This is a genomic window from Flavobacterium sp. HSC-32F16, assembly GCF_024171645.1.
Lineage (GTDB): Bacteria > Bacteroidota > Bacteroidia > Flavobacteriales > Flavobacteriaceae > Flavobacterium.
This window is the reverse complement of sequence record NZ_JALKAC010000002.1, coordinates 1-922,746: the sequence shown is the minus strand read 5'-3', so window position 1 is coordinate 922,746 and position 922,746 is coordinate 1. Positions and strand designations below refer to the sequence as shown.

At 33.5% G+C, this 922,746-nt stretch carries 798 protein-coding genes, 9 tRNA genes, 4 pseudogenes and 4 riboswitches (1 of these 815 only partly in view); of the genes and pseudogenes, 425 read left to right on the top strand and 386 right to left on the bottom strand.

Annotation, left to right across the window (positions count from 1 at the left end):
- From L1276_RS10620 to L1276_RS10575, 10 genes are all read left to right on the top strand, one after another.
- A protein-coding gene (locus tag L1276_RS10620; RefSeq protein ID WP_253787555.1) for a DNA-3-methyladenine glycosylase I crosses the window boundary here: on the top strand, positions 1-129 show its 3' portion. 438 nt of this gene lie to the left of the window's left edge; the window shows 129 of its 567 coding nt (coding positions 439-567); its start codon lies off the left edge, out of view; its stop codon occupies positions 127-129.
- Between the two features lie 85 nt (positions 130-214).
- A riboswitch (TPP riboswitch) is annotated at positions 215-312 on the top strand.
- A gap of 65 nt (positions 313-377) precedes the next feature.
- The gene (gene thiS / locus L1276_RS10615) at positions 378-584 is read left to right on the top strand and encodes a sulfur carrier protein ThiS (RefSeq protein WP_253787553.1); all 207 of its coding nucleotides are present in this window, start codon (positions 378-380) and stop codon (positions 582-584) included.
- Between the two features lie 126 nt (positions 585-710).
- Positions 711-2,534, top strand: a complete 1,824-nt coding sequence (gene thiC, locus L1276_RS10610) for a phosphomethylpyrimidine synthase ThiC (RefSeq protein WP_253787551.1) — start codon at positions 711-713, stop codon at positions 2,532-2,534.
- 42 nt (positions 2,535-2,576) lie between these two features.
- Positions 2,577-3,191, top strand: a complete 615-nt coding sequence (locus L1276_RS10605) for a thiamine phosphate synthase (RefSeq protein WP_253787549.1) — start codon at positions 2,577-2,579, stop codon at positions 3,189-3,191.
- Entirely contained in the window at positions 3,158-3,910 is a 753-nt protein-coding gene (locus L1276_RS10600; protein ID WP_253787547.1) for a hydroxymethylpyrimidine/phosphomethylpyrimidine kinase, read from the top strand. Before L1276_RS10605 ends, L1276_RS10600 begins: the two co-directional genes overlap by 34 nt.
- Positions 3,903-4,541 carry a thiamine phosphate synthase gene (locus L1276_RS10595; protein ID WP_253787545.1) on the top strand — a complete coding sequence of 213 codons (639 nt, stop codon included), beginning with the start codon at positions 3,903-3,905 and terminating at the stop codon, positions 4,539-4,541. Before L1276_RS10600 ends, L1276_RS10595 begins: the two co-directional genes overlap by 8 nt.
- A complete protein-coding gene (locus L1276_RS10590) occupies positions 4,522-5,298 on the top strand; it encodes a thiazole synthase (protein WP_305881996.1) in 777 nt (258 codons plus the stop codon). The genes L1276_RS10595 and L1276_RS10590 overlap by 20 nt, the downstream gene beginning before the upstream one ends.
- A 145-nt stretch (positions 5,299-5,443) precedes the next feature.
- Positions 5,444-5,821 carry a GxxExxY protein gene (locus tag L1276_RS10585; RefSeq protein WP_253787544.1) on the top strand — a complete coding sequence of 126 codons (378 nt, stop codon included), beginning with the start codon at positions 5,444-5,446 and terminating at the stop codon, positions 5,819-5,821.
- Positions 5,822-5,904: 83 nt separating this feature from the next.
- A complete protein-coding gene (gene thiH, locus L1276_RS10580) occupies positions 5,905-7,017 on the top strand; it encodes a 2-iminoacetate synthase ThiH (protein WP_253787541.1) in 1,113 nt (370 codons plus the stop codon).
- A 103-nt stretch (positions 7,018-7,120) separates the two neighbouring features.
- The gene (locus tag L1276_RS10575) at positions 7,121-7,831 is read left to right on the top strand and encodes a HesA/MoeB/ThiF family protein (RefSeq protein WP_253787539.1); all 711 of its coding nucleotides are present in this window, start codon (positions 7,121-7,123) and stop codon (positions 7,829-7,831) included.
- On the opposite strand, the gene L1276_RS10570 is transcribed toward L1276_RS10575, so the two are convergent.
- The 4 genes from L1276_RS10570 to L1276_RS10555 all read right to left on the bottom strand — a co-directional run bounded on the left by L1276_RS10570 (position 7,828) and on the right by L1276_RS10555 (position 10,687).
- Positions 7,828-8,622 carry an MOSC domain-containing protein gene (locus L1276_RS10570; protein ID WP_253787537.1) on the bottom strand — a complete coding sequence of 265 codons (795 nt, stop codon included), beginning with the start codon at positions 8,620-8,622 and terminating at the stop codon, positions 7,828-7,830. The two genes, L1276_RS10575 and L1276_RS10570, sit on opposite strands and share 4 nt — an antisense overlap.
- A gap of 2 nt (positions 8,623-8,624) precedes the next feature.
- The gene (gene aat / locus L1276_RS10565) at positions 8,625-9,263 is read right to left on the bottom strand and encodes a leucyl/phenylalanyl-tRNA--protein transferase (protein ID WP_253787535.1); all 639 of its coding nucleotides are present in this window, start codon (positions 9,261-9,263) and stop codon (positions 8,625-8,627) included.
- Between the two features lie 145 nt (positions 9,264-9,408).
- Positions 9,409-9,780: a DUF3127 domain-containing protein gene (locus L1276_RS10560; protein ID WP_012023670.1), complete on the bottom strand. Its 372-nt coding sequence runs from the start codon at positions 9,778-9,780 to the stop codon at positions 9,409-9,411.
- Positions 9,781-9,811: 31 nt separating this feature from the next.
- Positions 9,812-10,687 (bottom strand): flavin reductase family protein, encoded by an 876-nt coding sequence (locus L1276_RS10555; RefSeq protein ID WP_253787534.1) that lies wholly within the window; start codon positions 10,685-10,687, stop codon positions 9,812-9,814.
- A gap of 163 nt (positions 10,688-10,850) precedes the next feature.
- On the opposite strand from L1276_RS10555, the gene L1276_RS10550 reads away from it, so the two are divergent.
- The gene (locus tag L1276_RS10550; protein WP_253787532.1) at positions 10,851-12,005 is read left to right on the top strand and encodes a PAS domain-containing sensor histidine kinase; all 1,155 of its coding nucleotides are present in this window, start codon (positions 10,851-10,853) and stop codon (positions 12,003-12,005) included.
- A gap of 64 nt (positions 12,006-12,069) precedes the next feature.
- On the opposite strand, the gene L1276_RS10545 is transcribed toward L1276_RS10550, so the two are convergent.
- Together L1276_RS10545 and greA are read right to left on the bottom strand one after the other, a co-directional pair.
- On the bottom strand, positions 12,070-12,459 hold the full coding sequence (locus tag L1276_RS10545; protein WP_253787530.1) for an HIT family protein: 390 nt from the start codon (positions 12,457-12,459) through the stop codon (positions 12,070-12,072).
- Positions 12,460-12,533: 74 nt separating this feature from the next.
- A complete protein-coding gene (gene greA, locus L1276_RS10540; protein WP_035685867.1) occupies positions 12,534-13,010 on the bottom strand; it encodes a transcription elongation factor GreA in 477 nt (158 codons plus the stop codon).
- A gap of 155 nt (positions 13,011-13,165) precedes the next feature.
- Here greA and L1276_RS10535 point away from each other — a divergent pair, with 155 nt between their 5' ends.
- A complete protein-coding gene (locus L1276_RS10535; protein ID WP_253787528.1) occupies positions 13,166-13,579 on the top strand; it encodes a hypothetical protein in 414 nt (137 codons plus the stop codon).
- Positions 13,580-13,623: 44 nt separating this feature from the next.
- On the opposite strand, the gene L1276_RS10530 is transcribed toward L1276_RS10535, so the two are convergent.
- The 5 genes from L1276_RS10530 to L1276_RS10510 all read right to left on the bottom strand — a co-directional run bounded on the left by L1276_RS10530 (position 13,624) and on the right by L1276_RS10510 (position 19,921).
- Positions 13,624-15,774, bottom strand: a complete 2,151-nt coding sequence (locus L1276_RS10530; RefSeq protein ID WP_253787526.1) for a TonB-dependent receptor — start codon at positions 15,772-15,774, stop codon at positions 13,624-13,626.
- A 287-nt stretch (positions 15,775-16,061) separates the two neighbouring features.
- Entirely contained in the window at positions 16,062-16,466 is a 405-nt protein-coding gene (arfB, locus tag L1276_RS10525) for an alternative ribosome rescue aminoacyl-tRNA hydrolase ArfB (RefSeq protein ID WP_253787524.1), read from the bottom strand.
- Positions 16,466-18,580 (bottom strand): DUF4301 family protein, encoded by a 2,115-nt coding sequence (locus L1276_RS10520; protein WP_253787522.1) that lies wholly within the window; start codon positions 18,578-18,580, stop codon positions 16,466-16,468. Before L1276_RS10520 ends, arfB begins: the two co-directional genes overlap by 1 nt.
- Complete coding sequence (gene pnuC, locus L1276_RS10515) at positions 18,541-19,164, bottom strand: nicotinamide riboside transporter PnuC (protein ID WP_253787520.1); 624 nt, start codon at positions 19,162-19,164, stop codon at positions 18,541-18,543. The genes L1276_RS10520 and pnuC overlap by 40 nt, the downstream gene beginning before the upstream one ends.
- A 25-nt stretch (positions 19,165-19,189) precedes the next feature.
- On the bottom strand, positions 19,190-19,921 hold the full coding sequence (locus tag L1276_RS10510; protein WP_253787518.1) for a geranylgeranylglyceryl/heptaprenylglyceryl phosphate synthase: 732 nt from the start codon (positions 19,919-19,921) through the stop codon (positions 19,190-19,192).
- A gap of 95 nt (positions 19,922-20,016) precedes the next feature.
- Here L1276_RS10510 and L1276_RS10505 point away from each other — a divergent pair, with 95 nt between their 5' ends.
- From L1276_RS10505 to L1276_RS10495, 3 genes are all read left to right on the top strand, one after another.
- A complete protein-coding gene (locus L1276_RS10505) occupies positions 20,017-20,613 on the top strand; it encodes a Crp/Fnr family transcriptional regulator (RefSeq protein WP_253787516.1) in 597 nt (198 codons plus the stop codon).
- An 81-nt stretch (positions 20,614-20,694) separates the two neighbouring features.
- Positions 20,695-20,982, top strand: a complete 288-nt coding sequence (locus L1276_RS10500) for a hypothetical protein (protein ID WP_253787514.1) — start codon at positions 20,695-20,697, stop codon at positions 20,980-20,982.
- Positions 20,979-21,377, top strand: a complete 399-nt coding sequence (locus L1276_RS10495) for a group III truncated hemoglobin (protein WP_253787512.1) — start codon at positions 20,979-20,981, stop codon at positions 21,375-21,377. The genes L1276_RS10500 and L1276_RS10495 overlap by 4 nt, the downstream gene beginning before the upstream one ends.
- A gap of 15 nt (positions 21,378-21,392) precedes the next feature.
- Here the strand turns inward: L1276_RS10495 and L1276_RS10490 are convergent, their stop codons facing one another.
- Positions 21,393-22,043 (bottom strand): 4'-phosphopantetheinyl transferase superfamily protein, encoded by a 651-nt coding sequence (locus L1276_RS10490; protein ID WP_253787510.1) that lies wholly within the window; start codon positions 22,041-22,043, stop codon positions 21,393-21,395.
- A gap of 184 nt (positions 22,044-22,227) precedes the next feature.
- On the opposite strand from L1276_RS10490, the gene L1276_RS10485 reads away from it, so the two are divergent.
- From L1276_RS10485 to ahcY, 3 genes are all read left to right on the top strand, one after another.
- Positions 22,228-23,079 (top strand): SDR family NAD(P)-dependent oxidoreductase, encoded by an 852-nt coding sequence (locus tag L1276_RS10485; RefSeq protein WP_253787508.1) that lies wholly within the window; start codon positions 22,228-22,230, stop codon positions 23,077-23,079.
- Positions 23,060-24,526, top strand: a complete 1,467-nt coding sequence (locus L1276_RS10480; protein WP_253787506.1) for a class I adenylate-forming enzyme family protein — start codon at positions 23,060-23,062, stop codon at positions 24,524-24,526. The genes L1276_RS10485 and L1276_RS10480 overlap by 20 nt, the downstream gene beginning before the upstream one ends.
- A 150-nt stretch (positions 24,527-24,676) precedes the next feature.
- On the top strand, positions 24,677-25,993 hold the full coding sequence (gene ahcY, locus L1276_RS10475; RefSeq protein WP_253787504.1) for an adenosylhomocysteinase: 1,317 nt from the start codon (positions 24,677-24,679) through the stop codon (positions 25,991-25,993).
- A 104-nt stretch (positions 25,994-26,097) separates the two neighbouring features.
- Here the strand turns inward: ahcY and L1276_RS10470 are convergent, their stop codons facing one another.
- A complete protein-coding gene (locus L1276_RS10470) occupies positions 26,098-27,936 on the bottom strand; it encodes a hypothetical protein (RefSeq protein ID WP_253787503.1) in 1,839 nt (612 codons plus the stop codon).
- 234 nt (positions 27,937-28,170) lie between these two features.
- Between L1276_RS10470 and L1276_RS10465 the strand changes: the two genes are divergently transcribed.
- From L1276_RS10465 to L1276_RS10430, 8 genes are all read left to right on the top strand, one after another.
- Entirely contained in the window at positions 28,171-28,455 is a 285-nt protein-coding gene (locus L1276_RS10465; protein ID WP_253787501.1) for a hypothetical protein, read from the top strand.
- A gap of 10 nt (positions 28,456-28,465) precedes the next feature.
- Positions 28,466-29,548: a hypothetical protein gene (locus L1276_RS10460; RefSeq protein ID WP_253787499.1), complete on the top strand. Its 1,083-nt coding sequence runs from the start codon at positions 28,466-28,468 to the stop codon at positions 29,546-29,548.
- A 48-nt stretch (positions 29,549-29,596) separates the two neighbouring features.
- Positions 29,597-29,929, top strand: coding sequence for a multidrug efflux SMR transporter (locus tag L1276_RS10455; RefSeq protein WP_253787497.1), 333 nt, complete (start codon positions 29,597-29,599; stop codon positions 29,927-29,929).
- A gap of 17 nt (positions 29,930-29,946) precedes the next feature.
- Entirely contained in the window at positions 29,947-30,408 is a 462-nt protein-coding gene (locus L1276_RS10450) for a GNAT family N-acetyltransferase (protein ID WP_253787495.1), read from the top strand.
- Positions 30,409-30,532: 124 nt separating this feature from the next.
- Positions 30,533-31,381 (top strand): methylated-DNA--[protein]-cysteine S-methyltransferase, encoded by an 849-nt coding sequence (locus L1276_RS10445; RefSeq protein ID WP_253787493.1) that lies wholly within the window; start codon positions 30,533-30,535, stop codon positions 31,379-31,381.
- A gap of 138 nt (positions 31,382-31,519) precedes the next feature.
- On the top strand, positions 31,520-32,233 hold the full coding sequence (locus L1276_RS10440) for a 2OG-Fe(II) oxygenase (RefSeq protein WP_253787491.1): 714 nt from the start codon (positions 31,520-31,522) through the stop codon (positions 32,231-32,233).
- Between the two features lie 398 nt (positions 32,234-32,631).
- The gene (locus L1276_RS10435) at positions 32,632-32,877 is read left to right on the top strand and encodes an Ada metal-binding domain-containing protein (protein ID WP_253787488.1); all 246 of its coding nucleotides are present in this window, start codon (positions 32,632-32,634) and stop codon (positions 32,875-32,877) included.
- Positions 32,864-33,472: an alpha-ketoglutarate-dependent dioxygenase AlkB gene (locus L1276_RS10430; RefSeq protein ID WP_253787487.1), complete on the top strand. Its 609-nt coding sequence runs from the start codon at positions 32,864-32,866 to the stop codon at positions 33,470-33,472. The genes L1276_RS10435 and L1276_RS10430 overlap by 14 nt, the downstream gene beginning before the upstream one ends.
- 1 nt (position 33,473) lies before the next feature.
- Here the strand turns inward: L1276_RS10430 and L1276_RS10425 are convergent, their stop codons facing one another.
- Both L1276_RS10425 and L1276_RS10420 read right to left on the bottom strand, forming a co-directional pair.
- On the bottom strand, positions 33,474-33,797 hold the full coding sequence (locus tag L1276_RS10425) for an MmcQ/YjbR family DNA-binding protein (RefSeq protein ID WP_253787485.1): 324 nt from the start codon (positions 33,795-33,797) through the stop codon (positions 33,474-33,476).
- Positions 33,798-33,826: 29 nt separating this feature from the next.
- Positions 33,827-34,582, bottom strand: coding sequence for an NUDIX domain-containing protein (locus tag L1276_RS10420; RefSeq protein WP_253787483.1), 756 nt, complete (start codon positions 34,580-34,582; stop codon positions 33,827-33,829).
- Between the two features lie 288 nt (positions 34,583-34,870).
- On the opposite strand from L1276_RS10420, the gene L1276_RS10415 reads away from it, so the two are divergent.
- Both L1276_RS10415 and L1276_RS10410 read left to right on the top strand, forming a co-directional pair.
- The gene (locus L1276_RS10415; protein ID WP_253787481.1) at positions 34,871-35,134 is read left to right on the top strand and encodes a hypothetical protein; all 264 of its coding nucleotides are present in this window, start codon (positions 34,871-34,873) and stop codon (positions 35,132-35,134) included.
- A 158-nt stretch (positions 35,135-35,292) separates the two neighbouring features.
- On the top strand, positions 35,293-37,314 hold the full coding sequence (locus tag L1276_RS10410; protein WP_253787480.1) for a DUF3857 domain-containing protein: 2,022 nt from the start codon (positions 35,293-35,295) through the stop codon (positions 37,312-37,314).
- A 57-nt stretch (positions 37,315-37,371) separates the two neighbouring features.
- On the opposite strand, the gene L1276_RS10405 is transcribed toward L1276_RS10410, so the two are convergent.
- The 9 genes from L1276_RS10405 to L1276_RS10365 form a co-directional block, all read right to left on the bottom strand.
- Positions 37,372-39,603, bottom strand: coding sequence for a glycoside hydrolase family 3 N-terminal domain-containing protein (locus tag L1276_RS10405; protein ID WP_253787478.1), 2,232 nt, complete (start codon positions 39,601-39,603; stop codon positions 37,372-37,374).
- A gap of 14 nt (positions 39,604-39,617) precedes the next feature.
- Positions 39,618-41,042, bottom strand: a complete 1,425-nt coding sequence (locus L1276_RS10400; protein ID WP_253787476.1) for a glycoside hydrolase family 30 beta sandwich domain-containing protein — start codon at positions 41,040-41,042, stop codon at positions 39,618-39,620.
- 2 nt (positions 41,043-41,044) lie between these two features.
- Positions 41,045-41,884 (bottom strand): endonuclease/exonuclease/phosphatase family protein, encoded by an 840-nt coding sequence (locus L1276_RS10395; RefSeq protein WP_253787474.1) that lies wholly within the window; start codon positions 41,882-41,884, stop codon positions 41,045-41,047.
- A 488-nt stretch (positions 41,885-42,372) separates the two neighbouring features.
- Entirely contained in the window at positions 42,373-43,842 is a 1,470-nt protein-coding gene (locus L1276_RS10390; protein WP_253787472.1) for a glycoside hydrolase family 30 beta sandwich domain-containing protein, read from the bottom strand.
- A 22-nt stretch (positions 43,843-43,864) separates the two neighbouring features.
- Positions 43,865-45,334, bottom strand: coding sequence for a glycoside hydrolase family 30 beta sandwich domain-containing protein (locus tag L1276_RS10385; RefSeq protein ID WP_253787860.1), 1,470 nt, complete (start codon positions 45,332-45,334; stop codon positions 43,865-43,867).
- 91 nt (positions 45,335-45,425) lie between these two features.
- On the bottom strand, positions 45,426-46,880 hold the full coding sequence (locus L1276_RS10380) for a glycoside hydrolase family 30 beta sandwich domain-containing protein (protein WP_253787470.1): 1,455 nt from the start codon (positions 46,878-46,880) through the stop codon (positions 45,426-45,428).
- A 133-nt stretch (positions 46,881-47,013) separates the two neighbouring features.
- Positions 47,014-47,892: a hypothetical protein gene (locus L1276_RS10375; RefSeq protein WP_253787468.1), complete on the bottom strand. Its 879-nt coding sequence runs from the start codon at positions 47,890-47,892 to the stop codon at positions 47,014-47,016.
- A 30-nt stretch (positions 47,893-47,922) separates the two neighbouring features.
- Complete coding sequence (locus tag L1276_RS10370) at positions 47,923-49,431, bottom strand: RagB/SusD family nutrient uptake outer membrane protein (protein ID WP_253787466.1); 1,509 nt, start codon at positions 49,429-49,431, stop codon at positions 47,923-47,925.
- A 14-nt stretch (positions 49,432-49,445) separates the two neighbouring features.
- Entirely contained in the window at positions 49,446-52,556 is a 3,111-nt protein-coding gene (locus L1276_RS10365; RefSeq protein ID WP_253787464.1) for a TonB-dependent receptor, read from the bottom strand.
- Positions 52,557-52,901: 345 nt separating this feature from the next.
- Here L1276_RS10365 and L1276_RS10360 point away from each other — a divergent pair, with 345 nt between their 5' ends.
- Positions 52,902-55,772 carry a triple tyrosine motif-containing protein gene (locus L1276_RS10360; protein WP_253787462.1) on the top strand — a complete coding sequence of 957 codons (2,871 nt, stop codon included), beginning with the start codon at positions 52,902-52,904 and terminating at the stop codon, positions 55,770-55,772.
- Positions 55,773-55,802: 30 nt separating this feature from the next.
- On the opposite strand, the gene murF is transcribed toward L1276_RS10360, so the two are convergent.
- Both murF and gldJ read right to left on the bottom strand, forming a co-directional pair.
- On the bottom strand, positions 55,803-57,089 hold the full coding sequence (gene murF, locus L1276_RS10355) for a UDP-N-acetylmuramoyl-tripeptide--D-alanyl-D-alanine ligase (protein ID WP_253787460.1): 1,287 nt from the start codon (positions 57,087-57,089) through the stop codon (positions 55,803-55,805).
- A gap of 113 nt (positions 57,090-57,202) precedes the next feature.
- Positions 57,203-58,888 carry a gliding motility lipoprotein GldJ gene (gene gldJ / locus L1276_RS10350; protein ID WP_253787858.1) on the bottom strand — a complete coding sequence of 562 codons (1,686 nt, stop codon included), beginning with the start codon at positions 58,886-58,888 and terminating at the stop codon, positions 57,203-57,205.
- Positions 58,889-59,101: 213 nt separating this feature from the next.
- Between gldJ and porU the strand changes: the two genes are divergently transcribed.
- From porU to L1276_RS10310, 8 genes are all read left to right on the top strand, one after another.
- Positions 59,102-62,938: a type IX secretion system sortase PorU gene (gene porU / locus L1276_RS10345; protein WP_253787458.1), complete on the top strand. Its 3,837-nt coding sequence runs from the start codon at positions 59,102-59,104 to the stop codon at positions 62,936-62,938.
- Positions 62,939-62,979: 41 nt separating this feature from the next.
- Positions 62,980-64,188, top strand: coding sequence for a type IX secretion system outer membrane channel protein PorV (gene porV / locus L1276_RS10340; RefSeq protein ID WP_253787456.1), 1,209 nt, complete (start codon positions 62,980-62,982; stop codon positions 64,186-64,188).
- 76 nt (positions 64,189-64,264) lie between these two features.
- On the top strand, positions 64,265-64,747 hold the full coding sequence (cdd, locus tag L1276_RS10335) for a cytidine deaminase (protein WP_253787454.1): 483 nt from the start codon (positions 64,265-64,267) through the stop codon (positions 64,745-64,747).
- A 157-nt stretch (positions 64,748-64,904) separates the two neighbouring features.
- Positions 64,905-65,903 carry a pyruvate dehydrogenase (acetyl-transferring) E1 component subunit alpha gene (gene pdhA, locus L1276_RS10330; protein ID WP_253787452.1) on the top strand — a complete coding sequence of 333 codons (999 nt, stop codon included), beginning with the start codon at positions 64,905-64,907 and terminating at the stop codon, positions 65,901-65,903.
- Positions 65,904-65,907: 4 nt separating this feature from the next.
- Positions 65,908-67,548, top strand: a complete 1,641-nt coding sequence (locus L1276_RS10325; protein WP_253787450.1) for a pyruvate dehydrogenase complex dihydrolipoamide acetyltransferase — start codon at positions 65,908-65,910, stop codon at positions 67,546-67,548.
- 90 nt (positions 67,549-67,638) lie between these two features.
- The gene (locus L1276_RS10320) at positions 67,639-69,486 is read left to right on the top strand and encodes a hydrolase/aminopeptidase (RefSeq protein WP_253787448.1); all 1,848 of its coding nucleotides are present in this window, start codon (positions 67,639-67,641) and stop codon (positions 69,484-69,486) included.
- A gap of 639 nt (positions 69,487-70,125) precedes the next feature.
- On the top strand, positions 70,126-70,665 hold the full coding sequence (locus L1276_RS10315) for a carboxymuconolactone decarboxylase family protein (protein ID WP_253787447.1): 540 nt from the start codon (positions 70,126-70,128) through the stop codon (positions 70,663-70,665).
- Between the two features lie 92 nt (positions 70,666-70,757).
- Positions 70,758-71,633, top strand: coding sequence for a helix-turn-helix domain-containing protein (locus tag L1276_RS10310; protein ID WP_253787445.1), 876 nt, complete (start codon positions 70,758-70,760; stop codon positions 71,631-71,633).
- 54 nt (positions 71,634-71,687) lie between these two features.
- On the opposite strand, the gene L1276_RS10305 is transcribed toward L1276_RS10310, so the two are convergent.
- Positions 71,688-72,929: a glycosyltransferase family 4 protein gene (locus L1276_RS10305; RefSeq protein ID WP_253787443.1), complete on the bottom strand. Its 1,242-nt coding sequence runs from the start codon at positions 72,927-72,929 to the stop codon at positions 71,688-71,690.
- 114 nt (positions 72,930-73,043) lie between these two features.
- Between L1276_RS10305 and L1276_RS10300 the strand changes: the two genes are divergently transcribed.
- From L1276_RS10300 to L1276_RS10290, 3 genes are all read left to right on the top strand, one after another.
- A complete protein-coding gene (locus L1276_RS10300) occupies positions 73,044-73,625 on the top strand; it encodes a tRNA-(ms[2]io[6]A)-hydroxylase (protein ID WP_053472563.1) in 582 nt (193 codons plus the stop codon).
- Between the two features lie 53 nt (positions 73,626-73,678).
- Positions 73,679-76,435: an AsmA-like C-terminal region-containing protein gene (locus L1276_RS10295; protein WP_253787442.1), complete on the top strand. Its 2,757-nt coding sequence runs from the start codon at positions 73,679-73,681 to the stop codon at positions 76,433-76,435.
- A gap of 82 nt (positions 76,436-76,517) precedes the next feature.
- Positions 76,518-77,054 carry a ClbS/DfsB family four-helix bundle protein gene (locus tag L1276_RS10290; RefSeq protein WP_305881995.1) on the top strand — a complete coding sequence of 179 codons (537 nt, stop codon included), beginning with the start codon at positions 76,518-76,520 and terminating at the stop codon, positions 77,052-77,054.
- Positions 77,055-77,060: 6 nt separating this feature from the next.
- On the opposite strand, the gene L1276_RS10285 is transcribed toward L1276_RS10290, so the two are convergent.
- From L1276_RS10285 to rplU, 3 genes are all read right to left on the bottom strand, one after another.
- Positions 77,061-78,350 (bottom strand): hypothetical protein, encoded by a 1,290-nt coding sequence (locus L1276_RS10285; RefSeq protein WP_253787440.1) that lies wholly within the window; start codon positions 78,348-78,350, stop codon positions 77,061-77,063.
- A 116-nt stretch (positions 78,351-78,466) separates the two neighbouring features.
- A complete protein-coding gene (rpmA, locus tag L1276_RS10280) occupies positions 78,467-78,727 on the bottom strand; it encodes a 50S ribosomal protein L27 (RefSeq protein WP_012023622.1) in 261 nt (86 codons plus the stop codon).
- Positions 78,728-78,751: 24 nt separating this feature from the next.
- Positions 78,752-79,189, bottom strand: a complete 438-nt coding sequence (rplU, locus tag L1276_RS10275) for a 50S ribosomal protein L21 (protein WP_068844917.1) — start codon at positions 79,187-79,189, stop codon at positions 78,752-78,754.
- 271 nt (positions 79,190-79,460) lie between these two features.
- Between rplU and L1276_RS10270 the strand changes: the two genes are divergently transcribed.
- The gene (locus L1276_RS10270) at positions 79,461-80,783 is read left to right on the top strand and encodes a pitrilysin family protein (RefSeq protein WP_253787438.1); all 1,323 of its coding nucleotides are present in this window, start codon (positions 79,461-79,463) and stop codon (positions 80,781-80,783) included.
- A gap of 12 nt (positions 80,784-80,795) precedes the next feature.
- Positions 80,796-82,844 carry a pitrilysin family protein gene (locus L1276_RS10265; protein ID WP_253787436.1) on the top strand — a complete coding sequence of 683 codons (2,049 nt, stop codon included), beginning with the start codon at positions 80,796-80,798 and terminating at the stop codon, positions 82,842-82,844.
- Between the two features lie 227 nt (positions 82,845-83,071).
- Here the strand turns inward: L1276_RS10265 and L1276_RS10260 are convergent, their stop codons facing one another.
- Positions 83,072-83,938, bottom strand: coding sequence for a DMT family transporter (locus L1276_RS10260; RefSeq protein ID WP_253787435.1), 867 nt, complete (start codon positions 83,936-83,938; stop codon positions 83,072-83,074).
- Positions 83,939-84,039: 101 nt separating this feature from the next.
- Between L1276_RS10260 and L1276_RS10255 the strand changes: the two genes are divergently transcribed.
- Positions 84,040-84,417, top strand: a complete 378-nt coding sequence (locus tag L1276_RS10255; protein WP_253787433.1) for a heavy-metal-associated domain-containing protein — start codon at positions 84,040-84,042, stop codon at positions 84,415-84,417.
- 65 nt (positions 84,418-84,482) lie between these two features.
- Here L1276_RS10255 and gldD read toward each other — a convergent pair whose 3' ends face one another.
- From gldD to L1276_RS10240, 3 genes are read right to left on the bottom strand one after another with little or no spacing between them, the layout of a single operon-like run.
- Positions 84,483-85,043, bottom strand: a complete 561-nt coding sequence (gene gldD, locus L1276_RS10250) for a gliding motility lipoprotein GldD (RefSeq protein ID WP_253787431.1) — start codon at positions 85,041-85,043, stop codon at positions 84,483-84,485.
- Positions 85,044-86,339 carry a gliding motility-associated protein GldE gene (locus L1276_RS10245; protein ID WP_253787429.1) on the bottom strand — a complete coding sequence of 432 codons (1,296 nt, stop codon included), beginning with the start codon at positions 86,337-86,339 and terminating at the stop codon, positions 85,044-85,046.
- A 23-nt stretch (positions 86,340-86,362) separates the two neighbouring features.
- Positions 86,363-86,803: a single-stranded DNA-binding protein gene (locus tag L1276_RS10240; RefSeq protein ID WP_253787854.1), complete on the bottom strand. Its 441-nt coding sequence runs from the start codon at positions 86,801-86,803 to the stop codon at positions 86,363-86,365.
- A gap of 205 nt (positions 86,804-87,008) precedes the next feature.
- Here L1276_RS10240 and L1276_RS10235 point away from each other — a divergent pair, with 205 nt between their 5' ends.
- Positions 87,009-87,299 (top strand): hypothetical protein, encoded by a 291-nt coding sequence (locus L1276_RS10235; RefSeq protein ID WP_253787427.1) that lies wholly within the window; start codon positions 87,009-87,011, stop codon positions 87,297-87,299.
- Between the two features lie 8 nt (positions 87,300-87,307).
- Here L1276_RS10235 and mutY read toward each other — a convergent pair whose 3' ends face one another.
- Positions 87,308-88,342 (bottom strand): A/G-specific adenine glycosylase, encoded by a 1,035-nt coding sequence (gene mutY, locus L1276_RS10230; RefSeq protein WP_253787425.1) that lies wholly within the window; start codon positions 88,340-88,342, stop codon positions 87,308-87,310.
- Between the two features lie 140 nt (positions 88,343-88,482).
- On the opposite strand from mutY, the gene L1276_RS10225 reads away from it, so the two are divergent.
- Together L1276_RS10225 and L1276_RS10220 are read left to right on the top strand one after the other, a co-directional pair.
- Positions 88,483-88,773, top strand: coding sequence for an HU family DNA-binding protein (locus L1276_RS10225; protein WP_007805026.1), 291 nt, complete (start codon positions 88,483-88,485; stop codon positions 88,771-88,773).
- A 388-nt stretch (positions 88,774-89,161) separates the two neighbouring features.
- Positions 89,162-90,706, top strand: coding sequence for a ribonuclease E/G (locus tag L1276_RS10220; RefSeq protein ID WP_109191684.1), 1,545 nt, complete (start codon positions 89,162-89,164; stop codon positions 90,704-90,706).
- A 235-nt stretch (positions 90,707-90,941) separates the two neighbouring features.
- Here the strand turns inward: L1276_RS10220 and pbpC are convergent, their stop codons facing one another.
- The 5 genes from pbpC to L1276_RS10195 all read right to left on the bottom strand — a co-directional run bounded on the left by pbpC (position 90,942) and on the right by L1276_RS10195 (position 101,263).
- Positions 90,942-93,317 carry a penicillin-binding protein 1C gene (gene pbpC, locus L1276_RS10215; protein ID WP_253787423.1) on the bottom strand — a complete coding sequence of 792 codons (2,376 nt, stop codon included), beginning with the start codon at positions 93,315-93,317 and terminating at the stop codon, positions 90,942-90,944.
- 151 nt (positions 93,318-93,468) lie between these two features.
- Positions 93,469-94,059, bottom strand: a complete 591-nt coding sequence (locus tag L1276_RS10210) for a transposase (RefSeq protein WP_253787421.1) — start codon at positions 94,057-94,059, stop codon at positions 93,469-93,471.
- Positions 94,060-94,189: 130 nt separating this feature from the next.
- On the bottom strand, positions 94,190-99,877 hold the full coding sequence (locus tag L1276_RS10205) for an MG2 domain-containing protein (RefSeq protein WP_253787419.1): 5,688 nt from the start codon (positions 99,875-99,877) through the stop codon (positions 94,190-94,192).
- Between the two features lie 300 nt (positions 99,878-100,177).
- The gene (locus tag L1276_RS10200) at positions 100,178-100,810 is read right to left on the bottom strand and encodes a hypothetical protein (protein ID WP_253787417.1); all 633 of its coding nucleotides are present in this window, start codon (positions 100,808-100,810) and stop codon (positions 100,178-100,180) included.
- A 9-nt stretch (positions 100,811-100,819) separates the two neighbouring features.
- A complete protein-coding gene (locus L1276_RS10195) occupies positions 100,820-101,263 on the bottom strand; it encodes a nucleoside deaminase (protein ID WP_253787415.1) in 444 nt (147 codons plus the stop codon).
- A gap of 192 nt (positions 101,264-101,455) precedes the next feature.
- Between L1276_RS10195 and L1276_RS10190 the strand changes: the two genes are divergently transcribed.
- From L1276_RS10190 to L1276_RS10165, 6 genes are all read left to right on the top strand, one after another.
- Entirely contained in the window at positions 101,456-102,007 is a 552-nt protein-coding gene (locus L1276_RS10190; protein ID WP_253787413.1) for an energy transducer TonB, read from the top strand.
- Positions 102,007-102,942 (top strand): energy transducer TonB, encoded by a 936-nt coding sequence (locus L1276_RS10185; RefSeq protein WP_253787411.1) that lies wholly within the window; start codon positions 102,007-102,009, stop codon positions 102,940-102,942. The genes L1276_RS10190 and L1276_RS10185 overlap by 1 nt, the downstream gene beginning before the upstream one ends.
- 14 nt (positions 102,943-102,956) lie before the next feature.
- Positions 102,957-103,874: an energy transducer TonB gene (locus L1276_RS10180; RefSeq protein ID WP_253787409.1), complete on the top strand. Its 918-nt coding sequence runs from the start codon at positions 102,957-102,959 to the stop codon at positions 103,872-103,874.
- A gap of 447 nt (positions 103,875-104,321) precedes the next feature.
- A complete protein-coding gene (locus L1276_RS10175; protein ID WP_253787407.1) occupies positions 104,322-104,960 on the top strand; it encodes a hypothetical protein in 639 nt (212 codons plus the stop codon).
- Positions 104,961-105,003: 43 nt separating this feature from the next.
- Positions 105,004-106,791, top strand: coding sequence for a 1-deoxy-D-xylulose-5-phosphate synthase (locus L1276_RS10170; RefSeq protein WP_253787405.1), 1,788 nt, complete (start codon positions 105,004-105,006; stop codon positions 106,789-106,791).
- A 33-nt stretch (positions 106,792-106,824) separates the two neighbouring features.
- On the top strand, positions 106,825-107,826 hold the full coding sequence (locus tag L1276_RS10165) for a DUF3078 domain-containing protein (protein ID WP_253787403.1): 1,002 nt from the start codon (positions 106,825-106,827) through the stop codon (positions 107,824-107,826).
- A gap of 75 nt (positions 107,827-107,901) precedes the next feature.
- Here L1276_RS10165 and L1276_RS10160 read toward each other — a convergent pair whose 3' ends face one another.
- The 3 genes from L1276_RS10160 to L1276_RS10150 form a co-directional block, all read right to left on the bottom strand.
- Positions 107,902-109,248, bottom strand: coding sequence for a deoxyguanosinetriphosphate triphosphohydrolase (locus tag L1276_RS10160; protein ID WP_253787401.1), 1,347 nt, complete (start codon positions 109,246-109,248; stop codon positions 107,902-107,904).
- Positions 109,249-109,407: 159 nt separating this feature from the next.
- A complete protein-coding gene (locus L1276_RS10155; RefSeq protein ID WP_253787400.1) occupies positions 109,408-109,776 on the bottom strand; it encodes a hypothetical protein in 369 nt (122 codons plus the stop codon).
- A gap of 8 nt (positions 109,777-109,784) precedes the next feature.
- On the bottom strand, positions 109,785-110,246 hold the full coding sequence (locus tag L1276_RS10150) for an Lrp/AsnC family transcriptional regulator (RefSeq protein ID WP_125722151.1): 462 nt from the start codon (positions 110,244-110,246) through the stop codon (positions 109,785-109,787).
- A 157-nt stretch (positions 110,247-110,403) separates the two neighbouring features.
- Between L1276_RS10150 and metE the strand changes: the two genes are divergently transcribed.
- On the top strand, positions 110,404-112,725 hold the full coding sequence (gene metE, locus L1276_RS10145) for a 5-methyltetrahydropteroyltriglutamate--homocysteine S-methyltransferase (protein ID WP_253787398.1): 2,322 nt from the start codon (positions 110,404-110,406) through the stop codon (positions 112,723-112,725).
- 149 nt (positions 112,726-112,874) lie between these two features.
- Here the strand turns inward: metE and L1276_RS10140 are convergent, their stop codons facing one another.
- Positions 112,875-113,465, bottom strand: coding sequence for an outer membrane beta-barrel protein (locus tag L1276_RS10140; protein WP_253787396.1), 591 nt, complete (start codon positions 113,463-113,465; stop codon positions 112,875-112,877).
- A 201-nt stretch (positions 113,466-113,666) separates the two neighbouring features.
- Positions 113,667-114,251 carry an outer membrane beta-barrel protein gene (locus L1276_RS10135; protein WP_253787394.1) on the bottom strand — a complete coding sequence of 195 codons (585 nt, stop codon included), beginning with the start codon at positions 114,249-114,251 and terminating at the stop codon, positions 113,667-113,669.
- Positions 114,252-114,397: 146 nt separating this feature from the next.
- Between L1276_RS10135 and gldA the strand changes: the two genes are divergently transcribed.
- Both gldA and L1276_RS10125 read left to right on the top strand, forming a co-directional pair.
- Positions 114,398-115,294 (top strand): gliding motility-associated ABC transporter ATP-binding subunit GldA, encoded by an 897-nt coding sequence (gene gldA, locus L1276_RS10130; RefSeq protein WP_253787392.1) that lies wholly within the window; start codon positions 114,398-114,400, stop codon positions 115,292-115,294.
- Positions 115,295-115,682: 388 nt separating this feature from the next.
- Entirely contained in the window at positions 115,683-117,800 is a 2,118-nt protein-coding gene (locus L1276_RS10125) for a TonB-dependent receptor domain-containing protein (RefSeq protein WP_253787390.1), read from the top strand.
- 84 nt (positions 117,801-117,884) lie between these two features.
- On the opposite strand, the gene L1276_RS10120 is transcribed toward L1276_RS10125, so the two are convergent.
- The 17 genes from L1276_RS10120 to L1276_RS10040 all read right to left on the bottom strand — a co-directional run bounded on the left by L1276_RS10120 (position 117,885) and on the right by L1276_RS10040 (position 137,864).
- Complete coding sequence (locus L1276_RS10120; protein ID WP_253787388.1) at positions 117,885-119,294, bottom strand: pyridoxal-dependent decarboxylase; 1,410 nt, start codon at positions 119,292-119,294, stop codon at positions 117,885-117,887.
- A 117-nt stretch (positions 119,295-119,411) separates the two neighbouring features.
- Entirely contained in the window at positions 119,412-120,635 is a 1,224-nt protein-coding gene (locus L1276_RS10115) for a dicarboxylate/amino acid:cation symporter (RefSeq protein WP_253787387.1), read from the bottom strand.
- A gap of 163 nt (positions 120,636-120,798) precedes the next feature.
- Positions 120,799-121,452, bottom strand: coding sequence for a class I SAM-dependent methyltransferase (locus tag L1276_RS10110; RefSeq protein ID WP_253787385.1), 654 nt, complete (start codon positions 121,450-121,452; stop codon positions 120,799-120,801).
- Between the two features lie 166 nt (positions 121,453-121,618).
- Positions 121,619-122,575 (bottom strand): methylenetetrahydrofolate reductase [NAD(P)H], encoded by a 957-nt coding sequence (metF, locus tag L1276_RS10105; protein ID WP_253787383.1) that lies wholly within the window; start codon positions 122,573-122,575, stop codon positions 121,619-121,621.
- Between the two features lie 69 nt (positions 122,576-122,644).
- On the bottom strand, positions 122,645-123,001 hold the full coding sequence (locus tag L1276_RS10100) for a four helix bundle protein (protein WP_253787380.1): 357 nt from the start codon (positions 122,999-123,001) through the stop codon (positions 122,645-122,647).
- Between the two features lie 78 nt (positions 123,002-123,079).
- Positions 123,080-125,755, bottom strand: coding sequence for a methionine synthase (gene metH, locus L1276_RS10095; RefSeq protein ID WP_253787378.1), 2,676 nt, complete (start codon positions 125,753-125,755; stop codon positions 123,080-123,082).
- Between the two features lie 235 nt (positions 125,756-125,990).
- On the bottom strand, positions 125,991-126,311 hold the full coding sequence (locus L1276_RS10090) for a YbbC/YhhH family protein (protein ID WP_253787376.1): 321 nt from the start codon (positions 126,309-126,311) through the stop codon (positions 125,991-125,993).
- Between the two features lie 24 nt (positions 126,312-126,335).
- Positions 126,336-127,340: a homocysteine S-methyltransferase family protein gene (locus L1276_RS10085; RefSeq protein ID WP_253787374.1), complete on the bottom strand. Its 1,005-nt coding sequence runs from the start codon at positions 127,338-127,340 to the stop codon at positions 126,336-126,338.
- A gap of 329 nt (positions 127,341-127,669) precedes the next feature.
- Positions 127,670-127,786: riboswitch (SAM riboswitch) on the bottom strand.
- Positions 127,787-128,399: 613 nt separating this feature from the next.
- Positions 128,400-128,627 carry a hypothetical protein gene (locus L1276_RS10080; protein WP_253787372.1) on the bottom strand — a complete coding sequence of 76 codons (228 nt, stop codon included), beginning with the start codon at positions 128,625-128,627 and terminating at the stop codon, positions 128,400-128,402.
- A 302-nt stretch (positions 128,628-128,929) separates the two neighbouring features.
- Positions 128,930-129,982, bottom strand: coding sequence for an NAD(P)/FAD-dependent oxidoreductase (locus L1276_RS10075; protein WP_035645583.1), 1,053 nt, complete (start codon positions 129,980-129,982; stop codon positions 128,930-128,932).
- Positions 129,983-130,079: 97 nt separating this feature from the next.
- Entirely contained in the window at positions 130,080-130,661 is a 582-nt protein-coding gene (locus L1276_RS10070; RefSeq protein ID WP_253787370.1) for a bifunctional precorrin-2 dehydrogenase/sirohydrochlorin ferrochelatase, read from the bottom strand.
- Between the two features lie 176 nt (positions 130,662-130,837).
- Complete coding sequence (gene cobA, locus L1276_RS10065; protein WP_253787369.1) at positions 130,838-131,611, bottom strand: uroporphyrinogen-III C-methyltransferase; 774 nt, start codon at positions 131,609-131,611, stop codon at positions 130,838-130,840.
- On the bottom strand, positions 131,604-133,694 hold the full coding sequence (locus tag L1276_RS10060) for a HEPN domain-containing protein (RefSeq protein WP_253787367.1): 2,091 nt from the start codon (positions 133,692-133,694) through the stop codon (positions 131,604-131,606). The genes cobA and L1276_RS10060 overlap by 8 nt, the downstream gene beginning before the upstream one ends.
- Before the next feature lie 85 nt (positions 133,695-133,779).
- Positions 133,780-135,024, bottom strand: a complete 1,245-nt coding sequence (locus tag L1276_RS10055) for a sulfate adenylyltransferase subunit 1 (RefSeq protein WP_253787365.1) — start codon at positions 135,022-135,024, stop codon at positions 133,780-133,782.
- Positions 135,025-135,164: 140 nt separating this feature from the next.
- The gene (gene cysD, locus L1276_RS10050) at positions 135,165-136,064 is read right to left on the bottom strand and encodes a sulfate adenylyltransferase subunit CysD (protein WP_035645595.1); all 900 of its coding nucleotides are present in this window, start codon (positions 136,062-136,064) and stop codon (positions 135,165-135,167) included.
- Between the two features lie 161 nt (positions 136,065-136,225).
- Entirely contained in the window at positions 136,226-136,936 is a 711-nt protein-coding gene (locus L1276_RS10045) for a phosphoadenylyl-sulfate reductase (RefSeq protein WP_253787363.1), read from the bottom strand.
- 25 nt (positions 136,937-136,961) lie between these two features.
- Positions 136,962-137,864 carry a sulfite exporter TauE/SafE family protein gene (locus L1276_RS10040; protein WP_253787361.1) on the bottom strand — a complete coding sequence of 301 codons (903 nt, stop codon included), beginning with the start codon at positions 137,862-137,864 and terminating at the stop codon, positions 136,962-136,964.
- A 306-nt stretch (positions 137,865-138,170) separates the two neighbouring features.
- Between L1276_RS10040 and L1276_RS10035 the strand changes: the two genes are divergently transcribed.
- Positions 138,171-138,953 carry a sulfite exporter TauE/SafE family protein gene (locus L1276_RS10035; protein ID WP_253787359.1) on the top strand — a complete coding sequence of 261 codons (783 nt, stop codon included), beginning with the start codon at positions 138,171-138,173 and terminating at the stop codon, positions 138,951-138,953.
- A 110-nt stretch (positions 138,954-139,063) separates the two neighbouring features.
- On the opposite strand, the gene L1276_RS10030 is transcribed toward L1276_RS10035, so the two are convergent.
- From L1276_RS10030 to L1276_RS09970, 13 genes are all read right to left on the bottom strand, one after another.
- A complete protein-coding gene (locus L1276_RS10030) occupies positions 139,064-139,474 on the bottom strand; it encodes an Rrf2 family transcriptional regulator (RefSeq protein ID WP_012023576.1) in 411 nt (136 codons plus the stop codon).
- 143 nt (positions 139,475-139,617) lie between these two features.
- Positions 139,618-140,121: an RDD family protein gene (locus L1276_RS10025; protein ID WP_253787356.1), complete on the bottom strand. Its 504-nt coding sequence runs from the start codon at positions 140,119-140,121 to the stop codon at positions 139,618-139,620.
- A gap of 103 nt (positions 140,122-140,224) precedes the next feature.
- Positions 140,225-140,755, bottom strand: a complete 531-nt coding sequence (locus L1276_RS10020) for an alpha/beta hydrolase (RefSeq protein WP_253787354.1) — start codon at positions 140,753-140,755, stop codon at positions 140,225-140,227.
- A gap of 89 nt (positions 140,756-140,844) precedes the next feature.
- Entirely contained in the window at positions 140,845-142,017 is a 1,173-nt protein-coding gene (locus L1276_RS10015) for a PLP-dependent aspartate aminotransferase family protein (RefSeq protein WP_253787353.1), read from the bottom strand.
- Positions 142,018-142,149: 132 nt separating this feature from the next.
- Complete coding sequence (locus L1276_RS10010) at positions 142,150-142,575, bottom strand: OsmC family protein (protein ID WP_253787351.1); 426 nt, start codon at positions 142,573-142,575, stop codon at positions 142,150-142,152.
- Positions 142,576-142,655: 80 nt separating this feature from the next.
- The gene (locus tag L1276_RS10005) at positions 142,656-143,213 is read right to left on the bottom strand and encodes a hypothetical protein (RefSeq protein WP_253787349.1); all 558 of its coding nucleotides are present in this window, start codon (positions 143,211-143,213) and stop codon (positions 142,656-142,658) included.
- A 69-nt stretch (positions 143,214-143,282) separates the two neighbouring features.
- Complete coding sequence (gene thrA / locus L1276_RS10000) at positions 143,283-145,697, bottom strand: bifunctional aspartate kinase/homoserine dehydrogenase I (RefSeq protein WP_253787347.1); 2,415 nt, start codon at positions 145,695-145,697, stop codon at positions 143,283-143,285.
- 1 nt (position 145,698) lies between these two features.
- The gene (locus L1276_RS09995; protein WP_253787345.1) at positions 145,699-146,682 is read right to left on the bottom strand and encodes an alpha/beta fold hydrolase; all 984 of its coding nucleotides are present in this window, start codon (positions 146,680-146,682) and stop codon (positions 145,699-145,701) included.
- Positions 146,683-146,760: 78 nt separating this feature from the next.
- Positions 146,761-146,869, bottom strand: a riboswitch (SAM riboswitch).
- 189 nt (positions 146,870-147,058) lie between these two features.
- Positions 147,059-147,250: a hypothetical protein gene (locus L1276_RS09990; protein ID WP_253787343.1), complete on the bottom strand. Its 192-nt coding sequence runs from the start codon at positions 147,248-147,250 to the stop codon at positions 147,059-147,061.
- 543 nt (positions 147,251-147,793) lie between these two features.
- Positions 147,794-148,882, bottom strand: a complete 1,089-nt coding sequence (locus L1276_RS09985) for an aspartate kinase (protein ID WP_253787341.1) — start codon at positions 148,880-148,882, stop codon at positions 147,794-147,796.
- A 271-nt stretch (positions 148,883-149,153) separates the two neighbouring features.
- On the bottom strand, positions 149,154-150,458 hold the full coding sequence (locus L1276_RS09980) for an O-acetylhomoserine aminocarboxypropyltransferase/cysteine synthase family protein (RefSeq protein ID WP_253787339.1): 1,305 nt from the start codon (positions 150,456-150,458) through the stop codon (positions 149,154-149,156).
- A gap of 72 nt (positions 150,459-150,530) precedes the next feature.
- Complete coding sequence (locus L1276_RS09975) at positions 150,531-150,719, bottom strand: hypothetical protein (protein ID WP_253787337.1); 189 nt, start codon at positions 150,717-150,719, stop codon at positions 150,531-150,533.
- Positions 150,720-151,289: 570 nt separating this feature from the next.
- Complete coding sequence (locus tag L1276_RS09970; protein WP_253787335.1) at positions 151,290-154,136, bottom strand: TonB-dependent siderophore receptor; 2,847 nt, start codon at positions 154,134-154,136, stop codon at positions 151,290-151,292.
- A gap of 529 nt (positions 154,137-154,665) precedes the next feature.
- On the opposite strand from L1276_RS09970, the gene metK reads away from it, so the two are divergent.
- On the top strand, positions 154,666-155,916 hold the full coding sequence (gene metK, locus L1276_RS09965) for a methionine adenosyltransferase (protein WP_253787333.1): 1,251 nt from the start codon (positions 154,666-154,668) through the stop codon (positions 155,914-155,916).
- Positions 155,917-156,052: 136 nt separating this feature from the next.
- Entirely contained in the window at positions 156,053-157,828 is a 1,776-nt protein-coding gene (locus L1276_RS09960; RefSeq protein ID WP_253787331.1) for a DUF4153 domain-containing protein, read from the top strand.
- Positions 157,829-157,881: 53 nt separating this feature from the next.
- Here L1276_RS09960 and L1276_RS09955 read toward each other — a convergent pair whose 3' ends face one another.
- The 4 genes from L1276_RS09955 to L1276_RS09940 form a co-directional block, all read right to left on the bottom strand.
- Complete coding sequence (locus L1276_RS09955) at positions 157,882-159,339, bottom strand: M28 family metallopeptidase (RefSeq protein ID WP_253787329.1); 1,458 nt, start codon at positions 159,337-159,339, stop codon at positions 157,882-157,884.
- Positions 159,340-159,501: 162 nt separating this feature from the next.
- Positions 159,502-161,757 (bottom strand): hypothetical protein, encoded by a 2,256-nt coding sequence (locus L1276_RS09950; RefSeq protein ID WP_253787327.1) that lies wholly within the window; start codon positions 161,755-161,757, stop codon positions 159,502-159,504.
- Between the two features lie 93 nt (positions 161,758-161,850).
- Positions 161,851-164,538 carry a carboxypeptidase-like regulatory domain-containing protein gene (locus L1276_RS09945; protein WP_253787325.1) on the bottom strand — a complete coding sequence of 896 codons (2,688 nt, stop codon included), beginning with the start codon at positions 164,536-164,538 and terminating at the stop codon, positions 161,851-161,853.
- 75 nt (positions 164,539-164,613) lie between these two features.
- Complete coding sequence (locus tag L1276_RS09940; protein WP_253787323.1) at positions 164,614-165,501, bottom strand: GLPGLI family protein; 888 nt, start codon at positions 165,499-165,501, stop codon at positions 164,614-164,616.
- Between the two features lie 233 nt (positions 165,502-165,734).
- On the opposite strand from L1276_RS09940, the gene L1276_RS09935 reads away from it, so the two are divergent.
- Complete coding sequence (locus tag L1276_RS09935) at positions 165,735-166,538, top strand: hypothetical protein (RefSeq protein WP_253787321.1); 804 nt, start codon at positions 165,735-165,737, stop codon at positions 166,536-166,538.
- Complete coding sequence (locus L1276_RS09930) at positions 166,538-167,152, top strand: deoxynucleoside kinase (protein WP_253787319.1); 615 nt, start codon at positions 166,538-166,540, stop codon at positions 167,150-167,152. The genes L1276_RS09935 and L1276_RS09930 overlap by 1 nt, the downstream gene beginning before the upstream one ends.
- A 107-nt stretch (positions 167,153-167,259) precedes the next feature.
- On the opposite strand, the gene L1276_RS09925 is transcribed toward L1276_RS09930, so the two are convergent.
- From L1276_RS09925 to L1276_RS09905, 5 genes are all read right to left on the bottom strand, one after another.
- The gene (locus L1276_RS09925) at positions 167,260-169,779 is read right to left on the bottom strand and encodes a sodium-translocating pyrophosphatase (protein WP_253787317.1); all 2,520 of its coding nucleotides are present in this window, start codon (positions 169,777-169,779) and stop codon (positions 167,260-167,262) included.
- 113 nt (positions 169,780-169,892) lie between these two features.
- Entirely contained in the window at positions 169,893-170,423 is a 531-nt protein-coding gene (locus L1276_RS09920) for an inorganic diphosphatase (RefSeq protein WP_253787309.1), read from the bottom strand.
- 132 nt (positions 170,424-170,555) lie between these two features.
- Positions 170,556-171,155, bottom strand: coding sequence for a DNA-3-methyladenine glycosylase (locus L1276_RS09915; protein ID WP_253787307.1), 600 nt, complete (start codon positions 171,153-171,155; stop codon positions 170,556-170,558).
- Positions 171,156-171,414: 259 nt separating this feature from the next.
- Positions 171,415-173,916: a DUF5686 and carboxypeptidase-like regulatory domain-containing protein gene (locus tag L1276_RS09910; protein ID WP_253787305.1), complete on the bottom strand. Its 2,502-nt coding sequence runs from the start codon at positions 173,914-173,916 to the stop codon at positions 171,415-171,417.
- Positions 173,917-173,987: 71 nt separating this feature from the next.
- Positions 173,988-174,965: a pyruvate dehydrogenase complex E1 component subunit beta gene (locus L1276_RS09905; RefSeq protein WP_071636151.1), complete on the bottom strand. Its 978-nt coding sequence runs from the start codon at positions 174,963-174,965 to the stop codon at positions 173,988-173,990.
- 501 nt (positions 174,966-175,466) lie between these two features.
- Between L1276_RS09905 and L1276_RS09900 the strand changes: the two genes are divergently transcribed.
- The 4 genes from L1276_RS09900 to L1276_RS09885 all read left to right on the top strand — a co-directional run bounded on the left by L1276_RS09900 (position 175,467) and on the right by L1276_RS09885 (position 178,973).
- Positions 175,467-176,213, top strand: coding sequence for an electron transfer flavoprotein subunit beta/FixA family protein (locus L1276_RS09900; RefSeq protein WP_253787303.1), 747 nt, complete (start codon positions 175,467-175,469; stop codon positions 176,211-176,213).
- A gap of 76 nt (positions 176,214-176,289) precedes the next feature.
- Positions 176,290-177,258 carry an electron transfer flavoprotein subunit alpha/FixB family protein gene (locus L1276_RS09895; RefSeq protein WP_253787301.1) on the top strand — a complete coding sequence of 323 codons (969 nt, stop codon included), beginning with the start codon at positions 176,290-176,292 and terminating at the stop codon, positions 177,256-177,258.
- Between the two features lie 162 nt (positions 177,259-177,420).
- Positions 177,421-178,044: a bifunctional nuclease family protein gene (locus tag L1276_RS09890; protein WP_253787299.1), complete on the top strand. Its 624-nt coding sequence runs from the start codon at positions 177,421-177,423 to the stop codon at positions 178,042-178,044.
- Positions 178,045-178,121: 77 nt separating this feature from the next.
- Positions 178,122-178,973 carry a thymidylate synthase gene (locus L1276_RS09885; RefSeq protein ID WP_253787297.1) on the top strand — a complete coding sequence of 284 codons (852 nt, stop codon included), beginning with the start codon at positions 178,122-178,124 and terminating at the stop codon, positions 178,971-178,973.
- A 39-nt stretch (positions 178,974-179,012) separates the two neighbouring features.
- On the opposite strand, the gene L1276_RS09880 is transcribed toward L1276_RS09885, so the two are convergent.
- Positions 179,013-179,309 (bottom strand): isoamylase early set domain-containing protein, encoded by a 297-nt coding sequence (locus L1276_RS09880; protein ID WP_253787295.1) that lies wholly within the window; start codon positions 179,307-179,309, stop codon positions 179,013-179,015.
- 238 nt (positions 179,310-179,547) lie between these two features.
- Between L1276_RS09880 and L1276_RS09875 the strand changes: the two genes are divergently transcribed.
- From L1276_RS09875 to L1276_RS09860, 4 genes are all read left to right on the top strand, one after another.
- Positions 179,548-179,892 (top strand): 2TM domain-containing protein, encoded by a 345-nt coding sequence (locus tag L1276_RS09875; RefSeq protein ID WP_253787293.1) that lies wholly within the window; start codon positions 179,548-179,550, stop codon positions 179,890-179,892.
- Between the two features lie 12 nt (positions 179,893-179,904).
- Positions 179,905-180,387, top strand: coding sequence for a dihydrofolate reductase (locus L1276_RS09870; protein WP_253787291.1), 483 nt, complete (start codon positions 179,905-179,907; stop codon positions 180,385-180,387).
- 578 nt (positions 180,388-180,965) lie between these two features.
- Positions 180,966-181,697, top strand: a complete 732-nt coding sequence (gene ubiE / locus L1276_RS09865) for a bifunctional demethylmenaquinone methyltransferase/2-methoxy-6-polyprenyl-1,4-benzoquinol methylase UbiE (RefSeq protein WP_253787290.1) — start codon at positions 180,966-180,968, stop codon at positions 181,695-181,697.
- A gap of 1 nt (position 181,698) precedes the next feature.
- Positions 181,699-182,412 carry a porin family protein gene (locus L1276_RS09860; protein ID WP_253787288.1) on the top strand — a complete coding sequence of 238 codons (714 nt, stop codon included), beginning with the start codon at positions 181,699-181,701 and terminating at the stop codon, positions 182,410-182,412.
- Positions 182,413-182,421: 9 nt separating this feature from the next.
- On the opposite strand, the gene L1276_RS09855 is transcribed toward L1276_RS09860, so the two are convergent.
- Positions 182,422-183,150, bottom strand: coding sequence for an RNA methyltransferase (locus L1276_RS09855; protein ID WP_253787286.1), 729 nt, complete (start codon positions 183,148-183,150; stop codon positions 182,422-182,424).
- A gap of 37 nt (positions 183,151-183,187) precedes the next feature.
- On the opposite strand from L1276_RS09855, the gene L1276_RS09850 reads away from it, so the two are divergent.
- The 5 genes from L1276_RS09850 to L1276_RS09830 all read left to right on the top strand — a co-directional run bounded on the left by L1276_RS09850 (position 183,188) and on the right by L1276_RS09830 (position 189,153).
- The gene (locus L1276_RS09850) at positions 183,188-185,743 is read left to right on the top strand and encodes a BamA/TamA family outer membrane protein (RefSeq protein ID WP_253787284.1); all 2,556 of its coding nucleotides are present in this window, start codon (positions 183,188-183,190) and stop codon (positions 185,741-185,743) included.
- A 60-nt stretch (positions 185,744-185,803) separates the two neighbouring features.
- Positions 185,804-186,871 (top strand): class II fructose-bisphosphate aldolase, encoded by a 1,068-nt coding sequence (fbaA, locus tag L1276_RS09845; RefSeq protein WP_110305799.1) that lies wholly within the window; start codon positions 185,804-185,806, stop codon positions 186,869-186,871.
- An 81-nt stretch (positions 186,872-186,952) separates the two neighbouring features.
- Positions 186,953-187,807: an acetyl-CoA carboxylase, carboxyltransferase subunit beta gene (accD, locus tag L1276_RS09840; protein ID WP_026728501.1), complete on the top strand. Its 855-nt coding sequence runs from the start codon at positions 186,953-186,955 to the stop codon at positions 187,805-187,807.
- 81 nt (positions 187,808-187,888) lie between these two features.
- Positions 187,889-188,482 carry a hypothetical protein gene (locus L1276_RS09835; RefSeq protein ID WP_253787282.1) on the top strand — a complete coding sequence of 198 codons (594 nt, stop codon included), beginning with the start codon at positions 187,889-187,891 and terminating at the stop codon, positions 188,480-188,482.
- Between the two features lie 269 nt (positions 188,483-188,751).
- On the top strand, positions 188,752-189,153 hold the full coding sequence (locus L1276_RS09830; protein ID WP_253787280.1) for a helix-turn-helix transcriptional regulator: 402 nt from the start codon (positions 188,752-188,754) through the stop codon (positions 189,151-189,153).
- Between the two features lie 276 nt (positions 189,154-189,429).
- On the opposite strand, the gene L1276_RS09825 is transcribed toward L1276_RS09830, so the two are convergent.
- A complete protein-coding gene (locus L1276_RS09825; protein ID WP_253787278.1) occupies positions 189,430-190,677 on the bottom strand; it encodes an ABC transporter permease in 1,248 nt (415 codons plus the stop codon).
- A gap of 164 nt (positions 190,678-190,841) precedes the next feature.
- On the opposite strand from L1276_RS09825, the gene purH reads away from it, so the two are divergent.
- The 6 genes from purH to rodA all read left to right on the top strand — a co-directional run bounded on the left by purH (position 190,842) and on the right by rodA (position 198,116).
- Entirely contained in the window at positions 190,842-192,368 is a 1,527-nt protein-coding gene (purH, locus tag L1276_RS09820) for a bifunctional phosphoribosylaminoimidazolecarboxamide formyltransferase/IMP cyclohydrolase (protein ID WP_253787276.1), read from the top strand.
- 57 nt (positions 192,369-192,425) lie between these two features.
- On the top strand, positions 192,426-193,454 hold the full coding sequence (locus tag L1276_RS09815; RefSeq protein WP_008466528.1) for a rod shape-determining protein: 1,029 nt from the start codon (positions 192,426-192,428) through the stop codon (positions 193,452-193,454).
- A 111-nt stretch (positions 193,455-193,565) separates the two neighbouring features.
- Positions 193,566-194,396, top strand: a complete 831-nt coding sequence (gene mreC / locus L1276_RS09810; RefSeq protein WP_253787274.1) for a rod shape-determining protein MreC — start codon at positions 193,566-193,568, stop codon at positions 194,394-194,396.
- Positions 194,389-194,895: a rod shape-determining protein MreD gene (locus L1276_RS09805; protein ID WP_253787272.1), complete on the top strand. Its 507-nt coding sequence runs from the start codon at positions 194,389-194,391 to the stop codon at positions 194,893-194,895. The genes mreC and L1276_RS09805 overlap by 8 nt, the downstream gene beginning before the upstream one ends.
- On the top strand, positions 194,892-196,865 hold the full coding sequence (gene mrdA / locus L1276_RS09800) for a penicillin-binding protein 2 (RefSeq protein ID WP_253787271.1): 1,974 nt from the start codon (positions 194,892-194,894) through the stop codon (positions 196,863-196,865). Before L1276_RS09805 ends, mrdA begins: the two co-directional genes overlap by 4 nt.
- Before the next feature lie 15 nt (positions 196,866-196,880).
- Entirely contained in the window at positions 196,881-198,116 is a 1,236-nt protein-coding gene (gene rodA / locus L1276_RS09795; protein ID WP_253787269.1) for a rod shape-determining protein RodA, read from the top strand.
- Positions 198,117-198,398: 282 nt separating this feature from the next.
- On the opposite strand, the gene L1276_RS09790 is transcribed toward rodA, so the two are convergent.
- The 6 genes from L1276_RS09790 to xrtF form a co-directional block, all read right to left on the bottom strand.
- The gene (locus L1276_RS09790) at positions 198,399-199,079 is read right to left on the bottom strand and encodes a DedA family protein (RefSeq protein ID WP_253787267.1); all 681 of its coding nucleotides are present in this window, start codon (positions 199,077-199,079) and stop codon (positions 198,399-198,401) included.
- A 129-nt stretch (positions 199,080-199,208) separates the two neighbouring features.
- Positions 199,209-199,553 carry a heavy-metal-associated domain-containing protein gene (locus L1276_RS09785; protein WP_253787265.1) on the bottom strand — a complete coding sequence of 115 codons (345 nt, stop codon included), beginning with the start codon at positions 199,551-199,553 and terminating at the stop codon, positions 199,209-199,211.
- A gap of 43 nt (positions 199,554-199,596) precedes the next feature.
- Positions 199,597-201,603: a TonB-dependent siderophore receptor gene (locus tag L1276_RS09780; RefSeq protein ID WP_253787263.1), complete on the bottom strand. Its 2,007-nt coding sequence runs from the start codon at positions 201,601-201,603 to the stop codon at positions 199,597-199,599.
- A 112-nt stretch (positions 201,604-201,715) separates the two neighbouring features.
- Complete coding sequence (locus L1276_RS09775) at positions 201,716-202,114, bottom strand: hypothetical protein (protein WP_253787260.1); 399 nt, start codon at positions 202,112-202,114, stop codon at positions 201,716-201,718.
- A gap of 47 nt (positions 202,115-202,161) precedes the next feature.
- A complete protein-coding gene (locus tag L1276_RS09770; RefSeq protein ID WP_253787259.1) occupies positions 202,162-202,608 on the bottom strand; it encodes an exosortase F system-associated protein in 447 nt (148 codons plus the stop codon).
- Complete coding sequence (xrtF, locus tag L1276_RS09765; protein ID WP_253787257.1) at positions 202,598-203,134, bottom strand: exosortase family protein XrtF; 537 nt, start codon at positions 203,132-203,134, stop codon at positions 202,598-202,600. Before xrtF ends, L1276_RS09770 begins: the two co-directional genes overlap by 11 nt.
- Before the next feature lie 71 nt (positions 203,135-203,205).
- Here xrtF and L1276_RS09760 point away from each other — a divergent pair, with 71 nt between their 5' ends.
- From L1276_RS09760 to L1276_RS09745, 4 genes are all read left to right on the top strand, one after another.
- The gene (locus L1276_RS09760; protein ID WP_253787255.1) at positions 203,206-203,661 is read left to right on the top strand and encodes a GAF domain-containing protein; all 456 of its coding nucleotides are present in this window, start codon (positions 203,206-203,208) and stop codon (positions 203,659-203,661) included.
- Positions 203,662-203,696: 35 nt separating this feature from the next.
- Entirely contained in the window at positions 203,697-204,392 is a 696-nt protein-coding gene (locus L1276_RS09755) for a hypothetical protein (protein ID WP_253787253.1), read from the top strand.
- A gap of 247 nt (positions 204,393-204,639) precedes the next feature.
- The gene (gene rpsO / locus L1276_RS09750; protein WP_253787251.1) at positions 204,640-204,906 is read left to right on the top strand and encodes a 30S ribosomal protein S15; all 267 of its coding nucleotides are present in this window, start codon (positions 204,640-204,642) and stop codon (positions 204,904-204,906) included.
- Positions 204,907-205,083: 177 nt separating this feature from the next.
- The gene (locus tag L1276_RS09745; RefSeq protein WP_253787249.1) at positions 205,084-207,219 is read left to right on the top strand and encodes a polyribonucleotide nucleotidyltransferase; all 2,136 of its coding nucleotides are present in this window, start codon (positions 205,084-205,086) and stop codon (positions 207,217-207,219) included.
- 71 nt (positions 207,220-207,290) lie between these two features.
- On the opposite strand, the gene L1276_RS09740 is transcribed toward L1276_RS09745, so the two are convergent.
- Together L1276_RS09740 and L1276_RS09735 are read right to left on the bottom strand one after the other, a co-directional pair.
- Positions 207,291-207,890 carry a CDP-alcohol phosphatidyltransferase family protein gene (locus L1276_RS09740; RefSeq protein WP_253787247.1) on the bottom strand — a complete coding sequence of 200 codons (600 nt, stop codon included), beginning with the start codon at positions 207,888-207,890 and terminating at the stop codon, positions 207,291-207,293.
- A 14-nt stretch (positions 207,891-207,904) separates the two neighbouring features.
- A complete protein-coding gene (locus tag L1276_RS09735) occupies positions 207,905-208,738 on the bottom strand; it encodes an LA_2272 family surface repeat-containing protein (protein ID WP_253787245.1) in 834 nt (277 codons plus the stop codon).
- A 103-nt stretch (positions 208,739-208,841) separates the two neighbouring features.
- Here L1276_RS09735 and L1276_RS09730 point away from each other — a divergent pair, with 103 nt between their 5' ends.
- The 15 genes from L1276_RS09730 (at position 208,842) to rpe (ending at position 225,920) form a co-directional block, all read left to right on the top strand.
- On the top strand, positions 208,842-209,801 hold the full coding sequence (locus L1276_RS09730; protein ID WP_253787243.1) for a hypothetical protein: 960 nt from the start codon (positions 208,842-208,844) through the stop codon (positions 209,799-209,801).
- Between the two features lie 204 nt (positions 209,802-210,005).
- Complete coding sequence (locus L1276_RS09725) at positions 210,006-210,398, top strand: hypothetical protein (protein ID WP_253787241.1); 393 nt, start codon at positions 210,006-210,008, stop codon at positions 210,396-210,398.
- 66 nt (positions 210,399-210,464) lie between these two features.
- Positions 210,465-212,195: a tetratricopeptide repeat-containing sensor histidine kinase gene (locus L1276_RS09720; RefSeq protein WP_253787239.1), complete on the top strand. Its 1,731-nt coding sequence runs from the start codon at positions 210,465-210,467 to the stop codon at positions 212,193-212,195.
- Positions 212,195-212,941, top strand: a complete 747-nt coding sequence (locus L1276_RS09715; RefSeq protein WP_253787237.1) for a LytTR family DNA-binding domain-containing protein — start codon at positions 212,195-212,197, stop codon at positions 212,939-212,941. Before L1276_RS09720 ends, L1276_RS09715 begins: the two co-directional genes overlap by 1 nt.
- Before the next feature lie 196 nt (positions 212,942-213,137).
- Positions 213,138-213,389 (top strand): hypothetical protein, encoded by a 252-nt coding sequence (locus tag L1276_RS09710; RefSeq protein ID WP_253787236.1) that lies wholly within the window; start codon positions 213,138-213,140, stop codon positions 213,387-213,389.
- A 186-nt stretch (positions 213,390-213,575) separates the two neighbouring features.
- A complete protein-coding gene (locus L1276_RS09705) occupies positions 213,576-214,301 on the top strand; it encodes a hypothetical protein (RefSeq protein ID WP_253787234.1) in 726 nt (241 codons plus the stop codon).
- Positions 214,302-214,325: 24 nt separating this feature from the next.
- On the top strand, positions 214,326-217,097 hold the full coding sequence (locus L1276_RS09700) for a TonB-dependent receptor domain-containing protein (protein WP_253787232.1): 2,772 nt from the start codon (positions 214,326-214,328) through the stop codon (positions 217,095-217,097).
- Complete coding sequence (locus L1276_RS09695) at positions 217,097-218,359, top strand: DUF4249 domain-containing protein (protein WP_253787230.1); 1,263 nt, start codon at positions 217,097-217,099, stop codon at positions 218,357-218,359. Before L1276_RS09700 ends, L1276_RS09695 begins: the two co-directional genes overlap by 1 nt.
- A 54-nt stretch (positions 218,360-218,413) precedes the next feature.
- Entirely contained in the window at positions 218,414-219,688 is a 1,275-nt protein-coding gene (locus L1276_RS09690) for a DUF4249 domain-containing protein (protein WP_253787228.1), read from the top strand.
- On the top strand, positions 219,676-221,427 hold the full coding sequence (locus tag L1276_RS09685; protein ID WP_253787226.1) for a hypothetical protein: 1,752 nt from the start codon (positions 219,676-219,678) through the stop codon (positions 221,425-221,427). The genes L1276_RS09690 and L1276_RS09685 overlap by 13 nt, the downstream gene beginning before the upstream one ends.
- A 129-nt stretch (positions 221,428-221,556) precedes the next feature.
- Entirely contained in the window at positions 221,557-221,988 is a 432-nt protein-coding gene (locus L1276_RS09680; protein ID WP_253787224.1) for a hypothetical protein, read from the top strand.
- A gap of 3 nt (positions 221,989-221,991) precedes the next feature.
- Positions 221,992-222,540: an RNA polymerase sigma factor gene (locus tag L1276_RS09675; RefSeq protein WP_253787222.1), complete on the top strand. Its 549-nt coding sequence runs from the start codon at positions 221,992-221,994 to the stop codon at positions 222,538-222,540.
- Positions 222,530-223,996, top strand: a complete 1,467-nt coding sequence (locus L1276_RS09670) for a porin family protein (protein ID WP_253787221.1) — start codon at positions 222,530-222,532, stop codon at positions 223,994-223,996. Before L1276_RS09675 ends, L1276_RS09670 begins: the two co-directional genes overlap by 11 nt.
- Positions 223,997-224,080: 84 nt before the next feature.
- Positions 224,081-224,944: an RNA polymerase sigma factor RpoD/SigA gene (locus tag L1276_RS09665; protein ID WP_007804760.1), complete on the top strand. Its 864-nt coding sequence runs from the start codon at positions 224,081-224,083 to the stop codon at positions 224,942-224,944.
- A gap of 313 nt (positions 224,945-225,257) precedes the next feature.
- Complete coding sequence (gene rpe, locus L1276_RS09660; RefSeq protein ID WP_253787219.1) at positions 225,258-225,920, top strand: ribulose-phosphate 3-epimerase; 663 nt, start codon at positions 225,258-225,260, stop codon at positions 225,918-225,920.
- A 69-nt stretch (positions 225,921-225,989) separates the two neighbouring features.
- On the opposite strand, the gene L1276_RS09655 is transcribed toward rpe, so the two are convergent.
- Positions 225,990-226,829 carry an AraC family transcriptional regulator gene (locus L1276_RS09655; RefSeq protein WP_253787217.1) on the bottom strand — a complete coding sequence of 280 codons (840 nt, stop codon included), beginning with the start codon at positions 226,827-226,829 and terminating at the stop codon, positions 225,990-225,992.
- Between the two features lie 84 nt (positions 226,830-226,913).
- Here L1276_RS09655 and L1276_RS09650 point away from each other — a divergent pair, with 84 nt between their 5' ends.
- A complete protein-coding gene (locus L1276_RS09650; protein WP_253787215.1) occupies positions 226,914-228,449 on the top strand; it encodes an MFS transporter in 1,536 nt (511 codons plus the stop codon).
- Positions 228,450-228,493: 44 nt separating this feature from the next.
- Here the strand turns inward: L1276_RS09650 and L1276_RS09645 are convergent, their stop codons facing one another.
- Both L1276_RS09645 and L1276_RS09640 read right to left on the bottom strand, forming a co-directional pair.
- Complete coding sequence (locus L1276_RS09645) at positions 228,494-229,273, bottom strand: DNA/RNA non-specific endonuclease (RefSeq protein WP_253787213.1); 780 nt, start codon at positions 229,271-229,273, stop codon at positions 228,494-228,496.
- Between the two features lie 81 nt (positions 229,274-229,354).
- The gene (locus L1276_RS09640) at positions 229,355-231,541 is read right to left on the bottom strand and encodes a carboxy terminal-processing peptidase (protein ID WP_253787211.1); all 2,187 of its coding nucleotides are present in this window, start codon (positions 231,539-231,541) and stop codon (positions 229,355-229,357) included.
- 212 nt (positions 231,542-231,753) lie between these two features.
- On the opposite strand from L1276_RS09640, the gene surE reads away from it, so the two are divergent.
- The 5 genes from surE to L1276_RS09615 are packed head-to-tail and all read left to right on the top strand — an operon-like array spanning position 231,754 to position 236,547.
- Positions 231,754-232,533, top strand: a complete 780-nt coding sequence (gene surE, locus L1276_RS09635) for a 5'/3'-nucleotidase SurE (RefSeq protein ID WP_253787209.1) — start codon at positions 231,754-231,756, stop codon at positions 232,531-232,533.
- Positions 232,526-232,798 carry a hypothetical protein gene (locus L1276_RS09630; RefSeq protein ID WP_253787207.1) on the top strand — a complete coding sequence of 91 codons (273 nt, stop codon included), beginning with the start codon at positions 232,526-232,528 and terminating at the stop codon, positions 232,796-232,798. The genes surE and L1276_RS09630 overlap by 8 nt, the downstream gene beginning before the upstream one ends.
- Positions 232,799-232,833: 35 nt before the next feature.
- Positions 232,834-233,949 carry a lipid-A-disaccharide synthase gene (lpxB, locus tag L1276_RS09625; RefSeq protein WP_253787206.1) on the top strand — a complete coding sequence of 372 codons (1,116 nt, stop codon included), beginning with the start codon at positions 232,834-232,836 and terminating at the stop codon, positions 233,947-233,949.
- A gap of 11 nt (positions 233,950-233,960) precedes the next feature.
- Positions 233,961-234,458: a C40 family peptidase gene (locus tag L1276_RS09620; RefSeq protein ID WP_253787204.1), complete on the top strand. Its 498-nt coding sequence runs from the start codon at positions 233,961-233,963 to the stop codon at positions 234,456-234,458.
- Between the two features lie 52 nt (positions 234,459-234,510).
- Entirely contained in the window at positions 234,511-236,547 is a 2,037-nt protein-coding gene (locus tag L1276_RS09615) for a ComEC/Rec2 family competence protein (protein WP_253787203.1), read from the top strand.
- Positions 236,548-236,553: 6 nt separating this feature from the next.
- Here the strand turns inward: L1276_RS09615 and L1276_RS09610 are convergent, their stop codons facing one another.
- The 6 genes from L1276_RS09610 to L1276_RS09585 all read right to left on the bottom strand — a co-directional run bounded on the left by L1276_RS09610 (position 236,554) and on the right by L1276_RS09585 (position 243,830).
- Entirely contained in the window at positions 236,554-237,003 is a 450-nt protein-coding gene (locus tag L1276_RS09610) for a thioredoxin family protein (RefSeq protein WP_253787202.1), read from the bottom strand.
- A 268-nt stretch (positions 237,004-237,271) separates the two neighbouring features.
- The gene (locus L1276_RS09605; protein ID WP_253787201.1) at positions 237,272-237,724 is read right to left on the bottom strand and encodes a thioredoxin family protein; all 453 of its coding nucleotides are present in this window, start codon (positions 237,722-237,724) and stop codon (positions 237,272-237,274) included.
- A 226-nt stretch (positions 237,725-237,950) separates the two neighbouring features.
- Entirely contained in the window at positions 237,951-238,418 is a 468-nt protein-coding gene (locus L1276_RS09600; RefSeq protein ID WP_253787200.1) for a thioredoxin family protein, read from the bottom strand.
- 41 nt (positions 238,419-238,459) lie between these two features.
- Entirely contained in the window at positions 238,460-239,944 is a 1,485-nt protein-coding gene (locus L1276_RS09595) for a peptide MFS transporter (RefSeq protein ID WP_253787199.1), read from the bottom strand.
- A gap of 1 nt (position 239,945) precedes the next feature.
- Entirely contained in the window at positions 239,946-241,622 is a 1,677-nt protein-coding gene (locus tag L1276_RS09590) for a peptide MFS transporter (protein WP_253787197.1), read from the bottom strand.
- Between the two features lie 36 nt (positions 241,623-241,658).
- The gene (locus L1276_RS09585; RefSeq protein ID WP_253787195.1) at positions 241,659-243,830 is read right to left on the bottom strand and encodes a S9 family peptidase; all 2,172 of its coding nucleotides are present in this window, start codon (positions 243,828-243,830) and stop codon (positions 241,659-241,661) included.
- 180 nt (positions 243,831-244,010) lie between these two features.
- On the opposite strand from L1276_RS09585, the gene L1276_RS09580 reads away from it, so the two are divergent.
- Positions 244,011-245,324 (top strand): hydroxymethylglutaryl-CoA reductase, degradative, encoded by a 1,314-nt coding sequence (locus L1276_RS09580; RefSeq protein WP_253787193.1) that lies wholly within the window; start codon positions 244,011-244,013, stop codon positions 245,322-245,324.
- A gap of 93 nt (positions 245,325-245,417) precedes the next feature.
- Entirely contained in the window at positions 245,418-246,332 is a 915-nt protein-coding gene (locus tag L1276_RS09575) for a GYDIA family GHMP kinase (protein WP_253787191.1), read from the top strand.
- A gap of 21 nt (positions 246,333-246,353) precedes the next feature.
- Here L1276_RS09575 and L1276_RS09570 read toward each other — a convergent pair whose 3' ends face one another.
- The 7 genes from L1276_RS09570 to L1276_RS09540 form a co-directional block, all read right to left on the bottom strand.
- Complete coding sequence (locus L1276_RS09570) at positions 246,354-246,761, bottom strand: hypothetical protein (protein ID WP_253787189.1); 408 nt, start codon at positions 246,759-246,761, stop codon at positions 246,354-246,356.
- 328 nt (positions 246,762-247,089) lie between these two features.
- Complete coding sequence (locus tag L1276_RS09565) at positions 247,090-249,189, bottom strand: peptidylprolyl isomerase (protein WP_253787187.1); 2,100 nt, start codon at positions 249,187-249,189, stop codon at positions 247,090-247,092.
- A gap of 108 nt (positions 249,190-249,297) precedes the next feature.
- Positions 249,298-250,557 (bottom strand): hemolysin family protein, encoded by a 1,260-nt coding sequence (locus tag L1276_RS09560; protein WP_253787185.1) that lies wholly within the window; start codon positions 250,555-250,557, stop codon positions 249,298-249,300.
- Between the two features lie 5 nt (positions 250,558-250,562).
- Entirely contained in the window at positions 250,563-250,754 is a 192-nt protein-coding gene (locus L1276_RS09555) for a hypothetical protein (protein ID WP_071636096.1), read from the bottom strand.
- 2 nt (positions 250,755-250,756) lie between these two features.
- Entirely contained in the window at positions 250,757-251,314 is a 558-nt protein-coding gene (gene lptC, locus L1276_RS09550) for an LPS export ABC transporter periplasmic protein LptC (protein ID WP_253787183.1), read from the bottom strand.
- 51 nt (positions 251,315-251,365) lie between these two features.
- Positions 251,366-252,565 (bottom strand): hypothetical protein, encoded by a 1,200-nt coding sequence (locus tag L1276_RS09545; RefSeq protein ID WP_371924158.1) that lies wholly within the window; start codon positions 252,563-252,565, stop codon positions 251,366-251,368.
- Positions 252,566-252,587: 22 nt separating this feature from the next.
- Positions 252,588-253,322 carry a type III pantothenate kinase gene (locus tag L1276_RS09540; protein ID WP_253787179.1) on the bottom strand — a complete coding sequence of 245 codons (735 nt, stop codon included), beginning with the start codon at positions 253,320-253,322 and terminating at the stop codon, positions 252,588-252,590.
- 103 nt (positions 253,323-253,425) lie between these two features.
- On the opposite strand from L1276_RS09540, the gene L1276_RS09535 reads away from it, so the two are divergent.
- Positions 253,426-253,501 (top strand) — tRNA-Phe (locus L1276_RS09535).
- Between the two features lie 161 nt (positions 253,502-253,662).
- Here the strand turns inward: L1276_RS09535 and L1276_RS09530 are convergent.
- Positions 253,663-254,982 carry a DUF5074 domain-containing protein gene (locus L1276_RS09530; RefSeq protein ID WP_253787178.1) on the bottom strand — a complete coding sequence of 440 codons (1,320 nt, stop codon included), beginning with the start codon at positions 254,980-254,982 and terminating at the stop codon, positions 253,663-253,665.
- Between the two features lie 330 nt (positions 254,983-255,312).
- Positions 255,313-255,504: riboswitch (cobalamin riboswitch) on the bottom strand.
- Positions 255,505-255,745: 241 nt separating this feature from the next.
- Between L1276_RS09530 and L1276_RS09525 the strand changes: the two genes are divergently transcribed.
- Positions 255,746-257,242: an MFS transporter gene (locus tag L1276_RS09525; RefSeq protein ID WP_253787176.1), complete on the top strand. Its 1,497-nt coding sequence runs from the start codon at positions 255,746-255,748 to the stop codon at positions 257,240-257,242.
- Between the two features lie 11 nt (positions 257,243-257,253).
- On the top strand, positions 257,254-257,481 hold the full coding sequence (locus tag L1276_RS09520; RefSeq protein ID WP_253787174.1) for a DUF6814 family protein: 228 nt from the start codon (positions 257,254-257,256) through the stop codon (positions 257,479-257,481).
- A gap of 114 nt (positions 257,482-257,595) precedes the next feature.
- On the opposite strand, the gene L1276_RS09515 is transcribed toward L1276_RS09520, so the two are convergent.
- The 4 genes from L1276_RS09515 to L1276_RS09500 form a co-directional block, all read right to left on the bottom strand.
- A complete protein-coding gene (locus tag L1276_RS09515) occupies positions 257,596-260,469 on the bottom strand; it encodes an alpha-amylase family glycosyl hydrolase (protein WP_253787172.1) in 2,874 nt (957 codons plus the stop codon).
- Between the two features lie 83 nt (positions 260,470-260,552).
- Positions 260,553-261,653 carry a SusE domain-containing protein gene (locus tag L1276_RS09510; protein ID WP_253787170.1) on the bottom strand — a complete coding sequence of 367 codons (1,101 nt, stop codon included), beginning with the start codon at positions 261,651-261,653 and terminating at the stop codon, positions 260,553-260,555.
- A gap of 18 nt (positions 261,654-261,671) precedes the next feature.
- Complete coding sequence (locus L1276_RS09505; RefSeq protein WP_253787169.1) at positions 261,672-263,537, bottom strand: RagB/SusD family nutrient uptake outer membrane protein; 1,866 nt, start codon at positions 263,535-263,537, stop codon at positions 261,672-261,674.
- A gap of 36 nt (positions 263,538-263,573) precedes the next feature.
- Positions 263,574-266,555, bottom strand: coding sequence for a TonB-dependent receptor (locus L1276_RS09500; RefSeq protein ID WP_253787167.1), 2,982 nt, complete (start codon positions 266,553-266,555; stop codon positions 263,574-263,576).
- A gap of 235 nt (positions 266,556-266,790) precedes the next feature.
- On the opposite strand from L1276_RS09500, the gene L1276_RS09495 reads away from it, so the two are divergent.
- The 13 genes from L1276_RS09495 to L1276_RS09435 all read left to right on the top strand — a co-directional run bounded on the left by L1276_RS09495 (position 266,791) and on the right by L1276_RS09435 (position 283,558).
- The gene (locus L1276_RS09495; RefSeq protein WP_253787165.1) at positions 266,791-267,822 is read left to right on the top strand and encodes a LacI family DNA-binding transcriptional regulator; all 1,032 of its coding nucleotides are present in this window, start codon (positions 266,791-266,793) and stop codon (positions 267,820-267,822) included.
- Between the two features lie 177 nt (positions 267,823-267,999).
- Complete coding sequence (locus tag L1276_RS09490; protein WP_253787163.1) at positions 268,000-269,355, top strand: MFS transporter; 1,356 nt, start codon at positions 268,000-268,002, stop codon at positions 269,353-269,355.
- 18 nt (positions 269,356-269,373) lie between these two features.
- The gene (pgmB, locus tag L1276_RS09485; RefSeq protein ID WP_253787161.1) at positions 269,374-270,027 is read left to right on the top strand and encodes a beta-phosphoglucomutase; all 654 of its coding nucleotides are present in this window, start codon (positions 269,374-269,376) and stop codon (positions 270,025-270,027) included.
- 141 nt (positions 270,028-270,168) lie between these two features.
- Entirely contained in the window at positions 270,169-272,472 is a 2,304-nt protein-coding gene (locus L1276_RS09480) for a glycoside hydrolase family 65 protein (RefSeq protein ID WP_253787159.1), read from the top strand.
- A 28-nt stretch (positions 272,473-272,500) separates the two neighbouring features.
- The gene (locus tag L1276_RS09475) at positions 272,501-274,615 is read left to right on the top strand and encodes a glycoside hydrolase family 97 protein (protein ID WP_253787157.1); all 2,115 of its coding nucleotides are present in this window, start codon (positions 272,501-272,503) and stop codon (positions 274,613-274,615) included.
- A gap of 104 nt (positions 274,616-274,719) precedes the next feature.
- Positions 274,720-276,582 (top strand): glycoside hydrolase family 13 protein, encoded by a 1,863-nt coding sequence (locus L1276_RS09470; protein ID WP_253787155.1) that lies wholly within the window; start codon positions 274,720-274,722, stop codon positions 276,580-276,582.
- A 250-nt stretch (positions 276,583-276,832) separates the two neighbouring features.
- Entirely contained in the window at positions 276,833-278,500 is a 1,668-nt protein-coding gene (locus L1276_RS09465; protein WP_253787153.1) for an alpha-amylase family glycosyl hydrolase, read from the top strand.
- Positions 278,501-278,757: 257 nt separating this feature from the next.
- Positions 278,758-279,435, top strand: a complete 678-nt coding sequence (locus tag L1276_RS09460) for a glycerophosphodiester phosphodiesterase family protein (protein WP_253787150.1) — start codon at positions 278,758-278,760, stop codon at positions 279,433-279,435.
- A gap of 167 nt (positions 279,436-279,602) precedes the next feature.
- Positions 279,603-280,811, top strand: coding sequence for an NAD(P)/FAD-dependent oxidoreductase (locus tag L1276_RS09455; protein ID WP_253787148.1), 1,209 nt, complete (start codon positions 279,603-279,605; stop codon positions 280,809-280,811).
- Positions 280,812-280,815: 4 nt separating this feature from the next.
- Positions 280,816-281,463 carry an HAD family hydrolase gene (locus L1276_RS09450; protein ID WP_253787146.1) on the top strand — a complete coding sequence of 216 codons (648 nt, stop codon included), beginning with the start codon at positions 280,816-280,818 and terminating at the stop codon, positions 281,461-281,463.
- 3 nt (positions 281,464-281,466) lie between these two features.
- Complete coding sequence (locus tag L1276_RS09445; RefSeq protein ID WP_253787144.1) at positions 281,467-282,039, top strand: Crp/Fnr family transcriptional regulator; 573 nt, start codon at positions 281,467-281,469, stop codon at positions 282,037-282,039.
- A gap of 60 nt (positions 282,040-282,099) precedes the next feature.
- Positions 282,100-282,777, top strand: coding sequence for an MBL fold metallo-hydrolase (locus L1276_RS09440; protein ID WP_253787142.1), 678 nt, complete (start codon positions 282,100-282,102; stop codon positions 282,775-282,777).
- A 73-nt stretch (positions 282,778-282,850) separates the two neighbouring features.
- Positions 282,851-283,558 (top strand): hypothetical protein, encoded by a 708-nt coding sequence (locus L1276_RS09435; RefSeq protein ID WP_253787140.1) that lies wholly within the window; start codon positions 282,851-282,853, stop codon positions 283,556-283,558.
- 19 nt (positions 283,559-283,577) lie between these two features.
- On the opposite strand, the gene L1276_RS09430 is transcribed toward L1276_RS09435, so the two are convergent.
- Positions 283,578-284,054: a TspO/MBR family protein gene (locus L1276_RS09430; RefSeq protein WP_253787139.1), complete on the bottom strand. Its 477-nt coding sequence runs from the start codon at positions 284,052-284,054 to the stop codon at positions 283,578-283,580.
- Between the two features lie 151 nt (positions 284,055-284,205).
- Between L1276_RS09430 and L1276_RS09425 the strand changes: the two genes are divergently transcribed.
- The 6 genes from L1276_RS09425 to L1276_RS09400 all read left to right on the top strand — a co-directional run bounded on the left by L1276_RS09425 (position 284,206) and on the right by L1276_RS09400 (position 289,482).
- Positions 284,206-285,288 carry a diphosphomevalonate/mevalonate 3,5-bisphosphate decarboxylase family protein gene (locus L1276_RS09425; RefSeq protein WP_253787137.1) on the top strand — a complete coding sequence of 361 codons (1,083 nt, stop codon included), beginning with the start codon at positions 284,206-284,208 and terminating at the stop codon, positions 285,286-285,288.
- A gap of 78 nt (positions 285,289-285,366) precedes the next feature.
- On the top strand, positions 285,367-285,516 hold the full coding sequence (locus L1276_RS09420) for a hypothetical protein (protein ID WP_253787135.1): 150 nt from the start codon (positions 285,367-285,369) through the stop codon (positions 285,514-285,516).
- Positions 285,517-285,624: 108 nt separating this feature from the next.
- A complete protein-coding gene (locus L1276_RS09415) occupies positions 285,625-286,563 on the top strand; it encodes a mevalonate kinase (protein WP_253787133.1) in 939 nt (312 codons plus the stop codon).
- 65 nt (positions 286,564-286,628) lie between these two features.
- The gene (locus L1276_RS09410) at positions 286,629-287,219 is read left to right on the top strand and encodes a DUF502 domain-containing protein (RefSeq protein WP_253787131.1); all 591 of its coding nucleotides are present in this window, start codon (positions 286,629-286,631) and stop codon (positions 287,217-287,219) included.
- Positions 287,220-287,281: 62 nt separating this feature from the next.
- Positions 287,282-288,238 (top strand): geranylgeranylglycerol-phosphate geranylgeranyltransferase, encoded by a 957-nt coding sequence (locus L1276_RS09405; protein WP_253787129.1) that lies wholly within the window; start codon positions 287,282-287,284, stop codon positions 288,236-288,238.
- A gap of 335 nt (positions 288,239-288,573) precedes the next feature.
- On the top strand, positions 288,574-289,482 hold the full coding sequence (locus tag L1276_RS09400) for a pseudouridine synthase (RefSeq protein ID WP_253787127.1): 909 nt from the start codon (positions 288,574-288,576) through the stop codon (positions 289,480-289,482).
- 65 nt (positions 289,483-289,547) lie between these two features.
- On the opposite strand, the gene L1276_RS09395 is transcribed toward L1276_RS09400, so the two are convergent.
- Both L1276_RS09395 and L1276_RS09390 read right to left on the bottom strand, forming a co-directional pair.
- Positions 289,548-290,150: a DUF937 domain-containing protein gene (locus L1276_RS09395; RefSeq protein ID WP_253787125.1), complete on the bottom strand. Its 603-nt coding sequence runs from the start codon at positions 290,148-290,150 to the stop codon at positions 289,548-289,550.
- Positions 290,151-290,433: 283 nt separating this feature from the next.
- A complete protein-coding gene (locus tag L1276_RS09390; protein ID WP_253787123.1) occupies positions 290,434-290,934 on the bottom strand; it encodes a DUF456 domain-containing protein in 501 nt (166 codons plus the stop codon).
- 195 nt (positions 290,935-291,129) lie between these two features.
- Between L1276_RS09390 and L1276_RS09385 the strand changes: the two genes are divergently transcribed.
- On the top strand, positions 291,130-291,609 hold the full coding sequence (locus L1276_RS09385; protein ID WP_253787121.1) for a hypothetical protein: 480 nt from the start codon (positions 291,130-291,132) through the stop codon (positions 291,607-291,609).
- 89 nt (positions 291,610-291,698) lie between these two features.
- Here the strand turns inward: L1276_RS09385 and L1276_RS09380 are convergent, their stop codons facing one another.
- Together L1276_RS09380 and L1276_RS09375 are read right to left on the bottom strand one after the other, a co-directional pair.
- The gene (locus L1276_RS09380) at positions 291,699-292,802 is read right to left on the bottom strand and encodes a glycosyltransferase (RefSeq protein ID WP_253787119.1); all 1,104 of its coding nucleotides are present in this window, start codon (positions 292,800-292,802) and stop codon (positions 291,699-291,701) included.
- On the bottom strand, positions 292,799-293,743 hold the full coding sequence (locus L1276_RS09375; protein WP_253787117.1) for a flippase-like domain-containing protein: 945 nt from the start codon (positions 293,741-293,743) through the stop codon (positions 292,799-292,801). The genes L1276_RS09380 and L1276_RS09375 overlap by 4 nt, the downstream gene beginning before the upstream one ends.
- A gap of 109 nt (positions 293,744-293,852) precedes the next feature.
- Between L1276_RS09375 and ruvC the strand changes: the two genes are divergently transcribed.
- The 8 genes from ruvC to L1276_RS09335 all read left to right on the top strand — a co-directional run bounded on the left by ruvC (position 293,853) and on the right by L1276_RS09335 (position 299,104).
- Positions 293,853-294,407 carry a crossover junction endodeoxyribonuclease RuvC gene (ruvC, locus tag L1276_RS09370; RefSeq protein ID WP_253787115.1) on the top strand — a complete coding sequence of 185 codons (555 nt, stop codon included), beginning with the start codon at positions 293,853-293,855 and terminating at the stop codon, positions 294,405-294,407.
- A 96-nt stretch (positions 294,408-294,503) separates the two neighbouring features.
- Positions 294,504-294,875: a four helix bundle protein gene (locus L1276_RS09365; protein WP_253787113.1), complete on the top strand. Its 372-nt coding sequence runs from the start codon at positions 294,504-294,506 to the stop codon at positions 294,873-294,875.
- Positions 294,876-294,994: 119 nt separating this feature from the next.
- On the top strand, positions 294,995-296,149 hold the full coding sequence (hemW, locus tag L1276_RS09360) for a radical SAM family heme chaperone HemW (RefSeq protein ID WP_253787111.1): 1,155 nt from the start codon (positions 294,995-294,997) through the stop codon (positions 296,147-296,149).
- 78 nt (positions 296,150-296,227) lie between these two features.
- Positions 296,228-296,995 carry a cyclase family protein gene (locus tag L1276_RS09355; RefSeq protein WP_253787108.1) on the top strand — a complete coding sequence of 256 codons (768 nt, stop codon included), beginning with the start codon at positions 296,228-296,230 and terminating at the stop codon, positions 296,993-296,995.
- A gap of 190 nt (positions 296,996-297,185) precedes the next feature.
- Positions 297,186-297,587 (top strand): GNAT family N-acetyltransferase, encoded by a 402-nt coding sequence (locus L1276_RS09350; protein ID WP_253787107.1) that lies wholly within the window; start codon positions 297,186-297,188, stop codon positions 297,585-297,587.
- Positions 297,584-297,934, top strand: a complete 351-nt coding sequence (locus tag L1276_RS09345) for a DUF4260 domain-containing protein (RefSeq protein ID WP_253787105.1) — start codon at positions 297,584-297,586, stop codon at positions 297,932-297,934. Before L1276_RS09350 ends, L1276_RS09345 begins: the two co-directional genes overlap by 4 nt.
- A gap of 6 nt (positions 297,935-297,940) precedes the next feature.
- Positions 297,941-298,312: an MmcQ/YjbR family DNA-binding protein gene (locus tag L1276_RS09340; protein ID WP_253787103.1), complete on the top strand. Its 372-nt coding sequence runs from the start codon at positions 297,941-297,943 to the stop codon at positions 298,310-298,312.
- Between the two features lie 84 nt (positions 298,313-298,396).
- Positions 298,397-299,104, top strand: coding sequence for a PH domain-containing protein (locus L1276_RS09335; RefSeq protein ID WP_253787101.1), 708 nt, complete (start codon positions 298,397-298,399; stop codon positions 299,102-299,104).
- A 134-nt stretch (positions 299,105-299,238) separates the two neighbouring features.
- On the opposite strand, the gene L1276_RS09330 is transcribed toward L1276_RS09335, so the two are convergent.
- Positions 299,239-300,339 (bottom strand): DUF4407 domain-containing protein, encoded by a 1,101-nt coding sequence (locus L1276_RS09330; RefSeq protein ID WP_253787100.1) that lies wholly within the window; start codon positions 300,337-300,339, stop codon positions 299,239-299,241.
- A gap of 234 nt (positions 300,340-300,573) precedes the next feature.
- Between L1276_RS09330 and L1276_RS09325 the strand changes: the two genes are divergently transcribed.
- Both L1276_RS09325 and L1276_RS09320 read left to right on the top strand, forming a co-directional pair.
- Positions 300,574-303,384: a TonB-dependent receptor gene (locus L1276_RS09325; RefSeq protein ID WP_253787098.1), complete on the top strand. Its 2,811-nt coding sequence runs from the start codon at positions 300,574-300,576 to the stop codon at positions 303,382-303,384.
- 74 nt (positions 303,385-303,458) lie between these two features.
- Positions 303,459-304,517 (top strand): phytase, encoded by a 1,059-nt coding sequence (locus L1276_RS09320; RefSeq protein ID WP_253787096.1) that lies wholly within the window; start codon positions 303,459-303,461, stop codon positions 304,515-304,517.
- Positions 304,518-304,665: 148 nt separating this feature from the next.
- Here L1276_RS09320 and pckA read toward each other — a convergent pair whose 3' ends face one another.
- Entirely contained in the window at positions 304,666-306,270 is a 1,605-nt protein-coding gene (gene pckA, locus L1276_RS09315) for a phosphoenolpyruvate carboxykinase (ATP) (RefSeq protein ID WP_253787094.1), read from the bottom strand.
- A gap of 204 nt (positions 306,271-306,474) precedes the next feature.
- A complete protein-coding gene (locus L1276_RS09310) occupies positions 306,475-306,861 on the bottom strand; it encodes a DUF423 domain-containing protein (protein WP_253787092.1) in 387 nt (128 codons plus the stop codon).
- A gap of 188 nt (positions 306,862-307,049) precedes the next feature.
- Between L1276_RS09310 and L1276_RS09305 the strand changes: the two genes are divergently transcribed.
- Complete coding sequence (locus L1276_RS09305) at positions 307,050-308,414, top strand: saccharopine dehydrogenase family protein (protein WP_253787090.1); 1,365 nt, start codon at positions 307,050-307,052, stop codon at positions 308,412-308,414.
- A gap of 87 nt (positions 308,415-308,501) precedes the next feature.
- On the opposite strand, the gene L1276_RS09300 is transcribed toward L1276_RS09305, so the two are convergent.
- The 6 genes from L1276_RS09300 to L1276_RS09275 all read right to left on the bottom strand — a co-directional run bounded on the left by L1276_RS09300 (position 308,502) and on the right by L1276_RS09275 (position 313,573).
- Positions 308,502-308,927: an energy transducer TonB gene (locus L1276_RS09300; protein ID WP_253787088.1), complete on the bottom strand. Its 426-nt coding sequence runs from the start codon at positions 308,925-308,927 to the stop codon at positions 308,502-308,504.
- A gap of 24 nt (positions 308,928-308,951) precedes the next feature.
- A complete protein-coding gene (locus L1276_RS09295; protein ID WP_253787087.1) occupies positions 308,952-310,178 on the bottom strand; it encodes a M56 family metallopeptidase in 1,227 nt (408 codons plus the stop codon).
- Entirely contained in the window at positions 310,175-310,549 is a 375-nt protein-coding gene (locus L1276_RS09290; RefSeq protein ID WP_253787085.1) for a BlaI/MecI/CopY family transcriptional regulator, read from the bottom strand. The genes L1276_RS09295 and L1276_RS09290 overlap by 4 nt, the downstream gene beginning before the upstream one ends.
- 3 nt (positions 310,550-310,552) lie before the next feature.
- The gene (locus L1276_RS09285) at positions 310,553-311,509 is read right to left on the bottom strand and encodes a DUF6624 domain-containing protein (protein WP_253787083.1); all 957 of its coding nucleotides are present in this window, start codon (positions 311,507-311,509) and stop codon (positions 310,553-310,555) included.
- Between the two features lie 15 nt (positions 311,510-311,524).
- A complete protein-coding gene (locus tag L1276_RS09280; RefSeq protein WP_253787081.1) occupies positions 311,525-311,953 on the bottom strand; it encodes a hypothetical protein in 429 nt (142 codons plus the stop codon).
- Positions 311,954-312,184: 231 nt separating this feature from the next.
- Positions 312,185-313,573 carry a dipeptidase gene (locus L1276_RS09275; RefSeq protein ID WP_253787079.1) on the bottom strand — a complete coding sequence of 463 codons (1,389 nt, stop codon included), beginning with the start codon at positions 313,571-313,573 and terminating at the stop codon, positions 312,185-312,187.
- A gap of 109 nt (positions 313,574-313,682) precedes the next feature.
- Between L1276_RS09275 and L1276_RS09270 the strand changes: the two genes are divergently transcribed.
- Positions 313,683-313,764 (top strand) — tRNA-Leu (locus L1276_RS09270).
- A 69-nt stretch (positions 313,765-313,833) separates the two neighbouring features.
- Here the strand turns inward: L1276_RS09270 and L1276_RS09265 are convergent.
- Positions 313,834-314,385, bottom strand: a complete 552-nt coding sequence (locus tag L1276_RS09265) for a DUF6714 family protein (RefSeq protein ID WP_253787077.1) — start codon at positions 314,383-314,385, stop codon at positions 313,834-313,836.
- A 342-nt stretch (positions 314,386-314,727) separates the two neighbouring features.
- Between L1276_RS09265 and L1276_RS09260 the strand changes: the two genes are divergently transcribed.
- Positions 314,728-315,039, top strand: a complete 312-nt coding sequence (locus L1276_RS09260) for a hypothetical protein (RefSeq protein WP_253787075.1) — start codon at positions 314,728-314,730, stop codon at positions 315,037-315,039.
- A 153-nt stretch (positions 315,040-315,192) separates the two neighbouring features.
- Here the strand turns inward: L1276_RS09260 and L1276_RS09255 are convergent, their stop codons facing one another.
- Positions 315,193-315,819 (bottom strand): hypothetical protein, encoded by a 627-nt coding sequence (locus L1276_RS09255; protein WP_253787074.1) that lies wholly within the window; start codon positions 315,817-315,819, stop codon positions 315,193-315,195.
- A gap of 213 nt (positions 315,820-316,032) precedes the next feature.
- Complete coding sequence (locus L1276_RS09250; protein WP_253787072.1) at positions 316,033-316,266, bottom strand: hypothetical protein; 234 nt, start codon at positions 316,264-316,266, stop codon at positions 316,033-316,035.
- A gap of 86 nt (positions 316,267-316,352) precedes the next feature.
- On the opposite strand from L1276_RS09250, the gene L1276_RS09245 reads away from it, so the two are divergent.
- The 3 genes from L1276_RS09245 to L1276_RS09235 all read left to right on the top strand — a co-directional run bounded on the left by L1276_RS09245 (position 316,353) and on the right by L1276_RS09235 (position 317,436).
- Complete coding sequence (locus L1276_RS09245; RefSeq protein WP_253787070.1) at positions 316,353-316,583, top strand: helix-turn-helix domain-containing protein; 231 nt, start codon at positions 316,353-316,355, stop codon at positions 316,581-316,583.
- A 13-nt stretch (positions 316,584-316,596) separates the two neighbouring features.
- Entirely contained in the window at positions 316,597-316,899 is a 303-nt protein-coding gene (locus L1276_RS09240) for a hypothetical protein (protein ID WP_253787069.1), read from the top strand.
- Positions 316,900-317,013: 114 nt separating this feature from the next.
- The gene (locus tag L1276_RS09235; RefSeq protein WP_253787067.1) at positions 317,014-317,436 is read left to right on the top strand and encodes a hypothetical protein; all 423 of its coding nucleotides are present in this window, start codon (positions 317,014-317,016) and stop codon (positions 317,434-317,436) included.
- Between the two features lie 331 nt (positions 317,437-317,767).
- Here L1276_RS09235 and L1276_RS09230 read toward each other — a convergent pair.
- From L1276_RS09230 to trxA, 11 genes and pseudogenes are all read right to left on the bottom strand, one after another.
- Positions 317,768-318,295 (bottom strand): annotated as a pseudogene (locus tag L1276_RS09230) (HAD family hydrolase); the annotation flags it as partial.
- Between the two features lie 311 nt (positions 318,296-318,606).
- Positions 318,607-320,190 carry an MFS transporter gene (locus tag L1276_RS09225; RefSeq protein WP_253787064.1) on the bottom strand — a complete coding sequence of 528 codons (1,584 nt, stop codon included), beginning with the start codon at positions 320,188-320,190 and terminating at the stop codon, positions 318,607-318,609.
- A gap of 1 nt (position 320,191) precedes the next feature.
- On the bottom strand, positions 320,192-321,241 hold the full coding sequence (locus tag L1276_RS09220) for an HlyD family secretion protein (RefSeq protein ID WP_253787063.1): 1,050 nt from the start codon (positions 321,239-321,241) through the stop codon (positions 320,192-320,194).
- 97 nt (positions 321,242-321,338) lie between these two features.
- Entirely contained in the window at positions 321,339-322,694 is a 1,356-nt protein-coding gene (locus L1276_RS09215; RefSeq protein ID WP_253787061.1) for a TolC family protein, read from the bottom strand.
- Between the two features lie 374 nt (positions 322,695-323,068).
- Positions 323,069-323,893 (bottom strand): AraC family transcriptional regulator, encoded by an 825-nt coding sequence (locus tag L1276_RS09210; protein WP_253787059.1) that lies wholly within the window; start codon positions 323,891-323,893, stop codon positions 323,069-323,071.
- Positions 323,894-324,226: 333 nt separating this feature from the next.
- Positions 324,227-324,472 (bottom strand): GIY-YIG nuclease family protein, encoded by a 246-nt coding sequence (locus L1276_RS09205; protein ID WP_253787057.1) that lies wholly within the window; start codon positions 324,470-324,472, stop codon positions 324,227-324,229.
- 64 nt (positions 324,473-324,536) lie between these two features.
- Positions 324,537-324,610, bottom strand: a tRNA-Asp gene (locus tag L1276_RS09200).
- A 701-nt stretch (positions 324,611-325,311) separates the two neighbouring features.
- A tRNA-Asp gene (locus tag L1276_RS09195) sits at positions 325,312-325,385 on the bottom strand.
- Between the two features lie 86 nt (positions 325,386-325,471).
- Positions 325,472-326,398, bottom strand: a complete 927-nt coding sequence (locus tag L1276_RS09190; protein ID WP_253787055.1) for a DUF58 domain-containing protein — start codon at positions 326,396-326,398, stop codon at positions 325,472-325,474.
- Entirely contained in the window at positions 326,395-328,962 is a 2,568-nt protein-coding gene (locus L1276_RS09185; protein ID WP_253787053.1) for a M1 family aminopeptidase, read from the bottom strand. The genes L1276_RS09190 and L1276_RS09185 overlap by 4 nt, the downstream gene beginning before the upstream one ends.
- 249 nt (positions 328,963-329,211) lie before the next feature.
- Positions 329,212-329,529 carry a thioredoxin gene (gene trxA, locus L1276_RS09180; RefSeq protein ID WP_012023423.1) on the bottom strand — a complete coding sequence of 106 codons (318 nt, stop codon included), beginning with the start codon at positions 329,527-329,529 and terminating at the stop codon, positions 329,212-329,214.
- 243 nt (positions 329,530-329,772) lie between these two features.
- Here trxA and L1276_RS09175 point away from each other — a divergent pair, with 243 nt between their 5' ends.
- The 4 genes from L1276_RS09175 to L1276_RS09160 all read left to right on the top strand — a co-directional run bounded on the left by L1276_RS09175 (position 329,773) and on the right by L1276_RS09160 (position 334,894).
- A complete protein-coding gene (locus L1276_RS09175) occupies positions 329,773-332,235 on the top strand; it encodes an AsmA-like C-terminal region-containing protein (RefSeq protein WP_253787051.1) in 2,463 nt (820 codons plus the stop codon).
- 9 nt (positions 332,236-332,244) lie between these two features.
- Positions 332,245-332,706, top strand: a complete 462-nt coding sequence (locus L1276_RS09170; protein ID WP_253787049.1) for a very short patch repair endonuclease — start codon at positions 332,245-332,247, stop codon at positions 332,704-332,706.
- Between the two features lie 106 nt (positions 332,707-332,812).
- Entirely contained in the window at positions 332,813-334,051 is a 1,239-nt protein-coding gene (gene dcm / locus L1276_RS09165) for a DNA (cytosine-5-)-methyltransferase (protein ID WP_253787853.1), read from the top strand.
- Positions 334,052-334,084: 33 nt separating this feature from the next.
- Positions 334,085-334,894: a TdeIII family type II restriction endonuclease gene (locus tag L1276_RS09160; protein ID WP_253787048.1), complete on the top strand. Its 810-nt coding sequence runs from the start codon at positions 334,085-334,087 to the stop codon at positions 334,892-334,894.
- Between the two features lie 170 nt (positions 334,895-335,064).
- Here L1276_RS09160 and L1276_RS09155 read toward each other — a convergent pair whose 3' ends face one another.
- The gene (locus L1276_RS09155; protein WP_371924156.1) at positions 335,065-335,424 is read right to left on the bottom strand and encodes a hypothetical protein; all 360 of its coding nucleotides are present in this window, start codon (positions 335,422-335,424) and stop codon (positions 335,065-335,067) included.
- Positions 335,425-335,645: 221 nt separating this feature from the next.
- On the opposite strand from L1276_RS09155, the gene L1276_RS09150 reads away from it, so the two are divergent.
- Both L1276_RS09150 and wrbA read left to right on the top strand, forming a co-directional pair.
- Positions 335,646-335,960, top strand: coding sequence for an HPF/RaiA family ribosome-associated protein (locus tag L1276_RS09150; protein ID WP_253787046.1), 315 nt, complete (start codon positions 335,646-335,648; stop codon positions 335,958-335,960).
- A gap of 215 nt (positions 335,961-336,175) precedes the next feature.
- The gene (gene wrbA, locus L1276_RS09145) at positions 336,176-337,336 is read left to right on the top strand and encodes an NAD(P)H:quinone oxidoreductase (protein WP_253787044.1); all 1,161 of its coding nucleotides are present in this window, start codon (positions 336,176-336,178) and stop codon (positions 337,334-337,336) included.
- Positions 337,337-337,392: 56 nt separating this feature from the next.
- Here wrbA and L1276_RS09140 read toward each other — a convergent pair whose 3' ends face one another.
- The gene (locus L1276_RS09140; RefSeq protein ID WP_253787041.1) at positions 337,393-338,064 is read right to left on the bottom strand and encodes a hypothetical protein; all 672 of its coding nucleotides are present in this window, start codon (positions 338,062-338,064) and stop codon (positions 337,393-337,395) included.
- Between the two features lie 344 nt (positions 338,065-338,408).
- Here L1276_RS09140 and L1276_RS09135 point away from each other — a divergent pair, with 344 nt between their 5' ends.
- The 5 genes from L1276_RS09135 to L1276_RS09115 all read left to right on the top strand — a co-directional run bounded on the left by L1276_RS09135 (position 338,409) and on the right by L1276_RS09115 (position 342,735).
- Complete coding sequence (locus L1276_RS09135; RefSeq protein WP_253787039.1) at positions 338,409-338,897, top strand: nuclear transport factor 2 family protein; 489 nt, start codon at positions 338,409-338,411, stop codon at positions 338,895-338,897.
- A 262-nt stretch (positions 338,898-339,159) separates the two neighbouring features.
- The gene (locus tag L1276_RS09130; protein WP_253787037.1) at positions 339,160-340,542 is read left to right on the top strand and encodes an ammonium transporter; all 1,383 of its coding nucleotides are present in this window, start codon (positions 339,160-339,162) and stop codon (positions 340,540-340,542) included.
- 375 nt (positions 340,543-340,917) lie between these two features.
- The gene (gene trmB / locus L1276_RS09125) at positions 340,918-341,595 is read left to right on the top strand and encodes a tRNA (guanosine(46)-N7)-methyltransferase TrmB (RefSeq protein ID WP_253787035.1); all 678 of its coding nucleotides are present in this window, start codon (positions 340,918-340,920) and stop codon (positions 341,593-341,595) included.
- Between the two features lie 38 nt (positions 341,596-341,633).
- Positions 341,634-342,272, top strand: a complete 639-nt coding sequence (locus tag L1276_RS09120) for a LysE family transporter (protein WP_253787033.1) — start codon at positions 341,634-341,636, stop codon at positions 342,270-342,272.
- 136 nt (positions 342,273-342,408) lie between these two features.
- Complete coding sequence (locus tag L1276_RS09115; protein WP_012023414.1) at positions 342,409-342,735, top strand: MGMT family protein; 327 nt, start codon at positions 342,409-342,411, stop codon at positions 342,733-342,735.
- Between the two features lie 139 nt (positions 342,736-342,874).
- Here the strand turns inward: L1276_RS09115 and L1276_RS09110 are convergent, their stop codons facing one another.
- Both L1276_RS09110 and L1276_RS09105 read right to left on the bottom strand, forming a co-directional pair.
- A complete protein-coding gene (locus L1276_RS09110; protein ID WP_253787031.1) occupies positions 342,875-344,200 on the bottom strand; it encodes a PAS domain-containing sensor histidine kinase in 1,326 nt (441 codons plus the stop codon).
- A 162-nt stretch (positions 344,201-344,362) separates the two neighbouring features.
- Positions 344,363-345,706, bottom strand: a complete 1,344-nt coding sequence (locus tag L1276_RS09105; protein ID WP_253787029.1) for a sigma-54 dependent transcriptional regulator — start codon at positions 345,704-345,706, stop codon at positions 344,363-344,365.
- Positions 345,707-345,863: 157 nt separating this feature from the next.
- Between L1276_RS09105 and L1276_RS09100 the strand changes: the two genes are divergently transcribed.
- From L1276_RS09100 to L1276_RS09090, 3 genes are all read left to right on the top strand, one after another.
- A complete protein-coding gene (locus tag L1276_RS09100) occupies positions 345,864-347,108 on the top strand; it encodes an efflux RND transporter periplasmic adaptor subunit (protein WP_253787027.1) in 1,245 nt (414 codons plus the stop codon).
- Positions 347,109-347,226: 118 nt separating this feature from the next.
- Positions 347,227-347,934, top strand: a complete 708-nt coding sequence (locus L1276_RS09095) for an ABC transporter ATP-binding protein (protein WP_253787025.1) — start codon at positions 347,227-347,229, stop codon at positions 347,932-347,934.
- A gap of 131 nt (positions 347,935-348,065) precedes the next feature.
- The gene (locus L1276_RS09090; protein ID WP_253787023.1) at positions 348,066-350,492 is read left to right on the top strand and encodes an ABC transporter permease; all 2,427 of its coding nucleotides are present in this window, start codon (positions 348,066-348,068) and stop codon (positions 350,490-350,492) included.
- 66 nt (positions 350,493-350,558) lie between these two features.
- Here L1276_RS09090 and L1276_RS09085 read toward each other — a convergent pair whose 3' ends face one another.
- On the bottom strand, positions 350,559-352,178 hold the full coding sequence (locus tag L1276_RS09085; RefSeq protein ID WP_253787021.1) for a murein L,D-transpeptidase: 1,620 nt from the start codon (positions 352,176-352,178) through the stop codon (positions 350,559-350,561).
- A gap of 406 nt (positions 352,179-352,584) precedes the next feature.
- Here L1276_RS09085 and L1276_RS09080 point away from each other — a divergent pair, with 406 nt between their 5' ends.
- The 4 genes from L1276_RS09080 to L1276_RS09065 all read left to right on the top strand — a co-directional run bounded on the left by L1276_RS09080 (position 352,585) and on the right by L1276_RS09065 (position 355,112).
- On the top strand, positions 352,585-353,715 hold the full coding sequence (locus L1276_RS09080; RefSeq protein ID WP_253787019.1) for an Mrp/NBP35 family ATP-binding protein: 1,131 nt from the start codon (positions 352,585-352,587) through the stop codon (positions 353,713-353,715).
- An 83-nt stretch (positions 353,716-353,798) separates the two neighbouring features.
- On the top strand, positions 353,799-354,038 hold the full coding sequence (locus L1276_RS09075) for a NifU family protein (protein ID WP_012023406.1): 240 nt from the start codon (positions 353,799-353,801) through the stop codon (positions 354,036-354,038).
- Between the two features lie 215 nt (positions 354,039-354,253).
- Positions 354,254-354,739, top strand: coding sequence for a hypothetical protein (locus L1276_RS09070; RefSeq protein ID WP_253787017.1), 486 nt, complete (start codon positions 354,254-354,256; stop codon positions 354,737-354,739).
- Between the two features lie 55 nt (positions 354,740-354,794).
- Complete coding sequence (locus L1276_RS09065; protein WP_253787015.1) at positions 354,795-355,112, top strand: 2Fe-2S iron-sulfur cluster-binding protein; 318 nt, start codon at positions 354,795-354,797, stop codon at positions 355,110-355,112.
- Between the two features lie 154 nt (positions 355,113-355,266).
- Here the strand turns inward: L1276_RS09065 and L1276_RS09060 are convergent, their stop codons facing one another.
- The 6 genes from L1276_RS09060 to L1276_RS09035 form a co-directional block, all read right to left on the bottom strand.
- Positions 355,267-355,590, bottom strand: a complete 324-nt coding sequence (locus L1276_RS09060; protein WP_253787013.1) for a hypothetical protein — start codon at positions 355,588-355,590, stop codon at positions 355,267-355,269.
- A gap of 103 nt (positions 355,591-355,693) precedes the next feature.
- Positions 355,694-356,242, bottom strand: a complete 549-nt coding sequence (locus tag L1276_RS09055; protein ID WP_253787011.1) for a YcxB family protein — start codon at positions 356,240-356,242, stop codon at positions 355,694-355,696.
- A 179-nt stretch (positions 356,243-356,421) separates the two neighbouring features.
- Entirely contained in the window at positions 356,422-356,931 is a 510-nt protein-coding gene (locus L1276_RS09050) for an SMI1/KNR4 family protein (RefSeq protein WP_253787009.1), read from the bottom strand.
- A 119-nt stretch (positions 356,932-357,050) separates the two neighbouring features.
- Entirely contained in the window at positions 357,051-358,040 is a 990-nt protein-coding gene (locus L1276_RS09045; RefSeq protein ID WP_253787007.1) for an aspartate-semialdehyde dehydrogenase, read from the bottom strand.
- 174 nt (positions 358,041-358,214) lie between these two features.
- A complete protein-coding gene (gene mscL, locus L1276_RS09040; RefSeq protein WP_253787004.1) occupies positions 358,215-358,595 on the bottom strand; it encodes a large conductance mechanosensitive channel protein MscL in 381 nt (126 codons plus the stop codon).
- Positions 358,596-358,663: 68 nt separating this feature from the next.
- Positions 358,664-361,132, bottom strand: coding sequence for a bifunctional UDP-N-acetylmuramoyl-tripeptide:D-alanyl-D-alanine ligase/alanine racemase (locus L1276_RS09035; RefSeq protein WP_253787002.1), 2,469 nt, complete (start codon positions 361,130-361,132; stop codon positions 358,664-358,666).
- Between the two features lie 324 nt (positions 361,133-361,456).
- Here L1276_RS09035 and L1276_RS09030 point away from each other — a divergent pair, with 324 nt between their 5' ends.
- Positions 361,457-362,062: a hypothetical protein gene (locus L1276_RS09030; protein ID WP_253787000.1), complete on the top strand. Its 606-nt coding sequence runs from the start codon at positions 361,457-361,459 to the stop codon at positions 362,060-362,062.
- Here the strand turns inward: L1276_RS09030 and L1276_RS09025 are convergent.
- Entirely contained in the window at positions 362,057-362,767 is a 711-nt protein-coding gene (locus tag L1276_RS09025) for a porin family protein (protein ID WP_253786997.1), read from the bottom strand. The two genes, L1276_RS09030 and L1276_RS09025, sit on opposite strands and share 6 nt — an antisense overlap.
- Before the next feature lie 223 nt (positions 362,768-362,990).
- Between L1276_RS09025 and L1276_RS09020 the strand changes: the two genes are divergently transcribed.
- The 4 genes from L1276_RS09020 to L1276_RS09005 all read left to right on the top strand — a co-directional run bounded on the left by L1276_RS09020 (position 362,991) and on the right by L1276_RS09005 (position 369,347).
- Positions 362,991-363,344, top strand: coding sequence for a hypothetical protein (locus L1276_RS09020; protein ID WP_253786995.1), 354 nt, complete (start codon positions 362,991-362,993; stop codon positions 363,342-363,344).
- 161 nt (positions 363,345-363,505) lie between these two features.
- Entirely contained in the window at positions 363,506-365,713 is a 2,208-nt protein-coding gene (locus L1276_RS09015; RefSeq protein WP_253786993.1) for a TonB-dependent receptor, read from the top strand.
- 234 nt (positions 365,714-365,947) lie between these two features.
- The gene (locus tag L1276_RS09010; RefSeq protein ID WP_253786991.1) at positions 365,948-368,050 is read left to right on the top strand and encodes a prolyl oligopeptidase family protein; all 2,103 of its coding nucleotides are present in this window, start codon (positions 365,948-365,950) and stop codon (positions 368,048-368,050) included.
- A gap of 301 nt (positions 368,051-368,351) precedes the next feature.
- Positions 368,352-369,347: a Gfo/Idh/MocA family protein gene (locus L1276_RS09005; RefSeq protein ID WP_253786989.1), complete on the top strand. Its 996-nt coding sequence runs from the start codon at positions 368,352-368,354 to the stop codon at positions 369,345-369,347.
- A gap of 250 nt (positions 369,348-369,597) precedes the next feature.
- Here L1276_RS09005 and L1276_RS09000 read toward each other — a convergent pair whose 3' ends face one another.
- Both L1276_RS09000 and dnaE read right to left on the bottom strand, forming a co-directional pair.
- Positions 369,598-370,530 carry an outer membrane beta-barrel protein gene (locus L1276_RS09000; RefSeq protein ID WP_253786987.1) on the bottom strand — a complete coding sequence of 311 codons (933 nt, stop codon included), beginning with the start codon at positions 370,528-370,530 and terminating at the stop codon, positions 369,598-369,600.
- A 178-nt stretch (positions 370,531-370,708) separates the two neighbouring features.
- Positions 370,709-375,247 (bottom strand): DNA polymerase III subunit alpha, encoded by a 4,539-nt coding sequence (gene dnaE, locus L1276_RS08995; protein WP_253786986.1) that lies wholly within the window; start codon positions 375,245-375,247, stop codon positions 370,709-370,711.
- 342 nt (positions 375,248-375,589) lie between these two features.
- Here dnaE and L1276_RS08990 point away from each other — a divergent pair, with 342 nt between their 5' ends.
- From L1276_RS08990 to leuB, 9 genes are all read left to right on the top strand, one after another.
- Complete coding sequence (locus L1276_RS08990) at positions 375,590-376,393, top strand: SDR family oxidoreductase (protein ID WP_253786984.1); 804 nt, start codon at positions 375,590-375,592, stop codon at positions 376,391-376,393.
- Positions 376,394-376,468: 75 nt separating this feature from the next.
- Positions 376,469-377,389 carry an AraC family transcriptional regulator gene (locus L1276_RS08985; RefSeq protein WP_253786982.1) on the top strand — a complete coding sequence of 307 codons (921 nt, stop codon included), beginning with the start codon at positions 376,469-376,471 and terminating at the stop codon, positions 377,387-377,389.
- A gap of 518 nt (positions 377,390-377,907) precedes the next feature.
- A complete protein-coding gene (gene leuC / locus L1276_RS08980) occupies positions 377,908-379,302 on the top strand; it encodes a 3-isopropylmalate dehydratase large subunit (protein ID WP_253786980.1) in 1,395 nt (464 codons plus the stop codon).
- Between the two features lie 24 nt (positions 379,303-379,326).
- A complete protein-coding gene (locus L1276_RS08975; RefSeq protein WP_253786978.1) occupies positions 379,327-380,163 on the top strand; it encodes a hypothetical protein in 837 nt (278 codons plus the stop codon).
- 11 nt (positions 380,164-380,174) lie between these two features.
- Complete coding sequence (leuD, locus tag L1276_RS08970) at positions 380,175-380,771, top strand: 3-isopropylmalate dehydratase small subunit (protein WP_253786976.1); 597 nt, start codon at positions 380,175-380,177, stop codon at positions 380,769-380,771.
- A gap of 258 nt (positions 380,772-381,029) precedes the next feature.
- The gene (locus tag L1276_RS08965; RefSeq protein ID WP_253786975.1) at positions 381,030-382,553 is read left to right on the top strand and encodes an alpha-isopropylmalate synthase regulatory domain-containing protein; all 1,524 of its coding nucleotides are present in this window, start codon (positions 381,030-381,032) and stop codon (positions 382,551-382,553) included.
- 91 nt (positions 382,554-382,644) lie between these two features.
- On the top strand, positions 382,645-383,937 hold the full coding sequence (locus tag L1276_RS08960) for a M48 family metalloprotease (RefSeq protein ID WP_253786973.1): 1,293 nt from the start codon (positions 382,645-382,647) through the stop codon (positions 383,935-383,937).
- A 44-nt stretch (positions 383,938-383,981) separates the two neighbouring features.
- Entirely contained in the window at positions 383,982-385,445 is a 1,464-nt protein-coding gene (locus L1276_RS08955) for a DUF6770 family protein (protein WP_253786971.1), read from the top strand.
- A gap of 68 nt (positions 385,446-385,513) precedes the next feature.
- The gene (gene leuB, locus L1276_RS08950; protein ID WP_253786969.1) at positions 385,514-386,575 is read left to right on the top strand and encodes a 3-isopropylmalate dehydrogenase; all 1,062 of its coding nucleotides are present in this window, start codon (positions 385,514-385,516) and stop codon (positions 386,573-386,575) included.
- An 88-nt stretch (positions 386,576-386,663) separates the two neighbouring features.
- Here leuB and L1276_RS08945 read toward each other — a convergent pair whose 3' ends face one another.
- Both L1276_RS08945 and L1276_RS08940 read right to left on the bottom strand, forming a co-directional pair.
- On the bottom strand, positions 386,664-387,011 hold the full coding sequence (locus tag L1276_RS08945; protein WP_184158308.1) for an RNA-binding protein: 348 nt from the start codon (positions 387,009-387,011) through the stop codon (positions 386,664-386,666).
- A gap of 127 nt (positions 387,012-387,138) precedes the next feature.
- Entirely contained in the window at positions 387,139-387,630 is a 492-nt protein-coding gene (locus L1276_RS08940) for a DUF6252 family protein (protein ID WP_253786967.1), read from the bottom strand.
- A gap of 186 nt (positions 387,631-387,816) precedes the next feature.
- Between L1276_RS08940 and L1276_RS08935 the strand changes: the two genes are divergently transcribed.
- The 3 genes from L1276_RS08935 to L1276_RS08925 all read left to right on the top strand — a co-directional run bounded on the left by L1276_RS08935 (position 387,817) and on the right by L1276_RS08925 (position 389,704).
- Positions 387,817-388,383 carry a 30S ribosomal protein S16 gene (locus L1276_RS08935; RefSeq protein ID WP_253786965.1) on the top strand — a complete coding sequence of 189 codons (567 nt, stop codon included), beginning with the start codon at positions 387,817-387,819 and terminating at the stop codon, positions 388,381-388,383.
- Between the two features lie 15 nt (positions 388,384-388,398).
- Entirely contained in the window at positions 388,399-388,923 is a 525-nt protein-coding gene (gene rimM, locus L1276_RS08930) for a ribosome maturation factor RimM (RefSeq protein WP_253786963.1), read from the top strand.
- Between the two features lie 73 nt (positions 388,924-388,996).
- Positions 388,997-389,704 carry a tRNA1(Val) (adenine(37)-N6)-methyltransferase gene (locus tag L1276_RS08925; protein ID WP_253786961.1) on the top strand — a complete coding sequence of 236 codons (708 nt, stop codon included), beginning with the start codon at positions 388,997-388,999 and terminating at the stop codon, positions 389,702-389,704.
- On the opposite strand, the gene L1276_RS08920 is transcribed toward L1276_RS08925, so the two are convergent.
- From L1276_RS08920 to L1276_RS08890, 7 genes are all read right to left on the bottom strand, one after another.
- The gene (locus L1276_RS08920; protein WP_253786959.1) at positions 389,701-390,996 is read right to left on the bottom strand and encodes an HlyD family secretion protein; all 1,296 of its coding nucleotides are present in this window, start codon (positions 390,994-390,996) and stop codon (positions 389,701-389,703) included. The genes L1276_RS08925 and L1276_RS08920 overlap by 4 nt on opposite strands.
- Before the next feature lie 2 nt (positions 390,997-390,998).
- Positions 390,999-393,191, bottom strand: a complete 2,193-nt coding sequence (locus L1276_RS08915) for a peptidase domain-containing ABC transporter (protein WP_253786957.1) — start codon at positions 393,189-393,191, stop codon at positions 390,999-391,001.
- A 217-nt stretch (positions 393,192-393,408) separates the two neighbouring features.
- Positions 393,409-393,600 carry a hypothetical protein gene (locus L1276_RS08910; RefSeq protein ID WP_253786948.1) on the bottom strand — a complete coding sequence of 64 codons (192 nt, stop codon included), beginning with the start codon at positions 393,598-393,600 and terminating at the stop codon, positions 393,409-393,411.
- Positions 393,601-393,633: 33 nt separating this feature from the next.
- Positions 393,634-393,798 carry a hypothetical protein gene (locus tag L1276_RS08905; protein WP_253786946.1) on the bottom strand — a complete coding sequence of 55 codons (165 nt, stop codon included), beginning with the start codon at positions 393,796-393,798 and terminating at the stop codon, positions 393,634-393,636.
- A 370-nt stretch (positions 393,799-394,168) separates the two neighbouring features.
- Entirely contained in the window at positions 394,169-394,360 is a 192-nt protein-coding gene (locus L1276_RS08900; RefSeq protein WP_253786944.1) for a hypothetical protein, read from the bottom strand.
- 81 nt (positions 394,361-394,441) lie between these two features.
- A complete protein-coding gene (locus L1276_RS08895; RefSeq protein ID WP_253786942.1) occupies positions 394,442-394,618 on the bottom strand; it encodes a hypothetical protein in 177 nt (58 codons plus the stop codon).
- 70 nt (positions 394,619-394,688) lie between these two features.
- Positions 394,689-396,251 carry a vitamin K epoxide reductase family protein gene (locus L1276_RS08890; protein WP_253786940.1) on the bottom strand — a complete coding sequence of 521 codons (1,563 nt, stop codon included), beginning with the start codon at positions 396,249-396,251 and terminating at the stop codon, positions 394,689-394,691.
- A gap of 269 nt (positions 396,252-396,520) precedes the next feature.
- Between L1276_RS08890 and L1276_RS08885 the strand changes: the two genes are divergently transcribed.
- A complete protein-coding gene (locus L1276_RS08885; RefSeq protein WP_253786938.1) occupies positions 396,521-396,652 on the top strand; it encodes an rSAM-modified peptide in 132 nt (43 codons plus the stop codon).
- 77 nt (positions 396,653-396,729) lie between these two features.
- Positions 396,730-396,891: a hypothetical protein gene (locus L1276_RS08880; RefSeq protein WP_253786936.1), complete on the top strand. Its 162-nt coding sequence runs from the start codon at positions 396,730-396,732 to the stop codon at positions 396,889-396,891.
- 114 nt (positions 396,892-397,005) lie between these two features.
- Here L1276_RS08880 and L1276_RS08875 read toward each other — a convergent pair whose 3' ends face one another.
- On the bottom strand, positions 397,006-398,766 hold the full coding sequence (locus L1276_RS08875) for a helix-turn-helix domain-containing protein (protein ID WP_253786934.1): 1,761 nt from the start codon (positions 398,764-398,766) through the stop codon (positions 397,006-397,008).
- A 170-nt stretch (positions 398,767-398,936) separates the two neighbouring features.
- Here L1276_RS08875 and L1276_RS08870 point away from each other — a divergent pair, with 170 nt between their 5' ends.
- The 6 genes from L1276_RS08870 to L1276_RS08845 all read left to right on the top strand — a co-directional run bounded on the left by L1276_RS08870 (position 398,937) and on the right by L1276_RS08845 (position 404,317).
- Complete coding sequence (locus L1276_RS08870; protein ID WP_253786932.1) at positions 398,937-400,118, top strand: acyl-CoA dehydrogenase family protein; 1,182 nt, start codon at positions 398,937-398,939, stop codon at positions 400,116-400,118.
- An 85-nt stretch (positions 400,119-400,203) separates the two neighbouring features.
- Entirely contained in the window at positions 400,204-400,986 is a 783-nt protein-coding gene (locus tag L1276_RS08865; protein WP_253786930.1) for a DUF3050 domain-containing protein, read from the top strand.
- 61 nt (positions 400,987-401,047) lie between these two features.
- Positions 401,048-401,794 (top strand): SGNH/GDSL hydrolase family protein, encoded by a 747-nt coding sequence (locus L1276_RS08860; protein WP_253786928.1) that lies wholly within the window; start codon positions 401,048-401,050, stop codon positions 401,792-401,794.
- A gap of 83 nt (positions 401,795-401,877) precedes the next feature.
- Positions 401,878-402,702, top strand: coding sequence for a helix-turn-helix domain-containing protein (locus tag L1276_RS08855; protein WP_253786926.1), 825 nt, complete (start codon positions 401,878-401,880; stop codon positions 402,700-402,702).
- A 69-nt stretch (positions 402,703-402,771) separates the two neighbouring features.
- Complete coding sequence (locus tag L1276_RS08850; protein WP_253786924.1) at positions 402,772-403,737, top strand: nitrilase family protein; 966 nt, start codon at positions 402,772-402,774, stop codon at positions 403,735-403,737.
- A gap of 73 nt (positions 403,738-403,810) precedes the next feature.
- Positions 403,811-404,317: a GNAT family N-acetyltransferase gene (locus L1276_RS08845; RefSeq protein WP_253786921.1), complete on the top strand. Its 507-nt coding sequence runs from the start codon at positions 403,811-403,813 to the stop codon at positions 404,315-404,317.
- Here L1276_RS08845 and L1276_RS08840 read toward each other — a convergent pair whose 3' ends face one another.
- Entirely contained in the window at positions 404,318-404,659 is a 342-nt protein-coding gene (locus L1276_RS08840; RefSeq protein ID WP_253786920.1) for a hypothetical protein, read from the bottom strand.
- Positions 404,659-405,240 (bottom strand): hypothetical protein, encoded by a 582-nt coding sequence (locus L1276_RS08835; protein WP_253786918.1) that lies wholly within the window; start codon positions 405,238-405,240, stop codon positions 404,659-404,661. The genes L1276_RS08840 and L1276_RS08835 overlap by 1 nt, the downstream gene beginning before the upstream one ends.
- Before the next feature lie 178 nt (positions 405,241-405,418).
- Between L1276_RS08835 and L1276_RS08830 the strand changes: the two genes are divergently transcribed.
- From L1276_RS08830 to L1276_RS08820, 3 genes are all read left to right on the top strand, one after another.
- A complete protein-coding gene (locus tag L1276_RS08830; RefSeq protein ID WP_253786916.1) occupies positions 405,419-406,132 on the top strand; it encodes a hypothetical protein in 714 nt (237 codons plus the stop codon).
- A gap of 82 nt (positions 406,133-406,214) precedes the next feature.
- Complete coding sequence (locus L1276_RS08825) at positions 406,215-406,613, top strand: helix-turn-helix domain-containing protein (protein WP_253786914.1); 399 nt, start codon at positions 406,215-406,217, stop codon at positions 406,611-406,613.
- 79 nt (positions 406,614-406,692) lie between these two features.
- Positions 406,693-407,007 carry a hypothetical protein gene (locus tag L1276_RS08820; RefSeq protein WP_253786912.1) on the top strand — a complete coding sequence of 105 codons (315 nt, stop codon included), beginning with the start codon at positions 406,693-406,695 and terminating at the stop codon, positions 407,005-407,007.
- 131 nt (positions 407,008-407,138) lie between these two features.
- Here L1276_RS08820 and L1276_RS08815 read toward each other — a convergent pair whose 3' ends face one another.
- From L1276_RS08815 to L1276_RS08805, 3 genes are all read right to left on the bottom strand, one after another.
- On the bottom strand, positions 407,139-408,137 hold the full coding sequence (locus tag L1276_RS08815) for a virulence RhuM family protein (RefSeq protein WP_253786910.1): 999 nt from the start codon (positions 408,135-408,137) through the stop codon (positions 407,139-407,141).
- A 127-nt stretch (positions 408,138-408,264) separates the two neighbouring features.
- Positions 408,265-408,351: transfer RNA gene (locus L1276_RS08810), tRNA-Ser, on the bottom strand.
- A 51-nt stretch (positions 408,352-408,402) separates the two neighbouring features.
- Entirely contained in the window at positions 408,403-409,284 is an 882-nt protein-coding gene (locus L1276_RS08805) for a LysR substrate-binding domain-containing protein (RefSeq protein WP_253786908.1), read from the bottom strand.
- Positions 409,285-409,375: 91 nt separating this feature from the next.
- Between L1276_RS08805 and L1276_RS08800 the strand changes: the two genes are divergently transcribed.
- Complete coding sequence (locus L1276_RS08800) at positions 409,376-410,617, top strand: MFS transporter (protein ID WP_253786906.1); 1,242 nt, start codon at positions 409,376-409,378, stop codon at positions 410,615-410,617.
- A gap of 274 nt (positions 410,618-410,891) precedes the next feature.
- Here the strand turns inward: L1276_RS08800 and L1276_RS08795 are convergent, their stop codons facing one another.
- The 7 genes from L1276_RS08795 to L1276_RS08765 all read right to left on the bottom strand — a co-directional run bounded on the left by L1276_RS08795 (position 410,892) and on the right by L1276_RS08765 (position 418,990).
- Positions 410,892-411,920, bottom strand: a complete 1,029-nt coding sequence (locus tag L1276_RS08795; protein WP_253786904.1) for an asparaginase — start codon at positions 411,918-411,920, stop codon at positions 410,892-410,894.
- Positions 411,910-413,046 carry a 1-acyl-sn-glycerol-3-phosphate acyltransferase gene (locus L1276_RS08790; RefSeq protein ID WP_253786902.1) on the bottom strand — a complete coding sequence of 379 codons (1,137 nt, stop codon included), beginning with the start codon at positions 413,044-413,046 and terminating at the stop codon, positions 411,910-411,912. Before L1276_RS08790 ends, L1276_RS08795 begins: the two co-directional genes overlap by 11 nt.
- 64 nt (positions 413,047-413,110) lie before the next feature.
- Positions 413,111-413,890, bottom strand: a complete 780-nt coding sequence (locus L1276_RS08785; protein ID WP_253786900.1) for a TatD family hydrolase — start codon at positions 413,888-413,890, stop codon at positions 413,111-413,113.
- Between the two features lie 322 nt (positions 413,891-414,212).
- A complete protein-coding gene (locus tag L1276_RS08780) occupies positions 414,213-415,853 on the bottom strand; it encodes a S41 family peptidase (protein WP_253786899.1) in 1,641 nt (546 codons plus the stop codon).
- Positions 415,854-415,893: 40 nt separating this feature from the next.
- Positions 415,894-417,549, bottom strand: a complete 1,656-nt coding sequence (locus tag L1276_RS08775) for a S41 family peptidase (RefSeq protein WP_253786897.1) — start codon at positions 417,547-417,549, stop codon at positions 415,894-415,896.
- Between the two features lie 131 nt (positions 417,550-417,680).
- A complete protein-coding gene (locus L1276_RS08770; protein WP_253786895.1) occupies positions 417,681-418,403 on the bottom strand; it encodes a tol-pal system YbgF family protein in 723 nt (240 codons plus the stop codon).
- Positions 418,404-418,405: 2 nt separating this feature from the next.
- Positions 418,406-418,990, bottom strand: a complete 585-nt coding sequence (locus L1276_RS08765) for an RNA polymerase sigma factor (protein WP_253786893.1) — start codon at positions 418,988-418,990, stop codon at positions 418,406-418,408.
- Between the two features lie 129 nt (positions 418,991-419,119).
- Between L1276_RS08765 and L1276_RS08760 the strand changes: the two genes are divergently transcribed.
- The 7 genes from L1276_RS08760 to L1276_RS08730 all read left to right on the top strand — a co-directional run bounded on the left by L1276_RS08760 (position 419,120) and on the right by L1276_RS08730 (position 432,841).
- Complete coding sequence (locus L1276_RS08760) at positions 419,120-419,419, top strand: hypothetical protein (protein WP_253786891.1); 300 nt, start codon at positions 419,120-419,122, stop codon at positions 419,417-419,419.
- 79 nt (positions 419,420-419,498) lie between these two features.
- The gene (locus L1276_RS08755; RefSeq protein ID WP_253786889.1) at positions 419,499-420,488 is read left to right on the top strand and encodes a hypothetical protein; all 990 of its coding nucleotides are present in this window, start codon (positions 419,499-419,501) and stop codon (positions 420,486-420,488) included.
- A 110-nt stretch (positions 420,489-420,598) separates the two neighbouring features.
- Positions 420,599-422,551: a PKD domain-containing protein gene (locus L1276_RS08750; protein ID WP_253786887.1), complete on the top strand. Its 1,953-nt coding sequence runs from the start codon at positions 420,599-420,601 to the stop codon at positions 422,549-422,551.
- 349 nt (positions 422,552-422,900) lie between these two features.
- A complete protein-coding gene (locus L1276_RS08745) occupies positions 422,901-425,564 on the top strand; it encodes a CHAT domain-containing protein (RefSeq protein ID WP_253786885.1) in 2,664 nt (887 codons plus the stop codon).
- Positions 425,516-425,953: a retropepsin-like aspartic protease gene (locus L1276_RS08740; protein ID WP_253786883.1), complete on the top strand. Its 438-nt coding sequence runs from the start codon at positions 425,516-425,518 to the stop codon at positions 425,951-425,953. The genes L1276_RS08745 and L1276_RS08740 overlap by 49 nt, the downstream gene beginning before the upstream one ends.
- Before the next feature lie 134 nt (positions 425,954-426,087).
- On the top strand, positions 426,088-429,942 hold the full coding sequence (locus L1276_RS08735; protein ID WP_253786881.1) for a T9SS type A sorting domain-containing protein: 3,855 nt from the start codon (positions 426,088-426,090) through the stop codon (positions 429,940-429,942).
- A gap of 283 nt (positions 429,943-430,225) precedes the next feature.
- Complete coding sequence (locus L1276_RS08730; protein ID WP_253786879.1) at positions 430,226-432,841, top strand: T9SS type A sorting domain-containing protein; 2,616 nt, start codon at positions 430,226-430,228, stop codon at positions 432,839-432,841.
- Positions 432,842-432,935: 94 nt separating this feature from the next.
- Here L1276_RS08730 and L1276_RS08725 read toward each other — a convergent pair whose 3' ends face one another.
- The 5 genes from L1276_RS08725 to L1276_RS08705 all read right to left on the bottom strand — a co-directional run bounded on the left by L1276_RS08725 (position 432,936) and on the right by L1276_RS08705 (position 439,916).
- The gene (locus L1276_RS08725; RefSeq protein WP_253786877.1) at positions 432,936-436,112 is read right to left on the bottom strand and encodes an efflux RND transporter permease subunit; all 3,177 of its coding nucleotides are present in this window, start codon (positions 436,110-436,112) and stop codon (positions 432,936-432,938) included.
- Between the two features lie 71 nt (positions 436,113-436,183).
- On the bottom strand, positions 436,184-437,251 hold the full coding sequence (locus L1276_RS08720) for an efflux RND transporter periplasmic adaptor subunit (protein ID WP_253786875.1): 1,068 nt from the start codon (positions 437,249-437,251) through the stop codon (positions 436,184-436,186).
- A gap of 9 nt (positions 437,252-437,260) precedes the next feature.
- A complete protein-coding gene (locus L1276_RS08715) occupies positions 437,261-438,595 on the bottom strand; it encodes a TolC family protein (protein WP_253786873.1) in 1,335 nt (444 codons plus the stop codon).
- Between the two features lie 91 nt (positions 438,596-438,686).
- Complete coding sequence (locus L1276_RS08710) at positions 438,687-439,286, bottom strand: TetR/AcrR family transcriptional regulator (RefSeq protein ID WP_253786871.1); 600 nt, start codon at positions 439,284-439,286, stop codon at positions 438,687-438,689.
- Positions 439,287-439,394: 108 nt separating this feature from the next.
- Positions 439,395-439,916 carry a YceI family protein gene (locus L1276_RS08705; protein WP_012023345.1) on the bottom strand — a complete coding sequence of 174 codons (522 nt, stop codon included), beginning with the start codon at positions 439,914-439,916 and terminating at the stop codon, positions 439,395-439,397.
- Between the two features lie 267 nt (positions 439,917-440,183).
- On the opposite strand from L1276_RS08705, the gene L1276_RS08700 reads away from it, so the two are divergent.
- Positions 440,184-441,158 (top strand): polyprenyl synthetase family protein, encoded by a 975-nt coding sequence (locus L1276_RS08700; RefSeq protein WP_253786869.1) that lies wholly within the window; start codon positions 440,184-440,186, stop codon positions 441,156-441,158.
- A 145-nt stretch (positions 441,159-441,303) separates the two neighbouring features.
- Here the strand turns inward: L1276_RS08700 and L1276_RS08695 are convergent, their stop codons facing one another.
- From L1276_RS08695 to L1276_RS08685, 3 genes are all read right to left on the bottom strand, one after another.
- Positions 441,304-443,169, bottom strand: coding sequence for an alpha,alpha-trehalase (locus L1276_RS08695; protein WP_253786867.1), 1,866 nt, complete (start codon positions 443,167-443,169; stop codon positions 441,304-441,306).
- Positions 443,159-444,379 carry a sugar MFS transporter gene (locus L1276_RS08690; RefSeq protein WP_253786865.1) on the bottom strand — a complete coding sequence of 407 codons (1,221 nt, stop codon included), beginning with the start codon at positions 444,377-444,379 and terminating at the stop codon, positions 443,159-443,161. The genes L1276_RS08695 and L1276_RS08690 overlap by 11 nt, the downstream gene beginning before the upstream one ends.
- A gap of 265 nt (positions 444,380-444,644) precedes the next feature.
- Positions 444,645-447,284, bottom strand: a complete 2,640-nt coding sequence (locus L1276_RS08685) for a TonB-dependent receptor (protein WP_253786863.1) — start codon at positions 447,282-447,284, stop codon at positions 444,645-444,647.
- Positions 447,285-447,448: 164 nt separating this feature from the next.
- Between L1276_RS08685 and L1276_RS08680 the strand changes: the two genes are divergently transcribed.
- Complete coding sequence (locus tag L1276_RS08680) at positions 447,449-448,474, top strand: LacI family DNA-binding transcriptional regulator (RefSeq protein WP_253786862.1); 1,026 nt, start codon at positions 447,449-447,451, stop codon at positions 448,472-448,474.
- Between the two features lie 41 nt (positions 448,475-448,515).
- A complete protein-coding gene (locus tag L1276_RS08675) occupies positions 448,516-448,869 on the top strand; it encodes a hypothetical protein (protein WP_253786860.1) in 354 nt (117 codons plus the stop codon).
- Positions 448,870-448,882: 13 nt separating this feature from the next.
- Here the strand turns inward: L1276_RS08675 and L1276_RS08670 are convergent, their stop codons facing one another.
- The gene (locus tag L1276_RS08670; protein ID WP_253786858.1) at positions 448,883-449,284 is read right to left on the bottom strand and encodes a hypothetical protein; all 402 of its coding nucleotides are present in this window, start codon (positions 449,282-449,284) and stop codon (positions 448,883-448,885) included.
- A gap of 51 nt (positions 449,285-449,335) precedes the next feature.
- Positions 449,336-449,887 carry a hypothetical protein gene (locus L1276_RS08665; RefSeq protein ID WP_253786856.1) on the bottom strand — a complete coding sequence of 184 codons (552 nt, stop codon included), beginning with the start codon at positions 449,885-449,887 and terminating at the stop codon, positions 449,336-449,338.
- Between the two features lie 116 nt (positions 449,888-450,003).
- Here L1276_RS08665 and L1276_RS08660 point away from each other — a divergent pair, with 116 nt between their 5' ends.
- The 6 genes from L1276_RS08660 to L1276_RS08635 all read left to right on the top strand — a co-directional run bounded on the left by L1276_RS08660 (position 450,004) and on the right by L1276_RS08635 (position 457,865).
- Entirely contained in the window at positions 450,004-452,778 is a 2,775-nt protein-coding gene (locus L1276_RS08660) for a 2-oxoglutarate dehydrogenase E1 component (protein ID WP_253786854.1), read from the top strand.
- Positions 452,779-452,849: 71 nt separating this feature from the next.
- On the top strand, positions 452,850-454,091 hold the full coding sequence (gene odhB / locus L1276_RS08655; RefSeq protein ID WP_253786852.1) for a 2-oxoglutarate dehydrogenase complex dihydrolipoyllysine-residue succinyltransferase: 1,242 nt from the start codon (positions 452,850-452,852) through the stop codon (positions 454,089-454,091).
- Positions 454,092-454,311: 220 nt separating this feature from the next.
- The gene (locus L1276_RS08650; protein ID WP_253786850.1) at positions 454,312-454,644 is read left to right on the top strand and encodes a hypothetical protein; all 333 of its coding nucleotides are present in this window, start codon (positions 454,312-454,314) and stop codon (positions 454,642-454,644) included.
- A gap of 14 nt (positions 454,645-454,658) precedes the next feature.
- Complete coding sequence (locus tag L1276_RS08645; RefSeq protein ID WP_253786848.1) at positions 454,659-454,958, top strand: hypothetical protein; 300 nt, start codon at positions 454,659-454,661, stop codon at positions 454,956-454,958.
- 5 nt (positions 454,959-454,963) lie between these two features.
- A complete protein-coding gene (locus L1276_RS08640; RefSeq protein ID WP_253786846.1) occupies positions 454,964-456,514 on the top strand; it encodes a PepSY domain-containing protein in 1,551 nt (516 codons plus the stop codon).
- A 241-nt stretch (positions 456,515-456,755) separates the two neighbouring features.
- Positions 456,756-457,865 (top strand): PepSY domain-containing protein, encoded by a 1,110-nt coding sequence (locus L1276_RS08635; protein WP_253786844.1) that lies wholly within the window; start codon positions 456,756-456,758, stop codon positions 457,863-457,865.
- A gap of 55 nt (positions 457,866-457,920) precedes the next feature.
- On the opposite strand, the gene L1276_RS08630 is transcribed toward L1276_RS08635, so the two are convergent.
- Both L1276_RS08630 and L1276_RS08625 read right to left on the bottom strand, forming a co-directional pair.
- The gene (locus tag L1276_RS08630; RefSeq protein ID WP_253786842.1) at positions 457,921-458,268 is read right to left on the bottom strand and encodes a toxin-antitoxin system YwqK family antitoxin; all 348 of its coding nucleotides are present in this window, start codon (positions 458,266-458,268) and stop codon (positions 457,921-457,923) included.
- A 210-nt stretch (positions 458,269-458,478) separates the two neighbouring features.
- The gene (locus tag L1276_RS08625; RefSeq protein ID WP_253786840.1) at positions 458,479-459,474 is read right to left on the bottom strand and encodes a TlpA disulfide reductase family protein; all 996 of its coding nucleotides are present in this window, start codon (positions 459,472-459,474) and stop codon (positions 458,479-458,481) included.
- Positions 459,475-459,630: 156 nt separating this feature from the next.
- Between L1276_RS08625 and aspS the strand changes: the two genes are divergently transcribed.
- The 18 genes from aspS to L1276_RS08535 all read left to right on the top strand — a co-directional run bounded on the left by aspS (position 459,631) and on the right by L1276_RS08535 (position 479,782).
- Positions 459,631-461,382 carry an aspartate--tRNA ligase gene (gene aspS / locus L1276_RS08620; protein WP_253786838.1) on the top strand — a complete coding sequence of 584 codons (1,752 nt, stop codon included), beginning with the start codon at positions 459,631-459,633 and terminating at the stop codon, positions 461,380-461,382.
- A gap of 307 nt (positions 461,383-461,689) precedes the next feature.
- Complete coding sequence (locus tag L1276_RS08615) at positions 461,690-461,884, top strand: cold-shock protein (RefSeq protein ID WP_007137066.1); 195 nt, start codon at positions 461,690-461,692, stop codon at positions 461,882-461,884.
- 243 nt (positions 461,885-462,127) lie between these two features.
- A complete protein-coding gene (locus L1276_RS08610) occupies positions 462,128-462,493 on the top strand; it encodes an NADH-quinone oxidoreductase subunit A (RefSeq protein ID WP_253786836.1) in 366 nt (121 codons plus the stop codon).
- Positions 462,494-462,650: 157 nt separating this feature from the next.
- The gene (locus tag L1276_RS08605; protein WP_057121621.1) at positions 462,651-463,199 is read left to right on the top strand and encodes an NADH-quinone oxidoreductase subunit B; all 549 of its coding nucleotides are present in this window, start codon (positions 462,651-462,653) and stop codon (positions 463,197-463,199) included.
- Position 463,200: 1 nt separating this feature from the next.
- Entirely contained in the window at positions 463,201-463,722 is a 522-nt protein-coding gene (locus L1276_RS08600; RefSeq protein ID WP_253786834.1) for an NADH-quinone oxidoreductase subunit C, read from the top strand.
- 25 nt (positions 463,723-463,747) lie between these two features.
- Positions 463,748-464,986 carry an NADH-quinone oxidoreductase subunit D gene (locus L1276_RS08595; protein ID WP_253786832.1) on the top strand — a complete coding sequence of 413 codons (1,239 nt, stop codon included), beginning with the start codon at positions 463,748-463,750 and terminating at the stop codon, positions 464,984-464,986.
- Positions 464,987-465,127: 141 nt separating this feature from the next.
- The gene (locus L1276_RS08590; protein WP_253786830.1) at positions 465,128-465,658 is read left to right on the top strand and encodes an NAD(P)H-dependent oxidoreductase subunit E; all 531 of its coding nucleotides are present in this window, start codon (positions 465,128-465,130) and stop codon (positions 465,656-465,658) included.
- A 1-nt stretch (position 465,659) separates the two neighbouring features.
- On the top strand, positions 465,660-467,030 hold the full coding sequence (gene nuoF / locus L1276_RS08585) for an NADH-quinone oxidoreductase subunit NuoF (protein WP_253786828.1): 1,371 nt from the start codon (positions 465,660-465,662) through the stop codon (positions 467,028-467,030).
- 172 nt (positions 467,031-467,202) lie between these two features.
- The gene (locus L1276_RS08580; RefSeq protein WP_253786826.1) at positions 467,203-468,234 is read left to right on the top strand and encodes a 2Fe-2S iron-sulfur cluster-binding protein; all 1,032 of its coding nucleotides are present in this window, start codon (positions 467,203-467,205) and stop codon (positions 468,232-468,234) included.
- A 3-nt stretch (positions 468,235-468,237) separates the two neighbouring features.
- A complete protein-coding gene (gene nuoH, locus L1276_RS08575) occupies positions 468,238-469,290 on the top strand; it encodes an NADH-quinone oxidoreductase subunit NuoH (protein WP_253786824.1) in 1,053 nt (350 codons plus the stop codon).
- Positions 469,291-469,374: 84 nt separating this feature from the next.
- Positions 469,375-469,920: an NADH-quinone oxidoreductase subunit I gene (locus tag L1276_RS08570; RefSeq protein WP_073483762.1), complete on the top strand. Its 546-nt coding sequence runs from the start codon at positions 469,375-469,377 to the stop codon at positions 469,918-469,920.
- Positions 469,920-470,459: an NADH-quinone oxidoreductase subunit J gene (locus tag L1276_RS08565; protein WP_253786822.1), complete on the top strand. Its 540-nt coding sequence runs from the start codon at positions 469,920-469,922 to the stop codon at positions 470,457-470,459. Before L1276_RS08570 ends, L1276_RS08565 begins: the two co-directional genes overlap by 1 nt.
- A complete protein-coding gene (gene nuoK, locus L1276_RS08560; protein ID WP_012023318.1) occupies positions 470,459-470,779 on the top strand; it encodes an NADH-quinone oxidoreductase subunit NuoK in 321 nt (106 codons plus the stop codon). The genes L1276_RS08565 and nuoK overlap by 1 nt, the downstream gene beginning before the upstream one ends.
- Positions 470,780-470,786: 7 nt before the next feature.
- Entirely contained in the window at positions 470,787-472,676 is a 1,890-nt protein-coding gene (gene nuoL / locus L1276_RS08555) for an NADH-quinone oxidoreductase subunit L (protein WP_253786820.1), read from the top strand.
- 10 nt (positions 472,677-472,686) lie between these two features.
- Complete coding sequence (locus L1276_RS08550) at positions 472,687-474,126, top strand: NuoM family protein (RefSeq protein WP_253786818.1); 1,440 nt, start codon at positions 472,687-472,689, stop codon at positions 474,124-474,126.
- Positions 474,127-474,260: 134 nt separating this feature from the next.
- Entirely contained in the window at positions 474,261-475,652 is a 1,392-nt protein-coding gene (locus tag L1276_RS08545) for an NADH-quinone oxidoreductase subunit N (protein ID WP_253786817.1), read from the top strand.
- 165 nt (positions 475,653-475,817) lie between these two features.
- Positions 475,818-476,585: a Bax inhibitor-1/YccA family protein gene (locus tag L1276_RS08540; protein WP_253786815.1), complete on the top strand. Its 768-nt coding sequence runs from the start codon at positions 475,818-475,820 to the stop codon at positions 476,583-476,585.
- A gap of 434 nt (positions 476,586-477,019) precedes the next feature.
- The gene (locus L1276_RS08535) at positions 477,020-479,782 is read left to right on the top strand and encodes a T9SS type A sorting domain-containing protein (protein WP_253786814.1); all 2,763 of its coding nucleotides are present in this window, start codon (positions 477,020-477,022) and stop codon (positions 479,780-479,782) included.
- Positions 479,783-479,844: 62 nt separating this feature from the next.
- Here L1276_RS08535 and L1276_RS08530 read toward each other — a convergent pair whose 3' ends face one another.
- The 7 genes from L1276_RS08530 to L1276_RS08500 form a co-directional block, all read right to left on the bottom strand.
- Entirely contained in the window at positions 479,845-480,246 is a 402-nt protein-coding gene (locus L1276_RS08530) for a hypothetical protein (RefSeq protein ID WP_253786812.1), read from the bottom strand.
- Entirely contained in the window at positions 480,230-480,793 is a 564-nt protein-coding gene (locus tag L1276_RS08525; RefSeq protein WP_253786810.1) for a LemA family protein, read from the bottom strand. The genes L1276_RS08530 and L1276_RS08525 overlap by 17 nt, the downstream gene beginning before the upstream one ends.
- Before the next feature lie 6 nt (positions 480,794-480,799).
- Entirely contained in the window at positions 480,800-481,843 is a 1,044-nt protein-coding gene (locus L1276_RS08520; protein WP_253786808.1) for a hypothetical protein, read from the bottom strand.
- Between the two features lie 38 nt (positions 481,844-481,881).
- Positions 481,882-482,694 (bottom strand): leucine-rich repeat domain-containing protein, encoded by an 813-nt coding sequence (locus tag L1276_RS08515; RefSeq protein ID WP_253786806.1) that lies wholly within the window; start codon positions 482,692-482,694, stop codon positions 481,882-481,884.
- 79 nt (positions 482,695-482,773) lie between these two features.
- Positions 482,774-483,793 (bottom strand): DUF2931 family protein, encoded by a 1,020-nt coding sequence (locus tag L1276_RS08510; protein ID WP_253786805.1) that lies wholly within the window; start codon positions 483,791-483,793, stop codon positions 482,774-482,776.
- Between the two features lie 336 nt (positions 483,794-484,129).
- Positions 484,130-484,876 (bottom strand): hypothetical protein, encoded by a 747-nt coding sequence (locus L1276_RS08505; RefSeq protein WP_253786803.1) that lies wholly within the window; start codon positions 484,874-484,876, stop codon positions 484,130-484,132.
- Between the two features lie 105 nt (positions 484,877-484,981).
- On the bottom strand, positions 484,982-486,535 hold the full coding sequence (locus L1276_RS08500) for an aldehyde dehydrogenase family protein (RefSeq protein ID WP_253786801.1): 1,554 nt from the start codon (positions 486,533-486,535) through the stop codon (positions 484,982-484,984).
- Between the two features lie 183 nt (positions 486,536-486,718).
- On the opposite strand from L1276_RS08500, the gene L1276_RS08495 reads away from it, so the two are divergent.
- Complete coding sequence (locus L1276_RS08495) at positions 486,719-487,678, top strand: MBL fold metallo-hydrolase (protein ID WP_253786799.1); 960 nt, start codon at positions 486,719-486,721, stop codon at positions 487,676-487,678.
- A gap of 227 nt (positions 487,679-487,905) precedes the next feature.
- Here L1276_RS08495 and L1276_RS08490 read toward each other — a convergent pair whose 3' ends face one another.
- The 3 genes from L1276_RS08490 to L1276_RS08480 all read right to left on the bottom strand — a co-directional run bounded on the left by L1276_RS08490 (position 487,906) and on the right by L1276_RS08480 (position 490,072).
- Positions 487,906-488,217 carry a hypothetical protein gene (locus L1276_RS08490; protein WP_253786797.1) on the bottom strand — a complete coding sequence of 104 codons (312 nt, stop codon included), beginning with the start codon at positions 488,215-488,217 and terminating at the stop codon, positions 487,906-487,908.
- Between the two features lie 137 nt (positions 488,218-488,354).
- Positions 488,355-488,894: a 3-hydroxyanthranilate 3,4-dioxygenase gene (locus L1276_RS08485; RefSeq protein ID WP_253786795.1), complete on the bottom strand. Its 540-nt coding sequence runs from the start codon at positions 488,892-488,894 to the stop codon at positions 488,355-488,357.
- An 86-nt stretch (positions 488,895-488,980) separates the two neighbouring features.
- Positions 488,981-490,072, bottom strand: coding sequence for an endonuclease/exonuclease/phosphatase family protein (locus tag L1276_RS08480; RefSeq protein ID WP_253786793.1), 1,092 nt, complete (start codon positions 490,070-490,072; stop codon positions 488,981-488,983).
- A 136-nt stretch (positions 490,073-490,208) separates the two neighbouring features.
- On the opposite strand from L1276_RS08480, the gene L1276_RS08475 reads away from it, so the two are divergent.
- From L1276_RS08475 to L1276_RS08420, 12 genes are all read left to right on the top strand, one after another.
- On the top strand, positions 490,209-491,285 hold the full coding sequence (locus L1276_RS08475; protein ID WP_253786791.1) for a serine hydrolase: 1,077 nt from the start codon (positions 490,209-490,211) through the stop codon (positions 491,283-491,285).
- A gap of 141 nt (positions 491,286-491,426) precedes the next feature.
- Complete coding sequence (locus L1276_RS08470) at positions 491,427-492,326, top strand: LD-carboxypeptidase (protein WP_253786789.1); 900 nt, start codon at positions 491,427-491,429, stop codon at positions 492,324-492,326.
- Between the two features lie 145 nt (positions 492,327-492,471).
- Positions 492,472-492,843: a YraN family protein gene (locus tag L1276_RS08465; protein WP_253786787.1), complete on the top strand. Its 372-nt coding sequence runs from the start codon at positions 492,472-492,474 to the stop codon at positions 492,841-492,843.
- A gap of 119 nt (positions 492,844-492,962) precedes the next feature.
- The gene (locus tag L1276_RS08460) at positions 492,963-493,619 is read left to right on the top strand and encodes a hypothetical protein (RefSeq protein WP_008466087.1); all 657 of its coding nucleotides are present in this window, start codon (positions 492,963-492,965) and stop codon (positions 493,617-493,619) included.
- A 385-nt stretch (positions 493,620-494,004) separates the two neighbouring features.
- Complete coding sequence (locus tag L1276_RS08455; RefSeq protein ID WP_253786785.1) at positions 494,005-494,568, top strand: RNA polymerase sigma factor; 564 nt, start codon at positions 494,005-494,007, stop codon at positions 494,566-494,568.
- Positions 494,569-495,061: 493 nt separating this feature from the next.
- Complete coding sequence (locus L1276_RS08450; RefSeq protein ID WP_253786783.1) at positions 495,062-496,240, top strand: FecR domain-containing protein; 1,179 nt, start codon at positions 495,062-495,064, stop codon at positions 496,238-496,240.
- A gap of 190 nt (positions 496,241-496,430) precedes the next feature.
- Positions 496,431-499,646, top strand: coding sequence for a TonB-dependent receptor (locus tag L1276_RS08445; protein ID WP_253786781.1), 3,216 nt, complete (start codon positions 496,431-496,433; stop codon positions 499,644-499,646).
- A gap of 8 nt (positions 499,647-499,654) precedes the next feature.
- Positions 499,655-501,169 (top strand): RagB/SusD family nutrient uptake outer membrane protein, encoded by a 1,515-nt coding sequence (locus tag L1276_RS08440; RefSeq protein WP_253786779.1) that lies wholly within the window; start codon positions 499,655-499,657, stop codon positions 501,167-501,169.
- A 10-nt stretch (positions 501,170-501,179) separates the two neighbouring features.
- On the top strand, positions 501,180-502,295 hold the full coding sequence (locus L1276_RS08435) for a SusE domain-containing protein (protein ID WP_253786777.1): 1,116 nt from the start codon (positions 501,180-501,182) through the stop codon (positions 502,293-502,295).
- 106 nt (positions 502,296-502,401) lie between these two features.
- Positions 502,402-503,784, top strand: coding sequence for an alpha-amylase family glycosyl hydrolase (locus L1276_RS08430; protein WP_253786775.1), 1,383 nt, complete (start codon positions 502,402-502,404; stop codon positions 503,782-503,784).
- Positions 503,785-503,865: 81 nt separating this feature from the next.
- Positions 503,866-506,013 carry a glycoside hydrolase family 97 protein gene (locus tag L1276_RS08425; protein ID WP_253787850.1) on the top strand — a complete coding sequence of 716 codons (2,148 nt, stop codon included), beginning with the start codon at positions 503,866-503,868 and terminating at the stop codon, positions 506,011-506,013.
- Between the two features lie 178 nt (positions 506,014-506,191).
- Entirely contained in the window at positions 506,192-507,499 is a 1,308-nt protein-coding gene (locus tag L1276_RS08420; protein WP_253786773.1) for an IPT/TIG domain-containing protein, read from the top strand.
- Positions 507,500-507,564: 65 nt separating this feature from the next.
- Here the strand turns inward: L1276_RS08420 and L1276_RS08415 are convergent, their stop codons facing one another.
- The 3 genes from L1276_RS08415 to L1276_RS08405 form a co-directional block, all read right to left on the bottom strand.
- Complete coding sequence (locus L1276_RS08415; RefSeq protein ID WP_253786770.1) at positions 507,565-508,119, bottom strand: DUF5683 domain-containing protein; 555 nt, start codon at positions 508,117-508,119, stop codon at positions 507,565-507,567.
- Between the two features lie 238 nt (positions 508,120-508,357).
- Complete coding sequence (mfd, locus tag L1276_RS08410; RefSeq protein ID WP_253786768.1) at positions 508,358-511,723, bottom strand: transcription-repair coupling factor; 3,366 nt, start codon at positions 511,721-511,723, stop codon at positions 508,358-508,360.
- The gene (locus tag L1276_RS08405; RefSeq protein WP_253786766.1) at positions 511,716-512,324 is read right to left on the bottom strand and encodes a hypothetical protein; all 609 of its coding nucleotides are present in this window, start codon (positions 512,322-512,324) and stop codon (positions 511,716-511,718) included. Before L1276_RS08405 ends, mfd begins: the two co-directional genes overlap by 8 nt.
- A 302-nt stretch (positions 512,325-512,626) precedes the next feature.
- On the opposite strand from L1276_RS08405, the gene L1276_RS08400 reads away from it, so the two are divergent.
- Positions 512,627-513,565, top strand: coding sequence for an L-threonine 3-dehydrogenase (locus tag L1276_RS08400; RefSeq protein WP_253786764.1), 939 nt, complete (start codon positions 512,627-512,629; stop codon positions 513,563-513,565).
- Positions 513,566-513,788: 223 nt separating this feature from the next.
- Here the strand turns inward: L1276_RS08400 and L1276_RS08395 are convergent, their stop codons facing one another.
- The gene (locus L1276_RS08395) at positions 513,789-515,669 is read right to left on the bottom strand and encodes a M1 family metallopeptidase (protein WP_253786762.1); all 1,881 of its coding nucleotides are present in this window, start codon (positions 515,667-515,669) and stop codon (positions 513,789-513,791) included.
- A gap of 64 nt (positions 515,670-515,733) precedes the next feature.
- On the bottom strand, positions 515,734-517,368 hold the full coding sequence (locus L1276_RS08390) for a S8 family peptidase (protein ID WP_253786760.1): 1,635 nt from the start codon (positions 517,366-517,368) through the stop codon (positions 515,734-515,736).
- 241 nt (positions 517,369-517,609) lie between these two features.
- Here L1276_RS08390 and L1276_RS08385 point away from each other — a divergent pair, with 241 nt between their 5' ends.
- On the top strand, positions 517,610-517,828 hold the full coding sequence (locus L1276_RS08385; RefSeq protein ID WP_253786759.1) for a T9SS type A sorting domain-containing protein: 219 nt from the start codon (positions 517,610-517,612) through the stop codon (positions 517,826-517,828).
- Positions 517,829-517,906: 78 nt separating this feature from the next.
- Here the strand turns inward: L1276_RS08385 and L1276_RS08380 are convergent, their stop codons facing one another.
- Both L1276_RS08380 and L1276_RS08375 read right to left on the bottom strand, forming a co-directional pair.
- Entirely contained in the window at positions 517,907-518,764 is an 858-nt protein-coding gene (locus tag L1276_RS08380) for an MBL fold metallo-hydrolase (protein ID WP_253786757.1), read from the bottom strand.
- An 84-nt stretch (positions 518,765-518,848) separates the two neighbouring features.
- Positions 518,849-519,769 carry a hypothetical protein gene (locus L1276_RS08375; RefSeq protein WP_253786756.1) on the bottom strand — a complete coding sequence of 307 codons (921 nt, stop codon included), beginning with the start codon at positions 519,767-519,769 and terminating at the stop codon, positions 518,849-518,851.
- A gap of 375 nt (positions 519,770-520,144) precedes the next feature.
- Here L1276_RS08375 and L1276_RS08370 point away from each other — a divergent pair, with 375 nt between their 5' ends.
- The 5 genes from L1276_RS08370 (at position 520,145) to sufD (ending at position 524,642) form a co-directional block, all read left to right on the top strand.
- Entirely contained in the window at positions 520,145-520,474 is a 330-nt protein-coding gene (locus tag L1276_RS08370; protein WP_068841559.1) for an iron-sulfur cluster assembly accessory protein, read from the top strand.
- Between the two features lie 80 nt (positions 520,475-520,554).
- Complete coding sequence (sufB, locus tag L1276_RS08365; RefSeq protein ID WP_253786754.1) at positions 520,555-522,003, top strand: Fe-S cluster assembly protein SufB; 1,449 nt, start codon at positions 520,555-520,557, stop codon at positions 522,001-522,003.
- Positions 522,004-522,010: 7 nt separating this feature from the next.
- A complete protein-coding gene (locus L1276_RS08360; protein WP_253786752.1) occupies positions 522,011-522,499 on the top strand; it encodes a flavodoxin family protein in 489 nt (162 codons plus the stop codon).
- A gap of 13 nt (positions 522,500-522,512) precedes the next feature.
- Positions 522,513-523,259 (top strand): Fe-S cluster assembly ATPase SufC, encoded by a 747-nt coding sequence (gene sufC, locus L1276_RS08355; RefSeq protein WP_029271512.1) that lies wholly within the window; start codon positions 522,513-522,515, stop codon positions 523,257-523,259.
- A 66-nt stretch (positions 523,260-523,325) separates the two neighbouring features.
- Positions 523,326-524,642: a Fe-S cluster assembly protein SufD gene (gene sufD, locus L1276_RS08350; RefSeq protein ID WP_253786751.1), complete on the top strand. Its 1,317-nt coding sequence runs from the start codon at positions 523,326-523,328 to the stop codon at positions 524,640-524,642.
- Between the two features lie 151 nt (positions 524,643-524,793).
- On the opposite strand, the gene L1276_RS08345 is transcribed toward sufD, so the two are convergent.
- Entirely contained in the window at positions 524,794-526,143 is a 1,350-nt protein-coding gene (locus L1276_RS08345; protein ID WP_253786749.1) for a serine hydrolase, read from the bottom strand.
- A gap of 221 nt (positions 526,144-526,364) precedes the next feature.
- On the opposite strand from L1276_RS08345, the gene L1276_RS08340 reads away from it, so the two are divergent.
- The 7 genes from L1276_RS08340 to L1276_RS08310 all read left to right on the top strand — a co-directional run bounded on the left by L1276_RS08340 (position 526,365) and on the right by L1276_RS08310 (position 531,059).
- Positions 526,365-527,579: an aminotransferase class V-fold PLP-dependent enzyme gene (locus L1276_RS08340; RefSeq protein ID WP_253786747.1), complete on the top strand. Its 1,215-nt coding sequence runs from the start codon at positions 526,365-526,367 to the stop codon at positions 527,577-527,579.
- 12 nt (positions 527,580-527,591) lie between these two features.
- A complete protein-coding gene (locus tag L1276_RS08335; RefSeq protein ID WP_253786745.1) occupies positions 527,592-528,017 on the top strand; it encodes a hypothetical protein in 426 nt (141 codons plus the stop codon).
- Between the two features lie 2 nt (positions 528,018-528,019).
- The gene (locus L1276_RS08330) at positions 528,020-528,445 is read left to right on the top strand and encodes a SufE family protein (RefSeq protein WP_253786744.1); all 426 of its coding nucleotides are present in this window, start codon (positions 528,020-528,022) and stop codon (positions 528,443-528,445) included.
- 130 nt (positions 528,446-528,575) lie between these two features.
- Positions 528,576-528,992, top strand: a complete 417-nt coding sequence (locus L1276_RS08325; RefSeq protein ID WP_253786742.1) for a GxxExxY protein — start codon at positions 528,576-528,578, stop codon at positions 528,990-528,992.
- A gap of 123 nt (positions 528,993-529,115) precedes the next feature.
- Positions 529,116-529,439 carry an SUF system Fe-S cluster assembly protein gene (locus tag L1276_RS08320; protein ID WP_071636312.1) on the top strand — a complete coding sequence of 108 codons (324 nt, stop codon included), beginning with the start codon at positions 529,116-529,118 and terminating at the stop codon, positions 529,437-529,439.
- Positions 529,440-529,521: 82 nt separating this feature from the next.
- A complete protein-coding gene (locus L1276_RS08315) occupies positions 529,522-530,031 on the top strand; it encodes a DUF2480 family protein (protein ID WP_253786740.1) in 510 nt (169 codons plus the stop codon).
- Positions 530,032-530,108: 77 nt separating this feature from the next.
- The gene (locus L1276_RS08310; RefSeq protein ID WP_253786738.1) at positions 530,109-531,059 is read left to right on the top strand and encodes a DUF3078 domain-containing protein; all 951 of its coding nucleotides are present in this window, start codon (positions 530,109-530,111) and stop codon (positions 531,057-531,059) included.
- A gap of 150 nt (positions 531,060-531,209) precedes the next feature.
- Here L1276_RS08310 and hflX read toward each other — a convergent pair whose 3' ends face one another.
- The 9 genes from hflX to L1276_RS08260 form a co-directional block, all read right to left on the bottom strand.
- Positions 531,210-532,451, bottom strand: a complete 1,242-nt coding sequence (gene hflX, locus L1276_RS08305) for a GTPase HflX (protein WP_253786736.1) — start codon at positions 532,449-532,451, stop codon at positions 531,210-531,212.
- Between the two features lie 152 nt (positions 532,452-532,603).
- Positions 532,604-533,461: a hypothetical protein gene (locus L1276_RS08300; protein ID WP_253786734.1), complete on the bottom strand. Its 858-nt coding sequence runs from the start codon at positions 533,459-533,461 to the stop codon at positions 532,604-532,606.
- A 126-nt stretch (positions 533,462-533,587) separates the two neighbouring features.
- A complete protein-coding gene (locus L1276_RS08295; protein ID WP_253786732.1) occupies positions 533,588-534,937 on the bottom strand; it encodes a DUF5689 domain-containing protein in 1,350 nt (449 codons plus the stop codon).
- Positions 534,938-534,955: 18 nt separating this feature from the next.
- Positions 534,956-537,775, bottom strand: a complete 2,820-nt coding sequence (locus L1276_RS08290; RefSeq protein WP_253786730.1) for a TonB-dependent receptor — start codon at positions 537,773-537,775, stop codon at positions 534,956-534,958.
- Positions 537,776-538,005: 230 nt separating this feature from the next.
- On the bottom strand, positions 538,006-539,223 hold the full coding sequence (locus L1276_RS08285; protein ID WP_253786728.1) for an MFS transporter: 1,218 nt from the start codon (positions 539,221-539,223) through the stop codon (positions 538,006-538,008).
- 313 nt (positions 539,224-539,536) lie between these two features.
- A complete protein-coding gene (locus tag L1276_RS08280; RefSeq protein ID WP_253786726.1) occupies positions 539,537-540,577 on the bottom strand; it encodes a Gfo/Idh/MocA family oxidoreductase in 1,041 nt (346 codons plus the stop codon).
- A gap of 187 nt (positions 540,578-540,764) precedes the next feature.
- Positions 540,765-541,835 (bottom strand): NADPH dehydrogenase NamA, encoded by a 1,071-nt coding sequence (gene namA / locus L1276_RS08275; RefSeq protein WP_253786724.1) that lies wholly within the window; start codon positions 541,833-541,835, stop codon positions 540,765-540,767.
- A 573-nt stretch (positions 541,836-542,408) separates the two neighbouring features.
- Positions 542,409-542,612, bottom strand: coding sequence for a hypothetical protein (locus L1276_RS08265; protein WP_253786722.1), 204 nt, complete (start codon positions 542,610-542,612; stop codon positions 542,409-542,411).
- Positions 542,613-542,863: 251 nt separating this feature from the next.
- Complete coding sequence (locus L1276_RS08260; RefSeq protein WP_253786720.1) at positions 542,864-542,956, bottom strand: bacteriocin; 93 nt, start codon at positions 542,954-542,956, stop codon at positions 542,864-542,866.
- Positions 542,957-543,441: 485 nt separating this feature from the next.
- On the opposite strand from L1276_RS08260, the gene rseP reads away from it, so the two are divergent.
- The 4 genes from rseP to L1276_RS08240 all read left to right on the top strand — a co-directional run bounded on the left by rseP (position 543,442) and on the right by L1276_RS08240 (position 545,992).
- Positions 543,442-544,785, top strand: coding sequence for an RIP metalloprotease RseP (rseP, locus tag L1276_RS08255; RefSeq protein ID WP_253786718.1), 1,344 nt, complete (start codon positions 543,442-543,444; stop codon positions 544,783-544,785).
- Between the two features lie 83 nt (positions 544,786-544,868).
- Positions 544,869-544,942, top strand: a tRNA-Asn gene (locus L1276_RS08250).
- Between the two features lie 38 nt (positions 544,943-544,980).
- A tRNA-Asn gene (locus tag L1276_RS08245) sits at positions 544,981-545,054 on the top strand.
- A 320-nt stretch (positions 545,055-545,374) separates the two neighbouring features.
- Entirely contained in the window at positions 545,375-545,992 is a 618-nt protein-coding gene (locus L1276_RS08240; RefSeq protein ID WP_253786716.1) for a hypothetical protein, read from the top strand.
- Between the two features lie 124 nt (positions 545,993-546,116).
- Here L1276_RS08240 and L1276_RS08235 read toward each other — a convergent pair whose 3' ends face one another.
- On the bottom strand, positions 546,117-546,815 hold the full coding sequence (locus L1276_RS08235) for a hypothetical protein (RefSeq protein ID WP_253786714.1): 699 nt from the start codon (positions 546,813-546,815) through the stop codon (positions 546,117-546,119).
- Positions 546,816-547,096: 281 nt separating this feature from the next.
- On the opposite strand from L1276_RS08235, the gene L1276_RS08230 reads away from it, so the two are divergent.
- Positions 547,097-547,486: a helix-turn-helix domain-containing protein gene (locus L1276_RS08230; protein WP_253786712.1), complete on the top strand. Its 390-nt coding sequence runs from the start codon at positions 547,097-547,099 to the stop codon at positions 547,484-547,486.
- Positions 547,487-547,567: 81 nt separating this feature from the next.
- On the opposite strand, the gene L1276_RS08225 is transcribed toward L1276_RS08230, so the two are convergent.
- Complete coding sequence (locus tag L1276_RS08225) at positions 547,568-551,992, bottom strand: AAA family ATPase (protein WP_253786710.1); 4,425 nt, start codon at positions 551,990-551,992, stop codon at positions 547,568-547,570.
- Positions 551,993-552,167: 175 nt separating this feature from the next.
- Positions 552,168-553,364: an aminopeptidase C gene (locus L1276_RS08220; RefSeq protein ID WP_253786708.1), complete on the bottom strand. Its 1,197-nt coding sequence runs from the start codon at positions 553,362-553,364 to the stop codon at positions 552,168-552,170.
- A gap of 244 nt (positions 553,365-553,608) precedes the next feature.
- Here L1276_RS08220 and L1276_RS08215 point away from each other — a divergent pair, with 244 nt between their 5' ends.
- On the top strand, positions 553,609-554,406 hold the full coding sequence (locus tag L1276_RS08215; RefSeq protein ID WP_253786706.1) for an AraC family transcriptional regulator: 798 nt from the start codon (positions 553,609-553,611) through the stop codon (positions 554,404-554,406).
- A 77-nt stretch (positions 554,407-554,483) separates the two neighbouring features.
- Positions 554,484-555,344, top strand: coding sequence for a CPBP family intramembrane glutamic endopeptidase (locus tag L1276_RS08210; protein ID WP_253786704.1), 861 nt, complete (start codon positions 554,484-554,486; stop codon positions 555,342-555,344).
- Positions 555,345-555,438: 94 nt separating this feature from the next.
- Here L1276_RS08210 and L1276_RS08205 read toward each other — a convergent pair whose 3' ends face one another.
- The 13 genes from L1276_RS08205 to L1276_RS08145 all read right to left on the bottom strand — a co-directional run bounded on the left by L1276_RS08205 (position 555,439) and on the right by L1276_RS08145 (position 570,081).
- Positions 555,439-556,626 (bottom strand): BamA/TamA family outer membrane protein, encoded by a 1,188-nt coding sequence (locus tag L1276_RS08205; RefSeq protein WP_253786702.1) that lies wholly within the window; start codon positions 556,624-556,626, stop codon positions 555,439-555,441.
- Between the two features lie 61 nt (positions 556,627-556,687).
- Entirely contained in the window at positions 556,688-557,662 is a 975-nt protein-coding gene (locus tag L1276_RS08200; RefSeq protein WP_253786701.1) for a transporter, read from the bottom strand.
- A 56-nt stretch (positions 557,663-557,718) separates the two neighbouring features.
- Positions 557,719-558,912 (bottom strand): AraC family transcriptional regulator, encoded by a 1,194-nt coding sequence (locus L1276_RS08195; RefSeq protein WP_253786699.1) that lies wholly within the window; start codon positions 558,910-558,912, stop codon positions 557,719-557,721.
- Positions 558,913-559,046: 134 nt separating this feature from the next.
- Complete coding sequence (locus L1276_RS08190; protein ID WP_253786697.1) at positions 559,047-559,625, bottom strand: DUF4136 domain-containing protein; 579 nt, start codon at positions 559,623-559,625, stop codon at positions 559,047-559,049.
- A 253-nt stretch (positions 559,626-559,878) separates the two neighbouring features.
- Positions 559,879-561,276, bottom strand: coding sequence for a DUF2252 domain-containing protein (locus tag L1276_RS08185; protein WP_253786695.1), 1,398 nt, complete (start codon positions 561,274-561,276; stop codon positions 559,879-559,881).
- A 97-nt stretch (positions 561,277-561,373) separates the two neighbouring features.
- Complete coding sequence (locus L1276_RS08180) at positions 561,374-562,204, bottom strand: hypothetical protein (RefSeq protein WP_253786693.1); 831 nt, start codon at positions 562,202-562,204, stop codon at positions 561,374-561,376.
- 100 nt (positions 562,205-562,304) lie between these two features.
- A complete protein-coding gene (locus tag L1276_RS08175) occupies positions 562,305-563,321 on the bottom strand; it encodes an HAD family phosphatase (protein ID WP_253786691.1) in 1,017 nt (338 codons plus the stop codon).
- Positions 563,322-563,385: 64 nt separating this feature from the next.
- The gene (locus L1276_RS08170; protein WP_253786689.1) at positions 563,386-565,023 is read right to left on the bottom strand and encodes an arylsulfatase; all 1,638 of its coding nucleotides are present in this window, start codon (positions 565,021-565,023) and stop codon (positions 563,386-563,388) included.
- A gap of 521 nt (positions 565,024-565,544) precedes the next feature.
- On the bottom strand, positions 565,545-566,978 hold the full coding sequence (gene pyk, locus L1276_RS08165) for a pyruvate kinase (RefSeq protein ID WP_253786687.1): 1,434 nt from the start codon (positions 566,976-566,978) through the stop codon (positions 565,545-565,547).
- Positions 566,979-566,983: 5 nt separating this feature from the next.
- Positions 566,984-567,472 carry an IPExxxVDY family protein gene (locus L1276_RS08160; RefSeq protein ID WP_012023224.1) on the bottom strand — a complete coding sequence of 163 codons (489 nt, stop codon included), beginning with the start codon at positions 567,470-567,472 and terminating at the stop codon, positions 566,984-566,986.
- A gap of 125 nt (positions 567,473-567,597) precedes the next feature.
- Complete coding sequence (rnc, locus tag L1276_RS08155) at positions 567,598-568,338, bottom strand: ribonuclease III (protein ID WP_253786685.1); 741 nt, start codon at positions 568,336-568,338, stop codon at positions 567,598-567,600.
- 9 nt (positions 568,339-568,347) lie between these two features.
- Entirely contained in the window at positions 568,348-569,601 is a 1,254-nt protein-coding gene (gene fabF / locus L1276_RS08150) for a beta-ketoacyl-ACP synthase II (protein WP_253786683.1), read from the bottom strand.
- A gap of 243 nt (positions 569,602-569,844) precedes the next feature.
- Positions 569,845-570,081, bottom strand: coding sequence for an acyl carrier protein (locus L1276_RS08145; RefSeq protein WP_007137004.1), 237 nt, complete (start codon positions 570,079-570,081; stop codon positions 569,845-569,847).
- Between the two features lie 175 nt (positions 570,082-570,256).
- Here L1276_RS08145 and purN point away from each other — a divergent pair, with 175 nt between their 5' ends.
- Positions 570,257-570,835, top strand: a complete 579-nt coding sequence (purN, locus tag L1276_RS08140; protein ID WP_253786681.1) for a phosphoribosylglycinamide formyltransferase — start codon at positions 570,257-570,259, stop codon at positions 570,833-570,835.
- A gap of 198 nt (positions 570,836-571,033) precedes the next feature.
- Positions 571,034-571,510: a ribonuclease HI gene (gene rnhA, locus L1276_RS08135; protein WP_127338180.1), complete on the top strand. Its 477-nt coding sequence runs from the start codon at positions 571,034-571,036 to the stop codon at positions 571,508-571,510.
- Positions 571,511-571,567: 57 nt separating this feature from the next.
- On the opposite strand, the gene L1276_RS08130 is transcribed toward rnhA, so the two are convergent.
- Entirely contained in the window at positions 571,568-571,915 is a 348-nt protein-coding gene (locus L1276_RS08130; protein ID WP_253786679.1) for a DUF6249 domain-containing protein, read from the bottom strand.
- Between the two features lie 270 nt (positions 571,916-572,185).
- On the opposite strand from L1276_RS08130, the gene L1276_RS08125 reads away from it, so the two are divergent.
- The 4 genes from L1276_RS08125 to L1276_RS08110 all read left to right on the top strand — a co-directional run bounded on the left by L1276_RS08125 (position 572,186) and on the right by L1276_RS08110 (position 576,284).
- Positions 572,186-572,773, top strand: coding sequence for an RNA polymerase sigma factor (locus tag L1276_RS08125; RefSeq protein ID WP_253786677.1), 588 nt, complete (start codon positions 572,186-572,188; stop codon positions 572,771-572,773).
- Positions 572,757-573,161: a hypothetical protein gene (locus L1276_RS08120; RefSeq protein ID WP_253786674.1), complete on the top strand. Its 405-nt coding sequence runs from the start codon at positions 572,757-572,759 to the stop codon at positions 573,159-573,161. Before L1276_RS08125 ends, L1276_RS08120 begins: the two co-directional genes overlap by 17 nt.
- Positions 573,162-573,381: 220 nt before the next feature.
- Positions 573,382-574,305 carry a PfkB family carbohydrate kinase gene (locus L1276_RS08115; RefSeq protein WP_253786672.1) on the top strand — a complete coding sequence of 308 codons (924 nt, stop codon included), beginning with the start codon at positions 573,382-573,384 and terminating at the stop codon, positions 574,303-574,305.
- Positions 574,306-574,385: 80 nt separating this feature from the next.
- Positions 574,386-576,284, top strand: coding sequence for an amidophosphoribosyltransferase (locus L1276_RS08110; protein ID WP_253786671.1), 1,899 nt, complete (start codon positions 574,386-574,388; stop codon positions 576,282-576,284).
- Positions 576,285-576,941: 657 nt separating this feature from the next.
- Here L1276_RS08110 and L1276_RS08105 read toward each other — a convergent pair.
- The 4 genes from L1276_RS08105 to L1276_RS08090 all read right to left on the bottom strand — a co-directional run bounded on the left by L1276_RS08105 (position 576,942) and on the right by L1276_RS08090 (position 580,502).
- Complete coding sequence (locus L1276_RS08105) at positions 576,942-577,553, bottom strand: superoxide dismutase (protein ID WP_253786669.1); 612 nt, start codon at positions 577,551-577,553, stop codon at positions 576,942-576,944.
- Between the two features lie 140 nt (positions 577,554-577,693).
- On the bottom strand, positions 577,694-578,320 hold the full coding sequence (gene pth / locus L1276_RS08100) for an aminoacyl-tRNA hydrolase (RefSeq protein WP_253786667.1): 627 nt from the start codon (positions 578,318-578,320) through the stop codon (positions 577,694-577,696).
- A 503-nt stretch (positions 578,321-578,823) separates the two neighbouring features.
- Positions 578,824-579,435 (bottom strand): 50S ribosomal protein L25/general stress protein Ctc, encoded by a 612-nt coding sequence (locus L1276_RS08095; RefSeq protein WP_253786665.1) that lies wholly within the window; start codon positions 579,433-579,435, stop codon positions 578,824-578,826.
- 125 nt (positions 579,436-579,560) lie between these two features.
- Positions 579,561-580,502, bottom strand: coding sequence for a ribose-phosphate pyrophosphokinase (locus L1276_RS08090; RefSeq protein WP_253786663.1), 942 nt, complete (start codon positions 580,500-580,502; stop codon positions 579,561-579,563).
- A 220-nt stretch (positions 580,503-580,722) separates the two neighbouring features.
- Here L1276_RS08090 and L1276_RS08085 point away from each other — a divergent pair.
- Positions 580,723-580,802: transfer RNA gene (locus L1276_RS08085), tRNA-Leu, on the top strand.
- 132 nt (positions 580,803-580,934) lie between these two features.
- Here the strand turns inward: L1276_RS08085 and L1276_RS08080 are convergent.
- From L1276_RS08080 to L1276_RS08050, 7 genes are all read right to left on the bottom strand, one after another.
- Positions 580,935-581,399, bottom strand: coding sequence for an OsmC family protein (locus L1276_RS08080; protein ID WP_253786661.1), 465 nt, complete (start codon positions 581,397-581,399; stop codon positions 580,935-580,937).
- 85 nt (positions 581,400-581,484) lie between these two features.
- Positions 581,485-582,084 (bottom strand): hypothetical protein, encoded by a 600-nt coding sequence (locus L1276_RS08075; RefSeq protein WP_253786660.1) that lies wholly within the window; start codon positions 582,082-582,084, stop codon positions 581,485-581,487.
- A gap of 125 nt (positions 582,085-582,209) precedes the next feature.
- The gene (locus L1276_RS08070) at positions 582,210-583,388 is read right to left on the bottom strand and encodes an aldose epimerase family protein (protein ID WP_253786658.1); all 1,179 of its coding nucleotides are present in this window, start codon (positions 583,386-583,388) and stop codon (positions 582,210-582,212) included.
- Between the two features lie 100 nt (positions 583,389-583,488).
- Positions 583,489-584,997 carry an L-arabinose isomerase gene (gene araA / locus L1276_RS08065; RefSeq protein WP_253786657.1) on the bottom strand — a complete coding sequence of 503 codons (1,509 nt, stop codon included), beginning with the start codon at positions 584,995-584,997 and terminating at the stop codon, positions 583,489-583,491.
- A gap of 157 nt (positions 584,998-585,154) precedes the next feature.
- Entirely contained in the window at positions 585,155-585,856 is a 702-nt protein-coding gene (locus L1276_RS08060; protein WP_253786656.1) for an L-ribulose-5-phosphate 4-epimerase, read from the bottom strand.
- A complete protein-coding gene (locus L1276_RS08055; RefSeq protein ID WP_253786654.1) occupies positions 585,840-587,531 on the bottom strand; it encodes a ribulokinase in 1,692 nt (563 codons plus the stop codon). Before L1276_RS08055 ends, L1276_RS08060 begins: the two co-directional genes overlap by 17 nt.
- 247 nt (positions 587,532-587,778) lie before the next feature.
- On the bottom strand, positions 587,779-589,323 hold the full coding sequence (locus L1276_RS08050; protein ID WP_253786652.1) for an alpha-N-arabinofuranosidase: 1,545 nt from the start codon (positions 589,321-589,323) through the stop codon (positions 587,779-587,781).
- A gap of 559 nt (positions 589,324-589,882) precedes the next feature.
- Here L1276_RS08050 and L1276_RS08045 point away from each other — a divergent pair.
- Entirely contained in the window at positions 589,883-590,572 is a 690-nt protein-coding gene (locus L1276_RS08045) for an NUDIX domain-containing protein (protein ID WP_253786650.1), read from the top strand.
- Positions 590,573-590,866: 294 nt separating this feature from the next.
- On the opposite strand, the gene L1276_RS08040 is transcribed toward L1276_RS08045, so the two are convergent.
- Positions 590,867-591,865: a GntR family transcriptional regulator gene (locus tag L1276_RS08040; protein WP_253786648.1), complete on the bottom strand. Its 999-nt coding sequence runs from the start codon at positions 591,863-591,865 to the stop codon at positions 590,867-590,869.
- A gap of 101 nt (positions 591,866-591,966) precedes the next feature.
- Between L1276_RS08040 and L1276_RS08035 the strand changes: the two genes are divergently transcribed.
- The 4 genes from L1276_RS08035 (at position 591,967) to L1276_RS08020 (ending at position 597,219) form a co-directional block, all read left to right on the top strand.
- A complete protein-coding gene (locus L1276_RS08035; protein ID WP_253786646.1) occupies positions 591,967-593,022 on the top strand; it encodes an aldose epimerase family protein in 1,056 nt (351 codons plus the stop codon).
- A 25-nt stretch (positions 593,023-593,047) separates the two neighbouring features.
- A complete protein-coding gene (galK, locus tag L1276_RS08030) occupies positions 593,048-594,208 on the top strand; it encodes a galactokinase (protein WP_253786644.1) in 1,161 nt (386 codons plus the stop codon).
- 15 nt (positions 594,209-594,223) lie between these two features.
- Positions 594,224-595,285: a UDP-glucose--hexose-1-phosphate uridylyltransferase gene (locus L1276_RS08025; RefSeq protein WP_253786642.1), complete on the top strand. Its 1,062-nt coding sequence runs from the start codon at positions 594,224-594,226 to the stop codon at positions 595,283-595,285.
- Positions 595,286-595,533: 248 nt separating this feature from the next.
- Complete coding sequence (locus L1276_RS08020) at positions 595,534-597,219, top strand: sodium/sugar symporter (RefSeq protein ID WP_253786640.1); 1,686 nt, start codon at positions 595,534-595,536, stop codon at positions 597,217-597,219.
- Positions 597,220-597,320: 101 nt separating this feature from the next.
- Here L1276_RS08020 and L1276_RS08015 read toward each other — a convergent pair whose 3' ends face one another.
- Positions 597,321-597,719 carry a helix-turn-helix domain-containing protein gene (locus L1276_RS08015; protein WP_253786638.1) on the bottom strand — a complete coding sequence of 133 codons (399 nt, stop codon included), beginning with the start codon at positions 597,717-597,719 and terminating at the stop codon, positions 597,321-597,323.
- 140 nt (positions 597,720-597,859) lie between these two features.
- Positions 597,860-599,110 carry an NAD(P)/FAD-dependent oxidoreductase gene (locus L1276_RS08010; RefSeq protein ID WP_253786636.1) on the bottom strand — a complete coding sequence of 417 codons (1,251 nt, stop codon included), beginning with the start codon at positions 599,108-599,110 and terminating at the stop codon, positions 597,860-597,862.
- A gap of 101 nt (positions 599,111-599,211) precedes the next feature.
- Between L1276_RS08010 and hutH the strand changes: the two genes are divergently transcribed.
- From hutH to dusB, 35 genes are all read left to right on the top strand, one after another.
- Entirely contained in the window at positions 599,212-600,732 is a 1,521-nt protein-coding gene (gene hutH / locus L1276_RS08005) for a histidine ammonia-lyase (protein WP_253786634.1), read from the top strand.
- A 65-nt stretch (positions 600,733-600,797) separates the two neighbouring features.
- The gene (locus tag L1276_RS08000; protein ID WP_253786632.1) at positions 600,798-602,027 is read left to right on the top strand and encodes a WG repeat-containing protein; all 1,230 of its coding nucleotides are present in this window, start codon (positions 600,798-600,800) and stop codon (positions 602,025-602,027) included.
- A gap of 9 nt (positions 602,028-602,036) precedes the next feature.
- Positions 602,037-602,768, top strand: coding sequence for a 3-oxoacyl-ACP reductase FabG (fabG, locus tag L1276_RS07995; RefSeq protein WP_253786630.1), 732 nt, complete (start codon positions 602,037-602,039; stop codon positions 602,766-602,768).
- A gap of 195 nt (positions 602,769-602,963) precedes the next feature.
- Positions 602,964-604,199, top strand: a complete 1,236-nt coding sequence (locus L1276_RS07990) for a beta-ketoacyl synthase (protein ID WP_253786628.1) — start codon at positions 602,964-602,966, stop codon at positions 604,197-604,199.
- Positions 604,192-604,446 carry an acyl carrier protein gene (locus L1276_RS07985; RefSeq protein WP_012023190.1) on the top strand — a complete coding sequence of 85 codons (255 nt, stop codon included), beginning with the start codon at positions 604,192-604,194 and terminating at the stop codon, positions 604,444-604,446. The genes L1276_RS07990 and L1276_RS07985 overlap by 8 nt, the downstream gene beginning before the upstream one ends.
- Entirely contained in the window at positions 604,446-605,324 is an 879-nt protein-coding gene (locus L1276_RS07980; protein ID WP_253786626.1) for a lipid A biosynthesis acyltransferase, read from the top strand. The genes L1276_RS07985 and L1276_RS07980 overlap by 1 nt, the downstream gene beginning before the upstream one ends.
- A 288-nt stretch (positions 605,325-605,612) precedes the next feature.
- The gene (locus L1276_RS07975) at positions 605,613-606,515 is read left to right on the top strand and encodes a dialkylrecorsinol condensing enzyme DarA (RefSeq protein WP_253786624.1); all 903 of its coding nucleotides are present in this window, start codon (positions 605,613-605,615) and stop codon (positions 606,513-606,515) included.
- Between the two features lie 17 nt (positions 606,516-606,532).
- A complete protein-coding gene (locus L1276_RS07970; RefSeq protein WP_253786622.1) occupies positions 606,533-607,666 on the top strand; it encodes a beta-ketoacyl-ACP synthase III in 1,134 nt (377 codons plus the stop codon).
- On the top strand, positions 607,666-608,097 hold the full coding sequence (locus L1276_RS07965; protein WP_253786621.1) for a hypothetical protein: 432 nt from the start codon (positions 607,666-607,668) through the stop codon (positions 608,095-608,097). Before L1276_RS07970 ends, L1276_RS07965 begins: the two co-directional genes overlap by 1 nt.
- A 62-nt stretch (positions 608,098-608,159) precedes the next feature.
- A complete protein-coding gene (locus tag L1276_RS07960) occupies positions 608,160-608,567 on the top strand; it encodes an ABC transporter permease (RefSeq protein ID WP_253787848.1) in 408 nt (135 codons plus the stop codon).
- 12 nt (positions 608,568-608,579) lie between these two features.
- Positions 608,580-609,473: a hypothetical protein gene (locus L1276_RS07955; RefSeq protein ID WP_253786619.1), complete on the top strand. Its 894-nt coding sequence runs from the start codon at positions 608,580-608,582 to the stop codon at positions 609,471-609,473.
- A gap of 5 nt (positions 609,474-609,478) precedes the next feature.
- Positions 609,479-609,883: a hypothetical protein gene (locus tag L1276_RS07950; protein WP_253786617.1), complete on the top strand. Its 405-nt coding sequence runs from the start codon at positions 609,479-609,481 to the stop codon at positions 609,881-609,883.
- Positions 609,883-610,881, top strand: coding sequence for a BtrH N-terminal domain-containing protein (locus tag L1276_RS07945; RefSeq protein ID WP_253786615.1), 999 nt, complete (start codon positions 609,883-609,885; stop codon positions 610,879-610,881). Before L1276_RS07950 ends, L1276_RS07945 begins: the two co-directional genes overlap by 1 nt.
- A gap of 6 nt (positions 610,882-610,887) precedes the next feature.
- Positions 610,888-611,640 (top strand): ABC transporter ATP-binding protein, encoded by a 753-nt coding sequence (locus L1276_RS07940; protein WP_253786613.1) that lies wholly within the window; start codon positions 610,888-610,890, stop codon positions 611,638-611,640.
- Positions 611,630-612,910, top strand: coding sequence for an ABC transporter permease (locus L1276_RS07935; protein WP_253786611.1), 1,281 nt, complete (start codon positions 611,630-611,632; stop codon positions 612,908-612,910). Before L1276_RS07940 ends, L1276_RS07935 begins: the two co-directional genes overlap by 11 nt.
- A complete protein-coding gene (locus tag L1276_RS07930) occupies positions 612,885-613,334 on the top strand; it encodes a thioesterase family protein (protein WP_253786609.1) in 450 nt (149 codons plus the stop codon). The genes L1276_RS07935 and L1276_RS07930 overlap by 26 nt, the downstream gene beginning before the upstream one ends.
- A 253-nt stretch (positions 613,335-613,587) precedes the next feature.
- Positions 613,588-614,727: a beta-ketoacyl synthase N-terminal-like domain-containing protein gene (locus tag L1276_RS07925; RefSeq protein ID WP_253787846.1), complete on the top strand. Its 1,140-nt coding sequence runs from the start codon at positions 613,588-613,590 to the stop codon at positions 614,725-614,727.
- A 1-nt stretch (position 614,728) separates the two neighbouring features.
- Positions 614,729-615,340 carry a hypothetical protein gene (locus L1276_RS07920; protein WP_253786607.1) on the top strand — a complete coding sequence of 204 codons (612 nt, stop codon included), beginning with the start codon at positions 614,729-614,731 and terminating at the stop codon, positions 615,338-615,340.
- 97 nt (positions 615,341-615,437) lie between these two features.
- Positions 615,438-616,055, top strand: a complete 618-nt coding sequence (locus L1276_RS07915) for a 3-oxoacyl-ACP synthase (protein WP_253786605.1) — start codon at positions 615,438-615,440, stop codon at positions 616,053-616,055.
- Between the two features lie 2 nt (positions 616,056-616,057).
- Entirely contained in the window at positions 616,058-616,315 is a 258-nt protein-coding gene (locus tag L1276_RS07910) for a phosphopantetheine-binding protein (RefSeq protein WP_012023174.1), read from the top strand.
- Positions 616,316-616,455: 140 nt separating this feature from the next.
- Entirely contained in the window at positions 616,456-617,655 is a 1,200-nt protein-coding gene (locus L1276_RS07905) for a beta-ketoacyl-[acyl-carrier-protein] synthase family protein (protein WP_253786603.1), read from the top strand.
- A gap of 1 nt (position 617,656) precedes the next feature.
- Positions 617,657-618,718 carry a beta-ketoacyl synthase N-terminal-like domain-containing protein gene (locus tag L1276_RS07900; protein ID WP_253786601.1) on the top strand — a complete coding sequence of 354 codons (1,062 nt, stop codon included), beginning with the start codon at positions 617,657-617,659 and terminating at the stop codon, positions 618,716-618,718.
- On the top strand, positions 618,715-619,491 hold the full coding sequence (locus L1276_RS07895; protein WP_253786599.1) for a polysaccharide deacetylase family protein: 777 nt from the start codon (positions 618,715-618,717) through the stop codon (positions 619,489-619,491). Before L1276_RS07900 ends, L1276_RS07895 begins: the two co-directional genes overlap by 4 nt.
- On the top strand, positions 619,481-620,113 hold the full coding sequence (locus L1276_RS07890; RefSeq protein WP_253786598.1) for an outer membrane lipoprotein carrier protein LolA: 633 nt from the start codon (positions 619,481-619,483) through the stop codon (positions 620,111-620,113). The genes L1276_RS07895 and L1276_RS07890 overlap by 11 nt, the downstream gene beginning before the upstream one ends.
- Entirely contained in the window at positions 620,079-620,714 is a 636-nt protein-coding gene (locus tag L1276_RS07885) for a hypothetical protein (RefSeq protein WP_253786596.1), read from the top strand. Before L1276_RS07890 ends, L1276_RS07885 begins: the two co-directional genes overlap by 35 nt.
- 37 nt (positions 620,715-620,751) lie before the next feature.
- The gene (locus L1276_RS07880; protein ID WP_253786595.1) at positions 620,752-621,354 is read left to right on the top strand and encodes a porin family protein; all 603 of its coding nucleotides are present in this window, start codon (positions 620,752-620,754) and stop codon (positions 621,352-621,354) included.
- Complete coding sequence (locus L1276_RS07875; RefSeq protein WP_253786593.1) at positions 621,354-621,971, top strand: outer membrane beta-barrel protein; 618 nt, start codon at positions 621,354-621,356, stop codon at positions 621,969-621,971. Before L1276_RS07880 ends, L1276_RS07875 begins: the two co-directional genes overlap by 1 nt.
- 12 nt (positions 621,972-621,983) lie before the next feature.
- A complete protein-coding gene (locus L1276_RS07870; protein WP_253786591.1) occupies positions 621,984-622,355 on the top strand; it encodes a 3-hydroxyacyl-ACP dehydratase in 372 nt (123 codons plus the stop codon).
- A gap of 2 nt (positions 622,356-622,357) precedes the next feature.
- Positions 622,358-622,843 carry a hypothetical protein gene (locus L1276_RS07865; RefSeq protein ID WP_253786589.1) on the top strand — a complete coding sequence of 162 codons (486 nt, stop codon included), beginning with the start codon at positions 622,358-622,360 and terminating at the stop codon, positions 622,841-622,843.
- 18 nt (positions 622,844-622,861) lie between these two features.
- Entirely contained in the window at positions 622,862-624,049 is a 1,188-nt protein-coding gene (locus tag L1276_RS07860; RefSeq protein WP_253786587.1) for a DUF2062 domain-containing protein, read from the top strand.
- A 153-nt stretch (positions 624,050-624,202) separates the two neighbouring features.
- Positions 624,203-627,883, top strand: coding sequence for a 1-acyl-sn-glycerol-3-phosphate acyltransferase (locus tag L1276_RS07855; protein WP_253786585.1), 3,681 nt, complete (start codon positions 624,203-624,205; stop codon positions 627,881-627,883).
- Entirely contained in the window at positions 627,884-629,401 is a 1,518-nt protein-coding gene (locus tag L1276_RS07850; protein ID WP_253786583.1) for an NAD(P)/FAD-dependent oxidoreductase, read from the top strand.
- Positions 629,402-629,407: 6 nt separating this feature from the next.
- The gene (locus tag L1276_RS07845; protein ID WP_253786581.1) at positions 629,408-631,075 is read left to right on the top strand and encodes a C45 family peptidase; all 1,668 of its coding nucleotides are present in this window, start codon (positions 629,408-629,410) and stop codon (positions 631,073-631,075) included.
- Positions 631,072-632,361 (top strand): phenylacetate--CoA ligase family protein, encoded by a 1,290-nt coding sequence (locus L1276_RS07840; RefSeq protein WP_253786579.1) that lies wholly within the window; start codon positions 631,072-631,074, stop codon positions 632,359-632,361. Before L1276_RS07845 ends, L1276_RS07840 begins: the two co-directional genes overlap by 4 nt.
- 288 nt (positions 632,362-632,649) lie before the next feature.
- Complete coding sequence (dusB, locus tag L1276_RS07835; RefSeq protein WP_253786577.1) at positions 632,650-633,642, top strand: tRNA dihydrouridine synthase DusB; 993 nt, start codon at positions 632,650-632,652, stop codon at positions 633,640-633,642.
- Positions 633,643-633,691: 49 nt separating this feature from the next.
- Here dusB and L1276_RS07830 read toward each other — a convergent pair whose 3' ends face one another.
- The 4 genes from L1276_RS07830 to rbfA form a co-directional block, all read right to left on the bottom strand.
- A complete protein-coding gene (locus tag L1276_RS07830; RefSeq protein ID WP_253786575.1) occupies positions 633,692-634,294 on the bottom strand; it encodes an N-acetylmuramoyl-L-alanine amidase in 603 nt (200 codons plus the stop codon).
- A gap of 58 nt (positions 634,295-634,352) precedes the next feature.
- Positions 634,353-635,780, bottom strand: a complete 1,428-nt coding sequence (locus L1276_RS07825; protein WP_253786573.1) for an MATE family efflux transporter — start codon at positions 635,778-635,780, stop codon at positions 634,353-634,355.
- 170 nt (positions 635,781-635,950) lie between these two features.
- On the bottom strand, positions 635,951-637,150 hold the full coding sequence (locus L1276_RS07820) for an FtsX-like permease family protein (protein ID WP_253786572.1): 1,200 nt from the start codon (positions 637,148-637,150) through the stop codon (positions 635,951-635,953).
- 1 nt (position 637,151) lies between these two features.
- Positions 637,152-637,544, bottom strand: a complete 393-nt coding sequence (rbfA, locus tag L1276_RS07815) for a 30S ribosome-binding factor RbfA (protein WP_253786570.1) — start codon at positions 637,542-637,544, stop codon at positions 637,152-637,154.
- Positions 637,545-637,717: 173 nt separating this feature from the next.
- Between rbfA and L1276_RS07810 the strand changes: the two genes are divergently transcribed.
- A complete protein-coding gene (locus L1276_RS07810) occupies positions 637,718-638,137 on the top strand; it encodes a CBS domain-containing protein (RefSeq protein ID WP_253786568.1) in 420 nt (139 codons plus the stop codon).
- Between the two features lie 32 nt (positions 638,138-638,169).
- Here the strand turns inward: L1276_RS07810 and L1276_RS07805 are convergent, their stop codons facing one another.
- From L1276_RS07805 to L1276_RS07720, 18 genes are all read right to left on the bottom strand, one after another.
- Positions 638,170-639,423, bottom strand: coding sequence for a murein hydrolase activator EnvC (locus tag L1276_RS07805; RefSeq protein ID WP_253786566.1), 1,254 nt, complete (start codon positions 639,421-639,423; stop codon positions 638,170-638,172).
- Between the two features lie 24 nt (positions 639,424-639,447).
- A complete protein-coding gene (locus tag L1276_RS07800; RefSeq protein ID WP_253786564.1) occupies positions 639,448-640,227 on the bottom strand; it encodes a DUF4292 domain-containing protein in 780 nt (259 codons plus the stop codon).
- Positions 640,228-640,239: 12 nt separating this feature from the next.
- Positions 640,240-641,589 (bottom strand): lipopolysaccharide assembly protein LapB, encoded by a 1,350-nt coding sequence (locus L1276_RS07795; protein WP_253786563.1) that lies wholly within the window; start codon positions 641,587-641,589, stop codon positions 640,240-640,242.
- 41 nt (positions 641,590-641,630) lie between these two features.
- A complete protein-coding gene (locus tag L1276_RS07790; RefSeq protein WP_253786561.1) occupies positions 641,631-642,647 on the bottom strand; it encodes a sugar phosphate nucleotidyltransferase in 1,017 nt (338 codons plus the stop codon).
- A gap of 138 nt (positions 642,648-642,785) precedes the next feature.
- Positions 642,786-643,220 (bottom strand): dUTP diphosphatase, encoded by a 435-nt coding sequence (gene dut / locus L1276_RS07785; RefSeq protein WP_253786559.1) that lies wholly within the window; start codon positions 643,218-643,220, stop codon positions 642,786-642,788.
- A 29-nt stretch (positions 643,221-643,249) separates the two neighbouring features.
- A complete protein-coding gene (locus tag L1276_RS07780) occupies positions 643,250-644,710 on the bottom strand; it encodes a lipopolysaccharide biosynthesis protein (RefSeq protein WP_253786557.1) in 1,461 nt (486 codons plus the stop codon).
- A 94-nt stretch (positions 644,711-644,804) separates the two neighbouring features.
- On the bottom strand, positions 644,805-645,251 hold the full coding sequence (locus L1276_RS07775) for a GNAT family N-acetyltransferase (RefSeq protein ID WP_253786555.1): 447 nt from the start codon (positions 645,249-645,251) through the stop codon (positions 644,805-644,807).
- Between the two features lie 1,255 nt (positions 645,252-646,506).
- Complete coding sequence (gene atpG, locus L1276_RS07770) at positions 646,507-647,367, bottom strand: ATP synthase F1 subunit gamma (protein ID WP_253786553.1); 861 nt, start codon at positions 647,365-647,367, stop codon at positions 646,507-646,509.
- A 90-nt stretch (positions 647,368-647,457) separates the two neighbouring features.
- On the bottom strand, positions 647,458-649,035 hold the full coding sequence (atpA, locus tag L1276_RS07765; protein WP_253786550.1) for a F0F1 ATP synthase subunit alpha: 1,578 nt from the start codon (positions 649,033-649,035) through the stop codon (positions 647,458-647,460).
- Positions 649,036-649,073: 38 nt separating this feature from the next.
- Positions 649,074-649,607 (bottom strand): ATP synthase F1 subunit delta, encoded by a 534-nt coding sequence (atpH, locus tag L1276_RS07760; protein WP_253786548.1) that lies wholly within the window; start codon positions 649,605-649,607, stop codon positions 649,074-649,076.
- A gap of 4 nt (positions 649,608-649,611) precedes the next feature.
- The gene (locus tag L1276_RS07755) at positions 649,612-650,112 is read right to left on the bottom strand and encodes a F0F1 ATP synthase subunit B (protein WP_026727280.1); all 501 of its coding nucleotides are present in this window, start codon (positions 650,110-650,112) and stop codon (positions 649,612-649,614) included.
- Between the two features lie 88 nt (positions 650,113-650,200).
- Positions 650,201-650,398 carry an ATP synthase F0 subunit C gene (atpE, locus tag L1276_RS07750; protein ID WP_008465835.1) on the bottom strand — a complete coding sequence of 66 codons (198 nt, stop codon included), beginning with the start codon at positions 650,396-650,398 and terminating at the stop codon, positions 650,201-650,203.
- A 33-nt stretch (positions 650,399-650,431) separates the two neighbouring features.
- Positions 650,432-651,607: a F0F1 ATP synthase subunit A gene (atpB, locus tag L1276_RS07745; protein WP_253786546.1), complete on the bottom strand. Its 1,176-nt coding sequence runs from the start codon at positions 651,605-651,607 to the stop codon at positions 650,432-650,434.
- A gap of 569 nt (positions 651,608-652,176) precedes the next feature.
- Positions 652,177-652,404, bottom strand: coding sequence for an AtpZ/AtpI family protein (locus tag L1276_RS07740; RefSeq protein ID WP_253786544.1), 228 nt, complete (start codon positions 652,402-652,404; stop codon positions 652,177-652,179).
- Positions 652,385-652,783 carry a polymer-forming cytoskeletal protein gene (locus L1276_RS07735; RefSeq protein ID WP_253786542.1) on the bottom strand — a complete coding sequence of 133 codons (399 nt, stop codon included), beginning with the start codon at positions 652,781-652,783 and terminating at the stop codon, positions 652,385-652,387. The genes L1276_RS07740 and L1276_RS07735 overlap by 20 nt, the downstream gene beginning before the upstream one ends.
- A 4-nt stretch (positions 652,784-652,787) precedes the next feature.
- The gene (locus tag L1276_RS07730; protein ID WP_253786540.1) at positions 652,788-655,403 is read right to left on the bottom strand and encodes a tetratricopeptide repeat protein; all 2,616 of its coding nucleotides are present in this window, start codon (positions 655,401-655,403) and stop codon (positions 652,788-652,790) included.
- Positions 655,404-655,490: 87 nt separating this feature from the next.
- Positions 655,491-656,186 carry an ABC transporter ATP-binding protein gene (locus L1276_RS07725; protein WP_253786538.1) on the bottom strand — a complete coding sequence of 232 codons (696 nt, stop codon included), beginning with the start codon at positions 656,184-656,186 and terminating at the stop codon, positions 655,491-655,493.
- Positions 656,187-656,268: 82 nt separating this feature from the next.
- Positions 656,269-657,738: a DUF5687 family protein gene (locus L1276_RS07720; RefSeq protein WP_253786536.1), complete on the bottom strand. Its 1,470-nt coding sequence runs from the start codon at positions 657,736-657,738 to the stop codon at positions 656,269-656,271.
- Positions 657,739-657,865: 127 nt separating this feature from the next.
- On the opposite strand from L1276_RS07720, the gene L1276_RS07715 reads away from it, so the two are divergent.
- From L1276_RS07715 to L1276_RS07705, 3 genes are all read left to right on the top strand, one after another.
- On the top strand, positions 657,866-658,918 hold the full coding sequence (locus L1276_RS07715) for a ferredoxin--NADP reductase (protein ID WP_253786534.1): 1,053 nt from the start codon (positions 657,866-657,868) through the stop codon (positions 658,916-658,918).
- A 163-nt stretch (positions 658,919-659,081) separates the two neighbouring features.
- On the top strand, positions 659,082-659,390 hold the full coding sequence (locus tag L1276_RS07710; protein WP_253786532.1) for a hypothetical protein: 309 nt from the start codon (positions 659,082-659,084) through the stop codon (positions 659,388-659,390).
- Between the two features lie 223 nt (positions 659,391-659,613).
- Positions 659,614-659,958 carry a hypothetical protein gene (locus tag L1276_RS07705; protein ID WP_253786530.1) on the top strand — a complete coding sequence of 115 codons (345 nt, stop codon included), beginning with the start codon at positions 659,614-659,616 and terminating at the stop codon, positions 659,956-659,958.
- Positions 659,959-660,166: 208 nt separating this feature from the next.
- On the opposite strand, the gene L1276_RS07700 is transcribed toward L1276_RS07705, so the two are convergent.
- Positions 660,167-661,174 (bottom strand): glycosyltransferase family 9 protein, encoded by a 1,008-nt coding sequence (locus L1276_RS07700; RefSeq protein WP_253786529.1) that lies wholly within the window; start codon positions 661,172-661,174, stop codon positions 660,167-660,169.
- A gap of 43 nt (positions 661,175-661,217) precedes the next feature.
- Positions 661,218-661,823, bottom strand: a complete 606-nt coding sequence (locus L1276_RS07695; protein WP_253786527.1) for a DUF4254 domain-containing protein — start codon at positions 661,821-661,823, stop codon at positions 661,218-661,220.
- 109 nt (positions 661,824-661,932) lie between these two features.
- Here L1276_RS07695 and upp point away from each other — a divergent pair, with 109 nt between their 5' ends.
- On the top strand, positions 661,933-662,586 hold the full coding sequence (upp, locus tag L1276_RS07690) for a uracil phosphoribosyltransferase (protein ID WP_253786525.1): 654 nt from the start codon (positions 661,933-661,935) through the stop codon (positions 662,584-662,586).
- Here upp and L1276_RS07685 read toward each other — a convergent pair.
- Entirely contained in the window at positions 662,581-663,510 is a 930-nt protein-coding gene (locus tag L1276_RS07685; protein ID WP_253786523.1) for a DUF6427 family protein, read from the bottom strand. The genes upp and L1276_RS07685 overlap by 6 nt on opposite strands.
- A 135-nt stretch (positions 663,511-663,645) precedes the next feature.
- Here L1276_RS07685 and L1276_RS07680 point away from each other — a divergent pair, with 135 nt between their 5' ends.
- On the top strand, positions 663,646-663,876 hold the full coding sequence (locus tag L1276_RS07680) for a hypothetical protein (RefSeq protein WP_042564884.1): 231 nt from the start codon (positions 663,646-663,648) through the stop codon (positions 663,874-663,876).
- Here L1276_RS07680 and purD read toward each other — a convergent pair.
- Complete coding sequence (gene purD / locus L1276_RS07675) at positions 663,868-665,142, bottom strand: phosphoribosylamine--glycine ligase (RefSeq protein ID WP_253786521.1); 1,275 nt, start codon at positions 665,140-665,142, stop codon at positions 663,868-663,870. The two genes, L1276_RS07680 and purD, sit on opposite strands and share 9 nt — an antisense overlap.
- A gap of 96 nt (positions 665,143-665,238) precedes the next feature.
- On the opposite strand from purD, the gene L1276_RS07670 reads away from it, so the two are divergent.
- The 4 genes from L1276_RS07670 to L1276_RS07655 are packed head-to-tail and all read left to right on the top strand — an operon-like array spanning position 665,239 to position 667,716.
- Positions 665,239-665,520 (top strand): type II toxin-antitoxin system RelE/ParE family toxin, encoded by a 282-nt coding sequence (locus tag L1276_RS07670; RefSeq protein WP_053473001.1) that lies wholly within the window; start codon positions 665,239-665,241, stop codon positions 665,518-665,520.
- A gap of 12 nt (positions 665,521-665,532) precedes the next feature.
- On the top strand, positions 665,533-665,835 hold the full coding sequence (locus L1276_RS07665; RefSeq protein WP_053473002.1) for a HigA family addiction module antitoxin: 303 nt from the start codon (positions 665,533-665,535) through the stop codon (positions 665,833-665,835).
- A complete protein-coding gene (locus L1276_RS07660; protein ID WP_253786519.1) occupies positions 665,835-667,145 on the top strand; it encodes a phenylacetate--CoA ligase family protein in 1,311 nt (436 codons plus the stop codon). Before L1276_RS07665 ends, L1276_RS07660 begins: the two co-directional genes overlap by 1 nt.
- 40 nt (positions 667,146-667,185) lie before the next feature.
- On the top strand, positions 667,186-667,716 hold the full coding sequence (locus tag L1276_RS07655) for an ORF6N domain-containing protein (protein ID WP_253786517.1): 531 nt from the start codon (positions 667,186-667,188) through the stop codon (positions 667,714-667,716).
- Between the two features lie 41 nt (positions 667,717-667,757).
- Here L1276_RS07655 and L1276_RS07650 read toward each other — a convergent pair whose 3' ends face one another.
- The 14 genes from L1276_RS07650 to L1276_RS07585 form a co-directional block, all read right to left on the bottom strand.
- Complete coding sequence (locus L1276_RS07650) at positions 667,758-668,525, bottom strand: glycosyltransferase (protein ID WP_253786515.1); 768 nt, start codon at positions 668,523-668,525, stop codon at positions 667,758-667,760.
- A gap of 30 nt (positions 668,526-668,555) precedes the next feature.
- Positions 668,556-669,539, bottom strand: coding sequence for a UDP-glucuronic acid decarboxylase family protein (locus L1276_RS07645; RefSeq protein ID WP_091490190.1), 984 nt, complete (start codon positions 669,537-669,539; stop codon positions 668,556-668,558).
- 64 nt (positions 669,540-669,603) lie between these two features.
- On the bottom strand, positions 669,604-670,728 hold the full coding sequence (locus L1276_RS07640; RefSeq protein WP_253786513.1) for a glycosyltransferase: 1,125 nt from the start codon (positions 670,726-670,728) through the stop codon (positions 669,604-669,606).
- On the bottom strand, positions 670,709-671,953 hold the full coding sequence (locus L1276_RS07635; protein WP_253786512.1) for an O-antigen ligase: 1,245 nt from the start codon (positions 671,951-671,953) through the stop codon (positions 670,709-670,711). The genes L1276_RS07640 and L1276_RS07635 overlap by 20 nt, the downstream gene beginning before the upstream one ends.
- Positions 671,940-673,085, bottom strand: a complete 1,146-nt coding sequence (locus tag L1276_RS07630; RefSeq protein ID WP_253786510.1) for a glycosyltransferase — start codon at positions 673,083-673,085, stop codon at positions 671,940-671,942. Before L1276_RS07630 ends, L1276_RS07635 begins: the two co-directional genes overlap by 14 nt.
- Complete coding sequence (locus L1276_RS07625) at positions 673,063-673,698, bottom strand: hypothetical protein (RefSeq protein ID WP_253786509.1); 636 nt, start codon at positions 673,696-673,698, stop codon at positions 673,063-673,065. The genes L1276_RS07630 and L1276_RS07625 overlap by 23 nt, the downstream gene beginning before the upstream one ends.
- Before the next feature lie 689 nt (positions 673,699-674,387).
- A complete protein-coding gene (locus L1276_RS07620) occupies positions 674,388-675,377 on the bottom strand; it encodes a glycosyltransferase family 2 protein (RefSeq protein WP_253786507.1) in 990 nt (329 codons plus the stop codon).
- Positions 675,370-676,617: a lipopolysaccharide biosynthesis protein gene (locus L1276_RS07615; protein WP_253786505.1), complete on the bottom strand. Its 1,248-nt coding sequence runs from the start codon at positions 676,615-676,617 to the stop codon at positions 675,370-675,372. The genes L1276_RS07620 and L1276_RS07615 overlap by 8 nt, the downstream gene beginning before the upstream one ends.
- A 59-nt stretch (positions 676,618-676,676) precedes the next feature.
- A complete protein-coding gene (locus tag L1276_RS07610) occupies positions 676,677-677,186 on the bottom strand; it encodes a hypothetical protein (protein ID WP_253786504.1) in 510 nt (169 codons plus the stop codon).
- 44 nt (positions 677,187-677,230) lie between these two features.
- On the bottom strand, positions 677,231-678,208 hold the full coding sequence (locus L1276_RS07605; RefSeq protein ID WP_253786502.1) for a hypothetical protein: 978 nt from the start codon (positions 678,206-678,208) through the stop codon (positions 677,231-677,233).
- Positions 678,209-678,216: 8 nt separating this feature from the next.
- Positions 678,217-679,896, bottom strand: a complete 1,680-nt coding sequence (locus tag L1276_RS07600) for a hypothetical protein (RefSeq protein ID WP_253786500.1) — start codon at positions 679,894-679,896, stop codon at positions 678,217-678,219.
- 120 nt (positions 679,897-680,016) lie between these two features.
- Positions 680,017-680,406 carry a hypothetical protein gene (locus tag L1276_RS07595; protein WP_253786498.1) on the bottom strand — a complete coding sequence of 130 codons (390 nt, stop codon included), beginning with the start codon at positions 680,404-680,406 and terminating at the stop codon, positions 680,017-680,019.
- Between the two features lie 151 nt (positions 680,407-680,557).
- Positions 680,558-682,042, bottom strand: coding sequence for a GH3 auxin-responsive promoter family protein (locus L1276_RS07590; protein WP_253786497.1), 1,485 nt, complete (start codon positions 682,040-682,042; stop codon positions 680,558-680,560).
- Between the two features lie 11 nt (positions 682,043-682,053).
- A complete protein-coding gene (locus L1276_RS07585; protein ID WP_253786496.1) occupies positions 682,054-682,557 on the bottom strand; it encodes a peptidase in 504 nt (167 codons plus the stop codon).
- A gap of 211 nt (positions 682,558-682,768) precedes the next feature.
- Between L1276_RS07585 and L1276_RS07580 the strand changes: the two genes are divergently transcribed.
- A complete protein-coding gene (locus L1276_RS07580; RefSeq protein WP_042564899.1) occupies positions 682,769-682,948 on the top strand; it encodes a twin-arginine translocase TatA/TatE family subunit in 180 nt (59 codons plus the stop codon).
- A gap of 115 nt (positions 682,949-683,063) precedes the next feature.
- Complete coding sequence (locus L1276_RS07575; RefSeq protein WP_253786495.1) at positions 683,064-684,461, top strand: glycosyl hydrolase family 8; 1,398 nt, start codon at positions 683,064-683,066, stop codon at positions 684,459-684,461.
- Between the two features lie 94 nt (positions 684,462-684,555).
- Here L1276_RS07575 and L1276_RS07570 read toward each other — a convergent pair whose 3' ends face one another.
- Positions 684,556-686,679 (bottom strand): Tex family protein, encoded by a 2,124-nt coding sequence (locus L1276_RS07570; protein WP_253786494.1) that lies wholly within the window; start codon positions 686,677-686,679, stop codon positions 684,556-684,558.
- Positions 686,680-686,794: 115 nt separating this feature from the next.
- Here L1276_RS07570 and L1276_RS07565 point away from each other — a divergent pair, with 115 nt between their 5' ends.
- Positions 686,795-687,064: a DUF1294 domain-containing protein gene (locus tag L1276_RS07565; protein WP_253786493.1), complete on the top strand. Its 270-nt coding sequence runs from the start codon at positions 686,795-686,797 to the stop codon at positions 687,062-687,064.
- Between the two features lie 156 nt (positions 687,065-687,220).
- Here L1276_RS07565 and rpiB read toward each other — a convergent pair whose 3' ends face one another.
- A complete protein-coding gene (gene rpiB, locus L1276_RS07560; protein ID WP_095952846.1) occupies positions 687,221-687,652 on the bottom strand; it encodes a ribose 5-phosphate isomerase B in 432 nt (143 codons plus the stop codon).
- A gap of 929 nt (positions 687,653-688,581) precedes the next feature.
- Here rpiB and L1276_RS07555 point away from each other — a divergent pair.
- Complete coding sequence (locus L1276_RS07555) at positions 688,582-690,063, top strand: T9SS type A sorting domain-containing protein (protein ID WP_253786492.1); 1,482 nt, start codon at positions 688,582-688,584, stop codon at positions 690,061-690,063.
- Between the two features lie 54 nt (positions 690,064-690,117).
- On the opposite strand, the gene L1276_RS07550 is transcribed toward L1276_RS07555, so the two are convergent.
- Entirely contained in the window at positions 690,118-690,351 is a 234-nt protein-coding gene (locus L1276_RS07550; RefSeq protein ID WP_253786491.1) for a putative signal transducing protein, read from the bottom strand.
- A gap of 110 nt (positions 690,352-690,461) precedes the next feature.
- Between L1276_RS07550 and rnr the strand changes: the two genes are divergently transcribed.
- Genes rnr through L1276_RS07535 form a run of 3 tightly spaced genes read left to right on the top strand, consistent with a single transcriptional unit; the run spans position 690,462 to position 694,029 of the window.
- On the top strand, positions 690,462-692,642 hold the full coding sequence (rnr, locus tag L1276_RS07545; RefSeq protein ID WP_253786490.1) for a ribonuclease R: 2,181 nt from the start codon (positions 690,462-690,464) through the stop codon (positions 692,640-692,642).
- Between the two features lie 23 nt (positions 692,643-692,665).
- Entirely contained in the window at positions 692,666-693,334 is a 669-nt protein-coding gene (locus L1276_RS07540; protein WP_253786489.1) for a head GIN domain-containing protein, read from the top strand.
- Positions 693,335-693,348: 14 nt separating this feature from the next.
- Positions 693,349-694,029, top strand: a complete 681-nt coding sequence (locus L1276_RS07535; RefSeq protein WP_253786488.1) for a LysE family translocator — start codon at positions 693,349-693,351, stop codon at positions 694,027-694,029.
- Positions 694,030-694,624: 595 nt separating this feature from the next.
- Here L1276_RS07535 and L1276_RS07530 read toward each other — a convergent pair.
- The 4 genes from L1276_RS07530 to L1276_RS07515 form a co-directional block, all read right to left on the bottom strand.
- Positions 694,625-694,695 (bottom strand) — tRNA-Cys (locus tag L1276_RS07530).
- A gap of 94 nt (positions 694,696-694,789) precedes the next feature.
- Complete coding sequence (gene folB, locus L1276_RS07525; protein WP_253786487.1) at positions 694,790-695,149, bottom strand: dihydroneopterin aldolase; 360 nt, start codon at positions 695,147-695,149, stop codon at positions 694,790-694,792.
- Positions 695,150-695,151: 2 nt separating this feature from the next.
- Positions 695,152-695,463: a hypothetical protein gene (locus L1276_RS07520; RefSeq protein ID WP_253786486.1), complete on the bottom strand. Its 312-nt coding sequence runs from the start codon at positions 695,461-695,463 to the stop codon at positions 695,152-695,154.
- The gene (locus tag L1276_RS07515; RefSeq protein WP_073484141.1) at positions 695,454-695,669 is read right to left on the bottom strand and encodes a hypothetical protein; all 216 of its coding nucleotides are present in this window, start codon (positions 695,667-695,669) and stop codon (positions 695,454-695,456) included. Before L1276_RS07515 ends, L1276_RS07520 begins: the two co-directional genes overlap by 10 nt.
- 142 nt (positions 695,670-695,811) lie before the next feature.
- Here L1276_RS07515 and L1276_RS07510 point away from each other — a divergent pair, with 142 nt between their 5' ends.
- The 5 genes from L1276_RS07510 (at position 695,812) to L1276_RS07490 (ending at position 700,595) form a co-directional block, all read left to right on the top strand.
- A complete protein-coding gene (locus L1276_RS07510; RefSeq protein ID WP_253786485.1) occupies positions 695,812-697,929 on the top strand; it encodes a glutamine--tRNA ligase/YqeY domain fusion protein in 2,118 nt (705 codons plus the stop codon).
- A gap of 1,093 nt (positions 697,930-699,022) precedes the next feature.
- Complete coding sequence (locus tag L1276_RS07505) at positions 699,023-699,502, top strand: hypothetical protein (RefSeq protein WP_253786484.1); 480 nt, start codon at positions 699,023-699,025, stop codon at positions 699,500-699,502.
- Positions 699,503-699,580: 78 nt separating this feature from the next.
- Positions 699,581-699,907 (top strand): YtxH domain-containing protein, encoded by a 327-nt coding sequence (locus L1276_RS07500; protein WP_253786483.1) that lies wholly within the window; start codon positions 699,581-699,583, stop codon positions 699,905-699,907.
- A gap of 77 nt (positions 699,908-699,984) precedes the next feature.
- Positions 699,985-700,335: a competence protein gene (locus L1276_RS07495; RefSeq protein ID WP_253786482.1), complete on the top strand. Its 351-nt coding sequence runs from the start codon at positions 699,985-699,987 to the stop codon at positions 700,333-700,335.
- 5 nt (positions 700,336-700,340) lie between these two features.
- Entirely contained in the window at positions 700,341-700,595 is a 255-nt protein-coding gene (locus L1276_RS07490) for a DUF6327 family protein (RefSeq protein WP_253786481.1), read from the top strand.
- Between the two features lie 20 nt (positions 700,596-700,615).
- Here the strand turns inward: L1276_RS07490 and L1276_RS07485 are convergent, their stop codons facing one another.
- Both L1276_RS07485 and gltX read right to left on the bottom strand, forming a co-directional pair.
- Entirely contained in the window at positions 700,616-701,599 is a 984-nt protein-coding gene (locus tag L1276_RS07485) for an SPFH domain-containing protein (protein ID WP_253786480.1), read from the bottom strand.
- Positions 701,600-701,732: 133 nt separating this feature from the next.
- The gene (gene gltX, locus L1276_RS07480; protein WP_253786479.1) at positions 701,733-703,238 is read right to left on the bottom strand and encodes a glutamate--tRNA ligase; all 1,506 of its coding nucleotides are present in this window, start codon (positions 703,236-703,238) and stop codon (positions 701,733-701,735) included.
- A gap of 164 nt (positions 703,239-703,402) precedes the next feature.
- Here gltX and L1276_RS07475 point away from each other — a divergent pair, with 164 nt between their 5' ends.
- The 7 genes from L1276_RS07475 to L1276_RS07445 all read left to right on the top strand — a co-directional run bounded on the left by L1276_RS07475 (position 703,403) and on the right by L1276_RS07445 (position 716,142).
- The gene (locus L1276_RS07475; protein ID WP_253786478.1) at positions 703,403-706,807 is read left to right on the top strand and encodes a DUF4175 family protein; all 3,405 of its coding nucleotides are present in this window, start codon (positions 703,403-703,405) and stop codon (positions 706,805-706,807) included.
- Positions 706,804-707,223: an rRNA maturation RNase YbeY gene (gene ybeY / locus L1276_RS07470; protein WP_253786477.1), complete on the top strand. Its 420-nt coding sequence runs from the start codon at positions 706,804-706,806 to the stop codon at positions 707,221-707,223. Before L1276_RS07475 ends, ybeY begins: the two co-directional genes overlap by 4 nt.
- Positions 707,224-707,924: 701 nt before the next feature.
- On the top strand, positions 707,925-709,796 hold the full coding sequence (gene mnmG, locus L1276_RS07465; RefSeq protein ID WP_253786476.1) for a tRNA uridine-5-carboxymethylaminomethyl(34) synthesis enzyme MnmG: 1,872 nt from the start codon (positions 707,925-707,927) through the stop codon (positions 709,794-709,796).
- Between the two features lie 876 nt (positions 709,797-710,672).
- Positions 710,673-711,521 carry a bifunctional 2-polyprenyl-6-hydroxyphenol methylase/3-demethylubiquinol 3-O-methyltransferase UbiG gene (locus L1276_RS07460; RefSeq protein ID WP_253786475.1) on the top strand — a complete coding sequence of 283 codons (849 nt, stop codon included), beginning with the start codon at positions 710,673-710,675 and terminating at the stop codon, positions 711,519-711,521.
- A 685-nt stretch (positions 711,522-712,206) separates the two neighbouring features.
- A complete protein-coding gene (locus L1276_RS07455; protein WP_253786474.1) occupies positions 712,207-712,785 on the top strand; it encodes an OmpH family outer membrane protein in 579 nt (192 codons plus the stop codon).
- A 107-nt stretch (positions 712,786-712,892) separates the two neighbouring features.
- The gene (locus tag L1276_RS07450) at positions 712,893-715,172 is read left to right on the top strand and encodes a helix-turn-helix domain-containing protein (protein WP_253786473.1); all 2,280 of its coding nucleotides are present in this window, start codon (positions 712,893-712,895) and stop codon (positions 715,170-715,172) included.
- Between the two features lie 211 nt (positions 715,173-715,383).
- The gene (locus L1276_RS07445) at positions 715,384-716,142 is read left to right on the top strand and encodes a hypothetical protein (RefSeq protein WP_253786472.1); all 759 of its coding nucleotides are present in this window, start codon (positions 715,384-715,386) and stop codon (positions 716,140-716,142) included.
- A 45-nt stretch (positions 716,143-716,187) separates the two neighbouring features.
- Here L1276_RS07445 and L1276_RS07440 read toward each other — a convergent pair whose 3' ends face one another.
- The gene (locus L1276_RS07440) at positions 716,188-716,634 is read right to left on the bottom strand and encodes a hypothetical protein (RefSeq protein WP_253786471.1); all 447 of its coding nucleotides are present in this window, start codon (positions 716,632-716,634) and stop codon (positions 716,188-716,190) included.
- Positions 716,635-716,761: 127 nt separating this feature from the next.
- Complete coding sequence (locus L1276_RS07435) at positions 716,762-717,718, bottom strand: SPOR domain-containing protein (RefSeq protein WP_253786470.1); 957 nt, start codon at positions 717,716-717,718, stop codon at positions 716,762-716,764.
- 238 nt (positions 717,719-717,956) lie between these two features.
- Here L1276_RS07435 and dprA point away from each other — a divergent pair, with 238 nt between their 5' ends.
- Positions 717,957-719,057: a DNA-processing protein DprA gene (gene dprA / locus L1276_RS07430; RefSeq protein WP_253786469.1), complete on the top strand. Its 1,101-nt coding sequence runs from the start codon at positions 717,957-717,959 to the stop codon at positions 719,055-719,057.
- 256 nt (positions 719,058-719,313) lie between these two features.
- On the opposite strand, the gene trpS is transcribed toward dprA, so the two are convergent.
- Positions 719,314-720,288 carry a tryptophan--tRNA ligase gene (gene trpS / locus L1276_RS07425; protein WP_253786468.1) on the bottom strand — a complete coding sequence of 325 codons (975 nt, stop codon included), beginning with the start codon at positions 720,286-720,288 and terminating at the stop codon, positions 719,314-719,316.
- 152 nt (positions 720,289-720,440) lie between these two features.
- On the opposite strand from trpS, the gene L1276_RS07420 reads away from it, so the two are divergent.
- Positions 720,441-721,196 carry a 1-acyl-sn-glycerol-3-phosphate acyltransferase gene (locus tag L1276_RS07420; protein ID WP_253786467.1) on the top strand — a complete coding sequence of 252 codons (756 nt, stop codon included), beginning with the start codon at positions 720,441-720,443 and terminating at the stop codon, positions 721,194-721,196.
- A gap of 556 nt (positions 721,197-721,752) precedes the next feature.
- On the opposite strand, the gene recA is transcribed toward L1276_RS07420, so the two are convergent.
- From recA to L1276_RS07400, 4 genes are all read right to left on the bottom strand, one after another.
- On the bottom strand, positions 721,753-722,760 hold the full coding sequence (gene recA, locus L1276_RS07415; protein ID WP_253786466.1) for a recombinase RecA: 1,008 nt from the start codon (positions 722,758-722,760) through the stop codon (positions 721,753-721,755).
- Positions 722,761-722,926: 166 nt separating this feature from the next.
- Positions 722,927-723,436: an acyl-CoA thioesterase gene (locus L1276_RS07410; protein WP_253786465.1), complete on the bottom strand. Its 510-nt coding sequence runs from the start codon at positions 723,434-723,436 to the stop codon at positions 722,927-722,929.
- Between the two features lie 96 nt (positions 723,437-723,532).
- Positions 723,533-723,916, bottom strand: a complete 384-nt coding sequence (locus L1276_RS07405; protein ID WP_253786464.1) for a DoxX family protein — start codon at positions 723,914-723,916, stop codon at positions 723,533-723,535.
- Between the two features lie 7 nt (positions 723,917-723,923).
- Entirely contained in the window at positions 723,924-725,072 is a 1,149-nt protein-coding gene (locus L1276_RS07400) for a DNA polymerase III subunit delta' (RefSeq protein WP_253786463.1), read from the bottom strand.
- Between the two features lie 436 nt (positions 725,073-725,508).
- Between L1276_RS07400 and L1276_RS07395 the strand changes: the two genes are divergently transcribed.
- The 11 genes and pseudogenes from L1276_RS07395 to L1276_RS07345 all read left to right on the top strand — a co-directional run.
- The gene (locus L1276_RS07395) at positions 725,509-725,961 is read left to right on the top strand and encodes a hypothetical protein (protein ID WP_253786462.1); all 453 of its coding nucleotides are present in this window, start codon (positions 725,509-725,511) and stop codon (positions 725,959-725,961) included.
- 190 nt (positions 725,962-726,151) lie between these two features.
- On the top strand, positions 726,152-727,444 hold the full coding sequence (locus tag L1276_RS07390; RefSeq protein WP_253786461.1) for a hypothetical protein: 1,293 nt from the start codon (positions 726,152-726,154) through the stop codon (positions 727,442-727,444).
- Between the two features lie 98 nt (positions 727,445-727,542).
- Positions 727,543-727,950, top strand: a complete 408-nt coding sequence (locus tag L1276_RS07385; RefSeq protein ID WP_253786460.1) for a hypothetical protein — start codon at positions 727,543-727,545, stop codon at positions 727,948-727,950.
- Entirely contained in the window at positions 727,947-729,386 is a 1,440-nt protein-coding gene (gene sprC / locus L1276_RS07380) for a gliding motility protein SprC (RefSeq protein WP_253786459.1), read from the top strand. Before L1276_RS07385 ends, sprC begins: the two co-directional genes overlap by 4 nt.
- Positions 729,386-734,458: a type IX secretion system membrane protein PorP/SprF gene (locus L1276_RS07375; RefSeq protein WP_253786458.1), complete on the top strand. Its 5,073-nt coding sequence runs from the start codon at positions 729,386-729,388 to the stop codon at positions 734,456-734,458. The genes sprC and L1276_RS07375 overlap by 1 nt, the downstream gene beginning before the upstream one ends.
- Positions 734,459-734,593: 135 nt before the next feature.
- Positions 734,594-752,221, top strand: a complete 17,628-nt coding sequence (locus L1276_RS07370; RefSeq protein ID WP_253786457.1) for a T9SS type B sorting domain-containing protein — start codon at positions 734,594-734,596, stop codon at positions 752,219-752,221.
- Positions 752,222-752,264: 43 nt separating this feature from the next.
- On the top strand, positions 752,265-753,239 hold the full coding sequence (locus L1276_RS07365; RefSeq protein ID WP_253786456.1) for a type IX secretion system membrane protein PorP/SprF: 975 nt from the start codon (positions 752,265-752,267) through the stop codon (positions 753,237-753,239).
- A gap of 216 nt (positions 753,240-753,455) precedes the next feature.
- On the top strand, positions 753,456-754,643 hold the full coding sequence (pgk, locus tag L1276_RS07360; RefSeq protein WP_253786454.1) for a phosphoglycerate kinase: 1,188 nt from the start codon (positions 753,456-753,458) through the stop codon (positions 754,641-754,643).
- 110 nt (positions 754,644-754,753) lie between these two features.
- The gene (locus L1276_RS07355; protein WP_253786453.1) at positions 754,754-756,586 is read left to right on the top strand and encodes a LysM peptidoglycan-binding domain-containing protein; all 1,833 of its coding nucleotides are present in this window, start codon (positions 754,754-754,756) and stop codon (positions 756,584-756,586) included.
- Positions 756,587-756,634: 48 nt separating this feature from the next.
- Positions 756,635-757,603, top strand: a complete 969-nt coding sequence (locus tag L1276_RS07350; RefSeq protein WP_253786452.1) for a DUF4837 family protein — start codon at positions 756,635-756,637, stop codon at positions 757,601-757,603.
- 21 nt (positions 757,604-757,624) lie between these two features.
- Positions 757,625-757,777: pseudogene (locus tag L1276_RS07345) on the top strand (GNAT family N-acetyltransferase); the annotation flags it as partial.
- A gap of 119 nt (positions 757,778-757,896) precedes the next feature.
- On the opposite strand, the gene L1276_RS07340 reads toward L1276_RS07345, so the two are convergent.
- From L1276_RS07340 to rnpA, 4 genes are all read right to left on the bottom strand, one after another.
- Complete coding sequence (locus L1276_RS07340; RefSeq protein WP_253786451.1) at positions 757,897-758,700, bottom strand: OmpA family protein; 804 nt, start codon at positions 758,698-758,700, stop codon at positions 757,897-757,899.
- 5 nt (positions 758,701-758,705) lie between these two features.
- Positions 758,706-760,343: a S41 family peptidase gene (locus L1276_RS07335; RefSeq protein WP_253786450.1), complete on the bottom strand. Its 1,638-nt coding sequence runs from the start codon at positions 760,341-760,343 to the stop codon at positions 758,706-758,708.
- 2 nt (positions 760,344-760,345) lie between these two features.
- Positions 760,346-761,179 (bottom strand): DUF4349 domain-containing protein, encoded by an 834-nt coding sequence (locus L1276_RS07330; RefSeq protein ID WP_253786449.1) that lies wholly within the window; start codon positions 761,177-761,179, stop codon positions 760,346-760,348.
- A gap of 70 nt (positions 761,180-761,249) precedes the next feature.
- Complete coding sequence (gene rnpA / locus L1276_RS07325) at positions 761,250-761,654, bottom strand: ribonuclease P protein component (RefSeq protein ID WP_253786448.1); 405 nt, start codon at positions 761,652-761,654, stop codon at positions 761,250-761,252.
- A gap of 126 nt (positions 761,655-761,780) precedes the next feature.
- Here rnpA and L1276_RS07320 point away from each other — a divergent pair, with 126 nt between their 5' ends.
- The 3 genes from L1276_RS07320 (at position 761,781) to L1276_RS07310 (ending at position 764,413) form a co-directional block, all read left to right on the top strand.
- Positions 761,781-762,527: a 1-acyl-sn-glycerol-3-phosphate acyltransferase gene (locus L1276_RS07320; protein ID WP_253786447.1), complete on the top strand. Its 747-nt coding sequence runs from the start codon at positions 761,781-761,783 to the stop codon at positions 762,525-762,527.
- A gap of 46 nt (positions 762,528-762,573) precedes the next feature.
- Positions 762,574-763,566: an acyl-ACP desaturase gene (locus L1276_RS07315; protein ID WP_253786446.1), complete on the top strand. Its 993-nt coding sequence runs from the start codon at positions 762,574-762,576 to the stop codon at positions 763,564-763,566.
- Positions 763,567-763,759: 193 nt separating this feature from the next.
- Positions 763,760-764,413 (top strand): HD domain-containing protein, encoded by a 654-nt coding sequence (locus L1276_RS07310; RefSeq protein ID WP_253786445.1) that lies wholly within the window; start codon positions 763,760-763,762, stop codon positions 764,411-764,413.
- A gap of 78 nt (positions 764,414-764,491) precedes the next feature.
- Here L1276_RS07310 and L1276_RS07305 read toward each other — a convergent pair whose 3' ends face one another.
- From L1276_RS07305 to L1276_RS07285, 5 genes are all read right to left on the bottom strand, one after another.
- Positions 764,492-765,373, bottom strand: coding sequence for a DUF4349 domain-containing protein (locus tag L1276_RS07305; protein ID WP_253786444.1), 882 nt, complete (start codon positions 765,371-765,373; stop codon positions 764,492-764,494).
- A gap of 432 nt (positions 765,374-765,805) precedes the next feature.
- Positions 765,806-765,928, bottom strand: coding sequence for a FeoB-associated Cys-rich membrane protein (locus L1276_RS07300; RefSeq protein ID WP_253786443.1), 123 nt, complete (start codon positions 765,926-765,928; stop codon positions 765,806-765,808).
- Positions 765,929-765,934: 6 nt separating this feature from the next.
- Entirely contained in the window at positions 765,935-768,034 is a 2,100-nt protein-coding gene (feoB, locus tag L1276_RS07295; RefSeq protein ID WP_253786442.1) for a ferrous iron transport protein B, read from the bottom strand.
- Positions 768,034-768,273, bottom strand: coding sequence for a FeoA family protein (locus tag L1276_RS07290; protein ID WP_253786441.1), 240 nt, complete (start codon positions 768,271-768,273; stop codon positions 768,034-768,036). The genes feoB and L1276_RS07290 overlap by 1 nt, the downstream gene beginning before the upstream one ends.
- A 104-nt stretch (positions 768,274-768,377) precedes the next feature.
- Positions 768,378-769,043: an SCO family protein gene (locus L1276_RS07285; protein ID WP_253786440.1), complete on the bottom strand. Its 666-nt coding sequence runs from the start codon at positions 769,041-769,043 to the stop codon at positions 768,378-768,380.
- Positions 769,044-769,322: 279 nt separating this feature from the next.
- Between L1276_RS07285 and L1276_RS07280 the strand changes: the two genes are divergently transcribed.
- Positions 769,323-771,386: a M13 family metallopeptidase gene (locus L1276_RS07280; RefSeq protein WP_253786439.1), complete on the top strand. Its 2,064-nt coding sequence runs from the start codon at positions 769,323-769,325 to the stop codon at positions 771,384-771,386.
- Between the two features lie 60 nt (positions 771,387-771,446).
- Here the strand turns inward: L1276_RS07280 and L1276_RS07275 are convergent, their stop codons facing one another.
- From L1276_RS07275 to hemB, 3 genes are read right to left on the bottom strand one after another with little or no spacing between them, the layout of a single operon-like run.
- Entirely contained in the window at positions 771,447-771,845 is a 399-nt protein-coding gene (locus tag L1276_RS07275) for a c-type cytochrome (protein ID WP_253786438.1), read from the bottom strand.
- An 11-nt stretch (positions 771,846-771,856) separates the two neighbouring features.
- A complete protein-coding gene (locus L1276_RS07270) occupies positions 771,857-772,780 on the bottom strand; it encodes a hypothetical protein (RefSeq protein ID WP_253786437.1) in 924 nt (307 codons plus the stop codon).
- A 41-nt stretch (positions 772,781-772,821) separates the two neighbouring features.
- The gene (gene hemB, locus L1276_RS07265) at positions 772,822-773,814 is read right to left on the bottom strand and encodes a porphobilinogen synthase (RefSeq protein WP_253786436.1); all 993 of its coding nucleotides are present in this window, start codon (positions 773,812-773,814) and stop codon (positions 772,822-772,824) included.
- 288 nt (positions 773,815-774,102) lie between these two features.
- On the opposite strand from hemB, the gene L1276_RS07260 reads away from it, so the two are divergent.
- The 3 genes from L1276_RS07260 (at position 774,103) to L1276_RS07250 (ending at position 777,209) form a co-directional block, all read left to right on the top strand.
- On the top strand, positions 774,103-774,624 hold the full coding sequence (locus L1276_RS07260) for a hypothetical protein (RefSeq protein ID WP_253786435.1): 522 nt from the start codon (positions 774,103-774,105) through the stop codon (positions 774,622-774,624).
- Between the two features lie 73 nt (positions 774,625-774,697).
- Entirely contained in the window at positions 774,698-775,327 is a 630-nt protein-coding gene (locus L1276_RS07255; RefSeq protein ID WP_253786434.1) for a hypothetical protein, read from the top strand.
- 10 nt (positions 775,328-775,337) lie between these two features.
- Positions 775,338-777,209 carry a hypothetical protein gene (locus L1276_RS07250; protein ID WP_253786433.1) on the top strand — a complete coding sequence of 624 codons (1,872 nt, stop codon included), beginning with the start codon at positions 775,338-775,340 and terminating at the stop codon, positions 777,207-777,209.
- Positions 777,210-777,278: 69 nt separating this feature from the next.
- On the opposite strand, the gene L1276_RS07245 is transcribed toward L1276_RS07250, so the two are convergent.
- The 11 genes from L1276_RS07245 to L1276_RS07195 form a co-directional block, all read right to left on the bottom strand.
- Positions 777,279-778,175, bottom strand: a complete 897-nt coding sequence (locus L1276_RS07245) for a fructose bisphosphate aldolase (RefSeq protein ID WP_253786432.1) — start codon at positions 778,173-778,175, stop codon at positions 777,279-777,281.
- 50 nt (positions 778,176-778,225) lie between these two features.
- Entirely contained in the window at positions 778,226-779,164 is a 939-nt protein-coding gene (locus L1276_RS07240; protein WP_253786431.1) for a DUF4421 family protein, read from the bottom strand.
- Between the two features lie 153 nt (positions 779,165-779,317).
- On the bottom strand, positions 779,318-780,220 hold the full coding sequence (gene hemF / locus L1276_RS07235; RefSeq protein ID WP_253786430.1) for an oxygen-dependent coproporphyrinogen oxidase: 903 nt from the start codon (positions 780,218-780,220) through the stop codon (positions 779,318-779,320).
- On the bottom strand, positions 780,210-780,761 hold the full coding sequence (locus L1276_RS07230) for a GNAT family N-acetyltransferase (RefSeq protein WP_253786429.1): 552 nt from the start codon (positions 780,759-780,761) through the stop codon (positions 780,210-780,212). Before L1276_RS07230 ends, hemF begins: the two co-directional genes overlap by 11 nt.
- Before the next feature lies 1 nt (position 780,762).
- Positions 780,763-781,140, bottom strand: coding sequence for a hypothetical protein (locus tag L1276_RS07225; RefSeq protein ID WP_253786428.1), 378 nt, complete (start codon positions 781,138-781,140; stop codon positions 780,763-780,765).
- A 145-nt stretch (positions 781,141-781,285) separates the two neighbouring features.
- The gene (gene hemE / locus L1276_RS07220; protein WP_253786427.1) at positions 781,286-782,311 is read right to left on the bottom strand and encodes a uroporphyrinogen decarboxylase; all 1,026 of its coding nucleotides are present in this window, start codon (positions 782,309-782,311) and stop codon (positions 781,286-781,288) included.
- A gap of 107 nt (positions 782,312-782,418) precedes the next feature.
- Entirely contained in the window at positions 782,419-783,096 is a 678-nt protein-coding gene (locus tag L1276_RS07215; RefSeq protein WP_253786426.1) for a uroporphyrinogen-III synthase, read from the bottom strand.
- On the bottom strand, positions 783,096-784,022 hold the full coding sequence (gene hemC / locus L1276_RS07210) for a hydroxymethylbilane synthase (protein ID WP_253786425.1): 927 nt from the start codon (positions 784,020-784,022) through the stop codon (positions 783,096-783,098). Before hemC ends, L1276_RS07215 begins: the two co-directional genes overlap by 1 nt.
- Positions 784,023-784,129: 107 nt before the next feature.
- Complete coding sequence (gene hemA, locus L1276_RS07205) at positions 784,130-785,380, bottom strand: glutamyl-tRNA reductase (RefSeq protein WP_253786424.1); 1,251 nt, start codon at positions 785,378-785,380, stop codon at positions 784,130-784,132.
- Between the two features lie 357 nt (positions 785,381-785,737).
- Positions 785,738-786,325 (bottom strand): hypothetical protein, encoded by a 588-nt coding sequence (locus L1276_RS07200; protein WP_229353720.1) that lies wholly within the window; start codon positions 786,323-786,325, stop codon positions 785,738-785,740.
- 17 nt (positions 786,326-786,342) lie between these two features.
- Entirely contained in the window at positions 786,343-786,777 is a 435-nt protein-coding gene (locus tag L1276_RS07195) for a hypothetical protein (RefSeq protein ID WP_253786423.1), read from the bottom strand.
- Between the two features lie 444 nt (positions 786,778-787,221).
- Here L1276_RS07195 and L1276_RS07190 point away from each other — a divergent pair, with 444 nt between their 5' ends.
- The 8 genes from L1276_RS07190 to L1276_RS07155 all read left to right on the top strand — a co-directional run bounded on the left by L1276_RS07190 (position 787,222) and on the right by L1276_RS07155 (position 793,873).
- Entirely contained in the window at positions 787,222-788,088 is an 867-nt protein-coding gene (locus tag L1276_RS07190) for an AraC family transcriptional regulator (protein WP_253786422.1), read from the top strand.
- 68 nt (positions 788,089-788,156) lie between these two features.
- The gene (locus tag L1276_RS07185; protein ID WP_253786421.1) at positions 788,157-788,624 is read left to right on the top strand and encodes a hypothetical protein; all 468 of its coding nucleotides are present in this window, start codon (positions 788,157-788,159) and stop codon (positions 788,622-788,624) included.
- A 161-nt stretch (positions 788,625-788,785) separates the two neighbouring features.
- Complete coding sequence (gene hemH, locus L1276_RS07180) at positions 788,786-789,799, top strand: ferrochelatase (protein ID WP_253786420.1); 1,014 nt, start codon at positions 788,786-788,788, stop codon at positions 789,797-789,799.
- Positions 789,800-789,832: 33 nt separating this feature from the next.
- Positions 789,833-790,381 carry a CopD family protein gene (locus L1276_RS07175; RefSeq protein ID WP_253786419.1) on the top strand — a complete coding sequence of 183 codons (549 nt, stop codon included), beginning with the start codon at positions 789,833-789,835 and terminating at the stop codon, positions 790,379-790,381.
- A 223-nt stretch (positions 790,382-790,604) separates the two neighbouring features.
- Positions 790,605-792,020, top strand: coding sequence for a HAMP domain-containing sensor histidine kinase (locus L1276_RS07170; RefSeq protein ID WP_253787845.1), 1,416 nt, complete (start codon positions 790,605-790,607; stop codon positions 792,018-792,020).
- A 10-nt stretch (positions 792,021-792,030) separates the two neighbouring features.
- Entirely contained in the window at positions 792,031-792,813 is a 783-nt protein-coding gene (locus L1276_RS07165) for an enoyl-CoA hydratase/isomerase family protein (RefSeq protein ID WP_253786418.1), read from the top strand.
- 166 nt (positions 792,814-792,979) lie between these two features.
- On the top strand, positions 792,980-793,378 hold the full coding sequence (locus L1276_RS07160; RefSeq protein ID WP_253786417.1) for a hypothetical protein: 399 nt from the start codon (positions 792,980-792,982) through the stop codon (positions 793,376-793,378).
- Between the two features lie 9 nt (positions 793,379-793,387).
- Positions 793,388-793,873 carry a DinB family protein gene (locus L1276_RS07155; RefSeq protein ID WP_253786416.1) on the top strand — a complete coding sequence of 162 codons (486 nt, stop codon included), beginning with the start codon at positions 793,388-793,390 and terminating at the stop codon, positions 793,871-793,873.
- Between the two features lie 177 nt (positions 793,874-794,050).
- On the opposite strand, the gene L1276_RS07150 is transcribed toward L1276_RS07155, so the two are convergent.
- From L1276_RS07150 to L1276_RS07140, 3 genes are all read right to left on the bottom strand, one after another.
- Complete coding sequence (locus L1276_RS07150; protein WP_253786415.1) at positions 794,051-794,704, bottom strand: metal-dependent transcriptional regulator; 654 nt, start codon at positions 794,702-794,704, stop codon at positions 794,051-794,053.
- 92 nt (positions 794,705-794,796) lie between these two features.
- Complete coding sequence (locus tag L1276_RS07145) at positions 794,797-796,665, bottom strand: Nramp family divalent metal transporter (RefSeq protein ID WP_253786414.1); 1,869 nt, start codon at positions 796,663-796,665, stop codon at positions 794,797-794,799.
- A 74-nt stretch (positions 796,666-796,739) separates the two neighbouring features.
- The gene (locus tag L1276_RS07140) at positions 796,740-797,132 is read right to left on the bottom strand and encodes a Fur family transcriptional regulator (RefSeq protein ID WP_253786413.1); all 393 of its coding nucleotides are present in this window, start codon (positions 797,130-797,132) and stop codon (positions 796,740-796,742) included.
- Between the two features lie 94 nt (positions 797,133-797,226).
- Here L1276_RS07140 and L1276_RS07135 point away from each other — a divergent pair, with 94 nt between their 5' ends.
- The 8 genes from L1276_RS07135 to L1276_RS07100 all read left to right on the top strand — a co-directional run bounded on the left by L1276_RS07135 (position 797,227) and on the right by L1276_RS07100 (position 805,568).
- Positions 797,227-797,580 (top strand): MerC domain-containing protein, encoded by a 354-nt coding sequence (locus tag L1276_RS07135; RefSeq protein ID WP_253786412.1) that lies wholly within the window; start codon positions 797,227-797,229, stop codon positions 797,578-797,580.
- Positions 797,577-798,782 carry a GTP-binding protein gene (locus tag L1276_RS07130; RefSeq protein ID WP_253786411.1) on the top strand — a complete coding sequence of 402 codons (1,206 nt, stop codon included), beginning with the start codon at positions 797,577-797,579 and terminating at the stop codon, positions 798,780-798,782. Before L1276_RS07135 ends, L1276_RS07130 begins: the two co-directional genes overlap by 4 nt.
- Before the next feature lie 11 nt (positions 798,783-798,793).
- Entirely contained in the window at positions 798,794-799,702 is a 909-nt protein-coding gene (locus L1276_RS07125; protein ID WP_253786410.1) for an NAD(P)/FAD-dependent oxidoreductase, read from the top strand.
- Between the two features lie 291 nt (positions 799,703-799,993).
- On the top strand, positions 799,994-802,255 hold the full coding sequence (locus tag L1276_RS07120) for a TonB-dependent receptor (protein WP_253786409.1): 2,262 nt from the start codon (positions 799,994-799,996) through the stop codon (positions 802,253-802,255).
- A 221-nt stretch (positions 802,256-802,476) separates the two neighbouring features.
- A complete protein-coding gene (locus L1276_RS07115; RefSeq protein WP_253786408.1) occupies positions 802,477-802,941 on the top strand; it encodes a thioredoxin family protein in 465 nt (154 codons plus the stop codon).
- 18 nt (positions 802,942-802,959) lie between these two features.
- The gene (locus L1276_RS07110; RefSeq protein WP_253786407.1) at positions 802,960-804,153 is read left to right on the top strand and encodes a lycopene cyclase family protein; all 1,194 of its coding nucleotides are present in this window, start codon (positions 802,960-802,962) and stop codon (positions 804,151-804,153) included.
- A gap of 17 nt (positions 804,154-804,170) precedes the next feature.
- A complete protein-coding gene (locus tag L1276_RS07105) occupies positions 804,171-804,968 on the top strand; it encodes a tetratricopeptide repeat protein (RefSeq protein ID WP_253786406.1) in 798 nt (265 codons plus the stop codon).
- Between the two features lie 189 nt (positions 804,969-805,157).
- Positions 805,158-805,568 carry a BrxA/BrxB family bacilliredoxin gene (locus tag L1276_RS07100; protein ID WP_253786405.1) on the top strand — a complete coding sequence of 137 codons (411 nt, stop codon included), beginning with the start codon at positions 805,158-805,160 and terminating at the stop codon, positions 805,566-805,568.
- A 177-nt stretch (positions 805,569-805,745) separates the two neighbouring features.
- Here L1276_RS07100 and L1276_RS07095 read toward each other — a convergent pair whose 3' ends face one another.
- Genes L1276_RS07095 through L1276_RS07085 form a run of 3 tightly spaced genes read right to left on the bottom strand, consistent with a single transcriptional unit; the run spans position 805,746 to position 811,414 of the window.
- Positions 805,746-807,113, bottom strand: coding sequence for an efflux transporter outer membrane subunit (locus L1276_RS07095; RefSeq protein ID WP_253786404.1), 1,368 nt, complete (start codon positions 807,111-807,113; stop codon positions 805,746-805,748).
- On the bottom strand, positions 807,110-810,256 hold the full coding sequence (locus L1276_RS07090; RefSeq protein WP_253786403.1) for an efflux RND transporter permease subunit: 3,147 nt from the start codon (positions 810,254-810,256) through the stop codon (positions 807,110-807,112). The genes L1276_RS07095 and L1276_RS07090 overlap by 4 nt, the downstream gene beginning before the upstream one ends.
- 3 nt (positions 810,257-810,259) lie before the next feature.
- Complete coding sequence (locus tag L1276_RS07085) at positions 810,260-811,414, bottom strand: efflux RND transporter periplasmic adaptor subunit (protein WP_253786402.1); 1,155 nt, start codon at positions 811,412-811,414, stop codon at positions 810,260-810,262.
- 280 nt (positions 811,415-811,694) lie between these two features.
- On the opposite strand from L1276_RS07085, the gene L1276_RS07080 reads away from it, so the two are divergent.
- From L1276_RS07080 to L1276_RS07065, 4 genes are all read left to right on the top strand, one after another.
- Positions 811,695-813,053, top strand: coding sequence for a rhodanese-related sulfurtransferase (locus tag L1276_RS07080; RefSeq protein WP_253786401.1), 1,359 nt, complete (start codon positions 811,695-811,697; stop codon positions 813,051-813,053).
- 24 nt (positions 813,054-813,077) lie between these two features.
- The gene (tnpA, locus tag L1276_RS07075; protein WP_253786400.1) at positions 813,078-813,512 is read left to right on the top strand and encodes an IS200/IS605 family transposase; all 435 of its coding nucleotides are present in this window, start codon (positions 813,078-813,080) and stop codon (positions 813,510-813,512) included.
- A gap of 497 nt (positions 813,513-814,009) precedes the next feature.
- Positions 814,010-815,251: a peptidase U32 family protein gene (locus L1276_RS07070; RefSeq protein WP_253786399.1), complete on the top strand. Its 1,242-nt coding sequence runs from the start codon at positions 814,010-814,012 to the stop codon at positions 815,249-815,251.
- Positions 815,251-815,481, top strand: a complete 231-nt coding sequence (locus L1276_RS07065) for a ferredoxin (RefSeq protein WP_253786398.1) — start codon at positions 815,251-815,253, stop codon at positions 815,479-815,481. The genes L1276_RS07070 and L1276_RS07065 overlap by 1 nt, the downstream gene beginning before the upstream one ends.
- A gap of 77 nt (positions 815,482-815,558) precedes the next feature.
- Here L1276_RS07065 and L1276_RS07060 read toward each other — a convergent pair whose 3' ends face one another.
- From L1276_RS07060 to L1276_RS07035, 6 genes are all read right to left on the bottom strand, one after another.
- Complete coding sequence (locus L1276_RS07060; RefSeq protein WP_253786397.1) at positions 815,559-816,605, bottom strand: hypothetical protein; 1,047 nt, start codon at positions 816,603-816,605, stop codon at positions 815,559-815,561.
- A gap of 14 nt (positions 816,606-816,619) precedes the next feature.
- Complete coding sequence (locus tag L1276_RS07055) at positions 816,620-817,369, bottom strand: hypothetical protein (protein ID WP_253786396.1); 750 nt, start codon at positions 817,367-817,369, stop codon at positions 816,620-816,622.
- A gap of 124 nt (positions 817,370-817,493) precedes the next feature.
- Positions 817,494-818,036: a hypothetical protein gene (locus tag L1276_RS07050; RefSeq protein WP_253786394.1), complete on the bottom strand. Its 543-nt coding sequence runs from the start codon at positions 818,034-818,036 to the stop codon at positions 817,494-817,496.
- A gap of 18 nt (positions 818,037-818,054) precedes the next feature.
- Entirely contained in the window at positions 818,055-818,876 is an 822-nt protein-coding gene (locus L1276_RS07045) for a DUF6585 family protein (RefSeq protein ID WP_253786393.1), read from the bottom strand.
- A gap of 131 nt (positions 818,877-819,007) precedes the next feature.
- Positions 819,008-820,351 carry an ankyrin repeat domain-containing protein gene (locus L1276_RS07040; protein ID WP_253786392.1) on the bottom strand — a complete coding sequence of 448 codons (1,344 nt, stop codon included), beginning with the start codon at positions 820,349-820,351 and terminating at the stop codon, positions 819,008-819,010.
- Positions 820,352-820,378: 27 nt separating this feature from the next.
- Positions 820,379-821,560: an ankyrin repeat domain-containing protein gene (locus L1276_RS07035; protein ID WP_253786391.1), complete on the bottom strand. Its 1,182-nt coding sequence runs from the start codon at positions 821,558-821,560 to the stop codon at positions 820,379-820,381.
- 588 nt (positions 821,561-822,148) lie between these two features.
- Between L1276_RS07035 and L1276_RS07030 the strand changes: the two genes are divergently transcribed.
- The 7 genes from L1276_RS07030 (at position 822,149) to L1276_RS07000 (ending at position 832,001) form a co-directional block, all read left to right on the top strand.
- Positions 822,149-823,516, top strand: coding sequence for a regulatory iron-sulfur-containing complex subunit RicT (locus L1276_RS07030; protein ID WP_253786390.1), 1,368 nt, complete (start codon positions 822,149-822,151; stop codon positions 823,514-823,516).
- On the top strand, positions 823,500-823,979 hold the full coding sequence (locus L1276_RS07025; protein WP_253786389.1) for a gliding motility lipoprotein GldH: 480 nt from the start codon (positions 823,500-823,502) through the stop codon (positions 823,977-823,979). Before L1276_RS07030 ends, L1276_RS07025 begins: the two co-directional genes overlap by 17 nt.
- A 10-nt stretch (positions 823,980-823,989) precedes the next feature.
- Positions 823,990-826,296 carry a penicillin-binding protein 1A gene (locus tag L1276_RS07020; protein ID WP_253786388.1) on the top strand — a complete coding sequence of 769 codons (2,307 nt, stop codon included), beginning with the start codon at positions 823,990-823,992 and terminating at the stop codon, positions 826,294-826,296.
- 189 nt (positions 826,297-826,485) lie between these two features.
- Positions 826,486-827,187: a CoA transferase subunit A gene (locus L1276_RS07015; RefSeq protein WP_253786387.1), complete on the top strand. Its 702-nt coding sequence runs from the start codon at positions 826,486-826,488 to the stop codon at positions 827,185-827,187.
- 48 nt (positions 827,188-827,235) lie between these two features.
- Entirely contained in the window at positions 827,236-828,129 is an 894-nt protein-coding gene (gene bla / locus L1276_RS07010) for a class A beta-lactamase, subclass A2 (RefSeq protein WP_253786386.1), read from the top strand.
- A gap of 88 nt (positions 828,130-828,217) precedes the next feature.
- On the top strand, positions 828,218-828,874 hold the full coding sequence (locus L1276_RS07005; protein WP_253786385.1) for a CoA transferase subunit B: 657 nt from the start codon (positions 828,218-828,220) through the stop codon (positions 828,872-828,874).
- Positions 828,875-829,226: 352 nt separating this feature from the next.
- Positions 829,227-832,001 (top strand): M4 family metallopeptidase, encoded by a 2,775-nt coding sequence (locus tag L1276_RS07000; protein ID WP_253786384.1) that lies wholly within the window; start codon positions 829,227-829,229, stop codon positions 831,999-832,001.
- 344 nt (positions 832,002-832,345) lie between these two features.
- Here L1276_RS07000 and L1276_RS06995 read toward each other — a convergent pair whose 3' ends face one another.
- Positions 832,346-835,000, bottom strand: a complete 2,655-nt coding sequence (locus tag L1276_RS06995; RefSeq protein ID WP_253786383.1) for a TonB-dependent receptor — start codon at positions 834,998-835,000, stop codon at positions 832,346-832,348.
- A 189-nt stretch (positions 835,001-835,189) separates the two neighbouring features.
- Here L1276_RS06995 and L1276_RS06990 point away from each other — a divergent pair, with 189 nt between their 5' ends.
- Both L1276_RS06990 and L1276_RS06985 read left to right on the top strand, forming a co-directional pair.
- Complete coding sequence (locus L1276_RS06990) at positions 835,190-836,077, top strand: S-adenosyl-l-methionine hydroxide adenosyltransferase family protein (protein WP_253786382.1); 888 nt, start codon at positions 835,190-835,192, stop codon at positions 836,075-836,077.
- Between the two features lie 292 nt (positions 836,078-836,369).
- A pseudogene (locus tag L1276_RS06985) lies at positions 836,370-836,572 on the top strand (IS3 family transposase); the annotation flags it as partial.
- A gap of 53 nt (positions 836,573-836,625) precedes the next feature.
- Here the strand turns inward: L1276_RS06985 and L1276_RS06980 are convergent.
- From L1276_RS06980 to L1276_RS06965, 4 genes are all read right to left on the bottom strand, one after another.
- A complete protein-coding gene (locus L1276_RS06980; protein WP_253786381.1) occupies positions 836,626-837,345 on the bottom strand; it encodes a hypothetical protein in 720 nt (239 codons plus the stop codon).
- A 78-nt stretch (positions 837,346-837,423) separates the two neighbouring features.
- Entirely contained in the window at positions 837,424-838,197 is a 774-nt protein-coding gene (locus L1276_RS06975) for a hypothetical protein (protein WP_253786380.1), read from the bottom strand.
- Between the two features lie 120 nt (positions 838,198-838,317).
- Positions 838,318-838,842, bottom strand: a complete 525-nt coding sequence (locus L1276_RS06970; protein WP_253786379.1) for a DUF6646 family protein — start codon at positions 838,840-838,842, stop codon at positions 838,318-838,320.
- A 47-nt stretch (positions 838,843-838,889) separates the two neighbouring features.
- Complete coding sequence (locus L1276_RS06965) at positions 838,890-839,624, bottom strand: metallophosphoesterase family protein (RefSeq protein ID WP_253786378.1); 735 nt, start codon at positions 839,622-839,624, stop codon at positions 838,890-838,892.
- A gap of 141 nt (positions 839,625-839,765) precedes the next feature.
- Here L1276_RS06965 and dinB point away from each other — a divergent pair, with 141 nt between their 5' ends.
- Together dinB and L1276_RS06955 are read left to right on the top strand one after the other, a co-directional pair.
- Positions 839,766-840,848, top strand: coding sequence for a DNA polymerase IV (gene dinB / locus L1276_RS06960; RefSeq protein ID WP_253786377.1), 1,083 nt, complete (start codon positions 839,766-839,768; stop codon positions 840,846-840,848).
- Between the two features lie 93 nt (positions 840,849-840,941).
- Entirely contained in the window at positions 840,942-841,442 is a 501-nt protein-coding gene (locus L1276_RS06955) for a PAS domain-containing protein (protein WP_253786376.1), read from the top strand.
- Between the two features lie 152 nt (positions 841,443-841,594).
- Here the strand turns inward: L1276_RS06955 and L1276_RS06950 are convergent, their stop codons facing one another.
- The 10 genes from L1276_RS06950 to L1276_RS06905 form a co-directional block, all read right to left on the bottom strand.
- Positions 841,595-843,199 carry a fumarate hydratase gene (locus L1276_RS06950; RefSeq protein ID WP_253786375.1) on the bottom strand — a complete coding sequence of 535 codons (1,605 nt, stop codon included), beginning with the start codon at positions 843,197-843,199 and terminating at the stop codon, positions 841,595-841,597.
- Positions 843,200-843,466: 267 nt separating this feature from the next.
- The gene (gene tnpA, locus L1276_RS06945; protein ID WP_371924164.1) at positions 843,467-843,928 is read right to left on the bottom strand and encodes an IS200/IS605 family transposase; all 462 of its coding nucleotides are present in this window, start codon (positions 843,926-843,928) and stop codon (positions 843,467-843,469) included.
- A gap of 180 nt (positions 843,929-844,108) precedes the next feature.
- Positions 844,109-844,852, bottom strand: a complete 744-nt coding sequence (locus tag L1276_RS06940) for a hypothetical protein (RefSeq protein ID WP_253786374.1) — start codon at positions 844,850-844,852, stop codon at positions 844,109-844,111.
- 206 nt (positions 844,853-845,058) lie between these two features.
- Positions 845,059-846,498: a nucleoside recognition domain-containing protein gene (locus L1276_RS06935; protein ID WP_253786373.1), complete on the bottom strand. Its 1,440-nt coding sequence runs from the start codon at positions 846,496-846,498 to the stop codon at positions 845,059-845,061.
- A 225-nt stretch (positions 846,499-846,723) separates the two neighbouring features.
- Positions 846,724-847,797, bottom strand: a complete 1,074-nt coding sequence (locus L1276_RS06930; RefSeq protein ID WP_253786372.1) for a winged helix DNA-binding domain-containing protein — start codon at positions 847,795-847,797, stop codon at positions 846,724-846,726.
- 92 nt (positions 847,798-847,889) lie between these two features.
- The gene (locus tag L1276_RS06925; RefSeq protein ID WP_253786371.1) at positions 847,890-848,603 is read right to left on the bottom strand and encodes a 3'-5' exonuclease; all 714 of its coding nucleotides are present in this window, start codon (positions 848,601-848,603) and stop codon (positions 847,890-847,892) included.
- A gap of 184 nt (positions 848,604-848,787) precedes the next feature.
- Positions 848,788-849,264 carry a methylated-DNA--[protein]-cysteine S-methyltransferase gene (locus tag L1276_RS06920; RefSeq protein WP_253786370.1) on the bottom strand — a complete coding sequence of 159 codons (477 nt, stop codon included), beginning with the start codon at positions 849,262-849,264 and terminating at the stop codon, positions 848,788-848,790.
- 29 nt (positions 849,265-849,293) lie between these two features.
- Complete coding sequence (locus L1276_RS06915; RefSeq protein WP_253786369.1) at positions 849,294-850,115, bottom strand: SDR family oxidoreductase; 822 nt, start codon at positions 850,113-850,115, stop codon at positions 849,294-849,296.
- Positions 850,116-850,198: 83 nt separating this feature from the next.
- Positions 850,199-850,648 carry a GNAT family N-acetyltransferase gene (locus L1276_RS06910; RefSeq protein WP_253786368.1) on the bottom strand — a complete coding sequence of 150 codons (450 nt, stop codon included), beginning with the start codon at positions 850,646-850,648 and terminating at the stop codon, positions 850,199-850,201.
- Complete coding sequence (locus L1276_RS06905; protein ID WP_253786367.1) at positions 850,633-851,535, bottom strand: LysR family transcriptional regulator; 903 nt, start codon at positions 851,533-851,535, stop codon at positions 850,633-850,635. The genes L1276_RS06910 and L1276_RS06905 overlap by 16 nt, the downstream gene beginning before the upstream one ends.
- Before the next feature lie 146 nt (positions 851,536-851,681).
- Here L1276_RS06905 and L1276_RS06900 point away from each other — a divergent pair, with 146 nt between their 5' ends.
- Positions 851,682-852,077 (top strand): rhodanese-like domain-containing protein, encoded by a 396-nt coding sequence (locus L1276_RS06900; protein WP_253786366.1) that lies wholly within the window; start codon positions 851,682-851,684, stop codon positions 852,075-852,077.
- Between the two features lie 56 nt (positions 852,078-852,133).
- On the opposite strand, the gene L1276_RS06895 is transcribed toward L1276_RS06900, so the two are convergent.
- The 3 genes from L1276_RS06895 to L1276_RS06885 are packed head-to-tail and all read right to left on the bottom strand — an operon-like array spanning position 852,134 to position 856,418.
- Positions 852,134-854,533, bottom strand: coding sequence for a M28 family peptidase (locus L1276_RS06895; protein WP_253786365.1), 2,400 nt, complete (start codon positions 854,531-854,533; stop codon positions 852,134-852,136).
- A gap of 11 nt (positions 854,534-854,544) precedes the next feature.
- Positions 854,545-854,892, bottom strand: a complete 348-nt coding sequence (locus tag L1276_RS06890) for a hypothetical protein (RefSeq protein WP_253786364.1) — start codon at positions 854,890-854,892, stop codon at positions 854,545-854,547.
- Entirely contained in the window at positions 854,892-856,418 is a 1,527-nt protein-coding gene (locus L1276_RS06885) for a bifunctional GNAT family N-acetyltransferase/carbon-nitrogen hydrolase family protein (RefSeq protein WP_253786363.1), read from the bottom strand. Before L1276_RS06885 ends, L1276_RS06890 begins: the two co-directional genes overlap by 1 nt.
- Before the next feature lie 176 nt (positions 856,419-856,594).
- Here L1276_RS06885 and L1276_RS06880 point away from each other — a divergent pair, with 176 nt between their 5' ends.
- Positions 856,595-856,921, top strand: coding sequence for a single-stranded DNA-binding protein (locus L1276_RS06880; protein ID WP_253786362.1), 327 nt, complete (start codon positions 856,595-856,597; stop codon positions 856,919-856,921).
- An 85-nt stretch (positions 856,922-857,006) separates the two neighbouring features.
- Here the strand turns inward: L1276_RS06880 and L1276_RS06875 are convergent, their stop codons facing one another.
- The 11 genes from L1276_RS06875 to metG form a co-directional block, all read right to left on the bottom strand.
- Complete coding sequence (locus tag L1276_RS06875) at positions 857,007-857,699, bottom strand: DUF2461 domain-containing protein (RefSeq protein WP_253786361.1); 693 nt, start codon at positions 857,697-857,699, stop codon at positions 857,007-857,009.
- Positions 857,700-857,787: 88 nt separating this feature from the next.
- The gene (locus tag L1276_RS06870) at positions 857,788-857,973 is read right to left on the bottom strand and encodes a hypothetical protein (protein WP_253786360.1); all 186 of its coding nucleotides are present in this window, start codon (positions 857,971-857,973) and stop codon (positions 857,788-857,790) included.
- An 82-nt stretch (positions 857,974-858,055) separates the two neighbouring features.
- Positions 858,056-858,574 carry a ferritin gene (locus L1276_RS06865; protein ID WP_253786359.1) on the bottom strand — a complete coding sequence of 173 codons (519 nt, stop codon included), beginning with the start codon at positions 858,572-858,574 and terminating at the stop codon, positions 858,056-858,058.
- Between the two features lie 94 nt (positions 858,575-858,668).
- Entirely contained in the window at positions 858,669-860,138 is a 1,470-nt protein-coding gene (locus tag L1276_RS06860) for a hypothetical protein (RefSeq protein ID WP_253786358.1), read from the bottom strand.
- 162 nt (positions 860,139-860,300) lie between these two features.
- Entirely contained in the window at positions 860,301-861,431 is a 1,131-nt protein-coding gene (locus L1276_RS06855; RefSeq protein WP_253786357.1) for an OmpA family protein, read from the bottom strand.
- A gap of 109 nt (positions 861,432-861,540) precedes the next feature.
- A complete protein-coding gene (locus tag L1276_RS06850) occupies positions 861,541-862,173 on the bottom strand; it encodes a chloramphenicol acetyltransferase (RefSeq protein WP_253786356.1) in 633 nt (210 codons plus the stop codon).
- Complete coding sequence (locus tag L1276_RS06845; RefSeq protein WP_253786355.1) at positions 862,173-862,880, bottom strand: HAD family hydrolase; 708 nt, start codon at positions 862,878-862,880, stop codon at positions 862,173-862,175. The genes L1276_RS06850 and L1276_RS06845 overlap by 1 nt, the downstream gene beginning before the upstream one ends.
- A 303-nt stretch (positions 862,881-863,183) precedes the next feature.
- A complete protein-coding gene (locus L1276_RS06840) occupies positions 863,184-864,068 on the bottom strand; it encodes a DMT family transporter (protein ID WP_253786354.1) in 885 nt (294 codons plus the stop codon).
- Between the two features lie 120 nt (positions 864,069-864,188).
- A complete protein-coding gene (locus tag L1276_RS06835; RefSeq protein ID WP_253786353.1) occupies positions 864,189-865,088 on the bottom strand; it encodes a hypothetical protein in 900 nt (299 codons plus the stop codon).
- A gap of 272 nt (positions 865,089-865,360) precedes the next feature.
- On the bottom strand, positions 865,361-865,636 hold the full coding sequence (locus L1276_RS06830; protein WP_253786352.1) for a hypothetical protein: 276 nt from the start codon (positions 865,634-865,636) through the stop codon (positions 865,361-865,363).
- Between the two features lie 354 nt (positions 865,637-865,990).
- Complete coding sequence (metG, locus tag L1276_RS06825; protein WP_253786351.1) at positions 865,991-868,126, bottom strand: methionine--tRNA ligase; 2,136 nt, start codon at positions 868,124-868,126, stop codon at positions 865,991-865,993.
- 367 nt (positions 868,127-868,493) lie between these two features.
- Between metG and L1276_RS06820 the strand changes: the two genes are divergently transcribed.
- Positions 868,494-868,721 carry a CDGSH iron-sulfur domain-containing protein gene (locus tag L1276_RS06820; RefSeq protein WP_041520338.1) on the top strand — a complete coding sequence of 76 codons (228 nt, stop codon included), beginning with the start codon at positions 868,494-868,496 and terminating at the stop codon, positions 868,719-868,721.
- 82 nt (positions 868,722-868,803) lie between these two features.
- On the opposite strand, the gene L1276_RS06815 is transcribed toward L1276_RS06820, so the two are convergent.
- The 6 genes from L1276_RS06815 to L1276_RS06790 all read right to left on the bottom strand — a co-directional run bounded on the left by L1276_RS06815 (position 868,804) and on the right by L1276_RS06790 (position 872,459).
- Positions 868,804-869,361: a hypothetical protein gene (locus L1276_RS06815; RefSeq protein ID WP_253786350.1), complete on the bottom strand. Its 558-nt coding sequence runs from the start codon at positions 869,359-869,361 to the stop codon at positions 868,804-868,806.
- 83 nt (positions 869,362-869,444) lie between these two features.
- Entirely contained in the window at positions 869,445-870,347 is a 903-nt protein-coding gene (locus L1276_RS06810; protein WP_253786349.1) for a PhzF family phenazine biosynthesis protein, read from the bottom strand.
- 65 nt (positions 870,348-870,412) lie between these two features.
- Positions 870,413-870,970, bottom strand: a complete 558-nt coding sequence (locus tag L1276_RS06805) for a YdeI family protein (protein WP_253786348.1) — start codon at positions 870,968-870,970, stop codon at positions 870,413-870,415.
- 13 nt (positions 870,971-870,983) lie between these two features.
- A complete protein-coding gene (locus L1276_RS06800; RefSeq protein WP_253786347.1) occupies positions 870,984-871,475 on the bottom strand; it encodes a hypothetical protein in 492 nt (163 codons plus the stop codon).
- Positions 871,462-871,893 carry a hypothetical protein gene (locus L1276_RS06795; RefSeq protein WP_253786346.1) on the bottom strand — a complete coding sequence of 144 codons (432 nt, stop codon included), beginning with the start codon at positions 871,891-871,893 and terminating at the stop codon, positions 871,462-871,464. Before L1276_RS06795 ends, L1276_RS06800 begins: the two co-directional genes overlap by 14 nt.
- Positions 871,894-872,012: 119 nt before the next feature.
- Positions 872,013-872,459, bottom strand: coding sequence for a protease complex subunit PrcB family protein (locus L1276_RS06790; protein WP_253786345.1), 447 nt, complete (start codon positions 872,457-872,459; stop codon positions 872,013-872,015).
- Positions 872,460-872,676: 217 nt separating this feature from the next.
- Between L1276_RS06790 and L1276_RS06785 the strand changes: the two genes are divergently transcribed.
- The 12 genes from L1276_RS06785 (at position 872,677) to proC (ending at position 885,710) form a co-directional block, all read left to right on the top strand.
- Positions 872,677-872,847, top strand: coding sequence for a hypothetical protein (locus L1276_RS06785; protein WP_253786344.1), 171 nt, complete (start codon positions 872,677-872,679; stop codon positions 872,845-872,847).
- Between the two features lie 71 nt (positions 872,848-872,918).
- Positions 872,919-873,461 carry a hypothetical protein gene (locus L1276_RS06780; RefSeq protein WP_253786343.1) on the top strand — a complete coding sequence of 181 codons (543 nt, stop codon included), beginning with the start codon at positions 872,919-872,921 and terminating at the stop codon, positions 873,459-873,461.
- A gap of 284 nt (positions 873,462-873,745) precedes the next feature.
- Positions 873,746-875,290 carry a patatin-like phospholipase family protein gene (locus tag L1276_RS06775; RefSeq protein WP_253786342.1) on the top strand — a complete coding sequence of 515 codons (1,545 nt, stop codon included), beginning with the start codon at positions 873,746-873,748 and terminating at the stop codon, positions 875,288-875,290.
- A 92-nt stretch (positions 875,291-875,382) separates the two neighbouring features.
- On the top strand, positions 875,383-876,279 hold the full coding sequence (locus tag L1276_RS06770) for a hypothetical protein (RefSeq protein ID WP_253786341.1): 897 nt from the start codon (positions 875,383-875,385) through the stop codon (positions 876,277-876,279).
- 24 nt (positions 876,280-876,303) lie between these two features.
- Positions 876,304-877,713, top strand: a complete 1,410-nt coding sequence (locus L1276_RS06765; protein WP_253786340.1) for a tetratricopeptide repeat protein — start codon at positions 876,304-876,306, stop codon at positions 877,711-877,713.
- A gap of 290 nt (positions 877,714-878,003) precedes the next feature.
- The gene (serS, locus tag L1276_RS06760) at positions 878,004-879,275 is read left to right on the top strand and encodes a serine--tRNA ligase (protein ID WP_253786339.1); all 1,272 of its coding nucleotides are present in this window, start codon (positions 878,004-878,006) and stop codon (positions 879,273-879,275) included.
- Between the two features lie 94 nt (positions 879,276-879,369).
- A complete protein-coding gene (gene lgt, locus L1276_RS06755; RefSeq protein WP_253786338.1) occupies positions 879,370-880,194 on the top strand; it encodes a prolipoprotein diacylglyceryl transferase in 825 nt (274 codons plus the stop codon).
- Between the two features lie 62 nt (positions 880,195-880,256).
- Positions 880,257-882,038 carry a tetratricopeptide repeat protein gene (locus tag L1276_RS06750; protein WP_253786337.1) on the top strand — a complete coding sequence of 594 codons (1,782 nt, stop codon included), beginning with the start codon at positions 880,257-880,259 and terminating at the stop codon, positions 882,036-882,038.
- A 107-nt stretch (positions 882,039-882,145) separates the two neighbouring features.
- On the top strand, positions 882,146-882,457 hold the full coding sequence (locus L1276_RS06745; protein WP_253786336.1) for a DUF4286 family protein: 312 nt from the start codon (positions 882,146-882,148) through the stop codon (positions 882,455-882,457).
- Positions 882,458-882,701: 244 nt separating this feature from the next.
- A complete protein-coding gene (gene rsmA, locus L1276_RS06740) occupies positions 882,702-883,487 on the top strand; it encodes a 16S rRNA (adenine(1518)-N(6)/adenine(1519)-N(6))-dimethyltransferase RsmA (protein ID WP_253786335.1) in 786 nt (261 codons plus the stop codon).
- Complete coding sequence (gene mgtE / locus L1276_RS06735) at positions 883,471-884,820, top strand: magnesium transporter (protein WP_253786334.1); 1,350 nt, start codon at positions 883,471-883,473, stop codon at positions 884,818-884,820. Before rsmA ends, mgtE begins: the two co-directional genes overlap by 17 nt.
- A gap of 113 nt (positions 884,821-884,933) precedes the next feature.
- Positions 884,934-885,710, top strand: coding sequence for a pyrroline-5-carboxylate reductase (gene proC, locus L1276_RS06730; protein WP_253786333.1), 777 nt, complete (start codon positions 884,934-884,936; stop codon positions 885,708-885,710).
- A gap of 239 nt (positions 885,711-885,949) precedes the next feature.
- Here proC and L1276_RS25355 read toward each other — a convergent pair.
- The 3 genes and pseudogenes from L1276_RS25355 to nhaA all read right to left on the bottom strand — a co-directional run.
- Positions 885,950-886,031 (bottom strand): annotated as a pseudogene (locus L1276_RS25355) (cytochrome c); the annotation flags it as partial.
- Between the two features lie 185 nt (positions 886,032-886,216).
- On the bottom strand, positions 886,217-886,750 hold the full coding sequence (locus L1276_RS06720; RefSeq protein ID WP_253786331.1) for a hypothetical protein: 534 nt from the start codon (positions 886,748-886,750) through the stop codon (positions 886,217-886,219).
- A 49-nt stretch (positions 886,751-886,799) separates the two neighbouring features.
- A complete protein-coding gene (nhaA, locus tag L1276_RS06715; RefSeq protein ID WP_253786330.1) occupies positions 886,800-887,945 on the bottom strand; it encodes a Na+/H+ antiporter NhaA in 1,146 nt (381 codons plus the stop codon).
- A 261-nt stretch (positions 887,946-888,206) separates the two neighbouring features.
- On the opposite strand from nhaA, the gene L1276_RS06710 reads away from it, so the two are divergent.
- The 5 genes from L1276_RS06710 to L1276_RS06690 all read left to right on the top strand — a co-directional run bounded on the left by L1276_RS06710 (position 888,207) and on the right by L1276_RS06690 (position 891,882).
- Entirely contained in the window at positions 888,207-889,151 is a 945-nt protein-coding gene (locus tag L1276_RS06710; protein ID WP_253786329.1) for a 2-hydroxyacid dehydrogenase, read from the top strand.
- 203 nt (positions 889,152-889,354) lie between these two features.
- The gene (locus tag L1276_RS06705; RefSeq protein ID WP_253786328.1) at positions 889,355-889,726 is read left to right on the top strand and encodes a DUF805 domain-containing protein; all 372 of its coding nucleotides are present in this window, start codon (positions 889,355-889,357) and stop codon (positions 889,724-889,726) included.
- A 19-nt stretch (positions 889,727-889,745) separates the two neighbouring features.
- Positions 889,746-890,021, top strand: coding sequence for a TM2 domain-containing protein (locus tag L1276_RS06700; protein WP_253786327.1), 276 nt, complete (start codon positions 889,746-889,748; stop codon positions 890,019-890,021).
- Between the two features lie 199 nt (positions 890,022-890,220).
- Positions 890,221-890,586 (top strand): DUF805 domain-containing protein, encoded by a 366-nt coding sequence (locus tag L1276_RS06695; RefSeq protein ID WP_253787841.1) that lies wholly within the window; start codon positions 890,221-890,223, stop codon positions 890,584-890,586.
- 195 nt (positions 890,587-890,781) lie between these two features.
- Positions 890,782-891,882, top strand: a complete 1,101-nt coding sequence (locus L1276_RS06690) for a suppressor of fused domain protein (protein ID WP_253786326.1) — start codon at positions 890,782-890,784, stop codon at positions 891,880-891,882.
- Positions 891,883-892,006: 124 nt separating this feature from the next.
- Here the strand turns inward: L1276_RS06690 and L1276_RS06685 are convergent, their stop codons facing one another.
- A complete protein-coding gene (locus L1276_RS06685; RefSeq protein WP_253786325.1) occupies positions 892,007-893,809 on the bottom strand; it encodes a lysophospholipid acyltransferase family protein in 1,803 nt (600 codons plus the stop codon).
- 120 nt (positions 893,810-893,929) lie between these two features.
- Between L1276_RS06685 and L1276_RS06680 the strand changes: the two genes are divergently transcribed.
- The 3 genes from L1276_RS06680 to L1276_RS06670 all read left to right on the top strand — a co-directional run bounded on the left by L1276_RS06680 (position 893,930) and on the right by L1276_RS06670 (position 897,079).
- The gene (locus L1276_RS06680; RefSeq protein ID WP_253786324.1) at positions 893,930-894,691 is read left to right on the top strand and encodes an exodeoxyribonuclease III; all 762 of its coding nucleotides are present in this window, start codon (positions 893,930-893,932) and stop codon (positions 894,689-894,691) included.
- A 157-nt stretch (positions 894,692-894,848) separates the two neighbouring features.
- Entirely contained in the window at positions 894,849-895,793 is a 945-nt protein-coding gene (locus tag L1276_RS06675) for an OmpA family protein (RefSeq protein ID WP_253786323.1), read from the top strand.
- Between the two features lie 248 nt (positions 895,794-896,041).
- Positions 896,042-897,079, top strand: coding sequence for an aldo/keto reductase (locus tag L1276_RS06670; protein ID WP_253786322.1), 1,038 nt, complete (start codon positions 896,042-896,044; stop codon positions 897,077-897,079).
- A 167-nt stretch (positions 897,080-897,246) separates the two neighbouring features.
- Here the strand turns inward: L1276_RS06670 and L1276_RS06665 are convergent, their stop codons facing one another.
- The 5 genes from L1276_RS06665 to panC form a co-directional block, all read right to left on the bottom strand.
- The gene (locus L1276_RS06665; RefSeq protein ID WP_253786321.1) at positions 897,247-899,214 is read right to left on the bottom strand and encodes a transglycosylase domain-containing protein; all 1,968 of its coding nucleotides are present in this window, start codon (positions 899,212-899,214) and stop codon (positions 897,247-897,249) included.
- Between the two features lie 20 nt (positions 899,215-899,234).
- Positions 899,235-900,596, bottom strand: a complete 1,362-nt coding sequence (gene radA / locus L1276_RS06660) for a DNA repair protein RadA (protein WP_253786320.1) — start codon at positions 900,594-900,596, stop codon at positions 899,235-899,237.
- Positions 900,596-901,750: an alpha/beta hydrolase gene (locus L1276_RS06655; RefSeq protein WP_253786319.1), complete on the bottom strand. Its 1,155-nt coding sequence runs from the start codon at positions 901,748-901,750 to the stop codon at positions 900,596-900,598. Before L1276_RS06655 ends, radA begins: the two co-directional genes overlap by 1 nt.
- Before the next feature lie 194 nt (positions 901,751-901,944).
- Positions 901,945-902,295 (bottom strand): aspartate 1-decarboxylase, encoded by a 351-nt coding sequence (gene panD, locus L1276_RS06650; protein ID WP_008465481.1) that lies wholly within the window; start codon positions 902,293-902,295, stop codon positions 901,945-901,947.
- Between the two features lie 14 nt (positions 902,296-902,309).
- Complete coding sequence (panC, locus tag L1276_RS06645; RefSeq protein WP_253786318.1) at positions 902,310-903,188, bottom strand: pantoate--beta-alanine ligase; 879 nt, start codon at positions 903,186-903,188, stop codon at positions 902,310-902,312.
- Positions 903,189-903,266: 78 nt separating this feature from the next.
- On the opposite strand from panC, the gene L1276_RS06640 reads away from it, so the two are divergent.
- The 15 genes from L1276_RS06640 to L1276_RS06570 all read left to right on the top strand — a co-directional run bounded on the left by L1276_RS06640 (position 903,267) and on the right by L1276_RS06570 (position 921,941).
- Complete coding sequence (locus L1276_RS06640) at positions 903,267-904,073, top strand: glycogen/starch synthase (RefSeq protein ID WP_253786317.1); 807 nt, start codon at positions 903,267-903,269, stop codon at positions 904,071-904,073.
- Positions 904,074-904,094: 21 nt separating this feature from the next.
- Positions 904,095-905,732 carry a DUF4270 domain-containing protein gene (locus L1276_RS06635; RefSeq protein WP_253786316.1) on the top strand — a complete coding sequence of 546 codons (1,638 nt, stop codon included), beginning with the start codon at positions 904,095-904,097 and terminating at the stop codon, positions 905,730-905,732.
- Positions 905,733-905,741: 9 nt separating this feature from the next.
- Positions 905,742-907,592: a glutamine--fructose-6-phosphate transaminase (isomerizing) gene (glmS, locus tag L1276_RS06630; RefSeq protein ID WP_253786315.1), complete on the top strand. Its 1,851-nt coding sequence runs from the start codon at positions 905,742-905,744 to the stop codon at positions 907,590-907,592.
- A gap of 321 nt (positions 907,593-907,913) precedes the next feature.
- Positions 907,914-910,706, top strand: a complete 2,793-nt coding sequence (locus tag L1276_RS06625; RefSeq protein WP_253786314.1) for a carboxypeptidase-like regulatory domain-containing protein — start codon at positions 907,914-907,916, stop codon at positions 910,704-910,706.
- 87 nt (positions 910,707-910,793) lie between these two features.
- Positions 910,794-912,365 (top strand): G-D-S-L family lipolytic protein, encoded by a 1,572-nt coding sequence (locus L1276_RS06620; protein ID WP_253786313.1) that lies wholly within the window; start codon positions 910,794-910,796, stop codon positions 912,363-912,365.
- Positions 912,366-912,597: 232 nt separating this feature from the next.
- The gene (atpD, locus tag L1276_RS06615) at positions 912,598-914,109 is read left to right on the top strand and encodes a F0F1 ATP synthase subunit beta (protein WP_047777068.1); all 1,512 of its coding nucleotides are present in this window, start codon (positions 912,598-912,600) and stop codon (positions 914,107-914,109) included.
- Between the two features lie 83 nt (positions 914,110-914,192).
- Positions 914,193-914,474, top strand: coding sequence for a F0F1 ATP synthase subunit epsilon (locus tag L1276_RS06610; protein WP_253786312.1), 282 nt, complete (start codon positions 914,193-914,195; stop codon positions 914,472-914,474).
- A gap of 232 nt (positions 914,475-914,706) precedes the next feature.
- Positions 914,707-914,991, top strand: coding sequence for a hypothetical protein (locus L1276_RS06605; protein WP_253786311.1), 285 nt, complete (start codon positions 914,707-914,709; stop codon positions 914,989-914,991).
- Positions 914,992-915,242: 251 nt separating this feature from the next.
- Positions 915,243-916,379 (top strand): pyridoxal phosphate-dependent aminotransferase family protein, encoded by a 1,137-nt coding sequence (locus L1276_RS06600; RefSeq protein WP_253786310.1) that lies wholly within the window; start codon positions 915,243-915,245, stop codon positions 916,377-916,379.
- Positions 916,380-916,582: 203 nt separating this feature from the next.
- The gene (locus L1276_RS06595; RefSeq protein WP_253786309.1) at positions 916,583-917,443 is read left to right on the top strand and encodes a TraB/GumN family protein; all 861 of its coding nucleotides are present in this window, start codon (positions 916,583-916,585) and stop codon (positions 917,441-917,443) included.
- A gap of 75 nt (positions 917,444-917,518) precedes the next feature.
- A complete protein-coding gene (locus tag L1276_RS06590; protein WP_371924152.1) occupies positions 917,519-917,950 on the top strand; it encodes an RNA polymerase sigma factor in 432 nt (143 codons plus the stop codon).
- Complete coding sequence (locus L1276_RS06585; RefSeq protein WP_253786307.1) at positions 917,940-918,554, top strand: hypothetical protein; 615 nt, start codon at positions 917,940-917,942, stop codon at positions 918,552-918,554. Before L1276_RS06590 ends, L1276_RS06585 begins: the two co-directional genes overlap by 11 nt.
- A gap of 164 nt (positions 918,555-918,718) precedes the next feature.
- Positions 918,719-919,351 (top strand): dethiobiotin synthase, encoded by a 633-nt coding sequence (gene bioD, locus L1276_RS06580; protein ID WP_253786306.1) that lies wholly within the window; start codon positions 918,719-918,721, stop codon positions 919,349-919,351.
- A gap of 26 nt (positions 919,352-919,377) precedes the next feature.
- Positions 919,378-920,649 (top strand): adenosylmethionine--8-amino-7-oxononanoate transaminase, encoded by a 1,272-nt coding sequence (gene bioA, locus L1276_RS06575; RefSeq protein ID WP_253786305.1) that lies wholly within the window; start codon positions 919,378-919,380, stop codon positions 920,647-920,649.
- Positions 920,650-920,771: 122 nt separating this feature from the next.
- A complete protein-coding gene (locus tag L1276_RS06570; RefSeq protein ID WP_253786304.1) occupies positions 920,772-921,941 on the top strand; it encodes a beta-ketoacyl synthase N-terminal-like domain-containing protein in 1,170 nt (389 codons plus the stop codon).
- 79 nt (positions 921,942-922,020) lie between these two features.
- Here L1276_RS06570 and L1276_RS06565 read toward each other — a convergent pair.
- Positions 922,021-922,746, bottom strand: a 726-nt coding sequence (locus tag L1276_RS06565) for a T9SS sorting signal type C domain-containing protein (RefSeq protein ID WP_253786303.1), incomplete at its 5' end; no start/stop codon positions are given.

Genomic DNA, 922,746 nt, shown 5'->3' with positions numbered 1-922,746 from the left:
GCAATCAGCAAAGATTTAAAAAAACGAGGCTTCAAATTCGTTGGTTCAACCGTTATCTACGCACACATGCAAGCAACCGGAATGGTTAATGATCATATAGAAGACTGCTTTACGCGAAAGGGAAAATAGTCGCAGTTTTCTGTCTCAGTTTTCAGTTTTTTTGAACCTGAAACTCGAAACATGAAACTTTTAAACAAAAATTACATATATTTGCTTCACACTTTAGGGGTGTCTACAAACTTGTAGGCTGAGATTTTACCCTCTGAACCTGATCTAGTTCATACTAGCGTAGGGAAAAGTAAGATGACTTCTGCGCGCATTTTTATGCGTTCTTGCAGCCATTCCTAAAGTATAACTCTATACTAATTCAAGAAGGAATGGAACTAAAAATCAATCAACAAACTAAACATTTCAATGCTGAATCGCTAAGCGTTCAATCATTGCTCGATCTCGAAATTCCGAACAAACAAAACGGAATCGCCGTTGCTATTAACAACACCGTTGTTCCAAAACTAAAATGGAACGAATTCCTCGTACAAGAAACTGACGAAATTTTAATTATTTCTGCTACACAAGGAGGTTAAGATTTAAAATTCCAAATTCCAATTATATACTGGCGTAGAAGCACTGCTGTGCGCCTCCACACAAAAACGTTGCAAATAAACGTAATCCTAATAACTTGAAACTTCAAACCTGAAACAAAAAACGCTATGACAACAGAAGAGCAAATATCCAGAACCCCATTTCCAAATTCTAAAAAAGTATATATAGATGGAGAAATTCATGCCATAAAAGTGGCGATGCGTGAGATTCATCTTAGCGACACGAAACTTTCAAACGGTGGAATCGAAAAAAATCCGCCCGTAACGGTTTATGACACTTCTGGCCCATATACAGATCCAAATATTGAAATTGATATTAGAAAAGGATTGCCACGCTTACGCGAAAGCTGGATTCTGGATCGAAATGATGTTGAAATTTTAAGCGAAATCACTTCAGATTACGGGCAAAGCCGATTGAAAGATGAAAGCCTCAATCATCTTCGTTTTGAATATTTACATCAGCCAAAACGTGCTAAAAAAGGCGCAAACGTTACGCAATTGTATTATGCCAAACAAGGAATTATTACTCCAGAAATGGAATACATCGCGATTCGCGAAAACCAGCGCATTGAACTTTTAAACGAGCAGACCAAAGCAATGCAATGCCAGCATGGCGGTCATAGTTTTGGAGCCAATACCCCAAAAAGCAAAATCACTCCTGAATTTGTCCGCGCAGAAATTGCCTGCGGAAGAGCCATAATTCCCAACAATATTAATCACCCTGAAAGCGAACCTATGATTGTGGGCCGTAATTTCTTAGTAAAAATAAATGCTAATATTGGGAACAGCGCTGTGACTTCGAGCATTGAAGAAGAAGTAGAAAAAGCCGTCTGGGCTTGCCGATGGGGCGCTGATACGATTATGGATTTATCTACAGGAAAAAACATTCACGAAACCAGAGAATGGATTATTCGTAATTCACCCGTTCCAATTGGTACCGTTCCAATTTATCAGGCTTTGGAAAAAGTAAAAGGAATTGCCGAAGATTTAACGTGGGAAGTTTTTAGAGATACTTTAATCGAACAGGCAGAACAAGGAGTTTCTTATTTTACTATTCATGCAGGTGTTTTACTTCGCTACATTCATTTAACTGCAAATCGTGTAACGGGAATCGTTTCGCGCGGTGGCTCAATTATGGCAAAATGGTGTTTATTTCATCATAAAGAAAACTTCTTGTACACTCATTTTGAAGAAATCTGCGAAATCATGAAACAATATGATGTTGCTTTTTCTTTAGGAGACGGTTTACGTCCGGGCTCCATTGCCGATGCTAACGATGCGGCTCAGTTTGCCGAATTAGAAACTTTAGGCGAATTGACTAAAATTGCATGGAAACATGATGTTCAGGTTTTCATTGAAGGCCCGGGACACGTACCAATGCACATGATTAAGGAAAACATGGACAAACAATTAGAACATTGTCATGAAGCGCCATTTTATACTTTAGGCCCTTTAACGACAGACATTGCACCGGGCTATGATCATATTACGTCTGCAATTGGTGCGGCAATGATTGGCTGGTATGGCTGCGCTATGTTGTGTTATGTAACACCAAAAGAACATCTTGGTTTACCAAACAAAAAAGATGTAAAAGATGGTGTGATCACTTATAAAATTTCGGCTCATGCTGCCGATTTGGCAAAAGGTCATCCGGGAGCGCAATATCGAGACAATGCTTTGAGTAAAGCCCGTTTTGAATTCCGTTGGGAAGACCAGTTTAATCTAGCTTTAGATCCAGATACAGCAAGAGAATTTCACGATGAAACACTTCCTGCAGATGGTGCAAAAGTGGCGCATTTCTGCTCTATGTGCGGTCCAAAATTCTGCTCTATGAAAATATCTCAGGAAATTAGAGATGTCGCTGCCGCAGAAAAAGGAATGCGGGAGAAATCAGAAGAGTTTATTGAGCAAGGGAAAGAGATTTATATTTAGAGTTTTAGAAAATAGAAGAAAGAATAAAGAAAGAATAAAGATATGATCGTAATCTCTAATCCTTTTGCTGTTGCAGATGAAATCAGGATAATTCATTCTTTATTTGAAGAAAGATTGCCTTTGCTTCATATTCGGAAACCTGATTTTTCTGAGTTGGAAATGGAGCAGTTTATTCATCAAATTAAGATCGAATTTAGAGATCGAATTGTCTTGCACAGTCATCATTTATTGGCAGAGGATTTTGGAATTAACCGAATTCATTTTTCTGAAAAAGAAAGAAAAGAGTCTTTTGATTTTCCTGCAAGGCTTCCAAAACCTTGTATGTATAAATACGAATCAATTTCCACATCAACACATTCGATAGAAGATTTTAATTCGTTAGAAAATGATTTTGATTACGCATTTCTAAGTCCTGTTTATAAAAGTATTTCAAAGGAAAATTATGAGCCGAAAAATGATCTTTTTGAAGCATTAAAATCCAGAACAAATTATAAAACAAAAGTGATTGCTTTAGGCGGAATTGATGCTGAAAACATTCAAAAAACAATGGCAAATGGTTTTGAGGATATCGCTCTTTTAGGAACAATATGGAATAATGAAAACCCGATAAAACAATTTAAAATATGTCAGCAAATCGTCCTTTCATACTTACAATAGCAGGCTTGGATCCCTCTGGCGGTGCAGGTATTTTGGCTGATATCAAAACATTTGAACAGCATAAAGTAACTGGTTTTGCAATTTCAACAGCAAATACCATTCAGACCGAAAATACATTTTATGAGATTCAATGGACAGATTTAAGTTTTGTTATTCGTTCTATTGAAACGTTCTTTTTAAATTATAAAATCAGTGTCGTTAAAATTGGGATTGTTTCTTCTTTATACGATTTAAACCGAATCGTTTCGACTATAAAAATGCTGTCGCCTTCAACTAAAATTGTTTGGGACCCAGTTATTAGATCTACAACAAAATTTGAATTTATGTCGATTAAAGATTATTCTGATTTACACAAAATATTATCTATAATTGACTTGATTACACCTAATTACAATGAAATTGAGATTTTATTTCCTGGGTTTATTTCAAAAATGCTTTGGAAAGAAATTAAGATTTCGGTAAATATTTTATTAAAAGGCGGACATAACGAAACTGAAATTGGAACTGATCGCTTATTTCTTAAAAATGAAATTTATCATTTGTTCTCAACAGAAAAAAAATGTTCTGAAAAGCATGGTTCCGGCTGCGTGCTTTCATCAGCAATTGCTTCTAATCTGGCATTTAATCAAACTACAAAAGAAGCCTGCAAAAATGCCAAAATTTATGTCGAAAAATACCTGAGCTCAACATCAACTTTAATTGGATATCATTATGTATAATAAACTGCAATACATTTCACAAGGAAATACAATCGAAGATCAACTGCGCAATATTCATCACGCATTAGATGCAGGATGCGATTGGATACAAATGCGGTTTAAAAATCAAACCGAAAAAAACTGTTTTCTTTTAGCAGAAGAAGTAAAGCTTTTATGCGAGGAATATCTCGCTAACTTCATTGTAAACGACAATCTTTACCTCGCACAGCAAATCGCCGCTGATGGTGTGCATCTTGGTTTATCGGATATGAAAATAGACGAAGCCCGAGCCATTTTAGGTTCAGAGAAAATTATTGGAGGAACAGCCAATACTTTTGAAGATATTGAGAATCATGCAAAAAATGGGTGCAATTATATTGGTTTAGGTCCTTTTAGATTTACAAATACTAAAGAAAAATTAAGTCCAATTTTAGGCTTATCCGGATATTTTGAAATTCTTCAAAAAATGAAGAAAAATAAAATTGAAGTCCCGATTTATGCTATTGGAGGAATTACTTTAAAAGATGTAAATCCTTTAATGGAAACAGGAATTCATGGAATTGCCGTTTCTGGAATCATCACAGAAAGTGACGAAAAGAAAATATTAATTCAACAATTAAACGAAAAATTATATGCAAACGTCATTGTTTAATATTGGAGATAAAAGTTTCAAATCTCGTTTGTTTTTAGGAACAGGGAAATTTGGTTCTAACAAACAAATGGAAGAAGCGATTTTAGCTTCGGAAAGTGAATTGGTTACCGTGGCTTTAAAACGCATTGATTTAGAAACTGAAACCGATGCCATTCTTTCGCATTTACAACATCCAAATATTAATTTACTGCCCAACACTTCTGGAGCCAGAAATGCAAAAGAAGCCGTTTTTGCTGCTCAATTGGCTCGTGAAGCTTTAGAAACCAATTGGATAAAACTGGAAATTCATCCTGATCCCAAATATTTAATGCCAGATCCTATTGAAACTTTAAAGGCAACAGAGGAATTGGCTAAACTTGGTTTTTTTGTTCTGCCTTATATTCACGCTGATCCTGTTTTATGTAAACATTTAGAAAGTGCCGGAACAACTGCCGTGATGCCTTTAGGTTCGCCAATTGGAAGCAATAAAGGTTTAAAAACCATTGATTTTTTAGAAATTATAATTGAGCAAAGCAGCGTTCCTGTTATTGTAGATGCAGGAATTGGCGCTCCCTCTGACGCTGCAAAAGCAATGGAAATTGGTGCCGATGCTGTTTTGGTGAACACTGCAATTGCTGTTGCGGGAAATCCAAAATTAATGGCCGAAGCTTTCAAAGAAGCCGTAATAGCAGGAAGAAAAGCTTTTGAAGCCAAAGTGGGCAATCAACAAAATTATGCTGCGGCTTCAAGTCCTTTGACTTCATTTCTTTATGAATAAAATTTTGTTTCACGCAGATTTTGCAGATTTAAGCAGATTTAATATAGATTAATTATTGTTTATCTGTAAAATTTTCTTGTAAATGATTTGTTAAAAAAAGAAAGAAAATTCTTTAATTTTGATTAAATTAAAAACTAAAGAATTAATGACTGAAAATGAAATATCATATCTTGTACGAGGAGCAATTTTTAAAGTATATAATAATTTAGGGCCTGGATTATTCGAGTCTGTTTATGAAAGTGCCTTGTTTTATGAGCTAGAAAAATTAGAACTAAAGGTTAAAAAGCAAGTAGAAATTATTATTAATTATGAAGAAATAATATTAGACGCCGCTTTTAGACTCGATTTGTTAGTCGAAGATAAAGTAATAATTGAATTAAAATCTGTCGAAGAATTAGCACCAATACATTACAAACAAATTGCAACCTATCTCCGACTAACTAATATAAAATTAGGCTTACTTGTAAACTTTAATACCCTTAACATCTTAAATGATATAAAAAGAGTTGCCAATAAAATATAAAAAAGAACAAAGAATATCAACAAATAAAAATCAATTTTAATCTGCTTAAATCTGCAAAATCTGCGTGAAATAAAAACAATCCAATGAGCACATTCAAATCCATTTTTGAGCAATATAATTGGGATATTATTCAATCGAAAATATACCAAACTACATCAAAAGATGTCGAACGAACTTTGGCTAAAACGAAACTTAATCTCGACGATTTTTTGATTCTAATCTCTCCTATTGCTCAAAATTATTTAGAAGAAATGGCGCAGAAATGCCATGAAATTACCAAGAAACGTTTCGGAAAAACGATTCAAATGTATGCACCATTATATTTGAGCAACGAATGCCAAAACATCTGTACCTATTGCGGATTTAGTTTAGACAATAAAATCAAACGAAAAACACTTTCTGACGCTGAAATTAAACTCGAAGTTGAAGCTCTGAAAAACACAGGATTTGATCATGTTTTATTGGTTACAGGCGAAGCAAATTATACTGTCAATATCAATTATTTTCTTAATGCAATTGCTTTAATTCGAGAAGAGTTTTCGATTATTTCTGTTGAAGTACAGCCGCTTTCTGCCGAAGATTATGAACGTTTACATGACGCTGGAGTATATTCGGTTTTGGTTTATCAGGAAACTTACCATCAGGAAGTTTACAAAAAGTATCATACAAAAGGTAAAAAATCAAATTTTGATTATAGGCTTGAAACTCCGGATAGAATTGGCACAGCAGGAATTCATAAAATTGGTTTGGGCGTTTTATTAGGTTTAGAAGACTGGAGAACCGACAGCTTTTTTAACGCTTTGCATTTAGATTATCTTCAAAAAAAATATTGGCAGACCAAATATTCTGTTTCGTTTCCGCGCCTCCGCCCTGCCGAAGGAATTATCGAACCTAATTTTATTATGGACGATAAAGATTTAACACAATTAATATGCGCTTATCGTTTGTGGAATGAAGATTTAGAAATTTCAATTTCAACCAGAGAAAACGAAAAATTCAGAAACAATATAATTCCAATTGGAGTAACCAGTATGAGTGCCGGATCTAAGACAAATCCAGGCGGGTATGTCGTTGATCCGCAATCTTTGGAACAATTCGAAATCAGTGATGAACGCTCTGCAGATGAAATTTCAAGAATTATAAAAAATGCAGGTTACGAACCGGTTTGGAAAGACTGGGACAAAGTATATAGTTGAAAGTCTAAAGTCATAAAGTCCAAAACTGTATTTTATAATTTAAATTTAACCATATTCAAAGCCTTTCGACCTTCGACTTTTCAACTTTAAGACTAAAATTAAAATGAGCATTATCAAAGAATTCCTCCGTTACAACAGACAAACCATACTTCCTGAAATTGGCGATGAAGGTCAGGAAAAACTAAAAAAAGCAAGAGTTTTAGTAATTGGTGCAGGTGGTTTGGGCTGTCCAATTTTACAATATATTGCAACTGCCGGAGTCGGTTTTATCGGAATCATGGATTTTGATACAATCGAAATTCATAATCTGCACAGACAGATTTTATATACTGAAAATGAAGTTGGACAATTTAAAGCAATTGCGGCTAAAAATGTAGTTTCAAAACTGAATCCGTTAATTCAAGTCGAGGCAATTCAGGAAAAACTAACTTTTCAAAATGCATCAAAAATGATTCAGCAATATGATGTTATTGTCGATGGTTCAGATAATTTTACAACGCGTTATTTGGTAAATGATACTTGTGTTGAATTAAATAAACCTTTAGTTTATGGAAGTATTTTAAAATTTGAAGGCCAAATTGCGGTTTTCAATCATAATGGGAGTAAAAATCTGCGAGATTTATTTCCAGAAATGCCTGATCCGAAAGATGTTCCGAATTGTGATTTAAATGGTGTTTTGGGAACTTTACCCGGAATTATTGGAAATATGATGGCGCACGAAACATTGAAATTGATTCTGGAATTACCAACTTTAAAAAATGAGTTAGTTCTTTTTAATACACTAAACTGGAATTTTACAAAACTGAATTTTTAGAAAACAAGTACGTCTCCAACCTTAATATTTCCAGAATTTAAACTCACGATATTGGTTCCGAATAAAACAGAATTATTTACATTTCTGTATTTGCTTAAGGTTTTTAAAGGCTCTTTTTTTAAACGTCCATTTTCTGGATCGTTGTTAACCATAATACATCTTCCGCAGGGTTTTATGTTTTTAAATTGAACTTCTCCAATATTAAAAGTGTTGTAATCATCTTCTTCATGAGGATTTTCGCTGCTGACTACAATATTGGGACGAAATCTTTTTATGGTGATTTTTTCATCCAATTTATCATTTAAAAAATCCAGACTTTTCGATCCGATTAATAAATACGGATAACCGTCGGCCAGACTTACATTGAAAGTTTGTTTCGCTTTGGAGCTTTCATGTTTACGATCTCCTATTTTTATGATTTTTACCAATTTACATTCAAATCCTAAATGCTGGCTGAACCATTTTGATGTTTCATGATTTACCTCAACAACTTCACTTTTGTCTTCCCAAACATTCACCTTCATAGCATTTTTCAAATGTTCACTTATAGAAAACTCATGCCTTTGGTCCTGAAAAGTAATACTGATTTTTCCATCTGAAATTTGTGGATAAAACTGACTCATTATACGATGTTCTCTTTGCGTTATCATTTGATTTTCAGCATCAATCAACATCCATCTGCGGTCATTTTCAAAACCCATTTCTTCGGCATGCGCAGACTGAAGGCTAATCCCTGCCAAGCTTTTTATTGGATAAATATAAATTTCTTTTACAACATGAACTGCACTCATTTTTATTTGTCTTTTAAAATGGACATAAACTCGTCGCGATCAATTTCACGACAACCTAAACTATCTAAATGCGGATTATAAACCTGACAATCCAATAGTTTGTAATTCTCTTTTTTTAAATGGTTTACCAAATGTATAAATCCAACTTTTGAAGCATTAGATACTTTAGAAAACATACTTTCGCCACAAAAAACATGGCCTAAATCTATTCCGTATAAACCGCCCACTAATACCTCATCCTGCCAAACCTCAATAGATTTAGCCATTCCTTCGGCATTTAGTTTACAATACGCTTCGATCATTTCATTTGAAATCCAAGTTCCGTTTTGACCGTCTCGTTTTATCTGCTGGCAATTTAAAATTACATCCTTAAAGGATTTATTAAAAGTAACTGTAAATTGATTTCGATTTAAAACATTACGCATACTTTTTGAAACGATTAATTCATCCAGAAACAAAACCATTCTAGGATCCGGCGCCCACCAAAGAATAGGTTCGCCTGGATTAAACCAAGGAAAAACGCCGCTTTTGTAAGCAAGTTTTAATCGTTCAGGATTTAAGTCGCCTCCAATTGCCAAAATACCTTCTTCATCGGCTTCTGAAACTGGAGGAAAAAATAAATCTTCAAATAAATAATACATCTTAAATTACAATATTTTAAATTTCAAAATCCAATTCTTGTCCTTTCGACTGAAAGGAGAAAACTCAGAATAAAATAAAATTCCAAATCCCAAATTCACATAAATGAATTGGAATTTGGAATTTAATAAACTGAATTTCAAACTCTTAGAACGGTAAATCGTCTGGTTCGTCTTCGTTTAAATTTGTCGCTGGAGCGAAAGCTTCTGCTGCAGGAACTGAAGGTGTTTGTGCAGGACCTTCTGGTGCCATTCTTTCGATTCTCCAACCTTGAATACTATTGAAATATCTAGTTTCTCCTTGCGGATTAACCCATTCTCTTCCTCTTAAATTGATAGAAACTTTTACTGCCTCACCTTGTTTATAGCTGCTTAATAAATCGCATTTATCTTGTGTAAATTCGATTAAAATGTGCTGCGGATACTGCTCATCTGTAGTAACTACTAACTCTCTTTTTTTGAATGAAGCACTAACTTGCTGCTCAGGATTAACCACTTTTACTTTTCCTATAACTTCCATCTTCGTCTATAATTAATTATTATTTCTTTTCTTATTTTTTAGCTAAAAGCACTTTCCAGGCTGATTCAACATCATCTTTATTGAGATATTTTTTGGCTTCTAAATGAACTTTTTCCTGATCATCTGAACTTAAAACTCCTTTTACAGAAAAATTTTCTTTCACAAATATACTAACTTCTTCTTTTGTGGGCAAGGTTTCTACGTTGCCTAATTTTCCGAGGTCATTCCCGTCAAATACAGGGCTTTCCCTAATAAAATTGGGAATAGCATCAACGCCAACACCTAAAGTTGTTAATGGTTTTGCGACTTCAAAAAGCCCTTGGTTGGATCTTGAATACCAATTTGCACCAAGTCTTGAAACCAAATCTATTTTATGCTGATCGATTGCGCCATTCTCATCCAAAATTGATTCGTGAATGTGAATTTTTACTACTTCACATAAAATCAGGTTTCCTGCCCCTCCTTCTGTTCCTAACGGAATAATCTGCGTAATCTTGCATTCAAACTGAACTGGAGATTCTTTTACACGATAAGGTTTTACAAAATCTGACGGAATTTGCGTTAAACCTGCTTTTATAAATTCGTTTACACCGTCTCCATATTCAGTACTTGCCAATGATGTTTGCTGTACAATATCGTAATTGACTACATTTATTACAACTTCTTTTGTAGCTTCTGCATTGATCAAAGTGTGCTTTACGGTATTATCGCGAACCCTTCTTGAAGGCGAAAAAACCAAAATGGGCGGATTAGCACTAAATACATTAAAGAAACTAAATGGCGACAAATTAGGAATTCCTTTTTCGCTTATAGTACTTGCAAAAGCAATGGGTCTGGGGCCAACTGCGCTTTGTAAATATCCCTGCAGCTGTGCTGTAGGTATTTCTTTTGGATTAATGCTTATCATAATTTTTTCTGTTTAACCAAAACTCATTTTTGGTCTTACAAAAGTATTGAAATCGTTCAATTGAAAGAAATAGTTTTTGAAGATTAAAACAAAAAATCTTTTAAGGCCCCGCAAAATATAAAATGTGTTTATTTCGTTATATTTATACCTCAAAATTTAGTTTATGCGCTTTTCTGAAAGTAGAAATACAACTCGTTGGGTTATAATTTTCATTTCCTTTTTAATCATTTCACTGATTCTCTGGAATACTTATACATTTTTCCAGATATTTAAGAATGAAGAACGTTTAAAAATGAAGCTTTTTGTGAATGCACAGATTACAATTGTAAATGCTGACGAAAATACTGATGTTGAACTTCCGCTTCAAATTTTCAGCAATAATACTTCAATTCCTGTTGTACTGATACTTTACGACAAAGTGGTAAGCGCCAAAAATGTTCCTGAAGAAATTCTTAATGATAAGAAAAAAAGAAAAGTTTTTTTAAATAAGCTGAAAAATGAAAATGAACCCATAACTTTTGAATATGCTCCCGGAAAGTATCAAACGTTATATTATGGAAATTCGGCATTACTTAACAAACTTAAATATTATCCTGTAGCCTTATTGCTGATTATCTTTTTGTGTGTTGCTTTGATTTATAATTTTTACAAAAGCACAAAAATGGCTACGCAAAATAAATTGCTGGCCGGAATGGCAAAAGAAACAGCACATCAAATTGGAACACCTTTATCCTCCTTAATTGGGTGGGTTGAGATTTTAAAAACAGAAGATATTGATCAATCTATAACAGTTGAAATTGAAAAAGATGTTGAACGTCTTCAAACCATAACAGATCGTTTTTCTAAAATTGGTTCGGTTCCTGTTCTAGAACCACATGATATTGTGGCAGAAACTTTAAATACGTACGAATATTTACAATCGCGCTTTTCTAAACAAGTTACTTTTTCTTATCAGGTTCCCGAAAAGCCAATTTTTGCTTTGATTAATCCAACGCTGCACAGCTGGACTATCGAAAATCTGGTTAAAAATGCTATTGATGCCATGAGAGGAAAAGGAACTTTGGATCTTTATATCGAAAAAGATCTGCATCATATAAAAATAAACGTGAAAGATTCGGGAAGCGGAATTTCAAAAAACCAATTCAAAACTATTTTTGAACCGGGTTTTACTACCAAGAAACGCGGCTGGGGACTGGGACTTTCTCTAACGAAAAGAATTGTTGAAGAATATCATAACGGAAATATTAAAGTTCTCAATTCTGAAATTGGAAAAGGAACTACTTTTCAAATCATTTATGAAACCACTAATCCTATTTAAAAAAAAGCAAAAAAAAAACACCAATTCTAAACTGAATTGGTGTTTTTTTTATTTTCTGCTAATCTTAAAGATTAGACTGAATGTCTTTTGCCAAAGCTTCAAATTCTTCTTTTGAAAGTGATACTTTATCTTGAAAACGCATTTCATCCATGTGGTTTAATGGAATCAAATGTACGTGTGCGTGAGGAACTTCCAGACCTACAACTGCAATACCAATTCTTTTACAAGCAATCGTTTTTTCTAATGCTGCCGCAACTTTTTTAGAAAACTTCATCAAGCCTAAGTACAACTCTTCATCCATATCAAAAATCTTGTCGATTTCTTGTTTTGGAATACAAAGTGTGTGACCTTTTGCGTTTGGATTTACATCTAAAAAAGCCAGATAATTATCATCTTCTGCAATTTTATAAGCTGGAATTTCTCCATTAACTATTTTAGTGAATATGCTGCTCATTGTTTATTCGGTTAATCGTTTAACGTTTATCCATTTAACCGATCAAAAGAATAACCGATTAAACAATAAAAACTTTAGTCTCTTGAAATTTCTAGAATTTCAAATTTCAAAATACCGTTTGGTACTGTAATCTCTGCTACTTCGCCAACAGATTTTCCTAATAAACCTTTTCCAATAGGAGAGGTTACAGAAATTTTTCCTGTTTTTAAATCGGCTTCACTTTCTGCAACAAGTGTATATTTCATTTCCATTCCGTTACTTTGGTTTTTAATTTTTACATTAGAAAGCACCAAAGCTTTCGAAACATCTAGTTGTGATTCGTCAATTAATCTTGCGTTAGAATATACTTCTTCTAATTTAGCAATTCTCATTTCTAATAAACCCTGCGCTTCTTTTGCAGCATCGTATTCAGCGTTTTCAGATAAATCGCCTTTGTCTCTTGCCTCTGCTATATCTTGAGATGCCTTAGGACGCATTACACTTTTTAAATGCTCTAATTCATCTTTTAATTTTTTTAACCCTTCTGCGGTATAATAAGATACTTTACTCATAACTTCATCGTTTACATAAATAGAAAAAATCCCATCGGGACGGGATTTTGTATTACAAATATACTATTATTTTTAATAGTACATAATTATATGTTAATCATATAAAAATCAAATCTAAATAAATTATTTTTGTTTCACTAATTCTTATTAAAATAATGAAAAAATTCTGGCTCATAATTCTTTTCGTTTCTGTACTTTTCTCATGCAGCGACAGCGAACGCAGTAACAAAAACCCGTATATACCGAGTTATTCTGTTAATTTATCTGTAGATATGAATCTGCCTTCGTATTCCAATCTTAAATATGTGAGTAATGCCGTTATTGTTCCTAATAATGGAGCAAAAGGAATTATCATTTTTAATGCAGGAAGCGGTTATAATGCTTTTGATGCTGCTTGTCCAAATCAGGAGATAAATTCATGCGTTGCCATGACTATTGATGGCATCAATGCTGTTTGCTCTTGCGATAAAACTTCTTACAGTTTATTTACAGGGCTTGGGGCAAAAGAATATCCATTAAAACAATATAAAGTTCAGGTAAGCGGAACAGTGATTCACGTTTACAATTAAAAATAAAAAAGCCTGAAAGTTTAAATTTTCAGGCTTTTTTATTTTTAGAATTTTAATGTTAGTCCAGCTAGAAAATTAATTCCTGCCTGCGGATAATAGGATGGATAAATGTCCCACATTGCTCCATTTGAAACATATTTTTTATCCAGAATATTATTTACCAAACCTGTTATTGTAATTGATTTGAAAATTGATTTTGGTTTTATTTCATAAGATACATTCAGGTCATTCACAAAATAATCTGCCAATTTTGCTTCAGGAAGCTCAATATTATTCATGTATTGCTCTCCAACATATTTTTGCAGTAATGAAACGTATAAGTTTTCAATTGGTTTATACACAATGATATTTCCGGCGATAACTTCGGGAGAATAAGCAATTTTTGTTGTTCCGTAATATTGCCCTTCAACTGCCAGATCAACATTTTTATTACTGCTTAAGGTAAAATTAGGTCTGATGATGAATTTTTCCGAAAGCGGGATTGTAGCATCAAATTCAAATCCTAAACGATAACTTTTTTCAGTATTAGCACGAATTGGCGCCCCAACATCATCTAATCTTCCCGTTAAAATCAATTGATCTTTATATCCCATATAATAGAAATTAGAATTCAACTGGAATTTCTCCGAATTAAATCTCCATCCTAATTCAAAATCATTTAGTTTCTCAGGTTTCACATTTCCGCCTTCATAATCGGTTCTGTTTGGCTCCCGATTAGCACGTGCATACGAAAAATAAAGATTATTTTTTTGATTGATCTCGTAGTTTAAACCCGCTTTTGGATTAAAGAAATTGAAAGTATCGTTTACTAAACCAGTTTCGGCACTATTAGCTTTATAATGTACATTTCTATATTGCAGATCTCCGTAAAAACTTAATTGTTCTGTAAACTGATAATTTGCTTTAGCGAATACATTCCCATCTGTTTTTGACGAAAAATCATCATAGTAATGATCTCCTAATTCTGAAGTTGAAGCATCTCGGGCCCAAATAACTTTTCCGTAATGATCACCTTCGTACTTATTCCATGCTCCGCCAAGAATAACATCAAGTTTTTCTTGTTTGTATTTTACAGAAAAAGTTGTTCCATAAAAATCATTATCTAACCATTTTTGACGGATCAAATCTGTTGTTGCAATATCATTCGCTGGCGCTAAACTATACTCAGACATTAAAGCATCTGGTTTATAATTTTCAAAATAGCCTTTTCCTTTAGTATAATGAAAGGCCAGATTTGTACTCCATTTATCTGAAATTGATTCGCTCCAATGCAGCTGATAATGGTCTTGGTTATAATTATCGGTTTCATTGTCATAATAGCGAGTATTTCCAAACTCATCTGTATATTCTCCAGCCGAATTGTATCTTCGGTGTGAGTTAAGCTTCTCAGCATCAATTCCGTTCCAAGCCTGATATGTTTTTTGTGTTCCTCCAAAAACTAAAGCTTTGATTAAAGTAGTTTTTCCAACATACGTTCCCTGAAGAAAATAAGATTTCAAATCAGAGCTTGCACGATCTACATAACCATCAGATTTAACTGTAGATAAGCGTCCGGCAAGTTCAAAATGATCATTTAATAAACCTGTACTAAATTTTACCGTATTTTTATTTGAATTAAAACTCCCAAAAGAGCTCGAAATTTCGCCAGTTGGTTTAGAGGCATAACTATCTGTAAGCATATTTAAACTCGCTCCAAAAGCAGATGAACCATTGGTAGAAGTTCCAACTCCACGCTGCAATTGCAAACTTTCTACAGAAGAAGCAAAATCAGGCATATTAACCCAAAAAGTTCCCTGACTTTCGGCATCGTTGTATGGAATTCCGTTTATGGTCACGTTTACTCTTGTTGCATCGCTTCCACGGACTCTGATTCCTGTATAACCAATTCCTCCTCCGGCATCGGTAGTTGTTACTACAGATGGCAGATAATTCATTAAAACGGGAATATCCTGACCAAGATTTCGGTGTTTTATTTCCTTTTTATCCATATTACTAAACGTAACTGGTGTTTTAGACGTGACACGAACTGCAGAAACCAGTACATTATCAAGCTGATTAACTTGGGTTGAATCTTGTTCCTGTCCGTAAGAGAATAGAGTAAAGAAAATAGAGAATAGAGTAAAGAAAATAGATTTTTGGCTCAACTTAGAACCTTTGTAACTTAGTACCTTAGTACCTTCAAAAATAGTTTTCATTCGTAAAAAATTACGAATAAAAGGGGGAATTATTCTTTGTTAAATTAATAAATGTGTTCCACGACAATATAAAGTGTTCACGCTTAAAATTGTCGTTTTTTCCCTTAGCAACATTACTCGCTCAGGTTCTTTGGGTATGATCTCAGCTCGTTATTTAGAGCACCCCTTTGAGACAATGCAAATGTAATGTTAAAAACTTAAACTCCAAAGAAAGAAATTCCAATAAAAAAAATCCAAATTCCAAAAGCTTATTTGAGTTGGAATTTGAAATTTTATATAATTTACACTTAATCTAAGTTTGGTCTTTTTCGGGACTGTTTTAAATCAGAAATATTCTTTTTGTCTTTAATTCTTTTCTTAATTACCGATTTTGGAATCCTTGTCGCCTTCCTAACCTTAGGTACAAACAAACCTTTTTTGATAATTTCTAAAAAACGTTTTATAACTATTTCCTTGTTTTTAAGCTGACTTCGATCTTCGTCGCAATTTAAGATTAAGATATTTTCAGAAGTTAAACGAGCTGATAAATTCTCTCTTAAAAGTGTTTTTTCATCATTAGATAAAACGTGAGAAGCTTCTAAATCAAAAGATAAAACAACTTTCGAAGAAACTTTATTTACATTCTGTCCGCCCGCACCACTGCTTCTAACGGCTTTGAAGTTTAATTCTGATATTATTTTCTCGTTATCCATTACTGTGGCTGATGTGCTGGTTTTAATAAATCATTTACGGTTTTTACCGGATTAAAAGTAATTAAAGGTACAGCAACAAAAACTGTTAACCAATTTGCCATCGATCCATTCCATAATCCAGGAAGTTCATAACTTTTTACCGCTTTTCCTTCGACACTTTTTTCCACTATAAATCCAGATTTCTGATCTACAAACTGCTTCAGATCAAATTTTTCTCCTTTATAATTTTTAATACCGCAAACCAAATCAACCGGATTAAAATGCGTTGCTTCTTCTAAAATTTCTAGTTGCTTTTTGTTCGCTAAGTCAACCTGAGATGTTTCAACAATCTGTAATGAAATCTCGCCTTTATCATTCATTACCCAAAAAGGTCCGCCGCCTGGTTCGCCTTCATTTCTAACCATTCCGCAAACTCTAATTGGACGATCTAACAGTTCTTTTATTTTAATGATCTTATTTTCAAAAGTAAACTTATTGAATTCTTTATTCATTTGAATGTTCAGCTTTTGCATTAAAACATCCACTATTTCTTTAAGATCACTTTCTTTCACTTCATTTTTTTCAATTGCATTTAAATATCCAAAGACTTTTTGCTGAACAGCAATTAAAATTCCTCCTAAAGCTTTTTTATACAATGCAATCTTATCAATATGATTTTGAATCACATTATCTATATTTTTGATAAAAATAATATCTGAATCAAGATCATTCAGGTTTTCAATTAAAGCTCCATGTCCGCCAGGTCTAAAAACCAAATTACCGTTTGAACTTCTTACAATTTTATTTTTTGAATCAACGTTGATTGAATCAGTACTTTTATTTTGATAAGAATACCCAATATTTATTTTTACTCCCGAAGGGTTTTCGATTTTTTCTTTTACGGCATCGACGGCAGCTTCAAACAACTCCTGATGTATTTCTGAAACCGTAAAATGCAAATTAGAAACATTTTTAGCTGTCGCATAATGTACACATTCGTTTAAATGCTCCTCTATGGGAGTTGCGATGTGTGTATCATATAAGTGAAAAGGCAAAACTGCTTTTGGTTTATTTGCTGAATTATAATAATCCTGAGACAATAGTAATTTTATGAAATAATAATTCTTATAATCTCTTTCTAAAGTTTCAAAATCAGGATAAATTTCTTTTAGTTTTTCATGAACAGTTTCAAAAAAAGGAAACTTTTCCATACCCACAATAAAAATTGCAAGTTCCTTGTCATTTTTTCTATTTATGTAAGCATTTATAGTTTCTTTTTGAATATCAAAATCATTCAAAAAAGCCGTTAAAAACTTGAACATTCTTGTTGCAGCACCTGAAGCCGGAACAAACTTTTTGATCTTTAAGCTTTCTTTCTGCTTGTCAAAAAATGCAGCTTTTTCTTCAAAATCAGCTTCAGACAAACTTAAAATTCCATTATTGATTGTTGCTGGGCTTATTAAGTTACTTTTTGCTATTCCGTTTTTAAATATGTCCAATTGCTCCAGGATATTTTCGAAAGGAATACCATGATTATAGATTTCGACAAAATCCTGAGATGACAATCCTTTTTCTTTTAAAGCTCCCAAAGCATCTACAATGAGAGTCGCTTTCTTTAAACGACTTTCTTTATCACCAGAAAGAGTAATAAAAGGTTTTTTATTATCGATTAAAGTTTGTTTGAAAACAGAAAATACAGTTTCTCTTCCTTCCGCAGTATCTCTTATATCGTCCTTTTCCCAAGGAACATCAATATCTGTAAGGAAAAACAAATCATAGTTATGCTTCAAAGCAGCTTCATTTAAAAGCGGATCACAAAATCCGTAATAAACTTCAGAAAAAACTTTAGTAACCATTAAATTAGTATCGCAGAATAAGTATTTTTCAGACTCTGCAAGTTTTTCATTTTCTAATACAGTCTGTCCATACGCAATAGGCATCATATCATCAACTGTGCAGATATGCTGATTTTCTTCCCACTTTTGCTGTAAATAATCGCGTGCAAATTCTGGAACCCATTCGGTTTCATAATAATCTGCAAGTTGTTTTGCTAATGTCGTCTTGCCTGTACTTTCAGGACCAAACAAAGCAATTTTTATGATTGTTGTTTTTTGCTGTCTAAGATTCTTCTCCATTCTAAATAAGCTGAAATAGCCAAAATTGTAAATATTAAATACTGAAGTGACAGCATCCCTAAGCCACGATAAGCATAAAGAGGCACTACAATAATATCACCGATAATCCAAAGTGTCCAGTTCTCAATTTTCTTCCTCGCCATATACCACATACCTGCGAAAAATATACCAGACGATATCATATCGACATAATTGTCATATTTGATTTCGTAATCAAAATATTTATAAATCCCGAAAACTACAAAAATGGTTACTACAAACAATGCAGCGCCAATTATTTTTTCATTAGAATTCGTCCTTGTAATTGGCAGATTATCTTCAACCGTTGCTCCTTTTGACCACATATACCAACCGTAGATGCTCATAACAGAGAAATAAGCATTAATAATCATATCTCCAATATAACCGGCAATATATAGAAGGTAAACTGAAATTACCGTTGCAATTAATCCCGTTGGATAAACCCAAATGTTCTCTTTTTTAGCAAACCATACGCTTAAGATACCAAAAACAAATACCAAAAATTCCAGAATGATATGCCATAATGGTGCATTTTTATAACTTTCGAGGAAAAAATCAATCATTTTACGGTATTTAAAGGGCTGTTAATTATGAATCGAAAAAATGACTGTCGTTTTCAAAAGCAGTTCCTATAACTACTAAATCGGCGCCAGCGTTGTATGCTTTTTTAATTCCGTGCAAATCTACAATTCCTCCTCCAACAATAACAGGAATTTCTATGTTTTGAGCAATGAGTGAAATCATTTCTAACGGCACTGGCTTTTTAGCACCGCTTCCGGCTTCTAAATAAATTAATTTATTGCCAAGCATTTCGCCCGCCTGTGCTGTTGCTAATGCCAAATCAAGGTTTTCACGATTAAGAGGTTCTGTTTTACTAACGCGGGCAACAGCAGTTTCATTGCCGCTTTCAATCAAAATATACCCTGTTGAAATAACTTCAAGATTGGTTTTCTTCAAGATTGGTGCTGCCTGGACCTGATATTCTATTAAATAATCAGGATTTCGGCCAGATAATAACGACAAAAACAAAATAGCATCTGCTTGCGGTGAAATCTGCGAAGGATCGCCTGGAAATATCACAACCGACAGGTTTGTTTTTTGTTTTAGCTGCCCTATCAAATCTTCTAAAATTGTACTTTGAACAATACTGCCGCCAACAAAAATATGGGTTGCTGGAGATTGATTTATTTTAAGTAATAAATGATCCAAATTTTCCCAAACAATTTTATCAGGATCCAGAAGTATGGCTAATAATTTTTGACCATTTCTTTTGGCTTCTAAAATTTGCTGATGGATTGTAATAAGTATTTTTTGCTCCATAATGGCTGTAAAAGTAAAAAGTTTTTAACGTAGAAGAACTATTATGAATGAATTATATTTGCAAAGTCTCTGTTAACAATCCAAGAAAACATTTTATGATACCAGCTGAATTATTAGAGAATTACGGTACATTAAAAAAGTCTTTCGGCAAAAATGATATTATTTTTGAAGAAGGAAATCTGCCAACTCATTATTATCAGATAATTTCGGGTGAAATTAAAATGAGTAATTACAATGATGACGGACGCGAATTTATTCAGGGAATATTCTACAGGGATCAATCTTTTGGCGAACCGCCTTTATTCTTAAATCAAAAATATCCAGCCAATTCGATTGCAGTTGAAGACAGCGAAATTTTTGCGCTTCCAAAACCAAATTTCATGAAACTGCTGGAAGAAAATCCTGCGATCAGTATCAAGATAATCGAAAATCTTGCACAAAGATTGTATTATAAATCGATTATGGCAGCCGAAATTTCGACACATGAACCAGAACACCGCGTTTTAAAACTAATTGATCACGGAATTGCTTACTTTAATTTTAAAAAGGAATTGAATGGTTACCTCATCAATTTTACCCGACAGCAAATTGGAGATTTAACCGGCTTGCGGGTAGAAACTGTTATTCGAGCAATTAAAGCTTTGGAAAAAAAAGGAGAATTGAAGATTGTAAACAGAAAAGTATACAGATAAAAAAGTTCTCGTTTTATGATTTTAATCATAAAACACAGTTGTATTGCGGCCGTATCTTTGTCATATAAAAATCTGAATATCATGACACTATATCAAACCACATTCGACATTTTCAATAAAAATTACATGGGTTCTGCTGCAATGGCAGTAATTGGGCAAAGCTGTTTAGGAGGTGCTGCTGCAATGTATGTTTTATCTAACGGAACTTCTATTCCTCAAATGATTCAGCTGGCAATTATCGTTTTAGCTTGTATCTTTGTAAATACTTCTATTTTGGCTCAAATGAAACACAAAGTGGTTTTTAACCTTTTAATTCTGAGTTCAATTTTAAGCGTTTTATTTATTGTTTTAAATACTCTTGTTCTGTGAAAAAACAAATAGAAAATAGAGATGACGTTGCTTTTTTAGTAAATCAGTTCTATGATAAAATAAGAGCCGATGCAGAAATCGGCTTTTATTTTAATGAAATGATTACCGATTGGGATGCTCATCTCGAAAAGCTGACTGATTTTTGGGAAACCAATTTATTTGCTGTAAAAAAGTACAAAGGAAATCCACACGCTGTTCACAATGAAGTTGATGCTCATTTTGACGAAAAAATAACGGCAAACGAATTTGGAATCTGGCTTAATCATTGGGCTCAGACATTAGATGAGCATTTTGAAGGCGAAAATGTAGAAACCTTAAAAAGACGTGCCCGTAAAATGAGCACTTTTTTGTATATGAGTATGTTTCAGCACAGACAAAAAGAAAGTGAAGTTTAAGGCTAAAGCTAAAAATTATTTCTCGAAAGCATAAACCAAAGTAAAAGTACCTTCAAAATTATCTGATTTGATTTCTTCGTAATGAACATCAAAATCTTTGATCAAATTATCAAAATGAAGACTTGCCTGCGTTTGGGTTTTCTCTAAAGAAAAGTCCCCAACTTTAATATGATCTTTAAAACTGATTCCTTTTTCATTTCTGATTTTAAAGATAGCCTCTTTGGCTCCCCAGATTACGGTAAGTTTTTTTATGTATTCTTCTGTAAATTCCGGTTTTAAATAACTGCATTCAAAATCGGTAAATTTATCAGCAATTCTCTGAATTTTTTCACGCTGCAATTCCATATCAATCCCCACGGTTTCGTGGCTGATAATTATTGCGGCAAAATGATAGGAATGCGTAATTGAGATAAAATTATGACAATCAAAATAAGGCTTTCCAAATTCGTCATAATGTAAATCTTTATCTGTAAATCCCATTTCCTGAATCAGCATTCGAACACTCAAAAAAGCCCGCTGATGCATTTGCGATTTCATGCCGTCAAATCTTTTTTGCGTTTTTTCTTTCAACACAACTTTACTCAATAATTCTTCAAGAGACTCTGTTATTTCCCAAATTAAGATTTGGGTTGAGGCATTATAGTTGATCGTTTTATAAAGTGGCATTGCTTTTTTATTTCAAAATTAGAATGTTCTTATTGCATATTTTTATGTGAGCCAAATAAAAAAATAATATCCTCGACATTTGTTTTATATCCGTCTTCAATTTGTAAATTTACAACTTTTACAAAATATTCAGCAGAATCAATCCCTGTAAAGACATTTTTTGCAGCTAATTAAAACATCTAAGGTGGCAAAAACTTTTATTGAGCAATTATTATTTCCAGATATGGCATTTGATAGTATAAAACTGCAAAAAACAATTTCAGGAAAGACTATCGTTATAACAGGTGCCAGTTATGGTATTGGCGAACAATTGACATTACTTTTTTCCAATTACGATGTTCACTTAATATTAATTGCGCGAACAGCCGAAAAATTAAATACAATTGCAGACATTGTAAGGAAAAATGGTTCGAAATGCAGTTTGATTACTGCCGATTTTTATCAGGAAACCGAAGTAGACAGGGCAGTTAACGAACTCAATGTTTTAACTGATACAATTGATGTTTTTGTTTCGAATGCCGGAAAATCGATTATGCGTTCGTTAGAAAACTCTTTAAGTAGATTTCACGATTTTACAAGAACAAATTCTATTAATTACCTTGCACCAATAAAAATAATCCTGGCAATAACGCCATTGCTTAAAGCCTCACACGGACACATAATAAACGTTTCTGCCATAAATGTATTACTTCTGCCAGCTCCAAAATGGGCTGCTTACCAGGCTTCTAAAACCGCTTTTGATCAATGGATTAGATGCAATACTGCCGAATGGAAGATTATGAAAATAAAGGCTAAAACAATTTATCTGCCTTTGGTCAAAACAAAAATGATTGCTCCAAATAAAAAGTACAAAAACTATCCGGCTATGCAGCCCGAACAAGCTGCTTTTAGAATTGCTAAACTCCTATATTCTTCAAAAACCCGCAGTAAGCCCTGGTGGCTTATATTTCCTCAATTAGGTAGTTTTTTCGGGGAAAAAATTTGGGAAAAAATTTCTTTTTTCAGCTTAAAAAAAGATGATGAAAGCAGTATCTAAATTACAAATCTTAGGATTTATGCAAATCTTAAGAATGGTAAAATCTATAAACAAACACGGATTTACCTTATTAACCCTGCTCGATTCAGTTAAAAAAACAGCTAAAGAAAATGCCTATATTCAAGACGAATACCAGCATTTGTCCTACAACGAATTGTACAAACAATCTGCTGCAATGGCTTTTTATTTAAATAAAGAATTCAATATACAATCAAATAGTAAAATTGTTATAGTTGGTGCAAATTCTGTGCAGTTTGTAAAATCTTTGTTTGCTGTTTCTGGTTTGGGCACTACTATTTTTTTACTGAATCCGAATCAAAAAAAGAGCTATTTTGATACTTTTTTAAGCACACATAAAATAGATTTAATCCTGGCTGAAAAGACTCTGTTTGCTGATTTTTCATCTTTTAAAACTCCTTTGTTTTGTTATGATGAAATTATCGATTTTGATTCAACTCCTAAAACAGAAAATATTTTAAAACGAAAAAAAGGAAAAATAGCCGTTTTATCAAGCGGCACAAAAGGAAAACCAAAAATTGAAAAAAGGAAAATTAAGATAAAAAATTTCCTTAATCCATTTTTTGATATTGTTCAAAAATTACATTTAAAAAAAAACAAATCTACCTTAATCTCAATACCTCTATTTCACGGGTATGGTCTTGCCTCCTTGTTTTTATCCATTTTTATGACCCAAAAAATTCGTCTTTTTAAAAAGTTTGATTCTGAAAAAACATTGTTTTTCTTAAACAAAGAAGAGACTGATTACTGGATAACGGTTCCTCTAATGATTCAAAAAGTATATCAGTTGACAGATGTAAACCCAAAAGTAAAAAACATTATTTCTGGAGGCGATATTTTACAGTCTAATGTCGTCAAAATAATTCACAAAACACCTTTCACAAAGTTGTATAATTTATACGGCACTTCAGAAACTGGCGTTTGCACAATTGCTACGCACGAGGATTTAATAAAATATCCGGACACAATTGGAAAAACCATAAAAGGAGTTGAGGTCAAAATAATAAATTCAAATCAAAATTTAGCTAAAAAAAATGAAGTAGGGCATTTAGTTATAAAATGTGAATGGTCATCAGACAACAAAAATAATACTGATATACCTACCAAAGATTTAGTTTTGAGAAATAATGAAGGATACCTTTTTATTAAAGGCCGACAAGATGACATGATGATTATTGGAGGTGAAAATGTATATCCTGTAGAAATAGAAAATATTATTTATAAAAACCCAAATATACAATGGGTAAAAATTAAAAATGTAATAGATGAAAATCAAATAAGCAAAATACATGCAGATTTGGTTATGAATCAAAATGCAGTTTTTTGTGAAGCAGAATTCATACACTGGATATCACAAGAAGTTCCAAATTATATGATTCCAAAGTTTTTCTGTGTACTCGAAAATATACCTGTCACAAAATTAATATAATTTATCCAAATTATTTCTTTCAAAAAACAGTTACTTAAAATTCTAAAGATTAAGAAATTAAAGATTTCACAAATCTTATAGAAATTAGTAAAATTAAAAAGGTATTACGTAAATTTGCAAAAATTTTACAATTATACAAATATAATATAAATGAGTACTACAACTACGCCTTTTGTGGCTTTCAAAGTAAAAGACATTTCTCTTGCAGCTTGGGGAAGAAAAGAAATTGAACTAGCTGAAGCTGAAATGCCAGGTTTAATGGCGCTTCGTGCTGAATATAAAGACGAACAACCTCTTAAAGGTGCACGTATTGCTGGATGTTTACACATGACGATTCAAACTGCGGTTTTAATCGAAACTTTAATTGCTCTTGGTGCAGAGGTTACTTGGTCTTCTTGTAACATTTTCTCTACTCAGGATCAGGCTGCTGCTGCTATTGCTGCTGCGGGAATTCAGGTTTATGCTTGGAAAGGTCTTGACGAAGAATCATTTGACTGGTGTATTGAGCAGACTTTATTCTTTGGTGAAGACAGAAAACCATTGAACATGATTCTTGATGATGGTGGAGATTTAACTAATATGGTTATTGACCGTTTCCCTGAATTGGTTCCTGGAATTAAAGGTCTTTCTGAAGAAACTACAACTGGTGTTCACAGACTTTACGAAAGAGTAAAAGCGGGAACTCTTCCAATGCCTGCAATCAACATTAACGACTCTGTTACTAAATCTAAATTTGATAACAAATACGGATGTAAAGAATCTGCTGTAGATGCTGTACGTCGTGCAACTGACTTAATGTTAGCTGGAAAAAGAGTAATCGTTTGTGGATACGGTGATGTTGGAAAAGGTACTGCTGCTTCTTTTAGAGGTGCTGGTTCTATCGTAACAGTTACTGAAATCGATCCAATTTGTGCTTTACAAGCTGCAATGGACGGTTATGAAGTTAAAAAATTAAACACTGTAATTGCTAATGCTGATATCATCATTACAACTACAGGAAACAAAGATATCGTTCTTGGAGAGCACTTCGAGCAAATGAAAGACAAAACTGTTGTTTGTAACATTGGTCACTTCGATAACGAAATTGATATGGCTTGGTTAAACAAAAACCACGGTGCATCTAAAATCGAAATCAAACCACAAGTTGACAAATACAACATCGCTGGAAAAGATATCATCATTCTTGCTGAAGGTCGTTTAGTAAACCTTGGTTGTGCTACAGGTCACCCAAGTTTTGTAATGAGTAACTCATTTACAAACCAGACTTTAGCTCAAATTGAATTATGGAACAACAGCGCAGCTTACAAAAATGAAGTTTACATGTTACCAAAACATTTAGATGAAAAAGTAGCTGCTTTACACTTAGCTAAATTAGGCGTTGAATTAGAAACTTTACGTGACGATCAAGCTGCTTATATTGGTGTTCCTGTTGAAGGTCCGTTCAAACCAGAATACTACAGATATTAATCTGTTTTAGATTTCTGATTTAGAATTTCTTTATAAAAAAACCGCTTTTACAAAGCGGTTTTTTTTATCTGTTTTATTTAAAATTAATCCCGTATTTAAATTTTCTATTCATATACAAATACTCGCTCTACAAAATCTGCACTTGGTTTTTTTGAATCTAATTTTCCTTCAACCAGCATTTCGGTCCAGTTTTTTTTATCATCATTTTTAAGATATTGCATTTTTGTATCTAATTTAATTTTACCGTCTCCCAGAGCCTGGAAATCTTGACTTGATGATTCAATTTTTCTATTATCGGAGTTGTACTTGCTAAAAATAATTAATTCATCACTATAACCCGAATCGCTTTTATTTAGTTTAAAATGTTCTTCTATAAGGTTTCCTCTTTCATCATATACTAAATCATCTTGAGACTCGGTTGCTTCTGCTTCTCCATTCAGATAGTCATAAGAAAAACTCGTTTTTATGATGCTGTTTTTAATGTATTGATACTTCACTACATTTCTTAAAGTATCACTATCAGAATAACTTTTCTCTTCTAATAATTTATTTCCCGATCCATAAATATAAATTGTTCTCCCAGTAACTTTTTCATCATCATCATACGTTATTGACTCGATCTTTTGTTTTAAACTATTATATTTATTCACTGGATAATCAGACTTTTTGGGAAAAAATTTATCTTCAACAAATTCGCCATTTGAGTTCTTTTTATAAGTTATATAATACTGCATTTTACCTTTTACATACTTACCATTCTTTTTTGATGTATTATAATAAGTCTCTGTGTATTCTTTAATATTTCCAAATAATTTCTCGTTCCAATTTGCAGATAACTGCGGAGCATTATAATCTTCTGCCAGAAGTTTTTTAGGCGCTGGTTTTTCCTGATTTGGAATCATCTCAAAAGTTCTGTCGATACCATAAACAGGTTCATAAAGAACAAAATCATTTTTAATTGGCGCGATGGTATTAATGAATATATACTTCTTTTTTTCATTTAGTATATCTTCTATCGTAAATGTTTTTCTATATTCCTCTAAAGTTATTGCTGGATTGGCTTTAAAAGCATCAAAAATAAACTTACTTATATTCCCTTTTATATCGCTGAAACCAGCTCTTTCCCCATTTATTTTTTTATTTTTCTTTTTTAACTGCTCCACTTCACTATCGCTGTAATTAACTAGAACATTCCCAGATTCATCATAATTAATTAAACGAATTTCATTATCTCTATTTTTAGGATCGACTGCTTCTATTAATATCACGTTGTTTATAATATCAACTAAATTATACTCAATGTTATTTAATTTAAATGTAGTTCCTATATTCTTTGAAGAAAGCTTTACCTGAGAGTAATCTGTAATAAATTTAATATTATAAGTCACACTCCCTTTAATTTCAGAGAGTTCATTATTATTTTTAAAGTCTACAGCATTGTTTATTTGATCCTGTTTATGCAATGTCGTAAAACTCACATTAGTAGTTTCTCCGTTTAAGTATTTAAACGATGATTCGCTTCCGAAAGAAGATGAACCGATGTTCTTGATTTCAATCAACTCTTTTTTCAAATTAAACAAATTACTCTTTACAGGTTGAAATCGCACAATATCTGTCTCATCATTCCCTTTATAATACGAGGGAAAGCGAGAATTATACAATAAGTTATATCCATATTCAGATTTCTCTAATTTCAAAACTCCTCGCGAAATAAGCGTATCAACAGATGAATTTATAACCTCGGTAGATTGAATTGTTTTCTTTTGAATTTCATCGACTTTTCTAGTCACTTTTTTAAACGGAAAATCAGGAACTTTAAAGATTGCTGCACCGGTGTTATAAGTAATTCCGTAAATCATTTCTTTTTCCTCTTTGCTGGGCTGCTTTTTTTGAGAAAAAACAGAAAGACTAAGGCTCATCAAAATCAATACAATTCGATTCATATTTTTTTTTTGAAAAGTACAATTTTAGCTTCAAACCCAAAAGAATATTTTAACATATTTAAAGTCAAACTATCGAATAATCAAACTATATAGATTGCTTTAAAATCTTAATTCTATCCCACACACATACGTAGACCAATAACATCAAATAGTCAGATATTATTTATGATTCCTGAGATTTTAAGTTTAAATTTGAAATTGAAGAACACTCCCAAAAATAAAATTCTTAAAAGTATGATCGAAAAAGTTTTATGTGAAATACATGGTTCAAAAGAAATGTCTTTCAGCTGTATTCACATTGCAATGGCAATAGACTCTAAAAAGCAAGTCGGTTTTTTCTATTCCGAAGCCAAAGAAGATCTTCCTCAAATTGCCTGGTGCGGAACATGCGAACAATATCTTTTAGATAATGGCGAAGAATGGACTGATGTTTTTCAAGCCCAAGCCGATTTTAAAATGTTATGTTCTGATTGTTTTGAAGAAGCAAAAAACAATGAATTAGAAACTCATCTCAGATAAGTAAATTTTTATGAAAAAGATTATTGCACTTTGCCTATTATTCTTTCTTAATTTCTCAGTTTTTGCTCAAAACGATGATATTTGGATTTCATTTTGGGATAAGGACACCACACACATAGGATTTAAAGATAAAAAAGGCATTATCAAAATCGAACCAAAATTTATGGGAATCACCATCGCCCATAAATTTGAAAACATAATTGCCGTTACTGAAGAAGAAAACAATAAATGGAAAAGCTATTATTTAACCAAAACCGGAAAAATAGCAGGCCGTGACAGTTTATATATTTTTGACAATGGACCAGATTGCGAAAACGAAGGTTTTATTAGGTTTAAAGATAACAAAACCGATAAAATGGGAATATTTAATGGTGAAGGAAAAATTGTAATTCCAGCAGAATACAGCAATATAACAAAAGTTAGAAACGGATTAATCATAGCCTTGAAAGATGCCGAAAAAAAACAAGATGGAGAGCATTTTTTCTGGACAGGCGGAAAAGAATTCTTAATTGATAGTAATAACAAAATTCTAATTGAAAAATTTGCCTATAACGACGATTTAAATTTTTATTCGTTAGAAAAATCTAAAGAGCCCAGCAAAGATCCAATTAGAGATAACTTTCTTGGAGTAGACGGACAATATTATTCTTTTATAAATTTTGACAAAGAATTTACAGAGTGGTTAAAAAACAATTTATTAAAAGATTTATCTAAAGCCAATTTAGAAAAACATTCTTTTGACAAAATCACATATTGGAAAGAACCTGAAGGCTGGATAAACTCACCAAAAGCTAAATTTGTCAATCAAAATTACACTTATTTAAAATTAAAACTTCAGGATCTCAAAAATCCAAAAACGGATTACTTTGTCACTTCTGACGGGTTAAATCAGTTTATTTTCGAATCAAGTGAATATGAAAATTATTTCAACAATTGTAATGAATCAAAAGAATGGATTTATCCTGTAAAAAGTATCATTATCAATCCAAAAAACAAAAACGATTTTGGACAAGATCATATTCAGTTTCTACGAACAGAAAATGGGTATAAGTTGATAAGCGTTTCTTCTAAAAAAGAAAATACTCTTAAATAATTCATTTCGGTTTTGTACAAAACTTAACTTTGTAAAAAAACGTAAACCATGAAAAATTTTTTGTTTTTATTTATTGCCATTATCTTCGAAATCATTGCTACAACAGCATTAAAAAAGTCTCAAGAATTTACCAAATTAATTCCGAGCATCATTACGGTTATTGGATATTGCGGGGCATTTTATTGTCTAAGTTTTGCCATCAGAACTATTCCTGTTGGATTTGCTTACGCTATTTGGTCTGGAGTCGGGATTGTTTTAATTACAGTTATTGGTGCTGTTTTCTTTAAAGAAATTCCTGATTTACCAGCTATAATTGGATTGAGTTTAATTATAATTGGGGTTGTAGTCATCAATGTTTTTTCTAAAACTACGGCACACTGATTTTTAAATTTCAAAAAATGATTTTCAAAAAAGCAACAAATTCAGATCTAAATGAAATGCAGCAATTATATATCGAAACGATACAATCTGTATGCAAAAACGATTACAATCCAGAACAAATTGAAGCTTGGATTTCTGGCGTAAAAAACACAGAACGATGGCTTGAAGTAATTGAAAAACAATACGTTTTATTAGCAGTAATTGAAAACAAAATTGCTGGTTTTGGAACTTTAAAAGATGGAAATTATATTGATTTCTTTTACATACATAAAGATTTTCAACGACAAGGAATTGCAGATAAACTTTTAAAAGCATTAGAACTTGAAGCCGTAAATCAACATTCAAAAATTATAAGTTCGGATATTAGTATTACTGCAAGACCTTTTTTTGAAAAGAAAGGATTTATTGCAAAAAAAGAACAAAAAAATATTCGTTTGTGCATTGAATTGATTAATTATAAAATGGAAAAGGAATTGTAATTTTAGGTTTCACTTTCCAAACAACTTGAAACCTAAAACGTGAAACAAAACAAAAACTTCCGCAAGTTTCGGATTTTATACCAGCAAAAACCAATCGATATTTGCTTTATAAAATTGAATGAAAATGAACACACAGGAAACCATCAATTATAATCGAATTGCAGATGCCATCGATTATATCCAAGCTAATTTTAAAGAGCAGCCCAATCTTGATGAGGTTGCAGAGAAAGTGCATTTGAGTCCGTTTCACTTTCAAAGGCTTTTTAGCGATTGGGCAGGAACAAGTCCAAAGAAATTTTTGCAATATACCAGTTTAGAACACGCTAAGAAATTACTCAAAGAAAATCAGTCCACTATTTCTGAAACCGCATACGAAACTGGACTTTCAGGAACCAGCCGACTTCATGATTTATTTGTAAATATTGAAGGAATGACGCCTGCCGAATATAAAAATGGCGGAAAAAATCTGGAAATAAACTACAGTTTTGCCGAAAGTCCGTTTGGGAATATCATTGTAGCTTCGACTCAAAAAGGCGTTTGTTTTATGGCTTTCGCTGAAGATGAAGCAATCGGATTTAATGATTTAAAAAATAAATTTCCGAATGCCGCTTTTACCAGAAAACTGGATTTAGCGCAGCAAAATGCACTTTTCATTTTCCAAAATGACTGGAGTAAATTATCTGAAATAAAACTGCATTTAAAAGGGACTGACTTTCAACTGAAAGTTTGGGAAACTTTATTAAAAATTCCGATGGGACAGCTTTCTACTTATGGAACTATTGCACATCAAATTCAAAAACCAAATGCTTCCCGCGCCGTTGGAACTGCAATTGGCAGTAATCCGGTTGCATTTTTAATTCCGTGTCACCGCGTCATTCAGTCTTCAGGAGTTTTTGGCGGTTATATGTGGGGAAATACCCGAAAAACTGCCATAATTGGCTGGGAAGGTGCGCAGGTAAATTCTCAATTATAATTTATAACAGCAGTGCGTCTAACGTTATGTATTCCGTCACGAATTGACTACGATCTTTGTCGACAATCTTTGTGTAGACGCACTGCTGTGCGTCTCTACGGATATGCTTTGTCAAAACCCATCTTTATTTAAACATTTATGCAAACTATACAATCTAAAATTGCTTCTCAAAATTGGGAAAGCATCACCGAATCTATGCATAAAAATGGCTTTGCCATTATTCCGAATGTACTCAATAACGAACAATGTGAAGACTTAAAATTCGATTATGATAATACAAATTTATATCGAAAAACGGTCGTTATGGAACGTTATCGATTTGGTTTGGGCGAATACAAATATTTCAATTATCCTCTGCCCGATTTAATTCAAAACATACGCTCTACGGTTTATCCTAAATTGGCTCCAATCGCAAATGCATGGATGAAAGCTTTGAATATCAATACCATTTTCCCAAATGAACACGAAGAATTATTAAAACAATGTCACGATAATAATCAATTGAAAGCAACTGTTTTAATTTTAAAATACGGAGAAAGCGGTTTCAATACTTTACATCAGGATTTATATGGCGATATTTATTTTCCCATTCAAATTGTACTTTTCCTTTCTGATCCTGATGAAGATTTTACTGGAGGCGAATTTGTATTGACAGAGCAAACGCCAAGAGCGCAGTCGAAAGCTATTGTTTTAAAACCAAAAAAGGGTGACGTTTTGGTTTTTACAACCAATTTTAGACCAGTAAAGGGCACAAAAGGTTATTATCGAGTGAATATGAAACATGGGGTAAGCGAAATTCATTCTGGCGAAAGATATACGCTGGGAATTATTTTTCATGATGCATTAAATTAAGGTTCAGAGGTTTCAAAATAACGCATATATGTAGAGACGCACAGCAGTGCGTCTACGCAACGTGAATCAAAAAAGAAAGATAATTTCTCCCGCAGATTTGGCAGATTTAAACAGATTTTTAATCATTATAATCCTTTAAATCTGTGGCAAAAAATTTATTTATATATCTGTAGAGACGCACAGCAGTGCGTCTATGCAATGTGAATCAAAAAAGAAAGATAATTTCTTCCGGAGATTTGGCAGATTTAAACAGATTTTTAATCATTATAATCCTTGTAAATCTGTGGCAAAAAATTTATTTATATATCTGTAAAGACTGTAACGTAAGTAATCTATGTCGACAATCTTTGCGTAGACGCACTGTTGTGCGTCTCTACAGAATAAAATATGGTAAAATTATGATTGAACATAATAAAATTTCAGATTCAAATCTTCGGAATAAAATTAAAAATGCGGAGATTTGTTTCGGTGGAAACCGGAAACTAAAAATTTACGGGACGCTGAAATGTTCTTCGGGAAAAAGAATGAAACGTGAAAACCGGGTTTTCTTTTTTTCTGCAGAAGAAGCAAAACAAAACGGTTTCAGACCTTGCGGACATTGTATGAAACCTGAATATTTAAATTGGAAAAATGGACTTATTTAATCCTGAAATAAACGAAACAACGAACTTACTTCCGAAAGACGGAACTGTAAATTATTACGGAAAATTATTTTCGAGAGAAGATTCTAATCGTTATTTGGATGTTTTATTGAATACAATTGAATGGAAAAATGATGAAGCCATAATCTTTGGAAAATTAATTTTAACCAAAAGAAAAGTGGCGTGGTACGGCGATCAGGAATTTGAATATACGTATTCGAATACTACTAAAAAAGCGCTTCCGTGGACGAAGGAATTATTGGAATTAAAGAAAATAATTGAGACTGAGACGGGAGAAACCTTCAATTCTTGCCTGCTAAACTTATATCATTCCGGCGAGGAAGGAATGGCCTGGCACAGCGATGCCGAAAAAGATTTGAAAAAAAATGGTGCAATTGGTTCTGTAAGTTTTGGTACTGAACGCAAATTTGCTTTCAAGCACAAAGAAACCAAAGAAACGGTTTCCTTAATTTTGCAGCATGGAAGTTTATTGGTTATGAAAGATGAAACGCAGACACATTGGTTACATCGTTTACCGCCAACAAAAACTACTCAAAAACCTAGAGTAAATTTGACTTTTAGAACAATTGTCAGATAGATTATTTCTTCTTTTTTGGAGCTACGTTTTGATAAGAAAGCTTTAAAGCATCTTCGAACATTTCTGGTCGAACTTTAGAAAGTTCAACAATTGTCCAGCCTTGTTTTCCCCATTTGTTGGGAATTGGATAAAAAATCATTTCGCTTGAAGCACAAAAAACGGACTGATCGATTTCGTTTAGTTTTAAAACGGCGCGATTGTTTTTTTCATCAAAAGCAGCGAATATCTTTTTGTTTACCCGAAAAGAGGTTTTCTCAAAATGTGGTTCTTCAACTGCATTTTCAAAGGATAAAGCTGCTTTTTTAAAATCTTCAAAAGAAACCATAATCGTAAATTTTAAAGTTAGACTTTGATTTACCAGCCTTGATTTAAACCATTTTTTAAAACTTCATCGTATTTTTCTTTATCAAAAGAATATAAGTTTGGGGCTTTGTGGGCCACATTATTTTTCTTTTCATCTAATTTATTCAAAATGCCAATATTGGTAATTTTTCGTAGAAAATTTCTTCTGTCTAATTTTTTATCCAAAATGGTTTCATACAATTTTTGAAGTTCCGGCATTGTAAATTTTTCAGGAAGCAAATTATAACCTATAGGCATTAAATTTAATTCTGTTCGCAGTGTATCCAAAGCTTTGTCCAGAATTTCTTTATGATCTAAAATGAGTTCAGGAACTTCTTTGTGATCTATCCACTCTATAAATTCCCCTGAGTTTATGCGCGTTGGAACAATTTTTAAAAAATCAACCAAGGCATAATAGCCTATTGTTACAAAACGCTGAGTAAGCCATTTTCCTTTTTCAGGATCGATATTTAAATATTCTAAAACTTCATTTCCAAAATGATTATCGTTCCGTTTTATTTTTCCGAAAGTGGCAAATTGTCTCAAAAAAACGCCTTCTACTCCGGTTCTTTCATTTAAAACGGTTACCGCTGCAGTATCAATATCCTGGTCTATTGGGATAAACCCTCCAGGCAGAGACCAGCGTTCATTGTGAGGAACTTTGATCAATAAAACTTTTATCTGATTGTCATGAAAACCAAAAATCACACAATCTATAGAAAGTCCCGGCTGGTATTTTTCATTATTTTCTATAATTGTTTTCAGCATTTTTATATGTGATTAATCTCGTTATGGGTTTGCAATGAAGCTTGCAATTTACTTTATTTTTTAAAAAAATGTAATCTTTAAAAAAAATGAGACTATAAAGTATTTATGCAACAACTAATTTAAAAGTGTACAAATAACAATTTTAGTTAAAATTACAAAACTAATTAAAAAAATAAGTACATTGCGTCATAATAACACATTACAAAAAAAATTGTTAAAATTCGTAAATCAGAAAGCAAAATACTGGACATCAAGTACATTTTTGATAAGGATTAAGAATTGAAGTTAATGCACAAGAACATGAACAATCCGTTAAAAAATATCAACAAAAAAATTAGAACAAAAATCTGGTCTTCTTTCGGATTTGTTTCTAAAACGTATCTGCTTGAAGCTTCTTTAAAATACAGCGAAGAACAGGAAAGGATTTTTAATCATGTAATTGAGACTGAAGTAAAAAATAAAAAAACAAAACGAGAAGCCCTGGATAAAGCATTAATTGAATCCTATAAAGGAATTGGCGCTATGGACTTTATAAATACAGTATTAAAATAAGACGCAATTCCCATTGCTATATTACTTTTAATCCCCGCAATAGCGGGGATTTTTATTTAAAAGTAATTGAAAATTATCCGTAAAAAATCTATATTTTTGTTTGTCTAAAAGTACGATTATACTTAAAATAATAGCCGCGAAAGATTAAAATAGAAAAAATGGAAAACACAGTCGATTTAGAAAAGTATAAAATTCAAAAGCCTGAAAACTGGGCATCAAATATTATAGACCAACAGCTTGTAGAATTCATAAAGGAATCTGATTTCTCAAATAAGCAAGTAGAGGAAGGAAGAGAATTTTGTTATTTACTTGATAAGATATATTATACAAGTGATACAGAAAACAGTGAATATGCTTGTGTTGCTTATACCTTAAATGAGCCTTCAAGTTTAGAAAATGCTTCGGTTATGGATATGGTTGTTGAAGAAAATGAAACATATATCATACACCGAATCAGTGTTTTGAGAGAAGGCGTTTTAGTTGATAAAATTCCTGATACCAAAATAAAAGTCCTTGACAGCGAAAATCAAAGCGAGGGAGGTATTTTGAGCAGTAATAAAAAAGTAAATATTACGATTAAAGATCTTCGCTTATATGATGTTTTAATATTAGAAGACTCGAGGGTAAAGGTATTTACTGAACGTGATTTTATGCGTAAAGAATTCCTTAAATACATTTGGATTAGTCCAAGTAATTATTGGGCATACGGTTCTTTTAAATTTACTTTTATCAATGAACGCGAAAAGACAATCGCGTACAAAAAAACATTTTTTAGAGATGAACAAGGAAATGTTTTAGAACCAGAAATAAATTACTTAAAAAAAGGAGAAAGATTTATTATTGACAAAGAAAACTATATCAATTTTGTTGATTCTAACAGGGAAATCGCTCCATTTATTGATTTTGCTACAGACAGCAATTGGACTGATTTGTCTAATTATATTTCACCATTATACGAAGAAATCTATAAGCAATCTTCGTTGAAAGAGTTTGCTCCAAAATTAGTGGAAAAGCTTGATGCAATTTCAGATAAAGAGGAACAGCTTCAGTTTGCTATAGATTATGTTCAAAACCATGTGTATTATGTATTTAATGCTGATGAAATGAATGGACATAAACCACAGGAACCTACTATTACTTACGAAAACAAACAAGGTGATTGTAAAGCAAAATCGGTTTTACTGAAAGTGGTTTTGGATTATATCAATATTGACTCGTCTGTTGTTTTAGTTAACTACAATTCAGATCATTATATTAAACATTATCTGCCGTCATTATTAACATTTAATCATGTAATTGTAAAAATCAATTATAAAGATGAGACGTATTTTATTGATGCTACAGCTAGAGATGAATTTGGTTTGATAGAAAATCGAGGTTATATCTATTTTATGCATTATTTAGAAGTGAAACCTAACCAACAGCTTCAGGTTAAAAAGCCGCATACTTTTTCTTATTATGGTATTAACGAAAGAGCAGATTTTACTGCTCAAAATCAAAAAGGAGAATTAAAACTTACGACAACTTACAAAGGAAATCGCGCCAATTATATGCGTAAGTATTTCAAAAACACTAATAAAAGAGAGATTATAGACAGCTGGAACAATTTCTTATTTTATACTTTGAATTATTCTAATGATCGCAATGGAACTGATATTAGAACCATTTTTAATGATGCTGCAATTGAAATTGTAAGCGACGACAAAAAACTAAACGAATTTACAATTCAGTATAATGCTTCTATTGATGATCCGTATTTTACAGATGCTCAAAAGAATCGCTTTTTAATGTATTTTGACCGAAATATTGTTAAGAACAATGCGCGCGATTTTATGCACAAAGACATTCCGTTCTGGCATAATTTTGATAATGAGAAATATGAAATAAATCTTAGCACAGATCAAAGAATAGATACAGAAGAGAAATTTACTATTCAGGAAAGTACGATTAATAATCCTTATTTTGATTTTACAAGCCGTAAAAAAGTGACTAAAAATGGCGCTTCAATATTTATTGATTTCAAACCTCTGGTAAACATAGAAATTGCGTCAGAAGATTTTGAGAAATTTAGAACAGATCATCATACGATTGCTGATAGTAATTTTGGAGTTGGAATTGATATTATCGAGCAAGGTTTGCTTAATTTATTGAAATATAATTTTAAGAAACGTCTTAAATAATTTCTATCATAAAAAAATGGGACTTTAAAAGTCCCATTTTTTTTCTACTTTAATTTACTAATTTGTAAGTAGTTCAAAATCTGATTTTAGTTTAATATCTGCTGACGAAGCTCCAATCATGACTTCAAAATTTCCGGGTTCAGCCGTCCATTCTAATTTATCGTTATAGAAAGAAAGCTTTTCTTTGTCGATTGTAAATTCGATTGTTTTCGATTCTCCTGCATTCAATTTTACTTTTTGGAAGTCTCTTAATTCTAAAACCGGACGCACTACAGATCCAAATTTATCTTTTAAATATAACTGAACCACTTCTTCTCCAGTCACTTTTCCAACATTTGACAATGTAAATGAAACTTTAATGGTTTCGCTGCTTTTGATTTTTAATGAAGAAAGTTTCAAACCTGAATAATCGAATTTTGTATAACTCAATCCGTAACCAAAAGGAAATTTAGGTGAGTTTTTTAAATCGATGTAAGCCGAAACATAATTGGTTTCGTTTTCATTTTTAGCTGGTCTTCCTGTGCTAAAATAATTGTAGTAAATAGGAATTTGCCCTACTTCTCTTGGGAAAGTCATAGGTAGTTTTCCTGATGGATTGTAATCTCCAAATAAAACATTTGCAATAGCGTTTCCAGCTTCAGTTCCTAACCACCAGGTATATACAACTGCTGGAACATTATCTGCTGTCCAGTTGAAAACCAAAGGTCTTCCTGCATTTATTAAAACCACAACTGGTTTTCCTGTCGCTTGAATTGCTTTCACCAAATCTTCCTGAACGCCAGGTAAATGAATGTCACTTCGGCTTTTTGCTTCACCGCTCATGTCGCGCTTTTCACCAATACTTAAGATTACAACATCGGCTTGTTTCGCAGTTTCTACTGCTTCGGCAAAACCATCTTTATTTGTGCCGTCAATATCACATCCTTTTGCATAAAGTAATTTAGTGTTTTTACCCACTTTGTTTTGTAAACCGTCCCATTGCGAAACGATCCATTTATTGTAATCAACTTCTGGAAGTTCTACAGACCAGAATCCCATATTTTCTTTATACTCTTTTACCATTGGTCCAATAAAAGCGATCGTTTTTACGCTTTTAGAAATGGGTAAGGTCTGGTTTTCGTTCTTTAATAAAACAATACTTTTTTGAGCTGCCTCAAGAGCTGCTTTTCTATGTTCCGGATTATTTAAAGCTTTTTCTGCTCTCTTCTCATCAGAATATCTGTAAGGATCATCAAACAAACCTAATTCATATTTTTTTCGAAGAATACGTTTTACAGCATCATCAATTAAATCAATAGAAACTCTGCCTTCTTTTACTAATTGTGCCAAATTATATCGATAGGCGTTACTTTCCATATCCATATCACTTCCGGCTGTAATTGCTGAATAGGCTGCTTCTTTAAGATCTTTTGAATATCCGTGTGCCACCATTTCGCCGATAGAGCCCCAGTCAGAAACTACGAATCCCTGAAAATTCCATTTTCCTTTTAATATATCGCGTTGCAAATGCACATTTCCTGTAGCAGGAATTCCGTTTATATCGTTAAATGAGTTCATAAATGTTGCTGCTCCGGCATCTAAAGCAGCTTTAAAGGGAGGCAGATAGGTTTCCCACAGCATTCTTTCGCTCATATCTACGGAGTTATAATCTCTCCCGCCAACTGCAGCGCCATAAGCGGCAAAGTGTTTTACACAAGCCATTACCGAATTTAAATCTCCTAATTTATTTCCCTGAAATCCTTTTACTCTTGCATAAGCAATTTTAGATCCTAGATAAGTATCTTCTCCTGCCCCTTCCATTACACGTCCCCAGCGAGGATCGCGGCTAATATCAACCATTGGTGCAAATGTCCAGTGTACACCACTTGCTGCAGCTTCTGTAGCAGCAACTCGGGCCGCCAATTCAATTGCTTGTAAATCCCAGCTTGCCGCTTCGGCTAATGGAAGCGGAAAGGTTGTTTTGTACCCGTGAATAACATCCTGACCAAATAATAACGGAATTTTTAAGCGTGACTGCATTGCCAGTTCCTGATATTGTCTGGTATATTTTGTTCCGATGATATTAAGCATAGATCCTATTAAACCAGCTTTTATTTCCGCTTGTTTGTTTGGATTAATGGTTATTGGTCCTGTTGCCTGATTATCTCCGGTGTATTGATTAAGCTGGCCGATTTTTTCTTCAATTGTCATTCTCTTCAATAGATCGTTTACTTTTTGATCTACTGTTTGTTGCTGTGCTGTCGCAAAAAGCGAAACTATCAGCAAGGCAAATGTGGTTATTTTTTTCATGAAATTAGTATTGGTTACCAAACGTAAGTGGCTACTGCACCTGCATTTAATGAAGTTGAAATTTGTTTTTGATTGTATTTTATATTGAATGTTTCTCCCGAAGTTCCGTCATTTTCTACGATCAAAACAATTTTTCCTTCTGGTGTTTTAAACGCAACATTATGCAGATTCCCGCTAACATTGCTTTCAATTCTAACAGAACCTTCCGGAACAAATTTAGAAGCATGAGCAATGATGTAATACCCTACTTCTCTTTTAATATTTTGATTTTGATCAATCATTAAAGCACCTTTGCAAGTTGAGCATCCTCCTGGCGTAAAAGGTTTGTAATACTCATCATTTGCCAATCCCCATGAAAGGGCATTTTTACTCCAGTTGCGCATTGAACCAATTACAACATTTTTTACACTCCATTTCAAATCGCTTTCAAAACTGCTTCCTGATCCGGTGTATTGTTCTGTAAAATACAAATCTTTATTAGGGAATGCATCGTGAACAGCTGTCAAAGCACTAATATCTCCTTCATATAAATGAAAAGCAGATCCGGCTACAAAAGGATTTGCTTTTGCATCTTTTAAAATTGTCAAAGGATATTCAGGTTTATTACAATTGTGGTCGTAAACAACAATTTTTGTTTTAATTCCTGCCGTTTTAAATGCAGGTCCTAAATGATTTCCAATAAAATCAGCTTGTTGTTCTGCCAGCATTAATAAACTCGGATTATTTCCTGGATGCAAAGGTTCGTTTTGTGGTGTAATGGCATCAATAACAATTCCGTGAGATTTCATTGCCTGAATGTATTTTACAAAATACTGCGCATAAACCTCGTAATATTTTGGCTGTAAGCTTCCTCCTTTAGAACTTCCGTTGTCTTTCATCCAAACCGGAGGCGACCATGGAGAACCCATTATTTTAATCTTAGGATTTATTTTTAAAATGTCCTGCAAAACCGGAATCACATCATTCAAATCCGGTCCCAGATTGAAATGTTCTAACTTTAAATCTGTTTGACCTTCCGGTACATCATCATACGAAAAAACTTTCTCGTTCAAATCAGATGCTCCAATACTAATTCGAAGATAACTTAAACCAATGGCATCCTTTTTTCTTGAAAACAATTCCTGAAGCAGTGCTTCTTTTCTTGTTTTATCCAGTTTCATGATTGCCTGAGCACTTCCTCCTGTTAAAGAAAATCCGAAACCTTCTATGGTTTGAAATTTTTGAGAAGGGTTAATCTCAATGGTTTGGTTTGAATTAGTTTCTGAATTAAAAACTAAACCGTCTTGTTTTTTTAGTTTTGAAGTTTCATCTGTTGTTGTAATCCATGATTCTGCTTTTCCAGAATTGGACACAACACTTTTTGAAGATCCGCATTTTATCTGTACCGCAATAAGCGGCAGTAAAAGCAGGATTTGAAGTTTTTTGTTGATGTTTTTCATTTTTAATCTATTTCTATTAAAACAGGTAAATGGTCCGAAGGATATTTTAAATCTTTAGAATCACTCAACACTGCATGTTTTTGAATTGTGAGTCCGCTGTTTTTTGAAACAAAAATGTAATCCAATAATAATGTTACCGGCTCATTGTGCTTGAAATCATTAAATGTCCCTGATGGACCAAAAGGTTTTTCTTTTGAAACATCTCGGGTATCATCCATTACTTTTTTAATTTCTGCAATTTGAGCTGTTTCTGGTTCTGAGTTAAAATCTCCCATTAAAAAAGCGGGATAATTTTTAGTATTTAATTCCTTCATTTTTGAAAGGGCTAACTGAACTCCTTTTACTCTGGCTACTTCGCCCATATGATCCAAATGCAGATTAAAAACATAGAATGTTTTTTTTGTTTTTAGATCTTTAAAAAGCCCATACGTACAAACTCGGTTACAGGCTGCATCCCATCCTCTTGAAACTACATTTGGAGTTTCTGACAGCCAAAATGTATTTGAATCCAGCAGCTTAAAACGATCTTTTTTATAATAAATCGTGCAAGCCTCGCCCAGTCCTCCTTCTTCTCTTCCAACTCCAAATTTGTTGTAACCAGAAAGAGCCGACGCAATATCAATAATCTGATTTGGTGTCGCTTCCTGAACTCCAAAAATATCGGGACTGTAAAATTGTATTTGAGAAGTAAAATAATCTTTTCGGTTTGGCCATGCATTTTCACCGTCAGAAGCAACATCTAAACGAATATTGTAGGTCATGATTTTTAAATTTTGACCATAAAATGCACTGCTTACAAAAAGTAAGAATACTACTAAAATAATTTTGTTTGTCTTTTTCATGTTTAAAAAATTTTAATCTGTAAAGCTAGTTTTTATAAAGCTTTAAAGAGAAAAACTCATTTAAAAATTATGTTAATTATATGTACCAAAATAATCAATATTAAATACACCACGGCAATTATCTTACAATTTATCACTTTAAAATTCTTACATAATTAATTATGCCTGAATTTTTCCTTTTTTTAAGTTTACTTTTTTATTATCAAAATAATTCAAATTGAAACCTCCTTTTTCAAACACCGCTTCAATCTTATTTTCTCCCGGTTTTCAATTCTGGATCTGATAACATAATCGTTTCTATTTTTCATTACCTCCAGTTTAAAGGCAGAATTATTATTTTTGATTTTGAACTGTTTTCTGTTTCTAAGTAAAGTTTTCCTTCTGCATTTTCACTAAATAACGAATCCAACAACGGTAATCGAAAATAAAAGCTGTACTGCTATAATTATTTTCCTCATATGAAAAACTATTTTATTTCTTGTTTTCCTTTATTTCCAAGTATAGGTTCCAACTGATCCGGCGGTTAGAGAGGTCTCTACCCATTTATCATTAAATTTAATATTGAAAACTTCTGTCGATGATCCGTCATTTTCTACAATTAAGACTTTAGATCCTGATGGTGTAATGAATGCTGCATTTTGAAGATTTCCACTTGAGTTGCTGCCAATTCTAATAGAACCTGCAGGAACGAATTTAGAGGCATGTGCAATAATATAATACGCTACATTTCGTGTAAAATCCTCACTTGAATTTATAGTCAATGCTCCTTTGCACATTGTACAGCCTCCATCTGTGTGAGGTCCGAATGACGAATTATTGGCAACATTCCATTCTAATGCATTTTTGCTGTAATTTCTCATAGAACCAATAATTACATTACGAACATGCCATTTTAAATCACCTCCAAAATCACCTGTAGAAGATGTCCATTGCTCTGTAAAATAAACATTTTTAGTTGGGTAAGAATTGTAAACATTGGTAAGTGCACTGATATCTCCTGCATATAAGTGAAATGCAGATCCGTCAACAAAAGGAAATGCAGCTGCATCAGCCAAAATTGCTTTTGGATAATTTGGATTATCACAGTTATGATCGTAAGCAATAATTTTTACATTAAGATTTGCTGCTTTAAATGCTGGTCCCAGATTGTTTTTTATAAAATTCGTTTGTTGTAAAGCAGACATATACATGCTTGGATTATTTCCATCATGTAATGGTTCGTTTTGCGGTGTTACAGCATCAATTGTAATTCCTTCAGCTTTCATCTGCTGAATGTATTTCACAAAATATCTGGCATACACATCATAGTATTGAGGTTGCAATTGTCCTCCAATAAAACTGTCTTTGTCTTTCATCCAAACCGGTGCTGACCAGGGTGTTGCGAGAATTAAGATTTTCGGATTAATTGCCAGAATTTGTTTTAGAAGGGCAATTACAGTTTTGTCTTTATCTAAATTAAATTTTGCAAGATCTAAATCTGTTTCTCCTGCTGCAAGATCATTATATGTAAAAGGAGAGGCGTTTAAATCTGATGCTCCAATACTTATTCGGATATAACTTACTCCAATTGAATTTTCTCCAGAACCAAACAATTCTTGTAAAAGCGCCGTTTTTTTAGCTGCTGATAACTGATTTATTACATCTACGCTTCCTCCTGTTAAAGTATATCCGAAACCATCTATTGTTTGATATTTTTGAGAAGCATTAACTTCGATATTTGTAAAGTTATTGCTGATTGTACCAAATCCTAAACTTCCGGTTTGTTTTGCCAATAATACACTTTGATCTCCTTTTGTAAGCCAGAAATCAACATCGTTTGTTACAGTTACGGGAGGCACTACAACTGGTGGTGTTACTACAGGATCGACAGCATCATTTGATGAAGAGCATTTTACCTGAGCGAATATTGCCGCTGCAAAGAACAATGCGTTTATGGTGTTTTTAAGATTTCGTTTCATTTTTATAGTTTTAGTATCACAGTTAGTATACAATTGTCTGCATAGCATGGGCCGGGATAGTTATAGTGTTTTTTGAGTTGTGGTTTATTAGGCTGTAAACAATCTCTTTGTCTGATTGGTTCATGACTATTGTGACTATTGTGTCATCAGAGTTTTTAAAAGAGGTGCTTATTAGTTTTTTATCGCTTATTGTCTGAATAATTCTTTTTGCATTTGGACGAATAAATTTTGAAAGGTGCCCAATGTAATAGTACATCGGTGTGTAGATTAATTCGTCTTTTGTGGTGTCTGCATGGATTGGTGCAAAGCAGAAATTTCCAACATGATTTGGGCCTCCATTTTGATCCAGAAGAATGTTCCAGTCTGTCCAGCCAACGGTTCCGTTATTGAAATCGTTGATCATATTAAGTCCGTATCGTTCTGCATTTCCCCAAAATTGAAATCTTGACGCATCAAATTTTTCGATACAGCCTTCTGTGAAAAGTAAATTTTTATTTGGAAAAGCTTCGTGGACTTCACCTACTGATTCAAATTTAGGTGTACCGCCGTTCCATGTTTCGTACCAATGAAATCCAATTCCCCATGCATATTTTGAAACTGCAGGATCTGAGAAAACAAGATTGGCCCTTTTGGTTAACATATCTCCGCGATTGTGATCCCAGATTATAACGTTTTTAGAACTCAGTCCTTCTTTTTCTAATGTTGGTCCAAGAAAGTTTTTAAGAAAATCTCTTTCTGCTTCTGGAGTATAAATACAAGATTCCCATCTTTGCTTTGCCATTGGCTCATTTTGAATGGTTAATCCCCAAACAGGGATTCCTTCCTTTTCGTAAGCTCTTATAAATTTAACATAATAATCTGCCCATGATTGTGCAAACTCCGGCAACAAAACGCCGCCGTGCAAAATATCATTATTGTCTTTCATGAAAGCTGGGGGACTCCATGGACTAACAAATAAGGTTAATTTCCCGCCGGCTGTTTCAATTGCACTTTTTATTAATGGAATTCTATATTTTCGATCGTGATCAATATTGAAGGTTTTTAAATCTTTATCACCTTCGGCAACATAGGTATAACTGTCACTGCTAAAATCGCAGCTATGAATATTTGTTCTGGCTAAAGTATATCCTATTCCTTTATTTTTATCGTAATAAGCAGTTAGGAATTCTTGTTGTTTTTTTGGAGATAGCTTTGCATAGACTTCAGCACTTGCATCTGTAATTGCACCGCCAATTCCTAAAAAAGTCTGATCTGTTTTATCGGCATCCAAAGAAATTGATACCGTGGATTTTGTTTGTTGTGCAGTAGATTTTGAAATTAAATTATCTGATAATGATAATCTCAAATTGGTGTTTTCGGCTGTAGTATAAACCGTAATTTTTTTATTTGTTTTGGATGCAGAAACAGCTGATCCGTTTGCAGTTTTTGATGTTGAACAACTTACTTGCAAGATTATTATTGAAACTAATAAGATTCTATTGATGGTCTTCATTGTTACTTCAAAAAGCATTTTATTTCAAGTTAAAAATTGAGGGCTGAGTTGGATGATTCAAATCAGCCCTCTTCTGTTAACTCAAAAAATATTAATAAACAAGCGTTTGTATAGCATGCGCAGGAATTTTAACTACTGATTTTTCTGCTGCTATTATCAAATTATATGTAATTTCTTTGTCTGTTTTGTTCATTACAATTGTTGCCATTGTTCCATCTGCATTTAAAAATGATGTACTTAACAAACCGCTTCTGCTAACTGCAGAACTCACTCTTTTTGCATTTAATCGAATGAATTTTGAAAAATGCCCTATGTAATAATAAGATGGCGTGTAAATTAATTCACCTGTTCTTGTGTCTGCGTGGATAGGTGCAAAACAGAAATTTCCAACATGATTAGGTCCTCCGTTTTGATCTAAAAGAATGTTCCAGTCTGTCCATCCAACGGTTCCGTTATTGAAATCGTTAATCATAGAAATCCCGTAACGTTCTCCATTACCCCAAAATTGATATTTTGCAGCATCGAATTTTTCAACACATCCTTCTGTAAACAAAAGTTTTTTGTCTGGATATGCCTCATTTACTTTTGCAACATTGTCAAACATTGAATCTCCTCCTGACCAGTTTTCATACCAGTGAAAACCCATTCCCCAAACATATTTTGATGCTTCCGGGTCAGAGTAAATTACGTTTGCTCTGTAATTCATCAGGTCACGATTGTGATCCCAAACTATAATTTTTTTATCTCCAAGTTTTTCTTTTTTCAAAGTTGGACCCAGAAAGTTTTTAATGAAATCTCTTTCAGCTTCTGCTGTGTAAATGCAAGATTCCCAAGTTTGAACGGCCATTGGCTCATTTTGAGTTGAAGTTCCCCAAATTGGAATTCCTTCTTTCTCATATGCTTTTATAAACTTGACATAAAAGTTTGCCCAGGTTTGATAATATTCTGGTAATAATGTTCCTCCTTTTAGTACGTTTCCGTTGCTTTTCATGAAAGCGTTTGGAGACCAAGGTGCAACATAAGTCAATAATTTTCCTCCGGCAGTCTGAATTGCCTGTTTGATTAACGGAATACGAAATTGTCTATCGTGATCAATAGTAAACGTTTTTAGATCCTTATCTCCTTCTGCGATATAAGAGTAGCTTCCACTGCTAAAATCAGAACTTTGGATTGTGGTTCTTAGCAAAGAATAGCCAATTCCTTTTTGTTTATCGTAATAGGCATTTAAAAATTCTGTTTGTTTTTCTTTTGAAAGTTTAGCAAAAATTTCGGCACTCGCATCAGTAATGGCACCTCCAATCCCCATAAAAGTCTGGAATTTTTTAGATGGTTCTACAAAAACACAAGTTTCTGTTTCCAGAGGTTGTTTTGATGCTGAAAAGGATAAATTATCAGTTGCTGTTAATCTTAAATTAGAACTTTCAGCAGTAGTATAAACTGCTACTTTTTTTCCATTGGTTGTGAACTCTTTTTTTGCTTTTGCTTGTTGCGCAGCAGCTGTTATAGAAAACAAAATGCACAGAAACTTTAAAGTATTTTTTTTCATTCTTTTCTTAATATTTTAATTCTAAATAAAAGTCCTTTTTTAAAGACCTTTCCTGATCGTCCAAGATTTAAAAATAGCCCATACTCATAATGATTATGGGCTATCTACAACCAAACTTAAACTTAACTTAAACTTATTTTGCTCGGAATTCGACTCTTCCTATTGTAATTCCATCTTTAGTAAAATTACTTCCACCCCCTCTTATTACAAGGTAAATTTTACCAGTAGTATCAAATTTTACAACATTAGATACTGACTTAGTTGCATCATTTTTGACACATCCTACAGTAGATAATCTTCCTAAGAATGGGTTTTTACCACAATCATCCCAAGTACTAATACCCATTACTTTATTGTCTTTATACTCCACACCTTCTACAGGCACCGTTTTACCAGCATAAACTTCAAACCATGTATCAACAGAACCACTAGCAGATGTTGCAAACATATCAATTGTATATTCTTTGTCTTTTACAACATCAATAGCTTGATAAATTGCTTCTTGCGCTCCTCCTCCGGGAGAATGAAGTGTTGCGCTTCCTTCTCCAAATGACCAAAATGCAGCACCAGTTGGGCTTAGTTTTAGTGATGTCCATTGAGCTGCATCTTCTGCATTGCTAAAGAAACCTCCTTTTACTAAATTTAGTTTTGCAGGATCAGAAGCAGCTACTGTAATATCATGGGAAACTTTTGATGTTACACCTCCAGCCGCTACAGCTATATGCGTTATAGTATAATGTCCCGCATCTGGCAATACAATTTCCTCGTTCATTTTTCCCATGTAAGGACCATATCCGATATCCCATTGAGATGATATAACACCGCTTATCTGTGCTGTCAAAAGATATGTATTAACTTTTCCGGCAACCGGAGTTATAGTAAATGAAGGATCAATATTTGAACCGCTTAATGTATTGCCTGTAGTCGATTCTTCGTTACAGCTATTAAGTGAGCCTAATGCCAAAAACAGCATTAGGTATATACTTTTTTTGAAATTTATATTTAAATTCATATTTTATGATTTAAGATTAATTAGTTATTACTATTGGTAATTAGGGTTTTGTTTCAGTTTAGTACCATTTAGCTCAGTATAAGGTATTGGAAAAATCTCATCTGTGCCTGCATCGAAACCTCTGTCAGATAATGCAGCAGCTGCATCTCCCCATCTTACTAAATCAAAAAATCTATGACCTTCTCCAGCTAACTCCATTCTTCTCTCATTTTTAATAGCCGCTAACGTAACAGGAACTGGTGTTAATCCAACTCTATTTCTAACTGCGTCAAGTAAAGCCTGTGCTCTAGGTCCAGATCCCAAAGCTTCAGCTTCCATTAAATAAGTATCAGCAAGTCTGATAATATAAGAATTTTGCTTGTAGTTCAACTCTGAATTACCTCCGCCTGTACTAACATCTGATTGTCTTGGAAGGTATTTGTTCAAGAAATAACCTGTATCCTGATAAGCCGGAATGTAGTCTGCTTGTCCTGCTGCTTTTAAAGCTTTTAGATCAAGAATTGTAGCTCCAAATCTTGGATCGTCTTTCATTGCATCATACAATTTTTGAGTTGGAACACTAAATGCCCATCCTGAAGGAAGATCTGGTGCAGTAGAATTTTTTGGTCTCGAATATCCTCTAGGTCCAACCATAATGTTTAAAGAGTTTCCTTCGTCTTTACCAGATCCCCAAAATGTCCAGTCAGAATTACCTGCATTAGAGTGAGATACTTCTAATATTGACTCTGTATTAAACTTATTTGAAGTCACCCATAAATCACTAAATTTATCCAGTAATTTATTTCCATACTGATTTGTTGCTCCTGGTGTACCATTTACCTCCGCTAAAACTGCTGCGGCATCACTATTTTTACCTTCAAACAAATACACTTTTCCCAATATTGCTTGAGCTGCACCTTTATTAAGTCTTCCAGACTCTGTAGCTGCATCGAGTTTATTAGGTAAATCTGGAATTGCTTCTAATAAATCTTTTTCGATTTGTGCATATATTTTATCTGGTGTAGACTGCTCTGGGCTATAAATAGTCTGAGTATCTAAAGGTTCCAGAATCAAAGGTATATTTTTAAATAATCTCACGAGATTAAAATAATAAAAGGCACGCATTGCTTTAGCTTCTGCAGTAAATCTGGCTCTTACCGCATTATCCATAGAAGCTGCAGGAATTTTTGTTATCAACATATTTGCTCTTGAAACACCTTGATAATGATCATTCCAGTAACTACCCGGAATACTTATTGAAGTAAGTGAGTGAGTAGAGAAATTTTGAATTCCATTTCCATCAGACGCGCTTCCCCCTCCAGAATAAAAATCATCAGATCCAGCATTTAGCATTGCCACAAGATTTTCAAAACCCCCTGTGTTTTTTCTAATCGGGTCATAAACTCCAATTAATGCTGCATAACATTGTTGTTCGTTAGAGAAGTAGGTACTTTGATCAAATTTTCCCTCCGGATTAATGGTGACAAAATCTTCAGAGCAAGATCCAAGGACAGCCATTGCTACAGCAATATATATGTATTTATATTTTATAGTTTTCATAATTCTTTAATTTTTTAAAATTGAACATTAGCGCCAAACAGAATAGATCTTGCTTGTGGATAAACTCCTTTATCTACTCCAAAAACCTGACCTCCAATTTCCGGATCATATCCAGTGTATTTGGTAAATGTGATTAAGTTCTCTCCTGTTAAGTAAAAACGAACTTTATCTGAACCTATTTTAGATGATAAGCTAGTTGGAAGTGTGTATCCAAGCTGCACAATTTTTAAACGTACGTAATTTCCATTTTCAAGATAAAAATCAGACATATTGCTGAAGTTTTTATTTGGATCATTATTAGTCAATCTCGGATAATCGTTAGAAGTTCCTTCTCCAACCCATCTATCCAAAGCTTTTGTCTGATAGTTTGCATTTAAAACATCAAGTCGTCTTAAACCTTGGAAAATTTTACTTCCTGCTGATCCTTGAGCAAATGCCATAAAATCAAAGTTTTTATAATCTAAGTTTAGAGTAAGACCAAAAGTATATTTAGGAATGTTAGTACCTAAAAACTGTTTGTCATCATCAGAAATAGCCCCATCACCATTTGTATCTACCCAACGGAAATCTCCTGGTTTAGCATTTGGCTGAATTATACCTCCTGAAGCATTCTTGTATGCCGCAACTTCTGCTTCATTTTGAAAAATACCTGCAGTTTTAAAACCGTAAAATTCGTTGAATGAGTGACCAACTTGGGTTCTTGTTACTGGCCCCATAGACTGGAAAGTAGCATCTCCAACAATGAAGTTTGTAGATGACCCTACATAAGTGATTTCATTTTTTAAGTAAGCGAAATTAGCATTAACACCTAAATTAAAATCTCCAAGTTTTTTCTTGTAGCCTAACTCAACTTCAAAACCACTGTTGTCCATATCAGCAATATTTGCAGAAGGCGGGTCAACAACTCCTACATATCCAGGAATAACAACATTTCTTAAAATTCCTGTAGTTCTCTTTTTATAATAATCTAAAGTAAGGCTAAAGTCATTAAAAAGTTTTGCATCAACTCCAAAAGTCATTTGTGAAGTCTCCTCCCATCCTAAATCTGCATTCGGCAGAGTCGAATTTCCGTAACCTGTTGTTATTGAACCTGCATTGCCTACAGAATAGTTATATCCTCCAACAACTAAACCTCTATATTTAAAATCATCGATATTATCATTACCCACAACTCCGTATCCTCCACGTAGTTTTAAGCTATTAACTACATCATTTTCTTTCCAGAATCCTTCTTTGGAAACCACCCATCCTAAAGAGAATGAAGGGAAAACTCCGAATTTTTTATTTTCACCAAAACGAGTTGATCCATCACGACGAATAATCCCAGTAAAAAGATATTTCTCTAAATAATCATAATTCGCACGCAAAAATAATGATGCCAATTTGTGTTCTACAAAATCACTCGCTCTGTTTACTCTGTCACTTTGAGGAATGTCAAAATTAAAAGACGCGTCTTTGTAACTAGTAACCGGCAGACCAAACATAGATACTCCAATAGAGCCGCCGATATTTTCAACATAAGCTCCTTGTCCAGCCAAAATATTTATATTGTGATCACCAAATTTATTAGAATAAGTCAAAATATTTTCAAGAGTCCAGGCAAATGATTTATTGTTATTTTGGCTGTAATTATTTCTATCGGCCTTGGCATTTGGGTTTAGGAAAAAAACCGGAGTAAATCCTTGATCTCCCCAATATGCCAATTTACCACCAAGTGTAGTTCTAAATTTTAAATGACTAGTAATGTTAGCTTCTAAATAAGCATTTCCAACGAAATCATCAGACCAGTTAAAACCTCCCAATCTTGTTTGAATATAACCTAGTGGATTGGTCATTTCTTGTTGTACTAAAGAAGAAATTCCGTAAGGATTTCCATTTGCATCTCTAACAGCATTTGGATTTGTATAAAACCCAGTATTAGCTACTGCAGGATCTGTAACAACCAATGGAGTAATAGGATCTAAATTAATTGCAGAACTTAAAGGTCCTCCAAACTCACTGTTTGTGTTTCCAAGACCTTTAGATTTTTGATGTGTGTAACCAAAAGTCTGTCCAAACGTAAAGTAATTCGAAATTTTGTGAGTTGAATTTAAACGGAAATTTTTCTTTGTATAGTTTGAAATTTCTGTTGCAACAATACCTTCTTGATCTTGTATTCCAAAAGAAGCATAGAAAGTAGATTTCTCTCCACCCCCGCTAATACTTAACTCATGAGTATATCTAAAAGCTGAATCGTTAAAAATTGCATCCTGCCAATCTGTACCTTTACCTAATGATGCCGGATTAGCATATTTAATACCACCGCCGTCTGCAAAAGATTTTTCATTCATGATAGAGGCATACTGTGCAGCATTTAACAAATCTAATCTTTTAGCTGGTCCAGATATACCTGCAAAACCATTATAATTTACAGAAATTTTTCCTGATTTTCCCTTTTTAGTAGTAACCAGGATAACTCCTGTTGCAGCACGAGTACCGTAGATTGCAGCAGAAGCGGCATCTTTAAGAACCTCGATAGATTCAATATCACTTTGATTAATAAAACCAATTGCATTTGCATCTACAGCAATACCATCAACTACCCATAATGGATCATTACCACCTTCTCTGAAAGTAGTAACACCTCTTACACGTACTTTTGAAGCAGAGCCTGGTTGTCCCGAAGTAGCAGCAACAGAAACACCGGCTGCACGACCTTGTAAAGATTGCTCAACACGTCCGTTTGGCACTTTTTCCAGATCAGCTGACTTTACGCTTGAGATTGCTCCAGTAACAACTGCTTTCTTTTGTGTTCCGTATCCAACAACAACAACCTCGTTTAGTGTTTGTGATTCTGGTTTTAATTGAATAGTAAGCTTCGTTCTTCCATTTACAGCTTCACTAACTGTAGAGTATCCTATAAAAGTAACTGTCAAAACTCCATTTGAAGGTACTTGTATTTGGAACTTCCCATCAAAATCTGATGCCGTAGACTTCGTTGTACCTTTTAATACAATAGTTGCGCCCGGAACCGGCATTCCACTTTCATCGTTTATTATTCCATTTACTGTGGTATCCTGAGCCACAGCTATAACCGAGAATAACAAAGACGAAACACAAAAAATAAGTAATTTTGTTAATTTCATTTTTCTAAAAATTTTGGTTAATTAATTAGTAATTTGATGCAATAATAAAGTTAATTTTTTACTATTATCAACTTAATTTCACTACAAAAACACATCAAATCAAAATAACATACACTACAAAAACACATCATATTTTTTTTAAAATACTGTATATTAATAAATTAAATTTAAAATATTAGATGTTATGAAAATGTTAATTGTAAAAATAAACACTACACTAATATAAGATTGCTTATTTTTATAAAAAAAACAACTCACTACATCGTGATAGTGCTCCAAAAAGAAAGATAAAAGCCTAAAAACAAATACATTAACAATAAAAAATTGGTAAAAATCTAAAAACCTATGAAATTGATAAAATCATATTTTTATAATACTTTTTTTATATTATTCACAATTTCAATTTTCGCACAAGTAAAAAATATAGGACTTCCTGATGTAAGAAATTACAAGCGTAATGAATATAAGGGAGGAACTCAAAACTGGAATATAGACCAAGATAAAAATGGAAATTTATATTTTGCCAATAACAGTGGTCTGTTACAATTTGATGGTTCATCGTGGAAAAAATTTCCTCTGCCAAATTTAACTTCAGTGCGTTGCTTAAAAGTTGATTCTTCGGGAAAAATATTTGTGGGAGGTTATAATGAGTTTGGCTATTTTCAGTCTGACACAAAAGGAAAGCTCAAGTATACCTCTCTCGCAAAAAAAGTAGACAAGAATAAAATCAAAATAATTGACTTTATCTGGAAAATCCATTCTATTGGTGATCAGGTTATTTTTCAATCATTTGCAAGAGTATATATTTTTAAAAATAATACTTTATCAATTTTAAAAGCCCCAAAACGATTCCAATTCTCATTTGTTGTAAACAATAAGCTTTATCTTCAAGATATAGAACAAGGAATATTAGAATACAAAAACGGAAAACTTTATTCTTTACCAAATACAAAAAGCTTAAACAATACCGAAATATGGGCCATGTACCCTATTGGCAAAGACAAAACATTAATTATAACTCTTGAAAAAGGCTTATTTATTTATGAAAAAAATGCTATAACACCTTGGAATACTGAAGCCAATAATTTTGTAAAAAAGAACAACTCTTTAGGAGGAACAATTATAGGCAATAAATTTATTGTTTTAAATTCTGTACTTGACGGAATTATTATTTGTGACTACAGCGGAAAAATTATTCAGCATATTAATAGAAAAAAAGGCCTTCAAAACAATACCGTATTAACCTCTTTTATCGATAATAAAAACAATTTATGGCTCGGATTAGATAATGGTATTGCTTATATAAACCAAAGTTCTCCATTTACTTATTTTGGTTTTAGCTATGACATCAGTACCGTTTATGCTTCTGTTATACACCAAGGAAATCTGTATGTTGCCACTAATCAAGGTGTTTTCTATCATTCCTGGAATAATAATTTTAAAGAAGATGTTTTTAAACTTGTTGAAGGAACTACAGCCCAGTCATGGAATGTACAGGTAATTGATAATGAGCTAATTTGTGCTAATAATAGAGGAGCATTAACTATAAATGGCGGCAAAGTAACACGCATAATTGATTCTAAAGGATATTTTGGTTTCAAGAAAATACCTAGTCATCCCGGATTTTTTATAGGTTCTAATTATGATGGTTTTGCCATTTTTGAAAAAACATCTAACGGACTTGTATATAAAAATCAAATTTCAGGATTCGACAAGTCATCCAATAGCTTTGAACTAGATCAAACTTATATGTGGCTTAAAAAAGATGAATCCATTTACCAAATGACTTTAAGCCAGGATTTATCACGTTTTTCCAGCATTAAAAAGATTGATCAATTAACATCTGCTTATAAAAATATTGGAAGCCTTCAACAAATCGGAGGGAAAGTCTATTTTCAAACCCATAATCATTTCTATAGATATTCTGCAGAACAAGAATTATTTTATGAAGACAAACATTTATCTGGTTTATTCAAAAACATTCCGGCAATAAACGCATTAAGTGAAGATACGCAATCTAATTTGTGGTATGCTTTTGATGAATCTATCGGCGTACTCATGAAAGAGAATAACAAATACAAAAATATCGTCTCTCCATTTTCAAATTTAACTGGAAATCTGGTTAGCAATTACCTGTCAGTAAACACTATAGATTCTAATAATATTTTCATCGGATTAACAGATGGGCTCGCTCATTATGATCCGGAATTGTTAAACAATTTCACTGCAAAACCAAAAGCTTACATTCGTAGTTTTTCATTCCCCGGAGACACAATCATACTTGGAAACAACCGCAACAAAGTCGAAAATATAAGAATTCCTTATTCATCGAATCATGTTCGATTTACATTTTCATCACCAACGTATGAGAATCTCGAAAACGTGCAGTTTTCTTATCAATTAGAGCCGTTCGATGAGAAATGGAGCAATTGGTCCACCATTTCAATTAAAGAGTATACAAACCTTAGAGAAGGTGATTACACTATGAAAGTAAAAGTTAGAAACAGCTACGGAATACAATCAGAGCCATCCACTATAACCTTTACAATTTCTCCGCCTTGGTACAGACACTTTCTCGCTTTCATGCTTTATTTTATATTTCTTATCATCATGATTTACTTTATTTCGGATAGGATTAAAATAAAAATCAGAAAAAATAAATATTATGAAACCATAGAACAGAGACGTTTATATCTCGAAAAAGAAGCCAGAATCAGACAAGAACAATATGATCTGGAAAAAGAAATTGAAAAATTAAAAAATGACAAATTACAGATTAAGATTCTAGCAAAAGACAAAGAATTGGTTAACAACTCCCTGCAGGTGGTAAAGAAAAATAAAATCCTGAATGGAATTATTCATAAACTAAAAGAAATTGACGTTGAAGCATTAGATGATTCAACTAAATTTCAGGTTAGCAAGCTTAATAAAAGTATCGTAAAAGAAGTTAACACAGACAAAAGCTGGAAAGATCTGGAAAAACACATCAAAAACGTACATTTTGATTTCCTAAAACGTCTAAAAGAGAAATACCCAACAATTTCCCCTCGCGAACTCGATTTGTCAACTTATTTATTAATGAATATGTCAACAAAGGAAATTGCCGAAATCATGAATATTTCTGGCGGCGGTGTAGAACTTGCACGCTACAGATTGAGAAAAAAACTGGGACTAAATAAGAAGGAAAACCTTATTGGTTTTTTAATGAGTATTTAAAAAAAAGATCCGACATAAGTCGGATCTTTTTTATGAGATATAATCTAAAGTACGTTCCAGTGCCATACCTCTCGATCCCTTTATTAAAATGGTATTGTCTTTAAATTGAATTGTTTTCAGGTAATCTGCAAAAGCATCAAATGTTTCATAAAAATGGATATTTTCACTCGCAATCTTATTTTCATAGAATGACTTTCCAATTAAATAACATTTAGATTTTTCCTGAACTGACAAAGACTCTACAATTGCTTTATGTTCGTCATGGCTTTCATTTCCTAGCTCAAACATATCGCCAAGGATCATAATTTTATTCTGATTTTCTAATTGCAAAAAATTAGTAATCGCAACTGCCATACTGCTTGGATTTGCATTATAAGCATCCAAAATAATTTGGTTAGAACCTTTATTTAATAATTGAGACCTATTATTTGCCGGAATATAATTTTCGATTGCCTCTTTTATCAAAACATCTTCAACTTTAAAATATTTTCCAATTGAAACCGCTGCGTTAATGTTATTAGCATTGTAAAGTCCAATTAAATGCGATTCTACTTTAAAGTCAGCATAATTAATAACCACAAAAGGATTTGCCTCTATACTTTTTATATCCAAGTCAGCCGATTCTTTGTTTACTCCAAAAGTAAAAGTTTTGATTCCTTTTGATTTTTCTATTTGAATAGGATCTTCCAGATTTACAAAAACGGTTTTATCGTTCTTCAGTAAATATTGATACATTTCACTTTTACCTTCAATAACTCCCTGCACTCCGCCGAAACCTTCCAAATGTGCTTTTCCAAAATTTGTTATATAACCATAATCAGGCTGTGCAATTTCGCACAAAAACTCAATTTCTTTTTTATGATTAGCTCCCATTTCTACAATTCCAATCTCAGTTTCTTTTGAGAAAGAAAGCAAAGTTAACGGAACACCTATATGATTATTTAAATTCCCCAGTGTCGCTTTTGTTTTAAACTTTTTAGACAAAACAACATTAATAAGCTCTTTTGTTGTTGTTTTACCATTACTGCCCGTTAGCGCAACGATTGGAAGCTTTAAATAATTACGATGAAATTTAGCCAGATCCTGAAGTGTTTCTAAGGTGTTATTAACCAATAAGGTTCTTTCATCAATAAAGTAAGATTCATTGTCGATAACAACAAATAATGCTCCTAAATCAAGCGCTTGTTTGGCAAACGTATTGGCATCAAAATTTTCGCCTTTTATAGCAAAAAACATAGAATCTTTTTCAATTTTCCTTGTGTCGATTGAAATAGACCTGCATTGTAAAAATAAATTATGAATTTCCTGAATATTCATTTAACATCTTTTTTATAGACCATAAAAGTAGAAAAAAGCAATAAAAAAATTCCAAATTCTGAACTGAAATATGCAGTTTAGAATTTGGAATTTTTTATGAAATTTTCTTTATCTTAATTTCTTGGTGATTTTCTTCTTTCAGTTTTAGCACCTACTCTAGACATTGCACATCTGAAACCAATATAATCAGTTGCCATATCTTGAGGAAAGTATCTTCTTTGAGCTGGATCTAACCAGTAAGCTCTGTCTCTCCAAGAACCTCCTTTGTAAACTCTTACTTTATCATCGATTAAAGTAGTACGTTTGCTAGAGTTATCATATTTTCTGATCATTTTACCTAAACTATCAGTAGTGATATTGTGCTTAGGCGAATTGTACATTGTTTGATCAGCTTTTGGTCCTGATTCAGAATCTCCAAAGTCAAAATATCTAGAAGATTGTTTATCACCATCTCTAAAGTTGATATTATCACTTGTACTGAAATTCGTTCTCAAATACGTTTCTTGCTCATCAACCGGAACCTGAGCAATTTCGCCCGGAAGGTTTCTTGCTACAACTTTACCATTACTTAAAGTATCGTATTTAATAGTTGAAGTCGAAACGATTTCAAGTTTACCGTCTTTACCTATTTTATTTTTACCATATTGATTTCCTCTGTAATAGTTGAAGTCATTTGCTTCATTATCAATAATAGGTCTGTAAACATCGGCAACCCATTCTGCAACGTTTCCTGCCATATCGTATAGTCCAAAATCATTTGCACCATAACTTTTTACAGCATTAGTAATATCAGCACCATCATCAGACCAACCTGCAATTCCACCGTAATCACCGTTTCCTTGTTTAAAGTTAGCCAATTGATCACCTCTGTTTTTACGTTTGTTAGAACGTGTATAATCTCCAGACCAAGGATATTTCTTTTGTCCTTTATAGATATTGTATTCTCTTTGTCCAACATCAGCTGCAGCTGCATACTCCCATTCTGCTTCAGTAGGAAGTCTGTACTCTGGTAAAATGATACCAGAAGAACGCTGAGCATAAACATTTTTCTCTTCAGGAACTACACCATCTTTACCTGCTTTTGGTCTTCTTCCATTAGGGTTTTTCTTTAATACTATTTCTTCATTTCCTCCATAAGTTGTAGATGGAGATGCAACGTAAGCTTCAGTATTAAATAAACTTTCTGCGCTTACATCATTTGTTTTAGCGCCTTTTTTAAGATAACCGTTTTTTTCAAGTACAGCTTCGTTTACACGGTCAGTTCTCCATTTACTAAATTCAACAGCTTGAATCCAGTTAACACCAACTACAGGATAGTTAGCATAAGATGGGTGTCTTAAATAGTTATTAGTCATCGTTTCGTTATATCCTAAACGATTTCTCCATACTAGAGTATCAGGAGATGCTCCTTCGTAAATATTCTTGTAATTTTCTTCTGTTGGAGGAAAAACTTTCTTTAACCACTCTAGGTATTCTAAGTACATACCATTAGTAACTTCGGTTTCATCCATGTAGAATGATTGAACGTGTTGTTGAGTTGGTGTGTTATTCCAATCGTGCATAACATCATCCTGTACTTTACCCATAGTAAACGTACCTCCTTCAACAAAAACTAAACCAGGTCCTGCCTGTTGTTTTTTCCCAGCATTTCTAGCAGCTGTTCCATTCTGACTATCTACATCCCAGCCAGTTGCTCTAGAAGCGTGACTCGAACTCGATTTTTTGCTACAACTAGCCGTGCCCAACATCAATACCATTGACATCATTAATTGCAAGACTACAATTTTGTTTACTTTCATACTCATTCTTAGGTGATAAATTTAGGTGCTGCAATATAATAATTAACATTTAATTAGCAACATCTGTTCTAATAATTTTATTTAGCTGTTTTTTACCAGAAAATAACCTATAGTTACGAACGCAAAAATATACTTTTTATTATTTACTGTAACATGAAATACTATATTTTTACTTACTAATTTTTTTTTGATTAAATTTCGTTTTTGAAACCAATGAAACAAGCCCTAATCTTATACTTCATACTACTGCCGATACTTTCATTTTCTCAGGTAAATGGGAGCTTCGCGATCGATTGGCAAAATAAAAAAGTGATAAATTACGGCGAGAGTAAAATCACAATTCCATACTTTTCCGGAGACGGTTTTCGCTTCGACATTACAAAAAAAAGCATAACATTAGTCCTTAATCTCAACCTGCCTGACATTTCAAATGGCAGTTTAGTCGAGCTGACCGCTATAAATTATGAATCTGTTTCAAGAACCGAATTAGGAGATTTAAGCTTAGAAAACGTCTCAGACAACCTTAATGAAACGTTAAAAGTTACAAATTCCAGAGACCTAAAGCAGGTTTTTCTTTTCCTTTCTCCAATAATTAAAGAAGGAAACAGCTTTAAAAGAGTTAAATCTTTTTCGTATTCAATTCAAAATTCTACAGCCAGAAACAGCAATTCTTCAACATTTCAAAAATCGGCTGCGATTTCAAATTCCGTTTTGGCTTCCGGCGATTGGTATCGCTTTTATGTAGAAAAATCAGGTGTTTATAAAATCTCGCGATCTTTTTTACAAAGCCTCGGATTTGATGCTGGCAAAGCTGACCCGAAAAGAATTAAAATTTACGGAAATGGCGGACGAATGCTTCCTTTAGCAAACAATGTATATTATCCCGAAGATTTAGAAGAAAATGCAATTCAGGTTATTGGCGAAAGTGATGGCGTTTTTAACAACGAAGATTACATTCTTTTTTATGCCGAAGGTGTTGAAAATTGGGACACAGAGAACCAAACCAATCTTAATTTATATGACACCAAGTCTTATTATTATATCACTGACGGAGGAAATGAAGGCAAAAGAATTTCCAGCTTAAATCAGCCGTCCGGAAACAGTACTTTAGAGTTAAACACGTTTGATGACTATCAATATCATGAAATCGACCAGACCAACATTGCTCATTTAGGACGTCAATGGCTTGGAGAATCCTTTGACATCAACCAAGAACAAGAATTCACCTTTAACTTTCCTAATCTTGACACAACCGTACCTGTAAAAATTGATTTAAACGCTGCTTCGGCCGCCTTTACCACAACTTCATTTGGAGTTTCGGCAAACGGACAAAGCATTGGAACTATTAATTTTGGAAGCATCACAGCCAATTCTGATGTTAAATACCTAACTGGAAATCTATCCTCAAATACTACTTTTACAGGCGCAGAAACCATAAAAATCAAACTTACCTATAATAACAATGGTGTTCCGGGCTCAAAAGGATACCTTGATTATATTAATCTTATTGCAAAAAGAAAACTTTTAGGAACTGGAAAGCAATTCAAATTTCAATATGATTTAGCAGGTTCAACAACCGGAATAGTAAATTACTCGATTACAAATGCAGCAGGAATTTCTCAAATTTGGGATATCACAGACCTATATAATGTATCAAAAATTGACAATGCAAATCAATCTTCTTTTAGTTTTAAAGCAGCTTTGGGAGAAATTAGAAAATACATCGCCGTTGATGCTTCTGATTTTTACACTCCTTTAAAAGAAAGCCAGCCTAAAATTGCCAATCAAAACTTAAAAGGAACTATTTTCAGAAACAGCCAAAACAACTTTCAGGATATTGATTATGTAATTGTAACTCCAAAATCACTAAACTCTCAGGCAGAAAGACTGGCAAATTTTCATCGTACCAATTCTAATTTAAATGTAAAAGTGATTTGGCTTGAAAATATCTATCAGGAATTTTCTTCGGGAAAACAAGACATTGCCGCTATTAGAAACTGCATTCGATACATATACAACAATGCTTCTTCTTCAGATAAAAGAATAAAATATTTAAACCTGTTTGGCGATGCCTCGTTTGATTATAAAAATCGAATCTCAAACAACAATAATATTGTACCTATATATCAATCTTTAAGAAGTAATACAATTGGCGAAGCTGCATTTGCTTCTGACGACTTCTTTGGTCTTATGGATGCTAACGAAGGAATTGTCGCCTCTCCTTTTGGCGGAATTGATATTGCTGTTGGAAGAATGTTAGTTTCAGATAATGCTCAAGCTCAGGAAATGGTTAATAAAGTTTTAGAATATCATGATACAAAATCATACGGAAACTGGAAGAACAATGTCGTTTTAATAAGCGATGATTCTGACATAGCTTCAGATGCAACTTTACAAACACGCCAAAATAATTTAGCTGATAAAATTTCAACCGAAAAACCATTTTTAAATGTTGACAAAATTCTTTTGGACTCTTACACTCAGGAAGCTTCTGCCGGAGGTGCGCGTTACCCAAAAGCCAGAACGGATTTTTTTAATGCATTTGAAAAAGGTGCTTTAATTTTTAATTATTTAGGTCATGGAGGCGAAGATGGACTGGCAAGCGAAAGAATCTGGGAAAAAGCAGACGGACAGAATCTGAACAACCAATATAAATATCCTTTATTTATTACCATTACCTGCGAGTTTTCAAGATTTGACGATCCTTCAAGACCTACAGCCGGAGAATATGTTTTCTGGAATCCAAAAGGAGGCGCTATTTCCATGCTCACAACTATTCGTGAAATTGGCCAGCCTAATGCTGAGAACTTTAATGATGTTTTAAATAAAAACCTGCTTTCATATGGTTCTAACCAATACAACAGCATTGCCGAATCGCTTCGAATATCTAAAAATGAAACCCCAAGCTCATCCAGCAACGTTGTGGTCTATATTGGAGATCCTGCTTTAATGCTGGCAATTCCAAAACCCCGAATTAATTTAACAAAAGTAAATGATATTGTGATTTCGCAGGCAATTCCTGACTTTAAGTCATTGGCAAAAATTAAAATTTCGGGTGAAATCACCGATGAAAACAATGCTCTTTTAAGCAATTATAACGGCGAATTGGCAACCGCTATTTTCGATAAAATGATCACATCTTCTACCTTAAATAATGATGGATATAGCCCTGCAATGTCATTTAAAACTTTAGGAGAAACCATATTTAGAGGAAATGCAACTGTAACCAATGGCCAATTTGAATTTAGTTTTGTAGTTCCAAGAGACATTCGCATACCGTTAGACAATGGCCGAATCAGCTTTTATTCGAAGAAAAATCAGGTTTTAGAAAATCAAACAGGCTATAATACCGTGATTAAAATAGGTGGAATAAATGAAAATGCACCACAGGACAATATAAATCCGAAAGTTAAGTTATATATGAACGATGAAACTTTTGTGTCTGGCGGCATTACGAATGCTTCACCTTTCCTTTTAGCCTTTTTAGAGGATGAAAATGGTATAAATACTGCCAGCGGAATTGGTCATGACATTTTAGCCGTATTAGATGGCGATACAAGTAATCCTTATATTTTGAATGATTATTATCAAACAAAATTAGACGATTACACTAACGGAAATTTACGTTTCCCTTTAAGAAATTTATCTGCCGGACTGCACACTATAACTTTTACAGCATGGGATGTTTACAATAATCCTGTAACAAGTGAAATTCAATTTATAGTTGCAGGAGATGAAGAATTAACATTATCACACGTTCTTAATTATCCAAATCCTTTTTCTACCTATACTCAGTTTTGGTTTTCACACAACAGACCTTATGAACCTTTAGATGTTCAGGTTCAGGTTATGACCATTACAGGAAAAATTGTTTGGACTAAAAATCAAATCATTACAACAGAAGGATTTCTATCAAGAGAAATTACGTGGGACGGAAGGGATGATTTTGGCGACCGAATTGGAAAAGGAGTTTATATTTATAAACTGACTGTTAAATCTAATTTAACAAATAAAAAAGCAGAAAAATACGAAAAACTTGTCATTCTATAATATTGTATATATTTGTAACATAAATACCATTAAGCCCACAAATGAAAAAAATATCGCTTCTATTAATTTGCTTATTAATTACCACATTCGCAAAAGCCCAAGATATTGAGCGCCCTATCACAACTGGAGTACCATTTTTATTAGTCGCTGCTGATGCGAGAGCAGCAGGTTTAGCAGACCAAGGTGTCGCTACCTCTTCAGATGTTTTTTCTCAACAATGGAATCCCGCCAAGTATGCTTTTGCAGAAGATGCGCAAGGACTTTCCATTAGTTACACTCCTTATTTAACAGATCTTGCCAATGATATTTCTCTTGGTCAGGTGACGTATTACAACAAAATTAATGACCGAAGCGCCTTTGCAGGTAGTTTTCGTTATTTTGGTTTTGGAGGAATTGAGCTAAGACAAACGGGAGATCCAAACGAACCTACAAGAGAAGTAAATCCAAATGAATTTGCCCTTGACGGATCTTATTCATTAAAATTAAGCGAAACATTTTCTATGGCTGTAGCCGCAAGATATATCCGCTCTAATTTAAAAGTAGCTACTGAAGACGTTGATGCATCGGCAGCAGGTTCATTCGCTGTAGATGTTGCAGGTTTCTATCAATCAGAAGAAATTGCTTATACCGATTTTAACGGAAGATGGAGAGCTGGATTCAATATTCAAAATCTTGGACCAAAAATTAGTTATGATAACGATGATATGAGTGCAAACTTTTTGCCTGCTAATTTAAGAGTTGGTGGTGGTTTTGACTTTATTTTTGATCCTTATAACAAACTTGGAGTAAGCGTTGAACTTACCAAACTTTTGGTGCCGACTCCTCCGGGACAAGGAACTCCTTTTGATGCAAACGGAGATGGTGATTTTACTGATGCAGGAGATATCACTCAAGCAGAAGCAGATCAAATAAGCTATAACAAATACAAAGATATTGGATGGGTATCTGGAATTTTTAAATCTTTTGGAGATGCTCCGGGCGGATTTAGCGAAGAAATGAAAGAGATCACTTATAGCGCGGCGGCAGAATATATGTATCAAGATGCTTTTGCAATGCGATTAGGATATTACCACGAAAGCCCAATGAAAGGTGCTAAACAGTTCTTCTCTTTAGGAGCTGGTTTTAAATACAGCATGATAAAAGTTGATGTTTCGTACTTATTCTCGGCATCAAAAGTTAAAAATCCTTTAGAAAACACACTTCGTTTCTCTTTAACTTTTAACTTTGGCGACAAATACGAAGTTTATTAAACTAAAAACATAAAAAATAATTACAATCCAAATTTCTAACTTTTTAGGAATTTGGATTTTTTTTCCTCAAAATACAATGAAAGAAATTAGCATTACATCGTCATTTACGATTTACGATAACATCAATGAGCTTTCTCAAGACATACAAGATTTAATGAATCAGGCCGTCGAAATTCGTAAAAAAGCGTATGCTCCCTACTCACAATTTAGAGTTGGTGCCGCCTTACTTCTCGATAATGGAAAAGTAATTGCAGGATCTAATCAGGAAAACGCCGCATATCCTTCAGGATTGTGTGCAGAAAGAACTGCGATTTTTTATGCCGGCAGCGCTTATCCCGAAGCCAAAATTTTAAAAATGGCAATTACTGCCGCTTCAGACACCAATCAAACTCAGGCTCCAATTCCTCCGTGCGGTTCTTGCCGTCAGTCGATTGCAGAATATGAAATCAAACAAGAGACCCCTATTGAAATTTATTTTATGGGCGAAATTGGCGAAGTTTACAAATCGGCGTCCCTAAAAAATCTGCTCCCTTTTATGTTTGATAAAAAGTTCTTATAAAAAAAAGCCAAAAAAGACCTTTTAAATTTTAGTTCTTAAACGGAATGTCTTATTTTTGCATCCCGACCTTTCGGGCGCAAATTTGTGGGAGGAAACTATTTTGCGTTACAGGCAACAATTGATAACACAAACAACTTTAGCAAAAGAAAGAATTCAGATGAAAGAAGTTACAAAAGAGGTATATTTAAAGTGGTATGAAGACATGCTGCTTTGGAGAAAGTTTGAAGACAAACTTGCAGCATTATACATTCAACAAAAGGTTAGAGGTTTTTTACACCTATATAATGGTCAGGAAGCCGTATTAGCAGGTGCTTTGCACGCTATGGATCTGACCAAAGATAAAATGATTACTGCTTACAGAAACCACGTTCAGCCTATTGGTATGGGAGTTGATCCCAGAAACGTAATGGCAGAACTTTTAGGAAAAGCTACAGGAACTTCTAAAGGTATGGGAGGTTCTATGCACATTTTCTCTAAAGAACACCGTTTTTACGGAGGTCACGGAATTGTGGGCGGACAAATACCTGTAGGAGCTGGTTTAGCTTTTGCTGATAAATATTTCAACACAGGTGGTGTTACCATGACCTATTTTGGTGACGGAGCTGCTAGACAAGGTTCTTTACACGAAGCATTTAACATGGCTATGTTATGGAAATTACCAGTTGTATTTATCGTTGAAAACAACGGATATGCAATGGGAACTTCTGTAGAAAGAACAGCAAACCACACTGATATCTGGAAATTAGGTTTAGGTTATGAAATGCCTTGTGGACCTGTTGACGGAATGAACCCAGTAAAAGTTGCTGAAGCTATGCACGAAGCTATCGAAAGAGCACGTCGCGGAGATGGCCCAACTTTCCTTGAAATGAAAACGTACCGTTACAGAGGACACTCTATGTCTGATGCACAATTATACCGTTCTAAAGAAGAAGTGGAAGAGTACAAAAAAATTGACCCAATTACACAAGTTCTTGATGTAATCTTGGATCAAAAATATGCTACACAAGAAGAAATTGAAGTAATTGACCAAAGAGTTAAAGACTTGGTTGAGGAATGTCAGAAATTTGCTGAAGAATCTCCATATCCAGATTTACAACAATTATACGATGTAGTATACGCACAAGAAGACTATCCATTTACACCTCATAAACTATAACATCATGGCGATTAAAGTAACAATGCCTCGTTTGAGCGATACTATGACGGAAGGAACGGTAGCGACTTGGTTAAAAAAAGTAGGCGACAAAATTAGCGAAGGAGATATCTTAGCTGAAATTGAAACAGATAAAGCAACAATGGAGTTCGAATCTTTTAACGAAGGAACTCTTTTACATATTGGAATTCAGGCTGGAGAAACTGCTCCGGTTGATTCATTATTAGCCATCATTGGCAAAGAAGGAGAAGATATTTCTGCTCTTTTAGCTGGTGGTGACGCTCCTGCTGCCGAAGCACCAAAAGCGGATGCTCCTGCTGCAGAAGCAAAAACTGAAACTGCTGCTCCTGCAAAAGCTGCAACAGAATTACCAAAAGGTGTTGTAGTAGTAACTATGCCGCGTTTAAGTGATACAATGACTGAAGGTACAGTAGCAACTTGGTTGAAAAAAGTGGGTGATGCTGTAGCTGAAGGTGATATTTTAGCTGAAATTGAAACAGACAAAGCTACTATGGAGTTTGAGTCTTTCAATGCCGGAACATTATTATACATCGGAATTCAAGAAGGAAGCACTGCTCCTGTTGACAGCTTATTAGCTATCATTGGACCTGCAGGAACTGACATTTCTGGAATTGCTGACAATTATACTGCCGGAGGTGCTGCAACTGCAAGTGCTCCTGCTGCAGAAGAAACAAAAACTGCACCTGCTGCTGAAAAAGCACCAGAGACAGTAAACAATACTTCAGATGGAAGAATTTTAGCTTCACCTTTAGCTAAAAAAATTGCTTCTGACAAAGGAATTCAATTAAATCAGGTTAAAGGATCAGGAGAAAATGGACGTATCGTAAAAAGCGATATAGAAAACTTTACTCCATCTGCACAAGGACAAACGGCCGCTGCCACACCAGCTGGTAAGCAAGAAGCTTCTGCTCCTGCCGCTCCAAAAGTATTTGTTCCTGCCGGAGAAGTTTACACAGAAGAGATCAAAAATTCTCAAATGCGTAAAATTATCGCTAAACGTTTGGCTGAATCTTTATTTACTGCTCCTCACTATAACTTAGTGATCGAAGTAAGCATGGACGAAGCAATGGGCGCAAGAGCAACTATTAATACTGTTCCAGATACAAAAGTATCTTTCAACGATATGGTAATTAAAGCTTGTGCTTTAGCATTGAAAAAACATCCAAAAATCAACTCTCAGTGGAAAGAAGATGCAATTATCATCAACCACCACGTAAATATTGGTGTAGCTGTAGCTGTTGAAGACGGGTTAGTAGTTCCTGTATTGAAATTTACAGATGCTATGAGTTTATCTCAAATAGGTGCTTCAGTAAGAGATCTTGCCGGAAGAGCTAAAAACAAAAAATTAGGACCACAAGAAATGGAAGGAAGTACTTTTACAGTATCTAACCTTGGAATGTTTGGTATTACTGAATTCAATTCAATTATCAATCAGCCAAACTCTGCCATCCTTTCTGTAGGTGCAATTGTTGAGAAACCAGTAGTTAAAAACGGTCAAATCGTAGTTGGAAACACAATGATGCTATCATTAGCTTGTGACCACAGAACAATTGACGGTGCAACTGGCGCTCAGTTTTTACAAACATTAAAACAATACATCGAAAGCCCCGTTACAATGCTGGCGTAATCTTTGTTATTTTATAATTAAATCCCGTTTTGTTTATTCAAAACGGGATTTTTTATTTAATTTTCATCTTCAAATTCAAAACCACATAAAATGAAGAAACTAATTCTTGTCACTTTATTTCTGACAGCCATAGCGTGCCAGAAAAAAGAGCAAACAGAAAAAACAACTGCTGTTAGAGACGAACACAGCTACTCCAAACCCGAACTTGCTGTAGTAAAACACCTTGATCTTGATATTAAAGTTGATTTTGATACACAGACAATTTCAGGAAAAGCATCGTGGACAATTGACAACATCAGCAAAGGAAATGAGATTATTTTCGACGAAAACACACTAAATATTACCAAAGTAACTTTAGGCGACGACGAAAAGGAAACTAAATTTGAACTTGGAAAAGACGTCGAATTTCACGGAAAACCGCTTCACATTACCATTGAACCAAGTACAACGAAAGTAAACATTTACTATAACACAACTAAAGACGCTGTTGCATTACAATGGCTTTTACCGGCACAAACTGCAGACAAAAAGAAACCTTTCCTTTTCTCTCAGGGAGAAAGTGTTTGGTCAAGAACATGGATTCCATGTCAGGACTCCCCTGGAATTCGTTTTACTTACAATGCAAAAGTTACTGTTCCTAAAGATTTATTAGCCGTAATGAGCGCTGTAAATCCGCAGAAGAAAAATGACACAGGAGTCTATACTTTTAAACAAGACAAAGCAATTCCATCTTATTTAATGGCAATTGCAGTTGGAGATATTGAATTTCAAGCAATCGACAACAGAACCGGAGTTTATGCCGAGCCATCAATGCTGAAAAAATCGGCTTGGGAATTTGCTGAACTTGGCAAAATGGTAAATGCAGCTGAAAAACTGTACGGACCTTACCGTTGGGGACGTTATGATGTTCTGGTTCTACCTCCAAGTTTTCCTTACGGAGGAATGGAAAATCCTAACCTAACATTTTTAACTCCGGGCGTTATTGCCGGGGATCGTTCGTTAACTAGTTTATTAGCACACGAATTAGGCCACAGCTGGAGCGGAAATTTAGTTACAAACGCAACTTGGGATGATATTTGGTTAAACGAAGGTTTTACAACTTATGTAGAACACCGCATAGGAGAAGCTATTTTCGGAAAGAAAGAATTTGAAATGCAAAATGTTATCACAAACAAGGAATTGGTTGATAATGTAGCAGAATATGGAGATACAAGCCCCGATACAAGACTAAAAGTTTCGCTGACAGGAAGAAACCCTGACGATGGAATCAGCCAAATTCCTTACGTTAAAGGATATGCCTTTTTAAGAGTTATTGAAAACGCTGTTGGACGTGACAAATTCGATCCGTTCATCAAGAATTATTTTGATTCACATGCTTTCAAATCTATTACGACAGAAGATTTTGTGAAATATTTAAACGAAAACCTTATCAAAGGTGACAAAGCATTAGCTGATAAAATCAAATTAGAAGACTGGATTTATAAACCGGGAATTCCATCAAATATTCTTCCGGTAAATTCTGTTGATTTTGAGGCTATCGATAAAATTCAAAAAAGCTGGAGAGAAACTGGTGTTGCAGGTTTAAGCAAAAAAATTACAACAACTGCAGAAAAACAGCACTTTATAGATCATCTTCCAGACGATATAACGGTAAAAGAAATGGAAGCAATTGACAATGAATTCAGCTTTACAAAAGGAGGTAATTTCATTATCAAACGTCAATGGTTTGTTCAGGCCATTCGCCATCAATACAAAACTGCTAATCCTGCAATTGAGCAATTTTTAATCGGAATCAGCAGAACTGGCTCTGTTATGATGCTTTATAAAGAAATGGCCAAAACTCCGGAAGGAAAAGCTTGGGCAAATCAAATTTTTGAAAAAGCAAAATCTGGTTATCACGCAACAACTATTCAGGCTGTTGAAGGTATTTTGAAATAAAATTCTAAAAACTACAATCTTAAAAAGAGGTTTTTCCTAGGAAAAGCCTCTTTTTTTATACACAATATTTGTCATTTCGACTGAAAGGAGAAATCGCACACGAAACTCGACAAAGATTGGAGGTTTTCTTTGCAGAGTTTCTAGTGTGATTTCTCGTTCCTCGAAATGACAAACTGGATGAAAGACACAGAACATTCCTAATCTTTGTCGAGCTTCTTACGAAGATTTCTTCTTCGTCGAAATGACAAGATTGTCGAAGAGCTTTATCACGAACTTTGTCAAAGTTTGAAACTTTGACAAAGTTTACTACATCTAAAACTTGTAATTCCTTTCGAAATAAACAAAACATTCTTATGAAAACGAGTGCCCTAGCCCAGATTGAAGTGGAAAGCCCGGAACTCCAAAGCCTGATTTTTCTTGCCAGAAAACAGCGACCAACGGAAGCTCGTTTTATGGCTTAGAAAAATCAGGCTTTGGAGTGAGGACTTGAAACGGAAAGCTGGATTAGCTCCTGAAAAAACAGCAAGGGAAAATTATCCATCACATAGCGTACATTCTCCATGTTCTAAAATCTGCAATCGTCGCACCTTTGTAATGTCAAAAGACAACAACTAATAAATAACATAAAAAATTTATAAAATGACACGATTAACAGCATTAAACCCAGAAGAAGTAACAGGAAAAACTAAAGATTTATTCAACGCAGTACAAGGAAAATTAGGCGTAGTTCCAAACATGATGAGAACAATGGGAAATTCACCAGCAGTTTTGGAAGGATATTTAAATTTTAGCGGCGCATTAAGCCACGGAAAATTAAGTGCAAAAACAGGAGAATTAATTGCCTTAGCAGTTTCAGAAAGCAATTCATGTGACTACTGTGTGGCAGCTCATACTTTTATTGGCGGAAAACTATTAAAAACAGATGCACAAGTTTTACACGATGCAAGAACAGGAAATTCTGCAGATGCTAAAACTGAAGCTATTTTACAATTGGCAAAAACCTTAATCAGCAAAAATGGTTTAGTAAATGATGAAGATGTAAACAAAGCTAAAAACGCAGGAGTTTCTGATGCTGAAATTGCAGAAACTGTAGCACACGTAGCATTGAATGTTCTAACAAACTATTTCAACAATACTGCCAATACACAAATCGATTTCCCAGAAGTTTCAAGCCTGTAATCTAAAAAGAATTCAAACAAAAAACAATTTATAAAGATAGTTGTGAATTCAATTCATGACTATCTTTATATTTACAAAAACCACAATAAATCATGAGTCAGAATGTTTTCACTTTAATTAATCCGCAAAATGGAAATCTAGCTTTTAAACTGCTGCCATTTGACGACAACAGCCATTTTGATCATTTACAGCGAAATAATTATTTCTCACTAATTTGGGTTACTAAAGGAAAAGGCAAAGTAAAAGCCGATTTTGCCGAACATCAATTTGAAGAAAACTCACTCCTTGCCTTCTCTCCTTATCAGCCTTTTATGCTTTGCGTAAACGAACCAATTGAAGGAATTACGATTCATTTTCATCCTGATTTTTACTGCATCCACATGCATCAAAAAGAAGTTTCCTGCAATGGCGTTTTATTCAACAACGTCTATCAGCCGCCTTACACAAAAATTACAGAACAAGCCGCACAGACTTTTAAAATGGTTTTAGACCAAATGAAAACTGAAATTCAAAATGCAGAACTGGCACAATACGAATTGCTTATTTCGTATCTAAAAATCTTTTTAATAACAGCTTCCCGTTTAAAAACGGAACAATTAGAAGAAATGAAATCAGTTCCGGATTCTAAAGAACCTGTGATTCTTCAAAATTTAAAAGATGCCATTGAACTCAACTTCAAAACCAAACATTCGGCCGGAAATTATGCTGATTTATTGAACATTTCACCTAAAGCATTGGCAAAATTATCCAAGAATTACTTCAACAAAACCCTAACCGATTTAATTGCCGAAAGAATTATTATTGAAGCTAAAAGAGAATTATACATGACCAATAAAACGGTAAAAGAAATCGCTTATGAATTGGGTTATGACGACGAGCATTATTTCAGCCGATTCTTTAAAACAAATGCCGATGTTTCCCCGCAGATTTATCGGGAAACAGTAGGCTTTGGAAAAATGGAAGCTTAGTTTAGAGTTACAGTTTTCAGTCTCAGTCTGCTGATTACTGTAAACTGTTACTGATTACTTATTCTTCGCTTCAATCCATTTTGACATATACATCGTGCTTTTATAAGCGTGATGCTGCAATAAATTCCCCATAAAATTGTGAAGACGATGACTTTTGGAATCCAGCAATAATGAATTCACCAAAGTCACTAATTCATCTGAATATTTATCCTTCTGATAACATTCATTAATAATGGCAATTCCGTTTTTTTGAGCTTTTTTCCAAAGATTTTCATCCTGATAAAGCGCAATTGCTTTTTTAGCAAATTCTTGCGCGTCATCTTCAACAAATCCGTTCCAGGGTAAATTAGCATGCATCGCTTCTGAACCAATTGAAGTCGTGACACTTGGCGTTCCGCATTGCATGGCTTCTAATAATTTTCCTTTTAAACCGGCTCCAAAACGAATTGGCGCGAGAACAACTTTGGCATTTTTCACCACTTCATTTGCATCTTCCGCCCTTCCCATAATAAAAAATCCATTTTTGGGCTGATGCAATTGCAATACTTTTTGTGACGGATAAGCACCATAAACTTCTAAAACGGCTTCTGGAAAATCTTTTTTTATGGAAGGCCAAATTGCTTCTTTTAAATACTGAACCGTGTTCCAATTGGGTTCATGAAGAAAATTTCCAATAAAAACAAAATTCTTTCGATCTTCAAATGATGATAATTCTAAAAGATCATTTTCAGATATTTTATCAACCAAAAATGGAAGATAAAAAAGTAAATCTTTATTTATTTTGAAAACATCTAGCAGGATATTCATCTCAAATTCAGAAATAATCAGAGATAAATCACACCTTAAAATACTGGCAATTTCTCGTTTTGCCACTTCTTCAGAAAACAAATCTACTATTTCAAAATTTCGATTTTCTTTAAAAGCTTTTTGACGTGCAGTTCGCAGACAATGCAAATCTTCTGTATCTAAAATTCTAATTGCATTTGGGCAGTTTTCTGTCACCCGCCATCCAAATTGTTCTTCAATCATAAATCGATCAAACAACACAACATTAGGATTTAATTCAGCTATAAAATCATCGAAACTGGCAGAATTGAGTTCGATACTTTTTTTTGCAACTCCAAATTCAGATAAATCTACCATAAAATCGCTGTCTAAAGCTGCGCTTACAAACGTGATTTCAAAACCATTTTTTTTGAAAATAGAAATCAACTGCATCATCCTTCCTCCTGCTGCAGAAGAATTTGGCTCAGGCCAGACGAATCCAATTATGAGAAGTTTTTTTATCTGATTCATTGTAATTTATTTCAACTTACAAAATAATACTTTTTTCAGCGCAATCGCACGACATTTACTGATTTTTAGTAATAAAAAACACTAATTTTGCAGGAACTAAAATGCCGGGAAATTATGTTGGGATTAAAATTAGCTACAGACCCCAGATGGGTAAATATTGTCGAGTCGAATATTGAAGAAATTTTGACAGATCATGCGTGGTGCGAACAAAAAGCCGCTTCAAATGCCATCAGCATTGTAACGTATAACTCTGAATTAGAAGAATTAGTAACCGAAATGCTGGTTATTGCACGAGAAGAACTGGAACATTTACAAATGGTTCATGATGTTATAAAAAAACGCGGTCTTACTTTAGGACGCGAACGTAAAGATCATTATGTAAATGAACTTTTTAAATTCATGAAGAAAGATGGAAGCCGACGTGATGCGCTTTGCGACCGTTTATTATTTTCGGCCATGATCGAAGCCCGAAGCTGTGAGCGTTTTAAAGTGCTTTCTGAAAATATAAAAGACGAAGAATTAGCTAAATTCTATCGCGATTTAATGATTTCTGAGGCTGGACATTACACAACTTTTCTAGGATTTGCCAGAAAATACCAAGACAATATCGACATCGACAAACGATGGAAAGAATGGATTGAATATGAAGGTTCTATAATTACCAATTATGGTAAATCAGAAACTGTTCACGGATAAATTACACTCTTTTTTTTGACACTATTTTTTATATTTAAACACCACAATTCGTTATGCAAAAAAGTAAATCCAAATCAATTGCAATAAAGATTGCGAAGTATTTCGGAATAACTTTCACTGTCCTTTTAGCACTATTATTTTTAACGCCTATCGTTTTTGAGGATCAGATTAAAGAACAAATCAAAAAAACCGCCAACGAAAGACTAAGCGCAGAATTGAATTATTCTGATGTTTCGGTTTCGTTTTTTCGTCATTTTCCGTCTTTGACTTTAACTTTAGACAATTTAAGTCTTAATGGTTCAGCACCGTACAAAAATGAAAAATTCATTACCGCAAAAGAAGTTTCTTTTGGAATAGATGTGGCGAGTTTAATTTTCAGTAAATCAGTAAAAATTGACCAGATTTATTTACAAGATTCTTTTATAAATGTAAAAGTTAATCCAAACGGAGAAGCTAATTATAATGTTTATAAATCGCAGGCTAAAGCTGCAGAAACAAAAGACAGCACAGATACTGCTTTAAAACTGGAACGAATAGAAATTTTAAATAGTAAAATTATTTATGACGATCAATCGACTAAAGTTCATTTTGACGCACTTGGTTTTAACTATTTAGGAAAAGGAGATTTAAACAAAGCTGTTTTCGATTTATATTCAAAAGCTAAAATTGAAAAATTAAATATAGTGTATGAAAACGAACCGTATTTAATGAACAAAAAAATAGATGCGGATTTAATTACCAAAGTAAACATCAACTCCTTATCTTTCTTCTTTCAGCAAAACAATTTAAAAATCAATCAGCTTTTGGTCGATTTTAAAGGAAAATTTGATATTTTGAAAGACGGGTATAATATGGATTTCGTTATAAAATCTGATAACAGTGATTTGTATGATGTATTTACCGCTTTTCCTCCAAAGTATATTACGTGGCTTTCTAAAACAGAATTAAAAGGAAATACCAATCTTCTTTTAACTTTAAAAGGAAATTATATTACATCACAAAACATCGCTCCGGATTTGAATTTAGACGTAAAAATCGACAATGGTTTTGTAAATTATGATAAAAGTGCGTTTCCTGTTTCTAATCTAAATTTAGATATCAAAACGAAAGTTCCATCTTTAAATCCTGAACTTTTAACGGTTGATGCCAAAAATCTATCTTTAAACATCAATAAGGATTTTTTAAAATCGAAATTCTTCGTAAAAGGTGTAAACACACCAGAAATAAAGGCTGATTTCAAGGCAAAAATTGATCTTGAAAAACTAACAAAAGCACTAGGAATTCCAGATGTAGAATTAAAAGGATCTTTGGCCGGAGACATACAGGCAAATGGAAAATTTGATCAAAAAAACAAGCTTTTTCCGGTTACTAAAGGAGTTTTTGATTTAGAAAATGGATATCTAAAAACAAAATATTATCCAAACCCAATTACCAATATTATCATTAAATCTAAAATCGACAATCAAAAAGGAACTTTTGAAGATTTAAAAATCAAATTAAAACCAGCTCAGTTTACTTTTGAAGGAAAGCCGGTTTTTGTAGAAGCTGATTTAAGTGATTTTAACGATTTAGCATATGATATTAAAGCAAAAGGAGAATTGGATGTAAACCGAATCTATAAAGTTTTCTCGCAAAAAGGACTTGACTTAGACGGTTTCATAAAAGCTGATTTAGTTTTAAAAGGAAAACAAAGCGATGCCGAAAAAGGAAATTACAGCAAATTGTACAACAAAGGAACGCTTGAGTTAAGAAACATTGGAGTTGCATCTGAATATCTGCCTAAAAAATTCATTATTAAAGAAGGTATTTTCAAAATCAATCAGGATAAAATGTCTTTCAATAATTTCCTGGCTGCGTACGGACAATCTGATTTTAAAATGAATGGTTATCTACAGAATGTTTTTAACTATGCAACCACAAATACAGGAATTTTAAAAGGCTCTTTTAAAGTTACGGCTCGATATATCAATGTAGACGAATTTATGTCGAATACATCTGCAAATACCTCGGTAACAAAAACCCCGTCCGCAAAAACGGAAACAAAAACAGAACCTGCACAAACAGGCGTTATCATTATTCCAACCAATTTGAATTTACAGTTATTCGCAAATGCTCAAAAAGTAAATTTCGATAAGCTGAATCTTCAAAATGCAACTGGAAACCTAACCATGAATAAAGGTAAATTAACGATGCAGAATACCGGCTTTAACTTAATTGGCTGTAAGGTTGCCATGAATGCCAATTATCAAGCTGTAACACCGCAAAAAGCAAACTTTGATTACGCTATAAAAGCATCTGATTTTGATATTAAAAGAGCCTACAACGAAATTGAGGTTTTTAGAAAAATGGCAAGTGCAGCCGAAAAAGCTCAGGGAATTGTTTCTTTGGATTATCAATTAAAAGGCCGCTTAAACGGAAATATGGAACCCGTTTACCCTTCGCTTGCTGGCGGCGGAACACTTTCTGTAAAAGACGTAAAAGTGCGAGGCTTGAAAATGTTTAATGCTGTAAGCAAAAAAACAAGCTCAGAATCAATGAAAAATCCTGATGTTTCAAAAGTAGACATCAAAAGTACAGTCAAGAATAATATTATAACGGTAGAACGTTTTAAATTTAAATTTGCGGGCTTCAGGCCAAGAATTGAAGGCACAACAAGTTTAGATGGAAAACTGAATTTAAAAATGCGTTTAGGACTTCCTCCGCTTGGTATATTTGGAATTCCTTTAACCGTTACAGGAACTCAGGATAACCCAAAAGTAAAAGTAGGACGTAAAACCGAAGATCTGGAAGAAACAAAAGATACAGAATAACTAAAGTTTAAAATTCCAAACTGAAAATACATAAGCCTTTGTCAAAGTTTAAAACCTGGACAAAGGTTTTTTTTATATAAATTTGATAAAGTTACATTCTCAAATTATGGCTGTTCCTGCAAATAAAGAAGAATTGCAAAATGCAATTAAAACCAACTACAATAAGTTAAAAAAAGAATTATCAGGCATTCCTATTGAGCTTACTACAACTCCAAATTTAGAAGGACATACAAAAGATACACTAATGAGTATCAATAATCTTGTTTCTTATCTGGTTGGATGGGGAGAATTAGTACTAAAATGGAACACCAAGAAAGACAACCTCGAAAAAGTAGATTTTCCAGAAACAGGATACAAATGGAACGAACTTGGAAAATTGGCACAAAAATTCTACAAGGATTATGAAAAAGACAATTTCAATATCCTATGTCATAAATTAGACGATACCATTAGCCAAATTCTTTCTTTAATCGAACAAAAATCCAACACTGAACTATACGAAACACCCTGGTATGAGAAATGGACTTTAGGCAGAATGATACAATTTAATACCGCCTCTCCTTACAACAATGCCAGAGGACGTATTCGTAAATGGAAAAAAGAAAATAATATTCTATAATTCTAACTACGAAAAAAGAAATGTAGAAACATACAAAATTCCTTTACCTAAAAGCCATAACAAACCAGACAAACCCATCAGCTTCCAAGCCCAGGATTTTCCCCTTTTCCAATCAGAGAAAAACGAAATGATTTCCAGATATTTTATTATAATGAATAGACTGGCTGCTATTAATGAAAACCAGATAATTTCGTTTAAATGAATTGAATAACTATATAGAAAAACCAGTACGATAAAGAGAATAGTCAAAAATTGCAAGTAATAATAGTTTTTATAACTGTATCTAAAATTCATTTTTGAGGACATTATCAGTAAAGACAACAATAATAAACTTATTAACGCCGCTATTACATTATAAAAAATGGAATTCCATTGAAACACAAGTATAATAGTAACAACAATGGCGAGTACCGTGCATCCTGCAAGTGAATTTATACTTCTGGCTCTGTAATCACTTTTGCAAGGCAGTAAAATAGGATACAAGTATTTCTCTAAAGAACGCCAAAACGGCAGCGCATAAACTGCGGCAATTCCAAACACAACAATTTCATAGTTATAAAAAATAGCAGCAGGAATTTTGTACAATACATATACAAGCGCCAGTGTAACTATAATAGCCGGAAGACATATTGTTTTAACCGTTTCCCACGGATCTGATCCCCAGAAATTATTTTCTATTTCATAAACGTATTTTTTTACCCAATATTCTCTGGTAAAAACAGCTGTCGATTGACTCCACAGTAAAAATAAACCTAAATGAATAATTACTGTTCGAAGCACAAACTCTTCAATTTCACATCCGTAAAACACACAGGCCGCTCCAATTAAAAGCAATTCATAAGTCAATAAAACCGGAGAAAACAAAATCCTTAATAAAGGTGCCAGACGATTAATTAAAAACTGAAGCAGCAAACTCCAATATCTTTTAAATAAAGCTATAAGAGCACAAATAGCAATAAACGCAGACAAATAAAACATCCAATTGGTAAGCAATTGTGTTTTCATCCAAAATTGAACTGCAGAATTTTTTGGCGGAGAATAAATTACATGAGAGTTTACAAAAACCTGTTTCGCTAATTCATCTCTTACATCTTCAGTTAATTGAGGGAATTGATTTTTATTTTTGAGCCAAAATGGAGCGGTATCAAAACCATTCTTTTTTAAAACTTCAAACTCATATAAAATACTTTTTTGTTTATCGTTTAATAAACGTATTTGATTTGCAATACTGTCAGATACTGTTTTTCCGTACACACTAAAACAGGACAACAGTATAAATAATACTAATTTTTTCAACTTTTTTAATTTAAAGAGACAAACCTTACTTAGCAAATGTAAGTTTTAAAAAGTATAAAAATAAAAAAACCCGATCTTTTCAGAACGGGTTTTTTATAAAAAGTAAATCTTGATTATTATGCCTCGAAAGGAATAATAGATACATAAGATTTGTTATCTCTTTTCTTTTGGAACTTAACAACTCCAGCTACTCTTGCGTGTAGTGTATGATCTTTACTAATGTAAACATTTTCACCTGGATTGTGTTTTGAACCTCTTTGTCTAACGATGATGTTCCCAGCAATAGCAGCTTGACCACCATAAATCTTAACGCCTAAACGTTTTGATTCTGATTCTCTACCATTCTTCGAACTACCGACACCTTTCTTGTGAGCCATGACGTATGAGTTTAAATATTGTTATTATTCTTTAGTAGCTTCTTTTTTTGCTTTTGGAGCTGCTTTTTTCGCTTTTGGAGCTTCTACTTCTTCAGTAGCTGCATCTTCTGCTACAACCGCTTTTTTAGCTGCTGCTTTTTTAGTTCCTCCTGCTGCAGTAATACCTTCAATTACAATTTGAGTAAGATATTGTCTGTGACCATTTCTTTTTTTGTATCCTTTTCTTCTTTTCTTTTTGAAAACGATAACTTTATCTCCTTTTAAGTGTTGTAACACTTTAGCTTCTACAGAAGCACCTTCTATAGCTGGGGCGCCTAAAGTTACATTTCCATTATCATCTAATAAAAGAACTTTGTCAAAAGAAACTTTTGAACCTTCTTCATTAGCTAAACGGTGAACATAAACCTTTAAGTCTTTGCTTACTTTAAATTGTTGCCCTGCTATCTCTACGATTGCATACATACCAAATTGATTTATTGATTTTTAAGGTTGCAAATATACAACTAATAATTTACTGTGCAATCCCTTCTTCTAAAAATATTTATTTCCTTTTAAAGTCTGTTTTTCAAGCACTTTTATAACAAAACAAACGCTTAAATATATGTAAATTACTGTTAAATTAAAATCGGTTTCCGTGAAACTTAGAAAACCTCCATAAAAAAGTTTACTTTTGATGTAACTATAAACAAATCTTTACTACCAATCTTTATAGGTATAAAATTTATTAATCTTTATGAAAAATTCAATAATGATGTTAAGTGCTGCACTAATGCTTGGCGGAGTGGCTCATGCTCAAAAAGTAGCTTTTGAAGAATACAATTTAGACAACGGTATGCATGTCATTCTACATAACGATCCATCGGCTCCTGTAGTTATTACTTCTGTAATGTATCACGTAGGATCAAAAGACGAACGCCCGGACCGAACTGGTTTTGCGCATTTTTTTGAGCATTTATTATTTGAAGGAACACAAAATATCAAACGCGGCGAATGGATGAAAATCGTTACCGCAAATGGAGGCGTTAACAACGCTAATACATCTGACGACAGAACCTATTATTATGAAGTTTTTCCGTCTAACAATTTAGAACTGGGTTTATGGATGGAATCTGAAAGATTAATGCATCCTATTATTAATAAAATTGGAGTTGAAACGCAGAATGAAGTGGTAAAAGAAGAAAAAAGAATGCGTTACGACAATCAGCCTTACGGGAATATTCTGCCGGAGGTTAAAAAAAATATATTCAAAAACCATCCTTACCGCTGGACTACAATTGGATCGATGAAAGATTTAGATGCTGCGACTCTTGAAGAATTTCAGGCATTCAACAAAAAATTCTATACTCCTAATAATGCCGTTTTAGTTGTTGCAGGAGATTTCGACAAAACGAAAGCTAAAGAATGGATTCAAAAATATTTTGGACCAATTCCAAAAGGCGAAGAAGTAAAAAAACAAACTTTTACAGAAGAACCAATAACACAGACCATTAAAGCAACTTACGAAGACCCCAACATTCAGATCCCAATGATTGTGGCTTCATACAGAACGCCGTCTATGAAAACGAGAGACGCAAGGGTTTTAGATTTGATTTCCTCTTATTTAAGCGATGGAAAAAGTTCTAAATTGTACAAAAAGATTGTTGATGACAAAAAAATGGCACTTCAAATTGGCGCTGTAGGTTTTAGTCAGGAAGATTACGGAACCTATATATTGTATGGTTTACCAATGGCTCCAAATACTTCTGCCGATATTTTAAAAGAAATAGATGAAGAAATCGTAAAAATCCAAACCGATTTGATTTCTGAAAAAGATTACGAGAAATTACAAAACAAATTCGATAACAATTTTGTGAATGCAAATGCAAGCGTAGAAGGAATTGCAGAAAATCTGGCTTCTTATTATTTACTTTATGGAGATGTAAATTTAATCAATACCGAAATTGATATTTACCATTCTATTACCAGAGAAGAAATTAGAGAAGTGGCTAAGAAATATCTAAACCCAAATCAACGCTTAATTTTAGATTACATTCCGTCCCCAAAATCTCAGAACTAAGAATATCGAATCATGAAAAATATACATACTTTTTTAATCCTTTTATTCCTAACTGGAATTATGCAAGCACAAGATCGTCCACAACCAAAACCAGGAAACCCGCCGGTAGTAAACATAAAAAAACCTCAAACCTTTGTATTAGCAAACGGCATGAAGGTATTAATTGTTGAAAACCATAAACTGCCTCGCGTAAGCTTTAACCTTACACTAGACAACGCGCCTTTTACAGAAGGAAACAAAAAAGGTGTTGACGAATTAACGACCAGTTTAATTGGTAACGGAACGAAAAAAACTTCGAAAGAAGCTTTTAATGAAGAAATTGATTTTTACGGAGCCAATATAAACTTTTCATCACAAGGCGCTTACGCTAGTTCACTTTCTAAATATTCAGGACGCGTTTTAGAACTTTTAGCTGAAGGAGCTTTACAACCTAATTTCACTCAGGCTGAATTTGACAAAGAAAAAGCAAAATTACTGGAAGGCCTTAAAGCCGATGAAAAAAGCGTTCCTGCAATTGCAAATCGCGTGGTTGATGTTTTGGCTTTTGGAAGAAATCATCCTTCAGGAGAGTATCTTTCAGAAGAAACAGTAAAGAACGTAACACTTGAAGATGTTCAAAAAAACTATGCTACCTATTTTGTTCCGGAAAATGCCTATTTAGTTATTATTGGCGATGTTAAGTTTAAAGAAACTAAAACTGCTGTAGAAAAACTTTTCAGCGGATGGAAAAAGCAAGCTGCACCAAAAAATACCTATCCAAATCCGGAAAACACTTCTAATCTTCAAATTGATTTTGTTGATGTTCCAAATGCAGTTCAGTCAGAGATTTCTTTGGTAAATACTGTCAATTTAAGAATGAGCGATCCTGATTTTTTTCCTGCTGTAATTGCCAATCAAATTTTAGGAGGTGATTTCAACAGCTATTTAAATATGAATTTACGTGAGCAGCACGCCTGGACGTACGGCGCAAGTTCAAGCATTGGAAGCGGGAAATATGTAACTAAATTCAAAGCTTCGTCTGCCGTTAGAAACACAGTTACTGACAGCGCAGTAGTTCAGTTTATAAAAGAAATTAAAAGAGTCCGCACCGAAAGAGTTGATCCAGAAGTATTAAGAAACGTAAAAGCAGGATATATCGGCCGTTTTGTAATGCAGGTCGAAAAACCACAGGCTGTTGCTCGTTATGCTTTAAACATTGAAACAGAAAAACTTCCGGCAGATTTCTACGAAAAATACATTCAAACTATAAACAATGTAACTGCCGATGATATTTACCGTGTAGCAAACAAGTATTTTTTACTTGACAATATGCGAATTGTTATTGTTGGAAAAGGTTCTGATGTAATCTCAGGTCTGGAAAAACTTCAAATTCCGATTCATTATTTTGACAAATATGGAAATCCGGTTGAAAAACCTGCCGTTAAAAAAGAAGCTCCAACAAACATTACAGCAAAAACAGTTTTCGAAAATTACATTAATGCAATTGGAGGAATAAAAGCCGTAACAGCTGTAAAAACGCTTAATATGAGTGGCACAACAAAGGTACCGCAAGCTCCGGGTCCGTTAACTTTTACTTCAAAATTAGATTCTAAAGGCAAAATGATGGTTTCACTTTCTATGGGAACTATGGATTTAATGAAACAAGTTGTAAACGATAAAGGCGCATATATCGAACAACAAGGAAAACGCAAAAATCTTGAAGGTGACGATCTAAAAGAAATGAAAGCAAACGCCGCTCCTTTTGAAGAATTACAATTAGTAAAAAGAACAGATTTGAAAGTAAATGGCATTGAACCCATTAACGGAAGCGATGCTTATGCAATAAAAGACGGCAACACGACTCATTATTATGATGTAAAATCTGGATTGAAAGTCGCAAAATCAAAAGTTCGTGAACAAGACGGAAAATCTGTCAGCCAAATAACCAATTTCAACGATTACAGAGAAGTAAAAGGCGTAAAAGTTCCTTTTAATTTAATTCAAAATGTAGGTTTTGAGTTAGATATTAAAATGACCGATATTAAGATCAACGAAGGAGTTGCTGATGCAGATTTTCTTTAAGAGACACTAAGAGACTAATGCACTAAGCTGCTAAGTTTTTTTTCATAGGCTTTGTCAAAGTTTAAAACTTTGACAAAGCTTTTTTTATTAAAGCAAAGCATATCATTTCGGCCAAAGGGAGAAATCGCATTAGAAATTCTACAAAGATTGGCGACATTCTATACAGAGCTTCTTATGTGATTTACACTTTTGGCCGAAATGACAACTTTATCAATCTTAGGAAAAATTTATTTTTTAGCCGATAAATAAACCCCAATTAGAATAATAAAAGCACCAAAAAACTGAATTGAAGTAAGCATTTCATTATCTAACAATCCCCAGAAAAAAGCAACAATAGGAATTAAATACGTTACTGATGTTGCAAAAACCGGAGAAGAAATCTGAATCAACTTAAAAAACAAAACATTCGCAATTCCGGTTCCTAAAATTCCCAGAATCATGACGAACAAAATAGAATGCTGCGCTGCCTGAATATGTATTCTTTGAGAAAAATCGGTTGTACTCAAAATAATCAAAGCCGGAATAAGCAGTACAGCAAAATTTCCTGTTGTAATGCTTAACGAATTCAAATCGGATAAATATTTCTTTATCAAATTAACGTTTATTGCATAACTAAGTGTGGCAATAACAACCAAAATAACATAATAGTAATTCTGTCCCGGATGCGCAGATACACCGCTTAAAACCAACAATAAACAACCAGCCAAACCAACAAAAACTCCAATAACTTGTCGTTTTTGAAATTGAATTCCGAAAATAAGAATTCCTAAAATTAAAGTATTTAAAGGTGTAAGAGAATTTAAAATCGCTACAATTGAACTATCAACTTCGGTTTCGGCAATTGCAAAAAGAAAAGCCGGAATAAATGTTCCAAAGAAAGACGTTATGGCAACAAATTTCCATTGACGGCGCGAAATCTTTTTTAAGCTTTTAAAGCCAACAATCAACAAAAAAAGAGCTGCAAAAATGATTCGGAACGAACCAACCTGAATTGCAGTTAAACCAACTAATCCTCTTTTGATCAAAATAAAAGAACTGCCCCAAATTAAGGCTAAGACTAATAAGTAAGCCCACTTTAATTGTTTTGCATCCATAAAAACTATTTTACTGCAAATTTGTACTATTTTTATGAACTGACCTCTCGTTTTTTATTAATTTTGCAGGAAACACAATTACTCAATTAAAATCATATATAATGAAATTTACAAAGATCATAGCTTCATTAGCAATTGCGGGTTTAGTATTCGTAAGCTGTAAAAAAGAAGAAGATAAAAATCTGGCTAATATAAAACCTTTAGAAACAACTTCTAAAGAGCACAAAGCAATTGCTGCGGAAAATGCACAAACTGCAAGTTTCGAAATTGAAGGAATGACTTGCGCAATGGGATGTGCCAAAACTATAGAAAAAGAATTATCAAATCTTGACGGTGTTGAAAAAGCAGCGGTTGATTTTGACAAAAAAACAGCAACAATTACATTTGACAAAACGGTTCAAAACCAAGAATCTTTAACTAAAATTGTTCAGGAAACCGGAGACGGAAAAACATATAAAGTTTCGAATTTTAAATCTTAAGATTTAACTTTCAAAAAAAGAAAACGGCACTCAATTGAATGCCGTTTTCTTTTTTGTTTTTTTTCTTATTTCCACTTTAAAGTTTCCATTAATCGCTGCATATCATTTTTGATGTAACTCGCGGCCGGCATTACAGAATCAAAATTAGGTTTTGCATAAAAATATACAGATCCTGTTATAAAGTGTTTTATACTGTCTGTAACGTAAAATTGAGAGTTTGTAGCCGCATTTCCATCCACTTGATAAAACATTCCGTAGACTTTCTTTTCTGGGTTTAAATATGGCTGCTCCAGAATATCATCAGCCTTAATAACGTGTTCGTAAGTCAGCTTTTGAGCATCTTTTAAAAGTCTCTCAATATTGCCGTTTACAGGTTTATAAGTCAAATATATAGTCGCTTTCATCTTTGGATAGTTTATCGCAAATCCGCAGTCTTTTTCACCTTTAATAATAGCGTCTTCATTCATTTGAAAAGCAAACGGACAATTGTTTTCAAAATTGACATATTTTGCTTCCGGATAATCTAATCTAAGGAAACTGGCAGGTTTTGGCAGCACGTCGTCTTTACAGCTTACAACTGTTAATGCCAGCAAAATTGCCGTTACCGATAGTATTCTTTTAAACATTTATTCTATTGTTACTTTTATTTGTTTTACACGCTTTTTATCTACCGTTTCTATTGTAAAAAGACAGTTTTCAAAAGCTACTTTTTGATCTTTCTTAGGAAAATTACCCAAAATTTCCAGAATAAATCCCGCTAACGTTTCGGCTTCACCTTTACGCGATTCAAATAAATCCTCGTCAACATCAATGATTCTGTAGAAATCCTTAAGGTTGATTTTTCCTTCAAAAAGAAAATTCTTTTCATCGATTTGAGAGAAATTCAGATTCTCATCATCAAATTCATCACTTATATCCCCTACTATTTCCTCAATTACATCTTCTAAAGAAACTAATCCGGAAGTTCCGCCATACTCATCAACCACAATGGCTAAGTGACTTTTTAGGCTCTGAAAATCTTTGAGCAGATTATCGAGTTTTTTATTCTCAGGAACAAAAAAAGGTTCTCGCATTAAAGATGCCCAGTCAAAATCGTCTTTATCAATATGAGGCAGTAAATCCTTAACAAACAAAACGCCTTCAATCTGGTCAATATTATCACGATAAACCGGAATTCTAGAAAATCCTTTTTCGATTATTTTTGGACAAATGGCAGAAAATGATTCTGATATTTCCAACGCAAATATATCAATCCTTGGACTCATAACCTGCTTTGTATCTGTATTTCCAAAAGAAACTATTCCTTCTAATATTTTTTGCTCTTCTGTTGATGTTCCTTCAGAATCTGTTAGTTCTAAAGCCTGAGAAAGCTGATTTATAGAAAAATTATTCTTTTGTTTTCCTAATTTATTATGCAAATATAAAGTAACCCTGCGCATAGGCAAGCTTATTGGCGAGAGTAATTTATCTAAAATTGAAATGGAATAAACGAAGCGTTTGGCAAATTTTATATTGTTTCGGGTGGCATAAACTTTAGGAAGCACTTCTCCAAACAATAAAATTAAGAAAGTAACGAGGATTACTTCTAAAATAAATTTCAAAACCGGAGAATCAACGCTAGAAAAAATATTTCTCCCTATGAAGGAAAATAAAATAACAACTCCAATATTTAGAAAATTGTTGGCTACTAATAAAGTTGCTAAAAGTTTTTTGGGTCTGTCTAAAAGATTAGAAATGATTTTTCCTTTCGAGTCATTTTCCTGAAGAGTATCATCTATATCTTTTTGAGATAAAGAAAAAAGTGCAACTTCGGCACCTGAAACAATTGCCGAGAGAAACAGCAAAATAAATATTCCGACAAAACCAATTATTAAGTTGGTGTCTAAAGTTGTAGTAAAAAATAAACTGGGCTCCGGGTCCAAATTACATAAGATTAGTTAAACAATCAAAAAGGCAGGTCGTTTATTGGCAAGCCTTCATTGGGTGCATCAAAGTTAGTGTTTTTTGCGGATTCCTGATCTTGATTCGGTTTATGATTTGAAGTTTCTTTTTTGGTAGTCAGAAATGTAAACTCCGTTACCTGAATTTCGGTTGTATATTTTGTTGTACCGTCTTCGGCCTGCCATTGTCTGGATTTGATGCGTCCTTCAACATATATTTTATCTCCTTTAGAAAGGTATTTTTCGCAAATTTCTGCGGCCTTATTGCGCACAACGAGATTATGCCATTCTGTAGAGGTTATTTTTTCATTGGTCGTTTTATTAATATAAACTTCATTTGTAGCCAGTTGAAAGCGCCCAATGCAGTTCCCTCCATCAAAATAATGCATTTTTACATCATCACCCAAATGCCCGATAAGCATGACTTTATTTAATGTTCCATTCATAATTAATAGTGGTATTTCTACCAAAGATACATTTTTTTAGCAATTTATTTCCTGCTTTTCTATAAAATTATAAATCGCAATGGGGAAAAGGAAAAGTTTGAGGCTTATAATGTTTATGCCATTTTTTGATTTGTTCCAAAACTAAGTCGTAAAAGAGCAAATCCTATAAAAATCTTAGAAATCTCTACATAAATTATTTCAGAATTTGAAAAAAGAAATTAATTTTGGAAATAAAAACTTACAAGTAAATCAAAAAATAATGTTTAGAAAAAACAACTATAATGACTCTAATTATGACTACTATAATTCTAGAAAAGGCATAAGCACTCTGTCGAAAATAATATGTTTTTTTCTACCTATTATAGGTTTTCTAGTATATGCCAGCAAAAGAAATAAAGAACCCGAAGCAGCAAAATCAGCTGGCGAAATGGCTATCGCCGGATTCTTTTTTGGTATTTTTTTAAGATTATTTTGGTATGCTTACACGATACGGTAAAAATAAATTCAAATTCGTTCTATAAAATTATAAATCACAATAGGAAAAGGAAAAGTTTTTAAAGTTTTTAGATCAATTCCATTTTCAAGAACATCTGTAATTTTTATTCTCCAGAATTGAATATGAAGATGTTGATGCGAAAGCTTATGAATTATGGCTGCGTCGCTGCATTCTTCTATACTTAATATAGTATAATTTAAAAACAGATTGTTTTTTACAGTTTCAGAAATATAATCAAAATCTACAATTGCACTGGTTTCCAAAAGCGGAAATTCATATAAATTATGCCAGATTCCTTTTGCGGTTCTCTTTTGTATAACCGTATTTCCTAAAACATCGTCAAAAATAAAATAATTAAAAAACCGGTTTGTAACTTTTACTTTTTTTAATTTCACAGGAAGTGTGCTGACTTTCTTTTTCTGCAAAGCCAAACAGCCGTCATTAAAAATACAAATCGAACAGTTAGGGCTTTTAGGCACACATTGAAGCGCACCAAATTCCATTATTGCCTGATTAAAGACAGCAGGATTGTCTTTTGGCATTAATTCATAAGCCAATTTGGTAAATTCTTTTTTTGTGGCCGGCAGTGCAATATCAGATTCAATATCAAAATAACGAGAAAGTACTCGAAACACATTGCCGTCTACTACAGGCACCGCTTCATTATAAGAAAAAGAAGCAATGGCTGCTGCGGTATATTCCCCAACTCCTTTTAAATTTAAGAGCTCGTTATAAGAAGGAGGAAAACTTCCATTTAAATCATTTGCGACATATTTTGCTGTTAGGTGTAAATTTCGGGCACGGGAATAATATCCAAGTCCCTGCCAAAGTTTTAAAACCTGTTCTTCTGATGCATTTGCAAGATCAAAAACTGTAGGAAATTCCTCTGTAAAAGCAAAAAAGTAAGGCGTTCCTTGCACAACTCTTGTTTGTTGCAGCATAATTTCTGAGAGCCAAATATGGTACGGATTGGCCGTTTTTCGCCACGGAAGATCGCGTTTATTTTGTAAATACCATTTTATCAGCTTGTTATAAAAATCCATCGTCAAATCCTTAAAATGCAAAAGTAAATGTTTATGTAATTAAAATTTAACGAATTAGCTTGATTAATTATTTTTTTAATTCCTATATTTGCAAACTCAAAAAAATAGTACACCATTTATAAAATAAAATAGGAAAGAAAATGACGAAAGCAGATATCGTAGCGAAAATTTCAGAGAAATTAGGTCTTGAAAAAGGAGATGTTCAAGCAACAGTAGAAACTTTTATGGAAGAAGTTAAAACTTCTTTAGAAACAGGAGACAACGTATACCTAAGAGGTTTTGGTAGTTTTATTGTAAAAACCAGAGCTGAAAAAACAGGTAGAAATATCTCTAAAAACACTACAATTAAAATTCCAGCACACAACATCCCTGCTTTTAAACCAGCAAAAGTATTTGTAGAAGGAGTAAAAACTAACAACGAAGCAAAATAATATTAATTAACATAAAATCTGACACGATATGCCAAGTGGTAAAAAAAGAAAGAGACATAAGGTAGCTACTCACAAACGTAAAAAAAGAGCGAGAGCTAACCGCCACAAAAAGAAAAAGTAGTTTTAAACTACTTTTTTCTTTTTAAACGTTCATTGAAATTGAAAAAAGATGAAAAAGAAAAGAAAATAGAATATAGACCACAAAAAGTCTATTCTCTTTGCTCTATTCTCCACTAATCTTCTTTCCCCGGGTTCAATACCTGTTAAAATATTGTTTAATCCATCTGTAGATAAGATTTTAGATTTTAGATTCCAGATTTTAGATTTTTAAATCTATGCTCTTCTCTCTATACTCTATTTTCTGAAAAAACAGATAAAAATTTACAGTGTGAATAAAGAATTAATCATTAGATCTAGTTCTGAAGCCGTAGATTTTGCCTTATTAAAAGATGGAAAACTAATTGAATTACACAAAGAAGAAGAGAAAAGCAACTTTCAGGTTGGTGATATTTTTATTGCCAAAATCAGAAAACCAGTTGCCGGACTTAATGCTGCTTTTGTAAATGTAGGCTTCGAAAAAGATGCCTTTTTACATTATCATGATTTAGGTCCAAACTTAGCTTCTCAGCTGAAATTCATAAAACTTGTAAGCGCAGGTAAATTAAAAGATTTCTCCCTAAAAACCTTTCAGTTTGAAAAAGAGATTGACAAAGATGGCATCATTACTGATATTTTAAGTGCCAATCAATCTGTTTTAGTTCAAGTGGTTAAAGAACCTATATCAACCAAAGGCCCAAGAATAAGTGCTGAGCTTTCATTGGCTGGAAGATTTATTGTTCTAGTTCCTTTTTCTGACCGTGTTTCTATTTCTCAAAAAATAGAAGACAAAAAAGAAAAGGATCGTCTAAAAAAACTTGTTCTATCGATCAAACCTAAAGGATTTGGTGTTATTGTTCGCACAGTAGCCGAAGGCAAAAACGTAGCCGAATTAGAAAAAGATTTGCAGAACCTGCTTGGCAGATGGTCTGCAATGTGTAAAAAATTACCAACTGCTCATCATCCATCAAAAGTATTAGGAGAGCTTAACAGAGCTTCTTCGATATTAAGAGATGTATTTAATGATACCTTCAGCGGTATTCAAATAGATGACGAAGAGTTGTACCATCAAACGAAGGAATATCTGCAAGAAATTGCACCTTCAAAACAATCGATTGTTAAGTTTTATCAATCAAATGACACTCCAATTTTCGAGAAATACAATATAGAGAGACAAATCAAAACTTCTTTTGGCAGAACCGTTTCTATGAGTAAAGGGGCTTACCTTATCATCGAACATACTGAAGCTCTTCACGTTATAGACGTTAACAGCGGAAACCGTTCGAATAAAGCAACCAACCAGGAAGACACAGCCATGGAAGTAAATATGATTGCCGCAGCAGAAATCGCAAGACAACTTCGTCTGAGAGATATGGGCGGAATTATAGTAGTTGATTTTATCGATATGTCTAATCCTGAAAACAGGAAAGTTTTGTTCGACTTCTTGCGAGAAGAAATGAGCGACGATAAAGCAAAGCATAAAATATTACCGCCAAGTAAATTTGGACTTGTTCAGATTACCAGACAGCGAGTAAGACCAGAAGTTAACATAAAAACCAGAGAAGAAGATCCAAATAAAGTTAATGGTGAAATTGAAGCACCAATATTAATAATTGACAAGATCACATCTGACTTAGAAAGACTTTTAAAAACCCACAATAAGGTTGTGCTTAACACACACCCGTTTGTGGCTGCATACCTCAGCAAAGGTTTTCCATCATTACGTTCAAAATGGTTTTTTGAACATAAGAAATGGGTGAAAATCATACCTCGTGACGCTTACACGTACTTAGAATACCATTTCTACGACAAAAAAGGAAATGTTATTTCAGAATAAAAAACAAACAACCGCCTTTCGTGAGACTGGCGGTTTTTTTGTGCTTTTTTTTCGCCACGAATTACACGAATTTGCACGAATTAATTTGTGTCAATTGGTGTAATTCGTGGCGGAAATTTATGTTCAAAAACTATATTTAAAAAGTAATTTGAATACTAATGTCACCCTGAGCGAAGTCGAAGTTCACTCCAATTGGTACGTGGGCTTCGACTTCGCTCAGCCTGACAATCGGTTATTATTCCCTCACAATTTCAATTCTGCGTCTTATTTCATTTCCTGATTCATCTACAACAGTAATATAATGTATTCCTGTAGTTGGTGTTATGGGCAGCTCATGAAAGGTCTTTGTAGTGGCTTTGTACACATCATCCACATACCAAAACAATTCTTTATCTCTTTCTGAATAGGCTACTTTTAAAATTACGGGCTGTACTTTACTGTTAAAATCTTTAGTCAAATAGATTTTACTGTTTGCTTTTGGATAAATAAAATCCATTGTAATCGTTTGTGTTCCCTCACATCCTTCCTTAAATGGCGGTAAAGGCAGATATTCAATATGCTGGCTTTTATAATACCACGCCATAACAGGAGGCAGAACAAACCAGTTTTTAGTTACAATATTTTCGACACTTTCGCAGCTGCTGTTTACCTGGAATTGTTCTGTTTTATCTAAATGAATCGTTTTATGATATGGGCAGACTTTTGTTGATTTCCCTTTTTTAGAAACCCATTGTTTAATTTTTGGGCAATTGTCTTTTGCCAAATAACCACTTAATCGACAAATTTCAACTTCGGCTAAATCATTATACGGCGTTTCAAACCATCTTTGTCTGGGCAGCAAATTAAAAATATCGAATAAGATTGGTGCAGCGCTCGTAACTCCGGTTAAAGTTGGTCTTCCTTCTCCAGTTGCATTTCCAACCCAAATTCCTACCACATATCTTGAATTTGTTCCAATGGCCCATGCATCTCGATTCCCGAAACTTGTTCCTGTTTTCCAAGCAATTTTCAACGAACTGTCATAAAACTTCCAGGCTTCGTCCCCTTCCGGCCTGTTCACTTCTTCCATTGCGTTATACGTTAACCAAATTGATCCAGCGCCCAGAATATTCTTCTGATTGGTTTCTGATCCAAAATCGGGCTTAAAATCATTTTTATAATTCAGATCTGTAAACTCATTCGTTCTGTATTGACTTTTATTTTTAGTATAATAATTTAATGTTGAAGATAAATTAGCATACGTTCTGCATAAATCCCATAGATTACTTTCGGCACCACCCAGAATAAGTGATAAACCATAGTGGTCTGGAGTTTTATTAATATTTTTCAATTTGAATTTTTGAAGTTCTTCGTAAAATTTATTTACCGTAAATTCCTGAAGCATTAAAACTGCGGGAATATTTAGCGAACGCGACAATGCACGATGTGCCGGAACAGCACCGTCAAATGTCAAATTGAAGTTTTGAGGCGTGTATCCTGAAATCTGTGTTGGAACATCGGCTACTAAAGTATTAGGTAATAATTCTCCGTCATCGAGCATGGCGCCGTACAAAAGTGGTTTTAAAATACTGCCGGTACTTCTTGGCGCATCAATAATATCAACATCTTTTTGATGATCTTTGTCTGTTGGAGAATTTCCAACATAACTCATTACATTTCTGTTTTGAACATCAATTACCAATATAGCCAGATTATGAACTTCATTCTGTTTGTATTGATTGTAATAATATCTTGCAATTTGATTTACTCTGTTTTGTAACGCATAATCAATCGTGGTTTTTACCCGTGTTCCTTCTTCACTTTTCGCTACTCTCTGCAATAAATGAGGTGCAATTTGAGGCAGATCATACGGTTTTTGAGGTAACGGTTCTTCTACAGACAGTTCATACGTCTGCTTGTCAATTATGCCTTCCTGATGCAGTTTTAATAAAAGTCGGTTTCGTTTGTTTAATAATTTTATCTGATTTTTTCCAGGATAAATCAAACTTGGTGCATTTGGCAAAACGGCTAAAACAGCATTTTCTGCCCAAGATAATTGATTGGACTGCACACCAAAATAACGCCATGAGGCCATTTCCAATCCTACAACATTTCCTCCAAATGGCGCATGCGCTGCATACATTTCGAGAATCTCATCTTTGGAATATCCTAACTCTAATCTAGTTGCGAGAATTATTTCAATCAGTTTTTCAAAATAGGTTCTGTTTTTTCCTTTTCGGGATAACCGAATAACTTGTTGTGTCAGGGTACTTCCTCCTCTAACTACTTTTCCTGCTTTTCTGTTTTGCTTGAAAGCATTTACCATTGCTCCCGGATTAAATCCCGGATGCTTATAAAAATATTCGTCTTCAAAATTAACGATGCACTTCTTGAATTTATCAGGAACACTGTCTTGTGCAGGGAAACGCCATTGTCCGTCACGGGCAATTTTAGCGCCGAGTAACTCTCCTTCTTTACTTTCAATTACGGTTGAATACGGTTCTTTGAATAAAGTTCGGGGTATCGAAAAATAGTAAATCAGCAAGAGCACAAATGCAATTGCTGATTTTATTTTGTTTCTCTTTATCCAGTTTATGATGCGTTGAAAAAACGCTTTTAATTTATTTTTCAAGATTACATTTTTGTTTCATATCCTAACATGTTTCCAAAACCTTTTAGGTATTACTTATTCATTTCTAAAAGGAAAAATAAAAATTTCTTCTCTATATCTATAAAACATCTAACATGTTTTGGAAACCTGTTAGGATAGTCGAATACAATTTTTATTGATCTAGTAAATTTACATCATTAAGCACTCCTTCATAAATTAGTCTTCTTTCGTCATGGCAAAATATAAAATTTTCTAAGTCGTTGAATAATTTTATAATAAAATCCCGATCAATATTACTAGGCTTGTTAGATAAATAGGAACGATATGATGAATGTCTATAAAGTTGAAAATCTTTACAAAATTTATGTTTGACGGGATTTAAATGAACATACAAGATTAATTGCTTCAAATACTCTTCATTTTCAATTCTATTTCTCTGTAAATGTTCCTGAAACAAGCTTCCTGTTCTATCGTAAGCCTTGTTTATGCTTTTAGAATAAGAGTTAAATAAATTAGAAAATGATAAATGGATTTTTTCTTTAAACTTCTCTGGAAGATCAATTTTATCTTTTATCCTTAGAACAATATGAAAATGATTTTTTAGCAAACAATAAGCATAGATATCTGCAATGGGTAAAATATATTTTTTAACCTTTCCTAAAAAGTAGTTGTAGTTTCTCTCCTCAATAAAAATATTCTCACTATTATTCCCTCGGTTATAAACATGATAATATTGTCCTGCCTCAAAAACGTCCTTCTCCACAATCTTATTCTTTTTAATATCCTAACAGGTTTCTAAAACCTGTTAGGTATGTTTTTCTTTTACTAAAAACTTAATGTAATACCTAACAGGTTTTGGAAACCTGTTAGGATACTTACATAAATTCATAAAACTACTTCACAACTTCAACCCAAAATCCTTTTGTTCTGGCTAAGAATGTATTATCATACATAGCATCACATTGTAATCCTGGTAAATAATAATTCCCTAAATACGATGCATTTAACAGAATTCTGAAAACTTTGGTTTCTCTGGCTTTCATTCCGAAATAGAAATTAGTTCTGTCGTCGCGAATGTCAATATAATCGGCAATGTTGTTTACTGCATCTCCGTAATCTGTGAAACGAGTATTTACAATTTCGAATCCTGAAGGCAGAATTTGTGATAACGCTACGTTTTGAACGCTTTCGCCTCTTTGGTTTTTAACTGTAACTTCAGCAATAAATTCTGTTCCCTGAGTAATTCTCGAAACATTTATTACGCCTCCTTTTCTGTTTTTGAAAACAATACTTGCCGAAACATCGCTTTGAACTGCATTTTCTTCTCCAATAGGCAGAATTCCAGAATTTAGAACACGAATATAAACCGTATTGTTTTTATTATTTTTCAACGTAATACTGTTTGTTCCGCTTGAAACAGACAAACTGCGATCAGCAATTGTTTTTGATGTGTTTATCGTTTCTCCTTTTCCATTTTTGTTAAACTGAATATTAATTCCTTTTGGACCGCTGCTAATCGCAAATTTCGACATTGAATACAAGCAGTAAGCTGTTGTCTGCGTACTCATCCATTGATTAGCCGACATTTCTTTAGCTAGTTTTGTCGCCATCGTGAATGCTTTCTGCGTTTGTCCTAAAAGCAGCATAGTTTCCAGAGCCATTGCTCTGTTTCTTTCGCTTGAGCCATAATAGTAATAACTATATCCGTCTGAATCACCATCAATACTTGTTTTCAGGAATAAACTTTGTCCCGCCGATTTTTGCCCTGCCAGCACATAAGCTGCTGCTAAACGAAGCATACTTTCATTCGAAATGCCTTTTGTTTCTCTAAGTCGGTTCATAGAAGATAAATCAGCATTTCCTGATAAAGCTAAAGTGTATAAACGATACGCTTGAGCTAAATCATTTCCATATTTCGGTTCAAAACGCCATTGTTTCGCTTCTTTCTGCTGATATGACAACCATTTTGATTTGAAATTAATTGGAAGTACATATCCTTTTTTCTCTGCTTCAATTAAAAAATGTCCCGCGTAAGAAGTTCCCCAATCGTCTGCAATTGCATTTCCCTGCCAGTAAGGCAATCCACCGTTTGATAATTGGAAATTTCCTAATCTGGCAATTCCGGCTGCTATATTTTTTTGAATAATATCTTTTCGTTTTACATCAATATCAGCAACATCGCTTAAGAATAATTGCGGGAAAACTGACGAAGTTGTCTGCTCTACACAACCATGCGGATACTGAATTAAAAATTGCATTCTTCCATTCAGATTCATTGACGGCATAGATGAAACTTCTAATCTTGCTTTATTGCTTCCGGCAATTCCAAATGTTTTCCATGAAAGTGTTTTAGTGCTGTTTGGTGTTAAAACTACATCAGTAAATGTACTCGTAACCGGATTTGGATTTGTCATATCAATTTCAACCTCATAAACTGATTTCTCACTTCCGGATGTTGCAATAACCTGAACTTTTGCAATTCCGGTTGCAGCACCTACAACTAAATTGAAATAGGCCATTTTTTCATCTGGTTGTGCAAAACTTAGTTTTTGAACGGCACTTCCCGCTACTTTTAATCCGTTACTTGTTTTTATCTGAACTGAAACATTTTTGATTTTGTTTTCTGTAGCAAAAACAGTCACAGGAATCGTTACTTTTTCTGATGGAGAAATTTTTCTAGGCAATGAAGCCAAAACCATTAACGGGCTCTTAACCTGAGTTGCTTTTTCTACACTTCCGTAGGCGCTTGTTGCAGCATCTCCGGCTACAACCATTGTTCTCACTGAACCTATATATTTTGGCAGCTTTAATTCATGTGATTTTGTTTCTCCTTTTCCTAATTTAAAAGGTCCGTAATATAAAACTACAGGTTTAAAACGGTTGGCTTTTTTAGCTTTTCCGCCGCCTAAATCCTGATCTCCTCCAATACTGAAAATCTGGTTTACTTTTCCGCCGTAAGCACCAATTACATCATCGTAAATATCCCAGGTTTTTACACCCAAAGCTTCACGAACATAGAAACTATCCCATGCATTTGGTGTTTTAAAACGGGTTAAATCCAGAAGTCCTTCATCAACAACGGCAATCGTATACGTCATTTCTTTACCTGTTTTTTCCCCTACTTTAACCGTAAATGGCTGTTCTGGTCTTAAAACATCCGGCATATTAATGGTTGGTGCCAAAATTGTGTTTTTGTCCACCACCTCAATAGGAACGATTCCATACATACGTATTGGCGAATCGTTTTTAGTTGTGGCATGAGGCTGTAATAATGTGATATTAAAATAAACGTTTGGTGCCATAGCTCCTGTAATAGGAACTTCGACTTTTGTTTCTCCTTTCTTAGTTTCAGCCCAAAGCGTCTGCACTACTCTCGATCCATTTTCAATTGAAATTAAAGCACGTCCGCCTTCACTTGAAGGGAAAGAAATTTGTGCTTTTTCTCCAACGGCATAATTCTTTTTATCTGTAGAAAAAACTAACATATTAGCTGTTGAGGCATCTCTGTTTCGTGTTTTTCCAGACCATATTGGCCAATCGATATTTACGGTTAAAGCAGTTGCGTGCCCTTCGTTTGTATCTTCAACGCGAATTAAATAACGCCCCCATTCTTCATCGGTTAAAGCAAATTGAAAACTTCCCCTTCCGTTAGAATCGGTATCAATTATAGTAGATTTATAAGCCGTTGTTGAGTTCGATGAATTATAATTCGATAAATTATCGCTTGAAGAATCCCACCACCATCTCCAGTCGACTTTATAAATTCTTACTTCAAGATTTCTAACTGCTCTTGGTCTTCCGTTTTCATCAACAGTAACTACTTCAAAACGATTATTAGCTCTGGTTTCAAGCATATTATACTTGTTCAATTCAGGCGATTTTATCCCTACATACGTTTTGTATGGCGAATAAGTTGTCGACATAACATCTGTACTAAAATCACCGCCTTCTTCGTACACTTTTGTGATGAATGAAGCACGCAGCATTCCTGGAGCCTGACCTTGTAATCTTGGCTGAATATTGACAGAAGCTTTTCCGTTTTCATTTAATTTTCCAGAGAAAATATTGATTTCTTCTGTGCTGAATTTACGAACGATATCATCAAAACTAAATTTCTCATACCCTTTGAATGTAGTCGTTTGCTGCGAAAATTTAGCCTGCATTTCTACATTCAGATTTTTCGCGATAGCACCGTGAAGCCATGTTACTTCTAGGTTGTCTGTATTTGGATAAGAAGCTGAAAGTGTTTTTCTGCTAAACGTGTTCTTGATTTTTAAACGATTGGGTTTAATCGTTTCTATTTTAATGCTTTTATAGAATTTAGCTCCGCCCACACTTACCATTGCTTCCCAATTTCCTGTTGGAGCATCCTGATTTGTTGGTACTGTAAAGGCATAATGATTTAAATCATTAGTTTTTTGAACGGTTTGATAAACTGTTTTTCCATTTGGATCGTTTAATCTGAATTTTATTGGATGTGATTTTGGAAGTTTATTTGCAGCATCATTCAATATGAAAGACAAATACAAATTATCACCAGGACGCCAAACGCCTCTTTCTCCATAAATAAAACCTTTCAGTCCTTTTTGCAAAGTCTCGCCGGCAACATCAAAATTACTTACTGATAACGAAAGCCCATCATCCAATTTCACATAAGTCGACTGGTCTCCCAAGGTAACAATAGCAAAATAAGCGAATTTGTCCAGTTGGAAAGAAGCAATCCCTTCACTGCTTGTTGCTTCAGATCCTATTTTTTGTTGTTGGAAATTGTATAAATCAACTCTTGCGTTTGAGATTGGCTCTGTCGTAACTATATTATTTACAGCAAATAAATACGATTTATTTTCTCCTCTTTTTGCAATAACTCCTAAATCTGAAGCTAAAATATTGGTTGCTATCTTGGCATTATAATAATACGAACCACTGCAAGGATCCTGACTTTCTCTCCAGTCATAATCATCATAGTAATAATCGTCATAAGAGTTGCCGCTGTAGTTTACATCATTTTCATCTACTTCTTCTTCCTCAGCTTCATCGTCATTTCCTTCTGATGTTTCACATTTATAAAGCGAATATTTCTTTTTGTATTCAAACTCTACTCTGTAGATCGCTCCCGGTTCCGGCTTGATAATTTTAGATAAATCTAAAGCATACGTATTCCATTTTGTGAGATTTACGAGCGTACTTTCTTTTAAATTAAGCGTCGTTTTTGCAATTGGCTGTGCTACTTTCTTAAGATTCTGCGCTCCGTTTAATTCATTGTATTGAAGAAACTGAAGAATATTATTTTTGTAAATTTTATATACTTTTACATCAACTGCGCTTAAATTTACGGCTTCGAAATTTAGTTTTAAATTATTCGAACTTGGTAAAATAGTTCCGTTTTTAACAAAACGAACATTTGGCTTTATCTGATCAAATGATATTTTCTCAGAATAATTGGCTTCCATTTTTTTACCATACTGGCTTTCAATTCCCTCAAAAACTTCAAGTAATAATTCTCCTGTAATAACTTGTTCAGGCTCTTCGTCTGGCACTACCTCTACAATATCTTCAACTGCTGTTGCTGCTGAATCGACAACAACTGCTGCTGAGTCTACGGCAACGGCAGCAGAATCTACTGTTGCATAAACTGGTTCTTCTTCTACAACAACCGGAACTGCTTTTTCTTTTTTAGAAGCCGCCTGATTAGTAAAATACACTTTCAATAAATTTCCTTGTGTAGAAAATTTCAAATTATTGGTATTTTGAATCGAAACCAATCCCGCGAAATCCTGACCTTTTTCTAATGGTTCAGAAAAATTAATTAAAACCTGCTGATTATTCCCGTCCGCAACTTCAACTCTTACAATTTTAAATTCGTTTATACTTGTTACAGGAAAATCGATTTGTCCTTTCTGGTCAATATCAAAATCATTTCCATCGTATAAAATCTCAACATTTGTGGCTTCAGAATGACGCTGAATGCTGTCGATAATAAAACGGAATTCCTTAGAAGGCCCGGATACTTTCTCAAATTTAATTTTAAGATCATTTCCTTCTTGCTTGGCTTCAACCAATTTTTGAGCGGTTTCAATATCAATATTATCTGCTGTTTTTAAAACGCAGTTTAAATATTGATATTCTTTGCTGTATGATTGAATATCACCTGTATTTATGGTAAAATCCTGTTTAACCGTTTTTACTGTGAAGTTAAATTTAGAAAGCGTCTCTTCTTTCTCTTTTGGTATTGCAGTCAGTTTATCCAGGTTTAAAGTAACCTGATATTCTGTTCCCGGTTTTAATTTTTTTTCTGGAATAAAAGCTAATGTATTGGTCGAAAGCGCAACGACTTTCCCGCTTACACTTGGCGAAATATCAAACAAATCATCGTCTAATTCCTGATTTGGTTTCCAATCGTTTTTATCGAAAGCCAAAACCACACGAATATCAGAATCCGAAGAAACGATTCCGCCCGTAAAACTGGTAATGTAGTCTTTAAATAACGAAAAATCCGAATTGAAATCGGCGGCCGATTTTCTACCGCAGGATTGAAAAATAAAAAACACAAAAAATACGAGAGACAGGCCTTTTGCTTTCACTTTTATTTAGAGTTAAATGGTTAACAATTTGAGAATTTAATACAATTTACCGTTAAAAGTTTTAACAGCAAAATACAAATTAAATCACGATAAAAGTAAAATATTTTTTGATTGTTTTAAGAAGAAATTTCTTTAATTTAAGTTATTTAACTTTTGTTGAAGTGTACAGACTATTGTAGACATGATTAGGAGCTTATTCTCCCTAAAATTCGTAATCCTGCTATATCTTTTCTGCTAAAGAGGTAATAAAAAGGATGCCTCTATCATCTGGACTAAAGCTTTTATTTTTCATACTATTTTTTATAGTTCTTCTCCTAATTTTGACAAGACCTCATCCAGTTCTATAAAATGCTTTTCTGAATTAGCTGCATAAAAAACCTGATTATTACTCATAATAATAATTACGTCATCATCATGGTTTCCATAAAACTTTACTCCTTCAAGCCATTCATTAAATGAAACCCCTTTGTTTGAAAAATTTTGGCTGATCAAATCCAATTCATGCTGTTGTACTTCATAAAATGCATTACTGGGAAATTCTAATGCAAAACCCGCTTGAAGAAAAGCCATTGCAGTAAAAAATTCGGATAAAGTTTCCGTTTCCAGATTCCACTCTTGTTCATCATAACTTATATAAACCGGCAGATTAGTATTTGACAAATTATCTTTATGAATTCCCCAAACGCACGCTTTTTGATTTTCTGAATAAAATACTAAATAATCATCATGCTGAAAATGCTGAAAACGCTCTGGAACAATTAACGAATCCTGAGTGTGATTTAAATTTTCTATTTTACCCAATTCGGCATAATAATCAATGAAAACTTTTGGAAGATATCCAAAAATATCTTTTACAATCTGAATTTCATTTTCGGTAAAACCATTCGGTTCAGTAATGTCAAAAAGCTTTTTTATTATAGAGAAATCCGTCATGCTTTAGTACTATTTACGTCTTTCAAGAAAAAAACGTTTCATAAGATCTGCCGCTTCATTGGCCATTACACCCGAAACAACAGTCGTTTTAGGATGCAGTTTTGTTCCCATATTTAGAAATCCGCGTTGTTCATCGCGTGCACCGAAAACAATTTTAGAAATCTGACTCCAATATAAAGCGCCGGCACACATTTGGCAAGGCTCTAATGTGACATAAAGCGTACAATCTTTTAAATATTTGCCACCCAGAAAATTTGCCGCTGCGGTTATCGACTGCATTTCTGCATGAGCTGTAACGTCATTTAGTAATTCTGTCAAATTATGACTTCTTGCAATTACTTTATCAGCCACGACAATTACAGCACCAACAGGTATTTCGCCTTTTTCATAGGCCATTTCAGCTTCCTGTAGAGCTTTTTTCATGAAATATTCGTCGGTGAAAGGATTTATCATAGTTGCAAAAATAAGATTTTGAAATGATTTCTTTTTAAACATCATTAAAATTAATTGCTTTATAAAAGGGCTTTTTTGAAGAAATTACTAAGAATAATTTCTACATTATTTTTTCTTTAGAAGATCCATAAATGACCTAAAATAAAAATTTGCAATACTTTTTTTCTTACATTTAAATTTAGATATTTGAACATGGAAAGAAATTATAAAATCAGTATTACTAAACCCTGCCATAAAGAATGGAACAAAATAATACCTGATGAAATTCAGCCTTTTTTTATTCAAAACCAATATTATAAAATTTTTTCACTGGTATGGTTTATCGCAATGGGAATTACTTTGTACAGCTGTCAGAATAAAGATGAAAAGAAAACAAAGATTGACAAAATAGAGGTTATTGACGAACCTAAAACTAAAAAACCTATTGATTATGATGCTGTTTTTGAACCCGCAAGTTTAGACATTATGCCTGCTCCAGAAGATGGACTGAAAAATCTCTATAACTTTATTTACAGTAATTATGTCGTTCCAGATGGAGCAGAAGAATATGCAGGAAAAGTTAAGATCTCATTTATTATAGAAAAAGACGGCAGTCTGAGTACTTTCAAAATAAAACGAGATTTTGGATTTGGCACTGGAATGGAAGCAGTTAGAGTATTAAAAAAGAGCCCAAAATGGATTCCCGGAAAACTTAATGGTAAAATTGTACGCACTTCTTATATTTTACCGATTACAATTAAATAATGGAAAGAAAATACAAAATAACGATTCCTGAACCCTGCCATGAAGACTGGAACAAAATGATACCTGATGAAAGAGGTCGTTTCTGTATAAGCTGTTCTAAAACCGTTGTTGATTTTACATCAATGCTTCCTGATGAAATTCAGTATTTTTTTATTCAAAACCAAAATAATAAAATTTGCGGCAGATTTAAAAAATCGCAGTTAAATACGATAACAATTCAAATTCCAAGTCGCATTATTTATTCGCAGACAAGTTATCATAGAATGTTTTTACTGGCTTTATTTATTGCAATGGGAACAACTTTATTTAGCTGTCAGGATAAAAATGGAAATAAACAAAAAATTGATCAAGTTGAAATTATTGAAGATTCTATAAAACAAAAAACTATTGTTAAAAACGTATTGCTAAAGGATAGTTTGAATAAAAAACCTCTTCAACCCCAAAAAAACAAACCATTTGCTCAAATAACATTAGATCTTCCTGAACCCGCCGGAATACAGGTTATAGAAAATAATTATAATGAAGATATCTACATATTAGGCGGAGCAGGTTTGCTTAGTTTTGTTCCAAGTTATCCGGGTGGAATTCAAAAATTTTATGAGGCTATACAAAATAGATTTCAGACACCTGCAAAAGCAAAAAAAAGTATTGGCACAATTGAAGCATCTTTTTCGATTGAAAAAGATGGATCCCTGAATAATATAAAAATCATCGATGATATTGGAGATGGAACTGGAGAAGAGCTTGTAAAAGTTTTAAAAACTACACCTAAATGGATGCCCGGAGAAGAAAATGGCAAAAAAACAACAAACTATTACAATTTATTAATTACGATGCAAAAAGACAGTCTTAATGATAAAAGAAGAAAACGAAAATTTTCAAAAATTACATCTGTCGAAGTCCATGAAGTAGAAAAATTAGATGAAATAAAGTAGTAGATTTACAAGCAATGAACCAAAAATTTAAAATAACGATTTCTACTCCCTGTCAAGAAGACTGGGATAAAATGACTCCTAATAAAAATGGTCGTTTTTGTATGAGCTGCTCTAAAACCGTTATCGATTTTTCGATAATGTCAAACGATGAAATACAACATTTTTTTGGTAAAAATCAGGATAAAAATATTTGTGGAAGATTTAAAAATGAGCAGTTAGATTCTCTGATTATCCAAATTCCGGGTCATATTTTATATACTCAAAATCAATATCATAAAATATTTTTGTTAGCATTATTCATTGTAATGGGTACGACTTTATTTAGCTGTCAGGATAAAGATGGAAACAAGACAAAGATTGACAAAATAGAAGTTGTGCATGACTCTATAAAAATGGCGGTTAATAAAGATACTTTTAAGACAAATACAGATAAAAAACCAATTTATCCCAAATATGAGGAAACGATATATGGGGAACCTGACCCGATTAGCGGGAACTATGTAGAAAATCCAATAAATTACACTGCAGGAGGAATTGGAGTTTATGAATTACCTCCAAAAAGCCTCGCTCACCCTGCTGATGGAGTTTTGGATTTTTATAACTGTATTAAAGATGAATTTGTAATGCCTAGAAAAGCAAGGAAAACTACGGGAGAAATTTTAGCCAGCTTTTCAATTGAAAAAGATGGCACTTTTGAAAATATTAAAATTTTAAGTGATATTGGAAATGAAACCGGAGATGAATTAACTCGTGTATTAGAAAATTCTCCAAAATGGGTTCCTGCTGATATTGATGGAGAAAAAATCACTGCTTACTATAAATTATCGGTTACCATACAAAAAGATAGTCTTAACGAGAAAAGAAGAAAAAGAAAATTCTCAAAAATAACTTCTTTTGAAATTCAGGAAATACAAAATCCAAACGAAATATAATAGATTTCAAAACAATGGAACAAAATTTTAAAATAACAATACCGAAACCCTGTAATGAAGACTAGAATCAGATGGTGCCAACTGAAAATGGCCGTTTCTGTATAATTTGTTCTAAAACTGTTGTTGATTTTACTTCGATGCTTCCTGATGAAATACAGCATTTTTTTATTCAAAATCAAAATAAGGGAATTTGCGGAAGGTTTAAAAATTAGAAATTAGAAACAATTACACTGTTCCAAAAACAGAAGAAGGCTTTAAAGGCAGATGTTTTATTATATTTGTTATCGAAAAAGATGGCAGTCTGAGTAATTACAATATCGTAAAAAATACGCCTGAAGAAATAGGGTAAGAAGCCATTAGAGTTTTAAAAACAGCTCCAAATTGGATTTCTGGAAAACTAAAAAACCAAGTTGTTAGGTCAACTTATCTTTTGCCGATTAAAATTAAATGAACAATAAAATCTTTTTAATTGTATTGTCTGTTTCTTTGGGAACAACTTTGTTCAGTTGTCAAAACAAAGATGAAAAAGAACAAAAAATTGAAGACACACAAGCTGTTTCAAATCCTGTTGTTATAAAGTCAGTTGTTGTAGACGAAACCCAAGAGAATAAAGATAGTTCCGTAAAAATTGTAACACCTCCAGTATCTTCACAAAAAGTTGATGTTGCTAAATTTTCAAAAACAAATGAAAACAACGAGCTAAAATCAAATACATTATTATCGACAAAAACAGAGAAAACAAACGCTTCTTCAAAAAAAGAAATTAAGGAAACTGCCTTAAATGCTCCAACTCAAATTAATGCAGAATTTCCCGGCGGTATTGACCAATTCTATACTTTTTTCGGGAAAGAGTTTAAAAAACCTGAAAGCGTTAATTATTGGAAACTCAATTTAAAATTGGCATTTGCAGTAGAAAAAAACGGTTCTGTATCGTTTCTTGAATGTTCTCCCGCGATAGAAGAGCCTCTGGAAAAAGAAATTATCAGAGTTTTAAATTCATGTCCGAAATGGCAGCCAGGCGAATCAAACGGAAAAAAAATAAGGATGCAGTATTCCCTGCCTATTTTCCTGCATAATACGCAGTAATAAAAATTAAATTTAAAACCGTAAATTTGCTTTTTACCTTACAATGAAAAGCAATTTACTTTCAAACATATACAATCCTTCTGATTTACGCCTCCTAAAAGAACAACAGCTTACTCAGGTTGCTCAGGAACTGCGTCAGTTTATTATTGATGTTGTTTCGGTTAAAGAAGGACATTTGGGCGCAAGTCTGGGTGTAATTGAATTGACAATTGCACTGCATTATGTTTTTAATACTCCCAAAGATTTATTGGTTTGGGATGTTGGACATCAGGCTTACGGTCATAAAATCTTAACTGAAAGAAGGGAAATTTTTCATACGAACAGACAAATTGAAGGAATTTCCGGTTTCCCGAAAAGAACCGAAAGTGTGTATGATACTTTTGGTGTGGGGCACTCTTCTACTTCTATTTCTGCGGTACTCGGAATGGCGATTGCTTCTAAACTAAAAGGCGATTTAGACAAACAACATATAGCCGTAATTGGCGATGCTTCTATTGCAAGCGGAATGGCTTTTGAAGGTTTAAACCACGCCGGAGTTACCGATGCTAATATTTTAGTTATTTTAAATGATAACGCTATTGGAATTGATCCAAGTGTTGGTGCATTAAAAAAATACCTAACAGCGGTTAAAAACGGAAAAAACCCGAAGCAGAATAACATTATAAAGTCTCTGAATTTTGATTATTCAGGACCAATCGACGGACATGATTTTCCAACTTTAATCAAAGAATTAAACCGATTAAAAAATATAAAAGGTCCAAAATTTCTGCATATTGTAACTACCAAAGGAAAAGGCCTGCAACAGGCTGAAGAAAATCAGGTAAAATATCATGCACCTGGAAAATTTGACGCTTCAACCGGAGAAATTCATTTAAAATCTGAAGAAAATCTTCCTCCCAAATATCAGGATGTTTTTGGCTTAACCATTTTAGATTTAGCCAGAAAAAACGAAAAAATAATCGGAATTACACCCGCAATGCCATCTGGAAGTTCATTAAAATTTATGATGGATGAATTCCCGGATCGTGCTTTTGATGTAGGAATCGCTGAACAACATGCCGTTACACTTGCTGCCGGAATGGCAACTCAGGGAATGGTGGTATTTTGCAATATTTATTCTACTTTTTTACAGCGTGCTTACGATCAGGTTATTCATGATGTGGCACTGCAGAATTTACCAGTCATTTTTTGTTTAGACAGAGCTGGTTTAGTGGGCGAAGACGGTGCAACGCATCACGGTGTTTTTGACATTTCGTATCTGCGTTCGATTCCAAACATGATTATTTATGCGCCGATTAATGAAATTGCACTCCAAAATATTTTATACACTGCTCAATTAGGTCTGAATAATCCTATCGCAATTCGATATCCAAGAGGGCGCGGTGTAGTGCCAAATTGGGAAGTAGAAAATTTCGGACATTATAAAAAAGTTAAAATTGGCGAAGGAAAGTGTCTAAAAAGCGGTACAACAACGGCTGTTTTATCTACCGGAACAATTGGAAACAATGTCATCCAGGCTTTAGCAGAATGCTCCAATCCAGATTCTATTGCCCATTATGACTTTCCATTCATTAAACCACTAGATACCAATTTATTAAACACTATCTTCTCTGTTTTTGAGAACATAATTACAATAGAAGATGGTGTAAAAAATGGTGGTTTTGGAAGCACTGTTTTAGAGTTTGCCGCTGCGAATAATTTCAAAAATAATATCAACATTTTAGGTATTCCTGATGTGTTTATTGAGCACGGAACCGTACTGCAACTACAACAATTGTGCAAAATTGACGTTAAAAGTTTAATAAATCTTTTTTCTAACGGCACAAAATAATTATTTTGCGGCACCTAAAAAAAACTAAAATCAATGAATCTATTACGTTTCACCTTCTTGCTTTTGTTGCTTTTGTGTACGTCAAAGAATTTTGCACAAATTATACAAACAACACTAGATCCTAATCAAGTACCTAAACTTCCTTCTAACTGGACTAAAAAAAATCAACTGGGTTTTGATATTTCCGAAATCGCATTTGTGAACTGGAGTGCCGGGGGTACAAGTTCTATTTCAGGTTTATTTAAAGGTGAATTTGGACGAACTTATATAAAGGGAAATCATAAATGGTTCAACGAGATGATTGTAAAATATGGTTTGAATAAACAAGATGGTACAGAACTTAGAAAAACAGATGATGCACTTTTAGTCAATTCAACTTACGGTTTTAGAAAAGATACTCTTTCAAACTGGTACTATTCGGCTAAATTTAACTTCAACACACAATTTACTGACGGTTACAATTATCCAAACCGAGATATTGCGATATCTAAACCTTTTGCTCCTGCGTATGTGTTTTTAGGAGCCGGAGCTGAAAATTCTAACAAAAAGAAAAACAGAACTTTTTACTTCTCGCCTATCACATTAAAGACTACGTTGGTTTTAGATCAAACTTTAGCAAATCAAGGATCTTTTGGGGTTAAAAAAGCTGTTTATGCTACAGATCCTTTAGATCCTAATACTAAAATATTGATTGAAGAAGGACAGAAAGTAAAGGCGGAATTTGGTATTCTGTTAACGGGGTATATGAAAAATGAAATCTACAAAAATGTTTTTTACGAAAACCGATTAACTTTATATACTGATTATTTAAATAAATTTGGTAACGTAGATATCGATTATGATACTCGTTTAGATCTTGTTGTTAATGCATATGTAAAAGCCAATATTGGTATTCATTTAGTATATGATGATGACATTAAAACTAAAAAAGATGTAGTTGACCCTGCAACAGGATCAACATCTCAGGTTAATGACGGACCAAGAATGCAGTTAAGACAAGTTTTAGGAGTTGGTTTAGTTTATGCTTTTCAATAATAAATAACTCTTGCTTTATAAATAAACAGCCGATAAGAAATTTATCTTATCGGCTGTTTATTTATAAGGAGAATATTAATTCTTTTTTCTTCCCTGAATCATTTCGTATAATTCTAAAGCATTTCCATCAGTTAAAAGTGAAACGTAATGACAAATATGAAGCAGACGTTCATATAAATTACCTTTCTCTAAATGATGTTTTTCCGGAAGCATTTTTAAAATCAATTTATCGTAATTTGAAGCTGTTCCTTCGTATTTGTTATTGAATGCCGTGATAAACTTATCCAGCAAAGTCTGAATGATTTGATATCCTACAATTTCTTTTTCTATAACTTCACGGCTTTGATAGATTTTTTCTACACTCAGTTTGATAATATCATCCATTTGTGCTTTGTACTTACTTTTTTCAGTTAAAGCAAAAGGGAAATTTCCGGCTAGAATTGCTTCTTCATTTTCAATAAAAACTTCTACCGCATCACTAATTAAAGCTCCAATTGCCAAGGCACGCAAATAACTAATTCGGTCTTCTTTGGTTTCCAGCAAATTGTATTTCTCAATTCCAATATTGTCTTTCACCAATTTAATTAAATATTCTAAAGCATAATCTTCAGAAACCAAACCAAGATTTATTCCGTCTTCAAAATCGATAATGGTGTAGCAAATATCATCTGCAGCTTCAACTAAATAAGCCAAAGGATGTCTTTCATAACCAATATCTCCTTCTTCTTTATTACCAATTAATCCCATATCATCGGCCACTTCTTCAAAGAATGCTTTATCCGTCTGGAAGAAACCGTATTTTTTATCTGCAATATTGTTGGTTGGCTTTTTTGGGAGACTTTCTTTTGGGTATTTCATAAAAGCACCTAAAGTAGCATACGAAATTCTAAGTCCGCCTTCAATTCCCGGACGGCTTGCCGTTAATACTGAAAATCCATTGGCGTTTCCTTCAAAATCAATTAAATCCTGCCATTGTTTTGCTGTAAGCTTATCTTTGTATTTCAATCCTTTTCCGCTCGAGAAATACTCTCCAATTGCTTTTTCGCCAGAATGTCCAAAAGGCGGATTTCCAATGTCGTGTGCCAAAGATGCAGCCGCTACAATTGCGCCAAAATCATTCATATGATATCCATGAACTTCTTTTAAATAAGGATATTTTTCGATGATTTTTTTACCAACCAAACGCCCTAAAGATCGTCCTACAACCGAAACTTCTAAACTATGCGTTAATCTGGTATGTACGAAATCTGTTTTTGAAAGTGGAATTACCTGGGTTTTATCTTGTAAAGAACGAAATGCAGCCGAAAATATAATTCGGTCATAATCAACCTCAAAACCTAATCGTGTATCATCTTGTTCTGCACGTAATCTTTTGATTGTATCTCCTTGACGTTTTAATGATAAAAGTTGTTCCCAGTTCATTTGTATTTTAGATTGTAGATTAACGATTTTAGATTGGTGATCTAAAAGTTCAAAAATACATTTTATTTTAGGATTTTATTCAAACAAAATAGACTAATCCCTGTATAATTAAAAGATAAAGCTTTGTGCAGTCCAATTATTATTTTAAAACACAATGTTTTATTTAAGGATTACATTTTTAAAATATTTACTAAAAACAGTAAATGCCTCTGCTTTACTTTCTGCTGTTGGCGCAGGAGTATCTTTAAGCAAATAATTCATTTTAAGCAATTCCCATTTTTGAGACCCAAGCGGATGAAAAGGAATTATTTCTATACGTTCAACTGTCTTATAATTGGCAAAATATTGTCCCCATTCTTCCAGATATTCAGGCTGATCTGTCCAGCCGGGAACTAAAACATAACGCAGCCACATTGGTTTTCCGGTAGATTCTCTATACGCTGCAACCTCTAAAGTATTTTTATTGGTTAATCCCGTTAATTGATGGTGCATTTCGTCGTTGATGTGTTTTACATCGATTAACCCCAAATTAAACGCTAAAACTCTAAGGCTGTGCTGTGTTTAATTTCTCCCATTACAAAAATACTATTTGTATTTCCGATGTTTTCAATGGTCGACAATTTGTTCATTACAAAATCCTGATACCGCTCCATATCCTGAACTAAAATCTTCAGCATAAAATCATAATCGCCTGCAATATTATAACATTCTATAATTTCCGGAAGCGCTACAATATCTTTTACAAAATTGCTCCCCACGTTTTTGGCGTGTTCTTTTAAACGCACATTACAAAAAACAGTCATGCCTCGATTCATTTTTTTCTTATCCAAAAGCGCTACATATTTTGTAATGTAACCGTCTCTTTCTAATCTTTTTATACGCTCATAAACAGGCGTTACAGTCAAAAATAATTTACTGGCAAGGTCTTTTGTGTTGATATTTGAGTTCTCCTGAAGGTGTTTCAGGATGAGTAAATCAGTTTTATCAAGATTTTCCATAGTTTTTTTTATGGTTAAAGGTTCATTTAAAATAATTTTACAGTAATAAAATCTTAAAAATAATAATTTAAAAACACATTTTACTGAAATAAACCCCAAATATAAGTTATAAAATCTAATACAATAAATTTGTTCAGTAAAAAAAACTGAAACAAAAATGAAAACAAATAATTTAGGTTATCCAAGAATCGGGAGCAACAGAGAATTAAAAAAAGCCTGTGAATTGTACTGGTCAGGAAAAATTTCTGCAGATGAACTTATTGATGCAGGAAAAGAAATCCGAATTAAAAACTGGCATTTACAATCTGAATCGGGAGTTGATTTAATTCCGTCTAATGATTTTTCTTTTTATGATCAGGTTTTGGATTTGACTTTGACTGTTGGAGCAATCCCGGAACGTTATCATGAATTAGCTAAAACAAATTCGTCTCTGGATTTGTATTTTGCCATGGCAAGAGGTGCGCAAAAAGACGGTCAGGATGTTGTAGCAATGGAAATGACAAAATGGTTCGACACGAACTATCATTATATTGTTCCTGAATTTACTAAGAACCAAAAATTTGAATTGTTTTCAGAAAAAGTAATCAATGAGTTTAAAGAAGCAAATGCATTAGGAGTTGCTACAAAACCAGTTTTAATTGGGCCAATCTCCTATTTGCTTTTAGGAAAAGAAAAAGAAGAAGGTTTTAACCGAATTGATCTTATTGATGCTTTACTTCCTGTTTACTTCGAAATTTTCGAAAAACTGCAAGCAGAAAACGCCGAATATATTCAGCTTGATGAACCTTTCCTTGCTTTAAATTTAACCGATAAAGAAAGAAAAACGTTTACACAAGTTTATAATGAAATCCACATTCGTTTTCCAAAACTTAAAATCATTCTGGCAAATTATTTTGATTGTTTTGGTGAAAATCTGGAAACGGCTTTGGCTTTACCGGTTGATACTTTCCATTTAGACTTAGTGCGTTGTCCGCTTCAGTTAGATGATATTTTAGAGTCTGGAAAACTAGCTTCAAACGTAAATCTTTCTCTTGGAGTTGTTGACGGAAGAAATATCTGGAAAAACGATTTCAAAAAATCTTTGGAATTAATCAAAAAAGCAGCTGATGTTATAGGAGAAAATAGAATTCTTGTTGCTCCTTCTTGTTCTTTAATTCACAGTCCGTGTGATTTAGATTTAGAAACAAACGACCAGACTTTAACTCCTGAAATTAAGCAATGGTTAGCTTTCGCAAAACAAAAAATTAACGAAATTGTATTATTAAAACAATTCGCTTCAAACGAAGTAGATGTTAAAAATTCTGTTGATTACGAAAGAAATGTAATTGCAAACGACAACCGAAAAACTTCAAAATTAATTCATAATAATGAAGTTAAAGCGCGTGTTGCCGGAATTACAGCTGCCGATGATAAACGTAAAAGTGCTTTTGCCACAAGAAGAAAAAGCCAGATTGAAGCTTTAAATCTGCCATTATTCCCAACCACTACAATTGGCTCTTTTCCGCAGACAGCCGAAGTAAGAAGCTGGAGAGCAAAATTCAAAAAAGGAGAATTAACCACAGAACAATACAACGATTTAATAGAAAAAGAAACCGAAGCTGCAATTCGTTTTCAAGAAGAAACCGGAATTGATGTTTTGGTTCACGGAGAATTCGAGCGCAACGATATGGTAGAATATTTTGGAGAACAATTAGCTGGATTTGCATTTACAAAAAATGGATGGGTTCAGAGTTATGGAAGCCGCTGCGTGAAACCTCCGGTTATTTATGGAGACGTTTCAAGACCAACTCCAATGACGGTAAAATGGTCAAAATATGCACAGTCTCTAACGCCAAAATGGGTAAAAGGAATGCTTACAGGCCCTGTAACAATCCTACAATGGTCGTTTGTACGTAACGATCAGCCTCGTTCTGAAACTTGTACACAAATCGCATTGGCAATTCGCGATGAAGTTGTGGATTTAGAAGAAGCTGGAATCAAAATCATCCAAATCGATGAACCAGCAATTCGTGAAGGTTTACCTTTAAGAAAAGAAGAATGGGCAAATTATTTAGACTGGGCTGTAAAAGCTTTCAGAATTTCGGCAAGCGGTGTAAATGACGATACACAAATTCACACCCATATGTGTTACAGTGAGTTCAACGACATTATTCAAAATATTGCCGATATGGATGCTGACGTTATCACGATTGAATGTTCTCGTTCGCAAATGGAGCTTTTAGATGCGTTTGCTAACTTTAAATATCCAAACGAGATTGGTCCTGGAGTTTACGATATTCACTCTCCGCGTGTACCTTCGAGTACAGAAATGGTTCGTTTATTAGAGAAAGCTTCGGCTGTAATTCCGGTTGACCAGCTTTGGGTAAATCCGGATTGCGGTCTAAAAACCCGTCATTGGGACGAAACTAAAAAAGCCTTAATTGAAATGGTTGCCGCAGCTCAGGAAATGAGAACGGCCGTAGAAAATCCTGTTACTTAATAGTTTTTACCTGGAATATATTTTTGTTTTTTATGCCAGCTAGTGAGACCGAATTTAGTTATGATTCGTTTCGGTTTCACTTTTGCCGGCATTGTTTTTAGAAGCAGAAGAATTTTGTTTTTTTATAAGATCTTAAATAAAATCTAAAATTAAAAGTTTTTAGAAATACCGACAGAAAATGCCTGTCCAAAATTAAATTCAAATGCTTTTGTTTTAAAACTACTGCCAGAAGCCGTATCATTATTTAAAACGCTATAATTTAATCCGCCGATATTAAAATTCAAACCAAAACCTTTTGAAATATCAATATACACCGCCGGTGTTAAACTTGTATAAAATCCATCGCTGTCATTATAATATTGACCTGTTGCAATTGTATTTGTTTCTTTTCTATTTCGATAACCAATACCAAGATCTGCATACGCAGAAAAAATAGTATTTAACGGTTTCGAGTAACGCAAAAATCCTCCAAATCCATATACTCTATCTTTGTATTGGCTTCCTTCAAAGGAGTTTTGCTTTATGTTTACCAAATTACCTTCAATACCTGCTGTCCAGTTTTCGTGAAACTGATACCCTATTTTTGGCTGTAAAGCAAAAACGTTATATTTATTTTCTAAATTCGAATCTGAATTCTTTTGAGAATTGTATGTAACACTTCCCATAACTAAAACAGAGCCTTTTTGGGCATTTGCATAACTACACAAAGCCACTGCAAGAATAAGTAACATTTTTTTCATAATTATTTCGTATTTAAATTTATCCTTGTTTCACAACAACGATGCCGCCATTTTTAGCCATTCTAAACAATTATTAATAACAAATTAATTATCAATAATTTAATAAAAATAATACAAAGAAAATTTAACATTAATTCCTACAAAACATAAAAAAAGCACCCCGATTGGAGTGCTTTCTGAAATTGAATATATAATTTAAGATTAGAAGTTTTTAGAAATTCCAATGTTAAATGTTTGTCCAAAGTTGAAGTAAAATTTGCTGTAATCAGCTCCATTGTTATCAAAACTTAGAGTTTCGTATCCTAAACCACCAATGCTGAAGTTTAAACCAAAACCTTTTTGCATGTTAATGAAAAGAGCTGGAGTAACACCTACATACATACCGTCTCCTTTGTATTTTGCGTAAGCATTTCCTGGACCGTAAACTTTGTCTTTTTGAGTTTGAAAACCTGCACCCATATCAGCAAAAACTGCAAAAGTTTGGCTTAATGGCACAGAATAACGAACAAATGCTCCTAATTTGAAGTTGTTGTTTTTTTCTTCGATACCACCTGTAGTTTCGTCGTTAGATGAACTTACTGCAAATTCTCCCCCTACTGTCCAGTTATCATGAAATTGGTAACCAACTTTTGGAGAAAAAGTAAATGTGCTTGTTTTGTCTTCGCTGAATCTATATTCAGATTTTTCAGAAGTATAACCGATGTTTCCACCAACTAAGATTGTTCCTTTTTGTGCATTTGCAAAGCTAAAAACAGCTAATGCAAGAATAAGTAGCATTTTTTTCATAATAGAATTTATTTTAATTTTAGCATTCCTTTAACAATAACGATGCCGTCAATACTGGGCTGCTTATTTTTTTTATAATTACTTTAAGAGACAAATTTTTAGCAATCGAAACTATTTCTGTTTACTTTTGTAACAAATAAAAAGTCATGTCGATAGAAGTAAACAGTATATCAAAAAGTTACGGAGAGCAAAAAGCTTTAAATGAAATTTCGTTTAAAATTGAGAAAGGAGAAATCGTAGGATTTCTTGGACCAAACGGAGCCGGAAAATCTACATTAATGAAAATTTTGACCACGTATTTACTTGCCGATAGTGGCTCAGCCCTTGTAAATAGCCACGATGTCATGACAAACGCAAAAGCAGTACAGCAATCTATTGGGTACTTACCAGAGCACAATCCGCTATATTTGGATTTGTATGTTCGTGAGTATTTGGCTTTTAATGCCGATGTTTATAAGGTGCCAAAGTCAAGAATTGAAGAGGTAATCCAACTGACAGGACTGACACCGGAGAGCCATAAAAAGATCGGTCAGCTCTCAAAAGGATACCGTCAGCGTGTGGGACTTGCCAATGCATTATTACACAATCCTGATGTTTTGATTTTGGATGAACCAACTACAGGTCTGGATCCGAATCAGTTAATGGAAATTCGAAACGTAATCAAAAATATTGGAAAAAATAAAACCATTTTTCTTTCAACACATATTATGCAGGAAGTCGAAGCAATATGCGACCGTGTCATAATTATTGACAAAGGACAAATTGTTGCCGATAACAAATTAAATCATTTAGTTGCTGCAAATAAAGAGCAAGTTATTGAAGTAGAGTTTGATTATCAGGTAGAAGAACAGCTTTTAGCAAAGCTTAAAAACATTTCTTCATACAAAAACACGCATGACATGACTTGGGAATTAACTTTTGTTACTGACAAAGACATGAGGCCAGCTATTTTTGACTTTGCTAATGAAAATGGATTAAAGACATTACAATTAAATCAGAAAAATAAAAACCTGGAAGCTGTATTTAGAGAAATTACTAAATAGTTTTTTTAGTTACGATTTCAGTTTACAGTTTTAGTTTACATAAACCAATTTATTCCCTGGAATAAATTGGTTTTCTTTTTTAAAATTCTTATTTCTCTTAATAATTCCCTTTTCTTTTCAAAACATTATTAATTCGTAATCAACGAATTGAGATTCTTTTAAGCTTTTTTAACTATTTTTATTTAGACTTGTTATAAATAGTGTTATATTTGCGAACACAAATCCAATAATACAAAGCAATGTTATCCTTAATCCATCATATAAAAATGTTCTTCTGCTCAATTTTAAATCAAACCGAGAACTTTCAAAAAAAGCTTTCTGATAAAATTGAACAAATCGTTTTACAATAAAATCAAGCCTGTTTACAAATTAAAAGCCCAAAAACGACATGAAGAATATTTTAACCTCAATTATGCTGGCATTTTCAGTATACTCCTATTCGCAGACAGAACAGGAAAATGACAGCATAGTTGAAACCTCAATTAATGTTTTAGATGAAATTGTAATTACAAAAAAGAAAGTTTTATATACTCAAAAATCGGATCGATTGGTTTTTAATGTTGAAAACAGTATAGTTTCTGAAGGCGGAACCGCATTAGACGTTTTATCGCGTGCGCCCGGCGTTGTGGTTTCTCAGGACGGTGATTTATCTATTCGAGGTCAGCAGGGAGTTGCCGTAATGATAAATGGTAAACTAACACAGCTTTCGCAGAAAGAATTAGCCAATTATTTAAAATCAACCACTTCTTCTAATATTAAACAAATAGAAGTAATTACCAATCCATCTTCTAAATATGATGCTGCCGGAAAAGCCGGTATCATCAACATTATTCTAAAAAAACCGAGTGATTCAGGATTAAAAGGAACGGTATTCAGCAGTTACGGAAGAGGTCGAAAAAACAGAACCAATTCTGGTGTTAACTTAAGTTACAACAAAAATAAACTGGGTCTTTTTGGGAATTACAGCTATACTTTCAGGGGCGAAGAAGAACGTAAAGAATTTAATCAGACGCAATATACGGACGCAACGCGCCAACAGATTTCAACTAAAAATCATCAGACTTCAATTACTGATGAACCTTTGACATCAAACAATTTTAAAGTTGGAGCGCAGTATGAAATTTCCCCAAAAACAAATATCGAAGCTTATGTCGATGCCAAAATTGGGCGTTACCAAAATATGGCCAATGGTACAAACAAGGTATTAAACACCATGAATCAGCCTCAATTCGATGCTTTAACATATAATGACAGTAAAGAAAAATGGTTCGATTATACGTATGCTTTTTCCGGACTTCATAAATTTAATACCGAAGGAAAAAATATGGCTTTTGATTTTGAATACGAAACTTCAAAATTCAGATCAAACCAGTTTCAAAGTGCAAATGACCTTTCAAACACGACTATTGTTAATGACAGAAGAGGTTATATTCCGTCACAATTAAGAGTTTTTACAGGAAAAGTCGATTTTACTAATCCTTTAAAAGAAAAACAATCTATTGAATGGGGTTTTAAAGCCAGCATAAAAAACAACGACAATCCATCGGTTTACGAATATTTAGATAATAGTCAATGGGTTATAGATGCCAATTCTACGAATCATTTTGAATACAAAGAACAAATTTATGCGGCTTACGCCAATTATAAATACCGCGTTGGCGATTTAAGCATTCAAGGCGGCTTACGATCTGAATATACAGCGATTGACATTTTACAAAAAACTTTAAACGAAGAACATCAAGACGATTATTTAAAATGGTTCCCAAGTCTTTCTTTAAAATATGAATTTACGAGTAATCATTCTGTTCATACCTCATACAGTAAAAGAATAAACAGACCAAGTCAGTTTGATTTGAATCCGTTCCGTTTTTATGACGACCCGTTTAACTATTCTCAGGGGAATCCAAATTTAGTTCCTGAAATTACGCACACGGCAGAAATTGGATATGCATGGAAAAGTGCTTTTATGGCGTCATTGTATTTTAACACCACAAAAGATGTTTTTACAGAAGTTTACAACTATAATACTGACACTAATATAACGGTAACAACTCAGATCAATTTATCGAAATCGTATAATTACGGTGTGAACATTACACACTCTGCCGAACTTACAAAATATTGGTCTGTAAATACGCTTTTTAATATTTTCGAAAATAGGTTTATGGGCAACGTTCTTAACTCTTCGACAATTGACCCAATTGTTACTTTTAATATGAGTGTTCAGAATTCGTTTACAATAACCGAAACCTTAAAAGCGGAAGCGAATGCTCAATATCAGTCAAAATCGAATTTGGGAGTTTACGAACGTGACGGCTTTTTTGATCTGAGCATTGGAGTTTCAAAACAGGTTTTAGCCGGTAAAGGAAGCTTTAAACTAAATTTTACAGATGTTGTTAATACAAATAACTTTTACATCAACTCAGCCGTTGGACAGACTGCAATCAATAAACGATACGATCTTGATAATCGTATTGCTACATTAGCCTTTACATACAGAATATAAATTCATCCCTTGAAACTTGTTTTTTTGTTTTTTATTTTTTTTTGAAAAAAGAGCCTGCCAATTTTAGCAGGCTCTTTGTTTAACTTATAAATTTAAATCTTCCAGAATAGTTTTCATCTCTTCGATAACAATTCTAACATCTTCTTCATTCGTTCTCCAGTTTACAAATGAAGCCCTGATTCCTTTTTTGTTTTGATAAACGGTCAGCGTCATGAATACTTTTCCGGCATCATTTAGTTTAGTTAAAAACTCGCCCACTTTATCCTGATTCTCTTCATCTTTCAAAGTAAAACATACATTATTTAGTCTAATTGGTGCTAAAAGTTCAAATCTTCCGTCATCAACAAGTGCATTGGCAAAATGAAGCGCCAGCAAAGTACTTTTTTCAATTATATCACAAAAACCTTCTTTTCCGTAGGCAATTAAAGAAAACCAAACTGGCAAAGCTCTTAATCGTCGTGAATTCTCAGGAACTACATTCAAATAATTAAAGTTTTCCAAAGGATTCCCTAAATAGGGAGCATTTGAATTCTGAAACGTTTCTATTTGAAGATTGATATGTTGTTTTTTAATTAAATAAAAAGCGCTTTCATAAGGCACATTCAGCCATTTATGACAGTCAATCGTAATACTGTCTGCTCCGTCCCAACCTTTTACAAAATGTTTGTGTTTTTCTGAAACCGCAGCAAATCCTCCGAAAGCGCCGTCAATATGCCACCAGAAGTTGTATTTTTCCTTTAGTTTAGAAATGGCTTCAAAATCATCAAAATCCGCTGTGTTTACGGTTCCGGCACTTGAAATTAAAATAAAAGGTTTTCCGTTTAAAGATTTTATTTTTTCTTCTAAATCAGCAATATCCAGAGCTTCACGATTACCTTCAATTGTTTTTACAACCGTATAATTCTGGCTTCCAATCCCTAACATCGATAATGATTTAATGGAAGAAGAATGCGGTGTAGCTGTTAAAATATTAATAGTTTCTGATATTCCATTTTTAGCAAAATCTTTTCCAAGCTGTTTTCCAAACCATTGCCTGGCAACTCCTAAAGTCGTAAAATTTGACATTGTTGCGCCCGTTACAAATCCGCCTAAAAAGGAATCCGGAAGTTCTAATAACTGAAGCAATAAGTTTATAGTTTCAAATTCTATTAATGCCGCATTTCCTCCCTGAGAATTAATCGATTGTGTATTTTGATCATAAACCGATGCCAGCCAATCACCCACAATAGAAGCCGGAGTTGATCCGCCGGTTACAAATCCCCAATAACGCGGACCTGGAGACGAAACTAATAAGGGTGCTAATCTTTCATTAAACTCTTTTAAAGCTCCTATGGAACCCAAACCCAATTCATTCAGATCGCGTTTTGGGTCAATTCTATTTTTGTTTGAAGTTGGAATATTCTCAAGATTATTAAGAAAATTGATTCCTTGTTGTTTTGCTTTTTCTAAGATATTTTCGAAATCGTTTAGATCGTGTTGCAGTATTGAATTCATATTTACATAAGTTATTTGATCAGCGTCATTGTCAGGCTGAGCGAAGTCGAAGCCTTTACATGCGAGATAAAGTTATTTTTAAGAATTATTTTTGAAAGGAAAATTTTTATACCGAAGCTACCACTTGGTTTTTTCGGAGAATCTCGAAACCATCATAGAACAGATGACATCGCCATTTGCATTTAGTAAAGTAGCGATTGGATCAACAAGAGTTCCTAAAATCATAGCAACTGGAAGCGCTTGTTCCATAGGAAAACCATAAACGGTAATCGCCAAAATTTCGCCAATATAACCTCCGTTTGGAATTCCTCCTTCGACTATTGAAACTATTACAGTAATTCCTAAAGCCAAAAGAATGGTCATAGGATCTGTAAAATCTTTACCAAACATGGCGAATAAAAAGGTTATTTTTAAAATGGATGACATACTCGAACCGTCTTTGTGCAAAGGCGCACCAAGCGGAATTACCAGATTTCGAACATGTGCCGGAATTCCCATTTTTTGTGCAGCATCAAGATTGGCAGGAATGGTCGCAATACTACTGCAAGTTCCCACTGCGGTTAAAGATGGTGTGATATTATTGCTCCAAAAAACTTTAAAAGCTCTTTTCCCGCCTGCTACAAGTGCATACAAACTAAAAAAGACAAAGAAATAAAAGACACAGGCTGCGTAATAAACTGCCATAGGTTTTGCGTAAACACCAAACAACTGCGGTCCGAAAATACCAACCTGATAAGCAAAATAAGCCCCTAAACCAATTGGTGCAAATTTCATTATAATGTTCAAAAGCTGTTTCATTACTTCATTCCCGGAATCAAGAAAACTCTTGAAAGCATTTCCTTTTTCTCCCGATTGTAATGTTGCAAAGCCAATTAAAAATGAGAAAATAATCAAAGCCAGCATACTTTTTCGCGATAACAATTCGAAGAAATCATTTGCCGTGACGAGTTTTGCAATTTGATCTCCAGCTGATCCTGATTCTACATTTTCAAACGGAACTTTTGCTATAGCAATATCCTCATGAATTGGAAAAAGATAAACAGCGCAAATCATGACAATTGCAGAAATCAGAATTGTAGCGAGAAAAACTAATAACATTATAACAAACAGTTTTCCTAGTTTCTCAGTTCTTTCCAAATTAGCAATCGAAGAACCAATTGTAAAAAAAATGAGTGGAATAATGGCTGTAAAAAGTAAATTCAGGAATATATCACCAAGAGGTTTTATGATCAAAACATCTTCTCCAAACACCAATCCAAAAATACTTCCCATTATAATGCCGCCAAGAAGCAAAAGTATACTGCTATAATTCTGTAAAAAATTGATTTTTTTAACTTCCATAAAATTTTAAGGATTATAATTCAGAAAGATTAAACAATAAAGTAATGAAAGTACTCAAAAAAGGATTGCAAAAATTGATTGGTTATTTTTTTTGCCACAGATTATATGGATTAAAATGATTTTCTAATCTGTGCTAATCTTTATAATCTGTGGCAAAAAACTTTTATTTTTCCAGAACAATCGTTGTAAAAGCTCTATCAACCAATTCTCCTGTTTTGCTTTTTACTTTTTCGGTCTGTGTTTCGGTATAAACAATTTTAAAATCCGATTTTTTGATTAATTCCTGCGCTTTTTCTGTACTGTACAATTCAAATTCGAATTGTGTAAAAGGCAGTTTTTTCATGAAATCTTCTTCGGCAAATGTTAAACAGAAATTACCATTTGGTTTTAAAACTCTGTAGATTTCTGAAAGTAAATCTTCGGGCTTCTGCCAGAAATAAATAGTATTTACTGTGAAAATTTTATCGAATAATTCCTCTTCAAACGGAATTGTATTTCCATCATAAAGCGAAAAGAAAGCTTGTTTTTGAGAAACAAAATTTCGATTGATCTGGCGTGCTTCCTGAAACATTAGTTCGGACATTTCCAGTCCGTAATATTTTAGTTTTTCAGCTTGTTCAAACAAAAATTCAACGTGACCTGCATTTCCATGGCCTAATTCCAGAATTCTGTTTTCGCTTGCTATATTTAGGTTTTGAATCGAATGACGTGTCATATTGATGTTCGTTTCGTTCATCATATTGCCCACTTCGATTCCTTTTTCTCCCGATGGATTTTTTAATTGAGAGGCTATGGCTTGTAGTTCTTCTTGTTTCATGATTGTAAAAATTAAATTCCAACATTTTAAATTCCAAATTCCAAGCTTCATTTGTCATTCCGAAGAACGTGGAATCACACTCGTATATCTACAAAGATTAGACGACATACTTTGCGGAATTTCTAGTGTGATTCCACGTTCTTCGGAATGACAAACTGCATGCAGATTAAAAAACCTGACTCGCGATCTGACGAATATTCTCAGATTTTCCCATTGAATAATAATGCAAAAACGGAACTCCCGCAGCTTTTAATTCTAATGACTGCTGAATTGCCCATTCGATTCCGACTTGTTTGATTTCAGCGTTATTCTTGCATTTGTCAACTGCATCGATTAAATCTTCAGGCAAATCGATTCTGAAAATCTGCGGTAAAACTTGTAAATGTCTTTGAACAGCAATTGGCTTAATTCCAGGAATAATCGGAATCGTAATGCCCATTTCTCTTGCTTTTGCTACAAAGGCAAAATATTTTGAGTTGTCAAAAAACATTTGTGTTACCACATAATCTGCTCCTGCATCCACTTTTTCTTTTAATCTTTTTAAATCTGATTGTAAAGATGGTGATTCTAAATGTTTTTCAGGATAACCTGCAACGCCAATACAAAAGTCCGCTTTATTGTCGATATCCATCACTTCATGCAGATATTTTCCGCAGTTTAGATCGTTGATTTGGCGAACTAAATCAATAGCATAATGATTACCGCCCGCTTTAGGCACAAAAGATTGTTCGTCTTTCATCGCATCGCCTCGAAGCGCCATAACATTGTTGATTCCTAAATACTGACAATCAACCAGCATATATTCTGTTTCTTCCTGAGTAAATCCGCCGCAAAGTAAATGCGGAACGGTATCTACATTGTATTTATGTTTTATAGAAGCACAAATTCCAAGCGTTCCAGGACGCATACGAGTCAGTTTTTTATCCAGAAGTCCGTTACTTCGTTCAATATAAATGTATTCTTCGCGAGAGGTTGTTACATCAATAAACGGTGGTTTAAACTCCATTAACGGATCGATATTATCGTACAATTCCTGAATGCTTTTCCCCTTTTGAGGCGGAATAATTTCAAATGAGAATAATGTTTTTCCTTTGGCGTTTTCTATATGCTCTGTTACTTTCATTCTTTTTTAGTTGATAGTTTTTGGTTGATGGTTGATGGTTCTTATTGAACTCAACAATTACAACTTCAACTACATTAATTTTTTATAATAGTTAATAAAACCGTTTAATAACTTTTTACAGGTTTGAATTTGTGCCAACACAATATTAAATATACTCTCATCAATATATTTTTGATCCAATGCTAAATAAAATTGTGTTTCTAATTCATATAATGATCCTCGTGAAATATGAAGAAAGTGTATTGTGTCTTTTGATGTTTGTCGTCCACAGCCCTCTGCAATATTTGATGGTATTGAAACTGCAGCTCTTCTCATTTGATTAGTCAATCCAAACAATTCTTCTTTTGGGAAGAGTTTAGAAGAATCATATAGCAAATTCACCAATTTTCTCGCTTCCATCCAAACTTCCAATTTACTGTATTCCATTTTTATTAGTTGTTTGTTGATGGTTGACAGTTGTTGGTTCTTCTATAGTAATCTATCAACCAAAAACCATCAACTATTCTAGTCTGCTATATTAGGATTCAACCATTTCATGGCGTAATCAGTTGGAACATTACGACGTTTGGCGTAATCTACTACCTGATCTTCTTTTATTTTTCCGAGTCCGAAATACCTACTTTTTGGATTTCCGAAATAATATCCTGAAACCGATGAAGCCGGCCACATCGCCATACTCTCTGTCAGGGTAACTCCAATTTCTTCAGCCACATTTAAAAGCTTCCAAATCGTTGGCTTTTCCAAGTGATCTGGACAAGCCGGATAACCTGGCGCCGGACGAATTCCTTTATAATTTTCTTTAATCAATTCTTCGTTGGTTAATGATTCTTCTGAATCGTAACCCCAGAAATCTTTACGTACTCTCTCGTGAAGATATTCGGCGAAAGCCTCAGCAAAACGATCGGCAAGCGCTTTCACCATAATCGAATTGTAGTCGTCTAAATTCTTTTCATATTCCGCTGCCCATTCGTCAACACCAAAACCTGTGGTTACACAGAAAGCTCCCATATAATCGGTTATTCCGCTTTCCTTTGGCAGAATAAAATCAGCTAAAGCAATATTTGGTGCTCCTTTTGTTTTTTGTGACTGCTGACGAAGTGTTAAGAATTTCTCTAATACTTTTCCGTTTTCATCACGCAATTCAATATCGTCATCATCAACCTGATTCGCAGGGAAAATTCCGAAAATACCTTTTGCTTTTAGTTTTTTCTCTTCTAAAATTACTTTCAGCATCGCCTGAGCATCAGCAAAAACAGAAGTTGCTTGTTCACCCACAACCTCATCCGTTAAAATTGCCGGATATTTTCCGTACAATTCCCACGTTTGAAAAAATGGTGTCCAGTCGATATACGGAACCAAAACATCCAGTTCTATTTCTATGGTTTGTGCGCCAATTACTTTTGGTTTAGTCGGAGTATATTCAGACCAATCCAATGGTAATTTATTTTTGCGGGCATCTTCAATTGTCAGGAAATTTTTATCTCTTGAACGATTTAAAAATGTTTCTCTAAAAGAATCATATTCTGCACGAATATCGCTTGCATATATTTTTCGGTTATGATCTAACAGATTTCCTGCAACGGTAACGGCTCTCGAGGCATCGTTTACATGAATTACAGTTTCTCTATATTGAGGCGCAATTTTCACGGCAGTATGCGCACGCGAAGTGGTTGCCCCGCCAATCATAATCGGGATTTTAATATTTTGCTTATCCAATTCTTTGGCCAAATACACCATTTCGTCAAGCGAAGGTGTGATCAATCCGCTTAGACCAATGATATCTACATTATGTTCAATCGCCGCCGCAATGATTTTCTCTGGAGGAACCATTACACCTAAGTCTACAATCTCGTAATTATTACAAGCCAAAACTACCGAAACGATGTTTTTACCAATATCATGAACGTCACCTTTTACAGTTGCCATTAAGATTTTTCCGTTTCCTTGTTTGTCTCCGGCTTGTTTGCTGGCTTCAATATAAGGCAATAAATAAGCAACCGCTTTTTTCATTACACGAGCCGATTTAACCACCTGAGGCAGGAACATTTTTCCGCTTCCAAATAAATCTCCAACCACATTCATTCCCGTCATCAAATTGATTTCGATAACCTCAATTGGTTTTGTTGCAGCTAAACGTGCTTCTTCAACATCTTCTTCAATAAAAGCGTCAATTCCTTTTACTAATGAATGCGTAATACGTTCCTGAACCGTTCCAAAACGCCATTCCTGAACGGCTTTTTCATCACTTTTTACTTCCCCTTTTACATTTTCAGCAAAGTCCAGAAGTCTTTCAGTAGCATCGTCGCGTCTGTTCAGAATTACATCTTCAACATGTTCTAATAAATCTTTCGGAATATCATCGTAAATCGTCAACATTTCTGGATTTACGATTCCCATCGTCATTCCGTCTTTGATTGCATGATATAAAAATACTGAGTGCATCGCTTCACGAACCGTATCGTTTCCTCTAAAAGAGAACGAAACGTTACTCACTCCACCGCTGATATGCGCGTGAGGTAAGTTTTCACGAACCCATTTTGTCCCTCTAAAAAAGTCCAAAGCATTCAAGCGATGTTCTTCCATTCCCGTTGCAACTGGGAAAATATTCAAATCGAAAATAATATCCTGCGGAGGAAAACCCACTTTGTTCACTAAAATATCATACGAACGCTGACAAATCTCCACTCTACGATCGTAATTATCGGCCTGACCAACTTCATCAAAAGCCATGATAATTGCCGCCGCTCCATAACGCTTAATTAATTTAGCATGATGAATAAAGGCTTCTTCTCCTTCTTTTAAAGAAATTGAGTTTACAACGCTTTTTCCTTGTACTACTTTTAGACCTGCTTCGATAATTTCCCATTTCGAACTGTCGATCATAATCGGCACTCTCGAAATGTCTGGTTCTGCAGCAATTAAGTTTAGAAATTTAGTCATGGCATTTACTCCATCCAGCATTCCTTCATCCATATTAATATCGATGATCTGTGCTCCACCTTCTACCTGCTGTCTTGCAATATCAAGCGCCTCGTCATATTTCTCTTCCTTGATTAATCTTAGGAATTTTCTTGAACCTGTTACATTCGTACGCTCGCCAACATTCACGAAAACACTTTCCGGCGTAATAATTAACGGTTCTAATCCTGATAATACAAGGTCTCTTCTTTTTTCTGTCATTTTCTTTTTCAGTTACTAAGATCCTGAGATTCTAAGGTTCTAAGTTTTTTATTCTTTTGCTTTCCTGCAAGGTTTTTAAAACCTTGTAGGTATATTCGTTTTCAATATTTTATTTTGGGCGTGTCCCTCCGGGCCGGGCTATCCACTTTTAGTCCTCGCTCTTCCTTCGTCAGGCTGTGGGCTAACCGCTTCTATCCCTCACGCAAACTTGGTTTCAAAACAACTTTATGATATTTTACTTTCCATGCATCATATAAAGGACTTTACCATTTTTGGCTGAAATTTTAATATCAAACACACCACCAAAACCAATACTATTAAAAGTACCTTCAATATGCCAAATAGAATCATTTTCTATTGTTACCTTGTAAGGTCTTTGATCTTCTATTTGATCTTTACCATATGATTCAAATAAAATTGGTTCTGCTATTCCAACTGCTGTTTCTTCTTTTGTAACTAAACAATCTTCACATTTAATACTTTTCTGAAAAACTGTATTAGTTGTATAATTACAACTTATAAACATCAAACTAATCAGAAACAAAATCTTCTTCATATTTATTGAAAAACTCATCATGAGTTATGCAATAACTGGCGCAACTCTCGGCTTATAATCCTTCGCAACCTCAGCCATTAATCGAATATGATCTGGTGTTGTTCCGCAACAACCGCCAATGATATTAATCAAATTATCGTCTAAATATTCTTTAATGAAAGCTTGAGTTTGTTCTGGTGTTTCATCATATTGTCCGAAAGCGTTTGGTAATCCTGCATTTGGATGTGCCGAAACATTAAATTGTGTGTGTTGCGCTAATGTTTTTAAATACGGTTTCAGCAAATCGGCTCCAAGGGCGCAATTGAATCCCACGCTTAATAACGGAATATGCGAAACTGAAATCAAAAACGCTTCAACTGTCTGCCCAGAAAGTGTTCTTCCTGAAGCATCTGTAATCGTTCCTGAAACCATAATCGGAATATCGATGTTGCGTTCTTCTTTTACTTCTTCGATTGCAAAAAGTGCGGCTTTTGCGTTTAATGTATCGAAGATTGTTTCTACTAAAAGTAAATCACAGCCACCGTCCATTAATGCTTCCGCTTGTTGTTTGTAAGCAATTCGTAAATCGTCAAATGTTACGGCTCTGTAACCTGGATCGTTTACGTCTGGTGACATACTTGCTGTACGGTTTGTTGGTCCAATTGAACCCGCTACAAAACGAGGTTTCTCTGGATTTTTTGCTGTAAACTCATCGGCTACTTGTCTTGCGATTTTTGCCGATTCATAGTTTAACTCGTAAACCAAATCTTCCATATGATAATCGGCCATACCGATTGTCGTTCCTGAGAAGGTATTGGTTTCTACGATGTCAGCACCAGCTTCATAATAAGCAGCATGAACATCTCGAATCGCTTGTGGTTGTGTTAGGGATAGTAAATCGTTGTTTCCTTTTAACGGATGTGGAAAATCTTTGAAACGCTCTCCTCTGAAATCTTCTTCGGAGAAATTATAGCGCTGCAACATTGTTCCCATTGCTCCGTCAAGGATTAGGATATTTTTTTTAATTGCTTCTTGAATTGTTATTGCCATCTTGTATTTGCCGCTAAGGCGCTAAGGCACAAAGCTTTTTTTATTTTTAATTTTGAAGGTTCTATTTAAACCCGACAGGTTTTTAAAACATGTCGGGTTTAACCTTCGATATTTTTTCACATTAATTCCAAAAGTGCACTATTACCGGCTCATTAGCCCCGATGGAAGCAAATATCCTTTTATTCTGGGGTTCAGAATAAAAGATATTTGTGTACAGCGGGAACTGTTGACTGCAAAAATGCGCCAATGATTCGCTCCTGATACAGAATATGTTTCAGTAAATATTGTATGTTGTCTGGAAAAGTTTTGAGAAATACGAGTATGTATTTGTGTTATCTATCTTTAATACTGGAAAATGTCGTATAAAGTAGAATTTAGCACCTTCTTTATGATAAAGGGTTGCTAAGGTTTCATCGGGTCTATCCCTCCGCCTTTCGTGATAACTGACAATAATTTTAAGAACAGTGCAAAGGTATGAAATAGGGTTTCGATTTGCAAATGTTTTTTTTCTAAGGTTCTGAGGTTCTAAGTCGCTAAGATTCTAAGGTTTTAAAATTGAATACTGTTTTTCAAATACAGCCCGTGGTTTCAACCACGGGAAACGTATTGTGATAATTCTTTTCGTATTGTAATCATTTATTGTGTATGGATTGCGTTCCAGTGGTTCAACCACTGTCTATATTTTAAATAAAAGGAGACTATTATTTGTTAAAATAAAAAAGCTCAAACTTTTAGTTTGAACTTTCTATAAAAATCTTAGAAACTTGATATTTCACTTAGTGCTTAGGTTTTTGTTTTGTTCCTCTAAAATTGATAATTGTAATTATATTGAATTCTTTGTCATTGCTGTAAACTAAATAATTGTTTTTGTCTACAATTGCTTTATACAATGACTTATTTTTTTCAGATTTTGGGAATTGATCTGGATTGAGATTGATTTGATTTATTACTTGTTGGATTTTATTTTCTAAATTTAAAATTTCTTTTGCTGTCCATTTGCCTCAAGATAATCAACAACTTTATTAAATCCCTTTACAGCTTGTTTGGTCCATATAAATTTTAATGCCATTTCGAAAATCTTTTCATAACATCTTCGTGGCTTTCAACTTCTCCTTTTTCAGCTTGGTCGAGTCCAATCTGAATTTCAGCTTTCTCTGATTCTGATAATTCATCAAACCAATCATTCTGATTTGCTTTCAAAACCAATTCGAGTTTTTCTAAAACACGCTCATCTTCTACCTTAACCAACTCTTGAATAAACTGATACTTTCTAGCCTCTAAATTCATGATAATCAAAATTTATAATTACAAAGATACGTTTTTTAAGGTTCTGAGATGCTAAGGTTCTAAGGGGCTACGTTTAAAGTTCGACTTTTGTTTTTCAAACATAGCCCGCGGTTTCAACCGCGGGAAACGCGTTTTGATAATTCGTTGTAAATTGCTTATGCGTTGTGTTCATGCATTACGTTCCAGTGGTTGAAACCACTGGCTATGTTTTATTATGTTTTCTAAAAAAGAAAGCCCAAACTAAAAGTTTGAGCTTTATATATAAAAATCTTAGAGTCTTAGTATCTCAGAATCTTAGCAACTTAGACTATCGCCTTCACAACCGCTTTTGGAGCCTCTTTACGTGTTCCGTCGAAACCGTCTACACCAGAAACTGTTGTATATTTCAATACGTATTTTTTACCTGGATTGATGATTCCGTATGCAGCTTGACACATTAAAGTTGCTTCGTGGAAACCACAAAGAATTAACTTTAATTTTCCTGGGTAAGTATTGATATCTCCAATAGCAAAGATTCCCGGAATGTTCGTTTGGTAATCTAATGCATTGTTTACTTTAATGGCATTTTTCTCGATTTCTAATCCCCAATCTCCGATTGGTCCTAATTTTGGTGTTAATCCGAAAAGTGGAATGAAATAGTCACATTCGATTTTACGGTGTGCTCCGTTTTCTTCGATATCTAAAGACTCAACGTGTTCAGCACCATTGATTCCGATAACTTCTGCTGGAGTAACTAATTTGATTTTTCCAGCTGATTTTAATTCCTGTACTTTTTCTACAGAATCTAAAGCGCCTCTAAATTCGTTTCTTCTGTGAATCAAAGTTACTTCTGAAGCTACGTTTGCTAAGAAAATTGACCAGTCTAAGGCTGAATCTCCTCCTCCTGCAATTACAACTCTTTTGTCTCTGAATTTCTCAGGATTTTTGATGAAGTATTTTACTCCTTTATCTTCATAAAACTCGATATCTTCGATAAGTGGTTTACGAGGCTCAAAACTTCCTAAACCACCTGCGATTGCAATAACTGGCGCGTGAAATTTAGTTCCTTTATTTGAAGTTACAATGAAAGATCCGTCTTCTTGTTTATCGATTGTTTCTGCACGTTCTCCCAAAGTAAAACCTGGCTCAAATTGTTTAATTTGCTCCATTAAACCATCAACTAAATCTCCAGCTAAAACTTCTGGAAAACCTGGAATATCATAAATTGGCTTTTTTGGATATAACTCTGATAGTTGTCCCCCTGGTTGTGGAAGTGCATCTAAAATGTGGCATTTTAATTTTAACAATCCTGCCTCGAAAACGGCAAATAAACCTGTTGGGCCTGCTCCAATTATAAGTATATCTGTTTTAATCATTATGTTGTTGTTTATAATCATTCTTAATAACGCAAAGAAACGAATAAATCCTTGTACTTTCAATGATTTTTATCATTTATTTCTTTCCGAAACTTTTTTACTCTTTATTTTTCAATGAATCGGTTATCTCATTCATTCGTTTAACCTTTTCTTCAAAATTGCCTTTAAGCGTTTTTCGATATTCATTCAGATTCTCAACCATTTGATTGATATCTTCTGGAATTACTTCTTCGAAAAACTCACGTAATCTCTTTGCTGTTGTTGGAGATTTTCCGTTTGTCGAAATGGCAATTTTTACATTTCCTTTTGTTACGATTCCGCCTAAATAATAATCACATAAATCTGGCGTATCAGCAATATTGCAAATTAGATAACGCTTTCGTGATAAATCATAAACCTTTTTATTCACTTTCAAATCGTCTGTACAGGCAATTACCATGTGACGTTTTTTGAGCATTTTCTTTTTGAACTTTTTCTCCATCAATTTAACTGAAGGATGTTTTTCGGCTAAAACTTTAATTTCCAAATGGAAATCCGGTGCTACAACCTCAACATTTGCATTCGGACTTGACTTGAGCAAGAAAGAAAGCTTTTCCAGACCTACATTTCCTCCGCCTACAATCAATACATTTAAATTGTGAAGCTTTAGAAATATTGGATATAATTCGTTTTGTTCCATTTTAATTTTTTGTTTCGTCGAAATTAATGAATTCTGACGTTACAATATTCATCAGATTAAAATCCGATTTTATATACCATGCGTTCCCAAGGTTGAAACCTTGGACTATGTTTTCCAATCTTTCGATTCCCTGGATTAAAATCCAGCGCTACAATATGAATCGTTCCTTCGGAACTTTATCTTGAAATTTCTTTTGATAGAAATTCTTCGTAAAATCCTTTTAACTTATTGCTTTCTCTTACAACTTCGCCCAGAACAATAATGGCTGGTGAACCTAATTCTTTTTCTTTTACAATATTTAGAATAGAATTTACTGTTCCAACTCCCACTTTTTCTTCTGCGGTTGTTCCGTTTTGAATGATCGCAACGGGTAAATTTCCTTTGTCTTCTTTTTGAAACAAATCGATGATTTGAGGCAATTTGTGCATTCCCATTAAGATTACTACTGTTGCAGAAGATTGTGCTGCCAAAGCTACGTCTGAAGATAATTTTCTATCAGAAGTTGTTCCTGTAATTGCCCAAAAGCTTTCTGAAACGCCACGTTTTGTAATTGATATTCCCTGACTTGCAGGAACGGCAACTACAGAAGAAATTCCGGGAACTACGATGGTTTCAATTCCGAAGCTTTCTGCAAATTCCACTTCTTCGCTTCCTCTTCCAAAAATAAATGGATCTCCACCTTTTAATCGCACTACGTGTCCGTAAGTTAAAGCATTATCGACAATCAATTGATTGATTTGATCTTGCGTGTAGGCATGATTTCCGATTCTTTTTCCAACAAAAATTCGAATGGCATTTTTTGGTGCGTAATCCAGAATTTCATCATTGGCCAAAGCGTCATATAAAACCACATTAGCTTCAGCCAATGCTTTTACAGCTTTCAGCGTAAGTAAATCAGGATCGCCCGGACCTGCACCGACTAAAGTTATTTTGGGTTTTATATTATGCATTTGCTAATTCCTGTGCTCTGAAAGTTTCGATTTTATCAAAGAAAACTACTGCCTGAGCAATGTAATCTTTAGCGAAAGCTTCTGATGGTTCATTTTTATTGATTTGGTAAACCAAGTCTTTAAAAGTTGAGTTTAATTCGATTTTATTGTTTTCAATAAAAACAGTATCAAATAAGTCAACAATTCCTGCGTGATGGTTTGTTTTTTGGTTTTCTGACAATAACAACGCTTTTGCTCCATTTACAAATCCTGCATAAGCATGATAAATCGCATCTGACCATTTTTGGTTGTCGAAAGATTCCTGAGCCAAGATCAATTTCTCTTTAGCTTCAAACAATAATGTTGCTACTAAATCGATCACAACTCCGGCACATTCTCCAACTCCCACTGCTTTTACATAATTGTCTGCGTTACCCCAATCCACAAAATCTGCTTCTGTTAAATTGGTTACATCTGCATAAGGTTTTAAGATTTCGTAGAAATATTTTTCTCCTTTTGTATCATAATAATCTAGGAATTTTTGTCCGCTTCCGTTAGCGTCAAAATCATTTAAGATGGTACGCAATGCATCAGGACCTCTACGACTAGGCACTTTGATTACTTTATCAGCAAAACGTCCTGCTCCGTTTCCTAATCTTCCTCCGCCCAATAAAACTTGTAAAGCTGGAGCAACCAGTTTTCCTGAGTTGATAGACATTCCCTGGAATCCAATTGCAGACATATTATGTTGTCCGCAGGCATTCATACAGCCTGAAATTTTAATTTCAATTTCGCGATTGTTTAAATACTGAGGATATTCTGCCGTTAAAACTCTTTCTAATTCTTCTGCAATACCGGTACTACTTGCAATCCCCAAATTACAAGTATCAGTACCCGGACATGCCGTAATATCTCCAACTGAATTATATCCTAATTGAACAAAATCTAATTTGGCTAATTCTTGATAAAAGAAAGGTAAATTCTCTTCTTTTATGTGACGTATTACAATATTTTGACGCAATGAAAAACGTAATTCATTTGCTCCGTAATTCTTAATTAAATTAGCTAATAATCGTGCTTTATCAGTATAAAAATCTCCTAATAAAACTTTGATTCCAATGGCATAATAACCGTCTTGTTTTTGTTTGATTACATTCGAATTTTTCCAAGCTTCATAAGCCTCTGTATCTTCAATTGTAACTTGCGGAACTTCTAATAATGGCTCTGGAATTGGACCGTCAAAAGCTGTTGTATCAATTTCGTATGTTTCAAAAGCAATGGCTTTTTTCTCTTGTTCAACCAAATCAAGGAAAACATCTCTTCCCATTTCTTTGATTAAGAATTTCATACGCGCTTTCATTCTTTTAGCACGTTCACCGTATCTATCAAAAATACGGATGATTCCTTCTGCTGTTGGAATGATTTCGTTAACTGGAACAAATTCTGAAAGCAATTCAGCGTGCGCTGGCTGAGATCCTAAACCTCCTCCGAACATGATTTTGAAACCTTTTTGTCCGTCTTTAATTTTAGGAATAAATCCTAAATCGTGTAAATAACTCAAAGCGGTATCTTCGTCTGAAGATGAGAACGAAATTTTGAATTTACGCCCCATTTCCTGACAAATTGGGTTTCTTAACAAATATTGAAAAAGTCCGTGTGCATAAGGCGAAACATCAAATGGTTCGTTTACGTCAACTCCAGCCAATTCACTTCCTGTAATATTTCTAACGGTGTTTCCACAAGCTTCACGAAGCGTGATATCGTCTTTAGCCAAATCTGCCCAAAGTTCTGGTGTTCGGTCTAAACTCACATAGTGAATCTGGATATCCTGACGTGTTGTAATGTGCAAACGCCCTGTAGAATATTCATCAGAAACTTGTGTGATACGCACTAATTGCTCGCTGGTCACTTTACCATAAGGCAATTTGATACGAATCATCTGAACGCCTTCCTGACGCTGCCCGTAGATTCCACGCGCTAAACGAAGACTACGAAAACGCTCATCATCAATTTTTCCTCCACGGAATAAATGAATCTTTTTTTCTAATTCGATAATCTCTCTCTGAACTACCGGATTTTCTATTTCTGTTCTAAAACTTTCCATTTCTCTTTTGAGTTTTTGGTTGTCGGTTGCTTGTTGTTGGTTGTTGGCTCTAAAAAACCATCAACTATCAACTAAAAACCATCAACTATCTGATGAATCCTACTCCTGCTGTTGTGTTTGTTGCTGTATCAATTAAGATAAAAGCTCCGTTTGATTTGTTTTCGTTGTAAGCGTCAAAATATAAAGGCTTGCTTAATTTAATGCTTACTTCTCCGATTTCGTTGATTGCCAATTGCGAAGCTTCTTTTGTTCCAGAATAGTCTGTTGAGATGGTATTTTTGATACTTTCTACTTTTGCTAAAACCGAATTTGTGTTGTGCTGTACAATGTATTTTGTTCCTGCAACCAGTTTTTTACTGTCCATCCAGCAAACTGTTGTGGTAATATCTTTTTCAATTTTTGGAAGCTCATCTGATTTTACAATCATATCGCCTCTCGTTACATTGATATCATTTTCTAATTCGATTGTGATTGAAGAACCAGCAACGGCTTCATCAAATGTTTTATCGAAAAAGTGAATTTTAGATACTTTTGATTCTGTTAAAGAAGGAAGAACCGTTACGGCATCTCCAACTTTTATTGTGTTTCCGTATAATTTTCCAGCGTAACCTCTAAAATCGTGGTATTCTTCGGTTTTTGGACGAATCACAGTCTGAACTGGGAAACGTGCTTTTCCTGCTTCAAAAACATCAGAAGCGTGTAATCCTTCTAAATGTTCTAATACAGTTTGTCCGTCATACCATGGCATGTTTTCAGATTTGTCAACCACGTTTCCACCGTTGATTGCACTTAACGGGATGTAACTTACGTTTTGCTCTTTGAATGTACTTTTTGCATTTAACGCTTGGAAATCGGCTTTGATTTTATTGAAAACTTCTTCCGAATAATCCACTAAATCCATTTTATTAATGGCAACAATTACCTCTTTTACTCTCAATAAATTATTGATGAAAAAGTGACGGTATGTTTGCTCAATTACTCCTTTTCTAGCATCAATTAAAATAATCGAAACCTGAGAAGTCGAAGCTCCCGTAACCATGTTTCTTGTATATTCTACGTGACCTGGAGTATCGGCAATAATGTAACTTTTCTTTGCAGTCGAAAAATAAATATGCGCAACATCAATCGTGATTCCTTGTTCTCTTTCTGCTACTAATCCGTCAGTTGCCAAAGAAAAATCAAGATAATCATAACCTTTTTGTTTACTGCTTTTTTCGATTGCTTCTATCTTATCAGTCGTCAATGATTTTGTATCGTACAATAATCTCCCGATCAAAGTACTTTTTCCGTCATCTACACTTCCTGCTGTTGCTATTTTTAAAACTTCCATTCTGTATTTTTTGTTTCAGGTTTAATTTTTTTTGTTTCAGGTTTCAAGTTTCACGTTGCTTGCCTTTGAACTAAAATTTAAATCTGTATGTTTTTTTGATTCTACTTTTTAATTATCAATTGTTAATTATTAATTATCAATTAAAAATAACCTTGTTGTTTTCTCTTTTCCATTGCAGCTTCAGAACGTTTGTCATCTATTCTGGCTCCTCTTTCAGAAATAGTTGATTCTCTGATTTCGCCTACAACTTCTTCGATTGTTGCTGCGTAAGATTCAACTGCTGCTGTACAACTCATATCTCCAACGGTTCTGAAGCGAACAATTCTTTCTTCGATTTGTTCGTCTTCTTCTTGGTACACAAAAGGAGAATGCGACCAGATTAAACCGTCTCTCAAAAAAACTTTTCTTTTATGTGAAAAATAGATTGATGGAATCTCGATGTGTTCTTTTTCGATATAACTCCAAACATCTAATTCTGTCCAGTTTGAAATTGGGAAAACACGAACGTTTTGTCCATTTTCAATTTTTCCATTCAAAATATCAAACAATTCTGGTCTCTGATTTTTTTCGTCCCATTGTCCGAAATCATCACGAACTGAGAAAATACGTTCTTTAGCTCTTGCTTTTTCTTCATCACGACGTGCGCCTCCAATACAAGCATCAAACTTAAATTCTTCAATTGCATCTAAAAGTGTTGTAGTCTGCAAGCTGTTTCTACTTGAGTATTTACCTGTTTCTTCAACTACTTTTCCTTCATCAATAGCATCCTGAACATTACGAACGATCAACTCTAAACCTAATTCTTCTACTAATTTATCTCTGAAAGCAATTGTTTCAGGGAAATTGTGTCCCGTATCAACGTGCAATAGAGGAAACGGAATCTTAGCAGGGAAAAATGCTTTTTGCGCCAAACGCACTAATGTAATAGAATCTTTTCCTCCTGAGAAAAGTAAAACCGGTTTGTCAAACTGTGAAATTACTTCTCTGAAAATGTATATCGCTTCACTCTCTAAAGCGTTTGTTTTTAATACTGAACTCATTGTTTTTTTGTTTGATATTTTGTTTGTGAAAATTTTGTTTCAGGTTTCATGTTTAAAGTTTCAAGTTGCCTGATCTAAAAATCTCCACTCTTTATTCTATAATCTATATTCTATTCTCTGCAGAAGTCTTGCCTCTTGCTTCTTTCTTCTAAAAAGTCTGTTTACTCTTTCTTAGCGCTATGTAACCCACACTCTTTATGACTAGATTCCCACCACCATCTTCCGGCTCTGATATCTTCGCCAGGAAAGATTGCTCTGGTACAAGGTGCGCAACCAATACTTACGAAACCTTGTTTGTGTAAAGCGTTTTGAGGAACATTGTTCTCTGATAAATACGTTTCAACTTCTTCTAAAGTCCATTTTAATAACGGATTAAATTTTGTGATTTCGAAATTTCCATCATATTCAAACAGATTTAAATCGTGTCTGTTTTCTGACTGTTCGGCTCTTAAGCCCGTAATCCAAACTGAATTTCCTGCCAAAGCTTTTCTTAACGGAACCACTTTTCGAATAAAACAGCATTCTTTTCTATTTTCAACTGAATCGTAAAAGCTGTTTGGCCCTTTTGCTTTTAGTAAATTTTCAACAGCAGTGGCTTCTGGAAAATAAACTTCAATAGGTCTTTTATACTTTTTTAATGTTTTGTGAAAAACGTCGTAAGTTTCCTGAAATAATCTTCCCGTGTCCAAAGTAAAAACGGTAATATCAGTATTACTTTTTGCAATAAAATCTGTAATTACCTGATCTTCCTGTCCAAAAGAAGTTGAAAAAATTACTTTCCCCGGAAACTCTTTTGCTAAAAGAACTAAGGTTTCGTCAAGCGAAAAATCTTTAGTTTTCTCTAATAATTCTTGTACAATAATCGCACTCATAATCTCTTTCTCCCTATCTAAAGAATTACAATAATTTAGATAATGTTTTTAAACTCAATAATATAATTAGTACTCCAACCGCAACCATCATTGGTTTTCTTTTGATTTTATTTACCAAATAAGCCGCTAATGGCGCTGAAATAACTCCTCCTAAAATCAATCCGATAATTACCTGCCAGCCAATAATTCCGCCAAAAAGCATAAAAGTGATACCGCTTGCAAATGAAATAGCAAACTCAGCTGCATTTACTGATCCAATTGTGTATCTCGGATTTCTTCCTCTTCCTAATAATGTAGAAGTCACAATTGGGCCCCAGCCTCCACCTCCAACAGAATCCATAAATCCGCCAAAAACTGCTAAAGCACCTAATTTTTTGGTTTTCTTTTTTACGATGCTTTTTCTTAATGCTTTCTTGATAATAACTACCGCCAAAATAATCATGTAAACCGCAATAAACGGTTTGATAATATTGCCGTCAATTACATCAGACAATAAATAAGCTCCTGTAATTGAACCTAAAACTCCAGGAATCAATAAATGTTTTACCAATTTTTTATTGATATTACCAAAGCGATGATGAGAAAGCGCCGATGCTCCTGTTGTAAACATTTCAGAAACGTGAACTGCTGTACTGCTCACAACCGGCGGCACTCCATAAGCCAATAAAAATGACGTCGAAGTGGCTCCGTAACCCATTCCTAATGTTCCGTCAACCAATTGAGCAAAAACACCAATCGCAAAAAATACTAAGAACTCTTCATTAAATCCTTCTACAAAACCACTCCACGAAAATTCAGCGTGGTGATTATATATTAATGTAGCTACCAAACCCAACAATAAAACAACAGGTATTAAAACCCATAAATTTTCCTTTGACAAAAAATTTGCCTTTATGTCTGTATTGTTTAATTTAAGTTCATTTTCCATATTTTAAGAATTTGTTTTTCTTAAAATCTATTACCCTATCGGCTTAGTAGATTACTTTGCAAAAGTACTATATATTTTGAAATATCAAAACAATATATTTACTTTTTTACAAAAGCTATTATACTAAAAAACAAGACAAAAGAATTTTAATAAAGGATTAATAATTTATTTAACAAATTATACACTGCTTCATCAGATTTTAACAGCGTACTTTAATTTTGTGATTTGTAAAAATACACATTTAATCTCTACCAAATCTATAGGATAATTATAAAATTGTTATTATTTTAGCGCCAAACTTTTTTTATGGATTTTCAGATTGGTCTTGTAGTTGCGGGGTTAGTAGTGGGTTTTATTGTTGGATTAACCGGTGTTGGAGGTGGCTCTTTAATGACTCCTATTTTACTGTATTTTAATATTCCACCCACAACCGCAGTAGGAACAGATTTACTTTATGCTGCTTTTACAAAAGCCGGCGGCGTATTTGTACATAATAAAAAAGGAAACATAAACTGGAAGATTACCGGCTGGCTCACATTAGGAAGCGTTCCTGCTGCCCTTGTGACTTTATGGATATTAAACAGCATTAAAACTGATATAGAAACTATAAATCATGTAATTAAGTACAGTTTAGGCTGGGCTTTATTATTTACCTCTATAGCTATTATATTCAAAAATAAAATTCTAAAATTTTCTCAAAAACATGCCGGCGATAAATTTCATAGCGAAAGCACTACTCAAAATATGCTGACAATTGGAATTGGAATATTGCTTGGCGCGACTGTAACTTTAACTTCTATTGGTGCCGGCGCTTTAGGAACGGTTACTTTATTTTTTCTTTATCCGCTTTTACCAACACCTCGTTTGGTAGGAACCGAAATCGCTCACGCTGTTCCTTTGACTTTAGTTGCAGGAATTGGCCACGCTTCTATGGGGAATTTAGATTTAGTACTGTTAGGCCAATTATTACTGGGATCACTTCCCGGAATTTATATCGGAAGCAGTTTAAGCGGAAAAGTACCTGACTTATTTTTAAGAAATGCAATAGCAGTAATGCTTTTTATGGCCGGTTATAAATTGATTTTCTAAAAAGATTATTTTTTCACCATATAAGTTCATTTTAGCAGAGACGCAAAGCAGTGCGTCTAAATTTAAACGATGATAATTAAATGAACTTATATAAATTATATGGTAAAAAATTAAAATGCAATATCTGCCAAAGAATTACTTTCTAATATTTTAAGTGTATTATCTCTAACTTCGGTCATTAAACGTCGTGCAGCACAGGTAGATTCATCATCGCAGTCATCACATTTTTCATAGAAATTATGACTTGCACAAGGCAGTAATGCAATTGGGCCTTCGAGAATACGATAGACTTTTGCCATACTGATATCTTTTGGATCTTTTATTAAATAATAACCACCGCCTTTTCCTTTCTTAGCACCAAGAAAACCGGAATTACGAAGTAATAATAAAATACTTTCCAGAAATTTAATCGAAATGTGTTCACTTTTGGCAATTTCGGCAATTTGTACAGGTTCGTTGTTTTCTCTCCTGGCTAAATATGTAAGGGCTTTAATTCCGTATTTTGTTTTCTTTGAAAGCATTTTTATATTTTAGATTGTAGACTGTAGGTTTTAGATTTTTTCTAGAACAAACAATAAGCATATTTTCTGCAACAAAAATAATCTTTTTAAATGAGAATATAACAGAATGAAACCTATATTCGACTAAATTAGTATAGTTTAAATTAATTTATATCGTTTGCCCCAATTAAATTGAATTCATGAAACGTTTTTTTATTCTCTTCTAATGCTTTTTTGCTCACAACATAGGTATTAGAAATTGAATCATGCCAACCTCTTGCACCTCCCAAAAAAGTGAAAGCATCAAAAGGAATTAAGCGGCAGAGACTTCTTTTAAAAGCAACACCCATAGTTGGTTTTTCTCCGTTTTCATCTACAACAACAGTTCCTGTAATAAACTTAGCTATTGATCTCCCAAATAAACCTTCCATCAAAGTATAATACGTTATAGACACTGATATGACAATAACATTCCAGCCCAAATCACCTAAATTATCAACCCATACGCCAAGTTCAGTCAATCCAAATAACGCTGTGACAATACCAATTAAAACTCCAATTGCAATTAAGATGATCACAAAAACAATCAAATCAATTATATAATTTATAAAACGTGCTCCAGCAGAAGCTAATAATGTATCATCTAAAACGTAAGTAGAATTGCTCATTTTGGTTTAGTTTAATTATCAATAGTTTTTAATTCGTTACTAAACAAAAATATATTTTTTACTGAAACAATAACAAAAAGGAAAGATATTTTTTTAACAGTAATTAATTTACAGTAACGTATTTTAAGATATCGTCACAAATTAGAGAAGCGGTATTTTGATTCATATACAGTTGATGACCTTGATTATTTAAGATTATATTTTCAAGATCCAAATCCAGAAACCATTTTGAACTCGGCTTGTTGAGATCGTTTTCTCCAAAATACAACTTTACAGCACAGTCTGGCGATTTTGTTTCATATCTTAAACGTGTTGATGAAACAGCAAATAAATAAGTGGTTCTCAACCCTGATAATGAAGCTTTCCAGGCAATAGTTCCTCCAATACTAAAACCCAAAATAACAACTTTTTCTTTTTCATAATTCAATAAATTATTTACTGCTTTTTCAATTCCTCCGTCTAAAAATCGATTATGGATTTCCGCTTCATTTTTCAACGAACCAATCTCAGCTATTTTTAAAACATCATAATACTTAACATCAAATTGAGGTGCTAATATTTTAATATAATATTTAATCCATTCAGGATTATCTCCAAACAAATCCGAAAGCAAAAGTAATTTTGGTTTTACCATACACGCCTTAATTTATTTATAAAACAATCTTCCAGATACAAGAAAGGGCTATTTAAAAAAATAGCCCTTCAAATTTATACTTTATATTATTAATCAAGTGCTTGCTTTAAATCAGCAATTACATCTGCTACTGTTTCTAAACCTACAGAAACACGAACCAAACCTTGCGTGATTCCTACTGCTAATTGATCTTCTTCAGATAATTTGCTGTGTGTTGTTGATGCAGGATGCGTTACAATCGTTTTTACGTCACCAATATTTGCCGAAAGAGAACATAATTTAATTTTGTCTAAAAATTTTCTTCCTGCTTCCAGACCGCCTTTAATTTCGATCGCAATAATGTTACCGCCTAAAAGCATTTGTTTTTTGGCAATTTCATATTTTGGATGTGATTTCAAAAATGGATATTTCACACTGTTTACATTAGGATGGCTTTCTAAAAATTCAGCCACTTTTAAAGCATTTTCACAATGTCTGTCTACACGAACAGCCAAAGTCTCTAAACTTTTTGACAAAACCCATGCATTAAATGGTGACATTGCTGGTCCCGTATTTCTTGAAAACAAATATATTTTACGAATTAGCTCTGCTTCTCCAACGGCAACTCCACCTAAAACACGGCCTTGACCGTCAATTAATTTTGTTGCTGAATGGATTACTATATGCGCACCATATTTAATAGGCTGTTGAATGTATGGAGTAGCGAAACAGTTGTCGATTATTAAAATCAAATTGTGCTTTTTTGCAATTTGACCTAATAATTCTAAATCAACTACATCTACGCCAGGATTTGTTGGCGTTTCTGCATATAGAATTTTAGTATTTGGTTTAATAAAACTTTCAATTGTTTCCGGTTTATTGATGTCAAAATAAGAAGTTTCAATTTTCCATTTTGGAAAATACGTCATGAACAACGCATGAGTTGATCCGAAAACACTTCCTGCAGAAACAATATGATCTCCTGATTCTAACAATGCAGCAAACGTAGAATATATTGCAGCCATTCCGGTTGCAAAAGCATAACCCGCTTCGGCGCCTTCCATAGCACAAACTTTATCTACAAATTCTGTTGTATTTGGATTACTGAAACGAGAGTAAATATTGCGGACTTTTTCTTCTGTAAAAGAAGCTCTCATATCCTCTGCATCTTCAAATATAAAACTTGAAGATAAGTACAAAGGTGTTGAATGTTCTTGAAATTGTGTTTTTTCTAAATGTGTTCTAATGGCTTGTGTTTCAAAACCAAATTCTTCTGTATTCATTGTGTTGTTTTTGTTTTTTGAGAAGTTATTTCGCAGAGTTTCACAAAGTGAACACAAAGTTTTAAGAAATAATCTTTTCTGTTTTCAGCTAATAGAGCATTATCTAATTCTCAAATTAACTCATTTTCTAATTTATAAAGCTTCGTTGTTTAAAACAACTTTGTAATTAATTGTTGCTGTTGGCTCTACCGTTTTAGCCACTGAGCAGTATTTTTCAAAAGAAAGCTGTGCGGCACGTTGTGCTTTTTCTGGATTGATGTCACCTTCTAAATAAAAAACCACATCGATTTCTTTAAAAGGTTTTGCTTCTTCAATCTGCACACGTGTTCCTTCAACCTCAGCGTTAAAAGAAGTGATTTCCTGACGCTGTTTTTTCAAAATCGAAATCATATCAATCGCACTGCATCCGGCAACGCCCATCAATACCAGCTCCATCGGACTTGCACCTAAATCGCTTCCTCCAAATTCAGCTCTGCTGTCAACGTCAACTATATGTCCGCGCTCATTTTTTACTTTAAAATGAAAAGCGTCATTTACTCTGTTTAAAGTTACTTTCATGGTATTCTATTCTTAGGTTATTTGTCTTTTTTACATGATATTATAAATACTAAACTTCTGTTTAAATAATTCATGTAAGACTACTTGTCTTTTTTATCTAATTTATTCCAATATTCTAAAATCTGCTTTTTAGATTCTGCATCAAGTGATTTAAAATTATCAGAGAATTTATCTGTTTTAAAATCATCCGAAACACTAGATTCTATCGTGTAAAATTGATCTTTTTGCGAAAAAATCAAATGAACTGACTGCTGTTTAAAAGCGGCGTCATAAAGTCCATAAATAAAAAGACCATCAATGCTTTTGTCTTTATTACAATCCCAAAAAGCTTTTCTGCTTCCCCATGCTGAAATAATTCCGTTATGATTTACTTCTAAAATAGATTTTACAACCCATTTATCATTGACTTTTGTAAATCTTTGAAAATACATTTTGTCGGGAATTGCATTTTTTTCAATCTTTGAAAAAATAAAAACATTATCCTCATTTCCAACAGAACTAACTTCGTCTATTTGAATAGCCCTAACTCCTTTATAAGGAAAAACTTCCTGTGTATAACTGTCTTTGTTTCGAACAACATTCGAAATTTGAGCTGCCAAAATATTTGAAAACAATAGCAAAATGAAAATCTTTTTCATACTTTATATTTAATTTTTAAAGTGTAAAGTTAAGATTTTTCTTCCTTCCTTTTTGCGCTAAAAAATCAATTATCCTTTATCAGACAGCCTCAAAATATCTCCAAAAACTCCTCTTGCCGTTACCGCAGAGCCTGCACCAGCTCCCTGGATAACAATTGGACGATCTCCGTAAGATTCTGTGTAAATTTCGAAGAAAGAATCTGAACCTTTCAATCCTCCTAAAGCAGTGTCTGAAGGAACAGAAACTAATTTTACTTCCAGATTTCCTTTGTCATTTTGTAAATCCCCAGACAATTCACCAATGTATCGTAATACATGATTTGGTTTTTGGTCGGCTTTTATTTTCTCGTAAATTGGGTCGAATTCTTTTAATTTTGTCAAGAAATCAGTAACATTTCCTTCACGTAAATGTTCCGGAATCAGGTTTTGAATGGAGATTTCTTCAAACTCATTTTGCAAATCTAATTCTCTTGCCAAAATCAATAATTTTCTTCCCACATCATTTCCGCATAAATCCTCACGCGGGTCTGGTTCTGTATATCCGTTATCAATGGCTTCTTTCAGAATTTCACTAAACGGAACATCTTTTGCAGAAAAATTATTGAATAAATAACTCAATGTTCCAGAGAAAACTCCTTTAATTTTTGTGATGTTTTCACCAGAAAGATGCAGTAATTTAATGGTATCAATTAATGGTAAACCTGCACCAACATTAGTTTCATATAAATAATTTTTTTGGTTTTCTGCCAAAGCTTTTCTCAATTCTTTATAAAAACCATACGTCAAAGTATTGGCCACTTTATTTGAAGAAATTAAGTCGAAACTGCTTTCTACAAGGGGAACATAATTTTCTACGAATGATGCACTTGCCGTATTATCAATCGCAATTAAGTTTTCTAAATGATACTCATTTGCATAAGCAATAATGTCTTTAATTGTATACGGTTCACCTTTAGTTTCAATGTCATTTTTCCAACTTGAGGTTACTCCTTTTTTATTTAAAAGCAGTTTTTTAGAATTTGCAATTGCAAAGACATTCAGCTTAACATCTTTACGTTTTTCAATTGAAGAAGCCGATTCTAAAATTTGATTAATCAAAGTTCCACCCACTAATCCGTGACCGAAAATAGCAATGTTGATTTTTTTAGAAACTCCAAAAATCTCTCCGTGAATTACGTTCAAGGCTTTATTTAGTTCTTCTTTCTTCACAACTAAACTCACGTTTTTACCCGTAACAGTGTTGTTGAATAAAATTGGAACTATTTTATTTTTGATTAATGCGGTGTATGGTTTGTGGAAAGTACTTAAATCCTGCCCGATAATCGAAATTACCGAAACATTATCAGTCACTGTAATCTGGTTTACATCTTTAGAATAAAAGTCGTTTTCGAACTCTTTTTCTAACTCAACCATTGCCAGTGTTGCCTTATCTTTTGCTACAACCAATCCAATTCCCCTTTCTGAAGAACCTTGCGAAATAATGCTTACGCTGATGTTGTGATCACCCATTACTTTAAAAATACGGGCATCAACTCCAGATTTTCCTAGTAATCCGCGTCCTTCAAGATTTACCAAAGACACATTTTCTAAAACAGAAAGCGTTTTAATTCCTTCTTTTTGAGAATTTGAAGTAATTAAAGTTCCGTGGTTTTCGTGATTGAATGTATTTAAAATACGAAGCGGAATATTTTTTTCCAACAATGGAATAATCGTTTTGGCGTGCAGAATTGTTGCTCCAAAATTAGCTAATTCATTTGCTTCATTAAACGATAAATATTCGATTTTTTTAGCATCGGCAACTAAATCAGGATTTGCCGTGTAAATTCCGTCAACGTGCGTAAAGTTCTGAAGTTCTTCGGCATCCAGATAATTAGCAATTAACGAAGCGGTATAATTACTTCCGTTTCTTCCTAAAGTTGTGGTGTCGTTGTTATTGTTTGAACCAATGAAACCTGTAACAATATTTACTGTTTCACCGTTATGTAATTTGAAATAATTGATAACGTTTTTCTTTGAAAGTTGTTCCAAAGGCTGAGCGTCACCAAATTTAGAATCGGTTTTTAACAATTCTCTTGTGTCAACGAAATTGGCAGGAATTCCTTTTTCAATTAAAATGGAAGTCAATAATTTAGCCGAAAGCAATTCACCTTTAGACAAAATCTGATCTTTGATTTTGTTGCTGTAATCACCAATTAAGCTTACTCCTTCGAATAATTTATCTAAAATATTAAATTCTTCAGATAAATCTACTTTTGGATAATCCGAAGTTTGGTATGCTTTAAAGCTTTCTAAAAGCGGTTTGTAATTTCCGTTTTTAGCGGCAATTCTTAAGATATCTTCTAATTCATCTGTCGCATTTCCACGGGCAGAAACTACTACGGCAATTTTTTCGCCTTGATTTACTTTATCAGTAATGATTGAAACTACTTTATTAAGTCCTTCTCCGTTTGATAATGATTTACCACCAAATTTTAATATTTTCATTTTATTTTGCTATTGTTTCTGCCTTAAAAATATCGGCAAGTAAATGATCTAATTGTTTGTACTCGATTAAAAAAGCGTCATGTCCGTGAACCGAATCAATTTCGCTGTAAAAAACATTGTTTTTAAATTTCTTTAATTCATTGTAAGTTTCCAGATTTTCTTTTGGTGTAAAAAACAAATCTGAATTAATGGCCACGATATGAATCGCAGCATTTGATTTGGATATTAAGGTTTCGAAATCGGCACTATTTCGGGTAATATCGATGGTTTTAAGCAACTGGTTCATCAATTTGTATGAGGCTAATTGATAACGCTGCTGTAGTTTTTTTCCGTGATGTGCCAGCCAGCTTTCGATATTAAAAATCAAAAGATCCTGATTGATGGTGCGCTTAAATTTTTCTTTGAATGATTCCGGCGAACGGTAACACAGCATGGCGTGTATTCTGGCATCTTCAATTGGTTTTGAAGAGTTGTTCAGAATTTGTTCTTGCAGAAAACAATTGGCAATCATCCAGTCTGTCGATTTCCAATCAGTTGCGATTGGAATTAAATGTTCTGTGATATTAGGTTCCAAAGCCAGAATTTCCCAGGCAACTCCACCACCAACTGAACCGCCTATTATAGCAAATACCTGTTCAATATTTAAAGCTTTCAATCCTTTGATGAAGATTCTGGCAATATCTCTGGTTGTAAAATCCTGATAGTTTTCGATTATAAACGAATCGGTTCCGTTTCCGGGAACATTAAATGCCAAAATGGTATATTGATTGGTATCGATGGTTTTTGCTTCGCCTATTAAATCGCTCCACCAGCCATTTTTTCCGGTAACCTCAGCGTTTCCGGTTAAGGCATGATTTACCAAAACAATTGGGGCAGTATACAGCGGTTTTCCGGAAAGTGTAAAACTTAACGGTAACGACGGAGACAGTGCACCACTTTCGGTGATGAAATCTTGAATTATAATGGGACTTGGTATATTTTCCAATTTCAAATCTTTTTACTTTTTGATTTGTATGTGGAAATATTAGAAAGAAAGTCTAGAGTGAAACTAGAAAAATTCTTGTTGTTATCTTTCCACGTTTGGTCGTGGTAGAATGCAGCACCTTCTTCGAATTAACGAAGGGTTGCTAAGGATTCATCGGGTCTAATCCCTCCTCCTTTCTTTATAACATTTCAATACGTTTTTGAACTTAACGGTGCAAATTAACTACTAATTTCTTAAACTAACAAATTTTATCGAAACTGATTGTTCAATTTCTTAAATATAATTCAATCAGAAACTATTGTACGCACAAAATTACCGAACGGTATGCCCAGTAATATCATGCAGGTTTCAGTCCTGTATTATGGCACTTTTCAACTTAGATGAAAAGCGTTTCATTTTCTTTAGAATACATCAAAAACAATAATGAATTTGGTGCTTTTTTCTCCGCTTTTTTATCTGTTTCAGTTACTCCGAAACTTGGGTGGATTAATTCATTTGTTGGCGGAGGATTGTTTCTTTCAGCTTTAGTATTTCTGAATTTTTTTCTTAAGTAGTTAATTGCGCTCATGATATTTAAGTTTATGTTAGTTATTTTTTAATCTTTATGTTTTCTTTAATTCTTTGTTATGCTGTTAAATGGAATAAAAAAACCCTTTTGGGTTTTTAATACCAAAAGGGTTTAAGTTTTATACAACTTATATATACTTTTAGTATCAACAGACGCATACACAAATACGTGCGACATTGAACATCTGGTTCATCTGTAGGGACTTATTCATTTGCGATTTGACTGTTATTTTAAAAAAATCTTGCATTTACTATTTTTTATAAACTTTTTTTGATGTGATTAAATCTAAAAAGTGTTTAGTATTTTAACAATTAATCCTGCTTTTTTAACAGATCTTAGTTGTCTTACAAATTTGCGAATATTTTTTTAATATTCCAAGTTACAAAAGCTTATTTTTTCTTAAAAAACGTTAAAAAACAGCTTTTTATCGTTAAAAAACATCTTACAAAATTTTAATTCAAACTAAAGAAGGTTAAATCTTACAAAAAAAACATCTAACTTCTTGTTTCATTCTATCAAAGAACTGCCTAATATTGAAATCCACTACAGCCAGACTGCTTCTTTATTTTTAATTTTTTCTGCAACTTTTAAAATATCGGTTATTAAACCTCTTGAAATCGCCTGTTTGCATGGAGATGCACTTTGTAGTACAATTGGAGTATTGGCATACGACTGCGTGTAAATTTCGAAAATAGAGTCTGATCCTTTTAACTGCCCAATGGCTGATGTTGCCGGTTCTGAAACTAATTTCACTTCCAGAGTATTTTTCTCTACATCAAATTCTCCTATATATCGTAAGACATGATTGTCTTTTTGGGTTATTTTGGCAATTTTAAATGATTTATCAATCGCCTCTTTATTCAGTATTCCATTTTTCTCTAAATGTTCTTCTCTTATAAGAGAATTGATTTTGATATCTGAGAATTCGAATTCTTTCCCTATTTCTCTTGTCAGGATCAATAGTTTTCTCGCTGTATCATTCCCTGATAAATCTTCTTTAAAGGTAGATCGCATTAATCCGAGAAGGCTGGCATCTTTTAAAACAGACGAAAAAGAGTTTTCTTCGGCAGAAAAACGATTAAAGACATAACTCAGGTTATCTGAAAATACGCCTCGTATTTTGGTTATTTTTTCTCCGGAGAAATATAAATCCCTTAAAGTCTGCAAAACAGGAAAACCCGTATCTACTGAGGTTTCATATAAAAACTCTTTGTCATACTTTTTAAGATTTTCTCTTAACTGTTTATAAAGGTCAATAGGCAGTGTATTTGCCTTTTTATTGACGGCAACAATATTAAATCCGTTTTCGATCAACGTATTATAATGACCAATCAATTCATCACTTGCAGTTGCATCAACTGCTATTAGATTTTCGAATTCATTTTCTTTTGCAAATTCGATAATGTCCTGCACTCTAAAAGGAACGGCCAATTCTCTAAAATTGGTTTCCCAGGCATATCCCACGCCTTCTTTCTCGAAAAAGGCAACGGTAGAGTTGGTAATTATTGGAAAATGAAAATCAACATTTTTGCTTTGAAGAAAAAACTCCTGACTTTCTATAATCTGATTGATTAAAGTGCTTCCTATATTTCCAATTCCAAAAAGGATAATATTTATTTTAAGCTTTGACATAATTTTAATTTTTTAAAACATATCTAATATTTAGTAAACCATATAAGTTATATAAGTTCATTTAATTTATCAACGTTTATTAATTTTAGACGCACTGTGTTTTCGAGTTAGACGCACTGCTGTGCGTCTCTACATTGATGCGTCTCTACTAAAATCAACTTATATTACTTATATGGTGAACTTTTATTTTTAATTTCTTTTTTTATAAAAAATCACCTCTAGCAGAACTCACGCTGCTAAAGGCAATTTTTCAAACAAAAAACAAAAAAACCTAATTCTTATTGATGCTGTACTGCGATTGCGTTACGCTTTCAAAAACCGATTGTAAGTCGGCAATTAAATCTTCAACATCTTCAATTCCAACAGAAAGTCGGACTAAATCTTTTGACACTCCTGTAGCTAATTGATCTTCTTCAGACAATTGCTGGTGTGTTGTACTGGCAGGGTGAATAATAAGTGATTTGGTATCCCCAATATTAGCCAGAAGCGAGAACAATTTCGTTCCGTCTACTACTTTCTTGGCAGCATCAAAACCTCCTTTTAATCCAAAAGTGATAATGCCGCTTTGACCTTCCGGAAGATATTCTTTGGCTAAGTCATAATATTTATTTGATTTCAAACCCGGATAATTTACCCAGACTACCTCATCTTGTTTCTCTAACCATTCGGCCAATATCAAAGCATTTTCACTGTGTTTTTTAATTCGGATAGGTAAGGTTTCCAATCCCTGAATAATCTGAAAAGCATTAAACGGACTTAAAGCGGCTCCAAAATCTCGTAATCCTTCGATTCTGGCTTTTGCAATAAAAGCCGCATTTCCTAACGCTTCGTGATATACTAATCCGTGATATCCGGCAGACGGTTCTGTAAATTCAGGGAATTTTCCATTAGACCAGTCAAAGTTTCCGGCATCGATAATCGCGCCTCCTAATGACGTTCCGTTTCCGGCTATGTATTTAGTTAAAGAGTGAATTACAATATCGGCACCATATTTAATTGGGTTTAATAAATAAGGTGTCGCAACAGTATTATCTACTATAAATGGCACTTTGAAGGCTTTGGCTTCTACCGAAATTCCTTTTAAGTCTAATACATCTAACTTTGGATTGCCTAAAGATTCCACAAAGAATGCTCTAGTATTTTCTTTAGATGCTTTAGTGAAGTTTTGAGGATCTGAAGGATCTACAAATGTCGTAGTAATTCCTAAACGAGGTAATGTTACGCTTAGTAAGTTGTAAGTTCCTCCGTATAAACTATTTGATGCTACGATATGATCACCGGCTCTTAACAAAGTCAATAAAGCAGTTGATATTGCCGATGCCCCAGATGCTGTAACTACAGCTCCAATTCCGCCTTCGAGAGCTGCCAATCGCTGCTCCAAAACATCATTTGTTGGGTTGTTTAATCTGGTGTAAATAAATCCGGCTTCGGCAAGACCAAATAAATTGGCCGCATGATCTGCATTATTAAATACGTATGATGATGTCTGGTAAATTGGCACTGCTCTTGTTCCTGAATTTTTAGTAACATCGTGTCCTGCATGTAATGCGTTTGTTGCAAATTTGTGTGTGCTCATGATTTCTTAGTTTTTTAGGTATTGTTAATACTATTATATATTGTTATATGATTGTCTTAAATTTTGAAGTGATTAAGCAAAAGGAAGTTCTCCTTCTATTTCAAGATCATACATTTGAAACAGTACTGATTTTTGAATTTTTCGATCCTGCTCTGCATTTATTCTTCTAACTTCTCTTGTTATCTCTTCAGATCTATTGTTGTCTTTTTGAGAATCGTTTCTCAATAAATATTCTACTGCTATTGAATTTAATGTTTTCATGATTTTTAATTTTAAAAGTGTTGAAATGAAAAAAGCCCTTTCGGATGGCGACCAAAAGGGCTTATAGTTTAACTATAACAAAGATTGTATCTTTTACTTTTGGCAACAGCAAGTTTGGATGCACATTTGCATCATACTACAACACATCATATTTTTTCTTGCTATTGTTTTCATTTCTATTTAAAATTTAATTTCTTTTTATTTAAACTCGACTAATTCAATAGAGTAAATGTAATATTTATTTATTTAACTCACAAATAAAATTTTGATATTTAACATTAAAATTTTATAAGTCACGTAAATACTAGCTTCCTTTTCAAAGATGGACGACTAATTTTACGGTTTAAACCGATTATTACGGGTTTTGTCTTTAATAAAACCTACGTATTATAAAAACGATTTACATGGGTTGAAAAATTTTAGCCGCAGATTAAAAGACTACATTGATTTTAAAATCAGTGCTAATTCATTTAATCCTTAAAATCTGCGGCCTGTTTTTTTTAGCATTACATTGATTCAAAAAATCAGTGTCAATCCGTTTAATCCGTAAAATAGGTGGTCCATTTTTTTTTAGAATTTAAAGCTCAAACGAGCAAAACCAAATCTTCCGTTTAATCCAAATTGCGATACAGCTCTCGAATAGGCAAACTGATTTGCATTTGTCAAGTCTGTACTTGGTGCGGGAGACAATGTTGGAGTTGTGTTTGTGAAAGCCGGAGTTGACGGATTATTTCTGTCCGGATAAACATCTCCTATATTATTAAATCCAACGGTTGCTCTAAAATGTTCATTTATTTGATATCCGAAAGATAAATCGGTTACTAATTTTGCAGAATATTCCGGATGTTCGTAAACCGAAGCAAATCCATCTAAATTAACATCTGTTGCTCCAGGATCTGTTACTTTTCCGAAATAATTGTTTCTTAAATATATATCCAGTTTTTTGATACTGAAAGTTGTAGTTAAGTTTGCTTTCAATTTCGGAATTGCTTTTTCTAAATAAATTCGGCTTGACTCAGGAAAAAATGAATATATATAAGGATCTCCTCCAGCATCAATAATTGACTGCGGTACATTTAAACTTCCTACTCTTTTTGTTTCATTAAAACTTAAAGCCAAATCATTTCTGATTATAAAATCCTGAATTACATCGTACTTTTGAGAAACTACTAAATCAATTCCTTTAGTTTCAGAGTCAATTCCGTTTGTCCAGAACGAAGCTCTTTCTACACCTTTTAAATCAAATGCCTGTTGAAACAAAGTTAAGGCATCTCTTTGTGTCTGCGATGCCGCACCACTTATCTGCGCATCTGTTGGTCTTGCATATTGTCCTGACAAAACAATTCTGTCGTTGATTCTTGTATAATAAGCATCGGTAGAAATGGTAAGATTTGCATCAGGAATTTTAAATGTAAATCCTGTACTGATGCTTTTTGATTTTTCTGGCTTTAAATTTTCTACACCAATACTTTTTGCTGCCTGAGAATCATTTGTAAAATATCCAACTTGATAGGGTGCGCCATTAATAAATTGTGTTGAACTTGCTTCGAAATATTTTTGCTGTAATGAAGGTGCTCTAAAACCTGTTTGTCCAGAAATTCTCCAATTGATATTATCTGTCAATTTTAAAAGAGAAGCCAATTTAAAGGTAACTGTACTTCCAAAATCTGAATAATTTTCATAACGCGCCGCTCCGTTTACCAGCCATTTTTCGGTTACGTTTAATTCTAAATCAATGTAAGCAGCACCGCTTTGCCTGTCTTTTTCTTTAGCATCAGAAGGCTGAAATCCTGAGAATCCCTGCGCTCCTGCCCCACGTTTATTACCAAAGAAATCAGTAACAATTAAAGGTGAAGTACTTGGCAGAATTCCGGTTACCAAACCTCCGTTTACATCATACAATCCGTATGAAGCTTCATCTCCTGCTTTAATTTGATAATTTTCATATCTAAATTCACCTCCAAAAGCAACGTTTAATCCAGATAGAAAATCAAATTTTCTGCTAAAATCTAAATTGGTGGTACTTTGTAAAAAAGAAACTTTACCAGCATCAAAACTAGAAGGAGAATTAGTTCCCAAAGTCGCATTGATTGTATTGTTTACATCATAATTAAATGAGTTTGTTCCAAGATTAGTGCTTAAGTCTGTATCGAAACCTAATACGTTGGTAGTAACTCCAAGTGCTGCCGAAGCATCTAATATAGACGATTCTATTTCTGGTAAAAATCCGTTTTCGTACACTTGTGTAAAAGTTCCGGAACCATTTGGTAATCTGTTAAAAGCATATGATTGACCATTTCTATACGATAATCCACCAAATGAATACAAGGAAGTCGTTTCGGTTAAAGGATATTTTGCATTATAATACGCTTGTCCCGAAGCTAATTCTGACTGACCAACACTCATGTTATAATCGGCTCTTTGCTGTCCTCTGTAATTTAATTCATTATTGGTAACATCAAAATTAAGCGCTGTCTGCATTTGAGCAATTGTTGTTGCCGATGCAATTGCATTTTGCTGCGCTGTTGTAAAATAACTTACCTGAGGCGCATATTGTTGCAGCGAACTGATAATTTGTGCCGAATTTGCAGTTGTATTAATATTACTAAATAATGAATTGATTTCAACTCCGTTTTGAGCTGCTCGGTTTTCTACTGCATTATAAGCATTAAAGATTCCGTTATTTCTAATTCCTGCTCTGCTTGTCGCTTGTCTTGTGACGGCAGTACCGGTAACATTTAAAAAACTTCCTGGTTTACCTAATGAAGTTCCGTAGTTTAAATCAACCTGCAAAGTTTGTCCATCGGCTCCTCCTTTAAAATTATTAGATCCAGATGATAAATTAGTTCCGTACTGAATTCCTCCTGTAAGGTAATTGGCATTCTTTTTCAGTACAATATTAATAACTCCGGCAATAGCATCAGAACCGTATTGTGCAGCTGCTCCGTCTCTTAAAACTTCAATTCTTTCAATTGCAAAAGATGGAATGGCATTTAAATCTGTTCCTACAGATCCTCTTCCCGGCGATCCGTTTATGTTTACCAGAGCGCTGGTATGTCTGCGTTTTCCGTTTACTAAAATTAAAACCTGATCTGGCCCTAAACCTCTTAATTGTGCCGGATCAACGTGGTCTGTTGCATCAGCAGTTGATGTTGCGTTACTTGTAAATGATGGCGCTACATAATTTAAAATTTGAGTTACGCTGGTTTGCGGTGCTCCTTTTGTAATATCGGCAATATTAAAAACGTCAACCGGAACCGGTACATCTGTCTTTACTCTGTTCTTGCTTCTTGATCCAATTATGGTTACTTCTGACAATTCATTGTTTTTCAAAGAATCCTGCTCAGTTTTATTATCCTGAGCATAAAGGCCTGAAAATGTCACAAGACCTAAAACGATTAGTACATTTTTCTTCATTTCTTTTTACTGATTAATTTGTTTTTGGCTTAAAAGGATTTACAGTTATTTTCGGTTTTAAACAAAAAAAACCTCTGCGATGGGCAGAGGTTTTATATATTGTTGAAAAAAATCTACAATAGAGTCTCTGCGGAGAATTCCGGCATCTTACAAGACATCATATTGCAAACTGTAAATTTCATTTTTGTTCTGTGATTTTAACGAGGCAAATGTGCGAACTATTTTTTAATCGACCAAACAAAAACCAAAATATTTTCTATTACCCTATCAAAATACTATACTTCTGTTAAATTTCTGCTATAAAAAATAAAAAAAGTTGAACTTTAATTTGCAAATCAAAATGGTTTTATACCTTTGCACGCGAATACAGAGGAAAAATTTGAACTGATTGCAACCTCTTCATAATGAAACGGTTCGTTATGAATGCCGAAACCAAGATTTCGGTAGTAAAAAATGCTAAAGCAGGAACTCTCCTTTAGCACTTTCAGCAATTACTTTTCCTCGCTTAATGTTAATTTAATAAATTATTATGGCTTATTTATTTACGTCAGAATCTGTTAGTGAAGGGCATCCAGACAAAGTTGCAGATCAAATTTCGGATGCTTTAATTGATAACTTTCTGGCATTTGACGCTGACTCAAAAGTAGCTTGTGAAACTTTGGTTACTACAGGTCAGGTTATTTTAGCAGGTGAAGTAAAATCAAATACTTATCTTGATGTACAACAAATTGCACGTGAGGTAATCCGTAAAATTGGATATACTAAAAGTGAATATATGTTTGAAGCGAATTCTTGTGGTATTCTTTCAGCAATTCACGAGCAGTCTGCAGACATTAACCAAGGTGTTGACAGGGCTAAGCCAGAAGAGCAAGGTGCTGGAGATCAGGGAATGATGTTTGGTTACGCTACAAACGAAACTGAAAACTACATGCCATTGGCATTAGATTTATCTCATAAATTATTACAAGAGTTAGCTATTTTAAGACGCGAAAACAAGGAAATCACTTATTTACGCCCAGATGCTAAATCTCAGGTAACTTTAGAATACAGCGACGATAACAAACCAACTCGTATTGATGCGATTGTTATCTCAACGCAGCATGATGATTTTGATGAAGAAGCTGCAATGCTTGCTAAAATCAAAAAAGATATTATCGAAATCCTGATTCCAAGAATTATCGCTAAAAACCCAGAGCACGCTCATTTATTTAACGATAAAATTAACTACCATATTAACCCAACAGGAAAATTCGTTATTGGAGGACCTCACGGAGATACTGGTTTAACAGGAAGAAAAATTATTGTTGATACCTACGGTGGAAAAGGTGCTCACGGTGGTGGTGCATTCTCTGGAAAAGATCCAAGTAAAGTAGATAGAAGTGCTGCTTATGCAACGCGTCATATCGCTAAAAACTTAGTTGCTGCCGGTGTTGCTGACGAAATCTTAGTTCAGGTATCTTACGCTATTGGAGTAGCACAGCCAATGGGAATTTTTATTGAAACTTACGGAACTTCTAAAGTAAACTTAACTAACGGTGAAATCGCTAAAAAAGTAGAAGCTATCTTCGATATGCGTCCTTACTTTATCGAACAACGTTTAAAATTAAGAAATCCTATTTACAGTGAAACTGCTGCTTACGGACACATGGGACGTAAACCAGAAACAGTTACTAAAACTTTCTCTGCTCCGGGTGGAAACGAAAAAACGGTTACTGTTGAATTGTTTACATGGGAAAAACTTGATTTTGTTGACCAGGTTAAAGCCGCATTTGGATTATAATTTTTAAGCTTTAAAGCTATTTTTTTTAGTCTTACTTATATATAAATCCCGAATTCTATTCCTTTAGAGTTCGGGATTTTTTATTTGTTTATTTGACAGCATTTTCTTTCCTTAGTACAAAATAACTGACTAAAAAATGAGCAGACTTCCTTCGCTACAGAATGTCCTAAATGCGACACAAAAAACCATTCTGAGATTTCCTTTAGAAACTATTACAGCAATTTGCGGAACTATTTTCGCTATTTTAAATATTAGACAGGATTATTCCAGCTATGAAAACTTTTATTTAAAAGGTGTAATGAGCTGTTCTTTATGTCTGGTTTGGTTTGTTTCGGCAAGTTTATTTTTTGCTGTCAAACAAAAAAACAGAATCATACGATTTATAGTTAGTCTGGTATTCTGTTTACCCTTAATAGCCCTGGTATTTAATTTTGGAGAAAAAATCTCAGATGCTGAGTCGCAGCAGTTTTTTGTTCTCAACCTTGCTTTGCATTTACTGGTTTCTTTTGCAGGTTTTATTCCAAGAGCATACAATCAGGAAGAATTTTGGGAATTTAATAAACAGCTTTTTTTACGAATTCTTACTTCGGGGTTGTATAGTATTGTTCTTTATACTGGTTTAGCTTTAGCCATTTTAGCAGTCGATCAATTGTTTAAAGTAGAATTTGAAAGCAAAATCTACGGATATTTATTTTTCCTCATCGCAGGAATTTTTAATACTATTTTCTTTTTAAGCGGCGTTCCTGACACCAATAATAAAGAATTTCCGCTCCACTTAAATTATCCGAAAGGACTTAAAAATTTCACACAGTTTGTGTTATTACCTCTTATCACTATTTATTTGGCAATATTAATTTGTTATGAAACCAAAATCCTGATTACACTTTCACTTCCTGTAGGCTGGGTTTCTTATCTGGTTTTAGCATTTGCTATCGTTGGAATACTTTCTTTTTTATTGGTTCATCCTATTGCAGATGAAAGCGGTAATTTATGGATGCGAACATTCAATCGATGGTTTTATTTCTTATTGATTCCGTTGTTAGTATTATTGTTTTGGGCCATTTTGTACCGAATTAATCTTTACGGTTTTACACACGAGCGTTATTATGTTTTATTATTATCTATTTGGCTGGCGGTTGTTGTAGCTTATTTTTTAATTTCAAAACATCCAAAAATAAAATTCATTCCTGTAAGTATGTGTCTTGCCGGATTGTTTTCGATTATTGGACCGCAAAGTGCCGATTCTGTTTCAAAATACAGCCAGCTATCACGATTCGAAGATTATCTGCAAAAAGCCGAAGGTAAAAAACTAACATTTGAGCAAGAGAAGGAATTAAGCAGTGTTGTTTATTTTTTAGACAGAAATTACACTTTTGAAATTATGGTACCGTATGCACCTAAAAAATTAGAACCATTATACAAAAAAGACAAGGATCCCGGATCAACCAAGATTATGGAAAGCTTAGGTTTTCAGTATCGATCTGAATATGAGCAAAAAACTAAAGAGAATGATTCTTTTAGTTATTATTACTATGAAAACGACAATAATGTTGTGACTAACATTCACGATTATGATTTCACATTTATTCTAAACCAGCATGGTGTATTTGAATGCAAAGAATGCATTACTTTAAACAATACAAAGTATTCAATTAAGTCTAAAACGACACATTACGGTCAGGAATTACAAATTAATAATGATATAATTCCGCTTAAAATAAACGATTTTATCAATACAAATTCTACCTTTAGAAATAGTTATAATTCAGATCAGAAAGCCCAACAAAAAATCGAAACTTCAAAATATATTATTTTACTAGATTATTTAAGTGCCAATGGTAAAATTGAAAATAATAAGAAATCTCCAAAAAACTATCAGATAAAAGTAATGGCAGGCATTAAAAACCAATAAAAAGAAACCCGACAAATTTAGTTTTGTCGGGTTTTGTTTTTTATGCTTGAATTCTATTTTTTCAACGTTTGAGGACGATTGGCATCATTTGATAAAATCCAGCCTGTTCGATACATCCATTCGGTCATTTTATGGAGTTTTGCGTAATCTATATTCTCTGCCTCATCCATTGGCGTGTGGTATTGACTATGCAGAACACTTGTAAAAAATACTGATGGAATTCCTATACGGGCATACGGCAAATGATCTGAGCGGAAATAAAAGTTCTCCGGATGTTCTGGTCTGTCCCAAAGTTTATCCAATTCAAATTTAGGTCCTTCATCATTCGCTTTTTTAGCAATATTTACCAAATCTGAAGAATTTTCATGTGGAGACGTAGAACCTAGCAAAGCCGCTTGATTTAGGTCATTTCTTCCAATCATATCTCCATTTAGCACGGCAACAATATCTTTTTCAGGAACGGTTGGATGTACGGCATACCAGCTTGAACCTAGTAAACCTCGCTCTTCTGAACCATGAAAAACAAATAATGCGGTTCTTTTTCCGGGTTGTTTTTTATAAGCTCTTGCAATGGCCAGCATTGCTACGCAGGTACTTGCATTGTCATCTGCTCCATTATAAATAGAATCCTGTCCGTATTTTTGCCTAACTCCATCATGATCCTGATGCCCGCTAAAAAGAACATATTCTGATTTTAATTTCGAATCTGTTCCTTCTACTTTTCCAACAACATTTACAGATGGATATTTATAGGTTTCAGAAACTACTTCGGCAGACACTAATTCTTTAGTAGTTTTTAAAAACTCTAACTGATCACTGTGAACCCAAAAAGCAGGCATTCTGGATGGAGTTGGGATTTTATCGCGGTATCCTTCAATTCCGTAAACACCTCTTGTCATTTGTGGTTCTACCTGCGACCAGCTCTTTTCCCCCAATTCATCTGCAACAATTATAAGCGCTGCTGCTCCTTTTTGTGCCAGATCTTCATAATATTTTTGTTTTACATAACCTGGATAACGTCTTTCAAAAAGAGAAATATCTTCTGGAATTCCTTCTTTTGAAGCTAATAAAACAACTGCTTTTCCTTTTACATCTGCTTTATTGATTTCTTCTCTCGATGCTGCTCCTAAATAAAGTAAAGGAGCTTCTACTTTAATATTGGCTGTTTCTGCAACTAAGACTTCATTCCACAATTTATATGATTTAGATCCAATTTTAAATTTTGTATTCGCAGTAACCTGATGTCGGTACAAATCAAAAAACTGAAAAAAAGTTCCGTCATCTCCGGCTGGTAACATTCCGGCCTGTTTTGCTTTTTCAGCAAGCCACATAGACACTTTTAATTCGTCTAAAGTCCCTGCTTCACGGCCATTAAAGTGATCTCCGGCCATTTGATACATATCTGTTTTTAAATCTTTAACTGTAATTGCTGAAACTAATGGTTTCTTAATTGTCTGCGAAAAAGCGATTCCGCCGCTAGCAATTAAAACCAACATCATTTTATTTTTCATACGTTTAAATTTGATATCTCAAACTTAATGATTTATAAAGAAAAATACTTTTCTATTTGAATCATTACCTAAAATAATTTAGTGGGAAACATTACAATTAAAAAAATCCCGACCTGTTTAAAAAAAACAGATCGGGATTATTAAAAATTAAGCCTCGGAATTTTAATACGTTCCGTTCTGCATTTTAGATAAAACTTCTTTTATATCTCCTGCCGTTTGTTCATCTACTGTAGGATCTAAATATTTTACTGCCAAAGTCTGAGTAGCAATAGCTTTTTCTTTTTGTTCGTCTTTGTAATATAACTGAGCCAGAGTGTCTAAATAATAAGGATTGTTTTTAGATATCACTAAACTATATTCAGACCATTTAATAGCATCTTTAATAAAATTAGAATTTTGAGGTTTCTGTACAACAGTCCAAGCTGCATTATTACAAATATCTGAATGGTAAAGTTTAAATGAACTCCATCCGTCATACGAATAACTTGAACTTGAATCCAATCCTGCAAAAATGGCATCTAATTTTTCAATTGCACTTGGCCCTGCTAATGTAGTATCAAAATAAGTACTAAACTCTTTTAAATAAGTTGTATTAGAACCGTCATTATCTTCAAGCTGCGCTAAATAATAGAAATAATTTCTGTAGGCATCAAAATTTCCTTTTCCAGATGCAATAATCTTTTTATAAACAGAATTAATTTTCTCTTTGTTCATTTCTCCTGTAACTCCATCCTGAGAGGCATATAAATTTTGCTGCAATGCATTCGAAACTTCAGAAACAGGATTTCCTATGTTATGGATTTCTGCTTCATTACTATTGAATGCTTCGCGATTGCTTTCAATTTCGTCAGAATGTTTTAATAGATAATCAATCGCCAGAAAATCTGTATCATTAAGGATTCTGTCTTCGTTAAAAAGTTGTTTTGTAAAGCCTTGATTTTTGATTTCTTTTATGATTGTTTCTACCAAACTCATAGCTGGTTTTTTATCTTTTTGATGCGTCTCAATCAATTTTTTCCAGGCTTGGGCTACTTCTTTTTTATCTAATGTTGTTTTCGAAATTATAAACTCACTAGGATCATCTACGGTATAATCTGAATCATAATCGTATGATGTTTCCAGTAAAGCCGCTTTATTAAAAGCCTGAACCAAATCAGCATCTGACGCTTTTTTATTTTTCAGGGTTTTATCAATAGAAAGAAAGGCATCTGCGCGCAACAGCTTACGATAAAAATCCCCGTAATAACTAAACTGATATTGCTTTGATGTTAAATCTGATTTTGCAGAGGCCAATATATCTCCGTTTCTATTCAAAACAAGTATACTTGGGTCATTGGTAATCTTATTATTTTTCAGCCACTTTTTATCATCGGATCCAGCCAGATAATAATTGTAAACGTCATACTGGGCATTGTATTTATCATACATATTATATCCAGTCTGTGTTTCCTGATCTTTTACAAAAGCATCAAAACTTTCTTTTGCTGTTTTATTACTGTTATAATAAACAACTAAAAACTTATTATTAGCGGTTCCTTTTGTTGCTGTTAATGCCTTGTTTAAACTGCTTTCAATTTTTAGTTTAAAATTGTACTGTGAGTAAAAACTCGCTGTGTCAACCGGATAATCTACTACGGATACTGCCACACTATCGATTGGCAAACTATTATATATACTGTCTGAAACTGCACCGCCATAATAAGAACTTTTACCAGGATAAGTCCAATTTGTCAGGGTTTGATTTTCAAGAGGAACAACTGTTGGAGCTTTTTCAGTAATCGGATTTTTTTCATTTACAAATACTAAAGGATCTTTTCCTGATTGTTCAGAAACTTTTAACTCGTTTGTTTTTCTATCATAAATACCTGTAAGATTTAAATCATTTAGAACCGCAAGATCGTAGTTAATTGTTATTTCCGAAACATCTTTAGGCAATGCATATTTACTTACATCACTTTTTCCATCATAATCTTCATAAACCAGATACAGAAAATCCGTTTTATCTATTTCAAAATCTAAATCTGTTGTATTCCAGTTTGGATCTATTTTCGTTTTAATATCTGAAACTCTCTGGTATTGAACCATTTCAGAACCTTTTTGAGTTCCTATGTAAAATGAATAATATGAAGGATTTAAAAATTTAATTTTAATCTTTTTGGCTTTTTTATCTTTACCAAAAGAAAGATCAAATCTATTTACAGCTTTCGTATTTTTTAAGAAGATAAGCGAATCGCCTTTAATATTGTAACCTCCCGAATAAAAAACCAATTCATATTTATTATCATCCAATAAATTTAATTTGATCTTTCCTCCCTTATTTGTAGATAAATAGGTTCCCTTTTCGATGCCATTTGTTTGAGCAAAAGAAACAGACATTCCGGCAAGAAGGAGTGACAAACTCCAAATAAAATTGCGCATGAGTACAGTTTTTGTTATTATTAATATAACACAAAGATATTTGATTCTTACCTAAACAAATCATAAAAAATCACAATATTTGCAATTAAAATACTACAAATTATATTTCATAGAAAATATGATATAACGCGGCTGTACAGTATATTGTGAAACTCTTGTAGAGAATTGTGAAAAGTTGTCGTCGTTAAGATATTTTGTATTTAATAAATTGGTTGCCGAGATTTTATATTCCCATTTGCTGTTTTTCTTTTGATAAATTAAACTGGCACTTAAAAAATCGTATTCGTTATCTACTGTTTTATTTCCATTATAATAATGGTAGAATTCATATTCTGAAACAAAAGAAAAACTATCCAAAAAATAATAGTCCAATCTGGCAAAAGGCTTATCTGTATAAAAGGTAGAACCGCTGTATTTATTAACCAAAAGATTATAACCAAACTCAATATTAGGCAGATTTTTATAATTTGTTGAAGCTCTAACAGTATAACTCTGTACAAAACTCTCTGTTGTCGCTAATTTATCGTTTTGAATGTTATTGAATTTTGACCAGTTTAAACTTGCGGCTGCTGATGATTTATAATTTTTCAGGAAAGAACGTCCGTACGTTCCCATTCCGCTGAAAGTTTCATCGGCCAAATTGGAATTGTATGGAGATGATGACTGATTAATTCCTTCAAAATCAGCTTTTGTTTTAATTGCATCTACTTTTTTAGTGTACACTGCATTGGCAAAAATGTTCTCGAAATTGAACATATTGTATTTGAAATAACGAAGTGTATGAACTTGCGATGTTGCATTTTCTAAAAAACGATTTCCGCGAAAAAGACTGCTGTAATCAGATAATACATATCCGGCTGCTAACTGATTAATATCTGTAAAATCATTCGTTAAAGAGAAATTATACGTCAGCGTTTCTGATTTTTTGATTTGATACAAAGCGAAAAAATCAGGTAAAACTTTCGTGAAATTTTGAGAATAATCTGTTCCCAGCTGTGTGTTTTTCATAGCGTAAGAATGTACGCTGACCCCCGGCGTGAAAGTGAATTTTCCGGTTAGAATTTTATAATGAAAGCCCATAAAAACATCATCAAAACTGTAATTCACATTGTTATTATTTTCAGGTGTTTCTAAATCATTTCTATCTCCATTATCCAAAATTTGGAATATATGAGAATTGAAATTTTGATACGAATACGTATTTCCAAAAGTAATATTGATGTTGCTTTTTGGAGTTACCATATAATAGTAATCCAATTTTGCATCGATTTTATTGGTTTTTACAAAGCGATTCTGGTTCAAATCATTTCTTTGCTGCCCCATTGTATAGTCAGACAAAACAAAAGGTTGTGTTCTCAGATTGGCATTATAAAACGGATTTTCATCCTGATATAAATGCTGCATTTCAAAGGCAAAAATATTTTTAGCGCTTTGTGTATAATACAAACTTAAATTTTGATTTATTGAAGTTGGATCTTGCTTTTTATCTGTTAAAATAGTTTCAACATCCGAAACATTGCTGACAATAGATTCACGAAGCAAATCTGTATTTTCTTCTTGTTTTGACAATTTAGTCAGGATATCATAATCAAACTGAAATTTATCATTTGGTTTATAAGTAGAACTTAATTTAAAAAGCCCTAAGTTATTTTTTTGATGCGTTAATTCATCTCTTTTCTGCTGGTCTCCAGAATCAAGAATCGTGGTTTGAGATTTGGTTTCTAAATCAGTTTTTGAAGTCGAAAGAATTCCAAAACCGCTTATATTCCATGTTTTTGTTGGAGAATAAGAGAAATTTGTCGCGCCAAATTTGGTTTCAATTTCTTTGGCTCTGTTGTTTCTTAAAACCGAAATTCCTAGATCATTTGAAGAAACATTAAAATTACTCCCGCCCTTTTTCATCATATTCTTAAAGCCGCCCGTAAACTTAAAATAATCCTGCGCTGTAAGAGGCAGTTCTCCAATATTATTAAAATTGGTAATTAAATTAATACTGTATTTTGGGCTGTAATAAAACAACTTCGGATTGATGATGTAACGGCTGTCTAATTCTGCCACTCCAATTCCGGCAGTAACGTCTCCAAACCAAAAGTTCTTTTTGCCTTCTTTCAGTTTAATATTCATGGCCACATTATCCTGATCGTTTTCGAGACCTTTTAATGCACTTATTTCGTTGTAATTTCTTAAAACCTGAATTTTATCAATCGCATCGGCAGGAATGTTTTTAACTCCGAGTTTGGTATCGCCGTCAAAAAAATCTTTTCCTTCAACCATTAATTTACTCACTTTTTTTCCTTCAACCTCAATTTCACCATCGGCGTTCACCTCAACGCCCGGAAGTTTTTTCAAAACATCTTCCAGCTTTTTTTCAGTACCCGATTTAAAAGAATCGGCATTGTAAATAATCGTGTCGCCTTTTATAGAAACCGGCATTTCGCGAACGATTTCAACTCCTTCAAGTTCAATTCCTGCACCGTCCATAATAATGTTTTGAACGATATTCTCTGTTTTGACCGAAACGGCAATTTCTTTCGATTTCATTCCCAAATAACTTACTTTAACCGTATAAGAAGTATTAGGTTTTAAAGTCAGCTGAAATTTTCCTTTATCATTGGTAATTCCGTACGAATCCATTGCTTTTGTAGTATTGTTAACCGCCATAATATTGGCCATTTCCAACGGATTTTTCTGCTCATCCTGAATAAAACCATCAAAACGAACACTTTGAGAAAAGCATATAGAAGTAAAAAGTAAGGCAAAAATAAAAAGTGTTTTATTCATTATGAAAATATTGAAATTTGGACCTGCGGAATCGCGAAGAGACGAAGCAATTTTAAACTTTAGTATTTTATAAATTTATCTTCCCATTGGCGGTGGTCCTCCGGCACGTCCGCGGTTCATTTCTCTAAACTCTTCCATTTTTTTAATTACCGTTGCATCATACTCTTTCTGAGAAATTACTTTTCCTTTTTTAGATGGTTTTATCTCAACTTTATCTTTAGCATTTAGAACGATTTTAGAACATAAAATTGTTGTTTTTCCGTCGTTAACTTCCAAAATCAAACCCGGAAGTCCCCAATAATTTTCCGGCCCCTGATTAACAGGAATCTCCGGCGTATACCAAGCCGTAACAACAATTTCTTTCGGAATTTCGAAATTGTCTTCAAAATTGGTTTTTGTATCTCCCGAAGTCTTTTTTACCTCATCTTTTTTATCGTCATTATTTTTAGGTCTGAAATTTCTAAAATCGGTTTTGCTGGCTTCTTTTACAGCTGTCGCCTTAAAACAATTGTACCCGCCGATTTGTTTGGTTTCCTGTTCCAGTTTCCAGTTTAATTTTGGCAGAGAATCTACAACCAGAAATTCTTTCCCCATAAATTCCTTATCAACTGTATACGATTTGGTTTTAACATCTTTATAAAAAGTGCCGCCGCCTCCCATCATGGAGTTCATCATCATTCGCATACCTCCGCCTTGTTGTCCCGGAGTATCTAATTTTTCTTCTTCTTTATAAATTGAAGCTGTTTTATCAAAATTTAAAACAAACGTTTTCTCCAGCATTTTTTTCATTCGCTCTTCCATCGTTTTTTGCATTTCGGGCGTTATATCACGATTTCCTGCCCTCATTCCTTCAAATTTAGGAGTCTGAGTTTTAGATTCGTAAACAGCCATTCCCTGAAAATCTTTTTGTGCCTGAACCTGACTAAAGACAAGTACTAAAAGCAAATATGTTAATTTTTTCATGTGTTGAATTTTAAAAGGATGTAAAGTCTGGTAAAACTTACATTCAAATTTATTATTAATTTTAAGATCCTGAAAGTTAAATATATTAATGCCAAAATGCTATCGACAAAACAGTATGTTTGTAAGACTATTAGAATTTGGAAAGGTTTAAATACAAATATGGCCTAAAACTCTAATTTAAAAGTCTTCTTTCCTGCAGTTTTTGTACTTTGGCTATTCGAAATTATTAATTTATGAGTAAAACGCTGCGTCAAATTTTAGTATTGCTGTTTATCGCATGCTCTTCCTCAATTGTTTTTGGGCAAAGCCAAAAAATAAATCCTGTTTTAATTTCAAAATTCAAAACTGACACTGATGAATTTATTGGTTATGATTCTTTTGGATATTCTTATCAGATAAAAAACAATATTTTCAGCAAAATAAAAGGAAGGGAAATTTTCGAATACAAAAATGTTTCTTTGGGAAATATTACAAAGGTCGACATTCAGAATCCGCTTAAAATAGTATTGTTCTATGAAGACTTTAACAGCGTTGTTCTTTTAGATAATCAACTGAATAAAATGACCGAGATTAATTTTTCGCAAAATGCAATTCCTATAGTGGTGAGCGCGATTGGAATGTCGACTCAAAATCAGCTTTGGATTTTTAACACCTTAAATCAGCAGATTGGACTTTTTGATTATTTAAAAAATGAGTACAAAACGGTTTCTATTCCGTTAACCGAAAGCATAAAATATTACCAAACCGACTTTAATACTTTCTTTTGGATTGATAAAAAAAACAATTGGTTTTCTTGTGATATTTTTGGGAAAATTTCAAGTTTAGGAAACCTTCCGGATTTTGATAAAATTGAAATAATTTCGTCTCAAAAATACATTTTCAACAAAGCTAACTCATTGTATTTGAGAGAAAATACCAACACAATTTCAGAAATTGAAATTTTAGAAAAAACGTTTGACAAATACTATTACAAAGACCAAATTTTATCTATTTTTACAATCAAAGAAATTGTAAATTATAAAATCGTAACACCGTAATGCACATAGCAATAGCAGGAAATATAGGCGCAGGAAAAACTACATTAACTAAATTATTAGCCAAACATTTTAAATGGGAGCCTCATTATGAAGATGTAGTTGATAATCCGTACTTAGACGATTTTTATCATCAAATGGAACGCTGGTCATTTAATTTACAGATTTATTTCCTGAACAGCCGTTTTCGTCAGGTACAGCAAATTCGCGAAAGCGGAAAAAAAATCATTCAGGACAGAACGATTTATGAAGATGCTTATATTTTTGCTCCCAATTTATATGCAATGGGATTAATGACAAGCCGTGATTTTGAAAATTACACGTCTTTATTCGAATTAATGGAGTCGTTGGTAAAAGCACCTGATTTATTGATTTATTTAAGAAGTTCTATTCCTAATTTGGTTGGACAAATTCACAAACGCGGCCGTGAATACGAAAACTCAATTTCTATTGATTATTTAAGCCGTCTGAACGAAAGATACGAAGCATGGATTCAGACTTATACAAAAGGAAAATTACTAATTATTGATGTTGACAACATTAATTTTGTAGATAATCCCGAAGATTTAGGAGACATCATTAATAGAATTGATGCGGAACTAAACGGATTGTTTTAAAACAGGAATTACACAAATTTAACGAAATAAAAAATGCCTCTAAATTATTTTAGAGGCATTTTCGGTTTTAAGAAACGTTGTTAAAGCTTAAAACTTTGACAAAGTTATTATTTTGCAGCTTCTACTTTAGCCAAAACTTCTTCTTCTGTTCCTTCGAAAACTTCTGTAGTTGTTTTACCATTTTCTGTTTTAGTAACAGTTCCAGTAGTTTTTCCATCTATATTTTTTACTTCAACACGAACTGATTCGCTTTTAGTATGAGAATGTTCTCCAGCTGCATCAAAATGAGCCAGGCATTTTGCTGTTTCTTCTGGTGAACAGCCTTTCTCTTTACACATTTTAATACATTCTTCTTTTGTCATTCCAGACATATCACCACATTTAGAAACTCCTGCATGCATTTCTGTTTTAGCACAGCAAGAAGCTTTAGAAGCAATATTTGATGAAGAATGTCCTGATCCTAAAATTGGTGCAATTACCAATCCTATTAAACACGTTAATTTAATTAAGATGTTCATTGAAGGTCCGGATGTATCTTTAAACGGATCTCCAACTGTATCTCCGGTTACGGCTGCTTTATGCGCATCAGAACCTTTGTATGTCATTTCGCCATTGATCATAACTCCGGCTTCAAAAGATTTTTTAGCATTGTCCCAAGCGCCTCCTGCATTGTTTTGAAAAACGGCCCAAAGAACTCCAGAAACCGTAACTCCAGCCATATATCCTCCTAACATTTCGGCAATTAACTGATTATTATCTGAGTAAACTAACTTTCCTAAAAGCACAATTACAATAGGAAAACCAATTGTTAGGATTCCCGGAAGCATCATTTCGCGCAAAGCGGCTTTTGTAGAAATCTCAACACATTTTCCATATTCAGGTTTTCCTGTTCCTTCCATAATTCCCGGAATTTCCTTGAACTGACGGCGCACTTCGTAAACCATATCCATCGCTGCTTTTCCAACAGAATTCATCGCTAAAGCAGAGAAAACTACCGGAATCATTCCGCCTACAAATAACATTGCTAAAACAGGTGCTTTAAAAATATTAATTCCGTCAATTCCTGTAAAGGTTACATATGCTGCAAATAAAGCTAATGAGGTCAAGGCTGCAGAAGCAATGGCAAATCCTTTTCCGGTTGCAGCAGTTGTGTTTCCAACTGAATCTAAAATATCGGTTCTGGTACGAACTTCTTTTGGCAATTCGCTCATTTCTGCGATCCCTCCTGCGTTATCAGAGATTGGTCCGAAAGCATCAATAGCTAATTGCATTGCTGTGGTTGCCATCATTGCCGAAGCCGCTAAAGCTACTCCGTAAAATCCTGCTAAAGCATAAGAAATCCAGATTGCCGCCGCAAACAATAATACGGTTGGAAAAGTCGAAATCATTCCCGTTGCTAAACCTGCAATTACGTTTGTTCCCGCTCCTGTTGATGATTTTTGAACGATAGCCATAACTGGTTTTGTTCCTAATCCGGTATAATATTCTGTTACTGATGAAATGGCACCGCCAACAATTAATCCTACTAATGTAGCGTAGAAAACACGCATTGATGAGATCGCCTTTGATCCTTCCCCAAAGAAACTCATCTGCATCGTTTCAGGAAGCATATACTGTACTAAGAAGAAGCAAGCCACAGCTGTTAAAACAATAGAAAACCAGTTTCCTATATTTAACGCTTTCTGTACCTGTGCTTCTTTTGCATTATCATCTGAAATTTTCACTAAAAGTGTTCCGATAATCGAAAATATAATTCCGAAACCGGCAATTGTCATTGGCAGTAAAATTGGACCAATACCGCCAAAAGCATCATTGATACTGCCACCCATGTCTTTAATAACATAATTCCCCAGCACCATTGCTGCTAAAACAGTTGCCACATACGAACCAAACAAATCTGCCCCCATGCCGGCAACGTCTCCTACATTATCTCCAACGTTATCTGCAATTGTTGCAGGATTACGAGGATCATCTTCCGGAATTCCTGCTTCTACTTTACCCACTAAATCGGCACCAACATCGGCTGCCTTAGTGTAAATTCCGCCTCCAACTCTGGCAAACAACGCAATTGATTCTGCACCAAGCGAAAATCCTGCTAATGTTTCTAAAACCACCGTCATTGTTTCAGTGTCCTTCCAGACTCCATCAGAGAATAAATTAAAGAAAATTATAAAAAAGGCTGTTAAACCTAACACTGCTAAACCTGCAACGCCTAAACCCATTACGGTACCGCCGCCAAAAGACACTTTTAAAGCCTGAGGTAAACTTGTACGTGCTGCCTGAGTGGTTCTTACGTTTGTTTTAGTTGCTATTTTCATTCCAATATTTCCGGCATAAGCAGAAAATAATGCCCCAAAAATAAATGCAATTACAATTAATAAATGGGTTTTTACTCCCGGAATAAATGTAATTCCTGCCAAAGCTAAGCTCGCAATAATTACAAAGATGGTTAATAGTTTATATTCGGCTTTTAGAAAGGCTAAGGCTCCTTCATAGATGTAATCTGAAATCTCTTTCATTTTACCATCTCCAGCGTCTTGTTTTAAAACCCAAGTCCTTTTTATTCCCATGAAAAGTAATCCTAAAACTGCCATAACAATTGGCAGATAAATCATAAATGCATTCATAATATTTTAATGGTTTTGGTTAATAGTCAACAATCTAACTGAAACGAATTTAAACAAAAAAGCAATACTCCTGACGGCAGTATTGCTTTTTTTATAATAGAATAAGGTTAAAATTATTTAATGCTAAATAATCCAGCTGGTTTATTTTCAATATCATCAAAACGCTTTGTACATTCAGCAATAATTGCGAACGCTTCGTTAACGTCTCCCCAACCTTCAACATCTACTTGTTTGTTTTCAAGATCTTTGTAAACCTGGAAGAAATGCTCGATTTCTTTCAATAAGTGTCCATTAATATCTGAAAGGTCATTTAATGAATTCCAGATTGGATCTGAAACTGGTACACAAATGATTTTTTCGTCTGGTCCTTTATCATCTGCCATATGGAAAACACCAATTGGTTTTACTTCCATAACACATCCAGGAAAAGTTGGTTCGTTTACTAAAACCAATACATCAAGAGGGTCACCGTCAAGAGCTAAAGTTTCTGGAATAAATCCGTAATCTGCAGGGTACATCATTGAAGAGAACAACATTCTGTCGAAACGCATTCTTTTGATTTCAAAATCGTACTCATATTTATTTCTGCTTCCTCTTGGTATTTCGATTAATACATCGAAAGTTGTTAGTTTGTCTGCGGTCATTTTCGTTTTTTATTATATCTATAATTTCGACTGCAAAAGTAACTAAACAATCCTTTTTTACAATGAAAAAAGTATATTAATCTGTGTATTTATACATTAATTAATATACTTTTCTTTTTATATAACAGACAGTTAATATGTAATTTTCCTATTTCGCTTATTTAAGTAATAATGCCAGAGCAAATATGCTGCATAAGATCGGTACGGACTCCATTGTTCTGCATGGATTTCCATTTCCTGTTTGTCATGAATATCCAGCAATTCTTTGATCGTATTTACAACTGCAATATCGCCCAGCGGAATCAAATCCGGCTCCTGAAGACAGAACATTAAATAGATATCAATTGTCCAGTTTCCGATTCCTTTTAATTTGATTAGCTCTTCGCGAACTTGTTTTGCCGATTTTGAAGCCAGACTTTCTACATCGAGTTCTTTGTTTAAAATGGCTTCTGCTAAAATCTTGATGTATTTTGTTTTTTGTCGGCTTACACCAAGACTTCTATATTCTTCGTCCGGCAAAATCGCCATACTTTCAGGGTTGCAGGTTGTATAGGCTTTTATTTTTAAGAATGTGGCTTTCGCCGAATCGATAGAAACTTGCTGCTCGAGAATTAACAACACCAGAGTTTCAAATCCCTGCGGACGCTTTGGTATTGGCGGAAGCCCGTATTTTTCGATTATTTCCCGAAATACTGGGTTTTTATTGATTAGAAAATCGATGGCTTCCTTCATAAGATATTTTTTAAGTCAATTTCAAAATTAAATAAAAAAGAATCTCACAAAGGCGCAGAGTCGCTAAGTTTTTTGCCCGCAGATTTTACTGATTAAAACAGGTTTAAGCAGATTTATTTTTTTTGTCTGAAATTATTAATCTGTGCTTATCAGCATAAATCCGTAAAATCTGTGGGCAAAAAAACATCAAACATAAAAAAATCGCAAAGATTTTAAACCTTTGCGACTTTGTAACTTTGAACCTTTGTACCTTATATAATTAGAAATAAAATCCGAAAGATCCTTTTATTGCAAATTTATGAGCATCGGGCATATCTAAATAATTTCCTCTCCACGAAAAATCAAGTCGGAAAACTTTAAAGATGTTTCCAATCCCGGCATTATATTCCCAATACACATTTTCTGGTGCATTATAAGGAAGCCCTGAAGCGTTTATTTCACGATTGGCTTTTGAAATAGTTCCATGAACGGCTCTAACTCCTATAAATTCTCTCCAATTTAATTTTCTCATGAATGGAACTCTGGCAAACAATCTTCCGCCAAAATCATGATTCCACTGCAAAGTAGTGTATTGATCTGTTACAAATTCGTAGAAATTTAGGTTACTAAACGTATTTTCGATTGTAAAATAAGTCTGGTTTCCCGGAATTACGCTCATTAATCCTAACGGAATTGTTCCGAATGTTTTTCCTGTTTCTAAAATAATATTAGATCTTCCTAAAGGCCCAATAATAATAGGCTGTTTGTAGAAAATCTGAATTTTTTCGTAAGCAAAATCGCTGTCTAAAACTCCTTTAAGACCATAACTGAAGTTTACAAAGAAATGACTAAAAGGGCTGTCAACTAAATCTCTTTCAACACCATAACCAATCGTTTTACGGTTTGGCATATATTCAAACTGAATATTCGCTTCTGACTGCTTTACATCGCTTTTTATAACCCCCATTGGATCTGTTGCTGTTGGTAAAGTCGTATAATAATCTAAACTAAATGTTTGCGACGCCGATTCTAATGTTCTGTAGGAGAAACCTGCCGAAACAATAAAATTCTTTTTCGGTTCCATTTCAACAGAAACATTGCTTAAATTAATATTCGTAAGCTTTCCGTTACTTCCAGTTGTAAACAAGGCAGACGATGCGAAACTTCGTCCTAAAATATCATTCGTAGTAGTTAAACTGGCTCCAATTTGTTCAATATCGCGCCTGTTTCCTCCAGAAATAATAACTCGGTTTTTTTTGTCAACCATCCATTTACCAGAAACTCCATATTTGAATTTACTATCATCAAAACCATAAGCCGTATACGCTTGAATACGCCATGGATCATTTGGTCCAAAATACGTTCTTCCTCCTGCTCTCAATCTCAATCCTTCGACTTCGTTGTATCCAAATGTAGAGAATATAGGTCCAAAATCGAAGTTCTTAAACTCGACATAACCGCTCCCTAAAATCGAGACGAGACTGTACAACTGCTTGAATCGCTTAACGGTTTGTAACGTATCGAGCATTTTATAAATACCCGCTTCATCTTTATTTAATTTCTCAAAACGATTTTCTTCCCAAAATTCAGGCGGTCGTTCATAGACCGCATTATCTATAAAATTGACTTCCTCTTTATAGAATTTCTCTGGTTTTTGAATGTTGAATTTATGATTACGGTACAAGGTCGTCCGTTTTCCATAAACTCCTTTTGATTTCTCCTTTTTATTTAAAGCAAAATCAGACATCATATAATCGCGGGTCAATAGAAAAACAGAATCATTTTCTACATCAAATTCCTGCTCAATATAAATATCCTTTACCCAGTTAATATTAGCGCTTTTAGTAACGCCCATATTAATCTTTTTGATGGCAAATGTGGTATCGTTTACCCAGAAATCTCCTTTAAAAGTCAACTCGTTTTTACGTCTTGGATAAAAAACAATATTATAACACCATTTTTTATCGACATAAGCACTGTCTTTCAGTACGTAATTGTAAACATCAATTCCGGTTCTTGAAAGCGGGCTGGTAAAACTTTTATCAAAAAATTTAAGGTGATTATCGTAAATATTATAATCTGAGTAAAGGTCTTTTACGAAAGCTAAAATTTGCTGATTCCCATTAAAACCAGACATTTTATTTCCGGTAAGATTTTCTTTTACCTTCTTTATTTTATTATCTCCGTAAACATCATAAACTGATTCGTTGATAAAAATTGGCAGATACGTTTTACCAGTAACATCTGAAGTATCAACATGATTAAAAACAAACTCCATTCCTTTAAAAAGTTTATTTTTCATGAAAGCACTGTCAATTGTGTTCATATCAAACTCAACCTTCTCATACTTTTGCATTTGATATTGGTTGAATTGGTAAAGTCCGTTTTTACGTTTTCTTTCCCATATTTTTCTCAAAATATCAATTGCCGGATTATTCTTTTTTGACGTTTTTCCAGTAAAAATCACAACTTCGCTTAAGGCTTCAGGTTCGCTTAAAACGATTTTAAAGTTATAATTTACCGCTTTTTCCAAAGGAACTTCTTTATCTGAAAATCCCGCAGAACTTATCAATAAAGCAGTATAAGTATTTGGCGATTCCAAATAAAAACGTCCGTCTTCATTAGAAACGATTCCCGTGTTTGAACCTTTAAAAACAACATTTGCAAAAGGTACCGGCTGATTCGATTTGTCCAAAACAATTCCACTCACTTTAGTTTGTGCAGTAGCAATAGCCGCAAACGCGAATACAAAAAACAGGCTGAGTAAAATTATTCTTTTCATTTGTCTGGGCAAAAAAAAACTTCATCAATTAACTATGAATGATGAAGTTTTGTGAGTATTTTAAATATGTATTATTTGTATAATACTTTTTTAACTGCTTTTACTACATCACCAGCATTTGGCAGCCAGTCTTTAAGTAATACTGGCGAATACGGTGCAGGAGTATCTGCTGTTGTAATACGTTGAATTGGCGCGTCAAGGAAGTCAAAAGCTTGCTCTTGAACGATATATGTAATTTCAGAAGAAATACTTGCAAATGGCCAGGCTTCTTCAAGAATTACTAAACGGTTTGTTTTTTTAACAGATTTAAGAATAGCATCTTTATCCATTGGACGAACAGTTCTTAAGTCGATAATTTCACAAGAAATTCCTTCTTTTGCTAATTCATCAGCAGCGATAAAAGCTTCTTTAATAATTTTTCCAAAAGAAACAATTGTAACATCTGTTCCTTCACGTTTAATATCAGCAACTCCTAATGGAATTGTATATTCTCCGTCCGGCACTTCACCTTTATCACCATACATTTGCTCAGATTCCATGAAAATTACCGGATCATTATCGCGAATTGCAGATTTTAAAAGTCCTTTAGCATCATATGGAGTTGAAGGCACAACAACTTTAAGACCCGGAGTATTTGCAAACCAGTTTTCTAAAGCTTGTGAGTGAGTAGCTCCTAATTGACCAGCAGAAGCTGTTGGTCCGCGGAAAACGATAGGCACATTAAATTGCCCTCCTGTCATTTGACGCATTTTAGCAGCATTATTTATAATTTGATCAATACCAACTAAACAAAAGTTGAAAGTCATATACTCAACAATTGGTCGGTTACCGTTCATTGCAGAACCTACTGCAATTCCTGTAAACCCAAGCTCAGCAATTGGAGTATCTATTACTCTCTTTTCGCCAAACTCAGCAAGCATTCCTTTTGAAGCTTTGTATGCTCCGTTATATTCTGCAACCTCTTCTCCCATTAAATATATGGATTCATCGTGACGCATTTCTTCGCTCATCGCTTCACAAATGGCCTCTCTAAATTGTATTGTTCTCATATTTTTTATTGTATGTTGAATTTTCTGAAGAGCAAAAATAAATATTTTAAATAACTTAAAAGCATAAATTGAATTTAAAATCGCATGAAGTTCTTACGTTCTTTTGCTTTTAACTTTTTAAAGTTAATTGTGATATTTACGAAAACGATATAATAACGTATAATCAACACTTAATAGCCCGAAATATTTTTTTAGACAAAGTTTTATCTATTTGTTTAATTCTTCTCTCTTCCAAATTCTCTGATCAAAACGTAAAAAGTAAAAAATTAGTATTTATCTCATAAAAAAATAATTAGCAGTAAGCCTTCAAACATTGCAAAATTACTAACAATCAGATAAAAAGAGTGATTTTTTATTTTTATATCCCAATGAAAATCATCGAAAACCACACAATCTTCGAAATCGTAATAGTTTTCAAAAATATTATGCATGCATAGTATAATTATTCCAAATTAAATTCTAAATTTGTAAAAGCATATTATAAATTCAAAATATATACTTATGAAAATACTAGTTTGCATCAGCCATGTGCCTGATACTACTTCAAAAATCAACTTCACCAACGGTGACTCAGAATTTGACACCAATGGCGTACAATATGTAATTAACCCTAACGACGAATTTGGCCTTACACGCGCAATTTGGTTCCAAGAACAACAAGGTGCAAATGTAACGGTTGTAAACGTTGGAGGCCCAGATACTGAACCAACATTGCGTAAAGCTTTAGCAATTGGTGCTAACGAAGCAATTCGTGTTAACGCAAATCCAACTGACGGTTTTTTTGTTGCTAAGCAACTAGCAGAAGTTATTAAAAACGGCGGTTACGATCTTGTAATTGCTGGAAAAGAGTCTTTAGATTATAATGGAGGAATGGTTCCTGGAATGATCGCCGGAATCACAGGTTCTAACTTCTTAAACTCTTGCACATCTTTAACAGTTGACGGAAATAACGTAAAAGCAGTTCGAGAAATCGACGGTGGAAAAGAAACAGTAAGCACTACTCTTCCATTAATTATTGGCGGTCAAAAAGGTCTTGTTGAAGAAAAAGATTTACGTATTCCGAACATGAGAGGAATTATGACAGCAAGAACTAAAGCTTTAACTATTCTTGAACCAGTTGATGCTCCAGCAAATACAAAAGCAGTAAAATTTGAAAAACCAGCTCCAAAATCAGCGGTGAAATTAGTTTCTGCAGATAATTTAGATGAGTTAATCAATTTATTACACAACGAAGCGAAAGTAATCTAGTAATCAGTTTTCAGTCGAAGTTTTCAGTTTTACAAAACTTGAAACCTGAAACTTTAAACCTCAAAACAAAAAAATCATGTCAATATTAATATATGCAGAATCTGCAGAAGGAAAATTTAAAAAAGTAGCTTTCGAATTGGCTTCTTATGCAAAAAAAGTAGCCGAAAGTTTAGGAACAACTGTTACAGCTTTAACTGTAAACATTAGCGACGTAAGCGAATTAGCAAAATACGGAGTTGATAAAGTTTTAAAAGTAAGCAACGATAAACTAGCTGGTTTTACTGCTAAGGCTTACGCCGATGTAATCAAACAAGCAGCTGAAAAAGAAGGCACAAAAGTAGTTTTACTTTCTTCTACAACAGACAGTATTTATCTTTCATCATTAGTTGCAGTAGCTTTAAATGCCGGTTTTGCATCAAATGTTGTTGGATTACCAGTTAGCACTTCTCCATTTCAAGTAAAAAGAAATGCATTCTCAAATAAAGCTTTTAATATCACAGAAATTTCTACAGATGTAAAAGTTCTTGGATTGGCTAAAAACTCTTACGGAATTTTCGAAAGTGCAGGATCTGCATCTGAAGAAGATTTTAATCCAACAATTGGAGACAATGACTTTGGAGTAAAAGTAGAATCTGTAGAAAAAGTGACTGGAAAAGTTTCTATCGCTGATGCTGATATCGTAGTTTCTGGCGGACGTGGATTAAAAGGTCCAGAAAACTGGGGATTAATCGAAGATCTTGCTGCTGTTTTAGGTGCTGCAACTGCATGTTCTAAACCAGTTTCAGATTTAGGATGGAGACCTCACAGCGAGCACGTTGGACAAACAGGAAAACCAGTTGCAACTAACTTATACATTGCTGTAGGTATTTCTGGAGCGATTCAGCACATTGCCGGTATCAACTCTTCAAAAGTAAAAGTAGTTATTAATAACGATCCTGAAGCACCTTTCTTTAAAGTAGCTGATTACGGTATTGTAGGTGACGCTTTTGAAATTGTACCACAATTAACAGAGAAATTAAAAGCTTTTAAAGCACAACATTCTTAATTCAAGAATTCTTTTCAAAATATAGCTGCCTAAAAACAAGATATTGTATCTTTGTTTATAGGCAGCTTTTTTGTTCCATATTTTTTGATTAAAATTGCACTTTCATTTTCCAATCAAAAAATCTTTAAAATGAGGCGCTAAGTGCCTTTTTTACAAACATATATGAGTCTAGTTAAATTATCCATAAAAGGAATTTCATACAGTCAAACTCAAAATGGCGCTTATGCCCTAATTTTGAATGAAGTTGATGGTGAAAGAAAATTACCTATCGTTATTGGGGCTTTTGAAGCCCAATCGATCGCTATTGCCTTAGAAAAAGAAATTAAACCACCGCGTCCGTTAACACACGATTTATTTAAAAACTTTGCAGAAAGATTTGATATAGTTGTAAAACAAGTTATCATTCACAAATTAGTTGACGGCGTTTTCTACTCTAGTTTAATCTGCGAAAGAGATAAAATTGAAGAAATTATCGATGCCCGAACTTCTGATGCAATCGCTTTGGCTTTACGTTTCAACGCACCGATTTTTACTTATAAAAACATTTTGGATAAAGCAGGAATTTATCTAAAATCAAACACTTCAGATTCTGATCAGGGTGCTCAGGAAATCGACGATGTGCTTTCTAATCCAGAAACTTTTGGACACGAAGAAGAAACCAATCAATCTGGCGAAGTGTATTCAAAACACAGTTTACAAGAGCTAAACGAGCTTTTAGATCAAGCCGTTTCTCAGGAAGATTACGAAAAAGCAGCAAAAATCAGAGACGAAATCTCTAGACGATAATTTTATGTTTAATCGTTCAACCGTTTATTCGCTCAGTCGATTAAACGATTATAACAATTAATCGAATAAACACACTAATGAAACAATACTTAGATTTAGTAAAACACGTTTTAGAAAACGGCAATCAAAAAGGAGATCGTACCGGAACCGGAACAAAAAGTGTTTTTGGTTATCAAATGCGTTTTGATTTAAGTGAAGGTTTCCCAATGGTTACAACCAAAAAGGTACACTTAAAATCGATCATATACGAATTACTTTGGTTTTTAAAAGGCGATACTAACATAAAATACCTTCAGGAAAACGGAGTAAAAATATGGGATGAATGGGCAGATTCCAATGGTGATTTAGGACCTGTTTACGGTCATCAATGGCGTAATTGGAATAGCGAAGAAATTGACCAGATTTCTGAATTAATTACTGAATTAAAAACGAATCCAAACAGCCGTAGAATGCTGGTTTCTGCATGGAATCCTTCGGTTCTGCCAGATACTAAAAAATCTTTTGAAGAAAATGTAGCTAATAATAAAGCGGCGCTGCCTCCTTGTCATGCCTTTTTTCAATTTTATGTAGCTGCTCCAGATTTAGAAAAAGGAGAAACTAAAGGAAAGTTATCTTGCCAATTGTACCAGCGAAGTGCCGATATCTTTTTGGGCGTTCCTTTTAATATTGCTTCTTACGCATTGTTAACCATGATGATTGCACAGGTTTGTGATCTGGAAGCAGGCGATTTTATTCACACTTTTGGTGATGCACATATTTACAACAATCATTTTGAACAATTGGAATTACAATTAACGCGGGACCCAAAACCATTACCAAAAATGGTTTTAAATCCAGAGATAAAAAACATTTTTGATTTTGATTTTAATGATTTTACGCTCGTAGATTACGATCCGCATCCTGCCATAAAAGGAAGTGTTGCTGTATAAATTATAAAAAAATCCGCTTAAATATTTAAGCGGATTTTTTTAAACGGCCACAACCCCATTTTCACTTCCGGCATAATCATTCCATTTGTAAAAATCAGCTTCTGGGTCATTAACATACGCTCCGTCGATTACATACTTAAATTCGTAAATCGCATCTTTCACCAAGTCATAAGTGGCTTTAAAAGTTCCGTTTTTCAACTTGCTTAAAACTCCTTCTGAAGCATCCCAGTTGTTAAAATCGCCAACGACTGCTGCCGAATCAGCATCTTTAGCGTCAATAGAAAATGTGACTTTAACAACAGGTTTCGTTTTGATAAATTGTTTCTTCAAAGACATAACTATTTAGTTTTTAGATTTATATCTCTAAAATTAAGTAAATTCCGTCAAACATAGAATAATAGACAATCGATTTACGATAATACCAAAAACAGCGTATGTTTTTAATTACATCCATAATTTAAGATACTTAAAATTTTGTATTTCAAATTGATAAGGCATTTTATAACAAATATTCTACACCCAAAATATTGTCTTTCAAAAATAAATTTTAACTTTATAATCTCATTTTTATCTTATGGAAAAAGAAGCGCACGAACAATATGAGTATGCCCGAAGACGATTAAGACAAAAAAAAGTCTTATATTTTCATTTTGTTCTTTTCCTTTTAGGGAGTTTATTTTTATTCATTGCCAATAGATTTTTTGGTTTTGGCGAAGGAACAACTCAAAACTGGTGCGTCTGGGGCATTACCATCTGGCTTTTTATTTTCATTTTACATTTCATAAAAGTGTATATCACAGATCGCTTTATGAACAAAAAATGGGAAAGAGAACAAATTGACAGACTTGTTGCTTTACAGCAAAAAAGAATTAGTCAATTAGAATCGAAAATAAACGAAGAAACTGAGAATAAAATTTAGTTACAGCATACCATGATTATAGTGATAGCGGCTGTTGCCGAAAACAATGCTCTTGGAAAAAACAATGAGTTAGTATGGCATCTGCCAAATGATTTTAAGAGATTTAAGTCGCTTACGACTAATCATCATATTATTATGGGAAGAAAAACTTTTGAAAGCTTCCCAAAACCTTTACCAAACAGAACACACATTGTTATAACACGCCAAACCGATTATAACCCGGAAGGGTGTATTGTGGTTGACAGTATTGAAAAAGCTATTGCAGCCTGTCCTGAAAACGAAGATTCGTATATTATTGGAGGCGGTGAAATCTACAATTTAGGTTTGCCTTTTGCCGATATAATTGAAATTACCAAAGTACACCATACTTTTGATGCAGATGCTTTTTTTCCAAAATTCAGCAAAAGTGAATGGCAGTTAGTAGAATCTGAAGAAAATTTTAAAGATGAAAAACATCTTTATGATTATACTTATGAAACTTACATTAGAAAATAAATAAAAAAACATCCTCTTTTGGAGGATGTTTTTTAGAAAACGATTGACTCTTGACTTGCTCAAGAAATAGTTTTTGTAAAAATCACAAATGTTAAAAAGAAACACTTGAAATAACTGAATAACATTTAATGTTAATTGAGATAAATCTCAAAAACGCCTTTAACAACAAATACCACTAAGATATTAAAGGCAAGAAAATTAAAATTTCCAAAAACAAATTTAATCCTAAGAACGTACTTCGCACTTTTAAAATAGTATTCCCCCAAGAACAACACTTTAAAAACTACTTACCTGAACAAATGATTACCAGTGCAAAAAAAGCAACCATCTGATTAAGTCAATTCAAACTATCAATCATTTAAAAACTTTTATCATTTTTACTTCAACAAAGTTGTGCATAAAATCAGCGCGGTACAATACCCACTTTTAGTGATTTTTTCAAAATACCCACTTTTGGTGATGCCTTAAAAAATAATGCAAAACTTGATTTGAGCTTTTGTTTTAAAACATTTAATTGACATTTTAAAAAACTCAATTACAGTTAAACTAGATTGTTTATATTTGCGTAAATTATAATAATGTCTGAAAAAATAACTCCATATAAAGACTCTTCTTTAGGTAAAAAAGAGCAGGTCGCTCAAATGTTTGATAACATTTCTGGGAACTACGATAATTTGAATCGCGTAATTTCATTTGGTATTGATACTAAATGGAGAAAAAAAGTATTGAAAATAGTTTCTGATTCTAAACCAAAAGTAATACTGGATATTGCTACAGGAACGGGTGACTTAGCCATTTTAATGGCACAGACTAAAGCCGAAAAAATTATTGGTCTTGATATTTCTGCCGGAATGCTTGAAGTTGGAAAAAAGAAAGTAGAAGAAAAGAAATTATCTAATGTTATTGATTTAGTTTTAGGCGATTCTGAAAATATTCCTTTTGAAGATAATTACTTTGACGCAATTACAGTAGGTTTTGGCGTACGTAATTTTGAAAACTTAGAAAAAGGTTTTGCCGAAATTTTACGAGTTTTAAAACCAAACGGGGTTTTTGTAATTCTGGAAACTTCTGTTCCTGATAAAACACCTTATAAACAAGGATATAAATTTTACAGCAAAAATATACTTCCACTTATTGGAAAATTGTTTTCGAAAGACAACTCAGCTTACGGATATTTATCTGAATCTGCAGCAGCGTTTCCTTACGGAGAAGCCTTAAACAATATTTTAAGAAAAACTGGGTTTATAGATGTTGTAGCAATGCCGCAAACTTTTGGTGTAGCAACCATTTATTCAGCATCTAAAAAATAGTATGAGAAAAATTGTAATCGTCATTTTATTGGTCTTAACGACAAAAGGATATTCTCAATTTGCTAAAAGCATGTTTAGCAAAGACCCGATCATTAACCTCGAAAACTGGCAGAAACAACGCCTGTATTTTGGTTATTATTTAGGATTTAACAGCTTTGACTTTAAAATCGATTACAAAAATCCTGTACAGGAAGATATTGAGGTAAAAAAAACAACTGGATTTAATGTGGGTGTTGTAGCAGATTTAAGACTTCAGGAATATATTAATTTACGTTTTGAACCTGGTTTGTATTATACAAAACGTGATTTAAATTATCCAGACTTTACCCTTCAAAAAGACTATTTACGTGAAGTAAACAGCACTTATATTCACTTTCCGTTATTATTAAAATTTTCGTCATTACGAACAGGAAACATACGTCCGTATTTACTTGGAGGAATGTCGACTACTTTAAATTTATCTAGTAATTCAAAATCTACAGATGATAACTTTGAGGGTAAATTTAGAGTAAAAAAATGGACTGCCGCTTATGAGTTAGGTTTTGGAATTGATTTCTTTACAGAATACTTCATCTTCTCTCCTTCTATAAGAGGAATGTTTGGTATTACCGATGAATTAATTCGCGATAAACCTATAAACGGTCCTAGTCCATGGACAGACAACATCGATTCAATGAAATCTAGAGCAATTTTAATAAATTTCACATTTCATTAAAACAAAATATTAACTATTTCGTTTAAATTCACTAAGAATAATTGCTGTTGCTGTAGCTACATTTAAACTTTCGGTTTTTTGCAGCTCTCCAAATCTTGGAATTGTGAGTCGGCTGGTTACTGTTTTTTCAATCTCTGCCGAAATACCGTTGGCTTCATTACCCATAATAATGATTCCGTTTTTCGGTAAAATCGATTGGTAAATATTGTCGCCGTCCATAAATGTTCCAAAAACAGGAAGTTTTGTCTGACTTATAAAGGTTTTAAGATCAACATAATTCACGTTTACTCTGGCGATAGATCCCATTGTGGCCTGCACTACTTTAGGATTATAAATATCGACTGTTTCTTTAGAACAAATGATTTGTCTTATCCCGAACCAGTCACAAAGACGCATTATTGTACCCAAATTTCCCGGGTCGCGAATATCGTCTAATGCCAAAATTAAACCTGAATTTATAATTTGATTTTCAACAGGCATTTTAAAAACCGCCAAACAAGAATTTGGAGTTGTCAAAGCACTTATTTTTTTTAGTTCTTGTTCATTAATAAGAGTACGTTTTGAAGATTGAACTGCTTCAAAATCATTTAACGTGGTGTATAAATGTTCTAATTCAAAATTGGATTGCAGCAATTCCTGAATTACTTTTACTCCTTCGGCAAAAAATAATTGATTGGCAAAACGCTGCTTTTTTTGATGTAAACTTGATATAAGCTTTATTTGGTTTTTACTAACCATAAAATAATGTACTTTTGAATTAAATATTAAAAAACACTTGAAAAATAATTCCACAAAAATAACAGCATTTATTCTAATAGCAATACTTATTTGCGCTTGTAATGCTGTAAAAAGAGTTCCGGATGGAAAAAACCTTCTTGTAAAAAATAATATTCTTGTAAACGGAAAGTCTACAAATGATGAAAATGCATCTAATCAAATGTATCAAAAACCCAATGGTACATTATTAGGGTACAAACTTCGATTGAATTTATACAATTTAGCTAATTTAAATCCTGACTCGACTTATCAGGCAAAATTTAAAAATAATCCCGGTTTATACGAGCGTCAGGCTAAAATATTATCTGCTAAACAAGTAGATAGACTCGGCCAGTCTTTTTTATACAAAGGAATTCATGAATTTTTAAAAAACACGGGAGAACCGCCTGTAATTATTGATACGGCAAAAACAAAAAAATCTTTATTACGTTTAAAATTCTACTATTTTAATAATGGCTATTTTAACGTATCAACAGATTATACAATAGACAGCATTGCCAGAAAAAAAGCCCAAATAAATTACAACATTACAACCGGACCTGCATATACGCTTGATACTATAAAAACCAAAATATTAACTCCGGCTCTGGATTCATTATATAAAACGAGCAATGAACCTTCATTTTTAAAATCAGGAAATCAATATAAAACTTCTGATTTTGAGGAAGAAAAAAACAGAATTACAACGTATTACAGAAATCATGGTGCTTATTTTTTTCAGCCTACTTATGTTACTTTTGACATTGACACAATTGGTAAAAAAAACAAAGCCGATGTAACTTTAATCATCAATAACAATAATATTCAGGAAAGAGATTCCAGTAGAACCGAGCCTTTTAAATTATACAAAATCAGTGATGTAAATATTTATACTGATTATTCTCCTGCTAATTCAAAAAGCCAGATTAATGACAGCACAACTTATAATAACTTTAATTTGTACAGTTATAAAAAGCTGAAATATAAGCCTCGTGCTATTACAGATGCTATTTTTATTACTAAAGGAAGCACCTTTTCGGACACAAGAACTACGCTTTCTTCCCGATATTTAAATAATCTTAAAATATTCAATTATCCTTCGATACAATATGAAGTCGACAAACGCGATTCTACAGCGCAGTCTTTGATTGCGAAGGTTTATTTAACTCCAAGAAAAAAATACAGTTTTGGCGCCACATTAGATCTTACGCATTCTAATATTCAGGATTTTGGTATTGGAGCCAGCATTTCAGAAACGATTCGTAATGTATTCAACAGGGCAGAAACATTAGAAATTTCGGCACGTGCTAATATTGGTTCATCAAAAGATATGGCGAATCCAAACGATAACTTTTTTAACGTTTCGGAATATGGATTGGATTTAAAACTAAATTTCCCAAGAATTCTGATGCCATTTGGAACAGAAAAAATTATTCCGAAAAGAATGATTCCTTCTACTTCAATTGCTGCAGGTTTCTCTAAACAGCAAAATATTGGTTTAGATAAGGAAAATTTTACCGGAGGAATCGCTTACAACTGGTCTCCTAAAAGACGTAATACTGTAAAGTTTGATTTATTGAATGCACAATATGTTCGAAACTTAAATCCGAATAATTATTTCAATGTTTACAAATCTTCTTACAATGAATTAAATGGTATTGCACAAAACTACAATACTATTGATTCGAATCTTGATGACAACGGAAACTTACGAATTCCAGATGGAACAACAAATTTTACAAATGAGGTTTTAACCAATCAAACTGCTTTAACACCGGGAATGTCTCAATATAAAGACGTAGAAAGTATTGAAGAAAGAAGGGTTCGTTTGACCGAAAATGACTTTATTCTTTCTACAAGTTATACGTTCACCAAAACCACTAAAACCGATTTAGCAGACAACACTTTTTATCAGTTTAAAACTAAATTAGAATCTGCGGGAACATTATTATCTGCGGTTTCAAGCATTGGAAAATTAACCAAAAATGCAAACGGGAATTACGAAATATTCAATTTAGAATATGCTGAATACATAAAAGGAGAATTTGATTATATCAAACACTGGGATTTTGGAAAAGAAAAAGTACTGGCTGTAAGAAGCTTTTTTGGAATTGCAATTCCGTTTGGCAACTCTAATTACATTCCGTTTTCACGAAGTTATTATTCTGGAGGTTCAAACGACAATAGAGCATGGCAGCCTTACTCACTTGGTCCCGGAAGCACAAATGCTTTAAACGATTTTAACGAGGCCAATATGAAGATTGCACTTAGTGCCGAATTTCGTTTTAAAATCTTTGGTGATGTTAAAGGAGCACTCTTTGCAGACGCCGGAAATATCTGGAATGTGCTCGATAATGTGATTGATGACAAGGCAAGATTTAACAACTTAAACGATTTAGATGAAATTGCTTTGGGTTCAGGATTTGGTTTACGATACGATTTAAGCTTTTTTGTTATTCGCTTAGATTTAGGCTTTAAGACCTATAATCCGGCGCATGACAAGGGAGACAGATGGTTTAAAGAATACAATTTTGGTCACTCGGTTTTAAATTTTGGAATAAATTATCCGTTCTAATGCTAATTAATTCTTATTTTTGCAACCTAAAAACTAAAAACAACTATAAAAAAAATTACAATGGCACACAACATTAAACCTGGAGTAGCTACAGGAGATCAAGTTCAGGAAATTTTTAATTATGCGAAAGAAAAAGGTTTTGCATTACCTGCAGTAAACGTTACTGGGTCTAGCACAATCAATGGAGTTCTTGAAACTGCAGCAAAACTAAATGCGCCAGTTATTATTCAATTTTCAAACGGAGGAGCACAATTTAACGCTGGAAAAGGTTTATCTAACGCAGGCGAAAAAGCAGCTATCGCTGGTGGAATCGCCGGAGCAAAACACATCCACACTTTAGCAGAGGCTTACGGTGCAACTGTAATTTTACATACTGACCACTGTGCAAAAAAATTATTGCCTTGGATCGATGGTTTATTAGATGCTTCTGAAAAACATTTTGCAGAAACAGGAAAACCATTATTTAGTTCTCACATGATCGATTTGTCTGAGGAGCCAATCGAAGAGAACATTGAAATCTGTAAAGAATATTTGGCTAGAATGAGCAAAATGGGAATGACATTAGAAATCGAGCTTGGTATTACAGGTGGTGAAGAAGATGGCGTTGACAACTCAGACGTAGACAGCTCAAAATTATACACTCAGCCAGAAGAAGTAGCTTATGCTTACGAAGAATTATCTAAAGTAAGTCCTAAGTTTACAATTGCTGCTGCTTTTGGAAACGTTCACGGTGTTTACAAACCAGGAAACGTAAAATTAACTCCAAAAATCTTAAAAAATTCTCAGGATTTCGTTCAAAACAAATTCAACACTGGACATAATCCAGTTGATTTCGTTTTCCACGGAGGTTCAGGTTCTACACTTGAAGAAATCAGAGAAGGAATTAGCTACGGAGTTATCAAAATGAACATCGATACTGATTTACAGTTTGCATACACTGAAGGAATTCGTGATTATATGGTTAAAAACATTGACTATTTAAAATCACAAATTGGTAACCCAGAAGGTGCTGATGCTCCAAACAAAAAATATTACGATCCAAGAAGATGGGTTCGTGAAAGCGAAGTAACATTCAACGCAAGACTTGAACAAGCTTTTGCTGACTTAAACAACGTGAATACACTATAATAAAAAGTTTCAAGTTTAACGTTTCAAGTTTCAGGTTTCGCAACTTGAGACTTGAAACCTCAAACAAAAAAAACATTCAATATGGCTTGGTTTAAAAGACAAGAAAAAGGGATTACGACCGCGACAGAAGATAAGATGGACGTTCCGAAAGGATTGTGGTACAAATCTCCAACAGGAAAAATTATTGATGCAGACGAATTAGCAAGAAACTTATTCGTAAGCCCTGAAGATGATTTTCACGTTCGAATTGGAAGCGCAACCTATTTTGAAATTTTATTCGACAACAACGAATTTGTTGAGTTAGATAAAAACATGACATCAAAAGATCCTCTGCATTTTGTGGATACAAAAAAATATGCAGAAAGATTGAAAGATGTAATGGAAAAAACTCATCTTAAAGACGCTGTACGTACGGGAGTAGGAAAATCTAAAGGAAGAGAACTTGTAATTTGCTGTATGGATTTTGCCTTTATTGGCGGGTCTATGGGAGCTGTTGTAGGGGAAAAAATTGCAAGAGGTATTGATCACGCGATCAAAAACAAACTGCCTTTTGTTATGATTTCTAAATCTGGTGGAGCTCGTATGATGGAAGCTGCTTATTCTTTAATGCAATTAGCAAAAACTTCTGTAAAACTAGCTCAATTAGCAGAAGCTAAGTTACCTTATATCTCTCTTTGTACAGATCCAACAACAGGAGGAACAACTGCATCTTACGCAATGTTAGGAGACATTAACATCTCTGAGCCGGGCGCTTTGATTGGTTTTGCTGGTCCACGTGTTGTACGTGATACTACAGGAAAAGATTTACCAGAAGGTTTCCAAACTGCTGAATTTCTTTTAGAGCACGGTTTCTTAGACTTTATCACGCCTAGAAAAGAATTGAAAGATAAGATCAACTTATATATCGATTTGATTCAAAATAATGATATTCGATAGTTTTCGAACTTCTAAAACATATAAATCCCATTCGCTTTGGCTGATGGGATTTTTTTATATCTTTATTTAAATCTTATTTCTATGGCGAGAGTTTTTATTGGTTTCATGGTTTGTTTTCTTCTTTTGAATTGCACTAAGCAAGAAGAAAAGATTGTAATCAAAAACAAACCTTATATTATTTCGTATGAAAATGAAAAATTCGATAAGTATGCTGACTCATTAAAGAAAAACAGCAATACAGTAGCACTACGACCTAAAGGATTTTATGGCGAAAGCCAGCTTATTATTGATAAACAAGGTGATTTTTATTATTATCAAAATAGATATATTGGAATTGGCTGTGGCACAGGTAGAGAAAATGATACACTACCGTATTTTTTGGATTTACAACCAAAAGATATTATAAAAGTACCTCAAACAAGTATAAGTGATTTTTTATCAGAAAACATTCTAAGCAAAGAGAAAAATAGGCGAATATTAATTGTTGCATCTCAAACTGACACTATAAAAAACACTTCATTTTTCAATTTTATAAATAAAAATAAACTGCAAGCTTATGCAATTAGAAGAACAACGCAAGAAGAAGATACTGTTTTGAAATACAAGAAAAATAATTACTCTTACTTTTCAGTCGAAATTAAATGGGACAAGTCAAAAATTAAACTTCCTAAATAAAATGTATCGTTCCTACGGAACTTCTGAATGCGGGATTTCTATTCTCCAACGGAATAAATTTCGTTGCTACCGACATTTCGTTTCTACGGAATATTTCCTGACTTGTAATTTCAATCTCAACTGATTAATACTTGTCTGAAAAATTGTATTTTTGTTATTGCAATAATAGTTTTATCCCAAGCGAACTATTAAAAAATGTATCTTACAGAAACGGACTTGTTTTTTACCAAAACCAATTTTTATTAAAGCATTATAAATATCTTTGAACTATGAGCACAGCAACAAAACCAAATCATATAGGACGAAAAATAAGCCGTATTCGTGAACTTAAAGATATGAAGCAGGAAGCTCTTGCGCAGGCTTTGGGTACAAATCAACAGTCGATTTCTGCTATGGAAAACAGCGAAACCATAGAAGATGCAAAACTTGCAGAAGTAGCAAAAGCACTTGGTGTTAGTGTTGAAGCAATAAAAAACTTTACCGAAGAAAATATGATAAATTATTTTAATAGTTTTTATGACAATAGCACTAGTACTGGAATAAATGGAATGTTCAATCCAACTCATTGTACATTCAATCCATTAGATAAAGTTATTGAACTTTATGAGCGTATGCTGCAGTCGGAAAAAGAAAAAGCTGAGTACTTGGAAAAATTATTAAAAGATAAATAAGGTTTTCAAAAACGTATTGAATTCTACAAAAAATCCCAAGAAATTGCTTCTTAGGACTTTTTTTATTTTGATTCTTCTGCATAAACATATTGATCTATATCAATTCCCAAATTCAATCTATTTATTCTAGAAATTATTTTATCATTGAGATGAATCCCATTGTTTCCATTAATGCATTGATATATACAAATAGAAATAATTGCATTTGCTTTTTTTTGTCAAGTTATATGACCCCCGTTAGTATCTTCCTCCAAGCTGGTCAAAAACAAACATTCTTTACATTCCCGTTCTAATCGCTTCAACCGGGTCTAAATTTGCAGCAGAAATTGCAGGCAGGATTCCGGATATCAACCCAATAAGAGCTGCTAAAGTTGTACCCAAGATTATATTTCCAAAACTTAGTACAAATTCAAAATCCAATGCTTTTGTTAAGATAACAGCAATTGCCCAAACCATCAATAAACCAATAATACCGCCAATTACAGAAAGAATTATAGCTTCAAATAAAAACTGAAACAATATAAATCTGTTTTTGGCTCCCAATGATTTTTGGATTCCAATTAAATTCGTTCTTTCTTTAACCGAAACGAACATAATATTGGCAATTCCGAAACCGCCTACCAAAAGAGAAAATCCACTGATAATCCATCCTACAACATTCATCTGTCCCAGAATTCCATCAATAAAATCAGTAAAACCAGAAAGCACGTTGATAAAGAAGTTATCCATTTCGCCGGCTTTCATACCGCGGATTGCTCTTAACTTTTGTGCTACTTCAGCTTTATAAGCTTCCATATCTACACCCTTTGTTGGTTTTAAAACAATTACCGGAGTCATGGCATCGCTGTCGCCATACATTCGGCGTAAAAAGTTTGCCGGCAAATAAACCGAAGTATCATTACTGTCTCCAAAAAAACCTGCTCCTTGTTTTGCAATTACTCCAATTACGGTAAAACGCTGTCCGTAAAGACGAATGTTTTTTCCAAGCGGATCCATATCTCCAAAAAGTCCCTGAGCAATTTCATACCCTAAAACAATAACGGCTGTTCCCGAGTTCGATTCGGATTCGTTGTAAAATCTTCCTTTATCAAAACTTAACCCATCGATATCGACCATTTCAAAAGAAGACGGAACGATGTTTACATCTGCAACCGTTTTCGAATCGTACTTTAAAGTTTCATGATTTACAAAAAGCTGGTAACCTACCTGATCTGTATTATTTATGGAATTTTTCAATCCTACGTATTCATCATATTTTACATTTGGAAACTGCTCTCTCTTCCATTGTGGAATTTCCGATGGTCCAAAGTTGAATTTCATTAAATAAATCGTATTTTTATCTAAGCTGCTCAAATCTTTAGAGATTTTTTTATCTAAAGAATCAACTGCAGCCAAGACGGCAATTATTGAAAAAATACCAATTGTAACGCCTAATAACGACAACAAAGTACGTAGTTTATTATTTCGCAAAGCGTTTATGGCAAAGCTTAGACTTTCTTTTAATAATCTTAGATAAAGAAGCATATAGTAGTATTTTTCAATCAAGTAAAATTCAATAATTTAAAAACAAAAACCTAATAAAAGTTAACTTACTCATCAGTAGATTTTTTTGCGAGATTGTTACACTAAATCTTTTAAAATAATATATAAAAAAACTACTTTTGCAGTCTGAAAATCATAACTACACAATGAGCACAACTAAAAAAATACAATCAGCGTTAATATCTGTTTTTTCGAAAGATGGATTAGAGCCAATCGTTAGAAAATTACACGAGCAAAACGTAACACTTTACTCAACTGGAGGAACAGAAGATTTCATTAAAAACCTTGGAATTCCGGTAGTTCCTGTAGAAGATATTACTTCTTTCCCTGAAATTCTTGGCGGAAGAGTAAAAACATTACACCCTAAAATTTTTGGCGGAATTTTAAATCGTCAGGATAATGAGAGTGATGTGCAGCAAATGAAAGAATTTGACATTCCTCAAATTGATTTAGTAATTGTTGATTTGTATCCTTTTGAAAAAACAGTTGCTTCTGGCGCAAGCGAACAAGATATTATTGAAAAAATTGATATTGGCGGGATTTCTTTAATTCGTGCGGGTGCAAAAAATTTCAAAGACACAGTAATTGTTGCTTCGGTTAATGAATATAGTTTACTTTTAGATTTGATTACAGAGCAAGATGGAGCAACAACTCTAGAAAACAGAAGATTGTTAGCAACTAAAGCGTTCCATGTTTCCTCTCATTATGATGGTGCTATTTTTAACTATTTCAATACAGATGAAACAATCTATAAAGAAAGTATTGCCGATGGACAGGTTTTAAGATATGGTGAAAACCCACATCAAAAAGGATTTTTCTTTGGAGATTTTGACGCTATGTTCAAAAAAGTTCATGGAAAAGAGTTGTCTTACAATAACTTATTAGACGTAGATGCAGCTGTAAACTTAATAAATGAATTTAAGACTGACGGACCAACATTTGCAATTTTAAAACATAATAATGCTTGCGGTTTAGCTTCAAGAAAAACCATAAGCGAAGCTTATTTAGCAGCTTTGGCTTGCGATCCTACATCGGCATTTGGAGGTGTTTTGATTGCAAATACTAAAATTGATTTAGCTACTGCACAGGAAATCAACAAATTATTCTGTGAAGTTGTAATTGCTCCAAGTTATGATGATGAAGCCATTACAGTTTTACAAGAAAAGAAAAACAGAATTATTTTAGTTCAAAACGAAGTTGAATTACCATCTCGTCAAGTAAGAACTTGTCTTAATGGTATGTTAATTCAGGACAGAAATAATATTACGGATAATAAAGAGCATTTAAAAACCGTTACAATTACAGAACCTACTGCTCAAGAGATCGAAGATTTGATCTTTGCTTCGAAAATTTGCAAGAATACAAAATCAAACACTATTGTATTTGCAAAAAACGGAACATTAATTTCTTCAGGTACAGGTCAGACTTCAAGAGTTGACGCTTTAGTTCAAGCAGTTGACAAAGCAAAAGCTTTTGGATTTGATTTAACAGGCGCTTCGATGGCGAGTGATGCATTTTTCCCATTTCCGGATTGTGTTGAATTAGCTAAAAAAGCAGGAATAACTGCTGTTATTCAGCCAGGAGGTTCAATAAAAGACGAATTAAGCATAAATTATTGCAATGAAAACAATCTTGCAATGGTATTTACAGGAACACGTCATTTTAAACATTAATTTGTTTAACTTTGTTCGATAAATAATTTTATAACATTTTAAACCCCTAAAAAACTTATGGGATTTTTTGATTTCATGACCGAGGATATTGCGATAGACCTTGGAACCGCAAACACTTTAATCATACATAATGATAAAGTTGTCATTGATAGTCCGTCTATCGTTGCACGTGATAGAGTATCAGGCAAAATCATTGCTGTTGGTAAGGAAGCCAACATGATGCAAGGTAAAACGCATGAAAACATCAAGACCATAAGGCCTTTGAAAGATGGTGTAATTGCCGATTTTGATGCTTCGGAAAAAATGATCAATATGTTCATTAAAAGTATTCCAGCATTGAAAAAAAGAATGTTTACTCCTGCATTACGCATGGTAGTTTGTATTCCTTCTGGTATTACTGAGGTAGAGATGAGAGCGGTAAAAGAATCTTGTGAAAGAGTAAACGGAAAAGAAGTTTATTTGATTCACGAGCCAATGGCAGCCGCAATTGGTATTGGTATCGATATCATGCAGCCAAAAGGAAACATGATTGTTGACATTGGAGGGGGTACAACTGAAATTGCGGTTATCGCATTAGGCGGAATTGTTTGCGACAAATCTGTAAAAATTGCAGGTGACGTTTTCACAAATGATATCGTGTATTATATGCGTACACAACACAACCTTTTTGTTGGAGAAAGTACTGCTGAAAAAATTAAAATTCAAATTGGGGCGGCTATCGAAGATTTAGACGGACCTCCAGAAGATATGTCAGTTCAGGGTAGAGATTTACTTACTGGTAAACCAAAACAAGTTGATGTTTCTTACCGTGAGATTGCAAAAGCATTAGACAAATCGATCCAGCGTATTGAGGATGCTGTAATGGAAACATTATCTCAGACTCCTCCTGAATTAGCTGCCGATATTTACAACACTGGTATTTATTTAGCTGGTGGCGGGTCTATGTTAAGAGGTCTTGACAAACGTATTTCTCAAAAAACAGATTTACCTGTTTACATTGCCGAAGATCCATTAAGAGCAGTTGTTCGCGGTACGGGAATGGCTCTTAAAAACATCGCGAAATTTAAAAGTATCTTAATCAAATAAGATTTAAAAATAACAATCAATATACTTTTATTAGAGTCAAATTTTTAATATTTGACTCTAATAAATTTGAAACCTTAAAGCATATCCTGAAACAAAATAACCAGACACGAAATGCAGCAAATTTTTAATTTCATTATAAGAAACAGTAATCGATTGCTGTTTTTGCTGCTTTTAGGTATTTCGTTGACTCTTACAATTCAATCGCATTCCTATCACAGAAGCAGAGTAATCAGTTCAGCTAATTTTTTAAGCGGAGGTGTTTATGAAAGAATCAATCGTGTAAACGAATATTTGAGTTTAAGAGCCGAAAATGACGAACTTGTACTTGAAAACGCAAGGTTAAAAAGTCTTTTATTTAATAAAGAAGACACTACAAAAGCACCACTGCCAGATAGTATAAAAGGAGTTAAACCTGCCGACATCATCGTTTCAAAAGTAATTCACAACTCTTATAATACACACGAAAACTATATCACTTTAAACTCTGGAAGAAATGAAGGTGTTAAACAAGATATGGGTGTTATTAATAGCTTAGGAATAATTGGAGTTGTAGACAATACTTCGCCAAATTACTCAACTGTGGTTAGTATTTTGAATATGAAATCGCAGATTAATGCTAAAATCAAAAAATCAAATCACTTTGGTTCTTTAACCTGGGATGGAAAAAGTACAGGATTTGTTCAGCTGGAAGATGTTCCTAGATTAGCTTCTATCAGAAAAGGTGACACTATTGTTACAGGAGGACAATCAGTAATTTTCCCTGAAGGAATAAACATTGGAACTGTAAATAAGATTTACATTAAAAAGAATACAAGTTACTATGTTATAGACGTTAAGCTATTTAATGATATGACAAACCTAGGACATGTATATATTATTAAGAGTAAGGACAGAGAAGAACTTATTAATTTAGAAAACAAAAGCAAAGGAAAAGATGAGTAGCGCTTTGTTAGTAAATATTTTTCGATTTATCATGTTGCTGGCAATTCAGGTTGTTATTTTTAATAACATGAATTTTTTAGGCTACATAAGTCCTTTTCCATATATTTTGTATATCATTTTATACCCAGTAAACAGTAACAGAGCCGGACTTATTATTTCCAGTTTTCTGCTGGGATTAGTCATGGATATGTTCTGTAATTCAGGCGGAATTCATGCTACAGCCTGCGTTATACTAGCGTATTACAGGCCCTATTTCTTTAAATTTTCATTTGGTTTAAGTTATGAATACCAAACTATTAAACTAAATGATTCCCTTACGCCCGAACGGTTCTCATTTATATTAGTATCTGTTTTATTACACCATATTGTACTTTTTACACTGGAAGCTTTTCAGTTTAAGTTCATAATAGATATTTTACTGCGAACGCTGTTTAGCACTATATTTACAATAATCACTTCAATTATAATAATTTATATTATAAAGCCCAATAAACGATGAGAAAAGTTCTGCTGCCCTCTTTAATTATTATTGCAGCATCTTTGCTAGTGATTCGGATATTTTATCTGCAGATTATTGACGATTCATTCAAACTGAAATCAGAAAATAATGCGATTAAAAAAGCCTATGATTATCCTGAGCGAGGTTACATTTACGACCGAAATGGTAAACTATTGGTTGCCAATCAGGCTTCATATGACATCATGGTTATCCCAAGAGAAATTGGAAAAGATATAAACATTACAGAGTTTTGCTCGTTATTAAATATCACTCGTGAAGAATATGATAAAAGAATCGCAAAGGCAAAAGTTTATAGTCCAAGACTTCCATCGGTTTTCTTATCACAATTAAATAAAAACGAATTTGCTGCTTTTCAGGAGAAAATCAGAAAATATGAAGGTTTTTATTTTCAAAAACGTTCCCTGCGTGATTACGAAGTAGATTATGGTGCCAACATTTTTGGTTTCATTACTCAGGTAAACGAAAATTTAATTGCCAAAAACCCATACTATAACAGTGGAGATTTAATTGGACAACAAGGTGTAGAGCAAAGCTACGAAGAAATTTTACGTGGCGTAAAAGGTGTAAAATACATTCAAAAAGATAAATACAACCGAGAAATCGGCCCATATAAAGAAGGGAAATACGACACGATTGCCGTTGCCGGAGAAGACATCAACCTAACCATTGACGCCGAACTTCAAAAATACGGTGAGGAGTTGATGATTAATAAACGAGGCGGAATTGTTGCCCTTGAACCTAAAACTGGTGAAATTCTGGCATTAGTAACTGCGCCATCTTATGATCCTGGTATCTTAGTGGGAAGACAAAAATCTAAAAACTACACACTTTTATATCACGATTCGATTGCAAAACCTTTATACGACAGAGGACTTTTAGCTGAGTACCCTCCAGGTTCTCCATTTAAAATTTTAACTGGTCTGGTTGCATTGCAAGAAGGAGTTGTTAATGAACAAACCTCTTTTATGTGCCATCACGGTTTTAGCTATGGAGGTGGTCGTTTCATGAAGTGCCACGGTTTTGGACCTCATCAATTGCATAACGGGATTTACAATTCTTGTAATACCTATTTCGGACAGGCATACATGCTGACTATCAACAAGTATAAAGATCCGGGACAAGCGGTTGATGTTTGGAGCAATCACGTAAAAAGTTTTGGTTTAGGTCAATTTATGGGATATGATTTACCAATTGGTAAAAAAGGAAATATTCCAACATCAAAAACATACAAAAGAATTTATCCTAACGGAGGATGGAGAAGCTCAACTATTGTATCAAACGCAATTGGACAGGGTGAAGTTTTAATGACTCCTATTCAGCTGGCTAATATGATGGCAACAGTTGCTAATCAAGGATATTATTACACGCCTCACATCATTAAGAAAATTGAGGGAGAAAAAATTGATCCTAAGTTCACAACAAAACACGTAACCACAATTGATCAAAAATATTTCCCTCCGGTTATCAGTGGTTTGTTTGATGTATACAACAAAGGTACAGCTTACTCTCTTAGAGTAAACGGAATTGATATTTGTGGAAAAACCGGTACTGCCGAGAACTTTGCTAAAATTAATGGAAAAAGAACACAGCTTAAAGACCACTCTATATTTGTTGCATTTGCACCAAAAGACAATCCAAAAATTGCTATTGCAGTCATGATTGAAAATGGAGGTTTTGGAGCAACAGTCGCTGGTCCGATTGCGAGTTTAATGATCGAAAAATACCTAAGACATAAGATTACCAGAACTGACCTGGAAGTAAGAGTATTAAACAAAAGTTTACTTTCAGAATATGCTAAGTTAGGCGGAATAAGTGAAGCTCTTAAAATTGAGTCTGTCCCTAAAGATTCTGTCTTGCAGGCAAAAATCGTAAAACCAAAAGCACCCGTTACAACGGCACCAAAAACTGAAGTTAAAAAAACAGCGGTAGACACTACTAAGAAAAATTAAGAAAGATTATTTCAAATGAAAAATCAGAGTGTAAAAAATAATATCGATTGGATAAGTGTCTTTATCTACATTGCGCTGGTAACTTTAGGTTGGCTGAATATCTATTCGTCTTCCTTATTATCAACTGATGGTACATATCAAAAACAGCTTATTTTTATCGGATGTACGATTCCGTTGATCTTTGTTGTGCTTTTTGTTGATGGTAAATTTTATGAAAAATATGCCAGTATTATTTTTGGTGTTGCACTGTTATCTTTGGCAGGATTGTTTTTATTTGGTAAAACTATTGCAGGTCAGCGATGTTGGTATGCAATTGGAAGTTTTACGATTCAGCCTTCTGAATTTGCAAAAGCCGCTACATCATTGGCATTAGCCAAATATTTAAGCGACACACAAATTAACCTTAAAGAAACTAACAGGCAATTACAAGCATTAGCAATTGTTTTCCTGCCTGTAATACTTATTTTACCTCAACCCGATCCTGGAAGTGCATTAATTTACAGTGTTTTCATTTTGGTATTGTTTAGAGAAGGATTACCATCATGGTATGTCTGGACTGGTTTTATCACTATTTTATTATTTGTCTTAACTCTGATCCTGGAACCTTATGTCGTAATTCTAATAGCGCTTGGCGTGCTTATTATTATACATTTTAAAGGCAGAGCAGTTGACAGAAACATTCTTCTAAGTGCGATTTTACTTGCTCTTATTTCGGGATTTGTTCTTTCTGTAGATTACGTTTTTGACAATGTTTTTAAACAGCACCACAGAGATCGTTTTAATATCCTTTTAGGAAAAACGGTTGACATGAAAGGTATTGGATATAATACAAATCAATCTGAAATTGCTATTGGATCTGGAGGATGGATTGGAAAAGGTTTTTTAGAAGGAACACAAACTAAAGGAGGATTCGTTCCTGAACAGCATACCGATTATATTTTTACAACAGTTGGTGAAGAATGGGGATTTGCAGGTTCTTTGGCTGTTATTTTACTTTTTACGGGTTTATTTTTAAGGGTAATTTATTTAGCCGAACGACAAAAAACAAAATTCAGCCGGGTTTATGGTTACTGCGTTGCCGGAATTTTATTTATACACTTTTTTGTAAATATTGCAATGGTCATTGGCATATTCCCTACAATTGGGGTTCCTCTGCCCTTCTTTTCTTATGGAGGTTCCGGACTTTGGGGATTCACTATTCTGCTGTTTATCTTCTTGAAAATGGATGCTAATAAAGTAAATGAATGGTAATAGGTAATATTTAAATACTCAAAGATTTAAATTCAATTTGCAGAAATAATTTTCTGAATAATAAATAATTTAAAGCTTCAACTCAGATTTTAAAATACTGAGTCGAAGCTTTTCTTTTTTATTGCGTACATTTCAAACTCAATTTATCGCATAAACATTGCCGGCAGTTTCCAACCGCTATATACATAAACATCTACATACCAAAGTTCAAACCTTGGCAATAGATAAAAAAAAGTCCGAAGTTTAGAACTTCGGACTTTTTAGTTTTTAGCTTTTATAGAATTATATTTTTTCAACAGGTTTCTTCTTCAAAAGTTTTAGAATAACCGGAAATGTTGATATAATAACAATTATAATAATGATATATTCTATGTGGTGTTTTAGATCTATACCTTGTTTTAAGAACACTCCATATAAATAATGTCCAGCAAAGATTAAAATGAATGACCACAAAAAAGAACTCAAAACATTATAAAACATAAACTTCTTTTTATCCATAGAAACTATTCCAGCAATAATAGGAGCAAAAGTTCTAAAGATTGGAAGGAAACGCGCATAAATAATTGCTTTTCCTCCATATTTTTCAAAGAAGTCTTTTGACTGCAAAAGATACTTTTTCTTAAACCAGAATGAGTCTTCTTTTTTAAATAAATAATAACCGCTTTTTGCACCAAACCAATATCCCGTCATATTACCTAAAACCCCCATAACGGCAACAGCCGTTGAAAGTAAAAATACATTAATGAAATCGCTTGGAATATGAACAACATTTTGCATTAAATCGCGGCTATAAATACCAGCTAAGAACAGCAAACTATCTCCTGGCAGAAAAAAACCTGCGAAAAGTCCTGTTTCTGCAAAAACAATAAACAGAACAATAAACAACCCAATTTGAAAACCTCCGATGCTTAAAGTGATATAAAATTCAGGGTTTATTAACTGGGTCCAATCAAAATTACTCATAAATGAATTTGGTTATATTTATAAGTTCGTGAAATTAACAATAATTTGCCTTAACCACAATTAAAAGCCATATTTTAAAGATAAATTAACTATTAAAAAAGCCCGAATTATAAACTCGGGCTTAAAAAATTATTTTTCTCTTTCGTACTTGCAGCAAGAATGCAAGTTATCATAATCGGCATCAGTTGCTTTAGCCTCTTTAGTATCGTGACCTGCCTTTGCAATTGCCAGATTTAAATCTTTTGGAGAAGATTTCTCTTCATTCAAAATTACGGCCAATTGATGCGAACTGACATCCCAAGATGCAGTCTTTACTCCCGGAACACCATACGCTGCTTTTTCGATACGTTTTTTACATTGTTCGCAGTTACCGTTTACTTCTGTCGTATATTTTAAATTTTTATTCTTTTTAGTTTGAGCCTGAGCCGAAAATCCTAAAAAAGTGATCATTGCGATTAAAATCAAATTTTTCATTTGTCTATTACTTAGTGTTATAAATTTATTATTGTTTGAGTTCTTATTTTATCTTAAATCGTAATCCTGCGTAATACATCTGCCCAAAAATTGGAGCGTATGCTACAGAGGCATCAAAATTTGGTCCGAAAGGATCATTTGCTCCTAAAATTGCTTTTTGCTGTTTGTAATTCCCAATGTTTTCTCCGCCTAGATATACTTCAAAAACAGACGAAAAAACTCTTGTTACCTGAGCATTCATTACTGCATAAGAAGGTGAAAAATCAGGAAACTGATCTTCAGCAGGGTTTGAAGCTGTGTAAGGCAATTGCTGCTTTCCTGACCAGTTAAAAGTATAATCAAACTTCCATTGTTTATCTTTGTTTAAAGTCGTTTCATACTCTAAATTACCAAGAAAACGATGTTTTGCCTGAAGTGGACGCTGAAAAGTTCCTCTCAAATAATCAGTTTGAATGTCATAATATTTATAAGCCGTTCTTAAGTTTAAGTTATGAATAAGCTCATAATTAAACTCAACCTGAAGGCTGTTTGCAAAAGAGTTTCCTTTTAAATTATAAAACAAAACATCCTGCGGACTCTGCATTATATCTACAATTGCCTGATTTTGAAAATCGGTTCTGTAGATATCAAATCCGGCATCGGCATTATTACCGAAAAGTTTAAATTTCTGAGAAAAACTAATTCCGTAATTCCAGGCAATTTCAGGATTTAAACCATATATTTTTCCATTTTTATCTAAAATCGAGAACGTTCTTGAACTTGCGAAAAGTTGTTGATTCTCTGCAAAAATATTAGCCGAACGTTTTCCTCTTCCTGCAGAAAAACGGAGTACTGCATCCTTCCATGGATTGTATCGCACATGCAGACGCGGTGTTGCGAAAAAACCCAATCGGTTATGATTATCAACTCTTCCGCCTAAAATGATGCTGAAATTATCTGTATTGTCATAAGTATATTCAAAGAATGCTCCAATCGAGTTATCGATTCGGCTGTAATCATTAGCATTCACAAATTCCTGATATTGATCGTACGTAAAATTTAAACCTGTTGTAAACTTGTGCATCGTATTGTTGATAATCGAATTGAAAATTAAATTCGAATAAAAGCTATTTTGTTTAATATCATATAGATTCAAACCAAAATACGAATCTTGTTTGTGAGTATTAAAGGCATTTTGAAAACCAATACTCTGATACGGCATATCTTTAAAAACGTAACCAATTTTTGTCGAAACATCAAAACGTTCTGTATTGATTTCAGATCCCCAAAGGTTTGTTGTGCCGCGATCACGATCTTTATCAAAATCAACTTCTCCGGTTTGTTTTTTATCATTCATATATCTAAAATTGATAAAACTTACCAAACCACTTTCCGGATCATAATATTGATAACGGTTTAAAACATTGATTTGCTTTCCTAGAGGATTGTCTAGAAATCCGTCATCATTCATGTCGTTTTTTGCCACACGAGCATTTCCGTGAACAAACAGACTTGTTGCCCATTTGTCAGATAATTTTTTATTGAAATGGGTATTCAGCTCAAATCTGGAATCGGTAGAGCCATAAGCATTTACGAAAAATGGAATATCGCTTAATGGTTTTAAAAGCTCAGTATTAATTTGTCCCGAAATACTTTCGTAGCCGTTAATAACACTTCCGGCACCTTTAGTAATCTGAACACTTTCGATCCAGGTACCTGGCGTAAAAGACAAACCATAAGCTTGTGAAGCACCACGTACCGAAGGAATATTTTCTTCGGTAATCATTAAATACGGACTTGTTAATCCAAGCATTTTTATTTGTTTAGTTCCTGTTAAAGCATCAGAAAAATTAACATCAATTGATGGATTTGTTTCGAAGCTTTCGGCCAGGTTACAACAAGCCGCTTTTAAAAGTTCTTTGCTGGTAATTAAAGTAGTATTTGAAGTGAGCGTATAAGATTTTTTAATTCCTTTTTGCTTCTTTGTGATTTTTACTTCCTCTAAATCTTCCTGTGAAAACACAGAAACAGAAAGCAAAAACACCACAAAAAGCATGATATTTTTTTGCATAAAAAAAGATTTTAATATTATTTAGAATTTATGTTTAAAGTTTCTTGAGTACGAAACATTCAAACAACACAATACAAGCCATACAGTGGAGGCTTGATTCTAAATATTAAAATCAGGAATAAAAAATGTATTGATTATATAATTTGAATAAGGGGGGCGCATTTGCATCTGAATAATACGAAATGACTTGATTGTTTTTGAAATTTGGAATTGACAAAAACGCAATGGGTTTGTATTCCTGAATTACTGCCGGAAATGCAAGCTGAAAAAAGAAAATCTTAAAAGTAGCATCATCTGATTTCTTTTCAAGATGAACCACTTTATCTTTACAACAAGATGATTTTCCTTCTTTATCTCCGCAGCATTTTTTTTCAGGAGATGCCGATGCAGAAGTGTTTAAAGAAACTGAAGCGATTTTTCCGCCGCAATAATGTACATCAAAAGCAAACCCTGTGTTGGAAACCAACAATAGGAACGCTAAAAACAATACTGTGCATTTCTTTAAACTCATACGGCAAAAGTACCAAAAATGGCTTGAATAAAATTCTAAATGAAATGTTATTTTTTAAAATTTTGAAACTGATAATAAAATGCAGGAATAAATAACAATACAAATATGGGCTGAATTATAAATCGACGTACATAAAAAAGAAGCCAGCTGTTTTCAGGAAAATATCCAACAATTATAAAAAATGCTCCAAAAAGCAGTATTCCAAAAAATAGATATAAAAATGTACTAAAACTTAAAATTCCTTTGTCATTAAAAAGTGCATAAATTAAAACGAGTGACAAAATTGTATTTAATGTAAAACGAAACAACAGGTTAAAAAAGAGCTTAAAGAAATCAAGATTGGGCAAAGGCACATTTTTAGAAGTAGTTTCGAAATAATCCAATAAGGGATCGTAAAACAATGTTTTTTCAAAAGCTCGAATTAATCCAAAACAGACGATAATAATTACTGAAACAGCAATTTTCTTTTTTTGCTCCAGTATTCTATTTAGCATATTTTGAAAATTTATTTACCCAAATTACCCATAATAAAAAAACAGATCCATAAATAGCTAATGGAAATAAAACACCATGGAGCAAATGTGACTGATCAGGAAAATGAAATAAAAGAACCGTTAACAATGCTATTCTAACAACGTTTAGGATATAAATAAAAATTATTCCAAACAAAATATAAAGCAGTGTAACTTTTAGTCTACCTGAAAAAGCAAGTACAAACGAGACAAATAAAATGATAACACTGACTGCATTACAACCTTCAACAATACGAATTTGATATTTAGTATTGAACCATACTTCTAACCACGGAGAAGCAAAACCCTGCTGTACTTTAATATCATAATTGAATGCCGAAAGCAATTGCTCCACATTATGCCCCACCCAGCTGGTAACTGCGTCTACTTCATCGGCTTTAAGACTGTTAAGGTAAAATTTATAGACAACAGTAAGTGCAATATAAGCCGCAAAAAAAGTTCCGATAAAAATTAAAAATGGCTTGAATTGAATTAGATATTTTCTCAACAGATTTTTTTTTCAAATTTATGTATTTTTTGAGTTTAGCTTTAAATACTTTTGTATAAAATTTTCAAATCATGACATTTCAAGAATTACAACCCAAAATAAGCATTATTATAGCTGATAATAACAAAGTTAGAGACGAAAAACTATTAGAAGTCTGCCAGCTTTTAAACGAAAATATAGAATATTACAATTGGGTAGGATTTTATTTTGCCAACCACGAAAACAAAACGCTTCATTTAGGCCCGTATGTTGGTGCAGAAACTGACCACACCGTTATCCCTTTCGGGAAAGGAATCTGCGGTCAGGTTGCCGAAAGTAATGCTAATTTTGTAGTGCCGGATGTTAAAGCGCAAGACAATTATATAGCCTGCAGTTTAACTGTTAAATCTGAAATCGTAGTACCTTTATTTGTAAACGGAATTAACATTGGTCAAATTGATATTGACAGCCATGTTATAGATCCTTTTACAGAAGCTGATGAAAGATTTCTGGAGTTTGTGAATCAAGAAGTTGCTCAATTATTCTAGAAGACCTATTTTTAATGTATAAAAAATAGATCTGAATGAAAAAAAGCATCTTCATAGTATTTCACCTTATAATTTCAGCTAATCTATTTGCACAAATTAATGTAGTCTCAAAGAAAATTTTTCTTGACTCTTTAAATCGTGAAGCCACACCCGAGAACTATATCTACACGAGAGTAATTACAAATTATTCGCAGAAAAGCGTTCGGTATGTGGTAACTGATTTTTACAAAAACGGAAGAAAGAAAATGACAGGCGCAACTTTAGACAGAGATAACCTGAAAAAAGACGGCGAGTTTATTTACTATTACAAAAACGGAACAAAAGAGTCTGTTGTAAATTATTCAGACGATCATAAGTCCGGCAAAGAAATTAACTGGTACGAAAACCAAAGCAAAAAGTCTGAGAAACAAAACTCATGGGATCCGAAAACTAAAAAATCTCAAACCTTAATTCTTAATTTTTGGGATGAAAATAAAAATCAAACTGTTGTTGACGGAAATGGCGAATATGAAGAAACAGATCAATTTGTAACACAAAAAGGAGTTGTCAAAAATGGTTTAAAACAAGATGTTTGGCAGGGAAATGATATGGTGCGCAAAATTACCTTTGTTGATAATTATGATAAAGGCATTTTGATTTCTGGAATAAGCATAGACGAAAACAACATAAAATTTTCTTATTCGTCTTTAAATGAAAAACAAACAGGCAAGAAGGTTCAGAAAACAAAGTAAATTTATAAGGTCAAATTCAACTTATTTTTAAAGAATATTCACTCCTGTTTTTTCATTTGATTTGACCATTATAAATAGATCATTTTTAAGCTAAAAACGGCCTTCAAATCATTATAAAAGAATTTGTTAGGGTCTTATTTTTAGATTCTTCTATTTTTTTTTGATTTTTCTGTTTTTTTAATCTAATTTTGCACCCGTCTTACAAAGGATGTACGACATACATAAAAATCATTAAATAAATATTGGAATGTATTTAAGTAAAGAAAAAAAAGAAGAAATCTTCGCACAACACGGTGATGCAAAAAACACTGGTAAAGCTGAAGCTCAAATCGCATTGTTCACTTACAGAATTTCTCACTTAACTGAACACTTGAAAAAAAATCGTCACGATTACAACACAGAACGTTCTCTTGTACTATTAGTAGGTAAAAGAAGATCTTTGTTGGATTACTTGAAAAAGAAAGAAATTAACAGATATCGTGAGATTATCAAAGTATTGAATATCAGAAAATAATCAATATAGAAAAGAGGTGCGAAAGTGCCTCTTTTTGTTTTTACAATTACAACTGCTTACAAGCATATTACAAGAAAAAAAGTTTGGTTTTTCATTGGGTTTTAGATTACAACAACTACACACAACAACACTACAACACAACTAAAACCCATTGTATAATCAATAAGGAAAAAATTTATGATTCCACAATTATTTGTAGAAAAAATCGATTTAGGTGATGGAAGAAGCATCACAATCGAGACAGGACGTTTAGCAAAACAAGCTGACGGTTCTGTAGTAGTAAGAATGGGCGACACTATGATTCTTGCAACAGCAGTTTCAGCTCGCACATCAAACCCAGGCGTTGATTTTTTACCATTGACGGTAGATTACCGCGAAAAATTTGCAGCAGCAGGTCGTTTCCCGGGAGGTTTCTTTAAAAGAGAAGCACGTCCAAGCGACAGCGAAGTATTAACAATGAGATTAGTTGACCGTGTATTGCGTCCGCTTTTCCCAGACGATTACCATGCTGAAACACAAGTTATGATTCAATTAATGTCTCATGACGAAACTGTTATGCCAGATGCTTTAGCTGGTTTAGCAGCATCTGCAGCATTAGCTGTTTCAGATATTCCATTTTACAACTTAATTTCTGAAGTACGTGTTGCACGTATCGACGGAAAATTAGTGATTAACCCAAGCAGAGAAGAATTAGAAAAATCTGATATCGATATGATGATTGGAGCTTCTATGGATTCTGTTGCCATGGTTGAAGGTGAGATGAAAGAAATCTCAGAAGCTGAAATGATCGAAGCTATTAAGTTTGCTCACGAAGCTATCAAAGTTCAAATTCAAGCACAATTACGTTTACAAGCTGCTTTTGGTAAAAAAGAAATTCGTACTTACGAAGGTGAGAAAGAAAACGAAGACATTTACAAAAAAGTAAAAGCTGCTGCATACGATAAAATTTATGCTATTGCAAAGGTTGGTTCAGCTAAACACGAAAGAGGCGCTGCATTTGCTGAAGTAAAAGAAGAAGTAAAAGCTTTATTTACTGAAGAAGAATTAGCTGCTGACGGCGATTTAGTTTCTAAATATTTCTACAAAACAAACAAAGAAGCTGTTCGTAATGTAGTATTAGAATTAGGTGTTCGTTTAGATGGTAGAAAAACTACAGATATCAGACCAATCTGGTGTGAAACTGATTATTTACCAAGAGTACACGGATCTTCTTTATTTACACGTGGAGAAACTCAGGCTTTGGCTACAGTAACTTTAGGAACTTCCAGAGAAGCTAACCAAATCGATTCTCCATCTGAACAAGGTGAAGAGAAATTCTACTTACACTATAACTTCCCTCCTTTCTCAACTGGTGAAGCAAAACCACTAAGAGGAACTTCAAGAAGAGAAGTTGGTCACGGTAACTTAGCTCAAAGAGCTTTAAAAAATATGATTCCTGCAGATTGTCCATATACAATTCGTGTTGTTTCTGAGGTTTTAGAATCTAATGGTTCTTCTTCTATGGCAACAGTTTGTGCCGGAACAATGGCTTTGATGGATGCTGGAGTTCAAATGGTAAAACCAGTTTCTGGTATAGCTATGGGATTGATCACTGACGGAGAGAAATTTGCTGTATTGTCTGATATTTTAGGTGACGAAGATCACTTAGGAGATATGGACTTTAAAGTAACCGGAACTGCTGATGGAATCACTGCTTGTCAAATGGACATCAAAATTGATGGTTTACGTTATGACATTATGGAACAGGCTTTAGCTCAGGCTCGTGATGGACGTTTACACATTTTAGGAAAATTAACTGAGACAATCGCTGCTCCAAGAGCTGATGTAAAAGCTCATGCACCAAAAATCATTACCAGAACTATTCCTGGAAACTTTATTGGAGCATTAATTGGACCTGGTGGAAAAGTAATTCAGGAATTACAAAAAGCTACCGGAACAACTATTGTAATCAACGAAGTTGACGAGCAAGGTGTTATCGAAATCTTAGGTACAGATCCAGCTGGAATTGAAGCAGTATTGGCTAAAATTAAGTCAATCACTTTCAAGCCGCAAATGGGAGAAGCTTACGAAGTTAAAGTAATTAAAATGTTAGATTTTGGAGCTGTAGTTGAATATACTGCTGCGCCAGGAAATGAAGTTTTATTACACGTTTCTGAACTAGCTTGGGAACGTACTGAAAATGTTGCTGACGTAGTTAAAATGGGAGATGTTTTCCAAGTAAAATACTTAGGAGTTGACCCTAAAACTAAAAAAGAAAAAGTGTCTAAAAAAGCACTTGTTCCAAGACCTCCACGCGAGGAGAAAAAAGAGTAATCAGATCTTAGTTTACTAAAGGTTTATTTATAGAAAACCCCAATTCATTAATTGAATTGGGGTTTTTAAGTTTAATTAAATAGTTTATTCTTTTTGAATGGAATTTTATTGCGAATTAAATAGGCATGATAACAACTGGGAACATCAAATGTCCATTTTGGAAGAATAAGTATAATAAGCAAAACATCTATATGGCCGACGATTCCAACAATAACTGCTAAAGAAAATGTAATTCCAGAATACCCAAAACCAATCATTCCAACAAAGGCAAGCAATAAAGTAATTCCCCATAATTTAGAAAGAAATGCATGCGTACAGGTTTCTTTACCAAATTTCATAAAGCTGAAAACATAAGTCAATGCTTCCATTACGAAAATCACAGCGATTGGATAGGCATTTTCTATTATTATTTCGGGATTTAATATCCACGAACACCAGGCAACACACAACCAAAAAACCAAATCTGTCTGACTATCCATTCTCCGAAGTTTTTCTGAAGAAGTCCCTGCTCGGCGGGCAATAATTCCGTCGAAAATATCAGAAAGTAATCCAAGAAAAATTAAAACAACTAGTTCTTTTCTAATTTCGGTTCCAAAATTATACGTTAGTGTTATTAAAATCGGGCCTAATAAAAGCCTGAAAGCGATAAGTAAAATAGGTATATTTTTCATTTCTTCTGTTTTTTTTATTTTTTAAACTGCCAGTTAATAAAAGGAAGTTGACGTTTTCCGTTTGTATTCCAAAGACCAAACTGCATTCCTCTTAATTCTTTAGAATTATTAAACAATCCAATCTGAATTCCGTTATGTCTTCTGGAAACATTTGACGATCCAATTTGAATCCCGTTTCCAGAATCAGACACATTTGCCAATCCCGAAATACTCACACCAGAAAAACTCTTCGTACTTAATATCCCTCCAACAGAGAGTCCGTTCATTTTATTCATCCCTGAAATTATCGAAATGTTTATACCTCTTAATTCTGCACCTCCCATAAATCCTCCTGAACTAATATTTAATCCATTGATCTTAATGTAAGTATCAGTACAATCATCAAAAAATGCCGCATTACTAATAACATTATCATTTATTCCAACCAAAAGAGATTCAAACGGAACATTAATTGAAACGGTGAACAAAGCTAACGACAACGGACTAGCTTCAACATTTAATCCATTAATAGTTTGAAGATTAATGTTTTTGTTTTCATAATGACCTACTCCCAATGCAAAACCATTTACTTTATTAACTTTTTTAGATATTGGCGATAAGCTAAAAATCTTGATGCTGTCATTTCTTAAATTATCATCTGATTTCCATTTGAAATAATGCAGATCAACATTTTCTAATTCAAATACTGTAAAAGAGTTTGCAGGAATGCTGCTGACCAAAGTATCTGCCATTTTCTTTTGATCATCCTGTCCAAAGCATAGTGAAGTAAACAACATTATTCCAACAAACTGAGCACTGTAAAAACGACTAAACGATTTGAGGTTTCTAACTTGATTTATCATTTTCATACTATTTCTTTTTTAAATTACAGGACAAACCTATTGCATTTATCGCATATCAATTTGCGTAAACCAATAAAAAAAATCTTTACATTTGTGATTATCGCAAATTATGAAATATCAGGAATCATTCTTAAAAGTCATTAGAAGCAAAATTTCGAAATCAGATTCGTTGATAGAAGAAATTGCCTCAATTCTGGAAATCAGTTATGATGCATCGCATCGAAGAATTTCCCAAAAAAGTAAATTCTCAATAGATGAAACCATCAAATTAGCGGATCATTTTAATATTTCGCTGGACAATTTATTTTCAAAAAGAGAAAAAGTTATTGTTGAAAAAACAATCGAGATTGAGAACTTAAAGGATATGCTTCAGTATTTTAAAGCATCTGCACAGCAAGTTGAAATATTGACAAAAAATCCCAAAACAAAACTATACTATTCGGCTAAAGACATTCCGTTGTTTTATTTTATGGATGGAACCATTTTATCAAAATTTAAGGCTTTTGTCTGGCTGAACCTTTTAAATACGAATCAGAAGAAAGTATCATTTGAAAATTTTGTAATCGAAGAATCATTTTCAGAATATATGCAAACCTTAAAAAAAGCATATGAAAACGCGCAGGTAAATGAAATTTGGAACGATACTACTATAAACAGCAGTTTACAACAAATTCTCTATTTTTATGAAGCTGGTCTTTTAAATCTAAAAAATGCGAATGCTCTTTGTAAAGACTTAAAAAGAATTATAAATTTTATACAGGAAAGATGTAATAGCGATACTAATTTTGCCCTTTACTACAACGAACTTATATTATTGAATAATAATATGCTTATAGAAACTGAAGAAAAACTAACCATGTTTGTTCCCTACACTCTACTTGGTTATTTTATTACAGATAATGAAGACAGCTGTAAAAACGTTCATCAGTTTTTTAAACAACAAATAACCAACTCAATACCTTTAGGTCAATCTGGAATTAGAGAACAAAATCTTTTTTTTAATAGAGCCATCCGGAAAATAGATTATTATCTGGAAAAGATTAATTCTCAGGTCGATTTATTTTTTTGAAAAAATATAGTCAAAAACCCTAATTCATCTATTTGAATTAGGGTTTTTAATTTTCTAAACCATATCGTAATCTTAATATTACACATTCTTTGGTGAAGAAAATGTAAAAATTATAAAAAAACAGGGCTTAACTTACATTTTTTTAAAGAAATGAAATATCTTTAGACCTCCAAAAATAAATTTATTAACCCTAAAAACCTTGTTATGAACTTTAACGTCATCCAAATCACAAGAATTAACACAAACGATTTTGCATTCGTAGACAAAACCAACCTAACTTTTCCTATTTCTCCTTTAGCTTCGGCAAAAATTTACAAAAATCAAGGGATAAGTACTTTAAAAATCTGTGCTACTTTATACATCAACTCTAAAGATTCACAAAATCCTGTCATTGGAAAACTAATAGAAAATGATACTACTGTTGAAATTTATTTTACTTATGACTGGGATGAAGAGACACCAGAAACTTATGATGTTTGGTATGTAGAAGTAGATTATACATCTGATACCGTGAAGAACATCACTAAAGTGATATCTTATTTAAGTGATATCGACCCAGAAACATCTAGAGGAACAACAACAGGTGTTGGGGAATAAATTCAATAAATAGATAAAAACATCATTTTTTTAAATGATGTTTTTTTGTACATCAATATATAAAGTATGGATAAAATTAATTTTTCTTTTTTTCTATTACTTATTTTTTTTCCAACTTGTTTTTTCTCTCAAAATCAAACGATTAATTCTGTACTGAATCTTGAAAGTAAAAAAAAAGCTCTCACTTTTAAAGAAGAAATTCATTTTTCTAAAGCACAATATTATTTTCATGCCAACAATTGGGATTCGACATTAGTTTATTCCATGAAACATTTAAGCATAAGCCGAAACAAAGAATTAAACGATTATTGTCATTATTTTAGAGGATTTAGTTTTAAGAAAAAAAAATTATTCAAGGAAGCTAATTCAGAATTAAGATTAATATCAAAAAAATTCGTTTTTTATCCACTTGTAAACAAAACATTAGGAGAAATTTTTTTAGAATTAAAAGAATTCAAAAAAGCTATCGATTTTTTTAAAGAAATTGAAAAGTATCCACTGGCAAACAAACAAGGTTTTAAAAAATCGATAGTTTATCAAAATATCGGAACTTGTTATTTACATCTGAATGAATTTGAAAAAGCCGAAGAATATCTATTTAAAAGTAAAGTTTTAGAAGAAAAAGATGGAAATGATTCTGAGTTGATTAATGTATATATGAATATTGCAAATTTGTACTATCTTCAATACAAAGACAATCTTGCTATTCCATATTTCGAAAAATCATATGGATTATCGAAAAAAGTAAATGATTTTAATAAAAAAAGAGGTGCTGCAATGAATATGGCAGTTATTGAAGAAAATAGAGGCAATTTTAAAAAAGCTCTAGTCTATAGAAAAGAATTTGAGCAATGGAAAGATTCTTTAAATAACCAAAATAAAGTTTGGGAGCTGGCAGATTATGAAAAAAAATTCGCAGTTGCCCAAAAACAAAAACAAATCAAGGTTCTTGAAGTAGAAAATAAACTAAAAGACACGCAGCGAAATGCTTTGTTTTTCTCAGCAATTGGTTTATTATTAATTCTAACCGGAGGTGTTTACTTATACGCACAAAAAGTAAAAAATGGCAAAACCATATTACGTCAAAAAAACAAACTTGACGAACTTAATACCACAAAAGATCAATTATTTTCAATTGTAAGTCATGATTTACGTTCGTCTGTAAATGCTTTAAAAACCAGTAACTCTAAATTATCTGCCACGCTGGAAACCAAAAATTATGATGAATTAAATCAATTAATTATTCAAAACAGCGGTATCGCAAATGGCGCTTACAGCCTTTTAGATAATTTATTACATTGGGCATTATTACAAACCAAACAGTTGTATTTTCATAAAGAATCGGTTCATCTGCATTCTGTTATACAACAAATAGAATATAATTACAAGCCTTTATTGTTAGACAAAGCGATTACATTTGAGAATTCGGTTTCAAAAAACATCTTTTTGTTTGTTGATCTTGATTCCTTAAAAATTGTATTTAGAAATTTATTAGACAATGCTATAAAATTTTCGAAAGAAAACGGACAAATAACCTTTTCTGCCAATGAAATTGATTCTGATTTCTGTCAGGTCATTATTCAGGACACAGGAATTGGAATGAGTATAAACACTATTGACGAACTGCTTCAGGAAGGAGAATTACTAGCCAAAAAAAGCAATTCAGAAATTATTGGAACCGGTTTGGGCTTACAGCTATGCAAGCAGATGATTAAGAAAAATAGCGGCACATTTGAAATAGAAAGCGAGCTCAATCAAGGAACTAAAATGATATTAACTTTTCCTAAAACGAAATAATGGATAATATTAATGTTTTAATTATAGAAGATACTCCTGAACAAAGTGATGCGCTTGTGAAAGTATTAATCGACAACAATTACAATATTGCAGGAGTTGCACGCAATTTTACAGATGCTTTAAAATTATTTTATGAAACTGCTGTTGACGTAATAATCATCGACGTTTTTCTTGACGGAAAGCCAGACGGAATAACTTTTGCTGAATCTATAAATATTATTCCTCAGGCATCAAAACCTTTTGTGTTTTTAACCAGTTCTCAGGATCGTCAGATTTTTGAAAGAGCTAAACTTACCAAGCCATTCAGTTTTTTAATGAAGCCTTTTAATGAGCTGGAAATTTTATACGCCATAGAAATGGCTGTTGAAAAATTCTATGAACAAACCAATGTATTTTTGAGCGAAGAACAAAACACTGTTATCAGTAACGATTCGCTATTTATTAAAAAGAAAAACTCATTAAAAAAAGTTGCCCTAGAAGATATTATCTATATCGAAGTTGAAGAACGTTACTGTAATATCATTACCGAGAAAGAAAAGTTTGTGATTTTAATTTCACTCACAAAAATCAGTGAACTGCTTGATAAAACCAAATTCATAAAAACACATCGCAATACTATTGTAAATTCATCCAAAATCGAAGAGATTTTCCTTACTGATAATCTTATTATCTTAAAAGGAAATCATCGAATAAACCTAAGCGATACCTACAAGGACTTCATAAAAAACATGAACATTCTGTCATAATTACAAAATTTAAAAAACATTTCCTTAAAACTAATCCTCTTTACACAAAGGGGATTTTTTATTTTTTGAAGGAAAAGCTTTAGAATGCTGAACGATTCGCATATTTCATGACACAAAAAATGGCTTTCGTGACATTTTCACAATAAAAAACTGGTTTCAAAATTACTTTTATCCTACCTAAATCAAAATATTATAGATGAAAACAGCAATAATAAAACAACCGGAAATGAAAATTTTACCTATTCTAAAAAAAATAAAAGATAATCCTTGGGTTGGTGTTGCAGTTTCGTTAGCTATTATTATTCCGAGTTTATATAAAATACTTGATGACGTTACTGTTTTAAGAATGGAATATCTTTTACTTATAATATTTTTTCCATTATACATAAAGTCATTAAAAAAAATATTTGATCAGATCCTGGACAGCACGGATGATTCTTATGATTAAAAAAAAATAAAACTCTTTTTGCCCAAAATTATTTAAATGAAAAACCCTGATTCATAATTTGAATTAGGGTTTCTCTTTTTAACAAAATAAATATTTTATTACATTTTAACACTTAATAGTAATATTCATAACATTTTTTTAATATTTTTGCTCGCAACCAGAACATATCAAATACCCAACAATCCTTTGAAAAATCTCAGAAAAAAGTCTATAGAAATACTTTTCTTTGCAATATTCTTTAATTTTTATAATTTACACAGCCAATCAAGCAACCAATCATCGGTTTACAATTGGTTTGACAATACTATAAAAAAAGAAAACCTGCCAATTAATAATGGTAAGCTCCATACCAATTTTGACAAACTTCTTGGCGCAGTCGATCGTTATTACATTTCTGACAAATTCTCCCCTGGAAATCTTGGTTATGAAAATCAGGGATATTTTGATGTCAGTCTTAAATATGACATCTACAAAGATGAACTTATATTAAAATCTCAAGAAGAAGGTTTGATTGAAATTAACCTTATCAAAGAAAATGTACAGTCTTTTAAACTGTATGATAAAAAATTTGTCAATTTAAATTTTGATAAACAACTGCCGTCAAACTTTCGCGGCGGTTATTATGAAGAAAATCAAACTGGCAAAAATTTCGTCTTTTACATTAAACACTATAAAGAGAAGAAAGATATAATAAAGGGTACGGAGACTTTTGTTGATTATTATTATAAAAACCAATTTTTATTATTTACTCAGGGGAAGTATAATTTAATAAATTCTAAAAATGAACTTATTAAATTATTTCCTAATGAAAAAGACAAGATTAATGACTTTTATCTCATGAACAGGAATCTAAAAAGTGAAAATGAAAGCAGATTCATGGAAAATTTAATGAGATACATCAACAGCATTTAAAAATACTACCCTAACAGCAAACTAATGAGGTCATTAATTACCACTATAATTTTCTTGATTTTTAGTCAGTTATCATTTTCACAAGACAAAAATTCAGCGATAAGTATCGAGTTTAGTAATATCAGCAGAACCGCAGCTTTACAAAAAATTGAAGCTAATTCTAAATACAAAATTTATTATCAGGAAGGCTGGTTTGAAAATAATGTATTGATATCTGGAAATTACGTTAACAAAACAATTTCTGAAATAGTATCAAAGATATTAGAGGATACTGATTTGAATTATTTTATTGACAATAATAAAATAGTACTTACTAAAAACAGTATTATTTATGATAGTTTTCCTGATTACGAAACTAATAAACCAGATATTGTAAATAAACCTTCAAAATCGGCAAATCCAGTGTTTTTTGGACAGTTTGATTCTGTAAAAAAATCAGGATCAAAAGGTGCGAACACTAATATTGTTTTGGTTGGTAAAGAATCTAGTGAATCAAATAATGGCTTATACACTTTATCCGGTTACTTAAAAGATATAAAAACTAACGAACCTCTTGCAGATATAAATGTTAAGATTAGAAATACTTCTATCAGCACGGTAACAAATGCTGAGGGTTATTATTTTCTAAAAGTTCCTACAGAAGTAAATATCATTGACATTGAATCTATAATCTATCAAAATATTACCCGAAAGATTATGGTTTACAGTGATGGAAAATTAGATTTATTCCTTACCGAAAAACTAAATCAACTTGATGAAGTTGTGGTAAACAGCAAAGCAACACAAAATATTAGAACTGCTATTACAGGAGTTACCACTATTGAAGCCGAAGGAATAAAAAATATTCCTGTAATTTTAGGTGAAAGAGATATTTTAAAAGTAGCGCTTACGATTCCGGGAGTAAAAACAGCTGGAGAAGGCTCTGCAGGATTTAATGTTCGAGGCGGAAAAGAAGATCAAAACTTAATACTTCTTGATAACGGTACGATTTACAATCCAAGTCACTTTTTTGGTTTTTTCTCGGCTATTAATCCCTATACTGTAAACAAAGTTGACATTTATAAAGGAGGAATTCCACCTGAATTTGGAGGCAGACTATCTTCTGTTTTCGACATAACCTCAAAAAACGGTAACGTTGATAAATTTGCAGGTGAAGGAGGAATTGGACCTGTAACGAGTAACTTAACTTTTTCAACACCAATTGTAAAAGGAAAATCAAGTTTATTAGTTGGAGGAAGAGCTACTTATTCTGATTGGATTTTAAAAACTTTAGATAACGAAAAACTTAAAAAAAGCCAGGCTTCTTTTTACGATTTGTTTGCCAGATACACGCACAAAATCAATGCAAAAAATTCTATAGAAGGAACTGTGTATTATAGTAAAGATGCGTACAGTATTACATCTGACTCATTATACAAATACAGCAACAGAATGGCTTCCTTAAAATGGAAACATGCATTTAATGAAAAACATAACGGAGAATTGAACGTTACCAACAGCGAATACAAATTCAACATTGATTATGATTCTAATAATTCAAATGCTTTTGATTTTGGATATAAAATTACTGAGACGCAAGCTGTATTAAAGTTCAATTATAACTTTAATGAAAAACATAAATTTATTTATGGAATTTCAACTAAGTTATACAATGTAAACCCTGGTGATTTGACCCCAAAAGATCCAAATTCTTTGCTTTTAGCAACTCATATTCAAAAAGAAAAAGGGTTAGAATCTGCCGCTTTTCTTTCGGATAATTTTAAAATCACAGATAAATTACTATTAGATTATGGTGCGCGTTTTTCTGTTTATTCTGCAATGGGCCCATCAACGCAAAAAATTTATGAAGAAGGAGTTCCTTTAAATCCTTCAACTGTTGTTGAGGAAAAAACGTATGGCAGTAATGAAACTATTAAAACTTATACTGGTTTTGAACCTAGAATAGGTGTTCGATATTTGTTTGATGAAACTTTTTCTATAAAAGCAGGTTACGACAAAACGTTTCAGTACATCCATTTATTATCTAATAACACAACACAATCGCCAACAGATACCTGGAAATTATCTGACTTAAATGTGAAACCTCAAAGCGGACAGCAGTTTTCTTTAGGATTGTTTAAAAAAACAGACTATAAAAACCTTGAATTGAGTATTGAAGGATATTACAAAAAATCTAATAATATTTTAGATTATAAAGTCGGTGCCAACTTATTGCTAAATGAAAACCTAGAAACTGAATTATTACAAGGAGAAGGAAAATCGTACGGTGTAGAATTTTTAATTAAAAAAACAGAAGGAAGATTAAACGGATGGATCGGATATACGTATTCCAGAGCATTTATAAAACTAGACAGTCAGTATAATGAAGAAAAGGTAAACAACGGAGATTTTTTCCCTACAAATTTTGACAAACCACATGATTTTAGTACCGTATTAAATTATAAACTTACACATCGTTATAGTTTTTCTACTAATTTTATTTACCAAACAGGTCGTCCAATAACCTATCCTATTGGCCAATATAATTATGGAGGTGCTCAATACACGCTTTACAGCGATCGAAATAAATTTAGAATTCCAGATTATTACAGATTAGACATCGGATTTAATATTGAAGGAAATCATAAAATAAAAAAATTAGCGCACAGTTTCTGGAATATTTCTATTTATAATGTTTTAGGAAGAAATAATCCATACTCTGTATTTTTTGTCACAAAAGAAGGAAAAGTTCAGGCGTACCAAACATCAATCTTTAGTGTTCCTGTACCAACAATCACCTATAACTTTAAATTCTAATGTTAAAAGAAATCACCACATATAAATTAGTTTTACTCGTATTGTTTGCAGCTGTTTCCAGCTGTACAACTCCATATCCTTATAAGACTAACTCTTTTGAAAATGCAATTGTAATTGAAGCAACAATTACAAATGAATTAAAAAAACAGGAGATAAAACTATCCCGAACTTATAAATTTGAAGATGAAGGGCCAGTATTTGAAAGCGGTGCTGTTGTAACCGTAACAGATGATCTGGGCGCTATTTATGGATTTGATGAAGAAAACGGAAGTTATTTTTCTGCAGCAGAATTTAAAGCTCTGCCTGGAAGAACATACCAGCTTCATATAAAAACTAAAGATGGAAAATCGTATAGTTCGAGTGTAGAAAAACTAACTACTGAAACCAGTTTGGAAGATATCGCTGCGAACGTAACAACTAAAGAAAATGTACTAGGTGTAGAGATTAGAGCAAAAAGTTACGATCCTGCGAACAGTTCAAAATATTATCGATACGAATATGCTGAAACTTACAAGGTGATAGCTCCAAAATGGACGCCATATGAAGCTATAGCAATTCCTAAAAGCAGCGGTCCGGCTCCAGGTGATCTTTTTATTCAAAACAGAACAAAAGAAGCCAGAATTTGTTATTCAACTAAAAAATCAGATGCTATTATTTTAACAAGTACGAATGACTTATCCGAAGACCGTGTAGATTTTCAGGTGCGCTTTATTCCAAGTACAGATTATATTATTGCCAATAGATACAGTATTCTTGTAAAGCAGTTTGTTCAAAATCTTAGTGCTTATACCTTTTATCAAACGTTAAGTAAAATATCAGGCTCAGAAAGTCTTTTGTCACAAAATCAACCAGGTTTTTTGGCAGGAAATATTAAATCAGATACTGACAGTTCTGAAAAAGTAATTGGCTTTTTTGATGTTTCGGCTTACAGCGAAAAAAGGATTTTCTTTAATTTTCCGGATTTATTTCCAACTGAAAAAACACCAGCTTATCCGTACGATTGCCCAATGGCACTAACAACGTCTACACAAATAAAAGAGCATAAGTTATTATATTGTTTTTCAGACAATGCTATTCCTGCGTGTTTTGGAAACACCGTTTATGCACGAATTTCTCAGGGCATTAGCGTTTATTATGGTGGTTACAATTTCCTTGGTACTATCCCAAATGACGGAACAATTACAGTAGAAATATACAATACGGAATGCGGAGACTGTACTTCATTTTCGTCAAATATTAGACCTTTATTTTGGGTAGACTAGATTGAGTTTACTCTTTAATAATTAAAATTAAGCAATAAGGATCAAAAATTGTTAATGAAAAAAAAATTGTCATATAAAATATTTCTACTAGCATTAATTGCACTAATTACTAGTTGCACAACACCATATAATTATACAACAAATGGTTTTGAAAATGCTATTGTAATAGAGGCAACAATTACAAACCAATTAAAAAAACAGGAAATAAAACTATCCAGAACTTATAAATTTGAAGATGAAGGGCCTGTTTTTGAAAATGGCGCAACTATAAGTATTACAGATGATCTAGGAACCGTATATGGGTTTGATGAAGAAAGCGGAATTTACCTTTCTGAGGCAGAATTTAAAGCCTCTGCAGACAGAACTTACCAGCTTCATGTAAAAACGAAAGATGGTAAATCGTATAGTTCAACTGCCGAAAAACTAACAAAAGAAACCAATATCGAAGATCTATACAAAAATGTAACAACTAAGGAAGGAATTTTAGGTGTTGAGATTAAAGCAAAAAGTTACGATCCTTCAAACAGCTCAAAATATTACCGTTACGAATATGATGAAACTTACAAAGTAGTAGCTCCAAAATGGTCCCCTTATGAAGCTATTGCAGTTCCCTATAGTGGTCCTAATAGCAGTCTTGCTCCTGGTGATCTTGTTATTCAAATGAGAACGAAAGAAGCCAAAACCTGTTATTCCAATAAAAAATCAGATGCCATCATTTTAACCAGCACAAATGATTTATCTGAAGATCGTGTTGATTTCCCAGTGCGTTTTATCGCTAGTACAGACTATAGTATCGCCAATAGATATTCTATTCTTGTTAAACAGTTTGTTCAAAATCTCAGTGCTTTTACTTTTTACCAAACCTTAAGTAAAATGTCGGGTTCAGAAAGTCTTTTATCACAAAATCAGCCTGGTTTTTTGGCAGGAAACATTAAATCGGATACTGATAGTTCAGAAAAAGTAATTGGCTTTTTTGATGTTTCTGCTTACAGCGAAAAAAGGATTTTCTTTAATTTTTCGGATGTATTTCCAAACGAAAAACTACCAGCTTACCCTTACGACTGCCCTCTGGCACTTTCAACACCTGCACTAGAAAAAGAACATATTTTTCCGTATTGTTTTGAAGTTAACGGCGGATGTGGCGGGCCTGTTGTCTACAGCAATATCAGCCTAGGCAATAGTGTTTATTTTTCAGGTTACAATTCTCTTGGTATTGTGCCATATCCTTCAAAAATACCAACCCCTCTTTTAATAGAAATTTACAATATTCAATGCGGAGACTGCACATCATTTTCATCAAACATAAAACCATTATTTTGGATAGACTAAAACTTTCTTTACTCGTAATAACAGCACTGTTTTTCCAGCAAAATAGTGAAGCTCAAAGCAAAAGCTCAGAAGTTGAGTTAATGGCGATTGACACAAAAATTAATGAATCTATTTTCATTACGCCAAACTCAAATTCTTATTTGACTGGCGAAACACTTCGTTATAATTTATTTTGTCTTAACAAATTAAATAATACCGTTTCGCCATATAGCAAAATCGCCTATGTTGAGTTGGTTGACAACAGCAAAAAAAGTGTTTTTAAACATAAATTATTCCTGGAAAAAGGTGTTGCAAATGGGGATTTCTTTATTCCAACAACATTAGAAACCGGAAATTACAAGCTTGTTGGCTACACTAGCTGGATGCTGAACAAATCAGATTCAAATTATTTCAATATTGATATTTATATTGTAAATCCTTATCAAACCAATAAAAATCCTAAACCTGAAAAATCATCAATTCCTCAAGATATAACAGCTTCATCAAGCGTTTCAACTTCTGGATTAGCATTATCATTAGCAAAAAAAATATTTGCAAACAGGGAACTTATTGACCTGAAGATAAAAACAGAATCTGAAGATTTTTCGAAAGGAAACTATACTGTTTCAGTTAGAAAAATTGATGCTCTGGTTTCTAAAAGCAAATTAAACTTTACAGAATATAATGCCTCAAACCCAAACCAAAGCAACAGCATTAAAACTGAAAATTTCGCAATCCCTGAATTGCGCGGCGAAATAATATCTGGTAAAATAATTGCAAAAACGGCAGGAAACAGCCTTGTCAATAAAAATATTGCAATCTCAATTCCGGAAAAGAATTTTGAATTTAAAATTTCCAAAACGGATCAAAACGGACAATTCTCGTTCATTTTAGACAAACCTTCCCCAAATTCAAATATTATTATACAACTTATTGATTCTGACAAAGAGAATTACGGCATTGAAATAGACAAACCAAAATCATTAAATCTTGAATCTCTAAAGTTTAATACTTTTGAATTGAGTTCAAATTTTAATGAAATTTTGAAAGAAAGAGCAATCGCAAGTCAAATTGAAAATGCGTATTATAATATCACAAAGGATAGTATTGCATTGGTAAAAGATTCGAAAAAGTTCTATGATCCAATATCTAAACAATATGTTTTAGATGATTTTAACCGATTCCCTACATTAAAAGAAACCATTATCGAGATTGTAAAAGAAATGTATTTCACGCAGACAAAAGGCAAGTATGAACTGCACTTACATGATTATGATGTGAATTACGAATTATCATCTCCTGCATTGGTACTTGTAGACGGTTTAATAGTACAAGATATCAATGAGCTTTTTGAATACAAAATGAGTAACGTTTACAAAATTAACATTGTTAATGGAGGTTATTTTTATGGAACAAAATTGTTTAATGGTTTGATTTCATTTACTACCAAAAACTTTGATTACGTTAGTAAATTAGATGGAAGCTTTATAATTAAACCCGAGATTTTAAGACCTTTGGGTAAAAAGAATTACTATCAGCCAGATTACAGCGATAAAACAAAAAACGCCAGAATTCCAGATTACAGACATCAATTATTATGGCTTCCGGATTTTAAATTAAAAACAACAGAAGAAAACATTTCATTCGCGGCATCTGACGTAAATGGTCCATTTGAAATTATTGTTGAAGGATTTTCTTCTTCTGGAAAACCCGTTTATACAAAAGAAATTATTGAGGTGAAAGATTCACAAATCAATTAATATTTAGAAAACATTCATCATTTAAAAAACTCTTCCTTCAAGAAAACTGAACGAAGAGTTTTTTTTTATTTTATTACGCAACCTTTTTTATTTTTTAATACTATCAATTATAACGATAATTATTTAATCATGAAAAAAGTAATTCCTATATCCATTATACTACTCTTTATATTTTCCTGCTGTAATGAATCTGAGAGTAAAGAAATTGAAAACGTTGACAATAAGGAAGAAACAGATATAATTTCAGAACATGATACTCCAGATAAATACTGGTACACAGGCGGTTGTGAAGATATAATTTCCGGAACTTGCTGCGTAGTAAACGGAAGTCTTTTTGTTCAAACAAATAGTACTTATACCTATTCTTACAGGGGTAACCAAAAGTCTTCTGACATTAAATGGGAAGTAGTTAGCGGCGATATAACATTAAAAAAAGGTCAGGGAACCCATCAGGCTATATTTTATATTGGTAAAAATTTTACAAATGGTGCCATTCAAGCCTATAACAAAGCCGGCTTATTGTGCAGCAACAAAATAGAAATTACAAAACTTGAAAAATAAGATTTGAATTTAGATCAACTCATAAAAGGCTGCATTAAACAGAATAGGCAGGCGCAAGAACAATTATACCAAGTGTATAAGAATGTTTTGTTTGTGCTATGTCTAAAATATTGTCAAAATCGGGATGAAGCCGAAGACAATCTGCATGATGCCTTTATTGAAATCTTTACAAATATTAAAAATTACAAAGGAAAAGGAAGTTTTGAAGGATGGATAAAGCGAATCACAATTAACAAAGCTATAAACAGATATAAAAAATCCTATTTCTTAACCCCAATTAAAGACGATCATCAGCAGGAAGAAATAATAATCGATAAAGAAATTGATCTTCCTCTCGATGAAATTCTAACCTTTATTCAGGATTTACCCAATCAATATCGACTCGTTTTTAATTTATATGAATTAGACGATTATTCGCATCAGGAGATTGCCTCTCTTTTAGGAATAAGCGAAAGCACCTCAAAATCTAATCTGCATAGAGCAAAGCATCTTTTGAAAGAAAAAATAAAATCTAAAAGTACATTTTACAATCAGACGAAAAATGGAAAATAAAACCGAAATAGGAAAAGCAATTAAAAACAAATTATTACACCTGGATCAAGCTCCAGGAGATTTTGTATGGTCTAGAATTGAAGAGGATTTAAATAAAAAACGTCGTCGAAGATTTTTAATCTGGCTTATCCCGAGTATACTATTAATGGGGCTTTTGTCAACTGTTGCAGTTTTAAACAACAAAAACCAAAACGAAATAAGCGGCACTCAAAAAACGCCTATTCATTTACTTCAAAATCAAACCGTACAACAAAGTACCGGTCCGAAAAAAAAGACAGAAAAAAAAGAACCCAATAATAATGATACCGTATTAATTAGAAAAAGCAAAAATGTTAAACTAATTAAACAGTCCAGCAAACTCGTTTCATCAACAAATGAATATGAAGAATATGAGGTTACCAAAAAATATAAAATCACAATAAAAAAGGAAAAAATACACATTAAAGATACTCCTAAAATAAATCCAACTAAAACGAATAAAGCGAGTAAATCGTTACCGGTTAAGAAAAAATATTATGGTACTACTGTATCATCAAAAACAAAACCAAAACCATTCAAAGGAAAAAAGAGTCCTTCAAAAATTACAAAGCAGAAAACCGAAACAGAATTACCTAAAACAAACGTCGTTCCTGTAATACCAGAAACTGTTGAACCAAAAATTACTGAAACGATTCCTGTTATAACAGAAGAAAAGAAAGACAGCATACCCGTAATTGACAGCGTTCCGGTCAAAAAGAAAAGGGTACCTAAAATTAAGGAAAACACTCCTGAAAAAATAGTCGTTAATAATCCGCCAGAACGCAGAGTACATATTTATTATGGTCCCGCTGTTTTTAGTTCACTAAACAATAAATCTCTAATTGATCCTAGTTTATCTAAACAGCCTACAAGCAAACCTGTAACCGCTTTTTATGGTGTTTATATTAAAATTATGTATAGAAAAACCGGATTTAGAGTAGGTTTTTCTCATCTAAGCTTAAAAACATCTACTCTATTAGATCAAAATGAATTAATACCATCCTACAGTAATATTGAATTAAAAACGAATCTTTCGCCAGCTATAATTAATAATACGTTTGCTAATTCAACTGATGTAGAGCTGACACAGACACTTTCTTATTACGAACTTCCAATCGAATTTAATTATGCTGTAAAAAAAGACAAAAGCAGATTTAATATTGAGGCTTTTGGAGGTTTAAGCACAATGCTTTTAAAAACTAATACTCTAGAAATGAGATCTGATGAAGTTCTATCACAAAATATTGGATCTTCCAGAAATATTTCAAAAGTTAATATTGCCTCAAATATTGGGTTAGGTTTTAGTTATGAATTGACAAAAAAACTACAATTAGAAATAAACCCTTTATTCAAATATTATTTCAATACATTTAAAGATGACAACGACGCTAAACCTTATAGTTTATCGCTTCAATCCGGGCTTTCATATAAATTTTAAAAATATTTTTTAAATAGTTGTAACTTTTTTGATACTTCATACGTATAATCACTTGTACACTTAAAAATTGAGGAGACAAATAACATGAGACAACTTAAAATCACCAAGCAGGTAACCAATCGTGAAACTGCATCGTTAGATAAATATCTACAAGAAATCGGAAAAGTTGACCTAATTACCGCTGATGAAGAGGTAGAATTAGCACAAAGAATAAAGGCGGGTGATCAAAGAGCATTAGAAAAATTAACAAAAGCCAACCTGCGTTTCGTTGTATCGGTTGCTAAACAATATCAAAATCAAGGATTAACTCTTCCTGATTTAATTAATGAAGGAAACTTAGGTCTTATTAAAGCAGCTCAGCGTTTTGATGAAACTCGTGGTTTCAAATTCATCTCTTACGCCGTATGGTGGATTCGTCAATCGATCCTTCAGGCTCTTGCAGAACAATCACGTATTGTTCGTTTACCACTAAACAAAATTGGTTCTATCAATAAAATCAACAAAATGTATGCGTTATTAGAGCAGTCTAACGAGCGTCCGCCTTCTGCTGAAGAAATTGCAAAAGAACTTGACATGACCGTAAATGACGTAAAAGAGTCTATGAAAAACTCTGGTCGTCACTTATCGATGGATGCACCTCTTGTTGAAGGTGAAGATTCTAACCTTTATGACGTATTACGTTCTGGAGAATCTCCAAACCCTGACAGAGAATTAATTCACGAATCATTACGTACTGAAATCGAGCGTTCGTTAGAAACATTAACTCCAAGAGAGGCAGATGTTGTTCGTTTGTATTTTGGTCTTGGCGATCAGCACCCAATGACTTTAGAAGAAATTGGAGAAACTTTCGACTTAACTCGTGAGCGTGTTCGTCAGATTAAAGAAAAAGCAATCCGTAGATTAAAACACACTTCCAGAAGTAAAATTCTTAAAACCTATTTAGGATAATAATATTTGTTTCAAGTTTAAAATTTCAGGTTATTTTGCGTAACTTGAAACATAAAACATGAAACCTTTGTAACGCAAACAACAGTTTGATTGACTGTTCGTTTTTTGATTGATGATTGAAACTCCGGCTGATTACCGGAGTTTTTTATTTTTATCTTTTTTTAAATTTAACCGAAAAGCACACAAAGCTTTGCGAACTTTGCGTTTTTTACAGAATCTTACAAGCCAAAAATCTTTGCGTGCTTTGCGGTTAAATTACAATGCACAGCATAAAAAATTTATCTTTGTAAAAAAAACAACACACAACTACACAATGAAAAATACTCTTATTGCTCCTTCAGTTCTTGCTGCCGATTTTGCGAATTTACAGCGTGATATCGAAATGATTAACAACAGTCAGGCCGATTGGTTTCATATTGACATTATGGATGGAGTTTTTGTTCCGAATATTTCTTTTGGAATGCCGGTTTTAGAAGCCATTTCAAAACATGCAAAAAAGACAATTGATGTACATTTAATGATTATCGATCCGGATCGTTACATTAAAACTTTTGCCGATTTAGGAGCCAATAATTTAACGGTACATTACGAAGCTTGTACACATTTACACAGAACACTTCAAGCAATTAAAGCCGAAGGAATGAAAGCTGGAGTTGCTGTTAATCCGCATACCAATATTGACTTATTAGAAGATGTTATAAACGACATTGACTTGGTTTGCATCATGAGTGTGAATCCTGGTTTTGGCGGACAATCTTTCATTGAAAATACGTATACAAAAGTTAAAAAACTAAAAGATTTAATTACTCGCAAAAAAGCATTGACTCTTATTGAAATTGACGGCGGTGTAACCAGTAAAAATGCAAAACAATTAGTAGAAGCCGGAGCTGATGTTTTGGTTGCCGGAAGCTTTGTGTTTAAAGCAGAAAACCCAACTCATACAATCGCTGATTTAAAAGCTTTGACTGCTTTTTAAATTTCTAAATAAAATTACAAGCCGAAGAAAATAATAATCTTCGGCTTTTTTTTATTCTAAAAAAACAGATCAAATCTGAAGAACTTTTGCCTTTCTATATCCCGTCAGGCTGATATTTCGGTGTTTTTTAAAAAATTTATTGAGATGACTTTCGTCAGAAAAACCAAATTCAGATACAATTTCATTAATCCTCATATCACTAAAACTTAATCGGTGTTCAATCAATCGGATTTTATAATTTGAAATAAAAGACTGAATCGTTTCTCCGCAATGATTTTTAAAATAACTTCCCAGATATGTATCTGATATATCAAATTGAGCTGCGATTACTGAAACTTTTATTTTTTGAGGAAAGAAAATATTAGCCTGAATGTAATTAATAATTTCTAAAATCCTTTTGTCTGCATTCTCTTTTACTCCAGACGGTTTTATCTTGGCAATATTTCTTGCGGCAATAACAATAAGAGCATTTACATAATGCGTTATTAAATCTTCATCATAAATATCTTTATTCTGTGCAGCATGAAGCAAGGAATCAGATATCATTTTTACCAGAAATTCATCTTCTTTTCGTTTTAAAATACAACCCGATAAATGAGTTGCATAATACAACAGACACTCAATGTGATCAATACTTTTTGATCTATACTCTTTTACATATTCACTATTAAGCTTTACAAGTAAAAACTCTGTTGTTGTACTAATTTCAAATGTATAATGATCATTTGGAGTAAGAAGCATTAAATTTCCTTGCTGATACGACATGGCATTTCCGTTAATATAAAGAAATCCTGTACCTGAAATAACATAAACCATCTGAAAAAAACTAAGATGTGATTTTACCAGTGGACATTGGTCTACTTTTTCATAAATCACTTCAACAGATTGATGCATATTTTCTTTTTTCATGTCACAAAAGTACTTTTTTATCCTGTTTTTGTACTGATAAAAATAATTAATTCAGTTTATTTTTGACAAAAAAAATTTCTAAAAATGAAACAAAATTTTTATACACTCAAAAACATATTAGTTTTAACAGCCATTTGTCTGGCCACATTAATGTTCTCTCTAGAGATTTCAAGCGTGCCGGTAATACTTCCAACACTTGAAAAAATACTAAAAGCAGATCTAAAAGATATGCAATGGATCATGAATATCTACACAATAGGCTGTACCAGCGTTTTAATGGCAACAGGAACTCTGGCTGATCGATATGGCCGAAAACGAATTTTAATTATTACCTTAATTTTATTTGCTGTTTCCTCTTTAATTTGTGGTATCGCACAAGATATATCCGTTTTAATTATCAGCCGTCTTTTTCAAGGTATAAGCGGAGGTGCAATGTTAATTTGTCAAATCGCCGCACTCTCTCATCAATTTCAGGAAGGAAAAGAACGAAGTAAAGCTTTTAGCATTTGGGGAGTTATACTCGGTATTGGACTTGGTTTTGGGCCAATTATAGGCGGAGCAATCATAGAATTTTTATCCTGGCAGTGGGTATTTTTGATTCATGTGCCAATAGCTGTTCTGGCTGTGATTCTTGTTTATGGATATGTAGACGAGTCTAAAGATTCTAATACGGTAAAATTAGACATATGGGGAATGATCACTTTATCTATCTCTATTTTTGGGCTAACTTATTTTATTACACAAGGTTCAGATCCTGGTTTTTTCAGCCCCATAACTTTGAGCAGTATAATAATTGCTGTAATAAGTTTTATTCTGTTTTTATGGATCGAAAAAAGAATTCCTTACCCAATGTTTGATTTTTCAATATTCAAAATACGTAATTTCTCAGGCGCCATTTTTGGGTCTATTGGTATGAATTTCAGCTTCTGGCCTTTTATCATTTACCTGCCTATATATTTTCAAAGTTATTTAGGATATGATGTTGTAACCGTTGGTCTTTCTTTATTGGCTTACACACTTCCTACTCTGGTTATTCCTCCTTTAGCCGAGTATCTTTCCGTTCGATATCGTTCAGGAATTGTAATTCCGTTAGGATTATTTGTAATAGGATTGGGATTTATTTTAATGAGATACGGCGCAATGGCAGAACATGCCAGCTGGCTGACAATGCTTCCGGGTTCTTTATTGGCCGGAATTGGATTAGGTTTAACCAATACACCTGTAACTAATACAACAACAGGTTCTGTCCCTGCCAGTCGCGCAGGAATTGCTTCTGGAATAGATATGAGCGCCAGATTAATTACTTTATCTATAAATATTGCATTAATGGGCTTTTTATTGGTTGAGGGAATTTCTTCTTATTTAAATACGGCTTTTTCCGGCACTGTAAACACAATAACACTGCACTCTGCTGCAGAAAAAATAGCAGCAGGAAATTTTTCATCTCTTAATCAGGAATTTTCTGAACTTGCTCAATTAGACTCATTCGGAAATATTGCACATAATGCCCTTTCTCACGGCTTTGAAATTGTACTTTTATATGGAGGAATCGGAGTCTGGATTTTGGCTCTCATCAGTTTTATAACATTCAATTTTAAAAGTAAGAGACAAAATTTATAACCTTTTTATCTAATTTTTTTTAAATTGAATTGAGAATTACTAGCTTAAAAATCTTTACTGCTTTTTAAATTTTTTAAATTCGGAAAGAAGTCGATTCCGGTCATTTTTTCCACAGTTTCAATAGGAACTACAAAATCATAAATAGGTTTATCACTGTCTTCATTTGGAACCAAAAATGCAATTGCTTTATGTTCCTTTCCTGATTTTGACAAAACAATTTTATAGAAATATTTAGGAACAGAAACTTTTTCTGTTCCTATTTTTTTATCAGAATCTTTTAAAATGCCACCCGTTACTACATAAATATCATTGTATTTATCAGCCCAATAACGCGTTTTCTGTTCTATTCTATTCCATATGCCGCTATTAAAATCATGTTTTTGCGGCGAAATATTCGAAGTATAAAAAGTATCATTATACGCTTCTTCACTAAACTCCATATCTCCGGCAGGGCAAAGATGTCCTTTATCATAACCCGATTTTTTATAGTTTCTCCAATCTGCAGAACCTGTGGTTACTTTTGGATCTTCTATAAAATACGGACGCTTAAAATTTCCATTTTTTAAATATTCTTTTTTTAATTCGTAAGCTACCCATTCTGCCTGCTCAAATTTTTCATTATAAGATAAGGTGTAATATTTATGTTTTACGATTTGATTTGTTGTTGAAGTTGGCTGATACGCAATTGAATAAAGTGAACCTGTAGTATTTTGATCCGAAACAAATGTATTTTGTTCCTGCACTATTTCTACACTCGATACATTTTCTTTTTTACAGGAAAAAGCCAGTAAACCAACTAAAAAGCAAACTAAAGTATTTTTCATAAACAATATTTAACTAAAAAACGCTCCCTAAATTACTATTTAAGAAGCGTTTTTCAATAACAAATTAAATTTTTCTAAAGATTAAGATTTTACTAATTTCTCCTTTTTCATTTTAGGCTGCTGAACATTAGCTTTTACATACGAAGCAGATTGTAAATCATCTAACACATTTAATGCTTCTTCGACATATACATCTTTAGATAAAGCCTGGTGCCAAGCTTCTCTTTTTTCTTTCAACGTAGCATCATTGTTCATTTCTTGTACTTCGTAAGGTAAAGATTTAAAAACCAAACTGTTTTTGTAATCTGAAATTGGTTTGTATTTTTTACCTTCATTTTCAACTTGTTCCTGAGTTTCTTTAAAACTCTTAATATTCAGGCTGTAAATGTTTTCTTTGTTTTTAACATCAATCCATTTAGCATTGTCTTCAATTAATCGAAATTGAGGATTTTGCGCAATTCTGGTTCTGCTTTTCTCAATCGCTTTGCTAAAATTCTGGTTAGAAGTCCATGTACTGTAATCAGCAGGATCAATTTTATCCCATGGCATTGCGTTATCAATATCACGTTCTCCCATTTTTAAATAAGCATAACGATCTGGCATTACAACATCACTATGAACTCCTTCTAATTGTGTAGAACCGCCATTGATTCTATAGAATTTTTGACCTGTAATTTTCAATGCTCCCAAATCTCCGTAATTGGCATTACGAACAAATTGGTTTAAATCTAGTACATTTTGCACAGTTCCTTTACCATAAGTTTGTTTACTACCAATGATAACCCCACGTTTGTAATCCTGAATAGCAGCCGCTAAAATTTCAGAAGCCGAAGCAGAGAAACTGTTAACCATAATTACTAATGGCCCGTCCCACTCTATTTTTTTGTCTTTATCGTATAAAACTTCTTTCTTTTTACCGGCAGATTTCACCTGAACAATTGGTCCTTGTTCAATAAATAATCCAGCAATGTCAACAACTGTAGAAAGAGATCCTCCACCGTCATCACGAACGTCAAGAACAATTCCGTTTATATTTTCTTTTTTCAGTCTTTCTACTTCAAGAGCAATATCTTTTCCAGCATCACGACCGTCTTTATTTTCAAAATCAATATAGAATTTAGGAAGATAAATAACACCGTATTTCAATCCGTCTTTTTCAACGATACTTGATTTTGCATACGTTTCTTCAATTTCAACAACATCTCTTATAATTGAAATTACTTTAATACTTCCGTCAACTTTTTTAACTGTCAATTTAACTTCAGTTCCTTTATGACCTTTAATTTTTTTCACAACATCATCAAGACGCATTCCAACAACATCAACAGGCTCTTCGTTACCTTGAGCTACTTTCAAAATTAAATCGCCGGCCTCAAGTTGTTTTCCTTTCCATGCTGGTCCGCCAGAAATCAATTCATCAATTTGAGTAAAGTCATTTTTCTTAGTTAATCTTGCACCAATTCCTTCTAGTTTACCGCTGATGTTTACATCAAAACGATCTTTTTCTTCTGGAGCAAAATAACTTGTATGTGGATCAAAACGAGTCATAATAGAATTCAAATACACTGAAAACCAGTAATCTTTATTCAAATCTTTAATAACACTAAAATTATCATCTAAAGATTTTAAAGAACTCTCACGCGTTTCTTTTTCTAAAGTTTCAAAAGATTTTTCTTTATATGCAAGATCTTTTTTCTTTTTCTCTTCTTCAATTTTTTGCTTTGTTACAAGCGAAGAAAGTGTAGACAACTTAATTTGTTTTCTCCATCTTTCATTAATTTCCGCCAAGTTTTTTGCATAAGGAAGAGTCTCATAATCTGCATTAAAAGTTTCATCTGCAGTATAATTGAAAGGCTGCGCTAAAATCGTTTTATAACGTTTTTTGCTCTCCTCCATTCTTTTCATTAACCTTGTATACGTTAAATTAAAGAATGTCAAATCTTTGTTCAAAAACTGATCATCAAGCATTAATTCATATTGCTTGAACTCGTCAATATCCGACTGCAGAAAGAACCTCTTTGAAGGGTCCAGCGCATCGATATAATCTTTAAAAATACCTTTTGAAAAATCGTCATTTATTTCTGCCGGACTATAGTGTCCTTTCTCAATAACAAAAGCCAGTAATTCTAAAAGTGTCTTGTCTCTATTTGGATCCGGATCATCATTCTTGTCAGCATTTATCTTAAAAGCAAACAGGGTTAAGGACAAGCATAATACGGCTATAAGTATTTTATAATTTCTTTTCATAAACTTAATAATAGCATTCATCAAATTTTTTAATCTAAGTTACGGTAAAAACTATCCTAACATGCCAAGATCAGTATAATTTTTTGTTAAAGATATAAAAATGTTTGTTGTTCAAAAGTCTTCCTGAATTTAGTTTACAATTTTTATTTATTTGTTAGTAATCTACCAAAATCTGTTACTACATTTGTTTTTACAAGCCTTAATTTTGAAAAATCAAAAATAGTAATCTCATCATGAAAGACGAAAAACCCCTTATATTAGTAACCAATGACGACGGAATTCTGGCTCCCGGAATTAGAGCTTTAATAAGCGTAATGGAAACTATTGGTGATGTTATTGTAGTCGCTCCAGACAAACCTCAGAGTGCAATGGGACATGCCATTACCATAAATAATACTTTGTTTTTGGATAAAATTTCTAAAGATGATGATCTGATTACAGAATACAGCTGTTCCGGAACGCCTGTAGATTGTGTAAAACTGGCTGTAAATGAAATCTTAAAAAGAAAACCAGACTTATGCGTTTCCGGAATTAACCACGGATCAAATTCATCGATTAATGTTATTTATTCAGGAACCATGAGTGCAGCTGTCGAAGCAGGAATTGAAGGAATTCAGGCTATAGGTTTTTCACTTTTGGATTTTGACTGGAATGCCGATTTTGAACCTGCTAAAGAATTTGTAAAAAAAATAGCTTTAGAAACACTCAAAAATAAACTTCCTCCAGGAGTTGTTTTAAATGTCAATTTTCCAAAATTAAGCGAAAAAGAAATTAAAGGAATAAAAATTTGTCGTCAGGCAAAAGCCTACTACGCGCAAAAATTTGATAAGAGACAAACACCTTTCGGAAAAGATTATTACTGGCTTACAGGCAAATTTACAAACGAAGACAACGGCGAAGATACAGATGAATGGGCACTTGAAAATGGATACATTTCTGTAGTTCCTGTTCAATTCGACTTAACCGCACATCATACTATGCAGCAACTTAATACATGGAAATTAAATGGATAAAAAAGACTTTTTGATTGGATTTATTGTTGGAATCTTTACAGCTCTTTTAGGGAGTTATTTATTTATTAAGTTCTTTACGAAATTTGATATTTCTACCGGAATTCAGACTATAAAAGAAATGGGATATTTGGGAAAAATAATTACAATTGGCACCACTTTAGACCTTGCCGTTTTCTTACTTCTGTTAAACAGAAATAAAGAAATGATGGCTCGGGGCGTAATTTTAGCCGTGATTGTTCTGGCAATTTCTACTATAATTATTTAAATCCTATCTTTGTGCTGCAATAAAAATTCGTTGATATGAAATACTACATAATAGCTGGTGAGGCTTCTGGAGATCTACACGGTTCAAACTTAATGAAAGCATTATATGAGGAAGATCCTCAGGCAGATATTAGATTTTGGGGTGGTGATTTAATGCAAAAAGCCGGCGGAACATTAGTAAAACACTATCGCGATTTAGCTTTTATGGGTTTTATTGAAGTCATTTTTAATTTAAAAACCATATTAAACAATATAAAAATCTGTAAAAAAGACATCTCTGATTTTAAACCGGATGTTATCATTTTTATTGATTATCCAGGCTTTAATATGCGTATTGCAAAATGGGCTAAAGAACTCAATTACAGAACACATTATTATATTTCTCCACAAATTTGGGCTTGGAAAGAAAATCGAATCAACGCTATAAAACAAGACGTTGACAGAATGTTTGTGATTTTACCTTTTGAAAAAAGCTTTTATGAAGACAAACATCATTTCCCTGTAGATTTTGTCGGGCATCCTCTTATTGATGCTATTCAAAATCAGCCTGCTTTTAATGAAGCTGCTTTTAGAGAAGAATATAAATTGGGAGAAAAACCAATTATTGCTGTTTTACCGGGAAGCCGTAAACAGGAAATAACCAAAATGCTGAGCGTAATGCTGAGTGTTGTTGATGATTTTCAGGAGTATGAATTTGTTATTGCCGGTGCGCCAAGTCAGGATTATGAATTTTATCAGCAATTTATAAAAAACAAAAATATCGCATTTGTTTCGAATAAAACGTATGATTTATTACGTTCTTCTACCGCGGCTTTAGTTACTTCAGGAACAGCAACTTTAGAAACGGCACTTTTTAAAGTTCCCGAAGTGGTTTGCTATAAAGGAAGTTCGATTTCCTATCAAATTGCAAAGCGAATTATAACGCTAAAATACATTTCGCTTGTAAATTTAATTATGGATCAGGAAGTTGTAACTGAATTGATTCAGGGCGAATGCAATACAAAACGTATCAAGGAAGAATTGAACAAACTCCTTGAACCTTCTCACCGCGAAAAACTGCTCAAAAACTATGATATTTTAGAACAAAAACTGGGTGGTATAGGCGCAAGTAAAAAAACGGCAAAACTTATAGTTGCTGATTTAAAATCTTAAATATTACTGTTTTGAAAAAAGTATTCGTTTTTCTTCTTTTATCTATCGCATTGGTTTCTTGCAAATCGACTTCAACTACTGTAAATAAAAGTACAGGTAAAAACGAATCGAAAAAAGAAAACAGATCTTTGGTTAAAAATTTAATCGACACTGCGACAGATAATATTGGCGTAAAATACAAAGCAGGAGGAACTACCAAAAGTGGTTTTGACTGCTCAGGATTGGTTTATACTACTTTTGAATCTGAAAATATAAAACTTCCACGAAGTTCTTTCGAACAGGCCAAAGTTGGAAAAGTAATTCCGCTTAATGATGCAAAAAAAGGAGATTTAATTTTCTTTAAAACCAACAAAAGCCGACAAATCAATCACGTTGGACTCATTACAGAAACAAATTCAGATGAAATAAAATTTGTGCATTCCTCTACTTCAAAAGGCGTCATAATTTCTTCTACAAAAGAACCTTATTATAAGAATTCGTTTGAGCAAGTAAACAGAGTAATCGAATAACTATAATTAAAAATATATTTATTTTCTTACAAATATTTAATACTTTTACACCATGAAAGTATTAGATTTTCCTTTAATTAAAATTACGATCAGCTTTCTTTTCGGAATTTTAATTTCATATTATTGTCAGCCTTCGCTTAACGTTTCTCTTGTATTTCTTGGGTTTTCAACAATCATATTTTGTATTTCTTTTTTTCTTTCAATTAAAAACAAAAAAGCGAATATCTTCTTTGGTATAAACAGCTATTTTATATCCTTTTCGGTTGGAGTATGTGTATTGCTTTTTCATACTGATACTTTTGACAAATCTAATTATACGCATTCGAAAATTGTTTTTGAAGAACCGCAGTTTATAACTTTTACATTGCGCGAAAAACTTAAAAGCAACGATTACAATGACCGATACATTGGACTTATAAACAACATTGATTACAAAGTATATTCAGGCAGAATTATCGTCAATATTCAAAGAGACAGTTTAAAAAATCCATTGATTATTGGAAATATCATTAAGGTTAAAACAAGTTTACAAAAAACGGTTTCAAATAAAAATCCAAATCAATTTGATTATTCAGAATATTTAGCAAACAAACAGATTTACGCACAATTGTATTGCAAAAAATCAGAAATAAAAATCAGCAGAACAATTACAAAGGATATTTGGTATTATTCGGGACGTCTGCATTTAACTATTCTAAAAAATCTCGAAAGCGCTCATTTCAATAAAGATGAAATGAATGTGGCGCTCGCCTTGATTTTAGGACAACAGCAGGAAATTTCAGCAGATATAATAAAAGATTATCAATATTCGGGAGCAACACACGTTCTTTCTGTTTCAGGGCTTCACGTTGGTTTTATAATGCTTTTTATAATGTTTATTTTAAAACCAATTCCAAATACCCGAAAAGGTTCTGCCATAAAATTAATTTCCATTTTAATTTCGCTGGCCGGATTTGCCGTTATCTCAGGTTTGTCGCCTTCTGTATTGCGCTCTGTTGTAATGTTTTCGTTTGTGGCAATTGGAAATCATTTGCGAAGAAGCGGCAACATTTATCATACGCTGTTAGTTTCAATTTTATTGATATTACTTTTTGAACCATACTTTCTATTCGACGTTGGATTTCAGCTGAGTTACTTAGCATTATTTTTTATTGTTTGGCTCCAGCCGGAATTGGATAAAATATGGAATCCAAAAAATAAATTCATCCTTTACATTTGGAATGCTTTAACAGTTTCGTTCGCTGCTCAAATTGGCACTTTACCTTTATGTCTTTATTATTTTCATCAATTTCCCGGATTATTTTTTGTTACCAATATTATAATCCTGCCTGTTTTATCTTTTATAATGATTGCTGGAATCATTGTTATGCTTTTTGCAATTTTCAAAAGTCCGCCCGAAATATTAATTTATATTTTTGAAAAGAGCATTTATATTTTAAACCTGCTTATTCATTATGTTGCTTCTTTTGAATCTTTTGTTATTCAAGGTATCAGTTTTAATTTCTACCACCTGATTACACTTTATTTAGTAATAATAAGCGCAGCAATGTGGTCAAAAAAACCGAGTTACAAAAAATTAATTATTGTATTTACCACTATAATTTTATTTCAGTCTGCTTTGATCTATACGAAAAGAGAAATATCCAATCAGAAGGAATTGATTGTTTATAATGTGAAGAAAAACAGTTTAATTTCTAAAAGAAACGGAAAAAACATTACGCTTTTTGCGAGCGATACAACTAGCGATAAAAGCACAAAAAGTAACATTTTCAATTCTTACCTGGTTGGTAATTTTGGTGTTTTGAATCAATCCCAACAACTCAAAAATGTTTTGTTTTTTAATGAGCATAAAATTTCGATAATTGACAGTACAGGAATTTATGAAAGCAGAATAAAGCCGGATATTTTAATTTTAACTCAATCACCAAAAATAAATCTTGACAGGATTTTGACTGAACTGGATCCAAAAATTATTATTGCAGATGGATCCAATTCTTATGCGCTTCAAAAAATATGGCAGATAAGCTGCGAGAAAAAAAATATCCCTTTTCACGCCACAGCCGAAAAGGGATTTTATAGATTAAACTAATCTTTTTTATTCTGGATTTAAAATTAAATCAGAATCTGTAATCCATGTCTTTACACCTCCAGAATTGTACGCAAGTTTGCCTAGTGTATTAAAGTTTGTTTTTCCTTTTCGAATGGTAGCACTTGCATAACAAACCTCTGGAAAATTTTCAATACCAAAAGCATTTTTCAATCTTAAGTTTTGTTCTCTAATTTCGCTGTCTATATTGGGATCAGATAAATCAAGTCTTACCAGAATTACATTCTTTTTAGACCATTTCTCAAAATCAGCAGTTTTAAACACTTCGTTTTGTAAAGTTTCCGGAGCTCCGGCCGCAGTAAATAAAATTAATAATGGTTTTCTTTGTTCATTGCTCACGTTAATCGCATCCGTCATGTCAGTCTTCCATTCCAGATTTTGCGACTCAGCTAAACAAACAGTTAAAAATAAAAGTAGGGTAAGTAATTTTCGGCTCATAAGTAATTGGTTTTGGTTTGGGTTAATGCGACTAAATTAACATAAAAGCAACACCAAACAATACTCTTTAAAACAAATAGTTACAAAAAAAATACATTAAAATGAAATTCTCTTTTTATAGTTCAATATTTAAAAAAAACGGAAAATAATTCCCGTTTTAGTATTAAATGTATAATTTACATTTAATATTTGTTTAAAAAATATCCCTTTTCAATATTTACTGAAAAGGGATTCTACAAATTAAACTAAGAAACTTAATTTAAATTTATTACTCGCTTGGATGCAGGATGTTATTTGATTCTGCAATCCACGATTTTGCTCCTCCTGGTTTATACGAAATTTTTCCAAGAGCACTAAAAGTCGTTTTATTTTTTCTCACTGAAGCGACCGCATAGCACACTTCAGGCAAATCCTGAACTCCAAAGGCATTTTTTAATCTGACATTTTGTTCTTTATCTCCATCAGATGCTGTTTCATCTGATAAATCTAATTTTACCAGCACCACGTTGTCACGAGACCACACGGCAAAGTCTGGGGTTTTAAAGATTTCATTTTGAAGATTTTCCGGTACACCTGAGGCAGTGAATAAGATTAACATTGGTTTTTTTTGTTCATTACTAATTGCAATTGCATCAGTCATATTAGTTCTCCATGCAAGAGTTTGTGCCTGAACGAAAAATGAACCTAAAAAAAACAGTAGGATAAGTAATTTTTTAGTCATATTATATTGGTTTTGGTTAGTATAGCATGACGAAATTAACACAATATTTTAATTATCCAAATTATATAGCATTAAAAAATATATTATATGTTTTTTTATAGATAAATAAATACATAAATAATAATTTCGGAAATCATATATGAACACTTTTTCTTACTAAACAAAAAAACTCCTTACATTACTGTAAGGAGTTTTATATATAACTTATAATTTTAAAGTTCTTTATTTAAGACTTTTTAGGATGAACAATACCTTCGGCCACTGTTAACCAAGCAGACGGACCACCGGCAACATATCCTGTTTTTCCAAGACCTGTAAAGTTAATTTTTCCATCTTTATTTTGGGCACTTGTAAAGAATACAGTTGGAAATCCTTGTATTCCAAAAGCTTGCTGCAATTCACTATTTTGACTTTTTAATTCCGGAGTCTGAGGGACACCTCTTGGATAATCCAACTCTACTAAAACAACATTATCCGAAGCCCATTTTTTGAATTCTGCTGTTTTCAAAACTTCATTCTGCAAACGAATACACCATCCGCACCAATCACTTCCTGTAAAGAACATTAACATTGGTTTTTGCTCTTTATTACTTATCGTGATTGCTTCTTTAACATCAGTATACCATTTTAGTTCCTGAGCCTGACCAGCAAATGCTCCAACTACAAAAAAGGCTATCAATAATATTCTTTTCATAATGTGTTATTTTTCGCAAATTTAAACAAAAAAGAGATTGGTTATTTTACTTCTTGCATTAGTTTTCTAATAATAGGCGAAATTGCAATTAGAACAACACCTGCTATAAGCGAATAAATCGCTAATTGATAATACCCTTCAGTATAAGACTGCAATTTGGAAACCAGCGTAGCTCCAGTATTTGATTTTGATATTTCGGCACCTAGTTTACCAGCAAATAACTGTCCAAAAGCAGACGCTAAAAACCACAATCCCATCATCATACCAAACAATCTTTTTGGAGATAATTTAGTAATAATGGACATTCCAATTGGTCCTAAACAAAGCTCTCCAATTGTTGTAATTAAATACGCAAAAGTAAACACATTTAGCGAAGCAATACCTTTTGAATCTGCGAAGAATTTAGTGAGATAGAAAATATAAAATGAAGCAGCAAGGAACAAAAATCCAACTCCAAATTTAATCAAAGTATTTGGCTCAATTTTTCGTTTGCCCATCCAAATCCACAGTAATCCAATAAGCGGACTTAAAACGACCACAAAGAGCGTATTTGAACTGTTATTTACAATATTTGGGTCAATTGTAAAAAACAACAATTTATCATCTAAATTGTCTTTTGCAAAAAGCGATAATGATCCACCACTCTGCTCATAAATTGCATTAAACAATAGATAAAAAAATACAAATAAAAATGCTGCAAAAAGCTTTTTTTGAAGTTTTACATCTCCTAATTTAATTAGTTCATAAGTGAAATAGAAAACAGCAACGATACCAATTGTATACATGAAATAATCTGTATAATCAGTATTTTTGACCATTATATAAATAAGCGGAATACTTAAAAGTGAAAGTGTGTAAACCAAAATCTCACGTATTTTCCTTTTTCCTGATTCCATTTCCAACAAAGGAGAATCTCCAATTGGTCCAAGATATTTTTTAGTTGCTAAAAACGTAATCAAACCTAGAAACATTACAATCGCTGCTGATAAGAAGCACAACTCCCAAGAATAATATTTCCCTAAATACACACATAAAGCACCTCCTAAAAGACCACCAACGTTTATGCCCGCATAAAACATTCCGTACCCGGCATCTCGCCTTCCATCATCCTCTTTATATAGCTCTCCAACCATTGACGAAACATTTGGCTTAAAAAAACCTGTTCCAATAATAGAGAAAGCAATACCGTAATAAAATAAATCGTGTGGCGCAACAGCAATCAAAAGGTTGCCAAGAATCATAACTATTGCCCCAAATAATAATGACTTTTTAAATCCTAAAATTTTATCAGCAAAAATTCCTCCAATAAAAGTAAATGCATAAACAAAGGCCTGAATGGCTCCGTATTGCAAATTGGCGTGATCTTCTTTCAAAAAAAGCTGATCTACCATAAAAATAGTTAATACCCCACGCATTCCGTAGAAACAAAAACGTTCCCACATTTCAACAAAAAACAAGTACCACAATTGCTTTGGGTACTTGCCTTTAAAATTTTGAATTTCTTCTAAAGTAATATTGTTTTCCATTCTATCTAACACCGTGCATTAATTTTTTTAATAGTGGTGTTAAAGCAAATAATAAAATAGCCGCAATACCAGTAAGGACAACAAATACCATAAAGAATTCATATAAGTTATGGATTTCAAATCCTGCAAAAATTGGGTTTTGAGCACTAATTTGATGTTGATCAAGCAAAGCGATCTGCTCTGCTGTGGGTGTTAATTTTTTATCTAAAACTGCCTGAAGATCGATTCCTAATTCTTTTGCTTTTGCAAATTTATCTCCGGTTGCAGGCAAGATAGAACCTAAAGTTCCTCCTAAAGCATAACCGGAAGCGTTAGACAAAAAGAATACTCCATATAATAATGATGCAAAACGTTTTGGAGATAATTTACCTACCAATGATAAACCAATTGGAGACAAACATAACTCAGCACATGTATTTAAGAAATATAATAAGATAAGCCATTTTACTAATAACAGTCCTGAAGTCCCAATGTAAGAAACCTGAGTAGCGATCATAAAGAAACTGATCGAAATCACGACTAAACCTACAGCTAATTTTACCGGAGAAATAGGCTCTTTATCCTTAGCTCTTAAAGTGTCCCAAAGAACACTAAAAGGCACTGCCAAAAGAACAACAAATAATCCGTTAAAAATTTGAACCATCGACGGAGGCATTAACCAACCAAAGAAATGTCTGTCTGTTTGATTATCAGCAATAAAAGTTAAAGATGAACCAGCCTGCTCAAACGCCGCCCAGAAGAAAATAATAAAGAACGAAACGATATAAATTACTATAATTCTATCTCTTTCGATTTTAGTTAACGAAGTATCAGAAATGATTAATCCTGCTAATGCTAATCCGCTGGAATAAATCAAAGTGTAAATTAAATTCTGCCCTACTGCATAGTGAAAAAAGAATCCTAAAACAATAAATGCAACTCCGGCCATAACCAAAGCTTTAGATGAAAAATTAGCTTTTTGCGCTTCTCCTTCTTCAAAATCTTCTGCAACATTTTTAGAAGGCAAACCTCCCAATGGTCTTCCTTCTGGAGAAACCACATATTTATTTTTCAAGAAGTAAAAAAGAATTGTTCCTAACAACATCGCAACAGAAGCAGCCATGAATCCCCATCTAAAAGCGTGAATATCTCTAATTCCGCCAGCATCTTTAACATCTCCTAATAAAGGACAAATAGACTGTCCTAAGAAAGCCCCAATGTTAATTCCCATGTAGAAAATAGTAAAAGCACTATCTAATTTTGTTTTTTCTTGTTTTGGATATAAACTTCCAACCATACTAGAAATATTTGGCTTGAAGAATCCGTTACCAAAAACAATTACTCCTAATGCAGAGTACATTATAATTTTTGCAAGGCTTAAATTAGATTCAAAAACACTTCCGCTGGTAAACAAAAGCATTTGCCCAATTGCCATTAACAATCCGCCTAATAAGATACAGTTTCTGTTTCCTAAAAAACGATCGGCGATGAAACCACCCAACATTGGTGTTAAATAACAAAGTCCAAGGAAACCTCCATAAATTAGAGACGCTTCTTCTTCCTTCATTAATAATGAATTCACAAGAAATAAAGTTAATAAAGCGCGCATTCCATAAAAATTAAATCGCTCCCACATCTCCGTTCCAAATAATACCCAAAGCCCTTTTGGATGCGCAGTTTTTACTTGAGTTTCTTTCATATTATTCACTATTTATTTGATTTTGATAAAGTTATATTATAAATTTTCTTTGATAAAATTAGTCATTTTATTATAAAGCTGAATTCTTGTTTTTCCGCCATAAATACCATGATCTTTATCTGGATAGATTTGAGAATCAAATTGTTTATTAGCCTGAATTAAAGCTTCCATCATCTGCATTGAGTTTTGAACATGAACATTGTCATCGCCAGAACCGTGAATCAACAAAAACTTACCTTTCAATTTATCAACGTGATTTATTGGAGAGTTTTGATCGTATCCGCTTGCGTTTTCCTGTGGAGTCTGCATATATCTTTCTGTGTAAACACTGTCATAAAACCTCCAGTTTGTAACCGGCGCAACAGCAATTGCCATTTTGAAAACATCATTTCCTTGAAAAATACAGTTAGAAGCCATAAAACCACCATAACTCCATCCAAAAATTCCGATTCTTGAAGCATCAACATACGGATATGCTCCAATTACTTTTGCAGCATCGATTTGATCTTCAACTTCATATTTTCCTAATTCTTTCTGAGTTACTTTTTTGAAATCAGCACCTTTATAACCTGTACCTCTTCCATCAACACAAACTACAATATATCCTTGCTGCGTCAATGAAAGAAACCAATAATCGTTAGAATTATTCCATTGATCTGCTACTTGCTGTGATCCTGGCCCAGAATACTGAAACATGAAAACCGGATATTTTTTTGAAGCATCAAAATCTTTTGGCTTTAAAATCCAGGTATTCAATTCGTTTCCTTTTGCTGTTTTTAAAACAAAGAATTCTTTCGAAGGAAGATTATACGCTTTCAATTTATCAGCAAGAGCCTGATTGTTCTCGATAACCTGAATTTCTTTTCCTGTTTTCGCCTCGTTTAAAGTATAAGTCGCAGGCACTAAATTACTTGAAAAAGTTGTAATGAAATATTGAAAATTAGGACTAAAGGTTGCTGCACTTGTACCTTTTTTTGAAGACAAACGCACTTTATTTTTTCCGTCTAAACTAATTCTGTAAAGATCTCTGTTGACAGAACCATTTTCTGTAGACTGATAGAAAATCGTTTTTGTTTTTTCGTCGAAACCGTAGTATGAAGTTACTTCCCAGTTTCCTTTTGTAACCTGATTTTTAAGTTTTCCTGTTTTATCATATACATAAATATGATTAAAACCGTCTTTTTCGCTTGTCCAGATAAAAGTATTATCTTTTAAGAAAGTCAAATTATCTGTAACATCCACATACGCTTTATCTTTTTCATTTAAAACTACTTTTGCTGCAGCCGTAGTTCCATCGATAAATAATAAATCCAGATTATCCTGATGACGGTTTAAAACCTGAGCAGATAATACATTATTATCATTTGTCCACTGCATTCTGGCAATGTAAAAATCATTGTAATTTCCTAAATCTACCTTTTTAGAAGTATTTCCTGCTGCATCATAAATATGTAATGAAACTACAGAATTCTTTTCTCCGGCTTTTGGATATTTAAAAGTTTCGATTGTTGGATACAAATCTTTATGAAACATAGACATAGAAAATTCCGGAACCTGACTTTCGTCAAAACGAATATAAGCTAATTTTTTACTGTCCTTGCTCCAGTCAAATGCACGTACAAAAGCAAATTCTTCTTCATAAACCCAGTCAGTTATACCATTAATAACGGCATTTTTCTTTCCGTCAGCAGTAACCGCCGTAGATTTTTTTGAAGCAGTATCGTATATATAAAGGTTGTTTTCTTTTGCGTAAGCGATTTTCGTTCCGTCAGGCGAGAATGTTGGTTCCTGAATCTGAAAATCAACAAGTTTAGTCAAGGTTTTTGCTGCAATATCATAAAGATAGTAATCAGCAGTAAAAGAGTGACGGAAGATTTTAGTAGAATTACAAGCAATTAAGATCTTTTTTTCAGAAGCATCAAAAGTATAGCTGTCAATTCCGTCGGCAAGTTCTTTGAAGTTTTTAGTATCAATAAGATTCGATACTTTTTTCAGCGTTGCAAAATCGTATAAATCAATCTGCATGCTTCTGCTCGCCTGATCAATATTTAAAACAGTATATTGATTTGTATTTTTCAGCGATTGAAGTTCATCCATTCCTTTTGCCCGGAAAGTACCGCTAAAAACATTTTCGACAGTTATTTTTTGCTGTCCAAAAACGACCGCAGTTAAAAATAAAAGTACTGCAGTAAATTTACTTGTATTCATTAGAATTATTTTAAATATAAAAAGAGCCCAATTTTAATAAAAAAAATAAACATAATACACATTTTAAGTGTTAAATGTTAAAAAAAATAACGATTGCGTATTTTCATGTTTGAAATACATTGCAAACGAAACTCTTAAAATAGTATCTTTGCAGCTACATTATTATTTAATATATTGAGAATGAACAACGCTGTTGCAGGATTTTCTAAATTATCCAAAAAAGAAAAAATTAACTGGATCGCTAATGAATATTTTTCGACTCCCGAAGAAGCATTAAATATTATAAGAAATTACTGGAATTCAGACGAAAAGCTCCAACAGCTGCATGATGAATTTATTGAGAATACGATTACCAATTTGTATATTCCGCTTGGAGTAGCTCCTAATTTTTTGATTAATGGAAAGTATAAAACCATTCCTATGGCCATTGAGGAAAGCTCAGTTGTGGCCGCAGCCTCAAAAGCAGCAAAATTTTGGGCTTCGCGCGGAGGCTTCAAAACTACTGTAATTGACACCGAAAAAATCGGTCAGGTTCATTTTAATTTTAATGGTGATGCCGAAAAATTACAATCTTTTTTTCAACAAATAAAACCAAAGTTTTTCTCTGATACGCAAAGTATTACTAAAAATATGCAGGAACGCGGTGGCGGTATACTTGATATTCAGCTAAAAGACAAACGTAATTTACTTGAGAATTACTATCAGCTTCATGCCACTTTTGAAACCAAAGACAGCATGGGGGCCAATTTTATTAATTCGTGCTTAGAGCAGTTTGCTTCGACTTTAAAAGAAGAGTTTCAGGATTCTGATTTATTTTCTGAAAAAGATACTCTGACTGTAATTATGAGTATTTTATCTAATTACGTTCCGAATTGTCTTGTTAGAGCCGAAGTTTCGTGTCCAATTGAAGATTTATCCGAAAAACACATTACCAATCCACAGGATTTTGCTGATCGTTTTGTTCAGGCGGTTCAAATTGCCGAAATTGAACCTTTTAGAGCGGTAACACACAATAAAGGAATCATGAATGGTGTCGATGCTGTGGTTTTGGCAACCGGAAATGATTTTAGAGCTGTAGAAGCGGGAGTTCATGCTTACGCATCAAAAAACGGCCAATACGCAAGTTTATCACACGCTAAAATCGAGAACGGAATTTTTACCTTCTGGCTTGAAATTCCTTTAGCATTAGGAACCGTTGGCGGATTGACTTCGTTACATCCATTGGTAAAATTATGCCTGGAAATGCTCGAAAAACCTTCTGCAAGAGAGTTAATGGAAATTACTGCTGTTGCCGGTTTAGCACAAAACTTTGCCGCTTTGCGCTCTTTAACCACAACAGGAATTCAGGAAGGACATATGAAAATGCACCTTAATAATATCATCAACCAATTTGAAGCAACTGAAGAAGAACGTCGTTTAATCAAATCTCATTTTAAAAAAAATACAGTTTCACACAGCGCTGTAGTTGAATTCATTGAAAGTTTAAGAAAATAATTAGAAGCTGCTCCCGCTATCCGTTGCAATCTTTTCCTTTTTCAAAGAAAAAAGCAAAAGGATTTCCACTTTTATCGGGGCTAAAAAATACGTATGTCAACAACCTTTTACAGTAACGGAAAACTATTCATTTCTGGAGAATATTTAGTTTTAGATGGCGCAGATGCCTTTGCACTGCCAACAAAATTTGGTCAGGATTTAATTGTTGAAGATGGAGAAAACCAAATAATCGAATGGAAAAGTTACGACTACGATAAACAGCTTTGGTTTGAAAATGTGATTTCATTTGATGAAATCATAAACAACATAAATTCTGAAATCGAAACTGTAAGAACAACTTTAATCAATATTCTGCATGAAGCCTATCTTTTAAATCCAGAGTTTATCGAGCAGTCAAAAGGATATAAAGTAACAACGAATCTTACTTTTCCAAGAAACTGGGGATTAGGAACGTCATCTACCTTGATTAATAACATTGCGCAGTGGACCAAGATTAATGCTTTTACACTGCTTAAAAACAGTTTTGGAGGCAGTGGTTATGATATTGCCTGTGCCCAAAATAATACTCCTATTTTATATAGAATAGAAAACAATTTTGTTGAACCGGTTATTTTCAATCCTGACTTTACAAAAAATATCTTCTTTGTATATCTTAACAAAAAACAGAATAGCAAAACTGCAATTCAAGCTTACAACAGACACAAAGATCAAAATTTAGCGAAAAGCGTTGCTGAAAACAACAAAATTACTAATACGATCCTGAATGCTAAAACCTTAAAAGAATTTGCTTATGCGGTCGAAAAGCATGAAATTCATTTAAGCAATATCATGGAAATAAAAACAATTAAAGAAATTGCTTTTCCAGATTTTAACGGTACAATTAAAAGTCTGGGCGCTTGGGGAGGAGATTTTGTAATGGTGGTTTCTAATGAAAATCCGAAGGATTATTTTTCATCAAAAGGATATAACATTATCCTGTCTTATGATGAAATGATTTTACAGGAATAATAATTAATCAATAAAGGAGAGTTAAAAATTTACTTTTTGATCATTTTCAACGGGTTCAGATTCCAAACGTCGCACTTTTTCATTTTCCTGTTCGTTTGATTCTATAAGTGTATTATGGAGACGCTCTGCCATTTTCTCTATACTGTTTGTGATAGAATCATACACCAACTCCATTCTGCGGTGTTTTTCTTCTTTCACGGCTCTTAAAACGTCTTCTACAAATACTTTATCGTACTTCTCAGCAACAGAGTCACGAGTATTCGTGAGTCTTATTACATAATCGTTGCTTAATATAGTAACCTTAAAATGCTGCTCTTCGTTACTTAAATAATATTTCCCCCCTAATTCATCAACATTGATGTCAGTACTGCTAACTTTTAAAAGTTCCGTAATTATTCCAAAAATGTGATTCTCTATTTTAGAATACACTTTAGGTTTTCTTCGTAAAAAACTAAACTTATAAAACATTAAATGGTTGATTATTAAAATATCTATTTATAATTATCTCAGAACTTCTATTAACAAATGTTTGTTAAATTCTCAATTTGTTACAACAAAAATTCCGACAAATTAACTGTAATATTTTTATAATCACAAATTTTTAAGGTTATATTTCCATAATTCCCATATAGTTAAGGAAATTGCATAAAACATTTACTACAAAATATTATTCCCTAATTATTAAATACAGAAAAACCCGAAACATTCAGTTGAACGTTTCGGGTTTTTCTTTTATTTATTTTACTAAAACTTTCGCTTAGTAGTTAAATTGCAATCTGTTATCTTCAATTTTAGCATTGTTTTTCAACGCTGGTAAAATTCTTCCTGCATCAGATGCAGTTTGAGCTTTTACTTTAGCAACATATTCAGCGTGATTTGTAAGAGCAGGAGCTTTTACAGTACTGATATTTTTTACTACATACACTCCAGTATTTCCTTCAATTGGCGCAGAAACTTTGTTAGCAGCTAAAGCAAATGCATTACCTACAACTTTTGGTTCTTGTCCTACTCCTCCAGGTAAAACTGGATTTTCTAAAGTAACATCAGCAGCTTGTTGTACAGCTACACCAGCACTTTTAGCGATAGCTTCAATAGTTGAACCTGTCATTTTAGCTTTTAAGATTTCAGCTTTTTTCTTGTTTTTCAAAATTGGCTCAACATATGGTCTAGCCATAGTAACAGAAACTAAACCAGATTTATTTTCGCTTTTGTATTGAGCAATTACGTGTCCGATATTAGCTAATTCAAAACGTTTTACGTCTCCTGCGTTTGTTTCTTTATCAAAAGCCCATCTAATGATGTTTCTTTGGTTTCCTAACGGTCCAAATTGCTCATCCATAGCTTTTGCAGATACCGGAGCAGCAACTTTTAAACCTAATTCTTTTGCAGTAGCAGCAAAATCTTTTTCTGCAGCTTCCATTTCGAATTTAGTAGCTAAAGTAAATACTTTATCAGAAGTAGCTTCAGAAGGCTCGATTTTTTGAGCAATTGTAGCTAAACGAATTCCGTCTTGTTTATCTGTAACTTTGATAATGTGGAAACCGAATGGAGTTTCTACTAAACCAACTTTTCCAATTCCGTTATTGAATACAAAATCATTGAATGGTTTTACCATTTGGCCTTGACCAAAATATCCTAAATCACCACCTTGCTGCGCAGATGAATCATCAGAGCTTGTAAAAGCCAACATCATGAAACTATTGGGATTTGCCTGAACCTGAGCCAGAATTTCTTCTGCTTTAGCTTTAGCCTCTTCTTTTGTTCTTTTTTCCTTTTGGTTTGGTGTTTGAGAACCTTCATAACCAATTAAAATATGGCTTGCTTTTGCGTTAACACCAGCTTTAAATCCTAATGATTTAGAAATTGCATAGTATCTTCCGTAAACATAAGGACCATAAATAGCTCCAGCTGGTAAGCTGAATAATTTATCAGCATCTACAGCTGGTAAAGCATTTTTAGGAACGTAAGTAGAATCATAAGGAACATCAGAATTTGCATTTACAAATTCAGCAATGTTTGTTGCGTTTCTAAATCCTGGTAACGAATCGTTTTTACCTGTTTTAGCATTGTAAACAACACTTCCAGATAATAAAGCAGTGATTTTAGCTTTAATATCAGCCTCATCTTCTTTAGAAGCTTTATCTTCAACTAAAACGTATTGAATTTCACGAGTTGCATCCGCTTTGAATTTTTTCTCGTTTTTCTTCATATAATCTACGATATCTGAATCAGAAATTTTTACTTCACTATCTTTAATAGAAGAGTATAATGCTCCAGCGTAAGCAAAGTTTACTTTGTTAGCTTCCATTTCATACTTTAACTTTCCTTCACTAGCAGTTGTGTAAAGTCCAGATTTTACCAAAGTATTGTAAATTTGAAATTTTGCATTTAATTCAGCATCTTTTTCTTTTTCAGAAATATATTGTGCTGCTTCAGGATTTGCTTTAAAGTAGTCTTTAAATTTTACTACATCAAACATTCCTGCTGCGTTTAAAAACATAGGGTTTTTTCCAATATTTGGATCTGATTTTAAAACTTCAAGTAAGTGTTTTTCACCCACTCTCAATCCTAATTTATCAAACTGAGCTGATAATAATGCGATTGAAACTTCTTGATCCCAAACTCTGTTTGCAGCTTCAGTGGAAGTAATTCCTTGACCACTTTTTTCAAGATTACTAACTTTAACTCTAAAGTCTTCAAATGAAATATCTTTTCCATCGATGCTTCCTACATCTTTTGAACTTTGACTAAATGTTCCTTTACCGATTAGATCTTGTATTATAAATGCAAATAATGCAAGTGCAATAACTCCTATCAATAAAGCGGAACGCTGTCTAATTTTTGCTAAAACTGCCATTTTTATTATCGTTAATTTTATATTCAGTTTGCGAAAATACAATTATCTAGTTAATAACAATACAACTAGCGTTTTATTTTACACAATTTTTTTTAATTATTTAAAAATTCACTCTTTTATTGTCATTTTGACCAATTCAATTTTCTTATTTGAGGCCTGTTCAATCTTAAAATGAAACCTGTCAATCACAATTTTATCGCCTTTTTGCGGGATTTCTTTGGTAGAATTTACAATAAAACCGCCTAATGTTCCGTATGAATCTTCTTCCGGGATCATCAATTTATAGGTTTCATTTAAATACTCCACATCTAAACGTGTCGAGAACAAATACTTACCTTCTCCCAGCTCCTGTTCAATCAATTCTTCGTCCAAATCATGTTCGTCTTCTATTTCTCCAAAAAGCTCTTCAACGATATCTTCTATCGTTACAATTCCCGAAGTTCCGCCATATTCATCTAAAACAACCGCAACATTTTTTCGCTTTTTTATCAGAATATTTAAAGCGTCTTTTATAAGAATAGTTTCCGGAACAAACTCAACAGTCATTAAAACCGATTTTATGGTTTTAGGTTTTTTAAACAGATCAAATGAATGCACATAACCTACAATATCATCGAGTGAGTTTTGACTTACTACAATTTTTGAATATCCGGTTTCTATAAAAAGCTCTTTTAGATCTGAAACACTGTCAAATAAATCTATTGCAACAAGCTCAGTGCGAGGCGTCATGATGTCGCGCGCTTTTACGCCTGAAAACTCTAACGCATTTTGAAAAATCTGAATTTCTGAATCTACTTCATCATCTTCTTCTACAGAACTCATTTGTTCTGTAATATAATTTCCTAATTCTACTTTACTAAAATACAACTGCACCTGATCTCCTTCTGTCTTAAAAAACTTTCTTAGAATAAAATCGGATATCCAGATAAAAAATGTGGAGATATAATAAAAGAGTCTATAAAAAAGATAAGCAGGAATTGCAAAAATCTTTATTAATGAATTGGCGTAAATTTGAAAAAAAACTTTCGGAAAAAATTCAGCAGTAACTAAAATGATAAAAGTCGAAATTACCGTTTGAACCAGAATAGTGGTTAGAGTTGAAAATTGAAATCCAAGATCAATTATCCACGCAATAACAAAATCCCCCATATAAAACCCATACACAACAAGGGCTAAATTGTTGCCAATAAGCATTGAAGCAATGAATTTTGAAGGATTCTCGGTAAGTTTACTTAGAATTTGAGACAGAAAATTATCTTGTTTTTTCTCAATTCCAAGATAAATTTTGTTTGAGGAAATAAAAGCTATTTCCATTCCTGAAAAAAAGGCTGATAGTATTAAACATAGTATTATAATACTAATTTCCATTTTTATTATTTTTTATTTCGGTCGTTATACTTATTAAGAAATCTTCTCCTGAAGAAAAACATAAAAATTGCCATTCCGGCAATAACAAAGCTTAAAGGATAACCTTCATTGTTCTCATTCAATTTAACTACTCCATCATAAATAAAGTAAACTGCAAATAAGATATAAACGTATTGTGTGTATTTTAAATAACCCATAATTATAATTCTTCTTCTGTTTCAAATTCACCGCTTATGCGCTGTGAATTAATCACTTTAAAATCTTTACTAAAATCAATTCCCTGACCGTAAGAGATACCTTTTGCATCTGTAAGTTTAAATTTTCTTTCAGTATAAAACCACTCATTTTTTTGATCAAAAAACATTTGTTCTGTTTCCAAAACCTGACCTGCTTCTGAGGTGATTTTAACTTTTCCCTGCAAGTCTATTATGCTTGTATTTTTATACGAAACCGCATAATTTGATCTTATAAAGGTACGTTTTTGTTTTTTGTCGTATAAAGTAACATCGATCCCTTTTGGAAACTCTGTAAAAGGAAAATCAAGATTTGAATAATCCAGCATCTTTGAACTTATCAAAACTCCGGTTATTTTTCCAGAATCTGTATATTTAATATTTACAGTATCTGCATCACTTGCCGGAACAAATTCTGAGAAGTTAATTTTCTGAACATCTTTAAAATTACTTTCGCATCCAAAAAACAGTGTCACAGCAATAACTGTGACAACGCTTATGATATATCTCTTTGGTAAATTCATTTGCCAAATGTAATAAATTGTAATGAGCTTATAAAAACATAAATTTATGTTTTAATTGAATTTACTCTTCACAAACCATTTATCATTAAAAGAGAATCCTACACTAAAGTTTACATAGTTTTCCTGAACTAAGTCGGAAGAAACAGTTCCTCTTTTACCAAATTCAATTCCGAAGTTTACATTTGAAAAATAACCCGGAATTGGGATTCCTGCTCCTAGTGTCATTCCAACATCTTTTATTGATTCGTTGTTAACGATTAAACCTATTTTCTCATATTTTAAACCTGCGCGATATGTAATTCTGCTAAGGTAGCTTGTAAAAGAAGCGTAGTTTGGAATGTAATAACCTCCAATAGCATATTTAGAATATTTCTCGTACTGAACATTTTGAGCTGCATTGTAGTAATTTCCCAATCGGCCTTCGTCCTGAAAAGTTAACGTTGTACCAACTAACCATTTTCTTGACTCTCCGATACCTGCTCCAATAGTTAATTTATTAGGAAGTTTTAAATCTTGAGTAACGTTTGGATAAGGATAAGTATCCGGATCACCGCTTACAGTAATTTCTCTTGTACTTTCAGAAGTAAGCGTACTTGCAAAAGTGTAGCTCAAACTTGTAAATAAATTTACTTTATTGTAAAGTTTAGTCTGATACATTGTACCAATATCAAAATTAACTCCAGATAATGTAGATACATTTGTTTCTGAAGTAGTATTTTGAACACCTGTTACCTGCTCAATACTTGTGGTTGTAATTTTTCCAAAATTATATTGCAAATCAGCACCAATACTCCAGTTTGGTTTTATTTTGTAGGCTAAACCGAAATAAACTTTATTTATACCTCCCTTTCCATTTAACTGTGCACTTACTCCGTTTTCTACAGCTGTATTATCACTTAGGATTTTATACCCAACAGATGATAATGGAATTAAACCAAACGATGCTCCAAATTTCCCCATTGGAATACCAACTGCCAAATAATCAAAAGTTGTTCTTTGTGCTTTTGCAGATTCGCTGTCCGATTTTAATGTAGAAGTTCCAAAAGTTCCTCCCACAGTAAAAGTGGTTTGCATTAAGTTGGCATAACTTGACGGATTTTCAATATTCAAGTGAATACTATCCTGCTCAACAGCAACGCCCGCCATAGATCTATACTCTAAAGTACCTTTGAATTTAATATCCCCAATTCCGTAAAAAGAATAAGGCGATGCAGTACCTTCCTGAGCGAATGAAGCGAACGATATAAGCAAACAAGCGCTTATTATAATTTTTTTAATCATTGTCGATTTTATATTGATATGTTTGGCTCAAACTCTCTAAAAGGAAATTTGAATTGGCAAATATGGTATTTTTTAATCGTTTAGCCAAAAAATCTGCATCGCCGCCCGTTAAAATTATTATAAAATTTGCAAAGTTCGAGCGATATTCATCGATAAAACCGTCAATCTCATAGACGAAGCCATTGACAACTCCTGAATGAATCGCCTGAGCTGTGGAGTCTCCTATATAAGAATAAGGTTCTTCTAATGCCAGCAAAGGCAGTCTGGCCGTGTAATTGTGTAAAGTTTCGTAACGCAAACGAAGACCGGGAGAGATTGCTCCGCCCAAATAATTATCGTTTTCGTCGATGAAATCGTAGGTTATACAAGTCCCGGCATCTATAACTAACCTGTTTTGTTTTGGAAACTGCAATGTTGCACCGGCTGCCAAAATCATTCGGTCGATTCCTAAAGTTGCCGGCGTTGCATATTTATTATGAAATGGAAAAACATCTTCGTGAGTAAAAAAATGAACATTTACCTTCTTTTCGAAAGTCAAAAAAGATTGTTTTTCGACATTTCCAACCGAAGCAACAACCAAATCTGTGCAGTTTTGAAATTTTTCTAAAATTTTTTCAATTTTTTTTTCAAGTTCATTTTTCTCAAAAACAAAATTCTCCAAAACACTATTTCCTTCAAAGACAGCCGCTTTAATTCTGGTATTTCCAACATCAACAGTTAAAATCATTTTTTCTTTTTGTTTCTGCGAAGATACGAATAGATTTTTTTTCTAAAATGTTTTGGATAAACGGAAAATGATTCTATCTTTGCACCCGCATTGAGCACAAGACGGTACCTTAGCTCAGATGGTAGAGCAATGGACTGAAAATCCATGTGTCCCTGGTTCGATCCCTGGAGGTACCACCAAAACCCGAATAGCAATATTCGGGTTTTTTGTTTTTAATACTTTCTTGAAAAGTTTAACCGCAAAGTTCGCAAAGAAAAAACGCAAGGTTCACAAAGTTTGATATAAACTTTGCGAACCTTGCGTAAACCTTAGCGCCCTTGTCGTTAAAAAACAAAAAAACTTACTGATGAAATACAGAAACCGCAGGGAAATAATATCCTGAAAAACTTACTGTTCCTGTTTTAGCACCTGAATCAGCATTGAATAAGTAAAGATTATTGATTGCGAAATTTGCACCATATCCTTCATTAACTGTATTTACCACTAAAGTGTTTTTCTTTTTATCATAACCAATTCCTGCGCCATATAATATATTGGAATCTGTTAAGGATACAAAAGGCGTTGCTAGTGAAGCAGCATCTCCATTATATTTATAAATTTCTTTACCACCGCTCCAACTGCCATTTTTAGCAATAAAGATATCCTTTTTTGATGCCGTGACAGATCCCGGATGCCAAGCTCCCCAGCTTCCGTATGCCTGAAAACCTAATTCAATTTCTTTTACTTCAAGATTATTTGAGTCTATACTTATAAGTTTTGTTCCTCCAGCTGCCCAAACTTTTTTATCTTCGGTAACAGCAAATCCCAGAACCATGCCTGAAATTGTTTTTTCGACTGCAAATGTTGAAGCATTAATTACAATAACGCCTTTTGCAGCAGACATCGCAAAAATATAACCGTTTGCTTTTACAACATCTCCTACCTGACCTGTAATACCTTCAATTTGTCCGTTCAATTCCATTGTATTCAAATTGAGTTTAAATATTCCTTTTCCAGAAGTAAGCAATGCCTGGTCATCATCGATTGCAACCACTGCACGCCAATCGTTTCCGCCTTGAGCCGGAATTCTTTTTTCTTCTTTAAGCGAATAAGCATCAGCCACTACAACTGGTCCGCCGACTTTAGAAACCAAGAATAGTTTTTTGTTAAAGATGGTTCCAAATTCCAATGTTGACGATTCCGGCTTTAGATCTTTATCCGGATTTACTTTTACAAAAACACTGTCTTCTATTGCTTTTGTATCGTATCTATAAAACCCTACGGTTCCTGTTCCGTGCCCAAACCAGCCTTCATTGATCATAAAGAAACCATTTTCATAAGCTCCAAATGTGTGAATATCGTAAGTAAGAGATACATTTCCTCCATTATTTTTGGCTGTCATTGTGATCTTAAAATCTCCTCTTGTTTCTGGTTTAAAAGTATAGATAGAATCAGATCCTACAACATTTCCGTTTACAGCCCATTCAAATGAAACGTTATTTCTGTCTTTTATTTTTGAACTCAAATGCAGTGTTTTTCCAATTGTCAAAGTATCTTTTAATTGCTGTTCACCGCTTATTGCCGGTGGTGCCGTAAAATCGTCATCATTATTACATGAAGTTATCAGCATCATTAAAGAGGCAGCAGCAATTAATGGCTTGGAAAAAAAATTGTTTTTCATTATTAAATATTTAAAATTATATTACTCAAATGTTTTAAACCAATTGTATTATTATAGAAAAAAACGCTGTAAAATAAACTTGTGTTCGTTTTTGTTCAAAAAGCAAACTTGTCTTGTACAACGATACGTTTTAATGATTTTTTTAATGGAGAAAAACAAAACATCGGGAAGAAAACATCCAACAGAAAACTGTTTTTTACGATATCCTGTTTGCAGAAAAAAAATCTCATAAACTTATTTTTAGCTTACGAGAATAGAATGACCAAACAATACTATTATCACGTAGAGTGAAAGTATTGTTCTTAATTCCAGCTTCAATCCCCGAAAGCTATTTATTACTATAAAAATGGCAGGTCTTCTGACTTGCTCCCTACACCCAGCCTTCCCTTTCAAAATGAAAAGTGACATATAAAGGGTTTCAGTTAATGAGCTTACAGCTGCGGGACAGTTTTGGATTTACACCAAATTCCCTTTTAATATCATATTTACTTAAATATGATAACCATTTTCTGGTTTAAATTTTGAGCTGCAAAACTAGTGTTTTCTTTTTTGAAATCCACGCATCCTAGTATTTAAAAGGCTTTCGACACATCTACCATTAACGCTTTATTTCGAATTATTAAGGATTGCCTGATTAAAGAAAAACATATCAACAATTATATTGTTTTTGTTAAAAAAGTATCAACTAAATAAAAAAATATCTTATATATTCGTAAAATCGTATTTTAAATTTTTATTTATTATAAAAAACACAGAGCGTTTTATGAGCAAAACTTCTACTAAAGGCATTTGGAAAGTAATTTCTGCCTCTTCTATGGGAACAATGATTGAATGGTACGATTTCTATATTTTTGGGAGTTTGGCCGTCGTAATTTCAACTAAATTTTTTCCGAGTGATAATCCAACCGCGGCATTTTTATCTACATTAGCCACATTTGCTGCCGGATTTGTTGTTAGACCTTTTGGCGCTTTGTTTTTTGGACGGTTGGGAGATATAATTGGCCGAAAATATACTTTCATGGCTACTTTATTATTAATGGGTGGTTCTACTTTTTTAATAGGCTGCATTCCGAGTTATGAAACCATTGGCTTTATGGCGCCTTTATTAGTTTTGATTTTACGTTTATTACAAGGCTTAGCTCTTGGCGGTGAATATGGCGGCGCAGCGACTTATGTTGCAGAGCACGCTCCGGTTGGACAGAAAGGATATTGGACATCGTGGATTCAAACTACAGCAACTGTTGGCTTGTTTATTTCTTTGATGGTTATTCTGGCTACGAAAAATGTACTTTCTGCAGAAGATTTTGATTCGTGGGGATGGCGCGTTCCTTTTTGGGTTTCTATTGTAATGGTAGGCGTTTCGTATTTAATTAGAAAAAATATGGATGAATCGCCTGTGTTTGCGAAAGCGAAGAAGGAAGGAACTACAAGTAAAAACCCATTAAAGGAAAGTTTTGGAAATCGATACAATTTAAAATTTGTTTTATTAGCTTTATTTGGTGCTACAATGGGACAGGGTGTCGTTTGGTATACCGGGCAGTTTTATGCTATGAGTTTCATGAAAACGGTTATGAATATTGACTCTTCGCAAGTCGACAGTTTACTTGGAATTGCATTATTAATAGGAACTCCATTTTTTATTGTTTTTGGATGGCTGAGCGACAAAGTGGGGCGAAAATACATTATGATGTCAGGAATGTTATTGGCTGTTTTATTCTACAGACCTATATATAAGATGATGTATAACACAACTGATGTGAGTTACAAAACCGAAATTGTAGAACAAACCTCTCAAAATGTCGAAAAAACTAAAAATAATGATCTAATTACCACTATTTCAAAAACCTATACTGATGGAACTACGTATATCGAAAAGAAAACAGATTTTGCTGATAAGAAAAAATCTCAAAGCAGTGTTACTATAAACATCAATTCCGGTGACGAATGGACTTTAATTTTTTTAGTTTTCATTCAGGTTTTATTTGTTGCAATGGTGTATGGTCCAATTGCGGCATTTTTAGTTGAAATGTTTCCAACTAAAATCAGATATACTTCTATGTCACTTCCTTATCATGTAGGGAATGGAATTTTTGGAGGTTTACTGCCCGCAATTTCAACTTATTTTGTAACGCATTCAAAAGCAGCCGGAAAAAGTGATTTTTATCTCGACGGACTTTGGTACCCTATTATAATTGCTTCGATCTGTTTTGTAATTGGAATGGTTTATATAGACAACAAAAATAAAATTAATCATCTTTAACATTTTAGAACATGAATACAATCAAACAGGCTTTAGGCGTTTTATGGGTTATTTTGGCAGTTGCGGCCGCTTACTTTTGTGTGTTTGAATTTGGCTTACCTAAATTATTATCAGATCAGCAAGATGATTTAGTCTTTGGTATTATTATTCTTTTTATCCTAACGCCTCTTATCGTTTTGGGCTTAGGAACATTTGGTTATTTTGCCGTAATTGGGGAATACAACGATAAAAGGAAATAAAACAAAAACAATAAACAACCAAACCAGAAAAGGGCTGTCTATTTTTCAATAGAACAGCCCTTTCACATTACTAACCAAACCAAATTTTTAATCTGTTAGAGATATATTTTATGTTTATTTCTTGATAAACTTCATTACTTGTGTTTTACCGCTTTCATCTGAAGCTTTAACGACATACAAACCTGACTGTAATTCGCTTACGCCAAATTGAAAATCGGTATTTCTATTTAAAATAAAACTTTTAACCAACTGTCCTGATATTGAATAAATCTGAACTTTTGAAACAGCAGTATTTAAAGTGAAATAATTCGTAACCGGATTTGGATACAAATTGACTGTAGTTCCTTTTTCAAAATCTTCGATAGCTAAATTGGCCCTTTTGCTGCCATAAATTCTATATTCTCCAGGAGGTAAATTAATTGGAGCATTTACATCGGTAATATTAATTGGAGTATTGTCCATTAAATCGTACCAAGTTCCTGCATACGGAAAACCTGTTGCGACATTCTGTGCCGTAACATCAAAATTGGCCAAAATCAAAACATCTTTCAATTGTGCTGAAGTCAAACTGGCATTTGTTATTTTAATATTTACTGTTAATGAGTTAGAATCTGGAATTGTTGAAGTTCCATAAAAAACAGGTTCTGCCTTTTTTAGTGTAATCATCTTAGCCCAATCGTTATAAATTTTATTACGATTTGAACTTCCTAACCAATTATTTACCCATTGAGGCTGTGGTTTTGTATCTAATTTGCAATCCCCGCCAACAGCATCAAAATCTGTATTTACTGAATTATCATTACAAGTAAAAATAGAATTCTCCCAGCCTAGTTCTCCAAAATGCCAAATCATTTTTGGCCCGGGAACTAATAATGAAACTGCTCCAATTGCCGACATTCTTGATAAAGCTGTATTTACTGTTTTTACATCATATGCACCGCCTGAAGCGCCGTATTGTACATTTTTATACATTAAACGTTCTTCATCATGACTTTCGGCATAACCTATTAAACGGTTTGCAGCAAAACCACGATTTGTGCTTGACATTTTCGAAATGTTACTTTCAGAAGCGTATCCCATAGACAATTGATTGTAAGGATCTGTCATTTTTCCCCACATCATCACTCCTTTACTTGGAGTTTCAGTAGCTCTGTAATCTGCCCACTGTTTTTCTTCATTTTCAGTTCCTAAATGTTCAAAAATGGTATAATGTGTTGGGTCCAGATTCCAGGAATAATCAGCATATTTCTTCAAAATATCTACTCTGTCTTGCTGGTATGCATTTGTACAAGTTTGATCTGAGGCTGTACAAGCTTGTGTAAAACCTTTTGTTAAATCCCAGCGAAAACCATCAATCTTATATTCCTCAATCCATTGTTTAATTACGCGTTCTACATAATATTGTGTTTTTACCGATTGATGATTAAAATCTTCTCCAACGCTAAAAGTATGTTTGGCAACGGTATTAAAATAAGGATTTTCAGTTGTTGGCGAACCAAAACCATCTCCGTCAGGATCATTCATCCACATTCTCACCATTGGATTTCTGCCAAAAGCGTGATTTAAAGCTACATCTAAAATAACCGCAATTCCGTTTTGATGAAATACATCAATCAATTCTTTTAATTTATCTGAAGTTCCGTAAAATTTATCCAAAGCCATATGAAACGAAGTATTATAACCCCAGCTTTCATTTCCTTCAAATTCCATTACCGGCATTAATTCAATAGCATTTATTTTAAGATTTTTAAAATAATCTATTTTGTCAATTAAGCTTTGGTAATTTCTAGAGGCATCAAAATCACGAACCAGAACTTCATAAATAACCAGTTTCTCTTTTTCTGGTTTTGTAAAATTTGTTACCTGCCAATTATAAGGTGTTTGACCCGTTTTTAGAACCGTGACTTCAAATTGCTGTCCTGCCGGATAAGCAGGTAAATTTGGATAAGAAGATGCCGGAATCCACGGATCATCATAAGGAGACAAGACCAAAGTCGAGTAAGGATCGGCGGTTTTTACCAAAGATGGAGAGTCAGCGAGCGGTGTTGCATCTACAACCCAATATTGATAGGTATTATTGACTCCCGAAACCAATCCGGTTAATTCTAACCAAAATTTTCCCGAAGCAGGGTCTTTTTTCATGGCATACGCCAAAGTTGGCTGCCAGTTATTAAAACTTCCGGCAACGTAAACAAAATCTTTTAAAGGCGCATCGAGAACCAAAGTTGCTTTTGTAAAATCAATCGAATTATAGTTAATTCCGTCAATTAATCCTGTTGGCATTGCTTCAGAAACTGTATTTGGATTTACAACAACCGAAAACTTTTTTACAATTGTAACTGTTCCCTGAGTTATACTCAATTCATACATTTGATTATTCGTAACATTTATATGAGAATAGGAATAACTTGCTGTACTTGCATTAGTATTTATTACCGTTCCGTTTGTTTTTAAAGAATAACTTGCTGCACCATTTGTATTTGTGGCAGCAATATTAAAATTGGATCCGGATGATATAATTGATGAACTATTTTCTATAGGTGAAGTCAGAGAAACTTGAAAACTGCCGACTTCTACTAAAATATCCTGCGATTTTTTATCTCCATTTCCATTTTTGGCTTTTACTAAAAAACCTATTCTTCCAATTCCTGTTGTATTGTAATAAGCTGCAGGTGTAATTGTTTTGGTATAAGTATCAGTACCTGCGTTGTACGTAAACTTGCTGGCTTCGCTTGAAGCTTCCCAGGCACCATTATCCGGAGTTCCTTTTTGAGTAGTATCGTTGGTATCAAAAGCCCAAGCCCACATATATAAGGAGTGATCTGTAATTCCCCAATTACTTTCATTAATACTTGTACCATTAATCGTAATCGTTACAGGAGTTGTATCTTCAAAAGTTGGCGGGTTTATTGAATAAGTAACCGTTTGCTGCTGGGCAAAAATAGTTACTGCCATCAATAAAAATATTGATAGTAAAGTTTTTTTCATAATGTGTGGTTATTTAGGTTAGTCAGCCTGATTAAAAAAAGGGCTGTCCAGCAGACAGCCCTTTTTTTATTTTATGAAAACTTTTATTCCTGATTAGGAATCATCAAATAACTTCCATCTAAATCATTAAAATAAATAACATATTTAGATTTTGCTACTGGTATGTTTTCTCCGTTTCCTCCACCTGAAAAGGCAGTAGTTCCTCCCCAATTTACATCCCAAGAATTATTTGCTCTAAATTTAGCCTCTCCTTCTTCTAGGTTTGTTGCTCCTAATGACCAAGCATGTTTATCAAAAGCTGACTGATCCAATTGAGTCGAAGTAGCCCAATCAGGATTAATAGTACTTCCAATAATAGCAACATTCGTATATGTTTTTGCTATAACTGCTGCATCTTCATACGCTTTTAAAGTATATTTCAAAGATGTAGTATTGAACTCAAAAGCATAATATCCGTCTGCTGGAATCGTAAATTCTCCTGCATTATCTTTAATATCAATAGAACCTTCACTAGCTTTACCTAGTTGAGATGCCCAGCTTCCTTTTTCAGAAATTAATTTGAAGTTACCTGCTTTAAAATATCCTACGAATTTATATTTATCAGATGCTTTTCCATCTCTAAACATTGGCTGGTGTTTAGTATCAACATTATTGTCCCATCCGCCAGCTACAGCAGCTCCAATTAAGTACCAATCTGTAAACGCATAGTCAACTCTTCCTAAATAAGGAGTTACACTAATTGTGATTACACCTTTAGAAAGCTGTTGAAATGCCCCGGAAATATTCGATGCAATTTTTACATCGTACAATGCTGCTACTTCTGGTTCTCCTCCAAGATCGATTGCAGCCTGATTTAAATCTCTAACCAGCACAGAAACTTCTGTTAAACTGGCAGTAGTAGTTTCAAGTGTTTTTGCAGCAGAAAAATCACCGCCTTTTTTATCAATTAATAAGGTATAATTAACAGCTACAGGGCTAGAATATTTAGCGGCAGACCATGTAAATTTTGCTGCTTCATTTGCTGCATCATCTACATCTAAAACATAAGTTTGTCCTGTTGCAGGTGCAGTGATTTCTGGTATAATAACACCATCAACAACTGGTCTTTCATCAACAGCGTCCGCATTACACGATACTGCTAATACACCAATAAATGCGATTAAAATTTTATATATATTTTTCATTTTACAGTTTTATGAGGTTTAGAAATATCCTGTATTTTGTTTCAAAGTTGGATTTGCCTGAATCGTTTTTGCAGGAATAGGCATTAAGTCTCTGAATGAAGCTGTAGATGATCCGCTTTGAACTCCACCTTTCCATTGCCAGATTTTATCTCCTCCTGTAAATTTGCCAAAACGAATTAAATCAGTTCTTCTGTGACATTCCCAATACAACTCTCTTCCTCTTTCAGCCAAAATAAAATCTAATGTTAAATCTGCAGCTGTAATTGTTGGAGCGTTTGCTCTTGTTCTAATTTGGTTAATATAACCAACCGCCGTAGCTACATTTCCTGATGCTGCACCTCTTAAAGTTGCTTCTGCATACATTAAATAAGCATCTGTAAGTCTAAACATAGGGAAATCAGTATCTGGAATATCTGTTCTTTGAGCAGCTGTACCATCTGAGTTTACGTTTGTAAACTTAGTTAGTGCATAACCATCTGTAAATGTTGATGTATTAGCAATATCTAATGCTTGACCGGGAGTGTAAGCATATAATCGTTTGTCTCCCCAAACTTGTTGTTTTCCTAAAGATACCGGAGCATTCGTGAAACCTGTTGGAGCAGGAACTGTAACACCGTTTAGAGTAATTACACCTGTTACAAGATTGAATAAATACGTATTGTTAGCGTTGTAACCTGCATCTTTTTCGTTTTTATCACTTGAATCAAAAGCCTGACCATCTTTATTAACTAAGATACCTGTATTGTTTGCCAGATTTTTGTTTTTTGTTTGATAAAAATCAAATGAACCTGTTGGTGTACCAAAACTAGCAATAAATTCTTTGCGTGTTCTGATTCCCTGCCATCCACCATCCATACCTTGTGAAGCAGCATCAATACTACCTCCAATAGAAGCGTGTAAAATAAAACTCATTCCTCCACCAGTTGCTCTAATTGCATTTCCATCACTGATGATTGGGAAAATAAATTCAGACTGAGCACCGTTTCTGTCATTATTAGCAGAAAATAAGTGACGGTAAGGAACGTTTGCAAATGTATATCCTGAATTAATAACTTCACTGCATAATGTTGCAGCATCATTATTTCTTTCTGTTCCAGTATATACTTTCGCATTTAAATAAATCTGAGCTAATAAAAATTTAGCAGCAGCTTTGTCGATTCTTCCATATTCATTTGATTTTGGAGCTTTTAAACTGTTATCTAAATCTTTCAATTCAGACTCTACATAAGCAAAAACTTCTGCTCTTGATTTTTGTTCCGGATAAAAGAATCCTACTGGATCATTTTCTGTAGTAATAGGCACATTACCAAATAAATCCATTAAGTTAACATAAGAGAAAGCTCTTAAAAAACGTGCTTCGGCTCTAAACGTTGCAATTTCTGCTTTTAAAGCAGCATCAACTCCTCTTGAATCCAGTTTTTCATCTGTAGTTTGTCTTAAAAACTCATTTGCTAAACTAATATGATAAGAAGCTCTAGAATAAGTTCCGTATAAAAACTCATTTGCAGGAGACCAGGTCTGTGTATTTAATGTTGGTAAAGTTCCATCTGCCCAAGCAATGATCGCTTCATCAGTAGTAAATTCCTGAGTTACAAAAAGCAAACGTAAGTAACTGCTGAAATCTCCTCCAAGACCAGCTATATCTGGATTTTTTCCTGGTGTCGATGCATCACCATCACCATCGTTACCACCTACATATAAACCGGCATATAATTTTGCCAATACTTGCTTATAAGATGCAGGATCCTCAAAAAAGGTTTCAGATAAAAACTCATCATCATCCTTTGGGGTCACGTTTAAATCGTCAGTACACGAAGTCAACGTCATACTTAATCCTAAAACGAATAGGAAAAAATAAGATATATATTTAAATGATATTTTCATTTTGTATGTTTTAAAATTTTGTTTTTCAATGTACTATTAGAAACTTGCATTTACTCCAAACAAGAATGTTCTTGCTCTTGGGTAAACGTTACCGTCAATTCCGTTGAATTTCTCCGGATCTAACCCATCATATTTTGTAAGTACAAAAACGTTTTGAACACCAGCTGAGAATCTTAAAGAAACATCTTTTAATAAAGATTTATCTAAAGTATATCCAACCGTTACGTTATCTAATTTGATAAAAGAAGCATCTTTTATGTAGTAATTAGATAAATAACGCTGTGTTCCATTATCTTCATATTTAAAACCAGTATTCAAATAATCTGAACTAAGATTAGATAAATCCTCATTTCTTCTTAAAGCGGCATCAGAATAACCCATATTAGAATTTACGTTATCAAAAATGTAATTTCCTAAACTTGCTCTCCAGTTCATTGTAAAATCAAACTTTTTGTAGTTTAAAGTTGAGAATAAACCAAATGTATAATCTGCAGTTGGTTTTTTATATCTGTAACGATCAGAAGCATCAATTTTACCATCTCCGTTTCTGTCTACATAAGCTCCAGCGATTGGTTTTTTATTAGCATCATATAATTGCTCGTATACAAAGAATGAGTTTGGAGCAAATCCAACTGTGTTAATTAGAACCTTATTTCCATTTCCTCCTTTAATGTTATCTCCTACTTCATATCCTTCGAAACCAGGAACACTTTGTCCTAAGTTTTCAATTTTCTGATCTAAGTAAGTAGCATTAACAGCCACATTCCAAGTTAAATTATCATTTTTAACAATATCAGACTGAAGACTGAACTCAAGACCTTTTGTTCTTAAGTTACCAATGTTATTAAATCCTTGGTTTCTTAAGTTAGCACCATCTGGTACTAATACATCAGCTAATAAATCAGTTGATTTTTTGTCGAAATAGTTAATAGATCCTGTAATTCTATCGTTTAAGAATCCAAAATCAACCCCTACGTTCATCTCTGCTAATTCTTCCCATTTAATATTTTGGTTATAACCCTCTGGTCTTGCTGTTCTGTAAACAACACCGCCAAATACATACTGAGTATTAATTGTACCAAGAGTTACTCTTCGTAAATAATCGTATTGAGCAGAAATATCCTGCTGACCTGTTGTACCATAACCTACTCTTAATTTTAAACTAGAAAGTGTTTCGTTATTTTTTAAGAAAGCTTCTTCAGCAATGTTCCATGCAAAAGCACCTCCCATAAAATTACCCCATCTGTTATCTTCAGAAAAACGTGAAGTTCCGTCTCTTCTATAGTTTAAAGTCAATAAATATCTACTGTCATATCCTAAGTTCAAACGACCAAAGTAAGATTGTAAATTAATATCCGGATCAGTGATCACATCTTCATTTCTTGTAGCAGCAGGCTGTGTAAGCGCTCCTGACTGATATTTTTCTTTTTGGAACAATTGGTAGTTATAACCCGCTGTTGCATCAATTCTTAATTTACCTAAAGTCTTAGTATAATTTAAGTAAGTATTTAAGTTTTTATTCTGAAGGTCATCAGTATAAGTATCGTAGTTACCTAAATTCACATAATTTGTAGAAGTAAAAGCATTTGGCTGAAATCCTAAAATACTTTCTGTACTTTGTCTGTTATAACCGCTGCTGTCAAATCTATCGATACCAGCTTCTGCTACGATTCTTAAATCTTCAAAGAAGTGGAATTTATAGTCTAAACTAATGTTACCCCATTTTCTGGTAGATTTAGATCTTTTATCTTCTTGGTTTAATCTAGCAAGTGGATTTTTTGCAGGCAATAAAGCGATGTTTCCATTAGACTCTAACCATTCAAAATAACCTCCGTAACGAGAACCTGCCTGATAAGGAGACTGGGTTGGATCAAAGCTGATTGCAGCACCAATGACTGCATCTTCATCCTGAAATTGATTTTTACTGAAAGATAAGTTTCCGCTGATGTCAATTTTTAAGTGATTATCAAATAAAACCGGGTTTAACGATATCGATGTCGTAGTTCTTTCAAAAGAAGTGTTTCTTAGGATTCCAGGATTATTAACATTTCCAACAGATAAACGCACTGGTAATTTATTAAATAAAGCACCGCTTACAGAGATATTATTGTTTGTAGTTAATGCAGTATTGAAAATTTCTTTCTGCCAGTTAGTGCTTGCAGTACCCATTGTTGCTTTTTGAGCATCATTTCCTAATGTATTTACCAAATTACGGAATTGATCTGCGTTTAAAACATCAACTGTATTCGCTACTGTGTTAACACCTACCTGAGAACTGAAATTAACTTTCACACCGCCTTTAGTTCCTTTTTTAGTAGTAATAACGATTACACCATTTGCTGCACGAGAACCGTAAATTGCAGCTGCAGAAGCATCTTTAAGAACTGTAAAAGATTCAATATCATTTGGATCGATAGTAGATAAAATACTTGTAGCACCACTTGGAACAGCATTGCTTAAAGGAAGTCCGTCTAAAATAATCAACGGATCATTTGAAGCACTTAATGAAGATCCACCACGAATTCTAATATCTGCTTTTGCTCCCGGAGCTCCTCCTCCAACAACATTTACACCGGCAATACGTCCTCCGATTAAACTTTCTGGAGTTACATTAATACCTTTATTGAATTCTTTAGCAGAAATTTGAGATACAGAACCTGTTGCATCTTTTTTCTTAACAGTACCGTAACCCACCTGTACTACAACTTCTTGCAGTTGATTTGTATCTTCTTGTAAAGAAACATTAATTGTTTTTTGACCTGTATAATCTATTGTTTCCGTTTTGTAACCAATGAAAGATACAACGATTTTATTACCGTTTTTAACATTTGACAGTTGGTAATTTCCATCAAATCCGGTGGATGCACCATTTGGAGCACCTTGTACATTTACGTTTACTCCCGGTATTGGCTGACCTGTTGCTTTATCGACAACAGTCCCTGTAAGAGTGTTTTGAGCTAACACACTAAAAGGCAACAATAGGAATAAAAATAACAACTTTTTGTAAATTGTTTTCATACTTTTTGTTTAAATTAGTTTGAGTTTGTGATTGTTAGTTAAGTTTTTAATTTTACTTCGAATTTCAAAATTATGAATTTATTAACGTGCCCGACCAGAGACAATTTTTATTGAGTTACGAAAACGTGGTAGTGTTGAAAACTTTCTATTTTTTGTAATCTTTTAGCGTTAAAATTGTCAATTATAAAAATATCAGATACCTTTATTATTAATTAGATTTTTTTCAACTATTCCCATGAAACGCAAAATAACCTTAAAACAAATTGCAAAGGAACTAGACGTCTCTATTTCAACTGTCTCAAAATCACTGAGAAACAGTCTTGAAATTGGAGAAGAAACCAGACTAAAAGTTCAGGCTTTTGCTAAGTTTTACAACTATAAACCAAACAACATTGCACTTAGTTTAAAAAACCGAAAAACAAAAAGTATTGGTATTATTATTCCCGAAATTGTACATTATTTTTTCTCTACTGTAATCAACGGAATTGAACAAGTTGCGAACGAATATGGCTATAGTGTTGTGATCTGTTTATCGGATGATTCTTTTGATAAAGAAGTCCTGAATATGGAAATGTTAGCCAATGGAAGTATCGATGGTTTTATTATGTCTCTCTCAAAAGAAACCCAGTACAAAGGCGACTTTCATCATATTACAGAAGTTATAAATCAAGGAATGCCAGTTGTAATGTTCGACCGCGTGACTAATGATATTTTGTGTGATAAAGTGATTATTGATGATAAATCAGCAGCTTATGAAGCCGTTCAAAGTTTGATTGATAATGGAAGGAAAAAAATCGCTTTAGTAACAACTGTTGATTATGTAAGTGTGGGAAAACTAAGAACCGATGGTTACGAAAAAGCTTTATTAGACAACGGACTTCCTTTCAACGAAGATTTAATTATTAAAATTGAAGATGTAGATACCTGCGAAATTACGATCAGCCAGCTTTTACATGATCGTGCTTTTGATGCTGTTTTTGCTGTAAATGAGCTTTTTGCTGTAACAATTATTAAAACAGCTTCGAAAATGGGATTAAAAGTTCCCGAAGATTTAGCTGTAATTGCTTTTACTGACGGAATTATTTCTAAATACTCTACACCAAGTATCACAACGGTAAGTCAAAGCGGTGAAAAAATGGGAAATAAAGCGGCTAAAATGCTTATTGAAAGACTCGAAGCCGAACATAATGACGACGAAGAAGAAAACGAAAACTATACTACAGAAGTTATAGAAACACATTTAATAAAAAGAGAATCTACTGACTAATTTTCTTAAAATCAACACATTCTAAAGCCATAAAAAACATTTATGGCTTTTTTATTAGCTTAAATAAAAAAATAATTTATACTTTTACGCCCGTCAAGGCTTTTACTTTTACTTCGAAAAAAACAGTAAGTTTTGATAAGCAAAGCGCTTATCGTATAATTTTTTCAAATTACGATAATGGAAAAGCGTAAATTAAGTTTCTGGGAAATCTGGAATATGAGTTTCGGTTTCTTGGGAATACAAATGGGGTTTGCTCTACAAAATGCAAATGCCAGCAGAATTCTTCAAATTTTTGGTGCCGACGTACATGAACTTTCATGGTTCTGGATTATTGCTCCCCTAATGGGATTAATAGTACAGCCGATAATTGGTCATTATAGCGATAAAACCTGGGGAAGATTCGGCAGACGAAAACCCTTCTTTCTTGTAGGCGCTATTTTAGCTTCGGTAGGATTAATTTTAATGCCTCAGGCTAATATTTTCATTTCTATTTTACCTGCTTTATGGGTTGGTGCCGGAATGTTAATGATTATGGATGCTTCTTTTAATATTGCTATGGAGCCGTTTCGCGCGCTTGTTGGTGATAATTTAAGAACAGATCAGCGTACTGCAGGATTCAGTATTCAAACTTCATTAATTGGTTTTGGAGCCGTAATTGGTTCAGCATTGCCTTATGTTTTAACGAAGTACTTTCACATTTCAAACAGTACGGTTCCCGGAAGTGTGCCTTTAAATTTGACTTTGTCATTTATCATTGGCGCGGCAGTTTTAATTGGTTCGATCTTAGTAACCTTGTTCACTACCAAAGAATATTCGCCAGAAGAATTGGCAAAATTTGAAGATCCGCAAAATGATGCAATTTCTGATTCTGAGGAAAAATCAAAAATCACAGACATTTTTACCGATTTTGCAAAAATGCCAACTACAATGCGTCAGCTAAGCTGGGTGCAGTTTTTCTCTTGGTTTGGATTATTTGGAATGTGGGTTTTTACAACTCCAGCAATCGCACATCACATTTACGGTTTACCATTAGAAGATACTTCAAGCCAGCAATATCAAGATGCTGGTGACTGGGTCGGAATTTTATTTGGAGTTTACAACTTGGTTTCTGCTATTGTCGCTTTGTTTTTCTTACCGTACATCGCTAAAAAAATCGGAAGAAAATCAACTCACGCCGTTTCATTAATCATTGGAGGAATAGGTTTAATCTCTATTTATTTTATGCCAAATGAAGACTGGGTTGTATTGCCAATGATTTTAATTGGAGTTGCCTGGGCAAGTATTCTGGCAATGCCTTACGCAATTCTTGCAGGATCTATTGCTCCAAAAAAGATGGGAGTTTACATGGGAATCTTCAACTTTTTTGTTGTTATTCCACAAATTGTAAACGCATTAATTGGCGGTCCAATTGTAAAATACCTTTACAATGGCGACGCAATTTATGCCTTAATTACAAGCGGAGTAAGCTTTTTAATTGCCGCTCTTTTAGTCTACAAAGTAAAAGATGTAGACGACACTATTCAAAAATCTTAAAGAAGAATTTCAATTACAATGAACAAAAAAGCTTTCATATTCGATCTTGATGGCGTAATTGTCGATACCGCTAAATACCACTTTTTAGCATGGCAGAAAATTGCCCAATCATTAAATATAAATTTTACACATGAGGACAACGAACTTTTAAAAGGCGTAAGCCGAGTTCGTTCGTTAGACATTATACTTGGATTAGGAAATGTTCAGGCTTCTCAGGAAGACAAAGACAAATGGCTGATTCAAAAAAACGAAGACTATTTATCTTATTTAGTTGATATGGATGAAAGTGAGATTCTTCCAGGAGTTTTTAAAATTCTGCAATTATTAAAAGATAAAAACCAAGGAATTGCATTAGGCTCTGCCAGTAAAAATGCAAGACCAATTTTAGAAAAAACAGGAATCATTTCGTATTTCGATGTTATTGTTGACGGAAATGATGTTACCAATGCAAAACCAGATCCTGAAGTTTTCTTAAAAGCGGCTCAATTATTAAACATTGATCCAAAAAATTCAATTGTATTTGAAGATTCTGTTGCCGGAATTCAGGCAGCAAACATAGGAGAAATGGTAAGTGTGGGAATTGGTGAGGAAACAATTTTGCATGAGGCTGATTATATTTTTAAAGATTTTACCCAAATCGAAACAAGCTTTATTGAGAAGTTAATTGGATAATTAGAAAATGTGTCAATGAGATAATTAATCGCAACGACAAATATTCTAATGCCACAATTACTCAAATGAATGTAAAAAAGTTATTAAAAACCAAGGCAATTATCTAATTATCAAATTGCCGTATTATCTAATTAAAAAGAGATGAACCAAGATTATATAAAACCAGACAATTGGTCTATTATTGAAGAAGGATTTGATGCCGAAAGAGTAAAATCTTCTGAAAGTCTTTTTAGTATCGGGAACGGCGCTATGGGACAACGCGCCAATTTTGAAGAAACTTATTCAGCTGAAACTTTTCAGGGAAGTTATATTGCAGGAATTTATTATCCAGATAAAACAAAAGTGGGCTGGTGGAAAAACGGTTATCCAAAATATTTTGCCAAAGTACTTAACGCTCCAAACTGGATAGGAATTGACATTGAAATCAACGAAGAAAATCTTGATTTAAATACTTGTACCGAAGTTAGAAACTTCCGCAGAGAATTGAATATGAAAGAAGGATGGTACAATCGTTCTTTTGAAGCAGTTCTAAAAAACGGAACTGAAATTGCCGTTAACGTTCGTCGTTTTCTTTCGTTAGATTTAGACGAAGCAGGAATCATTAAATACGATATTACACCTTTAAATAAAGATGCAAAAATCGTTTACAAACCTTACATTGACGCTGGTGTAACCAATGAAGATGCCAACTGGGAAGAAAAATTCTGGGAACCGCTTGAAGTTAAAAAAGGAACAAATGAAGCTTTTGTAACCGCTCAAACGTTTAAAACGCATTTTAAAGTTACAACTTTCATGCACAATATGATTTTGGCAAACGGAGAAAACATCAATGTTTCGCCATCTACAATCGATTCAACAACAGATAAAGTTCAATACACTTACGGAACTATTATTGCAAAAGGACAAACCTCATCAATCCAGAAAATTGGTGGATATACCGTTTCTTTAAATCACGAAAATACTTTGGCTGGAGCCGAAAAAGTAATAAAATCTGCAGTTGCTTTAGGATATGATACTTTGCTTCAAAATCAAATTGAGGCTTGGGCAAAAATCTGGGAAATGTCAGATATTACCATTGAAGGCGATGTAAAAGCACAGCAAGGAATTCGTTTCAACATCTTCCAATTAAACCAAACCTATTCAGGAAAAGATTCTCGTTTGAACATTGGTCCAAAAGGTTTCACCGGAGAAAAATACGGCGGATCAACATATTGGGATACTGAAGCATATTGTATTCCTTTTTACATGGCAACAAAAGATCAGCAAGTTGCACGTAATTTATTGACCTATCGTTTCAATCAATTAGACAAAGCGATTGAAAATGCCAAAGACAATTTAGGTTTCAAAAACGGCGCAGCGTTGTATCCAATGGTTACCATGAACGGTGAAGAATGCCATAACGAATGGGAAATTACACACGAAGAAATCCACAGAAATGGAGCAATTGCTTTTGCGATTTACAACTATTACCGTTTCACCGGAGATTACTCTTATATTCCGGAAAAAGGTTTAGAAGTTTTAATTGGTATTGCACGTTTCTGGCACCAAAGAGCATCTTTCTCAAAAGAAAAAAATCAATACGTGATTTTGGGAGTTACAGGTCCAAACGAATACGAGAACAACATCAATAATAATTTCTACACGAATTATATTGCAAAATGGTGTATCGATTTTGCGGCTGAACAAATTACAAAAGTTGGCGCAGAATATCCTGCAGATCACAAACGCGTTTTAGAAAAAGTAAATCTTTCATCTGAAGAAATCAAAGAATGGAAAAAAGTGGCAGACAATATGTACTTCCCTATTTCTAAAGAACTCGGTGTTTATTTACAGCAAGACGGTTTCTTAGACAAAGATTTAGTTCCCGTAAAAGATTTAGATCGTTCACAGCGTCCAATTAACCAAAAATGGTCTTGGGATCGTGTTTTACGTTCTCCTTATATTAAGCAAGCCGACGTTTTACAATGTTTCTATTTCTTCGAAGATCATTTTTCAAGAGAAGAATTAGAAAGAAACTTCGATTTTTATGAATCATTTACGGTTCATGAAAGTTCTCTTTCACCTTGTGTGCACTCGATTCAGGCTGCCGTTTTAGACAAAATGGATATGGCGTATACTTTCTACTTAAGAACTTCTCGTCTTGATTTGGATGATTACAATAAAGAAGTGGAAGAAGGCTGTCACATCACTTCAATGGCTGGAACATGGATGAGTATTGTAGAAGGTTTTGGCGGAATGAGAGTAAAAAATGATCAATTGCATTTCTCTCCGAAAATTCCAAAAGAATGGAAAGGTTATTCTTTTAAAATTAATTTCAGAAACCAAATTTTAAAAGTAGCTGTAAATCATAACGAAACAACATTTACTGTAGACGGCGATCAAGATTTAACAATTATCGTTAATGGAAATGCTGAAATTGCAAGTAAATTTGTACAAATAAATTAAATTACAATACCCTTAAAAACTAAAAAACATGAAAAACTTATTTTTCGCAAGTTTAATCTTGTTTGCTTTTAGCTCAATTGCAGAAGCACAACAATTAAAATCACCCGAAGGCAAGTTCGTAATGGAATTTTCTCTTCAAAACGACGGAACTCCAACGTACAATTTAAAATACAAAAACAAAGAAGTTGTAAAAACCAGTAAATTAGGTCTTGAACTTAAAGATGATAAAAAATCTTTATTGAATGACTTTACAGTTGTTGATACTAAAACTTCCACTTTTGATGAAACTTGGAAACCAGTTTGGGGAGAAGTAGATCACATTAGAAATCATTATAATGAACTGGCTGTAACTTTAAACCAAAAAGGAACAGACAGACAAATCGTAATTCGTTTCCGTTTATTCGAAGACGGACTTGGATTTAGATATGAATTCCCAGCACAAAAGAATCTTACTTATTTTGTAATTAAAGAAGAAAGATCTCAATTTGCCATGACGGGAGATCATACTGCTTTCTGGATTCCAGGAGATTATGACACTCAGGAATACGATTATACAAAATCAAAATTATCTGAAATTAGAGGCCTTTCTGAAAAAGCATATACAGCAAACGTTTCTCAGAAATCTTTTTCACCAACAGGAGTTCAGACTTCTTTGATGTTAAAGACTAATGACGGAATTTATATCAACTTGCACGAAGCAGCTTTGATCAACTATTCTTGTATGCACTTAAATTTAGATGACAAAAACCTGACTTTCACGTCTTGGTTAACTCCAGATGCAAAAGGTGATAAAGGGTATATGCAGGCACCAAGCCACTCTCCTTGGAGAACAATTATGGTAAGCGACGACGCTAGAGAAATCTTAGCTTCAAAAATGACTTATAACTTAAACGATCCATCAAAAATTGACAATACTTCTTGGATTAAACCCGTAAAATATGTTGGTGTTTGGTGGGAAATGATTACAGGAAAAAGCTCTTGGTCATATACTAATGATTACCCAACAGTTCAATTAGGTGTTACAGATTTCGCAAAAGCAAAACCAAACGGAACGCACGGTGCAAACAATGCTAACGTAAAAAAATACATTGATTTCGCTGCTGCAAATGGTTTTGACGCCGTTTTAGTTGAAGGATGGAATGAAGGCTGGGAAGACTGGTTCGGACATTCTAAAGATTATGTTTTTGATTTCTTGACTCCTTACCCGGATTTCGACGTAAAAGGGCTGCACGAATATGCAAAATCTAAAGGTGTAAAAATTATCATGCACCACGAAACTTCTGGATCTGTTCGTAACTACGAGCGCCATATGGATGCTGCTTACAAATTCATGAACGATAACGGATATGATGCTGTAAAAAGCGGTTATGTAGGTGATATTTTACCAAGAGGTGAAAACCATTACAGCCAATGGATTGTAAACCACTACCAATATGCTATCGAAAAAGCAGCTGATTATAAAATTATGGTAAACGCTCACGAAGCAGTTCGTCCAACAGGAATTGCAAGAACGTATCCTAACTTAATTGGAAACGAAGCAGCAAGAGGAACAGAATACCAAGCTTTTGGAGGTTCTAAACCAAATCACGTTACCGTTTTACCATTTACACGTTTAATTGGAGGTCCAATGGATTACACTCCGGGAATCTTCGAAATGGATATCAGCAAAATGAATCCTGAAAACAAATCGCATGTAAATAGTACAATTGCAAACCAATTGGCTTTATATGTTACTATGTACAGTCCGTTACAAATGGCTGCCGATACTCCAGAAAACTACAACCGTTTTCCAGATGCATTCCAATTCATTAAAGATGTGGCTGTAGATTGGTCAGAAAGTAAATATATTGAAGCTGAGCCGGGAGATTTTATCACGGTTGCTCGTAAAGCAAAAGGAACAAACAACTGGTTCGTTGGAAACGTAAACGGAGAAACTCCTCGTACGTCTAACATCGATTTCAGCTTCCTTGAAAAAGGAAAAAAATATACTGCAACAATTTATGCTGATGCAAAAGATGCGCATTACAAAACAAATCCGCAGGCTTATACTATCAAAAAAATTGCTGTAACTAATAAATCAAAATTATCTCAGTTTTCTGCTCCGGGAGGAGGTTATGCGATAAGTATTATTGAAAATAAATAATTAATAAACCATATAAGAAATGTAAGGCCATTTAAATAGAAATCTCCCCAGTTTTTGTCTTAAATGTTCTTACATTTCTTATATGGTTTAAATTCATCTTTACTATGAAAAACCAAAAAACATCACTTATCTATAAATTAGCCTTATTGATTTTGTTGTTTTCCGCTTCCACGAAAGCGCAAATCCAAAAAGTAGAACCACCATTTTGGTACGCAGGAATGAAAAATTCAGAACTGCAGATTATGTTCTACGGAAAAAATATTGCACAATATGAAGCTTCTGTTTCGAATAATGTTGTGATTAAAAATGTAGAAAAAACAGAAAATCCAAACTATCTTTTCGTAACCATCGATACAAAAGACGTAAAAGCTTCCGAATTGGTTTTCTCTTTCAAAAACAATAATAAAATTGCCTTTAAACAAAAATATGCTCTGAAAGAAAGAAGAGCAAATTCGGCAGACAGAAAAAGTTATGACGCATCAGATTTGATTTACCTAATCATGCCGGATCGTTTTGCTAATGGAAATCCTAAAAATGACAGCGATGCTTCTTTAACTGAAAAAGGAAACCGTCAAGATCCAAGCGGACGTCACGGTGGAGATATCGAAGGAATTATTAAAAACTTAGATTATATTTCTTCTCTTGGCGCGACAACAATCTGGAGCACGCCTTTATGCGAAGACAATGACAAACAGCACTCGTATCATACGTACGGACAATCTGATGTTTACAAAATCGACCCACGTTACGGAACAAACGATGATTACGCTCGTTTATCGGCAGAAATGCATAAAAAGAACATGAAATTGGTTATGGATTATGTAACCAATCACTGGGGAATTACACACTGGATGATGAAAGATATTCCAACCAAAACATGGTTCAATCAATTCGAAACTTTCACACAAACACATCACCGTCGTGAAGTAATTACAGATATTCACGCTTCTAAAATAGATCAGGAAGTTTGTGTTGACGGTTGGTTTGTACCTTCAATGCCAGATTTAAATTTAAGAAATCCTTTAGTTGCAAAATATTTAACTCAAAATGCCATTTGGTGGATTGAATTTGCCAATCTTGACGGATTTAGAGTAGATACTTATAATTATTCGGATAAAACGGCAATGGCAAATTGGGCAAAATCTATTACAGATGAATATCCGAATTTTAATATTGTGGGTGAAATCTGGATGCACAATCAGGCAAATTTAGCTTTTTGGCAGAAAGACAGTAAAGTTGGTGCCATCGAAAACTACAATTCCAATCTTCCAAGTGTAATGGATTTTACGCTTCAAAGCCAAATTACTTCTGCTTTCAATGAAAACGAACCGAGCTGGGACAACGGATTGATTAAATTCTACAACAATTTTGCGATGGATTTTTTATATCCAAACACCAATAATATTTTGGTTTTTTCCGAAAATCATGATACAGATCGTATGAATGAAAAGTTCAAATATGATTTACCAAAATACAAACTGGCGATGACTTTATTAGCAACAGTTCGTGGAATTCCGCAAATCTATTACGGATCAGAAATCGGAATGGGCGGTGATAAAGGAAAAGGCGGCGATGCCGATATTCGTCAGGATTTCCCAGGCGGTTGGGCTGGCGACAAAAATAATGCTTTTACCAAAGAAGGAAGAACAACAGAGCAAGCGGCTTTCTTTGATTTCTCTTCGAAATTGTTCAACTGGAGAAAAACAAACGAAGCGGTTCATTTCGGAAAAATGACGCATTATATTCCAGAAAATAATACTTATGTGTATTTCAGATATACAGATGCTAAAACGGTTATGGTAGTTTTCAATAACAATGCAAAAGAACAGGTTGTAAAAACAAACCGTTTCAAAGAAAGCATCAAAAACTTTAAATCAGGAAAAGATGTAATTACAGGAAAAACATTTGATTTAACTTCTGAAATTACTTTAGAACCAAAATCAGCTTTGGTCTTAGAATTGGAATAATTTTAAACACACAGCATATAACGTAGAGGCACACTGCAGTGCGTCTACGCAAAGGATTTTAGCCACAGATTAATACGATTAACACAGATTTTATTCGCCACGAATTTCCCGAATTTTCACTAATTTATTTTGTATATAATAATTCGTGGAAATTTGTGCAATTCGTGGCAAACGAAAAAAAATCCTTTTAAATCCTTTAATCTGTGGCTATTTTTTTTCAACACAATGCATCCTAAAATATTCTAAAATAATGAAAAAATACACTTTCCTTTTTTTATCTTTAGTATACTTAACATTGAGTTGTTCTGGCTCAAAATCAGTTTCAATGAATAAAGACAATACTTCGAAAACACCTTTCGTTTGGGAAGGGGCAAATGTTTATTTTTTACTTACAGATCGTTTTTACAATGGAGATACTTCAAACGACGTCAATTTTAACCGAACCAAAACTCCTGGAAAATTACGCGGCTTTGAAGGCGGTGACATCATCGGAATTACCAAAAAAATCGAATCCGGATATTTTGAAAAACTAGGAATAAATGCCATTTGGCTTACGCCGATTGTAGAACAGATTCACGACGGTGTTGACGAAGGAACAGGTCTTAGTTACGGCTTTCATGGTTATTGGGCAAAAGACTGGACGGCTCTTGATCCGAACTTTGGAACTAAAGAAGATTTAGCTAATCTGGTAAAAAAAGCACACGAAAAAGGAATTAGAATAGTTCTAGATGGCGTAATTAATCATACCGGACCCGTAACTCCCGAAGATCCCGTTTGGCCTTCAGACTGGGTTAGAACCGGCGTTGTCTGCGATTACAAATCATTTGAAAATACTACAATGTGTACTTTGGTAGAAAATCTTCCAGACGTAAAAACCGAAAGTACTCAAAACGTAGAACTGCCTCCTTTTTTAGTCGAAAAATGGAAAAAAGAAGGGCGTTATGAAAAAGAAATCGCTTCATTGGATGAATTTTTCAAAAGAACAGGTTATCCAAGAAGTCCGAAATATTACATCATAAAATGGCTTACGGATTATATTTTCGAATTCGGAATTGACGGTTATCGTGCCGATACCGTAAAACATACGGAAGAAGGCGTTTGGTCCGATTTTAAGAAAGAATGTGATTATGCATTTGAAAATTGGAAGAAACATCATCCGCTGGAAGTTTTAGATCAAAATCCGTTTTATACTATTGCGGAGGTTTACGGTTACGGAATAAGCGGCGGGCAGGATTATGATTTTGGAGATAGAAAAGTCAATTATTTTCAGAATGGTTTCAATAGCATGATCAATTTTGAATTTAAATGGAATGCTGCTCAAAACGATTATGAAGGTTTATTTTCGAAATATTCGAATGCTTTGAACAATGACTTAAAAGGTTATTCGGTTTTAAACTATATGTCTTCACACGATGATGGACAGCCTTTTGATGCCAATCGAGTAAAAGGTATCGAAGCTGGAAGCAAACTACTGCTTTCTCCAGGAATGTCGCAGGTTTATTATGGTGACGAATCGAATCGTTCTTTAGTTGTTGAAGGTACAAATGGCGATGCCACTCTACGTTCGAATATGAATTGGGACGATATTCAGAACAATTCTGAAACACAAAAAACACTTTTGCATTGGCAGAAATTAGGGCAGTTTAGAAGAAATCATCCTGCTGTTGGAGCAGGCGTTCACCAACTGATTAATCCGTATCCTTATACTTTCTCTAGAACTTTTACTAAAGGTGTTTTTACAGACAAAGTGGTTATGGGAGTAGATTTACCAAAAGGCAGAAAAGAACTTCCTGTTGGCGACGTATTCCCAAATGGAACTAAATTAAAGGACACTTATTCCAATCAAAATGTTGAAGTTGTTGATGGAAAAGTAATTATAGACAATGATTTTGATATTGTTTTACTGGAACTGATCTAACCGCAAAGAGCGCAAAGTTTTACGCGAGGTTCGCAAAGGTTTTTAGCCACAGATTAAAGGATTAACACAGATTTGTTTGCCACAAATTACACGAATTTTCACGAATTATTTTATCATATTTAAATTTGTGAAAATTCGTGCAATTCGTTGCGAAAGAAAAAATCTTTTTAATCCTCATAATCTGTGGCTAACTTTTTTTATAATCCTTGCAACCTTTGCGTAAAACTTTGCGACCTTTGCGGTTAAACAAACAACAGATGCTCAAGATTGCACATCGAGGTGCCAAAGCCTACGAACCTGAAAATACACTTCAAGCTTTCCAAAAAGCCTTAGATCTAAATTCAGACGGAATTGAACTTGATGTTCACTTAAGCGCTGACAAACATATCATCGTAATTCACGACGAAACGATAGACAGAACAACTAACGGAAAAGGTCTTGTAAATGATTTTTCTTTAGCTGAATTAAAATCGTTTTTGATTGATGAAAAATATCAAATCCCAACTTTAAACGAAGTTTTTGATTTGGTCGACAAAAAATGCCTGATCAATATCGAATTAAAAGGTTTAGAAACTCCAAGTAAAGTTGTGACGTTAATTGAGGAATATATTTCAGAAAAAAACTGGAATTACAATCATTTCATCATTTCAAGTTTCGATTGGAATATGCTGGAAGAGACTTCAATTTTAAATCCAAATATTCCAATTGGTGTTTTAACAGAAGAAAACCTTGATACCGCTCTGGCTTTCGCCGAAACTATAAAAGCAAAAGCAATTCATCCTGATTTTAATTTATTGAATGAAGAAAATGTAAAGGAAATTCAGGAAAAAGGATTCTTAGTTTTACCCTGGACGGTAAATTCAGAAGAAGACATTGAAAAAGTAAAAAGTTACAACGTAAACGGAATTATCTCTGATAATCCAGACAAAATATAAAATAGCCACAGATTTGTTTGCCACGAATTACACGAATTGACACAAATTTTAGCATCATAAAATAATTCGTGGAAATTAGTGAAATTCGTGGCGAAAGAAAAAATCCTTTTAATCTGTATAATCTGTGGCAAAAAAAATTAGTGCCATTCGTGGCAACCCAAAAAAATATGATCAAAAATTTCGACATAATAATCGTTGGCGGAGGCGCGGCAGGTTTTTTCACAGCAATTAATATTGCAGAGAAAAATCCGAAACTTAAAATTGCCATTTTAGAAAGAGGAAAAGAAGTCCTTTCTAAAGTCCGCGTTTCTGGCGGCGGACGATGCAACGTTACACACGCTTGTTTTGAACCCAACGAATTGGTTAAATTTTATCCTCGCGGCGAAAAAGAACTTCGCGGACCTTTCCATCAATTTTGTTCTGGAGATACAATCGAATGGTTCCAAAAACACGGTGTAGAATTAAAAATCGAAGAAGATGGAAGAATGTTTCCCGTTTCTAATTCATCACAAACCATAATTGATTGTTTTTTAAAAGCAACCGAAAAATTAGGCATAAAAGTATTGACAGGACAAAGCGTACAATCGATTTTCAAAAAAGAAAATCACTGGAAAATTGATACCCAAAGTGACAATTTCGCTGCCGAAAAATTAGTAATGGCAACAGGAAGCAATCCAAAAATATGGGAAATGCTTCAGGAACATGGCCACGCCATTGTGAGCCCCGTTCCTTCCCTATTTACTTTCAATATAAAAGATTCTCGAATTAAGGAATTACCAGGCGTTGCCGCAAAAGTTACCGTTAATGTAAAAGATACCAAATTAGAATCGACAGGACCTTTATTAATTACACATTGTGGAATGAGCGGTCCAGCTATTCTAAAACTTTCGGCTTGGGGCGCACGCATTTTACACGATAAAAATTATCAGTTTACCATTTTTGTCAATTGGCTAAATGACGTTGATTTTGAAGATGCCGAGAAAATTCTGAAAGACTTAAAACAAGAACATGCTAAAAAAGCAGTTTCTAAAAAATCTCCTTTCGACTTTCCGAACCGTTTATGGGAAAGTTTGGTTTTAGCTTCAGGAATTGAAACGGAGACCAAATGGGCAGATTTATCTAAAAATCAATTGCAAAATCTGACTTCACAATTAACAAAAGCCGAATTTAAAGTCAACGGAAAAAGTACTTTTAAAGAAGAATTTGTAACGGCTGGCGGAATTGATTTAAAAGAAATCAACTTCAAAACGATGCAAAGTAAAATTCATGAAAACCTTTATTTTGCGGGCGAAATTGTAAATATCGATGCGATAACTGGAGGTTTTAATTTTCAAAATGCCTGGACAAGCGGGTTTATTTTAGCCAATAATATTTAATAGAATGAAATTTAAAGGAATTATTTTTGATTTAGACGGAACATTAGTAAACTCGTTAGAAGATATCTCAGATGCAATGAACATTGTGCTGAAAGGTCTAAATTATCCAACTCATACTTACGAAACGTATCAATATTTTATTGGAAGCGGTTTGCGAAATCTAGTCAGCAAAGCACTTCCTGAAACAAATAATTCAGACGAACAGATTGAAATTTGTTTTGAATGCATGGTTAACGAATATCGTGAAATGTGTACTGTAAAAACAAAACCGTACGAAGGTATTCTAGAATTGTTGGAAAACCTGAATTCGCAAAACATCAAAATGGCTGTTTTCTCGAATAAAGCCGATGAATTGACTAAGAAAATAGCATCAGAAATATTTCCAAATTCTTTTGATACAGCGGTTGGTTTAAGCACAGAAGAATTAAAAAAACCAAATCCGTTTGAAGCTGTGGAAATCAGTAAAAAATGGAATTTAAAACCCGAAGAAATTCTCTTTGTAGGCGATTCTGATATTGACATGAAAACTGCCGTAAACGCTAATATGTTTCCAATTGGCGTTTCGTGGGGTTACAGAACCGAAGAAGAACTAAAAGCCAGCGGTGCAAAAGTGGTTATAAACAATGCTTCAGAATTAATTGCCATATTATAAATCATGAATGCTTCATTACAAAAACAAATCCTATCAATCGCTTCGTTTTCTGAAAATGAAATCGAAAAGATTGATTCTTGTTTTGAATATGAAAAATTTACAACTAAAGATTTTCTTTCCTCAATGGGAAAAATCAGCAGTAAAATCTTTTTTATTGTTGAAGGTTTAGCCCGTGTTTATTACCTGAAAGATGGAAAAGAAATTACGACTTATTTAAGCTGCGATGACTGTTTTATTGCTTCGTATTCCAGCTTTATAAATCAATCGGTTTCTTTTGAAAATATTCAATGTATTGAAGATTGCGAAGTACTTTCGATTACTTTTGAAAAGATGCAGTATTTATATTCGGAGATTCCGAATTGGGAACGGGTTGGAAGAATTCTTGCTGAACAAAATTATCTTTGCATGGCTGATCGCGTTTTAAAACTTCAAATGATTCCCGCCAAAGAAAAATACCAGACTTTTTTAACATCGGCTCCAGCCAAAATAATTCAGCGAACTCCATTAATTTATATCGCTTCCTTTCTCGGAATTACACCCGAATCTTTGAGCAGAATCCGTCAAGATATTTCTTAACATTTATCAAGTGAATTGAAAAACGGAATTCAAATCTTTGTCAAAATAAAATTTGAAAAGATGAAAAATATTGCCAAAGACGTTTACCAAATTTCGTTATTTCCACGAAATGCAATTAATTGTTATGTAATTGAAGATATTTTAATTGATGCCGGAATCCGCAGTTCAAGCGGAACAATTCTAAAAGCTTTAAAAGACAAAAACATAACCAAACACGCGCTGACGCACGCTCACGCTGATCATCAGGGAAGCAGTAAAATAATCTGCGAAACTTTGAACATTCCTCTTTTGTGCAGTGAGCCCGAAAAAGAATTTTCCGAAAACGGAAATGTAGTTACAGAATACCCAAACTCAAATCATATTATATCCAAATTTCAAAAACAATTTTGGGCAGGAAAAGGACATCTAGTTTCTGAAACCTTAAAAGAAGGCGATCAAATTGGCGGCTTTACTGTTATTGAAACGCCGGGACATTCCAGCGGACATTTATCTTTTTTCAGAGAAAAAGACGGCGTTTTAATTGTGGGCGATGTTCTAACCAATATGAATTTATTGACAACAAAAGTTGGTCTAAACGAACCTCCTCATTTATTTACGGCTGACAAAGAAACCAATAGAAAATCAATAGTAAAACTTGCATCATTAAAACCTAAAATATTGTGTTTTGGTCACGGACCTGTTTTATGTAATAATGGTGAATTAGAAAAATTCGTCCAAAAATCAGGATTGTTTTATTAACAAGAATTTACATATTCCGTAAGTTTTCATTAAGAGTATTCTAATAATTTTACAATCAACTAAATACCATTAGATGAAAGTAAAATTACTTACCACGATTTCTTTTTTCACTTACCAGCTCTCTATTTCTCAAACAGAAAAATTACTTCACGGAAAAGTTCTCGCTAACAAAATTCCTCTTAATAAAGTTGAAGTTATTAATAAAACCGCTAAAACCAGCACGAGAACAAATGAACTCGGAGAATTCTCTATTCTGGCAAAAGAACAAGACAGTTTACTTTTTTTCTCTAAAGATTATTTCTTTACAAGGTTGAAACTTACATCCGAAAATTTAAAGAATAATAATCTTGTGATTAATATGATTACTAAAGCCGAAGAGCTTAATGAAGTCGTAATTACAGCAATAAAATTTCAAAAAGTAGTGTTTGATGCCGAAAAAGTAAATGAGATAAACAATCGCAAAACTGCAAACGATCTTACTCGTTACACTGGCGTAAATGATGGCAGAATAAGATATTCTGCAAACATGAATATACCTTTAGGAAGTTCACATCCCAAAGAAAAATACGAAGTTGACAATCGTTTTAAAAAACATGCCGCTGCCTACTGTCCTCCAGATTTTTTTACTAAAAATTTAAACCTTAATCCTGATCAAAAAGAACTTTTCCTTGAGTTCTGCGATGCCGATCCAAAATCGAAAACCCTTTTAGAGCACCCGAATGTTTTGGCTACAATGGACTTTTTATATACCAAAAACAAAGAGTTTCAGGAATTGAAATAGCTTAACTTTAAACTAAATTTTACTTATTCAGCCACCAGATACTGGCGTTCAAAACCGTCGCAAACCCAACCCAAGCTAAATACGGAATTAATAAATAGCCTGAGATTTTATTGATTTTGGTGAATTTTAAATACGTTTCATAAATCATCAGCCATAAAAGCACAATTTCAATCAAAGCCAAAAGCGGATTTTTTAATCCGAAGAATAAATACGACCAAATCGCATTGAGTGTTAATTGAATCAGAAAGAAGAGGAGTGCTGTTTTTACCTTTTCGGTTTGTTCTTTTATTTTGTCCCAAACTAATGCTGCTGCAATTGCCATAAAAATGTAAAGTATTGTCCAAACCGGCATAAAAATCCAATTTGGCGGATTAAAAACAGGCTTTGCAATAGTTGGATACCACGATTCTACACTGGGTCTGGTTACTGTACTGGCAGAATATCCTACTGCTAAACAAATAATTAAAGCAATTACGATTTTGACGATCTTATTCATTTTATCAAATTTTGTATCCAAAAATAGTCAAAAGATATTTGGAAACCATATAAGTGATATAAGTTCATTTTAGCAAAGCTTACATATAATTTCTTATATAACTTATATGGTGAAATATTTTAAAAACTATCTTTGCCAAAATTTATAATTCATGTTTACAGCAGCTGATTTTATTCCAAATCCATATACTTCAACCATCGAAAACGGAAACTTTGAGTGGAGCGCTCCCAGCAATATTGCATTAGTTAAATATTGGGGAAAAAAAGACAATCAGATTCCGGCAAATCCTTCGGTAAGTTTTACGCTTAACAATTGTAAAACAATCACTAAACTGGCTTTTTCGAAAAAAGAAAATCAAGAAAATTTTTCTTTTGATTTACTTTTTGAAGGAAAACCAAAAGAAGATTTCAAACCAAAAATTCAGAAGTTTTTAGAAAGGGTTGAAGTTTATCTGCCGTTTTTAAAAGGGTACCACTTTACGATTGATACACAAAATACATTTCCTCACAGTTCTGGAATAGCATCATCGGCTTCTGGAATGGCGGCTTTGGCAATGAATTTTATGAGTTTGGAGAAATTGCTAAATCCAGAAATGACAGATGAATACTTTTATCAAAAAGCTTCATTTCTTGCCCGCTTAGGTTCAGGAAGTGCCTGCCGAAGCGTAAAAGGTAAAGTCGTGGTTTGGGGAAATCAGGCGAATATTGAAGGAAGTTCGGATTTATTTGGGGTTGAATTTCCATACACAATTCACGATAATTTCAAGAAGTATCAAGATACCATTTTATTGGTTGACAAAGGCGAAAAACAAGTTTCAAGTACTGTTGGGCACGATTTAATGCACAATCATCCGTATGCCGAAAGACGTTTTGCTCAGGCACACGAAAATTTAGATAAATTAATTGCCATTTTCGAAAACGGAAATTTAGACGAATTCATCAAAGTTGTAGAAAGCGAAGCCTTGACTCTGCATGCCATGATGATGACATCGATGCCGTATTTTATTTTGATGAAACCAAACACGCTGCAAATCATAAATGCAATTTGGAAATTCAGACAAGAAACCCAGATTCCGGTTTGTTTTACACTTGATGCCGGTGCAAATGTGCATGTTCTTTATCCCGAAAACGTTAGCGAAAAAGTATTACAATTTATTCAGGACGAATTAGTTGTATTTTGTCAGAATGGTCAGTACATTTGCGACAAAATTGGAGAGGGCGCGATTGCATTATAATTTTGCGTATCTTTAGTTAAATTATTGATTATGGACATTCAACTAGAAAAACGCGAAGCGATATGCTGAAAGAGACAGATGATCCAGAAATCATTGCTTAGAAAGAACAAAAAAGATTGGTGGGATGATTTGACTGATCAACAAAAAGAGGATATAGCTCAAAGTGAATTAGAATTTGAAAGAGGAGAGTTTACGAGCTATGAGGATGTTATGAAAAAATACAGATAGTGGATCTTAAAGTAAGTTTTTCAAAAACAGCAGAGAAAAATTTAGATTCACAATATTTTCGACACCAGACAAAAACCAAATAAAATTAAGAAAGACATAAAATAAATCATGAAAGGACCATTATTTTACTCAAAAATATTACTCTTTGGAGAATACGGAATTATTCGCGACTCTAAAGGACTTTCTATTCCTTATAACTTTTACAACGGTGCTTTAAAAAAGTCTGAAGAACCTTCAGCAGAAGCTATTGCATCAAACAAAAGCTTAATAAGCTTTGCATCTTATCTGGAAGTTTTACAATCACAGCAGCCGGAATTGGTTACTTTTGATTTAGAAACTCTTAAAAATGATGTCGAAACCGGAATGTATTTCGATTCTAGTATTCCGCAAGGCTACGGCGTTGGGAGCAGTGGCGCACTTGTAGCAGCTATTTATGATAAATATGCTACAAACAAAATCACGGTTTTAGAAAATTTAACCCGCGAAAAACTATTACAGTTAAAAAATATATTTTCTCAAATGGAGAGTTTTTTCCACGGAAAAAGTTCTGGTTTAGATCCATTAAACAGCTATTTGAGTATTCCAATTTTAATCAATTCTAAAGATAATATTGAAGCAACAGGAATCCCGACTCAAAGTTTTGACGGAAAAGGCGCTGTATTTTTATTAGATTCTGGAATTGTTGGAGAAACGGCACCAATGGTTAATATTTTCATGGAAAACCTAAAAGACAAAGGTTTCCGTACTATGCTTAAAAACCAATTTGTGAAATATACTGACGCCTGCGTAGAAAACTTTCTACATGGCGACATGAAGTCTTTGTTTACCAATACTAAAAAACTTTCTAAAGTTGTTTTAAATAACTTTAAACCAATGATCCCGGAACAATTTCACGGAATCTGGCAGCACGGAATTGATACAAACGATTATTATTTAAAACTTTGCGGTTCTGGAGGAGGTGGTTATATCCTTGGTTTTACTGAAGATTTAGAACGTGCAAAAGTTTCTTTAAAAGACTATAAATTAGAAGTCGTTTATCAGTTTTAAAACTCTTAAAAGCCGAAATTATTTGAGTAGATTTTCATAAGTATCCACCCTAAAAGTTCTGTATTATGAAAAGCATTTTAAAAATAATTAAAGCAACTTTTTTAGGAGGAATTCTGTTTTTAGCGCCGTTAGTAGTTTTGCTGATTATTCTTGAAAAAGGATATGGCATAATTCAAAAAGTCACACTGCCGCTTGTAAATCACTTGCCCAGAATACACGTTTTAGGAGTTGCAATTCAAGAACTTGTTGGGACACTAATTCTAATTCTTATTTGTTTTACTGCAGGTTTACTGGCCAGAACTGCCGGAGCAAAAAAAATGATTCACAAATTAGAAAACGGAATTTTAAGTTTTGTTCCCGGATATTCGTTCATGAAAAGCATGAATGAAAGCATCATGGGATTTGAATCAAATCAGGATTTAAAAGTAATTCTCGTTCCTACAGATGCCGGCTGGCAATTTGCTTTTTTAATAGAACAAATCGACGAAAACAATTTTACTGTTTTTGTTCCGGATGCACCAAATCCGTGGAGCGGTTCGGTTTGTTTTGTAGAAAAGAAAGACATAAGAGAAGTTGGAATCACTCAAAAAGAAGCTTTGGCCAGCATTAGGAAATTAGGATATGGCACTAAAGAATTGTTAAAAAACAAGCTCTAAATTTCAGGTTTCAAAAATATCCTTTAACTTCAAAATCTAATTTAATCCACAATATATAACCTATGTTAAGCAGACAGCACAAACTTTTAGTAATGAAAATTGTTAGTTTGTTTTCTGTTGTACGCGGTTATAACATTCCAATTATTGTTTTAGCACAATATTTATCGGCAATCTTTATTTTGGCTCCAGAAAAAAGGGCTCTTGATATTTTGCTGGATTTTTATTTGTTTTTGATTGTATTTGCTTCGGCAGTTACGATTGCTTCGGGTTATATCATTAATAATTTTTACGATAGTCAGAAAGATTTAATAAATCGTCCAAATAAATCAATGCTGGACAGATTGGTGAGCCAGAAAACGAAACTGACGGTTTATTTCAGTTTAAATTTCCTGGCGGTTTTAATGGCTTCTATTGTTTCCTGGCGTGCTTTTTTATTCTTTTCGGCTTATATTTTCCTGATTTGGTTTTACTCTCATAAAATAAAGAAATATCCAATTGTTGGAAATCTAACGGCCGCATTTATGGCTGTAATTCCGTTTTTTGCGATTCTACTGTATTTCTACAATTCTATTTCATTTGAAGAAATTGAAAATCACCGAAGCCATTTTGTGGTAATTTCGGCACATGCAATGTTTTTATTTTTATTGCTTTTGATTCGGGAAATGATAAAGGATTTGGAAAACCTAAAAGGTGACTTGGCAAATAACTATAACACAATACCAATCACTTATAATGAAAGGGTTTCCAAACAAATTATTACAGCTTTGACGTTTTTAACGATAATTCCGGTTTATATTTTGGTGAATATTTATGATGTTGGCTATATGGATATTTACTTTTATGTTTGTTTTATTGTTTTAATCTTTTTTCTGCTTTATTTGTGGAGATCCAACTCTAAAGAACAATTTTTACTACTGCATAATGTATTGAAATTCCTGATTGTTTCGGGAGTTTTCTGCATCGTTTTGATTAATCCAAGTGTGTTGTGGCACGGCAAACAATTGATTTCTACATTTTAGTAATAGACCCATACGGGTTGAAAGGACTTTCGCAGGTTTTTTATTTTAACTTTCTGTACTGTCTTTAAGTACTTTGAGCGTGTTCTTGAAACACCTTAATTTTCAAAAGAAGCTAATCATTTGATTTCCAACTTCTATTAAAGTAAAAAATCCTTTTATCGTCTCGTTTTTCTAACAAGAACATAAAAGATTGAACGGAAAGCAGGAAACTGTGTCTAAAAAATAGCCAATTGCGATGTTTCAAACTATCTAAAAATATATTGCTATCAATCTAAGAACATTGAACTTAAGATTATTAGCAGGAAAAAACTATCTTTGCACAAATTAATGATTTTATGAACAACAAGGAAGGCAATAATAAAAGAGGCGGATCTAGACCAAATAGCTCAAGATCAAACTCAAGCAAGCCAAAACCTCCTATGGCTAAGCGTGCGCAAGGGCCTAAAAAAGTGAAACCTGAGGTTAAAGCAGCTCAGGAAGCAGCAGCTGAAAAAATTAAAAAACAAAATCAGCCGGCGAAAAGACAAAAGGCAGCTGACGAAATTCGTTTAAACAAATACATCTCTAATTCCGGAGTTTGTTCGCGTCGTGATGCCGATATATATATTCAGTCTGGAAACGTGAAAGTAAATGGTGTTCCGGTTACTGAAATGGGATATTTAGTAAAATTAAATGATGTTGTAAACTTTGACGGTGTTCTTTTGACTCCTGAAAAGAAAGAATATATTTTACTGAACAAACCAAAAAACTTTACAACTGCTCTTGATGAAGGTCAAGAATATCGCAATGTTCTTGAACTGGTACGCGGTTCTACCAATGCAAAAATTGCTGCGGTTGGAAGAATGGACAAAAATACAACTGGATTGTTATTGTTTACTAATGATACGGACATGATTCGTAAGTTTACTTTACCGAACCAGAAATCGTCTAAAATTTATCAGGTTTCTTTAGATAAAAACTTGAAGTTTGAGGATTTAGAAAAAATCAGCAAAGGCTTGACTCTTGACGGACATCGTGTGTTTGTTGAAGAAGTAAGCTATATTGAAAAAGAAGCAAAAAGTGAAGTGGGTCTAAAACTAAAGTCATCTAATGTAAAAGTTGTTCGTGCTATTTTCGAACACTTTGATTATGATGTTTTACGTATTGACCGTGTTTCGTTTGCTGGTTTAACCAAGAAAAATCTTCCTAGAGGAAACTGGAGATTTTTAACGGATCAAGAAGTTATCAATTTGAAAAATGCATAAATCCTTTCAAGATTTAATTGAATATAAATCCTGTTTTACTTTTGTAAGATGGGATTTTTTATTTTTTAGAAACTAAAAAAGTTATGTCCAAAAAGTGTAAAGATTGATCTTCCGATGTTTTGATTTTTGTCTTCAACGGTTTCGTAACATGAAAATCCTAAGATGATTTTGATTCCCGGTTGAATGCTGTTTAAAATGTCTCTTTTTTGTTCTTCCAGAAGTAGTTTTAGACTGTCAAGTAACTGGATATTGTTTTTAAGATAAGAGACTACCAGAAGCGCAGAGAAGTTAAGTATTTCGCGGGCTGTTTCGCTTTTTATGCCGACTTCGTTTGAAATCATTTCAGAAATTCTGCCTTTTTTGTTGGTAAAAATTTCTTTTAATATGGGATTACCTTCTATACGATAACAATCGTCAACTGATAAAATTCTGCCCGAAGTAAAATCGACTTCCTGATAAAAACTTGAATTATCTTCGATTTGAGAAACAATCTCTTTATAAAAACCGGATTCTTCTGCCTTGTTATAGAGACCCATTAAAACTGTACCTATCGAAACATCGATTCCCTTTATTAAAAGTGCATCATTTTCAAAATAAAACTTGTTTAGCTTTGAAACAACATTAGAAGAAATAAAACGTCTAAGCTCAATTTGTAGGTTTGGGGTCATACTCATAACTTATTAAATAATTATTTATACTTATTCAAAATAATCGATAAAGTGGGGCTTTTTATCGTTTATCAGGATAAAAATATAAAATATTTTAACATATCCAAAAAATAAGTTAAGAATTTAGTGAGTAGATTATGAGCACTTTAACAAAAAAAAATGTAAATACCAGTAAATATAGCCTCTTAGCTGTTAAAACGCAGTAGAGGACATTTCTTAAAAAGTTCAAATTTTTCTTAAAAAAAATAAAAAATAAGAAAAAAGCCAACTATTTATTACATAATTAAAATAATAAGTTTCGATATTCCCATGTGGTGTGAATAAAAATTCCGAAATAGATGACACAGAACATAAAGTTGATGAAACTCGATGCAAGAAAGCCTAAAAGTGATCCTGTCGCGGCTTTAAAAGCACGTTTATGGTTGGTTGAATCATAAATCATTTCTCCAATTAATGCGCCAACAAAAGGCCCAATGATAACGCCAAAGGGAATTGGAGCGAGAATGCCCACTATTAATCCAATATTGGTTCCCCAAACTCCGTAAGAGCTTCCGCCAAATTTTTTGGTGCCTTTTGCCGGAATTATATAATCTAAAATCGTAATAATTATTGTGAGCAAAAGCGTGATCCCTAAAAGCCAGTAATTGTTATAGACCGCTTTTGTTAAATGCAGCAGCAATAAACCAACCCAACAGCTGGAAAGACCAGGCAAAACAGGCAGAAAACTCCCAAAGATGCCTACAATCATGCATACAAAACCTAATATCAGTAATAATGAATCCATATTTTTGTGTAATTTTACAACTTACAATTATTGTGTGTCTTATAAAAATAGAAAGAAAAAACAATAAATTCTTCTTTAAAGCAATTTTGATTTGTTTTCTTTCGTTTTTATTACCCGAAGACCAAGTTTCCCCAAGAAAATAATTGTATTTTTATACCACATTTTTTTTAGTTTATTCAATTCAAAATCAAAATCTTGAAGCAGTTTTCCCTTTTTATAGTTTTTATATTTTTTAATTCTTGTCAATATTTTGAGAAGCAGGTTCCGTCTGAAAAAGAGTTACTTCAAAAAGAATTAAAATCGATTAATTGGAAAGAAGTTGACGAATATCCAACGGTTGCTGATTGTGAAACAATTACTGATAAAAAGGAACGTCAAAAATGCTTTTTTGATGTTATGTCACAGCTTATTCAACAAAAACTAGACGTAGACAGTTTATCCATTTTATATCCTGATCTTGATACAATTCAGGTAAAAGTGACTATTTTCCCGAATTCAAAGATGAAATTCGAACCAGAATTTCAAAAAGATTCTGTTGCTTACGACACGATTAGAATTGACAGTATTCTTCAAGCCCGTTTAGTAGATTTTCCTAAAGTAAATCCAGCAATAAAACGAGGTCTTCCGGTAAGAACCCAATTTATTTTACCTGTAATTATAAAAGCAAAAAAATAGTTTTTTTCACCATATAAGTGATATAAGTTCATTTAAAAACTTGGTGTAAAATTTTACTTAAATCCCTTATATAACTTATATGGTTTAAACTATTTTACAAAGCGTCGGTCTTTCCATTCGTACGAACCGAATAAACTATATAAGGCTACTATTGAACTGAAAAACGGATACAATAAACTACTTAATAAAAGGCTTTTAATTTTGTTTTTGGTCAAAAATTGATTGGTTTTATAGAGCAGAATAAAATCGATTGTAAACTTTAAAAACCCAAATACTACTAAAAACGGATAACTTAAGATTCCGAAAAGAAATAAGAAAAAAGCAATCAGAAAACTCAAATTTCCAAAGAAAACAATCAGTCCTAAAAATTTTCCAAACGTGCTTTTATACGAACTTGTTTTTGCAGCCCAGCGTACTCTTTGATAAAATAAGGATTTCCAATTTTCGGATGGTTTAGTCATCACAATTGCTTCTTCAGCTTTTAAATACTGAACTTGATTTGGGAATTTTTCAATGGCTTTTTGCATTAAAAAAACATCATCACCGCTGGCAATCTTATCATTTCCTTCAAAACCATTTAAGCTTTCAAACAATAATTTTTTGTAAGCAAAATTTGCTCCGTTGCACATAAATCCGTTGTTTAAACCAAAACTGCCAATTGTTGCACCTTGCAGACTGGTTAAATCTAATTGCTGAAAATGATGCAGAAATGAATTCTCACATTCATACGAAACCGCACCGGCAAGCATTGAAACTTTATTTTCCTGGATATAATTATCAAAAGTCAAAAGCCAGTTTTTTGGAACAATACAATCGGCATCTGTTGTAATTACCCAATTGGTTTTTACATGATACATTGCCGTTGTAATGGCATCTTTTTTTGGTGAATTTGAAATGCGAATATTATCAATAATTGATAATTCATAATTAACAATCGATAATTGAAATTTCTCTTTAGAATTGTCATCAACTAAAATCACTTCAAATAATTCAGATGGATAATTTAGTTTTGAAAAACTATTCAAGAGATTCGGCAGATTTTCTGTTTCATTTCGAAACGGAACTATTATCGTAAAACTTGTCTGTGGTTTTAATTCTTTATTTTGATACTTTTTTACTTTAAAAAAACCATAAATAAGTAATCCTATGCTTATTATATAAAGGGTTAATATGCCAAATAGAGCAAATATCATACTGTTGTTTTCGCTTTAAAATTAAGCACAAAATAACTTCCTAAAACAACTGGAAGAACAACATTTAAGAACCACATAAGTGTACTTATAAAAACTACAATCCACTCATTTACGCCCAAAATACCAAAGAAATAAATGGCAACACTTCCTTTTACTGCAAAGTCTAAGAACTGAAATGTAGGCAGTGACGAAGCCAGAAAATAAACAGATGTAACCGCAGCCATCAAAGTTAAATAAGGCAATTCGACATCAAAAGCTAAAAACAAAAAGTAATATTGATGTGAAAAAACCAAATATCGTAAAATACCCAGAATAATATTTTTTTGATGAATTGATTTCGGAATTTCATTGATTTTATGAATTAGTTTTTCGATTGAATATCCTTTTATTTTGATTTTTTTTAAAGAGAATAAAACAATCAAAATCACTACAAAACCTCCAAACAAAATCGCAACCGTTTTTGATGTAATAACATTGTATTTAGCATTGAAATACATTAATCCGAATATTCCAAAAATGATAGTCAAAACCATTTGAATTCCGTTGCAGATTAAGTTTAGGAAAAGCACTTTTTTAGCTTCCGTTTTTGGATAATACAGCGCTTTTCCGGCATACTCCCCTACTCCATTTGGTGTAAAAATTCCAGCGGTTAAGGCGGCTAAAACCTGTTTTGCGGCTTCATAAACTGAGATTTCATGTATTACTTTGGCAAGATTCTGCCATTTTAAAATCTCAAAATAGCGATTCAGAACACTCAAAAGCAGGATAAACGAAATTCCTAAAACCGACTGATTTTTTTTGAATAAAACAATGAACTTATTCCAGTCCAATTTATCATTATTTGCCAGCTGATTGTAAATAAAATAAAATGCGCCGCCAACAATCAAAAGTTTGACAAGAAGAACTAGGAATTGCTTAGCTTTGTGAGGAATTGAAATCATGCCGCAAAAGTAATCAATTTGAAAGTGCGGCAATGAAAATGTGACAATTTGAAAATTAGAAAATGAGTTAATTTTCTAAACTTGAAACCTTAAACTTGAAACTGAAATCTTGACACAAGAACGCATCATATTAGGTATTGACCCTGGAACCACAATTATGGGTTTCGGATTGATTAAAGTAATCAATAAAAAAATGGAATTTCTGCAATTAAATGAATTACAGCTTTCCAAATACGACAACCATTACCAAAAATTAAGAATCATTTTCGAGCGAACTATCGAATTAATCGAAACGCATTGCCCAGACGAAATTGCGATTGAAGCGCCTTTCTTTGGAAAAAACGTGCAGTCGATGCTGAAATTAGGACGTGCACAAGGCGTTGCAATGGCGGCGGGTCTTTCAAGAGGCATTCCGATAACGGAATACGAACCAAAAAAGATAAAAATGGCGATTACCGGAAACGGAAATGCCAGCAAAGAACAGGTTGCTAAAATGCTGCAGCAACTTTTAGGTTTAAAAGAATTACCAAAAAACCTCGATTCAACGGATGGTTTGGCGGCTGCGGTTTGTCATTTCTTTAATTCGGGAAAAATCGTTGCAGGGAAAAGTTATTCGGGCTGGGATGCTTTTGTAAAACAGAATGAGGATAAGATTAGAAAATAGTGGTCAGTGGTCAGATTTTTAGTGTTCAGTTCTTAAACACAAAATATTTTTTCTTGTAATTTTCTTACATAATTTTCGTTACGAATAAAAAACATAATGAGATTTCAAGATTTATTAGCTTACAAAAAGTCTTTTTCTTTAGCAATGAAGATATTTAATATTACAAAACAGTTCCCTAAAGAAGAAACCTATTCATTAACCGATCAAATTAGACGCTCATCCAGAAGTGTTACTGTTACTATTGCTGAAGCTTACAGAAAACGTATTTATCCAAAACATTTCTATAGTAAACTAACCGATTCTGATGGTGAAAATTCTGAAACACAAGCTTGGCTGGAATTTGCTTTTGCTTGTAATTATATTTCAAACGAATCCTATAATGAGCTTTTATCCGAAAGTATTGAAATAGGTAAATTATTAAACTATATGCTTTTAAACCCAGAGAAGTTTGGAGTTAGAAAAGAGTAATCAGTGATCCGTTTTTTAATGTTCAATAATTTAAAAATTAATACCAGTCTGAACACTAAAAACTCAACACTGAATACTAAAGTCTGAACACTAAAAACCTGAACACTGAACACTAAAAAATGAGCGGCATCTACATTCATATACCATTCTGCAAGCAGGCTTGTCATTATTGCGACTTTCATTTTTCGACTTCGATGAAAAAGAAAGACGAAATGGTTTTGGCTTTGGCTAAAGAAATTTCCATGCGTAAAAATGAACTTCTCGACTCCGCTCGAAGTGACAATGAAATTGTAGAAACCATTTATTTTGGAGGTGGAACTCCTTCTGTATTATCAAATGAAGAAATCAACTTTTTAATTTCAGAAGTTTATAAAAACTATAGAGTTGCAGCAAATCCTGAAATTACATTGGAAGCAAATCCGGATGATTTATCTGCGGAACGAATTTTGGAATTATCTAAAAGTCCAATAAATAGATTAAGCATTGGGATTCAGTCTTTTTATGAAGAAGATTTGAAAATGATGAATCGCGCTCATAATTCGGCAGAAGCCAAAAAATGCTTAGAAGAAGCGACCAAGTACTTTGATAATATCTCACTTGATTTAATTTACGGAATTCCGGGAATGAGCGACGAAATGTGGAAACAGAATATCGAAACGGCTTTGAGTTTTGGTATTCCGCATATTTCGAGTTACGCTTTAACGGTCGAACCGAAAACTGCTTTAAGCAAATTAATTCAAACCGGAAAAATTGCTGAACCTCAAGACGAAGCGGCTTCCAATCATTTTATAATTTTGGTAGAAACGCTGCAGAAAAATGGCTTTATCCATTATGAATTATCGAATTTTGGGAAAGAGAATTATTTCTCCAAAAACAATTCGGCTTATTGGCTGGGAAAAAAATATATCGGAATCGGGCCTTCGGCTCACAGTTATGACGGCATAAAAAGAGGCTGGAATATTGCGAATAATTCCTTGTATTTAAAATCAATTCAGAACAATGAACTTCCAATTGAAACGGAAATGCTGACTACTTCAGATCGTTATAACGAATATATTATGACGGGTTTACGAACGATTTGGGGTGTTTCGTTAGAAAGAATAGAAAATGAATTTGGTTTGGAATACTTGAATTATCTGAAAAAACAATCTCAGAAATTCCTGAATGACGATTTGCTTTCAATCGAAAATAATATTCTAAAACCAACTCCAAAAGGAAAATTTTTAACAGATGGAATTGCAAGTGATCTGTTTTATTTAAATTTGGAAAACTAAAATTAGCCACGAAGGCACAAAGGCGCAAATTAATTAAACTTTGTGACTTAGCGTCTTTGCGGCATAAAACCTAAACTTGTGTTAGCCAAAATCAACGACTTTGAAATCGACTTATCAAAACCTATTGATATCTCTATTCCATTAACAAACACAGATGAAAACCCAATTGCCTGGTATATCGAAAAACCGGTTATTGAACCCGTAGTTTTTGGCGACTGGATTGGGAAAGTTTCGGAAGGGAAATCGTCTACTAATTTCAACAATATCTTTTTCAATCCGCATGGGCATGGAACGCACACGGAATGTTTGGGGCATATTACAAATGATTTTTACAGCATTAATCAATCTTTAAAGCAGTTTTTCTTTTTTGCTAAATTGATTACAATTGAACCTGAGAAAATTGGTGATGATTTTGTGATTACGAAAGGGCAAGTTCAAAAGTCGTTGAGCGCTTCGACTTCGCTCAGCGTGACAAACGAGGCTTTAATTATTAGGACAATACCAAACCAAAAAGAAAAAAAATCAAGAAAATATTCGAATACCAATCCGCCGTATTTGTCTGAAGAAGCTGCGATTTTCATCCGCGAAAGCGAAATTCAGCATTTATTGATTGATCTGCCAAGTGTTGATAAAGAACATGACGAAGGCAAATTATTGGCACACAAAGCGTTTTGGAATGTAAAAGACACACATAATCTAAATTCTGATGCCAGATTAAATGCGACAATTACCGAAATGATTTATGTTCCTGACGAAATTGAAGATGGAAATTATATACTAAATCTTCAAATCACTTCGTTTGAAAACGATGCAAGTCCATCAAAACCAATATTATATAAAATTTAAAAGTTTGCCACTAATTGCACGAATTTTCACGAATTAATCTTGCTTTTTGCCACAGATTAAAGGATTAGAAATGATTAAATCTGTGTAAATCTTTATAATCTGTGGCAAAATAAAAAAGAAATTAGCGAAAATTCGTGAAATTGCTTCGCCTGTTCGCTATCGCTCGGGTCGTGGCAAAAAACAAAACAATATGATTAGTGTATCAACAGATAAAACCAAACTCGACGTTCCGTTTATACAAAACTTTTTAAAAGATATTTATTGGGCTGCTGGACGAACAATTGAAGAAGTACAGACCACGATTGATGCATCAGTTTGTTTTGGAATTTATTTAAATGACAAACAAATTGGTTTTGCACGCGTCATTACCGATTATGTGGTTTTTGCTTACTTAATGGATGTTTTTATAACCGAAGAACACCGTGGAAAAGGATATTCATCAATTTTAATTGAAACGATGATGAATGAACCACAGCTTCAAAATGTCAAAATTTGGCGATTGGCTACAACTGATGCTCATTTTTTATACGAAAAATTCGGATTTACAAAATTGAACCATCCTGAAAAAATGATGGAAAAAATAGTAGTATGAATATAATTATTAAACTCGAAGAGACGGCTTTATTTATTCTTGGAATATTTCTTTTTAACCGTTTAAATTATGATTGGTGGTGGTTTCTGGCTTTAATTTTAGCTCCGGATTTATCTATGATTGGATATGCTTTTGGGAATAAAGCAGGTGCATTTTTATACAATATCTTTCATCATAAAGGAATTGCACTTTTAATTTATGCTTTAGGATGTTATTTAAGTATTGAAAGTATTCAGTTAGCCGGAATTATTTTATTTTCACATTCGGCAATGGATCGTATTTTTGGTTACGGATTGAAATATGAAAAAGGTTTTAAATACACGCATTTAGGTGAAATTGGTAAATAAACAGTTATGAATTTAGAAATGTTTTACGAATATTGTCTTTCTAAAAAGGGAGTCAGCGAACATTTTCCTTTTGATGAAGATACTTTGGTTTTTAAAGTGGGCGGTAAAATGTTTGCTTTATCTTCCTTATCGCAATGGGAAAAGAACGAGCAGTCTGTCAATTTAAAATGTGATCCAGAGCGCGCACAAGAGCTCAGAGCTGAATATGACGAAATAAAACCCGGATTTCACATGAGTAAAGTGCATTGGAATACGATCGCTTTAAACGGAAATCTTCCTGATAAATTTGTCAAAGAATTGATAGATCATTCTTATGAATTAGTTTTCAAAAGTTTGACAAAGAAAATTCAGAATGAAATTATCGAATTAGAAAATTAGGCATTACATTTGCACGGTAAGAAAAAAAAACTCAGCCCCGAAGTATCGGGATAGTTACTAGATAACTTAGCAACTTATACAACCATGAAAGAACAATTTAAAAAATTTTTGAACGAAGAACAAGATCCAAAAGCGATTGAAAAAGTCACTTCGAAACTTACAGATTTATTAATGAAAGGCGAAGAAGTTGGTTACATAGCAGTGCAAAAAAAACCTGCAATTACTGTTTTTCCTGACAGTATTGTGTTAACAAACAAGCGTATCATTATTTGTAAACCTAAAAATCTAGGTCTTTCTATGGATTTTATAGATTATACCTGGGATGATATTGCAAGTACTTTTGTAAAAGAAAACATTTTAGGTTCTGAATTTTCATTTGGCACTAAAACAGATTTAGCCGTTTCTATTGATTATATCCCAAAAATTCAGGCGAGAAAAATCTATACGTATGCTAAAGAACAATTGGATTTATTAAGGAATCCTGTTGTTGCAGCAACGCCAATTCAGGAAGTTGTTGAACCAGAATATGAAGAAGAAGAAGAAATTGAAGAGGTTGAAACAGAAGAAGTAACAAGTTTTGCTGAAATTTTGCCAGCAGCTCCGGTATACACCGAAACTTTTGAACCAAGTCAGCCGGTACAGCAGCCTTCAACCGGAGATCGCAAATTAAGCGAACTATCAAAAGAAGAACTTTTTGACAAATTACAGAACTACAAAAAACTTCTTGATAATGGATTAATTATGCAGGGAGAATATGATGCTTATAAAAAAGAGATATTGAGTTATATGTAAGTCTTAAAGTTGGAAAGTCGAAAGTCGTAAAGCTCCTCCTAAATAAAATAAAAAGCCAGAATAGTATATTTCTATTCTGGCTTTATTTTTTTCACAATCTAGTTGATTTCAAACTTTGGACTTATAACTTTGGACTAAAGCGTAGCCTTCTGTTTTTCTACAAATTTATGCGACTGCAGTTCGAGTAATTCTTTGGCATTTTTCTTTTGCAGATCAAATAAACCTTTATCTCCCGCAATATCAGCATAAACTTTATCGTGCATTTCGGCACTGGTTTTTACCAATAATTCACGCTTGTATTTATTTTGTTCCAAAGTAGCTTTCATTGCCGTTTCGGCTTCTTCCTGCTTGAAATCAAATTCGCCTTTTGGAGCTAGTAATTTAGCAATAATTGGGGATGTTTCGATTGCCAGAAACAACAGCATAATAAAGAATGATGGAAGCCACGGCAGTTTATTCAGCGCATTGATACGCGCCATTAATCCGTCAAAACCTTCTATGATTGGCTGCGTCTGCGAAACTTTTTTGTCTAAATCAGCTTGAAGCTGTACGCCCGCTTTTTCTTTTTCGGCAATTTTAACTTCGTTGGCTGTCTTTAAGGCTGCAAATTCTTTTAAAGCGGCATCGTGTTTTTCTCGTTTTTCTTTATAAACAGGACCTTTTCCAAGCCTTTTGGTTCCTGTCGTTCCTTCAGCTTCTGTAATATAATTTGAATACAAGGCATTTACTTCTTTTTCTTTCGTTAGAATATCTGTTTTTAAAGCTGCAATCTCTGCTTTATTTTTATCTAAATCCGATTTGAAATAGGTCCCAATTTGTTTTTTATTAGCCAATTCCATTTCGTTTTTCTCTTTCAGTAAAACAGTATTAATTTCTTTTTCGAAAATTTTAATTTCCAAAGGTTTTGAAATTACAATCGCAATAATAATGGCCAATATAATACGTGGCGTCGCCTGCAGGAATTCATCCATAAAGCGATCTCTTTTTTTAATGGTAGAAACGATAAATCGGTCTAAATTAAAAATCAATAAACTCCATACAAATCCAAAAATTAAAGCCGGATAAATGGAATCGAAAACGGTAAAAAGTGCATAAGCACTGGCAAGGAAAGCCATTACAGCTGTAAAGAATACGGTGGCTCCAATACCAACATATTTGGTCTGCTCGCCTTGAGAGCAATTTTCGAGGAGATCTTTGTCTGCACCCGAACATAGGATAAAAAATTGTTTTAACATGATTGATGATTTTTGATTGTGATTGATACGGCAAATTTAACGCCAAATTTTTAATTACAGTCAAAATATTAATTTGTTTTTAATTGTGAATCAAATGTTTGGAGAGATAATGTTAGTTAATCATTAATAAAAATCTGCAATAACTGACTAATCATAACACTATGTTAATTTTTTTTAAGGGTTTTAGTAATACAAAGACCCTAGTTTCGCAATCAAATCAAACTAAACAACACAATGAAAAAATTCTATTTATTATTAACTTTCCTATTTTTAGCAGTTTCGGGTTATGCGCAAAAGGCCATAATTTCGGGAAAAGTGCTGGATGCAGATGATAAACTTCCTCTTCCCGGAGCTATGGTCCAGATTGTTGGAGAAAACAAATACACAGTTTCTGACTACAACGGCCGTTTCGAATTACTGAACATTAATGCCGGATCTTATAAGGTTGAAGTAAAATATATTGGATATACTGCCATTACTCATGAAATTACAGTTGAACAAGGTAAAAATAATGTACTAGATTTTGCCCTTAAAACTTCTGGAACTGAATTAAATGAAGTTGTAGTTGGTGATATCTTAAAAGGTCAGGCCAAAGCACTGAATCAGCAAAAAAACAATAAAAACATAGGAAACGTAATCTCTTCTGATCAAATGGGGCGTTTTCCTGATGCTAACGTGGGCGACGCTTTAAAACGTGTTCCGGGTATCACAATGCAAAATGATCAGGGTGAAGCTCGTAATATTATTATTAGAGGTTTAGCTCCGTCTTTGAACTCTGTTACTTTAAATGGAGACCGTATCCCATCTGCCGAAGGTGACAACAGAAACGTACAAATGGACTTAATTCCATCTGATATGATTTCGACTATTGAAGTAAACAAAACCTTAACTTCAGATATGGATGCTGATGCCATTGGAGGTTCTGTAAATTTAGTTACGAGAGCAACTCCAAACGGAGAAAGAATCTCAGCAACCCTTGCGGGAGGTTATTTACCAATACGCGAACATGCAAGTTATACTGCCGGTTTTGTTTATGGTAATCGTTTTTTTGACAACAAATTAGGAGCTGTTTTCAGCGGTTCATATAATAATGTAGATTACGGATCTGATAATATCGAAAACGAATGGGTTAAGGATGAATTCGGAAATGACTATTTACAGGCATCAGAAATTAGAAAATATGATGTACAGCGTATTCGCCGCAGCGGATCTGTAGCTTTAGATTACAAATTTAACGAAAACAATACCATTTTTGCCAATGCAATTTACAACTGGAGAGACGATAGAGAAAACCGTTTCAGAACTACTTATGATGATATCGAGCCAATTTACAATGGTGAAGAAATCACTGGTTTTGAAGGTCGTGTAAAACGTCAGACAAAAGGTGGTTTAGATAACAGCAGAAACAAAAACAGAAGATTAGAAGATCAAAGAGTTCAGAATTACTCACTTCGCGGAGAGCATTTAATCAATTCTACTTTAGATTTAGACTGGTCTGCTAACTACGCAAAAGCAAGAGAATATCGTCCAGGCGAACGTTATATCGAATACCGCCAGAAAGGTTTGGAGATGTTTCAGGATTCATCTAATCCAAGATTTCCTTTAATGACAACTGCCGGAGAATCGACAGATGAATTCGAATTTGACTCGGTTACAGAAAACACAGATGAAACAAGTGAAAGTGAGTTTGGAGCAAAAGTAAATATTCGTTTCCCTTTTTCTGTAATTGCAGGAGAAAAAGGAAGACTTAGAACTGGTTTAAGACTTCGTTTGAAGGAAAAAGAAAGAAACAATATGTTTTATTCTTACTCACCAATCAATGACGGAATGGAATTATTATCTGAAGTTCCAAATAGTTATTATGATGGAAAAAACTTTAATCCGGGAGGTAAATACATTCCGGGATCTTTCGCTTCTGCTTCTTATTTAGGCGGTTTAGATTTAAATAATGCTTCCTTATTTGAAAAAGAAACAGATCCTGCAGAATATTTAGCTGTAAACTATAATGCCAAAGAAAGAATTACCGCTGCTTATGTAAGATGGGATCAGGATTTTAACGATAAACTTTCGATGGTTTTAGGTTTCCGTATGGAGAACACTCACATCGATTATACAGGAAACAGAGTTTTGGATGAAGAAGAATTAGAAAGCCAAATCAACACTACAAACTCTTATACGAATTTATTGCCAAGCATCTCTTTTCAATATAACGCTACCAAAGATTTAGTTTTAAGAGCTGCTGCTACAACAGCACTAGCAAGACCAAACTATTATGCATTAGCACCTTACGTAAACAATATTGCTGCTGATAAAGAAATTACAGCCGGAAATCCGGATCTTGATGCAACCTACTCCTACAATTATGATTTCATGGCCGAGAACTATTTCAAATCTGTTGGTTTGATTTCTGGAGGTGTTTTCTATAAAAGATTAAATGATTTCATTTACAACTACAGCGATAATCAATATACTGGTGCCAAATTCGCTGCAGATTTCCCTAATCAGACAAACCCAATTCCGGTTGGAGAAAACTGGTCATTTTTACAATCAAGAAATGGTGACAAAGTTGATGTTTACGGATTTGAAGTTGCTTTTCAGCGTCAGTTAGATTTCCTTCCTGGTAAATTCTTGAAAGGATTTGGTATTTATTTGAACTATACTTACACGCAGTCTAAAGCTAAAGGAATCGCCGATGAAGATGGAAACGAAAGAAACGACATCAGCCTTCCGGGAACAACACCGCATATGTTTAATGGATCTTTATCTTGGGAAAACAAACGTTTCTCTGCCAGAATCTCAACCAACTTCACATCTGATTATTTAGATGAATTAGGTTCAGAATCATACAAAGACAGTTATTATGACAAGCAATTCTTTTTAGATGCAAATGCTTCTTATAAAATTACTCCTAAACTTCGCTTTTTTGCTGAAGCCAATAATTTAACAAACCAACCGTTACGTTACTATCAAGGAGTTGCTGCTCATACAAAACAAGCCGAATATTACCAAGCTCGTTACAATTTCGGATTGAAATTAGACTTGTAAAATCAATACTAAAAACTACTAAATTAGACAGGACTTAGCAGTTCTGTCTAATTCATTTAAAATAAAACACCAAAATGAACAATAAATCGATACTTGCTTTTTTACTTTTAAGCCTTTCATTCACCGCTTGTAAAGACGATAAATTAGCGCCAATTCAACCAAATGCCGTAAAACCAACTACCGTAACCGAAGCCTTGCCTCACGATACTGACGATCCTTCAATCTGGATTCACCCAACCGATGCTTCAAAAAGTATTATTGTAGGAACAGATAAAGATACAGACGGTGGTTTGTATGCTTTTGATTTGAATGGAAAAATACTTAAAAAATCAATTCCGCTAAAACGTCCAAACAATGTAGATATCGCTTACGGATTGATCATTGACGGAAAAAAAGTTGATGTTGCAGTTACAACAGAACGCGAAAGCAACAAAATTAGAATTTTTAGTCTTCCTGATTTAGAGCCGATTGATAACGGGGGAATCGAAGTTTTTGAAGGAGAAGCACAACGCGACCCAATGGGAGTTTCTCTATACACACGACCAGGCGATCAGAAGATTTTTGCGATTGTAGGAAGAAAAACAGGTCCTTCCGGAAGTTATTTATGGCAGTATGAGCTTTATGGAAACGGGAAATTTGCTGCTGCAAAAGTGGTTCGTAAATTTGGAACTTACAGCGGTAAAAAAGAAATCGAAGCCATCGCTGTTGATAACGAATTAGGTTTTGTTTACTACTGCGACGAACAGGTGGGAATTAGAAAATACAAAGCAGATCCTGCTTTAAACGATAATAAAGAATTAGCTTTCTTTGGTCAAAAAGATTTTAAAGCAGATCACGAAGGAATTGCGATTTACAAAAAAACAGATTCTACCGGATATATTTTAGTATCAAATCAGCAGGCAAATTCTTTTATGGTTTATCCGAGAGAAGGTGCAAACGGAAATCCAAACAATTATCCTTTGTTAGCCGAAGTTCCAACCTCAACAATTGAGTGCGATGGTGCCGATGTTACAAGTGTAAACTTAGGTCCAAAATACAAAAACGGACTTTTCGTAGCCATGAGCAACGGAATGACATTTCATTATTATGCGTGGGATTTGATCCAGAAACGTATTGATGAAGCTAAAAAATAGTTGATTTTGTTTCAGTTTCAAGTTTTATCAAGACTTAAAATCTGGTGTCATACTGACAATTATTTCGCTCAACCTGAAACTTGAAACCTGAAACAAAAAAAGCTGTTCATAACTGAACAGCTTTTTTACTTTGAATTAGTAATTGCCCTTATTCTGTAATCGGTGCGCCAGCCAAGATTTCGGCATTGGCAAACTCTTCAAATTTCGCAAAATTAGCTTTGAATTTCTGAGCTAATTCTAACGCTTTTTTATCATATAAATCTTTGTCTTTCCAAGTATTTCTAGGATTTAAAATTTCCTCAGGAACGTTAGGACAAGATTGTGGTTTTGCAATTCCAAATACTTCGTGATTTTTGTATTCTACAGTATCCAGTTCTCCGTTTAATGCAGCCGTAATCATGGCACGAGTGTATTTTAGTTTCATACGGCTTCCTGTTCCGTATGCACCGCCAGTCCATCCTGTATTGATTAACCAAACTTTTACATCAGCATCTTTCATTTTTTTGCTTAACATTTCAGCATATTTTGTTGGATGCAACGGCATGAAAGGCGCTCCAAAACAAGCCGAGAAATTAGGCTGTGGTTCTGTAACTCCTGCTTCTGTCCCCGCAACTTTTGCTGTATATCCAGAAATAAAATGGTAAGCAGCCTGTCCTGGAGTTAATCTTGAAATAGGAGGCAGAATTCCGAAAGAATCTGCTGTAAGGAAAAATATATTTTTTGGATTATGACCAATAGAACCTGGCTGAATATTATCGATATGTGTTATTGGGTAGCTTACACGAGTATTTTGAGTGATCGAAACATCATCAAAATCAACTTCATTAGTTCCTGCTTTGAAAACCACATTTTCTAAAAGTGCTCCTTTTTTGATTGCTCTAAAAATGTCCGGCTCATTTTCTTCAGTTAAGTTGATTACTTTAGCGTAGCATCCGCCTTCGAAGTTGAAAACCGTATTTTCAGAAGTCCATCCGTGCTCATCGTCACCAATTAATTTACGTTCCGGATCTGCAGATAAAGTTGTTTTTCCTGTTCCTGATAATCCGAAGAAAATGGCTGTATCTCCATCTTTACCAACATTGGCGCTGCAATGCATTGGAAGTGTGTTTTCAAAAACCGGTAAAATGAAGTTTAAAGCAGAGAAAATTCCTTTTTTCATTTCTCCTGTATAACCCGTTCCGCCAATTAAAGCTACTTTTTTAGTAAAATCTAAAATAGCAAAGTTAGACTGACGTGTTCCGTCTACAGCAGGATCTGCCATAAAACTTGGCGCACAAACTACAGTCCAATCTGCAGTAAAATTTGCCAGTTCAGACTCTTCTGGTCTTAAGAACATATTGTAGCAAAACAAATTTGACCAGGCTGTTTCGGTTACAACGCGAACATTTAACCTGTAATTTGGATCTGAACAAACATAAGCATCACGAACAAAAACTTCTTTGTCTGATAAAAACTTGGTTACCTTATTGTATAATTTCTCAAAAGCTTCTGGTGCAAACGGAATATTTACATTTCCCCACCATACTTTATCTTCTGTAATGCTGTCTTTTACAATAAAACGATCTTGTGGAGAACGTCCTGTAAATTCACCTGTATTAATTGCCAAAGCACCTGTAGAGGCCTCAACACCCTGTCCTGATTGCACAGTTATTGCATGTAATTCATCTGCTGATAACTGGTAACGAACCGTTGCATTTTCTATTCCTAATTCTTTTAACGAAATCGATTGCGCGAAAAGTGTGTTATTGTCCATAAATTTAATGTTGTGTGTGTTATTTTTTGGGTGCAACAAAATATAATTTTACTAATACTTAAGTGTAAAACCCAAGTTTGCAAATTGTTATATTTTTTATCAAAGGAGATAAAAAGCAATAAAAATTCACATAAGTAACCTTATATGTTAATTATGAGACAAAATTAAAGATTAATTTTAATACAGAATTTTTTTTTCGGGATTTTATGATTTTTTCCTCAAAATAGTAAGAAATAATACCGCCCAGCCAATAATTAATAAGAATCCGCCCAAAGGTGTTGCGAATACGATAATTTTAGAATCAAAAACTGTAAGACTTTTTGTAGCTAATACATAGATCGATCCGCTAAACAGAACTACACCGGCAACAACTAAATTGTAGATTGTTTTTAAGGTTTTTTCAGCGATATCTTTTCGGGTTGAAAGAAAAAGTAAAAAAAGAGCATGATACATTTGGTAACGAACACCAACTTCAAAAGTGTTTAACTCCTCTATAGATAAATATTTTTTTAGCAAATGTGCTCCAAAAGCACCAAAAATAATTGCTAACATCCCTATAAAAGCACCAGTTAAAACGATTCTTCTTTTCATATTTTCTAAACTTTTAATTTTAAACAAAAATACTTCATCCTATCCAATTTTCATTTTAGTTTTTAAAATATTTCATCTTTAAAACCAATATTTTTACAGCAATATAAGTCCCTAAAGATTAACATTTTTTCAAATTAAATTTGTTATATTTATAACATTTTAATATGTTTGTGTTAAATACTTGAGTTATGAGAAGCATTTTAATAATTGGAGCCGGCAGATCAGCATCTTCGCTGATTCGTTATTTACTAGCAAAATCAGAAATCGAAAACCTCCATCTTGTCGTTGCCGATTTATCTTTGGCTTTGGCCGAGAAAAAAACACAGAAACATCCCAACGCGACTCCAATTGCTTTAGATATTTTTAATAAAGAAGAAAGAAAAGCCGCGATAGAAAAAGCTTCCATTGTAATTTCGATGCTTCCGGCACATTTACATATTGAAATTGCAAAAGACTGCATCGAGTTTAAAAAACATCTTGTAACTGCATCTTATATAAGTGATGCGATGCAGGCTCTGGACGAAGAAGCCAAAAAGAACAACCTTATTTTCATGAACGAAATTGGTCTTGATCCCGGAATCGACCATATGAGCGCCATGAAAGTTATTGACGAGATTAGATCAAAAGGCGGCAATATGCTTTTGTTTGAATCGTTTTGCGGCGGTTTAGTAGCTCCGGAATGCGATGATAACTTATGGAATTATAAATTTACCTGGGCGCCAAGAAACGTAGTTCTGGCCGGACAAGGCGGTGCAGCCAAATTTATTCAGGAAGGTACTTATAAATACATTCCGTACAGCGCTTTGTTTCGCCGGACAGAATTTCTGGAAGTTGAAGGTTACGGAAAATTTGAAGCCTATTCAAACCGCGATTCTTTAAAATACAGATCTATTTACGGCTTAGACGATGTTTTGACTTTATATCGAGGAACAATTAGAAGAGTTGGTTTTTCCAAAGCCTGGAATATGTTTGTACAGCTCGGAATGACCGATGACAGTTATATCATGGAAGATTCTCAGAATATGAGTTACCGTCAGTTTGTAAATTCTTTTCTTCCTTACCATCCTACAGATTCTGTTGAGATTAAAACCCGTTTTATACTTAAAATTGATCAGGACGATATTATGTGGGACAAACTTTTAGAACTGGATTTATTTAACCCAGACAAAAAAGTAAACCTTCCAAATGCTACTCCGGCTCAAATTTTAGAAAAAATCTTAACCGACAGCTGGGCTCTTGAGCCAGAAGACAAAGACATGATTGTAATGTACCATAAATTTGGTTACGAACTAAATGGCGAGAAAAAACAAATCGATTCGAAAATGGTTTGTATTGGCGACGACCAAACCTATACCGCAATGGCAAAAACAGTAGGGCTTCCGGTTGCAATTGCTACATTGCTGATTTTAAACGGAAAAATCACAACTCCCGGCGTTCAGCTTCCTATAAAGAAAGAAGTTTATGAACCAATCTTAAAAGAATTAGAAGAGTACGGTGTTATTTTTAACGAACAAACGGTACCTTATTTTGGATACAATCCAGATTTATTTTAATCTGGGTTCTTTTTTATTTTTAGAATTTTTTTTTAGTTTATTTATCCGCTTCTATCTTTTTAGAAGCGGATTTTTTTGTTTTATTAACTACATCCCTTTTTGTATTATAATAGGCAGATGGTGTTTTACTCTGACTTTTTTATCATCGTTATAACCCGGAATCCATCTTGGACAATTTTGCAAAACACGAATGTATTCTTTTCCAGATTCTACTCCCAGTTCATTCTCTATAATTTTAAAATTAGACAGACATCCATCAGTTTCAATTATAAATTCTGCAACTATTTTTCCCGAAAGATTAGTATTGATCTCATGAAAGTTGTTACCCACATATTTGTAAAACTTCTCAATGCCGCCAATAAATTCAGGTTTGATTTCAACTTCTCTCCACATAATAAAATTAGGATGTTTTTTATTTGAACTAGCTGCTGATTCCTGAGAAAAGCTATAATTGTTAAAGAAAACAGAGAGCAGGACAAAAACTAATCTCTTGAAATTTAAAACTAAGTACATATATTTATTATTTTATAATACGTCTTAGTTTTGTGACGTAATCGTTATAGGCAATGCATACAATACTCTGACAGGTTTATCGTCTTGCGTTCCCGGATTCCATTTAGGGGAAAGTTTTAAAACTCTTTCTGCTTCTTCTCCCAGCCCATATCCAAGATTTTTTATAATTTTAATTTCAGACAAGCTTCCGTCTTCTTCAACCATAAACTGCATAAATAATTTTCCTTGAATTTTTTCTTTTACAGCAGCTGCAGGCATTTGGTAATGTTTACCAAAAAACTTGTAAAATGCCATAAGTCCTCCAGGAAACTCAGGTTTTTTTTCAATAGTATCTGCTGCTTCAATACTTTCTTTTTCAACAGAAACTGGTTTTCCCTGCACCTTCTGCGCTAAAGATTTTGCTGAAAAAATAAACAAAACAAAAACACAAATAACAGTGGTAATTACAACCTTTAAGACTGTATTAACCGGAGATTCTTTTTTGGTCATCATAAGTAAACGTTTTTTAGTTATTAAATAGTTGATATTACTGGCAAGCGAAATAGTCTTTTTATTTGAAGCAAAATCAAGCAGCAAATTCTGATAATCTGAAACCGAATTAAACTGTTTATTCACCGCTTCATCGGCCAAAAACTCATGATTTAGTTTAATTGCTTTTTTATACAAAATAATCAGAGGATTAAACCAAAATGCGATTTGAAGAATTTCTAGAAATAGAATATCTAAGGAATGTTTTTGAACCAAATGTGCTTTTTCATGCATTATTAATTCATTTGGAATTTTACCATTTTCAAATTCACTTTTATTAATAAAAATTGTGTTCCAAAATGAATGTGGTAAAACTGCATCATCAATCAAAACCACGTTTTCGCCATTTATTAAATCTGTTTTGCTCTCCTTTATCTTTTTGTAAAATGAATATAAATTCAACAGAAATCTAATTATCAAAAACAAAACAATCAAAACATAAATAGAAACAAGTATTGGAACCAAAAAATCATTATAAGATATAGATTGTAAATTTTGACTGCTTTTTTGAATCACCACTTCATTAAGTTGAATGAGTTTTGTTCCAAATAAAAACTTAGATCCAAACGAAAAAATATTTAACGGAAGAACAAAGCTAAGCGCTAGGCTTCCTAACAAATAAGCCCTGTTAAAACGAAACATTTTTTCGTTTTCCAGCAACAATTTATACACTGCATAAAAAACAAAAAGCAGTATTCCTGATTTTAAAAGATAGGTTATCATTTTTTCTTTTTTTGAATTTCAGAATCGATTATTTTCTTAAGATCTTCTAATTCCGATGCTGACAAATTGGTTTCGGTTGTAAAAAAAGAAGCAAACTGCGAAGCCGAATTATTAAAGAAATTACTAATCAGCCCTTTTACGTGTTTTGCAAAATAATCTGTTTTTTTTACCAGCGGATAATATTCTCTCGAATTTCCAAATTCGTTGTACGCTACAAATTTCTTGTCAATCATTCGTTTCAAAAGCGTCGCCACAGTTGTTGTTGCCGGTTTTGGTTCCGGATACGCTTCGAGCAAATCTTTCATAAAAGCCTTTTCAAGCTTCCATAAATGCTCCATTAATTGCTCTTCTGAGTTTGATAGTTGTATCATGATTTACTGTTTTTCAAGTTTTTCTGTTTCAGACAATTCTTTTTTATATTCCTCTAAATTCCATTCAATATTCATTTTTGCTGCATATTCGGCCATTGTGCCAAGTCCTGCTTCTGCGCGCCTTTTGTCTACATTATCCGGATCTATCATTGGTGATATACGAATTTTATTCGTCTTTTTATTCATTGAACTCTGACTGCCATAAATTTGTTTTTTTCCTTCTCTCAACGCTACTCTATCTTCTAAATAGGCCAAATTCCCTGGATTTGCATTCCCATTTTTAACCGCCTCTCTCATCATAGGCAGATACTTTTGCTGGTATTCTAAATCAGAATGCTGAATAACCAAAAATAACGTCTGATTTCCTTGTGTTCCCACTACATTTTTTCCTAACCAGCCCCTTTCGTCCAGTATTTTCATAACCTTAATAAGATTAATGCTGTCTTTTCTTTGCATAATTTTACCAATGCTGTCAATTTTCTTTTTATCAGGTTTTGAGGCTCTGTAAACACTCATAAATTCTCCGCGAATTTCCTGATCTGCGGTATAAATTTCTGCAAGTTCTTTTTCAAGCACTTTATCATAATTTGCTCCAATGATATCTAATTTCTTTTGCAGTTTTTCGATTGTTTTATTCCATTCTTTTTCTGAGTGCAAAGGCTTCAAATCATTGTCAATTTTAATATGCGTAATATTTTCATATCCGTTATCAATAGAAAGATTCAGCCATTTAAATGCTTTTTTATTTTCTTTTGCCATAGAAGCAGAACAGCCGGCGTTGTATAAGTCCCGAAAGTCTTTCTTTTCTATTTTAAAAGCTTTATCATAATACGAAACAGACAATTCATAGTTTTTTGCCGTATAACAAGAATCTGCTTTACGAACCCATTCTTTATAAGTTTGAGCCTGCAGGAAAAGGCAGTTCAATAAAATAAAAGAAAGTGCGATTATTTTTTTCATGGTTTAGAGGTTAGTTTATTTAATATTTTGTTCCGAAATCAATTCTCCTTTATCGTAATTTTTGATTTCTTTTAATTTTCCTTTGTCCGAATAAAACTTCCATTCTCCAAAATAAAACCAATGCGTTTCAACCGAATTCGTTTCTAATTTTGTTTTCCCTTTCGATTCCAGCTTTCCATTTTCGTAATAACTTTTCACGATACAGATTCCTTTTTTGTATTTTTCTGTTTTGTAGATTTTCCCGTTAATGTACGTTTTCCATTTTTTTACCGGAAGATCATTTTTATAGAATTCATAGGATTTATAAACTGTTCCGTCTTGCGAATACGTATCAATCCAAACGCCTTCTTTTTTCTTATCAATTTTCTGATTGATCGGTTTGCTTTTACAACTCAAAAGCATTAATCCGCAAAAAATTAGTAAAAAGAGTTTTTTAAAATTCATAATTACTCTACAATTATAGATTGACCTCTACAAATGTAGAATTAGATTTTAAATATGCAAGAAAAAGAGTTCTTTTTTTTCAGATGAAGGTTCAGAAAAACAAAGTGACAAAAATTTTTCTTGCCTGAACCACAATAAAAAAGACTATAACAAAAAAAATCCGCTCATTTCTGAACGGATTTTATATCTTAAAAAATCTTAGTGTCTTTGCGCCTTCGCGACAAAAACGCCTTATTTACTTAATTCTACAAAATACTTGTAAAACAACGGAATAGTTTCAATTCCTTTCAAGTAATTAAAGATTCCGAAATGTTCATTTGGTGAGTGAATGGCATCAGAATCCAAACCGAATCCCATCAAAATCGTTTTGCTTTTTAATTCTTTCTCAAATAAAGCCACAATTGGAATACTTCCTCCAGAACGAACCGGAATTGCAGGAACTCCAAAAGTTTCTGTATACGCTTTATTTGCCGCCTGATATCCAATACTGTCAATTGGCGTTACATAACCTTGACCACCGTGGTGCGGCGTTACTTTTACCGTAACTCCGGCAGGAGCAATACTTGTAAAATGTTTTGTAAAAAGTTCTGTAATCTCTTCCCATTCCTGATTTGGAACTAAACGCATCGAGATTTTAGCAAAAGCTTTACTCGCAATAACCGTTTTTGCACCTTCGCCCTGGTAACCGCCCCAGATTCCGTTTACGTCTAATGTCGGACGAATTGAGTTGCGCTCGTTGGTTACATAACCTTTTTCGCCATAAACATCAGCGATGTTTAAAGCATTTTTATATTTTTCTAAACTAAAAGGCGCTTTTGCCATTTCAGCTCTTTCTTCTGCAGATAATTCCTGAACTTTATCGTAGAATCCCGGAATTGTAATATGATTGTTTTCGTCGTGAAGAGAAGCAATCATTTTTGCCAAAATATTAATCGGGTTTGCCACCGCACCTCCGTATAAACCAGAATGCAAATCGCGGTTTGGACCTGTAACTTCTACTTCAACATAACTCAAACCTCTTAAACCTGTCGTGATCGACGGTTGTTGGTTAGAAATCATTCCAGTATCTGAAATCAGGATAACGTCATTTTTCAGTTTTTCCTGATTACGCTCTACGAACCAAGCCAAACTTGCTGAACCTACTTCTTCTTCACCTTCGATCATGAATTTTACATTACATGGCAGATTATTGTTCTGCACCATATATTCCAGCGCTTTTACGTGCATGTACATCTGACCTTTGTCGTCACACGCTCCACGTGCGAAAATAGCGCCTTCTGGGTGAATATCTGTAGTTTTAATAACAGGTTCAAATGGCGGTGAAGTCCATAGTTCTAATGGATCTGGCGGCTGAACATCGTAGTGTCCGTAAACTAAAACCGTTGGAAGATTTGGATCTATAATTTTCTCTCCGTAGATAATTGGGTAACCCGGAGTGTCGCAAACTTCAACTAAATCGCAGCCTGCTTTTGATAAACTTTCTTTTACAGCCTCTGCTGTATCAATAACATCTTGTGAATATGCAGTGTCGGCACTTACCGACGGAATCTTTAATAATTCGATCAATTCATTGATAAACCGATCTTTATGTTGTTGAACGTAGGACTTAATATTTTCCATTTAAATTATTTTTATAGAAAACCAAAAGTACAAAAAAGAGAATTAAAAAAAATTTTCAAAAAAGTCTTTGATAATTCAAAAGTATGCCTATCTTTGCACCCACAATTACGCGGATATGGTGAAATTGGTAGACATGCCAGACTTAGGATCTGGTGCCGCAAGGCGTGTAGGTTCGAGTCCTATTATCCGCACTAAAAAAGCTTCTGAAGATTTTTCAGAAGCTTTTTTGTTTTTAGAATATCTGCTGTTTTGTTAACCGCTTATTTATCATTCTGCAATATTTCTTGCCACTCGTTTAAAATTTTATATACATTAAAGTATTCAGAATCTTCATAAACAGCATCTAATGATGAATTATAATCAGCTGCATATTTTTTGTATATATTTTCTATAGCATTCAATTTATATTTCAGATAACAAATTATACATTCTTTTTGCGTTCTATCAAGAAGAGAAAATCTTGTTTTTTGGTGTTCCTCTAAATTATAACCCAAAGTAAATACAACATCAACAGAATAAAATTCCTTCCCGTCAACAATTGTCTGCTCCAAAATATCGAATATTAAAAATTTGGGGAGACAAAATCTCATTCCTTTTGGATCAAAAAACGATAATGAGCTGGAACAAAAATAAATATCTTCATCTGAAATAGCATTCCAATTTTCTCTTTCATCCTTTTTCCTTAACTCTAACATTGTTTTTGCATCAGCGTAATCATCTATTCCCTGCGCTTCCCAAAGACCAATTCCATCTTCAAGTTTAACATCTTTAAAAGCAATTTGTATTTTGGCAATCAATTCTTCCTTTGTCATTATATTGTCTAATTAAATAGCGAAAATAAGAATTTTCATATACATTTAGGCTTTAAACAATTCAATAACTGATAAAAGCCTTTAGCTTTCAAACATAAAAAAACCTTCTGATGAAGCAGGAAGCAATTCATTTCGCTTTATATTCATTACATAAATATGTTTCGTTTGTTATTTCGACGAAGGAGAAATCTCCGTAATCAGCTCTACAAAGATTGGATTTTCTTTGCAGAGTTACTTGTGAAGATTTCTCCTTCGGCAAAATGACAAAACGGTTCGTAAAAAAAACTTCATAAATTAGACGCAACCTATTTGATAATTAAACATCTATAAAAAAAGACCTTCATGAAAAATTATATTTCCTTTTTTATTCTGATTTTGGGAATAATTTCCTGTAACTCTGATGAGGACAAAAGTTTGGAGGGGAATTTTGAATTTACCTCTAAATATTCAGCTACAGTAACGGTTGGCGGTGTTGTTGGTATAAAGGAACGCTTTTTTGAAACTGGAGAAGTCTATAAAGGTTCAGACAGAGGAAAAGAAACAATAAGAATAAGAATAGCCGAACATTCTCAATTAAATGACAATTGCCCAAACAGTATGTGTTATCAGGAATTTCTGGATGTTCCTCGAGTGAACTTAAAATTTGTAAAATAGGCTAAAAGTAAATCAAGCAGACTTGTCGATCTTCTAATGAGATTCCTCGTTCCTCGGAATGACAAAAAATGACGATTATGATTGCGAAGATGGATTAAAATCCATCCCTACAATATAATTTGTTCCTACGGAATGCTGTAAAAACTCTATTCTTTATCCCTCAATTCTCTTTTTCAAAATCTCAAGCAATTCTTCTTTGGTCATAAAAGAATTCATGAAATCCTCGAGGTTTCCTTCGTTAGAAACTTCTCTAAAAAAAACTTCGTGGTCTGTACCAAATAAAGTTGGGTTTTCGGGATTTGGGTCAGATAAAGCGATATAGAAATTATCGGGGAAACCGTAGCTTGTCATCAGCAGAATAAAATCTGGAGCTGGATCGTTGGTTACTTTTATGATTTCACTTAAATCTGTTTCATCATCCATAAAATCATCGTTCCATTCGGTGTAATCTTCTGTGCCTTCTTTGAAAGGTGTAAAAGGAGAAACTTCCCAAAACATCTGGCCGAAACCTTCTATTGTTAATCTGAAATATTTTTGAATAATTTTATCGTAAAAAGCTTCTTTATTTTCTTTAAAAAGTGCTTCGTTTTCGTTTATAAAATCGCCTATTCCGTAAATAGGTTCTTCCTCATCGGCAGTTGCCCAAGGTTTATCTGTTGGTCTTTGATACAAAACGGTATTAAAAGTTATGGATTGCAAATCTTCCTGCAGCGAAATGCCTTTTACATGTTCTATATTTCCACCTAATTTTTTGATTTGTTGCAGAATTTCCTTTTTCATCTTTTATCTTGGTTAAATAACTTTATTTAAAAATAAGGAATTTTGGTTTATTGACCGCTAAGTTCACTAGCTTTTATCATTTTGACGAAAGGAGTTTTCAGCATCACCAACAGGTTGTACACATGAAAAAAATTACGGAAATCACTCTGGAATTTTTTGTTGGTTTGCTGTTTTAGTTCCTCCTTTCGTCGAAATGAAAATAATTTCTTTTATCTAATCAACATCCAAATAAGGATCGAGAACTTCTGCCAATCTATTCATCCAATAAAAATCATCATCAATATTAGGCAATTCAGATTCCAGAGTTTCGCAGCCTCGCATAGAGCATAACGTAAGCGCATAATTTACTTGTCGTATCATTTTCGCCATATCTTTTGGATCTAGAACTTCATCAAAAAAATCTTTTAATCTGGTTTCTATTTCTTTAGAAAAATTCCCTGTAGCCATTATCTTATTTTTTATTTGAAGCAAATATAATAATTTGTAGGCATGTATGCTATCGAAAGAGAAATAAATCTTTCCACTTTTGAAATATGAACATTTCAGAAGAAAATTATATTATAAATCTTGGTATTCACATTAGACAATTACGTGAAAAGAAAGACTTATCGCAGCAAGATTTAGCTGATGATTCTGGCATGACTAAATCTCAAATAGCAAGAATAGAAACCGCTAAAATTAATACTTCAGTAAAAACTCTTGTAAAAATCGCCAAAGGTTTAGATATTGAACTTAAAGAATTGTTTAATTTTTCTTTGAAATAATTCTTTCAAAACATTGAAAAAATTCAAGAATCTTCACGAAACTCAAAAATTTGCAATTGCAATTCCTATTTTGTTTGTTATTAGTGGTGCAACAAGACATTATCTTGAGAATTTTAGAGGTACTTTGACATATGCTTATGGCGCTACTTTTACATTATTTTTAAGTTTATTTCTTGTCGTTTTTTCTTTTGTCAATTCTATCCTAATCGTAAAAGATTTAAGATTAAAATTTGTTCCAAAATCTTTATGGCTTTTATTAAACGCATCTATTTTTCTTTATATGTTTATTGCAATGACAATCGCAATGTTCACATAAAGCAAATAATTCGGCTAAAGCCTTTCTCTTTCAAGTATAAAAAAACCTCCAGCTAAAGCAGGAGGCAATTCATTAATTGTTAGATTTGCTTATAAATGACAAGTCACTAAACAAATGAAAATATCGAAGAAAAGAAAAATAGCATTGTTTTTAATTACATTATTATGCATTATAACTTTAATTAGTTATTTAAATTTCAGAGGTTTTCACGCTAAGTTCTACAACAAAACCGGAAAAGATCTTGATTCTTTAGTAATTGCAGGAACTTTGATTGGTGATTTGAAAAGTGACAATTCAACTAAAAACATTGATTTTAAAAAATTTGTCTTTGATGGTGATATACCCTATGAAATAATTAGCAGTAAAATAAAAAACAAAAAAGTAGAACAGCTAAATTGGAGTGATTGCGGAACAAATATAGAAGCACAAACTAAAGGATCTTATACTTTTGATATCAAAAAAGCACTAGACGAAAACGGAAACACTTGCCTGTATCTAGTTGAGCATAACAAAAAAATATTCTGGGAAGAAAAATAAAATCATCTAGTTTGTCATTTCGACGAAGGAGAAATCGCACGCGCATATCGACAAAGATTGGCGATTCTTTGTGGAGTTTCTAGTGTGATTTCTCCTTCGTCGAAATGACAAATATTGCGCAAAAACCTTTGTCAAAGTTTTAAACTTTGACAAAGGCTCTATTTAAATGAACTTATATTTCTTATATGGTTTAAAAATTTTAGCTCTTTAATAGTTCCAAAACTTTATCCACATTAATTTCACTATAATCATTAATATAAAAATCACATACCGGAAGCTGTTCTTTTGTATGCGTACTCAAAACGCCAACTACTTTCATTCCTGCATTTAATCCCGCTGTAATTCCCGAAAAAGAATCTTCGAAAACCACACAATCAGACGGAGAAACACCAACACGCTCTGCCGATTTTAAATATACTTCGGGATTTGGTTTATGAAACGTTACATCTTCGCTTGACATCATCGAATCCATTTTGTCTGTGATTTTTAAAGCATTTGCAATCAAATCCAGATTCGCACGCGGCGCCGATGTTGCAACGGCTGTTTTGAATCCGCGCGATTTTAATTCGCTTAAAAAATCCAAATAATGCGGAATCGTATCGACTTTGTCTTTATAAATTTCGCGGAACATTCCTTCTTTTTCGTCTTCAAGTTTTAAAAGTTCTTCCCCCGCAATTGGGCGCTTGAAGAAATGCGTCATGATATAACTATTATGTTTTCCGTACATATGTTCTTCAAATTCTTCATTGGTATAAGGAACATTATATTTATCGAAAAATGCCTCAAAAGCCTTTACATGATGCGGATTGGTGTGCGAAATCACGCCATCCATATCAAAAATTACACATTGCTGTTTCATTTTATATTTTTTGTTTTTTAACTGTTGCAAGATAGGGCAATATAACGGCATTCCACAGAGATTCGCGGAGGTTTTTCGCGGAGATTCGCTAAGAGTTTTTTTTTGAATCTCGCAAAGTCGAAGTCCCGAAGCTTCGGGAGCAAAGTATTTGTTTCACGCAGATTTTAAAAAGATTTAAGCAGATAAGCGCAGATAATTATTAAAATTAAATCTGCTAAAATCTGCAGAATCTGCGTGAAAAAATCCTTTTGAATCTTATTAATCTGTGGCAAAAAAATAAAAAACTCTGCGCCTTTGCGAGATTAAATCCATCAACCGATCCAAATTTTACTTTTAACCAAAGTCATAGTCTGTCTTAAATGCTGATTACACGCAATGAGAATAATCAAAACCACCAAACCATAACCAACAATCGTATAAATCTCCATATCGGACAATAAAGTGGCTTGTTTGGCAACGGTTCCGAAGACTTTTTTCAAGGCCAAAGTATTGGCATTATCTGCCGAATATCCTTTCGCCATAAAACTTTGCGCTGTAGAGGCAATAGTTTGTTGCGCTTCAGGATTTTCGCCTGTTACAAACTGGCTTAATTTTAAAAAGTGTTTCTTGTTTAAAAATACCGTTGCATTCTGCATGACACAAAAACCAATTGTACTTCCCCAGAAACGTCCAGAAACGCCAACAATTCCCGAAGAAACCGCCATTTTTGCCGGAACCGAAGAGGTCGTAAATAAAATTAACGGAACAAATAAAAACCCCACTCCGATTCCTTGCAAAATATATGGAATAATAATATCAGACAAAGCCACATCAGGCACAAACAGAAACGTAAACCAAAAATGAAAAATGGCAATTAACGTAAAACCAATCATAAAAATGATTTTAGTAGAAACAGATTTCATCAGGAAAAATGCGGCTAAAATTAGCCCGATTACATTGCCTAATCCGTTTATGTATTGTACGCCCGCAACTCGTGACGGATCCCAATTCCAAATAGAAAACATCGCCGAATGACAAAGACTCAGCGTTGCTCTACTTATGTAAAAAAGGAAGAACAATAAAAATCCGATTCGAAGATTGGCGTATTTAAAAACTTCAAAATCGAAGGTGGGTCTTTTTACCAAAAGTTCTTTAAAGATGAATAAACCGCCTGTAATTAAAGCAATTATCAGCATTAAAACCATTTGAGAAGACTCAAACCAATATTTTTTCTCGGCATAAACAAAAAAGTAAGCACCGCAAAGAATAGCAGTTAAAACCAAAAAATAACTCATCCAGTCGATTTGATACAACGGAATTTTCTTTGTGATTCGGTGCCCACGAAAAGTAACTAAGATTAAAAAGACATTTAAAACCTGCAATCCGCCCGAAACATACAGCATGTATTTCCAATCGTAATGATCCAGAAACCAAACCGCAATGTTCATAATAAATGGCGTTGACAATAACAGCGAACCGTAATAAAAGGAGAAACCAATTATAATGGCGTTTTTAGAATTAAACTGCTCAATCAATAATTGTCTGATTGTAATTACCGGAAGTGCCATTAAGATTCCCTCAGCAATTCTGAGCATTAAAAAAAGATAAAAATTGGTAATATACGCCGATGAAACAATCGTAATTCCGATTAAGGAATACACTGCCATCAGGTAACTTTTTGCAGGAAAAAAACTCGAAAATCGACTTTCGATCAAAATCGTTGCCAGCAAAGTTCCGTAGGTAACGCACATTGCAAACTGCAGATCTTCGGGCTCAATGTCCAGAAAACTGGCTGCGTACGTTACGTTTGAAGTATAAACTCCCAATAAAATCATGGAATGCAAAAGGCAGACAAACAAAATAATAATGATTGCCCATCTTGGAACCCAGGATTTAAAAATACTTTTATCTTCCATTTTAGTGCGCTGCGATCACAGTGATATTCATTCCCGCTCTTAAAAAATCGGTTTGTTTGTCGTTGTCTTTTAACTGAATTCGAACCGGAATTCTTTGTTCTATTTTTACGAAGTTTCCGGTTGCATTATCTGGAGGAAGCAGCGAAAATCTTGCGCCGCTCGCAGGCGATAAAGAAGAAATTGTACCAATAAACGTTTTGTCGCTTACAGCATCTGCTTTTATTTCAACATCTTGTCCAACGGTTAAATATTGCAATTGCGTTTCTTTAAAATTGGCTGTAATCCATTTTTCTTTGCTTACAATCGAAAGCAGAGATTGCCCTTCTTTTACCAATTGTCCTGGTTGTAACGTTCGTTTTCCAACCCAGCCGTCGTACGGCGCTGTAATTATCGTGTACGAAAGAAACAATGCCGCATTATCAGCCACAGCTTGTTTTGATGCAATATTGGTTTGTGTAGTCGGCACATTCGCTTCGGCAACAGAAGTGCTTAAAGTCGCCGAATGAATTCTGTTTTTCATTTCTTCAAAATGCGCCTGCGCTGCTTCGTAATCGGCGCGAACTTTTTCTAATTGCTGAGAAGTTGCCGCTTCGTCTTTGACCAAAGCTTTATACCTTTCGTATTCTAGTTTTGTTTTCCAAAGATTCGATTTTGCGCCGTCTAACTGCGATTCGTTAATAGCCGTTGCACTTGCCGTTGTAACTGCATTTCTTTGCGCCACAACACTGTTTTGCTGCGCGTTTTGAACATCTGCAAGCGCTACATTCAATTTCGATTTATATTCTCTATTATCAATTACAACCAAAGTATCGCCTTTATGCACAAACTGATTTTCATTAAATCGAACTTCCTGCACATAACCTGTAATACGTGACATAATTGGCGTAACATACTGTTCCACCTGCGCATCATTGGTTTCTTCGTGGTTTCTGTTGAATACATAAAACCAAATTCCCAAAATAACCCCGCTTATCACAAGCGCACACGCAATAATTGTTATTAATATATGAAACGTTCTGTTTCGTCTAGTTTCATTTTTTATCTTAACCATATCTTTTTTCTATTCTCTATATTCTATTTTCTAAGTCTTCTATCAATTCTTTCCTCTTGCTTCTTTCCTCTAAGGCTTCAGCCTAATCTTTCACCATCTAACTCTGAGGCATAATCCCCGCCGTATGAAGCAGCTCATAATGTTTTAAAACTGCATCCAATCGGGTAGAAATTTTGTTGTATTTCGCTTGAAGCAAAGCATTATCAGCATCGACCATTTCGGTAATTAAAACCAATTGATTTAAATATTTCAGTTTTACGATTCGGTAGTTTTCACTGGCTAAGTCCAAAGCTTTATCAACAACCACAAACTTTTCAAGGATTTCCTGATACTGCGTATGCTCTTTATAAAGCTTGTCTTGAATTTCATCTTTTATGATTTCCGACTGCATTTGCTGCCATTCGATTTTTTTGTTCGCCTGTTCGACTTTAGTTTTGTTTTTATATAAAGCCGAAATATCAAAACTAGCTTCAATTCCCACTTGTCCTAAAGTGTACAAATACGGATTTGGCGGAAAAAATTTGTAGTTCGGATAATAAAAACCATAATTCCCAAAGAAGTTTACCGTTGGCAGATAATTTCCTTTAACCAATTGCAATTCTGTTTTCTTGATGTTTAATTCCTGACTTGCCATACGCATTTCTTCGTTCTGCAAAGCTTTAGTCATATAAAAATCATACGGATCCAAACCGTTCATTTCGTCTAGATTAGACGTTGTGTCAATTGCGATTTCTTCGTTTTCTGGAATCTGAATTAAAGTTTTCAGATCATGAAGCGCAATTTTTATGTTTTTGGAGTTTGTTAGCGCATTTAGTTCACGATCCGAAAGCTGTAATTCGGCTCTAATAACTTCATTTTTTGTAACCGTTCCGTGTTTTTGAAGGGATTGCACTTCTTTCAATCGGCTTTTTTCTTCTTTAATGTTTTCTTCAAAAATTTTCTGAAGTTCCATCATTTTATAAATCGACAGATAGTTTGCTACCACTTCAAGCTCGATATCATTTTCGGTCTTTTCGGTTTTTATTTTAGCAATTTCACTTTCCTGATTCGCAATTTTGATGGCATTATTAATCTTATTACCCGCATAAATTGGCATTTTAAAAGTCGAATTGACCTGATAAATTTCAGGAATTGCCTTGGTTACTTCTTTTCCATTTAAGAAACCGCTTCCTTTAAATTCCGTTATATTGGTAATTCTGGAATACTCACCGTTTAATTCGATATCCGGCAGGCGGAGCTCTTTACTTTCTTTAATGTTTTGCTCCGAGAGCGTGATCTCCAATTGAGATCTAAGGATTTTTTTATTGTTTTCTTTTGCCAGTTTCAAAGCTTCTTTTAATGAAACCGAATGAACTTCCTGCGCTTGTAAGCCATTGAATGCTAATACAATTAATAATAACAGCAGGATTCTGGAAAAACAGTCGTCTGTAGAATTTGTTATTTTAAGGAACATGAATATATAAATATTTTATGCTGCAAAGTTCCTTCATTTTTCTGTTGACTGATAATTCTAAAAAGTCAATAACATATTCATTTCGGACAAATGTTAAAATTGATATTTCCGAAAACGTTATATTAAAACACTGGAAAACAATTTATTACAAAACAGATTTGGATTGTGATATTTCACGCAAATTTTAATAGATTTAAGCAGATGCGCGCAGATTTTTATTTTTTTTCTCGCAGATTTGGCCGATTGTTCAGATTATAAAGCATTTAAAAAAAAAATTCAAATTTGCGGAATCTGCGAGAGATTTTTTCACGTATGAAATAAAGAGAATCTGCAAAATCGGCTTAAATCTATTAAAATCTGCGTGAAACAAAAATCTATTTTCCGCGTTCTAATATCTCTTCACCATTTAAGTAATCGGAAGGTCTTTGCCCCAAAATTTTGAAAAATGTGTTGCTGAAAGTCGGAACACTACTGTAACCAACTTCTTGGGCTACCTCTTTTACAGAAAGTTTTCTTTCTAATAAAAGCTCGATTGCTTTTAAGATTCTGCGAATGGTATAATATTGAATAAAAGACATTTTAAGATCCTTTTGAAACAAGCGATACAAAGAGCGCTCGCTGTAACCGAATTCATGCGCTACATCAGCAAATAGAATCGTTTCTCCAAGATTATTCTCCACATGCCGAAGGATTTTTCCCAATCGTTTGTCTTTTGGCTGCGGAAGTTCTAAAGGGAGATTATTGGTGCAAATTTGCGGAAGAATCGCTTTTATCGCTTTTGCAATGGTAAAGTTTGGAGAGCCTTTTTTTAAATCTCCATTCCACTGATTGGTAAAAAGCATCATTTGCAGTAATAAATTATTGACTGGATAAATGCCTTCCTTTTTATAAAACTCGTTCTCATTCTTTTCAACCGGAAAATACAGATTTCGCATCATCACGTGTTCCGACTTTGGTTCGATGCTGTGTTCTAATCCAGCCGGAATCCAAATAAAATGCCTTGCAGGAAGAAAATAGGATTTCGTTTCGGTGGTTACAAAAACGACATCGCCTTCTGCATATAACATTTGTGCTTTTTCATGTTTGTGAGTTGGAACAAGCAATTCACCCATTATATCATGGTGACAGTAAATGCTTTTTTTGTCAGCATCTACTTTCTTGATGTAATATTTGTCTACTTTAAAAGTTCCTGGTTCCATTTAAATGATACGATGATTCGCACTATAAAGATAAGAAAGAAATTTAACCGCAAAGACGCAAGGTAAAAACGTAAAGTTCGCAAAGCTTTATATTCTTAAAAATTCAGCCACAGATTAAAAGATTAAAAGGATTTTCAAAATCTGTGTCAATCTGTGTAATCTGTGGCTAAAAAAAACTTTGCGTAAATCTTTGCGTCTTTGCGGTTAAAACCTAAAAAACAAAAATGCCTTTCCGTTAAGAAAGGCTTTTAACAACTTGTCTCGTTCTTAAACGAGAGGACTCGAACCCGTCTCATCCTTAGACGAGATGACAGGCATGTATTTCAACCTTTATTATTTTTGATCCTTAATTAAAGCTTCTATTGATTTTCTATTCAACTTTTTCAACCTTAATTCTTCAATCAAAGCTTCCTTTTTAGTTTCAAATGCTTTCGAATAAACCAACTCCCACGGTCCTTTATTCGAAGTATATCTGCTTCTATTTTCATTATGATACAATAATCTTTGAGTAATATCTTCACTAAACCCTTTGTAATAAACATCAAAAGTTTTAGAATAAATTATATAAACGTAAAACATAAATCAAAACTTAATGGCAAAAAAAAATACCTATCATTACGATAGGTATTTTAAACAACTTAGGCGGTCTGGACGGGACTCGAACCCGCGACCCCATGCGTGACAGGCATGTATTCTAACCAACTGAACTACCAAACCCTGCGTTATTGCGAGTGCAAAAATACAACAGAATTTCATTTCTGCAAGCGTTTTTGCGAATAAAATTTGAGAAATTTTTAATTGGTTAAATTCCAATATTTTAAAAAATGCCTTCGAAATCAAAAAGGAAGAAGTTTCTTTCTTTTACCGTAAAGAGCGCAAAGTTTTTTTAATCTTTCGACCTTTGTCAAAGTTTGAAACTTTAACAAAGGTTTTTCATGTAGCATTATTTATCTCGTTTTTAAACATAGCCCGTGGTTTCAACCACGGGAAACGGATTGTGATTCTGATTGTGTCCCCGTGGTTGAAACCACGGGCTATATTTTAATATTATAGATAGAAAATCTTTGTAGAGTTACTCGCGAATATTTGCTTCGCCTATTCGCTATCGCTTCGGTCTCCTTCGTCGAAATAACAAACAGTACGTTAAAATTAGAATTACAACAAAACAGAAAAATCCGCAAAGCTTAAAAAAAACTTTGCGGACTTTGCGTAAATCTTAGCGTCTTTGCGGTTAAAAAACAAAAAACCAAAAGTGTCATAAATCAAAAAAGCCATCCACAAAAGTGGAAAGCTTTTCATTGGTCTAACTACTAAACCAGCTACGAGTTACAAAGTCGTAGCAAAACAACACAACTAATCTTAGATACCGTATTTGGGCAAAAAAGCCTTTCCGTTAAGAAAGGCTTCTCCCAATATTGCGGTCTGGACGGGACTCGAACCCGCGACCCCATGCGTGACAGGCATGTATTCTAACCAACTGAACTACCAAACCTCTGCGTTATTGCGGTTGCAAAGATAGTACAGAATTTCATTTCTGCAAGTGTTTTTGTAAAAAAAATCAAATAAATTTTAAAATTATTATCCAAAGTTTTGTTTTTCAACTAAATATGTAGTCAATATTTTTTCAAAATTATCCCCAACATTTACCGGAACGTACTTAATTTGGTTCTTCGCACAGGTTAAAGCCAAGTTTTTAAAATAAGCTTCTACCCTTTTTTCATATTCTATTTTAACATTATCAGCAAAAATTGAAACCTCTTCGCCTGATTCTAGGTCAATAAACTTTCTTGGTGTATTGTCAAAATCAAATTTCAATTCAGTTTCATTATCAACTACATGAAACAAAACCACTTTATGTTTGTTGTGTTTAAGATGCTGTAAAGCGTTAAAAAGCTTTTCATCATCTTCTGTCTGAAACATATCGGTAAACAAAATAATCATCGAACGGCGGTGCATTTTCTCTGCTATTTGATGCAGATATGTAATGGTATCGGTCGTTTTTTTGACTTTTGGCTGTACTAATAATTCTTCCAGTTTATTCAAAAGCATTCTATGATGACGATCGCTTCCTTTTTCCGGTGCGTAATATTCGTATTTATCGGAGAAAACGCTTAAACCAACGGCATCACGCTGTTTCTTTAAAATATTCATTAAAACTGCCGAAGCCAAAACCGCAAAACCAATCTTCTTTTCATAAAAGGGCTGATTCGATTTGAGTTCCGGATAATGCATTGAAGATGAATTATCGACAATAAGATGACAACGCAAATTGGTTTCTTCCTCAAAACGTTTGGTGTACAAACGGTCGGTTTTGGCAAATAATTTCCAGTCGATATGTTTGGTGCTTTCGCCTGCGTTATAGACTTTATGCTCCGCAAATTCGGCCGAAAATCCATGAAACGGACTTTTATGCATTCCTGATATAAAACCTTCCACAACCTGATTCGCCAGCATTTCGAGATGCTGAAAACTGGAGACTTTCTCTATTTCCGATTCAATTTTCATTCGGTTTCCTTTTTAATATTTTGTGCTTTATAAAGCAAATCTGTCGCCTGAAACAATTTACGCTTCAAGATCGGACTAAAATTAGGGTTTTCTTTTAAGAATCGCTGTACTTCATCAAAAGCAAATTTCGACGAATATTTCCCAATCGTATTATCCAGCCAGTCTTTCGGGAAGAAAATATCTCCCGTGCGCTGAATTTCATCAACCAAATCTAATGAAAATCTAATATATTTCTGCGCACTTTCCTGACGAAGCGGATGATGAATATTCGCTAAACCAACCGAAACCCAAGATTCTTTCTCGCGGTTTGCATCGTCTTTTAAAGATTCCATAAACGCATTTCGAACCGATTCGTCTTTTGATAATGAAGGCAATAAAAACTCAAAACGCTTTTGTTTATCCGGATTTGTGAAAGATGTTCTGGTTTTCTCCAAAATCTCATCGGCTTTTGGATGTTTGAAAATCGCCAAGTTCATCGCTATATTGGTATAATCGTCTTCGTTTAGTTTCAAATTCGGAATCGAGATTTCTCTGTTCCAAACTTTATATAAACTGGCTTTCGCCGAATTAGAATAGGCAATCGAACTAAATAATCCGAATAATGTCTTTTTGATATTGGCCGATAAATTAGCCTGCAAACGCTCATTCAAAATACCCTCAATCTGTTTCTGAACTTTATTCTGTTGTTTTTCGGTAAAAAATCTCCAATAAATCGTGTTCAAACTATTGGAAGCAATTCTTAAAACCAATTCATTTTGCTCTGTTTGAATTCCTTTTAAAAAATAATCAAAAGCTTTGTCTGGAGCAACATTTCCAATCAATGTGTTTTCGTAAAGATTGCTGTAACTCGAAGCTCTTGCAACCTCATCTTTCAACGCTGAGATGAAATTTAAATTATTCCCGTCAAGCGGAAAAACCCCGTATCCAAAACCATTATAATTGTAAACAACAGCAAGTGGTTTTTCTAATCCCTCCGCTTCTTTTACAACACTATTTTCGTCATTAATATTGACTGATAAAACTTTTACTTCTTTAGCATAAACTAAACCAATCTGAAAAACCTGAGGCCAAATATTCTCCGATTTATCTTCCGCTTGTTGTTGAATTCCAAAGCTTTTAATTCGGTTTTTAGAATCATATTCGACTTTATCTGTAAAAATGGCTCTTCCCGATTTATTTACCCAAACCTCGCTCCATTTTTTCATATCAAGCGGCGTTTCGGCATCCAGAAGTTCTACCAGATTATTCCAGTCGGCATTGTCATTCGCGTACTTCTGAATGTATTTTTGAATTCCTTTCTGAAACGCATCTTTTCCCATTGAAGCCTCTAACTGACGCATCATAATTGGTGCTTTGTTGTAAATTATAGCGCCATAAAGTGATCCTGCATTCTTTAAATTCTCCAAATGCTGTTTGATCGGATGTGTGCCCAAAGATCGATCTTCCGCGTAAGCGCTAGGATAATGCGCCGTAAAAAACTGCAGATTATGATTGACTTTTGGGAAAATTGGATTCATGATTTTGTCTGCCATAAAGTTCGCAAAAACCTCTTTCATCCAAACATCGTCGAACCATTTCATTGTAACCAAATCACCAAACCACATGTGCGAGGTTTCGTGCGCGATCAATTTTGCACGATTTAATTTCTCGCTGTCGGTGGCACTGTTATCCAAAAACAAAGTCGATTCTCTATATTGAATGGCTCCGACATGTTCCATTCCGCCATATTGAAAAACGGGAATTGAGGCAAAATCTAACTTCTGAAACGGAAATTTATAATTGGTATATTTTTCTAGAAAGTCTAAAGATTGTTGATGTAAATTAAAAATAGTATCAGCGCTTACGCGAAATTTTTCCGGACTGTTTTCACGATAAAGCATCGTCATTTCTAAACCAGGTTTCTGCGTGGCGCTTTTGAATTTTCCTGCTACGAAAGAGAATAAATACGTACTCATTTTATCTGATTCTCCAAAAGTATAAGTCGTAAAATCTCCTTTTTCGAGTTTCTCATTCACATCGGCTCCAGCCAAAACCGACCAATCTTTTGGCACAGAAAGTCTTAATTTATAAGTCGCTTTTATATCAGGCTGATCGAAGCACGGAAATAAAGTACTCGCACGGTCTGGAACTAATAGAGTATATAAAAAATCGTCATTTCTATTCAATGATAAATTGCCTGCAATAAATGAAATGGAAACCGTGTTTTTTCCTGAAACCAAAGCCGAAACCGGAATTACAATATGTCCATTTTCATGAACGACTGAAAGCTTTTTTCCATTCGCTTCAACAGTTTTTAGATGGGAAGTTTTCTCTTTAAAATCTAAAATTAGGGGCTGACTTAAATCAGATAAATTTAGATATACGAATAATTGTGAATTTATATTTTCTGCCTTTTGATTCGGTATTTCAAAAAACAAAGTGTATTGAAGATCTGAAATTTGTTTTTTACGAAAGTGCGCCAATTGTTCTGAAACACCATTTTCTAATAATACATTTTCTTTTTCTTGCGAAAAACCATTGAAAATCAAGAGAACAAAACATAGAAAGGTGTATAGAATTTTCATTTTTTCAGGAATATAAGATTCGCTAAAAATAAAAAATAGTTTGCCACGAATTGCACGAATTTGCACGAATTAAAATTTAAGTCTGAGTTTTTTCCACAGATTAAAAGAATTAAAAGGATTTTTAAATCTGTGAAAATCCTTTAATCTGTGACAAAATTTTTAAATCAATTCGTAAAAATTCGTGTAACCAGGTAATAAAAAAGGCTTGACTTTCGTCAAACCTTTTTTATATAAATCATAATCTTACGATTACAACAAAGCGTCTAAGCTGTCAGCGTAGGTTTGTTTTGGAGCAACTCCAACTTGTTTTCCTACTACTTCACCGTTATGAAACACCAAAACGGTTGGTATGTTACGCACACCATATTTAGCAGCAAATTCCTGGTTAGCATCTACATCAACTTTTCCAACCACAACTTTTCCTGCATATTCATCGCTTAATTGGTCAATGATTGGACCAACCATTCTACAAGGACCGCACCATGCTGCCCAAAAATCCACCATTACTGGTTTATCTGATTTTAAAACTACTTCGTCAAAAGTAGCATCTGTTATTGCTAATGCCATAATTATTTTTCTTTAAAGTTATTCTCAGCTCTTATCTCGGGGAGACTTTTTAAATACTTTCAGAACTGAGGTACAAAGTTAAAAATTAAAAACAAATCATACACCATTCATAAATTACTTTTGGTTATAAATGCATCGTCAATAGTTATAACATTTCCATGTGCTTTATTTACAAGCCATAATCTGCTGATAAACATATTCGTTTTTTATTCTTATCTTTAATGATCCCGAAAATCCACAGCAATGAAGGAAACTCTACTTAAAATAAAAACATTTTTCCAGTCGGTTCATTTTAAAAAATACGCCAAACGTTTTGGTATTTTTATTTTGATATTAATTGGATTGCTTTTATTGGCTTGCGGCGGATTATCTCTTTATTTCAATCAGAATAAAACCGAAATTATTGCGAAAATCAACACCAAAATAAATGAGAACATAAACGGAAAGTTTCATATTGGCGATTTTCAATATAAGTTTTTAACCGGTTTCCCGAATTTTACTTTGGCTTTAAAAGATGTTGAACTCAAAGACAATAAGTGGAATACGCATCATCATACTTTACTGAAAGCACAGGAAATCGAGGCACGTTTGAATGTTTGGAGTTTATTGCAAAATGAAGTCAACATTCATAAAATCCTGATTAACGACGCCAATATTTATATTTATAAAACCAAAGACGGCTATACAAACTCCGACATTTTTAAAGCGAAAAAGAAAAAATCTCCAGAAAACAAGTCAAAACCCGAAACTACAATTGATGAAATCGACCTCAGCGATGTTCATATTATTATTGATAATCAACTGGGAAATAAATTGTTTGATTTTGATGTTCACAGTTTAAAATCAAAAGTAGATTACGATGGAGACGACTGGAATACCGATTTATTTTTAGATACTCAAATAAACAGTCTGGCTTTTAATACCGTTCATGGAAGTTTCGCCAAAGAAAAAGAACTCAAAGGAACGCTGGCTGTTTCTTATCAGGCTGACAAACAAAAAATTGATGTTTCGACCAAAAACCTAAAAATTGGTTCTGACTCATTTGATATTGTGGCTTATTTCAACGTTAGCAAAACCAATTCCCTTTTCGGAATCAATATTAATACGCGTATTTTATGGAGCAATGCGTCTAATTTATTGTCCGGAAATATCAGCTCAAAGCTCAATCGGTTTGATTTGAAAAAACCAATCGATGTAAACTGCGACCTAAAAGGCGATTTAAACGTTCATGACGATCCTAAAATCGTGGTTCAGGCTGCAGCCAAAAACAACGAACTTACCATTCCCGACGGGCGAATTGACAAATGTAATTTCAGAGGAATTTTTACGAATAATTTCAAACCAAAAGACGGGTTTAACGATCCAAATTCGGCTGTTATTTTAACCCGGTTTTCAGGAGAATATGAAAATATTCCGCTTTCAATTCCGCAAGTTGTCATCAGCAATCTAGAAAAACCCATAGCAACCGGAAACGTAAGTTCTGATTTTGATATCGAAAGACTCAATCAGGTAAGTAACGAAAAGTGGATTCATTTTGAAGATGGCCACGCCAAAGCCAATTTGAAATTTCAGTTTGATATTGTCGATTTGTACATTACCAAGCCAAGATTTATTGGAAATGTTGATATTGATGACGCTTCGTTTCATTATATTCCGAAAAACATTCAGGCTGTAAAAACCAATATTCATCTCAATTTTACCGAGAAAGCCTTAATCATTAAACAGATTGCTTACAAACATAAAAAGAACACCATTTTTATAGACGGGAAAATCGATAATTTCCTGAACTTGTATTATGACGCACCCGAAAAAATGGTTGTAAACTGGAATATTTACTGCCCGAATATCGATCTTAAACAATTTTTGGGTGTTTTGGCTTCTTCACAAAAAAAGAAAGCCGCTATAAAAAACAATAAAAGAACTACGATTTCCAATCATTTGCGAAACGTAATCGAAAATTGTGTTGTGGTAATCGACATTAAAGCAGATAAAATAAATTACAACAAACTTACCGCGACCAATACCAAAGCAACAATCTCAATGCTGAATTCTAAATTGGTTATAAAAAATGGTTCGCTACAGACTTCTGGCGGAAGCATTACGTTTAACAGCGAAGTTTTGCCAAGTGGAAAAAATTATGCTTTTAGCTCAAATGCTCAGGTAAACCGGGTTGATATTGCTAGTTTTTTAAGATCGTTCAACAACTTCGGAATCACGTCTTTTAATCCAAATAACATAAAAGGAAGATTAACGAGCACTGCAAACGTAAGCGGTTTTATAAACAGCCAAGGCGAATTAATTACCAATTCGATGCACGGAAAACTGAATTTCACAGTCAGTCAAGGCGCATTGCTCAACTTTGAACCAATTGTAAAAGTGGGCAAATTTGCTTTTCCGTTTCGTGATGTCAATAATATAACTTTCAGCGATTTATCCGGAAATCTCAATATGCGAGGCGAACAAATCGACGTTAATAATTTAACCATAAGTTCAAGCGTCCTAAACATCGATGTAAATGGAGTTTATTCTTTTGGCCGAGGCACCAATCTCGCCCTGACAATTCCTCTAAGAAACTCTAAAAACGACGCCAAACTAGCCAGCAAAGCCGAACGTGATGCGGTTCGCGAACGTGGTATTGTACTTCATTTACTTGCCGTTGATGATGAAGGGAAAATGAAAATTAAGTGGGGGAAGAAGGAGAAGTAAAAAACAATTATGACATATTCTGAAAACAAAATAAAGGTACTGCGTTTCGAAGAGGAAAATGGTTTTTATACAACTCCTCAACGAAGCCAACTTATGTCAAAAATTAAATCAAAAGATACGAAACCAGAAATTCTCTTTAGAAAAGAATTATGGAAAGCTGGGTTAAGGTATCGAAAACACAATAAAAAACTTCCTGGCAATCCAGACATTGTTAATCAAAAACACAAATTGGTTATTTTTATTGACGGTGAGTTTTGGCATGGCTATAATTGGTCTGAAAAAAAACTAAAAATTAAGACCAATCGAGAATTTTGGATACCAAAAATAGAGAGAAATATGCAACGTGATCAGGAAAACAAATTAAAGTTAGAAAAGTTAGGTTATAAAGTTTTTCGATTTTGGGAACATGAAATTAAGAAAGAAACTAAAAAATGTGTCGAGTTAGTTTTTTTGTATTTAAATGATCTTTAGCAGATTAAAAAACGAAATTTTTTTTGTTCCAATTTAGAACAAAAAATACGCTTAATTATGAGTTTTTTTCATTTATTTTTGTAACCATTGTATAATGTTAAACAACTTGGTTATGAGTGATTATATTTCATTGTCTGAAGCATCAGAACTATTAGGAAAGAGCAAAGAAACTTTGAGACGTTGGGATAATGAAGGTAAATTGAATGCTGTACGCGAACCTATGAGTAATTATAGAATGTACAAAAAATCAGAAATTAACACCCTCTTTTCAAGTTTTATAGATGATGAAATACAAGAAACGGTTTCCAATTACGCAGAACCGGAACATACTTATACTGTTTTGGAGCTTTTTGCCGGAGCAGGTGGATTAGCTATCGGAATGGAAAAAGCTGGTTTAAAATGCGTTGCTCTTAACGAAATCGATAAATGGGCATGTGAAACATTAAGAAATAACAGGCCAAACTGGAACGTGTTAGAAGGAGATATAAAACAATTCAATTTTTCTGAATACCATAATAATGTGGATGTTGTAACTGGTGGTTTTCCATGTCAGGCATTTAGTTATGCAGGAAAAAAACTCGGTTTAGCTGATGCTCGAGGAACATTGTTTTATGAATTTGCTAGGGCAGTAAAAGAAGTAAACCCTCCAATTTGTATTGGAGAAAATGTTCGTGGATTATTAAACCATGACAACGGCAAAACAATACAAGGTATGATTTCAATTTTAGATGAAATTGGCTACAATGTTGTACCTGTTCAAGTCTTGAAAGCAATTAATTTTAACGTTCCGCAAAAAAGGGAAAGATTAATTTTAGTTGGTATTAGAAAAGATATTGATTTGAAATATGAATACCCAAAACCATATAAAAAGATTTACAATTTAAAAGACGCTTTAAAAAAAGGTGATTTATTTGATTCCGACGTTCCACATTCAGGAGGTTCTAAATATCCCAAAAGCAAAGTTGATGTTTTAAAATTAGTTCCACAAAAAGGATATTGGAGAGATTTACCTGTAGAGATTCAAAAAGAATTTATGGGAGGGAGTTTTTATTTGGGTGGAGGAAAAACTGGTATTGCACGAAGAATTGGTTGGGATGAACCTTGCCTAACATTAACTTGTAGTCCTGCGCAAAAACAAACAGAAAGATGTCATCCAGAAGAAACAAGACCATTTACAGTACGCGAATATGCTAGAATTCAAACATTTCCTGACGATTGGAAATTTGCTGGATCTATCGCTCAACAATATAAGCAAATTGGTAATGCAGTTCCTGTCAATCTAGGTAAGGAAGTTGGATATTCTATTATAACTTTTCTTAATCAATACTATAAAATGAAAAAATAATTTATTACTTTGTAAAAAAAGTAACATCATTTTATGCCAACTAGAGAAGAAGTTTATACGATTGCCCGAGAAACTGTTATTAATTCCATTTCTAGGTATATAAGAAACAGACAAAATGTAATCCCTAACTTCCAGATTTTAGATTTAATTATTCCTACAGAAAGAAAAATAAGATCAATTGTTGGCGGAATGGAAACCTCTTTAGGAACTACCTTATGGGAGCCTCTTGCAAAAGCAATAGCTCAATTAAATGGATTTGAAGTAGTAAATAGTAATTTATTAGCCCCTTCAAATATGCCAGCTATTTTACAAAATACCGTACAGATACTTATAGAAGGTCGAAATAACAGAAACGCTCAATATAATGCTGATCATTGTCATGATCGAATTAGAGAAGCTTGTCAGATTTTTTTAAGAAATCCTATAAATGATTTTGTATTACCTCCAAGAGGTTTCGGAGTTGATATTTGGCTAAAAAAGAATGATGTGAATTATTTTTTTGACACTAAGACTGTTCAAGCCAATGTTGGGGGTTATGCCAGATGCTTTTCTCAAGTACTTAATTGGTATGCCTATTTTTATTCAAGATATCCAGACCAAAATTCTAGTGCAAGAATAGTTTTCCCTTACAATCCCTACGGACAGGATGACTTTTGGACAAGAACTATAGGCAGAGGTTGGCCACTTGAACCTAATAATGAAGGTTGGGTTCAAGATGATTTTTGGAATTTTTGTTCTGGTTTAGAAGATACCTACTCAATAATACATAGTGCATTTGTAGACATCTCTCAAACAGGCGATTTGGAAGAAATCATACAACAAATTTTCTACGGTGATAATTAATAGCCCTGCTTTATTAACATATATAATCTCAAAACTGGAAAATTTTACGTTTCTGGAGCAATGATATCAAGAAGAATTTAGATGCTTGTATTCTCGAAATTCAAAACGCAATAAACGAAAAACAAACTATAAAATAAAAAAGCCACTTCGCAGTGGCTTTTTACATTTTCTTAATCTTCAACCTCAAAATAAGGATTTAAAATCTCAGCTAATTCATTCAGCCAATAATAACCTTTTTCAAGATTTATTTTCTCCGTTTGAAAAGTTTCGCAATCCCGAATTATACTTAAAGCAATTAAATAATTGATTTGTCGAATCGCTTTTGCCAGACTTTCCGGATCAACAGTTTTATTGAAGAAATCTACTAAACGAATTTCTGTTTCTTTGGAAAGGGTGTTTGTACTCATGATCTTGAATTTTAGGAATATAAAACCCGCATGGGTTAGCTGTCCTACGCCTTCAAGAAAGCGCTGCAGTTGTTTCCAATACCGCCAGCATACCACACGGGCAAAAAGTTTTTTTGTGATCATAATCTTGAATTTTAGGAATTGCAAATATATCAAAAAACTCGAGCAGATTATCTCGTTTTCTTACAATTTAGTTTGTTTGCTGATACAGAGTTTGTAGTGCGATTCCTCCTTCATCAGAATTAAAATTTAACCCTAAAAATATCATAATGTTTTATTAACTCCCTTGGCTTTTTCTTTTTAAATAAATAGATTTGAGAAACAATCATTAAATATAAACCGTTATGAAAATTCAAATCAACACCGACAAAAACATCGAAGGACACCAAAGATTAGAAAAATATTTCTCTGAAGAATTAGAAAAAGGCTTAGCGCGTTTTGAAGATAAAATCACACGCATTGAAGTACATTTTGGAGATGAAAATGGCGAAAAATTCGGCTTAAACGATAAAAAATGCGTTCTTGAAGTTCGTACAGCAGGATTACAGCCTTTAACTGTTACAGAACATGCCGAAACTCTTGAAAAAGCTTTTAGCGGTGCTTTGAGTAAAGCAAAAAAATCATTGACTACTACTTTCGAAAAACTGAAAGCACATTAATTTATATATCGACAATTTAAAAGTGGCATTATCTCAAATCAGGATAATGCCACTTTTTGTTTTAAGACGGTTTCTGTTTTTCTGTAAATAATGAATTCGTTTACAATTAAGATAATTATAACGCTTTTCGGTATTGTAAAAAGTAAATTTGCAGTCCCAAAATCAGAACTTATTCCTGATTGGGATTATTACAATAAATTATTAAAACAGAATTCATGAAAAAGCATTTACTTCTATTATTAATTACAGTCTTTTTAGGTTTTGGCACAAAGGCGCAGGTAAAATCAGCCGAAACCAATGTTTTGGTTTTGATTTATTCTCAAAATGGCGGAACGTACAAAATGGCAAAAGCAATTGCTGAAGGAATTCAGGAATATCCAAATACAAAAACGACTCTAAAAAGAGTTCCTTCCATAAATCCAAAAGAAAAACTAAATGCTGATGTCGAGAAATTACCAATTGCCACAATCGAAGAATTAGCCAATTATGACGGAATCGCTTTTGGAAGCCCGGTTCATTTTGCCAATATCAGTGCCGATATGAGTTCTTTTTTCAGTCAAAGTATTCCACTTTGGACCTCAAGAGCTTTAGAGGGGAAACCAGCGACTGTTTTTATGTCGGCAGGATCCGGAGCAGGAAAAGAAGCTGCGATTTTATCTTTTTGGAACATTCTCGCTTCACACGGAATGGTAATTGTACCAACGGGAATCATGGGAACAGCGACTTTAGACAAAACAGTTCCGCAGGGAAATACGCCTTTTGGTGCAGCTTCATTAGCGGGATCAACGGGAACGCGACCTTCTCAAAGCGAATTAAACCTGGCTAAAGAACAAGGAAAAGCTTTGGCAAGAGCAGCATCGGGATTAAAAAACACAGAAAATATAAAAGGTGTAAAAACAACTTCGGCAGAAACTAAAATCGACATCAATAAAACATTAAAAGACAATAATATTGTACTTCCGGAAGCGCCTAAACCGGTTGGAAATTATGTTCCGTACACGATTTCAGATCATAAAGTTTATATCAATCAAGTGGCATTAAAAAACGGAAAGATTTTAAATCCGGGCAAAATTGGCGCATCAGTTACTGATGATCAGGCCAAAGAAGCCACTTACCAAACCATGCTTAATGTAATTGCGGTATTAAAAGATGCTTGCGGAGGCGATTTGAGCAAAGTAAAACAATGTGTGCAATTAACGGGATTTTTTAATACTACTCCAGAATATACGCAGCACGCAGCAATTATGAATTCGGCTTCAAACTTAACGGCATTAGTTTTTGGAGAAAAAGGAAAACATGCCAGAGCAACAACAGGCGCTGTTTCTTTACCTAGAAATTCGGCTGTAGAAATTCAGGCCATTTTTGAAATCGAATAAAACTATTGATTTAAAATAAAAAACCCGAATACAAATTGTATTCGGGTTTTTTATTTTTATGATTTTGGCAGCGGCGCTCCTACGGCAACATCACATCGATGGCCTGGTTGTCCGTGCGCCGGATTCATTCCTTCTGCTACGGTTTGGCTTCCTTCTGTACTTAATAAAGCCGGAACTGGATTTGCTGCCGGCGGAGGTGTAACGGTAAAATTCTTTGTTGTGCTTCCGCCTTGTGGTGTTGATGTAGACGCAGTAGTTGTTGCTGCTGGTGAATTTAAAGGCGATCCAACCGGAATGTCGCATCTGTGACCTGGTTGTCCGTGAGGCGGATTCATTCCTTTTGCTGTTTTTACAGGCGTTGTTGTTGTCGTAACCACATTTTTTTGATTCGGGTTTGCCTGAACTGTTTGTGCAGTTTGTGCTTGGGCCGTCTGCACTTGCTGTGTTGGTGCCGAATTTAATGGCGCTCCAACGGCAATATCACAGCGGTGTCCCGGTTGTCCGTGAGCAGGATTTAATCCTTTCGTATCACTTAAAACGGTATTTGGATTTGAAGGTGAAGCTTGCGCCTGCTCAACCACTGACGGTGTTTTTGTTGTATCTTTTGCAAGTCCAAGTCTAACCAATTCAGATGTTGAAGTGCTTTCTTGCGGTTCTAATTCTTTCTTGCAGGAAACAAAAAGTAATGAAGAAATAACCAGTGAGCTTATAAAGATTTTAGAATTCATAATTTGGGATATTTTTAAAGCACTCAAATATACTTGTTTTTTCGGGATTACACCAAATAAGAAATCTAAGATAATTGAAGTTTAACTTAGTCTGTTTTATTAATTAGCAAGGAATATTTGACCGCAGATTTAGCGGATTTGGCAGATTATTTAAGTTTTTAATTTGCTTTCCACTTAATCTCGCAAAGTCTCAGAGACGCCAAGTTTAATTTTCTTTGCGACTCTGAGACTTTGCAAGAGACAGCAATAGCTTTAATTTATATCCGTTTAAATTCGTAAAATCCGTGTGCCAGTCTCACATCAGTTTAAAAAATTCTTACCTTTAAAGTCAAATAAATTCTCTCATGAAAAAAACACTTTTACTATTATTATTCGCTGTTTCTTTTGCAAACGCTCAAACTGACAAAGACAAAATCAATCAAACGCTTGATGCGTGGCACAAAGCGGCAGGCGAAGTAAAATTTGATGCTTATTTTAATGTTTTGGCAGATGATGCTATTTATATTGGAACTGATGCAACCGAAAACTGGACTAAAAAAGAGTTCGCTGTTTGGGCAAAACCATTTTTTGACAAAGGAACAACCTGGAATTTTAAAGCTCTGGAGCGTCATATCTTTTTTGACAAATCAGGAAAACTGGCTTGGTTTGATGAATTATTAGATACACAAATGAAAATCTGCCGTGGTTCTGGGGTTTTGGTAAAAGTGGGGAAAGAATGGAAAATCCAGCATTACGTTTTATCCATGACTGTCCCAAATGATGAAGTTGATGCTGTAACCAAAATAAAAACACCTATTGAAGACGTTTTGATTGCGAAGCTTCAAAAAAAATAAACATTTTTTGGTTTTATTCTTATAAACATAACTTTTCTAGTACGTTACAAATTCAGATATCAAATAAATTATAATACAATTGGCAATATTGGCCGTTTTTTAAGCCCTTAAAATGAAATTACGTCAAAAAAACGAGTTGTATTTTACAAAATTGACTAAAATAAAAACCTAACCACTATTTTTACAGCCCTTAAAATCAAAATATTTAATTTTTTATAACTTTGACCCCAAAAAAAATAGGGTTCATTAAAGTATTTTAAAAATGAAAATAGAAAAACGCTGGATCATTTCCTTTATTATGATAAGTGTCGTTTGCACTATAGGTGCATTTTGGCCAACGGTGACTGAAAATAATTATGTTTTATCTGAATTTGGAACTACTGATCATATTGTTCCTGCCGATGTTGCCTGGATGCTTACATCGAGTTGTCTGGTTTTAATCATGACGCCGGGATTATCTTTTTTTTATGGCGGAATGGTAGGCAAAAAGAATGTAATTTCTACTATGCTTCAAAGTTTTATCTGTTTGGGAGTTGTAACTCTTTTATGGGTGGTTGTCGCTTTTAGTCTTGCTTTTGGAGAACCGGTTGGTTTTGGTTCCGGAGATCATTTTTACAGCTTTTTTGGAAATCCCACTACTTTTGCTTTTATGGATTATGTTGGCGTTCTCCCTCATAAACAATTGGCAAATACGATTCCGTTTATGCTTTTTGCTTTGTTCCAAATGAAATTTGCCATTATTTGTCCGGCAATTATCACGGGTTCATTTGCAGAACGTGTTCGTTTTATCTCTTATTTAGTTTTCATCAGCTTATTTACCATTTTTATATATGCGCCTTTGTGTCATGCCGTTTGGTATCCAACGGGTGTTTTAGGAAGTTATTTTGGTGTAAAAGATTTTGCAGGAGGAACTGTGGTACACATGAGTTCCGGTTTCGCGGCTTTGGCAGGAGTTATTGTTTTAGGTAAAAGAAAAAACAGCCAGCACATTCCAACCAATATTCCGTTTGTATTATTAGGGACGGGAATGTTATGGTTTGGATGGTTTGGTTTCAACGCCGGATCTGCTCTTGCTGCTAACGGAACTGCCGCTATGGCTTTTGCAACGACTACTACTTCATCTGCAGCTGCCATGTTAACCTGGATTTTCTTTGACAGAATGAACGGAAGAAAAGTTTCGGCTCTTGGTGCGTGTATTGGTGCTGTTGTTGGTCTGGTTGCCATTACGCCGGCTGCAGGATTTATTTCTGTTCCTGAAAGTATGTTCTTCGGATTTGTGACAGCTTTGGTTTCAAACTCAGCTGTAAATTGTCGTTTTTCAAAAAGATTTGATGATACGCTTGATGTTTTTGCCTGCCACGGTGTTGGGGGAATTATGGGAATGATTTTAACAGCCATTTTTGCTCATGGCGAAAATGCAAGTTTATTACACGGAGGCTGGAGCGTTTTTGGTCATCACATGATGGCATTAGTTCTGGTTTCGTTATTTACTTTCTTCGGAGCTTATTTCTTGTTTAAAGTAACTAATTTCATCATTCCGTTGAGAGTTTCTGAAGAATCAGAACACATCGGGTTGGACTTATCACAGCACGATGAAACTCTTGATCCAAAATTAAAGCCAATTACTGAACCGCATTACGGATAAAAAGATTTTTTTTCGCCTCGAATTGCACAAATTTCCACTAATTCATATAGTATTCATTTTAAGTATACTGTCAAAAAAATTCGTGAAAATTTGTGAAATTCGCGGCTAAAAATTAAATATATCCCCTGCAGGAGATTTTTATCTAATCAACATTTTTTCTACCGATATTTAATTCCTAACGGAGCATTTGGTAGAGATTATACATCGGTAAATCAATGTTACATACTTTAATGTTGTCCGGTAGGGACTATACACGATTAACCAGTTAAAAAATCTTTTTAATCTGTAAAATCTGCGGCGGAAAACTTTTAAAACCTAATTCCGCTATTTTCATTCGTTTATATTCCTTAATTTTGCTCAAAATTTTTATAAAAAGTGGGAAGTAAAAATAAACTTAAAAGATTCAGAGAAAACGAAACATTTGAAAACGTTTTTCAACCAACAAGAGAAGAAGTTGTAGGCAATTTAATGCCTTTGAGAGGAAAATGGAATTCTGATTTCTTTAAAAATGACAATCCTCTGGTTCTAGAGTTAGGATGTGGAAAAGGTGAATACTCAGTTGGATTAGCAGAAAAATATCCTAACAAAAATTTTATCGGAATAGACATTAAAGGCGCGCGTTTCTGGCGTGGTGCCAAAACTGCTGTTGAAACCGGTCTTCATAATGTTGCTTTTGTTCGTACTCAAATCGAGTTGATCAATCATATTTTTGCCGAAAATGAAGTGGATGAAATCTGGATTACTTTTCCGGATCCGCAGATTAAATACAAAAGAACTAAACACAGAATGACGAATTCTGAGTTCTTGAAATTGTACAAAAAAATCCTTAAAAAAGACGGTGTCGTAAACCTTAAAACCGACAGCGAATTTATGCACGGTTACACACTTGGACTGCTTCACGGTGAAGGGCATGAGGTTTTATACGCCAACCATAATGTGTATAAAAATGAAGGAAGTCCTGAAGAAGTGACTGCGTTCCAAACTTTTTACGAGAAACAATATTTAGAGATTAACAAGGCAATTACGTATATTCGTTTTAAAATTAAAGACTAATTTAATTTTAAAACATTTCTAACCGCATAAACAACTGAATGGTATATCTTACTCCATTACTTTCGGGCTTTATTGCTGCTGCAATTGGGATTATTCCGCCAGGTTTGATCAACATGACAGCTGCCAAAATAAACCTGAAAGAAGGTAAAAAGAATGCTTTATGGTTTGTTATTGGTGCTGTTTTAGTAATCTTTTTTCAGGTTTATGTTGCGGTTTTATTTGCAAGAGTAATCGACAACCGGCCAGATGTTTTAACTTTATTGCGTGAAGTTGGTTTTGTTATTTTTGCGATCTTAACTATTTACTTTTTGTTTATTGCCAAAGAGCCCAAAACGAAGAAAAAATCGAAGATTAAAAAGAGCAGTAAAAAAAGTCGTTTCTTTTTAGGAATGCTGCTTTCTGCATTGAACTTTTTTCCAATTCCATATTATGTTGTAGTAAGTGTAACTTTAGCTTCATACCACCTTTTTGTATTTGAAAATATAATTATTTTCACATTTGTTTTAGGCTCAATCCTAGGTTCTTTTGCCGTTTTATACAGCTACATTGCTTTCTTTGGAAGAATAGAAAAGAAAACCGATTACCTGATGCGAAATATGAATACTATTATTGGAAGCATTACAGGTCTTGTTGCCATTGTAACACTTTTTAATATATTGAACTATTATTTCGGGTAAAATATAGACCGCAGATTTTCCAAAAGGATGTTTTTTAATATTAATCCGCTGCATCTGCAAAATCTGCGAGAAACATTTAAGAATCATTTTTATTCGTGTATCCCGATAGCTATCGGGAGTGGCTAAAAACTAATTTATGGCTGAAGAGAATTTTTTCGAAAGAGTTTATGCGGTTGCCAGACAAATTCCGTACGGAAAAGTAACTTCTTATGGCGCAATTGCAAAGGCTTTAGGAACCGCACGTTCTGCACGAATGGTAGGCTGGGCTATGAATGCGTGCCATAATATGGATGATGTTCCTGCGCACAGAGTGGTAAACCAAAAAGGACTTTTGACAGGAAAACATCATTTTGAAGGAACGAATTTAATGCAGCAGCTTTTAGAAAGCGAAGGCATTAAAGTCGTTGACAATCAAATTGTAGATTTTGAGAAACATTTTTGGAAACCTGAAATTCAGGGCTAAACTTTTCACCATATAAGTATATAAGTTCATTTCACTGTGAACTTAATCCTGCTCAACAAACTTTGACAAAGTTGATCGACTACAAAAAAATGCTCTTCTATTTAAATGAATTTATATCACTTATATGGTTCAAAAAAAGCTAAATCAAACAGATCACAAAACTGGTTTTATCTTCATCGGTTTGGTAGCTTAAATAACCGCCGTGCGCTTCTATGATGTTTTTAGAAAGTGTTAAACCAATTCCTGCACCGTCTTTTCTGGTGGTGAAAAAGGGAAGAAATACTTTCTCCTGGATTTCAGGATCGATTCCTTTTCCGTTATCCGAAATCGTGATAAAAAACCGATTGTTTTCGTTATAACTCGATACATACATTTTCTTTTCGCTCTTTTCTTTTAAAGCGTAAATACTATTGGTAATCAAATTAATAATTACCTGTTCCATCTGGTTTTTATCTATTAAAATCGAACGCGAACTGTGAACATCATTTATCAATTCAATATTTTCTTCTTTCAAAATCGGACTCATAATTCTAAGGCAGTCTTCAAGTAAAGAATTAATTGGAGTCATTTGTTTGGTTGGCATTGGCAGCATAGCCAGTTTGCGATAATTTTCAACAAAAGCCTGCAAGTGGTCACTTCTGTTTATAATGGTCGAAATACTGCTTTTAATATCTTCTAAATCATCTTCTTCTAAATTTTCCTGATCGACAATATGAAGTAAATTCTGCGAAAGCGCCCGAATTGGCGTTAAGGAATTCATTAATTCATGCGAAATAATTTTCATTAAATTAATCCAGGCTTCTTTTTCTTTTTTCTCAATAACACGCTGGATACTATCTAATAAAATAATAAAATATTCTTTATTATAGGTTTGAGTTCGTGAAGTCTGCAGCATAAAAGTCTGTAAATCCTGATCTTCAATTTTGATAGAAATAGCCGATTTTAATTCGCTGAACTCTGTTTTTTCGATTTCATTACAAAGTGAAGGGAGGTAGTTTTTAAGATATTTCCAATGGCTCACTTTGGGCACTTTAAATAAATCTGAGAAACATTCATTTATCAGGAAAACATTCCAGTCCTCATTTTCTTTCTCTAAAATTAAAGCGGCACTATCAATATTATTCAAAAGCGAACGATAAATTAATTCCTTAGATTTTTGTTCTTGCTGCTGTACTTTCAGCGTTTCATATAACAGATACAAATTTTCAAAGTTGTCTTTTTTATTCTCCTCCGGAAAGTTGGTTGAAAAATCATTTTGCAAAATAGAAAGCAAGGTTCTGTCATAAAACTGCAATTGGTTTTTAATAAAAAAATACATTTCGGCCAGCATCAAAAATGCAAAAAAACCAACCAAAAGCGCATTGTAATAAAACATTTTATAGATAAGGAAAAAGCAAAAGAAAAAGAGTACCATAACAAACAGAACTCTCACAAAAAAGGCATTATAAAATTTCCAGTTTTTCATTTCGTATTTTTTTTTCCTCAGATTATTTTTGCCACAGATTAAAGGATTATAAAGATTTTAATTGGCTTTTAAAATTTTAGTTTCACGCAGATTTTGCAGATTCATCGAATAAAAATCCTTTACATCTGTGTAATCTGCGGCAAAACTTTACCTTTCAGGTTATTAATTCTTTAAATCGTATTTTTCAATTCTTCTATACAAAGCCGCTCTGGATAAACCTAACTCTTCGGCGGTTTTAGAGATGTTTCCGTGATGTTTAAAAAGAGCTTTTTCGATTACTGTTTTTTCCATTTCTGATAACGGGTTGTCATCATTTTCCTGAATTTCTTCAAAATTAAGAATATCTAAATCCATTACAGAAATCGTATTGTTTTCTGCCAAAATTAAAGCACGTTCGATTTTGTTTTCCATCTCCCGAACATTTCCTTTCCACGGATATCTTTCCAGATAAGACGATACGTTTTCGTCAAAATGCCAATTTTCCTGATTGTACTTTTCGGCAATATTTTCTAATATGAAATTAGCCATTGGAACTATATCCTCTTTTCGCTCACGCAGAGGCGGAAGGTTTATTTCCATCGTATTGATTCGATAAAGTAAATCTTCACGAAAAGTTTTATTTTTTACATCCAATTTTATATCGCTGTTTGTCGCTGCAATAACACGAACATTTAATGGCCTCGGCTTACTTTCTCCTAATCTGGTCAATGTTTTTGTCTGCAAAATATGAAGCAGTTTTGCCTGAAGATGAAGCGGAATATTTCCTATTTCATCCAGAAAAATAGTGCCGTTCTGTGCTGTTTCAAATCTTCCCGGCGTATCGGTTTTAGCATCAGTAAAAGCACCTTTTGCATAACCAAACAATTCACTTTCGAATAAATTATCACTTAAAGATCCTAAATCGACATGTACAAAAGGCTGATTTTTTCTTTCGGAATTCTGGTGGATAAATTCGGCAAAAACATATTTTCCGGTTCCATTTTCACCTAAAATTAAAACATTGGCATCGGTTCTGGCTACTTTTTCGGCAATCGAATAGGCTTGTTTTATTTTTTGAGAAGTTCCTGTAAAATATCGTTTTTCTGTTTTTTCTGCAATTACCTTTTTACTGTTTTTTCTGCTTTCGGCGAAAGCCTTATCAATAGTTTCCAGCAGTTTTTCGTTGTGCCAGGGTTTTAAAACATAATCAAAAGCGCCAATTTTTATACCTTCAACCGCGGTTTCAATTTTTCCGAAAGCGGTCATCAAAATTACAATTGTGCTGGGCGAAAGCGTTTTTATTTCTTTTAGCCAATGAATTCCTTCACGTCCATCTTCAAAACCTATTCGGTAATTCATGTCCAGTAAAACGACATTTATTTCGTTTTCATTCAAAATTGAAATGATTTTTTTGGGGCTATTGGTCGTGAAAATCGTTTCAAAATGTTTTTTGAGAATCATTTTCGCCGAAAAAAGAATTTCTTCCTGATCGTCAACAATTAATATTTGGGCTTGTTTTTTTCTCATGTTGTATTTTTTTGTCCGATTTCGAACGGTCAACTGTTCATTATCGAACACTTGTTTTTTGAATGTTTTTTAAAGCTCCTTTAAAACCAATGCTTTACAAAAAATAAATTTTATGGCACAGTATTTACCTATTGATTATCAGTAAATTATTTAAAAAATGGACAAGGTAATTCCTCGTAAAAATAGAAAATTTAGATATCTCACAATAGCAATTGGAGTTTTTTTAGTTTTGGCCGTAATCATCTTTTTTTCTTTCAATTCGAAAAGAAGTTTAAATGTAAAAGCCGATGAACTTTCGGTTCAAAAAGTCGAAAAAGCTTTTTTTGAAGATTTTGTTGTTTTTCAGGCAAAAGTTGAACCTCTTAACGTAATGCTTGTAAATGTTACAGAGGGAGGATCTGTAAAGGAGATTTTTGTTGAAAATGGTGCAACGGTTACAAAAGGCCAATCGCTGGCTCGATTGTATAACCCAAATACGGAACTGAATTATTTAACTCAGGAAACGGCAATTATTGAGCAAATCAATAATTTGAATACCGGAAAATTAAACATTAGAAATCAGGAATTGAATTTGACCAAAGATTTGGTTTTAATCGAACATGATTATAATGACGCCAAAAGACTATATGATGTTAATGCTAAATTGTTTGCGAAAGATGTGATTTCTAAAAACGACTGGAATACTTTTAAAGAAAGTTTACGTTTTCAGGAAGAACGCAAAAAAACGATTCAGCAGAGTATTCAAAAGGAAAAACAAACCAATCAATTGCAGATTTCGCAGATTAACCGTTCAATTCAAACTATGGAAAAAAGTTTGGATATCCTGCGAAATAACAAAAAGAACTTCTTGATTACCGCTCCTGAATCCGGTCGATTGACTTCTTTTGAACCTGTTTTGGGAAAATCATTTCAGGCTGGAGAAAGCATTGGAAAAATCGATTCAAAACAAGGTTATAAATTATCTGCCAATGTTGATGAGTTTTATTTGGAGAAAATTCGCGAAGGCTTAAAAGGTCAGGTTGAATTTAAAGGAAAAACGCTGGAAGTTATTGTAACTAAAGTAATTCCTGAGGTAAAAAACGGTCATTTTATTGTAGAACTGGCTTTTATATCTAAAGAAAATATTGCTTTACAGGACGGTTTAAGTTTTGGTGTAAAACTAATTTTATCTGAGAAAAATAAAATTCTGGTTGTTCAAAAAGGAAGTTTTAACCAAGAAACTGCCGGAAAATGGATTTTTGTAGTGAAAGGAAATAAAGCCGAAAAGAGAAACATAAAATTAGGTCGTGAAAATCCTTCTTATTATGAAGTTCTGGAAGGTTTAAAAGAAGGCGAATCTGTGATTATTTCTTCTTATTCAGATTACAAGGATATTGAGGAGCTTTCAATTCAAACACAGTAAATTAGTATTCAGTTTGCAGTCTCAGTTTTCAATTCGCAATTAATCATTCACAATAAACAATTATAAAAAGGTTTCAATCATCAATCAAAAAACGTAATAATAACTAATCTTAAAAATTATGATAACGATACAAAATTTAACCAAAGTATTTAGAACCGAAGAAGTTGAAACTGCTGCCTTAAGCGGGATTAATTTAGAAATTAAAAAAGGTAATTTCCTGACAATTATGGGACCTTCGGGCTGCGGGAAATCGACTTTGCTTAATATTATCGGGCTTTTGGACAGCGCTGATGGCGGAAGTTACAAATTGCTGGATCAGGAAATGATTGGTTTAAAAGAAAAAGGAAGAGCGCAGGTTCGTAAGGAAAATATTGGATTCATTTTTCAGAATTTTAATTTAATCGATGAGCTTTCGGTTTACGATAATATTGAACTGCCTTTGCTTTACAACAATGTAAAATCTTCTGATAGAAAACAAAAAATTGAAGCTATTGCTGAAAAACTGAATATCTCTCACCGATTGAAACATTTTCCACAGCAGCTTTCAGGAGGTCAGCAGCAAAGGGTTGCTGTTGCAAGAGCGCTTGTAAATGATCCTAAAATTATTCTTGCCGATGAGCCAACAGGAAATCTTGACAGTAAGAATGGTAATGAAGTAATGGAACTTTTAACAGATCTGCACGCAAAAGGCGCAACGATCTTGATGGTTACCCACTCTGATTATGATGCTTCTTTTTCGCAAAGAACGATTCATATGAAAGACGGTGTTATATTCTCTGAAAAATTAAATCAGCGAAATGTTGATGTTTTTATGGACGCTAAATAATAGAACAAATGATAAAATTTGTTATTACTGCAATCTTAGCCCTGGTGGGATTTTTCTGCAAAATTTTTACTCTTCTTTAAAAGGCAGAACCAGCCTTTGGACCAAAATAACTAACATAATTATAAAACGCCATGATTTTTAACTGGTTTAAAATATTTATTTATCATTTAAAGCAAAGCAAATTGTTTTCGTTTTTAAATGTTTTAGGATTGAGCATTGGGGTTGCCAGTGTGATTTTTGCCATTTTGTATTGGAATAACGAACATTCTTATGATCAATGGAATCCGGAAAAAGAAAATGTATATCAGGTTCTTAATGTAATAGGAGGAACCGGCGATACCTGGGCGACTAGTTCTATACCTTTTGGACAGACTTGTAAAGCAACAATTCCTGAAATTGAGCAGATTTGTTTTATGAACGACTGGTACAATGAGGCTGTTATAAAATATCAGAATAAAAAATTAATCGATAAAAAGATAATGGTATCTGATAATAACTTTTTTAATTTTTTCCCTTTTCCTATTATAAAAGGTGCTAAAAAAGATATTTTAAAGGAGAGAAACAGTGTCGCTATTTCTGAGGAACAGGCCAAACTTCTTTTTAATAATGAAGATCCAATAGGGAAATCTATTACTTACAGCGATGAGTCTTATATTGTAAAATCTGTTTATCGTATTGTATCGCCTTCTTCTGTTGAACCCAACTATGTTTTTGGAAGCATTATACGTGAAAACGATATTAACAGCTGGGGAAATTTTAGTTATGGTTTGAAGATTAAAGTCAAAAAAGGCGCTGATATTAATGTTGTTTTAAAGAAAATGCATCATGTAAATCGTGTAAACAGAACTTTAAAAGATGCCAAAGAAAGCGGTCAGACGCTTGAGCAGTACATTAAAGAAAATGGTGAATTAAAAATTGTCCTTAACCAGCTTAAAACTTCACGTCTGCATGGCATAAAACCTTCCGGATCTGTTTCTCCAGAAGGAAGAGGAAATTTACAGCTTATTTATATTATGGCTGGTTTATCCATTTTAATTTTGGTTTTATCATTGGTAAATTACATTAATCTGGCAACAGCTTCGGCCATAAAACGTGCTAAAGAAGTTGGTGTTCGTAAAATTGTGGGCGCTTCAAAAAACCAAATTATTGCGCAGTTTATTTTTGAAACGGCAATAATTGTAACGCTTTCCATTTTGTTTGCTCTTGCAATTGTTGAACTTTCGCTTCCGTATTATAATTCTTTTTTAAGAAAAACACTGACTATGAATGGCGGTGAATTTTACCTGCAGCTCATTTTCATTTTTGGATTAGTAATCGTTCTTGCGGGTATATTCCCTGCCATTTATATCTCAAATTTTGAGACTTTAAAGGTTTTAAAAGGTAATTTTTCCAGAAGTAAAAGCGGTATCTGGATTCGAAATTCGATGCTTATTTTTCAATTCGGAATTGCGACATTTTTTATCATTGGTGCCTTAATTGTAAATTCTCAAGTAGGCTATATGATGGATAAAGATCTTGGCTTTAATGGCGATCAGGTTATCAGAATTCCTTTTAATTATAATGATTACAATACAAAAGGTGAAAAATACCAATTAACAAAACAAGAAATCCTTAAAATATCAGGAGTTGAGCAGGTTTCGACTTTTGCCGGTACATTTGGAAACAGCACAAACTCCAGCTCTGGTTTTACGCATAATGGTGTATTTGTGCAGCCAAGAAATGTCGACATGGATTTTGGTTTTCTTGATATGATGAAAATTAAAATTGTTGAAGGGCGTGATTTATCTCCAAAATTTGCTTCGGATACAATTGATAACTGGCTGATAAATGAAACTCTTGCCAAAAGTCTGGGACTAAAAAACCCAATTAATACGGTTATAACTTCTGGCTGGGGAAATGAAAAAGGAAACCTAAAGTTTAAAATTGTTGGAGTCGTAAAGGATTTTAATATTACAGGCTTGCAAAATAAAGTTCCGCCGATGGTTTTCATCAACATGAGAACTTTAAAATGGAATAATTTTCAAAATGTATATGTAAAAGTTTCTCCAAATAATTTGAGTGAAACATTAGATAAATTAAAAACATATTGGGAAGCAAATGTAAATCCTGACTATCCTTTCTTTTTTGAATTTGTAAACAAAGGTTTTGCAAAAACTTATGAAGAACAAGTCAAGCAAAAAGATTTATTTTTCATTTTAAACTTAGTTGTAATTATAATTGCCGTTTTTGGGTTGTTTGCTTTGGCATCATTTTCGATGGAAAGAAGACTGAAAGAAATTGCGATTAGAAAAACGCTTGGTGCAGAAACCGATATTTTATTGAAGGAATTATCAAGACAATACATTATTTTCTGCTTAATGGGATTTGTAATAGGAATTGTTCCGGCTTATATTTTATTGCAAAAATGGCTGGAGGATTTTGCATTCAGAATTAATATTTCTGCTATTCCTTTCAGCATTGCCTTAGTTTCACTTTTAGTACTTACGCTGCTAATTGTATTGGCAAAAGCATATCAGGTTACTAAAATAGACATTTTAAAATATTTAAAATACGAATAAACTTGTAGACCATTTTTTTTAAAGAATCCCCGTTAGATTATAAAAAACCTAACGGGGATTTCCTTTTTATTTTAATGCAACCGAGTCAGAATAGAGTAATTTATCTAAGCTCTTATCGCGGTCGTAAACATCTGGATAAAATCCAATTTCTCCCTCATCATTTACCCAGGCTGTAAAATATCCTATATAAATTGGTATTTTATTTTTGAGCATACAAGTCGTTTCTTTTTCGCCGCTCATGGCATTATTAATTTTATCAACAGGCCAGTCCGGATCGTCTTTTAATATTTCGAGAGCCAATTGTTTGGCTTCTTTTACATTAATACACCCATGGCTGAAAATACGTTTTTCAAATTCAAACAAACTTTTTGCCGGCGTATCATGCAAATAAATATCATTTGGGTTTGGAAACATAAATTTTACCAATCCTAAAGAATTCTGAGGTCCGGGTTTTTGTCTAACATGTCCTCCATTCCATTCCATATTATGATCTGCAAGATAGTTTTTGTCTTCGGCCATTTTGAGTTTCAGCTCGTTTTGAATAATACTTGAGGGAACATACCAATACGGACTAAATACAATTCGGTCGATATTACCGCTGAAAATTACTGTTTCGGTCATTCGCGTTCCCACGAAAACATCTGAAACCAAATCATATTTTCCATTTTTTACATAAATCAGTCGAAAAGAGGGTATATTAACCATTACGTATTCATCGGCTTTTGCGAGTTTTGCCGGGATCCATCTGCATCTTTCCATATTAAGCATAATAGTTCTGATTCTATTGCCAATTGGCTCATTCATCTGATCTATTTGTTCTTTTGTAAAAGCATAATTCAATTTAAGTCCGTATCTTTTTTTATATTTTAAAACAGCATCCATCATTTCCTGGTCATAATATTGACTTTTTGAATTTTCTTTTAAATCGCCAACCACAAACAACCGTTCTCTAATCTGCTGAATAACTTTTCCGCTGTCTAACGGTTTTAATTCTTTAAAATTTGCTTCATCAATCTCGATCTTTTTCCAAAGACCATCTTTCTCAATATTTCGATATCTTTTTAAAACATCCTGAAGTTTATAATATTGGCCAAAAAGAAGATTTTCATCTTTATTTAATCGATTGGGGTCTCCCATCAATGAATCTAAAATTCTATCATACGAAATAGTTTTGGTTGGAAGAAACCAGCCGATCTTCTTTAAAGTCTGCGGATCGACACCAGAGTAAACATTACTGGCATAAAAAACATACATATTAGACAACAGCAATTCTGTATCTGTCTGCGGCAATTTATTAGAGACATTTTCATTAAAAACATCATCAACCAAATCCATATACGGCATTTCGGCTTTTATTCCCTGCTCGCTTAAAAGCCCCACTTTATGATACAATAAAGCCCCAAATTCGCTCACGCTTTTATCATCATACCAAATAGTCTTGTATTCTTTTTTTAAATAAAGATCTTCTACGTCTTTTTGATATTTTTTCAGCTTAGGATATTTTTTATAAAAACTATTTATGGAAGCCGCATCAATTGTACCTAAAAAAATAGTGGTCTTGATATTAAGAACATTTTCAAATTCTTTGATTTCGTTTTTTAGTTTAGAAGTATCATTTGCCGAAGTAAAAGAAAACATTAAAAAACTACCGGCAATAATTACAGATAAGAAAGTAAAATTTCGCATATTTTTAAGGTTTAAATTTTTAAACATTATTTATACAAAATATCGAAAACTCATAAAGAAGCTCCAAAAATAAGTTTTGATACTTTTTTGCATGGTTTGGAAATCTTCGATTTAGGGTACTCAAATTTAATTAAGATAATCGACATTTAAGCATTTATTGATGTAAATTTCATACGAATTTTTAGAAAAGAAAACTTTTAAAAATCAAGGTTTCAAAACATTGGATTTCAATTTTAATTGTATTTAGAAAACAGCATTCATCATTTTGACTAATCTCAATATCAATAAATACAATTCAAAAGCGTTTGAATCCGAACTTAATCTGTTATCTTTGCAGTCTGAAATCAGTTTAAATTAATATTGAATTTTTAAATTGAATTCTTTCCATATATAATAGCACAATAAAATGAAATTAGATAGAAAAGAAATTCTAAAAGCTTTAGAAACAATTACTATAGCCGGAGAAGGAAAAAATATGGTTGAAAGTGGTGCGGTTGCTAACGTACTTACTTTTGGCGACGAAGTTGTTGTCGATTTAGTATTGCACACGCCAGCCATGCATATCAAAAAAAGAGCAGAAGACGATATTAAAAAAACAATCCATGAATTAATATCTGCCGATGCAAAAATCAAAGTAAATATTAAAGTTGAAACTCCTGAAAAAGCCGAAATAAAAGGTCGTGCTATTCCTGGAATTAAAAATATTATTGCTGTTGCTTCTGGAAAAGGAGGGGTTGGGAAATCGACTGTTACAGCAAATCTTGCCGTTACGCTTGCTAAAATGGGTTTTAAAGTTGGAGTTTTAGATGCCGATGTTTACGGACCTTCTATGCCCATTATGTTTGATGTTGAAAACGAAAAACCGGTTTCAATTACAGTTGACGGAAAATCAAAAATGAAACCAATTGAAAGTTATGAAATTAAAATGCTTTCTATTGGCTTTTTCACAGCGCCAAGCCAGGCAGTAATCTGGAGAGGACCAATGGCTGCAAAAGCATTAAATCAAATGATTTTTGATGCAGATTGGGGAGAATTAGATTTCATGCTTCTGGATTTACCTCCGGGAACGGGAGATATTCACCTTTCTATCATGCAGTCACTTCCAATTACTGGAGCTGTTGTAGTAAGTACGCCTCAGGCTGTGGCTCTTGCCGATGCTAAAAAAGGAGTTTCGATGTTTATGCAGGATAATATCAATGTTCCTGTTTTGGGAATTATCGAAAACATGGCTTATTTTACACCTGAAGAATTACCAAATAATAAATACTATATTTTTGGTCAGGAAGGAGCAAAAAATCTGGCTGCAGACTTAGATGTTCCATTTTTAGGAGAAGTTCCAATTGTACAATCTATTCGCGAAGCAGGCGATTACGGCCGTCCGGCAGCATTGCAAACCGCATCGCCAATAGAATCGATTTTTGAAGAAATTACAAGAAACGTTGTACAGGAAACAGTAAACAGAAATGAAAGTCTTCCTGCTACTGAAGCCATTAAAATTACAACTATGGCAGGTTGCTCTGCAGTAAAGAAAAACTAATTAGATAATTGAGATAATGAGATAATTAGATAATTTTAAAGAATTTTCTAATTGACGCATTTTCTAATTGACACATTATAATTATGACAACAGAAGAATTAACAAATAATGTTTTATTGGCTTTAGACGAAATCAGGCCATTTTTAAAATCCGATGGCGGAGACATTACGCTAATCTCTATCGATGATGATAAACACGTAAAAGTTCGTCTTGAAGGCGCCTGCATAAGCTGCAGCGTTAATCAGATGACACTTAAAGCAGGAGTAGAAACAACTATAAAAAAATATGCCCCGCAAATCGAAACTGTGGTAAATATTATGTAACAAAAGTGCTCTACAGGCCTCTATTTTAATGTTGTTGAATTAACAGGAATAATAGGCCTTTAACTGATAACTTTTGCAAAAACACAATTAAGACCTAATAAAACAACGCTTTTTTGAGGATTTAACAAAAAACACCACAAAGATTTAAGAGTTTTAGTTAAGTATTTGTTACATTTTTAACTTAAATTTGTGACATAACCCTAAATCTTAAATTTATGAAGAAGTTTTACATCTTATATGTTTTTTTATTATTTGCTTTTACTGGGTACACACAAGAAGCAACTTCCTCAGCTCAAAACTATTATGTAAATAAAGCTTGGGTAAATGAATCAGAAGAATGGGCTTTTTATGAGTACGAAGGACAAATTGTTGTATCTACAACTACTGAACCAGGAAAAATTAAAATTACCAATCGTAATTTTTTATATGATTTTTGTTCCGGAGGTGCAAAGTTTGCCAATAAAAACAGTTACACCACCGCAGAGTTTACAAGCCCTGTAAAGATTGGCGAAAAGACAGACAAACAAGGCGTTTTAAACACCACTTACGAAGGTAAGCTTGTTTTTAACAATGGTGAAGATTATTATTTTGTTTTTGCTGTGGTTACCATACTTTCAAAAGATGATCTTGTGGGCTTTAAAATGAAAATAAAGAATAAAACCAATAGAGAGTACGCGTTTACTTTTAAACCTACCAGTTAATATTAATCAGGATTTTTTCACGTTATAAAATCCTGCCAATAAATTCCCATAATAAATGGATGTATTAATTAAGATTAAAGATCGAGAAGGAGTTATACACGAATTACAGGCTCCAACTGATATGGCAATGAATATAATGGAGTTATGCAAAGCATACGAACTTCCTGTTGAAGGAACTTGCGGAGGAATGGCAATGTGCGCATCCTGCCAATGTTACGTTCTAAATGATGTTGCATTACCTGAAATGGGAGATGAAGAAGAAGCCATGCTGTCGGAAGCATTTTATGTAAAATCTAATAGTCGTTTAGGCTGTCAGATACCAATTACCCAAGAATTAGAAGGTTTAGAACTGGAGCTGGCTCCGGAATATTAAAAAAATAGAAAAGCGAGAATTTATTGATTCTCGCTTTTTTTATGCTGTTACATAATAAATTCGACAGGTTTTAAAACCTGTCGAATTTATTATGTATAGTTATGCTTTCTCAAAGTTTGGAAAAAGTAATTTTCATTTCCTGCTTTTATTTCTTTTATATAAAAATAAAAACTGACTTTCGATAAACGTTTTCACTTAATATTTCTACTAATTGGAATTCATTACTTTCCATTTCACCAAACTCAGCAATTAAATCGAAGCGAATTTCGTAATTTGAATTTTCACCGCTAAAAAAAACCTTAGCTCCACTAAATCGAATTCCGGCATTTACAATAACGAATTCAAAATTGGAAAAGGAAGTAAAATGTCTGTCAAAATTGTTTCTAGATATAGAAATAGCTTCATTGATTTTAATTCTTTTACCAATAAAATTAAAGGTTTCTATAAAATCAATAAACCTCTTTTTTGAATCATTCATACTCCTATAATATTGTGAGTTTTTAAAACCTGCCGGTTTTACTTTCCGTGATTATATTTTTCAAAGTTTTAAACTTTGAAAAACATTTTAAAATCCTAAACTCTTATTTCCATTTCCAATTTAACTCTGAAATAAAATTGATTCCAATTTTTTCAGTAATCATTTTTAATTCAGATCTCACGGATTCAACATCAATAACTTCAGATTTTGGAATCATAATACTCACACCCGTTTTTAAAGCAATAAAAAAATAATCTTTTATCTCGCTTATGTTTTCGAATGCAGAGAATTTCACCTTTGAACTTCCAATATTTTCACTGTATGCTTCCAGTATATCTTCCTTAAATAACAATGTTGAAATAATTCCTATTCTGTTTTTAAAATTCTCTTTTACATATTTTCTATAATGCCTCTGGTAGTAAAATTTTAAATAAATAGGATATAGAAAAAAACAAACAACACCATAACCTGCAAGATAATAAGCTATTAATTTGTTACCAATCATATAAAACAAAAGACTTATTCCTAACAGCACTATAAATACCAAAATTCTGCTCTTTTTTCGCTGATTATTAACTAATCTGCTTTTTGAAGCCATGTATAACTGCTGCTGTAAATAATCGTTTTCTGTTAAAGTGTATTTTAGTTCCATTTGTTTAATTTATAAGACGATAATTGCTTTTACTTGAAAGCAAAAATATCGGGAATAACTTTTTAAAGAAGCCTTAATCTGTTATATAACTATCAAAATAAGCCATTATAAAACATAAAAAGAACCGTAATTACATTGCTGTAACCACGGTTCTTTTGTTTATATTTTCTTTTTTTTCTTTAGTTATTTTTTAAAAAATCGGATGGATCAAATGGCTCAAATTCTCTTTCTGAAAATGTTTCTGTCAAAATTCCAGACGAACATAACCAGGTGATGGTTTCATCCAGCGTATTTCCTGCTTTATAGATCATTTCACTGTATCTTGGCAGAATGTAATATTGATTGTTAAGAAAAATAATTTCATCCCCGTCAAAAGTATCTCCAATTCTAATCGATTTCAAAACTTCATCCTTTGTGAGGACTTCTTTTCCTTCCTCCCAAAACCAATATTCAGTAATGCGTTTTTTCCATTCTTCCAGCGTTATTATTATAGTTTCCGGAAGAAACATCCTAACATAGGTTCCGCCCAGAATACCGCTTCCATATTGCAAAACATACTCTTTGTAATCTTCATCAAAAACAATATTTAATATTTTTTCACAAGCCAGAATATCCTCTTCATCGGCTGTAAATAGATCTGTTTTATTGGTTTGATAATTTGGAATAATTTTATAGTTATCAAAATTCATAACGGTTATATTTTAACTGCTAAGTTACTATTTATTAAAAATATTTCTCACAAAAAAACCGTAATTACATTACTGCAATTACGGTTTTCTCTTTATAACAATTTTCTTTAATCTCTCAATTATACCAAACCAGCCTGAATTAAATATTCAGCGATTTGAATCGTGTTTGTTGCAGCACCTTTTCTTAAGTTATCAGCAACGATCCACATGTTTAATGTGTTTGGCTGGCTTTCGTCACGACGGATTCTTCCAACAAAAACATCATTTTTACCTTCAGCATATAATGGCATTGGGTATGTAAAGGTATCTAAATTATCCTGTACCACTACTCCATCAGTATTGTGTAAAATTTCACGAACTTCACTTACATCAAAATCATTTGTAAACTCAACGTTTACTGCTTCACTATGTCCTCCCACAACTGGTACACGAACTGCAGTAGCGGTAACTCTGATAGTGTTATCCCCAAGAATTTTTTGAGTTTCACGCACTAATTTCATTTCCTCTTTAGTGTATCCGTTTTCTTCAAAACTATCACAGTGAGGAATTGCATTTCTGTGAATTGGATATTTGTAAGCCATATCACCCTGAATTCCTGCGTATTCGTTTTCTAATTGTTTTACTGCTTTTACACCCGTTCCTGTAATAGATTGGTAAGTAGAAACAATGATTCTTTGAATGTTGTATTTTTTGTGCAAAGGAGCCAACGCCAATACCATTTGAATAGTAGAGCAGTTTGGATTTGCAATAATTTTATCTTCTTTCGTTAAAATATCAGCGTTAATTTCAGGAACAACTAATTTCTTAGTCGGGTCCATTCTCCATGCCGATGAGTTGTCGATAACCGTTGTTCCGGCAGCAGCAAATTTTGGGGCCCATTCTAATGAAGTATCACCTCCTGCAGAAAAAACTGCAATATCAGCTTTCATATCTACGGCAGTTTGTAAACCAACAACTTTATATTTAGTTCCTTTATATTCAATTTCTTTTCCTACTGATCTTTCAGATGCAACAGGGATTAATTCTGTAACAGGAAAATTTCTTTCTGCTAAAACTTTAAGCATTACTTCGCCAACCATTCCGGTAGCACCTACAACTGCAATTCTCATTATTTATATTTTTAAATAGCTATTAATCTAATTTTACTATGCAAAAATAGTTATAATAGAAACTAAAACAATACGCTTCACAAAAAATAACAAAATGTTATAAATTAAACAATATGTAAAAAAACCGCTCCAATCAAGAAGCGGTTCAGTTAGACTTAGTGCAGCGGTATATTTTTATTTATTTTTTAATAAATCTCTAATTTGTGTAAGCAGTTCTTCCTGCGTTGGTCCGGCTGGTGAAGCTGGTGCCGGAGCTTCTTTCTTTTTAAGGTTGTTAATTCCTTTTATAATTAAAAACAAAACAAACGCTACAATTATAAAGTTAATTACTGCAGAGATAAACAAACCATATTTGACACCTCCAAAAGCTGTCAGCTCTTCTATCGTAGACAAATGCGCTGCGTCTAATGCCGGCTTCAAGATTAATGGTGTAATTACATTTTCAATTAATGAGCTCACAATTTTACCAAAAGCAGCTCCAATGATTACACCGACAGCCAGATCGACTACGTTGCCTTTCATTGCAAATTCCTTAAATTCTGAAAAAAATCCCATATCTGATTTGTTTTTGTTTATAGTAATTGAATATCGAAAATACGCAATTTTCCTGAAAGTTCCTTATTCTATCTAAAAAATACTCGTTTTACACGCTGCGAAATACTGGTCATTATTTCATACGGAATGGTTTTTAAAGCTTCGGCCATTTCAATTACGGTTGGGCTTTCGCCGAAAATAATTACCGAATCGCCTTCTTTGCAGTCAATATGACTTACATCAACCATTAACATATCCATACAAACACTTCCTACGATATAGGCTTTTTGATTTTTGATAGTTACAAAACCAACCTGATTGCCCCATAATCTCGAAATTCCGTCGGCATAACCAATTGGAATTGTCGCAATTTTGGTTTCTTTTTCAGCCATAAAACGACGTCCGTAACCTACGCTGTCGCCAGCCGGAATGCTGCGAACCTGTGAAATAATCGATTTTAAGGTTCCCACATTTTCCAGATATTTCTGCTCTGACGGATCATTAGAAACACCATATAAACCAATTCCTAAACGAACCATATTATATTGTGCATTTGGGAAATTACTAATTCCGGAAGTATTTAAAATATGACGAATCGGATTTATGTTTAATTCTGTCATTAATTTTGAAGATAATCTTTCGAATAAATTGATTTGTTTCTCCACAAAATCAAAATGTTTCGGATCGTCACTTGTTGCCAAATGCGATAAAATACTTTGAACACGAACGGTTGAATTTCCTTTTAAAGTTGCAATTAACTCATCGATCGTATTGTCTTCAAAACCTAAACGATGCATTCCGGTATCTACTTTTATATGAATAGGAAAATCTTTTAAGTTCTTTTCTCTGGCAATTTTCAAGAAGGCATTTAATCCTTTTATACTGTAAATTTCGGGTTCTAATTTATATTGAATTATCGAAGGAAAACTTGTCGATTCGGGATTCAAAACCATGATTGGCAGTTTGATGCCGCCGTTTTTCAGCGAAATTCCTTCATCGGCGAAAGCCACACCTAAATAATTTACTTTATTATGTTCGAGTAATTTTGCAATTTCAAGTCCGCCGTTTCCATAACCAAAAGCTTTCACCATCACCATGATTTTTACATCATCGGCCAGTTTTGATTTGAAATAATTCAGGTTGTGATTTATCGCGTCCAGATTGATCTCCAAAACGGTTTCATGTGTTTTTTCTTCCAGCAGTGAAACGATTTCTTCAAACTGAAATGATCTTGCGCCTTTTATTAAAATAGTTTCATTATTGAAATTCAAATTTTCAATTTCGGCGATAAACTCTGCCGTATTTTGAAACATCGTACTTCTTGGAAATTTATCTGCAAAAGATGAAATTGTGTTTCCTATGCCAATAACCCGGTTGATTTTATTATCAGAAATTAACTGGGCCACTTTTGAATAGAGTTCTTCATTCGAAAATCCGCTTTGAAAAATATCGGATAAAATAACTGCTTTTGAAGCATTTTTTTTCTGGCTTTCCAGAAAGTCTAAAGCAATTTTCAGAGATTGAAAATCGGAACTGTAACTATCATCAATTAAACTGCAATTGTGGATTCCGTTTTTAACTTCCAAACGCATTTCTACCGGATAAAGCAGTTTTACACGATTTTGAATAACCTCAAAATTATAATTAAAACGCAGTAAAACCAATAAACAGGAAATGGTATTTTCAATAGAAGCAGAATCGCTAAACGGAATTTCTAAATTAAAAATTTCGCCTTTGTATTGATATTTTATTGTCGTTGAATCGTTTTTCGTTTCTTTCTTCAGAATAAAAACATCGGCAGAAGCATCACTAAAACTCCATGAAAATAAAGTTCTGTTTTCAAGTGGATATTCGGCAGAAAAATCTAAAAGACATTTATCTACCAATTCGTTTTTTTGATAAATGATTACAGCCGAATTTTTAAATAGTAATACTTTTTCTTTGATTTTCTGAGTCAGATTTTCAAATCCTTCATCGTGCGCAGATCCTATATTCGTTAAAACACCTATATTGGGTTTGATAATTTTTTCAAGATTAACCATTTCGTTAACCGTTGAAATTCCAGCTTCGAAAATTCCTAAATTGTGTTTCTCGTTGATGGCGATAACAGAAAGCGGAACGCCAACTTGCGAGTTATAACTTTTTGGGCTTCGGATAATATTATAATCAGGACTTAAAAGGAAATTAAGCCATTCTTTTACGATCGTTTTTCCGTTGCTTCCAGTTAAACCAATTATAGGAAAATCAAATAAATCACGATAATAACCTGCTAATTCCTGAAGTGCTTTAAGCGTATTTTTTACAATAAAAAAATTGGCTTTTCCTTTTACATTTTCGGGAATATACTGAACTACAAAGTTCTGAACGCCTTTTTCAATTAGTTCAGCTATGTATAAATGAGCATCGTTATTGACCCCGGAAAGGGCAATAAACAAAGTTTGAGAACCGTTTTGTAAAGAACGGCTGTCGATCGAAATATGATCTACAAAAATATCTGTGTCTGAGCCTATCCATTCGGCATTTAAAACTGGGATTAGGCTTTTTAAATTTATGCTCATTTAGAAAATTCTTTTTGTCAAATTTAAAAAAAGGTTTGCCACGAATTACACTAATATTTCTTAATTTATTTTGAAATACAAAAATGGGTTTGCCCACGAACTACATGAATTACCACGAATTATTTTATTTGCCGGATGCTTAAAATATTAACCACAGGTAAAGGATTTTCACAAATTAGAAATCATTTAAATCCTTTTAATGTGTGAAAAAAAATAAAAAAATAATTCGTGTAAATTCGTGTAATTCGTGGCGAGAAAAGCTAAATATTCACGGCAAAAAACATTAATTCATTATATTTGTTCAATACCGCAAAATAATTTGTTTTGAAAAAAATACTTCCACTATTCTCCTATATACTCCATCCGATTTTTATATCGATGTATGCCACATTACTTTACTTGTATTGTAAAGATGATATTTTTACAACGCAGGAAAAGTACTTTGTTCTATTTCAAATATTGGTTATAACTATCGTAGTTCCAGTATTATTTTTTATGCTGCTTCGTTCAACCGGACACGTGAAATCGATGATGCTGCCCGAAACTTCCCAGCGTTTGATTCCGCTTTTATTACAATGCTTTTTGTATATTCTATTAGTAAAAAGAAGTATCGTTATAATGCGTTATCCAGAGCTTCATTTCTTTTTTCTGGGGGCTTTATTTACAACTATTCTGGCTTTGGTTCTTTCTCTTTTTAAAATAAAAGCAAGTCTGCATATGGCTGCAATCAGCGGTTTTTCCATATTTGCAATTGGGTTAAACATTCACCTTCAACTGCATAATCCGTATTGGGGAGCACTTTTGATTTTACTTTCCGGAATTGTCGCTTCATCCCGTTTAGAAATGAATGCGCATACTCCAAAAGAGTTATTAATTGGGCTGCTAATTGGGGTTATACCTCAATTATTGTTTTTGTATTTGTGGTTATAAAATATAGAAAATCAATCCGGCATTTAAGGTTTTCATGCTCACTTTTTCTCCGTTCAATGTTGTAGTTCCTTCTTTAAATAACGGACTCAAACCGTAATACAAATAAAGATTCCAGGTATTAAAACCTGTAGAAAGGTATGGTCCGTACTGAAATTTATTAATAGCAGGGTTGTTATTTATTTTATATTTATTCTCACCGTCATCTAATATTGAAGAGTTTGAGAATAAATAACTCAATTTTACACCGGCATAAATTCTCCAGAATTTTGTGCTTTCATAAGTCGAATTACGCCATCTGAATTCTATTGGAAGATCAACAGAATATTGCCTGTATCTGTTTGAAACAATTTCGCCCGCATCTACAACGCTATATACTATTGTGCCGCTTCCATCTTTTGAAACAGCAAAATTTTGGTAATAGTTTTGATAACTCAATCCTAAACCAGCTGCAATCGAAACTGTTCGTGTTTTATTAACCGGCATATCACGCAGGAAACCACCCGAAAGCCCAAGCGAGAATTTGTTCTGTTTGAATTTCTGCGGAATATCTGTAAACATATTATAAGTCACCGAAAAATAAAACTGATCTTCTCTATACAAAGAATCTATCTTAACTATAGGTTTTATTTCTACTTTCGCATCTTGCTGCTGCGGGAAAGCATTAAAAAATGAAACTAAAAACAAACAGCTAAAAAGTGATCGCATATATTTTTTGAGTTTAAAAGAGGGTTTACAAAATAAACGTTGTATAGAATCGATTTATTTCACCTACAAATATAATATAATGATAGTTCAGGATGTGATTAGAAAGTAATTATTCTTTTTTTGATTATTAATAATTGTTTTTGCTGAACTTTTTTCAAAGAATATGCAGCAGAAATCAAAAAATGAATTTGTATTTGTTTGATCTTTTATACCTTTGTCCTGCATGAAGAAAAAAGAGCTCATATTAAGTTTCTCTTTTGCTGTTACAATATTGTTTTCGATATTGTTTCAGTCCATACACAGTTATGAGCATATTCTAAAACAGCTTTCAGAAAAACAATGCCATCACGATTACAACGATCCAAATGGTGAAATAACGCATCAGCATCACAATTACGATCTTTGTTTTGTTTGTAATTTTGCTTTTGAAAGTTTTATTGTTCCTGAAAGTTTTTCTTTCCAGTTTCATTCTTTCGACAGTGAAATTCCTTATTTCTTACCACTGTCAGAAAAGATTTTTTCAATTTCAAGACCTTCTTATTTATTACGAGGCCCTCCGGCTGCTATAGTTTCTTAAGCCACCATTAAAAAAAAATCAAATTTCTTTTTCAATTTAAATTCAAAATAACATTGAGTTTCCTAATCCTAATTGTATGAGTCAGGATCAGAATCCTTTGCTGTTGTTTTTGGTTTTCATTTAAAAAGAAAAAATCAATTTAACTATAGCACATTTTTCAAATGAAAAAATTCATAATTGCCCTTATTTTAGGGTTTTCGGGTATGCTTTCTGCTCAAAACTCGGTGTCAGGAATCGTAACTGATAATCAAAATCAGCCATTACCGGGCGTTTCTGTTTATGCGCCAGAATTACATAAAGGAACAACAACTGATGCAAACGGAAAATACGAAATAAACAATCTTCCAAGCGGAAGTTTACGTCTGTCTTTTTCGTATGTTGGGTACGCTACTCAAAATAATACTATTCCTAAATTATTAAAACAAAACACTTTAGATGTTACACTTCTTGAATCGATTTTAGAAATGGATGAAGTTGTGGTTTCTACGCCTTTCAACAAATTGCAATCGCAAAACGTAATGAAAATTGAACATGAAAGTATTAAAACTTTACAACAAAAAGGAACTTCAACTTTAATTGAAGGCTTGGCCACTATTCCCGGAGTTTCGCAGATTTCTACAGGAACTTCTATCGGAAAACCTGTAATCCGAGGGTTAAGCGGTAACCGTGTTTTGGTTTATTCACAAGGTGTTCGTATCGAAAATCAGCAGTTTGGAGACGAGCATGGTTTAGGTTTAAACGATGCCGGAATTGAAAGTGTAGAAGTTATTAAAGGCCCTGCGTCATTATTATATGGTTCTGATGCCTTGGGAGGAGTTTTATATTTTAATCCTGAAAAATTTGCTGATGCCGGAACTTTTAAAGCCAATTTCAGTCAAAAATACTTCACGAATACACAAGGAAGCAATTCTTCTATCGGATTAAAAACTTCTACTGATAACTGGAAATTTCTGGCGCGTGGAAGTTACAACACGCATTCTGATTATAAAATTGCCGATGGCGACCGCGTAACAAATTCTCGTTATAATGAAACGGATTTTAAAACTGGAATTGGTTACAGTAATTCAAGCTTTTCAAGTGTTTTAAGATACAATTACAACAAGCTGGATATTGGAATTCCTGAAGATGGAATTGCAGAACAATCTTCAAGCAAAGACACGCAGTTTCCAAGACAGGGAATTTTCAACCATTTATTGAGTTTAAACAATGTGATCTTTTTTGAGAACTCAAAACTGGATGTTGATTTAGGTTATATCTCAAATGACAGAAGTGAATTTGAAGATAGTAACAATGCTTCACTTCACATGAAATTAAATACTTTAAATTATAATGCAAAATATCATTTTCCTAAATTCGGAAAAATCGAAACTATTGTAGGCGTTCAGGGAATGCATCAAACGAATAAGAATTCAGGTGAAGAATATTTAATTCCAGATGCGACTACGAATGATTTTGGTGTTTTTGGAACTGCAAATTACGAATGGAATAATAATGTTCTTCAGGCAGGATTACGTTTTGATAACAGAAACGTAACTTCTGATGCGCACGGAACTGAAGGTGAAGAAGGTTATTTTTTACCGCTTGACAAATCGTTTGACAGCTTTAATGCTTCTTTAGGCTATAAAACAAAACTGGCTGATCCGTTAACGCTTCGTTTAAATGTTGCAACTGGATTTAGAGCGCCAAACTTAGCTGAATTAACTTCAAACGGTGTTCACGAAGGAACAAATCGTTATGAAATTGGAAATGCTGATTTAAAAACAGAACAAAACGTTCAGACTGATTTGAATTTAGAATATAAAAACTCGCATTTTGAGTTTTTCGTAAACGGATTTTACAATCACGTAAACAATTATATCTACACTTCGCCAACCGGGGAAACGCGTGACGATAATGATGTTTTTGCATATGTTCAGGATAATGCACAATTGTACGGAGGTGAAGCTGGTATACACTTTCACCCACATCCTTTAGACTGGTTACATTTTGAAACTAGTTTTGAAACGGTTACTGGTAAAAAAGACAATGATGATTATTTACCTTTAATTCCGGCAAATAACTGGAATAATACATTAAGAACTGAATTCAATATCAAAAATTGGTTAAGTGAAGGTTTTGCTTCTTTGAATGTTTCTTCGACTTTCAACCAGGATAATGTGAGTGGTTTCGAAACTGCTTCTAAAGGTTATACTTTGGTTAATTTAGGTTTTGGAGGAACGGTAAAACTAGGAAAAACTGCTTTTGACATCAACCTGAACGGAAACAATTTATTTGACAAAAAATACATTGCACACCTTTCGAGATTAAAAACAGACGGTATTCCAAACATTGGAAGAAATATCGTTTTGGGGGTTAATTTTAATTTATAAATTTAACCGCAAGGCACGCAAGGAGTTTTTCGCAAAGTTCGCAAAGTTTTATTATTAGCCAACGCTTAAAAAATCTCGCAAAGTCGCAGAGACGCAAAGTTTAAAATTCTTTTGCGGCTTAGCGTCTTTGCGAGATTAAAATATTGCGAACTTTGCGAAAAAACTTTGCGCTCTTTGCGTTTAAATATATCTAACAAAAAGCGCTATTTTTGTTACAACAGATAAAAACTAACTATGAAAAAAACATTTTTATTAATGGCACTTACAACCGCAGGAATTTCGTTTGCACAAATAAAATATCCCGAAACCAAAAAAGGCGAAACTGTCGATATCTATTTTGACACAAAAGTAAGCGATCCTTACCGCTGGCTTGAAGATGATAAATCGGCAGAAACAGGTGCTTGGGTGAAAGCTGAAAATGAAGTAACGTATGGTTATTTAGATAAAATTCCGTTTCGTGAAGAACTAAAAAAACGAATGGAAAAACTTTGGAACTATGAAAAAATAGGCGCTCCATTTAAAGAAGGAAAATTTACGTATTATTCTAAAAATAACGGACTTCAGAATCAATCTGTTGTTTATAGAAAAGATCAAAGCGGTAAAGAAGAAGTTTTTCTTGACCCGAATACTTTCTCTAAAGACGGAACAACTTCTCTTGGAGGTTTAAATTTTTCTAAAGACGGAAACAAAGCAGCTTATGCAATTTCTGAAGGCGGAAGCGACTGGAGAAAAGTAATTATTATTGATGCTTTATCTAAAAAAGTTTTAGAAGATACTTTAGTTGATGTAAAGTTTAGCGGTATTTCATGGCTTGGAAATGAAGGTTTCTATTATTCAAGTTATGACAAACCAAAAGGAAGCGAATTATCTGCTAAAACAGATCAGCATAAATTGTATTTTCATAAGCTGGGAACTTCTCAAAAAGAAGATAAAGTCATTTTTGGAGCTGATCAAAAAAGAAGGTATGTTGGCGGTTATGTTACCGAAGACAATCATTATTTAGTAATTACTGCTGCCAATTCGACTTATGGAAATGAACTTTATATTAAAGATTTAAAAACGCCAGACAGCCCGATTGTTACGATTGTAGATAATTTTAATACTGACAATTCAATTATTGAAAACGAAGGAACAAGATTATTTATACACACAGACTACAACGCTCCTAACGGCCGTGTAGTTACAGTAGATTTCAGCAATCCAAAACCAGAAAACTGGAAGGATTTTATTAAAGAAACAGAGAATGTTTTATCTCCATCTACAGGAGGAGGATATTTCTTTGCTAATTATACCAAAGATGCCGTTTCGTTAGTTTTACAATATGATTACAGCGGTAAACTGGTTCGCGAAATTAAACTTCCTGCTGTTGGAACTGCCAGTGGATTTGGTGCTAAAAAAGAAGAAAAAATTCTTTACTACAGCTTTACAAATTATACAACTCCGGGATCTATTTTTTCTTTTGAACCAAAATCTGGGAAATCAGAAATCTATCAAAAACCAAAAGTTGATTTTAAAAGTGAAGATTACGAGTCTAAACAAGTTTTCTATACTTCAAAAGACGGCACAAAAGTTCCTATGATTATTACTTATAAAAAAGGAACAAAATTAGACAGTAAAAACCCAACAATCCTGTATGGCTATGGCGGATTCAACATTAATTTGACACCAAGTTTCAGTATTGCAAATGCCGTATGGATGGAAAACGGAGGAGTTTATGCTGTTGCCAATTTAAGAGGCGGCGGCGAATATGGTAAAAAATGGCACGATGCAGGAACAAAACTTCAAAAACAAAATGTATTTGATGATTTTATCGCTGCTGCAGAATATTTAATTGCTCAAAAATATACCTCATCTGATTATTTAGCTATTCGCGGAGGATCTAACGGAGGTTTATTAGTTGGGGCAACAATGACACAGCGTCCTGATTTAATGAAAGTAGCTTTGCCTGCTGTTGGTGTTATGGATATGCTTCGTTACCATACTTTTACAGCTGGTGCGGGTTGGGCATACGATTACGGAACTGCTCAGGACAGCAAAGAAATGTTTGAATATTTAAAAGGATATTCTCCTGTTCAAAACGTTAAAAAAGGTACTAAATATCCGGCAACAATGGTAACAACCGGAGATCATGACGATCGTGTTGTTCCGGCTCACAGTTTTAAATTTGCTGCTGAACTTCAAGACAAACAAGCGGGAGAAAATCCGGTTTTAATTCGTATTGATGTAAAAGCAGGTCACGGTGCAGGAAAATCTGTTGCAGCTACAATCCAGGAGAATGTAGATATTCAGGCTTTCACCCTTTACAGTATGGGTTTTAAAGCTTTACCTAAAAAGTAAGACTTTAAACTACGTTTTTTTTCGGCCATGAATTCACGAATTATTTTTGTGAATTTGTGGCTTTTTGTTTTGCCACGAATTGCACGAATTTCCACCAATTCAAATTTTTAAAAGCTGTGTCCTAATTATTTTTTTGCCACAGATTAAAGGATTTTCACAGATTAAAAAAAGTAAAACATAGCGAATAAATCATTTTAATGCTCTTAATCTGTGACAAAACTTCAAAAAATAAATTCGTGGAAATTAGTGTAATTCGTGGCAAACCTTTTTTTAAATTTGAATAACTAAAAAAAACCAAACCATGAAAATTATAAAATGGGGAATTATAGGCTGCGGTAATGTAACCGAAGTTAAAAGCGGGCCGGCTTTTCAGAAAGCTCCAAATTCAGCTTTAGTTGCTGTTATGCGAAGAGACGCTGTACTTGCAGAAGATTATGCCAAACGCCACAATGTTCCGAAATGGTATTCAAATGCCGTTGATTTAATAAATGATCCTGAAGTTGATGCGGTTTATATTGCTACACCGCCATCTTCTCACAAAGAATATACAATTTTATGTGCCAAGGCTGGAAAACCGGTTTATGTCGAAAAACCTATGGCTTTGACCTTTGAAGAATGTAATGAAATGATCAGCGTTTGCAAAGAAAACAATGTTCCGCTGTTTGTTGCTTATTATAGAAGGGCTTTACCTCGTTTTTTAAAAATAAAAGAAATGATCGATAAAGGTAAATTAGGAACTATCAGACACGTAAACTGTGTTTTATACCATCCTTTTGAAGAACGTTACGACGACGAAATCAATCTTCCTTGGACGGTTCTTCCTCATATTTCAGGAGGAGGTATTTTTGTTGATTTGGCCTGTCATACTTTAGACTTTCTGGATTTTGTTTTAGGTCCGATAAAATCAGTTCGCGGACATGCAACATCACAGCTTAAAGCTTATCCTGCAGAAGATTCGGTTTCAATGTCCTTTTTATTTGAAAACGGAATTCACGGAACCGGTTTATGGAATTTTGCCAGTTTTGAACGTTATGATAATACTGAAATCGTAGGAGATAAAGGTAAAATCTCGTTTTCGACTTTTGGAAATGATCCCGTTCATATTGAATATGCAAATGGAGAAAAAGAAAGTATTACGATCGAAAATCCGCTTCATATTCAGCAGCCTTTTGTAGAAACTGTAATGGCTCAACTTTTGGGTAAAGAAAATGCTTCTCCATCAAACGGAACTTCCGGAGCGAGAACCACTTGGGTTATTGATGAAGTGTTAAATGAATTTAGAATTTCTAAATCTTAATATTACCATTTCAATTGCCTCCAGCTAAAACTGAAGGATAAAAATTAAACATATTGAAGGCTTTAGCCGAACAAACGTTTGTTCAGCTAAAGCCTTTTATACTCAATCCTATTACACCTCCAGTTTTAGCTGGAGGCAATTAAAATTAAAATCTTCAGAATTTTAAATTTTGAAAAAGATAAACCCACAAAAAAGAGGATATTCTAACGAATATCCTCTTTCTAAAAAAAACTAAAAAACTTCTATAAAATTATAGGCTGTATCTTAAACCTAAAGTCAAACCTAAACCAGAAATTCCAACATAAGAACTAATATCATCTGTAGCTCTTGTATTATCAAATCCTGCAGCATTAGTTACTTTACTGTTTGAAGCTGTATTAATTTGATCAACATATTTCGTATGACTTGCAGAGTATGAAGCATCAGGACGGAAATTAGTAGGTGTATTTAATTTATCTACCCCGTTTTCTGTATATACTTCAGTTTCTTTTGTTTTTCCGTGAACAGTAAAGTTACGGTACTCTAATTCTCCAAAAACAGCAATATGTGTTCCTAATTTATATGATGTTCCTAATGCAGCCAAAAATCCAACTGTTGGATTAGGTTTTACTACATCTTTAGCATAACTAGTTACATTACCTGCTGGGGTTGTATAAGTTCTATTTGTTTTAATTGTCAAATCTCCATGAACTGGTACAATAACCCCTACTTTCGTGTAAGGCTCAAAACCGTGAGATTCTCCTAAAAACAACACAAGAGCTGGAGCAACATCAAAAGCCTGGATTTTTCCTACTGCTTTTCCAGTAGCAAATACAGGACCAGCGGCAACTAATCTGTTAGTAGTTTCAACCATAGTTTTACTAGCACTACTGAAATAGTTAAATCCTACTTCTACACCCAAACGAGTTGAAAAACGATATCCTGCAGTTATACCTGTACGAAATCCTTCTCCAAATGAACCATGATTTGTTTCTCTTGAAATTAAAGTTGTACCATCTGCTGCATAAACATCTGTATTAGGTAATGCTCCATTTACAATTGGAAATTCTGTCGCTGCTGTTTGAAGAAAATATGATCCCCCTAATTTAAAATACCAAGTTTCTGGCTTATCTGCACTTTCTGTTTGCGCCATTGCAGTCATCGAGCAAACTAATAATCCTAATAAAAATAGGCTCTTTTTCATAATTCTGATTTTAATTGTTTTATACAAACTTAGAATTTTTTAACATATTCTTATAATTTGCTTTGTTAGACTTGGAACGAAATCGTTGTAATTTTGGACAATATTACTAAAAAACTATTATGCATGCATAATTTTAACATTAAAAAAATGCATTCTGCTAAATTTTAACTGTTAAAATTTAATTCAGCTTAAAATTTATCTGCATTTTTTCCAATTCCTGCAGCAACTCGGCGGAAATTCTTACTTTTAGTCTTCTGCTTGGCATTGTGAGCTTCGTTACAACCTTTACTTCTTCCACCTCTTTTACCTCTTGCATCTTAGCTTCTGCAGCCGTTACTTCATTATCATCGCCTTCATCTTCAAAAACAGCATCTTCATTATCTTCAAATTCGCTTGTGGTTTCAACCTCAACTAAACGTTTTACATTTTCGATTTCCATGATTTCAAAACTCACGGAATTATCGCCTTTATTTTCATTGAATAAATGGCTTAACCTATGAATAAATTCGGTTTGTAAATCTTTTATATCCAGTAAAAGAATCAGTTTTTTGGCAAATGCTTCTAAAATATCCTGCAGCTGGCGAATCTCAACAAACTGCATTCTTGGATCGGATTTTTTACCTGTATCATGATTCACCCAGCCGTCTTTGATCACTATTTTTAAGTAGGCGAAATTGTTCTGAATCAGAAAATGGCGGAATTTTAAGTATTCTTCACCAAAAATCTTGAATTCATAACTTTCGTCATATCCTTCCAGATTAAATACCGCCCAGCCTTTTCCGTTTTTGGCTACTCGATGCTGAACGTTATTAATAATTCCGGCAAAGTTTAGATTTTTACCCACGTATTCATTCATACTTTTCAATGCTTCCAATCGAGCATTACAGAAGTATTTCATCTCAAACCTAAAATCATCAAGCGGATGACCAGAAATATAAATTCCGACAACCTCTTTTTCTTTAGCCAGTTTTTCCATTGTGCTCCAGTCTTCGCACGGAGGCACAACTGGCTCTGCAATCTGTACTTCGCTGGTTTCTCCAAACAAACTTACCTGTGACGAATTTTCATTTTCCTGAAATTTCGATCCATAGCGCATTGCTTTTTCGTAGAAAGTAATTCCGTCACCATCGTCATGAAAATATTGTGCTCTGGTTGTTCCTTCGAATGAATCAAAACCTCCCGCAAGTGCTAAGTTTTCAATTGCTTTTTTATTGGCTGCACGCAAATCAATTCGCTTCGCCAAATCAAAAATCGATTTATATCTTCCGTCTTTTCTATTTTCTACAATAGTTTCTACAGCTCCGGAACCTACACCTTTGATAGCTCCCATTCCGAAACGAACGGCATAATCATCGTTTACCGTAAATTTATAATATGATTCGTTTACGTCTGGCCCTAAAACCTGCAATCCCATACGTTTACATTCTTCCATGAAGAAAGAAACCTGTTTGATATCGTTCATGTTATTCGAAAGCACCGCTGCCATATATTCGGCAGGATAATGTGCTTTCAAATAAGCCGTTTGGTATGCAATCCAGGCATAACAAGTCGAGTGAGATTTGTTGAAGGCGTAACTCGCAAAGGCTTCCCAGTCTTTCCAGATTTTCTCCAGAATCTTGGCATCGTGACCTTTTTGTGCCGCTTGTTCCACAAACTTTGGCTTCATTTTATCTAGTACGTCTTTTTGTTTTTTACCCATCGCTTTACGCAATACGTCGGCCTCACCCTTTGTAAATCCTGCCAAAGACTGAGACAAAAGCATTACCTGCTCTTGGTAAACGGTAATTCCATAGGTTTCAGACAAATATTCGGCGCAGGCATCTAAATCGTATTTGATTTCTTCGTCACCGTTTTTTCTTCGAACGAAAGACGGAATATATTCCAAAGGTCCCGGACGATACAATGCATTCATGGCAATTAAATCTCCAAAAACCGTTGGCTTCAGGTCTTTCATGTATTTCTGCATCCCAGGCGACTCGTATTGAAAGATTCCAACCGTTTCACCTCTTTGGAAAAGCGCATACGTTTCTTCATCATCAATAGGAAATGTGTCTGGATCAAGATCAATTCCAACTCTATATTTTACCAGTTTTACGGTATCTTTTATCAGTGTAAGGGTCTTTAGACCCAAGAAGTCCATTTTAAGTAATCCGGCACTTTCTGCAACCGAGTTATCAAATTGTGTTACATATAAATCGGAATCTTTTGCTGTTGTTACAGGAACGTAATTCGTAATATCCGACGGTGTAATGATTACCCCACAGGCGTGAATTCCCGTGTTACGCATCGATCCTTCCAGAATTTTTGCCTGTTGAATGGTTTCTCCTGCCAAATCATCTTCATTGGCAATCGCGATTAATTCTTTTACATTGTCAAATTCATCCGAACGAAGTGCTTTTTTGACTTCTTCTTCGCTCTCTGAAATAAAACGCGCCAAATTCCATTTTGACGGCATCATTCCCGGAATCAGTTTTGCAATTCTATCGGCTTCGAATAATGGTAAATCCAGTACACGCGCCGTATCACGAATTGCCGATTTGGTTGCCATTTTACCATACGTGATAATCTGAGCCACCTGTTTTTGACCGTATTTATTGATTACATAATCCATTACACGTCCACGACCCTCATCATCAAAGTCAATATCAATATCGGGCATCGATACACGGTCAGGATTTAGGAAACGCTCAAAAAGCAAGTCGTATTTAATCGGGTCAATATTGGTAATTCCAAGGCAATAGGCAACGGCAGAACCCGCTGCAGATCCACGCCCGGGACCAACAGAAACGTCCATTTTTCTAGCTTCGGCAATGAAATCCTGTACAATCAAAAAGTAACCCGGATATCCTGAATTTGAAATTGTTAATAATTCAAAATCCAAACGTTCCTGAATTGATTCGGTTATTACGCCGTATCTTCTTTCAGCCCCTCTCATTGTAAGGTCTCGCAAATACGCATTTTCACCACGAACACCATTATCTTTTTCATCCTCAGGATCAACAAATTCTTCCGGAATATCAAATTTCGGAAGCAATACATCTCTGTAAAGAGAATATCCTTCAACTTTATCTATAATTTCCTGAATATTGATAATCGCTTCGGGTAAATCAGAAAAGAGTTTTTTCATCTCTGCTTCCGACTTGAAATAATATTCCTGATTTGGAAGTCCGTAACGGTAACCACGTCCACGTCCAATTGGCGTTGCCTGCTTTTCACCGTCTTTTACACAAAGTAAAATATCGTGCGCATTAGCATCTTCTTTATTTAAATAATAGGTATTGTTAGTCGCAATTAATTTGACTTCGTGTTTTTTCGAAAACTCAATCAGGGTTTTGTTCACACGATTTTCGTCTTCCTGATTGTGGCGCATCACTTCCAGATAGAAATCTTCGCCAAATTGTTCCTTCCACCAAATTAAAGCATCTTCGGCTTGGTTTTCTCCAATGTTTAGGATTTTACTCGGAATCTCTCCGTATAAATTCCCAGACAAAACCATAATATCTCCTTTGTATTTTTCGACGATATTTTTGTCAATTCTCGGCACATAATAAAATCCTTCGGTATACGCAATAGAAGCCATTTTGGCCAAGTTGTGATAACCTGCTTTGTTTTTAGCCATTAAAACAACTTGATAACCGTTGTCTTTTTTGCTTTTATCTAAGTGATTTTCGCAGATATTAAATTCACAGCCAACAATTGGTTTTACTTCGGTTTCTGTTGGTTCTTCTCCAGCTTCAACCAAAGCTTTATTTTTTCCAGATGCTGCTTTGTTGTGGTTCATAACGGCGCTCACAAAATGGAAAGCCCCCATCATGTTTCCAGTATCGGTCATTGCAACAGCCGGCATTCCGTTTTTGGCTGCAGCCGCAACAATATTTCCAATTCCGATAGTCGATTGAAGCACCGAAAACTGCGTGTGATTGTGTAAATGCGCAAATTTTGCTGCTTTGAAATCGGCTTTATCCGCTTCTGAAACTACGGTTTGGTTATCATCAGTCTGTAAAGCTTTAAGCTGTTCTCTGATTTTATCTGAAGCCGCTTTTAAATTGATGTGTTTTAAACCAATTAATGGAAATTCCTGCGGGTTTCTATCTTGAAATTCTTTGAAATATTCCTTCGGAACGTCTAATTCTTCTTTTGTAAAAACTTCTCTTCTAACCAATTCAAGGAAACAACGCGTAGTTGCCTCAACGTCGGCAGTTGCGTTGTGTGCTTCCGCGAAAGGTTTATCGAAAAGATAGCTGTGTAATTCCGTCAAAGTTGGAAGTTTGAATTTTCCTCCACGTCCTCCAGGAAGTTGTAATAATGAAGCCGTAACTTCGGTACAAGTATCCAAAACGGGCATTGAACTCATTTGAGACTCCACTCCCATTCGATGGAATTCGGCTCCCATAATATTAACGTCGAAACCTAAATTCTGTCCAACGATAAATTTGGTTTTGCTTAATGCGATATTGAATTTCTCCAGAACTTCGGCCAGCGAGATTCCATCGGCTTCAGCCAATTCAGTCGAGATTCCGTGAATACGCTCGGCATCATAAGGAATATTAAATCCTTCTGGTTTTACCAAGTAATCCTGATGCTCAATAAGCTGTCCCATTTCGTCATGCAGCTGCCACGCAATCTGTATACAGCGAGGCCAGTTATCAGAATCGGTAATTGGAGCATCCCAGCGTTTTGGTAATCCGGTTGTTTCGGTATCGAATATTAAATACATAGAGTTGTAAAAGTCAATTTTTAAAGCTCCAAATCCCAAATCACTCACATTGCAAAACATTGACAACATGAAACATACCTAAATGCGAAATGAAAAATGGAAGGAAGTCAAATTTACGCTTTTTTTTGGCTTCAAGAAATAAAGAATTCAACAAAAAGCATTAATCAAAATCATTATTACAAACTGTTAAAAACTAATAAAAATGATAAAATTTAGATTATTTAATCTTAAAAAATTCGATTATTCATTTTGGATACTCATTAGACCAAAATGAACACTTTTAAGCTGTACTGTATTCTGAACTTTGCTTCATCAAATTATAACAATTAAAAAATAATTATCATGAAAACAATTTTTATCACAGGCGCATCATCAGGTTTAGGAAAAGCAACAGCAAAATTATTTCACGAAAAAGGATGGAATGTAATTGCCACAATGAGAACTCCTGAAAAAGAAACAGAACTTTCTCAATTAAAAAACGTAACGCTTTTACCTTTAGACGTTACCAATTATGAACAGATACAAACTACAGTCCAAAAAGCTATTGCATTAAGCGACATTGACATCGTTTTCAATAATGCTGGTTATGGTTTAATTGGACCTTTAGAAAGTCTTTCTGACGATCAAATTACAAAACAGTTAAATACTAATTTATTAGGAGTAATTCGAGTTACCAATGCTTTTATTCCTTATTTCAGAGAAAGAAAAAACGGTTTATTTATCTCTACAACTTCTATCGGCGGATTAATCGCTTTCCCTTTAGGGTCTGTTTATCACGCAACAAAATGGGGATTGGAAGGCTGGAGCGAAAGTATGGCTTACGAATTAAATCCGTTTGGTGTACATATTAAAACGGTTTCTCCGGGTGGCATTAAAACAGAATTTCTTCACGGTTCTCTTGATACAGGAGCACAACCTGAGTACGAAGCGATGACCAACAGTATGTTTGCAGGTGTTCAAACAATGTTTGAAATGGCATCAACTCCAGAGCAAATTGCCGATGTTGTTTATGAAGCAGCAACCGACGGAAAAAATCAATTAAGATATGTTGCCGGAGAAGATGCAAAAGCCCTTTACAAACAACGATTAGAATTAGGTGCAGAGACTTTTCGTACCGAATTTGGAAAACAGTTTTTAGGTGCATAATTCATCCAGACTAGTACCGTTTAGGTTTTCGAAAACCGAACGGTATTAGTCCTTTAATTTTCTTACTTTTATATCATGGAAAAGAAAAACAATAATCCGGAAAAAATCTCTTCTATATCGCAGTTTCACGATCTGCTTCGATTGCCAAAACCACTTCATCCGATGATGAGTTTGGTTGATAATACGCAATTGGTCATAAATGAAGACTTAGCAAATCATGCTTTTTTGCTTGATTTCTATAAGGTATCTTATAAGTTTTCGACCAACGGAAAAATGGGTTATGGTCAGGGTTATTATGATTTTAACGAAGGCGGACTCCTCTTTGCTTCTCCCAATCAATTGATCTTTACAGAAAATGAAGAAGGCGCTGAATATGGTGGTTACACTCTTTTATTTCATCCCGATTTTATTCGAAATTATCCTTTGGGAAAAAATATCAAAAAATACGGTTTCTTTTCTTATGACACTAATGAAGCATTGCATCTTTCAGACAGTGAAAAAACAATCATTATTGGATTATTACAAAGTATCGACAACGAACTTAATACAGCAATAGACGAAATGAGTCAGGATGTGATTGTTTCTTATATTGATGTTCTGCTGAATTACAGCAATCGTTTTTACAAACGCCAATTCATTACGAGAAAAACAATCAGTAACGATTTATTATTAAAAGTTGAAGAAACTTTGGACAACTATATCAGTAATGCAGAAACCTTGAAAAAAGGATTGCCAACAGTTGAATTTCTGGCTTCACAGATTAATGTTTCGAGCCATTATCTCAGCGACATGCTTCGCAATTTGACTGGATTAAATGCTCAACAGCATATTCATTCGAAATTAATTGAAAAATCAAAAGATTTTCTCATGACTACCAATCTTTCGGTAGCAGAAATTGCGTATCAATTAGGTTTTGAATATCCTCAGTCGTTTAGCAAACTGTTTAAAAAGAAAACCAATCTTACTCCATTAAAGTTTAAAAACTCATTGAATTAATCTTCAAAATTATTCTCTTCAAAAAAGCCATTTTTGCCTTAAAAAAGCATCAAATTTCATAAAAATACACTTCTTGGATGTCGTAGTATTTAGAGGGTTTATTGAATCTAAATAACATCTTAAAAACTCCTTTAAAAGCCTCCAAAAACCAACAAAGCACTCCTTTTGTAAAGAAATCAAAACTAACAATTATTACTATTTTTATTCATTTTGTTAGATTTTTTCAATTAAATTCTTATATTTTATAGTGATTTTGAAATAAATTTGCAAACTATTAAAACAAAAAACAATCAATAAAAATTAAAGTTGAAAAAGAAAAGCAAAGTCATTTTCTAAATCATTTTTCTGCCAAAATTCAAGTCGCAAAAGCAGTTTAGCAATTTGTATTTTAGTTTGGGTATCGTATATAATGAAATATCGAAATTGACGCTTTTGTATCTTTTTTTACTTTTGTTTTGCTATTATAATGAACAGGAAATTGCTGTGGTTATAGAAATTACAATTAAAAAAAATAAAAAATGAGTAAGACATTATTTGACAAAGTATGGGATTCACATGTAGTGCGTAAAATTGAAGATGGACCAGATGTGTTTTTTATTGACCGTCATTTCATTCATGAAGTTACGAGTCCTGTTGCTTTTTTAGGATTAAAATCAAGAGGCGTTAACGTTTTATACCCACAACGTACTTTTGCAACTGCAGATCACAATACCCCAACTATAAACCAGCATTTACCAGTTCAGGACCCTTTATCAGCAAATCAGCTTCAGGCTCTTGAAGACAATGCTGCAGAATACGGAATCTCACACTGGGGATTAGGTCACCAAAAAAATGGTATTGTACACGTGGTTGGTCCTGAAAACGGAATTACTTTGCCAGGTGCTACTATTGTATGTGGAGATTCACATACGTCTACTCACGGTGCTTTTGGAGCTATTGCTTTTGGTATCGGAACTTCTGAGGTTGAGATGGTGCTTTCTACACAATGTATCATGCAGCCTAAACCAAAGAAAATGCGTATTAACGTAAACGGTCAATTAAGTAAAGGTGTTGGTCCAAAAGACGTTGCACTTTATATTATTGCTCAGTTAACTACTTCTGGAGGAACAGGTTATTTTGTTGAATATGCTGGTGATGTTTTTGAAAACATGACTATGGAAGGTCGTATGACGGTTTGTAATTTAAGTATCGAAATGGGTGCTCGTGGCGGAATGATCGCTCCTGACCAAACTACTTTCGATTTCCTTGAAGGAAGATTATACGCTCCAAAAGGTGAAGCTTGGACAAAAGCTGTTGAATACTGGAAAACTTTAAAAACGGATGCTGATGCTGTTTTTGATTCTGAATTAAACATCAAAGCTTCAGACATTGAACCAATGATTACTTACGGTACTAACCCGGGAATGGGAATTGGTATCACAAAACATATTCCGAATGCCAACCAAGTTGAAGGCGGTGCCGAAACTTATAAAAAATCTTTGGCTTACATGGGATTCCATGAAGATGATGTAATGATTGGAAAGCCAATTGATTATGTTTTCTTAGGAAGCTGTACAAACGGACGTATTGAAGATTTCAGGGCTTTCGCCGAAATTGTAAAAGGAAGAAAAAAAGCAGATAATGTTACCGCTTGGTTAGTTCCGGGTTCTCACGTTGTTGAAGCGCAGATTAAAGAAGAAGGAATTTTAGATATTTTGACTGAAGCTGGTTTCGTATTACGTCAGCCGGGTTGTTCAGCTTGTTTAGCAATGAACGATGATAAAGTTCCTGCTGGAAAATATGCAGTAAGTACTTCAAACAGAAACTTTGAAGGTCGTCAGGGTCCTGGTTCAAGAACGCTTTTAGCAAGTCCAATTATGGCCGCTGCAGCTGCAGTTACAGGAAAGTTGACAGATCCTAGAGAGTTGTTTTAATTGCATCACCAGGCAGAAATATTCATGAAAAAAATAGTATTCGTATTTACAATTTTAGCTTTTTATTCTTGCAATCAATCTTTAGAAGATAAAATTGCCGGTAAATGGAATTTTGAAAGTGTAGATTCTAAAATACTAGATGTTTCTGAATTGCGGTACAAAAATTCTAATGTAAATCTCAGCAATTTGCTGGGGAGCAGTTTTTACGAAACGAATTATTTGTTTTTCCAAAAGCAAAAAAGCTATAGAGGTGTTTTAGGCGTTTACAATGGAATTTATACCGATGGTAATTGGTCTTTTAATGAAAATGATTCAATTGTGTCATTTACTGAAAACAGAATCACAAAACCATTTCTAAAAATTAAATCTGTAAGCGACAAAGAATTGCGATTTAATCTTGTGAGCAAACATCCAACTATTGTTAATCTTATGGATTTTGTTTTTGTAAAAGAGAATGAGGAATTAAGTAATTCGAAATTCGATTATACTCAAAAGCAGTTTAATTTATGGAGAAAAGCTCCGGATGAACCTGAAGATTTAAATCAAATATCAAAACGAGTAAAGCAATGTCTTGAATATTCGGTTATGTATTTGAAATATAACTTAGAACAAAAGAAAAGCAGCGTTTCATTAAAAGAAATAAGTTTTCTGCCGTTTAATTTTTACGATAACGGAATCGAATTAAAAGAGTCCGATGAATTACAAAAATGGGACAATCTCTTTTTTAGTAATGTAGATGCCTTAAATGGACGTGAAATTATTAGACAAATTATTAGAACTGATTTCAGTTTACCAGAAGACAAAAGTGGATTAGAGTTAAATATCTACATATTAGAAGAGATAAAAAATAGAATAAAATAAAAAAGAACAAAATGGCTTACGATAAATTTAATATACTAACAAGCAGTGCTGTACCATTGCCAATTGAAAACGTTGATACAGATCAAATTATTCCGGCTCGTTTTTTAAAAGCTACAAAACGTGAAGGTTTTGGAGACAATCTTTTTAGAGACTGGAGATATAACGGTGACGATACTCCAAAAGCTGATTTCGTTTTAAACAATTCAACTTACTCAGGAAAAATCTTGGTTGGAGGAAAAAACTTTGGTTCTGGATCTTCAAGAGAGCACGCTGCATGGGCAGTTTACGATTACGGTTTTAGAGCTGTAGTTTCTAGTTTCTTTGCCGATATCTTCAAAGGAAACTGTTTGAATATTGGTGTTTTGCCAGTTCAGGTGAGCCCTGAATTTGCTGATACCATCTTTAAAGCAATTGAAGCTGATCCTAAAACAGAATTAGAAATCAATTTGCCAAATCAAACCATTACTTTGTTAGCAACGGGTCAATCAGAATCGTTTGCAATTAATGGCTACAAAAAGAACAACATGATTAATGGCTTTGATGACATTGATTATTTACAAAATATTAAAGGAGATATTGAGGCTTTCGCCGATAAACTTCCTTACTAAATAGAAATCTCATTCAGGATATTAGACCCGACAGGTTTCAAAAACCAGTCGGGTCTTTCTAAATTAAATGAGAAAACATAGTACACGGATAAAACAGCTTTACTATCGCAGATACTCGTAAAAAAAATGAGTCTCTTTTAGTTAAGTAAAAATTCGTTATAGTCTGCGTCTTCGCAAAGCGAATCCGTAAAATCAGTTTTCAAATTAAAATATAGGATATCAGTAGTATCCAAACAGTTAGAAATATAGATTATCAATATGGAAAAAAGAAAAATTGAAATAATGGATACGACACTTCGTGATGGTGAACAAACCTCGGGAGTTTCATTTTCTGCTGCAGAAAAACTAACCATTGCGCAATTGTTGTTGGAGGAATTAAATATTGATAGAATCGAAATTGCTTCGGCGCGAGTAAGCGAAGGAGAATTTCAAGCCGTAAAAGGCATTACTTCATGGGCTGAAGAACGCGGTTATATTGACCGAATCGAAGTGCTTTCGTTTGTTGATGGAGGTGTTTCGATTGACTGGATGAAAAAAGCCGGAGCCAAAGTGCAGAATTTGCTGACCAAAGGTTCAATGAATCATTTAACACATCAATTAAAAAAAACACCAGAACAGCATTTTTCTGAAATTGCTCAAATTATAACTTTAGCAAAAGAAAACAATATTGAAACCAATGTTTATCTGGAAGACTGGAGCAACGGAATGCGAAATTCTCCTGAATATGTTTTTCAATTTCTGGATTTCTTGTCAACTCAGCCAATTAAAAGAATTTTACTTCCAGATACTTTAGGTGTTTTAATTCCATCTCTGACTTTTGAGTTTATCTCGAAAATCCGAGTAAAATACCCAAACATTCATTTTGATTTTCATGCACATAATGATTACGATTTAAGTATTGCAAATGTTATGGAAGCCATAAAAGGCGGTATAAACGGACTTCATGTAACCGTAAACGGAATGGGAGAACGCGCCGGAAATGCGCCGCTTGAAAGCACTGTTGCTGTAATCAATGATTATCTGCCAGAAGTAAAAATTGACATTAAAGAAACTTCTTTATATACGGTTAGTAAATTGGTTGAAACTTTTACCGGATATAGAATTCCTGCTAATAAACCCATTGTTGGCGATAATGTTTTTACACAAACAGCTGGAATCCATGCTGATGGAGACAATAAAAACAACTTGTATTTTAACGATTTGCTTCCGGAACGTTTTGGAAGAAAAAGAAAATATGCTTTAGGAAAAACTTCTGGAAAAGCCAATATCGAGAAAAATCTTCAGGAATTAGGTTTAAAACTAAATAACGAAGATTTGAAATTGGTTACTCAAAGAATTATTGAACTGGGCGATAAGAAAGAAACCGTTACCAAGGAAGATCTTCCATACATTATTTCAGATGTTTTGGATAGTCATACTTATGAAGATAAAATTACCATAGAGTCGTATGTATTAATGCATTCAAAAGGAATGCGCCCCTCAACAACTTTGTTATTAAAAATTGATGGTGAAGTTATAGAAGAAAATGCGCAGGGCGATGGTCAGTTTGATGCCTTTATGAACGCTTTATCCAAGATTTATAAAAGTAAAAAACTTACGCTTCCAAAATTGATTGATTACGCAGTTAGAATTCCACCGGGAAGCAGTTCTGATGCCTTGTGTGAAACCATCATTACATGGGTAAACAACGGAAAAGAATTCAAAACCCGCGGCTTAGATTCTGATCAGACTGTCGCTGCAATAATTGCAACACAAAAAATGCTGAACGTAATAACTCCATAATCTGATCCTGCAAATTATCAGCATAAAACAACTTTAGACATTATTAAGATTATAATTACTTTTGCGCTCTAAATATCCTATTTTACCCCAAATGAAATCTATTTTTATAATCATTTCTATTTTGTTTTTTAGCAGCAGCTTTAGTCAAAACTATATACCTTTTGACACTATTTCATTCGATAAACGAAATGCCTTTTTAAAGGAATTTAAAATCAGGAATGATCAGAAAATAAAAGAAATAAAAAAAACTTATTCCGGAAAAATCAGCAAAGATATCGAAGCTGTTTACAAAAGTCAATTTGAAGATTTTTCCAGAACCGTAAATAAGAAAGAATTGTATTTTGATGAATCCATTCAAAATTATGGACAGAAAATCCTAAACGAAATCATCAGCAGTAATTCTGATCTAAAAGACAAAAATCTGGCGGTATATTTTTCCAGAGATCCAGAAGCAAATGCATACAGTATTGGAGATGGAACAATTATATTTAATCTTGAATTATTAAAGTATTTAAATGATGAGGCCGAAATAGGATTTACTATTTGTCATGAAATAGCGCATTATACATTAAATCATCGGGAAGAAAGCATAAAAAAAGAGATTACGGCCCAAAACTCAAAGGAAGCCAAGGCATTGGAAAAAGAGATCAAAAAATCAAAATTCAACAAATTGGCGAAATCAGAAAGTTTTGCCAAGGATAAAATGTATTCAAGAAAAAACAAATCCCGAAACCAAGAGTTTCAAGCAGATTCCTTGGGGTTTTCTTATTTCAAGAACACACGTTATAATACGGCTTCAAGTATTAATTTACTTAAGCATTTATCTCAAACCGATATTGAAACAGATAGTCTGCCAAGAGTAAGTTATCCTAAAAACTTCAATACCAAAAATCAAAAATTTATTAAAGACTGGGTTGTAATGGAGGATTATTCTAAGTATTCTTATTCAAAAGACAACTTGTTTAAATGGGACGTCGATTCATTAAAAACACATCCTGACTGCGAACAGCGAATTGAAAAAATAAAAAAGCTTATCATTAAGAGTAAAACAAACTATTATACTGATAAAGCTTTTTTTGATGACTTAAAGAAAAGAATAGATTATGAACAAATTTACAGTAATTATTACACAGAAAATTACGGGAAGAGCCTTTATGAAACACTCAAATTAAAAGAAAAAAATCAGAAAAATATGTTCTTGAAAGAAATGATAAACTCAAATCTAACAGCGCTGGCAAAAGCTAAAAAAGAAATGAGAATCAACTCTTACATACCGCTGATTAATCCGAATGAACAAACGAAAAGCCAGCAGTATTATTTCAATTTTGTGTCAAACTTAACCTTATCTGAGCTGGAACAATTAGCTTCTGATTATAAAAATTAAAATCCCCAAAATCCAATCAAATAAATATACCGTTTACACAAATTATGAAAAAAACATATCTTTTATTTTTATTCCTCGTTACTACTTTATGCTTTAGTCAGTCATACACTGTATTAAATGCTGCATCTGGAGAATTCCTGACCTTTCAGCCTATTTTTGATGATTCAGAATTATTTGGCTATGTAGAATTGCGCATAATGAATATTGACGAAAAGAATAATGTTACCATTAAATATATCGCTTTAGACAAGAATTTCAATACAATGTGTTCGGGTACATTTATAGAAAAAACGTCTAATTCAAGACGCAAGAAAAAATTTAACGACATAACGTATTCTGATGGCCTTGTTCGTATTGACTTTTATGAATTTTCACAAGCATTAGGACAGGATGCTTTTCCTTATTTTAAAACGTATCAGGTTATCGATTTAAAGAAGAATACAGTAGTCAACAACGGCATCTATAATAGTGAAGTAAAAGAAATTGATAAAAAATACGATAAAATAGATACTAAAGGCTATGTATGCTTCTCATTAAATAAAGGCGGTTTTTTAATTCAGGAAACCAATCCTGACACTAAAATTGGAAATGAGGCTAATTTCTTTTATGCATTAAATGCCAAAAATGAAAAAATTTGGGAATATAAAGCCAGCAGGGAATTAAGTAAATACCAAATGAATTATCAAACTCTAAATTATGATGATAAATACGTTGTACTGGAAGGTTTTTTTTATAAAAAGACAAAAAGAGAACAACGTCATATTCAGGTACTGGATTCTAAAACAGGAAAAGAAGTACTTTATTTACCAACATCTAGCGAATATACATTAGTGAGAGAATATACTTATTTAATGAACGATAAGATATATACCGGAGGACGATTTTTTGAAAAAAACTCAAAAGAAGAATATGTTACAGATGAATCGCTGGGGATTTACCAGACCATTATCGACATAAAAAACAACAAAGTTATCCAGGATAAATACGTTAAATACGATCAGTTCCCGGATTTAAAAATCAATAAACACGGAAAAGTTCGCGGCGAAGGTTATTTAAGCTTTAAAAGAACCAGCATAAATCCAGACGGAACTACTTTTATACTGGGTGAAGCATACTGGCAAAAACAGCAATATCGTGCTTATACACAATTGTATACTTTTTTAATGGATAAAGATTTTAATCCGGTAAAAACAGTAGAATATGAAGTAAAACGTACGAAAGGTTCTAAATATGATTTTTCGCAGCGTTTGGCAAACCAATCTGGAAGAGCTTATTTTTTCTTTGATAAAAATGACGATAAAGACTTGGAATTAAATATTTTAAATTACTACTTTAAATCAAAGAAACAGGCTATTCAAAAAATGCCAATTACAAATGATGATAGCGCAATTAGTGTTTTCCCTGCCAAAAGCGGTTATGTTGGAATTGCTGAATATTTCAAAAAACCTGAAAAAGCAGGAAAATTTATGGAAATTCGATTGGAAAAATTAAATTATGAACGAGAATAAAATCTCAGCTGATAATTACACTTAAAAATATTATAATTACAAATAACTATAAATAAAAACCATTAAATATGAAATTTAATATAGCCCTTTTAGCGGGAGACGGAATTGGTCCTGAGGTAATAAATGAAGCTGTAAAAGTATCTGATGCTATTGCAAAAAAATTCAATCACGAAATAACCTGGACTCCTGCTTTAACCGGAGCCTGCGCAATTGATGCAGTTGGGGTTCCTTATCCAGATGAAACACACGAAGTTTGTATGAAAGCTGACGCGGTTTTATTTGGAGCAATTGGACATCCAAAATACGATAATGATCCAAGCGCACCGGTTCGTCCAGAACAAGGTTTATTGTTAATGCGTAAAAAATTAGGATTGTTTGCTAATGTACGTCCTACTTTTACTTTCCCTTCTTTAATTGATAACTCACCTTTAAAAAGAGAAAGAATCGAAGGAACTGATTTAGTTTTCTTAAGAGAATTAACAGGCGGAATTTACTTTGGTGAAAAAGGAAGAAAAGATAACGGAGACACTGCTTTTGACAATTGCGTTTACACACGTGCAGAAGTACAGCGTTTGGCTAAAAAAGGTTTTGAACTGGCAATGACACGTTCTAAAAAATTATGCTGCGTTGATAAAGCAAACGTTTTGGAAACTTCACGTTTATGGAGAGAAACAGTTCAGGCAATGGAAAAAGATTATCCGGAAGTTACGGTTTCTTACGAATTTGTTGATGCTGTTGCTATGCGTTTAGTTCAATGGCCAAATTCTTATGATGTATTAATCACTGAAAACTTATTTGGAGATATCTTAACTGACGAAGCTTCTGTAATTTCAGGCTCAATGGGATTAATGCCTTCTGCTTCTGTTGGAGAGCACACTTCATTATATGAACCAATCCACGGATCTTATCCGCAGGCAACCGGATTAAATATTGCTAATCCATTAGCTACTATTTTATCTGCTGCTATGATGTTCGAAGATGCATTTGGATTAAAAGCTGAAGCTGATGCAATTCGTGCTGTTGTAAACAAATCTTTAGAAGAAGGTGTTGTTACGGAAGATTTAGCTCCAAAAGGATCAAAATCATACAAAACAAGCGAAGTGGGTGATTGGCTGGTTGCTAATTTATAATTTTTTGTTTTGTTTCAGGTTGTTGGAACATGAAACAAAAAAAGGGATCAACGAAAGTTGATCCCTTTTATATTGTAGAAAAAAAATATTAATATCCTCCTCTGTTTCCGCGGTCATCTCCTCCACGGTTGTTTCCGTAACCACCACGATTATTTCCTCCGCGGTTGTTATTAAAACTTCTTCTTTCGCCTTCTGGTTTTGGCTCAGACTTATTAACAACGATTGTACGTCCTGATACAACAGCACCGTTCAATTCATCTATAGCTTTCTGAGCTTCACTATCATTCGGCATTTCAACAAAACCAAAGCCTTTACTTCTTCCAGTAAATTTATCAGTAATAATTTTAACAGAGTCAACTGCTCCATAAGCCTCAAAAGACTCTCTTAAATCTGCTTCCTCAATACTGAATGGAAGGCTTCCAACGAAAATATTCATAAATACTTTTTTATAATAATACACAAATGTAGTCTTATTTTTCTGTAATCTACTATATATTAGTTTATTTATGTTTTTATTTTGATTTTGAAAACCAATACAATAAAATCAAGAGTTTACAAAAAACTTAGTTATGCTGAATAATATCACTTACTTCAATTGGAACTTTATAAAAAACTCCTTCGGTAAAATTAATTTTTTGGCTTTCTATATTACTTTCGTCATCATTTACCGCTGTAAATTTAAATGTGCCTGAAATCGTGTGGTTATCAGTATCATAATCTGTAATAGTAATTTGTCCATTACCAATAGTAGTACCTGTAGAAAAAGATACAGCCTCAGCAGGAAGTGTATTTTCATAAAACGCTCTAGATTGATCATTAACACCTAAAGCAAAAGTTTGTTTTTCAAAAGAAGCGGTTTGCAGCGTCACTTTTTCATACCCTAAAGAACCTTCAATTATTATTGTGCCGTTTGCACCTAAGTAAGCTTTATAAGTCTGCGCTCTCCAAAAAACATTATTTTTCAACGTTTGAAAAGCCGGATTATTAAATTTCACATCTTCTGTACAAGATATCAGAACAAATAGAAGCGATAAAAAATAAAAGATTTTTTTCATAACAGAAATTTGACACAAAAATATTGCATAAAGAGATATCTGTTAAAGAATAAAAAGTGAAAAAAATGCTAAAAAATATCTCCTATAATATATTTAATATCTTAAAACGAATTATTGACAAAAAAATTATATCTTTGCGCCCTTAATTAACGGAGGTCGAGTACCTCAAAATTTAATCATAAGATTATGTCAGTAAAAATTAGATTACAAAGACACGGTAAAAAAGGAAAACCTTTTTACTGGGTTGTAGCTGCAGATGCACGCTCAAAAAGAGATGGTAAATACTTAGAGAAAATCGGTACTTACAATCCAAACACAAACCCAGCAACTGTTGAGTTAAACCTTGACAGCGCAGTTAAATGGTTACACAATGGTGCACAACCAACTGATACTGCAAGAGCTATTCTTTCTTACAAAGGTGCTTTATTGAAACACCACCTTGATGGAGGTATCCGTAAAGGAGCTTTAACTCAAGAGCAGGCAGATGCTAAATTAGCAGCTTGGTTAGAGTCTAAAGCAGGAAAAGTTGATGCTAAAAAAGACGGTTTATCAAAAGCACAAGCTGATGCTAAAGCTAAAGCTTTAAAAGCTGAAAAAGAAGTTAACGATAAACGTTTAGCTGCTGCCGCTCAGGCTGAAGCTGACGCTATTGCTGCTGCTTCTGCTACAGAAGAGACTGCTGAAGAAGTTGTTGCTGAAACAACTGAAGAAGCTCCTGCTGCTGAAGAGAATAACGAAACAACTGAAGCATAATTTTACTTAGCGAGAATGCGTAAAGAAGAATGTTTTTATTTAGGTAAAATCGCTAAAAAATTTAGTTTCAAGGGGGAAGTTCTGATCTATTTAGACACAGACGAACCTGAGTTATACGAAAATCTGGAATCAGTGTTTGTTGAACACAACAAACACTTGGTTCCTTTTTTTATTGAAACAAGCTCTTTACATAAAAACGACTTTTTGAGAGTTCGTTTTGAAGATGTAAATAATGAGGAAGAAGCTGATGCCTTACTAGGAAATGCTATTTATCTTCCTTTAACTATGCTGCCGAAACTTTCTGGCAACAAATTCTATTTTCATGAAGTTATTGGTTTTGAAATCGAAGACCAGCGCTTAGGTGTTTTCGGAAAAATAACTTCTATTAACGATTCTTCTGCTCAACCCCTTTTTGAAGTTTTAAATGGAGAAGTAGAAATCTTAATCCCAATGATTGATCATTTCCTGGTTAAAATTGACCGCGAAAACAAAAAAGTGATCATGAACCTGCCTGAAGGTCTGGTTGAGATGTATCTTTAGTATTCAATCACAGTTTTCAAGTGTTCAGTTACTTATCTGAGCTCAAAATCTTTATTTTTAAATTACAATTACTATGTTTCAGTTTAAGCAATTTTCTGTTAAACAAGATAAAACCGCTATGAAAGTTGGCACTGACGGTGTTTTATTAGGTTCTTGGGCTCCTATTCATCACAATCCGTTTAGTGTATTAGATATTGGTGCAGGAACTGGAATTATTGCTTTGATGCTTGCACAGCGAACTTATGCTGAACAAATTGACGCTCTTGAAATTGACGAAGATGCTTATGAACAAGCTGTCGAAAATTTTGAAAATTCACCTTGGGGCGATCGATTATTTTGCTTTCATGCTGGTTTGGATGAATTTATTGAAGAACCGGAAGACGAATACGATTTGATTGTTTCGAATCCGCCTTTTTATGCTGAAGATTATAAAACTGAAAATGAACAACGAGACTTAGCTCGTTTTCAGGATGCTATGCCCTTTGAAGAAATTGTTGAAGCTGCTGATTTGCTTTTATCTGAAAATGGAATATTAGCGATAATCCTTCCTTTTAAAGAAGAAGAGAAATTCATCATTCTGGCAAAAGAAGCTGAATTATATCCAACAAAAATTACAAGAGTAAAAGGAACTCCTAAATCAGAAATCAAACGCAGTTTATTGGCTTTTAGCCGAAATGAAGTTTCTGAAATTGAAATCGATGAACTGATTATCGAAATCGACAGACATGTGTACACTCCAGAATATATTGAATTGACAAAAGAGTTTTATTTAAAATTCTAAACCTGTTCAAAAATACTTTTAAATTGGTATAAAATTCTTTCTATTAACCTCAAATCTTCCGTTACAATTTCGGCACTTCCTTTCATCTCCTGCTGAAAAACAATTTGTTTGTTGTAAGAAGTTCGCAGTCCATTTGGAAGCGCAACATCTATTAACAGATTGCCGTCTTTATCCGGAACCAGCGAAATATTTTGAATCTTCCCTTTTAAAACCCCAAATTCTCTGTCAGGAAAATTAGCCAGACGAATATTTACTCTCTGTCCTATTTTAATCTTTCCTGAATTTAAAGCCGGTGCTTTTACCTTGCCAATAAAGCCGTTTTTAGCATCGGGAATAATCGAAAAAACATTATCTCCGGCATTTATGGTTTGATTTTCTGTCCAAATTTGCAAAAAGGTAACTTTACCGCTTATAGACGATTTTAATGCATAAGCCAGTTCCCAGTCTCTTATTACTTTTTTTAGCTGAAAAAAAGACTGCGCCATATTCCTTCCCAGGTTAACTTCTTCTTTCGTGCTGTTTACCTGCGAATTCTGACTTGATTTTGTATTATCAATCAAAGAAGACTTTAATTGAGAAATAGACGATAAGAGACTTCTATAATTCTTTTGCGCCTGAAGAAATCCCAATTTCTTGGCTTCCATTTCCTGAGCCGAAATAATTCCTTTATTGAACAAAACTTCAAAACGGGCAATTTCATTTTTTTGAAGCTGTAATTCGCTTTCATTAATTACTTTTTGCTGCTGCAGAATCTCCAATCTTTCTTTTATTTGAATTTTCTCCGAAATCTGAGCTCTGTTTTCAATGGCAAAAGGCTGCAGATCATGATTTAATTCCTGTGCCTGATAATCTTTCTGAAAAACAGCATAAGCACTTTCAATTTCTCCTAATTGCGTATTTTTCAATTTCGAGAAAGGAAACTCCGTTTTCGAATCATTAATATCATAATGATCTACTATGCTTTTTAACAGAAATACATCTGTATAATTGGCTGTATTTTCTATAATCGCAAGAGTACTATTTTTGGATATAACTTCTTTATTCTTTACTAATATCGCTTCAATTCTTCCTGAAGATTTTGACACGATTTTCTCTGGCGGAATATTGGTTGTAATTACAATTTCGGTAGTAACCACATCTGGATATTTTATAAACCACGAAACAAAAAACAGCATTACTATGATAACAAAAATCATAACGGTTCCCCATCGAATCATCCAATGCGGTACTTTGGTGAGAATGTCCTGAACTTCCTCGCTTCTTAATTCAAACGTATCGTTATTTTCTGTCATAATTAATTTCCTAACTGCAATTGATTTTTAACCAATTCAAAATAATTCCCTTTTTGCTCTACCAAAGCTGTATGATTTCCTATTTCGATAATTTTGCCTTTATCCAAAACTACAATCTGGTCTGCATTCATCACGGTGCTTAATCGGTGGGCAATTACAATTACGGTTTTATTTTTAAAGAAAATATCCAGCTTTTGCATAATTTCTTTTTCATTATTTGCATCTAAGGCCGATGTTGCTTCATCAAAAAACAATATTTCGGGATTTTTATACACCGCACGAGCAATTAACAAACGTTGTTTTTGCCCTGTGCTCATCCCTAATCCTTCTGCTCCAATTTTTGTATTATAGCCCAAAGGAAGTTCTCTGATATATTGCTTAATATTGGCTACATCTGATGCATACACCAATCGTTCTTTATCTATTTTATCTGCCCCAAAGGCAATATTATTAGCTATAGTATCACTAAAGATAAAACCTTCCTGCATTACAGCGCCAATATTGGAACGCCAGGCTTTTTGCGAAATATTTTTAAGTTGTGAACTGCCAATATTTATTTCTCCTTTTTCTGGTTCATAAAACTTAAGAAGCAGTTTCATAAGCGTTGTTTTACCGCTTCCGCTTACCCCAACGATTGCCGTAACTTTATTTGCCGGAATCTTTAAGCTTAAACTATCTAAAACAGGAATATCTGAACCTAAATATCTATAAGAAACATTTTTTAATTCAATATCAGAATCGTAAGGCACATCATTGGACTGATGCACCTCTTGTTGCGCTTCGTCTTCTTTTTCATGAATTTCAGATAATCTGGCTAACGAAATCTTGGCATCCTGAAGTTCCCTCACAAATTGAATAAGTTGTGTTATTGGGCCATTTAAACTACCTACAATCGAATTAATGGCCAGCATCATACCAAGCGTAATTGAACCATCGATCACTAATTTTGCCGACAAAAACGTAATAAAAATGTTTTTTAATTCATTAATAACAGATGACCCAATAGTTTGAGACTGTTCTAAAACCAATCCTTTTATCGAAACTCTAAATAATCTTGCCTGCACATACTCCCAGCCCCAGCGTTTTTGTTTTTCGGCATTATGAAGCTTAATTTCCTGCATTCCATTAATGAGTTCCATAACTTTTCCCTGCTCATTAGAAACCTCCGCAAAACGTTTGTAATCCAGAATCTCTCTGCGTTTTAAAAATAAAGTTATCCATCCAAAATAAAGAAGACTTCCTGCAAAAAAAACCAAAAATATCTTGAGATTAAAGTAAGCCAAAACGGCTCCCATTACAAACATATTGATAACCGAAAACAATACATTTAAAGAGGATGTGGTGAGAATTTTTTCTATTCTGTGATGATCGTTTATACGCTGCATAATGTCACCGGTCATTCTTACATCAAAAAAAGAAATAGGCAGGTTCATTAATTTGATAAAAAAATCTGAAATTAATGAAATATTAATCCGGGTTGAAAGATGCAGTAAAATCCAGCTTCTAATAAGCTCCAGACCTGTTCTTCCGGCAAATAGAAATATTTGCGCAAAAAGGATTAAATATATAAAATGAATATTCTGATTTTGGATACCAACATCGACAATACTCTGAGTTAAAAAGGGAAAGATAAGCTGCAATAAACTGCTGGCCAATAACCCAATACTTAACTGAAAAAGATACGATTTATAACGAAGTACATATTGAGACAACATACCAAAACCCAAACCTTTGTTATCTTCTTTATCAAACTCGGTCTGAAAAAATTTTGGTGTAGCTTCAATTAATAATGCAACTCCCTCCTGAGTAAAATCATCTGCATTATTACCAATCCAGAATTTTAAAAAATCTTCTTTATTGTACTCAATTAATCCAAAGGCAGGATCTGAGATATAATAGATCCCTTTTTTTATTTTGTATAATACTACATAGTGGTTTTTGTTCCAATGTAAAACGCAAGGCAATGGCGCTTCTTCTAATCTTTCTAAACTTAATTTTACTCCCAGAGTTCGAAAACCAATTTTCTCTGCGGCATCACTTAAAAAAAGCAAATTACTTCCTTCACGAGTTGTTTCACTGCTGTCTCGTAACTCCTGAATATTGATTGTTTTGCCGTAATGTTTTGCAATTATTTTTAAACATGTTGGACCACAATCTTTAAAATCTGCCTGTTTATAATTGGTGAATTTTTTCAATTCTAATATTTGGGTTTGTTTATAGCAATATTATACAAAAATTCTTAAAAAAATAAAAAATAGATCTAAATTATATCTATTCAACTTTGATGATTAATACTTTCCTTTTTCTAAAAACTGTTTCATTAAATACATATAAACCGTTATTTAAGTTTATAAAAAAGAAAAGCTCTGCTAAATAAATAACAAAGCTTTTTAGTATTATTTAATAAAAAAATTAAGATTCTAATGGGCAGTTTTCATTGATAACGGAGGCACAAGTTTCGCCTTCACCCGGATGTATAATCCCCGCAAAAATACCCGTTCCCGGGCAATAGCAGGCCTCTATTCCCGGGCCTCCGCCATTAATGCTTTTCTTTTCGCTGATACTTAAAATTTCAATTCCTGTTAAATTTTTTAATTTTTTCATAATTTGATTTTTTTGTTTGATGTAAATAGTTTTTTAATTAACTGCACAATGTCCTTCTGAAGCATCATCTGCTATTACGCAATGATATCCTTTTTTACACGGCACACTTGCAGAACAAGCAATACCGCCTTTAATGGTTTGTTGTTGTTTTCTGTTTAGCTCTTGAGCTCCTTCCAATTCTAAAATTTTCTTTAACATAACTTAGGTTTTTTTGATTTGTTACACTTCAATTACTTTTAAGACAGTTGAAGTTTCTGTCTATTTACTAAAAACCAGAGTAGTATTTTTATTACGATTTTATTTTGTGATAAAAAAAAGAGAGAACAATTTCTCTCTTTAATATTCAATATATTTTAGTAATACCAATTTCTCTAGGAGATGGCACTTGATCAGCCCTAACCAAATAAAACCGACCCAAGTGACCAATTATCCTGAGAATCCCGACACCAATCATCAATGTTGGGATAAATGCTCAATGTTCCACGATCGAGCGCCTACAAATTAAAAAAAACATGACTAAATTTTAAAAAGGCTTTATTGTATATTACTTTAAATAATTTCAAAAAAATTAACAGCAAAGACGATTTGAATCGCAAATTCCGGCTTCTGTATTAACTGGACAAATTGATCCGGTTGGTATCAACACACATCCTGCTTCTATTGCATAAATCCAACATTCCGGGATTCCTCCTTTTATGTTCTTCTGCTCGTTTTTACTAATGTGCTGAGCATGTTCCAGATTCAAAATCTCTTTTAACATTGTATTTATATTTACATTTAATCCTTGAATTCGTTTGAATCTATTCGATTAAAAAATTTCATTACTATCTCAACGCAATTTTTAATTTGCATTAGCATACGTTAACTCCGGATAATATTCTGCACAATCTTCATATATCATAGAGTTCCATGAATCACATTTTGATGTTATTTCTTTAACATTCGTGCCAAGTATTGTTTTTTGTTCACTTGCACTTATTTCTTGTGATCCTTCCAGATTTAAAATATTTTTTAACATAGCTGCTTGTTTTTAGTTTTGGGGATTCCGTTCTTATTTTAAAACGTTTACTTTTTAAATGATGTAAACATTAGGCTGTTCTTTCGAGAACTGTTGTTTCTTTTTCTTCAACAAAATCATTCAAGAAATACTTCAATTCACTCAATTCATATTCATTTGGAAATAATTTTTCATTTACAATTTTTACTGGTGTGTAATTAAAATCATTCTTAGAGCACCATTCATATTGTTTATTTATTTCCTGATTAATCATCATGCTTACAGAATCTACCTGCCATTTTTTAAGCCATTTTTTTAGACTCATCTTTTTAATATGCCAATCTGAAATTGCTTCAACTGTTTTTCCGGGAGTTGATCTGTTTATTATTAAAAGACGCTCTACAACTGCTTTGTAAGGGTTATCAGCATTTTCTGGGTTGATATTAAACAGAACGCTTAAAAATATTTTGTCCGGAAATTTTAAAACTAAATCAAAAGCTTCCTGAAATGTTTTATGGCAATGTTCACAGCTTGGGCTTATAATTATTGATAGTTTCACTACAGCGCTTCTGTTTCCAAAATTTAACCCTCTTAGATCTTCAAATCCGTTTGTAAGTGGTACTTTTTTAGATAAGAAAGTAAGCAGTGAATAATTTCTTTTAAATTTTTTCAGCTCTTTTAATGAGTTTTCGTTATCTAAAACACTCTTCGCAGTAGATTTTATAACAAACCAAATTGGAATAAGAAGTACTAACGAGAATAAAAATGGAAAAACTGTACCAAAACTAAAACTCAATGTAAATAAGTCTGATGCAAACCAAATTAAACTTTGAGTAAAAATCAAAAACGAAACCATTAAACACATAACACACCATTTTTGAAGTTCAAATTTTTGAATCCATATTGAAGATACTATTATAGGTATGGCCAATAAACTCAAAAAACCAACAAAAACAGACGAACTCAATGGCTGAACCAGAACTGAAATAAAACTTGCTCCAAAAAACAATAATGGCAAATCTGAGAAACTAATCCATTTATTATCATAATTACCACTAAAGTTAATTACTGAATTACATGACGAATTAGTGCTTAGACTGCAAAATTTTGAAATAATTCCATTTTTAAAACCCAGTTTTTCCTGAACAATTAACACACCTACCACTACTCCTAAAGAAGACAGCAGTAAAAATGTAAAACTAAATAGACTATAAGTATTATAGAAGAAAGATAAACCAGCTAAAAGCAAGAAAGGCACAAGGTATTTTAACCAGCTTAACTCAACTTTTAAATTTTCTCTTGCAACGACATTATTAGGTTCGATTGCTACTATAACACCATTCCAGTCTAAAAGAAATTTCTCGTATGATATTTTTTGCACCCCTTTTTTAATAGTAGTGATACGAACAAAGCTTTTTTCTTTTTCGACTAATATTAATTCATCTTTAAAATAAGCCAAAAAATTTGAAGGCAAATCTACAATCTGCTCTTTAGGAACTCTTATCGCAGCATTCTCTATAGACAACAAATCGAATGAATCTGTTATCGCAAATAAACTAGGATAGTTAGGATGAGATAAAAACAAATCCTTAAACTCATTTTTAACTTCTGAGTACCTATTTATTTGTAGAAATTTTTGAATAAGTTTTAACATTTTTGGGACGCTTTTAAATCATAATTACACCACAAATATTGCTGTTTTTATTCAAAAAATAATGCTAAAAGCAGACATTTTATCAATTATACTACATACAATTTATAAATTATAGCAGCCATACTTAATTGATTAATTTATTGAAAACCAGTAAATTGCATTTGATTTTTTTTTCTTAAAACACTCAAAACCCAATTCTCGATCAAGCGCTTGGCATTTTCTTTAGTTTTGATAAATCAGTAACCCTAACACATAATAAGATGTCTAATATGAAACTAAAATTCGAAGATTTTCAAGGTGAAAAATTATCTAAAAATCAACAAAAAATGGTTCGCGGAGGAGAAGAAAATACCCCGCCTGAAGTTGACCCTGGAAAAATTGGCGGCGGCGGTGCAAACTAAAATCTACGTCATTATCAGCTGCAAATATACACTAATGTAAGAAAAAAGAATTATAAAATTTATTAAATATAAAGATCATGATAAATAAAAAATCAAAATTCGAGAATTTCCAAGTTGAAAAATTATCAAAAAACCAACAAAAAAAGGTTCGTGGAGGAGACGATACTACACCACCGCCGCCGCCGCCAGTACTTCCTGCAGTAGATCCAGGTAAAATTGGTGGAGGAGGAATCAGTTAATTTAAAGATTATTTCCTTAACTAAATATTATTCGCAAATTGAACTGGAGACAATCCAGTTCTTTTGCGGAATGATTTCACAAAAAGAATCTGCATTTTTAAGCATACGCTTCTATTAAATATTACTGGCAAATTGAGCTGGAGATACACCGGTCCGCTTTCTGAATGATTTTGCAAAAGAGACTGCATTTTTAAATCCTACACTTTCTGCTATAGCCTGAGTAGAATATTTTCTATACATATGATTCGTAATCATTTCATTAATTACATAGTTGATTTTTAATTCATTCGAATATTCCCCAAATGATTTACCAAATCGTTTATTTACAACATACGACAAGTAAGTCGTATTTGTTTTGATTTTTTTAGCTACATACGGAAGCGTAAAATCAGCATTTAGATACTCCAGTTTATTCTCCAGAGCGAGTAATTTTTCTACTATTTTGTTTTCTTTGGCTTCGTCGATACTTAAAGTGATATTTTCTTTTTTAAGATGAACCTCTTCTGTTTCAAAAATTTCTTCTTTTTCTTCAATTATATCGATCTCTGCATTATTTTTCTTCTCGATATTTGCTTTAAATTCTTCAATTAAAGCATTCATCTTCTTATGTGCCTTGTTTTTATCTCTTATATTTTTAATCAATAAAAAGACAATTCCAACAAATAACAGGACATAAAAAATTCTTAAAGCTCTGTTTAGTAAAACCTCGCTTTTATATTTCTTTTCAATAGAAACCATTTCATCAGTAAGACCATCTACTCCCTGTTTATAATTTACTTCTAACGTTTCCTTGTTTAATTTTTCTTCAAACTTCTCGTAGTTGTCCAGATAAATCTTAGAATGTTTATAAGCTAATTCGGGTTTTTTTTGAATATTGTAAATCTTTGCCTGATAATAGTTCGACTTTAAATAATCAATTTCATTACTATTGGTTACAAATGAAAGAGAGTCACATTTCTTGAAAAAAACCAGTGCCTTATCGTATTTTTTAGTTGTAAAATGAATGTCGCCTAAATTGTAATTAGCAACACATAAAGCAACCGGAAGATTATTTTGATTTGCCAGAAACACAACATCATAATACGTTTTTTCGGCACTTTTATAATCTCCTTTCCAATTATAAACGTTTCCTAAACTTAACTTGGCCGCTATTTTGTTTTGAGTAAAATTCTGCGAATAATTTATCGTTCTTTTATAATAATATTCAGCTGAATCCAGTAAGTATCTTTTACTTAAATTTTTCATGAAATAGCTTTCATACGAACTGGCTAAACCACGATTTACGGTACTTTTATTATTCAACAACTGCTCTTTAGTAAAAAAGCCTTCGTTTTTATCTACAAATTCATCTAATTGTCTCAGGTTTTTTATTGCCAACTGGTAATTTCCAACCTCTCCATTAATTAATGCGATATTGATTTTGAATTTAAAAATCTGAGTAATGTCATTAATCTGTAAAGACAGTTTCATGCCTTTTTGGTAAATTTCAAGGGCGTTGCTAAAATTCCCTCTATTCCATTCTGCTAATCCTCCGTAATTGTAAACAAAAGAAGTAGTTTGCGTTTTATCAACAGATTCAGGCATTTTATCTAAGTATTGTAATGCCTTTTTATATTTTTCTTTAGATTGTTTTGTATCCCCTTTTATTTGCAGCAAACAAGAAATTGCACCATTTGCAAAAGCTAAATGTTTGTTATTATTAGATTTGGCTAACTGGTGAGCGTACACAAGTGCACTATCGACATTAGCATTAAGATTTAGTCGAATTTTGTCCTGTAATAATAAATACTTTTCTTCGGTAATCTTAGCATCAGACTGTTGTGCAAATGCAGTGTTTAGAAGAAAAAAGAGTAGAAAAGAGATGATCAGCCTCATTCAATTTTATATTTTTGGAATCTCAAAATTAGTCTATATATTATCAATAAACTAAAATTAATTCACCTTATTTGTGATTATTTTATAACTAATATATAAAATTATAACAATTAAGCTTTGTTTTGTTATATTTTTATTACGTAAATTTGTTTTGCAAAAAACTATCAAAAATGAAACCAGACTTATTTCAAGCTCCAGATTATTACAACCTTGACGATTTATTAACAGACGAACATAAATTGGTTCGCGAATCAGCGCGCGCATGGGTTAAAAGAGAAGTTTCTCCAATTATTGAAGAATATGCTCAAAAAGCAGAATTTCCAAAACAAATTATAAAAGGACTTGGAGAAATTGGCGGTTTCGGGCCTTATATTCCTGTAGAATATGGTGGCGCAGGACTAGACCAGATTTCTTATGGTTTAATTATGCAGGAAATTGAAAGAGGAGATTCTGGTGTAAGATCAACCTCATCCGTACAATCTTCTTTAGTAATGTACCCAATTTGGAAATACGGAAATGAAGAACAACGCATGAAATACCTGCCAAAACTGGCAACGGGTGAATATATAGGCTGTTTTGGTTTAACGGAGCCTGATCATGGTTCAGATCCCGGAAGCATGATTACCAATTTTAAGGATATGGGAGATCATTATCTTTTAAATGGTGCTAAAATGTGGATTTCGAATGCTCCTTTTGCAGATATTGCCGTAGTCTGGGCAAAAAATGAAGAAGGACGAATTCATGGTTTAATTGTAGAACGCGGAATGGAAGGTTTTACAACTCCTGAAACTCATAATAAATGGTCGCTTCGCGCCTCTGCAACCGGAGAATTAATTTTTGACAATGTAAAAGTTCCAAAAGAAAACCTTTTACCAAATAAATCGGGTTTAGGCGCACCGCTGGGCTGTTTAGATTCGGCACGATACGGCATTGCCTGGGGAGCAATTGGCGCAGCAATGGATTGTTATGATACTGCTTTGCGTTATGCCAAAGAAAGAATTCAGTTTGGAAAACCAATTGGAGGAACACAATTACAACAGAAGAAATTGGCTGAAATGATTACAGAAATCACAAAAGCACAATTATTAACCTGGCGTTTGGGCGTTTTAAGAAACGAAGGAAAAGCAACAACCGCTCAAATTTCGATGGCAAAACGTAATAATGTCGACATGGCAATTCACATTGCCCGCGAAGCTAGACAAATGCTGGGCGGAATGGGAATTACAGGCGAATACTCCATTATGCGCCACATGATGAACCTTGAAAGTGTTATAACTTATGAAGGTACACATGACATTCATTTATTGATTACCGGAATGGATGTAACTGGAATTCCAGCGTTTAAATCATAAACAACTATTAAATTATATGCAAAATCAATACAAAAAGCTTCTTCTAATCGAGAAGCTTTTTATCTTTGCACCAAAATTTACATAAATGAATATTGAAACTATACACAATAGCATTCAACCACAAAAAGAACAGCTTTTAAAACATTCCCTTTATAATAAAATCCAAACGATCGACGATTTACACAGTTTTGTAGAGAATCACGTTTTTGCTGTTTGGGATTTTATGTCTCTTTTAAAAGCACTACAAGCCAAACTTACTTGCACAACAACACCTTGGTTTGCTACCAAAAATCCTGAAACAAGATACTTAATCAACGAAATTGTTCTTGCCGAAGAAACTGATTTAAGCATTGACGGAAGAAGACAAAGCCATTATGAAATGTATCTTGAAGCAATGGAAGACTGCGGGGCAGACATTACAGAAATTAACAATTTTTTAGACTCTGTAAATTCGCTTCATAATATTTTTGTTGCCATTAAACAAAGTTCGCTTCATCCTGAAATTAAAGCTTTTCTTGACTTTACATTTAGAGTTATAGAAGAAGGAAAACCGCATCAAATTGCGGCTGCGTTTACTTTTGGAAGAGAAGATTTAATTCCGAGTATGTTTACCGAAATCCTGAAAAACTTTCAAAAAAACCTTCCCGATACTGATTTAAGTAAATTGGTTTACTATTTCGACCGACATATTGAATTGGATGCTGATGAACACGGACCAATGGCCATGCAGATGATTACCGATTTATGTGAAGATGACGCTCAAAAATGGAAAGAAGTTGAAGAAGTTTCGATTTTGGCTTTAGAAAAACGTATCGGACTTTGGAATGCTATTGAAGAAGAAATCATAATGAAAGCAGAAATGGTGTAAAAACCAAAACCATACATTTAACGTAACTATTTGTTTAAACAAGCCAAAAAATAAACAAATTATGAAGCCGCAATTCAAGCAAATAGTTACTGTTATCCTTTCGATTTTTCTCTTAGGCTGCAGTACTAATGAATCTAATTCAGAAAACGTAGTTACTCCACCAATAACAAACCCAAATAATCCTATTTCAAAATCTGTCAATTATCTCGCTTTAGGCGACAGCTACACTATTGGTGAAAGCGTGTGCGAAACCTGCCGATTTCCAGAACAGCTCAAAACCACTTTAAAACCACTTTATCCTGAAACCGATTTTTCATTAAAAATAATTGCAAAAACCGGATGGACAACTTCAAATTTAATTTCTGCCATAAATCAGGAAAATCTAAATTCAAATTACGATTTAGTTACGCTGTTAATAGGTGTAAACAATCAATATCAGCATATTGAATTTTCCGTTTATCAAAAAGAATTTCCAAAATTGCTAAACAAAGCCATAGAGCTGGCCAAAGGCAGCAAAAAAAATGTAATCGTGATTTCTATTCCTGATTATGCTTATACTCCATTTGCCTCCTATTACAGCGATGCAAATCGAATGAAAATTTCAAGCGAAATAAATCAATACAATACTTTTGCCGAGGATATCTGCATAAGCAAAGAAGTTACATTTGTTTCGATTACAGATATTACACGTCAAGGACTGTCTAATAAAAACCTGGTTGCTGCAGATGGCCTGCATCCTTCAGAATCTGCCTATAAAATGTTTGTGGAGCGTATTCTGCCAAAGGTAAAAATGGCTGTAGGGAATTAGTTTTTTAAGAAACAGAAAAATATACCTAATTTTGATAAATCAGATTATCGAAAACCTCGATTACGCGTAAAATCGACAAATTCATGCAAGTTTCACCTCCAAAAGAGTTATCACCCTACATAAAGCATTATCTTTTTTTAGATAATACCGAAACTGCTGTACAAAAATTTCGTTTGTTTTCTGATGGCAATACCGGACTTGTATTTTCAGTAAAAAGCAAACTCATTTCCGGAATTAATAAATATGAAATAAAAGAATACCTGCCCGCTTCATTTTTATACGGACAGCTTAACGGTTTTAAAGACCTTTATTCTGAAAATGAAATAACCTTAATAATTGTTGTTTTTCAGCCCAGCGGAATCCATCAATTGTTAGGAATTCCTGCCAATGAATTTCACGATGCCATTATTCCCGTTGAAGATGTATTTGATAAAAAAATCACAGCACTGCAGGAAAGCCTCTTTCAACAAAATAACCTAATACGGGCAGAACTGCTTAATTCTTTTTTTAGAGCGTTAATTGCTTTAAAAACAGCTTCAAATCAAATCATAATAGATCATTCCTTAAACTTTATTATTGCTGGAAAAGGTCAATTCTCTATAAAACAATTGGTCGAATATACAGGATATACAGAAAGACATCTGGAAAGAAAGTTCAAAGAATGCATCGGACTTAATCCGAAGAAATTTGGAAACGTTGTAAGACTGCATCATTTTTTAAAATTATTAAAAGATAAACCTGACGACACCAATCTAACCACAATTTGTTATGATGCCGGATTTTCGGACCAATCGCATTTAATAAAAGATTTTAAAAAACATACCGGAATAACTCCGACCGAATATGTACACAATACTGGCAAATTAACCAATAATCTTATCAAAAGATTTTCTGCTTCGTCATTCTAAAATGTCGGTTTTGTACAATTTCTAAAATATTGGCCATGCTATTTTTGACTAAAATTAATAGCATCCAATATGAAAAATCTTAAAATAGCCACAGCTCAGTTTGAAAACAAAAGCGGCGACAAAAACTATAACTTATCTGTAATTGAAAAACTTTCTCAAAAGGCATCTGTTGAAGGATGTGATGTAATTTCGTTTCATGAATGCTCTATTACCGGATATACATTTGCAAGGAATTTATCAAAAGAACAGATGTTGGACTTGGCAGAATTGATTCCGAGTGGGGAAAGCATTTTAAAATTGACCGAAATTGCCCAAAACAACAACATTGTAGTATTAGCCGGACTCTTTGAAAAAGACGAAACCGACAATTTATTTAAAACTTATGTTTGTGTCGATAAAAATGGTTTAGTGGCCAAATACCGAAAACTGCATCCGTTTATAAATCCGTATTTAACTCCCGGAGATCGTTATTGTATTTTTGAAATTGAAGACTGGAAATGCGGTATTTTAATTTGTTACGACAATAATATCATCGAAAACGTACGCGCCACAAAACTTTTGGGTGCCGATATTATTTTTATGCCTCATGTAACGATGTGCACTCCTTCTACCCGACCTGGCGCTGGTTTTGTCGAACCACAGCTTTGGAAAAACCGAATAGCAGATCCAACTTCACTGCGATTGGAATTTGACGGAATGAAAGGCCGTGACTGGTTAATGAAATGGCTTCCGGCAAGAGCTTACGACAATGCAATTTATACGATATTTTCGAACCCAATTGGTATGGACGATGATCAATTAAAAAACGGCTGTTCTATGATTATTGATCCTTTTGGAGATATTTTGGCCGAATGCCGCACTTTTGAGGATTCTTTTGCAACGGCCATACTTACGCCTGAAAAATGTATTCAGGCTGGAGGAAATCGTTATTTAAAAGCTAGGAGACCAGAATTATACAGAGATATTATTGGTAAAAATCACGAATCAGAACAAAAGGTTGTCTGGCTGAACTCTGATAAAAAAAGCATAAATTAAACATTTCGACTCTCTAAAGCTATTGAAAGATTTATCTTTGAAGATTCATAAATCTACAGAATAAAGCCTAAAAATGGAATTTTTTAAAACTACAATTCAGGATATCGATGCTGTTTTCGATATTTATAACGAAGCTACATCTTATCAAAAAACAGTAAACAATAAAAGCTGGAGAGGTTTTGAAAGAACATTAATAGAAAAAGAAATTGCCGAGAATCGTCATTTTGTAATTAAAGAAGGAGACGAAGCTGCCTGCACATTTGTACTAACCTTTAATGACTTGATTATCTGGAAAGAAGCCAGTAAAGATCCGGCAGTTTATCTCCATCGAATTGCTACAAACCCAAAGTTTAGAGGGCAGTCGTACGTTAAAAAAATCATCGAATGGGTTAAGGAATATGCCCGAGAAAATGGCAAAGAATACATTCGTCTTGATACACACAGCGGTAACGAACGAATAAATAAATATTACATGAGCTGTGGTTTCGAATACAAGGGAATAAGCACGATCGAATGGACAAACGAATTACCGGAACATTATAAAGAAGGTTCTTTTAGTTTGTTTGAGATTAAGCTTTAGTTATTTATACTTTTCAAAATCAACTTCAATTTTCTCAAATAGTGCTGCTTTTTCTAAAATTGAATTAATCTGAACCACACCATCCTGATTATTCTCTGCCATAATAAAAGCAAAGCCCCAGATATCTTTTGAAAGTGTAAATTTCCCAGCTAAAGATTCATAGGTCATTAAAACCTCATCGTTCATCCAGAGATCGAGAATATCAATCATTTTTGGATTCAGTTCTGAAATTGCATGTAAAAAATCCGAAACAAACGATTCGTTTTCTGCGCCATCAAAAAAGTCAAGCAAAAGTTCTTCTGATTGATAACCAGGACGAAAATAGTATTTATATTGACTCATTATTTTTCAATACGTTTATAATGATAACCCAAATTATAAGTAGAGCCAGCCCAAAACATAAATAAAAGTGCACCAGAATTATCGAAAGCATAATTCACTAAAAGCCCATTATCTTTTGAAAGCCCGATTCTTGTTTTATAATTATCGTACCCTCCCGCAAGATACGGAACACCGTTACGTTTCAAATATTTATTGTCCAGATAAAAAAGTCCGTTTTTCAACTTACCGCCAAGTTCAACATTCTCAATTATGGCATTCTCTTTTTTGGTAATAAACTGCAGTCTGTTTTTATCCAAAAACTTTACCTCAACCATATAAGAATCTGAATAATCGTATTTTGATTTTTCAGATTTTACAAAATAATTCAGGTTGTATCTTGTTTCCGGATCTTGCGAATCTATTGAATGTACTTTTCCCTTTTCATCATATTTTAAGTCTGGAAAAAGTGCATATGTGCCTTCTAGTTTTACTAAATCATTTTCTGATAATGATGATTTGTTTTTGTTTATCATTCTATTAGAAAATGAGGCGCAGGACGATACTACTAACATTAAAACAAAGGCATATATTACTGATTTCATACTCTTATATAAGATTTTTATACTAATTTAAAGTTTATTTTTTTAATAATTACTCATCTGACTAAAAGAGATTTAATAGTTGTCGTTTCAAAACTTTGTAGTTTTTTTATTGCAAACTATTTTTTATCTTGCTTAGATTGCAAAACGCAAATGTTATCCTGACTTAAGACCCTCAATTATGAAAAACAAAATTTTAGTTTCATTAAATTTTATATTACTAATTGGTTGTACCACAAAATCACAAGACTTATCCAGCATCGATTTTAACAAAGATGCAGAAACCTATCTCAGTGGTCTTTCATTTTCTTCTAAAACAGAACAAAAAGGGCATTATGAAGCAGTAGTTAACGGAGAAGATGCCAGTTTAAAACTAGTAGACAAAGGAGAACTCGCTGCAAATTATGTCTTTATGGGAGAAAAAAACACGGCACAGCTTAACTACGGCGGAATCCCAATTAATGATGTTATGGGCACAGCAATAAGTGTTTACGACAATAAAATTGCTTTTATGAGAGTGAATGTAAAAAATGATCAAAGTATTGCTCTTTTAGATGTTCTCAAAAAGAAACTGGGCAACCCAACAGAAATTGTCAAAAGCGAAAATAATCCTTTTGATGCAACCGATAAGTCACAAAAACTTCTTTTGGACAAACTGCCAAATGAAACCAAAAAAGTAAAAGACGATCTTGATGATGATTATATTACTTATCCTGAACATTTTATTTGGAACAAAAATGATATCATTTATCAATTAACATTTTCTCCAACAGGAGATTATGTGAGCAGTCAACTTGTAGTTATTTCAAAAAAAGCATTCAAAGACAAAATCATAATGGGTTATCACGCACCAAATAAAGATCCTGTTTTGGCTAAATATCTTACCTTGAACTAAATAGTAATCCGTATCTTACAAAAAAGAACTTGTTTTTTACTAAAATCTATTTTTCTCGAAATTTTTTAAATACCTTTGATCTATGAGCACAGCAACAAAACCATATCACATAGGGCGAAAAATAAGCCGTATTCGTGAACTTAAAGACATGAAACAAGAAGCTTTGGCACAAGCTTTAGGAATGAGTCAACAAGCCGTTTCGGTTATGGAAAACAGCGAAATCGTAGACGAAGAAAAACTAAAGGATGTTGCAAATGCACTTGGAATGACTGTTGAAGCAATTAAAAACTTTTCTGAAGAAGCTGTAATTAATTACTTTAACAACATTTATGATAATGACTTTAGCCACAGCAATGGAGCTATTCAATCAAATAATTGTTCATTCAATCCTTTAGACAAAGTTGTAGAACTTTATGAGCGTTTGGTTCAGGCTGAAAAGGATAAAAATGAGTATTTGGAGAAGTTGTTGAAGGGGAAATAAGTCGCTTTACATTTTATAACAAAAATGAGATCTTGAAATTTGAGATTAAGCTTAGAAGGCATTAATTAAAGTCTATAAAATGGAAAGTTTAAACTTTTTAATTAAAAATATTTTTATTGGACTTGAAAATCTTAATACTGGATTTGATTCTGAATCAATATATTATTTTTCTAAAAGTGACTTTGAAATAGTTTTGAATAGAGCAGAAAAATTTAACATTGAAATTTTAGGAATTGAACCTTGGAAAAATGGATTTTTTTACGATGTAATGACACGAGAAGATTTTAAAACTGATTCCAATTGGCACCGAAAAGCATTCTTAAAATTCAAGGAAACCGGTGAAAATCTTCAATATTCTGCTAGTTATCAAATACCTTCTAAATTTTTAAATTAAAAAACTGATTATTTACATAAATAAAAAAACCTTGTGAAGGCTCACAAGGTTTTTTTATTTTATTTCGCAGAGAGGAGGGATTCGAACCCCAGATGTTTTGATCTGAAGTGTCTATTTTATAACAATTAATTTTACTTGTTTTTTAGCTTATCTTCCAATTGCTTTAAATCTTCTAAATCCTGCTCATCCGCTTTTTTGGCATCAAATTGTTTTCGATGTTTATGAAATTCTTCGTAAATCGCATCTACTTTTTCTTCCATTTGCAAATGTGTTATTTCTCCTTTGTGAGTTAAAACTTTTTTATCATTAAATTCTATAATGCGGTCAACATTTATTTTCCAGAAATTCATAGTAATGTCTTGTGCATTTTTTGCTCTTAATTCTGCTGTTTCAAGAAATACTACTACAAAACGATTAAGTAAATCTATTTCTTCAGTAGTAAGATAATTTTTCGCTGTATAAATGTCTTGTTTACGTACAATACTACCTTTCCAACTTGTAAGTGCCATATTTGGAGCATCGGCGTTGGCACGAGAAACTATTATTTCTGCGGCTGTTTTTCCAGTAATAGCATAAAGTAATTTATTTTGTGTGTCTGCAAAAAACATTTGAGTTGCTTTATCTGTTGCATCATAATCGCTGCTTAAACTAAACAAATCACGAACTTTTTGATAAAATCTTTTTTCAGAAGCCCGAATATCTCTAATTCGTTCGAGTAATTCATCAAAATAATCAGTTCTTCCGCTTGGATTTTTAAGACGCTCATCATCAATTACAAAACCCTTAATCATATATTCCTGAAGATTTTGATTTGCCCATTGTCTAAACTGCGTTCCTCTTTTACTTCGCACCCTAAAACCAATTGCTAAAATCATAGCCAACGAATAAAATGCAACTTTATATTGCTTTCCATCTGAAGCAGTTGTTAAGTAATCCTTAATAACTGAATCGCCTACTAACTCCTTGTCTTTTAATACATTAGACACATGAATACTGATATTAGGTATAGAGGTGTCAAAAAGTTCCGCAAGTTGATTTTGATTCATCCATACGTCTCCATCTCTAGCAAGGAGAACTACATTTGATTTTCCATCAACAGTATTGTAAAAAATAAATTCTTGTTTTTCCATCTTAAAAAGAAGTTTTTACATTCAAATCATTACAACAGAAATGACAGATTTAGTAATTTTAGAAAGTTAATAAAAAAACCCCGAAATACAGATTTCGGGGTTTGGTATTATTTAAGTTAAAAACTTGCAGAGAGGAAGGGATTCGAACCCTCGATACAGTTACCCATATACTAGCTTTCCAGGCTAGCTCCTTAAACCACTCGGACACCTCTCTATTTTGGTCTGCAAAGAACAAAAAAAAAATCGAGTTTCACAACGTAAATCTTTAAGATTCGTTGATGCTCTTGCTAAATTCTTCCATAAACAGTTTTACGGCTTTCTTTTGGTAACTTCCAATCGTGAGCATAAAAGATTCTCGTTTGGTTACCACGCCCGTAATCTGAATGGCTTTAAGACTGTGTTCCCAGCCTTTTAATGCTTTTTCGGCTACAATGGTTGCCCAGTCGCTGTTTTCTACCATTTGCAATAAAGCATTAATCGAATTTAATTCTATAGAAATCTTCGGTTTCATATGATGTTTTACAAACAATATTTCTACATATTCTCTGGAATTCGATCCTTTTCCCGGAAGAATCAGCGGTACTTCTTCTATTTTTTTAAACGGAATTTTTTCTAAAACCGCTAAAGGATGTGTTTTAGCAACCGCCATTACCATATTTGATGTAAACAAGGGCACTTTTTGAATTGGAGGACCAATCTCATGCGAGGAAATCACTAATACTAAGTCCAGTTCATTATTAATCAGCTTTTGTTCTAAGACTTCTGTTGTACCATAATCTACTATAATTTTTAAATTCTGATATCTTTTAGCAAATGCATTAACAACAGGCAGAACTAATAAACCGAAAATATAAGTAACACCTATTCGAAGTTCTCCGCCAATCATTTCGTTTAAATCTTCAATTGCCTGTTTTCCATTTTCTACATTTTCAACCACTTTTTTAGCATGAATCAAAAAGACAGAACCTGCTTCTGTAAGCTGTACCTTTTTTCCAATTCGCTTAAATAAAGGCATTCCGAGTTCTTCTTCCAGTTTTTTTATTTGCTGAGAAAGTCCGGATTGGGTTACAAAACACAATTCGGCTGCTTTTGTAAAATGCAATACCTCAGCAGTTTTAATAAAATATTCGAGTTGATAGATTTCCATATTGATAAGTTTTACTACTCATTATCAGTAAAATTATTAATTTTTCTAATGAAATCATAATCCCGAACTTTGTAAAAAAATATTTCAGGTTATGTTTAAAGCGTTAAAATCAAAAAACTTCAAGTTATTCTTTTACGGACAATCCGTTTCGGTTATTGGCACCTGGATGCAGAAAACGGCCGTAAGCTGGATGGTTTACAGCATAACCGGATCTGTATTTTTATTAGGGCTGGCTACTTTTTTAAGCATGATTCCGTCCTTATTTTTAGCGCCTCTTGCAGGAAGTATTATCGGCCATTACGACAAACACAAAACATTACTGTTCTTGCAGTCTCTAGCTATGCTGCAAGCAGGAACTTTAGCTTTGCTGATTTATCTCAAAATATATAATATCAACTTTATTTTAGCATTAAGTTTAATTCAGGGAATTATCAATGCTTTTGATATGACCTGTCGTCAAACTATGATGATTGATATTGTAGACAACAAAGAAGATCTCCCGAATGCAGTTGCACTCAATTCAACCATGAACAACTTTGCCCGTATTGCCGGTCCTGCTCTTGCGGGAATTATTCTGCACGAATATGGAGAAGACATCTGTTTTATTGGAAATTTTGTAAGCTATGTTCCCGTTTTGATTTCACTACTGTTAATGAAAATCACACCGCACATTAAAGCCGAAAACAAACTAAATATGCTGGATGATCTTATTGAAGGTCTTGATTATATGAAGAAAGAAACCGAAATGGCAAGAATGCTTTTAATGCTTACCTGCAGCAGTTTGTTTGTGATTTCATTTAATACATTGATGCCTGTTTTTGCCAAAGACATCTTTAACGGAAATGCCGAAACATTCAGCTGGTTTGAAAGTGCTGCCGGAATTGGTTCTGTTTTATCTGCTATTTATTTAGCCAATCTAAAATCAGCTGAAAATATGAGCAAATTATTAATCGCCGCAAGTTTACTTTTGGGTGTAAGTGTAATTATTTTAGCGGTTTCAAACAGTATTACTGTCGCTTTGATCTGTATGACCTTAAGCGGCATTGGGATGATGGGACAAACCTCATCCATCAATATTTATATTCAAACGCACAGTATTGTCAGCATGCGTTCCAGAAGCATCAGTTATTTTATGATGGCTTATCAGGGAATGATTCCTGTTGGAAGTTTAATTATTGGGTGCGTTTCTCACTCTCTTGGAGTTCGAACTACGATTGCTATTCAGGGAATTATTTGTATTCTTTCTGTGATTGTTTATGTGTATTACAAAAAACATAAAATATCTGAGGAATTGGAAAGTTGTCCTGTTGAGTATAGAAATTCCAACAATTAAATTCCAATTTTCCACCATCTTGTCATTTCGACGTAAGGAGAAATCACACTAGAAATTCCGCAAACAAAATCGACAATCTTTGTTGATCATCGAGTGTGATTTCTCTCTTCGGTCGAAATGACAAACTGAACCGTTTAATTCACTAAAAACAAACCCGACAGGTTTTAAAAACCTGTCGGGTTTAGTATATACACTTTGTCAAAGTTTAAAACTTTGACAAAGTTATTACCGCAAGTAAATTAAAATTTGGGATTTTAATTATTGAAATTTAAATCTAAGATATTTCCCCGCGCAAAGCAGTTTCAAAAATATCTTTAAACTCGTTTTGCGGAATATTATGACCAAGCAAATACATTAATTTTGTAATCGCTGCCTCTGTTGTAATATCTTTTCCAGAAATAACACCAAGAGATTTTAAGGCAGTACTGGTTTCATATTGTCCCATATTGACACTTCCGCCGGAACATTGCGTTACGTTTACAATGTGCATTCCGGAGTTAATGGCTTTTTCGATTAAGTTTAAAAACCAATCTTCGGTTGGGGCATTTCCTGAACCGTAAGTTTCTAAAACGATGCCGCGTAAACCTGCTGTTGAAAGGATTGAAGCTAAAACTACTTCGCTCATTCCCGGAAACATTTTTATAATGGCTACGTGATTGTCTAAATTTTTGTGAACAATTAAGTCAGCACCTTCTTTTACCGGAAGAAACAAATGTGAGTTTAATTTTAAATGCACGCCAGATTCTACCAATTCAGGGTAATTTGGTGCTGTAAAAGCTCTGAAATGTTCGGCATTTACTTTTGAGGTTCTATTTCCTCGGTATAATTTATATTCAAAATACAAACAAACTTCATTAATAACCGGTTTTCCGTTTTCAAGAAGTGATGCAATTTGAATCGCTGTAATTAAATTTTCTTTTGCATCTGTACGCAAATCTCCAATTGGCAATTGTGATCCTGTAAATACAACTGGTTTCGCTAAATTCTCCAGCATAAAACTCAATGCTGAAGCGGAATACGACATGGTATCTGAACCGTGAAGCACTACAAATCCGTCATAGGAAGCGTAATTTTCTTCAATTATTTCTGCAATTTTTGTCCACTCTTCAGGATTCACGTTCGATGAATCTATAGGGTTTTCAAAAGAAACCGTTTCAATCTCACAATCTAATTGTTTGATTTCGGGAATTTTTTGAAGTAATTTCCCAAAGTTAAACGCTTTAAGCGCTCCGGTTTCAAAGTCTTTGCTCATACCGATGGTTCCTCCGGTATAAATCAAAAGTATTTTAGCTTTAGATGACATCGTGGTATTTTAATTTATTGACAACAGGATTAGCATACATCGCTAAAAATCCTTGTCTTGTAACAGGATTATCGCTGCCAATACGCATTTCTAAACGACGCTCAAAAAGTGATTTTTCGCTCTCTTTATATTTGTGAGCAAACTTATCAGTTTCGTTTAAAATATCGTAAGCAATAAAATTAGTAGGCCATAATTGATAATTTTTCAAAATAACATCATCAATAGTTTGTGCCAAAGCCTGAACTTGTTTGTTTACATTATCGTTTTCCTCTACAATTTGATCAATTTCTGTATCTAAAACATCACCAACAGAAATATGTATTCTTTTTTTAGTTCCCATGATACCGCTTAAAATGGTCATGAAATCTTCATTTTTATCTTTTACGTAAACTTCGTTGTTTGCTTCTGCCATTAATTGCGGCATTTTTAAAACATCAGTTGGATCATATTCATAAGAAATAGAAACCGGAACAATTTTTAATTTCTTAAAATAATTCATTAAGTTTTCTTCGTCAGAACCCATTCCAATCATTTTTAAAACGCCCGGATTGGTTTCGTCATTTCCGTCTTTTGTTCTTCCTTCTCTTTGTGCAATCCAAACCGAACGATTTTCGCGAAGCAATAACTGCCCCATATATTCGGCCAGCAATTTAGAACTTTGGAGCATTTCTCGAGGCGTTAATCCTCTTAAAACCAAAAAGTTTCTATTTAGTTTTGCTAATGTTGCCAGGAAAGCTTTCTTAACCAGATTATCTCCAATTGCAGATGCTGTCATGACTAAACCATGTTCGAACAAGCAAACGTTTAATAAGGTTGTATCTAGAAGAATATCTCTATGATTGGAGATAAACAAATAAGAAGTGTTTTTTTCCAGTTTATCAAAACCTGAAGTAGTAAGCCCTTCAGAGCTTTTCTCTAAAACTTTTTGTATGGTGTTGTAAATAAAATTGCATTGAAAATCGCGAATAGAATGTGTTTTCTTAAGCTGTTCCTTCCAAACCTCATCTTCTACTTCCGGAAAAGTAAAGTTCATCATGGTTTTCATCATTGGGTGATTTACAACATCATGAAGGGCTTCATTTATTTCGGAATCATAAAACGGTCGAATGGCATCAAATCTCTGCATTATTTATATTGGTTTTAAGTGGGCAAAAGAACAAAAAAAAAATTAAAGTTTTGTAAGGCATAGGTTAAATCCCAAAAACGTCTTTTGAATTTTGTGTTGTTATTGCTGCTATTTTTTCTTCAGAAACATCATAAACGTCGGCTAGTTTAGAAATTACATTGATTAAATAGCTGCTTTCATTTCGTTTTCCTCGGTACGGAATTGGTGCTAAATAAGGCGAATCTGTTTCTAAAACAATATGTTTTAAATCAATTTGATTTAAAAACTGATCGATTTTTCCGTTCTTAAATGTCACTACACCGCCAATTCCTAATTTCATTTTATAAGAAATTGCCTGCTGTGCTTGTAATAAAGTTCCGGAAAAACAATGAAAAATCCCAAATAAATCTTCAGATTTTTCTTCTTCCAGAATTTCAAAGATTTCATCAAATGCTTCACGACAATGAATTACAATTGGTAATTTGTATTGTTTTGCAAGCTGAATCTGTCTTCTAAAAGCAATCTGCTGTTCTTTTAAATAGGTTTTATCCCAATACAAATCGATTCCGATTTCGCCTACAGCGTAAAATTTTCGCTTTGATAATTCAGTTTCTACATGCGCTAATTCTTCCTCGTAATTCTCTTTTACGTAAGTGGGATGCAGCCCCATCATAAGGAAAATATTATCCGGATAGTTTTTCTCTAAATCATACATTGACTGGGTCGCTGCTGCATCGATCGCTGGAATAAAAAAACGTGTAATTCCGGCATTAATAGCGCGTTGGATCATTTCGTCACGATCCTGGTCAAATTCTTCAGAATATAAGTGTGTATGTGTATCGGTAATAATGGGTGTTGAGTTCAATGGTTTAATTTTAAAGTTGTCAAAATTACGACAATATTAAAAGAATACCAATTAAGTAGAGATTAGCACATCAATTTAACAAATTCACTTTCGTGAAAAGAGGAATGAAAAATGCTTTTGAGATATAATTTGCGATAAAATAGAACACAAATAACGCAGATTCACTTGGTGAAACGCAGAATTAAACGGATTTTTTTGTCGTCGTGAGCGATCCCGAGGTATCGGGAGAAGTCCGCAAAAAAAAGACCCCCAATTCTTTTCTATTTGCTTATGTGGCCTTCTCCCGATACCTCGGAAGCCCTCAGTATTGACATATTTAAATTTATTTCCCCGTTTTTACAAATACCAGAGCGCGCTCAAGAACTTCATCTTTTCCTTCCTGAATTCCTTTTATGGTTGGTTTTACTTCTATATCCGGTACAATACCTATTCGTTGAGTTTCTCTTCTGTCTGGATAGTAAACTCCAATTCCTGTATATCTAGTATGAAATCCTTTAAAATCAAGCTCTGTTACATTTCCATCTGCTCCCGCAGTCTGGCTTCCTATAATTGTGGTATTACCCGCTGTCTGAAAACACATTACTGTCCATTCTGCCTGACTTAAGGATTCTTCGTTAAGCAGCACAATGACTTTTCCTTTATAATTGTCTTTGTTTTCAGAACCACACGTTGATCCTTCTGTCCATTTGAATTTTCCCGGATAACTAAAATCAGGATGGGTATAAATGGCAAATTTTTCTTCATGAGCATTTAAAAAGCGAGCTATATCATCATAAGTTCCATTTGGATAGTTTCTCATATCAAACACAATTGCTTTTGTAGACTTTAAGGCTTCGATCATGTCAGGAACATTTGCACTTTTAATAAGTCCCATGTCTACATATCCAATATTGTCAGCTAAAACTTTAAATTTTTCCTTTTTTTTCTTAGCGCCTTTTTTAAATTCATTCCTGTGAGAATCATGATAATCGTACCATATCATTGCTTTTGTTGTATACGTTCCGTCTTTTAAAAACTCTACATTAACTTTCTCTGAATTACTATATAAAATTTTCCTTACCATTTTTCTTAAAAGGGTCGGTTCGTTTGAAGCCGCCAATAAATCTCTATATTCAGAAATATAAGCTTCGATTGTTTTGTCATTTACTTTTGTAATTACATCGCCTATTTTTATATCATCTGCCTGAGCCAGACTATCTGCAAGAATTTCAGTAACAACCATCTTATTATCAATTATTTTACAGTCAGCAGGAAAAAATCTTTTATTTTCTTCAAATTTACTACTGCCGTATAAAGCTAGTTCAACATGACTATCATTAAGCTTAGATGCCGTTTTTCGTATAACAGTATAAAATTCATCATTATTTTTAGCTTCAAGAACTAAAGGAAGCATTTGTTCAAAAGTTACATCCCATTTCTGGTCCATTACATATTTATAAGGAAAAAAATATTCTACTAAATTCCAATACATAAAAAACCATAAAATTCTTGAATTTCTATTATCAAACTGCATATTAAAATAATTTCCGTTTTTAAGAGGATTATAACCTGGGCCTATTTCTTCATCTGTTTGAAATCTGTTATCCTCAATAAATTTTAATTTCTTCGAAAGCTTCTTAGAAAATATCTTATCATTAAACCAGCTTAAATCAAAATTTTCATCAAAAACCTTCACCTCTTTTGATATAATGATTGGTGCAATTTCTTTTACTGGTCCAAGATCATCAATCCAGTTTTCTATAATCAATGAAAACTCTTCTTTCGTTTGCGCTTTTTCTATTTTAGGTAATTTTTCTAAAAGCTGACTATCCCAATTTACTTCTCCTCCTGCCACTTTTGGGTGGTAGTATTTTAAGAAACCCCAGACTTTACAAGTTGCCGTAAGTTTTTCGTTTTCAGTGATTTTGGCACTAAAAATGGTTTGATAAAATAGGATAAAAAGAAATAAGATACTTTTTTTCATTTTTAAGATCATAGGTTAAATTACAATAGTTGTTTTTGGATTATTTCCCAGTTTCTGCAAACAGCAAAGCCCGATCTAAAACCTCATCTTTTCCTTCCTGAATTCCTTTTATGGTTGGTTTAATTTCGATATCCGGAACAATACCTATTCTTTGAGTTTCTCTTCTGTCTGGATAAAAAATACCAATTCCTGTAAATAAAGTGCGGAATCCTTTAAAGTCAAATACAGATACATTCCCATCGGCACCCGAAGTTTGACTTCCAATAACAGTGGCATTGCCCGAAGCCTGAAAACACATCGCGGTCCATTCTGCGTTACTCTGCGTTTTCTCATTAACCAAAACAATTACTTTCCCTTTATAATTATCCTTGTTATCAACGCCGCTTTTACTTACAACATCCCATTTAAATCTTCCCGGATAACTAAAATCCGGACGCGTATAAATAACAAAATCCTTTTCCTGAGAATTTAAAAATTTTGATATTTCGCGTGCAGTACCTCTCGGATAACTTCTTATATCAAAAATGATTGCTTTGGTATTTTTTAACGCTGCAATCATATCCGGGATATTTTTGACTTTTATTTCTCCTATATCAACATAACCAATATTATGCTCTAATAATGTGAATTTTTGTTTCTCTTTCTGTCCTTCTTTTTTAAATTCATTTCGGTGCGAGTCATGATAATCGAACCATGTCATCGTTTTTGTCCTATACTGGTCATTTTTAAAGAACTCTACTTTTACAGTGTTTACATTGCTTAGTAAAATCTTAGTAACCAGCTTATTTAAATATTTCGCTTCATTTGAGGCCGCAATCAAATCTTTATTTTCTGAGATAATCTCTTTTATTGTTTTGTCATTTATTTTAGTAATTATGTCTCCCACTTTTATATCATCTATCTGAGCAAGACTGTCTCCTAAAATTTCTGTAATTACCAGTTTTTCATCAATTATTTTACCGCCGGCAGGAAAATAGAATTTAGGAAAAGGAACTTCAGTTGGCGGATACAAATAAAATTCTGTATGACTGTCATCAATTTTAGATGTCAATTTTCTCATTGTCAGGTAAAAATCGTCCTGATTTTGAGATTGAATAACAAGAGGTATTATTTTTTCCAGCGTTGTGTCCCATTTTTGGTCCATTTGATATTTATAAGGAAAAAAATATTCTACCAAATTCCAGAACATAAATACCATTCTTAGTTTTGAATTTGCATCTGTAAAATCAGGATGTGCACGATTTTCATTTCTCATCCCCACATTCTCTATTTTTTTGATGCCGTAAACATAAAACTGCTCGCCTTGAAACCTATTTTCCTCAATAAATTTTAATTTCTTCGAAAGTTTTTTAGAAAATAACTTATTATTAAACCAGCTTAAATCGAAGTTTTTATCAAAATACTCTAAACCTTTTGGAGCAGGAATTGGTGCAATTTCTTTTACTGGTCCAAGATCATCAATCCAGTTTTCTATAATCAATGAAAACTCTTCCTTCGTTTGCGCTTTTTCTATTTTTGGTAATTTTTCTAAAAGCTGATTGTCCCAATTTACTTCTCCTCCTGCCACTTTTGGATGGTAGTATTTTAAGAACCCCCAGACTTTACAAGTTGCCACAAGCCTTTCGGTTTCGGTGATTTTGGCACTAAAAATGGTTTGAGAAAATAGTATAAAAAGAAATAAGATACTTTTTTTCATTAATTTAACTGGTTAGGTTTTAGATTGTTTTTTGGGCAAATTCTTATAAAATAAAAATCGAATTTAGAATTAAAATTCCAAATTCGATTGAGGTTTCCCGTATTAAGAGAAAATATTTTATAAGAATAAGGCTAGTCCAGCTGATGCAATAGCTCTTCTACCTGATCATAGCCTTCGTAATCTTCAGAAATACTATTCAGGATTTGTTTACAAGCCTCATAATCTTTTTGTTTTAACTTCGATAAAGCCAAATACCAAACTGCTTTTTCTTTATAAACAGAAGTTCCTGCTTTCAATTCGTTAAAAACAGCTTCGGCTTTTAAATAGTGGCTTTCTTCTAGTAAAGAAACGCCATAAAAAAACTGAATTTCTGCTGTGGTCTGTTTCTGCAAAACAGTTTCAAAAAGCGGAATAGCTTTATTATATCTTTTTGCGTTATACATTTCTTCGGCTTGTTTTAATGTTTCGTCAACCGCTCCTCTTACTGTAAAAGAAGCTTGTTCCGGATTGTTATAATCTGCAAAAACAGGATTTTGGTTGTAATTAAAAAAGAATAGTCCAAATAGAACTGCAATTGAAGCCGCTACAACCAAGTACCAAGGTTTTAAACCAATAACTTTTGTTTTCTTATTGAAATGTTTCTCTGATATCTGAGTTAGATTTTCTTTAAAAATTTCTCTTTCCTGTTCGATTCCAAATTTATTGGCCAATTGAAATTGTACATCTTTAAAAGATTCAAACTCTGATGCAAATTCAGGATCTTCTAATAATTGTTTTTCAAAATCATTTTTAGCCTCAACCGTTAATTCGCCTTGAAGATATTGATCAAATAATATATAGCGTTCTTCCTTCATGACTAATTATTTTTTAAAGATTTAAAGTTTTTTGCTTCCTGAATCCATTGCGTTAACTGACCCACACATAATGATTTCTTTTTACGTACATAACCATATGTTACGTTTAGTTTTTCGGCCACTTCTTCCATCGATTTAATTTCGAAACTCAGCTTTAACAACTCTTTACATTTATCTCCCAGTTTCTCAAACATGGTGTCAAAAAGATGTTGTCTTTCGTCAAATTGCTCGGTTTGCCCAATTAACTCGTGCGCAGATTCATTGATAGATAAAACATCTTCAATAATTGTTACCCCTTTATTTGATGTTTTTTTCAGTTCGTTGAGCCATTTTCTTTTACACAATAAAAAGAAGTAAGCATCAAACGGACAAGTTAGTTTTAGCGAATTGGCTTTGGCCTGATTAAAAAGCAAAATCAATATTTCCTGAACCACATCCTGCGCCTGATCTCGATCGCCGGAATTGTTCATAATAAACATCACAACTTTAGGAACAAACTTTTTATAGATAGACTGAATTACTGCCGAATTATTTTCGGCAAGGCCATCAATATATTTTTGGTCAGGATGTACTTTGTTTTTATCCATAAAAAAACTTTTAATCAGATAAAGTTAAAAAAGAATCTTAAATAAATTTCAAATAATAGGGTAACAATTGATTATGGCAATTGATATACGAAAACAAATATCTTTTAAAAGAGTTAAAATTAAGAGAAAATGGAAACGTATCAATTTACAAACAAAAAGACTTTAGATCAGTTTTATAAAATGATTTCTGCCAAAACCCGAAATGGTTTTGTAATTGTAGAACATAACGAGAAACTGCCGTATGTTGTTTTATCCAAAGAAAAAAAAGCCATTAAACATACCTTTCATTTATTTCTTACCTGCCTCACTTTCGGGCTTTGGTCTGTTGTCTGGATCTATTTAATTGTTACGCTTTCGCGGAAGCAGAGCATTCTCGTAGCTGTCGACGAAGATGGAAATCTGTTTGAAGACAAGTGTCTTTCTTTATAAATAAAAAAATCAAAAACAGGGGTAACAAAATTTTAACCTCGAACATCTATCAATATAATAATCATTAAAACCAGAAATTATGAACACAAATTTTAAAACAATCGGACTTTTATTCCTTTTACTAACCTCATTTATAAGCTGCGATAACAGCGATGTAGAAGACAACGGCAATATTGTTTTACCGCCAACTTCGACAGCGTTTAAAAGCATCAGCGAAAAAGGCGTAAAAAGAAATACTCAAAACTTTACCTTAACGGCAGGAAATGGTGTCGTAACGTTAACCTCTGCAAAAGGAGTAAAATTATACATAAACGGAGACTGTTTAACTAAAAACGGAAATCCTGTAACGGGTCAAGTTGATATAGAATACATCGAACTTTTTGACAAAGGAAATATGCTGGTTACCAATAAACCAACAATGGGAATTACTGCCGATGGAAAGAAAAACCTTTTAATTTCAGGCGGAGAATTTTTCATCAAAGCAACTCAAGGCGGTGTTGAACTTCAAACTTCCTGCACAATGAACATGATTGTTCCAACTGCTTTAACAGATGGTTTTGACAACTTAATGACTTTATGGACTGGAGTAATTGATGACAAAGGAGAATTGGCCTGGAGAGAAGCAAAAGCAAATGCTGACGGAACCGGCGGAAAAGGCGGTGTTCAAGGTGAAGGTGCCAATTATTATGTAACTTTTGGAAACTTTGGCTGGACAAATGTAGACCGTTTTTACAGCGATCCGAGATCAAAAACAACTCTATTAGCAAAAGCCCCAGACGGATATAATAATGACAACAGCGCTGTTTACCTTTCTTATGATGGTGAAGGTACAAATGCATTGGCAAAACTAGATACTTACACGCCTGCAGGATTATTTAGCGAACACTATGGCCAGATTCCAATTGGATTAAAATGTCACGTAATTTTTGTGACAGAATCCAATGGTCAGTGGAGATATGCAATTAAAGCCGTAACAGTTGCAGCCAACGACATTTATACCTTTACCCTTGCCGAAACAACAGTGGGTACCGAAGCTCAGCTTGTTGCTGCAATTAATGCCATTCAGTAACTAACTAATGCTTTTTTAAGAGAAAGTGATGATTTGCTCATCACTTTTTTTTACATTTAATCCTGTTTTAAATTGATTATTACCATTTTAGAACCCAAAACTATCTAGTTATGAAACCACAACTGTCTATTTTCTTTATTCTATTTTCGATTTTTTCAATAGGACAAACCAAAGTAAAAGACACCATAACCCGAAGAGCCGTTATTGGTTTTATCCAAAACGGAAATGCAGTAAACTTTAAACCCGAAACACCGCCATTGATTCCGATTGCGGGCGCGCCAAAACCAAGTTATTCTTATTTATGGGAACTTGGCGACGGACATTACAGCAAAGAAGCAGAGCCAAAACATGTGTATAAGAAGAAAGGAACTTATACAACAAGACTTGCGGTAACGAACAATTACGACAATGGAAAACCTCCGGCAACACGCCCAAAAAAAGTGGCTGTAAATGATATAACCGATACCAATTATAAAGACATTGCTTCTATCGCAGATCAAAATGGTTTTGCAATTTTGAAAAATTGCGATCCCATTCCGGAGCAGGAAATGGTAGTCGTAGTAAGTTATCAAAATCTGGAGAATTATGTTTCCAGCGGAAAGCTTTATTTATTTTATAATGAAAAGCAATTCAAACATAATAACTTCGAATTAAGTGATTATAGAACGTATGCAAACGAACGTGAAGTAAAAGAAAATTTAGTTGTTTCTGTCGATGATCTTGACGATTCGCATAATTTTTTGGCTTCCGCCGAAAACAGTTTCAAATTTAAAAAATACCGAAATACAACTACCGAAGAAAATCTTGATGCTTCGCTTTTAGATGCCAATAAAACCTATCATAATGTTTCGGTTTTAGAATTTGATGATGCTAATCCGGGAGAAACACGCAATGTTTTTTATACGTTTAAAACAACTCCCGAAATGATAAAAGATACGAGTGCAACGGTTACGATGCGCGGTATTTTTGTTCCGAATCGAAGTTATAAAAACCATAAGATTAAAAATCTTGAAATGGAAATCGTAACGTCGCACGACCCCAATAAAATGGGTTCTAACGGACGTTTTATGAATTACAGATTGGTTCGTTTTAAAAGGGTAAATTTTAAAACCCGTTTCCAAAATAATGGTGAAGGTCCGGCGAGAAAAATTCGTTTAGAAACGGATATTCCGGATATGTTTGACAAGAAGACTTTCCAAATTGAAAGTATGTATCCCGAATGTCCGATTTGCCCAAAAGGCGAAGAACCAACCGTAAGCTGTCTCGACACAATCATCAAACAAAAACAAATTATTTTTACGTTTAAAAATATTTATCTGCCGGGAACAGAACAGAAAAATGTAAAAGAAAAAGACAGCACAAAAGGTTTTGTAAAATACTCAATGAAGTTTGGCGAAGACTTTCATAAAGTAAAAACCAAAAGCCGAACTTCAATTATTTTCGATAAAAATGAACCTATAATTACCAATTATGCCACTACTCGGTTTTTGCCGGGAATTTCGATTGGCGTAAAAGCGGGTTATAATTTTTATCCTGATTTAGATAAATCGACGAGTTATTTTGTGGGTGCGACGCTTTCGCCTTTTAAATCGTATCGTTTTTATTGGCAGGTTGAATGGGTAAATGCTTTAAACCAATATAATAGTGCGGTTACTGTTGTAGACCAAATAAATACGAATGCAAATGGAGTGAGGCAGTTGATACGCACAACAACTGCAACCGAAAATAAAAATATTAATTGGGAAGTTCCTGTTTTGATTCGCTATAACATTAATAATTATATCGGAATTGGCGCCGGAATTCAGGCGAATATAAATGTTTCACAAGAACAAAATCAAAATATAAAAATTGACACGTACGAAGGTGATAAAGAAAACTTTTTAATCGATACCAGCACAACATCCAACCAAGTAAAAACTTCTTTTACTGATATTAAAACGGGTCTTTTGTTTGATTTAACGGCTGGTTTCGCCAGAATTGGACCGAGCTTGGGCGCGCGTTATGTAATTAATTTTGAACAGAATTTTAATTATTTTCAGGTTTATGGAATATGGAAGTTTTAAGGTTTTTTTTCACCATATAAGTGATATAAGTTCATATTAAAAAGCTGGAATTTCTGTTTGTTTCTCTTAAAAAACAAGTTCAAATAAGCTTATATAACTTATATGATTTAACTTTAAAGCTATCCGCAACAAATTAACATGAACTTATATCACTTATATGGTTTAACTTTAAAACTATCCGTAATAAATTAATATGAACTTATATAACTTATATGGTTTAACTTTAAAACTATCTGCAATAAATTAATATGAACTTATATGGTTTAACTTTAAAACTATCCGCAATAAATTAATATGAACTTATATAACTTATATGGTTTAACTTTAAAACTATCCGTAATAAATTAATATGAACTTATATAACTTATATGGTTTAATCTTTCTTTTCCTAACTCTGAATGTTTCAGGACAGAATCAGGAAGATAAAATATATAATGCTGTTGATCGTTTTGTTGCTCATCCTTCCGCGAAAGCGTTGCAAAATTTAAACGTTACAGAAGCTGATTTTTGGAAAAATCCTAAACCTAAAACCAAAGATGAATTGTTGGCAATTGTGGTTTTAAACTGTAATAAAGCGTATTATGAAAATCAGTTTGGACAGACACAAAATGCAATTTCGAGTTATGAAAAAGCGTGGAAGATTTATCAAAAACACAAACTCAGCAATTACGATATTATTGAATTCTGCTTAAAACCTTTAGGGAATTTATATACGGTTTTGGGCGATTATGACAGCGCCGAAAATACCATTAAACAATATTTTTTTATTGTAAATACGTCTAAAAATTATTCTGACGCACAAAAACAAAAGTTTGCTGCAATTTTGAATTTATCGAATGTTTATCAGAGTTCAGGAAAAATTTCTTTGGCAATTGAGCTTTTAGAAAATACTCTAAAAACAGAGCAATTATCGAATTTGCAAAAGGGAATTTTATGGAATAATTTGGGGAATAATTATTTATTAGATTCTCAAAAGAGGGTATGGATTGTGAAATCACCCCCAGATATCGAAAGTGCGTTTAAATCTTCTATTAAATATTTACAAAACGAAAAAAATCAATCAGAAACTTTATCTAATGCTTATCGAAATTTAGCTTCGATGAACAGACAATGGCAACAATATGAAACTGCTAATTCTTATTTGAAAAAAGCCGAGAAATTGTTTTTAGAAACACCGGATATTCAGCCAAGAAAAATGGCAAAATTTTATTATGAAAAAGCTTTATTGCTTTTTGCTGAACACAAATATGACGAATGTTCTAAACAAATTAATTCGATTTTTGAAATTTTAATTCCGAATTACAAATCAAAAAGTAATTTGCCAAATGAAACTGAATTATACGCCGAAACGGTTTTAATTGATGCACTAGATTTACAAGCAGAAATTTTTATTCGACAAAATCAGCCAAAAAAAGCGCTTGATGCTTTTCATCTTTCCTTTCACATTGAAGATATATTGATGAATGTTGTATTTTACGAAAACTCGAAAATCATTTCACAATTGCGTTCTCGTAATCGTACCGAAAAATGCATTTCAATTTATGATCTATTGTATCAAAAAGAGAACGATATTAAGTATCTGGAAAAAGCTTTTCAACTTGCAGAAAGATCCAAATCGGGTATTTTGCAACGTTATCGTTCAAATATTAAAAATGCTTCGAATAAAGAAAAACAGCTTTTACAAGAACTTCAAAACTTAAATAATGCTATTTTAAAGGAACAGCAAAAAGGAGATTCTGCAAACATTTTACAAATAAATCGTCTTATAAAAAAGCAAAACGAATTGATGATTTCTTTGAAGAAGATTCAAGGCAAAAATCCAGATTATATCCCTGAAAATTGTAATATAAAATCTCTTTTATCACAATTAGAAAATGATAAAGCGGTAATGGTTTACTATTTTATGGGTTCTGAAATTCTATATTATTTCACCTTGCGGAATAAACAAATCAATCTAAACCACATTTATATAACTGATACTGCGATTCCGCAAATTGGAGCGTTTATTGATTATTTTAATAACTCCAATACTATTCTTAACAACATTTCCGGTTATAATAAAAATGGTTATGGGGTTTATAAAATGCTGAAATTACCTCTAAACAAGGTGTATAAAAATCTAATAATTGTTCCCGACGGAATTTTAAATTTCCTTCCTTTTGAAGCATTAATTACACAAGAATCAACTACAACTAATTTTGCCAAAATGCATTATTTGTTAAACGATTTCAAAATTGCTTATAATACCTCAGCCAATATTTATCTGAATTCAAAACCTGTTTCAAAATCAGAGAAAACGGTTTTGGGCGTTTTTCCGGTTTTCGAAAAAACGGCTTTTGAATTGAGTTATTCGAAGAAAGAACTAGAATCAATTCGAAATAATTTTAAAGGGAAATATTTAGAAAATTCTAATGCGAGTTTTTCTAATTTTAAAAATAATGCTTCCCGTTATTCTGTTTTGCATTTGAGTACGCACGCTTCATCTGGCGATATTGAAACTCCGGCAAGTATTAAATTTTACGATCAGGAAATCCTGTATTCAGAATTGTACAATTTGCATATAAATCCTGATTTAGTGGTTTTAAGTGCCTGCGAAACGGGAATTGGAAAGTTGTATAAAGCAGAAGGCGCGATGAGTATTGCAAGAGGTTTTCAATTTGCGGGTGCGCAGAATTTACTGTTTTCTTTATGGAAAGTAAATGATTTTACGACTTCGGCTTTTATGTCTGATTTTTATAAAAATGTCAAAAATGATGTTTCTTATTTTGAGGCAAATTCAAATGCCAAATTGGAATATTTAAACGATAAATCAATTCCGAATGCAAAGAAATCACCTTACTATTGGAGTTCTTTTGTTTATTACGGTTCAATTTCGGCAGAAGAAAAATCTACAAATTATATCTATTATGCGATTAGTTTATTGATTGTAATTGGCTTATTTTTGGTTTTCAATCATTATCGAAAATGGAAAATCTTCACGAGGTTCTCAAAAAAGAGAATTACAAAAAAATAAAATTCAAGGTTACCAAAACACAGCATCTTCAGATAAAAGCTAAAATTAACGGCATTTCGGGAAATTTCATTTTAGATACGGGCGCTTCCAATACCTGTATTGGTTTTGAAAGTATTGAACGTTTTGAATTATCTGCAAAAAAATCCAAAACAAAAGCTTCTGGCGCAGGCGGAACCGGAATGGCAACTCAAATTTCATCTCAAAACAAATTGCAGTTAGGAAGCTGGAAAAACAAAGATTTCAGCATCGTAATTTTTGATCTTTCACACGTAAATGAAGCTTTAGAATCGTACAAAGCTAAACCTGTTCACGGCATTATTGGCGCCGATGTTTTGCTTGAAGGAAAGGCAATTATTGATTATTTTAATCATTATTTGTATTTGAAGTGATTATAAATTGTTTTAGGTTCAATTTTAAATTTTAAAATAAATTTTTAACTTTTTAACAATATTTACTTTATAATTATTTAAGAATTGGGTTTTTTATCTACATTTGTTAAGTCCATTTTAACAAATTTTTTACTATGAAAAAAACTCTACTTTGTTTTCTTTTTTTACTCTTTTACAATTTATTTTATTCTCAGGCAGGTGATCTTGTTAATTGTTCCGGAATAACTACTTTTAATTTGCACAACAGCAGATCATTATTACTTGGCAGCGTAAATCAGGTGCCTGCTGTTATAACTTATTATGAAAGCCTTGAAAATGCAACTGATAAAGTAAATGTGATTGAAACTCCTGCTCAATATGTAAGCACTGTCCCTTCTAAAACTATTTATGCGAGAATAGAATATAATGGTGTTGTTACGACGAATTATTTTAATTTAATCGTAGGAGATCCTCTAACTGCAACGCTCGAAACAAACATGGTTACTTGTGCCAGAGAAAAAAATGGTTCTATAATTATAAACACATCTGGAGGAAAAGCTCCTTTTACTTATAAATTAAATTGGCAGATCGTTCAAAATACTAATGTTTTTAATAATCTACCCGGAGGCTATTACAGTATTATTGTTACTGATGCATTGGGGTGTGAAACAACGGTAAACACGATTATTACAGAACCAGTTATGCTGGAAACTAACTTTCATATACAAAATCAAACAATAACTGCTTACACTACTGGTGGAACTTTACCCTATCAATATTCATTGGATGGAGTTAATTTCCAGTCTAATAATTTTTTTAATAATGTCTCACCGGGAAATCATTTATTATGGGTTAGAGACGCAAACGGATGTGTTATACAAAAAACCGTAACTATTGCCACGACGAGTCCAATTATAACCGCTGTAACAACAACTTCTATAAATTGCAATAATCCTACAGCTGTAATAACGGTTACAGCAGCCGGCGGTCAGGCTCCATACACGTATTCAATTGATAATGGAGTTACTTACAGAGTTTCAAATATATTTTCGAATATATTTCCTGGTATTTATTATATAAAAGTTAAGGATGTTAATAACGATGAAGCAACTAGTGTGATTTACATAGATCCTGCTCCTGTTTTAACAGCTGCAGCAAATTTGACAAAAAAAATTGATTGTAATAGTTATGCTTCAATAAATGTAACTGCAACAGGAGGTACCGCTCCATTTCAATATTCTATAAATGACAGTCCTTTTCAAAATTCTAATGTTTTTTCTAATTTGACTTCAGGAATTTATCATATTAAAGTAAAAGATTCTCAAAATTGTACTTTCGTAACAAATCAAATTGTTATTGATCCTCTCATTCCGTTGTCTGCAACTATAAATCAAAATGTTGATTGTTCATCCTCTTCTATAACTGTAAATGCTTCTGGTGGTATATCTCCTTATGTTTATTCATTTGATAATGGAACAACTTATCAATCCTCAAACATCTTTTCGTTACTTCCCGGAGTGCATAACGTAATAGTAAAAGATGCTAATAACTGTGAGTTTACAAGACAATTTATTTCAGAATCTCCTCTTCCTCTAACAATTACTTCTTCTTTGGTTGAGAATGAAGATTGCGATAGAAACAAAACACTGACGGTTAAAGTAATTGGAGGAGTGGCTCCATATACGTATTCTATAGGGAATGGATATCAAAGAAACGATACTTTTTATAATGTATTGGCTGGAAATTATATTGTATCTGTACAAGATTCACAAGGATGTATAAAAAATATACCTTTGACCGTTACTCCGCCAAATGTTTTAATAAGTACAATTTCTGTAAACAATGTAATCTGTAATGGCTCTGCAACAGGTGCAATTACTGTAAATGCTTCGGGAGGATTTTCTCCGTATAGTTATTCTCTTAATGGTGGTGCTTTTGTTAATAGCAGCGTTTTTAATAATTTACAAGCCGGATTATATACCATTACAGTTCAAGATGCTATAGGATGCATGAGACCTCATTACGTAAACATTTCTGAACCAAACAGCCTGGCAATGAATATTGAAGTTATTGCTGAAACTTTAGATGAGAATATTGGTACAAAAATAACAATCGTATCTACCGGGGGAACTGGGCCATATACCTATAATATAAAAAATAATGTTACAGGCGAAATTGTTGCTGAGAACAAAAAAATCACATCATGGAGCGGTTTTAGACCAGGTTCATACACCTTTACAGTTATCGATTCAAAGGGATGCACTTTCGAGAATAATAATGTAAATATAGTTATTCAATCACCAATACTATTAAATGCGGTTAGGACTCCTATTACCTGCACAAATAATTTTGCTTCGTTAAGCATAAATCCTTCGGGAGGGGTTCCTCCTTACCTTTATTCGTATGATAGAGGTGCAACTTACACAACTAGTAATACAGGATTAAACAATTTGAACACAGGTCTTTATACTATTTTAGTAAAAGATGCAGCAAGCAGTGAGGCCCAAGCTAATATTTTTGTAAAAGCTTATAATCCTGTTACAACTGCTGCAAGTACTAATATAAATTGTTATGGAGCCAATGATGGAACTATAACTGTAACAGCTTCTGGAGGAATAGCTCCTTATACTTATTCTATAGGAAATGAATACAAAACATCAAATGTTTTTAATAATTTATCTGTTGGAGACTATATCTTAAAAGTTAAAGATGCTGCCGGATGTATTACAACAACTAATGCTAAAATAATACAACCTGATTTCATATCATACAAAATAGCCATTACAAACAGTACAACTATTAACAGCTATGACGGAAAAATTGTCATTACTCCTTCCGGAGGAACTGCCCCATACTTATACTCGCTGCAAAATCAGAATGGCGGAACATTAATACCTTTTCAACCTTCTAATAATCTTGCCAACTTACCAATAGGAACCTACACTGTAGTAATTAAGGACGCTAAAGATTGTTTAAAAACTATAACCAGAATAAACCTCTCTTCAACAATTGTTTCGGCTACTGCCGTAGTTACACCTATTACCTGTGTAACATTAGGTACAATTACAGTAAATACAGTTGGAGGAAAATTGCCTTTTGTATACTCCTTTAGTGGTAATAATTATGGCATTTCAAATGTCGCAAAAAATTTACCCGCAGGAAATTACACTATTAAGATTAAAGATTCTCAAAATAATATTACAACAATTTATGCAACAATTCCTCCTCTTAATACAGTGATAATTAATGCATCTCTTATCTCTGAAATAGATTGTAACGGAAACAATAATGCGGTTATAAGAGCAATAGCAACTGGAGGAAAAGCCCCATATACTTATAAATTAAATGATGGCTCTTATCAAACCAGCAATATCTTTTCAAATCTATCGCCAGGCACTTATCAAATAGGTGTAAAAGATAGCGGCCAGTGTATTTCTACTCAGGTTATTACAATAACAGAACCTAGGATATTAGCCTCAACTGTCGAAATTACAGATGATAAAATCATTGTTTTTGCAACTGGAGGAACTGCTCCCTACACTTACGAACTTGAAAATCAGACAGGAATTTCCACAGCCATTCAAACATCAAATGTTTTTAATGATGTTCCTTCCGGAACGTATCTTGTAAAAGTTAAAGATGCCAAAAATTGTAGAGTGACATACAACAGTATTACTATTTCTGAAACAACTCCTCCAGATACAACTGATAAAATGTCTCATAAAGCACAAGCTAAAGGAATCGAAAATAAAAATCTTCTGGAAGTAAATACTGCAGATTTTACTGCCTTCAAATTTTATCCGAATCCTGTACAAAACATATTAACCGTAAACAATACTTCTATAATTGATGAGGTTCAAATTTTGTCTGCTTCAGGGAATTCAATTCTTATAAAGAAGGTTAACCATACACAGACCGAAATTGATTTTTCTAATCTTTCTACTGGAATTTATATTTTAAAAATAACATCTAAAGGAAAGGAGAAAACAACTAAAATTATAAAGAAATAAATATTTTAAATTTAAGAAAAAAGCCTTCATTAAAATGAAGGCTTTTTTTATCTGTCCCATTTTAGCCCTGTTCTCTGGTGCGCTAATTGGTAATATAAATAGAATTCGTAAAAATAACCAGTCTCCAATTTTGACCTTTTCAATGACATCTGTAAATTAAATTCAATAGAAATTCCAACTCAACACAATTAAATATTCAATTATTTAACAATAAATGATTTACACTTATTAGGACTTTGTTTTTTCGTATATATTTGTTACTCCAATTAACAAACCTATACGTATGAAAAAAACTCTACTCTGTTTTCTTTTTCTGTTTACCAATCTCTTTTATGCTCAAGTCAATAATATTGAGCATTGTTTTGGAGATACTTACTTTGACTTAACGGTCAACAACTCTCTTTTGCTTGGCAATTTAAATCCGGCAGAAACCATTATCAGTTTTCATTTAAGTCAGGATGATGCGACTAATAATGTCAATGCAATTTTACAGCCAACATACTATAACAACTCGGCTTCATCTAAAACAATTTATGCCAGAATTGATAATAATGGAACGATTACAACAAATTATTTTGATTTAAAAATCTATGGACAGTTAAGCATTACACCTCTTACAACACCTGTTAATTGTAACGGAATGAACAATGGTCATATAACTGTTATTCCATCTGGCGGTAAAGCTCCTTATGCGTATCAAATAAATGGAGGTCCCTATACTGTTTATAACGATGGCTTAAATCCTCTGCAATTACATAATTTAGCTGCTGGAATTTACGTTATTCAAGCAAAAGATGCATTGGGATGTGCGAGTGCAATTTATCCAGTACAAATAGAACAGCCTAGTCTTTTGAATGCCAATGTAATAATTGATAATCAAAATACAATTATTGTTACTGCCTCGGGAGGAAAACCACAATATGAGTATTCATTAAATGGTTTAGACTATCAAAAAAACCAATATTTTGCGAATCTGCTGCCTGGCACATATAATGTGACTGTGAGAGATGCTAACCACTGTACATTTCAAACTACTCCTATTGTAATTTATCCTCCGCTTACGGCTGCAGCCCAGTCAGAACCTGTTACTTGTAATCATTTAGGTATGATTACCGTTATAGTCGCCGGAGGAAATCCTTCTTATGTTTATTCTATTAATGGAAGTAATTTTTCTCCTATAAATGTATTTCATGATTTACCAGCGGGAAACTATGTAATAAGAGTTCGTGACGGAAAAAATAATGAAATAACTATACCTGTAGTAGTTTCTACTATAAATCCGCCAACATTTACGTTTGAACTACGAAATGCTGTTTGTAAAGGATCGAATGATGGATCAATAAAATTATCAGCATCAGGAGGTGGAGGCCAATATTCATATTCTCTGGATTTAGTAAATTTTCAGCCTGGCAATACTTTTAACAACTTAGCTGCCGGCACTTACACGGCAGTTGTTAAGGATTATTATGGTTGTACATCCTATCCATTAAATTTTACAATAACAGAACCTGAAATACTTACATCGACTGTGGCAGTAAACAATCAAACTATTACTGTTACCGCTGGCGGAGGAACTGGCTCATACCAATATTCTGCTGATTTAGTAAATTATCAGGATAGTAACGTTTTCGAAAATTTACCAAAAGGAACTTATAAAATATACGTTAAAGATTCAAACGGATGTATAATTTCAAAATCAGACATCAATATAGAGCCTCTCATTGCACAAGCAACTACAACTATGGTAAGCTGCGTACCGGGAATAATTACTGTGACTGCAAGTGGAGGAAGCGGTTCTTATGAGTATTCATTCGATAATGGAAGAACATTTACAAATTCTAATATTTATTCTACCACATCTATTGGCGGTTATGTTATTATAGTTAGGGATTCTCAAAATAATACAGCAAATACTTATGTAGAAGTGCAGCAGACACCTTCTCTGGTAATCATATCTGAGCAGCAAAACATACGCTGTAAAGGAGAAAATACAGGAGTGATTATAGTTAAAGCATCCGGTGGTCAACCGTCTTATAGTTATTCAATTAATGGCGGACCATTTGCAGCACTTGACAGTTTTTACAATCTGAGTGCTGGCACGTATAGCATAATAGCAAGAGATACGGCAGGCTGTGAGATAAGGATAGTTGTTACAATATCTGAACCTGTTGCTCCTTTAGTATCAAACATAATAGTTGAAGATCAAACTATCAAAATTGAGTCTCATGGCGGAACCGGTCAAGTTCTATATAGTATTTCTCCTAATTTGGATCAATTTTCAGTTAATACTACTTATTCAAATTTAGCAGCAGGTGATTATCAGATTATTGCACAGGATGCAAATGGCTGTTTCAACTTGTTTAATGTTGTAATCGAAGCTCCTGCACCATTAATAGATGGAAAAAAAGAAATTGTTTTCGAATTTAAATCGGGACAAACTTTAGAAGATATTATTGTTGACGGCCAAAATATCAAATGGTATAGCAGTAAAGGCACTTCAAGTAACAAAACTGGTAAAAAAACAGTTGAGCCAACTTTGCCGCTGACGACTGTTTTAGTAGATGGTGTCACGTATTATGCTTCGCAGACTGTAGACGGAATTGAAAGTAAAGAACGCCTTGCTGTAACGGCAAAAGTAAATGGTTCTCTTTCTACGGATGATTTTGTTCTGCCGAATTTTAAATATTATCCAAATCCGGTTCAGCATGTTTTAAATATCAGTAATTCTTCAAATATTGATGACGTTGAGGTAATTTCGGTTTCAGGAAAATCTATTTTGACAAAACAAATCAACAACACACATTCTGAAATTGATTTATCAAATGTTTCTTCCGGATTATATTTCTTAAAAGTAAAATCAGAAGGACAAACTAAAACCATTAAGATTGTGAAAAAATAAAGGAAAGAAATTTCAATACAGAAATTAATTCCTTAATATAAAAAATCCCAAACTCCTTTCAGAATTTGGGATTTTTCGTCTAAAATTAAATCAATTAATGGGTATGTTTAGGATTAAAACCATCTTCGCTTAATTCTGTATGCTCATAATCGGCAACCATTTCAGCTTCGTAGTCGATTTTTTCTCCTTTAGAGAATTTTCTAATTATTTTCTCCATAATATCATAGATAACTGGTACTACAATCAAAGTAAGGAATAATGATGAAATCAAACCTCCAATAATTACCCAAGCTAATCCGTTTTTCCATTCTGCTCCTGCTCCTGCTGCTAATGCAATTGGGAACATACCAAATACCATCGCAATTGTTGTCATCAAGATTGGACGTAAACGTGCGTGGTTTGCCTGGATTAAAGCTGTTCTGATCGATTCTCCGGCAGCTCTTCGCTGGTTGGTATAATCGACAAGCATGATCGCATTCTTACACACCAGACCAATCAACATGATGACCCCTAAAATGGTAAAGATATTTAAGGTATTGTTTGTTAATGCCAATGCAAATAAAACTCCAATGAACGAAAGCGGAATAGCAAACAATACAACAAACGGGTGAACGAAACTGTCGTATAAACCTACCATTACAAGGTAAACCAAAATAATAGCGGCCAATAATGCAATTCCTAATGTACCAAACCCTTCTGACTGGTTTTCCTGATCACCACCCCAGATGTAGTTAACTCCAACTGGTTTTTGCAGTTTATCTAATTTTTCCTGCCATTGTGTAACGATTGTTCCTGCCGGCACCCCAACGTTCTGACCTTGTACGGTTACAGAAGCTGTTTTATCTCTACGCTCTAATTTACTTGGACCGGAACCTTCTGTAATTGTAGCGAATTGGTTTAATTTAATTTGCTGACCTGCACTGTTTACGAAAATCAAATTACTAACATCCGTAATATTTTTTCTGTCAAATTCGTTGTATTTGATATTGATGTCGTATTCGTACTCACCAGCTCTAAATTTACCGTCAGTATTACCGCTGTAAGCTGTCTGCATGGTTAAACCAACTGTTTGAAGAGTCAATCCTAAAGCAGCCATTTTATCTCTGTCAACCTGAACATTAATCTCTGGGTTTCCGTCTTCAACTGTTAATTTAATCTCAGTTGTTCCAGGAATAGTGCGTAATTCAGCTTCGGCTAATTTTGCAAATTTCATAGCACTTTCTACGTTTGGACCTGTTACGATCAAACCTAAAGTTGCATCTTCTGCTGTTCCTAAGATACCTACAGGAACTGTTTTTACTTTAGCACCAACTAATATTTTTTCTAATTTACGTTTCGTTTTTGCTGCATAAACGTTGGCGTCATCTGTACGGTCTTTTTGCTCGATCATCTTAACATCGATCTCCGCTTTGTAAGCAGTTGCCTGAGCAGCTCCTAAACCTTCACTGGTTTGTCCTACAGTTGTAATCTGGCTGAAAACATATTTCTCTCCTTTTAAGAAAGCTTCTGCTTTTTGCGTCATAAAGTTAGTTTGTTCCAAAGAAGCATCTTTTGGCATCTCAATTTGTACTAAGAATTCACCACTATCAGATGATGCGAAGAACTCTCCTCCAATATAACCACCTCCCATTAACCAGAAGATTGATCCAAAGAACAGTACTAAAACGACTCCAATAGTTTTAAAATAGTGATCTAAACACCAGTTTAATAAGTTTGAGATCCAGTTAGTAAAACGAGTTAAATAGCTTTCAAATCCAAGGATAACTTTTCCGAAAAGATTTTTACCTTCAATATGCTCTAATTTTCCAAAACGTGAAGACAACCAAGGAATAATAGTAAATGAAGCTAATAACGAGAACATCGTTGATATAATTACCGTAACACAAAATTGTGTAATAATGTTTGACACCAATCCGGTACTCATTGCGATTGGTAAGAACACCACCACAATTACTAAAGTAATCGAAGTTACAGTACCTCCAATTTCGGCAGTTCCATCATAAGAAGCACGAATTCGGCTTTTACCCATCTCCATATGTCGGTAAATATTCTCTAATACAACAATCGCGTCATCCACAAGAATACCAACAACAAGAGATAAACCAAGTAAAGACATTAAGTTAAGCGTGTAACCTAATAAATAAATTCCAATAAATGTTGCAATCAAAGATGCAGGAATAGAGACCATTACAATCAATGAATTTCTAATACTATGCAAGAAGAACAACATTACGAATGCTACCAGAATAACCGCAATTAACAAGTCATGTACAACAGAATCTGCAGCCTCAAGTGTAAATACAGTACTATCTTTTGCTACTTCTAATTTCAATTGAGCCGATTTATAATCGCTCTCTAATGTTTTAATTGTTTTAACTAACTGCTCACTTACCGCAACGGCATTGGCATCTGATTGTTTTACAATTTGAAGTACAATTGCACTTTTTTGATCTACACGCGCAATTTTTTCCGCGATTTTTTGTGTATCCTGAACATCAGCAATATCTCCTAAACGAACCTGAATTCCGTTTTGAGAAGAAACTACTAAGTTTCTTAATTCTTCAACACTTTTATATTTACCCGCTAAACGGATTAAGATTTTTTGGTTACGAGTTTGGATGTTACCCGTTGGGAAATCCAGATTCGAAGTTAAAATAGTCTGCTGCACCTGAGGAACTGAAAGTCCGTAACCCTGCATTTTTACAGCATCAAGATTTACCTGAATCTCACGTTCCTGACCCCCAATAATGTTTACCTGAGCAACCCCTTGCACACGTGATAAAACTGGCGCAATCTTTTTATCAATCAAATCATAAAAAGCAGCTTCGTCCATTTTACCATTCGCACCAAGTGTCATAATTGGTAAATCACTCAAAGAGAATTTAGTTAAAGACGGCGGATCGGCATCATCTGGCAAATCACTCAGAATTGCGTTGATTTTTCTTTGTGCATCGTTCATCGAGATATCAACATTGGCAGTAGAAAGCAATGTAATTGATACTACTGATAAACTCTCATAAGATTTCGAGTCAATTTTCTTGATATTTTCAAGAGAGGCAATCGCATCCTCAATTTTCTTTGTAACGGTATTTTCAACCTCACTTGGAGAAGCACCAGGATAAACAGTTGAAACCGTAATAACATTGGTTTCGAATTTTGGAATCAGCTCGTAGCCTAATTGGCTGTAGCTGAACAATCCACCTAGAATTAGAATTGTAAACAATACAATTACTAACGACGGACGTTTTATGGATATTTCGGCTAATTTCATATTTGTTGCTTTAGGCTTTAGACTTTAGGCAATAAGCTTAGTGCTTACGGCTTATAGCTTAATGCTTTAAATTATTTAATAATTTCTACTGTATTTCCGTCTTGTAGGTTGATTTGACCTGTAATGATAACAGTTTCTCCGTCATTTAAACCGTTGATGATTTCAACTTTGTCTCCTAAGATTCTTCCAGCAACTACTTTTTTCAATTTTGCCACGTTGTTTTCAACTACAAAGATTTCATTACTGCTTACACTTCCAACAAATGCATTTCTAGGAACCACTTTAAGGTTTTGTTTTTGGTTATTTGAACCAAAGTTTGCTGTTCCGTACATACCTGCTTTTAAGTCATTATTAGCATTGTTTGTAATTTCAATTTCAACCGGGAAGTTTAATGAAGCATCTGCTTTTGCAGCGATAAAAGTAATTTTTCCAGAGAATGCTTTATCAGGATAAACACTAGCAGTAATGTTTACTGTGTTTCCTAATTTTAGACTTGCTACCTGGCTTTCGTTTACAGTAACCGTTAATTTTAATTTAGAAACGTTTACAATATCAAACAAAGCAGTTGCAGGCATACCTGCTAAAATAGATCCCGGCTCAATATATTTTTTATTGATGTATCCGTTGATTGGCGCTTTTACCTTAGTATCTCCAACGTTGATATTAGCTTGTGTCAAGTTAGACTGTGCATTTGTCAAAGCTAATTTTGCCTGATCTAATTGTTGTTTTGTTACACCGCCTGTTTTATAAGCATTTTCATATCTTTCGTAATCAGATTTTGCATTTTGGTAAGCTGCCTGAGCTTGTTGTGCGCTTACATTGATAACATCTCCTCTAACAGTTAATAATGTCTGGCCTACTTTTACATAATCACCTTCTTTAGCTAAAACACTGATTACTTTTCCAGATTTTTCAGCCGAGAAAGTTAATTCCTGAATTGGCACAAAATTTCCGTTAGCAGTAAAACCAAGATTAACATCTTCTGTTTTTACTGTTGCCACTTTTACAGAAACAGCCGCATTTTTCTCTGCTACAACTGCTGTTTTAGCTTCGTTTTCTGATTTGTTTTTATTTAAGATATAGCTAATCCCGAAAAAAGCTACGGCTATGATTACGATTGTTATAATTATTTTCTTCATTGTAATTAGTTATTTAATAAGAGATTTAAGTTCGCCTTTTGATTTGATTAGAGATATTTCGGCAATTTTGTAATTTAAAACTGCTCTTGTGTAATTATTTTGAGCTTCAAGTGATGCATTTTCTGCATCTAGTAAATCGGTTAAAGATGCTAAACCTTGAAGGTAATTGTTTTTGGTATTACTTAAAATTTCAGTAGCCAAACGCATATTTTCTTTTTGATTCTCTATCGTTACAAGATTATTATTGATTTGTGTAATTGCATTTCTGTAATCTAAATCCAAAGAAAGTTTGGTATCCTTAATATCTTCCTGAAGCGATCTGATTTCAACATCAGCCTGTCTTACTTTAGCACGAGTTCCAAAACCTGTAAATATTGGCACATGTAAATTCAATCCAATTGCCGAGAAATCTGACCAATAAACTCCTTTAGAAGGTTTTGCAAACCAAGGCATTTCTGGACCTTGTCCAATATAATTGTAACCTGCAGTTAATGAAAGTGTAGGGTAATATCCAGCCTGAACTGCTTTTTTATTAAGAACTAAAAGCTCTTCTTGTTTTTTCAAAATCAAATATTCAGTTCTGTTTTCAATATTAGGTTCTTGAGTAAAAGCTACTGGAGATACTTCAAATTCTTCTTTTGGCATATCGATTTGAGTTTCAATAGGCATTCCCATATAAAACTTTAAAGCATTTTCCTGTAAAGCAATTTGATTTTTAATCTGCTGACGTTCCGTATCGATATTAGACATCTTTACAACTATACGGTCTAAGTCAATTTTTTTAGCCAAACCGTTATCAAATTGTCCTTTTACGATATCACGAACTTTTGTTGTGTTTACGTAATTACTGTCTAATAAAACCAATCTTTCTTTTTGTACATAAACGGAATAGTAGTTATTTGCAACTCTTTCAATAACTTGCTCTTCTGTTAACTGATCATTTATTTGATAAAATTCACGAGTAGATTTTGCTGCTCTTAATCCTGTAAAAACAGATTGGTCAAAGATTGCCTGAGTTAAAGAAACTCCTGCAGTCGAAGTCCATTTTTGACCAAATGCTGCCTGAATTGTAGTTCCCGGCGCACCAAATCCCGCTCCGTCGATTACTGTAGTCTGAATTACCGGATTATACGTTAAATTTCCGTTTGCAGAAATTTGAGGCAATGCTCTTGAGCGTACTTCCTGAATTTTGTATTCGCTGTTTTCAACCTGAAGTTTTGCTTTTTTAGCATCGGCTTTATTTACAAGTGCGTAGCTAACGGCGTCTTTCAGAGTTAAAGTAGTGGTTTGTGCGACGGCAGAAAAGCCTATTGTACACAAAACTATAAGAAAGATTCTTTTCATAAGTGTTACTATTTATTTTTAAAATTTGAGATGGGACCGTCATCTATTCTTTACCCTCTCCCAGAAAAATGACGATCAATTTTTAGAATGGTTAATTTTTAATTCGTTTTAATTGCTTTTCTAGTTCTTCAACTCCTTTTTCAGTAGCCATTGCTCTAGTATGATATTCTAATGCTTCTAATTCTATTCTTTGTGCTTCGCTTTCTGAAACCGTATTTTCATTAATATGAAAAATTAGTGTATAATAAAACTTCACATAAACTTCTACATTCAAATCACTTCTGTAAAGTCCTTCCTGAATTCCTTTATCAATATTATCTTTAAAACACTGCGTACATTGATCAATTTCGATTGAAAGGATATTTTGGTAAATCTCAGGATAATGTTTTTTCAGCTGGTAAATTGGAGAAGTATCAATGTTGTTTTTAAACATATCACGAAACATTTCTCTAATCTCAAAATTTTCATGAATAGCATTATAATTCTTAGCTATAATAGTATCCATAATTTCATGAACCTGACTATGAACCATAGAAGTGCTTTCTTCAATCAAAACTTCTTTATTACAGAAATATTTGTAAATCGTTTTTTTTGAAATACACATTTCTCCTGCAATATCATCCATTGTAACACTCTTAAAACCAAGCTTCAAAAAAAGTTCACTTGCTTTTGCTATTATTTTCTCTTTCATTTTAATTTTCCCAATTGTCTTACAAATATAGCCAGGAAACTAAAATCTAAAAAAATAGTTTCCATCTTATTTGTAATAATTTTACATTAAATTAATAATCATGTAAGATTATATACTAAATTCTAAATTGGCAATTAACTTAATGTCTTTTCCCAGCGCCAAACCTCCATTATGATGAAAAGAATTATAGTCTAAACCAAAATCCTGACGTTTAATATCCCCTTTTATTTCAAAAGCAACTTTTTTCTCTCCGTTGTAAGTATTTACACCAATAAACTCTGCATCAAGTTCTACAACTCTCGTAACATCTTTTATCGTTAAATCGCCTTTAAAGAAATTAATGTTATTATTTATCTTTTGAAATGAAGTCGATTTAAAACTGATGATTGGATGTTCATCTACATCAAAAAAGTCCTGAAGCTGTAAATTGGTATCAATTTGCTGAAAGCTTTCTGTTTTATTATTAATATCCAGTGAAAACTCAACCGATGCATCTTCAATTTCATTATCTTCAATATTCACATAACCGCCAAATTTGTTTGTTGTTCCTCCCAAATAAGCAATTATCGAATGTCTCATTTTAATTAAAACATCTGATTGAGTAGAATCTAAGGTCCATGTTGTTTTCATAAATATTTGATTTAAATGAGTTTATAAATTATCCAAACTCTAATGGAAACTTTTACAGTGTTCTTAGTTTCCAAATAACGATGCAAATATAATCAGGAAACTCTAAATACCAAAAAAGTTTCCAAGTTTTTTCAAAATAAATTTAACCCCTTAATAATTAATGGTTTTAAGAGTGATTTTGAATGGAAACTCATTATTTAAAAATTTTAAAAAAGAAATAATTCATAATGAATCGTATCTTTGAGGCTCGCAAATCAGAATTACATCATGCACGATATTAGCCAGTACCAGGATTTTTTTATTGATTATCTTAAAAATCAAAACATACACAAAGAACCCACAAATCTTTACGAACCTATTGAATACATTTTAGGACTTGGCGGAAAACGTATGCGTCCGGTACTTACTTTAATGGCTGCAGAAGTTTTTGATACTAACTATAAAGTGGCTCTTCCGGCTGCAATGGCAGTTGAAGTTTTTCATAATTTTTCGCTTGTTCATGATGATATTATGGATGACGCGCCTTTACGAAGAGGACAGGTTACGGTTCATGAAAAATGGAATTTAAATACCGGGATTCTTTCCGGCGATGCCATGCTTATTTTGGCTTATCAATATTTTGAACAATATGAACCGGCAGTTTTTAGAGATTTAGCGAAGCTTTTCAGCAAAACAGCACTCGAAGTATGCGAAGGACAGCAATGGGATGTTGATTTTGAACAAAGAAACAACGTGACGATTCCTGAATATTTAAAAATGATTCAATATAAAACCGCTGTTTTGGTTGCTGCCGCAATGAAAATGGGTGCAATTGTAGCTAAAACTTCTGAAAAAGAAGCTGACTTAATTTATGATTTCGGATTGAATTTAGGTTTGGCTTTCCAGCTACAAGATGATTATTTAGATGCTTTTGGAGATCCGGAGACTTTTGGAAAACAAGTTGGCGGAGATATTATCGAAAACAAAAAAACCTATTTATACTTAAAAGCTTTAGAATTTTCATCTGAAGAAAAAGCTTCAGAATTACAAAAATTATTCAGCTTACAATTAGAAGATAATTCAGAAAAAATAGAAACTGCAAAAACTATTTTTAACGAATCAGGAGCTTCAAAATCAACTCAGGAAGCAATTGAAATGTACACTTTTAAAGCTTTTGAAACTTTAGAAAAAATGGAAATTAACGCTGAGAAAAAAGATATTCTGAGAACTTTTGGCGAGAATTTAATGGGTAGGAAAGTTTAATTTTTGTTTGCCACGAATTACACAAATTTCCACGAATTATTCATTATAATTAAATTAGTGAAAATTCGTGTAATTCGTGGCGAAAAACTACATATAGTAAACCCGACAGGTTTTAAAAACCTGTCGGGTTTATCGTTTATGGGTATTAAAAAAGTTCATCCGGATCAACCAAATCTGATAATTTTTGTTTTAAATCGTCTTTCAAAATCGTTAAACCGAATTGATAAGAAGCGTTCATCCATCCAAAACCTTCTTCGGTTATATAATTAAATTCGGTTCCCACATTTCCGTATTCGGCAAAGATTTTATGTGAACTTATCGATAAATCAAATTTTTCCGGAATCGTCCCGTTATAATCAACTGCGTTTCTGGTAATCAGCCAAAGCCAGCGATAGATCATTTCCTGCGCTTCTTCATTAAAATTATAATTTAGCAGACCTTCCCACAAAAGCATTTGATGCGGCGCCCAGCCAAACGGATAATCCCATTGACGTATTGGCGCATTTTCATCAACGCCAGCAATGGATTCTTTAGTGCTTCCGGCAATTCCGCCTTTCATTTTAAATCGCGGAAGTGTTTTTTTTACCAAAATTTGGGCTTGTTCCGGCGTGCATATTTTAGCCCAAAGCGGATAAAAAGTGATCGCAGCATCAAAAACATGCTGCTTTTCGTTTACAAAATCATAATCAAAATAAATTCCGCTTTCAGGATTCCACAACAATTTGTTTATTTTTTCTTTTCTCGTGGATGCTTTTGAAAGCCAGTATTCACTTGAAAAGGATTTATCTTCAAAGTATTGAAATTCGTTTTTAAAGTATTTCTGAATCAAAAATGCAATATCTGTTTCGTATTTATAAAGTAAACTATTGATTGCAACGGTATTTAAATTAGCGCAAATCCCAACTAATCTATTGGTGGTATCATGACCGCTTTCGCGCATGCTTCGATCGTGAATAAAGTATTTATCTAGTTCTTCATCAACTACTTCCCTTTCCAGATATTTCTTTTCGAATTCGCGTGTAGACAGATTATATTTTGGCGCAAACTGTTTCAGAATATCATCAAAATGTCCTTCTTCTACCTCAAACGGAAGCCCTATTCCTTCTGCTTTATAACGATTTAAACCATTAGCCGTAAGCCTTTTCCCTTCTTCCATCCAAACGGTCTGGTACTCTTTTATAGCCGTTTTTAAATGCCTTTCTATCCAAAAAATATCCGGATTCGACTTTTCTAAAACATCTATAATCAACGACGTATAAAGTGGCGGCTGGGTACGGGTTAAATAATAACTACGGTTGGCATTTAAAATTTTTCCGTAATGATCAATTTGATATTTAAAGTTCTCGGCAATGCCTAAAGCAAGCTCAATTTTATCATCAATCAAAAGTCCTTTGGCAATAAAATAACTGTCCCAGCCGTACATTTCGTTGAATCTTCCACCAGGAACCACAAACGGAACGCCAGAGATTTCATTGTTTTTTATTTGAAGTGCCAATGCCAGAATTCCCGGTTTTTTGTTTAGCGATAAAACATATTCAGGAGTAATATTTTTAGGCATCTGCACCACTTTTAATTTTGGAGTTGCGGCTTCTAATTTCTTGAAATAGTCAAAAACAATTTCGTCGCCAAAAGGCACATATAAATAAGCAAATTCATTGTCGATTTTGTCGTCTTCCAGAATTTTCTTTACTCCCGTTGCGTCAATTGTTCGTGTAAGACCTCTCCAATACAAATCTTTAATTTTTCTTGAAATTCTTTTTACTGGATCTTCGGTGATTTCGTTTAAATCTATTGAGGCAAATTCGGTATTGTTTTTCTTAGCCAAAGCCAGTTCCTGCAATAAGTTTGAAAGCTGATATGTCCCTTCAATTACCGCCGAATTTCCGTTTTCATCATTCAATAAAAACTTCTTTGGACCGTTGTCATCTATCGTAATTTTTTTATCGCCGTCAGTATCTTCCTGAGCCAATAGTTTTTCGATGGTTTGGGTTATATGTAGTTTAAATTTCATCTTTTGCAGTTATTTTTTTTAGAATAAAAAAGGAAATCAGTAATAAAGTCATTGGAATCAGGGTAAAATAAAAGGCCTTTTCGGGTCCTTCATTTTTAAAAAGCCAGCCTGTAATTCTGGATCCTAATGTGCCGCCAAGAGCAGAAAAAATCACGATTAATCCGGTCATGGAACTTTGTAAATTCTTTGGTAAAGCACTTAATACAATTGAATTTAATAACGGATAAATGGGCGCAATAAATAATCCTATTAAAGGAAATGCAAATCCAATTAATGGAATATCTGAAAGTGTATTAATGTTTTTTACTTCTAATCCGACTGTTTTTGGAAGTACAAAAACAACAATTAACATGGCTGAAATAATACACACACTTAAAACATAGATCCAATTTACTTTTTTGGTTACAATGCCAGCTATCAATCTTCCTATTGCTAATGAAATGGCCAAAATACTGGCCATCATTATGCTGATGTTTTCAGGCAGATGTAAAACTTTTGTATTAAATGTGGGCAGCCATGAAAGGATTCCCTGCTCGATCATTACAAATAAAAACACGCTGATCACAAAAATAACCGTCAACAGTTTTGCCATTAATTTGAACATCTGCAAAAAATCATCTTTGAGATTTGCTCCTGCCGCAACTTCGGTTTCTTCAAATTTTATAAAGAGTAAAAACAGGAACGACACAAACGATAATCCCGCTAATAACCAGTAGACGTTTAACCATGAATTGGGATCGTTTTCGTTATTAAAAGCCGGAAATAAAAAATAAGCCAGCGCAATTCCCACCATAAAAAAACCTTCGATACTGCTCATTAAAGCGTTGTGTTCTTTTTTGGTTTCGGTTACGGTTCCTATTAACGAATAAACGGAAACTTTTATCAGGGCAAATGAAACTCCAACGGTGGCAAAAAGGATTTTAGCATTATCAAATGAGTTTCCAAAATACATAGAGATACAGGCTAAAGTCACCAAACCCAATCCTGTTAACATCGCTTTTCTATAGCCGATTCGAGGCAAAAAAGAGGCTATAAAAAAGGATACAATAGCAATTGGCATGTCTTTAAAAGCCTCTAAAATACTCGCCTGAACTTCATCGACTCCGTAATTTTTCTGCGATTTTAAAATCACAATTCCTACGCTGTTTAATAAAATAGCAAAGACAAAATAATTGAGGTAAAGTGAGATTTTAATTCCGAGGTTTTTCATTTTTTTATTTGTTTGTCTATGCTTTTCTTTGTGGTTACTGTGCGGGAATTTAACACATAGAAACATAGTTTACTTTACGTTAAAAGGCGTTTCACTTGCATTAATTCACATAGATAACTACGTGTGGAAACTAGTTTCTTTTTTGCTCTTTTTTAAGTTATAAAAAATCTATGTTTCTATGTGTTTAGTTATTTTTTTTTCGTTGTGGTTACTGTGCGGAGACGCACTACTGTGCGCCTCTACAGTAACTTTGCGTATATTTAGATTAGAAATTAACGGCTACAGAAAATCTAAATGCGCGTCCTAAAATAGGTCTTGCCATAAACACATCGCTTGCTGCAGATGTTGTTTGTCTTGGATCACCTTCTGTTAAACCAATTTCGTTGAATAAATTCGAAGCATCTACTGCAAAACGAAGATTGTTATATGTGTAATTTAAACCCGCTCCAACTTCTTTGTAAGCCGGTAAAACTTGTCTGTTATCCTGATTCGTGAATTTTTTATCGTAATAAGAAAACTGAACATAAGCTGTAAAATCTTTTGTAATATCAACTTCTGGTCTTAGGTTACAGAAAAATTTCGGGATTCTTCGTGCCGTATTTCCGTTAAAATCAAAAGCAGAACCGTCGGCGTTTGTCCCTGTAAAGTTATCGTACTCTGGTTTTTGAACCGTGAATGTAAAGTTCAGCTTTACGAATTCATATCTTGCATTGGTTTCTACTTCAAGACCAATATTGTTTACGTCGGCAAATTTATTTTCTGAAGATCCATCAGATAAAATATCGGTGAAAGCAACATTTTTCAAATTCATGTGAAACAAATTCGCATTTACAGAGAAGAAAGAACTTGAATATTTGTAACCTAATTCAAACTGATTTACTTCTGTATTTTCCAGTTTGCTTAAATCGGCTGCATTATCATAAAATGATTCTTCAATTGGAGATCTAAAACCGTGGCTGTAACGAACGTATGAAGCCATATTGTCGTTGAATTTGTAGTTTCCAGCTGCAGTATACGACCATTCGCTTACATCATATCTCCAGTACGTATAGGGATTTCCTTTTACAGTTGTTACCGCATCGTCAGCCGTATTGTTGTCTAAAATTCCTAAATCTTCGGCAAAAAATCTGGCGTTGTCTCTGTATCCGGAATACTTGTCTTTGTTGTATCTTAAACCTGCATTGAAAGTCAAATTATCTGTAGCTTTAATTTCGGCATCAGCATAAACATCATTTAAAAGACCTTTTGTTTGTGCGTCTCTTTCTAACCAGGTAATTCTTTCCACACCATTCCAGGTATGCTCTACTCCAGTTGTATTATCGGTCGCGTTTAATAATCTCGGATTGTCTGAAACGCTTACTAAATAGGAATTCCAGTTCCAGTATTGGTTTGATTTCCAGTTAGAATAGTAGTAACCAGCTGTTAATTTCACAGGATCTAAATCAAAAGAAAAAGAGAAATTATTAGCAAAATTGTTCATTTTCTTTTGGATGTGCCAAAGATCTGCTCTCATGATTAAAGCATTTGGATCAAGTACAGCACCATTATCTACGTAAGTATAAGCAAGATTTCCGGCAGTTGTATTTTGAACATCTGTTGCATAAGCATCTTGTGTCCAAGGCCCGCCATTAGGAAAAATAGCATTGTAGTTTAAATCAATGTTCGTTTGTTTGAAAGCGTTTTTGAAAGTTACTTTATCAGATATTTTCTTTTTAAATTCAGCTCCAATTGAGTTGATAACTGGGTGTGAACCATCTTCTAAATCTGCGCTGAAAGTCCCGCCTCCATATTGAGGAACATTTAAATGACTGAAATTAACTGAAGTTAAAGTTCCATAATTTGGGTTAAATCCCGGAATTCCTTCAATTTTTCCGTTATTGCTTTTTAAAGGAATTGGCAAATAGAATGTATTTCTGTCATCAAGATGTTTGAAGTTAACTCTTAAATAATCGTTGTCGTCAAATTTATACGTAATGTTTCCTTTGATTTGTCCGCCTTTATTAGCTGTAAAGCCAGTATTTCTTACTCCGTTATCAGCTCTGTAAAATCCGCCGACATTGAAAAACAATTTATCCTGAATTAAAGCGCCAGATAAATTAAGATCTGTTCTAAACATTCCGTAATCTGAAGTGGTGAATTTTGCTCTTCCCTGAAAATCATTTTGACCTGTTTTCGAAATAAAATTGATGATTCCCCCAGGAGCATTGTTGGCAAAAATTGAGGCAGAACCTCCACGAACAGCTTCCATTTTACTTACTGTTTCGTCAAGTCTGTAAAATGTATCGGCGTTGGCAAATTGTAACGCACCATCTTCAAAAACCGGCAATCCATCTTCCTGAATTTGTACATATTCATATGCTCCCGCAGACGGAATTCCTCTTGCAAAAAGGTTATTTCCAATTTCTCCTCCAGATGCTTCAACCACAAATCCGGGAATAGTTTGTAATAACGCCGCCGTGCTTGATGGTGCTCTGTCTTCTATCGCTTTGGCCCCCATTGTGGTAATGGCAACGCTCGATTCAAGCTTAGATCTTGGAGCAGATGAACCCGTTACTACAACTTCTTTTAAACTTTGAGATTCGCCTTCAAGAAGTAAACTTACTTCTAAAGATTCGCCTTCTTTTACAGCAATTTTTTTCTCGAAAGTTTTGTAACCCACATTTGTTGCCATAATAGTGTAGGTTCCTGCTTCGATGTTTGAGAAAGAATATCCTCCGTTTTCATCTGTAACGGTGCTTTTTCCTGTTTCCTTAAGTGTTACGTTTGCTCCGGGAATTGTTACACCGCTATCGTCGAGTACTTTTCCGGAAACTTTAGCTGTATTTTGGGCAAACAGATTATTTGGTAAAAAAAATAGGCAAAACATTAAAAATAATGTACCTAAATAATGGTGCAGCTTTTTCATTTTTTTGTTCGGTTAGTTAGTAATTATGGTTATCACTGTCAAACTTAAAAACAAATTATAAGGAATATAAGAATTAAAAATCGAAAACGTTTTCGAAATCACCTAAAACGTTTTCGGAAATTAATTTTTCATCATTGCAGTTTATTTTTTAGTACATTTATTTCATGAATGATACAAAATTAATAGATATAGCCTCGGCCTTAGGAATATCGGTTACAACGGTTTCAAAAGCGTTAAAGGGATATACAGACATTAGCAAATCGACACGCGCCAAAGTTATCGAAATGGCCGAAACGATGAACTATATGCCTAATTCTGTAGCGGTTAATTTAAGAACCAACGAAACCAAAACCATTGGTGTCATTATCCCCGCAACCGTTCACCATTTTTTTTCGAGCGTTTTAAACGGTATCTTAGAAGAAGCTGAAAAAAGAGGTTATCTGGTTATCATTCTGCAATCAAATGAAAAATACGAAATGGAGAAAAAGCAACTTGCTTTATTGATTCAAAAGCGAGTTGACGGCGTTTTAATGTCTCTTTCGAACGAAACCGATGATTTCTCTCATATTAATGAAGCTATCCGAAAAAATACTCCGGTTGTTTTGTTTGATAAAATTGCGAAAAGGGTAGATTGTTCTAAAGTGGTTATTAATGACGCTAAAGCAGCTTATGATGCTGTTACGTATCTTATAAATAAAGGCTATAAAAAAATCGCTCATTTTAGAGGTTCGTATGTTCCTCAAAATTCTATTGATCGTTTTTTAGGCTATAAACGCGCGCTCGAAGCGCATGGAATTGAGTACGATTCGAAATTGGTTTACGTTTGCGACAACAATACAGATTTTGAAGACGGTTACGAAAATGCCCAAAAAATCATGAACGAACATCCGGATATCGACGCTATTTTTGCCATTACAGATTTAGTCGCTATCGGGATTATTAAATATTTTAATGAAGCGGGAATAAAAACACCGGATCAGGTGGCGGTTTTTGGCTTTAGCAACTGGTTTATGAGTACGGTAATTTCGCCTAAATTAACGACAATTGATCAGCCCGGATTTGAAATGGGACATACCGCCGTTTCTATTTTAATTGATGAAATTGCCGACATAAAAGAACATAAACCGGTAACGCATCAAATTATAGAACTTCCAACAAGAATCATTGAAAGAGAATCAACGGTTAAATGATTTTTTAGTTTTAACTTTGCCTCAATTCTTAAAAAGCATCAATGTTTCCAATTCCTGAAAATACCGATTTTTTATTGGCTGATGCCGAAAGAGAAAATTTATATTTAAGCCTGATTGAGCAAATCAATAAAGATTTTAATCTGGCGAATGAAGGAATTGATTTTCCACTTAGTATTTCTCCCGAAGAATTAAAAATCCAGCTTCACGAAAAAATCTACAGAATGATTCAGTACAAGTTTGCTGAATATCTGAATCTGCTTTATATTATTGATGTTTCTGAAATCGAAATCAAAAAACTAGATGGATCAGATTTGGTAATTTTAGCTGAGCAGGTTGCTTTTTTAATTTTAAAAAGAGAATGGCAGAAAGTGTGGTTTCGAAATCATTACAGATAAAGGTGCTGAGTTCCTAAGGTTCTAAGATACTAAGCTTTTTAACAAAAAGTTCTCTCATAAAAGGGCTAATTTTCCAGCAGTCTTCTATATTTTCATTGTCAAAGCAAGACCAATAGTAAACGGTATATTCATGAATATGAAAATCCTGTATTAATAAATCTTGTATTACTATCCAGTATTTTAAAAAAGATTCTTCTTCTCTTTGATCTTCATTGGCTTGAATAATAGCCTGCATAAGAACAAATTTTTCATCATCGCCTAATCTTCGATAATGACTAATATATTTATCAATTTCATTTGAATTTGCAACTTCATAAGGCCAATCTTGCATGCAATCGTCAAGAGGCATATTTAATTCTTTTGCCACTTTATCAATAGCAGTTCTTGTTCCACACCTAAATTTAGGCTCTATCATATAAAAAATATTAAAAACTTAGTATCTCAACATCTTAGAACCTTAGCCCCTCTAAAAATAAACACGAACAAAAGGCATAAACCCAGATCCATAAAGACTTTTATCTGGATCATATAATACGTCGTAACGAGCGCCAATTGTGACATTTCCAGTTCTATAGCCTGCTCCAAGATATAAGGCGGTGTTCCAAAAGTTATCTGAATAACTTGTCATATAAGGTGTAGATTTATAATCGGTATTAACGCGAACCTGTTCTAATTCTGCCGATAATTGAACTTCTGGAATTGGGTTTACGAGTGCGATTAAACTTCCGCCATACACATAAGATTCGTAATAGTCTTTTGAATTTAAGTAACCAAATTGTAAACCAACTCCAACGGAAACAATTTCGTTAACATTATAAATAGCACTTGGCATTACAGAAATATCAGTATAGCCGGAACCAATTCCTAAACCGAGTCCGCCTCCAAACTGAACCTTGTCCCAAAAATTGTTTTTGTTATCAATAACATACGTTTGCTGTGCCTGTGCATAACTGGAGAATAAGACTGCCAAAATCACAAAAAAATATTTGCAATCGATTGAAAATTGAATTTTATTCATAGTTAACGTTTATTTTAACAAATTTTTACGTAAAAGTACGTAAAAAAAAGATTTAAATAAAGGCGATTGTTGTACTTTTGCCATTCTATTTAACAAAAAGTATATTCACTAATATTATGGATAGGTTTTCATTTTTAAATGCAGCGCATACCGAGTTTTTTGCACAATTATACGATCAATATTTAGTTAACCCAGACAGCGTAGAGCCTAGCTGGAGAAGTTTTTTTCAAGGTTTTGACTTTGGACAAACTACTTATAATGACGAAAATCCAGTGCAGACGATAGTTGAGTATGTGACTAGCCCAAACACAGATTACACTCAGGTTTCAGAAAAACTACAAAAAGAATTTAACGTTCTAAAATTAATTGATGGATACCGTACTCGCGGGCATTTGTTTACAAAAACAAATCCAGTTCGTGACCGTAGAACTTCATCTCCTACTTTAGATATTGAGAATTTCGGATTATCAGCAGCTGACCTTTCAACTGTTTTTGATGCTGCACAGACAATCGGGATGACGCCTTCTTCTTTAGAAGCTATCGTAAATCGTCTTAAAGCTATTTACTGCCAGCATATTGGTATTGAATATATGTATATCCGAAATCCCGGCGTTGTAAAATGGATACAGGATAAATTAGCTGTAAATGTGAATCAGCCTAATTTCTCTACAGAAGAAAAGAAAACAATCTTAAATAAATTAAACGAAGCTGTTTCTTTTGAGAACTTCCTTCATACTAAATATGTTGGACAAAAACGTTTCTCATTAGAAGGTGGAGAATCAATAATCCCGGCTTTAGATGCTTTGATCGAGCAAGCTGCCGAAAAAGGTGTTGAACAATTCGTAATGGGAATGGCTCACCGTGGTCGTTTGAACGTTTTGGCAAACATCTTCGGAAAATCAACTCAGGATATTTTTGGTGAGTTTGACGGAAAAGATTACGATCAGGAATATTTTGACGGTGACGTAAAATACCATTTAGGTCTTACGGCTGACAAAAAAACAAGATCTGGAAAAAGCATCAATATCAATTTAGCACCAAATCCTTCTCACTTAGAAACGGTTGGAGCTGTAATTGAAGGAATCACCAGAGCAAAACAAGATAAATATTTCCCGGAAGATTTCTCTAAAGTATTACCTATCGCTGTTCACGGAGATGCTGCAATCGCAGGTCAGGGTATTTTATATGAAATCATTCAGATGGCACAACTTGATGGTTACAAAACTGGAGGAACAATACATATCGTAATCAACAACCAGGTTGGATTCACAACAAACTACTTAGACGCTCGTTCTTCTACTTATTGTACAGACGTTGCCAAAGTAACTTTATCTCCGGTATTACACGTTAATGCTGATGATGCTGAAGCTGTTGTACACGCTGTATCTTTTGCATTAGACTACAGAATGCAATTTGGACGCGATGTATTTATTGATTTATTAGGATACAGAAAATACGGTCATAACGAAGGTGACGAACCTCGTTTCACGCAGCCGGTTTTATATAAAATCATTGCTAAACATAAAAACCCAAGAGACATTTACGCAGAGAAATTATTATCTGACGGCGTAATCGATGCATCTTATGTAAATGCTTTAGAAAAAGAATACAAATCTGCTTTAGAAGAAAACTTAGAAGCTTCCCGTAAAAAAGATTTGACTATCATTACTCCATTCATGAAAAACGAATGGGATGGATTTGTTCAGGTAACAGATACACAAATGCTTCAAAAAGTAGATACTACTTTTGACAAAAGCGGCTTAGATTCTATTATCAATACAATCTCAACATTACCATCAGACAAGAAATTCATCAATAAAATAACTAAAATTGTTACCGATAGAAAAACCGGATATGACAATAATACTCTTGACTGGGGAACTGCAGAAGCATTGGCTTATGGTTCACTTTTAACAGAGGGATTTGATATTCGTATTTCTGGTCAGGACGTTGAAAGAGGAACTTTCTCTCACCGTCATGCGGTTGTTAAAGTAGAAGATTCGGAAGAAGAAGTTATTCTATTAGACGGAATCGAAAACAAAAAAGGAAAATTCGGCGTATTTAATTCACTTTTATCTGAATACGGTGTTCTTGGTTTTGATTACGGATATGCATTAGCGAATCCAAATGCATTGACAATTTGGGAAGCACAATTTGGAGATTTCTCTAATGGAGCACAAATCATGATTGACCAATATATTTCTTGTGGTGAAGATAAGTGGAACAACCAAAACGGTATTGTTTTATTATTACCTCACGGATATGAAGGTCAAGGTGCAGAACACTCTTCTGCAAGAATGGAACGTTACTTACAGCTTTGTGCAAGACAAAATATGTATGTTGCAGATTGTACAACGCCAGCCAACTTCTTCCACTTGTTAAGAAGACAAATGAAAACTAATTTCCGTAAACCTCTAGTTGTTTTCTCTCCAAAAAGTTTATTACGTGACCCAAGATGCGTATCTACAGTTGATGAGTTAGCAAACGGAAGTTTCCAGGAAACAATTGATGACAATACAGTAGATAAAAAGAAAGTAAAAACTTTAGTTTTTGTAACTGGTAAATTCTACTATGACATCGTTGCAGAAAGAGAAAACAACGGAAGAAATGACGTTGCAGTTGTTCGTATCGAGCAATTATTCCCTTTACCGGTTGAGCAGTTAAAAGCAATTATCGCACAATATCCAAATGCCGATGATTACGTTTGGGCTCAGGAAGAACCTAAAAATATGGGAGCTTACAGCTTTATGTTAATGAACTTTGATCTAGTAAAATGGAGATTAGCATCATTAAAAGCATACGCAGCTCCGGCATCAGGAAGTTACACACGTGCAAAACGTCGTCACGCAGATGCAATTAGAATGGTATTCGATAAAAATTTATTCAGATAAAAAAATGTTTCAAGCTTCGGTCCCGATAACTATCAGGACTGAAGCCATAAAAACCTTAAACAAAGACAAAGATGATTTTAGAAATGAAAGTCCCATCACCAGGGGAATCAATAAAAGAAGTTGAAATTGCAACTTGGTTAGTAAAAGACGGAGATTATGTAGAAAAAGATCAAGCTATTGCTGAAGTAGATTCAGATAAAGCTACTCTTGAATTACCTGCTGAAATGAGCGGTGTAATTACACTAAAAGCTGAAGAAGGTGATACAGTTGCTGTAGGCGCTGTAGTTTGTTTAATTGATACAGATGCTGCTAAACCAGCAGGTGATGCTCCGGCAGCAAAAGCTGAGGCTCCAAAAGAAGCACCAAAAGCAGAAGCTCCAAAGGCAGAAGTAAAGGCTGAGGCTCCAAAAGCAGCTCCGGCAGCAACAAGTTATGCAGCTGGAACTCCATCTCCTGCAGCAAGAAAAATATTAGACGAAAAAAATATTGCTCCGGCAACAGTTTCCGGGACTGGAAAAGGCGGAAGAATCACTAAAGATGATGCTGTAAATGCAGTACCTTCAATGGGAACTCCAACTGGTGGAAGCCGTGGAACTGAGCGTACAAAATTATCTATGTTACGTCGTAAAGTAGCAGAAAGACTAGTTTCGGCTAAAAACGAAACAGCTATGCTTACTACTTTCAACGAAGTAAACATGACGCCAATTAACCAAATTCGTAATGAATACAAAGATGCTTTCAAAGCTAAACATGGTGGTTTAGGTTTAGGTTTCATGTCATTCTTTACAAAAGCAGTAACAAGAGCTTTACAATTATACCCAGATGTGAACTCAATGATGGATGGTGATTACAAAATCGCTTACGATTTTGCTGATATCTCTATCGCAGTTTCTGGACCAAAAGGATTAATGGTTCCTGTTGTTCGTAATGCTGAATTATTGACTTTCCGTGGAATTGAAGCTGAAATTAAAAGATTGGCTTTAAGAGCTCGTGATGGTCAAATTACAGTTGACGATATGACTGGAGGAACTTTCACAATTACAAACGGTGGAGTTTTTGGAAGTATGTTGAGTACTCCAATCATCAACCCTCCTCAATCAGGAATTTTAGGAATGCACAACATTATTGAGCGTCCGATTGCTGTAAACGGAAAAGTTGAAATTCACCCAATGATGTACGTTGCACTTTCTTATGACCACAGAATCATTGACGGACGTGAGTCTGTTGGTTTCTTAGTTGCTGTGAAAGAAGCTTTAGAAAACCCATTAGAATTATTGATGAATGGCGATGCTAAACGTGCTTTAGAATTGTAATCAGAATAATTTTTCAATTATATACAGAACCTGTTCATTAATTTGAGCAGGTTTTTTATTTATAGTATCGAATTAAATCATTTTATTTTTAAAATTTAATTTAGAATAAATAAAAACAACTTGCATTGTTGGCATTCATAACTTAGATTTGCAGAATCAAAAACAATTTAAAATTATCCTCTTATAAATGAGGCGATAATTTAATTCAATCTGTAAAATCATGATAACAATAGCAAGCCTTATTGTTTTTTTAGCTTTTTATACCCTTTATTATACTTCAAAAAGGGCCGCATTATCATATGATTTAGGTTTTGAAAAATGGATGCAGAAAAATCCAAAACAAACCAAAATCACTGGATTAGTTTTACTCGCCGCAGCTTATGCCATGTGGCTTTTTACAAAATCATTGGGCAGTGGTACATTAATGTTTTTTATTCAGCTGATGACAATTGGAAGTTTAATTATCATACTTACTCCTTTAAAAAAAGTAAACAGTAAACTACTTTTGGCAATTCTACTTATTGCTGCCATATTAGAATTCTATTACAACTAAATTATATTTGATCAATGCCAGCAAATTCAAAATATTTAACTCCTTCCTTTTGGCCTCGTTTTGCCAAAATTACTGCCGCTATTTTAGGCGGTTATTTTGTTTCGGTTACCTTTCATTTGGCTTTGGCTTCATGGTTTAGCCGTCCCGAAGTTTTAATTACAATGGCTTACACCGGATTCATTCTTTGGGTTGTTTTAATGGTTCTTGCATTTCTTGCAAAAAGCGGCTGGAAAATCTGGGGCATTTATATTCTGCTTTCCTTAGTATTTTCTCTTCTTATATATCTTGGTCAAACTTATAACACTACCACGTAATCCTTATGAATAACCGTCATTATAATATCTATTTTCATACGCATACCGTTAGCGGAATTGTGATCAGCGTTGTACTTTTTGTAATTTTCTTTGCAGGGTCTTTTTCTTTTTTTAGAGATGAAATCATCAATTGGGAAAGAAGTGAATCTACTGCTGTTACTAAAGAAATACAGCTGGATTACAACAAAGCACTAAAAATACTGGACAAGGAATACATTTTACACGGAAGAAACATAACGATATCAAAACCATCTACCGAAAACAGAGTTGCGGTTTATATGGAAGGCTCCAGAGACACTTTGGCTCCAGCCAAACAAAAAGAAGGAACGTTTTTTTATTTAGACAACAAAAATTTTAAATCTTATACTTACGAAGAATCGTATTCATTAGCCGAACTTTTATATCGTTTACACTTTCTGGCGCAAATTCCTTATCCAGTTGGATATTATCTTTCTGGATTTACAGCTTTATTTTTCTTGTTTGCTATTATTACCGGACTTTTACTGCATTGGAAAAAAATCGTCTCTAACTTTTATGTTTTCCGTCCAAAGGAAAAACTAAAAACGTTATGGACAGATGCGCACACGGCATTAGGAATGATTGGACTTCCTTTTCAATTTGTGTATGCCGTAACCGGAGCTTTTTTCATGATTAAACTTTTAATCGTGGCGCCTGCTGTAATGGCATTGTACAAAGGTGATCAGGATAAACTTTACAAAGAATTAGAATATACAGAAACGGATCATAAATTTGAATATAAAAAATTAGCCAATCCGTTTGATATTGATCAATTGGTTAGTAAAGCAAAAAGCAATTGGTCTGATTTAGAAATTACACGTGTTTTTATTCAGAACTATGGCGATGCCAATATGCATGTTTTAGTTGAAGGTGAACTGCCAAGTGACAAAAAATTTACCGGAATAGGAAAAGTGGTTTATCGTGTTTCTGACGGAAAAGAGGTTGCACGCAAAAATCCGATTACTCAAAATAGCTATCTGGATATTGTAAAAAATGTTTTATACAAAATTCATTTTGGTGATTATGGCGGTTATGCTCTAAAAATTGTAAGTTTCATTTTAGGAATTATAACTTGTTTTGTCATCATTTCAGGAGTAATGATTTGGTTAACAGCAAGACAAAAGAACAATTTACCCGAAAAGAAAAGACGTTTCAACGCCGCAGTTGTTCGTATTTATCTGGCTGTTTGTTTAAGTATGTATCCAATTACAGCATTAGCATTTATTGGATCAAAAATATTCTATCCGTTAAGCAAGACCAATTTATTCTATTTATATTTTGGCGGATGGCTGTTGCTGACAATATTCTTCATTATTAAAAGAAATGATGCTTTTACCAATAGATTCTGTCTAATCTCAGGAAGTATTTTAGGATTTTTAATTCCAATCACAAACGGAATTGTAACCGGCAGCTGGTTTTGGACTTCCTTTATGCAAAACAAAATTCAGATTTTCTTTATTGATGTTTTCTGGATTGCTTTGGCTTCAATATCACTTTACACAGCGTATCACTTAAAGCCTAAAAAAGCAGTCGCTTAATTGATTAAAAGGTTTTGAGATTTTTTCACGCAGATTCCGCCGATTTGGCAGATTTTTTTTAACATTGATTATCTGCTCGATCTGCAGAATCTGCGTGAGAAAAAAAAACTTTGCGCCTCTGCGACTTTACGAGATTAATTCTCTGCAAATATTCGATTCATTTATCGCGCTTGCTCACAAAATAGCAGAATTATTTGCCCCATATGAATTTTGCGTCTACTTTTACGCTTTTAATCAAAAAATGGGATTTAAAACGCAAATACGTTTTCTGCATAAATGGCTCGGATTAATTTCCGGGCTTATAGTTTTTATAGTCTGTATTACGGGTTGTATCTTTTGCTTTCACGACGAAATAAAAGACATTACAAGAAAAGAATGGCGTTTAGTTGAACCTCAAAACAAACCTTTTTTATCGCCTTCGATATTACAGAAAAAGGCAAAAGAAATTCTTCCAAGTTATAAATCAAGTATGGTTTCATATTATGGAAGAAATCGCTCGGCAATAGTTTTTACCTATTCAGATACCGAAAACTTGTACCTTTATTTTAATCCTTACACCGGAGAATATTTAAAAACCGAAAATCCGGAAACTGACTTTTTTATTATTGTCGAATATATTCATTTGTACTTGCTTCTGCCTGATTATATTGGCAAACATATTATTGGCGGGTCTACTATTATTTTTATTCTTTTATTAGTTTCAGGAATAATTCAATGGTGGCCAAAACGACGCAGCGACATCAAAAGAAGTTTCACCGTAAAATGGTCAGCAAAATGGCGTCGTGTAAATTATGACTGGCACAATACTTCAGGATTTTACATTTCGCTTATTGCGCTCATTCTTGCCATAACAGGTTTAAATTTCACCTACGATTGGGTTGGCAGCGGACTTTATAAAGCCTTTAATTTTGGCGGAGACAAAACTGTAGAAACAAAAGCACCAGTAATCGATACAACTCTATTTGAATCAAATTCTATTAGTGCTGTCGACCGTGCTTTTATTCAAACTATGAAACTACAGCCAAAAGCCGAAATGTTTTTTGTTTTACTGCCGCAACAAAAAGGTGACGTAATTAATACAGGAGCTTATCCGCATACATTGCGTTACGATCACCAAAGTAATTACTATTTTCATCCAAGTGATGGAAAATTAATTCAAAGCGATCCGTATCATTCTAAAAGTTTAGGTTTGCAGGTTGTCGAAATGAATTATGGTATTCATACCGGCCAGATTTTAGATTTACCCGGAAAAATAATTGCTTTTACCGTTAGTTTAATTGCTTCGGCTTTACCAGTAACCGGTTTTATAATTTGGTTTGGAAGAAGAAAAAAATCTAAAAAACGGGCATAAAAAAACCGTCTCGTTAAAAAACGAGACGGTTTTTTTATAAATCATCGAAACTAAATTAGTTTCTATTTGCTAAAGCATTTTTTTGTAAGTTTTTAACTGAGCTCACTTTGTTGTCTACATAAGCAACTTCGTTTAAATTGTTTTCATTAAAGAAAATCCAATTTCCAGTTTTCACTCCGTTTGTGTATTCTCCAACGGTTTTTTTATTTCCTTTTTCGTCATAAGACACCCAAACACCATCTAATTTACCATCCTTAAAAAACCCTTCTTGCTGCACTTTACCATTATCATAATAATATGTAGCTTTCACTTTGTTTCCAACAGCTTCTAATTCAGGTTTTACTTCTTGTGCAGCTAATATTCCAGAGAACAATACCGCTGCTAAAATTACACTCTTTTTCATATCTTTAGGTATTAATGTTAAGAAATCATTATCAAATATAATCAATAGTTTACATTAAAAAAACTTTTGCTTAACAATTTGGTAACATTGAATAAAAACTTAACATTGGAAATTTCCTAAAAACAAAAAAACCAGCGCTCAGGCACTGGTTTTACTTATATTTTAGAAAAAAGCTAAAATTACGATAACGTTATAAATTTCGTAAATAAATTATTTCAATAACGTATTTAACTGTTCCTGAAGCTTAGGATCGGATGGTCTTGAGGCATCTGAGCTTACTACATTGCCATTTGGATCGATTAAAATAAATCTTGGAATTCCTGTTACACCATAGTTTACTACAAATTCAGATTCCCAATCTTTATCTGCAAACAATTGAACACCTCCAAGATTTTTATCGGATACAAATTTTTTCCATTTTTCATTGTCTTTCGCTTTATCAATAGAAATACTCACAAACTCAATATTTTTTCCGTGATATTTTTCTTCAATCTTTTGCAAATAAGGAATTTCTGCTCTGCAAGGCGCGCACCATGTTGCCCAAAGATCAATATAAATGTATTTCCCTTTTAAATCAGCAAGTTTTGTTTTTCCTCCTTTAAAGTTTTCATAGTCAAATTGAGGAGAAGCTTTTCCAGCCATTTTTCTGGCATTTGCACTTCTTTCATATTCCTGAAACGCATATTGATTAAAGCTCTCAAAACTTCCTTTTAAAGCCGTTTTAAATTCTGGATCAAAATCACCTTTTTCTAAACTTTCAAAATCTGTTTTTTTCTTAGTTTCTAAAAGAGATGAAAATTCAGCTGCTTCTTTAGCAAAAGCTTCATTTTGGAATTTCTCATCTTTTAAAGCCTGCTGTGCCAAAAAGTTACTTTCGTTTACACCTTTTCCTTTGTAAACAATTGTTTCATCAAATTCTTTGGCATTCATCGTTAAATTAACTTCAGAATCTGGTTTTAAATAAATACTGGAAGATTCTGTACCATCAGAAAACATATAAAACCCCTTTGGAGCTTCAAAAGAAGCAGCAAAAACTCCTTTTTTATCAATTGGAATAACCTGTTTAAAATTATTTCTTCCTTTAATAATTAAGGTATCGCTGTTTCTATTCTCTATTTTAGCTGTAAATTTTATTTGATTTTTGGCCTGACCAATAACATTCAAGGCACTAAAAATCAACAGACCCGTAACAAAAAGTTTTTTCATACTATTAAAGTTTGTTTTTAGTGATTCAAATCTAAAGAAATAACAGCTTCGAAATTTCAGAATTAACAAAATATTTAAAATTATACACATCAAGTTTATCACTTTACTATATTATCTTGAATTTTGTATTTACTTTTGCAGTCTAAAATTGAGATTATGTATAGAAGTCATAATTGCGGCGAATTAAACGCTTCAAATATTAATACCGAAGTTACACTTGCGGGCTGGGTTCAAAAATCACGTGATAAAGGATTTATGAATTGGGTCGATTTACGCGACCGTTATGGAATTACACAACTTATTTTCGACGAAAGTCGTACCGATAAAACCGTTTTTGAATTGGCCAAAACTCTTGGTCGTGAATTTGTAATTCAGGTAAAAGGAACTGTTATTGAGCGCGAAGCTAAAAACAAAAACATTCCAACTGGTGAAATCGAAATTTTAGTTTCTGAATTAACGATTTTAAATTCTGCTTTAACTCCACCATTTACAATTGAAGATGAAACTGACGGCGGTGAAGATATCAGAATGAAATACCGTTATTTGGATATCAGAAGAAATCCTGTAAAAAACAGTTTATTGTTCCGTCATAAAGTAGCGATGGAAGTTCGTAAATATCTGTCTGATTTAGATTTCTGCGAAGTTGAAACTCCTTATTTAATCAAATCAACACCGGAAGGAGCGAGAGATTTCGTGGTGCCAAGCCGTATGAACGAAGGACAGTTTTATGCTTTGCCTCAATCTCCGCAAACTTTCAAACAACTTTTGATGGTAGGCGGAATGGATAAATATTTCCAAATCGTGAAATGTTTCCGTGATGAAGATTTACGTGCAGACCGTCAGCCGGAGTTTACACAAATTGACTGCGAAATGGCTTTTGTAGAACAAGAAGACATTTTGAATGTTTTTGAAGGTTTGACAAGACATTTATTAAAAGAAATTAAAGGTATAGAAGTAGACAAATTCCCAAGAATCACTTACGACTATGCTATGAAAACATACGGAAATGACAAACCGGACATTCGTTTCGGGATGAAATTTGGTGAATTAAACGAATTTGCGCAGCACAAAGAATTCCCAGTTTTCAATTCGGCTGAATTAGTTGTCGGAATCGCAGTTCCAGGAGCAGGAAATTATACCCGCAAAGAAATTGACGGATTAATTGACTGGGTAAAACGTCCACAAGTTGGAGCGTCTGGAATGGTGTATGTAAAATGTAATGAAGATGGGACATTTAAATCATCTGTAGATAAATTCTATGATAATGATGATTTAGCAAACTGGGCAAAAGCGACAGAAGCAAAATCAGGAGATATGATTTTTGTACTTTCTGGTCCGGCTAACAAAACACGTGCACAGCTTTCTGCACTTCGTATGGAATTAGCAACTCGTTTAGGATTGCGTAATCCTGAAGAATTTGCACCATTATGGGTTGTTGATTTCCCATTATTGGAACTTGACGAAGAAAGCGGTCGTTACCATGCTATGCACCACCCGTTTACCTCTCCAAAACCAGAAGATATGGCTTTACTGGAAACAGAACCAGGAAAAGTTCGTGCAAACGCATACGACATGGTTTTAAACGGAAACGAAATTGGCGGCGGTTCAATTCGTATTCACGATAAAGCAACGCAGCAATTAATGTTCAAGTATTTAGGATTTACCGAAGAGGAAGCAAAAGCTCAGTTTGGTTTCTTAATGGATGCTTTTCAATTTGGAGCACCGCCTCACGGTGGCTTAGCTTTTGGATTGGATAGATTAGTTGCTATTTTAGGAGGTCAGGAAACTATTAGAGATTTTATTGCTTTCCCTAAAAACAATTCTGGCCGTGATGTCATGATTGATGCGCCTGCTGCAATTGATGATGCGCAATTAAAAGAATTACACATAAAAATTGATTCTATATAATAATTATAGAAACTTAGAATACTTAAAAGCGGCTGGAAAATTTCAGCCGCTTTTTTATTTTCCAAAAACTAAAAAATAATCCTCTAAATATCCTTTTTTGAATTTATCAAATTCCTACAACTTAAGTATTTTTATATTCCTACAATTAATGATTCTCAAATTATGGTATTTCATATAAAATTTGATGCAATAAACTACGTAAAAACACTGGAAATCAATAATTTTTACAAAAAATTAACAGGTATATGTCTTTTGTATGAATTTATATATTACATTTGCTTTATTATAAATTATTATTACAATTACAATGCGTACAGGTACAGTAAAATTTTTCAATGAATCTAAAGGTTATGGATTCATTACAGACGAAGAAACAGGAAAGGACATCTTCGTTCACGCTTCAGGAATTAACGCGGAAGAATTACGCGAAGGTGACCGTGTAAGCTACGAAGAAGAAGAAGGAAGAAAAGGGAAAGTTGCTGCTAAAGTAGCAGTAATCTAAGAAAAATATAGCAATTTATTTTTTTTGCCTCTGAATGGTTTTAAAAACGTTTCGATTAATTTCGAGACGTTTTTTTTTGCCCATTTCTTAAAAAAATATTAAAAAAACCGAATGTTATTTATAATCAATAAAAATTACATATAAACGCGGTTTCATGGGGTACTTATATCCCCCTTTAGTTTGTGATTTACGTCGTTGAAAGTTATCTTTGTGGCTTATTCTTTAAGTAAAAAAGCTAAGCTTATGCAATCTGATCAATACAGTTACATTCCTATCTTAATGCAGTTCATTCTTGCTGTTGGTTTTGTAGTAGGAACAATCATTATTTCTGGAAAATTAGGCCCAAAAAGAACCTCTGAAGTTAAAGATAAAAACTTCGAGTGCGGTATCGAATCTGTTGGTAATGCCCGTATTCCTTTTTCTGTAAAATATTTCCTTGTTGCTATCTTGTTTGTATTGTTTGACGTAGAGGTAATTTTCCTTTATCCTTGGGCAGTAAACTTTAAAGATCTTGGTGTTGAAGGAATGCTGAAAATGATTGTTTTTATGTCATTGCTTTTAGTTGGATTTTTCTACATCCTCAAAAAGAGAGCTTTAGACTGGGAATAAAAGATTTTAGATTTTAGATTTCTGATTTTAGATTATGTCTCGAATTAAAAATTTAAAATTTAAACTCAATTGAAATTTAATACTGATTTAAAAAATTGATTTTACTTTTTAGGATTTCAACAAATCTAAAATCTAAAATCAGAAATCTAAAATAAAAATGAGCGATTCAAATGTAAATATGGTTGCGCCACCGGAAGGAGTTGTAGGAGAAGGTTTCTTCGCTACAAAACTAAATGATGTTGTTGGTTTGGCACGCGCGAATTCTCTTTGGCCTTTACCTTTCGCAACATCTTGCTGCGGAATTGAGTTTATGGCAACAATGGCTTCACATTATGATTTAGCACGATTTGGTTCTGAGCGTGTGAGTTTCTCTCCTCGTCAGGCAGATATGTTATTAGTAATGGGAACTATTTCTAAAAAAATGGCTCCAATTTTAAGACAAGTTTACGAACAAATGTCTGAGCCGCGCTGGGTAATTGCTGTTGGAGCTTGCGCTTCTTCAGGAGGTGTTTTCGACACTTACTCGGTTTTACAAGGAATTGATAAAGTAATCCCCGTTGATGTTTATGTTCCAGGATGTCCTCCAAGACCAGAACAAATCGTTGACGGAGTAATGAGATTACAAGAATTGGTAAAAAGCGAATCTGTTAGACGCAGAAGTTCACCTGAGTACCAAGAATTATTAGCTTCCTATAATATTTCATAAGATGGCTTTAGAAAACACCCAGATTCAAGATAAACTTACAGAAACATTCAATAATGATGTTTTTAACTTTCAGCAGGAAAGAGATATTTTTACATTGGAAGCATCTGCTGATAAAATTACAGCATTGATTCTATTCCTTAAAAATGATTCTGATCTACGCTTCCACTTCTTAACCGATTTATGCGGAGTTCATTATCCAGACAATGATTCAGAACGCCAGTTTGCAATTGTATATCATTTACACAATTGGTACGAAAACAAACGTTTGAGAATTAAAGTTTATCTGAATGGTGAAAAACCTGAAATTAAATCTATTTCAAATATTTTCTTAAGTTCAAACTGGATGGAAAGAGAAACGTACGATTTCTACGGAATCAATTTTATTGGCCACCCGCAATTGAAACGTATTTTGAATATGGATGAAATGGTGTCTTTCCCAATGAGAAAAGAATTCCCAATGGAAGACAGCGGAAGAACTGATAAAGACGACAGATTCTTTGGAAGAACAACAACAAATTGCTAAAAAATAAATAATTCAACATTATAAAATGTCAGAACTATTATTACCACCAGAGCATCGTTATGCTAAAATAATTAAGGAGAAACTAAATGAAGACGGAAGCGAGCTTTCAGTACTAAATTTAGGACCAACTCACCCTGCGACTCACGGTATTTTTCAAAATATCCTATTAATGGATGGTGAAAGAATTCTGGAGGCTGAACCAACTATTGGTTACATCCACAGAGCTTTCGAAAAAATTGCCGAAAATCGTCCTTTTTATCAAATTACCCCTCTTACAGACCGTATGAACTATTGCTCCTCTCCTATCAACAATATGGGATGGTGGATGACATTAGAAAAACTGTTAGGTGTTGAAGTTCCAAAAAGAGCCCAATACTTGAGAGTTATCGTAATGGAACTGGCTCGTATTACAGATCACTTAATCTGTAACTCGATCCTTGGGGTTGATACTGGTGCGTATACAGGATTCTTATACGTTTTTCAATTTAGAGAAAAAATCTACGAAATCTACGAAGAAATTTGTGGAGCTCGTTTGACTACAAATATGGGAAGAATTGGTGGTTTTGAAAGAGACTGGTCTCCAGAAGCTTTCAAAAAACTAGATACTTTCCTTGAAGAATTTCCAGTTGCCTGGAAAGAATTCGAAAACTTATTCGAAAGAAACAGAATTTTCCTTGACAGAACTGTAAATGTAGGTGCTATTTCTGCTGAACAAGCAATGGCTTACGGATTTACAGGTCCAAACTTACGTGCTGCCGGAGTTGATTACGACGTTCGTGTGGCACAGCCTTACTCCTCTTACGAAGATTTTGATTTTATTGTTCCTGTTGGAAAATCAGGTGACACATACGATCGTTTCTGTGTTCGTAATGCCGAAGTTTGGGAAAGTTTAAGCATTATTCGTCAGGCTTTGGAAAAAATGCCGGAAGGAAACGAATACCATGCCCAGGTTCCTGATTATTATCTTCCTCCAAAAGAAGATGTTTATAATAACATGGAATCTCTAATTTATCACTTTAAAATTGTAATGGGAGAAGTTCCTGTTCCAGTTGCCGAAATTTACCACCCTGTTGAAGGAGGAAATGGAGAGATAGGTTTTTATTTAGTTACAGACGGAAGCAGAACTCCATATAGATTACATTTCAGAAGACCTTGTTTTATTTACTACCAGGCATATCCTGAAATGATTAAAGGTGCCTTACTTTCTGATGCAATTGTTATCCTTTCGAGTTTAAACGTAATTGCAGGAGAATTAGACGCCTAAAAAGATTGCAGATTTTAGATTTTAGATTTCAGATTGGAAAAATCTAAAATTTAAAATCAGAAATCTAAAATTTAAAAAGAATGCCGATTATAGATTCAGGTTGTAAAATCTAAAATCTAAAATCTAAAATCCAAAATTAAAATGGAACGTAAACATTACAAACAAGAAATAAATATGACTGAGGCATTGATCGCTCGTATCAATGAATTGATTAGTCATTATCCGGAAGGCAAACAAAAATCGGCTTTACTGCCTGTTTTGCACGAAGTGCAGGACGCGCATAACAACTGGCTTAGCATTGAATTGCAGGACAAGGTTGCCGAAATTCTTCAGATCAAACCAATTGAGGTTTATGAAGTGGTTACTTTTTATACCATGTTCAATCAAAAACCGATTGGAAAATATATGTTTGAATTTTGCCAGACGTCTTGTTGTTGTTTAAGCGGTGCCGAAAATTTAATGGATTATACTTCTGAAAAATTAGGCATTAAAATGGGCGAAACAACGGCAGACGGAATGTTTACCATTGCCGGTGTAGAATGCTTAGGTGCTTGTGGATACGCTCCGATGTTGCAATTAGGCGATTTCTACAAAGAGAAATTGACAGAAGAAAAGATCGATCAGTTAATCGCTGATTGTAAAGAGGATAAAATAATATTACACGATAAATAAGATGTCACAAAAAATATTATTAGATAAAATCAATATTCCTGGAATTAAAACCTACGAAGTATATCGCCAAAATGGTGGTTACGCTTCTGTGGAAAAAGCCCTAAAAACACTTACACCAGATGAAGTTACTGAAGAAGTAAAAAAATCAGGTCTTCGCGGGCGCGGTGGTGCAGGTTTCCCTGCCGGAATGAAATGGAGCTTTATTGATAAAAAATCAGGAAAACCAAGACACTTAGTTTGCAACGCCGACGAATCAGAGCCAGGAACGTTCAAAGATCGTTATTTGATGGAATATATTCCTCACTTATTGATTGAAGGAATGATTACTTCTAGTTACGCTTTAGGCGCTAACCTTTCGTATATCTACATTCGTGGAGAATATATGTGGGTTTTCAAAATTTTAGAAAGAGCAATCGCCGAGGCTAAAGCTGCCGGCTGGTTAGGAAAAAATATATTAGGTTCAGGTTACGATTTAGAGTTACACGTTCACTGTGGAGCCGGAGCTTATATTTGTGGAGAAGAAACTGCACTTATTGAGTCTTTAGAAGGTAAAAGAGGAAATCCTCGTATTAAGCCGCCATTCCCTGCGGTTTCAGGACTTTGGGCAAACCCAACAGTAGTAAACAACGTTGAAACTATTGCAACGGTGCCGTGGATTGTAAACAATTCTGGTGACGATTATGCAAAAATTGGTATTGGCCGTTCTACAGGAACTAAATTAATTTCTGCTTCCGGACACATCAAAAATCCTGGAGTTTACGAAATTGAATTAGGTTTAAGTGTTGACGAATTCATGAATTCTGATGAATATTTAGGAGGAATGTCTTCAAGTCGTCCCTTAAAAGCATTTGTACCGGGAGGTTCTTCTGTGCCGATTTTGCCAGCTGAATTGATTTTCAAAACAGCAAACGGTGAAGATCGTTTAATGACTTATGAATCTTTAAGTGATGGTGGTTTTGCTACCGGATCTATGTTAGGTTCCGGAGGATTTATTGTTTACAATGATACTGCTTGTGTTGTTAGAAACACTTGGAACTTTGCTCGTTTCTACCACCATGAATCTTGCGGACAATGTACACCTTGCCGTGAAGGAACAGGATGGTTAGAAAAAATCTTATGGAGAATTGAAAACGGTCAAGGCCGTGAAGAAGATATCGAATTACTTTGGAGCATTCAAAGTAAAATTGAAGGAAACACAATTTGCCCGCTTGGTGACGCCGCTTCTTGGCCAGTAGCAGCTGCGATTCGTCACTTTAGAGATGAATTTGAATATCACGTTCGTTTCCCAGAAAAAATCAAAAACAGAGATCACTTTGTTGCCGAACCTTTTTCACAAGTAAAGCATTTAGTAGGCGGTAAAGTAATCGTATAAAAATAAAAAGCACAAAGTTATAAAGTTCATAATGTTAAAAAGGACAGCAATTCTTTTCAATATTCCGACTTTCAACAAAAAAGTTTAAAATAGTTTCAAGTTTCAAGTTATTACAGTTTCACGTTTAGCAACCTGAAACTTTAAACCTGAAACTAAAAAAACAAAATAAGAGATGAAAGTAACCATAGACGGTCAAAGTATAGACGTAGAGCCAGGAACAACGATCCTGCAGGCTGCACGTATGATTGGTGGAGATTTGGTGCCGCCAGCCATGTGCTATTACTCAAAATTAAAAGGCAGCGGCGGAAAATGTCGTTGTTGTTTAGTTGAAGTTTCTAAAGGTAGTGAAGCTGACCCTAGACCAATGCCAAAATTAATGGCATCTTGTGTAACAGGATGTATGGACGGAATGGAAGTAAACAGTAAATCTTCTGCCAGAGTTACCGAAGCACGTAAATCTGTAACAGAATTTTTATTGATCAACCACCCATTAGACTGCCCTATTTGTGATCAAGCTGGTGAATGTGATCTTCAAAATTTAAGTTTTGAGCACGGAAACCCAAAATCACGTTTTATTGAAGAAAAAAGAACATTTGAACCAGAAGATATTGGTCCAAATATTCAACTGCATATGAACCGTTGTATTTTATGCCAAAGATGTGTACAAGTTGCAGATCAATTGACAGACAACAGAGTTCACGGAGTATTAGATCGTGGTGACCACGCTAATATTTCTACCGGAATTTCTAAAGCAATCGACAACGAGTTTTCTGGAAACATGATTGACGTTTGTCCGGTTGGAGCTTTAACTGATAAGACTTTCCGTTTTAAATCAAGAGTTTGGTTTAATAAACCTTATAACGCACACAGAGAATGTACTACTCCTGGATGCTGCGGTAAAACTACAGTTTGGATGTTTGGTGGAGAAATTCAACGTGTTACAGGTCGTAAAGATGAGTACCATGAAGTAGAAGAATTCATTTGCAACAGCTGTCGTTTTGATCACAAAGATGTAAATGACTGGGTTATTGAAGGACCTAGAGAATTTGAAAAAGATTCTGTAATCAACCAAAACAACTACGTACAAAAATTAGAGAAAGTTGAAATCGATACTGAAAAGAATATTCTTTTAGGCCGCGATATCGACCGTAAAAAAATTAGTATGGCTGCAATTCCATTAACTACTAATGAAAAAAATTCTTAAGAAATGGAAAGTGCATTTATTATAGAAAAAAGTGTTGTTATTGTTGTCGTTTTTGCGATTACAATGATTATGGCAATGTATTCTACATGGGCAGAACGTAAAGTTGCTGCTTTTCTTCAGGATCGTGTTGGACCAAACCGTGCAGGCTGGGGAGGTTTATTACAACCTCTTGCCGATGGTATGAAATTATTCTCTAAAGAAGAGTTTTTCCCAAATACACCAAACAAATTTTTATTTGTTGTAGGCCCGGCTATTGCAATGAGTACGGCTTTAATGACAAGTGCTGTAATTCCGTGGGGAGATAAACTTCACCTTTTTGGAAAAGATATTTACCTACAGGCAACTGATATTAACATAGCTTTATTATACATTTTTGGAGTGCTTTCTGTTGGAGTTTACGGCATCATGATTGGTGGATGGGCTTCTAATAATAAATTCTCTTTAATGGGAGCTGTTCGTGCAGCTTCTCAAATGGTTTCTTACGAAGTTGCTATGGGATTGTCAATGATTGCATTATTGATGATGACTGGAACAATGAGTTTAAAAGAAATTTCATTACAACAATCAGAATGGCATTGGAATATATTATATCAGCCGGTTTCATTTTTAATCTTCTTAATTTGCTCATTTGCAGAAACTAACAGAACTCCGTTTGACTTAGCAGAATGTGAAAACGAATTAATTGGAGGTTACCATACAGAATATTCATCAATGAAAATGGGATTCTATTTATTTGCAGAATATGCAAGTATGTTTATCTCTGCTACTATTATTTCTGTATTATTCTTTGGAGGTTACAACTATCCGGGAATGCAGTGGATGGTAGAAAATGTTGGAGTAAACACTGCTAATCTTTTAGGAATTGCCGTCTTATTTGTAAAAATATGTTTCTTCATATTCTTTTACATGTGGGTACGCTGGACAATTCCAAGATTTAGATATGACCAATTAATGAACTTAGGCTGGAGAATTTTGATTCCGCTTTCGATCATTAATATTATGATTACGGGTGCTGTTATCTTAAGACACGATATCGCAGCAGCTTTAGGATTCTAAGAACCTTTATCAGCTTCAAATAAAAAACAAAATAGATTTGAATTTGAATCATCAAATTTTGAATCATAAACTATAACAGTAAAAATGTCAATAGAAACTATATCATTATCGGGTAGAAAAAAGGTGGTGTCAAATAAGGACATGACTTTTATTGAGCGATTGTATCTTGTGGCGATTGTGAAAGGTTTAGCTATTACGCTTAAACACCTTTTTAGAAAAAAAATTACAATTCATTACCCAGAGCAGGTTCGTGAAATGAGTCCGGTTTATCGTGGTCAGCATATGTTGAAACGCGATGAGCAAGGTCGTGAAAATTGTACCGCTTGCGGATTATGTGCTTTATCATGTCCGGCAGAAGCTATTACAATGAAAGCAGCTGAACGAAAACCAGACGAGAAACATTTATACAGAGAAGAAAAATATGCTTCCATTTATGAAATAAATATGCTTCGTTGTATTTTCTGTGGTTTATGTGAAGAGGCTTGTCCAAAAGATGCTATTTATTTGACAACTTCTAAGGTTTTAGTTCCTGCAAGTTATGAAAGAGAAGATTTCATCTTTGGAAAAGACAAATTAGTGATGCCTTTAGAAATGGCTATTAAAAATTCACAACTTAATAACGCTAACTAATGATACACATTCCTGATTTCGCAAACGCTACTCCCGTAGGTGTTATATTTTGTATTTTAGCGTTTATTACGGTAATAACTGCCTTTTTAACCATTTTTAGCCGAAACCCAATTCATTCTGCTATTTACTTAGTGATTTGTTTTTTCTCTATTGCCGGTCATTATTTATTATTGAACTCTCAATTTTTAGCTGTTGTACATATAATAGTCTACTCTGGAGCGATTATGATTTTGTTCCTGTTTACGATTATGCTGATGAATCTTAACGAACAAAAAGATGTGCACCGACCAAGGATTACACGTTTAGGAGCTATAGTTTCTTTCTGTTTAATTGTTATTGTTTTAATTGCAATTTTCATCAATTCTAAACCAATTGTTGGAGATTATGATTCAACCGGAGAAGATTTCCAATCTATTAAAGTATTGGGTAAAATATTATTAAACGAATATATGGTTCCATTTGAATTTGCTTCGGTTTTACTTTTGGTTGCGATGATTGGAGCTGTATTATTGTCTAAAAAAGAAAAATTAAATAAATAATGGGTAATATATTAAATCAAATAGGTATTGAAAATTACATCTTTTTAAGTGTTGTACTTTTTTGTATTGGTGTTTTTGGTGTATTGTACAGACGAAATTCAATTATCGTTTTTATGTCTATCGAAATCATGCTTAACGCAGTAAACCTTTTATTTGTAGCTTTTTCAACTTACCATCAGGATGCACAAGGACAAGTTTTTGTATTCTTTTCGATGGCAGTAGCTGCTGCCGAAGTTGCGGTAGGATTGGCGATTTTAGTTTCTATTTTCAGAAACATCGGCTCAATTAGTATCGATAATTTAAAAAATTTAAAAGGATAAAATAGAAATGGATACCAATTTAGCTTTAGTTTTAGTTTTAGCTCCTTTTTTAGGGTTTTTAATTAATGTTTTCTTTGGAAAAAGCTTAGGAAAAACAGTTTCTGGATTTATCGGAACTGCTGCCGTAGTGATTTCTTTCATAGTTACTCTTGTACTTTTTAATCAAATAACTTCTACTGGAAAAGGAATTGAAGTTACTTTATTTGATTGGATTCAAATTAGTAATGTAAAAATCAATCTTGGATTTTTATTAGATCAATTATCTGTTCTTTGGTTGTTATTTGTAACCGGAATTGGATCTTTGATTCACTTATACTCTATCAGTTACATGCATGATGACGAAAACATGCACAAATTCTTTTCTTACCTGAATTTGTTCGTTTTCTTTATGATTACACTTGTAATTGGAAGCAACTTATTAGTATTATTTATCGGTTGGGAAGGTGTTGGACTTTGCTCTTATTTACTGATCGGGTTCTGGCATAAAAACCAGGATTACAACGATGCCGCAAAGAAAGCTTTCATCATGAACAGAATTGGAGATTTAGGTCTTTTAATTGGTATGTTTGTTTTAGCTTTTACTTTTAAAACATTAGATTACACAGAATTAAAGGAAATCATTTTACATATTAAAATTGATCCTCAAGTTGCTATGTATTTGTCAATCGCTGCGTTATGTTTATTTATTGGAGCCTGCGGTAAATCAGCACAAATTCCGTTATACACTTGGTTACCAGACGCGATGGCCGGACCAACTCCAGTTTCTGCCTTGATTCACGCAGCTACGATGGTTACTGCTGGTATTTTCATGATTACAAGATTAAACTTTGTTTTTGATCAGGCACATGACATACAAAACATAATTGCCGTTGTTGGAGCGATAACCTCATTAGTTGCTGCTACAATTGGTTTAGTTCAAACCGATATTAAAAAAGTATTAGCTTATTCTACCGTTTCTCAATTAGGATTAATGTTCTTAGCATTAGGATTAGGAGCTTATGAAGTAGCGGTTTTTCACGTAATCACACACGCTTTCTTTAAAGCTTGTTTATTCTTAGGATCTGGTTCTGTAATTCACGGTTTACACGGTGAGCAGGATATGCGTAAAATGGGCGGATTGCGTAAAGCAATGCCAATTACTTTCTGGACGATGTTGATTTCTTCATTGGCTATTTCAGGAGTTCCATTTTTCTCAGGTTTCTTCTCAAAAGATGAAATCTTATTAACGGCTTTCCACCACAGTATTCCATTATATGTTATTGGATCTGTAGCTTCAATCATGACAGCTTTCTATATGTTTAGATTAATGTTCTTAACTTTCTTTAAAGAATTTAGAGGAACTGAAGAACAAAAACATCATTTACATGAAAGCGGTGCTTTGATTACTTTTCCATTAATCATTTTAGCTATTTTGGCTGCCTTTGGCGGATTAATCAGCTTACCGGGAAACAGTTGGTTAAATGAATATTTAGCCCCTCTTTTCACTAAAGCGGCTGGTGAAGAACACCATTTAGGCGCAACAGAATATACTTTAATGGGTGTTGCTGTTTTAGGAGGTTTACTAGGAATTTTAATTGCTTACGTAAAATACTTCAAACAAGATAATGTTCCTGAAGCAGACGAAAATATTACAGGCTTAACAAAAGTATTGTATAACAAATATTATGTAGATGAAGCTTACGATGCAATTTTTGTTCGCTCAGTGAATGCATTATCAAGATTCTTTAGAGACTATATTGAAACCGGCTTATCAGCAGTTGTTTTTGGATTAGGAAAAATAACGAATGAATTAGCTTTTCAAGGTAAAAAACTGCAGACAGGAAGTATCGGATTATATCTTTTTGCTTTCGTTTTAGGTCTTTGTGCCATTGTTTCTTATATATTTTTAGCTCAATAATTTTATAACTATGAACGTTTCTCTTATATTAATTATTCTTTTAGTTGGTGCATTTATCACCTATTTTGCTGGTGACAAACTCGCTTCAAAAGTAGCTTTGTTCTTTAGTTTGGCAGCTTTAGGCTGTTCGGTTGTATTGTTAAACCATTTTAATGCTGGAGAAAACATCAGCCTTATAAATGCATGGATTACACAGCCTAAAATTTCATTTGCGCTGAATGCTGACGGATTGGCTATTGCGATGCTTTTGTTGACAACGGCTTTAACTCCGATTATTATATTCTCTTCTTTTGGAAATGAATATAAAAATGCAAAAGCTTTTTATGCTCTGATTTTATTTATGGCATTTGCTATGACAGGAACTTTCCTTGCTGCAGATGGTCTTTTATATTATATTTTTTGGGAGCTGGCTCTTATTCCTATATACTTTATTGCTCTTATTTGGGGTAACGGAGATGTTGAAGAGCGCAGAAAAGCAGTGGTTAAATTCTTTATTTACACGCTTGCGGGTTCATTGTTTATGTTGATTGCTTTTATATATTTATACCAAAAAGCAGGTTCATTCTTAATTGAAGATTTATACAAAGTACAATTATCTGCTTGCGAACAGCTTTGGATTTTCCTTGCTTTCTTCCTGGCTTACGCTATCAAAATTCCAATTATTCCTTTCCATACATGGCAGGCAAATGTGTACCAAAAAGCACCAACTGTTGGAACCATGCTTTTATCTGGTATCATGTTAAAAATGGGATTATACAGCGTTATTCGCTGGCAATTGCCAATTGCACCTCTGGCTGCAAAAGAATACATGACTATTTTTATTGCTTTAGGAATTGCAGGTGTTATCTATGGTTCAATAGTAGCTTTAAGACAAAAAGATTTAAAGAAATTATTAGCCTATTCATCTCTTGCACACGTTGGATTAATTGCTGCAGGATCTTATACTTTAACCCTTGATGGTTTCCGCGGAGCAGTTTTACAAATGATCGCTCACGGTTTTGTGGTAGTTGGATTATTCTATGCTGCAGAAATTATCTACAGAAGATTTGAAACTAGAAATATTAGCGAATTAGGAGGTATCCGTACACAGTCACCAAAATTCACTTCGATGTTTTTAATTTTGGTTTTGGCGTCTGTTGCTTTACCAACAACTTTTAACTTTGTTGGGGAATTTACAGTACTATATAGTCTTTCTCAAATAAACATTTGGTTTGCTGTTTTAGGTGGAACAACGATTATTTTAGGAGCTTATTATATGTTAAAGATGTTTCAAAACGTAATGTTGGGTGAAACTAATTCTAAAACTTTTGCAGATGTTTCTATAAACGAAGGAATTTCTATGGCAGCGATTATTGCTGTTTTAATTTTCTTTGGATTTTATCCAAAACCAATTACAGATTTGATCACTCCAAGTTTAGAAACGATTTTAAACGTTATCAATAAAAACTAAGATTTTTGAATAATGATTAACGATTTTGATTTCAGATTTTTCTGAAATTTAAAAGTTAAGCATTAAAAAATAAAAATATATTTTAAATAAAATAAATTAGGGCGTTTTAGATTTCCTAAATCAAAAAAACAAAAATGAATACATTAATAGCTATAACAGGATTGGGTATTTTCTGCCTATTGTTTGAAATTCTAAATTTTAGAAAAGGCATCGTTCCGTTTACCATTTTAGGTTTATTGGGAGTCTTGGCGCTTAATTATTATGAATTTGGAACAACAGCAAGTTATTACAATAATATGATTGCGGTAAGTAAGTTCTCTACGGCATTCTCTTCATTATTTATTATTTTAACTATTTTCCTTGTAGCATTAAGCCATAATTTTTACGAAAATCACCAGACAAAAATCTCTGATTTTATTGCTATAAAAGTGTTTTTATTAGCTGGAGCTGTTGCGATGGTTTCTTTTGGAAACTTGGCAATGTTTTTCCTTGGAATCGAAATTCTTTCTATTGCATTATATGTTCTTGCAGCGAGTGATCGTTTGAATATTAAAAGTAATGAGGCGGGTATGAAATATTTCTTAATGGGATCTTTCGCATCAGGAATTATCTTATTCGGAATTTGTTTGATCTACGGAGCTATGGGAACTTTTGATATTGCAGAAATTCACGAAAGCTCTTTATCTGCTGAGTTACCTGTTTGGTTTCCTATCGGAATGATTTTAATGACTATTGGAATGTTTTTTAAAGTGGCTGCTGTACCATTTCATTTTTGGGCACCAGATGTTTACGAAGGTTCTCCAGCTTTAACAACTGCTTTAATGAGTACGCTTGCTAAAGTTGTAGCGATTGCAACATTATTTAAATTAGTTTCAGGATTGAATTTAATTCCTTCTTTAGAAAACCAGGATCTTTTAGGAACTTTTGAAAATATTGTTCTTGTAATTTCTATTGCTTCTATGACGGTTGGAAATATTATGGCTTTACGTCAGGTAAATGTAAAACGTATGCTGGCATTTTCCGGAATCTCTCATGCAGGTTTTATGTTAATGACTTTCTTATCTATTGCAACTTCTGCCGGAGTTTTATTGTATTATACTGCAGCTTATGCGTTAGCCGGAATCGCTGCCTTCAGTGTTATTTTATATGTATGCAAAAATCAGGATAACGAAGATATTACTAACTTTCACGGTTTAGGAAAAACAAATCCGCTGTTAGCTGCAATCTTGACAGGTTCATTATTGTCTATGGCAGGTATCCCGATTTTCTCAGGGTTCTTTGCAAAATTATTCTTGTTTGATCAGGCACTTCATGCTGGTTATACAGCTATCGTAATTGTTGCTGTAATCAACTCTATCATAAGTGTTGGTTACTATTTCAAACTAATTTTGGCTATGTATTCTAAAGAACCAAACGAAGAGCGCACCGGAAAACCATTTCTTATTTATGCTGTTGCTATCATTTCTATCGGTTTAAATATTGCATTAGGTTTATTCCCTTCATTAGTTTTAGATTTATTGAATTAAAAATTCAAACTAAAAAATATACCAAATCCATCAAGAGTTTCTTTTGATGGATTTTTTACTTTAAAGCTGTTTTTTAAAAAGAAAATTTCATGTTAAAAATTTCAGCTTAACTTTTAGACTTGGAAAAAACTCCATATATTTGGGTTCACAAAAAGCATAAAAACTATGGCCTTCAATTCAAATAATCCATTTTTAAGTAACAACCGTTTTTCATCAAATGCTGTTTCAAGAGCTGGTAATACCCCGCAAATCATTGACTACAATCAGGAAATGACACTATCTGGTACAATCAATAAAACTGCTGTTTTATTTTTATTATTATGTGCTGGTGCAATGTTGACCTGGTGGATGTTTTCTAACGAAATGAACATCATGGTTCCTGCTTTTGGAGGTGCAATTGTGGGTTTTATTTTAGTTATAGCTGCAGCTTTTAAGCCTCAATATTCTTCATATCTGGCACCTGGTTATGCCTTTTTTGAGGGATTATTTATTGGTGGAATTTCAGCAATATTTGAAGCAAAATTTCCCGGAATCGTAATTAATGCAGTTGGTGCTACTTTAGTTACTTTTTTAGTTTGTTTAGGTTTATACAAATTTAAAATCGTAAAAGTTACAGAACAATTCAAATCGGTTGTTATTGCGGCTACTTTGGCAATTGCTACTTATTACTTAATTTCCTGGGTAGTTTCAATGTTTACAAGCTTCACTCCTGTTCATCATGGAAATTCAATGATGAGCATCGGAATTAGTGTTTTTGTGATCATTATTGCTGCTCTGAATTTATTCTTAGATTTCGACCAAATTGAAAAAGGAGTACAGCAAAGAATGCCAAAATTCATGGAATGGTACGGTGCAATGGGATTAATGGTAACATTGGTTTGGTTGTATATTGAATTCCTAAGATTATTATCTAAATTATCAAGCAAGAATTAAGTTCTTCGATCTCAAATAAATACAAAGCCTTTTTGAAATTCAAAAAGGCTTTTTTTATGCTCAAAAACTTCTGTTTGCATCTAATTTAACTTGTGTGAAATTGAATATTTTTTAAAAATTTAAAAATTTCACAAAAACAGGCAAAACAAGTACAAAAATAACATTTAAGAAATGTTTACTTTTTTGTAAGGAAAAAAGTCAGTAAAATCGATACTTTTGGGCAAAACTTAAATTATGCAATAAATTACAATTAATGCAATTTATTACATTTTAACTAAAATAATTAAATTATTTTTTTCATATACATTTTTTTTAAAGCATTAAACTAAGAATATGTAAATTTTGTATAATTTTGTGCAATCGATTACAATACACTTGTATCGTAAATCACAAAAAACCACAAAAACTATTATTAATGTCTAACTTAAACAATTATGAAAAAAAACCTACTTTTTCTAACTGTGTTTCTAATCACTTTACAAACATGGTCACAACAGATCAACGAAGCCAGCGGATGGCTTGAATCTGTTTTTGTAAAATGGCAGCCTGTAAGTAATGCTCAAACCTATAATGTATATTATACTGGAGGAGGGCTGGTAGATCAAAAAATCGACAATGAACTTATTAGAAGTTACGGAACGTATTTTCGCGCTGACATTCCGGGGTTAAAGGCAGGATCTTACACGGTAAAAATTAAACCTGTTATTTCTGGCGTTGAAGGAACTGGAACGACAACCAGTTCGTTAACCGTAAAAGCTCATGACCGATCTGGGTTTGCGTTTTCGAATTCGCGTGTTCCCGGAGCTTATAATGCTGACGGAACTCCAAAAAGCAACGCGGTAATTCTTTATATTACACAACAAACTAAAAACACGGTTTCTTTAACTGTAACAGGAGCATCAGCAAATCCTTGTGTTGGACTGCAGACTATTCTTGACGGATATAAGAAGGGAAAAGACACAAGACCTTTAATTATTCGTTTGGTGGGTCAAATCACTGATTTATCGTATATGATGAATGGAGATCTTGTAATTGAAAACAACAATAATGCGGCGAGTTATATTACACTTGAAGGAATTGGAACTGATGCCACAGCATATGGATGGGGAATTAGGGTCAAAAATGCATCAAATATTGAAATCCGAAACATTGGAGTTATGAATGTAGACAGTGGCGAAGGCGACAATATTGGGCTGCAGCAAGATAACGATTATGTATGGGTTCACAACTGTGATTTCTTTTATGGAAAACCTGGAAGTGATGCTGATCAAATAAAAGGTGACGGGGCATTAGACTGTAAAAAATCGACTTATGTTACTTTTTCATACAATCACTTTTGGGATAATGGGAAAAGTAATCTTTTGGGTTTAAGCGAAGGAACTACCGAAGGTTTATTCATAACCTATCACCACAACTGGTATGACCATTCAGATTCTCGTCATCCGAGGATTCGTTATTATTCAGCTCACGTTTATAATAATTATTATGATGGAAATTCTAAATATGGTGTAGGATCTACATTAGGTTCTTCGGTATTTGTAGAAGCTAACTTTTTTAGAAATTGTAAATATCCTATGCTTACTTCAATGCAGGGAACTGATGTTTACAATGGCGCTGCAGGAACTTTTTCAAGCGAAGACGGAGGCACAATTAAAGCTTTCAATAATACTATGAGCGGGCAAAATCGTTTTGTTGGATACAATGCTGCAACTTATCCCGTAGAATTTGATGCTTACATTGCCACCACAAGAAATGAAACGATCAGCAGCAGTATCAAATCAAAAAAAGGAGCTAAAACGTATAATAACTTCGACACCAATTCTAGTGTAATGTATGCTTATACCCCTGAAAGTCCTGAAAATGCAAAAACAACCGTTATGCAATATGCAGGTCGTGTTTCTGGCGGTGATTTTCAATGGGCATTTAACAACGCGGTTGACGATACTGCCGATGGCGTAAATATAGGTCTAAGAGATGCCTTAAACACTTACCAGACTGGTTTAGTTTCTGTACAAGGCGGAACAAATCCTCCTGCAGGAAATCAAACTTTAACCTCAACTTCAAATAATAATCAAACGGTTACAAGCGGTACTGCTATTGCAACTATTGTTTTTACATGGGGAGGCGACGCAGCTGATGCAGCCGTAACAGGTTTACCGGCTTCTGGATTAACATTTGTAAAAAATACTACAGCCAAAACAATTACAATTACCGGAACTCCAACTGCAACGGTAACATATTCAATTGCCACAACGGGTTCAGCAGGAAATTCGGCAACAGGGACGGGAACTATTACGGTTAATGCTGCAGGAACTCAAACGCTGACATCTACTAACAATAACAGCCAAACTGTTGCCGGCGGATCAGCAATAAACTCAATTGTATTTACTTGGGGCGGAACAGCAACAGATGCAACTGTAACAGGATTACCGGCTTCCGGCATCAGCTTTGTGAAAAATACTTCGGCTAAAACAATTACGATTACCGGAACGCCAACTGCAACAGTTTCATATTCTATCGCTACAACAGGAACAGGAACGGCTGCAACAGGCTCCGGAACTATTACAGTATCGACAAGCAATCCGTCTGGAGATGAAATACATAATTTTACAACATCAGATAAAGCCAGTACTTTTTATACGATTACTGGAAATCTTTCAACTACAAAAGGAACGGTTACTTATAATGGCTTAACGCTTACACAGTGTTTAAAAATTGAATCTTCTACAAATATTACGTTTACAACTACTCAGGCAAGTACTTTAACCCTTGTTTTTGTTGAAACTGCTGCAACTATAAAAGTTGATAATATAGACAAAACGGCTTCAAATGGAATTGTTACGGTATCGCTTGCGGCAGGAAATCATACGATTACCAAAAAAGACACGTCTAATTTATTCTACATGATTACGGCTTACAACACTGCAACTCTTAAAATCGCGCAGCCAGAATCTTTAATTGAAACAAATAGTACTAAACCTTTTTTATATCCAAATCCGGCAGCCGGAACTTTATTTTTATCTGATCAAAATCAGAAAGTAGAAAAAGTTCAGATTTACAATGTTTTGGGAGTTTTAGTTAAAACATCACAAAAAGGAAATGAATCTATCGATTTGCACAATTTGGCTTCAGGAACTTATTTAGCGAAAATATTTACTTCAGATGGTTCAATCAACCAGACTATTGTGAAAAAATAAGCATTTAGAATATTTTCTAAAAAGAAAGGCTTCCAGATTTGGAAGCCTTTTGAGTTTTATAATTATCTATTCCTATTTCTAAATTCCTGTTGTTCGGTCATTTTACCAAACTCTTTAAAAAAACTTTTGATGGTTTGCAGATTAAACATTACATACAAAACCATTCCGATAAAAATAGTAATCCAGCTGTACACAATTTTTACGCCCGAAATATCCAAAGCCACAACATACAAAACAATTGTAGGCAAAATGGAAACTAAAAGTGTTAAGCCTAAAGCCAGCATAAGCGGATTAACAAAAAAACTGTTGACCGAATTTAAACCTATCTTTCTTAACAAGACAGCCAAAAAAAGCAATCCCAGAATAGTAAAAATTATTCCTGCAAAACCATAAAGTAAAACCTGATCTTTCAGGTTGTTTATTTCATTTTCGTAACCAAAAAAACTATTAAAACTGAATTCCATCGTATTTCTTTTCTTCTGGTGAAACATCAAATAAATGTTGTGTTTTATATCCTGCTATTTTAGCCAGAATAAAATTAGGAAACTCTTGGATTCCCACATTATAAAGATTAACACTGTCGTTAAAAAACTCGCGTCTGTCGGCAATTTTATCTTCCATTTGTGAAACTCTTTTCTGTAATTCCAAAAAATTAGTGTTAGAGGCAAGAGTTGGATAATTTTCAGAAACGGCAAAAAGATTTTTCATTGCTTTTGAAAACTCATTGGCATTTTCAATTTTTTCGTCAACCGTTTTTGAATTCAAAAAATCAGTTCTTAATTTGGTTAAACTTGTAAGCATAGCGGTTTCATGCTCCATAAATTTAGAGGCCACTTTTACCAGTTCCGGCACTTCATCTGCTCTCTGCATCAAAATAACATCGATGTTTCTAAATGCTTTTTCGTAATTGTTTTTCAGCAGAACAAGTTTATTATAAATTCTGATAAACAAATTAAAAAATATAATAAGAAGCAGTATTCCGGCAATTAATGCAATATTTTGAACAGTCATAATTTTTTAATTTAAAATGATATAAATGAGTATAAGCGTTATAAAAAACAGCGTTGTTAAAAGAGAATCTAAAAGTGGTTTATATTTATTTCTAAAAGAAATACTTCTGGGAAGTGCAATACCAAAAACAGAATCGGAATCACCTTTTTGAATGAGGGTCTCTCCATTAACTGAAGAAGCATAACCAATAAGCAGCATATAATCGTTGGTTTTTAAATACGTTTCTGAATATCTCGTTTTACCGCCTTCCTGATTATCAACACGGTCAAAATAATACTCCAGCCCTTCCCCATCTACAACTACAGATCCGGTTTCATCTTTTATTTTAAACTTACCTGTTTTGCATTCTGTAAAAATCGTGCTGTACGTCGTTCGTCCATCATCATCCGGTTTACTTTCTTTTTCAATTTTATAATAATAACCAATACAGGGTTTGCTGAAATAAGGCGAAATAATAGTCTCTATTTCTTCTAAATCTCCCACAACTTCAACTTGTCCCATTGCAGCAGAAGCAATTTTTGAAGTTGGCAAAACAGATTGAAGCCTCATAAACTTACTCTTTTTACTTGGAAAAAAGATATTGCTGATGATAATAAAACCGGGAATAACCAAGAACAGAAGTTTCAAATTACCATTTTCTGCCAGATAAAAGAAAGCTGCAATAATACAAGCTCCAACTAAAAGTCCAAGGAGCTGTTTGCCTAAAGGTGTTTTTTGAATATTATGTTTCCTGTTGAATTTTTCTCTTTCATTTTTTTCGTCTTTACTGCTTCTAATACCTGAATAAATCATTCCGATAATGGCAAATAAAAAAATGGAAGCGAATAAAAACAAAATAACCGCAAAAGGATAACTTTTATTAATCAGAAAACTAATTCCAACAAGCATTGGAGATAAAATAAAAAACAGCCAGCTTGGAAACTTTAAATTAAATAAGCCTGAAAAAATTACGGTTTGAAACAAGGCAATTCCTAAACTGAAAATCATCAGGAATATAACAACTCCCCCGTCTATTTCATTTTGAGTAAGAAAATCAAAAAATTCATTCATTTTTAAAAAGTTTACATTAAATTTCTTTGCAGAAATCACTAAAATACAATTTCAACTTCGTTTGAAAGCAATCTGCGAATCTTGTTTCTTTCAGCATCCGAAATTGGATTGTTACTTAAATCAATACCTATAAGCTTATCTAATTTATTGATATCATTTGGGATTTCGCTGATTTCATTATGACTTAAAATAAGAAATTTCAAATTTTTGAAGCCTAATATTTCTAAAGGAAACTGGTTCAATTTTGATTTAGACAAATTTAGTTCTATCACTGAATCAGGTTTTAATTTCGCCTGTTTCAAACTATTAAAAGTTGATTTTACTTTTTTAGTCTCTTCTTTATTTTTGTTTAACATTCCGAAACCTGCCATAATAAGCACAGCCACGAAAAAGACACACAAGAGGGCTGCCCAAATAGGATCTTCATTTTTTTCTGTTGTAAAAAGCCGCTGGTAAGCATAATAAGCCATTCCAAAAAATAACACCAGAAATAAACCTAAAACGATTAAAAAAAACAGGTATTTGAAAAACCCGAAAATAAGATTTTTTACGCTGGAAGTATCTTTTGCAAATTTGAAATAGGCAATTAATCCCAAGATAAAAAGCCAAAAAATTACAATTGCTATTTTAGCTGCTGTGTTTCCGTTTTCTATAACAGAAAATGTAATGAAAGTAGGAAACATTAAAATAAACCAAATAATAAATCCTGCAATACCAAGAGATGCGCACCCAAGTTTATATTCTTTTCCGTTTGATTTCAGCCAAAAATAGGCCAATATAAAAGACAAAAGAAGCACTCCTATAAATCCGTATCCAAAAGGTGTAAGTCCTGCTAAAAAAATTAAACTCATTAATAGTAGTTTTAAATTTATTTATGAAGTTTTAAAAGACGCATACTTGCAATGTATACATTCAACTTCGGTATCATTCTTATTTTGCTAAAGTGTAGACATCTATGTAAGACGGTACAATTTTTACCCTGTTTTGCTCATTTTTTAAAATTATATGAATGCTGTCATTTTTATTATTTACAGTCAATTCTAACAGTATAGGTTTTGAATTTCCTGAAACATCCAGTTTTCTGAAAGTATTTAAAGTTTCTAATTCGTTGAAACTAATTTGTGATGCAAAATTTTGTTCATGATTTCCCCATGAAAGAGACATCCCTGAAGGAATATGATCAAAAACAAAGGCTTTCTGATTATTACTGTTTTCAAGACTCCAATTGTTTTGATTAAACAATTCAACTTCGGCCGTTTTTAAATCAAATCCATCTGGAAGATTAAGTTCAATATTATATCGATGCTTTTCCATTACTAAAGCAGCTTTTTCATCAATATCTATTTTTGAATTTATATCTTTTTCCTCTATATCATCAAAAATATGCCAGGTTTCATTTATAGGTTTAGCAGAATATTGTCCAATTTTAAACTTTTTATCACCATCAGAAATCCATATCCTAATTTTTCCTTTTGGCAGTACTTCTGCTAAAAATACCAATGAAATTTGATCAGGATTCTCTTTAGCAAAACTTTCTTCATATTGGCTGGTTGTTGTTCTCAGTTCTTTGGCCTTCTCTAAAATAGTTGAATATGGCAATTTAAAATTTCCATTATAAAATTTTTTCTCTGTGTAAGAAAACCAGGTTATCGACAAACTATCAGGGTAAAAAGAATTTTCCTTACTTTTTTCAGAACTATTTATTTCATCCCAGCCATCGTCTATTACAAGATTTTTATCTACATCATAATTCCAATAGCCGCTATGATAAAAATAACAGGTTCTAACCTGAATTACATTTCCTTTTTGACTTAAAACACCTGAGCTCCATTCAAACCTTTCATCAGCCTTGTAATTGTAAATTTGTATTGAATTTGCAATTAGTATAATAAGCAATAAAATGGTTAACAATACATTGATTCTATCTTCTCTTTTTGTAAAATATTTCATGCCTGACTTTAATGTGAAAATGCTTTTCCTAATTGTACAACATACCAAAAAAGCCCAAAAACAATTACAGAAATTATACTGCTGATTATCAATATTATGCCAAAAAACCTGCGATACAGCGTTTTCTTAGGGCTATAAAAATAAACTAGGCACAAAAGTACCACCATAGTAATTGGCATTGTTAATGTTGTCCAATTCTCTGAATGATCTTCACCGTTAAAAAAATAAAATTGTAATGACACTGCAATCGCGGCCAAAAGAAAAAGTGTTATAAATATTTTCATGCTGTTTGTTTTTATAATACTGAGAATTCCCGAAACGTTTTTAAGTTTCCTTTTACCAATCAGCTTCTGGCAAATCATTTAGAACTCTATCCGGATTATCATCAACAAAAAGCTGCTGTCTTTTAAGTTTAAAATTTTTCTTTTGGGTTGTACTCGGCATACTGTCAACCATTGTATTAATCAACTCCGCCTCAGCAACTCCGTTAATCAAATCATAATCGACTCCTATTTGCGATCCCGCACCCATATTAAAAGTATGAATCTTGGTAAGAACCAGCTCATTATTTATGTATTTATATTCTGTTTGTCTCGTTCCAACTGGTCCAATTCCCTGTAATGTAACACGAAGAATTTTATCTTTATCAATTTCAATATTCTCATAATCATAGGGTTTATAACCTTCATACGAATATTCAGCATTCAATGCATGCCATGAAGTTTCCTGCAATACATAACCTCCTGCCTGTTGTTTAATAAGTACCAAAGCTGCACGGATATCAGTATTATCATTTTTGTTGTTTAAAACAATAACAATATCTTTTAATTCATCATCGTTTAAAAAACCTTCTGCCTGAAGTTGTATTTCATAGGGTTCTATAACAAAATCCTGTGCTTTTTTTCCTGTTTTAGGAAAAACTGCCAGAACACCACTATCAAAAATTTCCTCTTCTTCTCCTGCTGATGACGAATCTGAAGCATTTTTTGTTGTTGGTTTTGTCGTTTTAGAAACTTTATCAGTCTCTTTTTTACAGCTTACAGCTAAAATTACAATTATAAAGGCAAGTAAAGTATGTTTCATTTATTTGGGTTTGGCTGCAAATCTAGATAAATTACTACAAATTTTGCATAAAAAAAACCACTTCTTCCAAATAGAAAAAGTGGTTTTTGCAGTAAATTATGTTTTTTACAAATCAAATTTGATTCCTTGTGCCAAAGGAAGATTTGTGGTATAATTAATTGTATTGGTCTGACGTCTCATATAAATTTTCCAGGCATCAGAACCTGATTCACGTCCGCCTCCGGTTTCTTTTTCACCACCAAAAGCCCCTCCAATTTCCGCTCCCGAAGTTCCAATGTTTACATTGGCAATTCCGCAGTCAGAACCCACTACAGACAAAAATCTTTCGGCTTCCCGTAAGTTATTTGTCATAATTGCAGACGATAATCCCTGAGCCACTCCATTTTGAATTTCGATAGCATTATCTACCTCTCCAGAATATTTAACCAGATATAAAACCGGAGCAAAAGTTTCGTGCTGTACAATTGCAAAAGAGTTTTCGGCTTCAGCAATTGCAGGTTTTACATAACAGCCGCTTTCGTAACCTTCGCCAGAAAGTACGCCTCCTTCAACCAAAACTTTCCCGCCTTCGGCAACAACTCTGTTCAAAGCAATTGCATATTGTTCAACTGCATGCGTGTCAATAAGTGGCCCAACGTGATTGTTTTCGTCAAGCGGATTTCCAATTCGCAATTGTTTATAAGCTGCAACAAGCGCCTCTTTTACTTTATCGTAAATACTTTCGTGAATAATCAATCTTCTTGTTGAAGTACAACGCTGCCCTGCCGTTCCTACAGCGCCAAAAACAGCGCCAATAACCGTCATTTTAATATCGGCATCAGGCGTTACAATAATAGCATTGTTCCCTCCTAACTCTAATAAAGATTTTCCTAATCTTCCCGCAACTGTTTGTGCCACAATTTTGCCCATTCTGGTAGAACCTGTTGCAGAAATTAACGGAATACGAGTATCTTTTGTCAATAACTCCCCTATTTGGTAATCTCCATTTATTAAACACGAAATTCCTTCTGGAAGATTATTTTCTTTAATAACCTGAGCAATTATATTCTGACAGGCAATACCGCAAAGAGGTGTTTTTTCAGATGGCTTCCAAACGCATACATCTCCTGAAATCCAAGCCAAAGCGGTGTTCCAAGACCAAACGGCAACCGGAAAATTAAAGGCCGAAATGATTCCAACAACTCCTAGTGAATGGTATTGTTCGTACATTCTATGGCCGGGTCTTTCTGAATGCATCGTTAATCCGTGTAACTGACGGGATAATCCAACTGCGAAATCACAGATATCGATCATTTCCTGAACTTCGCCGTAACCTTCCTGTAATGATTTCCCCATTTCATAAGAAACCAATTTACCCAAAGCTTCTTTGTTTTGACGTAATTTTTCTCCAAACTGACGTACAATTTCACCACGTTGTGGCGCAGGAATAAGCCTAAAAGTTTTAAAAGCTTCTGTTGCTGAACGCATTACTTTTTCGTAATCTTCAAGTGTAGAAGTTTTTACCGATGCAATTAATTTTCCATCAACAGGAGAAAAACTATCTAAAATTTCGCCCGATGAAAAGTTTTCTGTTCCAGTTGAAGTTCCGTCATTAACCAGTTTAATTCCCAGTTGTTCCAAAGCTTCATTCATGCCAAATTGTGATGCTATTGTTGTCATTGTAACTTTTTTAGTTAAAATTGTTATATTTTTTATGTAAAGATATTGTTTTAGAATTAATTTCAAATCGAATTGAATTATTAAAAACAAAGTAAAATTAGTGTTATTATATAAGTATTAACGCAAACCAACAGTGATTTATTCAGTAAATTTGATGAAATTTGTATTCCTAAAATTATAAACATGACCCATTTCGGCAGGCTTTTACTTTGTTTTGTATTGATTTCTTTTAATGCTTTTTCTCAAAAAGAACAAAAATCTTCTTTTCAGGTTGTGCCTCTTGGAATAAAAGGCGGAATTGATGAAAAAAATCTTTCGGCTTATTTATTAGCGCCTTCTAACTCAAAAGATTTTATCTGCTTGGATGCGGGAACTATAAATACCGGAATTGAAAAAGCCATTGAAAACAAAGTTTTTAAAGTTTCGACCAGCGAGGTTTTAAAAAAATATATAAAAGGATATCTGATTTCCCATGCGCATTTAGATCATGTTTCGGGATTAATTATCAATTCTCCAGCCGATTCTTCTAAAACCGTTTATGCGACTCAAAAATGTATGGAAATGATTGAAAATCATTATTTTAATGATCAGACTTGGGCAAATTTTGGAGATAAAGGCCCTGGATTTCCTTTGAAAAAATATCATTTTCAAACTTTGAATTTAGGTGAAGAAACACCGATTTCAAATACAACTATGTCAGTTAAGGCTTTTCCTTTAAGCCACGTGAATCCTTTTGAAAGCACTGCTTTTTTAATCAAAAATGACAATGACTATGCTTTATATTTAGGTGATACAGGACCTGATTCTGTTGAAAAAAGCGATAAACTAAAAGCTTTATGGACTGCTGTTTCGCCTTTGGTTCAAAGTAAACAATTGAAAGGAATTTTTATTGAGGTTTCATTCCCAAATGAACAGCCGGATAAATTTTTATTTGGACATTTAACTCCAAATCACTTAATGACTGAGCTTCATATTTTAGAAGAAATAGCAGGGAAAGGTTCCCTAAATAATTTTAAAATTATTATTACGCATTTAAAACCTCCTGCTAAAAGTATTGCCAAAATCAAGGAGCAGTTAAAAAATCAAAATGATTTGGGGTTGAAGATCCTTTATCCTGAACAGGGGAAAAAATTTGAGTTGTAAAAATTCAACTATTTGTAGGTTTATTTTTATATATTGGCCGATAAATTTTTATTAATGAAAATTGTTTGGTCTTCAAGAGCAACTTATACGTTTTATACAACAAGGAATTATCTAAAACAATTTCGAAATAATGAAATTGCACAAAAATTTGTAACTGAGGTTTTACATATTATTAATTTAATAGAATTTTACGACAATCGTCAAAAACCCTTGAAAACCTTAAACTTTTAAATTATGTTTTTCTTTTTTAATTCAAGTAACATTTCCTCATGAGTCATAAAATTTCCTTCTTCATATTCACGTTTTGCATTTTCTATTTCTGCCTTTAATCGTATTTTAAAATCTTCTTCCGGCGAAAGTATTTTTACAATAGACAATACTTCATCCGGAGTAAATGATTGGGTTTTCAATTTTCGATAAAATGTTGGGCTTGGAATACCCACTTTTTCAATAATATAGTTTTTTTTATACGGAGATTTATCCATTAAAGATTCAATATTATCTACTATATTCTTATATGCAATTATTTCCTGTATCATAATTGATTGTTTTTAATATCATATTTGATGCAAATATATATCAAAAATGACATACTCAATTTTCTTTAACATAAAAATAAACCCGACAAGTTTTAAAAACCTGTCGGGTTTACTACTCGTACTCGAGATCAATACTATTATTTCTTGGCCGTAAATCTAGGATCAGTTTCCATTACGGTGCCGCAATTATCGCAAGTTCTTAATTCTTCTGAATTGTAGAAATGTTCGAAATGAGGAAGAAAGTCTTTTTCGATATTATGTAATTCAAAAAACACTTCGTATAATTTGTGATTACAGTTGTCGCAATGCCAAAGTAAACCGTCAGTATATCCAAGTCCTGCACGTTTACGCTCTATCACCAATCCTATTGAACCTTCTGAACGAACAGGAGAATGCGGTACTTTTGCAGGATGCAAATACATATCGCCGGCATTTAATTCCATTTCTTTGCGTTGGCCATCTTCCTGAATTACCACTTTAATGCTTCCTTCTAATTGATAAAAAAGTTCTTCGGTTTCGTTATAATGATAATCTTTTCGTGCGTTTGGTCCGGCAACAATCATTACAATATAATCACCGGAATCAATATATAGATTTTTATTTCCAACTGGTGGTTTTAGTAATTGTCGGTTTTCTTCAATCCATTTGGTTAGATTGAACGGTTTTGCTATAGCCATTTTTTTCAGAATTTATGAAAAGCTAAGGTAATGAAAAGTATTCAGTTTACAGTCGCAGTCTCCGTATTCAGACTGAAAACCGGGATCTATTTTATTTCTCGTATGAGGTAAATATAAACCGGAAAATGATCGCTGAAACCTGCTTCTGTTAATGTATTACGCAACGGATATCCTTTATATTTACCCGAAGTTTGAATTAAATACGGTTTATTGAAAATACCTGCTTTCCAAAACTTAAAAGTTGAAAAATCAGGTTCAACCCAAGATTTTGTCATGATAATTTGATCAAATATATCCCAGGAATCACGAAAAGCGAGAGTCCCCAATCCTCTTTCTGCCATTTCTTCAAAGGGATTGTAAACACCAAACTCTGGAACATCAGCTTTTTTTGCTTTTGCTCCTAATTCTATTTTTACACTTTTATTAAAAGGTCCGTCATTTAAATCTCCCATAGTTATAACTTTTGCCATTGGATTTATCTGCTGTAAAGAATCTATTATTTTTCGGTTTAATCTTCCTGCTGCTTCACGAAACGGACTGCTTGCTTTTTCTCCTCCAGATCTCGAAGGCCAGTGATTAACAATAATATGGATTTCTTCATTCTCAAGAAATCCCGTAATTAAAAGCTGGTCTCTGGTAAAAACCCGGTTTTTAGCGACGTTTTTGATTTCAACATCACCTAAATCTTCATTATTGTTTTCCTGAAGAATGGGTTTGTTTTTGAAAATCAGTAATGGAATATTAGAATATGAAGTCGGCCTGAAATATTTTTGTTGATATAAAAGTGCTACATCAATACCGCGTTGGTCAGGTGAGTCAAAATGAATAATTCCGTAATCGTAATCGGCTATTTTTTCTTGTTTTATTAAATCTTCGAGTACACCGCGATTTTCAACTTCAGAACAGCCTATTAATGTAGGTGCATTTGAATTTTCCGGTTTTCCAATTTCTGAAATTACCCTTGAAAGATTTTTAAGTTTTTGTTCGTATTTTTCTTTTGTCCAATGCTGAGCTCCGGTTGGGGTCCATTCGTCATCATTTGTGCTTGCATCATCATAAATATCAAAGAGATTTTCGAAATTGTAAAATGCTGCGGTATGAATAACATATTTTTTAGATTGTGCATTTGAACTAAATATGCCGAAAAAAATCAAATAGAAAGTAAAAATAAGGCGCATATGCTTAATGAATTAAAAAAGCCAATTTATAAAATTTTATACATTTGTAAGAATTTTCTAAATATTTTATTTCCGAATTGCTTTTTTATTTTCAATTTGTCGTGTAACTTGCTGACTCAATTTGTCTCTTCAAAAAATGAAAAAAAACTATTTGTTCTTATTGCTTTCTTTATTCTTTAACTTAGCTTATTCTCAAAATAACATCAGATTTGTTGACAGTATTCGAATAAAATACAACATCCCCGAAGTTGCTTATGCAGTAGTTACTTCTGATTCTATTTTAGAAATAAACGCTTTGGGAAATAAGAGAATTGGAACTGATTTAAAAGCTGATTTATCAGATAAATTCCGTTTGGGTTCTATTACCAAAACAGTAACAAGTTATATCGCTGCTATTTTGGTTAAAGAGGGAAAGATAAATTGGGATACTAAGTTTTTCGACTTATATCCTGAATTGAAAGCAAAGAGCAATCCTGCTGCGTTTAATTTTACTTTAAAAGATTTTATAACTTTTAGAGCCCATATTCCAACTTGGTCTTATGGAAATGAAACTCCAACTCAAAAAGAAATTAAAGGAAATGAGCAGCAGCAACGTTATGAATTTATTGCGTGGTTTTTTAAACAGAATAAAGTAATTTCTGAAAAGCAGGATATATATTGGTCAAACCCCAGTTATGTTGCCGCTGGGCTTATGCTTGAAAAAGCAACGGGCAAAAGTTATGAAACACTAGTAAAAGAATTGGGTCAAAATTTAAACATTGATTTTGGTTTTGGACAACCCAATGTAATGAACATTAACCAGCCTTGGGGACATGATGAAGATTTGAAACCTGAAAAACCAGCTTTAAATTATAAATTAAACTGGCTTTCATCTGCAGGAAACATAAATGTAAGCCTGCCTGATTATTGTAAATTCACACAACTGCATTTGCAAGGCTTATTAGGAAAATCAAAAGTATTTTCGGCTTCGGAATTTGATATGATGCACAATGGTTTACCTGAATTTTCGTTTGGATGGTATTCTGAAACAGATAAAAAAACGGATTTACAATACTCTTTTCATTATGGAAATCCGGGAACTTTTTTAACCAAAGTGTATATTTGTAAAGCTGTCGACAAAGGTTTTATCATTTTTGCAAATATACAATCTGAGGAAGCAGATAAAGGCTTAATGCTTATCTTAGATGAACTAAAAAGAAAATATAAAGGTTAACTATTTAATAAAATTACAATTTAAGGAAAAGGAACTATGAAACTACAACCATTACAAGACATAAAGAAACACTTTACAATTTGTAAACTGGCATTTCTTATTTTTGCTTTCCAATCATTCACCTGTCAATCTCAACAAATCATGATAACACCACCTTATTTACAAAAAGGAGATACTGTTGCTCTTGTGGCAACAGCCAGAAAAAATATTGATGACAATTTAAAACCAACCATAGACTTGCTGAAAAGCTGGGGCATAGAAGCGGTAATTGGAAGCTCAATAGGATTAGATTATCACCAATTAGCAGGAACAGACGAGCAGCGTGCAGCTGATTTCCAAAAGCAGTTAGATAATCCCAATATAAAAGCGATTTGGTGCGTTCGCGGTGGTTATGGGACCGTTAGAATGTTAGATTTATTGGATTTTACAAAATTCAAACAACATCCAAAATGGGTTATTGGTTTTAGTGATGTTACCGTTCTGCACAATCATTTAAACACAATGGGCTATAAATCCATTCATGGTGTTATGCCGGTTACAATTCCGCGTGCAACTCCTGCAGCCATTAGTTCAATGAAATCGAGTTTGTTTGGAGAACCATTATCTTATTCAATTCCTCCTCATCCAATGAACCGATTTGGTCAGGGAACCGGCGAAATAGTAGGCGGTAATCTTTCTATTTTATATAGTTTATTGGGTTCTCCATCAGCAATTGATTGTAAAGACAAGATTTTGTTTATTGAAGATTTGGATGAATATCTGTATCATATCGATCGTATGATGATGAATTTAAGACGTAACGGATGTATTGAGAACTTAAAAGGAATTATGATTGGAGGTATGACCAAAATGAAAGATAATGAAGTGCCTTGGGGCAAAAATGCATTAGAGATCATTGACGATGTTACCAAAAAATACAACATTCCGGTAATTTTCAATTTCCCGGCTGGACATATTCAGGACAATCGTGCTTTAATTATGGGAAGCACAATTTCTATTGATGTAAATGCATCCGGAAGCACGGTTACTTTTCAGAAATAACATTATTTCTTAAGTCCAGAAAAAAATACCACATTATAAAATCTCGCAAAGACGCGAAGTCGCAAAGTTTAAATTTTACTTTGTGACTTCGCGTCTTTGCATGCAAAAAATTTCATCAAAAATTCAAAACCTGAAACAAAAAAATATGGCCGAACACAATGAACTAGGAAAAAAAGGAGAAGAACTTGCTGTAGAATATCTTGAACAAAATGGTTATGAAATTCTGGATCGAAATTGGGTTTTTCAAAAAGCCGAAATAGATATTATCTCTAAAAAAGATAATATTCTGGCAATCGTAGAAGTCAAAACAAGATCAAGTTTAGATTTTGGTTCTCCGCAGGATTTTGTGAAGCCAAAAAAAATACAACTGCTTATTAAGGCAGTAAATGCCTACATAAACTATAGGGAAAAGGATTTTAAAGAAGACTTAAATGTTCGTTTTGACATCATTGCTATCCATAAAAACAGGGAATCATTTGCAATTGAACATCTTACCGATGCTTTTTATCACTTTTAACATAATTTTTTATTGTTATAATTGTAACAAATTGTTTTTTTATTTATCTTTGCAGAGATTTATAACATCAAATTAACTAAACCAACCCAATTAAGTTACAAAAAAAAAAGAAAAAAATTATGAAAACTGTTTCTTCAATCGTCGAAAATTACATCAAAACGAAACCATTTCTGTTAAACGCTTTATCGCTGGGAATTATTAACTTAACTTCTCTTTCTCGGAACATTATGACTGAGTTGGAAAGTGAGTTTGGTAAAGAGGTAAAACAAGGTGCAGTTGTAATGTCTTTAAAAAGGCTTACTGAAGAATTAGATTTTAAATTGAATCACAAAATCAATAAAGTAATTAAAAATATTGGTGAGATTACAGTAAGATCCGAATTGACGGATTATACTTTTGCAGCTTCTGAAACTGTTTTAAACAAACAAGCTGATTTAATTTCTGATATCAATGCATTATCTGATATTTTCTACACCTCATCCCGTGGTGTAAACGAAACTAATATCGTGGTTAGCAGCAGCGTAAATCATTTAGTTGAAAAACACTTTATGAGAGAAAAACTAATTCAGAAATTAGATAATCTGGCTTCGATTACTGTAAAATTACCAAAAGAAAATATTGTTGTTCCTGGTATTTATTACTTCATTTTCCAGCGTTTAGCCTGGGAAGGAATCATCATTAATGAAGTAATTTCTACTTCAAACGAATTTACCATTTTAGTTGGTGAAGATCAGGTTGACGTTGCTTTTAAAGTAATTAAAGACTTGAAAAACTAATTAAAATACATCTAATTTTTAGATCTTATATTATTTCAATTTTGAAAAATCCTTTTGTCTTAGATAAAAGGATTTTTTTGTTATTAACCATACAGATCGTTCGTTTCATATCTGATAAAATAGGAATATTCTCAAATACAAGAACTCAAAATAGTTAATTTTTAAAATTTAAGCCAAAAAGATACCAACTTCATAAAATGCGTTTACTACCGTATTTACTGAGATTTTAGCGATAATGCCTCTAAAAAAACACAAATAAGTTTTTTTTACCACTTTTTTATGAGAATAATATTTTTATATATTTGTTAACCTCTCAAAGCATTAGAGTATCGATTTTTGATAGTATCGTAATATAATTAGATTAAAACAGAAACTAATTAATTTAATGTTGGAAGCCAAAGACTATAGCGAAAAATTATTGGTAAGCGAACTCAAGAATGGCAGCGAAAAAGCATTTCGTTCCTTATTTGATTTGTATTATCAGGATATTTATGGCTACAGTATAAGTTTATTAAAATCGAGAGAAGCTGCAGAAGAAAATGTTCAGGATGTTTTTATGAAGGTATGGCAGCATCGCGACAACCTGAATTTAGAGCAGTCTTTTAAAGCTTATATTTTTACAATCGCCCGAAATCAGGCTTTTAATTTATTGAATAAAGCAGCAAATGATTTGGCGTTGAAAGAAGCCGTTTTTTATGAGAGTCAAAAATCACATGAATACGGAGATTATACGATTCGTGAAGAGGATTGTAAAAAACTCCGAAAACAGGCCATGAAACAATTACCGCCAAAGCGGAAGCAAATTTTTAAAATGTCACGAAAGAAAGGCATGAGTTATGAAGAAATTAGTCAGGAACTCGGCATCTCTATAAATACTGTCAGGAACCAAATGAGCAAAGCATTAGAATCAATGCGGGTCTTTTTTCAAGTTCATGATGAAATTATCTAACCAAAACCACATGTTAACCAATTAAAATCACTCTTTTCGAGTGATTTTTTTTTGCTGATTCTGAATAAAATGGGCTACATTATATTGGTCTAAAACAGGTTTGCACTGGTTTTTTTATTTCTTTTTTCTGCATAATTTTCTTCTATTTACCAAGAAAATTTCCTCAAAATTCGTAATCATTATCAAACATAGCCTGTGGTTTACAACACAGGCTATGTTTGATATGATTGTGGAGAGTCTTCTGAAAAATCGCTTTTAAGGATGAGAATTAAGCACAATTAAAATTCTGTGTAAATTTATTATATCCTTTTAATCTTTAGTAAAAAAACCACATCCTCTTTGAATTTTCACAAAAAAACCTTACCCAAAAACAACATGAAAATCAATAACTTATAAGTTTGAAAATGTTAAAATTTAAAAATTTACAACGTTTGAGTAGTACTCAAATCCTTTTCATCTGTATTATATCAAACCCCTTCAAAAACAATTCGTAATGAATTCAAATTCTGAAATACAATCTCTTTTAGAAAAGTTTGTTTTAAACCAATGTACACCCGAAGAAATTAACGAGGTAGTGGCTTATTACAAAAAAAATCAACTTACTGATGACTTTCCAACTGTAGAAGATATACAGCAGCTTCTTGGTGACATGCCAAAAATGAATAAAAAAACTGCTGATGATATTTTTATGAATATCCTTTCGGCTTCAAAAGAAGAAGAAACTGTAATTGAAATGCCTCAAAAAAAATCAAATTTCAGAAAATATATTTCAATTGCTGCTTCAATTGTGGTTTTGCTGGGAATTGGCTTTTTTTATAAATCAAGTCTTTCAAATAAATCGGCTGAAAAGGAATTCGATTTCAAAAGCTCTGACATTGTATTGCAGTTAGAAAATGGAGATGTTCAGATTATTTCAGAAAAAAATACTGCTCTGGTAAAAGATGCAGACGGGAATATTATAGGAAATCAAAACGGAGACAAAATAGTATATGAAAACAGTTCTAATCCAGAGAAATTAGTTTACAACACAATTAAAATTCCGTACGGAAAAAAATTCCGCCTTCAGTTATCTGATGGAACATTTGTACACTTAAACTCAGGAACTACTTTAAAATATCCTGTAAAATTTATTCCAGGCGAAAATAGACAGATTTTTCTGGATGGTGAAGCTTTTTTTGATGTTGCGAAAGATAAAAAACATCCTTTTATTGTAAATGCCAATAACTTGAATGTACGTGTTTTAGGAACTCATTTTAATGTTTCAAACTATCCTGAAGATGCTTCTACAGATGTTGTTTTGGTTGAAGGATCTGTTGGAATGTATGAGGCAGATAAAGAATTTGATGCCTCAATAAATACGGTTTTAAAACCAGGATTCAAAGGAACTTTCAACAAAGGAAATGCGGCAATTTCGACTAAAGCAGTTATCACTGATATCTATACTTCATGGATAAACGGCGGATTAACCTTTAGAAATATGACGTTTAAAAACATCATTACAAAACTGGAAAGACGCTATAATGTTACAATTGTAAACAAAAATGAGAAATTGGCCAACGAAAAGTTCAATGCAAGTTTTGGAGACGAATCTATTGATAAAGTGATGAGTTATTTCAACGACATTCACGGTATTAATTACACGATAAAAAACGATCAAATACTAATTAAATAACCACTAAAACCAATATAATATATGATGAGATAACATTACGGGAATAAAAAAATCGGAAAGAGCTGCGAACAATTTCCGATTAACTAAGTGATTGAATATAACGAATTAACTACAATCAATTAACAAAATTATGAAAAAAAAATCTAAGAATAATGGGTTCCTATACTCATTGTTCCAAAATGACCTAAAATTGAAACTAACTACACTACTTCTTTTGGTCGCCATGTTTAATATTAGAGGGAATACTTATGCCCAAAAAACAAAAGTTACTCTTGAACTAAACAATTCAACAATCGAAAAGGTTATTGAGACCATTGAGCAAAAAACCGACTTCAGGTTTATCTACAAATTGAACGATATCGACTTAGATCGAACGGTTTCGATTTCAGTAAAAAATCAGTCTATATATGTCGTTTTAGACAAAATTTTTAAAGGAACTCCAACCGAATTTAAAATCAGGGACATGCAAATTATTCTAAAAAAACCAGAACTTAAGACTGAGACCATCAAATTTGAAAAACAAACTGTATCTGGTATTATTACAGACGAAAATGGTCTGCCTTTACCTGGTGCTTCTGTTATTGAAGAAGGTACTAAAAATGGAATGGTAACTGATTTTGACGGAAAATACAAACTTACTGTCGAAAGCAGCCAATCTGTAATTATCGTTTCGTTTGTAGGTTATAAAGAGAAAAAAATTACTGCCGGCCAAGCTGTTATCAACATTCAGCTTTTTCCTGACACTACAGATTTACAGGAAATAGTTGTGGTAGGTTATGGAACCGCTGCTAAAAAAGATGTTACCGGAGCTGTTTCTTCAATTGCTGCAAAAGACATGAATCAGGGTGCGATTGTAAATCCTTTACAATTAATTTCGGGTAAAGCTGCGGGTGTCAATATTACGCAAATAGGCAGTGAACCAGGTTCTGGTCCAAGTGTTCGTATTAGAGGAATTGGTTCTTTAATTGGCGGAAATGACCCTCTGGTAGTTGTAGATGGTATTCAGGGAAATATGGACTTACTAAATCAGGTTCCGCCAAGTGAGATAGAAAGTATTGATGTTTTAAAAGATGCTTCGGCTACCGCGGTTTACGGTTCCAGAGGAGCACCTGGTGTAATCATAGTAACAACAAAAAAGAATAAAGCAGGAAAAACTACTATAGAATATATTGGTTCATCATCCTTAGATTTTATTCCAAAAAAATTAGATATGCTTGGTGCTGACCAATGGTGGAAAACAGCTCAATCTGTAGGTGTGCCGGCTTCATCAAATCATGGTTCAAATACAGACTGGTATGGACTTTTAACACAAACTGGATTAACGCAGACACATACTTTAGCATTTGGCGGAGGAACAGATAAATTTAACTACAGAGCTTCTGTAACTGCTATTTTACAAGATGGTGTTGTAATTAATACCAATAATAAAAAATACATTGGCCGTATTCAGGCAACACAAATGGGACTTGATGATAAATTGAAACTTACTTTTAATTTAACTAATGGTATCATTAACGGAAACAATACTATTGGTGATATTGGAACTGCTGCCTATATGTCTAATTTGATTACAAATGCTTATTTAATGAGACCAACAGATCCTGTTTTAAATCCTGATGGAAGTTATTTTACAGATCCTAATGTGTTTCAATATTTAAATCCTTATGCAGCGGCGCAAACTGTTACAAATGAAAAAGAAGAAGATAATTTATTTGGAAGTCTGAAAGCAGATCTGGATCTGGCGAAAGGATTAACGGCCAGCTGGTTTGGAAGCTGGAGAAAAATGAATGAAATGTATGGCTATTATCTTCCTGCCTCTTCAACAAATGCTTATGCAATTGATCAAAAAGGGTACGCAGACATTCGAAATAAAAAACAAAATGAAAGATTGACAAATGCTAGTTTAACTTACAAAAGAACGTTTGGTATTCACAACATAAATGCACTGGCATTATACGAATGGCAAAATCAAACTTATCAGGGAAATTATGCTAAGGTAAAAGGCTTTATTAGTGATAAAACAACTTACAATGCGCTTCAGCTTGGTGATCTTTCAAAAGTTGCACCCGGTGATATAACATCCTACAAAAATGACAGAACATTGGTATCATTTTTAGGACGCGTAAATTATTCTTTGCTCAGCCGTTATTTATTTACAGGAAGTTTTAGACGAGATGGAGCATCCGTATTTGGATCAAATAACAAATGGGGAGATTTCCCATCGGCATCCTTAGCATGGCAAATAAACAAGGAATCTTTTATGGGAACCCAAAATTTATTTAACGAACTGAAATTACGTGCAGGGTATGGTGTAACAGGAAACCAGCAAGGTCTTCTTCCTCAAAACTCTATTGCTTTAATAGGCGACCGTGGATTAACTTATTTTGGAGGTTCACAAATCACCAACTACGGTGCAAAACAAAATGCTAACCCGGATCTGAAATGGGAAACTAAAAAGCAAACTAATATTGGTCTTGATTTTGCACTTTTTGACAATCGATTAAGAGGAACAATAGATGTATATGATGCAAAAACAGATGATTTATTGCTGGATTATACCTTACCTCAACAAGGAAATGATTACAATTATATAAAAGCGAACGTAGGAAGTATTTCAAACAAAGGATTAGAGATTTCCTTGGCATATGATCTAATCCGAACAGAAAACAGTACACTAACACTATCCGGCAACGCTTCGTTTATGAAAAATGAAGTCCTTAATCTAAACGGAAGATACAACGGGCAGGAATTAACTACTGCCTATGTAGGATGGGGAACAGCAAATTCTTATCTGGTAAAAGGAAAACCAGTTGGAGCATTTTATATTCTGCAGTCTACAGGTGTTGACGGTAATGGAGCAGAAACTGTATTAGATCGCGACGGAAGCGGAGGCCCTATCAATCAGAATGCCGATAGTCCAGACCGTTATTATGCCGGTTCAGCTTTACCAACTTATACATTTGCTTTTAATCCATCTTACCGTTACAAAGATTTTGATATCTCTATGTTATGGAGAGGCTCAGGAGGAAATAAAATTTACAATGCACTTAATCAAAGGCTAAGTATGCTGGAAAACGTTGGTAAATCGAATGTTTTAGAAAGTGCTGTTGACAAAGGAGTTGTTACTTCTACATACGGCTCTGATTTATGGTTAGAAGATGGTTCTTTCATAAGACTAGATAATATTACAGCGGGATACAGCTTCCGTTTTACAGATAAATATGTTGACTCGATTCGACTTTCTCTTACAGGAAATAATTTATGGCTTATTACTAATTATACAGGTATGGATCCTGAATTAAATATAAGCGGAAGTGGTAATCCTACAGACAATTTTGGTGGTGACAAAGGAATTTATCCGCGTACCCGAAGTATTGCATTTGGTTTAACTGTAAAATTTAAATAGTAAAAGAAATGAAAATTAAAAATATAGTATGGGCAGGAAGTATTTGCTTCTTGGCCTTGGTTAGCTGTACAGATGTTAGTGAAACTGTCTACGACCAATATCCTGCAGATGAGTTTTACGCAACTCCCGAAGGAACCAATAGTTTACTGGCAAGCATTTATGCTCAAATACCTGGCGAATTTACCCGAGATAATTATAATGGCGTGGGTTATGCCGGAGCAGATAATGGCTGGTACGACATGAATTGTATGTCATCTGATGAACAAGTTATTCCGCATAGAAATGACGGAAACTGGCAGCAAGATTTTGCCCGCTTGCATAAGCACGAATGGTTACCAACCGAAGGTATTATAAGCAATACCTGGAACTGGTTGTACCGATGTGTTTTTAAAGCCAATTTAGCAATAGAATTACTAGAAAAATCTAATGCCGAAGCCTCAAAGATTGCCGAAGCTAAAGTAACCCGTGCTTTTTTCTATTATTTATTGATTGATGATTTTGGAGATGTTCCTTTTTTTACAGATAACAATACTCCCGCAGATCAAATTCCGCAGACAAGCCGTAAAGAAGTTTATAATTTTATTGTAAAAGAACTTACAGAAAATGCCGAATTACTTTCGAATACCAAAGGAGGAGAATATTACGGAAGATTCAATAAATGGGCCGCTTATACCGTATTAGCAAAAGTTTATCTTAATGCAGAAGTTTATACCGGTGAAGCAAAATGGAATGAATGTTTAGCTGCTTGTAACAAAGTAAGTGAAGGCGGATTTTCTCTTCACTCTGGAGCTGCTGATGCAGCTAACCCGCTTGGTAATAAATATTACGAGCTATTTGGAGATGTTTCACCTCAGGATGAAACTATTTTATCCATCTACGCAACAATCGATGTTTTATCACGTAATGTGTATGCTGTTAGAAGTTTATATGGTGCTCATGGCATAACTGACCTAAAATACAATGGTTGGAATGGCACAATTGTTCCTAAAGGATTCTACCAAAAATATGCTGATACTGATATTCGTAAAAAACAGTTTTTAGCAGGTCCGCAGCCAGGAGGCGTGAATTACACATTAGATGTTCAGTCTATCGATCTTCCGGGAGCAGATCCTCAAGCTGGGGTTCGTAATATTAAATTTTATCCAGCCGGTGCAAATACAGGAGGCGGAGCTTCTAATGATTTTCCAATTTACAGATATGCCGATATCATTTTAATGATCGCAGAGTGTAATGTTCGCTTAGGAAACGCCGGTGCAGCAAAACCTTTTCTTGATGCCGTCAGACAACGTGCCGGATTAGACGGATTAGCAGCCAACCCTACTCTTGATAACATTTATGACGAAAGAGGTTTTGAATTAAACTGGGAAGGACACAGAAGACAGGATATGATTCGTTTCAATAAATTTTTATCAGCTAACGAATTCAGACCTGAATCACCAGCTTTTAGAAAATTGTTTCCAATTCCAACATCTGCTTTAAATACAAACAAAGCATTAAAACAAAATCCTGGCTACCCACAATAAACCAACTATCATGAAAAAATATATCAATAAATTATTCATATTAGGGAGCCTGCTTTTTTTGGGCGTTTCCTGCGAAAGTGAATCTGCCCAAGTAACCACTTTAAAAGCAGCCAGTTTTCCCTCTGAAGTTATTGCTTCTTCAAGCACTATACTACTAACAGAAGATACTGCTGATGACAATGCTGTTCTTTTTTCCTGGCCAAAAGTAACATTTCCTATTGATGCGCCTGTTACCTATGCCCTTCAATTTGATTTAATTGGTGATACCGGCGGCAGCAATGCCTGGCAAAAAGCCCAGCGAGTTGAAGTTGGTGAAGATGTTTTGAGCAAATCATTAAACGGAAGAGACTTAAATAAAATTGCCACAGACCTGGGTCTCGAGCCCGGTGCTGCGGCAAAAATAGTTGTTCGTGTAGAAGCTGTAATGGACAGAAAGATTTATTCTGATTTTATTACAATAGCTATTACACCATATGAAAAAAGCGTTGTTTTTGGCGAAATTTATATGCCGGGAGCATATCAGGGAGAATGGAATGTAGATACAGCGGCCTCTTTAACTGCTATTTCAAAAGGTATTTATCAAGGATATGTTTCTGTAAAACCCGGTTATGGACCAGTATTTAAATTGAATATAGAAAGAAACTGGGCACAATTTTATGGAGCAGGAACTACTAACTATGATTTGAAAAACATGAGTACAGCAGATTTTGCGCTTCCTGGCGAAGGTTCTTATCAAATCAAAGTAAACTTAAATACTTCAAAATGGAGTTTTGTTAATTATGCGTGGGGAATTGTTGGACCAGCTTCAGCAACTGCAGATCAAACTGCTGGTGATGCAAATTATGGATGGAATCACTCTATACCAATGTCATACGATCATCAAACCAAAACATGGAAAGTAACTGCCAATTTATTGCCCGGAGCTTTAAAATTTAGATTGAATGATAACTGGGATGTAAATTATGGTCCTGCAGATCCATCAACCAATACTATTAATAAAGATAATGGCGGTGCTTATACTATTAATGAAGCAGGAACTTACGAAATAACCTATACCATAAACGAAATAGATCCGGCAGTAACAGGATATCCTGCAACCGCATCTTGTACTATCGTTAAAAAATAATCTAACATTGTAATAAAGCTGGATTAGTTTGAGTGATACCTGCCTTTTTTGAGCGAAAGGCAGGTTATCCTAAACTCTCAGCCATTACAACTAAATTTAAAGAAACATGAAATCAAACATAAAAATCGTTTATACATTTCTGCTGGCCATAGCATTTATCTCCTGCAGTTCTTCTGATGACGATAACAAAACGCCAGAATCTCCTTATACACAATATGGAACATCTTTTGAAAAAATGCCCAAAAAAGAAGATGCCATAATTTATCAGGTAAATATTCGTGCTTTTAGTCAGGCCGGAAACTTAAAGGGCGTTCAGGACAGACTCTCTCAGATTCAGGAATTGGGTGCAAATGTCATTTACTTAATGCCTATTTACCCTGTTGGAAAAGAAAGAGCAACTGGCGAATTAGGATCTCCTTATGCCGTTAAAGATTATAAGGCAGTTAATCCTGATTTTGGAACTTTACAAGATCTTCAAACATTAGTTGAAGAAGCACACAAAAAAAACATGGCCGTTGTATTAGACTGGGTTGCCAATCATACAGCGTGGGACAATGCCTGGATTACACAGCATAAAAATTGGTATCAGCAGGATGCAAGCGGCAATATCATCATTCCTCCGGGAACAAATTACAATGATGTGGCACAGTTAGATTTTAATAACATTGAAATGAAAGATGCCATGATCGATGCCATGTCATACTGGGTTTACAACGCTAATATTGACGGTTTCAGATGCGATTATGCTGATTTTGTTCCGAATAATTTCTGGTCAGATGCCATAACAAAGCTTCGAAAAATCAAAAAAAACCAAACTATTTTAATGCTGGCTGAAGGTTCAAAAGTCAACCATTTTACATCCGGTTTTGATTATACTTTTGGATTTAATTTCTTTTATACAATAGAACAGCTTTTCAAAGAAAATAAACCAGCTGCAACCATTCAAAATTCAAATGCAACTGAATATGCAAACAATTACAATCCAGAAAACAGAGTGGTTAGATACACAAGTAATCACGACGTAAACCTTTCTGACGGAACACCTTTAGAACTTTTTGGGGGCAAAAAAGGATCTATCGCCATCTTTGTAGTCGCTGCCTATTTAAAATCGGTTCCAATGATTTATAACGGACAGGAAATTGGTTACGATAAAAGATTAAATTATTTTGCCAAAACACCAATTGACTGGTCGACTGCCGATAATGAAATTCTTGCTGAATACAAAAAAATTATCGCTTTTAGAAACACAAGTAAAGCAATTAAATCAGGAGAATATACCGGCTACAGCAGTGATGCAGTAAGCGCTTTTACTATGGAAAAAGATACAGAGAAAGTTTTTGTACTTTCTAATTTAACCAGTTCTACAGTAAAACATCTTATTCCAAACACTTTAAAAGGAAACTGGAAAGATGCTTTTACCGGAGCTTCAGTCATCGTTGGTTCAGATATAACCCTTCAACCTTTTCAATACGTAATATTGAAAAATTAATACCAATGCAGGTTTAAATAGAATTAGATTTGCAAAAAATTAAATAACATGAATTTTCAATCCCAAAAATCATTGCTTCAAATGCGTTTCAGCAAAAAAACAACGCTTTTATTTTTTGTATTCCTGAGCACATTTTGGCTTCAGGCACAAGAAATAACTTCGCCAGACAAAAATCTTTCTTTAAAATTTGAATTAAAAGAAGGGGGCATTCCTTCTTATCAATTATCATACAAACAGAAACCGGTTATTAAACCAAGTTCTCTAGGTTTAGAGCTTAAAAACAACACTTCGTTTATCGATGGTTTTACCATTACAAACACAGCTCAGTCTTCTGTTGATGAAAATTGGAATCCGGTTTTAGGCGAAGAAAAAACAATTCGCAATCACTATAACGAATTGGTTGTCACATTAGCTCAGGCAAAAAACAACAATAGATTTATCCGTATTCGTTTCCGTTTATTCAACGACGGATTGGGATTTAGATATGAATTTCCTAAACAAAATGACCTGAATTATTTTGTAATAAAAGAAGAGCGCACTGAATTTAATTTGGCTGGAAATCATAAAATTTTCTGGATTCCGGGAGATTATGATACCAACGAATATGCTTATACAACATCAAAGATTTCAGAAATTCCTACTTTGATGAAAAAAGCTACTATTGAAATCAATGCACAACAGCCAATAAAAGAATTGTCTGTACAAACACCTTCAATGATGAAATCTGATGACGGTTTATACATCAACATTCACGAAGCTGGATTAATTAATTATCCTGCCATGTATCTTGAAGTTGATGCTAAAACCAACAAAATGACAAGTCATTTGGCTCCGGATGCCGTTGGTGCAAAAGGCTACATGCAGACTGATGCTCAAACACCTTGGAGAACCATTGTCGTAAGTGATAAAGCAACTGATATTTTAGCTTCAAAATTAATTTTAAACCTTAACGAACCAACAAGTTATAAAGATGTTTCATGGATTAAACCTGTAAAATACATCGGAATTTGGTGGGAATATTTCGTTGCAGGAAGAAGTACGTGGGCTTTCGGGAAAGAAAACAACGTAAAAATGACAGATGATTTTACGAAACTTACTCCAAACGGAAAGCATGGAGCCACAACAGAAAGAGCAAAAGAATACATTGATTTTGCCGCTAAAAATGGCTTTGATGCAATCCTTATCGAAGGCTGGAATATTGGCTGGGAAGACTGGATTGGCAATTGGAAAGAAGACGTTTTTGATTTCGTAACAGCATATCCAGATTTTGATGTAAAAGCAGTTCATGCTTATGCAGCTTCAAAAGGTGTAAAAATTATTATGCACCACGAAACTTCTGGATCTGCAACCAATTACGAACGTCGTTTAGATCGTGCTTTTCAATTTATGAATGATAACGGTTATGATGCTGTAAAAACAGGTTATGTGGGACAAATTATTCCACGTGGCGAACATCATGACGGACAATGGATGGTGAATCATTACATCAACGTTGCGAAACGTGCTGCCGATTATAAAATTATGATCAACAGCCACGAAGCGGTTCGTCCGACGGGATTACACCGTACTTTTCCAAACTGGATTGCTCAGGAATCAGCGCGCGGTACTGAGTTCGAATCGATGGGAGGATTAGCTCCGGATCATACTACAATTTTACCATTTACCCGTTTAATGGGAGGTCCGATGGATTATACTCCTGGAATTTTCCAGACCGACCTTTCCTATTACGGAACAGGAAGTTTACAACGAGTAAACACAACTTTGGTAAAACAATTGGCTTATTATGTAACCATGTACAGTCCGTTGCAAATGGCAGCTGATATTCCGGGGAATTATGAGCGTTTTCCAGATGCATTTCAGTTCATTAAAGAAGTGGCTGTAGATTGGGATAACAGTTACATTTTAGAAGCCGAACCTGGAGATTACATTACAATTGCACGTAAAGCAAAAGGTAAAAACGAGTGGTTTATTGGCGGTATTACAGATGAAAATTCAAGAACAACTAACATTTCTTTTGATTATTTACCTGCAGGAAAAAATTTCGCTGCCACTATTTATGCCGATGCGAAAGAGGCCAATTGGAATCAGAATCCGCAAAAATATACGGTTACCAAAGTTATCGTAAACTCAAAAAGCAAACTGAAGCAATATTTAGCTCCGGGCGGTGGTGTTGCCATCAGTATTATAGAAGGAACTTCTTCAGATTTAAAAGGATTGAAAAAGTTATAATTTTATTACCAAAATGATATACTGATAAACAGTTAATTGCAATTAAACCTCATAATTTAAAAAGCGAAGGAAAATTTCCTTCGCTTTTTTTATATAAAAAATCTATAAATGAGGTTTCCCGTATTGATTACATTATATAATTCCATTTTTTTACACAACAAATCTAATCTCATATATAATGAAAAGAAAATTACTATTAATTACTATTCTCTTAGTCGGAGGATTATTTGTTTCCTGTTCTAATGATGATTCTGGAAATACTGAAAATCCTGTTCTACCAGAAATAAAAGAGCCACTTCCTATTACAATTACAGAACTTACTTCTGATTTTGTAATAAATGGAGAAAATCTAGAACTTAAAGGAACTAATTTTGTTAATAAAGATTATCCAACGAAAGTTTTCATCAATCAAACAGAAGTAGTTCCAAATGAAATTACAAATACCAAAATTTTATTAATTAGCCCTAATGTTAAGACTGGAACAAATACAATAAGGATACAAATCGACAAAGTTAATAGTGTTCCTCTAAACTTTTTTGTTTTAGCAAAAGGCTGGAATAAATTAACTGTTTTAGGCGATGCAACTATCGCTAATTCTACAGTTTTTGACAATAGTCAGACTATCTTTTCATTAGTTAATTGGAGTAATCCCGTAAAATTAGCACCTAAATCTTCTGGCTTTATACAAACTACATTAAATCCCGCTACTAATGAAATGGCATCATTTCAAATGTATGATGAAAAAACAGGTGTTTTCGTTACTGCAACTGAAGCCTTTTTTAGCAATGATAGTTTCAATACAAGTAATAAAATTAATATCGATAATAATTTCAACCCAGTTTCCACTCGTTTAATGATAGGATCTTTAAACAATGATGGATGCCTCCTTTATTCAAGCTTTGGTGCTCATATTTTTACAAAGGATAATGGTGCAACAATTATTAAAAATGAAGCTCCAGATTTTGCAAAAATAAATAAAACAAATGTTTTCACTACAAGATTAGCTGTTCATGCTTTTGGGAAGTCATCATCTAATGGAAAATTCTATCAATTAGGTAAAATTTATGATTTTGTAAAATATGGTTCTACTCTTAAAAATATTGTTATGGAATCTGAAACAGGATACAGTAATTGGGTTGTCAAAGATTCTATTTCTAATGCAGATGGAAATAAATCTGGTTATAAGTTCGTTAATATTAATAAAATTTTATCCGTAGACTATTATAATAAAACATTATTAATGTCTACAGATGTGACTAAAACATGGACTTCAATAAAAACAGATGTATCCAATATATTTCTTAGAACAGAAACTCAATGGTATATACAATCTGGAGATAAAATATTTGTGACTAAAGATTCTGGACTTACGTGGGAATTAGAATTGGAATTACCAGCTGGATCTGTTATAAACAACATATCTTTCTCTAAAACAAAAATTATTGTTTCTGGAAATAAAGGTTTACATTATCTAAAACTAGAATAATCTCATACTAATTATAAAACCAAGAAAGATATATGACAATATCATACGTCTTTCTTGGTTAGATTTTAAAACGAATAATTCAAAGCAATCCCAAAATTACTGTTTAATGTGATATCGTTTTTTATAAGAGCAGGTTTAAAAGCCAGTTTTTCATCTACATTAAATTGTGATAACGCAGCATCGATATTGGCATCGACAATATTTAGAATATAAAAACCAACCATAAATAATGCAGATAAATCGCGGTTTCTTTGAAATACTTTTTGAGCAGCAATTAATCTGCTGTCATCTAATCTAGCCAGGCTTGGCGTTTCACTTGGATTTCCTGCCAGTCTGTTTTTATATTCGTCCCTATACAGATTATATTTCTTTTGATTATCAATATACAAATAAGCACTTGTGCCAATTGCTCCGTATACTAATGGAACTTTCCAGTATTTTTTATTATAGACTTGTCCTAATCCTGGGAGGATTGCTGAATAAAAAGCTGCTTTTGCCGGACGAAGCGGATCAATAGGTTCTGATGTAAGCGTATCTTTTGATATGATTTCTATTTTTTCCTGAGCAAAAATTGAACTTAATCCAAAAAAGAAAAAGAGAAGAATGAATTGATTCTGCATATAAAGTTGGCTTTGAAAATTTTGGTCAAAGAAAACTTTTTAGTTCTAAGATATTTCTTAAATAAAAGATAAAGAAAACTTAATTTTTTTTATTGTGTTTGCCACGAATTACACAAATTAATACGAATTTATTTTAAAGAATTATTGCCACAGATTAAAAGGATTTAAATGATTTTTTTTAATCTTAATAATCCTTTTAATCTGTGGCAATAAAAATTAGTGTAATTAGTGGTAAACTTTACTCCTCAAACAACTCCATCAACTCCAGCGCCCGTTTTATCGACTTCACATTTTCAAAAGTCAATAACAAACGTAATCCGTTTATGGTTTGTTTTTCTTTCATTTTACAGAGCGAGTTATGTTTTTGAACAAAATTCAAAACATTTCTAAACTTCACCGATTGATAATAATCTGATTGTTGATCGGATACAAAATAACCAATCATTTTGCCTTGTTTCAAAACCAATTTCTCGATTCCAACTTTGGTTGCAATCCATTTTATTCTGATGCTGTTTAATAATGAAATCGCTTGTTTTGGCAATGGCCCGAAACGGTCAATAAGTTTTCTTTCGAATTCCTGTAAACCGGCTTCATCTTTTATAGCGCCTAATTCGTTGTATAAAACCAAACGTTCCGAAACGTTATTGATATATTCATCTGGAAATAAAAGCTCAAAATCAGCATCGATTTGAATGTCTTTTACGTATTCTTTTGTATCGATATTATTTTCTTCCGGATATAAATCTTTGAATTCGTTTTCTTTCAATTCCTCGATCGCTTCGTTCATGATTTTTTGGTACGTATCAAAACCAATTTCATTAATGAAACCACTTTGTTCACCGCCTAATAAATCTCCGGCACCGCGAATTTCAAGATCTTTCATCGCAATATTGAAACCGCTTCCCAATTCACTGAATTGTTCCAATGCCTGAATACGTTTTCTCGCATCTTCGGTCATCGATGAATATGGCGGACAGATGAAGTAACAGAACGCTTTTTTGTTGCTTCGTCCTACTCTACCGCGCATTTGATGTAAGTCTGATAATCCGAAATTATTGGCGTTGTTAATGAAAATTGTGTTGGCATTTGGAACGTCCAAACCACTTTCGATAATGGTTGTTGCGACTAAAACATCAAAATCTCCATTCATAAAACCTAGCATCAATTCTTCTAGTTTTGCGCCGTCCATTTGTCCGTGACCAATTCCGACTCTTGCATTTGGAACCAAACGCTGAATCATTCCTGCTACTTCTTTGATATTTTCGATTCGGTTATTGATAAAGAAAACCTGTCCGTTACGCTGAATTTCATACGAAATCGCATCACGAATTATTTCTTCATTAAAACCAACCACATTTGTTTCAATCGGATATCTATTTGGCGGAGGCGTTGTAATTACAGATAAATCTCGCGCCGCCATTAAAGAAAACTGAAGCGTTCTCGGAATTGGCGTTGCCGTTAAGGTCAGCGTATCAACATTCGCCGCAATGGTTTTGAGTTTATCTTTTACGTTAACTCCAAACTTTTGTTCTTCATCGACAATCAATAAACCTAAGTCTTTAAAAACTACATTTTTGTTTACCAATTGATGCGTCCCGATTACAATATCGAGTTTTCCTTCGGCTAAATCTTTTAAGGTTTGCGTTTTTTGTTTTGCCGTTCTAAATCGGTTTAAGTAACCAACAGAAACGGGCATATCTTTTAATCTTTCTGTAAAAGTTCTATAATGCTGATAAGCTAAAATAGTCGTTGGAACTAAAACCGCAACTTGCTTGCTATTATCAACGGCTTTAAAAGCAGCACGAATGGCAACTTCCGTTTTTCCGAAACCAACGTCGCCGCAAACCAAACGATCCATAGGGCGATCGCTTTCCATATCCGCTTTTACTTCTTGCGTCGATTTAGTTTGGTCTGGTGTATCTTCATAAATAAATGAACTTTCTAATTCGTTTTGAAGGTAACTATCAGGCGCAAATTGGAAACCTTTTTCTAAACGTCGTTTGGCATACAATTGAATTAAATTGAATGCAATATGTTTGACGCGCGCTTTGGTTTTTTGTTTTAAAATTTTCCAGGCGTTCGATCCTAACTTATAGATTTTTGGAGGCGTTCCGTCTTTTCCGTTGTATTTGGAAATTTTATGAAGCGAATGAATGCTTACATAAACAATATCATTATCGGCATAAACCAGTTTTATAGCTTCTTGCGTTTTGCCTTCCACCTGAATTTTCTGCAATCCGCCAAACTTTCCAATTCCGTGATCAATGTGCGTTACATAATCGCCAACCGAAAGTGCGGTTAATTCTTTTAAAGTAATATTCTGTTTTTTAGAATATCCGTTTTTAATGTTGAATTTATGATAACGTTCAAAAATCTGGTGATCGGTATAAGCCGTTATTTGATTTTCTTCGTCAATAAAACCTTGATATAAAGGCAGTACAATAGTATTATACTGCTTTCTGATATTCTCAGAATTGGCTTCATCTAAAGATTCAAAAATATCATGAAAACGTTTTGCCTGCGTTTCATTCGAACAGAATAAATAATTCTTGTATCCGTTAAAATGATTGTCGCTCAGATTATTCAGCAGTAAATCAAATTGTTTATTGAAAGAGGGCTGAGGCTGAATATGAAATTCAAATTTTTTAGTCGTTTTGAAAATTGGTTTTGAAGCCAATTCAACAATCGAAAAATCTAAAGCTCGTTTGATAAAAGAAGCCTGATTTAAGAATAACTGCTCCGGTTCGGCGTGTTTTATTTCTTTCGAAAGTTTCCCAAAAGCTTCTTCTGCTCTTGCAAATTGTTTGTCTAACTGACTAAAAAGTCCGTCAGTATTTTGAATGAAGAGTACCGTTTTCTCGGCAATATAATCTAAAAAGCTTTCACGGTTTTCCTGAAATATCTTGTTTTCGACATTCGGGATAATCGTAATTTTTTTATGAGTTTCTACAGATAACTGCGTTTCAACATCAAAACTTCTGATGCTGTCTACTTCATTTCCGAAGAATTCTATTCGATACGGATGATCGTTTGAAAATGAAAATACATCGACGATTCCTCCACGAACCGAAAATTCTCCTGGTTCTGTAATAAAATCGACTCTTTTAAATTCGTATTCAAACAAAACTTCGTTGATAAAATCGATCGAAATCTTATCGTTTAAAGAAACTTTTAAAGTGTTTTTATCTAATTGCTGGCGCGTAACAACTTTCTCGAAAAGTGCTTCTGGATAGGTAACAATTATCGCTGGTTTTTTTCTTGAATTTATTCGGTTTAAAACCTCAGCGCGAAGCAAAACATTGGCATTGTCTGTTTCATCAACTTGATACGGACGACGAAATGAGGCGGGATAAAACAAAACATCCTGCTCGCCAATCATTTGTTCCAGATCGTTTAGGTAATACGCGGCCTCTTCTTTGTTGTCTAAAACAATCAAAAAAGGCAGTTCGGTTTTCTTAAAAACAGAGCGGATCACAAATGAAACGGCAGAACCTAGCAATCCGCTAAGGTGCATTTTTATCTGATTCCCTTCCAGTAAATTTGTGGCAATCTGCTGTGCTTTTGGCAGATTGTCATACGTAGTATATAAAGCGTTTTTACTCAACTTTAGCTAAATTTGGGTCTATTGGTACTGATGCGTTTGGAATGGCACGCGTTGTATCTAACATTTTAAGAAAGTCTTCTTCTCCTTGTTCTTTTGGAACTTTGCTTCTCTCTACAATTTTATCCATCTGCCTTTCCAGAGCAACTAATTCTTTATTGATTTCACCAATTAAAAAAGCGACTTTATCATCTGGAATTTGATTTAAGTGAATAAATAAATCCATCATTTTAACTTTGGTAATCAAAACTGAAATTCGGCTTTTAATTGCCGGCTGATTAAATTCGTTTGGAATACTTGTACTTAAAGCCATCGCCTTTTTTGAAATTGCAGTAGATTTTTTCTGAAATGCTCCAATTGTCTTTCTGGGTTTATCTCCAATTTCTTTTATAAAATCGCGCCATTCCGTCCAGGTTTTTATGTTTTGTTCTGAAACCTCATTTATAGGTTCATCAATAAAAATCCAGGCTTTATTTATATTGTTAAATATCTTTTCTTTCTTTTTAGCTTCTTTCGCATTTTCAGCAAGACGTTTTTCATTCTCATTTTGACATGATTGAAGTGCAAAAATTAAGATTAAAAACAACGCTATTTTGTATTTCATTTGATAAAATGTTAGACTGCAAAGTTACAAAGTAAATTTACAATTACGAATTGTGTTTATGCCAAGAAACTTTTAAAATTCATATTATTTTTTGCCACAGATTCCACAGATTAAAGGGATTATTTTTCTTTAAATTAATTAAATCATTTTAATCTGTGGCTAAACCTAATCTTGCATACTATTTTGAATAGAGAATAATCCAAAAAAGAATCTTTATCGTTGTTAATTTTATAAATTTATGTTAGAAAAAACGCTGATATTTGCGAAAACGTTATATTTGCAAGACTAAAATCTAAACAAAAATGAATCCAAAAATATTAATCATTGGTGCCTGTGGGCAGATTGGCACTGAGCTGACTCAAAAACTTCGTAAATTATACGGAACCGAAAATGTAATTGCATCTGATATTCGAAAGTTAAATACAGACGTTGTTAATTCTGGACCTTTTGAAGTTATTAATGCTTTAGATTTTAATCAGATTGAGCATCTTGTTGAAGTTCATAAAATTACTGATATCTATTTGATGGCAGCACTTTTATCTGCAACTGCTGAAAAAAATCCGGCATTTGCATGGGACTTGAATATGAATTCCCTTTTTCATGTTTTGAATCTGGCTAAAGCCAAAAAAATCCAAAAAGTTTTCTGGCCGTCAAGTATTGCGGTTTTTGGACCTACAACTCCAAAAGAAAACACGCCTCAATATACCATTATGGAGCCTTCTACGGTTTACGGAATCAGCAAGCAGGCTGGAGAAAGATGGTGTGAGTATTACCATAATATTTATGGTGTTGATGTTCGCAGCATTCGGTATCCGGGTTTAATAAGCTGGTCTACTCCTCCGGGCGGCGGTACTACAGATTATGCAGTTGATATTTTCTACAAAGCTATCGCTGATAAAAAATACGAATGCTTTTTATCATCTGAAACCAAAATGCCAATGATGTATATGGATGATGCAATCGACGCGACTATTAACATTATGAAAGCGCCTGCTGAGCAAGTTAAGATACATTCCTCTTATAATTTAGCGGCAATGAGTTTTACTCCAACTGAAATTGCTGCCGAAATCAAAAAACATATTCCGGATTTTGAAATCACTTATAATCCAGATTTCCGTCAGAAAATTGCGGACAGCTGGCCGGCAAGTATTGATGATTCATCTGCAAGAGAAGACTGGGGATGGAGTCATAAATTTGATTTGGAATCTATGACAAAAGATATGATTGAGCATTTGAGTTAAAATGTTGATATTTCATATCGTTTACTCCAACTGAACAGAATATTTACGGCAAACAAAATCAAGGATAAAAGAAAAGCTCCAGCGGAGCAGTATATTTCACCGATACAAAGGTGTTTTAAACAAAAAAAACATATTATCTATAAATATTTTCTCTCTGATACTTTAAAAAATAAGGGCTGTCTTAAATAAAAAGACAGCCCTTATTTAGTTTTATAAATGAAGATTATTTCACTTCAAAAACATTATTTGTTTGTTTAACATCTGCCATTAATCCGCTTGGATCGATAGTGATTTTTTTGATTGCTGTTTTGTTTTTGTCAATTGTAAAACTATAGTTTTGCTGTGCCCAGGCCCAGTCATCCAAAACAGTTCTTTTTTCATTTGTATTTGGATTTGGTTTAATGAAATTCATCATTCTTAACGGAATATAGAAAGTTTCAGAAGTACCATCTGTATAATCTACTTTTAAGTCAATTGGCATTGGCATTCTTCCAATTCTTTCTAAAGTTACTGTTGTTTTTCCTGCATTATCTGCTGCATCTTTTATACCATAATCTATTGTATTGGTTGTCTGTGCCCAATCTGTTAAATACCAGTCTAATTCAGCACCAGAAACTCTTTCTGCACTTCTTTTAATATCATTTGGAGTTGGATGCTTGAATTTAAAATCGTTAAAATATCTCTTTAAAGTAGCATCAACATTTTCTTTTCCAATTACATATTCTAATTGTGATAAAAAGATGCTTCCTTTTACATAAGATGAAATACTGTACGGACGGTTTTCGTCATAACGATCTCCATGAGTCGTTTGTGATTGCTCTTTTCCTGAATTAACTAATTGGTAATAAGCTTTATAATTCCCTGTAAAAGGATTTACTTCTTTTTTATCTCCTTTTAATTCATTCAAAGCACTGTCTTCGATGTACGTTGTAAAACCTTCGTCCATCCAAGGATGTTTTGACTCATTTGAAGCTAAAATATGCTGAAACCAAGAGTGTCCTAATTCGTGAGTTGCGGTTCCTAAAATTCCTTCAAGAGTTCCATTTCCTAACATTAAAGTACACATTGCATATTCCATTCCGCCGTCTCCGCCTTGAATAAATGAATATTGTTTGTACGGATATTGTCCTACTCTATTATTGTAATAATCCATAACTTTTACCATTAATGGTTCTAACTGTTTCCAGTTTGCTGTAGTTTTTGGATTGTTTTTGTAGAAGAAATGCAAATCGACATCGTTGGGTCCTTTTACTATATCATGCGTGTATTCTTTATCTGCTGCCCATGTAAAATCGTGAACATTTGGTGCGATAAAATGCCAGGTTAATGTTTTTGCTTTTTTAGGATATGTAACTGTTACACCCGCATCTTCATAACCATGTCCAATTGAATTTTTATCTTGTAAATATCCAGAACCTCCAATTGTGTAATCTTTATCAATTGTAATTTTAACATCAAAATTTCCCCAAACACCATGAAATTCTCTTGCTATGTATGGATCTGCGTGCCATCCTTCGAAATCAAATTCGGCTAATTTCGGATACCATTGTGACATGGAAAGTTCTACACCTTCAGAATTATTTCTTCCAGAACGACGAACCTGAACCGGAACCTGACCATCAAAATCTAAGGTAAAAGTAGTTTTAGAATTTGGCAGAATTGGTTTCGCTAAAGTCACTTCTAAAATAGTACCTGAAACTCTTGTTTGAGCAGAAACCCCGTCTTGTTTAAAATCAGAGATTTTTAAAAAACCTATTTCATTTGGTTTTAAAGTTTCAATTCGGCTTTGCTTAACCTCTTTCCCGTCGGCACCTTTTACTTTATTGACCATTCTTCCGTCAGGATCTTTGATAAAATGCAGACGTGCATCCATTTCACTTCCCGGCTGAAATGCATTTGGAAACAAATGATAAAAAACTTTTCTCAAAGTATCAGGTGAATTATTGGTATAAACCAACTCTTGTTTTCCTTTGTACTGATAGTTTTTTACATCCATTGAAACCTCCATTTTATAGTCAGCATGTTGCTGCCAATATGGAGCGTTTTGTGCAAATGTCGAGTTTAAACCCAAACTCAAAAATGACAATAAGATAATTTTTCGCATGTTTATATGTAATAGAAAATGGAAGAGCGTCAGCCCTTCCATTAGATTAATAGTGTGTTAAGCTTTATTTTTTGGACATTTTTTCTGCCATTAATAATGCGTTGTAGGCATTCACCATTTTAGCTGTTTTTGATGATTCTGCCGAAGATATAGCAGCTGGTTTTTCACCTGGATTTTCTCCTTTACCCAAAACAACTTTTGCAGGAAGTGCCACTCCAGAATCCATTAAAATGTGTTTTACCTGAGATGCTTTTAATTTTGGATAATAAGAACGAATCAATGCTGCAACACCTGCCGCATTTGGAGATGCCATTGATGTTCCTTGTAAATATTTGTATTTGTTGTTTGGAATTGTTGCGTAGATTTCTTCACCCGGAGCAAAAACGTCAACGTTTATTTTTCCAAAGTTTGAAAATCCTGCTACAACAGTTTCTCCGTATTCTTTGTTAATTGCTCCAATTGTGATTACGTTATCAGCAAATTCTTTTACGTTATCCTCAGAGTCATTTGGATAGTTGATGTTTTTTGTTTCATCAATATTGTATCCATCATTTCCTGCCGCGTGAACGATTAGAACATCTTTTTTTGCTGCATATTTAATAGCATCGTAAACCCATTTTTTTTGTGGAGAGAAGCTTTTTCCAAAACTTCCGTTAATTACTTTTGCACCGTTGTCAACTGCATAACGAATTGCCAAAGCAATATCTTTATCGTACTCATCTCCATCTGGTACTGCTCTTACTGTTAAGATTTCAACATTATTTGCAACTCCGTCTCCACCTAGATTATTACCGCGAATTTGCGCAATAATTCCGGCTACGTGAGTTCCGTGAAGTGCTTTTTCTTTGTCCGGACCAAAAACAATGTTATTTCCATAACGAGTGTTTTTAATATCATCCGGGTTATCGCCTACAATTTTTCTTCCGTCAAATTCTTTATTTAAATTGTATTTTAACTGATCATAAACCTGATCACCATATTCTTTTAATTCAGACTCAGGATCAAAAGTTGAACCTGCGTTTGTAAAAATCTGCGTCATCACTTTTTTACTTTGCAGCACTTTTGGATCTGCAGAAGTAATTGTGCTTAAATCTTCTAACTTATATGTTGTTTTATTAAGCTCTTTTTTAATTGTGTTGTGTACATCAAGTAAAAAATCTACTTGTTCTTTGTCTTTTTGAGCTTCTTCATATTTCTCATTATATTGAGCCAGGGCTTCTTTATACTGTGCAGAACCGTCGTCTCCTTTTTTAACAATACGGGTTAACTCAAGATTTTCGTGAACCGCATCGCCAAGAAAGTTCCAACCGTGTACGTCATCTATGAATCCGTTTTTATCGTCATCGATTCCGTTTCCAGGAATTTCTTTAGAGTTTGTCCAGATCATTCCTTGTAGATCTTCGTGCTCAATATCAACACCAGAATCAACAATACCTACGATTACTTTCTGTCCTTTTTTTCCTTGTAATAATTCAGCATAAGCTTTATCAACACTCATTCCCGGAATAGAATCTTTGATTAAGTCTAAATGACTCCATCTTTTTAGTTCATTTTCGCTTACGGGAGCTTTTTTAACAACAGCTAACGGAGCTGTAATGAATTCTTTAGAAGTTGAAACTTGTGCTTGCAAAGTAGCACTGCAACCTGCTAAAACAAGTAATGCAAAAGCAGATAATTTGAGAGGTTTTATATGACTCATGTATCTATATTATAAATGTAAAGTTAAAAGATGGGTCTAAATTATGCTTTTTTGTTACAAAAAACTAACTGTTAACACTGTGTTATGAATTTTTAAACTAAAACTTGAAGAATAATTCCATCTCATAAGACATTTTTTACGTATTGACAATCTACTTCTTACGATAAATTTAGTGATCAAGTCAAACTAGTACTCAAGTACGTCTTCCCGTAATAAAATTCAGAGGGAATATTGTATTATTGTGCATCCAAACCCAACTAAAGGCGAGTTAAACATTAAAAACGCAAATCTGGAAAAAGCAAATGTTTACAATGTCTTAGGACAGCTTGTAAAATCATTTACATTAAACGCAAGTAATACTGATAATACAATTAATTTATCGGGGTTGCCAAAAGGGGTTTATTATGTATACTTAATCAATAAAGATAAGGCTTCGGCTAAAAAAGTGATTGTAGAATAAAATTACAATTAGTTAAACTAAAAATCCCGTTTTCATCATTATTCGAAAACGGGATTTTTTATGCTTTAAATATTTATTCTAAAGAACATCTTCACAAGTAAAAACATCTTTTAATCTCACGCCTTTTTTAGTATGCTCCACTGTTATAATTTGATTATGTGCATCGTGTTCTAAAAACAGATAATAATTATTATCTGCCGCAGCGTTCAAAAATTTTGATTTCTCCGGCATTGTCAACAAAGGTCTTGTATCATAACCCATTACATACGGAAGCGGAATATGTCCAGCTGTCGCCAATAAATCGGCACAAAAAACGATGGTTTTATCTTGATACTGAATATGCGGAATCATTTGTTTTTCGGTATGTCCGTCAGCAAAAAAAATTCCGAAACCTAATTCTTCTGAGAAACCAAAATCACCTTCTGGTCTTTTAATAAAATTCAATTGTCCGCTTTCCTGCATGGGAATGATATTTTCGGTCAAAAAAGAAGCTTTTTCCCTGGCATTAGGTTTTGTTGCCCATTGCCAATGATTTTCGTTTGTCCAGAATTTTGCATTTTTGAACGCTGGTTCATAAAAGGTTTTATCTGAATTCCATTGAACACTTCCACCGCAATGGTCAAAATGCAAATGCGTCATGAAAACATCTGTAATGTCATCTCGGTTAAAACCATATTTTGCCAATGATTTATCTATTGAATGAGATCCCCAAAGTGAGTAATATCCAAAGAACTTTTCAGACTGCTTATCGCCCATTCCGGTATCAATCAAAATCAGACGATTTTCATCTTCAATAAGCAAACATCTTGCAGCGATATCAATAAGATTATTCGAGTCGGCCGGATTGGTTTTATTCCAAATCGTTTTTGGCACAACACCAAACATTGCACCACCATCTAACTTAAAATTTCCTGATTCTATTGGGTAAAGTTTCATGAGTATAAATTTCTAATAAGAAACAAAGCTAGGAAATCCAATTTCGTTTTGCTAGAATTTCTACTTAAAAACTCAAAACTGCCATTATTCTAAAGTAATAGAAGAGCTTCCAATTATTTCATGTTGATCAAAGAAGTTGACAAAATAAGTGCCTTTTTTAAATTCATTAGAATTCAAAACTCCGTAAACATTTACAGGTTTTCCCTGAAAATCTACCACAGCCATAAAACTATAAACTAAAGCTTTATCATTCTCAAATTCGATTAATTTATTTTCTCCCAAAACGGTATTTTTCTGATCTAAAACCTGAATATAAAAAACTCTTTTTCCGGCTTTAGCAATCGCATTTCCATTAACAGAGAAACTTACTTTTAGTTTTTGGGTATTTCTTGCTTTTTCAGTTTCCAATTCCTTTCCTGATTTTTTTTCGTGGAGTGCCGTTACTTTAAAATTATTAAAAGAAAGTTTCGAAGCATCTTTTATAGCCGATTCTAACTTTTTTTGATTCAAAATCAATGTATCATTTTCTTTTTTCTGCTTATACATTACCACATTCTGACTTTCTATTTCGGTAAGCAGACTTTTATTTTGAGATTTTAAGCTTTTAATTTCTATAACTTTAGCGTCTAAAGCTGTTTTTAAATCTAAAAGTTGTTTTCTGTAAATTTGTATTTGAGCAATTGAAGGATTTTTAGAAGCCTGGATAATTTCCATTAAATTTTGAACGTTCTTTTTTTCAAATTCTAATTGCTGCGATAATGATGTTTTTTCGAGAAGAGCCACATCATATTCTAACTTCAAAACATTTAGAGAATCGAGTATGCTTTTTTGAGCAATTGTTTCTTTTGTGGGACCAATAAGTTTAGAATTATTGCTAACTATTTTGGCTTTTTCGGCACTTTCTTTTAGTTCATTACTAAACAAAAAGAACGTCGCTCCTATTCCTAAAATAAAAAATATAGCAAAAAATGCTCTTATCCATTCATTTGTGTAGTTTTTATTCATGATTTCTCACATTTATTTCAAAAATACTATAATTTTATTCTTCAACATAAGTAGAAATACGGTTTTTTCACTATTTAAACACAACTTAAGTATCATTAAATCAGTAATTTACAATAAAATACAACTTTTCTCTCAAAACATAAAAACCTTGTAAAACAAAAGAGACTTCATTTTTGTTTTTTCTGCCAAAATAACTTCTATCTATTTTAACATTTGTTATAATAATGTGAACCGTTATGGAAAAAGGTTTTTAAGTCGTATCTTTGCAGACAATTTCATTTGAACACAGAAATTGGCATTTAATTTTTATGTAATAATTTGATTACTATTTAAATGCAGATTAAAATGATCTATTAAAAACAAATACCATAAACAATGATAAAGGTTTCTGATACAGCCAAAAAGAAAATCATCGATTTGATGACTGATGATGGTTTTGACGCCGCAAGCGACTACGTAAGAGTAGGCGTAAAAAGTGGTGGATGCTCTGGTTTGTCTTATGATTTAAAGTTTGATAAAACCAAAGGCGATGATGATAAAATATTCGTAGATAATGATATACAAATTGCAGTTGAAAAAAAATCATTCCTATATTTAGCCGGAACAATTTTAGAGTTTTCTGGCGGATTAAACGGGAAAGGATTCGTTTTCAATAATCCAAACGCAAGCAGAACTTGTGGATGCGGTGAATCATTTTCACTATAATATAAAAGAGAATACCAAGACTAATAAAGGTTAATTCTTTGAAACATTTGAATTAAATCTTTGAATCTTTAAAATCAACAATGAGCAAATACACTGAAGACGATTTAAAAATCGAACTCGAAACCAAAGAATATGAATACGGATTTTATACTAATATAGAATCTGAGACTTTCCCTATTGGCTTAAACGAAGAAATTGTAAAAGCTATTTCGCTTAAAAAAGAAGAACCGGAATGGATGACCGAATGGCGCATCGAGGCTTTTCGAGCGTGGAAAGAAATGATTGAACCGGAATGGGCAAACGTACGTTACGAAAAACCAGACTTTCAGGCAATTTCTTATTATTCAGCTCCAAAACAAGTAGATCCTAACAAAACTTTGGACGATGTCGATCCGGAACTTTTAGAGATGTACAAAAAGCTTGGAATTTCTGTAGATGAACAAAAAATGATGAACAATGTCGCAATGGATATTGTTGTCGATTCTGTTTCTGTAGCAACAACTTTCAAGAAAACACTGGCTGAAAAAGGAATTATTTTCTGTCCAATTTCTGAAGCTATAAAAGAACATCCTGAATTAGTAAAAAAATATTTAGGAACTGTTGTACCTCAAAAAGACAACTTCTACGCAGCATTAAACTCAGCGGTTTTCTCTGACGGAAGTTTCTGTTATATTCCAAAAGGCGTTCGCTGCCCAATGGAACTTTCTACTTATTTTAGAATCAATCAGGCAGGAACAGGACAATTCGAAAGAACTCTTGTAATTGCCGATGCAGGAAGTTACGTTTCTTACCTTGAAGGATGTACAGCACCAAGTCGTGACGAAAATCAATTACATGCTGCTGTGGTTGAATTAATCGCTCTTGATGATGCTGAAATTAAATATTCTACTGTTCAAAACTGGTTTCCTGGAAACAAAGAAGGAAAAGGTGGAGTTTATAACTTCGTAACTAAAAGAGGTTTATGCGAAACAAACGCTAAAATTTCATGGACACAGGTTGAAACTGGTTCTGCTGTAACTTGGAAATACCCTTCTTGTGTACTTAAAGGAGATAATTCGGTAGGAGAATTTTATTCAATTGCTGTTACGAATAATTACCAACAAGCAGATACAGGAACTAAAATGATCCATTTAGGTAAAAACACTAAATCGACTATTATTTCTAAAGGTATTTCTGCTGGGAAATCACAAAATAGTTACCGCGGATTAGTGCAAATCTCTCCAAGAGCAGAGAATGCAAGAAACTTTTCACAATGTGATTCTCTTTTAATGGGAAACAATTGTGGAGCGCATACTTTCCCTTATATCGAAAGTAAAAATCCATCTGCAAAAATAGAGCACGAAGCAACTACAAGTAAAATTGGAGAAGATCAGGTTTTTTATTGCAACCAAAGAGGTATCCCAACTGAAAAAGCGATTGCCTTAATTGTAAACGGTTTCAGTAAAGATGTATTGAACAAACTTCCAATGGAATTTGCGGTTGAAGCTCAAAAATTATTAGAGATTTCTTTAGAAGGTTCTGTAGGATAATTACAAGATGGAAGGAAAAAAAGTAATCATTTTAGGTTCATCAAGAAAAAACGGAAACACAACAAAAATTGTAGACGAAATTTCTAAAGAACACGGAATAGAAGTTATAAATCTAAGTGATTTTAATATTTCTTATTACGATTACGAAAGCAAAAACAGAGAAGATGATTTTTTCCCTTTAATAAAAGGAATCATCGAAAATTACGACACTTTAATTTTTGCTACGCCTGTATATTGGTATAATATGAGTGGAATATTGAAGGTCTTTTTTGATCGTTTTTCAGATTTAATCCGAATTGAAAAAGAAACCGGAAGAAAACTTAGAGGAAAGAAAATTGGCGTGATATCAAATTCACACGATAATGAAATCGAAGAAAGTTTCTACATTCCGTTTAAAAAAACAGCCGATTATTTAGGCATGGAATATTTAGGACACGCGCATTTTAATGCCAACATCCTAAACCAACAAACAAAAATAGAATTGACATTTATATAAAATAAAAAAAACAATGTTATCAATAAAAAACCTTCACGCCTCAATTGGTGATAAAGAAATCCTGAAAGGAATTAATATAGAAGTTAAAGCTGGCGAAGTACACGCTATCATGGGACCAAACGGTTCTGGAAAAAGTACACTTTCTGCTGTTATTGCAGGAAACGAAAACTATGAAGTTACAGATGGAGAAGTTATTCTTGACGGAGAAGATCTTGCTGATTTAGCTCCAGAAGAGAGAGCACACAAAGGAGTTTTCCTTTCGTTTCAATATCCTGTAGAAATTCCTGGAGTTAGCGTTACTAACTTTATGAAAACTGCTATCAACGAAACTCGTAAAGCAAACGGACAAGAAGAAATGCCGGCAAACGAAATGTTGAAAGTAATTCGTGAGAAATCTGAATTATTAGAAATTGACCGTAAATTTTTATCTCGTTCTTTAAACGAAGGTTTTTCTGGAGGAGAGAAAAAAAGAAACGAGATTTTTCAAATGGCAATGTTAGAGCCAAAATTAGCTATTCTTGACGAAACCGATTCTGGTCTTGATATCGACGCTTTAAGAATTGTTGCAAATGGTGTTAACAAATTGAAAAGCGACAAAAACGCAATCATCGTTATCACGCACTACCAACGTTTGTTAGATTATATCGTTCCTGATTTCGTTCATGTTCTTTACAACGGAAGAATCGTAAAATCTGGAGGAAAAGAATTAGCATACGAATTAGAAGAAAAAGGATACGACTGGATCAAGGCAGAAAACTAGTTTACAGTTACAGTTTGCAGTTTGCAAAAACTCATAACTCATAACTCATAACTTACAACTAAGAAAATGGATTTAAAAGAAAAATTAGTATCGTCTTTTATGGCTTTTGAAGAGCGTGTCGATGTACATTCAGATCTACATGACATACGCACAAATGCTTTAAAAAACTTCGAAAATAAAGGTTTCCCAACCAAAAAAGAAGAAGCTTGGAAATATACATCGCTAAATGCCATCTTAAAAAATGACTTTACGGTTTTTCCAAAACAAGAAAATGCAATCGAATTTAATCAGGTAAAAAAATACTTTTTACACGAAATCGATACTTATAAATTAGTATTTATCGATGGCGTTTTCAGTTCGCATTTGTCTTCAACAACACACGACGGAATCGATGTTTGTTTAATGTCATCGGCATTAACCAAACCAAAATATAAAATGGTTATTGATACGTATTTCAATCAAATTGCAAGTAAAGATGATAGTTTAACTTCATTGAATACTGCTTTTGCAATTGAAGGAGCTTTTATCAATATCCCGAAGAAAAAAGTGGCTGACAAACCAATTGAAATTATGTATTTTTCAACTGGAAACGAAGCCGCTTTAATGGTTCAGCCAAGAAATTTGGTTATTGTGGGTGAAAATTCACATGTTCAAATTATCGAGCGTCACCAAAGCTTGAATGAAAATCCAGTTTTAACCAATTCGGTTACAGAGATTTTTGCTCAAAAACGTGCGATTGTTGATTATTATAAAATTCAAAACGATAATAGCGAAGCGAATTTAGTTGACAATACTTATGTTTCTCAACAACAGGAAAGTCATGCTTATGTGCATACTTTCTCTTTTGGTGGAAATTTAACTCGTAACAACTTAAACTTTTACCACTTTGGTGAAAGATTGACAAGTACGTTAAACGGAATTTCGATCTTAAACGACAAACAACACGTTGATCATTATACTTTGGTAAACCACGCACAGCCAAACTGTGAGAGTTTCCAGGATTATAAAGGAATTTTCTCTGATCGCTCGACAGGAGTTTTCAACGGAAAAATTCTAGTAAATAAAGAAGCTCAAAAAACAAATGCTTTCCAAAAAAGCAACAATATTTTATTGAGTGACAAAGCAACTATCAACGCAAAACCACAATTAGAGATTTTTGCAGATGACGTAAAATGTTCTCACGGTTGTACTGTTGGACAGCTTGACGAAACAGCAATGTTCTACATGCAGTCTCGTGGTATTCCACAAAAAGAAGCAAAAGCTTTATTGATGTACGCATTCTCAAATGCCGTTATCGAAAGCATTAAAATACCAGAATTAAAACAAAGAATTACTAAAATCATTGCCATGAAATTAGGTGTGAATTTAGGATTTGATTTGTAAAAAATTCTATTCATAAAAATCAAAAACCGATAAGCTTTTAAGTTTATCGGTTTTTTTATTTACTACTCCTGCAAGGTTTTCAAAACCTTGTAGGTGTTAAGTTTCATTTCTATACCTACAAGGTTTGGAAAACCTTGCAGGAAAGAACAATCTATTTTTTTACACTGTCAATTACCCCCTTCAAAAACCCATTAAAATCAAAACTTTTATCGCCTTCTCTTACTCCCATTCTCACAATTACCATATCCAATGATGGAATAATCGCCACCATTTGACCTTGATATCCGCTGCAATAAAACATGTCACGAGGAACATCAGGGAATTTTCCTCCGGCATTCAGCCAAAATTGCGCACCATACTTTCCTTCAGAAGTATTCGTTGGTGTTGCTGTATATTTTACCCAACTTTCATCTAAGATTTGTTCTCCATTCCAGTTTCCTTTTCTTAGATACAACAATCCAAATTTTGACCAGTCTCTTGGCGTTGCCCATCCGTAAGATGAACCAACAAAAGTTCCCGACATATCTTGCTCTACAATCATCGAATTCATTCCGATTTTGTCGATTAGGGCGCTGTACCAAAAATCAAGATATTCTTGCTGTGTTTTAAATTGTCTTCTTAGAATCAGAGACAATAAGTTTGTCGTTCCTGAAGAATAATTCCAATGTGTATTGGGTTTAAATTGAGCTGGTTTATCCAATTGCACTTTTCCCATATCTTCGGCCTGAAAAAGCATTTTTGTAGCGTCGCAGATTGTGCTATAATTCTCTTCCCATTCTAAACCTGAATTCATGTGCAGTAAATCATTAATCGTAATAATTTTACGATCATCATTTTGCCATTCCTTAATTGGTGCTGGTTTGTAAATATCAATTTTTCCTTGTTTGGCTAAAACTCCAAAAGCAGAACTTGTGATACTTTTTGTCATAGACCAACCTAGAATTTTACTGTCTTTATTAAAACCTGCATCGTATTTTTCGGCAATCAGTTTGTCTTTGTATAAAACGACAACAGCACGGGTTCTTTTTGCTTTTCCATCATTTTTATCAAAAGCATTTTCAACTGCATTTTTTAATTTCGTGTAATCAACATTAGCGAAAGCAGTATCTTTTGGTTCATTATTTCCATAAGGAAACGGAAGATTGTTTACCAATTTTGTTCTCTTTGGAAGCAGATATGGTTTTGAGACATGAAAATCATCATTAATCAAAACTGCACCTAACCCTTCGCGATAAATTGCTTTTCTTTCCTTTAAACCATAAACATTTGAAATGGCAAATTTTCCAGAATCATTGATTGAATTTTTAGCCAAATCAATCATATCAATATCATTGTCTGTTTTTTCAATTAAATCTAATGGACGATTATCAATAAAATGTCCGGACGCAACACTTTTAGCCGAAAAACCAGAAATTAAATCCAGTTTGGGATAAGTTGTAAATCCGAAATACAAAAAAGCAAGAACCACTACAAGCAAAAGTACTTTGAGAAATTTTTTCATGATGATTTAGATATTTTTAATGCAATATAAATAATTTATGTTCACGATTTTAGAACTCAAATTATAAATCTGATTCGGATAATTCATAAAATGGAATTGATTTTTACGGAATCAGCATTTACGCCTTGCTGTAATGGTGCCATAAAAGGAAATTATAGAATTGCTGTATAAACAAATTTAGTTTTAGTACTTTTGTAAATAGATTTTTTTCTAAATAAGACATGCTAGATATTCAAAAAATAAGAGCTGATTTTCCAATACTTTCACAAACTGTAAACGGAAAACCTTTAGTATATTTCGACAACGGAGCTACTTCGCAAAAACCACAAATTGTGATCGATGCAGAGGTAAAATATTATCAGGAAATCAACGCCAACATTCACCGAGGCGTTCACACTTTAAGCCAATTAGCTACTGATGCTTACGAGATTTCTCGTGGTAAAGTAAAAGAACATATTAATGCAAAACATGCTCACGAAGTACTTTTTACTTCGGGAACTACTCACGGAATCAACCTAGTAACAAATGGTTTTGCTTCTATCTTAAAACCTGGTGACGAAGTAATCGTTTCGTCATTAGAACACCACAGTAATATTGTACCGTGGCAGATGTTATGCGAAAAAACCGGAGCAGCTTTAAAAGTTATTCCGATTAATGAAAACGGAGAATTAATTCTAGAAGAATTTGATGCTTTGCTTTCAGAAAAAACAAAAGTCGTTACCTTAAATCATATTTCAAACGCTCTCGGAATTATTAATCCGATAAAATATATCATTGATAAAGCGCATTCTGTTGGCGCTGCCGTTTTAATTGATGGTGCGCAGGCTGTTCCGCATTTAAAACCAAATGTTCAGGAATTAGATTGCGATTTTTATGCTTTTTCTGGACATAAAATGTGCGGTCCAACTGGAACTGGAATTTTATATGGAAAAGAAGAATGGTTAAATAAACTTCCTCCTTATCAAGGCGGAGGAGAAATGATCAAAGAAGTTACTTTCGAGAAAACTACTTATGCAGATCTTCCTCATAAATTTGAAGCTGGAACACCAAATATTGCTGGCGGAATTGTTTTAGGAACTGCAATTGATTATTTAAACAGTATTGGTTTTGATAATATTCAAGAATACGAACACGAGCTTTTAGAATACGCTACAAATCGTTTATCTGAAATAGAAGGTTTAAGAATCTACGGAACAGGAAAAAATAAAGCTTCGGTTATATCGTTTAATATTGATGGAATTCATCCGTATGATATTGGTTCGATTATCGACAAATTAGGAATTGCAGTTAGAACCGGACATCATTGCGCACAGCCAATTATGAATTTCTTTTGTATTCCGGGAACGATTCGTGCTTCTTTCTCATTTTATAATACCAAAGAAGAAATTGATCAAATGGTCGATGCCGTTAAGAAGGCGCAAACAATGCTAAGCTAAAAAACTATTTTTATGAGAATATTGTCTTTATTGCTATTAACTATCGTGATTGGAACAGGTTGTTCTAGTCAGAAAAAAGCAGATTTAACTTCAACACAAATTGAATACTCTGCTATGTCCAGAGGATATTTCAAAAAAATTGTAGTTCAAAACCAAACAGTTTCTGTTACAAATGGAAGGGATCAGCAACCGGTTGAAAGCAAAATTGATGACGCTAAATGGAATAAAATTGCTGTCGAATTTTCTAAAATAAACTTAGACAGTCTTTCGGCTTTAAAAGCACCAAGTGAAAAACGTTTTTATGATGGTGCTGCAATTGGAAATTTAAAAATAACTCAAAATCAAAAAACATACGAGACTGCTGGTTTCGACAATGGTTTTCCTCCAAAGGAAATAGAAAAGCTAGTTAATTTACTGGTTGATTTTGCTAAAGAATAATTATGACGATAAAAGAAATTCAAAACGAAATAATAGACGAATTTTCAATGTTCGACGACTGGATGCAGCGTTATGAATACATCATCGAACTAGGAAAAAGTCTTCCGTTAATTAAAGAAGAATATAAAACCGATGAGAATTTAATTAAAGGATGCCAGTCAAAAGTTTGGTTACAAGGTGAACAACAAGACGATAAAATCGTTTTCACCGCAGACAGCGATGCTATTTTGACCAAAGGGATAATTGCAATTTTAATTCGTGCATTCTCCAATCAAAAAGCATCAGACATTATAAACGCAGACACTGAATTTATTGACGAAATTGGATTAAAAGAACATTTATCAGCAACTCGTGCCAACGGTTTGGTTTCGATGATAAAAAACATCAAAATGTATGCTTTGGCTTTTGATGCTAAAAACAAAAATTAAAAACTTTAAACCATATAAGTCATATAAGAAAATTTAAGTTTTTGCTTTAATGAACTTATATAACTTATATGATGAAAAAAACAAAAAGTAAGTTTTATCTTTCTTTTTTATTTCTTATTATTGCTGAAAAATGCAGATGATTACAAAGAAATATTTGACGGATTTAATTTATCAGGTTAATGGAGCGGCGATTGAAGTTCATAAAAGTATTGGAGCTGGTCTTTTAGAAAGTATTTATCATCAATGCATGATTAAAGAATTATCCTTAAGAGGAATAAATTTTAAATCTGAGTTAGTGATTCCTGTAGAATATAAAGGATTAGAATTACAATCTGATTTGAGGTGTGACTTATTTATTGAGAATTGTTTAGTTCTTGAATTGAAAGCAGTTGATCAAATTATACCTATTCATATTGCAAAATTAATGTCGTATATGAAACTTTTGAAGTCACCAATAGGTTTAATGATAAACTTTAATGTAACCAATATTTATCACGAAGGTCAAAAAACATACGTCAACGAATTATATCGCTGGCTAGAAAATTAAAAACAAAATTAAATTTAAACCATATAAGTAATATAAGAAATTATAAGTCTGCTGTTATCCCATACAGTAAACACAATGCTCAAATGAACTTATATAACTTATATGGTGGAAAAATAAAAAACAATGGAACAAGAAATAGACACAAACGAATTAGGAGAATCAATCGTAAAAGTTTTAAAAGGAATTTACGATCCTGAGATTCCAGTAGATATTTATGAGTTAGGATTAATTTACGACGTAATGGTAAATACAGATTACGAAGTAAAAATCCTGATGACATTAACATCTCCAAACTGCCCGGTTGCAGAAAGCTTACCAAGAGAGGTTGAAGAAAAAGTAAAAACAATTGAAAACATCAAAGATGTTGAAGTAGAAATTACTTTCGATCCGCCTTGGAGCAAAGATTTAATGAGCGAAGAAGCGAAATTAGAATTAGGAATGCTTTAAAATAAAGTGTTCAGTATTTAGTTTTTTAGTGTTCAGGAGTTACTGAATACTAAAAAACTGACCACTGCCTACTAAAAAAATCATGGAAGAAATCATCAATAAAGTTGCCAATAGTGCTTTAGAAGTTTTTGATTTAGAGGATTATTATCCAAAAGGAATGCGTGTGCAAATTGACATTTCGCAATGGCTTTTGGAAGGATTTTTATTGAAAGAAAAAGACTTTAGAGAACATCTTAAAAATCACGATTGGTCACAATACCAAGATCAATATGTGGCTGTACATTGCAGTACAGATGCAATAATTCCTGCTTGGGCTTTAATTTTAGTAAGTGTACATTTGGCTCCTTATGCCAAAAAAGTAGTTAACGGGACAATCGAAGATCTTGATTCGAGTTTATACGAAGAAATCTTAAGCAAAATCGACTATTCTGTTTACAAAAGTAAACCCGTTATTGTAAAAGGCTGCTCCAGAAAACCAGTTCCAATGCGTGCTTACATTTTGGCTGCAAACTATTTACAACCATTTGCCCGAAGCATTATGTATGGCGAAGCATGTTCTGCAGTACCTTTATATAAAGAATCTAAGAAATAACCTGCAATTACAGGAGATTATCATTTAGTTTTCCATTCGTTTTTAGTATATTTGGGAATACACTAAACTAAACAACCATGAGAAAGCTGGCGTTATTACTATGCATTTTAGCGAACTTTGCTATTGTTCAGGCACAAAATTCAGAAAAGGAATTAATTCAAAATACAGAAAAAGCCGTAAAAAAAATCAATGATACCATTGAAGAAGAAGGCTGGAAAGCAAAAGGAACTGTATCTCTTTTATTAAACCAATCCAGCTTTAATAACTGGATCGCAGGAGGTGAAGACAGTTTCTCCGGAACTTTAGGGATAAACTACGACTTCAATTATAAAAAAGATGATGTAACATGGGATAATAAAATTCTTGCTTCTTACGGGCTTTTACAAACTAAAAATACCGATTTCGGAAAAAAGACCGATGACCGTTTAGAATTTAATTCCATCGTAGGTAAAAGAGCTTTTGGCGAATGGTATTACTCCTTCTTTTTAAATTTTAGAACTCAATTTACAACAGGTTACATTTATGGTCAGGATGCCAACGGCAAAGAAATTAGAACAGAGCAAACTAAGTTTATGTCTCCTGGATATCTTACCACGGGGCCAGGTATTTACTGGTCTAAAGATGAAAACTTGAAAATAAACTTTGCTCCTCTAACTTCAAAATTCACTTTTGTAGACAATGCTTATACCAGTGGAATTGATAGGTTTACGGGTCTGCCTTATGTAGATGGCGATTATTTTGGAGTTGACGAAGGTAAGACCATGCGTTATGAGTTGGGTTTTTATGCTTCCGTTTATTATAAATTGGCCATTATGACCAATGTAACTGCAGAGAATACGTTGAATTTATATTCTAATTATCTGGAAGACCCTCAAAACGTAGATGTAAATTATTCCTTAAACATTATTATGAAAGTAAATAAATTTCTATCAGCAAATTTTGCCTTTCAAGCTATTTATGACGACAATGCTTTTAAAGGACTTCAAACCCGACAAGTATTTGGTTTAGGAGTTAATTTTGGGTTTTAATTTGAAAGTTGAAACTGCTTAATTTTACCGCTAAGTTTTTTATATAAACACAAAGTTCGCAAAGCTTCATGAAGATTTAGCTTTGCGAACTTTTTATTTTTTGAATACTACATGTAAAAATTTTTGCGCTCTTTGCGGTAAAAATTTTATTTATTCTTCATCTTGTTCTTCTTCTTTTTCAACGGCATCCTTATAATCAGGATATAAAAATTTATTGTATGGGAATCTTGTTATGTGAATCTGACGAACCGCTTCATAAACTGTTTCTCTAAATTCTTCGAAATTTTCTTTTTCTGTTGCCGAAATAAACAATGCTTTATCATGACCAACATTACTCATCCAGGTTTGTTTCCACTCTTCTAAAGTATAATGTCTTCTGGTTTTTTCAGTAATCAAATCATCTTCATCAATCGTCAAATGCTTATAAGCATCAATTTTATTGAAAACCATAATAGTTGGTTTGTCATTACTTTTGATTTCTAACAAAATCTGATTTACAGATTCAATATGATCTTCAAAATCAGGATGCGAAATATCAACAACGTGTAAAAGTAAATCGGCTTCGCGAACCTCATCCAGCGTACTTTTAAACGAATCAACCAATTGTGTTGGCAGTTTTCGAATAAATCCAACCGTATCTGAAAGTAAAAATGGCAAGTTTTTAATCACTACTTTTCGAACCGTTGTATCTAAAGTTGCAAATAATTTATTCTCAACAAAAACTTCACTTTTCCCAATAGCATTCATCAAGGTCGATTTTCCAACATTCGTATATCCAACCAACGCCACGCGAACCATAGAGCCACGATTGCTGCGCTGAATACTCATTTGTTTATCGATCGTTTTGATTTTATCTTTCAATAACGAAATTCGGTCACGAACAATACGTCTATCCGTTTCGATCTCCGTTTCACCTGGACCACGCATACCAATACCTCCTTTTTGACGTTCAAGGTGCGTCCATAAACCAGAAAGTCTTGGCAGCAAATAAATACACTGCGCCAGTTCTACCTGTGTCCTTGCATATGAAGTTTCGGCTCTTTGAGCAAAAATATCCAGAATTAAATTCGTTCTGTCAAGAATTTTACAATCTATAATTCTTGAAATATTTTTTTGCTGTGATGGTGATAATTCATCATCAAAAATCAAAGTCGATATTCCGTTCTCTTTTACAAAAAGGTTGATTTCGTCTATCTTACCCGTCCCTACAAAAGTCTTTGGGTTAGGGCGTTCCATTTTTTGCGAAAAACGTTTAATGACCTCACCGCCTGCGGTATAAGTCAAAAATTCTAATTCGTCTAAATATTCATTAAGTTTTTCCTCACTCTGATTTTGAGTTACAATACCTACTATGGCTGTTTTCTCAAAATTTATAACTTCTTTCTCTAACATATCTTAAAATAAGGCTACAAATTTAATCATTTGTAAACTACTATAATTATAGAATTTCAATTTTAAATCCTATTTTAAAAAAATAAACCATTTATAAATCAGTAATTAACTTGATTTTATAAATGGTTTAGAGTATTTTTCTAAAAAAGCAATTATTCGTAAATAAATGTTTTTTCTGTTTTAACAATTCCGTTCTCTTCAATTTGAGAACAAGAAATTGGGAAATTTAATTTATTGTATTTGAATTTTCTGCTTACCGCAACCAAAGCTGTAGATGAGGGACTGAAATTCATTTCGTTATTGTATGAAATTGATTCAAATGCAAATTCATCTTCATGATATGAAATCATAGGCACAATTACTTTATAATTATCTCCAAAAAGATTTTGAACGATTAACTGATCTACTGATTTTTTATCATCATATGTATATGATTTAGAGATTTTGTCGCCTACCAATCCTTTGTGTCGAGATACATTATCGTTTACATAAACGTATTCTAGTTTTCCTATAATTGCTTTATTTCTATCGCGTGAAGTACGTCTTACAATGATTCCGTTTTCAACCAGATATTCGATATCATCAACTAAATTCTGGTGATTGGTACTCTTTTTAGTTGTTACTTTTACCCTTGCTCCTTCATAAACAAATGAAACCACTTTAGTGATATAGTTTGGCCCTTCCTGATATTTTTTTACAAATTTAGTAATATTATTATCCGCGTCGTACGTGTAATTGATTACTTCTTTCCAGTCGCTTCCTATTTTGTCTTTTACCGTCATATCCAGTAATCCATTTTTGTTGTAATAGAAATGCTGAACAACATCTGACGTTGTGATTGTTTGAAGTTTACCATCTTTAAAAACCATTGTTTTATTAACAATTTCGCCGTCTTTAGAGTTTTGGTAATTTGTTTTTACAATGTTGATCTGCTTTAATCTAACGTTGTCCTGACTTTGCATCAAGAATGGAAACACCATCATTAGGATGGCAATAAAGTAGGTTTTCATGTTGTTTTTGTATTGATTTGGGATGACCAAAATACAAAATTCTGTCAGAAATTAACACTTTTAAGTTTAAAAAAACGCTAAATCATTTCTTGCAAACTAATAATCAACATTTTACAAACATAATTCTTACTTCTCTCCAAAAATTTTAATATCATCAACCATAAATGCCCCATTTAGCGTTTTATCTTTACCTGAACCCACATATCTAAAACCGATATTTATATTTCCTGAATAAGCAGATAAATCTATTCCTCCGGAACTCATAAATTCACGTGCAGGATTCGAAAGCGTTGGAACTTTTGCTTCCAATTTTGTCCATTTTGCTTTGGTCACACTTGAACCGTCAAAATTAGTTGAAACATAAATTTCTAGTGTGTTTAATGGTGAATCGACCTTTAAATCGTGTTGTGCACTTCTAAAAGAAAGTACCGCATTTTTATAACCCGTCAAATTAATTTTAGGAGAAACGAGCCAGGCAATGTTTTCTGCGGCGGTTGTACTTGTGGTATTAAATTCGGCATAACCATTCCCGGCATACACCATGCTTTTCCATAGTTTTGCCGCTTTTTCTACAATATTACTCCAGCCTGGCAGAGCAAAATTTACATTGTTTTTGACCGATTGGAAATCTTCTGCAAAAAACGGCACATTTCTTTTTCCATTCATTACAATATCACTTTCATATCTAACCATAAACTGATAATCAGTGCCAAACTTTGTTAGAATTCCTTTTGCTTTTCCGCTTCCTTCTGGTACAAAATGATCGGCAAATTTTGCATAACTGCTGGTTCTAAAAATAACTTGATTTCCGGTTTTATCTCTCAAATACCAATTTGTTGATCCTCCAACATTATTTGATTCTTCAAAATAATGACGCCCTAATGCCGCTTCAGTAAATTCGACATCATTGAGCTCAATTAGTGTGTTTAACTTATTATCAGTAAGTGCCTCTTCTACAGAAAGAGACTGGACTAATTCATTTTCATCAATACTGGTACATGATGCATTTAATACGTTCTTATATTCGTTTTGAGAAATTCTGCCCACTGTTGGATCTCCGGCATTACTCACATATAAACTTCCAATTCTTAATCCGCCGTAATACAAATCTGTAAATTGATTTTTAAGTTTGACATATACTTTATTCCCAACCCGATAATCTATATATGTATTGGATGCATCAACCGGAATACTAAAGCCAATTGCGGGAGTTTTAGCAGAAGCTTTAGTCTGCAGTGAAATGCTTTTGAAAAAATTCCCGCCTTCATCGCTGGAAACGACATATGCTTCTATTATATCATCGTATAAATATTGCTTTGCAGTAGTTCCCGAAAGTTCATATACTTTCTCAACCGTTTTATTGACTTTAAAATCGGGTTGGGTACAGCCTAATTTTGGCGTTTCGATTTCATTACTGCAGCTGTAGATAACTAATAATGATATTCCAAAAAATAAATTTAATGTGATGTTTTTCATGAAAAATTAAGTTTCGATTTATAACCCGATTGTAAGATTTAAAAAATAAGTTCTTCCGTAACCGTAATAATATTTTGGACCAAATGAAGGAGTTCCACTTGAAACATCTTGATTTAAAGCTCTGAAATTGGCATTTCTCGCCTGCTCAAAACCACCGGTTTTATATACTGAATTCAATACATTATTAACGCTGGCAAAAAGCCCGATGTACTTTTTATGAATTCGCCAAGATTTTCCTCCATTGATATTTAATAACGTGACAGGATCAAATTTCTCTTGTTTTAATAATTCATTTCCTTTTTCAGAAGCTGCTTCGGGAAAAGGAAATCCGTTTGCAGGATTAATGTAGAATTGTGCTGTTCTTGAAATGGGTGAAACATCAATATAATTGTCTGTCAAATAATTAATATTGGTTCCAATCCACCAAAATTTAGGATCACGATATTCTAAACCCAATGAAACTGCGTTTTGAGGTGTTCCGGATTGTTTGTAATTTTTAAGATAGGCTTGACCGAAATTAAAAGTAGTCTGGGCTCCTTCTTTTGCCGCATTGGCATCATTTGTAATTGAAACATTTGGATTGCTGTTGTAGATATAATTTCCATAAGCCGCACTTAAAGTCGTTTTTAATGTGGTCGACATTTGATATTCAAAACTCAATTCAGCTCCAGTATTTTTCTTGTCTAATTTCGTTAGAGTCTGACTTACAAAAGCATCTGTTGGATCATATCCGGCTCCATTATCGAAAATTCCTTCGGCATAGAAAAACGAAGTTTTGGAAGTATTTTTAATTAAGGTGTAATAAGCCGTTAATCTCAATTTAAGTTTTGGAGAACTATATACATAATTTGCTTCGGCACTACTTATGTTTTCACTTTCAATTCCGTTTACTACATTATTATTCAAGCGTGAATTCGAAAATGTATTTCGAAGTGAAGGTGCTCTCGTTAAATGTGCTGCATTAAAAAAGAACCATTGTTTACCTGAAATTTTATAAGTGAAACCGCCTTTAAAGCCAAAGTTTTCAAAGTTTACTTTCTCACTTTTTCCTAAAGATGCCGTTGGATAAAGTCCGTTTTCATACAAACCCTCTCTTTGGTAATTCGACATGGAATAGGATTGTGCCAAATAAAATTCAGTTTTATTATATGAAAATTTAAACTGGGTAAATGCGTCGATTGTATTGGCTAAAAAGTTATAATTATAACCGTAAATGTCTCCTTCTTTTACCTGTCTGTTTGGATTTTGCAAATCAGATTGTGAAAGATCTCCTTTATAAAACGGATCAATATCCTCGAAATATTTTCCGCCAAGAAGATCCAGTAAATATTGAAAATTATGCGATTTTAAATTTTTATAGGTAATTCCCCCATCAAAAGAAATATTTGGAGTAAGCCCGGTATTTAAGTTAGAATTTGCCGCAAAGGTTTTATCGTCAGTTCTGTCTTCATATAAAATATAATGGCTTTGTGCCGGCTCATAACCATTTTGACCTGTTTTTTGATTTGCGAGATACATAGAATTCCAATCTATTTGGGAATTAGCTAAAAATGTGGTTCTGCTTTTCTCTGCATTTTCATAATCTGGAGTAAATTCACCTGAAAATTCTCCTTTGTCTTTTGCATAAAGCGAGCTAAAATAACTTGGCATTTTTCTATAATAAACCGGATCTGGACTATCAGCATTTTGATAATCAATATTGCTGTTTCCTACTTTTCCAAATTGATACATTACGCCCGAATTCAGATTTGTTTTTTCATCTATTTTAAAATAATGATTCAGCATGAACAAAGGTTCTTCGACTGTTTTTATTCTTGAATTTCGCTTTTTCCCATTTTGAAATCCCCAGTATGAATTGTATTTTTCGCCCATTAAAGCTGTGACTTCATTTGTATTTGGAGAATTTTTCCCGCGGGAATTTGGCGTGTAAAATCCGGTAAAATTGAGTGAATGTTTGTTACTCAGTTTCTTTTCAACACTCATAAAAAAGGAATCGGCATTGAAATTGGTTCCTTCAAAATAGCCTTCATCTGCCCATCTTTTGCCTGCGGAAACGACATAAGCCCAGCCCGAAGTACTCATTCCGGAAGCATACGTTCCTATAGCACGCAAAGTGTAAGTTGTATTACTTCCTGAAAAGGTAAGCTGTGTGCCTTTTCTATATGAAGACGCTCGCGTAAATATTTGCTGCGTTCCTAAAACACCGCCAAAAGTATAATTTGAAGCAGCGTTTCCTACTGAAAATTCCTGATTACGAAGTACATTATTTAATCCGCCCCAATTGTTCCATTGCGGTCTGCCATCGTAGATTTTGTTCATGGTCAAACCGTTGAGCATCATCGTTCCGTTTTCGCTGTCGAGACCGCGCATTCTAAATCGGGCCTGACCCCAATTAAATGCAGAAGCCTGCATGAAAGCATCTCTTGAAGACTGCAATAAACCCGATGTCATTTCGGAAGAGCTGTTATCATCAGAAAAATCATTGTCTGATAAAGTAATCAATGCAGCAGGAACTTCATCTGTATAGGTGTCTTCTAATTGTAAAACACCAAGATTTATATTTTGTCCTGAATCATATTGAAGTTTTAAAAGTAAATCTTTGTAGCCCTGACTTCTCAGCAAAAGCAATTTTTCTTTTGTTGGAAATACATGAAGCTCAAATTTTCCTTTTTTGGATGTAAGCTGCATTACTGCTGTGTTTTGTATAGTCGCTACTACATTTCCCAGCGGGTTTTGCGTTCGTGCATCAATAACAATTCCTGTAATTGTTATTTCCTGCTGTGCAAATGCCAGATTAAAAGACCATAAAATAAGGAAGACCGCGTATTTTTTAACCATTAAAATTCCAATTTACTTTGAAAATTATTTTTGGATATTCATCCTATTCAAAAGATAAAATTGGTTTTTGGAAAAAAGTTTTGTCTCGTTTACAATACAAACGATAGAAGTTTCAAATATAGAAAAATTATTATAAAAGAAAATAAATTCTTACAAAAAAATAATGTGTTGTATTATTAAGTTTAAAAACATGCAGAGTAAATCCGTTTAATCTGTTCACTCAATAAAATTTATGTGGTTGTTCTAATTTTAGAAACCATAAAAGCGATCAGAACTCCAAAGATTCCTATAAAAGCAAAAGAAAACTGAAGTCCAAAGTTTTGAGCAATGTGTCCAATTACAGGCGGTCCCATTAAAAACCCTAAGAAACTTACGCTTGAAACTATAGTTAAAGCTTCACCAGCCGGAACAGTCGGGTTTTTTCCTGCTAAACTATAAACAGTGGGTACGATAGTTGCAACGCCCAAACCAACTGCCATAAATGCAATTGTACACGGAATGATATAAGGAAGAAAAACTGCTGTAAAAAGCCCAACAGAAATCATAACACCGCTGATCTGCATAACACGTTCACGTCCAAATTTATTGATTAATCCGTCTCCCAGAAATCTTCCTCCGGCCATCATAATCATAAATGAAGTATATCCTAAAACTACCAAAGGTCCCGGAGCTTGTACAATATCTTTAAAATAAACACCGCTCCAGTCAAACATTACACCTTCGCTGGCCATACTGCAAAATCCAATTACACCCAGCCAGATTAAAGCGCTGTCTGGTTTTGTAAACATTTTTTTCTTCTCGTTATTATGTTTGATTTTCTCTTTGGCTCTAATTAAAAAATTAAAATTAAAAACAATCATTACTAATACAATTCCGCCCACTATAAGGAAATGATGTAAGGGCGATAAGTTTAAAGCCAGCATTCCTAAACCAACTAATGCTCCTGTGAATCCGGCAAAACTCCACATTCCGTGAAAAGAAGACATTATTGTTTTTTTGAAAAGTACTTCGGTATAAACGCCTTGTGTGTTTACGGCAATATTTGCCAGATTTCCGAATAAACCAAACAAAAACAATCCAACGGATAACTGTAAACCAGTTGTGGCCAAACCTAAATTAGCCAGACACAAAACATACATTATTAGAGAGAAAACCAAAATGCGATGGCTTCCAAATTTCGTTACCATTTTTCCCGAAAAAGGCATAACAATTAATTGTCCCATTGGCAAAGCAAAAAGTATGGAACCCAAATCACCTTCGGTTAAATGTAAAGCGGTTTTTATATCCGGAATCCTGCTTGCCCATGTTGCAAAACTTAATCCCATTCCGAAATAAAACATTCCAACGGCAAAACGAATCCTGTTTAAATAAGAAGCTTTTGCTTCTCTAAAAACTTTCTTGATTTTTCCTTTTGTCTGAAAAAGTTGTAACGGATTGAAGTTTATCAAAATAATGTATTTACGGGATTATGTTATAAAATTACAAAAAAGCAGCATATTTACTTAAAAGTACAAATTGTTCGTTTATTTACAACGTTATTGTTTATAAATTGCTTGGTTTTGCACGCAAACTTTTACGGTTTTTGGGGTCAAAAGTTTTACAGATTAAACAAGGTTCGCACATATGCTATTTTTAATTTTACGCATAAAAAAAGACGCACTGCTGTGCGTCTCTACAATCGGTCGTTATATATTTAGACACAAATTATAAGATCAAACCAGCGTAAACCTGTTCTATCTGTAAAATCTGTGAGACAGTTCGCTATAAATTAATTACAGTTCGCTGTGCATTACTTGCAATGGCCGCTTCGATAATCTGCATTACTTTTACGCCGTCATGTGCAGTAACTGGTTCTGCAACATCATTTGTGATAGAATTGAAAACACCGTCAAAAAATGAGAAATAATTCCCTTGAAGTGTCGGTACTTTTTCACGAACCACTTTTCCGTTAATTTCGGTATGCAGGATTCCCTTTAAGTCTTCAGATTCTGTTCCCCATAATTCTAAATTTGGTTTCTTTCCAATTTTCAATTCATCTTCCTGAACGTCTCCGCGAGGTTTTAAAAAAGAACCTTTTTTTCCGTGAACGGTATACGCTGGATTTGCTTCTCTAACAAAAAAACCTGCTTTTAAACGGACTCTGAAATCTTCATAAATCAACAATAAATCGATCCAGTCATCGACTAATGAATTTTCTCTTGTGATTCTGATATCTCCAAAAACCGACTTTGGCGAACCAAATAAACAAACGGCCTGATCGATAATATGCGGTCCTAAATCTTTTAAAACTCCGGCACCGTCGTTTACTGTTTCTTTGTGTGCTTTTGGACTCAATAATGGATTGTATCTGTCGAAATGAATTTCAGCTTCTACTATTTCTCCTAAAACTCCGTCGTTAATTATTTTTTGAACAGTTTTAAAATCGCTGTCCCATCTTCTATTTTGAAAAACGGCTAGTTTTACTCCTTTTTCTTCTGCTATTTTGGCTAACTCCTGAGCTTCAGAAACGGTTGTGGTGAAAGCTTTTTCTACAACGGCGTGTTTTCCTGCCAAAAGTACTTTTTTAGCGTATTCGTAATGCGTTCCAACCGGCGTGTTTACAATTACAAGATCAACATCATCCGTTAATAAATCGTCGATTGAAGAATAGCTTTTTACATCTGGATAATCTTCCTGAATGAGTTTTTTGCTTCTTTCCCAAGATCCTAATAACTCAAAACCCGGGTGAATATCTAAAAAAGGGGCATGAAAAACCTTCCCCGACATTCCGTATGATAATAGTGCTGTTTTTATTTTTTTCATTTTGTATTTAGTTTTTTTGCCACAGATTAATGTGATTAGAAAGGATTTTCTTTTGCCACGAATTTCACTAATTTACACAAATCAGTGCGTTCAAAAGCTTAAAATAATTCGTGTAAATTAGTGAAATTCGTAGCAAAAAAACTAAAAAAAATCACTTTAATCTGTGCAATCTGTGGCTAATAAAAAATTATAGCTTTGCTCTTTCATATTGTTTTGGCCATTGAATATCGCTGCCTAATTCTTTAGCGAAATCTAACGGTAAATTTGGATTTCTCAACGATTCTCTGGCAAACAAAATTAAATCTGCCTGATTGTTTTTCAAAATTTCTTCGGCTTGTTTTGCTTCGGTAATTAAACCTACCGCGCCTGTCAAAATATTGGCTTCTTTTTTGATTTTTTCTGCGAAAGAAACCTGATAACCCGGGCCAATTTCGATTTTTTGATGCGAAACCAATCCGCCAGACGAAACATCGATTAAATCCACTCCTTTTTCTTTTAGAATTTTAGAAAGCTTTACAGATTCTTCTGGATTCCATCCGTTTTCTGCCCAGTCTGTGGCTGAAATTCTAACGATTAAAGGTAAATCTGAAGGCCATTCGGTTTGAACTGCTTCCAGAATTTCGAGCGTAAAGCGAATTCGGTTTTTAAAACTTCCGCCATATTCGTCTGTTCTTATATTGGTCAATGGCGATAAAAACTGGTGCAGTAAATAACCGTGCGCACCGTGAATTTCCAGCACTTTATATCCTGCTTCAACGGCCCTTTTTGTTGCGTTTATAAAATCAGTAATTATTTTTTGGATTCCGTTTTTATCTAAAGCTTCGGGAAGAAAAGGTTCTCCTTCGTGATACGGAATCGCACTTGGGGCAACAGTCTGCCATCCGCCTTGAGCAAAATCTAACTTTTTATTTCCAAGCCACGGAGCCGAAACACTTGCTTTTCTTCCGGCATGTGCCAGCTGAATTCCGGGAACTGAATTTTGAGAAACAATAAATTCGTTGATTTGTTTTAGTTTTTCGATGTGTTCGTCTTTCCAGATTCCAAGGTCTGAAGGAGAAATTCTGGCTTCAGGAGAAACTGCAGTTGCTTCCTGAATAATTAAACCCACGCCTCCGCTTGCACGGCTTCCTAAGTGAACCAGATGCCAGTCGTTTGCAAATCCGTCAACGGCAGAGTATTGGCACATTGGCGAAATAACGATTCTATTTTTTAAGGTGATGCTTTTTAAAGTTAAGGGAGAAAATAATTGTGAAGCCATACTTGTAACTTTTAATAGATTAATGCTGCCAATTAAAAATAGGAGCCTTTATAAAAAGTAAAGTTACGGCATCTTGCTAAAACGAGAAATTGAAATGTTTATTAATTAACAAACATTTAAAGCAAATTCTGTTTATTCCATAAATTATAATATTCTGATTTTTGTTCCAACAATTCTAAATGATTTCCTGATTCAATAATTTCTCCATTTTTCATAACTAATATTGTATCAGCATTTGCGATTGTACTTAAACGATGTGCTATAACTATTATCGTTTTTCCAACGAATAATGCAGTGACTTTAACTACTAATTAAAAAACTAAAAAATTAATGTTGCTAAGAGGCAGTGAAATATCCAGGGAAGAAGAGAACAAATAATATTGTATTTACAATATTATCTATTTTTAAAATTGTTCCTTTTAGTAATCATAAACATAAAAAAAGCAATTCCAAGTGCTCCTAAAACACCAGATAAAAATGAACAAAAATGATTTTCGGGATATTTTCTAATAATTAAAGTAATAGAAAATACAAAAAGGTTAAAAGAAACAGGAATACTTTCTTCATAAACAATTATTTAAATTTTTTTTTTCTAAAAACTGTAAACATTCCTACCGATATGAATAACCCAATTGCGATTAGTAATGGCGTTGAAAATAATTCGGCTTTTTCACTTTGCGATGCCATAGTTTTTCCTAAAATATAAAACCCTGTATTACTCGCAATTAAAAGAGATACGAAAAAAATTAACGACTTTTCAAATGATATTTTTTCCATTTTGAATAATATTATATACTAAGCTATTTTTGACAATAGCTTAGTATCTGTTAAAATGTTAAAGTTTCTATTTAATAGACGAATGTTTTAAATCATACTTAGCACATTCACTGCCTAGATAGTAGCAAAAAATAGCACTAAGCAATACTATAAAACATATTTTAATAATTACTCTCTCTTTCATAAGTGTATTATTATAAATTATGCCTATCATCATAAGCGGCACACGCTGCTCCAAGCTCATAGCAGCACTAAAGAGCCGCTAAACCAAATGACAAGGCATCAAATAAACCTCCATCAATATTTTCCAATTCATCTTGAGTTAGTTCTGTTAAATTTTCCATGACTTATAATTTATGAGTTTAAATGATATCCCAGTGCAAATGCGCCCAATCCTAGTGGCCCTCCGACAATGTAAACATCCCATTACTACTAAATAGGTAGTCATCGAGAGACCTCCTTCTACTTCTTGTAATTCAAGAGCATTTAGCTAAATTCAATTTTTCTAAATTCATAATTTCAAAATTTAAATGGTTAACTAATAAATTTTAACAAAATCATTTTTCTCGAGAACGTTTTCGTTATTGTAAACTTATTCTTGTTTTTATTAAAAAACATACTGTAAAAGTTTTTAAAATATCAAAATAAGACATTTGTAACATTATTCTCGAATGAGATACTAATTATATAGACAAGACATCAGTTCTGCTTAATTTTAAAGTAAGGACATTTATTAACAAACATTTAAAACCTTAAGTATTATCTTGCGGTCTTATATTAAATAAGAAAACGCTACTTTTGTGCGTTAAATACGAACTAAAAATTTACAATGGATATAGTTATCAAACTCTCTCAATTTCTATTGAGTTTATCTTTACTTATTATTCTTCATGAATTAGGACATTTTATTCCTGCCAAATTATTTAAAACTAGAGTTGAAAAATTTTACTTATTTTTTGATGTTAAATATTCGCTGTTAAAAAAGAAAATCGGTGAAACTGAATACGGTATCGGATGGTTACCGCTTGGGGGTTATGTTAAAATCTCTGGAATGATCGACGAAAGTATGGACAAAGAACAAATGGCGCTTCCTCCACAGCCGTGGGAATTTCGTTCTAAGCCTGCTTGGCAGCGTTTAATTATTATGCTGGGCGGTGTTACAGTAAATTTTATTCTTGCGTTTATCATTTATATAGGAATGGCATTTGCTTACGGCGATACTTATATTGCAAACTCTGATTTAAAAGATGGTGTAGCAATAGACAATCCTGCAATGATAAAAGCAGGATTTAAAACCGGAGACAAGATTATTTCTATTGACGGAAAAAAAGTAGAGAATTTTGACAGTGATATGAATATGAATATCATTATGGCAAAACAGGTTCTTGTTGAAAGAAACGGAGAACAACAGACTATTAAAATGCCGACTGATTTTGTTGATCAGTTATCTAAACATGAAAAAGGTTTATTAGTGGGTATTAGAATGCCGTTTGTTGTAGGCAAAATCACTGAGGAATCTGAAAATACAGCTCTAAAACCAAAAGATTTAATTGTAAACCTAAATGGGCAGAAAATTAAATATTTTGATGAAGCAAAAGCTATTTTAGAAGCGAACAAAGGAAAATCAATTTCTGCTGTTGTTTTACGTGATTTAAAAGAAACCCCTATTACTTTAAAAGTTTCTAATGCCGGAAAACTTGGTGTTGGTGTTGGTGGTTTAGGAATGGAATCTTTAGAAAAATTAGGCTATTATAAAGTAAGCACAAAAGAATATGGTTTCTTCGAATCTATTCCGGTTGGTCTTGAAAAAGGAAAAGATCAGCTAGTAGGTTACGGAAAACAATTGAAAATGATTTTTAATCCAGAAACAAAAGCTTACAAACAAGTAGGTGGTTTTGCTGCCATTTATAACATTTTTCCTAGTTTTTGGAGCTGGGAAACGTTCTGGTCAATCACAGCTTTATTGTCGATTATGCTTGGAGTTATGAATTTATTGCCAATTCCGGCACTTGATGGCGGTCACGTTATGTTTTTATTATATGAAATTATCAGCGGCAAAAAACCGAGCGATAAATTCCTAGAGAACGCACAAATGGTTGGTTTTGTTTTACTTATTTCACTACTACTGTTTGCTAACGGTAACGACATTTACAAGGCAATTGTAGGCAAGTAAAAAAAAGTCAAAAAAAGAGTGAAAATGTTTTTGAGAAACTAAAAATAGTTTTATATTTGCACTCGCTAAAAAGAGCAACAACTTCCTCCTTAGCTCAGTTGGTTAGAGCATCTGACTGTTAATCAGAGGGTCCTTGGTTCGAGCCCAAGAGGGGGAGCAACTTTTTTTAGCAAACATATTTACCTTTAAGGTGATTCCTCCTTAGCTCAGTTGGTTAGAGCATCTGACTGTTAATCAGAGGGTCCTTGGTTCGAGCCCAAGAGGGGGAGCTTATTAAATACCACTTACAAATTGTAAGTGGTATTTTTTTTTGCCCTAAATTTAGTTTTTATGAATATTGTTTACATTCTTCATTCGGATAAACTTAACCGGTTTTGTATTGGATTCACTTCTGATTTCGACCAGAATTGAATTTCACAAAAATGCTGAATCTCATAAATTACATCAAACGCCAATGATTGGGAACTATTTCTCAAAATAACATGCGAATATAAAACTCAAGCATTACTAATCGAGAAACATACTAAAAAGATGAAAAGCAAAACTTTATTATATTTAAAAAAAGTTTAAAAATAAACAGACCAAAGAAATGACGATAAAGAATCTTCACTATCTATCGGGGCTAACAATTACACTTTTTGTTGGACTACATTTATTCAATCATTTTATTAGTGTTTTTGGCGCTCAGGATCATATTGAGCTGATGAATACTTTACGAATCTTTTATCGTAATATTTTTGTTGAGACCATTTTATTATTAGCAGTTGCTCTTCAAATTATATCTGGGCTGAAACTTTTTAATACAAATAAAAAATTAGCAATTTCTGCCTTCGATAAACTGCAAATATGGACAGGACTATATTTAGCCATTTTTTTTATTATCCATTTGAGTGCAGTTTTTAGTGGGCGAATTTTTTTAAAACTTGATACAAACTTCTATTTTGGAGCCGCCGGATTAAACTCATTTCCATTCAACTTATTTTTCATACCTTATTACGGACTCGCAATTCTGTCCTTTTTTGGCCATGTTGCTTCAATTCATAATAAAAAAATGGAGAAAACTATTCTAGGTTTGTCACCAAAAAGACAATCAATTGGGATCCTGATTTTTGGTTTTATCCTGACAATTGTAATATTCTACGGATTGACAAACCATTTTAATGGTGTAACAATACCTAAAGAGTACGAAGTGTTAATTGGAAAATAGAAGCAACAAGCCATTAATCAGTATTTGACTTCGCCAGAAAACCAATCCTATTACCTCTTGCAGCTTCAATTGGGATTAGAAACATGATTAAGCAACATTGAAGTACTGCTTTACAACCTCTATCTTAATTCCTTGCCACTTTACTGTGTTTCATTACATCATTGCCAACATTTTTACTTTCAAATAAAAGCATGGCTTCATTGGCTTTATCCATTTGGTTGATTGCCTTTAAGGATTCTACGTATCTAAAGTAATACACGGCTTCTAAATCTGGATCGAGGGTTATTAACTCAGCGTAGTATTTTGCCGAGGCTTCGTAATCGCTTTCAAAATAACGCTTGTCTGCGACTTTTTTGAGCATATCTACAGATTTGTAGCCTTTGTCTAAAACATTGGCGTAGGTGTCTATAATATCTACTTTTACGAACTTCTCTGTGTATGCGGGAGCCGTAACCTCAACTTCTACGGGCTGAATCTCAACATTGGCGTCGGCTATTGCTTTTGGTGCAACACTACCCGCAGATCTTACTTTTTTCTTTCTGTATAATGGAGTGACGGTTCTGGTGTTATTTGGCCCTAAATCGTTTGTATACACCATATCGAGTTTAGACACTTCGTATTTGGTTGTACGCTTGCCAAAAGGCATATTGATTATTTCTACAACCAGATAAGAATCTATAATAAGATCTTCGTCTGATTTGTCATCAAACTTTGAAGCTGTTTTTTTAGTATCTGCGTCGATAATGGTATAATTTGTCTGGGCAAAACTACTTACAGAAAAAACACTTGCGATAATAGTAAAATATGCTGCATACCTTTTCATGATGATTTGGATTTCGTACTGCATTAAAAATCACATAAATTTACTGATTTTGTGTGAGTTATGATTTATTTTAACTATAAACTGCCTGGAAAAACGATAAAGTGTATTATTTGCTTTTTGAAGAACCGCCGGCTGCTTTATAATTTTAGTTTTTAATAGTAAGCTGTGCGAAAAATTGTATTTTTGTGCTGTCCCGAATAACAGAAAATGTATCGCACAAATTCACATTTGTAAATTACAACACCCATACATTTTCACGAATTTTTAAATATCTTTGAATTATGAGCACACTTACAAAACCCAACCATATAGGACGCAAAATAAGCCGTATTCGTGAACTTCGCGATATGAAGCAGGAAGCTTTGGCGCAGGCTTTAGGAACGAACCAGCAGACTATTTCGATTATTGAAAACAGCGAAACAATTGATGATGAAAAACTTCAGGCAATTGCCGAAGTTTTAGGTGTTTCTGCTGAAGGAATTAAAAATTTTTCTGAGGAAGCGGTTTTAAATATTATTGGGAATACGATTAATAATCATGATAATGCCTCTTCATTTAATTATAGCTGTACTTTTAATCCTCTTGATAAGGTTGTAGAACTTTATGAGCGTTTGGTTCAGGCTGAGAAGGATAAAGTTGAGTATTTGGAGAATTTTTTGAAAGGGAAGTAAGATTCTTTTGAATATATATATATTTATATCAAAGGCAGCCCAAAAAGACTGCCTTTATAATATAAATAATACCAATAAAGATTATAATGTCAATTCAATTGCATTATTTGCAGAAATTCTTAAATGATTATGTTTAAGCATTGAATCAAAAACATCTAAAGCTTTTTTGATCTGTTTAATATTTTTTTTGTCTTTTTTAGTATCAACATTTAATTTTGAATAGATTGCTAAAATTAACCTAACAGGCTCTTTATCATAATATCCTCTATTTTGCATATTCGGTATGCTTCCAAAATTCATATTACTCAATAAAACCAAACACTTTGTCGGGTAATCCTTTGCACATTCAAGAAGTAACTCGAGCAAATACATTGGTTCATCAATACATAAACTACTTTTTGTGTATTTAAGTAAAAATGAATAAAACAATTCAAAATTATGCCTTTTAAATTTTCTTAGTATTAAAGTTGAATAAGCACTGGAGAATTTTTTATCTTTTTGATTTAAAAATTTTGTAATAATCTCAAGTGATTTATTATTTATTTTATTTTCTTCCTCAAAAAGATTTGCTTCAGCTATTTTTAAAGCACACAATTTCGCTTCATCACTTGAATTTATAAATCTTAAGTATAGTTTTTTATCATTAATTTTATCATTTAACCAGCCCAAAACAATAACATTCCCATTATTATGTAATTCAGGATTTTTAATAATTTTGTTAAAATAAGGATACATTTGGTAATGAAATTTGACATCGAAGTATTGGGATGCCCTAAAAGAATTTTTCAAAAGATGAATATCTTCTTTCTCAGTTAATGCATTAAATATCTTAAAGCTTCTTTCTAAATCAAGATGATTTAAAAATGCTAAATTTTGAATTACAGCTACTCTTACAGAAATTTGCGGATCATAAGTAGCTTTTTCAATTGTGTCAAATATCAGATCTTCAAATTCTTTATATTCATAACATTGGATGATTCTATGGATCGCAGCCCCTCTAACAGTATTTAAACTATCAAAACTTGGATCACTCTCATTCATGGGTTGTTCAGGATTTGGATGATGCAAAGATATATGACATAAAAAATTAATGTATTCCTTATCTATTAAATGATATTTGATTAAATAATCAGAATGCCAAATCGCATGCATAGTACTTGATTTGTCAAGTTCTAATTTAATTAGTTTTTTACACAGCAGTTTAACTTTTTCAGGATCAAAAGCGGCATCAATTAAACCATCAATTCCTGATGTAATATAGTCTATAGACACCTTTTTGTCTCTAAATAATTCAAAAATAAATAAATAGAATTTTTCAGGATTATTTTTTACAATATCATTAAAAGCTCTAGAATGTTCTGTTTTTCCTCCACGAGAGCCATGATCTTCTTTATAGTTATCATCAAATTTTAGCATGCTCTTTTTCCAGCTAATCAAATCCATATTATTATATGTAGTTTGAGCTAAAGGAGGGCCAACTCCGTAAGAAGAAAATGAACTAACATCTCTGGCTTTATTAATGTCAATTTCTCCAAACCTTCTATCTAATTCTTGATATATTGTTTTAAGATCAGAATGTTTTTTAATTTCCTCTAATGAAATTTGTCTGATAAATGTATATTGTTTTCTACCGAAACCTGGGAAATGCACTCTTTTTCTTCCTGTTTCATCATTATACATATATGGCATCTCATAGGGGCTCTTTATGGAAAGAATTATTTCAATTATCTTTATCTTTTCATTATCTGTGAACAGATTAAAAGAAGATCCTATCAATTGTCTAATGGATAATTGTAGTAAATCATCAATTGTATTTAATCCGTTTTTCTTATGAATAATTGTTATCAAATTATAGGTTTCATCTTTATAATCAAGATAAAGATCTTTTAAAAGTAAAATCAAAACTCTTATGATATAAAGAGAATTAGATTCTTTATGTTTATTTATAAAATTTCTTATATAGCTAATATCTTGTTTTTTATTTAACAAATGTTCCACGAGAAATTCTTCCATTATAACATTACTCCCTTTTGAATTAATATTTATTTCATCATGAAACTTGGAACATTTAAAATACGGCGTGTTAATAAGTTTATAAGGAGTTGCTTTATTGTTTTCTAAGATTTCAATATAAATTTTTAAAATAAATACAAAAGTATCTTCTGGATTAATTATATAAAATTTCTTAAGTAGTTCTTCTTTTTCATGTGAGAATTTATCTTCATAAAATAGATCCCCATTAAATATGTCTAGGAAGATTGGCCTAACTAAATGAAAAGCGTAAATTGGATGATGTTGAAATACTTTGGCTAGTATTTGATAAAACCAAAAACTAGCATTATCAGATTCCTTATTAAAATGAATATATTTTTGGAAAAATGGCAACAGTTCAGGATTGCTCCAATTATCAATGTTTATTATTATTCTTTCTATAAAATTATTTTTATCCGAAAAAGAAGGTAATTTATCTAAATAGGTTATGATCTTTATAGGGGAATGATTTATATTGTTTCTAAGAATTGACCATATTGTATTTTTTTTATATTCAACTATTTTTTCACCATTTAACTTTTCAAAAAAAACAAAGTTAAAAACAGATTGTCTTTTATAGATTAAATACAACTTATTTATAAAAGGAGATTTTATAAATAGATAGTTTTCCGGTATCCTTCTGTCAATTAGATATTCAACCCATTTTTTTGAAAAGACAGAACTTGTAAATATATCTTCATACATTTCATTATTAAAAATGTATTTTTCAACAAGTTCTTTTTCTTCATTAGTAGGGTTTTCTAACACACCTATATTGCTAATTATTAGCGATTTGATATGAAATCTATATTTGTATGATCTTAATATTGATTTTATTGATATAATATAGTTTTGATGATCATACTCTCTTAAGTATTCAAACACCATTTTAATAACCGATCTTATCTCTAAGTTTTGATCATTTTCATTAATATACTTTTTTATATCATTATTAAGTTCAACAAATTGTCTTGCAAAACAGTAGTCATAAAAAGTTTGATGTGAAAATTGTATATTGGAATTTTCTAAAGTAAGAAGTTGATTGCTTAATAGATATCTCAATTCTTTATTAAGACCAGCAATTAATTGTTTATTAACTATAATTTGCTGTTTTTTATACATATCAACAGCAATACTATAAAGTAATTGGGTTAGTTTTAAGTTTTCTTGGTTAATTATTAAAGAATTCCACAGTTCATCATATAAATCTTTCAATGATGATAGTGTATTTAGATTTATTTTATTCTTGTTCGGTAGTTTACAAAATATTTCTAAATGATTAGGCGTTCTTAAAAGTTGAATTACCTTTGTTGAGCCACAAGTGATATTAAATAACTTTAAAGTACTTATAACTTCACTTTCATCGAGAAAAGATGCCTTTACATTAGCATACTCTTTTGTTTTGTAAGTACTTAATTCTGCATCATAATTTAAATCATAAGATCTTGATGAAATAATTACTCTAACATTTTTTTCATCTACTAATTCATTTATTATTCTGTTGTATGTTTGAATATATTCTCTACTTGAAGATAATGTCTGTGAAAGTGCGTCTAATTGGTCAATAATAACAATTAGATTTTTCTTGTTTTCTTTAAATATTCTTATAATTTTAGAAAAGGATATGTCCTGATTTATAAAAAGCTTATTTTCTAATTCTATGGGAGATACTGCATAATATGCATCTGCTTTTATTCCGAGAACAATATAATTCTCATTTATCAATTCTTCATAGACATCTTTTAGTATTACTGACTTCCCAATTCCTTTTTCTCCCTCAAGAATGAGAATATTTTTCTCCGGGTATTCTAAATCATTTTTTACCCAATTAATTATCTTTTCCGTTTCTTTTCTCGGAATGTGAGTTTTAGGGTCTTTCTCAAAATAATTTTTAACTTTACTTAAAAACAAAGATGCTTTTCTAATACTTGTATTTATATCTTCTATTGATGTTTTTTGTATTATGCTATTATGTAAATCTTGAATTTTAATTGAGTCTTCCCTTTCAAAGGCTGAATTGTAGAGATTATGAGTTTTTAATTTATCAATCAAATCATCTCCATCTATCAAATTGATAAAATTTTCAGATAAATTATATGTTTTAGAAGTTTCATCCTTCCATTTTATCCACCATTTATTTTGATTCAGATTTAATGTATTGACAATACACAATGTCCAATTATATAATTTATAATCTTTTGATTCAATAGCAGATTTAAAAGAACTTTTTATTTGCTGTTTCTGAGATTCAGCAAATTCTTTTGGGAAAAATTTACACTGAATAACGTGAATTGGCTTCACCCCAATCTTACCAATAAAAACATCTATACCGCCATCACCTTGATGAACTTCTACTATCCTAACATTTTCATTAGGATGTAATTCTTTAAATAGTGTTGCACATATCTTTTCGAACTTATCTCTAGCTCCAGGTACAGTATATTTTTCAACTAATACAAACCAATCTTTATCCATTTTAATATTACTTTTACTGTATTATCCTTTTAAGTAAAGATAATTTTTTTTATAATTTTCTCCCGATCAAATTAATTGTACTTAAAATATTTCTTTTACGCATTTCAATTTAAGCAAAAAGCGCCGCAATCCAAAGATCACAGCGCTTTTCTATTTTATAAAAACCTTAAACTTCTTAAACCCCTAATTTCTTAGCAATATCCGTTGGGATTCCACCTTTGTTTACCATTAAGGCAGTAGTTTTATATTTTACAAAATTTTTGGTTACAAACAAGAAACCTTTGTAGTCGTTTGTCTCTCCCCAAGAATTTTTTACGATATAATATTCTTTTCCTGTTTGATCTTTTGCAAGACCAATAATGTGCATTCCGTGGTCGTCTGTAGTGGTGTAGTTGTCAAACGCAGCCTGACGCATTTCCGGAGTAATTTCCGGTTCAGCTTTTGGTCCGTTAAACATATCTGCTTTTTCTTCAGCCGTCATTTCGTCAAATTTCTTTGTTGGTACATACGCCACACCGTTTTTCCAGCTAAAGCTTTTCTCACTTACGTCTGTTGCCCAGGCTACAGTATAACCTTTTTTCAACGCATTGTCGATAACATCTGTCATGTCGTTTACTTTTACGTTGTAAACCTGATCAAATGACCAGTTGTCCGGCACCATCATAGTTGTTTTTTGGTAGTATGGAGAAGTTGTAAAAGATGACATTTCTACATATTCGTCAGGATTAATTCCTACTACCTCTTTAGCAAAAGATTGTGGTGTATAGTTTTTTCCTTTGTAAGTAAAGTTTTCTGGCACTTTTCCTAAGTAAGAATCAATAACCGAAGCATAGGCTTTTTGCCAGTTTGGTGTTAATTCTCCGTTTGGATTTTTAACCACCGCTGCTAAAACACCTTCGATAAGTGCTGCCATTTCGGCAAATTTATTTTTATCTGTTCCGTAGTTTAATCCTGTGTAAACTTCTCTAGGCACAGCTCCGTATTTTTTGTACATGTTTGTAACATCATGCAAAGCACCACCGTCGCCCAAAGTAACCGCTCCGTGCATACGAACGTAGTTAATACCTTTTTCTACATAAACGTTTCTTGCCGAAAAAACCTGAGAAAGCTCAACAGGCTGTTTTCCTAAACGAATCATTTCTGACTCTAAAAACGAGTTTGAAGCATAACTCCAGCAAGTTCCAGATGAACCCTGGTTTTTTACAGATGTAGTTCCTAAGTTAACTACTTCAGTAAATTTAAAAGCTTCTTTACTTTTATCACTTGCATTTAACTTTAATGAATTTACCAAAATGTCTTGTGCAAAACAGCCGCTTACTCCCACTAAAAAAGCAGATGCAGCAAAAACTGATTTCATCGTATTTTTATACATAATATAAAGATTTAAATAGTTGACTAATTAGTAGCCTGTATTATATTTTTGTTACAAAACAATTAAATATTCGGTAAAAAAACTATTATTTAACAGTTAATCTTTATACAATGTTTTTATTAAGCATTTAAATCTTACAAATTACATAAAAACGACTAATTCAGTAGAATCAAAATAGTTTTAGATTTTTGTTTCTAAATAAATAGTATTTTAGTTCCTGAAATACCACGCAACAAATCCCGAAATGTACGAACTCGAAAAAGAGAAATACTTAGGTAATACCAAAAACAGTTTTGATACCGCGCAGGGAATTGCAGTGGTCGAAACGGAATACCAAAACAAGGTTTACGAAGGCTGGCATTCGCACAATAATGCACATATAACGCTTTTCTTAAAAGGCGGCACGACCGAGAAAAGGAAAAATTTCAGCGAAACGGTTGGTGCGGGATCATTATTATTTTATCACAGCGACGAACTGCATTTAAACCAAAATACGCTTTTTCCTTCCCGAAACATAAACATTGAAATTGAAGAAAACCTGCTCAAGGAACTTCAAATCTCCGAAGCTGTTATCGAAAAATCAATTCAAAATGAAGCTTTTACCAAGTTTTTGATTTTAAAGATTTTTAAAGAAACGCTTACCGCCGATACTTTTTCTGCCGATACAATTAAAATGTTGTTTTCTCAGTTATCGAACGCCAATACTCATTTGGAACGATATGAGAAAAGTCCGTTTTGGGTAAAAAGCCTAAATGAATTATTAAACGACTGCTGGAACGAAAATCCAAATCTTCAGGATTTAGCTTTGGTTTTAAACCTCAACCCTATTACGATTTCAAAGCATTTCCCTAAATATTTTGGCTGTACTTTGGGCGAATATATGCGTCGTATAAAAATTAATCGTTCGCTTTCGCTGATACAATCCAGCGAGAATAATTTAACCGAAATTGCGCTCGAATGCGGATTTTCAGATCAAAGCCATTTTATAAGGACTTTTAAAACGCAAACAGGATTTCTGCCAAAACAGTTTCAAAAATTATAAAGAGGCAAATTTCATTCTATTTTTTGTTTTTAATGCGGGATACTTTTGTCTCATCATAAATCATTAAAATAAATCAAATGGAAACCCTTACCCGAAAACAAAAAATATTTAATTTCCCTGTTGTCAAAATCGTTCTTGCGCTGCTTACTTTTATGGCCGTTGTTATTATTGGCCAGCAGATTGCCGTAAAATTATTAGCCTTAACACCACTTGAAAAAGACTACCGAAATCTTTTAAAAGGGCTTTTTGTTTCTTTCTCCTGTATCTTTAGCTATATCCTTTTCTTTAAAAAATACGATAAAAGAGCCATAACGGAATTTTCTGTAAATGGACTTGCCAAAAATCTTACCATTGGAATTTTGATTGGTTTTGTTTTACAGTCCTTTACTATTTTAGTAATGTACCTTAACGGAAATTACAGCGTTGTAAATATCAATCCTGTTTCGTTTATCCTGATTCCTTTTGCGATAATGTTTACTGTTGCCATTATCGAAGAAATATTGGTACGCGGTATTATATTTAGAATTCTGGAAGAAAAACTGGGAAGTTACATTTCTCTTACGATTTCTTCAGTGTTATTTGGCATTTTTCACCTGGCGAATCCTCACGGCACATTAATTTCCGGAATATGTATTACAACTGCAGGTTTTATGCTGGGTGCTGCTTTTATTTACAGCCGTAATTTATGGATGCCAATTGCTTTGCATTTTGCATGGAATTTTACACAGTCGGGAATTTTTGGAGCGATAACATCCGGAAACGAAAAAACAAGCAGTTTATTAGAAGCCAAAATACAAGGTCCGGAATTTATAACCGGAGGAGAATTTGGTCCCGAAGGATCAATACAAGCAATTGTATTTTGTGCTTTAGGAACGATTTTACTATTGGCTTTGAGCCAAAAACAAAATAAAATCATTCCGCCTTACTGGAAAAAATAATTTTTTGCCGCCAGCAAAGCAAGTGCGCGAATTATAATTAAATTCTCGATAAACAATTATCGGGAATTTAATTTTTACAATCAACAATCAATAATTATCTCAGCCAATTGCTTCCAAATACAATATAATAGGCCCAGTCTTCGGGACCTTTTGCAACATCTACACCCATTCGAAGTTTGAATTTTCGGGCCAATAAATATCTAAATCCTGTTCCGTAGCTGTAAATTACGGGTTTGGCAAAAGCTTTATCCCAATCGTTAAAAGCACTTGCTAAACCGCCATAACCCATAAGACTCCATCTTCGGTATACATCCCATCGTAATTCGGCTTCGGTAACGATGCTGGTTTTTCCCTGATATCGGGCAGCGGGAATTCCTCTTAAATTAATCCCGGGCAATAAATAAAAAGGCGGACTCCCAAACGCCTGCTCTCCTTCTACCCTAAGCCCGCCTATTAATTTTTTTGCTAATGGATAAAATCCTATTGCTGATAAGTTGACGCGCCAGGCATCGTAATCGCTCCCAATGACATCATCAGACCAAAAGAAATCTGACTGAAGCCGTATTCCTTTATCTGGTGTAAATATATTATCGCGTCCGTCAAACTGAATCGCAGCGCCCAGCTGACTTATGGTGCTTTTAATATCACCCGGCTTTACAAACGGCGGAGGAAGATTTACATCGGGCAGATTGATTTTAGAATTCAAAAATAAATACTGCGGCCCCGCACTCCATTTCGGGTTATTAAACTGTTTTAACCATTGTGTATAAAATATCGTAGATTTAAAATTCAGCTTAAATTCCTGATCTTTTGCATTTGGAATATTATTGGCATAAAAAGATAAATTCATTTCGCCATAACCTGCCATAACACGATATAATATTCTGGATTTTATAAGAGTTCCAGATCGAAACGCGCCTGCCATCCAGCTCTTGTTTCCGGTATACATTCCAATTCCGCCTGTTATATCGGGGTTTATAAAACGTGTTTTTCCGTTTTCGTCAATAACCGGAGCGTGTTTTTTTAGAAAAACGGGTACAATTGCGCCTCCAATTCCGCCCAAAGCCGGTTCTGTAATTACAGTTGGTACCACAATAAAACCATGCGCATAAATAATATAATCGCTTAAATCGAAAGCTCCGTCGAGAGAATCTTTTACGCTGATATGTTGTTTTTGAGCAATACTGGTTTGAAAAGTAAAAAGTAAAAAGGCAGAAATAAAAACCATGTGCTGAAAAAGTTTTCTGTTTTTCAGGAAAGAATCTGAAGGTATATTTCTCATTTAAATCAATTTAAAATTTATCGTATTCATTTAAAAAACAGCAGCTTTTAAAGGGCTTTGGTTATCCTTTTTTTTCTTTTGTTAAGCTGAAAACGTGCGCCAGAGTAAGGAAGAAAGTATTCCCCTGAAAGCGGCTTTCGGCACCCAATTCTGAAACCCATCGCAATCCGGCCGAAGTTGTACAGCCAATATGAAAATAATTTACCTCAGCGCCCAAAGCTCCAACGCGGTCTTTATCTGGTTCGAGTACCAGGTTTCCAACAGGAATTTTATCATTCGACACTTTGTATTGCAGGTAATAAATTAATCCTGCATTTAAAATTCCTTTTGGAGCTGTTTTCTCGGCATTCATCATATAAAATGTTTTTCCCAAACCACCTTCAATACTTAAAATATCTCCGGTTTTAATTTCGGTGTCTTTTTTCTTTCCGTTGATTTCATAAGAGACCAAAGCTGAGAAATGAAGTGTTTTTTTGTCATTAAAAAACAAAGTTGTTCCGGCCGAAAACTCATTCATAAACATTCCTAATCCGGCATTGTCTGATGCTCCGGCTGTGAATTTTCCGGTTGGAAGATACATTTGGTAACTAAAAACAAAATCGGCTCTTTTATTATGCCAGCCTAATTGCAAAGGCTGTACATACATATCTGTAAAAGCAAGCGAATTTTTAGAATCTATAGAATTTCCCTGAATGGTGTTTGAAGCAAAAGCCAATAAAATAGTAGCTCCGTAATTGGCTCCTAAAATTTTTAAATCGCTTACATAATTGGCCCCAACACCTGTTATAAACATCGTAATATCTGGATTTGCTATAGACTTATCACCATTGGCATCCCGCAAAGAAGAAGCATCGTATAAATAGCCCGGCACATAAACGCTGAGAGTATTAGCCGGCGTCTGCGTTCCTGACTGCAGGCCCATTGCACCTAAAATATGTCCGCCTTTAAGTTGTGCATTGCTGTAAAAACAGAGAAAAAGAAGTAATAACGTGAGTCCTGATTTTATATTTTGTCTTTGTTTTAATTTCGTTTTCATGGTTTCATTTTTAAATTAATTAGACTTCACATTTCTTCTTTACAAACTCTTTTTTTTTAGTTTGAAGATTGTTTAAAGAAATAGGAATTGGTTTTTTCAGGGTTTATTCTGATTACTTTGAAATATTCTGAAGGAGATTTTCCGGTATGTTTTATAAAAGCTCTAAAACACGTTGTTCTGGATTTAAAACCAGATGCCCACGCCATTCCTTCGAGTGATAGATCTTTCCAGTCTAAATCGTTTATTTTTTCTTTGAAATATTCGATTCGTTTTAGGTTTATATAATCCTGAAAATGGAGATTAAATTCTGAATTAATTAAATTAGAAAGGTTGTTTACTGTAATTCCGGTTTCTTCGGCAATATCCCGAATCACCAGATCTTTCTTTAAAAAGAGTTTTTTTGAATCAAAAATACTGTCTAATTTAGAGAGATATAATTGCTTTTTTTCAGTGGTTAATTCTTTAACCATCGGGAGTGAATTTTTAGTTTCTTTCGATGTGAAAATTTCTAAATTCTCTTCAACAATATTAAATTCATCAATCTCCTGCGCGTCATAAAATATCTGCGGTTTAAAATAGAGCCAGCATACTGTAAAAACCAATACCAGCGAAATCAAAATATAACAGGAATAGTCTATTCGGTCGACTCTGCTAATTAAAAAGAAGTGTACAAAAAGAGTAGAGAACAAAAACAAAATCATCAAATTATAAACTCTGATCCAGTTTAAAATTTTTATTTTTTGCAGATGATTTTCCTTGAACTTTTTTAAATCATAATTTAAAATCATCATGGTCTGGCAAAAAGCGTACAACATCCAGACACTTAAACTTAACACAGAAAACGGACTTTTTACTTTTATAGAAAGATAATAAACCAAATAGAGATTTGTAACATTTCCAAACCATACAAAAATCGTAAGTGAAAAATAAATCAAGAAGGGTAAAAAGTGAAGCCAGTCATAATTTTTAAAAGCTGAGTATGGAAACAGCACACTGCGCACATACAAAAAAGCGCACGGGGCAACAAGAAAAATAAAAGATTTTGTGATCATAAAAAGATCAGGAAACTCTTTAAAAATATGTGCCGACAAGTAAAAATTATAAATACTTACAACTGCAAGACTAAACAAAAACAGTCCCAAAAAAAAGCTTTTTGAATAGTTTTTCTTTGAAAAAAGAACCATAAATGAAGTAGCAAATCCAACGATTGTAGCTATAAAAAAGAAAAGTGAAAGTACTATATCCTGCATAACTTTGATCTTAAATTTATAAATAGGGAGCATGGTTCTTTTGAAGAAAATCAAAAGAAAACAAGGTGTTTTTTATAATTGCTGTACTTTCTCTTTTCAGAAAAAGTACAGCTGTTATAAAAACTTATATTCTATTATTTTTTTTCTGATCCGGGAGGAAATCCGGCTAAGATTTTTTTGATAGAACTATTAATAAATTCCTCCGGATTGTCTGGTTTACTGTCAATTTCAGCATTACCAATTCCCTGCCACACCAGTTTTTGCGATTTTGTCGAAACAATATCAATTACCAGTGAGCCATCAACATAATCGTATGAATTAAAGGTTGTATTAGCGCCGCCCATCATGGCACCGCCGCCCCAATATCCGTATGGTCGATACATACCGCCATAACCATAAAAATTAGTGTCGGCAGATACTGAAGTTTTATTTTTTAAAATGGAAACTGCATTTACTCTTAAATCCGGATTGGCACTTTCTGTAAATCCTTTGGCAATCATTTCTGCACGAATGGCCTTTGTAACACGGTCAACATTTAACTGATTTACCTGACCTTGTTGTGCTTTTAAATCGTAAACTGCAAAAGTTTTGTATTCGCTAAAATTTGCAGCATGATCATAATCAGTTGTAACTTTTACAGTTGGGGAACAGCTGTAAATTAATCCCAAAAAAAGAATTGGGAGAATGCGAAGATTTGTTCTTTTAATATTCATCTTGTAGAATTTAAATTATTGATTAATAGGCTTAACTCGAAAATTATTAATTCTGAAATCTTGAATGAACGATAAAGGCTTCGACAATGCGTTAACAAAACACAAATAACTATAATACAGACTTTTATGTAACACTCAAAGATAATTCATTTATTTTAACCAGCAACATACACTTCGTAAATTTCTTACTTATTTATTTTAAGACTTTTTGTTTTTAATAAATTATATTAGAAAACTTTTTAACGAATGAAATTTATATTTCTGCTGAAATGGGCAGTCTGCCGTCTTTTACTGCTTTGAGCATTTTGTTATAATCTGATTCGTTTTGGTCTGCATATAAAATGGAAAATTTTGAAACTGAGCTGGCAAATTCATTACTGTCTCCCATATATCCAGAGAGTATCGAAGGATCGCCTGAACGTGCGTGAGCTCTTGCAAGTGCCCATCCGCAGGCTTTGGCATAATCTTTCATGTTTTCTTCTTTCATGATTTCAAGCACTGGCTTTACTTTGGCATCACGAAGCTGCCGAATGTAAAAAAATCGGCCTTTATCATCATTGGTCCATCCTAAAAACATATCTGAGGCAGATTGCATTAACTTTTGTCCTATTACAATTCTTTCGCCCTGATGTGTGTACTTGGCTTTTGTTTTTATATGTTCTTCCAGCACGCTTTTTCTTGCCTCTTTAAACTGCAAAAAAATAGGTTCTCCTGTAGCCGACATTAATAAACTAATACCGCAAAGTGTTCCCACACTTCCTACGCCTACCACTTTTATGGCAAAATCATGCATTGAATATCGGCTTAACAAAACCTGTTTGTCTTCGGGTAATGACTTTAGGTATCGTTTATGCACTATCTCTGCTTCTTTAAGTATTTGGTCTTCTTCATTTCCTGACGGATGATATATTAGCGGCGGTTCATCTTTGATTCTGGCCCGAACTCCGTCTTGATACGTCATTTTTGCAAATTCTTTTTCATGTGCCGTATATTCGGCGGCTTTTTTTATTCTCTTTTGATGAAATTCTTTTATCTCTTCGTCTTTTCCCAGCTCAATGAGTTCGGCCAAATCAATATCAGCGTACCAAATTTGCAATGCCGAGAGTTTACTGTAATCCAGCATATGTCTTTTATAACTGTCTGCAGCATGCCAGGCAAGTTCTTTGCAAATTTTGTTCGAAAATTTTTTCCATCTTCCGGCAATGGCAAAACTTGCCGCTAATCGTTTTAGATCCCATTCCCAAGGACCCGGAAAAGTTTCATCAAAATCATTAATATCAAAAACGAGTTTCCGTTCCGGCGTTGCAAATCCTCCAAAATTCATCAAATGACAATCTCCGCAAAGTTGTAAATCTATTCCCGTATTAGGAGTTTGCTTTAAATCTGCTGCCATTATTGACGCTGCACCGCGAAAGAATGCAAAAGGCGATTCTATCATTCTCCTGTAGCGAATGGGCAGTAAACTTTCTATTCTTCCTATACTGGTTTTTATTAAAACATCAATAGGATCTTCCCGATTTTCTAACGGAACATATTGCTGATGAGAAGAGCGGGGCACTATTTTTCTAATCGCTCTGCCTTTTTCATAGCGTTCTGTTTTTGATGCCGTTGGATCAAATAAAATCTCGTTGTTATCCGCTTTTTCGGTCATAGGAATGATTTATTTTACTTCTGTCACGTCTCTAATTTTCCATGGAATATGTCATATCTTTAATTAAGGTGTGAGTTCATTTTTTTTATTAAACGGTTTAAGATCCCGGAAATACAAATGCTACAACAGCTCTTAAACCCCAATCGGGTTTTATAGATTGATGTCCTACAATTGGAATTAATGGCATCACAGCAAATTGCATTGTCTGACTGCCTAATTTTGTGATTGCCCCAACGTTTGGACTAATTGTAATAAGTGTTGTGTTTCCCTGCCAGTTTTGTGTAATTTCTGAACTGATTCCTAAACTTGCACCGCTCTTATAACTATGTGTTAGAAATATCTGAGTGTAAAATTGATTGAAATCAGCGCGATCTGATGCTCCTGCCACTGACCAAATTTGATTGGCCAAAAAACCTAAAGAAAGTCCTTTTCCCTGATGCATAACCAAAATACTTGGCCCAATTCCAAATTTTTCTGTTCCTAAAAGTTTTTCTGTAGCAGTTGGTACTAAAAAAGCCGGACCAGCCCCAAAGATGATTCCTTTTGTTTTAGGAGCAAAAAAAGCGGTTATTGTTGCATCGCTTAAACCAAACTCGTGCGTGTTTGCTCCTGTGACATCCTGCTGATCTACAACAGGGAGAATATAACGGGTAATTAAGTTTAGATTCTCACTCAATTTAAATGGAACAACAGGTTGTATATTAATCTGATATTTTATTCCGTTGTATGGCCCAATCCCATAAGTAAGATTATTTTGCAGCGGGACACTAATTAAACTTGCAACCGGATTTGCCAGTTTATCTGCCAATTCCTGCGCACTTGCTCCTGCTTTTGGCGGTGTGTCTTGTGCAAAAACAGTAAATGACAAAACAAAAAGAGATAAACTGAGTAATAATTTATTAGTGATGTAATTTTTAATTCTTTTCATAGATATTCTTTTTAAAAGATTTTAATCACTTCTAAAGCCCAAATGAAACAACTTTTTCAAGTATTAAAGCTGTTTCATTTTAGACCTTGACTAACTCAAATTATTTATCTGAAAAAACCTTTTTCCAATCGTCTTTAATGCTGACCACATGCCACTTGTTTTTTGCAGCTGTACTTAACGACAAATTATCTTTTTCCTGATAACTGTATTCTCTAATAGAATCATTATGATTTACCAGCAATTGAAATGACGGATATTTATTTCCCTGCGAATATTTGAGCATAGCAATATCTCCGGCACCTCCTTCGTTTCCGCAGGCAAAAACAGGACGCTGGCCAATATGTAATTGTATGCCTGCAGGTTTTCCTTCTTTATCATTAAAATGATCTAAAGCGGATTCTCTCTGTATTGCATTTTTAGCATCATCGTATTTGTACTTGAAAGAAGTACCTACAACCTGATCTTTTGGGATTCCATAGAAATCCTGAGATATTGCTCTCACAACTTCTATTGTTCCTCCGGTTACGATGAAGGTTTTAAATCCGTTTGAGCGAAGATAATTCAGCAGTTCTAATTGAGGCTGATAACGAATTTGTCTAACCGGGGTATTCTTGCCGGGATATTTTGCATCTTTAAAAAATGCATTTACCGACGTTTCAAATTCATCTTCGGTGGTTCCGGTATGAGTTGCGCCAACAAGTTCTATAAGTGCTTTGTCTCCGCCTTTCTCAAAATAGGTTTTGTCTTTTTCTATAACCGCTTTAAAAGGTTGTTTTTGTGCCAAAGCCGGATTGGCTTCCACCATTTTTTTTACCTGATAAAAAGCAAACAACTCCTGAACATAAGGCTTCTCGGCCCATAATGTTCCATCATTGTCAAATGTGGCGATTCTGTCTTCTATCGGAATAAAATCAGGGCTTCCTTTTTTGGTTACTTTTTCGACATAAGAAATAATATCTTCTTTTAATGGTCCGTTATTCCAGCTTGGCAGCGGATCGCCAACTATAACCGCAGAACTATCCTTTGAATTAACACTTGCAGCTTCTTCTGATTTGTTTTTACAGGAAAAAAGAAAAAAAGGCAACAGTGCTAATACATATATTTTTCTATGCATCATGATGTTGATTTTTAAATTATAGAGCTTGAAGTATGGGAAATTCAAGCTCTATTTTATTTATATTCTATTTTTTCTTTGCTGGCTGTGTGCCTGCTTTTATTGCTTTTTGCAATTTAATTTGTTGAAGTGTTTCTTCCATAATTGTAACAGGAGAAAAACTTGGCGGTATAGAACGAGGAGGATATTCTTTAAAAGTTTCGGCAAAATCTACTACATCTTGGATCATACCATAAGCTCCTCCTACATGATTTACAACCCAGTCCCAATAAGTGTTTGAAGTTATATCTGCTCTTTCATAAGGATCTTGATACAGATTGTATATTTTGTTTAATCTTAATTTTGTAAAAGGTTCAGCCCAAACACCCATTGTTCCCTGCAGGCGTTGTTCTGCAAACACAAATTTATAGTCTCCTTCTCGCAAACCAACCAAAAGTCCATCATCATCAGAATAAAAGAATTTATCTCTAACACTTTTTCCAGTACCACGCAATAAAGCAGATTGATCGAATCCATCTAAATGTACTTTATAGTTTTTACCATTGGCATTGTATCCGGTAAGCAGTTTTTTTATCAAATCTGGCTCTCCTGCAACTGAGGCTAATGTTGGCATCCAGTCATTATGAGACATTAACTCGCTTGAGATTGTCCCTGGTTTAATTACTCCCGGCCAGCGTACTAAACAAGGAACTCGAAAAGCTCCTTCCCAATTAGTATTTTTTTCAGAACGAAATGGTGTCATTGCTCCATCTGGCCATGTATTCATGTGTGGACCATTATCTGTAGAATACATAACAATTGTATTATCTGCAACTCCTAAATCGTCTAAAGCTTTTAATAATGTTCCAACAGTAATATCATGTTCAATCATTCCATCAATATATTCGCTGTCTCCATGAGTGTATTTACCACGATTTTCAGCTCTCACATGTGTACGTAAGTGCATGCGAGTACCATTCCACCATACAAAGAAAGGTTTTCCGGCAGCAACTTGTCTTTTTATAAAGTCTATTGCTGCTGCTGAAGTTTCATCATCAACAGTTTCCATTCTTTTTTTGGTAAGAGCTCCGGTATCTTCAATTTTTTGTTTTCCAACTTTTCCAAAACGAGGATCAACAGTACCATCATCAGCACTTGTAGCTGTACATTTTAATACTCCTCTTGGTCCATATTTAGCCAAATAAGCAGGATCCTTAGGATAGTCTGGTAATTCTGGCTCCTCTTCTGCGTTTAAATGATAGAGATTGCCAAAAAATTCATCAAAACCATTTACAGTGGGAAGGTTTTCATTTCGATCCCCAACATGATTTTTACCAAATTGTCCAGTGGCATATCCTAAATTTTTCATGATCCCCCCAATAGATGGATCTAACTGGCTCATTCCCATTGGTGCACCAGGATAACCAACTTTAGTCAATCCAGTTCTAATACCGTGCTGTCCAGTTAAAAAAGCCGCACGGCCTGCTGTACAACTTTGTTCTCCATAATATTGTAAAAGTCGCGCACCTTCAGTTGCTAAACGATCTATATTAGGTGTTGTATACCCCATTAACCCGCTGCTGTAGGCGCTAATATTGCTAATACCAATATCATCTCCCCATATTATAAGGATGTTAGGTTTTTTACTCTGAGCTTTCACCTGAACAATTGTGAAGCATACTAATGCAAAAAGCATTAAGGCATTTCTAAGTTTACTTTGTTTCATGGTAATAAGATTTGTTAATAATTCGTTGTATAATGGTTTCATTTAAAAATCAAACTATGTTTTCTACAAAAATTATGTAGAAAATAACCTACATTAAAAGCAATCTTTTAGAGCATTTTGAACTGTTGACAATGAGGGAATTTGCAGACAGCTTTTTTTTAACGTTTTGTTAAGGATCTCAAAATTAAATAATAAAAACTCTAAACTGTTTATTTTTAAGTCACTACATTGTTGCAAATTATAACTTGCAACATCAAAAAGGCATTATTTTGTTTTAAAATACAGCAAATGATAATTTGCAGCATTCCTTAAAATAATTCTTAAATTTTTAGATTATTTATTTTTGAGAAATTTTGAGTCATTCAATTGACTCTCTTACGTATTGAAGTGTGGTATTTCAATTTCATTAATGAAAGAAATCAAATATATTGATTTTTTATATATTTTCTTACATTTTTAAGACTTTAACAAAAAAAACCACCCGATACCGGATGGTTTTTAATATATAGGATCTTTACCTACTATTCTATTTCAGAAACTCTCATGGTGTTAACCATTCCTTTATCTTTAATTGGCATTGCTGCAAGGTTGATTAAATAATCTCCTTTTACTGCGTATCCTTTTTCAACTGCAATTTGATTTACATCTGTAACAGTATCGTCTGTACTTTCTTCATTATCATAGAAGAATGATTTAACTCCCCATAATAAATTCAATTGTGTTAAGATTCTTCTGTTTGAAGTAAATACTAAAATATGTGCCGTTGATGGTCTCCAAGCCGAAATTTGGAAAGCAGTGTAACCGCTGTTTGTTAAAGTACAAATAGCTTTAGCTTCGATTTCATTAGCTAATAAAGCTGCTTGGTGGCAAACTGTTTTAGTAACAAAACGTTTTGTTTTAATTTGTGGTGTATTTTGCGGTACTTGAATTAGCGGAGAATCCTCTACAGCCTCACAAATTTGTGTCATTCTCTGAATAACCTGTACAGGATAGTTTCCTGTAGCTGTTTCTCCAGACAACATTACAGCATCAGCACCGTCCATTACAGAGTTAGCAACGTCGTTTACCTCTGCTCTTGTTGGGGTTAAACTTGTAATCATTGTTTCCATCATTTGTGTTGCCACAATAACTGGAATTCTAGCCGTTTTGGCTCTGCGAATTAAATCTTTTTGTACTAATGGTACTTCATGAGCAGGAAGTTCAACTCCTAGATCTCCACGAGCAACCATTAAACCATCACAATATGCTACAATTTTATCCATGTTCTCAAGAGCTTCCGGCATTTCAATTTTAGCAATAATTGGAATTTTAACTTCTGAATGCTTAGCGATTAATTCTTGTAAATCTTGTAAATCGCGAGGTGTTTTCACGAATGAAAGTGCGATCCAGTCTACTTTTTGCTCAATTGCAAAAATCGCATCAGCGATATCTTTTTCAGTTAAAGCTGGTAATGAAATCTTTGTGTTTGGAAGATTTACTCCTTTTTTAGATTTTAATTCTCCACCTTGAATAACTTTAGCAACAACTTCCGTTTTTTTGTCTGTTGAAAGAATTTCGAAAATCAATTTACCGTCGTCAAGCAAAATACGCTCTCCAGGGTTAACATCATTTGGGAAATTTTGATATTTCATGAACACTTTTTGAGCCGTTCCAATAATATCTTCTGCAGTTGTAAAAGTAATAGTATCACCATCGTGTACTACTGTACCTTCTTCCATCACACCAACTCTAAGTTTTGGTCCTTGCAAATCACCCAGAATTGCTGTTGTGTAACCAAACTCTTCGTTTAATCCTCTAATGATACCGATTTTTTCTTTTACTCCTTCGTAATCTGCATGCGAAAAATTGACTCTAAACACATTAACCCCTGCTTCGATCATATCTTTAATGATCTCTCTTGTACCACATGCAGGACCTAATGTAGCTACAATTTTGGTTTTCTTGTTTGTTAACATTTTTTTTAAAAAATTAGATTGTTTTTTGATTTTATTTTATTGGTATCGACAGCATAAATTGCTGCAATACTTTCTATTGAATTTAATTTTTGCTGAATTTCTGAAAAATCAACTGCCTCTTCGCTGTTATCAATTTTCAGGAAAAAATCTACCTTTTTGAATTCAGGAAGTAAATGAATTGTTGTAGAAACCTCACTTGTTTCATTAGAAAACAAATTCTGGAAATCATTTGTACTCACAGAAATGATCTCATTTTTATTCTGAATCAAATTCCATGAAACAGCTTTCTCAGAATCATAATAATAAAATCTCGAAAAATTTGCCTCACCTTCTTTAGTTTGAGCATGGATCTCGTTTTTGCTCTTACTTAAGTTAATCGGAAGGTTTTTATTGATAAAATAGGCTAGTCTATAATCTTCTAATGAAGTATGAATTGCCATTAAATAATAATCAATTTCGTCAAATTCGTCTAAATCCAATCTATGAATAGCCATGTCATGAAAAATCAAGTTGTAAATATACTATTTCTTACGGAGCATCAATAGTTATAAGGAGCTTGTTTTTATTAATTTATAAACGAAAACGTTTTAGCCTTAACAAAATAACCTCTGCTTTGTAGTTATTTCTTGTCAATTTTTTCTTGGAAAGCAAAATATGCTCTTTGCGAAGCTTTCTCTTCTGCTTTCTTTTTTGAAGTTGCACGCGCTCTTGCGATCACTTTATCGTCTATGCTTAATTTGACACCAAACAATCGCTGTCCATCTATTCCATTATCTTCAAAAATATCATAATGAAAGATTCTCTTTTCTTTCTGACACCATTCGATAACTAAACTTTTATAACTAATTACTTTTCCTTCAAGTCTTGCAATATCGACATAAGGTGTAATAACTCTTTTTTGAATAAATCTTTCGCAGTATGAATAGCCTTTATCTAAATATATTGCTCCAATAAGCGATTCGAAAATATTACCATGAATATTTTCGCCAAAATGCTGTACTGGCACTTTACTTTCTACAAAACGCACTAAGTTCAAGTCTTTGCCAAGTTCGTTTAAATGTTCCCGGCTTACAATTTTTGAACGCATTTTGGTTAAATATCCTTCGTCTCCATTTGGTGCCTTATTAAATAAATGCGCAGCAATTACAGCACTTAACATAGCATCACCTAAAAACTCAAGACGTTCGTAATTAATAGGGTGCCCTGCTTCATCTAATTTATTTGATGATCTGTGTGTAAAGGCTTTTTTATAAAATTCAATATTTGCAGGCTGAAAACCAAGAATTTTCTGAATAGTGTCAAAAAAAATCCCGTCTTCTAGAGAACGGGATTTAGAAAATATTTTTTTGATAATATTCATATCCGAAAATTAGTCAGCTAATTTTTTAAACAATACACAAGCATTGTGACCACCAAAACCAAACGTGTTACTCATAGCAACATTTACTTCTCTTTTTTGAGGCTTGTTTAAGGTAAGGTTCAATGATGGATCGATATTTTCATCAACAACTGTATGGTTAATCGTTGGAGGAACTATACTGTGTTTCATAGCCAGGATAGAAGCAATTGCTTCAATAGCTCCGGCAGCTCCAAGTAAGTGTCCTGTCATTGATTTTGTAGAGTTGATGTTGATATTTTTAGCATGCTCGCCAAAAACTTTACTAATTGCTTTTAACTCCGCTACATCTCCTAATGGAGTAGATGTTCCGTGAGTGTTGATATGATCCACATCTTCTGGATTCATCCCAGCATCTTTTAATGTATTTTTCATTACTGCAATCACTCCAATTCCTTCCGGATGTGGTGCTGTTAAGTGGTAAGCATCAGATGACATTCCGCCTCCTCCAATTTCACAGTAAATTTTTGCGCCTCTAGCTTTTGCGTGTTCGTAATCTTCAAGAACCAAAGCTCCTGCTCCTTCTCCTAAAACGAAACCATCTCTGGTTGCATCAAAAGGTCTTGAAGCGGTTTCTGGACTTTCGTTTCTTGTAGACAAAGCATGCATTGAACTAAAACCTCCCATACCTGCAATAGTAACGGCAGCTTCAGAACCACCAGAAATAATAACATCACACATTCCTAAACGAATGTAGTTGAAAGCATCAATTAATGCATTTGCAGAAGATGCACATGCAGAAACAGTAGTATAGTTTGGTCCCATATACCCGTTACGCATAGAAATATGCGCAGGAGCAATATCAGCAATCATTTTAGGAATAAAAAACGGATTGAATTTTGGAGTTCCGTCACCTTTTGCATAATAAATTACTTCATCCTGAAAAGTTTCTAAACCTCCAATTCCTGCTCCCCAGATAACACCAACTCTTGTTTTGTCGATATTATCATCTGTAAGTCCAGCATCTTTAATAGCTTCGTCACTGGCAGCAATTGCATATTGAGCAAATTTATCTAGTCTTCGAGATTCTTTGCGATCCATGTAATCTTCAATATTGAAGTTTTTCACTTCGCAGGCAAATTTCGTTTTATGCTTCTCTGTATCATAATATGTGATAGGAGCGGCTCCGCTTACCCCATTCACAAGTGCATTCCAATATTCCTGGATATTATTCCCTATAGGAGTAAGTGCACCTAATCCTGTTACAACAACTCGCCTTAATGCCATAAATTATGTATTTTGTGTCTTTTAAACAAATAAAACCCATTGCTTTCTTAATTGTATTGCTACTTAAGAGCCATGGGTATTACAATATAAATATATCTTTTTGATTGAAAATCAATCGAAATTTAAATTTTAAAAAATAATAACACCCGATTTCTAGAAATTTCAATTTTTAAAAAAACAAACTCCAATTTTGGAATCTGGATATTCAAACTTTGGAATTTTTAAAATTCGGGTGTGGTATTATTATTTTTTAGCTTCCTCGATATAAGAAATAGCTTGACCTACAGTAGCAATGTTTTCTGCTTGATCGTCTGGAATTTGAATATCAAATTCTTTTTCGAATTCCATAATAAGCTCAACAGTGTCTAATGAGTCAGCTCCTAAATCATTAGTGAAGCTTGCTTCTGTTACAACTTCGTTTTCGTCAACACCTAATTTGTCTACGATAATCGCTTTTACTCTTGATGCAATGTCTGACATAATCTTTAATTTTAGAATTTAATTTGTTGGCAAAAATAAAAAACTTTATTTTAAAACAACTATTTAGTTTATAAATGTGACACTAATTTATAAAATTAATTTCAAGAAAGGTCTTTTAAAGCTATTTATTTTCGTTTTTTATTCCGTTTTTTGCATTCTCAAAATAAATCCTATTATGAAAAAAATCATTGTTTTTGCCTCAGGATCAGGAACTAACGCAGAGAACATTATAAAATATTTTTCGGATATCGAAATAGCGAAGGTGGTTTCGGTTTTTACAAATAATGCTTCCGCAAAAGTTATTGAAAGAGCAAAAAATCATCAAATTCCGGTCGAAATCTTCTCAAAAAACGAACTTTTAGAACGAAACGTACTACAAAAAATACAAAAAATCGCCCCGGATTTAATTATTCTTGCCGGTTTTTTACTCAAGTTTCCAGAAAACATAATTGAGCAGTATCCAAACAAAATAATTAATATTCATCCGGCACTTTTACCTAAATATGGAGGAAAAGGAATGTACGGAATGCACATACACAGGGCAATAGTTAATAATAAAGAAACAGAAACGGGAATTTCTATTCATTATGTAAATGAAAACTATGACGAAGGAGGCATCATATTTCAGCAAAATGTTCTTTTAACCGAAGATGACACCCCAGAAACCGTTGCCGAAAAGATTCATGAACTAGAGCAAAAACATTTTCCTGAGATTATTCATAGAATTCTGGAAGATTCAAATCCTAAAATTTAAAACCATATAAGTTATATAAGATAATTTAAGGCTGGCGTTTAAAAAATACTAAAAATTAGAATGAACCTTTAATAACCTAAAAAATATAAGACAATACTTTAAATGGACTTATATAACTTATATGGTTAACAAAAAATAAAATTCCAATTTTAGATAAAGATGTAAAATCTGAAATCTAAAGTCTATAATCTAAAATAAATGAATCACGAAGTACATATATATACAGATGGCGCGGCAAAAGGAAATCCCGGAAACGGCGGCTATGGCGTGGTTATGGAATTGGTTGGAACTCCGCATAAAAAAGAATTTTACGAAGGTTTTCGTCTTACGACAAATAACAGAATGGAGCTTCTGGCTGTAATTGTAGGTTTAGAGAAATTGAAAAATCCCAATATGAAAGTCCTTGTGATTTCTGATTCTAAATATGTTGTAGATTCAGTTGAGAAAAAATGGGTTCTAGGCTGGGAAAAAAAGAAATTCGCCGGAAGAAAAAATCCCGATTTATGGAAACGCTTTTTAATTGTTTACCGTAAACATCAGGTAGATTTTAAGTGGATAAAAGGTCATAACAATCATCCACAAAACGAACGCTGCGACCAACTTGCTGTTATGGCATCTATGCAGCCTAAACTTTCTGTAGACGTTTATTACGAAACTATAGGCTCTAAAGAATAAAAAAACGCATCAAATATTTGATGCGTTTTTTTTACTAACTTAAAATCTTACTTATTCTTATTCTTTGTCTAGATCTTTTGCAGTTTTAAAACCTGTTAAAAGTCCAACTCCGGCCATTATGAAAATAATAGAAGGATAAACCGCACCATCATTAAGAGAGGTGTAAGTTGTAATTAGTAAAGCAAGAAAAATGCCTACACCGCTTCCTATTAATAAGAAGGCCAGATTTACAACAAAGATTTTCCATGCCGGAACACCGCTTCCCTTTCCTTGCATAAAGATACTGGCATCGACACCTTTTTCTATAAGTGCCAAACGCTCTCTGTTTCTTGTTGAATAAATTAAATAAACGATCCCGAAGACCATTAAGAAAAAGCTAATTGGAATTAAAATTTTTTCGTCCATACTATTTACGTTTTTAAATTGATTGATACTTCATATGACGAGGCTTTTTAATTTGAGGTTACAACATTTAGCAAAAAAAATCAAATTTTAAATTTAAAACCTGAAAAACAATTGATTATCAGTTAATTTTGAATGTATTTTTCACTAAACCACTTTATCAAAGTTTGAAACTTTGACAAAGTTCAATGACACCTCTATATATGTAAAAGATTTTTGAATTTATTTTAAAATTCTTGTAACCTAAACAAACAAACTGTCGTCCTATATAATATGAGTACTATAAATGACCAACATTATATCGACAAAGTTCTGCAGGGCGAGACCAATGCCTTTGCCGTTCTTGTAGATCGTTATAAGGATATGATCTTTACGCTGGCACTCAAAATGGTTAGAAACCGTGAAGAAGCAGAAGAAGTTGCCCAAGACACATTCATTAAAATTTATAATTCACTGAACAAATTTAAAGGTGATGCTAAATTTTCAACCTGGATTTATAAAATTGCTTATAATACTTGCCTGGACAGATTGAAGAAAAGCAAAAAAGACGATTTAAATATTTCGATAGACGAATTTTCTTCTCATTTAATTAAAACAATGGATAATGCTTTGAGCGCTTTAGAAGAAAAAGAACGAAAGCAAACCATTCAGAAATGTTTAAATTTATTACCTAATGATGAAAACTTTCTTCTGACTTTATTTTATTTTGATGATCAAAATTTAGAAGAAATTGGAAAAATCATGAATATATCAGCCAATAATGCGAAAGTAAAATTATTTAGAAGCCGACAAAAATTAGCCGTAATTTTGAGACAGCAGTTAGAACCAGAAATAATACAATGTTATGAAAGAGAGCGATAAAAATATAGAACAACTTATTGAGAAAATGATGGCTGAAGAAAAATTGCAGTCACCATCAATAGATTTCACTTTTCAAATAATGGCTAAAGTTGAGTTATTAGAAGAGAAGAAACTCAAAACCTACAAACCTTTAATTTCTAAACCTGTTTGGATTTTGATGGGATTGGCTATAGTGGCTTTAGTAATTTATATTTCTCTTTTTTCAGTTTCAGAAAACAATCTGAAAATCGATGAAATTGGAAAATTATATTCTGATAAAATCGCAAATTCATTTTCAGGAATTCATTTCTCTAAAAACATCATGTACGCCATATTGATTGTTCCTTTTATGATTTTGGTGCAAGTTGGAATTTTGAAAAATTATTTTGATAAGAAGTATGAGTTGTAGATAACTTTGAAAAACATCGGAATTATTCCAAAATAAAACTTGCGATTTAAATCCAAAAAACATATTTTAAGCACTCTGCAAAACCAAATATAATTCATTCATTTACAATAGAATTACATCCGAAATCGATATTATTTTTTTATGAAAATTTTGAGAACCTAAACCGTTGCAAGATTGTAACTTATAGAGTATCTTTGCACCCTAATTCGAAATTCATAAAATGAATAAATTATTGATTGTTGGAACAGTTGCTTTCGACGCGATTGAAACTCCTTTCGGAAAAACAGATAAAATATTAGGTGGTGCTGCAACATACATTGGTTTATCAGCATCATTTTTTAACTTGCAATCGGCCATAGTTTCTGTAGTTGGCGACGATTTTCCTCAAGAACATTTAGATCTTTTAACTTCAAAAAATATTGATATCTCTGGTATCGAAATTGTAAAAGGCGGTAAAACCTTTTTCTGGAGCGGTTTATATCACAACGATTTAAATTCTAGAGATACTTTAGTTACTGAGTTGAACGTTTTAGCTGATTTTCAGCCAAAAGTTCCTCAAAACTACAAAGACGCTGATGTTGTGATGTTAGGAAACTTACATCCGTTAGTACAAAGCAGTGTTTTGGATCAAATGGAGAAAAAACCAAAATTAGTAGTTTTAGATACTATGAACTTTTGGATGGACTGCGCTCTTCCAGAATTATTAGACGTTATTAAACGTGTAGATGTTATTACAATCAATGACGAAGAAGCAAGACAACTTTCTGGTGAATATTCATTAGTTAAAGCTGCCGCTAAAATCCAGGACATGGGACCAAAATATGTGGTGATCAAAAAAGGAGAACACGGCGCGCTTTTATTCCACAATAGAGAAGTATTCTTTGCACCAGCTCTACCATTAGAAGAAGTTTTCGATCCAACAGGAGCTGGAGACACTTTCGCAGGTGGTTTCTCTGGATTTATTGCGCAAAGCGAAAACATTTCTTTTGGAAACATGAAAAATGCAATTATTTACGGTTCAAACTTAGCTTCGTTCTGCGTAGAGAAATTTGGAACCGAAAGGATGGAAACATTAAGCAAAACAGAAGTAGCGATTCGATTACAGCAATTTAAGTCGTTAACTCAGTTTGACATAGAAATATAATGCGCAAAAGCCTCGATAAAACGGGGCTTTTTTATTACGTTAATACACACAACTTACACAACACACAAAAAACAAAAACAATGAGCGACGCTTTAAAACACGAATGTGGTATAGCCTTAGTCAGACTTCTTAAACCGCTTGAATATTATAAAGAAAAATACGGAACTGCTTTTTACGGAATCCAGAAAATGTATTTAATGATGGAAAAACAGCACAACCGTGGACAAGACGGCGCTGGTTTTGCAAGCATTAAATTGGATGTTGAACCTGGACAACGCTACATAAGCCGTGTTCGTTCGAATCACTCACAGCCAATTCAAGATGTTTTTAAACAAATCAATGAGAGAATCAGCGAAGAGTTAAAAGCACAGCCAGAAATTGGTGATGATGTTCAAAAAATAAAATCTGAAATTCCGTATGTAGGCGAATTGTTTTTAGGACACGTTCGTTATGGAACTTTTGGAAAAAACAGCATCGAAAGTGTTCACCCATTTTTACGTCAAAGTAACTGGATGCATCGTAACTTGATCTTGGCCGGAAACTTTAACATGACAAACGTTAAAGAACTTTTCGAAAATCTGGTTGAGCTTGGACAGCATCCAAAAGAAATGGCAGATACTGTTACGGTAATGGAAAAAATTGGCCATTTCTTAGATAAAGAAGTTATGCAATTGTACCAAGACTGTAAAGCCGAAGGTTATTCTAAAAGAGAAGCTTCTCCAGTTATTGCAGAGCGTTTGGATATTGCGAAAATATTAGCACGTTCAGCTAAAAACTTAGACGGAGGTTACGCAATGGCCGGATTATTAGGTCATGGTGATGCTTTTGTATTTAGAGATCCAGCCGGAATTCGTCCTGCATATTTCTATCAAGATGACGAGGTAGTTGTGGTAGCTTCTGAAAGACCTGTTATTCAAACCGTTTTCAATGTGCCTTTTGAAAGTGTTCAGGAAATTGATCCAGGAAATGCTTTGATTATCAAGAAAAGCGGAAAAGTTTCAATGCAGCAAATCTTAGAACCAACTGTTAAAAAAGCATGTTCGTTTGAAAGAATTTATTTCTCAAGAGGAAGTGATGCAGAAATCTATCAAGAACGTAAAAACTTAGGTAAATTAATTTTACCTGCTGTTCTTAAAGCTATTGACAGCGATACAGACAACACTGTTTTCTCTTACATCCCTAATACAGCCGAAACTTCATTTTATGGTTTAGTTGAAGCAGCTCAGGATTTCTTAAATCAGAGAAAAAACAATTATATTTTAGAAAATAGAAATACACTTACTACTGAAACACTTCAGGAACTTTTAGCTGTAAAAATACGTACTGAGAAAGTTGCTATTAAAGATGCTAAACTTAGAACCTTTATTACTGAAGACAGCAGCCGTGATGATTTAGTAGCTCACGTTTACGATGTTACTTACGGAGTAATTAAACCAGAAGATAATTTGGTTATTATTGACGATAGTATTGTTCGTGGTACGACTCTAAAAATGAGTATCATCAAGATGATGGATCGTTTGAAACCAAAACGTATTGTAATTGTTTCATCTGCCCCGCAAATTCGTTACCCAGATTGTTACGGAATTGATATGGCAAAACTAGAAGGACTTGTTGCTTTTAGAGCTGCCTTGACTTTATTAAAAGAAAGAAACCTATATCATATTGTTGACGAAGTTTATGCGAAATGTAAAGCACAGGAAAACTTTGAAGATAAAGATGTTATAAATTATGTAACTGCAATTTACGATCAATTTACTCCAGAAGAGATTTCAGATAAAATTGCAGAAATGTTGAGTTCTCCGGAAATTAATGCCGAAGTAAAAATCATTTTCCAAAAAGTAGAAGATTTACATATTGCCTGCCCTAAAAATTTAGGAGACTGGTACTTCACTGGAGACTACCCAACTCCAGGTGGAAATCGAGTTGTAAATCGTGCTTTTATGAATTTTTACGAAGGAAAAGACGCTCGAGCTTATTAAAAAAGTATTAACAAAAGGTTAAATAGTGCATTTCATCGGTTTTTTTTGCCGTTCATCCTGTTTGTTTGGTGAAATTGAAAAGCTACAATACTTTTGAGAGACCATAACATTAGTAGGTTAAGTTTATGGTAGATTTGGGGCAAAAAGGGTGGAAGTAATTCCACCTTTTTTATTGAAATAAACTGAAATATTTCAATTTTAGACAATTATCTTCACTTTGTCGGATATATTTACCTTTCATCAGAATTTTTTTTTTCACAAAAATAGCTGCCATACATTTACTAAACCATAACATTAGTAGGTTAAGTTTATGGTAGATTTGGGGCAAAAAAGGTGGAAGAGATTCCGCCTTTTTTATTTTATTCTTTTCGAAAAACTGCTCTACAGACCTTATATTGACTTTGTCGGATATATTTACCTTTCATCTAAAAAGTTTTTTTTATAAAAATAGTCGGCATACATTTACTAAACCATAACATTAGTAGGTTAAGTTTATGGTAGATTTGGGGCAAAAAAGGTGGAAGAGATTCCGCCTTTTTTATTTTCTTTTTTTTCAGAGAAAAGAAATAGAGTATAGTATAAAGACTTAAAAAATGGGCATAAAAAAAAGACGAACCAGCGCTCGTCTTTTTTCTATATTCTATGCTCTATTTTCGACTATTTGTCTAAAGCAAATCTTCTTGCCACTTCTGTCCAGTTAATTACACTGAAGAAAGCTTCAATATAATCTGGTCTTCTGTTTTGGTAGTTTAAATAGTAAGCGTGTTCCCAAACGTCCATTCCTAAGATTGGAGTTCCACCGTTACCAGCAACTTCCGGCATTAATGGATTATCTTGATTTGGAGTACCTACAACTTCTAATTTTCCTCCTTTAAGTACTGTTAACCAAGCCCATCCTGAACCAAATTGAGTTGCTCCAGCTTTAGCAAATTTTGCTTTAAACTCTTCGAAACTTCCAAAAGAAGATTCGATAGCAGCTAATAAATCTCCTGTTGGTAATCCTCCTCCGTCTGGAGACATTACAGTCCAGAATAAATTGTGGTTATAAAAACCTCCACCATTATTACGAACTGCAGCGTTAGATTTGTCTAAGTTGATTAAGATGTTTTCGATTGTTTTTCCCTCTAAATCTGTTCCAGCGATTGCTGCGTTAAGATTTGTAGTATATGCATTGTGGTGCTTTGTATGATGGATTTCCATTGTACGCGCATCAATATGTGGTTCTAGTGCATCATATGCATAAGGTAATTGTGGTAATTCAAAAGCCATGGTATTACGATTTTTATGGTTTATACTATATTTATTCCAAATTTAGACATTTAACTTTGGAATTGAAAATACTATTTCGTTATAATTCGATTTAAAAACCTGATAAATTGATTTTTTGAAGATTAAATACCTGTAAATCTTTATTTTCCATTAAAAGTAGTCATCGTATTTTCTAATCCGGCGGTTCCAAAAGATTTTATAATTTCTGCCGACATTTCTAAACGTTCCGGTAATTTGGAATTTTCTTCATCGTTCCATTCTCCTAAAACATAATCGATCTGCTGGCCCTTTTTGAACTGGTCACTAATTCCAAATCTAAAGCGGGTATAGTTTTGTGTATTCAAAACGAGATTGATGTTTTTAAGTCCGTTATGACCGCCGTCACTTCCTTTTGGTTTGATTCTGATAGTTCCGAATGACAAGTTTAAATCGTCTGTAATAACCAGAATATTTTCCAACGGAATATTTTCTTTATCCATCCAGTATTTTACCGCTTTACCACTTAAGTTCATATAAGTATTTGGCTTTAAAAGAAAAAAAGTTCTTCCTTTAAATTTATATTCGGCTAAAGATCCCAGCTTTACGGTTTCGAATGAAAGGCTTTCCTTTCTCGCTAAAAAGTCTAATACTTTAAATCCGATATTGTGTCTCGTATTTACATATTCAGCACCGATATTTCCTAAACCTACGATTAAATATTTCTTCATATTATCTATGTTCTCTTCTTTTTGTGTTGATGAAAACAGTTTTGTTATCCATTTTATCATTGGGCAAAAATAAGATTAATTAGAGAATGTGGCAATTGGATAATTAGATAATTATTTGCTGGTTGTGATTTTAACGCAAAGTTCGCTAAGGTTTTACGCAAAGGTCGCTAAGAAATAGTTTCTTACAGTTATAGTAATACACAAAGAGCACAAAGAAAACATCTCTCACAGATTTAGCTGATTATGCAGATTTTCTCTTAGCAACCCAGATTCTTAGTATCTTAGAATCTTATAAAAAAGATACCTTCTCGCTAGCCCTGACAGAAGCGGCATCCTTTTTCTGGCTCCTTTAGCCAGGAAAAGATATAGCGGATGGCAGGAATGTCGGATCTTGAAAAAAACGAAAAGTTTCTGCTTCTAAAAATAACTATAAAAAAAGGCTTCGACTTCGCTCAGCCTGACACCGATGAAAAAACTTAGTATCTCAGTACCTTAGAAACTTAGAACCTAAAAAAAAGCCCCAATCGAAAGATTGAGGCTTTTTGTATTGAGTTGAAAAAAAATTATTTTTTCTTTCCTTTTGCAGGAGCTTTTGCAGCTTTTGCAGCTTCTTGAGCAGCTTTCATAGCAGCACGAGAAATTCTTACTTGAGCAACAACTGTGTTGTCTGGGTGCATAATTTTGTACTCAGGTTGTCCAACTTTAGTAACGTATAATTTGTTACCCATTTCAAGCGGCGTAATATCAGCTTCAACAAAATCAGGAAGATTTTTAGGTAAAGCTTTTACTTTTAATTTACGAGTGTTTAAACGTAAAACACCACCTGCAAGAACACCTTTAGATGTACCAACAATTTTCACAGGAACTTCCATAGTGATTTCTTTGTCATCAAATAATTGAAAGAAGTCAATGTGTAAAATTTTGTCAGATACTGGGTGTACTTGAATGTCTTGCAAAATTGCATTGAATGATTTTCCTTTTCCAAGTTCGATCACAACTGTGTGAGCGTTTGGAGTGTAAACCAAGTTTTTGAATGCCGCAGCGTCCGCTGAGAAATGTACTGCCTGATTTCCTCCGTATAACACGCAAGGAACCGCTCCAGCATTACGTAAGGCTTTAGTTGACACTTTGCCCACGCTTTCTCTTTCTGATCCTTTAATTGTAATCGATTTCATTGTAAAAAAATATAGTTATTAATAAATATTCTAATTTGCTGTAAGCTTTAAGCAATAGGCTTTAGGCTTCTTTATAAATTTTGGGAAACGCTTAAAGCTTACTGCCTAAAGCCTATTACCAAAAATTACATTATAAATTTTCCACTAATGGAATTGTTGTGGTGTACCATGTGCATAACTTCGGCAAAAAGAGGTGCACAACTCACTACTCTAATTTTGTTTGACTGTTTCTTTAACGGAATAGAATCGGTTACGATTAATTCTGTTAGTTTTGAATTTTCAATTTTTTCATACGCCCCGCCAGATAAAATAGCGTGTGTACAAATTGCTCTTACGCTTAGTGCTCCTTTTTCGATCATTAAGTCGGCTGCTTTTGCTAAAGTTCCGCCTGTATCGATCATATCATCTACTAAGATTACATTACGACCTTTTACTTCACCAATCAATTCCATAGTGTCGATAATGTTAGCTGCTTTTCTTTGTTTGTAACAGATTACTACATCTGATTCTAAAAACTTAGAGTAAGCATAAGCTCTTTTTGATCCTCCCATGTCTGGAGATGCAATAGTTAAGTTTTCTAACTTTAAACTCTGCACGTAAGGCAAAAAGATTGTAGAAGCAAATAAATGATCTACTGGTTTTTCAAAGAATCCCTGAATCTGGTCTGCGTGCAAATCCATTGTCATGATTCTTGTTGCTCCTGCAGCAGTTAATAGGTTTGCTACTAACTTAGCTCCAATTGGAACTCTTGGCTTGTCTTTTCTATCCTGTCTTGCCCAGCCAAAATAAGGCATAACAGCTGTAATATGTCTTGCTGATGCGCGTTTTGCAGCATCAATCATTAGTAACAATTCCATCAAATTATCTGCCGATGGGAAAGTGGAACATACTATAAAAACGCGTAATCCTCTAATTGATTCTTCGTAAGACGGCTGAAATTCTCCATCGCTATACGTTGACATCGTTACTTTTCCTAACGGAATTCCGTACTGTTCTGCAATTTTTTCTGCAAGATAAACACTTTGTGAACAAGCAAAAATTTTAGCTTCTGGTTCTAGGTGCGACATTATAATTTGTTGTTTTGTAGTTAGTTGTGTGTGCGTCGTTTTAACGAGCTGCAAATTTATAAAATTTATTGAACACTGAAAGGAAAAATTTAAGTATTTTTAGTAGAACATTTAATTTAATTTTTTACATTTGCACCGTGTTAAAGGAATGACACCATTATATGATATCATTCTATTGCGTTAAAACAATTGATTTATCACTTGTTTTTTCGTCTGCTAAGCCCGGATGGCGGAATTGGTAGACGCGCTGGTCTCAAACACCTGTGGGAAACCGTGCCGGTTCGACTCCGGCTCCGGGTACTTAAAACCTCTTCTTAACGGAAGAGGTTTTTTTAGTTTTAGGAATATTATTTCCACCATATAAGTTATATAAGTTCATTTAATAGCTGTCGTTTTATAACTCTTGTTTATATTTCATATAACTTATATGGTTTAAACCTCACAACTCGCCTTATGCAAAACAGGAAAATTGCAAGAATTCGCTATAAAACACAATTGATTGGCTTTAAAATGTAACTCTAAAGCTAATTCGATTTCATCTGGATTAGAAATTTTTACTTTTGGATATAATCTAACCTCAACAAAACGTCCGCTTCCGTCTGGATTTACTTCGAGTGTCGCTTCGGCATTGTCTGAATATTCAATAACTTCTATTCCGTTTTGAGAGCAGACATATAAATAAGACATCATGTGGCAGGAAACTAAACTACTCAACAATAAATCTTCTGGATTATATAATGATGCATCGCCTTTAAAGGCTTTTGCAGCCGAAACATCTAAAACTGGTTTTCCTTCAATTTTAATTTGATGATTTTTATTATAAATTTTTAAAGATGGATTTTCTTCTTTTTTTGAAGTCCAGTTTAATTCTGCTTTAAATATATGTTTGAATGCCATAATACATTTTTTTCAAATCAATTATTCAATTTCAAATCCCCATTATTATGGTCTTTGCTCTAAATCTATTTTTTCAATAGCCCATTTAGCGTCTGTTTTTTTTTAAAGTATATTTATATTTTACTCCAGTCATAGGCAGAGAAAACCTAACTTCTGAAATAAAATCATTCTTTTGAGTAACAACATAATTACTTTTTTCAATATCTGGCAAAACATCTTCAAGAGATTCTTGTGTAAAAAAGAAACGATCATAATCAAAACCAATTGGTGGAGCATCGTTCTCCGGATTTTCTTTAAAATATTTATCTCCTTCTACAAACCTTTGCTTCTCATCATTAAGAAAACCAGCCGTTAAGAAGTCACTTTTTTTCAATTCTGTAATGTATTTTTCAACTTCGCTGAAATCCACATAATAGTTTTTTGCCTCATCATTTCCCTGCACATCCATTGCTCCACCGCCAATAGTATCGAATTTATCCAATAAATTACTATTGTTAATATACCATTTCATGAAATTTTCAACTAATTCTATCTGCTCTTTTGTATTCGCATCAGAACTAACTTCTACTTTTTTTACCGAATCACTTTTAACAATAGAATTGTTTTTTAACTGGCCGTTATCCTTGTTTTGACAACTTTGAGTAAATAAAATTAATATAGGTATGTAAATAATTATTCTTTTCACGATCACTTTTTTTAATTTTTATATTATCCTTCAAATGTAAAACAGAATGGTTGAAATAAAAAAACCTCGAAAGTCTTACTTTTCGAGGTTTCTTAGAGAATTGAACTAATAAACAAATTCTAAAACTATTTTTTTACCGAGAATTTAAAAGTAGTTTTAGTTTTATAATTTTCTCCCGGGTTTAAAACCGTTGTTGGGAAATTTTTCTGATTTGGAGAATCCGGATAGTGTTCTGTTTCCAGACATAATCCTGTTCTGTGAGCAAAAGTTCCTCCGTTTGGAGTTGGCAAAGTTCCATCAAGGAAATTTCCTGAGTAAAACTGAATTCCAGGTTCATCAGTTGTTACTTCCAAAACTCTTCCGCTTGGTGCGTGGTATACCTTTGCAATGATTGTTTTTCCTTTTTCTGGATTATTCAATACCCAGCAATGGTCGTAACCTTTTCCTTTTTCTAATTGTTCGTTTTTAGCTTCGATGTCTTTTCCAATTAACTTTGGTTTTCTAAAATCGAAAGGCGTATTGGCAACATCTTCTAATTTTCCTGTCGGAATTAAAGTCGCATCAACCGGAACAATTTTATCTGCATTTAAAGTCAATTCGTGATCCAGAATTGTTTTTGTAAAATCTCCGGATAAATTGAAATACGAATGCTGTGTTAAATTTACAACCGTTGTTTTATCAGTCGTTGCTTCATATAAAACCTCTAACTGGTTATCATTCGTCAATGTATAAGTCACAAAAACTTTTAGGTTTCCAGGGTATCCTTCTTCCATATCTTTACTTAAATAAGATAATTTTAAAGAAGCTGTTTCGCCAGATTTAACCTCATCTGCTTTCCAAACCACATTAAAATATCCCTGAGGTCCACCGTGTAAAGCATTTGGTGCATTGTTTATGGCTAATTGATACTCTTTTCCGTCTAAAGTAAATTTCCCTTTAGCAATTCGGTTTCCGTATCTTCCAATTAAAGCTCCAAAAAACGGGTTTTCTTTTTCGTATTGTGCTAAAGAACTAAATCCGATTACAACGTTTTCTGAAACACCTTCTTTATTTGGTACTTTTAAATCTGTAATTCTTCCGCCAAAAGTGATGATATCGACTTCCATCCCATTTTGGTTTTTCAATTTGTAACTGTCAACTTTTTCTCCTTTTGCAGTTGTTCCGTAAGAAGATTTTACAATCGTTACTGCTTCTTTTTGATCTGAAACTGTAGTATCCATTTTTTTATCGCTTTTGCATTGAACTGAAATTAAAGCCAGACTTAAGAGGCCGATTCCAAAAATACAACGTTTTAATACATTCATAAATGATATTTTTTTATTATTGTGAAAGGTAAAATGTGAGAAGTTTAAAAGTAATAAAAAAAACTTAGAACCTTAGCAACTCAGAATCTCAGTACCTTAATTACAGTCCATGTTGAAACAAATGAAAATACGCTTCATTCGCATTGATCTTATCTTTAAACTCTCTTACCGTAGTTTTTTCATCAATAACCAATAATTCGATTCCCGCGATGTCAGCGAAATCTTCCATATATTCTGTTGTTAATGACTGGCTGTAAACGGTATGGTGCGCTCCCCCGGCTAAAATCCATGCCGTTGCTGCGATCTCAAGGTTTGGTTTACAATCCCATAAAACTCTTGCAACTGGTAATTTTGGTAATTCAGCCATTGGTTTAATTGCTTCTACTTCGTTTACAATTAAACGGAAACGGGTTCCCATATCAACCAAAGAAACATTGATTGCATCTCCTGCAGGTGAATTAAATACCAAACGAGCAGGATCTTCTTTTCCGCCAATTCCTAACGGATGCACTTCACAAGAAGGTTTTCCATCAGCAATAGAAGGACAGATTTCTAACATATGCGATCCTAAAACGTATGATTTTTGAGGTGTAAAATGGTACGTATAGTCTTCCATGAAAGAAGTTCCGCCTTCAAGTCCTATATTCATTACTTTTAAAGCTCTAACCATTGCAGCCGTTTTCCAGTCTCCTTCGCCGCCAAAACCATAACCATCGGCCATTAATCTTTGTGTAGCGATTCCTGGTAATTGTTTCCAAACTCCAAGGTTTTCAAATGTATCTGTAAAAGCTCCAAATCCTCCTTCTTCAAGGAAAGCTCTTAATCCTAATTCGATTTTTGCTGCTTCAACTAATGAACTTCTTTGTGCTCCACCTTCTTTTAAAGAATCCGTTAAAGTGTATGATTGTTCGTAAACCGCTAATAAATCGTTTAGTTCTTTATCTGTTACTTTTTCAATATGCTTGGTCACATCGGAAGAATCGTATCCGTTTACTGAAACGCCAAAACGAATTTGAGCTTCTACTTTATCACCTTCAGTAACGGCAACTTCACGCATATTGTCTCCAATACGAGCTACTTTTAAGTTTTGAAGTTCGTCCCATCCAAGAACCACTCTTGACCAGATTCCTAATTGTTTTTGAACTCTTTGATCTTCCCAGTGTCCAACTACAACTTTACGTTTTTTACGTAATCTAGACATGATGAAACCAAATTCACGATCTCCGTGAGCAGATTGGTTCAAGTTCATAAAATCCATGTCGATACTTCCCCACGGAATTTCAGCATTATATTGTGTATGTAAATGACATAATGGTTTTTTAAGGATATTTAATCCGCCAATCCACATTTTTGCTGGTGAAAAAGTATGCATCCAGGCAATAATTCCGATACAGTTTTTAGCAGAATTCGCAGCCAAACACACATCTAAAATCTGAGATGGAGATTTTACCACATCTTTGTAAACCACTTTTACCGGAATACTAGACGAATCGTCTAATCCTTTTGCAATAATCTGTGAATGTTCTGCTACTTTTCTTAATGTTTCTTCACCGTATAATTCCTGGCTTCCTACTACAAACCATACTTCTTTTTGAGAAATGTCTATCATGTCTTTTGTTTATTTTGTTTCAAGTTTCAGCTTTCAGGTTGTTGGAATCTGAAAACTCGATTTGTTATAATATTGTTTTTGTTTTTGTTTGTTTCACGTTCCAAGTTTCACGTTCCAACAACTTGAAACTTGAAACAAAGAAAACCTGAAACAAAAACTATTGTCCGTAATACGAATCTTTTCCGTGTTTACGGTTGTAATGTTTCTTTATTAATGAATCTTTTAATCTTGGCGCGTTTGGATTTATTTGTAAAGTCAGGTATGCCATTTCTGCCACAACTTCTAAAACTTTACTGTTGTAAACCGCTTTTGCTGCATTTTTCCCCCAAGCAAACGGACCGTGATTTCCTATCAAAATCATTTCTACTTCTTCGTAAGAAAGATTTTTTTCTTTGAAACAATCCAGAATCTGAATTCCGGTATTGTGTTCATAGTTCCCTTCGATAAGTGAATCTGCCATTGGCGGTGCGCACGGAATATCAGCTGTTAAATGATCGGCATGCGTTGTTCCGAAAATCGGAATATCTAATTGAGATTGTGCCCAAGCCACAGAATACGTTGCATGTGTATGCGCAACGCCGCCAATATTTGGCCAGTATTTGTATAAATAGGCATGCGTTTTTGTGTCAGATGACGGACGCATAGTTCCTTCGATAATATTATTGTCAAAATCCACAATTACAATATCTTCCGGTTTTAAATCTTCATAAGGAACACCGCTTGGTTTAATGGCAAAAACACCATTTTTTCTGTCTACGGCACTTACATTTCCAAAAGTGTAAACAACCAAATTCAATGCATTTAACTGCATATTGGCTTCGTAACATTCTTGTTTTAAATCTTTATAGAGAGAACTCATGCTGCGAAATTTTAAGGTTTGGATCTGCAAAAGCACTTAGTTGTTCGTATGCTAAAAGCAGTTTATGATAGGCTTCAACTTTATCTGTCTGAGGGAAATATTCTCCGTCGAAATCACTTCCTATTTTCTGGCTTGCTTCGATAACGTTTGGATAAATTCCGGCTGCAACGGCTGCGTAAATAGCTGCACCCAAAGCCGGAGTTTGATCTGAAGCTGCAATTTTAATTGGCTTGTTTAAAACATTTGCCAAAGTCTGCATAATGAAAGGAGATTTACGGGCAACACCGCCAATTCCGATTACGCTGTCGATTTTTACTCCTTCTTCTTCAAAACGATCTACAATTTTCTTCGCTCCAAAACAAATTGCGTTTACCAAAGCTTTAAAAATATGTGGTGCTTTTGTTCCTAAAGAAAGATTAGAAATAGCACTTTTTAATTCCTGATTAGCATCTGGAGTTCTACGTCCGTTAATCCAGTCTAAAGCAATTGGAAGACTTTCTGAAACCGGGATTTTCTCTGCTTCCTTAGTCAATTCAACAATTAATTTATCGCTGAATTCTTCTCTTAACTGTTCTTTTTGAGCATCATTCAAAACAGATGAAGAAACCAATAAATGATCTGTCGGCCAAAGCAATAATTCCTTGTACCAAGCCAATAAATCTCCAAAAGCAGATTGTCCTGCTTCTAAACCAATAAAGCCCGGAATTACAGAACCATCAACTTGTCCGCAGATTCCTCTAACTGTTTTTGTTCCAATCTCATCATAAGAACCAACCAGGATGTCACAAGTTGAAGTTCCCATAACGCGAACCAAAGTATTTTCTTCGATTTTAGCTCCAACTGCTCCTGAGTGCGCGTCGAAAGTTCCAACAGCCACAACAGTTTCTGTAGAAAGTCCTAAACGATCTGCCCATTCCTGGCTTAGTTTTCCTGCTGATAAATCAGATGTATACGTTTCATCATATAGATTACCGCGAAGCTGCGCTAAATACGGATGTAATTTTTCTAAAAATTCAACTGGTGGTAATCCGTTCCAGTCTGTGTGCCACATTGCTTTGTGACCTGCTGCACAACGGCTTCTTTTGAATGTTTTTAAATCTTTATCTTCAATTAACAAATACGTCATTAAATCGCAGTGCTCCATCCAGGTGTGTGCAGCATTTCTAACCGCTTCATCTTGTCTGGCAATGTGCAGGATTTTTGCCCAGAACCATTCTGAAGAATAAATTCCTCCAACGTATTTCGTTACGTCTTCTCCGCCCCAGCTTACCGCCAGTTCGTTGATTTCGTTTGCTTCATTTATAGCCGTATGGTCTTTCCATAAAACCATCATTGCATTTGGGTTTTCTTCAAAACCTTTTGTCAAAGCGAGTGGAGTTCCGTCCTTAGTAACCGGAACCGGAGAAGATCCAGTTGTATCAATACAAATTCCACGCACCAATTTTGGATCAACTTTGCTTTCTTTGATAACGGTTTGAATCGTAATTTCTAATCCTTCGATATGATCTAAAGGATGCTGACGAAATTGATTTATGGATGCGTCGCAATACTGCTTATTTTTCCATCTTTTGTAATGAGAAACATTGGATGCCAATTCCTGCCCATTTTCAGTATCTATAAGAACTGCACGAACAGAATCTGTTCCGTAATCTAATCCTATGACATAATTTTTCATTCGAAATTTATTTTAATGGTGACAAATATACTTATAAAATATTATAAGTGTACAAAAAACACTTAATAAAAAAGCTATGATATTTTTTTGCAGATACTTCACTAAAACAGCGTTTTAAGGTTTAAAGAAAAAATAAACGTTTAAATAACATTTATTTAAATGCGATTATTTCATCTTTATATCAAAAACGGTAAAATGCGATCTGCTTTTCTATCTTAATTTTATCTGATTTTTCTCTTTTTTTGATCTACTTTCCTTCTAAAACCAAAACCGAAAAAGGCGGTAAATTGATTTCTAATTTTCCTTTTTTCGTATCAAAATCTTTAAATGTTACGGGACTGATTTTATTTGGATTCTCGAAAGAATTAAAATCCTGTAATTTTGAAGAAGTGATAATATGAGCCGTAAAATTTTTCACACCCAAATCTTTTGTATCAATTTCGATTTTGTGTTTATTTTTTGCATCAACATTTACTAATGAAATATGTACTGCACCATTTTTATCTTTTGAAGCCGAAGCCGAAACTGCCGGAAGCGTTTGTTCTTTAAATGTATATAATGGCGAATTGAAACTTAAAGGCAACAGTTTCGCATCCTGATGCACATTGTACATTTGCATAACATGATACGTTGGCGTTAAGATCATTTTGGTTTTGTCAGTCAGTATTACAGCCTGAAGCACGTTTACGCACTGGGCTAAGTTTGCCATTCGAACTCTATCGGCGTGATTATTGAAAATATTAAGCGTTGCTCCGGCCAAAACGGCATCTCTAATCGTATTTTGCTGGTATAAAAATCCGGGATTTGTATCTTTTTCTACATTATACCATCCTCCCCATTCATCAACTACCATGTCCACTTTTTTCTCAGGATCGTATTTATCCATTACTGCAGCATGCTTGGTTACTAATTCTTCCATTTTTAAAGCCTCTTTCATGGTTTTAAAATATTGTTCTTCCGAAAAATTAACGGCATCCCCTTTTTTATTCCAGTCAATAACTGAATAATGATGAACACCAACACCGCCAAGCATAGTAAGCGGAATGTTTTTCATTAAAACTTCGGTCCAGTTATAATCACTGCTGTTGGCTCCGGAAGCAATACGATTTATACCGCCTGTATTGCTCCAGTCGGCCATAAAAGTGGCAAACTTGCGGTATTCATTTGCGTAATATTCTGCGGTCATGTTGCCGCCACAACCCCAGGCTTCATTTCCAATTCCCCAAAATTTAACTTTCCATGGTTCTGTTCTTCCATTTTTTTTACGCAGATCGCTCATTGGGCTTTTACCGCCGAAATTGGCATATTGAATCCAATCTGCAAATTCCTGAACTGTTCCGCTTCCTACGTTTCCAGACAAGTAAGGTTCAGCACCCAGAACTTCACAAAGGTTTAAAAAGTCATGAGTTCCAAAACTATTATCTTCTGTAACGCCGCCCCACCATTGGTTTACAATAGTTGGTCTTTGTTCTTTTGGACCTATTCCATCTTTCCAATGATACGTATCGGCAAAACAACCTCCCGGCCATCTTAAATTTGGAATTTTTAAATCTTTTAAGGCTTTAATAACATCATTTCTGACTCCGTTTGTATTTGGAATTTTTGACGTATCGCCAACAAAAAATCCGCCGTAAATACAACGTCCTAAATGTTCAGCAAAATGACCGTAAATATTTTTATTGATAGTGGCCGCAGCTGGATCATTTTTTATAGAAATAACTATTGATTCTTTCTGCGCAGAAATTGTCTGTATACAAATTGTAACAAACAATAGTAGTAGTGTTTTTTTCATAGTCTATTGTGGTTGGTGACGTTTAGAAAAATTAATTCAGGTTAGTTTTTAGTTATTGGTTTTTGATTTGTTCTTACATAAACTTAAATAAGTGTTTCTTTAACATTTGTAAATTTAAATAAAAAATAGTCTTAAAAACAAATTAAAATCTTAAAACAACTGGTTGCAAAAAACAGATTTCGCAATTATGATTTTAAAAACCGTTATAAACAGCGGTTTTTAAACTTTTAATCTAACAATCGCTAAAAGTTGAAAAATTATAAATTTTACAAAAAACCATACTATATAAGAGTTTTATAACAATTTTTGGACTAAGAAATTTTTAAAAGAAAAAAATAATAATCTTCATACGAAATCTCTTTTAAAAATGTTTTTACCTTTGGTCCTGATTTCGATATTAAAACCTGCTCAAAAGAAGTAATTATAAACGGTTTTAATCTGCTGGAATCAATGGTTAAAACTTCATGATTTTGTATATATTTACATAAGTGTAAAAATCACATTATTGAATTATGAAACAATTTAGGAAGTTTATATCTTTACCAATAAAATATTGAGTATGCTAAACAGTTATAGCTCTGCCGATAAGGTTTTACTAGCGGTAGATTGTATTATTTTTGGATTTGACAGCGAGGGCCTGAAGATACTTTTAATTAAAAGAGATTTTGAACCCGAAAAGGGAAAATGGTCTTTGATTGGAGGATTTTTAAAACGCGACGAGGTTTTAGATGATGCAGCTATCAGGATTTTAAATACCTACACGGGTTTGAATGATATTTATATGGAGCAGTTGTATGCTTATAGTGAAATTGATCGTGACCCAGTAGAAAGAACCATTTCGGTATCGTATTTTGCTTTGATCAATATCGAAAACCATAATGCGGAACTAATTAGAAATTATCATGCAGAATGGTTCCCTATTAACGATGCGCCAAACTTAATTTTTGACCACAACGAAATGGTTGATAATGCCATTAAAAGACTTCGATATAAAACTTCAATAAAACCAATTGGATTTGAACTTCTTCCTGAGAAATTCACCATGCGCCAGCTTTTAGAATTATATGAAGCTATTTTAAGTAAGGAATTGGACAAACGAAATTTCATCAGTAAAATAAATTCTCTTGAGATTTTAAACAAATTAGAGGAAAAAGATATGCAGTCGTCCAGAAAAGGATCTTATCTCTACACTTTTAATAAAGAAAAATACGAGGAAAAGCTGTTAAACAATTTTGCTCTTAACTTATAAAAAAACAAAACCCTGAAATCCACAACTTTCAGGGTTTTTTCTTCAATAAAACTACTATTAAAAAAAATAAACAAAATTATTATCCTTTTAACCATGTCGAAGCGATTATTATGAACACTAATCGCTAAAACATTTATAAGTGTAAAATTTACATTTGCAAATGTAAGCAAAATAAATAATCAAAAACAAGAAATAACATTTTTATTTTTTTTATTAATAAACAACAGAATTTTTAAACAAAATGTGCTTTAGCTGTGATATAACAACTTGAGTGCTAAATTTCTTGTCAATTCGCTACAAAGAATTTCTCATTATTAAAGACGATTTGTTTTCGATTTGTTCCTTCCTGCCTTTCAAAACCATTTCGGCCAGAATTTTTCCCATTGCTTCAAAATGAGTCGAAATGGTCGTGATTCCGTTTGCGGCAATTTTTTTCAGCGGCGTTTCATTATAAGAAATAATCCCAAAATCAGAACCCAGTTTTAAATTCTGTTCTGAGGCGTTTTCGATTACCCGAACCAAATCTCTATCATTTGGAATTACATACAAATCGCCAACGGTAATTTCTCTTTTGGTGAATTCAGTTATAATTTCAGATTCAAAATTATATTCGTCACAAAAATCTTCAAAACCCAATTTCATTCCGAGTGGTTCGCGAAATCCGGGAAAAATTAAAATCAGTTTTTTGTATTTATTCAATCTTTCTTTTCCTTTTTGCAATCCTTCAAAAATATCATTCTGATGATTTTGATAAATCGCAGGGTAAATTTTTAAATCCGGATTGGTCTGGTCAAGAATAATGACATCACCTACTGGTAGGGTTTTTATAGATGAAACAATATCTTTTAAATTTGTAGGCATCAAAATATACTTGGTATAATTTCCGTTGCTGTCGTTTATCAGCTTTTGAAAAACCTGACTGTTAAAATGATGAAAGAAAATATCGACCTGAACATTTTTACCAATGTTATTTAAAAAAGAATTATAAATGTCTTCTTTAAAAATATTCAGCTCATCAAAAAGTAAAAAAATCTTCTGTTTTATAGTGATTTCAACGCTTTTAACGTAATATCCCTTTCCGGGAATGGCATAAATAATTCCTCTTTTTTTGAGTTCATCATACGCCAGTAAAACTGTATCGCGAGACAATGAAAATGCCAGACATACTTTATTTACTGATGGAAGACGATCGCCTTTAACCAATTTCTCTTCTTCAATTGCCTTTTCTATTGAAAGAATAATCTGCTTATATTTTGGCAGTCCAATGTTGTTTTGAATCGAAATAATATTCATCTTGAAATGGAATTTTGCGCAATATACAAAAACTGGTAGGTACTGGTATGTAAAAACAAAGAATGTTTTTATTTTTGAATTTCACTTTTGGCAAATTTTACATGGAAATAAAACATAAATCGCATTTTCAGGAAACTTCTAATTCTAAATCTTTTGGTTTTATGCCAGATAATACCGAAATTCTTTCTTTCGAATTATCGAATAAAAACGGCATGAAAGTTCAGATCATAAATTATGGAGCAACCGTAACTTCTTTAGAAATTCCAACTTCTAAAGGAAAAATTGTTGATGTGGTATTAGGGTTTGATTCTCTTTCTTCGTATTTAGAATCGTATTACCTGCCAAGTGCGCCTTATTTTGGAACAACTGTTGGGCGTTATGCCGGACGAATCCATAATAGTGCTTTTACTTTAAATGGAAAATCATACGAATTAACCAAAAACAATAACGGAAATTCGCTTCATGGCGGTAATACAGGTTTTGGGAAAAAAGTATGGTCTGTAACCAATCAGACTTTGGGGGGAAATCCGTCTATTACTTTCACTCTTTTAAGTGAAAATCTGGATGAAAATTATCCTGGAGAATTACAGGTTAATTTGACGTATACACTTACGGAAATGAATGAATTGAAATTAGATTATAAAGCTGTTTCTACAGAAGATACAATTATAAATTTAACGCATCATAGTTATTTTAACCTTGACGGACACAATGAAAGTGTTTTGGATCAGAAGATTTTTATTGATGCCGATAAAATGCTGGAAACGAATCATGAAAACGTTCCAACCGGAAATTTTACCGCGCTTACGAATCATGATTTTGATTTTAGAACAGAAAAAAACTGTCCGTCTTCCATAGACAATTCGTTTGTAATTAATCAAACTAATACCGTTGCGGCGGCATTATTCAGCTCAAAAAACAATTTAAAAATGAGTGTTTACACCAACCAGCCAAGTGTACATATATATGTAGGAGGTAATTGTTTTGATGTTTTGAAAGGAAAAAGCGATGCTGTTTACCATAAAACAAGCGGGATTTGTTTTGAAACTCAAAACTTTCCAGACGCCCCAAATCAGGCACATTTTCCTGATTCTGTTTTAAAGAAAGGCGAAGAATATATTCAGAAAACTGTTTATAAATTCGAAAAGATCAACTAAAAACTACCAACCAATTACAATTATAATGAATGCTATTTTAATACAAAATACTACCGCTTTTTTTGAAAAGTCTTTTGGTTCTCAACCAGAAAAAGTGGTGCTTTCTCCAGGAAGAATTAATATTATTGGAGAACATATTGACTACAACGACGGCTTTGTTCTGCCGGCTGCAATTGACAAAGTAATTTGTTTTGCCTTTGCAAAAAACAATTCAAAAAAATCAAAAGTTTTCGCAATCGATTTAAATGAAGAGTTTGAAATTGATTTAACTCAGGAAGTAAAATTAAGTGATGTTGTCTGGACGAATTACATTCGCGGTGTTATCAAACAATTGCAAGACAACGGATTTGCGTTTGAAGGATTTAACTGTGTTTTTAGCAGTAACATTCCCGTTGGTTCGGGATTATCTTCTTCGGCTGCTTTAGAGTGCGGAATGATCTTTGGGATTAAACAACTTTTTGATTTAAAAATCGAAAAAATTGACATAGCATTATTAGGACAAAAAGCTGAGCACTGGGTTGGAATTAACTGCGGCATAATGGATCAGTTTTCAAGTGTTCACGGTATCGAAAACAAAGTGATAAAGTTAGACTGCAACACACTTGATTTTGAATATCATAATGCTGATTTTAAAGATTATTCGCTGATTTTATTCGACAGCAATGTAAAGCATTCTCTTTTTACATCTGAATATAACACGCGCAGAATTGAATGCGAACAAGGATTATCGATTATTAAAGAGAATTTTCCTGAAGTTAAAAGTTTTAGAGACTGCTCTGAAGAACAGCTTTTAAGTATTCAGGATAAAATAAACCCAACGGTTTTTAAAAGGGTGCATTTTGTTGTAAAAGAAATTAACCGTGTTATAAAAGCCTGCGAAGCTCTGGACAAAGGAGACATAGAACTTTTAGGACAATTGCTTTTTGAAACACATTATGGTTTGTCTCAGGAATATGAAGTAAGCTGTGTTGAATTAGACATGCTTGTAGATACTGCAAAAGCAGATGAAAATATCATTGGTTCTCGTGTTATGGGCGGTGGTTTTGGCGGCTGTACCATAAATTTAATTAAAAAAGGGTACGAAAATGAGGTAAAACGTAAGTTTTCAAATCTTTATTTAGATACATTTGGGATTGAATTAAAATTTTATGACGTAAAAGTCTCAAACGGAACAACATTACTTTAATACCAGAACAACACAATGAAAAATTTTGACATTAACGAAGATCCCCACAGACGTTTTAATCCTTTAATTAATGAATGGGTTTTGGTTTCACCTCATCGCGCAAAACGCCCTTGGCAGGGACAAAACGAGGTGATTTCGGCCGAAACTCTTCCAAAACATGATCCAAACTGTTATTTATGCCCCGGAAATGTTCGTGCAAACGGAGTAAATAATCCGGCATACAAAAACAGTTTTGTGTTCGACAATGATTTTGCGGCTTTAAAACAAGACGAAATCATTTTTGAGGAAGATATTAAACATACTTTTTTTAAAGCAGAACCTGAACAAGGAATTTCTAGAGTGGTTTGTTTTTCACCAAGACACGATTTAACGCTTCCGGAAATGGAAGTTTCTGATATCGAAAACATTGTTAAAACATGGCAGAAAGAATACGCAGACTTAGGAAACATTAAATATATTAATCACGTACAGATTTTTGAAAATAAAGGAAGTGTTATGGGATGCAGCAACCCGCATCCGCATGGTCAAATCTGGGCGCAGTCATCATTACCCACTCAGGTTGAAAAAACGCATAACAGTTTAAAATCTTATTACGAAAAAAACAAAAGAACCTTACTAGAAGATTACGTTCAGGCCGAATTAAAAGTAGGAAACCGTATTGTAATTGAAAATGATCATTTTGTAGCATTAGTTCCGTTTTGGGCAATCTGGCCATACGAAACAATGATTGTAAGTAAAAGACCCATCAGCAAAATCACTGATTTTAGTGCCGAAGAAGTTACCGCTTACGCGAAAATTTTAAAGCAGCTAACAATCAAATACGATAATTTATTCAGCACTTCTTTTCCATATTCATCAGGAATTCATCAGGCTCCAACAGATGGACTGGATCATCCTGAATGGCATTTTCACATGCATTTTTACCCGCCATTGCTTCGCTCGGCAACAGTAAAAAAATTCATGGTGGGATATGAAATGATGGGAGAATCTCAAAGAGATATTACTCCTGAAAAAAGCGCCGAAATTATAAGACAGCAATCTGATATTCATTATAAAAGCGATGTTAATATTCGCTAAACATTGAATATTAAAATGGTCAAATTTAAAATTTAACATAATAATTTAGTCATAAATGTAAATAACACATTTACAATAGCTGTTTTTTAAGTTTTTATTTTAAATTTGGCTTTCGTTCCTGTTTTCATAAAAAAATAACAGAATAAAAACACATATTTCATTTTTAACAAATTTATATAACAGAATAAACATTTTCAACTTTACAACAAAACAATCACCTATACTAATTATCTAAAATACTATTACCAATGAAGCCAACCCTAGCTTTCGCAGATTATGCGGTTTTTATTATTTATTTCATCGTAGTCTCTGTCTACGGTTACACAGTTTACCGAAAACGTAAACAAGACGAACAAGATGCTAAAGCCTATTTTCTTGCGGAAGGAAATTTAACCTGGTGGGCGATTGGAGCATCATTAATTGCCTCAAACATTTCAGCAGAACAATTTATCGGGATGAGCGGTGAAGGTTTCTTTTTAGGAATCGCAGTGGCAGCTTATGAATGGCTGGCAGCTGTTGCTTTAATTATTGTAGCAGTTTGGTTCATTCCTGTATATCTTAAAAATAAGATTTACACCATGCCGCAGTTCTTAAAAACACGTTATAATGAATCTACTGCTTTAATTATGGCGGTTTTCTGGTTGTTTTTATATGTTTTTGTAAACTTAACTTCTATTTTATATCTGGGTGCTGTTGCCATAAACGGACTTGCCGGCGGTGAATATCTTCACGTTATTATGGTTGGTTTAGCTGTTTTTGCCTTGTTTATTTCTCTTGGGGGAATGAAAGTGGTAGCTTATACTGACGTTATTCAGGTAGCCGTTTTAATTATTGGAGGTTTAGTAACTTCTTATATTGCTCTAACAACGGTTGGACAATATTTTGGAGTGGGCGAAAATGCTATCGCCGGTTTTAAAGTTTTAATGAAAGAGGCTCCGGAACATTTCAAAATGATTATTCCAAAACCAACTGCGACTTCGTCTCAGCTTGAAATCGACAAGTATTTAACTTTCCCAGGTCTTATGTCATATGTTGCAGGTATCTGGATCATCAACTTAAACTATTGGGGATGTAACCAATACATTACGCAAAGAGCTCTTGGTGCTGATTTACAAACAGCCCGTACAGGAATTTTATTCGCTGGTATGCTTAAATTATTAATGCCGCTTATTGTAATGCTTCCTGGAATTGCTGCTTATGTTTTATATACAAACGGACATTTGCCTCAATTAGTTGGAGGAAAAGACGGTGCTTACTCTGCTGTATTGACTTTCCTTCCTACTGGATTAAAAGGACTTTCTGTTGCGGCTTTAACCGCTGCAATTGTAGCTTCGTTAGCAGGAAAAGTAAACAGTATTTCGACAATTTATACCTTAGATATTCATAAAAAATACATCCAAAAAGAAGCTGGTGAAAAACAGCAGGTAAACATTGGCAGAATTGCCGTTTTCGCAGCAATGCTTTTGGCAGTTTTATTTACATGGAATGATATTCTTGGTATTGGCGGTGTTGGTGGTTTCACTTACATTCAAAAATACACTGGATTCATCAGCCCTGGAGTTTTCGCAATGTTCTTCCTTGGTATGTTCTGGAAAAGAACCACTGGAGCTGCTGCAATTGTTGGGGTAATTTTAGGATTCGCATTATCCGTTTTATTTAACGAATATGCTCCGGCTTTATTTGGAAATGATACTCTTTTATACACAGCTTACCCTAATGGTAAAGGCGCTTTTGAAATTCCATTCCATATCTGTATGGGATTATCATTCTTCTTCACTATGTTAGTGATGATCATAATGAGTTTCGCAGGTCCAAAAGTAAATCCTAAAGCGTTTGAAACTGAACCGGGAATGTTTAAAGTTAAACCACAAACTACCGTTTTAATTGTAATTACACTGCTTATTATTGTGGCATTGTATGTTAAGTTCTGGTAATAATTTTTAATATTATAATAAACAGAAAAGGATCCTTGCGGATCCTTTTCTGTTTATTAATGTTTTTTTAAAAGAGTTTTTTAATTCTTTATCTTATAAATTTATTTCTCCTTAAATAATTTTTCCAAATATTCGACTTTATCTTTTTCAACCTGAACCAAACGCTCGTATAATTCAATAACTTTATCAAGTGGATTAAATGTTGGCTGATATTGAATGTTTGAATTCATTGATGCATTATCATGATTATTGATTGTATTTCCAATAATATTGAATATTGCTTCTTCTGAAAAATTCTTAATTCCCTCGACACTTACCCCAAGAGCTTTTGCAACCTCTGCTAATCTTTCTTCATCTACAGTTTCACTATTTTCCATTGCAGATATTGCCTGTTGATTTGTACCTAAAGCTTGTGCAAGCGCCTCTTGTTTCATGTCTCTTAGTTCACGAATACGACTAATTTTTCGTCCTACATGATTTGGTTTTATTACTGTACTCATAGTTCAAAGATAATAATTAAGAATAAAAAGAGAATCCGTATCTTACAAATGGTACTGTAAAATACCATTTTAATACTTTTAAAACAAATAAATTCCCTGCCCAACAAAAATACAACTTTTCAGACATAAAAAAACCCTGATTATTCAGGGCTTTGTTCTTTTTGCATATTTAGTAAATACGCCATATTGGCTATTACATGGTCATGTTTCTTGACAAACGAATTTTCTTCATTCCAGACATAACCTGCTAAAACAGCGCATATTTTTTCTTTTACTTCTGGATTTTCCGGCTGATGGAAAAATAAAGTCTGTAAATTTCCTGTGTACCATTCCTGAACATAAGTGGTAAAAACTGCTATACCTCGTTTCATATATTGTGTAAACTCAACTTCCCAGTCAACAGCAATTCCCTGTGATTCTTTTAAATATAATTTTGCGGCAAGCATTCCAGATTCAGTTGCAAAAGCTACACCGGATGAGAAAACCGGATCTAAAAATTCAGAACTGTTTCCAGTTAAAGCAAAACCATCGCCGTACATTTTTTTTACAGCTCTCGAATAGTTTTCTAATTTAACCGGTTCGAATAAAAATTCTGTGCCCGCAAATCTTTTAATATAATAATCCGATTTTTGAATTGCATTTTTCAAAGCCTCAGCATTATCTTTATTTTCTGAAAGAGAATTAATAAAATCTGTAGGCCCAACAACACCTAAACTGGTATTTCCGTTAGAAAATGGAATTACCCACAGCCATACCTCGGTTTCCAGAATATCAAATGAAATCTGCGTTCCTTCTTCTCCTTCTTCTCTGTTAATATCTTTTACGTGCGTAAAAATAGAAGAATGTGGATCTAATTTCGAGGGCGTATCTAAATCTAAAAGTCTTGGCAGTACACGTCCGTATCCGCTTGAGTCGATAATAAAATTGGCGTGGATTTCTTTTAAATTCCCATCTTTATCTTTTACGATCGTTTTTGATTTTTTCCCTTCAAAAGAAACTTCCAGAACTTCAGTTTCAAATTCCAGATCAACACCTTTGCGAACCACTTCCTGAGCCATTGTATTATCAAAATCAGCGCGAGGAACCTGCCAGGTCCAGTCCCAGCCTTCACCAAATTTTTTACTGAAATCAAAAACACAGATTTCTTCGCCTCTTATAAAGCGAGCTCCAAGTTTCTTCTCAAAATTCATTGCATCAAGAGCCTCAAACAATTCTGCCTCAGCAAAATGATCCATTACTCTCGGAATTAAGCTTTCGCCAACAACAAGTCTCGGAAACTTTTGTTTTTCTACAACTTTTACCTTAACATTGTTCTTATGAAGATACGATGCAGACACACATCCGGACGGTCCGGCGCCTATCACTAAAACATCTACAAACTCCTTTGTCATAATAAAAATATTATCAATTATTAGCCTACATTTGCCATCATCAAAATAACTACATTTATTTTGATAAATAAAATTAAATTAGCACAACCAAATCCAATTTAATGAATACAATTAATGAATATTTAAGTTTAGAAGAATTCGAGTCGATAATCTTTGGAAATCAAAAAGTTACAATCAGCGATACGGTTCTAAACAGAGTAAACGAAAGCTTCAATTTCCTAAAAGAATTTTCAGGAAACAAAGTAATTTATGGCGTAAATACCGGCTTTGGCCCAATGGCGCAATATAGAATTAAAGAGTCTGATCAAATTCAGCTTCAATATAATTTAATTAGAAGCCACTCTTCTGGAACAGGAAAACCGTTAAGCCCAATTTGTGCAAAAGCAGCAATTTTGGCTCGATTAAATACACTTTCGTTAGGAAATTCAGGCGTTCATCCGTCAGTTATCAACCTAATGTCTGAACTGATTAATAAAGATATTACTCCTTTAATCTTCGAACACGGCGGCGTTGGTGCCAGCGGTGACTTAGTTCAATTGTCTCATTTAGCTTTGGTTTTAATTGGCGAAGGTGAAGTTTTTTATAAAGGCGAAAGAAGACCAACTCCTGAAGTTTTTGAAATTGAAGGTTTAAAACCAATTCAGGTAGAAATTAGAGAAGGTCTGGCATTAATCAACGGAACTTCGGTTATGACCGGGATTGGAGTTGTAAATGTATATCACGCTAAAAAACTATTAGACTGGTCATTAAAATCTTCTTGTGCAATCAACGAATTAGTTCAGGCTTACGATGATCATTTCTCTGAAGAATTAAACCAGACTAAACGTCATAAAGGACAGCAGGAAGTGGCACTGAAAATGCGTCAGAATCTTTCAAACAGCACTTTGATCCGTAAAAGAGAAGACCATTTATATTCGGGCGAAAACACCGAAGAAATCTTCAAAGAAAAAGTTCAGGAATATTATTCATTAAGATGCGTTCCTCAAATTTTAGGTCCGGTTTTAGAAACGATTAATAATGTTGCTTCTATTTTAGAAGACGAATTTAACTCAGCAAACGATAACCCAATTATCGACGTAAAAAACAAACACGTTTATCACGGAGGAAATTTCCACGGAGATTATATTTCACTTGAAATGGATAAACTGAAAATCGTTATTACAAAATTAACGATGCTGGCAGAACGTCAATTGAATTATTTATTGAATTCAAAAATCAACGAATTACTGCCTCCGTTTGTAAATTTAGGAACCTTAGGTTTCAATTTCGGAATGCAGGGTGTTCAGTTTACAGCAACTTCTACAACGGCAGAAAGCCAAATGCTTTCGAACCCAATGTATGTTCACAGTATTCCAAATAACAACGATAATCAGGATATTGTAAGTATGGGAACCAACTCGGCTGTTATTACCTCAAAAGTAATCGAAAATGCTTTTGAAGTTTTAGCCATCGAAATGATCACCATCGTTCAGGCCATTGATTATTTAGAACAAAAAGATAAAATTTCGTCTGTTTCTAAAAAATGGTACGATGAAATTCGAAACATAATTCCAACATTTAAGGAAGATCAGGTAATGTATCCTTTCGTTCAAAAAGTAAAAGATCATTTGATCAACAATTAAAAATCAATACAAACTGCCCCAAATAGTTTTAGCTTTTTAATCATTAAACATTGAACTTTAAAATCATGAAAAAGACATTTATTTTTTTGCTGCTGGTAAGTATTCAATTTGTTAATAGTCAAGAACTGGCATTAGTTAAAAAGAATTCTAAAATTGGATATATTTCCAAAGACGGATCTTTTAAAATAGAACCCCAATATAAATCGGCCAGAAGTTTTTCTGAAGGTTTAGCTGCTGTTGAAAACGGTGGAAAATGGGGCTTTATTGATACTAAAGGTACTTGGGTAATTCCTGCAGATTTTAAGGATGCCAAAGATTTTAATAACGGAATCGCCACTGTACAAAAAGATAAGGAATGGGTTTATATTGATAAAAAAGGTGAAATTCAAAAAGCTCCTGCATCAGATAAATTATTCGATTTTAATAATGGTGTTGCTTTTATCAGGCAAAACAATAAAGTGGGTTTGATCAACAATAAAATGGCCATTGTTTTAGAGCCAAAATACGATCAGATCAAATCTTTTGAAAATGGTTTTGCAAGAGTAGAACTAAATAAAAACTGGGGAATTATAAATACGGAGGGAAAAGAAGTAGTTGAACCGGCTTATGCTGAAATTGGAAACTATTTTAAAAACACAACCTGGGCAAGAAAAGACAAAACTTTTGGATTGGTAAGCGGCGGAAAATTTATTCCGGTTGACGGAGCCGAAAAAATCTGGGATTTTGAAACTCAGGATTTAACTTTTGCCAAAAAGAACGGAAAAATTGGTTACATTGATTTAAAAGGAAATTGGGCCATTCTTCCTATATATGATAAAGGAAAAGCTTTTTCAAAAAATCTTGCTCCAGTTTTAGTTGGAAAAAAATGGGGATTCATTAATCCGGAAGGAAAATTTGTTATTGAACCAACTTACAGCGATGCCGAAGTTTTCAGTACAAATGGTTTAGCACCGGTAAAAGAAAGTAATTGGGGATTTATCAATGAATCAGGAAAATTAGTAATCCCTACACAATACGGTATTACAACAAATGCTATTATTGCCATGTTTGTACAACAGGACAAAGGTTTTATCGATGGTGTTGCAAGAGTAAAGAATGAAGGAAAATGGGGTTTTCTTAAACCAGACGGAACGGTATTAAGCAATCAATGGTTTGAAAACGCTGAATTATTTTCAAAATCAGCCGAAAAACCTCAGCCTGTTGCAGCTCCGGCCGAAGCCCCAAAACAAGAAACAAAAACAACCAAACCAGCAGCTAAATCGGCAACGAAACCAGCAGCTAAGAAAAAGAAATAAATTTCACTTATGAAGTGTGTATTAGTAACAGGAGGTTCAAGAGGAATTGGAAGTGCTATTTGTAAAAAATTAGCCGTTGAATCTAATTATCATATTTTGGTCAATTACCATTCAAACAAAACCGCTGCCGAAGAAACATTACAAGAAATACAAAAATTAGGAGCAACCGGAGAAATTTTAGGTTTTGATGTTGCCAATTTCGAGCAAGTGCAAAACGTTCTAACACAATGGCAGGAAGCAAATCCTGAAGCAACTGTAGAAGCGATTGTTAATAATGCCGGAATTACAAAAGACGGTCTTTTTATGTGGATGACGCCGCAGGACTGGAATAGTGTTATGAATACAAGTGCAAACGGTTTTTTTAATGTGACACAGTTTTTTATTCAAAAAATGCTTCGCAATAAATATGGCCGAATCGTAAATATAGTTTCGGTTTCCGGAGTAAAAGGAACTGCAGGACAAACCAATTATTCAGCTGCAAAAGGCGCTATTGTTGCAGCAACAAAAGCATTGGCACAAGAAGTGGCAAAACGTAATATTACAGTAAATGCTGTTGCGCCGGGTTTTATTAGAACCGATATGACAAGTGAACTGGACGAAAAAGAATTATTAAAACTTATTCCGGTAAATCGTTTTGGCGAAGCCGAAGAAGTAGCAGATTTGGTAAGCTTTTTGATTTCTAAAAAAGCAAGCTATATTACAGGAGAAATTATCAATATTAACGGCGGAATATATTCTTAAAGAATACTATGTTTGCGAGATTATTTTAAGTTTTTTAAACATAGAAAATTGCTCGCAATCCAAATAGCTATCAGTAGCGAAGTCGCAAAGTTGCTATTAAAAAGACTTATATAAAAAAGAAACTTTGCGACTCTGCGTCTTTGCGAGATTAAAAAAAATTACACTTTAAGGATTAAAAAATTACTTTGAAAGACGATGAATAAGAGAGTTGTAATTACTGGAATGGGAATTTATTCTTGTATCGGAACTTCTTTAGATGAAGTAAAGGAATCGTTGTACAACGGAAAATCTGGTATTCAATTTGATTCTGACCGAAAAGAATTTGGTTTTCAATCAGCCTTAACCGGAATGGTTCCTAAAGCTGATTTAAAAAATTTACTGACTCGCAGACAGCGTATGAGTATTGGTGAAGAAACCGAGTATGCTTATATGGCAACTATCGAAGCATTGAAAAATGCGAATATCGATGATGCTTTTTTTGAAACTCGAGAAGTGGGAATCATGTACGGAAACGACAGCGTTTCTAAAGCTATTATCGATGCTACAGATATTGTTCGCGAGAAAAAAGACACGGCACTTATTGGCTCTGGTGCGATTTTTAAATCGATGAATTCTACCGTTACCATGAATCTTTCAACGATTTTTAAACTTCGTGGTATTAATTTAACGGTTAGTGCCGCTTGTGCAAGCGGCTCACATTCTATTGGATTAGCTTATTTTTTAATCAAAAGTGGTTTTCAGGATATTATTATTACTGGAGGAGCGCAGGAAATTAACAAATATGCGATGAGCAGTTTTGACGGATTGGGCGTTTTCTCTAACAGAGAAAGTGATCCTGAAAAAGCATCACGCCCTTTTGATACTGACCGCGACGGATTAATCCCGAGTGGAGGCGGTGCAACTTTAATCCTCGAAAGTTACGAATCTGCAATTGCAAGAGGCGCTAATATTATTGCCGAAGTTTCAGGTTACGGATTTTCATCAAACGGCGGGCATATTTCGACACCAAATGTTGAAGGACCGTCTACAGCAATGCAGAGAGCATTAGATGATGCTAAACTAAAAGCATCAGATATTGAGTATATAAATGCACACGCAACTTCAACTCCAGTAGGTGATGCAAACGAAGCCAAAGCGATTTTTGAAGTTTTTGGTGAGAAAAATCCTTATGTGAGTTCGACAAAATCAATGACAGGACACGAATGCTGGATGGCTGGAGCAAGCGAAATTATCTACTCTATCATCATGATGCAGAACGATTTCATAGCGCCAAACATCAATTTAGAGAACCCTGACGAAGATGCTTCAAAATTAAATTTAGTTAAAACTACGTTAAACAAAAAATTTGACATATTTTTGTCCAATTCTTTCGGTTTCGGAGGAACCAACTCTGCGTTGGTGGTTAAAAAGTTTAAATTGAACGATGAATAAAGAAGAGATTATAGCAAAAATTAATGGTTTTTTAGTTGATGAATTTGAAGTTGATAATGACGACATTGAACCAAATGCTAATTTAAAAGATACGCTTGGATTAGACAGTTTAGATTATGTTGATTTAGTAGTTTCAATAGAATCTAACTTTGGCGTAAAACTAGTTGAGGCAGATTTTGTTGGAATTTCTGATTTCCAAAGTTTCTACGATCTTATTGAAACCAAATTAAAAGCCAAAACAGCTTAATGAGTCAATGGGATGGCAAATCAAAAGGAACTGTTTTAGGTTATAGAATATTTGTTTTTTTAATTAAAAAAGCGGGTGTTAAATCGGCCTATGGATTACTTTACTTTGTTGCTTCTTATTATTTTTTGTTTCTAAAAAAAAGCAATCGTGCGATTTTTTATTACTTTAAAGAAAGGCTTCAATATTCCTCTTTTAAATCTAGAAAAATGGTTTTCAAAAGTTACTACACTTTTGGACAGACCATTATTGATAAAATTTCCATTTCGGCCGGAATGCGAAATAAATTCACTTATGAATTTGACGGAATTGAAATTCTAAAAAATCTTTTAGCCGAAAAAAAAGGAGGCGTTTTAATCAGCGCTCATGTTGGGAATTTTGAAATCGCCGAACATTTTTTAGGCGATATCGATCTTGATTTTCAAATAAATCTTGTTACTACAGATTTAGAGCATTCGGCAATCAAAAATTATTTAGAAAGTGTTACCCAAAAACCAACCGTAAAATTTATTATTATCAAAGAAGATTTGTCTCATATTTTTGAGATTAATGCTGCTTTGGCCAATAACGAATTAGTCTGTTTTACGGGCGATCGTTATTTTGAAGGCACGAAATCTCTTTCTGAAAATATCCTTGGCAAAGAAGCCCACTTTCCTGCAGGACCATTTTTAATTGCTTCAAGATTAAAAGTTCCGGTTGTGTTCGTTTATGTAATGAAAGAGCCTAATTTGCATTACCATTTATATGCAAGAGAAGCAACGGTAAAACACCGCGACGAAAAAGCCTTACTAAAAGAATACGTAAAAAGTGTAGAAAGCATTGTAACAAAATATCCGCTGCAATGGTTTAATTATTTCGACTTTTGGAATGATTTAAACTGATCACAGATGGAACTGATGGAACAGATTTAAGCAGGATAAATAATCCATCTTGTTTGTTTCGTTTGAGAAACAGCGAAAATCACACAGCGAAAAACCCTACAATCTATAAAATCTGAGAACCTGATTACGTTTCTGTTTAACGTTATTTTTTTTTAACTGCAGCAAAAACTCCTTTAATCCGTTAGATCAGCGGTCAATTAAAACTCCTAAACCTTAATGCGTTAAACAAGAAAATTCGTTTAAATAAATTTACTTACTTTTGTCCGCAACCAAAGCAGTAAAACCTAAATGAAAAATGTTCTCGTTATTTACTATTCTCAATCAGGACAGTTAGAAACGATTGCGCAAAACATCGCAAAACCGTTTTTAAACTCAGAGAATGTAAAAGTAACTTTTCACGAAATTCAGCTCGAGAAACCTTTCCCTTTTCCGTGGAATAAGGATGCGTTTTTTGATGCCTTTCCAGAATCGTTTTTACAAATACCAACAGCATTAAAACCCGTTCCTGAAGAAATTTTAAATACAAAATTCGACTTGGTTCTTTTTCATTATCAAGTTTGGTATTTATCGCCTTCAATTCCAATTAACTCATTTTTAAAAAGTGACCAAGCCAAGAAAATCCTGAACAATACGCCTGTAATTACAATTAGCGGTTCAAGAAATATGTGGATTATGGCGCAGGAAAAAATCAAAACGTTACTTAAAGAAGCCAACGCACAATTAGTGGGAAATGTTGCTTTAGTAGACCGTGTTGGAAATTTAATAAGCGTAATTACAATTGTAGAATGGATGTTCTCCGGAGTGAAGAAAAAGTATTTAGGTATTTTTCCGCTTCCCGGAGTTTCAGAAAAAGACATACAGGAATCTCCAAAATTTGGAGAAGTAATGCTTTCGGCATTTAATGAGAATAATTTAGCCGGTTTACAGCCAAAACTATTAGAAATTGGGGCAGTAAAGATCAGTCCGTATTTAGTGACTGTTGACAAAACGGCCAATAAAATTTTCAATAAATGGTCAAACCTTATTTATAAAAATCAAAAAAACCGAAAAAAGCTTCTAAAAGTATTTAATGTTTATTTATTCTTGGCAATTTGGTTAATCTCACCAATAGTGTATATATTGCACTTTATTTCCTACCCTTTTAAGTTAAAAACCATAAAAAGAGAAACTCAATATTATCAAGGAGTTTAGAAGACTATTTTTAGATTATGTTTGAAGTATATATCACAAAAGCTGCAAAATATTTGCCAAACCAAGCTGTTTCGAATGATGAAATGGAAGCCTATTTAGGTCTGATCAACGATACTGCCTCAAAAGCAAGACGTATTATTTTGCGCAACAACAAAATTACAAGCCGTTATTACGCTGTTGACAAAACAGGAAAAAGCACACACAGTAATGCCGAATTAACGCGAAATGCTATTTTACCGTTATTCGACGAAAATTTTACGCCTCAGGATTTAGAAGTACTTTCATGCGGAACATCAACTCCGGATATTTTTCTGCCTTCGCATGCTGCGATGGTTCATGGTCTGCTAAAAAACAAATCGGTCGAATTAAACTCTTCAACAGGAGTTTGCTGCGCCGGAATGAATTCTCTTAAATTTGGTTTTCTTTCGGTACGATCTGGAAACTCAAATAATGCAATCTGTACAGGATCAGAAAAAGTTTCGACCTGGCTGAATGCTCAAAAATACAATCACGAAGCCGAGAACTTAAAGAACTTAGAAGAACAGCCAATTATTGCGTTCAAAAAAGATTTTTTAAGATGGATGTTATCTGATGGTGCCGGAGCATTTTTATTAGAAAATAAACCAAGAGGACCAATTTCTCTTAAAATAGAATGGATGGAAGCTTTTTCGTATGCTTACGAATTAGAAACCTGCATGTATGCCGGAGGTGATAAACAGGAAAATGGAGAAATCAAAGGCTGGAGCGATTATGCACCGGAACAGTGGTTAAACGAATCGGTTTTCTCCATTAAACAAGATGTTAAACTTTTAGATGAATTTATTCTGTCAAAAGGTGCTGAAAGCATGAAAGCGGCAATGGATAAAAACAACATCAAATCTGAAAATATTGATTATTTCATTCCTCACGTTTCTTCTAACTTCTTTGTTGAAGGATTGAAGAAAGGATTAACAGAAAGAGGAATTGGAATGAGTGACGAAAAATGGTTCATGAATCTTTCAAGAGTGGGTAACGTAGGTTCTGCCTCAATTTACCTGGCTTTAGAAGAATTAATAAATTCAGGAAACCTGAAAAAAGGAGACAAAATTCTTTTATCAGTTCCGGAAAGCGGAAGATTCTCTTTCGCGTATGCGTATTTAACGGTTTGCTAATGGAAACAATGGCACTTTTAGAAAAAGAAACAGTCGAAAATTTATTACCGCAAAAGTTCCCTTTTGTAATGGTCGATGCTATGCATTCTTACACCGAAACTTCTTTGGTTTCTGGTTTAAAAATTCAGCAGGATAACATTTTCGCAGCAAACAATACTTTTCTGGAAGCAGGTTTAATCGAGCACATGGCACAATCTGTGGCATTACATACGGGTTATCAGTTTTTTTTAAGAAACGAAATTGCCCCAACCGGGTACATTGGTTCTATTAAAGAAATTGAAATTAAAAAATTGCCTCAGTTAAACGACACTATTCAATCTGAAGTAACTATTTTGCAGGAATTTGCAGGAATCACTTTGGTGAATATCGTGACAACATTAAATAATGAAGAAATTGCAAACGGACAGATGAAAACCGTTTTAGCTAAATAATATAGATTTTGAATCCCGGAGTTGACATACAAAATTATTTACCGCACCGAGCACCATTGCTTATGGTCGATTTAATTCTGGAAATTGATGCCAACTTTGTAGAAACCATTTTCCTGATAAAAGAAGACAATATTTTTGTTCAGGATACTGTTTTTATTGAAGCTGGGCTAATCGAAAATACAGCGCAGACCTGTTCGTCTATTGTTGGAAAAAAATATTTTTTTGATGAAAACGGGGCAGAAAATGAAAACGTAAATGTAATTGGATTTATCAGTGCCTTAAAAAATGTAAAAATTCATTCGCTGCCAAAAGTCGGCGACACGATAATTACCAAAGCAAATTTAGTTTCAAAATTCGCTGGCGACGATTACACTTTATGCACGATGAGCTGTCAAAGTTCTGTCGAAGACCAGATACTCTTAGAATGCGAAATTAATTTGTTCATTCAGAAGACTGTTTCTGCAATATAATTTTTTTAGATAATGAAAAAAGAAATCTCTTTAATATTCCTTTTTTTATCCGCTTTTGTTTATTGTCAAGAAAATGATGATTTCACAAAACGTTTAAAAGCATTGAATACTCAAAGTGTTACTTATTATAATGTTGACGGAATCGATTTTTCAAGTCAAACTTATAGTTATGATTTTTCTGAAAAGTCGCTAAAAAAAATCTATAGAAAGTTCTCCATAAAGGATAGCGATTTAAAAATTAAAGACGAGTCACTTTTAAACAACAACATACATGTTGTTAAAAATCAGAAAATTACAGAAAACTTAATTCAAACAAACTCTTATTATTTTGTAGAAGACAATAGTAAAACTATAACTATCATTTGGTTTGGATACTACAATCAACCTGATAAAGATTTTGAAAAACAATATATTAATCGAATTTTAAAAAATGAAATTCCTAAAGATATTTTTGAATCAATAAGCATAGACTCAATTGGTTTTGCGGGAAGAAAAATCAAATTGGGAAAAAATTGCTACTGGACAAATGTTAATACAGTTCAATGTCCATATAATGGAGAAATGAATTGGTCTGTTCATAAAAATAGTTCCAGTGCCAAAACCGCTGTTGAAAATCAATTTATAAGCAATAAAACCAGAAAAGATGTTAAAGTTATTTCGGAAGAACAAACTGATGTAGTATTTGAAGGAACAGAAACTACTGCAAAAAAAGTTGTTTTTGATTTTACTGGTATGAAATCATTAATGGCAGGAATCTCTGGCGGAAAAACTTTGACGGTTTATTATATTGCAGAAAAAGTAAGAGATAATTATGTGAGTTGTGTTATGAGTTTTTGGAACAACGATAATTTGACCCAAAACGGATTGGCACCATTATTAGAAGAAGTAATGCAACTTAAAAAATAACCTGTATGGAAAAAGATAACGTACCACAAGACCAAAGCAACTTAACGAAAAACAACGTAAAAGAGCTTTTGTACGCAACAGATGAAAACGGTAATTATACCACAACTTTAAGTACAGGCTGGGAACCAAAAACAATAGCATTATCGAATTCTATCGACGAAATAAACGAACGTATTGCCGATGCCAGACAACAGGTTTTAAATGGCGAAGCAAGTCCGATTGTGTATTTTATGGAAGTCAATAAAATGGATTTAACTATTTTATCAAGTTATGTAGGATTCTGGAAATGGCGTGTAAAAAGACATTTTAAGCCTGATGTTTTTGCCAAATTAAACGACAAAACCTTGAAAAAATATGCCGATACTTTTGAAGTATCAGTCGAAGAATTAAAAAACAGCATCACCAAATAATGGAATTAACTTTCACACATCATCAGTCTGCTCATTGTGAGAATGGAGTAGCGTCAAATCTGCTAAAAAACAGCGGACTAAACATCAGCGAACCGATGGTTTTTGGTATTGGCTCTGGATTATTTTTCGTATATCTGCCTTTTATAAAAGTTAATTATGCTCCGGCAATTAGTTACAGAACTTTGCCTGGACAAATTTTTAACAAAGTTGCCAATCGTTTAAATTTAAAAATAAAAAGACAAAAATTTTCATCGGTATCAAATGCCAATAAAGCATTAGATGAAAATCTAAAAAATAATATTCCAACCGGATTACAGGTTGGTGTTTACAATTTAAGTTATTTTCCAGACGAATATCGTTTTCATTTTAACGCACACAATTTAGTCGTTTACGGAAAAACCGAAACGGATTATTTAGTGAGCGATCCTGTAATGGAGACCGTTACTACTTTAACCCACGAAGAATTAGACAAAGTACGTTTTGCAAAAGGAGCTTTTGCACCACGCGGACAAATGTATTATCCAATTCAAGTTCCTGCGAATGTCGATTTAAAAAGCGCCATCATTAAAGGAATAAAAAATACGTGTCGCGATATGTTGGCGCCAATGCCAATTGTAGGCGTTCGCGGCATCAAATTTGTTTCTAAGCAAATTAGAAAATGGCCGATAAAACATGGAACTAAAAAAGCCAATCATTATTTGGCGCAAATGGTTCGTATGCAGGAAGAAATTGGAACCGGAGGCGGTGGTTTCCGTTTTATTTATGCTGCATTTTTACAGGAAGCTTCAGTTATTTTGAATAATGAAGAATTGAAAGAACTTTCGAAAGAAATGACAAAAATTGGCGATTCATGGCGAGATTTTGCTGTTGAAGCTTCGCGAATTTATAAAAACAGAAGTGCCAAAGAAGACGCTTACAACACTATTGCCGATGAACTTTTGGACATTGCCAACAGAGAAGAAATCTTTTTCAAAAAACTAAAAAAAGCCATCAGCTAAGATATTTTGCAATCCATAATTAAAATAGAATCCCTTTCGAAAAAATACAAAGAAGCCGATCAGTATTCTTTGAACGATGTTTCGCTGGATATAAATGAAGGAGAAGTTTTTGGTTTATTGGGACCAAACGGTGCCGGAAAAACAACTTTAATCTCAATGCTCTGCGGATTAGTAAAACCAACTTCAGGACATTTTACAATTGATGGTTTAGACTATCAGCATCATTCTTCAAAAATTAAAAAAATCATAGGCGTCGTTCCTCAGGAATATGCCTTATATCCTACTCTTACAGCAAGAGAAAACCTGCATTATTTTGGAAGTATGTATGGTTTAAAAGGTTCTGATTTAAAAGATAAAGTGATCGAAACATTAGATCTTTTAGGGCTTTTAAAATTTGCCGACAAATCTGTTGGAACTTTTTCTGGCGGAATGAAACGCCGTGTCAATTTAATTGCCGGAATTCTGCACCAGCCAAAAGTTTTATTTTTAGATGAACCAACCGTTGGTGTTGATGTGCAATCTAAAAATGCTATTATAGAGTATCTGAAAGTGTTGAACCAAAACGGAACATCTATTATTTATACTTCTCATCATTTGGCTGAAGCCGAAGATTTCTGCACCAATATTGCCATTTTAGACCAAGGCCGAATTTATGCAAAAGGAACACCGTCGACTTTAATTGATTCTGTTGAAGATGCCCGAAATCTCGAAGACGTTTTTATTTCATTAACTGGTAAAGACTTGAGAGATGCTATATAAAATTTGGATGTCGGTCGTAAAAGAATTTTTACTGCTTAAACGCGATTTAGGCGGATTAATTATTCTGTTCATAATGCCTTTGGTTTTGGTCATAACCGTAACGTTAATTCAGGACAGCACTTTTAAAAAAGTAAGCGATTCTAAAATTCCAATTTTATTGGTTGATAACGACAAAGGTTCTGTTTCTAAAACTGTTTTTGATAATTTAGAAAAAAGCGACTTGTTCAGCGTTGTAACGCAGATCGACCATAAAACCATTACCGAAGATGTTGCCAGAGAAAATGTTTACAAAGGAAAATTTCAGTTGGCGATTATAATCCCAAAAAATTTAAGTTCTGATTTACAAGCCAAAGTAGACCAAAACGTCGAAAAAATTGTCAGCAGTTTAGGTTTGACAGATAGTACTGCAACCGAACCGCAGCGAATTATCAAAGAAAAAGAAGTAAGACTATATTTTGATCCTGCGGTTCAAATGAGTTTCAAAAATGCAGTCATGAGTTCGATCGACAAAATGATTTCGCAGATTGAAACCAAGTCAATTTACACCACTTTTCAAAATCAGTTAGGCGAAGGAACTACCAATTTTGAACAAAAAAGTTTCATTTCTTTTAAAGAAATAATTCCGAAAATCAACAACAAAGAAGTTCGTCCAAATTCGGTACAGCATAACGTTCCGGCATGGACACTTTTTGCGATATTTTTTATTGTAATTCCGTTGTCTATCAATATTGTAAAAGAAAAATCGCAGGGAACTTTTGTTCGATTAAGAACTAATCCTGTTTCTAATTTAGTAGTGATTATTGGCAAAACCATCACCTACTCAATCATTTGTATGATTCAGTTTTATATGATGGTTGCCGTTGCTGTATTCTTATTTCCTTCTATCGGACTTCCGTCTTTAAATATCGAAGGACATTTAGCCTTAATGAGTGTCGTTGCATTATTTTCAGGTTTCGCTGCCATTGGATTCGGAATTTTATTAGGAACAGTCGCAAGCACACAAGAACAATCGGCTCCGTTTGGTGCAACAAGCGTTATTATTTTAGCCGCAATTGGCGGTGTTTGGGTTCCGGTTTTTGCGATGCCGAAAATCATGCAGATTATTGCCAAATCATCTCCAATGAACTGGGGATTAGATGCTTTTTATGACGTTCTTTTGCGCAATGTTTCTTTCCTGGAAATCATCCCAAAAATAAGTTTATTATTTTTGTTTTTCATTATTACAACAGCCATCGCATTATTTTATGATAAAAAGAAAAGAGCGGTTTAACGAAGCCACAGATTTAACTGTTACCCACGAAATCAGAATTCGTTTTAACGAAACGGATCCGCTTGGAATCGTTTGGCACGGCAATTATATAACTTATTTTGAAGATGGGCGTGAAGCTTTTGGACGTGAACACGGATTGACTTATCTGGATATTGCCAAAACCGGATATACAACGCCAATTGTAAAATCGACCTGCGAACATAAATTGTCTTTACGCTACGGCGATGTTGTAACTATCGAAACAACAGTTGTTGATACGCCCGCTGCAAAAATGATTTACCGTTTTAAAATTATTGATGATAAAGGAGAAGTTGCATGCACAGGCGAAACTGTTCAGGTTTTTTTAGATAAAGAAGGAAATTTAATGCTTACAAATCCGCCTTTTTATGAGGAATGGAAACGAAAAGTTGGCTTATTGAAGTAAGTTTCGTTCCTGCAAGGTTTTCAAAACCTTTTAGGTATAGAATAAATAATCTGTTTAAATCTATAAAATCTGTGCAAAAAAATAAACACAAAGAATCATAGAATTAAAAGTGAATATAAAGAATTAAATAAAATCTAGATTTTACACATAGCTATATGCCTTTTTAAAGCAATCTAAACTATGTATCTATGTGTTAAAAGAAACATACCTACAAGGTTTCGAAAACCTTGCAGGAGAAAATGAGAATCATAAAATGTTAAGAGAAATATACATTACGCAAACCAATTGTATCACGCCATTAGGTTTTGATGTCGAATCAAATGTTGAAGCTATTCTTCGTGGAGATTCCGGCATTCAGCTTCATAATGACATTTCTTTAATGCCTAATTCATTTTATGCTTCGATTATTTCTGATGAAAAAATAAACAGTGCTTTTGCAAAAATCAGTACTGAAATAAAATATTCCCGTTTAGAGAAAATGATGATTTTGGCTTTAGAGCCGATTGTCAAAAATTCTGGAGTTGAATTAAATTCAAAAACCGCTTTTATACTTTCTACGACAAAGGGAAATGTAACGGCTTTAGCAAATGATTCACAAGAAAGCTTTAACAACGCACATTTAGATGTTTTAGCTAAAAACATTTCAGATTTTTTCGGATTTAAAACACAACCAATTGTAGTTTCAAATGCCTGCGTTTCTGGAATTTTGGCAGTTTCAGTTGCTAAAAGAATGATTCAGTCTGAACTTTACGATCATGTTTTTGTAGTAGCTGGCGATGAAGTTTCAGAATTTGTTTTGTCTGGTTTTAATGCGTTTCAAGCTATGAGCGATCTACCTTGTAAACCGTATTCTAAAAACAGAACTGGAGTAAGTTTAGGCGAAGCAACAGCAGCTGTTTTAATTTCGGCGGAAGCCAAAAATGCCAAAATAAAAGTAATCGGCGACAGCTCAATAAACGACGCGAATCATATTTCGGGTCCATCAAGAACAGGTGAAGGTTTGTTCAGAAGTATTCAAAATGCTTTAAAAGAAGCTCAAATTGAAGCAAATAAATTAGATTATATTTCAGCGCATGGAACCGCAACTCCGTTTAACGACGAAATGGAAGCGATTGCATTTAGCCGTTTAGGTTTACAAAATGTTCCAGTAAATAGTTTAAAAGGATTTTACGGTCATACATTAGGCGCTTCGGGATTATTAGAAACAGTAATTGCTATAGAATCTGCCAATCAAAATATTCTTTTTGAATCAAAAGGTTTTGATGAAATTGGTGTTAGTGAAGCTCTTAATGTTATTGAGAAAAATGAAGAGGCAATTATTGAGTATTTCTTGAAGACCGCATCTGGTTTTGGAGGTTGTAATACTGCGGTTGTTTTTGAAAAAATGAAATAAGATGAAATTATCAAAATTCATATTTATAACTATAATTCTTATTTCATCTTTTGGATGTAAAAAGAAAGAAGTGCCTGAATCTGATTTTGAAAAAGGTGTTCTGAATAGTGTCTTTGTCGAAATTGTGGATTCTATTTATATGGATAGACGAATTATACTTCCTTCGCCACCGCCAAGATTTAATTTGCAAACGAACAAAGCGGATACAATTGGTCATTCTGAGGAACTAAAGAAATACTGGCGCTATCAAGATAGTATTAAAAAAGATACAACCAGAATTTTAATAGGTGTCTATGATTATGTCATAAATAATAAAATCAAAAATGAAAAATTTGATTTAACAGCTTTTAAAAGCAATAAAAAGTTTGATTTTCAATATGCCTCAAAATTTCCTGACGAATTACATTGGACTGTACATAATTATAAAAGCGGAATGCCTGTTGGTACAATTGAAATTTCCAACATTAAGTTCAATAAAAACAAAACTTTAGGTATTATTGAAGCAACCGCTTCATGTGGGGGCGGAAAATGTGGAAGAGGGTTCGAAATTACAATTGAAAATAAATCCGGAAAATGGCATATTGCAAAAATTGTCCAAACTTGGGTTTCTTAAAAAACACCATTTACACTAATTCTCACGGATTAATTAGTGGAATTTTTAAGCCTAAAAATTTGTGCCAATTCGTGGAATTCGTGTTTAAATTATAACAATGACTCAAAACAAAACCAACATACAATCCTACATCACGATCCAAAACAACGAAATTGTTTTGAACGGAACCTCTGTATTCAAAATTGAACCAACAGATTTTGCTGATTTCTCTAAACAAGCGTATCGTAATTTTGAAATGCAATATCCAAAGTTTTTCAAAATGGATGCTTTGAGCAAACTGGCTTTTTTAGGATCAGAATTACTTTTGAGTCCAATTACTTCAAATGAAAAAGAACATAATATCGCCTTGGTTTTGGCTAATAAATCGTCGAGTTTAGATACCGATGTAAAATATCAGGAATCGATTTCAGACAAAGAAAACTATTTCCCGAGTCCGGCGGTTTTTGTTTATACGCTGCCAAATATTTGTCTGGGCGAAATAAGTATCCGTCATCAGCTGAAAAGTGAAAATTCTTTCTTTATATTTGATGCTTTCAATTCAGAATTTTTGTGGAACTATTCAGAGATTTTATTAAACACAAATAAAGCTGATACCGTTCTTTGCGGCTGGGTAGAATTTTTTAATGACAATTATAAAGCTTTTCTTTGCCTCATAAGCAAGGAGGAAAACGAGAAATATACAAACGAAACTATCAATACATTATATAATAAATAATCATGGAAGCATTAAAAGAAGAATTAAAAAATAAAATCATTACAACTTTAAACCTTGAAGATATCACAATTGAAGACATTGCTGATAACGATCCTTTGTTTGGAGATGGTTTAGGTTTAGACTCGATTGATGCGCTTGAATTGATCGTGATTTTAGACAAAGATTACGGAATTAAATTAGTAGATCCGAAAGAAGGGAAAACAATTTTCCAGTCTATCGAGACTATGGCAGCTTACATTAGCGCTAACAGAACTAAATAAATTGTAGATTTTAGACTTTAGATTTTAGATTCCAGCCGGAAATCTAAAATCTAAAATGGTTTAAAAATCCGTCAACTTTGTTAAAGTTTAAAACCTTGACTAAGTTCTAAGAATCTAAAATCTAAAATCATAAATCTAAAATGACAAAGGGTGTTGCAATAACGGGAATGGGAATTATTTCTGCAATCGGGAATTCGGTTGAGGAAAATTATCATTCATTAATCGAAAATAAAATCGGGATTTCCCGTATCTCTAATATTTCTACAGTTCATGCAGATGTTATCAAAGTGGGTGAAATTAAAAAAACCAACGATGAATTGATCAGCGAACTGGAATTAAACAGCGATAATAATTTTTCGAGAACCGCTATGATTGGTACTTTGGCAGCAAAACAAGCTGTTGAAAATGCCGGCATTACCTCTATCAACGAATTTAGAACCGGACTTATTTCGGCTACAAGTGTGGGCGGAATGGACATGACGGAAACGCATTATTACGATTATTTCGAAAAACCAGAATTGGTAAAATATATTACCTGCCACGACGGAGGTGATGTTGCTGAAAAAATTGCCGAACAATTAGGTTTAAAAGGGATGGTAACCACTATTTCTACAGCTTGTTCTTCTGCAGCAAATTCTATTATGCTGGGCGCAAGATTAATCAAAACTGGAAAATTAGATCGCGTAATTGTTGGCGGAGCCGATGCTTTGGCAAAATTCACTATTAACGGATTTAAAACTTTGATGATTTTATCTGATGATTACAACAAACCTTTCGACAATAACAGAAAAGGATTGAATCTGGGAGAAGCTGCTGCTTTTTTGGTTTTAGAATCGGATGAAATTGTTGCCAAACAAAACAAAAAAGTGCTGGCAAGAGTTTCCGGTTACGGAAATGCCAATGATGCTTTTCACCAAACGGCTTCTTCAGAAAATGGAGACGGTGCTTTTCTGGCGATGAAAAAAGCTTTTGAAGTTTCAGGTTTAAAACCTTCTGAAATTGATTACATCAATGTTCACGGAACTGCAACGCCAAATAACGATTTATCTGAAGGAAGAGCTTTACGCCGAATTTACGAAGAAGAAAAAGTTCCTGATTTTAGTTCGACAAAACCGTTTACCGGACATACTTTAGCAGCGGCAGCGGCAATTGAAGCGGTTTACAGTGTTTTGGCAATTCAAAATAATGTGGTTTATCCGAATTTGAATTTTGAAACTCAGATGGAAGAATTCGATTTGACTCCGCAGACTACTTTAAAAAATAAAAACATAGAACACGTTTTATCTAATTCTTTTGGATTTGGAGGAAATTGTTCCACTCTTATATTTTCAAAAAGCTAAAATGAAAAAAACATATATAAATGGAGTAGGCTGTATTTCGACTCAAAAAACATTTGATACTGTTTTTTTGGAAGAAGCCAATGTGAATCACGATGAAAATGTACTGGCAATTGTTTCGCCGGCATACAAAGAATATATTTCGCCGGCTGCAAGCCGCAGAATGGCAAAAGGAGTGAAAAACGGAATCGTTGCTTCGGCTTTAGCCATGAAAGATGCGAATGTCGAAAAAGTTGATGCCATTATTACCGGAACTGGTTTAGGATGCATCGAAGATTCTGAAAAATTCCTAAAAAGTATTTTAGATAATAAAGAAGAGTTTTTAACTCCGACTTCTTTTATCCAGTCGACGCACAATACAGTTGGGGCGCAAATTGCACTTTTACAGCAATGTAAAGGTTATAATTTTACGTATGTAAACGGGGCAGTTTCTTTTGAATCGGCACTTTTAGATGCTAAAATGCAGATTGAAGAAGATGAAGCCAACTCAATTTTAGTAGGCGGTGTTGACGAAAACGGCGATTATACTACTGCCCTTTTCAAATTAAACGGACGTATTAAAGCAGATAAAACTGCTCCTTATGACGTTTTAAATTCATCAACAAGCGGTGCGGTTTATGGTGAAGGTGCAAGTTTTTTTGTTTTAGAAAACCAAAGAAAAGAAAATACGTATGCTGAACTTTTGGATGTTGCCATTATAAATACACTAGAAGTAAATGAAGTTGAAGCTGAAATTAAATCGTTTTTAAAATCGAATAATTTAGAGATTTCAGATATTGATGCTTTGGTTTTAGGTTTTGACGGAAATGCTTCTTTCGAAAATTATTATAAAAATCTTGCCGAAAATGCTTTCTCGCAAACCTCAGTTTTATATTACAAACATTTGAGCGGCGAATATGATACAGCTTCGGCTTTTGCTTTTTGGATGGCTTCTAAAATTTTGAAAACACAGGAAATTCCTGAAATTATAAAAGTAAATCAGCTTACAAAACCAGCTTACAAAACCATTTTATTGTATAATCAATTAAGCGGAAAAAATCATAGTTTTACGTTACTGTCAAAATGATAACGCATAAAAACATCTCGATATTTTTTATCCTTTTATTGCTTTTACTGTTTCTCCTGAATCTTTATATCGCAATAGCTGTATGGTGTTTTTTTGCTGTAATTTTTCTTTGGATTGGAATCAACGCTTTTGGTTCTTCGAGAATTTCGTCTAATTATCATGTAAAAACGTTCTGCAATAATCCATTAGAAAAAGAGAAAAAAATTGCGCTGACTTTTGATGACGGCCCAAGTGAATTTACTTTAGAATTTTTAAAACTTTTAAAAAAACACAATGCCAAAGCGGCTTTTTTCTGCATTGGGAAAAATATTGAAACGCATCCTGAAATTGTAAAACAGATTATTGCTCAAGGCCATTTGGTTGGAAATCATTCGTACAACCATTCGAAGTTTTTTGATTTTTACAATGCCAGACAAATACAAGAAGAAATCGAAAAAACTGATGCGCTTCTGGAAAAATTCACTTCAAAAAAAATAAACTTTTTTCGTCCCCCTTATGGAGTTACAACGCCTTCGATTAGAAGAGCTTTAAAATTAACCGGACATAAAGTAATTGGCTGGAATATTCGTTCGCTTGACGGAGGAACCAAAAACCAGGAATTAATTTTAAAACGAATTACAAAACGAGTTTCTCCCGGCGGAATTGTACTTTTGCATGATACAGGCGAGCACTCTGTTTTGGTCTTGGAACAGTTTTTGCAATTTTTACAGCAAAATAATTATCAGGTCGTTTCGATCGAGGAACTTTTGAATCTTAAAGCTTATGCGAACTAAAATATATTTATTCTTATTTCTAATTCTTAGCGTTTTTAATGTGTCTGCGCAGGAACAAAAAATGACAGCTTCTGAAATTGCACAATTTAAAGAAGAAGTAAATCTTGTATCTAAAAAAATCAAAACTTTAAGTACTGATTTTGTTCAGTACAAACATTTGGATTTTTTATCAAAAGATATTGAAACTTCGGGGAAAATGGTTTTTAAAGAACCTTCACTTTTGCAATGGCAATATAAAAAACCGTACAATTACAGTATTACTTTTAAAAACGGAAAAATCCTGATTAACGACGAAGGAAAGAAAAGCGCGGTTGATATGGGCGACAGTAAAATTTTTGCCCGAATTAATAAATTGATCGTAGGAAGTGTGAGCGGAAATATGTTTGACGATAAAGAATTTACCATTTCGTATTTTAAATTGAAAGGTCAGAATCTGGCGAAATTTATTCCTAAGGATGCTGCATTGAAAAAATACATCAAACAAATCGAGCTGACTTTTGACAAGGAAGAAGCAACTGTGGTTCAGGTAAAATTGTTAGAATCATCTGAAGATTATACCAGAATTGTACTTAAAAATAAAGTGATCAATGCAAAAATCGACGATTCAGTTTTTACTAATTAATTGCTTTCTTGCAATTGTTTTGGTTTCTTGCGGCTCCGTCACAAAAAACTATACATCAAAAAAATTAGACAAAACGGCTGTAGAAGTTCCGTATTTTGCTGATTCAAAAACCGATTATGTTTACAAAACTAACATAAGCGTTTACGGAAATGAATTGTCGGGAATTTTCATTGCAAAAAAAATAAACGACACGACACACCGAATTGTTTTTACAACCGAATTCGGGAATAAATTAATGGATTTTGAAATCTCTGAAACGGACTTTAAAGTCAATTCTATTGTTTCAGAATTAGACCGAAAAATTTTGATTAATACTTTAAAAGAAGATTTCCGTCTTCTTCTAAAAAAAGAATATTTGATTCAGAAACAATTTGAAAACGAATCAGCAGACATTTATAAATCGGCAGACGGTAAACGAGACAATTATATTTTTATCTCTAAAAAAGATCAGAAATTAGAGAAGATCGTTCATGCTTCTAAAACAAAAGAAAAATTTACACTGTATTTCAATTCAGAAAATAATATTTTTGCTGAGAAGATTCAGATTGTCCACCAAAATATCAAGCTTAAAATTGAATTGAATTATTTCAAATCTGAATAGAAATTTAAACTAACCATAAAATCAAACTAATCAAAAGATGAAAAAAATAACCTTAATTGCATTCGTTTTATTTATCGGTCTTGTAAAATCGCAAGCACAGGTAACTGTAAGCCCTGGACTTAGAGGCGGTTTGAACTTATCAACATTAACCAATATTGATGATAACAGGAGCAAAACAGATTTCTATGTTGGTGGATTAGTGAATATAAAATTTAATAAATATTTTTCGTTACAGCCTGAGTTAACATATTCAAGACAAGGCGATGAAGGAAGAGAATATCTTGGAAACGGCAATAATTATCGTTATGTAAATTATGAATTAAATTACTTAACACTTGGCGCGGTTGCAAAATTTAATGTTGGCGGTAAAGGTTTTCATCTTTTAGCGGGACCATCTTTAGATTTTAAAATTTCTGATAATTATATCAACAGCAATCCTGAAAATTTTGACCTTGCCATTGTTGGAGGTGTTGGTTATACACTGCCAAATGGATTAACTTTTGAAGCTAGAATTAAACAAGGTTTGGTAGATATTTATGGTTATGACGGAATTGATACTGATAATGATTATTACTATAATGATGTTATATTAAATCAGGTTTTTCAAATTGGTATCAGTTACACTTTTAAAGTAAAATAATGTATTTAAAGAAATTAACGATTGCCTTCTTTTTCTTTTTTGCAATCGTAAACATACAGTCCCAAGTAAGTTTTAAACCTGGTTTAAGAGCTGGTTTAAGCCTTTCGACAATTTCAGAAATGCATGCTGATTACAGGCCCGATTTTTATTTTGGCGGTTTTGGTGAAATAAACTTAACGAAAAAATATGCGTTACAGCCCGAAATAAGTTACGTCAAACAAGGATCTAATAATGTTGCACGAAATTATTATGACCCTGTTTCCGAAACAAATAAAGTGGCGTATCAGGATTTAAGACTGGATTATTTATCTCTTTCGATGATAAACAAATTTACATTTGGGCAGGGTTTTCAGGTTTTATTTGGACCATCTTTAGATGTTCGCTTAAGTGACAATTTGGTTCGAAGAAAAAATTACAACGACTTTGCTTTTAACTTAGGTCTTGGTTATCGAATGCCTTCGGGTCTTGCATTTGATGTTCGATTTAAAAAAGGTTTTCTGGATATCCTCGACAGCGATTACTACACAAACGATTCTAATAATCACTATTTATTTGGTGACTATAATACAAATATCAATTTTCAAATAGGTGTTTCGTACTCTTTTGATACGAAATAAAAAAATAAAATTATGGTTCTAAAAGACTTTTACAAAGTACTTTCACAAGAAAAAACTGGCGATACTAAATTTAATATTCGTATATTAGTTAATGCCAATCATGAGGTTTTTAAAGGTCATTTTCCTGGAAACCCAATTATGCCGGGCGTTTGCATGATTCAGATTATTAAAGAACTTACAGAGTCTATTACTCAAAGTTCATTGATGATACAAACCCTTTCGAATGTAAAATTCATGGCATTAATTAATCCGGAAATAAATCCTGAACTGCGTTTAGAACTTGACATTACAACCACAGAAGATGATTTGGTAAAGGTGAAAAACACCACATATTTTAACGACACCGTTGCGCTGAAATTAAGCAATACGTATAAAAAATTATAATTATGAAATTACTAGTATCACTACTTCTATGGATAAATTTTGCCAACACACCCGATTTGGCCTCTATCCGAAAAATCTACCCTGAAGTTGCAAAATCAGAGGCGAATGCTAAAGAATTTACAGAAAAACTTTCTGGCGTTTCTAACAATGATGAGAAAATTTTAGTGGCTTACAAAGCCGCTTCCATCTTAGTAGATTCTAAATTTGAAAGCATAATGGGAAGTAAAATTTCACGCTTTAAAGAAGGCGCGAAACTTCTTGAAGCAACCATTAAAAGTGATCCGAGCAATATTGAAATGCGAATGATCAGACTAAGTATCCAGGAAGATGTTCCCGCTATTACGGGTTATAAAAAAAATATTAAAGAAGATAAAAAATTCATCACTACTTATTATGCAGCGCAGAGTGGTGCTTTAAAAGAATATCTAAAAGAATTTGTTTTGCAGGCAAAAAGTTTCTCTGAAAAAGAGAAGCAGTTTGTAAAATAAGCTCATGAAAAATTCTCAATGAAACCTATTATATCAAATCAGGAACTCCTCGATTCAACTTCTTTTTGTGTTATTGTACCGACTTACAATAACCAGAAAACATTAAAAAGAGTGCTGGATTCTATTTTAGATTTCACTTCAAATATCATTATCGTAAACGATGGTTCTACAGATGAAACCAACGAAATCTTAAAACAATATTCGCAGCTTACTCAAATTCACCATCCTGTAAATTTAGGAAAAGGAAGAGCGCTGCGAAATGGTTTTAGAAAAGCAATTGAATTAAATTTCGAATATGCCATTACGATAGATTCTGACGGCCAGCATTTCGCTTCTGATATTCCCATTTTCATTGAAGAAATTCAAAAAGAACCCAATTCGCTTTTAATTGGAAGCCGAAACATGACTCAGGAAAATGTTCCTAAGAAAAGCAGCTTTGGAAACAAATTCTCCAATTTCTGGTTCAAGTTTGAAACTGGAATTGTTCTCGAAGATACGCAGTCAGGTTTTAGATTATATCCCTTAAAATTAATTCCAAAACGATTTTATACCAATAAATTTGAGTTTGAAATCGAAGTAATTGTGCGTTCTGCCTGGAAAGGAATTGTTGTTAAAAATATACCTATTCAAATTTTGTACGATCCTGCTGAACGCGTTTCACATTTTCGTCCTTTCAGGGATTTTACCCGAATCAGTATTTTAAATACCGTTTTGGTAACCAACGCTTTGTTGTATATTAAGCCGAGAGATTTTTTCAGAAAAGCAAAAAAAAAAGGGATTAAAAAATTCTTACTTGAAGATATTTTAGAAAGCAAGGATTCTAATTTTAAGAAATCAGCTGCGATTGCTTTGGGAATTTTTATCGGGATTTCGCCTTTTTGGGGATTTCAAACCATTCTCCTTTTTACTTTTGCCGCTTTGTTCCGATTGAATAAAGTCATTGCATTTTTGTCATCAAATGTGAGTTTTCCTCCCTTTATTCCGCTTATAATTTATGGTTCTTTAAAAACCGGAAGTTTTTTTGTGTCCAGTGATGCACCTCTAATTTTAGATAGTTCGGCCACACTCGACGATATTCAAAAAAACGCTGCACAATATATCGTCGGAAGTCTTATTTTAGCAACCGTTTTAGCACTATCAGCCGGACTAATAAGTTATTTGCTTTTAACCGCTTTTAGTTCTAAAAATAAAACGAATAGTAAATAAGGTTTTGCCACTGATTAAAGGATTTACAAAGATTTTTTTTCGCCACGAATTCACGAATTAATTTCTTCAAGTTCGTGAATTCGCAGCGAACTGATACAGATAGTAAAATCATTTTAATCCGTATAATCTGTCGCGGAAAAAAAATAAATAACCATGCATCAATATTTCTACGCCATTCATTTATTTGTAAATCGAAAAAAATCCCTTTCGGTTTTTCTGGCTGTTTTGATGCTTTTTGTATTTGGCTTTTTTGCTTCGCAGATTAAGTTTGAAGAAGACATTACCAAACTCATTCCCGCAAACGACAAAGCCGATGCGACTGCAAAAGTTTTAAAACAATTAAATTTTGCCGATAAAACCACCGTAATTTTCAAACTCGAAAAAAACGGTTCTGCTGAAGATTTAAAAGAAATGGCTTCTGTTTTTTCAGACAGTGTTTCTAAATCCTGCAAACCATATATAAGCGGTATACAGGGAAAAATAGACGAAGAAAATATTCAGGAAACTATTGATTTTGTTTACAACAATCTGCCTCTTTTTCTGGATGATAAAGATTATGCCTTAATTCAGGAAAAACTTCAAAAAGACAGTATTGCGGCAACCGTTCAGGGAAATTACAAATCGATTATTTCTCCATCCGGATTTATTACCAAAGATTTTATTCTGCGAGACCCTCTTGGAATTTGTTTCATTGCGTTAAAAAAACTACAGCAATTAAATGTTGGAGACGATTTTACGCTCGACAATGGTTTTGTAATGACAAAGGATAAAAAGAAATTACTGCTTTTTATAACCTCAGATATTTCATCGAGCGAAACCGAAAAAAACAGCATTTTTGCCGAAAAGCTAAAATCAATTCAGGAAAATTTAAATACCCTGTATAAAGGAAAAACTTCGGTAAGTTATTTTGGTTCCGCTTTGATTGCTGCTGCCAATGCAAAACAAATCAAAAGTGATATTGTATTGACAACTTCAATCGCGATGTTTACCTTAATGCTGATTCTGATTTTGTTTTACCGAAAAATATTTATTCCGTTAATTATTTTTCTTCCAACGGTTTTCGGAGCTTTATTTGCCGTAGCATTTTTATATTTTGTCAAAGAACAAATTTCTGCCATTTCACTCGGAATTGGTTCTATCTTATTAGGAATCACGATCGATTATTCGCTTCATATTCTTACACATTACAAACATAACAGCGACATCAAAACGTTGTACAAAGACATTACCATGCCCGTAATCATGAGCAGTTCTACTACCGCTGTTGCATTTTTATGTCTGCTTTTTGTAAAATCGGATGCGTTGAACGATCTCGGAATTTTTGCTGCCGTTATTGTTATGGCGACGGGAGTTTTTTCTCTTTTAATTGTGCCGCATTTATACAATCCAAAAGAAAATAACTTTGAACACAAGAAAAATGTGATCGATAAACTGGCGCATTTTTCATTTCACAATAACAAATTTTTAATCGGATTCTGCGTTATCATTACCATTATCTGTTTTTTTACTTATAATAATGTAGGTTTCAATAACGATTTGTCGCAGTTAAATTTTGTGCCAAAGGATATTAAAGCGGCCGAAAAACAATTGGAAGAAAGCACAAGCTTAACTTCTAAAACCATTTATGTGGCGTCGTATGGAAAAAGCATGGAAGAAGTGCTTCAAAACAACAGCAGACTTTTCAGCGATTTATCAAAAGAAAAACAACAAAATAAAATATTGAATTTCAGTTCAGTTGGCGGTATTGTACTTTCGCAAAAAGAACAAGAACAAAAAATCCAGAAATGGAATTCATTCTGGAATTCAGATAAAAAACAAATTTTAAAAGCCGGATTAATTGCCGAAGGTTCTAAACTCGGCTTTAAGCCCAGTACGTATTCTTTATTTTTTGACCATTTAGATTTTGATTTTAAACCTATTTCGACCAAAGATTATTTAAAAATTCAGGCATTGCAGCTGAAAGAATTTGTAACCGAAAAAAATGGTTTTTATACGATTTCAACTTTGGTAAAAGTTACGCCGGAACAGCGTGATCGTTTTGTAAAATCGGCTTCCGCCAAAGAAAATATCATTGCAATCGACCGCCAGCAGATGAATGAAACTTTTTTCAGCACTTTGAAAACTGATTTTAATTCGCTTGTAAATTATTCTTTTGTTGCTGTAATTCTAATTCTGTTTTTCTTTTTCAAAAGAATTGAATTAGTCATCATCAGCTGTATTCCAATTGCTTTAACTGGAATTGTAACGGCAGGAATAATGGGCATTTTTGGTATTCAAATGAATATTTTCAGCATGATTGTCTGCACTTTGATTTTTGGTCACGGAGTTGATTTCAGCATCTTCATGACAAGTGCTTTGCAAAAAGAATATACCAACGGAAAAAATGAAATTGCGATTTACAGAACTTCAATTATTCTGGCAGTAATTACGACCATTTTAGGAATTGGTGCCATGATTTTTGCTAAACATCCTGCGTTACGATCTATTTCTTCGGTTTCGTTAATTGGGGTTTTTGCCGCGCTGATTATCACCTTTATTTTTTACCCAATTCTGTTTAAAGTCTTTTTATCGAATCGTCCAAAAAAAGGAAATCCGCCATTTAAACTCCGCACTTTTATTCATGGTGTAATCTCGTTTACCTATTATGGTTTAGGGGGTTTTGTCATGTCCGTTTTTAGTTTTACGCTTATGCCGATTATACCGCTGAGCGCCAAAACAAAAATGAAAGGATTTAGATATGTGGTTTCAAAATTAATGAAATCAGTATTGTATTCGAATCCGTTTATTCACAAAAAAGTCGTTAATAATTATAACGAAACTTTCGAAAAACCAGCTGTCATCATTGCCAATCATTCTTCTTTTGTCGATATTTTAGCTATGGGAATGCTGAGTCCAAAAATTATCTTTTTAGTAAGCGACTGGGTTTACAACTCTCCTATTTTTGGCGGTATTGTTAGAAAAGCAGGATTTTATCCGGTTTCTGAAGGTTTAGAAGGCGGTGTAGAACATTTACGCAAAAAAGTAAATGAAGGCTATTCTTTAATGGTTTTTCCCGAAGGCACTCGTTCAGAAAACAATGTTATTAAAAGATTTCATAAAGGCGCTTTCTTTTTAGCCGAAGAATTCAATCTGGATATTATTCCGATTATTATTCACGGTGCTTCAGAAGCCATACCAAAAGGCGATTTTGTAATTCACAAAAGCGCTCTTACTGTTTCGATTTTAAAAAGAATTACGCCTGATAATCTTTCTTTTGGAAATAATTATGCCGAAAAAACGAAACAAATAAGCACTTTCTTTAAAGCGGAATTTCGTAGAATAAGACAAGAACTTGAAGGCCCGGATTATTTCAAAAAAATGGTGATCAATAGTTACGATTACAAAGAAATTGAAATTGGTGACAGTGTAAAAAAAGACCTGAAACAGAATTTAGAAATCTATTTCAACTTAAATAAACACCTAAATCCAAAAGCTAAAATTTTGCATCTTGGCAGTGATTACGGGCAATTGGATGTTTTATTGACACTCCAGGAACCACAGCGAAAAATAGTTTCTTTTATCAATGATGAAGAAAAAGTATTGGTTGCCAAAACCAATTATTTCCTCAAAAAGAGAAAAATATTTTATGCAGATCAATTAAAATCGGCATTTGAAAATCAGCACGAAGTACTTTTAATTTCTGATGAAAGTTATGCTGCCGCAATTGAAAAAGCCGTTGCAGCTATTTCGTCTGTTATTTTAGTAAATTGTTCCGGTTTAAAAACACAACTGCTTAATTCTGGTTTTGAGATTATTTCAGAAGAAAACGGAATAATTGTTTTAAACAAAAAGTAAATGAAAAAGCAATACGATGTAATAATTGTTGGCAGTGGTTTAGGCGGATTGGTTTCGTCTATCATTTTGGCAAAGGAAGGTTACAGCGTTTGTGTACTCGAAAAAAACAATCAATACGGAGGAAATCTTCAGACTTTTGTTCGCGATAAAACTATTTTTGATACCGGAATTCACTACATCGGAGGTTTAGAAAAAGGACAAAATCTCTATAAATATTTCAAATATCTTGGCATTATCGATCATCTTAATTTAAAAAAATTAGATGAAAACCGCTTCGATATGATCTCTTTTGAAAACGATAAAAACGAATATCCGCACGCACAAGGTTATGCAAATTTCGTAAATCAGCTTGCTGTTTTCTTTCCGGAAGAAAAAGAAAATCTTAAAAAATACTGCGAAAAATTAAAAACAGTCTGTGATGCTTTTCCGCTTTACAATTTAAACTGGGAAGGAAAATACGATCCTGAAATTCTGGAGCTGAATGCAAAAGAAACTATTGATGCGTTTACCGAAAATGAAAAACTAAAAGCGGTGCTTGCCGGATCAAATTTTCTGTACGCAGGAATTCCGGATAAATCGCCTTTTTATGTTCATGCGCTTTCTGTTAATTCCTATATTCAAAGTTCTTGGCGTTGCATAAACGGCGGAAGTCAGATTACCAAACAGCTTTTAAAACAACTCAAAAAAAACGGCGGGGAATTCTATAAGTACCAAGAAGTTACCCGTTTTAATGTTGAAGAAAATAAAGTAGTTTCTGTAGATTTAAAAGACGGAACACAAGTTTCAGGTTCAATTTTTATTTCGAATATTGAACCTAAAACAACTTTAAAAATGGCGGGTGCAGAAAACTTCAGAAAAGCCTTTTTTAACCGAATTCAGGATCTTGAAGATGTCATTTCGGCTTTTAGTTTGTATATCGTTTTTAAACCGGAAAGTTTTAAATACATCAATCATAATTTTTATCATTTCAAAAAAAGCGATGATGTCTGGACGGCTCAGGAATATGATGAAAGTTCATGGCCAAAAAGTTATATGGCATCCATGAATGCTTCTAAAAAAGAAGAAATCTGGGCAGAGGGCATGACTTTTTTAACGTACATGAAATACAAAGATGTCGAAACTTGGGCCGATACTTTTAATACAACTGCCGAAGAAAGTGACCGCGGGGAAAGTTATGAAGAATTCAAAAACCGAAAAGCAGCTAAATTTCTGGAAGAAATCGAAATCAAATTTCCGGGAATCAGAGATTGTATAAAGTCAATTCATACTTCTACTCCATTATCGTATCGTGATTATATTGGCGGACATAATGGAAACATGTATGGATATGTTAAAGATTCTAATAATCCTATGAAAACGATGATTCCGGTAAAAACTAAGCTGGAAAATCTGTATCTTACGGGCCAAAGTACTAATATGCACGGGGTTCTGGGTGTTACCATTGGAGCGGTAAATACTTGCTCTGAAATTATTGGGAAAGAATATCTTTTAACTAAAATTAATACGAAATCTGAATAGAGGGTCATGAAAAACCGAATTTTATTTTTCTTATTTATCGGTTTTTTGCAACTTTTCGTTTCTTGCGGAACATCAAAATCAATGCGTCATAAACCTGATCTTTCAGGTTTCAATTCACAAAAACCAATTGTTGTAAAAAAATCAGATTCGGTTTTTGTATCCGGAAAAAACTCTCTTTTAAAAAATAAACAAGGTCTTTGGGAATTATATGTCGAAGGCGATCCGCTGGAAATTGGTTTTAACACCGGAGCTTTAACAGATTCTCTTTTAAAAAAACAACAACAGATTTTCTTCTCTAAAATAAACGATTTTATTCCGTCGAGCTTTCAGCAGAGACTGCTTCGCCAGTTTCTAAGATGGTATAATCGAAAATTGTATTTGAATGTTCCCGAAGAATATCAAACTGAAATTTACGGTGTTTCTGAATATACATCGGATGAGTTCAACAATATTGCACCAAAATATCAAAGAGGTTTATATCTGCATGGCGCACACGATATTGGGCACGCTTTACAAGATCTGGCTCTGGTTGGCTGTTCTTCTTTTGCGGCGTGGAACGAAAAATCAGAAGACGGCAGTTTAATTCTGGGGCGAAATTTTGATTTTTATGTAAATGACGCTTTCGCGGAAAATAAAATTGCTGCTTTTATAAATCCAAAAGATGGTTATCCGTTTATGATGGTTACCTGGCCGGGAATGGTGGGTGCGGTTTCGGGAATGAATCAGGAAGGTTTAACGGTAACGATTAACGCTTCGAAATCTAAAATTCCGCTGATTGCGAAAACACCAATTTCAATTTTAACACGCGAAATTTTACAACACGCCAAGAATATTGACGAAGCTGTAACAATTGCAAAAAAAAGAAAAGTATTTGTTTCTGAATCTATTATGGTGGGAAGCTCCAATGATAACAAAGCTATTTTGATTGAGGTTTCTCCAACAAAAATGGACGTTTACGATGTTCCAAACAGCGATCAATTAATTTGTTCGAATCATTTTCAGGGAGAAGCTTTTGCAGCCGATAAACGAAATAAGGAACAGATTTTAAACAGCCATTCCCAATATCGCTTTGAAAGAATGCGGGAATTATTATCTCAAAACCCAAAAGTGAATCCTAAAATTGCATCAGAAATTCTTCGAAATAAAAACGGTTTAAAAGATATAAAATTGGGTTATGGTTCAGAAAAAGCGTTGAATCAGTTAATGGCGCATCACGGAATTATTTTTAAACCAAAAGAAAAATTAGTCTGGGTTTCGGCAAATCCATATCAATTAGGAGAATTTATATGTTATGATTTGAACTTGATTTTCGGCAAAAGAAAAAATGATTCTGTGGTTTCTTTTCAAAAGGAAAATTTAAATATTGCCAGAGATCCGTTTTTAAAAACAACGGCTTATCGTGACTATCAAAAATTTAGAATTGAAAATCATAAAATAGATTCTCTTCTTGAAAATAAAGAAAAGATTTATCCAGAATTTCTTCAGAATTATCAATCATTAAACCCTGATTATTGGGTTGTGTATTATAAAGCAGGATTGTACTTTTACCAAATAAAAGAATTTCAGCAGGCGAAGCTTAATTTTGAAAAAGCTTTGACTAAAGAAATTACTACAGTGCCTGACAAAGCAAAAATTGAAAAATATTTAAAAAAAATCAAAAGAAAGTTACAATGATTCCAGCAATAGAAAAAGATTCTTTAGAAGACATTAAAATTTTTCAGGAAAAAAAATTAGCCGAACTTTTAACTTACATCAGCGAGAATTCTCCTTTTTATAAAAGACTTTTTGCCGGACAGAATATTGATATTTCAAAAATTAAAACCCTTGAAGATTTACAGTTTCTGCCTGTTACAACAAAAGAAGATTTACAACAATATAACGATGATTTTTTGTGTGTTCCGCAAAATAAAATTATCGACTACGCCTCTACTTCCGGAACTTTAGGAGATCCTGTAACATTTGGTTTAACCGATTCTGATTTGGACCGATTGGCTTATAACGAAGCGATTTCGTTTGCCTGTGCCGGAATTGCAGAAGGCGATGTGGTACAATTGATGACGACAATTGACAGAAAATTTATGGCGGGTCTGGCTTATTTTCTAGGTCTTCGAAAATTGAAAGTGGGCGTTATTCGCGTTGGTGCCGGAATTCCGGAAATGCAGTGGGATTCGATTTTAAAATACAATCCAACGTATTTAATTACGGTTCCTTCTTTTTTATTGAAATTAATTGAATATGCAGAAATTCACGGAATCGATTATAATAATTCAAGTATAAAAGGTGCCGTTTGTATTGGAGAATCATTGCGAGAGCAGGATTTTGCAATGAATATTTTATCTAAAAAAATCACGGATAAATGGAATATTAAGTTATTCTCTACTTATGCTTCTACCGAAATGAGTACGGCATTTACAGAATGTGAACACGGAAACGGCGGCCATCATCATCCGGAACTGATTATTGTTGAAGTTCTGGACGAAAATAATTTACCTGTAAAAAACGGAGAAACGGGCGAACTTACTTTTACAACTTTAGGAATCGAAGCAATGCCTTTACTGCGTTTTAAAACCGGGGATATGGTACAGATGCATGACGAACCTTGTGCCTGCGGAAGAAACACTTTACGTGTAGGTCCCGTTGTTGGCCGTAAAAAACAAATGATTAAATATAAAGGAACAACACTGTATCCGCCGGCAATGAATGATGTTTTGAGCGGATTCGACAATATCGAAAATCATATTATTGAAATTTCAACCAACGATTTAGGCACTGATGAAATCGTAATAAAAATTGCTGTAAAAAATCAGTCTCCCGAATTTTTACAGGAAATCAAAGATCACTTTAGAGCCAAGTTAAGGGTAACTCCAAAAATAGAATTCGCCTCTAAAGAAACTTTAAACCCTTTAGTTTTTAACCCGATGAGCCGCAAACCAATTCGATTTTTCGACTATAGAACGTAGTATAAGGTTCAGAGGTTCATAGGGACAAAGGTTTCTTAATCTAACCTAAACAGGTTTTGTTTGTCATTTCGACCGCAGGGAGAAATCACACTCGAAACTCTACAAAGATTGGCGATTCTCTAACCGGAAATACAGGTGTGATTTCTCCTTCGTCGAAATGACAAATATTTGGCTATAAATGACCTATATCTGCTTAAAAAGCCTTTGAACCTTTGCTGCTCTGAACCTTTGAACCTCAATTTGGTACAAATTAAACTAAATGTTGTAATTTTGCAAAAAATTATGAAGATGGTCAAGATTGGCAACATAGAATTACCCGAATTTCCTTTATTACTCGCACCGATGGAAGATGTAAGCGATCCGCCGTTTCGCAGATTATGCAAAACGCATGGTGCTGACATGATGTATTCTGAATTTATTTCATCGGAAGGATTGATTCGTGACGCTATAAAAAGCCGTATGAAGCTGGATATTTTTGATTACGAACGTCCAGTTGGAATTCAGATTTTTGGTGGTGATGAAGAAGCAATGGAAATGTCATCTAAAATTGTTTCTACGGTAAAACCAGATTTAGTGGATATCAATTTTGGATGTCCCGTAAAAAAAGTAGTCTGCAAAGGAGCCGGTGCCGGAGTTTTGAAAGATGTTGATTTGATGGTTCGTTTAACTCAAGCAGTTATCAAAGGAACTGATTTGCCTGTTACAGTAAAAACACGTTTGGGCTGGGATGAAAGTTCTATAAATATTGACGAAGTTGCAGAAAGACTTCAGGATATTGGTGTCCAGGCTTTGACAATTCATGCCAGAACCCGTGCTCAAATGTACAAGGGTCATTCTGATTGGTCGCACATTGCTCGTGTAAAAAATAACCCGAGAATTACAATGCCAATTTTTGGAAATGGCGATATTGACAGTCCAGAAAAAGCACTAAAATATAAAAATGAATACGGAATTGACGGTATCATGATTGGCCGTGCGGCGATTGGCTATCCGTGGATTTTTAACGAAATCAAGCATTATTTCAAAACAGGCGAGCACTTACCTGCTCCAACGGTTATTGATCGCGTTGAAGCTGCCAGAAATCATTTAAAATGGTCTATGGAATGGAAAGGCGAGCGTTTGGGAATTGTAGAAATGCGACGTCATTATACCAACTATTTTAAAGGAATTCATTCATTTAAAGAATTCAAACAAAAATTAGTTACAACAGATGAACCTGAAGATTTATTCGCTATTATGAAGGAGATTGAGGAGGTTTATGCTGATTACGAATTTGTTTAAAAGCACAAAAAAGCCTTCAAAATTGAAGGCCTTTTTTATTTAATTTATTTTAATTTAACGATTCCAAGATTTTATTTGCAATTTCATTTTGTCCTTCTTCACTTGTAATATAGTTTCTATCATTTTCATTCGATAAAAATCCTAGCTCTAAATGCACCATATTGCAATTTGCATATTTTAAGATATGAAATGGAGCTTCCGAAATATATCTTTTTGTCAGTTTTCCAGAAGAAACAATTTTGTTCACTGCAATTTCTGCGATTTCTTTAGATTGATCATGAAACGCTTTATTGGAGGAAATATAAGCTCCTACTCCATTAGCTTTCATATTCGAATTCGAATTAACATGTAATGAAAGTACCAAATCAGGTTTCAACTTATTTATTATTGTCACTCTGTCCGTAAGGTTCATGCTAATATCTCCATCACGAATCAAAACAATTTCAACATTTTCACTATTGCTTTGTTCTTTTATTTTTCTTGCAATAGCTTCTGTGATATTCTTTTCTTCAAATCCATATTTATTCACGCCAGAATCATAACCCCCGTGACCTGCATCAATTAGAATCACTTTTTTATCTAATGGTTTAAAGGCCATAAATACGAATACAGCCAAACATACAATGGCTAAAAATTTAATTTTGGTTTTCATAAATCTATCTTTTGTGTTAATTAAATTTAACGCTAAAAATTAAGAAATATTGTACAAATTAAACTTGAACTCGTTTCCACTTTCCTCTTTTATAGAAAAAGATTCCTGCTAAAGTAATCGCAGTTTCAGCTACAGGAATAGCGATAAAAACTCCTGTTGGTCCCATATTGAAATGTTTGGCTAATACATAAGCAAGCGGAATTTGGAACAACCAAAACCCTACGAAATTAATTCCGGTTGGTGTCCAGGTATCTCCTGCTCCGTTAAAAGTATTGATTAAAACCATTCCAATTCCGTAAAAGATAAAACCAATACTCATAATTTGTAAAGCTTCAACTGCGATTTTTATATCAGTTTTATCATCTATAAAAAACGAAATAATTGGATTGGTAAAACCTATCGTAATAATCATAATCGAAGCCATGAAAATTACATTATATTTTGTTGTAGTCAGAACCGATTTTTCGGCACGTTCAACTTGTTTAGCTCCCAAATTTTGTCCAACCAAAGTTGCCGCGGCATTACTCAATCCCCAAGCTGGAAGAATAAAAAACATCATAACCCTTAGAGCAGTCTGATAACCCGCAGATCCATGATCACCTCCAGTTGTGGCAACTAATTTTGCCAGGAAAATCCAGCTGCATGATGCGATTACAAATTGTAAAATTCCTGGTGCAGCAATTTTAATTAAAGCTTTTATTTGTTTAAAATCTGGTGCGAAATAAGCAATTTTAATTTTTAGAACGCCATTTCCAAAAAACAAATGATATACCTGATACAAAACTCCTATACTTCTGCCGATAGTTGTAGCTAATGCTGCGCCAACTAATCCGAAAGCGGGAATTGGTCCAAGACCATTAATTAAAATCGGACACAAAATAATATTACAAATGTTGGCAATCCAAAGACTTTTCATCGCAATTGCAGCATTTCCGGCTCCACGAAAAATTCCGTTAATCAGAAATAAAAGCATAATGCATAAACTGGAACCAATCATAATCTGAGTGAATCTGAAACCGTGTTCGGCGGCACTAACTGAGGCACCCATCAAAAGCAAAATATCTTTTGCATACATAATTCCAAAAATACTCAGGACAACGTTAACTGCAAATGCTATGATTATGGCCTGCATTCCGGCTTTTGCGGCAGCGACAGGGTCTTTTTCGCCAATACGACGGGCTACAACTGCAGTAGCGGCCATACTCATTCCGATTGCGAGAGAATATATAATGGTTAAAACAGATTCTGTTAAACCAACGGTTTGAATGGCAAAACTGCTTTCTTCTAGATGCCCGACAAAATACAAATCAACTAAAGCAAAAACCGATTCCATCATCATTTCTAAAACCATAGGAATGGCCAATAGAATTACGGCTTTTTTGATACTTCCCGAAGTATAATCAAATGATTCATCGCCTTTTAAGGCTTGTTTTAAAGTGGTAAAAAATTTAGAAAAAAAACTTTTCTGTATAGATGTTTCTGTCATGATATGTTAGGATAAATGATAAAATTGGTCCAGATGTATAATCTGAACTAAAAAAGTAAAAACGTAAGTATCCTAATTATTCTAAAAAATAAAATTAGGATTAGGCAGAAACAATCATATGCTGTAGATTTTCAAGGCGGTAAATATAAGTAATATTTTTAAAGAAGAAATTAATCCAGTAATTTTTTACTTACGCGGCTGCTTGCAATTAAGGAAGCTATAAATCCAAGGGAAACAATTGTGGCCATTACAATCAAAACATTCTCTACTGTAAAAACTACCGGATAAGCCAGCGTTGGCGTGATCATGATCAATTCATATTGTTGCTGCAGAATTACTAAAATAATTCCTAAAGCCATTCCAATCAAACCTCCAAAAATGCTTAGCAGTGTTCCCTGCAGCAGAAATATTTTTCGAAGACTGTTGATTTCTGTTCCAAGATTAAAAAGGGTTTTTAGATTTCCTTTTTTATCTAAAATCATCATAATCAAAGCTCCAATTAAATTGAAAAGTGCCACAATAATTACAAGGGTAAAAATTAAATAAACGGCAATATTTTCGGTATTGAGCATTTTGTATAAAGACTCATTTAACTGTGCTCTGTTTTTTAAAGTAATTTTATTATTGAAAATCTTTTTAAGCTGTGCTTTTACGGCATTTTCATCTGCGTTTTCTTTGAGATGAAATTCTATTCCGGAAATCTGATTGGGTTTATACATCAATAATTCTTGTGTCAAACCTAAATCTGCAAATACATATTTAGAATCTAAATCTTCGCTTATTGAATAAATTCCAACCGGCATAACATCGGTTTTATTAAAAGCTTCTTCCGGATTTTCGATTGCGCCTTTTCCGGGTTTTGGAGCAAAGATTTGCAGAGGGTTTTCAAAATCGAGAATTCCCATCGAAAAATCCTGCGCAATTCCGTAACCAATAACTACCTGAAACGAATCTGGTTTTAGCCATTGGCCGTTAAAAAGTTTTCTTTTGATGTCATTAACAACAGGATAAACGCTGTCAACTCCTTTTAAATAGGTAACATGCTGTTTATCCTTAAATATAAACAAAACACGCTCTTCTATAATTTTGGTATAAGAGGCTACACCATTTATCTTTTTTACGTCTTGTTCCTGTTGAGCCGAAATAAAAAATGATTTTCCTAAGGTACTGGTCATTTTTAAATCAGGATCGATCTCGTTTGTAAACGAAAGACTAAAAACTTTTAATCCGCTAAAAACAGATAAAACCACAAACAAAGCCATTGTTCCAACAATGATTCCCATGCTGGCAATGTAATTAATGATATTAATAGCGTTGTTTTTACTTCTGCTAAAAATATAACGTTTGGCTATGTAAAATGGGAAATTCAATTTATGATTTTCTTCTTTTTTCTAAAAGATCGCGATTTTCAATTGGGTTCTCTTTTTCTGCTAATGCGTTGTCAATTTTTTCAATATAATCCAGAGAGTCATCAATAAAGAAAACCAAATTTGGCACACGGCGCAATTGCAAACGTACACGCTGCGACAAATCATGTTTTATTAAAGTAGTATTTGATTTTATTCCTTCTAAAGTTTCCTTTGCTTTTTCTTGAGGAAAAATGCTTAAATATACCGTTGCCACAGATAAATCTGAGGTTACACTAACTTTGGATACTGAAATTACCAAATTGCTAACTCCGTTTTTTCTCACTTCACCTTGCAGAATATCAACCAGATCTTTCTGAATTACGCTGCCTATTTTTTTCTGTCTATTTGTTTCCATAGTGCAAAAATACTATTTTTAAATTCATTCGTTGCAATTTCAAATTAACTAAAGGATTATTATCAAAATTTATCTTTTATATCTACTTTTTATTTTATTTAAACGATGATAAAGATCATATAATTTATAGGTTTTGTTTTACATATTTGATGTAAATATAAAACTAATCTATTATGAAAAAAAGAGAACCAATTAGTCACATCATGACTAAAACCGTGGTGACTGTAAATCAAAATGACGATTTAAGAAAAGTAGTAGAAAAATTAAAATCGAATTCTATTAGGCACCTTCCTGTAGTAAACGGAAAAAAAGTAGTGGGTATTATAAGCCGAACCGATATTAACCGTCTTACTTTTGGTGCTTTATTCGAAGGTCAGGAAGGGAGTGACGAAGCCATTTTACAAATGCTGACTATTCCGCAGGTTATGACGGCAAAACCCAAAACTGTTTCTTCTGATACTATTATTAGAGATTTAGCTGAAATTTTTTCGAAAGAAGAATTTCATGCATTACCCGTTGTAGATAATGATGAGCTAAAAGGAATTGTAACTACAACAGATGTCATTAGATACTTTTTAGAACAATATGATTAAAATAAAAAGGGAGCTTTTCAGCTCCCTTTCATTTATCTGTTTTGTAACCAATTTTCAGGGTCTGAATTTGTCGTGTTTTGAAGAATCAAAAACTTGATAATTGTTTTTCCTGTATCACCGCTGGTTCTCACTTTTCCTATGCTCTGTTTAATCGAAACTTTATCACCCTGACTAACAGAAACTGAACTTAAGTTTTGATATACTGTAAAGAAATCTCCATGCTGAATTACAACTGCTTTATTAACCGGAGATAAAACTATTACTTTAGAAACTTCACCTGCAAATACTGCTCTTGCGCTTGCACCATCTTCAGTTGTAATTTCAACTCCTGAGTTGTGTACGGTAATTGAAGGATGAAGCGGGTGAGGCTGATCTCCATAACCAAGAGAAATAAATCCTTTTTCTACCGGCCAAGGCAGTCTGCCTCTATTGGCTTTAAAGTCTGCTGCTAAAACTTTATCTTCTGGTGTCATTGCAATTTTAGAAGACGAAACTGGTGCTTTTGCCACTGTTGATCCAGGATTTTCTTTTGCTTTTTCGGCAGCTGCTTTTCTGTTTGCTTCAGCAATAGCTTCACGAATCAAACGATCAATTTGTCTGTCGATTCTTTTAGACTCGCTTTGTTTTGCTTTAATATCTGCGGCAATTCTGTTCTTATCTTTTTTAATAGAGTTTACCAGTTTTTGCTGTTCTTTTTTCTCTACTTCTAAAGTTGCACGCTCTTTTTGGTTTTCTACAATAATTTTTTTCTTAACCTTTCTCTGCCCATCTAACTTGGCATTAAAATCAACTAATTGTGCTGTTTTAGTTTGAATCTCAAGACCTTGGTTTTTTCTGAAATTTGTATATTGTTTTAAATATTGTGCTCGCTTGTATGCTTGCAAAAAGCTTTCAGAAGATAAAATAAACATGGCTCTACTTTGCTCAGAACGGCTTTTATACGATTTCAAAATCATTTTTGAATAATCTTCTTTTAAAACTGCCAGTTCTTTTTTTAGTTTATTAACCTGAACTTGGTTAATATACATATCATTGCTCAGAATTTTTTCCTGCTTTGCTGTTGTATTTATCAGCTTCTCTTTAAGTTTGATTTTATTTGCTTGAATCAAATATTCATTTACCGCTGATTTTTCTTTTTTCCTTACAGATTGCAGCATTTTTTCATTGTCTTTTATTTCCTGAAGAATCTGCGCTTTGCGCTGTTCAAGTTTTTCTTGCTGTGAATCCTGCGCCCAGACAAAAGTCGTGGCACAAACAAAAATTAGGCTTAGGAGAAATTTTGGCATCTTTCTATTTTTCTTTTTGCAAATTTACTTAATTAAAACTTTTTTATAACCGCTTGGTACGCTATAAGGAAAAGAAAGTTCTTCGTTAAATGAAATGTTATTGTAATTCAAATTAATATTGGTTGTTCCTTTTGGCTGTACTGCATTAATTGCAATCGCGGTTGGTATAGTTCCTTGATTGTATGTTTTAATATCAGAATAATTGATTTCTAATTTTCTGTTTTCAGATGGCTGTGAAATTTCTTCTTTTTGTACTAAATATTTTTCAGGATCTAAATAAAATGCTTTTTTAATTTTTTCGTCTTTTTGATCTTCTAATCGGAAAAGATTTTCAACAATAGTCTGCGTATATTTTCCTTCTCTTAAATCATCAAAAGCTTCACCTATTAATAAGTTCTGAACTTTATTATAGTCTAATTCTGTTCCAAGCCATTTACTTAAACTGCTAAAATCTCCTTCATAATAAGTACTGTTTATTTTTTCATAATAACTTACTGCCGATGGAGTTATCAAAGCTTTGGCCATTGTAATTCCTAAAAATCGAACGCTTATTAAAATCTGTTTGTCTTTTTCTATTCTTATTTCGGCCGTAACATTTTGACTTTGTTTTTCATCAGCATATTTGGCGCTTGCTTTAATATATAAAGTCGAAAAATCTAGTTTATTTTCGTAATGTTTTTCTATCGCTTTGTTGTCTTTTTTCGTTACAATTTCGGCAGTATTATTGTTCTGAACAGCAACGGCTTTCGATTTACATGAAACTACAAAAACCGACATTAATACTATTATAATATATTTTTTCATCTTAATTTCTCCTTACTTCTTTTGTTTTAATAATTCATTTGCCTTCAAAAAGTATTCCTCTTTTTTCTTAGCATCTCCTAATCCATTATATGCCTCTCCCAATTGAATATTAAAATTTGCTTCTAATTTTTTATCCTCAACCACATAATCAAGTCCCATTTCTAAAACGGTTTTTGCATTCTTAAATTGCTGTAATTGATTGCTTCCCAAACCTGCATAATAATAAAACTGAGGCTGACTTGGATAAATTTCTATCATCGTCATCGCTCTTTTTGTCATTGGTGCAAATTGTTTTGCCTGTGTATAGGCTTCAAGCAAAAGCAAATTTGTTTCGCGATCTGTATCTGAATTAGTCATTAAATCTTTTTCATAGTATTTAATGGCATTTTCAAATTGGTTTTTACTGTGATAAAATTTTCCAATTTCTTTGGCAACGTCAACGTCTTTGTCATTATCAAAATAGGAAATGGCTTTTTCTAGCTCCGGTGCATACTGTGGATTTTTATTTACATAAATCAAAAACTCATTTAATGTGCGATGTTTTATTTTTGAATCAATTTTTGAACTTGACAAAATAACATTCATCGACTTAATCGCTTTATCGGCTTGATTGGCATCTAAATAACTTTTAAATAAACTTACCTGTCCCCATTCTGAATTTGGAAGCTCTTTTGCCAGTTGTTTTGCAACATCAACGGCCTTGTCTGTTTCATCAGATTTTGAATATAGAAAAATCAGATTTACATAATTTGATTCTTCTTTTGGGTTCTTTTTAATTTGTTCAATTAAATTTGAAATCTCAGCATTTTGATATTTCCCTTGTGAAAGAATCTGCATTTTATAATTATCTCTTTCTGCCGATTTTCCAAATTTATCGTTCATTTCGTTAATCGCAACAAGTGCTTTATCGTGTTGATTTGTAATCATATATAACGATATCAAATCGTCTTTATATTCTTCATCAAAAACAATAATTTTCTGAATCGTTTCTATTGCCAGAGGATAATTTTTGGTTTCGTAACTTACATCGTAAATTCCCAGCCAGTACCATTTGTTTTTTGGGTTTAGCTGTGTTGCTTTTTCAAATGCAATTTGTGCATTTTGATATTCTTTTAAAGCCAGATAATTTTTTCCAACTTCAAAGTAAGCAACAGCATCTGAAGGTTTTAGTTTAATACATTTTTCTAAAGATGCTATAGCTTTATCGTAATTTTCGATTCCTTTTTGTTTCAAAGATTCGTAAAATGCATCTTGATATTCATCTGGTGCCAAAGCAATATCTTCCGGTTCTGTCTGCGCAAAAACCGAAGCTGAATTGCTTAACAAAGCAAAAAATAAAATTATCAAAACACCTTTTTTCATCTTTTTTACGGTTTCATTTTATACGAAAACGAATCTGTTTTTTATTCTAAAACTGAGTAATCTCCAATACTTATGCTTGTAAACTTACCGTCGTAACTAACATGATTTCCAATCATTGCATTATCTAAGTTAGCGTTTTTTATTTGAGAATAAGTTTGTATTAAGCTATTTTTAATAGTACTGTCTGTTACATGACATCCATTTCCTATTGAAACATTAGGTCCAATTGTGGTATTTTTCAGCACAACATTTTCCCCAATATAACATGGCGGAATAATAGTTGAATTATCTAATGTAACATTTTGGTCTACCAAATGTTCTCCGTCATTATGTAAAAAACCTAACATTCTTGTGTTGGTTTCAACTGTAACATCTTTGTTGCCGCAATCCATCCATTCGTCAACGCTTCCGGTTTTGAAAACTTTTCCGTTGGCCATCATCGCTTTAATTCCGTCATTTATTTGGTATTCACCTCCGTTTTGAATATTGTTATCTAAAACACCTTGAAGTTCTTTTTTCAAATCACCAACTTCTTTGAAATAATAAATTCCAATAACCGCTAAATCACTTACAAACTCTTTTGGTTTTTCAACCAGTTCAATGATTTCATTATTCTGATTTAATTTTACAACTCCAAATGCTTCTGGCTGTTCTACTTGTTTTACCCATATAACAGCGTCTGCTGATGGATCAAGTTCAAAATCGGCTCTGATTAAAGTATCTGCGTAAGCGATAACTGCCGGTCCTGATAAAGATTCTTTTGCACACATAATGGCATGACCTGTTCCTAGTGGTAAATCCTGACGATAGATTGAAGCTTTTGCTCCTAATCCTTTTGCCAAATCCTGAAGACTTGCAACAAGATCATCTCCAAAAAATGCTTCATCACCAAGAATAAAAGCAACTTCTTCAATGGGTTGTTTTAATATTTTGGCTATATCTTCTACTAAACGATGAACGATTGATTTTCCTGCAACCGGAATTAATGGTTTTGGAACTGTTAATGTATGTGGGCGAAGTCTTGATCCGCGACCTGCCATTGGAACGATTATTTTCATCTAATTCTATTTTATGTGTGAAGATTTAAAAATCTCCTGTTTAGTTAGTTCAAGTTTTTAAATACAAAATCCGTAAATACATTACGAAATTTTAATTCATTTTTTAAGACAGTGAAAACTGTCAGCTTCGACTGAAAACTATTTCACTCCAGTACTCCCAAATCCGCCTTCTCCTCTTGAAGTTTCAGAAAGTTCTTCAACTTCAATCCATTCCGCTCTTTCGTGTTTGGCAATAATTAACTGTGCAATTCTTTCTCCGTTTTCAATTACAAATTCTTCATTTGATAAATTTACCAAAATCACACCTATTTCACCTCTGTAATCAGCATCGACAGTTCCTGGAGAATTTAAAACTGTAACTCCTTTTTTTGCTGCCAATCCGCTTCTTGGTCTTACCTGCGCTTCGTAACCAATTGGTAATTCAACAAATAGCCCGGTTTTTACAATTGTTCTTTCTAAAGGTTTTAACGTAATTGATTCTGTAATATTGGCACGTAAGTCCATTCCTGCAGAAGCTATTGTTTCGTAATTTGGTAAATCGTGCTGCGATTTATTGATAATTTGTATTTTCATTTTTATTATAAAAGATTAAAAAAGCATCTTTACTTTCTATTCATAATTCCTTTAATTGTGTCTTTTTCGTTGTGATATACAAAGTACATAAAGGCTAATAATAACGGAATTCCCACGAAATAATTTTCTCTAAATCCATAAAAAGAAATAGCCGAAAATAAAATTGAAATTCCTAAATAAGCTCCAATCTTATTCATGTCATAAGGTATTGGATAATATTTGTTTCCTAGAATATAGGATATCAACATCATACTTCCGTAAGCAGAAATTGTTGCAATCGCAGAACCGTAATAACTATATTTCGGAATTAAAAAGTAATTTAAAAGTAATGTTATAATGGCTCCTACAATTGAAATATAAGCTCCAATTTTTGTTTTATCTGTTAATTTATACCACACAGAAAGGTTGTTGTAAATTCCTAAAAAGAAGTTTGCCAAAATAATTAGTGGGACTACTTTCATCGCTTCCCAATATGATTTGTTATCCAGAAGCAGGAATTTTAAAATATCTGCAAAAACGATAACTCCTAATAAAATCAGCGAACCCAGAATGACAAAATATTTTGTAATTACGGCATAAGTCTGTGGTGCATTTTCATTCTTTGCATGACTGAAAAAGAATGGCTCAATTCCTAATCTAAAAGCAGTTGCAAATAAAACCATAAACAATCCTAGTTTATAACAGGCAGAATAGGCTCCAACTTCAGATTTTGCTAAATTCTCCGGTAATAAATATCCAAGTAAAATTTTATCAAAATGTTCATTAACTGCAAATGCCAATCCGGCAACTAAAATAGGCAGACCGTATTTCATCATTTTTTTCCAAAGTACAGGATCGAATTTTCTTCCTAACGAAAGATAATTTGGAGAGAGTACAATAAAAGTTGCTAAACTCGCCAGTAGATTTGCGATGAAAATATAAGCGATCTGGAAATTTTCTACATATAAATTATCCCAAACTGAGTTAGGATTTGAAGCTGCCAATTTTGGCAGATATATTAAAAAGAAGATATTAAGCAATAAATTAATTACTACGTTTCCAATTTTAATGGCTGCATAAACCATTGGGCGCTGGTTGGCTCTCAGCTTAGAAAACGGTACTAAAACTAAAGCATCTAAAACCAAAATCCAAACTGAATACGTAATATATTGTGCATCAACTTCTGCCCAGTTTGCAAGGGTATTTCTAAAGATTAAAGCGGCAAACAGGAATCCAATGGAAGACCAAAATATTGATATTGTAGAAGTTGCGATAACATTTTTCTTATCCTCTTCGGCACTGTAGAATCTAAAAAATGCCGTTTCCATTCCATAAGAAAGAACTACGTTAAAGAAAACCATCCAAGACAAAACAATTGAAACTTCGCCATATTCGGCAGTAGGTAAAATACCCGTATATAATCTGACCAATAAAAAACTAAGCATTCGTGGTAAAACGGTTGCCAGCCCATAAATCGCAGTTTGTTTGAATAGATTTTTATATAATCCCAAAATAATTAGTAATAAAGTTCGGAAAACAAAAATAACCAATTCTTTGGTTTTATTAGTGCTTTTACAAATTCAATAAAAAAACTTACTAAGAATTTTATTGAGTCAATTTATTTTCGTCCAAAACTTTCACGAAATGAAAACCTTTTGGACTGTATCCCTGATTATAATAAAATCGATGTGCTCCAAAATTTCCTGTAAAAGCATCTAAAACGATACTGCTGCAACCTAAACCTATGGCTTTTTGCTCAATAAAATCAGTAAGAATTTTTCCAATTCCTTTAGAACGATGTTCAGGATGGACTACAAAATTATCGATTTCAAGATATTTTCCTGTCCATAATTTAGTAGCCGACCAACATCCCGTTATTCCCAAACAAACATCATTTTCAAAAACTGCTATTTGAGTATAATTATGGGGAAGCATTTCAGAAAGAAATGCCTGGTATTTTTCTAAAGTTATGTTGGGATATAGAAATCTGATGGTGTCAATTTGAGCCAGCATTTCATTAATCGTAGTAAGTTCTTGTGTTTGTAAAGTCATTGTAACAGAAATAGATAACAAAAATAATTATTTTTTTTTGATGGCTGTTATACAATTAACAAGAGCCTAACATGTGAAATATATAAATTGAGGCTAAAAATTATGTAACTTTTCTTAAGCAGTGTTTTCTTAAATTTGCTTCACAGGGATTGAGAAAGCTAAATACAACCCTTATAAAAAAGGAAGCACTGGGACTAATAAAGCTTGTTTGTTCCCATAAAAGACAAAGCATAAGGGATTGATTCTGCTGTATTGTAACCCTAAAAAAACAGAGCATTGGGACTAATAAAGCTAGTTTGTTCCCATAAAAGACAAAGCTCAGGGATTGATTCTGCTGAAATGTAACCCTTAAAAAAACAGAGCATTGGGATTAATAAAGCTAGTTTGTTCCCATGAAAGACAAAGCAACAGAGTGATAAATCTGTGTCAATAATTTTATAAAATGGTATTGATTCTCAATTTTGGGTAATTGAGAATCACCATTTTATAAACTTTCTTGTTTATAGATATTCTTAAAAAGAAAAAACTTCCAAAAAAAAAATAGCCGTCAAATATTTGACGGCTATTTTTTTATCAAGAATCGAAATATCTTTTTTAACTTGATCAAGGCCAATCAATGCATTTAATTCCTGAAGTACTTTTTCTAATGTATCGTCTTTTTCAACTTCAGTAACTGCATTATTTTTCTCAAATTCAGAACTGGATTTTATTATTATAAAATTTGAATTGTATTTTTCTTCACTTTGAATAGGAAACTGGTTATTTAAACTTAATGGAGCCTCTATTTATCTTACAAATTCAGATGGTTCGTTACTGCTCTGTTCATCATTTATAAAGAGCTTTTTCCAATTAAAACTTTCGCTTGTCATTATTACTTAGTTTTCTTTCGCTTCAAACATATTGTAAATGTTTAAGATGAATTAATAAAAAGCAAAAATATACTTTTAAATCAAATTATAAAGATTTTCTTTCAATTTAAAACCAATTTAGAAATAATATATTACAATAATAGAAAAACCAGAAAAGATTAGAATTCTTAAAAAAATATTTAAATGTTTTTAAAAGAGTAATTATACTTGAAAAACGGAAATAATATTAAATGGAATGCACTTATTTTATAATTCTTAAAAACAAAAATAAAAAATGATATAAAAGTTTTTTTTCTTACAAAATTGATTTGATAAAAAATTAAAAGTTTTGCACAAAAAAAAGGCCAGCAAAATTGCTGGCCTTTTAATTATATTTAATGAATTAATTATCCATTCAAAGCTTCTGCTCCACCTACGATCTCCAAAATTTCGTTTGTAATCGCAGCTTGACGTGCTTTGTTATAAGTTAATTTCAATTGATTTCTTAATTCTGTTGCGTTGTCAGTTGCTTTGTGCATAGCTGTCATACGTGCTCCATGTTCTGAAGCAAATGAATCGCGAATACCTTTGTATAATTGTGTTTTTAAAGATTTAGGAATCAATGTTAACACAATTTCTTCTTTTGAAGGTTCGAAAATATAATCCCCAGCAGAAACTGCAACATCAGTTTTAATTGGTGCTAATGGCAAAAACTGTTCTGTTTGAACAATTTGAGTCGCAGCATTTTTAAACTGATTGTAGATTAATTCGATTCTGTCATATTCTCCAGACAAGAATTTCTCAGTCAAATTATCAGCAATTCCAGCAACATTCTCAAAAGTCAAATGATCAAAAATAGCGTTATGATGACCGTGTACTTTGTGAGTTTTGCTTAAAACATCATTTCCTTTTTTACCAATGGCAAAAACGTCAACTTGTTTTCCTGCATAAAAATCTGTACGATTCTTAATCTCTTTAATAACATTTGAATTGAATGCACCACATAAACCTCTGTTTGAAGTTATGGCTACAAGCAATACTTTTTTTACTTCACGTTGTGTTGTGTAAGCTCCTCCAACTTCACCTTCAAGTGTCGCAGAAAGATTTTGCAGCAACTCCGTTAATTTCTCGGCATAAGGGCGCATTGCAGTGATTGCATCTTGTGCTTTCTTAAGCTTTGCAGCAGAAACCATTTTCATAGCCGATGTAATTTGCATCGTCGATGAAACGGAAGTAATTCTATTACGTATTTCCTTTAAATTTGCCATCTATTAATTAGAAAATGTGATAATTTGAAAATTAGATAATTAGAATAATGTTTACGCATTTTCTAATTATCTAATTTACCAATTATCTAATTAGTTATATTTTGCTGAAATTTCTTTTGCTGCTTTTTCGATAACATCAGTAATGCTGTCATCTAATTTACCAGCTTTCAACGCGTTAAGCGTATCTTTATGTTTACTGTTTAAGTAAGCTAAGAAATCAGCTTCAAATTCTTTTACTTTATTTACAGGAACGTTTCTTAATAAGTTTTTAGAACCAGCGTAGATAATAGCTACTTGGTTTTCAACTGTATAAGGATCATTTAAACCTTGTTTTAAGATTTCAACGTTTCTTTTTCCTTTTTCAATTACGTTTAAAGTAACTGAATCTAAGTCAGAACCAAATTTAGCGAAAGCTTCTAATTCACGGAATTGAGCTTGGTCTAATTTTAAAGTTCCCGAAACTTTTTTCATTGATTTAATCTGTGCATTACCTCCAACACGAGATACAGAGATACCTACGTTAATAGCAGGACGAACTCCAGAGTTGAACAAATCTCCATCAAGGAAAATCTGACCATCTGTAATAGAAATTACGTTTGTTGGAATATATGCAGAAACGTCACCAGCCTGAGTTTCAATAATTGGTAAAGCAGTTAATGAACCACCACCTTTTACGATAGACTTAATAGAATCTGGTAAATCGTTCATATTTTTAGCAATTCCATCATCAGCAATTACTTTACAAGCACGTTCTAATAAACGAGAGTGTAAGTAGAAAACGTCTCCAGGGTAAGCCTCACGTCCCGGTGGTCTTCTTAATAAAAGAGAAACCTCACGGTAAGCAACAGCTTGTTTAGATAAGTCATCATAAACGATAAGTGCCGGACGACCTGAATCTCTAAAGTATTCTCCAATTGCAGCACCTGCGAAAGGAGCATAAACTTGCATTGGAGCTGGGTCAGAAGCATTTGCAGCAACGATAACTGTATAAGCCATTGCTCCTTTTTCTTCTAACATTTTTGCGATTCCTGCTACAGTTGAAGCTTTTTGTCCAATTGCAACATATATACAGAATACAGGTTTTCCTGCATCATAAAATTCTTTTTGATTTAAGATTGTATCTATACAAACAGTTGATTTACCTGTTTGACGGTCACCAATTACAAGCTCACGTTGTCCACGACCTACCGGGATCATAGCATCAACTGCTTTTACTCCTGTTTGTAATGGCTCAGTTACTGGCTGACGAAATACAACACCAGGTGCTTTTCTTTCTAAAGGCATTTCATATAAGTCCCCGCCAATTGGTCCTTTTCCGTCAATTGGAAAACCAAGAGTGTTAACTACACGTCCTACCATTTGCTCACCTACTTTAAGAGAAGCAATACGTTGAGTTCTTTTTGCAGTAGATCCTTCTTTGATTCCTGTTGATGGTCCTAAAAGTACAACCCCAACATTATCCTCTTCAAGATTCAATACGATACCTTCCATACCGTTATCAAATTCTACTAACTCACCATATTGAACATTAGATAGCCCGTAAACACGAGCAATACCATCTCCAACTTGAAGTACTGTTCCTACTTCCTCTAGCGTAGCACCAGATTCAAAACCTTCTACTTGCTTTCTTAATATTGCTGAAATTTCAGCAGGTTTGATTTCCGCCATCTTAATTTATAATTTAGACACTTTTATGTGTAATAAAACTAATTACTTAACTCTCTTTTTAATACCTGTAATCTGTTTGCAACAGAAGCATTGTATTGATTATCTCCTATTCTCAAAATAAATCCGCCAATTATTGAAGGATCTACTATATTTTCAATTGTAATTTTTTTATCTGATAAAGTTGCAACTTTTGCTAAAACTTTAGCTTCTAAAGCAGCATCCATAGGAATCGCTGTAGTAACTTTTGCTACTTCAACACCATTATTTTCATCAAATAATTTATTGTATTCTATTGCAATTGCATCTAGAATTTCAAATCTTTTGTTTTCAAATAATAAATGGAATAAACCTTTAGTCACACCATTTACATCTGCGAAAACTTCTAAAAGAGCACTTTCTTTAACTTCAACTTTTGCAGTTGGGTTTTGAATAAATGTACTCAATTCTATATTATTTTCAATTGCAGATGCAATTGATTTCATATCGTTATTGACAGCTTCGGCAACACCTTTAGAGTTTGCTAAGTCTAGAATTGCTTTTGCATAACGAATTGCTGCTCTTGTACTTGCCATAATCTTAGTTTAACTTTACGTCACCCAACATTTTCTCAACTAATTTAGTTTGAGATTCTTTGTTAGATAATTCTTCTTTCAATAATTTTTCAGCAATGCTTAATGATAAAGTTGAAACTTGAGATTTCAATTCTGCCATTGCAGCATTTTTTTCACTTTCGATAGCCGCTTTTGCCTGTTCAATCATTTTTTGACCAGCTTCTTGTGCTTCGTTTTTAGAATCAGCAATCATTTTCTCTTTCATTTCGCGAGCTTCTTTCAACATCGCGTCACGTTCTGCACGAGCTTCATTCAAAATTCTTTGATTGTCAGCTTGTAAATTTTCCATTTCTCTCTTTGCATTTTCAGCAGAAAGTAATGCATTTTTAATACCTTCTTCTCTTGCAGTAATAGATTCCATAATTGGTTTCCATGCAAATTTCACCAAAAGTAAAATTAATACTAACAAGATTAAAGCTTGCCAAAAGAATAATCCGAATGAAAAATCGTTAATTAACTTATCCATTTTATAACTATATTAAATATTTAATTTCTTTTTTAAAAGTAACAACACCTTTAACCAACCGTTAAAGATGTCGTTATTTTTCTCTTTATTATTTTCCTAAGATTAAAGCAGCAAATGCTAAACCTTCTAATAAAGCCGCGATAATAATCATCGCAGTTTGAATTTTACCAGCAGCTTCTGGTTGACGAGCAATAGCGTCCATAGCAGATCCACCGATTTTACCTAAACCTAAACCTGCACCGATCACTACTAAACCTGCACCTACTAAAGTTGGAATTGTTCCCATAAGTATTTATATATATAAAATTAAACTTCTAAATTAAATAATTGCTGTTTCGTCTTCGTGGTGGTGAGCATGATCATGATCCTGAACAGCCATACCAATAAATAATGATGATAACATCGTGAAGATAAACGCCTGTAAAAATGCAACTAAAACTTCAATAACAGAGATAAACAATGTTAAACCTAATGAGATTGGCAAATCTGCTGCTAAATTTTTACCCACAAAAATCATAGCGATCAAACTCATAATTACTACGTGACCTGCAGTAATATTTGCATACAAACGAATTAATAATGCAAATGGTTTTGTTAGTGTTCCTAAAACTTCAATTGGAGCTAAAATGATTTTCATTGGAACCGGTACTCCAGGCATCCAGAAAATGTGTCCCCAATAATCTTTGTTTGCACTAAATTGTGTAATAATAAAGGTAAATGCTGCTAAACAAACTGTGATAGCAATATTTCCTGTAACGTTAATTCCAAGAGGCGTCATACCTAATAAGTTTAACAACCATACAAAGAAAAATACAGTTAACAGGTAACCCATATATTTACGGTATTTTTTCTCTCCAATATTAGGAACTGCAATTTCGTCTCTGATAAAAATAATAAGCGGTTCTAAAATTCTTCCAAATCCTGTTGGGATCGGTCCTTTTTTATATGATCTTGCTAAACCAGTAAACATTAAAAATAATAATACTGAAACAAAAAGCATTGATACAACATTTTTTGTAATCGAAAAATCTAACGGTTTTACGTTTGAAGGATGACCGTGTTCGTCCAGGTTAATTGTCCCGGCTGCATCTGTCTTATAAATTTTACCGTGAACTAGTTTGTAAAAATTTCCATCAACTTCTGCCACTTCTTCTCCGTGGTGTAATTTTGAAGATGAGAAAATTTTCAATCCACCATCTATAAGTATAACTGGTAATGAAAAACCGTAGTGTTTATTTTCTTTTTCATCTGAAAAGAAAACAAAGTCATGAGAATCTTGTAAGTGATGATCAATAAAAGCATCCACTTTTGCTTTAGGGTCAAGAGCTGCATGCTCTCCTTCCTCATGGGCATTATGTGAAACTACTTTCTCTTCATGAGCTGTTTCAGTTTGAACATGCGTTGAGTCATTCTCTGGATTTGCAAAACCCATAATTGGTAGAGAAGCTACAAAAGCGGCAAGAATAAAGCTGAGCGGTTTGTTTGAAATCACCATATCGTGGAAAATCTTATTTTTTTACGTTTCTAAAATTTGGTGCAAAGGTACATTTTTTATTAATATTCAAAAGGATATGAAAAATTATTTTTGAACCTTGTTTTACATATTCGTGATTTTAACGCTTTTCATTTAATAATCGGACAGTTAAAAGCGTCTCAAATAACAAAAACAAAATAAATGTTATAAAAAAACTGACTTTTTCAATATTGACTGTTTCGGATTTAATTTCTAAAATTGGCTGCAAAATTAAATATCCTAACAGCATTTGTGTAAAAGTTCCAAATAAGAAAACCATTCCAACTATTTGAAAATTCTTCTTTTTTACTATTAATAATATAAGGTATAATAAAGCAGATATTCCGAAAAAAATTAAATACAAAAATTCTATACTGTAATGGAATTTCTGAACATCAATTTCTAAAAAACAGAAAGCTGCTTTATGCAGTATACATGCAACAGCACTAAATAAAAATAAATGAAAAACAGGTTTGTAATTTTTTAAAAGCATTTGAAATAATTTTATGCAAAGATGCAACTTTTATCTAAAGCCGCTATAAAGGATAAAATTACTTTGTTTTGTTAATGTCATTAACCTGTCTAATGACATTATATAAAGCAAGACCCACTCCAAGCATTACAAAAATAGTATTGTAATACACTTTAGGACTTGGATGATTTTCGTCGAGCCAGGTTCCGAAATAAGAGAAAAGAAAAATAATGACCCCCATTTGAAAAGGAATGTTTATGAGGGCCAGCCATTTATTTCTTCTGTTATTATTCGGTTCCTTTTCCATCTTCTAACATAATTACTGTATTTGAATGAGAAAGCATGGTACATGTTGCTGTAAACTCTGCTCCTGGTTCTATAGAAAGTTTTCCAACGGCAACTTCGCCATGAATTTTTGCTGTTGCTTTAATATTAAGGATTTCAAGAACTTTTATTTTTCCATGAAATTCTCCTTCAATATCGGCATTGTTACAAATGATTTCTCCCTTTATAACGCCTGTTGCGCCAATAACTAATTTTCCTTGTGATGTAAAATTTCCAATTAATTCGCCATCTAATCTAAAATCTGCTTTTGAGACTATGTCTCCTACAATAGAAGTTCCTTCAACAATTCGGTTTGTTTTTCCTAAAAGTTCTGTTCCGTTTTTTTTCACTTTGTCAAACATTATATTATGGGTTTTTTGGGGTCAGATAGGCTTCGAGGTTTTTCTTAATTTGAACCACTTTGTAATTATCAGTAGATATAATAATTGCCGGATGTGTAATTTTATATTTTTTGTCATCTCTAAAAACTCCTGCAACATCTTGGGCATAAGCCTCAGATTTTAAACCATGAATAGCTACAAAGCTTTGTGTTCTGTTATATTTATCAAATGAAGTCGTTAATCTTTCGAAATTTTCGACTAGCAAAAATACTCTGATAGCTTCTTCAATTTGTTTAAGCGTTTTGGTATCGTTATTAGAAATTAAATATAAAATTTTCCAGTTTTTATTATCTTCTGTTGTAAAATTTAATCTCTCTAAAGTTGGAACTTGTTTTTCAAGAAGTTCTCTGGCATTTTTACCTTCATCACTGTTTGGGTAATTATCTGCCACATTTTCCAATCCTTTTTTATAAGCTTCTAATCCGTTTACTTTTCCTAATGTGTTTGCTTTCAGTAATTCAAACTTAGAAACAATTTCGTCTCCAGAATATTGATTGATCAAATTGTCAATATTATCTAAGACAACATCGAATTTCTCTTCCTGAAAAAGTTTATACCATTTTTGATATTCTTTTTCCGGCGATGGTATATCGTCTGAATTCGTATTATTTAAAATCTGAGCATATCTTGAACCTGGATAATTATTCGAAATGTCTGATTTTATTTTTTCGGCCTTAGCAGGATCCGTAATTTGGTAAATTTTATACAAATTATACATTGAAGGCAAAATAAGCTTTTCTTCCGGATTGTTGCGTAACAACTGTTCCAGTTTATTGCTGGCCAAAGTATATTCTTTAAATTTCTCCTTATATATAAGTCCTAACTGATAGTAGGCAAAATTGCGTTCTTTACCAATGCTGTCTACAGCAATTTGTGTTTTTGGAAGTTGTTTTTCGTAAAAAGCAGTGGTATATTTTTCAATTACAATGGTATCTTTTAGTTTATTTGCATCTGCTTCGTTTATACTGTCATTGAGCATCGCTGCATCGTTTGCTGCTTTTATTGCCGATAATCTCCAGTTTCCGCCAATAGTGCGGTTACCCCACATTTTCTTGAATTGTAATTTTCCATAAGCCACAGTTGTTGGGTTATAGAAATAAAAAGTACTTGCCACAGCATCATTTCCAGAAGGTGGCCTAATTCCATCAGATTCCATATCAACTGCTTTTCCTAATGAATTTGGATTAACCGCAGTTGGTGCATTCGATGCGCTGTTGTTTCGTTCTATGTTCGCTAACTTTTCTTTTTCCTTTTCTTCCAGAATTCGTTTTGCTTCATCTTTCTTTTTAAGTTCTGCGATATAACTTTCAAAATAAATTTTTCTTTCAGAATCTGGCAGTCCGTAAACTTTTATAATACTGTCGTTGCGTTTTGCAATGCCTTCGTATTTAATTACGTTGTCAAGATTTTTTCTGTTTTTTTCTATAAAAGCAAATTCTCTGGTTTTGGGATTTAGTTTTGTCAATGTACTGTCATAATATTTGGCAGCCATTGTGTAATCTGTATTTTTAAAATACATATTTCCAATATTTCGATATGCCGATGCCATCAAGTATGGATCTTTAGATTTTCTGCCTAAAGATTTATTGTAAAATTTCAGTGCATTTTCCTTGTCTTTCTTTTTATCATAAAAAACTCCCATTTCATAAAAAAGTACATCATAATAAGGTCGGTTTTCACGATCTGCCACCAATTTATTATATGTTTTTAGAAAAATAGTATCGTTACCGTTTTCATAATCATACATCTGTGCTTTTTTCGCGTAAGCGTGCATCATGTATTTTCGATCGGCTTTGCGGTTCATATCAATTACACCGTCATAATAAAATGCGGCGCTGTCTTTATTTCCAACTTCCTGATACATCTGTCCCAAAATAAACTTGTATCTGGCGCGATCTTCATTTATTCTCGAAAATTCTTCGGCAATTCTAAGTTTTGCAACAGCACTGTCTCTTTCTTCTAAATTTAAAAAAGCCTCGGCCAATAAAGCATTGGCATCAGAAAAAGTCTGTTTGTTTAAATCTGTCTTTTTTAATAGCTGATTAATATTTTTTACAACAATGGCATCATTTCCTAAACGCATATTGGTTTTTTCGCGCCAGATTTTTGCTGTATAAATATTACTGCTGTTTGGGTATTTGTAAAGAATGTAATTAAAAGCTTCAATAGCCGGAATAAAACGCTGATCGTAATATCTTGCTTTTCCAAGCATTAAATAGGCTTCGTCAATTTGGTAGTTTCTTTCTCTGCCGCCAATATTCATGGAATGCTTCTGAATTGCTTTTGTAGCTTTTGTTTCTGCTTTTTCGAAATCAGGATTTTTTGTTTTTTCTCCTTCAGAGAAATTTTCATCAAACTGCATTTTTTCAATAGGAAGCAGATTCCAGAAATTATCCTGATCATTGGCCTTAATAGATTGTAAACCTTTTTCAAGACCAAGTCCGCCGTTGTACAAGATGTTGTATTTTGTACTCAAAGCGTGGGAGTTTCTGTTGACAAAAGTGTTATTCTTGGTAGAACATGCTATCAAAAAGAGAAAAAAGATAAGAAAAAAACTATATTTAAGAGTATTCTTTTTCAATAGAACTGATTTTAAAGCATTAACTACTAAAAAGCATTTTTAGTATAAAGACGGGTAAAAATACGCTTCTTTTTGAAATATAGAAACTTAAACCGCAAAAAACGATTCGAGTTCCTGTAAGGTTTCTTTTGAAGTTTGAATGTCTTTTACGATTTCGCCTTTGTTAAGTGCAACAATTCGATCACAAACTTCAACCGTGTGTTGTAAATCGTGGCTTGAAACCAAAACAGTTACGTTTGGATCTTCGGCTAATTCATTGATAATTTTCTTTAAACGACTTACCGTTGTCGGGTCTAAATTTGCAAAAGGTTCATCTAAAATTACAACTTCAGGATTACCTATTAAGGTTGCAATTATCCCCACTTTTTTCTGGTTTCCTTTTGATAAATCTCGAAGGTATTTTTTGTTGTTTAATATTTCTCCATTAAAAAATTCTTCATGTTTAGCTAACAATGCATCAATATCGGCTTTGTTTTGATGGCGAAGATCTCCAATGAAATAAAAATATTCTTCGGGAGTCAGGTAGCCAATAAGGAAACTTTCATCTAAAAAAGAACCCGTAAAAGATTTCCAGTTTTCACTTGTATTTACCTGAATATCATTGTTTTTTATATATCCTGTTGAAGGCTGAATCAAGTCTAAAAGTAAACTAAAAAAAGTAGTTTTACCTGCTCCGTTGTTACCAACCAAACCAAAGCTTTGTCCCTTTGGAATTTCAAGATTATGAATGTTTAAAACTGCAGTATCGTTATATTTTTTTGAAAGTTGATTTACTTGTATCATTGTAATTTTAGATTTTGGATTGTTGATTTTAGATTTATATCTGATAAAATTATCTCATTATCAAATTGACATATTCTCTAAATTAACTCTTTTGTTTATAAGCATTTATTGTACTGTACTTTTCGATTTTATATCTTTTTTCGATTAAAGAAAAAACCTTGTCTTTAAAAATAAAACCTAAAACGCCCGCTCCGGCAACTAATGCTAATCCGAGGTTTTTATTATCAAAATAAATTCCTGCTCCATAAAGTCCCAAAGGCAGTAAAATTTTAGGAAGCGTTAACAGCATTGCACTTACATTAAACGCTTTTTTATCTCCAAAAGCACCGCCGGCATTACTTAAATCAATTGGGGTTTTAGTAAATGCGCCTCCCAATAATACTAAATGTGAATTGACTCCAATATTATAAATTGCCGCAACAACAATCGTTAAATAAACATACCATCCAAAATAAATATAAAACGAAGCCAGAATTGTAGAAATAATTGTGGCAATAACAATAAGCCACCATTTTGCCATAATATAACCGCGATACGGAATATTTTGTGTCATCATTAATTGATAATACGCACTATCCCAGCTGGGTACAAATTGTCCAAAGACAAATAAAAATCCGCCCGAAACAAAAATTCCCGCTAAAAGATGCATTACTGGTTTGTCGTAGGTTTCAATCCCTCCGGAAAAAAATAAAAATCCGTAGAACAAAAATAAAAAGCTCATAAAAATAGTTGTTTTCGACCTTTTGTTTCTTTTGATAAGTTTAATATCGTTTTTCAGAAAAGTTCCCAAAGTTCCAAATTGATTCAGCCACGAAAGATTTTCTGTCTCAGCAACATCTTCTTTTACAGAAAGTCCTGCGTCTAGATAGAGATTTTTTTTGAGGAATTTAAAACTAAAAATATATAAACCCACCAATACTAAAACGGGAATTAAAAATTGTCCTTTTTTAGCATAAAACCCTAGAAAAAAGTGAGTTGTAAAAGTTGTAATATCAAACCATTTGTAATATTGCGCTCCGCCCAAAACAAGAATCAATCCAACAAAAACAATAAATAATTTATCGATATTACTTAAAATAATATTTAAAAAATTGTTGATGTATATAAACGAAAACATTGCCAAGTTCCAGAAAATAATACCTGTTATGTTATATCCTTCTATTGCCAAAACAACTGAAAACGGAACAAAAAATAAGGTATGAACCCAATTAAAAAAAGACAAAACAGTTTTGCCCAATGAAAAATGAACAATTACGGGTTTTTTAAAAGGCAAAACCAATAACGGTTTGATATTTAAAACGGGAATTGATTGCAGCAGCAAACGAATTACTAAATCAAGAAGAAAGTAATAAATCAAAAACTTGTTTACGTTTACAAATGGTTCAAGGTGCATTTCTTGAAGAATGTAAAATGCCCCAACGCCCATTCCTATAAAAATTAATGAAAAATAGATCATTAAAAACCCAAGTAAAATTTTCATTGCCAGGTTTTTACCAAATGATGCCGACCTGATAAAGGCTTTCCATTCGAGATAAATAAACTTTTTAATCATGGTTAATTGGTTTTGATTTTTGTAGTAAGAGATCAAATGTAGGAAAACGTTACAAAAAAAGTTAAAAAAAATATTTTAGTAAGTGTCAATTACTTATGGTTTGCTACTTTTGCAAAAAAATTAAATCATGCCTTCATTCTTAAAACTTATAATTAAAGAGGTAAAACGTGAAACTGCCGATGCGGTTTCTGTACTTTTTAATGTTCCAGAAGAACTTAAACAGGACTATAAATTTATAGCCGGACAATACATAAATTTAAAATTAACTCTTGACAATCAAGAAATTCGTCGTGCTTACTCTATTTGTTCTGCACCAGAAAGCGGTGAATTGCGAATTGCGGTTAAGGCCGTAAAAAGCGGTTTGTTTTCTCAGTTTGCGAATACAAAGCTAAAAGCAGGAGACGTTCTTGAAGTGGGTCAGCCGGAAGGAAAATTTACTTTTGAACCGGATGCTGAAAGACAAAAAAATTACGCAGCTTTTGTTGCCGGAAGCGGAATTACTCCAGTTTTATCTATTATAAAGTCGGTTTTAAAAAATGAGCCAAAAAGTTCATTTGTGTTGGTTTACGGGAACAGAACTCCCGAAGAAACTATTTTTCACCAGGAATTACACGATTTACAATTGCAATATGTAGGTCGTTTATTCGTGCATTATGTGTACAGTCAGGCAAAAGTTGAAAATGCATTGTTTGGAAGAATCGAGAAATCGACCGTAAATTTTGTATTAAATAACAAACACAAAGAGCTTGAATTTGACAAATTTTATTTGTGCGGACCTGAAGAAATGATCAATACCGTTTCTAATGTTTTAAAAGAGAAAAATGTAAAAGAATCTGCTATTAAGTTTGAGTTTTTTACTGCTTCTTCTGAAGAAAATATGATTCAAGGTTCTCAGGAAGGACATACTAAAATCACAGTTTTGGTTGACGATGAAGAAACTACTTTTGAAATGTCTAAAAAACAAACCATTCTTGATGCCGCTTTAAAACAAGGTGTCGATGCTCCATACTCTTGCCAAGGTGGTATTTGCAGCAGCTGTTTAGGACGTGTAACGGCAGGTTCTGCTGAAATGACAAAAAATTCTATTTTAACAGACAGCGAAATTGCAGAAGGTTTAATTTTAACTTGTCAGGCGCATCCAACATCTGAAACTATTTATGTTGATTACGACGACGTATAGTCTCTATTAAATTCTAAAATATAAAAAATCCAAATTCCAACTTACGGTTGGCATTTGGATTTTTTTTTGTTTAATTGCGTTATTTTCTAATCTGGATCAAAGCTTAAATTTGACAAAAAGACGATTGGTCGCGAGACTTAGGGAAGGCATTTAACAATTGAATATGAGATCTGTACGAGAAATTTTTAAAAATAAAGAATATCTTCTAGACGAACCAGAGATTATTAAACTTATTGATTATTGCGAAGAACTGCAAGACGAAATTGTAGAATTTAAATTTCACAAAACCAGCAATAAAGAACTCGCTATGATCGACATGCTCAAAGAAGTTATAAAAGGATGCAATGCCATTGAAAAAGAACAAATGGAGCATGAAAGATTTGGTTATGAAGCTCCTGATTACGAAACTACGATTTCGAATCTTAAAAATTATATTTACAGCAGATGCAGGGATGAGAAGATTTGGCTGTAATTGAAATAAAAGCAAAATTTTGTCAAAATATTACCGAATTTTTATTAAATTAGGATCATAATTATGACAATCTCAACCTGAGAATTTGTATAATTAAATCAAATTTGTCAAAACATTTAAAACATTAAATATCATGACAGCTCACGTACACCACTTTCATCTATATCTATTTATTATGTTGGTTGTAACTGCTTCGCTTTGCGTTCTGGCGGTTATTATAAAAATGAAAAATAAAAAAGGTCCCAAGTTACTCAAAAGAGAAAAATACAATTCAACTATCACGGAAAAAATGGTAGAAGTAAAAAAGACAGATTCAAATATTTTTAATATTTGGCCTTATGTAAGCAAACTTAAATCGGCCAAAATTTTATCTAAAAAGATTAAAGATCATGAGTTAATTTATAAAATTTACAGAGATTCATCAGAAAAATTTGAACATATTCTATTGTCAACAGAAGACAAAAATAACTTTGTCACCATTATAGTAAACAAAAAAAGAAAAAAAACAATAGGATATTCTTTACTCGATTCTAACGAAAGATATGATTTAAACAAAAATATTGCTTAAGATTACTATCGACAAATATCCTGCTGGATAGATATTTATAGAATTTCAAAAATGAAAAAAGCTCCAGCGGAGTAACATATATTATAAAAAATATGTCACTCTGCCGGAGCTTTAATATTATATACATTCACTCTTTGATATAAATATTTTCCTTCTCCAACGCTTACAAAAAAGCTGCTGTCCTTTTAGCCTATTTTTCTATCTTCTATCAAAGTTGATCTACAACTTTATCAATAACTTGTTGTGGTAAAATTGTCCTCATAGCATCGTCATAGCCTTCAACAATTTTATTGCCATAAACTGATGTTGGCAGTTTTGGATATTGATTTCTGTCTGATGTTAAAGCGTTTTCTAAACTTTGATTAAACGGCAAAAATCCTGCGTACGGATGCGTTGCGCCCCAAAGCGTAATAACTTTTACACCCAGCATTGCTGCAATATGAGCATTTCCGGAATCCATAGAAAGCATGACATCCAGATTGCTGATTAATTTTAATTCCTGCTGAAACTTAATTTTTCCGGCAACATTTATTACATTTTTAAAAGGTTCTGAAAGTGAATTCAAAATTTCAATTTCTTTTTTTCCTCCTCCAAAAAGTAAAATCGTACGATCTTTATTTTCAGCCAGTTTTGTTATTACTTCCTTTATTAAATCTAAAGGATAAACTTTAGAATCATATTGCGCAAAAGGAGCAATTCCAATCAGTTTTTCATAACTTTCTCCAACAAGATCTGTTATTTCTGCACCAAAAATCGCCTTTTTAGGAAACTCTGGATTTGATAAATTTATAGGAAAACCTAGCTCTTCAAACACTTTTACGTGTCTTTCGAACATTGTTGGCAATTGCTTGAAAATCTTGTTTTCAGCTCTTGTCAATTCTTTTTTTTCTTCTCGGCCTTTATCTACCGTTGCTCTTTTTTTTCCGCTTAAAGCGAAAAGTAAACTCACCACTTTAGACCTTAAAACATTATGAAGATCTGCAAAAGCATCAATTTTGAGTTTTTTTACGTCTTTATATAAACGTAAAAGTCCCGGAAACCCTTTGTGTCTTTCTTTTTCATCAAAAGCAAAAAACTCAAGATTTGGGATTCCGTCAAAAAAAGGCTTAAAAAAAGGACGAGAAATAACGGTCAGTTTTACCGTTGGATATTGCTTTACAAAAGCGCGTAAAACAGGAACCGTCATGGCGACATCTCCCATTGCGGAAAGTCTCATGACGGCTATATGTTTAATCTGGCTGTTAGACAACTCTGCCAAATTATTTTTTATTTTGATATAAAACTGGGTTCAAATCATCATCGTTGTACATTTTCATTTGTTTGTACACTTTCATAAATTTTTCTCCACTTTCGATATCAGTCAATAATTCTTCAATTGCTGTAGATAAATCTGTTCTTTGCTCTAAAAGAATGTTTAATTTTTCCTGACATTTATCTCTGTGTTCCTGAGTTGCTTCTTCACGAGTAGCTTCTTCATTCATATGATAAATTTTCAATGCCAAAATTGACAATCTGTCAAATGCCCACGCTGGACTTTCAGAGTTGATTTTTGCTCCGTCTTTTGCTTGTACACTGCTGTATTTTTGTAAAAAGTAACTGTCGATATATTCAACCATATCAGTACGTTCCTGATTTGAGGCATCAATTCTTCTTTTTAAAGTCAAAGCCGCTACAGGATCAATTTGCGGATCACGAATAATATCTTCAAAATGCCATTGAACAGTATCAATCCAGTTTTTTAGATATAACAAATGTTCGAATTTATCTTTTGGATATGGATTGTTAATTGGCTGGTCAACATTATCAAATTGATGATAATCTTTGATGCTTTGTTCGAAAACCGAATATGCTAATTTTGAAAACATGTCTTTATTTTTTAGAGATACAAAGATACTTTTTATACTTTTATGCTGCGAAGAAAAGAAATTATTTTTCGTTTTATATTTTTATTCTTAAATAAATTACAATTTCATTATGAAAATTCATTATATATCTGAAAACAACAGCGTTTTAAATCATTTCTTAGGACAAATTAGAAATGTAAATATTCAGAACGACAGTATGCGTTTTAGAAGAAATATTGAACGCATTGGAGAAATTATGGCTTATGAGTTAAGCAAAATTTTACCTTATAAAGAGGTTAAAATCCAAACACCGCTTGGCATAAAAAAAACAACTGAAATAGATACTGATTTGGTTTTATGTCCAATTTTGAGAGCCGGATTGCCGCTTCATAATGGCTTTTTAAATTATTTCGATCATGCCGAAAACAGCTTTGTTTCGGCTTGCAGACATCATCCAAATGGAGATGATGAGTTTGAAATTCTGGTTGAATATCAGGCAATTTCAAATTTAAATAATAAAACCGTTTTGCTTCTGGATCCAATGCTGGCAACGGGACAATCTATTGTGGCGGTTCACAAAAAATTGATTGAAAACGCAGCTCCAACAGAATTTCATATTGTAGTAGTTATTGCGGCTCCGGAAGGAATTGCGCATCTTGAGGAAAATCTTCCTGAAAATTGTCATTTGTGGGTGGCATCTTTAGACGAAAAACTTAATGAGAAAAACTACATTGTTCCTGGTCTTGGCGATGCCGGTGATCTTGCTTATGGAAGCAAATTATAATTGAGAGAAAAAAGTAAATAAGCTGCACAAAATCAGTATATAAAATACAATTTCGTTATTTAGTTTTTGCTGCATATATTCAACATGACTTGCGGCCATTATGGCTAATGGCGCTATACTAAACAATAATAAATCATTGCTTTTATCTGGTGAAATAATGTATACAAGAACTGCGATAAAAAAGCAGGCTACTACTTTTTTATAAGAAGTATGTACAATTTGCGGACGGTTCGATAGTGTAGTTAACATTGAAAACACAAAAAATACAACAACAGCCGCATATATGGAAAGTGCACCATTTTCGTAATTATCCTTAAAATAATTTATACTAAAATCGATTACTGCACGGTCATAAAAGAATTTCACAGTATCAATATGAAACATTAACGATATCATTAAAAAAATTATCGCTACTGCCAAAAGGGCTATAAATGGCAAAACCCAGTTTCTATAATCTCTCGAAACGTGAAAAACAATGGATATAAAAACCAGAATTAAAAAAAGAATACTCCAAAATTGAAATAAAGAAGCTACAAAAATCCAAAATGAAGCATCGAATATTTTTTCTTTTGATGCTTTTAAAGATTGCAGCGAGATCAATCTTCGCAACGCCAATAAAATAAAAAAGTTGGCGTAAACTACATTTGAATTATTGAATATCGTGGGGAAAAATAATATAAATAATAAATAGAAAAATATTGCGTAGCCGTTGTCTTTACTGAGTCCGTTCTTCTTTACGATAAAATTTACCATAAAAAAAGAAGCAAAAATAAAGCACAATAAACTTATTTTTTGAAATATCGTAAAATAAGAATTTATCCAAGCCGTTTCCCGAATTTGAAACATAAAAAAGAAAACCAGTATCAAAATTACAACCAAGGAATAATTTAATGGCGTAGATTTTTTAAAAACACTTGTTATCATAAGGATATTTTATACTTTTGTGATTGTAAATATAATACTTGTTTAAAAAGGAAACCAACAAGTTGAAAAAAGATTCTAGTTTGAATTTTACTTCAATGCGTTAAAAACAATAATAATCTATAATTTAATAAAATTATGACAGCTTTTTTTGAAGGAATACAATACTTATTCGTTAACATTTTGTTTGCTCCTCTTGACTTTTTACGTCGTTTGGAATTAGTTACATGGTTTGGTGCAAACACGATCAACTGGATTTTTATGATCATCTGCGCATGCGCAATCGTTTATTGGATTAAACAATTACGCATTTTTGATGACGCCGGAACTGAAAACCAAGATACTACAGCTCACTCTTTCTTAAAGTAAGTCGAAGCCGATATCTTTTCTAAAATACATCTTATCAAAATTTAGTTTATCTATGTTTTGGTAAGATTTTTTTATGGCCTGTTGAAAATCATCTCCGTATGATGTTACAGTCAAAACACGTCCTCCATTACTAACGACATTTTCGCCATCTAATTTTGTTCCGGCGTGAAAAACTATCGAATCGGTAATATTTTCTAAACCTGTAATAACTTTTCCTTTTTCGAAATCTTCAGGATATCCGCCAGAAACTACCATAATTGTAGTGGCACTTCTTGGATCAATTTTTAATTCGAATTCATCTAATTTTTGATTCGCAACCGAAAGGAACAATTCAACTAAATCAGATTCTAATCTAGGAACTACAACTTCAGTTTCAGGATCTCCCATTCTTACGTTGTATTCAATAACAATTGGTTCATTTTTTACATTAATCAAACCAATAAATACAAATCCTTTATATTCGATTCCGTCTTTTTGAAAACCTTCAATTGTTGGTTTTACGATACGTGTTTCAATTTTTTCCATCAAAACAGCATCAACATAAGGAACTGGAGAAACGGCTCCCATTCCGCCTGTATTTAAACCTGTATCGCCTTCGCCAATTCTTTTGTAATCTTTTGCAGTTGGAAGAATTTTATAGCTTTTCCCGTCAGTTAAAACAAAACAGCTTAATTCGATTCCGTCCAAAAATTCTTCGATAACCACTTTAGAACTTGCTGCTCCAAATTTTGAGTGAACCAGCATATTTCTAAGCTCTGTTTTTGCTTCTTCAAGATCCTGAATAATCAAAACTCCTTTTCCAGCTGCTAAACCATCTGCTTTTAAAACATATGGAGGCTGCAATGTTTCCAGGAATTTACATCCTTCTTCAACCGTTTCTGCAGTAAAACTATCGTAAGCTGCAGTTGGGATATTATGTTTCATCAAGAATTCTTTTGCAAATTCTTTACTTCCTTCTAACTGCGCTCCTAATTTTGACGGTCCAATTACCGGGATATTTTTTAAACTTTCGTCATTTTTAAAATAATCATAAATACCTTTTACCAACGGATCTTCTGGCCCTACGACTACTAAGCTTATATTTTCTTTAAGCACTAATGCTTTTACGGCTTCAAAATCGGTTGGAGCAATTGCTACATTTTCAGCAATTGCAGCTGTTCCTGCATTTCCCGGTGCAACAAAAAGTTTTTCGCAAAGCGGACTCTGAATCATTTTCCACGCAAAAGCATGTTCTCTTCCGCCTGATCCCAATAATAAAATTGTCATGTTTAGTTGTATTTATGTTGTGGTGCAAAAATAGTCGCTTTTAACCGTATATAATAATTTTTTTTACTTACTTTTGACGTTAGTAATGCGAAAGGTATGATAATCTCATTTGGATCGAAAGAAACTGAAAAAATTTGGAATGGTGTTGTTGTCAAAAAACCTTCAATTGAAATACAGCAAATTGGCAGAAGAAAACTTAGAATGCTTCATAACTCTCAAAATTTAACCGATTTAAGAATTCCACCTTCTAACCGTCTTGAAAAATTAAGCGGTAATTTAAAGGATTTTTACAGCATCCGAATTAACAATCAATGGCGCATAATTTTTGTTTGGGAAAATGGAAATGCTTCAAATGTTGAAATTATCGATTATCATTAAAAAAGAATTAAAATGGAAAAATTAAAAAATATACATCCAGGAGAAATTTTATCGGAAGAATTTTTAATTCCTCTAAATATTACACCTTATCGTTTATCTAAAGATTTGAAAATTCCGCAAACGAGGATTTCTGAAATCATTAAAGGGAATAGAAGAATTACTGCTGATACTGCTCTGCGATTAAGTCATTATTTTGGAAATTCTGCTAAATTTTGGCTGGGACTTCAGGACGATTTTGATATTGAAGAAGAAGAATCAAATAAACGTCAGGAATTGAAATCAATTAAACGTTACGATTTAAAAGAAGCTGTTTAATGATTCACCTTTTTGATCTTTCCCTTCAATTAAATGGTTTTCCTATAAAGAAAGCCAAAGCCGAATTGGATAAAATTGTTCATTTTTCTAAAGAAGAATATGCTTCTTTTCTCGAAAGTAAAAAGAAAGAAATTGTTGATTTTCATTTAAAGAATAACGCTTTTTATAGAGAATTAGTTGGAAATATAAATGCCGAAAACTGGGAAGATTTACCCATTTTAAACAAACAAAATCTGCAAAAACCACTTGAAGAAAGACTTTCAAATGGTTATTCAAAAAGCAATATTTACCTCAACAAAACCTCCGGATCAAGCGGAACACCTTTTGTTTTTGCTAAAGATAAATATTCGCACGCCTTAACCTGGGCGTCAAATATTATGCGTTTTGGCTGGTTTGGTATTGATTTTAATCATTCGTATCAGGCACGTTTTTATGGTATTCCAATGGATTTTATTGGATATCAAAAAGAACGTTTGAAAGATTTCCTGACGCATCGTTTTCGTTTTCCGGTTTTTGATTTATCTGATGAAATCCTTGAAAAATTTCTGCAGAAATTCAGATCGAAAAAATTCGATTATATCAATGGCTATACAAGTTCAATTGTTTTATTTGCCAAATTTTTAGAACACAGAAATATCATATTAAATGAAATCTGTCCGACTTTAAAAGCTTGCTTTGTGACTTCGGAAATGCTTTTTGAAACGGATAAAAAACTACTGGAAAAACAATTCGGCATTCCAATTATAAGTGAATATGGTGCTTCTGAACTTGATTTAATTGCTTTTGAAAATCCTCAAGGTGAATGGCAGGTAAATGCTGAAACCCTTTTTGTGGAGATTTTAGATGAAAATAATAATCCTGTTCCACATGGAACAGAAGGAAAAATTGTGATTACTTCTCTCTTTAATAAAGCAAATCCTTTTATACGATATGAAATTGGTGACATTGGAATTCTCGATGAAAAAAGCACGCCTCAAAAACCAATTTTAAAAAAATTAGTTGGAAGAACCAATGATGTTGCCATTTTACCAAGCGGGAAAAAATCGCCGGGTTTGACATTCTATTATGTAACCAAAAGTATTATTGAAGATGACGGAAACGTAAAAGAATTTATCATTAAACAGACACAATTAGATACTTTTGAAATTGAATATATTTCTGAAAAAGAATTAGTTTTGGAACAAATCGATAAAATAAAAGAAGCCATCGATTTATATTTAGAACCAAATTTAAACTTCACTTTTATTCGAAAATCTGTCTTAGAAAGAACCAACCGAGGGAAACTAAAACAGTTTAAATCTTATCTGTAATCATAAATAAAATCTTACATTTGTTTTTTATTAAAAACTTATGGACGATAAATCTTTACTCTCTGAAGAAACAATTTCTAATAAAATATATTTTATCCGTGGTCAAAAAGTTATGCTTGATCGTGATCTAGCTTTACTTTATGAAATAGAAAGCAGAGTTTTAAATCAGGCTGTAAAAAGAAATTTATCAAGATTTCCGCCAGATTTTATGTTTCAACTTACTGAAATTGAGCATCATTCTTTAAGATCACAAATTGTGATCTTAAAGAAAGGAAGAGGTGAACATCAAAAATATTTACCTTATGCATTTACTGAACATGGAGTATTAATGCTTTCTAGTGTATTAAAAAGCGATAAAGCCATTCAGACAAATATTCAAATTATGAGAATCTTCACGAAAGTGAGACAAATGCTTTTAGACACAACAGAAATTAAGGTTGATATTCTTCAGATTCAGAAGAAGTTAGAGAATCATGATAAAAATATCGAATTGGTTTTTTCTTATCTCGATGAATTAACTGAAAAAAAAGAAAATGAAGTTGAAAGAGTCAAGATTGGTTATAAAAAATAATTAATTCTTTAAGGTCGCAATTTGCGACATCAAGTTGAATTTTAAATTTTCTTTATATATTTTGGTTTGATTATCAACTGAGTAAATAAAAATCGTATCATTAACAAAATAGCAGACACGAAATTAAAACCATGAAAATCGCGATAAACACCAAAATTGTGTTTTATCAATCTGAATTTTGAAGATGAAATAGAATCTTTTCTAATTCTATAAAAAGCTAAAGATTCTGGAACGGCTTTTACTGTTTTTAGTTGTTTTAAAATCGTAAGCCATATTCTCCAATCTTGTCTTTTTTCGGAAGATTCTAATTTGATTTTTCCAAAATAATCTACATCGTAAATTGCAGTTAAATTGCCCACATAATTGCAGAAAAACAATTGGTCGTATGTAAGAGGATTGGGTGATTCTACTTTTCTATTTAAATCCTTTCCTTCTTCGTCTATAGAATCGTAATAACTAAAAGTAAAAGGCTGATTATTTGTTTTTAAAAACCGTATTTGCTTTTCTAATTTTTCAGCAAACCATAAATCATCGGCATCAAGATAGGTAATGTATTTTCCTGAAGCTTTTTCTAAAGCAGTATTTCGGGCAAAACCATTTCCACGATTTTCTGATAATTTGAAAAGTTTTATTCTATTATCATATTTCGCAAATTCTTCAATCACTAAAGCTGTTTGATCTGTTGAAGCATCATCAACCAAAATCATTTCCCAGTTCTGATATGTCTGACTTTGAACCGATTCTATAGTTTGTCTAATGAACTTTTCAGTATTATATGTTGGTGTTAAAATAGATACTAAATCGTTCATTAGATTTATTTTTCAGAATTTTATTTGTTTTTATTTTATGTAGCTTGAGAAGTCTTTGTGTTCTTCTTTGGCAAGTTCTTCGGGAGATAATGATTTAAAATACTCATATGTAATTTTCATTCCTTCTGCACGGCTTACTTTTGCTTCCCAGCCTAACAATTCTTTTGCTTTTGTGGTATCTGGCTGACGTTGTAATGGATCGTTTATTGGCAGCGGATGATAGACTACTTTCTGATTTGTTCCTGTTAGTTTTATTATTTCTTCTGCAAAATCTTTGATCGTGATTTCGTCTGGGTTTCCAATGTTTACCGGATATACATAATCAGAATGCAATAATCTAAAAATACCTTCAACCTGATCGTCTACATAACAGAAAGAACGTGTCTGCATTCCATCTCCAAAAATCGTTAAATCTTCGCCTCGTAAAGCCTGACCAATAAAAGCTGGAATTACACGACCATCGTTTAGTCGCATTCTTGGACCATAGGTATTAAAAATACGTACTATTCTGGTTTCAACACCGTGAAAAGTATGGTATGCCATTGTTATAGATTCCTGAAAACGTTTGGCTTCGTCATAAACACCGCGCGGGCCAATTGTATTTACGTTTCCGTAATATTCTTCTGTTTGTGGATGAACTAAAGGATCTCCATAAACCTCAGAAGTTGAAGCGATCAAGATTCTGGCATTTTTTACTCTTGCTAATCCTAATAAATTATGTGTTCCAAGAGATCCAACTTTTAAAGTCTGGATTGGAATTTTCAAATAATCGATTGGACTTGCCGGCGAAGCAAAATGCAAGATATAATCCAGATCACCCGGAATGTGAACAAACTTGGTTATATCATGATGATAAAATTCAAAATTTTCTAATTTGAATAAATGTTCAATATTCTTAAGATCTCCTGTAATCAGATTATCCATCCCAATAACAAAATATCCTTCTTTGATAAATCTGTCACATAAATGTGATCCTAAAAATCCTGCCGCTCCGGTTATAAGTATTCTTTTCATGATAGTTGTTTAAACACCGCAAATGTAATTGATTTGAAAATTATTTTTTGGTTATCTTTTCAATTTATGTTGTTTTTAAAGACTTTTGATATTCTTTAAATTTTGTTTCTACAAATTCTTTCATTTCTTTTTCAAATCTTTGTTTTGAAAAAGAAAGGGCATTTTTTCTAATTGTTTTTGGATCGAATTTTATTTTTTCAAAAGCCATTACTGCATCCTTTATGCTCTCTGCAGATTGTTTATCAAAAAAAATACCGGTGCTGTTATTAACAACTGTTTCTTGAGCTCCTCCTTTTCCATAAGCAATTACAGGTGTTCCACAAGCTTGAGCTTCAACAGGTATAATTCCAAAATCTTCTTCGGCAGCAAAAACAAATGCTTTTGCTTTTTGTAAATATTTTTTAAGTCTTTTGTTTTCTATAAACCCTACAAACTCAATATTATTTTTAGCGATTTTTTGAAGTTTTTTTAATTCCGGTCCATCTCCGGCAACAATTAATTTTAAGTGAGATAATTCATTAAAAGTTTCTACAATTATTTGAGTGTTTTTATAAGGAACTAAACGAGAAGCCGTAAAATAATACTCTTCTTTTTCTTCTTCCAAAGAAAAAAAATCGACATCAACAGGAGGGTAAATTACTGTAGATTCTAAATTATATATCTTCTTTATCCTGTTGGCAATATGTTTAGAATTAGCAATAAAAAAATTTACATTGTTTGAGTTTAAAGTATCCCACTTTCTAATTTTTTTCAAAATATACCTCGCATAAATTCCTTTTAAACCTTTATTTAAACCCGCGTCGCTTAAATATTGCTCTTGTAAATCCCAAGCGTATCTCATGGGTGAATGACAATAACAAATATGCAATTGATTATTGTTGGTACGAACACCTTTTGCTACTGCAGATGATGAACTTATTACTAATTGATAATCTTTTAAATCAAACTGCTGGATGGCACGTGGAAAGAGTTGCAAAAATTTTCTGTGATTTTTTTTTACCGTTGGCAGTTTTTGAATAAAACTTGTTTGGGCTTTTTTTCCATTTAAAATAAACTTTCTATCTTCATCATTTAAAAAGTCTAATAATGCAAAATGATCAAAATCATCCCAAATTGAATTTATAGAATGAATAACCTTTTCAGCACCCCCATTTACATAATACCAATCGCTAATTAATGCTTTTTTCAAAATAATCTGTTCGGTTAATAAAAAATAGTGTGTTAAAAAAGGTGAAAAAGACAACGCCTATCTGTCTGTCAAATATATTTTCAGTTAACATGGCTGCCATGATTATGAAGATAAAAATTCCATAATGCAAATTCATATTTTTTATACCCCAAAGTAAAAAAACAAAAAATAGTGCCAAGCCAAATATACCATATTTAAGCCATATATCTAAATACTGGTTGTGAGAATTATATTCTATTTTCGTGTAATCATCATAGTTTTTATAGGTATATCCTGCATAACAATTATCTAGCTTTTTTTGAACATTTCCAGGCCCCACTCCCATTATCCAATTTTCTTTCAAGACAAAACTTACACAATGGTAAATACCATATCTAAAATTGACTTCTTCTGATTTTTGCGACTTATTTGGCAGTATCAGTTTTGCATTCCAGATTTCATCTATTCTTTTCTTTGATGAGGGAATAGAAAAAACCAAAAATATTACCACCAGTATTGATACTATAAAACTGATTTTAACATAAACTGTTGAAGTTTTTTTGAAAAGTAAAAAAAGCGATATTATAATAAACAGAAAAAGAGATAATCTTGCGGCAAAGCTAATAACAGAGAAAATCAATAAAGAAATTCCTAAGCATCTGAAAGCATTAAAATAAGTGATTTTTTTTTGAGTACTGAAAAGATCATTCAAAATCACAAGACTTGAAAACACAAATAAAATTCCTAAATAAGGTAGATGGATTTGAGATATATCACTAAAAAAATTTCTTATGACAGGATTATAATAAGTATCTGATTTCATTACTTTTAAATATCCATTCGATAAAATCACAATCCAGATATATGAAGCCAAAATTATGTTTGAAATAATAAAAACATTAAGTGATTTTCTTAATGTATCTTTATAAAAAAAGCTTTTGTTTATAATCATAAATAATGGGAAAACCAGAAAAGCGACATTCTTTTCTAAAAATCTTGTAGCAAGTTTTTTATCCTCAATAAAGAAAAAACTAATTAAAAAAGCCAGATAATAGCTTGTTAAAATTACTAGGTTAAGTTTGTCTTTTTTCTCAATTAATCTATAACTTTTTTCAGAAATTAGTATTATTAAAGAAAAAAGGGCCCATAAAATAATCGCCAAGACACTTTTCTTTAATCCCAGAATAGGAAATGATCCTAAAAGGATAGTTGCATAATTATATAAATCTATTTTACTTTTTTTCATCTTGGAGTTCCCTTTTTAAAATAGACAGATAATTGTTTTTCATTAAAAAATCCTGAGCATTTTCGACCATTTTTTGTTTCTCTATATTATTCATTTGAAAAGCTTTCAATATTGATTTTGAAAAATCTTCTGGTGTATTTGCTTCAAAATACATGTCATTTTTTATCAATCCTGTCCCTTCGGCCCCAATTTTAGAAGAAATTAAAATTAAACCGTTTTGGATCGCATTTATAGATTTTAATTTTACTCCCGCACCATGTAACATTGGATTAATAAAAACTGTTGATTTTGAGTAGTTTTCACTTAAATCGTTTTCATTTAACCAAACCTCAACATTTGAATATTTCTTGAATATCTCTTCAAATATTTTAGGTTCTTTATCTCCGGTACTTCCAACAATTATCAGCTTATATTCTTTTTCTGAAATTAATGAAGAATGAACGTTTTGTAAATACCATATAATTGCTTCTAAATTATTTGGCATAAACAAAGCACCTATAAAAAGCACATTTTTATTTGATAATTTTTGTTTTACAAAAACATCATTAACTGATGCCGGCAAGTATATAGATTTGTTTATAAGTAATGTTTTGTTATTATTTATTTCTTTGTTTGAAATAAACCAAAGTCTGTCTGCTTTTTCAAAAATTGTTTTTGAGTAAGTCTTATACTTTATTCCTTCCAGATAATAATAGAGTTTTTCAGCGTAATTTTTTGAACTTTTTGCTAATTGAAAAAAATAATTTGATTCGTTATTATGAACTCTTACTATTGTTTTATTTGCTTTAAAACTTTTATTTTTAAGTATAATTCCAACACTTTCAGACTCTAAAACGGCATAGTCATAATTGTTTTTTAAGGATACTTTTTTTAAGGCTTTTCTTGATATAACTTGAAGTGGCAGCTTTAAAAATAAATCACTTAGTTTGTTGTTTCTGGGAACAATTATAATCTCATTAATAAATTGTTTTATAAAATCTATGTTTTTTTGTTCTGGATATTGTTTACATGTACATATTAAATCAATATCATGTCCTAACGATTTTATTCCTTTTATACGTTCCAAAACATCAAAAGCACCACCAAAATGCGGTGGATAAGGAAAAAAACTAGCAACTATAAGTATTTTCATTTTTTTTTGAAGTTGTATTGGTTATTTGAGTCTGCAAAACATCTAAAAAGGCCATTAAAAACCATACTTCATATTTTATATAAAAAGTAACATAAATCAGCCCTGCCAGAATAAAAAATAAAAGAGGAGTTTTTATGAAAAAGAAATTGGTATCGCGAAATTTAGAAAAGAAGATATATCTTTTTATAAAAAAATTATAAAAGAAAAGAATAAACCCAAATCCTCCAAATATCAAATTATCAAAAAAGTCAGTCTTAGTAGATAATGCTTTTGTCGTTATTAAATATCCTTTTATTTCCTGCAAATTTAATGTACTTACCCAAGATGTGTTTATTATATCCCTAATAGCTTCCGGATAATAATAAATAAATCCACTCCAGCCAACTCCAAAAGGATGAGTTATAAAAACTTTTAATGAAGCCAAATATGACGTTAAACGAGTGCCGAAAGTAATACTTGAATTAAGTTGTTCATCAATATTCTTTTGCAAAATCATAACTACAAAAATGATAAACAAGATAAATACCGGAGCTCCAACCAATAATACTTTTTTAAGCTTGGCATGATTATACATATACTGAAGTGTCATTGGCAGAACAGAAATAATTATCAATAAAAGATATCCTTTTGACTCACTAAAAAAGGTATAATAAAGAAATATGAACGTCGAAAGAATATATATTCTTTGTTTTGTCTTTTTTGATTTTTCTAAATAATTTACCAAAAAAACCGGGATAAAAATAAAAAACGTTAGTACAGTTCCTATCCAGCTTTCTTCTCGGGTTAATAGTCTTACTCTATAATATTTTAAGTTATCTGAATGCAGAAAAGAAGCAAAAATTGTTTCTTTCTTTAAAAAAATTACTTCAATAAACAAGTAAACTGCCAAGAGTGCCTGAAGAGTGAAGAGAGCATTGAAAAAATAATCAAAACTGTTTTTTCCAGAGGTAAATAATATGTAGACAAATTGATAAAAAATCAATATTGAAACTGGATATACAAATAATTTAACTGCTTTTAATATTACATTTTCTTTTATAACTACAAATGAATCATTGACATAATATACAATTGGAATAAATAGCAATGACATTATAATTAAATAAAAAATATAATAGATAAAATACCTGGTGTATTTTGAAAGTACCAATTTTTGGTGCATTATTATATAAATTAACATTGGAATTGTAAAGAGCACGATGGGTGAACGTGCAATTTCTCCAAAGACATTTACCAAAGGAAAATCCTGATACAGGGCTGATAAAAGCACTATAAAAAATAATAATGTTTTAATGTTAATCTTCATTTGTAAAATGTAATCTTTAACAATTCTAATCCAAGTTTAAACTTTCCTTTTCTCACTCTATTCAAAATCAATAATACGCTGGATATGTAAAATTTGAATCCGAGTTTATAATATTTTTTTACAAAAATCTTTCTGCTTTTAAAGATATGTATTTCAGAAAAAAAAGATTTTTGTTTAGGGTTATATGAAGATCCTATCGTTGCTCCTTCTTTATGAAAAACCTGAGACTCTAACGACCAATCTACAGACCAGCCTTTCTTTTTTGCTCTATATGCCCAGTCTAACTCTTCGTAAAAAAGAAAAAAATCTTCGCTTAAAATGCCTACCTCTTTTAAAAAAGAATATCTCACAAACATTGAGGCTCCAATGACATAATCAATTTTTTCAAATTCTGATTTTGTTTTATAAATCGATTCTCCTTCTCCAATGTGACTTGATATATAAAAATTTTTATCAAACTTCCCTCCAACTGCTTGCAATGTATCTTGTTTGTAATAATATATCAACTTGCTTCCTAAAATTCCTATTTTCGAATTTTGATTCATTTCCAGATAAGAAATCTGTGCTTTTAATGATTCTTTATCTACTGCTGTGTCGTTATTTAATAACCAAATGTAAGAATCAATTTCTTTAGACTTTAAAATGGCATTTAAGGCAATATTATTTCCTGATGCAAATCCTTTATTTTTTTCTGCTTTTACAAAAACAAACTGATTTTGATTAATAAAAAGGTTTAGTTTTTTTTCATCTGTATGATCAAACTTAATTTTTTTTAATAAACCCCAATTTAATAATGTTTGAAATGGTAATTCTATCTCACTATTGTCTACAACTATAACTTGATAATTAAAATAATTTAATTTTAAAATGCTTTCAAGACATTCTATAGTGTCTAGAGCACCTTTATGATTCAGAATAACGATATAGACCTTACGATTCAAATGAGTCGTATTTAAGTGGCCGGTAAACTCTGTCTCTTTAATCATTCTTTTTAAAAAGGGATAAACTTGATATAATAATAGATGTCGTTATAAATATTTCGACAATATATATTGAAATTACACTTCCTTGCAAATTGAAATTTTTTGATAGAAAATAACAGCTTACAAACATTAATAAAGATCCAAAAAATGATATACGGGCAATTTTATTTTGACGGTTTTTTAATATCAACATTTGATAAAAGGGTATATTTAAAGCAATTATCAGCGAAATAAATAAAAAGTTAGTGCAAAATAGCAGCGAATTCGATAGCTTTTTGTCCAGATTAAACTCATTTAAGAAGAAAAATGACATAAAGTATAAAATAGTAACTATCAATGCTAAAAATATAATATTAACTATATTTATTTTCTTCAAATAAGCGACCGCTTCTTTTTTATTTTCGATATATATATGGCAAAATTTAGGAAAACTTACATTAAAAAAAACTACTAAATAACTTCTTAAAATTCCTAAAAACATATCTCCTATTTTATAAATACCAGCATAAAAATCTCCCAAAATGTATTTTATAATCAAAATGGGGAAATTGGTGTACACAGATATTGATAAATTTGAAATTACTATGGGATATTCTCTTTTTACACTATCTATTAACTTATTTTTTGAAACAGATTGTAAGGACATTTTATATTCTTTGAATATTTTTAAATAATAATAAGAATAAAAAATTGTGTTAGATATTCCCAGCAAAAAAATTACATATATATAGTCTGATTTTTGATTTACTATCACATACACCAAAAGAACATACATTGCTTTAGAAAGCATTATTATTTTATTAATTTTTTTAAAATTCTCTACTCCAATATAAAACCAAATAGGATTAAAAAATTGAGATATTAGTAGCCATGATCCAAATAAATATAGTTTGAGATCTAAATCTGGTATTAAAACTAAAGCTAAAACAAGACAAACAAGAATAAATAGTAAGACAATCAATCGAAACGCATAAGTAGTACTAAGATATTCTGAAACACGATTCTTATTTTCTTTATTAGAACTTATTTCTTTTACTCCTAAAAGTTTAGAACCAAAATCTATGAATATTTCTAATATTATAAAAAAAGATGTTGCCGCTCCTATTTTTCCCCACTGCTCGATCCCACAAACTGATATTACATAAGGAGCTACAAGTAAAGGGGCTAATAAATTAACAAACTGACCAGATCCGAAAACTAAATAGTTTCGAATTTCTTTAAATTCAATCTTTTTTAAATTCATTAGTTTAAAAGGTGTAACTAAAAGCAAAAAACTACTTCAGAGTTTGAAGTAGTTTTTTGTTATTCTGTAATTTTTACTAACTGAATAGCAAGTTCATCATTGCCCATTAAAAATGGGTCATATTTATCGTTGATAACATTTAATTTGTAACCAAAATAATTTGGGTCCCATGTCACAAATTCATTAGGATAAAAGTATTTTGTGTACTTTTCAAAATCACCATTAATTATTTTTGATTTATATTTTACCGAAATGTTTTTAACAGTGACATTAGACTGAGTAGGATTGAAACCTAAATCAACTCTTATATTTTCTGGAACAACTTTATCCGGAAAATTGACTACAATTTTCTGCATTTCTTTAGAAGCATAAACAGGTCGCGAAACTGAGTTTGTATCCTTCCAAACATCTCCAGCTATTAAATAAAAAACTTGTATTTTATCATTTTTCTCGAATATTCCTTCCACAATAACAGAAAAAACTTCTTTTTCTTTCACAACTTTTTCTTCTTTACAAGAACTGAAAAGAAGTACACTTATTAAAACTGAAACTAAAAATTTTATCTTCATTGGGCATTTTTTGAGCATAAATATATTTTTTTTCACATTTAGTTTTATAATCTTAAATGCTTTTGTCTTTTATAAAACTCTTTAAAAAGATATATGAAAAGAAAAATGAAAAGAAATAAAACCGGAAACACTAATTTTAATTTTCCATTTAAAGAATTTGTTTTTTTTATGTTTAAAGTTGAATTGATTTCTTTAATTGTTTTATCAAAACTAACTAATTTCAATTTATTTTTTCCTTGTTCGTTTACTAAATATTGCTTGGTTTTTATAATATCATTCAGTTGTGTATTTTCATTATAATAAATAAGCTTATCATTTTTTGAAGTGTTTTTTACTGTACTTGAAAAACTGTTTAAAATATTATCTATCTGAGCTACAATGCTGTCATTTTGGGCAATTTGCTGTTCAAGATTTTTAAATCCTATTTTCTGAATTGAATTAAAATATTCAGAACTATTGAAATATTTCATTAACGGAGCAGTAAAAGCTTTTTCATCATTTATCTCATTTGTGACAAATTTAATAGTATGAAAAGTATAATTTTTACTTGTAACATTATCTACTAAAACCTTATTAATATCACCATCTTCGGCCATTAATTTAATAAGTTCAAAATTTTGATCCTTATCTTCAACAAACTTAAAAGCATCTGAAATAGGTTTTATTTCAATCTTTTTTATTGCTTTTGGGTGTGAAATACCTACTACATCCTTCAAAAAAACAGTGTCTCCTGAAATAATTTTTGCTTGTAATAAATTAACTTTTGAATACAAATAGTCTACACTTCCAAAATTTGGAGTAACAATTATCTCATTATCATATGATTTTTCTTTGACATCTAAATACCAGCCAAAACCAAAACCAAAACCCACTATAATTAGAACTAAAATCCAGTTTCGAACGAAAAAGTGAATGAAACGAAAAGTATAGGCATTAATTTTATCTAAAAAAGTACTAATACTTTTCGAAATATCAATGTTAACCTCTTGATCTATATTCTCTTGTGGTACTTTTGTACTCATTTATCCTTTTATTTGATGTTGAAAATCTGTTCTAGAATCTTAATGGTAATTAAATACGTTGGTTTTACTCCTGTTGTTCCCAATCCTCCAGAAGCTAATGTACTTCCTGTTTCCAACGGATTATCTGAAGCATAATAAGCGTAACGAACTTTAATATCGTGCGGCACGCTTTTTCTAATTTTTGATGCCGACTGAATTGCTTTTTGGTAATACGAACCTTCCATTTCAAGACCAATTACACCCCAGGTCGATTCGTGGAAAAATTTCAATAAATCTCTGTTTTGCAGTGAAGTTCCTAAAACGGTAACCATTGCACCTTCGTAAACGTCTATGTCATTTCCTTCGAACATCGCGCCTGTTAATTCATTTTCGAAGAAATAGTTATCCGCCGTTCCTTCATTTATATGTGCCGAAGGAATCATGATATCCCCTTTTCCACCTTCAAGAATTCCGGCTTTACCCATAATCGAAACTGATTTTACGTTTAGTAAAGTTTCTTTTTTAAATGGTTTTAAAAGCTCGTCGATTGTTTCATAAGCCTGTTCTCCAAAAGCATAATCCATTACGATAATTACCGGTTTTTCTTCGTCGATATTAGCGTATGAAAAGGCTGTTTTTGACCAGTCAATTTTAGCGGTATCAAAAATTTGAACATCAATATTAGTTCCCGAAGTGTCCGGAAGAGAAATCATTCCGTTTTTCATTGCTAATTCTTCAACCTGAGTTCTTATTTCTTTTGAACCCGAGCTGCTTAATTCCTCATAAATAAAGAAATCTGTTTTGCCTTTATATTTTGATGTTAATAAAGGCGTTGCAAAAATCGAGTTCATCACGCTGTGCATATTGGCACTTATTACGTGAATTGGACGTTTTAAAAGATTGTTTGCTTTTAAAACTTCCTTGATATTGGTAGCCCAGATTTCTCCATGAATATGGTGTCCTAAACGTTCACGCAAAACCGGACTAAAAGTAATCGTACGTTTGTTATTTTCGACAATTTCTTCGATCGCTAATTTTCCTAGCCAATAAATAACATGAAGGAAACGATCTGGCGCACTTTCAGAACCAAAAGCATCATAGATATCCAAAACCTCTTCAAAAGTTCTGGCCAAAATATTGGCTACGTGCGAAATTGCTTTTTCTTTTTCAATCTGCGATAGCTTTTTAGTTTGTGTTACAGCTTGTTCTAATTTTAGCCAATCACGAGAAACTTCTCCTCCATCATCAACTAAAACTCTGTTTTTAATTTTATGAGATTCAATGAAAATAAAAGTCAAATGCGTCAGGATATCATAAATATCAGATCGTCCGCGCGTGATTTCGACATTCATTTGCTCTTCGTCGATTCTGTAGCAGTTTCTTCTTCTTTTTGGAGGAACAATTGGCTGAAAATGTGATTTAGAATATCCTTCATCTGAAGTTAAGTTGATGAATCTACATTGTTCAATTCCTATTGGAAGACGTTCTATAACGTATAAAAGTCCGTTTAGTTCTACTTTTTCTTCAGCAATATTTCCGTAGATTTCCGGGCGTAATGCTAATAATGATTCACGTAAGCTGTCGCCGGAAACTCCCATTGGTTTGTAAAAACCACGGTTGAATAAATGGCGCATTGTAATGTACATTTTTTCTATTGCTGCAGATGATTCCTGAGCTCTTGATCTTGATATATGTTTGGTTTCTTTCATTCTATTTTATTTTAAAAATCTTCAAAATAGTGAAGATCATTCTAACTTTTGACAAGCGAAAGTAGGAAATATTAATATTATTTTTAGTTGAAAACTAGAAATGTGATTTAATTATAACGTTTATTTCAAATTAGGATTTACAATTTGTATGACTTCACATTCTGCTACAATATATTGTCCTTCCATGAAAAAGGCTTTTAATCCAATTTTAATTCGTCTTTTATGAAGTTCTGTAAGTGTATCATTTAATATCCACATATTTGCTTTTCCTGAAGTCGGAACTTGGAATGATTTATCTAAAATGACATTATCTTTATCATCCAAAAATTCAGGCCAGATCATCCATTGTTGTCTGGCTTTTTCATCGCCAGAATACATAAAATCAGAACGATATCCCTGCATTGGATTTCCTGTTTTTCTCCCTCCTTCATCTGGAGTAAAAAATCTATACGTAACTATAAAATCACATTCCCGATTTTTAACTTGTTCGTAGGGTATATGAACATCCATATTTTATTTATATTTTCAAAATCAACTTTTGAATTTATTGATCCTAATAAATCCAAAAGAAAATTTTTGTTTTTTACTCCACTAAATATTTCAATTAACAAATCCTGCCCTTAAATGATATTTATATTTCGTGAGTAAAAAAATATCATTTTTACTTTAAATTATCAGCAATATCTCTATTGTTTGATAATCTCGGAATTTTATTTTGTCCGCCTAATTTCCCTTGTGATTTCATGTATTCCTGAAATCCGTTTTTTGAAACTTTGCTGATAACTACTTTTCGCAAAACGTTTCCGGTAATTAAATCGTCGTAATAAATATTTTGTTTTCGCATCGAATCATCAATTGCTTCTGCAAAAGTTTCAATATTTTCTGGCTCTTTTTCAAATTCTATTAACCATTCGTGATATGGCAGTCCGTTTGCTGGCGTGATTTGCGGCGCAACGGTAAATTCGTTTATTACAATATTAGTTCCGGCTGTAGCTTCTTTCATTGCGTTTTCGACTTCGTTTGCAATTACGTGTTCTCCAAAAGCAGAAATATAATGCTTGATACGTCCTGAAACTATGACACGATATGGAGCCAAAGAGGTGAACTGAATCGTATCTCCAATATTATAACCCCAAAGTCCGGCATTTGTAGAAACGATTAAAGCATAATTTACGCCCAATTCTACTTCGCCAATTGTATAACGTTTTGGGTTTTCGGTAAAGAACTCATCGGCTTTTATAAATTCATAGAAAATTCCCGAATTCAGCAATAAAAGCATTCCTCTTTCTTTTTGGGAATCCTGATATGCAAAAAATCCTTCAGAAGCCGGAAACAATTCAATGCTGTCTACTTTCTTGCCAATCATTTGCTCAAACTTGGCACGGTATGGCTCGTAATTAACACCGCCGTAAATAAACAAATTAAAGTTCTTGAAAATTTCTCCTATCTTTTTTCCTCCGCTTTTTTCCTGTAAACGCTCAAAATACATTTGTACCCAGGACGGAATTCCGGAAATCACAGACATATTTTCATTAATCGTTTCGCCTACAATAGTATTTACTTTGGTTTCCCAATCATCAATGCAATTGGTTTCCCAAGATGGCATTCTGTTTTTTTGCAAATATTTAGGAACAAAATGCGCTACAATACCAGAAAGTCTACCAAATTTAATTCCGTGTTTTTCAATCAAAATTGGGCTTCCCTGCAAAAAAATCATTTTACCATTTACAAAACCGGCATTTCCGGTTTCGTTTATATAGTGCAAAATAGCGTTTCGTGCTGCATTTACATGCGTAGGCATTGATTCTTTGGTAAGCGGAATATATTTCGCACCAGAAGTTGTTCCAGATGTTTTGGCAAAATAAAGTGGTTTTCCTTTCCAAAGAATATTTTCTTCGCCATTTTTAACCTTTTCTATATATTCTTTTAAGTCTTCGTAATCTCTGACAGGAACATTTTTCTGAAAATCTTCAAATGTCTTTATAGTATCAAAATGATGATTTTTTCCAAATTGGGTTTCTTTGGCATTTTGCATCAAACTTTTAAAAACTTCTAGTTGTGTTTCGACTGGATTACTTGACCAGGAAAGTGTTTGATTGTATATTTTGCGGGCAAATATCTTTGCTGCTATTGATTTAATTGACATTTTTTGTGGTATTATTTTTTGTCACCTTTATTTTTCTTTACCTTACTTTCACCAGATTCTTTCTCTATTTTGGCAACTTCTTCTCTAAGTTTAATTTCCTCTTCAGTAACTTTCATATTCACATCAGAAGGAACATCGGTTTCAGCCATAATAGAATCTTTATTGAATTTGGCATAATCTAATTCGCCTTTCAAAACTTTCTGAACTCCTTTAATATAGACTTCGTTTTTTCTTAAAGCGGTTTCTAATGAATCAGACTTTATAGCCAGTTCTGTTGCATTTCTTTTTAATTCTGATGAAGAATAACCTGGAATAAATTCACGCAGCGGTGTAAAGGCAATAATGAAAGTAGTTACTAAAATTAGAAAAATCCCTCCTAAAGTAAAGGTTACAAAAACGTTCATTAAGGTAAGCCTGAATGAAAAAATTTCTTCAAAAGTGTCTTCATTCAAAATTATCAATCGGTTTTTTATGAATAATTTCTTTCGTAGGTTTCTTTTCTTTTTCTTAGCCATTTTCTTTATTTATACGAGCAAATATAGTAATTAATCGTATTGCTGATGCCTGAGAAAAAAGAGCAAAATCATTAAATTAATGATTTTATAAAATATTTAACGCATTAATATACGAATATTTTAATCCAAAAACCATTGTTGTTCGTATATTCTATATACCTTTGCGGTGAAAACAAAAAATAAATTTGCTTCGGCATTAAATATAATAGTCATGGGAAGATTAGGTCTTACAGAAATCCTTGTTATCGTAGGTATTGTGATATTACTTTTTGGAGGTAAAAAAATTCCAGAATTAATGAAAGGTTTAGGAAGTGGAATTAAGGAATTTAAAAACGCTGCTAAAGACGATCAACCTGCTCCTGCTAAAAAACAAGAGGAAGAAACGAAATAGTAACCTTCAACTTATTAATGAGTCCCAGACTACAATTTATAAAATTGTAGTCTGGGATTTTTTTTATATCTAAAAAATCTTACTTTTAGAGTCCCTAAATTAATTAACAATAATTATGAAAAACCTACTTCTGATTACTGTTGCTTTTTTGTGCCTCAAAAGTAATGCACAAAAGCAGCCGTTTCCAGCCAATGTTGTGTTCAACAACGGCTTAATGCCTACTGCTAAAAATAGCCAGGACGCTAAAACCAATTATGATACATGGAAAATCAATTTTGTAGAAGCCTGTTATAATGAGCGTTATCGTGTAAAATTTGATAATCGTTCTGAAACGGTTTCGGAAGGAATTGGATATGGAATGCTGCTAAGCGTTTATATGGCCGACAAAACTCTTTTTGATGGTCTTTGGCTATATTACAAAGACAATTTAAATGTAAATAAAGTAATGAACTGGAAAATTAACGGCTGTTCTGGAACCAGTGGCTACAATGGAGCAACAGATGCTGAACTCGATGCTGCTTTTGCGCTTATTGTTGCCGATTATCAATGGTCTAGTGCTGGAACTATTAATTATAAAAATGACGCCACAGCTCTAATTTCTGCCATCAAAAATCATGAAGTTGAAGCAAATAGTTATGTTTTAAAACCCGGAGATCAATTCGGCGGAAGCCAAATTACAAATCCGTCCTACTTCTCGCCTGCTTATTATAGAGCTTTTGGAACTTTTACAAATGATACCGCTTTTTGGAATCAGGTTGCCGCGAAATCCTATACAGTTATCAATAATAATCTAACGAAAAATAATGCGGTTGGCGGATTGGTTTCGGATTGGTGTGAAGCTTCCGGAGCATATTCATCTCAAGCCGGAGGTTATGCTAATGCTGGAAAAATGTATACTTACGATGCTGCAAGAACTCCCTGGAGAATCGCTGTAGATTATTTATGGTACGGAAATGCTGATGCTAAAGCTTACGCAAAAAAATCATCGGATTTTGTTCGCATCAACCTTGGCGGATCTTTAAACATTAAAGACGGTTATAACCAAAACGGAAACGCAAGCGGGCAATGGCATAATGCTACTTTTGTTGGTGCGTTTGCCTGTGCTGCAATGGCCGGCGAAAACCAAAAACATTTAAATGACTCTTATGCAGATTTAAAATCCTTAGACGATCCAAATAATTATTTTCATCAAACATTAAAAACATTATACTCCTTTTTACTAACAGGTAATTTTTATTTACCGCTAAACGCCACTCTTTCTAATGATACTTTTGATATTGAAAAATCTACAGTTACGCTTTACCCAAATCCGAGTGCTGATCGAATCACAGTTAACGCACCTCAGCAATCAACTATTTCAGTAATTTCGCCTTCGGGAAGTGTTATTTATCAACAAAAAACAATATCTGAAAATACCGAAATAAATCTGTCCAGTCAGGCTTCTGGAATTTATTTCGTAAAAATAGCCAATGATGATTTTAAAAGCATAACTAAAAAAGTGATTTTGAAATAACAATATATTAGAAACGCCCAAATTACAAATTGTAATTTGGGCGTTTTTTTATCTAACGATTCCAATAATTTTGGATTTTTTTTATTGATTTTTTCTAAAGCACCATCGTTAACTGAATTCTCTTTCTATCTTCATCAACTTCAGTAACTTTAACATCAACATGTTGATGTAATTTTACTACTTCGTTTACATCGCTTACAAAGCCGGCTTTCAATTGAGAAATATGAACCAATCCGCTTTCTTTGATTCCGATATCAACAAAACAACCAAAGTTGGTAATGTTATTCACAATTCCTGGTAAAATCATTCCTGTTTTTACATCTTTGATCGATTTTACATTGGCATCAAACTCAAAAACCTTAGCCGACTTTCTTGGATCCAATCCAGGCTTTTCAAGCTCTTTTATGATGTCTTTCAGCGTCAGTAAACCAATTTCAGGTGTTACGTATTTTTCAGGCTTAATAAGCGCTGTTTTTTCTTTGTTTGCAATTAAGTCATTTAATGAAAGATTCAAATCCTTCGCCATCTTTTCAACAACCGGATAAGCCTCCGGATGCACCGCCGAATTATCCAGCGGATTTTTAGCATTTGTAATTCTAATGAACGCTGCTCCCTGCTGATACGCTTTATCACCTAAACGAGGTACTTTTTTAAGCTGTTTCCTGTCTTCAAAAGGTCCGTTTTCAGAACGGTATTGAACAATGTTTTCAGCCAGCTTCTCTCCTATTCCACTCACATAACTTAGCAAATGTTTACTTGCCGTGTTAATATTAATTCCAACTGAGTTTACGCAGCGAATTACGGTGCTATCCAATTCTTCTTTTAATTTGGTTTGGTCAACATCGTGTTGATATTGTCCAACTCCAATTGCTTTTGGGTCAATTTTTACCAATTCTGCCAACGGATCTGAAAGTCGTCGTCCAATTGAAACCGAACCACGAACCGTTACATCATAATTTGGAAATTCTTCTCTCGCAATTTTTGATGCCGAATAAACCGACGCTCCGGCTTCAGAAACGATAAAAACCTGCACCGGTTTGTCAAACGCGATTTTTTTTATGAAAAATTCAGTTTCTCTTGAAGCCGTTCCGTTACCAATAGAAATCGCATCGATTTGATACGCATTTACCATCGAACGGATTTTTTTAATCGCCATTGATTCCTCATTTTGAGGCGCGTGCGGATAAATCGTTTCGTTGTATAATAAATCACCTTTTTCGTCCAGACACACTACTTTACAACCGCTTCTAAATCCCGGATCGATTGCCAGAATTCTTTTTTCTCCTAAAGGCGGAGCCAATAATAACTGTCCTAAATTGTTTGCAAAAACCTGAATAGAATTAGCATCGGCTTTTGCTTTTGCTTCCTGCAAAGTTTCGTTTCCAATTGCCGGATTCAATAAACGTTTATAACTATCTTCAATTGCTAACTGTAAATGAGCTGTTGTATTATTTTGTTTTTTAATGATAATTTCGTCAATAACATCATAAGCATCATCGATATCAACATCAATTTTCATTTTGATAAAACCTTCATTTTCTGCACGAAGCATTGCTAATAAACGGTGTGCCGGCGCTTTTGTCAACGGTTCTTCCCAATCAAAATACTGATTGAATTTTTGTGCTCCTTCTTCTTCGGCCTTCTTTTTTACAACTTTGGTTCCAATAGTCGCTTTTCGCTGATATAATCTTCGAAGCTGTTTACGAACATAAATATTTTCGTTGATCCATTCCGCAACAATATCTCGCGCGCCTTGCATGGCAGCTTCTTCATTAATAACATTTTCATTGATGTATTGTGTTGAAATAAAATCAACATCTACATCACTTTCTGACATAATCAATTTTGCCAAAGGTTCTAAACCGAATTCACGTGCAACATCTGCTTTTGTTTTTTTCTTCTTTTTGTATGGAAGATAAAAATCTTCTATTTCCTGCAAGTCAAAACTCTGCTCAATTTTTTGTTTCAATTCTGGCGTAAGTGCTTTTTGTTCTTCAATAGATTTTAGAACTGCTTCTTTACGCTTTACAAGTGTATCATAATCCTTTTGCAATTTTGCAATCTGTTCAATTACAACTTCGTCAAGATTTCCGGTTGTGTCTTTTCGGTAACGTGAAATAAACGGAATCGTACAATCTTCTTCTAATAATTTTACGGTGTTTTGAATACTAACTGCAGGTGCCTGAACAAACTTGGCAATGAATTGAATATTAGTCATACTTTAATGAAATAAATTCTTAATTATAAATTGATATAATTTACTTGTTAAAATTAATTTGGAAATTACTCAATGATTCGGCTAAAATAATATCTTTGTTTTGAATATTATGCCAATGGAAATTTTTTTACTTTATTTTTTATTTATAAATATCATCGTTTTTATTCTTGCCGGTTATGATAAACACCTAGCTCGAAAAAATAAACGAAGAATTCCCGAAAATACATTGTTTTTTCTTGAAGCAATAGGAGGAACGCCCGGTTTATTAACAGCAATGCTTTTTTACAGACATAAAACGAGTAAAACTTCATTTATTGTCAAATTCTCTATGATTTTTTTGATTCAGGCTGTTTTAGTTTACTTCTATTTAACTACCAAAAGATAGATATTAACAATGTTAATAACCTAAATTTTCACAGATTTAAGTAAACTTAATTAACTGTTATACAATATTTTAAATAAAAAACCGGATGAATTTTTAAAATCCGCCCGGTGCATTTATTCTTTTGTTGGTGCAAAGCACCCGTTTTTTTTTGAGGTTTTACGAACAAGCAATTTTATTTACTCTGTTCTGATGTCTTCCGCCTTCAAAAGCTGTTGTTAAAAAAGTTTCAACAATTTCAACTGCCTGAGGAATAGAAGTAAAACGTGCCGGAATACTCACAATATTAGCATCGTTGTGTAAACGGGTTAAATAAGCAATTTCTTTAGTCCAGCATAAACCAGCTCTAACTTTAGGATGTTTATTAACAGTCATTGCAATTCCATTTCCGCTGCCGCATATAACGACTCCAAAATCAGCTTTTCCTTCAGATACATCATTTGCAACCGGATGCCCAAAATCAGGATAATCAACAGAAGCATCAGTATCTGTACCATAATTCGTTACTTCATAACCTTTTGCTTCAAGCATTGCAACAATTGCTTTTTTATATTCTGGTCCTGCGTGGTCGTTTCCTATCGAAATTTTCATTTTTCTATACTATTAAGTTGTGTAATACAAATTTACTCAATTAATAAATGTTTGCTACGAATTACACCAATTTTCACAAATTATTTTCTTTATAAACAAATCAAAACAATACAATATAGATTCTTATACATTTGCATAACTGATTCTGAAAAGACTTGATTTTACAAGTATCTTACTGTCAAAATCTTATAGGTTATTAACAATTTTGATAACTCCATAAGTATCTCATAATCAATAAATAATAATCAGAATATTTGTTAAAATTTTGAAGTGTTAATAGGAGTTCGTAATTCGTTGATATTCAGTTAACTTTAAATTAACAGAAAATGTTAATAAGTTCGGATAGAAAATTAGAAGTTTTTTTTGGTTGTGTCGAAAAAAAACCTAATCCAAAACTGGAATTAAAAATCCTAATAAAGTTTCAGGAATTTTTGGAAAAGTTATCAATATCAAAAATGCCATTTTCAACAAATATCAACATATGAACTTATCTACAAAATGAATTCATTTTTGGTTGTCAACCGTTGTTAATTAAAATACAAAAAGTCTTAAAAATTAATCTTTTAGCTCAATATAACTATGTTGATAACTCAATATAACTAAGAGAAACTTCATTTCAATACTTTTAAAAATAAATTTATTCGACATATTAACACACTATAATAACCAACAAATTTTTTTAAATTTTTAAAAATCTTTTTTGTTGTATTTAATATATGTTGAAAACTAAAAAAGTTTAAAAAGAAAAAAAATTAATTTGAAATGAATTTTAATCTGATTTGAATTTTTATTTCAGACGATTTTGAAAAGATTGTTTAGATTGTCCAGAATTTCTTGAACTTGTTCTAATTCGTTTGAATGAACTTTTAAATGGATGCATTTACTTGTTAATATGTTTATATATTTACCTGAAATTTATAAATCAATTTATGAAAAAAACTTTACTTATTCTTTTATTTCCTTTAATGAGCATTGGACAAACTCAAATAGGAACTGATATCAATGGAGAAGCCGCTAATAATTATAGTGGTTCCAGTCTTAGTTTATCCTCAGATGGTAGTGTGGTTGCTATTGGTGCTTCTGTTGATGCTGGAAATGGAACTAATTCAGGTCAAGTGAGTATATATAAAAATGTATCTGGTGTTTGGACTAAACAAGGACAAAGTATCAACGGAGAAGATTTTTATGATAATAGTGGTTCTAGTGTTAGTTTATCTTCAGATGGCAGTGTCGTAGCGATTGGTGCTCGCTACAATGATGGTAATGGAAAGGATTCAGGTCACGTTCGAGTATATAAAAATATATCTGGAGTTTGGATACAGCAAGGAGCTGATATTGATGGAGAAGCTTTTGAAGATTATAGTGGATGGAGTGTTAGTTTATCATCAGATGGGAGTATAGTAGCTATTGGAGCTCCAGGAAATGAGGGAAGTGAGGGATATACATTCTATAAAGGCCATGTTCGAGTATATAAAAATGTATCTGGCGTTTGGACTAAAATTGGAGCAGATATCGATGGAGAAGCCGCTTTTGACCAAAGTGGTGATAAGGTTTGTTTATCCTCAGATGGCAGTGTGGTAGCGATTGGTGCTATTTATAATAATGGAAATGGAACCCAATCCGGTCACGTTCGAGTTTATAAAAATGTATCTAATGTTTGGACTAAAATTGGAGCAGATATCGATGGAAAAGCCGCTTATGATCGAATTGGTTCTAGTATAAGTTTATCTTCAGATGGGAATGTGGTGGCGATTGGTATGCCTTTCAATGAGTTAATTGGATCTTCTTCATCTGCAGGTCAAGTGCGAGTATATAAAAATGTATCTAATGTTTGGACGCAACAAGGAGCTGATATCAACGGAGAAGCGCTTCATGATACTAGTGGTTCTAGTGTAAGTTTATCTTCAGATGGCAGTGTGGTAGCAATTGGTGCTACTGGAAATGCTGGAAATGGACCCTCTTCAGGTCACGTTCGAATATATAAAAATGTATCTGACGTTTGGATTCAGCTAGGAGTTGACATTGATGGAGAAGCTGCAAATGATAAAAGTGGATCAAGCGTTAGTTTATCTTCAAATGGAAGTATTGTTGCTATTGGTGCTCCTCTTAATGCGGAAAATGGACGCAGTTCAGGCCAAGTTCGAGTTTATGATTTATCGGCTGTTTTAAGTTCTGATAGTTTTGTAATGGATCATTTTTCAATCTATCCTAATCCAGCATCAGAAGTTGTAAACATCAATTTAAAAGAAGATTTAAAATTAGAAAAAGTAAATATTTATAATACTTTAGGACAATTAGTTAAGACAGAAAATAAAAATATTATTAGTGTAAATTCTTTATCAAATGGAATTTATTTTTTAGAAATAATTACAGACAAAGGAAAAGCCAATAGAAAAATAATAGTAAACTAGAAAAATTTAATTTGTTTAAAATTGGCTATCATTAACTGGTAGCCTTTTTTGTATCTATACAATTTTTAAAGGATTGTTGAGATTGTCCAAAATTTCCTGAACTTGTTCGAAATCGTTTGGATGAACTTTGAGTTTGATTCCGCCCAGTGCAGTTGTGTAAAAAGGAACGACTGAAAGAGTCATTTCGTTTTCGAAAAAATATGGAATTCCTTCTTGCTCCAGTAAGTGTTTGAGAACCACTGTTTCGTGCTGATAATTGAATACGGCGATCGTCTTAAAGCTTTCCATATGAGGTGTTTTTGTAAATGTACGAAAAGTTATATTTTTAATAATTCTATTTGTTAAAAAGTATTATCTGATTTCTTATTTGTAATTTTAAACCTTATAAGAAAAGATATATGAGTAAGAAAATAAGAAAGCCGATAAAAAAAGAGAAAGATTTCTCTGGAAAAATAATAAAGATTTTATCGCAAAATGCTAATAAACCATTCAATTATAAACAAATAGGAGCAAAGCTTGAACTTGATGATACCAATAGTAGAAATCAGATTATAAAAGAATTGAAAATTCTAGCTTCGCAAAAGAAAATTATAGAGTCTGAACCTGGAAAATATTTAGTTAAAGCTGAAAGCCAGGAATATTACGAAGGAACAATAGATATGACGAGCAGAAAAACGGCCTATTTTATTTGTCCAGATTTTGCAGAAGATGTTTTTATTCCGACTAATAATTTGAATCGTGCCTTAGACAAAGACAAAGTAAAAGTTTACGTTTATAACAGAAGAAAAGGAAAAAGACCTGAAGGTGAAGTAATTGAAGTTTTAGAAAGAGATAAAACAGAGTTTGTTGGTGTAATTGATATGCAGCCAAATTTTGCTTTTGTTTCTACTGCAAATCCTAAAATGTACACTGATATTTTTATTCCAAAGGATAAAATAGGTGAAGCAGAAAACGGTGACGTTGTTTTGGTTAAGATTGAAGACTGGCCAAAAAGAGCTGATAGTCCGTTTGGATCTGTAATTAAAGTCTTAGGAAAACCTGGAGAACACAATACAGAAATTCATGCCATTTTAGCTGAATATGGTTTGCCAGCAGATTTTCCAATAGAAGTAGAGGTTTATGCACAAAAAATAGACACTTCAATTCAGGAATCTGAAATTGCAAAACGTCGTGATATGCGTGATACGCTTACGTTTACGATTGATCCAAAAGATGCAAAAGATTTTGATGATGCCTTGTCTTTCAAAAAGTTAGAAAATGGAAACTTCGAAATTGGAATTCATATTGCCGATGTTTCGTACTATCTGGAAGAAGGAACAATCCTGGATGATGAAGCTTATCAACGTGCAACTTCAGTTTATTTAGTGGATAGAGTAGTGCCAATGCTTCCTGAAGTATTGTCTAATTTTGCTTGTTCACTTCGTCCAAATGAAGAAAAATATACTTTCTCTGCCGTATTTGAAGTTTCTCCAACTTCGCAAGTTATTAACCAATGGTTTGGAAGAACAGTAATTTATTCGGATCAGCGTTTTGCATATGAAGAAGCGCAATATATCATTGAAACAAAAGACAATACGATTCCTGTAGATATTTCTATTACTGGAGAATCTTATGTAGTTTCAGATGAAATTGTTGAAGCGACTTTAAAATTAGATGAATTAGCTAAGATTTTAAGAAAGAAAAGAATGCAGAATGGTGCTATTTCTTTTGATAAAGTAGAAGTGAAATTTAATCTTGATGAAGCAGGAGAACCAGAAGGCGTTTACTTCAAAGTATCAAAAGATGCCAATCATTTGATTGAAGAATTTATGCTTTTGGCGAATAGAAAAGTAGCTGAATATATTGGAAAACAGAAGAAAACATTTGTTTACCGTATTCACGACGAACCAAACGAAGACAAATTGATTGCGATGCAAACCGTAATTGCAAAGTTTGGTTATAAAATTGATTTCCGTAACAAAGGCGATATTTCTAAGTCTTTGAATGCATTGATGGAAGAAGTAAATGGTAAAAAAGAGCAGAACTTAATTGATAATCTTGCGATTAGAAGTATGAGTAAAGCCAAATATTCGACAGATAATATTGGACATTATGGTTTAGCTTTTGATTATTACAGCCATTTTACATCGCCAATTCGTCGTTATCCAGACGTAATGGTACACCGTTTGTTACAGTATTATCTGGATGGCGGAGCTTCTGTAGACGAAGAAACATATGAAACAAAAAGTTTACATTGTTCTAATATGGAAAGTTTAGCTACTAATGCTGAACGAGATAGTATTAAATACATGCAGGTTAAATATATGCAGGATCATCAGGACGAAGAATTTCTTGGTGTTATTTCTGGTGTTACAGAATGGGGAATTTATGTTGAAATCGTTTCTAATAAATGCGAAGGAATGGTAAGAATCAGAGAAATAAAAGATGATTATTATACTTTCGATGAAAAACAATATGCCTTGGTTGGAGCTACTTCAAACAGCATTTTGCAATTAGGAGACGAAATTTATGTGAAAGTAAAAAATGCTGATTTGGTTAAAAAACAATTGGATTTTCATTTTTTACGAAGAGCAGAATAAGTATTAATTAAAAAAATAGAAGTATGAAAAAGCTAATAATTGGAGCAGCAATTTTATTTGTACAAATGTCTTTTGGTCAGGTTACCAAAGAGTTAGGAGATTTTGATACCGTAAAAGTTTACGATAAATTAAGTGTAAAACTAGTTCAATCTTCAGAAAATAAGGTTGTTATAAAAGGCGCAAGAGAAACTGAATTGGAAGCTGTTAATAAAAATGGAATATTAAAGTTAAGAATGCCTTTTCCAAAATTGCTGTCAGGAAATGATCTTGAAGTAACTTTGTATTATAAACATATTGAATTGATTGATGCTAATGAAGGTGCAGAAGTAATAAGTAAAGAAGCTATAAAAGCAACTTCATTTAAAGTAAGTGCACAGGAAGGTGCTAAAATTAATGTAGATTTGGATGTTGATAAGTTAAAAGTGAGTTCAGTTTCTGGTGGAGAAATCACTGCAACTGGTAAAGCAGATAACCTTGATGCAAGTTTAGGAGCCGGCGGATATTTCCTTGGAAGTAAATTAACCACTTCTCAGACGAAAGTAAGCGTTTCTGCGGGCGGAAAAGCCGATGTTAATGCTTCGACCCTTGTCGATGCAAAAGTAAGCGCAGGAGGCTCTATTTACATTTATGGTAAACCAAAGCAAATAAATCAAAAAACAGTATTTGGAGGTAAAATCGAAGAAGTAAAATAACAACTAGTATTTTGATGATAAATGATATTCTGGCTGGACTGCCATGGGGACTTTTTCTAAGCTTTATGGTAGGTCCGGTATTTTTTATACTATTAGAAACCAGCATTACAAAAGGATTCAGAGCAGCAATTGTTTTTGATTTTGGTGTAGTTTTAGGTGATATATTTTTTATAGCAATTGCTTATTTAGGTAGTTACAGATTAATTTCAAGTTTAAAAGATAAACCTGCACTGTTTATTTTTGGCGGAATAATTATGCTGGCTTATGGTATAATCTCTTTTATAAGATTAAAAAATGAAGAAAAAATCGATGATGAAGAAATCGACCGTGATATTATAAAAAGAAATTACGGAAGTTTATTCATAAAAGGCTTTTTACTCAACGTTATCAACATTGGTGTTTTAGGTTTTTGGTTAGCCGTAATCATTTCGGTTGGACCAAAATTAGAAATGCAAAACTCCAGAATGATTACTTTTTTTACTTCGGTAATCATAACTTATTTGCTAGTTGACTGTCTTAAAATAGTATTAGCCAAACAATTAAAATCAAAAATGACACCCACTAATATTCTTAAGATTAAAAAAGGAATTAGTATTGTTTTAATGGTTTTCGGATTAGTGTTGATAACTCAGGGCTGGTTTCCAAAAGAGAAAGAAATGGTTAAAAATGCTTTTGAAAGAATAGAAAAAAAGTAGTTGTTGATAACTCACAATTATAAAATTAAACCTCTGAATTTCAGAGGTTTTTTTGTGTTTATAAGTTACAGTTTGCCATTCTGAGGAAAGAAGAATCACACTAGAAATTCCGTAAAGAAAATCGCCAATCTTTGTCGAGTTACGAGTGTGATTCTTCGTTCCTCAGAATGACAAGATTGCGGAAAAATTAAACATAAAAAAAAGAGACACATTTCTGTATCTCTTTTAGAGGCATCGTCTGGATTTGAACATAAATTTTTATCTAATTTTTTCTAAAAATTAAACATAAAAAAAAACTTCAAATTGCTTTGAAGGTTTTTGAGGCATTGCCTGGATTCGAACCGATATATTTAATTAATTTTTTCTAAAAATTAGACATAAAAAAAACCTCTAAATTGCTTTAGAGGTTTTAGAGGCATCGTCCGGATTCGAACCGATATATTTAATTAATTTTTTCAAAAAATTAAACATAAAAAAACCTCCAAGTTTCCTTGAAGGTTTTGAGGCATTGTCTGGATTCGAACCGATATATTTTAATTAATTTTTTCTAAAAATTAGACATAAAAAAACCTCTAAATTGCTTTAGAGGTTTTAGAGGCATCGTCCGGATTCGAACCGGAGTAGGAGCTTTTGCAGAGCCCAGCCTAGCCGCTCGGCCACGACGCCATTGCTTGAACGGATGGCAAAAGTAACTAAAATCTTTAAATTTCAAAAGTTTCGAATGAACTATTTTAAAATTTTAAGTTTTTAAATAGAAAAATTACTTTCTGATTTCCGTCATTTTTATGGTAACTGATTCAACATCACCGCCAATAGGAGGATTTATTTTAGAAACCCAAACTGTTGTTTTTTCTACCATTTCTATCTCTGCAAGTACGCGATTATTGATTCTTTTAGCCACATGTTCTAATAAATGCGAACGAATTGCCATTTCTTCAGCAACAATTTTGTTCAAATGAACATAGTCAACAGTATCTAAAAGATGATCTGTTTCTGCCGATTTCTGAAGATTTGTTTTAATTTTTAGATCGACAGTGTAATCAGATCCTATTTTTCCTTCTTCAATTAAACATCCGTGGTAAGAAAAAGTACGAATGTTTTTTAGTTTAATAACTCCCATTTTTATAATTTTATTCTTGTAGTATTTGGATCTTGGTAATTAGAAGTTACAGCATGAACAGCAACTATTTTGTTAATTTCATCAACTGTAAAATGAATGGTGTAGGGGAATTTCTTTAAAGGTAAAGTACGAACAATGTTGTATTTTTCTTCAAAAAGAGGAAATGTTTTTAATGTTAGAGCATAGTTTTTAAACTCTTTATAAAATAATTTGCCTAAACCTTTTTTTGTAGATTCATAATAAAAAGCAGCTTCATCTACTTCTAGTTTTGCTCTAGGAAGAATTATGGTTTTATAATTTTCTTCTACAGCCATTTTTTATCTAATTCTTTTAAAGCATCATCTAGAGGAATATAATCTTCTGGTTTAGAATTTTTTATACGTTCTAAAACCATTTCTTGCTGCCATAGCGGAATTTCATTCTCAACATTTTCATCAATAGAAACATCAGGAACATGCTTGAAAAAACTAATAAAAGTTTCGTAAAAATCGTCTGGAATTGTAACAGTTAATTGTCTCATAATTCTGAATATTTATACAAAAATACTAATTAAATTAATTTTGAGTTTCAGGTTTAACGTTTCATGTTTTCTGCCACTTAAATAACTTTAAACCTGAAACCTGAAACCTTTTTTTTATCTTTGCTAAAATTACTATAAAATAATGGCATCAGAAGAGAAATCACTCAATTTTATTGAACAAATCATAGAGGAAGACGTAAAATTAGGTCTTTCAAATACTAAACTTCGCTTTCGTTTTCCACCAGAACCAAATGGGTATTTACATATTGGACACGCAAGTTCTATTGCGTTAAATTTTGGTTTAGGAATTGATTATCAATCTCCTGTGAATTTACGTTTTGATGATACAAATCCAGAAAAAGAAGAACAGGAATTTGTTGATGCTATTAAAAAAGATGTAGAATGGCTGGGTTATACTTGGTCTGAGGAACGTTATGCATCAGATTATTTTCAACAATTGTATGATTGGGCCGTTTTATTAATTAAAAAAGATAAAGCGTATGTGGACAGTCAATCTTCTGAAGATATGGCGATTCAAAAAGGAACTCCATCTACAACTGGAACCGATTCTCCATATAGAAATCGTTCTGTAGAAGAAAACTTAGATTTGTTCGAAAGAATGAAAAATGGTGAATTTGAGGCTGGTACACATATTCTTCGTGCAAAAATTGACATGAAATCAACAAACATGTTGATGCGTGACCCAATTATGTATAGAATTTTACATAAAGAACATCATAGAACTGGAGATGCCTGGAAAATTTATCCAATGTACGATTGGGCACACGGTCAAAGTGATTATTTAGAGCAGATTTCGCACTCATTTTGTACACTTGAATTCTTGCCTCACCGTGAATTATACGATTGGTTTTTAGATCAAATTTTAGACGAAAATAAACTGCGTCCAAAGCAAAGAGAATTTGCAAGACGTAACTTATCACATACTGTTGTTAGTAAAAGAAAATTACAGCAACTAGTTAAAGAAAAGCATGTTAACGGTTGGGATGATCCAAGAATGTCAACAATTTCTGGGTTAAGAAGACGTGGTTATACCGCTGCATCTTTACGTAATTTTGCTAATACAATTGGTATTGCAAAACGTGATAATTTGATCAATGTTTCGGTTTTAGAATTTTGTATTCGTGAAGATTTGAATAAAATTGCACCTCGTGTAATGGCTGTTTTAGATCCTGTAAAACTGGTAATTACCAATTATCCAGAAGGAAAAGAAGAGTGGTTGGAAGCCGAAAATAACCAGGAAGATGAAAGTGCAGGTTTTAGAAAAGTGCCTTTTTCTCGTGAATTATATATTGAAAGAGAAGACTTTTTAGAAGAAGCTCCAGCTAAATTTTTCCGTTTGACTTTAGGCAAAGAAGTTCGTCTTAAAAATGCTTATATCATTAAAGGTGAATCTGTTATAAAAGATGCTGAAGGAAATATTACAGAAATTCATGTAACTTATGATACTGATTCTTTAAGCGGAAGCGGGACAGAAGCAAGCCAAAGAAAAGTATCTGGAACATTACATTGGGTTTCTATCAACCATGCATTAGAAGCCGAAGTTCGTTTATACGATCGTTTGTTTACAGATGAAGCGCCGGACAGTTATAAAGACAAAAATTTCTTAGATTTTGTAAATCCAAATTCATTAGAAATTGTAACTGGATTTGTTGAACCAAGTTTAGGAACAGCTCAAAATGAAGACAAATTTCAGTTTCAACGTTTGGGTTATTTTACTGTTGATAAAGACTCAACTGCTTCAAAATTAGTGTTTAACAAAACTGTTGGATTAAAAGATGCCTGGGAAGAAAAAGGGAAAAAAGAAGAAAACAGTATTAATAATTCTTTAAAAGAAATCAACAAATATTTTAAAGTTGAGACAAAACCAGAACGTATTGCCATTGAAAGTGCGATAGGGGAGAACATCAAAAATGTTTCTAGTTTTTCACTTTTACAAAATACATTAAAGAAAAATATCAACAATAATAAGGCTTCACTGTTGTTTTCTCAATTTATTTTGAAATATTCAACTTGGAAATCTACAGATTTTGAGGAAGAAGATGTGAAGAAATTATATTCTATGTCTTTAAGAAGTGAATCGACTTATGTAAGATCAAAAGCACTTTTAAATTTAAGAGATATTGAAAATGTAAGTTTCAAAAATCAATATGATGATGAAATTTTGAAATTATATTCAAATCCTCCAAAAAATGCATCAGAAAGAGAAAATGAAATTCTTGCCGAGATGGTAAAAAAATAAAATAATTAGAATCTATGGAAAAGCGCTTTTTAAAAGTGCTTTTTTTATTATATATATAATTGATTAAAAATATTTTTATTATAAATTTTATTAATTAAAAATGACTTTCATAAATTAATTTTAATACACTTATTTAAATAATCTACCTCATTAATCCTTTTTTAAATTATCTTTTAATAGAAGCTGTAATTTTAAGTTTTTACTTTTTTTGATCAAATTTTAGATTTTTGAACTGTTTTCGCTGTGAAAAATTTATTTCTGTTTTCAATTTCTAATAAATAATTAAAGTTGATTTTATTTTTTAATTTAATAGATTTATCTAATAATTTATAAAATTGATTGTATTTTATATTTAATAAATTTTATAGATTAAAATCAGCTTTCATAAATTAATTTTAAAACGCTTTTTCATTTTTTGCATCTCTTGAATCCTATATTTTAAAATATCGTTTCAAAAGTTCTTATTTTAGTTTTAGCTTTTTTTATGGTCTTTTTCATTTTTAAAGAGCGGTATTTGAGTTTTATAATCATTACTTTAAATTATATGATATAATATTTTATAAATATTTATTATTATTTATTTAATCTATTATAAATTATTTTTTAATAATTTATAATTATTAAAAACAGCCTTCATAAACTTATTTTAAGACCATTTTTTAAACTAGTTGATATATAACTCATTTTTTAAATTATTGTTTATTTAGGGTCTTTATTTTAATTTTTGACGTTATTTTTGTCAGTTTAACGGGTTGTTAACATACAATTGTTTATAAAGTTGCTATTTTTAACTCATACCAAAGTCAGAGATGATTTTATAAAAAATTGATATTTCCGATTAGATTCCAAATTGAATTGCTGCTCAAATAAAAAAGATGCTTTTTTATTTAGTTTCAATTCTCAATAGAATTCTTGAAAAGACAATTTTATGTTCTGTTTTTTATTATGATGTGGTTTTGATAATATTTCGCGTAAAAGGTATTTTTCAGATTACTTCATAATTATGAAATTTCCATAGCATTCGTTTTAGGTTATTATTGTTTTTGTAATTCAATCTGAAAATTTTAATTATTAAACTTAAAATTCAATTATCATGAAAATTTTATATTTTACGCTGGCGGTGTTATTTGCAAATATTGCAATTTCTCAAACACATCAAATTACAAAACACAATGGGGAACAACTAGATGTTAATTTCATTAAAAATGAAAATGGTTTAATTTACTATTCGTTGAACGGAAGTTCTGAAGAAATTAAAATTAGCAAATATGCTGTTTCTCAAATTACTAATAAACAATCAAAACAAACTCAGAAAATTTCTGATAAAATAATAGTAGATTCAAAAGACGATTATAAAATGGTAACTGTTTTGCCTCAGGAAAAGACAATAGGACTGAAACAAGCTGCTAGTTTTACAGGTGTCTCGACAAGGACAAAAGGTGAACCGCCAATTGCAAATCAAAAGCAAACTGCTATGAGAATCAAAACTAATTCAGCTTCTAACGGTTATCCTTTTGTGAGCATTGTTGAAAAAGCTGATGGAAAGTATGAAGCAGTTTCTTATGTATATTAAGTTTACGTAAATTACTTTTAGTCAGTAATTTATTATTTAAAAAAGAGTATCTTTATTAATCACTTAAATAAGAATAATATGTCAAATAATTCAAATACAATTGCAGCGATTTTGGCTGGTGCTGCAGTAGGTGCAGCCATTGGAATTTTATTTGCTCCAGATAAAGGATCAAAAACTCGTGCTAAAATTAAAGAAGGAATTGATGATGCAAAACATAATTTGCAGGATTCTTTTGAAGCAGGTTCTGAAGTACTGCGTGAAAAATATAAAGGCGCAACACAAAATCTTGACGGAACTTTAAATGATTTACTTTCAAATGTAAGTCATAAAACAGAAGAAGTAATCACTTTTTTAGAATCTAAATTGGCTGATTTAAAAGAACAGAACGCTAAATTTCAAAAATAAAATCTATACTAGAAGCACATAACTTGCTTATTTTTATAAGAGGGTTTTGTGCTTTTTTTTATTTAAAAAATTTAATTATGGCATTTGAAGAGTTAAGAGAAAACACTGAAAAAATTCAGGATCAAACTAAAATTTACATTGACAGTCATTTGGCTTATTATAAACTTTGGGGTTTTAAAGTGGCCATGAAATCAACAACTTTAATTTTCAAATTTACTTTGATATTATTATGTTTTAGTATGGTTTTACTTTTTGGATCTTTTGCTGCAGCGTATGCTTTTGGAGATTTATTAGGAAGTAATGCTTTGGGATTTTTGGCAGTAGGAGGGATCTATCTTTTTTTTACCATTTTACTTTTCTTTATAAAAGATAAGATTGTTGAAGGTCCAATTTTAGAGAAATTTTCAGAAATATTTTTTAATGATTAATGATTATGGAAAATAAAAAATACTCATCTTATGCTGAAATTGACAGAGATTTGGAAATTCTGAAATTAGAAAAAGATATCAATTATCAGAAATTAGTTTTGAATTTTCAGAAAACAAAAGAAAGTATAACACCACAAAATATTGTAAACGGATTTGTTTCATCTTACACAGATTACTTTAAAAATTCGTATCCACAAATTTTGCAATCTATTTTACCATTTGTAATCAATTGGTTTATAAATAAAAAAAGAGGCAGTTAAGCCTCTTTTTTATTTTTAAATTATGATTGAACTTCTGGTTGAATATCATCTTCGTAACCAGATTGCGGATGATTTGGTTTAGGTTTCTCTATTTTTTTATTGTGCTTTTTCATCATTTCACCAACCTGGTTTGATGCAGAAAATGAAGCAACCATGTTATTCAACATATCACTTCCGGCTTGTGGAGAGTTAGGTAACAAAATTAAATTCGAATTTGCATCAGCTCCAATTGCTTGTAAAGTATCATAATGCTGGGTTACTACAATTAGGGCAGAAGCTTCCTGAGAATTAATACCAACATTGTTTAAAACTTCAACACTTTCTACAAGACCTCTTGCAATCTCACGACGTTGATCTGCAATACCTTGACCTTGTAAACGTTTACTTTCAGCTTCAGCTTTTGCTTTTGCAACAATTCTAATTCTTGAACTTTCGGCTTCAAATTCGGCGGCTGTTTTTTCTCTGTCAGCAGCGTTGATTCTGTTCATTGCATTTTTTACCTGAATATCCGGATCGATATCTGTAACCAAAGTATTGATGATATCATATCCATAAGTAGACATTGCTTCATTTAATTCACGTTTTACTGCAACGGCAATATCATCTTTTCTTTCAAAAACATCATCCAGTTTTAGTTTAGGAACTTCGGCACGAACCACATCAAATACATAAGAAGTAATTTGATCGTGTGGATATTCCAGTTTATAAAAAGCTTCGTAAACTTTTTCCTGAATCACTTTAAATTGAACTGAAACTTTCATTTTGATAAAAACATTGTCTCTGGTTTTGGTTTCGATGATTACATCTAACTGTTGAATTTTAAGGTTTACACGTCCGGCCAATCTGTCGACTAACGGAATTTTAAGCTGTAATCCTGAATTTCTAACACTCTGAAATTTTCCAAATCTTTCGATAATTACAGAAGATTGCTGTTTTACTGTAAAGAAAGAGGACATGAAAATGAAGAATGCCAATACTAAAAAGATAATAAATGCTGTACTCATGGTTATATAGTTTATATTTTTGATTTTGGTAAATTACGAAAATTCCTCTAAAATAAAATTTTAAAACATTAAAAAAACGCTAAGAACATTTGATGGATGTTTCTTAGCGTTTCTATTTTAAATTGAATTTTAATTACAAAGTTGCAATTGCTTTCTGAATTCTCGAAATAGTTTCTTCTTTTCCAATGATTTCAACAATGTCAAATAGGTGAGGACCTTTTAAAGCTCCAACCAAACTCAAACGGAAAGGCTGCATTACTTTACCCATTCCAATTTCGTTTTTAGTTAACCAATCTTTTACAATAGTTTCAATGTTTGCAGAAGTAAAATCTTCAATATTTTCAAGAATCGAAATCAATTCTTTCATTAAAGAAGGAGTTTCTTCCTTCCAATTTTTGCTTGCTTTTTCATCATAAGATGTTGGAGCCTGAAAAAAGAAATCAGTTAAATCCCAAAATTCAGAAACGAAATGAGCTCTTTCTTTAATCAAAGAAACGATTCTTGTTACATCATATTTAGAAATATCAACACCTTTTTCAACCAAAATAGGAGAGAAGCTCTTCGCTAAATCGGCATCATTTTGTTTGATTAAATATTGGTGATTGAACCATTTGTTCTTTTCAGGATCAAATTTTGCTCCCGCTTTATGAACTCTGTTTAAGTCAAAAGCTTCTACTAATTCTTCTAATGAATATAATTCTTTCTCTGTTCCATCATTCCAGCCTAACAAAGCAAGGAAGTTTACAACGGCTTCCGGGAAAAATCCTTTCTCTCTGTAACCAGATGAAATCCCTTCTTCCGTTTTCCATTCCAATGGAAACACAGGAAATCCTAATTTATCACCATCTCTTTTAGATAATTTTCCGTTTCCAACCGGTTTCAAAATCAAAGGTAAATGTGCAAATTCTGGAGCATCCCAACCAAAAGCTCTGTATAATAAAACGTGAAGAGGCATCGATGGTAACCATTCTTCACCACGAATAACATGTGAAGTTTCCATCAAATGATCATCAACAATATTCGCTAAATGGTAGGTTGGCATTCCATCACTTTTAAACAAAACTTTGTCATCAAGTAAACTTGTTTCGAACTTAACATCACCACGAATAATATCTTTTAAATGTAAAGTTTCATCAACCGGAGTTTTAAAACGAATCACATAATGTTCTCCATTTGCAATTCTTTTAGAAACTTCTTCAGCAGAAATTACTAAAGAGGTATCTAACTTTTCACGAATCGTATGATTGTAAATAAATGTTTTTCCTTCCGCTTCTTGTTCTTTTCTCAAAGCATCAAGAGCTTCCGGTGTATCAAAAGCATAATACGCCCAGCCCGAATTGATCAATTGATCTGCATATTTTTGGTATAAATCTTTACGATCACTTTGTCTGTACGGTCCAAATTTTTCATTTTTTCCAACCGTTTCTTCAGGAGAAATTCCCAGCCATTCCAGCGCTTCCATAATATAAGCTTCGGCACCCGGAACAAAACGAGTCTGATCTGTATCTTCAATTCTCAGATAAAAAACACCGTTATGTTTTTTTGCAAATAAATAATTAAATAGGGCAGTACGAACTCCGCCAATATGTAATGGTCCAGTCGGACTTGGTGCAAAACGCACGCGAACTTGCTTTGACATTTGTATAAAATTTTGATGCAAAGATACGTTTTATGATTTTAGATTTTAGAATGTTGATTTTAGATTTTCCAATCTTAGAACCTTAGCGTCTTAGTAACTTAGAATCTTAAAAGGTATTATTATAATTACTACTTTTATGGGTTATAATTAAAAGAGATTTTATTTTGAAAACATCATCTGCAATATATCAGAAGTTAGAAGGATTTATAAAGAAATATTACATGAACGAATTGATAAAAGGAGCACTTCTTTTTATTGGTTTTGGACTTTTGTATTTCTTGTTTACACTTTTTATAGAGTATTTTCTTTGGCTGAAACCCTTAGGAAGAACACTTTTATTCTGGATATTTATTGCAGTAGAAGTTTTTCTGTTATTTCGTTTTATCTTATTTCCAATTTTTAAGTTGTTCAAACTTCAAAAAGGAATCGATTATAATCAGGCTTCGGCCATTATTGGAAATCATTTTACAGAAGTAAGTGATAAACTAACGAACTTTTTACAGCTTTCTTCAAATGAGAATTCAGCAGAAAGTTCTGAATTGATGTTGGCTTCGATCGAACAAAAAGCAAATTCATTGCAGCCAATTCCGTTTGGAAATGCCATCAATTATAAATCAAATAAAAAATATTTGCCATTAGCATTGATTCCAGTTTTGCTATTTGCAGTGTTTTTTGTTTCAGGAAACAGCAATATAATTTCGCAAAGTTTTAATAGAGTAGTGCATTTTAATTCTGCATTTTTACCACCGGCTCCTTTCAAATTTGTGGTTTTAAATGATAAACTTCAAACAGAACAAAACAAAGATTTTATTGTAAAAGTAGAAACAGAAGGAAACGTTGTTCCAGAAAATGTGATGATCCATATTGGTAACGAAAGCTATTTTATGGAATCTTCTCAAACCGGAAAGTTCGAATTTAAGATTGAAAAACCAACAACAGATATGCAGTTTTCATTTGAAGGAAATTCAGTTTCATCAAACGAATATGAATTAAAAGTTATTACAGTTCCATCGATTGCCAACTTCGAAATGGTTTTGAATTTTCCATCTTACCTAAAAAAGAAATCAGAAACGATTCAGGGAACCGGAAATGCAATCGTACCAGAAGGAACAATTGTAACCTGGAAAATGAAAACGCAGTCAACTCAAGAGGTAGTTTGGAAAGATGAAAACTCAATTTTGAAGTTTAATAAGGCCGAAAATGAGTTTAAATTGGCTAAAAATATTAATCAAAATACAGAATATCAAATTCTTACTTCGAATAATAAGGTTAAAAACTATGAGAAATTAGACTATCAGCTGTCAGTTATCAAAGATCAGCATCCAACAATTACCGTTTCGCCAGCACCGGATAGTTTAAAATTAGATAAGAATTATGTTTTAGGAAGATTGGGAGATGACTACGGTTTATCAAAATTACAAGTTGTTTATTACGAACATGGCAAACCACAAACTGCAAAACGAGGAACCATTCCTGTAAAGCAAGGAGTGTTTGATCAGTTCGTTTTTAACTTTCCAAGTAATCTTGCAGTTGAAGAAGGAGTATCTTATGAATACTATTTTGAGGTTTTTGATAATGATGCATTGCACGGATTTAAGAGTACAAAATCTTCTACATTTTCAGATCGTGTTTCTACAACAGATGAAATTCAGGATGCAGAATTGCAACAGCAAAATGCCAACATTAATAGTTTATCAAAATCATTAAAGAATCAGGAAAAGCAATTTTCTGAAATGGATAAACTAAAAAATACCGGAAAAGAAAAAGATAATTTAGAGTTTAAAGATCAGCAAAAAGTAAATGATTTTATCAAACGTCAAAAACAGCAAGACGAAATGATGAAGCAGTTTGCTGAAAAAATGAACAAGAATTTAGACAAATACAATACAGAGAAGAAAGATAAAACTGCCGAAGATTTACAAAAGCGTTTAGATAATGCCGAGAAAGATTTAGAGAAAAATCAGAAATTAATGGACGAGTTGAAGAACCTAAACGATAAATTAAACAGCGAAGAGTTGTTTGATAAGATGGAAAAGTTCAAGCAAATCAGTAAAAACCAATCTCGTAATTTAGAACAATTAGTCGAATTAACAAAGCGTTTTTATGTAGAAAAGAAAGCAGAGCAAGTTGCAGAGAAGCTAAATAAGTTAGCAGAAAAGCAAGAACAGCTTTCTAATAAAGATGCTGAAAACACAAAAGAGAAACAAGACGATATCAATAAATCATTTGACAAAATTCAAGAAGATCTTAAAGATTTGAAAGATGAAAATAATAGTTTGAAATCTCCTTTGGATATTCCTAAAGACGCTTCAAAAGAAAAAGAGGTAGAGAATGATTTGAATAAAGCTTCGGAAGAATTGAATAAAAAGAATACTTCTTCGGCTAAGCCAAAACAAAAAAGTGCTTCAAAGAAAATGAAGTCAATGGCTGAGCAAATGAGTTCAAGTATGGAAGGCGGAGAACAAGAACAATTAGAAGAAGATGTTGCCATGCTTCGTCAAATTCTGGATAACCTTTTAGCATTTTCATTATCACAGGAAGATGTAATGAAACAATTTAAATCGATGAAATTAGGTTCTTCTGCTTATACGAAGAACATAAAAATTCAGCAGAATTTAAAACAACAGTTCCGTCATGTCGATGATAGTTTGTTTGCAATGTCATTAAGAAATCCAAAAATTGCAGAAGATGTGACCAAAGAAATTGGCAACGTACAATATAATATGGATAAAGCAATTGAGGTTTTAACCGATGTTCAAATCCCAAAAGGAGTTTCACATCAGCAATACGCTGTTTCATCTGCAAACAAATTAGCCGATTTTTTAAGCGACCTTTTAAATAATATGCAGATGCAAATGTCTAAACCGGGAATGGGAAAACCAAAACCAGGAGACGGACAAGGAATGCAATTACCCGATATTATTCAAAAACAAAAAGGTCTGGCTGATAAAATGAAAGAAGGTATGAAGCCGGGAGATAAACCGGGAAGTGGTCAGCAAGGAAAAAGTGGAGAAGGAAAACAAGGTCAAGGCCAAGGTAAAGAAAGCGGACAAGGAAAAGGTGGACAAGGAAAAGATGGTAAAAATGGTCAGGGTAAAAATGGACAAGGTGGCAAAGAAGGAGGAAAAGGTAACGAAGGAAACGATGGTGAAGATGGAGAAGGAGATGCTGAAAAGATAATGGAGATTTACAAAGAGCAGGTTAAACTTCGTGAAGCTTTACAAAAAGAGTTAGCTAAAAAAGGATTAGACATGCAAGGAAGATCTGCAATTGAACAAATGAAAGCTTCAGAAAAACAGATTTTAAATAAAGGATTTAAGAATGAGAACCTGCAGAGAATTTTAAATATTCAGCAAGAATTATTAAAATTAAACAATGCAGTTCAGGAACAAGGGCAAGATACGAAGCGTCAATCTGAAACCAATAAGGCTGAATTTTCTAATCGTTCAAATGCGTTACCAAGCTCATTAACTGATTATTTAAATAGTGTAGAAATTTTAAATAGACAATCGCTACCTTTGCGCTCGAATTTTAATCAAAAGGTTCAAGAATATTTTAATACAAAATGATAAACTTTAATTACGAAACCGAATTTTCTCTAGACAATGAACAAGCTTTAACAGATTGGTTAAGCGCTGTTATTGTTTCTGAAAAGAAGAATGAAGGAGAAATAAATTATATTTTTTGTGATGATGAATACCTGCACAAAATAAATGTAGAGTATTTAAATCACGACACACTAACAGATATTATCAGTTTTGATTATACAGTTGGTAACGAATTAAACGGAGATATTTTTGTTTCTGTTGAAAGAGTAGAAGACAATGCAAAAGATTTTAATGTTTCTTTTGAAGAAGAATTGAAACGTGTATTGGCTCACGGCATTTTACATTACTGTGGATACAAAGACAAAAGTGATGCAGATGCAGAACTTATGCGTTCAAAAGAAGATGAAAAAATCGCGATGTTTCACGTGGAACAGTAATTAAACATCTTTTTTAAAATCTATAATATGTTTCACGTGAAACATATTGTGATTGAATTACAAGTAAGCGTTCCACGTGGAACGCTTAAAAAAGAGTTGAGATTTTACGGAACAATGAATTAAATAATATGTGTTCCACGTGAAACATATTTAGTAATTATTAGATTGTATTTTAAATTTTACAATAAATAGTTCCACGTGGAACAGTTAAAAGATTTTTTTTATTGTTTTTTAGCGTGTTTTGAAGAAGAACAATATTTGTAATAATGTTTCACGTGAAACATTATTACAAAAAGAAGATTATTTTTTTAGTACTGATAATGATTTTAGAAAGTCTTTTTTATAGAGAGTATCTTTTAAAAGAATATATAAATCGAGATTTTGGTAATTCGTTCCACGTGGAACAGATATAGATTCTTTTAAATTTTAAACTTTTTTTAAAAGTAAAGTTTTGGATTTGTGTCTGCTGATTTGAAATTTGAACTTTCTATTTCAGAACTTCTTGATTCGTTCCACTTGAAATAAATAGATTTTGTTTTGCGTTTGAAATTAAAAGTGTTCCACGTGAAACCTTTTAAGTTTTATTTGAAACGTGAAACAAGAAGAACCTGAAACAAAAATCCCGTTCCACGTGGAACAAATGAAAATAAAGTTAATTCTGAAAACCGCCTTAAACGGTTTGCAGAGAATAATAAAACAAAATGTTTTTAGAAGAATACGATGTTATTGTAGTTGGTGCTGGACATGCAGGATCTGAAGCCGCGGCCGCGGCCGCAAATTTAGGATCCAAAACTTTATTGGTTACAATGAGTTTGCAGAACATTGCCCAGATGTCTTGCAACCCGGCAATGGGAGGAATTGCAAAAGGACAAATTGTTCGTGAGATTGATGCGCTTGGAGGTTACTCCGGAATTGTTTCAGATCGAACTGCAATTCAGTTTAAGATGTTGAACAAATCAAAAGGACCAGCAATGTGGTCGCCGAGAGTTCAAAGTGATCGAATGCGTTTTGCAGAAGAATGGAGAATGATGTTGGAGGGAACTCCAAATTTAGATTTTTACCAGGAGATGGTAAAAGGTCTGATTATTGAGAACGGAAAGATAAAAGGAATTAGAACTTCACTTGGAGTAGAGATCCGATCCAAATCGGTTGTGTTGACAAACGGAACTTTTTTGAACGGATTAATTCATATTGGAGAAAAACAATTTGGTGGAGGAAGAGCAGGCGAAAGTGCTGCAACCGGAATTACCGAAGATTTGATCAAAGAAGGATTTGAAGCTGGAAGAATGAAAACGGGAACGCCTCCACGAGTTGATGGACGTTCTTTGGATTATTCTAAAATGAACGAAGAAAAAGGAGATGCAGTTCCGGATAAGTTTTCTTATTCGGATTTGACCGTTCCGTTAACGCATCAAAGATCTTGTCACATGACATACACTTCGCTGGAAGTTCATGATATTTTGAGAGAAGGTTTTGATCGTTCACCAATGTTCAATGGAAGAATAAAAAGTTTGGGTCCGAGATATTGTCCGTCGATTGAAGATAAGATTAATCGATTTGCAGATAAAGAACGCCACCAGCTTTTTGTTGAACCGGAAGGATGGAATACTTGTGAAGTTTATGTAAACGGATTTTCAACTTCGCTTCCAGAGGACATTCAATTTAAAGCATTGAGTTCTGTTGCTGGTTTTGAGAAAGTGAAATTCTTCCGTCCGGGTTATGCAATCGAATATGATTATTTCCCGCCGACGCAATTGAAACATACTTTGGAAACCAAGTTAGTTGAAGGATTATATTTTGCCGGACAAATTAATGGAACGACAGGATATGAAGAAGCAGCTTCGCAAGGTTTGATGGCCGGAATAAATGCGCATTTAAAAGTGCACGAAAAAGCGCCGTTAATTTTGAAACGTGATGAAGCATACATTGGAGTCTTGATCGACGACTTAATTACGAAAGGAACGGAAGAGCCTTATCGTATGTTTACATCAAGAGCAGAATATAGAACATTGTTGCGACAAGATAATGCTGATTTTAGATTGACACCAATGTCACATGAAATTGGTCTTGCTTCTGAAGCTCGTTTGCGAAGAATGGAAAAGAAATTAAACGAGTCTGAAAAAATGGTTGCGTTCTTCAAAGAAACGAGTGTTTCGGTTGCAGAAACAAATCCAATTTTAGAAGCGAAAGAAACAGCTCCAATTACGCAAGGTGATAAAATGTTTAAAGTATTCTCGCGTCCGCAAATTGATTTGGAGGATATGCTGAAATTTGAAAAAGTAAAAGCATATGTTGAAGAAAATGATTTGGATAAAGAAATTTTAGAACAAGCCGAAATTCAGGTTAAATATTCTGGTTATATCGAGAAGGAAAGAAACAACGCTGATAAACTTACTCGTTTAGAAGAAGTGAAAATTCCGGAGAATTTCGATTACAATAAAATCAAATCAATGTCGATTGAAGCGAAACAAAAATTAAGTAAAATCAGACCAGTTACAATTTCTCAGGCATCAAGAATTAGCGGCGTATCACCAAGTGATATTTCTGTGCTTTTGATTTATATGGGAAGATAGAGACTTTGGATTTCTTAGTTTATATTTTAGATTTTGTACGATCGCATAATTTGAAGTTTATTTGAATTGTTTCACGTGAAACAATTCAAATGAATTAAATTTTAGATTCCAATAAAGTAATCTAAAATCTAAGCTCTGAAAATAAAAATAGAATTTGTTCCACGTGAAACAAAATCAAAATTAATATAGTTTGTCATTTCTGAGGAAAAAGAATTTTCGTTGCTTCAACAAGGATTTGTTTTTTTAGTTGTGGAATTGTTAAGGAAGATTTCTCGTTTCTCAGAATGATAAAAGATATAAAAATCTAAAGTTTCATTTATGAAGATTATCGAAAATAATTTATCTAAAAAGAGAAGAAGTCTTGATACAATTTTTGAACTAGAAATATCCAACAATATTAAATTGCAAAACAATGTAGGATTTTGAATTGTATTTAAACGATCTTTCAAATACAAAACATTATTTGTTATTTGATACGTTATATAAAATTAAAAGCTGGATTTTTTATTTTTTTTTCGAGATCAGAAAATTGGTTTTTGATACTGATAAATAATCAGATTTTTAGAAATGAAAACGGAACAATATTGCTTGAAGAATTTTTTTTTTAAAAAAAAAAAAAAAAACACACTTCAATTTGAATGGCTGGATTATCGATTATGAAAATGATATAATGTAAAATGAGAAGGGTGTAAATCTTCTTTATTGTTTTATATCAAAATGGTTTTAGTGTTTATGAAAATACAAAAATCGAAAATGAAAAATTTCTGCAGTTAAAATAAATTGAACAAATAAATAGAAATAAAAAATGATGCTAAAAGTGATTTTTCATTTTTAGCATTTCTCATGAATTAAACCAAAAATACCAAGAATTTAAAAATGGACGTTTTAAACAAAAAACATTTTCTTACTGTAAAAGACCATTCTGTTTCGAAAGAAATTTTCGATCTGTACTATGATGAAAATCTGGATATGCTTATTACTTCTCCGCAGCCAGATTTAGAAAATTTAGGAAGATATTATGAAAGCGAAGATTATATTTCGCACACAGATAACAAACGTTCTGTTTTTGAAAAAGCCTATCATTTTGTAAAAAGTATAGCTTTAAAAAACAAACTGAATTTGATTAATTCGGAACAATCCCAAAAAGGAAAAATTTTAGATATTGGTGCCGGAACGGGTGATTTTTTATTAACGGCAAAAAACGACGGCTGGAATGTCATTGGAGTTGAACCAAGCGAACGGGCAAAAAATATTGCCAAGCAAAAAGGAATTTCATTTGTTGAAGAAATCAGCGAACTCGAAAATAATTCTTTTGACGTAATTACAATGTGGCACGTTTTAGAACACGTTCCAAATTTGGAATTTCAAATTCAGGAGTTGAAGCGTTTATTAAAACCAACTGGAACATTAATTATTGCGGTTCCAAATTTCAAATCTTTCGATGCAAAACATTACGGTGAATTTTGGGCAGCTTTTGATGTGCCAATTCATTTTTGGCATTTTTCGAAAAAAGCAATAAAATCACTTTTCGAAAAAGTAGACATGAAATTAGAAAAAGTGCTTCCAATGAAATTTGATTCATTTTATGTGAGTCTTCTTTCTGAAAAATACAAAACCGGAAAAATGAATTTTATCCGTGCATTTTTTATTGGTTTAAGATCAAATTTAAAAGCATCAAGCACAAAGGAGTATTCATCTCACATTTACGTGCTAAAAAACAGCTAAAACGCAAAATAAGCGCATTTAAGGTGTTTTCTTGGGTAAGATGAGGGTTTGTGTTATCTTTTTTAAGAAAACAGCTGTAATAAAAGCTATGAAAGCCACTTTTAATAGTGTTCTTTTATAGCTTTTTTTTCATCCATAAATAAAATCAATGCCTTTAAATTTGGGCTTTTTTTCAATTTTTTTATTGATTTTTTTTATTTCAAATTTTGAATCTTTCCGAATAAAAATTTCAGGATTTTAATTTTTTACATTTTGGTTTTTCGAATCTCGAAAAATGAAAATTTAAAAACTGTTCAAAAGAAAAATATTTTTTTATGAAAAATGGCTGTTTTTAAAATGAAGATAGATCATTGTGCTTAAACCACTTTTTTAGATAAAATTTGAAACTAAAATTTCAAAAAAGTTTTCAGCGCAGATTTAAGCAATAAAAAACCACTAAAACGTAAAATAAGCGCATTTAAGGCATTTTCTCAGGTGAAATGAGGATTTGTATTGACTTTTTAGAGAAAATGGCTCTAACAAAAGCTGTAAAAGCCACTTTCAATAGTGATATTTTATAGTAGTAATTTAGACCATAAACAAAACCAATATCATAAAATTAGAGCATTTTTTAAACTTTATGTTGATGCTATTTATTTTTTTATATTTTTGTCTTTCATACAATAAAAAAATAGAAATTTAGAAAATGAAAAAAGCATTAGTAATTATCGCACTTTCAATTTTAGTTGTTTCGTGTAATAAGGCAACAGAAGTTAAGGAAGTAAAAACAGCTTACATAGATACTTCAGTTTTGATGAAAGAGTACACTGAAGCAAAAGACCTTGAGGCTAAATACAAAGCTCAGGCAGAAGAAAAAGGAAGACAGCTGCAAGCTGAAATTACTCGTTTTAAACAAGACGCTGCTAATTTTCAAAGTCAGGCACAGGCAAATGGCCAGCAATGGGCACAACAAAGAGGTGCAGAATTACAAAAAAGAGAGCAGCAATTAGGATATGCTCAACAAGCATTATCGCAGCAATTACAGCAAGAAAGTGGTGTAGAAATGGATTCTTTGGTAAGCGGAGTTAAAAAATTCATCAAAGAATACGGTAAGAAAAACGGTTATTCTTATATCTACGGTACTGGCGATGCAGCTACTGTTTTGTATGCTGAAGAAAAGTATGATATTACAAAAGAAGTAACTAAAGCTTTGAATGACAAATACAAAGCATCTCCAAAAGCAGAAGAAAAAGCTCCTGTAAAAGCGGAAGAAGCTAAAAAATAAAAACTGCCAAACTAACTAAACTAAAATTGAAAAACCTAAATCCACATTGGATTTAGGTTTTTTTCTTTTATAAAAATGCGATATTTTTGACGTTTAATTCCAGCCTAATGCAAAATGTTTCAGAAGCCGCAGCTTACACTTTACAATTCATAAATCAAACACAAAAATCGATCTTCCTGACGGGTAAAGCCGGTACAGGAAAAACGACTTTATTACGTGAAATTATAGCAACAACACACAAAAACACAGTAGTTGTTGCCCCAACCGGAATTGCAGCGTTAAATGCAGGCGGCGTAACGATTCATTCCATGTTTCAGCTGCCATTTTCGGCATTTATTCCTTCGTATGAGGAAAGTTCGCAGTTTACAGAAACCGTAAAATTCGAAAATAAAGAATCGCTTCGCCGACATTTCAAAATGAACAATGTAAAGCGAAATGTGATTCGAAATATGGAATTACTGATCATTGATGAAGTCAGTATGCTTCGCGCTGATTTACTGGATGCAATTGACTTTATGATGCAGACAGTTCGAAGAAATACCCGTGCTTTTGGCGGTGTTCAGGTGCTTTTTATTGGCGATTTATTGCAGTTACCGCCGGTAATTAGGGATGAAGAATGGAGGACTTTGAGAAATTATTACAAAGGGAAATTCTTTTTTCATTCGCATGTAATTCAACAAAATCCGCCTTTGTATATCGAACTATCAAAGATTTATCGTCAGAGCGATGATGTTTTTATTTCAGTTTTAAACAATCTGCGAAACAATCAAATTACCACGGAAGATATTGAGGTTTTAAACCAATATGTACAGCCGGATTTCGACTTAAAGAATAATCCGGGTTATATCACTTTAACCACACACAACGCAAAAGCCGATGCTATAAATGAGCAGGCTATTAATGATTTAGCAGGAAACGAATTTGCCTATCAGCCATTTGTAGTGGGTGATTTTCCGGAGAAAATTTTTCCTGTAGAAGAAAATTTAAAATTAAAAGTCGGTGCTCAGGTAATGTTTGTTAAGAATGATGCGTCTTTTGAAAAACGATATTTTAACGGAAAAATGGGTGTTATAAAATCGCTTTCGGCAGAAGAAATCTTTGTTCATTTTCCTGAAGAAAACAAAACTATCGAAGTTGAAAAATACGAATGGAAAAATATTCGTTACAAAGTCAACGAATTGACCAAAGAAATTGAAGAAGAAGTTTTAGGCACTTTTGCCCATTATCCAATCAAATTGGCATGGGCCATTACGGTTCATAAAAGTCAGGGTTTAACTTTTGAGAAAGCTGCGCTCGATGTATCGCAAGTTTTTCTGCCCGGACAAGCGTATGTTGCACTTTCGCGTTTAACTTCCTTAAACGGGCTTATTTTGCTTTCTAAGATGCAAATGAATGGTTTGTCGAACGATCAGGACGTAATGGATTATGCTTTGAATAAAGCGACAGAAAACGATTTAAAAAATTCACTTCATTTTGAAACCAAAAATTTTATTCATAACTATTTGATAAACAGTTTTAACTGGACAGATTTAGCTCAGGAATGGAGAAATCATCGTTTTAGTTACAACGAAAATGCCGTCGCTTCAGAAAAATCAAAACATTCAGCCTGGGCGCATAAACGTATGGATACAATCGAAGCATTGGCAGATCCTTCGCAGAAATTTATTCAGCAGCTCAATAAAATTTTCAGTAAAGAAACGGTTGATTTAAAGTTTGTGCAGGAAAGGGTAGTAGCGGCTTATGATTACTTTTTTAAACCAATGGATAAATTGGTTTCTGATATTTTGAGTAAAATGGCTGAAATTCAGAAATTTAAAAAAGTAAAAGAGTTTTACGAGGAATTAGCATTGCTTGACGATTTGCAGACTAAAGCGGTTTTACGTTTGATGAAAGCCAAACTTCTGGTTGATATTGTGGTTTCCCGTGAAACAATCAGTAAAGAAAGTTTGACATCTCCAGCAATCAAAAATTATAAAACAGACAAAATTTCTAAAATCAAAGAAGACTATAAAATGGCAAATACAGACATGTTTCAAGTCGACGAGCCTGTTATACGTTATTCTGCCAAAAAAGTTGACAAAACAGCCGAAAAAGGGTCAAAAAAGACCACAGTGGAAGAAACATATGAACTTTGGCTGGCAAAAAATTCAATTGAAGATATTTCGCGCATTAGAAAGCTCACAGTACAAACTGTCGAATCTCATTTGGTAAAACTAATACAGGCAAAGAAAGTGGATATTTCGGATGTACTTCCGTATGATAAAATCCTTGCTTTACGTGAAGCATTTCAGTTTTATCAGGAAGAATCTTTGAGTCCGCTAAAAGAAAAATACGGTGAAGAATTTACCTGGGATGAACTTAAGATGTTTAAAGCCAGCATTAACTGATTTTATATTTTGGAATTAAGATGTGGAATTTAGATTTGGAATTTAGATTTGGAATTTAGATTTGGAATTTAGATTTGGAATTTAGATTTGGAATTTAGATTTGGAATTTAGATTTGGAATTTTCCTCCCGGCTTGGCATAAGATTTTGTAACTTGGGTTTATATTCTAAATTTTAGAATCAATTATAAAAACATTATGTAAAATAGAAATCATGAAAAAGCTCATATACATCACATTAATTATTTTTTCTGTCACAAATGTCTCGGCACAGGAACTTAAAAAAGAATATCAAAAATTTATTCAAACTTTTATTGATAACGTAAAAGGGGATAAGAAAGAAGAAATTGCAAAGATCATTTCATATCCGTTAAAAAGGGAAAATCCTATCCCTTCAATCAAAAACAAAACAGAGTTTATTAAGCGATATTCTGAAGTTTTTGATGCAGGTTTGAAGAAAGAAATTATATCGTCAAAAGTCGATAAAGATTGGTCAGAAGTTGGATGGCGAGGCATTATGCTAAATAACGGAACAATCTGGATGGATACAGATGGAAAATTGAGAACGATAAACTATCAGTCAAAATATGAAAAAGAACTAAAAGAGAAACTGATTGCTTCTCAAAAAAAGAACCTGCATTCCAGCATTGCTAATTTTAAGAAGCCTTTGTATGTTTTGGAAACTGCTAAATTTCGAATCCGAATTGATGATTTAGGGAATGAGAAGTACAGATATGCTTCCTGGTCAGTTAAAAAAACAATGAGTGAAAAACCGGATTTGATTATTTCTAACGGAAAATGGAGTGCAGAAGGAAGCGGAGGAAACAGCAAATTTGATTTTAAAAGCGGTGCCTATCTTTACGAATGCTATATCATTGTTTTGGGCACTTCAGATTCTCCGCCGGCAACTTTAACAATTTACGAGAACAACAAAGAGATTCTTTCTCAGAATGCCAAAATTGTTCCACGCTAAGCAATAAAAAATCCTATTCATACCGAATAGGATTATTTGTTTGCGTCAAAGAATTGAAATAGCCTTTTCAAGCTCTTTTTGCTGCGTTATTTGCGTTAATTTAAGTTTTTGAATGTTCACCTCGTTTTCTTTTATTTTAATCCTTAGTTTTTGAATTTCTTCATCAGAGGTTATAGAGGTGGTTATTTTATTTTCAATTTTTTTGTTAACCAGTTCTAATTTACTTATTTTATCTGCAGTTGTGTTTAAATTATCTTCAGATCTGGATAGATTTTTCTTTTTTGTTTCGAAATCTTTCAGCTGTTTTTTCAAATCTGAAATTTTATTGTCAAGACTTTTATGATTATCTGCCGTAATTCTTTTCAGATCATTTTGATAATTTTTTAATTCAATTTCCTGAGCACTTTGTTCAGTATTTATCTGCTGGGCAAAAAAGTACTGCGAGTTCATTATAAAAAATGCTATTGCTGCTGTTTTTAAAGTTGTTTTCATCTTTTAAAAGTTTAATTACTAAACTAAATTAGAAGATGAAATTGGTAAAAAAGACCCGATAAAATTTTTAAAACAACAGAATAAAACAAAAAAAAATCCTATTCGTTTAGAATAGGATTTTAAGATTTTATAGATTTTCAACTAGAATCCAGGCATCTGGATTTTCGCCTTTTTGAATTTCTTTTTGAGCTTTTTCAGCTTCGGCCATTGAAGCATAACTTCCATACAAAACCGGAAATAATCCATGCTTGTTTTCGCCAAGCATTCTTGCACTGTAACCGTCTTTGATTAATTGGTTGTACGCTTTTCTGGCATTAGCTTCACTTCTAAAAGCACCAGCCATAATGTGATAGGGCATTAATTTTTCTGTAGTTTCAACTTTTGCTGAATCTACTAAAGTTACTGCTGGTATAGGGTTTTGAATAACAAATGTTGCTTCCTGAATTTTATTCTGAACTTTTTTCTGAACATTTCCTTCAACAACAAGTGTTTGTGCCGTAATTTGATTTTGATACAATGGATATCCAATGCTTCCGGTTATTCCAAGTCCAAGAACGAAAATTGCCGCATATCTTAAGTATGATCTTGACGATTTAACTTCTTCATTTTCATATATAGAAACCGGCTCTTTTTCTATTTGTTCTATTTTTTTCTCGAATATTTCTTTTTTAACCAACGGAGAAACAAATGGGCTTAATCCAAAAGAAGCTGCCAAATAGTTTATTTGCTCATTGGGTGTAAATATGATATTGCTCTCAGAATTAAGACGCAGATCTCCAATGTTTTTTAGACTTATAACAACATTATCTTCAAGAGTTTGTTTCCAATTTTGAACTTCATAAGCTATACCATTTACAGCTGCTCCATAAGATATATTTTCTGCCTGAGCGATATGATTGGCCAGCAGTCCGTCATTGTTTTTTAAACGGCTGTTGAAAAAGACTGTTTTTTTAGGTGGAAAAAACGAATTTGTGCTTTCATTCAGCTGAGCCGATTGAATTTCGGTTAAAAATGCTCCAAATCCAGGAACCGTTACACACTGATAACGATACAATAACTGCGCGATGTAAGTTTCGATTTTCATGGTAACAAAGTTAGGTAATGAATATAGTTATCAAAATTTTATTCACAATTTTTATTAACAATTCTGATATTTTTATAGACAATTAATTTTCAGTATTTTAACATTTAGGTTATTAGTACGTATAAAATTTATTTATTATAAATACCTTTTTTTATTAAGAAATTACTTTGTTTTTAGCATATTTGCAGACTTATTTTAATTAAGTTTAAAACTCTATTTTACATAATATTTTATCAAGATGTCAGATCAGGAATTATTTTATTTATTAGCCTTACTTAAAGTGGACGGAGTTGGAGATATTATGGCAAAAAAACTGCTTACAAATTGCGGAAAGGCAGAGGCTGTTTTTAAAACTAATGTAAACCAAATTGCTGCTATAGATGGAGTTGGTACAGTTTTATTAAAAAATTTGAAAGACAAAAGTATTTTTGAGAAAGCCAATCAAGAACTTGAGTTTATTAAAAAGAACAAGATAGAGGTTTCCTATTTTCAGGATGAAAACTATCCTGATCGTTTAAAACATTGTTTTGATTCTCCTGTATTACTTTTTTCTGGTGGCACTATTAATCTAAAAAATAAGAAAATTATCAGTATTGTAGGCACACGGCAGATTACCTCTTACGGAACAGAATTCTGCCGGAAATTAATTGAAGATTTGGCTCCTTTAGATCCAGTTATTGTCAGCGGTTTTGCCTATGGTGTTGATATTGTTGCACATCAGGCTGCTATAGATTATAATTTACAGACAATTGGTGTTTTGGCTCACGGTTTAAATCAGATTTATCCGAAAACGCACAAAAAATACATGTCAAAAATGGAAGAGAATGGAGGTTTTATAACGGAGTTTTGGAGTGATTCTAATCCCGATAAAGAGAAATTTGTTCGTCGAAATCGTATTGTAGCCGGTATGACTGAAGCCACCATTGTCATTGAATCTGCAGATAGAGGCGGTTCGCTTATTACGGCAAATATGGCAAATGAATACAATCGTGATGTGTTTGCGGTACCGGGAAGAGTGACGGACAAATACAGTCAGGGCTGTAATAGCCTGATTAAAACTCAGAAAGCAAATTTATTAACAAATGCCGCTGATTTAATTTACATGCTGAATTGGGATATTAAAGAAAAATTTAAGCCAATTCAAAAACAGCTTTTTGTTGAATTGGAACCTGAAGAACAAAAGATCTACGACTTTCTTCAAAAAAATGGAAAAGAGTTGTTAGACATCATTGCAATTAAATGTGATTTTCCAATTTTTAAAATGTCTGCTCTTCTATTAAATATGGAGCTAAAAGGATTAATAAGACCATTGCCAGGAAAACTTTTTGAATCAATTTAACGCAGAAAATCTTATGTATTATTTCCTTGTAAAGTGTTTGTACAATCGGTATAAAATAAACCAAGAGTAAAGCGAAAACAATATTTATGATTTGAAATAGATATGGGGGAACATCATAATCTTCTATATACTTATTCATTTTTTTATGTTTAAAAAATTAGTATAGTTGAAGTTACAAAAAAAAATGATTAAATGAAAAACGCTGGTCAATATTTGAGACCAGCGTTTATATTTGTAGGGAAAGGAAATTAAAATTCTATTTTTGAAATCCAAGAACCTCTCTAACTTTTGCTAAAACACCATCAGCAATAACAGAAGCTTTTGCCGCACCTTTTTTCAACAGAGCATCAACTTCTTCTAGATTATTGATATAGTAATTATATTTTTCTCTTTCTGTTTTGAATTTTTCGGTAATCAATTCAAACAAAGCTTGTTTCGCATGACCGTAACCGTAATTTCCACCAAGATAGTTTGCTCTCATTTCTGCAATTTGCTCATCGTTTCCTAACAAAGAATAAATAGCAAATGCGTTACAAGTATCTGGATTTTTAGGTGCCTCAAGTGGTGTACTATCTGTTTCGATACTCATTACTTGTTTGCGTAAAGACTTATCATCCAGGAATATATTAATAATATTATTGGCAGATTTACTCATTTTGCCACCGTTTGTTCCGGGAATCAGCATAATGTCTTCTTGAATTTTTGCTTCTGGAAGTACAAAAGTTTCACCCATTTGGTGATTAAAACGAGCCGCAACATCACGAGTAATTTCTAAATGCTGCAATTGATCTTTTCCAACTGGAACAAATTCAGCATCATATAATAAAATATCTGCAGCCATTAACATGGGATACGTAAAAAGTCCCGCATTAACATCATCTAAACGATCAGCTTTATCTTTAAAAGAATGTGCTAAAGTTAATCTCTGAAAAGGGAAAAAACAGCTTAAATACCAAGTCAATTCAGTAGTCTGCACCACATCAGATTGTCTGTAAAACGTAACTTTTTCAGGATTTAAACCACATGCAAGCCAAGCTGCAGCTGTGCTGTATGTGTTTTCTCTTAAAGTTTTTCCATCTTTAATCTGAGTGATTGAATGTAGATCAGCAATAAACAAAAAAGATTCGTTTGCCGGATTATTTGATAATTCGACTGCTGGAATAATTGCGCCTAATAAATTTCCTAAATGCGGTGTTCCTGTACTTTGAACACCTGTAAGTATTTTTGCCATTCTAGTTTTTTTCTTAACCGCAAATATTGCAAGTTTAATTTTAACTGCAAAGTTCGCAAAGTTTATTTTTAATTTAACCGCAAAGTTCGCAAAGTTTATTGGAATGTAAATTCTTTTATAAAATTCACTTCTGTTTTCTTACATTTGAAACCATGAAAGGATTAAAAATTGTTTTTTGGATTGTTTGGCGCATTTGGTTTTATATCTTGATGGCGGTTCCAATACTCATTATGCTGCCGTTATTGCTAATTTCTATCATCTCTGAGAGAGGATATCCATATTTCTTTAAAATGGCCCGCATTTGGGCTAAATTCATTCTTTTCGGGATGGGATTTTATTACAAAGTAAAGCGCGATCAAAAACTCATTAAGGGAAAAAGTTATATGATTGTAGCAAATCATACTTCGATGACCGATATTATGCTGATGCTGGCGATTATTAAAAATCCTTTTGTTTTTGTTGGAAAGAAAGAACTTGTAAAGATTCCGTTGTTTGGATTTTTTTACAAAAGAACCTGTATTTTGGTAGACAGAAATTCATCTAAAAGCAAAAACGATGTTTTTAAAAGAGCTCAAAGCCGTTTAAATCAAGGTTTAAGTATTTGTATTTTTCCCGAAGGAGGAGTTCCGGATGATGAATCGATTTTACTGGACGAGTTTAAAGATGGTGCTTTTAGACTTGCCATAGAACATCAGATTCCAATTGTACCTATTGTATTTCCTGACAATAAAGACCGTTTTCCATATAGGTTTTTAAGTGGCAGCCTTGGGAAAATGCGCGGCAGGATTCTGCCTTTCGTAGAAACAAACGGACTCACATCTGACAATAGAAAAGAGCTTAGAGATACAGTAAGACAGATGATTTATAAAGGTTTACTCGAATTTAAAAAGAAAGATTTAAAAGAGTAATTAAAAATACAAACCCGACAAAATTTAAAAAATTGTCGGGTTTTCTTTTGAATAAAAACCCCCGTTTATAATTCAAAAAGTTTATCGGTGTATAATTTTTTCAGAGATAAATCGTAATACTTTTTTAAATTTTAATTTAGTTTTCCTGCGGTTTTTATTCAACAACACTTCTATTCTCTCTTTCATGATTAAAATATTTATAGGGTTGATAATAAAGAGTTTATTTAAACTCAAGTTAATGTAACATATTACTAAGAGAACTAAAAGTCAAAAAGGTTGCGTTGAAAGAAGAAATTTCTTTAAAATATTGAATAAAAAATCCGTTAGTTCTTGGATACTAACGGATTTTAACTGAATCAACCAACCAAATTTATTCTAAAAAACGACTTATTGGTATTTATGGCCTTTACCAAAAACAAATCGTATGTCTGTTTAATAGATGAGTTTGTTTTAAAAAGGTTGCGTTACTTTCTAATTTTTTTTAAAAAATAAAAAACCCGACAATTTTAAAATTGTCGGGTTTAGATATAATGATCTTTTACTATTCTTATAGAATTTAAGCGTCTGCTAATTCTTTTATATGAGCTTTAATTTTAACCTCTAACTCATCAGCTAATTCAGGATTATCTTTAATTAAATTTTTTACAGCGTCACGTCCTTGTCCTAGTTTCGTATCTCCGTAGCTAAACCAAGATCCTGCTTTTTTAACAATATCAAATTCTACAGCTAAGTCAAGAATTTCACCTGTTTTAGAAACTCCTTCTCCGTACATAATGTCGAATTCAGCAGTTTTAAAAGGCGGTGCCACTTTATTTTTAACGATTTTAACTTTAGTTCTGTTTCCAATTACGTTTTCACCGTCTTTGATTTGTGAAGAACGACGAATGTCTAAACGTACTGAAGCGTAGAATTTTAACGCATTACCACCAGTTGTTGTTTCAGGATTACCAAACATAACCCCAATTTTTTCACGCAGCTGATTGATAAAGAAAACAGTACAATTTGTTTTGCTGATAGTTCCGGTAAGTTTTCTTAAAGCCTGAGACATTAAACGTGCATGAAGACCCATTTTAGAATCTCCCATTTCTCCTTCGATCTCGCTTTTTGGAGTTAAAGCAGCAACAGAGTCAATTACAACGATGTCTATAGCTCCAGAACGAATTAAGTTTTCGGCAATTTCTAAAGCCTGCTCACCGTTATCTGGCTGAGAAATGATTAAGTTCTCGATATCAACATTTAATTTTTCAGCATAGTTTCTGTCAAAAGCATGCTCAGCATCAATAAATGCAGCAATTCCTCCTGCTTTTTGAGCTTCGGCAATAGCATGCAATGTTAATGTTGTCTTACCAGAAGATTCTGGTCCGTATATTTCAATAATTCTTCCTTTTGGATATCCATTTACTCCAAGAGCTAAATCAACGCCAAGTGAGCCAGAAGAAATCGTTTCTACTTCCACAATGGCTTTATCGCCCATTTTCATTACGGTTCCTTTTCCGTAGGTTTTGTCAAGTTTATCAAGCGTTAACTGTAACGCTTTTAATTTGGCTTCTTTGTCTGAACTCATCTTTTCTTAATGTCTAAAATTGTTATATTTTTCTTTCAAACTAAAATCAAAAGATTTCAAAATCAATTTTTTGATTTTAATTTGTCAGACTTAATAATTTTGTAAAAATACTTCTTTATTTTGAAGTTTCATTGTTTCAAATTGTTCCAAATTGTCACAAATTTCACTATAAAAACAAAGCCTTTAATTCTGTGGCGTCAGAAGGTTTTATTTTTCCGGCAAGTAGTAAACTCAATTGTTTACGACGTAAAGCGGCTTCAAAACGTTGTGTTTCAAGTTCTGTTTCCGGTACAATTGGCGGTACTTCGACAGGTCTTCCGGTATCATCTACGGCAACAAAAGTATAAATTGCTTCATTGGCTTTTGTTCTGTTTCCAGATTCGCGGTCTTCTACCCAAACATCTATGAAAACTTCCATAGAACTTTTGAATGATCTTGATACTTTGGCCTCGACAGTAACCACACTTCCAAGCGAAATGGCTCTGTTAAAAGCTACGTGATTTACAGATGCCGTAACTACAATTCGGCGTGAATGTCTGCGGGCAGCAATACTTGCGGCACGATCCATTCTGGCTAATAATTCGCCTCCGAAAAGATTGTTTAAAGGATTAGTTTCGCTCGGTAAAACTAAATCGGTTAATATTGTTAGGGATTCTGAAGGGTGTTTTGGATTCATTTTTTTGTTGTAAAATTTGTTTTGACACTCCCGATAACTATCGGCATCACAGATTAAAATGATTTAGTGACTTAATTTTTTAAAAATTGAAGTTGATTAATTCAACCAATAAACTGCCATTACAGCAGGAATAAAATATATAACAATGGTTCTCGCACCATCGTAATCTTTAGCTAAACGTTGTCCGAAAAGCATCATTAACAAAGAGATACAAGAAAATATGGCTCCGTAAAAACCATATTCGCGTCCGCTGTTTGTTAACAATTGTATGGCTCCAACTACACATAAAATTCCAGAAATTAATTCTAAAATCAGTAAGTGAAGTAAAGCAAGCGGCACCTGATTTTTTAAAGGTGTTTTGGCAAAATGTTCTTTAAGCCAGCTTACATTATCCTTCCAGTAAAAAATCTTTTCATAGCCTGATTGTAAAAAAGTTAAGGCTAAAAATGCCAGTAATAAAATAGAAGCAACATTATTCATTTGGGGACTATTTTTTATGAATTAAACGAGTCAGTTTTATAGATAAATCGGTTAAGATTATTTTTGCATTTCCGTTTCTTTCAATATGATACATCGCATCTGAAAGTTCTTTGAAAATTTCATGAATGTTATTTCCGTTTACAAATGGTGCAAAATTTTCGAGTTTGAATTTGTCGACTTTTGGCTCAATATAAACTAAACTTGGTGCTTGATAATTCAGCAATAATGCCTGTCTGAACATTTCGATGCAAAACTGAATGAATTTTTTCTGGCTTTCGCGGCCAAGTCCGGCAATTTCTTCACTCCAGGAAATTAAATCCTGAATTGCGGCTGCGTTTCCTTTTGCTCTAAAAGCGGCACGAACCCAATTAACAAACCATTGCTCAAAAGGATATTCAGAATCGTCTTCTTTTAGTAAATGCATGGCTTTACTAAAATTTCCCTGAGCCTGATGGGCAATTTTTTTTGCAAAATTAGAATCGATATTTTCTTTTGCAACCAGCGCTTCGGCAATCACTTTTTCCGGCAGTCCGTTAAAGTGAATTACCTGACAGCGTGAACGTATGGTTTGTATAATATCTTCTTCGTTTTCAGAAATGAGAATAAAAATCGTTTTATCAGAAGGTTCTTCGAGTAGCTTTAAAAGTTTATTTGATGCCGCGATATTCATTTTATCGGCCATCCAGATAATCATGATTTTATAACCGCCTTCGTAGGATTTCAGCGAAAGCGACTTTAAAACTTCCTGTGCATCTTCGACCCTGATTTCGCCCTGTTTATTTTGAACACCCAGAACTTTATACCAGTCAAATAATCCGCCATAGGGCATTTCCTGAATAAATGTTCGCCAATCCTGAATAAAGTCTAAGCTTTTAGGTTTGGTTTTTACATCTTCGGTTGTTACTGTTGGGTAAATAAAATGCAGATCGGGATGCGAAATGTTTTGAAATTTCAAATTACAGGAATCGTTTCCATTTTCGTTTTCATTTCCGGTATTATTGCACAAAATGTACTGTGCATAAGCAATTGCTGTAGATAATGTCCCGCTTCCTTCAGGCCCAATGAATAATTGCGCATGTGGAATTCGTCCTGAGGATGCACTTTTTATTAAGTGGCTTTTGATGTAATCCTGTCCTAAAATTTGAGAAAATTGCATGAAGCAAAGATAGAAGAAAATGATGTAGTCAAAAATTTTCGAATGAAAGATTATCGACCGGTTTTCATTTATGAGATTATGATTGATTTTTGCTAAAAACTTTGCTGTATATTAACTAACTTTTGTTAATAAATTACTTCACGCGAGCAGATATCAAGACTTTTTTGTTAATATTTTTTTACTCAAAACGATAAACGTACATATTTTTTGGCTATTTATAGACTAAAAGCGTCATTATTTCATGGGGAATATCTTACGGTTTTTGTTTTAACAATTTTAACAAAAAGCCCGTTAAAACGCACATTTTCTCGACATAAGGCTGGTTTTTAAGGTTTTTTTAAGGTTTTTTTTTGAAAAAAAAAATCAATAAAGTTGCAATTTAAGTTAATTTCTATATTTTTGTTTTCATCAACAACCAATTATATAATAAGAATTTATGAAAGGGAAAATTATTTTATTTAGTGCATTTTTTATCATGACAACTGCAGCTGTTTCGGCGCAGGCAAAAAACGCTCCAAGAAGTATTATTAGTACAACAGCTCTTATTCGTAAATATCACGATCAAAAAGAATTGAGTGGTATGCAAAAAGGAGAACTTTTGGAATTGTACATCGAACGAATTAAAGTATTAGTAAAAACTCTTCCTTACATTGCTTTGGTTACTAAACCTGGAGTTACGATGGCAGATTTAGGTATTCCGGACGATGGTGATCACAAAAAAATCTTAGATGCTCAGGCAGTTGGTACATCAACTTTCTTGGATACTACAGTAGAGTTTCAAAGAAAAATGATGCCTTACTCTGATAAAGGAAACCTTATCGCGGCAATCTTATTTTACGAAAACACATTAAAATCTCTACACGAGTTCAACGAATTGAACGAAATGTAATTTTAAAAAATATTTTAAAAACCTTTTTCGGATTGTTTACGTAGATGCATAAAATTTCTGCGTCATTTTGAGAAAGAAAACAACAACAACTCGTTCTCGCTGTATTCTGAAATTTTATTAGAAAACACGAGGGGAGTTTTTGCATTTACGCATACCCAAATTTATTATTAACCTAATACACACCTTTATCATGAAAAAAATTACTCAAATCATCTGCGTACTTTTGACAGTTACAAGTATGAGTGCTCAACAAGAGAAGGGAATTATGGGCTACACGAACTGGTTAAATAACTGGACTGAATTTAAGCCTAACAAAGTAGAGTATGGAGAAGCAAATCAAATTTTAGCAGGAAACATTTCTGTTAATACTAAATTGCTTAAAAGAAATATTTATGTACTTCAAGGTAACGTTTATGTTACTAACAATGCAGTTTTAACAATCGAACCGGGAACTTTAATTATTGGTGATTTCGAAACAAAAGGAACATTGGTAGTTACAAAAGGTGCACAACTTGTTGCAGACGGTTTAGAAACGGATCCAATCGTATTTACTTCAAACCGCAGCCAGAAAAAAGCTGGAGACTGGGGTGGAGTTGTTATTCTTGGAGATGCTCCAATTAACAAATTCGGAAACGTAGGTTCTTATAACATGGATCTTGATCCAACTTTAACGACTTATGGTGGAGACAATGTTGCTTCAAACTCTGGAATTTTAAGATTTGTCAGAATCGAATTTGCTGGTAAAAAAGTGAAAGGTCTTGATACTTTCAACGGTTTAACTTTGGCTGGTATTGGAAACAAAACAATCCTTGAAAACATTATGGTTAGCTACGCAGGTGGTGACTCATTTGGTTTCTTAGGCGGAGATCTTAATGCTACAAAATTTGTATCTTATAAATCAATCAATGACGATTACAAATTCTCTCAAGGAGTTCAATGTCGTTTCTACAATTCATTAGCTGTTAGATCTTCTTATTTCTCTAGTACAAAAGACGGTTCTCGTTGTATGGAAGTAAAATCATATGAGAAAAAGAGCGAAACAGACTTTACTAAAAAACAAACTTTAGTTGTTGCATCTAACATTACAATGCTTAACGACAGTGAAAACATCAATGCTGATATTCAGGCAGGATTGGTAAAAGAAGCTGTTTACGTTGCTGAAAATGCTTCTCTTGAAATGAAAAGAAGTGTAATCTCTGGATTTAATCCTGCAGTATTATTAGACAGCAAAACAGAAATCAATGACGCTAACCTTAAAAAAATCAAATTTGAGGAAATGTATTTCAACTTATGTAAAGGAAACATCTTTACTGAATACAATTCTAACAACGAAGATTTAGAAAGCTGGTACGGAAACAGTGTTTTCTTTAACGTTTACTCACAAAGTGATAACAAAGAAACATTCATTGATATGTTCAACCCTAAAAAACCAGATTACAGATTACAGTTAGGAAAAATTACAGCTTCAAGCGGCAATAGATAAATAAATTTCGATTTTTATTTCGCGTAAATTTTATTAATAAAGTCCCCAGACACAATTTATGTATCGTCTTGTACGGACCAAATAAAGATCAAAACATAATGGCTCTATCTACAAAAAAATATTTATATATATTCTTTTTGGTTTCTCCTATTTTAAGCCTGTATGCGCAAAGTTCAACAGAAAAACCTACAGCTTCTGTTGGTTCTGACTGTAAACTAGCGACGGTAATCGAGTTAAATCAAAACAATGAATCAGCTGTTACTTGTAATAGCAAAATAGATAATTCCAATCAGTTTATAGTAGGGTTGTCCACCCCCAAGGACAACCTTACTATCGCAACTGAAAAGAATAATCAGTTCTCAGATTGTAATGAAAATTCATTTATAAGTGCTACCTCAATTCTTGCAAAAGATATTATTGAGAACTATAAATATGACTTTTCTGAAACATTCATTGATATCTTGTTTTTTGAACGTATAGACTTAGCAAGAACACGTACTATATGATTCAAAAAACTACTCTATTTTTTACTAAATGGATAATTTTCTTCGGCGCATTGTTTGCTTTCGAATCAAATGTTAATGCACAAACAATTGTGACACAAACTTTTGATGGACTAGAGAAACTTTGCGCCGGAGGATCTTTCAATGAATTCAATGCCACATTTAGTTATATAGATTTTCCTGCCGGAACAACTTTCGTAGTAGAACTTTTGGATACTAACGATAATCCAATAGCAACCACTCTGCTTCTTACTATTGATGTTACGGCAACTCAAAAAACAATTAAATACGCAGTACCCACAAACTTAACAGGCTCTGATTCTTATGGATTAAGAGTAAAAAGTTCTACAGGAGTTACAAGTTCAAGATTTAGAAACTCTTTAGGAAATGTTTCTTTTCCAGCTTATTATAAAGATTATGAAACCTCTTTTTTCATAAACAACAAAAGCGATAACGCTATGATTTGTTCTGGCGGCAGCTTAACCCTTTCTGTTAACAACGATACTCCAACCATACCAGGATCATCGCCGGTAAACTTTGCGAAGATTAAATACAAATGGTATAAAGACGATGTTCTTATACCTGGACAAAGTGCCAGCTCTGTTATTGTAAACTCTACAGGTAAATACTATGCAGAGATTGATTACGGGCAATGCTCGGATGTGAATTTTAGTTCAAATCGTGTTAACGTTATTTCTTCAAGTTCTGGATCTGCCGTTACCATTACCTCTAGTTTAGGAAACCCTTTTTGCTCTGATGGTGCAGGAACAGTTTTAACTGCAACTTCTGGTAATAGTTATGTTTGGAAAAAAGACGGAACAATTATAGCAGGCGCAGTTAATCGTACTTATTCTACAAATGAATCTGGAGTATATACTGTAGAAGTTGACTTTGGAGGATGTAAAGCTACGGGAAGTATTAATTTAAGCAGCAATGGTTTTGATGCTAGTATAGATGTTGCAGAAACAACTTCTATTGGCGAAGGTGAAACTTTAAATGTTTCTGTTACTACAGATGCTTCAACCCCAACTTTTGAATGGTTTTTAAACGGAAATGCAATTTCTGGTGCCAATACAAATTCGTATTTGATAGCCGTGCCAGGTAATTATAAAGTAACAATTTCTCAGGCATCAGGATGTGTATCATCCAGAGAGTTTGAATTTAGAGTTACAGGACCAGCAAAGCCCTCAACTGTTATTCAAAATATTATAAAGTTAAGCGGTTTAAATCCTTATTGGAATATACCGGATGAATATAAAAACGCAGACACCAATGTAATAATTCTCAGTTCAAACGGAGATAAGGTTCTTGATGTTGTTAACTATCAAGGCGACTGGCCTCAAACAGCAATAGATTTTAAAAATGTAAATCCAGTATATTACTATGTCATTAAATCCGACACAGGTGAAAAAAAAGGATCAATAACTGTGATTAAATAATGAAGAAAATTTTACTATTCATAACTTTATTTTGCGGTTTTTCATGTTTGCTCTATTCTCAGGAAAAAAATGAGGATGGAGTTGTTTCGTTTTCATTACCTATTAGAAATTCATTAAAGTTTAATAGATATTTAATTAACCCAACTTTTAGTTTTGTTCGCGAGTCAAACCCTTATGCTAGTTTTTATAATAAAAGACAATGGGTACAGTTTGAAAATGCACCACAGACTTATTTAGCAAATTATTCAGGCCGATTTAGAGAAAATGAAGCATTTGCGGTTGGTTTATTTCAACAAAACTATGGTTTAATGACTGTTTTTGGCGGTGTTGTCAATTTTGCTCACAACATCGTTTTACAAGAAGACAGTAATTTGACTTTTGGTTTAAACGTAGGAGCTTACCAAAGTGGTTTAGACAAAGGAAAAATTATAACAGATGACGCAGCTATTTTAAATGGAGATTATCCATCATATACCTTGCTTACAGTTAATCCGGGTATTAATTATGGAACTGATTTTTTAGATTTTGGATTATCGGTTAACAATTTAATTCTTTACAATTTCGGTTCAGGAATTGTAAAAGAAGATCCAGAAAAAGCAATTCAATTACACGCCATGTATACGGGTTATATCGATACATATGGTTTTTTTGACAGAAGTAAGTTCTCTGGAATTATTAGAACAGAATTAAAAAAAGACAAAACAGTTATTTCAGGTCTTGCAATGTTAGCTCTTAAACAAGGAGTGTGGGCGCAGGCTGGTTATAATACTCTATACGGAGTTTCAGCAGGTTTAGGAATTAATATCTCTCCTAGTATTGCTATAGAATACAATTATGAAAGAGGAATGGGCAATTTTACCAATATGGGAGGTTCTCATGAATTTGCAATTGCTTACAGATTTAAAAACAGAAATTACTATTACGGAGATGATGATGAAGGTTCACTAATTGATCCTTCTAAACCAAAACCGGTAATGGCTAAAAAAACAGCAGCAACACAGGTTAATAGAACTGATATAGCTGAAAAGAACAGACTTGCTGCAGAAGCTAAAGCACAAGCTGATGCCGAAGCAAAACAGATAAGACTTGCCGCAGCAGAAAAAGCAAAAGCCGATGCTGAAGCTGCAGCAAAAGCAAAATTAGAAGCAGACAATAAAGCTAAAGCAGATGCCGAAGCTCTTAAAATAAAATTAGCCGCTGATGCGAAAGCAAAAGCCGATGCAGCAGCAGCAGCACGTGCTAATACAGTTGCAGAACAAAAAGAAAAAGCACAATTAGCAGCAGATAAAGCTAAGGCTGATGCCGAAGCAAGAAGATTAAAATTAGCAGCAGATAATAAAGCCAAAGCAGATGCAGCGGCAGCTGCAAAAGCTAAAGCAGCGGCAACAACGCCAGCTCCTGCAGCACAAAAAACACAAGCACAATTGGCAGCAGATAAAGCTAAGGCTGATGCCGAAGCAAGAAGATTAAAATTAGCAGCTGATGCTAAAGCGAAAGCCGATGCAGAAACTGAAGCCAAAGCCAAAGCAGTTGCAGCAACACCAGCTCCAGCGCCACAGCAAACACCAGCACAATTAGCTGCTGATAAAGTAAAAGCTGATGCCGAAGCGAGAAGATTAAAATTAGAAGCCGATGCAAAAACTAAAGCCGATGCAGATGCTGCAAAAGCTAAAGCAGTTACAACGACTTCAGTTCAACAAAGAACACAGGCACAATTAGCTGCTGAAAAAGCAAAAGCTGATGCAGAAGCAGCAACTAAAGCAAGACTTGCAGCTGCTGAAAAAACCAGAGCAGATGCTGAAGCAGCAAGACAAGCCCGTTTAGCTGCAGCAGAAAAAACCAGAGCTGATGCCGAAGCCGCAAGAGCAAAATTAGTGGCCGATGCAAAAGCAAAAGCCGATGCAGCTGAAGCAAAACGTAAAGCCGATGCAAAAGCAAAAGCTGAAGCAGCAGATATGGAATCAATATTAGCTGCTGATGCCAAAGCAAAAGCAGACTCAGATGCATTACAAGCTAGATTAGCTGCTGATGCGAAAGCTAAAGCCGCATCTGAAGTAAAAACAAAAGCTTCGATCGATGCTGCTAACAGAGCAAAAATTGCTGCCGATGCGAAAGCAAAAGCTGCTGAAGAGGCTGCTCTTAAAGAAAAACTAGCGGCCGATGCCAAAACTAAAGCTGATGCAGAAGCAAGACAAGCAATTATTGCTGCCGAAGCCAAAGCAAAAGCCGATGCAGAAGCATTAAAGATAAAACAAGCGGAAGAAGCTAAAGCAAAAGCTGCAGCAGAAGCCCAAGCTAAATTAGACGCAGAAGCTAAAGCTAAAGCCGATGCCGAAGCTTTACAAGCAAAATTAGCTGCTGATGCCAAAGCAAAAGCGGATGCAGAAGCTCTTAAAGTTAAACAAGCAGCTGAGGCAAAACTAAAAGCAGAGGAAGAAGCACTTCAGGCTAAGTTAGCAGCCGAAGCCAAAGCAAAAGCCGATGCAGAAGCATTAAAAGTAAAATTAGCTGCTGATGCCAAAGCTAAAGCGGATGCAGAAGCATTAAAAATAAAACAAGCTGAGGAAGCAAAAGTTAAAGCTGCAGAAGAAGCTCGTCAAGCCAAACTTGCAGCAGATGCTAAAGCAAAAGCCGACGCTGAAGCGCTTCAAGCACAATTAGCTGCTGATGCCAAAGCTAAAGCGGATGCAGAAGCATTAAAAATAAAACAAGCTGAGGAAGCAAAAGTTAAAGCTGCAGAAGAAGCTCGTCAAGCTAAACTTGCAGCAGATGCTAAAGCAAAAGCAGATGCCGAAGCACTTCAAGCAAAATTAGCGGCTGATGCTAAAGCGAAAGCGGATGCAGAAGCATTAAAAATAAAACAAGCTGAGGAAGCAAAAGTTAAAGCTGCAGAAGAAGCTCGTCAAGCCAAACTTGCAGCAGATGCCAAGGCAAAAGCCGATGCTGAAGCTGAACAAGCAAGACTTGCAGCAGATGCAAAAGCGAAAGCTGATATGGAAGCACTTCAGGCAAAATTAATTGCAGATGCGAGAGTTAAAGCTGACGCCGAGGCTACGGCTAAAGCGAAAGCCGATGCTGAAGCAAAACAATTAAGAGAAGCTGAAGAAGCACGTCAAGCTAAATTAGAAGCAGATGCCAAAGCTAAAGCTGATGCAGAAGCACTTCAAGCAAAATTAGCGGCAGATGCAAAAGCGAAGGCAGATGCACAAGCACTTCAGGTTAAACAAGCAGCTGAAGCAAAAGCGAAAGCCGATGAAGAGGCGCGTCAGGCCAAACTTGCAGCAGATGCGAAAGCAAAAGCCGATGCCGAAGCACTTCAAGCTAAATTAGCTGCTGATGCTAAAGCCAAAGCTGACGCAGAAGCATTACAAGTTAAACAAGCAGCTGAAGCCAAAGCCAAAGCAGATGCAGAAGCACTTCAAGCTAAATTAGCGGCAGATGCAAAAGCGAAGGCAGACGCAGAAGCATTACAAGTTAAACAAGCAGCTGAAGCCAAAGCCAAAGCAGATGCCGAAGCACTTCAAGCTAAATTAGCTGCTGATGCCAAAGCCAAAGCTGACGCAGAAGCATTACAAGTTAAACAAGCAGCTGATTCCAAAGCCAAAGCAGATGCAGAAGCACTTCAAGCTAAATTAGCCGCAGATGCTAAAGCCAAAGCTGACGCAGAAGCATTACAAGTTAAACAAGCAGCTGAAGCCAAAGCCAAAGCAGATGCCGAAGCACTTCAAGCTAAATTAGCCGCAGATGCCAAAGCCAAAGCTGACGCAGAAGCATTACAAGTTAAACAAGCTGCTGAAGCAAAAGCAAAAGCAGATGAAGAGGCTCGTCAGGCAAAATTAGCGGCAGATGCTAAAGCGAAAGCCGATGCCGAAGCACTTCAAGCAAAATTAGCGGCAGATGCTAAAGCGAAAGCTGATGCAGAAGCATTGCAGATAAAACAAGCTGCTGATGCTAAAGCCAAAGCCGATGCAGAAGCACTTCAGGCGAAATTAGCTGCAGATGCCAAAGCGAAAGCGGATATGGAGGCTTTACAAGCTAAATTATTAGCAGACGCGAAAGCAAAAGCTGATGCTGAAGCGACAGAAAAATTGAGAGCTGACGAAGAAACAAGACAATTAAGAGAAGAAGAAGAACGTCAGGCAAGATTAGCAGCAGAAAAAGCGAAAGCTGATGCTGAAGCGGCAGCAAGAGCTGCAGCTGCAAAAGACGATACAGCGAAAGCAATTGAAAGTTTAACTCTATCTATTGAAAGTACAAGTAAAGCACAAAATGATTTATTAGATCAGTTTAAATCAACTGTAGCAAATAAACAAAAAGACTTGAACGACTTAAAAGAGGAGAATGATTTAAGTGAAAAAGGAATCTATAGAGAGCCAAAACCATTCAAGAGCGTTGCCGCTGAAAATAGTCAGTTAGAAGCATTAAAAACACAGCTTGCAGATGCCAGCAGAATTCAAAAAGATGAGATTGCCAAGCTGACGAATTTATATAATGAAAGGCTTAAAAAAGTTCCAAATAAAAATGATGCTTTGAACAAAGCTTATCTTGAAAAGATAAATCAATTAAAAGCAGCACAATTGAAAATGGAGCAGGAAGGTGCAGCATTACTAGCCGATTTAGAGCGTATTAAAACGGAAACTGAAATCGAGAAGAAACGTAGAATTAAACGTGCAGCTTATGAAAATGATGAGGGAAGATATGCGCAGGACGTTGCCGCTCTTAAACGTATTAAAGAAACAACAAAATTAAGCAGTACACCATTAACAGCAAGTGATTTTGATTTTGGAGAAGATCAGTCAAATATGCAGATTATCAAGAATATTAAAAACTCTGATAATGGTTATTACATGATTCTTGCAGTTCATAATAGTGTTGAAAAAAGAGATCAATTTTTAACGAAAGCTGTTGCAGCCGGACTAACAGATATTAATTTCTTCTATAACATTACAACAAGTAAGTATTATATCTATTACGAGAAATTCGACGGTTTACAAGAAGCTACAAAAGCACTTGAAGCAAAAGGATCTAAGCCATATAACGGGAAAATGGCTATCGTAAAAGTGGAGAATTAATATAATTATTGAGAATAAAGCTGGTCCTTCTTAATTTTTAAGAAGGACGTTATAATAAATGTTTCAGAATGCTTGAATTTATTTTTTAATGCCCCTTAAAGAATAAAAGAAAAGCCAAAAACAAAAGTGAAGACTATGAAAAAACCTACTATTTTTAAAGCATTAATTGCAGTTGTATTCATGTTGCTCAGTATTTCTTCTTACGCTCAGCTAAGAAAAAACTTTGCACCACGAAATACAACCAGTTTAAAAGGTGATATTTTAGTTATTGGTAACAATATCTTAAATAGAGATAGCGGAAATAGACGTCCGAATGATCCTTACAATTCAACTGGCAGCAGTAGTACAGTGAACGATAATTTCAACATGAAATATATCGACATTGACACTGAGACCAGCTTCAATTCAAGTTCGGCAACATTAACAATTCCACAAGCGAGTAGAGATTGTTTTGAAATTGTTTATGCCGCTTTGTATTGGTCAGGAACCTATCAGGGTACTGATAGAAGTAAGATCAATCAAATTAGATTAAAAACATCTGCCGGAGGTGCTTATAAAGCCCTTACAGGAGATGTAATTTGGGATGAAGGAGGATCTGGCGTTAATAATGCCTATGCGTCAAAACCATATGCTTGCTTTAAAGAAATTACAACCGAAGTAAAAAGCGCAGGGCAAGGTGTGTATACCGTAGCTGATTTGATTTGTTCCGAGGGAGAATTTCGTCCAGGAGGAAACTCTGCGGGATGGACTATTTATGTAATTTATAAAGATCCTAAACTTCCAAGTAAATATATTACCAGTTTTGATGGTTTTAGTATTATTAGAAATAGTGATGCGCCTTTAGACATTCCAATTTCAGGTTTTAGAACAAACCCTGATGGAAACGTAAACGTAAAATTAGCATTTAGTGCCTTAGAAGGTGATAATGCCTTAGAAGGTGATGGTTTAGAAATTAAGGGAGGAAAATCAACTAATTGGGAAGCCATATCTTCACTGGTACGTCCAATTACACCAGGTACACCTCCTTCAAGATGGAACCCGGGTACGCCTGATGTACCAAACTTTTTTAATAGTTCGATATCAGATGGAGATGTTATTCTTTCCGGTCGTACACCTTCTAGTACAAATACATTAGGGTATGATGCCGGGGTCGTAAAAATTAAAAATGACGGAAATAATATAATACAAAATAACGAGACAAATGCTACGCTTAGAATCAGTACCTCGTCAGATTCGTATTATATGTTTTTTAATGCACTGGCTGTAGAAATTATTGAGCCTAAAATTGTACTTACAAAAATTGTAAGAAATGCAAAAGGAGATAATATTGGTGGACAAAGTGTAACATTAGGTCAGCAGTTGAATTATGAAATTGGTTTTAGAAACACAGGTAATGATGATGCTACGTCGTTTACTATTCGTGATCAAATGCCAATAAATATTATTTTTAATTATCCAACTGATTTATTGCCATTACCAGACGGTGTAACAGTAAAGAGCTGGGATCCTGCTACAAGAAACATTGTTTTTAACGTAAGAAATGATTTAGTTAAGGTTGGTTTATCTGAGAAAACAATAAAATTTAAGGTTCAGGTAATTCCTGATTGTACAATGCTTGATGAAGCTTGTTCAAACAGTATTGATAACTCGGCCTATGCTACCTATAAAGGAACTCAAAATACTTCTTTCACAATTACCGATGATCCAAGTGTTGATACTAACACGGGTTGTATTCTGGTACCTAAAGCCACTAACTTTTTAGTTGGTGTTGATGGCTGTCAATATAACAGAAGACGTACTTTGTGTACCGAAACTACTACTATTACAGCAGCTGCAGGTTATTCAACTTATATATGGTATAGCGATAAGGAAAGAACAAAAGAGATAGGAAGAGGACAGACTCTAACAGTTAAAGATCCTGGAGTTTATTATGTATATAATTTGGCTCCGGCACCTTGTAGATCTATCTTCGAGGAATTTACTGTTGTAAGATTTGGTGAAACAGCAGAAAATCCTATACTTAAGGATGCTGATCAAATTGTAACCTGTCCGAATGATGGTAAAAAACTGCCTAAAATAATTCTTTGTGGTGCAAATGCTTCACGATTACTTCAAACAGGAATTAACGACAGTTCTAATATTGTTTGGGAGAAATTAGACACAGCAAGTTGTACAGCACCATCAAATGAAAATTGTGCTAACGAAAAAGCAGAATGTAGATGGCTTCCGGTTGGAACTGGACCAGACTTTACTGCTAAAGACGCGGGACAATACCGTTTAACAATTAATTATTCGGGAAGCTGTTTTAACCGTTTTTATTTTAATGTCTTTACTAACCCATTAGCGCCTAAAGAAGAACATGTTGATATGCTTTGTGGAAATAGCGGAAGTATTACTGTACGTGACGTTCCATCTGATTATCAATATGCTATTAAAACAGATCCAAACGCTACAATCAGCGATTGGGAATGGCAGGATAGTAATACTTTCCCTATTTACAACCCAGATGCATATACCGTTTTTATTAAACAAAAAGGTGTAACAGCTACTCCATGTATTTTCAAAATACCAAATATTCTAATTAGACGATTAAATATGTCTTTAGATGGTAAAAAGACAGATCCAGTATGTAGTACTGATTTAGGAAGTGCAAGTGTAGGAGTACAAAATTATGAAGGACCATATTATGTATATCTTTATAATGAAGAGTCAGGACAGATCGAGAAAACAGAAGGTCCAGTAACAAACCTAGATTATACTTTTTCATCTTTGGCTTCTGGTACTTATGGTAGAAATTATAGAATTAGAGTTACCAGCAGTCCTATAAATCAAACTCCTGCTCCAAAATGTGATGTTTCATATTATTTTAGAATAAATGCACCATCAAGTCAGTTAAAAGCATTTGTAACATTACAAGAACCTTTAACAGCTTGCAGCGAGGGTAAAATGTTATTATCGGCATCTGGAGGAAAATCTCCTTATGCTTATTTTATAAATGGATCACCAACTCGTGTTCTTGCAAATCCAGTTACAATAACACAACCGGGTACGTACGATATTAAAGTAGTTGATGATGCAGGTTGTTCAGCAACTACATCTATTACAATTCCAGAAGTTTCAAAACCTACATTTGATGTAAATCATACAAGCAGTGCTTGTTATGATGGAACATCTTCAATTAGAATTGAAAATATTGTAGCGAATGGAAACATTATGGCTTATAGTATTAATGATGGACTTAGTTATTCATCAAACCCTATTTTTTCTAATTTAGGTCCTGGTAATTATAAAGTTAAAGTAAGATATAGTGTAAACTATACTGTTAATAATGCTCAGGTACAAAAACATTGTTATAGTGATACAGTTAATGTAACGATTACTGGTCCGGCTTCGGCACTTACTGCATCAGGAGGTGTAGCTGCATTGGCAGGTTGTAGTCTGCCAGATGCCAATGGTGATAACCAAGGAGGAAAATTAAGAATTAATAATGTTGAAGGAGGAATCCCACCTTATCAGTATGATTTTGGAGATGGTAAAGGATGGGTAAATGTAAATGAGGCAGATGTTCTTCCAAATTCTATAGGTTACATTTTAAGAGTTAGAGATAATGTAGGATGTATTTTTACAATAACAGATAAGATTATTTTAGACCCTAAACCAGCAGATCCAACAATTGATGATCCTATTACGGTTTATGGATGTGATGGTAAAGCTTCTAGTACAGTAACAGTAAGAAATCCTCAAAATACAAATTATACTTATGAGTATTATATTGATGGAACACCTAATACACCTATAACTAATAATGTATTTACAAATATTCCTTCTGGAACTCATACTATTAAGGTTGCTTATAAAGTAACTACAGTTCCTACATATAGTAACTTATTAAGAGAGGATTTTGGAATAGGTTCTTATACGACTACTCCTGGAATTAATCCAGCTTATTGTTTTGAAGATGAAACATCAACACACTTAGCTCCGGATTATAAATGTAATAGAGATGAATGGATCAATGATGGTGAATATGCAGTAGCAAGTTCTATTAGAACTAGGTTTAATGATTCATGGATAGTAGCGAAAGATCATACAGTACCGACAAATGCGTTTGGAAGATTTTTATGTGTAAATGTTGGAGGTACTGCAGGTATTGGAGGAATCTTATATAGTAAACCAATTCGTGATGTTATTGTAAATCAACCAGTAATTATCTCGTTATGGGCAGAAAACCTTATTGTAAAAACATCAACTTCTCACGATGACCCAAAATTAACTATTCAATTAGTTAACAACTTGAATGGAGTTGGTGGTACAGAAACTATTGTTGCGACTACAGACACTTCAAACCCTTGGAGAGTTCCAAAAACAGAGCAATGGGAATATAAAGAATTGTCATTAAATCCTGGTGCATTCAATAATTTAAGTTTTGTTATTAGATCTTATAGTAACGAATTTAACGGTAACGACGTATTGATTGATGATATCTGGGTACGCCAGATTCCTGAAACTTGTGATGCAGAAAAAGAATTTAAAGTAATTGTAGAAGATAATAAAGGTTTCAAAGCTGATACTCCTATCGTTGACAATTTGAGCTGTATTGATAAAGCAGATGGTAAAATCACTATTCCTGTTGATAATTTTAATACAGCAACTGGTTATTATTATATAGTAAATGGAGGTGCAGTACAAAATTCAACAGCTTCTCCTCTTGTTTTAGAAAATTTAAATGCAGGAAATTATACTGTAATTGTTCAGTATGATACAACTGGAAAATGTGCGGTTACTTATACAAGAAGTGTGACTGCTCCTGTTGCAATTACAGCAGTAGCTAATGTAACGATACAGCCAACTTGTATAGACGGAGCTGTAATAAAAGCTTCTGCAAGTGGCGGAAAACCAAATTACCAATATCAGTTAGAAAGACCAGACGGAACAATTGTAATTGCATTTCAGTCTGAAGATACTTTCCATCTGCCATTAAATACTGTAGGTAACTTTGTAGTAGTAGCAAAAGACTCTGGAGATTGTTCTTCATCAGCTTCTGATGCCGTAAGTGTTGTTGGAGCAGTTGCGCCAACAGCCACTATAAATGTAACGGCTTCAGATTTATGTTATGATGCAGGTAATAAAGCTACATTAGTAGTTAGTGTAAGCGGCGGAAAAGCACCTTTTTCATATAGTTTAGACGGTCAGCCATTCCAAGCTTCTGAGAAGTTTGAAAATGTTGGTACTGGTACACATACTATTAATGTTAAAGACGCAAATGGTTGTAACGCTGCACCAATTACAAATATTGTAATAGGGGCAGAAATGACAGCAAGTGCTGACGTTACTAAAACTTTAGATTGTACAAATTCACCTAACGCTCAAATTACAATTACACCTCAAAATGGTACTCCAGGTTATACTTATGAAGTTTCTTCTAATGGCGGAACAAGTTATACTGCGATAGGATCAAATGTTTATCCGGCATCAGGTACAGGATCTTATATCTTTAGAGTTACAGATTCTAAAGGTTGTAAGGCAGTAACGACGGCTGTTGTTGTAGATGCTAAATTAGAGCCTACAGCATCTGACAGCAGCGTTAATCCAAAATGTCATAACGAAAGTAACGGAAGTTTTACTGTAATTGCAGCAGGCGGAAACGGTGCTCCATATACTTATAGTTTTAATGGAAGTACTACATTTGGAACTTCGGCTACGCTTTCAGGTTTAGCTGCAGGATCTTACACTTATCAGGTTAAAGACGCTAAAGGCTGTGTTTCTCCGGTTTATAATGTTTCATTAGCGAACCCTACGCAAGTTGTGGCTTCGGCTAGTTTCCCAGCAAATACAACTTGCAGTACTTCAACAGTAATTACGGTTACCGGTGCAGGAGGTGCAGGAGGATTTACCTATAGTTTTGGAGCTGGTAACACATCTTACAATGCTACAAATACATTAACTGTTACCAATACAAATGCTGCTCAAACTATTACATATTCTGTAAGAGATTCTAAAGGTTGTACAGATACAAGAACAATCACTGTTCCGGCATTTAACCCGCCAACAGCGCTTAATTTATCTACACCGGCAGCTATTACTTGTAATGCTACTTCAACTAGTATTACATTAACTACTACTGGAGGTATTGCTCCATATACTTATACTATTACAGCTGGACCTGTTTCAGGTACTCAGACTGGTAATAGTGCAACATTCAATAATTTAACTCCGGGAAGTTATTCTTTTAGTGTTACAGATCAAAGAGGATGTTCTGCAACGGCTTCTAGAACTATTGGAAATGCAGCGACAGTTACAGCTTCGGCTGGAAAAACGGATGAATTATGTGCGGGAGCGAATAATGGTACAGCAACATTTTCTGTAAGTACAAGTAACTTCAATTACACAATTACTCCAGCTTCTGGAACAGCTAATAAAGTAGGCAATGTAGTAACGGTTACAGGTTTAGCTCCTGGAACTTATACTTTTGTGGCTACTGATACAAATACAGGTTGTTCTTCAGCTCCTGTAGATGCAGTTATTGGTTCAGCTACAACGATTAGTTTTACAGCTGCCGGTTCAAAAATAAACTGTTCTACAACAGTTTCAACAATAACAATTACAGGACTTAGTGGCGGAAGCGGAGGATATTCTTATGCTTACGCAGCTGCTCCATCTACTGTACCAACAACAGGGTATGGTTCTTCTTTACAAGTAGACACTGCTATCTTAACTACAAGCATTGATGTGTATGTTAAAGATAGTAATGGTTGTTTCGTTAAGAGACCAGTTACGATTGCTGCTGAGAATGTTCCGCAGATTAATACACCTGCAGCACAGTGTTATACAGGTACTCCGATAAATATTTTAATTACAGGAACTTATACAGGAACACCTAGCTACAGTATAAATGGTACTAATTTCGTATCAACAAATAATTTCAGCCTTACTCCAGGTACATATACTTTATATTTAAAAGATGGATTTGGCTGTCCTGCAACTACAACTTATGTAGTTCCTGAACAATTAACAATAAAAACAGATGTTGTTCCGGATACGTCATGTACTCCAAATACCACAATCAGCTTAAGCTCTACTGGTGGTACAGGTACTGTGACTTATCAGGTTTCTTATAATGGAGGAGCTTTTGCACCTTCAGCAAACCCTTATGTAGCAACAGCAGCGGGTACATACCAGTTTAGAGTTACAGATTCTAAAACTCCGGCTCCAGCTTGTTCTACTTTATCTTCTATTATAAATGTTACGTTAAAATCAACAGTTTTAACAATAAATACAAGCAAGGTTGATGTAAAATGTAATGGAGCTTTTACAGGAAGTATTTTAGTTACACCAACTTCAGGAAAAGCACCTTATACTTACAGTATTACTAAAACTACCGCACCATTTACAAATTATACTGTAAACAATCCTTCTGGATTGAGTGCAGGTACGTATAATATTGTGGTTACTGATGATTTAGGCTGTACTTCTCCGGCAACGACTTCAGTTACTATCACAGAGCCAACATTGTTAACTGCTTCAGCAAATGTGGCAGCGTTTACATGTAATACTTCAAACACTAAGGAATCAAAAGATGTTGTTGTTACTGCATCTGGAGGAACTGGTCCTTATACTTATAGTTTTAATGGAGGTTCATATGATGTCTCAAACACACATACAGTTACAGATAATGGAACTACACAAACAGTACGATATACTGTAAAAGATAATAATGGTTGTACAATTGCAGAGCAGACTATTACAATAAATCCGCTTGTTCTGCCTAAGATTTCGAATGTTGCTGTAACTCCTATTTATTGTGACCCTGTTGCAAGTAGAACAAGTACGGCTACAATCACGTTAAGTGCTGGAACTGGAACTTATACAATTTTTTCAGGACCAATGAGTAATACTTCAGGAGTAACAACTGGAATTTTTACAGGACTTACTGCTGGTGATTATGTTTTCAGAGTTACTAGTGCAAGTGGTTGTTACGATGATTTCTCTAAAAATATTCCTGCTGTAGTTTCGATTAAAGCCACAGCAGCAAAATTAAATGATGCTTACTGTTACCTTGGTACTACAGGAAGCATTAAATACGATGTAAGTGATTTTACTTCTACATACAGTTATTCTGTAAATGGAGCAGCTGTTGGAACAAACCTAACCAATGCTTCATTTGTATTGCCTAACTTAGGACAAGGTACTTATGTTGTAGTATTTACAGATGATACTACTTTATGTTCAGTTTCAACATCAATTACAATTAATCAGCCGGCTTCAAGCGTATCTGCTGTAGTTGCTCAGGTAAATGCTAATTGTAACACAACAACTTCAAAAGTTACTGTTACTGCCAGCGGCGGTACTCCAGACTACAAGTATGCGTACATGCAAAATAATGCTGTACCTGCTGATACAGATTATGTTTCATCACCTTCAGCAGATTTAAATCCGACAACTAATACACAATGGGATATTTGGGTAAAAGATGCTAATGGATGTACAACAAAAGTAGATGTTACTATTACTAAAGATCCTGTACCTTCATTAAGTGCTGTTGTTGCAAATCAGTGTACTGCATCAGGAAGTAATTTCCAAATTGTTGCAACAGCAACAAGCGGAGTAGCTCCTTATACATACACAATTAACACAGGTGTTGCACCTAGTCCGGCGAATACATTTACTGTTGCAGCAGGAACATATACAATTACAGTAAAAGATGCTAATGGTTGTCCTGCAACTACTGTTGTTACTGTGAATGACCCATTGAGTGCAGAGGCAACTTTATACAAAGATATTACTTGTGATTTACCAGCTCAAGCAAGAATTGATATTGAAGTATTTGGAGGAAAAGCACCTTTTAAATATAGAGTTAAAATTGGTGCTGGAGTTTACAGCGGTCCTCCAATTGCATTTACAGGAAATTCTTTCTCATATAATCCAACTTCATTGTTAGGAAATACATACGAATTTGAAATTTCAGATTCTAATGGTGTAGTTTGTACTGCTTTTACTAAAGTTATTACTACAACTACCCCTGCAACAGTTACGGCTTCGGCTGCTAAAACAGATCCTACTTGTAATGGATTTGATGATGGTTCTGTTTCAATAACTGCAACAGCAGGAGTTTCTCCATTCCAATATAGTTTTAATGGAGGCCCTTTCGATACAAAATCAGTTTATGGCGGATTAACAGCAGGAATTTATAGTTATCAGGTTAGAGATGCAAAAGGTTGTGTTTCTGCATCTCAAAACGTTACATTGTTTGATCCTGTAAAAATTAATGCAGATGTTATTCCAAGTATCATTGAATGTAATGATAATATACCAGGTAGTATAACAGTTAATATTACTGCTGGTGGTGTAGCTCCTTTCACTTATACAGTATACAACAATGCATTTGTACAAGCAATGCCTCCAGTTGTAACAAGTGCAACTTCGGTAACTTTTGGAGGAGATCCTCTTTTCCCAACATTATTAACTTATGGTGACTATTATGTTACAATTGTTGATAGTAAAGGTTGTGAATTTAAAAGTGTAAAAACACGTATTGAAACTAATCCATATATTGAAGCAACAGGCGTAGCTTCTTCTGGAACATGTGTTAGTGGAGCAAGTGTTACTATTAATGTGTTAACAGCAGCTTATCCTGTGACGTATGCAATCTTTGGCCAGCCGTTGACAGCATATGGTCCAACGACAGATCCGTCGCATACATTTAATGGATTAGATCATGGTACTACATATCAATTTCAGGTAATTGATAATGGTGGATGTTTTACAGTTGTTGAAGTAACAACTCCTCCTTCACCTTCTTCTATTGCTCTTGATCCTATTGTTAAAGCAGATGTACTTTGTTTTGGTGATTCTAGCGGTAGAATTGATTTTACAGTAAGAAATTATGGAGCAGCAGTAACTGAAATTAGATACGAAGTTCGTGATGAATTAACAAACGTTTTAATTCCTACTAAAAGCGGAGCTCTTACTGGATTAACTGGTGCAGCAGCTTCAGGAACAGTTACAGGTCTAAAAGCAGGAAATTATACTTTATATTTAAAAGAATTTGACGGAACAGAATGTAATGTTTCACAAAAATTCCAAATTACGCAGCCAGTTCAAGGACTTACATCTAGTGTACAGTCTATGAAAAATGCAAATTGTGATAACCCTGCTCAAGTTACTTTAAGAACAACTGGAGGAACAGGACCTTACACTTATGCTTATGCTGTAGATCCGGCAATTCCTAGTGTATTTGCTTCAGGAAACGTATTAAACTTAGATCCGGGTGCAGCAGGAACAGACTTGGTTTGGAATATTATAGTTAAAGATATTAATAACTGTACATTCCCATTACAAGTAACTATTGTAAAAGATCCAAGTCCGGTAATTTCATTAAGTGTAGTTAACAAATGTGTTGCTGAAGATGCATATACAGTACGTGTTACACAAACAACTGCAGGTACAGGAGCTTATTCTATTGGTGTAGATAGTAATGCGTCATTTACAAGTATTCCTGGATTACCATATAATGTTACTGGATTACATTCAGGTTCTCATATTATTTATATTAAAGATGCAAATGGTTGTATTGATTCTGAAACAATCACAATTGATGCACCTCTAAAAGTTCTACCTGAAATTACTAGATTACCTGATTGTACTGTTAACAATGGAACAATTACATTGACGCCATCTGGAGGTTCAGGAGCTTATACTTATACTATTGCACCAATGAATGCAGGTATATCAATTACAGGTAATGTAATAAGCGGTTTAAGTGATGGTACTTATACAGTAACCATGACAGATAATAGTAATACAGATAATACAGGTGTTGCATGTAGTACTACTGCAGAAATTACTTTATCAAGAGGAATTCCGGTTACTTTTGATGCTGAAGTAGTGGATGTAGCTTGTAAAGGTGATTATACAGGAAGCATTAAAGTAAACTTGCTTCCAGGTAATACTGATATCCCTTATACTTATGCAATTGCACCAGTGGCAGGTACTCAAACAGGAAATGTATTTTCTAATTTACCAGCTGGAAACTATACGATTACGGTAACTTCTAAAAGACTTTGTTCTTTACAATTACCGTTTACAGTTGGTGAACCTACAAATGATTTAACAGCAATTCCTTCAGTTAGTCAATATACTTGTTCAACTGGTGGTGATACGCCAGATGCGGCAGTGGTAACAGTAATTCCTTCGGGCGGTACTGCACCATACAAATATAATTTTGATGGAGGTACAAATTATTATGATGCTGCTGCATTATCGGTACCATATGATGTAATTAAAAGTGCAGCTCCACAAATAATTAACTATTATGTAATAGATAAAAACGGTTGTAAAACTAATGGTACGGCAACAGTTGATCCTTTCGTGAAATTAACTGATATTAATTTTAGTTTGACAGTGGCTCCAACTTGTCCGTTAAACGAAGCTACTATTACTTTAGCAGCTGTTGGTGGTAATACACCAATTACGAAATACGAAATGGTTTCTCCAACAAGTATTGATAATGGAAACGCTGCGGTATTTGCTAATATTCAGCCGGGAGTTAATTATATATTCAGAGTTACAGATTCTAAAGGATGTTCAATTGAAAGACCTTACAAACTAGATCCTATTGCTCCAATTGATATTATACGTACTGCATCAACAAATGTAAGTTGTAATACTGTAAACGGAATTGATAATAATGGAACAGCAACTTTCACAGTGTCTGACTTTAGCGTAGCTGGTTATACAGTTGCAGTAACAAGTACACCTGCTGGATTAGCATTCAATACGCCAACTATTGCTGCTAATATTGTTACAGTAACAGGTTTGGTTCAAGGCAGCTATACAGTTACAGTTACAGATAATACAACAAATTGTACAAAATCTGCAAATGTTACAATTACAATGCCGGCGCCTATAGTAATTACTGCGTCAGCAACTAAAGTATATTGTACAAATGTTGATTCGCAAATTACTGTTACAGGTGTAACAGGAGGAACATCTCCATATACTTATGCAGTTGTTAAAACAGGTGATCCTGCCCCAACAACTTTTGCATATGATATTAATACACCATTTACAGCTACTACAGGTTTAGTTGATCTATCTTGGGAAGTGTATGTGAAAGATGCAAACGGATGTATTGCAGGACCACAAAATGTTATGGTCACTTACGATGCGCCGCCAATTCTTAATATGCCTGTTCAACAATGTTTTGTAGGTGCTGATTTAACAGTAGATCTTGATGCACTTTCTACAACTTACAATGGAGTAAAATCATTTACTATAAATGGTTTACCAACAGCTTCTGTAGCGACATTCACTGCAGATGGGACTTATACATTAAAAGTTATTGATGATAACGGTTGTGAGGATACCAAAGTTTTTGTTATTCAAAAACAATTAACTGCGGGCGCAACTTTAATTAAAGATTTATATTGTGCGACTCCTGTTAATGCAACTATTGATGTTAAAATTAAAGGCGGTGTAGGAACTTACACTTACCAAATGTATTTTAATGGAAACCCTTCTGGTCTTCCAACTAGTACACCAGGTGATTTCACAGTTTCAGTGGCAGCAGATGGAGATTACTATTTTGTTATTACAGATAGCAATACACCAGCTTGTACCGTAACAACAAACACAGAAAAAGTAAATGTTCCTGAAAAACCAGAAGGAACAGAAACTCATATCGATTTAAAATGTAATGGAGACAGTGATGGAAGTTTAACAATAACACCTTCTAAAGGAGTTGGACCTTATACTTTTGCAATAACTCCAAATATTAATATAACAGGAAATACTTCTGGAATTTATACAGACTTAATAGCTGGAAACTACTCTGTTGTTGTAACAGACAGTAAAGGTTGTATTTCTGATGCTATTCCGGTTGTTATAATTGCGCCTGCTGATTTAAGAGCTACACATGAAGTTTTACCAAATACAAATTGCAGTAATCAAAGAGTTATTGAGGTAACTGCTTTAGGTGGTACACAAACAGCTGCCGGAGGATACTATTATAACTTCAATAATTTAGGTTATAATACAGATAACACTTTCACAGTGGTTGATGCGACAGGGCCTCAAACAGTAACTTATACTGTAAAAGATGCTAACGGATGTGAATTTACCAGCCCAGTAACAATCACAATTAATCCATTGAATAAGCCAACGGCTTTAGCATTTACGACTACTCCAATCACTTGTGCTAGTGGAAACAGCAGTGATGTATCGGTAACAGCTACAAATGGTGTTGGACAGTTAATTTTTGAAATTACTGAGTTTAACGGTGCAGCTCCGGCAGTACCTTACACTCCGGTAACAGTAACCGATAATACATTTGCTGCAATTTTTAACGGATTACCTTTTGGAACTTATACTTTCAAAGTTACAGACTCAAACCGTTGTGAGTTCAGCGATTCATTAACGATAAAAGATGTAGTAAGAGTAAATGCAACGAACATAGCATCTGATATGTCTTGTTTCAGTACTACTGATGGAAAAATTACTTATACAGTTTCTGGTTACGCAGGTACTTATACTTATACAATTACAAAAGATGGTGCTCCATTTGTGGCATCAACTACAACTTCTGATGCAGAAGTAACGATAACAAATTTAGATTTCGGAGATTATGAAATAAGTATTTTTGATAATACAACATCTTGTACAACAACGTCATTAGGAACAGTTGTTCGACCAAGTTTGGTAATAGTTTCAGAAATCAGTAATGTTAATGCTAATTGTAAAACCGGCGGAATTGTAGAAGTTGCAGGAAGCGGCGGAAACCCTGGATATTTATATTCATTTGTTTCAACTCTAACTCCTGGAGTATTTACAGCAGATGCTAAAAGAGAATTAACAGCAGGTACATGGTATGTATATGCTCAGGATATTAATGGATGTATTTCTGCTCCAATAACAGTAACGGTAGGAACAGATCCATTACCGGCTAACTTTACGGCTAATGTAATAGCACATTGTGCTGATGCAATTACCGGTGAGTACGAAATTGTAGTAGATGATTCTGCAGCGATTGGTATGGCTCCTTTCACTTACAGTATTGGCGGTGCTTTCCAAAGCAGTAAATCATTCTTCGTAAAAGTGGCTAAATCTTATGACTTAGTTGTTAGAGATAAATTTGGTTGTGAAACTACATTCCCAACGGCGGTAACTATTTATCAGCCATTAGAATTAGAATATAAAGTTTTAGATCAACCAACTTGTGCTGATTTTGACGGAAGAATTAGCGTTTCAGCAAAAGGAGGTACAGGAAGTTATAGTTATTCAATAGATGGCGGTACACCAATAACAGCTGCTCCGTTTGAATTCGCCGGCTTAAAATCAGGTTTGCATAAACTTGAGCTTGTTGATACAAACACGAACTGTTCTGTTACAGTGGATGTTGTTTTAGAAGAAGCAACTCTTATTACAGGATTTGATGCAGTTTCTACTCCGGTTACTTGTTTTGGAGATACAAATGGTACAATTGTAGCATCTATTGCTCCAGCTTCACCAGGAGTAAACGACAATCCTGTTTATCAGTACAGTATTAACGGAGGAACTCGTCAAGATAGTGGTGTATTCACTGGATTAGCAGCGGGACCTTATACAGTTGAGGTATTTTCAGGAAGAGAATGTACAGATTCAAAAGTTGTTACAGTAGATGGACCAGATCCAATTGTTGTTCAAGATCCAGTTGTTGTTCAGTACTTATGTACTGCTGCGGGTAACACTAATAATTTTGCAACAATCACAGTAAGTGGTGTTACAGGTGGTTCTGAAGATTATGCTAACTATAACTATGAGTTTATTAAGAATGGTGTACGTGTTTATTATGGACCAAGAAATGTATATACTCAAACAGATTATACAGGAGGAAGTTTCACAATAAATGTTTATGATACTAATGGATGTGTTGGTTCAAATGCAGGAACATGGATAATTAATCCTTTCATACGTTTAGATAAAATAAACGTAAGAGTTGATGATGCAATTACTTGCCCAACAAAAGAAAACATTACAGTAACAGTAGCCGCAATAGGTGGTACACCAACTAACTTAGAGTATTCAATTGCTTATTCTTCTGGCGCAGTTGTACCAGGAAATGCAGCAAATATAAATGGAGTATTTACAAACTTAGGAATAGGTGAATACATCATTACAGTTCTTAATAAAGATACGGGCTGTTCAATCCAAAAAGTTCACAACGTATTTGATCCAAATACATTCAGCATCAAAGCAGTTGCTGTAAATGGAGAAATTTGTTTCGGAGCTAATGATGGATCTGTTGATTTAACTTTTGTTGACAATCAAATAATTCCAAATGATGAGGCAGGTATCTTCGATTATGTAGTTACAGGTCCATTACCAAGTACAGCAACAGTAATTGCAACTAGATCAGCAAGTGCAGGACCAGAGAGAGTTTCTAACCTAATTGCGGGTCTATACAAAGTAGTAGCTACTTTAGTTGGTGCTCCTGCTTGTACAGTAGAAACTTTATTCACAATTGCTCAGCCAAACGAAGCATTAGTTGCAACGTCTACAAAAGCTGATATTACCTGTATAGCAGGTAATGGTGACGGTGAAATCTCTGTTAGTGCAACTGGTGGATGGGATGGTTCTTATCAATATGAATTAGTAAGAAATAATACTGAAATTATAGAGCCATATTCTAGTAAAAATCTCTTTACAAATTTAAAAGAAGGTGTTTATACAATAAATGTTAAAGACAGTAAAGGCTGTACTGCCGTTACAACACAAACATTAATTATACCAATACCTATCAGTGCTGCAGCTAGCGCAAATGTAACTACGCTTCCTTGTTTTGGTGATAAGTCAGGTATAGTTACTGTAACTCCTCCAACAGGTGGTCAAGGAAGTAACTATATGTATACATTGAATATACTTTCTGAAAATCCTGTGATTTCATCAGGACCATTTACAAATCCAGTTTTCTCTGGATTAGGAGCAGGAAGATATAGTGTAACAATTACTGACGGATTTAGTTGTGAGTTTACAACAAATGAAGTGGTTATTAATGAGCCTGCTATTGTGAAAGCATTCTTAGTAGAGTCAAGACCACAAACATGTCAGACTTTAACACAGCTTACGCTAAGTGCTGAAGGAGGAACAGGACCATATTCATATAGTACTGATGGAATTACCTTTACAGGTTCATTCGCTGCATCAGTTCCATTTGAAGTTCCTGTAGGTTCTCACAGATATTTTGTTAGAGATTTAAACGGATGTATAAGTGTTGCTTCAAACATAGTTACAATTAATCCTTTAGTACCATTAGATCTAAAAGTTGATGTTTCAAGCGCAGTTGTAAAATGTACAGGAGAAGCAACAGCGGTTATTGTGGCTGAAGCAGTTGGAGGTTTAGGTCATTACTCTTATACATTGCTTAATGGAACTGGCGGTCAAGTTCGTCCAGCTCAGGATAACGGAATATTTGCTGATCTTCCGATAGGAACATACAGAGTCGTTGTTGAAAGTGTAGATTGCAGCGATAGATCAGATTTAATTTCAATCACTGAACCTAATGCAGCTTTAGCAGCTCAATTTATACCAACAAATGTTACTTGTTTTGGAGAAAATAATGGTAAACTTCAAATAATTGCTTCAGGCGGAACAGGCATTATTAAATATGCAATTTCTCCAAATATGAATCAATTTGATACGAAGGTAATATTCGAGAAATTAGCTCCTGGTGATTACCAAGCTATAGCTCAAGATCAAAACGGATGTTTTGTATTGTATGATTTCACAATCACACAGCCAAATCCGGTAATTGTTAAGGAAGTACCTAACTCAATGATACCAGAAGTTTGTAAAGACGATAAAGATGGTGCATTTAGTATTGAGATTAGCGGTGGTACTGCTCCTTACAGAGTAAGTCTTGATAACGCAGCCGGACCATTTACACAAGGCGGTCCAACTCAAACTATATTTGACTTTACAAACCTTGTAGGTGGTAAACATACAGTTTATGTAAGAGATGCTGAAAACTGTACAACTGAGTTTGTTGAAAACATGCCATTACCAGTAGTTCTTAACCCAACTGCTGAAGTAACATATGATTGTGTTAACAATGCTCAGGCTAACATGGTGGTAATTACAGTTGACAGTAGTATTACAAATCCTGCTGATGTTGATTACTCTCTGGATGGAAGCGGTACATATCAACCAAGCAACGTCTTTACAAATGTTGCTGTAGGACGTCACTTTGTAGTAGCAAGACACACAAATGGTTGTGAAGTACCAACGGCTTACTTTGATGTTATAGGACATGATCCTTTAGTATTAACATTAGCGGAAGAAAAAGGTATTTGGAATGTGATTACAGCTTCGGCTGCAGGCGGCGGCGGTGAATATGTATATAGTATTGACGGTGTAAACTTTAGTTCAGAAACTAAATTCAAAATTTACAAAACAGGTACTTATACAATCACTGTAAGAGACAAAAATGGTTGTACAGATACAAAAGACTATTACATTAAGTATGTAGACGTTTGTCTTGACAATTATTTCACTCCGGCTGGTTCTATCAACACAACATGGGGTCCTGGTTGTACAAATATTTACAACAACCTTACGTTCTCAATCTTTGACAGATACGGTCGTGTAATTGCCAAATACCACTACGGTCAAAAATGGGATGGTAAATACAATGGAGAAGATTTACCTTCAGGTGATTACTGGTATGTTCTTAAACTAAATGACGAGAATGATGGAAGAGAGTTTGTTGGACATTTCACATTATACAGATAACAAAATAATAGCCCCTATGATGTTATCTAAAAAAATTAATACAATGAAAAAGTTTATTTTATCCTTAGTACTCATGGCTGTAACAACAAGTTACAGCCAAGAGTTAAACCTACCGGTGTTTACACAGTATTTAGCTGATAACCCTTTTGTACTTTCTCCTGCATATGCAGGTATTGGAGATAACCTTCGAATAAGAGCCAACGGATTAACACAATGGGTCGGGATTAAAGACGCCCCTCAAAACCAGTCTCTTTATGCCGATTTTAGAATTCTTGATCGTTCAGGAGTGGGTATCTCTATGTACAATGATAAAAATGGATACACTAAACAAACAGGAGCCAAAGTATCTTTTGCGCATCACATTATTTTAGATTATTATTCTAAACAATATTTGTCTTTCGGACTTTCGTATAATTTTAATACGTTTAGAATTGATGTCGATGAGTTTAATAACACAATAGAACATCCAATTTTAGATCCGTCAGTAACAGATAACCGTTATACAACAAATAACAACTTTGATATTAGTGCCTTGTACCGAAACAAGAACTTTTATATAAGTTTTAATGCCAATAACGTTTTAAAGAAAAACACAAACAAGTATCGTGGAGTAGAGCCGGATCTGCTTTCAAATTATCAGGTTTACACAGGTATGATTTTCAAAGACGGAGAAAACAGCCGTATCGAATATGAACCATCTGTTTATTACCAATATTTTGCAAGTGATAAACGTTCTACAACCGATTTTAACTTCAAGTACAGAAGATACAACCGCTACGAAGATTATTATTGGATTGGAGTTTCATACCGTTTCTTAAATGACCAGTTTCCAAAACCATTATCCGTTGGACCAATGGCAGGTTTTATGAAATCTAAATTCTATTTTGGATATTCTTATCAAATCATGTTCAACGACTTAGGAAACTACAATACCGGAACGCACGTTGTCACTATCGGATTTGATTTCTTACAATCGATTAGTAACTGTCCGTGTACACAAGGACCAGTTCACGATTAAAAATTATAACTTAAAACTTACTGTATTTAAACTACAGTAAGTTTTAATGTTTTATAGAAGATCCATTTTTTTCCTTATTTCCTAAATTTTTGTTTTTTTTCAAGGTTTACATCGTTTTCGTTGTAATGATGTACTATTTTTCGTTTTTTTCGAATTTAACACAAGCCGAAATGTTCTATATTTGTTTTTCTTTCAAAAAAACTAAAAAATTATCAAATGAAAACTCTAAACGATTTCGACTTTAAAAATAAAAAGGCAATTATCCGTGTTGATTTTAATGTGCCGTTAGATGAAAATTTTAATGTAACCGATACTACACGTATTGAAGCTGCAAAACCAACTATCGATACTATTTTAGCACAGGGCGGAAGTGTAATTTTAATGTCGCACTTAGGAAGACCAAAAGGTGCTGAAGAAAAATATTCTTTAAAACACATTTTAAAAACAGCTTCTGAAATTTTAGGTGTTGAGGTTAAGTTTGCTGAAAACTGTGTTGGAGAACCAGCTCAGACAGCTGCTAAAAACCTACAGCCAGGAGAAGTTTTATTACTTGAAAATTTGCGTTTTCATGCTGAAGAAGAAGCTGGAGATGTTGCTTTCGCAAAAGAATTAGCTTCACTTGGGGATATCTATGTGAATGACGCTTTTGGAACAGCGCACAGAGCTCACGCTTCAACAACAATTATTGCACAATTTTTTCCAAACGATAAAACCTTTGGAACTTTATTGGCTAAAGAAATTGAAAGTTTAAACAAAGTGCTTAAAAATAGCGAAAAACCAGTTACTGCAGTTTTAGGAGGATCTAAAGTTTCTTCAAAAATTACAGTTATTGAGAACATTTTAGACAAAGTTGACCACATGATTATTGGCGGCGGAATGACTTTTACTTTTATTAAAGCACAAGGCGGAAAAATTGGAGAGTCAATCTGCGAAGATGACAAACTGGATTTAGCACTTGAAATTTTAAGATTAGCAAAAGAGAAAAATGTTCAAATACACATTCCGGTTGATGTAGTGGCTGCAGATGATTTCTCAAATACAGCAAATACACAAGTGGTAGATGTAAATGCAATTCCTGATGGATGGCAAGGTCTTGATGCAGGTCCAAAATCTCTGGAGAACTTCAAAAAAGTGATTTTAGAGTCAAAAACTATCCTTTGGAATGGTCCGTTAGGTGTTTTTGAAATGGAAACATTCTCAAAAGGAACTATTGCTTTAGGTGATTATATTGCAGAAGCAACTAAAAATGGTGCATTTTCTCTAGTTGGAGGAGGTGATTCTGTTGCTGCAGTAAAACAGTTCGGTTTTGAAGACAAAATGAGCTACGTATCTACTGGTGGCGGGGCAATGCTTGAAATGTTAGAAGGAAGAATTTTACCTGGAATTGCTGCAATTTTAGACTAAAATATCACAATTAACATTTTTTTGCATATTTTTAAACGTTAAACTTTATAAGTTTGCAAAAATACAAGTCCTGTAATTAGTTGAATTATAGAATTTTAAAAAAATGTTATATGATTGTAAAGAAAATCTCCTTAGTGGTTACCGCTTTATTTTCGATGTCGATGTTTGCGCAGGAAACTGCAGAACATTCAAAAGAAATAAAGCCCGAAGTAAAATTGTCCTATTTAGATTCTATTAAAAGCACATTCAAAAAAGACGATTTGGCGGCGAGAGTTGACAGTCTTTGGATGAATGAGTTAGTAAGTTTAGATATCTACGATGATCTGACAAAAGACATTCAAACCATTAATAAGGACGTTACGGTAGATGAAGAATTGCCAACAGAGCTCTTAAAACAGCGTTTGGCAGCAATGAATGCTAAATCTCCTTTTGAGATAGAATACAATCAGGGATTAGAAAATGTAATAAAGTCATTTCTTAAGAATCGTAAAAAATCGTTTTCACGATTAATGGCTTTATCAGAATACTACTTTCCAATATTCGAGGAAACTTTCGCAAAAGAAAAAATTCCATTGGAAATAAAATATTTGGCCGTTGTAGAATCTGCTTTAAACCCTAAAGCAGTTTCTAAAATGGGCGCTACCGGACTTTGGCAGTTTATGTACGGAACCGGAAAACAATACGCTCTAAAAATCGACTCTTATATTGACGAAAGAAGCGATCCTCTTAAAGCTACAGCAGCATGCTCAGATTACATGACCAGAATGTTTAATGTTTTTAACGACTGGGAATTAGTTTTAGCATCTTATAACTCAGGACCAGGAAACGTTACAAAAGCAATTCGTCGTTCTGGAGGTAAAACAGGTTATTGGGATATTCGTAATCATCTTCCAAAAGAAACACAAGGATACGTGCCGGCTTTTTACGCTACGATGTACCTTTTCGAATATCATAAAGAACACGGAATCAATCCGGAAAGGGCAGTTCTTAAAAACTATGAAACTGATACAATTGCGATCAAAAATCAAATGTCGTTTAAGCAAATTGCCGATTTGTTAGATATGCCGCAATCACAACTGCAGCTTTTAAATCCATCTTATAAATTAAATGTCGTGCCGGCCTATCATGGTGAACAAAATTTCCTTCGTCTGCCAAAAGATAAAATAGCAGCTTTTGTTTCAAACGAAGATAAAATTTACGCTTATGTACAGCACGAATCAATGTTTAAAACAATACCAACACGTTTAGCAGCTAAAATAGCTCCAAAAGGAAAACCAGTTAGAGAAGCTGTAGAAACATCAAAAGACATTCAGTTTTATAAAGTTAGAAAAGGAGACAACTTAGGCGCAATTGCAGATAAGTATAATGTGAATGTTTCTGATTTGAAAAAATGGAACAATCTTAAATCCAATGCTATTGCTTTAGGAAGATCTTTAAAAATTAAATCAAACATTGATGCATCTGCAAAAGTGACAAAAGAGCCTAAATCTATACCAGCAATTGATAAAAATACTGAAGAAGCAATCGCTTCAAATGATGATAAAGATAAAGTTTCAGTTCAAACTGTAGAGTACGTTGTAGCTTCTGGAGACAATTTAGGCAGCATTGCTAAAAAATTCGGTACGACTATTGCGGACTTAAAAGAATTAAATGATCTTACGTCTAATAATATTGGTTTAGGAAAAACATTAGTGGTTTCTAAAATAGTTACAGAAATTCAAGAGCCTGTTTCAACAGCAATCGCTTCAAATTCTGTAGACTCATTCAAGAAAAAAGCACCTTCAGCAAAAAGTGCAGCCGAAGATTATTACGTTAAAAAAGGTGATTCTTTATACAGCATTTCTAAAAAATATCCTGGAGTAACAATTTCAGATATTAAAAAATGGAATGATATTAAAGATGAAGATATTAAACCGGGAATGAAACTTAAAATAAACGGATAATAAAAAAATCTTATTTAAATTTGGGTTTTATTTCATTAAATTAAAAAAATGAATAAAACCCATTTTTTATTGCTTATACTTCCGTTTGTACTGATTTCTTGTTTAAAAACAGATAGGCAGTCTCACCCAGTTTCTGGAAAAGCAAACACCATTTCTATAATTATCGACGATCAATTATGGTATGGCGAAGTTGGCGATACTATTCGAAATAAATTCGCTTCGCCTGTTCTGGGCTTAACTCAGGAAGAGCCTCTTTTTACAATTAATCAATATCCTGCAAAACTCCTTGAAGGATTTGTAACCGATAGTCGAAGTATTATCGTAGTTAAAAAAACCGCAAACGAAAAATTCGAAATTACCCATAGCAAATCTTTGCCTCACAATACTTTTCGCATTTACGGAAAATCTATTGATGATATCATTTGCAGTATCGAATTAAATTCGGCACAGATTATCAAATTAATTCGCGATGCCGAAATAGAAAGAATTCAGGATGAAAACAGCAAATCACTTTTAAATCCGGCAGTTATCAAAAACAAATTCCATATAGATATCCAAATTCCAACCGGATATGAATATGTTCTTCATAAAAAGAATTTCATCTGGCTTAAAAAAGACATTATCAGCGGTAATACCAGTTTGTTGATCTACCAAATTCCATTGCACAATTTTAAGACAAAAGGAAATGTAGTGGGCAGTATTATCAAAATGAGAGATTCTGTCGGTCGTTATATTAAAGGCCGAGAACCAAATACACCAATGATTACCGGCGAAGCTTATGCACCTTATTTTTCTAATACATCACTTGATGGAAAAGAAGCTTTTGAAACCAAAGGCACATGGGAGCTAAAAAACGATTTCATGGCCGGACCTTTCATCAATTACGCAATTGTAGATCCTGTTTATAACCGAATCTTAGTTATAGAAGGATTTTGTTATTCTCCCTCAAATCAGGAACGCGACTTAATGCTCGATCTTGAAGCAATTATAAAATCAGTAAAAATAGACAAACGATAAGGCTTTGTTTCAGATTTTCCAGTTGCCGGAATAAAATCGAATTTCAGAAAAGACAAAATTACAATTGGAGCACAATTGTATTTAAAGAAATTTTACGAAAGTCATGGGTTTGTACAAACAAGCGAAATGTATTTAGAAGATGATATTCCGCACATAGAAATGATTCGAAATTAGAAGTAAAAACATAAACGAAACAAAGTTGCGTTTTAAAAATACTGTTTTATTTTTTTAAGCAACTAATTTAAATATAAAGATTTAACAACTTAGTTTAGAGTAAAACTTTAAGTCATAAACTAAATCTTAGTAATTAAAAACTCTACTCTACGATCGTAATTATCACCCTTTTTTAAAGGGAATTTGTTACCGCATCCCTGGTAAGTCATTCTGTTTTTAGAAACTTTTTTCGAACTTAAATAATAGAAAACTGTTTTCGCACGGTTCCATGAAAGTCTTCTTTCTCTTGTGTGTTTGTCAATTCCGTCACTATAAATCTCTGGAGTACAGCACACGTGTCCGCGAATTTCAAATTGTATATTTTTCTGTTTTTGAAGAGTAAGCGCAATTCTGTCCAGTTCTTTTTTTGAGCTATGCGTTAATCTGGCACTTCCCATATCGAACATAATATTTTCTAGATATATTTTATCACCAACCTTTAGTTTGTCTTTAAAAGAAGTATAAATATCTTTTCCAAAACTATTTCGTTTCACTAAGATCAAATCCACCCGCCGATTGCGTAAACGGGTTTCATAAAGATTTTCAACAGTATCAGGCCGAACAACCACGCGGCCTTTTCCTTCCAGAATAACAATTTTACTTTCTTTAAATCCAGATGAAACTAATAAACTTTGTATCGTATTAACCCGATCGTGAGATAATCGAAAATTGTAATCATCCGTACCACGGTCATCACAGTAACCATAAATCTGAATAGATTCAACTTTAGTCGTGTCTATTGATTTTATAAATTTATTTACAATTTTAGTCTGCGATTCAGTAAGGTCATACTTGTCGAAATCAAAATAAACTGTTTCGATTGGTTTGTACTGTGCCGTTAAATTGTAAATAATAAACAAAAATAAGACCCGGTAAAGTTTCATTTTTTCTACATTTTTAAAATCGTTTTATATTCAGTTTGGTTATTCAATACGTTTACTGCCCTTTTAATTTCTGAATTGTTCTTAATATAAAATTGATACAATCCTTCTTGGTATTGGTATCTTTTGATCAGCTCCTCCTGAATTAAACCTCTAATTTCTTTTTGATTTTTATCCAATAATGTGGTTTCGCTTTTCTCCAATGCGGCTAATAATTGTTGATATTCCGGAGCAATAGTCTCGTCAATCTTTTCGTTCTTGGCTGCAGCCAAAGTATTTTTCAAGGCAACTTCTGTTTCTGTATCAAAAGTGATTTTGTTCGTTTTTAGATATTGTTTGAAACTTGTATAATCAGCATCAGTAACAACAGGTATTTTGTCGCCTAAATTTGGGTTTTTATAATAATATGATGTTGCGTAGTCAAATATCCCATCATTTTTCAATAGAGCGGTTGTAATTGGGCTCATTTTGGCTTCTTCTAACTCAATGTCCGGTAAAACACCGCCGCCATCATACACCGTTCTTCCTTTTCTGGTTTTAAAAGCATTGAAATTTTTGGAATCTGTTTTTTGGGCAACTCCGTTTTTGTCTTTATGTGCATAATCAAGTGCCTGTATACAACGTCCCGAAGGCGTGTAGTAACGCGAAATTGTAACTTTCAGCTGCGTTCCATAAGTCAGGTCAACAGAACGCTGTACCAAACCTTTTCCAAAACTACGGCTACCTAAAATCACGGCACGATCTAAATCTTGTAAAGCCCCGGAAACAATTTCAGATGCCGATGCACTTCTTCCGTTAACCAAAATAGCAAGAGGAATCTGTGTGTCAATAGGTTCTTTAGTTGTTTTGTAGGTGTTGTTATGTTTTTCGATTCTTGATTTTGTTGTTACAATGACCTCATTCTTTGGAACAAATAAATTACAGATATCAATAGCTTCATTTAAAAGTCCTCCCGGATTCCCTCTCAAATCCAATACAATCTGCGTTGCACCATCGGCTTTTAATTTTTCTAAAGCGTCTTTAACTTCGGCGGAAGCCTTTCTGCTAAAATGCGCCAAAACGATATAACCCGTTTTCTCATCGATTTTCCCATAAAACGGGACCGATTTAATATCCACTTCATCCAAAACCAATTCAGTCGTAAAAGTTTTTCCCTGACGAAGATATTTTATAGCAATTTTAGTGTTTTTAGTTCCCTTCAGCAATTGCGAAGCATCATCTTTAAAATCAGCAATCAAAACATCACCAATCTGGATAATTTCGTCACCCGCTTTTAGTCCCGCTTTATCTGCAGGATAATTTTTATACGGTTCACGAACAATCAAACGATCTTTTTTACGTGCAATCATAGCGCCAATTCCGGTATATTCTCCCGTATTGTTGATTTTGAAATTTACTACATCCTGCTCGTTAAAGTAAACCGTGTAAGGATCTAAACTTCCCAGCATGCTTTTAATGGCTTTGTCCATCAAATCACCTGGATTTGTTTCGTCTACATAATTAGTATTTACGGCTTTAAACAAAGTTGTGAAGATTTCAATTTGTTTGGCAATTTCAAAAAAGTCCTCTTTGAAACTGGTTCCAATAAATAAAAATCCTGCCACAACAGTTGGTATGATGAATTTCTTCTTGAAATAAGGATACATGACTATGATTTTTTTCTTTTAATTCTCTTTCTAATAAAATAGGCTAATACAACAATTATAATAATAAACGGCCAAATGCTGATAATTGATATAAAGAAACTTGACAAGCTAAAAAATCCTGATTTAATAGCGGTCCAGACTTTAGATCCGTATGATAATTGCACTGCTTCTTGTTCCGGCAGGTTTTTATAAAACTCAATTGTAACCGTACTTTCAGAAACTCTGCTTTCTAAATATTTTAACTGGCCTTCTTTAGCTTCAATTTCTTCGCGGATAATCGAAATCTGTTTTTCGATTTCTAAGATTTCACTAATTTTAGTGGCTTTCTGTAATATTTGAAGATAACGTTCTTCAAGTTTTCTTTTGTTTTTTAATCTTGTCGTTAAGTCGATATATTGTTCGGTAACATCTTCTGCAGTTATCTCTTTTCTCTCAAAATAAGATACGCCTTTTGAAATTGTATTGATAAAATTGTCAAAATTCTGACTTGGAACTCTAATCGTTATATTTCGATAAAGCGTGCCATAGTCTTTTCCTTCAGAATCATTTTGAACTTTTCCCTGACTTTGTTTAACCGCTGTTTGAATCTGTTTGTATGTTTCTTCTAAATCATTGGTTTCAAATCGAAGCGATGCTTGTTTTATGATTTTTTGTTCAATTTGAGTTGAAGAAACATCTGGATTTTTATCTGCACCGCCTGATTCATATTTTTTTGGAGGCAATTTAATTGCACTAATCGAAGCTGCTTGTTCTTCATTAGGAGCCTCATTTTTACTACATCCCGAAAGAACACAAAAATTACAGATAAAAAGAAAATGTATCGCATAAAATTTCAATTTAGTGCTAAAACTACAATTTTTTTATAATTCTTTATCTGATTTGATCTACAAAGTTGACTTTGAAGGCTTATAACTCCTTTTTGATTTCAGATTCAGGAGTTTTATTTAGCTGCTGCACAAATTTCTCAAACAACTGAATCGTTTTGATATTGATTTCTTCGTAAGATAATCTGTCTTTTGTCTGGTAAAAAAGCATGAACGAATACGGCTGAGGCAGATTATCCAAAAGTAAATGTTTGTTAAGTCTGTAGGTTTCTCTCAAAACTCTTTTAAAGTAATTTCGGTCAACTGCTTTTTTAAAGTATTTCTTAGAAACCGAAACCCCCACTTTAGTATTTCCCTGATAAGCTTCTTCCGCTTGACGGTAAACCAAACGAAGAGGATATTTTGAAACCGATTTTCCTTCAGAAAAAAGTAATCCAATCGTCGTTTTGCTCTTTAAGCGTTCATTTTTAGGGTAGGTAAAGTTCATTTAATTCAGAAAAAATTTGCAATTTTATAGGCAAAGGTACAATTAAACCATAAAAACGGTTATTGTTTTCAATTTTTCTACCGCTAAAAATATATTTACTACTTTTGACCTCAAATTTTTTCAAGCATGCAGAAGATAATTTCATATCCAATTTCCGTAATTTTTTATTTATGTTTTGGATTGTGTTTGGCGGTTTTTCACCCAATACAATGGATTTGCCTTAATCTTTTTGGTTATCAGGCTCACAAAAAAAGTGTTGATTATTTAAATCTCTGTCTTTTAAGATGTACACATTTAGTGGGAACAACGTATAAAATTACAGGAGTAGATACTATTCCAAAAGGAGTTCCCATCATTTTTGTGGCTAATCACCAAAGTATGTACGATATAGTGACAATGATTTGGTACTTTAGACGTTTTCATTGTAAATTTGTAAGTAAGAAGGAGTTAGGAAGCGGAATTCCGAGTGTGTCTTTTAATTTGCGCCACGGAGGATCTGTTTTAATTGACCGTAAAGATCCTAAACAAGCGATTCCAGTAATCAAAGGCTTGTCTGAATATATTGAAAAAAACACTAGATCTGCTGTGATCTTCCCGGAAGGTACCCGAAGTAAAACTGGAAAACCTAAAGAATTTGCCCAAAGTGGTTTAAAAATTCTATGTAAATACGCACCATCTGCGTATGTTGTACCGGTAAGTATTAATAATTCATGGAAAATGGTTCGCTATGGAATGTTTCCTGTGGGCTTAGGAAATCATTTAACTTTTACCGCACATAAAGCTATGGCCGTTAAGGATTATGATTTTGCCGAGTTGATGGCTTTAACAGAAAAAGCAGTTGTAGAAGGAGTAAACGAGTATAAACAGGTTTAAGTTTTAGTCCGAGCTAAAACGTAAAAACCCAAATTTAAAATAAATAATGTCTATAAAAAACATTCGATTAGAAGTGATGCAGTTTTTGGAAAAAAACGTGGACAGCTTCGTTGAACAGTATTTAATTCCGGTGGAAAAAATTTGGCAGCCGTCTGATTTCCTACCTAATTCTGAAGGAGAAAACTTTTTTGAGGAGGTAAAAGAATTGCGTGAAATTGCTAAAGAATTGCCATACGATTTTTGGGTAACGCTTGTTGGTGATACAATCACTGAGGAAGCTCTGCCAACATATGAGTCTTGGTTAATGGATGTGGAAGGAATTGATCAAATAGAAAACGGCGGAAATGGCTGGTCAAAATGGATCAGACAATGGACCGGAGAGGAAAACCGTCATGGAGATCTTTTAAATAAATACTTGTATTTGTCTGGCCGTGTTAATATGCGTGAAATCGAAATGACAACACAGCATTTAATCAACGACGGTTTTGATATTGGAACTGGAACTGATCCGTACAAAAACTTTGTATACACTAGTTTTCAGGAATTAGCAACTTACGTTTCGCATAATAGAGTAGCGCAGATCGCGAAAAAATTTGGAGATAACAAATTGTCTAAGATGTGTAAAATGATTGCAGGTGACGAAATGCGTCATCACCATGCATACAGCGAATTTGTAACCAGAATTTTTCAGGTTGACCCGAGTGAAATGATGTTAGCGTTTCAATACATGATGAAGCAGAAAATCGTTATGCCGGCTCACTTTTTAAGAGAATCTGGTCAAAAAATTAGTACTGCTTTTGAGCAGTTTTCTGATTCTGCTCAGCGTATTGGAGTTTACACTGCAAACGATTACGTTGATATTATGCAAAAATTAATCAACAAATGGGAAGTTGATAAAATCACCAACTTAACAGATGAAGCTGAAAAAGCACGTGATTACTTAATGAAACTTCCAGCTCGTATGGCTAGAATTTCTGAAAGACTAGTAATTCCGGCCGAAGGTCACATCTTTAAATGGGTGGAACCTGCGAGATTGTAAAAATTTTAGATCGTATATTTCTGATTTTAGATTTAGAATTGATTTTGCAATTTATATTGATATGAAAACATTGTTGATTGTTGAAGCTTTAAAAATTCAACAATCAACATTTTTTATTTAAAGAATACAACACACGTGTAAATCCGTTTCATCGGTTAAATCCGAGTGCCGCCTTACCACAAAAACATGACTTATGAATAATTCTGAACTTATAATTAAAACCATCGCTTTTGTAAAAGAGAAATTAAATGATGCCGAAGGCGGTCATGACTGGTTTCATATCGAACGTGTTTACAAAAACGCGCTTTTAATTGCAAAAGAAACCAATTGTGATCTTACAATTGTTCAGTTAGGCGCTTTACTTCATGATATAGCCGACAGCAAATTTCATAACGGAGATGAAACGATTGGGCCAAAAACGGCACGTTTGTTTTTAGAGTCAGAAAATGTTTCAGAAGACATTATCCTTCATGTGGTTAAAATCATTGAAAATATCTCTTATAAAGGCGGGAATTTTGAAAAGAAATTCTCTTCTGTCGAATTAGATATTGTTCAGGATGCAGATCGTTTAGATGCAATTGGCGCAATTGGTATTGCTAGAGCTTTTAATTATGGCGGATTTAAAAACAGAACACTGCATAATCCAGAAATTGCTCCCATAACCAATATGACTAAAGAGGAGTACAAAAAAAATAATGCTCCAACAATTAATCATTTCTACGAAAAGCTTTTGCTTTTAAAGGATAAGATGAATACTGAAAAAGGAAAACAAATCGCGGCCGAACGTCATCATTTCATGGAATTATTTCTTGCTCAATTCTATGCAGAATGGGATGGGGTAAAATAAGTTTTTCAGTCTCAGTATTCAGTTTTAAATGCCTTAAATGTTTTGTTTATCAAAAAGAATAATCGGTTTTTTGATATCTTATTCGTTTAATTTGTTATTTAATGTGCTTATGATTTTTAATTTATCTGCGATTAAGAGCAGGATAAAAATAGTGAGAGATAGCAGAAGTGAAGTAATTACAATCAAAGCATAATATTTTATTGTCCATTCAAGGGCCACTTTAGCTCTGTGAATAAAGCTGATGCTTTTTTCTGTTGCTCCTTCATACATAGAAAATCGGACCGTACAAAATTCATTTTCGGTATTAAAATTTCCGAGTTCAACCCCAAGTCCTTGTAATTGTTCTTCGACTTCCAAAATCTTGTCGTTAAGGGAAATGAATTCTGAAATTTCTCCTCCTTTTGATTTTAATTCAGTTAAAGACTGAAGCATTTTTTCGATCGAAATCTTTTTGGCATTTAATTGACGGTATTCGTTTGTTTTGTCAACCTTAGTGATTTCTATGTCTTTAAGTGTGCCAATTTTTTGTAGATCAAGATAAAAATCATCAAATTTTGCAGGATTTACACCAATGAGCAGATGAATTTGTCTATTGCCTTTTTGTCCAAGGTTTTGTTCATATTGAATGATGGCATTGTATGATTTTGTTTTCGCCTTAATTAGATTTTCATCTTGGTCAAATTCAGAGGTTTTAGATTTGATTGAAGCCGTTTTTTCAAATTTTTGATTCGATGCCATATTCGATGCAGCCTGAACATCGCCTTTCATCATAATTTTTTCAGAAGCATAATTTTTTCGCAAATTGTCTATACTTCCAAAAAAATTCTCGCTGAGATCATTTCGGGATGAGGAATCTGAGCTTGTATAGCCATACAGAAGTCTGAATGCAAATAATACTATAAATAGTCCAGCGGACCATTTACTTAGTCTCCAAAATCTTGATCTAAAGTTTCTTGCCATCGTATAGGTTTTTCGTTAGTGTTTTATTTTGACCTAAAGAAAACAAATAATTTAAAACCTCTGCTGCTAATTTTATAATATTTTAAGAAAACTGAAACCGAAAATTTGGAATTGCAGTATATAGGCTCTATTAATGATATCTCATTACAAAATAAGTAATTGTGGCCGCAGATAAAAAACCAAGCGTGAACCATAATAATCTGGCAACTCTATTATCCTTTATAATTTCTATTCTATCTTCTTCTGTCATTTTTTTTAGATTTAAATTTATCCAAAATTAATTTGTACAGAATTGATAAACAGGAGGTAAAAGTTTTTTATGTGATAAAAAAAGACATTTTTTATTTTGTAAGACATTTTCTAAAAACACAAAGCTTCACAAAGAATTAAAATCCGTGTGAAGCTTTATATTTTAAACCTTAGCATCTTATTCTATGAACATCCGCAATTACCATCGCCGCAGTCTTTTTTCTTTTTAGATTTCCAAAAAAACTTTCTAATCAAAAAACCAACAGCGATAAATAATATTGTAAAGGCAATAATTTCTTGTACCATGACTTTTTACTTTAAAAATTGATACGCTATCAATGCCGATACATAAGCCAGACCACTCATAAAAACAAGCTGCATTACCGGCCATTTCCATGAATTGGTTTCTTTTTTTGTAATAGCTAATGTACTCGCACACTGTAAAGCAAAAGCGTAAAAGAGTAATAATGAAATGCCGGTTGCAAAGTTAAAAATCTTTTCACCCGTTTCAGGGTTTACTTCTTTCTGCATTCGGCTTTTAATAGTCGATTCGTTATCACTGTCTCCAACGCTGTATATGGTGGCCAGTGTTCCAACCAAAACTTCACGTGCAGCAAACGAACTGATAATTGCAATTCCTATTTTCCAGTCGTAACCCAATGGAGAAATTACAGGCTCAATAGCTTTACCCATAATCCCAATGTATGAATTCTCTATTTTTTGAGAAGCCACTTCATTTTCAAATTGAGTTTCATCCAAAGTTGTATTGGCAAATCTTTCTTTCACGATAGTCTCTGCATCATTAAATTCTTTTCCAGGTCCAAAAGAGGCTAAAAACCACAAAATAACGGATATTGCCAGAATGATTTTACCCGCGCCCAAAACGAAAGCTTTGGTTTTCTCTACAACGTTAATTCCAACGTTCTTGAAAAGCGGTAATTTATAACTTGGCATTTCAACAACAAAATACGTTTTTGAATTCAGTTTTAAAACTTTATTTAAAATATAAGCCGAGATTATGGCCGCTACAAATCCTAGTAAATACAACAACATTAACGATAATCCCTGAAGATTTAAAAAGCCAAGAACTCGTTTATCTGGAATTACCAATGAAATCATAATCGCATAAACCGGTAATCTTGCAGAGCAAGTCGTGAATGGCGTTACTAAGATCGTAATTAAGCGTTCTTTCCAGTTTTCGATATTTCTCGTTGCCATAATTGCCGGAATGGCACAAGCTGTTCCTGAGATTAATGGCACAACACTTTTTCCGGAAAGCCCAAATTTGCGCATGATTTTATCCATTAAAAATACCACACGGCTCATATAACCGCTTTCTTCCAAAATAGAAATAAACAAAAACAAGAAGGCAATCTGCGGGATGAAAATAATAACACCGCCAATTCCCGGAATAATTCCCTGTGAAAGCAAATCGGTTAAAATACCACTAGGCAATACTTCAGACAACCAGCTGCTTAATGATGCAAAACTGCTGTCTATGAAATCCATAGGAATAGTTGACCAGCTGAAAATAGACTGGAAAATTATAAACAAAATGCTAAGGAAAATAGCATAACCCCAAAATTTATGCGTTAAAACTCGATCCAGTTTTGCCCTGAAATCGGTTGCCGCCTCAACATCAACTTTTAAACCCTCTTTTAAAACATCATTTATAAACTGATATCTTTTTATGGTTTCTTTTTGCTGTAAACGTTTTAATTCTGAATGTGATTTGGTAAAAGCATTTCGGATTTCATTTCGGTCTAAATTCGAAAAGTTAACATCCTGCGTAATTACCAGCCACAATTTGTACATTAATTGATTTGGAAAAGCATGTTGCAGCTTTTCAAAATATTCAGGATCAATTACAGATGCATTTAAGCAAGGTTCGTGCGTGATCGTTTTATATGAAACAATAAGTTCTTTTAATTCTTCAATTCCTAAACCTTTTCGCGAACTTACTAAAGCAATTTTAGTTTTTAGTTTTTCTTCTAAATACGGAATATCCAAAGTAATTCCTTTGCTTTCCATACGGTCAGACATATTGATAACCAAAATCGTTGGAATTTCAAGATCTTTTATCTGAGTGTAAATCAGCAAATTTCGTTTTAGATTTTCAACATCAGTTACCACAACGGCAACATCTGGATATAATTTGTCATTTTTGTTCAGCAAAAGCTCAATTACCACACTTTCGTCCATCGAACTTGCATTCAAACTATATGTTCCCGGTAAATCGAGAATGTTAGCTTTTATGTTTTGAGGTAATTTACAAAAACCGATTTTTTTCTCGACCGTAATTCCCGGATAATTCCCAACCTGTTGTTTTAAACCTGTTAACTGATTAAAAACGGAAGTCTTTCCTGTGTTTGGATTTCCAATAAGGGCAACGTTGATATTCTGAATGCTCATTATAAATTGTTTTGGATAAGTTCAACTTCAATTTCACGAGCCGTTTCAACACGAATAGCAACATGCGAACCGTTAATGTCTAGATATAAAGGATCTCCAAAAGGAGCAATTTGAAGTAGTTCGACTACGCTGCCTGGCAAACAACCCATCTCTAATAGTTTTAAAGGAATCAAATCGATATCAAAATCTTTGATAATGGCTTTATCGCCTTTTTTCAGGGTATGGATTGTATTCTGCAAAGCTTATTTAGATTGAGTTTAGATTGCAAAAATAGGCAATAATTATTTATTCCAAGGCAATAATCGCCTTTGAAAATGCTAAATGTTTCTAAAAATAAGGGATTTTACTCATTTGATAAGAAATCAATGTCTTCTAACAGACGTTGAATTTCTTCTTTATTTGTTCCGTCATAAAATCCGCGAACACGTCTTTTTTGGTCAACCAAAACAAAATTCTCAGTATGAACCATATCATACAGCTGATCTGGTCTTCCTAGTTTTACAGCCAGATATGATTTTCTTGCCATTGTGTAGATTTCTTTTTTATCTCCTGTAACCAAATTCCATTTACTGTCAACAACGCCATATTTTATCGCATACGCTTTTAAAACAGAAACACTGTCTACCTCAGGGAAAACCGTATGAGAAAGCAGTTTAACTTTTGGATTGTTTAATACTGCTTTTTGAACTTCAGATAAATTTGTTGACATTTTCGGGCAAATTGAACCGCAGGTTGTAAAGAAAAAATCGGCAACGTAAATTTTGCCTTCATAATCTTTTTGAGTAATAGTATCGCCGTTTTGGTTTACAAACGAAAAATCTGCAATTGTATGGTATTTACTTTTATACTGAATTGTACTGTCTACCAATTCAGGATTTACATCAGAAGGATTATAAATTGGAAGTGTTTTTTGTGGCTTTAGTGCCGAATAAAATAAAGATATAGTAACTATAGAAAATACAATTAATACAATGAAGAATTTGCGGTATTTATAAAGAAGCGATTTCATAAAAATAATTTGGCGCAAAAATACGAAAAGAGCATTTTAAAAGCTGCAGTTATAACACTTTTTAACAGGCTGGGTTTATTATCATCTCGCAAAGCCGCAAAGTTTTTTATTTAAGATTAATGTTTGTAAACTTAAAATCCAAAGCTTATAAATTTTGAACTTGGCATCTCTGCGCCTTAGCAAGATTAAAAATCAATGCTGCGATTATTGCAAGAATTTTAACATAGAGTTTCAAATATTAACAATATGTTTGTGTTTACACTCAAAATCTATGTATTAATGAAAAAACAATTAAGTAAACCTTTATTTTGTGCTTTTTCTGTAATGGTTTCATTTACAGCAATGAATGCACAAACTAAAGAAATCAAAGAACCAGGTATTAATGTTTCGTACATGAATACTAAAATTAGTCCAAGTCAGGATTTTTTTCAATATGTAAACGGAACCTGGCTGGATCAAACAGAGATTCCAAGCGACAGAAATTCCTGGGGAAGTTTTAATGAATTACGTCAAAAAACAGATGACAATGCATTGGCTATTTTAAAAGAAGCTTCAAAAAATCCAAAGTACAAATCAAATACAGATCAAGGTAAAGCGATTGCTTTGTTTAATACTATTTTAGATACTGTTGGAAGAAATAAGCAGGGAGTTAAACCGCTTCAGCCGGCTTTAAAAAAGATTGATGCGATTAAAAACGCAGCTGATTTACAAAATTTCCTGACCGAAATGCAGTCACAAGGCAGCAGTATTGGTTTTTTTGGAATTTATGTGGGTGCCGATGCTAAAAACAGCAACAAAAGTTCAGTAACATTAAGCCCGGGAACTTTAGGATTATCGGATAAGGATTATTACAATTCTGATGATAAAGATTCTAAAGAAAAACGTGAAAAATACGAAATTCACGTTGCCAGAATGATGCAGTTTATAGGAGAATCTCCTGCAAAAGCAAAAGAAAGCGCAAAACTGATTGTAGCTTTAGAAGTAGAAATGTCTGCACCAAGACTGGATCGTGTTGAAAGAAGAGATCGCAGAAAACAATACAATCCAACAGCAGTTGCTGATTTAAAAAAGAATACTCCGTCGATTCAGTGGGATAAATATTTTGCCGGAATTGGAATAACAAAATTAGATACTGTAAATGTTGCGCAGCCACGTTATATGGCTGCTTTAGAAAAAATTTTTACAGATAAAAAAGTAGAAGCCTGGAAAGAATATTTAAAATGGTCTGTATTAAACAGAGCAGCATCAACTTTAAGTACAGATATTGAAAATGCTAATTTCGATTTTTACGGAAAAACATTAACCGGAGCTTTAAAGCAGCGTCCGCGTGAAGAAGTAGCATTGCAGGTTATCAACGGTGCAACTGGAGAAGCATTAGGAAAACTGTATGTTGAGAAATTATTTCCTTCTGAAGCAAAAGATAAAGCAAAAAAAATGATTGCTAATGTAATGCTGGCTTATCAAAACAGAATCAATGCATTGCCTTGGATGTCAACAGAAACAAAATCTAAAGCGATTGAAAAACTAAACAAGTTAACCGTAAAAATTGGTTATCCGGATAAGTGGAAAGATTACTCTGCTTTAGAACTTAAAAATGTAAATGAAAACGGAACTTATTTTGATAATATGAAAAATGTATCAAAATGGGCGTATATTCAAAGTTTAGCAAAATTAGGAAAGCCAGTTGATAAAACAGAGTGGGGAATGTCGCCGCAAACGGTAAATGCTTATTTTAATCCATCTTATAACGAAATTGTATTTCCTGCAGCCATTTTACAACCACCGTTTTACAATTATCAAGCAGACGAAGCAGTAAATTATGGCGGAATTGGTGCGGTTATTGGTCACGAAATTTCACATGGTTTTGATGATTCCGGAGCAAGATATAATGCCGATGGAAATTTAGTAGATTGGTGGACTGCTGATGATTTAAAACAATTTACAGCTCTTGGAGGAGAACTTGCAGCACAATACAGCGCGCTTGAACCGCTTCCGGGAATTTTTGTAGATGGCAAATTCACATTAGGTGAAAACATTGGTGATTTAGGCGGAATCAACGCAGCGTATGACGGATTGCAGTTGTACCTGAAAGAAAATGGAAATCCGGGCTTAATTGATGGATTTACTCCTGAACAGAGATTCTTTATTTCCTGGGCTACGGTTTGGAGAACAAAATCAAGAGATGAGGCGATTAAAAGTCAGGTAAAAACAGATCCGCATTCACCTGGTATGTACAGAGCAGTTGTTCCAATTCAAAATGTGGATGCTTTTTATCAGGCATTTGGAATTAAAAATGGAGACAAAATGTACGTAAATCCGGAAAAACGAGTAAAAATCTGGTAATATTACAAATAGAAAACGGCGCTGATTCAGCGCCGTTTTTTTATTTTATAAAGAAGTCAATTATTTCAAATGACTGTAAATGTAAGTTTCAATGGCTTTAAGCTCTTCATCAGACATTGCTTTTGTAATTGGAAAATTAGTCTGCATTACTGAAAACTGACTTGGATCTACAATTGGATCTGCGTTCCCTTTTAAGAATGTTACCAAATCACCCTTTTTATCTTTGTAGATTTTGGCAATTTCTTTAATACCAGGGCCAATAACTTTTTGATCAGGTAAATGGCAGGCTGTGCAATTTCCTCTTCCTTCAAAAAGTTCTTTTCCTAAATCTTCTGGAGTTTTGGCTTGGACCGATTCGCCCTCAGAATAGGTTTCTGTTTTTGAATCGGTATTTTCAGAAACTTCTTTTTTACAAGATACAAAAGCTAAAACGGCAGATAAGAATAATACTTTTTTCATTTTATTTATTATTATTTCATGGCTTCAAATTTGTAGCCATTGTATAACAGTTTTGCTACAATTCTGCTTGAAAGAGAATTTTCACCTCCATACAATTGAAGATCGTCTTTTTCTAAACCTGCAGAACTAACTTTTTCTGTACCAGAAAGACCGCCTCTTACCTCAAAGTATTTATTATCAGAAGTGATCAATTCATTTTTGATGTTTTTATTTGTGTTTGGATTTGTGTATCCTGTTTTTGCAGCATACCAGCTTCCAACTTGTCTAATTCTGCGCTGTTCCCTGCTATTATTATCTAGTTCAGTATATAATGAATTTACTTCATAAACTAAACTTGGAGGAAATCCTGCAATAAAAACAACATTTTTCTTGGTTACAGATCCTATAACTACGTTTGTTTGTTTTCCGGCAACATCTTGAATTTGAATTATATCGTCGTTTTTAACTGAAATTTTGGCTTTTACCATAACTTCATTTTCAGCATTTAACTGCTCTTTCGTTTTTAGATTAGCCTGCGCAAAAACATTTTCAATATCAGTAGGTGTTCCGTTAATGAATTCAGTAACTCCTTTTTCATCAATTCCCGCTGCGCTGATAAATTTATATTTGCTATTGGAAACACTGGCAACAATCGCTTTTTGAAAACTTAACCCCTGATCTGTTCCATAATCTACTAATTCATTTGTTTTATTGGTGTTTAAATCTGTTAGAACGCTCCAATATACAGTTGAACCATCAAGTAAAGAAATCATTTTTCTTTCAATAGAAAAAATAGGTCTGTTATCTAATGATAAAATTTTATAAACTAATTTTTGTTTATCTAAAATCGCGACTTCAGTTCCGTCAATGCTGATTTTATCTTTCTTAATTTTAATGTCTTGACCAATTGCAATTGCATAGACCAACATTGCCAAACCCAATAGTGCTTTTTTCATATAAATTGATTTTGGCACAAATATAGTTTTTTTGTAAACATTTACTTGTTTAGTAAAATCGCTGCTTCTTTTGCAAAGTAAGTCGTTATAATACTGGCACCTGCACGCTTAATACAATAAAGCTGCTCAAGCATAATTTTGTCATGATCCAGCCATCCTCTTTCGGCAGCAGCCTTAACCATAGCGTATTCTCCAGAAACTTGGTAAACTGCGACAGGCACATGAACAGCATCTTTTATTTCGCGAACAATATCTAAATAAGCAATTCCCGGTTTTACCATTACAATATCTGCACCTTCTTCAACATCTAATAATGCTTCGCGAATTCCTTCAATTCGGTTGGCATAATCCATTTGATAGGTCTTTTTATCTTTTGGAATATTTTGAGAATCTACTGGAGCAGAATCTAAAGCATCGCGGAAAGGTCCGTAAAATGCCGAAGCATATTTGGCACTGTAGCTCATAATACCCACATTATGATGACCGTTTTCTTCCAGAGCTTTTCTAATTCCTAAAACCCTGCCGTCCATCATGTCACTTGGTGCTACAAAATCGGCACCGGCTTCAGCGTGGCTTAAACTCATTCGCGTTAAAGCATCAACAGTTGCATCGTTAATTACCTGACCATTTTCGATAATTCCGTCATGACCATAAATTGAATACGGATCTAAAGCCACATCCGGCATTACGATCATTTCCGGAACAGCATCTTTAATGGCGCGAATTGTCTGCTGCATTAAACCATCTTTGTTCCAGGCTTCAGTTCCTTTATTGTCTTTAAGGTTTTCACTTACTTTTACATAGATATTTACCGCTCTGATTCCTAAATCCCAGGCTTCTTTTACTTCTTTAATAGTGTTATCCAAAGAATGACGGTAAATCCCCGGCATAGAAGGAATAGCCGATTTTACCTCTTTTCCTTCTGCAACAAACATAGGAAGCATAAAATCTTGTGGACTCAAACTGGTTTCACGAACTAAAGAACGAATAGATTCATTGGTTCTCAAACGACGGTTTCTTTGTAATGGGAACATATAATTTTTAGATTTTAGATTTTAGATTTTAGATTTTTTAATCTGATTTTCTTCAAAACAGAAAAATGAATCTTTGTTTCTAAAAGTGCAGTTGTATTTTTATTTTTTTGAAGTTTGTTTTACTTTTTAATAAGTGGTGCAAAGTTAAAGAAAAAGGAACAGAATAAGGCTTTTAGCTAGGTGTAGAATCCGTTAATATTATCTAAAAATTTAGGGATTTACTTGATTTTTGGGGTAGATTTGAAAAATTAAGAAAAACCTTATTTTTGCATTAAATAATATAAAGAGATGAGTGATATATTTTTCGAAAAAATAAGTAGCATAAAATGGTTTTCTAACTGTGGAAAAGAATTTTACATTACAGATTTTCCAGTCAAAATCCAGTTTTTAAAATCATTTGATGAAATGCAGAAAAATATATCTTCTCAAAATTGGGAAGATTTGACAATGGAAGCAAGAAATAGATTGACGATTTTTCTCCACAATGAGGATCGAAATAATTATCAGAACTGGAATAAAATTACAGAAATTAAAAAAAGGAATCTGCAGCAGGTTGAGGACATTGTAAAAGAGTTTGCAAAAATAAACAAACTTGATCAAAATATTGTTGATGATGTTTTGTGGAACATGCTTGGCGCAGCAATGGAAAATTATTACTTTTCAATAAATAAAAAGATCCCAATATTTTTCCAGTACCTTTTAGAGATTTATTCTCAAGGAAATATACCATGTGGTTTGATTGGTGAAGTGAAGGAAGATTTTAAAGGGAAACAAATTAATTTTTCTGATTATACATTACTGGTTTATTGAAGACAATTTCAACGTATACGGGTACGTTTAAAAAAGAAATGATTTTTAAAATAATTCCATTTAAATTTGTAAAATGAAGAAAATTCTCGTTTTATTTTGCTGTCTGCTCTTAACAAGCTGTTTTGAGATTACAGAAAGAATCAAACATCACGACGATCAAAGTGGTGAATATACATTGATGGTCGACTTTTCGAAATCATGGTTTAAGACAAAATCAGCCATTTGGCTTGAAGAAGTCGATGGGGTAAAAATTCCAAACGAACAGGAAATCTCCCAAAAACTGGATGATTTTAAAATCAAAGCTTCTAAGATTGAAGGGATTTCAAATATTTCCACAAAAGCTGATTTTGACAATTATGTGTTTATCATCAAACTCAATTATGCCAATCTGAAAGCGTTAAATTCGGTTGTAAATTCAATAAACAATCAGCGCGAGCAAATTCACTTTAGCAGTAATGCCAAAAACTTTGAAAGAATTGCCTCTTATCCAATTCCTGAAAAAGTGGTAAATGATCCTAAGAAAAAGAAAGATCTTGAAGAAGCCAGTATTATTGCAATTTATACTTTTGATAAAGACATTCTTTCGGTAAACAATACAAACAGCAAAATCTCAAAAAATAAAAAGACCGTTTTTTTAAAACAAAGTATGTACAGCGTATTAAAAAAATCCACTTTAATGAATAATACAATCCAACTCAATTAATGCCTTTTTTATGAAGCAATTTTATACTTTACTTTTATTACTCGCCATGCATTTGACTTTTGGTCAAATCAATAAAAACGAATACGACTATTTTGTACAATTCAACGGAAATCAGCTTTCTAAAAAAGTCAGCATCGCCGAAATATTAAATCATCCAATCATCACGAAATACAGTAGTAAAAAGCCAGATTTGGATTTTACTAAATATACCTCGGTTATTCAATTAGATCAAAAAATCACCATTCACGGAAAATTTTCAGACAGTATTCCGTACTATCAAGTTACGATTCCTGTAAAAAATAAAGAAGCTGTTAAACAATTAATAATAAAGGAATTTGGTGCGAATGCAAAAAATGATTCGCCTGAAAGTTCGATTAAGGATCTTGGCCAATATTCTGTTTTTAATCCAAAAGGAAAAAACAAAATACTAGCTTGGAACGATAATTATCTGGTGATTTTAGAACTAACCCAAAGAACGCCTTATTATAATCAATATGATACTTACAAATCAGATTCAATCCAACTAGGATATGAAGATGCCGGGGTTATGGATGTTCCGGCACCAGAAACAAGAGTTGAAACTGTTTCCCCGCCTGCGGTAGAGGAAAAAGCGGTTCAGTCTTCGGTAATAATTGATGTTCCTGCAGAAGAAGTTCAGGCTCCCTATGATTATACCCAGGATTATACTCCCACTGCCGAATATACTATTCAGGAAGCAGAGTTTAATTTAAAGCAAACAGAAAAGCTAAATAGCATTGTAAGATCATTATTCGAAAATGGATTTACTGCGCCAAGTTCAGAAAAAATAAATGTCAATGCCGATATTTCATCATGGATAAATTACAGTTCTGCCATGACAAGTTTTTATTCTTTATATAACTATCCAATGACAATATTTGGAGGTTATGATAAATATTTGCCAATGCAGAAGAATTTCGAAAATTTTATAAAAGGGATCAATCTTGATTTTTATTTTGACAATACTAATGCACGTGTAGAAGAAGTTATTGAATATTCTCCGCAAATGGCAGAAGTTGTGGGCATAATAGCAAATAGAAAAATAAACAAGAACGTTTTTAATTATTTCCCGGCACAAAAGCCTTTGGGGTATATGTCTTATCACTTTAATACAAAAGCAGCTCTTGAAAATTTCCCATCATTAACGGCAGATATATTTCAAAATCCCAAGGTTACAAAAGAAGATATTTCGATTATAACAGATTTAATTTCGACAATTGTAGACGAAGAAGCCGCCGCAACTCTTTTTGATGGTGATTTAAGTGCTTTTTTATACGGCTTCAAAGATGTTGAGGTTATGACAAAATCGTATGATTATGATGAAAACTATGAAGAGGTTATAACCGATAAAAAAACGAAAAAATCGGTTCCGTTATTTTCTGTGATTTTTACTTCAACACATCCAACTTTTGGAGATAAATTATTGCAATTAGGAGTTCGTAAAAAAGTACTGGTGCAAAAAGGTGATTATTTTGTTATTGCCGGAACCCAACAATACGGAGATATTATCATCAAAAAAGATAAAGATGTTATTGTAGTGGCCAACACACAGGATTATTTTAGTAATGGAAATGGTTCATTTTCTGGTGAAGCAAAAAAAGATTTGAAGAAAAATTATATGTTTGGAAAATTGTATGGGGCAGAAATGATAAATGCATTTAGTAAATCCAGCGAAGCGAAGCCGGCAGAAATTGAAAGATTCAATAAAGTTTCCAAACAGTTTTCGGATATTACATTTGAATCTCCTAAAAAGATAATCAACAATAAATTGATTTTTGGATTTAAACTAAACGCTGCAAAATCTGATAAAAACATCATTTTACAAACTTTAGATCTGGCTGACGAAATGATGGAATCTAAATAAAGAGGAACATATAAATGCAAATCCCCGAAAAGTTTAATTTCGGGGATTTTTTTATTTAGTGAAGTTTTTTTAAGTGATCGAAGCTCTATAAATATCCTTGATGGTTTCGCCTAATACTGCATTAAAATCATCGTTTGATTGACCGGCACTCAATCCCTCGGATAATGCTCTTGAGAAACTGGCAATTACTCCGTGATTTTCCGCTAGTTTTTTATTAGCTTCTTCTCTCGAATAACCGCCGGACAGCGCCACTACGCGAACAACGTGCGGATCAGATATTAATTCTCTGTAAAAGTCATTAACTGTTGGAATAGATAATTTCAACATTACTTTTACATCTTTATCCAATGTATTAAGTTGCTTTATGATTTCTTCTTTTAGAATCTGTTCTGATTTTTCTTTATCAGCGCTGTAAATATCCACTTCAGGTTCAATAATTGGAATAAGTCCTTTTTCAAAGATTTGTTTCCCAACTTCAAATTGCTGTTCTACAACTTCCTGAATTCCAATTGGATTTGCCTCTTTAATTACAGAACGCATTTTAGTTCCAAATATATTGCGTTCTACAGCTCTTGTGAGTAAATCATCTAAATTAGAAATGGGCTTCATCAGTTGTACGCCATTGACAAGAGCAGCAAGTCCTTTGTCAACTTTTAAAAAAGGGACTATCTTTTTCTTTTCCCATAAATAATCAGCCGTCCATTGACCATCAATTTTGCGATCCATTGTGTTTTCAAACAAAATAGCGCCAAGGATATATTCATTGTTAAAAGCTGGGCTTTTTATAATTCTGGTTCTCATTTCATGTACAAGAGTATACATTTCTTCATCATTAGAAAAACTGTTTTCTTGAACACCATATTGCGATAATGCTTTTGGTGTACTCCCGCCGCTTTGGTCTAAAGCTGCGATAAAACCTTTTCCGGAATGCATACGATCTAATTGTTCGTTGTTTACATTTGCCATAGTATTTAATTTTTAGATTTTAGAATGAAGATTTTTAGATTAAATAAATATCATAAACCTATTTTCTGATTTACTTTATCATAAACTTCTTTTACTTTTTTTGGAGGATCAAATCGATAACCCATAGAAAGTTTTACAGTAGCAATATTATCATTTAACCGAGGATCGACTTTATCATCCTGAGCAAAACTTACGGTATTAATGCTTGCAAAACCAAAGAAACGATCTTTATTATAAGCTAGTTTTAAATTAAAATCGGCCTGATATAAAGCTGAGGTATCCCCGTCAATATCATTAATTCCGGCACCCAAAGCAATTCCGGCTCCAATTAAAACCCGATCACTGATTACGAAATTATAAAAATAGGAGGGAGCCAATGTAAAAACATACATGTCTCCAGGTGATGAATCGGGCGTGTTTAAATCTAAATTAGTGTAGTAAAATGAGAAAGTCGGAATAAAACTTCCGGAACTTTTGGTCTGCCATTCATTTTGACTTACCAGCGTTTTGAAAGAGAATTTATCATTAAAAATATAAGCTGTCGTTCCGCCAATTTTTGTAGTTCGCATCTCCGGAAGCTGGGCCGTTATATTATCATCACTGATATAAAAACCTTTTTGGTTGATAAAAGTAAAAGACTGCATCCATTTTTTATAATAAAAACGGGTATTGAAATTAAAATGTTTAGAATGAGAATCGCCTTTGTTTTGACTCAGAAATTTGGAAGCAAAACCAATAGAAACATCAATGATTTTATAATTCAAGTTAAAACCAATCTGCTCTCTTCGATTAGGAATAAGATTTACAAATATTTTTGAATCCTGAGCGCCCGAAGCAATTTGAAAACTATTAGAAGTGTCCAGATAATAAATACTCGCGGTAATTTTATCATTGTAGGATTTAAAATAGGGATTTTGCAGAGAATCGTTTTGGGCGAAACACCCAAAAATGCTGATGAAAAATGCTATGTAAATTATTTTTAAACACATAGAGACATAGTTTTTAGATAATTTGAAAAGAATTTTCACTCAAAATGATTTACATATAATTATGTGAAAAAATTATGATTTTCTAAAACAACCTCTAAGATAGGTCTTTAAATCTATGTTTCTATGTGTTAAATAAATTTTTGATCAATATGATTAAATCCACTCGCGTTGATTTTCTAATACATTTACTAACTTTTCTTCTTCGCTTCCTAATTCTGCATGATGATCATAAACCCATTGCACATGCGGAGGAAGACTCATCAAAATGCTTTCGATTCTTCCGTTGGTTTTTAAACCGAATAAAGTTCCTTTATCATGAACCAGATTAAACTCAACATAACGGCCGCGACGGATTTCCTGCCAGGTTCTGTTTTCTGGTGTATATTCTAAATTTTTTCTTCTTTCCACAATTGGAACATAAGCTTCAAGAAAACTATTGCCCACTTCGGTTACAAAGTCAAACCAGTTTTCCATTGACATTTGCTCATTTGCTTTGCAATAATCAAAGAACAAACCGCCAATTCCTCTGGCTTCATTTCTGTGTGCGTTCCAAAAATACGAATCACATTGTTTTTTGTATTTCGGATAAAACTCCGGATTGTGTTTGTCGCAGGCAGTTTTACACGTTTGATGAAAGTGTTTGGCATCTTCTTCAAACAAATAATAAGGCGTTAAATCCTGTCCGCCGCCAAACCATTGTTCTATTACTTTTCCAGATTCATCATACATTTCAAAATATCGCCAATTAGCATGGACAGTAGGAACCATTGGGTTTTTCGGGTGAATAACCAAACTTAATCCACAGGCAAAGAAATCAGCTTCGCCAACGCCAAACATTTTTTGCATGGCTTCTGGAAGTTTTCCATGAACAGCAGAAATGTTGACACCGCCTTTTTCAAAAACAGCACCGTTTTCAATAACGCGGGTTCTTCCGCCGCCGCCTTCAGGACGTTTCCATAAGTCTTCACGGAATTTTGCAGTTCCGTCAACAGCTTCTAATCCAGCGCAGATTTGATCTTGTAACTTTTGTATGTATGCGTAAAATTTATCTTTCATTAGTAATATATTCTGATTTAAGTAATCCGAAATAAACAGTATTTTGCAATTCGCCGTCACCGTTTCTAAATTCGTCTCGTAAAATTCCTTCTTGTTTAAAATTATGTTTCAATGCAATTCTCTGACTTGCTAAATTAACTTCTGATGTACATATAAAAACTTTGTTCATCAACAATTCGTTAAAACAAAACTCAAGTGCATCAGAAACCATTTTAGATGTAATTCCTTTTCCTTGAAAATCTTCGTCAATAAAATAACCTAATTCACATTTTGAAATGCGGTAATCGATGGTTTTTACACATAAGTAACCAATTAGGATGTTGGTTTTTATATCACGTGCATAGAAATAATATCCTTCGTTATTTTTTTCTTTGTCTTTACTAACCGATATAAAACTTTCTGCTTTTTCTGGTGAATCAGCATTAGCCAGAGTTACAGGAAAAGTTTGTCCGATGTGATTTTTATTCTTGTCAATTAGTTTGTAAAACTCTTTGGGAAGAATGTTTTCAATTCGGTCTATTTTCCAATCTGTAAAACTCATTTTATTTGTTTTTTAGAGATGTAATTTTAGTATTAATTCCAAAAGAAAAAACCTTGCTTTCCTGCTGAATATATTGATAAAGAGCCAAAGCTTTATCTTTAAAATTATAGTTTTCAACTTTAGAAAAATCAATTAAAAAATCAGCAAATTGTTCCAATTGAACAAAATCTAAATGGCAGCGAATTAATAAGGTTATCAGTTCTTCATTTTTATAATCAATTAAAGTTTGAATGTTTAGTCCAAATTCTTTTAACTGATTTTCGATATCTGATTTTTGTAAATGACTCAAAGGATAAGGTACAAAAATGAGTGTTCGTAACGTCTTGAGGACGTTATCAATTCTGATTTTTTCTTCGTCTCTTAAACCTTTGTTTAACATGTTTGTGTTTTCTAAATCTGAATGATTTGATATTATTTGCAAACCCCGGATTGAAATCCGGGGCTACAATATGAATCGTTCCTTCGGAACTTTATATAGTTTTATCTAGTGTCGAAACTGAATACTAAAAACTGTATACTGAACACTAATTCCCGTATTCCTTAACCGCATCAATAAACGCTTTTGCGTGATCTACAGGGATATTTGGTAAAATTCCGTGACCTAAATTTACGATATATTTATCTTTTCCGAACTCATCAATCATTTCGTGAACCATTTTTTTAATTGTCGGAATTGGAGAAAGCAATCTTGACGGATCAAAATTTCCTTGTAAAGTAATGTTTCCACCAGATAAATAACGAGCATTTCTAGCCGAACAAGTCCAGTCTACACCAAGAGCAGAAGCTCTACTTTTACCCATTTCGCCAAGAGCAAACCAGCATCCTTTTCCAAAAACAATAACCGGAGCAACATCTGCCAAAGCTTCAACGATTTGGTTGATATATTTCCATGAAAATTCCTGATAATCAACAGGAGAAAGCATTCCTCCCCAAGAATCAAAAATCTGAACGGCATTAACTCCCGCTTTTACTTTTTCTTTTAAGTATAAAATCGTGGTGTCTGTAATTTTTTGTAATAAAGTATGTGCTGCAGCCGGATTTGAAAAACAGAATCCTTTTGCCATATCAAAACTTTTAGAACCTCTTCCTTCAACAGCATAGCATAAAATTGTCCAGGGCGAACCAGCGAAACCAATTAACGGCACTTCGTCATTCAGCATTTCTTTAGTCAATTTAATGGCATCCATTACATAACCAAGACTTTCCTGAATATCCGGAACGTAAACTCTGTGAACATCAGCCATAGAACGAATCGGATTTGGAACAAACGGACCAATATTTTCTTTCATTAAAACTTCGATTCCCATTGCTTGCGGCACAACTAAAATATCCGAGAATAAAATAGCAGCATCCGGAGCAATTCTGCGAATTGGCTGAACGGTGATTTCCGCAGCTAATTCCGGAGTCTGACAACGTGTGAAGAAATCGTATTTATCGCGCAATTCGATAAATTCCGGTAAATATCTTCCGGCTTGACGCATCATCCATACTGGCGGACGTTGAACAGTTTCTCCTTTTAATGCTTTTAAAAATAGGTCGTTTTTTAACATCTCTTATTTGTTTATCCTGCAAGGGTTCCAAAACCTTGTAGGTGTTTTTGTTGATTAATATATACACACCTACAAGGTTTTGGAAACCTTGCAGGAAATCTCGTTTGTTACTTATATTCAGACAAAACATCTTCAAGTACGTCTTCAACCGTTGGCTGATCTGCAATGATGATGTTTTTGGTAATTTTATGTAAAGCTTCTGCGGTGGTTTCGCCAATGCAGAAACAGGTTTCTTTTTTAATCGTATTCTCTTTTAAATAACTCTCAACACCAGACGGACTAAAAAATAAAATGGCGTCAACTGGAGATTTTATTTTTTGAGGCTGTAACGAGGTATCGTAAACCTGAATTTCGTTCAATTTTATTCCGGCTTCTTTTAAAGCGCTTGGCAAAGTATCTCTTCTCAGGTTTCCGCTAAAAAAAGTATAGCTTTCATTACGGTAAATCAAAGTGATAATTTCTGCTAAATCTGAAGCATAGCCTGTGTAAGCTATAACATTGAATCCGTTTTCAGATAAAAGAATTTTTGTTTTCAAGCCAACGCAATACACGTTTTTTTCCCTAAGTTTCGGGAGAAGTTCTTCTGATTTTGGATTTGATAAAACGCTGTGTACAGCATTTTGACTGGTAAAAATCAAACTTTCGTTGAGGTTTTTAAGTTCGAAAGGTTTGTTTTCGGTTTTGATAAAATCGGCCTCGATTAGTTCGATGCCGGCTTTTGTCAACTCTTGTTTTTGAAGAGGAGATAATATTTTAGTAGATAATATCTGAGTTGATTTTGCCATTATTTTTTCAGGGATTCTTTAATCTTCTGCATTAATTCTGTTCCGCCATTGTTTAAAATCTCCTGCGCAGAGTGAAAACCTAGCTTTTTCCATTCTGAAATATCAACGGTTTTATTGATTTCCAATTTTTGCTTTCCATCAATAGAAAGTAAAATACCTTGAAAGTGAAGTGTATCTTCGTCTTCATTATAAGTTACCAAAGCTCCAATTGGAGCTGTACAACCGCCTTCCAGCGTTCTTAAAAACTGACGTTCAATGTAAGTACAGATTTCAGTTTCAATATCATTTAACTGCGAAAGTGCATCAAGCGTATAATTGTCATTTTCCATTGCCACAACAAGCATTGCTCCTTGTGCCGGCGCAGGAATCATCCAGTCTAAATTAATGTAGTTCTCCGGTTTTAAGTTAATTCGCTCTAAACCTGCTGCTGCAAAAACAGCTCCGTCCCAATCATTGTCTTTTAGTTTTTGCATACGCGTATTTACATTTCCGCGTAAATCGACAACTGTATGATTTGGATATTTGTTAAACCATTGCGCCTGACGACGTAAACTTCCAGTTGCAATTGTACTTGGTTTATTGTCAAAATCAGGATTTCCTTTATGAACCAAAATATCCAGAACATTCGCTCTTTGTAAAACCGCAGCCTGAACAATTCCTTTTGGCAAAGCCGTTGGAACATCTTTCATGGAATGGACGGCAATATCAATATCACCATTGATCATGGCAATGTCCAGCGTTTTAGTAAAAATTCCGGTAATACCGAGTTCGTAAAGCGGTTTATCCAAAATAATATCACCTTGAGATTTAACGGCAACAATCGAAGTTTTATAACCTAAATCATTTAGTTTTTTCTCGACCGTATGTGCCTGCCAAAGTGCTAATTCGCTGTCGCGCGTTCCAATTCTGATTGTTTTTTCAGCCATGTTTAGTTTTTTGAACCATATCAGTTATATAAGTAAATTTAAGCAGTTTGGGTAAAACAGCAGTTTTATTAAATGAACTTATATAACTGATATGGTTTAAAATTTATTTAAGATGCTTTTATTTTGAAGACTTTCTCGATCCATTCGATGCTTTCATCAACCATGGTATCGTCGTCTTTTAAGTGATTAGCAAAATGAGTAGTGATTTTTTGGATGATTCTATTGCTGATGATTTCCGCTTGCGCTTCATTAAAATCAGCAATTTTTTTGCTTTGAAAATCCAACTCCGAAATTTTAATCGCGTTTAGTTTTTCTTTTAAAGCATTAATAGTTGGCGCAAATTTTCGGCCTTTCATCCAGACAACGAATTCTTCTTTGATTTCTTCGATAATTGCTTCTGCAGCGGGAATGTGTAATTTTCTGTTTTCCAATGTTTCATCTGTCAGCTGAGACAAATAATCCATATGAATTAAAGTTACACCTTCTAATTCCTCAACATTTTCGTGAACGTTTTTCGGAATAGACAAATCCAGAATCAATAAAGGCTTTTTAAGATTTAAAATCGCTTTGTCAACCGTTGGGTTTTGAGCGCCGGTTGCTACAACCACAACATCAGCTTTTTGAAGTTCTAAGTGTAATTCAGAATAATCTTTAACAATCAGATTTAGTTTTCCGGCCAGTTTCTCCGCTTTGTCTTTCGTTCTGTTGATTAAAGTAATATGTTCGTTTTTAGTATGTTTTACTAAATTCTCACAAGTATTTCTACCAATTTTTCCAGTTCCAAAAAGTAAAATGTTTTTGTTACTGATATCTTCAACATTTTTAAGAATGTATTGTACCGATGCAAAAGAAACTGAAGTCGCGCCAGAGCTGATTTCCGTTTCATTTTTGATTCTTTTGCTCGCCTGAATCACCGCATTCACCAGTCTTTCCATAAAAGTATTGGCCAATCCCATAGATTTTGAATGAGCAAAACTGGTTTTAATTTGAGATATAATTTCAAAATCGCCCAGGATCTGACTATCTAAACCAGTTCCTACGCGAAACAAATGATTAATTGCTTCTTGGTTTTTATATACAAAACCAACTTTTTGAAAAGCATCAACAGAACCGTTGCTGTTGTCGCAAATAAGTTTGATTAATTGAAATGGATGTTCTGCAAAACCATAAATTTCGGTTCTGTTGCAGGTCGAAGTGACAATTAAACTTTCTATTCCATCGTTTTTAGCTTGTTCAAGCAAACGCGTTTTAGCAATTGCGTCCAAACTAAATTGACCTCTGACCTCTGCATCAGCTTTTTTATAACTCAGACCAACTGAATAAAAATAAAGGTGTTTCGGTACATTATTGTTTTCCATAAATTCACTTTCATAAAAGTGCAACAAAATTATTACTATACCATCGATAAAAATAACGCTAAAAGTACTTTTTATGTCGCTGCATGTTTTTTTAATTGTTAGTAGACCTATTTGGGTAGAAATCAGTACTTTTTCAGTAAAATCAAGTCGTTTGAAATGTTTTGTTTAGAGTGGTTCTAAATAACTAAGAACAAATCACTAAAAAAAAATCAAAAAAAAATATCGCTCAGAGTTCAAAATTAAATTACAGGATTTCGAAATTATTTAATTTTGAGATTGGCGTTATTTTAACTCATCTAATTATTGAATTAAAAGCGCTATTTTAATTTGTTAAAATAGCGCTTAAAAGAAAAGATATTATTTTTGAACAATAGGAGTTCTCAAAGATTCTAATACTGCAACGATATCTGTGTAAAGTTCTGTGTTAGAAGCAACACCGTTTGCATTTGCAGCAGCACCAACATAACCTTCAAATTTTGTATAATCAGCATTACTAGCTTTTGTTCCCATACGTGGGTTTTTTGCAGGATCATGTGCAGCAACCATATTTAACCCAGAATAAGTATTTACTGCATTAGTTCCTCCTGTATTAAAAGAGAAGAAATCGGTTAAATTGTCTGATAATTTTGCAATATTAGTAGCTTGAGTATTACCTGTTTCTGCCAAAAGCGGAGCAAAATGAGCTTGTAAATTACCAGATGCATTTGATTGAATATCAGCAACAATTAATCCGATAGTTGAGTTTACCACTTTACGGAAGCTCAAACGACCTTTTTCGATCATTTGTCCTGAATTATCTGGATCTGAAACCATTGTAGTTCCTCCCAGTCTTACATAAATTGACTCTTTTTCAGCTGGTTTATCATTATCATCATTACTGCAAGAAGTTAAAGTTGCCGAAGCAGCAATTAATACACTAAGTGTAATTTTTGAAAAATTTTTCATTGTAAAATATTTAAAGGTTAATTAAAAAAACGATTTATTTTTTGAGACATTTTATAGCTAAAGCTATTTTGGTCTACAGGACAAACTTCTTTGCTTGCTAAATTTGCAGGCAGAATGTATCGCTCAGCGCTATAGTTGCCCTTAGTCATCAATTCGTCATATACTTTTTTAGAATCGGTGATCTTATTATTGTGGAAATAAACCACAACATTTCTTTTTACAATTATAGAATCAGAAGTTAATCCTTTAATAGATCTTAAATCGGCGCAGATTTTTTTTGCAGCTGCAGAATCGATGTTTTCTTTAAAGTCAATTCTGCTTACTTGTAGATTTGGACTTTCGTAAACGGCAGGTTTTGCAGTAATAATGTGAAAAATTAAAATGCCAAAAAATAACACAAAAGTTAGCATTACTCCCCAAAGTACTTTTTTTATTGTTTTGTTAATTTGCATAGCGGTATCTTAAAAATTAGTTAAGTTTTTTTGATACTTACGAGTACTTTATAAAATAGGTTTTGTAAAAAAGTGGTAATTCGGCAGTTTAGAATTGTTTTAAATAATTATGGATTGGAATTCAGAAGAGTAGCGCAAAAAAAGGAAAATGGGCGTTGTAAATTAAATTTATAATTAATTCTAAGTTTTTATGTCCTGCTGTAATGATAGTTTATATGTATTTAGTTTAAGATACGATGGTTGTTTAAAAAAAGAACTGTTCTAAATCTGGAGTATTTTTGACAGAAATAGTTGAAAAATTCTATTTATAAGATTAAAAACAATAAAGAATTTATAAATTTAGAAGCAAGGAAACGATAAACCATCAAAAAGATTTAATTTTGAAATGTCAAATTATTCGTTTCTTATAAAATGATATTATAACTTGGATAAAGTAAATCAAAGATGGAGGAAGAAATAAAAATCGAAGATGAGTTTACACTAATCAGGTTTCAAAACGATAGTCTGGAACCTTTTGTTGCGCAGCACGAAATTGGTACCGGCCTGATACAGTTTCATTTTGGGTTAAAAGGAAATGCCAAACTTCTCTTTAATCAAGGCAATTATGCTTTAGATTTGAAAGAAGAAAAATCACTGCTGTTGTACAATCCGCAGAAACAATTACCGCTTAATCTAGAATTGGCACCAAATTCTTGGGTGATTTCTGTAATTGTATCAATAAAGAAATTTCACGCTTTATTTTCTGCAGAAGCGGATTATATTACTTTTTTAAGTCCTGATAATAAGGACAAAAAGTATTATAACGAAGGAAATATCAGTCCGTCAATGGCTATTGTGCTGAGTCAGTTGTTTCATTACAATCTTCATCCGTCCATAAAAAACCTTTATTATAAAGGAAAAGGATATGAATTATTGAGTTTGTATTTTAACAGAACCGAAGATCCAAATGCAGAACAATGTCCGTTTTTAATTGATGAAGATAACGTTTTGAAAATCCGAAAAGCCAAAGAAATTATCATCGCCAATATGGCTGAACCGCCAGGATTACAAGAACTGGCAGATGAAATTGGTTTAAATTTGAAGAAACTAAAAATGGGTTTCAAACAAATTTACGGCGACACGGTTTACGGTTTCCTTTTCGATTACAAAATGGATTTCGCCCGAAAACTTTTAGACAGCGGTTCTTATAACGTAAACGAAGTTGGACTTAAAATAGGATACAGCACCGGAAGTCACTTTATAGCAGCATTTAAGAAAAAGTTTGCTACAACTCCAAAGAAGTATTTGATGTCGATTAATGCAAATGTTTAATGATTAGAAAGTATTCACTTGTTTTATTGGTTTTCTTAATTCTGTCTTGTAAATCAAAAGAAGAAAAAATGTTTTTTGATTTTGACAGCGTTGAATACTATTCATTAAATAAAAGCAAAGAAGAAGAAATGGAAGAAAACAATAGGAAAAGTATTGAAAATCCTATTTTTGATAAAATCTTTTTTGATGATTATCCAGATAAAGTAAATAATGATATTTTTTATAAAACAATTAACTCTGATGGATTTTCTAAGTTTGCAATATCTCAAAAAGATGATGAGTATTTAAGAAATGATGTTTTTTTGGAGAAATCTTCTTTAAAGATGCTTGAAAATGTATATGCCTGTTCACCTCAATATAGAGATATTTTGGTTTTTAAAATGAATAAAGAAATCTCAGGAATAGCTAAAATATGTCTTTCCTGTCGCCAGTTTTATCTGATTAGTTCTAAAAAGGAAATCCAAACAGAAAACTTTGGAACAGAGGAAGAATTTAAATTCTTGGAAAAATTATTCAACAAATATAAAAAAGAATAAAAACTGATGATCTTTTAAAGCATCAATTTTATAAATAAGAACATAATTAAAAAGTAATAATTATCATATTTCTAAAAAGTTTCAAACCATACTTTTGACGAAATTTTTAAAAACAAATAAAAGCTTAAAGCCTAATGCTTAAAGCCTAAAGCAAAAAAATAATGAAAGGCGTATTATTAGTAAATCTAGGATCTCCAGAAAGTCCAACTCCAAAAGATGTTAAACCTTATTTAGATGAATTTTTAATGGATAAATACGTGATCGACGTTCCGTATTTATTGAGAGCATTATTAGTTCGCGGTATTATTTTAAGAAAAAGACCAGAAGAATCAGCACACGCTTACGCGAAAATCTGGTGGGATGAAGGCTCACCATTGGTTGTTCTTTCAGAAAGAATGCAGAAAAAGGTTCAGCCTCTTGTAAATGTTCCTGTTTCTTTAGCAATGCGCTACGGAAGTATGACAATTGAAAAAGGACTTCAAGAATTGAACGATAAAGGAGTTACAGATGTAATGCTTTTTCCTTTATATCCGCAATACGCAATGGCTTCAACTTTGACTATTTTAGTAAAAGCAGAAGAAATTCGCAAGAAGAAATTTCCTCACATGAAGTTTACAGATGTTCCGGCATTTTACAACAAACCAGATTACATCAAGAATTTAGCAGATTCGATTCAAAAACATTTAGTTGGATTTGATTACGATCATTTGTTGTTCTCGTATCACGGAATACCAGAGCGTCATATTCGCAAAACCGATGTAACTAAATCGCATTGTAAAATTGACGGTTCTTGCTGCAACACGCCATCTCCGGCACATGATTTTTGTTATCGTCATCAATGTTACGAAACAACAAGGCAAGTCGTTAAGTTATTAGGACTTCCCGAAGATAAATACAGTTTAACATTCCAATCACGTTTGGCGGGAGACAAATGGTTAGAACCTTATACCGATGTCGAAATTGATAACATGCCGGCAAAAGGAATCAAGAAATTAGCAGTTGTAACACCAGCTTTCGTTTCAGATTGTTTAGAGACTTTAGAAGAAATCGCCATGCGTGCCAAAGAAGATTTTGAGAAAAATGGAGGTGAAGAGTTCCTTGCAATTCCATGTTTGAATGATGATGATGAATGGTGCCAGACGGTTTCTAATTGGATTAATGATTGGGCGAAATAGAAGAAAGAGGCAAGAGTAAAGAAAATAGACTTTATGGAATATTATAACTATCTGAAATCACTGCATCTTATTTTTGTCATCACTTGGTTCGCAGGTTTGTTTTATATTGTGCGTTTGTTTGTGTATCAAATTGAGGCCAACGAAAAACCTTCGCCGGAAAAAGAAATTTTGCAGGCGCAATACAAAATAATGACCTACCGTTTGTGGTACATTATTACATGGCCGTCGGCGGTTTTGGCAAGTATTTTTGCTTTTTGGATGCTGTTTTTTACAGATGCAGGAAGTGTTTGGATAAAAATGCCGTGGATGCACGTAAAATTATGTTTTGTTTTTCTTTTATATTTATATCACGGAAAATGCCATCAGATTTTCAAACAATTGCAAAACGATGAGGTAAAATATTCCAATAATTTTATGCGTTTATGGAATGAAGGCGCAACGATTATTTTGTTTGCCGTTGTTTTTTTAGTAGTTTTAAAAAGTGCCATCAACTGGATTTTCGGTGTAATCGGAATCATTTTATTCTCGGTTTTAATTATGCTGGGATTTCGATTTTACAAGCGTATACGAGAAAAAAAATAAAGTATTGCCACGAATTACACGAATTTACACTAATTCTTTTTTTGCCACAGATTAAAAAGATTTAAATGATTTTTTTTAATCCTCATAATCCTTTTAATCTGTGGCAAAAAACATAAAAAATTAATTCGTGTAAATTCGTGAAATTCGTGGCGAAAAAACAAAACAAATGCTGAACAACTTCAAAATGACAATGCTATCTCTTCGTACCAGGATTTTCCTGTCGATGATTGTATTGATTGTTGTGGCATCTTTTTTATTGGCTTCGATTTCGATTATTCAGTTTAAAACCGAGGCCAAAGAATATCATCAGGAAAGACTTGAACGAAAAGAAAATGCGGTAAAAGAACACATTAATTATGTTCTTTCTACTACAACTTATCCGCTTAAAACTCAAAATCTGGATTTAATCTTTAAAGACAAAATCCATGAGTTAGCACAGATTCACAAAATCGAAATTAACATTTACAGTCTTGACGGAAAACTTTTAAAATCTTCCAAAGAGTCTTTCGCCGTTGACAAAATCGCACCGCCAATTCCGGAATATATTCTAAAACTGGTTCGTTCTTCTATCGAAAAACGTTTTGTAGACATTAAAACTATCGACGGAGTCAAAAACAGATCATCCTACAGCTTAATAAAAGACGAAAAATTCAAACCACTCGGAATTCTAAATCTTCCGTATTTAGAAGATGACGGTTATTACGATAATGAATTGAATACTTTCCTGATTCGTTTAAGTCAGGTATATTCTTTTATGCTGATTGTGGCTTTTGCCTTGGCGTATTTCCTTTCAACTTATATCACAAAATCATTAAAAACCATTTCTGACCGCTTGGAAGAAACCAATTTAGATCAGAAAAATGAGAAAATTGTTTTAGAAGCGAATAGCAAAGAAGTGAACTTCCTGATAAAAGCATATAACGGAATGGTGGACAAATTGGAAACCAGTGCGATTAAACTAGCGCAAAGCGAACGTGAAGAAGCGTGGCGCGAAATGGCAAAACAGGTGGCACACGAAATTAAAAATCCGCTTACGCCAATGCGATTAACGGTGCAGAGTTTTCAAAGAAAGTTTGATCCGAACGATCCCGATGTAAAGCAGAAAATGAACGATTACTCCGAAACCTTAATTCAGCAGATTGATACAATGACGGCGGTGGCTTCGGCGTTTTCGAACTTTGCATCGATGCCGGCACAGCAAAACGAAACCTTAAATGTGGTTGAGGTTGTCGAATTGGCTTTGGATATTTTCAATGAAGAATATATTTCCTTTGAAAGCGATGAAGAAGAAATTATTTCGAAAATGGATCGTACGCAATTGATTCGTATTATTACCAATTTGGTTAAAAACGCAACGCAGGCAATTCCCGAAAGTCAGTTTCAAAAATCGATTGTCGTTACTGTAAAAAGACGAAACAACAATGTTGAAATTGCGGTTAAAGACAATGGAATAGGGATTCAAAAACAAGACATCGGCAGAATTTTCGAGCCAAAATTTACTACTAAAACTAGTGGTATGGGACTTGGACTCGGAATTATAAAAAACATTATAGAAAATTATAAAGGAACAATTACCTTTGAATCAACTTACGGAAAAGGAACCACATTTAGGGTTTCTTTACCTATTACAAACTCTTAAATTCATCGTCATGAACTACGAAAATATATTAATTTCTATTAAGGAAAAAACTGCTACAATCACAATAAACAGACCTGCAAAACTGAATGCTTTAAACAAATCGACAATCAGTGATTTGAGTAATGCTATTAAGCTGTTAGGGGAAAGTGACGATGTTCGCGTTATTATTTTAACGGGAAGCGGCGAAAAAGCTTTTGTAGCCGGAGCCGATATTTCAGAATTTGCCAACTATACTGTTGTTGAAGGCGCACAGTTAGCATCTGAAGGTCAGGAATCTTTATTTGATTATATCGAAAATCTTAAAAAACCAGTTATTGCAGCCGTTAATGGCTTTGCTTTAGGCGGAGGATTAGAGTTAGCAATGGCTTGTCATTTTAGAGTAGCTTCAGACAATGCAAAAATGGGACTGCCGGAAGTAACTTTAGGATTGATTCCAGGTTACGGAGGAACACAGCGTTTGCCACAATTAGTTGGAAAAGGCCGAGCGATGGAAATGATCATGACCGCAGCGATGATTTCTGCTGAAGAAGCAAAACAATACGGTTTAGTAAATCACGTAGTATCTCAGGCAGAACTTTTGTCTTTTACAGAGGTAATTGCTCAAAAAATCATTAAAAATGCTCCGTTTGCAATTGGTAAAGCTATAAAAGCTATAAATGCGAATTTTGAAGACGGCAAAAATGGATTTGATACTGAAATAAAATCTTTTGGACAATGTTTCGGAACCGAGGATTTTAAAGAAGGAACTACAGCCTTTTTAGAAAAACGTAAAGCTGAATTTACAGGAAAATAAGTTATTCCACGAAGTTGCACGAGATAGCACAGAGATTCACAAAGAAAAAATTTATATAAATCTTTGTGTAACTTTGCGAAATCTTTGTGTTGCTTTGCAATAAAACAAAAGACAAAGGTTTTAAAACTTAGAACCTTAGCATCTCAGAACCTTAGAACCTTAAAAAATGTACGAACCAATATTTGCCCTTTTTTGTGAACGAGTTAAAGAAAGCATCCAAGCAGGAACTTTCGCAAAACTGACTTTGGCTAAAACTATGGGAGACACAGAAATTAAAAATATCTATTTTAGACTAGTTCTGAATGAAGATAATACTTTCTCTATTTCATTAATGACTCGCTATAAAACAGAAGAAATCGAAAGTATTCATACTTTAGATGAAGCGTTGTTAGTTTTAGGTTCTTACATCAAAAAACCATTTCTAACGGCACTTTTGTTTACAACAGACAACGACGTTACTTTCAAAGTAAACAAAAAGAACGCCGGAAGCATTATTGAACAACCGCCGACATTTAAAAATGCATCGCCTGTTATGTTGGAAATGATTGAAAAGGGGATTGTTTAAAATTAAACCATGGAAGAACTTAAGGGAATATTATGGAGACAATTTGGAGCTGTAATAGATATGCTCGAAAGTTCAATCTTGCTTTGTCCTGAAAGCTTTTGGGATAAAAAAGATTTCTGGTATTCTGCTTATCATACTATTTTTTGGCTTGATTATTACTCATCAATTGAGGTGGATGATTTTTCTCCGCCTAAACCATTTTCTTTATCTGAATTTGATCCAAAAGGAATTTTACCGGAAAGAATCTATCTAAAAGAAGAATTAATGGAATACCTTGAGTATTCCCGTAAAAAGGTTTTTTGTTTAATTGAAGGATTAAATGAAGAAACTTCAAAAGAAAGATTCATTACGAAAAAGAAAAATTACAGCAGAATTGAAATGATTTTATACAACATGAGACATGTACAGCATCATGTTGGTCAGTTAAATATATTGTTGAGACAAAATGTTGATGCGGCTGGAAAATGGGTTTCTCAGACAGATAAAAAATATTGATATTGTGAATATGTTTCGTTTCTACGGAACTCTATTGACGTCTGCGTTTAATCAACGGATTAAAATCCCGTCCAAAATAATTGAGATTGTAATAAAAGAGAACCGTGGATTCGGCTCATATAATTCTTGATGTGTTTTCTCGTAAAAGCTCTTCGCATATTCTTTACGAAATATTCTCTAAACCAGCTTTACAAACAAATTAGAAGCAATTTTATTCGAAATAGATAATTCCCTTCCATCAACTTTAATTTTTACCGACAAATCGAAAGATTCTTTTGAAAGAAATTCAATTTTTGAACTCAAAGCAATTCCTTGCTTGTCTAAATATTTAAGAAACTCAGAAGAAGTATCTTTTACGCCGACACAAACACCGGTTTGATTTTCTGATAATTCAGAAAGCAGTTGTTTCTCAATTTTTATAATTCGGCCATTAGCATCGGGAATTGGATCCCCATGCGGATCTTCGGTAGGATTTCCCAAAAAATCATCCAGACGGTTAATCAATTGCTCGGATTTGATATGTTCTAACTGCTCTGCAATATCATGAACTTCATCCCAGCTGAAATTTAGTTTCTCTACTAAGAACACTTCCCATAAACGATGTTTTCTAACAATCATTTTGGCCGCCAGTTTTCCGTTTTCGGTTAATGAAACACCTTGGTATTTTTTATAATTTACTAAATCTTTATCGGCCAGTTTTTTCAGCATATCGGTAACCGAAGAAGCTTTCGTTTCCATTATTTCCGCAATGGCATTCGTGCTTACTTCAGTTTCTAACGCTGCTGTTAGATGATATATAGATTTTAGATAATTTTCTTCTGAAAAGGTCATTCTTTTTTAGATTCTAAGGTTCTAAGATTCTAAGGTTCTAAGTTTAAGATTTAAAAACCTTAGCAACTTAGTATCTCAGAACCTTAGCCCCTTTATTTAACAATCAACAAAGGTATTGAAATTTTATGTCTCAATTTATCTACCGTTGTGCCAAAGAGAATATCTTTTAATCCAGTGTGGCCGTGGGTTCCCATAACGAGAATATCAAAATTTCCTTCGTTTATAATCTTCGGAATTACTTTGTTGGGTTTTCCAAAACCAAGTTCCGTTTTAATCTTGAATCCCTTTTGCGAAAGCATTTCCTGATATTCTAATAATAATTTTTCGTCGATTGTAGTTTCATGATCGTGAACATGAACTCCGTACATTAATGCACCAACAGTTTCTACAATATGGATTAAAGTGTATTCAGTATCGATTCCGCCTAATTCAAAGGCTTTGTTCAATGCTGCTTCATCGGCTTTAGAAAAATCAACAGAAACTGCAATGTTTTTGATGCTTTGACTTTCTTTTGGAGAAAACTGCAGTTTTAAATTATGCGGAGAATGGTTTACAACCTTCGATTTGGCTTTTGCAATAAAAGGCTTGAACACAATATAAAGCAGTAATGCCGAAAAAGCAATGGCAAGCGGTATTACAGTAACCCATAAAATTATCGGATGATTTGAACTTTCAAGCCATGAAGTAATTTCATCATAAACCAATTTAGCATTTAAAGAAACAATGATTAAAGCAATAATCCAGGAAATGACCTGGGTGGTTCTGGAAATATGAAAGCCATTCATTTTTGATTTGTCGCTTACAAAGTGAATCAGCGGAATAATTGCGAAACCTAATTGTAAACTCAAAATAACCTGACTCAAAATCAAAAGTTTTCCGGTTACACTTTCGCCATAAACCCAAATCACGATTAAGGCAGGAACAATAGCAATCAATCGGGTTATAATTCGGCGCACCCAAGGCTGAATGCGTAAGTGTAAGTAACCTTCCATAACAATTTGTCCTGCAAGCGTTCCCGTTACAGTTGAACTTTGTCCTGCAGCAATCAAAGCAACAGCAAATAATATGGGGGCCCATTTTGTTCCAAGCAAAGGTTCAAGAAATTGATGTGCATCCTGAATCTCGGCAACTTCAAACATTCCGTTTTTATGGAAAGTTGCTGCAGCCAGAATTAAAATGGCAGCATTTACGAAGAAAGCCAAATTCAAAGCAATGGTTGAATCGATTAAGTTGTATTTTAAAGCTTGTTTGATTCCGGCCGGACTTCTGTCAAATTTTCTGGTTTGAACCAAAGAAGAGTGTAAGTAAAGATTGTGAGGCATTACAGTTGCCCCAATAATTCCGATTGCAATATATAAAGCAGCCGAATTTGGAATAGAAGGAACCAATCCAGCGATAATTTTAGAAACTTCAGGCTCTGCAAAGATCATTTCGAAAATGAAAGAAAAACCAATAATTGCTACCAGGGCAATAATAAAAGCTTCCATTTTGCGGATTCCCTTATTGATTAAAAATAATAAAAGAAAAGTGTCTAAAACCGTAATCAAAACGCCTTCAAAAAGCGGAACTCCAAATAACAGATTAATTCCGATGGCCATTCCGAGAACTTCGGCCAAATCACAAGCAGCGATGGCAATTTCTGCCAGAAAATATAAAATGTAGTTAATATATTTTGAATAGGTTTCTCTCGAAGCCTGAGCCAAATCCCTCTGCGTTACAATTCCAAGTCTTGCGCTCAAACTCTGCAAAAGCAAAGCCATTAAGTTACTCATCAACAAAACCCAGACTAAAGTGTAGCCAAATTGGCTTCCGCCGGCAATATCTGTGGCCCAGTTACCGGGATCCATATATCCAACGCTTACTAGATATGCCGGGCCTAAAAAGGCTAATATTTTTCTAAAACCTGTTTTTTTATGTTCTGTAGCAACCGATTGGTTTACCTCTTCTAAAGATTTGGTCATTTTAAAAGTATTGTTTTAACAAATATATAGAAAAATTATATTCGCTGAACAATATTTTTAGGCGAGTCTAAAACTTAGATGTTAGAATTCAAACATTTTGGACATAAACCAGATAATGTAAAATTTATCTCGTTTACTTTATAATTATGAGGCATAATATAACTTGGTTTTACAGTTTCCAGACACGTAATTTCATGACAATTTTCACAGCTAAAATGCGCATGATTATGGATGTGTACTCGTTGATGCGAATGATTGCATTTTGCATATTTTACAGTACCGTCAAGATTCGAAATTTTATGAATAATGTCGTCGCTGACTAAGCGATCTAAAATTCTATAAATGGTAACGCGATCGCAGACATCATTCAATTGTTTTTGGATTTCGGTATGAGACAGCGCAGTCTTAGATTTCTCAAAAACCTCTAAAACGGCTGTCTTTGCTGTGGTGTTACGTGTAACTTTCATCTTGTTTTGAATTAAAAATTTTAATGCAACAATGTTGCAATTGATTTTATTATGTATATTTGCAACAAAATTGCATTAAGCAAATGTACGAGAAATGAAGAAAACAACCTCATCCCTTTACGATATATTAGGAATTTCAAGTGCAGCAATGTGCCTTATTCATTGTTTGATTTTTCCACTTTTAACAATTCTTCCTTTAGGCATAAGTCACAATCCAATTATCGATTTAGCATTTGCTTCGATAGGCTTATTTGCAATCCTCAAAATTACGAAAAAATCGAGTCTTTTGGTTTCGTCAATTTTGATTGTTTCAATGAGTTTAATCTGGATAAGCATTTTGACGGATTTATTCTTAGAGATTCATTTGGATCTTATTTATTTTGGTGGAGCAGGAATGATCATTGGGCATTTGATTAATTATAAAAATCATAAAAACAGACATAAATGAAGAAATTACCTGTAACCGTATTAAGCGGATTTCTTGGAGCAGGAAAAACTACGCTGCTTAATCATATACTCCATAACAAAGAAGGATTGAAAGTTGCCATAATCGTTAACGACATGAGTGAAGTTAATATTGATGCACAACTTGTAAAAAATGAAAATACTTTATCCAGAACGGAAGAGAAATTAGTTGAAATGACCAATGGCTGTATTTGCTGTACTTTGCGTGAAGACTTAATGGTTGAAGTACAGAGATTAGCAGAAGAGAACAGATTTGATTATTTGCTTATTGAAAGTACAGGAATCAGCGAACCCATACCGGTAGCTCAAACTTTTTCATTTGTGAATGAAGATGAAAGTATTGATTTGTCTAAGTTCAGCTATATCGATACTATGGTTACTGTGGTAGATAGTTTTAACTTTTTTAAGGATTTTGGATCGGCTGCAACTTTGCAGGAGCAAAACTTATCTGATATTGAAAACGATACTCGCAACATCGTCAATCTTTTGGTCGACCAGGTCGAATTTGCCAATGTTATTATTTTGAATAAAACAGATCTTATCGATCCGGACTCATTAAAAATGCTAAAAGCCTCTATTCAGAAGTTGAATCCTGCGGCGAAAATAATCACTTCGGTTTTAGGAAAAGTAAATCCGAACGAAATTATAAATACAGGATTGTTCAATTATGAAGAAGCAGAAAATGCAGCAGGCTGGATTAGAGAATTAGAAGGAATTCATACACCGGAAACAGAAGAATATGGAATAAACTCTTTTGTATTTAGAGATTCAAGGCCTTTCCATCCCAATAGATTATGGAATTTTATTACTTCAGCTTTTCCAGCAAATATTATTAGAAGTAAAGGATTATTGTGGATGGCATCACGACCGGAACAGGCTATTAATTGGAGTCAGGCCGGTGGATCAATGAAAGCAGAAGGAGCAGGAGTCTGGTGGGCGAGTATGCCGTTAAGTGAGCGAATGACATTTAATAATTTTGTTGAATTTCAGGATATAATAGAAGAACGCTGGACATCTGATTTTGGAGACAGACTTAATGAACTTGTTTTTATTGGTCAAAAAATAAAAGAGACTGAAATTCTCAACGAACTTAAAAAATGCCTTTGTACAGAAGATGAAATTATAGATTATCATGAAGGCTTGTTTCCAACAAAGGATCTTTTTCCAATATCAAGAACATCTTAAATATTTAAATTATGACAAACAATTATACATATGATGTTATAATCATTGGCGGAAGCTACAGCGGATTATCGGCAGCAATGAGTCTAGGACGTGCTTTGCGTCAGGTTTTGGTTATTGACAGTGGTTTGACTTGCAACCGACAAACACCGCATTCGCATAATTTTATTACACAAGATGGTGAAAAGCCCGCTGTTATTTCGGCGAAAGCCAAATTACAAGTGGAACTTTACAAGACAATCCATTTTTATAACGGACTTGCCGTAAAAGCCATTAAAAATGAAAATGGATTTGAAGTTTCAACCGAATCTGGTAAACATTTCAATTCAAGAAAAATGCTGTTTGCAACAGGCGTTAAAGATTTGCTTCCTGAAATTAAAGGTTTTGCAGATTGCTGGGGAATTTCGGTTTTACATTGTCCGTATTGTCACGGTTATGAAGTTAAAAATGAAAAAACAGCCATTATTGCCAACGGCGAAATAGGTTTTGATTTTGCAAAACTGATTTCAAATTGGACAAAAGATCTGAGATTATGTACCAACGGAAAATCGACTTTGACTTTGGAACAAACCGAAATTCTTAAGAATCATGGCGTTCAAATCTTCGATGATGAAATAGCTTCTTTTGAACACAAAGAAGGATATATTCAAAACATCATTTTCAAAAACCAAGAAAAGGTTACTGTAAAAGCCATTTACACGCGACCACCTTTTGAGCAGCATTGTCCATTGCCAATAGATTTGGGATGTGAATCAAATGAACAAGGTTTACTAAAAGTAGATACGATGCAAAAAACAAACGTTCCAGGAGTTTATGCAAGCGGGGATTGTACCACTCCAATGCGATCTGTTGCCATTGCAGTTTCTACAGGATCTTTTGCTGGTGCTGTAATCAACAAAGAAATTATTGACGAAGATTTTTGATGTTAAAATTGGCTGAGTTTTATTAGTTTTTTTGGATAGCCCCTAGCTTCAGCTAGGGGAATTAGATTTCAATCGAAAGGGCTTTAGCCAAATTGTAACGGTTTGGCTAAAGCCTTTTTTGGTTTCGTTCATTTTTCATCCAGCTAAAGCTGGACGTTATTCATTTTTTGTTTACAACATAAGAAATAGAAATATAACATATTGATATAATTTAAGTTGTAAAAATATAAATTTAAATTTGTTATTTGTCAAATTTAATTTTTAGTTTTGTCTAAAATTAATTTTACCACGATGAAAAATTCAATTTGGATATTGATATTATTTAATTTACACTTTTCCTTTGCTCAGGAAACCACCAAAATCTCAGGGTTTGTTTCTGGAAATGGAAGAAAATTACAAGCCGCGAATGTTCAATTATTAGGAACTGACCAAAAAACCATTTCAGATAGTTTAGGTTATTTTGTTTTTGAAAATGTTAGTATTGAAAACGGAAGAATTCAAGTGACCTCGACTGGATTCAAACCCGTGACCCAAAGATTTTTGATTACAAATGGACAAAACCTAAATCTCGATTTTGATTTAGAAGACAATGAAAACCAACTTAATGAGGTAGTGGTTTCCGGAACTTTAAAAGCAGTAAAACGTTTAGAAAGTGCTGTTCCTGTTGAGGTTTATTCGCCAGCTTTTTTTAAAAAAAATCCAACAGCCAGTATTTACGATGCGCTTCAAAACATAAACGGTGTACGTCCACAGCTGAATTGCGGGGTTTGTAATACGGGTGACATTCATATAAATGGTCTCGAAGGTCCTTATACATTAGTTCTGATTGACGGAATGCCAATTGTAAGCAGTCTTTCGACGGTTTATGGTTTATCAGGAATTCCGAATTCTTTGGTAGAACGAATAGAAATCGTAAAAGGTCCTGCTTCTTCTCTTTACGGAAGTGAAGCCGTTGGAGGATTGATCAACATTATCACTAAAAATACAACGAATGCGCCCACTTTTTCGGCAGATTATTTTACGACTTCTTACTTTGAAAGCAATCTTGATTTGGGAATGAAATTTAATGTCGGCAAAAAAGCAACTTCGCTTTTAGGTGTAAATTACTTCAACTACGATCAGGTAATTGATAAAGACAAAGATAATTTTACCGATGTAACCCTTTCTGAAAGAGTTTCGGTTTTTAACAAATGGAGTTTTCAGGGCAATCATAATCGCCTTTTTACGATTGCTGCACGCGGAATGTATGAAGATCGCTGGGGCGGAGACGTTCGCTGGGAGAAAAAATACAGAGGTGGAGACGAAATTTACGGCGAAAGTATTTATACCAAAAGAGGGGAGTTAATTGGAAGTTATCAATTGCCATTTGAAGAAAAACTGATGCTTTCCTTCTCTGGAAATGTGCATTATCAGGATAGTCGTTACGGAACAACATCGTATATCGCCAATCAAAAAATCGGCTTCTTGCAATTGACTTGGGACAAGAAAATCGGGCGAAATGATTTCCTTGCCGGAATTGCAAATCGATATTCCTATTATGATGATAATACTCCGGCAACTAAAGAGGCCGAAAGTACTTGGTTACCTGGAGTTTTTGTTCAGGATGAAATTACGTTTTCTCCAAAAAGTCAGGTTTTGCTTGGAGCGCGTTACGATTATAATTCTATTCATGGTTCTATTTTTACACCTAGATTTGCCTATCGCTTCAAAGCAAATGACAATACCATTTTCAGATTGAATGCCGGAACAGGATTTAGAGTTGTGAATTTGTTTACCGAAGATCACGCCGCCCTTACGGGTTCGCGCGATGTTGTGATTCAGAATGATTTAAAACCAGAAAAATCGGTTAATGTAAACTTGAATTATATTCAGAAAATAAACCTTGACAACGGAACTTTTATCGGAATTGAAACGACTGCTTTTTATACTCGTTTCAGCAATAAAATTATTTCAGATTACGAAACTGACCCTAACAAAATTATTTACGATAATATTGATGGTTACGCTATCAGTCAGGGAATCAGTACCAATGTCGATGTGAATTTTACAAATGGTTTAAAGTTTATACTTGGAGCAACGGTTTTAGACAATAAAAATGTTCAGGACAGAATTTCTGAAAGACCTTTTTTAACCGAAAAATTCACGGGAACCTGGAGCATTTCATACAAAATTGAACCTTGGAATTTACTTCTGGATTATACCGGAAATGTTTACAGTCCAATGAAACTGCCATTGTTGAACGAATACGATCCTAGAAATCCGAATTCGCCTTGGTATAGCATTCAGAATATTCAGTTTACCTATACAGGTTGGAAAGATTTTGAGGTTTACGGCGGAATCAAAAATTTGCTGAACTTTACTCCAAAACAAAATAATCCGTTTTTAATTTCGAGAACCAATGATCCTTTTGATAAAAATGTGCAATACGATTCGGCTGGAAAAGTGATGGTTACGCCAGATAATCCATACGGATTGACTTTTGATACAACGTATGTTTATGGGCAAAATCAAACTATTCGCGGGTTTTTAGGATTGCGATATACTTTGAGGTAAATTTATGGGCCGCAGATTACATAACAATATAAATTGAAATAATGCCAATCCATAATTAAACTGGACTGAAGTCCAGCCCTACAAAATAGTTCGTTCCGCTGGAACTTAAAGAGCCATAGGCTCGATTCATATTGTAGGGCTGGACTTCAGTCCAGTTTAATAATACAAAAAGATATATAATCATTTTAATCTGCGTCATCTGTGGGCTAAAAAACAGCAACATGAAAAAGCTATTTATAATATTCTTCTTCTTCGGAATAACTTCAACAGGATTCTGCCAGTTAAAAAGCAGCACTTTTGAAGAAGTTGATAGCTTACAGCAGATTCAAAAAAGAAAAATCATCGTTTTTATTCATACTGATTGGTGTCAGTTTTGCCAAAGAATGAAAACTACAACTTTCAAAAATCAGGAAATTATAGAGAAATTAAACTCGAATTTCTATTTCATTGATTTCAACGCCGAAGAAAAACGAGATATTACGTTTAATAATCAGATCTTTAAATACAAACCTTCGGGAAATTATGTTGGCGTTCACGAATTGGCTTTACAGCTTGGAACAATCAATAATCAAATTGTATATCCCGTTTTGTGTGTTTTGAATGAGCAAAAAGAAATTATACTGCAATACAATAACTATTTAAGTCCAAAGAATTTTAAACTTCTTTTAGAAAAACTGGAAGAATAAAATTCCTTATTTTTGAGAATGAATTCTTCACAAATTAAACATTTCGACTACATTTTTACAGGAACAGGGCTGGCAGCGTTAATGTCGGTTTACAAAATGATTTTGTCTGAAAAGTTTTCAGATAAGTCTATTTTGATCTTAGATCAGGATTCCAAAAAGACAAATGATCGAACTTGGTGTTTCTGGGAAAAAGAAGATTCTATTTGGAATCCCGTTATTTCTAAAAAATGGGACTTGGCTTTATTTGCTAACGAAGATTTTAAACGCGATTTGACGTTAAAGCCTTACTCCTATAATAAAATTAACGGAATTGATTTTTATAATTTTGTTTTTACAACAATTTCTAAACATTCAAATATCATTTTTCTAAATGAAAAAGTAACAGATATCAACGAATTAGAAACGCATGTTTTTGTTGGAACAGAAGAAAACAGATATACCTGTAATTATTTATTCAACAGTATTTATACAAAGGCCTTCGCCGAAAATCAAGCGAAATATCCTGTTTTACAACAGCATTTTGTAGGCTGGTTTGTAAAAACCAAAGTTGAGGTTTTTAATCCGGATGAAGTCACTTTCATGGATTTTTCAGTAGAACAAAAAGGGAATACACGATTTATGTATGTTCTGCCAACTTCTACAACCGAAGCTTTGGTAGAATATACTTTGTTTTCAGAAAAGCTGCTTTCCTTGATAGAATATGAAAATGAAATTCAAGTGTATTTGGAAAAACTAGGAATTAATAAATTCGAAATTACAGAAAAGGAGCAGGGAAGCATTCCGATGACATGTTATCCTTTTTGGAAGAAAAACACAAAAAGAGTTCTAAACATTGGAACTGCGGGCGGTTGGACAAAAGCAAGTACAGGTTACACGTTCAAAAATTCAGATAAAAAGTCTTCAGAACTGTTGCAATTTCTTCAAAATGATTGGTTTGCTGAAAATGCTGGATCGCTAAATATGAAAACATTTCATGAAAAAAGTCGTTTTTGGTTTTATGATTTGTTGCTTTTAGATATTTTATATCGTCATAATGAATCAGGAAGCGCTATTTTTTCTTCTTTATTCCAAAAGGGAAATCCGCAATTGATCTTTAAGTTTTTAGATGAAGAAACCACTTTTTTAGAAGATGTTAAAGTTATTTTAAAGTGTCCAAAACTTCCATTTATTAAAGCGTTATTTAGAGTGATTTTTCTTTCAAATAAATCATAACTTAAAATTTCAAACTATTGAAAAAAATTACTCTAGGTTTCGGTCTTTTTATCTCTGTTTTTTCTTTCGGACAAGTATCTACCAATAAGGCTCATGATGCGATTGTTGAAGAATTTCTGCATAACTGTGCAGAAAAACATAATTATACTATTGAAATGAGCGAATGGCAGGATTGTTTAGATCAAGGTTTAAAAAAAGACAGCACAGTGGCGTATTTATGGCAGCAAAAAGCAATGCCGTATTTCAAATGTAAAAAGTACGAAGTTGGAATGCCCTATTTGAAAAAAGCGGTTTTGTACGATAAAGAAAGATGGCTTTCTTACAGAGCTTTTATGAAATGCATTTTTTCACGCGATTATAAAGATGCCATTATAGATTTTGACCAAGCTATTAAACTTTATGGAAATAGTTATGTTATGGATCATTCTTTTGGCTTTTACAAAGGATTATGCTATTTGCAGTTAAACGAATATGAAAAAGCAGAGAAACTTTTTGACGATTATGTAAATGATATTTATAAAAACAGACAACAGTTAGAACATCCAACAGCTTATTTTTATCAGGGAATTGCGAAATATGAACTAAAAAAATGGGATGAAGCGATTGCTATTTTTGATAAAGCGCTAAAAATATATCCAGAGTTTTCAGATGCCAAAGTTTATAAAGCTATCTGCTGGTTAAAGCAAGGGAAACCCCAAGAAGAGGTAATGGCTCTAATTAATATTGCGAAGGACGATGCAAAAAAAGGTTTTTCTATCAATGAAGATAATGCAATTTATGAGACTTATCCGTACCAAATGAAGTTTGGTAAATAAATTAGGTAGAAAATAGATTCTGCAAAAAAAGAGGTTTTTTACGGTTTAGTTTTGACTTTAAACTTTATGACTTTGCAAGTTTCAACTTTCTCAATCGAACTATAACAAAACTTTATACTTCAAATTAACTAGTTGCGAGTAAACTTCGTAACTTTGCAGATCAAAAGTAAAATTTAAAAGAATAAAAATATGTATCCAGAAGAAATGGTAAAACCAATGCAGGCTGAACTTACAGCTGCTGGGTTTCAAGATTTACATAGTGCCGAAGCTGTTGAAAATGCTATCAAAGCAGAAGGTACCACTTTAGTTGTTGTAAACTCTGTTTGTGGGTGCGCTGCAAGAAATGCACGTCCGGGAGCAAAAATGAGTTTAGAAGGAGCTAAAAAACCAGATCACCTTATTACAGTTTTCGCTGGTGTTGACAAAGAAGCGGTTGATGCTGCAAGACAACATATGTTTCCTTTTCCTCCATCATCGCCATCTATGGCTTTGTTCAAAAACGGAGAATTGGTTCACATGTTAGAGCGTCACCACATCGAAGGCCGTCCAGCTGAATTAATCGCTGAGAACTTGCAAGATGCGTTTAACGAGTATTGCTAATTTAAGGGACTAAGGTTCTGAGATGCTAAGATTCTAAGGTTTTTTCTAAGTTTCTAAGAGTTGCAGAGCTATATAGATTTAAGACAAAAAGCACTATGAAAATAGTGCTTTTTGTTGTTTATATACGTTGAGTAAAAAACTTAGAACCTCAGTACTTAGCATCTCAGAACCTCAAAACTAAAAACTCCATCCTCCGCCAAGCGCTTTATACAACTGAACCATAGAACTTAATTGTTTTTGGGTTAACTGCGAAAGGCTCAATTGCGCTTCAAATAAAGATCTTTGCGCATCGAGAACTTCCAGATACGAAACATAACCATTGTAATATCTTGCGTTAGAAAGATCATAGTTTTTTTGCGCAGCGACAACTTGTCTATTTCGAGCGGTCCATTCTTCCTTGAACATTGCCACGTTTTGAAGGGAATTTTCTACTTCAGAAATAGCGGTTAAATAGGTTTTCTGGAAATTGAATTTTACTTCTTCCGCAATTTGTCGGTTGACATCAACACGGCGTTTGTTTTTTCCGAAGTTAAAAATTGGTCCCGTAACTCCTGCACCAGCATTTTGTAAATAGGAACTGTCATTAAATAAATCTCCAACCGCAATACTCGTAAAACCTGCAATCGCGGCAATATTAAAGGATGGATATCTTAAGGCCTGCGCAACGCCAATTCTCTCAAAAGCCGCTTTGTATAAATATTCCTGACGTTTTACATCAGGTCTGTTTTCTAATAAAGCAGATGGAACTGAAGTTGGGAAAGTTGTTAAAATCAACAATTCGCTATTCGTTTTTCCACGCTGTATGGGTTGCGGAACTTGTCCGACCAAAATAGAGATTGAATTTTCTAAAGCTGTAATCTGTCTTTTGATTAACGGAATATTTGCTTCGGCAATCGCAACTTGCTGTTCTATTTGTACTTTGTCCAATTCGGCAACGTAACCGCTTTTAAAACGCTCGTTTATTATATCGTAGGCCTTTTGTCTGGTTTCTAAAGTATGTGTCGTAATTTCCAACTGATTATCAAAATCACGCAATTCAAAATAAGAAATGGCGATAGTGCTGACAATATTTGACAGAATTACTTTTCGAGCTTCATCTGTTGCCAAAAGGTCGTTTTGCAAAGCTTTATTCTGATGACGGTATTTTCCCCAAAAATCCAGTTCCCAAGACATATTGGCCAAAGCCGATGAAGGCTGCATAAAGGTTTCGGCCGTATTGACCTGGCCAGAATATTGAAAAGCTGGATATAAATCAGCTTTTGCAATTCCGAGATTGGCTCTGGCTTGTTCTAAACGCGCCAAAGCAATTTTAAGATCATAATTGTTTTGAATTCCTTTTTCAATCAGGCCTATTAAGACATCATCGTTAAAAATCGTTGACCATTTTATAGTTGTAACCGATTTTGTGGTGTCTCTAGATTGATCGCCAAAACGAAAAGTATCTGCCTGAGGTTGTTCTGGTTTGGCATATTTTGGTCCAACCATGCATCCGTAAGGAAAAACAACCATCAAAAATAACGCTGAAAGTATTTTTAGATTTTTCATTTTTCTTCCTCTTTAGGTTCATCGATTTCCTCGGTTTTTTTCTTTCCGAATGTTTCAATAAATACAAATAACACCGGAATCAGACAAACACCCAAAATGGTGGCGACCAGCATTCCACTAAAAACCGTCATTCCCATTACTTTTCTCGCTTGCGCTCCGGCTCCGCTTGCCGTTAATAACGGAACAACTCCTAAAATGAATGCAAAAGCCGTCATTAAAATTGGTCGAAAACGTAATTTGGCGGCATATAATGCGGCTTCTTTAGCCGGCATTCCTTTTTCATATTCTTCTTTGGCAAATTCGACAATCAGAATGGCGTTTTTGGCTGCAAGACCAATCAACATTACGAGACCAATTTGCGCAAAAACGTTATTGACATAGTCTGGACTTAACAATCTACAGATATATAAACCTAGAAAAGCACCAAAAACGGCAAAAGGAGTTCCGAGTAAAACGCTGAAAGGCAATTTCCAGCTTTCGTATTGTGCGGCGAGAATTAAAAACACAAAAAGTAACGCCATGATAAAAACGGTATTTCCTTTTCCTTCGGCTTGTTTTTCCTGATAACTCATGTTTGCCCATTCGTAGCCCATTCCAGCGGGAAGCACTTTTGCGGCAGTTTCTTGCAATGCTTTCATGGCTTCCGCCGAAGTAAATCCGGGTGCGGGCGTTCCTCCAATTTCAGCAGCACGATATAAGTTGAAACGGGTTGTAAATTCAGGACCGCTTTCTTTCCGAATTGTTGCGATACTTGAAATTGGAATCATTTTATTATCCCGACTTCGAACAAAAATCTTATTGATGTCTTCAGGATTTACCGTAAAACTTGGATCTGCCTGAAGCAAAACAATATATTGTCGTCCGAATTTATTGAACTCGTTGATGTATTGTCCTCCCAGGCTGGCTCCAATAGCAAGATTAACATCGGATAAAGAAAGATTCAGTTCCGAAACTTTTTCCCGATCGATATCCAAACTAATCTGCGGAACATTTGGATTGAAGGTCGTTCGGATGGTTCCAATTTCGGGTCGTTTTTTGGCTTCGGCCATAAATTGCTGGGCATTTTGGAAAAGATACTGTGGTGTATTTCCTTCTTTGTCCTGAAGCATCATTGAGAATCCGGCAGCGTTTCCAATTCCCGTAATCGGCGGAGGCCCAAAAGCAAAGACTGTTGCTTCGGGGATTCCGAAAACCACTTTTCCGTTGACTTCTTTCAGAATTTGGAAAACATCTTGTTCACGTTCTTTCCATTCTTTTAAGGCAACGAAGAAAAATCCGTTATTGGTTGCCACGGAGTTTTTTATCAAACTGAATCCTGCAACTGATGTATAATATTCAACACCTTGATTTTTAGATAAAATATGTTCGACTTTTTGAATGACTTTGCTGGTTCTTTCTAAAGAAGAAGCGCCTGGAAGTTCAATATTCACAAACATATAGCCCTGATCTTCTTCGGGAACAAATCCACCCGGAATTTTTCCTCCCAAAAGAATAATGGCTCCAACTACAATTCCGATAAAAATTAAACTTCGGGCTGTTTTCTTAATTAAAAATCCTGAAAACCCTGTGTATTTATTGGTGAAATTTCCAAACTTCACATTGAACCATTTAAAGAATTTTCCGAGCCAGCCTTTTGCTTCCTGATTGGGTTTTAGCAAAAGTGAACATAAAGCTGGACTTAAAGTTAAAGCACTTAATGCGGAGAAAATCACAGAAATAGCAATCGTAATAGCAAACTGCTGATATAATCTTCCGGTAATTCCCGGAGTCAAAGCAACGGGAATAAAAACGGCAGTTAATACAATCGCAATCGCAATTACGGGTCCCGAAACTTCACGCATGGCTTGGTTTGTGGCTTCACGCGGAGACATTCCCTGCTCAATATGATGCATTACGGCTTCAACAACCACAATAGCGTCGTCGACGACAATCCCAATGGCGAGAACTAATCCTAAAAGAGAAAGAACATTTATGGAAAACCCGAGTAACGGAAACAACATGAATACCCCAATCAATGAAACGGGAACGGTTAAAAGCGGGATTAAAGTCGCGCGCCAGTTTTGCAGAAAGATAAAAACTACGATAATTACCAGAATAATGGCTTCTACCAAAGTATGCATGATTTCGTTGATTCCTTCAGAAATGGCTAAAGTCGTGTCTAAGGAAACGGCATATTTTAAATCCTGAGGGAATCTTTTGCTGAGTTGCTCAATGGTGTTTTTTACGTTTTCTGCAACTTCAAGGGCGTTGGAACCCGGCATTTGTTTGATTCCGATAGTTCCTGCTGGATTTCCGTTGAGTTTTGCAACCGATGCATAACTTTCGGTTCCAAGAGTTACTGTTCCAACATCCTTCAACCGAACCTGCTGATTGTTTATGTTTGATTTTAAAATGATGTTTTCGAAATCTTCGGGATTTACCAAACGATCTTTCAACATTACATTGTAGGTGAATTCATTGTTATCAGTCGCTGGCGGTGCTCCAAACTTTCCTCCTGGCGCAATGGCATTTTGTTCCTGAATCGATCGGATAATATCGGGAACTGTTAAGTTGTACTTCGCCATTATATCGGGCTTGACCCAAATTCGCATCGCATAATTACTTCCTCCGTAAAGGGTAACTTCACCAACACCTTTAATACGGGCGAGTGCATCTACAAGATTGATGCTCGCATAATTGGTTAAAAAGTTGTTGTCGAAAGTTTTGTTGGGAGAATACAAAGACAAAATCAGCATGGGCATTGATAATGACTTTTTGGTTGTAACTCCGGTTGTTTTTACATCGTTTGGAAGTTTGTTGGTCGCTTCGGCAACTCTGTTTTGAGTTAACATTGTGGCATTATCCAAATCTGTTCCCATATCAAAAGTGATGGAAAGTGTCATACTTCCGTCACCTGTATTGGTCGACTGCATGTAAAGCATGTTTTCGACACCATTTACTTTTTGTTCGATGGGTGTTGCAACGGCCTGTTCCACATTTAAGGCGTTGGCTCCACGGTAACTTGTAGAAACCTGAACAAGAGGTGGTGCGATTTCAGGATATTGCGCAATGGGCGTTGACAGAACCGAAAGTCCTCCAATTAGGACAATAAAAATGGAAAGTACGATTGCAACAATTGGTCGTCTTACAAAGAAATTATCCATAGCCTAATTATTTAGAGATGATGCAATCTGCTTTTTATCTTTGTCGGCTACGTAGGGAACTGGAACGACTGTTGATCCAGGCTGAATAAACTGATTGCCAATAATGGCGACTTTTTCGTTGGGTTTTAAACCTTTGGTAATAATCCAATCGACTCCAATTTTCTGACCAACTTCGACCATTCGAGTTTGAATGGTGTTTTTATCGTCGATAATAGAAACCTGAAATAATCCCTGAATTTCGGTTACGGCTTTTTGAGGAACAACTATAGCATCTTTTTGAGTTCGGAGTAAAACACGCACTTTGGCAAATTGTCCGGATCGTAAAGTTCCGTCCGGATTGGGGAATTGTGCTTCAATGGTTACGGTTCCGGTTGTTGGATCTATTTTAGTGTCGGAAAAATTGAGAGTTCCTTTGTATGGATGTGTACTTCCGTCGGAAAGAATTAAAGCGAGATCGGTAATTCGTTCTCCGTCTTTGACTTGTTTTTGATATTGCAGATAGTTTGATTCGCTGACAGTAAACTGAACTCTGACTTTTTCTAGTTTTGAAACCGTGTTTAATTTAGAGTCGTTTCCAATTTTGGTTATATAATCTCCTAATCTGGCATTCGAAAGACCAATAACGCCGTCTATAGGTGATTTGATATTGGCATAGCTTCTTTCTATCTGCTGATTTTTTAAACTTGCCTGTACACTCGTATAGTTTGACCGAGCGGCTTTTTCTTTGGCTACAGCCGCATCTAATTCTCTTTTACTAACAGCGTTCATATCTGCAAGCGGCCGAATTCGTTTTAATTCTTCTTCGGCATTCACTAAATTACTTTGTGCAGCGGCAACCTGTCCTCTAACCTGATCGACTTTGGTGTCATATTCCAGTGGATCAATGGTGTATAATAATTGTCCTTTTTTAACACGCTGACCTTCTTTGAAGTGAATTCCAGTCAGAATTCCGTCAACTCTGGCGATTAATTCAATGTCTAAATCTCCAAAAGTCTGTCCGGCAAAATCTTTGTAAATGGGGACATCTTCACTCTTGACCGTTACAAAAGGTGCCTGCATGGGAGGCGGGGCTTTTGGTTGTTCTTTTTTACAAGAACTGAAGATTACAAAAAATAGAAGAATTGGGAGGGTGGTTTTGGGTAGTTTTAAAGCATTCATAATCATAAATGTTAAAATTGTACCTTATAAATTTAGTGAAATTTTTATAACGCATTGATAAACAGTATTTATTTTTTAATAATGCAACAAAGTTGCAAGCTTAAAACCGCAATGATTATATCCTGGAAAGCAAAAATGAAATGAACTTATATCACTTATATGGTTTAAAACACGGTTAGTTAATTGTTTTTGAAATCGAAAAGAAAAACCTACCTTTGCGCCCGAATTCACTCAGAAAATAGAATTCAATATATATTCTTAACTTAAAACTGTTTATAGCATGCAACTGTACAACACTTTGAGCGCGGAAGAAAGAGCTGTCATGATCGATGATGCAGGTAAACAACGTCTTACGTTGTCTTTCTATGCGTATGCCAAAATTGAAGATCCCAAAAAATTTCGCGATGATTTATTCCTAGTCTGGAATGCACTTGATGCTTTAGGCCGAATTTATGTTGCCAACGAAGGAATAAATGCTCAAATGAGTATTCCTGAAGAAAATTTGGAAGCTTTTAGAACCACTCTTGAAGTTTATGATTTCATGAAAGGCATTCGTTTGAATGAAGCTGTAGAACATGATGACCATTCCTTTTTAAAATTGACTATTAAAGTGCGTCACAAAATCGTTGCTGACGGTTTGAACGACGATACTTTTGATGTAACTAATATTGGCGTTCACTTAAAAGCCAAGGAATTCAACGAGATTCTTGATGATCCAAACACTATTGTAGTTGATTTTAGAAATCATTACGAAAGTGAAGTTGGACATTTTAAAAATGCCATTACTCCAGATGTTGAGACGTTTAGAGAAAGCTTACCAATAATCAACGAACAACTTCAAAACCACAAAGAAGATAAAAATCTGGTCATGTATTGTACTGGAGGAATTCGCTGTGAAAAAGCAAGTGCTTATTTTAAACACCAAGGTTTTAAAAATGTGTTTCAATTAGAAGGCGGAATTATTAATTATGCTAAGCAAATTGAAGCAGAAGGTTTAGAAAGCAAATTCATTGGAAAAAATTTCGTATTTGATAATCGTCTTGGCGAAAGAATCACGGATGATATTATTTCACAATGCCATCAATGTGGAAAACCTTGCGATAACCACACGAATTGCGAAAATGACGGTTGTCATTTATTATTTATTCAATGTGATGATTGTAAAGCTGCAATGGAAAACTGCTGTTCTACAGAATGTTTAGAGATTATTCATATGCCTCTAGTTGACCAAGTTCGTTTAAGAACCGGAAAACAAGTTGGAAACAAAGTATTTAGAAAAGGTAAATCTGAAAACTTGAAATTCAAACATTCAGGTGAGCTGCCAAATACCGCATTAGCTGAAGCTCAAAAACCAGCCGATATTCGTCAGAAAGTAAAAGTAAAAAAAGTACTTCTTGGAAAAGCAGAACATTATTATGTAAAAGCACAAGTAGCACAGTTTACTATTGAAAATCACGATCTAAATATTGGTGATAAAATCCTTATTTCCGGACCAACAACAGGTGAACAAGAATTGGTTTTAAATAAATTTATCGTTGATGGCGCAGAAACTCAATCTGCTAAAATTGGTGATAAAGTTACTTTTGAGGTTCCTTTTCGTATTCGTTTGTCAGATAAGTTGTATAAAATTGTAAATTAGCATAAATTTTTATGCTAATTATTTATGTCACAATCCTATACCAAATTATGGACTCATGCAATTTGGGCAACCAAAAATCGTCAGGAATTAATTGATTTTTCAATTGAGAAAACATTGTACGATTTTATTTGGCTAGAGCTGACTGAACTTGGATGTCCCGTTAGAATCATAAATGGAATGCCAGATCATGTGCATGTCTTATTTTTACAAAATCCACAAAAAACTGTTTCAGACATTGTTAAGCAAATTAAAGGTAGTTCTTCTCATTTTATGAATAGAGGAGAATTTATTCTTGAAAAATTTGCTTGGCAAACTGGCTTTGGTGTTTTCTCTGTAAGCGAATCTCAGTTGGATGCTGTTTACAATTATATTAAGAATCAAAAGCAACACCATCTTAAGAAAAATGGACAAGATGAATTTGATGAGTTTGTAAAATTGCATGGATTAGTGGACAAATGATTGCTTAACTCAACGGTGCGTTTACATGGTTGAAATGAATAACAACACGTTCCCCGTGGTTGAAACCACGGGCTATATTTGGAAATACCACAGGCAAAAGAAAACATAGCCTGCGGTTTCAACCGCAGGACGTAATGAATGTCCGCAACGATAATACATATTAGAAGAGTTTAGAAAAAATGTTTCGACACGTTCCCCGTGGTTGAAACCACGGGCTATATTTGAAATACCACAGGCAAAAGAAAACATAGCCTGCGGTTTCAACCGCAGGAACGCAACGGATATCCTCAACGATTGTATATATTTCAAAATTGAATTTGAAATGCACAACACTACGTTTGTTGTGGTTGAAACTATGGTCTATTAGTACTATTAATAATTTTTAAAATATAGACTATGATATAAATCATAGAAATCTAATCTATACCCACATTATTTTTGCCAATTGTTAGATGAGTAGATTCGGAAAACATATCATTGCAATAATAAAATCAAAAATGACTATTACAAACAAAATCGAACTCATGGCTCCCGCTGGGAATTTTGAGTCGCTTCAGGCTGCTTTAGATAATGGCTGTGATTCTGTTTACTTTGGAGTTGAACAGCTTAACATGCGCGCGCGATCAACGGTGAATTTTACTATTGATGACTTAAAGGATATTGCCAATCGCTGCGAAACAAAAAAAGTTCGAAGCTATCTTACTTTAAACACCATTATTTACGATCACGATTTATCAGTCGTAAAAACATTATTGAACAAAGCAAAAGAAGCGAATATTACAGCGGTAATTGCTTCTGACCAAGCTGTAATTGCTATGGCGCGATCAATTGGAATAGAAGTTCATATTTCGACTCAATTAAATGTAACCAATATCGAAACTATAAAGTTTTATAGTTTATTTGCTGATACTATGGTTTTAAGCCGAGAATTGAGTTTGCGCCAAGTAAAGAGTATCACGGCTCAAATTGAGAAAGAGCAGATAAAAGGCCCTAATGGAAATTTAGTCGAAATCGAAATTTTTGGTCACGGCGCTTTATGTATGGCAGTTTCAGGTAAATGTTATTTGAGTCTGCACTCGCATAATTCATCGGCAAATCGAGGTGCCTGCAAGCAAAACTGCCGAAAAAAATATACCGTTATCGATCAGGAAACTGGTTTTGAAATCGAATTGGATAACGAATACATGATGTCGCCGAAAGATTTATGCACAATCGATTTCTTAGACCAGGTTATAGATTCCGGAATTCAGGTTTTAAAAATCGAAGGTCGGGGCCGTGCGCCTGAATATGTGGCAACTGTTATCAAAACGTATCGAGAAGCTATCGACTCGTATTATGACGGAACTTTCTCAAAAGAAAAAACCGCAACATGGATGGAGGCATTAGAAACAGTTTACAATCGTGGTTTCTGGTCAGGTTATTATTTGGGTCAGGAGTTAGGCGAGTGGAGTGATATTCCGGGATCGGCTGCAACGCAGAAAAAAGTTTATGTTGGAAAAGGAATGCATTATTTCCCAAAAGCTGAAGTCGGACAATTTAAGATTGAAGCTTATGATATAAAAATTGGAGATAAAATTTTGGTAACAGGCCCAAATACAGGTGCTCAGGAAATGGTTATCGACGAAATGTTTGTAAACGATCTTAAAGCCGAAAAAGCCACAAAAGGGGATGATTGTACTTTCAAGCTTCCGTTTAGAATCAGAATGTCGGATAAGTTATATAAAATCGTTGAGGCATAATGGTTATTGTTACTCTACAAAGAGATAAATGCATTGGCTGTAATTATTGCGTCGAAATGGATCCGGTACATTTTCAGATGTCTAAAAAAGACGGAAAATCAGTTTTGATCCATTCTGTAAATACAAAAGGTTTTTTTACATTGAAATCATCTAATCATACGATTGTTGAAAGCTGTGAATTGGCTGCAAAAGCTTGTCCGGTAAAGATTATTACGGTTAAAGAAACTTAATCAATATTAAAATGTTTAGTTTATACAAAAAAGAGCCGAAGATTAGATAAGCGGCTCTTTTTGTGTGTTATAAAAAACTATTCGTTGGTAACATTGATAAACTTATTATGCGTCAATGTATCTAAAGTTCCTTTTTTTGCTATTCCCTGCCAATCAGATATTTTTCCGTTTACATTTATTTTGATACCCACATTGTCTGCCGTTTCATAAAGGATGTATTTTATGCTGCCGCTGTTAAACTCAAGTTCGTAACCTGTATTTTGTTTCCTGAATTTAAATGCGGCCTTACTTGCTTTTTCAGGACTGGACGGATGGGCGAAAGAAATAAAATTATACTCATCATTCTTCCGAAAGGCGTAATACAATACATTATCAGCTTTAAATAGAATCACACGGCCTTTACCGTTTTTTGTGTCGAAAGAAAGTAATTTGTTTGTTTTTAAACCTTCTTCATATAGAGATAGAGAGGTAAAAGAAACCCATTTATTATTCTCCCATTTTTTGCCGGTTATATTACAGTAGGGCGATGGAAAGTAACCATCTTCCTGATAAGTTGCAACCATTTTTGCTTCTTTACCCAAAACACTGTAATGCTCACAGCCATGAAGTGACGCACCGCCTGAGCTCCATGTTATAAGTCGTTTGTTTTTAGTATCTATATCAAAAGAACCACCACGCATACAGTAAGCACCGTTGTATACTTCACTTATAGTTTGACTATATGAAAAATCAGTTGTTGTGTTGATAAAAATACTAGCATTGGCAATTGGGGAATAACAGCCCTCATCAAATTTTTCCGTATCATGGATAATGATATCTGGTCTGCCGTCAAAATTAACATCGCCCAGAATACGAATATTACTGTTTGAAATACTTTTGAAAGCTGCTGTTTTCGCTGTTTTGCTTATTTGTGGTTTAGAAAGTTCTTTTGCACCATACTCCAGCACAGTTTTCGGACTTTTATTTTCTGTAAGCTTGTAATATTCTTTTATTTCTGAGTTTATGGTTTGCTGCACAAAATATAAAGTATAGTCTTTCATGAAATCATGAATAATGTAAGCCTTCTGAGCATTTGTATTGAATATCCCGGCTAATAGAAAAACAATTAAAAACGTTACTTTCATATTTGATGTATTTATTATTCTGAAACTTCGAGTTCATCAAAGTCTTTAATTTCAGATAATTTAATCAGTTTGCTTTTACTGATTTTAGTTTCTGTTTTCTCAAAAACTTCATTCTCATCTTCTGCATCTCTATTTATGTTTTCATTTGTAATCTTCTTCTTAGTTAAAAAGTTTATACTTGTTTCAGTAAGAACCATAGGGCCCTGATTACTGCTTGCGTCATATCCAATAAGTTCTAAGTCGGAGTTTTGATATCTAAAAGTGTAGGCCCAATATCCATATCTTCCATGTCCATAGTTTACAAATAATTTTCCTTTGGTTATTTCAACACCTAACTCCGGAGCAAAGTAAACACCGCCGTCTTCATTTTCAGAAGAGAAACAATCGTAATTTTTAACAGCGAGTTCATAACCTTCATTTTTATTTAAAAGCACAATTATACCTCTGCGGTTTCGGTCTAACTGACCGCGGTATTCATCTTGAATGACTTTGCTCTTATCAGTTCCTTTAATAATAAAAGCAAGGTCATCCAGATTGTCTTTGTTTAAATCCCCATAAATAGTATCAAAAATGACATAACCTTTTGGTACAAAATCTTCTGGACTTTTCTTTGTTACAACCGCTGATTCTTCAGTTTCAGGAATTTCCTTGAGCTCTGTAACTTCGGTGTTTGATTCTTTGTCATTGGTTTTGGAATCTTTACAGCTGTAAATTATAGACAGTAGTAAAATTGTAGTAATAATTGAAAAGTATTTTTTTACCATAATTTAGGTTTTTTTTAGTAGATTTTTATTTTTAAAATTTCTCAGTTGGAGCAATTTACTAATTAAAAAAAATCAGGCAAATCCTGCCTGATTTTTTGATGAGATTAATCCTTTTTCAAAATTCTTAGATACCGAATTTAGCGTCAATATTATGCTTATCAGTATATGTTTTTGCAACATTCATCAATTTGGTAAACTTAGCGTCAATTTCGTTTCGAGTAGAAGCGTCAAAATCTGCAATCGCTTTTTCTATTTGTTCTGGAGAAGCTTTTTCATCTTTCAGTTTCGCAATGGGCAAATAACCTTCTTTTTGTTTCGCTATCGCATAAGAAAATAAATCTTTTGATGCCTGAAGAAGTTCTTTATTATCATCGTCTTCATTGATTTCTTGAATTCTTTTAAATTGCGTTTCTAAATTGGTTATATCAAATTTAAAATAATCGTAATAAGAAGATGGAATCATCTTTTTTTGTGTTTCATCATAAACCTGAGGTTCAGATTCCAACTTATAATTGATATCCTTACTTCCAAAACGAGATAATAAATTCGAATTTAAAGCAGCAATTTCAAAGGTTTTTTCTGGGGAAAGATTGTTGCAGGAAGTAGAAATTATACTTGCAGTGATTAATACAAATAGTAGTAAGGAATTATTTAGAGTCTTTTTCATTTTTAAAATTTAATAGGGTTATTTGTTAATCAATTTATCTAAAGTAGCAGTAAAACTATCACCACTAAAAACAGAATAAAATGAAATACTAAAAAGGGTTTTATTTTCTTTATTTAAAAGCTTTATTTGGCTGGTCCAATCATTTGTTGAAAAGCGTTGAACATCTGATAGATAAATAGTTTCATGACCTGCAATTAATTTATCTTTATAAAGAACCAGTGTTTTTGGTATTACATTCAAATATGATTTTGTATTTAGTGCAAAAAATTGTGTACTTAGTAATTTAGCATAATCAATATAATGAAAGTTTACACTTTTGCCTTCGTTTAGCTGCTGTAATATTTTTGGAAAGTTTGCTTCCTGCTGGCGCGTACGAATAGTTGTAATTGCTGCACCGTAATTACTATATTTAGCAGATATAGCCTGCCAATCAGTTCTTTCGTTATTTCGGAAAGCGATGTTATTTGGACCAAAAATTCGTTTGCCAGATGTAAATAAATAAACGTGCTGAATGTCTGAATAAAGAGTAATTTTTTGACTTTCTTTATTAACAGCGACAATTCCTTTCTCATGCAAATAAAATACCGCTCCCTTTGTTAAAACGATTGACAACAAGAGAATAGCAATACCTAGTATCATTATTCCAATCATTGTTATATATAAAATACTGATATCACCACTAAAAGTAGACTTTCCTTGATTTATAGGGATAATTGCGCCAAAGTAGATAAGACCGCATATTGCAGCAAATAAAATGCATATAAATACAGCAAAATATAAAAACGTTTTGCTGGGTACGCTTTTCAATTCTAGTTTTCCAAGTTCGGGATGCGTGCTCATGAATAATTTAATTTAACATTTATGCAGATTATTTCTACGATAAATGATTTTATTTTTCAAAATGATACTGTTTCCATAGTACCATCCAGTTTATAAAAATGTAAGAGTATTTGTTTAAGTTTAAAGCTGATCTATCCTTTTAAAATTTTACTTTTCTCAGTTTCGAATTCTTCCGAAGTTAAAATTCCAGCGTCTAGAAGTTCTTTTAAATCTAATAATGCTTTTTTCTTTCCTTCCATAGCGTTTGAATTATCTGCTTTTGGAGATTCCTCTTTTTGAATAGGCGTTATAACAGTTCCAGATGGTGCATATTTCAGAATCAATTCGGTTATTTCATTAAAACCTTTTACGTTTGAATAATCAATTGCCTTTTGCTCTTTTACATTTACAATTGAAGCATCGGCTTTATTATCCAATAAATATTTCACTACATCTTTTTTTCCGTTCGCAGCGCTGTAGTGCAAAGGCGTATTTCCGGATTCGTCTTGAATGTTGATATTAGCACCAGCATCAATCAATAATTTCACCATGCTTAAATTGCCTTTTTTTGTTGCCACGTGCAAAAGGCTTTCTCCGCCGTAAGTATAACTACTATTTAGTGTAAAACTTGAATCGTTTGCAATATTTGCAGCGCTGACAATCCAATCCAGATAATCATTCATAGATGACGTTTCTCCAGCGACTGGTTTGCTATAATTTACATCAACTCCATTTTCTAAAAATAAAGACACAATTTCCTTTTGATTATTCGCGCAAGCGTACCAAACAGGAGAGTAACCGTTATTGTTTGAAGTGAAAACATCAGCGCCTCTTTCGACTAATAATTTAGCCAGCATTCTGTTGGTTTCGTAACACGCAATCAAAAGGGCATTTTCGCCAGAATGATTTACTTGATTAATGTCGGCACCATTATCCAAAAGTAAGGTCACCATTGGAATCGATTTGGTATAACAAGCATACAATAATGGCGTGTTTCCTTGTTTATCGGTGACATTAATATCCGCTCCTTTGTCTAAAAGAAGTTGAATAATTTCTCGATTTAATTTAGCCGAAGCTAATAAAAGTGGTGTTTCTCCATTGTTATTCAGTAAATTAACATCTGTTCCTGCTTCAAGCAACTTTGTTGCAATTTCAATTTGAGCAGTTTGAACGACTAAGTGTAAAAGGCTGTTTCCGTATTTATCATTTTTGGTGATTTCGGCACCGTTTTCTAAAAGATACAGCGCCGTTTGTTTCTGCTTTTGCAAACAAGCAAAGAATAAAGGCGTTTCTCCCTCATGATCTTCATAGTTAATATCGGCACCATCTTCGGTTAGGATTTTCACAATATCCAGATAACCTCTGTGTGCGGCATAATGAAGAGCGGTTCTTCCTCTTTCGTCAGTATATTTTACATCGACTTCTTTATTTTGAAGTAATAATTCAGCTATTTTTCGGTTGCCGTTTTCGCAGGCAATTATAAATGACATAGACATATAATCGTAGTTTATATAATTCAGTTATTATGATTTCATTAAAAGTTCAACGGTTTTGATTTTTAGGTTGTCTCCAGACGCAAGCGTAAGAGCCGTTTCATCTTTATCGTTGGTTATGGATTTATCGGCACCACTTTCCAATAGCAGTTTTACTTTTCTGTAGGTTTCTTTTGCCGCTTCGGCATCATAATTTACGTTATAAGCGCAAACTTTATGAAGTAATGTGTTTCCTTCATTATCTTGTTCGTTTACTTCAATTGATCCGGTATCAAGGACAGTTTTTAAAATTCCGGATTTTTTCTCAGCAATATAATCAAGTCCTGACTTTGGATTTCCGTAATATTGAGCACAATGATTCAAGTCGGCACCATCTGATAATAATCTTTCTAAAGATTTCAAATCCCTTTCGGAATCCGACATCATTTTAATAAATTCGGTAAGTAAAGTTCTTCCGTCTTTGTTGATTATGTTGAAATTAGCACTCGAAGAAGCTGTTAAAAGATCATACATTTCAAAAGACATTTGTTCTGCAACAGCATAATAAAAGGCATTGTTTTCTAGATTGTCGGTTTCATTTGGATCTGCGCCGTTTTCTAGAAGTAATAGAATGTATTCTTTTTTATGCCTTTTAACGGCATACATAAGCGGCGTGGTTCCTACTACATTTTTCTCGTTTATATCGACGCCGTTTTCAAGTAGTATTGTAATATATTCTTTGCCTTTTTCGGCATTTAAAGAATAGTTGTTTACAATTTTATGAATTAGATTTTCCTGTGCATTGTTCTTAAACTGAGCATTACAATTGAAATCTTCTATTAAGCTTTTAATAATTTCCTGAACAGCTTCTTTCTCGATGCAATAACCCAATAAAGTCTGATCGCTGATTTCATCATTAACATTATCGATTTTAGACATTATTTCCTTGAAGAAAGAAAAAGATTCGTCGTCATTTTTTATGTTTTGGGCAATTGAACTGAAAATTGATTTATCAAAGCTATCCAATTCGTAAATATCAGTTTCGATAAAACCTGCTTTTATCAAAGCTTCTACAAGATCAAGTGCTTTGGCTTCAAAAATTTTGGCTGTTATTTGCGAAAAGTTGTTTTTAAGATATTGTTCAGAAAACGATTCTCCGTTTTTAATAGATTCTCTGGCAGCATCAAGGTTTCCCTGAAAAATATACTGTTCGATGATGTTTTGTGTGTGCATGTAAAAAATATTTTAAATTGAATAAAGCTCGAATTAATACTGCTTTGAATTCTAATTTTGAGACAGTATCAATCAGGTTGTAAGATAAAACATAAAATTGTTAAAAATATTTCAGAATGAAAATTTAAAATGGCTTTTTATGTTCAGAAATAGACATAATGGATATTTTTAAGCTTTTTCTATCTAATTTCTTCAAAAAAATAAACGAAAAGTATATTTAAAAGAAAACCCTATTCACTAATTTCTTTTGTAGTTAGTTTTTTGTTCTGATTCTTCAAGAATTAATTTCATGGTTTTTCAATAGGGTTCTAATTTTTTCTTTTCAAGAGAAATACAAAATTAATTTTGAAAAGAATTGAAAAGGACCCTAATAAGTCATAAAACAAACAGAATAAGCCATTTATTTAGAGAAGAATAAAATATTTTTAATATAGAATTTTAGAACGGTTATTTTTTAAAATCGATTCATTTTTTATTTAACACCCCTTTACAATTAATCTATAAATAGCAAAATAAAAAAAATACTATCTTTACCGATCAAACGTTTATGAACTTAAGCTGCGTTTTGGCAGCACTACATATATAATTATGGCATGTACAAGTTGTTCAACCTCAGATGGCGGTGCGCCTAAGGGTTGTAAAAATAATGGGAGTTGCGGCACCGATAGCTGCAATAAATTGACGGTTTTTGACTGGCTTTCGAACATGAGCCCGTCTAATGGAGAGGCGATTTTTGATTGTGTTGAGGTTCGTTTTAAAAACGGACGCAAGGAATTCTTTAGAAATTCAGAAAAATTAACTTTGAGTATTGGCGATATTGTAGCAACTGTTGCTTCGCCCGGACATGATATTGGAATTGTTACTTTGACAGGAGAATTGGTTAAAATTCAAATGAAAAAAAAAGGTGTTAATCACGATAGTAACGAAGTTCCAAAAATTTACAGAAAAGCATCTCAAAAAGATATTGATATCTGGTCTACAGCGCGTGATCGTGAAGAACCAATGAAAGTTCGTGCACGTGAACTGGCAATTCAGCATAAATTAGAAATGAAAATTTCGGATATTGAATTTCAGGGAGACGGATCAAAAGCAACATTTTACTATACAGCAAATGATAGAGTCGATTTTAGACTTTTAATTAAAGATTTTGCCAAAGAATTCAGTACCAGAGTCGAAATGAAACAAGTAGGTTTCCGTCAGGAAGCCGCTCGTTTGGGGGGAATTGGTTCTTGCGGACGTGAACTTTGCTGTTCTACCTGGCTTACTGATTTTAGAAGTGTTAATACATCAGCAGCTCGTTATCAGCAATTATCTCTAAATCCGCAAAAATTAGCCGGACAATGCGGTAAACTAAAATGCTGTTTAAACTACGAGTTAGATACTTACATGGACGCATTAAAGGATTTTCCGGATTACGATACCAAACTGGTAACCGAAAAAGGAGATGCTGTCTGCCAAAAACAAGATATTTTTAAAGGTTTAATGTGGTTTGCTTACACCAATAATTTTGCAAATTGGCACGTTTTAAAAATTGATCAGGTTAAAGAAATTATTGCCGAAAACAAACAAAAAAACAAAGTTTCTTCTTTGGAAGATTTTGCAATTGAAGTTATTTCAGAACCTGAAAAAGACTTCAATAACGCAATGGGTCAGGAAAGTTTAACCCGTTTTGATCAGCCAAAAAGAAAGAAAAAACCAAATCGCAAACGCAAAAATGCTGAAACTGCAGTTGTTGCAGCTCCTGAAAAACCAAAACAGGCAAATAATAATAACAATAAACCTGCCGGAGGAAATCCAAATCCAAATCAGCAGAATAAACAAAACCCAAATAAACCAAATCATAAGAACAAGCAGAATTCGAATAAAAACAATCCGAACAAGCAAAATTCAAATGAAAATAAACCAGCTGAACCTAGAAAACCTATAATTATTACAAAAAATGAGAATAAAAAATAGCGGTATTCTTCTTTTGGCAGCGATACTTTTTTTTTCGTGCGATAAAAAAAGAGTATTCGATGAGTACAAATCTGTTGGAAGTGCCTGGCACAAAGACAGTATTGTAACCTTTGAACTGCCCGTTTTAGATTCTACCAAAAAGTACAATTTGTTTGTAAATTTGAGAGATAACAACAATTATCCTTTCAATAATTTATTTTTAATTGTGGCTATTGAAACACCAAGCGGCTTTACAAAAGTGGACACTTTAGAATACCAAATGGCAAATCCTGACGGAACATTAATGGGGAACGGTTTTACTGATATTAAAGAAAGTAAACTGTACTACAAAGAAGATGTAAAGTTTAAAGGGAAATACAAAGTTCATATTAAGCAGGCCGTGAGAGAATCAGGGAAAATACCTGGAGTTGAGGCTTTAGAGGGTATTACAGACGTAGGTTTTAGAATAGAACAAAAAGATTAGAAAAATAGTTATGGCTGCTAAAAAAAACAATCAAAACAATACCGTAAAGGATATTAATTACTACAAAAAGAAGTTCTGGAGATTCTTCGCTTATTTCCTATTGGCAATTTTGGCCTTCTTCTTATTCGCTTCTTGGGGCCTTTTTGGTTCAATGCCTTCATTTGAAGACTTAGAAAACCCAGATTCTAATTTAGCTACCGAAGTCATTTCTTCGGATGGAGTTGTATTAGGTAAATATTTTAAAACCAATAGATCACAGCTTAAATATTCAGATCTTCCTAAAAATTTAGTAGAGGCATTGGTGGCTACTGAAGATGCGCGTTTTTACGAACATTCAGGAATTGACGGACGTGGAACCTTAAGAGCCGTTTTTAGTTTAGGTACAAACGGAGGAGCAAGTACATTGACACAACAGCTTGCAAAACAGTTGTTTCATGGCGAAGGTTCTCGTTTTCTGCCTTTCAGGATTCTACAAAAAGTAAAAGAATGGATTATTGCCATTCGTTTGGAGAGACAATATACCAAAAACGAAATTTTGGCCATGTATTGCAACGTTTACGATTTTGGAAATTATTCTGTTGGGGTAAGCTCTGCAGCACAAACCTATTTCTCAAAAGAACCTAAAGATTTGACAATCGACGAATCGGCTATGCTGGTTGGAATGTTTAAAAATTCAGGATTGTATAATCCGGTTAGAAATCCAGAAGGAGTAAAAAACCGTCGTAATGTGGTTCTTGGGCAGATGGTAAAAGCAAAAATGATTTCAGAGTCAGAAAAAGAAAAACTTCAGGCTTTACCTATCGCATTAAAATTCAAACTTGAAAGCCACCGCGAAGGAACAGCAACTTATTTTAGAGAATATCTTCGTGATTACTTAAAAAAATGGGTAGCAGAAAACAAAAAACCAGACGGATCTGATTACGATATTTATAAAGATGGTTTAAGAATTTACACAACCATCGATTCAAGGATGCAGCAATATGCAGAAGAAGCCGTTTCTGAGCATATGAAAAATTTACAACAGCAGTTTTTTATTGAAATGAAAAACAATAAAAATGCACCATTCTTAAATATTACTCAGGCAGAGACAGACAGAATCATGATGCAGGCAATGAAGAATTCTGTTCGCTGGGCACAAATGAAAGATTCAGATAAAAGCGAAGACGATATTATCGCTTCTTTCAAGATAAAAACCAGAATGCGTGTGTTTACCTGGAAAGGAGAACGCGATACTATCATGACACCGCTGGATTCTATTCGTTATTACAAACACTTCTTACAATCAGGCTTAATGGCAATGGAACCTCAAACGGGTAACATTAAAGCTTGGGTTGGGGGAATTAATTACAAATATTTCCAATACGATCACGTAGGTCAGGGAGCAAGACAAGTAGGTTCTACATTCAAGCCTTTCGTTTATGCCACAGCTATTGAAGAATTAAATATGTCTCCTTGCGATTCTATTCTAGACGGACCTTTCATGATTCATAAAGGGCGTCACCACGTAACCGCAGACTGGGAGCCAAGAAACTCTGACAACAGATACCGCGGAATGGTAACTTTAAAACAAGGTCTGGCGAATTCGATCAATACAGTTTCTGCTAAATTAATTGACAGAACGGGCCCGGAGGCCGTTGTTGATTTGACAAGAAAACTTGGGGTGAAAACTGAAATTCCAGTTCAGCCTTCAATCGCACTTGGAGCAGTTGATATTACGGTTCAGGACATGGTCGCGGCATACAGCACATTTGCCAATCAGGGAGTGTATGTAAAACCTCAGTTTTTAAGCCGAATTGAAAATAAAAGCGGTGAGGTAATTTTTGAACCAATTCCGGAATCTCATGACGTTTTAAATAAAGATATAGCCTTTGCTGTAATCAAATTATTAGAAGGTGTAACCGAAACTGGTTCGGGAGCACGTTTACGTACACAAGGCGGTGGAAGTGGAGATAAACGTTGGACAGGATATCCGTATATGTTCAAAAACCCAATTGCAGGTAAAACAGGAACAACACAAAACCAATCAGATGGTTGGTTTATGGGAATGGTTCCAAACTTAGTAACCGGAGTTTGGGTTGGGTGTGAAGACCGTTCAGCACGTTTCAAAAGTTTAACTTACGGACAGGGAGCAACAGCAGCGCTGCCAGTTTGGGCTTATTTCATGAAACTTTGTTATAAAGATCAAAACCTTCAAGTCTCAACATCCGAATTTGAGCGTCCAAAAAATCTTTCTATTAAGGTTGATTGTTACCAAAGACCGGTTATCGTAAAAGATACAACACAAACAGAACAAAATACAGACGAATTCGAGTTGTAAATTCTATTCAGTTTTAAAATAAAAAACATCCTTTTGTAATCTTTCTTACCTGGAAAGCACAAAAGGATGTTTTTTTATAATTAATTATAGCTAACAATATTTTCAAATTTTATTTTTTACGAAATCGTTATAAATTAATCTAAAAATCTTATTTTTATCAAAATTATACGGTAATAAAGACAGTTTGTTATGATAACAAAAAAAGTTAATAATGTTCAGGAAGCTATTGCAGGAATTGAAACCGGAATGACAATTATGTTTGGCGGTTTTGGTTTATGCGGCATTCCCGAAAATACAATTGCAGCATTGGTAAACACTCCAATTTCAGATTTAACTTGTATTTCAAACAATGCAGGTGTAGATGATTTTGGTTTAGGTTTGCTTTTGCAGAAAAAACAAATCAAAAAAATGATTTCCTCTTATGTAGGTGAAAATGCCGAGTTCGAACGTCAGATGCTTTCGGGAGAACTTGATGTTGAATTGACACCACAGGGAACTTTGGCAGAACGATGTCGTGCCGCTCAGGCAGGAATTCCGGCATTCTTTACGCCCGCCGGTTACGGAACCGAAGTTGCCGAAGGAAAAGAAGTCCGCGAATTCAACGGGAAAATGCATATTATGGAAGAAGCTTTTAAAGCCGACTTTGCTATTGTAAAAGCATGGAAAGGCGACGAAGCCGGAAATCTAATTTTTAAAGGAACGGCCAGAAACTTTAATGCCTGTATGGCCGGAGCCGGAAAAATTACGATTGCCGAAGTTGAAGAACTGGTTCCTGTTGGCACTTTAGATCCAAATCAAATTCATATTCCGGGAATTATGGTACAACGTATCTTTCAGGGAGAAAAATTTGAAAAAAGAATAGAACAGCGAACAGTTAGACAAAAGAATTAGATAATCGTTTTGAATTATCCAATTATCAAATTGACACATTAAAAAAATATGATAAAAACACTTTTTTGCGGGCTGTTATTTTCTTTTGCTTCGTTTCAGATTTATGCTCAAACAACAAATGAACTCCGACAAGAACTGAATAAGATAATTTCGGGGAAAAATGCATCCGTTGGAGTTTCAATAAAAAGCATTGAAGATAAAGATACTCTAAGTATCAATGGAAATTTGAAAGCCCCTTTAATGAGTGTTTTTAAATTTCATATTGCGCTGACTGTGTTAAACAAAGTAGATGAAGGTAAACTTTCTTTGACTCAGGATATTTTTATAAAAAAGAAAGATTTGCATGAGAATACCTGGAGCCCAATGAGGGAGGATTTTCCAAATGGAAATGTTAACCTGACTTTAGATAAATTGCTTAGATATACGGTTTCGCACAGTGATAATAATGGTTGCGACATTTTGATCGATTTAGTGGGCGGAACAAAAGAAGTACAGAAATTTATAAATAAGCAGGGAATCAAAGACTTCGTTATTAAAGTAAACGAAGAACAAATGAAAAGCTGGAAAAAACTGTATGTAAATACAACAACTCCACTGGCAACTACAGAATTGCTTGAAAAATTCTATAAAGGAGAGGTTCTAAAAGAGGCAATAACAAAGTATTTGTATCAAATAATGGTAGAAACATCAAGAGGCCTTACCTGGATGAAGGCCGGACTTCCTGAAAATACAGAATTGGCGCATAGAACCGGGATATCAGGAACAAATGATGATAACCTGAGAGTTGCAATGAATGATGTGGGAATAGTAAAACTTCCAAATGGGAAACATTTCATTATTTCTGTTTATTTAAAAAACATTACAGAAAAGCAAGAAGACACCGAAAAAATAATTGCAGATTTAACCAAAGCGAGCTGGGATTATTTTACAAAGAAAAATTAGATAATTAGAAATGTGATAATTAGATAATTAAATAGATAAAGTGAAACATTATCGAATCATCTAATTTCCAAATAGACACATTATAAATATGGCACTTAATAAAGAAGATATAGCAAAACGAATTGCGAAAGAAGTAAAAGACAGATACTTTGTTAATCTGGGAATTGGAATTCCAACTTTGGTTGCCAATTATGTTAGAGAAGATATTGCAGTTGAATTTCAAAGTGAAAACGGCGTTTTAGGAATGGGACCTTTTCCATTTGAAGGAGAAGAAGACGCTGATATCATCAACGCAGGAAAGCAGACTATTACTACACTGCCCGGAGCAAGTTTCTTCGATTCGGCATTTAGTTTTGGAATGATTCGAAGCCAAAAAGTAGATTTAACTATTCTGGGTGCCATGGAAGTTTCTGAAAACGGAGATATTGCCAATTGGAAGATTCCGGGTAAAATGGTAAAAGGAATGGGAGGCGCAATGGATTTGGTGGCTTCCGCCGAAAATATAATCGTTGCCATGATGCACGTAAACAAAGCAGGCGAATCTAAAATTCTTAAAAAATGTACTTTACCGCTAACTGGTGTAGGGTGTGTAAAAAAGGTCGTAACGGAGCTCGCTGTTCTCGAAGTAACGGAAAAGGGTTTTAAGCTCTTAGAACGAGCGCCAGGCATATCAGTTGAGCACATTATAGCTTCGACTGAAGCAGATTTAATAATTGAAGGGGAAATACCAGAAATGGATATCTAAGTAATACAAGAATTATTGTAAAAAAATCAAAGCCAGCTTTAAAGCTGGCTTTTTTTGTAAGATTAAATTAAAGTTAAGCTCAAAAACGAAGCTGTTTTTTGTTTTTTGTGCTGTTTTTCAGTTGTTTAAATCTTCAAACTATACAAAATTTCGCACTTTTATTTGTGAATTTCTTACAGTTTGTTAAATAAAAGTGAATTTAAAGTAAAAATTGTTGCATTTTATCGATTAACGGCAAATTTCATCGATTATCTAACATAATTAAAATACTTTTATTTCAAATTTAAGTATTTACTTACTTTAATTGATTTGTTTGTAATTATTTAACCAAACTTTAAAACCCCCAATTATTATGGAAAGAAAATTACCAAGAATTATTACTGCAGCTTTACTTATTTTATCACTTTCAGCAGCTGCGCAGGTGACAGACAAACGGGTAAGCCAGAAAAGTGTATCCGAAAACGGGCAGCCTAGTTTAATTACCTTTAGTGATGTATCTACGTATAAAGGAACAGATTCTCAAAAAGTTTTTAAAGAACAGCTTGGACTAAAAGACAACCAGACTTTTAGAAAAGTAAAAACAGAAACGGACAAACAAGGTTATACGCACGAAAAATTTCAATTGTATGAGCAGGGAATCAAAGTAGAATTTGCCAATTATACTTTACACTCTGAAAAAGGGAAATTAGTTTCGATGAATGGAGAATACTACAATATCGAAAATGTAAAACTTACGCCGGCTCTTTCTGCCCAGGAAGCTTTTAACAAAGCAGTAAGCCATACTCACGCCACAGAGTATCTTTGGGAAAAACCAAGTGACGCAAAAGAAATTGGCTATGAAAAACCTGTTGGCGAACTTGTTTTATTACCAGATATGGAACAACAGGGAGAACAAAGAACCACTGATAAAGTTCGTCTTGCTTATAAGTTTGATATTTATGCAACAAAACCGCTAAGCCGTGGTGATTTGTATATTGATGCTCAAACAGGAAAAGCATTGTTTTATAACGCGACAATAAAACACCTCAATGATAATGTTCATGCAAGAAAATTATCTTCATCAAAAACTGCAGACAAAGAAATTGCTTCTTATAAAAAAGCAATTGTGGCAGCAAATGCAGCTACACGTTACAGCGGAACGCAAACTATACAAACCACTTTGAGCGGTTCATCTTATATTTTATTGGACGGCACACGCGGTACGGGAATACAAACGTATAATTCTGCCAGAACGGCAACGTATCCAACAACAAACTTTACAGATGCAGATAATAACTGGACTGCAGCAGAATATAATAATACAAACAAAGACAATGGAGCACTTGATGCACATTGGGGCGCCGAAATGACGTATGATTATTGGTCTGCAGTACACGGAAGAAACAGTTATGATGATGCCGGAGCAAAAATCAAAAGTTACGTGCATTACAACTTAATTGCAGCAGGATATTCTAGTAACAACAATGCTTTCTGGAATGGAAGTGTTATGACATACGGTGACGGAAGCGGTACTGGTGGATTTGATATCCTGACTTCTCTGGATGTTGCAGGACACGAAATTGGTCATGCAGTTTGTACATATACAGCAAACCTGGCATATCAAAAAGAATCCGGAGCAATGAACGAAGCTTTCTCTGATATTTGGGCAGCTTGTATCGAATATCGTGCAGCGCCTACAAAGTCAACTTGGTTAGTGGGTGAAGATATTGAAAGAAGAAGCGGACACGTAGCGCTTCGTTCTATGAGTAATCCAAAAGCAGAAGGCCAGCCGGATACTTACGGAGGAACAAACTGGATTAATGTGAGCTGTACACCAACAAGCAGCAATGATTATTGCGGCGTGCATACCAATTCTGGAGTTTTTAATCACTGGTTTTATATTTTAACAGTAGGAAAATCAGGAACTAATGATATTGGAAGTTCATACAATGTAACAGGTATCGGAATTGATAAAGCAGCAAAAATTGCATTCCGTTTAGAAGACGTTTATTTAACTTCAAACTCAACTTTTGCAAATGCAAGAACATCAGGAATCCAATCGGCAATTGATTTATATGGAGCAGGCTCTGCAGAAGTTATTGCAACTACCAATGCATTTTATGCGATAGGAGTTGGTGCGGCCTATTCTGGAACTACAGATACAGTTGCTCCATCAGCACCAGCAAGTTTAGCAGCTTCGGGAACAACAGGAACGACAACAAATCTTACTTGGACGGCTTCAACAGATAATGTGGCTGTTACAGGATATGATATTTACCAGGGAACTACTCTTAAAGGTTCATCGACTACAACATCATTCAATGTAACTGGATTAGCTGCTTTAACAACTTATAGTTTTACTGTAAAAGCAAAAGATGCAGCAGGAAATGTTTCTGCAGCGAGTAATGCGGTAAGTGTAACAACGACAGCCGCAACAGTATCATATTGTGCTTCTCAAGGAAATAGTACTGTTGATGAAAAAATAAGTAAAGTTGTTTTTGGAACAATTAATAATACATCAACAGGAACAGCAGGTTATGAAAATTATACCGCTATTTCTACCAATGCTGCAAGAGGAAGTGCATACACAATCTCTATAACTCCGGTTTGGACATCAACAAGTTATAACGAAGGTTATGCAGTATTTATTGATTATAACCAAGATGGAGATTTCTCAGATTCTGGAGAAACAGTTTGGACAAAAGCAGCATCTAAAACTACTCCGGTAACAGGAACGATTACAATTCCGGCAACTGCGACTTTAGGTGCAACTAGATTAAGAGTTTCTATGAAATACAATGCAATTCCAACTGCTTGTGAAGGATTCTCTTATGGACAAGTTGAAGATTACACCATTAACATTACAGCTTCGGGAACTGTTGAAGTAGAACAAATCGCAGCAGGAATTGTTGAAACTACTCAAACAGAAAGTTTTGCGTTGTATCCAAATCCGGTTGAAAGCGAATTAAATATTTCGGTTTCAGAAGCAAATGGATATTCTTATAAAATTATAAATACATTAGGACAACAGCTTGTTTCAGGCGAAGTTGCTGGAGCAATTGATGTAAGCAGATTAAGCACAGGGATTTATATAATCGAATTGAATAATGGAGATAAGAAAATCGTAAAGAAATTTGCTAAAAAATAAAAGAATTGAATTAGTATAGAAATGAAAAGCCTCGCAATTTGCGAGGCTTGTTTTTTTTAATCGCAAAGTTCGCAAGACTTTATTAAAGAATCTCGCAAAGGCGCAGAGACGCAAAGTTTAATTTTAAGATTTTGCTGGACTGGATATAATAAGAGAAGGGCTTTAGCCAAACAGTTACTTGTTTAGCTAAAGCCCTTCTCTCTATAAATCTTATTTCACCGGCTAAAGCTGGAGGCAATAAAAAACTTTGCGTCTCTGCGCCTTTGCGAGATTCTTTTAAAAAGCTTAAAAAAACCTTTGCGCTCTTTGCGTAAATTCCTTGCTCACTTTGCCGTTAAAAATCCTTATAAACTAAAACTGATTCTTCCAAAATAATAAGCCCCAGTAGTTCCCATTTGAACCGGTGCATATTTAAATACTCCGTAGTAACTGTTTTCATAGATTTGTTTGTCCGGGAAAATATCGAACAAGTTGTTAGCTCCAACAGCAATCTGAACTTTTGGCGTTATTTTATAAGCCGCAGTTAAATCAGTAACCACTTTTCCATTATGTTTCTGGATGCCTCCAAAAGGGAAACCATCACGAATAACTTGTCCGAAATAAGTATTTCTTAATAAGAAATTCCATTTGTCTAAACTATAATTTACAGCAAAAGTACCTTTGTGTTTTGGAGTATTGGTTTCGATCAGACTTCTTTCCTGCGGACCGTAATACACATCTTCCTGACCAACAAATATTGACGGAATATTATTTAATTGATCATCAACCTTATTGTCGTTGTAATTATATAATAGTGAAAGATTCAATTTTCCTTTTCCAAGATTTAAATCATAATCAATAACTACATCAAGTCCGTTTGTAGTTGTATTGATAGCGTTTGTAAAGAAACGACCCGTTTGCGCTCCGTATTGAGCAAACAAATCACGAAGTTCAGGAACAGGATCTCCAAAAGCATCATTTCCTAAATTTCCGGTTAGGATAATTCTGTTATCAATTCTTATATGATAGTAATCTGCTGTGATATGCAATTGCTTGGTTGGAGAAAAAACAACTCCAAAACTATAATTTCTTGAAGTTTCCTCTTTCAATTTCGGAATTCCAAGCTGTTTTGCCACATCGCTGTCATTTCTAAAAATACCCGAATTCAGGATCTGCCCGTCAACAACATCCGTTGCGATATTATTGAAATACTGCTGATGAAGTGAAGGTGCTCTAAAGCCAGAACTAATGGCACCGCGAACAGAAAGATTATCCAAAATTTTATATCTCAAAGAAAGCTTTCCGTTTATAGTATTTCCAAAATCTGTATAATCTTCATAACGACCTGCAATTCCAACTAAAAACTTATCAGTAATATCAGCTTCAACATCAGCATAAACACCAACGCTGTTTCGGTCTTCATTAACCTGATTCAAAGGAGAAAATCCTGGGAAAGACTGTGCTCCGCCATCAACATACGAAGCTTCTTCGCCAGGAACAATTTTATATTTCTCAAAACGATATTCAGCACCAAAAGCCACATTCAAACCGTTGAAAGTATCTTTATATAATCTTGAAATATCGGCATTTACAGTATTTTGAAGAAAAGAATGATTTCCGGCCTTAAAATCTGTAGGGCTTGCATCTCCCAATGAAAAGTTGTTTGTGTTTGATACTTCATAAACAAATTTATTCTCACCAATTGTGTTACTCAAATCCAGTTTCCATTCACCAAATTTAAACTTAAATCCAAAAGAAGAAGAAAGATCCGTAACAACCGAGTTTAATTCAGGCTGAAATCCGAAAGGGAAAATTGAAGCTACAACACTTTCGGTTTCGCTTGGTAAACGTCTAAATCCGTAACCTGTTCCTTTTCTGTGGCTGACACCACCTGATGCATAAAATTCGATTTGATCGTTTAACGGAATCGAAGCATTAAAGAAACCCTGAATATTCTGGATTTTAGCATCACCAATCTGGAAATTAAAATCATCACGTTTCAAACCATTTTGTGCTAAAAGATTATCATCAATTTGTCGGGACTGTACCGGATCATCAGCAAAATCATACGCAAAGAAATTACCTTGAGCCGATTGATCAAAAATGATAAGATTATGATTTTGAGAACGATTTGTTTTCTGACGGTCATTAAATTCAGCAGAAAGATTTAGGAAACCGCCTTTATTGCCAATTTTTGTCCCGTAGTTTAAATTTATATTTGTTGTTTGTCCATCATCTCTCGACGTAGAGCCATAAGTTGCATTCGCTTCTAAACCTGCATTGTCTTTTAAAACCAAGTTAATTACACCCGCAATAGCATCAGAACCGTATTGAGCCGCAGCGCCATCACGCAAAACTTCAATTCGTTTAATTGCCGATGCCGGAATTGCACTTAGATCTGTACCAACAGAACCATTTCCAACCGTATTCTGATAATTTACCAATGAAGTGGTATGTCTCCTTTTTCCATTAACCAAAACCAAAACCTGATCCGGACCTAAACCTCTCAAAGAAGCCGGGTCAATATGTTCCGTTCCGTCAGCCGAAGATTGTCGGTTTGAATTGAAAGACGGAATTAAATAAGTCAAAATATCGTTTGTAGTAGTCTGCGGTGTTGTATTTCTAATTTTGGCTAAATTCACAACATCGACAGGAACAGCGGTTTCCAATTTGCTTTTCTTTGGATTTCTGCTTCCCACAACTACAATTTCATCTAAACTATTGTTTTCTAAAGCCAACTGTATTTCCACAAAATGATCTTTTGCCACAACTTCTTTCTTTTCATAACCAAATAAAGTAACAATCAAAGTTGGAGAACTTACCGAAGACGAAATTTTGAATTTTCCCAAGGCATCAGTTGTAGTATTGGCTTGAGAGCCTTTTACAAGAATTGCGGCAAATTCTAAAGGAATACCGTTTTCAGTTGTAACTGTTCCGGTGATTTCGTGATTTTGGGCAAAAAACAAAGTGCTCCATAGAGTGAGAACAAGTGTTATAATACGTTTTAGTTGTTTTCTCATAATAAAATGGTTTTGTAATAAAAGGAATGCAATTCTAAATTACCTACTATTTATATAGGATAATGAATAAAATGCAAATGTAATTGTAAAAAACTAAAATCGATTTATATAATCTTGTTTTTTATAAGTTAAGCCTGTCTATTTTTGATTTTAATGAAATATCTTTGCATAAATTTAAAAATAGAAAAAATGAAATTAAGAGTATTGCTTTTTTTGCTGGCCGCAACATTTAATGGCTTTTCGCAAAATAATGTATTGGTTTTTCAATCAGATTTTGGTTTGAAAGATGGAGCAGTTTCTGCTATGAAAGGGGTTGCAATGGGAGTTTCTACCGACTTGAAAATATATGACTTAACACACGAAATCCCGGCTTTTAATATTTGGGAAGCAGCATATCGTTTATCACAAACTGCTCAATATTATCCTGCAGGAACTGTTTTTGTTTCTGTATGCGATCCGGGAGTTGGTACGGCACGACATTCTGTAGTTTTATTGACAAAATCAGGTCATTATTTCGTAACACCGGATAACGGAACTTTAACTTTAATTGCAGAACAACTAGGGATCCAGGAAATACGTGAAATTGATGAGGTTAAAAATCGTCGTCAAAATTCAAATGAATCGTATACTTTTCACGGACGTGATGTGTATGCTTTTACAGGAGCGCGTTTAGCTTCTAAAACTATTACTTTTGAAGAAGTTGGTCCAAAATTACCAGGCGAAGTGGTGAAAATAGAATATCAAAAACCAGTTTTTGAAAACGGAGTTATCAAAGGAGGAATTCCAATTCTAGATATTCAATACGGAAATGTTTGGACAAATATTGACAAAAAGACGTTTGCTAATTTAGGTTTGAAAGCTGGAGACTTTGTTAAAATTCAGATTTTCAACGGAAGCAAAAAAATATATGAAGGGAAACTAAAACTGGTAAATACCTTTGGAGAAGTTTCTGTTGGAACAGATGTTGTGTATTTCAACAGTCTATTGAACTTTTCTTTGGCAGTAAATCAAGGCAGTTTTTCAGCCAAACATAAAGTTTACAGCGGTTCAGATTGGAGTATTCTGTTAAGTAAATAGTTCTGGAATACATTATTAAATTAAAAAAAGCAGCCTGTATTGAACATGCCCTAAAAAGTTAGACACTATTTGGGGCATTTTTTTTATGGAAAGAAAAGTAAAGTATGACTATGCATTTAAGTTAGAATGTGTAGAATTGGTTTTAAAGAAGCACTATCCAAGCTGAATATGTTTCAAAATTGAAGCAGACTTCAAGATGAATATCTTAAGTAGGTAAGCTTTTATAAGACGTATGGCGAAATTGGTTTATTGCTACGAATAAATCAAACCTATTCAACCGAATTTAAGCTGAAAAGGAAACTGCTTAGATAATGCAATTATTGAAAACTTTTTTAGAATCCTAAAATCTGAAATGTTTTATATCCAAAAATTCAAATCAATAGAATAATTCAAAAAAAGAAATTAATAAGTATTTAATATATTACAATAACGAAAGAATTAAATTTAAACAAAATGAGCCCGATAAAATACCGAGCTCATTATTATCAATTTTAATTATAAATTCGTCCAAACTTTTGGATGCAGTCTATTTAAACTAGCTTTTTTAATTACTGTTTTGGATAAAAATCATCCCAAGTAATTTCTTTTTTTCTATAAATTTTGTCCTTTGGGGTTAAAAGTTGTTTTTTCCAATGGTTGTTTTCAAAATAAATTTTTGTTGAATCAGAATAACTTGCAATTCCAATATTGCTGTCATCATCATTTTTAGGCATAAAAGAGATGTTTCTGAAATAAAACGATTGTGTGACTTTTTTAGGATTAACATTTAGAAATTCAGTCCAATTACCCCAGCCTGCATCATTAGATGATTCCCATTCATGTATTAGTTGAATCTCTTTTTTATTTAAAAAATATAAATATTGTTTTTGAAGAAATCCAGAAGCTTGAAAACCAAAATCGAGTTGAATAAATGGGGATACGGATGAATCATCGTCTGGTGAAAAACCATAATTTGCAATCCACTCCGAATCTTTTACGTAATCATTAATTGTGAAACTTTCAGAGGTAATTTTTTCCTTGTTTACATAAAAATCAAGATTGTATTGAACAGTTTCAGTACTGTCTTTGTTTACGGTATTCTTTAAAAGCGAAGCAACAATGTAATTGCTCTTAACATCGTTGCCAGAAATACCAATTGTATCTATTTTTAAAGCTTTTTCAGAAGATGAAACAACTTCTTTTTTAATGTCATTTTTTAATTTTTGATCTGGTTTATTTTTGCAGCTTATAACAATTAAAGAAAACAGAAGAATACATACTTTTTTCATTATTAGAATTTTCTTACAAATTTAATTTATTTATAGAATGTATTTGAGAAAATTATAAATATTTTTTATTGAATGCTTTTAATCTGAGATTATTAAAGAGTATCCCAATTTGCCTTTTTTATAATATGCTTTTTCATCAGGCCTTGTTAATAATTTAAGGTCATATAATTCGATCTTATTTTTTTGAAATAGAATTCCTAAGTTCACATCAGATCCGTTTACTGTAGTAAATCTTATAGCAGTCATGTCTTGAATATTTGCCCCATCTCCGTTTATGGTAATGTAATAGGTTTTAAAATTTGCAAGACCTTGTACCTTTCCGTCTTCAGTAAAAACAATTTCATTTTTTGAAGATTTAGATAAATATTTCTTATTTGAGAGTACTTTGTTTATTAAAATATGAAGTACTGCTAAATTTGCCTCTTTTGCTTTTTTTATTAAAGCACTGTCTGCCTTTACAAATTCTTGATCTCGATATCGTTCGTCAAGTGGAAACATTATTAAATTGCCATTTTTAATACGGGCTTTTTGTGTATCATTCTTAGATAAATAATTAACTAATGTATCGTTTATGATTGCGGCGGGATATTTATTTAGTTCTAAGTCATCATTAATAAAAGTGACACTATCCTTTAAGTTTGAAGGAATAATAATTTCTGTATCGCCATTATTGATAGTTTTGATTTTATTCTCAAAGATGATATCATCAACAAAGTCTTTTGCAATCCAGTGGCCTGTAAAGTTGTTTGGTAGGGATGGTTTTATTTCTTTTTTTGAATTTTTGCAGGATATAATTGTAATACTTAATGAAGCAGCCGAAATAATGGAAAAAAAAGTTTGAATAAGTTTCATTATATTTATTGTAAATAATATATTACAAATATATGTATTTAATGTTTGTGAACTTTCTTTTAAACAAAAATACCATTTGAAATTTCAAATGGTATTTTGTTTATTTAAATCATATTTTCTCTACAAATTGAAAGAAGCTCCTAAACTAAAAGTAACCTGATTGTTTAAGTGATCAAATACGTCTTTCTCACTGCTGTATTTAGCAATTGGAAAACCAATCTCTGTGAAAACACCAAATCCGTCAGTAAAGAAATAACGACCTCCAACATGTCCGCCAAAGTTGCGTAAACCTAAACTTAAACCTGGATAAACGTCTAATTGTTTTACTCCAATAACACTGCTTAAATTAGCATTAATTCTTGCTTTTGCATCAAAACGATCTTGAAATTCTGGTTTGTAATCGCTGTAATATGTTGAACCGTGATAGAATCCATTAAAATTATCTACACCAAGTAAATAACTGGCAACAAAACCAAAAGAGAAATTTTCTCCTAAACCAAAATCTATAGATCCCTGAATTCCTGAACCGCCATCTTGAAGATTAGCACCTACATTCACTCTTGTATCGCCTTTGCCGGTAAAAGCTTCCTGCGCCTGAATAAACCCAAATGATACTAAAAACAAAAATGTGATAATTTTTTTCATAACTTAAATATTAATTATTTTGCAGTGCAAATTTAGTTTTTTACAGATTAATTCCTACCTTTTTCGTTAGAATACAATTCATTTAACGGTTCGCTTTGCCAGAATTCCTTGGTATTCACGTTCATAATCGTCAGCGGACCTTTAAAAGCGGCGCCTGTATCGACATTCCAAACGCAGGCTTTGTTTACCGGAACCGTTTGTCCAATTCTTGTAACCGGAGTATGTCCAATGTAGATCTCTTTATAAACCGTAAAACGTTTTGGATAATATAAATCGTCAGGTTTTAAATTTGGGTCTAAAGCTAAAGCCGATTCCCAAAGTGTTCTGTCCCAGTAAAATAATTTCGGAAAATATTCCCAAACCACACCATTTAAATTGGTAAATCCAGCGTGAACAAAAAGTCGGTTTTCATCATCCAGATAATAATCTTTCAATGATTCAAAAAAAGCGATATGCTCTTTTTTTCTTTCAGGAGATATTTTAGAATATCCTTCAACAGTAGCTTTTCCGCCATGTTTGTACCACATTTCTTCATCAAACTCCTCATGTCTGTTTTCCAGCCAGTCCAATGCCAGCTGATCATGATTTCCTCTAATGCAAATGCAGTTTTGTTTGGTTTTAAGGTCGATTAAAAAATCAATAACATCTGCCGACTGGCTCCAGCCGTCAACATAATCGCCTAAAAATATAAGAGTATCTTGTGTAGTAACCTGGGCTCTATTCAACACTTGCTCAAGTGCGCGTAATCCTCCGTGTATGTCGCCTATAACAAATGTTCGCATTTTTAAATATTTCGGGTAGTAACTACAAAAATAATTAAAATGATTTGTTTGGAATCATTTAGTTGTTAATCTTTAAAAATTGATACTATTTATAACTATTGACAATGCTTTTTTTATTGCTTTACTATTTAAATTTGCAAAGTGTCAGATGTTCCAACATATCGAAAAATAATCCATATTGATATGGATGCTTTTTATGCTTCGGTAGAGCAGATGGATAATCCTGCTTTGCGCGGAAAACCCGTTGCCGTTGGCGGATCCGAAAATAGAGGAGTAGTTTCGGCGGCAAGTTATGAAGCTAGAAAATTTGGTGTCAGAAGTGCGATAAGCGGGGTTTTGGCGAAAAAATACTGTCCGGAAATTATTTTCGTTAGACCGAGATTTGATCGGTATAAAGAGATTTCTTCTAAAATTCATAAAATCTTTCATGAATATACAGATTTGGTTGAACCGCTTTCGCTCGACGAAGCTTACCTGGATGTAACCCAAAATAAAAAAGGAAATCCAAGTGCCAGTTTATTGGCACAGGAAATCAGAGCCCGAATTTTAAATGAAGTAGGATTAACGGCTTCTGCGGGAATATCAATCAATAAATTTGTAGCTAAAATTGCGAGCGATATTAACAAACCAAACGGACAAAAAACGGTAAATCCAGATGAAATTATACCTTTTCTGGAAGATTTGCCTATCCGTAAGTTTTATGGCGTTGGGAAAGTTACGACTGAAAAAATGTACCAACTCGGAATTTTCACAGGCTTAGATCTAAAAAGTAAATCGCTGGAATTTCTGGAAAAACACTTCGGAAAGTCAGGGGCTTTTTATTACAGTGTGGTTCGGGGAGTTCATAACAGCGAAGTAAAAGCACATCGAATTACGAAATCAGTTGCTGCAGAACATACTTTTGATGTAAATCTTTCTTCGGAGATTTTCATGCTGGAACAATTGGAAAGAATTGCAGTTTCACTAGAAAAACGAGTAAAAAGACATAATATATCGGGTAAAACGGTTACGCTTAAAATCAAATACAGCGATTTTACACAACAAACAAGAAGTAAAACCATGCCTTATTTTATTTCAGATAAAAGTCTGATTATGGAAATTGTTGAGGAATTATTGTATCAGGAAAAGATGAAAGATTCAGTTCGATTACTCGGGATCTCGCTTAGCAATTTAAATACCGAAGAAAAAAAAGCCGTTGTTGTACAATTAAAATTTAGCTTTTAATTAGCAGAAATGAATCTAAATAAGGTTTTAAGTCAATAATTCATAATATAAGTGCTACCTTTGAGGGAAAAGTATTTCTAAAATTCATTTAAAATGAAAAAGAATAGCTCTGATGAAATAGTAAACCGCACTCTGGTTCCAATTTTGGCCTTAGATCTTCATTATGAGTATTTAAATGAATTGAAGGCTGTTTTTGCCGATTTGAAAAAGGTCAATAAAATTGCTGCTCAGTATACCTGGAACGAAAAAGATCTCAAAATTGAGGAAAGAATCAAAGAAGAAGTCGTCCTTATCACCGATTTAGATTTGAAAATCGTTTTTGCCTCAAACAGAATTAAAAGGATGACAGGCTATCAGGAAGAAGAAGTTTTAGGCAAAACACCTAAAATATTTCAGGGTCCGGAAACTTCTAAATCTGTTTTAAAAGAAATAAAAGAAGCCATAAAACTGAAAGTCCCGTTTAAAAAAACAATCCAAAACTATAAAAAAGACGGCAGAACCTACAAATGCAGCGTCGACGCATCACCCATTTATAATTTAAAAGGCAAGATTTCACATTTTATAGCTTTTGAAAAAGAAGAAAAAAGCGCTTAGGAGTTTAACCGCAAAGTACGCAGTTTTTTAATCTCGCAAAGTCCTGAAGCCATAAAGAAAATGATTTATAAGAATAAAAAACCGCCCAAACAGGCGGTTTTGTTTTTAAAACTTAGAACCTTAGATTCTCAGTATCTTAGCATCTAAAAAAATTATAAATTTTCAAAGAAATCATTTCCTTTGTCATCCGTGATAATAAAAGCAGGGAAATCTTTAACAGTGATTTTACGAACTGCTTCCATTCCTAACTCTTCAAAATCAACCACTTCTACTTTTAGAATATTGTCCTGTGCCAAAATAGCGGCTGGACCTCCAATAGAACCTAAATAGAATCCGCCGTATTTGCTGCAGGCATCTGTAACTTGTTTAGTACGATTTCCTTTAGCCAGCATAACCATGCTTCCGCCATGTTTTTGGAATTCATCAACATAAACATCCATACGTCCGGCAGTTGTAGGTCCAAAACTTCCTGAAGCCATTCCTTCCGGAGTTTTTGCCGGGCCTGCATAGTAAACCGGGTGGTTTTTAAAATATTCCGGCATTGGTTTTCCGGCATCTAATAATTCTTTAATTTTTGCGTGAGCAATATCCCTCGCTACAATTACAGTTCCGTTTAGTTTTAAACGTGTTTTGATAGGATATTGAGATAATTTAGCCAAAATAGCTGCCATTGGCTGATCTAAGTCAATTTCAACCGGAGCTTCTAAATGTGGCGCCGTTTCCGGTAAAAATTGTTTTGGATTTACTTCTAACTGTTCAACGAAGATTCCGTCTTTAGTAATTTTCCCCTTAATGTTTCTGTCAGCAGAACAAGAAACTCCTAATCCAACCGGACAAGAAGCAGCGTGACGAGGCAAACGAATTACACGAACATCATGCGTGAAATATTTTCCTCCAAATTGAGCTCCAATTTCACTTTCCTGACAGATTTTCTGAACACGTGCTTCCCATTCTAAATCACGAAACGCCTGACCCGCCATATTTCCAGAAGTTGGCAAGTGATCATAATATCCGGCAGATGCTTTTTTAACAGCACTTAGGTTCGCTTCCGCAGAAGTTCCTCCAATTACTAAAGCCAAGTGATATGGCGGACAAGCCGAAGTTCCTAAATCTTTGATTTTTGCTCTAACAAAAGCATCCATGGATTTATCGTTTAATAGCGATTTGGTCTGTTGGTACAAGTATGTTTTATTTGCAGATCCACCGCCTTTAGCCATGAAAAGAAAATCATAAGAAGTTCCTTTTTTAGCATAAATATCAATTTGTGCCGGAAGATTTGAACCTGAGTTTTTCTCTTCAAACATTGAAATTGGAACGATTTGAGAATAACGTAAATTACGTTTTTGGTATGTATTGAAAATACCACGGCTTAACCATTCTGCATCATCAACACCTGTAAAGATGCTTTCGCCTTTTTTTGCCATTACAATTGCCGTTCCGGTATCCTGACAGCTTGGTAATTGACCTTCGGCAGCAACCGAAGCATTTTGAAGTAAATTATAAGCTACAAAACGATCATTGTCTGTTGCTTCAGGATCGTCAAGAATATTTCTTAGTTTTTGTAAATGTGTCGTTCTAAGCATGAACGAAACATCGGTTAAAGCTTCTTCAGCTAATAATTCTAAACCTTTTGGATCAACGGTTAAAACTTCACGCTCTCCAAACTGTTCTACTTTTACAAAATCAGAGGTGATTTTGCGGTACTGCGTATCATCCTTTAAAATAGGATAAGGATCTTGGTATATAAAATCAATCATTTCTTTGTTTTTTTACAAAGTTAAAAATTATTTACCTAAGAAAGAATTTGAATAAGGGGCGTGTATTTATATTTTAAACTCAAGGTAAACTGGACTCAAGTCCTTCTCTACAATATCATTTCGAGCCGTTGGCTCTTTTTTTAGTTCCACAGGAACTATTCTATAACATTAAGAATGATGATAATTCTACATAAAGTTCCGAAGGAACGATTCATATTGTAGAGCTGGACTTCAGTCCAGTTTAAATAGATACGACGTGGTTTAGAATTATATTAAATTTTCAAAAAGACATCGTTCATCAAATTTAGCATCATGTTTATTTAAAAAAGAAGAATATTCATCTTTGAAAGTTTGTTTTTTATGATGCTCTTCTTGATTTTCGATATATTTATAGACAGTATCAATGTGAGATTTGCTATAGGAAAAGACGCCGTAACCTTCCTGCCATTCAAATTTGCATTTTGTCAATTGATGAGCATTGATGTATTTTGATGATTTTCCCTTTACAACTTTCATCAGATCAGAAACAGAAACAGTGGGTTTAAGTGCTAAAAGACAGTGAACATGATCTTCGGTTCCATTTACTTTTATAGTTTTGCAGCCTGTTTCGTTTATTAGATTTCCTATTATACTTACTATTTTAGACTTGCAATCATTTGTAATTAGTGCTTCTCTATATTTAACTGCAAAAACGGCTTGGATATAAACTTGGTGAAAGGTGTTTGATATTTTATATTATTAACGATTAAAATTCGCTATAAAAATATAAATTTTCTTACAGAAAAAACATCCTCTTTAAACTGGACTGAAGTCCAGCTCTACAATATGAATTGTTCCTTCGGAACTTTATTTATGTTTTATATTAGAGCAGGACTTGAGTCCTGCTTATGGATAAAAAACTAATAAAATCTATTCCTGTTTGTGAAACTCATTAAAACTCATTTTCTTTTCGAAATAAGGCGTTTCTTTTGCAGAAAGCAGTTTCTTTTTCCATTTGTCTCCTTTTAGTGAAAATGAAATAGAATCAGAGTAAGTTACAATGCCAGAGTCTTCAGAATCATCATCTGAAGGCTCAAACGCAACAGTTTTGCAATAAAAGTTTTTAGGATCTTTTCCCGTTTCATCGCTTGCAAATTCAGTCCAGCTTCCCCAGCCGCTGTCAGACATTGAATACCATTGGTGAACAAGCTGAAGATCGTTGTTTTTTAAGTAATAGAGATAGTTATCATGAGTATATCCGCATGCCGGATATCCTGAAGTGATTTTTATAAATAAAGAATTTTTATCTGATGAATCTGTCAAACCGAATGATCCGTACCATTCAGCACCTTTTTCATATTGTTTGATTTCTACTTTTGAAGAAGCCACTTTGGTTTTAGTCTGATAAAAGTCAAGTCTGAATTTAGAGGTTACAATACTGTCTTTATCTACTTCTTTCTCCATTAAGTTGACTAAAATATGGTTGACATTAGAACTTTTATCTTCAGAAAGAAGGATGGTATCAGTATGGAGCGGCTTTTTTTCGACTTCTTTTGCACCAGTTTCAGCAACTTCCGGAATCTCAGTAGGATTGAAATTTGCTGTTTGCGTTTTTTTCTGTTCTTTTTGGCAGGCAGCCAAAGTCATTATAATGAAAAGATATTTTAACTTCATGTTTTAAATTGTTGACAATTTGAACGAATTATATTTTTGATTTTTTAAATGAATAAAGAAAAAAGAAAACGAATGCCACGATTACAAATCCAATAATTTCATTGTCTTCTTTTGCAGCTTCAGTCATTGGCTTTTTCCTCATAGTATACCCATTTATGACTATTTCAAATAAAAAGGCCCATTAACTTTGATATTCCCCGCATAGTTTAAAAAAACCAAGTCGCCACAAAAATAGCGGTAATAACGCAAATAAGATCTACCAAAAGCATAGTGCCTAAAGCATAACGGGTATTTTTGATATTAACTGAGCCAAAATAAACCGCAATTACATAAAACGTACTTTCGGCACTGCACTGGAAAATACTACTTAATCTTGCCGTTAAAGAATCGGCTCCAAAAGTATTCATTGAATCAATAAGGAAGCCGCGTGAACCGGCAGAACTAAAAGGACGAAGCATTGCAACCGGTAAAGCGTTGGTGATTTCTTTGCTCACGCCCATATTTGAGAAAACAAATGCAATTGCATCGCTGATAATTTCGAATAAACCACTATTTCTAAATAAAGAAATAGCAACCAGCATTCCCAGTACATAAGGGAAAATAGTAACTCCGGTTTTCACTCCATTATTTGCGCCAACAACAAAAGTGTCAAAAACAGTTGTATTGGCTTCGCTGAATTTCTTTTCATTTTTAAAAGAGAAAATTAAGGTAAAAGCAATAATAGCAATTAAGATTAATCCTGAAAGGTTAGAGGTGAAGTAATTCTTGCCAATTAAATCCAATTGGTTTACATACATCAGCAAGCCGACAATAGCAGCAATTAATCCCATTAGAACAATTAAAAGCGAAGCACTTTTAAAATTAATTTTCTGTTTGATTCCCACAATCAAGAAAGCGGCAATTGTTCCGATAAAAGAAGTAATAATACAAGGCAGCATCACATCGGCCGGATTACTTGCATTGGCTGCCGCGCGATATCCAATAATTGAAGTAGCAATTAAGGTTAAACCCGATGCGTGCAGGCACATAAACATAATCTGGGCATCACTGGCTTTGTCTTTATCGGGATTTATTTCCTGTAAACTTTCCATAGCTTTAAGTCCAAATGGTGTTGCCGCCGAATCTAATCCCAAGAAATTGGCAGCAAAGTTTAAAGTCATGTATGAAATTGACGGGTGATTTTTGGGTATACTTGGAAAAACCTTTACAAATACCGGACTCAATAGTTTCGCCAGGTTTCCAGACGCACCAGAAACAATTAAAAGTTCCATTAATCCGCAGAAGAAAGCCAGATATGCAATAAGAGGCAGAATTAAATCAACCAAAGTGCTTTTACATGTTGGCAGTAAACCATCAGATTTTTGAAGTCCGCTGTAAATTTTTACCGTTTTGTTTTTAAAAACGTAAGTCGTGTCGGCATTCAGCGTATCACGATTGATTATCATGGTTTGATCCGGCGCTCTTTTAATACTGTCTTTAATGAAAACAGGAAGCTGTTCAATATATTTTTCAGATACCAAAATTGGATCGTCTTTTTTTCCATTTAAAATAGAATCAATAGTATAAGTATTGGCTGTAAATAAGCTCACAACAATAAAAACAATCGAAGAAATAAAAATGACTAACCAGAATCTGCTCAATACCATAATGCTATTTTTTTGTAAATGTAATTATTTAGACATAAAATGCATAAGATTTATTTTGAGAGAAGGTAATTTGATGATTACAGGCTTTATAAATCTACACAGTTATATGTCGCTCCTATGAAGGCTTTTGATGTAACTAGCTTAGTTTGTATATTTATAGCATTACAAACAGCAATAAGTTCATACAGGAGAAACATGTTGATTCTGTTATTTTTTTAATAGATATTATTCGATAATAACTTTCGTTCCTAAATATTTTTCAAAAGACTTAATTCCTTCAAACAAAATTTCTTTTTTTGAGATTTCAGTTTCATTAAAAAACTCAGTTTCAATTTTGGCGTGATCTTTTTTAATCGTTCGTTTCCATATTCCAATAACTTTTCCGTTTTCGAGAATAATCGGTTTAAAAATACCATTATTGGTAAAAACCTTAGTTTGATGATCAGTTAAAAAAGAAGCTTCCCGCGTTTTATAAGAAATCAAAATTTCATCAAAAGCAGGAAGAAAATGTACGCTTTCGCAGAAAGAATTTTTGTTAGTTGTTTGATTTATAAAATAATAGGTTTGATTTTTGATGTCAACTGAGTTCATTTGCAACTCAATTGCATTAATGGTTTTTTTGCAGATAGTTGGTGGAAAACCAGACCACCAAGAAAAATCGAGTAAAGTTGCAGGACCGTGACTTTCAAAATAGCGTTTGGCTAATTTTGCTAAACTTTCTTCTTTTGTAAAGTTCGTTTTTGGCTTTTTGACACGTTCTTCAAGTAAGGCATAAGTGATTTGTTTGCCTTTCATTTTTCCGTTGCAAACCAAACCTTCCAATTCTGCATGCATCATAATGGCTGCACTAAGAAAATCTTCTTTTGAAGTTCTTTTGATGCTAAGTTCCTGCATGATTTCATCTCGAGTTAAATGATTGTTTCCAGATAATAGCTTTTCAATCGAATTAACGGTTTGGTCTAATTTTTTAATATCAAACCCATATTTTTTAACAGCAGAAATAGTCATTTTTTGTACTTGGGGTCCAGAAAGATCCAGCATCCAGTAAATATCATCAGCTGAAACAAAATGCCAGGTTGGTCTTAAAATATGTGTTCGAATAATTTGCGCCGAGTTTATTGCTTCCTCAATTTCATTTTCAGATGCATCACATCGGGAACCAATTGCCCATTTTGCCATGGCATAATCCTGAGCCTGCATAGCACCCAAATGACCTACGATTTCCTGCGGAGAACATTTCTCTGTTTTATAAAGTTTCTGTGAAACAAGCCGATGATGTGAAATTTCCTCGTGTGTCATTTTATAAACCATTTAAAAACTGTAAGTTATATCAGTTTACTTCAATATAAACTTTGTGCCTCTGAGCCTTTGCAACTTGTACCTCAAAAAAACTATACATGAATAATCTCCTCATCAATCAGCAGATCTTCACGGCGTAATCGAAGGAAAATCTGTGCTACGGCAATCGTGTCTTTTTCGCAATAGGTTATGATTCGGTCAATATCTTTTTCGACATAATAAACTTGTGCAACCTGACTGCCGTCGATATCGCCTTTTGGCGATGGAACTCCAAGAATCTTGGTTAATAGTTTTAAAGAGGTGAAATGCTTGTAATCGCCAAACTTCCATAATTCTAAAGTATCCAAATGTGCAATTTCCCAAGGTTTTTTGCCAAATAAATTCAGTTTATCCGGAATGGCAATTTGGTTAATGATCATTCGGCGAGCCAAAAACGGAATATCAAACTCTTTCGCATTATGCCCGCATAAAAGATGTTGCGGCTGATTAAAATGATTATTCAACAGATTATTAAAGTCTTTCAGGATTTTTTTTTCTTCTCCAAAAAAAGAAGTTACCCTAAAATTTCGAACATCACCTTTAATTGTAAAATACCCAACCGAAACACAAATAATCTTTCCAAACTCTGCCCATATTCCGGCTCGATCGTAGAATTCTTCGGGAGTAAAATCATCTTTTCGCTGATATTGTGTTTTTAAATCCCAAAGCGACTGCATTTCTGCGTCAAGTAAATTAAAGTTTTCTTCTTCGGGAACAGTTTCTATATCAAGAAATAGAATATTGTTTAGGTTTATTTTTTCAATCATATTTTTTGTGGTGGGTTTTTGCCACGGATTTCACAAATTTTCACTATTTTTTTATACGATATAAATGTACATAAATTTGATTTTTTATGCACTATTGATTGTAAAATGAATGAATTTTCTTAGGTAAGAATAAAATCGCTGCAATTAAAAATCAAAGAAAAATTAGTGAAATCCGTGGCAAAAACTAAAACAAACTTTGTTGTTTTGTTGGGCTTTCGTGTTCAAGAAGCCATTTTTTTCGGGATAATCCTCCGGCATAACCTGTTAAGGAACCATTTGTGCCAATAACTCTGTGACATGGAACAACAATCCAGAGCGGATTTTTACCATTTGCCGAAGCTACCGCACGAATTGCTTTGACATCGCCCAGCTTTTTGGTTTGATCCATATAACTGACGGTTTTTCCGTAGGGAATTTCCAGTAATGATTTCCACACTTTCTGCTGAAATTCGGTTCCTTGCGGATTTAACTTTAAATCGAAATCGGTTCTTTTGCCTTCAAAGTATTCCTGTAATTGAGAAACGGCTTTCTTTAAAACTTTGGGTATTGTTGTCGAAACTTCATTTGTACCAACATCAGAAACAGAAATTACTGCAATTCCATCCTGATCTCCAATTATTTTGGTGATTCCTAAAGGGGAATTGATATATACTGTTTCCATAATTTTTTTTACTGTAAAGTTCGTAAGGTTTAATAATTCTCCAGCTTAAATTGATAGTTTAAAATGTTTTCTATTTTTTCGCTTGAAATAGTCTTTTTGATATTCGATTTTTCAGAACTGAATTTTGGTAAAATTAAGTTTTGTTCTTTTGCTTTTTGTGTGTAATATTCTTCTCTCGTTGGATGAAAAGGAGCTGCAGCATTAAAAACTTCATTCCATTTTCCCTGATTTATGATTTCTTCGATAACTCTGATACAGTCATTTTGATGGATTAGATTTACCGGCGCATCTGGATTTTCGAGATTTTCCTTTCCTGCTAAAAACTTAACGGGATGACGATCTTCACCAATTAATCCGCCAAAGCGAAGAATGGTGGTTTCGTAGTTTTGATTTTTTTGAAGAAGTCTTTCAGTTAACAGCAATTGTCTGCCGCTTTCTGTTTCCGGGTTTGGTGTTGTTTCTTCGGTAATAAAATCATTATCATCTCCATAAACTGAAGTTGAACTTACATAAAGTACTTTCTTAATGCTTGATTTTTCTAAAAAAGGAATTAAATTTTCGATTTTTCGAACGAATGTCATCTCGAGTGAAGTTGAAGCACTTTGATTACCGCGTAATTTCGGCGGAATATCAATAATCAGGATTTCGCTTTCGGCTAAAAAAGAAGTAAAACTTTCAGAAATATGATCACTTTCAACTGTAACCCAAAACGGATTTATTCCAGCATTTTCTAAAACCGAAAGTTTATTCTCAGAAGTTGTAGATCCGTTTACCGAATGTCCATTTTCGATTAGCTTTTTGGCCAAAGGCAAACCCAGCCAGCCACAGCCTAATATGCTTATTTGTTTCATTTGTTTTGAGGTTGAAAGGAGCAAAGATACAAAGGTTCAAAGTTTTTTGTTTCATGCAGTCCCGATGCTGTTGGGAGCAGATTTTACAAATCTAGTGTAAATCGGACTTTGTCTTTTCCTTTTGCACCAATTCTATTATAAAACTTAATCGCTCTTTCGTTAAACTGAGGCGTTTGCCATTGTATGTTGACGCAGTTATTTTGGATTCCGATTTCTTTTAGTTTTTCAATTAAAACTTCACCAATTCCGTAACTGCGCGCTTCTTCTTCCAGAAACAGGCAATCCATATAGAGAAAAGTGGCGGCGTCCCAGGTTGAAAAATCGAATGTATAGGAAACATATCCTACAATAGTATCTTTTGCTGCGACAACCAAACAATGCAGTTTTGGATCTTGGCTAAATAAAGCTTTTTTCAAACCTTCTTCTTTTCCTTCCGGAGAAAAAGCAGCTTTTTCGAAGTCGGCGTGTTTTTGGCATAAAATGACCAGCTTGGGTAAGTCGGTGATTTTGCAGTTTCTTATTGAATATTCCATTGCAGGTTGATTTCGTTTTGTAGAAAATTAATAAAATGTTGAAAATAATCCGGATATGTTTCGTTTGCTCTTGTTGCAATAAAATGCTTTCGCTTTAGACCATTTTTGCCCACTTTTACGGCTTTAATCGGGTTGTTTTTTAAATGTGGCTGCAAAGCCCATTTTGCCATTGACATAATGCCCATATCGGCTTTTACCATTTCAAGAGAAGCTTCTGTCAGCGGAAGCGGAGTTATTTTTCTGGGCGTTACTTTGGCTGGAGCCAAAAAAAATTGATGAATGGTGACCGTTTCCATCGGAAGCGAGTGAATAATGAGATGTTCATTTACAAAATCTTCTGCCACAACATATTTTTTATCTGCCCACGGATGGTTTTCTGAAACCACCATGACCACTTCATCTTGAAATAATTCCGTGTATTTTATATGATTGTCTCTGATTGTGTCGCTTACAATGGCAATGTCGATCGTGTTTTCTAAAAGTTTCTGCAGCGGAATATGTGTGGCTTCGGTTATAATTTTAAGTTCAACATTAGGATATAAAAGATGAAACTGTTTTAAAACGGATGGAAGCCAGTGATAACTTGAGAAACATTCAGTACTGATTCTAATTTCACCAGATTCCCCAAAAACCATTTGTTTGATCTGATTTTGGGTTTCGGTGAGTTTGCTTAGGATTTCATTTGCCAGTTCGTAGATTTTTTCTCCGGCTTTGGTGAGAACCAGTTTTTTATTGGTTCTTAAAAAAATAGGCGTACCCAATTGATATTCTGCTTCTTTGAGCTGATGACTCAAAGCTGATTGTGTCAAATGAAGTTTATCAATAGCTTTTGTTATGCTTCCTTCTTCGACAATTGCTTTTATCAATTTTAAATGACGTATTTCCATTTTTAGGGATTTGTACAACAAAGTAACAAAATTTTAAATTGTCATTTGTATGAAAAAATCTAATGCGGTTCATGAATTCTTTTCGTTTTTATGACATGATATGAACTGCTACTTTTGAAAAAACAAAATCATTAAAAATATAGAAAATGGAAGAGCAAATTAAATTTTATGAGCATAAACTAGCTTTCGAAATGGATCCGTCTGATTTATTTGATGCCTTAAATAATGGCGAAAAAGTAATTGCACTGGATGCCAGAAAAGCTTTTGGATTTGAAGCAGAACATATTCCGAATGCGATTAATATTCCGCATCGCGAAATGTCGGCAGAAACAACAAAACATTTAAACAAGGATATCTTATATGTTACGTATTGCGATGGAATAGGGTGCAATGCTTCGACAAAAGGCGCTTTGAATATGACCAAATTAGGATTTAAAGTAAAAGAGCTAATGGGGGGAATTGAGTGGTGGAAGTTTGACGGATATGCAACAGAAGGTTCTAAAGGAATTAAAACAGGTTTAAAAATTGAATGTGCCTGTTAAAATAAAAGCAGACTTTGGATTCAAAGTCTGCTTTTTATTATTTTGAAATTAATTGATTAAGGTTGAGTAACAGGTTTAATTAAACTGTCTTTTGCAATTACAGTACTGTCCTTAACAGGTGCGGGCTGTAACGGCAGATTTACCGGAGCCGTATATCTTTTTATTTTCTGCTGAATTAGTACGGCATCATTCAATACAAATGGAGTCGGCATCATCCAGTCGCTTCTTGGATTCACTTTTAGCAGTGGATTTGTCATTAAATCAAAAGAACTTTCAATTAAGTCCATATCAAAAATAGACGATTTGTTGATGTAGAAATCCATAACAAGCGGTTCGTTGCCTACAACATAGTAACATAGTAAGCGCATTCCTTCTCTTTCTAAACGGTTTCCTTTTTCTCCAGAAGAAGAAACGCCATTTGCTTTGAAGTTGTAGAACGTCATTTTTGGATTAGCGTAAATATCGTAGCGATTCACTTTTCTATTAGGCGTAATCTTGATTTTTAAATATCTGTTATTGCCTGCAACGCTGTCTTTTAGGAAAGCAATTGTTGGTTTCGGAACATCTACAACTGGCGCTGTAGAACTGTATGTAAAACCAGAATTATATTTACTTGCGATTGGCAGGCTGTTTAAACCCACTACTTTTTGATTTTTTTGTCCTAAATACGTTTTCGTCCAGTCGTCCAGGTTTACATCATAAGTTGCCCAAACTGCTGAATTGCTGTTTGCATTATAGATATATAACAAACTGTTAGATTTTGCTTTTCCTTGTTCATAACCAGAATGATATCCTGCGTAAATAAAAAAACCGATTGAAACGGCAAAGAAAACCATAATCCAAGCACCTTTTTTAGCGAAAGTATTAAATATTGGCAGTAATAATCCGAAGAGGAGAACAGTTAAAATTGCACTTCCAAAAAGTATTTTTAAACCCAAACCAATTGGGAACATTACAATAAAAGGAGCAACAATAGCCAAAGCCGGAATGCTGAAAAGCAAATTCATGCCTAAACTGTAATGCTGCGTAAAAACGAAGATTCCGAATAAAAGAATTCCGAAATATACCGGAATAATCAAAAATCCCGCTCCGGTTAAACTGTTTGCTAAAAAAGCATTAATGATGATCCAAAGAAGCAAAGGCGCCGCAAAATGGTTCATTGTTATTTTGGCATCAGAAAAATGGTGGTAAAAAGCAAAACAAATTGCAATGCTTAAAGTTACAAATGCGCCAATGTAAGCGTGTCCGTTATAGGTAAAACCGTTTAAGAGATCAGAATACTGCGGATAAATTTCTAAAATGATTTTCCATCCTAAAAAAGTTACTAAACCAGCAGTAATTATAGATCCTAAAAGCGGTATAAAACCTTTGAATATTTCTCTTAAAGAAATCATTCTTTTGGCTTTACCAATAAACATAAAAAGTATTAAAAGTCCAAAAGCAATAAGTGTCATTGGCATTACCCATGAAAAAGGATAACTTATAAAAGAAAACGGAGCGCTGAAATAAACGTAATCTTCTGTAGATGGAGAAGTAACTTGGTTTAAGTCGGTATTTGCGAAGTATTTTAATAAAGGCATCAAATAAGAACCCTGATGCGCTAATGTCATTTTGTTTAAATGCTGTACGTCGTCTTGCTGTGTATGATAATTGTAATGTCCGTCGATAAAAGCGAAATTAAACCCCTGAATGTTGCCTTGTTCCCTAAAAACAGTCAAATCAGTATCATTTGGAAGCATTTTGTAGATGCTGTACATCAATGAATTTGAAACCGGATAAGAAGGTTTTGCTTTGGTAAATTCTTTTACAAGTGCCTGATTTCCCTGATTGGTTTCCATCAGCATATAACTTGGTCCTGAAGTTCCCCTTGCTTCAAAGTTTAAAACCAAACCAACATCTTTTGCCCACGGATGTTTATTTACAAAAAGTGCCGCGCCGTTTAAACCCAATTCTTCAGCATCTGAAAAAAGAATGATGATATCGTTTTTCTGAGGTTCTTTGGCATATAAAAAAGCCCTTATTCCTTCTAGTATTGTGGCAACTCCAGAGGCATCATCACTTGCGCCTTTTGAAAAAGAATGCGGTGCACTGTCGTAATGAGAAAGCAATAAAAGTGCTTTTGTATTGTTGGTTCCTTTAATTCGGGCAAGGATATTTTTAGATTTTACCAAAAGGCCTTTATCATTAAGAGTAAAACCTTCCTGAACACTCGTCTCTAATCCAATCCTGTTAAGCTCAAGTTTAAGATAATTTGCAACCAATTCATGATTGGTAGAACCTACATAATGAGGTTTTTGAGCTATAATTTCAACCTGATTTAAAGCTCTTTCGGTAGAAAAATCAGCGAGAGCTTCATCATTTTTTGAAATGTATTGAGGCATCATTGTGGCATATATAGCAGCTAACAATGCCAGAATGCAGATTATTGCGAGAATCGAGGCGGGGTTTTTTCTCATGGTAAATACATCTAAATTTCTTTTTTAACAAGCATATAATAATCATTGTCCAAAGACCTGTATCCTTGGTCGTACAGGAAATAGTAGGTATTGCCTGTTTTGGTCTGCAAGATATTAGTAAAGAAATCAAAATCAAAGCCTTTGTTAATCATTTTGTCCCTCGTTGCTTTTGATTTTCCATCAACATTCAGCTCCGATAAAATGCGATAATTTTTTCGTAGCTTATTATTTACATTCCGCATATAATTGTTGCTGTCTTTGTTTATTTTGTTATTGTAGGCATTGCGGCAACTATCCGAACAAAACTTTTTATCTTCTCTGCCTACAAGTTTTTCAGCGCATTCAAGACACGTTCTCATTATTTTGTCTTTTTGATTTCATACAAATCTGTCCTTCTGTCTTTTAGAATTCGAACACTTCCATGTTCATGAAGGTTTTTCAATAAATTTAAATCAACATCCACAATCAATGTCATTTCTGTATTTGGAGTAGCTTCCGCTTTAATTCCATTACTTGGAAAAGCAAAATCAGAAGGCGTAAAAACTGAAGCCTGAGCATATTGAATATCCATATTGTTAACTTTTGGGAGATTTCCAACGCAGCCGGCAATGGCAACATAACACTCGTTTTCGATCGCGCGCGCCTGAGAACAGTGTTTTACACGAGTGTAGGCATTTTGAGTATCAGTCAGGAACGGAACAAATAAGATATTCATTCCTTCATCGGCCAATAATCTTGAGAGCTCAGGGAATTCGACATCATAACAAATTAAAATTCCAATTTTACCACAGTCCGTATCATAAGTTTTAAATTCAGATCCGCCTTTCATTCCCCAATGATGCACTTCATTTGGTGTGATATGAATTTTATAATACATTTCAGAAGTTCCGTCTCTTTTGCATAAAAAACCAACATTATACAAAATACCGTTTTCGAGATGCGGCATACTTCCGGTTATAATATTGATGTTGTATGAAATAGCAAATTCCTGAAAACGTTTTCTGATGGGTTCTGAATGTCGAGCCAGTTCCCGAATCGCTTCGGCTTCGGATAAATGATTAAAATCGGCCATTAAAGGTGCAGTGAAAAGTTCCGGGAAAAGTGCAAAATCACATCCGTATCCGGAAACGACATCAATAAAAAATTCGGCCTGTTCAAACAAGGCTTCAACATTATTAAGCTGACGCATCTGCCATTGAATTAATCCTAAGCGAATGATACTTTTTTCAGAATTAATCAACTTCGGGCTTTCATCATAATAGACATTGTTCCATTCTAAAAGAACCGCAAATTCTTTTGATTCTTCGTCGCCTTCCAAATAATTTTTGATGATGCGCAATACGTGAAAATCATTGCTCAATTGAAAAGAAAGAACCGGATCATGAAGTTCCTTGTCTTTTACTTTTTCAATATAATTTCTTGGCGAAAGTTTTTTTGAATATTGATTGTAATTGGGAATTCTTCCTGCAAAAACAATCGCTTTTAAGTTCAGTTGTTCACAAAGTTCTTTTCTGGCATCATAAAGACGTCGGCCTAAACGAAGTCCGCGGTAATTGGGATGAATGAAAACATCAATTCCATATAAAATTTCACCATCTGGATTATGAGTGGAAAAAGAATAATCACCAATAATCTGACGATAATTGTGTCTTTTATCAACCAGTTTTTCATCAACAATTAGTGATAATGCCGATCCCACAACTACGTCGTCGACTAATATTACCAATTGTCCTTCGGGAAATATTGAAAGTAATTTTTTTATATCATTAGATCTCCAGTAAGAGTTTGCCATTTCTGGATACGATTCAACCATTGAATTTTTCAATTGTTTGTAATCTTCAAACGCAAGGTTTCGTAACTCAACTTTTTTAATTTCTGTCTGCATATATTGTACGATTTATCTCAAATATAGCAAAAATAAATTCCATTTACAAACGCTTACAAATAATTACAACCGAAAGTAAATAGTTTGCAGCCGAATATTTTACAAAACCAATCGCATTTTTGCACTGTTGAATTTGATCAACGAATTTTTATATGAACATTTAAATAGTATACGCCATGAATGCAATGAAAAACAGAGTACAATTAATTGGTAACGTAGGAAACGATCCAGAAGTTAAAACATTAGAAAGCGGTAAAAAGCTGGCACACTTAACAATTGCAACAAACGAAATTTACAGAAACGACAAAGGCGATAAAGTAGAGCAGACGGAATGGCACCGAGTTACTGCGTGGGGCAAAACGGCTGAAATAATCGAAAAATTTGTAGTAAAAGGAAAAGAGGTTGCGATAGAGGGGAAGTTAACTCACAGAAGTTACGATGACAAAAACGGAGAAAAAAAGTATATAACCGAAGTTGTTGTAAACGAGATTTTATTGCTGTAAATACTCTTTGATTAAACGCCGCGTAAAGAAACAAACCCGACAGGTTTTAAAAACATGTCGGGTTTAACTTTTGCGTTGAAATATTTTATAAAACCGAAGCGCCGTTTATATCAGTTGAAAGCACTTCGCTCATATAATCGAAAAACGGTCTCATGTTTTGGAATGTTTCTAAAGCTTGTTCCAGAAATTGAGGGCTCAATACTTCATCATCTGTAAAACGTTTGATGATTAAAAACTGTTTGAAACGAAGTAAATCAATAGCTTCGTGATCTGCATCAAAACCTTTGGGTGAGGTTTTAAGCTGTTCGCCCTGAAGAACTCCAAAAGTATTTTTGAAAGTTTTGGAATTTAATATTTCTCTAAACGATTCAGGATCGTGTGCAAACTCACTTCTAATTCGTTTTAAATCGGCAGCATTTGGACCCCAAAAGCCGCCAGCAAAAAAGCTGTTTCCTTTTTCAAGATGAAAATAATAGCCGCCTCGTCTGGCAGAGGTTGCCCGCGTATAACTTCCGCCCCAATACGTTTTAAAAGGAGTTTTGTCTTTAGCAAAACGAATGTCGCGGTAAATTCTATAAACACTTTTTTTTCCCGATTGTGTTTCCAGAACATCCGTTTTGGAAAGTTCTTTGAGCAAAGCATCTGCAAAGTTTTGAATATGTTCTAATTCAATTAAATATTCTGGTTTATGCTCATCAAACCAAGGTTTATTATTGTTTTCTTTAAGCTGAAGCAAAAAATCAAGACTTGATTGGGGTATAACAACGCTGTTTTTCATAATAAGATTAAGACGTTTTTAAAATGTAAGACGAATGTAAGTAAAATTAAAAACCCACCAGATTTCTTGGTGGGTTTTCTATATATTGTTAAGCCGTTTTTTTGAATAAATCAAACATAGGACAACGTGAGCAGCGTTTCTTTTCGCTCTTTTTATATTTCTCACAACAAGAAGATTTACAGTTTTCAATCTTCTTGATTTTATCAAGGACTTCTTTATTCTTCTTTTTCTTTTTGTCCTTTTTCTTGTCTTTGTCTTTTTCTTTCTTGCTCAAAATTCCTCTGTATTAGTAAAAACAGAGACAAATATAAAAGAAAAAAGTTATTTTTAAGCGTTCTAAATAAACTTTAACTTTTTTATTTTGGATTGATAGCGATTGAGCTGGTAACGGTTAATTGCTGAATATCACGGTCAAACAAATAAAGTCCGCCTTTGTCTTCACCAATCAAATTGATTTTATCCAAAATAGATTTGGCTGTAGCTTCTTCTTCAATTTGTTCAGAAACATACCATTGTAGGAAATTATGTGTTGCATAATCTTTTTCTTCAAAAGTTATGTGTACCAATTCGTTGATAGATTGTGAAACAAAAATTTCATGATTGTAAAGCTCCTCAAACATTTCTTTAAAAGTAGAATAGGTCATTTTAGGTGCTTTTAGATCTGTAATCTGAGCGTGTCCTCCGCGTTCGTTCACATACTTAACCAATTTAAGCATATGTGCACGCTCTTCGTCAGACTGTGTGTACATAAATTGAGCAATTCCCTCTAATCCGTGTACTTCAGCCCAACAAGCCATAGAAAGATAAGTTTGCGAAGATTCTGCTTCTATGCGGATTTGCTTATTTAAAGCCGATTCAATATTTTTTGATAGCATAATGATGTCTTTTTTGTAAAATTAGAAAAAATAATTCAAACCATTTTTTGGAATCCGCGAAAACATTACACATTTGGATTAATCCTCATTAAAATTAACGAGTTTTTATAACGCCAAAAGAGGCCGGTCTGGAGAATACAGACTTGTTCATAATAGGATTTCCGTTGTCTTCTCTAATAAAACCATCTGTAAATTTACGAAGTATAAACTGTTTTAAAGCATTGTCATAATAGCTTAAAATGTAATAATCCTTCAGTTTCAGAATATTTTGCAGTGAAGCATTTTTGTTTGTACTCAGATAATAATAAATATTATCAATTGCGAGAGGTTCTGATTGTTTAGTGCTTACGAAATCAAAATTAGAATCAAATGTTGAATCGAAAAATGCCATTTTATTTTGAATATCATAAGAAGGCCTTGCACCGATGCCAAATTCACCAAGGATATCATCCATACTGTTATAATTGGTAAAAACATATTCTACAAAACCTCCAAAGGTTACATAGTTTTTATTGTTTTGTTTAAAAACCGAAACACCAACGCTTAAATCAGACAAATGTTTAAGAAATTTAGCAGTAGTTTTTACTTCTTGAGGTTTTTTATTATTGGCCTGAACGAGCAGCGGAGAATTTTTAAAACGGATGGTATCATTTTTTGAAACCGAAATACTTTTTAAGATTTGTCCTGAATCAAAATCTTTTATATCATACAAAAACTCATCATTGTTAGCTTTGATCTGAAATAATTTTCCATCAGTGTAAAACGAATTAGAACTTTTAGCGGTCTTTTTTGAATCGGGCTGGCTAAATGTTTTCTCTTTTACTTCAAGAGTTTGCAGGTTAAGATCAAGAACTTGTGTTTTTTGAGTGTTATAGTCAAATGTCAAAATGATATGATCTTCAAGGACATACATTTTATTGATGCTTGAAGTTTTATCTAAAGAATTGAAATTATCAGATTCTATCTTTTGAATAGGATAACTTCTAATTAATAAGCTGAATGAAAAAGCTTGTCCTTTTTCGGTTAAAAAGTTAAAATTGGAAAGATCGAACATTTTTATTTCGCATTTTCCATTTTGAAATTCATATAAAAGAAGATGCTTTTGGCCTTTTTCTTTTCCAAGCATATAAAACACATTGTTTTTCTGAAAACTGGTTATGATGTATTCATTGTTTTCGGGAAAATCAAAGTTTAATATTCGGGCCGTTTTTAAGTCCAGAAAATATTTTACGATTTTAAGATTTTTTGCATCTTGAGAACCCCAATACAATAACGGATTTCCATCTTCGCTGATGCTGTAGCCGTTTAAAGATTTATTTAACGGCGTTCTTATAGAATCAGTAAATCGACTGGTAAGAAATAAGGATTTGTTGTATTTTGAAATATTGATGTTTTTATCATCTGCTGCAAAAACATAAATATCATTTGTTTTTACATCTTCTACATTCAGTGTTTGGATATTTTCTGAAGAGGCATCTAAAGTTAATGGAAACGAGTTCAATACAGTTTGACCCATTAGTATTGATTTCGAGAACAAAAGAGAGATAAATAATAGTTTTTTCATGAATTTTCAGGCGTCAAATATCATTCCAAATTTAGCGAAATAAACTGTATCTAAGTATAATAGAATTGAATCATGTTATTAGAAGGCTGATTTTAAATTGAGGGAAATAAAAAAGTCCTTAAGAAATTTCTTAAGGACTTGATTTTTAAATCTTGAAAAGAATTATTTTACTTTAAAAGTAACTCTTCTTGCTAATCTTCTAGCTTCTTCTGAATCTTTTTGTATTGAAGTGTCTGCACCAGCAGGAATAACATTTAATCTTGAAGATGCGATTCCGGCTTTTTCAAAGATTGTTTTTACATTCTCTGCTCTGTGATTTGAAAGTTTTTCATTGTACTCTGCTTTTCCAACTTGGTCAGCATAACCAATAATGTCAAGAGATGCAGAAGGGTTTTTTCTTAAGTAAGTTAAAACCACATCGATTGCCGCAGTTGAATTTTCGATTGGAGTTGCTTTGTTGAAATCAAAATAAACGCTGTAATATTTATCGTTTATCAATTCTTTTACAACATCTTTATCGTTGTTTACTACAGTGTTGTTAATTGGTTTTTCTACGATAACTTGTTTAGAAGGAATGTTTTTGATTTGATTTTCAAGGTCAGCAATTTTCTCATCGTAAGCTCTAAGATCTACATTTTCAGAAATTACAGTCCAGTCAGCATGTTTAGTATTTTTACCTAAGTAAATGTTTAAGCCAACAGTACCATTGAACATTAATCCAGAAAATCCTCTGTTACCATCTAAATATGCACCATCAAAAGTACGATCTTGAGATGCATTTAAAATAGTAGAGAAATCTCCAGTTAAAGCTACTCGGTTTGATAATCTTATTTGTCCGGTTACACCAGCAATAAAGTTACCCATTTCATCAGCTCCTTTAAAATTGTCGCTTCTTAATTGAGCATAACCAAAACCAGCATGTCCTAATAAACCAAAAGTGTTAGTCCAGGTTTCAAAGTTCATGATACGGCCTAAATTGGCAACAGCTTGTAAATCTACTCTATAGTATCTTGAATCAAAATCGATAGAGTTATTTTTTGCAGTAAAACTGTTGTATCCAAAATCAGCTTTCAAACCAAATTTGTTGTTAAACATATAACGAACACCTAAATCACCAACCCATGGACTTGGAGTTGCAGTGGTATAACCTGCAGATAATGGTCGTTGAGGTTTCGTTAATCCTCCCGCTAATTCTACAGACCACTTGTTATAAGTGCTTGCAGAACCTTCTGTTTGTGCATTTACATGAATTAACCCTAAAGCAAACGCCAGAGTAATAACAATTTTTTTCATTGTAATTTGAGTTTTAAAATTTTCCCCAAACCAACGAATTTATTACTGCTCAACTCAGCCCCTAAAAGTTATTAGAGTATCAAAATAAGGTAAATTTGTAAGATTAACATTATATAGAGTTCATGGTTTGCTCAAAACAATCTACAAACTGGCCTAAATGTAATCCATCCATCAATGCGTGGTGAACGTGTACTGACATTGCGATGGTGCGTTTTCCAGATTCTGAAGTGATCATTTTTCCGAAAGAGATTTTAGGACAGCTGTCTGGAAATGTGTAACTTCTGGCATGTGAGAGCGAAGTGAAGTTCAACCATGGAATTGCCGAAAAATGAATCAGGTTATCATCATCAAAAGACCGTGTAAAAAGTCCGGTTGTGTTTTGAATGCGTTCGATTTCTGCCAAAGCATTTTTTTCGAAGATTCTAAAATCAGGATTGTATTCAATTAAAGAAAATCCGAAAGTCCCGTCTGCACGCCCAATTGTTGCCGAAGCATCGATACGATCGTGTATGTAAATTTTGCCTTCTGAAATTCGGTATTTAAAATTTTCTACTGAATTTACGGCAGTTAAGGTTTTGTGCAAATAGAAAATGAAAAAAGAGGCCTTTAATTCTTTAGCCGTTTGATAGGCTTTTGTACAGTCAATTTCGACAGTTGCGCCAAAGAAAGGTTCTTCCATTCGGCTGAAATGTTCAAAATGTTCTTTACGATTCCAGGTTTCTAAGTCTAAAAGTGTTTTCATTATAATAAATTATGAACTACTTCGGTTATTTTTTCAAATGAACTAAAGTGTTTGTGTTCAACTTTGTGATTGATTTTTTCGTGTTCCCAAGTGGTGTGAAACGGAATATGAACTGCATACCCGCCAATTCCTAAAACAGGAAGTACATCTGATTTTAATGAATTTCCGATCATTAAAAACTCATTGGACTGAATGTCTAAACGACCCAGTAATTTTTGATAATCGATTTCCTGTTTGTCTGACATTACTTCGATATGGTGAAAATAATGCCCCAAACCAGAACGATGTAATTTACTGTGCTGATCTTTCAAATCTCCTTTTGTGGCAACGACTAATTTGTATTTTCCGTGTAAAGCTTGTAAAGCTTCTTCGATTCCGTCCAATAGTTCAATAGGCTTTTCTAGTAGTTCTTTTCCGTATTGAATTATCTTTCCCACAACTTCAATTGGGATTGTATTGTTTGAAATGTTCATCGCGGCTTCGATCATCGAAAGAATATATCCTTTAATTCCGTAACCGTATAAAGGAAGATTGGCAATTTCAATTTTGAATAATTCCTGCGAAATGCCTTGATGTGAAAGGTAATCTTCCATCAAAGAACAAAACTTATGTTCGGTTTCCTGAAAATAAGGCTCGTTTACAAATAAAGTATCATCGGCATCAAATGCGATTACTTTTAAGTTTGGTATTTTGCTTTTATGTAACATGATGTTTTGTTTTTTGTTTCAGGTTTTCTTTTGTTTCAGGTTTTTGCCACGAATTGCACTAATTTTTTTGCCGCAGATTAAAAAGATTAAAATGATTTTTATCTGTTTGATCTACTAAATCTGCGTGAAAACTTTTTTTGCCACGAATTACACTAATTTCAACTAATTTTTTTGCCACAGATTAAGAAGATTAAAATGATTTTTATCTGCCTGATCTGCCAAATCTGCGTGAGAACTTTTCAGCAGCAAATTAAAAAAACAATCCGTGTAAACCCGTTTAATCCGTAAAATCCGTGGGCCAATTTATTTAGAAAACAGTCTTTTTAAAGAAATAGTTTTATCGTAAAAAGTAATTCGGATTCCGAAAAGCAAAACGATTCCGCCGAAAACCATTTGTAAAGTTATTTTTTCTTCTAAAAACAACCAAGCTAAAATAGAGGTAATTACAGCCTGACTCAATAAACTTAATGAAACTCGGGTTGCTCGCATGTGCTGTGTGGCATAACTAATCGAAAGCCATGCACACAATTGGCATATTACAGCTTGTAAAACTAATACAAACCAACCCGTGTTTGAAAATCCTGTAAAAGGTTCGTTTAGCGAATAACACAAAATTCCCAAATAGATACTCGAAGCCATTAAACTAATGGTCATAAACGACAAAACATCAACTTCTGAAAGTACATTCTTGCTTACCAAAAGATAAATAGAGTATAAGATTCCGGATAAAACGGCAAACAGAAAGGCCTGATTAAAATTCAAATCAATAAAAAACTCAAAGCCAACCAATGTTATCATTCCAAAAAGAGAAACTACAGTTCCAATCCAGAAGTTTGCAGCAGGTTTTGATTTTAAAAATAGGAAAGAACCAACTCCAACCCAAACCGGAGATAAATTAGTAAGCAGTGAAGCCTGAGTCGCGCTTGATTCCTGAATGGCAATATTCCAAACGGCAACATCTGAAGCAAATAAAATACCGCAAAGTGCCGCTAAAAGTGCAAATTTTAAACTAGGAAGTTTAAAGTTTTTACTCAATAACACATACGGCAAAAGCAGAATGACCGCAAAAGCCATTCGGTAAAATGCCGAAATTAATCCTGGCGTTAAACGTAATTTAACCAATATAGGGAAAATTGAAATGCAGAGTATACCGCAGATTAGGGCTAATCTTGGTTTTGTGATTTTCATTGTATTAATCGTGTATTATTTTTCAAAGATACTTTAGAAGTGAATACTTTGAAAGCAAAAAGCGTGAATCAATTAAAAATGTTAATTGGTTCACGCTTTTTTGATGATAAATTTTAATTATTAAAATTTAACGGTAGGTTCTGATGTAGTTTTTTGTTCAGCTTCAACAGGCGTATTATCATACAATCCATATTTGGCTTTTAAGTTAGTTTCGTTGGAAGAGTTTAAAAGAAAATTGTCTTCAAAAACAGTGTTTTTTTCAAACTGGAAATCTTTATAACTATGATATTTGCCTTTGAATAATATTTTATCAGGAAACTCATATTCGTGTGCTTTATAGAGATCGTTTTTATTTTTGTTGTCAATGATTAATATACTCAACGGGTAATATTTTCCATTACTACTATTTCCGTTTGAATCCATCGACATACTAAAACCAAATGAAGTTTCAATTTGAATGGTTCTATCAGATAAAACCCATTCGTAAGAACGACGATCAAATTCATTGCCAATTGTATAGGAGTATTTTGGGTTTCCCAATTTTTTTGTTATTTCATCCAGATTTTTTTTTCTTTCATTTTCTTTTGAAAATGTTGTTTCGGCATAAAATGCTACTGGCTTCTTGTCTATATTAGTTAGCAGGGAAAGTGAATTGAAATAAATGTTTTTAAATTTTGCAATACTATCTAGTTCAGGGCTTTTATAAAGATATCCAAATTTCTTGGTTGGAATTGTAATGTTCATAACATCAGTAATGATGTTAGTGATTTTATATTGCAGCATTTCGTCTGTCAATTTGCCGTCTCGTTCATTATCATACAAAACATCGTTTGAATTTAAAATGTTTTTAGAATAAAGTTTGGCAGGATTCTCCTTAAAATTAATTAGCATTAAATCGAACTCGCTATTCTTCTCAATAACGGTTGCCTGTTTTTTTATAACTAATGCAGGATTTTGTTGATTTGAATTACAGGATTGTAATATTGAAATTAGAAGGAAAAATTTAAATATTTTCAGCATTGCTTTTTTTGGCGAATGTCTTACTTTTTTCTTAATAGTAAAAGCTTAAAAAGAATATTAAAAGTAAAAAATGAAAAATGCCGTTAGGCACTAAATATTGTTAGGAAAAAAAGAATTGACATAGATTTAGCGTGCCGTAGATACGCAGGATATTTTTATGTTTCGTACCTACCGGCACAAAAGGAATTTTAAATTTCTTGTTCTACCAATATTTAGTGCCTGACGGCATAATTTACAGAAATATAAAGGATTAAATTTGTTTTTGTGTGGTATTATGTGTTGAGCATTTTCTGGTAAGCCTTCTTAATTTCCAAGTCAGAAAAAGGTTCAAGTGCTTCTGCCAGTTTGTTAATTGTTCTAATACAATTAATCATTTTGATGCGAAGATCCATATAATCGCCGACTTGTGTAACCAGAATTGCCTCAAAAATTTCGCACATGTGTTCTGGCTGCTCTCTAATTTCTTCCTCAAACCAAATCTCGGAAAGAAATTTTGCCATTGCTGTCATTACAGCCGTTTCTGTTGTTTTTTCATTTTCTTTTTGCATATCGAAAATATTAAACGCACGAAACCCTCGCTTTAGATGTGCAAAAATACCCAGAAGGATAGATTTCCCGAGTTTCCATAGGGCCATCATGGCGAGGGTTCGCTTATGTTAACTTTAAATAAAGTTTCAGAATTACTTCTGGTATTTTTGCAGAACAAACTTACAAAAATGATTTTGAAAGAAACAATAAAATGTAGGGATTTTATTTTATTTTTTTCTTCCTGCAAGGTTTCCAAAACCTTGTAGGTATGGCAATTTATTCAAACCTACAAGGTTTTGGAAACCTTGCAGGACAGCCAAAATAAACATAAACGAGATAAAAAAAGATGTGTTATTACACATCTTTTAAAATCTTTAGTTTACCGTAGCACCATTCGGCGCATCAGCATCAGGATTTACAAAAACCAATTTTCCTTCGGCATTTGTTGTCATCAAGATCATTCCCTGACTTTCAACACCGCGCAAAGCTCTTGGAGCAAGGTTTGCTAATACAGAAACACGTTTTCCGATGATTTCTTCTGGCGAAAAACTCTCTGCAATTCCCGAAACAATTGTACGAACATCAATTCCTGTATCTACTTTTAGCACTAAAAGTTTGTTTGCTTTTGGCATTTTTTCAGCTTCAAGAATAGTTCCGATACGAATATCCATTTTTGCAAAATCATCAAACTGAATTAACTCTTTTTGTGGTTCTGCTTTTTGGTTTTCAGCAATATTTGCGGTTTTTGTCGCTTCCAATTTATCTATTTGTTTTTGTATTTCTTCGTCTTCTATTTTAGCAAAAAGCAATTCTGCTTCGCCAATTTTATGTCCAGCCGGAATTAAATCTGAATTTTCAGAAATATCATTCCAACCTAATTTTTTATCAAGAATGATGTCTTTTGCATCACGATGATTTTCTTTCAGGAACTTGCTAAATCCTTCAAAATGTTCTTTAAGATCACCTAAATTCAAGATTTTAGACAATTTAGCCGCTGTAAAAGGTAAAAACGGTTCAGCTAAAACACTCAAAGCTGTAGCAATTTGCAATGCCACATACATTTGTGTCTTTACACGTTCCGGATTGTCTTTCATTACTTTCCAAGGCTCTTCGTCGGCAAGATATTTGTTTCCTAAACGGGCAACATTCATCAATTCACCAAGAGCTTCACGGAATCTGTAACGCTCAACTGAACTTGAAATTACAGCTGGATACGCTTTTAATTCTGCTAAAGTTGCTTCATCAACTTCTGAAAATTCGTTTGGCGTTGGAATAACACCTTCGTAATATTTGTTGGTTAAAACCACAACACGATTTACGAAGTTTCCGAAAATGGCAACCAATTCGTTGTTATTTCTGGCTTGGAAATCTTTCCATGTAAAATCGTTATCTTTTGTTTCCGGCGCGTTTGATGTTAACGCATAACGTAAAACATCTTGCTTATCTGGAAATTCTTCTAAATATTCGTGTAACCAAACCGCCCAGTTTTTAGAAGTCGAAAGTTTATTTCCTTCCAAATTCAGGAACTCATTTGCCGGAACGTTGTCTGGTAAAATGTAGCTTCCTTCGGCTTTTAGCATCGCCGGGAAAATGATACAGTGAAAAACAATATTGTCTTTCCCAATAAAGTGAACTAGTTTCGTTTCTTCATCTTTCCAATACGGTTCCCAGTCTTTTCCTTCGCGCGCTGCCCATTCTTTTGTAGAAGAAATGTAACCAATTGGCGCATCAAACCAAACGTATAATTTTTTTCCTTCGGCACCTTCAACCGGAACATCAATTCCCCAATCAAGGTCACGCGTTACGGCACGAGGTTCCAATCCGCCGTCGATCCAGGATTTAACTTGTCCGTAAACGTTAGGTTTCCAATCGTTTTTATGACCTTCTAAAATCCATTTGGTTAAGAAATCAGAATATCTATCTAAAGGTAAAAACCAGTGTTTTGTTTCTTTTAAAATTGGAGTTTCTCCCGTAATTGTCGATTTTGGGTTGATCAAATCAGTTGCGTTCAAAGTAGAACCGCAATTTTCACATTGATCGCCGTAAGCTCCATCATTGCCGCATTTTGGACAAGTTCCAACCACAAAACGGTCTGCTAAAAACTGATTTGCTTTTGCATCGTACAATTGTTCTGTAACTTCTTCAATAAAATCTCCTTTATCATACAATGTTCTAAAGAATTCAGAAGCCGTTTCATGATGAATTTGTGCCGAAGTTCTTGAATAATTGTTGAATGAAATTCCAAAATCAGCAAATGATTTGCGAATAATTCCATCATATTTATCAATAACTTGTTGTGGTGTAATTCCTTCTTTTTTGGCTTTCATCGAAATTGCAACGCCGTGTTCATCGCTTCCGCAGATAAATGCTACATCTTTTCCTTGCAATCTTAAGTATCTCGAATATATATCTGCAGGCACGTAAACCCCCGCCAAATGCCCAATATGAATAGGTCCGTTGGTGTAAGGCAATGCCGCCGTGATCGTATATCTCTTTGGATTCTGTGTCATAACTCAATTTTATTGAGTGCAAAAATAAGCAATAGAATTGAGATTTTGTTATTGCAGAGCGTTTTCACAGAGATTCACAAAAAAAATTGTTGTTGTGGCAAATAATCTCGCAAAGTCGCGAAGACACAAAGTTTTTTAATTTTAGCCACAGATTAAGATGATTAAAATGATTTTTACTTAAATCTGCTCAATCTGCGTGAAACAAATCTTTGCGTCTCCGCGACTTTGCGAGATTCAAAAAAAGAACTCCAAGAGTCTCTGCGGTATAAAATCCATAAAATAGAACCAGTTTAAACTAGCATTGGCGCTAAAATCTTCAAGATTTATTTCGCAATCTTTGTCTTCGAAAAAAACAAAAAACAAGTTTATGAGCAAGACAAAATTAATCATCAATAAAAACGGATCAATTAAGATTGAAGGTGAATTCGAAATCATGGATTCAGAAGGAACTGTCTACGGATTGCAAGGAAGATCTGCACTTGGACTTTGCCGCTGCGGTTTATCTGCAAACAAACCATTTTGCGATGGTGGACACAGAAATAACTTCGAACACGATTCTGTTGCATTCGATTTACCACCAATGAAAACAAACTAAGAAATCCTTTTTCAAGGTTTTGATATAAAAAAAAGCTGCATTTTCTGGATGCAGCTTTTTTTATATGTTTTTCGTTTGGTTATTAAATGAGCTTAATTTTAAAATACTCGTTGATAAACGATAATGCAATCAAGAAAACAGAACACAGTAAAAAGCTTATTAGGTTAAACTTCAAACTAAAATGATGCTTTTTTGAGCTTTTGTAAACCAAAAAGAAAAGAAAACAACAAACGATAAATGAAATAGTCAGAAGTCCAATGCCAAAAGAAAGTCCAAGCCTCCCTTCGTCATTTGGGCCTAATAAATTTGCTAATCCAGCCCAAAACCGCATTGCAAGAGGAAAAAGTAAAAAAGGATACAATTCTCTTTTAGGATATTTATTTAGGAGTAAATAAAGTACAATGGCTTGTAAAATTGTAAACAAAGGCCCGGCTGCAGTAACAACGTTTCTATTCCATGCGTGTTTGTATTCTCCAGAAATTAAATTTACAGAATTTAAAGATGCCGTCATTTTATTTCCAAGAAGTTCTCCTGTGCACCAATGTGCTAATTCGTGAAATAAAGTGCTAAGAAAAACTGCAATCAGAACAATTAAAATATATTTTAAGTCTATTTTATTACGAGTAATATCTTTAATCATTTGCTGCGAGGTGCTTGATTTTTAGTATAGAATTTGTTTTTGGCAGCGTAAATAAACAAATAATAATTGTAATACTATTCTTTCTACAGGTAAAGTTCTCCCTTCATGGTAATAATCGAAGAACCGCCAACCAAAATATCATTTTCCCGATTCATAACTTCAATAATTGAGGGATGATTTAGTTTAACACCTTGCAGGATTTTATATTCCTGATTTAGTTTTGTGTATTTTTTTTGGGTTAAAAAACCTACAAGCGGTCCAGCGGCAGTTCCGGTGGCCGGATCTTCATATATTCCGATAATTGGATTGAAAAAACGAGTTTCGGCAATGTTTCCTTCGTTTTGATCAGAAATTGTGAAGCAGTAAAAGCCTTCAAATTTATATTCTTTCGAAATTTCAATCAGAAGTTTATGATCAGGAACGCAGTCGTTGAGAATTTTACTGTTTTTAATGGGAACCATTGTATGAGCAACTTCGGTTTTAACGATTGTAGGCACAAAGTCACTGCTGTCTAAATCTTCGATTTTTAAGCCAAGCGCAACGGCTAATTTATAGGTTGGAATTTCGGTTCCAATTACAGCTTGTTTTTGATGCATTTGCACAACCGGATATTGTGTAACGGGATCAAAACTTACTGATAAAGGAATTGGTGAATGTTTCATGATAACGAAACGATTGTTATTGTCCTGTTCCTGAAATATAGGCAGTCTTTTTAATAAAGCACCACAGACAGCACCCAGTAAATTATGCCCGGCACCGTCGATTTCGATTCCGGTTGGAGTAAATGAACGAACATTTAATGCTTTTTGTGCCGAAGAATAGTAAACGAAAGAAGTTTCAGAATAGCCAAATTCTTTAGAAATATTATGGTAGGTTTCTAAATCTAAGTTTCCATTGGTAAATACCACAGAAAGCGGATTTCCTTTGTAGCTTTTATTTGAAAATACATCTAAAACGTAATATTCTAATGCTGTCCTTTCTTTCATTACTTTCTTCTTTTAGCTTTTAACGGAATAAAGTTACAGTTTATAAAATATCAAAGCAACAGCTTTTACAACATTCGTTTCTGCTCGGCGCTTATGCTTATTGTTTTTTCGAGTCTAGAAAGTCTTGTTTTTTCTTGTTTGGCAGTCATAATCCAGTGAACCATAACTTTTTTGTAGGATGGTGCCTGCTTATCGAAAAATTCCCAGGCTGGTCTATTGGCTTTAAATTGTTTTTCAAATTCGGGATCGAGAGCAGAAGGTTCTTTTTCGTGCGAGTAAATTCGGGACTTTTCTTCAGATCTTAACTTAAAAGCTTTTAATCCGGCTTCTTTCATAAGTCCGTTTTGGGTAAGTACTTCGACTTTTTTGATGTTGATGGCGCTCCAGATACTCGATTTCTTTCTCGGTGTAAACCTAATAGAATAACTTTCTTCGTCAATTGATTTTCGAACACCATCAATCCAGCCAAAACAAAGTGCCTGATCTACAGATTCTGACCAGGACATAGACGGCTTTTTGCTATTCACTTTATAGAAACCTACCAAAAGCTCGGTTTCTTTTGTGTGATGCTTTTCTAACCATTCTCTGAATTTTTCTTGGTTTGAGAAGAAGGCTGGGTTCATTTTTTAAGTTTTATTATTCATTTAATTCTTTCCAGCAAACGTCAATTTCCCGTTTAACTTCTTTCTGTAATTTCGGAAGTTCATTTTCAACCCAATTTTTGCCTTGTGTGGTAAGATAATATTGGTTTTCGTTGAGTTTGTATTTCATGGCGCCAAAAATCATTTCAATCATTTCGTCAGTTTCTGATGTTCCGTTGGCAAAATTAGGACCAATTAAATATCTTAAAAGCTCATTTTCGTATATTGGTTTATAATACAAAATATGGCTTACTATTGGAAAATAGAAATAAAAATAACTGTTGGTATTAGAGGCGTATTGTATTTTATGAAATTCAGCAATCAAATTATCCGATTCTAAATCTGTTGTTTCTGAATTGAATTCTTTCAGTAATTCAAATGTTCTTTTCGCACTCGGAACTAAATTACCCATTCTTTTTAAATCCGAAAAAGCTTCTTCAAATTCCATATTTACCTCTTTTGTTTTAAACCAATTAAAAAGTTTCATTTATTGGTCTGTTTAGTTTTGACTTTTTATAAAAATAACTGCCAAAATAAGCAATCAAGAGATAGGGCGAATAAAAAATATAAAACAGAATCGCTTTTAAAGGCCATCCAATTCCCATTCTGCTGGAATCTAATGTTTTTACTCGATCTATATTTTGGGCAGAAACATTTCGAAGTCTTTCTGTTTCCGTTAAAAGATAGGAATCATAGCCATAATGAGAAAGTAAAAGTTCAATTGAAAAATGAGACCACCACGCCATTATTAAAACTAAAACAAATGTTATAGCAGCAGATATTAGGAGGTAAGAAATGAAGAGCATTTTTAAATCGCGCTTATACAGTTTGTTTAATAAAAGCAGCGGTAAAATAATTAAAGCAATTAAGAAAACGAACTTTAAGGCTGTATTTAAGTTTTCCATTTTTTATAGTATAAATTATAAAAGCAGTTTAGGTACTGCTCTTATAATTTATAAAAGTATAATAAATAATAGAAAGATAAATCGTACTTAGTTTACTTTTTGATCAGCAAATCCAGCTTTTATTCAAATACCACTTTTTTATTGCTTTTAGGAATTGTCACAATATGATAAGGCTGTGTATTTACAGTTGCAGCTCCTCCGGGTTTTAATTGCTCAACCTTAACCAATATCTGATCATTAGTCTGAGTAATTTTGGTAATGTCAATAGAGTAACCGTTATAAGGGCGAACTTCATCAATAACTGCGATGACTTGATATTTTTCAAAATCGATATCAGTACTAATACTATTTTGCCAGGGCTTGATATTGAGATCCAGTTTTACTAATAACTTGTTCCATTCTGTCAGGTCATTAATAACAAGGTTTGCTTTTGGATTATTATAATTTCCGTTAAAATAATCTCCCTGATAAACTTCTGTAAAATCTACTTTTGATGGTGCTGATTCATCACTGTCGCAGCTTGTAAATGCAAATAAAAGACTAAAAATAATAAGAATCTGTTTCATGAATTTTGGTTTTAGTTTATGATTTATTGTAAAACATTATTTATTAAACAGATGTGACTTTTTTAGATGGTTGCGCAGTTCAATATTAAGTTTTGTGTTTGGTAACATTTTATTAATATTTGACTCGATATTACTTATTTGTAATTTATGTTATAGAGTTCCTGGCTTGTTATCAGTTTCTTATATTTGCAAATGCAATAAAGAAGCATACAAAATCATGGCAAAAGGACCCGAAAAAAATACTAAAAACAAAGCTTTGCACACTAAATTGCTAAAACGAAAAAAGGCTAAAATCCAAGAAGAGAAAAAAGCTCACGCCTTACGTTTGAAAGCCTTAGTGGCAAAAATGAATAAAAAAAACAAAAGTGATGAATCTGGAATCATATAAAACCAGAATGTATTTTTTTTCTGTTTTAATTTAACTCAACTTTGCAAAGCAAATCTCAAAATAAAACCACAATGGAGGAATTCGGTAGAATTATAGTTTCTGAAACAGCAATGAAAAGTGAAAATCCGCAGGATGTTATTCACTCTAATATTTCGGTAATCAACTTAATGCGTGAAGAAGGTGTTGACGATGAACTTATTCATGAAGATGCGCTTACGAGTTACTATCTTGATTATTACTATTCGCAATATACCGAAGGAAATTTTTCGCAGTTTGTCTACAACTCAGGCTGGAACAAAGAACTTAACGAACTTATTGAAGAAGGCCTGGCTTTAATTGGTGCCGAAAAACATTTAGAATTGTTTCAGGAACAAAGCAAGAAAGTTAGAATAATGAGTAATATTAAATTGGGCAAATTTCTAAAAGGGAAATTAGAAGGCGTAAACCCAATTCGAGATTCGTTAAACAACGATACTTTTTTCGAATTAGTAGAAAATCTTGCTGAATTAAACGCCAATTTCTTAAAAAATCATCCTGATTTTGAAGTACTTTCTGTAGACGATATGTTTGCCGTTTTAGAGGAATTTGTTGGGCATGAAATTAAAAGAGCTTAGTTTTTTGAAGGTTTAGAGGTTTAAGTTTCAAAGAGACAAAGGTTTATAGTTTTTGTCATTTCGACTTAAAGGAGAAATCGCACAAGAAACTCTGCAAAGATTAGCGGTTTAGCATGTCGAATTATTAGTGCGATTTCTCCTTTCAGCCGAAATGACAAGTTTGTGTACTAATTCACATTTTTTTAAAATATTCTTAGCGAATCTTTTGCAGTCTTGGCGTCGCTTTGTGCAATATCTTTATTAATTTCGCTTTGAGTGATTTATCTATTCAAAAAACAACCAAAATGAGATTTAAGTACTGCCCGGTTTTGCTCATTCTTTTTGCCCAAACAGCAATTTCTCAAAACAAAATCAACCTTTTTTCGGAGATCCATTACAATTCGATTCCTGCAGTTTCTTTAAGTGATTATAAATCGGTTCAGGAAAGAGATAAAAAATTTCAGAATCCTAATATTGCTTTAGGAATAGGAATTTCCGGAGGAGGATCGCGCGCGCAGTTTTTTAGCATGGGTGTTCTTCTTGGACTTGAAGAAATCAGCGAAAACAATATGGAACGCAATTTCTTAAATGAAATTGATTATTATTCAGCAGTTTCGGGAGGCTGTTTTTCAACTGGATATTATTTAACTCTTCTAAAAAATAAGCTGCAGAGCGAAAATTGTTCTTTCAACGAATTTTACTTTTCAAAAGCCGATGCTTATAAAGATTATGTAGATAAATCGGCCAATATTCTGTCACTTTTAAACAACAGCCGAAACGAAAAAGGGGATAAAATATCAATGTCACAGCGCATAGATGCCGATATTTTGCAATACGACGCATTAAATCCTGATAACAAAGATAAATTTAGCACTCAAATGCTTTTATCTGATTTTTTTGTTTCGAAAGAAAGTAAAATAGAACCTTCGTTACCAATGTTTGTCGCAAACGGAACAGCTTTTAATAACGGCGAACGCATTCCGTTTATGCCTCATATTATTAAAGGTTTATCTATAGATGAATCGCTTGCGCCGAATAAAGCGGATATTGCATTAAATGAAAATAAGATAAATGACGGTTATAATTTTCCGGTAACGTATGGCATTACGGCAAGTTCTGCTTTTCCAGGAGTTCTTCCAAAAGTCAAATTCGGAATAAAAAATCAGGATAAAATTTTATGTATTATCGACGGCGGTGCTTCAGACAATATGGGTTACAAAACTTTGGCAGAACTACTTCATGCCGATACTAAAGTTGAAGATAAAAACAAAAAAGCACTTTTCATTGATTGTCTTGGCCAAGGGAAAAAAGAACCTTATATAAACGATACCAAAATTGGACTTCTTTCATTGTTTGAAACGGCTTCACTTTATACTGTTCAAACCCGATATATGACTTTTGATAAAGATGTTGAAAATACTTTTGAACGATACAAAATTCCGGTAACGAATTATCAGATTATTGGTTTTACCACAATTCGCAATCATTTGCATAAAATGAAAAAAGACGAAAAGTATGAAGAACTGGTTATGGAATTAAAAAATACCAATGACGATGTGAGCGGCTGGCTGAAATTATATGCCGATTTTAAGAAAGATATCATAGATAAATTTGGCGAAAGCGCATTTAGAAAAGACAAAGACGGACAGATAATTGCGGCCACACTTCAAAAAGATAAATTCCCGGAACTTTCAGCTGGAGAAATTTTACTGCTGTATGAATATGCCTCTCATATTGAAACCAAATTACGCATTAGACCAGAAGAAAGAGATATTCTGCTTTTATCAGGGAGATTTGCGGTATTTTTAAAAAACAATGAATTAAGAGATTTGTTAGTAGAATACAAATAAACAGCCAATTTTATTAAATTTTTGATTTTATTTAAAAAGCTAATTAAGAATATTTTATATTTGAGAGCCCCTAAATTTAAAATCATAAACCAATGAAAATTAAAACCTACTTAATTCTCAGTGGCGCTTTTCTATTTTTATTCTCCTGTGGGAAGAATGAAAAGCAACTTGTTGAAGAAAACGCCCCATCATTAGCCGTTCAGTCTGAAAGCCCCAAAGCAGTCGAAAAGCTGATATTTAAGAAAAGCGAATACATTATTCCATCTGATGAACTCGATTTGAATCTGCTGAAAAAAACGGCCGAAAATCTAAAAATCAAATATACGGCCATCAAAACCGAAGATGTAAGCTCAATTCGGTACAATGAAAATGTGACTTTCTTCGTTATTTCTATTATTGATAAATCTGCGAAAGCAAAATCAAAAGAAGAAGATTTAGGCAATTACTACGAAAGAAAATACGTTTTTGTAAACAGCGAAGACGGAAAAATTCTGCACGAAGAAACAGATAAAAATCTGGGTTATTATGAAAACGAAGGTTTAAGAGCGGCCAAAACTTATATTCTTAAAGATTTATTGCAATTAAACGACAAAACTCCGGCAATTGCTTTGAGTACAGAAGTGTATTCGAACAGCAGAGTTGTAATGTATTCTGAAGAAAAATTTACGATTCTTACTTTCGACGGAAAACAAATGAAGAAAGTTTTATACGAATACCCAATTCGGTCTGCCAATGGAGATTCAAACGGTGGGGGAACGTATCAAATAGAAACTTTAGAAACAGGAATTAGTATTTCGGATACGCAGACAAATGGTTTTTACGATTTAATGGTTTCTAAAATCTATTCATATGAAGATGCGGTTGAAGAAGATTTGGCAAATGATATTCAGCAAAAAAGCGATTTAAAAGTTAAAAAAGAGTTTCAAAGATTAAAATTTGATGGAAAAACCTATTTGTTTAATAAAGACGATCGAAGCCGATTTTTGTAATTTCGTATTTAATTGAAACTAAAAATGTCTAAAAAGATCCTTTTTGCTTTATTAATTTGGCCTGTTTTCCTGCTGGCTCAGGAAAAAGAAAAAGAGGTATCTGATAATGTCACCCGATATTTTTATGATGATAAAGTAGTTTCGGTTGCTATTTGGTATGGCGAAGATAAAAAACCGGACAGCTCTAAAACCTATTATTCGAGCGGAAAACTAAACGAAGTTTTTTATTTTGATAAAGACGGATTGAAAGACGGCGATTGTTTTCAATACAATAAACAAGGTGAAAAACTGGTAACGTGGAATTTTTCGCATGGAAAAATGACAGGCAGAACAGATCATAAACTTCCGTTTAATAAAGACCGTGAACAAACCGTAGCCAAAGCCTTAAAAATGCTGACGGATATTAATACGCGGACTAATTTTAATCCAACAAAAATAAATGATCTTTACAATCGTGGTGTTTTAAGTATTAGTCTTGGCAATACTACTTTGGCAATTGAGGATTTAAAAAAAGTTGAATACTCGATCGATAAAGATCCTAAAAACAAAAAATTAGTTCTTTCAGATTCGGCTCAAAAAAAGACCGCAATCTTTCGAAGTAAACTTTATGACCGAATGGCAAGTATTTATGCAGCGCTTGAGATGGAAAGCTTTGCTATGAATTATTATCATAAAGCAATTAAGAACGCGCCCAATGATTATCGCATTTTATATAATTTTGCAACATTGCTGCAACAAAGAAAATCAAATGATCTGGCGCGCTATTATTTAGAGAAAATTGTAATCGAAAAACCAGATCATGCCCATGCATACTGGGGACTTGCCAGGTTATTGAGTGATGAAAGCGAGTATGAAAAAGCATTTGAAAATATCCAGAAAGCTTTTCAATACGAAAAGCTGATTATTGAAAGAACGACCGCTTATGGCGGAAGAGATTTAAGAACAACCCGTGGCTTAATTTACCACAAACTGGGAGAATCCAAAAAAGGAATCGCCGATTTGAAAGCAGCACTAGAAATGGATAAAAACAATTCGTATGCGATGAAAAATCTCGGGATAATTTATCTGGATCAGAAAAAATATGACGATGCCTGCGAATTGTTTCAAAAAGCAAAAGAACTTAATTATACTTTAGCGTACGACGAATTTGATCTTGATACACTTTTAGAAGACGCCTGCAATAAACATCAGCCGGAAAAAATAGTTAAAAACAAACCTTATGTTTTTCCAAATCCGGCACAAACTACAATTAACGTTGAAAACCTTAATTCTAAAAACTTTGATTTTGAGTTCTTTAATTTTGAATCAAAATCGGTTTTAAAAGGAAAAACCAGCGACGGAAGTATAAATATTATCGGATTAGATTCTGGATTTTATATTTTGAAAACGACTATAGGCGAAACTGTAGAAACGTTTAAAGTAATAAAGGAATAGATTTAGTTAGAATTTTATTTTAAGTTTTATCAGATGTTATGGTATATGTCAATCCGATGGGCTTTAGGGGGAATGGTATTTTGATTTTTATAAATATTCTGCCTCTTTTAATTCTTCTTCTCTCAAAATAAAAAACTCTTTGTGCATCTTTGCGAAACGTTCGTGTATCTCTGTGAAATCTTCAAAATCCACGAAATAACTTTAGACTAAACTTTGTAGGTAATCTTAGCAAACATTTCCTTAAATTTGCTTCCGTTATAAAAAAATACAATAGTTATAAAAATCAAGCTATGTTACAAATCGCATTTATTAGAGAAAATCAGGAGAAAGTAATCAAGGCTTTAGCAAAACGAAATATCGATGCTAAAAGCGTTGTTGAAGAGGTGGTGCAATTAGACGAAAACCGTCGTGCAGCTCAGGTGGAATTAGATAATACTTTAGCTGAATCTAATAAATTGTCCAAAGATATAGGCGAATTAATGAAAGCGGGAGAGAAAGCTAAAGCAGCAATCTTAAAAGAAAAAACGGTTTCATTAAAAGAAAAAAGCAAAGAACTTGGAGAAAAGGCAGAAGCTTTGGCTGTTGAGTTAACAAATATATTATACACGCTTCCAAATCTTCCGGCTGATATTGTTCCTGAAGGAAAAACTCCAGATGACAATTTGAATGTTTTTGAAGAAGGAGATATTCCAGTTTTGCACGAAGGCGCACAGCCTCACTGGGAATTGGTAAAGAAATACGATATAATCGATTTTGAATTAGGAGTAAAAATTACGGGTGCCGGATTCCCTGTTTACAAAGGAAAAGGAGCTCGTTTACAGCGTGCCTTAATTAATTATTTTTTAGATAAAAATACAGCTGCAGGATATAACGAAGTTCAGGTGCCGCATTTGGTAAACGAAGCTTCAGGTTACGGAACAGGACAATTGCCTGATAAAGAAGGGCAGATGTATCACGCAGGAGTTGATGATTTATATTTGATTCCAACGGCTGAGGTTCCGGTTACAAATTTATTCCGCGATGTTATTTTAAACGAAAGTGACTTACCGGTTTTACATACGGCTTACACACCATGTTTCCGTCGTGAAGCAGGTTCTTACGGAGCGCACGTTCGTGGATTAAACCGTTTGCATCAGTTTGACAAAGTAGAAATCGTACGTGTTGAGCATCCGGATAAATCATACGAAGCTCTTGACGGAATGGTAGAGCATGTGAAAAATATTCTTCAGGAATTGAAATTGCCATATAGAATTTTACGTCTTTGTGGAGGCGATATGGGATTCACATCGGCTTTGACGTATGATTTTGAAGTATTTTCTACAGCACAGGACCGCTGGTTAGAAATTAGTTCTGTTTCTAACTTCGAAACTTTTCAGGCGAACCGCTTGAAATTACGTTTCAAAGATAAAGACGGGAAAAATCAACTGGCACATACATTAAACGGAAGTTCATTAGCATTGCCTAGAGTTTTAGCCGGAATTTTAGAAAATTACCAAACGCCGGAAGGAATCGTAATTCCAGAAGTTTTACGTCCTTACTGCGGATTTGATATTATAAACTAAATTTTTAGTAATTTAGGGAATTAAACCTAACGGGTTTTTAAACCTGTTAGGTTTCTTAGTTTTAATAAAGAGCAGAACTAAAAATAAAGTTAATATGAGCGGAATTTTAAATTGGAATCTAGATCCTGTAATTGTAATGATTACAGACAGTTTCCCTTTGAAATATTATGGAGCTCTTTTTGCAACGGGACTTTTATTGGGCTATTATATTGTCAGAAATATTTATAAAAAAGAAAATATTTCCGTAGAGAATCTGGATAGTTTATTGGTTTACGTAATTGTAGGAACCGTTTTAGGAGCCAGATTAGGACATTGCTTTTTTTATGAACCCGATTATTTTCTACAGCATCCGATAGAGATTCTTTTACCAATTCAGAAAATTGGCGGTGTTTATAAATTTGTTGGTTTTCAGGGCTTGGCAAGTCATGGCGGAACAATTGGTGTTTTAATTGCAATGATTTTATATTGCAGAAAATACAAAGTGAAGTTTTTGTGGCTTTTAGACCGAATGGCAATTGGAGTTCCCGTTACAGGCGCTTTCATCAGATTCGGAAATTTTATGAATTCAGAAATTTATGGAAAACCTACTAATGGAAATTGGGGAGTTGTTTTTCAGAGAGATGATTTAATTCCGAGACATCCAACACAATTGTATGAGGCATTTTCGTATTTGTTGATTTTTGGAATTTTATTTTGGATGTATAAATCAGATAAAATAAAGCAAACGAACGGATTACTATTTGGATCTTTTCTGACTTTATTGTTTTTGGCCAGATTTATAATTGAATTTTTTAAAGAAAACCAGGAAGTTTTTGAAAACAACATGATAATAAATATGGGACAAGTTTTAAGTATTCCCTTTGTTTTAATTGGATTAACTTTGATTATCTGGAAATCAAGAACTGAAATTAGAGAATAGTTTTCAGTTTTATATTGGAACTGTAAACTGAGAATGAAAACTGCGGCTAAAAAAACTGAAATATGAAAAATATCTTTATCTATATCTTTTTGTTGTGGTCTGGTTTTATGTTCTCGCAAAACGAACAGTTAGCAAACAATTACTACGATAAGGGCGATTTCGAAAAAGCGAAGATTATCTACGAAGATCTTTTAAGAATTTCGCCATCCAATACCCAATATTTTTTAAGAACGATAGATTGTTACCAGCAGTTACAACAGTTTGATATTGCAGAGAAAACAATCCTGGAACGTTACAATCGCTACAAACAAGGTGTTTTTTTGGTTGAATTGGGATACAATTATCAATTGCAAAAAAACGAATCAAAAGCCAAAAATTACTATGAACAGGCAATTGAAAAAATTAAAACCAATCCTAATGATGTTTACGGAGTTGGAAATGCTTTCGAGAAAAAGGTTTTATTAGAATATGCATTAAGATCTTATCAAACAGCAATGCAGGTCCAGCCGAATTACAATTTTAATTTTCAAATAGGAATGTTGTACGGCCAGTTGGGAAAAACTGATTTGATGATTGATCTTTTGCTGACAGAATCCTATAATAATCAGCAGAATGCGAATTTAATCCAAATGCAGCTTTCTCGTTTCATGAATGGTGAAACTGACAATACGGGTTTTAAAGATGCAATGCGAAAAGCATTAATTTTAAGAACCCAGAAAGAGCAGGACGTATTTTGGAATCATTATTTAAGCTGGTTTTATGTACAGCAGAAAGAATTCGGAAAAGCCTTTATTCAGGAAAAAGCGATTTACAAACGTGAACCGGAATCTTTAATCAGCATTGTAAATTTGAGTCAGTTTGCGTTGAATGAAGATGATACAGAAACAGCTTCTGAAATTCTGAATTTCATTCTGCAAAACACTAAGGATGTCGATTTACTGATTAAAAGTAATGCAAGTTTAATACAGATTAAAATTGATAAAGCGCAGGAAAAAGAATATCCCGCTATTACAAACGAATTGCAGCAATTACTGGTTACTTACGAAGTAACTCCTTTTACCTTATCTTTGCAATTAATTCAGGCACATTTTTTGGCTTTTAATTTAAAAAAGACTGAAGAAGGAAAGGCAGTTGTAAAAAAAGCCCTGACGTTAAATTTAAATGCATATCAGCAGGCTGATGCCAAAATGGAGCTGGCTGATATTTTGCTTTTAGAAGAAAAGTTCAATCAGGCATTAATTTATTATTCGCAGATTCAGCTGGATTTAAAGAATGACGTAATGGCGCATGAAGCCAGTTTAAAAGCTGCGAAAACAAGTTATTTTAAAACTGATTTTGAATGGGCTTTAAAACAATTTAAAGAATTAAAATCGGCAAACACACAATTAATAGCTAATGACGCTCTTGAATATTTTTTACTGATAAATGACAATACCGCTGCTGATTCGACACAAACGGCATTAAAACAATTTGCAAAAGGCGATTTTTTACTTTATCAGAATAAAAAACCAGAAGCTATTACCCAGTTTCAGAATATTTTAAAAACCTTTAAAGGTCAGGAAATAGAAGCTGTAACTTTGTTGCGTTTAGGTAAAATATATGAAAGTCAGAATGATTTTGTCACGGCTTTGAGCCAATACCAGCAAATTATAGACAATCACAGCGACGGAATTTATGTGGATGAAGCGCTGTTTTTTTCAGCAGAAATTTACAACGACGAATTAAAAGATATAGAAAAGGCAAAGCCTTTGTATGAAAAGGTAATTTTTAATCATCAGGACAGTATTTACTTTGTTGATGCCAGAAAAAAATACCGCGAGTTAAGAGGGGATAAGAATTTGTAAAATTCCAAAAACAGAATTTATAAAGTGATTTTTGAATTTAGTTCAATTAGATTCTAAACTTTACAGAGAATCTAAAATCTAAAATCTGAGATCTAAAATTAAGAAACATGATAATTTATAACGTTACTACAAATATACACGAAAGCGTACATGATCAATGGTTAAAATGGATGCAGGAAAAGCACATACCGGAGATTTTGGCGACACAAAAATTTTCATCAGCAAGAATTGTAAAAGTTTTGATTGAAGAAGAAATGGGCGGAATTACGTATTCAGTTCAATATACAACAGACAGCAAAGAAACTTTAGAAAAGTATTACATAGAAAATCAACCGCAGTTTGACAGAGAAGCGTTAGAATTATTTGCAGATAAATTGCTTTCTTTTAGAACAGAGCTTGAGGTTATTTCAGAACATTAATTAAGTATTCAGTCTCTCCCGACAGCTATCGGGATCAGTAAAAAAATAGCCTGCAGATTTGGCTGATGGAACTAATTTACACAGATTATTAGATTCAAAATTTGTGATAATTTGTGGAATTCGCAGTAAACAAATCTAAAGCTTTGAATCTTTGAGTCTTCGTGGCAAAAAAAGTGAAATAAGCTTTGACCCTTCACAGCAAAAAGAATACTTTTGCGCCCTCGCGGCAAAACAAGAAAAGAAAATGGAAAAAGTAAAAGCCAAAAAACATTTAGGACAACATTTCCTTAAAGACGAAAGTATTGCAAAAGCAATTGCTGATACTTTGAGCTTAAAGGGATATGATGAGGTTTTAGAAATAGGACCAGGGATGGGTGTGTTGACTAAATATTTGCTTGACAAGCCGATAAATACACACGTTATTGAAATTGACACAGAATCTGTGGTGTATTTAGGCGAGAATTATCCAAAATTAAAAGATCAGATTATCTCTCAGGATTTTCTGAAATACAATATTAATGAAGTTTATAAGGACAAGCAATTTGCAATAATTGGAAACTTTCCTTATAATATTTCGACTCAAATTGTTTTTAGAACATTAGAGTTTAGAAATCAGATTCCGGAGTTTTCCGGAATGTTTCAAAAAGAAGTTGCAGAGCGAATCTGTGAGAAAAAAGGATCAAAAGCTTACGGAATCTTATCCGTTTTAGCTCAGGCCTTCTATGATACTGAGTATTTGTTTACTGTAAACGAAAATGTTTTTATTCCTCCGCCCAAGGTCAAGTCGGGTGTGATGAAAATGACCCGAAAGGAAGATTATAGTCTTCCGTGTGGTGAAAAGTTATTTTTTACGGTTGTAAAAACGGCTTTTCAGCAAAGACGAAAAACATTACGTAACAGTTTGAAAACATTAAATTTATCAGATAAACTGCGAGAAGACATTATCTTTGATAAGCGTCCGGAACAGTTAAGCGTTGACGAATTTATTGTTTTGACTCAAAAAATAGAAGCCGATGGAGTTCAAAGTTAGCAAAGAATTTATTCATCAATTAGAAGATTTAATCGTTAAGAAAAATGACAATGAACTTGAAGTTTTACTTAACGACCTTCACCATGCGGATATCGCCGAAATTCTTGAAGAATTAGATTTTGACGAAGCAACTTACATTTTCAAAGTTTTAGATAGTGATAAAACAGCCGAAATTCTTCTTGAATTAGAAGAGGATCTGCGTGAAAATATCTTAAGCCGACTTTCACCTAAAGAGATTGCTGAAGAGCTTGATGAGCTTGAAACAAATGATGCTGCCGATATCATCGCCGAACTTTCGCAGGAAATAAAAGCAGAAGTTATTTCGGAATTAGTAGACGTTGAACATGCTAAAGACATTGTCGAATTATTACGCTACGACGAAAACACGGCAGGTGGTTTGATGGGTAAAGAGCTTGTAAAAGTCAATGAAAATTGGAATGTTTTAACCTGCGTAAAAGAAATGCGAATTCAGGCAGAAAATGTTTCGAGAGTACATTCTATTTATGTTGTTGATGATGAAAACCGCTTAAAAGGCCGTTTATCTCTTAAAGATTTATTGACAACTTCTACTAAAACTCAAATTGGAGATATTTATATTCGAAAATTAAATTTCGTAAATGTAGACACCGAAGATGTTGAGGTAGCCCGTATCATGCAAAAGTACGATTTAGAGGCGATTCCGGTTGTAGATGAGTTAGGTCGTTTGGTAGGAAGAATTACAATTGATGATATCGTAGACGTAATTAAAGATGAAGCAGATAAAGATTACCAGTTAGCTGCGGGTATTACACAGGATATTGAAACAAACGACAGCGTTCTTGAATTGACAAAAGCACGTTTGCCTTGGCTTTTAATAGGAATGGTAATCGAAATTGTGGCTTCTTTTGTTTTAAAGGATAATGAAACCGCTTTTCAAAAATATTCAACTTTAATTATTTTTGTGCCTTTACTGTCGGCAACTGCCGGAAATATTGGTGTTCAGGCATCAGCAATCGTAGTTCAGGGTTTAGCAAACGGAACTTTGAAAGAGTTCAGCCGAAGCTATTTTAGTAAAGAGATTACCGTTTCGATGATTTCCGGAAGTATCATTTCATTACTTTTGCTGGCCTATCATTCTCTTATGTATGGACAATATTTAGTGGGAATCGCTATTTCGATTTCTATGATAGTGGTTATTATGTTTGCAGCAACTTTAGGAACTTTAGTGCCGCTTTTTCTGCATAAAAATAAAATAGATCCCGCTATTGCAACGGGGCCGTTTATTACTACAACCAATGACGTATTTGGAATTATGCTCTATTTTGGAGTGGCCAAATTGATTCTTGGGTTTTAATTTTTTCCACAAATTAATAGATTACAGTGATTTAAAATCTGTAAAATCTGCGTAATTTACACGCCGAAAAAATCTGCTGTTCAGCAGCCAAAAATAAATAAAAACCAAGCAGGATGAAAGTACACATTATAGGGGGAGGAAACCTTGGAGTTTCTATTGCCTTGGGAATTGCAAAATTTTCTAAAAACAATCAAGTAACCGTAACCAGAAGAAATATCGCAAGTATTCAATATTTAGCTGAATATGGAATTACGGTTTCTAACGATAATAAACATAATATTCAGGAAGCTGATGTAGTGATCTTAACCATAAAACCGTATCAGGTAGATACTGTTTTGGCGGAGATTCTGCCAGTTATCCAAAATAAAACCATTGCTTCTGCCGTAAGCGGCTTGTCTTTGGATATTCTTCAGTCAAAAACAAATAATGAATATCCGGTTGTGCGTATTATGCCAAACATTGCAGCACAGTTTGGAGAATCGGCAACTTGTATTTCTTTCCCGGAAAAATATAAAGAAAATGCCACACCAATTGTTGACTTGTTTCAGGATTTAGGGACTGCGCCGGTAATCGATGAAAAATTAATGGATGCAGCGACAGTTTTAGGTGCATGTGGTACTGCATATGCTTTGCGTTATATTCGTGCCTCTATGCAGGCAGGAATTGAAATTGGGTTTGATTCAAACACCGCTCTCGCAATTGCTGCACAAACGGTAAAAGGAGCAGCAAAAATGTTATTAGAGGAAAAAGTACATCCGGAACAATTAATTGATCGTGTAACAACGCCTCAAGGCTGTACAATTGTGGGTTTAAATGAAATGGAACACAATGGTTTCAGTTCGTCTTTAATAAAAGGAATCAAGACTTCTTTGAAACAAATCAAAGGATAAAAAGAATAATTTTCAATTTTAAATTCCAAATTCCAGTTCTTGCTGGGATTTGGAATTTTTTGTTTTTGGAATTTAATCATCTGTTCTTGAGCAATAATCTACTAGCAGCGGGAGATTTTTTTTATTTATAACTTCTTTAAACATAGTTCGGTGGTAATCAATTCCCAAGTTCTCAATTTTGATGCTGTCAATTTTGTGGTTTTTATCGATCATCCATTTTGTGAAAATTATAGAATCTATGTTACGAAGTGCTGGTCCGGTGCTTCTGGCGTCAAGTTTATGGCATGCGGCACAATTAGAATTGAAAATTTCTTTTCCTTCATATTGGCTGTCCGTTAATTCAAGAGGTTTAGTCCCGCAAAAGGGAACGGAAATTTGACAATACAAGTTTGTTTGAGGTTCAGATGTTTTTATTTCATAAAAGATTACTCCAACGAGTAGAATTATAAAAGTAATTGAATATAAAAGAATATGACGTATTCTCTTCATTTGCGAAGTTTGGAATTTTATTTTTGGAGCTTTATTAATTGAATATATTTCCTGTCACAGTCTGAAAGCTTCGTGTAATAATTCATTGAATTGCCATAATTTTGAATTGTAAGGGTATCTTTTACATAACTGGCGCTGATTCCAACAGGAATTTCCAAATCTTTTGAATCTGAAATGGAATCATTTTCTTCTTCATTGCTTATGTCACCTTCGTATTCAGCCCATTTTATGCCTTCTAAAATCAAGTATTTTTCTCCGTATTTTTGGGTTTTAAAAGTGGCAATGCCTTTCAGTTCACTGCTTTTTGTTTTTAATAAATAAGAATATCCTTTTTTTGTTTTAGCTATTTGCAGAGAAAGTCTGCATTCGCCGGAATCATTTTCTTCTGCTTTAGTTTCATAAGTGCCTTCTATTGATTTTTCATTAAAGGCTTTTTCTAAAGTAACCGTGCCTTTTGTTGTGGCAGATTCAGAAGTTTCAGAAACCGGAACGGTCTTTTTATCAGTACAGGAAAATAAAATAAGAAGTAATAAACAGTACGATTTTTTCATTTTTTTAATTGGATTTAAAATTGAATCTGCTTAATCTTCGCTAAAAAAATTAAACACTTTTTTCCTTCGTCAAAATAAACTTTAAATAAGCATATCCAAGTGCTCCTGAAAGTATCGAAGCAATTAGAATAGATATTTTGGAATACAAAATAATTTCCGGGTCCTGAAAAGCAAGAAGTGTAATGAAAATTGACATTGTAAAACCAATTCCGCCCAACATTCCGGCGCCTAAAATATGTGCCCATCTTAGATTTTTTGGCAAAGCACATAATCCGGCACTTATGCCTATTGAAGAAAAAAGCACTATTCCTAAAGGTTTACCTATTACCAGACCTAAAATAATTCCAAATGCATTGGGATGATTTAAACCAATATGCCAGTTTGGTTGTATTGCAATACAGGTATTAGCAATTGCAAAAAGAGGCAGAATAAAAAAAGCAGCAGGTTTATGCAAAAAATGCTGCAGTTTGTATGAAGTAGATTTTTCGCCGCCATCGCCAAACGGAATTACAAAGGCGAGTATGACGCCGGTTATTGTTGCATGAACGCCGGAATTAAGCATAAAATACCACATTATAACACCGCCGATTAAATACGGAATCAAATTGTAAATTTTCATTCGATTTAAAATGAATAAGAAAATCCAAATTCCTAATGCAATCGCAAGATTTACAAACCCAATTGAAGTGGTATAAAATATTGCAATAACGATTATAGCTCCCAAATCGTCAATAACCGCAAGTGCTGTTAAAAAAACTTTTAATGAGGCCGGAACTTTGTTTCCTAAAAGGGATAAAATTCCAATTGCAAAAGCGATATCAGTTGCCATAGGAATTCCGGCTCCTTTTTGAGTTGTCGTTCCATAGTTCAACGCCAGAAATGTGGCTGCAGGAACCAGCATACCACCAAATGCCGCCATAATGGGCAGTGAAGCATTCTTTATATTTGATAATTCACCATGATAAATTTCGCGTTCCAGTTCTAAACCAATCAATAAAAAGAAAATGGTCATTAAGCCGTCATTGATCCAATGCGTGATCGAATGTCCGCCCAAATCTTTTTCCCAAAAACCAATATATTCAGCCGAATAAGAAGAGTTTGCCGCGCATAACGAAATTATAGTAACGAATAGTAAGAGTAATCCTCCTGATTTTTCGTTTTCAAAAAAGGCTTTAAAAGTCTTGGTTAATTTCATTTTGGAAAGTTTGTGATAATTTAGAAAGATAGGGTTTTCTTGAAACTCGTATTTTCAAAGTTAAAAAAAATCTGACCAATAAAAAAGTGTTGACATTAAGCCGCGGATACGCAAAGATTTTTTGCTAAGAAAAATGACGAAAATCTATTTTTAATTTTTTTAATCCGCATTCCAAAGCAAAAGGCAAAGCATCAAGAGTAATATTTAAAATAACTTTTAAAGAATTACTGTATTTTTGTTTGAGTTAAACACAATTAAAAAATGAGTATAAAAATTTTACATATCGACAGTAATCATCCGGTTCTTTGGGATCAGCTTGAACAGGCAGGTTTCGAAAATCACGCCGATTTTAAATCTTCTAAAGAAGAAATTGAAGCTAAAATTCAGGATTATAACGGGATTGTAATTCGAAGCCGATTTAAAATCGACAAAACCTTTTTAGACAAAGCTGCAAAACTTCAATTCATAGCAAGAGTTGGAGCAGGTTTAGAAAGTATTGACTGCGATTATGCCGAAACAAAAGGAATTCATTTAATTGCAGCGCCCGAAGGAAATCGAAATGCGGTTGCAGAACATTCGCTTGGTGTAATTCTTTCCCTTTTTAATAATTTAAATCAGGCAGACGCCGAAGTGAAAAGTGGACAATGGAATCGCGAAAGCAATCGAGGTCATGAATTAGAGGGCAAAACGGTTGGAATTATTGGTTATGGAAATATGGGAAAAGCTTTTGCTAAAAAACTTCGCGGTTTTGAAACAGAAGTTTTATGCTATGATATTCTGGAAAATGTTGGAGACGAAAATGCAAAACAGGTTTCGCTTGAGGAATTACAGAAGAAAACAGATGTTTTAAGTCTTCATTTGCCTTGGACACCAGAAACGGATAAAATGGTTAATTCAGTTTTTATAAATGGTTTTGTAAAACCATTTTGGATTATTAATACTTCTCGAGGAAAAAATATTGTGACGGCTGATTTAGTTGACGCAATGAAAAATAAAAAGATATTAGGAGCCGGATTAGATGTTTTAGAATATGAGAAATTATCTTTTGAAACTCTTTTTCAGGATAAAAATACTCCCGAAGCATTTCAATATCTGCTGGAATCAAAAAATGTTTTGCTAACACCGCACATTGCCGGCTGGACTTTTGAAAGCCATGAACGTTTAGCGCAGGTTATAGTTGACAAAATTATAGCTGTATATGCTTAAAATCAGGCTTATATTTTTTTAATTTTAAATAACGAGTCTTTTCCTGTAAATTTTTCGCTGCCAATTAGTTTTATTTGTTAATTTTTAATAATATTGTTTCCGAATATTAAAAGAATGAGTCTAAATAACTTTTCTTTAATTCTCGTGGAGAAGCCGAAAATCCAAAAAGAGTAGGCATTATTACTAAACTAATTTTATTAATTATGATTGAATGGTACAAAAAAGTGGTTTTTGAAAACTATGCGAATTTTAACGGAAGAGCAAGAAGAAAAGAATATTGGATGTTTTTCTTAGCAAATATTATTATAAGTTTTGTTTTAGGCTTTGTAGCTGGATTAATTTCACCGAGCTTAGGCTTAATTGCAAACGTTTACAGCCTTGCTGTTCTTGTTCCTTCGATAGCTGTGGCTATTAGAAGAATGCATGACGTAGGTAAAAGCGGATGGTTTGTCCTTATTCCAATTTATAACTTGATTTTAGCATGTACTGAAGGAGATAGAGGAGCCAATGCATATGGTCCAGATCCTAAAAATGAATTTGATGAAGTTAACGAAATTGGTAAAGCTGAATTGTAATCATTATTTATAAAGAAATATGGAAACTACAAAACCAGAATCATGGAATACGCCTTCTGGGTATAAACCAGAAAACAAAAAAGTGGTTGCAGGAATCCTTGCGATATTATTAGGAGCATTAGGAATTCATAAATTTTACTTAGGATACAGTAAAGAAGGTATTATTCAGCTTCTTTTAGGCCTTTTATGTGGAATAGGCGGTATAATTGGTTTAATAGAAGGAATCATTTACCTGACGAAATCTGATGAAGATTTTTATCAAACATATCAGGTTGGCAAGAAAGGCTGGTTGTAAAAACATTAAAGCTCCCATTCGAAAGATTGGGAGTTTTTTATTTCAAACATATTTGGCCTAAAATATGTCTTTTTTTGATATAATAATGACGTCTGGTTCCTTTTGGAAATACTTAAAGTAAGTAATCTTGCACTTTATTAAAAGTAATGGAGTAACTGAAAATCCAAAAAGAGTAGGGAAATTTTTAAAGATTTTAATTATGTTAGAAATGTATAAAAAAGTAGTTTTTGAAAACTACGCAAACTTTAACGGAAGAGCAAGAAGAAAAGAATACTGGTTGTTTGCTTTGGCGAATGTTCTAATTAGTTTTGTTTTAGGGTTTATCCTAGGATTAATTTCACCTAAACTTGCTTTAATTGGCAACCTTTACAGTTTAGCAGTTTTAATTCCTGCGATTGCAGCTGGAGTTAGAAGAATGCATGATGTGGGTAAAAGCGGCTGGTTTTTGCTTATTCCATTTTACAGTTTATATTTAGCTTGTATTGATGGCGAAAAAGGACCAAATCAATACGGGGCAGATCCTAAAAATGAATTGGAAGAACTAGATGAAATTGGAAAAGAATAAATTCCAAAATCAGTTTTAAATAAAGTTGTACTATAAATTCCATTTGCATTCTATTTGTAAATGGGATTTTTTTTTGAATTTTAGATAGAGTTAAAAGCAGAAAATCGTAGTGTTTTTATAATTTGTTAATATTAGTAGCATTTAACGAATAAATGAACGATATTAGATTATAATATTCATTGAAGAAATAAAATTATGGGGCTATTTAATAGAAACAGTAATAAAATAGAAAAGGCCAGGGTTGTTCTTGAATTAAGAAGTCCCAGTTGTCCTATTACTGCAATTGTTGAACAGGATAACAGGACAGCTTATTTTTATTTATATGGAGATCATGAAGATTTTGGTGTCAAAAGCTGCTGGATTAGAAATTTAAGCGGGGCACCGATAGATATAGAAGAAAAATTAATGGAAAAAGGCATCCCGCCTATGTTAACCAAAGAGTTCTGCAAATTCCCGGAAGGTCAAAAAACATTAGACGAAAGTAATTTGGAAATCGTTTGGCTGGAAGAAGGCGATGGAGCAGCATTGCTGGAAAATGGCGAAATTTTAAGCGTAATCCCAAGCTGGAGCGGTAATGGCGGATTTTATGGATATGCTAGGGATTGTAAAGGTTCAGCGCCTTTTTCCTGGGAACTTACAGAAGATAATGAAATGCATGATCGTGTCAAAAGAGCCGCAGAATTTTTAGCATCCTGGAATGAAGAGAGAAATCCTTTTGAGTTTCTACAGCCGGAAATTTTAAATTACTATGATGATACATTTGGAGAAAGTAATAGATATTTTGCTATTGACAATTCAGAATGGCCTCCAAAAGGGCTTTATCTGCATGAAAGTAAAGAAAAAACTATTTTTGCGACTGTAGCGGTATCATTAAGGCCGCAGCCTAAAATTGAAATGTATTATGAAAACCCAAATGAAAAGAATAGAATTGAAATGGGGTTTATCCTTCAATCAGAAATAGAAAATAAACATATAAACAGTATTGGGAGCTGTATAAGCAGAATAACAGCAATACCGTGGGATTTTGTTACTTTTCTAGCAGAAGGTCATACGGTCGAATTTCAAACAGGTATTAGCGAAAAATTTAATTATGCGGTTCTTACTAACAAATTAAAAGTTTTGCCCAAAATTAAGCTGGCTGATTTTAGAGGGGCAAATGTGAACTTTTTGTGGATAGTACCAATTTCGCTTAGAGAAAGAAATGAAATGATAGAGTCCGGTTCAGAAGGTGTTCTGGCTAAACTTGATAATATTGAAGATGAGATATTCAATTTAAAGCGGGAAGAAGTTGTGTAAATAAAAGTACACAATAAAAAATATCCCTGATTAATTTTGGAATATAGATTTTTCAAAGTGGATTGAAACAAAAAACTCATAAGTTAAATGACTTATGAGTTTTTTGTTTGTTTATGAACTATCGTTAATCTTCTTTTTCAGATAATTTACGCTCCAATTCTATTTGAAACTCTTCAATAACGGGTTTCATTGTGCTTTCAGGTATATCCGCGATTCTAATGTACATTAAACCATCTATAGCATTATTAAATAAAGGATCAACGTTAAAAGCAACCACTCGTGCGTTTTGTTTGATATACTTTTTAATTAAAACGGGTAAACGTAAATTTCCTGGTTCTAATTCATCAATGATCTTGTCGAATTTGTTTAAGTCTGATTCAGCTTCGTCAAAAATAAAATCCTTGTCAGCATCCTTAAGTTTTACTTTATAAGCTTTTTTAGGATGAATATATTGTGCAATATAAGGATCGTAGTAATTCGATTTCATGAACTCAATCATCAGCGATTTAGAAAAATCCGAGAATTGATTACTGATACTTACGCCGCCTAATAAGTATTTATGTTCAGGATAACGCAATGTTGTATGTATAATCCCTTTCCATAACAAGAACAAAGGCATTGGTTTTTGCTGATATTCACGAATAATAAAAGCACGTCCCATTTCGATCGACTTATGCATCATATCGTGCAATTCCGGTTCGAATCTGAATAAGTCAGTCAGATAAAAACCTTCAATGCCGTATTTCGGATAAATCTCAGCACCTAATCCCATACGGTAAGCACCTGCTATTTTTTTAGTTTCATCATCCCATAAAAACATATGGTGATAATATTGATCGTATTCGTCAATGTCAATAGATTCGTTTGTTCCTTCACCAACTTCTCTAAAAGTAATTTCACGAAGACGTCCAATTTCATGTAAAATATTCGGAATTGATTTTGCACGTGCAAAAAACACTTCATAATTTTTACTCTGCAATAATCTGCAGTCGCTGTTTCTTAACGCCTGAACTTCATCAATCATTTTTGATTCATTAGCCGGCGTAACGATTTTTTTAGGTGCTTTTGGTATTTTTAAACTTGCTGTGTCAATCAGTTTGGTATCTTTTTCAAAAGGATTAGCCAGCATATAGGTTTTTTTTCTTAAGAATTCTGAATATTCTTCAAAAGATTGAATTTCGTTTTGCTCGCTTACAGAAATTGGTTTACCTATTCGAACTTTAATAACACGGTCTTTTTGCGTAAGCAGTTCTGAAGGAAGTTTTGCAGTACGTAACGTATCATCTATTTTAGAAAGCCAATAGAATAATTTACTGTTTTTAGCGTGAAAGTAGATAGGAACAACCGGAACTTTGGCTTTTCTAATCAATTTCAGAGCGCCTTCTTCCCAAGGTTTGTCTACTACTAATTTTCCGTCTTTATAAGTCGAAACTTCACCGGCAGGAAAAATTCCAAGCGGTTTTCCATCACTTAAATGACGTAAAGTTTCCTTAATGCCAACTACGCTCGATTTAGCATCCTTATGATTTTCAAAAGGATTAACCGGCATGATGTATTTTTTTAGCGGAACGATTCTGTGTAATAGGAAATTTGCAATAATTTTGAAATTAGGCTCTCTTTCAAGCATTAATTTCAATAGCAAAATTCCATCAATTCCTCCAAGCGGATGATTTGAAATGGTAATATACGGACCTTCTTTTGGCAAACGTTTTAAATCTTCTTCCGGGATTTCGAATTTAATCTCCATCTCATCCAAAATTCCATTTAAAAACGCAACATCTTCTAAATGTTTATTATGATCGTAAATTTTATTGAGGGTAGAGATCTTAAGAACCTTCATAAGAATCCAGCCAGAAAACGTACCGAGGACTCCGTACTTTTCAACATTTATTGCCTTTGCAACTTCTTTCGCGGTAACTAAACCCATGTACTATTTTTAATTTATTAGAACAGCGAACAAAGATAACAAAAAACTCTACTTTTCGTTGTTTCCAAGATAAACTTTGCACTTTTTTATTACATTTGGAATCCTAAAAAAATTACCAAGATGAAAATTATTTCTTATAATGTAAACGGAATTCGTGCTGCAATTACAAAAGGTTTTATTGAATGGCTGCAAGCGGCGAGTCCAGATGTTATCTGCCTTCAGGAGATTAAAGCAACTCAGGATCAAATCCCTGTAGAAGCTGTAACGGCTGCCGGCTATCCGTATCAATATTATTATCCGGCAACAAAAAAAGGATATAGCGGTGTTGCAATATTATCTAAAATTGAACCCAAAAAAGTAGTTTACGGAACAGGAATTCATCATATGGATTTTGAAGGACGAAATCTTCGTGTTGATTTTGATGATGTTTCGGTAATGAGTTTATATCTTCCATCGGGAACTAATATTGACAGGCTGGATCATAAATTTATGTTTATGGATGACTTTCAAACTTACATTAATGAACTCAAAACGGCTATTCCAAATTTGATAATCTGCGGAGATTATAATATCTGTCATGAAGCAATTGATATTCACGATCCTGTTCGTAACAAAACAGTTTCAGGATTTTTGCCAAAAGAGCGTGAGTGGCTTGATGCTTTTATGAAATCTGGATTTATCGACAGTTTCCGTCATTTTAATAAAGATCCGCATCATTATTCTTGGTGGAGTTACCGCGCGGGCGCAAGAGGAAACAACAAAGGCTGGCGCATTGATTATAATTTGGTAAGCAACGCTATGGAGCATCGTTTAAAACGTGCCGTTATTCTTCCGGATGCAGTTCACTCAGATCACTGTCCGGTTTTAGTCGAAATCGAATAAAGTTTGGTATTGTTCTTGCTGAGAAAAAAGCGATTCTAAAAATTTGAATACGAATTCCATTAAAACTATGAGACTATTTGGAATTTGGATTTTTAAGTTTTGGAATTTAAAATAGTTAGAATTGTTAATCGCCTCCAAATAAAAATCAAAAGAAAACATGATTAAAAAAGCCTCCATCGGATTAGTAGTTTTAGCATTGTCTTTAACTTCATGTGTGTCCAAAAAGATTTATAATGATCTTGAAACGAAGTATTCGGATCTAAAAAAAGAAAACCGCTCAATCGCTGACGAAAATGCTGATTTGAAAAAAACAAAAAATCAGTTAGAATTAGATCGTGATAAACTAAATAAAGATTTAGCAAGTACAAAAGATGACCTTGCCAAACAAAAAGCCGATTTAGCTGCAGAGCAAAAGAAATACAAAGTACTACAGGATTCTTATAATGCATTAGAGAAAAACAGTAACGACGCTTTAGAGAAAAACATGGCTAAAAATCGTGAGCTGTTAGCACAATTAGAAGCAAAAGGTAAGGCTCTTGCCGATGAACAAGCACGTTTAGATAAAACAGCCAATCGTTTAAAAGAGCTTGAAGATATGATTGCGGCTAAAGAAGATGCAATGCGTAAATTAAAAGAAACGTTATCGAAAGCCTTAACTGGTTTTGAAGGTAAGGGTTTAACTGTTGAACACAAAAACGGAAAAGTATATGTTTCTATGGAAAACAAATTACTTTTTAATTCAGGAAGCTGGGCTGTTGGATCAGAAGGAAGAAGAGCCGTAGTAGAACTTGGAAAAGTTTTGGGTGATAATCCAGATCTTTCTGTTCTTATCGAAGGACATACAGATGATGATCCGTATGCGGGTTCAGGACCAATTGCAAATAACTGGGATTTATCGACTAAAAGAGCAACTGCAATTGTGGCTATTTTGAGTGAAAATAATAAAATCAACAAACAAAAACTTACTGCTGCTGGGCGAAGCGAATTTTCTCCTCTTGCCAGTAACGCTACTCCAGAAGGAAAAGCTAAAAACCGTAGAATCGAAATCATCTTGACACCAAGATTAGATGAAATCGCTGAAATGCTTAATAGTATCAATTAGAGTTGCTAAGGTTCTAAGATTTAAAAAAAGGTTCAAAGTAAAACTTTGAACCTTTTTTTATTAATTGGAATCTAAACTTAGGATCTTAGTATCTCAGAACCTTAGCTTCTCAAAATAAATCTTGTACTTTTTTTAACCTTTCTCGTTTTTAGATTTGAGAAATCCGTTCGTATCTTTGAAGACTGATTAATAAAAAAGGGAAAAACCTTAGAACCTTAGAATCTTAGCAACTCAGTATCTTAAAAAAAATGAAATACACTACATTACCCAACACCGATATAAAAGTTAGTAAAATAAACCTTGGAACCATGACTTTTGGTCAGCAGAATACAGAAGCTGAAGGTCACGCTCAAATGGATTATGCATTAGAAAAAGGTGTGAATTTTTTTGATACTGCCGAAATGTATTCGGTTCCGGCAAGTGAAGGCACTTATGGAAGCACCGAAAAAATTATAGGAACTTGGTTTAAAAAATCTGGAAACAGAGATAAAGTTGTTTTGGCTTCAAAAATCGCGGGTCCAAATCCGAATTTTGGCTATATGCGTGAAAAAGTAGACTTCTCTCCGGTAAGTATTAAATATGCTTTAGAAAATAGCTTAAAACGTCTTCAAACAGATTATATTGATTTGTATCAAATGCACTGGCCGGAACGTAAAACCAATAATTTTGGAAACCGTGCTTTTACAGGTTTTGAAGATGCTTGGGAAGATAACTTTAGAGAAATCCTTGAGACCTTCGATGGTTTAATCAAAGAAGGTAAAATAAAACATATTGGAGTTTCAAATGAAAATTCTTGGGGAATGATGCGCCTTTTAGAAGAAAGCAAATATCAAAATCTGCCAAGAATTAAAACAGTTCAAAATCCATATAATTTATTGAATAGACTTTTTGAAGTGAATTCTGCCGAAGTTTCAAAACATGAAAATGTTGGATTATTGGCTTATTCACCTTTAGCATTCGGAACTTTGACTGGGAAATTTTTAACTGGTGAAGCACATCCAAAAGCCAGAGTTAATCTTTTTCCGCAATATACGCGTTACAAAAGCGAACAATGTACGGAGGCAACTAAATTGTATCAGGAAATTGCTGTAAAAAATGGGTTAACTTTAACCGAACTGGCAATGGGATTTGTATTGCAGCAGCCGTTTTTGACAAGTGCAATTATTGGTGCAACCACTCTGGAACAATTAAAACAAAATATTGCCACAATTGATGTTGTGCTTTCTAAAGAAATCATAGCAGAAATAAACCAAGTTCAGGCAATAATTCCAGATCCGGCGCCTTAAAATTTAAAATACTATTTAACCGCAAAGCACACAAATATTTGCGCAAATTTCGCAATGCATTAATAAAGGAAAACAATAAAAAAGCACACGAAGATTTTTATAAGTTAAAAAATCTTTGTGTGCTTTGCGTAAATATTAGCCAACCTTGCGGTTAACTTCTCTAGTGATTACAAATCAAATTCATCACTAATAGACAAAGAATCATTTTTAACTGCTGTAGAATCTGGAACTTTAATTCTAATTAAAGAACGTGCATTTCCTGAAATATAAACCGGTAATAATCCAATTGTGTCTTCAGGAACTAAAAGACCTCGGCGGAACATTAAATTCTTTAAGAACTTCTGATTCTTTAATGCATAATCTTTCAAATTGCCTTCGTCATTAAACTGATACATGAATTTTCTAGGTTTCGGAATAATGGTTGCCAAGTACAAACATTCATCTACATTTAAAGCCGATGGACTTTTTTGGAAATAGAAATGACTCGCTTCGCCAATTCCGTATACATTTGGTCCCCATTCAATAATATTGAAATAAACCTCGAGCATTCTTTCCTTGCTTACAATTCGGTTGTTTTCTAAAATATAAACTAACAAGATTTCTTCCAGCTTTCGCGAAAGCGTCTTTTCTCTTGTTAAGAATACGTTTTTAATCAACTGCATGCTGATTGTACTCGCGCCTCGGGAAAACTTTTTGGTTCTAATATTTTTTAGGATCGATTGTTTGAAAGCTTCATTTATAAAGCCACGATGGGAAAAGAACGATGGATCTTCGGTCGTTAAAACAGATTTTCGTAAATAAGGCGAAATCTGGTCTAAAGGGGCATAATTCGGATTGGCATTCCCAACCAAAACAGGTCGTTGCAATACATTTTGAATAATGGCGCGATAAACAAATTCGCCGTTTAGTTTATTCAAATCAGCTTCGCCATATTTTGTAATTCTTAAATCTTCTTTATTCAGTTTACTGTCAAAAACAAGTGTGTTTGGTTTATTTTTATTGAATTTGAAATCCAGTTTATAATCGAAATTTCCCGTTGCCTGCATTCCCTGGAAATGCGTAAATAATCCGTCAGGAAGCGAAACAATAAAATCCTGCGCTTTCATTTTCGGAATATCTACTTTCAAAGTATAAACCGTATCTTTTTCGGTGTCGTATGAAATATAAGGACGCAGTTTTATTTTATTCAGCGTCATTGTCGAAGTGCTGTCGATCGAAATGAAATTATCACCTAATAAAAAACGATAATCAAAACGTGCATTTTTTATAACAACATCTTTGCTGGCAATTTTTGGGTGATTGATTTTTAAATTTACAATAGATGTAAAACCGTCAAGATGCAATTCACTGCCGCTTTTGTCAATGTTTTCGACTTTTAAACGAATAGAATCAAAACTTGCTTTTAAGTTGTAGCGTTCATCCAGATAAGGAACTTTAATTGCTCCGGTATCTAAATTAAAAAATCGAATATCTGCTTTTTGATTTCTTGGGTCAGCAAATCCTTTTAGGTTCCATCGCTGATCAAAATCTTTGCTTACAACATGAATGCTGGTTTCGAGCTGTTTGTTGTTTAAAACCAGTTTATTTATTGCGATATCGGTTTTCTTGCCATTATCGTCAATTTTGAATTTGAAGTTTTCCAAATTCATGTCAGTAGGAACTAAATTAAGAAGTTTAGAAATGATACGATAGGCAAAAGCACCGTATTTTCTTTTTTCATTTTTTTCAGGCTCGTCGTCTTTGTTTCTTTTTAAGAAAGCATCAAAATTTCGGATTTTTCCTTTTTTGACTAATTGAATATAGCCTTTGTTAATATTTAAAGTTCCAACCTGAACATCGCCAATCAATAAATTACTTAAGCTGATGCTGGTTTCAATGTTGTTAATTTTTAATAATGTGTCAGCATTTTTGGGAACCAGAACAACATCTGTAAGTTTGATAGTTGATAATCCGTCAAAGGAAGCATCTTTTATAGAAAAATCACTATTGTAATCAACGGCCATTTTATGGGTTACTTTGGCAATTGCCTGGTTTAAAAGAGAGTTGCGAAAAAAGTACAGGCCGATGCAAAGCAGTATAAATACTACGGCAAGTATTTTTAAAGCTTTGAATATTGTTTGTTTAGGAAAATTCATAGAGGTGTTTTTGTCAGAGATCAACCAAAGAGAATGCTGGCAACATCTTCAATTTTTGCTACAAGTTCAATTTTGATTCCTGTATTTTTTAAAGCGATTTTGTTGTATTTAGAAACAAAAATGGTATCGAAACCTAATTTTTCGGCTTCCTGAATACGCTGATCCACACGGTTAACGGGACGAATCTCTCCAGAAAGACCCACTTCGCCGGCAAAACAAAAGCCTTTTCCAACGGGAATGTCTTCGTTTGATGATAAAATAGCGGCGACAACAGCAAGGTCAATCGCGGGATCATCGACAGAAATTCCTCCGGTTACATTTAGGAAAACGTCTTTTGCGCCTAAACGGAATCCGGCTCTTTTTTCTAAAACAGCCAAAATCATGTTTAGTCTTTTGGCGTTGTAACCAGTCGTACTACGCTGTGGGGTTCCGTAAACGGCTGTACTTACAAGCGATTGAATTTCGATCATCAACGGACGCATGCCTTCTAGAGTTGAAGCAATTGCGGTTCCGGACAGTTCTTCGTCTTTGTGTGAAATCAGGATTTCTGACGGATTGCTGACTTCGCGCAAACCACTTCCAAGCATTTCGTAAATTCCAAGCTCTGAAGTTGAACCAAAACGATTTTTCAGCGATCGTAAAATTCTATAAATATGGTTTCTGTCTCCTTCAAACTGAAGAACGGTATCAACCATATGTTCCAGAATTTTTGGCCCTGCAATATTTCCGTCTTTTGTAATATGCCCGATTAAAATAACCGGAATATTGGTTTCTTTGGCAAATTTGATTAACTCGGCAGTGGTTTCTCTAATTTGAGAAATACTTCCGGCAGTTGATTCAATATAATCCGTATGTAAAGTCTGAATGGAATCTATGATTACAATTTCAGGCTGAATGGCTTCAATTTGTTTGAAGATGTTCTGCGTTTTAGTTTCCGTTAAAATATAGCAGTTGTCGCTATTTGGCGTTATTCTTTCGGCACGCATTTTTATCTGTTTCTGACTTTCTTCTCCAGAAACGTATAAAGTTTTATAAGGTAATTTTAATGAGATTTGAAGCAAAAGTGTACTTTTTCCAATTCCTGGTTCTCCTCCTAAAAGTGTTAAAGATCCCGGAACGATTCCGCCTCCCAAAACACGATTCAATTCACCATCAGTGGTATCCATGCGGATTTCCTGAGCCGAATCAATTTCGTTAATTTTTAAAGGCCTCGGTGCTTTACTTGATGAAGCAGGTTCGCTTTTCCAGGCCGTTTTTTCCTGCTTTTGGATTATTTCTTCAGCAATTGTATTCCATTCCTTGCATGCGTTGCACTGTCCCTGCCATTTAGAATATTGGGTACCGCAATTTTGGCAAAAAAAAGAAGTTTTAACTTTGGACATTATTTACCTTTTTTAGCAAGTGTATTCATTTCGTCAATTTTCTCATACATCAAATCTTTATTCAAATCTCCAATTGGCTCCATTTGAGAAGCGTTTTGATATTTTTTTGAAGCATGTTTTGGATCGCCCATTTTTTCGTACATCAATCCTAATTCATATTCACCTAACATGGCTTTTGGATAATTTACATTTCCAATCTCTGCCATTTTTCCTAATTCGTCGTAAGCGTTTTTCTTTAAAATAATGTTTTCAATTACTTTAAAGTCATTCATTCTAACCGGAATCTGAACGCCTAAAATTTCAGACATAATGCTGTATTTTTTTTCCAGATAATCGGCATAACCTGTTTCCAGAACAGCAATTTTGTTATTGTATTCTGCTGAATTTATTGGTCTGTAAGCTTCAAAAATCTGATACAATGCGTTTGGAATTGAATGTAAAACTTCGGTATAATGCGTTGCGCCTTTGAATACGTCGTATTTGTAATTCACTAACGGATTATTTGCGATTTTAATATTGCTGTCTAATTTTTCTATTGGCTCTTTAATTTTTTTGATATCACCTTCACCAGCCGAAAGATAATAGAATATTGGTTTTTGTATTTTGGCAAATTTCTCGGCAATTCTCACTTCCATTTTTGGAGCCAATTCCGGGCTTAAACAAATGTAAGCACTAAAAAGCGGGATTTCTTTGTATAAATAAAAATTGGCAAAACTGGCGGTTACATCATGGCCTGCAATGATTCTGAAAGGGGATGTGCGGTATTTTTTTTCAATATAAGGTACTAATTCAGCCCCGATAAATTCGAAAAATTTTGCTCCTTTTTCAAATGGTAAACCTTCATTTTGATCAATTGTAGTATCATCATAACGTTCTTCGTCTTTGTTTTGATGAATTCCAATAATGATCATCTCTGGAATATCATCCCAATAAGCACCATAACTTACTGCTCCTGAAAACGGATCAAATAAATAATCACCATCTAATAAATATAAAACCGGATATTTTTTGTCTGGTTTAGCTTCATAAGAAGGTGGAAGCCCAATTGTAATTCTTCTTTCTTCTCCTAGTTTTTCGGATTTAATGTTGTCAAATTTTTTCTGCGAAAAAACAGAAGCGGAAATTAGGGTAATCAGCAGGTAAACTTTTTTCATGATTTGTGGCATTTCAGTGAATTAAAAAGTATTGAAAATAGAGGGCAATATAATACTTTATTTGCTTTTTTGTTATTGAGGGTTAAAAAAAGCAATGATTTCTTACGCAAATTTTTGATTTGTATAAAAGAAGATTTGTTTGTGCAAAAAATATTTTTGACAAAGCCTGGTATCTCATAAAGTATAGAGAAAATCTAGGTTAACGAATTATCATTTTCATTTGGGAAAATGATCCACGGCTTGAAGGTTTTAGCTTCTTCAAAATCCAGTGTGGCATACGAAATGATAATAATAATGTCGTCTTTTTGAACTTTTCTTGCAGCAGGGCCATTCAGTGTAATTTCACCTGAATTTTTTTCTCCCTTAATTGCATAAGTTTCAAAACGTTCTCCGTTATTAATGTTAACAATAGATACTTTTTCGCCTTCAATAATATTTGAGGCTTCCAGTAAAGTTTCATCAATAGTAATACTGCCAATATAATTTAAATCAGCTCCAGTAACTTTTACTCGATGAATTTTTGATTTTATAACTTGAATCTGCATGGAGCAAAGGTAATTTAATTTAATGAAATGGTGTCAATCAACCTTATAGAATTAACAAATACCGCTATAAACGCACGGTAATTTTTGTCTTTAATTTTATGATCGATAGATAATAATGTAGATTCGTCAGCAATTACGAAATATTCAAGATCAAATCTTTCATTGTTTCTGAAAGCATCTTCTACAAATTGAATTGTTTCTTCAGGTGTGCTGTTTTGGAATATTTCTTTGGCTTCGGTTAAAATTTTATAGATTATTGAAGCTTCTTTTCTTTCTTCTGGAGTTAAACGTTCATTACGAGAACTCATGGCTAAAAGATTGTCTTCTCTAAAAATAGGACACCCTACAATGTTTACTGATAAATTGTTTTTTTCGACCAATTTTTTAACAATTTGAAGCTGCTGAAAATCTTTTTCTCCAAAATAAGCATTGGTTGGCGTCACGATTTCGAACAAGCGTTTTACAATTGTTCCAACGCCGTTAAAATGTCCTGGGCGGAATTTTCCTTCCATTTGATTCTCTAATCCGTCGAAGTCAAATGATTGAGAAACAGTTTGTCCTTCATAAATATCTTCGACCGAAGGAGCGTATAAGATTATTTTGTCGCTTAATCCTCTCATTTTTTTTACATCTTCTTCAAGAGTGCGAGGGTATTTTTCAAGATCTTCAGGGTTGTTAAACTGAGTTGGGTTAACAAAAATACTTACAACAGTGTCGTCGTTTTCTTTAAGTGATCGCTGCATTAAAGCCAGATGCCCTTGGTGTAAAGCTCCCATGGTTGGGACAAATCCTATAGTTGAATTTGCGGTTTTGATAGTTTTTAAATAGGCTATCAGAGCTACTTTACCGTAGAAAATATGCATGGCGGTATTATTAAAATTTAGTGCAAACATAATATATTAGTTATAAACTGCATAAATTTTTGTAATTTTGCGACGTTTTTATTACCAAAAATTAAGTAAAATACTATTATGAAAGATAAGAGGATATTATACGTATCATCTGAAGTCGTGCCTTATCTGGCTGAAAATGAGGTTTCTTTAATGTCTTATGACGTTCCTAAAATGATTAATGATCAAGGAGGTCAGATAAGAATTTTCATGCCAAGATATGGAAATATCAATGAGAGAAGACATCAATTACATGAAGTGATCAGACTTTCAGGGATGAATTTGGTAGTGAATGATTTAGATATGCCGTTGATTATCAAGGTGGCTTCAATTCCTAAAGAAAGAATTCAGGTTTATTTTATAGATAACGATGAATATTTTAAACGTAAAGCAACTTTTGCTGATGAAGAAGGGGCTTTGTATCCTGATAATGATGAGCGTGCTATATTTTTTGCAAAAGGAGTTGTTGAGACTGTAAAAAAATTAAACTGGGTTCCGGACATTATTCACGTTCATGGATGGCTGGCAGCAATGCTTCCAATCTATATGAAGCATTATTATAAAAATGAGGCTTTGTTTAATGATACCAAAATCATTACCTCAGTTTATGGTCAGTCTTTTGATGAAAATTTAGATATGGAGATGATCAATAAAGTGAAATTTGACGGTGTTCCGCATGATTCTGTTGCTGATCTTGAAACTCCAAACTACGAAAATATTTTAAAAGCCAGTATCTTACATTCAGACGGAGTTATTATAGCTTCGCCTAATGTTTCTCCAAGTTTAACAAAATTTATAGAATCTTCAGGAAAACCTTTTTTACCTTTCGCCACGAAAGATGCATTCGCTGAAGCGTATACAAATTTCTATAGAACGTTTGGTCTTTAAAATTTAACTTTATTATTAAATATGTACAATACTTCTTTTATTAAGAAAATTCTATTAGTTGCAACAGTTGTTTTTTTATATTCTTGTGACAAAGATTTTAATGAAATAGGAAGCGATTTAATTGCTGATGATCATTTTGGGCTTGAATCTACAAAATATGATGTAATTGCTTATAACCAAGAAATTACACCTGTTCAGTCCAATGCATTGTCAAGTAACGCATTAGGGATCTATGTAAATCCTGTTTTTGGAACTACGACAGCTAATTTTACTACTCAGCTTGTTCTTACTTCTTACGCGCCAACAATTGGTGAAGAGCCGGAAATTGAAAGTGTTGTACTTAGTGTTCCTTATTTTAGTCATGTAACAAGTGTTAACAGCGATGGAAGCAGTGTATATGCATTAGATTCTATTTACGGGCCAAAGGAAGGAAAGCTTAAGTTGAGTGTTTATGAATCTGGTATTCAAATGAGAAGTACTACTGTAAGCGGTGGTTCAGAAATAGCACAGCTTTATTATACAAATCAGGATTCTAATACAACTGCGGGAGAATTGAATTTCGATACTAAGAAAGTAGGGGATCGTTTGAATAATTCAGAAAATGTTTTTGAAAATGATCAATTCTTTTTTGATGCAAAACAAAGAGTAGATTCAACCAAAGAGGCTACGGCAGATAAATGGACGGTTACTCGTTCTTCTCCGGAAATGCGTTTAAATTTGAATAAAGATTTTTTTCTTAATAGAATTTTAAAAGCTCCAGCTTCAAAATTGGCTGCAGCCGATGTATTTCAGGAATATTTTAGAGGATTGTATTTTAAAGTAGAAAAAGCATCTGACGGAAGTGCTAGTAATTTGGCAAAGTTAGATTTTACAAAAGGTAAAATTACAATTACTTATAAGGCAAAAACGGCAATTACTACTGATGCTGAAACTGAAAAAGAAGAAAAAACTTTAGTTTTAAATATGACTACCTCGATAACCGGAGGTGTAAATACAGCAAGTTTCCTTCAGGATCTTAAACAGCCTATTTATGAAAATGCAATAAAAGCATTTAATAAGACTTCTGGTGATGAACGTTTGTATATAAAAGGCGGAGAAGGATCTCTGGCAGTTATTAAACTGACTGATTTTGCGTCTCAAATAGAGCAGATTAGAACTAATAAATGGCTGGTAAATGAAGCAAATCTGGTTTTTTATATTGATGCAGATGGAATGGCGCCAGTTGATGCTAAGGAAGAGCCAAAACGAGTTTATTTATATGATTTGAAAAATAATCTGCCAATTGTAGATTATTACTCAGATCAAACATCAAGTGCAACTACTGATCCAAAAGATGCTAAGTACATTTTTGGAGGTTTGATTACACGAGGTGATAATAAAAGAGGTAAATTATATAAAATCAGAATTACAGATCATATTCGAAATCTTATAAAAAACAGCTCAGCTGAAAACGTTGATTTAGGTTTGGTTGTTTCAGAAAGCATTAATGTAAATGCTTCAAATTTTTTAAAGACGAAGAATGAAAATATTTCTCAAGCGCCAAGAGCATCTGTTATGAATCCGCTGGGAACAATATTGTTCGGTAATAATATTCCAGCAGGTAATGCAAATTATGATAAAAGATTAAGGCTTGAGATTTACTACACGAAACCAAATTAATAAATATATATGTGTGGAATTGTTGGATATATAGGACATAGAGAGGCTTATCCTATAGTTATAAAAGGGCTGAAACGGCTCGAATATAGAGGATATGATAGTGCCGGCGTTATGTTATATGATGACGAGTCGGGTGTAAAAGTTTGTAAAACAAAGGGTAAAGTTTCAGATCTTGAAGCTAAAGCACAAGAAGGTTTTACTATAAATGGAAGTATTGGAATTGGACATACTCGTTGGGCAACACATGGTGTTCCAAATGATGTAAACTCTCATCCTCATGTTTCTAATTCTGGAGATTTAGTGATTATTCACAACGGAATTATTGAAAACTATGCGCCGCTTAAAGAAGAGTTAATTAAACGTGGTTATACTTTTAAATCTGATACTGATACAGAAGTTCTAGTAAACTTAATTGAAGAAGTTCAGAAAAATGAAAAGATTAAATTGGGTAAAGCAGTTCAGATTGCTTTAAATCAAGTTGTAGGGGCATATGCAATTGCTGTTTTTGATAAAAAAAATCCAAACGAAATTGTTGCAGCTAGACTTGGCAGTCCATTAGCAATTGGAGTTGGTGAAGGAGAATTCTTTATCGCTTCTGATGCTTCTCCATTTATTGAATATACTTCGAATGCAGTATATTTAGAAGACGGTGAAATGGCAAATATCAGACTGCACAAACCTCTTAAAGTAAGAAAAATTAAAGACGACTCTTTAGTGGATCCTTATATTCAGGAGCTTCAATTGAATCTGGAGCAGATTGAAAAAGGAGGTTATGATCATTTCATGCTAAAAGAAATCTACGAACAGCCAAGTGTAATTAAAGATACTTACAGAGGAAGACTTCATGCAAATGAAGGAATTGTTCAAATGGCTGGTGTTGAAGATAATCTTGAGAAATTCTTAAATGCTAAGCGAATTTTAATTGTTGCTTGTGGAACTTCATGGCATGCAGGTTTAGTTGCCGAGTATATCTTTGAAGAATTTACACGTATCCCGGTTGAAGTGGAATATGCTTCTGAATTTAGATATAGAAACCCAATTATCAATAAAGACGACGTTGTAATTGCAATTTCTCAATCTGGAGAAACAGCAGATACCATGGCTGCTATTAAATTAGCTAAAGAAAATGGAGCTTTTGTGTTTGGAGTTTGTAATGTGGTAGGTTCGTCTATTTCAAGAGAAAGTCATGCTGGTGCTTATACACACGCTGGACCTGAAATTGGAGTAGCTTCTACTAAAGCATTTACTACTCAAATCACGGTTTTAACTATGATTGCTTTGAGATTAGGAAAAGCAAAAGGAACGTTGTCAAGCCCTGATTTCCATGCGTACTTACAAGAGTTAGAATTAATTCCCGAAAAAGTAGCTGAAGCGTTAGAAACAAACGACAGAGCAAAAGAAATTGCAGCTAAATTTAAAGATGCACCAAACTGTCTTTATTTAGGAAGAGGATACAATTTCCCGGTGGCATTAGAAGGGGCTTTAAAACTTAAAGAGATCTCTTATATTCACGCAGAAGGTTATCCGGCCGCCGAAATGAAACACGGTCCAATTGCGTTAATTGATGAGCAGATGCCGGTTATTGTAATTGCGCCTAAGCAAGGTCACTACGATAAAATTGTAAGTAACATTCAGGAGATCAAATCCAGAAGCGGTAAAATCATTGCTGTTGTTACAAAAGGTGATACACAAGTTCGTGAATTAGCTGATTATGTAATCGAAATTCCGGAAACTTCAGATGCATTGTCACCGCTTATTACGACAATTCCATTACAATTGCTTTCTTACTATATTGCAGTTATGAGAGGTTGTAATGTTGATCAGCCGCGTAACTTAGCAAAGTCAGTTACAGTAGAATAGATACTTCTAAAAATATAAACAATGTTAAAAAAGCGAGATTTAGGTCTCGCTTTTTTTTATTGTCAAATTTTTTTTCTGTGACATGTATTTTTATTAAATATTCAAAAATATTACGAAATTTTATATGTATGCATAGTATTGTTGTTGGTATAGTAATTAAATATTGATTTTAATCTAATAAATCTAATTGTGAAATAGTTAATATTGTTGCAAAAATTGTAATTATTATTGGTTTTTTTTAACGTTTTTTTATTAATATTAAAATTATTTGTATTTTGGCTAGATAAACTAGTAATAAAACTAACCAAAAAACTAACCCTAATGAGAGTCTACTTGCTAATTATGTTGTTTTTCAGCGGAATATCCTTTGCGCAGAATACAATTACAGGTTCTGTTACTGATGGTAACAAACAATCTATTCCCGGTGCCAATGTTGTTGTGCTTGGAAGTACTAGTGGTGTGTCTACTGATTTTGATGGAACGTTTAAATTAACCACAAATGCAAAACTGCCTTTTTCTATAAAGGTTTCTGCTGTGGGATTTGAAACGAAAACAGTCAGTGTAACATCAGCGAATCAAAAAGTAAATGTGATTTTAAAAGATGAAGAAACGAAACTGGATGAAATTGTAGTTTCGGCTTCGAGAACACCTGAAAGGGTTATTGAATCGCCGGTTACTATTGAAAGAATGGGTATTCAGGAAATTAAAAACACAACGGCTCCGTCATTTTACGATGGATTAGAGAATTTAAAAGAAGTGCATTTCAATACGAGCAGTATTTCTTTTAAATCTATCAATACTCGTGGATTTGCTACGGTAGCCAATACTCGTTTTATGCAATTGGTAGACGGAATGGATAATTCTTCTCCTGCTTTAAACTTTGTATTAGGAAACCTGATTGGTGTTTCTGATATTGATGTTGCAAGTGTGGAGCTTTTACCGGGAGCTTCTTCTGCTCTTTATGGTGCAAATGCTTTCAACGGAATCATGTTTATGAATAGTAAAAGTCCTTTTACAAATGAAGGAATCAGTGTTTATTATAAATATGGTCAAACTAGTCAGGACATCGCAGGAACCAATGATTATAATGATTTTGGAATTAGAGCAGCAAAAGCATTCACAAAGCATTTTGCTATGAAAGCTAATTTTACTTACATGACCGCTACAGAATGGATTGCGGGTGATAAAAGAAGTATGACGACTGGAGGAGATAGCCATGCAACAAATCAAAATTATGATGGATTGAATATTTATGGTGACGAGGTTACTACTTTTATTCCGAATGTTGGACAAGTTAGTAGAACGGGTTATCGCGAGCAAGACTTAACGGATAATAAAGTTAAAAGTATGAAAGCTGATTTTGGGATGCATTTTAAGCCTTGGGCAGATGATACTGAAATTATATTGCAATATAAAATTGGTACAGGAAGTACAATTTATCAGGGAGCAAACAGATATGCATTAAAAGATTTCTTAATGCAGCAAGGTAAACTGGAAGTAAAGGGGAAGAACTTTTTTGCCAGAGTGTATTTTACAGATGAAGATGCCGGTGATTCTTATGATATGAGATTTGCTGCCTGGAATGTTAACAGAGCAGCTAAATCGGATACAGAATGGTTTACGAATTATGCAACGGCTTATCAATATGCAGGTGCTGTTATGGGAACAAATGCAAATCAATCTGCTTCTATAGCAAGAAATTTTGCTGATTACAATGTTCTTCCAAGCGCTTTGTCTTTTCTTCCTGCTCCGACTGGTTCGCCTAGATTTGAACCCGGTTCCGCTCAGTTTAATAGTGCTTTAGCAAATGTAATATCAAATCCTGATTTAACGCAAGGAGCAAAATTTATCGATCATTCAAAATTATACCACTCAGATGTGAATTATAATTTTAGAGATGTGATAAAATGGGCTGAAATTCAAGTTGGAGGATCTTGGAGAAAATATGTAATGAATTCTGAAGGAACAATCTTTACAGATTATGACGGGCCAATTGATTATAAAGAATATGGTGCATATGCTCAATTGCAGAAAAAATTCTTAGATGACAGATTGAAGTTTACAGGGTCATTACGTTATGATAAAAGTCAAAACTTTGATGGAAACATTTCGCCTAGAATTTCATTTGTATATTCGGCGGGTGAATCAAAAAGACATAACTTTAGATTATCATATCAAACCGGTTTCCGTAATCCAACTACACAAGATCAATATATTGGTTTAGACTTAGGGCCGTTTGCATTAATTGGTTCAGCGGCTGAAAATTTAGATCGTTTTCAGGAAACGGTAAATGTTAGTGCGGCAGGGCAGGCAGTTGCTGGTCAGCCGGCTACTATTAATATGTCAGGCCAAAATGCTTATCGTAATGCATATACGGTAGCTTCGGTTCAGGCATTTGCGGCTTCATCAAATCCAAATGATCTTCAGGTGGCCAGTATAGGGTTAGTAAAACCAGAGCAGGTTCAGGCTTTTGAAGCGGGATATAGAACTGTAATTCAAAATGATTTGTCAATTGATATTAATGGATACTACAATATTTATAATGATTTCATGAATACTGCGAGAGTTATCTCTCCTTACTATGGAACTGTTGGAACAGATCCGGCAAATCCTGCTGTACAACAAACTTACCAGGCATTGGCTTTTGGAGACAGAAGAGTTTATCAGGTATATACTAATACTACTGCACAAATTTCTTCTTTGGGGTTTGGTATTGGTTTGTCTAAAAAAGTATACAAAGATTTTGAACTGGGTGCTAACTATAATTATGCTCAATTTAATTTTGATCAGGCAGATGATCCTGATTTTGTGGCAGGATTTAATACTCCGAAACATAGAGTTAAAGCTTCTTTAGGAAATTCTAAAGTGATAAAAAATTTAGGATTTAATATAAATGTTAGATGGAATTCTGAGTACTTATGGGAATCATCATTTGGAGACGGTATAATTCCTGAAAATACAGTTTTGGATGCTCAGGTAAATTATGCGATTCCAAAATGGAAATCGGTTATAAAAGCTGGAGCAACAAATCTTTTTGGATCAGATTATCTACAGGTTATTGGAGCAGGTATGATTGGACAGATGTGGTTTGCTTCTTGGACAATTAATCCTTAAAAAATTAATTATTTGTGTGAAATTGACATAGCTTCTTTGAAGTTATTTGATGAAAAATGAAGAGGTAATAATTTAAAAAGTACTAACATGAAAAAAAATATAAAATTACTGCTATTGGTATCTTTAACCTTTATGGCAGCTTGTAATAATGATGATAATAATACGCCCGAAGAAGTTCCGGTAGTTCCAGGTTCAGCAGTTTTTACAAAATATATCGCTCTTGGAGATTCCTTTGCGGCCGGTTATAGTGATAATGCATTGTTTAAAAAAGGGCAGGAGAATTCATATCCAAATATCTTAGCGCAGCAATTTGTTGCGGCTGGTGGCGGCGCTTTTACACAGCCCCTTATGAATGATAATATTGGAGGTTTGTTATTGGGTGGAAATGTAATTGCGGGCACTCGTTTGTATTTTATAGGAAAAACTCAAACTCCAACAAATGTTACAGGGAAACCAACTACTGAGGTTACGGCTCATCTTACAGGTGCATTTAATAATTTAGGTGTTCCGGGAGCAAAAAGTTATCACTTATTAGCTGCAAATTATGGTAATGTTGCTGGTGTGGCAATCGGTGCGGCGAATCCTTATTTTGTGAGATTTGCCAGCACGCCTTCAACAACGGTTTTGGCTGATGCTTTGGTGCAGGACCCAACTTTTTTCTCTTTGTTTATAGGAGGAAATGATGTTTTGCTGTATGCGACTTCGGGAGGAACAGGAAAAGATCAGACTGGAAATCCTAACCCGGCGACTTATGGTGGAAATGATATTACAGATCCTACAGTTTTTGCGAGTGTATATAATAATTTAGTTGCTGGTTTAACAGCAAAAGGAGCAAAAGGGGTTGTGGCAAATTTGCCATATATTACCGCTTTACCTCATTTTACAACTGTTCCTTACAATCCGCTTACAGCAAAAACCATTGGAAAAGAAGATGCAGTTGTAGGTTTAGCTAATATTAAAGCTCTTAATGCGCAATTATATGGACCGTTAAAACAAGTGTTGACAGCATTAAACGCTGGAGACAGGATTAATTTGCTTTCTGAGACAGGAACAAGTCCTTTGTTGATAAAAGATGAGACTCTTACTAATTTGTCTGCTCAGTTAACTGCGGCATTTACACCTACGTTAGGAGCGCAGAATGCGGCTTTTTATGGTGCTGTTTTTGGACAGGCCAGACAAGCTAAAGCTACTGACTTAGTTGTTCTGACAACCAGGCCGGATATTGGGTCTGCTCCAACTGCAGCGAATTCTGGAATTGGAATTGCGCCTCCAGCTCCGCTGAATGCATTTGGAATATCCTATCCATTACAAGATAAACATGTATTAATTCCAACTGAAATTGCAGAAATTAAAAAAGCAACGGATGCTTATAACGCAACAATAGAAGCCGTGGCAAAAGAAAAAGGACTGGCATTTGTTGATACAAGAGCCACTTTGACACAATTAGCAAGCGGAGGAATTAGATTTGGTAATTTTACAATGACTTCTTCTTTTGCAACCGGTGGGGCTTTTTCTTTAGATGGTGTGCATCCAAGCGCCAGAGGCTATGGCTTGATTGCTAATATCTTTGTTGATGCCATAAATGCGAAATACGGTTCAACTTTACGACATGTTGATTTAGGAGAATATCCAATTCAGTATCCGGAAACCATTCAATAATCGGAAAACTAAATAAAAAAAGCTGCTCATTTGTAAAATAGAGCAGCTTTTTTTATTTAGTTAAAAATTGTTAGAAAGCGCAGTTAAATTGCCTACTTTTATGAATCAAACAAAATCATGCTATTTTTTATGAAAAAAAAATTGATTTTATATTTTAAAAAATTATCTTTGCGCTCTGAAAAAAGAGGTATTTTCGATAAACCTAAATAGCTATTTAATAAATACATAAGTAATGTCAAAAGTAATAGGAAAAGTTGCTCAAATCATTGGACCAGTAGTAGACGTAGTTTTCAACGGTAAAGATGTTGAACTTCCAAAAATTTATGATTCATTAGAAATCACAAAAAAAGACGGAACGTTATTAGTTCTAGAAGTACAATCTCACATTGGTGAAAACACTGTTCGTACAATCTCTATGGACTCTACAGACGGTTTGTCAAGAGGATATGAAGTAGTTGGAACTGGTAATCCAATCCAAATGCCAATCGGTCCAGATGTATATGGACGTTTATTCAATGTAATTGGAGATGCAATTGATGGTTTAGGAAACTTGCCAAAAACAGGAGAAAACGGTTTGTCTATTCACAGACAAGCTCCTAAATTCGAAGATTTATCAACTTCATCTGAAGTTTTATTCACAGGTATTAAAGTAATCGATTTGATCGAGCCTTACGCAAAAGGGGGTAAAATTGGATTGTTCGGTGGTGCTGGTGTTGGTAAAACAGTATTGATTCAGGAGTTGATCAACAATATCGCAAAAGGTCACGGTGGACTTTCAGTATTCGCTGGAGTAGGTGAAAGAACACGTGAAGGAAATGACTTACTTCGTGAGATGTTAGAGTCAGGAATTATTAAATACGGTGATGATTTCATGCACTCTATGGAAAATGGAGGATGGGATTTATCTAAAGTAGATATGCCAGGAATGAGAGAGTCTAAAGCTACTTTCGTTTTCGGACAAATGAATGAGCCTCCTGGAGCTCGTGCACGTGTGGCACTTTCAGGATTATCTATCGCTGAGTATTTCCGTGATGGAGCTGGAACTGATCAAGGTAAAGACGTATTGTTTTTCGTTGATAACATCTTCCGTTTTACACAAGCAGGTTCTGAGGTATCAGCACTTTTAGGACGTATGCCATCTGCAGTAGGATACCAGCCAACTTTGGCAACAGAGATGGGAGCGATGCAAGAGCGTATTACATCTACAAACAAAGGATCTATTACATCTGTACAAGCGGTTTACGTTCCTGCGGATGACTTAACTGACCCGGCGCCGGCTACAACTTTCGCCCACTTAGATGCAACAACTGTATTATCTCGTAAAATTGCTGAGCTAGGTATTTATCCAGCGGTTGACCCGTTAGATTCTACTTCAAGAATTTTGACTCCTCAAATTTTAGGAAACGAGCACTACGACTGTGCACAAAGAGTAAAAGAAATTCTTCAAAAATACAAACAATTACAAGATATCATCGCGATTCTTGGTATGGAAGAGTTATCTGAAGAAGATAAACTTTCTGTATCTAGAGCACGTCGTGTACAACGTTTCTTGTCTCAGCCGTTCCACGTAGCAGAGCAGTTTACTGGTATTCCTGGAGTTTTAGTAGATATTAAAGATACTATCAAAGGTTTCAACATGATTATCGATGGTGAATTAGATCACCTTCCAGAAGCAGCTTTCAACTTAAAAGGTTCTATTCAGGATGCTATTGAGGCTGGAGAAAAAATGTTAGCTGAAGCATAATAATATTGGTTGTTAGTTGTTAGTTGTCAGTTGTTAGAAAGCAACCATCAACCATCAACCATCAACTATTAACTAAAAAAAATATGATTTTAGAAATAGTATCACCAGAGGCAAAATTATTTTCAGGAACAGTTACATCTGTTACATTACCTGGAGTTGATGGAAGCTTTCAAATTTTGAATAATCACGCTCCTATTGTTTCTATTCTAGAAAAAGGAACTATAAAAATTGCAGCGCCAAGTTTTAGCTTTTCTAAAGAGGTAGCGGATAAATTTACGAGAGTTAATGACCAAACTTATACATTAGAGATTACGTCAGGTACAATCGAAATGAAAGACAATAAAATAATTGTTTTAGTTGACTAAGACAATTTTTAGAATAATAGAAAGCCAAACAGAAATGTTTGGCTTTTTTTATGAATTTAACTAAAAGCGCAGTTGTTGATTGGTTATCCTTTTAATGTTTAATAAAATATCGCTACAAATGTTTTTGTGTCAGAAAATTAACAAAAAAGATGAAAACTAAGTATAAAATATTGTAATATTTTACTTAACATACATTATGTTTGTAAGCGTATTAACATTTAAAAAAAATATTATGAAAAAAGTTTTTTTGGGAATGCTGCTAATTGCGTTAAGTTTTGGGACAATGTCTCTAACTACGAATTCTAAGAATGTTATTAAAACTTCAACAGAGAATCAAAACACAGTTGAAGTCAGAAGTGTTGTGTTTGGTGCAACATACACCTGTGCGTGGAATAGTTGTTGCGAATCACCACTTATTCCTATTGAACGAGATATTGTTCAGCGTGGTTTGCCAGCAGGTACTATTTATACAATTATAAGTACCACAACTAATTCTGTGACCTATAAAGTTTATTAATTGATTTTAATGTATTTTTTCATATCTGTCTTATAAAGTTTTTATACTTAAATAATATAGAAAGAGAATAATAATTTGAGAATAGAAGAAGGCCAGACAAATATTGTTTGGCTTTTTTTTTGAAGTATGGCAGATTCACAATTGGATTAAAGTTAATTTTTTCAATTATTAAGGACACTGCCTTGAGAATGTTGTAATAATGAAGATCTGTCTCTTGATTTTTCCAAATTTCAATTTCATAACTTTGTTTTATGAACTTACCTGAAAATCTAAATCAAAAGCTTGAAAAGCGAATGCATAACAACTCGCTTCGTAAATTACCTGTGTTTAACAATCTCATTGATTTTTCTTCAAATGATTATATTGGGTTTTCAAAATCAGAAACGATCTTCAAACTTACTCATGCCTACTTGCACGAAAATGAAATTTTTCAAAATGGAGCAACTGGTTCAAGATTAATTTCTGGAAACCATTCCCTTTATCACATTGCAGAAAGTTTTATTTCGCAATTTCATGAGGCAGAATCGGCTTTAATATTTAATTCGGGTTACGATGCCAATCTGGGTTTTTTTAGCGCTGTACCGCAAAGAAATGATGTTATTTTATATGATGAATTAAGTCATGCTTCAATTCGGGATGGAATTACAATGTCAAATGCCAAATCTTTTAAATTCAATCATAATGATTTTGAAAATTTAGAGCATTTAATTCTGAAATTTCCAGACACCAATATTTATATCGTTACCGAAACTGTTTTTTCTATGGATGGAGATACTCCAAATTTAGAAGAGTTAGTAAAGCTTTCTGAAAAATACAATTGTTATCTCGTCGTTGATGAAGCGCATACTTTAGGCGTTTTTGGTGAAAAAGGCGAAGGATTGACTCAATATTTAAATTTACACAACAGAATTTTTGCCCGAATTATGACTTTCGGGAAAGGATTAGGCTGTCACGGTGCGGTTGTACTTGGAAGTCCGGAACTTAAAGAATATCTCGTAAATTTCGCCCGAAGTTTTATTTACACCACAGGATTGTCGCCACACTCTGTTGCCACAATTTTAATAGCATATCAGCAATTAGAAGTTGAGAAAGCAGCAATTCAAAAATTACGTCAAAACATTGTTTTCTTCAATCAGCAGAAAAACTTATTGGGTTTAAAACCCATATTTGTTCGAAGTAAATCTGCTATTCAATCTGCAATTGTTCAGGGAAATGAAAACGTAAAAAAGCTGGCTCAGCAATTGCAAGATAAGGGTTTTGATGTAAAACCGATACTTTCTCCAACAGTTCCTGAGCGCCAGGAACGTTTGCGTTTTTGCATCCACAGCTATAATTCGCAAGAAGAAATTAGTTCCGTATTAGAGCTTTTGCGAGATTTCATATTTTAGATTTCATTGTCAGGCTGAGCGAAGTCCAAGTCTGTTTTAGTTCGCGAACTCTTTGATTTTGCTCAGAGTGATATTTTGATAATCAGATGTTTGATCCGTGGCCCAAATAAATTTTTAGTTTTTTTGTAACGTTTTGACAATTCATTTACTTACGGGTTGTAATTACAAAATGAGTTTCATTCATCAACCAAATTCACCTCAAAATGAAAAATCTATTCAAGTTATTTATAGTTACACTAATTCTTTTTGGAGCAAAAACAAAAGCTCAAACAACATCTTCAAAATTAGAAAACTCACTTTTATGGGAAGTTTCGGGAAACGGACTTTCGAAGCCTTCTTATTTATACGGAACGATTCACATGATTTGTTCTCCTGATTATTTTTTGGCTGATAAAACAAAAAAAGCGTTCGAGTCTTCAGAAAAATTAATGCTGGAAATTAACTTTTCTGATCCAAAAGAAATGTTGGAAATGCAGCAACTGGCAATGGGAAAAGAATCATTGAGTAAAAAGCTGAATTCGATACAATTAGCTAAATTGGATGCGATTTTGAAAAAAACTACTGGAATGACGGTGCAACAAGTTGACAGTTTTAGTCTGCTAACCGTTTTGAGTTTGATTTCGATGAAAACTTTTGGCTGTACAGATTTAAAATTCTACGAAATGGAATTTATAGAACAGGCGAAGAAAAGGAATATTGAAATTGGCGGACTAGAATCTGTAAAAGACCAATTTGGAATACTTGAAAATGCGTACACAAATGATGAAATAATTGCAATGCTAGAAGAATCCGCGCCAGAAGAAACGACAAAATTAGTTTCGACTTATAAAACAGAAAATATTGATTCATTATACAATATTACAACTGACGAAAAGTTTACAAGCGAAAAAACAAAAAAGATTATTTTGGACGAAAGAAATCTAAATTGGGCTAAAAATATGCCTGAAATAATGAAAAAAGAAAGTGTCTTTTTTGCCGTTGGATCAGCACATTTGGGAGGAGAATTTGGAGTTATTAATTTGCTCAGAAAAGCAGGTTATAAGGTAGAACCAATTCTAAAGTAGATTTTGAAAGAAAAGGAACAGGAATTTTTAAATCGGATAGAAAGTCATAAGGGTATTTTGTATAAAGTTTCTAAAATGTACATGGATACGCATGACGATCAAAAGGATTTATTTCAGGAAATTATTTGCCAGCTTTGGAAATCGTATGATTCTTTTAGAAACGAAAGCCAATTTTCGACATGGATGTATCGGGTTGCAGTAAATACGGCAATTGTTTTTCTAAAGAAAGAAAAACGAAAAGTTGATAAATATGATATCGCTTCAGATAATGTAAAAGAGGAAGAAGGCGATTCTCAGATTAAAGAAAGCCAGATAGAACATTTTTATAAAGCAGTTCAAAAACTGGAAAAAATTGACAAGGCTATTATTTTTTATCAGTTAGAAGGATTTTCACATAAAGAAATAGGAGAAAATCTTGGAATTTCAGAAGGAAATGCCAGAGTAAAACTGAATAGAGCAAAAGAAAAATTAAAAGAAATAATTAAAAACCAAGGATATGGATTTTAACGACATACAAAATGCATGGAACAATGAGAAAACTGAAAATGTTGTTGTTCCTAATAACCTAGAAAAAATACAATTGGTAAATACACCTCTGGATAAAATCAAAAGAAATCTTAAAAGAGAATTTAAATATCAAATCGTGTGCATTGCCATTCTTGGATTTGTTCCGTTAATATATGATTTTCCGGAAAAAATGGACATTTTGTTTTACTTGCTTTTTAGTTTATACGTCGCTATTTGTGCGTATTATTTGGTAAGATTTTATCAGTTTTATAAAAGACTCAATACATTAACTTTAAAGACAAAAGACAGTTTGTATGAAATTTATTTTGATATAAGATTGAATATGGAGCTTTATAAAACTTTTGGCTTTGCGCTGACACCCTTTTTGATTTTGTATTTAGTAGGTTTCTCTTATTATGCGTTTTCTAAAGTGCCGGGTTTTTTTTCAGATGAGTTTACTAATTCCCAATTGATCGGGTTGTTTTCAATCGTATTTTTTAGTTTGTTTTTTATGGGATTTTATGTAGAATGGTGGGTGCGTCATTTTTATGGAAAATTTGCCAAAGAAATCAGAAAAGTTTTAGACGAATTAAAAGAAGATTAATAAACTGAGCCCATCGTAATGATGGGTTTCTTTTTTTATTGGTATTTTTGAATAAATTATTACACAAAGTCACAAACAAAAAATACAAAGCAGCACAAAAAAGGAAAAGTAATTTTTTTGAATCTTTGTGCATTTTTTGAAAATCTCTGTGAAACAATCAATTTATGAAAATATTCGTAACAGGAATTTCTACTGATGTTGGAAAAACAATCGCTTCGTCTATAATTGTTGAGGCCTTAGAGGCTGATTATTGGAAACCTGTTCAGGCGGGAGATTTAGATCATTCAGATACACATAAAGTTCAATCTCTAATTTCTAATAAAAAGACCCGGCTTTTCGAGAATAGTTATCAATTAAATACACCAGCCAGCCCGCATTTGGCTGCGGAAATTGATGGAATAACGATCGAATTGAATCAAATTAAGGAACCTAAATCAGATAATCATTTAGTTATTGAAGGTGCGGGCGGCATTTTTGTTCCGTTAAATGAAAACGAAACCATCATCGATTTAATAAAAGCCGATTATAAGATTATAGTAGTTTCCAGGCATTATCTTGGGAGTATCAATCATACTTTATTAACGATTGAAGCAATCCAGAATCGAGGATTTAAAGTGGCAGGAATTATCTTCAGCGGAAGCGAAAACAAATCAACAGAAAGTTTAATTCTGAACAAAACCAAAATAAAATACATTGGGAGAATTGACAAAGAACCCTTTTTTGATCAAAATGTAATTCTTGAATACGCAGATTTGTTCCGAAATGATTTACTATCATTAGAAAAATCTAAAACCTAAAATCAGAAATCGACAATATTACATAGATGACTTTAACAGAAAAAGACAGCCAATATTTATGGCATCCTTATACGCAGCACAAAACAGCACAAAGACCAATCGCGATTACAAAAGCCGAAGGGGTGTTGCTTTGGGATGAAGATGGTAAAGAATATATTGACGCCATTGCTTCCTGGTGGGTAAATCCGTTTGGGCATAGCAATAAATATATTGCCGATGCGATTTACAAACAGCTGACTACTTTAGAACACGTATTATTTGGAGGTTTTACGCATGAACCGGCGGTAAAAATAGCTGAAAAACTAATAGAGATTCTGCCTAAAAATCAGCAGAAAATTTTCTTTTCAGACAATGGTTCAACAGCTGTTGAAGTAGCTATAAAAGTGGCTTTGCAATATTTTTTTAATAAAAATGAAAAACGAACGACTATTATTGCTTTTGAAAATGCCTTTCACGGAGATACTTTTGCAGCAATGGCAGCAAGTGGAATTTCATTTTACACACAGGCTTTTCAGGGTATGTTTATAGATGTGGTTCGAATTCCGGTTCCGATAGAGGGGAAGGAGCAGACAAGTTTTGAGGCGCTGGAAAATACAATCAAAAATAACAATTGTGCGGGATTTATTTTTGAACCTTTGGTACAAGGTGCGGCTGGAATGGTGATGTATAAACCAGAATCTTTAGCAAAATTAATTCAGATTTGTAAAGAAAATAAAGTTCTGACAATTGCCGATGAAGTAATGACTGGTTTTGGAAAAACCGGAAAGACATTTGCAATGGATTATGTTTTGGAAGAACCGGATATGATTTGTCTTTCAAAAGCATTAACCGGAGGAACAATCCCAATGGCGATTACAACATTTACCCAAGATATTTTTGATGCATTTTATGATGACGATATTAATAAAGCATTGTTTCATGGACACACTTTTACAGCAAATCCTACAGGTTGTGCCGCCGCTTTAGCAAGTATAGATTTGCTGCTGACTGATGAAATGCAGCGCAATATTGAAAGAATAAATAAAAACCATTTAGAGTTTCAAAGGAAAGTTGAAAAGCATCCAAAAGTTTTAACTGCCAGAGTTTTGGGAGTTATTTTTGCTGTCGAAATAAAATCGGATTCAAGCGAAAGTTATTACGGATCAATGCGGACCAAATTGTATAACTTCTTTATTGATAAAGGCGTTGTTTTAAGGCCGGTTGGAAATATCGTTTACATTTTACCTCCGTATATAATGACAGATGAACAACTTCAAAAAGTATATAATACAATTGAAGAAGCTATTGAAATGGTATAATTTGCCCGCAAATTTAAAGGATTAAAGGATGAACACAGATTAATTATTTCCTGTGTGTAAATCTGTTCAACCTGTGTTATTAATGTGCCATTTTTACAGACCTTTGTACAAAACTAACTATTGTGAATACACCTAAAATTGCCATAACTGCTTTTTCATCTATTTCTCCGTTAGGAAATAACAGCGATGAGATTTGGGAAAAATATCTTGATAAAAAGCATTGTTTTGAAAAGCAGTTTTTAGATCAGCAGGAAACTTCTGTTGCGTCTTTAGATGCCGAATCAAAACGAATTATTGCTGAAATAAGGGAGTCTGATACTAAATATAAATTTTTAGATGATTCGGTTTTATTTGCTTTAGCCGCTTCCAGAAAAGCTGTTGAAAATGCAGGTTGGAAAAAAGATGATGTTTTTGGAATCAATATTGGTTCTTCAAGAGGTGCTACAGATTTATTCGAAAAGCATTATGCAGCATATCTCGAAACCGGAAAATCACAGACCTTATCGTCGCCAACTACTACTTTAGGAAATATTTCATCTTGGATTGCCCATGATTTACAAAGTTCCGGGCCTGAAATTTCACATTCTATTACTTGTTCAACAGCACTTCATGCACTTTTAAACGGGGTTGCCTGGTTAAAATCAGGAATGGCTGATAAGTTTTTAGTTGGAGGAAGTGAAGCGCCTTTGACTGATTTTACCATTGCTCAAATGCGTGCCTTAAAAATATATTCACGTATTGATCAAAATGCAGATCTTTGGCCTAATCTAGCTTTCGATTTTGATAAATCACAAAATACTATGATTTTGGGAGAAGGAGCGGCAGTTTGTTGTTTAGAAGCCGGTGAAAAAGAAAACGCGATTGCATATGTAACGGGAGTTGGGTATGCAACAGAAATTTTGGAACATAATATTTCTATTTCTGCGGAAGCAGATTGTTTTCAAAAATCGATGAAAATGGCTTTAAGGGATATTGATTTAAAAAGTATCGATGCTGTCGTAATGCATGCTCCCGGAACCATAAAAGGAGATTTGACAGAATTACGAGCAATTGAAAAAGTATTTGGTTTAGATGTTCCTTTGCTAACAACAAATAAATGGAAAATCGGACATACTTTTGGTGCTTCAGGAATGTTGAGTCTGGAGCTGGCATTATTAATGATGCAATATGATACTTTTATAGAAACTCCATTTTCAGAAAAGAGAAATCAGAAGAAATCAATTAAAAAGATCTTGGTAAATGCTGTTGGTTTTGGTGGAAATGCAGTTAGTATTTTAATTGAAAAAGCATAAAAGTATATTATATCTTAAATAAAAAAATCCATTTGCCAGCTGACAAATGGATTTTTTATTTGATTAAAGAAAATGATTTTTATTTGAAAATGATTTTTCTGGTTACTTGTGCATCGTTTTCAAGGGAAACTTTTACAAGCAGCACCTGATCTGCAGACTGAAGGTTTGAAATTGACCATTCAGTATTTGCAACTTTCTTTTTATTGTAAATCAGTTTTCCTGTAATATCGAAAACAGAAACTTCTTTGATGTTTTCTTTTGCAGAAGTTACTTTGACTATTTTATCTTTTACAGAAATTAAAAGTCCGTCTTTTACATTTTCAAAATCACCTGTTCCTAATGTTTTATTAGTATAACGAAGGCTGAAACGGTCTGTAAAAGTACCGATTTCTGTTTTGAAAGTGTAATCGCCTGTTTTTAAATCTGATGTAACCCCTGTTTTTTTATCTTCCAGATATACATTCTGGCTGTCAAAGAATCCGTCAACGTGATCAATCGAAATGGTGAAATCTCCTGCAATTGTTGTTTTGTAGCCTAACGGGATTATATCACTGTTTTCAAAAGGAAGCGCTCTGGCCTGAATAGAAAATTTAGCTGTTTCGCTGATACTGTAAAAATCTACATAAGTGTTCCCGTTAAAACTAGCCGCATCATAATTAAGATCTAATCCGTTTGATGCCCCTTCGATATAACCTACCAAAATTTGTTTAAAAGCTCCCTGTGCATTTGTGAAGTTCAGCCACACACGGTTTCTTTCCAGGTTTTCAGTTTTTGCTGTTTTATAGAAATTTCCATTGTTGCCGCC

Bases quoted from the DNA above. Each gene is read 5' to 3' on its own strand.
- rpiB (WP_095952846.1), bottom strand. From the start codon at position 687,652: ATGAAAATTTCGATAGGAAACGACCACGCAGGACCAGAATATAAAAAA.
- L1276_RS07955 (WP_253786619.1), top strand. From the start codon at position 608,580: ATGAAAAAAGAAATCTCTTTAATATTCCTTTTTTTATCCGCTTTTGTT.
- fabG (WP_253786630.1), top strand. From the start codon at position 602,037: ATGAAGTGTGTATTAGTAACAGGAGGTTCAAGAGGAATTGGAAGTGCT.
- L1276_RS07045 (WP_253786393.1), bottom strand. From the start codon at position 818,876: ATGAGCACGCATCCCGAACTTGGAAAACTAGAATTGAAAAGCGTACCC.
- L1276_RS09600 (WP_253787200.1), bottom strand. From the start codon at position 238,418: ATGAAAAGAATATTATTGATAGCCTTTTTTGTAGTTGGAGCATTTGCT.
- L1276_RS10225 (WP_007805026.1), top strand. From the start codon at position 88,483: ATGACGAAAGCAGATATCGTAGCGAAAATTTCAGAGAAATTAGGTCTT.
- L1276_RS10115 (WP_253787387.1), bottom strand. From the start codon at position 120,635: ATGGAAGTTAAAAAAATCAATTTTTTACAGAATTATAGCAGTATACTT.
- L1276_RS09945 (WP_253787325.1), bottom strand. From the start codon at position 164,538: ATGAATAAAACACTTTTTATTTTTGCCTTACTTTTTACTTCTATATGC.
- L1276_RS08735 (WP_253786881.1), top strand. From the start codon at position 426,088: ATGAAAAAAACTCTACTTTGTTTTCTTTTTTTACTCTTTTACAATTTA.
- surE (WP_253787209.1), top strand. From the start codon at position 231,754: ATGAAAGACGAAAAACCCCTTATATTAGTAACCAATGACGACGGAATT.
- L1276_RS10500 (WP_253787514.1), top strand. From the start codon at position 20,695: ATGACACTATATCAAACCACATTCGACATTTTCAATAAAAATTACATG.
- L1276_RS09760 (WP_253787255.1), top strand. From the start codon at position 203,206: ATGACATTTCAAGAATTACAACCCAAAATAAGCATTATTATAGCTGAT.
- L1276_RS07915 (WP_253786605.1), top strand. From the start codon at position 615,438: ATGACTCAAAACAAAACCAACATACAATCCTACATCACGATCCAAAAC.
- L1276_RS07030 (WP_253786390.1), top strand. From the start codon at position 822,149: ATGGCATGTACAAGTTGTTCAACCTCAGATGGCGGTGCGCCTAAGGGT.
- L1276_RS09885 (WP_253787297.1), top strand. From the start codon at position 178,122: ATGAAACAATACTTAGATTTAGTAAAACACGTTTTAGAAAACGGCAAT.
- L1276_RS09575 (WP_253787191.1), top strand. From the start codon at position 245,418: ATGTCAACAACCTTTTACAGTAACGGAAAACTATTCATTTCTGGAGAA.
- L1276_RS08060 (WP_253786656.1), bottom strand. From the start codon at position 585,856: ATGAGTTCTCTCTATAAAGATTTAAAACAAGAATGTTACGAAGCCAAT.
- L1276_RS06885 (WP_253786363.1), bottom strand. From the start codon at position 856,418: ATGCAGACAGAAATTAAAAAAGTTGAGTTACGAAACCTTGCGTTTGAA.
- L1276_RS07615 (WP_253786505.1), bottom strand. From the start codon at position 676,617: ATGAATTTAAAAAAGATTGAATTTAAAGAAATTCGAAACTATTTAGTT.
- L1276_RS06940 (WP_253786374.1), bottom strand. From the start codon at position 844,852: ATGAAGTTAAAATATCTTTTCATTATAATGACTTTGGCTGCCTGCCAA.
- L1276_RS08765 (WP_253786893.1), bottom strand. From the start codon at position 418,990: ATGGATAAAAACAAAGTACATCCTGACCAAAAATATATTGATGGCCTT.
- L1276_RS08295 (WP_253786732.1), bottom strand. From the start codon at position 534,937: ATGAAAAACATCACATTAAATTTATTTTTTGGAATATCATTATTAGTT.
- L1276_RS10195 (WP_253787415.1), bottom strand. From the start codon at position 101,263: ATGATAAATCCTTTCACCGACGAATATTTCATGAAAAAAGCTCTACAG.
- L1276_RS07850 (WP_253786583.1), top strand. From the start codon at position 627,884: ATGAAAAAGCAATACGATGTAATAATTGTTGGCAGTGGTTTAGGCGGA.
- mreC (WP_253787274.1), top strand. From the start codon at position 193,566: ATGCAGCAAATTTTTAATTTCATTATAAGAAACAGTAATCGATTGCTG.
- leuB (WP_253786969.1), top strand. From the start codon at position 385,514: ATGAAATTTAATATAGCCCTTTTAGCGGGAGACGGAATTGGTCCTGAG.
- L1276_RS08240 (WP_253786716.1), top strand. From the start codon at position 545,375: ATGACGATAAAGAATCTTCACTATCTATCGGGGCTAACAATTACACTT.
- L1276_RS08120 (WP_253786674.1), top strand. From the start codon at position 572,757: ATGAAAGAGAGCGATAAAAATATAGAACAACTTATTGAGAAAATGATG.
- L1276_RS06795 (WP_253786346.1), bottom strand. From the start codon at position 871,893: ATGGAAAACTTAAATACAGCCTTAAAGTTCGTTTTCTTAATTGCTTTA.
- L1276_RS07975 (WP_253786624.1), top strand. From the start codon at position 605,613: ATGAAAAATGTTCTCGTTATTTACTATTCTCAATCAGGACAGTTAGAA.
- porV (WP_253787456.1), top strand. From the start codon at position 62,980: ATGAAAAAAATATCGCTTCTATTAATTTGCTTATTAATTACCACATTC.
- L1276_RS09875 (WP_253787293.1), top strand. From the start codon at position 179,548: ATGGAAAAAGAAGCGCACGAACAATATGAGTATGCCCGAAGACGATTA.
- L1276_RS08435 (WP_253786777.1), top strand. From the start codon at position 501,180: ATGAAAAAATATATCAATAAATTATTCATATTAGGGAGCCTGCTTTTT.
- L1276_RS07120 (WP_253786409.1), top strand. From the start codon at position 799,994: ATGAAAAATTCAATTTGGATATTGATATTATTTAATTTACACTTTTCC.
- L1276_RS07585 (WP_253786496.1), bottom strand. From the start codon at position 682,557: ATGGCTAAGAAAAAGAAAAGAAACCTACGAAAGAAATTATTCATAAAA.
- L1276_RS08310 (WP_253786738.1), top strand. From the start codon at position 530,109: ATGAGAAAGCTGGCGTTATTACTATGCATTTTAGCGAACTTTGCTATT.
- L1276_RS09605 (WP_253787201.1), bottom strand. From the start codon at position 237,724: ATGACTAAAAAATTACTTATCCTACTGTTTTTTTTAGGTTCATTTTTC.
- L1276_RS08315 (WP_253786740.1), top strand. From the start codon at position 529,522: ATGGAAGAAATCATCAATAAAGTTGCCAATAGTGCTTTAGAAGTTTTT.
- L1276_RS10025 (WP_253787356.1), bottom strand. From the start codon at position 140,121: ATGAGCAATTCTACTTACGTTTTAGATGATACATTATTAGCTTCTGCT.
- dut (WP_253786559.1), bottom strand. From the start codon at position 643,220: ATGAAAATACAAATTATCAATAAATCGCAGCACGATTTACCAAATTAC.
- L1276_RS08055 (WP_253786654.1), bottom strand. From the start codon at position 587,531: ATGAAAAATTATGTCATAGGATTAGATTACGGAACAGATTCTGTTCGT.
- L1276_RS08040 (WP_253786648.1), bottom strand. From the start codon at position 591,865: ATGAATATTATTTCGATTCAAAACAACATTGGACTGCCAAAATATAAG.
- L1276_RS07670 (WP_053473001.1), top strand. From the start codon at position 665,239: ATGATAATCTCATTTGGATCGAAAGAAACTGAAAAAATTTGGAATGGT.
- L1276_RS08775 (WP_253786897.1), bottom strand. From the start codon at position 417,549: ATGAAAAAAAGTATCTTATTTCTTTTTATACTATTTTCTCAAACCATT.
- L1276_RS08180 (WP_253786693.1), bottom strand. From the start codon at position 562,204: ATGAAAAGAATTAAAAATTACATCACTAATAAATTATTACTCAGTTTA.
- L1276_RS09585 (WP_253787195.1), bottom strand. From the start codon at position 243,830: ATGAATACAAGTAAATTTACTGCAGTACTTTTATTTTTAACTGCGGTC.
- L1276_RS09905 (WP_071636151.1), bottom strand. From the start codon at position 174,965: ATGAGAACAATACAATTTAGAGAGGCCATTTGTGAAGCGATGAGCGAA.
- L1276_RS09515 (WP_253787172.1), bottom strand. From the start codon at position 260,469: ATGAAAAAAACTTTACTATCAATATTTTTATTGATGGCAGTAACTATT.
- L1276_RS07620 (WP_253786507.1), bottom strand. From the start codon at position 675,377: ATGATTAAAGAGACAGAGTTTACCGGCCACTTAAATACGACTCATTTG.
- L1276_RS08045 (WP_253786650.1), top strand. From the start codon at position 589,883: ATGCTAAACAGTTATAGCTCTGCCGATAAGGTTTTACTAGCGGTAGAT.
- L1276_RS09855 (WP_253787286.1), bottom strand. From the start codon at position 183,150: ATGGTTAGTAAAAACCAAATAAAGCTTATATCAAGTTTACATCAAAAA.
- lgt (WP_253786338.1), top strand. From the start codon at position 879,370: ATGAGCGGAATTTTAAATTGGAATCTAGATCCTGTAATTGTAATGATT.
- L1276_RS10045 (WP_253787363.1), bottom strand. From the start codon at position 136,936: ATGAGTGCGATTATTGTACAAGAATTATTAGAGAAAACTAAAGATTTT.
- L1276_RS07890 (WP_253786598.1), top strand. From the start codon at position 619,481: ATGCGAACTAAAATATATTTATTCTTATTTCTAATTCTTAGCGTTTTT.
- L1276_RS10420 (WP_253787483.1), bottom strand. From the start codon at position 34,582: ATGCTGAAAACAATTATAGAAAATAATGAAAAATACCAGCCGGGACTT.
- L1276_RS09425 (WP_253787137.1), top strand. From the start codon at position 284,206: ATGTTTACAGCAGCTGATTTTATTCCAAATCCATATACTTCAACCATC.
- L1276_RS08545 (WP_253786817.1), top strand. From the start codon at position 474,261: ATGAATACATTAATAGCTATAACAGGATTGGGTATTTTCTGCCTATTG.
- L1276_RS08480 (WP_253786793.1), bottom strand. From the start codon at position 490,072: ATGCGCCTTATTTTTACTTTCTATTTGATTTTTTTCGGCATATTTAGT.
- L1276_RS08095 (WP_253786665.1), bottom strand. From the start codon at position 579,435: ATGAAATCGATTACAATTAAAGGATCAGAAAGAGAAAGCGTGGGCAAA.
- L1276_RS08290 (WP_253786730.1), bottom strand. From the start codon at position 537,775: ATGGTTAAAAAATACGCGGTCTTCCTTATTTTATGGTCTTTTAATCTG.
- L1276_RS07555 (WP_253786492.1), top strand. From the start codon at position 688,582: ATGAAAAAAACTTTACTTATTCTTTTATTTCCTTTAATGAGCATTGGA.
- L1276_RS07725 (WP_253786538.1), bottom strand. From the start codon at position 656,186: ATGATACAAGTAAATCAACTTTCAAAAAAATATAACGATACTGCAGTT.
- L1276_RS09960 (WP_253787331.1), top strand. From the start codon at position 156,053: ATGAGCAGACTTCCTTCGCTACAGAATGTCCTAAATGCGACACAAAAA.
- L1276_RS07070 (WP_253786399.1), top strand. From the start codon at position 814,010: ATGACTATTACAAACAAAATCGAACTCATGGCTCCCGCTGGGAATTTT.
- L1276_RS08330 (WP_253786744.1), top strand. From the start codon at position 528,020: ATGACGATAAAAGAAATTCAAAACGAAATAATAGACGAATTTTCAATG.
- L1276_RS08230 (WP_253786712.1), top strand. From the start codon at position 547,097: ATGAGCACACTTACAAAACCCAACCATATAGGACGCAAAATAAGCCGT.
- L1276_RS10560 (WP_012023670.1), bottom strand. From the start codon at position 9,780: ATGGAAGTTATAGGAAAAGTAAAAGTGGTTAATCCTGAGCAGCAAGTT.
- L1276_RS09835 (WP_253787282.1), top strand. From the start codon at position 187,889: ATGGCGAGAGTTTTTATTGGTTTCATGGTTTGTTTTCTTCTTTTGAAT.
- L1276_RS09645 (WP_253787213.1), bottom strand. From the start codon at position 229,273: ATGAAAAATACTTTAGTTTGCTTTTTAGTTGGTTTACTGGCTTTTTCC.
- L1276_RS10465 (WP_253787501.1), top strand. From the start codon at position 28,171: ATGATCGAAAAAGTTTTATGTGAAATACATGGTTCAAAAGAAATGTCT.
- L1276_RS09745 (WP_253787249.1), top strand. From the start codon at position 205,084: ATGATTCCACAATTATTTGTAGAAAAAATCGATTTAGGTGATGGAAGA.
- L1276_RS08770 (WP_253786895.1), bottom strand. From the start codon at position 418,403: ATGAAGGAAGAACGCTATATATTATTTGATCAATATCTTCAAGGCGAA.
- L1276_RS08740 (WP_253786883.1), top strand. From the start codon at position 425,516: ATGGAAAATCTTCACGAGGTTCTCAAAAAAGAGAATTACAAAAAAATA.
- L1276_RS08750 (WP_253786887.1), top strand. From the start codon at position 420,599: ATGAAACCACAACTGTCTATTTTCTTTATTCTATTTTCGATTTTTTCA.
- L1276_RS09925 (WP_253787317.1), bottom strand. From the start codon at position 169,779: ATGAATGCATTTATGATTTATCTGCCAATTGTTATGGCAGTTTTAGGA.
- L1276_RS09915 (WP_253787307.1), bottom strand. From the start codon at position 171,155: ATGAAGGAAGCCATCGATTTTCTAATCAATAAAAACCCAGTATTTCGG.
- L1276_RS09580 (WP_253787193.1), top strand. From the start codon at position 244,011: ATGAACAACGCTGTTGCAGGATTTTCTAAATTATCCAAAAAAGAAAAA.
- L1276_RS09110 (WP_253787031.1), bottom strand. From the start codon at position 344,200: ATGAAAAACTGGAAATTTTATAATGCCTTTTTTGTGAGAGTTCTGTTT.
- L1276_RS07140 (WP_253786413.1), bottom strand. From the start codon at position 797,132: ATGAAAGTTACACGTAACACCACAGCAAAGACAGCCGTTTTAGAGGTT.
- L1276_RS07565 (WP_253786493.1), top strand. From the start codon at position 686,795: ATGGAAATTTTTTTACTTTATTTTTTATTTATAAATATCATCGTTTTT.
- L1276_RS07050 (WP_253786394.1), bottom strand. From the start codon at position 818,036: ATGAAAAAGACTCTAAATAATTCCTTACTACTATTTGTATTAATCACT.
- L1276_RS09680 (WP_253787224.1), top strand. From the start codon at position 221,557: ATGAAAAAAGTAATTCCTATATCCATTATACTACTCTTTATATTTTCC.
- L1276_RS07735 (WP_253786542.1), bottom strand. From the start codon at position 652,783: ATGTTTGACAAAGTGAAAAAAAACGGAACAGAACTTTTAGGAAAAACA.
- L1276_RS09255 (WP_253787074.1), bottom strand. From the start codon at position 315,819: ATGAAAAAGGAAATTCTGCAACAAATCAAAAAATTAGGTGGAAATATA.
- L1276_RS09460 (WP_253787150.1), top strand. From the start codon at position 278,758: ATGCTCAAGATTGCACATCGAGGTGCCAAAGCCTACGAACCTGAAAAT.
- L1276_RS06780 (WP_253786343.1), top strand. From the start codon at position 872,919: ATGGAGGAATTCGGTAGAATTATAGTTTCTGAAACAGCAATGAAAAGT.
- thiC (WP_253787551.1), top strand. From the start codon at position 711: ATGACAACAGAAGAGCAAATATCCAGAACCCCATTTCCAAATTCTAAA.
- L1276_RS06930 (WP_253786372.1), bottom strand. From the start codon at position 847,797: ATGACACACGAGGAAATTTCACATCATCGGCTTGTTTCACAGAAACTT.
- L1276_RS10555 (WP_253787534.1), bottom strand. From the start codon at position 10,687: ATGATAAGCATTAATCCAAAAGAAATACCTACAGCACAGCTGCAGGGA.
- L1276_RS08395 (WP_253786762.1), bottom strand. From the start codon at position 515,669: ATGCGAAAAATTATCTTATTGTCATTTTTGAGTTTGGGTTTAAACTCG.
- L1276_RS09450 (WP_253787146.1), top strand. From the start codon at position 280,816: ATGAAATTTAAAGGAATTATTTTTGATTTAGACGGAACATTAGTAAAC.
- nhaA (WP_253786330.1), bottom strand. From the start codon at position 887,945: ATGAAATTAACCAAGACTTTTAAAGCCTTTTTTGAAAACGAAAAATCA.
- L1276_RS10410 (WP_253787480.1), top strand. From the start codon at position 35,293: ATGGAAAACACAGTCGATTTAGAAAAGTATAAAATTCAAAAGCCTGAA.
- L1276_RS07130 (WP_253786411.1), top strand. From the start codon at position 797,577: ATGAAGAAATTACCTGTAACCGTATTAAGCGGATTTCTTGGAGCAGGA.
- L1276_RS07680 (WP_042564884.1), top strand. From the start codon at position 663,646: ATGACAGCTTTTTTTGAAGGAATACAATACTTATTCGTTAACATTTTG.
- L1276_RS10385 (WP_253787860.1), bottom strand. From the start codon at position 45,334: ATGAAGACCATCAATAGAATCTTATTAGTTTCAATAATAATCTTGCAA.
- L1276_RS08010 (WP_253786636.1), bottom strand. From the start codon at position 599,110: ATGACAAAGGAGTTTGTAGATGTTTTAGTGATAGGCGCCGGACCGTCC.
- L1276_RS08440 (WP_253786779.1), top strand. From the start codon at position 499,655: ATGAAAATTAAAAATATAGTATGGGCAGGAAGTATTTGCTTCTTGGCC.
- L1276_RS10325 (WP_253787450.1), top strand. From the start codon at position 65,908: ATGGCGATTAAAGTAACAATGCCTCGTTTGAGCGATACTATGACGGAA.
- L1276_RS09400 (WP_253787127.1), top strand. From the start codon at position 288,574: ATGAACAACAAGGAAGGCAATAATAAAAGAGGCGGATCTAGACCAAAT.
- L1276_RS08420 (WP_253786773.1), top strand. From the start codon at position 506,192: ATGAAAAGAAAATTACTATTAATTACTATTCTCTTAGTCGGAGGATTA.
- L1276_RS07510 (WP_253786485.1), top strand. From the start codon at position 695,812: ATGGCATCAGAAGAGAAATCACTCAATTTTATTGAACAAATCATAGAG.
- L1276_RS08300 (WP_253786734.1), bottom strand. From the start codon at position 533,461: ATGAAAACCTACTTTATTGCCATCCTAATGATGGTGTTTCCATTCTTG.
- L1276_RS07775 (WP_253786555.1), bottom strand. From the start codon at position 645,251: ATGACTTTACAAACACAAGAACTTACTACGATTAATGAAATGCTGGCT.
- L1276_RS10035 (WP_253787359.1), top strand. From the start codon at position 138,171: ATGGATTTTCAGATTGGTCTTGTAGTTGCGGGGTTAGTAGTGGGTTTT.
- L1276_RS10415 (WP_253787481.1), top strand. From the start codon at position 34,871: ATGCACAAGAACATGAACAATCCGTTAAAAAATATCAACAAAAAAATT.
- L1276_RS08755 (WP_253786889.1), top strand. From the start codon at position 419,499: ATGAACACAAATTTTAAAACAATCGGACTTTTATTCCTTTTACTAACC.
- L1276_RS10110 (WP_253787385.1), bottom strand. From the start codon at position 121,452: ATGAAACAAGAAGAACTACAAGCCATAGCCTCTCAATTAAAAAATCCA.
- L1276_RS09900 (WP_253787303.1), top strand. From the start codon at position 175,467: ATGAAAATACTAGTTTGCATCAGCCATGTGCCTGATACTACTTCAAAA.
- L1276_RS10090 (WP_253787376.1), bottom strand. From the start codon at position 126,311: ATGAAGAAGATTTTGTTTCTGATTAGTTTGATGTTTATAAGTTGTAAT.
- L1276_RS08800 (WP_253786906.1), top strand. From the start codon at position 409,376: ATGTTTAAAGCGTTAAAATCAAAAAACTTCAAGTTATTCTTTTACGGA.
- leuD (WP_253786976.1), top strand. From the start codon at position 380,175: ATGGCTTACGATAAATTTAATATACTAACAAGCAGTGCTGTACCATTG.
- L1276_RS07935 (WP_253786611.1), top strand. From the start codon at position 611,630: ATGCTATATAAAATTTGGATGTCGGTCGTAAAAGAATTTTTACTGCTT.
- L1276_RS07600 (WP_253786500.1), bottom strand. From the start codon at position 679,896: ATGAAAGAAACCAAACATATATCAAGATCAAGAGCTCAGGAATCATCT.
- L1276_RS07700 (WP_253786529.1), bottom strand. From the start codon at position 661,174: ATGAGACTTTCCGCAATGGGAGATGTCGCCATGACGGTTCCTGTTTTA.
- L1276_RS09710 (WP_253787236.1), top strand. From the start codon at position 213,138: ATGAAAACAGCAATAATAAAACAACCGGAAATGAAAATTTTACCTATT.
- L1276_RS09525 (WP_253787176.1), top strand. From the start codon at position 255,746: ATGAGCAAAACTTCTACTAAAGGCATTTGGAAAGTAATTTCTGCCTCT.
- L1276_RS08170 (WP_253786689.1), bottom strand. From the start codon at position 565,023: ATGAAACAAAGTAAACTTAGAAATGCCTTAATGCTTTTTGCATTAGTA.
- L1276_RS08115 (WP_253786672.1), top strand. From the start codon at position 573,382: ATGAATAAATTATTGATTGTTGGAACAGTTGCTTTCGACGCGATTGAA.
- L1276_RS08375 (WP_253786756.1), bottom strand. From the start codon at position 519,769: ATGAATAAAAACTACACAAATGAATGGATAAGAGCATTTTTTGCTATA.
- L1276_RS08675 (WP_253786860.1), top strand. From the start codon at position 448,516: ATGTTTCCAATTCCTGAAAATACCGATTTTTTATTGGCTGATGCCGAA.
- L1276_RS07000 (WP_253786384.1), top strand. From the start codon at position 829,227: ATGGAAAGAAAATTACCAAGAATTATTACTGCAGCTTTACTTATTTTA.
- metK (WP_253787333.1), top strand. From the start codon at position 154,666: ATGGCTTATTTATTTACGTCAGAATCTGTTAGTGAAGGGCATCCAGAC.
- L1276_RS08665 (WP_253786856.1), bottom strand. From the start codon at position 449,887: ATGAATAAAATTCAATTTTCAATCGATTGCAAATATTTTTTTGTGATT.
- L1276_RS08720 (WP_253786875.1), bottom strand. From the start codon at position 437,251: ATGAAGAAAATAATTATAACAATCGTAATCATAGCCGTAGCTTTTTTC.
- L1276_RS10320 (WP_253787448.1), top strand. From the start codon at position 67,639: ATGAAGAAACTAATTCTTGTCACTTTATTTCTGACAGCCATAGCGTGC.
- L1276_RS06700 (WP_253786327.1), top strand. From the start codon at position 889,746: ATGGAAACTACAAAACCAGAATCATGGAATACGCCTTCTGGGTATAAA.
- L1276_RS09520 (WP_253787174.1), top strand. From the start codon at position 257,254: ATGAATACAATCAAACAGGCTTTAGGCGTTTTATGGGTTATTTTGGCA.
- L1276_RS09310 (WP_253787092.1), bottom strand. From the start codon at position 306,861: ATGAAAAGAAGAATCGTTTTAACTGGTGCTTTTATAGGGATGTTAGCA.
- atpG (WP_253786553.1), bottom strand. From the start codon at position 647,367: ATGGCAAATTTAAAGGAAATACGTAATAGAATTACTTCCGTTTCATCG.
- L1276_RS09655 (WP_253787217.1), bottom strand. From the start codon at position 226,829: ATGAAAAAAGAAAATATGCATCAATCTGTTGAAGTGATTTATGAAAAA.
- L1276_RS07720 (WP_253786536.1), bottom strand. From the start codon at position 657,738: ATGATTAAAAAGTTTATTTATCTCGAATGGAAAGCCTTTATCAGGTCG.
- L1276_RS07460 (WP_253786475.1), top strand. From the start codon at position 710,673: ATGGACGTTTTAAACAAAAAACATTTTCTTACTGTAAAAGACCATTCT.
- L1276_RS09730 (WP_253787243.1), top strand. From the start codon at position 208,842: ATGAAATATCAGGAATCATTCTTAAAAGTCATTAGAAGCAAAATTTCG.
- L1276_RS08870 (WP_253786932.1), top strand. From the start codon at position 398,937: ATGAAACCAGACTTATTTCAAGCTCCAGATTATTACAACCTTGACGAT.
- L1276_RS10200 (WP_253787417.1), bottom strand. From the start codon at position 100,810: ATGACGGATTTCTCTATAATAAAAAAGCTTTTTGACATTACTGAACCG.
- L1276_RS06990 (WP_253786382.1), top strand. From the start codon at position 835,190: ATGAAATTAAGAGTATTGCTTTTTTTGCTGGCCGCAACATTTAATGGC.
- upp (WP_253786525.1), top strand. From the start codon at position 661,933: ATGAAAATTCATTATATATCTGAAAACAACAGCGTTTTAAATCATTTC.
- L1276_RS09420 (WP_253787135.1), top strand. From the start codon at position 285,367: ATGATCCAGAAATCATTGCTTAGAAAGAACAAAAAAGATTGGTGGGAT.
- L1276_RS07520 (WP_253786486.1), bottom strand. From the start codon at position 695,463: ATGGCTGTAGAAGAAAATTATAAAACCATAATTCTTCCTAGAGCAAAA.
- hemH (WP_253786420.1), top strand. From the start codon at position 788,786: ATGAAAGGCGTATTATTAGTAAATCTAGGATCTCCAGAAAGTCCAACT.
- L1276_RS10300 (WP_053472563.1), top strand. From the start codon at position 73,044: ATGTTGGGATTAAAATTAGCTACAGACCCCAGATGGGTAAATATTGTC.
- L1276_RS10535 (WP_253787528.1), top strand. From the start codon at position 13,166: ATGAAAAAATTCTGGCTCATAATTCTTTTCGTTTCTGTACTTTTCTCA.
- L1276_RS10260 (WP_253787435.1), bottom strand. From the start codon at position 83,938: ATGGATGCAAAACAATTAAAGTGGGCTTACTTATTAGTCTTAGCCTTA.
- L1276_RS06815 (WP_253786350.1), bottom strand. From the start codon at position 869,361: ATGATTAAAGATATTACTCGTAATAAAATAGACTTAAAATATATTTTA.
- L1276_RS06910 (WP_253786368.1), bottom strand. From the start codon at position 850,648: ATGGAATATTCAATAAGAAACTGCAAAATCACCGACTTACCCAAGCTG.
- L1276_RS07490 (WP_253786481.1), top strand. From the start codon at position 700,341: ATGGAAAATAAAAAATACTCATCTTATGCTGAAATTGACAGAGATTTG.
- pyk (WP_253786687.1), bottom strand. From the start codon at position 566,978: ATGTTAACAAACAAGAAAACCAAAATTGTAGCTACATTAGGTCCTGCA.
- L1276_RS09020 (WP_253786995.1), top strand. From the start codon at position 362,991: ATGAAGAAAAAAGAGCTCATATTAAGTTTCTCTTTTGCTGTTACAATA.
- L1276_RS09320 (WP_253787096.1), top strand. From the start codon at position 303,459: ATGAACAATAAATCGATACTTGCTTTTTTACTTTTAAGCCTTTCATTC.
- L1276_RS08220 (WP_253786708.1), bottom strand. From the start codon at position 553,364: ATGTATAAAAATACGATGAAATCAGTTTTTGCTGCATCTGCTTTTTTA.
- L1276_RS09530 (WP_253787178.1), bottom strand. From the start codon at position 254,982: ATGAAAAACAATTTTTTTTCCAAGCCATTAATTGCTGCTGCCTCTTTA.
- L1276_RS09540 (WP_253787179.1), bottom strand. From the start codon at position 253,322: ATGATTTTAACTGTTGATGTTGGAAATACCAGAATTAAAGCGGCTGTC.
- L1276_RS07610 (WP_253786504.1), bottom strand. From the start codon at position 677,186: ATGAAGATAAAATTTTTAGTTTCAGTTTTAATAAGTGTACTTCTTTTC.
- L1276_RS08815 (WP_253786910.1), bottom strand. From the start codon at position 408,137: ATGGAAAAACAAGAATTTATTTTTTACAATACTGTTGATGGAAAATCA.
- L1276_RS07595 (WP_253786498.1), bottom strand. From the start codon at position 680,406: ATGGATGTTCATATACCCTACGAACAAGTTAAAAATCGGGAATGTGAT.
- mrdA (WP_253787271.1), top strand. From the start codon at position 194,892: ATGAGAAAAGTTCTGCTGCCCTCTTTAATTATTATTGCAGCATCTTTG.
- L1276_RS07905 (WP_253786603.1), top strand. From the start codon at position 616,456: ATGACAAAGGGTGTTGCAATAACGGGAATGGGAATTATTTCTGCAATC.
- lpxB (WP_253787206.1), top strand. From the start codon at position 232,834: ATGAAATACTACATAATAGCTGGTGAGGCTTCTGGAGATCTACACGGT.
- L1276_RS07630 (WP_253786510.1), bottom strand. From the start codon at position 673,085: ATGAAAATACTTATAGTTGCTAGTTTTTTTCCTTATCCACCGCATTTT.
- L1276_RS10505 (WP_253787516.1), top strand. From the start codon at position 20,017: ATGATACCAGCTGAATTATTAGAGAATTACGGTACATTAAAAAAGTCT.
- L1276_RS09990 (WP_253787343.1), bottom strand. From the start codon at position 147,250: ATGAGCGCAATTAACTACTTAAGAAAAAAATTCAGAAATACTAAAGCT.
- L1276_RS07375 (WP_253786458.1), top strand. From the start codon at position 729,386: ATGAAGAAAATTTTACTATTCATAACTTTATTTTGCGGTTTTTCATGT.
- L1276_RS10585 (WP_253787544.1), top strand. From the start codon at position 5,444: ATGACTGAAAATGAAATATCATATCTTGTACGAGGAGCAATTTTTAAA.
- L1276_RS07150 (WP_253786415.1), bottom strand. From the start codon at position 794,704: ATGACCTTTTCAGAAGAAAATTATCTAAAATCTATATATCATCTAACA.
- L1276_RS09105 (WP_253787029.1), bottom strand. From the start codon at position 345,706: ATGAGAAAAAAACAAGCCCAAATATTAATTGTTGACGATCAGGAAGAA.
- L1276_RS08715 (WP_253786873.1), bottom strand. From the start codon at position 438,595: ATGAAAAGAATCTTTCTTATAGTTTTGTGTACAATAGGCTTTTCTGCC.
- pnuC (WP_253787520.1), bottom strand. From the start codon at position 19,164: ATGATTGATTTTTTCCTCGAAAGTTATAAAAATGCACCATTATGGCAT.
- L1276_RS08540 (WP_253786815.1), top strand. From the start codon at position 475,818: ATGGCCTTCAATTCAAATAATCCATTTTTAAGTAACAACCGTTTTTCA.
- L1276_RS09285 (WP_253787083.1), bottom strand. From the start codon at position 311,509: ATGAAAAAAATAATCGCACTTTCTTTTATTTTATTGAACTGCCTTTTC.
- L1276_RS09880 (WP_253787295.1), bottom strand. From the start codon at position 179,309: ATGTCTTTGAAGAAACAATTTATCAAAACGAAACCTGTTGTTAAAGTC.
- L1276_RS09790 (WP_253787267.1), bottom strand. From the start codon at position 199,079: ATGAGTAATTTTGATTGGACCCAGTTAATAAACCCTGAATTTTATATC.
- L1276_RS06895 (WP_253786365.1), bottom strand. From the start codon at position 854,533: ATGAGAAAAAACCCCGCCTCGATTCTCGCAATAATCTGCATTCTGGCA.
- L1276_RS06955 (WP_253786376.1), top strand. From the start codon at position 840,942: ATGAAAAAGAATAGCTCTGATGAAATAGTAAACCGCACTCTGGTTCCA.
- L1276_RS07550 (WP_253786491.1), bottom strand. From the start codon at position 690,351: ATGGAAAGCTTTAAGACGATCGCCGTATTCAATTATCAGCACGAAACA.
- L1276_RS09780 (WP_253787263.1), bottom strand. From the start codon at position 201,603: ATGCAAAAAAATATCATGCTTTTTGTGGTGTTTTTGCTTTCTGTTTCT.
- L1276_RS07225 (WP_253786428.1), bottom strand. From the start codon at position 781,140: ATGTTAAACAAAGGTTTAAGAGACGAAGAAAAAATCAGAATTGATAAC.
- L1276_RS06980 (WP_253786381.1), bottom strand. From the start codon at position 837,345: ATGAAAAAAGTATGTATTCTTCTGTTTTCTTTAATTGTTATAAGCTGC.
- L1276_RS10265 (WP_253787436.1), top strand. From the start codon at position 80,796: ATGAAAAATATACATACTTTTTTAATCCTTTTATTCCTAACTGGAATT.
- L1276_RS10445 (WP_253787493.1), top strand. From the start codon at position 30,533: ATGAACACACAGGAAACCATCAATTATAATCGAATTGCAGATGCCATC.
- L1276_RS07300 (WP_253786443.1), bottom strand. From the start codon at position 765,928: ATGGTACAAGAAATTATTGCCTTTACAATATTATTTATCGCTGTTGGT.
- L1276_RS09825 (WP_253787278.1), bottom strand. From the start codon at position 190,677: ATGCTTCTTTATCTAAGATTATTAAAAGAAAGTCTAAGCTTTGCCATA.
- L1276_RS06810 (WP_253786349.1), bottom strand. From the start codon at position 870,347: ATGAAAGAAAGGACAGCATTAGAATATTACGTTTTAGATGTATTTTCA.
- L1276_RS10255 (WP_253787433.1), top strand. From the start codon at position 84,040: ATGAAATTTACAAAGATCATAGCTTCATTAGCAATTGCGGGTTTAGTA.
- L1276_RS07455 (WP_253786474.1), top strand. From the start codon at position 712,207: ATGAAAAAAGCATTAGTAATTATCGCACTTTCAATTTTAGTTGTTTCG.
- hemA (WP_253786424.1), bottom strand. From the start codon at position 785,380: ATGGAAAACAATAATGTACCGAAACACCTTTATTTTTATTCAGTTGGT.
- L1276_RS10370 (WP_253787466.1), bottom strand. From the start codon at position 49,431: ATGAAAACTATAAAATATAAATACATATATATTGCTGTAGCAATGGCT.
- pgmB (WP_253787161.1), top strand. From the start codon at position 269,374: ATGAACAAAAAAGCTTTCATATTCGATCTTGATGGCGTAATTGTCGAT.
- L1276_RS07095 (WP_253786404.1), bottom strand. From the start codon at position 807,113: ATGAAAAATCTAAAAATACTTTCAGCGTTATTTTTGATGGTTGTTTTT.
- L1276_RS06875 (WP_253786361.1), bottom strand. From the start codon at position 857,699: ATGAAAAACAGCGTTGTTATACCCCAATCAAGTCTTGATTTTTTGCTT.
- L1276_RS09330 (WP_253787100.1), bottom strand. From the start codon at position 300,339: ATGTTAAAACAATTTTTTATCCTATGTTCGGGTGCAGACAAAGATCTC.
- L1276_RS07110 (WP_253786407.1), top strand. From the start codon at position 802,960: ATGAATTCTTCACAAATTAAACATTTCGACTACATTTTTACAGGAACA.
- L1276_RS06610 (WP_253786312.1), top strand. From the start codon at position 914,193: ATGATTTTAGAAATAGTATCACCAGAGGCAAAATTATTTTCAGGAACA.
- L1276_RS08175 (WP_253786691.1), bottom strand. From the start codon at position 563,321: ATGATGCATAGAAAAATATATGTATTAGCACTGTTGCCTTTTTTTCTT.
- odhB (WP_253786852.1), top strand. From the start codon at position 452,850: ATGATTTTAGAAATGAAAGTCCCATCACCAGGGGAATCAATAAAAGAA.
- L1276_RS08600 (WP_253786834.1), top strand. From the start codon at position 463,201: ATGGCTTTAGAAAACACCCAGATTCAAGATAAACTTACAGAAACATTC.
- L1276_RS09390 (WP_253787123.1), bottom strand. From the start codon at position 290,934: ATGGATTCATTATTACTGATATTAGGTTTTGTATGCATGATTGTAGGC.
- L1276_RS07145 (WP_253786414.1), bottom strand. From the start codon at position 796,665: ATGACCAAATCTTTAGAAGAGGTAAACCAATCGGTTGCTACAGAACAT.
- L1276_RS08470 (WP_253786789.1), top strand. From the start codon at position 491,427: ATGATAACACCACCTTATTTACAAAAAGGAGATACTGTTGCTCTTGTG.
- L1276_RS09445 (WP_253787144.1), top strand. From the start codon at position 281,467: ATGAATGCTTCATTACAAAAACAAATCCTATCAATCGCTTCGTTTTCT.
- L1276_RS10190 (WP_253787413.1), top strand. From the start codon at position 101,456: ATGGAAAGAAATTATAAAATCAGTATTACTAAACCCTGCCATAAAGAA.
- L1276_RS09740 (WP_253787247.1), bottom strand. From the start codon at position 207,890: ATGAAAAATATACCTATTTTACTTATCGCTTTCAGGCTTTTATTAGGC.
- atpE (WP_008465835.1), bottom strand. From the start codon at position 650,398: ATGGGAACAATTCCAACTTTAGTAGGTGCAGGTTTAGTAGTGATCGGT.
- L1276_RS06745 (WP_253786336.1), top strand. From the start codon at position 882,146: ATGATAATTTATAACGTTACTACAAATATACACGAAAGCGTACATGAT.
- panC (WP_253786318.1), bottom strand. From the start codon at position 903,188: ATGTTTGCACTAAATTTTAATAATACCGCCATGCATATTTTCTACGGT.
- L1276_RS09080 (WP_253787019.1), top strand. From the start codon at position 352,585: ATGAAATTAGATAGAAAAGAAATTCTAAAAGCTTTAGAAACAATTACT.
- pckA (WP_253787094.1), bottom strand. From the start codon at position 306,270: ATGGACAATAACACACTTTTCGCGCAATCGATTTCGTTAAAAGAATTA.
- L1276_RS09870 (WP_253787291.1), top strand. From the start codon at position 179,905: ATGATTATAGTGATAGCGGCTGTTGCCGAAAACAATGCTCTTGGAAAA.
- L1276_RS08635 (WP_253786844.1), top strand. From the start codon at position 456,756: ATGGGATTTAAAACGCAAATACGTTTTCTGCATAAATGGCTCGGATTA.
- L1276_RS07405 (WP_253786464.1), bottom strand. From the start codon at position 723,916: ATGAATAATGTTGCTTCTATTTTATTACTGGCATTTTTAGCCTTAACT.
- L1276_RS06595 (WP_253786309.1), top strand. From the start codon at position 916,583: ATGAAAAATCTATTCAAGTTATTTATAGTTACACTAATTCTTTTTGGA.
- dprA (WP_253786469.1), top strand. From the start codon at position 717,957: ATGTCAGATCAGGAATTATTTTATTTATTAGCCTTACTTAAAGTGGAC.
- L1276_RS07400 (WP_253786463.1), bottom strand. From the start codon at position 725,072: ATGCAATTTTCTCAAATTTTAGGACAGGATTACATCAAAAGCCACTTA.
- L1276_RS07860 (WP_253786587.1), top strand. From the start codon at position 622,862: ATGAAACCTATTATATCAAATCAGGAACTCCTCGATTCAACTTCTTTT.
- L1276_RS08400 (WP_253786764.1), top strand. From the start codon at position 512,627: ATGAATCCAAAAATATTAATCATTGGTGCCTGTGGGCAGATTGGCACT.
- L1276_RS08825 (WP_253786914.1), top strand. From the start codon at position 406,215: ATGAGCACAGCAACAAAACCATATCACATAGGGCGAAAAATAAGCCGT.
- L1276_RS08865 (WP_253786930.1), top strand. From the start codon at position 400,204: ATGAATATTGAAACTATACACAATAGCATTCAACCACAAAAAGAACAG.
- pgk (WP_253786454.1), top strand. From the start codon at position 753,456: ATGAAAACTCTAAACGATTTCGACTTTAAAAATAAAAAGGCAATTATC.
- L1276_RS10430 (WP_253787487.1), top strand. From the start codon at position 32,864: ATGGACTTATTTAATCCTGAAATAAACGAAACAACGAACTTACTTCCG.
- L1276_RS07790 (WP_253786561.1), bottom strand. From the start codon at position 642,647: ATGAAAATAATCGTTCCAATGGCAGGTCGCGGATCAAGACTTCGCCCA.
- L1276_RS09815 (WP_008466528.1), top strand. From the start codon at position 192,426: ATGGGATTTTTTGATTTCATGACCGAGGATATTGCGATAGACCTTGGA.
- L1276_RS08880 (WP_253786936.1), top strand. From the start codon at position 396,730: ATGATAAATAAAAAATCAAAATTCGAGAATTTCCAAGTTGAAAAATTA.
- L1276_RS08505 (WP_253786803.1), bottom strand. From the start codon at position 484,876: ATGAAACATACTTTACTTGCCTTTATAATTGTAATTTTAGCTGTAAGC.
- L1276_RS06590 (WP_371924152.1), top strand. From the start codon at position 917,519: ATGTACATGGATACGCATGACGATCAAAAGGATTTATTTCAGGAAATT.
- L1276_RS07245 (WP_253786432.1), bottom strand. From the start codon at position 778,175: ATGGCAAATGTAAACAACGAACAATTAGATCGTATGCATTCCGGAAAA.
- L1276_RS08525 (WP_253786810.1), bottom strand. From the start codon at position 480,793: ATGACTGTTCAAAATATTGCATTAATTGCCGGAATACTGCTTCTTATT.
- L1276_RS10085 (WP_253787374.1), bottom strand. From the start codon at position 127,340: ATGGCAATAACAATTCAAGAAGCAATTAAAAAAAATATCCTAATCCTT.
- L1276_RS09175 (WP_253787051.1), top strand. From the start codon at position 329,773: ATGAAGGAAACTCTACTTAAAATAAAAACATTTTTCCAGTCGGTTCAT.
- L1276_RS06670 (WP_253786322.1), top strand. From the start codon at position 896,042: ATGAAATACACTACATTACCCAACACCGATATAAAAGTTAGTAAAATA.
- ybeY (WP_253786477.1), top strand. From the start codon at position 706,804: ATGATAAACTTTAATTACGAAACCGAATTTTCTCTAGACAATGAACAA.
- L1276_RS08280 (WP_253786726.1), bottom strand. From the start codon at position 540,577: ATGAAAAAAATAAAAACAGCACTATTATCATACGGAATGTCGGGGAAG.
- L1276_RS08565 (WP_253786822.1), top strand. From the start codon at position 469,920: ATGATACACATTCCTGATTTCGCAAACGCTACTCCCGTAGGTGTTATA.
- L1276_RS09590 (WP_253787197.1), bottom strand. From the start codon at position 241,622: ATGAAAGAAACTCAAGTAAAAACTGCGCATCCAAAAGGGCTTTGGGTA.
- panD (WP_008465481.1), bottom strand. From the start codon at position 902,295: ATGCAGATTCAAGTTATAAAATCAAAAATTCATCGAGTAAAAGTTACT.
- cdd (WP_253787454.1), top strand. From the start codon at position 64,265: ATGAAAGAAATTAGCATTACATCGTCATTTACGATTTACGATAACATC.
- L1276_RS06920 (WP_253786370.1), bottom strand. From the start codon at position 849,264: ATGGAAACAGTATATATCAATTCCCCTTTAGGAATCACCAAAATAATT.
- L1276_RS07195 (WP_253786423.1), bottom strand. From the start codon at position 786,777: ATGCAAATTAACAAAACAATAAAAAAAGTACTTTGGGGAGTAATGCTA.
- L1276_RS09695 (WP_253787230.1), top strand. From the start codon at position 217,097: ATGTTAAAAGAAATCACCACATATAAATTAGTTTTACTCGTATTGTTT.
- L1276_RS09470 (WP_253787155.1), top strand. From the start codon at position 274,720: ATGAAAAACCAAAAAACATCACTTATCTATAAATTAGCCTTATTGATT.
- L1276_RS08900 (WP_253786944.1), bottom strand. From the start codon at position 394,360: ATGTTAAAAGAGATTTTGAATCTGGAACATGCTCAGCACATTAGTAAA.
- L1276_RS07810 (WP_253786568.1), top strand. From the start codon at position 637,718: ATGAAAAAAAGAGAACCAATTAGTCACATCATGACTAAAACCGTGGTG.
- L1276_RS07945 (WP_253786615.1), top strand. From the start codon at position 609,883: ATGGAATTAACTTTCACACATCATCAGTCTGCTCATTGTGAGAATGGA.
- ahcY (WP_253787504.1), top strand. From the start codon at position 24,677: ATGAGTACTACAACTACGCCTTTTGTGGCTTTCAAAGTAAAAGACATT.
- L1276_RS07060 (WP_253786397.1), bottom strand. From the start codon at position 816,605: ATGAAAGTAACGTTTTTAATTGTTTTTCTATTAGCCGGGATATTCAAT.
- L1276_RS09100 (WP_253787027.1), top strand. From the start codon at position 345,864: ATGGACAAGGTAATTCCTCGTAAAAATAGAAAATTTAGATATCTCACA.
- L1276_RS06865 (WP_253786359.1), bottom strand. From the start codon at position 858,574: ATGCTATCAAAAAATATTGAATCGGCTTTAAATAAGCAAATCCGCATA.
- recA (WP_253786466.1), bottom strand. From the start codon at position 722,760: ATGAGTTCAGACAAAGAAGCCAAATTAAAAGCGTTACAGTTAACGCTT.
- rbfA (WP_253786570.1), bottom strand. From the start codon at position 637,544: ATGGAAACAAATAGACAGAAAAAAATAGGCAGCGTAATTCAGAAAGAT.
- L1276_RS07800 (WP_253786564.1), bottom strand. From the start codon at position 640,227: ATGAAAAAATATATTATAATAGTATTAATGTCGGTTTTTGTAGTTTCA.
- L1276_RS07990 (WP_253786628.1), top strand. From the start codon at position 602,964: ATGAATAAGAGAGTTGTAATTACTGGAATGGGAATTTATTCTTGTATC.
- L1276_RS09300 (WP_253787088.1), bottom strand. From the start codon at position 308,927: ATGTACTTAGTTTTAAATTTCAAGAGATTAGTTTTTGTCCTGCTCTCT.
- L1276_RS09345 (WP_253787105.1), top strand. From the start codon at position 297,584: ATGAATATAATTATTAAACTCGAAGAGACGGCTTTATTTATTCTTGGA.
- fbaA (WP_110305799.1), top strand. From the start codon at position 185,804: ATGGCACACAACATTAAACCTGGAGTAGCTACAGGAGATCAAGTTCAG.
- L1276_RS06995 (WP_253786383.1), bottom strand. From the start codon at position 835,000: ATGAGAAAACAACTAAAACGTATTATAACACTTGTTCTCACTCTATGG.
- dusB (WP_253786577.1), top strand. From the start codon at position 632,650: ATGGTCAAGATTGGCAACATAGAATTACCCGAATTTCCTTTATTACTC.
- L1276_RS08200 (WP_253786701.1), bottom strand. From the start codon at position 557,662: ATGAAAACGAAATTAAAACAAAGACAAAATATAAAATCAGGACTCACG.
- L1276_RS06710 (WP_253786329.1), top strand. From the start codon at position 888,207: ATGAGTATAAAAATTTTACATATCGACAGTAATCATCCGGTTCTTTGG.
- L1276_RS10160 (WP_253787401.1), bottom strand. From the start codon at position 109,248: ATGAACTGGGAACAACTTTTATCATTAAAACGTCAAGGAGATACAATC.
- L1276_RS07230 (WP_253786429.1), bottom strand. From the start codon at position 780,761: ATGAGTTTTACAGATTGGAAAATAGACCGAATTGAAAACATTCTTCCC.
- L1276_RS09615 (WP_253787203.1), top strand. From the start codon at position 234,511: ATGAAAGTATTAGATTTTCCTTTAATTAAAATTACGATCAGCTTTCTT.
- hemC (WP_253786425.1), bottom strand. From the start codon at position 784,022: ATGGCTGAAAAAACAATCAGAATTGGAACGCGCGACAGCGAATTAGCA.
- L1276_RS06640 (WP_253786317.1), top strand. From the start codon at position 903,267: ATGAAAGATAAGAGGATATTATACGTATCATCTGAAGTCGTGCCTTAT.
- L1276_RS09220 (WP_253787063.1), bottom strand. From the start codon at position 321,241: ATGGTTAAGATAAAAAATGAAACTAGACGAAACAGAACGTTTCATATA.
- L1276_RS06720 (WP_253786331.1), bottom strand. From the start codon at position 886,750: ATGAAAAAATCGTACTGTTTATTACTTCTTATTTTATTTTCCTGTACT.
- L1276_RS08940 (WP_253786967.1), bottom strand. From the start codon at position 387,630: ATGAAAAAAATCTTTTATTTTTTATCGCTTCTATTTGTTCTGATATCT.
- L1276_RS09510 (WP_253787170.1), bottom strand. From the start codon at position 261,653: ATGAAAAATATATATAAAATTTTAATCGCATTTATTGGTGTATTAGCA.
- L1276_RS08360 (WP_253786752.1), top strand. From the start codon at position 522,011: ATGGAAGGAAAAAAAGTAATCATTTTAGGTTCATCAAGAAAAAACGGA.
- L1276_RS08265 (WP_253786722.1), bottom strand. From the start codon at position 542,612: ATGGAAAAAATATCATTTGAAAAGTCGTTAATTTTTTTCGTATCTCTT.
- L1276_RS07200 (WP_229353720.1), bottom strand. From the start codon at position 786,325: ATGAAAAATTTTTCAAAAATTACACTTAGTGTATTAATTGCTGCTTCG.
- L1276_RS08985 (WP_253786982.1), top strand. From the start codon at position 376,469: ATGGAAAAGAAAAACAATAATCCGGAAAAAATCTCTTCTATATCGCAG.
- L1276_RS08605 (WP_057121621.1), top strand. From the start codon at position 462,651: ATGAGCGATTCAAATGTAAATATGGTTGCGCCACCGGAAGGAGTTGTA.
- L1276_RS08890 (WP_253786940.1), bottom strand. From the start codon at position 396,251: ATGTTAAAACTTATTCAAAAATTTCTACAAATAAATAGGTACTCAGAA.
- L1276_RS09490 (WP_253787163.1), top strand. From the start codon at position 268,000: ATGGAAAAGCGTAAATTAAGTTTCTGGGAAATCTGGAATATGAGTTTC.
- L1276_RS09495 (WP_253787165.1), top strand. From the start codon at position 266,791: ATGAAACGCAAAATAACCTTAAAACAAATTGCAAAGGAACTAGACGTC.
- L1276_RS09505 (WP_253787169.1), bottom strand. From the start codon at position 263,537: ATGAAAATATCATTTAAATATATATCTTATTTTTTCCTATTCGTTTTA.
- L1276_RS09690 (WP_253787228.1), top strand. From the start codon at position 218,414: ATGAAAAAAAAATTGTCATATAAAATATTTCTACTAGCATTAATTGCA.
- L1276_RS08450 (WP_253786783.1), top strand. From the start codon at position 495,062: ATGAATTCAAATTCTGAAATACAATCTCTTTTAGAAAAGTTTGTTTTA.
- L1276_RS08345 (WP_253786749.1), bottom strand. From the start codon at position 526,143: ATGAAAAAATTTCTCAAAGTACTTTTGCTTGTAGTGGTTCTTGCTTTT.
- L1276_RS08615 (WP_007137066.1), top strand. From the start codon at position 461,690: ATGCGTACAGGTACAGTAAAATTTTTCAATGAATCTAAAGGTTATGGA.
- L1276_RS07185 (WP_253786421.1), top strand. From the start codon at position 788,157: ATGTTTTTTGATTTTGACAGCGTTGAATACTATTCATTAAATAAAAGC.
- L1276_RS07315 (WP_253786446.1), top strand. From the start codon at position 762,574: ATGTCTATAAAAAACATTCGATTAGAAGTGATGCAGTTTTTGGAAAAA.
- nuoK (WP_012023318.1), top strand. From the start codon at position 470,459: ATGGGTAATATATTAAATCAAATAGGTATTGAAAATTACATCTTTTTA.
- L1276_RS10390 (WP_253787472.1), bottom strand. From the start codon at position 43,842: ATGAAACGAAATCTTAAAAACACCATAAACGCATTGTTCTTTGCAGCG.
- L1276_RS07755 (WP_026727280.1), bottom strand. From the start codon at position 650,112: ATGGATAAGTTAATTAACGATTTTTCATTCGGATTATTCTTTTGGCAA.
- L1276_RS08835 (WP_253786918.1), bottom strand. From the start codon at position 405,240: ATGAAATCAGTAATATATGCCTTTGTTTTAATGTTAGTAGTATCGTCC.
- L1276_RS10055 (WP_253787365.1), bottom strand. From the start codon at position 135,024: ATGGAAGTTTTAAAAATAGCAACAGCAGGAAGTGTAGATGACGGAAAA.
- L1276_RS08610 (WP_253786836.1), top strand. From the start codon at position 462,128: ATGCAATCTGATCAATACAGTTACATTCCTATCTTAATGCAGTTCATT.
- L1276_RS06770 (WP_253786341.1), top strand. From the start codon at position 875,383: ATGAAAATTAAAACCTACTTAATTCTCAGTGGCGCTTTTCTATTTTTA.
- L1276_RS10595 (WP_253787545.1), top strand. From the start codon at position 3,903: ATGTATAATAAACTGCAATACATTTCACAAGGAAATACAATCGAAGAT.
- L1276_RS09095 (WP_253787025.1), top strand. From the start codon at position 347,227: ATGATAACGATACAAAATTTAACCAAAGTATTTAGAACCGAAGAAGTT.
- L1276_RS10040 (WP_253787361.1), bottom strand. From the start codon at position 137,864: ATGGAAAATGAACTTAAATTAAACAATACAGACATAAAGGCAAATTTT.
- L1276_RS09245 (WP_253787070.1), top strand. From the start codon at position 316,353: ATGAACATTTCAGAAGAAAATTATATTATAAATCTTGGTATTCACATT.
- L1276_RS07320 (WP_253786447.1), top strand. From the start codon at position 761,781: ATGCAGAAGATAATTTCATATCCAATTTCCGTAATTTTTTATTTATGT.
- tnpA (WP_253786400.1), top strand. From the start codon at position 813,078: ATGTCACAATCCTATACCAAATTATGGACTCATGCAATTTGGGCAACC.
- L1276_RS08845 (WP_253786921.1), top strand. From the start codon at position 403,811: ATGGAATTTTTTAAAACTACAATTCAGGATATCGATGCTGTTTTCGAT.
- L1276_RS08105 (WP_253786669.1), bottom strand. From the start codon at position 577,553: ATGGCTTTTGAATTACCACAATTACCTTATGCATATGATGCACTAGAA.
- L1276_RS07450 (WP_253786473.1), top strand. From the start codon at position 712,893: ATGCAAAATGTTTCAGAAGCCGCAGCTTACACTTTACAATTCATAAAT.
- L1276_RS07305 (WP_253786444.1), bottom strand. From the start codon at position 765,373: ATGGCAAGAAACTTTAGATCAAGATTTTGGAGACTAAGTAAATGGTCC.
- L1276_RS08500 (WP_253786801.1), bottom strand. From the start codon at position 486,535: ATGACAACAATAGCATCACAATTTGGCATGAATGAAGCTTTGGAACAA.
- L1276_RS10305 (WP_253787443.1), bottom strand. From the start codon at position 72,929: ATGAATCAGATAAAAAAACTTCTCATAATTGGATTCGTCTGGCCTGAG.
- L1276_RS06900 (WP_253786366.1), top strand. From the start codon at position 851,682: ATGGAAGAGCAAATTAAATTTTATGAGCATAAACTAGCTTTCGAAATG.
- L1276_RS09610 (WP_253787202.1), bottom strand. From the start codon at position 237,003: ATGAGCCGAAAATTACTTACCCTACTTTTATTTTTAACTGTTTGTTTA.
- glmS (WP_253786315.1), top strand. From the start codon at position 905,742: ATGTGTGGAATTGTTGGATATATAGGACATAGAGAGGCTTATCCTATA.
- L1276_RS09720 (WP_253787239.1), top strand. From the start codon at position 210,465: ATGGATAAAATTAATTTTTCTTTTTTTCTATTACTTATTTTTTTTCCA.
- L1276_RS08050 (WP_253786652.1), bottom strand. From the start codon at position 589,323: ATGAAAAAAACACTACTACTATTGTTTGTTACAATTTGTATACAGACA.
- L1276_RS07655 (WP_253786517.1), top strand. From the start codon at position 667,186: ATGGACGATAAATCTTTACTCTCTGAAGAAACAATTTCTAATAAAATA.
- L1276_RS08195 (WP_253786699.1), bottom strand. From the start codon at position 558,912: ATGCAGGATATAGTACTTTCACTTTTCTTTTTTATAGCTACAATCGTT.
- L1276_RS09405 (WP_253787129.1), top strand. From the start codon at position 287,282: ATGTTAAGCAGACAGCACAAACTTTTAGTAATGAAAATTGTTAGTTTG.
- L1276_RS09715 (WP_253787237.1), top strand. From the start codon at position 212,195: ATGGATAATATTAATGTTTTAATTATAGAAGATACTCCTGAACAAAGT.
- L1276_RS09980 (WP_253787339.1), bottom strand. From the start codon at position 150,458: ATGAGCACACACAAATTTGCAACAAACGCATTACATGCAGGACACGAT.
- L1276_RS07445 (WP_253786472.1), top strand. From the start codon at position 715,384: ATGAAAAAGCTCATATACATCACATTAATTATTTTTTCTGTCACAAAT.
- L1276_RS09640 (WP_253787211.1), bottom strand. From the start codon at position 231,541: ATGAATGCTATTATTAAGTTTATGAAAAGAAATTATAAAATACTTATA.
- L1276_RS08925 (WP_253786961.1), top strand. From the start codon at position 388,997: ATGTTTCAGTTTAAGCAATTTTCTGTTAAACAAGATAAAACCGCTATG.
- L1276_RS07965 (WP_253786621.1), top strand. From the start codon at position 607,666: ATGGAAACAATGGCACTTTTAGAAAAAGAAACAGTCGAAAATTTATTA.
- L1276_RS09150 (WP_253787046.1), top strand. From the start codon at position 335,646: ATGAAAATTCAAATCAACACCGACAAAAACATCGAAGGACACCAAAGA.
- L1276_RS07910 (WP_012023174.1), top strand. From the start codon at position 616,058: ATGGAAGCATTAAAAGAAGAATTAAAAAATAAAATCATTACAACTTTA.
- L1276_RS10395 (WP_253787474.1), bottom strand. From the start codon at position 41,884: ATGAAAAAGACAAACAAAATTATTTTAGTAGTATTCTTACTTTTTGTA.
- cobA (WP_253787369.1), bottom strand. From the start codon at position 131,611: ATGCATAATATAAAACCCAAAATAACTTTAGTCGGTGCAGGTCCGGGC.
- L1276_RS07040 (WP_253786392.1), bottom strand. From the start codon at position 820,351: ATGTCTATGTCATTTATAATTGCCTGCGAAAACGGCAACCGAAAAATA.
- L1276_RS06800 (WP_253786347.1), bottom strand. From the start codon at position 871,475: ATGAAACTTTTTAATTGGTTTAAAACAAAAGAGGTAAATATGGAATTT.
- L1276_RS09665 (WP_007804760.1), top strand. From the start codon at position 224,081: ATGAGACAACTTAAAATCACCAAGCAGGTAACCAATCGTGAAACTGCA.
- L1276_RS10315 (WP_253787447.1), top strand. From the start codon at position 70,126: ATGACACGATTAACAGCATTAAACCCAGAAGAAGTAACAGGAAAAACT.
- L1276_RS07365 (WP_253786456.1), top strand. From the start codon at position 752,265: ATGAAAAAGTTTATTTTATCCTTAGTACTCATGGCTGTAACAACAAGT.
- L1276_RS08790 (WP_253786902.1), bottom strand. From the start codon at position 413,046: ATGCAGAGATTTGATGCCATTCGACCGTTTTATGATTCCGAAATAAAT.
- L1276_RS07645 (WP_091490190.1), bottom strand. From the start codon at position 669,539: ATGAAAAGAATACTTATAACCGGAGCGGCAGGATTTTTAGGATCACAT.
- L1276_RS09430 (WP_253787139.1), bottom strand. From the start codon at position 284,054: ATGAATAAGATCGTCAAAATCGTAATTGCTTTAATTATTTGTTTAGCA.
- L1276_RS10490 (WP_253787510.1), bottom strand. From the start codon at position 22,043: ATGCCACTTTATAAAACGATCAACTATAATGCCTCAACCCAAATCTTA.
- L1276_RS09060 (WP_253787013.1), bottom strand. From the start codon at position 355,590: ATGAATGATTCAAAAAAGAGGTTTATTGATTTTATAGAAACCTTTAAT.
- L1276_RS07980 (WP_253786626.1), top strand. From the start codon at position 604,446: ATGAGTCAATGGGATGGCAAATCAAAAGGAACTGTTTTAGGTTATAGA.
- L1276_RS08570 (WP_073483762.1), top strand. From the start codon at position 469,375: ATGTCAATAGAAACTATATCATTATCGGGTAGAAAAAAGGTGGTGTCA.
- rimM (WP_253786963.1), top strand. From the start codon at position 388,399: ATGCGTAAAGAAGAATGTTTTTATTTAGGTAAAATCGCTAAAAAATTT.
- L1276_RS08795 (WP_253786904.1), bottom strand. From the start codon at position 411,920: ATGTCATCTAAAGCTAAAATACTTTTGATTTATACCGGAGGAACCATC.
- L1276_RS09940 (WP_253787323.1), bottom strand. From the start codon at position 165,501: ATGAAAAAATTAACATATTTGCTTTTAGTACTTGTCTTTAGTCAGGTT.
- L1276_RS10575 (WP_253787539.1), top strand. From the start codon at position 7,121: ATGAGCATTATCAAAGAATTCCTCCGTTACAACAGACAAACCATACTT.
- L1276_RS09950 (WP_253787327.1), bottom strand. From the start codon at position 161,757: ATGCGCAATTTTATTTGGAGTTTGTCACTCCTTCTTGCCGGAATGTCT.
- L1276_RS07350 (WP_253786452.1), top strand. From the start codon at position 756,635: ATGAATAAAACCCATTTTTTATTGCTTATACTTCCGTTTGTACTGATT.
- L1276_RS08760 (WP_253786891.1), top strand. From the start codon at position 419,120: ATGGAAACGTATCAATTTACAAACAAAAAGACTTTAGATCAGTTTTAT.
- L1276_RS08960 (WP_253786973.1), top strand. From the start codon at position 382,645: ATGAAATCTATTTTTATAATCATTTCTATTTTGTTTTTTAGCAGCAGC.
- L1276_RS06830 (WP_253786352.1), bottom strand. From the start codon at position 865,636: ATGCAAAAAGAAAATGAAAAAACAACAGAAACGGCTGTAATGACAGCA.
- L1276_RS09035 (WP_253787002.1), bottom strand. From the start codon at position 361,132: ATGAGCATAAATTTAAAAAGCCTAATCCCAGTTTTAAATGCCGAATGG.
- L1276_RS09170 (WP_253787049.1), top strand. From the start codon at position 332,245: ATGACATATTCTGAAAACAAAATAAAGGTACTGCGTTTCGAAGAGGAA.
- L1276_RS10310 (WP_253787445.1), top strand. From the start codon at position 70,758: ATGAGTCAGAATGTTTTCACTTTAATTAATCCGCAAAATGGAAATCTA.
- L1276_RS07170 (WP_253787845.1), top strand. From the start codon at position 790,605: ATGATTGTATTGATTGTTGTGGCATCTTTTTTATTGGCTTCGATTTCG.
- L1276_RS09250 (WP_253787072.1), bottom strand. From the start codon at position 316,266: ATGGCTACAGGGAATTTTTCTAAAGAAATAGAAACCAGATTAAAAGAT.
- L1276_RS07705 (WP_253786530.1), top strand. From the start codon at position 659,614: ATGAAAAATAAAAAAGGTCCCAAGTTACTCAAAAGAGAAAAATACAAT.
- L1276_RS09755 (WP_253787253.1), top strand. From the start codon at position 203,697: ATGAAAAAAAGCATCTTCATAGTATTTCACCTTATAATTTCAGCTAAT.
- L1276_RS07985 (WP_012023190.1), top strand. From the start codon at position 604,192: ATGAATAAAGAAGAGATTATAGCAAAAATTAATGGTTTTTTAGTTGAT.
- L1276_RS06905 (WP_253786367.1), bottom strand. From the start codon at position 851,535: ATGGAAATACGTCATTTAAAATTGATAAAAGCAATTGTCGAAGAAGGA.
- L1276_RS06605 (WP_253786311.1), top strand. From the start codon at position 914,707: ATGAAAAAAGTTTTTTTGGGAATGCTGCTAATTGCGTTAAGTTTTGGG.
- L1276_RS06775 (WP_253786342.1), top strand. From the start codon at position 873,746: ATGAGATTTAAGTACTGCCCGGTTTTGCTCATTCTTTTTGCCCAAACA.
- L1276_RS07580 (WP_042564899.1), top strand. From the start codon at position 682,769: ATGGGAAGATTAGGTCTTACAGAAATCCTTGTTATCGTAGGTATTGTG.
- L1276_RS08935 (WP_253786965.1), top strand. From the start codon at position 387,817: ATGTCAGTAAAAATTAGATTACAAAGACACGGTAAAAAAGGAAAACCT.
- L1276_RS09235 (WP_253787067.1), top strand. From the start codon at position 317,014: ATGAAAATATCGAAGAAAAGAAAAATAGCATTGTTTTTAATTACATTA.
- L1276_RS07830 (WP_253786575.1), bottom strand. From the start codon at position 634,294: ATGAAAACCAAAATTAAATTTTTAGCCATTGTATGTTTGGCTGTATTC.
- L1276_RS09350 (WP_253787107.1), top strand. From the start codon at position 297,186: ATGATTAGTGTATCAACAGATAAAACCAAACTCGACGTTCCGTTTATA.
- L1276_RS08645 (WP_253786848.1), top strand. From the start codon at position 454,659: ATGCCAGCAAATTCAAAATATTTAACTCCTTCCTTTTGGCCTCGTTTT.
- bioA (WP_253786305.1), top strand. From the start codon at position 919,378: ATGACTTTAACAGAAAAAGACAGCCAATATTTATGGCATCCTTATACG.
- L1276_RS06695 (WP_253787841.1), top strand. From the start codon at position 890,221: ATGTTAGAAATGTATAAAAAAGTAGTTTTTGAAAACTACGCAAACTTT.
- L1276_RS07155 (WP_253786416.1), top strand. From the start codon at position 793,388: ATGGAAGAACTTAAGGGAATATTATGGAGACAATTTGGAGCTGTAATA.
- cysD (WP_035645595.1), bottom strand. From the start codon at position 136,064: ATGAGTTCAGTATTAAAAACAAACGCTTTAGAGAGTGAAGCGATATAC.
- L1276_RS08820 (WP_253786912.1), top strand. From the start codon at position 406,693: ATGGAAAGTTTAAACTTTTTAATTAAAAATATTTTTATTGGACTTGAA.
- L1276_RS08490 (WP_253786797.1), bottom strand. From the start codon at position 488,217: ATGATACAGGAAATAATTGCATATAAGAATATAGTAGATAATATTGAA.
- L1276_RS08860 (WP_253786928.1), top strand. From the start codon at position 401,048: ATGAAGCCGCAATTCAAGCAAATAGTTACTGTTATCCTTTCGATTTTT.
- L1276_RS07125 (WP_253786410.1), top strand. From the start codon at position 798,794: ATGACAAACAATTATACATATGATGTTATAATCATTGGCGGAAGCTAC.
- L1276_RS10605 (WP_253787549.1), top strand. From the start codon at position 2,577: ATGATCGTAATCTCTAATCCTTTTGCTGTTGCAGATGAAATCAGGATA.
- L1276_RS09930 (WP_253787319.1), top strand. From the start codon at position 166,538: ATGCACATAGCAATAGCAGGAAATATAGGCGCAGGAAAAACTACATTA.
- L1276_RS10360 (WP_253787462.1), top strand. From the start codon at position 52,902: ATGAAATTGATAAAATCATATTTTTATAATACTTTTTTTATATTATTC.
- L1276_RS06835 (WP_253786353.1), bottom strand. From the start codon at position 865,088: ATGCTGAAAATATTTAAATTTTTCCTTCTAATTTCAATATTACAATCC.
- L1276_RS07950 (WP_253786617.1), top strand. From the start codon at position 609,479: ATGGAAAAAGATAACGTACCACAAGACCAAAGCAACTTAACGAAAAAC.
- L1276_RS07390 (WP_253786461.1), top strand. From the start codon at position 726,152: ATGAAAAAAATTACTCAAATCATCTGCGTACTTTTGACAGTTACAAGT.
- L1276_RS09770 (WP_253787259.1), bottom strand. From the start codon at position 202,608: ATGCTAAATAGAATACTGGAGCAAAAAAAGAAAATTGCTGTTTCAGTA.
- L1276_RS06765 (WP_253786340.1), top strand. From the start codon at position 876,304: ATGTCTAAAAAGATCCTTTTTGCTTTATTAATTTGGCCTGTTTTCCTG.
- L1276_RS08070 (WP_253786658.1), bottom strand. From the start codon at position 583,388: ATGAATGTATTAAAACGTTGTATTTTTGGAATCGGCCTCTTAAGTCTG.
- L1276_RS08520 (WP_253786808.1), bottom strand. From the start codon at position 481,843: ATGAATGAATTTTTTGATTTTCTTACTCAAAATGAAATAGACGGGGGA.
- L1276_RS09205 (WP_253787057.1), bottom strand. From the start codon at position 324,472: ATGTTTTACGTTTATATAATTTATTCTAAAACTTTTGATGTTTATTAC.
- L1276_RS08700 (WP_253786869.1), top strand. From the start codon at position 440,184: ATGCACGATATTAGCCAGTACCAGGATTTTTTTATTGATTATCTTAAA.
- L1276_RS09115 (WP_012023414.1), top strand. From the start codon at position 342,409: ATGGCTGAAGAGAATTTTTTCGAAAGAGTTTATGCGGTTGCCAGACAA.
- L1276_RS08225 (WP_253786710.1), bottom strand. From the start codon at position 551,992: ATGGATAAAGATTGGTTTGTATTAGTTGAAAAATATACTGTACCTGGA.
- L1276_RS09050 (WP_253787009.1), bottom strand. From the start codon at position 356,931: ATGAATTTTGATAACTATAAAATTATTCCAAATTATCAAACCAATAAA.
- L1276_RS10120 (WP_253787388.1), bottom strand. From the start codon at position 119,294: ATGAATTCAATACTGCAACACGATCTAAACGATTTCGAAAATATCTTA.
- L1276_RS08955 (WP_253786971.1), top strand. From the start codon at position 383,982: ATGAAAAAAACATATCTTTTATTTTTATTCCTCGTTACTACTTTATGC.
- L1276_RS07570 (WP_253786494.1), bottom strand. From the start codon at position 686,679: ATGACTAATATTCAATTCATTGCCAAGTTTGTTCAGGCACCTGCAGTT.
- L1276_RS06840 (WP_253786354.1), bottom strand. From the start codon at position 864,068: ATGAAAATCACAAAACCAAGATTAGCCCTAATCTGCGGTATACTCTGC.
- sufD (WP_253786751.1), top strand. From the start codon at position 523,326: ATGGATTTAAAAGAAAAATTAGTATCGTCTTTTATGGCTTTTGAAGAG.
- L1276_RS09440 (WP_253787142.1), top strand. From the start codon at position 282,100: ATGAAAAATATTGCCAAAGACGTTTACCAAATTTCGTTATTTCCACGA.
- L1276_RS07540 (WP_253786489.1), top strand. From the start codon at position 692,666: ATGAAAAAGCTAATAATTGGAGCAGCAATTTTATTTGTACAAATGTCT.
- L1276_RS07015 (WP_253786387.1), top strand. From the start codon at position 826,486: ATGATAACAAAAAAAGTTAATAATGTTCAGGAAGCTATTGCAGGAATT.
- mgtE (WP_253786334.1), top strand. From the start codon at position 883,471: ATGGAGTTCAAAGTTAGCAAAGAATTTATTCATCAATTAGAAGATTTA.
- pdhA (WP_253787452.1), top strand. From the start codon at position 64,905: ATGAAAGAAGTTACAAAAGAGGTATATTTAAAGTGGTATGAAGACATG.
- nuoF (WP_253786828.1), top strand. From the start codon at position 465,660: ATGTCACAAAAAATATTATTAGATAAAATCAATATTCCTGGAATTAAA.
- L1276_RS07385 (WP_253786460.1), top strand. From the start codon at position 727,543: ATGGCTCTATCTACAAAAAAATATTTATATATATTCTTTTTGGTTTCT.
- metH (WP_253787378.1), bottom strand. From the start codon at position 125,755: ATGACAGAAAAAAGAAGAGACCTTGTATTATCAGGATTAGAACCGTTA.
- L1276_RS07005 (WP_253786385.1), top strand. From the start codon at position 828,218: ATGGCACTTAATAAAGAAGATATAGCAAAACGAATTGCGAAAGAAGTA.
- L1276_RS07880 (WP_253786595.1), top strand. From the start codon at position 620,752: ATGAAAAAAATAACCTTAATTGCATTCGTTTTATTTATCGGTCTTGTA.
- L1276_RS08920 (WP_253786959.1), bottom strand. From the start codon at position 390,996: ATGACAGAAAATAACGATACGTTTGAATTAAGAAGCGAGGAAGTTCAG.
- L1276_RS08705 (WP_012023345.1), bottom strand. From the start codon at position 439,916: ATGAAAACAACATGGACCTTAGATTCTACTCAATCAGATGTTTTAATT.
- L1276_RS08695 (WP_253786867.1), bottom strand. From the start codon at position 443,169: ATGAAATTTAAACTACATATAACCCAAACCATCGAAAAACTATTGGCT.
- hutH (WP_253786634.1), top strand. From the start codon at position 599,212: ATGAATACAATTAATGAATATTTAAGTTTAGAAGAATTCGAGTCGATA.
- L1276_RS07085 (WP_253786402.1), bottom strand. From the start codon at position 811,414: ATGAATGCTTTAAAACTACCCAAAACCACCCTCCCAATTCTTCTATTT.
- L1276_RS07115 (WP_253786408.1), top strand. From the start codon at position 802,477: ATGAAAAAGCTATTTATAATATTCTTCTTCTTCGGAATAACTTCAACA.
- L1276_RS07280 (WP_253786439.1), top strand. From the start codon at position 769,323: ATGAAAAAACAATTAAGTAAACCTTTATTTTGTGCTTTTTCTGTAATG.
- L1276_RS08235 (WP_253786714.1), bottom strand. From the start codon at position 546,815: ATGAAAAGGTATGCAGCATATTTTACTATTATCGCAAGTGTTTTTTCT.
- L1276_RS07340 (WP_253786451.1), bottom strand. From the start codon at position 758,700: ATGAAACTTTACCGGGTCTTATTTTTGTTTATTATTTACAATTTAACG.
- L1276_RS09985 (WP_253787341.1), bottom strand. From the start codon at position 148,882: ATGTCAAAGCTTAAAATAAATATTATCCTTTTTGGAATTGGAAATATA.
- L1276_RS08975 (WP_253786978.1), top strand. From the start codon at position 379,327: ATGAAAAAAATAGTATTCGTATTTACAATTTTAGCTTTTTATTCTTGC.
- L1276_RS10480 (WP_253787506.1), top strand. From the start codon at position 23,060: ATGATGAAAGCAGTATCTAAATTACAAATCTTAGGATTTATGCAAATC.
- L1276_RS07420 (WP_253786467.1), top strand. From the start codon at position 720,441: ATGAAAGGATTAAAAATTGTTTTTTGGATTGTTTGGCGCATTTGGTTT.
- L1276_RS08725 (WP_253786877.1), bottom strand. From the start codon at position 436,112: ATGAAATTAGCCGAAATATCCATAAAACGTCCGTCGTTAGTAATTGTA.
- L1276_RS09725 (WP_253787241.1), top strand. From the start codon at position 210,006: ATGAACTTTAACGTCATCCAAATCACAAGAATTAACACAAACGATTTT.
- L1276_RS06880 (WP_253786362.1), top strand. From the start codon at position 856,595: ATGAATGCAATGAAAAACAGAGTACAATTAATTGGTAACGTAGGAAAC.
- L1276_RS08805 (WP_253786908.1), bottom strand. From the start codon at position 409,284: ATGGAAATCTATCAACTCGAATATTTTATTAAAACTGCTGAGGTATTG.
- L1276_RS08515 (WP_253786806.1), bottom strand. From the start codon at position 482,694: ATGAGTTTAATTTTTTTAGCAGGACTTACACCTTTTGGATACGGATTT.
- L1276_RS09565 (WP_253787187.1), bottom strand. From the start codon at position 249,189: ATGGCAGTTTTAGCAAAAATTAGACAGCGTTCCGCTTTATTGATAGGA.
- L1276_RS08850 (WP_253786924.1), top strand. From the start codon at position 402,772: ATGAAAAATCTTAAAATAGCCACAGCTCAGTTTGAAAACAAAAGCGGC.
- L1276_RS08185 (WP_253786695.1), bottom strand. From the start codon at position 561,276: ATGACCGAAAAAGCGGATAACAACGAGATTTTATTTGATCCAACGGCA.
- rpe (WP_253787219.1), top strand. From the start codon at position 225,258: ATGAAAAATACTCTTATTGCTCCTTCAGTTCTTGCTGCCGATTTTGCG.
- L1276_RS08430 (WP_253786775.1), top strand. From the start codon at position 502,402: ATGAAATCAAACATAAAAATCGTTTATACATTTCTGCTGGCCATAGCA.
- L1276_RS10450 (WP_253787495.1), top strand. From the start codon at position 29,947: ATGATTTTCAAAAAAGCAACAAATTCAGATCTAAATGAAATGCAGCAA.
- L1276_RS08550 (WP_253786818.1), top strand. From the start codon at position 472,687: ATGAACGTTTCTCTTATATTAATTATTCTTTTAGTTGGTGCATTTATC.
- L1276_RS10060 (WP_253787367.1), bottom strand. From the start codon at position 133,694: ATGGAAAGTTTTAGAACAGAAATAGAAAATCCGGTAGTTCAGAGAGAG.
- L1276_RS07665 (WP_053473002.1), top strand. From the start codon at position 665,533: ATGGAAAAATTAAAAAATATACATCCAGGAGAAATTTTATCGGAAGAA.
- hemW (WP_253787111.1), top strand. From the start codon at position 294,995: ATGAGCGGCATCTACATTCATATACCATTCTGCAAGCAGGCTTGTCAT.
- L1276_RS09775 (WP_253787260.1), bottom strand. From the start codon at position 202,114: ATGAGTTTAAAGAAATGCACAGTATTGTTTTTAGCGTTCCTATTGTTG.
- L1276_RS09025 (WP_253786997.1), bottom strand. From the start codon at position 362,767: ATGCGATCACTTTTTAGCTGTTTGTTTTTAGTTTCATTTTTTAATGCT.
- L1276_RS10460 (WP_253787499.1), top strand. From the start codon at position 28,466: ATGAAAAAGATTATTGCACTTTGCCTATTATTCTTTCTTAATTTCTCA.
- hemE (WP_253786427.1), bottom strand. From the start codon at position 782,311: ATGTTAAAAAACGACCTATTTTTAAAAGCATTAAAAGGAGAAACTGTT.
- L1276_RS10165 (WP_253787403.1), top strand. From the start codon at position 106,825: ATGAATCTATTACGTTTCACCTTCTTGCTTTTGTTGCTTTTGTGTACG.
- L1276_RS09805 (WP_253787272.1), top strand. From the start codon at position 194,389: ATGAGTAGCGCTTTGTTAGTAAATATTTTTCGATTTATCATGTTGCTG.
- L1276_RS06860 (WP_253786358.1), bottom strand. From the start codon at position 860,138: ATGAAAAAACTATTATTTATCTCTCTTTTGTTCTCGAAATCAATACTA.
- hflX (WP_253786736.1), bottom strand. From the start codon at position 532,451: ATGTTAGAGAAAGAAGTTATAAATTTTGAGAAAACAGCCATAGTAGGT.
- L1276_RS09920 (WP_253787309.1), bottom strand. From the start codon at position 170,423: ATGACCGCAGACAAACTAACAACTTTCGATGTATTAATCGAAATACCA.
- pth (WP_253786667.1), bottom strand. From the start codon at position 578,320: ATGATAAAATGGATAACAAAACTGTTTTCATCAACACAAAAAGAAGAG.
- L1276_RS07260 (WP_253786435.1), top strand. From the start codon at position 774,103: ATGAGTGATATATTTTTCGAAAAAATAAGTAGCATAAAATGGTTTTCT.
- L1276_RS09785 (WP_253787265.1), bottom strand. From the start codon at position 199,553: ATGAAAAATTTGATTTTAATCGCAATGATCACTTTTTTAGGATTTTCG.
- L1276_RS07710 (WP_253786532.1), top strand. From the start codon at position 659,082: ATGAGATCTGTACGAGAAATTTTTAAAAATAAAGAATATCTTCTAGAC.
- mutY (WP_253787425.1), bottom strand. From the start codon at position 88,342: ATGGATTTTTATAACAAGCTGATAAAATGGTATTTACAAAATAAACGC.
- L1276_RS08340 (WP_253786747.1), top strand. From the start codon at position 526,365: ATGCTAGATATTCAAAAAATAAGAGCTGATTTTCCAATACTTTCACAA.
- L1276_RS08745 (WP_253786885.1), top strand. From the start codon at position 422,901: ATGAACTTATATAACTTATATGGTTTAATCTTTCTTTTCCTAACTCTG.
- L1276_RS06915 (WP_253786369.1), bottom strand. From the start codon at position 850,115: ATGAAACAAATAAGCATATTAGGCTGTGGCTGGCTGGGTTTGCCTTTG.
- L1276_RS10510 (WP_253787518.1), bottom strand. From the start codon at position 19,921: ATGGAGCAAAAAATACTTATTACAATCCATCAGCAAATTTTAGAAGCC.
- L1276_RS07925 (WP_253787846.1), top strand. From the start codon at position 613,588: ATGTTAAGAGAAATATACATTACGCAAACCAATTGTATCACGCCATTA.
- L1276_RS10020 (WP_253787354.1), bottom strand. From the start codon at position 140,755: ATGGTAAAACCAAAATTACTTTTGCTTTCGGATTTGTTTGGAGATAAT.
- L1276_RS08990 (WP_253786984.1), top strand. From the start codon at position 375,590: ATGAAAACAATTTTTATCACAGGCGCATCATCAGGTTTAGGAAAAGCA.
- L1276_RS10400 (WP_253787476.1), bottom strand. From the start codon at position 41,042: ATGAAAAACATCAACAAAAAACTTCAAATCCTGCTTTTACTGCCGCTT.
- L1276_RS10150 (WP_125722151.1), bottom strand. From the start codon at position 110,246: ATGGAAAATCTTGATAAAACTGATTTACTCATCCTGAAACACCTTCAG.
- L1276_RS09055 (WP_253787011.1), bottom strand. From the start codon at position 356,242: ATGGAACTAAAATACACTTTAACAGAAAACGATTATTTACAGCAGCAG.
- L1276_RS08015 (WP_253786638.1), bottom strand. From the start codon at position 597,719: ATGAGTACAGTAATAAAACCAAATCATGTAGGACGAAAAATTAGTCGT.
- L1276_RS06805 (WP_253786348.1), bottom strand. From the start codon at position 870,970: ATGAACCCAGCCTTCTTCTCAAACCAAGAAAAATTCAGAGAATGGTTA.
- L1276_RS07635 (WP_253786512.1), bottom strand. From the start codon at position 671,953: ATGAAAAAAAGTAAAATAGATTTATATAATTATGCAACTATCCTTTTA.
- L1276_RS07025 (WP_253786389.1), top strand. From the start codon at position 823,500: ATGAGAATAAAAAATAGCGGTATTCTTCTTTTGGCAGCGATACTTTTT.
- L1276_RS09295 (WP_253787087.1), bottom strand. From the start codon at position 310,178: ATGATAACCTATCTTTTAAAATCAGGAATACTGCTTTTTGTTTTTTAT.
- L1276_RS09895 (WP_253787301.1), top strand. From the start codon at position 176,290: ATGTCAATATTAATATATGCAGAATCTGCAGAAGGAAAATTTAAAAAA.
- sufB (WP_253786754.1), top strand. From the start codon at position 520,555: ATGAGCAAATACACTGAAGACGATTTAAAAATCGAACTCGAAACCAAA.
- atpD (WP_047777068.1), top strand. From the start codon at position 912,598: ATGTCAAAAGTAATAGGAAAAGTTGCTCAAATCATTGGACCAGTAGTA.
- trpS (WP_253786468.1), bottom strand. From the start codon at position 720,288: ATGGCAAAAATACTTACAGGTGTTCAAAGTACAGGAACACCGCATTTA.
- L1276_RS08670 (WP_253786858.1), bottom strand. From the start codon at position 449,284: ATGATAGAGCCTAAATTTAGGTGTGGAACAAGAACTGCTATTGATAAA.
- L1276_RS10295 (WP_253787442.1), top strand. From the start codon at position 73,679: ATGCAAAAAAGTAAATCCAAATCAATTGCAATAAAGATTGCGAAGTAT.
- L1276_RS10070 (WP_253787370.1), bottom strand. From the start codon at position 130,661: ATGGAACAAAACGAATTATATCCAATATTTCTAAAGCTTCACAATTTA.
- L1276_RS08690 (WP_253786865.1), bottom strand. From the start codon at position 444,379: ATGAAAAACCTCGGAATTAAAATCTCACTTTACCTCAATTATTTTGTC.
- L1276_RS06625 (WP_253786314.1), top strand. From the start codon at position 907,914: ATGAGAGTCTACTTGCTAATTATGTTGTTTTTCAGCGGAATATCCTTT.
- L1276_RS07500 (WP_253786483.1), top strand. From the start codon at position 699,581: ATGTCAAATAATTCAAATACAATTGCAGCGATTTTGGCTGGTGCTGCA.
- namA (WP_253786724.1), bottom strand. From the start codon at position 541,835: ATGGCTTCACAATTATTTTCTCCCTTAACTTTAAAAAGCATCACCTTA.
- L1276_RS06970 (WP_253786379.1), bottom strand. From the start codon at position 838,842: ATGAAAAAAATTATCACATTTTTGTTTTTAGTATCATTTGGGTTTATT.
- L1276_RS08110 (WP_253786671.1), top strand. From the start codon at position 574,386: ATGAGCGACGCTTTAAAACACGAATGTGGTATAGCCTTAGTCAGACTT.
- nuoL (WP_253786820.1), top strand. From the start codon at position 470,787: ATGGATACCAATTTAGCTTTAGTTTTAGTTTTAGCTCCTTTTTTAGGG.
- L1276_RS09085 (WP_253787021.1), bottom strand. From the start codon at position 352,178: ATGCGAAATTTTACTTTCTTATCTGTAATTATTGCCGGTAGTTTTTTA.
- mscL (WP_253787004.1), bottom strand. From the start codon at position 358,595: ATGGGATTTTTTTCAGAATTTAAGGAATTTGCAATGAAAGGCAACGTA.
- L1276_RS07605 (WP_253786502.1), bottom strand. From the start codon at position 678,208: ATGAGTACAAAAGTACCACAAGAGAATATAGATCAAGAGGTTAACATT.
- dnaE (WP_253786986.1), bottom strand. From the start codon at position 375,247: ATGTATTTAATATTCGATACCGAAACAACCGGATTACCAAAACGCTGG.
- gltX (WP_253786479.1), bottom strand. From the start codon at position 703,238: ATGTCAAAGCAAGTTCGCGTGCGTTTTGCACCAAGTCCGACTGGACCA.
- L1276_RS09265 (WP_253787077.1), bottom strand. From the start codon at position 314,385: ATGACAAAGGAAGAATTGATTGCCAAAATACAAATTGCTTTTAAAGAT.
- mnmG (WP_253786476.1), top strand. From the start codon at position 707,925: ATGTTTTTAGAAGAATACGATGTTATTGTAGTTGGTGCTGGACATGCA.
- L1276_RS07495 (WP_253786482.1), top strand. From the start codon at position 699,985: ATGGCATTTGAAGAGTTAAGAGAAAACACTGAAAAAATTCAGGATCAA.
- hemB (WP_253786436.1), bottom strand. From the start codon at position 773,814: ATGTTCCCATTACAAAGAAACCGTCGTTTGAGAACCAATGAATCTATT.
- L1276_RS09435 (WP_253787140.1), top strand. From the start codon at position 282,851: ATGAAAGTAAAATTACTTACCACGATTTCTTTTTTCACTTACCAGCTC.
- galK (WP_253786644.1), top strand. From the start codon at position 593,048: ATGAATGCTATTTTAATACAAAATACTACCGCTTTTTTTGAAAAGTCT.
- L1276_RS06890 (WP_253786364.1), bottom strand. From the start codon at position 854,892: ATGAGAACGTGTCTTGAATGCGCTGAAAAACTTGTAGGCAGAGAAGAT.
- L1276_RS10175 (WP_253787407.1), top strand. From the start codon at position 104,322: ATGAACAATAAAATCTTTTTAATTGTATTGTCTGTTTCTTTGGGAACA.
- L1276_RS09560 (WP_253787185.1), bottom strand. From the start codon at position 250,557: ATGGAAATTAGTATTATAATACTATGTTTAATACTATCAGCCTTTTTT.
- L1276_RS09275 (WP_253787079.1), bottom strand. From the start codon at position 313,573: ATGGAAAATATTAAGTCCTACGTTCAACAACATAAAGATCGGTTTATC.
- L1276_RS09135 (WP_253787039.1), top strand. From the start codon at position 338,409: ATGAAAAAAACACTTTTACTATTATTATTCGCTGTTTCTTTTGCAAAC.
- ubiE (WP_253787290.1), top strand. From the start codon at position 180,966: ATGTCTGAAAAAATAACTCCATATAAAGACTCTTCTTTAGGTAAAAAA.
- L1276_RS07865 (WP_253786589.1), top strand. From the start codon at position 622,358: ATGAAATTACTAGTATCACTACTTCTATGGATAAATTTTGCCAACACA.
- L1276_RS08215 (WP_253786706.1), top strand. From the start codon at position 553,609: ATGTACGAACTCGAAAAAGAGAAATACTTAGGTAATACCAAAAACAGT.
- L1276_RS10010 (WP_253787351.1), bottom strand. From the start codon at position 142,575: ATGAAAGTAACTTTAAACAGAGTAAATGACGCTTTTCATTTTAAAGTA.
- L1276_RS08595 (WP_253786832.1), top strand. From the start codon at position 463,748: ATGTCAGAACTATTATTACCACCAGAGCATCGTTATGCTAAAATAATT.
- L1276_RS07160 (WP_253786417.1), top strand. From the start codon at position 792,980: ATGTACGAACCAATATTTGCCCTTTTTTGTGAACGAGTTAAAGAAAGC.
- L1276_RS07970 (WP_253786622.1), top strand. From the start codon at position 606,533: ATGTTTGAAGTATATATCACAAAAGCTGCAAAATATTTGCCAAACCAA.
- L1276_RS09465 (WP_253787153.1), top strand. From the start codon at position 276,833: ATGAAAAAATACACTTTCCTTTTTTTATCTTTAGTATACTTAACATTG.
- L1276_RS08855 (WP_253786926.1), top strand. From the start codon at position 401,878: ATGCAAGTTTCACCTCCAAAAGAGTTATCACCCTACATAAAGCATTAT.
- L1276_RS06585 (WP_253786307.1), top strand. From the start codon at position 917,940: ATGGATTTTAACGACATACAAAATGCATGGAACAATGAGAAAACTGAA.
- L1276_RS09555 (WP_071636096.1), bottom strand. From the start codon at position 250,754: ATGGGTTATTTAAAATACACACAATACGTTTATATCTTATTTGCAGTT.
- radA (WP_253786320.1), bottom strand. From the start codon at position 900,596: ATGTCCAAAGTTAAAACTTCTTTTTTTTGCCAAAATTGCGGTACCCAA.
- L1276_RS09340 (WP_253787103.1), top strand. From the start codon at position 297,941: ATGAATTTAGAAATGTTTTACGAATATTGTCTTTCTAAAAAGGGAGTC.
- L1276_RS07960 (WP_253787848.1), top strand. From the start codon at position 608,160: ATGGTCGATTTAATTCTGGAAATTGATGCCAACTTTGTAGAAACCATT.
- porU (WP_253787458.1), top strand. From the start codon at position 59,102: ATGAAACAAGCCCTAATCTTATACTTCATACTACTGCCGATACTTTCA.
- folB (WP_253786487.1), bottom strand. From the start codon at position 695,149: ATGGGAGTTATTAAACTAAAAAACATTCGTACTTTTTCTTACCACGGA.
- L1276_RS09830 (WP_253787280.1), top strand. From the start codon at position 188,752: ATGAGCACAGCAACAAAACCAAATCATATAGGACGAAAAATAAGCCGT.
- L1276_RS07175 (WP_253786419.1), top strand. From the start codon at position 789,833: ATGGAATATTATAACTATCTGAAATCACTGCATCTTATTTTTGTCATC.
- L1276_RS07895 (WP_253786599.1), top strand. From the start codon at position 618,715: ATGATAACGCATAAAAACATCTCGATATTTTTTATCCTTTTATTGCTT.
- L1276_RS07355 (WP_253786453.1), top strand. From the start codon at position 754,754: ATGATTGTAAAGAAAATCTCCTTAGTGGTTACCGCTTTATTTTCGATG.
- arfB (WP_253787524.1), bottom strand. From the start codon at position 16,466: ATGGATAACGAGAAAATAATATCAGAATTAAACTTCAAAGCCGTTAGA.
- fabF (WP_253786683.1), bottom strand. From the start codon at position 569,601: ATGGCATTAAGGCGAGTTGTTGTAACAGGATTAGGTGCACTTACTCCT.
- L1276_RS06690 (WP_253786326.1), top strand. From the start codon at position 890,782: ATGGGGCTATTTAATAGAAACAGTAATAAAATAGAAAAGGCCAGGGTT.
- greA (WP_035685867.1), bottom strand. From the start codon at position 13,010: ATGAGTAAAGTATCTTATTATACCGCAGAAGGGTTAAAAAAATTAAAA.
- L1276_RS07270 (WP_253786437.1), bottom strand. From the start codon at position 772,780: ATGAAAAAAGCACTATTGGGTTTGGCAATGTTGGTCTATGCAATTGCA.
- L1276_RS09140 (WP_253787041.1), bottom strand. From the start codon at position 338,064: ATGAATTCTAAAATCTTTATAAGCTCACTGGTTATTTCTTCATTACTT.
- L1276_RS10470 (WP_253787503.1), bottom strand. From the start codon at position 27,936: ATGAATCGAATTGTATTGATTTTGATGAGCCTTAGTCTTTCTGTTTTT.
- L1276_RS08260 (WP_253786720.1), bottom strand. From the start codon at position 542,956: ATGGAAAATTTAACAGAACTAACTCAAGATGAATTGGAAAATATTGAT.
- L1276_RS07695 (WP_253786527.1), bottom strand. From the start codon at position 661,823: ATGTTTTCAAAATTAGCATATTCGGTTTTCGAACAAAGCATCAAAGAT.
- L1276_RS10140 (WP_253787396.1), bottom strand. From the start codon at position 113,465: ATGAAAAAAATGTTACTTATTCTTGCAGTGGCTTTGTGTAGTTATGCA.
- rodA (WP_253787269.1), top strand. From the start codon at position 196,881: ATGAAAAATCAGAGTGTAAAAAATAATATCGATTGGATAAGTGTCTTT.
- sprC (WP_253786459.1), top strand. From the start codon at position 727,947: ATGATTCAAAAAACTACTCTATTTTTTACTAAATGGATAATTTTCTTC.
- L1276_RS08425 (WP_253787850.1), top strand. From the start codon at position 503,866: ATGCGTTTCAGCAAAAAAACAACGCTTTTATTTTTTGTATTCCTGAGC.
- L1276_RS08650 (WP_253786850.1), top strand. From the start codon at position 454,312: ATGATAACAATAGCAAGCCTTATTGTTTTTTTAGCTTTTTATACCCTT.
- L1276_RS08710 (WP_253786871.1), bottom strand. From the start codon at position 439,286: ATGAAAGAGAAAATAATAGCAAAAGCAAGTGAACTTTTTTTGAAGCTT.
- L1276_RS06620 (WP_253786313.1), top strand. From the start codon at position 910,794: ATGAAAAAAAATATAAAATTACTGCTATTGGTATCTTTAACCTTTATG.
- L1276_RS06925 (WP_253786371.1), bottom strand. From the start codon at position 848,603: ATGATTGAAAAAATAAACCTAAACAATATTCTATTTCTTGATATAGAA.
- L1276_RS09700 (WP_253787232.1), top strand. From the start codon at position 214,326: ATGAGGTCATTAATTACCACTATAATTTTCTTGATTTTTAGTCAGTTA.
- L1276_RS08580 (WP_253786826.1), top strand. From the start codon at position 467,203: ATGAAAGTAACCATAGACGGTCAAAGTATAGACGTAGAGCCAGGAACA.
- atpB (WP_253786546.1), bottom strand. From the start codon at position 651,607: ATGGTGATTTCAAACAAACCGCTCAGCTTTATTCTTGCCGCTTTTGTA.
- L1276_RS07515 (WP_073484141.1), bottom strand. From the start codon at position 695,669: ATGAGACAATTAACTGTTACAATTCCAGACGATTTTTACGAAACTTTT.
- L1276_RS08020 (WP_253786640.1), top strand. From the start codon at position 595,534: ATGAAGCCAACCCTAGCTTTCGCAGATTATGCGGTTTTTATTATTTAT.
- L1276_RS07845 (WP_253786581.1), top strand. From the start codon at position 629,408: ATGAAAAACCGAATTTTATTTTTCTTATTTATCGGTTTTTTGCAACTT.
- L1276_RS08080 (WP_253786661.1), bottom strand. From the start codon at position 581,399: ATGGCATTCAAACATATATTTAAAGCAGAATTAAACTGGACTTCAAAA.
- L1276_RS07715 (WP_253786534.1), top strand. From the start codon at position 657,866: ATGCCTTCATTCTTAAAACTTATAATTAAAGAGGTAAAACGTGAAACT.
- L1276_RS10170 (WP_253787405.1), top strand. From the start codon at position 105,004: ATGAAAAGCAATTTACTTTCAAACATATACAATCCTTCTGATTTACGC.
- L1276_RS07240 (WP_253786431.1), bottom strand. From the start codon at position 779,164: ATGTGTTTAAAAATAATTTACATAGCATTTTTCATCAGCATTTTTGGG.
- L1276_RS07930 (WP_253786609.1), top strand. From the start codon at position 612,885: ATGATAAAAAGAAAAGAGCGGTTTAACGAAGCCACAGATTTAACTGTT.
- L1276_RS08130 (WP_253786679.1), bottom strand. From the start codon at position 571,915: ATGGACGAAAAAATTTTAATTCCAATTAGCTTTTTCTTAATGGTCTTC.
- L1276_RS09375 (WP_253787117.1), bottom strand. From the start codon at position 293,743: ATGATTTCAATTCCTCACAAAGCTAAGCAATTCCTAGTTCTTCTTGTC.
- rsmA (WP_253786335.1), top strand. From the start codon at position 882,702: ATGGAAAAAGTAAAAGCCAAAAAACATTTAGGACAACATTTCCTTAAA.
- L1276_RS06855 (WP_253786357.1), bottom strand. From the start codon at position 861,431: ATGAAAAAAATTGTTATTACTCTGGCGTTTGCTTTAGGGTTAATTCAT.
- L1276_RS06635 (WP_253786316.1), top strand. From the start codon at position 904,095: ATGTACAATACTTCTTTTATTAAGAAAATTCTATTAGTTGCAACAGTT.
- L1276_RS09480 (WP_253787159.1), top strand. From the start codon at position 270,169: ATGAACCAAGATTATATAAAACCAGACAATTGGTCTATTATTGAAGAA.
- L1276_RS09305 (WP_253787090.1), top strand. From the start codon at position 307,050: ATGAGAAGCATTTTAATAATTGGAGCCGGCAGATCAGCATCTTCGCTG.
- L1276_RS06975 (WP_253786380.1), bottom strand. From the start codon at position 838,197: ATGAAACTTATTCAAACTTTTTTTTCCATTATTTCGGCTGCTTCATTA.
- L1276_RS08965 (WP_253786975.1), top strand. From the start codon at position 381,030: ATGGAAAAAAGAAAAATTGAAATAATGGATACGACACTTCGTGATGGT.
- L1276_RS07535 (WP_253786488.1), top strand. From the start codon at position 693,349: ATGATAAATGATATTCTGGCTGGACTGCCATGGGGACTTTTTCTAAGC.
- rseP (WP_253786718.1), top strand. From the start codon at position 543,442: ATGGATATAGTTATCAAACTCTCTCAATTTCTATTGAGTTTATCTTTA.
- L1276_RS08380 (WP_253786757.1), bottom strand. From the start codon at position 518,764: ATGAAACTTTACCCAATAGAATCAGGAAATTTTAAGTTAGATGGTGGT.
- L1276_RS07505 (WP_253786484.1), top strand. From the start codon at position 699,023: ATGAAAATTTTATATTTTACGCTGGCGGTGTTATTTGCAAATATTGCA.
- L1276_RS09290 (WP_253787085.1), bottom strand. From the start codon at position 310,549: ATGATACAACTATCAAACTCAGAAGAGCAATTAATGGAGCATTTATGG.
- L1276_RS06750 (WP_253786337.1), top strand. From the start codon at position 880,257: ATGAAAAATATCTTTATCTATATCTTTTTGTTGTGGTCTGGTTTTATG.
- L1276_RS09735 (WP_253787245.1), bottom strand. From the start codon at position 208,738: ATGAAAATGATAAATCAAGTTAGAAACCTCAAATCGTTTAGTCGTTTT.
- trxA (WP_012023423.1), bottom strand. From the start codon at position 329,529: ATGGCATTAGCAATAACAGATGCTACTTTTGACGAAGTAGTTTTAAAA.
- gldD (WP_253787431.1), bottom strand. From the start codon at position 85,043: ATGTTTAAAAGAATACTATCGGTAACGGCAATTTTGCTGGCATTAACA.
- purH (WP_253787276.1), top strand. From the start codon at position 190,842: ATGAGCACAACTAAAAAAATACAATCAGCGTTAATATCTGTTTTTTCG.
- hemF (WP_253786430.1), bottom strand. From the start codon at position 780,220: ATGAAAGATAAATTTTACGCATACATACAAAAGTTACAAGATCAAATC.
- L1276_RS07485 (WP_253786480.1), bottom strand. From the start codon at position 701,599: ATGAGTACAGCATTTATTATCTTTTTAGTATTGGCATTCTTCATTTTC.
- L1276_RS07370 (WP_253786457.1), top strand. From the start codon at position 734,594: ATGAAAAAACCTACTATTTTTAAAGCATTAATTGCAGTTGTATTCATG.
- L1276_RS08495 (WP_253786799.1), top strand. From the start codon at position 486,719: ATGACCCATTTCGGCAGGCTTTTACTTTGTTTTGTATTGATTTCTTTT.
- L1276_RS09280 (WP_253787081.1), bottom strand. From the start codon at position 311,953: ATGAATTTTAAAAAACTCTTTTTACTAATTTTTTGCGGATTAATGCTT.
- L1276_RS09155 (WP_371924156.1), bottom strand. From the start codon at position 335,424: ATGATCACAAAAAAACTTTTTGCCCGTGTGGTATGCTGGCGGTATTGG.
- L1276_RS10180 (WP_253787409.1), top strand. From the start codon at position 102,957: ATGAACCAAAAATTTAAAATAACGATTTCTACTCCCTGTCAAGAAGAC.
- L1276_RS06655 (WP_253786319.1), bottom strand. From the start codon at position 901,750: ATGAAAAAAGTTTACCTGCTGATTACCCTAATTTCCGCTTCTGTTTTT.
- L1276_RS08090 (WP_253786663.1), bottom strand. From the start codon at position 580,502: ATGTCGCACCTAGAACCAGAAGCTAAAATTTTTGCTTGTTCACAAAGT.
- bioD (WP_253786306.1), top strand. From the start codon at position 918,719: ATGAAAATATTCGTAACAGGAATTTCTACTGATGTTGGAAAAACAATC.
- L1276_RS09335 (WP_253787101.1), top strand. From the start codon at position 298,397: ATGAAAGAACAATTTAAAAAATTTTTGAACGAAGAACAAGATCCAAAA.
- L1276_RS08205 (WP_253786702.1), bottom strand. From the start codon at position 556,626: ATGAGAAATATACCTTCAGATTCTTTCCTGAAAAACAGAAAACTTTTT.
- L1276_RS08455 (WP_253786785.1), top strand. From the start codon at position 494,005: ATGTTGGAAGCCAAAGACTATAGCGAAAAATTATTGGTAAGCGAACTC.
- L1276_RS06680 (WP_253786324.1), top strand. From the start codon at position 893,930: ATGAAAATTATTTCTTATAATGTAAACGGAATTCGTGCTGCAATTACA.
- L1276_RS06965 (WP_253786378.1), bottom strand. From the start codon at position 839,624: ATGCGAACATTTGTTATAGGCGACATACACGGAGGATTACGCGCACTT.
- L1276_RS08475 (WP_253786791.1), top strand. From the start codon at position 490,209: ATGAAAAAAAACTATTTGTTCTTATTGCTTTCTTTATTCTTTAACTTA.
- L1276_RS08625 (WP_253786840.1), bottom strand. From the start codon at position 459,474: ATGAAAAAACTTTTTGTTACGGGTCTGTTGATTTTTAGTGCCTTGAAT.
- L1276_RS08780 (WP_253786899.1), bottom strand. From the start codon at position 415,853: ATGAAAAAAAGTATCTTATTTCTTTTTATCCTATTTTATCAAACCATT.
- atpA (WP_253786550.1), bottom strand. From the start codon at position 649,035: ATGGCGGAAATCAAACCTGCTGAAATTTCAGCAATATTAAGAAAGCAA.
- L1276_RS08415 (WP_253786770.1), bottom strand. From the start codon at position 508,119: ATGCAGAATCAATTCATTCTTCTCTTTTTCTTTTTTGGATTAAGTTCA.
- L1276_RS07660 (WP_253786519.1), top strand. From the start codon at position 665,835: ATGATTCACCTTTTTGATCTTTCCCTTCAATTAAATGGTTTTCCTATA.
- L1276_RS08885 (WP_253786938.1), top strand. From the start codon at position 396,521: ATGAAACTAAAATTCGAAGATTTTCAAGGTGAAAAATTATCTAAAAAT.
- L1276_RS10520 (WP_253787522.1), bottom strand. From the start codon at position 18,580: ATGGAGAAGAATCTTAGACAGCAAAAAACAACAATCATAAAAATTGCT.
- L1276_RS10080 (WP_253787372.1), bottom strand. From the start codon at position 128,627: ATGAATTTAGAGGCTAGAAAGTATCAGTTTATTCAAGAGTTGGTTAAG.
- L1276_RS10030 (WP_012023576.1), bottom strand. From the start codon at position 139,474: ATGCTTTCAAAGAAAACAAAATACGGAATTAAAGCCCTTACATATTTA.
- L1276_RS09160 (WP_253787048.1), top strand. From the start codon at position 334,085: ATGCCAACTAGAGAAGAAGTTTATACGATTGCCCGAGAAACTGTTATT.
- L1276_RS09395 (WP_253787125.1), bottom strand. From the start codon at position 290,150: ATGACCCCAAACCTACAAATTGAGCTTAGACGTTTTATTTCTTCTAAT.
- L1276_RS08190 (WP_253786697.1), bottom strand. From the start codon at position 559,625: ATGAATATTAAAAGAACAAATCTTCGCATTCTCCCAATTCTTTTTTTG.
- L1276_RS10365 (WP_253787464.1), bottom strand. From the start codon at position 52,556: ATGAAATTAACAAAATTACTTATTTTTTGTGTTTCGTCTTTGTTATTC.
- rnhA (WP_127338180.1), top strand. From the start codon at position 571,034: ATGAATCACGAAGTACATATATATACAGATGGCGCGGCAAAAGGAAAT.
- rplU (WP_068844917.1), bottom strand. From the start codon at position 79,189: ATGTATGCAATCGTAGAGATAGCAGGGCAACAATTTAAAGTAAGCAAA.
- L1276_RS09975 (WP_253787337.1), bottom strand. From the start codon at position 150,719: ATGAAAACATTAAATTCAATAGCAGTAGAATATTTATTGAGAAACGAT.
- aat (WP_253787535.1), bottom strand. From the start codon at position 9,263: ATGTATTATTTATTTGAAGATTTATTTTTTCCTCCAGTTTCAGAAGCC.
- rnpA (WP_253786448.1), bottom strand. From the start codon at position 761,654: ATGAACTTTACCTACCCTAAAAATGAACGCTTAAAGAGCAAAACGACG.
- L1276_RS06845 (WP_253786355.1), bottom strand. From the start codon at position 862,880: ATGTTACATAAAAGCAAAATACCAAACTTAAAAGTAATCGCATTTGAT.
- L1276_RS09910 (WP_253787305.1), bottom strand. From the start codon at position 173,916: ATGAAAAGAATAATTTTACTCAGCCTGTTTTTTGTATTCGCGTTTGCG.
- L1276_RS07855 (WP_253786585.1), top strand. From the start codon at position 624,203: ATGCATCAATATTTCTACGCCATTCATTTATTTGTAAATCGAAAAAAA.
- araA (WP_253786657.1), bottom strand. From the start codon at position 584,997: ATGATAGACATTTCTCAAAAAGAAGTATGGTTTGTAGTAGGAAGCCAG.
- L1276_RS09190 (WP_253787055.1), bottom strand. From the start codon at position 326,398: ATGAAAATTGAATCGGAAATAGAGAAAGTCTCCAGTTTTCAGCATCTC.
- L1276_RS10590 (WP_305881996.1), top strand. From the start codon at position 4,522: ATGCAAACGTCATTGTTTAATATTGGAGATAAAAGTTTCAAATCTCGT.
- L1276_RS07840 (WP_253786579.1), top strand. From the start codon at position 631,072: ATGATTCCAGCAATAGAAAAAGATTCTTTAGAAGACATTAAAATTTTT.
- L1276_RS10240 (WP_253787854.1), bottom strand. From the start codon at position 86,803: ATGAATGGAACATTAAATAAAGTCATGCTTATCGGGCATTTGGGTGAT.
- metF (WP_253787383.1), bottom strand. From the start codon at position 122,575: ATGAAAGTAACAGAGCATATAGAAAACGCCAAAGGAAAAACATTATTC.
- L1276_RS07650 (WP_253786515.1), bottom strand. From the start codon at position 668,525: ATGAACGATTTAGTATCTATTTTAACACCAACATATAATACTGAAAAG.
- L1276_RS09325 (WP_253787098.1), top strand. From the start codon at position 300,574: ATGAAAAAATTCTATTTATTATTAACTTTCCTATTTTTAGCAGTTTCG.
- L1276_RS07165 (WP_253786418.1), top strand. From the start codon at position 792,031: ATGAACTACGAAAATATATTAATTTCTATTAAGGAAAAAACTGCTACA.
- L1276_RS09955 (WP_253787329.1), bottom strand. From the start codon at position 159,339: ATGAAAAATAAAATGATGTTGGTTTTAATTGCTAGCGGCGGAATCGCT.
- L1276_RS09225 (WP_253787064.1), bottom strand. From the start codon at position 320,190: ATGGAAGATAAAAGTATTTTTAAATCCTGGGTTCCAAGATGGGCAATC.
- L1276_RS08640 (WP_253786846.1), top strand. From the start codon at position 454,964: ATGAATAACCGTCATTATAATATCTATTTTCATACGCATACCGTTAGC.
- bla (WP_253786386.1), top strand. From the start codon at position 827,236: ATGATAAAAACACTTTTTTGCGGGCTGTTATTTTCTTTTGCTTCGTTT.
- L1276_RS08485 (WP_253786795.1), bottom strand. From the start codon at position 488,894: ATGGCTATAGCAAAACCGTTCAATCTAACCAAATGGATTGAAGAAAAC.
- L1276_RS09475 (WP_253787157.1), top strand. From the start codon at position 272,501: ATGAAAAACTTATTTTTCGCAAGTTTAATCTTGTTTGCTTTTAGCTCA.
- L1276_RS08830 (WP_253786916.1), top strand. From the start codon at position 405,419: ATGAAAAACAAAATTTTAGTTTCATTAAATTTTATATTACTAATTGGT.
- L1276_RS09185 (WP_253787053.1), bottom strand. From the start codon at position 328,962: ATGAAAATTCTATACACCTTTCTATGTTTTGTTCTCTTGATTTTCAAT.
- sufC (WP_029271512.1), top strand. From the start codon at position 522,513: ATGTTATCAATAAAAAACCTTCACGCCTCAATTGGTGATAAAGAAATC.
- L1276_RS08535 (WP_253786814.1), top strand. From the start codon at position 477,020: ATGAAAAAAAACCTACTTTTTCTAACTGTGTTTCTAATCACTTTACAA.
- thiS (WP_253787553.1), top strand. From the start codon at position 378: ATGGAACTAAAAATCAATCAACAAACTAAACATTTCAATGCTGAATCG.
- leuC (WP_253786980.1), top strand. From the start codon at position 377,908: ATGAGTAAGACATTATTTGACAAAGTATGGGATTCACATGTAGTGCGT.
- L1276_RS10015 (WP_253787353.1), bottom strand. From the start codon at position 142,017: ATGAATACAGAAGAATTTGGTTTTGAAACACAAGCCATTAGAACACAT.
- L1276_RS10270 (WP_253787438.1), top strand. From the start codon at position 79,461: ATGAAAAATTCAATAATGATGTTAAGTGCTGCACTAATGCTTGGCGGA.
- L1276_RS09215 (WP_253787061.1), bottom strand. From the start codon at position 322,694: ATGTTCCTTAAAATAACAAATTCTACAGACGACTGTTTTTCCAGAATC.
- L1276_RS10100 (WP_253787380.1), bottom strand. From the start codon at position 123,001: ATGGAATACAGTAAATTGGAAGTTTGGATGGAAGCGAGAAAATTGGTG.
- L1276_RS09630 (WP_253787207.1), top strand. From the start codon at position 232,526: ATGGATAAAAAAGACTTTTTGATTGGATTTATTGTTGGAATCTTTACA.
- L1276_RS08945 (WP_184158308.1), bottom strand. From the start codon at position 387,011: ATGAATATTTTCGTTGGAAGCCTTCCATTCAGTATTGAGGAAGCAGAT.
- L1276_RS07335 (WP_253786450.1), bottom strand. From the start codon at position 760,343: ATGTATCCTTATTTCAAGAAGAAATTCATCATACCAACTGTTGTGGCA.
- L1276_RS07900 (WP_253786601.1), top strand. From the start codon at position 617,657: ATGAAAAAAACATATATAAATGGAGTAGGCTGTATTTCGACTCAAAAA.
- L1276_RS10380 (WP_253787470.1), bottom strand. From the start codon at position 46,880: ATGAAAAAAAATACTTTAAAGTTTCTGTGCATTTTGTTTTCTATAACA.
- L1276_RS08125 (WP_253786677.1), top strand. From the start codon at position 572,186: ATGAGTACTATAAATGACCAACATTATATCGACAAAGTTCTGCAGGGC.
- L1276_RS09935 (WP_253787321.1), top strand. From the start codon at position 165,735: ATGAGTAAAACGCTGCGTCAAATTTTAGTATTGCTGTTTATCGCATGC.
- L1276_RS07135 (WP_253786412.1), top strand. From the start codon at position 797,227: ATGAAGAAAACAACCTCATCCCTTTACGATATATTAGGAATTTCAAGT.
- L1276_RS09075 (WP_012023406.1), top strand. From the start codon at position 353,799: ATGACAACAGAAGAATTAACAAATAATGTTTTATTGGCTTTAGACGAA.
- L1276_RS09120 (WP_253787033.1), top strand. From the start codon at position 341,634: ATGGTATATCTTACTCCATTACTTTCGGGCTTTATTGCTGCTGCAATT.
- L1276_RS07255 (WP_253786434.1), top strand. From the start codon at position 774,698: ATGAAGAAAATTCTCGTTTTATTTTGCTGTCTGCTCTTAACAAGCTGT.
- L1276_RS09005 (WP_253786989.1), top strand. From the start codon at position 368,352: ATGAAAATTATAAAATGGGGAATTATAGGCTGCGGTAATGTAACCGAA.
- L1276_RS07065 (WP_253786398.1), top strand. From the start codon at position 815,251: ATGGTTATTGTTACTCTACAAAGAGATAAATGCATTGGCTGTAATTAT.
- L1276_RS07870 (WP_253786591.1), top strand. From the start codon at position 621,984: ATGGTTCTAAAAGACTTTTACAAAGTACTTTCACAAGAAAAAACTGGC.
- L1276_RS10425 (WP_253787485.1), bottom strand. From the start codon at position 33,797: ATGGTTTCTTTTGAAGATTTTAAAAAAGCAGCTTTATCCTTTGAAAAT.
- L1276_RS10185 (WP_253787411.1), top strand. From the start codon at position 102,007: ATGGAAAGAAAATACAAAATAACGATTCCTGAACCCTGCCATGAAGAC.
- L1276_RS10075 (WP_035645583.1), bottom strand. From the start codon at position 129,982: ATGATTAAAACAGATATACTTATAATTGGAGCAGGCCCAACAGGTTTA.
- L1276_RS10550 (WP_253787532.1), top strand. From the start codon at position 10,851: ATGCGCTTTTCTGAAAGTAGAAATACAACTCGTTGGGTTATAATTTTC.
- L1276_RS10455 (WP_253787497.1), top strand. From the start codon at position 29,597: ATGAAAAATTTTTTGTTTTTATTTATTGCCATTATCTTCGAAATCATT.
- metG (WP_253786351.1), bottom strand. From the start codon at position 868,126: ATGACACAGAATCCAAAGAGATATACGATCACGGCGGCATTGCCTTAC.
- L1276_RS09130 (WP_253787037.1), top strand. From the start codon at position 339,160: ATGAAAATAGAAAAACGCTGGATCATTTCCTTTATTATGATAAGTGTC.
- L1276_RS07685 (WP_253786523.1), bottom strand. From the start codon at position 663,510: ATGATAACAAGTGTTTTTAAAAAATCTACGCCATTAAATTATTCCTTG.
- L1276_RS08630 (WP_253786842.1), bottom strand. From the start codon at position 458,268: ATGAAAAAGAGTGTAATTTTAGCAGCGGTATTGTTCTCTGGAATATTA.
- L1276_RS06820 (WP_041520338.1), top strand. From the start codon at position 868,494: ATGAGCAAGACAAAATTAATCATCAATAAAAACGGATCAATTAAGATT.
- L1276_RS08000 (WP_253786632.1), top strand. From the start codon at position 600,798: ATGAAAAAGACATTTATTTTTTTGCTGCTGGTAAGTATTCAATTTGTT.
- L1276_RS07590 (WP_253786497.1), bottom strand. From the start codon at position 682,042: ATGTCAATTAAATCAATAGCAGCAAAGATATTTGCCCGCAAAATATAC.
- L1276_RS09210 (WP_253787059.1), bottom strand. From the start codon at position 323,893: ATGGAACCAGGAACTTTTAAAGTAGACAAATATTACATCAAGAAAGTA.
- accD (WP_026728501.1), top strand. From the start codon at position 186,953: ATGGCTTGGTTTAAAAGACAAGAAAAAGGGATTACGACCGCGACAGAA.
- L1276_RS09670 (WP_253787221.1), top strand. From the start codon at position 222,530: ATGGAAAATAAAACCGAAATAGGAAAAGCAATTAAAAACAAATTATTA.
- atpH (WP_253786548.1), bottom strand. From the start codon at position 649,607: ATGGCAAGTACAAGAGCAGCAATTCGTTATGCAAAAGCAATTCTAGAC.
- L1276_RS09070 (WP_253787017.1), top strand. From the start codon at position 354,254: ATGAAGAAGTTTTACATCTTATATGTTTTTTTATTATTTGCTTTTACT.
- thiH (WP_253787541.1), top strand. From the start codon at position 5,905: ATGAGCACATTCAAATCCATTTTTGAGCAATATAATTGGGATATTATT.
- L1276_RS08405 (WP_253786766.1), bottom strand. From the start codon at position 512,324: ATGAAATACAAAATAGCGTTGTTTTTAATCTTAATTTTTGCACTTCAA.
- L1276_RS08320 (WP_071636312.1), top strand. From the start codon at position 529,116: ATGGAACAAGAAATAGACACAAACGAATTAGGAGAATCAATCGTAAAA.
- L1276_RS10405 (WP_253787478.1), bottom strand. From the start codon at position 39,603: ATGAAAAAAATAACCACATTTGCCTTGCTGATAGTTTCGCTTTTTGCG.
- L1276_RS09065 (WP_253787015.1), top strand. From the start codon at position 354,795: ATGGATGTATTAATTAAGATTAAAGATCGAGAAGGAGTTATACACGAA.
- L1276_RS07250 (WP_253786433.1), top strand. From the start codon at position 775,338: ATGAAGCAATTTTATACTTTACTTTTATTACTCGCCATGCATTTGACT.
- L1276_RS09380 (WP_253787119.1), bottom strand. From the start codon at position 292,802: ATGATATTTGCTCTATTTGGCATATTAACCCTTTATATAATAAGCATA.
- L1276_RS07395 (WP_253786462.1), top strand. From the start codon at position 725,509: ATGAAAGGGAAAATTATTTTATTTAGTGCATTTTTTATCATGACAACT.
- L1276_RS06600 (WP_253786310.1), top strand. From the start codon at position 915,243: ATGAACTTACCTGAAAATCTAAATCAAAAGCTTGAAAAGCGAATGCAT.
- L1276_RS10125 (WP_253787390.1), top strand. From the start codon at position 115,683: ATGAAGAATATTTTAACCTCAATTATGCTGGCATTTTCAGTATACTCC.
- L1276_RS07740 (WP_253786544.1), bottom strand. From the start codon at position 652,404: ATGGAAAAGGAACCGAATAATAACAGAAGAAATAAATGGCTGGCCCTC.
- L1276_RS06935 (WP_253786373.1), bottom strand. From the start codon at position 846,498: ATGGTATTGAGCAGATTCTGGTTAGTCATTTTTATTTCTTCGATTGTT.
- feoB (WP_253786442.1), bottom strand. From the start codon at position 768,034: ATGAGCATTCAGAATATCAACGTTGCCCTTATTGGAAATCCAAACACA.
- L1276_RS08530 (WP_253786812.1), bottom strand. From the start codon at position 480,246: ATGGAATTCAGTTTTAATAGTTTTTTTGGTTACGAAAATGAAATAAAC.
- L1276_RS07035 (WP_253786391.1), bottom strand. From the start codon at position 821,560: ATGCACACACAAAACATCATCGAACAGTATATTTTTCAGGGAAACCTT.
- L1276_RS08510 (WP_253786805.1), bottom strand. From the start codon at position 483,793: ATGAAATATTTTACAAAAAGAGAAGATAGAATCAATGTATTGTTAACC.
- L1276_RS10545 (WP_253787530.1), bottom strand. From the start codon at position 12,459: ATGAGCAGCATATTCACTAAAATAGTTAATGGAGAAATTCCAGCTTAT.
- L1276_RS10435 (WP_253787488.1), top strand. From the start codon at position 32,632: ATGATTGAACATAATAAAATTTCAGATTCAAATCTTCGGAATAAAATT.
- L1276_RS09595 (WP_253787199.1), bottom strand. From the start codon at position 239,944: ATGGAAAACAATATTACTTTAGAAGAAATTCAAAATTTTAAAGGCAAG.
- L1276_RS08590 (WP_253786830.1), top strand. From the start codon at position 465,128: ATGGAACGTAAACATTACAAACAAGAAATAAATATGACTGAGGCATTG.
- L1276_RS08730 (WP_253786879.1), top strand. From the start codon at position 430,226: ATGAAAAAAACTCTACTCTGTTTTCTTTTTCTGTTTACCAATCTCTTT.
- L1276_RS09890 (WP_253787299.1), top strand. From the start codon at position 177,421: ATGAGTCTAGTTAAATTATCCATAAAAGGAATTTCATACAGTCAAACT.
- L1276_RS10375 (WP_253787468.1), bottom strand. From the start codon at position 47,892: ATGAATTTAAATATAAATTTCAAAAAAAGTATATACCTAATGCTGTTT.
- L1276_RS07885 (WP_253786596.1), top strand. From the start codon at position 620,079: ATGCAAAAATCGACGATTCAGTTTTTACTAATTAATTGCTTTCTTGCA.
- L1276_RS08210 (WP_253786704.1), top strand. From the start codon at position 554,484: ATGGAAACCCTTACCCGAAAACAAAAAATATTTAATTTCCCTGTTGTC.
- purD (WP_253786521.1), bottom strand. From the start codon at position 665,142: ATGACAATTTTATTATTGGGATCAGGCGGAAGAGAACATGCTTTTGCG.
- L1276_RS08895 (WP_253786942.1), bottom strand. From the start codon at position 394,618: ATGTTAAAAAATATTTTAAATCTGGAAGGATCACAAGAAATAAGTGCA.
- L1276_RS07440 (WP_253786471.1), bottom strand. From the start codon at position 716,634: ATGAAAACAACTTTAAAAACAGCAGCAATAGCATTTTTTATAATGAAC.
- L1276_RS07090 (WP_253786403.1), bottom strand. From the start codon at position 810,256: ATGGATAATTTCTTTGTAAGACGACCAATTGTTGCAATCGTACTTTCC.
- L1276_RS09000 (WP_253786987.1), bottom strand. From the start codon at position 370,530: ATGAAAAAGAGCCTATTTTTATTAGGATTATTAGTTTGCTCGATGACT.
- L1276_RS09860 (WP_253787288.1), top strand. From the start codon at position 181,699: ATGAGAAAAATTGTAATCGTCATTTTATTGGTCTTAACGACAAAAGGA.
- lptC (WP_253787183.1), bottom strand. From the start codon at position 251,314: ATGAATTTACCAAAGAGATATATCATAAGCGTTGTCACAGTTATTGCT.
- L1276_RS06850 (WP_253786356.1), bottom strand. From the start codon at position 862,173: ATGAAAACACTTTTAGACTTAGAAACCTGGAATCGTAAAGAACATTTT.
- L1276_RS07020 (WP_253786388.1), top strand. From the start codon at position 823,990: ATGGCTGCTAAAAAAAACAATCAAAACAATACCGTAAAGGATATTAAT.
- L1276_RS06675 (WP_253786323.1), top strand. From the start codon at position 894,849: ATGATTAAAAAAGCCTCCATCGGATTAGTAGTTTTAGCATTGTCTTTA.
- L1276_RS09365 (WP_253787113.1), top strand. From the start codon at position 294,504: ATGAGATTTCAAGATTTATTAGCTTACAAAAAGTCTTTTTCTTTAGCA.
- serS (WP_253786339.1), top strand. From the start codon at position 878,004: ATGTTACAAATCGCATTTATTAGAGAAAATCAGGAGAAAGTAATCAAG.
- L1276_RS06685 (WP_253786325.1), bottom strand. From the start codon at position 893,809: ATGGGTTTAGTTACCGCGAAAGAAGTTGCAAAGGCAATAAATGTTGAA.
- gldJ (WP_253787858.1), bottom strand. From the start codon at position 58,888: ATGAAAGTAAACAAAATTGTAGTCTTGCAATTAATGATGTCAATGGTA.
- L1276_RS07285 (WP_253786440.1), bottom strand. From the start codon at position 769,043: ATGAAATCGCTTCTTTATAAATACCGCAAATTCTTCATTGTATTAATT.
- L1276_RS08840 (WP_253786920.1), bottom strand. From the start codon at position 404,659: ATGAGTCAATATAAATACTATTTTCGTCCTGGTTATCAATCAGAAGAA.
- L1276_RS09500 (WP_253787167.1), bottom strand. From the start codon at position 266,555: ATGAAAACAATTTACAAAAAGTTGTTATTTTTATTCCTATTGTTGCCT.
- purN (WP_253786681.1), top strand. From the start codon at position 570,257: ATGAAAAAAATCATTGTTTTTGCCTCAGGATCAGGAACTAACGCAGAG.
- rnc (WP_253786685.1), bottom strand. From the start codon at position 568,338: ATGAATATTATCAAAAAAATATTTTCTAAATCCCGTTCTCTAGAAGAC.
- L1276_RS09015 (WP_253786993.1), top strand. From the start codon at position 363,506: ATGAAAAAATTCATAATTGCCCTTATTTTAGGGTTTTCGGGTATGCTT.
- murF (WP_253787460.1), bottom strand. From the start codon at position 57,089: ATGAATATTCAGGAAATTCATAATTTATTTTTACAATGCAGGTCTATT.
- L1276_RS08685 (WP_253786863.1), bottom strand. From the start codon at position 447,284: ATGAAAAAGCTGCACCATTATTTAGGTACATTATTTTTAATGTTTTGC.
- L1276_RS09415 (WP_253787133.1), top strand. From the start codon at position 285,625: ATGAAAGGACCATTATTTTACTCAAAAATATTACTCTTTGGAGAATAC.
- L1276_RS08875 (WP_253786934.1), bottom strand. From the start codon at position 398,766: ATGAGGCTGATCATCTCTTTTCTACTCTTTTTTCTTCTAAACACTGCA.
- L1276_RS10440 (WP_253787491.1), top strand. From the start codon at position 31,520: ATGCAAACTATACAATCTAAAATTGCTTCTCAAAATTGGGAAAGCATC.
- thrA (WP_253787347.1), bottom strand. From the start codon at position 145,697: ATGAAAATATTAAAATTTGGTGGTAAATCATTATCAAACGGAGAAGGA.
- L1276_RS08465 (WP_253786787.1), top strand. From the start codon at position 492,472: ATGGCCGAACACAATGAACTAGGAAAAAAAGGAGAAGAACTTGCTGTA.
- L1276_RS10135 (WP_253787394.1), bottom strand. From the start codon at position 114,251: ATGAAAAAAATGCTACTTATTCTTGCATTAGCTGTTTTTAGCTTTGCA.
- L1276_RS07575 (WP_253786495.1), top strand. From the start codon at position 683,064: ATGAAAAACCTACTTCTGATTACTGTTGCTTTTTTGTGCCTCAAAAGT.
- rpsO (WP_253787251.1), top strand. From the start codon at position 204,640: ATGTATTTAAGTAAAGAAAAAAAAGAAGAAATCTTCGCACAACACGGT.
- L1276_RS08460 (WP_008466087.1), top strand. From the start codon at position 492,963: ATGAAAACTGTTTCTTCAATCGTCGAAAATTACATCAAAACGAAACCA.
- L1276_RS09045 (WP_253787007.1), bottom strand. From the start codon at position 358,040: ATGAGAATTGCAGTTGTAGGTGCTACCGGAATGGTTGGCGAAGTAATG.
- wrbA (WP_253787044.1), top strand. From the start codon at position 336,176: ATGAAAAAGCATTTACTTCTATTATTAATTACAGTCTTTTTAGGTTTT.
- L1276_RS09455 (WP_253787148.1), top strand. From the start codon at position 279,603: ATGATCAAAAATTTCGACATAATAATCGTTGGCGGAGGCGCGGCAGGT.
- L1276_RS06665 (WP_253786321.1), bottom strand. From the start codon at position 899,214: ATGAATTTTCCTAAACAAACAATATTCAAAGCTTTAAAAATACTTGCC.
- rnr (WP_253786490.1), top strand. From the start codon at position 690,462: ATGAGTAAGAAAATAAGAAAGCCGATAAAAAAAGAGAAAGATTTCTCT.
- L1276_RS06950 (WP_253786375.1), bottom strand. From the start codon at position 843,199: ATGATTGATTTTATATACCAAGATCCTTATCCTATTTTAAAGGATGAT.
- L1276_RS08370 (WP_068841559.1), top strand. From the start codon at position 520,145: ATGATAAAGGTTTCTGATACAGCCAAAAAGAAAATCATCGATTTGATG.
- L1276_RS08160 (WP_012023224.1), bottom strand. From the start codon at position 567,472: ATGGCTATTCATAGATTGGATTTAGACGAATTTGACGAAATTGATTAT.
- L1276_RS08910 (WP_253786948.1), bottom strand. From the start codon at position 393,600: ATGAAAAAATTAAAAAATTTAACAGGAATTGAAATTTTAAGTATCAGC.
- L1276_RS07190 (WP_253786422.1), top strand. From the start codon at position 787,222: ATGGAGGAAGAAATAAAAATCGAAGATGAGTTTACACTAATCAGGTTT.
- L1276_RS08905 (WP_253786946.1), bottom strand. From the start codon at position 393,798: ATGTTAAAGAAAATTTTAGAATTGGAAGGAGCTCAAGAGCTAAACAGA.
- L1276_RS10005 (WP_253787349.1), bottom strand. From the start codon at position 143,213: ATGAAAAAGATTTTCATTTTGCTATTGTTTTCAAATATTTTGGCAGCT.
- L1276_RS08145 (WP_007137004.1), bottom strand. From the start codon at position 570,081: ATGTCAGACATTGCATCAAGAGTAAAAGCGATTATCGTAGACAAATTA.
- L1276_RS07100 (WP_253786405.1), top strand. From the start codon at position 805,158: ATGTATCCAGAAGAAATGGTAAAACCAATGCAGGCTGAACTTACAGCT.
- L1276_RS07920 (WP_253786607.1), top strand. From the start codon at position 614,729: ATGAAATTATCAAAATTCATATTTATAACTATAATTCTTATTTCATCT.
- L1276_RS07805 (WP_253786566.1), bottom strand. From the start codon at position 639,423: ATGCCAAAATTTCTCCTAAGCCTAATTTTTGTTTGTGCCACGACTTTT.
- L1276_RS08325 (WP_253786742.1), top strand. From the start codon at position 528,576: ATGCAGATGATTACAAAGAAATATTTGACGGATTTAATTTATCAGGTT.
- L1276_RS10570 (WP_253787537.1), bottom strand. From the start codon at position 8,622: ATGAGTGCAGTTCATGTTGTAAAAGAAATTTATATTTATCCAATAAAA.
- L1276_RS07215 (WP_253786426.1), bottom strand. From the start codon at position 783,096: ATGGCAAAATCAACTCAGATATTATCTACTAAAATATTATCTCCTCTT.
- L1276_RS07825 (WP_253786573.1), bottom strand. From the start codon at position 635,780: ATGACAGAAACATCTATACAGAAAAGTTTTTTTTCTAAATTTTTTACC.
- L1276_RS09260 (WP_253787075.1), top strand. From the start codon at position 314,728: ATGAAAAATTATATTTCCTTTTTTATTCTGATTTTGGGAATAATTTCC.
- rpmA (WP_012023622.1), bottom strand. From the start codon at position 78,727: ATGGCTCACAAGAAAGGTGTCGGTAGTTCGAAGAATGGTAGAGAATCA.
- L1276_RS07275 (WP_253786438.1), bottom strand. From the start codon at position 771,845: ATGAAAAAAGTATTATTCTTATCTGCCGTTTTAGCTTTTGTATCTTGT.
- L1276_RS08035 (WP_253786646.1), top strand. From the start codon at position 591,967: ATGGAAATAAAACATAAATCGCATTTTCAGGAAACTTCTAATTCTAAA.
- L1276_RS09650 (WP_253787215.1), top strand. From the start codon at position 226,914: ATGAAACAAAATTTTTATACACTCAAAAACATATTAGTTTTAACAGCC.
- L1276_RS08660 (WP_253786854.1), top strand. From the start codon at position 450,004: ATGGATAGGTTTTCATTTTTAAATGCAGCGCATACCGAGTTTTTTGCA.
- L1276_RS09970 (WP_253787335.1), bottom strand. From the start codon at position 154,136: ATGAAGAAAAATGTACTAATCGTTTTAGGTCTTGTGACATTTTCAGGC.
- proC (WP_253786333.1), top strand. From the start codon at position 884,934: ATGAAAGTACACATTATAGGGGGAGGAAACCTTGGAGTTTCTATTGCC.
- L1276_RS07410 (WP_253786465.1), bottom strand. From the start codon at position 723,436: ATGAATCCAAAACACCCTTCAGAATCCCTAACAATATTAACCGATTTA.
- metE (WP_253787398.1), top strand. From the start codon at position 110,404: ATGAAAACAAATAATTTAGGTTATCCAAGAATCGGGAGCAACAGAGAA.
- L1276_RS07795 (WP_253786563.1), bottom strand. From the start codon at position 641,589: ATGAAAAAAGGTGTTTTGATAATTTTATTTTTTGCTTTGTTAAGCAAT.
- L1276_RS07875 (WP_253786593.1), top strand. From the start codon at position 621,354: ATGTATTTAAAGAAATTAACGATTGCCTTCTTTTTCTTTTTTGCAATC.
- aspS (WP_253786838.1), top strand. From the start codon at position 459,631: ATGTATAGAAGTCATAATTGCGGCGAATTAAACGCTTCAAATATTAAT.
- L1276_RS08680 (WP_253786862.1), top strand. From the start codon at position 447,449: ATGAATGATACAAAATTAATAGATATAGCCTCGGCCTTAGGAATATCG.
- L1276_RS07435 (WP_253786470.1), bottom strand. From the start codon at position 717,718: ATGAAAATCGAAACTTACATCGCGCAGTTATTGTATCGTTATCAGTGT.
- L1276_RS07080 (WP_253786401.1), top strand. From the start codon at position 811,695: ATGCAACTGTACAACACTTTGAGCGCGGAAGAAAGAGCTGTCATGATC.
- L1276_RS09010 (WP_253786991.1), top strand. From the start codon at position 365,948: ATGAAAAAAACATTTTTATTAATGGCACTTACAACCGCAGGAATTTCG.
- L1276_RS08335 (WP_253786745.1), top strand. From the start codon at position 527,592: ATGAGAATATTGTCTTTATTGCTATTAACTATCGTGATTGGAACAGGT.
- nuoH (WP_253786824.1), top strand. From the start codon at position 468,238: ATGGAAAGTGCATTTATTATAGAAAAAAGTGTTGTTATTGTTGTCGTT.
- L1276_RS06785 (WP_253786344.1), top strand. From the start codon at position 872,677: ATGGCAAAAGGACCCGAAAAAAATACTAAAAACAAAGCTTTGCACACT.
- gldA (WP_253787392.1), top strand. From the start codon at position 114,398: ATGTCGATAGAAGTAAACAGTATATCAAAAAGTTACGGAGAGCAAAAA.
- L1276_RS07055 (WP_253786396.1), bottom strand. From the start codon at position 817,369: ATGGTAAAAAAATACTTTTCAATTATTACTACAATTTTACTACTGTCT.
- L1276_RS10600 (WP_253787547.1), top strand. From the start codon at position 3,158: ATGTCAGCAAATCGTCCTTTCATACTTACAATAGCAGGCTTGGATCCC.
- L1276_RS07310 (WP_253786445.1), top strand. From the start codon at position 763,760: ATGAATAATTCTGAACTTATAATTAAAACCATCGCTTTTGTAAAAGAG.
- L1276_RS06790 (WP_253786345.1), bottom strand. From the start codon at position 872,459: ATGAAACAGATTCTTATTATTTTTAGTCTTTTATTTGCATTTACAAGC.
- L1276_RS08025 (WP_253786642.1), top strand. From the start codon at position 594,224: ATGAAAAATTTTGACATTAACGAAGATCCCCACAGACGTTTTAATCCT.
- L1276_RS09090 (WP_253787023.1), top strand. From the start codon at position 348,066: ATGATTTTTAACTGGTTTAAAATATTTATTTATCATTTAAAGCAAAGC.
- L1276_RS08390 (WP_253786760.1), bottom strand. From the start codon at position 517,368: ATGAGTCATATAAAACCTCTCAAATTATCTGCTTTTGCATTACTTGTT.
- L1276_RS09410 (WP_253787131.1), top strand. From the start codon at position 286,629: ATGAAAAGCATTTTAAAAATAATTAAAGCAACTTTTTTAGGAGGAATT.
- L1276_RS06705 (WP_253786328.1), top strand. From the start codon at position 889,355: ATGATTGAATGGTACAAAAAAGTGGTTTTTGAAAACTATGCGAATTTT.
- L1276_RS10530 (WP_253787526.1), bottom strand. From the start codon at position 15,774: ATGAAAACTATTTTTGAAGGTACTAAGGTACTAAGTTACAAAGGTTCT.